The organism is Tunturiibacter empetritectus, from assembly GCF_014201375.1.
In the GTDB taxonomy this organism is placed as follows: domain Bacteria; phylum Acidobacteriota; class Terriglobia; order Terriglobales; family Acidobacteriaceae; genus Edaphobacter; species Edaphobacter lichenicola_D.
In genome coordinates, this window is sequence record NZ_JACHDZ010000001.1 from 475,206 (window position 1) to 1,397,951 (window position 922,746).

Genomic DNA, 922,746 nt, shown 5'->3' on the forward strand with positions numbered 1-922,746 from the left:
AGGGTGAGACCTGCGGGCAGGCCGGTGACAGACCAGGTGTAGGGAGCGGTTCCGCCGGTGGCGCTGAGTGTGGTGGTGTAGGGCTGGGTGGAGGTGGCACCTGCGAAGGTGGTGGAGGTGATGGAGAGAGGTGCGATGGGTGCGGTTACCGAGAGAGTGATGGTAGCCTTCGCGGTCAGGGTTGGAGAGCCTGCGTCTGTGGCGGTGATGGCTATGGAGAAGTTGCCGGTGGTGGTGGGAGTACCGGCGATGACTCCGTTGCTGCCGAGGGTGAGACCTGCGGGCAGGCCGGTGACGGACCAGGTGTAGGGAGCGGTTCCGCCGGTGGCGCTGAGTGTGGTGGTGTAGGGCTGGGTGGAGATTGCACCTGCGAAGGTGGTGGAGGTGATCGAGAGAGGTGCGATGGGTGCGGTGACGGAGAGAGTGAGATTGGCCTTTGTGGTGAGGACGGGGGAGCCAGCGTCGGTGACAGTGAAGGTGATGGGGAAGCTGCCGGTCGCGGTGGGAGTTCCGGAGATGATTCCGTTGCCGGCGAGAGAGAGTCCGGCAGGGAGCCCAGCGGCGGACCAGGTGTAGGGAGCAGTTCCTCCGGAGGCGTTGAGGGATGCGGTATAGGGCTGGTTGGAGGTGGCGCCCGCAAACGCAGTAGAGGTAATCGTAAGGGGCTGGATGGCTGCGGCGATGGAGAGGGTCAGGGTCGCCTTCGTGGTCAGGGTTGGTGAGCCGGCGTCGGTGACGGTGAAGGTGATGGGGAAGCTGCCGGTCGCCGTGGGAGTTCCTGCAATGATTCCGTTGCTGGCGAGAGAGAGTCCGGCAGGGAGCCCCGGGGCGGACCAGGAGTAGGGAGCAGTTCCGCCGGAGGCGTTGAGGGATGCGGTGTAGGGTTGGTTGGAGGTTGCGCTCGCGATCGCAGTAGAGGTAATGGTGAGGGGCTGGATTGGCGCGGTGACCGAAAGACTAAACGTAGCTTTTGCTGTCACGGCGGGTGCACTGGAGTCAGTGACGTTTACCGTGATGGGAAAATTACCAGTCGCGGTCGGGGTTCCGGAGATGATTCCGTTGCTGGCGAGAGAGATTCCAGCGGGCAGCCCAACGGCGGACCAGGTGTAGGGCGCTGTTCCTCCGGAGGCGTTGAGTGAGGCGCTGTAGGGTTGGTTGGCCGTCGCGCCCGCAAACGCGGTAGAGGTAATCGTAAGGGGTTGAATGGCCGCGGTGACGGAGATACTAAGCGAAGTCTTGGCGGTCAGAGCGGGGGAACCGGCGTCGGTGACAGTGAAAGTGATGGGGAAGCTGCCGGTCGTGGTCGGGGTTCCGGAGATGATGCCGTTGCTTCGAAGGCTGAGTCCGGCAGGAAGAGCACTGGCGGACCAGGTGTAGGGGGCTGTGCCTCCGGAGGCGTCGAGCGAGGCGCTGTACGGTTTGTTGGAGGTGGCTGGTGCAACGGAGGTGGAGGTAATGGTGAGAGGTTGGATGTCGGCGGTGACAGAGATACTAAGCGTTGCTTTCGCGGTTAGGGTGGGTGCACCGGCGTCGGTGACAGTGAAGGTGACGGGGAAGCTTCCGGTCACGGTTGGGGTTCCAGAGATGATTCCGTCGCTGGCGAGAGTGAGTCCAGCGGGAAGAGCGCTGGCGGACCAGATGTAGGGCGCGGTTCCTCCGGCGGCGTTGAGGGAGGCGCTGTATGGTTGGTTGGAGGTGGCGCCTGCAAGGGCAGCGGAGGTGACGGTGAGGGGCTGGATTGCCGCGGCGATCGACAGACTGAACGTAGCCTTTGTGGTCTGGGAGGGGGAACCCGCGTCGGTGACCGTGACTGTGATTGGAAAGTTGCCGGTCGCTGACGGAGTTCCGGAGATGATTCCGTTGCTGGCAAGGGTAAGGCCAGCAGGGAGCGCGCCGGCGGACCATGTGTAGGGAGCAGTTCCTCCTGATGCGTCGAGCGAGGTGCTATAAGGTTTGTTGGAGGTGGCTGGCGCAAGGGAAGTGGAGGTAATGATAAGGGGCTGGATTGTTGCGCTGACCGATAGAGTGAACGCAGTTTTTGTGGTCAGGGTTGGTGAACCGGCGTCGGCGACCGTGACTACGATTGGAAAGTTGCCGGAAGCTGTTGGCGTTCCAGAGATGGTGCCGTTGTTCGTAAGACTGAGTCCAGCGGGTAGTGCACTGGCGGACCAGGTGTAGGGCGCTGTCCCTCCATGTACCTGCAACGACGCTGAATAGGGAGAGTTGGTCTGGCCGGCCGGGAGGCTAACGATGGTGATCGTTATAGGCTGCGGAGCGACCACAAGTGTTGCGGCGACTGAGGTGGTCAATGCTGGATTGTTTGAATCTGCAACTGTAAAGGTTACAGTAGTGCTTCCGCTCGAAGTTGGATCTCCGGAGACTACACCGTTGGTTCCGAGGCTAAGTCCCGCGGGTAACGTGCTCGAGGACCAGGTGTAGGGCGCGGTACCTCCGCTTACCTGGAGCGAACCTGAATACATCGAACCGACTACGCCGGCTGGAAGCGAAGGGGTGATCTGCAGGGGCGTGGGACTAACTGGGGGTGTGGTTGGAGGCGGAGGCGTTGTGACCGGAGGGGGAGGTGTGACGGGGGGCGCAGCAGATATGGTCAAACCGAATTGCCCTGCTACCCTTTGCGCTGGGGAGCTGGAGTCAGTCACTGTGATTGTGAATGAAAAACTTCCGCTCGAAGTAGGTGTGCCGGAGATAACTCCCGTCGAGGACAGGCTAAGTCCAGAAGGCAACTGCCCAGCTGTAACACTCCAGGTATATGCGGGTGTGCCTCCGTTCGCAGTCAACGCTACGCTATAAAGAGCACCCAGGGCGGGCTGGGGTAAAGAGGTCGTGGACAGCGTCAGCGTAGAAGCAGATGCACCGGTCGCGGCCGTCGTGATTACCACGGGTACAGATGTTGAAGAAGCTTTTGTAACAGTGTTCTGCACCTGCAATTGCACGGTGGAGGGCGTTGCGACGATGTTGCTTGCAAGTGCGCTCGATAGAGTATTCGAGTCAACGACAGACGTTGAGAGTGGGCTGCCATTCCAGAGGATGACACTCTCGCTCGTGAAATTGGTTCCTGAGACCTTGATGGTCTGGTTCTTTGAACCCGCGGCGATGGTTTGGGGAACAACCTTGCTGATACTCGGCGTGATCTCGACCGGAACCAGTCCGGCGCCACAGCCGAGACAAAAGTGAAGAAGCGCGAAGCCTGCGGTTGCTGCAATAGCCCTAAAAAGTTTCGCCAAATCGCACCTCTAGTTACATCAAGACTTATCGACACTGGAACGACTTGGAGTTTGGGAAAATTACTCGAAGCCGTCGCATCAACTGAAAACTACAGTGAGAAAGTGGTTACTACAGCTACCCGATAGGGGATGCTGGAGTGCAACTTCCGTGTGATTAAGGCAAAATTCTCTCGGTTTTAGGCGCAAAAAACGCCTTTGTAGAGAGAGGAACAATGAGACAGGCGAATCAGAGGTTCTAATTTGGCTAGAGACAAACCAAAGTAATCCGAGACAAGTATCGGACTACAACTTCATCCGGGACATACCACGGAAGTAGTACGGGGAGTAAGAACGGCTTCAGGAGATGTCTCTTTTTCGGACACGTTCGATAGGGAGGGAAGAATGGTTTTGTTACTGGTGAAGTTACTTACACCAACGAAGAAATCCAGGACTTACGGCAAACAGCGCGCGAGCGTTCTGGAGAGACATGCGGAACTCCACAACGATTGCGAATTGAAACAAGCTCGCGCAAGTCTGTCGTAGAAGTCTGCGCCTAGCCTGGAATCTGGAGTGAGAAGGAGGGGTGGCGGAGTGCTGGTCGTGGTGCGGGAGGTGCGCTAGTTCCCTTTGCTATGAATCGCATCACACATAAGCAGCATTGTCTCCTGTGCTATTCTGCTGCTCAATAAGTCAAAAGACACATTAACGGGAGAGCGAGATGTCGCGCCGCATGCCGCTGGTACTAAAAGACTTCTCTGACTATTGTGACGAAGACTTAGTTGTAACCGGAGTATCTCTCATAGTTCGCGGTGTTCGTCCGTAGACAATTCCAAAGACCCTTAGGTGTAAAAAGTACGCAAGATGGCAAAGGTCGACGTTATTATTCCCGCGTTCAATGGTGCTCGGTACCTACCCGCGGCCATTGAGAGCGTCATATCGCAGACGTTCGACGATTGGCAGATTTTGCTGGTGGACGACGGCAGTACCGATAATACTGAGGAAGTGGTTGCTCCCTTCCTCCTCCGTCTTGGGTCCAAGATGAAGTACATCAAACAGGAAAATCAGGGACTACCAGGAGCGAGAAACACTGCTATTCGGGCCTCGGCAGGCGAGTTCGTAGCTTTGCTTGATGCCGACGATGTGTGGTTGCCTTGCCGTCTGTCCGAGTCGGTGAAAGCCCTTGCTGAGCGGCCGGAGGCTGGTTTTGCTTACGGCCTGGTGACGATCATCGACGCAGAGGGCCGGCTTGGAGGGACATTCCGGGGAAATCGAAAATACGCTGAAGGGCGCATCGCTCCGCAGATTTACATGCGCAAGGTTGAGCTTCCGTGTCCTACCCTTACGTTCCGAAGGCGATGTATCGACGAGGTCGGGCTCTTTGACACGACGCTGCGAACGACAGAGGACCGCGATCTTTGCCTGCGGATTGCTTTACGATATGAAGTTGCGTTCATCCCCGAGATCATCGCCTACTACCGGGTGTCTTCGGGCTCCATGTCCAGCGATCCTGAGCGAATGCTTAGAGGGCAGCTAGCGTTTATTCGCAAGCACTACGGCGCGGAAGGTTGTGGATTGCGCGAGCGCCAGATCTCGTTGGCACGAGCTTACAAACAACGAGCGGAGACCTTGAAGCGGCATAACCGGCCATGGGCAGCCCTGAGGAGTTCCTTGCGGGCGGTAGCGCTCTATCCCTTTGACATGGATAATCCCAGAACCGCAGGGTCTCTGTTCTTAAATCTGATTGGGGGCCCCAAGCCTAGTTAGGCCTTCGTTGTTCGGTCGCGCAGATATCGCCATGCCTGCCATGCCCCCGTGGCCAGCACTACTGCTCCCAAGGACTTGATTACCGTGGAAGAGTGCAAGGTTGGGTGAGGTTCGGGTGCGAGCTGCGACGAACTTTTATCTCCTGCTTTGATCGGCAAAAGATCACCGTGCCCATACGGATGCCAGGTTTCATCTTTCAGGTGCGGGTTGCTACAGCTACCACCGGTCTCCTGCAGCGAGGTGGCGGGACAGCCCCAGTCGCCCTTTGGATGGTAAGTGACATTGTTGGTGAAACTGGCTCCTGGATTGGTCAACATCTTCAGGTCGGTGGTGCTGTAGATCGGCGAGGGGTTGTTTCCTTCCGAGTTGGGGAAGCCGACAAAGATGTTGTTGTCATATTTGATAGCTGCCCTGGGCGATGGATCTCCCACATACTCGAGCTCCAAAGCAACGTGGTTGTTCGAGTAGACGATATTGCGTTGGAATATCGCGGGCCGATCTACCGGCATGTCGATAAAGATAGCGGTGTCGCCCGCACGGCAAAATTGGCTCAATTGGGCGTTGTACCCAGGCGGTGTGCCTGGGATCTCGTGGGACATAGCGCTGCAATTGCCGACAACGTAGTTGCCGATCAATGTCGCAGTCGCGCCACCTACTTTCAGCTGCTGTCCCATATTGCTGAAGGCGAGGCTGTCCGTAACGGTCATGCTGGATCCCGCTCCGCCGATATGGAGCGCGTCCAATCCGTCCTGGGTGTTGTAGCTGGTGGTTCCCTTATCGAAGTGCACTTGCCAGCCGGGAGGGTCGCTATCTTTTGTGGCGGTTCCGAAGCCATCGCCGTATCCGCCGTGGTCCTGATCGGTGCAGTCTCCATAGGGCAGAGGATGCACGATGGGATACTCCTCGGCGCAACCGTTCCAGCTGATGTCGTAGTGCTGCACCAGCAGACTGCCTTTGCCGGTGGTTCCGTCGTCGGCGTTCCAGCCAGAACTGGCATTGCCCAGGATATCGATGTAGTCCATGACTACACCGTCTCCGGTCGGGCCAGCGATTCCTGAGACAGCCAGGCCGTGAAGACGAAGATCGGTCATCGTGAGGTTTGTCGTTTTATTGTTGAGTCGAATTCCATTCTGCGCGAAGTCCTGGCTGGAATCGCACCCGACCTTCTGCGCGGCTTTGCCGCAGGCGGAGAAGTCTGTGATGTCCAGACAAGCCACATCGACATACGATGTGCCGGAGAGATCAAGCACGTTGAAGACTGCCCATCCGCCATGCAGTTGTGTCTTAGCCGAAGCGCTTCGGCACGAAGCATAGTTTTCGCCGAGGATACGCGTGTGCTGCGCCGCAGTGCCCGACGGTGGGGGAGGAGCTCCGGAGGAGTATGCGTCTCCCGTCAGGCCCCAGCACGTGTTCTTCTCACAAGAGTATGAGGGATGATCCCACCCGATCCTATAGGAGACGCCTGTCCCGATCGAACCACGGATGATGACTGTATCGCCTCCAGCGATGACCCATCCCCAGCTGGGGGATTTTGTGCCGTTGGAGTAGCTGCCATCCTGCCACAGCATACGAACGTCCTTGAACGCGCAGTGTTGATTCGACTTTCCACCAGAGGGTGCGGCGTCGGCTTTGCCATCGCATTGACCAGAGACGTTAGAGGAGTATCGGGTCCCTCCATCAGGGCGCACATACCAGGTTGTTCCATAGAGCGGCAGGCATGCACCTCCGACGATCAGTACGCAAAGCGTCTTGAGACAAATGCGAACGTTCATAAGCTCCGGTCTCCGATGGACTCTATGAGTTTTGCGAGCCCAGTATAGACGTTCGTGCATGGAGGTTGTTGGCGGACGGCAGAGAGAGGAGGGAGCGCAAAAAGAAGCCGGCCGCGTGGAGTGACGCGGCCGGCTGGTTGGGGTTGTTGTTTTATTTATTCGATAGCGCCGATGGCTGGGGGGTTGGCTCTGGTCTTTCCGTTGTAGTCGGTCGTGACTCCGGAGATTGCGATACCGGAGTTGATGGCCGGGCTGGAGGAGCTGATGTTGGGATTGATGGCGTTGATGTTGGACTCACCTACCAGATCGGGATCGCCGCAGGTGAAGATCTTCTCCAGTCCAGCAAGAAAAGACTCTGGGCAGCCTGTGGCCACGGTGTTCCACAGGTTGTGATCGATCTCCGATCCAGAGTTGGCGAAGACATTTCCGGCGCCAAGGTAGATGCCGTGGGCGAGCGTGTTGCTATTTCCGGGATCGGGATAACCTTTGCTGATGTTATTTCTAAAGATGAACTTCGCGCCGTTGGCCGCGCAGTTAGGAGCCTGCGCCGCACACTCGACGTCGTACATGGTGTTGCCGTAGCCGACCGAGGTGTTGTTCTCGAGCGTGATGACGGTGCCGTTGTTCATCTGGAAGGCCCATTGATCGCCGGCGGCGCGGCAGGTATCGGCGCTGTCCAGAGCCCAGCCGGAGGGATTGAGAGGGAAGGCCGAGGCGTTGCTCAGAACCCGGCAGTTGCTGATGGAGACGTTGTTGATGGCAGAAGAGGCTGCTCCTGCGCCGAGCTTGAAGGTTTGACCGCCGTTGCCCTCGGACCAGGAGGTGGAGATATGGATCGCCGGAGAGGTCTTGACGTCGTCGCTCAAGTGCAGCGAGTCGAATCCGTCCTGCGTGTTCCAGCGGAAGTGGCTGTGATCCACGTTCATGGTCATGTTGCCGGCGGCGATCTGGACGAAGCCGTCGCCGTAGCCACCCGACTCCTGCCCGTAGCAGTGGTTGAATTTGTTCTGCGTATCAGGCTTGGTCATGTCGTAAGGCTTGACGGCGACGCAGCCATTCCAGTCGACCGTCGTGTAGGAGATATTCATGGTTCCGACGGTCTCGCAGGAGGTGCCGCATCCTCCGCCGTCCCCATTCCATCCTGCCTGTCCATTGCCGATGACATAGACATCGCTGGCGGAGAAGACATCGCTGCCGGATTTGTTGAGCTTGCTGCCGAGGATACCGCTGCCTGCGGTGCCAACGATGGCGACATCCCTAAGGGTGAGGTTGGAGGGACCTTGTTCGGTCAGGTAGTTGAGAAGGAGTCCGCCATAGCGCACGTAGTTGGCGTTGGTGCCGCACTGCCCTGCACCGCCGACCGTGGTGCAGGTGTCGGGCTGGGTGATCTCGATGCAGGAGATGTCGACGTAGTCGGTTCCGCGGGTATCGAGGACTACGAAGGCAGCATCGATACCGCTCAGGATGGTCGGATTGACCAGGTGAGTGTGACCGGAGTCGTGGCAGTTGCCGGCGTTCTGGCCCAGGATCCGGGTGTGCTGGCCGGACGTCCCCGAGGGAGGAGCGGGTAGGATGCACTGCGATCCTTCGCCGTTCCCTGAATTCGGCGCAGGGCAGATGCCGGTGAGCTGGCTGTGCCAGTCCGTTCCAACGCCGCCATTCTGCTCGCCCATGTAGTAGGTGTCGGACGTGCCGCTGGTGTTTACAAACTGGATGGTGTCGCCGCCTGCGAAGCTGGCCCAGCTACCCGAGGAGTTCAGCATCTGGTAGGGATGATTGAAGGCGCACGCTTGACCCGAGCCAGACCCAGGATAGGCCGCGTTTTTCTTGCCCGTGCACTGGGTGTTGTTGCCGCCATCCGGGCGGATATACCACGTCGTGCCGGGACCAGACGTCTGCGGTCCTTCCGCTGCAATGGCGATAGAGGTGCTGGCGGACTTGCTCTGGTCCGGGTTGCTGCTGTCTTTGACCGTCGCGGTGAAGGTGGAGGTGCCGGTCGCCGAGGGCGTGCCGGAGATCATGCCTGTGGTTGCCGCGAGGGTGAGGCCGGCGGGTAGTTTGCCGGAGGTGATCGACCACGTGTAGGAGGGCTTACCGCCGCTGGCCTTCAACTGCGAAGCATAGGCTGCGCCATCGGTGCCGGCGGCGAGCGTCGCCGATGTGATCGCGAGCGACCCAGACGAGGAGTTAGAGGTGGCCACGACAAGGGTGAGCGATACGGTCTTTGTCTGGGCCGGCGATGACGAATCTGTAACCGAAAAGGTAAGCGGGTACGATCCGGCCGTGGTCGGCGTGCCATAGAGCAGGCCCGTGCCCGAGTTGAGAGCGATGCCTGGGGCATGAGGGCCAGAGGCGACCTTCCAGTGATAATGCAACTTACCACCCGTCGCTTTGAGCGTGACGGAGTAGCCCTTTTCGGAAGTAGCTTGCGGGATCGAAGTGGTAGTGATGGCTAGCGTTGCCGCGATCGCTGTCTGTGACGGGGAGGTCAGATCCAGACCGAAGAAGAGAAGCGCGAGGGAGAGGACGGTTAGGAGGGTTTTGAAGATTGTTCGCAAAATATGCTCCGTATAAAAAAGGAATTGGTTAGTCAAATCGCGCTGTCTGAGCCGAAAGTAATTCGGGGCCCGGACATTCGGACGAATATTTTGTTTTGAAATGGTTACTACAGTTACCCTCTAACGGAAACCGGGGCCCACTTCGTCTATCGCGAGGCAAAGTCCATCATCTGCATGTCCAGCTAGGTTTGCATGCAGTGAGTTCGCAAATGATACAAAAAAGGCAGAGGTTGGGAACTAAGAATTAATTACCAAAGTAACTTATTGCTAAAGTAAAGAATATTGAGGCCGATACTGCTATCCCACATTCGTTGCACACACGGTTCGGGGCTCGACGAGGCAGAGGTCATGACGTTGGTGGCGTGTCTTGGAGCCAACGAAGCAGGTCCAGCGCAATGCAAGATGGTTAGGAACGGGGAGGATACGAATTGAGTCGCTCTATATTGAATTGGTCTTGCCCGCCTGAGAAAGATTGCTCTTTGAGAGCGATCTCCTAACTCATCAGAACCGGCAGATAGAAAGAGCGACGACTTACTGCGACGAACGCTTCAAGAAAGGAACTACTTATTTTTTATACCATAGCTGAAGCGGGTGGACGAATCTGTAACACTCAATTGTTTTATCAGCGATGGACAACCAGGATTGCTCGCCAAAGTTCATCTTTCGCACATTCTCTGCAAGTTGTTCTCTTAGAAGAGCATCGTTCAGCAGTTGAGTGAGCACACTGGCCAGTTCGGCTGGTTTTTGGGGATCAAAAAAAAATGCACTCTCTCGATCCGTGAGAAGCTCACGAAAGACGGGGAGATCGCTGGCGACGATGGTTTTGCCCAATGCCAGTCCGGTCGCGAGCGCTCCGCTGGTCGTAATGGCACGATAGGGATAGACCACGATGTCTGCCGCTCGATAGAGAGCTACGAGTTCTTCGGTCGAGATGAAACGTGGGTGAAGCTGAACACGCTGCAGCTTCAGGCTGCGAATCTGTTCGCGAATCTTTTCGATCAGCTCTGCCGGTCCGGTGCCTACGACCAACAGTCGAGCGTCTTCAACAGATGCTTCCACGCTCTGCCAGGCCTCGAGCAGAAGATCGATTCCCTTGTAGGGAGAGAGGATACCCTGCCACAGCACGAGCAACTTTCGCGGATCGAGCTCGAAGCTTTGCAGTGTCTGTTCGGCAGTTGCAGGAAGGTCGTAGAAGAATGGGCCGTGAGGAATGACTGCGACTTTTTCCTCTTTCACTGCGAACTCAATCGCGAGCCTCTCGCGGATGCTCTCGGAGTGACAGATGATGCGGTCGACCATTTGATACAGATCGTGGAAGGTCTGCCGGTGACTCTCGCCGGTGTTGTGGGGGAGAAGATCGTGGACTGTTAGCACGATCTTCGAGCCGCGTCGGCGGCATAGGCGGACGAACCATAGATCGAACGGGAGGCGCTCGGTCACCATAGGGAGAAACTGTACGTGAACGATGTCGGGTGGCGAGAGGAAGAAGCGCACCGATAGAGCAGCGAGATTGAGAAGCGATTCCAGGAGCTTCAGAACTCTGCGCGGTACCCGCGGCAGTTGGAACTTGCCCACAACGTCCAAAAATCCTGGGTCGAGCTTGACGCCTCGATTTGAGAAACAGCCGGGGTCGAGGTAGTAGGAGATGGAGCCGACCGTTAGATTGACGCGCTTCTTTAGGAGGGCCTTCGAGAGATACGCCGTGTAGTAGGGCACGGTAGCTAAGAGATCCATGATGAAGACGGTGGGTCGGCGGGTGTTTTCGCTCACTTGGCCTTTCCTTGCGAGACTGAGGCGGAGGTGGAACGCGTGGTCGCGGGCTGCGTTTTGGTTGCGATCGCTTGCTCGTAGACGTGAAGATAGTCCGCCGTCATTCGCTGAGCGGAGAACTCTTCTTCAATGAGTTTTTTTGCTGCCGCTCCGAGCTGTTGTCGCTGCGCGGGATTGATGAGTAGCTTGGCGATCTCGGACGCGAGGGCCTCGACGTCTTCTGCAGGAACGAGTACTCCCGTGCTGCCATTGAGAACGATGGTTGGCACCGCGCCTACTGCGGTTGCAACGATGGGCAGGCTGCTTGCCATGCCCTCGAGAATAGCAATCGGCAGGCCTTCGCGGCGAGAGGCCGAGACCATGATGTCGAGCGAGGCGTAGACGGATGGCATATCGTCTCGACGTCCCAGCATTGAGAGGTTCTTGCGAATCTGCAACTCATCAATATGTAACTCAAGTTGTTCGCGATCGGGCCCGTCGCCGACTACGACAAATTTTGTTGACGGAAGTTGAACCAGAACGCGTGCTGCGGCGCGAAGAAAGATATCTACGCCCTTCTCCGTGGCGAGTCTGCCAACAAGTCCGACTATAGGAGAGCGATCATGCGAGGATATCTCGCGCAACGAAGGAAGTGCGTTTTCGAAGGGGCGAAGGTCGATGCCGTTTCGAACAAGATGGATCTTCTCTTTGCGAACGCCGGCCTTCAACAGACGTTGCCTTACCTCCTCCGAGACCGCGACTACGGCCGCGTAGCTCCGTAGCACGAAGCGGTCCGCCATGCCGTAGAAGGAGACGGCCAGATCGTTGTCGTACCAGGTGTGGCAGGTGGAGACGAGCGGAACGGCCGATTGGCGCAAGGCGAAGTAGGAGTATAGGTCAGCCTTGTAGCCGTGGGCGTGGATGACATCTGCGTTGGTGCGAGCGGCAAGCTCTCGAATGCTTGCGGGTACGGTTCGATCAATCTGTCCTGTGCAGGAGATGAGGTGTGAGTCGATACCCTGGGCAGTAGCAACTTCATGTAGCTGGAGGTTAGGGTTCGCCGAGTTCGAAAAGACGCCGAGAGTGCTTGAATGCGCGCTCTCATTCAGCGTGCGCGACATGTTCAGAATCACGGCCTCTGCACCGTACAGGCCGCTGCTACTGATAATGTGCAGTATCTTCATTGGCAGCAGCTTCTCCGGCGTCGGTATCTGGCTCTTGTCGATTGAGAAGAGCCCAAAGCTTTTCATAGAGCCAGTCGCCCAGCAGAGTCTTCACGGTGGATTTTATCTGGTGCTGTCGTTGGAGACTGGACAGAACGTCGCTTTCTGGTTGGAAGAGCTTTGCGATCCACTCCAGGGTCATGTCGCCGCGAATGTTCAAGCGGCCTACAGTTGATCCTGGTGGTTGTGGTTCTGCTTTTGGATCCGAGGTGAAAACCTGGGTGTAGCCGGCGTCACGACAGGCAGCGAGGACACGCCGATTCGATCGTCCGCCGGGCAGGGACATCGTTGTAATGGAAGTTCCAAGTTTGTCTTCGAGGGTGAGGCGCGCCTGGACCAGCTCCTTTTGTAACTGTGACGGATCGCAATGGGTGAGGAGTGCGTGGGACCATCCGTGTGCACCAATCTGCTGACCGGCTTGTTGCAGTGCGCGCAGCTCCGTCCAGCCCATGTAGCCTGGTCGCTGCCCCGTCCAGCCTGCTGTGATGAAGAACCATGCGTTGATGGCGCGTGATTGCAGGATTGGGAGAGCGAACTCGAAGTTCGAGAGGTGCCCGTCGTCGAAGGTGATCTCGGGATAGAAGCCAGGCGGCTGTCGCTTTCGAAGTTCGAGAAAAAGATCGACGTGCTTCTCAAACTGAGAGGTTTCGACAACGTAGGAGTAGTCGCTTCGGCTGGGCCGCAGTTCGTGATAGAGGAGGTAGAGTCTTTCTGGCGGCTTGGTCACCGGATTCGTCTCAATTCAACTCGGTCGTCAGCCAGAGTTTTGGAAGCGCGACTCCGGCGTGACGGATCTTAAAGCCCAAGTCTTCCGCTTTCAAAGTGTCGCTCCCTTGGCGATCAACTCTGCCTGGATGAGCGAGACGGTTGTCAGCTCCGGGATGCGGGAGGGATCCAACTGAACGTTGTATTCGCCCTCGATGGCGAGGATCGCCTGCAGATGGCGGAAGGAGTCCCAGGTATCGATGGTGCCGACGCCGAGCTCGGGGGTGACCTCTTCGGGCGAGATTTCGAGAACATCGGCGAGGATGTCACGAAGCGACGACGGCACTTGCTGAGAACTCATTCGATTCCTTTCCTTCCAGGGTGAGCCACTTGGGACTTTCAGGGGCGGCGATGGTGAGATCAAGTTGATAAAAGATGGAGTTAGGTGAAGCGTCTGCCGGCGAAGGGGCTTGGACAAAGCCGTGATCGAGATAGAAGTCGGCGCAAGGTGCGTTTTTTTTCGTTGGGATGAACTCACCCACCAGACGCGTAGCTCCTGTTCTGATGGCGTTCTGGCCGAGGTGCGCCAACAGCGCGGTTTCGATACCACGGCCGATCACTCGACACGATAGTAGCAGGGAGTCAATGGAACAAGTATCACCCTGTGTGCGTGCGAGGGAGAGGCCTACGACGCCGGCATCGCCGAAACGGTCGCGCACACGAACCGCGATTGCCTGGCCACCTGCGACAGAGGCGAACTCTTCCACCTCGGCTGCGGAGTGCCGGCGGGTGGTGAGATTGAATTGGTTGGTCTTCGCGAGGAGCTGAACCGAACGCGCGAATGGAGCGTCCAACGCGCTGAGGAAGGTGCATACGATCTCTAGCGAGGCGAGAAACTCGTCGCGATTGCCGGCGCTGTTGGCCAACTCTGCTCGTTGGGCCTGCGCCTTGTACTCGTTCAGGCGGTTGACGTCGTCATTGGTCACCACGGCTGCATCAAAGAATGACTGCGCCGACAGGAGATCCACTAATTTCCAGGGTTCGTCGACTGGCGCGGCGAGGACCGCTACTTCCGGTAGTTGTTGGCGGATGGCTTCGCACTCGACGGGGTTGTCATCGACAAAGACGAAGGAGTCAAGGCCGAGTGAGAGCTCCTCCGCGAGTTCGCGAATCGAGGTTGCTTTTTCGTTCCAGCTGATCTTTGTTGCAACAAAGTTGTCCAAGGTGAGGCCGAGGTCGGCGGCGCGGACTTGAAAGGCCTCGCGAACATCTGCGTCGTTGTTCTTCGAGACGACAGCGAGCAGGATACCTCGAGACGATAGCTGTTTGAGATATCGCTGGTACTCGAGATAGCAGTTGCCTGGGAAAGCTGTTCCTGTAGCGATTCCTTCGGGGCCTTCTTCTCCGAGAACTCCGCCCCACAAGGTGTTGTCGAGATCTGTACAAAGGACTTTTCGCGGAGCCCGGAAGAGTGGCGAGAGCGAACGAACCAGGCCGCCTGCATAGGCTCCGAAGGACGCCGAGGATACAGGGAGACGCGAGGCCAGAAACATTCGAGCGTCCCGCCAGTTGGCGCGACCGTGGCGGGCGGCGAGATGATCGACATCGAAGAAGACGCAGTCGGAGATGGTGCGGCACAGTGCAGCGAGTCTTTGATTCAGCTGAGAGATGGCATTGGCCAGGCTGTGGGGGAGATTCGCTTCAGCAACATCACCGAGTGAGGTGCGGTCCGGGACGACACAGCCCTGAAAGAGGATTCGAGCGGAGTTGCCCGAGCGAAAGTTTTTGAGCAGCTGCGCCACACGAGCCACGGACTCTTCGATCTCCGCTTCGACTCCATTGCCGATGCCATCTGCGCATAGGTCAGGTAATCTCCCGGCAATGTCCTCGAGATCGAGGAGGATGAGGACGAGGTCAGGCTTGGACCTGGCAAGCGCGCTTTGCGGATTGAGCAACTCATCGACGTAGGAGCCGTAGCCGCCGACGGTGAGGTCGAGCACGTAGTTTGACAGCACCGCCTCGGTGGTCAGGAAGGGAAGGATCGGCTCGACCGTGACAGAGCGCACGATGTAGGTCTTGAGTCGTTTGGCTCGCAGATCGTTGGTGAGAGCTTCGGCTATTCCCGTGAATGCCGAGGCACAGAACATAACATCGGCCGGCTTGCTGGGGGCAGCAGCAAGAAGTCTTCGCGCATGACGGACCGCGGCGCCTGCGTCGTTAGAGGCGACGGCCTCTTTGATGTGCCGGCGCAGATCCTGTCGCTCGGTATCATTTTGCATCTGTAGTCTCCGCTATGGGCTTGGCGGGGGATGCAACAGCCTTCGGGGCTCGCATGACGATGCGGCCGGGCACTCCCATCACCGTTGCCCCTTCCGGGATATTGCTCAGGACGAGTGTATTGGCTGCGATCTTCGCTCCGCTGCCTATCTTGATCTTTCCAATTACCGTTGCGCCTGTGCCGACGTAGACCCGGTCGCCGAGGACCGGAGCGCCTTTGCGGCCCATCGCAGAGGCGCCGATGGTTACATGGTGAGCGATATCGCAGTTGCGTCCGATGATTGCCTCAGGGTTGATGTGAACGCCGCCGCTGTGCCCAATATAAAGGCCCCCGCCGATCGTCGCCTGAGGATCGAGAGACATCTCCATGACGACCTCGCAGAAAAGATACGCGAAAAAAAATACGATCTTCAGTGGAATCCGAATCAGGAAAAAGGGTTTTGCGGCGTACAGCCAATTACCTAATCGATAGACTGCTATCGCCCATATCGCCGGGTTCAGCCAGAGATGCCTTCCGTGAAGGCCCACGGATCGGTAACGTGCGATATCTTCTGAAAATTTAGACATGCGTAAAGCTCGGAGATCCGGATAGAAACAATTTTAACGACTTTCGCAATCGTATCTGTTCTGTGACTGTACGGTCTGCAACGGAAGCTGTAACTCAAATCCACAAAAATGATGATCGGATCGTCTGAAGGGAATTACACTGGGTCGCGAGCTATAGGGTGAACTACTCTTGACCAGCTCATTTTATCATTCAGGCATAAGTCTAAGGGGTTCTCTATCAACCGCATCGGGTATGATCGATGCGATGCGATTGAGCCACTCGAGATCAGGCCCGTTCACAGACATCTCGAAGATTATGACACCAGTAATGGGCGCGAGCTTTACGAAGATGACGAAAATTACGGTTGCGATTCCTGCCTATAACGCCGAACCATACCTTCAGGAGGCCATTGACAGCGTTTTAGCACAGACCTGTAAGCCGCACGAGATCATTGTGGTGAACGATGGGTCTCACGATCGAACCGAAGAGATCGCTCTTTCCTACGGATCCAGTATTCGATACATAAAACAAGAGAACCAAGGGTTATCGGGTGCACGAAATACCGCGATTCGTGAAGCCTCGGGAGATTGGATCGCCTTTTTTGACAGTGATGACGTGATGCTTCCAGAGAAACTGGAGCGGCAAGTCAAAGCGATTGAAGATAATCCAAATCTGGTGCTTGTGTATTCGGCGTTCACCTATCTCTATGAAAACGGCTCTACTTATGAGATGGCTGCGTTTCCAGCGAGGCAACTCTGGCCGGCGCTACGGTACCGCACGCCGATTCTGCCTTCGACATCTGTGATTCGTCGATCGGCGCTCCTCGATGTTGGGTGCTTTAATGCGGTACCTGCCGAAGATTGGGATCTATGGCTTCGGCTGGTTCGACGCTACTCGTCCCAGGTCTTTCAAGAGGTCCCGGAGAGTTTGATACTGTATCGCCAAGTCGAGAACAGTCTGAGTAAACGAATCTTGAACATTGCTAGTGGCTCGATGGAGATGCTCGACGAGACTCTTGTCAGAGATCTTTCAGGAATCCGGAAGATTGTTTGGAAGCGAAGGATCGAGGCAAAGATACTCTTCAACGTCTCTGTTGCGATGAGAGAGAACCAGAATGAACGATATTGGGCGTACGCGGTAGAGTCTCTTTTGCAATGGCCCTTTTTCGGCGTAATTGTGCCCTTTGACCGCTACGTGATTATTGCGAATATGGTCTATAAGAAGCTCACCAGCAGACGTTGGGATCTAGGCTACTGGTGGCCCATCCGACGTTGCCGTGAGGAGCTTCAAGAAGCTCGACGCAACGCTAGGAAATAGTCTGTGCACTCTGGAGTCGTGATGTTCGCCACCTTCGAAATAGGGCCATTGCGTCTTCGTTGAACATGATCAACGCTGATAGCGCAAACACGGGGAGTACTAGCGCGACCTGCAAGAAGAAAGCGGGAAGTGAGCCAGGGTGCCACCGGCTGTTCGCCAGATAGGTGGCCAGGGCATACGGCAAAGAACACAGCGTAACCTTGCCCCAGCCCTGCCAAAGGTAAATTGGTACGGGAATGCCGAGTTCTCGCTTAACAAACCGAGGCCAAAAGATGAGATGATTCAGCGTCAGTGAGATTGATGTGCCCCATGCAACGCCGTATATTCCGATGGTCTTGACGAGTATGAGACTCAACCCAAGGTTCAGCGCCGCTTCGGCTGCGGCCCAGGTCGCTACGGTCTTGTGTTTATTGATTCCATAAGCGATCTGACCGGCCGTCGCGTTGGCAATGGAGAAGAACTGGCTGATCAACAAAATCTGAAGAATCGTGCCGGAGGTCTCACTGAACTGCGGGCCCATCCAGAGGCCAATGAAAGTCTTCCCACGCAATAGCAGGGTGATCCCAATTGGCAACATAAGCCCGAGCATGGCCTGGGTTCCCCGGACCAGCAATTTTTTCAGGTTGGACGCGTTACCGCTGGCGTCGAAACCACTCGCCATGGGCATAAAGGTGGATCCCATGGCGGTTGCTATTTGTCCGGAGTACATGGCCAGACTTCCAGCGATTGAGTAGAAGGTGACGACACCGACAGAGAGGAAGGCGCCGACCACGACGTTGTCTGTATAGAAGACGATCTGCACGGCCACGATGATGACAAATGCTTTGAAGCTGTAGGACCAGATGCTCTTCAGGGTCTTCATATCGGGTCGAAAGACTACAATCCGGCACGGCGGGTACAGTTTGAACGCAAACACAAACTCTGAAACGGCAGACGCAAAGACGATCACAAACTCCCAGATGGCAAGGACTAAGAGACCATGGCCACTGCGAAGAATGAGGATGACTCCAACAGCCCTTACCAGAGTCTGGGTCACGGTGATCGAACTCAGGACGTCAAAGCGGTTGATTGCTCGGAGCACACCCCCGTAGACGCCTGCGACCAACGTAGAGGCGACTCCTAAAGAGCAGAGCAAAACCGTGACTTGTGCCGAGCGTACTAAGTCATGGGGGATTTTGAAGATCTTACCGAACCAGATACTCAACGCGACACTGATGAGCACCATCACTGCCGCGATCAGGCCGCGAAACCAGAGTGTGGCGCCGATCGCCTTCTGCGCTGCCTGGGTATCGCCCTCGGTTGCGCTCTTTGAGACAAAGCGCGTGATCGCGCTCCGCAAGCCCAGGTCCAGCATATTGAGATACGCGGCTGTCGAGACAGCCAGAATCCAGATGCCGTAGATCGTCGCGCCCAGATGACGAACGACAAAGGGAGCCAGAAAAAACGGAACGACCATGCCGACAGCCATGGCTATCCAGTTCGTTACGACATTGATCGCGAATCGCTTTTTGCTGGACATTGAACTCGAATGTAAACGTACTAGGGAAGTGTTACGTGCGTGCTGTCTATCTTCAAAAAAAACGCAGTCAGCCCGATTTTTGCCTGATCACGGTTCTTGAGAATCTCTCACCCGAAAAATAGTCGGTAAGGCGCGTTACCAGTTTAGTCGAGCGGGTTGGATTTGCCAGCCGCGATCGATATACCGGATCCCCCGAAAGAGGTACGAGGTCCCTTTTGGGATCGACGTATCATTCCGTTGAGGATAGCGTTGGCTAAAAGAGAACCAGGTTCGCTGGTCGGTGCATATTAGTTCAAGAGATCTGTTTAGTAGAATGACGTCCATTGAGGGATTGTGAAACCTGGAGCGGGCATCTGGAGGATTGCAGCGTTTGGCCGGGGGAGGCTGGTTCTTTCCCGTGATGCGAACCCGCACTGTCCTTTCCTGCGTCGCCTCCTTACGACTGATAGTGTCGGCTACAACGGGACGAAACGGTGAAGTTTCTTTTCTGGATATGTCTCGCGCTTACCGCCTATGCGTACTTTGGCTACGCCGTCCTGCTATCGATCTGGGTGTGCCTGCGAAGGCAATCCATCCAGAAGGCGGACTACACTCCTGACGTTTCTATCATTGTCGCGGCGCGCAATGAGGAGGCAAATCTCCCATCTAAGCTGGAAAACCTTCGTATGTTGAACTATCCAAAGGCACGGCTTGAGATTGTGGTTGCCTCGGACGGATCGACCGACAGGACCGCAGAGATTCTTCTCGAACAGCCTCCCCCTGTTGTCCCGATTCTGCTTGAAGAGTCCGGTGGCAAGGCTCGTGCTTTGAATGCGGCTGTCGATCGCGCTAAGGGCGAGATTCTGGTTTTTCTGGATGCGCGGCAGTCTCTGGAACCGAACGCGATCTCGGAGCTTGCTTCCTGTTTTGCGGATCCAACCGTGGGCGCAGTGAGTGGGGAGCTGTTACTCGAAGACCCTGGAGCCCATTCGCACGAAGGGCTTGGCATCTACTGGAAGATCGAAAAGATGGTGCGGAAGCTTGAATCTGCGTCGGGGTCAGTGGTCGGCGTGACCGGCGCGATCTATGCCATTCGCCGGGAGCTCTACTGTGTCATTCCTCCTCGAACGATTCTGGATGATGTCTTCGTCCCAATGAATGTAGCGCGGCAAGGCAAGCGGGTTGTCTTTGAACCGGCAGCGATTGCGCGGGACAGATTTTTTAACGAAAAAGGGAAGGAGTTCTCGCGAAAGGTTCGCACCTTGACCGGGAACTACCAACTACTCCAACTGGCTCCGTGGTTGCTCTCGCCGTCGAATCCGCTCCTCTTTCGCTTTGTCAGTCACAAACTGCTTCGGCTGCTGATTCCCATCTTTCTTCCTCTGATGCTGGTTGCCTCTGGTGTCCTGGGAGGGCCTTTTTACGGCGCAATCTTCTGGCTTCAGGTGCTATTCTACGTTGCAGCCGCCTGCGGATCCTTGATTCCGTCCGCCAAGAGATTCAAGCCCGTTGGCATCGCCAGCACGTTTGTGATGCTCAATGCGGCTGCGGCGCTTGCCTTCTATAATTTTGCTGCAGGGCGGAAAAAAGTATGGCTCTGACGGCTAATTCGAAACTGTGGCGTCGAGTCTGTTGGGAGAGACTTGCGGGCAGTGGGATGGGTGAATTTTGGGACTAGGCCTCGCACACTATATTCCGTTGATCGCCTACCTCGGGTTCTGGGTCATGTGTATCGTCTCCTTGACCGGGCGCCCCCTGCTGGGACTGTACTACCTGATACCTTTCCTGCCTTATCGCACGATGCGGGATCACTTCCTGGACTATCCGTTGGGCGGCAATATGCTGACCATCCTGGTAATTGCCGTCATTATCGGCGCCATTATCAAGGGAAAATCGATACCAAAGTCGCCGCTCTACACAGTCTGGTTGGTGTTCGGAATTTACCTCTATTTCTCGATGTGGCTTGGTACAGCGCTCGGGAACGCGCCTCCACCGATCTGGATCTCCGACACCAACTTTGTGACGTGGAAAGATTACATGCTGATTCCTTTGGTCTTCGCCGCAGCCGGTATGGTCGTCGAGGACCGTAAGGCGGTGCGAACGGTGATCATTATCACAGCGTTTACTCTCCTGGCCATCGACAGGAGTTGTCTCATGGAAAGTCTGTCCAGGAGCTGGGGCACTTTCGATGAAAATAAGAGAGATACGGGTCCGCTCGCCTATGGTTCGAATCAGACGGCAGCTTTTCTCGCCCAGTTCGCCATGTTCTTCTGGGGTTTCGTCCAGTTTGTCAAAAGGAAGAAGTTTCGGCTGATGTTCTATGGGCTTGTGGCCGTAACAATATTCGCTGACTTGTACACGTTCTCGCGAGGTTCGTACCTTGCCCTCATCGTCAGCGTCATCGTTCTTGGATTCCTGAAAGATCGCAAGCTTATCGTAATCGCCGCAGTCTTTCTCTTTACCTGGCAAGCCATTGTTCCGACCGCAGTTCGTGAGCGGGTTAACATGACTAAAAACTCCAATGGAAAGCTGGAGGAGTCTGCGCAGGAGCGGGTCAGGTTGTGGGAGGCGGCGGAGGCATCCATCCTCAGCAATCCTGTCCTGGGAATCGGCTACGCCAGCTATCAGCTGTCGGCTCACGTAGACGGGCTGAGAGATACCCATAACTGGTACGTCAAAGTGATGGTCGAGACAGGAATCATCGGAATGATCGTCGTGCTTGTGATGCTGTATCAGGTTCTTGTCTTGGCCTATCGGCTCTTTAAGCGAGCCGAGGATCCGCTGTATCGAGGGCTCGGGCTGGGACTGTTTGTCGCCATGTGTTCTTGTATCGTCGCGAACTTTTTCGGCGATCGATGGACTTATCTCGAGATCATGGGCATGCTTTGGGTCCTTGTGGCCATTGCGAGCCGTGCGCTTCAACTGGCCGAGACTGAACCCGTGACCGAAGCCGCTATCCCCGAAGTGACCGCCGCAACTAATCCATTTCTGGCGTACCGATAGATGCGCGGGTCCATCGTGGTCTTCCTCCCGACCCCTACAGCGTCCTTGGCTTTGGGAAGCTTTGAACAAGCATGATTAGGCCGCTACACCTTGAAGAATCGAGCAACGGGGAGGAGTCGAGCGGGGACGCGGCGCATGCTGACGTGCCTCACGTGCTGCTCGTGCTTGATCAGTTCCCCAAAACACTGGGTGGCGGCGAACGGATCGTACTCAAGCTCGCGGGACTGCTGCCGCAGTATGGATATCGCGTCTCGATCCTGACGTTCTCAGCCCATCCGGATAGCGCTGGGCTGAAGTCGCCGCCATGCTCCGTATACCTGTTGCCGCTGCAGCGCACCTACGATTTGGCGGCGATGCGAGGCAGCCTTGATCTCAGAAAGTTCCTGAAGGAGCAGCGAATCCGGATCGTTCAGACGTTCTTTGAGAGCTCCGATATCTGGGCGGGATTTGTAACCAAAGCGATGTCAAACGCGAAGCTCATCTGGAGTCGAAGAGATATGGGCATCCTTCGAACCGGCAAGCATCATGCAGCCTATCGTCTGATGGCAGGCGCTCCCGACAAAGTGTTTGCTGTCTCCGAACAGGTGCGTCGGCATTGCATTGAGGTGGACGGCGTCGATCCGTCGCGCGTGCAGACGGTCTACAACGGACTCGATCTGGCAGACTGGAATGCAGCCTCCAAATCGGAAGAACGTGTTGGAGAATCTGTGGTGGCGACGGTTGGGAATATTCGCAGGGTGAAGGGGCACGATGTTTTTATCCGGGCAGCCGCCTCTGTCGCAGAAAAGTTTCCCCACACGTCATTCCGTATAGCCGGCGACGTTCTGGAGCCGGAGTACTTTGCGGAGTTGCAGGCACTGGTCAGCGAGCTGAAGCTGTCCGACCGCTTTCACTTTGTTGGAGGCGTGACCAATCTGCGCGACTACCTCTCCGCAGCCGACGTCTTCGTGTTGCCATCACGGAGCGAAGGCTTTTCGAATGCGATCGTCGAGGCAATGGCTGCGGCCCTTCCTGTAGTCGCCACTAACGTAGGCGGCAATGCAGAGGCGGTCCAGGATGGTGTGAGCGGAATCATCGTCCCCCCGGACGATCCTGATGCTATCGCGTCTGCAATTGTCGATCTGCTCTCGGATACCGCGAAGGCGAAGCAGATGGGAGCAGCGGGAAATAGGCTGGCCGCGGAGAAGTTCACGACCGAGGCCATGATGGGCCAGATTACCCGGGTCTACGCGAGTCTGCTCCGGGGAGAGTAATCCCTTGAGCCGTTCGAGTCGATGCAGAATTGACGCCTTGGAAGAGGGTTAGCCCAGCAGAGCGAGTTCCTTGTCGGCGTCCTTCGCGGTCTGGGTGTTCGGAGCCAACGCCGCCGCTTTCTTCAGATGAGTCATCGCATCGGCGGTGTTGGACAGCTTGGTGTACGTCATTCCCAGGTGATAGTGGATGGATGCGCTGTTCGGAGCAGCCTTGAGGGCCTCCTCGAGAAGATCGCGGGCCGAAGCAAAGTTGCCCTTCTGATAGTAGATCCAGGCCAGGGTGTCGGCTGTGTTCGGAGAAGAGGGCATGGCGCGCCGCGCTATCTGTGCCAGAGAGAGGGCAACGTCCAGGTTCTGCCCGGTGTCCACCATCAGGTAGGCGAGGTTGTTGGCGGCGATGGGCTGCTCGGGCTGTACGGCAAGGGCCTTCTTGTAGCTGGCCATGGCTCCATTGCGATCGCCCTGCGACTCCTGCATGGTCCCCAGGATGGTAAGACCCTGCGCATCGGTGGGATGGTCTGTGGTCCACTGTTGCCACTTGGCCACGGCCTTGGCGGGATCGCCGGCTGTAACTTCGGCCCGGGTGTAGGTGACCACCGCTGCGTTGTCGCTCGGGTTCAGCTGCATCGCCTTCTCTGACGAGGCCAGCGCGTCTTTCGCATCGCCTGTGCTCAGTTGCAACTCAGCCAGCAGGTTGTACATGTCGCCATTTTGCGGAGTCTTCGCGATCTGGTCCTGCACTCGGCTGATCGCCTTGGCTGGCTGTTTTTCAAACAGGAGAGTGGAAGCCAGCAGACGGAGAGCGCGGGAGGAGTTAGGATTCAGTTCGAGCGTCTGTTCGAGCAGGGTCTTGGCCTCAGGAGTCTTCTGCTGGAAGAGCCGAAGCTGCGCCAGTTCCAGATAGCCGGTGGAGTTCTTCGGATCCAGCTTGATGGCCTGATGGAAGTCCGCGTCTGCCTTGTCGAACTCCTTCTGGCTGCCTTCGGCGATGCCGCGCCAGATATAGGGGCCTGCGATCTGTGGGTTGATTGAGATGGCCGTATCGGCTACCTGATGAAGCGTGCTGAAGTCGTGGGTATCGATCGAGATCTCGGCAAGGCCGGCCTGCGCCTCCAGACTTCCGGGGCTGAGTTTGGCGGCATCGCGGAAGCTCTGCTGCGCAACGCTCATATCGCCTTTGGCGCGAGCTGCCCGGCCGAGCCAGAGCTTGACGACCAGATTGTCGGGATTAGCCTTGGCCGCTTTCTGCAGTGAGGCAAAGGCGTCGGCTGACTTGCCATCGTTGAGCAGAAGCATGCCATTGAGAACCGCAACCTCAGGAATATTGGGGTCGGTTTTGGAGAGCTCCGCAGCGACGGTTCTCGCCTTGGGCAGATCCTTGTTCAAAATCAAAAGCCGCAGATAAGCGATCTTGAGCGGCGCGCTTTTCGGATGTTTGGAGATAAGGTCTGCGTAGGCGGTCTCGCCCGCGGCAAGCTGGTTGGTGCGGATGTAGTAGGTGGCCAGCATTCCTGCACCGCTCTCGGAGTCGGAGAGATCCTCCGATGCCTGGTGAAGAGTCTGCTCAGCCTTGGCCGTGTCCTTTTGCCGCATGTAAAGATCCGCGAGGCTGGCGCGCGCCATCACGCTCTTCGGGTCGGCCGCGATAGCTGCCTTCATCTGATCCTCTGCCCCCTGAAGATCCCCCTTCTTCTGCAGAATCGAGGCCAGGACGACACGTGCTGTCACATTCTTTCCGTCCAGCGAAACGGCCTTACGGAGCTGGTCTTCCCCGGCGGCGGCGGTGGCTGGATCGTTGCTCTGCAACAGGCCGAGCGAGGCATGGAACGCCGCGCGATTCGGGTCTGCCGCGAGAGCCTGCTGAATCTGCGCCAGAGCTTCGATGCGGTCCCCTTTGGCTGCGGCGATGCTCGAAAGAAGAGCATGGGCGTCGGCATTATTATTGTCGATGGCTAGGACCGCGGTGGCCTGTGCGGCGGCCCGGTCGATCTGTTTGCCGGCGAGCAGAATGTTGCCGAGATCGATACGCGCCTGGAGGTTGCCGGGCTGTAGATCTACCGTGCGCATCAGCTCGCTGTACGCCGGCATGACCGATCCCTGCTTGAGGAAGACCTTGGAGAGCTGATAGTGAGCATCGGCGTAGTTGCGATCGACCTTGAGAGCGTTGGCGAACTGGATCGTCGCCTCCTTGAGCTTGCCCTGGTCGGCGTAGCGTTTGCCGCTTTCGAGATAGCGCAGCTTCTGCTTGTTGGGATCGCGATGACAGCCCGCGGTGAGTCCAAGGGCAAGGGAGACGGCAAGCAATGTTGAGATTCGACGGGCTGCCAGGGGGAGGGTGGTTCGCATCGCGCATTTCCTCAACTGTTCTTCAAACGATCTTGTCATTCTCGCACTGTAATCTTGCCATTCTCGCACTGTAATCTTGCCATTCTCGCACTGTAATTGATACTGTCGCGACCCGGCATGGCTGTGCGATATACAACTTAGGTGAAAGTCCGGTCTACCGGCTCTTTTAGTCAGGAATAAAGCGGGGCAGATTGGGAGCCATCTGCTGGGTGAATTGGGTAGCTCGGTCTCTGGCGCTGTCTAACGACTCCCACGGCAGAACCTGGGTGATGACCCGAACCAGGGCGCCATCGGTGCGGTTGGTGCGGATCGCGTCGGCCACCATGTAGAGCTTTGCTTTGTACTCGTTGGGGATGCTGCGGCCGTGTGCCTGGTACCAGTAGATGACAAACTGCTTAATATCTCCGTTGCTGATAACGTATTCGCCAACCTTGTATTGCTTACCATTGATGTCCTGGAAACTGGTGTATCTCTGCGAGTCGAAGGTCCAGCCGGCGCCCGGCAGGCAGTTCTGTGGAGAGTGCATCGTCTGGCCGGTGCGCTGGCTGGCAAAGTAGCCGATGAAGAGGCTGATGGGGGCGGCTTTTGTCATCGGACTACCCGCAGCCGCTGGCTGACCCGTATAGACGCGATTGAGGAAGTCGCCTTTGCCAAGCACCGCCAGGGTATCGTCGGTGAGCGGGACGTCTTGCGCGCTCCAGTCCCCGAAGCGCTCCGGCATCTGGCTGAGAGGCTGGCTTGCAGGGATGCGGTCGGCGTCGCCGCGGCTCTGCAGAATAAAGGCCGTCACGGCCAGTAGAAGGATCACAAGCCAGAAACGTGGGGATCTCATGTGGTTTGTGCCTTTGCGGGGGAGATCAGCTGCATGGCCCGGTGAACCAGGTAGAGGCAGGCCAGAGAGATGACAAACATCACCCAGCCGGAGAACTCGTGGAAGAAGCCGAGCGCCTTCTCCGGGTCCCAGTACTGGACGCACAAGCCGGTACCGACGATGCGCGCCACGTTGGCCGCGACGGCGATGGGAATGCTTGCAAGAGCAAGAAGGACGCGGCGCCGGTTGGTCCGCTCCAGAAAGTAGCCGTAGAAGACTGCGAGCGTGAACAGGCTCATCAGTGAGCGGATGCCGCTGCAGGCTTCGGCGACCTCCAACTTCATGACCGGCAGCTCAATCACGTTGCCTTCGTGGAGGGTAGGTACACCCAGCAGCGGCAGAATATCGCTGGCGATCCGCGAGGCCAGTAACTGCAGCGGGAAGGTGATCTGGTTGAAGAGAATGGCGGGAAAGGGAACCGCGAGGACAAGAACCAGGAGGGGGAAGCGAAGGGCACGGACCATCGCCCAGCCGAAGAAGGTCCAGATCAGGCCGGTCATCAAAAAAATAAAGGACATGCGCGAGGTGAAGAGTTCCACGCCATAGACACCCAGGATCAGAACGGCGAGAGAGAAGACGACCAGCGGAATCCCAAACCAGCTCTGGCGGACCGGGGTGGCCTGAAGCACCTTCCTTTTGTCCCAGATGAGAAAGGCTGCGAAAAAGGGGACAAGGAAGCCATGAGAGTAATCCGGAATGGTGGACCAGTCGTATACCAGTTTGATGGCGACGCGGTAGTACAGAACAGCCAGGAGGAGGGCAATCGAAGCGTAGGGAAGCCAGCCAAACCGGGCCGTCGCGCCGGAAGGGGAGGTAAGAGGCAGCTCTGGATTGGTCTCCTTCGCGGTTAGATCCACTGCGTAGGGCATGATAGGAGTTGTCCCCGGTGTTGCTCGTATGACGTTATACTTCACCTGATCCCTGTAAGCAATTCACGGGCCTCTTCCCGGAAACTGGGTTTGTTCACCGGTTTAGAGTCTATCGACACAAAAGTGGTAGCAACGATACGTCCTATGGGAAAAAGTTTTCACACTTGCACTGATAATCTGCATACCACGGCAAGCCCAAGGAGGGCAGCACGGTAGTTTTCCCTCAGATACCTATATTTTCCAGTTTTCTCGAAAAAAAATCGCCGAGGTGCGAGTTTTGGCCCTCGCGTTGCTAAAAGCATAGTATTTGCCGATAGAAGATTCGGGGTCTTCACGATCCCGAAGCGATGGGGTAACAGAGAGTATTCCCTGGGCGTGATCTTCTAAATGGATTCAAGGCGAGGTACCCTCACGCGCAAGGGGATGCGTCAGAATAAGTGAGTGAATCCAGGGCAAATGGGCAAGAGGAAGGTTGAGGGCTATTCGATGAAGCGGTTTTGTTCCATGGGTGCCTTACTGCTGCTGCTTCCGGTTGCGGCCGGGCCACTGGCAGCACAGGTCACATCAGCACCGAACGCCACGCCGGCGAGTGAGCAGACGACCGCTCCCGCACCGAGTGCTCCCGCAACGGCGAGTCCGAACTATGCAGGCCCGATGGACGCGTCGCGTTACATTATCGGACCGGAAGATTCCCTGCAGATCACCGTCTGGAAGGAGCCTACGCTCTCGGGCACGATCCCGGTGCGGCCGGACGGGATGATATCAATGGGGCTGGTGGGAGATATCACGGCAGCCGGAATGACGCCGACTGCGCTCTCGACCGACATCAGCCAGCGACTCAAAAAGTACATTCAGGATCCCGTGGTCACGGTGGTGGTTCTCGGGGTCAACAGCAAGCGGATCTTTCTGGTAGGCGAGGTAGGTAAGGTCGGCCCCGTCGTCATGACTCCGGGAATGACCCCGTTGCAGGCGATCGTTACTGGCGGCGGTCTTACGCAGTTTGCGAACTCCAGGCACATCTACATCCTGCGAACCGTCGACGGCAAACAGCAGAAGATCCCGTTCAACTACAAGCAGGCGCTCAAGGGCGGAAATGCGGGGGTCTCGCTTCTTTCCGGAGACACAATCGTCGTCCCATGAAGGAAGGTATGAAGATTCAACTACTGATCTTTGGCTTATGTCTGGCGATGGCTCCCTCCCTCGCACAGGGCCAGGCTCTGCCTACCGCTGAGTCATCGATGTCCTCTGCCCTGGGTCCTAACCTGCCCAATCTCGATGGGGTCTTTCACTACGCTCTCACCGCCTCGGAGGTGATTCAGTTCGGCTACTACCAGTCCGGGCAGACGACTTACGCGACCAATCTCTCCGGCAACGCCGCCTACACCGGCCGCAGCACGGCGCGACCTTTCAGCGTGCTCTTCGCAGGTGGTGTCATTCTAGGCAACCAGGCGGGCCAGGGAACCAACAGCTTTTGGAACATCGCGGTGTCTCAGGGGTACGTGACCCGTAACTGGGTCTTCAATGTCTCGGACTCGTTCAGCTACCTGCCGCAATCGCCCACCACAGGACTATCCGGAATTCCTGGCGTAGGCGACCTCGGATCAACTCCGGTTCAGGGCCCGGGGGCAGGCCCGATCGGGACAATCCTGACGACCAACGGCGATCGTATCGGCAATAGCCTGAGCGGCAGTGCCGAGCGGCAGATATCCCACAACACTTCCATCAGCGGGTCAGGCAACTGGGGGAAGCTTCATTATTTAGGCAGCAACGAAGAAGGTCTTGATACGACCCAGGTCTCTGGTTCCGTCGCGTTGAATCATCGCATCGATGCACGAAGCTCCGTCAGCGTCTCTGGTGTCTATTCGACGTTTTCTTACGGCAGCACGAGTTCGGGCGTGAATGAACCTGACTTTCAAACTCGGGGCCTCAACGTCTCTTATCAGCGCGTGTTGAGCCGAACGCTTAGCTTTAACGCCTCGGCCGGCCCGCAATGGATTTCGAGCTCTAACAGCGCCATCATTCCGGATACGACCAATGTCTTCGTGACGGCGGGACTCGCTTACGGCTACCAGTACTGGCATGCAGGGGTGAACTATGCGCGGGGAGCGAACGGTGGATCCGGAGTTCTGCCTGGCGCCATCTCCAACTCGGTCGCAGCTTCGGCAGGCCGCAACTTCGGCCGGGACTGGGTCCTAGGTTTAACCGCTTCTTACTCTCGAAGCTCCGGCCTGACACAATTCTCCACCGGCCCCTCCCCGGTCTCGACCAATGAAACTTATGACACTGCCTATGGCGGGGTTCAGCTTACACGCCGATTCAGTACTCATTTCTCTGGATATGCAAGCTATTCGGCTGCAAGCCAGTCATATAACAACAATCTCATAGTGCCGGTGACGCAAAACATACTCAACACCACCTACCAGACAATTGGATTTGGAGTCACGTTCACTCCCCGTTCCACGAATCTGGGGCAATTTTAAGGAGTCATCATGCTTGGCCATCGCGCATTGACGGTGCAGGACTACCTCATCATTCTGAAACGAAGATGGTGGATCCTTGCGATTCCGGCGATCATCTTTCCTATCGTCGGGTTCGCGCTCACGTTTCTGGTGCAGCCGCAGTATCTTTCGCAGACGCTGGTTCTGGTGGAGCAGCAGAAGGTTCCTGAGTCTTACGTCAAGGCCGTCGTCACCGAGGACCTCAGCGGACGGCTGGCCTCCATGAAGGAACAGATTTTGAGCCGGTCGCGGCTGCAGCCGATCATCGAACGCTTCAACCTCTTCGCGAATGGAAAGCTGTCGATGGACGAACGCATCGATCTGACGCGCAAAAACATTGGGATCACGCCCATTCAATCGGAGATTGCGCGAACAAACGGTCTGCCGGGGTTCTTCATCTCTTTCCAGGCCAACGATGCGCGCACGGCCCAACTGGTCTGCGGCGAGATTCAGTCGCTCTTCGTGAGTGAAAACCTCAGCGACCGGGCAGCCTCGGCAGCAGGAACAACCGAGTTTCTGAAGAGTCAGCTGGCTGATGCCAAGGCCAAGCTGGACGAGCAGGACGCCAAACTCGCCAAGTTCCAGCAGACTTACATGGGGAAGCTACCAGGCGCAGAGGCGTCGAACATGAACATGCTGACCACCCTGAACACGCAGCTGGATGCCGCGACCCAGGCGTTGGCCCGCATGGAACAGGATAAGAGTTATGCCGAGTCGATCATGCAATTGCAAATGGCCCAACAGCCGCAGACCACAGAGCATGGAGGAGCCCCCGCGCCACTGGCCCAGCAGCTTGAACTGCAGCAGCTTCAGTCCCAACTGGCGGATTTGAAGGCGCGTTACACCGACGACTATCCAGACGTGGTCAGCACACAGAGAAAGGTCAATGAGCTGGAACGCAAACTTGCCCAGGCCCCCGCTCCCTCGATTGCGTCGGCGTCTTCCGCTCCGAAGCCGACCGACTCCCTCAGCGTGCAGCAGATGCGTGCTCAGCTGCGTTCCATGGAACAAGCCATTGCGCAGAAGAAGCGTGATCAGGCCGAGATTCAGGCCCAGCTTCGGACCTATCAGGATCGCATTGCCTCGAGCCCTGCGGTGGAGGAGGAGTACAAGAGCATTACGCGCGACACCAGCACTGCGCAGACCTTCTACGACGATCTGCTCAACAAGATACAAACAGCCAAGATGGCAACCGACCTTGAGCGTCGGCAGCAAGGAGAGCAGTTCCGAGTTATGGATGAACCTAATCTTCCCGAATCACCCTCCTTTCCCAAGCGTTCGGTCTTTATCATCGGAGGCTTTGCCGGCGGCTTGGCACTGGGTCTGTTCATCATCGCGTTGCTCGAGTACCTGGATACGGCTATTCGAAACGAGCGCGATATCTGGGCGTTTACCAAGCTTCCCACCCTCGCCGTCATTGGTTTCGCCGGCGAAGCGGAGCCGGTGGCCACGAAGCGGAACCTATTCGGCCGTCGCGGCCGGGACGTAACCGCGGGCGGCAAGCCGCTGATGAATGCGGGGGGCTGAGATGTACAACACCTTCTTCAAGCTCCAGAGCAGTCCCTTCGGAACCAGCCCCGACCCGCGGTTTCTCTACATGATGCCGCACACCCGGGAGGCGCTGGCTTGCCTGGAGTACGGCATCTCCGCACGCAAGGGGTTCACAGTGCTGACGGGCGAGGTGGGCACCGGCAAGACGACGCTGCTGCGCCGGGCGTTGGCCTCCTTCAGCGGCCGCAAGGTCTCAACCTCTTTCGTCTTCAACCCGCGTCTGGACGTGCTGGACTTCCTTGAGTTTGTGCTCACCGACTTCGGCATTGTGCCGGCGACGCGAACCAAGTCGGGGATGCTGCTGCAGTTGAATCGCTGGCTGATCGAACGCTTCCGCATGGAGGAGACCTGCGTGGTGGTCGTCGATGAGGCGCAGAACCTCTCCTGGGAGCTGTTGGAGGAGATTCGGCTGCTGACCAACCTTGAGACCTCGTCGGAGAAGCTGTTGCAGATAGTCCTATCGGGGCAGCCCGAGCTCGAAGAGAAGCTACGCCATCCGAGCGTGAGGCAGCTCCGGCAGCGAGTCTCTCTCTGGTGCCGCACTCAGGCTTTGACCGAGAGCCAGACCCACGCTTACGTCGCCGAGCGCCTGAGAATAGCCGGTGCAAGCTGGCCGCTCTTCTCGCCTGAGGCGCTGGATTTGGTTCATCGCGCCAGCCGGGGAATTCCGCGCATCATCAACCTCCTGTGCGAGCACTCGCTGATTGTGGCGTATGTCGAACAGGTTCAGCAGGTGACCGCGACGATCGTCGAGGGCGTGGCGGCAGAGCTTGAGCTGGAGGTACAGCCGTTCATGCTCTCTTCGGCTGTCCTCGGCAACGGCGACAAGCAGACCGCTTTCAACTCGAAAGAAGATAACTTTATAGCCGCTTTCAACAGAGAGCCGGGAAGGCACGATCGATGAGCCGCATCTACGAAGCACTCCAGAAGGCAGAGTCCGAGCGCAGGTTGGAGCGGCGCGAGCCGGAGCCGCGTATCCCAGAGCAGCCGGTCCACTCCGCCATCTATGCGACCGCCGTGGCCACAGCCGAGGAAGAGCAGGCAAGCTCTACTTCGGTCGCTGAGCCTTATGTCGAGACGCCTGTTGTTCGCGTTGACCCAAATGCGCTCGATGTCAGCAAGATTCCCGTCCGCCCCTGGGCGCTGTCTCTCGAGCATCTGCCCTCCCTGCTGGAACGGGGGCCTGCGGTCGAGCAGTTTCGAAGCCTTCGCTCCCGAATCTTCGAGCTCCGCGACATCAGCCCGCTCAAGAGCATCATGGTGACCAGCGGCCTGCCGCAGGAGGGCAAGAGCTTCATCTCGACCAATCTGGCCATGAGCCTCGCCCGCCACAAGAACAGCAAGGTGTTGCTGGTTGACGGCGACATGCGGCGCTACACGCTCCATCAACTTCTCGGCTGTGAGTCGCATCCTGGCCTCGCGGACTATCTCGCCGGCAAGGCGAGTCTGGTCGAGGTGATGCAGCGGTCGGAGCCGTTTGAGGGGATGACCGCGGGAACTGCCGCAATCACGCAGAACCTGACCTTTATTGCAGGCGGTAACGGCGGCGATAAAGCAGCCGACCTCTCCGGCAGCCCACGCTTTGAAGAACTGATTCGACTGGCAGCGCCGCACTTCGACTGGATCATCGTCGACTCTTCTCCTGTCCTGCCCGTCTCCGATGCCGTCAACCTGGCCCGCGCCTGCGACGGCGTTCTGCTGGTGGCACGCAGCGGAGAGACAAAGTTCCCCGTTGCGCAGCGCGCTCAGAGTGAGTTGAAAGCCTCAAACATTCTCGGATTTGTCTTGAATGCTGTGCAGGAAGCGCCCCAGGTCGGCAGCTACTATGGATACGATGCCGCCAAACCGTAACAGGGAGCGAAAGACCCGATGATCCGGCTTTTCAACGTGTACTATCCCACGCGTACCATCGTTCTCCTGCTGTGCGAAGCGCTGATTGTGAGTGGTTGCTTCCTGCTGGCGACGGTGCTGCTGCTGGGGCCGGATACCTATCTCGTTCTGAACTATGAGAACGGGGGGCTGAAGATTCTTGGCCTGACGATCCTGACGCTGCTCTGCTCGTACTACTTCGATCTCTATGAGCCGCAGCGCATCTCCGCAAGCTGGGAGATCTACTTTCGCCTGCTTCTGGTCCTCGGTTTCCTGTCGTTCCTGCTCTCGGCCATAATCTATCTCTTTCCCGCCGCCGACATCGCCCACTACGTTCTGCTGCTCGGTCTCATCTTTCTCACCCTGGCACTGGTCGCCTGGCGCAGCGCGTACGAGTGGATCATCGGCCGGGAGATGTTCCGGGAGCGGGTCTATGTCCTTGGAGCGGGCGAGCGTGCCCAGACCATCGTCAACCTGCTCGAAGCCCGCAAGGACGCGGGCATGGAGGTTCTGGGTTGGGATGGCGTTGTCGCCGACCGCGACCAGCGCAAAGAGGCCATCCACGCTGCGCTGGAGAGGTTCTCCGTACCCAAGCCGCCGGTTGATCGCGTCATCGTTGCCATTGAGGATCGTCGCGGCGAGTTTCCTGTCCGAGAGCTGCTCAAGCTGCGGTTCAACGGAGTTGTCATTGAGGATGCCGGATCCCTGCTGGAGCGGCTTACCGGCAAGCTGCACCTCGACGGGCTTCATCCCAGCAGCTTCATCTACAGCGAAGGCTTCCGCGTGAAGCCCTCTCAGCAGATTGCCCGGCGAATCGTCTCTACGCTGACGGCCGCGGTCGGTCTGCTTCTGTTCCTGCCGTTCTTCCCCATCGTCTTGTTGATGGTGCGGCTGTCATCCCCAGGCCCGATCTTCTTCCGGCAGACACGGGTAGGTCTCGGCGGAAAGAACTTCACGGTCTACAAATTCCGTACGATGCGAACCGATGCAGAGGTCGCCGGAGCAAAGTGGGCGACCAAGAACGATCCGCGCGTGACCCGTGTCGGCATGTTTATGCGCAAGACCCGGCTCGATGAGGTCCCGCAGCTCTGGAATGTATTGCGTGGCGATATGGGTTTTGTGGGGCCGCGCCCGGAGCGACCCGAGTTTGTGCCGTGGCTCACCGAACAGATTCCCTACTTCAACCTTCGCCACATGATCCGTCCGGGCCTGACAGGCTGGGCGCAGGTGCGTTATGGCTATGGAGCGACGCTGGCGGAGAGTCGCGAAAAGCTGGAGTTCGATCTCTACTACATCAAGCACATGACGCTTGGGCTCGATCTGTTGATCATGTTCGAGACGATCAAGACGATCATCAGAAGACAGGGAGCGCAGTAGCTCCTTCCACAGACAACAAGTTTCACTCTCTTTCCGGCCAACGGGAGGACAGGCGGAGCCTTTCCGCCAGAAAAAGGTATACAAGTTACGAAGTGACCGCGCGAATCGGGGTCCCCGCGAACAGGTCTTCGTTCGTGGGGTGGCAAGCGCAGTGGGCCCGTCCGGACATTTCTTTCGAACTCAAACGGAATGCGAATCAGCACCTGCAAGCATCAATAGATGCGCGTCCGCGAGGACAGTGCAGGCTTCAGCGTCCGCTCTTCTTTCTTCACCAGGTGGGGTATCCGCAGGGGCCGCGGCGGAACCTCAGGCATGCCGACCTCGCTCAGCTTATACAGCAGAGACCGATAGCTGATTTGAAGCCACTTCGCCGTCTTCTGACGATTCCAGCTATTCTCCTGAAGAACTTTCAGGATGATCTGCCGCTCAAGATCCTGAGTCGCCTTCTTCGTAATGTTCTTCAGCGAGACTGGTTCGCTGAGGTCGATATCGGTAGTGATGCCGCCGCGCGGAGTCTCGGGCATAAGCTCCGCGACCAAGGCCTCCTCGCTGCCGATCAGTACATAGCTGCGGATGAGGTTCTCCAGCTGGCGAATATTGCCCGGCCAGTGATAGTTCTGCATCAGGCGGACCGCGCTCTTGGAGAGTAATTCCGGTGCATTGTGGAAGATTCTTGCATAGTGATCGATGAAGTAATCGATGAGAATGGGCAGGTCAGCGATCCTTTGGCGCAACGGAGGCAAGTTGATCGTGACTGCATTGATGCGGAAGAGAAAGTCTAGGCGGAAGCTTCCATCCTCGACCTGGCTGCGAAGGTCTGTGTTCGAGGCCGAGACAAGCCGGGTTACGATGCTCCTGGGTTCATGGCCACCCACGCGAACAAAGGTCCCGTCCTGCAGTACTTGAAGGAGCTTCGATTGAACTCCCAGGTCGAGGCTTCCGACCTCATCCAGAAACAGCGTGCCATTGTGCGATTGCTCGACGCGCCCCAGCTTTGTGGACATAGCGCCCGTAAAAGCGCCCTTTTCATAGCCGAACAGCTCAGTTTCGAGTAGCGTGTGAGGGATTGCCGGACAGCTTACTTTGACGAGCGAACCTTTGGCCCGCAAAGAGAAGGCGTGGAGCAGGCGCACACAAATCTCCTTGCCAGTCCCGCTCTCCCCCTGGATCAGCACCGGGACGTCAGTCTCGGCAACGCGCTCCAGCTTGTTTCGAACCGCCTGCATAACGGCTGTCTTGCCAAAAAAAATCTCAAGAGGGGGCAGATTAAGAGAGGCGGCGGATTCGGCGTGGTGATCCAAGGTCATTTTTTCCTATCGGCGTTGGGCAGAAACCGCAAGTTTGCAATATCCTTCACACTGCACGTCAAGCACCATTTCCGGGACACCGGGGCGGGATAATGAGGATTTCCCGGTCTCAACCGCAGGAAGCAATATACGGGGAAATCCCAAAATCGGATTGAAGTGGTGCTTTTCCATTGGATTTTGAAGTCACCAAGCCCCCTTTCACCAAAGTAACCCGTTAAAAAAAGTTCACATTTTTTTCGTTTTACTCGTGCCAGTACCATGTAAGCTAGGCCTACTCGATAGAAGAGTGGTAAACCTTTATCTCTTTTGTCGGCAAAGTTCGTAACATTTTTGTGCAATTGTTGTGTTGGTCGAGCTAGAATCTGCTGGCGCGGGTGGTTCGGATGTCTCTCCCGCTTTTGCAACTGTCTGGATCGAGTACAGCCTGTTCCTGGGGGCCAACCGGGTTCAGGATCACCGCAGGTTGGGAAAACAGTCCCGGACCTGCAATTTGAGGTACTTTGTATGTCAGCTGCGCTTTCGTATCCCGTTCCTGCCTTGAAGCCCAATACGCGAACGCGTGCCCAGATTCTGATTCTGGAGCCAGATCTCGCGGTTCTGGATTATCTTCGGTCTACCCTCGGTAGCCGGTACTCGCTCAGTCTCTTTTCTGACGAGCAGACCCTGCTTGAGCGTTTGGACAAGGCCGAGCAGCCGGATCTGCTTTTGCTTGCCCTGCACACCAACCGCGACCCGCTGCCCCTCCTAACCCATATTCGTTGCACCAAGCCGAATCTCGCAGTGGTCGTCCTGTCATGCTCCGCCGAACTTCGCGATCTGGAGATGGTCATTCGTCTGGGTGTCCGTGCCATTGTGATGAAGCCGTTTACCGGCAGCGATGTCGAGCAGGCCATCGAGGAGCACCTGGCCTCTGCCGAGAAGAAGATTCCCGTCGCCGACGCCCTGAAAGAGATCCCGCTCAACGAGACACACTCCTTTGTGCGCTCGAGCAAGAGAATGCGGGAACTGGAGGCACAGGCCGCCCTGGTAGCTCGCGCAGACATTCCACTCCTTATTCTGGGAGAGAGCGGGACCGGCAAAGAGATCCTCGCCCTCTACACCCACAAGATGTCGGCGCGTAGCCAGAACATCTTTCTCAAGGTCAACTGCGCCGCGGTCCCGGCTGATCTGCTGGAGAGCGAACTCTTTGGCTACGAGCAGGGAGCTTTTACCGGAGCGGTAAAGACCAAGCCCGGCAAGTTCGAAGTCTGCACCGGGGGAACGATCTTTCTCGACGAGATCGGCGAGATGCCCGCCATTCTCCAGGCCAAGCTGTTGCAGGTCCTGCAGGACGGTACCTTCTCCCGTCTGGGCAGCCGCTCGCCGATGAAGGTGGATGTACGCGTGATCGCCGCCACTAACATCAATATGAAGGAGGCGATGGCCAACAAGACCTTCCGCGAGGATCTGTACTATCGCCTCAACGGATTTACCCTCAGCATTCCGCCGTTGCGGGAGCGTCGCGAGGAAATTCCTGTACTGTCGGAGTACTTTATGCGCAAGGGGGCCAAGCGGTACGGCCGCGATCCGCTCCCTTTCTCGCAAAACCTGCTGAACGCTCTGTCCGGGCACTCCTGGCCCGGCAACCTGCGCGAGTTGGAAAATGTAGTTAACCGTTATCTGGTGCTTGGCGAAGAGAGATCCATCGTCGACGAGCTCTCCCCCTCCACCGTCTATCAGGGGGGAGCAGCTACAGTAGCAGCAGCCCAGGAGGCGCCAAGCGGCGCCGGGCTCAAGGCGATGGTCCGCAACCTTAAGGGAGACGCGGAGTCGACGGCAATTGCACAGGTACTGGAGGGAACTGGATGGAACAGGAAGGCCGCGGCAAACGATCTGCAAATCAGCTACAAGGCGCTCCTGTACAAGATCAAGCAGTACGACCTGTCTCCGCGGAACAACCACGCATCGTAGGGTCCCAGGCCAGATCCAAGGTCGCCGAAAAAGAGCCATCCGACGCGTATCGAGTCGTCGTCCGCTACGAGAACCATGCCGTTCGCGGTCTCGCGGAGGCCCAGGAGCTTGGTTCGATCGAACAGCTTCTGCGCAATGATCCCGTCTATCCTCTGGACTCGATCCGGCTGAAGCTCCTGGACTCGGACGTCGTGGAGGATGTCCCCACCAAGGATGCGAAGGCCGTCTTTTTCGTCAAGACCTTCGATGGCGATCTGCGTCACAGGGCTCTCCACTTTCACGAACATGCGCCCGTGGTACCGGGATTGTGGGTGCGCGTCTACTTCTACGACGGAGAGATGATCGAAGGCATCATCAGCAACACTCGGGACTTCGTGCTCGAGTCTGGTTTCTTCCTACGACCGACCGATCCGAATGGAAATAACGCGCTGGTCTATGTTCTTAAGGGTGGCCTCAAGGACTTCCACGTCCTCGGAATGCGAAACGTTCCGCGAGGCTCCAACTAGCTCGTAACTGGACCGACCTCCCGATGACTCAGATCATCAGCTCGCAGAGCATCAGCCCACAGACGGCCGAGCACTATCAATGGGGTGGCCCTCAGGAAGACTCGTGCGACGGCTGGCATCTCGTCAGGACAACCGATCTCAGCATCATCGAAGAGCTCATGCCACCCGGCACGAGTGAGGTTCGACACCTCCACCTCCGTTCCCGCCAGTTCTTCTACGTTCTTGAAGGAGAGCTAACCGTTGAAGTGGAGCAGAACAGCTTCGTCCTTCGAGCCGGCGCAGGTATCGAGGTCTCTCCCGGCCAGCAGCATCAGGTCTTTAATCGCAGTTCGAACCCCACCCGCATACTCGTAACGAGCCAGCCTCCGAGCCACGGCGACAGGATCAATCTATAGTCGGAGGGTGCGACACCTTCCTTGAGATCGCTACCGGAATTTTCTTCGCAAGATTCCCAAAAAGGAGATGGTCATCACTCCTGAATAAACTCAGGCGAACATTCTCATACACAAAAAGAGGCAGCCGCTATGGCTGCCTCTTCTCTATTTGTGCCCTTATCAGTTGCTTATACGCCGACCGGTTCGCCGACCTTCACATTGACCGGCGTCAGCCAGTTGTGACGGTCGGGCAGAGTGCCGTGGACGATGCCGAAGAACTCATCGTGCAGCGCCTTGGTGATCGGGCCCATCGTGCCGTCGCCCACCATAATCCGATCGACCGAGCGGAGATGAGTCACCTCGGCGGCTGTTCCAGTAAAGAAGGCCTCATCGCAGATATAGAGCATCTCGCGGGGAAGCGCCTGCTCGACCACTTCGATGCCGAGCTGCTTGGCCAGGGTGAGAACGGAGCTTCGGGTAATGCCGTTCAGCACCGAGTTCGCCAGCGGAGTGGTGTAGAGCACGCCGCCGCGCACCAGGAACAGGTTCTCGCCCGATCCTTCGGAGAGGTAGCCATTGGTATCGAGGCCAATGCCCTCGGAGTAGCCGTTGATCTCGGCCTCCATACGGATCAGCTGCGAGTTCATGTAGTTCGCGCCGGCCTTGGCGAGTGTCGGCATCGTATTCGGAGCAAGGCGGCTCCAGCTCGACACACAGACATCAGCTCCAGAGGTGCCAGGAACATACTTGCCCCAGGGGTAGTTCGCGATGTAGACCTCAACCGGCGACTTCAGCGGGTTGACGCCAAGCTCACCATACCCGCGAAAGGCGATCGGGCGGATGTAGCACGGAGCAACGCCGTTAGCTTCGACCACATCGATCACTGCGGCCGAGAGCTGTTCCACGGTGTAGGGAAGCGGCATCCGGTAGATCTTGGCCGAATCGACCAGCCGAGCCATGTGCTCCGGCAGGCGGAAGATGCTGGCGGCGTTCGGCTGGGCGTAGCACCGAATGCCCTCAAAGACGGACGAGCCGTAGTGGACGACGTGGGACATAACGTGAATCTGGGCTTTGTCCCAGGGAATCAGGCTCCCGTTGTGCCAGATGTTCGTGGTGGTCTGTATGGGCATTCGTTCGCTCCTAAGCGCTGAAGCACCATTATAACGGCTGCCCGGCATGGGAGAATAGAGAGTGATGTTCAATCCCCATGCCGTCAGTCTCGCGGGGCTGGAGCACTCGGCGTACGTGCAGTTTTCTGTTCTCGCGCTCAGCTCCATCTTCTTTCTCGTCGACCCGTTTGCCGCTCTGCCCACCTTTCTCGCAGTGACGGCGGGTGCGGATGCGCCGCGTCGACGAAAGATGGCCTGGAAGGCGTCTGTCACGGCGCTGGTCGTGCTCAGCGCGTTCGCCGTGGCGGGACAGTACATCTTCAAGATGTTCGGCATCACGCTTCCGGCCTTCGAGATCGCCGGTGGCATCATCCTCCTGCTCATCGGCCTCGACATGCTCGAAGCCAAGCGCTCACCCACGCAGGAGTCAACAGAGGAGACCACCGAAGCCGCGCAGAAAGAGGACGCCGGCATCGTCCCGCTCGGCATTCCGATGCTCGCTGGCCCAGGCTCCATCACCAGCGTAATGGTATTGGTTGGCCAGGCCCAGACGCGCTGGCAGATGGTAGCGATTTTAGTATCCATCTTCATTACGGCGATGATCTGTTACCTCGTCCTCGGGAATTCGGATCGCGTCGCTCGCGCTATGGGAGAGACCGGCGTCCGAATCCTGGTCCGCATCATGGGCCTGCTGTTGGTTGCCCTCGCAGTGCAATACTTTGTGAACGGCATGGTCGATCTCGGTGTGATCAACAAGCCATAAGCAGTATTTGAAGCTGCGAAGGAAGCGCCTTTTGCGCGCATGGATAACCGGCCTGGCGTAACCTTTCGGCAACTTTGAAGTCTTACGGGGCATCACATCTCCGTCCTCGATCTCTTCGTGAAGCGAGAAGAATATGTCCCAGACCGCTGATACAACCGCCGCCGCTACATCGCTCCTCGCGCGATACAAAGCCGTTCGCCAGGCGACCAGACACCTTTGTAGCCCCTTATCTCCAGAAGACATGATGGTCCAGTCCTCTTCTGAAGCCAGTCCGGTCAAGTGGCATCTCGCCCACACCAGCTGGTTCTTCGAGACGTTTATCCTCCGCGAGTTCGCCGCCGGATACCAGCCCTTCCATCCCGACTTTCACTGGCTCTTCAACAGCTACTACAACTCGCTCGGAGAGATGCCGGAGAAGAAACTCCGCGCCTCCTTCTCCCGCCCTCCCCTCGACTCGATCCTCGCCTACCGCACCCACATAGACGCTGCCATGACGGCCCTGATGCAGCATCCGCTTGAAGACGAGGCAGCCCGCCGCATCGCCCTCGGCCTTGAGCACGAGCAGCAGCACCAGGAGCTCATCGCCACCGACATCAAGCACGCTCTCTTCACCAACCCGCTGCATCCCCCCTACCTCGAGTCACCCGCGAAGCAGAAGCTCGACACCATCGCGCCACCGCTCGACTGGATCGACTTCGCCGGAGGCATCACAGAAATCGGCTTCAAACTCGATCCCACCGACCCCATCCAATCCGTCTCCGCATTCGCCTTCGACAACGAGACTCCGAGCCACCCCGTCTATCTCGCGCCGTATCGCCTCGCCACGCGTCTGGTCACCTGCGCCGAGTACCTCGCCTTCATCGACCAGAACGGCTACAACCGCCCCGAACTCTGGCTCTCCGAGGGCTGGACCACCAACCGCGCCGAAAGCTGGCAGGCCCCGCTCTATTGGCGTCGCGACGAAGAGACCAACTCCGGCTGGTCCATCTACACTATGCAAGGCTTCCGCTCGCTCGACGACCTCAGCGAAACCCCCGTCTGCCATATCAGCTTCTTTGAGGCCGACGCCTTCGCCCGCTGGGCCGGGCATCGTCTCCCCACCGAGTTCGAGTGGGAGCACGCCGCCAGCCAGCTCGGCCTTCTCCGCAAAGAACTCGGCTCGCAGCCCGCCCTCCTCACCTATCAGCCGAACCCTGCGCAGAAGCTCACCGCAATCCCCGCCGTCCAGGCCAATCTGATTGAAACCGGAAACCTTCACCCGACCCCCGCTTCGGCGCTCTCCGGCCTACAGCAGATCTTCGGCGATGTCTGGGAGTGGACCGCCAGCGGCTACACCGGCTATCCCGGCTACAAACCCCTTCCCGGCGCGCTCGGCGAGTATAACGGCAAGTTCATGTCCTCGCAGGTCATTCTTCGCGGAGGCTCCTGCGTCACGCCGGCCACCCACATCCGCGCCACCTACCGAAACTTCTTCTCACCCGCCACGCGCTGGCAGTTCTCTGGCCTCCGCCTCGCACAGGACGCCCCCAAATAACTTCAACACCCGCGCGACTACTCAAGTCAGCCGATTCGACGCCGCCACCCGCCCATACCAGATCCCCGAATCCTTTACGATCCGTCTCTGATCGCGAAAATCAACATACGTGAGTCCATATCGCTGCGTATATCCATCCGTCCATTCGAAGTTATCGACCAGGCTCCAAGCATGGTACGCCCGCACCTTCGCTCCATCCGCGATAGCCCGCGCCAGCTCCGCCAGTATCTCCCGATGAAACGCAGTCCGCCGCACATCAGGAACCCGCCCGCTGCTATCCGGCCCATCCAGATAGCAGCATCCATTCTCGCTGATCTCGATGATCGGGTGATTGAACTCCCGCGAGATCTGCGTCACCAGGTCGTAGATGCCGCGCGGCCATATCTCCAGCCCAGCCTCCGTCAGTGGCCCCTCGGTCGGCATCTCCACATGCATCTGCGTCAGCGGATCGCGTGCTGCGCCTCCACCCTCGCCCTCGGTCTCCGTGCCAAAGTGTCCCCCAACGCCCGCACTCACGCTCGCATTCGAGACAACCCGCCGCGTGTAGTAGTGAAACCCAACCCAGTCCAGCGGCACCTTCATAATCTTTTCATCGCCCGCTTTGAACCCCATCGCCTCATAAGGCGTCGCGCCAACAAACGCCTTCGGATACTCCCCACACATCGCCGGGTTCAGGAAGTAAAGATTATTCATCGCGTGATAGCGCGCCGTAGCCGCTCGATCCGCCTCGCTGTCGGTCTTCGGATACGCCGGTGCCATCCCATAAGCGCTCCCTACCGTAGCCTTCGACGACGCAGCCTTGATGGCGCGAAACGCCTCGCCCTGCGCAAGGTTCACTGTATGCGCAGCCTTTAGAAACTGATTGAAGTCTGCCCTGCACGGAGGAAAGACTCCGACTCCATACCCATAGTAGGTAAACGTCCAAGGCATGTTGAACGGAGCCCACGTCGTAATCCGGTCGCCCAGATGCTTTGCGAGAGTCCCCGCGAAGTCCGCATAGTACGATGCCAGATCGCGGTTCGGCCACCCTCCGCGATCCTCTAGGGCCTGCGGCAGATCCCAGTGATAGATCGTGCAAAACGGACGAATCCCCGCCTCCATCAACGTATCCACGAGCCTACTGTAGTGGTCGATCCCCCTCTGGTTCACCGGCCCCGTTCCACTTGGCATTACCCGCGACCACGACGTAGAAAACCGATAACTCTTCTGATTGAGCCGCTTCAGAATCGCAATGTCGTCCTTGTAGAGGTGATACTGATCGCACGCCACATCAGCGTTGGCCCCGCCCTTCACCTTCCCCACCGTGTGAGCGAAGCGGTCCCAGTTCGACTCACCCTTTCCATCGACGTTCCACGCACCCTCTACCTGGTACGCCGCCGAAGCCATCCCCCACAAAAATCCATCCGGAAAGCGCGCACCTTCAATCTCCGAATCTGCAATCGCCCCCGGAACGCGATCCTGCAGCGTTGCCGCCCTCGCCGACAGCCCGCTATTTGAAAGCAACGCGGCGCTTCCGGCCGCGAGGGAACTCTTGAGAAAGGTGCGTCGATCTATCCGAAACCCCAGCCCAGACCCCATCCAGACCCTCTCTTGAAAAGAACTCCCGCGGTCACCCACCCGCAGGTTTTCAAACTGGTCTAGGATACTGGTCTAGGATCATGTCAGCAATGCAGGACTCCATCAAACCCGCCGTCATTCCACCGCCTGTTCCACCCGCTGATGACGAGCCTCAGGAACTCCTGCCCGAAGACTTCTACTACCAAGGTCCATACCTCGTGTTCACCGCTGCCTATCATCTCAAGCGCGGCTACTGTTGTAACTCAGACTGTCGTCACTGCCCCTATAAATAGTGCAACTAGTTGGGAACCTGCGGCAACAGTGGCGGTACGCCTCCGCTCCGCGCATCCGCGACCGAGGTCTTTGCGTTCCGCAGAGCAGTCGCATTCCGCACCAGGCTTATCACGCGCGGATCTTTGCGATACTTCGCCAGCACCTCGTCCGAACCCATCGATCCCAACACATCGTATCCACCTTCGCTGGCCAGCGTAAGGTAGCGAAGCATATTCTCTTCATCGCCGCGATGAGCGTAGAGCCGCGCTATCTCGAAGCAGTAATGCGCATGATCCGCCGGCGAGAGCATATGAGCCTCAACCCCGCTCGCTCCGTGATGCTGCATCATGTCCGGATCCAGCGTCAGCGCGATATCGAACTGCTGCCGCGCCTTCTCGAAGTTCTTCTCTTCAAAGAGCGCGGTTCCGAGGTTGGAATGATAGATCGCGGACTTCTTGTCCAGCTTGATGGCTTTACTGTAGTCGGAGATAGCGCTTCCGTAGCGCCCCTCCACATATTCGGCCGCCCCAAGGTTGTTCCATCCCTGTGCGTTCTTCTTCTGCAGATGAACCACCCGCAGGAAATAAGTTCGCGCAACCTCTACGTGTCGCAGATCAAGCTCCGTCACGCCCATTCGAATCAGGAGCTCCTGCTCCGGTCCACCGCGCTGCAGGGCATACCGGTAGTAGACCAGGGCATCTTCCGGAAAGCGTCGGGCACGCAGAACGTCCCCTGCGATCTCAAGTTTCTGTGGGCTTGCAGTCGCCGGATCAGGAAGATGAGGCTCGATGGCGAACCAGTCAGCGCTTTGGTGTCGTAGATCGCGCTCAGCGTCGGGGGTGGCGGGTTGCGAAAGCCTCTGCGCCGTAAGGGGAGGGTTGGAAAGCGCAAAAGCGAAGACAGGGAGAAGAAGAGTCAAGCCAAGTTGCGGTCTCATAAGAGGACCTCACTAGTTCGCCAACATCATCGGCCTCGTATTTAACACTGTCAATAGCCACTTCTCTACCGTTGGATAGGACCACCCGGGGAGACCGGCGCAGCAGCGGCGGCTCCAGGAGATGCTACAACCGGCGCCGTTCCCGGCTCCACCCTCATCGCCATCCGCGGAAAGCTGAAGCTTCCACCGGCATCATCGATCACGTTCACCTGGCAGACATAGGTTCCGGGTTTCAGTGGAGTCAACGGAACATCGAACTGGAACGCCACGGCTCCTCGCTCGGGGATGTTGACAGCTTTGGCTTCAACCAGTGGCGTTTCATACACTTTCACGCCGCCAATCAAAAATTCAATGCTCGTCAGAACCCTTACCGGCCCGCCCCCGCGTCGCGTCAAACCCGGAGAACTCGCCGGCTCAGGCGCACCCTTCTCCTTCGCCGGGTCGTACACCTCGTACAGAAAGTAGAGATGCTGGTCCTGCCGAAACACATGCGGAACGTTCGGAATCCACTCCACCCCGTCCCGCACCAAGGGACTCGCGACCTTTTTGGCAATATTCGGCACCCGCTGGCTCGACAGCACAATCGAACTCAACTTCAGCGGAACTTTCTTCATATCCGGCACCTGCAGGTCCGTCTCAAAGCTGCCCATCGCGCCCGTCTGGTTCTCCCGCACCACAAACTTCAGGTGGTATCTTCCCGGAGCCAGCGTAAAGCCGGTCGAATATTGGATCTTCTTCTGCTGAACCTGCTGCGCCGCATCCAGCGCCAGCTTCACCGTATCGCGAACGTTCCCCACAACGATGCCCTCGGCGTTCTTCACCTGTCCGATCACATCGATATTGGCTTTATCCTGGTCGCCGTTCTTCACGATATGAATCTGCGACCCCGGAATGATCAGCGAGACCGGAACAAAAAACTTGTTCTCTGCCATCCTGAAGTACAACGCCTGCAGATACAGCGCAACATCGGTCGCCGGAAGATCACTCCGCAGTTCCTCCATCAAAGCCTGCTCCCGGTCCTCGGTCTTCTGGTGCTGAAAGTCGGCAGGCGCATAGTAGCCCGGCCGGTAGTCGAGCTTCACATCGCTGCGATTCAGCTTCACCGTCAGGTGCCGGAAGCTTCCATCCCGCGCCGTATTGGTCGAGCGGAATCCGACAATGTAGTAGGCCTCCGTGTCATGCTGCACTTGCTGAAAAGCTGGCGCAAAATCATTCGAATCGAAGAACGCCTTTCCCCCCGTATCGGAGGAGAGCGTCGCCAGCGTCTCCTGCGAACCGAAGTTCGCATCCAGCTGGCTCTGCACAGCGCCGCCGCTGTAAGCCGCAGTCCCGCGCAGGCTCCCGCTCGACGCATTTCCCACCGGCGGCAGAGCCTCCAGCCCCCGCGAGTCTACACTGTAGATCGCCATGTTAGCCTTCACGGCTTCATTGGTAGCCGCCCGCATACTCGCCTGATTTTCGATCCCCTGTCGCGTCAGCCCACCGCTGAAGTACAACAGACTCTTCCGCTGATCGACCCTCTCGAGACTCTTCGCAATCGTCCGTATCGCATACAGCTCACGATCCGTATTCAGCGCGTTGTACTCGCTATCGTCCGAGGTAAAGCTCGAAGCATCATCCGCCGTACCACCCGAGTTGCCTCCCTCGTTCCCATTCGCGAAACCCGTCCCCTGGGTCCCGTTGTACTTGCCCAACCCCCTCAGCAGAGCAGCCTTGTCCGACGTAAAATCCTGATCCATGCTCAGTCCGGTCGCCATGCTCACCAGCGCCACCAGGTCCGCCGGCTGCATCTTCTTCTTCACATAGTCCTGCGCCGACTCCACTGCCCGGTCGATGTCCTCCGGCTGCATACTGCTCAAATCGAAGAACATCACAATCAGCCGATGATCCCGCAGCGAAGCAGGATTGGCCGCAAACTCTCCATTCACCAGGTCCGCAATCGTAGCCTTCCCAATGACGGTTGACTTCTCCCGCAGCACCGCAGCTTCATCCACATTCTGATAGTCGAAGCTCGCAATCTTCTGCGGCTTCCCATTCTCCAGAATCGTAAAGTCGCTCGCCTTCAGCCCCTTCACCACCTCACCCGTCTTCTTGTCACGCACCACCACGTTGGTCAGCACAATATCGCTCTGCACCTTCAGCGTGAATCCACCCGACTGGCCCGGCTGCTGCGCCCACCCACGCGCCACGGGCATCCCAACCATCGCACATGTCAGCATCGCGGTCACTATTCGCAAACTCATCGCGCTCCTCAAAATCAAAACCGATACCGCGCCAGCACCGTCAACCGCCGCATCGTCGCAGCCGAGGTCACCTGTCCAAACGTCTGCGAGTTCAACGTCGTATCGATCCCCGAGTACTGCACCGTGTTGAAGACATTCGTCGCCGTCACCCTCGCCTCAAACGACCGCGTCTCGCCCAGCGCCACCGTCCGCGACAACGAAGCATCCGCCACAGTAATCCCCGGCCCCTCAATCGACCCACGCGACGCGGTCCCATATCCATTCGCCGGAGCCGTGAACGCCGCCGCATTGAACCAGTTTAGAATCGTCCCCTGCCCCGGAATCGGCTGCGAAAACACCCTGTCCGGCCGCAGCGTATCGTTGGTCCCCGTAGCCGTCTCCGCCACCGTCGAAACATAGTGCGGCGTAAAGTAAGTCCCCGACGCAAACGTAAAATCGCCAGACAAAGAAAATCCATCGAGCGCCCTCGACCAGAATCCCCCCTTCGACAAGAACGCCCGATTTGGCCCGAACGGCAACTCCAGCACCCAGTTTCCCGTAACCTGGTGCCGCACATCGAACGAGCTGTTCCCCTCCTCAGCATTCAAGTCCTTGTCGTTCTGCGCTGGCACTACCGTCGTTCCACCAATCGACGAAGCATTATCAATCGAATGCCCATAGTGATACGTAGCCTGCAGCGAAACCCCCTTCTGCAGCCGCTTCCTCACATTCACGCTCAGCTGTTGCAACCGAGAAAACCCCAAGGAATCCTCATAGTTGAACGGCTGTGCCCACGGATTTAGCACCCCCGTCGCCGTCCGATTCGGCGCCCGCACAATATCCAGCTCCCCGCCCTTCGCCCCGTTGTATCCAATATTCGCCACGATTCCCAGCGGCAACGTCCGCTGAATATCCACGTTCCACACCTGCACATGCCCCAGCCTGTAATCCAGATTCGCCGCGTAGTTGTTCTGCACCGGCGTGGTCGAGCAGCCAAACCCATTCGCCAGCGTCAGCGTCGCGGGCGTGCATCCCGTCTGCCCCACCACATTCGTCTGCGTCAGCGCAAACGGCACCTGCGCCGAAAGATTCCTCGCCAGCGTCGCATACTGTCCCGTGTTGAAGTTAATCCCATATCCACCGCGCACCACCGTGTCCTTGAGGATCTTCAGCTTCGGCCGATACGCAAACCCCACCCGCGGCGAGTACATATTCCTGTCCGGATTCACTAGCGACCGCACCGTCCCCGCCGTACATGCCCCCGCAATCGCCACCGGGCATACCGGCGTCACCACTGAGAAATCCGCATTGTGATTCAGATTCACCAGCCGATTATCCTTCTCCACATAAGGCGAAAAATACTCATACCGAATCCCGTAGTTCAACGTCAGATTCGCCAGCGCCCGCCAGTCATCCTGCGCATACCAGTCAAAGACATTCGCGCGCAGATAAGTCTTCTGCGTCGCCGCCTGAATCGCCGACTGCTGCGGAAGCCCAAGTAGAAGGTCAGCCAAACCGTACCCACTCGCTGGAACCACCGGGCAAGTCACCGTGGATGACGGCGTACACGAGCTCGCTGGATTCTGCGTCGCATACCCGGTAAACGTGAACGACCCCACCACATTCGTCCCCCCCACCGTGTCCGCATGCACTCGCCGAATATCAAACCCATAGCGCATATTGTGCTTCTTGTATCTGTAACTCACAAAGTCTGAAAACGAGATCGTCTGGTTCACCGCATCGTTCGGCAGCGCCTGCGTCAAGCCGGTAAAGTTCGAGATGCTCACACTCGGCAGACCGTTATAGATCCCCGCATCGCCGCCAATCACCGGCTTCGGGATCGTGATCCCCGTCCCATCCAGAGGATCGCTCCCATCCGTAAAGTAATTCCGCGCCGTGCTGTGCGAGCGGTTCCAGTTGATCGAAGCATTGTTTGTCAGCTTCCCATATCCGATCGTGTATCCCGCAGTCACTCCATATCCATTCGTCTCGGTCGCGCCCCCCAGCGGCAGAAAGATATTCCGATTATCCGCAGCCGTGTGCGAGTAGCTCCCATTGAAGTTGATATTCTGCCGCAGCGTCGCCGGCCCGTTGCCCTGTTCCTGCCTGCGTCCGCCGCCAAACGTATTGTTCTGCCCAAAGTTCCGAACGTATCGCAACGCCGCTGTCGTCGCGTTGTTTCCCGCAGTCGTAATCGTCTGGTAGTTGTAACCCTGTCGCCCCGTCGCCGCAATATTCGGCGCAGAATAAAAGTTCAGCAGCGCCTTAGCCTGCGCAGAGATCTGGCTCGGACAGATCACATTCAACACACCACCGCAGCTGAACTGTTGTCCCGTCGCCGGGTCATACAGCGTCTGCGCCAGACGCGAAAAATCTCCGGCCCGCTCATTGTCCGTTCCATTCGTCCCATCGGTCGGCACCGTGCCGTACAGGTTCGAGGGCGTAATATTCCGCTGCCCCGTCACGTTGAAAAAGACAAACTGCTTCGTACTCGCCTTCACCAATCCCGGAATAAACGGCGACCCCGTAAAGCTCACGCCAAATCTGTTCGAGCTATAAGCCGGCTTCACCACCGGTGCTCCCGTCAACGAAAAGTTCGTCGCATCCAGCGCTCCATTTCCTCCCTGATAAAACACCGCTCCATGCGGCTGCGTGGGATTGAATCCTCGAAACCCGCCACCACCTCCTCGGCCGCCACCGCCGCCGATGAAGATCTGATTGCCGCCACCCCCTCCACCGGGTCCGCCGCCACCCGGCCCGCCAAATCCGCCGCCTCCCGCCAATCCGCCCAGCAACCCGGCAACCGAACTCGCAATATCCCCAACCGCCCCACCCTGCCGTTGCGCCTGCGCAATCGCGTCCTGCACCCGCGTCCGAATATCATCTTCGCTATATCCCGCCAGCCCATTCGTCTGTCCCACCGCGCCATTCACCGTCACCGAATCGCTCGCTGCCGCCTCGCCTCCCCCAATCCCCGCGAGCGACGGAAGCTGCGCCCCGGCACTCCCTCCTCCGCCCACCGTCGCGTCAGCCAAACCCGACGCGTCCCCAGTCACGCTCAACGACTGCAGCCCCCGCGCAACTCCAGCACTCGTCGCCGCAGCTTGGCGCTCCTCCTGCTGCTGCACTCTCGAAGCAAGCTGCAACCCAAACTCCGCCACCTGCGCAGGTTTGCCGCCATTCTGCCCGGCGGCGTTGATCAAGACCTCCTTCGTCTCGGCTGCAAACGCTGCCAGCTCAGCCCTCACCACGTAGCGCCCGTTGCGCGGAACCGTCATGGCAAACACGCCATTCACATCGGTCGTTGTCGCATACTTCTTCCCGGTCAGCGTATTGCTCGCCGTCACGGCAACCCCGGGCAAGGGAACTGCTCCAGCCTTCACCGTCCCGCTGATCGTTCCGCCACTCGCCTCAACCGCAGCAGGTGCCGTCGCAGCCGGCGTCTCAACCGCAGCAGGCGCCGCTTCCTGCGCCGGTGTTGCCGCACTTGGTGGAACCGGCGGCACAGTCTGTCCCCACGCGCTCCCAACCAACACCAGCCCCAACGCCCAGCTCAACGCTACTGATCGAATCGATCCCCGCACATTCGCCTCGCCTCGCAAACTCATCGCCCGCATCACTGAGGAACCGCAACAGGCTTTGTCGGAGCAGGAGCCCCGGCGGGAGCAGAAGCAGCTCCATTTCCACTTAGCTCGCGCCGTCGCCTCCGCGCCATCGCCGCCGCATCCGAAACCCCCAGCTCCGTAGGCACAAACAATCCATTCTTCAGCGCCCCACGTCCGGCGACTGCATCTCCAACCTTCACGTCCGCAAGCGTAATACTGTCTCCCCCGGCGCCATCGCCAGCCCCATTTGCAGATCCCGCTCCGGCACCGCTCCCTCTTCCACCAGCCGGCCCCATCTCAGTCACACCCGCTCCACTCGCAAGCATCGACATCCCACGCCCGCCGCGCTTGAACGAGGTCTGCTCATCCACCCCAATCACCTGGGTCACACCATCCGGACGCAACACCGTCAGCTTCAGCGCGTCCATGTCAATCGCCGTCACCCTCCCGGTGATGTAGACCTTACCCATTCCCTCCCGCGCCTTCTTCACCTGCTCGGCATCCATCACGCCGACAAACACCGCATGCACCGTCTTCGTCGAAGGATCCAGCACCCCCATCGCCCCCACGCCGTCCCCCGCTTTGATATCTGCAACCTTCACCGGCTGCCGGTCTTTACTCACGCGCGTATTCGCGGAGAAGACCACCTGGTATACCTCGCCCGCCTCAGTCTTCACCGTCAGATGATCCGCAGTCGCGGCGGTCACTGTTCCCCGAACCATCTGCCCACCCGCAAAGACAGCATCACCCTCGCGGTTGTCTTCCCCCTGCTGAGCGCGCACGCCGGGCGGCAAAGCTGCCATAGCCATCACCAGCGCCATCGTTCTAAAACGTCCCATATCCCGCTGTCTCATGCACCATCCGCCTTGCTCTTGCGTCCACAGTCCCGTGCTCATACAGACGGTTCGACTGCTCGAAAGACTCCCTGCAGCCCGCAAAAACATCCCCGTTGAACCGCTCTAGTCGGATGCTTCTTCCGCCTGCACAAAGCCTGCACTACACTACCCAAATGCATGAAGTAGCCCACGCGCCCCACACCCACGGCCCCCACATCGAAGGCCACTTCGAATCCTCCGAGGTCGTTCGCGATATCGTCATCGGCCTCTCCGACGGTCTCACCGTTCCCTTCGCCCTCGCCGCAGGTCTCTCCGGCGCCGTCGCCTCCTCCCGCATCGTCGTCCTCGCCGGCCTCGCCGAAATCGCCGCCGGCTCCATCGCCATGGGCCTCGGCGGCTATCTCGCCGCCCGCGGAGACGCCGAACACTACATCTCCGAACGCCGCCGCGAAGAACGCGAGATCGTCGAACGCACCCGCGACGAAGAAGAAGAGATCTATGAGATCTTCGAGCACTACGACGTCGATCGCGCCAGCGCAACGCCAGTCCTCAACGCGCTCAAACAAAACCCCACCGCCTGGGTCGACTTCATGATGCGCTTCGAACTCGGCCTCGAGGAGCCCGCCCGAAACCGCGCTCACCGCTCCGCCCTCACTATTGCGATCTCCTACATCGCCGGCGGACTCATCCCTCTGCTCCCCTACATGCTCGTCCCAGACAACCTCACCGCCCTCAAACTCTCCGTCGTCATCACGCTCGTAGCCCTCGCAATCTTCGGAGCGTTGAAGGGAAGGCTGGTGGGCACCGGCTGGCTGCGCAGCGCCCTCCAGACCGTTCTCATCGGTGGAGCCGCAGCCGCAGTCGCCTACACCCTCGCCCGACTTCTCAACAGCAGCTCGAGCTAGTCATCCCTGTTGTCTGTTTGTCACTTATCCTGTGCGAGTTGTCTGTTTTTTTCGCTCATTTTCTGAGCGAAAAGAAGCAGCCTTTCAGCGTCCAGGGTAAGATTCTCGCGATCTTCCGGCTAAACTGCGCTGTCAAGCCTTATCCAGACTCAATCAACTTAGAATCAGCAACATACGCATGGCTTATCAGTTACCCTCAATTCGCTACACTGGATCCAGTGCAGAAATCAGAAAAGGACCTGCCGGATGCCACTCTGAGGCAGGGGGGCACCCTGTAAGTACTTGCAGGGAAGGAATTTGTATGCAACTCGTTTGTTATGTCTTCTTTAGAAGCCTAGCCAGCGCGTAAGATTATCATAATAAATCACTTACGCGCTGGTAATAGGGGGGGGTAGTACCTCCGGAGAAAATCGGAGAGTTCTGCCCACTCCGCAACGGATTACGCAACGGCACCACCCGGAATACTCAGGCGCTGTGAATCAAAAGGCCCCTAACGCACAAGCGAGGCAGAGACAGCGATAACGACCCCCGCCGCCCCCAGAGAAAGCCCAAGAAGAAAATAGGCTCGTCTCCGGGTGAATAGCGTAACCGAGCACAGAACCACAGCAATCTGCAGCAGCGCCTCTCCAAGATCATAACGAGAGGCCTTGGCCTCGGCGTGAGTTACCTCAGCCTCAAACTCACGAGCCTTCTCCTGCTCCTCGGCCAGATCTTCCTTCCACTTCTCGATGTGAGCCTCATACTCCTTCCGCTTCGCCTCGGTGGCAGCAGCATTGAGCGTTGGCTCCATCGCCAGTAAATCCAGGGTGACCGAGAGATTATCCATGCGAATCTTCTTCGCCTGATACTCGTTCCACTGATCGCCCGCGCGAGACTGCATCAGTACCGCATCGGTGTGTGTGCGATGTCCAAGCACGGTGACCATAGCAACCAGCACCGCCAGAACCGAGATCCCCAGCGAGATGCTCTTCAGCGACTCCCCGCCCGACTCCCCCGACTCCTTCATCTGATTGGCAAACTCTGAGACTTCATTGGCTTCCATAGTGGAACGATTCTAGACCGTACACCCAGCCTCACGGTTCAAAACGAAGATCGAGGAGCAATTCCAGTCAACACGTCAAATAATCGAAGATTTCTTACCCGCGTCTTTTCTGGACGAAACCGACTTTTCTACAGGAACTCCCAATTATTCACAGCATTGAGCTTGCGCAGCGTCTCAGTCGCTGATAATCTCAGGAAGTCGCAAAGAGACACACGGCAAGAGACGAAGTGGAAAGCATGAGGCTTGCACGGAAACGAAAAGCACGATACTCTAGGTGAGAAGTAAAGCAATACTGCTTCGCACCTTGGCTCTGGCAACGTAAGAGCAAGTAACAAGGGATGACGGAGCGCAGTCCAAGCGTTTGATATCGGTTTAGAGCCTGAGGGCCTACCGGCAATACAAACCCAAGCCACTGCAGTTGATTTGAGATGCACCAGGAGCTAAGTGCTCCGCGCTCGTCTTCGAGCGTCACGATGTTTTGATATTTTGCGCTGAGCGAATAGCTGTCAAGTCTGTCTTCGAAGTCTTTAGGAAAAGCGAAATTCTAAAGAAAACGAAAATAGAAGTTGACAGGTAAGCTGAAGATTGATAATCTCAGAAAGTTCGCTAAAACGTCACACGCTACTGAAGTGCTCCTCGAATAGGCTGAAGTAAGGCCGGTAAAAGCAACGAGAGAGATAAAGTAAGTAGCAAATACAGACGACAACAGCGCATCAAGTTCGAGGACACGAATATGGCTTATGCCGATTCAGTCCTTGATCCAAAGCTGCCCGCTTAGGTGGATGCAGTTCGGATCTTTGACAACATAGTTGAACGTGCCAGTCGTGAGATGATACGAAATTTGGTTTAGTCATTCTCACTAGTTATAAACCTCCGGGTGTTTTCGAGCACCGGGGGCGCTTGATCCGCACCGACCCCTGTCGACGTGCGGCAAGCAAACCAAGATTAAACGAGAGTTTGATCCTGGCTCAGAATCAACGCTGGCGGCGTGCCTAACACATGCAAGTCGCACGAGAAAGGGTAGCAATACCTGAGTAAAGTGGCGCACGGGTGAGTAACACGTGACTAATCTACCCTCGAGTGGGGAATAACTGAGAGAAATCTTAGCTAATACCGCATAACACTTACGAGTCAAAGCAGCAATGCGCTTGGGGAGGAGGTCGCGGCCGATTAGCTAGTTGGCGGGGTAATGGCCCACCAAGGCGATGATCGGTATCCGGCCTGAGAGGGCGCACGGACACACTGGAACTGAAACACGGTCCAGACTCCTACGGGAGGCAGCAGTGGGGAATTTTGCGCAATGGGGGAAACCCTGACGCAGCAACGCCGCGTGGAGGATGAAATATCTTGGTATGTAAACTCCTTTCGATGGGGAAGATTATGACGGTACCCATAGAAGAAGCCCCGGCTAACTTCGTGCCAGCAGCCGCGGTAATACGAGGGGGGCAAGCGTTGTTCGGATTTATTGGGCGTAAAGGGTGCGTAGGCGGTTTGGCAAGTCTTGTGTGAAATCTTCGGGCTCAACCCGAAGTCTGCACAAGAAACTGCCGGGCTTGAGTATGGGAGAGGTGAGTGGAATTTCCGGTGTAGCGGTGAAATGCGTAGATATCGGAAGGAACACCTGTGGCGAAAGCGGCTCACTGGACCATAACTGACGCTGATGCACGAAAGCTAGGGGAGCAAACAGGATTAGATACCCTGGTAGTCCTAGCCCTAAACGATGATTGTTTGATGTGGCAGGTACCCAATCCTGCCGTGTCGAAGCTAACGCGATAAACAATCCGCCTGGGGAGTACGGTCGCAAGGCTGAAACTCAAAGGAATTGACGGGGGCCCGCACAAGCGGTGGAGCATGTGGTTTAATTCGACGCAACGCGAAGAACCTTACCTGGGCTCGAAATGTAGTGGAATCCGGCAGAAACGTCGGCGTCTAGCAATAGACCGCTATATAGGTGCTGCATGGCTGTCGTCAGCTCGTGTCGTGAGATGTTGGGTTAAGTCCCGCAACGAGCGCAACCCTTATCTTCAGTTGCTACCATTTAGTTGAGCACTCTGACGAAACCGCCTCGGATAACGGGGAGGAAGGTGGGGATGACGTCAAGTCCTCATGGCCTTTATGTCCAGGGCTACACACGTGCTACAATGGCCGGTACAAACCGCTGCAAACCCGCGAGGGGGAGCTAATCGGAAAAAGCCGGCCTCAGTTCGGATTGGAGTCTGCAACTCGACTCCATGAAGCTGGAATCGCTAGTAATCGTGGATCAGCATGCCACGGTGAATACGTTCCCGGGCCTTGTACACACCGCCCGTCACATCACGAAAGTGGGTTGCACTAGAAGTCGGTGCGCTAACCGCAAGGGAGCAGCCGCCCAAGGTGTAATTCATGATTGGGGTGAAGTCGTAACAAGGTAGCCGTAGGAGAACCTGCGGCTGGATCACCTCCTTTCTAAAAGAGAACGCCTCGACACACTTTAGCGCCCTGCGATTGCAGGAAACTTGGTTTTGCGACCAAGTTGAGCTTCAAGTGACGTTGTCGAGAACCATCTTGATAAGCCTCGGCAAGTCTCGATGAGCCTGAACTAAACCCTCTTTTTTTCGATATCTGTCAACACCGATGGTCAATAGCGGCGTAGCTGCTATGCACGTTCAACTGTGTCCTCGAAACCTTTCGAGAGAGCTCGATTCTTGATTCTTCGGAGTCAACAACAGAGCAGCCTGCGCATCAGGCTCCTTGCTGATAAGCTGGAGGCTGGTGCTGTAGAGTCGGGCCTGTAGCTCAGTTGGTTAGAGCGCACCCCTGATAAGGGTGAGGTCGGTAGTTCGAATCTACCCAGGCCCACCACCTTTATCCCGACGGTCAGGTAATCTGACCATCGTACTTGTGTAAATCACAAGGGGCTGTAGCTCAGTTGGGAGAGCACCTGCTTTGCAAGCAGGGGGTCAACGGTTCGATCCCGTTCAGCTCCACCATACGTCTCGATTGGCATCTTCGATATGTAATGCAAGCGATGTCTGCTTGAGGTTGAGTCTCTGCACTGCGGAGATTGAACCTTGAGCAGGAATGCTCAAGCCGCCTGAGGGCGCGAAGTGATGGCGCAGTGATGCGAATCGCTCCATGATTTTTGACAACTGAATAGATTGGGTAAATATAACTACAAGGCTGAGCAGCTAGCTTTCAGGTTGTTTCTGATAGCGACGCTGTCGTCAGTATTGAGTGTCTTTAGAATAATTTTCGTGTTACCGACCTGATTCTCGCAAGTTGAGATGACGGTTGTACGACACAGGCGTGGACTATATCAAACGTAGATAGCTCTAGTGTTGCGGAGGTTGTCACTCTGCTGCGTGCGAGTAAATTCTATGGTCAAGCTACTAAGGGCGCACGGTGGATGCCTTGGCAGAAACAGGCGATGAAGGACGCGGCAAGCTGCGATAAGCTTCGGGGAGCGGCACACACGCGTTGATCCGGAGATTTCCGAATGGGGAAACCCACCCAGGTAAAACCTGGGTATGTCCAACTGAATTCATAGGTTGGAACAGGCGAACGGAGGGAAGTGAACCATCTCAGTACCTCCAGGAGGAGAAAGAAACCTCGATTCCGATAGTAGTGGCGAGCGAAATCGGAACAGCCCAAACCCGTACTATTTAGGTAGTTCGGGGGTTGTAGGGCCTGCAAAAGTAGAGTTACCAATCTGGTTGCTAGTCGAATCTTCTGGAAAGGAGATCCAAAGAGGGTGACAGACCCGTAGACGAAAGCGATCCAGACTCGAAGCAGGTACCTGAGTAAGGCGGGGCACGAGAAACCCTGCTTGAATCCACGGGGACCATCCCGTAAGGCTAAATACTCGTTTCTGACCGATAGTGAACCAGTACCGTGAGGGAAAGGCGAAAAGCACCCCATTGAGGGGAGTGAAAAGTACCTGAAACCGTGTGCCTACAAGCAGTGGGAGGACTATGCCCGTAAGGGAATGTCTGACCGCGTGCCTATTGCATAATGAGCCGGCTAGTTATTCTTGTCAGCAAGGTTAAGCGTGAGCGAGCCGCAGCGAAAGCGAGTCTGAATAGGGCGATAAGTTGGCAGGAATAGACGCGAAGCGGGATGATCTACCCTTGGCCAGGTTGAAGGTGAGGTAACACTCACTGGAGGACCGAACCGGTGTTTGTTGAAAAAAGCTCGGATGAGCTGAGGGTAGGGGTGAAAGGCTAATCAAATTCCGTTATAGCTCGTTCTCTCCGAAATAGCTTTAGGGCTAGCCTCGGGTGATTTGGATCGGTGGTAGAGACATGGATAGACTAGGGGGCTTTCCGGCTTACTGAATCTAATCAAACTTCGAATGCCGATTACAACCAGCCCGGGAGTCAGACTGTGGGGGCTAAGCTTCACAGTCGAGAGGAAAACAGTCCAGACCGCCTGCTAAGGTCCCAAAATTACAGTTAAGTGGGAAAGGAAGTCGGAACGCTCAGACAGCCAGGAGGTTGGCTTAGAAGCAGCCATCCTTTAAAGAAAGCGTAATAGCTCACTGGTCAAGCGGTCCGGTGCCGACAATACAACGGGGCTAAAACTGTATACCGAAGCAGCGGATGCACACCATTAGGTGTGCGTGGTAGGAGAGCATTCTGTCGTGGATGAAGCGCAACTGGGAAGATGCGTGGACATTACAGAAGAGACCCTGCCGGCATAAGTAGCGATAATGAAGGTGAGAACCCTTCACGCCGAAAGTCTAAGGTTTCCTGAGGAAGGTTAATCCGCTCAGGGTTAGGCGGTCCCTAAGCTGAGGCCGAAAGGCGTAAGCGATGGAAATCCGGTTAATATTCCGGACCTCCCAATATCTCGTTATTACGATGGGGTGACGCATAAGGATAGGCAGGACATTATATGGCTATGGTGTTCGATACGCGTAAGCTGGTTTCTCTAGGCAAATCCGGAGAGGCTTAACAGTGAGGCGTAAAGCAGTAAGCCGAATGGCTGAAAGCTGCTGATTTCATGGTGCCAAGAAAAACCTCTAAGGAGAGAGATTGGGAACCGTACCACAAACCGACACAGGTAGACGAGGAGAATATCCAAAGGCGCTCGAGTGAAAGCTTGTTAAGGAACTCGGCAAATTAGACCCGTAACTTCGGGAGAAGGGTCGCCCTTCAGGGTGCAAGCCCAGAGGGGCCGCAGTGAAACGCGAACGGCGACTGTTTAACAAAAACACAGGTCTCTGCAAAGTCAAAAACGACGTATAGGGGCTGACTCCTGCCCGGTGCCGGAAGGTTAAAGGGAGAGGTTAGGGCGCAAGCTCGAAGCTTTGAACTGAAGCCCCGGTGAACGGCGGCCGTAACTATAACGGTCCTAAGGTAGCGAAATTCCTTGTCGGGTAAGTTCCGACCTGCACGAATGGAGTAACGATCGTTCGACTGTCTTAACGAGTTGCTCGGCGAACTTGTAGTACCGGTGAAGATGCCGGTTACCCGCAGCTAGACGAAAAGACCCCGTGCACCTTTACTATACTTTTACTATGAGTTACGGCCACTGCTGCGCAGGATAGGTGGGAGGCTTTGATACCGGACTTTTGGGTTCGGTGGAGCCAACGGTGAGATACCACCCTGCGGTTGTTGTGATTCTAACCTGCTCCCGTAATCCGGGAGAGGGACATAGTAAGACGGGTAGTTTGACTGGGGCGGTCGCCTCCTAAATTGTAACGGAGGCGCGCGAAGCTACACTCAGGTCGTTTGGAAATCGACCGTCGAGTGCAAAGGCATAAGTGTGGTTAACTGCGAGACCTACAAGTCGAGCAGATGCGAAAGCAGGCCTTAGTGATCCGGTGGTTCTGTATGGAAGGGCCATCGCTCAACGGATAAAAGGTACGCCGGGGATAACAGGCTGATCGAAGCCAAGAGTTCATATCGACGCTTCGGTTTGGCACCTCGATGTCGGCTCATCACATCCTGGAGCTGTAGAAGGTTCCAAGGGTTCGGCTGTTCGCCGATTAAAGTGGTACGTGAGCTGGGTTCAGAACGTCGCGAGACAGTTCGGTCTCTATCTGCTGTGGGCGTAGGAGATTTGAAGAGGGCTGTCCTTAGTACGAGAGGACCGGGATGGACGAACCTCTTGTGTTCCAGTTGTCCTGCCAAGGGCACGGCTGGGTAGCGAAGTTCGGTTGTGATAACCGCTGAATGCATATAAGCGGGAAGCACGCTCTAAGATGAGATCTCCCAACCCAAAAGGGAAATGAAGGGCCCTAGAAGACCACTAGGTTGATAGGCTGGAGGTTGAAGTGCAGTAATGCATGTAGCTTACCAGTACTAATCGCCCGTTCGGCTTGTCCATAGAATTTACTCTGCGCAGTGAGAAAGTCCACTGTTCTGGAGTCATTCAATACAAGCTTTGTAGTTATATCTTTTGGAAAATACGCAGTAAATGCAACAAACGTCTAATCCCAATCTATTCAGTTGTGAAAGATCGCGAGAGCGAGATTTCAAAAGTTTGCCGGTGAGTTTACCGCGAGGGTCACACCCGTTCCCATCCCGAACACGGAAGTTAAGCCTCGTTGGGCCGATGGTACTGCACGCGTAAGTGTGTGGGAGATTAGGTGATCGCCGGCATATTACAGAGCCCCATCCTTTCGAGGATGGGGCTTTTTTATTTTCCGCACCCAGTCGTTCTGGAACGCCGGCCATGCTTCTGCAGGTCCGGAAAGTCAATAGCGGAGGACCGACCAATTGGCTGTGGATAAATTTGGTCTTCGGCATTTATGGTGCGTTGTGGTTGATTTCGGGTAATTAGGGGTCAGTGCTGGTTCTCAGCCTGAGATCTTCTGCTTTTTTGGCGGTAGGAGGAGAAGTTTCCTGCTGCAAAATCGTGGTTGTTTTGTGGTCGATACGTGGTTGCATGATGGTGTAATTGTGGTCGTTGAGAGTGGAGGGCCGCTTGTCGGATTCAGGTCGTCGTCCAGGTAGCGCGTCGTCACGCCGCCCACCATCTTTGCGATGACTGAGCCACCCATCGTTGTAGATTGTGAAGTCGGGTTCCCAGGCCCCGGGCCACTCCCCATCCTCCTCCAACTCCTCGCCTACCACATAGCCGTCCGCCGAGTCTGCGACGTAGGCCAACCCGCAACTTGGCGAAGAGTGTCACTATTGAATAATGGACTTTTTACCAGCTATGGAAGATTGCGCCCCTTCATATCTGAAATAGCATCAAGGAGTGCAACCGTGTCGTTCACATCTAGTGTGTCGCCTTTATAGCGGAGTTCGAGAAGGCCCTGCAGATTACTGGGAAGCTTGACGCCATCTTTTACAACGAGAATAAACCTCTCTCCGAACAGCGCCATAGCTGCACCAATTTCGATTAAGACGTTGTCATTTAGAACTACGTGTTGGTTGCCCTCTGCATCAACCAAAATGCGTTCATTTTCGACCAAAATGATAGCTGCTCCGCAAGATCGCATTTCCTCCATAATTTTGCCAGGAACGGGCAGAGAAACAGTCTGAGAGTTAACCGATACGACAGCTTCCAGATCTCCGAACTTTAAGAGGTTACGAATTGGTTCAATCAGTGCACGATTCTTCCCATGAGTAATGAAGACGCGCTTTGACCGAGCTACCTTGAACCCATCTTTCTCAGGTGGCTGGTCTGTGCGAGATTGAGAGAATGTGATTCGTCCTTAGCATCTTCCTCAAAAAGCAGCACGGGCGATTGAGGGCTATTCGTTTTATCTACTAACTTCGCCGTTCCCTTCAAATCAACATACTGCTTATCACTAATCGATCGAAGAAGTCCGACTGATTGAGCATTATCCAAAATCATTGAAAGGGCGTCCGCTGTTCGTTCTGAAGGAACACCCATTGTCTGAAGAACATTTTGGCGATGTCAGTCTTCGGGAGTGCTGCTCCATCGTATTTGCGAAGGAAGTCCCCGATGAGCTTTGGTGCCAGCACTGCTTCCTTTCTCGCCAGGTCGACATCCCCGTCATTGGTCAGGGGGCGCACGATTCGAAGCCCTAAAGGCGTAATGCCGATCTCATTTGCGCTATAACTCCCCGTGGTAAGCGGGACTTGCGCGCGCCTGACAGCAGGGGGTTGAGTTCACTGAACTTGCATCTGCACAAGGTTTGGTGGTCCGTTGTCCGTTTCAATGGCAAATCCTGGCTATCGTTCACCAGATACAACGTGAAATTGTCCGTGGTTGCACGGCGATCTGTGTCTGACTGACGCTCTCCTGATAATTACCGGCCTGGTTAGCCAGACGGTGCAGAGCCGCCGCTCGCTTGCAAGTGGACGGCGGGGGCTGGGTATGATGAAGGGAGATCCCTATTTCATTCTGTGAGGCTGCTGGTGAGACGACTCGATTTGTTCAGAAAGATTTTTGTTCTGTTGGTGGTGGCTGGCTTCTTAGGGACGGGTTTTGTTCGGGAGGCTTCGGCACAGAGCGGCTCCGCTGGAAGTGCTGGAACGGCGCTGCGGACGATTGGATTTATGACGGACTTTGATGTGAAGGACGATGCTGTTGGAATCTGCAAGGCGGTGATGAATGGAGTTGCGCCTGGGGTTGAGATCATCGACATCACGCATCAGGCGACGCCGTACGACATTGCACAGGGTGCGCGGTTTCTTGCAGGATCTTCGCCTTACTTTCCGAAGGATGCGGTGTTCGTTGTCGTCATCGATCCTACGGTGGGAAGTACGCGCAAGGCCATCATTGCTCGTTCGAAGACGGGGCAGTATTTTGTGCTGCCGGATAACGGTCTGCTGACGCTGGTTCAGGATCGAGACGGAATTGATGGAGTGAGACAGATCACCAATCCGGAGTGGATGATCGGGGCGAAGACCTCCTCGACCTTTCATGGCAGAGATATTTTTTCTCCGGCGGGGGCGCATCTTGCGCGAGGCGATGACTGGACGAAGGCTGGCCCGGCGGTGGAGGTGGCGAGCCTGGTGAGGCTCAGTCTTCGCAGCGCGGTGGTGGATGCGTCGGGCCTGCATGGTGAGGTGATTGGGACCGATGGGCCGTTTGGAAACCTGGTGCTGAACGTGCCGGCTGAGACGTTTGCGAAGCTTGGGTACCACGTGGGGGATGTCGTTCCGGTGCAGGTGGGAGACCACCTTTACCAGTTGCCGTTTGTGAAGACCTTCAGCGATGTGGCGGTTGGGAAGCCTCTGGCTTACATTGATTCGCGCGGCCGGTTGAGCCTGGGGATCAATCAGAACAGCTTTGCGGATACCTATGGAGTGAAGGCGTCGACTCCGATTTCGATTGCGGCGAAGAGATGAGGTTCAACTTGCAGTGAAGTGCGGGTGTCGCTAGCAGCCAACGGAACTATTGGTTTTGATCCTACTGCTGTTTGGCGTCGCGTTTGGCCTCGTCGGCAGCTTGTTTGGCTTCACGTTTCGCCTCATCTGCTGCCTGCTTTGCCTCGCGTTTAGCTTCGTCTGTTTGCTGCTTTGCTTCGCGCTTCGCTTCTTCTGCTTCCTGCTTGGCTTCGCGGGTGGCTTCTCGTGCCTCTTGCTTCGCGTCCTGGATAGCCTGGCGAGCCTCGGGAGGCATCATGGGAGACAGAGGCGGAAGGGGCATGGCGGTGATCTTTGGCATGGGAGGCAGAGGCGGCAGGGGCATGATGCTCCCCTTCTTCAAAGAGATGTCGCCCTGGCTTGTTGAGATGTGAAGGAGGGGACCGCCTTTGCCTGCGGTACCGCTGATGGTCTTCTTTTGCAGGCCGCCGTCGGGGATCTGGATCTCCGAGAAGTCGCTTTCGATGTCGCCGTTGGTGGCGTCAAGCTGGTAGGCGAAGTTTGACTGCTCGGGCAGGGTGAGGTTGACCGAACCGTTGCGATTCTCGACGGTGACATTGCCGAGGGGAGGCGCGCTGGTGAGATCGACCGAGCCGTTGCGATTGGTTACGGAGACGTCTCCCGCGATTCGTTCCAGGGTGACGTTTCGATTGCCTGCGGTGAGGGTAAGCGGACCGACGGCCTCACTGGCGGTGATGTCGGAGTGGCTGATATCGATCTCGCCATCGAGACGGGCGAACTGAAGGTCGGTGCGGCTGGTGTGGAATTTGATGGGGCCACGGATGCGCTCGAAGTGGGTGGTGCCGAAGAAGTCTCCGCTCATGGTGACTGGGCCGGAGAGGTCGGAGAGCGTGGTGTCGTGGCCGCGGCCTTGAATGGTGAGGGGGCCGGAGACGCTGTGCGCGGAGAGATCGGAGTCGCTGTTATTGACGTGAGTGATGACCGGCCCTGTGATGCCGGTGAGCTCGATGTTGCCGTGGTTCGCCGTAACCTGAAGGGGAGCCTTGAGCGCACTGACGTGCACGTCGCCGTGGTTGGCGGTGACGACCAGGGGTGCCGTCGCAGGGAGGGAGATGGTGAGGTCGGCGCGGGTGCCGTCGATGGCTGGTATGGAGAGCACCAGGCTGTCTCCTGTGCTGGTCAAGGTCGGGCTGAGCTTTTGTGCTTTGCTGTCGGCGTCCGAGTCGGACCGTGTGTAGACCTGTTTGTGGACGGAGATATGGATCTGGTTGTCGTCGCTGGTGCCGGAGATGGAGATGTCGCCGCGAGGGTTGTCGACGGTGAAGCCGCTGTTGGCGGGAAAGGACTGCGAGAGTACCTGGTCGCTCTCGTGTTTGTCGCCGAGAAATTCGTCGATGTTGTCTTGATTGAGGTTGAGGCCGTTGAGCATGTAACCGTGGCCGTTACCATTTCTGACGCTGCTGAAGACGATGCCGGTGATGCCCAGGATCAGGAGCAGGGCGAAGACGCCACCGCCGAGACGGCGACGATATTGTGGCTGGGTGTCATCGGACTGCATGTATTGGTCGTAGGCCCACTCCAGAAGCATGATGACGCCGGCGCCTACGAGCAGGATGGGCCAGAAGCGAGCGTACCAGTCCCAGAGACTGTGAGCCGCGACGCGGCCGGTCTGCACGAGGAGAAAGAGGATACCGATGGTGATCAGCAGCAGGGGCCCGAGGATGGAGCTGCGGCGAAGACTGCGGGCCTGGTAGCGGTAGGCGTCACGCTGGGCTCGGGCCATGTCGCGCTGGGCGCGGGCCTGCTCTTTGAGGACGCGGCGCTGATACTTCCAGTCGCCGCCGTAGGGAGGGCCGGGCGGTGGCGGATAGGGTGGAGGAGGATAGCTTCCCATGGCCTAGCTCCCTTCCTGATCGTGCTGGTTGGAGGGAACGATGCTGGTGCTCGGAGTGGCTGGTGGGGGCGTAGCGATCGGGGAGGACGGAGGAACCCCATAAGGGTAGGCTACGGCTGCGGCAGAGTTGAAGGACGTGCGCTGAAAGACTGCCATGAGACCGGCGACGATGATGAAGAGCGGCCAGCTGTGGGACCAGGAGAGGATATCGAAGGAGTCGAGCAGGAAGAGGACGCCGACGAGAATGACCCAGATGGAGCCGCGCAGTGCGCTGAAGAGCCGGTATTGGTAGGCGGGGGTGCCGTCGTCTGAGAGGCCGTTGCCGGTGCCGGTCATCTTGTGAACGAAGAGCCAGACGCCGAGTCCGATCAGGAAGAAGGGCACGATGCGGTGGATGGGGAAGTGATGGAAGAGGCCAGCATTGCCGACCAGGAAGATGCAGCCAAGGCCGATCAGCCAGAGGGCGCCGGCGGGGAAGCGGTTACGCGGTATGGGGAGGTTGGGATCGACCGGGTAGGCTGGCGCGCCGTAGGGAGGGATCGGGGGTACGGGTGGGGGGGCGTAGTTCTCCCACGAGGGGGTTCCCCAGGCGGCAGCGGATGTTTGTTGAGGCGGATACTGTGGCGGATAGCCTGCGGGCGGGGCCGCGTAGGCGCTGCTCGGTGGGGAGTTGGGGATGTCTGATGTGGGTGCGGTTCCTTGCGGAACGAAGGGGGCTGCCGGGCCGGAGTGGCTGACGCCGGGCCAGGATTTACCGAAGCCCAGGCGCTCGCCGAGATCGTTGAGACCGAAGGGATTGGGGAGTGGAGTGCCGTCGCGGCGGGCCTTGGCGGTGTGGTAGGCCTCGATGACCTGGTAGCAGACCCAACCGGCGATGAAGAGGCCGAAGATGCCGTGCTGGTCGGCGAGGCTGATAAGAATTGCGAAGACAACCAGGTGAACGACGCCCTTGGCGTACTGGCCGTTGTACATCGCACCGACGCCGGGGATAAAGCCCAGGAGTGCGGCGAGACCGGGGTTTGGTGCTCCCGGAGGGATGGTGGGCGGAATGACGCCGCTGGCAGAGTAGTTTACGCCGGCTTCGGATCCGCTATAGGCGTAAGAGCCAGCAGCGGGGGCTGCGGCTCCGACACCTGAGAGTTTGGCGGCGAGGCAGGGTTCGCAGAAGACAGCAGAGCCGACGGTGCGGGTGCACTCCTGGCAGAGTGGTTTGCCGCAGTTCTGGCAAAAAGCAACGCGTTCACGTTCAGGATGGTTTGCGCAAGTCATACCAATCCCCCTTCCAACTTAATAACACTGGGAGTAAAGACAACAAAATCTTGAGACTGGAAGGGGAGAGGGGCCCGGGTGCTGATGGAGGCTACGAGCTGAACGTTTCCGCCTGGGGTTTCGCGGCGGCTGGAGCCAGGGTTGGGTTTGGGGCTGTTCTGCTTCTGGTCGTTCTTCTCGCCGGGCTTCTGGTCCTTTGGATTATTCGGATTGTCCGGCTGGGCGCCAGCCGGCTTGTTGCCAGGCTGGGTGGAGTCGTTCTGGTTGACTGGGGTGCTGGTGGAGCTGGTTGAGCCACTATCGTCGGAGGAGCGCTGCAGGTCGCGGACGCGGGACTCAAGCTCGTAGACCACGCGGAGGTTGTCGGAGTAGCGGACTACCTTGGCCTTGGCCTCATAGCAGCTGCGCATGATGCTGGAGGGTTTGAGGTCGCTGGCGTGAAGTTGACTGAGGTGGATGCCGGTGAGGTTCATGGTGAGGGCGATGGAGAAGAAGGCCATTGCAGCGGTCATGGCGAGGCGCGGCTGCAGCATGGTCTGGCCCAGGGAACGAAGTCCATAGGTGACCCGAGTGCGGAAGGGAAGGACCTTGGCAGAGGCGAAGGGGCTGGTTGCGAGGGCTTCTCCAACGGGGGGAAGCAGGGACGAATGGCCAGGGAGGGTGTTCGGTGTGCGAAGGTAGTCGGTTCGGCCGAGGATGATCGGGGCCTGGTCTTCTTTGGCAGGGCCGAGGGCGGTCTTGCCGCTGGTTTGGGCGAGAATGCTCTCAAAAAGGGAGACGGGGGGCTCGGGGCGGGGAGATTTGAGCATCTCCATCCAGGTGGCTCCGCGCTGGGCGTCGGCGAGCAGGCCGGCGCAGCTGGGGCAGCCGATCATGTGGGTGTCAAAGGTGGCCTGGTCTGCGGCGGAGAGGGTGCCGTCGAGGGCATCGGCGAGCATGGCCTCGCACTGCGCGCAGTGCTGAGGATCTCCGGGTGCGCCTGGTTTGACGCTGCCGAATTGGTTGTAGTCTGCCACTTTAAACCACCTCTCTCTCTAGCACTATGTCCACTAACTTTCTATACGTTGCAGAAGCCTTGCAAGTTCCCCGCGACCGCGACTGATGCGGCTTTTTACAGTTCCTTCGGGTATGCGGAGAACCTGTGATATCTCTTTGTAATCCATATCCTCGAGATCGCGCAGGATAACAGCTTCGCGAAGCTCTGGGGAGAGTTGTTTCAGTGCGCTCTGGACGCGAACTTTGAGCTCGAGTCCGGCCACATGATGCTCCTGGGAGGGCCGGGGGTCGGCGAGCCGGTCGGCCATGGTGGGGCCGTCCTCTTCGCCGTCGAAGGTGGCATCGAGGGACTCGGAGGCGCGCTCTAGGCGGGTGCGGCGAAAGTGGTCCACCAGGAGATTGCGGGCCAGCGTGGTGATCCAGGTCTGAAAGCTGCCTTTTTGGGTATCGAAGCTGGCGAGGTTCTTGTAGAGCTTGAGGAAGACCTCCTGGGTGAGGTCCTCGGCGTCGGTGCCTGAGCCGGTGAAACGGTAGCAGATGGCGTAGATACGGCGATGCTGGGAGGCGACGAGCTGCTGCCAGGACTGGGAGTCGCCGGCCATGCACTGGCGCACCAGTTTGGCTAGGGCTTCCTGCGCTGCTTCCTGTGCCGCATCCTGTTGTGGGGTACGCTCCAACTTCGCCTCAAGTGATTTTGTCGGTGGGAGAAGTGTACCGCGTGGAGCGGGGGATGGATTGATTTGTTGTTGGACTTGAAGGATTTCGGCGTGTTGGGTAACGTGCTGTGCCGGGACTCGCGGCAGGCGGCGCGTAGGGGATTTGAGCGCCGTGTGTCGGCTCACTGTCGGAATCGCCATGTGCAGAACGCCCATGGATTGCTATACGCATGGGCGTTCCGGTTTGTTCAAAGATGGACAGTGGGGTTAGGGCGTTGGAGCGGAGATGACGCCGCAGGCGATCCGGTTGCCGGAGTTTCCGGAGGGGTCGGTCTTCATGTCGTCGGCTTTTTCGTGGATGACGAGGGAGGTACCTCCGTTGGCGAGGATGCTGTTCGCTGCGGTGGGGTCCATCGAAAGATAGTTCACGTTGAAGGTGGCGTGACCGAGATGGCCTTCGCCGATGGTGACGTTATTTGGCAGGTCGCCGGCATGGTGGCCCATGGGGTTCTGGAAGCCGTGCTGTTTGTTTTCGGGGTTGAAGTGGCCGCCTGCGGTTTTGAAATCGGGTGCGTCGCAGAGGGCTTTGGCGTGGATGTGGACGCCATGCTCGCCTACGGGGAGGTTCTTGAGGTCGAGCTTGATGCGAACGCCCTTCTTAGAGGGGCTGAAGGTGGCGGTTCCTGCATCTTCGCCGGTGCCGGTTTTGATGGGAACGATGACGATGTTCTTTGGTTCTGGCTTGGCGAAAGCGGGGACAACGAGAAGGCTAAGGGTGACGGCGGTGAGGATGTTGCGCATGGGCTCTCTTCTCCAAATCGGCTACCTGATGAGAATACCGAAGTATTTGTTTGGGTTGCGTGTTGCATGGGAAGAACTATGTAAAATTTGGACCATGATTGCAACGCGGTTTCCGTCCCTGTCGAAGTTCGTGTTTTTTTCGGTCCTTCTTACAAGTTTTTCTGCACTGGTTCCTCTTCCCGCGGCGGCTCAGGCTGCGCCGGATTCGAAACCATCTGACGCTAAACCTGCTGACGCGAAGCCTGCGGCTACGCCGGGAATCTCGGTTACGTTGCCCCCTCTTCCGGCGGACGCGCATGTGGAGCAGACGATGCAGCTTGAGGGCAAGACGCTGCACTACACCGTGACTGTGGGTACGCTGCCGGTGCGGGATAGCAAGGGCGGGCTGAGCGGCGAGGTGGTTTATACGTCCTATGTTGTTGAGGGCAAGGATCGCGTTGTTGAGGGCAAGGATCGGCCGGTGACGTTTGCATTCAACGGAGGACCGGGCGCGGCTTCGGTTTATCTGAATCTGGGGGCGATCGGGCCGAAGAGAGTGGCGTTCGGTGCGGAGGGGCAGAGTCCGTCGGATCCGGCGATTTTGACGGATAATCCGGGGACCTGGCTGGACTTTACGGACCTGGTGTTTATCGACCCGATTGGGACTGGGTTTTCGCGTTCGCTGGTATCGGAGGAGGAGTCGAAGAAGGAGTTTTATGGGCCCGATCAGGACATTGCGTATCTGTCGCGTAATATCTACGACTGGCTGGTGAAGAATGGGCGGCTGCAGTCTCGCAAGTACATTGTGGGCGAGAGCTATGGGGGGTATCGCGGACCGAGGCTGACGGCTTATCTGCAGTCGCAGACCGGGGTTGCGGTAAATGGGCTGGTGCTGGTTTCGCCGGCGCTGTCTCCGCAGGGTGGTTCGCCGGATATCTCGCCGATTCCGTGGATGATGACGCTGCCTTCGATCGTTGCGGCGAACTATGAGCGGCAGGGCAAGCTGACGAACGAGAACATGGCCGAGGTGATCGACTATACGCGGGGCGAGTATGCGGTGGATCTGATGAAGGGCAACAGCGATCCGGCGGCTACACCTCGTCTGGTGAAGAGGGTGACGGAGCTGACGGGGCTTGATCCGACGTTTGTGAAGCAGTCGGGTGGGCGGCTGGAGACGCAGGCGTTTTTGCGGGAGGAGTTTCGGGAGACGGGCAAGCTGGGCAGCCGGTATGACCCGAATGTGACGGCTTACGATCCGTTTCCTTATAACCCGACGCAGGAGACGCAGGACCCGATTTTGTTGAGTATTATTGCGCCGACGACTACGGCGATGGTGGACTTTGTGACCCGGACGGTTGGCTGGAAGACGGATGCCAGTTACAACGCGCTGTCGTTCGATGTGAACAGGATGTGGGATAACAGCGGTCGGAATGGGGCGTTTTCGGGGTCGGCCTCTGCGACGGATCTGAGGGTTGCGGTGGCTACCGATCCGAAGCTGCGCGTGGTGATTGCCCATGGATGGGCGGATCTATCCTGCCCGTTTATGGGGTCGGTGCTGACGGTGAGCCAGATTCCGCCGATGGGTGATCCGACGCGGGTGCAGGTGCATGAGTATCCCGGGGGGCATATGTACTATGCGCGGTCGGCCAGCTCGCTGGCACTGCGCAAGGATGTCATGGAGATGGTGTCGAAGCATTGAAGCCAGCGCAGTTGAGAGGTGTTTGGTGTGTGTCGAGCCGCGCGACCATTAGGTGCTGGCGTCGAATCGGGCGCTCAGGAAAGATGCCGATACCCTAGCGGTGACCATGCACATCATCAGCAGGAAGGGCACATAGATGCGCGCTTCGGCGACGAGGCCGAACGTGAAGTACATCGGTAGATAGAGGAGAGCAGACGCCATCGCCACTTTTTCCACGGCGGTTAGAGTAGGCCGATAGACCATCAAAAATAGTACGAATGAGACGACCGGCGTCAAGATGATGGTGAGGATCTCGAGATTGTGAAAGCTAAGATTCGGCACGAGCTGGATGTCTAAGCTGTCCTGTGGATAGAGGATGTGCAGGTAAACCTGAATCGCCGCAGAGATGAGGGCGATAAGACTGCCGATGACGATGTAGTCCAAGCTCGCGCAGAATTTACCTTGCGAGCCTCGTTTGACGAGGGGCCAGAGGCCAACGAAAGCGGTCGCCGCCCCAAAGACAAGGGGCACGTCGGTTCGAACGAAGGTTTGGATCAGGACTGCAGCCAGAAGCGGGAGCGACCACATCCGATTCTTTTCGATCTTCGCGAGACAGAAGAGAGAGAACGCCAGGAAGAGAGCGGAAGGCATTGTCTCGGGCCGTTGCCAGGGAACTACCCAAGCAAGCGGAAATTGAATGATCGCCAGGAAGAAGAGGATCTTCAGCGCTCTATCTTTCGGCCGATCCGGCTCTTGGGAGGGGAGATCGACCGTCATCAAATACAGGAGGTAGAGTGCAGAGAACCCTGTTATCAAGTCGAACGCGGCAGCAGTAATGGATGTGTCGGGAACATGGAAGATCCTAGTGGTCGACTGGATCAGAACAGGAAGAGCAAGACGAAAGGTGCCGCCCTTTGGTGGTCTTTGTACTTGTGCGGAGTGCGCGTACATATACCAGCCGTTGTGTACGAAATGGGCTAGTTGCACACAGACGAAGAACAGGAAGATGCCCGTGAGGATTCTTTCTTGTTTTTTGCTCAACGTGAGGTCTCCGGAAGGTCGCCTATTTTTATCATGATCGCGAAGGCGTTCCTGTTTGGCGTTTCTGTGTGTTAGAGAAGCGTTGCGACGGTGGGGAGTTCGAGTTGTTCGGAGTGCTGGTCGTCGAGGAAGGGCTCGAAGTGGGTGCGGCAGCGGGCTTCGTAGAGGCCCGCGGCGCCTACGAGGACGAGCTCCTGGCTTTGGCCTAGGCGCTGAGTGTGGATGGCGGGGGCGCCGCAGACCATGCAGACGGCAGAGAGCTTGGTGACCTCATCGGCGATGGCCATGAGGGCGGGAATGGGGCCGAAGGGCTCGGCGTTAAAGGTGGTGTCGAGGCCGGCGAGGATGATGCGTTTGCCGAGGTGGACGAGCTCTACGGTGAGGGGGAGGATGGTGTCGTCGAAGAACTGCGCCTCGTCGATGCCGATGACGTCGATATCGTCTAACTGAGGCAATAGCGCGGCTTTGAGGTGCTCTACATTGGTGACGGTGCAGGCTTCGTGGGTCTGGGAGCTGTGGCTGGCGATGGAGGTGCGGTGGTAGCGGAGGTCGATGTCGGGCTTGTAGCAGGCGACGCGCTGGCGGGCGATGCGGGCGCGCTTGAGGCGGCGGATGAGCTCCTCGGATTTGCCGGAGAACATTGGGCCTACGATGGTTTCGATTCTGCCGGGGATGGGGTGGGTCATTGGTAAGGAGGCCTTTTTGCTGGGGTCTCTGGCTATCCTAACCGCGGACGGTGGTGGATTTCCGGGGGAGTAATTTTTATGCCCGGTGAGTTGTGGTTTTTTCTGGGGGTTTTGCGGAAAACGGCGTTTTGAGTGTGGTTTTTTGCTGGTGAGAACGTGGTGGATTGCGTGGTGGACGTGGAGTTTTGGGAGCGTACTTTCTGGCTGCGAAGAATGTGACAGGCGATCGAAGTATTTTTTGTCCTGCGCACAAGGGGGAGATTTCGCGCTTGACCTCGCCCGGAGAGGCCCGTACTATCCTCCCACCGACGGTAACTTGCACCAAATAGGGGACTCCGCAATACAACGTTCGTTGTACCTCGTAGCTCAACACTTCTTCGCAACGCTCTACGTTCTTCGCAGAGCTCTCCGATTCTCTGCGACCGATTCAGCACGCAAACCAAATTGAGTGAGGCTATTTCATGAAACTACGTTCTCTTTGTACGCAACTTCTCTGTCTTTCGGCGATGGGAATCTCCCTGTTGTCTTCGGGGCAGGCTCAGACTGGGACCTCGGCCCGGTCGACTGTGACGGCACCAGTGTCGGACAGCAAGATGATCACGCTGGCCGGCAATGTTCGCCCGGAGGCGAATGCGCTGAATGACCGGGGCGCGGTGAATGGCGCAATGCAGCTGGACCATATGCTGCTGCAATTGAAGCGGCCGGCGGAGCGCGAGGCGGCGCTGACGGCCAAGATCGAGTCGATGCACACGCCGGGCAGCCCGGACTTTCATCAGTGGCTGACGGCCGAAGAGCTTGGAGCCAACTATGGGCCGAGCACGAAGGATATCGCCGAGGTGACAGGATGGCTGAAGAGCCATGGGTTTGAGGTCAACGAAGTTTCGAAGAGCGGGATGGTGATCGACTTCTCAGGAAGCGTGTCACAGCTGAAGAACGCGTTTCGCACGGAGATGCACACGTTGAAGGTGCGTGGTGAGTCGCATATTGCCAATATGCAGAATCCGCAGATTCCGGCGGCGCTGGCTGATGTGGTGGTGGGTGTGAGCTCGTTGAGCGACTTCCGGCCGAAGCCTGCGAACAAGGGCATCAGCGCGGCGCGTATCGACGGTGTGTCTAAGGGGATCGTCGCCAAGGCGGCGAAGCCTGAGGGTGCAAGTCCTGACTTTACGGTGAACGCGAACTATCAACTTGTGGTGCCGGACGACCTGCACACGATCTATAACTTCCGGCCGGTGTACGGCCGAGGCATTACCGGAAATAACGAGACGGTAGTGGTGATTGAAGACACCAACGTCTACTCGACGGCTGACTGGGTTACGTTCCGCAACACGTTTGGGCTGTCGAAGTATACGAAGGGCAGCTTTACGCAGATTCATCCGGGCGGCTGCAAGAATCCGGGCGTGCTGATCGGAAACGACGGCGAGGCGATTCTGGATGCCGAGTATGCGAGCGCCGCAGCTCCGAGCGCTGCGATCGTTTTGGCTTCTTGCGCGGACACGCAGACGACGTTTGGCGGATTGCTGGCGATCAACTCTCTGATCAATCAGCCTCTGCCTCCGCCGATCATCAGCATCAGCTACGGCGAGTGCGAGGCCGGCCTGGGAGCGGCGGGCAATGCGACCTACAGCACGGCTTACCAGCAGGCGTCAGCGGAGGGCGTTTCGGTGTTTGTCTCTTCGGGTGACGAGGGTGCGGCAAGCTGCGATGCGAATCAGCCTGCGGCTCAGTTTGGCATTGCGGTGAGTGGATTTGCTTCCACGCAGTACAACGTGGCGGTGGGCGGAACGGACTTTGGCGACACGTACGCCGGAACCAATTCCACCTATTGGAGGTCGAAGAACAATGCAACGTATGGCTCGGCGAAGTCTTATATTCCTGAGATTCCGTGGAATGACTCCTGCGCGAGCACGCTGATTACGAACACGGTTGGATATAACGTTCCTTTCGGTGCGAATGGCTTCTGCAACTCGGCTGAGGGTGAGGCGTTCTTCCTGACTACGGCGAGCGGAAGCGGTGGACCGAGCAACTGCGCGTACGGCGATACGTCGCCTCTGCCTGGGACGCCGGCAAACAGCGGAACCTGCAAGGGCTACAAGAAGCCGAACTATCAGCGTAACCTGTTTGGGAACCCCTCCGACGGTGTGCGGGATCTTCCGGATGTTTCGCTCTTCGCGGCGAATGGCGTGTGGGGACACTACTATGTGTTCTGCTACAGCCAGCCGGCGCCGGGGGCGGGCGGTGCACCGTGCACGGGCGATCCATCGAACTGGTCGGGCGCGGGCGGTACGTCGTTTGCGGCGCCGATTGTGGCGGGTATCCAGGCTCTGGTCGATCAGTCGACTGGAACGCCGCAGGGTAATCCGAACTATGTCTACTACGCGCTGGCCAAGCAGGAGTTTGGCGGCAGGGGGAATAACTCCTGCAGCTCGACGCTGGGCAACGGAGTGGACGGCACCTGCACGTTCTACGATGTGACGCTGGGCGACATGGACGTGAACTGCCTGGGCAAGTTCAACTGCTATACGCCTTCAGGAACGAATGGCGTTCTCTCGGTATCCAGCAAGGCCTATGAGAAGGCCTATAACAGCAATGCGGGATGGGACTTTGCGACTGGGATTGGGACGCTGAATGTGAACAATTTGATTACGAATTGGAACAAGGCGTTCCAGTAGGTCGATCTGTTCTGTTGTAGCGGGTAAAGGCCGGCACTCTGACGAGTGCCGGCCCTTTATTTGATTTGACAGAGAGTGCTATTGGTGCGGCTGGTGACGGTCTTCCGGGGATGCGTAATGAGCTGCGATATCGGAGGCTTTGATATCGATTTTGGAGTTTGAGGTAATCGTTTCCGCGATCTCCTGATCAGTGTGTCCCCGATTGCGGAGAGTTTCAATCTCGTCGCTGATCATTCCGACGAAGGACTGAATGGGAAACATCTCGGGCCCTAATTCTGCGAGTTTACGGAGGGCACTCTGGGCACGAATGGCTTCTTCGACTGGGTAGCTTTTGCTTTCGGAGGACATGGGGTCTCCTCATGGTTGAATTTGTCTGCTCATTATCAGGCAAACATGATGCGGTTGGATCCCCAAGCGGCAGCGGCTTTAGCATGACGTCAACTCTTAGGTTGCTGCTTTTCGATTGGATCGAGGGATTCTCCCGGCCTCGACTTTTGCGTGAGGTAGGAGACTGGTCGACGGTGGAAGTTTCCGAAAACGGACGTTCGATGGGCCGGTCAGGGCCATCTTGCGAGGACAAGGGGCTGGTAGTAGTCACTTTCTTGGGGCATCAGCCAGATCGGCTCTTCAAAACCCACTGAGCGTAATGCATCTGACAGTTCCTGTCGTTTGACGCACCGATACTCCGACACGAAGTGGTGTGTAGTCCAACCATGATCGGCTTCGATTGTGATGTAGAGGTGCAGCGTGTATTTTGCTGCTTCGGTCCAGTCCCAGACTTGATGGACGATTCTTCGACTCCCTTCGTCGCCGAAAAACGCGGGTTCCTGCATGGTTGGTTTTTGCTGGAGGAGCAAGTCGTAGTCTCGAATACTTGCGATGAACAGTCCACCCGAGTTCAACCGGCCTGCCATTGCTCCGACGGCACGGATTAGTTCGTCTGCTGTGAGGTGGGGCAAGGCGTTATCGAAAGCTGCAACAACATCAAATCCGGTTTCAGGGATCTCCTTCAAATCCGTCATGTCCGAGACATAAAACTCGATGTTCAAGCCGCGCTCCTGAGCCTCTCGCACAGCCCTTGTCACCTCCATGGGGCTTACGTCGGAGCCGACAACGTAATGTCCTCGTGCGGCGAGACCCAAGGCCTGGGTACCGATACCGCATGCGCAGTCGAGAATCCTTAAGGGCTGGTCGGGCAGTTCTCGCGAGATCACGGCGTTCAGAATCCTCGCCTGGCTCTGAATAGACCGATCCCAATCTTCGAAGATTAGATGGTAGTAATCCGCCATCGAGTCATAGAAGTTCAGCGCCTGATCCGACATTGGCTTCGCACCTGCCTTCCGCAAAAAAAATACCTTAACTCGTTCGCAGAAAACCGAGCTATCGGTAGTTTCTGAACTAGTCTGCGTTGGGGTAGAGGGATTCTTCTGGGGCGTCTGTGGGGCTCTCGAAGTCTAATTTGTAACCGTCAGGGTCCGGAAGGATGGTGACCCACATGGCGTTGCCTACGAAGGGGCGCTGGGGTTTGAGTCCTCGCGAGAGCGCTGTGCGATAGATGGCGAGAGCGTCGTTGCATTGGAAGCAGAGAGAGACTCCTTCGCCTAGCTTGCCGGGTGGGCGTTTGTCGGGGAGGTACTCCTGGAGCATGAGGGCTGCGCCTTCGAGTTGAAGCCAGCACCAGCGGAGCTTGCCGTCGTCGACCCACTCTTTTGTTTTTTCGAAGCCGAGGCCGTTGATGTAGAAGCGTAGGGAGGCTTCGAGGTTCGCGACCCAGAGGAAGGGGACGACTTGTTGAATGTTGGATTCGGGAGTCACTGTTTGCTCCTGATTATCAAGAGTGTTCGGGATTTCTTTGACTGCTAAGATTTTTGAGCTTTTGAAAAGAAGGCATACCCCAGGGGTAAAGCTCATTTTCTGGCGGTTGAGGAGAGGCCCAAGGCTGAAGCCTTGGGTTACCTAGAAGCAGGAGCAAGATCAAAAACACGAGCAGGCTAGCAGGTTATGCGGGAGGGTCTTCTTTCTTCTCGGCTTCCTTCTCGACGAGGGGCTGCCAGAGTTCGATGCGGTTGCCTTCGGGGTCGGTGATCCAGGCGAAGTAGCCGTAGTCGGCGTTCTCGCGGTTGGGGTCGATGGGGATGTTTTCGGCGGCGAGCTGGGTGAGGAGTTCGTCGAGATTGTCGACCCGGTAGTTGACCATGGCCTGTTGCGGGCCTTTGTCGGTGCCCTTGCCGAAGTACGGAGTGTTTTCGGGAAAGAGCGACCAGGTGGTGCTGCCGGTGGTGGCGGGGATCTCGTCGGTCCAGAGAAAGGTGGCGCCGCCGTAGTCGGAGAGGGTGATGCCGAGGTGTTTGACGTACCAGGCGGAGAGGGTTTTGGGATCGCGGGCGCGCAGGAAGATGCCGCCGATGCCAGTGACTCGAGCCATGAATGCCTCCTTGATTTGAAGACGAGTATATACACAGGATTTGAAGGATGCGTGTTGGGAGCGGATGGGTTTGACGGTGGGGATGGGGCCGAGTATGCTCTTGGCCAGTTGGTAGGCCCGGGGATCTGCGCGACATAATGTGCGGCCGTGTGCTTGCTCGATGACTCCTGCGCACAACTTAGTGGTGCTGTCGCGATCCCGAATTTTTTTCCGAGGAGATTGCTATGGCTACAACACAGCAGGCGGCCCCACAGGGGCGAGAGATCAATCCCGATGCGTTGAATGCGCTTCTGGGGCGTGTGGTTCAGGATATGGGCGCGGCGATGCAGGCCCCGGTGATTCTGATTGGGGACAAGCTGGGACTGTATCGTGCGATGGGTGATGGAGAGCGGGTGAGTCCCGCGGCGCTGGCGAAGAAGACAGGGACGGCGGAGCGCTATGTGCGGGAGTGGCTGAATGCGAATGCGGCAGGGAAGCTGGTGGAGTTTGACTCGGCGAAGGGCGAGTATTTTCTGACACCGGAGCAGGCGCTGGTGCTGGCTCTGGACGATACGCCGGTGCATCTGCCGGGGTTTTATCACATGCTGGCCTCGCTGATGAAAGATGAAGAGAAGCTGACGGAGATCTTTCGCACGGGCAAGGGGATGGGTTGGCACGAGCATGAGAAGGGGCTGTTTGAAGGGTGTGAGCGGTTCTTTCGACCGACCTATCTTGCGAATCTTGTTTCCAGCTGGATTCCTGCGCTGGAGGGAGTGGAGGCGAAGCTGAAGGCGGGGGCGCGGGTGGCGGATATCGGCTGCGGACATGGAGCGTCGACGCTGCTGATGGCGAAGTCTTATCCGGCTTCGAAGTTCTTCGGGTTTGACTATCATGGGCCGTCGATCGAGAAGGCGAGGGCGAAGGCGGAGGCTGCGGGGCTCTCGGATAGGGTTACGTTTGCGGTGGCTTCGGCGAAGGATTTCCCGGGGAAGGACTACGACCTGGTGGCGTTCTTCGATTGCCTGCATGATATGGGCGATCCGGCGGGGGCGGCGAAGCATGTGAAGACGACGCTGGCGCCGGGTGGGACGTGGATGATTGTGGAGCCGTTTGCTCAGGACGATACGGCGTCGAATCATAATCCAGTGGGGCGGATCTTCTATTCGGCTTCGGCGACGATCTGCGTGCCTTGCTCTCTGGCGCAGGAGGTTGGGCTGGGGCTGGGAGCGCAGGCGGGGCCGGCGAGGATCGAGAAGGTGGTGCGGGAGGGAGGGTTGACGCACTTCCGGAAGGCTGCGGAGACGCCGTTCAATATGGTGTTTGAGACGCGAGGTTGATGGGGAGGCTGGCTTGTACGGCTTTTCTTTATTGCTTTGCTTTACTGCTTTCTTTATTGCTTTTCTACGACAACGGCGGTTCCGTAGGCCAGGACTTCGGTGACTCCGTTCATGAGCTCGTTGGCGTCGTAGCGGAAGGCGATGACGGCGTTGGCGCCGAGCTGGGCGGCGTGGAGGCTCATCATGGCGTAGGAGTCCTGACGGGTCTTCTCGCAGAGTTCGGTGAAGAGGGTGATGTCGCCGCCGACGATGGTCTGGAGGCCCGCGCCGATGGTGGCGACGATGTTGCGCGAGCGGACGACGATACCGCGGACGATGCCGAGGTTCTGGACGATGCGGTAGCCGGGAAGTTCGAGGGCAGAGGTGACGAAGGCGGGATGGATGGAGTTTGCGGGCGGTGGGTAGGTCGACATTTGGAGCGGCTCCTGGTGGCTGGAGAAGATACGGATTGGGGGGCGGTTTGGTTCCGGCGCTGGTCGTCGATGAGAGTGCCGGCTAGTCGAGGTGGAAGACTTCTTCCAGGGGGGACATGAGCTGGTCGGGGTCTTTGCTGGTGGTCTGGAGGAAGAAGTCCTTCATCTCGGACTGCCAGAGGGCGTTGATGGGTTCGTCGCGCATTCTGGTCTGGGCTAGCTGGAAGTTTTCGGTTTCGAGGTAGCCGATGAGCTGGCCGGTGGGCGTGAGGAAGAGGGAGTAGTTGTGCCAGCCGGTGCGCTCGAGGGCGGCGATCATGTCGGGCCAGACGGCGGCGTGGCGGCGGCGGTACTCGTCGAGGCGGTCGGGCTTGATCTGGAGGAGGAAGCAGACTCTTTGTCTGGTGGGATGGTCTGGGTTCATGGGGTTGGTCATGGGGTTCTATGTTTGTTGCTTGATTCAGGTGCGGAGGTTGGCGATGAGTCTGGTGACGGCTCCTGAGTCGATGTTTCTGGCGGCGAGGGCGATGCCGTTGGGGAGATCGAGGGCGAGGTCTGCGGCGACGAGGACGGCGGCGGCGTTGAGCAGGACGATGTCGCGGCGGGGGCCTTGTTCGCCGGAGAAGATGGCGGTGAGGATGGCGGCGTTGGTCTGCGCGTTGCCGCCCTGGAGGGTCTCGATGGGGGCTCGCTGGAGGCCGAGTTCTTCGGGGGTGGTGGTGGCGATGGTGACGGCGCCGTGGTGGACTTCGGCTAGCTGGGTGGGGCCGCTGATGGAGATCTCGTCTAAACCTCCGCTCCCGGCAGGACCTTTTTCGCGGAGGGTGCTGCCGTGGACGACGAAGGCGTGATGGGTGCCGAGGAGCGACATGGCTTCGGCGACGATGGGGACGAGATGCGGGGCGTAGACCCCCATGACCTGCGCGGAGGCACCGGCGGGGTTGGTGAGGGGGCCGAGGATGTTGAAGATGGTGCGGACTCCGAGGGCGCGGCGGACGGGCATGACGGCCTTCATCGCGGGGTGGAGGCTGGGGGCGTGAAGGAAGGCGAAGTGGTGGGTGCGGAGGGCGGTTGCGGCTTGCTCGGGGGTTGGGTCGACGGGGATGCCGAGGGCTTCGAGGACGTCGGCTGAGCCGGTCTGCGAGGTGATGGCACGGTTGCCGTGTTTGGCGACCATGAGGTTTGCGTCTGGAGTGGCGGCGGCAACGAGGGCGGCGGCGGTGGAGATGTTGAAGGTGCCGCTGGCGTCGCCGCCGGTGCCGCAGGTGTCGACTAGATTGCGGCGCTCGGCGGGTGTGAGGGGGATGGGGGTGACGGCGGTGCGCATGACGTCGACGAAGCCGGCGATCTCGGAGGCGGTTTCGCCGCGGGCTGCGAGTGCTCCGAGGAGGGCGGCGATCTCGAGGTCAGTGAGCTGGCCGGAGAGGATCTGCTGCATGAGGTTGCGGGCTTGTTCGCGGGTGAGAGGAGTGCGGGCTTCGATGATTTGTTTGAGATGGGGCTGGGGCGGCATTAAATAAAGCGTAGCAGGTGGGGAGAGTGGCTCGCGGGCTTGAGTGTTGGTCCTGGCGATTCGATGTTCCTGGTTTGCTGGCCGAGAACATCCGGGTGAACATGATGTTGAGAAAGCCGGTTGTGGGCCAGTTTGAATCCCGGGCAATCAGAGTGGCCGATAACCCCGTTTTGCGGGACCATATTCCCACTGACGAGAAGCCGACTTGTCGTTACCAATCCTGTTGAACGTAAGCTATGTGGAGCAAAAACCCAGCTAAGGACAAAGTTCCTTACCTAGGTCGTACTATTCTCAAATGGATATTGCAAGCATCGTTGGAGGCTTTCTCGCAGCGGTTTTGCTCGTCTCCCAAGCTGGGCTTGCCGAGTCCTTCGATAAGCCGCTTCACAAAACGGTACTAGACCTAGGACGGTCAACGTACCTGATGGAAAACGACAACAGGCATGTGACCGTGACCTGCTGGTACTACAACCATTTCATGGTTAAGGAGCAAAACGATCCTGGGGTAAAAGGCGCAGAATTGATCGCGCTCTCATCTGTACAGCCTGGACACCTTCCCAAATGCTTGCAAGCTCTACAGCCTGGTGAAAAGGAGTTCACTGAGTGGAGCGAGGAGTACAAGAAATTTATGCCGTGGAACGGATATTTTGCGGGAGTGAAGCACGATCTGATTTTTCTCGAATGGCCTGATGGAGATGACAATAGCGGTATTCCATTCACCGCATTTGAGGCCGATGCGAAAACGAAGTTCTTCGAGGACTCTGTTACGCTCGAAGCTCGTGGAGAGAGGCATTTAAATTTCATCCCTACGTCCGCAAATCAGATCGTCCTTCGCTACCTTAGAGTGGCGAGTGCTGGATGTTCCATCCCAAAATTTGGCGAGAGTTGCTGGAGCAAGCTGCAACAACAAACGGGTCTGGGTCACTCACCTGTGCCAAAATGTACCGATTACGAGGGCACACAAGCCGGAGTTGTTGCCTCCGTAATTGCCTATCCGGTCGAGGCCACACTGTACCCTAAGCCGTCTATCCGTCCACTCGGCGGACCGGTCAGATGCTATCCCCAAGAGTGACTTCATCTTTGGGCGGATCAGTCCTGACGACTGAAGTCGCATGGAGAGGATGGGGTCTTATGGCGTGGATACCAAAGCTAAAGCATTGGGTATCCACGCCTCTTCAAAGCGCCGACTTTTAGTTTCAGTGTTCTTCTTCAGGATTTTGTGATTACCGTGAAGGGGGATGGATTTTCCTGGGGGCCGAGGAAGGCTGGGCGGCGGAGGTGGGCGGAGGAGAAGGCGTGCTCCCATGCGGGGGATTGGAGTTCGGGCATGGGTTTGGCGGCGAAGAGCTTGCGGCATTGCTTCGCGGTCCAGCGAGCCCAGGTTTTGGATTTTTTGCGGCGGGCGCTGTCGGTGGAGATGCCGGTGCCGGCGTACATCTGTCGATAGAGCTTGGAGAGGAACATGAACGCGATACGGGCGCGGAGGGTGGGGGTGCAGGCGCTACGCTGCCAGATGGAGGACCAATCGTAGAAGCGGTCCCAAACTTTTTGCGTGCGCTGGCTGATCTCCAGCGAGCTCATCGTAGGGTGCGGGGTGAACATCTTTGGGCGGATGGCGGTGGGGATGAGCCAGTAGCGGGTGATGGGGATGTCGCCGGTTGGGGTTGCGACGACTTCGGGAGCTTTGGCTTGCTCTTTCTCCCAGCGGGCGAAGTCGACGGTGCCGGGGAAGGGTGTCATCATGACGAATTGGGCGAAGGTGACGCCGGCTTTGAGGGCCATCTCGACGGTGGCGTCGAAGGTGGCGGGCTTGTCGGTGGGGAGGCCGAAGATGAAGGAGCCGAGGACGTGGACGCCGTGCTTTTTGAAGGTCTGGAGCTGGCGGGCGAGAGCTTCGCCGGAGTAGTTGAAGTCTTTGAAGACGGCCTTGAGACCCTCGGGGGTGACGGCTTCTACGCCTACGAGTGCGCCTTTGATGTTGGCTTTGCGCATGGCGTCGAGGTACTCGCCGTCTTCGCCGGCCTCCATGGTGATCTGGGTGAAGAAGACCATGTCTTTGGGGAGCTTGGCGAGCTCGGCCATGAGGAGGAAGCGTTCGGCGCGGATGGCGGTGAGTTCGGCGAGTTTGGCTTCGTTGTTTTGCTCGCGGGCGAGGCGGAGGTCGGTGAGGGTGACGGGGTAGAAGTTGTCGTCGGCGAGGGCGATGAAGCGAAAGCCGATCTGGCGGAGGTTGACGATCTCGTCGATGACGGACTGGTGGGGGCGCTGGCGGGGCTGCTGGCCGTCGGTGCGCCAGACACTGCAGAAGGAGCAGTGCTTGGGGCAGCCGCGAATTGTTTGGACGGAGGCCCACATGTACTTGTCGCGGGGCATGAGGTCCCAGCGGGCGGCGAGGAAGTCGGTGCCGCTGATGCGGCCGCCTTCGTAGATTTTTTCGGGCTGAGAGCCGGAGAGGATGTCGGTGACGGCTTTGCCCCAGGCTATGTCGCCGTCGCCTTTGACTACTGCGTGGGCGTTTCCGCGTTCGAAGGCCTCTTCGGGGAAGAGCGTGGCGTGGATGCCGCCGTAGATGACCCAGGCTCCGCGCTCGCGGGCGATGCGTCCGACCTCGTAGCCACGGAGGGCGTTGCCGGTGTGGACGCTGATGCCGACGATGTCGCCGGGCCGGATGGATTCGGGGAGGATTTGTTCAATGGACTCGTCGATGAGGATGGGGTCGCCTGCGAGGGAGGGAGTGGCGGCGGCGAGGACGAAGAGCCAACGTGGTGTGATTACAGCGGTCCCAAAAGAGTTGTCGCTGGGATTTACGAGATGAACACTCAAGAATCCAACCTTGCTGATGCCAGGTACGGTGGTTTCACAGAGTGTTTGAGGGTGGAACGAATCAGTACCGAGCTGCGGATCGGCGATGAGTGCCGACCGGGAAGATTCCCGCCGGACTAATGTCGTCCATCATACAGAGGCAAGATGAAGAAAGCCTTAAGGTTACGCGCAAAGTCTGTGCGATAAACGCACAGTTGTGCGAGTTTGTGATTGCGGGCGATTGTGGGAGTCCGCTACACTTCTCGCGCGAGCGTAATTTCAAAGGCATCCATGAAAATTCACGAGTATCAGGCGAAAGAGATTCTGCGGAAGTACAGTGTGCCGGTTCCGGGCGGCGAGATGGCGACCACGCTGGAGCAGGCGGACACCGCTGCGAAGAGCCTGTTTGGCGCGGGGAACAAGATCGTCGTCGTGAAGGCGCAGATTCATGCCGGTGGGCGTGGCAAGGGCGGCGGCGTGAAGCTGGCGCGGACGCTCGAAGAGGCGAATGCGGCGTCAAAGGCGATTCTGGGGATGCAGCTGGTGACGCACCAGACGGGCCCTGCCGGGCAGAAGGTGCAGCGGCTGCTGATTGAAGAGGGATCGGCGATCGAGCGGGAGCTTTACTTGGGGTTGGTGCTGGACCGGGCTTCGGCAAAGGTGGTGTTTATGGCCTCGCAGTCGGGTGGAATGGAGATTGAAGAGGTGGCGCATGCTACTCCTGAGCTGATCTATAAGGAGTACATCGATCCGGCGGTGGGGTTTGCGCCTTATCAGGCGAGGAAACTGGCGTTCAAGCTGGGATTGAAGCCTACACAGATCAATGATGCTGTGAAGTTTATGACGGGCTTGTACAAGGCGTTCGTCGAGACGGATTCGACGTTGATGGAGATCAATCCTTTTATTACGACGAAGGATGACAAGCTGCTGGCGCTGGATTGCAAGATCAACTTCGACGACAATGCGATGTTTCGGCATAAGGATCTGAAGGAGCTTCGTGATCTGGCGGAGGAGGATCCGCTGGAGGTTGAGGCGAGCAAGTTTGCGCTGAATTACATCAAGCTGGATGGCACGATTGCGTGCATGGTGAATGGGGCCGGACTCGCCATGGCGACGATGGACATCATTCAATATGCGGGTGGGAGTGCGGCGAACTTTCTGGATGTGGGCGGTGGCGCGAACCAGGAGCAGATTGAGAATGCGTTTGGGATTTTGTTGAGCGACCCGAATGTGAAGGCGATCTTCATCAATATTTTCGGTGGGATTCTGCGTGTGGATGTGCTGGCTCAGGGTGTGGTGAATGCGGCGAAGAAGCTGGGTGTGAAGATACCGATCATTCTGCGGCTGGAAGGCACGAACGTAGAAGAGGGCCGGAAGATTCTGGCGGATTCGGGATTGAACTTTCAGGTGGGGCAGACGATGAAGGAAGCCGCGGATCTTGCTGTGGCTGCTGCGAAAGGTGGCAAGTAATGGCGGTTTTGGTTGATAAGAATACGCGACTGATTGTGCAGGGGATTACGGGGCGTGAGGGGACTTTTCACGCCAAGGGCTGCGCGGAGTATGGGACTAAGGTTGTGGGTGGAGTGACGCCGGGTAAGGGTGGGACCACGCATGAGGGTTGGCCGGTGTTCAACACCGTCGAAGAGGCGGTGAAGGAGACGGGGGCGAATGTGTCGGTGATCTTTGTGCCGCCGCCGTTTGCTGCGGATGGGATTCTGGAGGCTTCGGCGGCTGGAGTTCCGTTGGTGATCTGCATTACCGAGGGGATTCCCGTTCTCGACATGGTGAAGACGTGGGAGTTTGTGAAGGGGACGGGCACGCGGCTGATTGGGCCTAACTGTCCGGGGGTTATTTCGCCGGGTAAGGCTAAGGTCGGAATTATGCCGGGGCGGATTCATAAGGAAGGCTCGGTGGGGATTGTTTCGAAGTCGGGGACGCTGACGTATGAGGCGGTGTACCAGTTGACGACGCGGGGGATTGGGCAGTCGACGGCGATTGGGATTGGGGGCGACCCGATTATTGGGACGACTCATATCGATGCGCTAAAGCTGCTGAATGAGGATCCGGAGACCGAGGCGATCATCATGATTGGGGAGATCGGCGGGTCGGCGGAAGAGGCCGCGGCGAAGTACATCAAAGAGCATGTGAAGAAGCCGGTGGTTGGGTTTATCGCGGGGCAGACGGCTCCTCCGGGACGGCGGATGGGGCATGCCGGGGCGATCATCTCTGGCGGTGAGGGGACGGCTGCGGAGAAGATGAAGGCTATGACCGAGGCTGGGATTACGGTGGTGAAGTCTCCGGCGGAGATTGGTGAGGCTATGGCGAAGGTGCTGGGAAAGGCTTAGTTTCTTCGCTTGCGTGCGGCAAGAGTAGTGGCATAGGCGAAAGCTACTGCAACTGCAAAAGCGAAATACGGGGATCCTTCGCTGCGCTCAGGATGACGATTATTTTTAATTAGCGGAATATAAGAAGGGCCGGAGAATGATCTTCTCCGGCCCTTTGCTTCGTTTGATGGGTTGAAGTTATTTGATGAGGTTGCCGGTTGTGTCGCGGTACTCGATGGGACCGAGGTTGAGTTCTTTGAGGCCGGGTTCGATCTTGGCGCGGTCGCCGACGGCCATCAGGATGAGCTGGTCGGGGTGGACGTCGGTTTGGGCGGCTTTGGCGACTTCGGCGGGGGTGACGGCTTCGAAGCGGGCGGGAAGCTTGGCGAAGTAGTCGGTTGGGAGACTGTAGATGAAGATTTGACGGAGGCCACCGACGGAGGCTTTGGTGGTTTCAAAGTCGCCGGGGAGGGAGTGGAGGAGCGAGTCTTTTGCGAGTTTGAGTTCGGCTTCGGTGGGTGGCTCGGTGCGGATGCGGTTGAGCTCCAGCATGAGCTGTTTGGCGGCGGGAGCGGTGACGTCGGTGCGGACCTGGGCTCCACTGTAGAAGGGGCCTCCGGTGCGGTAGAAGAGGAAGCCTGAGGCGGCCCCGTAGGTGTAGCCGTGTTCTTCGCGCAGGTTCATGTTGATGCGGCTAGCGAAGAGGCCGCCGAGGACGTTGTTCATGATCATAACGGCGGGGTAGTCGGGCGTGGTGCGGGGAAGGCCGAGGCCGATGGCGTAGAGCGCCGTCTGGGGTGCACCGGGCTTGTCGACGATGACGATCTTGAGGCCCGGTGGGGCTGGGGCCGGCGGTACGGCGGTGGTTGTGGCTGCGGAGCCGGACCATGGGGCAAAGTATTTGTCGGCGAGATGTTTGACCTCAGACTCGTTGACGTCGCCGGCGAGGACGAGAGCGGAGTCCTTGGGGCCGTAGTGGGCTTGCCAGAAGCTGGTGATGTCGTCGTGGGTGATGGATTTGATTCCGTCGGTGTTGCCGATGGAGCGGATGCCGTAGGGGTGATCGCCATACAGGGTGCGGAAGCCGACGCGCAGGACGGAGGCTACGGGCTGATCGCCTTCCTGGAGGATGGCGACGAGGCGCTGTTTGCGGATGCGCTCGACTTCGTCGGGTGCGAAGGCTGGGTGCTCGATGACGTCGGAGAGGAGGTCGAGGCCGGCCTCGGTGTTGTTGCTGAGTGCGCTGAGGCTGGCGTTGGCGCTGTCGACGTCGGCGGTGGAGGTGAGGGTGGTGCCGATCTGCTCGGCGTTGTCGGCGAGTGTGGTGGCGGAGCGCTGGGTGGTGCCTTCGGTGAGGAGGCGGGCGGTGAAGCCGGCGAGGCCAGCTTTGGCTTGGGAGTCGGACTCGCTGCCGGCGCGGGCTACGACTGCTGCACTGAAGACGGGGAGAGAGTGATCCTCGAGGAGATAGACCTGGAGGCCGTTGGCGAGGGTGAAGGTTTTCGGAACGGGGAGGTGGAAGGCCGTGGTTGGGCCGGGTGCGGGTGCGGTCTTGCGCCAGTTCTGCTGATCCTCAAACTGCGCGGTGTATGGGGCGGTGAGCTTGGCGTCTGCGTCGGTGTTGTCCGGGCTGCGGGGGACGTCGTCGACTACTTTTTTGCCGGGGACGCAGTTGACGACGACGCTTTGATCTTTGCCGAGGTACTGCGTGGCGGCCTGTTTGACGGAGGCGATGGTTGCGGCCTGATAGCGCGCGATGTCTTTGGGGAGGTAGCCGGGGTCGTCGAGGAACTGGTTGTAGCGGTCGAGGGTGTCGGCTACGCCGCCGAAGCCACCGAGGCGCTGGAGGCCGGTGATCTTGGCGGTGACGTCGACGGTGCGGGCGCGGTCGAGTTCGGCTTGCGTGGGGCCTTCGGATTGCAGGTTGGCTATTTCTTTCCAGAGTGCGGCTTCGAGGGTGTCGAGCGAGACGCCGGGTTTGGCGGTGATGTCACAGTCAGCGATGGAGCCTAGTTTGAGGGCGTTGAGATTACAGGTGACGGTCTGGGCGACTTGTTGCTCGTAGACGAGCTTGCGGTAGAGACGGCTGGCTTTGCCTCCGCCGAGGATGTGGACGAGGAGGTCGGTTTCGGCGTCGCCCGGAGTGAAGACGGGAGGGGTGAGCCACGCTACGGAGAGGCGCGGGAGTTGGACGGAGTCGGTGACGGTGGCGCGTTTCTGGGCGGTGATGGGCGGGGTTTTGACGGTGACGGGCTCGACCGCGGGACCCTGCGGGATGGGGCCGAAGTATTTGGTGAGGAGGGCCTTCAGCTTTGCGGGATCGAAGTCGCCGGCGATGGCGATGCTGGCGTTGTTGGGGGTGTAGAAGTGCTGGTGGAAGTCGCGGATGTCGTTGATGCGGGCGGCTTCGATGTCGGCGTGGGAGCCTATGACGGAGGCGTAGTAGGGGTGCTCGTGCGGGAAGAGCATGTGATATGCCTGCTCGTCGGCGAGCGCGTAGGGAGTGCCTTCGCCCTGGCGGCGCTCGTTGCGGACGACGTCCCGCTGATTGGTGAGCTTGACGCGGTCAAGGCCTTCGAGGAGGAAGCCCATGCGGTCGCTTTCGAGCCAGAGGCCGAGCTCGAGCTGATTGCTGGGAAGGGTCTCGAAGTAGTTGGTGCGGTCGAAGTCGGTGGTGCCGTTGATGTCGGTGGCGCCGGCGCCTTCGAGATATTTGATGTGGGCTTTTTCGCCGACGTGTTCAGAGCCTTCGAACATCATGTGTTCGAAGAGGTGGGCGAAGCCGGTGCGGCCAGCGCGCTCGTTGAGTGGGCCGACGTGGTACCAGAGATCGATGGCGACGAGGGGGAGGCGATGGTCTTCGTGGGTGAGGACGACGAGGCCGTTGGGGAGGGTGTACTTCTCGTACTTGAGCTCGGGGAGCTTCAGCGGCTTGGCGGCAGGAAGATCATTTGCGGCGAAGACCATCGAGGCAGATGCAAGGCCGCATAGAAGTGTGGCTGCGGCGATTTTCTTGAAGGCAAACAGAGGTGTCATCTTTTCTCCACGGAGGGCCCGGCCAGGTCTTTTCGAGAGTGCCTGCGTACTCGGATAGGAACGGTGAAAGGATGATACCAACTCGGGTGGCCATCTGACGCGGAAGATATTGCCGTGTAGCTGCCCGCAGGGTTTGTATACTGCCGCAATGCGTTTACCTTCGATTGCTTCCGTCGCCATGCTAGCTGCTGCTTGTCTTTGTTTGAACCCCGAAGCTGGAAGGGCTCAGACCGATGTTCAGGCGGTTTCTGTGTCTTTTCCGGCTGCGCGGTCGGCGAAACCGCTGGATGGGCGGGTCTTGCTGCTGTTGTCGAATGATCCGTCGGAGGAGCCTCGGATGCAGATCGACGATACGCCGCGGAGTCAGATGGTGTTTGGCGTGACCGTGGATGGGCTGAAGCCCGGAGAGGGCGTTTCGGTTGACGATAAGGCTGCGGGGTATCCGATCAGAAGTCTGAAGGATGTTCCGGCTGGGGAGTACACGGTGCAGGCGGTGTTGGATGTGTATGAGACGTTTCACCGCGCGGATGGAAAGACGATCAAACTGTCGCCGGACCGGGGCGAGGGGAAGCACTGGAATCTGGCGCCGGGGAACTTGTACAGCAAGCCGGTGAAGGTGCGCGTGGGTAGGGGCGGTGCGCCGATTGCGATCTCGCTGGACCAGGTGATTGCGCCAATTGTGCCTGAAGCGGATACAAAATATATCCGGCATATACGGATTCAGAGTGCGCTGTTGACGAAGTTCTGGGGGACGCCGACGTATTTGAGCGCGGTGGTGCTGGTGCCGGAGGGGTTCGACGAACATACGGAGGCGCACTATCCGCTGATGATCTTTCATGATCATTTTGTGACGGGCTTCGATGATTTTCGGACTACGCCGCCGGATCCAAATTTGAAGCCCAATTATTCGGAGCGGTTTCATCTTGAGGGGTACAACGGGATTCAGCAGGAGGAGGCTTACAAGGAGTATCAGCAGTGGATCAGTCCGAAGTTTCCGCGGGTTCTGGTGATGAAGATTCAACATACGAATCCTTACTATGACGATTCGTATGCGGTGAACTCGGCGAACCTGGGGCCGTATGGCGATGCGATTGAGACGGAGCTGGTTCCGGCGGTGGAGAAGCAGTTTCGCGGGATTGGACTGCCGTGGGCACGGTTTATGTATGGCGGGTCGACGGGGGGATGGGAGTCGCTGGCGGTGCAGATCTTTTATCCGGACCACTATAACGGGGCTTTTGTGGCTTGTCCCGATCCGGTGGACTTTCATGCGTATATGACGCGGGATCTTTATAAAGACGAGAATATGTTTTATCTGCAGGGAGCGAACAAGCGGGTGGAGCAGCCGGCGATGCGGGATTATCTGGGCCATACGCTGATCTCGATGAGGGACAACATTGCGTACGAGGCGGCGCTGGGCGACCACGGGCGATCGGGCGAGCAGTTTGATATATGGCAGGCGGTGTATTCCCCGGAGGGCAAGGACGGCTATCCGGAGCCGATCTTCGACAAAGAGACCGGGGCGATCGATCATAAGGTCGCGGAGTACTGGAAGGAGCACTACGACCTGAACGCAATGCTGCAGCGGGATTGGGAGACGCTGGGGCCGAAGCTGCAGGGAAAGATTCATCTGTATGTCGGCAGCGATGACACTTACTTTTTGAATAACGCTGTTTATCTGATGGAGGATTTTCTGAAGACGACTGGCACGCCTGGGCATGGTGTGCCTTACGACGGCGAGGTGCTCTATGGGCCCAGGGCGGAGCACTGCTGGAATGGGGATCCGACGCTGCCGAATGCGTTGTCGCGGCTGCACTACAACACGATGTACCTGCCGAAGATCATGGATAGGATCGCGAAGACGGCTCCGGCGGGAGCGGATGTGACAAGCTGGCGTTATTAGAGTTCGATTCGTGGTTGGGTCGTATACCCTGCCTCGATTCGAACAAATAAAGTGAACTTTGTTCCGCGCGATGAATTCTTGCCTCTGAAAATCAGAAAAGTCTGCGAATAAATTTGCACAAATTTCCTCTGAGAAGCATCCAATTGTGTCAGCGGTGGAGATCGATTGTTGAGGCCTGCCTTCCACTCATCTATTAATTGTTAGGGGATCCGACGTGCCATCAACGACCTTCGCTCTAGACGAACCGCTGATCAGTACTCTTGATGCCGTCGCAAATGAAGCGCGCGTCGGCCTGTCCAATGCTCCTAAAACCCTCACCCCATGGCTCTTCTACGACGAGGAAGGCTCGCATCTCTTCGAACAGATTACGGAGTTGCCTGAGTATTACCTCACACGCACGGAGCGCAGCATCTTCGCGGCACATGCCGATGAGATACTTCGCATGGCCGCGCTGGGACAAGGGCCGAGCGGAAAACTTACCCTTATCGAATTAGGCGCTGGCACCGCAACCAAAACCGGCATCCTGCTGGCTGAAGCCGTTCGTCAGCAGGGAAGCGTGGTCTACCAACCTGTCGATGTCTCGGAGACAGCTCTTGCAGAGGCGAGTGAAAATATCCTCGCCAACATTCCGGGTGTTACGGTCCGCTCTCAGGTTGCGGATTACACACGGGAGGCTCTTCCGCTGAATCGACTTGTTGAGACGAGAACCCTGGCTCTCTACATAGGTTCAAGCATCGGGAACTTCATGCCGGAGGATGCGAGGGATGTCCTTCGCAACCTGCGGGCTCAGCTCCTTCCGGGTGACACTCTTCTGGTTGGCACAGACCTCGCGCCCACCGGTGGCCCCAACGCCAATAAGACTGAAGCCACGTTGCTTGCAGCCTACGACGACGATGCTGGAGTGACCGCTGCTTTCAATCTGAACGTGTTGACCCGGCTGAATCGTGACCTTGGCACAGACTTCGCGATTCGAAACTTCCGCCACCGTGCCTGTTGGAACTCGACTCAGTCACGCATCGAGATGCACTTGGAGTCTCTCACCGATCAGCGGGTTCACATTCCTGCCAACTCGAGCGGGCCGGCGTTTACAGTCGATTTCGCTCGTGGCGAAAGTATTCACACCGAAAACAGTTACAAATTTACAGCCGCTGCAGTGGATGCTCTGCTGGCATCGGCGAACTTCAGGAAGACGAAGTCTTGGGAAGACCCGCAACATCTGTTCGCCGTGACGCTGGCGACTGCGGTTTGATTTAGGGGGTTTCGCGGCGGTACTCTCCGCTTTTGCCGCCACTCTTGCGGAGCAGCACTATCTCGCGAATTCGAATTCCTTTGTCGAGAGCTTTGGTCATGTCGTAGACCGTCAGCGCTGCGATGGAGGCAGCCACCATGGCCTCCATCTCGACACCTGTTCCGGCTACTGTTGCTGCCGTAGCTTCAATCACGACACCGCCTTCGACGACCTTTGTTTGTATGTCTACGAAGCTCAGCGCGATTTGATGGCACATCGGAATCAGGCTGGAAGTCTGTTTCGCGGCTTGAATCCCTGCGAAGCGCGCCACCTCCAGCGGATTGCCTTTGGGGTTTTGCGGCAGCGCCTTGAGCACTGCGGGGGAAAGCTCGACGAATGCTGCGGCGACTGCCTCGCGTCGCGTCAGCGTCTTCTCGCCGACGTCGACCATGTGCGCTTCGCCGGAGTGATCGTAGTGCGAGAGATGCAGCGGCACGGGGGCCTGGGGAGGGAAGTCGGCATCGTTGCCGAGCGGTTCCGGGTCGTCGTCCATCAGCTGTTCGGAGGTGTAGTCTGCGTCATCCATCCCACAAGCTTAACGCAGGAGAATCGTGATGACATCCCCTGCTGCGAAGTGATCATTGTCGGGGGGGAGGACGGCGTAGCAGTTCGCCCGGGCGTTAGCGGCGAGGTCGCCCGATCCCTGCCATGCTACGAGTCTTACTTCTGGGCGAATGCGGTCTGCGGTCAGTCTGGCTGGGAGAATACGCATCAGGCCGGGCTTTCCGGCGACGTCTTCTGCCAGCGTTGCCTGAACAAAGCGGGGCTGCTGCACGCCTGCTCCGGCCATGGCACGCAACATCGGCTCGACGAAGCAATGGAAGGTTACCTGGGTCGAGACTGGGTTGCCGGGCAAGCCGAAGAAAAATTGTGCAGGGAGGTTGTTTTCGGCTGGCAGGCGGCCGAAGACAATGGGTTTGCCGGGCTGCATCCTGACGCCGATGAAGAAAAACTCCGCCCCGAGCGCTTGTAGAACCTCCTCGACAAGGTCGTATTTGCCCATGGAGACGCCGCCGGAGAGAAGCATAAGGTCGCATTGGCGCGCCGCACGGATGGTTTGTTCGAGTTCAGGCCGCCGGTCTGGAGCGATCGGGAGCTGTATTGGTTCTCCGCCGGCGCGCCGGATCAGCTCGGCCAGACCGTAACTGTTTGAGTTTCTGATCTGGTGGGGGGCGGGCGTCGCAGCCAGATCTACCAGTTCGTCTCCGGTTGCGACGATCGCTACCTTCGGCTTGCGAAATACGTGTAGGTTTGAGTATCCGCACGAGGCGGCGAGTGCGATTTCTGCGCCTTCGATTGGCGTGCCGGGGGGCAAAACTGTCTGGCCAGCGCGGGCCTCGCTTCCCTGGGGAACGATGTTCTCTCCGCTTCGAATCGTTCGTCCGGCGAGCAGGCGGATCGAATCTTGATTGCGTTCGATATGCTCGATCATCACGACGGCATCGGCGCCCTCAGGAATCGGTGCGCCAGTCATGATTTCAATTGCGGCGTTGGGTTCGAGCGTGCCGCCCTGCCACTGCTCGCCGGCTCTTACCTGGCCGACTACCTTGAGTGAGCTGGCTGTGTCGGACGCCCGAAGTGCGAAGCCGTCCCGGGTCGATCGGTGGAACGGCGGTTGATCGCGGTCCGCCAGCACTGGTTCGGCCAGAAGGCGACTTCCACAATTCAGCAGCGCAAGTGGTTCGCTCGAAGGACGCGGCACGGCCGCTGCGTGCTGCAGGACCTTCGCCAGAGCTTCATCGAAACCTAGAACGGCGGCTGCTGGCTGCATCGTCCCTCCTGACTATGGCTTGACTGTAAGAGCGACAAAGAAAAAGCCCCGAGCAGCTTCGCCCGGGGCCTTGTGTCATTTGAAAGACTACTTCTTTCCAGCTTTGAAGGTCGACTTGATCGGTGCGCCGATGCCTTCGAGGATACCCTTCACGTCGGCAGCGTGGGCACCGTCCGGAGCCAGTTCGAGGTACTGCTGATAGGCCTCGACGCATCCCGGGGGCGCTACGATTTTCTGGGTCTTGGGATCGACTGTAGCCTGCGGAATGAGCGCCTGACCCTTGATGTAATAGGCATCGGCCTTCTTGGGGTCGGCTGCGATAGCCTTGTCGGCGGCAGCGCTTGCTTCAGGGAGTTTGCCAGCGTTGTAGAGGGTTGCGGCTTCGTTGAAGTAGTACATGCCGGCCTTTTCCGGTTGGGCTTTGGCGGCCTGTTCGTAGGCGTCGGAGGAGGCTTTGGCATCGCCTAATCGGGCTTCGGCCTGTCCCAGCTGGTTGTAAGCCACACCGGCGGTCTCGGGGTTCGGCTTCTTGGAGGCGGCGTTTAGATCGGCAGCCTTTTTGTAGGAGGATGCTGCATCGGTGTACTTCTGCAAGATCGCCGGATCGGTGGGCGAGGTGCCTGCCGCTTTGGCTGCCTTTGCGGCTGTTTCTCCGCTGCCAAGCTGTGCGTCGCCCAGGGTAACCCAGAGAATGCCCTCGTCTGGCTTGGTGTCAGTGGCCTGCTTCATGGCGGTAATGGCTGAATCGTAGTTGCCCGCCTTGTTATCTGCGCGCGCCTGAGTGAGCAGCGCATTCAGATTCTGAATCTTCGCGTTGGTGGCACTTACTTCAGAGTTTTTCTTCTTGTATTCTTCGATCTGCTTGCGCTCTTCCGGAGTCATCTTGCTGAGGTACTCCGGGCGGGACATATCGAAGTTCACCAGCTTGTCTTCCTCTTTGGCGATGGGAACATTTTCGTTGAAGTCGAGGCTCTTGTCGTCCTGGAAGACGAAGACGATGTAGGTGCCGGCTACAATTCCTGAGCCTTTGTAGTCTCCGTTGGCGTCGATCGGAAAGGTGTAAAGATACTTTCGATCTTTGGCTTCTGAGGTTCTGTCGGTCGACAGGCGGACCTCACCTTTTGTAAGAGGGAATCCCGCAGGATTGAGAACGTGGCCGTGGATGCTTGAGGTTCCCGCGGGCGGCGCTGCCTGCGCCTTCAAGAGGGTAGGCTGCGCCATCGCCAGGACTACCAGCAGAGCGGCTGCCAGGGTGCTTATCTTCCATCCGATACGTTTCATGCTTTTGTCTTCTCCTGGCCCAGAGGTGCGGGCGTAAGTCTTCGTTGAAAAACGGCTTCTGCTTCCTCAAAATTTGATGCAAAATGCAACGGTCACGCGACCGCATACGGTATGGGATCGACCGCTCCGGCCTCGCGAAATGCCCGCAGTCGCAGAACGCAGCTCTCGCAGACGCCACAGGCTTCGGTCTCGCCGGAATAGCATGACCAACTTACATGGAACGGTGCACCGAGTTCAACTCCCAACCGGACGATCTGGCTCTTGCGCATCTGGATCAGTGGCGTGACGACCTCGATTCGTCCGTCTTTGGTGCCCATCCGGATGAGTTGGTTGAACGCCTCGTAGTACGCGGGGCGGCAGTCGGGGTATCCCGAGCTATCCTGCTCGACTGCGCCGATAAAGACCTTTTCTGCGCCAAGAACCTCCGCCCAGCTTACGGCGGCGGAGAGAAAATGTGCGTTGCGGAAGGGGACGTAGGTGACGGGGACTTCGTTTCCGATGGCCGCTTCGTCTGCCGCAACGGGCACGGCGATTGAGGTGTCGGTGAGCGCCGAGCCTCCGATCCGGCGAAACAGATCGATCTTCAGATGCAGCAGCTCTTTCACTCCTACGATGCGGGCTACCTCCTGGGCGGAGTGCAGCTCGCGCGCTTCAGTCCTCTGGCCGTAGCTGAAGTGGACTGCGAAGAGGTCGTAGTCCCGGGCAGCGAGCGCGGCGCAGACGGAGGAGTCCATTCCGCCTGACAGGCAGAGTACGGCACGTGGGCGGCTCGGTTCAGTCGTCATCGCCCGCCTCGAGCTCGTGCTGTTCCGCCGGGGTCAGATCATCTCCGGTCAACTCGCCAACGGATTCGCCGAGGATCTCGCGTGCGGTCTTTTCGTCCTGCTTGTGCACCAGCAGACGCGCTCGAAACGCCAGCGCCAGCAGGCTGTTGGCGTTCTCACCCTGCAGGAAACACTCGATTCCTGCTGATTCGAGCAGCCCCTTCGCCATCTGGGCGTTCACGGGCTCGAGAAACTTGCCTACGGTCACGAACTTGTCTGGATCTTGGTGTGGATCTGATGCTGCATCGTGCTTTGGGTCTGTCGGGTCTGTCGGGTCTGTCGGATCTGTCATCAAAAAACCGTCTTTCTTCTTATTTCGTATCGTACGACTGCAGGTGGAAGGTGATCGTTCCCCAGAAGAGACGTGCCTGAATCTGCACGGGCATGTGGCGTGCGTCGTCGGTGTACCAGACCCAGATGTGTCCGCGATTTTTTACGATGCCCTCATCGGCGGTCGGCTCTACTTTGAGGGTCTGGAAGGTTCCCGCGGGGGTTTTGATCTCTTCTTTGGACTCGACCTTCATGGCCACGGTGACGGTGCGCATCGAGTCCGCCAGGGGAAATCGGATGCTTTGACCGACTGCCATCGGCTGGGACGCCGCGTAGAAGATTGCGGAGAGGGAGTCGGTTACGCATGCTGGAATCGAGGCTACCTCCTCCTTCGAAGTGCCCTTTACGAGGTTCTTTTCGATCTGCTTCTGCTTACCCTGGGAGTAGTCGAAGCTCAGCTCGCTGGAGACCTTGCGGCGTCCCTCCTGCAGCTGTTTGGTGAAGCCGGTGGAGCAACCGGTCTTGGTGTCGAATCCTGCCTGGAACTTGTCTATGACGGGAAAGAGCATGGTCACGGCGCCGGTTGAGTCAGCTGTAGCCGCAATCTTTTGCACTGTCCCCTGCTGCTCTAGCTGAAAGACTGCGGTGCCGGCCGTAAACACGCGCCAGTCAACGGTAAAGGTGAGGGTTTGTTTCTCGGGGAAGGTAAAACCGGGCTGTGGCGGCTGCAGGGTTGGAATGACAACAGGAGCCGGCGTCGGCTTGGGTCCTAACCCTAGAAGCTGCGCTCTCGCCGTTAGCGAAGCCGTGGAACACAACATCAGGAAGAAAAGTGCAAGAAAAGACCGTTCCGGCTTCAGCAAAGGGCAGCACTCTCACGAGTTGAAGTTTGTGGGCTGCCCCAGCCCTCCACGCCTTAGCGCAGACTCTCCAAAACCCCGCGGTGATGGAGAAAAAGCCGGACCGCCAGCGCCAGATAGATCGCGCCAGCACCCATTAGAGCATTGTACTCGCGGTGGTGCTGCCACTGCTGCCAGGAGAACCTGCCGCCGCTGGCGTTCTGATTTGCGGGAAACGTTGCCGGGGTCAGTCGCGGCAGCAGGCGGGGCACCTTGGCGGAGTAGTTGTCGAAGTCTGCAAAGTGCTCTCGCAGATAGGCTTCCTCGCTCTGGATGGTGGGGATGTAGATGGCGGCGAAGAGCGTGGTCAACGCAATCAGGATCACCCAGCTGCCTGCCGCTGCTGCGAATCCGAAGGCGATCAGCATGGAGCCCAGGTAGAGAGGATTTCGCGTATAGGCGTAGGGGCCGGTGAAGGTCAGTTCGGCGTTCTTGCGCACATATCCCGCCGCGTAGGCTCGGAGCCATACGCCCGGCACTACCAGCAGGAGGCTCAGCAGCATGGTCTTACCGGTCGGTCTGGCCAGCCACAGAAATACTGCGGCAAAGACGAATCCCAGCGGTACGCGAATCCGCCGTGCGATTCTCTGCCATGTCGTTCGTTCGCTCACAGTCTTACCTTATCCTGTCCGTCGCGAAGTAGCTCGAGCGCTGCTTCGACTACCTCCTCGGTCGATATCTGCATGAGCCCTGTCTCCGTCTCCTTATGGCGGGAGTGGTCGGTCCGGCTGGACTCGTGGCGCAATACTCGGACCTTTGAAGTGTCGGGCATGTAGGGACCATTCCGGGAGGGATCGGTGGGGCCGTATAGGCCGACGACTGGCCGCTCCAGCGTGGCTGCGAGATGCAGTGGTCCGGTGTCTCCGGCTATCACTACACCGGCTCGGCGTTGGAGAGAGATCATCTGCTCGACGGAGCAGGGAACGGCGGTTGCAAAACCTTCACTTGCGTTGACGACGGCATCTGCGAATCGATGGCCTGGAGTTTCGTTGACCAGCGAATGGTAGCCGGCGTGGCCGAGGGCGGCAGCGAGGGCACCATATCGCTCCGCGGGCCATTGCTTCGCTCCCCAGCCGGCAGTAGGTGCGAGGAACGCGAACCTTTTTCCGGTCAGGGATATTTGAGCTAGAAGTCTGTCGCACCATAACTCAGCCTTTGGATCTACCGGAAGCGTGACGGCTGCTGGTCTCAGAGTTTCTCCTACTGCGGCGCTGAGCAACTCGCACCCCTGCTCGACTACATGGGTCGCGCTGGTTGGAATTCGTTGCCTATAGAGCCAGCTTGCGGGTGCCTCCCGGGGCTTCGACGGACCGGCAAATACTGATGCGGCGGCCATTCGCCCCACGAATGCTGACTTGATCGAACCCTGCATGTCGACGCAGATGTCATATCGGGACCTTCGGAGTTCGCGACGCGTCGTCTTGATCTCGGCCAGCGTGGATAGAGCAACGGGGTGCTTGCTCCAGGCTCTGGCCGGCACAGGGTGCCATCGATCGACCAATGGTTTCCTGTCGCTGCGCTCGGTTTTTCGGGGGATACGGTTGAAGTCGGTTGACGCCTGCAGCAGTACACTCCAGGCCGGCTCGATCGCCCAGCCGATAAGCCACTCGGGATGCTGTTGCCGTAGGGCCGCGACCGCAGGCATTGCGTGGAGCACATCTCCCATAGCACCAATCCGTACGATCAGGACGCTTCGCGAATAAGTAGACGCATGGGTTGCGACACTGAGCGAGGGAGAGGGCTGGAGTTCGATGGCCAAGGCATCATTTTCTCACGCGGGTCCGATCCCTACGGATTCTAGTGGTGGCGGCGATCCAGTCTGCCCACCATCGTTACTAACTGCTCCAGCGACTGCTTCTCGTCCAGCAACTCCACGCAGAGGCGTGCGACCACAATGGGTCCCACCGTCTCGAGCCTGTCTCGCAGGATCGGCGTCAGCTTCACGGAGTCCTTCTCGGTGGTTACAAATCCATTCGCTTCGACCCCGCGAGCCTGCCGCATCAAATGGGCGATATCGTCTTCGTTGTAAGCATGGTGATCTTCGAAGGCTGCTGTCTTTACGGGCTCATAACCCTGCGCCGCCAGCATCCTGGTAAAGTTTTCGGGTCTTGCAATTCCGCAGAAGGCAAGCGGCATTGTGGGCAGGGCTACTTCGCCGCCCTCGCCCAGACTGAGGGTTCGGCGAATGGTCCAGATCGACGGCTTCTTCTTCGCCTCGCTCAATCCGTTGACTACGCTTCGAAGCGAGTCCGCCTCTTCCTCGCGGAGAACCACTACGTCCGCCTGCGATATCGCCTCAAGCGGTTCTCTGAGGTTTCCGGCTGGCAGCAGCGTGTCGTCGACATCTTCCTGAGTTAGCAAAACGATGTCTATATCGCGGGCGAGTCGCCGGTGTTGAAATCCGTCGTCCAGCAGATGAACGACCAGCTTCTCCGAGGGCTCGCCCTGTTCCGCCATCACGCCAGCCTGATAGCGGTCTGCTCCCACGTACACCGGCACTCCGGAGCGCTGTGCCAGCAGGACGGGTTCATCGCCATGCCAGCGGGCGTCATCGAACGGTTCGACCCTTGCGATCATCTCCGAACTGCGCTTGTAGCCTCGCGTCAGGATTCGCACTGCATAGCCGCGATGACGCAGGATACCGGCCAGCATCAACACAAAAGGCGTTTTGCCTGCGCCGCCCGCTGAGACGCTGCCCACGCTGATCACAGTGCTTTCGAGGTGGCTGCGCTTCAACCAGCCCCATGCAAAAAGTTGCTTCTTCAACGCAAGCGCAGCACCGTAAAGGGGAGCCAGCGGAAGCAGCCATGGCCGTCGCACGCTCATCGCGCCGTCCCCGCCTTCTCCTCCAACAGCGCCACGATGGCCTGAGCTGTTTGCACTGTCGATCCTGACTGAGATTGAAATACTACTCTGGCGCGTTCCCCAAGTGCGTGGGAGTCGTCTTTCTCTCGCAACATTTCGATCAACGTCTCAGTAAGTTTTTCTCTGGCTACGATACGAATCGCGTTTGCCTCTTGCATGGTCTCAACGATCTCACGAAAGTTCTCAAAGGAAGGCCCCATGACAATCGGCACGCCAAACTGTGCGGGCTCAAGCGGGTTATGTCCGCCTTTGGGAACCAGGCTCCCCCCGACGAAGGCTACCGATGCCAGAGCATAAACAGATGCAAGGTCTCCTATCGTGTCCAGAAAGAGAATTGTTCCGCCCGCGATGGGCTCAGCGTTCTGCATGAGTTCGCTGCATTGAACGAACGGGGATCCATTTTTTCGAATCAGCTGTAAGACTTCATCGAAGCGATCGGTATGGCGCGGAGCTATCAGGAGCGCCGCATCGGGAACAGCCTGCCGGATCGCAGACCACGCAGCGAGAAGCGTCTCCTCTTCGTCGGCAAGGGTGCTCCCCGCGACGATCAGCCTGGTTCCGGATAGCGTCGACGTGATTCGTCTCGTCATGTCGTTGTCGGCTCTTGTTTGCACGTCATACTTCAGATTCCCGGTCACCCGTACCCGCGTCTCGGGAGCGCCGATTTTTATCAACCTGTCCGCGGTTTCGGCACTCTGTGCAAGGAACAGAGTGATCATCTCCAGGAATGGTCGCCACAGACGCCGCAGCCGCATGTAGCGGGGAAACGAACGATCCGAGATCCGCGCATTCACCACTACGACCGGAGTTCCATCTTTGGAGCACTCGGCGATCAGCCGCGGCCACAGCTCGCTCTCCATAAGGACCAGCATCTGCGGTCTCAGCACGCGCAAGTACCTCCTTACTGGGAATTTGAGGTCCAGCGGCAGATAAAACACGGGCGAATCGGGCAGTCTCTCCTTTGCCAGCCTCTGACCCGTCTCCGTGGTCGTCGAAACCGCCACTAGCGAACCCGGCAGCCTCACGTTCAGTTCGCGTATCAACCGGGTTGCGGCCATCACCTCGCCGACGCTTACGGCATGCACCCAAATAACGCTTCGCCCGGCGACCACCGTTTGCAAGCTCTTCGGTACAAGTCCCAGCCGTCCTCGTAGCCCTGCCCGGTATCGCCCGCTGGTTGCCATCCGCACCAGCCAGTAGGGAGCGCCTACCACCAGCACGGCCACCAGCAACGCGCTATAGACCACCATCATCACCGTCGCCGAGCCCTCGCTTTACGTTGTACGCCAGCGGAGATGATAATCAACCCTGGCTATGAAGTCCCACCGGTTCCCCTCGACTCCGATCCTACTAGTAACTAGTTTCTGCTTTTTTGCGGGCAGTGCTTTGGCCGCTGATAAGAAAGCGCCGCCGGTAAAACCAGCCAACCAGTACGCTGCCTTCGAGGTGCACCCCAACGAAAAGGTCACTGTTGCGGCTGATCCTTGCGACAACCCTAAAGACTGCGACTTCTTCCGGCTCCCTTATATTCAGCACGGTTTTGTCGCTGTCCGCGTCATCTTTACGAACGACAGCGACGCGGCGCTCTCTCTCGACGACGCCCGTATCCAGTTCATTTCCATCAACAACGACAAGATTCCGGCTGCGACCGACGATGATCTTCAACGCCGGCTTTTCTCCACCAAGGGTACGGCCGGCCGGAAGATTCCTCTTCCGCTGCCCTTACCGCCAGTCACCGTTCACGACAAGCCTGTCGATAAGCAGATCACCAAAGACGATAACGACTTCGGCTTCAATGGAACCACGGTCAACCCGCACAGCACCCTGGACGGCTATCTTTTTTATGACGTTCGCCAACTGCCTGACCAGCCATTGAAGGGCGCTGAGCTCTACGTCAAGATGGTCCACACCGTAGCGGACAAAGACGGCAACAAAAAGCAGCTCTTCGATTTCAATATTCCCTTCGACAAGTGGCTCGCTGCCCAATCCGGAGCAAAGTCAAACCCATAACTTGAGCACGCTGCAAGCCACAATCGAATAATCTGTTTCAGACCATGGAATCCATCACCCTTCGTACCGCCACCCCAGCCGACGTCCCGCAGATACTGCGGTTCATCCGCGACCTCGCCCTGTACGAGCGCGAACCGGACGCTGTCCTCGCCACCGAAGACGACCTCCTGCGCGACGGCTTCGGAGAGACCAGGCGCTTCGATTGCATCATGGCGGAGTTGACCGACGCAGACGCGGCCACCCCCGCCGGCTTCGCTCTTTACTTCTACAATTATTCCACCTGGCGCGGTCACGCAGGCATCTATCTCGAAGACCTCTACGTCAGCCCTGAGTATCGCGGGAAGGGAATCGGCAAAGCTCTCCTCACTCGCGTCGCCGCAATCGCCGTAGCAGAAGGTTGTCCTCGCTTTGAGTGGAGCGTGCTCGACTGGAACCAGCCCTCCATCGACTTTTACCACTCCCTGGGAGCAGTCATGAAAACCGAGTGGAAGGGCATGCAGGTCTCCGGCAAGCCATTGAAAGCCCTAGCCGCGCTGTCTAAGTAGAAATATGGGCTAGACGCCCATGAATTTGCCCATGGTTCCGTAAGTGCGTTGGGGCTTCGTGTCGTCATGGAGTTGCAATCTTGATGATGGTTTTGTGTTCGGAGCAGCCTGCGGTGGTCTTTTGGCGTTTTGAACGCAGTCGCCAACCATCGTCACGATCCGCGCCGCTGCCAGACGCCGGGATGCAGGTTCGGTCTTCGTCCCACCTTGGAATTCGCTAAGCACCTGCGGCTCACGGCCGTCCGCGATCACCTGAAGCGTCCATGTATTGCTTTCATTTGGGGACAGCAGAAAGATGGCCCGCAGACTCCTGACCACAAACTCCACGACTGCAACGCCGTCCTGAACATCAAGGCGCGGTTCCAACTCCAGCTTTTCCTTGCTGGTGAAGTCGAAGGCATCTTCGATGCGGACGCCGAGCTGCTGCATCAGACTCTCTCGCTCACTCTCTCTGCGCCGTTCCTCTTCTTCTGCAACCTTACGGTCTGCATCGGCGACCACTTTGCGGGCCTGCTCAAAAACATCTACCAGCGTCTGGTCCATGGGAGACCTCTTAAGTTGTCATTATGACCGATAGCCAACCATCTCCCCACTACACGAACGGGGTATTCCCAGAGAGGGGATTTTTCAGTCGAGACTTCCGTTTATCGGTTCTGCATGGCTAGGTCTCGCGGTCGGGAGCTTGACGCCGCCGGTATAATTAGAGACAGGGGGCAAGATCAAATTCAAGTTACTTCATCCTGCAATATCGCAGGTAAGTCCTGTGGATGGAAGGCTTTGCCCAAAATTCACCCCTGGGACCAATAGCTTACGAACTAAGTCCAGGTGTAAGTTGTTTCGTTGGAATACTTTGACAGAAAACAAGGGAGGAGGGGGAGGCATGACAACCAGAAGAATTAAGATCATCGGCGGCGGTCTGGCCGGCCCCGAAGCAGCACTCCAGGCAGCAAAACGTGGCTGCGAGGTCGATCTTTACGAGATGCGCCCGACGCGTTCCACTGAAGCGCATCAGACCTCTGATTTTGCCGAACTCGTCTGCTCCAACTCACTGAAGTCAGAGTCCGAAAATACTGCTCCGTGGCTGCTAAAGCAGGAGATGCGACGCGCGGGCAGCATCCTGCTTGCCGAAGCGGATGCTACGGCTGTTCCTGCTGGACATGCGCTTGCGGTTGACCGCGTTGAATTCTCCAAACGCGTCGCCGAACGCATCGCCGCGGAGCCTCGCATTCGTGTTCACCGTGAAGAGGTGACTGCGCTCAACGAGGCTGACCCTGACACTCTCACGATCCTTGCGTCAGGTCCGCTGACCAGCGCGGCGCTTGCCGACGAACTCCAACGCCTTACTGGGTCTGACCATCTGGCTTTCTACGACTCCATCTCTCCTATCGTTGACGCCTCGACCATCGATATGTCGAAGGTCTACTTCGCGGCGCGATATGACAAAGGCACCGCCGACTACATCAACTGTCCCTTCACCAAAGAAGAGTACGAGCGGTTCATGGAGGCCTTGACGACTGCGGAGGCGGTGGAATCGAAGGACTGGGAGAAGTTTCCTGTGACCGGAACGGCCGAGAAGCTTCAGTACTTCGAAGGGTGCCTCCCCATTGAAGAGACGGCCCGTCGTGGTCGCGATACGCTTCGCTTCGGTCCTATGAAGCCCGTTGGGCTCACCGATCCAAAGACAGGCCGGTGGCCTTATGCGGTCGTTCAGCTCCGCCAGGAGAATCTCCGCGCCGACTCTTACAACCTTGTAGGCTTCCAGAATCATTTGAAGTACGGCGAACAAAACCGTGTTCTCAAACTTATTCCCGGCCTCGAGAACGCTACTTTTCTGCGCTACGGTCAGATCCACCGAAACACCTACATCCACGCCCCGTCGCTGCTTACTGAAAGCCTCCAGCTCAAAGGGCACGCGGGCATTATGATCGCTGGTCAGCTCAGCGGCGTTGAAGGTTATACCGAGTCGATCGCGTCTGGGATGCTTGCGGGAATCTATGCTGCATCGATCGCGAACGGCAACGTGCCCGCAATTGCGCCTCGCCTGAGCGCTAACGGCTCGCTGACCCACTACATTACCCATGCCGACACGAAAAAGTTTCAACCGGCCAACATCACCTTCGACCTCCTGCCCCCTCTGGAAGAGAATCTTAGAAAAACAATCCGCGACAAAAAAGAGCGCCACAAACTCCAATGTGATCGTGCTCTCGTTGCCTGGAAGGAGTGGCTCGCCTTCGCAAGGTAGGAGACACTGTTCCGTGCCGTGAAAGGGCCGCCTCCGTTTCCGGAAGTGGCTTCTCCGCAGTTCAGTCCAGTTTAACTCTCGGTTTCTACTCTGCTTTTTTCTTGTTTCGGGCTTTGATCTTGAACCAGATTGGGCTTCCGATAAACCCGAAGTTCTCCCGGATCTGGTTGCCCAGAAAGCGCTCGAACGAGAAGTGCATTTTCACATCCTTATCCGTGAAGAGCACAAACGTCGGAGGAGCAACCGCACCCTGCGTCATGTAGTAGATCCGGACGCGCTTGTTCATCGGCACGCTTGCCTTTTGGAAGTCTACTTTCTCCAGAAAACGGTTCATCTGGCCGGTGGTTACGCGTTTTCGTCTCTCTCGTGCGACCAACTCTACTTTTTTGAAGACGGATTCTATGTTTTTCCCATCGGCTGCCGAGATAAACAGCAACGGCGCATATTCGAGGTATTTCAACTTGTCCCGAACGTCCTGCTCGTAGAGCTTTTGATCGGCTGGCGGTTTGCCGTCGAAGAGGCGCATGCCATCTTTGCCGGTGCGAGTCATCAGATCCCACTTGTTGACGACGATAATTACGCTGCGTCCGCTCTCGTGCGCATAGCCGCCGATGTTCGCGTCGAGCGCGGCAACACCCTCCGCTGCATCAATGATCAGCAACGAGACGTCCGCGGCTTCCAGATGCTTTCGGGCCATGATGACTGACAGCTTCTCGGCCATCAGCTTCGTCTTGCCCTTCCGGCGAATTCCTGCGGTGTCGACAAATCGGAATGCGTGGCCGCCGCGCTCCACCACCTCGTCGACGGCATCGCGAGTGGTTCCTGCGATGGGTGAGACGATGGCCCGCTGGGTTCCAGTGAGAGCATTCAGAAGCGTGCTCTTGCCGACGTTCGGTCGTCCGATGATCGCGATCTTCGTCTCGCGGCTCTCATACTCACCGTGCGATCGGAGCATACGTGGTCGCTTCGGCGCAGTAACCTCTGACGCTTCCGTCATAAGGGTCGCCGCGGGAGAGATGGAAAAGTCCGGACCCGTCTCATCTTCTTCCGCTTCGTCGTTTTCCGTGAGCATCACTTCCGGCTCTTCGATGTGTTCCTCTGGCTCGGGGAGTACCTCGAAGACCGCATCCAGTAGATCGCCCATTCCTGAACCGTGTTCGGCCGAGATGGGGAGCACATTTCTGAATCCAAGGCGACGGAAGTTCTCCGCCTGTGACTGCATTGCGTCGGTGTCCATTTTGTTTACAGCGAGAAACACTGGCTTTCCGCCGCGCAAAAGCAGTCGCGCAAGTTCGAGATCGGGGGAGGCCAGCTCAGTACGGCCATCTACGACCATCACAATCGCATCGGCCTCTTCCAATCCAACCTTCGCCTGGCGAAATATCTCTGACGGGATCAGAGCTTCGTCGTCCGGTACGACGCCGCCAGTATCGACGATTCTGGCTGCACGGTTCATCCACTCGATCTCGCCATAGATGCGGTCGCGGGTAATCCCCGGCTCATCGCCTACGATCGATCGACGCGAACCCGTCAGGCGATTGAAGAGGGTACTTTTCCCTACATTTGGGCGGCCGCAGATCGCGATCAAGGGCAGTTCGCGCGCGTCGGCGCGTTCGGTCTCGGTGACCATCTGGGAAGCGAGGAGTTCGATATCCCGCCAGTCGTCCTCGATTCGTTCGCGACCCGCGACGTTCGCCGAACGTGGCGTCTGTCGCCCGACAATCCCGTCAGCGGGCCTTTCGAGCTTTGGACGAACTGTCCCCGCCGGCTTTTTGGGGGTTGCTCCGTCAGGACGGATCGCCTTCCGTTTTTCCCGGTCTGGGGACTGCTTGGTGACTCGCGAAGCCTTGTCTACTGCGGCTCGCTTCGTCGAAAGGATCTTCCGTTTCCGCGGATCGATGGCCCCCGTCGTTGGGGTGGACTTCGGGGCACGACCTTTTTTGGGCCGCGTGCTGGCCTGCCTGTGCTTTTTGCCTAACCGCTTTCTATCGTCTTTCTGAGCCACGGAACGTCCAACTTTCTCCCGCGCACGCATCAGGCGGCCAGGCTTATTACGCTAATTCTTCGCTTCCCCCTCTATTATAGAAATTGCAAAGCTTCTGTGCCGCTGATCCTCAAGCAAATTGCCTTGTCTACGACCGCTCCCATCTCGATTACGCCCGCTCAGCCGGAGAATCTGCCGAATCTCCATGATTTCTTTGCTCCCGGCGGCATCCTGTCTCAATCTTCGCTGGCTTTTGAGCATCGTCAAGGGCAGTACGACATGGCGCGAGCCATTGAATCTGCTTTCAAGGAGAAACGTCACCTGATTGTTGAAGCCGGGACGGGAACGGGGAAGACGCTTGCGTATCTTTTGCCTGCTCTGCGGCTAGCCCGAGAGCGGGGCCAGCGCGTCATCATCTCCACTGGCACCAAGAATCTGCAGGAGCAGCTTTATTTCAAGGATGTTCCATTCCTTGAATCTCTTCTTGGGCCGCTCAAGGTCTGCTATATGAAGGGCCGTGCCAACTACCTTTGCCGGCACAAGCTCTATGCGCTTCGGGATAACCCCCTTCTGAATGGTCTAGAAGAGATTGATCAGTTTCACCAAATTGCGACGTGGGAGAAGACGACTGAGACCGGAGACCGTGCGGAGCTCGATCATCTGCCGGAGGCCTCCGCCTTGTGGCACAAGCTTGATGCCCGCACCGAGGTTTGCCTTGGCCAGAGCTGCCCGGACTGGGAGCGCTGCTTTGTCACGGGGATGCGGCGCAAGGCACTCGAGTCGGACATCGTCATCGTCAACCACCATCTTTTTTTTGCGGACCTGAACATCAAGCAGCAGGCGGCGGGCGCACCTGATGCCGGTATTTTGCCTGAGGCTGCTTGTGTCATCTTCGATGAGGCGCATGAGCTGGAAGAGATTGCCTCGAACTACTTCGGCATTGGACTCTCTACTCAGCGCGTTGACGAGCTTACGCGCGATGTAGAGATGATGCTCAAGGCGAAACAAGCCAGCACGTCAGCGATCGAGAGCGCCTGCGCTACTCTCAAAGACCGCTCGCGCCTGTTCTTCTCTGTTCTTCCGACGGATCCCATGGGGATACCGAATGGCGGGGGACGCATGCCCTTCCTTCACCGCGAAGCTTTTCTGGAAGAGAGCGGCGATACCTACACGGCCACCCTGAATGCGCTTACTCGACTCGAAGGCGAACTCGATCATCTCAAGAATGTCGAAGAGGCTTCTGGTTTACGCAAGCGTGCTGCTGACATTCGCGCTCACCTGGCCTTTTTGCTCGAATCGACTGACCGAAACACCGTCTTCTGGATCGAGCGTCGCGTCGCCGGTGGGGTACGGAACTTTGCGCGCGGAGCAGGGCAAGCGAGCTTTCACACACATCTGCAAGCGACTCCCATTGACGTCTCCGAGTTGCTGACTACGTCGCTCTTCGATAGCTACAGCTCTATCATTCTCACTTCGGCGACGCTTACCGTTTCGGGTGGCTTCGACCACATCCGCAAACGCCTTGGCCTTACTACTGCTCGAGAGCTGATCGTCCCTTCGCATTTTAATTACGAAAAGCAGGCGCTGCTCTACCTCCCGCCTAATATGCCCGACCCACGCGAGCCAGATTTTCCCGAGCGTGCGGCCGAGCGCATTCGCCGAGTGCTTGAGATTACGAAGGGCCGCGCCTTCTGCCTCTTCACCAGCTATGCGCAGATGCGCAACACGTACGAGCGACTGCTCGTCGAACTCCCTTATCCGCTGCTGTTGCACGGCACTGCGCCACGTCACGTTCTGCTGCAACAGTTCCGCGATACGCCTAACGCCGTCCTCTTCGGCACCTCCTCCTTCTGGCAGGGAGTCGACGTGCAAGGCGATCAGCTATCCTGCGTCATCATTGACCGCCTTCCATTTGCTGTTCCCTCCGACCCGATCGTTGAGGCGCGGATGGAGGCCATCGAAGCACTTGGCGGCAAACCGTTCTTCGACTACCAGATTCCCAACGCCGTGATTACCCTCAAGCAGGGCTTTGGCCGTCTGATCCGCTCGCTCAACGATCGAGGTGTCCTCATGCTCCTTGACCCGCGAATCCAGCGTCAGCGCTATGGCCGAATCTTTCTCGAGTCTCTCCCGCCCTACCGGCTCACGCAGGAGATTTCTGACGTCGAACAGTTCTTTGAGCACCCCGCTTGACTCACTCGATTGATGCGTAGAGCATAATTCGGTGAAGCCACCCAAACTCACCACCCTCGCTCTCTTCCTGGCTACTTTAGCGCCTATGACCTTGCTTCAGTCACAGAGCCCGACGCCTGCGCCCGCTCTTGTGAATGGCTACCAGCCCGCATGGTGGAAGGAGGCGGTGGTTTATCAGATTTATCCGCGATCCTTCAAGGACTCAAACGGCGACGGGATCGGTGATATTCCCGGCATCACCTCGAAGCTCGACTATCTGCAGAAGCTTGGGGTTAATGTCATCTGGCTCAGCCCGCACTACGACTCGCCTAACGCCGACAACGGTTACGACATCCGCGACTACCGGAAAGTGATGGCCGAGTTCGGCACTATGGCTGACTTCGATACGATGCTCGCCGGGATCAAGCAGCGCCACATGCGGCTCATCATCGACCTCGTTGTCAACCATACCTCTGATGAACACCATTGGTTCGTCGAAAGCCGCAAATCTAAAGACAATCCTTACCGCGACTATTATTTTTGGCGTGATGGTAGGCCCGGCCCCGCTGGCCCGGATGGCAGGCCTGGGATGCTGCCGCCAAACAACGATCCGTCGTTCTTCTCTGGCTCTGCATGGCAGTTCGATCCCACCACGGACCAGTACTATCTTCACTACTTCGCCGTAAAACAACCTGACCTCAACTGGGACAATCCCAAGGTTCGCGAAGAGGTCTACAGTCTTATGCGATTCTGGCTCGACAAGGGCGTCGATGGCTTTCGTATGGACGTGATTCCGCTTATCTCGAAGAATCCGGCCTTCCCGGACCCGACTCCTGACCAACTCCACAACTATGGCAACGCCTATGCCAACGGGCCCCACATGCATGACTATCTGCAGGAGATGAGTCGCAACGTCATGGCCAGGTATGACGTCATGACGGTAGGCGAAGCTCTTGGCATCTCTCTTGAACAGACTCCCCTCATGGTCGGCGATAACCGCCATGAACTGAACATGATCTTCAACTTCGACGCCATTCGCTCCAACCGCGATGGCATCAAGCTGAAGCCTTTTGATCTGCTGACGCTCAAGGCGATCTATGCTCGCCACACGGAAGTGCTCGACACCCATAGCTGGGATACGGTCTTCCTCTCCAACCATGACAACCCGCGCATCGTCTCGACTTTCGGCGACGACTCTCCGGAGTTTCGCGTCCCTTCTGCTAAGTTGCTTGCGACGATGCTGCTTACTCTCCGGGGAACGCCGTTCCTTTACCAAGGCGATGAACTCGGAATGACCAACTACCCTTTCCGCAGCATTAATGATTTCGACGACATTGAAGTCAAGAATGCTTATAAGGCGAACGTTCTGACTGGGAAGGTCCCCGAGGAAACTTTTATTGCCGATCTTCGGCATACGAGTCGTGACAATTCGCGAACTCCGATGCAGTGGGACGGATCTGCGAATGGCGGCTTTACGACGGCAGCCAAGCCCTGGCTTGCGGAAAATCCAAACTACACGCAGATTAACGCCAGCGTCGAAGTAGCCGACCCTAATTCCATCTACAACTACACTCGGAAGCTCATCGCCCTTCGCCAGGCTCACCAGGCCTTTGTTTATGGCGACTACAAAGATCTCGACCCGGAGAACAAATCCATCTTCGCCTACACTCGTACTCTTGGGTCGGATCGATACCTCGTCGTGCTGAACTTTAGCTCAGGCCCTGTAGCCTACACCCTACCTGCCAAAGTCAAGGTAGACTCCCTTGTCCTTTCGAATCTTGACTCCGCGGGTTTTGTTACTGACACCTTCAATCTCGCAGGTTGGGAGGCTCGCATCTACAAGCTGAGGTAAATTCGCGCCTGTCGTTCTCACCGTAAAATAGGACTACTCGCATGGGACGCAACCTCTACATCCTCGCTGGCAGTCTTGTCTTGTTTGCTCTCATCTCTTGCGGTGTTGCGTACACCAACATTGCCCAGCAGCCCGGTTCGCCTGGCGATGCCTCTCTCTGGCGCACAATGGGGCTTGGCCTCTTTGTCGTTGGCCTCCTGGTCGCGCTCGCTGGCATCCTGTCTTCGCTGTTCGAGCAGGCTGAGCGTCGCGACGAAGAGAGCCGCCGCGCCAAACGCCGCCACTAGCCCCGTCCGCCCGCGCAAAACGGTACAATCGAAGAGAGGCTGCCGCCACGTCCTCAGCCCACTCACACACCTCCAGACGCGGCACTGAAAGATCGAAGGGATCTCTAGACTCATGTTCGAAGTAACTGTAGAAGCCGGTTTTTCTTCCGGCCACTACCTCCGTAACTATCGGGGCAAGTGCGAAAACCCGCATGGCCACAACTATAAGGTCTTCGTCACGCTTATTGGTGAAGAACTCGACGAGGCTGGCATGCTGCTTGATTTCAAGCTCCTAAAGCAGGTGATGCGCCCGACTGTCGACTATCTTGACCATTTCATGATTAATGACCTTGCACCCTTTGACAAAGAGATCAACCCCAGTGCCGAGAATCTTGCCAAGTATTTTTACGAACAAACAAGCAGTCAGCTTCATGAGATGACCGGCGGACGCGTCCGCGTGAAAGACTGCACCCTCTACGAGACCGACACGAGCTTTGCCCGCTACTACGAGTAGTGAAGCTCATGGGTTCGGCCAATCTTCTCCCTTTGCCATTGAAGTATTTTCGACACGAAATGCATTTAATCGAACTTTACAAATCCGTCCAGGGCGAGTCGTCGTTCGCTGGCCTCCCATGCATCTTTGTGCGCCTTGCGGGCTGCAACCTTCGCTGTGCCTGGTGCGACTCCGAGTACACTTTCTCGGGCGGTAAGGGGTTCACTGCCGATGAGGTCGTCGCGCAGATTGAAGCGCTTGCTCCTTGTCGTCTCATTGAGGTTACGGGTGGAGAACCCATGCTCCAGGCTAAGGAACTGCTGCCGCTGATGGAGCGACTGCTGGCGCAGAACTACACCTTGATGATGGAGACCAGTGGCGAGCGTCCTTTGGCGGATGTTCCCAAAGCGGTTCACAAGATTGTCGACGTCAAATGCCCCGGGGCGGGCAGCGCAGCCAATAGCTTTCGCATGGAAAATCTCGACGCGCTCACGAAAAATGACGAGGTAAAGTTCGTTATCTCAAATCGAGCAGACTACGATTTCGCACGCGACTTCATCCGCACTTACGCTCTCCACGAGAAGGCTGGCCAGATTCTTTTGAGCCCCGCGTTCAATAAGGCTCCTAGCTTGCTCCGAACAACTGACAACGCCATTCTCGACCCTCGCATCCTCGTCGAGTGGATGATGGCCGATGGAATTGACGCTCGTTTGTCACTACAGATTCACAAGTTCATCTGGGAGCCGATCAAGAAAGGCGTCTAGCTCGAATCAGTTCAGCAGGGCCAGCGAACACAACGACGTTATCATCGTAATCAGCACGACCGTCTCGTATCCATGTCCTTTTTTGTCGCGGGTCTTGGGCCTCATCTCGGACTTCATCTCGAAGACCCGGGCATTCTTGCTTTGTCGCTCGGGCTTCGGTTGCTTTCGCATCGTCCTCCTACAACACTCGACTAAAGGAATCCAAGCGGCCATCACTGCAAAGAAAGTGATGGTCACTACAACTGCAGCAGTGTCTTCTGACATATCAGGCTCCTTCCTTGCTTATGCGAGATAGTGCAGGCAGTCCAACTCTCGTTACAAGGGTCTCCTCTGTCACTGCGTTAGCATTTTTGGTTGGTCGATAAACCGTGGTCGAAGCTAGTGTTGAATCAATTGAGCATTTTGGAGCTTCGGGACTGCGGCCAGCAGGATAGCCAGATCCTGTTTCATGTAGTTCAGCCGCACCTGCAGGTCATACAACATCGCTTGCCGGTCATCCAGATCCGCAATCGTTTGTTTGATCTTCTGCCCGGGCAGGCTGGTCAGATGGTTGATCTTCTCCTGTCCAGCCGCCGAATCCACTGCGGGAATGCGTCCCACATCTTCCCAGCTACGAATAAGCCGATCCTGTCGTGATAGTCCATCTACGTCATTTGGCGCCGTCGCATTCATAAACGAAGCCACGATCGGAGGGTAAACGTTGTTGACGTCCGAAGGGTGCGAGAAGACCTCACTCAGCATATTGCTCGGCACCTGCAGCTCACGCGTCTCCCCTCGACTCGCCTTCAGCCCCATAAGGCTCAGCGCTACGGTCGCAGTTCCGGCCAAAACACCGGTCACAGCCGCGGCGTTATCATGTACCGTAAATCCCAATGCAGAGCTTGCCGTCGCCAGCGTGCCTCCAACTCCCAGGTTGATCAAATTGATCTTATTCACTTTGGAATCCCGCCGTCCGCTCAAATAATTCTCAAGCTCCCTCGTCTCGCCAATCTCCGCGGCTATCTGGCCGGCTGCCGCATCCACCTGCAGCGACGCCGCCGTCACCTGCAACAGCACCTGCTGCTGCAGCGACATCAGTTCGAATTGATGCTCGACGTTGGGCTGAGCCACCAACTCCTTCATGCGATTGAATATTGGCAGCAACCCGGTCGTCTCCGCCATCTGTTCTGCTGAAAGCGGCAGCTCCATATCGGCCGCTATCCTGGGATTCTGGGCGATCGCGCTGTAACTCACGCAAAGTATCGCCGCGACAGACAGAGTCATTCTGTGCCAGTTTTTGTTGGGCGTGCGGAACATGGCGCCAGTCTATGCCAGCCGGTGACGCACAAGATTTCTTTTCAGGTATTTTTTTAGGCGCCGAGCCGCCCATGCACAACTTTCGCATCGCCTTTCAGCCAGCTGGAGATTCGCATCTCTCGCTTGTTTATCCGGTCTGGGTCATCGTCGTCCTCTCGGCGCAGTCACTCTGCCGTTGTTTCGCCGCATGAAGCAGCGCAGCGCAATCCCTTTGCGATACCATCGCCTATGCGCCTCATTTTCACCGTTCTTCTGCTCGCAACCATCTCCTGTGCAGCTTCTCGAACCAGCGCGCTAAAGCCTGTTGAGATCAAAGTAGTCATCATCAACATGTTCGAGGTCGGCGCCGACAGTGGTGACGCCCCAGGCGAGTATCAATACTGGGTTGAGCGAGAACACCTCGATACGGTTATCCCCTTTCCCGCGGGCTATCACGACCTCCGTCTCAATGAAAAGAACGGGATCCTCGGCGTGTTGACCGGCGTTGGAACCGCCCGCACCGCCGCAACTATCATGGCGTTAGGCCTCGACCCACGCTTCGACCTTACGCATGCCTACTTCCTCGTCGCCGGCATCGGTGGCATCGATCCTCGTATGGGTTCGCTCGGCTCTGCAGTCTGGTCTGACTACATCGTCGACGGTGACCTCGCCCACGAGATTGACGCACGGGAGATTCCCAAAGACTGGTCGACGGGATATGTGCCGCTTGGCAAATCCACTCCGTATGAGCAGCCCCGCACTGCCCGGTTTGGTGACGACGGCAACATCTATCATCTCAACACCTCTCTAGTTGACTGGGCCTTCGCACTTACCAAGGACACGTCGCTTCCTGACACACCAGCAATAGCGGCTCGCCGCCGGCAGTACGCTGAAGAAGCGGCACATCGCCCTCCCTTTGTTCTGCGAGGCGATAATCTTTCTGCCTCAACCTTCTGGCATGGCAAACTGCTCAGCCAGTGGGCGCGGGATTGGGTGAAGTATCAGACCGATGGCCACGGCACCTATGCGATCTGCGGTATGGAGGATACCGGCACCATGCAATCGCTCACCTGGCTTGCTCACGCAGACAGGATCGATATCAACCGAGTCCTTGTACTTCGAACTGCGTCGAACTTTGATCAGCAGCGGCCTGGAATCACCGCAGCCGAAAGCCTCGGCGAAACCAAAGTTCGCCAGTACAGCGCGTACCTTCCCGCGCTCGACTCCGCTTATCGCGTTGGCCATCTTGTAGTGGACAACCTGGTTGCCAACTGGTCGCAGACTCGTGATCACATCCCTGCCGGCACTGGCCCGGTAAAATAGGCTCTGGAGCCTACACTGAAGATCCTTATTCTCTCTCCGCACCGTGATGACGCTGCGTTCTCACTCTCGCTTGCCATGACTCACTGGCTTAACGCGCGCCATACTGTGACGCTGCTCAATGTGTTCACGCGCAGTCGTTATGCTCCTTACTCGGATGCGGCGTTTGTGCACGAGAATGATGAGCTTTCGTACGTCTCAGCCATGCGTCTGCGTGAAGACGAGCTTTTCCTCCGGCGGGTGAAGGAGTCCTTGCCGAAGGGGCTGAAGAACAACCTTCACATGCTTGATCTGAACCTCAAGGACGCGCCAATCCGGCTCAGAGTGCCGCTCGATCAGTTGTGTGCGACTCCGGTGAACTCTGCCGACCCCTCGATAGAAAAGATTCGTAAGGCTCTCGCGCGGCAATCCGAACTAGGCGCGATGGAAGCGCTTGTCGTTCCGGCGGCTGTGGGCAACGATGTCGACCACCTCACTGTTCGCGAAGCGGCGGTGCCGTTTACTGCTGCGCTTCCGACGGCTTTCTATGAAGACCTGCCGTACCTGGCTGCCGATGCTTCTGCTTCTGAGGACCTCGAGGCACTGAGAGCGACTGCATCGAAGTCTGGCAGTCCGCTTACCGCGGTTGTGCTTCCTGCGGACGAAGCTTCAGACGACGCGATCGCTCGCAAGCGAAAGCTAGTTCTCAACTATGCCTCGCAGATTGATGACGAGGCGGGCGCCGTCATCAGCGGCTTCGCGGCCAACTATAACGGTGGTGAACGCCTCTGGGCCAATCAACCCTGGCTCGCCTGCTTCGCCTCGGAGTGAGTTGGTTTGGCTGGTGTTGGTAGATGTTGCGATCTAACCAACATTTTTCTAGCCCAGCATCTTTCTTACTACTCGGCGGACTGTCTCGGTGACCATGCCGTAGACGACATAGGTGGCCATCTCGCTGGTGCGCTCGCGGGTGGTTTGATCTTCTGGTGCAGCCGAAAGACCTAGCGCGGGCAGTGCTGTGCCGTTGGTCAGGGAGGTGAGTGCCATTCCGAAGCCTGCGCCATCCTTGGCTGTAGATTGCGGGTAGTACTCTGCGAGGGCTCCGTAAGCAGCGCCGGTTAGAGCTCCAAATCCCCAATGGAGCTTCTCTGCCGCGATCTCTTTCTGTGCGGCTGCCAGCTCATGTCCGGCCAGCTTCTCGGCCAGCAGGGCGAAGGGTTCCGGTTCTCCGTGAGTGCGTGGGGGATAGATCTTTTCGGCAAATGACTTTGCTGCTGTTGCCACCAGGCCGCCAATCAATCCTGCCAGCAGGCCTTTCGCCAGCGACTTTGTTACTGGTTTTTTCTGCGAGTGTTTCATTCGTTGAACCCCTTCTGAATTTATCTAGCTTACGATGCGCGCGAGGCTCCTTCGGGGGTGTCGAACGAAACATCTTTCAACGGCAGCTCGTTTTTTTACTTGATGCGGTGGACGATCGCTGCGGCAAGGCAAAGGCGCTGCACGAATGCAGCGCCCTTTGTGATCCGCTTCGCTGACAGCTTACTTCGATTCGACTTTTTCGTGCCAGGAGTGGGCTTGTTTGAGGGCGTTGTTGACGTTGGTTATGTTTTCTACGCCGGTGGTGTTGAGCCAGTCTTCGAAGGCCTTGGCGCCCTGCTTGGCGTAGATGGCGATGCCGTCCTTCCAGGTGGCTCGTCCGCAGAGGACGCCGTTGAAGCTGGTTCCGGATTCGACGGCGAGCTCTAGGGTTTCGATGAAGACGGGGTTGGAGACGCCGGCCGAAAGATAGATGAAGGGCTTGTGGGTCATGGTGGCGGCGTCGCGGAAGTGCTGCAGGGCCTCGGCGCGGGTGTAGGCCTTCTCGCCTTTGAAGGACTTGGTGCCTTCGACGAAGGCCATCTCGACGGGGACTTCGACCTTGAGGACGTCGACGTGGTATTTGTCTTTGCCGAACTCTGCCATGGAGCCGGAGACGATCTCTGGCTTCTTCTTGGCGTAGGCTATGGACTTTTCGTCTCCTCCCTCGGCGTCGTAGCCGACGAACTCGAGAAAGAAGGGGATGTCGTGGGCGATGCACTCGGCGCCGATGCGCTCAATCCAGGCCTGCTTGAGATCGTTGACAGGCGACTTCTCATAGGGGGTGTAGTAGAGGAGGATCTTGATGCAGTCGGCGCCGGCTTCCTTGAGGCGGGCTACGCTCCAGTGGTCGAGGAGGTCGGGGAGGCGGCCGGGGGTGGTGGCGTCGTATCCGGTCTTTTCGTAGGCGAGCAGGAGGCCCTTGCCGTTGCGGTGCTTGGAGGCGGGGAGGCCGAACTCGGGATCGAGGAGGATGGCGGTGGCGTGCTTGGTGAGGACCGAGGTGACGAGGGTCTTGAACTCCTCGAGATCGTGGGCGTCAGCGGCTGCTCCGCGCTCTTTGGCGAGGGACTTCTGGAGGGATCCGCGCTGGTCCATGGCGGCGGCGGCGATCACGCCACGATGGTCGGAGACGGCTTTGAGGCCGGCTAACTTTCCTGGTGTCAACTTGATCATGGGGTGCTTGTCTCCTGAGAGGGTTCGAGTGATGGAAGGACTACGAAGGGCCATTTTACACAGCGGAGGATAGGTTCGGTGTGAAGGGCGAGGGCGGGTGGAATGGATGGGAAGACTTCCCGCTCTTTTTGATACGGGAAGGCGGAGATGGTTACGGATGGGATGCTGTCTGGGGCAACTCGGCGTCATTGCGATGTGGATTCGGCGGGGTGGCGGCTTCGAGGAGCGCGGCGTTGCCGGAGGCCATCTGGAGGGCGATGAGCAGCTGTCCGGCGCGCCTGGTGCTGAGCTCTCCGTTGGCGAGGGCGGAGATAACGAGAGACAGGGCGGACTGAACGGACCTGCGGTCGGGCACGGGCGGCAGCTTGAAGTTGCGGTTGGTGCTGGGGAGGGCTGGCGGGCGGCGCTGGTGGAGATGCTGATGGAAGTAGCACCAAACTTTGCCGGTGAGGGCTGGGGATTGGCAGCGGCATCCGTTGGGCTTGAGGTGGCGGCAGAGTGGGAATGGCATGTGTCCTCCAGGGGGGACCCCCCTCCTATTACCCGCGCGTAAGTTGCTTCTTTTGCTGGAGATAGGGAGGGTGGGGGTCTGTAAAAACGAGATAACAAAAGGGTTGGCTGCAGATTCCTCTTAACAAAGGAGTTAGGGTTGACGGTTAAATGAAAAAGCCCCGGGAGCGGCCCCGAGGCTTGTGTTCCGATGCTGTCTATAGTTTATCAAATGCCAGGGAACTGATACGCCACGCGTAAGCTGTTGCGTTGGTTTGGTTTAGCTGGGGTTTGGGCTTGACAGGATCTTTCGGGTTCCCGGTTGTCCTGCTTCGCGACCACGAATGGCTGCGCTGGGTAGGGTCTATCACTCCCACCCTTCGCGGTGAGACTGCGAAGGGTGGGGCTCCCGATCGGTTGGGGTTGGTGAGAGAAGACCGGGCTGGCGTGCGAGGCGGTGTCGGGTATGGCGGCTTAGTGACCGGCTGGGGCGTGGGAGGGGTGCCTGGGGTCTTGATTGATGTCTGGGCGGCGTGAGGCGAGGAAGCCGAAGAGGGCGATGTAGACGTAGCAGACGGCGGGGATGATGAAGGCGTGCTGGACGCCGACGCGGTCGGCGAGGTGGCCTTCGGCGAGGGGCAGAATGGCGCCGCCGACGATGGCCTGGACGAGCAGGCTTGAGCCTTTGCTGGTGAGTTCGCCGAGACCGGCGAGGCCGAGGCTGAAGATGCTGGGGAACATGATGGAATTGAAGAAGCCGATGGCGAGGACGCTGTAGAGAGCGACGGGTCCTCCGGTGGCCATGGTGGTAAGGACGAGGCAGAAGGCGATGAAGGCAGCGGCTGCGAGGGCTTTTCCGGTGCTGACGTAACGCAGGACGTAGGAGCCGATGAAGCGGCCGATCATGGCTCCGCCCCAGTAAAAAGAGACGTAGTGGGCGGCGGTGCGCTCGGGGAGGTTCATGATGTGGGGCAGGCCGAGGTAGTTGATGAGGAAGCTGCCGATGGAGACCTCGGCGCCTACATAGACGAAGATGCCGAGGGTGGCCATCAGAAGATAGGGGTGCTTCCAGATGCTGCCGGTGGAGCTGCTGGCAAGTTCACCGGGGCGGAAGTCGCGGGTGAAGTCGGTGGTGGGGAGCTTGATGAGGCCGATGGCGACGGCGAGGACGAGGAGGGTGAGAGCGATGCCAAGATAGGGCAGGCGGACAGAGGATGCCTGTTGCTCGCGGTAGGTCTGAAGGGCTGCGGTGGAGAAGGATTTGAGCGTCTCGGGTGAGGCCTGGATGGCGCCGAGGATGAGCGCTCCACCGAAGAAGGGAGCGATGGTGGTGCCGAAGGAGTTGAAGGCCTGGGCGAGATTGAGGCGGCTGGCCGCGGTGGCGGTGGGGCCGAGGTTGGTGACGTAGGGGTTGGCCGAGACCTGAAGGCAGGTGATGCCGGCGGCAAGGATGACGAGGGCCGAGAGGAAGAGTGGGAAGGACGCGGTGCTGGCGGCGGGAAGAAAGAGCAGCGCTCCGCAGGCCATGACGATGAGGCCGATGACCATGGCTTGTTTGTAGCCGCGCCAGTCGACGAGTTTGCCGGAGGGCATGGCGAAGATGAAGTAGGAGGAGAAGAAGGCGAACTGGACGAGCAGGGCCTGGCCGTAGTTGAGGCTGAAGATGCCTTTGAGATGCGGGATGAGGATGTCGTTGAGACAGGTGAGAAAACCCCACATAAAGAAGAGTACGGTGGCGATGCTCATGGCGCGGACGTCGGTGGCCTGGGGGTCGCGGGTGGTGGCGGTCTGCTGGGTGGTTATGTTCAATGTTTTCCCTGCCTGTGCGAGTGTGTCATGTCGGCGACACAGATTCTACAGGTTTGGAGTACGGTGATGCGGATTTAGTCACAAGGGGCTGCACATTCAGCTGGTCCTGCGGGACGGGCGCCCTGCGCGGCGGCGGTCACTTCGTGACTTGTATACCTTTTCTGGTGGATCTGGCGGCTTGGGTCTTCCCTTTGGTCGGGATGTGGCTTACGCTTGGCCTTCCTGGTCCAGGATCTTGCGCTGCGCGCCTAGCAGTTCGTGTATGCCCTTTTCGGCGTAGTCGAGCATCTGGCCTAGCTGGGTGCGGGTGTAGGAGTCGTGCTCGGCGGTTGCTTGCGTTTCGACTAGGCCTCCGTTGGCCAGCATGACAACGTTCATGTCGACGGCTGCGCGGGAGTCCTCTTCGTAGGCGAGGTCCAGGAGGACATGGCCGTCGACGATGCCGACCGAGGTGGCGGCGACCATTTGTTTGAGCGGGGATGTTTTGAGGGTGCCGGCTTTGACCAGCTTGCCTAAAGCGAGAGCCAGTGCGACGCAGGCTCCGGTGATGGCTGCGGTGCGGGTTCCGCCGTCGGCCTGGAGGACGTCGCAGTCGAGGATGATGGTGCGTTCGCCGAGAGCCTTCATGTCCACCACGCTGCGGAGGGATCTTCCGATGAGGCGCTGGATCTCGTGGGTGCGGCCGCCGACTTTGCCGCGTTCGCTCTCGCGTGCGGTGCGGGTGAGGGTGGCGCGGGGGAGCATGCCGTACTCGGCGGTGACCCAGCCGCGGCCGGAGTTGCGGAGCCAGCCGGGGACGCCCTGCTCGATCGTGGCGTTGCAGAGGACGCGGGTGTTGCCGGACTCCATGAGGACGGAGCCTTCGGCCATGGCGATGTAGTGCGGGGTGATGCGGACCTGGCGGAGGGCGTCGGCGGGGCGGTGGTCGGGGCGGAAGAGCTGGGGGGAGGGTGTGGCGGTGGTTACGGACATTAGGGAATTATAGTTGCGAGGTTTTTCGCGGGATGGGAGGGTGGCGTGTGAGCCCTTTGGGGGAGTGTTCCGAAATGGGATTGGTTCCATAATGGGAAGCCTGAATTGGATTGGTAGTTTGTTGTGGATTTTGCGCGAGTGGGGGATTTCGAGTTCGTTCGGTTCCCATATTGGGACGGTGCTCGATTTAGATGGACGAGGTGGATTGAAGGCGGTTCGGATTGATGTGGAATCACTTAGGAAGGGAGTTCCAGTTTGGCACTTGAAGTGATTACAGAAGTGCATCTGCTAGGTTACTAAGCAGGAGAATGGTGGATTTACGGAATGCAGGCAATGCAGAGCAGTACTGCCTCGGGGCCAGAGATTTATTCAGGGAAGTTTGCGGCGCTTCGCCATGTGACACGCCAGATGGGTCTTGGTGGCTCGGCAATGCCGACGGTGCGGAAGACGGTGGATGCGCCAGCTGCTGCGGATGCGGAGGCGATTGCGGGTGTGGCGATTGCGGGTGTAGCGGAGGGCGCGGGACTGGCGCATGACGCGGGAAATCTGCTGGGGGCGCTGAGTCTCTATTCGGATCTGCTGGCGCTGCCCGGAGTGCTGAATGAAGAGCACAAGGAATATGCGACCGAGCTGAGGATGTTGAGCGATCGCAGCTGGGCGATGATTGACCGGCTGGTGAATCATGCGCGGGCGGGACGGTCGACGAAGGTGCAGGGCGAGTTTGCGGTGCTGCCGGATGTGGTGGATCGTTGCAGAGGGTTGCTGAGCCGGGTGGCGGGGCGGACGGTGGAGATCTCTTATGGCGTGGGGGCGTTTCAGGCGGTGAAGGTGCCGGTGGAGTCGGTGGAACGGATTCTGACGAACCTGGTGAAGAATGCAGCGGAGGCGACGCCGTGGGTGGGAGCGATCTCGATCCATGTGGAGGGCGTGCTGCAGCAGGCGGAGAACGAAGGGGAGGAGCCGCGGCGCCGGGTGGTGATGACGGTAAGCGATCGTGGTTGCGGGATGGATAAGGCAGCGGTGCGGCGGTTGATGCAGACCGGCGGGATCTCTTCTGCGAATGGAAGGGGGCTGGGCTTTCGCGTGGTGCGGGAGCTCGTGGCTATCTCGGGTGGAGCTCTGGAGATCGAGAGCCAGCCTGAGGTGGGGACGAGCATTTCGGTGGAGTGGAGTGCGATGAAGCGGCTGGAGGCGGTGGTCGAGCAGGAGAGGTTTGCGATGGAGGAGTTTGAGATGACGGGGCCGGAGATGAAGGGGTCGGAAATGCAGGGAATAAGAATGAACGATTCGGGAGTGAAGATGGTGGTACGGGGAGAGGCTGGATGGATCGCATGCTAAGGACGGCGGGTTTCGAGACGGCGGTAACAGGAAGCAGTGGCGCGGGAGGTGTTTCGGTGTTGAGCGAGAGGCTGGATGGATCGCAGAGGAGAGACGATGGGGTCGCGGATTCGCCGTCGGGTTTGCTGGTGGGCGTGTCGCCGGTCTCTGCGCCGGATGCGAGAGCGCATGCGGTGAGCTCAGCGGAACATTTGGGGCTGCTGCATGTGCTGGTGGTCGATGATGATGAGGCGGTGCGGAAGGCTTGCTGCCAGATCGCTGCGGGGATGGGGTTTGAGGTGGTGGGCGCGGAGAGTGCCACGGCGGCGCGGGCGATTCTGAAGCAGAGGCGGATCGATCTGTTGCTGCTGGATCTAAAGCTGCCGGGCGGTGGTGGGCTGCCGCTGCTGGAGCAGGTGAAGGCGCTGCATCCGGAGATGGCGGTGATTGTGATGACGGCGTTTGCTACGGTGTCGTCTGCGGTAGAGGCGATGCGGATTGGCGCGGGAGATTATCTGACCAAGCCGTTTGCGCTGGAGGAGCTGACCGCGGTGCTCGAGCGGACAGGGCAGCGGTTGCATATGGATGTGCAGAGCAGGCAGCTGCGCGAGAGGCTGCGGACGCAGCAGGGAATGGGCGGGCTGGTGGGCCGGTCGCCGGAGATGGAGAAGCTGTATCGGATCTTGTCGAAGGTGGCTTATTCGACGCATCCGGTTTTGATTCTGGGCGAGAGTGGGACGGGCAAGGAGTTGGTGGCACGGTCGATTCACTTCAATGGGCCGAATGCGACGAAGCCGTTTGTGCCTGTGGACTGCGGGTCTCTGGTGCCTACGCTGATTGAGAGCGAGTTGTTCGGGCATGTGAAGGGAGCGTTTACGGGAGCGGATCGCGCGAAGGACGGGTTGCTGGCCTCTGCCGAGGGCGGGACTGTGTTTCTGGACGAGATTGGCGAACTGCCGCTGGATCTGCAGGCGAAGCTGTTGCGGGCGCTGCAGGAGAAGGAGGTTCGGCCGGTAGGTGCGACGCAGGCGAGGCCAATCTCGGCGCGGGTGCTGGCGGCGACCAATCGTGATCTGGCGACGATGGTGGAGCAGGGGCGGTTTCGCAAGGATCTCTACTTTCGTTTGAACGTGGTGAATCTGCGGATTCCTCCGCTGCGGGATCGGCGAGACGATATTGCGGTTCTGGCGACGCACTTTCTGAAGCAGATGGAGAAGGAGACGGGAGTGGAGCGAAGCTTCTCGGACTCGATGTTGCGGACGATGGCGGAGTATGACTGGCCGGGCAATGTGCGGGAGCTGGAGAATGCGATTGAGCGGGCGTGTGCGCTGTCGTCGGGGCCGGTGCTGCACCTGGGCGATCTGCCGACACAGCTGCAGAACTTTCGTATGCAGCAGGGCCCGGCGGTCCATGCGGTTGAGGAAAACGGGATGGAGCGGAGTGAGACGGGTGGCGCTTCGCAGGGCGGCGGGATCGTTTCGATTGCGGAGATGGAGAAGCATGCCATTCTCGGGACTATCCGGCAGTTGAAGGGCGATAAGCTGATGGCGGCGAAGCTGCTTGGGATTGGCAAGACGACTCTTTACCGGAAGCTGAAGGAGTATGGGATTACGGAGGGGATGGGGGATTAAAAGACTAGTCCTGCCGGACAGGCCCACTGCGCGTGGGGCGGTCACTTCGTGACTTGTATACCCCTTCGGTTGGCGCTCCCTTTGGTCGCGAGGTAAGTTGATTCCGACCAGCGGGAGGACACGCGAAGCTTTAAAAAGGCGTGCGAACGCCCGCCCTCCGCGCAGGAGGCCCGTCCGGCAGGACAGCTTCTAAGCAACCTCTTCGAGATAGAATCAGGCGAGGGTAGGTGCACGAATGGAATGTACTCATCTGGATCAGATTCGTAAGGTGAAGCCGTCGGCGAAGGGTTGCGAAGAGTGTCTGAAGATTGGCAGTAGCTGGGTCCATCTGCGGATGTGTCTGGAGTGTGGGCATGTGGGGTGCTGCGATTCGTCTTTGCACAAACACGCGACTAAACACTTTCATAACACAGAGCACCCGATTATGCGGTCGATTGAGCCGGGCGAGAGCTGGGGCTGGTGCTATGTGGATGAGATGGAAGTCGATGTTGTGTGATTGAGTGGCCTTGTCTTTGAGTCGGGATCGAACTTGATGGTGGGGAGACAGGCTTCGTTGATCTGGTCGCGTCTGGATGGTGTGGATCTTCTTCGCGGCCTGGCCATTTGCATGGTGCTGATGAATCACGTCAACATGCGACTGCTTGGGGCGCGCGTTCCCTACACGGATGGCCTGCCGCGACAGCTTGTGTCTTCGCTGGTCTGGAATGGTCAGTTCGGTGTTCAGATCTTCTTTGTGATCTCTGGATTTCTGATTACCTCGACAGCGCTACGGCGTTGGGGTTCAGTGTCTGCGGTGAATGTGGGGGACTTTTATCGGTTGAGGTTCGCTCGCATAGCGCCCCTGATGATGCTTATTCTCGTGATCCTCAGCCTTCTTCACTTTGCGAACGTCAAAGATTTTGTGGTCTCTCAGAAGACGGGCGGGCTAGGGCGTGCTCTTATCGCGGCGCTTACCTTTCATGTGAATTTGCTCGAGGGGCGAAGAGGATATCTGCCGGCGAGCTGGGATATTCTATGGTCGCTGTCGGTCGAAGAGATGTTTTACCTTGGTTTCCCGCTGGTTTGTAGAGTGTTTCGTCGCGTCAGCTTCCTCTCGGCTTTGCTCTTTGTCTTCGTCCTGTTGGGACCCTTTGCGCGGTCGCAGGCCTTCAACCATAATCCGGTCTGGAGAGAGTACTCGTACCTTGGCGGTATGGACGCGATCGCGTTGGGATGCCTGACAGCACTACTTTGTGCTAAGACGCGTCTTTCCAGTACGACGCTGCGAGTGCTTGGCGCAGCTGGAGCGATGATGCTGGTTTTTGTTCTCGGTTTTTCGATCAGCGCCGATCGTTGGGGGCTTGGCCGTACCGGGCTGGATATGACGGTGCTTGGTCTGGGTGTTTGTATGGTGCTGGTCGTGGTTGCGCAGACGCGGTGGCAAGCGCCGAGATCTCTTGGTCCTATGGTGCGCATGGGGCGACTGAGCTATGAGGTCTATCTGACACACGTTTTTGTTGTCTTGGGTGTTTTTCATATTTTTCTGATTATGGGCAAACCAGTCCGAGCCGTTCCGGCAATGTTTCTTGCTGCTCTCCTGCTTTCGGGGCTGCTGGGAGCACTTGTCTCGCGGAGGTATTCAGACCCGATGAATCGTTGGCTTCGGGCGCGGTGGGTGAAAGATGCAACGAGAGTTGGCTCGGTCCTCGAGACAGAGGCGATGATTGCGGAGGGTGGGTGATGTTCTCTCGCCGTTGCGAGGAGCGGAGTGGCCTCTTCCTGGCTGAGTGATGCGGCTGCCGTGATTTTGCTATGCTGAACGCATCCTTTGTAAGAGAGAGAGTAACGAACGATGTCAGAAGAAGCGGTAAAGATTACGGTTCGGCCCAATGGTCCGCTGCGGGTTGAAGGGCATATTGTTTTGAAGGACGCAGATGGTAAGGAGTGGGATTTGACGGGGAAGCCGGCGATCTCGCTTTGCCGATGCGGGGCCAGCGAGAAGCGGCCGTTTTGTGATGGATCGCATAATCGAGTGGGCTTTCAGTGCGCGGCTGCTCCTGAAGCTGTTCTTACCTAAAGCTGCAGGCGACCGCGGATTTTACGGATAAAAGCGGATCAGGAGTTTTGTTGTCGGGCAAGAAGCAAGGGCCTTGAGGTAAGGTCTTGAGCTGGTGTCCGCGGTTCGTTTGACTTTGTGAGATTCGCGGTTGACTTTTGTTTTCTTGGTCGATCTCCGGATAGAGATTTAGATCGAGATTTCACTTTGAGGGTTGAGCTTGATGAAGATTCGCGGCTGCTGTGCGGTGGTTTTTTTTGGATGGATGATGGCTTCGGTGGCTGTGGTAGGGGCGCAGGAGGCGCAGACTGCGGAGAAGCATCATGCGATTGCGCTGCCGGTGGGGGCGCTGGACGAGTACGTGGGGCAGTATCGGGATGAGGTAGAACCCGATGTGGTGAGCTCGGTGTATCGCGAGGGCGGCAAACTCTACATCGAAGGTGAACGGTGGGCGCGAGTAGAGCTGCAGGCTGAGTCTGCCGATCATTTCTACGCGAAGGGGCTGCGGGTTGTGTTTGCGCGAAGTGCGGCTAGTAAGGTGTCTGGTTTGACCAGCACGTTTGGCGAACGTGGGGAGCGAGGCGTAGAGACGAAGGAAGAGCGCTTCAGCCAGGCGGGGATTCGCTTGAATCACTTCAGGGAGTACATGCGCAGTGAGGCGATGATTCCGATGCGCGATGGAGTGAAGCTGCATGTGGTGATTCTGCGGCCGGCGGGGTCGGAGGCGCGTGGGGAGGCGTTGCCGTTTTTGATGCAGAGGACGCCGTATGGGACTTCGTGGGTGTCGTCGGCTGCAGTGAATGGCAGCAAGCCGGAGCTGGCGGCGAGCGGATACATCTTTGTGTTTGGCGATATTCGCGGGCGGTACGAGTCGGAGGGGAAGTTCGTGATGAATCGCGCGATCGTTGCACATACGACGAAGAACGATGTGGATGAGACGACCGATACGCGCGACACGATCGACTGGCTGTTGAAGAGTGTGCCGAATAATAACGGCAAGGTGGGGGTGCTGGGGGTCTCATATCCGGGGTTTCTGGCGATGTCGGCTGGGATTGAGGCGCATCCGGCGGTGAAGGCGATCTCGCCGCAGGCTCCGATGACGAATGTTTGGATGGGAGATGATTTTTTTCATAACGGGGCGTTTCGCGAGACGTATGGCTTCGACTATGTGCAACAGTTAGAGGCACAAAAGACGGATGCGCGGGTTGAGAGCAAGGAAGACACCTTCGACTTCTTCTTGCGCAATGGGAACTTCGCGGGGGCTGCGGATGCGGCGAAGATGGAGAAGCTGCCGACGGCGAAGATATTTTTGACGCAACCTACTTATACGAAGTTCTGGCAGGATATGGCGGTGGAGAAGCATCTGACGAAGGTAGAGGTGCCGACGCTCGAGGTGGGGGGATGGTGGGATCAGGAGGATATGTGGGGGACGCAGGCTGAGTATGCTGCGCTGAAGCCGCATGATACGAATGATGAAGTGTTCATGGTGCTGGGGCCGTGGAATCACGGTGGGTGGGGGCCGACGACGCGGCATCTTGGGGCGCTGGATTTTGGCGCGGCGACGGGGGATCAGTACAGGAAGACGATGGAGGCTCCTTTCTTTGAGAAGTATCTGAAGGGGCGCGGTGGGTTCGACCTGACGGGGGTGGCCAGCTTCAGGACTGGGGTTAATAAGTGGGAGCGGTATGAGGCGTGGCCTCCGACGCAGGGGTTCAGGGAGGCGAAGCTGTTTTTGAATGCTGATGGCGGGTTGTCGAGGGATACGCCTGCGGCTGCTGGAAAAGCTGCGGTTAGCTACAGCGCAGATCCGGCGAATCCGGTGCCTTATCGGAATCGGCCGATTCAGTCGACGTATGCAGATGGATCGAAGTGGCGGACGTGGCTGGTGGAGGATCAGAGGTTTGTGAGTGGGCGGAAGGATTTGACGAATTTTTCATCGCCGGTGCTGGAGAAGGATGTCACTGTGACGGGAGATGTGGTTGCGGATCTGTTTGCTTCGACGACTGGGACTGATGGTGACTTTGTGGTGAAGCTGATCGATGTTTATCCGAATGATGCGCCGGCTCCGATGGCGGGATATCAGCTGATGATTGTGGATGAGATCTTTCGTGGGCGGTATCAGAAGAGCTTTGAGACGCCTGAGGCTTTGACGCCGGGGGAGGTGACTGAGTACAGGTGGAGTCTCCATGGAGCGGATCATACTTTTCTGAAGGGGCACAGGATGATGGTGGAGGTGCAGTCCAGCTGGTTTCCTCTGTATGACCGGAACCCGCAGACGTTTGTGCCGAATATCATGACGGCTCCGGCGAGCGCGTATCGGGGGCAGACGGTGACGATCTACGGATCGGAGAAGTATCCGTCGCATCTGGAGTTTTCGGTTCCTGACGGGGATTGAGTGGTGGTGGACCGGGGGGTGTCGTGGCGATAAAGACGATTAGCAGCCGGGAGGTCTATCGGAATCCGTGGACCAGCGTGCGCGAAGATGTGATTGAGCGGGCGAATGGTAAGCGTGGGATCTATGGGGTCGTCGACAAGGACCCCGCTTGCATTGTGATTCCGCTGGAGGTGGGAGCGGAGGGCGAGTTTGTCTATCTGATTGAGCAGTTTCGGTACACGGTGGGGGCGCGGCACTGGGAGTTTCCGCAGGGCGGGTGGGAGTTGGCGGAGGTGGTGCCGGAGGAGCTGGCTCGGGGAGAGCTGCGGGAGGAGACCGGGCTGACGGCGGAGCGTATGACACTGCTGTCGACGCTGCAGATTGCGTATGGAGTGATGAACCAGAGGCAGCATGTGTTTCTGGCCGAGCGGCTCACGATGGGTAAGCCTGACCCGGACGCTGAGGAGCTCGATATCGTGGTGCGCCGGGTGAGGGTGGTGGAGTTCGAGGCGATGATTCTCGATGGCACGATCGTGGATAACTGCTCGGTGGCGGCCTGGGGGCTGTATAGGATTTGGCGAGAGCGGCGGGAGCTGGATCTGCGGCGGTGATGGTTGGTTATGGACAGAGTTTTGCTTTCAAGGATTGCGGACTCTTCATCTAAGATGCTGTCCTGCCGGACGGGCCCGCTGCGCGCGGGGCGATCACTTCGTGATGGGTATACCCCCTTCGGTTGGCGCTCCCGTTGGTCGCGAGGGAAGATGATTCCGACCATCGGGAGGATCGGGCGAAGCTTCAAAAAGGCGTGTGAACGCCCGCCCTCCGCGCAGGAGGTCCGTCCAGCAGGGCTTCGCTCTTTAGCTTTTTGGCATCAAAAAAGGTCACGGAAGCTGTGATCGAACATGAACGAATCGATAAGTGATTTGAAGACCCGGAGGCATCGAGGGGTGTGGGGTTGGATTTTGATCTCTTTGCTGGTTGCGGTCATCGTTCTAGCGATGGTCGGCGAGATTGTAGTTCATCGGGCGATGCCGATTTTGAAGGGACGCGTGATCGAGACGCTGAGTACCCGCTTCAACAGCAGGGTGGAGATGGACGGGTTTTCCGTCTCTGTAATGAAGGGGCTTGAGGTGTCAGGAGACGGGTTGCGCATCTATCCGCAGGACGAGGTAGTTGCGGCGGGGGCGACGGATCCTCTGATCACGCTTGGTCATTTTTCGTTTTATGCGACGCTGTCGGGGTTGTTTGTGAAGCCGATGCATGTTGGGACGGTGCATGTCGCAGGGATGGTGATTCATATTCCGCCGCGCGAGATGCGGCAGCAGGCGCCTAAGGGTCAGCGGCATCTGGGCAAGATCGAGATTTTGGTGGATAAGATTGCGTTCGACGATTCGAAGCTGATCATCGGGACGATCAAGCCGGACAAGGAGCCGAAGGAGTTCGAGATGAGCCGCATCATGATGTGGAATGTGGGACCTGATGCACCCTGGAAGTACGACGCTACTCTGGTGAATGCGATTCCGAAGGGAGATATTCATGCGACGGGAATGTTTGGGCCGTGGAATAACGAGAGCCCGGGCGACTCGACTGTGACGGGAAGATACACGTTTGATCATGCGGACCTGAATACGATCAAAGGCATTGGCGGGATACTGTCTTCGGTCGGAGAGTTTAGCGGGCAGTTGAGCAGGATTGTGGTGGATGGAACGACGGAGACGGCAGATTTTTCGCTGGATACGGCGAATCATCCGGTGCCGCTGCATACGAAGTTTCATGCGATTGTGGATGGGACGAGCGGGGACACGTATCTGCAACCAGTAGAGGCACAATTAGGTGGGTCGGAGTTTACGTGCAGCGGCGCGGTGGTGAATGTGAAGGGAAAGGGCCACATTATTGATCTGGATGTGAATGTGCCGGCGGGGCGGATTCAGGACTTTCTGCAGGTTGCGGTGAAGACGACGCCGGTGGTGATGACGGGGCGGCTGCGGATGAAGACAAGGCTGCATATTCGTCCGGGGCCGGAGAGCGTGTCGAAAAAGATTGGATTGAAGGGGGGATTTTCGCTCGAGCGGATCCATTTCACCAATCCCGAGGTGGAGGACAAGGTGGATATGTTGAGCCTGCGGGCGCAGGGTGACCCGAAGGCCGCGAAGCCTGGTGCGGAGGATGTGCACTCCGAGATGGTGGGACAGTTTGTGATGGATGCTGGACGGCTTAGCTTCAGCAAACTGAACTACAGCTTGCCAGGAGCGGATGTGATGCTGGCGGGAGAGTACACATTGGATGGAGAGCGCTTCGAGTTTGAGGGGAAGGTGCGGACCAAGGCCAAAGTGTCGCAGATGGTGGCTTCGAGATGGAAGTCGATTCTGCTGAAGCCGGTTGATCCGTTCTTCAAGAAGGATGGGGCCGGTGCAGTGATTCCTGTGAAGGTGAGCGGGACGAAGTCAGCGCCGAAGTTCGGGCTGGATCTGCATCACTAGGAGTTACTTGAGAGTCCGCCGCCTTGAATAGCGGGTGGCGCTTTCGATCAGGATGAGGGCTAGTCCGAGGAAGAGGATGGGGCCTGACCATGCGGAGGCATGGCCGAGGTGAGGCGAGAGAGTTCGCACGACAAAGAGCCAGACGAGGATGGCGAGGGCGAAGGCGCCGTCGTCGACGAAGAGGCCGAAGATCTCGCGCAGGATGGTTTTGATCGAGTTCATGACGGTCTTCCTATGGGATCGATGGCACGGTTTGCGAGCGGTTGCGGCAGAGAGGCACCGTCACCAGTGCGAGGAGGAGGTAGGCCGCGATGAGAGCGAGGATGGACCAGTCGGCTGCGGGCCAGTGGAGGTCGAGGCCCTCGCCGACCCAGAAGGTTCCGAAGGCGGAGAGCAGGACACCGACGATGAACTTGAGGGTGTTCTCGGGGACTCGCGCGAGCGGGCGATGCAGGATGAGGCCGAGGGTGATGACTACGAGGAGAGCCGCCACGGCACCGAGGCTGGCGGGGAGGAGGGTGCCGGCGCGGCCTGCGCCGATGGCGATGACGATGAAGACGACCTCGGTGCCTTCGAGCATGGTGATGTTGAAGGCGGCGGCGAATGCGATCTTGTCCCAGGCGGCGGGGAGGTTGCCGTGCTGGCGCATGGCTTTGGTGTTCTTCGAGAAGGCTGCCGCTTCGTCGTGAAGGGGGATGAGGCCGGCGGCTCTGAGGATGGCTTTGCGCAGCCAGCGTAGGCCGAAGAGGAGGAGCAGCGTGCCTACGGTGAGTTGAAGGACGGGCAGGGGGATGTGGGTGAGGGCGGTCCCAAGCGCTGCGATGATGAGGAGGAGAACGGCGATGGCTGAGGCGCTGCCGATGAGGGCTGAGCGCCAGCCTCGGACGCTGCCCACGGCGAGGACCACGGTGAGGGCTTCTACGCACTCGACGAGGGAGGCCAGGAAGGAGGCTGTGATTGAGGTGCCGATATGTGCCCAGCCTGTGCCCATCGTTCTCCCTTTTGGTGATGATAGATGAAAGAGTTGTCCTGCCGGACGGCCCACTGCGCGTGGGGCGGCACTTCGTGACTTGTATACCGCTTCGCTTGTCCTCCCGTTGGTCGGAGGGAGCATCTATGACGCCTAGTGAACCGTTTTCATGCGGCGGGACATGAAGTCCATCAGCAGGTAGTTGCCTAGATTTTCCGGAGTGGTGAAGTAGGCTTTGCCGCGGCACATCGCGCTGACCTGCTGAACGAACTGCACGAGAGAGAAGTCGCTGGCGAGCATGAAGGTGTTGATCATGATGTTGGAGCGCTTGCAGCGGGCTACCTCTTCGAGGGTTTCGGAGATGACGAGGGGGTCGAGGCCGAAGGCATTTTTGTAGATGCGGCCGTCGGGGAGGGTGAGGGCTGAGGGTTTGCCGTCGGTGATCATGACGATCTGCTTCATGTCTTTATTCTGACGGGCGAGGATGCGCTGCGCCATGCGGAGGCCTTCGCGAGTGTTGGTGTAGTGCGGGCCGACTTTGACGCGGGAGAGTTGCGAGACGGGAATCTCTTCGGCGGTGTCGTGGAAGAGGACGAGGTTGAGGGTGTCGCCGGGGAACTGGGTGCGGATGAGGTGCGAGAGGGCCATCGCCACGCGTTTTGCTGGAGTAAAGCGATCTTCGCCGTAGAGGATCATCGAGTGCGAGCAGTCGAGCAGGACGACGGTGGCGCAGGAGGATTGGTAGTCGGACTGGTGGACATGGATGTCGGAGTGGAAGATGTTGAGCGGGGCGTGCTCTTCTCCCTCGATGGCGGTGGCTAGACCTTCGCGGGCAAAGACGCTGGAGAGGGTGGCGGTGATATCCAGATTTAGGGTGTCGCCAAACTCGTAGAGCTTGCTGCTGCCGTTGGTCTCGACGCCGGCGGCTTCGTGGCGAGTGTCGTGGCGGCCGAGATTGGACTTGCCGAGGGGGCCGAGGAGTTCGCGGAGGGCTTTGTAGCCGAGGAAGTCCATGCCTTTGTCGGTGACCTCGAAGCGGGCCTCAGTGTTGCCGTCGCCTTGTTCGCCCTGGCCTTGTTGAGGCATCTCGGCGTTGATGAAGTTCTGCTCCTGCATCTTCTGGATGATCTGGTCAATGAGTTCTTCGACCTGTTCTTCGGAGAGGGCTTCGTACTTTTCCTGGGCTTCGTCGTCGAAGATGTCGCCGGAGTCGAGGGCCTGGCGGATTGCCTCGCGGAGGTTCTCCATGGTCTGGTCGCCGTCGAACTCCTGGAAGCGGGACATGGGGTCGTTGAAGCCGGAGTCGAGCAGGAAGTCGGAGAGGGCCTGCATGAGATCTTCGAGGCCGAAGGAGGAGGCGAGGTCGCCGGTGAACTTTGTGTATCGGACGCGCTTCATAGTTTTCGCCTAGTGGACCCAGCGTGTGTTGACGACGGTGAGTTGTGGACAGCCGGCTTTGGCGGCGAGCTGTTTGTCGGTGAGAGCGGGTGCTTGCGACTGGTGTCTGATTTTTGACTGGAAGGATTTGATGTCGTCGAAGCGGAAGACCTGACAGCCGCGGAGGAAGTCGACCACGTCACCGGTGTTGCGGTCGATGGAGTACATGCGGACGAGGTGGGCCTTTTTGTAGATGCCGATCGAGTCGAAGCCGTCGTCGGTGTCGGGATGCATGGGGTCGAGGGTGTAGTCGGGGTCGGCTAGAGGCCAGCCTTCGTCGTGGGCGAGGATGGTGGCGATGTCGTTCAGTTGGTCCGCGGAGAGGTGAGGGCGCGGCTTCTCCGGGGGAGCGGCAAGGGCGAGTAGCGCGAGAGTGGAGGTCAGGAGCATAGTTTGAGCCGGTGCGTGAGGAAAGCCCGAATCTACCTTGAGCTTTCCTCACGGGGGTAGAAAAGGGCTTCTAGTTGAAGCCGCGGCGGGTGCGCTTCGCGTAGTCGTCGCGTTCGATCTCGCGTTCGCGCATCTTTTCCGCGTACTGCGAGGCCTGATCGTTACGGGACTTCTTTTCGGCGGCGCTGAAGGCGCGCTCTTCGGTGCGGCTCAGGCGCTTGTGGGCGTACATGCCTTCGAGGAGAAACTCGGCTGCGCTTACGGTGATCTCGGGTTTGGATTTTGCGTTGATCTCAAGCGGAGAGAGTTTTTCGATGAGGCCCTGAATCTGTTTGAGCTCCTCGAGGGAGCCGCTGGAGGGCTGCTCGTCGTTGAGCTGGACGGTGCCGCCGAGGTTGAACCACTGCTCGATCTGCTGGGTGTTGGTGGCGGCGAAGTACTTGTCGAAGACGTGCGCTACGCTGGTGCGAATGATCTCGCGGATGACGGTGTCGGCTCCGCGCATCTCGCCTTCGTATTCCAGTTCGATCTTGCCGCTGATGCCGGGGAGTGCGGTGTAGATGTCGCCTACGCGGGGGACGGCGATGGTTTCATCGTGGAGAAGGGCGCGGCGCTCGGCGTTTGAGACGACGAGTTCCATGGTGCTGATCGGGAGCCGCTGCGAGACACCGCTGCGCTTGTCGACCTTTTTGTCTTCGCGGGCGGTGAAGGCGATCTGCTCGACGATCTGGCGGATGTAGTGGGGGATTTCGATCCTGGAGGCTGGACGTGTGGACCAGGCTTCCTGTGCGGTGATGGCGATACCTTCTTCTACGTTCTCTGGATAGTGGGTGCGGATCTCGCTGCCGATGCGGTCTTTGAGCGGGGTGACGATCTTGCCGCGAGCGGTGTAGTCCTCGGGGTTGGCGGAGAAGACGATGGCCACATCGAGCGGTAGGCGGACGGGGTAGCCTTTGATCTGCACATCGCCCTCCTGCATGATGTTGAAGAGTGCGACCTGAATCTTTCCGGCGAGGTCGGGAATTTCGTTGATGGCGAAGATGCCGCGGTTGGCGCGGGGAAGCAGGCCGTAGTGCATGGTGAGCTCGCTGCCGAGATCCTGGTTGCTGCGGGCGGCCTTGATGGGGTCGATGTCGCCGACGAGATCAGCTACTGTCACGTCGGGGGTTGCTAGTTTTTCGACGAAGCGGTCGTCGGGCGTCATCCAGGCAATGGGGGTTTCGTCGCCCATCTTTGTGATGAGGTCGCGGCTGAACTTGGAGATGGGGGCGTAGGGGTTGTCGCGGATCTCGGAGCCGGCGATGTAGGGGCAGTGCGGGTCGAGCAGGGTGGTGAGCGCGCGCAGGATGCGTGACTTGGCCTGACCGCGGAGGCCGAGGAGGATGAAGTTGTGCTTGGAGAGGACGGCGTTGACGATCTGGGGGACGACGGTGTCCTCGTAGCCGACGATGCCGGGGAAGAGTGGGGCTTTTGTCTTCGCGGAGGCGCGAAGTTTCGCGATGAGGTTTTCGCGGAGTTCGTCTTTCACGCTGCGGGCGAGGCGGGCTGGGGTGAATTCGCTTGCGCGAAGAGAGCCTAGAGTGGTCGGGAGTGAGGTCGCCATGTCTAAGTATAGATGTTTGGCGGGGATCAAGGGTTCAGAGGCTTTGCATACGAACAAAGGCACTTGAAAATTTCGAGGTGAATGCGCTTGTGCGGGATCAGATGGTGAGATCGTCGCGGAGGGCTTCCATCTCGGCGAGGGCGTGCTGGTTGTTGGTGCGGTTGGCGGTGGCGATGCCGTGGTGGAGGCGATCGAGAGCCTCTTTGGTGCGGCCTAGTTTGGCGAGGGTCTGGGCGGACATCTGGTAGGCGGGGACGTAGTCGGGGCTGTGCTGGATGAGGGTGGTGAACTCGGCGAGGGCGGTGTCGGTGTGGCCCTGGCTGATGTGCTCCATGGCGAGGCCGTAGCGGGCGAAGGCGTTGGTGGGGTCGGCGGTGAGGATCTCGGTGAGAGCGGCGATCTTGTCCATAGGTGGATTTTAGTGGGTCTTGCGGCGGAGTGCCGACCGCGGATTGGCACGGAATTGGCGCGGATCAGGTGCTGAGTTATTGAGGCGGACGGCTTGTGAGGTGGCTTGTAGATCGATTGGGTGTGATGCGGATCCTTCGTTCCGAATCTGGTGCTTTTGATCCGTGTGAATCCGCGCTGATCCGCGGTCGGTGTTCTGGGGATTTAGACTTGTAGGAATGAGCGATTTGGTTTTAGAGCGGACTGTGGCGGAGTCGCAGTCGGAGCGAAGTGAGATCGTGCTGCCGGCGGACTCGAATGCGCTGGGGAGCCTGTTTGGCGGGCGTTTGATGCAGTACATCGATCTGGTGGGCGCGATGGCCGCCAGCCGGCATGCGCGGGCATTTACGGTGACGGCGAGTATGGATCATCTGGATTTTGTAGCTCCGGTACGGGTTGGGGAGCTGCTGATCTTGAAGGCGAGTGTGAACCGGGCGTTTCGAACGTCGATGGAGATTGGGGTGCGCGTGATGGTGGAGGATGTGCGGGAGCAGAGATTGCGGCATGTCTCTTCGGCTTATCTGACATTTGTCGCCGTGGATCGCGAGGGGAATCGGTTGGTTGTGCCGCAGGTGGTGCCGGAGACAGAGCATCAGAAACGCAGGTTTGAAGATGCGGGGCGGCGGCGCGAGATGCGGGCGGGGGAGACGCAGAGGAAGAAGGAGATGAGGGCGTCGCTTGGGGCTGGATGGCATGTTTGAGTTAGCTGCCACTAGACAAGAGTTTCGGCGCGATGAGCGAAATGCGGGGATTCTTCCCCATTCGACTTCGCTCAGGGTCAGAAATGACAAATCTTAAACAGGTATCAAACAGGATTAAGACAGGAGAAGGTTATGGGACATATGGGAGCAGGAGTGCCGCAGGGGCCACAGCCTTTGCCGGGAGTGGCGCATGTAGTGGCGATTGGCAGTGGTAAGGGTGGAGTGGGAAAGACCACGGTGGCGGTGAATCTGGCGGTTTCGCTGGGGAGGCTGGGATATCGGGTTGGGTTGATTGATGCCGATGTCTATGGGCCGAATGTGCCGATGATGCTGGGCGTGACGCGGCAGCCGAATATTGTGGGGGAGAATCGGATTGAGCCGATTCTGGCGCATGGGGTGAAGTTTATTTCGGTGGGGCTGATCTCGCCCGGGGATAAGCCCATGGTGATGCGGGGGCCGATGCTGCACCAGATTATTCGGCAGTTTCTGCAGCAGGTGGAGTGGGGGGAGCTGGATTATCTGATTGTTGATCTGCCTCCGGGGACGGGCGATGTGGTGATTTCGCTGGTGCAGACGGTGCCGCTGACAGGGGCGGTGGTGGTTTCGACGGGGTCGGGCGTGGCGCTGCAGGATGCGCGGAAGGCGTTGGAGATGTTCCACCAGGTGAAGGTGGAGGTGATTGGCCTGGTGGAGAATATGTCGCAGATGACGCTGCCGGATGGGCAAGTGATCGACGTGTTCGGCGCGGGAGGGACGGAACGGACGGCGGCGCAGTTTGGGCTGGAGTTTCTTGGGGCTGTCGAGCTTGATCCGCAGATTCGCGAGGGTGGAGATAAGGGGCTGCCGGTGGCGCTGGCGGGGCCGGATTCTAAGCTGGCGAAGGACTTCTATCTGATTGCGGCTAAGGTTGCGGAGAAGTCTAAGGCGATTGCTGCGAAGACGGAGGATGTGCTGGAGATCTCGTAAGTGCCTTGTCCTGCCGGACGGGCCTGCTGCGCGCGGGGCGCCCACTTCGTGGGGTGTATACCGCTTCGCTTGGCGCTCCCGTTGGTCGCGAGAGAAGATGATTCCGACCGACGGGAGGACCGATGCGGATCATCTTGCTAAGACCGGTATACGCGTCACGAAGTGACCGCCCTCCGCGCAGGAGGCCCGTCCGGCAGGACAAAGGCGCTTGACCGGTGGCGTAAAGTTAAGGGTGGAGGGACGAATGGCGGATGCGGAGCGGGTTACGGCGCGGCAGAGAGCTATTCTGACCGCCATTATCGAGAGCTACATCGAGACCGGCGAGCCGGTTGGGTCAGGGACGATTGCTCGTCTGCAAAGTGGTGAAAGTGCTGGGCTTAGCCCCGCGACAGTGCGGAACGAGATGGCTGAGTTGGCGGATGCGGGGTTGCTGGAGCAGCCGCATACGTCCGCGGGGCGGGTGCCTACGGCTCGGGCGTTTCGGATGTTTGTGGAGCAGTTGAGCGGCGGGGTGAACCCGAGGATCGATGCGGCCCGCTTGTCGGCGCGGTCGCGGTCGCAGATTGACTCTAGTTTTGTTGGAGTTGCGGGGACGCAGGCGGTGTTAGAGCGGACTTCGCATGTACTGGCTACGTTGTCGAGTGGGGTGGGCGTGGCCATTGCTGCGGCGGCGGATGGCGACATGCTGGAACATGTGCATTTTTCGCGGCTGGCTCCGGCTCGGGTGCTGGCGGTGGTGGTGACGCGCAGCGGGCTTGTGCGGGATCGGGTGTTGGCGCTTGATAAAGACTTGACGGTGAGGGAGTTAGAGGTTGCGGGGAACTTTCTAAATGAGAACTTTCGTGGGTGGAGCGTGGAGCGGGTGCGGGCGGAGATTGCGCGGTTGGTGGAGCGGGAGAAGAGTGAGTATCAGCGGTTGCTGAACTCGGTGCAGCAGCTTTGGGTGAAGGCGGTGCCGGAGATGGACGTGCCGGTGCAGACGGTTTATGTGGATGGGGTGGCGAATCTCGTTGGTTCGCAAGAGGATAGGGAGAGGCTTCGGGAGGTTTTGACGGCGCTCGAGGCGAAGCAGCGGCTGGTGGAGCTGTTGAATGCTTACATCGATGCGCGGCAGGAGAGCGTGCGGGTGGTGTTTGACCTGGAGGAGCAAGCTCCTGAAATGGCGGGACTTGTGTTGATTGCTGCGCCGGCGCGGATGGGCGGGGAGAGCCGCGGGACGGTCGGTGTGATTGGGCCGAAGCGGATGCACTACGAGAATACGATGAATGCGGTGAGCTATATTGCGCAGGTTTTTGATCGGATGCTGCATCCTGAGGAGTGATTTTTTTCTGGCGTGGTGGGGCGTGGTTTTTGCTGGGGTTTTTGAGAGAATAGGGTGTTTGGACGTGGTGAATTTGTGGTGTGGTTGTGGTGTTTTGCGTGGCTGAACGTGGTTGTTAACCGCACACTTTTGAGCGCCTGAAGATGCGCCAGATTTTTGAGATTTATTTTTGCGAAGTAGGGGACGGGGTGGGATTTTTGAGAATCGCAGAGGTGGGGACGTTCGGAGTTGGAACGGCTGGCGGAGGTTTTTGGGGATGAATGCCAGGGAGCAGTTCGCGCGATGGGCCCGGATGGGCAACAATGGAAGAGGTAACACGATGAGGAGTTCAAAGAAGATGCAGGATCAGATGGCGGAACAGGAAACGACTGGGCGGGGAACGATGGAGCCGGAGGTGGGTGTGGGTTCTGAGGTTGAGCCGATCAATGAGATGAGCCCTGCTCAGGCGGAGCTTGAGCAGGTGAAGGGCGAGCGGGACCAGTTGCTGGATCGGCTGGCGCGGCTGCAGGCCGAGTTCGACAATGCGCGAAAGCGTGAGGCGAAGGAGCGGGCCGACTCGCGGGACTATACGGTTTCGAATACGGTTGAGCCGTTTCTGAGTGTGATGGATAACTTTCAGCTGGCGCTGAAGGCGAATGGTACGGCTGCGCAGCTTCGTAGCGGCGTGGAGCTGATTCTGAAGCAGATGGAAGATGCGCTGAAGGGGCTGAATGTGCAGGCGGTGGAGACGGTTGGGACGCAGTTCGACCCTCGAATCCATGAGGCTCTGGGGAGCATCGAAACGAAGGAGTTCCCGGACCACCAGGTGCTGGAGGAGATTCGGCGGGGATACAGGATCCGCGAGAAGTTGTTGCGGCCGGCGCTGGTTAGGATTGCGGCGAATCCGAATCAGGTTGCGGATTAGGAGAAGAGGGTCCTTCTTTCGTAGAGAGGCCCAAGGCTGAAGCCTTGGGGTACCTAGAGGCAAAGGCAAGGACAGACGCAGATCCCCTTCGGGGATGACAGCAAGAGAACAAGCAACGGCAGAAGCAACAACAATGCAACGGCAAGAACAAGAGCAACGGCGAAAAGCAAATGCGGCTGAGTGAAGGCGTACTTTCCCACCCATCGCAAAAGCGCGATGGATGGGGCACCCGATGGGTATTGGCTGGTTGAGGATGAGAAGACACAACCGCAACTGCAAAGGGATTCCAGTACTGCGAGAGTTGTAGCTGCATAGATTTGTAGCTGCATAGAATGGAAAGAGATTTCAGGGATATGGCGACGGCAAACGTGACGAAGGTTGACTACTACGAAGTATTGAGTGTTTCGCGGGATGCGAGTGACCAGGAGTTGAAGACTGCGTATCGCAAGCTTGCCATGCAGTATCACCCGGACCGGAACCCGGACGATCCCTCTGCGGAGGGGAAGTTCAAGGAGTGCGGCGAGGCTTACTCGGTGTTGAGCGATCCGGACAAGCGTGCGGCGTATGACCGGTATGGACATGCGGCGTTTCAGAACGGCGGCGGGGCTGGTGGTCCGTTCGGCGGCGGGTTCAGCGGCAATGCGCAGGACCTGGGGGATATCTTCGGCGATCTTTTCGGCGAGATGTTCAACATGGGTGGGAATGGCCGCCAGCAGGCCTCGCGGGTGCAGCGTGGGCGGGATCTGCGGTATGACATGAAGCTCGAGTTCGAAGAGGCGGTCTTCGGTAAGGAGAAGGAGATTACGATTCGGCGCATGGAGACCTGCATTGATTGCAAGGGCTCGGGTGCGGCGCGGGGTAAGGCTCCGGTGACTTGTACACAGTGCGGCGGGCGCGGACAGCAGAGGTTTCAGCAGGGGTTCTTTTCTGTGGCGCGAACCTGCTCGGCGTGCGGGGGGACGGGGACGCTGATCGTTGACCCGTGCCAGACGTGCAAGGGCGAGACGCGGGTACAACGCGAGCACTCGATTCTGGTAAAGGTGCCGGCGGGTGTGGAGCAGGATACGCGGATTCGCTACTCGGGCGAGGGCGAGGCGGGCAAGTATGCGGGGCCTGCCGGTGATCTGTATGTCGTGCTGAGTGTGAAGGCGCACAAGTTCTTTGAGCGCGATGGCGATGATCTGCATTGTGTGATGCCGATCTCATTTCCGCAGGCGGCGCTGGGAACGGAGCTTGAGATTCAGACGCTCGAGGGTGCAGCGACGATCAAGGTTCCTGAGGGCACGCAGAGTGGGAAGGCGTTCAAGCTGAAGGGCAAGGGCGTGCCTCATCTGAACTCGCATGGTAAGGGTGATTTGATTGTGGAGATTCGGGTGCAGACGCCGGGCAAGCTGAGTAAACAGCAGCGGGAGTTGTTGAAGCAGTTGAGCGAGACGATGGTGGTGGAGAATACGCCAACGTCGCGTGGGTTGTTCGATAAGGTGAAGGATATGTTCAGCTGAGGGCAGCTAGTCAGCTTGAGATTGGAAGATGCCCGGGCTTTGGCTCGGGCGTACTTTTTAAGGCTCGATGCGATCGACAATGGAAAGATTGGCAACGGCGAGACAGTTTGCCGGATCAGAATAGAGACTAGCGACAGGCAAGTTGGATGGGGGATGGAATGTTTCTGGCTATTGGGCATGCGTTGATGATGTCGTTGACGATGGCCTGGGAGATTCTGTGGGCGTTGATTCTTGGATTTCTGCTTTCCGCGGTGGTGCAGGCGGTGGTGTCGAAGGAAGAGATGTCGCGACTGCTGCCGGATGACAGACCGAGGACGATCGTGAAGGCGTGCTGGCTGGGGGCGGCGAGTTCGTCCTGCTCGTATGCGGCGGTTGCGCTGGCGAGATCGATGTTCCGGAAGGGGGCGAACTTTACCGCTTCGATGGCATTCCAGTTTGCTTCGACGAACCTGGTGATGGAGTTGGGGATTCTGTTGGCGGTGCTGATGGGATGGCGGTTTACGCTTGCGGAGTTTGTGGGTGGACCGGTCATGATCTGGTTGCTGGTGGTGCTGTTCAGGATGCTGCTTCGGCCTGAGATGGTGGAGGCTGCGCGGCAGCAGGCGGAGCGAGGGATTCAGGGTCGCATGGAAGGGCACGCGGCGATGGACATGAGTGTGCACGAAGGAACGCTGTGGCAGCGGGCTACCTCGGATAAGGGAAGAACGGCGGTTAGCCACTTTTTTGTGATGGACTGGGCGTCATTGTGGGTGGATATCGGAGTGGGGCTGCTGATTGCGGGAGCGCTGGCGGCGTGGGTCCCGAAGCATTTTTGGCAGACGTTCTTCTTTGCGGGGCATCCGTTATTGGCGAAGATATGGGGACCGCTGGTCGGGCCGGCGGTGGCGGTGATCTCGTTTGTGTGTTCGGTGGGTAATGTGCCGCTGGCGGCGGTGCTGTGGAATGGCGGGATCAGCTTTGGCGGCGTGATTGCGTTTCTTTTTGCGGACCTGATCATTCTTCCGATCCTGAATATCTACCGCAAGTATTACGGGTGGAGGGTGAGCGCATTTCTTTTCGTGACGTTTTATGTGGCGATGGCGGCTGCGGCTTTCGTGGTGGAGATTGTGTTCGGTGCGCTGCACCTGATTCCGCAGCAGAGGGATGCGCGGGTGATGGAGGAGGCGATCTCGTGGAATTACACGACGTGGCTAAACATCGGCTTTCTGGTGTTGGCGGGGTTGCTGGTGATTCGGTTTTTAAGAACGGGAGGCCCGGCGATGCTGCGGATGATGAGTGAGCCGCAGAAGGAGGGAAGGGATCACTCCCATTCTCATACTGCGGCGCCAATGGATGACCACGGATAAGGGCGTGAAAGACTCTTCTTAGCCGTCTACCTTGGATCTGCTCTAATACCTGTTTCTGCGATCTTATTGCTTATAGATATCGCCTCACTTGATTGCAGTGTTCGGAGTATTGCTGGCCGTAGTGACTTCTCAGATATTGTTCTTCGCGCAATACCTGCCGGTGGAACAGCCAGACGGCAGCGAGCATATAGACCAAGAGAATCCAATTTGAGAACAGCAGGAACTGGCCGAGTAAGACAGACCCGAATGCTACATAGATGGGGTTGCGGCTGAAGGCAAAGATGCCGGTGGTTACGAGTTTGTCCGGGTGGGCCTGGTCAATGCCAACGCGGAAGCTCTTGCCAAAAGAGATGAGACTCAGGAGAAGCAGGAACAGACCTGCCAGGCAAACCAAGACTCCGGCCCAGGAGGCTGCTCGGGAGTGAAAGAGTTCTTGTCTGCTTACGGTCGGAAGATTGAATGCGGCGGCAAATATCAGGTAGAAGTAGAAGAAGGCAAAGGGTGGAATCAAGAAATCTTTTTTGTCTATTTTGCCGAAGTTCATCGCTTCGATTCCTTTGCTTCTCATCAGCAAGACACGGCTGCCTACCAGGCCAAGCAGCAGCACGATGGTCAGAGGTCCGAAGTACCTTTGCATTTACGTCTCCGTTCAGATGAGGTGGGTGGAGGCTATGGCGATGGCGGCTATGGCGGCGGTTTCGGCGCGGAGGATGCGGGGGCCTAGGGTGACGTGCTGCCATTGATGGTCGGTGAAGAGGGACATCTCTTCGGGGGTCCAGCCGCCTTCGGGGCCTATGGCGAGGGCGGTGTCGGTATCTTTCTGCAACGAGGTTGCGGCTTTGAGGGCGGCGGTCAGGGTGAGGGTCTGCTCGGTCTCGGATAGGAGGATGCGGGTGGGGGATCTTTCGCTTTCGAGGGCGGACTTCAGTGGGGTGGGGTCGGCGATCTCGGGGATGTCGGTGCGGCGGGATTGCTTGCTGGCTTCAAGGGCTATGCGGCGCCAGCGTTCGGCGCGTTTAAGGGCTGATTGCGCGAGGTGCTTTTCGGTGCGGCGGGCGAGGATGGGGGTGATCTTCGCTATGCCTAGCTCGGTGGCCTTTTCGATGGCCCACTCTATGTGGTCGAACTTGAAGACGGCGAGCAGGAGATGGAGGGGAAGGGCGGCGTCGGACGCGAGCTCTTCGTGGAGGGTGAAGAGGACCTCGTAGTCTTGATCGCTGTCCCCGGCGGTGACGCGGGTGATCTCGGCGCGATGGAGGAAGCCGTTGGAGACGACGTCGTAGATCTGGCCGGGTTCGGCGCGGAGGACGCGGGCGAGGTGAGTAGCCTGGTCGCCGGTGAGGGATGCGGTGGTGGCGGTCCAGGTGTCGGCGATCCAGCGGCGGCGAGTCATGGGTCTAGTTTATGGGTTGGGTGGATTCTCACGGAGGGTTTGGGGCGCTTCGGGCGAAATGCGGGGGGCCCTCCACTGCCCCTTCGACGCGCTCCGCTTGCTCAGGGTCCGGTCGGGATGACGGGAAGTTGATTGTGGGTGCGTTCGAAAAGTCAGTTGAGTCAGTTGGCTACTTTGGGGGCGGGGTTGGGGTCCGCTTCGCTGGCGCGGCTGATCATGACGGCCTGCTGGCCCTGATGGTAGAGGTCGACGTTGAGGACGGCGGTGCGGCGATGATCCCAGACGTCCTGGGTGATGGGAAAGTGGAGGAGGATCATGCCTTGGGCGGATTGGCCGGGGCTGATCATGGTCTCGCGGAGGAGGGGTTCGGAGGCGAGGGGCTTGAGGGCGGGGAAGGAGGTATAGAGGTTGGCGAAGTCGTCTTTTTCGACGGCGCTGGTGGTGATCTCTTCGCCGTCGCCGGTGGTGAGGGTGGCGGTGAAGTCCTTGAGGAAGAGGGGGAGACGGAGGCCGTCGGTGATGCGGAGGGTGGTGAGGACGTAGAGGTCGTCCTGGCCCTGATCGTGGCCGACGAGGATGGACTCGCCTTTGAAGACGGTGTGGGCTGGGTAGACGGTGGTGTGGAGGATGTCGAGGTCGGCGGTCTTATGGGGGGTGAAGCGCATGACCAGGGCCAGGGTGATGCCGAGGATCAGAAACGCCAGAAGGACCGGTGCCAGCAGGTTGCTTCGAGCGGATTGGGCAAACTTGAGGTCGGACACTGGGATGAGAATAGCAAGGCTGGTTGGTTTGCAGAAGATTAAAAACGCTGAAATTTAACTTAATCGCGGTGGTGCAGGTCTGTAAACGCTGATGGAGATAAGAATGCAGGGACGTACCACAAGAGTTGCAGGTGGGCGGGGCTGAGGTTAGTCCTTTTGAACGGCATACTCCTCCAGAAGGACGGTGATGAGGGCGGCGGTGGGAACCGAGACGAGGGCGCCGACGATGCCGGCGAGGGCGGTTCCGAGGAGAAGGGCTACGAGGACGGTGAGGCCCATGAGGTTGACGCTGGAACGCATGATGCGGGGGGTGAGAACGGCGTTTTCGAGGTTGATGTAGATGGCGTAGAAGATGAGGACGCCTCCCATCTTTGTCCAGGAGTCGAGCGCGGCGACCCCGGCGGCGATGACGATGGTGATGACTCCGCCGGCGATGGGGATGAGGTTGAAGAGGCCCATGAGGAAGCCGAGGAGGAGGAAGTACCGGACGTGAAGGAGGCCGAAGACAATGGTGCTGGAGACTCCGAGGATGAGCATGAGGAGCCCCTGGCCGACGAGCCACTTGCTGATCTTGCGCTCGGCTTTTTTGAGGGTGTTGTTGAGGCGGTGGCGTTCGTCACCGGGGAAGAGGGAGAGGAAGAAGTGGTAGGCGTGCTCGCCTTCGAGCATGAAGTAGATGCAGAGGAAGGCTGCGGTGAGGATGTCGAAGAGATGGGAGAGCCAGAGGGGGAGTGAGGTGAAGAGATAGCCGGCGGTGGCGTCGAAGGCTCCGGCGGCGCGCTGGGCGAGGGAGTCGATGCCGAACTTGTCGGCGAAGGGAATTCTTTTGACACGAGCGACGACCTCGGGGATGCGGTGGGGGAGCTCGGCGGAGAAGTTGCGGAGGTCGCTGAGGACTGGCGGGAGGCCGGTGGTGAAGAAGACGGCTAGAACGAGGGCTACGGCTGCGATGAGCAGGACGATGGCGACGCCGCGGGAGGGTTGGTAGTTGCGGATCTTCAGTTGGCGGATGCGCGTGACCGCGGGCATGAGGACGACGGCAAAGAGAGCACTGACGTAGATGATCAGCAGCTCTTTCTGGAGGGTCCAGGCGAGTGCGAGCAGGAGGATGACGACGAAGAAGAAGAGGATGTTGCCGCGGACCTGGGCTCGGGTTTTTTTCTCGTAGGGGGTGAGGTCGTCGGGGGTGGGGTTGGTCAGCCGGGTTCTCCTATGGTGCTGACGTTGAGATGCAGATAGTGTGCACTTCCACTGCTTAGGTGCGGGAGTGCGGAGTTTGAGTCTGGGGGTTGGGGTCTGAGGTTTGTCTCAGCGTGACTGTTGGGTGGTCGGACAGTATCGCATACCACCCTTCGCAAGGGCGCGAAGGATGGGGCACCCGGGCATTACGGTCTGGTTGAAGATGCTTTCGATGGAGGCAGGGCGAGGAGGAGGGCTTCGACGGTCTGGGCGGGTGTCTGGTCGGAGGTGGCGATGGTGAGCGCGGCCATGCGGCGGTAGAGGGGGTGGCGGCGTTCTAAGCGGAGCTGGGCGGCGGCGGGGTCCGCGAGGACAGGTCGGGCAAGGGCTGGATCACCGAGATCCTGCAGCATGCAGCGGTCGAAGAGAGTGGGGAAGGGGGCGTCGAGGAAGATGGTGAAGGTGGCGGGGGTCTGCTCGAGGAGGAGGCGGTTGGTGAGGTCTTCGGGGGTTCCTCCGCCGAGGGCGAGGACGATGTTGCTGTAGCCGAGGGCCGAGGCGAGGGCGGTGGATTCGAGGCGGCGGAAGCGGGCTTCGCCTTGCTGCTCGAAGAGCTGGGGGATGGTGGCGTGGGTGCGGGCTTCGAGGTGGGCGTCGAGGTCGAGGAAGTTCCAGCCGATGCGGGCGGCGAGGAGGCGGCCGATGGTGGACTTGCCTGCTCCCATGAAGCCGGTGAGGACGAGACGTTTGAGGTGGGCTGGGGCCTGGGTCATGGTTTCGGACTGGGGCTGGATTTGGGTGTCGGGTTCGGTAGACGTCATTGCCTCTCCTTAGTGTGCCTGTAAAACGAGTGGTGCAGAAAATGAAAGAGCCGCAACCTGTGTGGGTTGCGGCTCGGGAAGGTCGAAGACTCTGAAGTTTTTTAGGTGTTTTCAGAGATGCATGCGAGGACTCCACTGGCCGCTGGGTGGCGCCAATAGGAGAAGGTAAAAAAAGCGGACTGGAAGCGGCTCGGCATGCTGGTTGGAGGATACACCGGGGGTTTGGGGGATTGCAAGGGGTTGAGACGTTAGGCAGGTATGGTCGATGGAAGAATGGATTGGATTATTGGGGGATAGATGTATTCCAGTAAGCCTTTTATCTACAACTAAATAGGAACACAATAGAAATAATTCTGATCAATACCGATTGATACTACATCGAATGTGATGTAGCGTTGAATACAGGCTGGGAGTGCCGATCTGCTTGGCGGCGCGCAGGGTAGTATATCCCTCCCGGCTGACCTATCTGGGGTTGCGATACACGCAACCCCATTTTTATTGGAGAACGGCTAATGCATCTGCTCTACGCTGACGAATCGGGAAGCATCGGCGACCCGAATCAAAATTATTTTGTTCTGGCAGGTGTTTCCGTATTCGAAAGAGAAACGCATTGGATTGAAACTGAACTAAATAAAATAGCAGCTAGGTTCTTACCTCATAATCCTCACGCCATAGAGCTTCATGGCTCTCCGATGAGAACTGGTAGAAATGGTTGGGATCAGTTCCCTCAAGTTGATCGGCATAACGCAATTATTGATGCGTTAAAAATTGGGGTTTGCGACCGTCATCCTCGCCACGTAAGAATCTTTGCGGCCGTTTTAGACAAAAGGAACTTTGCTGGACAAGATATTGCCAAAGTCGCATTTGAGCAATTGAGCAGCAGGTTTGACCAATTTCTCGGACGGCTATATCGCCAGAAAGACGATCCTCAGCGAGGACTCATCCTGTTCGACGAATCTGCTACGGAAGCTAGAATTCAAACCTTAGCAAGGGAATTTAAGCACTCAGGCCACACATACGGAGTTACGAGAAATTATGCCGAAGTGCCTGTTTTTATGGATTCAAGAGCTTCCCGGCTGATTCAACTCGCGGATCTTGTGGCCTATGCCGTATTCCTTCAATTTGAACGAGGGGATGATCGTTATTACAAGACCATACAGAAATGCTTTGACTCCGAGGGCGGAGTTGTTCATGGTCTCTATACCCGCTAGACACCAGTTTCAAACTTGACCACATGGGCCAGCCGGTATCTGGAGTTTGCTGTTCGCTGATGTCGAACGCCCACAGCACCATTCGAGAAAGAACACGCTGGCAACACTGCAGTTCGTTGTCGCTGGCGGCTCGATGCTGGTTTTGTTCAGGCTTTGATGGAGGGGGCTAGGTAGCCTTCGGTGGCCAGGTGTTGGCCCATTTTTGCGTACATCTCGGGGTCTTCGGGTTGCCAAGTGGCGAGGCCGTCGACGTAGCGGTTGAACATGCAGAAGGCGGCGGCGATCAGGACGGTGTCGTGGATCTCGAGGTCGGTTGCTCCTTGTTCGCGGGCTTTGGCGACGTCCTCTGAGGTGACGTGTTTGCCCCCTTGTTGGACCTTGCCTGCGATGGTCAGGAGGGCTTTGAGTTTTTCGGAGACAGGGGCTCGCTCGTAGTTGTGCTTGACCTGTTCTACGAGACCCCAGTCGTTGGCGAGATGCGCGGCGGCCGCTGAGGCGTGGCTGGTCTGGCAGAAGTAGCAGTCGTTTTGGGTGGAGACGTAGGTTGCGATCAGTTCGCGCTCGGCGGGGGTTAGCGTGCTGGGCTCGTGCAGGAGGACGTGGGCTAGTTCGCGCATAGGCTTGGCGGTTTCGGGGCGATAGACGAATCCGCTGCTGATTCCAGCGAAGCCTTCGGGCAGTTTGATGTGGGGCATGGGGGCTCCTTGTGCGATTTGCTGATGGTGAGATTGCAGACGCAGATTCCCTTGGGGAATGACAAACAAAAAAAGCGACGACTCAAAACCAACTAGCGTGCGACTTCGGCTGGTAGATATTCCTTGCTGACGTTGACGTATCCGTCGCGTGCGATCCACTTGCCGCGTTCGCGATACATGGCTTCGTCGCGTGGCTGGATGGTGGCGAGGCCGTCGACGTAGCGGTTGAACATGCAGAAGGCGGCGGCGATGAGGACGGTGTCGTGGATCTCGATGTCGGTTGCGCCCTGGGCGAGGGCGGCTGTGACGTCTTCGGTGGTGACGTGCTTGCCGCCGCGCTGTACCTTGCCTGCGATGACGAGGAGGGTCTTTAGTTTTTCGGAGATGGCGGCGTTGTGGAAGTCGTGCTTGACCTGTTTGACGAGGGCTTCGTCTCCGTTGAGGCTGGCGGCGGCGACGGCTCCGTGAATGGTTTGACAGTAGTAGCAGTCGTTTTCGGAGGAGACGTAGGTTGCGATCAGCTCGCGCTCTGCCGGGGTGAGGGAGTTGGGGGCGTGGAGGAGGATCTCTACGAGATCGTTGAGCGGCCTTGCGGTTGCGGGACGGAAGGCCATTGCGCCGCGGATGCCGGGGAGACCTTCGGGAAGTTGGATGTGTGCCATGAGGGTGGTCCTTTCAGGATGGAATTTGTTGGGGAAGTGGGTTGGCTTCGACGCTGGTCTTTGAAAAAAAGAGACGGCGGACGGGGTCGCCGCAGAGGACGATGACTAGGCCTACGAGTGCGGGGATGGGATCGTGCATGAGGATCATCAGGTTGATGACGGCGCAGCCGAGGAGGAAGACGATGGGCGCGGTGGGGAACCACCATCGCCGGACGGGTTGCGGCATGCGGAAGAGGGTGGTGACGGAGAGCGCGAGGAAGCAGACCGCGGAGAAGATGATGAAGGAGAGGATGCGGTTGAAGGCTCCGAAGGTGAGTACCAGGAGTGCGAGGGCTGTTTGCAGGAGGACGGCGTTAGCGGGAGTTCCGAAGCGCGGGTGGAGCCTGCCGAATGGGGCGAAGAATGCGCCGTCTTTTGCCATGGCGTAGTAGACGCGGGGCGCGGACATGGTGAGGGCCATAAGTCCTCCAAGGACGGAGAGCAGGACGCAGGCGGAGAGGACTTTGCCTCCGGTGGTGCCGAAGAGCGCTTCGCCGAACTGGGCTACGAAGGCTGTGTTGGAGACGATTTTTTCCAGCGGGACGACCATAAGGAACGAGGCGCTGACCAGGAGATAGATGGCGGTTACGAGAAGCACTCCACCGGTGAAGGCCAGGGGCATGTTGCGGCTTGGATTGCGGACTTCGCCGGCGATCTTGCCTGCCTCCCACCATCCGCCGAAGCTGAAGAAGGCGCTGATGGTGGCGCCGGCGATGGCGGCGAAGAGAGGCTCGGAGCCGGGGCGGCGTTGGGCTAAAGGCAGCAGATGCGCGACGGTCGCGTGGCCGGAGATCCATGCCCAGAGCACGAGGCATATGAGAACGGCGATCTTGAGGAGGTTCGCTGTGGTCATGACGCGGCGGCTGAGGCGAGTGCCTACGTAGTTGAGGAGAGCGAGGCCGATGAGGATCAACGCGGGGATGACGATTTGCGTGCGCGGTGGTAGGCCGAAGAGGGAGAGGACATAGGGGGCTGCGCCTACGGCGAGCGCGGCGGCGAGGCCTGGGTCCATCACGGCGGCGGACATCCAGCCGTAGAGGAATGCAAGGCGGGTGCCGTATCCCTGACGCAGGTAGATATATTCACCACCTGTCAGCGGATAGTTGATGGCCAGCTCTGAGTAGCAGAGTGCTCCGCATAGCGTGATGAGGCCCATGCCGCACCATACGGACGCGAGCAGGAGAGGTGAGCCCAGCGATCTTGCCATTGCCGCGGGAGTGAGAAAGATGCCGAGCGCGATGGATTCGCCCGTGACCACGGAGAGGGCGGCGGCTAGACCCATCTGTCGGCGCTGTTCCATCAGGGAGCTATGCTACTCGCCTGAGATGAAATCGCCATCCATCAAAGGGTTGAGATTGTCGATGCTCAACGGCGATACCGTTGCGGGACGACAGAAAAAGGGCAAAGACAAATACAGGGATTCTTCGACTGCGTTGCTCACAAAAAGCCGTGAGCAACTTCGCTCAGAATGACGATCTTTTTAGAGGGGAGGGGAACAACAATACAAATGCAACAGCAAAGACAAAATGCAGGGGTCTGGACGGATACCGCAGCATGAATCGGTTCGCTGCAACTGAGAGCTGTGGCTGCAATCCACTTCGCGACGTACGATGAGACTGTCCGTCGCTTCGGTCGAGATGACGATTTCTCGGGGGACAGAGTAAGACGTGCGTCGGAATGTAAGCGGCGGTTGGAGGGTTACTCGTCGAAGGGTTATTCGTAGCGGAGAGCTTCCATTGGTTCTACTTGAGTGGCGCGGCGGGCGGGGATGCCGCTGGCGATGAGGACTACGGATGCGAGGATGGCCACTGCGAAGATCAGAGGAGTAAACGTCTGATTGGTTGCCGCTGCCCAGTGCGCCAGACCTTTTTGCAGCAGGATCGTGAGCAGGATTCCAATCGCAACTCCGCTGCCGACGCTGGTGATCGCTGAGCGAACGACTAACTCGAGCACGCTGCCGCGTGGTGCGCCGAGGGCCATGCGGATGCCGAACTCGTTGGTGCGCTGAGAGACGGTGTAGGAGACGACGCTGTAGAGGCCGACTGCTGCGAGGAGGAGAGCGAGTATGGCGAATCCGGCGAAGAGCCAGGAGAGGAGCTGGCCCTGGGCGTACTCCTGCTGGGTGCTGATCCAGTGGTCGAGGTCGCGGACCTGCCCGCCGATCTGCTGGTCGTGATCGACGGAGGCGATCTGGAGGCCGATGGTGTGGATCATGGCGGTGGGTGGGCCGTCGGTGTGTACCAGGAACTGGGTGTAACCCCACATCGCGAGCGTGTATGGGATGAAGACCTCGGGAACGACTGGATTGCGCAGGCCGTCATCGAGCTTGTCTTCGATGACTCCGATGATTGGGATCCAGCCCATTGCTCCCGGTTGAGGGGTCACCTCTGGAGGCGCGTTTTTGAGAGCCCCTATCGTGAGGGAGTGGCCGATGGCATCGCCGTTGGGGAAGTACTTGCGGGCGAAGGTCTGGTTGATGACTGCGACAGAGTTTGCATTATGGTTCTCGGCTTCGGTCCAAAGGCGGCCCTGGAGGAGGGAGATTTTGAGCAGCGGAAAGTATCCTTCGCTGACAAAGTTGAACCGCGCGGTGCGGTCCTGGGAGGAGGGTTGGCCGAGGAGTTCCATCGGCGAGTTGAGGCCGTTGTTGGGCGGCGTGGCGTTGGCGGAGATGGCTACCATGCGAACGCCGGGGATCTCGGCGATCTTGTTGCGGAGGAGTTCGACGTAGGCGATGCGATTGGGGAGGGTGGAGTAGGAGTCGCGAATGGGCAGACCGATGGACATGGTGTTGTGCGGGTCGTATCCGAGGGGCGTGTGGGCGAGCTTGAGGAAACTTTGAACGGCTGCGCCGGCGGCAGAGAGGAGCAGGAGCGTGAGTGCGATCTGGCCGGCGATGAGGGCGTTGTGGAGGGCTCGGCCGCTGACGGTGCCGGCGACCTTGCGGGTGCCGGTCTGCATGGCCTCGCGAACATCGGGGCGCGAGAGGCGCAGGGCCGGCCAGAGACCAAAGAGGATGCCGGTAAGCAGAGAGACCACGACAGAGAACGCCAGGACGGGGAGGTTTATGGCGAAGGCGGCCTCGTGGGGGAAGGAGTATTCGGGCAGGAGCGCGATGATGCCGGCGAGCAGTTTGTAGGCGAGGAGCACACCGAGCGTGGCGCCGGTGACGGAGAGCAGGAGGGCTTCGGTAAGGAGCTGGCGGACGATGCGCGCGCGCGAGGCACCGATGGCGGCGCGTACGGCAAACTCATGCTCGCGCGCCACACCGCGGGCGAGAAGAAGGATCGACACGTTGCCGCAACCGATGGCGAGGAGCAGGAGCACGGCACCGAAGAGGAGCGCGAGGGAGGGGCCGATCGCTTTCATAAACTGATCGTTGAGGCCGATGACGGCCAACGGTCCCGGGTTGAGAGGGAAGTTTCGCGGGGCGTCTTTTTCAAACTGGGTGAGGAGCGGTTGGATCTGTTGTTCGGCGATGTGGTGGCTGACTCCGGGCTTGAGGCGGGCCTCTACCTCGTAGGGGTCGGGGCCTGTGGTTGTCTTCAGGGGGAGATAGACGTCTGCGTCATTCCAGGTGAATCGCTTTGCGGCAACGCCTACTACGTTGTACGGCTGGTGATCGAGTTGAATGGTCTTGCCGATGATGGCGGGGTCGCCGTTGAAGCGGCGCTGCCAGAACTTGTAGCCGAGCACGAGGACGGGTTGCGGGTCGTGGCCGTCGATGGCATCGGACGGCAAAATTGCTCGGCCGAGCAGGGTAGGCACGCCGAAGAAGTTGAAGGCATTCGAGGTCATCTGGCTGCCCTGAACGTCTTCCGGCAGGTCGCTTCCGGTGATGGTGAAGCGTTTGAAGTTCATCAGGGCCGAGTCCTCGATGGCTGGGACCTGGCGGAGTTGTTGCCATTGAGGGGCGGTTAGCTGCACGGGATAATAGCCGTTGCCTGTGGTGCCGCCGAGGGTAAAGTGAACCATGCGGTCGGGTGCGGCGTAGGGGTAGGGATTCATGACGACTCCCCAGACCACGCTGAAGACGGCTGAGGTTGCAGCGATTCCGCAGGCGAGGGAGAGAATGGCGGTGGCTGCGAAGCCGGGACTCTTGAAGAGTTGGCGGAGGGCGTAACGGACGTCTTGAAGGAGAGATCTCATGCAGACTCCTTGCGCAGCCTATGGACCTGCCGGACTTAGAGCATGTGAGTGACCAAATGAGATGGGCTGGCTGAGCGGTTCTATGGCTTGTATCTGCCTGCATCTGCCTTGTATCAGCGGTGGTTACAGGTCTTCGGGGGTGAGGACTGCGCGAGACGATGTCCGCAAATGGACGGAGGAGTCCATAGACGCACAGCTTGCATAAGCTTGCAGCCTGATTTCAGTGAAAACAAGCAACTGCAAAAGCAAAATACGGGGGTCTCTCCGCTTCGCGACGGACGATGAGACTGTCCGTCGCTTCGGTCGAGATGACGATAAGCCCTAGACGGATAGTGGGACGGGGAGGTCGTCTTCGCCGCCAGTGCTCTGCTTTAGCTTGTTCTGGATGTTGCTCCAGACGGCGTCGCTGGGGTCCTGGTCCTCGGTAGGTTCGAAGAGGCTGCGGGCCTGGTCGGCGATGGCTTCGAGGTCGCGGACGAGAGCGGCGCAGTCTGGGTTGTTCCTGAGGAAGGTCTGGAGGCGCGGATCGGTGCTGACGTGTCCGTCTCCGTTGGCAAAGAACTCAGGCAGATAAGTCTCGAAGTCGGCGGGAGTCATGCTGTCGAAGTCGAGAGATTTGAATTCAGTCATACCGCTACCTCCTTGAGGCCATTTGGCTGGGCAGCTGGTTGAGGCTGGCGGAGGAGCTCACGGAGTTTGAGGCGGGCCTTGTGGAGCTGCGACTTGCTATTTCCGGTGGAGCACTCGAGCATGGTGGCGATCTCGTTGTGTTCGAAGCCTTCGACATCGTGAAGGACGAAGACCATGCGATAGCCGGGGGGCAGAGAGGCTACGGCCCGCTCGAGGGCTACGCGGTCGACCGAGCCGGTGAGGGCCAGGTCGCGGCTGCCGAAGTCACGCTTGGGTGCGTCTTCTTCCGAAGGGTTAATGGTCTCTTCAAGGGAAACCAAGTTGAGGCCTTTCTTGCGGAGGTGCATGAGGACCAAGTTTACGGTAAGCCTGTGGAGCCAGGTGGAGAAGGCGGACTCTCCGCGGAAGCTGCCGATCTTGCGGAAGAGGTGCAGGAAGGCCTCCTGGGTCATGTCTTCGGCCTCTGAGACGTTGCCGAGCATGCGGAGGCAGAGGGTGTAGACGCGGCGTTTGTGCAGGGCGTAGAGCTTGGAGAAGGCTTCTGCGTCGCCGTTCTTCGCGGCTTCGATGGCTTCGGCTTCGCCCGCGATGGGTGGATTGCGTTTGAAGACGCCAGGAGTGGGTGGTGTTGGTTGGGTCATTTGTAGGCCTTGGACGTCCATAGCTAGACTCCGGACTAAATTAATCATTCACCGTTAAGTTGTCGCCTGCTTCGAGCCTACCGCAAACGGAGGAAATATTGTGTCGTAGAAATATTGGATGGAGGACGGGCGGGAAGGGTTGTTTCAGGGGGGAAACAGCTGATCTCTGTTGATCTTTGGGGCTTCCGCCGATCTTTTGTTTGGTTGATCAGGAGCCGATGAAACGGGCGTAGAGAGAGCGCGCGAGGGTGATGTCGGTGGTGCCCTGGATGAGGGCGCGGCCGTCGGGGAAGAGAGTGAAGGTGTGAGGGCCGCGTTGGAAGCGGAGGAGGAGCTGGTTGAAGCGGAGGTTGTGGATGTCTGCGTGGGGCGCGAGGCGGTTGCGCATGGCGGCGAAGTCGACGGGGCGGTGGTGCTCGTGAATCTGGACGGAGTTGCGGCCGCAGAGAGTGATGTGAGGGCGGCCTTCGCCGGCGAGGTGGGTGAAGAGGCGCTGGCCGCAGACGGTGCAGGAGGGGTTGGGTCGGGCGGTATTGATCTCGGTGCGCTCGTTGGACCAGAGATCGTGCGAGAGGAGAGTGCGGCGCATGAGATGGGGCTGGTTGGTGAGGAGCTTGAGGGCCTCTGTGGTTTGGATGGAGGCGGCGAGGTTGACCGCGGTGGAGAGGATGCCGGCGGTGTCGCAGGTCTCTACGGGGCCGGTGGGTGGCTTGGGGAAGATGCAGGCGAGGCAGGCGGTAGGGGCGTAGGGTGCGTCACTTGGTTCCGCTCCGAAAGATGGAGGAGAGGGTACGTCGCTCCGCTCCGCTCGTAAAGACGAAATGCGGGGGTTCTTCGACTCGGCGGCTTCGCCGCCATCGCTCAGAATGACAGCTTTTGAAGAGTCGATAGGGAGAGGGAGGATGTTCATGGTGGCGGCGTAGGCGCCGATGGCGGCGGCGTAGATCCAGGGTTTGGATTGCTGGACGCAGTAGTCGTTGAGGAGGTAGCGGGTCTCGAAGTTGTCGGTGGCGTCGAGAACGAGGTCAGCGGGGGCGAGGAGTTCGTGGATGTTGGCGGGGACGAGGTCGGTGATGTGAGAGTGGACGGTGACGTCGGAGTTGAAGAGGGCGATCTTGCGTCGGGCGGCTTCGGCCTTGGGGAGGGAGTCGCGGGCGTCGGCTTCGTCGAAGAGGATCTGGCGCTGGAGGTTGGATGGCTCGACGAAGTCGCGGTCGACGAGGGTGAGGGTGCCGACACCGGCGCGGGCGAGGAGGGAGGCGGTGGCGGCTCCGGTGGCTCCGACGCCGATGATGGCGACGTGGGCGGAGGCTAGAAGTTGCTGGCCGGTGGCTCCGATGCCGGGGAAGAGAATCTGGCGGGAGTAGCGGTCCGTATCGAGGATGACGGGATGTGAGATGGCTCGATTGGGAGTGGAGGGGATGGTGGTGACAGTTTTAGGGGTCTTGGAGGATTGCGCGGCGGCGGGGGTGCCGATGTGGATGCTCGTGGCCGGTTCTTCGAAGGAGGGTGCTGGATGCTTTGACATGATGGAGGTCGCGCCGTCCAAAAAAGGCTGCTGTTTCGTAGTATAGGGAAGGACGGATGTGCAGGGAACCGGCTGGCAGGCCATTGGCTTTCGGCATCCTACGAAAAAAGAGCTTTGCCGCGAGTGCGGAGGCTCTGGATGCGGGCTCGCGGGTGCATCGTGAAAGACTTGTCGGGCTCCGTAAAAATTAGATAAGGAATGATGGGTGGTTTTTTGGGTCAGGTGCTTCGAGGTCGCGCGCGAATACCACGGTGGGTAAGGTGCGGGCGTGGGGCTGCGGCTGTGTGGTTTGGTTTGTGGTTGATGGCGGGTGCGGCTTTGGGGCAGGCGGTCCCGGCCGCATCGACTCCGGTGCGTACTCCGAACACTGTGCCGAGTGGAGCGACTCCTGCGCAGGGGCAGCAGACAAAACCGGTTGAGGATAAGCCGGATTCGGTTGACGAAAAAGGTGCGGGACTGACTACTTCGGTGTGGCAGTGGAAGGGTCTCGTCGTCGAGAAGATCTTGTTTGAGGGCGTGACGTTCGATGCGACCGATACGCTGCCGAAGGAATTGTCGCAGAAGGTTGGGGTGCCACTGGATCCGCAGGAGGTGCGGGCGAGTCTGCGGCGGCTGTTCGCGAGTGGGCGGTATCGGGATATTTCGGTTCGAGGGATTCGCCAGGGAGACCAGGTGACGCTGGTGTTTGCGGGGGCGGCGCGGTACTACGTGGGGCGAGTGACGATCGCAGGGGTGAAGAGCGAACGGCTGACGTCGCTGCTGGAGTTTGCTACGAAGCTTTCTCCCGGGACTGCGTTTACCGATGCGCAGATACCGGCGGGGACTACGGGGATCAAGGAGATTCTGCAGCAGCAAGGGTATTACGAGCCGACGGTCGCGGTGAAGTCGGAGATCGATGAGGCGGGCGATCAGATAAATGTAACCTATACGGTTGCAATTGGGCCGCAGGCGAGAGTGGGACAGATAAAACTGGTGGGCGATGACACGGGGTTGACGCCGGAGGAGTTTCGCAAGAAGTCGAAGTTGAAGGAGAACAGCAAGGTGCGGCGGGATACAACGAGCAATGCGCTGGATCGGCTGCGGAAGTTGTATCAGAAGAAGAATCGCCTGGAGGCGACGGTTTCGCTGCAGAAACAGACGTACGATGACGCGCGGGACAAGGTGGATTATGAGTTTCATGCGACCCAGGGACCGGAGGTGAAGGTGTCGGTGGAGGGGGCGAAGATTTCGACGGGCCGCCTGCATCTGCTGGTCCCTATCTTCGAGGAGGGGACGATTGATAACGACCTGCTGAACGAGGGTGTGTTCAATATTCGCGACTATGAACAGCAGCAGGGATTCTTCGACTCAAAGGTGGATGTGAGGGTGGTGGGGAACGGCACGACGGCGGAGCAGGTGGTGTTTACGGTGGATCGCGGGGTGAAGCACAAGGTAGTGGCGGTGGATTTGAAGGGCAATAAATATTTCACGGACGATCTGCTGCGGGAGCGGATGCGGGTGCAGAAGTCGAATGCGTATCAGCGGAGTGGGCGGTATAGTCCGGCGCTGGTGTCGGGCGATGTGAGTGCGATTCAGGCGCTGTATCGGGCGAATGGATTCGATCAGGCCAAGGTGACGACGGATGTGAAGGATGTTACGACCGCGAAGAACGGAAAGAAGATGAAGGTGGGGGAGATCGCTGTGACCTTCACCATTGTTGAAGGTCCGCAGCAGAAGTTTGGCAAGGTTGATTTGACGGGAGTGGGCTCGACCAGAGTGCAGAATGTGCGGGGCCTGATGAATGCGCAGGCAGGCCAGCCGTTTTCGCTGGTGACGCTATCGGGCGATCGCGATACGGTGTTGCAGTATTACCTGGCGAATGGATTTGACCAGGTGAAGGTGGAGATAAGGCAGACGAAGGAGACGGCGGATGCGGATAAGACGGATGTGTCGCTGAACGTGACCGAGGGGCAGCAGGTGTTTGTGAATCGTGTGCTGCTTTCGGGGGTGGAGAAGACGAGGCCGAGTGTTGTGGCATCGCAGATTCTGGTGCACGCCGGGGATCCGCTGGACCAGACGGCACTGTTGCAGACACAGAGGAATCTTTACAACATCGCGTTGTTCAATGAGGTGGTAGCGGCGGTGCAGAATCCTGCGGGAGACGCTCCGCAGAAGAATGTGGTGTTGCAGCTGACGGAGGCAAAGCGGTGGAACGTGACGTACGGATTCGGCTTCGAGGCGGCACTGGGAACACCGCAGACAGGGACGATCTCGGAGGCGTCGTGCATCCAGCTTGGACTGACCTATCCCTGTAACCAACTGTCTCCGGATGGCAAGCCCGGCGTGAGCCCACGGGTTTCGCTGGATGTGTCGAGGATTAATCTGCGGGGGTCGGAGGATTCGCTGACGCTGCACACGACGTATGGATTGTTGGAGCAGGTGGCGACGTTGACGCTGCAGAATCCGCATCTGCGAGGGAGCAAGAACTTTAGTGCGGCGATCTCTGGCGGCTACTCGAACGTGCAGGATATTACGACGTTTCAGGCGTCGACGCTGCAGGGGGATTTTCGCATTACGGAGAAGTTTCGGCGGCGGGACACGTTTATTTATGACTTTCTCTATCGACGGGTGAAGGTGAATCCGAACAGCCTGCAGGTGTCGGCGGATCTGATTCCGCTGTTGTCGCAGCCGGTGCGGGTGGGGGGGCCGAGTGTGACCTGGTTTCATGACACGCGGTCGCCGGGGCCGCTGGACGCGGTGAAGGGACAGTACTCGACGGTGCAGGGCTTTGTGGCTTCGTCGAAGTTTGGGTCCCAGACGGACTTCTGGAAGCTGGATGGAACGAACTCGACGTACTACCAGTTTGGCAAGCTGAAGTATGTGTTCGCTCGAGAGACGCGAATCGGATATGAGCGGGCGTCAGGGGCGAATCCGAATGCCGGAAGTGATGCCTGCGTGGGTGTACTGCTGACGACGAATCCGAGCTGCAATGCGATACCGCTGCCGGAACGGTTGTATGCGGGTGGTGCTAATTCGCATCGGGGCTTTCCGATTAATGGCGCGGGACCGAGGGACTTGCAGACCGGCTTTCCGGTAGGTGGATCGGCTGCGTTCGTAAATACCTTTGAGCTCAGACTGCCGCCGCAGACGTTGCCTCTGGTGGGCAATAACGTGAACTTTGTGATCTTTCACGATATGGGCAATGTGTTTCAGAATGCGAAGGATATGTTTCCGAGCTTTACGCGGTTCCATCAGCCGGACAAGGGGACTTGTTCGAATGTTTCAGGGATGATCGGGACCTGCAGTTTCAATTATTTTTCACATGCGGTTGGGTTGGGGGCGCGTTACAGGACGCCGGTTGGGCCGATTCGTGTGGACTTCAGCTATAACCTTAATCCGCCAGTGTATCCGATTATTTATGACTTCAACAATAACCCTCCGCATGAGGGACAGGCTTCGCACTTCAACTTCTTCTTCAGCATTGGAGAGAGCTTCTAGATGCGTTGGATGAGTCACACTACGAGGTTGCTGCTGGTTGCGTTTGCGATGACGCCTGCGTGGGGGAGTGGGCAGGTCGGGGCGTTTTTGCAGACTGCTCGAGGGCAGACGGCGACGCCTCAGACGGGGGCTGCGAGCTCCTCGCCTGCCGCTACGCCTGGTGATGTGTCTGGTACTGCGGCGCAGCAGGGTGTGGTGCTGGATCGTGTGGTTGCAGTGGTGAATGGCGATGTGATTCTGGAGAGCGATGTCGATGAAGAACGGCGGTTTGAGGATATTCAGCCTTATCGAAGGACTGCGGGGGACCGTTCGCGGGAGAGCACGATTGAACGATTGATCGATCGCGATTTGATCTTGCAGCAGGCGGAGTTGGAGCCGGAAGATGCAGTCTCCGACAAGGACTTGGATGACCAGTTGACGATGCTGCGAAAAGATATTCCCGACTGCAAGAAGTATCACTGCGAGACCGATGACGGTTGGAAGAAGTATCTTAGCGACCACGGATTTACGGTGGATGAGTTCCGCGAACGGTGGCGGTTGCGGATGCAGCTGCTGAAGTTTATTGAGGTGCGGTTTCGGAATGGGATCAAGGTTTCGGACGCCGAGATCAAGGAGTTTTACGAGAAGAGAATGGCGCCGGAGTATGCGACGCGGAATGTGGCTCCGCCCAAGCTGGATACGATCTCGAAGAGAATTGAAGAGGTGCTGCTGCAGCAGCAGGTGGGGGCGCTGCTCGTGGATTGGCTGAAGTCGCTGCGGGTGCAGGGCAGCGTGAAGATCATGAATCCAGGCGAGGTGGCGCCATGAGCGACCTGGAGAAAAAACTCAGCGAGAAGAAAGAGGAGATCGAGGCGAAGGTTGCCGGCGAGATTGCGAAGGTGAAGCGATCGCTGGCGAAGCGGATGATGATCTGGATCGGCTGGACCGTGACTGCGTTGGTGGTGCTGGTGGTGGTGTTGTTCGTAGTGTTCGCGTGGTATTCGAGGACGAACGACTTCAACCGAAGAGTTGGCAAAGAGGTAGTTAAGGTTCTGGAGGACGCCACTGGCGGAAGAGTGGAGCTGGGGAAGATCAGCTTCGACCTCTGGCATCTTGCGGTCGAGGCTGACCGGCTGGTGATTCATGGCTTCGAGGGGCCGGGAGAGGCTCCTTATCTTGCGGTGGATAAGGTTCAGCTGCGGGTCGAGATATTCGACTTCTTCACGCATGTGACCGGCAGCGGAGTTTCGTCGCATGTGCGGCTGAACTATCTTGGGGTGGAGCATCCTCAGTTCCACCTGATTGTTGATAAGGATGGAAAGACGAATCAGCCCGTGCCGAAGCATCCGAGCACAAGTAAAACTTCGGTTACCGATACGTTGCTTGATCTGAAGGCGCAACAGGTAGTGGTGTCGAATGGAGTGGCACTGTTTAATAACCAGGCGATTCCATTCAATCTTGCTGCGCGTGATCTGGATGCGGAGGTGCACTACATCGCGTCGACGGATCGCTATGGCGCGACGGTCGACATGAAGGATCTGCGGACGAAGATGGGCAAGCAGGTGGAGGCGCAGTCGGCGTTGAGCCTGGCGATGGAGCTGGGAAGAGACGCGATTGAGCTGCAGCGGTTGAATTTAACTACAGGCAAGAGTTCCAAACTGAATGCGACGGGGAACTTCAAGAATTTTGCCAAACCGGAGTGGCAGGCGACCGTGAAGGGAACGATGGAGATCAAGCAGATCTCGGTGCTTGCCGATGTGGATGGTTTGAATGCAGGGACGGTGGACCTGGATTTGAATGGGCATAACTGCACGACCTCGCCTGCGGTGGCGCAGAAGCATCCACCGTTCTGGCGACGGAGCCATCCAGCGGAGACGACGAAGCCGCCGCGGCCGTTGCCGCCTGATCCGGATTGTGTGGCTGGATATCTTCTGGCTGGGACAGCGAAGATTTACAAGGCTGCTTACCGGAATGAGAATGTGCGGCTTCACGATATCGATGGCGGTGGGACGTTGCATGTGACGCCTACGGAGTTGTTGTTGACGGCGTTGACCGGATATCTGCCTGGCGGAGGCAGCGCGTCGGGTGAGCTGCGGATTGTGAACTGGCTAGGGGAGGTGCCGCCGCAGGATGTTGCGGTTAGCTCGTCCTCGACGAAGGCTGCGATAACGACGGCCAATACCACGGCGAAGTCGATTGGGGCGAAGGCTCCAGTTGCCGAGACGGCAAAGGTGCCGCTAGTCCAAACCGCGCATGCCTATTTGACTGCGACGGTTACGAAGATTCCGCTGCGAACCATTATGGATGTGACGGCACCTGAGGATTATGGTGATCTGGGATTTGATACGGCTGTGAGCGGGCCGGTGAAGGTGGAGTGGGGCGGTCCGGCGAAGAATATTGCGGATACGGTAGAGGTGGATGGGGATCTGAGGTTTGCGCCGACTGGGGTGAAACGGCGCGGCGCGTTGAACGATGTTCCTGTGACGGGGCAGGCTTTGGCGCACTACACGGGGCGTAACGAGACGGTGCGGATTCAGAAGATTTCGTTGCAGATGCCACAGACGAACTTTGAAGCGTCCGGGATTCTCGGTGTGAATGAAGGCGATCCGCTGACTGACTTGCGGGTGGATATGACGGTGCGGGATCTGTCGGAGTACAACCAACTGCTGACGACGCTGGACCTGGAGGGAAATGGAAAGAGGGGCACTGCGGCGATTCCTGTTGTGTTGCATGGCGCGATGCAGTTTAACGGAACAGCGAAGGGGAAGATTGCAGATCTAGATGTGAAGGGGCATCTGCAGGCGACGAATGCGGAGTTTGCATTGGGAACGACTGACGTGTTGCTTGATTCGCTGGTGACGGATGCGGAGTATTCGCCGAACACCGGGGTGGTGGTGGCGAGTTCGACGATCAAGCGCGGGACCGCGGTGCTGAATGTGGAGGGCAAGATTGCGCCGCGGAAGGTGACGTCGCGGCGTGGTGTGGTGACTTATCTGTGGGACGACGGGATGGCTCTGGATGCGAAGGTGCAGCTGGCCAATGCGCAGGTCGTCGACGTGTTGCAGATTGTGGGACAGGAGGAGAAGGTTTCGCTGACGGGGACGGTGGCGGCGAACGGACATGCGGTGGGGACGCTGAGGAGTTTGAGTGGGGGTGGTCATGTCTCATTGATGAACGGTGTGGCTTATGGGGAGCCGTATGAGTCGGCGGTAGTGGATTTGACGGTGCAGGGGAAGGACGTGGAGGCGAACAATGTTGTGCTGCGGCTGCATGGGATGCAGATCGCTGGTAGCGGCGGGTACGACATGGGTACGGAGCACATGCATGGGCATGTCGAAGGGCATGATATTCAGCTGTCGAAGTTCGAGACGGTGGAGAAGGCGAAGAACGATGTTGATGGGACGGTGAACCTGGTTGCGGATGCGAATGGGACGATGACGCAGCCGGGGCTGAAGGCGAAGGTCACGTTGAGCGGAGTGTCTTATCGGGGGCAGACGATTGGCGAGGCGACGGTAGAGGCTCATAGTCAGGGAGAAGTGATGTACTTCACCGCGGACTCGACCCTGGTGGGGGCGAAGCTGGATGCTTCGGGACAGACCCGGCTGACGGGCGACTATCAGACGCAGGCGAAGATGACGGTGGCGGGTCTTGATATTGGTAAGCCGCTCGGGATGTTTGGGCCGGGGACGATGAAGGCGCAGTCGATGATTAATGGAACTGCGACCGTGAGCGGGCCGCTGAAGACACCGAAGGCGTTGACTGGCGAGGCGGAGTTCGGCCAGGTGGATGTGAAGCTGCAAGGAGTGGAGCTGAAGGCGGCGGAACCTTTGAGGGTGGGGCTGCGTGATGGTGTGGCGACGCTTGAGCAGGTTCACATCACGGGGCAAGATACGGACATGCGGGCGAGCGGGACGGGACAGCTGTTTGGCGCGACGGATCCGAAGGGGGGCAAGCTGGATGTGAAGGCGACCGGAAGCGTGAGCATGACGGTGCTGCATACTTTCGACTCGGATGTTATTTCGACCGGCAAGGTGGAGTTCACCGTGGGTGCCGACGGGTATGTGACGAATCCGGAGCTGACGGGAAGGGTTCAGTTCGACAAGGTGAATGTTGCGATCGATGGCGTGCCGAATGGGTTGAGCAATATGAACGGCACGCTGGTGTTCAACGACGACCGGCTGCAGGTGCAGAGCCTGACTGCGACGACTGGTGGAGGAACGCTGAAGATTGGCGGATTTATTCGCTACAAGAATGGGTTGTATGCGGACCTGTCGGCGACCGGCGATGTGGTGAGGGTGCGGCTGTATGGGCTGAGCGCGACGGCGAATGCGAATCTGAAGCTGCAGGGAAGTCCGGATAGTGCGCTGTTGAGTGGAACGATCTTGATTACGCGATTTGGCGTTGGGGCTGATGTGGATTTTGCGGCGTTCGGCTCTGCGGGGGGAGTGAGTCCGCCGCCCGATCCGAATGCTCCGGCGAATAAGATTCGTTTGGATGTGCATGTGACGAGTGCGCCGCAGCTTGATTTTCAGAACTCGTATGCGAAGCTGGCTGGGACGGTCGATCTGCAGATTCGCGGGACAGCTGCGGTGCCTTCGTTGCTGGGGCGGATCGAGATCAACGAAGGAAGCGCGACGTTTGCGGGGACGAAGTATCAACTGCAGCGCGGGGAGATTTACTTTACCAATCCGGTGCGTATCGATCCGATCATCGACCTGGATGCGACGGCGCAGGTGGAGAACTACGACATTACGATTGGGCTGCATGGAACCTCGACGAACTTGAAGCCGACGTATCGGTCGGAGCCGCCACTGAGCGAGTCGGATGTATTTGCTCTGCTGGCGCTGGGGCGGACGCAGGAGGAGGCGCAGCTCTACCAGGAGCGGCAGGTGCAGCAGGGAACCGATCCAACGACCAGCGCGTTGTTGGGTGGGGCGTTGAATGCTACGGTCAGCAATCGGGTGGAGAAGCTGTTTGGCGTGGGCAGCGTGAAGATCGATCCGGCGTTTGTGGGGACGCTGGGGGGGTCATCGGCGAGGATTACGGTGCAGCAACAGCTGTCGCGGCAGATTACGGCGACGTTTGCGACGAATGTGAATACTTCGGCGCAGCAGTTGATTCAGGTGCAGTATGACTTGAATCACGACAACTCGATTGTGGTGGCGCGAGACGAGTCGGGTGTATTCAGCATTGTCTATAAGCTGCGGAGAAGGTATCGTTAGCGCGCTGAGCTAGATGCTGCATCTTACAAAGTGTGGATGACGGCGCGATGCCGTTTATTGTGGCGCTAACGATCTCCGGAGGGAAGACTATGAGCGGGATGAAGAACTTTGCATGCGTCGGCGTGTTGGGTTTTGCCGGCCTGGCGATGTTGGGCGGGGCATCGAGAGGGGTGGCTCAGAGTGCACCGGGCAATGTCGCATCGGGGCCAAACGATGCGCAGATTCAGGCGGATGTGACGAAGGCTCTGGATAACAAGCGGTTCAAAGATGTGAAGAGTTCGGTGCAGAATGGCGTGGTGAAGTTGACGGGGACGGTGGAGCTTTACAGCGCGAAGCTCGACGCGGATGACCGTGCCCACCACCGACAGAATGTAAAGGGCGTTGAGAATCAAATTGAAGTTGCGGGGCCTGAGGTCGATGATGTGACGCTTCGAAATAAGCTCGCAGAGAAGCTGGCGTACGACCGGGTTGGGTATGGGACGACGGCATTCAATGCGTTTACGATCGGCGTCGAGAAGGGCGTGGTGACTCTGGGTGGCACAGCGTATGGCCCCACGGATAAGGACTCGGCGTTGAGCCTGGCGGAGAACTATCCGGGGGTGAAGGATGTGATTGACAACGTGGAGGTGGCGCCGGTGTCGCCGATGGATGACCGGATTCGACTGGCGGAGGCGCGGTCGATTTATGGGTTTCCGCAGTTGAACAAGTATGCGATTGATCCGGCAAAACCGATTCGGATCACGGTGGTGAATGGGAATGTGACTTTGTCGGGTGTGGTGGACAGCCAGTCGGACAAAGATGTGGCGAATATACGAGCTAATGGTGTTCCGGGCGTGTTCAAGGTGGTGAACAACCTGGAGGTGGTTGGGGGTGAGGCGGAGAAGCCGGCTAAATAGAGCTGGTTTGTGGTGTCAGGCGGTACGGTGCGGTTAGGCGGCGGGACCGAACTCTTTTACGATAGAAGTATGGCATCGTTGTGGAAGAGTACGGTTGTAACGCTTGAGATGATCAAGTGGGAGCATTCGGTGTTTGCACTGCCGTTTGCCTTGACGGGAGCGGTGCTGGCGGCGGGTGGCTGGCCGACGCTGCGAGTTCTGGGCTGGATTATTGTGTGCATGGTGGCTGCGCGGTCTGCGGCGATGGCCTTCAATCGACTGGCGGATGCGCAGTTGGATGCGACGAATCCGCGTACCGCGATGAGGGCTTTACCTGCCGGTGCGCTGAGCAAGGGGTTTGTTGCTGGATTTGTGGTGGTGTCGATCGCGCTGTTTGTAGCGGGCGCGGCGATGTTGAACCGGCTGACGCTGGAACTTGCTCCGGTGGCGCTGGCTGTGGTGCTGGCCTATAGCTACATGAAGCGGCTGACGCGGTGGTCGCATGTTGTGCTGGGGCTGGCGTTGGGGATTGCGCCTTCGGCGGCGTGGATTGCGGTGAGGGGATCGCTGGATATCAGGATTGTGGTGCTTACGGCGGCGGTGCTGCTTTGGGTGGGCGGCTTCGATGTGCTGTATGCGTGCCAGGACTTTGAACACGACCGCAAGGTGGGGCTGAACAGTGTGCCGCAGGCCTTCGGCATAGCTGCGGCCTTCTGGATTGCGCGCGCGATGCATGTGGGGATGCTTCTGCTGCTGTGTTGGCTGATGGAGTTATTTGGGTTGGGTTGGATTGCGATGCTCGGGGTTGGGTTGGTTGCAATCCTGTTGCTGTATGAGCACTCGATTATTTCGCCGAAGGATCTGCGCCGCATGAATGCAGCGTTCTTTACGCTTAACGGCGTGATCTCGGTGGTGTTCTTTGGGTTTGTTGCTGCGGATGTGTTGATGCGCAAATAGAAAGGTCCGCTCGATGGCGGACCTTCCAATACGATTGATGGCTACTGCTTAGCTGTTGTGCTCTCGTTTGAAGTTATCCAGCTTTTCGTTCATGCTGTCTTTGACGTTCTGTGCGGTGTTTGCGATCTTCTCGCGCATGTTGTGAGCGGTGTCTTCGGCGCGGGCTTTATAGTCTTCGCCTTTGACGTCAACACGAGCGTGGGCATCCGCATTCGCAGCAGCCGCGGCGTCTTTAGCGTTGCCCCAAGTCTCCTTAGCGGCACCCTTCACCTGCTCGGCTACGCCGGAGTTGGCTAGTTTTTGATTGCCGACAGCTTCGCCAACGCTCTGCTTGATCTTGCCTGCTACCTGATCAAACTTGCCTTCTACTTTTTCGGTGTTCATAGTTTGCTCCTTGGGTCTACATGTAAAACGGAGGGCTGCGATTCGAGGTGGTTACAGTGCTCGCCTACCGGACAGCAGGTTGAAGATGAGCACAATGATGGCGAGGACCAGAAGGATGTGAATCCATCCGCCGAGGGTGTAGCTGCTTACAAGCCCAACAATCCACAGGATGAAGAGAATAATCGTGATTGTCCAAAGCATTTAGTTCTCCTAGACGATTGCCGGTTTTGCGTCCCCGGTTCGCTGTGATGGTATTCAAAAACTCAGGCCCGTCTTGTGGTAAGTTGCCTGGTTCGATGAGTGGGTTGCCAGTGGGAATAAAATAGCAATCAAACAAAAACGAATATGCGGGGTATTTGGATTGAAAGTGGCGATTCAAGGAGAGTTGGGCTCGAATAGCCACATGGCGACCGTCGAGATGCTGGGGAGTCGCGAGGAGTTAGAGATTATCGCTTGTACCGTGTCGGCCCAGGTGCTGGCGAAGGTCATCGCCGGTGACGTCGATGCGGCGGTGCTGCCGATTGAGAACAGCCTGCACGGATCGGTTGCTGAACACTACGATCTGCTGCTGGATCTTCCGGTGCATATTGAGCGCGAGAGCTTGCTGAGGATTCGACACAACGTGATTGCGATGCCGGGTGTGATGCTGCAGGGGATAAGGAGGGTGATGTCGCATCCGGTGGCGTTGTCGCAGTGCCGGAGATTTCTCGCGTCCCATCCGGAGTGGGAGGTAGTTCCCTTCTACGATACCGCTGGGAGTGTGAAGCGACTGATGGGGGAGGGTCTGCGGGATGTGGCGGGGATCGCGCCTGTGCTTGCGGCAACGGAGTATGGCGCAGAGGTAGTGGTGGCGGGGGTCGAGGACCACGCGGAGAACTACACGAGGTTTCACCTGGTGCGGCGTGAAGATGCGGCTTTCGAGCCGGCAGGGGACGGGAACAAGATGAGCCTAGCATTTGCCATCGAGCATCGCCCCGGAACGCTGGTGGCCGCGTTGCAGAGACTGGCGGAGGCCGGGGTGAATCTGACTAAGATCGAGTCCAGACCGGTTCCGGGGAGCCTTTGGGAGTATGTCTTCTATGTCGATGTGCGATTCGATTCGGCGGAGAAGGCTGAGGCTGCTTTGACTGCGTTGCGGGAACACTGCCGGATGGTGAAGGTGCTGGGGCGGTATCGGGCGGCTTAGGCGGTGATACTGCTGGTTTGGCGTTGCGATGGCAGTGGCGCAGGGGTAGGGGGAGGCGTAGTATGCCCAATACTGAGCTGTGGGAGGCGATGTCAGGGCAATCCGTCCTCCCGGGTTAAGCCGACATTAGGGTGTAGCTGAGGATTTGGCCGTGGGCCTGATGGCTGGATCTCATTTGGAATTGAGCCTCGGAATTCCCCTTTTAAGAGTTACTCACTGATGCGAATGGGGTTATGGCCGATGACGGAATGTGGAGAGACACGTTTTCCGGAGAGAGGGGCATAGTTTGCGACCAGACGAAGACTTGCTGCATCGAATAGTGGATAATCTGATAGAGGTACACTCAATGCCAAGCGACTTTGTAAGTGTGATTCAACCGACGGCGACCAAAACCAGCGAAGGGTCGGGCGCTGAAGTGGTAGGAAAACGTCCTGTTCCCGTATTGCCGGTGCGGGATACGGTCCTGTTTCCCCATGCGGTGCTTCCGCTGACGGTGGGGCGCGATAGCTCGATTCAGCTGATTCAATCGCTGGGCGAGGAGAAGACCATACTGGTGGTGGCGCAGCGGGATGCGCGGCAGGACGCTCCGACGGCTGCGGATCTGTTTGCGACCGGGACCAGAGCGACGGTGCACAAGGTCGTCAAGATGCCGAACCAGAGCTTGTTCGTGTTTACCGAGGGCAATGAGAGGGTCCACCTTGGCGAGTTTGCGCAGCTGGCGCCGTTTATGACCGCGGAGTATGAGGTGATTGCCGACGTGGAGCCGGAGCAGACACCTGAGGCCGAGGCGTTGCAGCGGAATGTGGTCAGTCAGTTTCAGCAGATTGTGACGTCGTCGCCTACGCTGAGCGATGATCTGCAGACCATTGCGATCAATATCGACGAGCCCGGTAGACTGGCGGATTTTATTGCTTCGTCGCTGCCGTTTTTGACTACGACGGACAAGCAGGAGCTGCTGGAGACGCCGGGGGTATCGGCTCGTCTGGAGCGCATCAACAAGCACTTGGCGAAGGAGCTTGAGGTGCAGCAGTTGCGCAACAAGATCCAGACCGAGGTGCAGGATTCGGTGCAGTCGTCGCAGCGCGACTACTACCTGCGCGAGCAGTTGAAGGCGATCCAGAAGGAGCTGGGCGATGTGGATGATACGCAGAAGGACATCGCCGATCTAAAGGAAAAGATTGAGACGGCCGGGATGCCGGAGGAAGTGAAGAAGGATGCGCTGAAGGAGCTGGGCCGGTTGAGCCGGATGAATCCTGCTGCTGCGGACTACTCTCTGACGCGGAACTATGTGGAGTGGCTGGCGGTGCTGCCGTGGTCGAAGACCTCTTCGGGCGAGGTGGACATTCTGAAGGCGAAGGCGATTCTCGATGAGGATCACTACGGCTTGAAGAAGGTGAAGGATCGCATTCTGGACTACCTTTCGGTGCGGCGTTTGAAGCCGGATATGAAGGGGCCTATTCTCTGCTTCGTCGGGCCTCCGGGCGTGGGTAAAACCTCGCTGGGCCGGTCGATTGCGAAGGCGTTGGATCGCAAGTTTTCACGCATCTCGCTGGGCGGTATGCATGATGAGGCCGAGATTCGCGGACATCGGAGGACGTACATCGGCGCGCTGCCGGGGCAGATTATTCAGCACCTGAAGCGGGTTGAGGTGAAGGACCCGGTGTTCATGCTGGATGAGATCGATAAGCTGGGGCGCGACTTCAGGGGAGATCCTGCGAGTGCGTTGCTTGAGACGCTCGATCCGGAGCAGAACAATACGTTCCGCGACAACTATCTCGATCAGCCGTTTGATCTGAGCAAGGTGTTGTTTATCTGCACGGCGAACCAGCTGGATACGATTCCCGGACCACTGCTAGATCGTATGGAGATCATTGAGCTGACCGGTTACACGGAAGAGGAGAAGGTGAATATCGCCATCAAATACCTTATTCCGCGGCAGATCAAAGAGAACGGGATTACGGATGCGCAGATTGAGTTTCCGAAGGACAGCGTGCATCTGATCGCACGGCACTACACGCGTGAGGCTGGTGTCCGCAAGCTGGAGCAGCAGATTGGGACCGTGTGCCGCAAGGTCGCGCGCAAGATTGCGGAGGGTCAGAAGGAGAAGGTTGTGATTACTCCGGAGATCGTGCACGAGTTTCTTGGCGGCATCAAGGTGCGCGTGGATACCGAGATTGCGGAGCGGACCAAGCGCGCCGGGGTTGCGGTCGGGCTTGCATGGACACCGGCGGGCGGCGATGTTTTGTTCATCGAAGCGAACCGGATGAAGGGCAAGGGCGGGTTCACAATCACGGGTCAGATTGGCGATGTGATGAAGGAGAGCATGCAGGCTGCGTTGACCTGGGTGCGCTCGAATGCCGCGTCGTTAGGGCTCGATGAGGACTTTACCAAGGACGTGGATCTGCATATTCACGTGCCTGCGGGGGCGATTCCCAAGGATGGTCCTTCGGCTGGCGTGACGATGGCTACGGCTCTTGTCAGTTTGTTGACGGATACTCCGGTGCATCCGCTGACGGCGATGACGGGCGAGATTACGTTGAGCGGCAATGTGCTGCCGGTTGGCGGAATCAAGGAGAAGTTCCTTGCAGCGAAGCGGGCTGGCGTGCGGGATGTGATTCTGCCGGCGGACTGCAAGCAGCAGGTGGATGAGGACTTGACACCGGATCAGATTGAGGGCGTTACGCTGCACTACGCTACGCGGATTGAGGATGTCCTGGCGGTTGCATTGCCGAAGACTCGAGCGGAGAAGGCCGAGGATGAGGTGGTTCGCGAAGAGGTCCTTCACGCTTCGGTGTAAGGTGGATTGAGAAAAAAGTGGGCGGTTCGGCGATTTGCCGGGCCGCCTTTTTTCTGTTTTGGGGAGATTTTTTTGTTTTGTGGTGGAGGGCGAGTTTTTGCAGGGGTTTTTGCGAAAAATGGGTGTTTTGGTGTGGTGTTTTTGTGGTGTCGATGTGGTGATTTGCGTGGCTGACGTGGTGATTTAGCCGTCATGTTTTTGGCGTCTAAAAAAGTGACGCGGTTTTGAAGTTTATTTTTTGCGGTGGCGGGATGGGGAGGCTGGGATGATGACGGTTGGGCACTCGACGCTGGAGCTGGGGGCATTTCTGCGGGCGCTCGGGGAGAACGGCTGCTCGACTTTGGTGGATGTGCGGCGGTATCCGGGGTCGAAGAGGTATCCGCAGTTTGGGCAGGAGAGGTTGTTTGCGTCGCTGGAGGGGGTTGGGATTCGCGGGGTTTGGCGGGTGGGGCTGGGCGGGCGGAGGGCGGCGAGGAGGGACAGCGTGAATACGGGGTGGCGGAACGAGAGCTTTCGGGGGTATGCGGACTATATGCAGACGCCGGAGTTTGGGGCGGAGATGGATTGGCTGCTGGGGCTGCCGGATCTGGGGACTGCGGCGGTGATGTGTGCGGAGGCGGTGCCGTGGCGGTGCCACCGGTCGCTGATTGGGGATGCTGTGCTGGCTCGAGGTGGGGAGGTGGAGGATCTCTTTGTGACCCCGGACGGTGGGAGTTCGCGTAGGGTGCATGAGATGACGGAGTTTGCGCGGGTGGAGGGTGGGCGGGTCTGGTATCCGGGTGAGGCTACTTTGTTTGCTCCTGGGGATTGACCGCAAGTCTTCTCGAAAGGACAACGCAGATCCCCCTTCGGGGATGACAGCAAGAAAGACAACGCAGATCCCCTTCGGGGATGAGAACAAGAAAGACAAAGGCAACAGCAAAAAGACGGGGCGGGAGTTCTTCGCTGCGCTGCGAATGACAACAGACAGACGACGGCAGCTAAAGGTACCATCTGGGGCGAAGCATGACTGTTTGAGTGATCCCGTTCAAACTTTGGATCAGATTCAGGATGATCGGAGGAGAGAAAGATGCGCAGAGTGATGGTGTTCAACATGATTTCGCTGGATGGATATATCGCGGACGCGAACGGCGATATGAGCTGGGCGCGCCAGCAGGATAAGGAGTGGAACGAGTTTACGCAGGGCAACGCGAAGGGAGACAGCCTGATGCTGTTTGGCAGGAAGACGTATGACCTGATGGCCGGCTTCTGGCCGACATCCACCGCAACGGCGATGATGCCTGAGGTCGCGGAGAGGATGAACAGTGCGAAGAAGGCGGTGTTTTCGCGGTCGATGGAGATGGCGGGGTGGAAGAATACGACGCTGGTGAAGGGCGATCCGGGACTATACTTTCTGGACCAGTATAATCTCGGCTTTTTCGCGCAGAATCCAGTTTATGGAGTTTATGACGGACAGACAATTGCGGATCCAATACCGAAGAAATTACAACGTGGTTGATGGCGGGCTGCCCCAATCCGTGGATAAAGTAGACAGTCAAGAAGCCATGGCAACGAAGAACGGCTAGGAAGTGCCTATTTTGAGGCTATACGCAATGTGGATACGAAGAGCAGCAACTGTGGTTTTGAGCGTCGTTCTATCTGTCTTGGCTACCTTGATTGTGGATCGGCACATCAAGCACGAAGCCAGCGATACGGTTCGCGCCAGGAACATAGAACTGGTCGATGACGAAGGAAACCTTCGTGGCGCTTTTCGGTTGCAAGGGAAATACGGCAAGGGACTACCGGAACTTGTGCTATTTGACGATCACGGGGATTCTTCCGCCGCACTGTATAGTACAGGACTCTCCTTTGCCATTCCTGAGAGTGCTTCCGGTCTTGGTCGAGGACGTCTGAGCCTTGGGCACCTGGTACTGGACGATACAGATCCACACTCAGATTCTATGGTTGGCTGGGGGTTAGTCATAACAAACGACAATCACACCTCTGCCATGCTCGGTATCTCCAACACTGGCAAGCGTTGGAGCACACCGGCCCCATAACCTCAATAGACGATCGTTGCGCAGCTGGCGGGTGGGGGGCTGATTGACGAGTATCAGATTGCGGTGGTCCGGTGGCTCTGGGTGGGGGTAAGACGATGTTCGAAGGATTGGAGAAGCAGGTGAGGTTGAAGCTGACGAAGCATCGGGTGTTTGGGAATGGGAGTGTGCTGCTGCACTATGAGCCGTTGCAGCTGTGAGCCGGTGGCGTGATGGCGGTTATTGGGCTGCTGAGACTACGGTGAACTTCGACGGAAGTTGTCTTCCTGAAGATTCGAAGGCGTGGCAGACGCAGTTGCGCCCTGCGGCTTTGGCGGAGTAGAGGGCTTCGTCTGCGATCTCTATCAGGTCTTCGGAGGTCTCCTTCCAGCCGTAGGCGGTGGCGATGCCGATGCTGATGGTGGGGGAGCTGATGGGGGCTCTGTCGCCGGCGATGGTTGTGGATTGGACGGTCGCTCGAAGGTCTTCGGCGATGCGCCAGGCCTCGCTGGAGGCGGATTGCGGAAGGATGACGAGGAACTCCTCTCCGCCGTATCGGCCGATGTTTCTGGAGTCGGGGATGATGTGGGCGATGACACGGCCGAGCTCTTTGAGCACTGTGTCTCCGGTGCGGTGGCCGAAGGTGTCGTTGATGGTTTTGAAGTTGTCGACGTCGATCAGGAGGATGGAGAAGGGGGAGTTGTGCCGGCTGGAGTGTTGGCACTGCGCGTCGAGAAGGGCCATGATGTGACGGCGGTTGAAGAGCTCGGTGACGGGGTCGACGATGGCTGCAAATTCCAAGTCCGCAATCTTCGAGAGGTCCTTGGCGGTATGGAGTGCGAGGGTGCAAACGGTGAGAACGAAGATGGATGCGGCGAGGAAGACGAGTGTGACGACCAAGTCTTCATAGTGGTTTGGGCCGTCGTTGGTGTTGATGCAGAGAAAGACTGCGACACCGGCGGCGGCGAGGGTAAGGAGAGCTGCCATGGCGCGCCAGGTGGAACGGGCGCGGCCACGAGGCAGCATCGCGCAGAGCCAGCGGATGGGGAGGAGGGCTGAAAAAAGTAAAACGATGGAGATGGCTAGTATCAGTTGAATGATCAGGTTTGGGATAGCTGGAATGGTCATGAGATGGTGCGGCGGGTTGATAGAGATTTGATGCTAAAAGGTGCGTGGATGTTGGTCCGTCTCGTTTTGCTTGAAAGGATGATGGGCAAGTGAGGCTATCGCAGCGGTTAGGGGGACCGGTTGGACCAGATCGATCCATACGAAGTGCGGATACCTTCGCGGCGAGGTGCGTTGTTGCTTGGGGAGTGATGTTGAGGTTGGCTGGACGTCAAAGACTCGTGCTCGCGTATTCTGATGGGATATGTGGGTTCGGGTTCTTTATTTTGGAGTGCTGAAGGATGTCTTCGGCAGGAGTGGTGAGGACGTGGAGCTGGCGGATGAGGCCTCGGTGGCGGATCTGATTGCGGCTTGCAGGGGGCGCGCTGTGGGCGCTGCGGGAGTCTGGGATTCGATGGCTGTGGCGGTGAACCAGGAGTATGCGCGGGGTGTGGATGTGTTGAAGGATGGCGATGAGGTGGCTTTGTTGCCGCCGGTGAGTGGGGGAGTTGAGGGCAGGCTTGAGGGGCACGATGCGGGTTGAGATTACAGATGAGGTGATTCCGTCGGCTGAGATTGCGGCGGAGATGAAGGATGGTGCGGACGGCGCGGTGTGCGTGTTCGACGGGATCGTGCGGGATAATACGCGGGGAAGGAAGACGCTGTATCTGGACTATGAGGCCTATCGGGAGATGGCGCTGGAGAAGATGCGGGGGTTGGCGGGTGAGGCAATTGAGAGATTTGGCGTACGGGATGTGGCGCTGGTGCATCGGCTGGGGCGGCTGGTGGTGGGGGAGACGAGCGTGCTGATTGTGGTGGCTTCGGCGCATCGGGGAGCGGCGTTTGAGGCTTGCCGGTGGCTGATCGATACGTTGAAGAAGACGGTGCCGATCTGGAAGAAGGAACAGTTTGTGGATGGGGCGGTGTGGGCGGATGGGGAGCCGTTTCCTGAGGAGCAGCGAGTTGGCGAGACAGCGAGACAGCGAGTCAGCGAGGCTGGCGACTCTTCTGAGGTTGGGACTTTGGCAGGAGCGGATGGGCTTGGGGAGGAGAGCGGTCGTCCTTCGGACGATGCCCATACATCAGAAGCGATGTATGGGGCACCCGGTTCTGTGGCTAAGCTTGAGGGTGGAGGCGGTCGGTGAGAGTGCTGGTCGGGGCTGTGGTTGGGCTGGTGCTGGTGCGGGGGAATCTGCTGGCGCAGGCTCCGGTGGTGCGGCAGCCTCCTCCGGCGGTGGGGGCGCAGGCGCCTAAGGATCCGGAAGATGTGCAGAGTCCACCGGTGGTGGCGACACAGACTGAGACTGGCGGTAAGGCGAATGGTGCTTCTGCGGGAACTCCTGCGGGCGGGTTTCCTACGATCAGGGTGGAGACGCGGCTGGTGAATGTGGCGTTGAACGTGGTGGATGCGAAGGGTTCGCCGGTGGGTGGGCTGGGGCGGGAGGACTTCGAGATTCTTGAAGATGGGAAACTGCAGAAGATCGCGGTGTTTGAGAAGGAGGCTACGACGCCGCTGTCGATTGTGCTGGCGGTGGATGCGAGCGAGAGCGTGTTGAGCAATGAGCGGCTGGAGAAGGAGGCGGCGAAGCACTTTGTGCGGGCGCTGCTGCGGGAGCAGGATGAGCTGGACCTGATGGAGTTTTCCGATGTGGTGCGGGAGCTTGTGCCGTTTACGAATCAGCCGAAGAGGATTGAGAGTGGGTTGAACGCGATTCAGCATGGAGATGCTACGGCGTTGTATGACGCGATCTACCTGGCGTCGGATCGGCTGGCGGGGACCTCGGCTGCGAATGGACGGCGGCGGGTGATTGTGCTGATCACCGATGGTGGGGATACGGTGAAGGGGGCGCGCTATACGCAGGCGCTGGAGGAGGCGCAGAGGGCGGGGGCGATGGTGTACTCGATCATCATTGTGCCGATCTATGCGGATGCGGGGAGGAATACGGGTGGGGAGCATGCGCTGATTCAGATGGCAGAGGATACGGGGGGGAAGTACTACTACGTGGTGGACCCGAAGGATCTGGAGCCGGCGTTTTCGCATGTGTCGGATGACCTGCGGACGCAGTATCTGCTGGGGTATTATGCTCCGCGGCGTGGGACGGATAGCTCGTTTCGGCAGATCAAGGTGCGGATGACGGATGCTGAGTTGAAGGGAAAGTATGACCTTCGGTATCGGAGTGGATACTACGCGGATGCGAGGTAGCGATGTTTCGAAATATGACTCGAGTTTTCTTAACGGTGCTTCTTTTGGTGCCGATGACGGCCAGGGCTGAGGGTCTACGGGATTTTTCCGGAACATGGGAGATGCGACTGGGGACGCGGGTCATGTTTGTGTTGCGACTGACGCAAGAGGGTGGCAAGTTGCACGGTATCTGGGACAGGCCGTTGAAGTACTCCGGGATCAATGGTGTCTACGCGAATATGCGTGGCGGCGTGCGACATGATGTTGTCGCTCAGGTTCGCTTGACCGAGGGCGTACTGTCCTTCAAGGTTCAGAATGCTGGCGATCCGAAAGACGAAGATCAATTTCGGATGAGAGTAGATGGGGATTATGCCTCGGTGACGTTCGATGATCAAACGTCCGTCTCAGACCCTCTTCGATTCGAAAGAGTTAAAACGGAAGCTACAGTTTCTTCGGACTGGGAGCTAAACCGGTTGTACACAGCAGACGATTCTGAGGTTTCGAATGCGGAGATGAAGGCTATCTTTGAAGAAGATCAGCGCGTACGCCACAATGCTAAGACAGATTGGAAGGTTGTGAACAAGACGGATGCGGAGAGGAGAGAGGAAACGCGAAAGCTGCTTACAGCTGGTGCTCTGCATAACGGGAAGGATTATGAAGAGGCGGCTTTTGTCTTTCAGCATGGCAGCCAGCCCGAGGACTATCTCCTGGCGCACACGCTCGCAATGGTTGCGGTGTCCAAGGGAGATGCGACGGCGATCTGGATTGCTGCAGCCACTCTGGACCGATATCTAGAGAAAGTCGGTCAGAAGCAGGTATTTGGAACACAGTACTCAAGCAATGCGCAGCACGTGTGGACACAGGAGCCCTACAACCATAATCTGATCTCAGACGCATTGCGGTTGCAGCTTGGAGTGCCATCGCAGGCTGTTCAGGCTGAACAACTGAAGATTTATCAACGACAGCAGTGAGGTCAGGCGTCGGCGTGGGTGGGGTCGATGGTGGACTGGATGAGGGTGATGACGTTGGCGGGGAAGCCGCCTTCGAAGGCGTGGCGGCGGATGATCTCTTCGTCGGGCGCGATGTAGATGCAGAAGATCTTGTCGGCGGTGACGAAGGAGGTGAGCCACTGCACCTCGGGATCGAAGCCGCGGAGGGTACGGCAGGAGCTTTCAGAGATGGCGACGAGTTGTTCGCGCGTGAGGTGGCCGGTGTCGGGGATGTCGCGTTCGATCAGAAACTTTGGCATGGCTGACCTCGGAGAGATGGAGTTTCGAGCGGGGCCGGACGGGCACAGGATACTCTGGTGGACATACTCTGGTGGACAACGATAGCACTGGAGACGGCTGCGGTCGATGGAGGGTTACGGTGAAGAAGTTTGAGTTTGCGCATATTGCTGAGGGGATCGCGCGGCAGGCGGGGGCGTTGTTGCGTGGGTTTTATGCCAAGGGGGTGACGACCGAGTACAAGGGCGATGTGGACCTGGTGACGGAGGCCGATCGGGCGAGCGAGCAGTTGATTGTGGAGAAGCTGAAGGCGGCGTTTCCTGCGCATGGGGTGTATGGCGAAGAGGGGACGCGAAGTGGGTTGGAGAGCGAGTTCCGGTGGTATGTGGATCCGCTGGATGGGACGACGAACTTTGCGCATGGATTTCCGGCGTTCTGCGTGGTGCTGGGGTTGGAGAGGCGCTCGGCTGGGCTGGCCGCGGATGAGGATGGCGAGATGGTGGCTGGGGTGATCTACGATCCGCTGCGCGATGAGATGTTTTCTACGGAGAGGGGTAAGGGCGCGTGGCTGAACGGGAGGAAAATCTCGGTCTCGAAGACGGCTTCGCTGCAGGAGTCGCTGACGGCTACAGGGTTTCCGAGCAAGAAGCGGCATGAGAGCCCGAATATTCATTTTTATAACGAGATCACTCTGCGGTCGCATGGGGTGAGGCGGGCGGGGAGTGCGGCGCTGGATATGGCTTATGTGGCGGCGGGGCGGCTGGATGGGTTCTGGGAGTTCAATCTGAATCCGTGGGATACTTCGGCTGGGTTTCTGCTGGTGGAGGAGGCTGGGGGGACGGTGAGTCACTTCGACGGAGGGAAGTTTACGCTGGATAGTCGCGAGGTGCTGGTTACGAATGGGCTGGTCCGCGGAATCCACCGAGAGATGGTGCATCTGTTTACGGAGATGTTTGCGGGAAGAGAGCTGACGGCTATTCCTTCGGCGGCGGAGTTCGCGGCGAAGCGGGCGGGTGCGAAGTAGGGTGCGGAAGAGGCGGACGGCTCGGGTGATGCTGTTTGATGAGGTTGGAGGTGTTTTGCTGATTCGATTTGTGGTGCCGCGGGAGGAGGGGGAGTTTGTCTTCTGGGCTTTGCCGGGTGGAGAGATTGAGGCGGGAGAGACGGAGGCAGAGGCGGCGGCGCGTGAGGTGAGGGAGGAGCTTGGGCTGGAGCTGGTGGTGACGGGGCCAGTGTACTGCGACCGGAATCAGTTTCTGCATCAGGGGGAGATGCAGGACAATACGGATTTTCTTTTCAGGGCGAGGTGTCGGCGGGAGGAGCCTCGGCTGATAGGAGTTACGGCGGGAGAGAGGGAGATTATGCGCGAGATTCGCTGGTGGAGTGAGCGCGAGATTGCGGAGTCGCGGGAGAGAATCTTTCCGGAGAATTTGGCGGGGCGGATGCGGGAGCAGAGCGGCTTGAAGTGAAAGAAACAGGGGCTAAAGCGTTCGCTGTTGCATTGAGGAGTGAGTTGCGGACGAGAGCGGATGTGCTGCTAGAATCTACGTACGAGCTTAGTTTGCGCGGCGAATTTAGACGGTGACTTTAGACGTGGATAAGGGAGATTTTTGAGATGGCTTATGTGATTGCGGAACCGTGCATCGGGACGAAGGATTCGGCTTGCGTGGATGCCTGCCCGGTGGACTGTATCCATCCGAAGAAGGATGAGTCGGGATACGGCGAGGCGCAGCAGCTGTTTATCGATCCGGTGGAGTGTATTGATTGCGGCGCGTGCGTGCCGGTTTGCCCGGTGTCGGCGATCTATGCGGGCGATGACCTGCCAGAGAAGTGGGCAGAGTATCAGACGAAGAATGCGGCTCACTTCGGGCGATAAAGTTCGTTCAGGTGATTCGAAAAAGAGACGCGTGGCTTAAAGGCTGCGCGTCTTTTTTTGTATGCGGCTCGCTCGCGCGATTATGCAGAGCAGTTCGGTCGAAGATCAGGCTGGCCGCTCATCTTGAGATGGTGTCGATGACCAGGCCGTGCGAGCCGTTCCTTGCGTAGTCCTTTCCGGTGACCGTGACGTGCTCGCCGGCGTAGGGCATTAGTTTGGCGTTCTGCGAGGCGGAGGGTGTTGCGCTGTCGATCGGCAGATAGATGGTTCCGTCGTCCTGCAGAATGACCAGAGGCGAACCATTTTTGGCGCAGGCCTTCGCGCACGCTACTCCGATGGGTTTGCTGAGGCCCTTGGTGTAGGCACATGCTGAGTCGATGACCCAGCCGGTGACTTTGACGTTTGAGGCGGGTTCTTCTGCCATTGCGATGAGGGAGACGGTCATGGCTGCTGCGACAAAAAATCGTTGTGTTTTGTTCACGCTATTCCTCCAGGAGAGTTGCCGGCGGCAGAGGGGTTTGCTCGCCGAACGCAATCCTATACTAGAGGTGCCGGTTTTCGTCTTCTAGCGAGTCAGCGGTTGGGGTACGGATGATTGAGCGATGTGGCGAGGCGATCGTATTGCGGGTGTGGCCGTTTCAGGAGGCGGACCTGCTGGTGAGCCTGTTTACGCGGGAGCAGGGGCGGGTGAAGGGGGTGGCTCGTCATGCGATGCGGTCGCGAAGACGGTTTGGCGGGGCGCTGGAGCCGATGACGTATGTGCGGGCGACCTATGCGGAGAGGCCGAAGCAGGAGCTGGTGCGGCTGGATGCGTTTGAGATTTTGAGTTCGCCTCTGTCGCGGCCGATTGACTATGCGCGGACGGCGGCGCTGCAGTTTGTGGCGGAGGTGGTGGAGGAGGCGCTGCCGGAGCAGGCTCCGGAGGATGCGGTGTTTCGTCTGGTGCTTGCGGTGCTCGACCAGATACAGGTGGGTAAGGTGTGGATGCCGGTGACGTATTTTTCGCTGTGGATGAGCAAGCTGATGGGCTGGATGCCGGAGCTTGGGCACTGTGTTGTGTGTGGCCTGGATCTGCGCGGTGGGACGGTTTGGTACTCGGCTACGAGCGATGGAGTGACTTGCGAGGATGACCGACGACCGGGGAGTGTGGCGGTTTCGGCAGCGTCGGTGGGGGAGGCGGTGAGGATCTTTCGCGGGACGGTGGGGGAGCTGGCGAAGGAGGATTGGCCGAAGGGGCGGGCGGCGGACCTGCGGCGGTTTGCGGTGGAGACGCTGGAGCGACATCTGGAGCGGAGGCTGGTGAGTGCCCGGGCTCTAGGGAGAGCTTAAGAGTTAGTTGGGGGTGCGCGTGGGATGCCTACCTCTCAGAGGTCGAGATTTGGGCAGAGGCAGGTGAGGTGGAGTTCGCGCCAGTCAACCTTATGGTGGATGTTCAAAGGAGGCCGGGGTCGGGTAGACTTTGGCCTTCTTATGAGCACAACTGGGTTTACGGTTTCGACTTCGTCTCGACGTTGGCTTGAGGTGTGGCTGGCTGCGCTGATTGCTGTTGGCGTGCTGGTGACCTTCTGGAGTCAGCAGCGTTATCCTTCGCTGTTGAAGAAGCTGCATGCCGGCGCGGCGGTCAAGGTGGCGGGCCCGATCTCGTTCGATGCGTTGTTGAAGGTGACGCCGACGATGCCGGCGCCGACCAGGGTCATGCGGACGAGTGTGAACTGGTTGTATACGAATCGGTTTGGGATGTACTTTGCGCTGCCGTTTGGCGCGGCGATGATGACGCTGCTGGCGGGGGGTGGAGTGCCGAAGCGGTTCAACTCGGCTGCGGGGAATGTGCTGTGTGGCGCGGTGGCTGGCGCGCCGATGGGAGTGTGTGCGAACTGCGCTACTCCATTAGGTCAAAGTCTTCTGGCGAGTGGTGCGAGCACGCGGCTGACGGTGGCTGGGATGATCAGTTCGCCGAGCTTCAATCCTGTTGTGGTGGCGATGGCGTTTGTCTTGTTTCCGCTGCCGCTGGCTGCGATGCGAGTGGTGGTGCCGACGTTGTTGCTGATTGGTCTGCCGCTGCTGGTTCGGGAGAACAAAGTAGTGGTGAGCAGTATCGGTGTTTCGATGGAGGCGGAGGGACTGGGTCCACGGCTGATTGCGCTTTGCCGAACGTACCTGCGGAATTTGCTGCGACTGTGTGTGCTGACTTTGCCTTGGATGCTTCTGGCTGCACTGTTTGGGGCGTTGGCGGCTGAGCTGATTCCGGCGTATGGGACGCATGTTCCGGTTTCTGTGGGTGGGGTTGTGTTGGTGGCGATTCTGGGTACGTTGCTGCCGGTTCCGATGGCGCTTGATGTGGCGTTGGCGTATGTGCTGTATCGCGCGGGAGTGCCGACGCCCTATGTCGCGGTGCTGCTATGCACTCTGGGGCCGGTAAGTGTTTATTCGTTGAGTGCGCTGGGGAAGCAGTTGGACTGGCGGACGAGCCTGCGGCTTGGTGGAGCGGTGGCGTTGCTGGGATGTGTGGTTGGGTTTGTCGTGATGCGGTTCCCGATTCTCTAAAGATAAGTTCCTGCCGGACGGGCCCGCTCCGCGTGGGGCGGTCACTTCGTGACGCGTATACCGGTCTTGGCAAGATGATGTGCATAGGGCCTCCCGTTGGTCGGCATAATCTGATTCCGACCAACGGGAGGACCGCGCGAAGCTTTACAAAGGCGTGCGAACGCCCGCTCCACGCGTAGCGGGCCCGTCCGGCTGGACATTGTCGTTAGTGGGGGCCGGCGGCCATGGCGTCGTTGAACTGCTTGAAGAAGGCGGTGTATTTTTCGGGGCCGTTTTGTTCGGAGAAGCGGAGAGGCTTGACGCGTTCGACGAGGACTTCGGTGACTTCGGGTTGGGTCTTGAGGATGGTGATGGTTTCGTTGAGGTAGTCGGCGAGCGGCATGGCGCGTGGGTCAGAGGCTTGCTGGCTGCCCATGAGTTCGGTCTGGACGTAGGGTGGGACCAGCTCGATGACTTGAATGTTGGTGGACTGGAGCTGGTAGCGCAGGGCCTGGGTGTAGGAGTGGATGGCGGCCTTGGTGGCGTTGTAGGTTGGGGTCATCGCCATGGGGATGAAGGCGAGGCCGGAGGAGACGGTGAGGATGGCGGCGTGGGGCTGCTTTTGAAGATGAGGGAGCAGAGCCGCGGTGAGACGGATGGGACCGAGGAGGTTGGTGGTGATGATGGCTTCGGCGTCGGTGAGGGCTTCCGGCTGGGCGAGGAGGTTTTCGGGACGCATGATGCCGGCGTTGTGGATGAGGGCGTTGAGGGCGGGGAAGTCGGTGAGGAGTTTGGCGGCAAAGGCGCGGATGCTGGCGGCGTTTTCGATGTCGAGGACCGCGGAAGACATGCCGGGGTTGGCGGCGACGGTCTCGTCGAGGGCTTGCTTGCGGCGGCCGGCGATGATGACGTGGTTGCCGAGTTTGTGGAAGGCCTCTGCGAGGCCGCGGCCGATGCCGGAGCCGCCGCCGGTGATGAGGATGGTATTTCCGGTGGTGTTCATGGTGGTGATTTCTCCTGAGTTGATAGTAGGATTGTTTGTATCTGTTGGGAAGTAGGCACCTAAAAAATCTGTACTTACCTTAAGGAGAGTGAAGAATTTATGGGTAAAACTGCTGTTTTGGTTCGGGGCGCGGGGAAGAAGGTGGTGAAGAAGGTAGCTAAGACGGCTGTCGCGAAGGGGAGGCCGAAGGATGTGGTGGAGAACGATCCGAAGGTGGAGGCGCTGGTGCGGGAGATTATTGCGCGGGTGGCAGACAAGTGGACCATGCTGGTGTTGGAGGTGCTGGAGGAGCATGGGGTTGTGCGGTTTACGCGGTTGGGGGAGTTGGTGGGGGGAGTGAGCCAGAAGATGCTGACCAAGACGGTACGGCAGATGGAGCGGGATGGGCTGTTGAGGCGGACGGTGCATCCGGTGATTCCGCCGCGTGTGGAGTATGAGTTGACGGCGCTGGGTTCGAGCCTGGGCGAGGCGTTTTGCGGGGTGTGGGTCTGGGCGGAGACGCATGGGGAGGAGATTGAGCTGGCGCGGGTTGCGTTTGAGAGAGATGCGGTGGAGAGGCGGGATTCTATGGAGGCGTAGATGCTGTCGGCGACTGAGTTCTGGCCTACTGCTGCGATGGCGAGGATGAGCGGATTCGCGTCTGGGTGTGGTGGGGTGGGCCGGGTTGCAGGAGTTTGTGTGTGGATCTTACTGGTTGCTTTGGGTGTGGCAGCTGGGGGCGCGGCGTGGTGGTAGGGCGCAGGATGCGGATGTTCCGATATTGCATGTTTACGCGAATACGATCCAGATTCCGGTGCTGGTGCTGGGGCAGGATCGGAAGAAGATAGGGCCGATCGCTCCGAGCAGGTTCAGTGTGAGCCGCGATGGCGGCATTGTGGAGTTTCCTCGGCCTTATAATTCGACCCGGGGAAAACACCAATTTGTGGTCACGATTGCTAACAGCAACGCATTTATTCGGTCGACGGGAATATCGCTTCCGCTTCAGGATGCGAAGGTGCTGGCCGATCCTTCGACGATACGCTCGGACCCTTCGCTGGCGCCGGAAGAGGGAACGCGTCGTATTTTGACACCGCCACAGTAGAGGGCGTGATTGCGACGAGGCGTTCCTGTAAGGAAGCCATGAAAAAATCCCGCACCCTTTTTAGGGGGTGCGGGATTGGGGGTGAGTGGCGGCAGCGGCTATTTGGGAGGCGGCTGCTTTGACTCGTTTTTGGGTTGAGGGGGTTGAGGGGCGCGGGCGGCTGGATGGGCGATTGGCTCGGGCTGCTCATGTGGGCCGGCTGGGCGTCCGTTGCGGAGGTTTTCGACCTGCTGCGGGCCAAGAGGACGACCGGGATCGGTCTTCTGGATGGCTTGCCGCTGCTGGACGAAGGTAGGCTGCGCGGGTGGGGGCTCGCTTCGGTTGATGAGGGGACGAGGTTGATCCACGGGCCGCGGCTGCGGCTTGGGCTGTGCTGCCTGTACGGGAGGTTGAGGCCGAGGCTGGTTGATGGGCGCTTCGGATTGCGGCCTCTGCTGATTGATGGGCGCTGACTGCTGCGGCCTCTGCTGCTTGATAGGAGCCTCCGGTTGTGGCCTTTGTTGATTGATCGGCACTTCCTGTTGTGGTCTTTGCTGATTGATGGGCGCTGACTGCTGCGGCCTCTGCTGGTTGATAGGAGCTTCCGGTTGTGGCCTTTGTTGATTGATCGGCGCTTCCTGTTGTGGTCTTTGCTGGTTGATGGGTGCTGTTGGCTGTGGTTTTGGCTGATTGAACTGGGTTGTTGGTTGTGTTGGTTGTGTTGGTTGTGTTGGTTGTGCCGGTTGCGCTGGAACGGGGTGCGAGGGCGGGTTTTGGGTGGGGGTGGCTCGTTCTACGGGTGCTTGTCGTTGAACGGGTTGGGTCACCGCCTGCTGGAGTGGTTGTCGTTGGACGGGTGCGGGTGCGGGCTGCTGGATTGGCCGCTGGCCGTTGGGCAGAGGCTGGACTTTGACTGCCTGCTGCTGTTGCGGGGTTAGTGTGTGGACGGGGACGGGACGGGCCTGGGCTCCGGGTACGGCTTGCGCGAGGCCGACGCGGGTTTGAAGGACGGGCCGTGCGACGTTGACGGGAACGGCTCGGGCGGGGGCTTTGGCGACGATCTGCGGCGCGGGCGTGATCATGGGGTGAGGCATGACCTGAGCCTGGGCGAGCTGCTTCTGGTCGACGCGAACGGCGGCTGAAGCTACCGGGCGTCCGGCGGCGAAGGCGCGCTGGGGGACTACCGTGGTGGCGACGGCTCGGTTGACGTAGGTGACGTTGTTGATGGTCGTGTTGTTGATGACTGTCTTGTTGACGTAGATGTTGGTGGTCCGGTTGTTGTAGACGTTGCGGATCTCGGTGTCGTTGCGACTATAGATGTTGGTGACGTTGACGCGGTTCACGTAGCCGGAGCTGGCGTGATACCAGGGAACGTAGGTCTCGCGCGGGCCGAGGGGGAACCATGCGGTAAGGCCAGCCCCGTTGCCTGCGCCGAAGCCAACGCTGATGGAGAAGCTGGGGCCGCCGACGAAGGCGACGAGTGCGGGAGAGTAGACGGGGCGGACGATGGTGGGTCCGGGGATCCATCCCCAGCGTCCGTTGAAGCTGGCCCAGCGGCCGTAGTGGAAGGGCGCGAATCCCCAGGGCTCGGCTTCAACCCAGGTCCAGCCCCAGGGAGCGATCCACGCCCAGTGGCCGTTGTGGTAGGGGGTCCAGTCGCGGTCGACGTTGCGGGGATACCAGACCTGACCGTAGTCCGATTGGGAGGACCATTCGCCGTACTCCTGGAGGTCGCTGTATCCGATCATGTTGGGGTTGACGTACTGCTGAGAAGCGGCGCGTCCGGCTATCTGGCGGCGGTCGCGATCCTGATCGAAGCGGTCGAGGCTGTCGGCTGGTGCGAGCTCGACGTATTCGACGTAGATGGGGTTGGAGCCGGTGAGGCGGAGCGCCTGTCCGGGATTGATGGCTTGAGAGAGATTGGGGCCGGTGGCTTCGGCCTCGCCGGAGTTGACGGTGACGACGGTAGTGTCGTCCTGGGGGTAGCTGTCGATGCGGACGTCGCCGGGCTGGAGGATGGTGATGGTGCCGTTGGGGGTGTCGATTTCGATGGAGGCGCCGTTCTGGAGGTCCCAGCTGCGGATATGGATGGAGCCCTGGGCGAGGCCGAGTTGGGCGACCTGGTCGGTCATGCTGGTGAGGGAGAGGTCGGCACCGAGGCCCATGCGGATGGCGAGGGCGTCGCTCTGGAGCTCGGCGAAGCTGGAGTTGTCGACGTAGACGCGGTCGCCGTTGGTGAGGGGATAGTTGGGTTCGGCCTGACTGAACTGATCGACGCCGGCGGGCTGGAGGGAGACATTACCTTGAAGGATGCTGAGGCGGGCGACACGCTCGGGTGGGTCTGCGTCCTGCGGGTAGCTCTGGGCGCGCAGGGAGAGGGTGGTGAGGAGGGTGAGGGCAAGTGAGGCAATAATGCTCTTCTTATAGAAGCCCCTGATGGCAGTACGCGTGTGTGGGGTTTTCATAGTTGTTCCTCGAGACTCTGGTTGTATCAACCCGGCTTTTTGCGGATGGTGGCGCCGATGGTTGGAATTAGGTTGTAAATACACTCGGCCATCATAGAGGGATCCTTGTGTTCCTGCTGGGGAGATGTTGTGTCACGGGGAATGGTGCGGTCGGGAATTGGGCGATTGCATTTAGAATCGGGGAATTACCGTTTTGTGAAGAGAGATGCATGACTGAGAGAGCTGGAAAGAAGCGCGCGCTGACGTTTCAGGAGCTGTTGTTTACGCTGCAGCGTTTTTGGGCGGATCGGGGTTGTGTGCTGCAGCAGCCTTATGATGTTGAGGTTGGCGCGGGGACGATGTCTCCGGATACGTTTTTGCGGGTGCTGGGGCCGAAGCCGGTGCGGATCGCTTATGCGCAACCCTCCCGTAGACCAGCGGACGGGCGCTATGGAGAGAATCCGAATCGGCTCTTTCGGCATACGCAGCTGCAGGTGATTCTGAAGCCGCCACCGGTGCGGATTCAGGAGATGTATCTCGAGTCGCTGGTGGCGATCGGAATCGACCTGAAAGAGCATGACATCAAGTTCGAAGAAGACAACTGGGAGTGGCCGGTGGGCGGCGCCTGGGGCGTGGGCTGGCAGGTGATGCTGGATGGGCTGGAGATTACGCAGTTCACTTACTTTCAGCAGTGCGGGGGGATGGATCTTGATCCGATCTGCGGGGAGATTACGTATGGGCTGGAGCGGATTGCGGGATTCCTGCAGGATGTGGATTCGATCTACGACATTGTGTGGGCGGTGGAACCGGATACTGGCCGCAAGGTGACGTATGGGGAGATGCGGTTGGCCGAGGAGGAACAGTTTTCGGCTTACAGCTTCGACTATGCGGATGTGGGGAAGCTTTGGGAGCATTTGAATCTGTATGAGAGTGAGTGCAAGGCTCTTTTAGAGAAGGCTGGATTTCGTGACGACTTCAAGGACTTCGCGAAGATGGATGAACTAACGCTGAAGCGGTTTCCGGTGCTGGGGGCTTATGAGCTGGCGTTGAAGTGCTCGCATATGTTCAATCTGCTGGATGCTCGCGGGGCGATCTCGGTGACCGAGCGGGTTGGTGTGATGGCGCGGATTCGGACGCTGGTGGTGGGAGTGGCGAAGGCATATGCGGCGCAGGGTGAGGCGTTGACGGCTAGCGCGGAGAAGGATGTCGTGGCTGGTTAATAGACTTGCATTCCCACTCATCGAGATGATGCTGCGATGAATGGGGCACCCGGCTTTTGTGGTTGGTTGAGAGAGAGTGATTCAGATACGAGATGCGCCTTTGTGGCGGGATTTGAGTTGAGGACGATGGCTGATTTTCTGTTTGAGATTGGGTTGGAAGAGGTTCCGGCGCGGATGATTGCGGGAGCGCAGGCGGAGCTGGAGCAGCGCGTGGTGAAGATGCTGGAGCGCGAGCGGCTGGTGCAGTCGGGTGCGGTGGCTAAGAGCTTTGCTACGCCGCGACGGCTGGCGGTATGGTTGAAAGGCGTTGCGGAGCAGCAGGAGGATGTAGCGGAGGAGCTGGTGGGGCCTTCGGTGAAGGTGGCTTATAAGGATGGGGTGGCGACACCGGCGGCGGTGGCGTTTGCGAAGAAGGCGGGGGTGCAGGTTGGGGCGCTGAAGACGATTACGAACGCCAAGGGAGAGTATCTTGCGGCGACCTCGGTGAAGGCAGGGCGTGGTGCGGCGGAGGTGATTGCGGCGGAGATGCCGAAGGAGCTGGCGGGGATCTACTGGGCGAAGAATATGTACTGGCGTGCGGGGCGGCCGGAGCGGTTTGTGAGGCCGGTGCGGTGGATGGTCGCGATGCTGGGTGAGAAGACGGTGCCGGTGGAGTTTGGTGGATATGTAGCTGGAAGTGTTACGTATGGGCACCGGGTGCTGTTTGGAGAGCAGGCGATTGTGCTGAAGGCTCCGGGGGAGTACGAGGATGCTTTGCTGGGCGGGTTCGTGGTTGCGGATGTGGAGGTGCGGCGGCAGAGGATTCGGAAGGCTTTGGATCATGTGACGAGGACTGTGCCGGGATTGCGGTGGCGTGAGGACCATGAGCTGGTGGACAAGCTGACGCAGTTGACGGAGTGGCCGACGGCGCTGCTGGGTGGATTTGAGAAGGAGTACCTGGCGCTGCCTGAGGAGGTTCTGGTGACGGTGATGCGGGATCACCAGAACTACTTTGCGGTGGAGACTGGATCTCCAAAGACGGGGGACGGGAAGCTTGCACCGTACTTTCTCGCGGTGCTGAATACCGAGGCCGATGAGGCTGGGGTTGCGGTGATTCGGCATGGCAATGAACGGGTGCTGAGAGCGCGGTTCAACGATGCTCGATTCTTCTGGGAGTTTGACCAGCGGGTGCCGTTGATCGAACGGGTTGCGCTGCTGGAGCATGTGACGTTTCAGAAAGATCTGGGGAGCTATGCGGCGAAGGCGGAGCGGGTGCGCGAGCTTTGCAAGAGGTTGGTCGGCAAGATAGAGGGCCGTGGATTTGCCGTAGATACGAACGCGCTTTTGGATGCGGCTTCTTTGGCGAAGACGGATCTTACGACTGAGTTGGTGAAGGAGTTTACAGAGTTGCAGGGTGAGGTGGGTGGGCTTTATGCGCGTGCGCAGGGGATCAGGCCGGCGGCTTGTGATGCGATTTATGACCAGTACAGGCCTGTGTCGATGGAGGATAGGATTCCGAGGACTGCGGAGGGACAGTTACTGGCCATTGCGGATAAAGCAGACACGATCGCCGGCATGTTTGGATTGGGACTTGAACCGACGGGGTCGAAGGATCCGTTTGCTCTGCGACGGGCGGCAAATGGGATTGTCAAAATTCTGGGGGAGAGTTCGGTTGAGCTTGGACTAGGAGAGATTTCTCGTGCCGCTGTAGGCGGAGACGAAGAGCTTGTGCGGAAGATTGAGGTCTTTTTTGCGGAGCGGCTTGAGTTCTATCTGCGTGAGGCGAAGGGACAGGCCTATGACGTGGTGAAGGCTGTTTTGGCTATTGAGGCTAATGATGTTCGGGATGCGGTAGCGAGGGCGGAGGCTGTGACGGCGGTGCGCGGCTCGGAGGATTTTGCTGCGGTGTCTTCGGCGTTCAAGCGGATGAAGAATATTCTTGCGCAGGCGAGAGAAAAGGGGATTGCGGCGTCGGCCCGTGTGGATATTGCGCTGCTGACGGAACCTGCGGAGAAGGCGCTGGCGGAGAAGTCGGCGGAGTTGGCGGCTAAGGTGAAGTGGCTGCGGGCGGAGAAGAGCTACAAGGCAGCGTTGGAGGAGATTGCTACGCTGCGGCCGCAGGTGGATGCGTTCTTCGAGGCGGTGATGGTGATGGCGCCGGATGAGGCAGTGCGGGCGAACCGGTTGGCGCTGCTCGAGAAGGTGCTCGGGGATTTCTCCGGGATCGCGGACTTTTCGGAGATCGTGATCGCGGGCTAGTGCGTGAGGAGCATGACGCCGAGCATGAAAAGAAAGACTGCGAAGAGGGAGCCCAGCGGGACGAGGACACCTTCGCGGAGGCCGCTCCAGCTAGTGCGGTCGAGCTCGCCGTCTTCGGCGCGAATGTTGGATTGGAAGGTCGGGGTTATTTCTTTCGATTCGATGTAGTTCATCTTCTTGTTTCCTGTGCGATGTGTCGCTAAGCATCCGGCAAAACGTTCAGGGAGAGGCTGCTTTGTCCCTGCTTCTTGTAAATTGATGCTGGATGCGAAGAAGGCATTTGTTGGTTGCCTTCTTCGTAGGGCCACTACGTTGTTCGTCATCATGCATGACGAAAACTATTGATGGCAAGGGTAACGCGAAGGGGTGGTGCCTTGAATGACACTTCCTGGGGATGCGCTTAGATCTGGAGTTGCACCAGCTCTGAGTGTTGCCGGGGCAGGAAGAGGTCGTTGCAGGGCATATCTCGTGAGGCGGGAAGTTCGCCGAGGGCCATCGCGGTCTCGTCGCAGGCGTTGCGGCGTCCGCAGTGCCGGCAGTCTTTGAGCACTTTGTCGTGGAAGACTTGTCGGTCGGCGACTTTGAAGTGGAAGTGCTCGAAGAAGGCGGGGATGCGGGTGAAGAGGCAGACGCATTGGATGCCGCGGGCGTTGGCCTGGCGCACGAGCTCGTGGACGAGCTGGCCGCCGGCTCCGCAGCCTTTGATGTTGGGACGGACGACGATGGAGCGGATCTCGGCAAGGTGCGGGCCGTAGATGTGGAGGGCAGCGCAGCCGAGGAACTGGTGGGTGTGGGTTTCGACGACGGTGAAGGTACGGATGTTGGCGCAGATCTCAGCGTAGGAACGGGGAAGGAGGGTGCCGTCGTGGGAGAAGCTGTCGATCAGTTGATGGATGGCGCGGGCGTCCTGCAGCTGCGCTTTGAGGGTTCGCAGGAAGATGGTTTTGGATTCGCTCCGGAGGGTGGTAGCCGGTGGTGGGCCGATGCGCGGCTTTATAGAAGTGGGTAAGGCTGTGGGGATGATTTGTGTTGTTGGGGGGAAGGGGGAGGTCGGAGGTTCCAGTACAGGGGACAATGCCATAGGACACTGCGCTTTTCTCATTGAAGATCGTGGGCCGGGCCCGGTTGGTGGTTTTCGGGTTGGCGTTTGGACTTCTGACGGGAGAGATGGCTTAGCTGCCGTAGTGGCGGCCTTCGCTCGCGGACTCCCATGGGATGGGGGCGAAGGTGCGCTGGAAGAAGGTGTTGTCGACGATGTAACGCTCGCGGTTTTCGCCTTCGATGATCCAGTCGCCGGGATAGGCTTTGCGCTGGCCGGCGTCAGTGAGGATGAGGGTGGGGTGGAGGCACTGGGTGGCGTTTACCAGGAGCGGTCTGCGGGTGCGAAAGGTGTTCATCTAACTCTCCTGTCGGCTCTTGCTTCAGCCGACTTTCTATATTTCAGCACTGCGTTCGTAAAGAAGGCATAAGAGATTTCGTTGAAGTTCGTAAAGACGCCTGAGCTCTGGTTTTTCTGCTTCCTGATGCTCTCCGGGCTTTTGAAAGTTGGCTTGAACTCTGGCGCGGCTGAAGCGGATCTCTTGTTCGGGACGTCTCAATGTGAGGGGCGGGGAGGGACGCGGTTGCTGATGACTATGTGGCCTATGCTGAAGGTGCGCTTTTCGAGCGAGGGTTGGGGCGTTGACATTAACTAGTCCAAAGACGCAGAGGAGGCCGGAGCTGGATGCGTTGCGCGGGCTGTTCCTAGTGTGGATGACGTTTACGCACATGCCGACGCACTTCAGCGACTTTGTGAATCAGCCGGTTGGTTTTGTGTCGTCGGCTGAGGGGTTTGTGTTTCTGTCGGCGATGCTGGTGGGCACGGTCTATCTGCGAGACACTTTGGAGGATGTGTCTGGTGTGATTGCGAGGCTGTGGCGGCGGACGGTGAAGATTTATGGGTATCACCTGCTGATGCTGGCGTTTGCGTTTACGATTGCGGCTGTATTTGCGGCTAAGACTCATCGGCCGGCAATCTATAACCTGATCAATTTTTATCTGGCTCATCCGAAGGAGGCGATACTTGGCGGAGTGCTGCTGATCTACTGCCCACCGCTCTTGGATATTCTGCCGATGTATGTGATCTTCATGTTTCTGACGCCGATTGCGCTGGCGGTGGGTGTGCGTTATGGGTGGAGATGGGTGCTGGGAGGGAGCGCGGCGCTGTGGGTTTGGGCGCAGTTTGGACTGCGGGAGCTGATGCATGATTGGACGGTGCGGGTGACTCATCTGCAGATTCCTTTGCAGGAGACAGGCGCGTTCAACCTGTTTGCGTGGCAGGGGGTTTGGATTGCGGGGCTATGGCTGGGGGCAAAGAGCGCTGAGGGCGAGATGCCGTTGAAGCGGGTTCCGGGATATGTGGTGGCGGTGTGCGGGGCGGTTTGTCTCTTTTTTCTCGGGGTGCGGCATCACTGGTTGGGGCCTGTGCTGACGCAGGAGTCGCTGGGGATTGGGTTGGACAAGTGGCAGATTGGGCCGATGCGGGTGGTGAATCTGGCGGCGTTCCTGATCGTCTGCTACTGGATGCGGCGGTTTCTGGTGAAGCTGATCTCGATTGAGCCGTTTTTGACGCTGGGAAAGGCTTCGCTGCAGGTGTTTTGCGCGCATGTGTTCTTTGTGTTCGTGGGGTTGACGCTGTTGTATGAAGATACTCCGCAGCTGCATGGTGCACGCGCTTATGGGGTGCTGTCTCTGACCTTTGCGGGGCTGATGGTGGTGGCGATGAGAGAGGCAAGGTTGCGCAGAGAGGCGCGGGTTGCAGCAGCGGCTGCTAAGGCAGCGGCGCAAGGTGAGACGGCGGTGGCTGAGAGCGCTAGTTGACGCGCTGGAGGCGGTCGATGAGCTTCTGAGCGAGGGGTTCGCCGGACTCGGTCCAGAGGAGGCGGCTGCTGATGCCGCAGTTTTTTTCGACCGAGAGGGTGAAGGCTAAGAGCATCTCTACGTTCTGCTGGATGTGTTTGGTGGCGGCTTCGTCGAGCTGCTCGTCTTCGAGGGTCTCGGCGAGCCAGGGTGTGTCGAGGCCAAAGTCGACGCGGATGTGGCCGTTCTGGTCGAAGCTGGCATCGTCGAACTTGGGGCCGAAGCCGAGGATGCGGACCGTGGCGGGCTGGAGTTTCCAGAGGGTATCGAGGGCGGCGGACTCGAATTCGGGGTCGATGTCGGAGTCGGGATCGATGTCCGGGTTGGGGTAGTTGGGATCGATCTCCGGGGACCAGAGCTTCCAGCGCATCTCGAACTCGTAGGCCATGTCGTCGTGGAGCTGTTCGGTGGCTTCGGCTACGGCGTTTTCGATGATGGAGCCGGAGGTGTCCTGGTTTTCCTCGGCGCGGTCGTCGTTGACGTAGATGCGCTGGTAGGTGGGTGCCTCGGTGAAGCTGATGGGATAGACGCTGGCTGCAACTACGCGCTTTTCTCCACTGATGAGTGCGAACTGGCGCATGACTGAGACCATGCTCGCGGGGAGGGTGTCGAAGCGGAAGTTGGGGAACCAGAGACTGAGGTAGAGCTGATCGGCCATGGTTCTAGTTTAGTCCTTTCAGATATTTTGATGAGTTGTCCTGCCGGACGGGCCCACTGCGCTAGGCCACCCCACGAACGAAGACCTGTTCGTGGGGACCCGGTTCGCGCGGGCGTTCGCACGCCTTTAGAGCTTCGCGTGGTCCTCCCGTTGGTCGGGGGAAGATGATTCCGACCAACGGGAGGCCTTATGCTGCTCATCTTGCCGAGACCGGTATACGCGTCACGAAGTGACCGCTCCAGGCGCAGTGGGCCCGTCCGGCAGGACTGTCTTGTGGAATGAGAAGATAGAAGGTGAATGAACGTTTCGGTAGAACGGCTGCGGGTCTGGTTGCTGGCAGGTGCTGGCTTGCTGGTGATCGTGATCGCCTCTTTTCTGGGATATGCCCACTACCGGGCGCACCGGTTTCTGACCAATCTGCCGAAGAAGCTGGGGGTGAATGTTCGGCGAGAGACCAACGGGTTCACCTATTCACAGTCGGTGCAGGGTCGGACGATCTATACGGTTCATGCGGCGAAGGCGGTGGAACGCGCGGATGGCAAGGTGACGCTGCACGATGTGGGGATCGTGCTGTATGGGCGGAAGGAGGATCGAGCCGACAGGATCTACGGGAAAGAGTTTGAGTATGACCAGAAGAACGAGGTGATCCGGGCGGATGGGGAGGTGCATATCGATCTGCAGGCACCGGAGGCAGCGGATGCAAACGCGAAGATGGACTATGCGGCAGGGAAGGATCTGCATGGCGCGGGGACGGCGGAGGCTAAGGATGTGCGGCTGATCCACGTGACGACGAGCGGGCTGGTGTTCTTGCAGAAGCTTGGAGTGGCGGCGACGGATAACGAGATCGAGTTCGAGTCGGGTGGGCTGACGGGACATGCGGTGGGCGCGGACTACAACTCGGATACGGGTGTGGTGGTGCTGCACTCGGCGGTAAGGGTGAATGGGCTGGAGCGTGACAGGCCTGTGGTGTTGACGGCGTCGCGGGCGGAACTGGATCGGCAGAATGAGAGAGCGATGCTGACGCAGGCGAAGTATATGGCGGTGGGCGGCAAGGGAGGTGCGGAACAGACTGCGCAGGCGAGGAATGTGGTGGTGCATTTGCGGCCGGATGGGACGGCGGAACGGATTGAGGCGGAGGGAGAGGTGACGCTCATGAATGGAATGGGCGGTGTGGTTGCGGCTCCGCGAGGCGAGATGACGTTGAGTGCGCAGAGTCAGCCGCAATCGGTGGTGATGCTGGGTGGGGTGAAGTACTCGGTGGATGAACCGCTGCGGCAGGCCAAGGGAGAGGCGGAAGAAGGACGGGCGGGGTTCGACAAGGCGGGCAGGCCGGAGCATGTGGTGATGACAGGCGCGGTGCATCTGAACGAACGGATTCGGACGGATGCGTCTGGTGAGGCGTGGGGCGAGCGTGAGTTGAATGCGGGGCAGGTGGAGCTGGCTTTATTAGCAGGCGCCGCTGGGAAGGAAGAGTTGCGCGATGCGAAGGCCACGGGGGATGCGCGGTTGAAGGTGATGAATCCAGCTGCCAAGGGCGGTGGGCCGACGAGTAGTGCGTTGGCTGGAGATGTTTTGACGGCACACTTTGTGCGCGTGGGGAGTGCTAACCATCTTGCGGAGGTGCACGGCGACGGGCACACGGCGATGCGTCGAGTGAATGGGAAGGGAGTTGTCGATACGAGCTCGGGGGATTCGCTGGTGGCGCACTTTCGGCCTGTGAGCGCGGGTGCGGCGCGTGGGGCGAATGCTACTGGTATAGGGCAGGGCGCGGATGAGATTACGAGCGCGACGGAGCAGGGGCATGTGGTGATGACGGAGCTGCCGGTGAAGAAACCGGGAGATTCTGCGGCTCCGGTAGAGGAGAGATTGACTGCGGAAAAGGCTATTTACGACGGTGAACTGGAACGGACGACGTTGACGGGCAGCGTGCAGGCGAGCAATGGGACGAGCGTGTTGTGGGCGGATCGGGTGGTGACGGAGCAGCAGACGGGAGATGCTACGGCGGATGGTTCGGTGAAGGCGAGTTTCAGTCAGGTGGGGAGTGCGGCGGAGCCGGTGCATGTGCTGGCATTGCGTGCGGAGTTGAAGCATGATTCGCAGGTGGCGAAGTTTTATGGGGCGGGAGCTAATGGCAAGCCGGCTCGGTTGTGGCAGGGAGCTTCGCAGGTGGACGCTCCGGTGATTGAGTTTGAACAGAAGCAGAAGAGGCTGCTGGCGCACGGCGTGGGACAGGGTGCTCCTGGTGCAGTGCATACTGTGTTGGTGAGTGCCGGGACTGGTGTCAAAACGGATTCGGCGAAGACCGGTAAGCAGGCGGCCGACGGGAAGCAAGTGGGCGGGAAGGCCGGCGTGGTTCGGGTGATTAGCCGGGATCTGGTTTATTCGGATGAGGCACGCAGGGCGGATTTTACAGGTGGGGTCCAGGTGGATAGCGCGGATGGAACCATGCGCGGACAGCAGGCTGTGGTGTATCTGCAGGCGGCTCCGGCTAATGGTGGGAAAAAGGCTGATGGTGCGGCGGGTGGAGGATTTATGGGTGGCAATGTGGAGAGGGTTGTGGCGAGTGGGCATATCGAGATGCAACAGCCTGGCCGGCGTGCCAGCGGGGAGCAGCTGGTGTATATGGCGAGCGATGGCATGTTTGTTTTGACGGGGACACCGACCGCGTTACCGAAGGTTGTAGATGATCAGCGGGGGACCGTGACAGGTACGTCTTTGCGATTCCACAGCGGAGATGAGAACGTCGTGGTTTCTAATGAAGGAGAGAGTGGCGCGGGACAGCGTGTGCGCACGGAGACACGGGTGAAGAACAAGGAATGAAGACCTTATCGACGGAGGAGATCGGCAAGTCGTACGGCGGCCGCCAGGTGGTGAAGGGAGTGAGCCTTGAGATCGAACAGGGCGAGGTGGTTGGGCTGCTTGGGCCGAACGGCGCGGGGAAGACGACGAGTTTCTACATGATCGTTGGGCTGGTGCGTCCGGATTCCGGGCGCGTGCTTGCGGATGGGCACGACATTAGTCGGCTGCCGATGTATCTGCGAGCAAGGAACTATGGGATTAGCTATCTGCCGCAGGAGCCTTCGGTGTTTCGCAAGCTGACGGTGCAGGACAACATCCTGGCCGTGCTGGAGGCGCAGCAGTTGAGCTGGGAGAGCCGGCGGACGCGCACGGAAAAGCTGATTGAGCAGCTGAATCTAGGCCATGTGCGGAAGACGCGGGGGTATGCGTTGAGCGGGGGAGAGCGCAGGCGGGTGGAGATTGCGCGGTGCCTGGCGATCGAACCGGCGTTCATTCTGCTGGATGAACCGTTTTCGGGTATCGATCCAATTGCTGTGCTGGACCTGCAGGAGATCATCTTCGGGTTGAAGAAGAGTGGGATTGGGGTGTTGATTACGGACCACAATGTGCGAGAGACTTTGTCCGTAACTGACAGGGCTTACATCATCGCTGAGGGGAAGATTTTTAAGGCTGGAACGCCGGGCGAGCTGGGGCGCGATCCTGAGGTGCGGCGGATCTATCTGGGCGAAAACTTCTCGATGAGTTAACGAGCTGTAACTTTACAACTTCTGTTGTAAGGCAGAGATGCTATCGGTGCAGGGCGCGCAGCCTTTGACAGCGTTAGACTTACAGCGAGATCGAGGCAGGGCGTGTAGACTTTGGCCAAGTCAGGGAATGGCGCTCTGTTTGAAATTAATTGCACAATGAGCACGAGACTTGCCAAATGGCAGATCCGGAGCAAAGTTAAAGTAATCAGGTCGTGAGGGAATAACGTGTTGCTGCAACCGAAGCTGAACTTGAAAGTCTCGCAACGACAGGTATTGACACCTGGACTGGTGCAGATGGTCAGCGTACTGGCGCTGAACAAGCTCGAGCTGAGAGAGATGATCAACACCGAGATGGTGGAGAATCCGGTGCTGGAGGAGTTGGAAGAGTCGGTTGCCACATTGGATGAGAGAGCAGGTCTTGAGGGGGATCGGGAGCGCTCGGCGGAAGATGTGGCCGCGGAGAGCGAGAGGGTAGAAAAGGACCCGTTCGACGAGATCGACTTTGGCAGCTACTTTCAGGATTATCTTGATCCTGGCTTTAGGACCGCTTCGAACTTTGAGGAGTACGACAAGCCGTCGTTCGAGAACTTTCTTTCGCAGCCGAGTACGCTAAGCGACCATCTGGCGTGGCAGCTGGGTTCGCTGACCTTGAGCCCAGAGGTGCGCGCTGCGGCAGAGTTGGTGGTGGGGAATCTGAATGAAAATGGCTACCTGACAGCAAGCGACGAGGAGTTGGTGGAAGCTCTGCTACAGATGCAGGAGCCGGAACGTTCGGAGCCGATTCCATTTGACCGTGGGGCCCGCAGCAGATCGGCGCGGGTGTGGGATCTTCCGGAGAAAAAGGAAGAGCGCGACCACTCTGTGGACGGCGAGTCGCTGGATTTAGCGGCTGCGTCCGACGAGACGTCTGGTGTGTTTTTGGCGGCGGTTCGCGAGGCACGGAAGGTGGTTAATTTCCTTGATCCGGTAGGGGTAGGGTCAAGAGATTTGCGGGAGTGTCTGCTGATTCAGATATGTGCTCAGCAGGGCGAGGCGGCGATCGTGCTGCGACGCCAACAGATGCACGCTGCAGAGAAGGCTGCAAGAAATGGTGCAGCCGGCGCCAGCGATGAAGACTATGGCGCGATCGAGGCGGTTGCAGCCTCGGATAGTCCGGGGCGTGAAGATGTCTTCAGTATCGCGACACACATTGTGACGAACTGCCTGCCGCTGTTGCAGAAGAAGGATATGCGCGAGCTGACACGGAGCTGCGGGCGGACGGCGGATGAGGTGAATGCGGCGGTGGAGTTTATCCGTACCTTGGATCCGCGGCCGGGACAGCGGTATAACCACAGCGAAACACGGCTCATTGAGCCGGATGTGGCGTTTGTGAAGCGCGACGATGTCTATGTTGTACTGATGAACGAAGAGGATATGCCTACGCTTCGGTTGAACCAGGGCTATCGCAAGATGCTGCAACAGAAGCAGACGGAGAAGGAAGTCAAAGAGTACGTGAAGGAGCGGTACAAATCGGCGATTCAACTGCTGCGGAACATCGAGCAGAGGAAGAATACGATCGTGCGGACGTGTGAGGTGATCGTCAGGCGGCAGCAGGAGTTTCTCGAGCATGGGGTCAACGCTCTGAAGCCGATGATGATTAAAGAGGTTGCGGAGGAGATTGGGGTGCATCCTTCGACAGTTAGCCGCGCGGTGGCGAATAAGTATGTGCATACCTCGCAGGGCGTGTTCGAGCTGCGCTTTTTCTTCTCCGAGGGAGTGAATGGGCCTGAGGGTGGGGATCTGCCGCTGGTGCTGCTGAAGCGAAAGGTTAAGAAGCTGATCGAGGAAGAGGATGAGCGGAAGCCGCTGACGGACGATCAACTGGCGGCTGAGTTGCAGCGGCAGGGGATTCAGGTGACCCGAAGGACGGTCGCGAAGTACCGGGAAGATATGCAGATTCCAAGTACGCACCAGCGTCGTGTACGCTGATCGTCTGCGAAAGATCCGAACCGATCGCGGGAACGAGGTAAGCGTATGGACGTGGAGTACACCGGCAGACAGACGACTATTACAAAAAAGCTGAAGTCACAGACCGAGGAAGGCGTGGAGGCGATTGCGAAGATCGTCGGCAACTCCGGCAGCGTGCATGTGATTTTGTCCACGGACAAGTATCGGCAGATCGCCGAGGTGACGGTGCAGACCAGGCATCAGAAGCTGGTAGCACGGTGTGAGGCGACGGACATGATCGTCGCGCTGCATGATGCGCTGGCGAAGATTGAACAGCAGGCGATTCGGCACAAGAAGAGATACGGGACGATCAAGCGGCATCCCAAGTCGGATTTGAAGGGAGCTGCGGTTGAAGCAGCGCCGGTTGTGCGCAAGACCGCCGCAGTAAAGGTGGCGACGAAGAACAGTGTTGGCCGTAAGGCAGTGCCGATGCTGGTGCACTCTTTTCCTTCTCACTCGCCGCTTGCGGAGCCGCATGTGGTGCGGTCGAATGATTCGGTTGCGCTGCGGCCGATGTCGATCGAGGAGGCAGTGAAGGAGGCTGCGTTTCGCGACCGCGAGGTGTTTGTGTTTCGTGACCATGGCGGGCAGGCGATGGTGCTCTATCGCAAGCGTGACGGGAAGATGGAGCTGATTGAAGTTCCTTAGAGCGCGGTTCTTTAGACTGGGATGCTAGGATTTCTGCATGACGAGCAAGCGGGTCACGAAGAGTTCTGTGAAGTCATCCACTGGAACACGCAGGAAGAAAATCGTGGAGGTCGCGCTTCCGGAACACCGGGGCGAGTTGGTCATTCTGACGGGGCTTTCGGGGTCGGGAAAGCTGTCGGCGCTGAAGGCGTTTGAGGATCTAGGCTATTACTCGGTCGACAATTTGCCGCTGGAGTTAGTGCCGAGTTTTGCGGATCTTGTTCGGCAGTCCGCGGAGATCGAACGCGCGGCGCTGGTGGTCGATGTGCGCGAAGGCATGCGACTGGATCAGTTCCCGTCGATTCTGAAGAAGGTTCTGAAGATACTGCCTACGCGAGTCCTTTTCCTGGAGGCTAGCGAAGACGCGCTGATTCGGCGATTCTCCGAGACGCGGCGGCCTCATCCGATGGGAGGCAGCGATACTGTCGTAAAGTCGATTCGGGCCGAACGCAAGCGGCTCGATCCGATTCGCAATGTCGCCGACATCGTGTTGGATACGACGAAGTTCAACGTGCATGATCTTCGGGCGCATATCAACTCGCAGTTTGAACGCGAGGAGAGCGGACGGGCTCTGATGATCTCGTCGAACAGCTTTGGTTTCAAGAATGGCGTGCCTGCAGAGGCCGATCTGGTGTTTGACGTGCGGTTTTTGCCGAATCCTCACTTCGTGCCGGAGTTTCGCAAACTGACTGGGAAGCACCCTAAGGTCGCGAAGTACGTCCTGCAGTTTCCTCAGACGAAGGAGTTTTTAGATAAGACTGCCGAGATGTTGAAGTTTCTTCTGCCTCACTACATCAAGGAAGGGAAGAGTTACCTGACGGTGGCGTTTGGATGCACCGGAGGCCAGCATCGGTCCGTCTTTATCGCGGAAGAGATGAAGAAGCGGATGGCGGCTGAGGGATATCGAGTGAAGACCGCTCATCGGGATATGCCGAAGTAGCTGCTGCGCGCGGCTGCACACAGAAGAAGGCACGCAATAGAATAGTGAGATGCGCGATGCAATGGCGACAATCGGGAGAGTGACGGCTTGAGGCGCATCTGGCGATTGCTGCTGTATGTACGGCCGTATGCCCTTTATTCGGCGGCGTCGGTGGCATTGATGGCTGTAGTGGGCGCGATGGCGGCGTTTCGCGTGTTGCTGGTAAAGCCAATCTTCGACAATGTGTTAAGCCCGGATGCGTACACGCATGATGTGCTGGTGTTCCCTCATGTTCCTCTTCTTGGCAGGCCGTTGAACCTGCACTTTCTGGTTCCGAGCCCACTGCATAATGCGTGGACGGTGGTGGCGTATGCGCTGGTGGTCTCTGCCCTGGTGAAGTCTGTGTGTGATTATGTGGGGACTTACCTGGTCAACTACGCGGGCTTCGGGATGATTACCGACCTGCGCAACGATCTGTACAACGCAGTGCTGCGTCGTTCCGTGGGCTTCTTTCAGAAACATACGACGGGCACTTTGCTGTCGACGCTGATCAACGATATCGAGCGCGTGCAGACTGCGATGTCGAGCGTGCTGGGGGAGTTTCTGCAGCAGATATTCACGTTGATCTTTATGATCGGCGTGGCGATTTTTTATGGTGGAAAGCTGGCCTGGGTATTGTTGCTGTTCGTTCCTGTGGTGATCTCCTCGGCGCGGCGCATTGGGCGGAGAGTTCGGCAGACGACTCGCAAGGGGCAGGATAAGCTGGCAGAGATCCAGAATATTATTCACGAGACGATTACGGGCAATCGAATTGTGAAGGCCTTCGGCATGGAGTTGTGGGAGATGAACCGCTTCCGGCGTGCGGCGCGGAGACTGTTCAGCGCCAATCTGCGGTCGGTGAGTGTGCAGGCGATCAGCTCTCCGTTGATGGATGGGCTTGGTTCGGTTGCGATTGCACTGCTGTTGCTGCTTGGCCGCGACCGCATCAAGAGCGGCTCGATGACGATCGGGTCGTTTATCTCTTTCTTGATCGCGGTGTTTACGCTGTATGATCCGGTGCGGAAGTTTGCGCTGTTTTATAACAGCTTTCAGCAGGCGCTGGGGGCAAGCGAAGAGATCTTCAAGTTTATGGATGCGCAGGACGATGTGCAGGAGAAGAAGCGCGCGTTTGTGTTGAAGGAGTTTCAGGAGGAGATCCGTTTTGAAGATGTTGGCTTCGCTTATGAGAGCGACGGCGAAGTAAAACAGGTGCTGCGTGGGATTAACTTGAACGTGCGGCCGGGTGAAGTCATCGCGTTTGTTGGTCCGAGCGGAGCGGGCAAGTCCTCGCTGGTGAATTTGATTCCGCGTTTCTTCGATGTAAATGAAGGAAGGATCCTGCTGGATGGGCACGATCTGCGGGACGTGACGATTGCTTCGCTGCGGCAACAGATTGGCAAGGTGACGCAGGAGACGGTCCTGTTCAACGACACGGTGCGGAATAACATCGCTTACGGTCAACCAGATGTTCCGATGAGCAAGGTGGAAGAGGCGGCGCGGATGGCGTTGGCACATGAGTTCATTCTCAACATGCCCGACGGGTATAACACGATGGTTGGTGAGAAGGGGACGCGGCTGAGTGGGGGCGAACGTCAGAGACTGGCGATTGCTCGGGCAATCTTGAAGAATGCTCCGATCCTGATTCTGGATGAGGCGACATCGGCTCTCGACATGGAGAGCGAACAATATGTGCAGGCGGCGTTGGCGAACCTGATGCAGGGGCGGACGGTGTTTGTGATTGCACATCGCCTGTCGACCGTGCGGCGAGCCTCTCGGATTGCGGTGATTGAAGGCGGACAGATCACCGAGAGTGGTACGCATGATGAGCTGATGCAGCACTCGGGGACTTATCGGCGGCTCTATGACATGCAGTTTAGTGAGAATGACGTTGCACCCGGGAACAGTGAGGGCGTGCTTACGGTCGGGCTGGAGGGGATCGCGTGACGGACATTTATTCGATGACCGGGTACGCGAGTCTGCGCGGTGCGGTGCGGGATAGCATCGCTTTCACTTTGAGCATGAAGAGCGTGAACCATCGGTTTCTTGATCTCCATCTCCGGTTGCCTTCTTTCTGCGATGGCCTCGAGGTGCAGATGCGAAGGATGCTGAAGGAGAACCTTCGCCGGGGCCACATCGAGGTGACGTTGCAGGTCGAGCGAAGGGCGAACGTTGAGATTCAACTGAACGCGGGTTTGCTTGAGGCTTACGTCCAGGCGTTTCGCGAGGCTGCGGAGACGCATAACGTTTCGAGTGAGCCGGATCTGAATGCGATGCTGCGAATACCGGGTGTGATGAGCACTGAGGGCGTTGCTGGTGCGGCTGAGATTGAGGGCCTTGACGCGGCGGTGCTCTCGCTGGTCGTTCCGTTGGTTGGGAAGCTGAATGAGGGGCGAGCTCAGGAGGGTGCTTCGCTGGGGGCTGAGTTGACGGCCTCAATGCTTCGGTTGCAGGCGTTTGGGGAAGAGATGGCTGGGCTGAGGAACGGAGTGCGCGAGGCACAGTTTGAGCGGCTGCGCAGCCGGCTGATGGAGTTGACCGCGGGCGTTCCGGTGAGCGAGGAGCGATTGCTGGCTGAGGCTGCGGTACTGGCGGAGAAGAGCGATATCGAAGAGGAGATCGTTCGGTTGCGGACGCATGTGGAGCGCTTTGTGGCGATGCTGGAGGAGGGGGGCGAGCTGGGCAAGCGGCTGGACTTTCTGCTGCAGGAGCTGAACCGCGAGGCGAATACGATGTTGTCGAAGACCAGTGGAGCAGCGGGTGAGAATAGTTTGCGGATTACGGAGTTAGGACTCGAGATGAAGGCCGAGATCGAGAAGGCTCGGGAGCAGGTTCAGAATCTCGAGTAGCTACGCGAGCGCGGTTGTTAGACTGAGTGAAACAGTTTGATAGGTGATTGAGGCGCATGGCAGGAATTCTTTTTATCATTTCGGCGCCGTCGGGTTCGGGGAAGTCGACGCTGGTGAGTCAGCTGCGAACGTTGGTGGAGGGGTTGGATTTTTCGATTTCGTATACGACGCGGGCGCCACGGGGGTCGGAGACGGATGCGCGAGAGTATCACTTCACGACCCGGAAGGAGTTCGAGCGGATGATTGCGGCGGGAGATTTTCTGGAGTGGGCGGAGGTCTTCGGCAACTACTACGGGACGGCGATGTCGGCGCTGGGACATGCGAAGGATGCGGGAAAGGACCTGTTGCTGGACATTGATGTGCAGGGTGCGGTGCAGGTGATGAAGAAGATGCCGGCGGCGGTGTCGATCTTCATCTTGCCTCCTAGTCCGCAGGTGCTGGAGATGCGGCTGCGCAACCGGAGCGAGGCTGAGCATGTGACCTCGGAGGAGGTGATTCAGAGCCGGCTGGCGGAGGCTCGTACTGAGTTGAAGAAGATGTGGGACTACAAGTATGCGCTGGTGAACGATGTGCTTGACCAGGCTGTGGCGGAGCTGAGGGCGATTGTTTTGTGTGAGCGCGGCGAACGGGATGGGGTGCAGGCGCTGGCTTCGAGTTGCAGGACCGATGTTGCTTCTCCACGTTTGAAGAGGGCGTTGAGTACCTTTCACGATTAAGGACATGTTATCCACTACGAATTGTGTATGGGTTTTCTCCGGGGTGAGTTATAACTTCTGCATCGGGGTGAAACGCATGACGATTGAGAATGCATTCCACAATAAGTACAGTCTGGTAAAAGGTGCGGCGCGTCGTGCGCGGCAGCTACAGTCTGGCGCCTCTCCTCTGATCGTGGCCAAGTCGATGAAGGCTTGTCGCGTGGCGCAGGATGAGATCAAACAGGGACACGTCAAGTTTGTTCTACCGGAGAAGGTGGTAGAACCTGTGCTCGACATTCCCGTGCACTGAGCCTGACGCACTGAGCCTGACGACGCTGGCCGCGATATCATAGAGCCATGGCAGGTGAAGCAGAGCAGCTGCGGGCTTACGTGGAATATCTTCGCGACATGGGCGTCCATGACTTCTATCGTCGGGGCGAGCCGGTGTACGCCGAGGCTGTTCCGGTTTCTGCTACTGTCGATGTAGTTGCTGCGGTCTCCGTTGTTGGCGAGGTGGCAGAAGCGCGACCGCTGCCTGCGAAGACGACTGTGGTGGAGCAGCCCATTGTTCCAGTTGCCGTTCCCGTTGCTGTTCCTGTTCGACCTCAATTTCTGGAGCCTCCCATCGCGAAGCTTGTGAGTTTCGATGATCTTGTTCCCATGCCTGCTGCGCGGGTGGATGCGGCGCATAAGGCTGAGGCGTTGGCTGAGATCAAGACTGAGATTGGCGATTGCACCCGCTGTCCGCTGGCGTATGCGGGCAGGCGGACGATCGTCTTCGGCGATGGCGATGCCAATGCGCGGTTGATGTTTGTCGGCGAGGGGCCGGGGGCGGATGAGGACACCTCGGGGATTCCCTTTGTCGGTAAGGCTGGGCAGCTGCTCAACAACATGATCCAGGCGATGGGCCTCAAGCGCGAGGAGGTTTACATCGCCAACATCGTGAAGTGCAGGCCGCCGGCGAACCGGGTTCCTGAGCCGGTGGAGGCCAATACCTGCGATCAGTTTTTGCTGCAGCAGATCGACGTGGTGCAGCCCCAGGTGATCGTGGCGCTGGGGGCTACGGCGGCGATGTATCTGCTGGGGGTGAAGCAGTCCCTGAGCGCTCTGCGGGGCAGGTGGCATAGCTGCCGGGGAGCGAAGCTGGCGGTGACCTACCATCCGGCGTTTCTGCTGCGCGATCCGGCGATGAAGGGTGAGGCGTGGAAGGATCTGCAGATGGTGATGAGGGAGCTGGGGTTGAAGTCTCCCGCCAAGTCGTAGAGCTGTCTGTTTTCCTTTCCTGATGCTTCTGTATTCTCGCGTTATCCCCAGGGAACCCCCCTCCTATTACCGAGGCGTAAGCTGCTTAGAGTCAGCCTCTTGCGGCACGTGTGGGTTGCTAAAAAATTCACAATAAAAGGGTTGCTTGCAGATTCCTCCATCTAAAGGGTTTATGGGTTCAATGACGAAAGCCCGGCTGCGAACCGGGCTTTCATCTTCTCTTCTCTTATTTTATCGGATTCTGGCTAACTGATACGCCACGTGAATCTCCTTGATTGACGCGGGTTTTCTCTGTTTCGGGGCTTGACAGCGAGTTTCTGGGCTATGGGCTGAGTTTCTTCGTTGGGGAGGGTGGAGGAATCAGGGCGTGGAGGAAATACAGGGATCTTGACGGATACCGCAGCATGAATCGGTTCGCCGCAACTGAGAGCAGTGGCCGCAATCCACTGCGCAACGAACGATGATGCCGTTCGTTGCTTCGGTCGAGATGACGGTGCCTGATGGAGGCGTTCGAGTTTTATGGCGGGGTGATGCGGACAGCGTTGGCTCGGCAGGAGCGGATGGGGCCGCATGGGGTGGGGTGGGCGGTCTTGTCGAGGCAGACCTCGACGGCGGTGAGGTAGTTGTTGCCGCAGCTGATGGCGAGGCTGGCGGCGGGTATGGCCGGGTTCGCGGTCTGGAAGAGGTCGATGAGCTGGGCGGGGGTGAGCGAGATCTGATGGTCGAGCTGGGCGAGTGTCGGCGGGATGGTGACTGACTGGAAGGCAGTGCGGGCGAGGGTGAAGAAGGCGTCGGGCGAGAGGCCGGAGCAGGTGCCGTGGGTGCTCCACTCGTGACGGAGGAGGCCGGCGTCGGGGTAGATGTCGCGGTAGGTGGAGGGGTCGCGCGGGCCGTAGTCGGTGGAGCAGTTCTGAGGGTAGCCGCCGTTGGTGTTCTGGGGCCAGAGGCCGTGGAGGACGAAGGCGGGGCGCTGGGCGCACTCGGTTGCGGTGGGATGCGAGTGACAGAACTCGGGCGACCAAGAGAGATTCAGGAGGTAGTAGTCGAAGGCTTGCTCGCCAGTGGCGGCTTGGTCTGGAGATTGGCTTGGGAGCGCGGTGGCGTGGGGGCGGGGTGCGGGCTCGGGCGTGGGCTGAGGGTGCGGCTCGCAGGCGGCGAGGGGGAGAAGAAGGGCCAGCAGGACGGGTAGGGTGATCTTCTTCATGGTGGGAGAAGCATATCAAGATGGTTGAGCGAGCGTGCAACATCCTGGCGCAGTATCTCGTGTTGTGTCTTAGACGCTGTCCTGCCGGACGGCCTCCTGCGCGGAGGGCGATCACTTCGTGATGGGTATACCCCTTCGGTTTGCGCTCCCGTTGGTCGCGAGGAAGATTGATTCCGACCAACGGGAGGACCACGCGAAGCTCTATAAAGGCGTGCGAACGCCCGCCCTCCGCGCAGGAGGGCCGTCCGGCAGGACAGCTTGGACAACTTCTTAGAAGCTGTCCAGAAATTCAAGAGATTTTTTAAGAGCTAACCGGCTTGCGACCTGATTTCAAGGAGAACAAGCGACTGCAAAGGCGAAATGCGGGGGTCTCTCCACTGCGCCGTGCGATAAGACCGCACGCCTCCGGTCGAGATGACGATCCATAAAGTTTCTGGACAGTTTCTTAGAAGCTGACCGCTTGTTCCGCTTCAGTGGTGGAGAACCATCGCTACTACGTTCCCATCGGAGTTGAACGTTCCTCCTGTTGCCGTCTTCGCCTCGTGCAGAGGATCCTTCGGCGTGATGTAGGCGGCTGCATCCAGCACTCCCGCGGCTGCAAAGCTCGATTGGATAAAGTCCCGCTCCTTGTCCACCTCCGGATCGATGTGGTGTGTTATGCCGTTGTTCCTCTGATCCTTCTCGAGGCCCTCGTCGTGCGTCGAGGAGCCAACCCACACCGGCAGGCCGCCAGCGGTGCGCCCGGTGTCCCACACCCGCAGATGATGGCGGACGAAGGCGACGGTGATCGCGTCGCCACGCGCATAGCTCATGTCCTGCGGGCGGCCGAAGAGGTAGAGCGTGCTCATCGGCACCGCGGTGTAAGTCTTCTTGGAGAGGGTCGCCATGAGGCCATTCAGAACTGCCGCATTGTTGGTCCGGTCCACCTGCACCCAGCCTGCCGCGGTGAACGCCTTCTCGACTGCGTCCTTGGTGCCTACGATGCAGAAGTTCACCATGTCACCCGGATTACCTTGCGCATCGCCTACGCGCTGGGGTACGCCGTCGAGCAGCGCCGGGGTGAACAGCGCCGTCGCCTGCGAGACCGTCGTTTGCGAAACGGGCTTGGCCGCTGTGATCTTCAGCGACACTTTGTAGCTGCCCTGGGCGCCGACCTCCTTCGGCACATTGGCAGCAAGGAATAGCTCGCCGCCGGCCGGCACGGTCTGCTCCAACTGGCCGCCGATGGCAAACGGCACCGCTGCGTCGGCGCTGCCGATGCGCCCGATGAGCGCGCCTGCGTTTGCGCTGTCCAGGGGGAACTGGCGGAGAAGGTCCTTCCACCCGCGCGCGACTCCGGCTGGCGCTGAGGCGCGTGCGTCCCACAGGGTGAGCTGTCCGGTTGCGCCATAGCTCACTGTTTCTCCCGCGGCCACTGCGAAGCCCGCATCGGTCCAGTCTCCGCTGCCGGGAACGGTGATGCTGTAGCTTGCCTTGCGCGCGGAGGTCTGGGCTGCGGTGATCGTGGGCAGCGCAATCGGCGTTACGGTTCCGGGTGCGCTCGCGGCCTTTGAAGCCGCATCCTGCGCGGCCGAAACGATGCCACAGGCCAGCCATAGCGCGCATGAGAGTTCAAAGCGATAGCTCTTGATTTTCACGTTTACATTCTAAGCACACGGATACTGCGCTGACATCAGTCATTCGACGGGAAGTGTTCGCGGCATGAGAGGCGGCGCGGGGTTGGAGAGGTTAAGCTGGAGAGATGCCGCAGTTTTGTGATGTTGCTTTGCCGGTGCCGCTGGACCAGACGTTTACCTATGCGGTGAATGGGGTTGTTCCCGTGGTGGGGGCGCGGGTGCTGGTGCCGTTCAGCGGGCAGACGCTGATGGGCGTAGTGGTTCGGGTGCATGAGGATGCGCCGGCAGAGGGGTTTGAGATCAAGCCGGTGCAGCAGGTGTTGGATGATGCCGCGCTGCTGCCCGAGGAGTTGATGAAGCTGGCGACGTGGATTGCGTCGTACTATGTGGCTCCGCTCGGTGAGGTGCTGCGGGGGATGCTGCCGCTGGCGGCGGAGGTGAAGCGACACTTCTCTTATCGCATCGCTGAGGCCGGGCGGAAGGTGTTGTATGAGGGGGCGGTGAAGGGGTCGTCGCGGCGATCGAAGCTGACGGTGGAGGAACAGAATCGCGAGTACTCGGTGCTGAATTATCTGGAGGGGGGAGAGTCGGCGAAGATGTCGGCGCTGCGGTCGGCTACGGGGGCAAATAAGGGGCTGCTGGAGGGGATGGTCAGGAAGAAATGGCTGGTGAGGGAGGCTGTGGCGGAGGAGCGGGATGCGCGGCGGCTGGAGAAGGTGGCGGTGCTGGTGACGGAGGCTCGGCTGGCGAAGCTGAATGAAAATCAGACAGCGATTCTGGCGGAGCTTGCGGCGGTGGGCGGGCGAATGCGGGTACGGGATCTTCGGCTTAGCCTGACGCGCGCGGGAGTGCCTGAGTCTACGCTGGGAACGCTGGTGAAGCGCGGGCTGGTGGGGATAGAAGAGGTTGCGGAGGTGTTTCATCTGGGCGGCGTGGGCGCAGAGGGGAAGAAGCACGCGCATGAGCACGCTTTGAATGAAGCGCAGATGGAGGCGCTGGGGACGATTGCGGCGGCGATGGAGAAGGATGGGTTCAGGCCGCATCTGCTGTATGGGATTACGGGGAGTGGGAAGACCTCGGTTTATTTTGCCGCGATGCAGAGGGCGTTGGATGCGGGGAAGAGCGCGTTGCTGCTGGTGCCGGAGATTGGGTTGACGCCGGCGATGGCGGGACAGATGGTCGCGGCGTTTGGGGGCGAGGTGGCGTTGCTGCACTCGCAACTGACCCCGGATGAGAGGGCGGAGCAGTGGCACAGGATTCGGCGAGGCGAGGCGAGGATCGTGGTGGGGACGCGGTCGGCGGTGTTTGCGCCGATGGTGGATCTGGGGCTGATCATCGTGGATGAGGAGCACGACTCGAGCTACAAGCAGGAGGAGACGCCGCGGTATCACGGGAGGGATGTGGCAGTGATGCGGGCGAAGCTGAATGAGGCCGTGGTGGTGCTGGGGTCGGCGACGCCGTCGCTCGAGAGCTGGGCGAATGCGGAGAAGGGCCGCTACGCGCTGGTAGAGATGCGTGCGCGGGTTGCGGACAGGCCGCTGCCGCTGGTGGAGCTGGTGGATATGCGGGAGGAGTTTCGCGAGACGGGGCAGGAGCAGATCTTTTCGCGGAGGCTGATGGAGGAGACGCAGGCTACGCTCGATCGCGGAGAGCAGGTGATTCTGTTGTTGAATCGGCGGGGGTACTCGTCGACGGTGCTGTGCCGGAGTTGTGGGGAGAAGATTGAGTGTGAGAACTGCGCGGTGTCGATGACCTATCACAAGCCGGTGAGCGGGAACGATGCGATTGCGCAGCCGGGTCAGAGGCTGGAGTGTCACTACTGCGGGTCGCGGCGGTCGGTGCCGAAGGCTTGCCCGAAGTGCGAGAGTGAACATCTTTATTTTCTTGGGGTGGGTTCGCAGCAGGGGGAGGAGAGGCTGCAGGAGCTCTTTCCGACGGCGCGGATTGGGCGGATGGATCGCGATACCGTGCGCGGGAGGAGCGACATGGAGCGGCTGCTGGCGCGGCTGCACGGGGGCGAGATCAATCTGCTGGTGGGGACGCAGATGATCGCCAAGGGACATGACATTCACGGAGTTACGCTGGTGGGAGTGATTGGAGCGGACTTTCAGCTGGGGCTGCCGGACTTTCGCGCGGCGGAGCGGGTGTTTCAGTTGCTGACCCAGGTGTCAGGACGAGCGGGGCGTGGGGATCTGATCGGCAAGGTGCTGGTACAGACGTATCACCCGGATCACTATGCTGTTCAGTTCGCTGCGAAGCATGACTATCCGGGGTTTGTGGCGAAGGAGATGCAGTACCGGCGGTGGATGCATTATCCGCCGTTTGCTGTGTTGGCCAATGTGGTGATTCAGAGTGAGAAGCTGGAGGAGGCGACCGGATGGGCGGGGACGCTGGGGCGATGGTTCCAGAAGGCCCGGCTGGATAAGGTGCGGGTGCTGGGGCCGGCGGCGGCTCCGATTGTGCGGCTGAAGCGGATCTATCGGTACCACTTTGTGCTGAAGGCGGAGCGGCGGCAGGCGCTGAGCGAGACGCTGAGAGCGATGCTCGAGTATGCGGAGACGCAAGGAATCGCGCGCCGGAACCTGGTGGTCGACGTGGATGCGGTGCATCTGATGTGACGCATCGCGCTCAAGAAAATGTTGGGGAGGTTCTCGCAAACGAGTCCCGACTGCTGGTGCGCCGAGACTTAGGGTCGGATGCGTTAGTCGAGCAGATGAAGCTCTTTGCCAGGCTTGAAGCGGACTGCTTTGCCTGGGGCAATCGTGACCTCGGCGCCGGTCCTTGGGTTGCGGCCGATTCCGGTTTTGCGCGGCTTGACGGTAAAGACACCAAATCCGCGGAGTTCAATGCGGTCGCCCGCGATGAGAGTCGCCTTCATGCTTTCGAAGATCGCATCGACAGCCGACTCTGCTTTTGTCCTTGGAAGGCCGGTTCTTTCTACCACCCTCTGTATGAGATCCTGCTTAATCATCTGGGCCGCCCTTGGGCTGTAATTTGTTTGAAACTGAATGCTGACCTGGTAGTACGGTGATGGTAGAAACTCAAACTCCGATTGTCAACGATAGAACGCTACCGTAAGATGAAGAATCTAATGATGCAATGGGGCCTGGGAACTACCGCACCCAATTTACACCCTTCTGCGACAATTAGGGATATCTACCTTCTGCGAGAATGGAAGAAATTTCAAAAGCAGAGACCGAAGGGGCACCAGAGTGGCAATTAAAAGCGACCGTTGGATTCGCCAGCAGGCGAACGAACACGGAATGATCTCTCCGTTCAGCGAAAAACAGGTTCGAGAGGGCGTTATTTCGTATGGACTTTCTTCGTATGGATACGATCTGCGGGTCTCTGACGAGTTCAAGATCTTTACCAACGTTAACAGCGCGATCATCGATCCGAAGGCGTTCGACGAGCGCTCGTTTGTGACGGTGCAGGCCGAGAGCGTAATCGTTCCGCCGAACTCGTTCGCGCTGGCGCGGTCGATCGAGTACTTCAAGATTCCTCGCGATGTGCTGACGATCTGCGTGGGCAAATCAACCTACGCTCGATGCGGAATCATCGTGAACGTGACGCCATTCGAGCCGGAGTGGGAGGGGTTTGTGACGCTCGAGATCTCGAACACAACGCCGCTGCCGGCGCGGGTGTACGCAAACGAAGGGCTCTGCCAGATCCTGTTCTTCCAGTCCGATGAGGTGTGTGAGGTCAGTTACGCGGACCGTAAAGGGAAGTACCAGAATCAGCAGGGAATCGTGCTGCCGAAGCTGTAGAACGGCAGATCACGATTTTTCTTGAAGCGCTGAAGTCGGCCTACTAAATGCATCACGTTGAGTAAAGGGGCTGCGCAGGCGATGAAGGATGCCAAACAGAAGAAGGGGAAGAAGGCCGGGGGAGCTCTGCGCGTCGGCCTGGTGGCGGCGGATCCGCTGCGGATCCTGGGATTGCAGACGATCTTTCCCGATGGCGGACCGGTGGAGGTGGTTCCACTGTCGGTTCCGGGCGCGCTCGATGCTTCGGGAGTGTCGCTGATCCTGATCGATTCGGCGTGCACGGATCACATCTTCGAGCTGCTGGCTACATTTCGCAGGACCCGGCCCCGCTTTCGGCTGATCGTGCTGGGGCTGGAGGAGGACCACGATCACATCCAACGCATCATCGGCGCCGGGGCGAAGGGCTACCTGGCCCATTCGGCGAAGGAGAGCGAGATTCGGATGGCTATCGATGTGGTGCAGGATGGGTCGGTGTGGGCTCCGCGGAAGGTGCTGGCGCGGTTGCTGGAGTCGACTTCAACCGGAGCAGAGACGGCGGCTAAACCGGCGAAGGCGCCTAAGTTCACGCAGAGAGAGTTGCAGGTGCTGCGTCTGCTGGCTGCGGGACACCCGAACCCGGCGATCGGCCGGGAGCTTGGCATCGACGTGGGTACGGTGAAGAAGCACGTAGGCAAACTGATGCGGAAGGTAGGAGTCGATAATCGCATCGCGCTGTCGGTTCAGGTGGTGAATCAGAAGCTGCTGCTGCGTCAGGTACCCTAAATTTCGTTACAGAATTTTGGCGGTTGCGACGTGCTGTTCTGACTCTGAGTTGTAAGTCCATGCCTGCCGTTAGTTAGTCAGATCTTCGCGCCAATTTCTTGTTTACTGTTAAGTAAACAAGAACTGCTCAAAGGTGTACCCACCTTCGTACCGTTGTGAGCGAAGGTAATGTGGGGCAAAGTACTACCAAGCAACACAGACCTGGGAGAGGGGTTGTAGAGATAGCGTCGGAGTTCTCCCGACATTATCTCTACAACCCCCATTTTTTGCGTGTGTGTCGTTGTCTCGGCGTATTCTGGTCCCGTTCTGTTGGCGAGACAACTTAGAACGATTTCTCCTCATCGTATATATTGTTGGAAATAGGCAGCTTGGCGGGCCCCCTCCAAAATACAGAAACGAAAGTGTGAAAGGGATAACGATAATGCTAAAGAAGATTTCAGTGGCTTTGTGTGGTTTGGCGATGGTCGCCGGTTCTCTGTCGGCGCAGGCGGAGGGCGATAAGGCGAAGGTTGCGGAGCGTCTCAATGCTGCCACCCAGGTGCTTCACGAGATTATGGCGACCCCGGACAAGGCGATTCCGGGTGGCATTCTGTCAGGCGCATCGTGCGTAGTGGTGATTCCCAGCTACAAGAAGGGCGCGTTCGTTGTAGGCGCGCAGTATGGCCAGGGTGTCGCAACCTGCCGTACGCCAAGCGGAAAGTGGAGCGCTCCGGTGTGTGTTCAACTGGCCGGCGGCAGCTTCGGCTTTCAGATTGGCGGACAGGCGACGGACCTGGTTCTTGTTGCGATGAACCAGCAAGGTCTCCAGGACATGCTGAAGAATAAGTTCAAACTAGGTGCAGATGCTGCTGCAGCTGCAGGCCCGGTTGGCCGCAATGCGCAGGCAGGAACGGACTGGAAGTTGAACGCTGAGTTCCTGAGCTACTCTCGCGCCAAGGGCTTGTTCGCCGGCATCAATCTGGATGGCACTGTGCTGTCGCAGAACCAGGACGATACTCGCGCGCTGTATGGTTCGGACATCGGATTCGATCAGATCCTCGGCGGCAAGCAGGTTACGCCTGTTGAGGCTCGTCCCTTTGTGCGCACTGTGGCGAAGTACTTCGTCGTTGCCAAGAACCAGTAGTGCATCTGTTGTTCGATTGCGGGGAGGGCGGCTTATTCGGCCGCCCTTTCTGTTTTTCCGGTGGCGAGGGTTGGAATCGGTAGACTAGAGGCTTGAGCAAAGGTCCACAAAAAGAGGGAATTGACGCGGAGGTGAGCTTCCGCGAACGGGTTGAGTTTGCCGTGGTTTGGCTGGCGGTTCACTTGATGTGGTTGCTTCCGCGGGGATCGGCCAGGGCGGTGGGCTCGGGGATTGCGGCGATTGCCTATCACGCGCTGGGGCGGCTGCGCGGAGTGGGAGTGCGGAACCTGAAGCTTGCGTTTCCGGAGATGCCGGAGGCGGAGCGGGAGAGGATTCTGCGGTCGTTGTACCGGCGTCTGGGCTGGCTGCTGGCGGAGTTCTGCCTCATGCCGGGATACACGCCGGAGAGTGCGAGCAGGTTTATTCGCTACGAGGGATTGGAGAACTACCTGGCGGCTCGCGAGCGCGGGAAGGGTGTGCTGGTGTTGACGGGGCACCTGGGGGCATGGGAGCTGTCGAGTTTTTATCACTCGCTGATGGGTATGCCGATGGGAATGGTGATACGGCGGTTGGACAACCCGCTCGTGGATGAGTTTGTGAATCGCATTCGATGCCTGCATGGAAATCGTGTCATTCATAAGGACGACTTTGCGCGAGGTTTGATTGCGTCGATGCGCGCAGGGGAGACGGTGGGGATTCTGATGGATACGAATATGACTCCGCCGCAGGGTGTGTTTGTGCCGTTCTTTGGGGTGCAGGCGTGTACGGCCTCGGGGTTGGCGCGGATCGCCGGGAAGACGGGAGCAGCGGTAGTGCCGGGGTTTCTGCTGTGGGAGGAGAGCGATCAGAAGTACGTGCTGCGCTTCGGCAAAGAGCTTAAAGTGAGGCATACGGGTGATTCTGAAACCGATGCGGTTACAAATACAGCTGCGTTTACGGCGGCGATCGAGGCGACGATTCGGCAGTATCCTGATCAGTGGCTGTGGATGCATCGGCGGTGGAAGACGCGGCCTCCGGGAGAAGAGGGGATTTACTGATGGCGGGGATTTACTGATGACAACGATGAGCAAGATCGCGGACTGGGTCGGGGTGAGCGCACCGCTGTTGGAGGTGGAGATTACGGCGGTCTCGAGTATCGAGGATGCTGGCGAGAATTCTGTGGTGTTTGCGGTTGAAGGCGAGGCGCTGGGCAGGGCGTTGCAGTCGAAGGCCGGGGTGATTCTGGCGAGCAGGAAGCTGGAGTCGGCGGAGTTGCCGCCCTATCGGACGCCGGACCCAAGGGTTTTGTGGGTGGCGGATGCTAGGTATGCGTTTGCGCTGGTGGCGCGGAGGTTGAGCGTCGGCGGCGTGCGGGCGGGGGTGCATGCTTCGGCCGTGGTGGGGCAGAGGGTAGCGATTGGTGTTGGAACTGCGGTTGGGCCTGGTGCTGTGCTTGGCGACGACGCGGTGATTGGGAGTGGATGCGAGATTGGTGCGCGGGTGACGATCTACGCGGGGACGGTGCTGGGCGACCGCGTAGTGGTGCAGGCGGGAGCGGTGCTGGGATCGACGGGGTTTGGGTATGTGCGGAGCGCGGAGACGGGAGAGTATCTGATCTTTCCGCAGCAGGGGCGGCTGGTGGTGGAGGACGATGTCGAGATTGGCGCGAATACGACGATCGATCGTGGAGCGCTGGGGGAGACGCGGATCGGGCGCGGGACGAAGATCGATAACCTGGTGCATATCGGGCATAACTGCGTGATTGGGAGGAATGTGATTATTGCGGCGCAGACGGGGATCTCTGGTTCGAGCGTGGTGGAGGAGGGCGCGATTCTGGGCGGGCAGGTGGGGATTGGAGAGCATGCCACGGTGGGGGCGGGCGTGATCCTTGGCGGTGGAGCGGGAGTGCTGAGCGGGAAGAAGATGCGTGGGCAGGGCGAGGTGTTCTGGGGGCGGCCGGCGCGGCCTTTGAAGGAGTATCTGCGGGATCTTGCGCGGTTGAAGCGGCGTTAAAGCTGTCCTGCCGGACGGGTCCACTACGCGTGGGGCGGTCACTTCGTGACGTGTATACCCCTTCGGTTGGCGCTCCCTTTGGTCGCGAACAGGATCTTGTGCCGACCAACGGGAGGACCATGCGAAGCTCTAAAAGGGCGTGCGAACGCCCGCTCCACGCGTAGTGGGCCCGTCCGGCAGGACTAAAATTATTGGGAAGCACGCGGTGATTGATGGCGATTGTGGTGGTCGGCGGGCATACGAGAAACATCGGAAAGACCAGCGTCGTGGCAGGGCTGATCGCCGCCATGCCGGAGATGCATTGGACCGCATTCAAGATCACGCAGTTCGGGCATGGGATGTGCTCGGTCAATGGGGAGCCCTGCGACTGCGAGACCGCCGAACACACAGTTGCGGTGAGTGAAGAGCGCCCCGGGGGAGATGCAACGACGGATTCGGGGCGCTATCTGGCTGCGGGTGCGGTGCGGTCGTTCTGGGTGAGGACTCGGCAGGGCGATCTGTCCGAGGCGATGCCGCGCATTCGCAAGGAGATGGAGCGCGCAGAGAATGTGGTGATCGAGTCGAACAGCATCCTGCGGTTTCTGCGGCCCGATCTCTATCTGAGCGTGCTCGATCCGGCGACAGCGGACTTCAAAGATTCGGCGAAATACTTTCTGGATCGTGCCGATGCTGTGCTGGTGCCGGAGGGTGTGCTCGGAAGGCCCGAGTGGAAGGGTGTTTCGTTGAAGCTGGTAGAGGGAACGCCGGTACTGGCGATACGGCCACCGGTCTACGTGACGGAAGAAGTAGTTGAGTTTGTGAGGCAGCGGCTGCGAGCGCGAGTGATTGTCTGAAGGTCTTTGAACAATGGGAACAAGAAAAGAGCCGCGGCTTTTGAGGGCCCCGGCTCTTGTTGATGCGAGTGCATGGAACTATGTATGAACTACGCGATGAGACCGTTGAGGCCATTGGGGAAGAAGACTCCCTGATGGACCGTATCTGTTGGTTTCGTGCCAGTAACGATTGCGAGGATCTGGGAGGTACTGCGGGCCCAGCCCAGTGAGTTCTGGTCGCAGTCGACGATGGTGGATGCGGTGATGTTCGCGGTTGCGGTGTTGAGCGCGACCTGGGTTGTGGTGACTCCGATGTCGTCTGCCGCTGAACCTGTGAAGGTAACGAACGGAGTGGTGATCGGTTTGGTTGGATCAGGATTCGCCAGCGAAGAACGAGCTGCCGAGATCATCTGAGTCAGCGTGCTGAGCGGGCCCGTTCCGCCGCCACCATCGAGTCCGTTGATGGTCGTGCGGATGAGACCTGCGTGGTAGGCCTCGACCGCGTGAATACCTACAGCAGCCGGTAGGATGTTGACCTTGTCGGTGATCAGAGGAGCAGCTCCGTGATACGCGGAGACACCTACGTCCTCGAAGATGTAGGCACCGATGAGGAAGTTTGCGTCGCTCGCGAAGGGGTTGAAGGATGGACCGATGAGCGCTGCCGCGGCAAGGGTGTTAAAGGAGGTGTACAGATCGATGTTGGGCATCGAGACTGCCTTAGATCCAAGAGCTCCCTGGAGGAAGAGGACGTGCTTGCCTTCTTCCGTTGCGGTCTCCGTGGCATAGGCCTGGACGTAGGAAAGCGAGAAAGGCACCTTGGCGAAGGTCGGGCTCAGAGCGACAGTGCCAGCGGCGTTGCCGTTGACGCTGACGGGAATCGGCGTCGACAGCTTGTCGATGGTGACGCCGTAGACCGCGAGGTTGTAGAACTGTGCCTCGAGATACTCCAGGTTGAGAGCGAAGTTGAGGATGTCCGAGTCGCCGATCGTGGCCGACTGGGCCTCTGCTTTTTTAGGGGTTGCGGTTGCGCCGAAGGCAAGAGCGGCCAGCGCGGCGCCTCCCTTGGTGAGCATCTTTCGGCGGGTACTTACGATAATTTCATCGAGCTGCTGTGTCTCTAGAGTTGCCATGATGTCTCCGTCCTTAGGAAGCCGTTACTGAGATTTTGCCGTTGAGACCGTTGGGGAAGAAGCCGCCCTTGGAGAGGCCTGCTCCGCCCGCCGCGCCGTACACGATGTGTAGAACCTGATCGGTTGTGCGGTGGAAGGCGATGGCGTTGGTGGGATCGGCAGCGACGATGCTGCTGACGCTGAGGGCAGTCTCATTACCTCCGCCGAGCGTGGCGCGGAGAGCAGACACCTGGTTGGCAATGGTGGTGTAGGTCTGATTTCCGGCTGCGCCATCTACGGCAGTGATCAGGGTGCGGATCTCGGCGGCGTGGTAGGCTTCGACGGCCTGGATGCCGGCAGCAGCACTCAGGATGTTGTTGTTGGCGAGCAGAGGAGCGGCACCGCTGTAAGCCGTAACGCCAACATCTTCAAAGACAAAGGCTCCGATAAGGAAGTCGTTATTGCCGTCGAAGGGATTGAAGGTGGGGGAGGTGGTGATCTTAGCTGCGACAGCCAGCGGACCGAAGAAGGTGAGGTCTAGAGCAGGGCGGGGAACTGGAGTTCCCTTGTTCCCCGTGATGGCTGCCTGGAGGAAGCGAACGTGATTCAGTTCGTCCTGGGCGATCTCCGCGGCGTACTGAGCAAAGACAGGACTGCTCCACGGCACTGCCTTGATGCCAGGGGGAACGATCGTGGTACCTGCCCCGGTGAGTGCATCGGTGGAGGAGAGACCGGAGCCGGTCGCGGCGTAGAGATAGAACTCGGCCTCAAGATATTCGAGGTTGAGGGCGAAGTTCAGAATGTCGTTGTCGGGGATGTCGAGCGGGGTCGGCGTTGGGGTGGGCGTGGTGGTTGGTGCTGGTGTGCTGTTGTTGCAACCGATAATCATTGCTCCGGCAGCGGCCGTCCCTGCTCCTGCCAGAAACTTTCGGCGGGATAGGGCTTTGTCTATCAAGTCATTTAGCTTTTTTTCCACGATGTACCTCTCCTCAGTGCACGTTGCTGCCTGCACCTTCGTTCTGATGACGAAGTGCAGGACGGAACGGATTGCCGAGACGATAATATTCGCGGTTAGATTGATTGGACAGCAAGGTTCATGATGTCATCAACAAGGCTCACTTCTTTTTGAATGAAGGGCTCGGCGTAGCGGACTCCCGCCAGCAGGCCGTAGTGGCGAGCGGTGGCGAAGGTTCGCTCGCGGATCTCCTCCTCGGGGACGAAGAGGCCGGTGCCTTCAGGCTGCGCGCCGTACTGCGAGCGGTAGGTCAACAGAGACTGCAGGCGCTGCTCAACAAAGGGAGTGATGTCGACGACGAAGGTGGGACGCACGTCGGCATAGAGGCTTGCGTAGAGGATCTTGTACGGACGATGCGGCGGGTGGGGGTCGCCGGGCGTTACGACCTTGGCGAGGCCGCTGACGAAGCAGGCTTCATAGCCCAGCGTGGCCGAGGTGTAGTGGTCGGGATGACGGCCTTGCCAGTAGGGAAGGATCACCACGCGGGGGCGCAGGCGGCGGAGAACGGCGGCTAGCTTAAGACGGTTGGCCAGGGTGTTCTCGACGTTGCCATCGGGAAGGTCGAGAGCCTCGCGATGCGCGACGTTTAGGATGCGGGCGGCGACGTTGGCCTCGGCTTCCCGGTCGGCGGCGGTGCCGCGAGTGCCGGACTCACCCTGGGTGAGATCGAGGATACCGGTGGTCCAGCCGCGGGCGTGCATGGCCATCAGAGTGCCGCCGCAGGTCTGTTCGACGTCGTCGCGATGGGCCGCAATGGCAAGGATGTCCAAGGGGCGGGCTCCTAAATTCAGCTCCTAGCTATTAGCTCTTAGCCTCTAGCTAACAGCGAGATGCAATACAACATACTTCGTTGCGACTGCTTGCTTCTGTTTCTGGCTAAGAGCTAAAGGCTAAGAGCTAACACCCTAGTTGGCTGCGTCGGTGACGGCGTCCAGGTAGGCAACGTCGAGCGCTGTGCCCTGAACGGTAATGTTGGCGTTGTTGATCTCGGAGCCGTCCGTCGTATTGAAGGCGTGGACCTGTCCCCCGTACGCGGTGTAGACCTTGTGGAAGCCCTGAACCCAGCAGAGGCCGGTCAGGTCGCCATAGTAATACTGGTTCTGGTTTGTGTTCGGGTAGGGGACGACGACCGGCGAGGTTGCGCTCTGCGTGACCGCAGGAACGATGAATGCGCTGGCCCCGGTGGAACCCGACGGCAGAACCACGCGGGTCAGGCAGTTGTAGTTGGCGCTCTGGTCGGTGGCCTGGCCGGTTGCGATCTGCTGGGCCGCACGGGCCGCGCGCTCGCCGGTGGCGCAGAGTTGGGAGCCGATCCACAGTGTATTGTCGTCAGCGAAGAGAATCTTGGTGTGAGTGCCGTCGGAGATGGAGACAGTGCTGGTGACGGCGTTGGTCGCGAGGCTGATGATGGAGAGATTGCCCGCAAAGAGGCCGTCTGGCTGCCGCTGCTGACCGGCTACGTAGAGATTATTTCCATCGGAGACTGCCGTCGTGACCCCGCCCGGGACCGGGAGATTGGAGGAGAAGGCGTTGGGGTTCTGCTGCGCCGGGACGGTGCTGTTGGTGTAGCTGTTGACCTGAAGCGCGCCCGGCAGCAGGTAGGTGATGCTGGAGGTGGTTCCACCGCACTCTGCGCCACAGTTGAGAACGTAGACCGTGTTGCCGTCGAGGGAGAAGTAGGCTCCGGCGGGCCGGTCGAAGGCGCTCGTATTGCTTCCGGTGTTGACCGGGATGACGCAGTAGACAGGAAGGTTGAAGGGCTGGCAGTCCACCGCGCCAATCGCGGCAATGGCGGCGGTCGAGGTGGTGTACTGGCTGGCATTCAGCTTGATCACGCGGTAGAGCGAGTTGGAGTTGCGGACCATCGCCAAGATGACCGTGTCGCCCTGGTTGACGACGACCTGGAAGACATTCGGCAGGTTGAGCGCGTAGGTCCCGCCTGTGGTCCTGTCGATGATACCGAGCAGGCCGGCGCCCTCTTCGGCCGAGTAGACGTGGCCGAAGGTTGGCGGGACCGCGACGCTGGTCGACCTGGCCGGGAAGGTGCCGGCAGAACCCGTGGCGGACTCGGTGCCGTAGTTGATGATCTGCACGTCGCCCAGAGTGTTGGAGTAGACGTACCCGGCGATCTCAGAGGGGAAGTTGAGGATGAGGTTGGGATAGCCGGAGGAGTAGCCGCTGATCGAGAACGAAGTTCTGGTGTTCTCGACGTTGTTGCGCAGGTCACGCTTCGCATCGACGATCTGCAGGCTGCCGCTGGTGCCGCCGTTTGCCGTGACGCCAATCATCACGCGTTGGGCAAGCTTGCTGGGCGGAACCGGCCGGTTGGCGAAGGTGTATTGGGGGAACTTGTAGTAATACGGGCCGCAGGCTGTAAGTCCCAGCGTCACAGCGGCGATCAGGAGGCCGCAGAAGATCTGGGCACGGAGAGACTGGGTAAAGAGACTTCGATTCGTCAACGGTAACTAACTCCAACCTGAGCGCTGCGGCATAATCTGGCGGCCACGGCTATCTGCCGAGTATAACAAAGGACTCGGCCAGTCCGCGGTTTGGCAGCAATCGGCAAAGGCTTGAATGTTATTGGTTTGGAGCAGGTCCGCCGGGTGGCTTAAGATGGTGAGAACACTTGGAGACGGTTATGGCGGATGGTGTACGTAGTGCGGAGTTGGCATCTGTTGCAGGCTATGCTGCGGCCGACCGGTTGTTTGACGGCGGAACGGTACTGTGCGACGGAGCCATGGGCACGATGCTCTACGCGCGGGGCGTCTTCATCAATCGCTGTTACGACGAGCTGAACCTCTCGCAGCCGGAGCTGGTGCGCGAGATTCATAACGAGTACCTGCAGGCGGGTGCGGAGGTCGTCGAGACCAACACCTTTGGCGGCAACAGGTTTCGCCTCGGCCTGCACGGGCTGCAGGATCAGGTGCACGCGATCAACGTGGCCGGCGTCAAGCTGGCGCGGGAGTGCGTGACCCAGATTCAGGAGAAGCAGGCCTGCGAGGCGTTTGTGGCTGGCTCGATCGGGCCCCTGGGCGTAAGGCTGGAGCCGCTGGGCAAGGTCGGCCTCGAGGAGGCGCAGGATGCCTTTGCCGAGCAGATCCGCGCCATGGTCGAAGGCGGCCCCGGCGTGGGCGTGGATCTGCTGATCGTCGAGACGATGACCTCGCTGACCGAGGCCGGGCAGGCGATTCTGGCAGCGCGGCGCGTCGCCCCGGGAGTTCGCGTCGTGGTGATGATGACCGTCGATGAAGACGGCAACTGCCTGGACGGGGCCTCGGCCGAGACCGCCGCCATCAAGCTGACCGAGTGGGGCGCTGATGCCATTGGCTGCAACTGCAGCGCTGGCCCGGCGACGGTGTTGAGCGTGATTGAGCGCATGCGCCCGCTGACTCCACTGCCGCTGGCCGCGATGCCGAACGCGGGAATTCCGCGCGCCGTCGAGGGGCGCACCATCTATCTCACCTCGCCCGAGTACATGGCCAGCTTTACCCGCAAGCTGGTGAAGGCCGGCGCGAGCATCGTTGGCGGATGCTGCGGAACCACGCCAAGCTACACGCGGGCCATGAAGAGTTCCCTGCGTGCGCTCGACGCGATGGAGAGCGGTGTCGAGGTGATGCAGCGCGACCCAACCGGCAAGGCCACCACCATGAAGGAGAGCAAGGTTTCGCCGCCACCGCTGGCCGAACGATCGAAGATTGGCTCGATGGTTGCGGCCGGCGAGTTCGTCACGATGGTCGAGATCGTGCCGCCGAAGGGTATCGACTGCAGCAAGGAGCTTGATGGCGCGACGCAGCTGCATCGGCTGGGCGTTGATGCCATCAACGTGCCCGACTCGCCGCGGGCCAGTGCGAGGATGAGCGCGCAGAGCCTGTGCGTGCAGATCCAGCAGCACGTCGGCATCGAGACGATTCTTCACTACACCTGCCGCGACCGGAACGTGCTGAGCATCCAGAGCGATCTGCTGGGCGCGTCCTCGATCGGGCTGAAGAATATCCTCTGCCTCACCGGCGATCCGCCGAAGCTGGGCAACTATCCCAATGCGACCGCGGTCTTCGATGTCGATGCGATCGGGCTGGTCAATATAGTGCACAACCTGAACTACGGACTCGACATCGGCAACAACTCGATCGGAGGGTCTACTGGCTTCTCCATCGCGGTAGCGGCGAACCCTGGCGTGCAGGATATGGATCAGGAGGTCCGCCGGTTTGCGTTCAAAGTAGAGGCTGGTGCGGAGTATGCCATCACGCAGCCGGTCTTCGACATTCGCGTGCTCGAAGAGTTTCTGCGCAGGATCGAAGGCTTCCGCATTCCGGTGATCGCCGGCATCTGGCCGTTGACCAGCCTGCGCAACGCAGAGTTTATGAAGAACGATCTGCGCGTCAGCATGCCGGACGAGATTATGGCGAGGATGGCGGTGGCGACTACTCCCGAAGCCGGACGAGCCGAGGGTGTCAAGATCGCCCGGGAGATGCTCGCAGAGACAAGGTCGATGGTCCAAGGAGTCCAGGTGAGTGCGCCGTTTGGACGCTACGGCGTCGCCGCGGACGTGCTGGGACTGAGTGGGGATGACGAGGAAGGTCTGGTCGCATAATGGCAAACTTTGAAGAGCAGTTAACAGCGTTGGAGAGTGTGGTCGAAAAGCTGGAACGCGGAGATCTCTCGCTCGACGACTCGGTGCATCTGTTCGAAGAGGGCCTGAAGCTCTCGAACGCCTGCAAAAAGGAGCTGGAAGCCGCAGAAGGCAGAATCCAGGTGCTTGTCGAACAGGGCAGAAATGCAATGCGGGTGGTGGACTTGGATGTAGAGAAAGATGCTAAAACAGGGTGAGGACGGGGAGTAGATTTCGATATGAAACGAGACATCGACAAGCTGGCGGATCGGCTCGTGGAACGCGGAAGAGAAGGTATTGCCGCGGAGAAGAAGATGCTCGAATGGAAGATCGCGGAGAGCAAACAACAGCCCGCGAAATAAGAGCCGCAACGCGGAGTTTCTGCGAGCTAGTGTCTGATTTCGACGGCTGTTCCCACGGGAACTAATTTCCAGACTTCGTCGATCTCGGAGTCTGTGACTGCTATACAACCATCAGTCCAGTCAATTGTGTGCTGGAGTGACCCGAGCCAGCTTAACCCATTTTGAATCCCGTGAATCATGATGAGTCCACCAGGATTCACGTCTGCGGTTTGAGCACGCTTGCGATCGTCGGCATTGGGATAGGAGATGTGCAGGGCACGATGGAAGCGGCTCTGAGCATTTTTGCTGTCGATGATGTAAAAGCCTTCAGGCGTTTCATGATCACCCTCGTGTTGCTTCGGGCCACCAGACCCTTTGCCGATCGCAACCTTATAGGTCTTGAGCACAGTGTTGTTAGTGAGCAAGATCATTGTGTGCTTTGATTTGAGGATCAAAATATGATCAGCATGTAAATCTGTTGCTGGAACAGCAGACGTCGTAGCACATCCAAGGGCGAAAAGAAGTGGGAAGAGGATGCGGTTTGGCTGGAGGAAGCGTGTCAATAATTGGGGCATGACCTTAGCCACGCGCTATCGGTCACGGGTGGTGACGAAGCCGGGCACCCACAGCAGGGCGCGCTTGGCCTCGGAGTCGGGCAGGTCGGCTATGGTGAGGCGGGCTGCTTCGGCGTAGGCGCAGGCCGTGTCCATGGCGTAGTCGAGGGAGCTGTGGCGCTGCAGAATCTCAAGGATCTGCGGGTGGGAGACACGGGCGAAGCTGCGGTCGGCGAGGACGGTGCGGATGGCCTCGCGGTCGGCCCCTGTGCCGCGCTCAAGCGCGTGGATGACGGCGAGTGTGGCTTTGCCTTCGCGCAGGTCCGAGGCGACTGGCTTGCCGAGAACATCTTCGGCGGCAGTCAGGTCCAAAACGTCGTCGACGATCTGGAAGGCGAGGCCCAGGTTGCGGCCGTACTCGCCCAGCTGAGCCTCAAGCTCCTCCGGGTCGCCGAAGCCGTGAGCCGGCGTAATCGCCGCGCCAAGCTGCATCGAAACCTTGAAGAGGCAGGCCGTCTTGCGGAAGATGAGGTCGAAGTACTCCTCTTCATTGATGAGGTGGCCGAGCTTTTCAATCTGGAGCAACTCGCCCTCGACCATCTGCTGGGTAAGCGAGATCAGCAGCTCGAGGACGCGAAAGTTCCGCTCCTCGAGGGCCGCCGAGAAGGACTGCATGTAGAGCCAGTCGCCCGCGAGAACGCATTTCGCATTGCCCCAGGTGGTGTTCGAAGAGGGACGCCCACGGCGCGTGTCGGCCTCGTCGATGATGTCGTCGTGAACCAGGGTCGCAGTGTGGAGCATCTCAACGACCGCGCCCAGGCGGATGCGGCTCTCGCTGGTGCAGCCCAGAGCTTTGGCCGAGAGAAGCAGCAGCAATGGCCGGATGCGCTTGCCGCCGCCCGCGATAAGGTACCGCGCAATGTCGGTGACGACCTCGACGTCGGAGGCGGATTGCCGGGAGAACTCCTGCTCGATGGCGGCTAGATCGTCACGGAGGAGGTCGAACACCTCGGCTGCGGTCGCGATGGAGAGCGTGCTCACTTACTTGTCAGAGTATCAGGATGTGGATTTGGCTTCAGGTCAGGCTCGAAAAAGTAAGTCAGAATTTTGATCCAGACAAAGGCTTGGAGAGGCGGCAGCCAGGAACCAGGCCCTCTGCCGCCTTGGGGTTAGGTCGCAGGTCAGTTGGAGCGGAAGTTGGTGAACTGCAGCTCGACGCCGATATCCTTGCCCTTCAGCAGCGCCATCACCTCCTGCAGAACGTCGCGGTCTTTGCTGACGACGCGGACGGTGTCGCCCTGTATGCTGGCCTGCGCCTTCTTCTTCGAGTCCTTGATCGCCGCGACGATGATCTTCGCCTTCTCCGACGGAATCCCCTGTACCAGCTTGATCTTCTGCCGCACGCTCGAGTTCGCCGCCGGCTCGATCTTCTCGAACTCCAGGTTCTTCAGCGACACGCCGCGTTTCACCAGCTTCTGCGAGAGGATCTCCGTCACCGCCTGCAGCTTGTACTCGTCCTGCGACGCAAGCTGAATCGTATCCGTCCCCTCAAGCTCGATCTTCGACTTCGAGTCTTTGAGGTCGAACCGCGCATGAACCTCCTTCGAGGCCTGATCGATCGCGTTCTTCACTTCCTGAATCTCTACCTTGCTCACTACGTCGAAGCTGTTATCGGATGCCATGGCTATATTCCTTCGTCTGTAACTTTGTCGCTATCTATTATGTCAGCGCTCGACAGTTTAGCGCGTCGTGGGGAAGAGATTTTTGAAGTTCGCCGTCGTCAGCGCGGCAAGCTCCTCTGTTGAGATGCCGCGAAGCTCCGCCAGGGCTGCCGCCGTATGGACGACCAGGGCAGGTTCGTTGCGTTGGCCACGCAGCGGGATCGGCGCAAGAAACGGCGCATCCGTCTCCACCAGGATGCGATCGGCAGGAGCGGCCACAGCCGCGTCGCGAATCCCCTGCGCCTTCGGGTAGGTCAGGTTCCCAGCAAAAGAAAGATGAAAGCCCGCAGCAAGCGACCGTTCCGCTTGGTCGACAGTGCCCGAGAAACAATGCATGATCCCCCCCAGCCCATGCGGCGTCCAATGCTCATCGATCAGCGCGAGCAGGTCCTCCCAGGCGTCGGCGCTGCCGTACTTCTCTTTGGCCTGCGGGGTGGCGAGTTCGCTCGTCCGGCAGTGGATCAGGATCGGCTTGCGCAACTTCGCCGCCACTCGCATCTGGGCGATAAAAGCCTGCTTCTGCGTGGCAATGTCGGGATTGTCGAAGTGGTAGTAGTCGAGCCCGATCTCGCCGACAGCGATGCACCGTTCCTGCGCACCCAGGGCGGCCAGCTTTTCGAGCGCCTCCACCGTAGCGTGCGCCGCCTCCTGCGGATGAATCCCGGCGCTGGCATAAACCTGAGGATAGCCTTGCGGAAGCCCAGCGTCCGTGGTCGAATTAGCAATCTCAAGCGCCTGCTGCATCGTAGCCGGGCCATCGCCGATGCCGATCGCGAGAACCGTATGGACCCCCGCAGCGTAGGCGCGGCGCAGCACCTCATCGCGCTCCGTCGGAGTTTCGTTGTAGAAGTCAAGGTGGGCGTGGGAGTCGATCAGAGCCATCTCTTTCAGGGTACCCCATCAGCGTGATCCATGAGCCTGCCAGAAAAGCCGCGAAGACGCAGCAAACGGAAGGCGTGACGGGTATAGTTCGGACCGCGTAATATGTCGGCATGAACAACCTAACACGGCGTGATCTTTGTGTAGCCCTCTCGGCCTTTGCGGCGATGGGCGGCTTAGTGGCCGAAGGCCAAAGCAACGCGTCTCCAGAGACCCAAAGCAGCACCGACGCGGCAGCCCCGGTGCTGGCTCACTCCGAGATCTTCGCCTTCGACAAACTGCCCGTCCATGCTTCGGCCAATGGCGGCGCAAGCCGTGCGGTCATTCAGGGTCGGCTGGCCACGGGCGAGTTCGTCGAGGTGCACGAGACCGCGCTGCCTCCCGGCCAGATGCCGCACCAGCCCCATCGCCACACCCACTCCGAGTTCCTGATGATTCGCGAGGGCAGGCTCGAGGTCACCAGCGACGGCAAGACCGGCATCGTCGAACCCGGCGGCATCATCTTCACCGCGTCGGGTGTGCTGCATGGGTTAAAGAACGTCGGCGACGTGATGGCAAACTACTTCGTCGTCGCCATCGGCGTGCAGAAGGCCATCACCTAGCGGAGTCAAACTCCTTTTACGATAGCCGCCGCTTCCGGGTACGCGCGAACTCGATAAGGCCAGCAAGACCCGTTCCAAACAGAGCCAGGGTCGAGGGCTCAGGCGTCGGCGCAGTGGTCTCTGGCGTGATGGTCAAGCTATAGGGGAGCGGGGGAGCAAGAGCGCCCTCAGAAAAAACACCATAGGTTCCCGGAACGAAGGTTGGATCTTCCCCGTTGAGAACAAAAAGTGTCGGGCCAAAGTACCTGAGGGAAGACTGCGGCGTTGGGTGCAGATAGAACCCTCCTCCAGCCCGTCCGGTTAGGAACGTGAGTTCTTCGTCCGTTGTGACGCCATTGAAAGTGACCGGAGCGAATGCGTTGAAGGAGAGCAGATATTGCGGAACGCAAGACGGAGAACTGGGCGGGCAGTTGTTTCCACTGCCCGGGGGAGAGGCGGGAAGGGAAAAGGTGATGACGTTGCTATTCCCGTAAATGCCGGTCAGGACAAAGTCGTCGATGGCATCGGCATGAGCGGCTGAGGGCAGAACGAAGGCAGAGCAGAGAAGCAAGGGGAAGACGAAGTTTCTCATGGGTGAGAGCTTCCTTTCATTGACTGCGAAATTTACGAACAAGAAATGCGACCGCCCTGCTGACTACGCTCGGCGATATCTGGATTGCGCAAATCGGATGAGGCCGACAAGACCTGTTCCGAACAGAGCCAGTGTCGAGGGTTCAGGCGTCGGCGCGGTCGTCTCCGGCGAAATGGTGAGGACGTAGTCGAGCACGCCCCCCTTGAGGGAAAACGCATCCAGGTCGAAGGTTCCGGTCAGGAAGGTAGGATTGGCGGCGTCAGGCGTGAAGAGCGTTGCGCCAAAGAGTCTTCCAGGGTTCAGCCCAAGACTCAAGCCCCTCCAAAGCGCTCAGTCGGAAACGCAAGGCTTTCCACGCTCGTGATGCCGTTCGCAGTGACAGGAGCCGAGAGGTAAAAGGCTGTCTCAGATCCCGGCAGGCAGGAGGGGCTGAAGGGGGGGCAGGTGCTCTCATTGCCTGGCGGCGAGGCTGGCAGAGAGAAGGTGATGTCGAGGCCGTTGCCGGTAAGGACGAAGTTGTCGATAGCATCGGCGCGGGCGGTTAAAGGCTGAACGAGGGCAGAGGCAAGCAAAACAAGTGGGAAGACAATCTTTCTCATGAGTGAGAGCTTCCTTCCGTTGAAGCAGCCGAATTTACGCCTCAAGAATGCGTCTGCAGGAAACAAGTGTCAAGCAGATTCGCCCGGCAGCGAGCAAAAGAACGGAAAAAGCACTTCTTGCGGTCATCGGCAATCGGAGACGGAGACTCCACGCGAAGCGGTATACAAGTCACGAAGTGACCGCCGCCCGCGCAGGGCGCCCGTCCGGCAGGACCGGTCCTGCGACTACTTCAAGCGAGAGCCCAGCGCAATCTCTTCCCCAAACGTCGCAAGCACAGGCTTACCGTCTTCGCCGTGCGAGGCGGCCAGCAGCATGCCGTGCGACTCCAGGCCGCGCATCTTGCGGGGAGCGAGATTGGCGATGACGACGATCTTTTTGCCAATCAGCTGCTCCGGCGTATACCACTCCGCGATGCCGGAGAGGATCTGGCGTTTCTCATAGCCAAGATCGACCTCGAGGCGAAGCAGCTTGTCGGCCTTAGGGATGCGTTCAGCGACGACGATCTGCGCCACGCGAAGGTCGATCTTGACGAAGTCGTCGATGGCGATCTGCGGCGTCTCGGGCGCAGTGCCGGACACGCCGGGCGCAGTGGCGGACGCAGTACCGGAGACGCTCGACTGCGCCGCCGAGTTGGCGAAGATGCCCGAGGCAGCGGCTTCGGTGTGCGAGGGCGTGCCGGTGCGCTCTGTGCTGATAGCGAGACTGCCAGCGACGGTTGTGCCGGGGGCGACATCAGCAAAGGCCCGTGGGGGCGCACCGGGATGCGTGGGGTCGGTCGGGACGGGAGCGGTGTGCGTCGTCGTCTCGTCGACGAAGCGTGAGGGCGCAGGCTGTTCCGGCTTCGGTGCGTTTGGGTTTTCCATGTCAATCATGATCTGCGCGAGTCCTCTGTCTGCTCGTGGAAAGATAGGTGCAAGCGTGCCAAGCTTTGTGCCGACTAGACTATTGTCCCACTCCAAGTTTTGGAGATCACCTTGTTTGGCCGCGGTTTCGATATCCCCAAGGCCCAACTGCAACCAAACCTTCGCAGTGGTTTCAGGTATGACTGGGTAAAGCGCGGCGGTGATCACACGAAGAGTTTGAGCAACTGATGACAAAAGAGTTCTAAGTTCTCTCTGCGAAAGTGCGTCGTCTTTTTTTGCTAATTTCCACGGAGCCCTCGCAGTAATCCAACCGTCCGCTTTAGTTACGAGCTCGAGAACCGCGCTAATATAATTTGCGAATATAAGGTTATTGATTCGATGAGTAAGATGCCACGAATGCGTGTTGAGAAGCGCAGGTACTCCAATCAAATCCGCGAAATTCTCTAGAACCGCAGGATCACGGAAGTCAAGAGCGAAATCCGGAATTATCCCAGAGTTGTACTTCTCGATCATCGACAGTGTACGGCTGACGAGGTTGCCGTAGCCGTTCGCGAGGTCGGCGTTGTAGCGGGTGATCATCGCGTCGAAGCTGAAGCTGCCGTCCTGCCCGAAGGGGATCTCGCGGAGAAGGAAGTACCGGAGAACGTCGGCGGCGAAGAGGTCCTGCTCCTTCTTCGTGCTGTCGGGGAATTGCTTCTTGTAGACTTCCGTGCCGAAGGCGTCGAGGATGGTCTCGGTGCGAACGATGTTGCCCTTGGACTTCGACATCTTGCTGTCATCGAAGAGGAGCCAACCATGCGCAGTCACGGCCTTCGGTAGAGGCAGGCCGGCGGCGAGAAGGAAGGCGGGCCAGTAGATGCAGTGCTGGCGCGTGATCTCCTTCGCCATCAGATGGAGATCGGCAGGCCAATACCTTTCAAACTTCGCAACGTCTTCGGGCGCGTCGCTGCCATAACCGACCGCGGTCATGTAGTTGGCAAGGGCATCGAGCCAGACGTAGATGACGTGTCTCTGCGTGGTCTCGGAGGCCGCCGGCTCCGGTACGGGAATCCCCCACGTGAAGCTGGAACGGGAGACCGAGAGATCGCGAAGATTACCGGGGACATAAGGCTTGCCCTGCGCCGAAAGGGCGACGACTTCGCCGCGATCGGTGGCTTCGGCGACGTTGCCGCGAAGGAAGCTGAGGATCTCGTTCTTGCGGGACTCGGGCTGGATGTGGAGCGTGTCGGACTCGATGAGGTCGATAAGCGGAAGCTGGTACTCGCTGAGGCGGAAGAAGAAGTTCTCTTCGGTGACGGTCTCGGTGGGCTTGCCGTCGGGGCCGAGGACGCCCGGAGGTCCGTCGACGAAGATCTCCTCCCCGATGGAGTACTGGCCGGTGTAGGTGCTGAGGTAGATCTGCCCGCGCTGGTGGAGGTCGGCAAACAGGCGCTGAACTCCCTGCTGGTGGCGAGGCTCGGTGGTGCGGATGTAGTCGTCGTAGGTCAGGCCCATGCGGTCCCAGAGGGTGCGGAACTCAGCCGAGACCTGGTCGGTGAACTGCTGGGGCGGAATGCCGGCCGCGGCGGCGCTGCGCTCGATCTTCTGGCCGTGCTCGTCGGTGCCGGTCAGGAAGAAGGTGTCCTCGCCCAGCAGGCGATGGCGGCGTGCGATCACGTCGGCCGCAAGGGTCGAGTACGCATGGCCGATGTGCGGACGTGCGTTGACGTAGTAGATAGGGGTAGTGAGATAGAACTTTTGCTCGGGCATGGGCCAGAGCCCAGTTTAGCAGGGTGGGGAAACGCCTTTTCCCGCGACGGAGCGACCGGGGGAGCCCAACCCAAAAATAAATCTCAAAAAGTTGGCGTATTTTTGCAGCCGAAAAAGTGACTGCTAAAACACCACGTTTACCACGCAAACCACCACAGTTACACCATCAAAAAACCACATCTAAAACGCGCTTTTTCGCAAAAACCCCTGCAAAAACGCGCTCGTTCCCCACCGGAGAAAAAAAGTGCAAAACTACCGGCTCAGGTGAGCTTCGTCCTCGGGAGGCGCCGGAACCTCCCCAACCTCCCCTGCGACCCCTGCGACCGGCGCGGCAACCTCGGTCTCCGACTCCTGGGCGATCCGGGCCAGGTCGAGGTGCTGCTCCATGGCGCGACGGGCCTGCGCGGGATTGTGCGAGCGGATGGCGCGGTAGATCTCGCGGTGCATCTCAGAGGATTCCTTCAGATCAACCGCGTTCTGAATCGTCTTGCTGCGCCGCTCATAGAGATTGGCGATGATCGTCTCCATCACCGCGGCGAGGATGGGGTTGGCCGCAGCGCGGGCGATGGCACGATGGAAGCGGACATCGTGAATAAGGTACTCATGAGGATCGTCGAGCGCGGCGTACATCTCGGCAACCTCTTCTGCAAGCTCTGTGATCTGCTCGTCGGTGGCCCGTTCGGCGGCCAGAGCGGCGAGGTTTGACTCAATGACGATGCGGGCTTCGAACATCTGTCCAGGAAGAAAGCCATGTAGAGTGCCGAGGACGGAGAAGGAGCTGGAGTCGAACGAGGGAGGCCCGGAGGCGACGAACGTGCCGGCGCCGTGGCGGCTCTTGAGGACGCCCATGGCCGCGAGAAAGCCAATGCCGGAGCGCAAACTGGAACGGCTGATCTTGAGCTGGCGAGCGAGGTCGCGCTCAGGGGGGAGCCGGTCACCGGGGCGCACCTCACCAGAACTGATGAGCAGGCGAATGTGTTCAACGACCTGCATGGTGAGCTGGCTGTGGCTGGAGATCTCCTCGAACTGCTCTTTGACCTCTTTTTTCACGCTGAACAACACTCCTTTGGGCCTTATTTGATGAAGGGTAACACGGTGGTGAGGCGTGGGTTCGGGTCGGGGTTAGGCGGTTTGCCGTCCCGCAAGGCGCGGGACCAGGAGCTGAAAGATCAGGAGGGCAATGACATAGGCGAGGCCAGCCATCATGAAGATCAGCAGGGGGTGGAGAGAGAAGTAGTGAGAGACAAGCCAGGTGAAGCCCGCGCCGCCGAGGGCTCCGGCAGCCCCGCCGATGCCGACTACGGTGCTGACGCCGGTTGAGGGGAACATGTCGGTTGGCGTGGAGAAGAGGTTCGCAGACCAGCCCTGATGCGCGGCGGTGGCGAGACAGAAGAGGCCGATCGCAGGCCAGGCATTGCTGGGAAAGAGCGTGTGCATGTGTGGGACGAGCATGATGGGAGTGACGCACAGGGCGCAGAGAAAAAGCGCGAACTTGCGTCCGGAGTTGACGCTGTGGCCGTGCTTCATGCGGAAGCCGGAGAGCCAGCCCCCGGCGATGGAGCCGATGCTCGCGGCGGTGTAGATGACGATCAGAGGATATTTGACGTGGCTTAGATTGAGGCCGTAGTTGTCGTTGAGAAACTTGGGGAGATAGAAGAGATAGAACCACCAAATGGGGTCAGTGATGCCTTTGGCGATGCAGAAGGCCCAGAAGCCGCGGTGGCGGAGGAGGATGGGATAGATGGAGCCGCCCTGGGTGACGGGGGCGAGGTCGGACTGGGTCTCGGTTTGGGTCGCGGCGCGGCGGAGTTTGTTGTAGGGGAAGAGGAGCCAGACAACCGCCCAGATGAGCCCCATGGAGCCGGTGCAGATAAAGGCTGCATGCCATCCCCAACGGGCGGCGACGGCTGCTATCAGGACTGGTGCGATGAAGGCGGAGGCGTTGGAACCGGAGTTGAAGAGACCGGTTGCGAGGGCGCGCTCTTCGGAGGGAAACCACTCGGTGGTGGCCTTGATGGCGGCGGGGAAGTTGCCGGATTCGCCGAGGCCGAGGAAGATGCGGGCGATGCAGAAGCCGGCGACGCTGGCCACTATGGAGTGGCTGATCGAGGCACATCCCCAGATCAGGATGGCGAGGGCATATCCGGTTTTGGTGCCGAGCTTGTCGATGATGCGGCCGGCGAAGAGGAAGCCAACGCCATAGGCGATCTGGAAGCAGATGAGGATGCGGCCGTAGTTGATGTTGTAGGCGGTCTGATGGGCGGCGTCGATGCCGGGAATCCAGCCCATGAAGTCGAGGTGGAGGAGCGGCTCGATGAGGGAGAAAACCGAGCGGTCCATGTAGTTGATGGTGGTGGCGAGGAAGAGAAGACCGCAGACGAGCCAGCGGATGTTGGATCTCTCCGGAGCGGCGGTGGTGAAGCCCGAATCAGGCAGGCTGGCAGTGTTGATCGACATTAGTTGCAACTCCAGCGGAAATATACGTCTGACGTGTGCTCTATTTGCGCCCGATTTGGAACAAGGGGTGTCGAGGATGAGGATAGTCTGTGTTGGGCAGTAGGTGTCAAGCGCCCGTTCTGACGAAGGGGAAAGATCATTTTTGATTACAAATAGCGTTGATCAGGGTTGAAGGGAGTAATGCTCAGAGACAAACGCGAATTGGGTGACTGAGGGCAAGACTGGTTTATGGATGGGCGCAGAGCGAAGCACGATATCATCGCTGACGTGGCTAAGGATTTCAGGACGGCTGAGGCTGAAGTTGCGCAGATGATGGTGCGGATGCGGGCGGGCGATGTTCGCGCTCTGGCCCGGGCTGTCTCTCTCGTGGAAGATGGTGGGGGAGCGGAGTTGCTTGAGGCCTGCCGTGAGTTTGCGGGGATATCGCTGCGGGTGGGCGTGACGGGACCTCCCGGGGCGGGGAAGAGCACGCTGGTAGACCAGATGGTGAGGTGGCTGCGGCACGAGGGACAGAGTGTAGGGGTTGTCGCGGTGGATCCGTCGAGTCCTTATACGGGTGGGGCGCTGCTGGGAGACAGGATTCGGATGCAGGGCTTTGCCGGGGATGACGGGGTGTTTATCCGCAGTATGGCTTCGCGTGGAGCGGTGGGTGGGGTGGCGCGCGCGGCTGCGGATGTCTGCTCGGTGATGGAGGCGGCGGGGCGACAGACGATTGTGATTGAGACGGTCGGCGTGGGGCAGGATGAGGTCGATGTGATTGGCCTGGCGGATATGACTGTGCTGGTGCTGGTGCCGGGGATGGGGGATGAGGTGCAGAGTCTGAAGGCCGGCGTGATGGAGGTCGCGGATGTGTTTGTTGTGAATAAGAGCGATCGCGGCGGCGCGGAACTGGTGGAGCAGGAGATCGTTGCGATGCAGGGCTTGGCGATGGAACGCGGAGAGTGGGTTCCTCCGGTTGTGCGGACGGTAGCGACGACCGGGGAAGGTGTGCAGGAGTTGATGGAGACGGTGAGGCGATGTGCCGTGGAGAAGGGCGCGCGCAGAGTAAGGCTCGAGGACGCTGCCGGGTCGAGGGTGCTGGGCCGGGACGGTTTGGGCGGCTTGCGGCTGGACCATCTGGGTGTAGCGGTGAAGAGTATTGCGGGGGCGCGTGGATTTTATGAGGCGCTGGGGCTGGTGGTGAGTCATGAAGAGACCGTGCAGCACGAGCAGGTGAAGACGGCGATGCTGTCGCTGGGCGAAAGCCGGATTGAATTGCTGGAGGCGACTGAGGCAGACTCCGTGATTGGGAGGTTTTTGGCGAAACGGGGCGAGGGACTGCACCATATCGCCGTGCATGTGGATGGGATTGATGCAATGTTTGCGCGGCTGATGAAGCAGGGTGTCAGGTTGGCGAGCAATGCGGTGAGGGTGGGGGCTGGCGGGCATCGGTATTTTTTTGTGCATCCGGCCAGCACGGGGGGCGTGCTGCTGGAGATAGTTGGGGATGCAGTTGGACTGGATGAAGGTGGGGCGTGATGCGGTTTTTGATGATTCATACGGCGGGCGGTGAGGGTAGTGTTGCGCTGGGGGATACCGAGATGGCTCGGGCGATCGTCGCTACCGAGGTGTTGCCGGGGAGGAGTTCGTCGGAGCTATTGGTACCTGCTGTGCGGCGTTTGATGACGGAGAGTGATTGGCGGCCGAATGGGTTGACGGCGGTGGTGGTGGTGTATGGGCCGGGATCTTTTACTGGGGTGCGAGTGGGTGTGAGTGCAGCTAAGGGGCTGAGCGAGGCTGGAGCGGTGCCGCTGATTGCGGTGTCGCGGCTGGCGCTGCTTGCTGTCTCTGTCGATGGCGGGGAGCAGAGGGTGCATGCGGTTCTGGATGCTGGTCGCGGGGAGTTTTACTACGGGGAGTATGTGGGGAGGCGATGCGTGCGGGAGGTCTTGATGAGCGCGCAGGGTGTGATGATGGCGGCTTCGGGTGGTCTCGTGGTGGCCTGTGAACCGAAGGTGGCGGAGGCTTTGGCGGAGTTGCTACCGAAGCTGGTGGATGAGCCTTTGGCCGGAGATGCTCTGCCGTTTGCGGTGGAGCGGGTGGAGTCGGGGCGATTCGAGGATGTGGCTACGCTCGATGCGAATTATCTGAGACGAACCGACGCGGAGATATTTGCGAAGCCTGCCGCTCCTCGAGCGGCTCGATGAGTTCCGCTGGTTATCGGATTCGAGCAGGTAATGCCGGGGATCTTGTTGGTGTGATGCGGCTAGACAGGGCTACGCCCGAGGCTCCGCATTGGTCGGAGGGAGAGTATGCGGCGATTGTGAGTTCGGATGGATCTGCTGAGGCGGTAGTGATGCGGTGTCTGTTCGTTGCGGAGGTAAAGAGAAATTTGCTGGGGTTTGCGGTGGGGAAGGTTGTTGTTTCGGGAGCTGTGAGGTTGGCGGAGCTGGAGAGTGTGGCGGTGAGTGCGTCGGCGCGGCGAGTGGGTGTGGGGAGGGCGTTGTGCGAGGCTGTCATCTCCTGGTGCAGGGACCGCGGGGCGACGGAGATGGAACTCGAGGTGAGGGCGGGAGGCGTGGGGTCCGTTGCTCTTTATCAAAGGCTGGGATTTGCTGTCGTTGGCCAGCGCGGTGGCTATTATCGAGATCCGACGGAGGACGCGTTGCTGATGCAGTTGAGGTTAGCGGGAGACTAGTAATCCACATTGCGGGTGCTGATTCGGCTGTGATAGCGTGTCGGCCATCAGTGCGAATGTCGTCTGTTGCTGGAGGTACTCTCACGTGCAAACTGGCAAGTTCACCGAGCTGCCCCATCCTGCGTCGTTTCCTTCCATTCAACAATTAATGCAAGAACATAGCCTTTACGATCGCAGGCTGGATACGCTGCGGTCCAAGTTATTTCTCACCGACTCGGAGCAGTTGGAAGAGGTAAGACTAAAGAAGCTGAAGCTGAGTTTGAAGGATGAGATGGAACGGCTTCGGCGTCTGGGAGCATCCTAAGGTTTTACGCCGGTTGTTGGTATGGAGGCGACAGGCCGGAGTGGGGCTGCGCTCGGGGCTGAGGTGTGCGTGGCCTTATAATCGAGTCACTTATGGTGCGAGACGGTTTTTTCTATGCCTTAGGGCTCGGGGTTGTGGCGGCGGCGCTCTGGTATCTGAACATGCCGATTGCGTTAGTGGCGCTACCGGTGGTGCTGGCGGCCTTCTTTTTGTGGTTTTTTCGCGATCCTAACAGGACGATTCCGCAGGCGCCGGGACAGATTGTGTCTCCTGGCGACGGTGTGGTGACAGAAGCGGAGTGGATCGAGACGATTAGCGGGAGCCGGTTGCGGCTCAGCATCTTTCTGAATGTCTTTGATGTGCATGTGAACCGGTCGCCGGTGGGCGGAGTCGTGAAGGTATGCGAGTTTCGCAAGGGCGAATTTATGAATGCAATGAAGCCGGAGTCGGTGTTGAACAACGAGCAGACTCTGATCACGATCGATGCCGGTGGATATGAGGTCAGCTTCAAGCAGATCGCAGGACTGTTGGCGCGGCGCATCGTTTGTAATCTAAAGGTGGGCGACCGGGTGGAGCGCGGACAGAGAATCGGACTTATAAAATTTGGGTCGCGGGTAGATGTGCTGATGCCGGCAGCGGCGAATTTGAAGGTGAAGACGGGGGCTCGCGTGAAGGGTGGGTCGACCGTGCTGGCCGTGCTCCCCGAGCAATCGCTAAGAGACACGACTGCAGTGGTGGCTTGATGGAGGACGCGCAGATCGGGACCGACGGGAAGATAAGGCGTCAGCCTAGCCGCGGGATGTATGTGCTGCCTTCGTTATTTACGGCGGGCAATATGGCCGCTGGATACTACGCGATTACGCAGAGTATTCAGGGGTCGGTTGCAGACCAGAGTTACTTTGATCGAGCTGCGCTGGCGCTTGGGATTGCCGTTTTGTTCGACGGGCTCGACGGCATCATCGCACGCATGACCAACACGACGAGCGACTTTGGAAAAGAGCTTGATTCGCTGGCGGACGTGATTACGTTTGGCGTGGCGCCGAGTCTGTTGGCTTATATCTGGGGTTTCCGTATGCTGCCGCTGATGGCGCACCCGGAGGCGCGTCAACAGATCGTGCATATCGGAGTGTTTGTCTGCTTTATCTTTCTGATCTGCGGTGCCAGTCGACTGGCGCGATTTAACATCAGCATCAATCCGCAGCCTCGCAATCCGGGGCGGCCGGGCAAGAAGTATTTTGTGGGCATGCCGATTCCAGCGGGTGCGGGCGTAATCAGCTCAGTGATTCACTTTCAGCATGGATCGCCGATCGACAGCCCGTGGATAGCGCTGGTATGGCTGTGCCTGCTGCTGTTCACCAGCTTTTTGATGGTGAGCAACTGGCGGTTCTGGAGTGCAAAAGAGATCACGCTCGGCAAGCGTCATCCCTTTCAACTGGTGGCGGTAATAGCATTTATAGGAGCGCTGATTGTGCTCTATTCGGAGTACATGCTGATCATCCTGGCGATGGCGTATCTGGTCTCTGGTGTGGTGGCTCGGCTTGCGTATTCGTGGGGTAGAGAGCGACGGCACTCCACGGTGTAGTCCAGTGATGTGCAAAGGGCGGATAAGATAATAGTCTGGCGCTGCGGGACCTCAGATCGCGACGACATTCAGGACAATATGGCGGAACAAATGTATCGGATCGGAATCGTTGGGGCATCTTCGCTCGCCGGTAAGGAGCTGAGTGAGGAGTTGGGTGAGTCGTCGCTCGGCGCATCGGATTTTGTGCTGCTCGACGAAGAAGAGGCTGCGGGACAAGTGACTGCCGCTGGCGATGAGGTTGTGTTTATACAACGGCTTGAGGCATCGTCTTTCGAACGGATGGACTTCGTTTTTTTTGCTGGCGATGCAGATGTTACGAAGAAATATTGGCAGGTGGCACGACGTGCAGGCGCGAGTATTGTCGACCTGACTTATGCTTTGGATGGCGAGAAGGATGTTCTGGTTCGAGCGCCCTGGGTGACTGAGGTGCTTGCAGACAAAGCCGCGCTTGCAAGCCCGGAGCCGGATTTGAAGACGCCTGCTCTTGTGGCTGCGCATCCGGTCGCCGTGATGCTTGCCCTGGTTGCTGGAAGACTGCACGCGAAGCTGGCTCTGACGAGTGTTGCTGCAACCGTTATGGAGCCTGCGTCAGAGTATGGTCGTGCCGCGATGGATGAGTTGCATCAACAGACGGTAACGCTGCTTTCGTTTCAGACGCTGCCACGGGAACAGTATGATGCGCAGGTGGCATTCAACCTGTTGCCTTCGCTGGGCGATGCCGCGAAGGTGAAGTTGAGCGCGACCGAAAAGCGTATCCGCAAATACTATGCCGGGCTTGCTGATTCGCTACTGCCTGAGCTGGCGCTGCAGCTCGTTCAGGCACCGGTGTTTCACGGATATGTCGTTTCGATGCTGGTGGAGTTTTCGGCAGAGGCGACCAAGGAAGAGATAGAGGCAGCGCTGGGCGGAGAACATATAGACATTGTCAGCGAGGAATCCGATCCGCCGAGCAACCTGAGCGCGGCGGGGCAGGAGGATATTATGGTCCGAGTAAGCGGAGACTCTGGGGAGAACGAGCGAGGAAGGCGCTTCTGGCTTTGGCTCGCTGCGGACAACCTGAAGCTTGCGGCGCTGAATGCGATTGCATGTGGTGCGGAGCTGCGCAGGTTGCGTCCCCGCGGCAAGGTGCAGTAGGTTCGGTGTGCCTACGTTTTGAATAGCAAGTGAAGGGATTGGAAGACTCAATGGCAGAGATCGGGATGCGCATCGGGATTGATCTTGGTGGGACAAAAATCGAGGCGCTTGCCATCGATGAGCACGGGATTGAGTTGGCTCGGCATCGTGTCGATACGCCTCGAGATGACTATGAGGCAACGATCAAAGCGATGGTTGCGCTGGTTCATCGAATGGAAGCGGAGACCGGAAAGACCGGCACGGTGGGGGCCGGAATTCCAGGTACTATCTCGAGAGTTACAGGGCTGGTTAAGAACGCCAATTCAACGTGGTTGAATGGCCGACCATTTCATAGAGATTTGATGGCTACGCTCAGTCGCGAGGTACGGGTCGCTAACGATGCAAATTGTCTTGCGGTGTCAGAGGCGACGGACGGTGCCGCCGCCAGTGTGCGCTTTGTGTATGGCGTGATTCTGGGGACTGGGTGCGGAGGGGGAGTTGCTCTGGAGGGATGCGTCCACGACGGTCCAAACGGAGTTGCAGGCGAATGGGGGCACAATCCACTGCCGTGGCCGAAGACGGAAGAATCTCCTGGGCCTGCATGCTACTGCGGGAAGAATGGGTGTATGGAGATGTGGGTCTCGGGCACTGGGATCGCGTTGGATTACAAGACGGTCACCGGCAGAGCGCGGACTACGCGAGAGATCGTTGCTGACTTCGCTGCAGGTGATCAGGCTGCGGCGGAGACCGTGGAGCGGTTCGAAGATCGTCTGGCGCGCGGCTTGTCCAATGTGATCAACATACTGGATCCGGATGTCATTGTGGTTGGTGGGGGTGTATCAAGGTTGGAGCATATCTATGATGCCTTGCCCAAGTTGCTGCCGAAGTATGTCTTTGGAGGTGAGGCATCGACGCCCGTAGTGCAGGCAAAGTATGGAGATTCCAGCGGGGTCCGCGGCGCGGCATGGCTTTGGCCTAACAAACGAATTTGAGAAGATGCGGATCAACTGATGCTATGCGATACTTAAAAGAAAGAGCCTACTGATTCGGAGATTGAATTCAGTATGCGCTTTTTTTCGATGATTATCGGCGATTGGATTAGCCTCTGTGCGGGCAAGGCAAAAGGCCGGGATGGCGGAACTGGCAGACGCAGCGGACTCAAAATCCGCCGAGGGCAACCTCGTGGGGGTTCGACCCCCCCTCCCGGCACCAAGATTCTAAAAAATTTATTTTAATTTAGCCCCTCGAACACCGAGAGGCTAAATTGCTTGGTGGCGTTCACTTAGCGCGACTTCCACTTTGACCGCAAGCTAGGTGATGCATCGATACGACCCAGGACAGCACTGCAGCATATTCAGTGGAGCCGATCCATGCATAGCAGGGGATGTCTGGAAACGGGCCGCGCAGTTGCGAGAAGCCGACTTTCTATGAGCAGGTCACTGGTGTCAAGGGTGTTTTTCCTTAATCAGAGTTTTGCTTTTGTTGTTGGTAACGCTGCAAGCTGCTCTCCACCGTATTTCTATTCGCACACTTAATGAGCTGTTTTGATGCAAGCTCGGTGCCGGTTGGGGTTCGAGAGGAGAGTCGATGCTGCCAGTTATCGGCCGGTCTTGAAGACCAAAATTGGCTCGCAGTCATCGGAACACGGTGTCCTCGCAACAGGTAAACATTATCAAACCTCAAGCTGCTACTTTGTAGAAAGGCACGTATAGTTCCTGCGTAACCCAGATATGGTGGAGCAGAACGGCTAGCTTCCGAGCCACCGCGACAACGACCTGCTCTTGGCCTGCTTACTGCCTCGAACTGCGAGGTTTAGCCCCCACTGTCGAAGTGCCGAATCTCTCCCATGTGGTCGCAGCCTAGTCCTGACGAGCACGTCACGTTCGACGAGCTGTCTCGCGCAATGCAGCACGATGGCGAGCCGTTACCGGCATGCCGATCCCCTCGTCGACAACAAATCTCGCGGGATGCCTGTGTGGGACGGTTGAGCGCCAGCGAAAATTCACCCGAGCATTTGTCGCGGGGACTTTTGCAAAGCCCGTAACCAAAAACTCATAAGGCGCATCGAGAACTTGTCTCGGTGCGCCACCGGTTTTTGAAGCTGGTTATATTTATTTGGTTAGGACGGCTCCTTTGGTCTTGCCGGTGACGCCTTGGATAGATGGCAGGCCGTTCGGTTCACCTTAGCCGGTTACGTTGTCCCAGCCGGGAGTTACGGTGAGAGCGGAGTCGGTGCAGAAGGTGATGGCGATGTCCTTCTCCCCGGGGACGATGGGCCAGATTGCGCTGACGAACTTGCCTTGGCGCACACTGAAAGGCGATTCGGCTTTGGAGGATATCGATACTCTGAGATTGGTGGACGCGCTTATGCGTCTTTCGATCGATCTGATGGAATTCCACTTGGCGTCCGGGTTGGTGGCGGGAAAGATATCGACCGAGATGGAAACGAGAGAAATCTGAATAGAAGAGACAGCCAACGCCACCCCGCTCGCAGCCCATTGGGCCTCATGAACGCTCGTCGCCATCCGGATGACTTCGCTCATTTTCTAAGGCTAATCGATTCCTTTGAATGCCGAAGCAAAAATGTGGGTTCCAACGCAGCTATAAAGTCCACATGCACGGGTTCCATAGAGCAGAAGCCAAGAGGCCGGTTATCATTACGCTGGAGAGGATCGAATGACTTCAGGTGATTTGTCCCGGCGTGCGCTCTTGAAACGGAGTGCGTTAGCTGCAGCGGCTGTTCCTTTGAGCCGCTACCTTCGAGCGCAGACAAACGGCTCGGCTACGAACGAGATCATGAAAGGCAAGTATCTGCCAACATGGGAGTCTCTGAAGCAATGGCGCATGCCGGAGTGGTTTCGTGACGCGAAGTTTGGTATCTGGGCGCATTGGACGGCACAGTGCGTCCCGGAGCAGGGCGATTGGTATGCACGCAACATGTACATCCAAGGCAGCCCTCAGTATGAGTTCCACTGCAGAACCTATGGGCATCCCTCCAAGGTGGGCTTCAAAGACATCGACCACATGTGGAAGGCGCAACGCTGGCAGCCTGAACAGTTAATGGACTTGTACGTCAAGGCGGGAGCGAAGTACTTCTATGCACTGGGTTGTCATCATGACAACCTGGACTGCTTTGATTCCACCTACAACCACTGGAACACTACCAAGGTCGGCCCCATGAAGGACATTGTGGGCATGTGGGAAAAGATCGTGCGCCAGCATGGCCTTCGATTCGGCATTTCAAATCACGCTTCGCACGCATGGCATTGGCTACAGCCGGCATACGGCTACGATCCGGAAGGTCCGATGGCGGGCCTTCGCTACGACGCCTACACGCTGATGAAGAAGGATGGCAAAGGCCAGTGGTGGGATGGATTCGATCCGCAGGAACTCTACACAGGCCGCAACATCGTGATGCCGGACGGCTTAAAGACCATCGCCGATGCGAATGTTTGGCATGAGAGCGGCGATGGCAAGTGGCATGAAGAGCCGCCGCCGATGAACCCGGAGTTCACCCGAAGGTGGTTCCTGCGCTGCAAGGAGATGATCGACAAATATAAGCCGGACATGTTGTATTTCGACGATTCGGAGCTGCCATTTGGCCAGGCTGGATTGGATGTTGTCGCCCACTACTACAACGCGAACATGCTTTGGCACAACGGTAGCGAGGAGGCCGTGGTGGCAGCCAAGGAGTACACGGCCGAGCACATGGGTGCGACAATGCTGGACATCGAACGCGGCCGCGCGCAAGGCATCCTCGAGGCTCCCTGGCAGACAGACACCTGCATTGGTGACTGGCACTACCGCCGTTCGCACTTCGACGAGCACACGTACAAGCGGCCGAGCACCGTGGCGCAGATCCTCATCGACATCGTAAGCAAGAACGGTAATCTGATGCTGAACATCCCGGTTCGTGGCGATGGCACTATCGATGAAGATGAGCACAAGTTCCTGCGCGACTTCGGGCGTTGGATGGCGGTGAATGGAGAGGCCATCTACGGCACGAGACCGTTCGCTGTCTACGGCGAGGGTCCGCCGGACGTGACCGGGTCGCACAACTTCAACGAACAGCACGCCCGCCCCTACACTGCGGAAGATATCCGCTTCACGCGCAAAGGCAACCAGCTATACGTATTTGCTCTTGGCTGGCCGCGCGACGGCGTTCTCCGCGTGAAGACACTCGCGAAGGGGAATTCTACCTATTCGCAGCCAATTCGCGGCATAGAGATGCTTGGCAATGCCGGACGCCTGGAATTTCAGCAGACCGCACAGGCGCTGGAGATCACGCTTCCGTCACGAAGTCCCGCGATCCTTGACGCTTACTCTTTCCGCATCCTTGTCTGAGGAGGGGTTTGGAGCTTGATGCCGCGCTACATTGTCTTCGCGGTAGTGACGAAGCATCTGGGTCACTCTCCGTTGGCTCGGTTCATCGAGTCACTAGAGAGGTGAGGCCAGCTGCGTAATCCATGTTGCTAGGCTATCGGCCTCCTGGTGAGTACCCAGTCACCACCTTTGCATGTTGGCTGGACGGACGTTCACGAGTTGGGCGTTCCGCGCAGGGCGTCACTCAGCACAGGTCAACGAAACAACAACAAAACAGTGACAAGAAACCAAGTGCCACAATCGAGAACAGCCACGGGCGGGATTCAAGCATGAGGTAAACCTTCCTTTCGAAGCCCGAGACCTATCTGAACTCGCTAGACGCGGACTGCTTGGTTAGCACGCACACATGAGATGGATCTCTTGGACAATTGTATGAATGATCCGACGACTCACGAAGTAGACGAAAGGGGTATTTGGGTCCCGCCTGCGTCACTTGATTCGTATACCGCTTCGACAAGCGCCATCGTGTGGATTGCATCTTCGACGCTCGTTGGCAACACATCGCTACTCCCTTCGAGGAAACTTTGGAGTGAGCCCATTGAGCCTACAAATGCATCCGGAAACCAATTGCCCCCAATTGCTAGACGCCTCCACGATCCTCCTTCTGGTGCGAAGTCCAAAGTGTCCGGCAACCCATTCGGATAATCAAGGTTGCCGCCGATTTGGGCGTGAACCGCTCCCTTTGTACCTTCAATCTGCACGAACGAGCGCTGATGGTCAGGGCCGTACGCGTTGCTGTGATCTGTCGCAATGTAGGAGCGTACCCAATCGCCATAATCAAGGGCAATTACACTCTTGGTGGCAGCTAGACGCGGAGAACGGGGGCTGCGAACTGTTTTTGCATAGACGCTGCGCGGTTCACCGAGCCACGCGCGAGCTAGATCGAGATAGTGGATCGAATGGTAGAGAACCTCCAGGCGCGACGCGCTCGCTAGAAACTCCCAGTTTTCCCAGGGCATCCGGCAGCTTACCTGCAGCTCGAAATCATGAATGAATCCTATGGCTCCGCTGTTCATCAACTCACCGGCTTTCAGCAAGTTTGGAGACCACCGAAGTTGAAAGTTGACGGCTGCTGTAAGCCGCTTTTTACGGCATAGATGGAGAATGTCGATCGCCTCTACAAGCGTCTCCCCCATTGGCTTTTGCATCAACACGGCCGCGCCGTCTGGCAGGAACTTCAAGCTTTCGAGGATCGAAGATGCGGGAACAGCCAAATCGTAGACTGCATCCTCAGGCGCAAAGGCGACAGCTTCCGCAATGCTACCGAACGAACGGTTGATCTGATACTCCGCCTGCAACTGCGCCGCCCTCTCTTCGAAGACGTCTGCAATGCCTATTACCGGCCATTTTGCTTTCCGGTATGCCGGAAGGTGAGCGTCACGAACGATTCCTCCCGCTCCCAAGATGACGATAGGTCGAGGTTTGTCCGGGCGCATCGTCGTCGAAATTTCCGGTTGCTCCAAAGGTACATTCATCAGCGCCACAGAAGTGTAGAAGAGTGAGCACACGATTGGCTATATATGGAAATCTCGCACTATCGAGCGCAAGTGCAATTCCATTCTCCGTAAGGCTCGTACCAATGAATCAATGCTCGATTTCGCGTCGGCGAACTAGGCCGCCAGCGGACCGTCTGCGGAGGGAAAAGACTACCTCCGGCTTGAGGCGCGCACCACCAGTCTTGGCAGCATGAGCTCGGCGCGCGGCGGCAGAGGAAGCTTCGTTTGTGCTAACTGCAGAGCCAGCTCGGCGGCCTGTTTTCCAATGCTTTCACTGCCTTGATCCACCGAGGAAAGCGGCACGCGCAAGAAGTCGGAGGAGGGGAGATTGCCGCAACCAATCACGGCGATGTCTTCAGGAATGCGCAGGCCAGCATCAAGAATCGCACGCATGGCGCCCAGAGCCGAGGGGTCGTTGAAGCAGAAGATGCCATCCGGGCGCGGCTGTACAGCCAGCAATCGTTGTGCGGCCTGGTAGCCGCCGCCCTCACCGCGGTGATCCCCGGAGGCGCCAAGCGTGACGATATGTCCCGGCAGCGGTGTCAGATTATAGGAGGCGAGCGTGCGACGGTAGCCCTCCAGCCGCCCGAGTGCGGTACTCACCTCCGGACCACGGATATGCGCAACAAAACGGCAGCCCTGTTCGATCAGATGCTCGGTGGCTAAGACGCCGACGGCCTCATCGTCCACGCCGATGTAGTTCGCCTCCAAGCCGGACAGGCGGCGGTCAAGCAGGACGTAAGGCACCTTCTGTTCTTCGATCTGTCGGAAGCTCTCCAGGCTCCACTGAGCCGAGGCAACCAGAATAACGTCGACGCGCCGGGCCAGCATCTGGCGGATCTCCTGGACCTCCAGTTCCGGTTCCTCGTCCGAGGAGGCAATCAGCAGGCTGTAACCGTGCTTGCGGATCTCGGTCGTAATGGCATTAGCGATAACGGCAAAGAAGGGATGCAACAGATCGGGCACAACCAGCCCCAGCGTCATGGTTCTTCCGGTCACCAGGGAACGGGCCGCCGTGTTCGGCTGGTAATTCAACTCCTGCATGCGCTTCAGAACGCGTCGCCGGGTATTGTCTGCTATATCGGGATGATTGCGTAGAACTTTCGACACAGTGATAACGGAGAGCCCCAGATCCTCCGCGATGTCTTTCAAGCGCGTAGCCATAAAAACGAGTGTACCGCGAAGCTCAAGCTGCTGAATCACGCAAAGCCGGATAATACGTCTTGACGGTGGAATAGGATCGCAATAAACTAATTGCCGTTACAGGTAACGTTACCTATTATTATCTTAATCTATGATTCGGGGACACACCTGCATGCATCCACCCACCGCTCTCGACCACTCGAGCGACCGCGCCATCGATCCCGCAGTAATCCCCTTCCACGCGCTTGCAACCGGTGACCGGCTGCCGGCCATTGGCCTGGGCACCTTCGGATCCGACCATGTAGAGCCCACGCAGGTGGCCGATGCGGTCAGGGGCGCGGCGAGAATTGGTTACCGGCACTTCGACTGCGCCTCGGTCTACGGGAACGAAGCCGAGGTGGGCGCGGCTCTGGAAGAGGTGATGCGCTCCGGTATCAAGCGCGAGGAACTGTGGATCACTTCGAAGTTGTGGAACGACAAGCACGGCGAGGCGGATGTGATTCCGTCGTGCAGGAAGTCGCTCAGCGATCTGCGGATCGAATACCTTGACTTGTTTCTTGTGCACTGGCCGTTTCCCAACTTCCATCGGTCGGGCTGCGACGTCAACTCGCGCTCGGCCAACGCCAGACCCTACATCCACGAGAATTACATGAAGACTTGGCGGAAGATGGAAGATCTGGTGGAGCAGGGTCTGGTGCGTCAGATCGGCACTTCGAATATGACTGCGCCAAAGCTGAAGCTGGTGCTCGCGGACGCGCGCATCCGGCCGGCGGTCAACGAGATGGAGTTGCATCCGCACTTTCAGCAGCCGGAACTCTTTGATTTCTGCCTGTCCAACGGAATTCGCCCGATTGGTTTTTGCCCGTTGGGTTCGCCAGGACGGCCCGAGCGTGACCGCACGCCCGAGGACACATCGCCCACCGAGGATCCGGTGATACGTGAGATTGCAGCCAAGCACGGCGTGCATCCTTCGGCAGTGTGCCTGAAGTGGGCGATGCAGCGCGGACAAATTCCGATACCGTTTTCAGTGAATCACTATCGCCAAAATCTTGAGGCGGTGATGAGCGATCCGCTGACCGGCGACGAGATGAAGGCGATTGCGGGAATCGACCGCAACTGTCGGCTCATCAAGGGACAGGTCTTTCTGTGGAAGGAGGGGCAGAGTTGGGAAGATTTGTGGGATGTGGATGGCGTGATTCGGCAGTAAGCAGGGGCAGGGATGAATGAATATGGCGAACAGCCAGTGGCGTAAGCCGACTTTGAAAGGGTACGGCTAAACAGGCTGCTGAAAAACTCGCCTCCGCCGCTGTTTTGTAAGGTCACGGGGGGCGTTTGTGTCAACCATGCGAATCAAATCCAAGGGCTATAGCTACCCGAGGGACACTTTCGCGGCGATTGCAATTCCGCGACGGGGTCGCCAAGGGACAAAGGAACGGGAGAGAGCAATGCAGGAGACCATGCGGGCGGCGTATTTGCCGGGGAATTCGACAGTGCAAATGCGGACGGTGCTGGTACCGAAGCCGGGCCACGGCGAGGTGCTGCTGCGGATGAAGGCTTCGACGATTTGCGGATCGGACATCCGCTGTATCTATCACGAGCATCTCGGTAAGGGCCCCGAGGGCTATCAGGACATGATCGCCGGTCACGAGCCGTGCGGGCAGATTGTGGAAACTGGGCCGGGTTGCCGGCGCTTCGGTGGGGGCGATCGCGTGATCGTCTACCACATCTCCGGCTGCGGGCTCTGCAACGACTGCCGGCGCGGCTATATGATCAGTTGCACCAGCCAGAGGTACCGCCGCGCCTACGGATGGCAGCGGGATGGCGGCATGGCCGAGTTCATGCTCGCCGAAGAGAAGGATTTGATCGCCCTGCCCGATGTGCTCAGCTATGCCGACGGGGCGCAGGTGGCCTGCGGATTCGGCACGGTCTACGAGGCGTTAGAGAAGATCGGCATCGACGGCAACCATGCCGTGCTCATTACCGGACTGGGGCCTGTGGGATTGGCGACGGCCGCGCTCTGCCGCAAGCTGGGCGCGGAGAAGATCATCGGCATCGACGTGGTTCCCGCGCGGATGAAAATCGCCATTGACTTGGGACTTTGCGACGCGGTGCTGGCCTCCGGCGAGAACAACGTGGCCGAGGTGAAGGCGCTGACCGGCTCCATGGGTGTTGAGCGGGCGGTGGACTGCTCGGCCAACGCGGCGGCGAGCACCACTGCCGTGAGGGCAACGCGGAAGTGGGGACGAATCGCGCTGATCGGCGAAGGCGGCTCGATGACCATCACTCCCTCGCCCGACATGATTCACGACCAGAAAACGGTTTACGGCTCCTGGGTGACCTCGATCTGGCTGATGGAGGAGTTGGTGGAGCGACTGGTGCGCTGGAACCTGCATCCGGCCGAGATCATTACGCACCGCTTTCCGCTGGAGAAGGCCGATGAGGCGTACGCGCTAATGTCTTCGGGCAAGTGCGGCAAAGTGGCAGTTTGTCAGGATGAGGAACTGGAGTAGAAGATCCGCCGCAGGCGCCACGGGGATGCGCGAAGACACGGCGCGGCTGGACGAAGAAGGAGCCTCAAGAGGTGTTCGAGACCGCGCTTCTGAAGAAGCTGTCCATTCAGTCCACTAGTACGCAAGGTCAACGGCGGTCTTTCGAACTCGCCAGCATTATGGAGCAGACGCATATGGATCGTCGAACTTTCTTGATGTCAAGCGGGGCATTGACGCTCGGTACATTCGCGCCGCGTGTTCCGTGTCTTATGGCTGAGCCGGCGGGTTCTGAATCGTTTATCTGGAAGCCTGGCGGACTGCTCTTTCCTTTCGAGATCGCTTCCGGCAGATTGCGTCAGAAACGCATAGTGCCAACCGACGCGGTGTCGTTGGGAGCGGACCATTCCTCGGGTGTCGAAGTCGCGCTTCAATGCAGTGGAGAGAACTCACCGGATCAAGGCATGAAGTCAGGGACTGGCCAACCGGGGACGCGGCTGCTCTTTGAGGGGCGGCGCGAGGAGCAAGGCCCACTCGGCAAGCGCCTGGTGTGTATGCACTCTGACTCCCTGCTGAACCTGAAGGTCGAGTCCGTCTACGAAGCCTTCGAGGGGGTTCGCGTCGTCAGGCGTCATACGCGGGTCGCCAATACCGGTAATGCCCGGGTGGGGATCGAGTTTCTAAGCTCGGCGATGCTGCACGGGCTTGGCCTGCCGCAGAACTTCGACCGCGAACTGCGGATTCATCTTGCCGTGAACAGCTGGATGGCCGAGGGACAATGGCACACCCTGCGTCCGTCGGAACTGGGATTCGTGGAAAACGAGCGGACAAGCTGGTCCGCGGCGGAGGCAGGGAGCATTGGCAGTTGGTCGACGGAGCGGTATCTGCCCATGGCGATGGTTGAAAACGTCGCGCTGGGCCTCACCTGGTTTTGGCAGATCGAGCATAACGGTTCATGGCACTGGGAGATCTCGAATGTGTCGGCGCGCGACAATTATGCCGACGATGTCTATGCGTATCTAGGCGGCCCGGACGATCTCCATTCCGCCGCATGGAAAGGCCTGAACCCAGGGGAGACCTACGAGACCGTTCCTATCGCGATCGGCTGTGTAAGCGGCGGATTCTCCGAGGCCGTCGAGGAATTGACGCGCTACCGGCGGATTGCTTGCTCGATGCCGCATCCCCGCAATGCCAGTTGTCCGGTGATCTTCAACGATTACATGAACTGCCTGTGGGGCGATCCAACCGAAAGCAAGGAACTGCCGTTGATCGCCGCTGCGGCCAAGGTGGGTTGCGAGTACTTTGTAATCGATGCCGGATGGTATGCCGACATCAACGAGGACTGGAGCCAGACCCTCGGCTCGTGGCAGGCCTCATCCACTCGCTGGCCACGAGGCCTGAAGTTCGTCATGGACCAGATCAGACAAGCCGGCATGGTTCCGGGACTCTGGCTCGAACCGGAGGTTGCGGGGCCAAAGTCGCTTCTGGCTCAGAAGCCGGATGACTGGTTCTTTGTGCGCCACGGTAAAAGAGTTTTGAAGAACTCGCGGCTGTTGCTTGATTTCCGGAATCCCGCGGTACGGACCTATCTCGATCAGGTGATCGCACGGCTGGTGAACGAATACGGCATGGGCTACATCAAGATGGACTACAACATCGATTCGTTGCAGGGAACCGAACTCGACGCGGACAGCTTCGGACAGGGCCTGCTTGAACACAACCGCGCCCACCTTGCATGGATCGATAGCATGCTGGCCCGCTATCCCGATCTCATCGTCGAGAACTGCGGCAGCGGCGGCGGACGGATGGACTATGCGATGCTGAGCCGGCTCCAGATACAGTCGATGACAGACCAGGAAGATTATCTGAAATTGCCGGCGATTCTGGTGGGGACCTCGGCGGCCGTGCTGCCGGAGCAACTGGCTATCTGGTCCTACCCAGTGCCGGACTCGGACCCCGATGCCGCCAGCTTCAACATGGTCACAGCGGCGATGTGCCGCATTCACCAAAGTGGCCGTCTCGACCAACTGTCGGCCAATGCATGGAACCAAGTGGCGGAAGGCATCCGCGTGTATAAGGAGATCGTTCGCAAGCACACTCCCGAGGCGGTTCCCTTCTATCCACTTGGATTGTCAGATGTGACCAATGCGGAGGCGGCGGTTGCCCTGGGTATGCGGTCTGCGGAACAGAAACTCGTGGGAGTCTGGAGAATCGATGGCCCCGCAACCATCGAGATTCCCTGGGCCTACCGGGACGCCAGATTGCTTTATCCCAGAAATCTTGGAATCCAGGCCGCCGTCGCGGGTGGACGCCTGCAGATTGAGTTTCCAAGAAAACGGATGGCTTGCCTGCTCTCGGCGTAGCGCTCACGAGTTGTCGCGGCTGCCTCCCTCTTGTCGCCGGTTTGTGCGGAAAGAGCTGCAATGCCCGGAGCATCGCCTCGGACTTGCCCCGGACGCCTAGAAGACTGGAAGCGCATCGCGCCCGGCTGGTCGGAGCTTCAGCACAATGTGTCGCACGGGACGATCCGGCCCGCCCACGGCGAGGGCTGCTCCGAGACGAGGCGGGTTCGGGCCTCAGTCCGCCCGCACTCCGCCGCCTCAGCAGTCCGGTAACGCTCCGCGTGCTTACACGGCGGGAGTAACGCCTTTCTTCAACAGCAGGTTGCCGTACTTGCGCACTTCGCCTGTGATCACAATCGCAAAGGCACCTTTCGCGTGCTCGTAGAAGGCGAAGCGATCGATACGCTCCAGCTTCGGATCGCCGGCAACGTGCTTGCGGATCACCGCGCGGTAGTCGGCCTCGACCTCCGGATCGAGAGTGTCGCCAGCCGACGCAGCCATCATGGTCAGCGGCGTGGCGTAGGAGTCCAACTCGAAGAGTGGCAGAATGCCGTCAAGCAGTTGAGCCACCGTGAGTCCATCGGCGCGTAGTACCTGAGGCCCGATCGAATGGCCGGGAAAATGCGCGTCGGCCAAAATAATCTCGTCGCCATGCCCCATGCGCGCCAGCACCGCCAGCAGCTCTGGGGTGATTACTTGCGAAATCCCTTTCAGCATCTTTTGCTCCTTGTCTGAAAATAAGCGCTCAACCGCGTCCCCGCGGTTTCACATGGCAACCCCAGAAGGCGTACGCCATCACGGCCAGGTACCCGGCAATCGGCACCAAGTAGGCGATCTGAATACCGTAACGGGCGAGCAGGCCCATGGCTGGCGTCAGCACCGCGCCACCCACAATCGCCATCACCAGCAACGAGGCGGCGATCTTAGTGTTCTCGCCGAGATCGTTCAACCCCAGCGCGAAAATCGTCGGGAACATTACCGACATGAAAAACGAGCTGAGGAAAATGGCCCACAGACCGGCCCATCCAGGATGTAGGACGCCAATGGCTACCAGAGCCATGTTGACAATGGCGTAGATTCCCATCAGCTTGTCGGCACGGATCCAGCGCATCAGGAAGGACGATGCAAAGCGGCCAATGCCGAATCCGGCCAGTGTTCCGGTCAGGAAGTAGCCGGCCACCCTCTCCGGCGCATGCACCGAGTCCTGTACATATTGAATGAAGTAGCTCCAGGTGCCCACTTGCGCACCCACGTACATGAACTGCGTCAGAATCGCGAGCAGAAAGTGCGGATAGCGGAGCAGTTCCCGATAGGCGCCATGGCCTGGCATGCCCAACGTCCCCTCATGGCTCTGCACCGAAACCGGGGGGAAGCGCGCCCACGCGACGAGAATCGCCAGCAGGATTGCGGCGGCGCCGATGACCAGGTACGGCGTCACCACGCGCAGCGTCTCGGTCTGTAGATAGTGCGCGTAAGTTCCGGCCCTCTGCATCGCGCGAATCTGATCGCCGGTCAGTTCCACACCGGAGAAGATAAACAGCGTACCGATTAGCGCGCCGCTGATCGCGCCCAGCGGGTTGAACGATTGCGCTAAGTTCAGCCGCCGGGCCGCGCTCGACGCGTCGCCCAACTGGGCGATAAACGGATTGGCCGCCGTTTCCAAGAAGGAAAGACCGCTGGCGATGACAAACAAAGCGCCGAGAAAGAACGAATACCGGCCGATCTGCGCAGCGGGCCAGAACAGAAAGCACCCGGTGCCAAACAGCAACAGGCCGCAGATTATTCCAAGCTTGTAGCCGTATCGGCGCATCAACAGCGCGGCCGGGGTGGCCAGCAGGAAATAGCCCATGTAAAAAGCCGACTGCACCAGCCCCGCCTGAAAGCGGGAGATCTCGAACGACTTCATAAAGTGGCGGATCAGCACGTCGTTGAGGTTGTTCGGCATACCCCACAGAAAAAACAGCGAAGTGACGAGGGCGAAGGGCACCAGCGCTCCGTGCTGGATCAGCCGTGTCGAGACCGGGCTATCGTTCGAACATTTGACGGTTGTCTGCATAGTCCTTTTCCCATCGTGGGATGCACATACGGGCAAGTCATTTGCAACTAGGCTTGAGAATTCTTGCTGCAGACAGCGATACAGTAAACGAAAACAAGTTGATTCATGATGTAGCACTCAGGGGGCGTCTCAGTCAACCGCTATCCGTTCCCAGTTGCGGATTGACTCTGCGTGGAAAGGGTAGAGAAAAAGGAGTTGATGGACAGCGTCAAGCCCGCCTGCAGGTCAGATGTGTACTGAGCTTAAGGCCATCGAGTTTAGCATCACAATTCCTAGTCGCAGGTGCCAGTTGAGGCATCTTGGCCGGAGGGTCACGGGTGAGCTCGATTGGGATGTTCTATCCGGGGCCCTTGAGGTTCCATCTGCCGATGCGCACTTTCATGGAATTGATGCAACGAAGGCTGTTTGTTCAGTTGATTATCTTTGTCCTCAGGTCTTTGTGCTCACGGTCCCGAGACGATCAAGGCCTCTTGCAAGGATTGCAAGGTGCCGGGTCGCGAACGCTTGTTTTCTGAACGGATGTCCTTCAGTCCGGGTGCAATGGCCACAAGTCGGGCTGAGCTGGAGCGCTCAGGAAGGCAGACCGAGAGCCGAAGTCCTAGACCCCATCCTCATGTAGACGAATGGCTTTAATGTTCTCTAGCCCGACCGCAGAAGCCAGAAAAAAGTACTTGACAGCGAGCACGGCAATTCACGATAATTTCGCGCCATCGGGTGTGTAACGTTACAGGTAGCGATGTACTTGCAGGAAAGAAGGAGATAAATGCTCAAACTGAAATGCAGTTCGTTCTTCTTGTCGTTGTTCGCCAGCTTCGCAATCAGCGTTCTTGCACCCGGTGTCCATGCCCAGACGCTGGCGTCTGCGGCTTCACTGTCGGGTGCGATTGCCGATCCCTCCGGAGCGCGCGTCCCGAACGTCAATGTCACACTAACCAGCACCGAGAACGGAGTTACGCGCGACTTCAAAACGGACGCCGAAGGAACCTTCTCCTTCTCGCTTGTACCGCCGGGGGTCTATACCCTGACCGTAGAGGCTCCGGGATTTAAGACCTTTAAACAGCAGCAGATCAAGCTTGAGGTTGGCCAGTCCGCCACCCTGACCATAACGCTGACTGTAGGTGCAACCGCGGAAGTCCTCGTGACCACGGCGCCTCCTCTGCTGCAAACTGACAATGCCAACATCGGCACACAGATTTCGTCCGAACTGATCACGCAACTGCCGCTCAATCTACGGAATGTATTCAGCTTTGTACAGTTGAACTCATCGGTCAACAATGCGTCGCAACAACAGGCCATTGCCTCCAACGGCGAACAAGGGTCGGCCGACCAGGATATCTCGTTCTTCAACTTCGGCGGCGGCTTTTTTGGAACCACGGCGTTCCTTGTTGATGGTCTATGGGACACGAGCGAAGGCTGGGGCGGGGTGATCTACGTTCCATCTCCGGACAATGTTCAGGAGTTCAAGGTTCAACAGAATTCTTTTACCGCGCAATACGGTTGGAGCACGGGAAATGTCGTCAACGTAGTGACTAAGTCGGGCGGCAGCCACCTGCACGGCAGTGTCTACGAGTATTTGCGCAACGGCGCCCTTGACGCGAACAACTACTTCAACAATCTCTCCAGCACCCCGCGCCCGAACTCTCACCGCAATCAGTTCGGCGTAGCTGTTGGCGGTCCCATATACATTCCGAAGGTCTACGAGCAGAGGAATAAGACCTTCTTCTTCTTTAATTACGAAGGCCACAGGGACAAAAGCGCGGAAACGGCCTCGCTGGGAACGGTGCCCATCCCGGCCTTCCGCAGCGGAGATTTCTCGGCGCTCCTCGGCGCCCCGATAGGGACGGATGCTTTGGACCGTCCGATTTTGGCAGGGCAGATCTATGATCCTTTTACGACCAGGCAGGTCACTGCGACGAGCGGCCCCAACACGGGAAAAACCGTATGGATTCGCGATCCTATCTCCGGTAATAATCTGGCCGAGTCAACCAGAGGCATCAATTCCGTGGGCCAAGCCCTGGTGAACTACTACCCGAAGCCGATCAACAGCAGCCTGACGAACAACTGGAGCGCTTCGGGGCTTGCCAATGACACGTCCGACGAATTCAGCGGTAGGATCGACGACAACATCAGTGACAAGACTCGAATTTACGGACGCTTCTCGCACAAAAACGAATCCAAAGACGAATCTCCGTCTTACTATGGAGCGAGCAATCCGGCAGGTCCGGGCCAGACCAATCCCAACAATCGCTGGAGTCTCGCCCTCGGCGCTAGCCAGGTTTTCACTCCGACCTTCACTATGAGCGTGAACCTGGGCGGAATGAAATGGGTTGAAGGCAACAACCTGCAGAGCGCCGGCTTCAAGTCCTCGTCCATCGGCCTGCCTTCGTTTGTCGACACCAACTCTCCGCAATTCCCGGTGATTACCGTGACAAACTATGAATCGGAAGGGCCTTTGGCCGGGGCCGGCCAAGGCGCGTTCCCGCGCGCCTCCTCCAGCGGATCCGTGGATTTCGTAAAGGTGCTGAACGCACATCAATTGTCCTTCGGATACATGGGAATTGCGGTCGACGAGAACGGCGGGAGGTACCATCCGACGCCTTTCAATTTCAGCAATATCCTCACCGCCGGCCCGGACCCCAGCAACGTGACTGCGGGTACAGGCGACTCGGTTGCGTCGATGCTGCTGGGAACGCCCTTCTCTGGCCAGACAGGTATCGCGATATTTCCGATTACACGGACCTGGTTTCACGGAATCTACGTGCAGGACGATTGGAAAGCGACAAGTAAATTCACACTGAATGCCGGAATCCGGTGGGAACTTCAGCTCCCGGTGACGGAGCGTCACAACCGGCAGACTTGGTTCGACTACAAGGCCGTTAATCCCATCAGTTCTTCCGCGGGCGGCAGCTATACGGGCCAGTTGGTGTATGCTTCGCCGGGCGACAGAGGGTTGTTCAATCCTGACTACAAAAACTTCGCTCCGCGAGTCGGGTTTACCTATCAGACATTGCCAAATCTCGTTGTGAGAGGCGGCTTTGGCATCTTCTATCCGCCCAGCTTCCGGGGGACCGGTCCGACACCCGGATTCAGTTCCGACACCCCGTATGTGGCGACCCAATCGGATGGCTACACGCCGGCGAACACCCTGAGCACTGCCTTCTCCAGCGGCCTTGTGCCGGTCACGGGCAGCGCCAACGGTGGCTTGACGAATGTGGGCTATAGCGCCACCGCGATCACGCGTGACCGGAAGAGCTTTTATGTTCAACAGTGGATGCTGGGAGTCCAGTACGCTCTGACGCCAAATGATGCGCTTGAAGTCACTTACGTTGGAAACCGCGGCGTCCATGTGACCGCCAGCGGCCTCAATTATAACCAGATCGACCCAACGAAATTCTTCTCGTTGGGCAACGGTCTGACAAACCAAGTCGCGAATCCATTTTATGGTCACATCACCTCCAGCGGCTGCAATCTCGATCAGCCCACGGTTTCGCAAGGCCAACTGCTGAGACCGCATCCGGAGTTCTGTGATATCACCGAACAGAACGCTCCGGCGGGCGATTCGTATTACGACGCCTTGGACTTGAACTACACGCATCGGGTCTCTCAAGGGCTGACGGTGATGGCTTCCTACACGTTTTCGAAGTTTCTTGACGACGTCGGCGGGTCGACTGACTGGGCCACTGCCAGTGGTACCAATACAGTTCGCAATGTCTACAACCTTGGGGCCGAGAGGACCGTCGATGCCACCGACACTCCGCAGAGCTTTGTCGTTAGCTACGTCTACGAACTTCCCGTAGGAAGGGGCAAGAAGTTCGGCGCCGGGATGAACAGAGCCATAGATACAGTGGTCGGCGGTTGGCAGACCTCCGGGGCCGTCACATTGAAGGATGGCTTTCCTCTTGCCATCGGGAGCTCGGGAAATGGTCTGAACTACTTCGGTGTCGGCCAGCACGTAGACGTGGTGGGCGATATCCGTGTCTCGGACAAGAACCGGTTGCATTGGTTCAACAACACACCGGCCGGTCAGTCAGGCGCGGCGTTCTCTGTTGCTGCTCCCTGGACCACGGGCAACGCGCCTAGATACTTCAGCAACCTGCGCGCCCCAGGTTACACAAATTGGGATCTGAGCATTCAGAAGTTCTTTCCAATCTGGAAAGAAGTCGTGCGTGGGCAGTTCCGAGTGGACATGTACAACGCACTGAATCACACCAATTACTTTGCCCCGCAAACGGTCATGGGCGGAGGTTTTGGTACGATTACCGAGGCATGGGCCCCCAGACAGATGCAAGCTGGGCTCAGACTGATTTGGTGATGCGTCTATTCAAATGGATCGCCGTGATCTGGCCCGCTCTCGTGTTCTGGCCGGTGCTGGGGGCGGCGGTCTCCCAACAACCCGCAGATATTGAATCCCTTCTGGCTTCGGCGCAACAAGCCCAGGCCAGAGGAGATTTTGTTGCAGCAGCCGGCTTCTATCGCATGGCTGTGACCGTTCAGCCCGATCTTGCCGAGTTGCACGCCAACCTTGGCCTTATGGACTACCAGACCGGGAATCACGAAGAGGCCATCGCCTCCTTTGAGCAGGCACTCCGCCTGAACCCCCATCTGTTTGTCCCCCAGTTCTTCCTGGGGCTTGAGAATCTGAGGCTCAGGCGCCTTCAGGAGGCGATTGTCTGTCTCAAACAAGCCGTGCTCATCAAGCCAGGGGACGTTCAGGTGCAGTTAGCGCTCGGCAAAGCCTACGCGGCCCTTGGGGAGACGCGCCTGGCAATCGCTTCATTTTCCCAGGTCGCACACTTGGATTCTGGCAACGGCGAGGCCTGGTTTCACCTGGGGGTAGCGTATCTGGAACAAGTCGAGGCTGACGCCCGCCTTATTTTGGAGCGGCATAAGGACTCAGTTTTTTTTCATGCCCTTGTGGCGGATAGTTACGTTGGGCAGCGCGAGTTCACTCGAGCGGCGGAGGCGTACAAGACAGCAATTGTATCCGAGGCGCTTCCCGCGGGAGTTCATGCGTCGTACGGTTTCGTGCTTCTGAACCAGCACGATCTTCAAGGAGCGGAGCGCGAATTCAATGCTGAGTTCAAGTTAAATCCGGGTTCGCTTTTGGCGAGACTAGGTATTGCCAAGCTACGGGTCGAGCAAGGCCTCGTGGCGGAAGCCGTCAGGCTGATCACGGAGATATGGGAAGCCGATGAAGGTTTTTTGCGCGTCAACGCTTCGCTGCTCAGCGCGGGACCTCCGCAGGCGAACATGGTGGCGTTACGGCGGGCTGTGCAGGAGCGCATTGCCGCCGGAGAAACAGACGAAGAACTTCTCTCTGTCCTGATCGACAACGATGCTGACGGAGGAGAGAATGCGGCGTCGCCAGCGCGGGCCGTTACAGTGGATCGCTCGAAGCTGCGGCGCGGAAATCCAATGATCGATGGGAGGGCCGCGTATGCGAACGGGCATTATGGTGCATGCAGCGTCCTGCTCGGCGCACGGCTTCAGGTCCTTCAGGAGAAAGACCTGAGGGTGCTGGCAGCCTGCTCCTATTTTTCGGGGAAATACGAAACCGCTTTTGCCGTTGGCCAGAAACTGGCGCTTCGTGCACCAACCGAGGCCGAGGGGATGTACTGGGAGACAAAGTCGGGGCAACGCCTAGCCGCCGAAGCGCTGGCCCATGCAAGCGCCATCGACTCGAACTCGCCAAGATTGCACATTTTGCTCGGGGACGTCTACCGCGAACGATGGCAGTACAAGGAAGCGGAACAGGAGTATCGCAGGGCTTTGACACTTTTGCCCGGCGACGCGGGAGCCTTGCTAGGGTTAACTCTGACCTTGATCGCCGACTCCGAGCTTAACGAGGCTCAAAAGCTAACAGAAGAAGCGTTGACGACGAATCCAGATGACCCGGAGATGAACTCCGTCATGGGAGAGATTCTTTGCGATCGGCAAGATTTCTCAGGGTCGGAACCGTACCTCAAGAAGGCTCTGCACAACAAGCCAGAGAGGCTTTCTCACGTTCATGCCCTGCTCGGCAGAGTGTATGCGGAGACGGGTCATACGCAGGAAGCTATCACGGAGCTAACCTCGGGGATTGCAGATGACATGGACGGCAATGTTCATTATCAGCTCGGCCGCCTCTATCTCAAGATCGGCGATAAAGAGTCGGCGAAACAAGCCCTGGAAGTCTCCGAACGAATGAAACGTGAAAGATTCGCCAGGTCAGTCAGGGTGATTGCGCAAGAGGAACCGGATAGCAGTCTCATTAAGTTTAAGTGAGTTTTACCACCGATCTAGCGCGTGGAGTTGAACACTTCCACTAAGCAGGTAGATGTTCAGTTCTGACAGATGTTCACTGCGATGCGGGTTTCTCGGCCACGCCGGCTTCATCCGTCGCAATACAAGACAGGAGCGTCGTTCATGTTCGCAACTTGTTTCTCGCCGCGAGGTTATGTTTTTCGGATTGCCGTCCTTCTAACTTTGGTTGTTTGGAACCGGCCAAGCGGCGCCCAAGGGTTCGAACGCATCGCGAACGGCGTTCTGGTTCACTCGATACCGGCAGCGGTCCGCATCGAGGTATGCTCCGAGCGTGCGATTCATGTGGTGGTTGGAGAGACTCATAACAAGCCCGCTCTTGTGCCGGCCGTGATACGGCCATGCACCGGGGCGGCATTTTCGATCTCGTCGGCTAAGGGCTCGGTGCAAATTCGTACCTCTGCACTACAGGTCGCAATTGAAGAAAAGACGGGATCGGTTCGTTTTCTGTCAGCGGATGGGGCGAGCATCTTAAACGAGGCGCCGGACAACGGCCGTGTGCTGCCCAGCCAAGGACAGGAAGGAGCGTCGCAAGGAGTTGAGCAGCATTTTGCGCTCTCTCCCGGCGAGGCGCTCTATGGTCTGGGGCAGCATCAGGAGGGGTTCTTCAACCTGCGCGACATTCCCATACGCCTCTTGCAGGCGAATACGAACATCGCGGTGCCGTTTTTAGTCTCGACGAAAGGCTATGGTCTGCTGTGGAACAACGCGTCGCTGACGGATTTCAACCCCACGACCAAGCCGATCCAATTGAACGCGACAGGCAAAGGGACGTTTCAATCGGGTCCGGAAGGCATGTATGGATTCCTCCTGAGCGGCAACCTGCAGAATAGGCTTCGTCTTTCGATCGACGATACGAGAGTGATCGACCTCGATAACATGTGGGTCCCGAGTGCAGCCAGCGGGAAGACTAGACTGGCTGCCAACAGGAGTTACCGGATTCAGGCCGAGACGGGAGGCGAAACCGCGCTGTCGGCTCGTATGCCTTCGGATGGCATGAGTTTCCGCTCCGACTCAGGCCAGGTCGTCGACTATTACTTCATTTATGGACCACAGCCGAGCCGAGTTGTTGCCGAGTATCGAGAGTTGACCGGAGTGGCGCCTCTTCTTCCCCGGTGGGCTTACGGATTCTGGCAGTGCCGCGAGCGTTACTCGAGTCAGCAGCAGATTCTCGACACTGCGGCCGAATTTCGCAAACGGAAGATTCCCGTGGATGTCTTCGTGCAGGACTGGCAGTACTGGGGTAAATACGGCTGGAACGCTATGCGGTTCGATGAGAGCGCCTATCCCGATCCCGCGGGAATGATGTCGGAGCTTCATCGGCAGGACCTTCACCTGATCATCTCGGTCTGGGCCAAATTCGGCGCGGAGACTGAGGTCAACCGCGAGATGGAGCGCGCCCACCTGCTACTGACCAGCAATGCCAGCACTTCGGAACCGGGGGAGGCGAAGGAGCGCGAAAACTGGGCAGACCTCTTTAACCCTGCTGCGCAAAAAGAATTTTGGTCACAGATTGATCACAGACTGTTCCGGCTCGGGCTGGACGGTTGGTGGCTGGACGCTTCGGAACCGGAAGGGGATCCCCTCAAAAACGACGTGACCTACCTTGGACAGGGCAAGACGGTACGCAACGCCTATCCGCTCTTCGAAACTTCCGCCGTGTACGACGGTCAACGGGCCGCAACGGAAAATAAACGTGTCGTGATTCTTACCCGGTCCGCGTACACAGGCCAGCAACGAAACGCCTCGATCTCCTGGTCCGGGGACATCTCGGCCAATTGGGAGACACTGAGGCGGCAGATTCCCGCCGGCCTTAGCTTCGGCGCGAGCGGATTCCCCTACTGGACAACCGATATTGGCGGGTTCTTCCGTCCGGCGGATCAGTATACGTCGGCTGCCTACCATGAGCTGCTGATCCGCTGGTTTGAGTATGGCACCTTCTGCCCCATTTTCCGGATTCACGGATACCGCTCTGAAACCGAGATGTGGAAGTACGGTCCGGAGGTAGAGCACATCTTGACGGAGTACGATCAGCTTCGCTACCGCCTTCTGCCCTACATCTACTCCTCTGCCTGGGGAGTCACGCATCGAGGCGAGATTCTGATGAAGGCGCTGCCTTTTGTCTTTCCCAACGATCTCTCCGTAAGAGACATTGGCGATCAGTTTCTCTTTGGCGATGCGTTGCTGGTTAATCCCGTCACACAACCGGACGCAAGAAAGCGGAGCGTGGTATTGCCGACAGGGGAGAACTGGGTGGACTTCTGGACAGGCGAAAGGTACAGCGGGGGACAAACCATTGCTGTAAATGCCCCCTTAGATCGGATGCCAATCATGGTCAAGGAGGGAAGTATTGTGCCAATGGGCCCGGTTGTGCAATCGACTGCGGAGACAGCCGACTCTCTGCAGGTTCGCGTTTACTCCGGCAAGGACGCCGATTTTGAACTATATGAAGATAGTGGCGACGGATACGCATACGAGCACGGCGCTCACTCGACGGTTCATATGCACTGGAACGATCGCCTCCACGAGCTGACGATCGCCGACAGGGTAGGAAAGTTTCCGGAGATGCGCGCCAATCGCTCTATCCAGATTGTCCTGGTTGGTTCAGGACGCGGCGTGGGTCTCAGCGTCGATTCCCAAACCGGCCGCATCGTCACCTACAATGGCCGCAAAATCACTGTCCACATACTGCCTTACGATAATCAAGAGGCATCTGAGCGCGTCTTTCCAGTTCTGAGTGCCGACCCACAGCGTCTCGAGAACGAACCCGGGCGGGATTGGCGTTAAAATCTTTGTATTCTCCAAAATCAATAACCACCATCGCGGACCCGCCTGCCTCCTTGCTCCTCTATGGTGTTTGCCACGGGCTGCCCACATTTGAAAGGAACTGGTTCTGACATCCGAACGATGTTCCAGCGTTCATCAACTGTCATGCAGTCGCACAACGCCACTTCCGACTTAGAGAAAGCGTTTCTCAAAAATGGCCGCACGAGAGATCAGACCAGCCCAGGTTCGCTAAAATGTATGGAAGAGGCCCGGTCCATCTGCGAGACGCAATCGAGACCACTGTCTCTGCGCACTACAGGCAAAGAATTTAGTCTCGCCTTCGAAAAGCCAGGCCGCCCGAAAAGGCCGGCGTCGGCGGTCGATCCGCCTCTGGCCACCATTTAGAATCAATTATTTACAGACGAATACCGCAGTAATTCTCCTTTTGCCACTTTTGGCCCTTCTTTGTAAGCGGTTGAAAATGCTGAATCAACAAACACAAACTCAAATCTTTGATTTATCGAGACCGCCTGGCCACCAATTCCAGTCGCCCGCAAGACGAAGCAGGGCCGGTCCGATGATGATGCGAACAACGGTAGCGTCAATCAAAACAGCAACGGCCAGAGTGAACCCGATCATCTTTACGACCAGGAAGCCTCCAAAGGTGAATGCCGCAAAGACGACGATCATGATTGCGGCTGCGCTTGTAATCAGGCCCGCGGTTCGCGCCATGCCCTCCGGGATCGCCTCCAATTCGTTCAGGCCACTCCGTCTGGCTTCGAGAACACGCGCGACGAGAAACACCTCGTAATCCATACTCAGACCAAAGACAATGGCAAAGGTGACGATCGGCACGAGTGGGAAAATGCTTCCCGTTCCTCCGGGCACACCGAGGAACCTGCTGCCATAGCCGTCCTGAAAGACGAGGACGAGTGCCCCGAAGGAAGCAGCGACCGAAAAGAGATTAAGCGCAATGGCTTTTATCGCGACAAAGATCGATCGGAATCCACAGAGAAGTGCAAGGAACGTACCGACGACGACCAGACCCATGACAGATGGGAAGTGATCTCGGATGATTGTCTCGTAATCCGCGTTGAGAGCCGGGATGCCTCCCACAAGCAGCGTTGCTCCAGAGACACCGGTCAGAGCAGGGGCGCCGGTCTTTCTAAGCTCACGCACCCAGTCAACCTGATCGCGTAGCGACACGGAGCCCGTGGGCAGGATTTCAACCAGCGCGGCACGTCCGTCGCTGCTCAGAAGCGTTCGGCGCGTCTCCCGCGAGAGCCCTGGCAGGGATGACCGGTTGCCTTCCGCAATGGTTGTAATCGAAATCACACGGTCACTGCGAGGATCGCTCGCAAGGCGTTTGGTGAGACCATCCAATGCATTCCAACCCGCGTCGGTCTGTGCGATGGAATCGTTTGGAAGCTCGACGATGAGGCGTAACGACTCAACAATCGCGCCCCGGTCCATATGTTCCAGCGTGTGGAGTGCATGCACTGATTCCGCGGACTGCGGAAGCCAGTCTCCCTGGGGAACGCTGGTATCCAGATGCCGGACCTGCAGCGCAAGCATCAACAGGGGAGTGCCTGCCAGCACGAGCGCAATCCAGGGATGAGCAACGATGACCTTTCCCCATCGCCGCCAGCGAACGCCTGTATACAGGGTGCGATGCGCATCGAGTTTTGGCGCGAAGGGCAAGCGCCCCATATCGATCCGCCGACCGAGGAGCGCCAGCACCGCTGGAACAAGCGTGTTGGTAAGCAGCACGCTCAACCCTGCAACGAGAAACCCGGCGATACCGATGGAACGGATTTCGCTGATCGGCACCGTCAGGAGCGCGAGAAATCCGATGCAGACGGTGGACGCCGAGATGAGTAGCGTACGTCCTGCCTGGCGTGCCGCGATGAGCGACGCCTCCGGTCCGCTGAGTCCAGTGGAGATGGCCTCTCGAAACCGGCTGACCATGAGCAGACCGTAGTCGATGCCGAGGCCCAGCCCCAGCATGGTCGCCAGATTCTGGACCAGGATCGACAGGTGCCATCGGTGGGCGAGAAATCCCGTGATTGCGAGGGTGGCTGCAATGGCAAGCTGTCCAACCGCCAGGGGAATCAGAGCCGCCATAAGGCTTCCGAATGCCACCAACAGCAGTCCCAGTGTTGCCGGGATGATCAGGCTCTCGCTGCGACGTACATCGTTGGCGCTCGCCATCCGAATGTCGAAATTCAGCGGGATTTCGCCGGTGAGCTCGAGCTTTACCGCTGGGTAACGAGACTTGAGCTGCCCCTCAAGCGAAATCGCCAGCGTGTGAAGTCCTGGAACGAGAGACTCTACCGGGACGTCGGTTGAAGCCAGGCCAACGAGAATGTATGTTCCGCCGTTGCGGCCCAGAAAGACGGAATCGCGCAGGTCGAGATAGGAGACAACGCCGGAGACACCGTTCTGGGCCTTCAATGCGGCGACGATCATGCCTAACGCCTCCGCCCCTTCATCGGAATCCGCAGCAGGCAGCCCGAGAGCGACCAGGACGACGCGGTCCACGAAGGGCGACCGGAAGCGATCCGCGAGTTCGTTCCGAACAGTTTCTGCCTGGCTGCCTTCCACGCGAGTCGCGGTCTCGAGCAAGCGTTCCGCGTGGAAGGAAAAGGGCAGTAGTGCAAGAGCCGCTGCGAGGACGATCCCAGCCACCAGAAACCGGAGAAAACGCATAGCACTCATCATGTCATAGACGCTGATCGCCGCCGATCAAGTGCACGTGCCGTGTGAGAAAAGGCGTGCGAGAGTCGAAGGTGCTTCGGACGAGCCCGTACCTCGGCATACTACAGCGGGTATACACTCGGGGAGGCCGCCAGGCATTGTGTCATACAAGCCACACGCTCTCCGTCAATGGAGGAGGATCGCATTCGTACCTTTTTGCTTCTCGCACTCTTTGCCGCCATTCAGTCGCCGGGTGTGGATCCCCGCATCGGGTCATGGACACTGGTCTCCGCGCAGTCCAGCATGGACCCGGCCAACCGGCTCTCGATCACGTCCGTCCGCAACGGGACGCACGTCGTCATGTCCGGCGAAACCCATCTTGATTTCACAGCGAACGCGAACGGACATCAGGCGCCTGCGCCCGGTAATCTTGGGTTCAATCAGATCGAGCTGCACCGGATTGACAGGCACCAAGTGGAAGTCAGGGAGATGAAGGATAGAGCTCTCGTCGCCACGGTTCGCGAGAAACTCTCGAAGGATGGGATGGAGTTGACGAGCACAATGTCGGCCGCCGGCCATACTCCTCAGATCACCGTGTGGGTGCGAACCGGCGGAACGAAGGATCCAAAGGATCCGTTTGCAGGCGATTGGACACTGGATCTGAGCAAGACAAGGATGCGACAAGGCTCTCTCGTAAAGATCGAAGCGGATGACAGCGGCGGCGTGCGTTTTCTGGGTGACTACAGCTACACTGCGCGCTTTGACGGCAAGCCTTACGACCTTAAGAATTCGCGCAACGACACTGTCTCACTTCAGCTTGTCGATCCGCACACGGTGGATTCGATCTCCAGGCGTGACAACCAGGTTACGCAAAAGGACCGCTGGCAGGTCTCCGCGGACGGGAAGCAGATGACGCTATCCAGTACGGCTACGCTGGAGACCGGCCAGCATGTTACCGAGAAGCTCTTGTTCAAGAAGCAGTGACGGAGAGTGCATTGGAGTCAACGAGCGTATCACTCGTTGGCTCCTCGCCGTCTTCACGAACCACGACAGAGATGATGCCTTTGCGGTTCATGAATTTCAGAATGCCCTTGACCGTATCTTCGAGCGACGGGTCCGGTCTGCCCCATGCGGAGGCATCCCGCGCCGCCTGGTACGTTGAACTGTCGTAGCGCTTGAACTCCATCGACGAGATGTTGTCGACGGAACCCACCAGGAAGTCGAGCAGCGGGAAGAGAAGATCCTCCTTGCGGCAACGGCGGATCAGCTCCGGGACGAACTCGGGCAGGGTGAAGGAGTCAAACTGCCGCCTCGTTGATTCCGTGATCAGACGAGTGATGTCGGTCATGTTCGAGTAGTCATCCCGCACCACATGGAACGTCTGATTTGCCGTGCCCGGGCTAGTGGAGATCGCAACGATGTTATTCGCCACAATGTCCGCCGGGACGAAGCTGACCTGATTGAGCGTGTCGACGCCGATACCGTGGTTCACCATGAAGGCGACCAGGCGAACGGCGATATCGAAGTTATTCCCGCCGCCATCGACGGACGGGCTCACGAGGGCCGGCCGGAAGAGGCGCACCGACAGTCCGCGGCGTTGCGCATCGAAGACGACCTGTTCCGCGACCCACTTTGTCTGGCTGTAGCCGAAGTCGAGCAGCTCCATGTTTGCGTTCGAGTCTGTCTCGTACAGGACGGCTTTGACCGCCCAGCCAAAGATGAACGTGGTCGAAATGTAGTTGAACTCCTTGGGACGACCTTCGAAGGCCAACCGCAGGATCTCATTCGTTCCGAGCACGTTCGCATCGCGCATCATGTCGTAATTGAACAGGTAGTTTACGGTGGCGCCGTTATGGAAGACCGTGTCGATTTCGGTAGCGAGGAAATCCCAGGTCTCCTGCATAAGTCCCAGACCTGGCTGCCCCAGATCGCCGCAAACAGGGACGACTCGAGCTTCGAACATCTCGATCAGGTCCACAGGCACGGATCCCATGGAATACATCGCGCTTTTCAGGCGTTGTTTGCCCTGTGTTTCGTCGGAGGCGCGTACGAGCACATAGATCGTCGCCTCCGTCTGCTCCAGCAGGCTCTTCATCAGGAATGGCCCGATGAAGCCGGTACCGCCAGTGAGCAGGATTTGACGTGGAGAGGGGGTCTTCGGCACGGGGAGAGGCGCTGTCGGATCGAAGAGCAGCTTCGTATCCTCCCGCATCATCTGCATCTCCAGTGCGTTCTGCTCTTCGCGGAAGGCCGCGAGGAACGTACGCAGATGAAGCAGCGCTTCTTCAGGAGCGCTCTCCAACTGCTCGGCAAGACCGAACAACTCGGCCACGCTGACCCGCTGTACCAGGCCGATGTCGACCTGACGCGCGAGCAACCCGGCGCCCTTATCTATCAGTAACTCCTTCAGTTCGTGCATGAACCCAACCAGATCCAGGGAATCGAGCCCGGCCTCCACGAGGTTGTATCTCTCCTGGCCTGTCAGGTTGTACCGCGCCTTCAGTTCGGCAAAGGGAGAGTTCATTTCGGCTGGGGACTCCGATGCATCCACGTCACTCTCGCGCGAAAAGTCGGACAGAACGGTGAACTCGCCTGCCATCCACATCTGCTTGGTCTTATGGCGCATTATCTTGCCCGAGCTGGTTCTGGGCACGGCACGCGGTGCGATGAGGGAGATAGCCGCCACTTCTACGTTCAGGTAGTTGCGGACGGCAGTCGCAATCTTCCGTGCGTCGGGGAGAACCTTTGGGTTCTTCACCTCAGCAACAATCGCCAAGGCCGGTTCGGTATCTTCATGGATCTGGAACGCAGCAACGCAGTTGTGGCGGATGAGGCTGGACGATTTCTCCACAACATTCTCAATGTCGTGCGGGTAATAGTTCTGTCCCCGGAGAATGATCATGTCCTTGATGCGGCCGCAGACGTAGAGTTCTCCTTCATGCATGAACCCGAGGTCGCCGGTCCGCAGGTAGCCGTCGTCATACGGACTATCGTCCACAAGCCGCGCCCTGAACTGCTTCAACGTCAGTTCGGGATTATTCCAATATCCATGGCACTTACCGTTGCCTGCAAGCCATATCTCGCCAACGCGACCCGGTTCGAGTGCAAAGTGCCCTTCCGGATCGACAATTTTGAGATCGAGGCCTTCCAGCGGTACCCCACAACTGACAATCTGCTGTGCCTTGTCAATCTCAGATACCTCGGTGGTCATGCGAGCCTTGCCAAGCGTGAGCGCGCGCTTGTTCACGGAGACAATGTTCCGACCGTGGAGTGTGACGGCCAGCGTATTCTCCGCCAGACCATAGGCCACGTAGAAGCTTTCGGACTTGAGTCCGTACGATTGAAAGGCTTCCAGGAATCGCGTGTACGTATCCGGCTTCACGGGTTCCGCTGCGCACATGAGTACGAGCAGCGAACTCAGATCACAGGCCTCCAGGGTCTCCTTGGGGAGCCTACCGGTGCGGAGGCAGTAATCGTAGGCAAAGTTGGGCGCAGCGGTTGAGGTCGCGCGGTACCTTGAGATCGTCTCGAACCACAACACTGGCCGCTGGATAAAGTCTGTTGGCGCGAAGCCGTACGTTGTCCCGCCCCGCAGTGCGGGATACAGGTAGCACCCGATCAACCCCATATCGTGATATTGCGGCAGCCAGGAAACAACAATAGGCGCGACGTTCTCGATCACCAGCGGACATGTGTTCAGAATGTTTTCGTGCGAGACGACGACGCCCTTCGGTTCCATCGTCGAACCCGAAGTGTACTGCAGGAAGAGGATCTTCGAAGGAGCGATCGGCGGGAGGCAGGCTGTTGTCTCCACGAATTCTTCGGTCGCGATCCATGGCAGACCGGAGATGTAATCGACGTCAACTCCGGACGTCGAGACGCCGCTTCTTGCGAGGTTCGTCTTAAGGGAGGCGTGATAGTCCCGACTCGTCAGAATACCGGCAGCCTGACAATCCCTTGCGATGTGGACCATCTTGTATAGCGCACTCTGGAAGCCCCGCGAACTGGGTGGGTACACCGGCACCGGGATCAATCCTGCTCGCACGCAGCCGAAAAATGCGCAGATCATCTCCAAGCCCGGAGGGTAAGCAAGCAACAGCCTGTCGCCAGCGGCGAAGCCGCCGCCACGAAGCAAATGTCCGGCGATAGCCTCTGCACGAAGAAGGAATGAAGCGTAAGTGTAGCTTTCGATCGGGTCGCCGTCCACGTCGAGGTACGAATACAGAAGCTTGTCCGGATGCTTATCTGCGAGTGTTTGTAGTTGTCCCAAAATCGACGGCCTGATCAATCAGCGATCCTCCAGGAGGTGTGTAACGGGATTCAAAAGCGAACGGACTTCCGAGGGAAACGAGGTGAAACAAATTGAAGTGCTCAACAAGTAGACGGCAAAAGCTGGGACGAAGGTGACGATATGCGTTCGATTTCTTGATCATCCGCGCCATTTCCGCCGCACGTTGCAAAGGCTATTCCCCTTCCGGGCGGGGATATGGAAGATAGGCGGATTGCTAAGGAGGCGGTGTTTCCTCATTACCCTTGGTGGCTCTATGGTAGCAAAGCATTTGGCAATCCTATATTCAGACCTTCATGGATTGTGCGCAGTGTTCGTTTTACAATCATATGCGAGCCAGTGCCGAGCCCAATTACCCGAATAGTGGAGGTGCCAGTAATGTTTGCAGCGCAAGCGACGATTGCTAAAGCAGCGGACGCGGCTGATCTTGTGCCGCCGGAGGCCTCCGCGTCGTCGACGATTGAAGCAGCGAGCGCGTCGTCCTTCCCAAGAGTTCTGCGCCGGCGACTGGAAAGGTTCTTCACGGACGCGGATCTTTCTCCCAAAGCGGACCCGACCATGTGGGTAAAGATCGCCATCGGGATGGCTGTGCTGGCAGGCAGTTGGATCGCTCTGTATACCTGCCATCCCGCTGCGACGACATTTGTCGCTCTTTACGTTTTGGGCGGCCTGGCGCAGACATTTCTTTTGTTGAACATCGCCCATGACAGCAACCACAACGCGATCTCGTCGCGGCCGGCGATCAACAAGAGCCTGAACTACGTCTTCGATCTCTGCGGGATTAGCTCGTACATGTGGCGTATTCTGCATCACCGGGGCCACCACTCCTGCATCAATCTGCACGGCGAAGATGATGCGATTGAGGGTCGCGGCCTATTCCGCTTTACACCGCATGACCCTCGTGCACCCTTGCATCGATTCCAGCACATCTACGCACTGTTTCTGTATGCGCTGTTCTCGCTGGAGTACGTATTTGTGCGGGACTTCCAGAGCTTTTTCTTTCCGGGGCACGACTACCTGACGCGGACCAAACATCGTTTCCGCGAATACATCATCCTGTTCGCAGGGAAGACCTTTTACCTCACGTACATGCTGGTACTGCCGGTAATGGTGATGAAAGAGTCTCCTCTCCTGGTTTTAGCGGCCTTCTTCGTTGTTCATCTCATTGTGGGTCTCAGCGTGGTGCTCGTCTTTCAAACGACGCACGTCATAGAGGATACGTATTTCCCTTTGCAGCGCAGCGAGTTTGAAAACGGCGTGTATCACGTCTTCGCTACTACCGCCGACTATGCCACGGAGAACCCGCTCGTCGGTTGGTTTGTGGGCGGACTCAATCATCACGTCGCGCACCATCTTTGCCCGTATGTGTGCCACACCCACTATGCTCCGCTGACCCGAATCGTGAAGGAGACCGCGGAAGAGTTCGGCGTTCCGTATCGGCAGCACACCACGATGACGAAGGCGATTTGGCATCATCTGCTGCTGCTGAAGCAGCTCGGGAAAGAAAACTGATGCAGCGCCTCGCACTGATCCCAACGGATCCGCAATCACACGCAGCAAGCGTCACAAAACTCCCTGCGGTTCAAGGGACCAACCAGAAAGGCTGGGCATGACCTCATCCACGCTCATCCCTGCCGTGTCACGTTGGCGTTCCTTCGCGGATTCGCGTGCCATGGCCAGCAATCCCGTGCAGGTTCTGACGAAGTACGGCGAAACCTTCGGTGATACCTTCCGCTTCTATCTGGGTGGCATCAAGGAAGCGATTGTAACCATCGACCCCGCAGTCATTCAACACGTATTGAAGACGAACGCAGAGAACTATCGCAAGTCTGAGATACAGGTGAAGCGGATGGGCCACTTCCTTGGCAAGGGCCTTCTAACGACACATGGTGAAGCCTGGAAGACACAGCGACGCCTCATCCAAAAAGGATTTGACCGTAAGCAGCTCGATGCACTGTCCATCATCATGCAGGATTCTCTGACGGAGTCGCTGAAGGATTTCGACAAGCAGATTCGCAGTGGGCCGGTCGACATCTATCCACAGTTGATGAGGATTACGTTCGCGATGGTCGCCCGATCGTTATTTGGTGCGCGGCTGAAGGACGAAGATATTGACCTCGTCAGCCACACCATTTGTACTGTTCAGGAATTCATAGTCCGGCAGACGCTTCAGCCATATCTGAACCCCTGGTTCTCTGTCTCGGGCGAGCTCCGCAAGCACGAAGAGATGCGCATCAGCGCAGATGCTATTTTGTTGGAATACATCAAGAAACGTCGTAACGAAGCGCCTGGTCACGACCTTCTGCAGACGTTGATGGACGCGCGCTACACGGATGGTGAAGGTATGAGCGACGAGCTCATCCTGAGCGAGAGCATGCAGCTGCTGGTAGCAGGCCATGAAACATCGTCCAATGCACTATCATGGCTGCTTTACCTCCTCAGCTCACGACCGGATTGCATCGAACGGTTGCGTCAGGAGTTTGATGACGTGCTCGGCGACGCGCCTCTGGGGCACGCCGACGTTCCTAAATTCGTATTCGCAACGCAGGTCATCCAGGAGGCACTCCGACTGTATCCGCCGTTCTGGATGGTCGATCGGGAGGCAATCGCAGACGACCGCATCGGTGACGTCGTCATCCCTGCTGGTTCCATGGTCATCGTGCATGTGTACGGTGCGCACCACGTGCCAAAGCATTGGCCGGACCCCGAGACATTCGATACGGATCGCTTCATCCAAGGCAACGAGAAGCTGCGTGCGCCATTCACATACCTTCCGTTCGGGGGCGGACCGCGAGGCTGTATCGGCGCCAACTATGCAATGCTGCAAATACTGATGATCCTGAGCGACTTGCTTCGAAGATACGACTTCCAGGTCGCACCCGGCCAAACGATCGAGGCTCGGCCAATGGTCATCCTGCGGCCGAAGCATGGTATCCGCATGGCCTTCACTCATACCTTGGTCAATGCCTAGTGGTCGATGCCTAGTCGGGTGTCAAGTCGCCGTTGGTGTTGTCCGAACAAACATCATCTTCATCTTCCGCTCGTACAGTCGGCCCTCCCTGCGTTACGCAGAAGCAGTCCGCATCGAAAGGGCGCTAGCGCTAATCTGGATCACGTTGCGTAGTGTCCAGGCGAATTGGTATCGAGACGCTGACTTGTGTTTACTGATCGCTTAGTGCAGCGAAAGCTCACTTGGCGAAAACGGGGCTTAGCACTCATCGAGGTCAGGTGCCCTGGCCCGACCCCATCTCCAAAAAGAGTCCGACAAGGGAGATCTTTAAAGGCTGGCGTCGACAGTGCTAAGACCTCAGCATCTTGCACATTCCAAATGGTTGCAGAGTCACTTCTTATCGGCAACGCCGCACACGACCAATACGCGACCACACCCGAAACGCCATGTTATTCAAATCAAGGTCTTTAGCCAAATACGTGAATGCCTCTCGAATGGGAGGCTTATAATCTAACACTTGTAAGTTATTGATTATAAGTGGTGGTCAAAGACGCTTTCGCGAAGAGGTAAGATCGTTCTGCTTGCTAAATGCGCGGACTATGTGTCTTACTCGGGAGGAGATACGCCACTTTTCGTAAGTGTCTCCTCGCGCTTGATTTCCTCACCAACACTTAGTGTAGGCGGAACAAGGGGTTATGAAATACCTTCGAAGAACGATCCTGCTGGGTATTCTAATAAGCGAGTCTCTGGCGGGCCCCCTTGTGGTGGCGCAGGAGACAGGCAAGCTCAGTCCGAGTTCGACTCAGGACCAAACCGTCCCAACTGCTCCGCGTGGTGGGTCCGCAACAGCAGGTGTGTTCGCTGCGGTAAAAGATTCGGAGCTGCGTCCAATTACCGCCGGAGGGTTTGTTCAGGAAGGTCCCGTGATCTTCAAAGATGTTGCGAAACAAGCTGGTCTGACAGGTTGGCATCACGTGATGGGCACGCCGGAAAAGAAGTACATTCTGGAAACCACCGGATCGGGGGTCGCCTTATTGGACTATGACAATGACGGCTGGCTCGATATCTACATGGTGAATGGGTCTACCTACGATGCGTTGAAGGGCACTGCGGACCCACCTCACGCAGCCCTGTTTCACAATAACCACGATGGAACATTTACGGATGTATCGGCCAAGGCCGGAGTCACGAACGATCGTTGGGGATATGGTGTTGCAGTTGGAGACTACGACAACGACGGCTGGCCGGACATCTATGTCTCCAACTTTGGCAAGAACCGGCTCTATCACAACAACCACGACGGAACCTTTACTGACGTAGCAGAGAAGGCGGGCGTAACGTTGGGGAACTGGTCTACGGGCGCCACCTTTGGAGACTACGACGGAGACGGCCGACTCGACCTCTTCGTTCCCGGCTATGTTCACTATGATGTAAACCATCCGCCTGATCCCGGCTCCGAAGCGGTTGGGTTAGTCTACTGCCAGTTTCGCGGCGTAAATACCCTATGCGGTCCGCGCGGACTTCAGGGAGAAGCCGATCATCTCTTTCACAACAACGGGGATGGCACCTTCACCGACGTCAGTGAAAAAGCGGGTGTCTCCGATAAGGCGCGATACTACGGTTTCACCGCGGTATTCGTCGATATCAACAACGACGGCGAGGTCGACCTGGTGGTGACGAACGATTCGTCGCCGAACTATCTCTACATGAACAACGGCGACGGAACTTTTGAAGATGCCAGCTATTACTCTGGTTTTGCGTTGAACCAGCAGGGACGCGACCAGGCTGGGATGGGGTTGGCGGTGGGCGACTATCTCAACAATGGATTGGTTGACCTGTATACCGGCACATTCTCCGACGACTATAAACCGCTCTTTAGAAATGGCGGGGATCAAGGGTTTACCGAGATTAGTCCAGAGATGGGCATTGCAGAGGTCACCTATCCGTTTCTCACCTGGGCAACCGAGTTTATTGATTATGACAACGACGGCTGGAAAGATATTTTTCTAGTTAACGGGCATGTCTATCCCCAAGTGGACAAGTATGACTGGGGAACGTCCTATGCTCAGCGTCCGCTGCTATTCCATAACGTCGACAGGGGAAAGAAGTTTGAGGTAATGCCCGCGGTAATTGGAAGTGGCCTTGCAGAGGTGATTCCAGGCAGAGGAGCCGCCTTTGGGGATCTGTTCAACGACGGCAAGATCGATGTTGTCATCAACTCGATGGATCATGTTCCTTCGTTGATGCGAAATGTTAACCCAGACCATCATCATTGGGTCGGGTTGAAGCTGATTGGCGGTCCAAAGAGTCCGCGGGATGCTGTGGGTGCAACGGTCTATCTGACAGCGAACGGGCTTCGTCAACGAACGGATGTCCTTAGCGGCGGCAGCTATGAGTCATCCAACGATCAGCGGCCGCACTTCGGAATCGGCGACGCAACCGCCGTGGATTCCGTTGAGATTCATTGGCCCAGTGGTTCGGTGGAACATATAACGATCCCGACGGTCGACCGTTTTTTTACGATTCAGGAGGGAAAGGGCGTTGTGCCAGGTGTTCTCGAGGAACCGGCAAAGGCGAAGGCGAACGCAGAAATCAGCAGACAAAAGATGCATTAGGTGAGTAAAATTCGCATCAACTCTCATAGATCTTTGGACAGTATTGCGAGAGAAAAATTGGGGTCGACGCTGGTGCTTTCCAAGTGGGCCAAAATGCAGGTGACGCGTGTCGTTAGCAATCGACGGAGCCTGGCTGCCGTAAGGGTGGCGTACGTCAGTTTAGTTGGAGCGTTCTTCTTGGGAATTGTTTTTGCGTTTATTCCTCGAATTCAAGCACACTCAGATCTAAACCAGACACAACAAAAAGTCGCCGACGAAGCTACAGTTCGCAAAGAATATGCAGATAGGGTTAGCAAAACCTACAATTTTGCCTTTGGAAAAGGAAATATTTCAACGCCGGGAAACGCTGCCGTACAGGGAGACACCTTCCTGGAGCCAGACGCGTTTCCCACGGCCGACTACTGCGGCCACTGTCACAAAGAGGCGTACCACCAATGGCGGCAATCGCTGCACTCCAACTCATTTCGAACACCCTTTTATCGCACCAGCGTCAATATCCTCATAAGAACCAAGGGGATTGAATTCTCACGCCACTGCGATAGCTGTCACAACCCGATCGCCGTACTTGGCGGAGGACTGACGCAAAACTCGATCGTCGACCGCAAATTTGATCAGGACGGATTGACCTGTACTACCTGTCACTCCGTGCAGAAGCTACAGTCGACGCTTGGCAATGGCGGCTATGTCATGGGTGTGCCCGCTGTTCTGGTTGACGAAAAGGGAGATCGCATTCCGGGACTGGTGCCGGATTCAGAGATATTGGCTCACCTCGATCGGCATTCGAAGGCGGTGATGCAAACCTTCTATCGTACTCCGGAGTTTTGCTCTGCTTGCCACAAGGCCAACTTGCCAAATCCATTAAACGATTACAAGTTTATTCGCGCATTCACTGCATATGATGAGTGGCAAAACTCGAAGTTCTCCCAGCGAAATCCTCTAACGTTCTATCAAGCTGATTTCACTACCTGTCAGGGCTGTCACATGAAGCGCGCATCGAATGCTCTGCCCGAGCCAGGAGCGAAAAACGGCACGTTCGCCTCGCACCGCTGGACTGCGGGCAATACCGCCGTTCCTTTCTACTATGGGTTTGATGAGCAGTTGGAGAAGACAATCGAATTTTTGAAGACAGGCAACTATCTAAACGTCGATCTATTTGCAATTCGCAAGACGAACGACGATAAGCTGATTGCGCCCCTGGGCTCGACCCCGTTCACACTTGCTCCCGGTGATGCAGTGCAGGTGATGACCGTTATTCAAAACAAAAACATAGGCCATTCCCTGATCCCCGAAGTTCGCGACCTGTATGAGGCGTGGGTGGAGTTTGTTGTTATGGATTCTAACGGAAAGGAGATCTATCACAGCGGCTTCATCAAGCCAGATGGAATGCTCGACGAGCGGGCGCATAGCTTTACCAACCGTCCTGTCAACACGGACGGGGTGTTTGTCGACAATCATAAGGTATGGACCATTCACTCTGTCGCTTATGACAACACCGTTCAGGCAGGCAGGTCTTCGCTCATTCGCTATGAGTTCCGCATTCCCCCTGAGGCGAAAGGTGCGGTAACAATAACTGCGAGGGTCAACTATCGACATCTCCGGCAGAGCTACCTCAATAATGTATTTGGGAAGGATCACGTTGCGTATCCAATCGTCGAGCTAGCTTCGCGCACCCGAACGCTGAACATCGGAGAGAATCCTGCAGGTGCGCCTGACGCTCACGATAACGCCGACTGGATGCGCTGGAATAACCTCGGAATCGCCTACCTCGATCAACTGCAGTACAGTGAGGCGATCCAGGCCTTCTCTCAGGTGATCAAGTTGCGTCCTGACTATGCGGATGGCTATACCAATATTGGCCTGACAAACATCGAATGGGAGAAATACGCCTCGGCTCGCGCGGGTCTTGAAAAAGCTATGGAGCTGAGTCCCAACAATGCGCGTGCGCTCTATTATCTTGCACTGGTAGAACGTCGAGCGGGGCACTCTGACGCTGAAGTGGAAGATCTGAAAAAGGTACTGGCGCAGTACCCACAATCGCGAGATGCTCGTCGCGAGCTTGGGATCTCATACTACCAACAGCGCAGACCTGAAGAAGCGATGGAGCAGTTCGAAGCGCTGCAAGCGATCGATCCTGACGACCTGACCGCACACTACAACCTTGCACTGCTCTATCGTCGCGCCGGGATGAAGGATAAAGCCAAGGAGCAATCGGCGAAGTTTGTCACGAAGAAGATCGATCCCGGCGCTCCTACCTATTCCCTGGATTTTCTGCGCAAGCATCCAGAGATCTCGATCGAGAGCGTGCCGTGGCACGTACATAAGGATGTAACGCATCTCGAAGTTATGAGTGCTGGGGGAGAGCACTAAGGCGCGTGGTGTGGAACCTTCTCAGCGGTCGGCATACTCGACGACATTCTACGGTGGGATACTCCTCTGCCAGAAAGAATTACGCTAAGGGGATGGCGTGAACAGAAGATATTGGATAGCAATTATATTTATGGCGATAGCTGGCACATTCGCCAGCCCGATGCGATGCGGGGCACAAACTCAATGTCCCTGGCTAAATGCAGCGACGGCCGCCGGCGTTCTGGGCGGTGAGGTTCAGGCGACCGCAACCGCTCTCACGCCACAGGGCGATACCACCTGCGACTTCAAGCGCACTCAGCAAGCCTCTGTCTTCGAGCTAAAGATCGCTGTGCACACGATGGCTCTCCCCTCGAGAGACTTCGCCGCGTATCTCGCGCAATGTTCCGGTACTCCAGTCCCCCTGAAGGCAATCGGCAATGAAGCATTTCAGTGTGTCCCGAGTAACAACTCCGATAACGGAGGAGAACAGATCATCGGTCGAGTACGGGACCGGGCTTTCGTCATTGACATCAGAAGAGGCTCGGCCAGACAGTCAACATCACCTCAAAACGGCTTGAGTGAAGAAGCGAGAAACATTGCCGAACAAGTAGCGGGGGCACTCTTTTAGATATGTCACTCTTTGCCCGCTCTCTTCGCAGGAGCCTGAAATCGATTCAGCTTTGCTTTGTCTGCTGCGTGGGATTATCTATGATCTCCTATGCAGAGGCCCAGCATGAACCAGGCGCGGGCATAAATACTTCAACTGATTCGGCCCAGCATAATCTGAGCCCAACTGAGGAAGCACAACGGCTAATCTCCCGTGGACAGTTGAGCGAAGCCGAGGTCCGATTGAACTCACTCGCAGCACAACAGCCCGAGCCAGCGGGAGTAGAGCGTATGCGTGGAATGATTCATTACCAGCGCAACGACTTTGCAGTGGCGAATTCAGACTTCGAAAAAGCCATACTTCAGGATGGCAGCGATCTGCAAGCCATACAGATGCGCGGCGTAACCTTGTATCGCATGGGGCAATCGGCTGCAGCGATTCCTTTCCTCGAACGCGCAAACAGTCCGATCGCCAGCGTAAACGCCGATGGAACGTATGTTTTGGCGATCTGTTATCTCGAGGTGCATCGATACGAGGATGCGCGTCGCATCTTTGCTCAGCAATACAAAATTTCAGCTGACTCAGCGGCATCTTATTTATTCCTGGGACGCATGCTGCTCCGCCGCAACTACCCTGCCGAGTCCGAGCAGATGGCACGCAAAGCACTCCAAATCGAACCAGGATTACCCTTGGCTCATCTGCTCTTGGGACAGCTCGCCCTGTCGCGCTCAAACGCCGCCGGAGCTGTCGTCGAATTTGAAGCCGAACGGACAATCAACCCCATGGACGGAGAGGTGTATGAACGTCTGGGCGACGCATACCTGCGAGCTCTGCGATACGAAGATGCGCAGCAGGCGTTGAACTGCGCGCTTCTACTGGAGCCAAATTCAACTGGACCTTATATTCTGCTCGGACAAGTTTTGTTGAAACGTGATGACGCCTTGACGGCGCTTAACTATCTGTTGCGTGCGGAACATATGGATTCCAGCAATCACCTCATCCACTTGCTTCTGGGGCAGGCCTTCCATGCCTTAGGCCGCAAGGAAGACGCAACACGTGAATACAAGATCGCAGAGAGCATCCAAAACGCTGACGAAAACCAAAGATAGCTTCAGGCACGGTGCAGTAGTCTCCACGTAACTCTCCTCTGCACGCTCATGTGCCAGGCTCGAATCTCTCGCAAACAGTTCTCTACGAAGACTGGAGCTTGGCAGCGTTAGAACACAGTTCGTTTGTGGGCGAGCTCCATGGGTGCACTGAAAGTTGGCTATCTGCTTAGTCGAATCGCGAATTGCACCACACGGGGGTCCGTTGTGGTCGTTGTGATGGTGCCGAACGCAGCGGAACCAAAGCTGCCATTGGGCTGCGAGAACTCCGGCGTGTTGGTGAGGTTGAACATCTCTGCGCGAAACTCAAGATCAGCTTTTTCAAACAGTCGGGTACGTTTGATGAGAGAGAGATCGAGGTCGCGATACGCGGGCCCACGTACTGGGTTGCGGGATGCGCTGCCGATAACAAACTGAGGAGCGGTAGCGAATGCCGCTGTGTTGAAGTAATGGGCGGGGGATCGCTGGTTGCCTGAGAGCTTAGGATTGCCGACAATATTGGGACGTTGAAGTGAAAAGCCAGCGAAAGAGTTGTTATTGGTGGCCTGCGTAACGGTGACCGGAATCCCCGACTGCAGCGACAGGATGGTATTCAAGCTCCAGCCTCCGAGCAGTGCATTGCCCACACCTGTTGCAGCGAATCGGTGGTTGCGTCCGGCTGGCAGATCGTAGATGCCGCTGAATGAGGTTACATTCGGCATATCGCCGCTCGAGGAGTCGCGCTCCAGATAAGGGCGGAAGGTGTCTGCTGCGATAAGAGAGCTTGTGTTGGGTGAGGAGAGAACGGTAGAGGAGAAGACAGAAGACGCATCGTCAATGAGTTTGGAGTGAGTATAGGCGAAGAGGAAGGAGATGCCGCGAAAGAGACGCTGTTCAGCCTTGACCTCAATTGCGTTATAGTTCGTGGTTCCCGAGTTATGGCGGTACGTCGCAACGTTTTGGAAGCGGGGATAGGGCTTGATGAGCTGCGCGGCGGATATGGTCTTCGTATTGAGGGAACTAGATGGGGGGAGTTGGCCGAAGTAAGGATTTGTGACTGGGGTTAACAACGAAGAGCCTTGCGCCAGCTGATCGGCCGTGAGCTGGTTAAGATTCGAGTCGGGGATACCGACATGAATGATGTTCGATCCGACGTATGCAACTTCAACCGACAGATTGTTGGTCACTGCGCGCTGGACAGCGACGTTCCATTGCTGCACATAACCCGAACCGGCGGTACGATCGGCGGTGTACACGCTCTGGCCAAGACCGGCATTAGGACTGAGCGGAATGGGGGCAACGGAAGGCCCGTGCGAGAGCGCAAAGGCTGCGTTCACACTGTCTTGTGTCTTCTGCGATACGCTCTGAATGAAAGGGAACTGGGGAACAGTGAAAGGCGTCGTGATTCCGGACTGGTCAATGAAGACGATTCCGAAGCCCGAACGGACGACAGTCTTCTCAGTCGCGAGATAGGTGAACCCCAGCCGCGGAGCGACATTGTCGTAGTGGAGTTCACGGGCGCTTCGCGAATTGCCATCGACGCCGACATAGTCAAGCTGTTGCGTAGCGAGATTGAAGACAGCGCCCTGATTGTTCTTTTCAGTAGAAGGATGATGCAGAGTCCAGCGCGCCCCGATGTTGAGAGTCAAGCGGTTGGAAGCCTTCCAGTCGTCTTGTAAAAAATATTCTTCAATATAGTCGCGAGGGCGAATCTTGGCCTGTTGAAGATCAATTTGGAAGGTATCAACTTGGCCAAGAAGAAAGCTGGCAATGGAGTTGCCGCTGTTTGTTACGCCTTGTTGGTTGGTTCCGGTGGTGGTGAAGGCGAAGGAGCCCGTCGGATTGGGAGGCGATACCGTATTCAGCTGATACCAGCGAAAATCGATACCGGCTTTAATGGCATGTGCGCCGCGGGTGTAGACAGCCGTGTCGACTACCTGCCAAACCGACGTCTGGAAGTTCGCGAAGGTGCTCGCGGAGGGGCCAAGCTGCTGGAAGCCAGTGAAGGTAAACAGCGGAAGGGCGTTATTGAACGCTGCGTTGGTGGGGATGCCTGGAATGCCAAGTGCGGCTGAGGCAGTGTCGGTGAGATCAGGGCCAATAATATTGTTGCTGCGGCGAGTGTACCCACCAGTGAGATTGTTGACCAGACGTGGGGAGAAGATATGAGCCTCGTTGGCGACGGCTTGCTGTCCACGCACATAGGAAAGTCCCGGTACGCCCCCCGTTCCGAGTGCTGCTCCACTGATCAAACCACTGCCATCAGGCAAAGGGGTAACGGGCTGCTCAACTTCGTTGTAATACGTGTAGCGGCCAAAGGCGTGGTCGCGAACTCCGTAAGCTCCATCGATGCGTACGTCGAACTGGTTCTGATGATCGGCATCATTCGCTGTGCGGCTGTAGTTGTTGGCGGCGTTGCCATTGGTGGGGATTGGGAAGCGTGCAAGGAGTGCTTCGGCTGCGGGGTCGAGCGGTATGTTAATAACGTCGCCGGGAAACTCCTGGCGAACATTTTTCCCGTTGACGATAGTGGTCGTAGCCGGGTTGTAGATCTTTGAGACGCCAGTGAAGATACCTTTGCGCTCATTGTTGGTAGGAATTGTGGAGGTGAGGGTGCGGCCGATAAGCTGCTTTACTCCCTGGTAGTCGCCAAAGAAAAAGAGGCGGTCGTAAAGAATGGGCGCCCCGAGTGTAGCCCCGTAAAGGTTGCGGCGGTACTCAGGTTTGCGTCCCGCTGGTGCGAAATAGTTGCGGGCATTAAGATCCTCGTTGCGAAGATATTCAAAGAGGCTTCCGTGTATGTCGTTGGAGCCCGACCGGGTCGCGACGTTGACCACGCCGCCGTTGAAACGGCCAAACTCCGCAGGCACATTGTTGGCTTCGATGGTGAACTCCGCAACATCATCGAGGATAGGAAAGAAGGCGACCTGACCCGGCTCGGGTTGCAGCGCCGAGATGCCGTCGTAGAGGTATTCATTGGTGCGTGGACGGCCGCCGTTGATGCGGGGAAGCAAGGTTCCGGGAGGCAGTTCGACACCCGGAGCCAATGTCGCTAGTTGAATGAAATTCCGTGTGTTGAGCGGAATAGCGGCAACTATGGCACCAGTGATATTGGTCTGAATGTTGCTGGTCTCTGCCTGTAGGAGAGGAGCATCGCTGTTGACGGTCACAGTCTGTTGATCGCCTCCAGGACTCAGCGTGAGATCAAGGCTCACGGTCTGTCCGACAATGACAGTGACACCCTCACGATCCAGACTCTTGAACCCAGGCGCCTTTACCTCCACACGATAAGAGCCTGGATTGAGATGGATAAAAAGATAATCGCCCGAACTGGAGGTGGTCGTAGACCGATGCAGATTTGTCGAAGACTCGACTAATTCAACCGGAGCATTTGCGATCGAGGCGCCCGAGGGATCGAGAACGCGGCCCTTCAAATCCGCTGCGATTTGAGCGGAGGCTATCGCTCCATCTATTAAGACGGGAAGGAAAAGGGCGCAAAAAAGGCGATGAAGCTTCATGAAACCCGCTCCTGGAAACGCAGCTTTTGAGGTGCGTCCGGTGGTCCTAAGGATTAGCGCGAACAGTCGAGCCGAGCCTGGCCTCCCCGCACGGTGTTCAACTCGAATATTACGAAGCTAGTCGATTCAAATCGTATAGTCAAACGATTCGCCCACGCATCGACAAACTGTCTGGTGCATTTTACGAAGGATCGTCGAGGCGCTCAATCATTACATCTGTCGATTTAATGAGAGCAGCAGCAAGATCGCCTTTCTTCAACTGAAGCTCGCGAACCGCGTTCGCAGTGATGATCGCAGTCACATGTGCGTCTCCTACAGAGAGAACAACCTCGGCGAGAAGGCCTTCTATGTGGATGCTCACAACCTTGCCCACAAGTTGATTTCTACCGCTGACCCGTCGATACCGCTGACGTGATTCGGCAGCGGGCTTCATCTGGTCTTTCGTCAGAAAAGGCTTCAAAGCAGCTTCTGACAACCGATGATGACCACCGGGAGTCTGAACGGTCTTCAACTTCCCGTTCAAGATCCATTGTTTGATCGTCGGGTAGCTCACACCCAGCATGCGAGATGCTTCTCGAGGCGTCAGCAATTGGCGAGTCGTCATGGCCTATAGTTGTAGCATTTTTCGAAGCCGAAGACACCTAAATGGTTTTTCACCGAAGCGGTGTCATCGATTGGAGCATCGTAGGAATCAGCTCCGAAACCGTAGGATGAATGTGAACTGCGCGTGAGAGGGTTGTATACGGGGCGCCTGCGTACATCATGCTCAGGATGCAATGAATAGCTTCGTCACCACCAGTGCCCAGGATGGAGGCTCCCAGAATTTTCTTGCTCTCTGCATCCACCAGCACCTTCATGAAACCCTGCGACTCTCCCTTCTCCACGGCACGGCCAACTTTTGTCATTGGACGAGTTCCGATCAAAGCGGGGCGCCCACTTTCGCGTACCTGCTTTTCGGTAAGACCAACCTGCGCCATGGGAGGATCGATGTAAAGGGCACTCACAGGGATACGGTCGCTCACTCGCCGAGAGCCATTCTTGAGAAGGTTATCAGCCACGATCTCAAAGTCGTTGTAAGAAGTGTGAGTAAAAGCTCCTCTGCCGTTACAATCTCCGAGCGCCCAGATTCCCGAGACAGAGGTTCGGAGCTGGTCGTCTACCGTGATATAGCCGCGCTCATCGGTCTGCACGCCGGCGGCTGACAGTCCGAGATCGTCCGTGTTTGGCTGCCTTCCAACGGCCAGAAGTATGCGCGATCCTACGACCTTAGGATGACCCTCGAGGCAGTCGAGTCCAACCGCTACTTCTCCTCCATTGTTTTCAAGTTGGATACAGTTCGCGTCGAGACGAAGCTGAATCCCCTCGGACTGCAGGATCTCCCGAACGCCGGAAGAGATGTCGTCATCCTCGTTGGGCACGAGGCGCGACTTGCGCTCGACGACCGTTACCTCAGCACCGAAGCGGCGATACATCTGCGCAAACTCCAACCCGACGTAGCTACCTCCGACGACGATGAGATGTTGCGGGAGTTCATCAAGATCGAGGATGGTCGTGCTGGTCAGAAAAGGAACATCGCCAACGCCGGGCATATTCGGCACGGCTGGCCTCGCGCCAACGTTCAGAAAAATATTCTTAGCATGAAGCACTTCCTCGCCAACCCGAATCTCATTTGGAGATTCGAAGCGCGCTGTTCCTGTAAAGACGGTGCACCGCTCCATGCCTCGCAGCCAGCTTTCAACGCCCGTCCGGGACTTCATTACGATCGCATCCTTGCGAGCCAGGACTTTTTTCATGTCCACGCTAACCGGCTCATGACGCACAACTCCGAAGTCGTCCCCCCGGCGTGCGATGTGTGCCGCATGGGCACTTGCGACCATAGCCTTGGTGGGCGTGCATCCAACATTGACGCATGTGCCCCCGAACAACTTACGCTCAACGAAGGCGACCTTCCAGCCGGCCTGCGTGAGTTGACCTGCCAGCGATGGCCCTGCCTGTCCCGCACCGATAATAATTGCGTCGAAGTCTTGTCTCATCCGAGTCTTGTCACAACCACAATAGCAAGTATGATCGCAACGGCGTCCTCAAGCAAAGCAGCGGGGAGATCTTTTCCAAAGACCTCAGCCAGTTTGGTGCGTACCGCGGCACCCCCAAGTGTGCCTGCGACTGCACCTACGGCGCCGGCGACAAGGCCGAGCACCAGCGATTGCCGTGCCGCTCCCACTGCCGCTCCAGAGAAAGCTCCGCTGATAACACGGAAGATGAACTGCGGAGGCACCTTACGGCTGGGCGTCTTCGGGAGTTTGTCGTTGATCAACTCGCCAATAGCGAGGACCGTGAAGATGTAGGGTGTAGCCGCGTATCCCAAAAAGGCGAGAGGAGTGCCTTGAAGCGGCAGTAAACCAAGACGAGCTGCCCAGCTTGCGGCTGCAGGTGCGGTCAGAGCGCGGAGCCCGGAGACGATACCAATCAAAAACGCAAGCACGATGATGAACATGAAAGCTCCTGTAGTGGGCCAAAACTATCTTACTTGTCGAGCGGTGGCGTCCCGGATGCCGAATGCATCGTGAGCCACGAATAGACTGTTTGTTTAAGGAATGTCGTTGGCCGAGAATATGCCCGGAGCGTGATAAAAGAAAGACCCAAAAGCGTACATCGCCACCAATCCCTTTGAGGGGGCAGTAGTTGTGCCTGCCGATCAAAGTTCAGCGAATTTTACAGTCCGAGTTCCGTAAGTCCAGGGTGCTCGTCGGGACGCCGTCCGAGCGGCCAATGAAAGAGCCTCTCACTCTCATTAATGGGTAGATCGTTGATGCAGGCATAACGATGATGCATCGCCCCATCTTTGTCGAACTCCCAGTTTTCATTGCCGTAAGAACGGTACCACTGCCCAGATGCGTCATGCGACTCGTAGGCAAAACGGACCGCGATGCGGGAGCCTCCAAAGGCCCATAACTCCTTGATGAGCCGGTAATCCAGTTCTTTTTGCCATTTGCGAGTGAGAAACTGAACGATCTGCTCTCGCCCGTTGACGAACTCGGAGCGATTGCGCCACTTGCTATCGAGCGTATAAGCGAGGCAGACCTTTTCAGGATCGCGCGAGTTCCAGCCGTCCTCGGCCTTGCGAACTTTAAGGATTGCCGTCTCCTGCGTGAACGGGGGGACGAGCGCGACTGTCGATTCATTGCTCATATTTATGCTCCTTCAGGCTACGCCGATGCTTGGTAACCATAAACTACTAGTGAAGCATTACGGTCAGAGCAAAGGCAAGCAGAGCAACGTCCCTGGCGTCAGGAATGAGATATAGCTGAAACCAGAAAAGGAGTCCTCATTGTTCCGTCTTTTGAGCGTCGTATTCCTGATCAGCCTGGGCGTCAGTCTGGCGATCGCCCAGGCGCCACCAACGCCGCCGGTAGCAAGCCACCCCGTTCGTCCTACTCCACCCACACGCGATCCACACACGTCTGGTTATGTCGCGGCCAGGGAGTTGCCCGACGGCACCAATGCTCCCACAAATGCCGATGGGAACTTTATCCTTGGCCCCACTCACAACCCGGCCCCGGAGATGACTGCGCGCGAAGGAGTGCCGCAGGGAACGGTGTATGAGTTCACTATGGATTCCGCTGACAGCAAGATCTATCCCGGCATCGCGCGGGAGGCCGGTACCTATGGCACTGTCGATCCCACTGACTCCGCCAAACTGGTGGTAAGCACCCACCCCGCTTCCTACACTCGGCGAGTGACGGTTTACGTCCCCAAACAATACGCTCCAGGCAGCGTCGCGCCATTCCTCGTCGGAACAGATGGACCCGACCGTGCGCTGTTCACGGCCCTGGACAATTTGATCGCCGAGCGCCGAGTGCCAGTGATGATCGCCATCTCCATAAGCAATGGCGGGAGCGATGCTCAGGGCAGCGAACGCGGCCTGGAATACGACACTATGTCAGGGTTGTATGCGGAGTTCGTCGAGAAAGAAGTGGTCCCCCTGGTCGAGAAGAGATACAACGTGAAATTGACCAAAGATCCCGACGGCCGCGCGACGATGGGCGGTAGCTCCGGTGGTTCGTGCGCACTCATCATGGCCTGGTATCACCCTGAGCTATACCACCGCGTTCTAACCTATTCGGGCACGTACGTGAATCAACAATGGCCATACAACGCCAAAACTCCTCACGGCGCATGGGAGTTTCATGAACACCTCATCCCGAACTCCCCGGTCAAGCCGCTGCGAATCTGGATGGAGGTGGGCGACAGGGACCTTCTCAATCCAAATGTCATGCGTGACAATATGCACGACTGGGTCGTCGCCAATGAGAACATGGCCAAAGTGCTGGCCGCAAAGGGCTACCATTACCAGTTTGTCTTTGCCCGCAACGCCGGGCACGTCGACCGGGCCGTGAAACAGCAGACTCTACCGGAGGCTCTGGAATATCTATGGCAGGGCTATCCCACCGCGATGCCGTGATTCACTTTTAGGACTCGCCAATGTTGCGGATAGTTTAGCGACTACCGCTACAGGATAGTCTCGCAAAAGGGTCGATCTTATGGAGCGCCGAATGGGATTTGAACTCATGATACTGGTTTTGCAGACCAGCGAAGCCAGGTGATACAAGATGAGCCGGGGTGATATTGATCAATAGAATCAGTAGTTACCACCAAGGGGCTATGACCAATTAGGTATATGGTTTCCAGTTCGGAAGGGTGCTCTAATTCTGCTGCGAGGAGAGATATGCCGAAGCGGCTGGCTATTACGATTGCGGGTGCGGTGTCGTTGGGGAGTTACGAGGCGGGTGTTCTGTATGAGGTACTGGATGCAATTCATCAGCATAACTCCGCCGAAGGGGTGACGGATGACGAGAAGATTCTTATCGATGTCATGACGGGTGCTTCGGCCGGTGCGATGACGGCCGTGATTGTGGCGCATAAGATGTTGTACTCGGCCAATGAGTTTCGCGATCCGTACGACAATCCGCTGTACAACGTGTGGGTGAAACGGATCGACCTCGAGGGGTTGTTGAAGACGGTGGACGAAACGACCGGCCAAGTGGAGCCGCCGCTGCGTTCGATCTTTTCGTCGAACGTGGTTGAGGGGATCGCAAAGGATACGATACTGGGACGATATGCGTCGGGAGAGTGGCCAGCTCCCATAACGCACCTGGCTGCTGCGCGGTCCATCTCCATCGGAATGACGCTGACGAACCTAAACGGCGTGGACTACGGCTATGACATGCAGCCTTGCGGGAAGTTCATTTACACGCGGCATGAAGACCAGATGACACGAGTGGTGAGTGTGGACGGGAGCGATAAGCCGGAGGTGTGGCGTGAGTTGGCGGACGCATCGGTGGCAAGCGGGGCATATCCGTTGGCCTTTCGCGCAAAGGAGATGGACCGCCGGCGGGCGGACTACGCAAAAAACGGCTTGGAACCGTGGACGGATGATCCGTCGAGGTTTACGTACACCGACGGCGGAATCCTGCAGAACGAGCCGTTGGGTATGGCTAAAAACCTGGTGGATGAGATCGACAGGCATTGGTACAACGACAGCCGGTTCTATTTGTTTGTGTCGCCGCACGGGAGAACTTCGAGCGCGGATTCGAGCTTTTGTGAGGTGAATGCAGACTACTTTCAGATGATGAAACGGTGGGCGAAGGTACTGCTAGGTCAGTCAGAGTTTCAGGACTGGATTACAGCGGTGGAGATGAATGAGCAGATTGCTCTCATGGACGCTCGTGCCAGCGAACTGGTAGAGAAGCTGCGTTCAGGCGAAATCAAGAGCGGAAGCCTAAAGAGAACCGCGGATGGTTTGCTGAAGGTGTTGTTTTCGCAGCCGACGCGCACGGGGACGAGGCAGGTCGCGAAAATCGGAAGAGAGAGTCTGGCTGAGGCCAGGCGGCGGATTGGACACCAATACAAGGAGGAGATTGCAAGTCTGGGGCCAGGAAGCTACGCCGCCGATGCGTTTCGCGATACGGTGCTTGCGTTTGAGACGGCGGCGAATCTGGGACAGTGTGACTATATGCGGATATATGGAATCGCGGTTTCCGAGGAGTTGCTGGCAGGAGCGGACCTGACGGGCTTTCTGGGGTTCTTCGATGAGCGGTATCGCGTGCATGACTATGACCGGGGACGGATGGTGGCGCGGATGGTGTTGACCGATCCCGTGATGAGTGAAGCGGGAGAGCTTGGGCCGATACGGTATACGCCGAAGCATACGAACCCTATCGACAGCACCCTGAACGGGCTGCAACTGGCGCAGCTGTCGATCGAGGAGCAAAGAGAATTTCGCGAGGGTGTGAAGAAGCGCGTCAGCGAGATGGTGCGATACCTGATTGGGTTCTGGTCTTATCCGGCGGACGTGGTGGTGATCGAACCGCTGATGAATGCGATTTTGAATCATATGTTCCGGGAGTAGCGTGGCGTGGGTTATGTCGGGGTCCGCTAGAACTGGGTGTGGAGATTCGACCCGAATACCATCCGCCGCATGTTAGCCGCATGTTAATCGATGAGCCCGGCGTACTCAATGAGGGCAAGCAAACGCGCAGGGACAGTAAAGGTCCTATGTTAGCCTCCACATCCCCCGCTTCGGTCAACTCTACATCTTCATCAAGGGCTAGCGTCGCAGCAAGGTTATAAGGTGAGGATATAGATCTCAAAGAACTCTGCGAATATCTCAGGCTCTCACGATCACCCGTCTTTGTTCGTCGAGTGGCTGAATTTTATGGAGCACCGAATGGGATTTGAACCCATGAATACTGGTTTTGCAGACCAGCGCGTTAGCCACTTCGCCATCGGTGCCCTTGCTCGCTACAAAACAGAAGTATAGCGGAGACCTTGTCCAACTCTACTCCGGTTGTGCCACCGTGCGGAGGTAAGGCTTCACCGTTTTGTAACCGGGGAAGATCTTATCGGCATCCTCATTCGACACTGCTCCAGTGATGATGACGTCCTCGCCCTGCTTCCAGTTCGCCGGCGTCGCGACCTTATGTTTTGTCGTCAGCTGCATCGAGTCGAGCACGCGAATAATCTCATCGAAGTTGCGACCCGTCGTCATCGGATACGCGAGTGTCAGCTTGATCCTTTTGTCGGGGCCAATCACAAACACAGTGCGCACCGGCGCGTTGTTCGCAGCAGTTCGCCCCTCTGAAGTCTCTCCCGCATCGGCCGCAAGCATGTCATAGAGCTTCGCAATCTTCAGCTCCGTGTCGCCGATCAACGGATAGTTGACCTTCGCGCCTCCCACCTCCTCAATATCCGCGGCCCATCTCTCGTGGTTTACGATCGGGTCCACACTGAGTCCGATCACCTTGGCGCCACGCTTGGCGAAGTCGCCCTCCAGATTCGCCACCGCGCCGAGTTCGGTGGTACACACTGGCGTAAAGTCCTTCGGGTGCGAGAAGAGAACGGCCCAATTGTCACCAATCCATTCATGGAAATGAATCGTGCCCTGGGTAGTTTCGGCAGTGAAATCGGGAGCAATATCGTTGATGCGGAGTGACATGGTCGATTCGCCTTCTTTGGGGTTCACCCAATCCTTCAATTCCTAAATGAACTGCTCGCCAACATGGTCTGATCTTCTGATGCTCAACGTAGAAAACCCACCCGGCTTATTCGCTCTGGGTGGGTCTATGTGCTCCTCGAAGAGGGTCTGCTTCGATTAGCTCATCGACACACCCACACTGGGCTACAGCAACAGCAGCAGAGTGTGGACATCGAGTTGGGCATCATCGTCATCGCTATATGTTTTGTACCGCAGCCAGCTAAGCTAGCATGAGGCCGGTTCACCCCATCGCGGTCTTTTCAAAAGATACTTCCGAGGAGCATCCATGTCAAATGACAGCCCCGCCGTTGCGTCGACAACAGCACACCCGTCGACCTCTCGCATCTTCGACTTCGCCCAGGTCGACGTCTTCGCCGAACGTCCTCTCGAAGGCAACGCGCTTGCCATCTTCACCGACGCTCGCGGCCTCACCTCCGACGAGATGCAGGCCCTGGCCCGCGAGACCAACCTGAGTGAAACCACCTTCATCCTTTCCCGAGCCCCGGAGATCGAGCGCGAACGCGGCGTCCAGGTCCGCATCTTCCTCACCATCGAAGAGGTCCCCTTCGCCGGCCACCCAACCCTTGGCACGGCCAGCTGGCTCTATTGGAATCACCCAACCCTTCGCGGCGCAGAGCAGATCACTCTCGATCTGGGAATCGGTCCAATCCCAGTTCGCTTCCAGGCTCCACAGCCTCAAGAGCTCGGAGTCTTCGGTACTATGCGACAGAACGATCCAACCTTTGGCAAAGCTCTCAGCACTCCCGACGACCGCGCAGCCCTGGCCAGTGCGCTCAATCTCTCCATCGAAGACCTCGACCCACATCTCCCCGCGCAGGTCATCTCCACCGGCATGGCGTACTGCATCGTACCCTTGCGATCGCTCGAGGTCGCCAGCCGTCTGCACATCCTTGGTTCGCAAAGCGCTCGCCAGTTTCTTGACCGCGTCGGCGCGAAGTTCTTCCACTGCATTGCTCCCGCTAATGAGAACTCAGCAGCACAATGGCACGCACGCATGCAGTTCGACTCCGGCGAAGATCCTGCGACCGGCTCTGCCTCCGGCTGCACCATCGCTTACCTCGTCCGTCATGGACTCGCTGCCAGCGGACAGCAGATCGTCATCGAGCAGGGAATCGAGATGCTTCGTCCCAGTCGCATTCATGTCAGCGCCGCACTCGAAGACGGCATCGTCACAAAAGTGTTCGTCGGTGGCCGCACCATTCCTGTTGCAACGGGACGCTTTTTCCTGCCGTGATGCACTCGATTTCAACAGGCGCCCATCATGAATCGCCAATGAATACGGCCCCTTCCGAGGATCGGTGGATGTGCAAGCTCTAATATTGCGAGTCTTCGCCCAAACTTCGCCGCTTGCCAAGTTACCCACTCATTCGTACTGTTGGAAAGCGTTGACGACGACGTTGCCTGCAAAAGGGAAGCGTCGTTGGAGATGATTTGCTTTCGCCTGTTTTCTGACAATTTGAGTTGAGAGAAGCTCGACTGCCCCGCAGTCGTGACTCCCCAGCGCAATCTTACTGTCTGCACGCGCAGTGAGATCGATGCCAGCATCTCCGGCATCGACACTCACTGTATCCGCAGCAGAAGGATCCCCTGCGCTCTCGGAGCCGCGTGGCAACCTGCGCCGGCCTACAGCCTCTCTCGCACCCCGCGGTTCGGCAGCTTCGCTCGCTGGACAGATGGCCCTGATCCCTCGTGGAGCAGACAGGAGAGCCTTGCTCATTCCGTCTTCTCCGCTTCCGGAGCAGCGGACCCACTACGCGCTGAGAGCCGCATCCGGCCGAACCACGGGGAAGTTTTGAACACCACCAGACCGGCCCGTCTGCAAACCAGCAGACGCGTCAGACTGGCCCATCGGCCGCGAGCCACCAGAAGGTGGTGTCCGGCAGAAGAGAGACTGCATGCGCCCCAAGAAAACGATTCTCTGCGTAGATGACAATGAACAAATTCTCTCCGTCCGCACCTTCCTCCTCGAGACTCGTGGCTATCGCGTCATCGCTGCCCACAGCGCGCAGGAGGCGCTCACCGTTCTCGATCAATATCTCCCTGGCACACTCGACCTCATTCTCTGCGATCTCATCATGCCGCAGATGGACGGCAACGAACTGGTCCGCCGCGCCAAGCAACTCCATCCCGGCTTGCCCGCGATGATCGTCTCCGGCACCGTCAACGCATTCGATCGAGCCGTTCACGCCGATGTCTTCCTCCCTAAAGGCGCTTCGTCCCCGGCGGAGATGATCGAACGTATCCGAGTCCTCGTAGCGCGCAAGCGTGGCCCGAAGAAGGCCATCGTTGCGTCGACATCGCAATCTCCACAACTTGGTTCCTTCACTCACGCGACGGCAAGCTAGGCATCTCGCAACGAAGAGCGGTCTCTAATCTGCAGCAGAGGTTCAAAGAAATTACGCCTCGACCAAGCCATACTTCCTCTGCCACTGCATCTTCAACCGCGCCCACACAGCGTCCTTCTCTTCACTCAAAACGGATGGATCAGGTTCCGACGCAAAGCGCGCAGCCTCCGTCTTGGCCAACTCCAGCAGCGCACGGTCGCGTATCAGATTCGCAACCCTGAACTCCGGCATACCGGCCTGGCGTGTTCCAAAGAACTCTCCTGGCCCGCGTTGCTGCAGATCAAGCTCAGCCAGTTCAAACCCATTCTGCGTGCGCAGCATCGCATCCAGTCTGGCCTCAGCCTGTTCGCTTACCCTTCCGCCTGTCATCAACACGCAGAAGCTCTTCGCCGCTCCACGGCCAACCCGTCCGCGCAACTGATGCATCTGCGCCAACCCGAACCGCTCGGCATGTTCGATCACCATCACCGAAGCGTTAGGAACATCGACGCCCACTTCGATCACCGTCGTCGCAATCAGCACATCAAGGTCTCCCCGCTGAAACCGCCGCATCGTCACGTCCTTGTCGTCCGCGCTCAACCGCCCATGCAGCAGCCCAAGTCGTAGTCCAGTCAGTGGCCCCAGCCGCAGCTCCTCATACATATCCGTCGCTGCTCGAAGCGCTCTCTTCGGCTCAAACAACTTCTCCGTCTTCGCAGAAGACTTCGTGCGCGTAGCCTTTGCACTTCCGCCCTTCACGGCCGTCCCCTTCTTCCGCGCCGCTGTTTCTTTGTTGTCATTCCGCAGCGCAGCGGAGGAATCTGCTTTTGCTTTTACGCTTGCGCTCGCCTCCTCCGGTTCAACATCCTGCGGAAAATCCAACTCTGGTTGATCATCCTTCGCACCTTCAATCACCGGATACACGATATACGCCTGCCGTCCTGCCTCGACCTGCTTGCGCACAAAAGCCCACACGTCTTCTGCCCGTTCCTCTGTCGTTCGTCTAGTCACAACCGAAGTGCGCCCCGGCGGCAGTTCATCGATCACACTCGCGTCAAGATCGCCGTACAACGTCAACGCAAGTGTTCGCGGAATTGGCGTAGCCGTCATCACCAGTACATCCGGATCGAGCGCACCCGGCTTCTTCATCAATCGAAATCGCTGCTGCACGCCGAACCTGTGCTGTTCATCGACAATCACAAGGCCAAGGTTTTCAAAGTCGACTTTATCCTCGATCAGCGCATGAGTCCCAATCGCAAGATCGGTCTCGCCGCGGAAGATTCTTCCACGCGCCTCCCGTTTCGTCGCCTCATCCAGCGATCCCGTCAGAAGGGTCACCCGATAAGGCCTTCCCGTTCGCGGCGACAGCACATCACCCAGCAGCTTCCTCGCGGAAAGATAGTGCTGCGTCGCCAGAATCTCCGTCGGTGCCATCAAAGCCGTCTGGTAGCCGTTTTCAATAGCTACCAGCGCAGCCTGCATCGCGACGATCGTCTTGCCTGACCCCACATCGCCCTGCAGCAATCGCCGCATTGGCTGCGGCCTGCGCATATCGCTCGCAATCTCGCCCAGCACGCGCTTCTGCGCCGCAGTCGGATGGAAGGGAAGCACCTGCTTGATCGCCTCCCGCACCTTCACATTCGTCACGAACGCAGTGCCTTCGCGCTCCCTCATGCGCCGCCGCTTCAACTCCAGTCCCAGCTCGAGGTAGAAGAACTCTTCGAAGATCAACCGCCGATGTCCCGGCGTCGTCGCCGACATCAACTCCACCATCGGTGTTCCGGCTTCAGGAAAATGCACAGCCTGCAGCGCCTTCAGCCGCTCAGGAAACTCCAGCCGCTTAAGCATCGCCCCTGGCAACGTCTCAGACACTCCGTTCTCTCCCGGCCCACGCAGTCTGGGTGCCCCATCCATCGCAGTCTCACCGCGATGGGTGGGATGTATGCTGCCAGCATCCTCAAGTTCTTCAAACAGAGCCCAGATCACCCGCCTGAGCCACTTCGATCCCAGCTTCGCTCCCCACGCCGTAGTGCCCCCCAGCGACTCATACACCGGCACAATCCGCCCAACCTCAAGCATGGAAAACTCAGCATCCGCACCGGCCCCCGAAGGCAGAATCTCAAACTGCGGCTGAATCATCTTGAACTTTCCCGCGCTGCTCCGCGAAGGTTCAAGCTTGCCATACAGCGCAACCATCTGCCCCACGTGAAACTTGTCCCTCAGATATGTCCCGCGAAACCACATGCACTTCACCGTGCTGAGTCCCTGCCCCACTGTCATCTCAAACAACGGCATGCTCCGCGTCTGCAGCAGCACCGTCCCGCGCACCTCGCCGATCACTGATGCCATCGTCCCCGCCTTCAGTTCGTTCATCGGCACGGGGTTCAGGCGATCCTCATAGCGAAAGGGCAGGTGATACAGCAGATCCTCGACCGTCTCGACGCCGCGCTTGGCAAGCTCGACCGCAATCCGCTCCCCCACGAGCTTCACAAACTTGATAGGTGTAGAAAGTTCCAGCACAGACCGATGCTACCAAGAACCAGCCGTGGCCAACTCCCGCACCTCCACAACAGCCCTTCAGTATTGACAGCAGATATGTTGCAATAAAAGAATGCCTGCCTCTGAAGCGAGCTCAGTAACGACCGCCGAGCGCAAAAACATCCTGCTGCACACGCCGCTGATGGCGCTTGCTGTAGCCGCCTTCGGCATCGGCACCTCCGAGTTCATCATCATGGGCCTGCTGCCCAACCTCGCCGACGACTTCCACGTCAGCATCCCCAAGGCAGGCGTCCTCGTCACCGGTTACGCGCTCTCCGTCACCATCGGCGCGCCAATCGTAGCCATCGCCACCGCCCGCCTCGAGCGCAAACTTGCCCTCCTTCTTCTCATGGGCGTCTTCACCCTGGGCAACCTGGCCTGCGCCGTAGCCCCCACCTACAACCTCCTCTTCGCCGCCCGCGTCCTTACCGCCCTCTGCCACGGAGCCTTCTTCGGCATCGGCAGCGTCGTCGCTGCAAATCTGGTTCCCCGCAACCAGCGCGCCCAGGCGATCGCGCTCATGTTTTCCGGGCTAACACTCGCCAACGTCCTTGGAGTTCCAGCTGGCACCGCCCTGGGCCAGGCCTACGGCTGGAGATTCGCCTTCTGGGCCATCGTCCCCATAGGCCTCCTCGCCGCAACTGCCGTCTTCTTCCTGGTCCCTAAGCAAGCGGCAGGCTCCGGCGGTCTCCTCCACGAGTTCCGAGTCCTCCGCAAGCCTCAAGTCCTGCTCGTCCTCGCCATGAGCGTCCTTACCTCCGCCTCGCTCTTCTGCGTCTTCACCTACATCGCCCCAACCCTCGAAGCCGTAACCCTGGTCTCCCCCCACGCCGTCACACTCACGCTTCTTCTCTTCGGCGTCGGCATCACCGTAGGCAACTTCCTCGGCGGCACTCTCAGCGACTGGCGCCCAATGGCCTTCCTCATCGGCGCTCTCCTCACCCTTCTGGCCTCGCTCCTGGCGCTGTATTACGCCGAACCCCACGTCATCCCCGCCATCGCCACAATCCTCATCTGGGGAGCGATCCAGTTCGCCGCCGGAGCCCCGCTCCAATCCCGCATCGTCGACCAGGCCGCCGCCGCCCCCAACCTCGCTTCTACCCTCAACCAGGGAGCCTTCAACTTCGGCAACGCCACCGGAGCCTCTCTCGGCGGTATGATGCTCACCGCCGGCTACACCTACCGCCAACTCCCTCTCGCCAGCATCATCGTGACCCTCATCACCTTGATCCTCGCCATCCTCTCCGCCCGGCTCGATCGCAGACACCGCGACGCCCGTATCGCCGAGCAGCTATCCGTACTTTGACCCCACACAAAGATACCTAAACCCCCTGCTAAACTTGCATTAACTGAATACACGAGAACCCATGCCCATCGTAGAACTGCAACATGTCCGCAAGGCCTACGACACCAAGATCGCCGTAGCAGACCTCAGTTTCACCGTCGAGCCGGGCAGCATGTTCGGCCTCCTCGGCCCCAACGGCTCCGGCAAAACCTCCTCCATCCGCATGATGATCGGCATCACGGTCCCCGACTCCGGCACCGTCAGCCTCTTCGGCCAGCCCTTCAACCGCGACCTCCTCAAACGCGTCGGCTATCTCCCCGAAGAGCGCGGCCTCTACAAAAAGATGAAGGTCATGGACCAACTCATCTTCCTCGGCCAGCTCCGCGGTCTAGACGCCACCATTGCATCCAAGCGAGCGCACGACTGGTGCGACCGCCTCGGCATCACCCCATCCATCGACAAGAAGACCGAAGAACTCTCCAAGGGCATGCAGCAAAAGATCCAGTTCATCTCCACCCTCCTCCACGAGCCAGAGCTCATCATCATGGACGAGCCCTTCAGCGGCCTCGACCCCGTCAACGCTGTCCTCCTGATGGACACTCTCGTCGACCTCCGCAAACAGGGCCGCACCATTCTTTTCTCCACCCACCGCATGGATCAGGTCGAAAAGATCTGCGACAACATCTGCCTCATCCACAACAGCCACCTCGTCCTCTCCGGTTCCATGCGCGAGATCAAGTCCCGCTACCCCGCAAACCGCGTCCTCATCAACTTCACCGGCAACGACTCCTTCCTCAACCACCCCGCCATCCACTCCGCCAAGAACTACGGCGGCCACGCCGAAATCCGCCTCCGCACCTCAGGAGACGACGGAGCCGACGCCCAATCCCTCCTCGCCGAAGCCATCCGCACCGGCGCCCGCATCACCCGCTTCGAAGTCATGGAGCCGACACTCGAAGAGATCTTCATCGAAAAGGTCTCCGAGGAAACCGGTATCCCGGCTGGAGAAAAAGTTCATGCATAACATCTGGCTCATCGCCAAACGCGAGTACCTCGAGCGCATCCGCACCAGGGCCTTTCTCATCGCCACCATTCTCATTCCGCTCTTCATGGGAGCCTTTGTCTTTGGCAGCGGCTATCTCGCCTCTCGCACAAGATCCTCCGCCCACATTGCCATCGTCTCGACCGACTCCTCCTTCTCCGCCGACCTTAGGCACGAACTCCAGACCGGAAAAAACAGTGGCATGACGGTCGAAGTTCTCACCCCAACCTCCGCATCCAACACCGACGAGATCCGCGCCAACCTCGACCGCAATCTGCAGAGCAAATCCGGAGACCTCACGGGCTATCTCGTCGTCACGCCGGCCCCACAGCCAAACGCTCGTCCCACCTTCACCTACATTCCCCGCTCAGCCGGCGACATCAGCACCGAAGACTTACTCTCCACCGCAATCCAAAACGTCCTCACCCGCGAAGGCCTAGGCCGCCAGGGCATGGGGTCGTCGGACATCGCGGCCCTCATGGCTCCCGTCGTCATCGACACCAGCAAGACCGGCGACAGCCGCGCCGCCTTCGGTGCCGCCTATCTCCTCTTCTTCCTCATGTACATGGTCATCATGCTTTACGGCATGAACACCGCGCGCTCCATCATCGAAGAAAAGAGCAGCCGCGTCTTCGAGGTCATGCTCTCCACCATCAGGCCCGACGAGATGCTCGCCGGCAAGATCCTCGGCGTCGGCGCCGTCGGCATCACGCAGGTTGGCGTCTGGATGCTGGCCGCCGCTGCACTAGGTTCAACCTCGCTCGCAACCGGCCTCATCGGCAGCGGCCATGCGCTCATCAGCGCCACGCAGATCTTCTTCTTCGTCGCCTACTTCATCTTTGGCTTTCTGGTCTACTCCAGCATCGCGGCCGCTCTAGGGGCCATGACGAACTCCGAGCAGGAGCTCCAGCAGCTCAATATGTTCCTTGTTATCCCGCTAGCGTTTTGTTTCCTCATGATCTTCGTCATCGTGCGCGCACCCAACTCCACCCTCGCCCAGATCGTCTCCCTCATCCCCTTCTGCAGCCCTCTCCTGATGAACTTTCGCATCTCCCTCACCACAGTTCCACCCTGGCAGATCGGTCTCTCGTTCGTGCTCATGAGCCTGACGATCCTTGCCATCCTCTGGGTTGCGAGCCGCATCTATCGCGTCGGCATTCTCATGTACGGCAAGAAGCCCAACCTCCCCGAGATCCTACGCTGGCTAAGGTACAGCTAGTCGTCTGTTCCGACAAAAGGTCAGCCCGTTTCCGACCAACGGGAGGACCGAAGCAGCAAGCCTCGCCCAAACAAGGTATATACGTCACGAAGTGACCGCCCGCATCGGGGTCCCCACGAACAGGTCTTCGTTCGTGGGGTGGCAAGCGCAGTGGGCCCGTCCCGCAAGACATGTGAGTCTCATCTCACCAAGCCCCGGTCTTCCCACCAACCCACCAAACCATACCCATAGTCAGCGTAGGCTGATCCGTCGACAACACCCCAGGCTTGTTCGTCAAAAAGAACGGAACATTGCTCCAGTCCCTTCGATACTCCACACGAGTCAAAAATCCTTCGCCGAACTTGTACTCATAAGTCCCCGTAAACTCCTTCAGCGCCTGAGTCGTCCCGCTGAAGAGTCCTCCACGATCCGACAAGTACTCGGTCCGTCCGCCCAGAGCCATCTTCGGCGTCAGCTGATACCGTGCATAAGCCGCCCCGCCATCCACATGCGCAGGCGCGGAAGACTCACCAGGCGCAGCATTCGCCCACTCCCGCGAGATTAAATAGTCCCCTTCAAGCGAGAGCGCCAGCTTCGGCGTAGCGTTCCACGTCACGTAGCTGTCGAAGATATGCTGCTTGCCATCCGGAGCAGGAGTAATCGCCTTCAGGCACAGCCCAGGCTGTACCGGCGTAGTGCAGTTCATAGCCGGCGCAGCATCCGGATGGTCTTGTCCAAGGTAGTAGTTGAAGTTCCAAAGCACACTCTTTACAGGTTGCGCCGTGAATCCGAACAGTTCGTCCTTGAACGAGTTCGTAGGCTCAGACTGATCGGTTCCATTCACCAGCCAGTAGTTCACCGCCAGCTTGTCGTTCACCTTGTAGCTGCTCCGGACGCCAGCATGATAGAACGGCAGATAGTCGAAGAAGAACGACCGCGAGTAGTTCACCTGGTCTTTCGTATAGTTGCCTTCGATTCCCAGCGAGCTCGCCCACTTGCCCACATCTACCGTCAGTCCCTTCCCCAGCGGAACGACATACGTTCCATACACCTGAAAGATATTCCGGTAGATATCCGGTCGCGGCTCATTCTGCGGACTCCCCTGCAGCGTCTCCGTCGCCTGTCCAAACTGCAGATCCAACCGAACTCCGTACCGCCTCCCCGCCGCAACATCAGGGTCGCGCGCAAACACGACGTCAGCCTGATTGATGCTGAACGCATTGCTCAGCACGTCGTAGGTCCGTAGATACTGAACCCGCCCAATCGGATGATTGAAGTCGTAATCGTAGTACCCGTCGAAGGTGTAGTTCAGCGTTGCGCCGCCGGGCAGTTGTGTTGGCAGGATCGAAGCCACAGGAGAAGCTGGTGTTGAAGTGGCTTGGTGACTCACTGCTGCCGACGCCGGAACAGACGCTACGCTGCTGCTCGACACGCTCTCCACACTGCTTCGGACTTCTGCAGCAGGGCCGATCAGAACCGCCGGCCTCAGCGTCGCCACCTCTGTCGTCGCAACTGGCCGTTCCTTGTGCAGCTCTGCCTCCAGCGCGCTTACCCGCAGCGCCAGATCGTGCACCGTCTGTCGTAGCTCCTCAACGTCAGCGTTGGTAGGAGCAGCCGTCGCTGTCCGCGCGCTCGATTCAAACCCTGACGACAAAACAAGAGAGAAAAGGAGGAGTCGATTGAAGCAACGCATAGGCAGCCCTCTCACAAGCGCATTAAGCAAATCACGTTTGCGGTAAATTGATCGTAAAGGGCCGGACTTCTTCTTGAGTCTTTTTCTGGGGATCTGTCCAGCCGGACGGGCCTCCTGCGCGGAGGGCGGTCACTTCGTGACGCGTATACCGCTTCGCTCGGCGCTCCCGTTGGTCGCGAGGGAAGATTGATTCCGACCAACGGGAGGACCACGCGAAGCTCTAAAAAGGCGTGCGAACGCCCGGCAGGACAGGCAGGTAAACTGAACGAAGTGGCCTCCACCTACACCCTCAAACAACGCCTCGCCCTCGCCATCGTCCCCCGCCTCGCGAGCGCGACCATCCGCCTCCTCGGCATGACCCTCCGCTTCGAAGACGTCCGCGACCCCGGCGCCCCCCTTGGCTTCGACGCCCCACCCCCAGCCGTCTACGCCTTCTGGCACCGCTGCCTGCTCACCAGCGCCTGGCACTTCCGCAACCACGACATCGCCATCCTCATTAGCCCCAGCTTCGACGGCGAACTGATCGCCCGCACCGTAGAGCGCCTCGGCTACATGGCTATACGAGGCTCCAGTTCACGGTCAGGCTCCCTAGGCCTGCGGAACATGCATAAGGCCTACCTGGACGGCCACTACTGCGCCATCACCGCCGACGGCCCGCGCGGTCCCGCCATGGTCGCCAAACCCGGCGTCACCCAGCTCGCCCAACTCGCCGACAGCCGAGTCGGAACCTTCTACGTCCTCCCTGAGCGAGCCTGGCAGCTTCGCTCCTGGGACCGCTTTTTCATCCCCAAGCCGTTCTCACGGGTCTTCATAGGCTGGCCCCTTCTGACGACCGCCAACGAGGAAGCCGTTCAGGCCGCCCTCGATCGCGCCGTCGAACTGGCCGAGTCTCGAATCAGCAATCCTGGAAAAAATCGGAAAAAAAGTTGAAAAAGTTGGCGTATTTTTCGTCGTCAAAATTCACCACACAAAACACCACATCGTCACCGCGTTTCACCACACAACTCACCACGATTTCACCGCTAAAATTGACATAGATTGCTCGTATCCGACTTCAATTTCGACCTCCCCGAAGAGCTGATAGCCCAGTCCCCACCGGCGATTCGCGGCTCCAGCCGCATGCTCCTCTTCGACCGGACCACCGGCCGGTACCACGACAATTTTTTTCGAAACATCCCCCAAATCCTCAGCCCCGGCGACCTCCTCATCCTCAATGACAGCCGCGTCTTACCGGCGCGCCTCTACGCCACCCGCGCCCGCAGCCAACAAACCCAACAAAACTCGCCCGACCCCACAGGCCGCATCGAAGTCCTGCTCACACAACAACTTGCCCCAAATGATTGGACGGCATTAGTCCGCCCCAGCCGCAAGATCCAGCCCGGCGAACGCCTCCTCTTCCACGCCCCTAACGAAGCAAAACCCTTGCTGGAAGCGGAAATTATCTCCGCCTCCAAGTTCGGCGAACGCGCCCTCCGTTTCTCCCCCGTGCTAGACTTCCACGCCATCCTCAACAAAATAGGCCACATGCCGCTCCCCCCGTACATTCACCGCGAGGACAGCGAGGCCGATCGCGACCGCTACCAGACAGTCTTCTCCCAAGAATCCGGCAGCGCCGCCGCCCCCACCGCCGGCCTCCACTTCACCCCTGAGATCCTCAACCAACTGAAACGAAACAACATCCAGGTTGAAACCCTCACCCTCCACGTGGGATTAGGAACCTTTCAACCAGTCCGGGCTGAAAAGCTGGAAGACATCCGCCTCCACGCCGAACACTACACGCTTCCTGCGACGACCGCAGAGGCCATCAACTCCGCTCTTAGCGAAGGCCGCCGCATCATCGCAGCTGGCACGACCACGACCCGTACGCTTGAACATTGCGCCCATATGTCTGCAGGAAACTTTCTCGAACCTCACTCGGGTCAGACGAGCATCTTCATCAGTCCTGGCTATAGGTTCAAGATTGTGAGCGGTCTCCTGACAAACTTCCATCTTCCACAATCCACGTTGCTTATGCTGGTCAGCGCCTTTGCAGGGGGAGCTGATGGAAGGGAAGGAGTGCTTGCTGCTTACGCTCATGCCGTTGAGCAGAGGTACCGCTTTTTCAGTTATGGCGACTGCATGCTTCTTCTTTAGGCTCCCTTCCTGAAGACGGTTCCGGATCGAAAAAATGGGGATGGTTTCTTGCGCCTTAAAGTGGTTTTTGCAGGGGATTTTTGAAAAACCTGTGTGCAAGACGTGGTTTTTTGCGTGGTAGAACCTGGTGAATTGCATGGTGGAACGTGGTGGGAAGACGCGTTGAAAACAGGTGCGAAAAACATGCCACGATTTTCAACTTTATTTCTGAGTGCTGAGATGACTGCCCATCTTCGGCGGTCCCACGTCCAGCTGCAACGCGCTACCATCAGACAGAATGGCAAAGACACCCGACACCAAAGCATCCTCCGAGCAGAAGCCCCCGATCTACCTCCTGGACAGCATGGCTTTTATCTTCCGCGCATACCACGCGATGCAGCGTCAGCGCCCTATGTCCACGCGGAGCGGCATTCCCACGGCGGCGACCTATGTCTTCGTGAATATGATCAACAAGCTTCGCAAAGACTTTTCTCCTCACTATCTTGCTGCCATTTACGACCTGTCCGGTCCGGTCTTCCGCGACGAGCGTGCTCGCGAGATGAAGTCGGTGAAGAAGTTCAACATCAAAACCCAGCAGTTTGAAGAGATCGATTACCTTGGCTACAAAGCCAACCGAACAGAGATGCCCGCCGATCTTGCACAACAGCTTCCCTTCATTCGCCGTGCCCTTGAAGCCTTTCGCATCCCAATTCTTAGTTACGAGGGATTCGAGGCGGACGACGTAATAGGAACACTGTCCTGCAAGCTCTCTGCTCTGGGCCACAAGGTCTACGTTGTTTCTTCTGATAAGGATATGATGCAGCTCGTCAATGAAGACGTGTTGATTCTCAATCCAACGAAGGACAACCTCATTCTCGACAGTGCGGGTGTTGAGGCTGCATTAGGTGTCCCGCCAGAACGTGTCATCGATGTGATGGCTCTGCGCGGCGACTCTATCGATAACATTCCCGGGGCGCCGGGCATCGGCGATAAAGGCTCGGTCGAGCTGATTCAGCAGTTCGGCACCGTCGAGGCCGCACTTGATCGCGCGGATGAAGTAAAGCGAAAGACGTATCGGGAATCACTGCAAAACAATCGCGACAACATTCTTCTTTCTAAAGAGCTCGTAACGATTCACACCGGGGTGCCTATCGAATATGAACTGGACGATATGCTTACCCAGGCGCCAGACAATGCTGCGTGCCGTGAACTTTTCTCGGAGCTCGAGTTCACAACTTTGCTGAAGGAGCTTGCTCCTTCCATCTCCAGTGCTCCCCTTACCTACAATCTGCAACCTACGCCGGAGCAGATAGCGGCACTACTTACTGATGCTCGTTCCATTCATCTTTCCGGAAGAGTCAATGGCTTAACCGTGGCTGTTTTTGAGGATGCCCGGGCTCTTGCAGAAGAGGTCGCCATGGATTTGTCCACAGAACAAGAGGTTGAGCCGGAGCCGCTGCCATCGCAATCCATGTCACTCTTTGAAACTCCGGAGCCAAAGAGTCCGGAGCCTAAGGCTCCGACAGGTGCATCAGTTTTCCAGATTGGTTTAACGACATCTGCTGATTTCGCCATAGTCGTCTCTCTTCACGCGCCTGGTTTGAGAGAGGCTCTGGAAGACCCGACCCTTCCGAAGCACGCCCACGACCTCAAAGCGGTCCTTCGGGCGCTCGAGCCTCACAAGATCGACCTGGCCGGGGTTCGGGATGACGTCATGCTTTACAGCTACCTCGTCAACCCGACGCATGGCTCTCACACTCTTCCAGACGTTACGGCCCGGTTTACCGATCGCGCCCTGAGCCCTGCCTCAAAGACGCCGACTGAGAGCGAGATTGCCAATCTGCTGCCCGAAGCGGCCAACGCGATACATCGCCTCTCCGGCACACTTCGCAGTCAGATTGAAGCCGCCGAACTGACGCATATCTACGAGACGATGGATCTGCCGCTGGTTCCTGTTCTGTTGCGAATGGAGCAGGCGGGTGTGCGGATTGACTCCGCGGTTCTCGGGGAGATGTCCATTCGGCTTGCTGTTGATATAGATAATCTAGCCGAGCGTATTTATGCTGATTCGGGCCATCGGTTCAATATCAACTCGCCCAAGCAACTCGGCGAAGTTCTCTTCAACAAGATGCTTCTTCCCAAGCCGATGAAGTATGGCAAGGGCAAAGTTGTCTCTACGGCTCAGGATGTTCTGGAAGAGCTTGCGGAACATCATGCTGTTCCAGCTCTTGTGCTCGAATATCGTCAACTCGCGAAGCTCAAATCGACCTATATCGACTCGCTTCCTCAGCTTACCGATGCGATGGGCCGTGTTCATACCACATTCAATCAAGTGGGTACGGCGACTGGCCGCCTCTCCAGTACGAATCCGAACCTGCAGAACATTCCTGTTCGCACTGCTCTCGGCCGCGAGATTCGCGCTGCATTTATTCCTGCTCCGGGCAATGTGCTGATGTCGGCAGACTATTCGCAGATCGAACTGCGCCTGATGGCCCACTTCTCGCAGGACCCTTTGTTACTCGATGCCTATCGAACCGGGAAAGACATTCACACGTTGACTGCGAGCGAGGTGTTTGGCGTTGACGCTGTGACGATGGATAAGGAGACACGCGCTCGCGCAAAGGCTGTTAATTTTGGCATCGTCTATGGCATCAGTCCGTTTGGGCTTGCGGCGCAGTTGAATATTGATCAGAAGACCGCCAAAACCTACATTGAGACTTACTTTGAACGCTATAAAGGTGTCCAGCGCTTCATTGAAGAGACACTCGAGACAGTGCGTCGAGATCAATCGGTGAAGACGTACTTTGGTCGAATCCGGCCAATCCCTGATATTCAATCCCGCAACCCCAACATGCGCGGTTTTGCTGAGCGGACTGCGATCAACACGCCGCTCCAAGGGACTGCTGCTGATCTCATCAAACTCGCGATGCTTAAGATTGACCAGCTGATCCGCGATCGTAAGTTGAAGTCGCAGATGACGCTTCAGGTGCATGACGAACTGCTCTTCGACGTCGTTCCGGAAGAGGCCCAAGAACTTCAAGAACTGGTGAAGCAGGAGATGGAGCACGTTGCCGAGTTCTCCATTCCGATCGTTGCTGAGGTGGGCATCGGACCAAACTGGCGCGACATAAAGTAGCACTCTTTATCGCTGCTTGTAGCATGACGACGTTGAGTTGCTCGTGTCGTGCAGTAAGTGACGGCAGTGCGAGTTTTCCTAGGTAGTTGGCGGTAGCATGGCTAGATAAGCTATGACTGACGTAAGTGTTCTTCCTCCCCAAGTTCTGCTGCATGTTGCCCAAACTCTCAACCTCCCGATGCACGGTCTGGTAGCGGTCATTACGCTTCTGGATGAGGGAGGGACGGTGCCTTTTATTGCGCGGTATCGCAAGGAGGCTACTGGCAATCTCGACGAGGTGCAGATTCGCGATATCGAGGAGAAGCTCGCTTACTTCCGCGATCTGGGTGCGCGGCGAGCTACGATTCTGGCTTCGATTGCGGAGCAGGGCAAGCTGAGCGATGAGTTGAAGGCTCGGATCGAGGCGACTCTTGATAAGAGCGAGCTTGAGGATCTGTATCTTCCGTATCGGCCGAAGCGACGGACGAAGGCGACGATCGCTCGTGAGAAGGGGTTGGAGCCGCTCGCGCTTTATCTGTGGGAGCAGAAGGTTGGAGATGAGCCGCTGAGCTTGGTGGCTCCGCGGTTTGTCGATGGCGAGAAGGGCGTTGCTTCGGTGGAGGAGGCGCTTGAGGGCGCGAGACATATCGTTGCAGAGATGATTAGCGAGAGCGCAGACCTGCGAAAGGCCGTTCGTGCGCTGATGTTTGATGAAGGCGTAGTTGTGAGCCGTAAGGCGTTGGACGCGGTGGATGAGCAGGAGAAGTTCAAGATGTACTACGAGTATCGCGAGCCGGTGAAGACGATTCCGTCGCATCGGATGCTCGCGATTCGCCGCGGTGAGAGCGAGAACGTTCTTTATTTTTTGATTGAGTTGGAGACGGCACAGGCGGTGAGTGTGTTGCGGCGCGGAGCGCTGCGGGAGCAGGGGGACTGGACACCGCAGTTGGAGTTGGCCGTTGAGGATTGCTGGTCGCGGCTGCTGAACTCGTCGATCCAGGGCGAGCTGCGGCTGGAGTTGAAGAAGCGCTCGGATCTGGATGCGATCCAGGTATTTCGGGAGAACCTGCATCATCTGTTGCTGGCTCCGCCGGCGGGGCCAATCTCGGTGCTGGGGATTGATCCGGGGCAGAGGACCGGGTGCAAGGTTGCGGTGGTGGATGAGACGGGGAAGTTCCTCGCCAATGATGTGCTGTATCTGCATACGTCGAAGGGCGCTGCGGAGGCGGCGGGCAAGACGCTTGAGGCTCTGGTGGTGAAGCATCAGGTGAGGGCGATTGCTATCGGGAATGGGACGGCTTCGCGGGAGACGGATGCGTTTGTGCGGGAGTTCCTGCGCGAGCGGGGGCTGGAGAAGATCTTCTCGGTGACGGTGAGCGAGTCGGGAGCGAGTATCTATTCGGCTTCGGATGTGGCGCGGCAGGAGTTTCCGGACCTCGACCTGACGGTGCGTGGGGCGATCTCGATCGCTCGGCGATTGCAGGATCCTCTTTCGGAGCTGGTGAAGGTGGATCCGAAGTCGATTGGCGTTGGGCAGTATCAGCATGATGTGGATCAGAGGCAGTTGCAGCAGTCGCTGGAGACGGTGATTGAGAGCTGCGTGAATCGGGTCGGTGTTGATCTGAATACTTCGTCGTGGACTTTGTTGCGTTATGTTTCCGGCGTGACGGAGCGGACGGCGCTGAATATCGTGAGTTACCGAAACGAGCATGGCCGGTTTCGTTCGCGGACGCAGTTGATGAAGGTTCCTGGAATCGGGGCGAAGACGTTCGAGCAGGCTGCGGGATTTCTGCGGATTCGTGATGGAGAGAATCCGCTGGATATGACTGCTGTTCATCCGGAGTCTTATGCGGTGGTGGAGCAGATTGCGGCTTCGTTGAAGGCTCCGGTGGAGGAGTTGATCAAGAGTCCGCAGCTGCTCGAGAAGGTGGATAAAAGCGCGGTTTCGGCGGGGAGTTTTACGCTGAACGACATTCTGGAGGAGTTGAAGAAGCCGGGACGCGATCCGCGGGACAAGTTTGTTGCGCCGAGCTTCAACGAGAGTGTGCGGGAGCTGTCGGATGTGATGCCGGATATGGTGCTGGAAGGTGTGGTGACGAATGTGACCAAGTTTGGTGCGTTCGTCGATATCGGGGTGCACCAGGATGGGCTGGTGCATATCAGTGAGCTGTCGGTGAAGTTCATCAAGGATCCCTCTGAGGCTGTGAAGGCTGGGCAGATTGTGAAGGTGAAGGTGCTGTCTGCGGATGCGAAGACGAAGCGGATTGCGCTTTCGATCAAGGCGCTGCACGAGCCTGGGCCGAGAGGTGTTCGTCCTGCAGACGGTGGTGCTCGGGGTGGGGCGTCTCCCAAGGAGCAGGGGCCGAAGGAGCAGGGAAGGCCGACGGGGAAGACTCAGGTTCAGGGGAAGGCTCATGCTGTTGCTCCGGTGAAGGCTCCGATCTCTTTCGATGACAAGCTAGCGATGCTGTCTTCCAAGTGGAAGGGGCAGTAGTCCCGTTTCTTATCGACATGGAGGCGACCCCCTCCCCCCTCCTATTACACGCGTGTAAGTTATTTGTAATCAGCTGCTTGTGAGCCAAGAGGGTCTGTAAAAACGTCTTAACAAAGGGGTTACTTGCAGAATCGTCATTCCAAAAGACTTAGGTTCGTTTGTGGTTACAAAAGGAGTGCCCCGCTTTCGCGGGGCATTTTTCTGCTCATTAATTCAAATCTAAAGGATTGGGCATAACTAATGCGCAACGTGAATTCCCGCGAATGACGCGGGTTTTGGTGAGTTTGGGGCTTGACACGTGATTTTGCCGTGATTTTTGAAGTAGAGGCAGGGGATTTTTTACTTCGATTGGAGACGGCAAAGTCGAAGGTAGTGAAGGCAAAGGCAAAGACGAAATACGGGGATCCTTCGACTGCGTGACTCACAAAGTGCCGTGAGTCACTTCGGCTCAGGATGACGGTGTCGTGGGTGGTGTTGTGGAAAGGCGAAGACAACTGCAACTGCAAAGGTACGTGCAACTGCGCAGGCAACTGGAAAAGCAGAGACGAAGACGAAATACGGGGGTCTTGACGGATACTGCAGCATGTATCGGTTCGCTGCAACTGAGAGCTGTAGCCGCAATCCGCTGCGCGGCTCACGATAGGACTGTGAGCCGCTTCGGTCGAGATGACGCTTGTTGTGCGGGTGCGAAGGAGAACAAGCAACGGCAAAGGACAAATGATGGTCCTTCGGCTACGCTTTCGGGGCGGATTAGGTTCGCGTGGTGATTTGGGCGGTGCGGGCATGCCAGATGTCGAGCAGGGTGGAGGCAATGGTGAAGATGACCGGGCCGAGGATGATGCCGAGGGGACCGAAGACTGCGATGCCACCGAGGATGGTGATGAGGATGATGGCGGTGTGGGAGCGCAGGTGTCCGCCGATGAGGGTGGGGTAGAGGATGTTGTCGATGGTGCTGACGATGAGTCCGCCCCAGATGGCGAGCAGGGCGGCCTTGCCCCAGTGGCCGTTGAGGCCGAGGTAGATGGCGATGGGTCCCCAGACTAGGAAGGCTCCGAAGGCCGGGATCATGGCGAAGGCGGTGAGGGTGATGGACCAGAGGATGACGCCGGGGACACCGAGAACCCAGAAGGCGAGACCGGCGAGGACTCCCTGTACGAGTGCGATGGCGAGGCGGCCGAGGAAGGTGGCGTAGATGGTGTCGTCGATGCGTTCGAGCAGCTCGCTGGTCTCGTCTTCGCGGAGGGGGATGAGGGAGCGGAGGGCGGTGAGGGCGAGCTGGCGGTCGCGAAAGAGGAAGAAGAGGAGGAAGAGCATGACGACCATCTCGGTGATGAGATGGACGGAGTTGCCGAGGACCATGGCCGCTTTGCTGCCGACGTAGGCTGCGGTGGTGCGGGCGGCGTTGTTGACGTCGATGGAGGCGGAGAAGGCTTCGATGCGGTTGGCGAGTGCGGGATGGTTGCCGATGTAGTCGGTGACGAGGTTCTGGGTGTTGGGGTTGCGTAGGGAGACGATGGCGCGGAGGGCTTGTTCGCCTAGCTCCTGTGCGAGGAAGAAGCCTGGGACGATGACGGCGAGGATGACGAGGATGAGGGCGACGGTGGCGCAGGTGGTGCGGTGTGGGATGCGGGTGGAGAGCCAGTTGTAGGGGACCTCGGTAACGACCGCGAGCACGATGGCGCCGACGATGGCAGAGAAGAACGGGTGGAGGATTAAGGCGCAGAGGATGAGAGTGGCGAAGGTGAGAAGGTAGAGGGTGATTTGTCTCCAGGGTGGGGATTCTCTGCCTTCTTGCATTGGGTAAGCACTCCAGTGGTTGGGTTAGATGCGAATGTAACTGGTATGGGCTGAGATTAGAATACGTTGACTATTGACGAATCGAGTAATGGTCGAGGAGGTTGGCTGATGGCGCATCTTGAACCCTGGCTTGCAGTGGGTGTGTTGCTGTCGACGGCGGCGACCGACGCAGTGTATGTGATGTTCAACGCGGCGGTGTCGTCGCAGCGACGATTGCCGGCGGCTACGTGGAGCAGCGTGTGGTATCTGCTGTCGGCGTTTGCCGTGATCAGTTATACGAAGAACTGGGTCTATGTCTGCTTTGCGGCGGTGGGGTCATGGATTGGGGCTTATGTGTCGATGACGGTGTTGCGGCGGGCGAAGGGGCCGCGGGGGCCGGAGGCGGTTTAGGTTTGGAGATTTTGTGCAGCTGGAACGAGGCGAAATACAGGGATCTCTCCGCTGCGTCGCGCGATAAGGCTGCGCGACTTCGGTCGAGATGACGATTGATCAGGGTGATCGGGGTCAGCGTTTTTTGAGGGCTTCGAGCTCGTCGAGGGTTCGGGGCCAGTCTTTGCCGAGGAGGCGGGAGAGGCTTCGGTCAGCGAGGACTTTGCCTCCTGTCTGACATTGGGCGCAGTAGTTGGTCTCGTTGTCGGCGTAGCGGATGCGTTGGATGGGTTGGCCGCAGGTGGGGCAGGGTTGGCCGAAGCGTCCGTGGACGGCCATGTCTTTGCGGAAGGCGGTGACTTTTTCGGGGAAGGCCTGGGCGGCTTCGGTGGTGAGGCGAGCTATCCAGAGCTGCATGGTGTCGCGGGTGGCGTTGTAGAGGCGCTCCCACTGCTCTGGGCTTAGCTTCGCGGTTTGGAGGATGGGGGAGAGCTGGGAGGCATGGAGGATCTCGTCGGAGTAGGCGTTGCCGATGCCGGAGAGGATGCGAGGGTCGGTGAGGGCTCGCTTGAGGGTGCGGTTTTCGGTGGTGAGGGCGGTGCGGAAGTCTTCGAGGTTGGCGATGAAGGTGTGGCCCTGGAAGAGTTCGAGGCCGCCGGGGTCGATCTGTTGGGCGGCGGCCTGGTTGGCGAAGAGGTGGAGGGAGGCTCGGCGTTTGGAGCCGGCTTCGGTGAGGACGAGCGAGCCGTGGGGGAAGTCGAAGGCGGCGAGGTTGTTGCGGCCGCCTAGTTTTGCGCCGAGGGGACGCCAGTGGAGGCGGCCAGCGATCATGAGGTGCAGGACTAGCCAGATCCCGTTGTCGAACTCGAAGACGATGCGTTTGCCGATGCGGTGGAGGGCGCTTATGGTGTGGCCTTCGATCTCCTTGAGGGATGGGCGAACGGTTCGGAGGAGGAATGGGCTGGCTATGCGGAGGTGGGTAAGGGGCTGGCCGAGGATGCGTGGTTCGAGTGCTGAGAGATAGGCCGTGATGTCGGGTAGCTCTGGCATGGGCGTCAGCCTCGGATGAATTGTAGCGGAGGAGAGCGGTTGTCCTGTGGATGAGGCTGCAGATCGGAATCGATGTGTGGGGTACTCGGCGTGGCGTGCTGTTTCCCGTGGTGGTTGTAGAGGCTAGTCTTTTTCGATGATGGCGTCGGGTTGTTGGGCGTACTCGGCCCATGAGCCGTCGTAGAGACTGACGTTTTTTGCGCCGGCGAGCGAGAGGCCGAGGGCGATGACGGCAGCGGTGACTCCGGAGCCGCAGGTGGTGGTGATGGGTTGGTGGAGGTCTACTTTTTTTGCGGCGAAGAGTTGCTGAAGTTTGTCTGCGGGTTTGAGGCGGCCGTCTTCCAGGAGTTCGGTGAAGGGGATGCTGGTGGCTCCGGGCATGTGGCCGGAGGAGAGGTTGGGGCGTGGCTCGGGGGCTGTGCCGTTGAAGCGGGCTGCGGAGCGGGCGTCGAGGATTTGTTGGTGGGTGGTGAGTTGTTCTTTGAGTTGGGCGAGGTTCTTTACGGCTTCGTGGTTGAGGTTGGCTTGGAAGGTGGCGGGTGCGCGGTGGGCGGGGCCGGATTCTGTTGGGAGGCCGGCTTCGGTCCAGGCGCGGAGGCCGCCGTCGAGGAGGTAGACGTTCTTCGCGCCCATCGTGCGGAGCATCCACCAGGCTCGGGGGGCGGAGAAGACACTTTCTTGCTCGTAGATGACGATGGTGGCGTTGTCGGCGATGCCGAGAGTGGACATGCTGCGAGAGAAGGCTTCGGCTGTGGGCAGCATATGGGGGAGAGGGCTGGAGTGGTCGGAGAGGTCTTCGATGTCGAAGAAGAGGGCGCCGGGGATGTGCTTGTCGAGGTAGCGGGCGCGGGTGTCGATGGGTGGGGTGACGCCGACGGGAGGGAGGGTGGCGTCGAGGATGATAGTGTTGGGATCCTGGAGGCGAGGGGACAGCCATTCGGGGGTGACTAGGGGATTCATGAGACTAGATTACTGTGTGGGTGGCTGAGGAAGGGGTGGAGGGCAAGTGTGGTCGTCCTTCGGCGATGCTTACATCTGAAGAATCGAGATATGGCACTCGGCGAGGTCGGACGCCGACGGATAATAAGCTTGGGTTCAGCGATGTGCGTTTTTGTGCGCCTGAATGGGATAGGCCCCGGGGTGCTTCCATGAAGAGATGGGTCATTGCAATCTGTTTCGTTGCGCTGCCTGCGCTAGGTCAGGTAAATAACGGCGAATTGCATGTGGCGGTCACGGATCCGTCGGGCCATCCTGTGAAGACATCAGTTGCTGTGACGAGTACGGGGAATCAGTATGCCAATACGCTGAGCACGGACGCTTCGGGGAGGGTGGCAGTGAAGACGCTGCCTTACGGGCTTTACGTGATTCGCGTGCAGGAGCCTGGATTCAGCGCGGCGGTGCGGGCAGTTGAGGTGAGGTCGCCGATTCCTGCCGAGTGCAGTATTCCGCTTGAGATTGCACAGGTGGCGACGTCGGTCACGGTGGAGGATTCGGATACGTTGATCGATCCTCATAGCTCGTCTTCGATTATGCAGATTGGTTCGAAGCAGATTGAGGAGCGATTGATTTCGCTGCCGGGTAGGTCCGTGCAGGATCTGGTGAACTCGCAGCCTGGCTGGCTGTATGAGGGGAATGCGGTGTTGCATCCTCGCGGGTCGGAGTACCAGACGCAGTTTGTGATTGATGGAATTCCACTGACGGATAATCGCTCGCCCCGCTTTGGCCCTGAGGTTGAAGCGGATGATGTGAATTCAATGAGTATCTATACGGCGGGTTTTCCGGCGGAGTATGGGCGGAAGATGGGTGGCGTCGTCGAGATCAATACGAAGAGAGAGACAAACGCCGGACTGCATGGGCAATTTGTTCTCTACGGTGGCAGCTATGACACGGCGGCTGGGTTTGGTCATGTGCAGGATGTCTGGGGTAAGAACACGTTAGGTGGAACGGCATCGGGTAGTATGACCAGCCGCTACCTGAATCCTGTGGTTCCGGAGAACTTTACGAATAAGGGAACCACGGGGCACTTTTCTGTCAGGTACGAGCGTGATTTTACGGAGAGGGATCGGTTGAGTGCGACGGTGCGGCACGAACTTTCGCGCTTTCTCATTCCGAATGAATTGCTGCAGCAGACTGCGGGACAGGTGCAGAACGGCGATAACTTTGAGACCTTGGGGGCGATGAGTTATCAACATATTTTTTCGCCGGTGATGCTGGGGACTCTTGCCGGCATGGTGAGGGATAACGCGAATAACCTCTATTCCAATGAGGATTCGACGCCGATTGTCGCTTTTCAACATAACTATTTCCGCGAGGGATACTTCAAGGGAACTTTGTCTGTCCACCACGGCAACCAGGAGTGGAAGGGTGGGGTTGAGTCGGACGCGACGTTTCTTCATGAACAGTTCAATTACAGGATTACTGATCCTGATCAGTTTGATGAGGGGACGCCGAATCCGCTCTCGTTTGCGGAGCAGCGGCCTGACCTGGAGCAATCTGCTTTTGTTGAGGACCTGGTCCGGTTGGGAGAGTGGACTGTCAGTGCGGGCCTGCGGTGGGATCATTATCAGCTGCTGTTGAATCAGAGTGCATTTAGTCCGCGGCTGTCGGTTGGGCGGTATCTGCCTAAGGCGAACATGGTTCTTCATGCGGCTTATGACCGTGTCTTTCAGACGCCTTCGTTTGAAAATATTCTGCTGTCCAGCTCTCCGCAGGTCGCTTCGCTGAACCCTCGTTTTTTGAGATTGCCGGTGCAGCCTTCGAAAGGGAACTACTACGAGGGCGGACTTATCAAGGGTTTCTCTGAAAAGCTGCGGGTTAGTGTGAACTTCTATCGCCGCGATGCCAGGAACTTTGCCGATGATGATCAGCTTTTGAATACGGGAGTCAGTTATCCCATCGCGTTTGATAAGGCTGTTATCTATGGCGCCGAGGGGAAGCTGGATGTTGTTCAGTGGGGCAAGCTTACCGGTTTTGTCAGCTACTCCTACATGGTGGGGAACGCGTGGTTTCCGGTTACTGGCGGGCTCTTTCTTGGCGACGATGCCGGTAACGCAGAGAGTGAGTTGGCGGGGCACTTTCCGGTTTCGCAGGACCAGCGCAATACGTTGCGGACGCGATTCAAGTATGAGTTGATGCCGCGGTTGTGGGTTGCGGGTGGGCTGACCTTTGGATCAGGTTTGCCGTTTGAGTATGGAGGGACGGAGGAGATGGCGCTGGCTCAATATGGGCCGCAGGTGGTCGATCGGCTTAACTTTGAGCGCGGGCGGGTTGATCCGGCGTTGGCTGTCAGTGCCTCGGTGGGGGCGGACCTGATCAAGTCGGAGAAGTGTGTGATGCGGATTCAGGTGGATGGGGACAACTTGAATAATCGGCTGAATGTGCTTGACTTTGGAGGGCTGTTTTCGGGGAATGCGATTGCGCCGGGGCGTAGTGTCTATGCACGGCTGTCGGTTAGTTTTTAGTTGGAGAACGGTCGTTCTTCGGACGATGCCCACATCTTAATATCGAGATATGGCCCCGGCTAATGCTGTCGACGAGGGGTAGGTATAAGATTCTCCGTCAAAGGAGAAACTCATGGTACGTCGATTATTTCTGTCACGATTTGCGCAATTGGCGGCTCTTCCCTTCACTTTTGGTGGTCGTTCGCTTGTGGGGCAAGCTCCGCACAAGACGCTGAAGATCATGATGAAGAGCGCGTGGGGTTCCGACGATCCGACCAAGGCGGGGTTTCCCTTTCTGCATGGGCTGGCGCTCGCGGAAGCTGGACACGAGGTGCAGTTTTTCCTGCTGGGGGAGGCAGTTGGATTAATGCGAAAGACGCTTGCGAATGCAGTTACGCCAGTTGGATGGCCGCCTGTGGGGGAGACGCTGGATAAGCTCGCCGCGAAGCATATTCAGATCTACGCTTGTGGGACGTGCTCCCGTGCCAGAGGAGTGACTGAGGGGGATCTGAATAACTATGGGGCGAAGTTTGGTAACCCGACGATATTTGTGTCGCTGGTGGAGTGGGCGGATCGGGTGATCACGGAGTAGTGTCTGGAGGTTGAAGAGTGCGGTCGTCCTTCTGACGATGCACCCGTGTCAAATCGAGATATGACGCACCCGCCGTGCCAATGAACGTAGAAATTACGGCGGCATTTGCAAGTCGTGGATAACGTAGTCAGATGGCGGTCGATATTGCTTGGTATCAGGTTCTCCCAAATTGATGTCTATCAGCTCGTTTCTGGTGCTTCCGCTGCTTGGATCGTCGTTGGTTTCTAGAACCACGATCTTCAGTTTAGGGCTGTACCAAATCTCGTGGACGACGATGTAGGGTTTGTCATTTTGATTCCGTCCAATAGCAACCGTATAGCTGCTGCGCGTGCCTTCGACGACGAGGCCTTGAATATTTCTCGTGCCTAGTTTTTCGACTCCTGTATTTGAAGTGTTCGCCTGTTCATTGCACGGGCACGCGGTCTCCAAAGCATCCCGTTTCAGATCGCTTTGAGGCCAGTGAATAATCTTCGCTTCTTTTGAGGTCGAATCCCACTTTGTTTTGGTGTTCGCAACCGGATCGTCTATTCGATACAGCATTTCACTCCCAAGAATACTTTTGTTTCCTTCCAGGTATGTCCAGTGGCGCTCACCGGCGCTGAAAGTGCGTCCCTGTGAATCGCGTGCTTCGCTGCCACCTGATTCGTCACGTGTGAGAGTTCCATCGGCTTTCTTCGTATAGGAGATGAAATGCCGTTTCGCCGAGTAGGGAGCATCCAAAATCGGATAATCTGCGTTGTCTGAAGCAGACTTTTCGGGATGCGCGCTGGTCTGCGCGATAGCTGGGGACGCAGCTAGAATCCCGAGCAAAGGAAAGAGGACCAGAAGTCTGATCTGTGACATGGGGAGATATTACTGCTGCTAGATCTTAAAGTTCCATGGCGAATTGGTGGGTGGGGTCGTAGGGGGTGGGTTTGGGTTCGGTGGAGAGGTCTAGGATGAGGCGCTCGAGGACGAGGAGTTTGTTGGCGGGGGAGCTGCGGAGTTCGAGGTCGGCGCGGGCTACGAGGCGGATGGCGCGGGTGAGCTCGCGGCGGGATTTGTAGCGGCGGGCCTGCTTGATGAGGTCTTCGGCGGCGAAGGGGGGCATGCGGAAGCCCTGCCATAAGGCCTGCCAGATGGCGCGGGAGTCGCGCACGTTTTTCTCGGAGATGATGAGCATCTGGCGAAAGGTGCGGGCGAGCATGTAGAGATGGCCGATGGCGGCGTCTTCGCCACCGTCGGAGGCGTTGAGGAGACCGTGGAGGAGGAGGAGGGCGCGGGGGCGGTCCTTGGCGGAGATGGCGTCGGTGAGCTCGTAGAGGGAGCGCTGCTTGGCGGCGAGGACCATGGTTTCGACGTCGCCGAGGGTGACGCGGTTTTTGGTCAAGGGCTGGGCTGATGGGGTCGGTAGAAAAGCGGGTTGCTCCGCTGCGGCGGCAAGTGCTATGCCTCCGGTCGAAATGACGTCCTGACTTTGTGGCGCGGAGGAAGAGAACGGTCGAGCTTCGCTCGATACCCCACCCTTTGCCAAAGGCGCAAAGGATGGGGCACCCGCTTCTGCGGTCGGGAGGACGCCTTCTCTTGGTTGGGCGGTGGGGGCGCTGACGTAGAGGAGGAGCTTTTCGAACTCGCTGGCGATGAGCATCATGTCGGCGCCGAGGGAGTCGACGAGTTCGCGGGCGGCGTCGGGGTCGAATTTTATGTTGCGGGATTCGGCGGTGGTGGTGACCCATTTGATGGCGTCGTTTTCGTCTACACGGGCTAGTTCGACGGTGCCGCACCAGTCGCCGAGGGTCTCGCGGATCTTTTCGAAGCGCTCCTTGTCCTGGTAGTCCATCTTGCGGAGGTCGGTGGGGATGCGGAGGTGGTCGGCGACGAAGAGGAGGAGGGCTTGCGGGTTGGGGGAGCGGAAGTAGGCGTCGATGGCGGCGAATTCTTCTTTTTTGCTGGCGCGTCCGTAGAGGGTTTTGAGGTTGCGGACGAAGAGGACCTGGAAAGGCGCCATGAGGGAGGGGGTCTGGGCGCGGTCGAGGACCTCGAAGATGCCGGTTTCGGCGAGGTCGAGGTCGTGGAGGCAGAAGTCGCGGGTGTCTTCGGGTGCAAGGGTGGCGAGGACGGCTTTGCGGCAGCGGTCGTAGAGGAAGACCTCGTCGCCGACGAGAACGTAGGCGGGGCGGAGGGTAGCTGGGGAGGCGATCTCTGTGACGAAGCGATCGACGGAGGCGAAGGACTTGAGAGAGGCCATCAGAACGACTCCAGCATATCGCTTACGACGGCCTGGGCGAAGTCTTTTGCGACGCGGTTGACGGCGTGGTTATCTTCCTGGATGAAGCCGGAGAGGTCCTGGGTGGACTGGTACTGCTCGCGGTAGACGAAGGCGTCGTTGCGGTAGAGGGTGTGGCCGTCGTGGGCGGTGAGGAGGACTTTGGCGGTGATGGTGATGAGGTAGCTGGAGGATTGGCCGGTGGCGCCGTCGTAGGTGAGGGGGGCGACGGTCTGGGTGAGGATGGTGCCGTGGAGGGTGGCGTCGGCGGAGTTCGAGTCGGAGGTGAGGATGTGGTAACGGGTGCGGGTGTTGAGCTCGCGGATGGTGGCCTGGGTGAAGGCCATCTCGGTGTGGAAGGCCTGGGCGTTGGTGGCGAAGACGGGGACGGCGAGGGTGCGGACGCTGGCGGGGATGTGGGTCGCGGAGCCGGCCTGGTGGTAGCCGCAGCCGGTGAGCGTGAGGAGAAGGATCGGGGTGAGGAGGCGCATGCGTCTGTCTTCTATTGTCGCATTGGTGCGGTGGCAGGGTTTTTCTGCGGAAAAAAGTGGTGCGGTGGAAGATGGCGTTTTTATTGGGGGTTTTGAAATTACGGTGTTTGGACGTGGTGTTTTGGTGATGAGAACGTGGTGGGATGCGTGGTGAATGTGGTGTTTTGGATGGTGAGTTTGAGGGTCGAAAAATGTGACACGATTTTGAACTTTATTTTCAGGGGATGTGCTGGAGGTGGGTGTTTTTGAAGAAGGTGGGGTATTTGAGGCCGAAGCCGAGCAGACGGTCGAGGGCGATGTGGGCGATCCAGATGAGGGCGATGGCGGGGGCCGCTTGCCATTGCAGGAGATAGCCTGCGAAGAGAAGGGCGATGGGGAGCCAGAGGGTGTGGACGAGGTTGTAGGTTGCGGCGCCGAGGCGGGGGTTTAGGAGGTAGCCGAACATGAAGAGATCGGGAGCGAGGAAGAGGATGGCGAAGAGAAGCCAGCTGTAGTGGAGATGCTGGTAGAGGAAGAGGGCGGCGGCGAGGAGGGAGGCTTCTTCGATGCGGAGGAGGATGGATGGCCGGGTGAGCATGAGTGTTTTATACATTGTTGCTGGGGAGATGTTCGATGCGGCATGACAGAGCAAACGCAGATCCCCTTCGGGGATGACAGCAGAAAAGCTAAAGGCAAAAGCAAAAGCAAAAGCAGAGACAGACAGGCAAAGGCTCGTTGGTTGAAAGATCCGCAAGGTTGTTGTTGGCGGGCTTCTTCGGGATACTTCACTGCGTTCAGGATGACAGCAAGAGCAACGGCAACGGCGTGCTGCGCGCACGGCGCGATCTGCCATCGAGGCTGACGCGCCTTCGGCGCCATATTTTTCTGGTGTGGGGAAAGGAAATGGCAGCCTTTGCGGCTGCCATTTTTTCATTGCTTTGTTTGTTACTTCGCTGCTCGCTTGCTTTCCAGCTTGCTATGCGGGGCTTGGTTGGCCTTCGCCGAAGCCGGGCTTGCGTCCGCCTTCTGGTTTGAGGATCTTCTGGGTCTCGCCGCCAGGGCCTGGGTCTACGCCGGAGAGCGCGGACTTGGCTGCGGGGAGCTCCTTGCCTTCGATGATCAGTTTGATCTCGGCGGCGTCCAGGGTCTCGCGCTCCAGCAGAGCGGCTGCCATGCGGTGCATGATGTCCTGGTTGGACTCGAGAATGGTGTAGGCAGACTTGTAGCCGGCGTCGACGAAGCTGCGAACCTCAGCGTCGATCTGCTTGGCGGTGTCGTCGGAGAAGTCGCGGTGCTGTCCGATCTCCCGGCCAAGGAAGACCTCCTGCTCCTTCTTGCCATAGGTCATGGGACCCATCTTGGACATGCCGAACTCGCAGACCATCTTGCGGGCGAGCTCTGTGGCGCGCTCGATGTCGTTACCGGCACCGGTGGTCATCTGCTTGAGGAAGATCTCTTCGGCGCAACGACCGCCCATGAGGGTGGCGAGGCGGGTTTCGAGATAGTCCTTGGTGACGGTGTGCTGGTCTTCCTCGGGGAGGTAGACGGTAACGCCGAGCGCCATGCCGCGGGGGATGATGGTGACCTTGTGGAGCGGGTCGGAGTGCTCGCGGAGGGCGGAGACGAGGGTGTGACCGGCCTCGTGATAGGCGGTGACCTTCTTCTCTTCGTCGGTGAGAAGCATTGATTTGCGCTCGGCGCCCATCATGACCTTGTCCTTGGCTACTTCGAAGTCATACATGTGGACTGACTTTCTGTTGTAGCGGGCGGCGGTGAGGGCGGCTTCGTTGACCATGTTGGCCAGGTCGGCGCCGGAGAAGCCCGGGGTTCCACGAGCGAGGATGTTGAGGTTCACATCTTCAGCCATGGGGACTTTCTTGGAGTGGACCTTAAGGACCTCTTCGCGGCCACGGATGTCGGGACGATCGACGATGACGCGACGATCGAAGCGGCCGGGACGGAGGAGAGCGGGGTCGAGAACGTCAGGGCGGTTGGTTGCGGCGACGAGGATGACACCGTCGTTGGACTCGAAGCCGTCCATCTCGACGAGGAGTTGGTTGAGGGTCTGCTCACGCTCATCGTGTCCGCCGCCGAGGCCTGCGCCGCGATGACGGCCTACGGCGTCGATCTCGTCGATGAAGATGATGCAGGGGGCGTTTTTCTTGCCCTGCTCGAAGAGGTCGCGAACGCGGCTTGCGCCGACGCCTACGAACATCTCGACGAAGTCTGAACCGGAGATGGAGAAGAAGGGGACGTTGGCTTCGCCGGCTACTGCGCGGGCCAGGAGGGTCTTGCCGGTTCCGGGAGGTCCGACGAGGAGAACGCCCTTGGGGATGCGTCCACCGAGGCGCTGGAACTTCTGCGCTTCGCGGAGGAACTCGATGATCTCTTTGAGCTCTTCTTTGGCTTCGTCAACTCCGGCGACATCCTTGAAGGTGATCTTCTTCTGCTGCATGGAGAGCAGACGCGCGCGCGACTTGCCGAAGCTCATGGCCTTGTTACCGCCGGACTGCATCTGGCGGAGGAGGAAGAACCAGAGGCCGAGGAGCAGGGCGAAGGGCGCGATCGAGATCAACAGGCTGAGCCACTGGTTGGGGCTCTGGTCCTTGATGGTGATGTTGACGCCGTGATCGCGGAGCGTCTTGTACATGTCGGGGTAGTTGCCCGGGATGGTGGTGTGGAACTGATTCTTGTCGTCACGGTAGTGGCCGGTGACTTCAGCGCCGTTGACCACGACGTCCTGGATCTTGCCCTGGTCGGCGTCGTTGAGCAACTGGGTCAGGCTGATGTTCTTCTCCTGGGTGCCGCCAGTTGTTTTGACGACAACCTGCCAGAGGAAGACCAAGCAGGTGATCATGAAGACCCAGATCAGAATTTGTTTGACGGTCGAGTTCAATCGAATTTCCTCATTTTTCTAGTCTGCAGCGGCCTCAAAATCGACTGGCGCTTGTCAGACCCGTCTTCGCAAGCGAAGACATACTACGGTTAGACGACGACGGTGAGGGAAGGTTCTGTGCTGTGGGATGACCCTGATTGTCAGCAAAAAGCCCTGCCTCGGTCAAGTAGTTAGATTCTACTCTTGGTCTCGGGGATTCGTGGGTTTGGAGCTGGAAATAATGATGTGACTTTAGGGTGATGGGGGATGGGGTGGTTTGGGGGTGTTCGTGCTCGATTGGGTATGACCCGGCAGGTTGCGGAGAGGATAAAAAGCATACCCCAGGGGCTAAAGCCCCTCTTCTGTGGTGGCTAGAGAGACCCAAGGCTAAAGCCTTGGGGTACCTAGGGGCAAAGGCAAGACGGTACCTAGAGGTAAAAGCACGACTAAGACGCACGAGATTAGCTGGCTATTGTTGGCGGTAGAGGCGGAGTTCGCGCGGGGAGCGGTCGGCGCGGAGGCCGCTGGGCAGGTGGAGGGTGGAGCCGGTGCGGGCGGCTACGGTAGGGTCGGAACGAAAGCCGCAGAGGGCGAGGAGGCGGGCGGTCTCGTCGAAGGTGAGGCGGGCTCCCAGCTGGCGGGCGGCGGCGCGGAGGACTCGGCGGCGGAGGGCTGGGTCGAGGGTGCGAAGGCGGTCGAGTTCGATGGAGACTTCGGAGTGGGATTGGCCGGGGGTGGTGCTGACGGCGCGGCCTCCGCCTCGGACGGGTTTGCCGGGGAGGAGGAGTTGAGGGAGGAGGCGGTTTAGTTCTGTCTGCCAGCGGGTCTCTTCCTCGCGGGCCAGCTCGGCCATGTTGGCCAGGGTCTGGTCGAGATTGGGGTTGTAGGTGCGGAGCTGGGGGAGGAGCTCGTGGCGGATTTTGTTGCGGGTGTAGGCGGTGTCGGTGTTGGTGGAGTCGGTGCGCCAGGGCTGGTTGATGGATTTCAGGAAGGCTTCGATTTCGGCGCGGCGGGTTTGCAGGAACGGGCGGAGGATCTTTCCTTTTGCGAGAGTGATTGTCGGGTGGATGGCGCTTAGGCCTTCGGTCCAGGCTCCGCGGAGGATCTTCATGAGGACGGTTTCGGATTGGTCGTCGAGGGTGTGGGCGGTGAGGATGGTGTCGGCGTGGCCTGAGGTTAGGAGGTTGGTGAAGATTTCGTAGCGGAGGTTGCGGGCGGCTTCTTCGATGGTCTCGTGTGTTTGAGCGACACGATCGGGGACGCTGGTTTGGTGGAGGTGGAGGGGGATGTCGTGGGCGATGCAGAGGTCTTCGACGAAGCGCTGGTCGGCGTCGGCTTCGGCGCCGCGCAGGCCGTGGTGGACGTGGACGGCGGAGAGGCCGATGCCGAGGGGCTCGCGTGCGGCGTGGAGGGTGAGGAGGAGAGCTACGGAGTCTGCTCCGCCGGAGAGGGCTACGCAGAGACGGTCGCCGGGTTGGATTTGGGTGCGGTCGAAGGGGAGTGGCGCGGCGGCGGACATGAGCCTTATGTTACTGACTGAGAGCAGAACGTACGCGACGAAGAGACTCAACGCTTCGCCAATTGATGCTGTGTCAGCTGAAATTATGCGGCAAATGCTTTAAGTAGCGGAGTGGATGCTTGAAAAGGTAGGAGACTGGATATTTGTACGTAGCGGTCATTTCGCCAAATGTGGTGAATTGTTCGGAATGATCCTCTACTCCGAGTCGGCCATAAGCAAAATGCGCATTGATCTGAGCAAAGCTTTGTTCGCCAGCATGAAGTTGAACGGCGTTCACACGCTCGCCGAAGAGCGGGCCGAGCCTAAAGATAACGTCATACGTGCCTGGATCGAGTTGGGCACTCCAATGTCCTGTCGCATCTGTATTCGTTGAGAGGATGACCGCCCCATTTGCTAGAAAGATCACCTGCGCTCCGGTTGGAGGCGCATCACCTTTCGCGCCTGTCAATGTACCGCTAACGAAAGCCTTATCTGTGTGTACAGGGTTACTTTGAGCTTGGCCCGATCCAGTTGCTAATGCCATACAGGCAACCAGGCCTGCAGCGTGCGTTGCCAGGGAGGTGCGATCCGTAGAGTCAAGCATGACGAGAGAGCCATCGGCACGATGAGTTACACGAGCACATAAGTGACCGCCGGTGATGTCGATGAGTTTCTCGATTTCGCACGAGGTCATGGTTGCGAAGTTGTGAACGTGTTTGTCGCAGGTCTGACAGTGTCGCCTGTGAGTAGTTCCTCGCATTGCCTCCCACGTTTCAGAGCAAGCGTTCGCAGTTTGAACGTCAAAACGTAGTGGATGGCGACTCATAAGCTTCCTTGTTCTCAATACATTGGCGTATCTTACGCTTTCGCGATGATCATTCAAGAATTTATATACTGACAGGATGTTTGAGACGAGATTGGCTACGGTTGAGGATGCGGAGTTGATTGCTCGGCAGCGGCGGCAGATGTTTGTGGATGCGGGGCAGGCAGAGGACGCGGGGCTGCAGACGATGATGGAGAACTTTGTGGCCTGGGTTCGGCCTCGCTTGATGGATGGCAGCTACGTTGGGTGGATGGTGGAGGAAGAAGGTAGCGTCGTGGCGGGGGCGGGGATGTGGATGATGGAGTTTCCTCCGCACTGGATGGATGCGCAGCCGTTGCGGGCTTATTTGCTGAACTTTTATGTGGAGCCGGAGGCGCGAGGCAAGGGGCTGGCTTATCGGCTGCTGAAGACTTCGGTGGAGGCGGCGCGGGGGCGGGGAGTGAAGGTGGTTTCGCTGCATGCTTCGAAGTTCGGCAGGCCTATTTATGAGCGGAATGGGTTTGAAGAGTCGACCGAGATGATGCTGCGGCTGGAGTAGTGCGCGCATCTTGTATACTTCGCAGGTTATGCGAGTCTTTGTGATTCTTCCAGCAGCAGGTATTGGGACGCGGATGGCCGCGGGGGGTGCGTCGGGTCCAGGTTCAGGGGCGGCGCCGAAACAGTTTCTTGCGATTGGTGGAGTGCCGGTGCTGATTCGGTCGGTGCGGGCGTTTCTTGCGGTGCCGCGCGTGGATGCGGTTTGCCTGGCGGTGCGGGCGCATGAGCGGGAGCGGGTGGAGGCGCAGATGGTCGAGTACAAGCTGGGGCCGCGCGTGCATATGGTGGAGGGTGGAGATAACCGGCAGCATTCGGTTGCGAATGCTCTGGCTGCGCTGGAGTGCGACGCGGACGATGTGGTGTTGGTGCATGATGCGGTGAGGCCTCTGATCGATCCGGCGACGATTGAGCGGACGATTGATGCGGTGGTGAAACATGGAGCGGCGATTGTGGGGCTGCCAGCGGTGGATACGATCAAGCAGGTGGAGCGGACGGCGGATGGGGCGATTGTGACGGCGACGATTCCTAGAGAGAGGATTGTGCAGGCGCAGACGCCGCAGGGTGCGCGGTTTGGGTTGTTGAGAGCGGCGTTTGTGGAGGCTGAGGCGGATGGGTTTTCGGGGACGGACGAGGCTAGTCTGCTGGAGCGGGCCGGGGTGGAGGTGGCGGTAGTGCAGGGGTCGGCGAGGAACTTCAAGATTACGCAGCCGGGGGATATTGAACTGGCGGAGTTTTATCTGGGTAAGGCGTAACGGTGATAAGGGCGATAAAAACTGATAAGAGCAAGACGAAGGTATGGTGGAATTTTGAGTGACGGCGTTGAGTTCTCTGAGCGCAATGATCTTTTGACGGAGAAGATTATTGGGTGTTCTATGAGGTTTATAACGAACTTGGGTTCGGATTTCTTGAGTCGGTTTATCGGGAGGCGATGCGGATTGCTCTGACGCAGGCAGGACTTGAGGTGCAGGCTGAAGTGTCTATTCCGGTGAGCTTTCGCGGCAGTTTGGTGGGAATGTTTCGAGCTGATCTTGTTGTGGCCGGGACGGTCGTTGTTGAATTGAAGACTGCAGAGGCGATAAGCAAAGCCCATGAGGCGCAGGTGCTCCACTATCTGAGGGCTTCGACGATGGAGGTCGGGTTAGTGATGAATTTCGGACCGGACGCCAGATTTCGACGGGTTGAGATGGGAAATGTGCGTAAGAAGAGTATGGCCGCAAGTGCTCTCCGACTGGCTGGAAACATGGGAAGATAGCTTATGGGTATGAGGATTGGTTACGGGTTTGACTCGCATGCGTTTACGGCGGGTGTGCCGCTGGTGATTGGCGGACTTGCGATTGAGCATCCTGAGGGGCTGGCTGGGCACTCGGATGGGGATGTGCTGCTGCATGCGATTACGGATGCGCTGCTGGGTGCGGTGAGCGCGGGGGATATCGGCACGTTCTTTCCGCCGAGCGATCCGCGGTGGAAGGGTGCGGCTTCGAGTGTGTTTTTGCAGACGGCGCTGGAAGAGGTGGCGACGGCTGGGTACAAGATCGTGAATATCGATACGGTGCTGGTGATGGCGAAGCCGAAGATTGTGCCGATTGCGGGGGAGTTGCGGGAGAGCGTTGCGGCACTGCTGGGCGTGAAGCCGGGTGAGGTGGGGATCAAGGCGAAGACGCCGGAGGGTTTGAATCAGGACAACGTTGCTGTGGCGCATGTGACGGTCCTGCTGGAGAGTCTGGGGATTCCGGAGCCAGTGGGGGCTATGGCTGCTTCGGCTGAGAGTGAGATCGATGTGGTGGTGAAGACGCTGGTGGGGGAGTCGCGTGGTGTTTCGGCGCTGGGCCGGAAGGTGACTCCGTTTGATACGGATGATCTGACTTAGCAACGAGGCGTTGAAGAAAGCTTAGGTGATGCAATGAAGGGCGAGAAGAAAAATCCGAACAGTTCGATGATCGAAGGCCGTGTGGCGAAGACGAACGGGGAGACTCGGCTGGAGACACTGGCGTCAATTTGTACTACGGTCGCTGTCTGGATGTTCGGGATTACCTACGGGTTTCAAAACTTCGTGATTCCATCGTCGTCGATGGCGAGTACTTTGCTTGTTGGGGATCATGTTCTGGTCGATCGCATCAATGTTGCACCGTCGTCGAAGTGGGCGCCATTTGTCTCGCACGATTCGGTTCATCGTGGGGACGTGGTTGTGTTCTACAGACCGGCTGCGGCAGCGTTTTTTTGAATGGAGTTGCGCAGAGTGAACCATGGGCGGCAAAACCGACGCTTGAGAACTACGACAGCTATCGGGATGAGTTTCCGCTGATGCAGCCACCTGACAATGTGGGTGTGACTGCGGAGTGGTCTGTCGAGCTTCCCAGCCATATCGAAGGCAATGACCTGGTGGTGCCTGAAGGTAGATATTTTGTGATGGGAGACAACAGAACGAACAGCCTGGATGGCCGTTACTGGGGACTTGTGCCGAGAGCCAATATCCTGGGCTGGCCGCTATTTGTCTACTGGTCTTTTCCTACGCCGGAGAATCTCTATAAAACCAAGATGTCGGAGCAAGCCAGCTTCGGTCTTCGCGAGGCCGCTCACTTCTTTGATGAGACGCGATGGAGCCGGACCTTTCACATCGTGAAGTAGCAATCTTCTAATCCTGGATTCATGAGATGACAAGGGCTATGGCGAATCCGTCGTAGCCTTTGCTGCCTACGGTCTGGAGCGCGGTGGCTTCGAGCCGGGGATTGTCTCCAAAGCGCTCGAGGAAGGTGCGTGTGCCTGAGACTGCGGGGTCGGAGCTGTTCGGATCGAGGATGGCGCCGTCGCGGATGACGTTGTCTCCGATGATGACGGTGCCGGGACGCGAGAGTTTGATAGCCCATTCGAGATACGAGGGGTTGTTGGGTTTGTCCGCGTCGAGGAAGATGAGGTCGAAGGGTGCGGCTTTTTGGGCGTGCAGGTTGGCCAGAGATTCGAGCGCACTGCCGACTCTGAGGTCGACGAGCGAGGATAGGCCTGCGCGCTTGATGTTTGCCGCAGCTACGCTGGCGTGGGTGGGATTGAGCTCGAGTGTGATCAGTGTTCCGTCTGGCGGCAGAGCGCGCGCGAGCCAGATGGTGCTGTATCCGCCGAGGGTTCCGACTTCGAGAATGCGCTTCGCTTTATGGATGCGGGCGAGCAGATGAAGAAACTTGCCCTGGTTGGGAGCTACGTCGATGGCGGGTAGTCCGGCGTCTGCGTTGGTGCGCACGGCTTCGTTGAGTGCTTGATCGGGATGAACGAGAGTGTCGGTGAGGAAGTGGTCGACTGAGGTCCAGAGATCCTGATTCATATGGTGATGAGGATAACGGGGTGTGGCTGAAGGGGCAAATTGGTGCGCAGGGCGGTTGCGTTCGAGGGAGTGTTAGCGTGTTGGTAGAGAGTTGATCGTGCGAGGAGTTTTGAGATGCGAGTTGGTTCCAGCGTTGGCGTGGTCTTGATGGTGGCTTTGGTTTGGGGTGGAGTGGCGCGGGGGCAGACCGTGGCGGATGTAAGTTTGCAGCCGCATGCAGTGAGCGTGCCTTGTGCTCCGAGCGGGAATGCGACTTGGATGACTCCGGCGGAGAAGAGTTGCTATGCAACGACTCCTGACTATGCGGAGACGATGGCTTATTTGAATCGCGTGCAGAGTGCGACGCCGGGGCAGGTGAAGATTGAGGCGTTTGGGAAGACGGGTGAGGGCAGGGAGTTGGATGTGGTGGTGGTTTCGCGGGATGGGGTATTTGATCCTTCTGAGTTACATAAAGCCAAGAGGCCGATTGTGCTGGTGCAGAACTCGATTCATGCGGGGGAGATGGACGGAAAGGATGCTTGTTTGGCGTTGCTGCGGGATATGGTGATCTCGAAGACGAAGGCGAGTCTGCTGGAGCGGGCGGTGTTTGTGTTTATCCCGATCTATAACGCGGATGGGCATGAGCGGAGGAGCGCTTATAACCGCATCAATCAGGCTGGTCCGGCGGAGATGGGCTGGAGGGGCAATGGGACGAATCTGAATTTGAATCGCGATTATCTGAAGCTGGATACGCCGGAGGCTCGGGCGTTCAACTCGATGTTTCATCGCTGGCTGCCGGACTTTTTTGTGGATGACCATGTGACCGATGGCGCGGACTATCAGTATGACGTGACGTTCACGATTGATGATGGCCCGAATGTGCCGAGGGGTACGGCGAAGTGGGTGGATGAGGTCGCGACGCCGACGCTTGAGAAGTATGTAGACTCGCATGGGCATCTGGCTTCGCCGACGTATATCAATTTTGTGAATGACAATGACCCGAGCGAAGGGCTTGGGTTCAATGATGATCCGCCGCGGTTCTCGACGGGGTACGTGATTCTTGAGGGCCGGCCGGGGATGCTGGTCGAGCTGCATATGCTGAAGGACTATAAGACGCGCGTGACGGGCAACTACGAGATTCTGGCGGGGCTGATGGAGCTGATGAATCGCGATGCGGATAAGGTGATTGCGTTGAATGCGGCGGCGGATAAGGAGGCAGAGGCGCTTGGGGCGCATCCGCTGGGGAATGTGATGTATCCGCTGGCGTTGGGGTGGAGCGGGGATACGACACCGTTTTTGTTTCGCGGATACAAGTACACGCGGGAGTTGAGTGCGGTTTCGGGGGCGATGCGGGTGGAGTATTCGCATGAGCCGTGGAACGTTTCGCTCCCGTTTCAGACTGGGTTCAAGGTGAAGGCGGAGACGAGGGTGCCGGCTGCTTACATTATTCCGGCGCAGTGGGTGAAGGTGATTGATGTGCTGGCGGCGCATCAGGTGGAGATGGAGCGGACGACGGCGGTGTGGACGGGCGATGTGGAGACGTATCAGTGTGCTGGGATGGCGTGGCAGGAGCCTCCGTTTGAAGGACGGCATCCGACGTTCAATGGCGAGGCGATGCACGATCCGGGGAAGTATGGGAGCTGCGTGCTGGTGCGGGAGAAGAGGACGTTTCCGGCGGGGTCGGCGGTGGTGCGGCTGAATCAGCGGCTGTCGAAGGTGACGTTGGCGTGGCTGGAGCCGGCGGGGCCTGACTCGGCGCTGCAGTGGGGGTTCTTCGATTCGATCTTTGAGCAGAGGGAGTATGGCGAGGCGTATGTGCTGGAGTCGCTGGCACGGGAGATGATGGCGAAGGATCCGAAGCTGAAGGCGGAGTTTGAGAAGAAGGTGGCGAGCGATCCGGTGTTTGCGGGGAATCCGTATGCGCGGCTGGAGTTTTTCTATGAGCGGACGCCGTGGTTTGCTGCGAATCGGGTGGGGCAGTATCCGGTGGGGCGTTTGCTGAGCGTTGAGGGAGTTCCGGTGGCGCGATAGTTGGTGTCGATGTTCGCAGGTCGATGGGCTATGATGGGGACCTTCCGAAGAGAGGTGAGCTATGCATGATCTTGTCGTCGATCTTGTGGCTGTTGCGGTGTGCGGAGCTGTGGGCGGCTTCGTCAATGTATTTATTGGGGATTCTGGGCTTCACCTCCCGTCGATAGAAGAGGGGGTCTTTCGTCCGGGATATATCGGTGTGGTGCTGGTGGGGATCGTTGCGGCGGTTGGGGCGTGGCTTGCAACGCAGGGTTCGGCGCTGACGGGCGGCTTCGTGCCATCGCCTCCGGTTACGTTGAGGCTGTCTGAGTTGAGCACGGCGATTCTGGTAGGTTTTGGCGGGGCGCGATGGTTCAAGTCGGAGGGAGAGACGACGATCTTTCGCAAGACGGCGGCTGTGGCGGCGAGCAAGTCGGCCGATAGTGAGGCCGCGGCTACTATCGCGGCGGGAACGCCGATTCAGGCGCTGACGGCTGCGATCAGGATGCGGTGAGTGCTGGTGCTTCATGGGATTCGGGAGAAGCTGCGTACGTTTGCGGGAATGTGAAATATCGTATGTCAGTGGCCGGCTGCCGCGATAGACTTCCTCTATCCTGTTTCTCCTTCGAGGGTTTTGATGAAAAGAACGATCGCGCTTGTGGTGTGTTTTCTGACAGTGGTTGGTGGTGGAATGTTGGCGCAGGCTCCGGCGGCGAGTCAGGAAGAGTTCATCAAGTCGCACTATGCGAAGTTTGAATATCGGATTCCGATGCGGGATGGGGTGAAGCTGTTTGTGTCGGTGTATACGCCGCAGGCAGGTGCGTTCAAGGATGCGGGGCCGTATCCGTTTTTGATGACGCGGACGCCGTATAGTTGTGGGCCGTATGGCGAGGATAAGATGCCGACGCGGCTGGGAGCGAGCCAGGAGCTGCTGGAGGCGGGCTACATCTTCGTGTGCGGGGATGCGCGTGGGCGGTATGAGAGCGAAGGCGTGTTTCAGGAGATGAGTCCGCATATCGAGGATAAGAAGTCGTGCGAAAAGGGCAAGACGTGCGATGTGGATGAGTCGACGGATATGTATGACACGGTGGAGTTCCTGCTGAAGCATGTGGAGAACAACAACGGCAAAGTGGGGATTACGGGGATTAGCTATCCGGGGTTTTATACGTCGGCCAGCATTATCGATTCGCATCCGGCGATCAAGGCGGCTAGTCCGCAGGCACCGATGACGAATCTGTTCTTCAACGATGATGGGTACCATGGCGGCGCGTTTATGCTGTCGGCCAACTATGGGTTTTATGTGTTCTTCAGGCCGCAGAAGAATCCGACGCTGCCGGATAAGCGGGAGTATTCCGAGCCTGGTACCCCGGATAGTTACAAATTTTATTTGAAGGCTGGCCCAACGGGGAATCTGGATAAGGCGTTTGAGGGGTCGAACTTCTTATTCCACGACCAACTGATTCATACGACCTATGACGATTACTGGAAAAAGCGTGATCTGTCGTTGCATATGAAGAATGTTCACGCGGCGGTGATGACGGTTGGCGGGTGGTTTGATGCGGAGGATCTTTCGGGACCATTCAAGACGTTTCATGCGATTGATGAGTTCAATCCCGGTGCGGTGAATACGCTGGTGGTGGGACCGTGGACGCACGGTGGCTGGTCGAGGTCCGATGGAGAGAGGCTGGGGGATGTTAGTTTCGGTTCGAAGACGGGAGTGTTCTTTCAGTCTCAGATTCAGTTTCCGTTCTTTGAGCACTATCTGAAGGGGCGTGATGGCGGAGTGCTGCCGAAGGCTTATGTGTTCGAGACGGGCAGCAATGTTTGGAAGAAGTATGATTCGTGGCCTCCGAAGTCGGCGGCCGCGAGGACGCTTTACTTTCGCGAGGGTGGGAAGCTGAGTTTCGATGCGCCCGCGGAGAAGGCCGGGGTGGATGAATATATGAGCGATCCGGCGCATCCTGTGCCGTTTGTGAATTACACGACGGACACGATACCGCAACGGTATATGGATGACGATCAGCGCTTTGCTTCGCGGCGGCCGGATGTTTTGACGTATGAGACCGAACCGCTGACCGAGGATGTGACAATTGCGGGGCCGGTGCGGCCGAGGTTGAAGGTGTCTTCTACGGGGACTGATGCGGATTTTGTGGTGAAGCTGATTGATGTCTATCCGAATGACTTTCCTGATCCACCGAACGACGCTGTTGGGAAGCGGGTGCTTGGAGCGCCGCCGGTTTTGATGGGCGGATATGAGCAGCTGGTGCGGGGTGAGCCGATGCGGGCGAAGTTCCGGGAGAGCTGGGAGAAGCCGACGGCGCTGACGCCAGGAAAGATGGTTGAGGTGAATTCGGAGATGCCGGATGTTAACCACACGTTCCGCGCGGGGCATCGGATCATGGTGCAGGTGCAGAGCTCATGGTTTCCGCTGGTGGATCGGAATCCGCAGACGTTTGTGGATATTCCGTTTGCCAGGCCGGAGCAGTTTGTGAAGGCTACGGAGAGTGTTTACCGGAGTGCAGGCGCGGCTAGCGGGGTTGAGGTGCTGGTGGTGCCGCAGAAGTAGCTGAGTGTCCTGCCGGACGGGCCCACTTCGCGTGGGGCGGTCACTTCGTGACTTGTATACCCCTTCGGTTGGCGCTCCCGTTGGTCGCGAGCTATCTTTCTTTCTGACCAACGGGAGGAGGCTACGGAGTTCGTTCTGCCAGGACCGCCGACCGCACAGGGCGTACTTCGTGTTCGCCAGTTGTTTTAACCGCGGAAGGCTGGTCCGCCGAAGGGAGTGCCTACTGCTCCGCCGTCGACGAAGAACTCGACTGCGTTGACGTAGGAGGAGTCGTCGGAGGCGAGGAAGAGAACGGCTTTCGCGAGCTCCTCTGCTTCGCCTAAGCGGCCTAGCGGAATCGTCGAGGCGATGCGCTTTGACAGGACATCGTTCTCTTCGCTGGTGCGGGTGTTGCGGGTCCAGATGGGTGTCTTGATTGGCCCGGGAGCGACGACGTTGACGCGAATGCCGCGGGGAGCGAGGTCGGCGGCCATGGAGCGGGAGAGACCACGGAGGCCGGCCTTGCTTGCGGCGTATGCGGCGTAGCCTGGTTGGCCGAGCGATCCGATGATGGAGCCATTGAAGATGACGGAGGAGCCGTCTTTGAGGAGGGGAAGAGCCTCCTCGACCGTGAAGAACGCGCCGGTGAGGTTGATGCGGATGATGTTTTCGAAGATCGCCTCGTCCGTCTTGCCGGTGGTTGTTTGTCCGGCGATGCCGGCGTTGGCGAAGACGATGTCGAGATGGCCGAAGTCTTGTTTGATTTTGGCGAAGAGATCCTTGCGTGCGGCGGAGTCGGCTACGTCGGCGCGGTAGGCGGTGGCCTTCGGGCCGAGGAGTTTGGCGGCCTCGTCGAGGGTCTTCTGGTCGCGGCCGGTGATGGCGACTTGTGCGCCTTCCTTGATGAAGAGCTGGGCGGTGGCGAGGCCGATGCCGCTATTGCCGCCGGTGATGAGTGCTTTTTTACCTTCGAGTTTCATGGTGTTTTCCTCTTGTCCTGTTCGCTATCTTTTTGATTGCGGACTGCCTGGGTTGGGAGCAGTCTTAGGTTTCAAATTCTTTAGCATGATGATTGTCATGCTTAATTCTCTACTAAGCATGACGTGTATCATGTATAAAGTCAAATGGGAGGTTGAGATGAGATATCCGGCAGCAGAGACGGCGGAGAAACATGCGCGGATTCTGGAGGAGGCGTCGCGTTTATTTCGCGAGAGGGGATTTTCCGGGGTGAGCGTCAGCGAGATTATGAAGGCGACCGGTTTGACGCATGGGCCTTTTTATAATCACTTCGACTCGAAGGAAGAGCTGATGGCTGAGAGCGTGTTGCAAGGGTTCAAGAGCACGCTGGACGGGTTGAATGCGACGGAAGGGACCGCCAAAGGCAGAGCGGAGTATGTGAAGAGGTATCTGAGTGCGGCGCATCGGGACGCTCCTGGTCTGGGATGCACGATGGCGGGGCTCGCTTCGGAGATTCGGCATGAGCCGCAGGTGCGAGGTGCGTTTACGGATCGGCTGAAGGCTGTGATTGAGGCTGTGGCGGCGCATTTTCCGTGGGCATCAAAAAGATCGGCGCGGGGAGATGCGATTCGGATGATGGCTTCGATGGTGGGGGCGATGATTCTGGCGCGTGCGGTGGAAGATGAGAGATTCTCTGACGAGATTCTCAGCGAGGTGCGGAAGGGTTTGGCGTGACCGCTTCTGCGGCTTTGAAGGGATGAATTGAAGAATAGGCAACAGCAAGTGCAAAGGCTAAATACGGGGATCCTTCACTTCGTTCAGGATGACAACAGCAAAACGGACAACAGCAAAAGAGACAACAGCAAAAGAGACAACAGCGAGATGAGGCTTCGATTGCGGTTGTTTAGACAGAGTTCCGGCTATGCGAAGGGGTGTACGAGGCTGGGGCTTTGCGGAGTGAACATCTTGCCGCTGTCTTCGGTGACGTGCCAGTCGTCCTCGAGACGGACGCCGAATTCGCCGGGAATGTAGATGCCGGGTTCGTCGGAGAAGCACATGCCTGCGGCGAGTGGGGTTGTGTTTCCGCGGACGAGGTAGGGCCACTCGTGTCCATCCATGCCGATGCCGTGGCCGAGGCGGTGAGTGAAGTACTTGTAGTCGGGGCCGTAGCCGGCGGCGGCGATGAGGTCGCGTGAGGCGGCGTCGATGGTGTGGCAGGGTGCGCCTGGATGGGCTGCGGCGAGGGCTGCGGATTGCGCCTTCAAGACGATGTCGAAGACCTTGCGGGCTTTGTCGAGTTTGGGGATGGTGGGGTCGCCGAGGACGAAGGTGCGGGAGATGTCGGATTGATAGCCCTCGACGGTGCAGCCGTCGTCGATGAGGATGATCTCTCCCTCACGGATTACTTGAGGTTGTAACGACCCGTGGGGGAGCGCGGAGTACTCGCCTACCTGACAGCTGGCGTCGCCGGTGACGCCGGAGCGGGTGTAGGCGAGGTCGACCATCTGGCTGAACTGGCGGTTGGTCATGCCGGGCTGCGCGGATTGGTAGCAGGCTTTGTAGACGGCGAGGGTGATGTTGTTGGCTAACTGCATGAGGGCTAGTTCGGCAGGAGATTTGATAGCGCGACAGCCGAAGGTGACGGGGGTGGCGCTGGTGATGGTGAGGGCGGCGCTGGCGTGGGCGATGCCGTCTGCGAAGACGAACTGGGTGCGTTCTTCGATTCCGATCTTTCCGGTGGCGAGGCCGGATTCGTTGAGTGCTTTGGCGAGGAGTTGATAGGGATCCGCGTCTTCGTTCCAGGTGTAGACGTGGGTGGTGGAGGCCGACGGGAGGGTTGCGGGTTTGGCCTCCATGCGCTCGCGGACTCGGCCCTCTTCGAAGACGGGGCAGACGATGAATGGATTGCCGGTGGCGGGGAGGGTCCAGGCGAAGAGGCGCTCGGACTGGCCCCAGTGGAGGCCAGTGAAGTAGGTAAGGGAGGTGCCGGTGGTGATGACGATGGCGTCGATGCTGTGCTGGTGCATGAGAGCGCGGGCGCGTTCGAGGCGGTGTTCGCGCTCGGCGAGGGTGATAGGGACGGCTTCGGCGCGGCGGTTGGTGAGGGCGGCGATGGCGGGTGGGAGTTTTTCTGGCTGCTCGGACTGGGCGTTGAGGGTGAGGGCGGGTGCGGCGGCGACGGCGGCTGAGGATAGGAGGAAGCGGCGGCGTGTCGGCATGAGTGGGAATAGTGTACGAGGGAATCGTTTCCTGGTGAGGGTGATCTGGGTCGTGAACTAAGATTGGTGGTGAGGAATTCGAACGATGGCGATGATTACGACGGTGCAGCAGCATATTTTGCAGCAGCAGCAGGAGATGTTGAAGTCGACGGGGCGTGAGCCTACGGGGACGTTCAGCTGGTTGCTGAGTGGGATTACGCTGGCCGCGAAGATGATTGAGGCGAAGATTCGGTCGGCTGGATTGAGCGATGTGTATGGCTCGTTTGGCGCGGAGAATGTGCAGGGGGAGCAGCAGCAGAAGCTCGATGTGTATGCGAACCAGGCTCTGCTGCATTGCCTGGGGCTGCGCGATAGCGTTGCGGCGCTGGTGAGCGAAGAGGACGAGGAGCCGGTGACGTTCAACCGGGATGCGGAGACGGGTAAGTACATTATTGTGTTCGATCCGCTGGATGGATCGAGCAACATTGATGTGAATGTGAATGTGGGGACGATCTTCAGCGTGCTGCGGAGGATGCCGGCGGAGCTGGGGACGCTGGAGGAGTCGATTCTGCAGCCGGGATTTCGGCAGGTGGCGGCGGGGTATGTGGTGTATGGGCCGTCGACGGTGCTGGTGTATACGACGGGGAATGGGGTGCATGGATTTACGCTCGATCCGACGATTGGGGCGTTTGTGCTGAGCAACGAGAGGATGACGATGCCGGAGCAGGGGAACTACTACTCGGTGAATGAAGCGAATGCGGCGGGGTGGCCGGAGGAGTATCGCGGGTATGTGGAGATGCTGCGGACAGGTGGGTTGAAGAGGGAGTACAGCTCGCGGTATATCGGGAGTCTGGTGGCGGACTTTCACCGGACACTGCAGAAGGGCGGGGTGTTTTTGTATCCGCCGACGTTGAAGCAGCCGAAGGGGAAGCTGCGGCTGCTGTATGAGGCGAATCCGCTGGCGTTTATTGCGGAGCAGGCGGGTGGGATGGCGACTGGCGGCGCGGGGCGGATTCTGGATATCAAGCCGGAGGGGATCCATCAGCGGACGCCGTTTTGTGTGGGGAGTAAGCGGGAGATGGAGGCGCTGGTGGCGGCGGTTCGTCCGGCGGCTACTTCGGTGAGTGCACGGTGAGTTCCTTTGCGGCTGAGGTGATTGATATTCGCGAGGAGTCGCGGGTGGCGGGGCGGCAGCGATGGCAGATGGCGCTGGATCGGACGGAGTTTGCGGCTGGGGATGTCGGCGTGCTGGAGGCTGTGGCGCGGAGTGGGACTCGGCTGGTGGTTCCGGTGCTTGGGGTGGTGATGGATGCTGGGGAGGTTTGGCATGTGGTGGAGAAGCCGCTGGCTGCTGGGACAGTGGTGACGGGGCGGGTTGGTGAGTCGGTGGAGTGAGGTTTGTTACTCTGTTCTTCCATGACGACTTCAGAGCATGTCAGTGTCATTTTGTTTAGTGCAGTTGGAACCGTTGTCGGGATCTATTTTCGCCGTCGTAGTCCTCGGAGTTACTTCTTATATCTTTTGTTTTGGGTAGTGCTGATCGCAATCCTTGTCGCGGCTTGGAAATGGATTGTTTGGTCCACTTTGAAAGTCACTCACTAAAGCGTCTTTCGGGCCACGCTTACGTGGCGGTAAGGCTGATAGGTTGAGCCGGAGTGTGGTTGCTGGTACACTCGGAGATGTTGTTTCGGCTGCGTTGGGCCTGCGAAAGCGGTGCGCGATGCGGGTTTGGTGGGGGGCTGTAGCTCAGTTGGGAGAGCGCCTCGTTCGCAACGAGGAGGTCAGCGGTTCGATCCCGCTCAGCTCCACCATAGAAAACACCTTCATCACAAAAATTGATGAGTTTGGATTGGGTTCTGGCAAGAATGGCCATTTCCGCTGGCTCCTCCAAACTGTATGGGAGTAGACTTCGTTTCAATTCCGATGTGTTCGGAGAGTGATGAGTCCAAAGAGAAAAAGAAAACGAATGAGGGCGATGACTCTTGGTCTCGTCATCGGAATGACGATTGGAATTGTCGGCGGGTTATGGCAGCGAAATCTCGCCCTTGGCGTGATGATTGGATTAGGCCTTGGCGCGGTACTCGGGAAGGTGATTTCGAAGTATCACCTGAGGTCATCGCTCAGAGCGGCGCTGCAGGGTGGTTCGCGGCCGGAGTTCGACGGCCGACGAGAGTAGGGAGTCAGGTCGCTTTTGGCTATTACTTGCGGGTCTTTTCTTGTTGCAGCAGGCGGAAGGTTACGAAGACTGCTGGGACGAGGAAGATGAGGGAGCCGAGGACCCACATGATGACGGCTCCGGCGCGCTGGTCGGCGATGGGGTCGATGTGGAACGGGTTTGGGTGCTCGAGGTAGTAGGTGTAGACGGGGCGGTCGCAGAAGGCGAGGAACGCGGAGAGTGCCGTGTTGACGATGTCTGCCAGGACCAGGTAAGGCAGCATGATCCAGCCGGGGTAGCGGGCGGTGGTGGGCCAGGGGCGGATGAGCGGCCACCAGAAGAGGATCGATGTGGAGAGGAAGCAGAGGTGCTCGAACTCGTGCCAGTGCTCGTGCTCGAGGGCGAAGTCGTAGGCGGCGGGGATGTGCCAGAGGAGGAAGGTGAGGTTCATTGCTAGCCACGCTACGATGGGCCTCGTGAGGAAGTGGCCGAGGGTGCGGAGCCACTTCATGCGCAGGAAGGGGGCGAGTAGATGGACGGTGAGCGCGTGGGGGAGGCCTCGGAGGAGTGGGACTTGCGGGTAGCCGAGGAGGAGAAGTGGGGGGACGAAGGACATGAGGAGGAGGTGCTCGACCATGTGGGCGCTGAGGAGTGCGTCGGCGAAGCCGTCCATGGGGGAGGCGATGGCAAGCCAGATGGTTGCGATGCCGAGGTTGAAGCAGACGAGGCGCCAGGTGGGGAAGAGTGCGGGCCTGGTCTTGCGGATGGCGTACCAGCCGCGTGTGTAGAGGATGACGCTGAGGAGCAGCGCTGTGGTGAGGAAGAGCGGAGGGGACCATTCGTCGAAGATGGCCCTGTATTCAGGAGGCATTAGGAACTAGTATCTGCGTTTTAGTGTCCGCTTGTGGTTGCTGGCGTCGCTTCGCCGTTTAGGGCCAGGTGGCGGGAGGCGTCGATGGCCGGTTGCAGGTCGTTGCCGCGCAGGGTTGTTAGGAACTTGACGAGTGCGGTGGTCTCGGAGGGGTTGAGGGCGTTGCCGTAGGCGGGCATGTTGCCTCCGCCCTGCAGGACCTGGCGGATGATCTGGTCTTCGGTCATGTGTCCGGCTACGGCGTCGAGTGCGGGTCCGCGGAGACCGCCTTCGCCGCCGATGGAGTGACAGTTGCGGCACTGTTTGTTCTGGAGGACGAGGGCGCCTTCGCGTTCGAGCGGGGTGCGGTTGTGGAGGTACGCAACGGGGATGGGATCGCTGGTCCAAGCGTTCATGATGGGACTCCACGGCGTGTAGGTGCCTAGGTGGGTAAAGACGCCGAGCGAGACGGCTAGCACAGACACGATCAGGACGGCTGCCGGCCGACGGGAGACGTGCTTTTCGCCTTCGCCGGAGAGCAGTGGGAGGAGGATCATCGCGCCGATGCCGAGGACCGGCATGATGAAGAGGACCGGAGTCTCAAGAGCTGGCGGGAGATAGGCGAGGACGGCGTAGAGCCAGAGGAAGAAGTAGTCGGGCTTGGGCGCGGTCTCGATGATGGTGGGGTCGGGTTGGCCGCTGGGCCCGAAGGGGCCGAACCAGAGGGCGCAGGCGATGACGGCGAGCATGATGGCGGCGGCGAAGGCGGCGTCCTTCCATGCGGCGTCGGGGACGAAGGGAATGCCGGTTTTTTTCTCGAGCTCGTGGTACTCGCGCTGGTAGGTGGATTTTTTGACGAGACGGCCGGGCATGGGCCAGTCGTTGATGCCGAGACGGAGGACCATCCAGACGTGAAGACCTACAAGGCCGAGCAGCATGCCGGGGATGACGAAGACGTGGAGGGCGAAGAAGCGGGAGAGGGTATTGCCGGCGATGATGGGGCCGCCGAGCATGAGGCCGACGAGTGGGCCACCGATGAGCGGAACGCGGCTGAGAATGGAAGCGCCGATGCCGAGGCCCCAGTAGGCATCCTGGTCGAAGCGCAGAACCTGGCCGGTGAAGGCCATGCCGAGGGTTAGCAGCAGGAGGAAGACGCCGATGATCCACGTGAGCTCGCGGGGGAACTTGTAGGCTCCGAAGAGGAAGACCTGCACCATGTGGATGAGGACGATGGCGACCATGAAGTCGGAGCCCCAGCCGTGCATGGCGCGGAGGAACCAGCCGAGTTTCACGTTGTGGTCGAGGAACTGGAGGCTGTTCCAGGCGTTGCTGGCGGTGGGGGCGTAGACGAGGGCGAGGAGGACGCCGGTCAAGATTTGAAGTATGAGAATGACGGTGGCGGCGCTGCCGAAGACGTACCACCAGCTGGCGGTGTTGGCGGGGACTTCGTGCTCGGCTGTTTCGATGAGGGGTGCGCCGAGGCCGAGACGGGCTTCGAACCAGTTGTAGACCTCGAGGCTGCGTTGTTTTAAGTCTGGCATGAGCTGCACCTCGGCTGGGGTTGGTCGATTGCGTTGAGGCGGGCGGCGGGGCTGCCATTGATTTGGGTTAGGGGAGTGACGGTCTTTGCTTCGTTGGCGAGGGTTGGCATTCTGCCGGCGCTGATCATGAGGGTGCCATTGGAAACTTTGTGGTCGTACTCGAAGAGGCCGCGCTCGGGTGGTCCGGAGGCGCGGGAGCCGTCGGCGTAGTAGGCGCCGCCGTGGCAGGGGCAGAGAAAGAGTTTGGACTGGGCGAACCAGCGGACGGGGCAGCCGAGGTGGGCGCAGTTGATGGCGAAGACCTGGAAGGTGTCGCCGGAGACGCGGCGGACCCAGCAGGGAATGTCGCCGGTCTGGCCGTCCCACTCGTTGGTGATGGGGTTGCGGTAGTTGACGAGGCGGGTTTCGCCTTCGGGGAAGTCGGAGAGCGGGCCGAGGTTGATCCAGGAGTTTTCGCCGGAGGTCTTCTTGAGCGCGGGGCCGAGGAGATAGCCGACGATGGGGATGGCGAGAACGACGCCGACGAGTCCGTTGACCGCGAGCGCGAGCTTGAAGAGGAAGACGCGGCGGGAGTGGCCTGCGGCGATGCTCGGGTCTTTCGTAGTCTCGGCCGCAGTCTCGACGGCTGGGTCGGTCCTCGTGTGATCGGTTGTTGGGAGCTGCTCACTCGGTGTCATTGCTTCCTGCTCCTGCGTTGCACTTCGTTTTTCACTGCGTCTTGTTTTCTGTGGTGAGAGTGCTGTTTAGTGGGAGTGATAGGGCTGGCCGGGTTCGGCGATGCGTTTGGAGGCCAGCCAGGCGATGATGTCGGTGATCTGCTGATCGGTGAGGGGCTGGGCGGAGTCGGAGCGCCAGTCGGGCATGCCCTCGTCGGGACGGCCCGCGATGACGATGCTGCGCAGGTCCTGGTTGCTGATGAGGGCGAGATAGGACGGGTTGACGATGGAGCCGAGTTTGCCTGCGCCTGTCTTTGGGTCTCCGGGGGTGCCTTCGCCGTCTGCTCCGTGGCATCGTGCACAGGAAGCGGCGTAGGCTTGCTGGCCGCGGTTGGCATCGCCCTGCGAGGTGGCCGCGTAGGGTGGAGGAGTTACTCCTGCTAGTTGATCCGGGGCGCTCCACTGCTGCATGATTCCCTGCGACAAGATGGTGACCTGCTTGTCGGTGAGTGATCCGCCGGAGGATTTTGCGAAGGCTGGCATGAGGCCGCCGGGGACGCCTCTGGTGATGGTCTGGTGGATGGTCTGCTCTCCGGCTACTGCGAGGTAGACGGGGTTGGCGAGCGCGATGGCTGCGCCGTTTTTGCCGTTAGCTCCGTGGCAGGCTGCGCAGTTCTCTTTGTAGAGGGTTGGGAAGTCGAGGACTTCATCGGGTCGTATGACCTCGGGGCCTGGTCCGGGGCGGCCGTGGATGCTGCTGCATCCGATGGTTGCGAGGCAGGCAGTCGACAGCATGAGGGTACCGAACACTTTAAGTCTGTGAGGGACTGCGCTCATAGGTCTTCGTCTTTCGTAAGAGGTACATCGCTGTGAATACCGGCGCGAACGGCGAAGGGCAGAGATCGAAACTGCGGAGTGCGCACCTTGACCTGGAGGTTGACGATGAAGCCGCAGACCAGACCGAAGGCGATCTGTGAGATGACGAACCATAGCCAGTTGATGCGGGCGTTGAGGACAGGGCTGATGACTCCGAGTGCGGAGTAGAGAAGGCCGGTCCAGAGCAGGGGAGCGACGAAGCCAGCGGTGAGGATCGGTTTTCTGGGGAACATCGGCAGCATGGCTCCGTAGAGAAGGCCGATGAGGACGGAGGTGAAGGCGTGGATGCCGGTAGCGGCTAAGAGGCCTTCGAGGTGAAACTGGCAGAGGAAGGCTGTGCTCTCGCTCGCCCAACGGACGAAGCCACCTGCGGCCAGAAGATTCACGGCGTACCAGATGCTGTGAAATTTGAGGAGGCCGAAGAGAGCTGCGGGAACGATCATCGCGATGCCGCCTACGATGCCTCCCTTGATGCCGGAGGTGATGCTGAAGGTTTCAACCGGCAGCAGCGTGCGATGGGCTGCGCTGACGGGAAGTTGCTCGCGTGTGGTGCGGGTGCTCGCGATCTTCATGACGCCAGTTTGTACGGGGACGGCGACGTGAAGCTCGTGCGGGAAGATGTCGAAGAACCAGCCGAAGATGGCGCGCAGAGTCAGGATGAGTCCTAAGAGGCTGAGGACCCAGTGGGTGACCATGCCGGTGATCATGAGCGAGACCCCGAGCGCGAGGACCATGGGCCAGGGCGTCGGCGCCGGGAGGATGACGGTGTCGGACCGGTGCTCGTGCTGGTGATCTTGTGCGGATTGAGTGAATTGTTCTTCCTGCATCGTGCTCCTCCTTTCCGGAAGTTATCTGCCTATGACGTAGACGACGAGAAATACGACGACCCAGACTGCGTCGACGAAGTGCCAGTAGAGGGAGAGGACTTCGAGCTTCTCGGAGTGCTCTTCTTTTACGTGGCCGGTGAGCGAGAGCCCGAGGGTGAGAGAGAGCATGATGAGGCCAACGACTACGTGGGTCGCGTGCAGGCCGACCAGAGAGTAGTAGGTGGTGCCGAAGAGGTTGGTTTTGATGGTGAGGCCTTCGTCGTGGATGAGGTGATACCACTCCTGGGCTGTGGTGGCGAGAAAGATGGTGCCGAGAAGGACGGTGGCGGCGAGGTTGAGGGTGCAGCCTCGGAGGTTATCTTTGCGCAGAGAGCTGACGGCGAAGTGAACGAAGATGCTGCTGGAGAGCAGACAGATGGTGCCGAAGATGGGAAGCTCGAGGACCTGCGCGGGAGTTGGGCCGCTGAGGCTCTTGCCGATGTAGTAGATGTAGGCGACGACGAAGATGATGAAGATCGCGGACTCGGCGATGATGAGGCACGCCATGCCGATGTTGCCGCGATAGGGCAGCTTCCATGGGGTTTCTACCGGGCCGTCGATGGGGATTCTGCTTGCTGTCGTTATGGTTGTCATTATTCGTAGTCCGCGTCTGGATCTTCAGGGTGCTTGATATCCCACAGTGGGCGGCGGCTGCTGACCGTGGGCTCGATGGCGAAGTTGTAGGACGGAGGCGGCGATGGGACCGACCACTCGAGGGTCCAGGCGTCCCAGGGATCGTGGCCGGCCTCTTTGCCTTTGTAGTAGGAGTGGATCATGTTGTAGACCAGAACGAGTGTGCCTGCGGCCTGGAAGATTGCGCCGACGCCGACGATGAAGTTCAAAGTGTCCCAGCCGCGGCCGGCTTCGTAGGTGTAGATACGTCGCGGCATGCCCAGGATGCCGGGGACGTGCATGAAGTCGAACGTAAGGTGGAAGCCGATGAGGAAGAGCCAGAAGTGCCACTTGCCCAGAGTCTCGCTCATCATCCTGCCGGTGACCTTGGGGTACCAGTAGTAGAAGGCGCCGAAGAGCGAGAAGACGATTGCGCCGACGAGCACGTAATGGAAGTGAGCGACGACAAAGTAGGAGGCGCTGAGCTGCCAGTTGAACGGGGCAGCCGAGAGCATGATGCCGGTTAGGCCGGCGATGAGGAACTGGAAGAGAAAGCCGATCATGAAGATCATGGGGACGGCGAAGATGATTTTGCCGCCCCAGATGGTGGCGAGCCAATTAAAGATCTTGATCCCCGTGGGCACCGAGATGACCATGGTGGCGAAGACGAAGAAGGTGTTGCCTGCGGGACCGAGGCCAGCGGTGAACATATGGTGCGCCCAGACGCTGAGGCTGATGAAGCCGATGGAGACTGACGCTGCAACCATCGCAGGGTAGCCGAACATGGCCTTGCGGGAGAAGACGGGGATGATCTCGTTGGCGAAGGCGAAGGCTGGGAGGACGAGTACGTAGACTTCGGGGTGCCCGAAGATCCAGAAGAAGTGCATCCACAGGATGGCGGAGCCGCCGGCTTGTGTGTCGAAGAAGTGAGCGCCGAGGTAGCGATCCAGCGTGAGCATGATTTGCGCTGCGGTGAGCGGGCTGACAGCGACGAAGACAAGGCCGGCCATGACGAGATAGAGCCAGGGAAGCAGCGGCATGCGGCTCATCTTCATGCCTTTGCAGCGCATGCAGAGGATGGTGGTGACGATGTTGAGTGCGGTTCCGATGCTGCCTACGCCGCTGAGGAAGACGGCGAGGGTCCAGTAGTCGGTGCTGTGGCCGGGAGAGAAGACCTTTGAGGTGAGAGGGGCGTAGGCGAACCATCCGACGTCGGGCGCAGAGCCTGCGGCGTAGAGGCCGCTGCCGCCGATGTAGCTGAAGTAGAGCAGCATGCCGGCGAAGGCGGAGATCCAGAAGCTGAAGGCGTTCAGCCGCGGGAAGGCCATGTCGCGCGCGCCGATCATGAGGGGGACGAGATAGTTTCCGACGCCGAAGAGGATGGGCATTCCCATGAAGAAGACCATGGTGGTGCCGTGCATGGTGAAGAGCTGGTTGAAGACCTGGGGTGAGACGAAGTGGTTGTTGGGAATCGCGAGCTGAATGCGCATCAGGATCGCTTCGAAGCCGCCGACGACCAGAAAGATGAGGGCGTAGACGATGTACATCAGTCCGATTTTTTTGTGATCGACGGTGGTCAGCCACTCGTAGATGACGTTGAGCGGCGGCCGGCCCTGCGTCTCCAGTGTCTCGTCGATTGCTTCCAATACAGGAGTTGTGGTCATGCTTCGCTTCTTTCCGGTGAGGTTAGTGAAGCTGAGAGAGATAAGCGGTGATGACGTCGAGATCGTGATCGTTCAGGTGCATGGCCGGCATGAGCGAGCCGGGCTTCATGGTGTTTGGATCTTCAACCCACTTCCGGAGATTCTCGGGCGTGTTTTGAATCGGGCCGGAGGCGATGGTGTCGCGGCTGGCGAGGTGGGTCAGGTCGGGGCCGAAGCGGCCGGTGGCGACAGTTCCTTTGACAGTGTGGCAGTTGATGCAGGCGTTTTTCATGAAGACGGCCTGGCCTTCGGTGGCGGCGGCGTTGCCGGGAAACTCCTGTTGGGCGGGCTTGTTCTGCTGCTCGATCCACGCGGCGAAATCCTGCGGGGACTGCGCGTAGACGCGGAGGAGCATCTTTGCGTGCTGGGTGCCGCAGTATTGAGCGCATTGGCCGAGATAGAGGCCCGTCGCTTCAGGGTCGATCCACATGGTGTTGACGCGGTTTGGAATCAGGTCCATCTTGCCTGCGAGACGAGGCACCCAGAAGCTGTGGGAGACGTCGGCGGAGGACATGGTGAGATAGGTTGGGGTCGGCGATGCGGGATCGCTGATGGGGACGTGGAGCTCGTTTGCGGTGACGACGCCGGACTTGGGATAGCGATACTCCCACCAGAACTGATGGCCGATGATGGTTACATCGATGGCGCTTGCGGGCTTGGGGATTGCCTCGGTTCCGAGGATGACGCGCGTGGTGGTGAGGAAGAGGGTGACGACGATCAGGATCGGGATGACGGTCCAGGAGAGCTCGATCTGGTTGCTGCCGTAGATCTGGGCGGGCTCGCGGTTGGAGTCTGTGGAGCGGTGCCGGAAGCGGACGAGTGCATAGAGCAAGAGGCCGGCGACGATGAGAAAGATGGCAAGCGTGATAGACAGGACCAGCATCGACAGGCCAAAGGCAGAGCGCGCTGGGGTGCCTGCGGGATCGAAGATGTTTGTGGGGGATTGCGCGAAGGCCGTGCCGGCGATCAAAGACACGCTGCACGCCACTCCCCGCAAGATCCATGCAGGCACACTTCTGATTTGCGGGGTGTCTGTCGGCGAATGTCTGGTGAAAGGAGACAAGGCGGTATGACCTCGATACGCAACAGGTTGAAAGAGCATCACTAGAGCCAAGAATCTGAATCAGATGTTAAACCAATCCAGCACGATTGATTGAACCTGCGAGAACATTTTGTTTCGTTTATGACATTCACCGCGTTAGATGGGGATCGTATGCAAATGGCGGCAGCTTTATAAAAAAAAATTGAGGATGCAAAGCTGCTGGTTGTGAGGTGCTTTATAGCGGCTAACTCAAGCCAGGTTGAGAGAACGCTGCTGGACGCAGCTATGCTGCCGGGCTTGAGGTGGATCTAGTCGAACAGAGGCGATTGCAGACCTTCGGCGTCTCGAAAGTTGCTTAGGCCGACGCCCACCAAACGGAAACGCTGAGTGGATTTGAGATGGATGCGCTCTCGGAGGAGTAGAGCGATCGCGATGAGTTCTTCGCACGATTCGGGAGGGGTGGAAGGGGTGTGGCTGCGGGTGAGGATGTTGAAGTCGCTCGTCTTTAGTTTTAGAACGACGGTGCGTGCTATGCGACCGTCTTGGCGGGAGGCGATCCAGACTTTTTCTGCGAGACGGCGGATCAGCTCCTCGGTTTCGGAGAGGGGAATGTCGCGCTCGAAGGTGTCTTCGGCAGAGATGGATTTGGTTGGCCTGTCTGGAACGACCTTGCTGTGATCGATCCCCCGGGCTAGCTCGTGGAGGCGTATTCCGTAGCGTCCGAACTGTGCTTCGAGTGCGCTTGATTCCAGAGCCAGCAGGTCAGCGATGGTGAGGATGCCGATCTGCTTCAGGCGAGTCTCGGTGACCTTTCCGACGCCGGGGATGCGTGCGACGGGCAGAGGAGGGAGGAAGGTTTGAACCTCTTCGGGTTGAATGACGAAGAGACCGTTTGGTTTGCGCCAGTCGGAGGCGATCTTGGCGAGGAACTTGTTCTGCGCCACGCCGGCGGATGCTGTCAGATGCAACTCGTCGTGGATCTGCTGGCGGATGGTGATGGCTACTCGCGTTGCGGTGGGCAGGCCGGTCTTGTTTTCGGTGACGTCGAGATATGCCTCGTCGAGGGAGAGTGGCTCGATCAGATCGGTATGGCGCTGGAAGATCTCGCGCACGGCACGGGAGACGGCGCGGTAGCGAGTGAAGTCTGGTGGCACGAAGATCGCCTCAGGACAAAGTCGTTCGGCATGGATCGCCGGCATTGCGGAGTGGACGCCGAAGCGTCGTGCCTCGTAGGAGGCCGCACAGACGACGGATCGCTTGCCCCGCCACGCGACGACGACGGGTCTTCCGCGCAGCGCCGGATCATCACGTTGCTCGACCGAGGCATAGAACGCGTCCATATCTACGTGAACGATCTTGCGAACCATGATTCAGATCCATGATAGGCCTCGGGGTTGAGATTGAAGGGGGAAATGTCGGCGGCGATCTCTTGATGGGGGCGCGATGTGCGATCACTGTGCCTGGTGCATTCTGTTTTGAGGAAAGCTCCGTGAAGCGTGGGAGCGTTCGAGTTACCTGAATATTTGCGTATAATGGGACTCGATGCGGGAGTAGTTCAGTGGCAGAACGTCAGCTTCCCAAGCTGAATGTCGCCGGTTCGATCCCGGTCTCCCGCTCCAGAATTCGAAGCATAGAAAAAGGCGTTCAAGCTTGTGCTTGAACGCCTTTTCTATTGGCAATGAGCCGAAGTTCAGCGGCTGGCGGTGTTCTTCTGGGCCAGCCTGGAGTGATCTTCGAGGGTCTGGGCTTCGGGCAGGAAGGTGACTGCCTTGGCGATCTGGGGATCCCACTCGGCGCGGACCTTGAGACCTTCGAGTTGACCGAACTGCGAGGTGAATAGCTCGCTCTTGATGCTCTCCTTGACCCATTCGCCGACTCCTGCGATGTCGGAGTCGGTGTAGTCAACCTGATTGTCCTTGAGGAATGCCTTGAACTGCTGAAGGACTGCGTCGTCGACCGCGAAGTCTTTGGTGACAGTGTGGGTGGCGAGATAGTGCTTGCTGAAGTTGAAGAAGGCGTAATGGATGAGGAGATTGTCCTGGAAGTGGTTCAATTTCTGGTTGTCGATCTTCTCATCGGGGGTGATGCCGCCGCCGCCGTAGACGGTGCGCCCTGAGTCGGTGAGCTTGACCTCGAGGTTGCTCTTGTCCTTCGCCTTGTCTGAGTCGTCGCGGACGTAGTAGTAGTCGTAGAGGGAGACGTGGTCGTAGTTGCGCTGAATGAGTCGGCCGGAGGGCGTGTAGTAGTGATAGGTGGTGAGGGCGAGGCCGGTGTTCTCGGTGATCTGGAAGACGGTCTGCACGAGGCCCTTGCCGAAGGTGGTTTCACCGACGATGAGGGCGCGGTCGTGATCCTGCAGGGCGCCGGAGACGATCTCGGCGGCTGAGGCGGTGTTGCGGTTGACCAGGACGACGATGGGGAACTTGGGACCCTCTTCGCCGCGGGTGGCGCGGTAGACCTGGTCGGGGAAGGCGCGGCCGCGTTGGGAGACTACGATCTGTCCCTTTTGCAGGAATTTGTCGGACATATTGACGGCTTCGTTGAGCAAGCCACCGGGGTTGCCGCGCAGGTCGAGGATGAGGCCGTGGATGTCGCCGAACTTGTCGAGCGCGTCGCCGACCTCGTGGCTGGTGGTTTCGATGAAGCTGGAGACGTGGATGTAGCCGACGCCGGGGCTGAGCAGGAAGGCCAGGTCAACCGAGGGGCGCGGGATTTCGTCGCGGACGAGATCGAAGACCAGAGGACGGGCAGCGCCTTCGCGAACCATCGTGACGGAGACGTGGGTGCCGCGTGCGCCTTTGAGCAGGGACGCGACTGCGGTGGAGTCCATGCCTTCGGTGGACTTGCCGTCGACGTTGAGGATCTCGTCGCCAGGGCGTATGCCGGCTTTATAGGAGGGAGTTCCTTCGAAGGGGTAGAGAACGACGATCTTGGTCTTGCCACTGGGGGTGGGTTGCGGCTGAATGGTCATGCCGACGCCGTAGTACTTGCCGTGCTGGTCCTCGCGCATCTGGGCGAAGGCTTTGGGGTCATAGAAGTTCGAGTGGGGGTCGAGGACGTGGAGCATGCCTGGGATCGCGCCGTCGTAGATGGCCTTGTCGGTCTTGTCGGTGTTGAGGGGTTCGGCGTAGTTCTGCTCGACGAGCGAGTAGACGTTGGTGAAGGAGTGGAGGGAGTCGCGCAGGGTGGACTCATCGCTGGCGGACTGGGCGGCGACCTTCTGGTTGATGAAGGAGCCGATAACAGCGCAGGTGGCCAGAAAGACGGTAGCGGAGAAGAGAGCGCGGCGGGTGCGGGGAGCCATGGGCTTGGGTTACCTCAGAGGTGGAGACGGCGCGTGAAAGTGCGCTGGGACAGACGTCCTATCTTGGACGGAGTATAGCATCCTGGGGTGAGCCGGGGCTGCGCGCGAAAGAGGGATTCGCTAGTTCGGGGCGCGGCAGTTAGAATTGGGTACGGATACCGTCCAATCCTGGGTTGAGTCTAAAAAACCAGGGCGGACGTGTTGGGCGATAAGGGTTCGGACCCGGGATGTGGCTGGGATTTGATGTTGGGATGTTGATAAAGATACGAGTGACGATGACCTTGAGAATTTCGCAGTTTGCGGTGGTGTGCGGGCTAGGTTTGCTGACACTGCCGGGAGTGGTGCAAGCACAAGCGCCGCGGTACCAGAGCCCTTTGAGCGTTCCGAACGCGCCGCAACCTGTGTTGACGCTGCCAGTGACTCAGCCGATTACGCCGAATGGAACGGTCGTCGAGGATGTGGTCGTGCATGTGAACGACCAGATCATCAGCCGCAGCGATGTGGAGCGGGCGGAACAACAGCTTGCGGAAGAGGCTCGGCAGACTGGGGTAAGTGCTACTGACGTTGCCGACAGGCAGAAGAACCTGCTGCGCGACATGATCGATAAGCAGTTGCTGCTCTCGCGAGGCAAAGAGTTGGGGATCAATGCGGACGCTGATGTGATTCGGCGGCTGGACGAGATTCGCAAGCAGAACCACATGGACACGATGGAGGACCTGGAGAAGGCGGCGCGGCAGCAGGGCGTCTCTTTTGAGGACTTCAAGGCAGGGATTCGCGATAACGTGATTACCCAGCAGGTGGTGCGGGATGAAGTAGGCCGGCGTCTGCAGATTACGCAGGGTCAGGAACAAGCTTATTACGACGCGCATAAACAGGAGTTTGTCCAACCGGAACAGATCAAGCTGAGCGAGATCTTGATTCCTACGGCTGCCGATGCGGATGATGCCGCAGTCGCCCAGGCGAAGGCGAAGGCGGACGGTATCGAGGCGAAGCTGAAGGACGGAGGGAACTTCGAGGAGTTGGCCAAGGCGAACTCTGGCGGGCCCACTGCTGATAAGGGCGGCGATCTGGGACTTTATAAGCGTGGGGCGCTGGCGAAGGTTCTGGAGGACCAGACGTTCGATCTGAAGGCAGGGGAGTGGACGGCACCGATCCGGACGCGGCAGGGGTTCGTGATTTTGAAGGTTACCGACCATGTGGTTTCCGGTGTGCCGCCGCTGAAGGACGTTGAACAGCAGATTCAGGAGGCGATGTATTCGGAGCAGATGCAACCTGCGTTGCGCGCATATCTGACGAAGCTGCGGGAAGAGGCTTATATCGACATTCGCGCTGGGTATGTGGATTCGGGCGCGAGCGCGAAGCAGACCAAACCGGTGTTTACGGCGTATGCTCCACCGGTCGTGAAGAAGAAGACCGTCCAGCAGAAGAAGAGATTTGATCGTGGCACAAAATTCTCTACCGCTGCGAAGACGACGGCTGCGCCTGTGGCTAAGCAGGTTGCTGCGGTGGCAACTCCGACGACTACGACGAAGAACGGGAAGCCTGCGAAGCCGAAGAAGGTGAAGCGGGAGAAGGTTCGATTTGGACAGGCTCCGCGGAACTCTTTGCCGGCAGGGCCTGAGGAGACGGCTTCGGGGAGCGATGTGGGTGCTGGTGCGGCTTCGGCTTCGTCTGCTCCCGAGCAGACAGCTGCTCCCGGTACGGCGATTGCCCCGCTGGAGACGGGGGCACAGGAGTCGAGCTCGGATGCGGGTCCGAATCCTCTGGTAGCGACCGCGCCTGTAGTTGGAAAGACCCGCTTCAGTGATCGCGCGAAGGTTGATGCTGCGGCGAAGAAGACGGCCAAGGTGAAGAAGGTGAAGGAGAAGGCGGCTGCTGCGCCTGCTCCTGCGAGTGCCGAAGAGAAGGCGACCCAGCAGACCCAGGCGGCACCGCTGGGGCTGAACGGCGATACGGCCAAGAAGAAGAAAAAGAAGAAGGTGAAGGGGGCGAAGAAGGAGCGGTTGCAGAATCAGGCGCCAGCTCCGCCAAAGGCTCCGCTGGATGAGACGCCATCGAAGGCTCCTGACCGGGGAACTCCGTTGGAAGGAGTTCATGGAACGGGAACTCCTGCACCGAAGGCTAGCGATAAGACGACAGTGCCTCCGGCGACTGCGCCTCCTGCCAGTAATCCTCCGGATGCGGGGCAGCCTCCGGCTACGCCGGGGTCGCCGATACCGACTCCCCCTCCGCAGTAGGCGTGGAGTTTTCTTTATAGCGCGAGGGCTTCGGCTCTCGCGCTGCTGTTTGTGGTGATGCAGGTGGTGCGGGGTATTCTGGTTGAGATGAAAGACTTTTTTGTTGAAGATGCGGCGCGATTTGATAACGCGACAGTGACGACTTATTTTGTTTTGACGTCGATGCAGGTGAGGGACAAGAAGCAGGGTGGACAATACCTGGCGTTGACGGTGAGTGATAAGACGGGCTCGCTTGAAGCACGTATGTGGGATGACGTGGCGGAGGCGATTGCGACCTGTGACGAAGGTTGCTATGTGAAGGTGCAGGGGGATATCTCCAAGTATCAGGGGAAGTTTCAAATCACGTTGAAGAAGCTGCGGTTGGCGGCGGAGTCGGAGATCGATCCGAAGGACTTTCAGCCTTCGACGAAGTTCGATGTGGAGCAAATGTGGGGGGAGTTGCGCGGATATGTCTCTGCTTTCAGGAACGCGGAGCTGCGGCGGCTGGTGTTTGCGTTTCTTGATGATGAGCAGATTGGGCCTGCGTTCAAGGCGGCTCCTGCGGCGAAGCGGCTGCATCATGCGTGGCTTGGGGGGTTGCTGGAGCATGTGTTGACGCTGGTGCGGGTGTGTCTGGGGACGGCTCCGTTTTATCCGGAGGTGGATGCGGATCTGTTGGTTACGGGCGCGATTTTGCATGATATCGGGAAGATTCGCGAGCTTTCGTGGGCGTCCAGCTTCAGCTATACGCTGGAGGGCCAGATGATCGGGCATATCAGCATTGCGCAGGGGATGTTGCGGGAGAAGGTGCAGCAGCTGGCGCCGTTTCCGGAGAAGCTGCGGGTGCTGGTGGAGCATATGATTCTGAGCCATCACGGGAAGTATGAGTTTGGTTCGCCGAAGCTGCCGATGACGCCGGAGGCTATTCTTTTGAGTGCTTTGGATGATCTTGAGGCGAAAATGCAGGCGATGCGGAATGAGTTTGCGGCTGCGGTGGCGAGTGGGAAGAGCAGCGGCGAGGTGACCGATTGGGTGAGAAGTATGGATCGGCCGCTGCTGAATACCCAGGGGTATTTGAAGGACGAGTAGTGGTTTTTTTTTGGTTTGCGGCGGGAAAAAATATTGGCGTGGTGGAGTGGTGTTTTTGCTGGGGGTTTTGCGGTTTTAGGGTGTTTTGATGGTGGTAAATCGTGGTGTGGTTGTGGTGGATTGCTGGTGAGAACGTGGTGTTTCGCCGTCACTTTTTCGTCCGATAAAAATACGCCATAGTTTTGAAGTTTATTTTTTGCGCGTTGCAACCCATTGATCTATGTGCGCGATGATTGCCCCACAGGTTGTTCTCCAGCCGTCTGGTTCGCCCAATTCCCATGGAACATCCTGCTTCTTGTCCACGTAGTGTCCGTGTTGTTCCACTTGAGGAGGTTGCATGACTGAGTCAAGCTTAAGACGCCACACGGCCATTTTCGGCTTGGTTGCGACTCTCATTTCGCTGACAGAGATTCCGCTCTATTTCATGTACACCGGTGCTCCTCCGCAGTGGAACATCCTCACGCGCGTTCTGGTGGGTATCGTCGGCAGTACGATTCTCGTTGTTTTTCTAGTCGGATTTCGGCTGGTTATTTGCCAAGGAAGGCCACAACTGGAGTGGGCCGCTACCCTCGCTCTCGTCTCCGGGCTGATGTGGCTGACGTTCAGCATGGTGGCCCAATCCATGGAGGCTGGAACGGCCATTGTGTCTAAAGTTCCGATCGACGCGACTGTGGATGGCGTCCTCGCTCCGGGTCAATTCCTCCTCTGGGGAGCCAATGGCCGGCTCATGACCACCCTGTTTCTGTCCGCCTCGGGGTTCGCGATATTGCGGGGCCGGCTTATGTCAGCGTGGGTTGCCTGGTTGGCCTTCCTCATTGCTTTAATCAATCTCGCATTTGTGCCAGCCATGTTCTTCGGTTACGACGCGGCTCAGTTTTACAGCGCGGTTGGATGGGGTACGACGGCAACGGCTCCCGTCCTCGTCCTCTTGTGGATCATCATAGCCAGCATCATCATGCTCAGAACTCCGGCCAAGTCTGAGGCCTGACGCTATGTGAGGATGGACGGTTCGGGTCTAGTGCCAACAGGCCGCGGAGGACCAGCGCCATAGCAAATTGCGAGCGAGGAACACTCTGTAGGATTCGTTGATGACACTTCGCCACAATGCAGGGGATGCAAAAAAGCGTCCCACCCTTGTGGAGTGGGACGCCGTTGAGTTCGAGGGGCCAGTCTTTGAGAAGCTGGGCTTTTGCGATGCCTGGCTCTTTAGCGGTGACCGCCGCCGCTGTGTTCTCCTCCGCCATGGCTGCTGCCGCCGCCGGGGTGACCACCGCCCTGATATCCGGCGCTGTGTTCGTTGGTTGGCTCGTGGCCGGCGTTGCCGACGTGGCCTTGTGGGTCGCGGGCTTCGTTACCGTGAAAGTGGTTGAAGGCCTGCTCGTTTCGCTCTGGCATTGGTCCAGCGTAGCCGTGACGCGGGTCATAGCGGTTGTCGACGTGGCCGTAGAAGTTACCTCGGCCGTGGTACCAGGGGCCGGCGCCGATGAAGACTCCACCGTTGAACCAGTCGGGTCCGTAGTAGCCATAGGGAGCGCAGGGATAAGGGGAGTAGTCAAAGTATCCGTAGGGGCAGTAGGGAGCTGCTCCGATGCTGATGGAGACCTGAGCGGGGGCTACGGAGACGCTGCTCACCAAAGCGACGGCGAGAGCAGAGAGGGCGAACGACTTGCTGAGGGACATATCTTCTCCTGAATCACTTCAGTTTGATTCTTCAGCAGCGACGCAGGTTGTTTTGCGGTATGGATTCGTAGTGGATGTGAGATTGTGTCTGGCGGATTCATCGCAGGGCGATAAGTCTGTGGGGCTCCCGTGATGAGGCGACCGGCTTGAGGTTTGCGCGGAGAGGGTGCGGATCGCATGCTGAGGAGGGTCGGTTCGGTTGTTACAATTTAGGTTTGCGGCGTTGTCTTCGAAGGGATTGATACGGGATGTTGCGATTTTCTACGGCGGGAGAGAGCCACGGGGAGAGCCTGGTGGCAACGGTGAGCGGGATGCCGGCGGGTGTGGCCGTGGATCAGGAGTTTGTGGATCGTGAGCTGTGGCGGCGGCAGAAGGGATATGGACGCGGTGGGAGGATGCGGATTGAAAAAGATACGGCGCATATTCTGAGCGGGGTAAGGCATGGGAAGACGATCGGGTCGCCGATTGCGATGGTGTTGGCGAATAACGATTGGAAGAACTGGACTGAAATTCTGCCTGTAGAGACTGGTGATGCGACGAAGCATAAGGCTGTTGCTTCGCCGCGGCCTGGGCATGCGGATCTGGCTGGGAGTTTGAAGTATGACTTTCCGGATGCGCGGTATGTGCTGGAGCGGGCGAGTGCGAGGGAGAGTGCGGCGAGGGTGGCGGCGGGTGCGATTGCGAAGTTGCTGCTGCGGGCTTTGGGTGTGGAGGTTGCGAGCCATGTGATTCGCGTGGGGAAGGCGGAGCTGGGGCGGGCGGCGACGTGGGAGGAGATTGCGGCGTTGCAGTTGAAGGAGGAGGTTTTGCTGAACTGCGTGGATGCTGAGGCCGAGGCCGCGATGAAGGCTGAGGTGGATGCGGTGCTGCGGACGGGGGATACGGTGGGTGGGGTGTTTGAGGTCGTGGTGCATGGGTTGCCTCCGGGTGTGGGGACGCATGCGAACTGGGATGAGCGGATGGATGGGCTGCTGGCGCAGGCGGTGATGAGTCTGCAGGCGGTGAAGGCGGTGGAGCTGGGACGGGGTGTGACGGCGGCGGAGTCGGTGGGGTCGGCGGTGCATGATGCGATTGGGTATGAGGGTGCTCCGGAGGAGGGGCGCGGGTTTACGAAGTTTTCGCGGGAGCAGAATAATGCGGGAGGGATTGAGGGCGGGATCTCGAATGGCGAGGATGTGGTGGTGCGGGGATATTTGAAGCCGATTTCGACGTTGAGAAGGCCGTTGGGTTCGGTGAGTTTTGAGACGCGTGAGCCGGTGAAGGCTGCGTATGAGCGGAGTGATGTTTGTGTGGTGCCTGCGGCGGGAGTTGCGGCGGAGGCGATGGTTGCGCTGACGGTGGCGCGGCTGGTGGTGGAGAAGTTTGGTGGTGACTCGCTGCGTGAGATGCAGCGAAATTTCAATGGCTATTGTGAGCAGATTCGAGCGTATTGAGTGACTGGAAAAGTGAGCGAGAAGAAGACGAAGATTCATGAGGTGGTGAAGTGGCCTGATCCGGTGCTGGCGAAGCCGGGTGCGGCGGTGACGGTGTTTGACGCGAAGCTGAAGAAGCTGACTGAGGAGATGTTCGAGAGCATGTATGCAGCGCAGGGGATTGGGCTGGCGGCGCCGCAGATTGCGATCTCGCAGCGGATTACGGTGATCGATGTGAGCTTCAAGAAGAATCCGGAGGAAAAGATTGTGCTGATCAATCCGGAGATTGTGGAGCGCACGGGAAAGCAGGTGGAGGAGGAGGGGTGCCTGAGTTTGCCGGAGATTCGCGAGAAGGTTTCGCGCGCGGAGTGGGTGAAGGTGAAGGCGCAGGATGTGACGGGCAAGTGGTTTGAGATTGAAGGGACGGAGTTGCTGGCGCGGGCGATGCAGCATGAGATTGATCATTTGGATGGGGTGTTGTTTATTGATCGGCTGAGCCGGTTGAAGCGCGATCTGGTGATCCGGAAGATAAAGAAGTTGATTAAGAACGGTGAGTGGTGATTGTGTCCTGCCGGATGGGCCTCCTGCGCGGAGGGCGCCCACTTCGTGGGGCGTATACCTTTTCGTGGCGGGGCGCGAGTTGTTGGGCCTCCCGTTGGTCGGCGTAAGATTTTGTTGCCGAGCATCGCTCGGAACCTGGTTAATGGACTTGCCACAACAAGGTATACGCGTCACGAAGTGACCGCCTCCCGCGCAGGGAGCCCGTCCGGCAGGACAGAGGATTATCAAAATGAAATTAGTTTTTTGTGGCACTCCGGAGTTCGCAGTATCTACGCTCGAGGCGGTGATTGCAGCGGGGCATGAGATTGCGCTGGTGGTGACGCAGCCGGATCGTGCGGCGGGGCGCGGCTTGGAGGTGCATGTGCCTCCCGTGAAGCAGGCGGCGGTGGCACACGGTTTGCCGGTGGTGCAGCCGGAGAAGATCAAGAACAATCTGGAGTTGCGCGGGCGGCTGGAGGAGATCAAGCCGGATGCGATTCTGGTGGTCGCGTATGGGCGGATTATTCCGCAGTGGATGTTAGAGCTGCCGCGGTTTGGGAACATCAATCTGCATGGGTCGTTACTTCCTAAATACCGAGGTGCTGCTCCGATTCAGTGGGCGGTGGCTTGCGGTGAGTTGGTGACGGGCGTTACGACGATGCGGCTGGATGCGGGGCTCGATACGGGCGATATGCTGCTTGCGGCGGTGTGCCCGGTGGGGTTGGAGGAGACGGCGATGGATGTGTATGGGTGTCTCGCTCCGTTGGGCGCGGAGTTGATGGTGGAGACGCTGAAGAGGCTGGAGGCGGGAACGATCTGTCCCGAGGTGCAGAACCACTCGCTGGCTACGCTGGCTCCGATTTTGAGGCGGGAGGATGGGCTGGTGGATTTTTCTCGCTCGGCGAAGGAGATCTATGACAGGTGGAGAGGGTTTCAGCCGTGGCCGGGGGCGCATACTACGCTGCGGGGGAAGAAACTGATCGTGTCGAAGATGAGGATTGGCGGAGCGCGTTCGGTCGCTGTAGGGGAGTTGCTGGTGGATGGGGAACAGATGCTGGTTGGGTGCGCGGGTGGGACGGTGGCGGAGTTGCTGGAGGTGCAGATGGAAGGGAAGAAGCGAATGAGTGCGGCGGAGTTTTTGCATGGGTATCAGGTGAAGAGTGGTGAATGGTTGGGGATATGAAGAGGCAGGGCTCAGGGCTCAGGGATCAGGGAGGAGACGCGGCGGCTCGGCGTGAGGTGGCGCGGAAGAGGCCGGTGTCGGCTGGGCCTACGGCTTCGGTGGAGGCTGCGGTTGCGAAGATAACGCCGGCGCGGCTGGCTGCGTTTGAGATTTTGAAGCTTGTGGGGGAGAACAAGGGTCATAGCGATGAGTTGTTGCATTCGGCGCGGGTGGATGGTTTGTCGCCTGAGGATCGGAATCTGACGACGGCGCTGGTGATGGGTGTGTTGCGGTGGCAGATTGCGCTGGATGCGCGGGTGCGCGGGTTGTTGCAGAGGCCGGAGCAGAGGCTGGCGGAGCCGGTGGCGATTGCGCTGAGGATGGGGGCGTTTCAGTTGCTGCATCTGGAGAGGATTCCGGCGCACGCGGCTTTGAGTGAGAGCGTGGAACTGTGTCGCGCGGCGGGGGAGCCACATGCTGCCGGGATGGTGAACGCGGTGCTGCGGAAGTTGGCGGCGGCTCAGAAGCCGGGAGTGCGGATTCATGAGTCGGTGGCAGCGTTTGCGGAGAGGCTGGGGCATCCGCGATGGCTGGTGGAGCGATGGGTGGCTGCTTATGGGCGCGATGTGGCGTTGAAGATCTGTGAGGCGGATCAGCAGGAGCCGGTTGAGGGTGGGATGTTTGTGGAGCGGGGTGGGGATTGGCCGGTGATGGATGATGGGTCGCGGCTGGTGGCGGAGATTGCCGCGGCGGCTGTGCCGGGGGCGCAGAGAGTTTGGGATTGCTGTGCTGCTCCGGGTGGGAAGACGCTGGTGTTGGCGAAGCGGTTGGGTGGGGCGGAGGGCGGGTCTGAGATCGTGGCGAGCGATGTGAGTGCGAAGCGGCTGGCTCATACCGAGACGAGGCTGCGGCGGTATGCGTATGCGGAGCGGGTTGGGTTTTCGGTTGCGGATGCAGCGGATGCTAAGGGAGTTGCTGGGGAGTTTGATCTGATTCTTTGCGATGTGCCTTGCTCGGGGACTGGGACGATGGCGGGAAATCCTGAGATTCGGCATCGGTTGAAGGTGGAGGAGTTTGCGCGGCAGGCGGAGAGGCAGAGGGCTATTTTGACGGGTGCGCTGAAGCGGCTGGCTCCGGGGGGAAGGTTAGTTTATTCGACTTGTTCGCTGGAGGCAGAGGAGTGTGAGGGGGTGGTGAATGCGGTTATTGGAGGTGGCGGAGTGGTACGGGTGCCTGTGGACGGGGTGATGGCTGAGCTTGCTGAGAACGGTGTGTTGGTCGAGGCGATGAGTTCGGCGGTACGGGATGGTGCTCTTAGGACGCTGCCTGGAGTGCATGGGGGCGATGGGTTTTATGCGGTGATCCTGGAGCAGGTACGTTGAATTTGAATGTTTCCAGCTCAACGGCAGGAATATCTCCCAGCTACTATCCCTTAACAGGTGGACCTACATCTTTGCTATGGTCCCATTGGCTGCTGAATATGACCAAGGCCGGAGGATATCCACCATGCCAATTGAATACGGCGAGACACAGATGGCAACTTATCCGAACCATTCGCCGCTCTGCTTCGGCATTGTCAAATTTCCAGTGTTGCTTCTACTAATTTTTTGTGGGGCAGCTCTCTCTGCGCAGACGGTCGAGATCAAGTTGGTGGATGGGCGCAATGGACGCCCCATGGTAGGGAGTGCCTCCTATGTGAATGTATGGGTAGGGGCGGAGCGCAAAGAGGCAATCGCGATACCAACTGATGGGAACGGTGTTGCTCTCGTAAAACTAACGCCCAATACAGAAGAAATAAACATTCCAAACCATTCAGGGGATCGCGGGTCTGTCGTTGTGGACAATCCCGTCGTGAACTATGACGAATCTTTTCGAATCAATGCTCCTTATGTATTGTGTGGCTCGGGAGGATCGCATTCCTCATGGCTGATGTCAGAACACTTCTTGACGAAGCAGATACTTCAGCAGGGCTATGTTTCGCCAAACACATGTGGTAAAGTCACGGCCTCGTTGAGGCCTGGACAAGTGATTCTGTTCGTCCGACCATTGACTTGGTGGGAAAAGTTGAAGCAGTAACTCCTCGTTCGATTTGCAGGTTGTCTCAAACGGGGGAATTCGTCGAGAAAGGGGATGTGGCGCTCGGGATACATTTCCATCCATCGCGATGAGACTGCGATGGGGCACCCGATGGCTAGGGCTGGTTGGGATCTTTAATAACAGGCGACAGGGATTAGTCGGTGAGGGTGATGTGGACTGGGTCTCCTTTGACTACGCGGTGGCCGGCGGGTGGGGTTTGCGCGATGACGGTGCCGATGGAGGAGACGGTGTGGGCGATGGGCTCGGTGAAGGCTGGGGCGGTGGTGTTGGGTGGGGATTGTGTGGGTTGGGATTGCGGCGTGGGTGCGGCTGCTTCTGGTGAGGTTGAGTTGAGGTTCAGGTCTTCGGCGCTGGCGATGTGGAGGCCGGCGGATGCTGCTCTTGCTGCGGCGGCGGCGAGGGTGAGGCCGGCGAGGGAGGGCATGACGAAGGCTTCGGCGGAGGTTGCGGTTTCGGGGTCGCTGAGGAGGAGGCTGACGCGGGGGCGGTCGACGCCGATGGCGTTGGGGGTGGGGGTTTGGGCGATGACGACTCCGGGTTCGCCGGGGGCGGCGATGTGGGAGACGGCACCGAGTTCGAGGCCGAGGCGGCGGATGTTGATGGTGGCGGTGCGCTCGGTTTGGCCGAGGAGGTCGGGGATGGCGACTTGCTGGGCGCCGAGGCTTTCGGTGACGCGGACGGGCCACTCGCGACGGACTGTGAGGCCGGGGGCGGGGGATTGGGCGAGGACGCGGCCGGGTGGGGTGTTGGGGGAGTAGAAGCGGTTTTCGAGGCTGAGGACGAGGCCGAGGGAGCTGGTTTTCTTGCTGGCTTCGGAGAGGGTGAGGCTGGTGAGGTCGGGGACTTTGACTTCGTGGCCGTGGATGGCGAGGCGCATGGTGATGAAGGCGGAGACGAGCGCTACGGTGAGCATCGCGAGGGCGCCCAGAACGATGTTGAAGAAGCGGTTGATGCTTCGGCTGACTTTTCTGGGGAGTAGGGGCGTCATGTTTTTTCTGAGTATATCTGTCCTGCCGGACGGGCCCGCTACGCGCGGTGCGCCCACTTCCTGGTGGGTATACCTTGTCTTGGGGGGATGAGCGGCTTGGGTCCTCGCGATGCTCGGGCCGACCAGCGGGAGGAGCTTGGTTGATGATGGCGGCATGACCGGTATACACGTCACGAAGTGACCGCCTCCCGCGCAGGGAGCTCGTCCGGCAGGACATATCTTCTCAGTATTTGAAGCGGTAGCGGAGTTCGGCGAAGATCTCGCGGGGGTCGTTGTAGTGGAAGCCGCCGAAGGTGAGGCTGTTGTCGAGCAGGACGCGGCGGTTGGCTACGTTGGTTGCAGTGATGGAGGCGGTTAGTTTTTCGGTAAAGGTTTTGCCGATGGAGAGGTCGAAGGTGGTGTGCTCGGGGAGGTAGGGGTTGGGGTAGCGGGGATCGGCTGGCGGACCGTCGGGATTGAAGCCGCCGTTGACGAAGCCGGAGCCGTAGTAGAGGTTGGTCGAGGCGGTGGTGCGCCACGGAAGAGTAGCGTTGAAGCCTGCGTTGAGTGTGTTGCGCTGGTCGTGATCAACGGGGGTGTAGGCGGGGTCGACATCGCACTCGGCTGAGGTGGGCGGAGAGCAGATGAGGCCGCCGGTGATGGCTCCACGCTGCTCGGCGATCTGGTTGGAGTAGGCGAGGTGGAACTGGCCGATGTGACCGAGGCGTGGGCTGCGGAGGCTTAGCTCCCAGGCGCGGACGAGAGCGCCGTCGACGGTGACGGGGAAGTAGATGCTGGAGTCGCCGATGTTGGAGTGGTCGAGGAAGTTGTTGATGCGGGTCTTGAAGGTGTCGGCGTCGAGGAGCCAGCCGCGGAGGGGGATTTGAACGCCGAACTGATGCTCTTCGTCGCGCTCGCCGTGGAGTGGAGCGAAGCTGGTGCCGGAGCTGAGGGCGAAGTTTTGCAGGTTGCAGGTGCCGGCGGCGATGGCGGCGGCGGTGCAGCCGAAGGTGAGTAGAGGTGGGGGCTGGTAGAAGCGACCGTAGAAGCCGCGGAAGACCCAGTTGAGTTTGGGAATGCGGAGGGCGACGCCGAAGCGCGGGGCGGTGACGTTCTCGGTGAACTCGGCCTGGAAGTGGGTTTGGCGAAGGCCGGCGATGAGGGTGAGCCAGGTGGTGGGTTTGTAGTTGTCGGAGAGGTAGGCTTCGATGACTCCGCCTGAGGCTGAGTCTGGGGTGCGGAACGGAGCGGTGCCGCTGCCGTCGTTGAAGATTGCGCCGAAGAGGTAGTTGTCGTGCTGGCCGAAGGAGTAGAAGCCGGCCTGGAGGGTGTTGCGGGCGGGCTTAGTGGGAAAGACTTCGGTGGTGATGTTGGCCTGTGCTCCGGCGTAGGTGGAGCTGCGGTCGGAGGTGGTGGCTACGGGGATGTCGTTGGGGTTGGATTCGTAGTCGGCGCGGTTGTAGTGGAAGAAAGGCGAGACTTGCAGGACTGTCGCGGGGTTGAAGGTGTGCAGCCAGGAGAAGGCTGCGGTGCCGTCGAGCTCATGCTGGCCGTCGCGAAGGCCGCTGGATTGAAACTGCTGGTTGCCGGGGCTGTCGGGGTCGGGGTCGTAGGGGATCTGGAAGTAGTCGGCGCGAAGCTGGGTGATGAGGCGGAGCTGGTCTTTGGGAGTGCGGTTGTAGAGGAGGGAGGCGAAGCCACCGTAGCCGTTGGCGGCGTCGTGGATGACGACTCCGGTGGGTGGGGAGAGGCCGTAGTCGCTGCGGTTGCCGGTGAGGCTGGCGTAGTAGGCGAACTTTTCGGTGTGGTCGCCGAAGTTGAGCTGGTCGTTGGTCTGGAGGAAGCTGCCTGCGCTAAGGATGAGCTCGGCCTGGCGGTTGCGCTCGAAGCCGGTGCGGGGGACGACGTTGAAGACGCCGTAGGTGCGGTCGCCTACGTCGGAGGTGTAGCTGCCGCGTTGGATTTCGATGTAGTCGATGTCCTTGGGGTCGATCTGGGCGCCGAGGTTGGAGGCGATGTTGGTGTTGGGGATTTGGACGCCGTCGAGGAGCCAGGAGACTTGATGGCCGCCGCGCATGTGGAGCATGTCGTGGGTGATGTAGGCGCCGGGGACGTAGTCGGTGATCATGGCCATGCTGTTGGTTCGGTCGGCACCGGGGGTTTGGGCGATGTCCTGACGGCTGATGAGGGTGGTGGGGGTGACGGTGTTGACGTTGGCGGTGTTGAGGTCGGTTGTGACGGAGGTGGTTTGCTCGATGGTGCCGAGGTGGAGCTCGATGTGGAGGATGGGTGCTGTGTCGGAGGCTAGCGTGAGGGATTGTTTTGCGGTGTCGAAGCCTGGTTGGGAGATGGTGATGGTGTAGTCGCCTAGGGGGAGAGAGGGGATGGTGAACGAGCCGTCCTGCGCGGTGGTGGTGGATCTGGTGAAGGCGGAGTTGGCGGCGTGGAGTTCGATGCGGGCGTTGGCGATGGGGCGGTGCTGGGGGTCGTGGACGACGCCGTGGAGCTGGCTGAAGATGGTGGCTCGGGCGGTGATGGCGCTGAAGAGTGCCAGGAGACAAAGTAGAGCGAGCTTGCGCATGGGGCTTCGGACTTCCCTCGTCAGAGACGTTGACGGAGTTGGAGCTGCGGAACGGACGGCAGTGCTCCCGTTTACTGCGGGAGGTTGTGTCGGCTGCTGGTCGGGTCGCTTAGAGGGTGAAGGAGGGAGGGCCGCGCTTCTGGCGGGAGCGATCGAGGGCCACGCGGGCGCGGGCTTCGGTCTGGGTCTTGAGGGAGGGGTGGCTGACGATCCCGACGAAGAGGAGGGATGCAGCGTTGCAGGCGAGATCTCCGTGCTGGATCTGAGTGACGGCGGCTGGGTAGGACGGGCACTTCTGCGGGATCGTCGAGACGTTGATGCCGTCTGGTTGCTGCATGTTTCCCATGCAGTGATGCGCGCCGTTCCGTCTGCAGCAGGCCGGGAGATTCGCCTGGCTGCTGGCGGTGAGGGCCAGTAGCGGCGAGATCAGCGGTGAGCTGAACAGGAGAAGCAACGTGATGGCGATGAGGCGTCGCACGGTTTCATTGTAGCGGAGGTTTGTTGGTGGGATGTCATCGAGGGTTGAGTGCGATGGTGACAGTTCGGAGACAAAGGCAAAGGGGAATACGGGATACTTCCCCTTCGACTTCGCTCAGGGTCAGGATGACAAGCTGATGAGCAGGTGGGGTCGATTTCAAAGATGACAAGATGCAAAATGCTGGCTGGAAAGCGGTATTCTTCCCACCCATCGCGATGAGACTGCGATGGATGGGGCACCCTCTGGTTAGTGGCCGGTCGAGAAGGACAAAGGCGAAATGCGGGGGTCTCTCCACTGCGCAACAGACGATGGGACTGTCTGTTGCTTCGGTCGAGATGACGAAGTTTTGATTGGTCGGATCAAAGAGCAACTGTAGATAAGGGCAACAGCTAAAGCAAAAGCAGATCCCCTACGAGATGACAAAGAGCAGACAACCGCAAGAGCGAGATCGAGGTGAGACGATGGGCTACGGGCCTAGCGGCGGTTGTCGGTAGCGGGCTCGGGGTGGATGAGGAGGCGGGAGACTTCGGGGCAGTCTAGTTTGAAGGCGTTCTCGAGGGCGGTGATGATCTCGTGGACCTTCGACATGGGGAGGTCGTCGGGCAGGGTGCAGTGGCAGTTGACCTGGATGCGGTCGACTCCTGTGTTGTGGGCGCGGGTGACGAAGACCTCGTGGATGTCGAGGATCTCGGGGAAGGCCTGGGCGCAGCGGCGGAGGCGGACTTCAAGCTGGCGGTCTCGCTCGAGGGAGGCGGGACGCTCGATGGTGGCTGGCTCGCTTTCGATGTGGGTGAGGATGGTGGAGATCTCGGGGATCTCGCGGCGGATGTCGGACTCGAGCTGGGTGACGAGGGCGTGAGCGGCGCTGAGGGACATCTTCTCGTCGACTTCGAGGTGCTGCTCGACGTGGAGCTCGTGGTTGTACTCCTGTACGGTTACGTCGTGGATGGCGAGGTTTGAGCGGGCGGCTACGGCGCGGATGCGGTCGTGAAGGCTTTCGGCGAGGGAGGCGGTGGGGATGGAGTGGACGACGACGTCGGCGCCGGGGAGATGGCGGCGAACGGCGGCGGTGGCGGCCATGGTGATCTGCTCGGAGCGCTGGAAGGTGAGATTGCGGGGGAGGCCGAGGGTGAGGTCGGCGAAGTAGTTGGGGCCGGCGCGGCGGGTGCGGATGCGGTCGACGGAGAGGACGCCGTCGATGGCGGCGATGTCGCGGGTCATGTCGCGGGTCTGGGAGCGGGTTTCGATGGGGGTGGCGTCGGTGAGGGCGTCGATGGTGCGGCGGGCGAGGTTCCAGGTGACGTGGAGGATGATTGCGGCGACGAGGATGGCGGCGATGGGGTCGGCTAGTTCAAGCGCGGGAATTTGGAAGCGCTCGCCTATGTAGCTTGCGGCGAGACCGAGGAGGACCGCGATGGAAGACCAGATGTCGGTGCGGAAGTGGATGGCGTCGGCTTCGAGAGCTTCGCTCTTGGTTTCGTCTGCGATTTTTTGGAGCTTGCCGGAGCGGGTGTAGTCGACGGTGATGGAGAGAAGGAGGACGAGGAAGGGCCAGATGGAGAGGTTGAGGACGAGGTGCTGGCGGTGGGCGATGCGGCGGACGGCTTCGGTGAGGATCCAGACGCAGGAGCCGAGCATGAGAACGGACTCGATGGCGGCGGAGAGGCTTTCGATCTTGCCGTGGCCGTAGGTGTGGTCGGCGTCGGCGGGGCGGTCGGAGACCTGGACGGAGAAGAGGGTGATGGCGGCGGCGATGAGGTCGATGCCGGAGTGGGCTGCCTCGGAGAGCATGCCGAGAGAGCCGGTGAGAAGGCCGGTGAGGAGCTTGAGGAGGGTGACGGCGAAGGCGGCGAGCACGGAGAAGAGCGCGGCGGAACGTTTGGCGCTGTGTGGGGTCGCGGCTTGTTCGGGCTGGGCCGTAGTGCTCATCAGGAAGATGGTACAGGGTTTTGTGTGTTGAGTGCTGCGCTTCGGCGGCGTGTTTCGGCGCGGAGATAGAGCATGATGAGGGCGCCGAGGAGCATGGGGATACTCATGAGGAGGAGGCCGCGTTGATAGTCGCCGGTGAGATCTTTGGCGAAGCCGACGAAGTAGGGGCCGAGGAAGCCGCCGATCATGCCGATCATGTTGAGGGTGGCGATGCCGGCGGCTGCGGTTCGTCCTTGAAAGAAGCTTCCGGGGAGAGACCAGAGAGGGCCCTGCATCGCGTTGTAGGCGATGATGACTGTGCCGATGGAGATGACTACGTTGATGGGATTGGTGGAGAGACCGCAGGCGAAGAAGCCGACGGAGATGAGGAAGGCCCAGGGGATGATGTGCATGTAGCGGGGATAGTTGCTGTGTGGCGTTCGGCGCTGGACGCGGTCGGAGTAGATGCCGTTGAGGAGCATGGCGGCTGCGCCGAGGAGACTGAGGGTTGCGATGAGGTAGCCGACCTTTGACGTGCTGAGGTGGGTTGCTCGCTGGATGACGTCTGGAGCGACAAAGGTGTAGGCGTAGGAGGAGCCGAGCATTAGCAACATGAAGAGGCCAAGCTGCCAGACGCGTGGATCGAGAAGGGCGGCGCTGAGATTGTGGCTGCGCTGGCCGGTTAGTGAGGGATCGTTGTGGACGTGGTGGATGATCCATGCGCGCTCGTCTTCGGTGAGCCACTGGGCCTGCTGAGGACCGTCGGGAAGCAGGTAGAGGAAGGCTATGCCTAGCAGGATGGGAGGGATGCCTTCTACGAGGAAGAGCCATTGCCAGCCGCGGAGGCCAAGGTAGCCGTCGAGGTTGAGGAGTGCGCCGGCGATGAGGCCCATGAAGACGGAGCTGAGCGGCAGGGAGATGTAGAAGCTGCTGATGGCGCGGGCGCGCAGCTCCTGCGGGAACCACTGCGTGAGATAGAAGATGATGCCGGGGAAGAAACCCGCTTCGGCGACACCGAGGAAGAAGCGCGCGGTGTAGAACTGCCAGGGGGTGCGGACGAAGAGCATGGCCATGGCAAGGATTCCCCAGGTGACCATGATGCGGGAGAGCCAGCGACGCGCTCCGAAGCGGTAGAGGAGGAGGTTTGAGGGAATCTCGCAGGCGGCGTAGCTGAGGAAGAAGAGGCCGGCGCCGAAGCCATAGACGGTGGCGCTGAAGTGGAGGTCGCGGTTCATCTGGAGGGCGGCGAAGCTGATGTTGATGCGGTCCATGTAGGCTGCGCCGTAGCCGAGGGCTATGAGGGGGATGAGGCGTTGGGTAGCTTTGCGCATGGCAGATGCGCCGATAGCTGCGCTGGCTGCGGTCGAGTCATCGAGGACCGGGGTTGAGGGCGCGGCCATCTGAATGCCACCTCTGGGAGCAAGGAGTTGCAGTGGATCGTTGAAGCTGAGGGAACGATATCACTGCAGGGGCGGAGAGGCGTGGGGTGCGCGGCGGCGGTCAGGGTTTGGTGGCGTGGTAGAGGCCGACGACGCCGAAGGTGTAGCTGGTCCATGTGGCGTCGGTGAAGCCTGCGGCTTTGAGGAGTTGGAGCATGCGGGGTGGGCGAGGGAAGCGCTCGACTGAGGCGTTGAGGTAGCTGTAGGCGGGGGCGTTGCCGGTGATGAGGCCGCCGAGACGGGGCAGGATGGACTTGAAGTAGATGTTGTAGAGGGCGCCGGTGAGTCCTTCGGGCTGGTTGCACTCGAGGATGCCGAGCTGGCCGCCGGGGCGGAGGACGCGAAGGATCTCGGTGAGGCCTTCGTGGTAGTTGGCGAGGTTGCGGAAGCCGAAGGCGGAGGTGACGAGGTCGACGGAGGCGTCGGCTATGGGGAGGTGGAGCGCGTCGGCTTCGATGGGGGTTACGTTGTGCGCGCCGAATTTCTTGATACCGAGCGCGAGCATCTGGTGGGAGAAGTCCACGGCGAGGATTGGCGCGGCTCCCGGGGTGGTGGGGCGGTGTTTGAGGAGGGCCATGGTCATGTCGCCGGTGCCGCAGCAGAGGTCGAGGGTGACGGCTTCGGGGTGCTGGAGGATGGGGCGGAAGAGACGTGCGGTGCGGGTCCACCAGGAGCGGTCGATGCCGGCAGAGAGGAGGTGGTTGGCGCGGTCGTAGGCGGGGGCGATGGTGTCGAACATCTGCTGGACGGAGGTGGCGGCGGCTTGCTCGGTGGTGATGCCGGCGGGGCGGGCTCCGGTGGAGCGTTCGTGTTCGGGTTTGATTGGAGTGCTCATGGATCTACTATTCAGACTCTTCGAACTTCACTGTTGACTGTGACGACCTTGAGCTCCGACTCTCCCTATTCCGAAGAACTTGTTTCTGAAAAGCTGGAATCCGGCAAGTTCAATAAGAACTGGGTAAAACCAAATAAATTTCCAATGCTCAACATGAGCAATAACCGCTACCCATATTGCGCAATGCACTGTAAACAAAAAGGTGAATAAGAACCAAAATGATTTTTTTCTCAATAAAGTACGAGAACCTTGAAGGAAGTATCCAAACAAGAGCGCAGTGGAAATTCCAAAGCCAATTCGTTTAACAAAAAAATCCCAACTCATACCATTTGCAAACATGGCTATGACTATTCCTATGATCACCATGCAGATTGCCACGTAGAGAGCTACGTCTTTCAAACGTTGCTTGAGTACTTTTTTCATCGGCGACTAGGCGTTCGGCGCATTAGGGTGAGCATGGCGTTGGTGGCGGCGAGGAGTTCGGGTTCGGTTACGTTGCGGACTATTTCTACTTTGCCTATGGCTGTGGGTAGGACGAAGGAGCGGATGCCGCTGCGGTTTTTCTTGTCGCGGCTGGTTAGGGCCACAAGTTTTTCGGCAGTGGCTTTGAATGTGGGGAGTGGGCCGTAGCGGAGGATCAGATTTACGATGCGGTTGGCATCTTTTTCGCTGACCGTGTTGCGAGCTACGGCTACGCTGATGGCGGCGATGCTGCCCCAGGCTACGGCTTCGCCGTGGAGGAGCTGCTTGTAGTTGGTGGCGGCTTCGATGGCGTGGCCGATGGTGTGGCCGAAGTTGAGGATCATGCGGAGGCCGGACTCTTTTTCGTCCTGGCTGACTACTGCGGCTTTGACTCGGACGGAGGCGGCTACTACTTTAGCCAGGGCTTTGGTGTCGGCGTTTCGTTTTGTGGCGTCACTTGTGTTCAGGATGGCTTCGGCGTTTTGTTCCATGTAGCGGAAGAGTCTGGCGTCGTAGATGACTCCGGCTTTGATAGATTCTTGCAGGCCGGCGCGGAGTTCGGCGGGGGGGAGGGTGCGGAGGAGGTCGGTGTCGGCGAAGACGGCTTGTGGGTGGTGGAAGCTGCCGATGAGGTTTTTGCCTGCGGCGAGGTTGACTCCGGTCTTGCCGCCGATGGAGGAGTCTACCTGCGCGAGGAGCGTGGTGGGGATTTGGACGTAGCGGATGCCGCGCATGTAGATGGCGGCGAGGAAGCCGGTGATGTCGCCGATGACGCCGCCACCGAAGGCGAGGAGGAGGGCGTCGCGGTCGGCTCCTGCGGTGGAGAGTTGCTGGGCGAGGGATTCGACGCTGGCCATGCGCTTGTGGCGCTCGCCTGCGGGGTGGAAGAGGACGGTTGGGGGTTCTTTGAAGCTGGCGAGGAAGGGCTTGGACCAGAGGGCCCAGATGTTGGGCGAGGTGATGATGAAGGGGCGGAAGGGTTTGCCGGGGTTCAGTTTGCTGAGGCGCGGGTGGAGGGTGGGGAGGAGGTTTGGGGCTATGGTGACGTTGTAGGTTGCGGAAGGCGTGTTGATGGGGATTACGGGCACGGTTTCTTCATCGTATCGTATCTATTCTTTGAAGGGCTTTGTCCTGCCAGAAGGGCCGCCTGCGCGGAGGGCGGTCACTTCGTGACTTGTATACCCCTTTGGTTGGCGCTCCCGTTGGTCGCGATGATGATCGTTCCGGTAGCATTGAGAGATGGAACGGTTCGATTTTTTGGTAATAGGGGCTGGGATTGCAGGGTTGAGTGCGGCGATTCGGTTGGCGGAGACGGGCGCAGTACTGGTAGTGACCAAGGAAGAGCTTGCGGAGTCGAATACCGCTTACGCGCAGGGCGGGATCGCGGTGGCGATGGGCGGCGAAGAGGATGTCGCACTGCATCTGGAAGACACGATGGCGGCTGGAGATGGGCTGGTGAATCGTGAGGCCGCGGCGGTGCTGGTGACCCAGGGGCCGAGGCGGGTGGAGGAGCTGTTGGAGTGGGGGACGGCGTTCGATCGCTATCCGAAGGGCAAGCACGAGGGCGAGTTGATGCGGACGCGTGAGGGGGCGCATAGCCTGTCGCGGATACTGCATGCGAATGGAGATGCGACGGGGAAGGAGATTGCGGTGTCTCTGCTGCGGCATGTGCGGGAGATTCCAGTGATCGAGTTGATGGAGTGGGCTACCAGTGTGGATCTGCTGGTGGAGGGTGGGCGCGTGGTGGGGGCTATGCTGCTGGATGGAGAGGGTGGGCTGAGGGTGGTTCGGGCTGGGGCTGTGCTGCTGGCCAGCGGCGGGGCGGGGCAGGTTTATAGCGATACGACGAATCCTGCGGTGGCTACGGGGGATGGGATTGCGATGGCTTACCGGGCGGGGGCGGCGGTGAGCGATATGGAGTTCTATCAGTTTCATCCGACGGCGTTCAGTGAGGCGGGGGCTCCGCGATTTTTGCTGAGTGAGGCGCTGCGGGGCGAGGGCGCTTATCTGATGAATGCGAAGGGGGAGCGGTTTATGGAGCGGTATCATCCGCTGCTGGAGCTGGCTCCGCGGGATGTGGTGGCGCGGGCGATTACGCGTGAGGGGATGGATGGGCCGGTGTATCTGGATATGCGGCATGTGGCTTTGAGTCCGAGTGCTACGGACCTGCAGATGCGGTTTCCGGGGATCTCGAAGTTTCTGGCGAAGTATCGGCTGGAGTTGGGGAGGGATCTGATTCCGGTGCGGCCGGCGGCGCATTATCTGATGGGTGGGGTGAAGACGGATGTGCAGGGAAGGACTTCGTTGCCGGGGTTGTATGCGGCGGGGGAGGCGGCGTGCACGGGGGTACATGGAGCGAATCGGCTGGCTAGTAACTCGCTGCTGGAGGGGCTGGTGTTTGGGGCGCTGGCCGCGGAGACGATGGTTGCGGAGACGTCGTTGAGCGAGCTTGATGCTAGTGCTTCGGTGGTGGCTTCTAGTGGGAGCGGCGTGACGCCGGAGGCTGCGACGGAGAGATGGATTAAGGAGCTGCGCGATTTGATGTGGAAGTACGCCGGGCTGCTGCGGGATAAGGATGGTTTGGAGCAGGCTAAGCGTGGGCTGGGTGCGCTGGGGGCGGCTATGCCGAAGGGGCTGACCCGGCGGGCGGTGGAGGCGATGAATCTGCATGTGGTGGCGGAGCTGATTGTGGCGTCGGCGCTGGGGCGCGAGGAGAGCCGGGGAGCACATTTTCGGAATGACTTTCCGCTGCGGGATGAGGTGGCGAAGCACTCGGTGATGCAGGAGGGGAGGCTTGAGTTTGTTGCTTGAGAGGGGGCTGGTTGTTTGGGGACAGATTGGGAGTGGGCGGAGGTTTCGGCTTGAGTCGTGACCGGGGTCTTCGGTGGTTGGTTGCGTCGATTGTGGGGCGATGTTGAGCTTTTGCGTGGCGGCGATGGAGATCTACTGCAAGGTGGCGGATGTCAGGGCGAATGGATTCTTCCATGGTGGCCGGGCGGCGCTGGCGGCGGCTATGGCTGGGTTGTTTGGGGGCGGGATCGTTGCGGTGTTGGTTGCTGGTGTTTCTTCTGCGATGGGGGAGTGGCCGCGAACGACGGGAGTTGGAGCCGTGAAGGGCTGCGGCCTTGGAGCTCTTCGGTAGAAGCGGGATCGTGATTAAAGAATGGTCAGGAGAACGGGAAGGATGACGCCGGCGATCAAAATGACTGTGATGAGACCTCTGTTGCGGATGTACTTGTAGGACATGTAGATGCCCGAGATGGTCGAGACAAACACGCCAATGCAGACCAGGAGAAAGAAGCCCTTCAAGGGCAGGGCGTTGTGTGGCTTTGGGGCGGGTGTGTCCGATGATTGGGGCGATGGGCTTTGCGCCGGCTGTGGGGCGGTTGTGGCGGCGGATTGAGATTTGTCTGGCTGCTGATCGGCGCTCTTGTTTGAGGGCTTGTCTAGTGATTTGACTGGGAAATTTTCTGGGGACCTGTCAGGGGGGAGTTTTCTTACGGGAACGACGATGGTTTGCTTCTTGTGGATCTGGCCTAGCGTCACGGCCCAGGCGGGCGGTTTGTAGCTGCTGCCACGCGTGGTTTCGTGGAGGCTGAAGGTCTGGAGCGCTCCGGTAAAAGCAAAGAAAAGCAGGGCAGGTGCAATAAAGACACCGAGATAGAGGTGGACGAGTCTGGTGTACTTCAGAGCAGTATGAGAAGAGGACATTAAGTCTTTTTTACACAAGGAAGTTAAATACGACAAGTTCAGTCCTAGTTTGTATCGAACCTCTGCAAGGATATCTTTTCTCCGGTCGATTTGACGGGAGAGTGGACGAAGGATCGCCAATTGAGGATGGATGTGAAAAAAGGCGGGCCGCCAGATTTCGACGGTCCGTAAGTTTGCCTTGAGCTAACGTGTTTTGGTGTCGGAAAATTTTTTAGGAGGCCGTCGCGAATTTGCGGCGGATGGTAGCGGCTGCGCCGAGAAGGCCTGTGGCCATGAGGCTCAGTGTGCCGGGTTCCGGGACGGGGCTATTGGAAGAGGGGTCGGTAAAGTTGAAGGAGCCTGAACCGGCGCCGATGCTTCCATCGAAGTTGACTCCGGCTACATCTCCTGCCACGTTGGCGCCGAGGCCGAGAAAGGTGCCGACACTAATGTCACCGAGGGTGGCATTAGTGAAGGAAAATGCAAGGCTTTTGCAGGGAGCTACATGGTTGAAGACGACGGTTACGGCGACGCAGGCTTCGGTGACGTTGAGAACACCAAGTACTCCTGAGACGTCTGCGTAGCTTGCGGTGAAGGTTTCAAGACTAGTGCTGAAGATATCTGTACTGAGCTTCGTGAAGCTGAATACCTCGGCGTCACCGATGACAATTGGGGTGATGATTTGGTCACCGGCACCGGCATTGATGGTTGCAGAGATGGAGTCGGCGTGAAGGGCGGATGGGAGAAGGGCGAGAGTAACCAGAGCGAGAAATGCGGCAGGCAATTTCATAGGTGTGACTCCTTATGCCTGTGGTTATTGCAAGTGCCTCGCCAAAGGTTCCTTATGGCCTAAGAATTAGAAAACTCCTGTTCTAGGGTCGTTTTCGAGCAACTTGCAGGAATTTCGCATAACGGCCTGGAGCGGACCTTGGATTTGAGCCCGGATGTCATTTTTTCCCCTGTTCTAGCTTCCGCCCTTCATGAGGGAAAAGATTTTCCACTTTAGACTGCAAAGTTTCCCTATTTACGTCGGTGCAACCTCACTCGAGGTCCACGTGACTGGCTTTCTCCTATGGATTCAGTGCTTTATCAGGCCGCGGAGCGCCTTTTGGAAGGAGCGAGAGAACGATGGTGATCCCCAGGATGGCTATGATGGCGGCGAGCGAAAGAAGTGGGCCGATCTCGATCCAGTGGGCGGCGAGCATCTTGAAGGCTGCGAAGGCGAGGACCGCGGCGAGGCCGTAGTGGAGGAAGCGCAGCTTGGCCAGCAGGTGGGCAAGGAGGAAGTAGAGCGAGCGGAGGCCCATGACGGCCATGATGTTTGAGGTGTAGGCGAGGAAGGGCTGGCGGGTGATGGAGAGGACCGCGGGGATGGAGTCGAGGGCGAAGACGACGTCGGTGAGCTCGATGGCGATGAGGGCGAGGAAGAGGACGGTGATCATGCGCTGGCCGCTCTCGAAGACGAAGAACTTGTCCTGCCGGAGGCTGACGGGGTGGAGGCGGGAGAGCCAGGCGATCCAGCGGGGCGTTTCGGTTTGTGGCTTTTCGGCGCCTGGGAGTACGAGGCGAATGGCGGCGAGGAGCAGGATCGCGGCGAAGAGGTAGCTGACCCACTCGAAGCGGGCCAGGAGGCCGAGGCCGGCGGCGATGAAGGCTCCGCGCATGAGGATGGCGCCGAGGACGCCCCAGAAGAGGGCCTTGGGCTGGTGGGCGGGTTCGATCTTGAAGACGCGGAAGAGGAGTAGGAAGAGGAAGAGGTTGTCGATGGAGAGCGACTCTTCGATGGCGTAGCCGGCGAGATATTGGGTTGCGGCCTGGCCGCCCATGGAGCGAAGGATGAAGAGGGCGAAGGCGAGAGCTGCTGCGACCCAGAGGATGGTGGCGGCGACCGAGGTGGATTGAGTTTTGGAGGGGCCCTGGTGGCGGACGTAGAGGAGCTCAGCCCCGAGGAGGATGAGGATGAAGAGGTGAAAACCTATCCAGTGGCTGATGGGGGTTGCGACGAGCATCTCCCTTGGATGCTACAGGGCGGGGCCTGAAGCTTGCAGGGAGAGAGATCTAATTTGGGGGCCGAGCTCGTCTGGGGAGGGTTTGACGGAGCTATTGGAACGGTGCTGCTTGCGAGCGCTGGTTAGTGTGCGCCGGCGACCATGGAGTAGACCGTGTAGACGATGATTGCGAGCGCCATCCACAGGAGGGAGGACAGGAAGAGGCTGCGCGCGATATCGAGTACATGGTGGGTCTCGAGGAAGCCGTCTGCATTGTTGTTTTGACGAGCGGTGCGGGTGGTGAGTTCTGTGTAGCGGTTGTGTATGTCTGCGTACGTTGGTGTCTGCATGGTCCCTCCTATCGGCCAAGACTAGGGGGAGCATTAGCCCGGTGCTATCCCTCGAATGCAGTAGTTTGTAACTCGTTTGGGTGACAATTGGTTTGTTTTTGAGGCAATGGAACGGGTTTTCGCGGTTTTTGGTGACAGGTCAGGCCGGATGGGATAGGATTTGGCGGTATTCGGACACCCTAAATTGAACCTACAGGAGATTTTATGAAGATTTCGATGTGTTTGATGGCGGTTGCAGCGGGGCTCGTCGGCACACAGATGGCTGTGGCCCAGGCAGCGGCACCAGCGGGATCTACGGGCATGTGCAAGGACGGAACCTACTCGACGGCTGCGAGTAAAGCGGGGGCTTGCCGGGGACACCAGGGGGTGAAGGAGTGGTATGCCGCTTCGACGGCGAAGGCACCCGCTGCTGGGGCTGCGGCTACTGCACCTGCTGCTGCACCGGTTGCGGCTGCTAAGACAGCTCCGGTTGCTGCGCCTGCGGCTGCTGCGGCTACTGCACCAGCTGCTGCTGCTGCGTCGGGTGGGACGTCGGGAAAGCTGTCTCCCTCACAGAAGGCTGCTGCTCGTCCGCTGGCTGCTGGTGGCGGTCCTGGACTGGTGTGGGTGAATACGTCGAGCAACGTCTACCACTGCTATGGGTCGGACTTTTACGGGAAGACGAAGGAAGGCTCTTATATGTCTGAGGCTGATGCCAAGGCCAAGGGCGCTCATGGGGACCACGGAAAGAGCTGCACCAAGTAAGAAGGTCCTGCCGGACGGGCCTCCTGCGCGGAGGGCGGTCACTTCGTGACGCGTATACCTTGTCTTGGTGAGTCTGGCAGGCTGGTCCTCCCGTTGGTCGGAATGAGAATTTTGTTTCCGACCAACGGGCTGTTCGCTGCCCGGCATAACCTCAGCGTTCAGGGGCGCTGGTTGATTAGGCGAATCATCTCGAGGAAGATGTCGCCGGAGATCTGCAGGGAGTGGGCGCTGATTTTGTCGAGGGTGTCCTTGTCTGTGTGGTGAAAGCCGTCGGGCATGGCGTCGGTGGTGGGACCATAGTGGGCGTCGATCACGTCTAGAACGGGTACGCCGCGTTGCGCGAAGGGGAGATGGTCGTCTTCCTCGGCCTCGCGGTACTTGAAGATGTTTGCGGAGTGGCCGGTGTTTTTAGCGGCGACTTTTAGCAGGTCGAGCAGCCACGGGGTGGAGTTTTCTACGTAGTCGATGTTGAGGTCTTTGTCGGCGATCATATCGGCGACGAGGAGGGCTTTGATTTTGGCGAGGGTGCCATCCTGAGACCATTTGGCGGCGAGATGGCGGGTGCCGTAGAGAGAGTCGGCGCTGGACCATTTGCCGCTGACGGACTCTTCGCCGTCGTCGAAGACCAGCCAGACAGAGTAGCCTTCTGGTGGGTGGGCGCGGAGGATGTTGCCTATTTCGATGAGGAGCGCGGAGGTGGCGGCACCGTCGTTCGCGCCGTAGAAGTTGATGTCGCGGAGGTAGTAGTTGGTCTCGTAGTGAGAGGCGAGGACGATGATGCCGTCTTTTTTGCCGGGGTATTTGACGATGTAGTTGGTCATCGTCTGGAGGCCGGCGGGGGTGGTGGCGGTGAAGGTGTCGATGATGAAGTTGCCTTTGGCGGCTTCGGGGGCGAAGTGTTGCTTGAAGAAGTCTTCGGCTTTGGCGTGGCCGGGAGAGCCGTTGAAGCGCTTGGGGGCTACGTCGAGGAGCTGTTTGGTGAGGGTGTAGGCAGCTTGTCCGCTGAAGTGCGGGGCAGCGGTGGGCTGCGCGTTGATGTTGATGCGCGCCAGAAGAAGAACGAGCAACAACAACAGCAGATCCTTCGACTGCGTGGTTCGCAAAGAGCGCGAACCACTTCGCTCAGGATGACAGTTCTGGAAGCTAGATTGTGCCAGGAAAGTTAGGGGGGGCATGCAGCTTTACTGACCTCTTTGGGTTTGCGGCGGGATGGATGGACGAAGTACGCGACGCCTACGCCGAGGAGATAAAGAACGAGCATGGGACTGGCGAACAGGATCATGCTGAACGGATCGGGCAACGGGCAGATGATGGCCGAGATGAGGAAGATGACGAGGATGGCGTAGCGGATGTGCTTGATGAGGAACTTGGCGTCGACTATGCCGAAGAGCGAGAGAAAAAAGATGAGGATGGGCAGTTCGAAGCAGATGCCGAGGCCGAGGATGACGGCGAGAAAGAACTGGGTGTAGTCCTCGATGGTGAGGATGGGGTGGAATCTTTTACCGAAGTCCAGGACGAGAACTTTGATGGCGCCGGGGAGTACCCAATGGTAGCCGAACCAGGCTCCTGCCATGAAGAGTCCGATGGTCGCGCCCATGAAGGGGACGACGTAGCGCTTCTCGTTGGCGTACATGCCGGGCGAGATGAAGAGCCAGAGCTGATAGAGGATGAATGGGGATGCGAGGATCGCGCCACCGAGCAGGGCGGTCTTGAGGTAGAGGTTAAGGCCGTCGGTGGGGTGGGTGAAGTTGAGTGCGATGTGGAGATCGTCGAGTGGTTTTTGGACGAGGCCGTAGAGGCGCTCGTGAAAGGCGTAAGCGACGGCGAATCCGATGAGCAGATAGACGGTGGCGTGTATGAGGCGCTTGCGGAGCTCGGTGAGATGCTCCATCAGGCTCATGCCGGGGAGTTCGGCGCGGTCCGTGACGGCGGCGCGAACACTGTCGACCAGATCAGCCATGGTGGGTGGCCTCGCTGGCGACTACTTCGGCTGCGGGTTCGGACTCGGTCGCGTGGGGGATGGCGTCGAGGACGGGGGAGAGGGCCGAGTTGCTGACTGGTAGGCCAGTGGAGGGTGGCATGAGATTGAGGTCACCGGAGGTTGCGATGGGAATAGGCGCGGGAGTCGCAGGCGGCATGTGTGGGTGGTCTTCTACGAGCTCCTGAGTGAGTTGGGCGATGCGTTCGGGGGTTACGTCTGAGGTGGAGGCTTCGGTGAGTGCGGGTGGGGCGATGGTGTTTTCGTCTGTGGTTATGGCTGATGCGGCTATGGCTGGTGTTACGGGAGCAGCGGCCTCCATGGCGGCGATCTTCTTGCGCTGCTCTTCCTGATCGGCGACGCGGAGCTCGTCTTCCATCTGCATGCGGAATTCATTGGAGGCGCGGCGGAACTCGGCCATGAGCTTGCCGAGTTGGCGGGCGAGCTCGGGCAGCTTCTTCGGGCCGAAGAGAAGCAGGGCGAGGAAGAAGATGACGGCGCTGTCCTGAAAGCTAGGCATAAGTCAGTCCCATGATACGGCTTACGAGTTGACGGAACAAATGGATGGAGGGTGTTGATGCTGTTGTAAGATTTCTAGTGTAGGCGGCAGGATCGTTCGAAGAAAAGCGCACCTTTTGAATGCGGTGTGTGTCTAATTGTACGAACGAGTGATCTGACGGATCACGAGTGATGAAGTGGTAGGAGTTGCAACACCCCCGTGGGTTGGGTGACGGTTTGAGGCCGGCACAGTGAATCCACTGCAACTCAAGCAGTGCATGCTTTCAACATCCCCGTCTCAGAGGCGAAAAGACGGTATCGGCTCAGCCGGTGCCAGACGACCTTGTGAGACTGAAGGCGGAGTACCTTGAACGGACTATTGGAGATCGCACCGGCTGCGGCCGTGGCGGAGAGTGTTGCAGATTCGTGTTCCTTAGACAACTACCTTGCCCAGCCGGACAATACGATGGACGCCCGGATTGCTGCTGCGCGCGAGAAGCTTGGCACCGACGTTGTTCTGCTGGGTCATCATTATCAGCGGGATGAGGTGATTCGTTTTGCCGACTTTACCGGGGATAGCTACAAGCTTTCGAAGGTGGCGGCCGAGACGGATGCTAAGTACATGCTGTTTTGCGGCGTGCACTTTATGGCGGAGACGGCAGATGTGCTGGGGCGGCCGTGGCAGCAGGTGATTCTGCCGGATTTGAATGCGGGCTGCTCGATGGCGGATATGGCGGAGATTGGGCAGGTGGAAGACTGCTGGGATTCGCTGGAGCGCGCGGGGATTACCGATGAGGCTTCGGGTGGGTTGATTCCGCTGACTTATATGAACTCGGCTGCTGCGATCAAGGCTTTCTGTGGTGAGCGGGGTGGGTTGGTGTGTACGTCTTCGAACGCTCGTGGGGCGTTTGAGTGGGCGTTTGCGCGTGCGGGGAAGATTCTTTTTCTGCCGGATCAGCACCTGGGACGGAATACTGCGTTTGCGATGGGGATTCCGCTGAGCGAGATGGTGGTCTGGGATCCTTATCAGATTAATGGTGGGGTTAGTCCGGATCGGTTGAAGGCGGCGAAGGTGATCTTGTGGAAGGGACACTGCTCGGTGCATCAGCGGTTCCTGCCGGAGCATGTGGATCGGGTGCGCCGGGAGGAGCCGGGGATGCAGGTGATCGTTCACCCGGAGTGCCGCTGGGAGGTTTGCCAGAAGGCGGATGATGTGGGTTCGACCGAACATATTATTCAGGCGATTGAGCGGGCGCCGGAGGGCTCGAGCTTTGCGGTTGGGACGGAGATTCACCTGGTGAACCGGCTGGCGAAGCGGTTTGCGCCGCTGGGCAAACGGGTGATTACGCTCGATGACTCGGGGTGCCTGTGCACGACGATGTACCGGATCTCTCCGCAGCATCTGGCGTGGGCTCTGGAAAATCTGGTTGAGGGACGGGTTGTGAATCGCATCAAGGTGGATGATGATGTGAAGCAGTGGGCGCACGTTGCGCTCGACAGGATGCTGGAGATCAGGATTTGAGTAAGACGTTTACGTTAGGCGAGGCCCAGACGTTGCTGCCAGTGGTAGAGGCTCTGCTGAAAAAGGCTCGGGAGGGACAGGTCCGGGCCGTGGAGCTTGAGTACGAGATGCAGCAGTTGAGTCACAGGATCTTTCTGTCTGGTGGGATGCATGTGGATGTGAGTGTTGCGGCTCGACGCCGGGCGGAGCGGGATAAAGCGGTGCAGTTGGCCAAGGATACGCTGGCTGAGATTGACTCGATCGGGGTTCAGGTGAAGGATCTCGAGGAGGGGCTGCTGGACTTTCCTTATGTAATGGATGGGAGAACGGTGCTGCTCTGCTGGAAGCTGGGCGAGCCGGCCATTGCTCATTGGCACACCGAGGAGGAGGGGTTTGATGGGAGAAAGCCTCTGGATTCGCGGTTCGGCAAGACCGAGCGGCTGAACTAGATTTGGGTGGACAGACGCTCTTCTGTGGATAACTAAATTTATCGGACGATAATCTTTATCGTTTATACTCGCTTCATGTTGGTGAACGAGGCCAGAACGTTTCGCGAGCTTTGCCAGGAAAACGGCATTGCTGTGACTCACCAACGGCAGGTCCTGTACGAAGTGATGAAGACGATGCATGGCCATCCGAGTCCGGAAGAGGTCTATGCGCAGGTAAAGAAGAAGGTGCCGGCAATCTCGCTGGCTACCGTTTACAAAAACATACATCTGTTTGTGGAGAGCGGCGTCTTCCGCGAGGTGAGCATGCATCATGGCTCGCTGCGCGTGGAGATGAACGATGAATCGCATCACCACATGGTGTGCTCGAAGTGTAAGGCGATTACCGACATTGGAGAAAAAGAGCTTGGGCTGGTGTCGAAGCAGGACAAACTGCCCGGCGGCTTTCTGGTGGAGCGGTATGCAGTGGATGTGATTGGCATTTGTGCGAAGTGCCAGCAAGCTTAGGGCGATTTCCTAACGAGTGTAAGAGGTGATTTATGGCAGAAGACTTAAAGAGCAAGCAAATGACTACCGATGCCGGACGACCGGTTGGCGATAACCAGAACTCCATCACGGTGGGTAATCGTGGACCGATCGTGTTTGAAGACTATCTGCTATTTGAGAAGATGGCACACTTCAACCGTGAGCGTGTTCCTGAGCGTGTGGTGCATGCGAAGGGTTCGGCCGCGCACGGCACATTTACCTGTACCCATCCTGATATGGCGAAGTACACGACCGCCAAGGTATTTGAGAAGGGCAAGAAGACACCGACTTTCCTGCGCATGTCTACCGTTGGCGGTGAAAAGGGTTCGGCTGACTCTGAGCGCGATCCGCGTGGATTTGCGCTGAAGTTTTACACGGAAGAGGGCAACTGGGACCTGGTAGGCAACAACACGCCGGTGTTCTTCATTCGCGATCCTTTGAAATTCGGCGATTTCATTCATACGCAGAAGCGTGATCCGGAGACGAACCTGAAGTCGCCCAAGATGATGTGGGACTTCTGGTCGCTCTCGCCGGAGAGCTTGCATCAGGTGACGATCTTGTTCTCGGACCGCGGCACTCCCGATGGCTATCGCCACATGAACGGGTATGGCAGCCACACGTTCTCACTGATCAATGCGAAGAACGAACTGTTCTACGTGAAGTACCACTTCAAGACGAAGCAGGGGATCAAGAACTTCAATCGCGAAGAGGCCGACCACATGAAGTCTGTGGACATGGACCACTCGCAGAGCGATCTCTTCAGAGCAATTGAGAAGGGTGACTTCCCGAAGTGGACGGTGCAGATTCAGATTATGCCGGAGGCTGAGGCGGAGACTTATCACATCAATCCGTTCGACCTTACGAAGATCTGGCCTCATGCGGACTATCCGGTGATCGAGATCGGCGAACTGGAGTTGAATCGCAATCCGGCGAACTACTTTGCCGAGGTTGAGCAGGCGGCGTTCGATCCGAAGAACGTTGTTCCGGGCATGGGCTTTTCGCCGGACAAGATGCTTCAGGGTCGGTTGATCAGCTATCCGGATGCGCACCGGTATCGCATCGGAGTGAACTACAACCTGCTTCCAATCAACGAGCCGAAGTGCCCGTACAGCACGTACAACCGTGATGGCAGCATGCGTTACGGAGAGAACGGCGGCAGTGGTCCGAACTACGAGCCGAACAGCTTTGGCGGACCGACACAGGATAAGAAGTATCTTGAGCGTCCTGTGACCTACAACACGGCGACCGTGGGGCGGTATGACCATCGTGAGCATGATGGCGACTACTACACGCAGCCGGGGAACCTGTTCCGTCTGATGACACCGGATGCGCAGGAGCGGCTGTGCGGGAATATCGCGGCTGGCCTGGGTCAGGTGGAGACGCGGATCCAGGACCTGCAGATCAATCACTTCTACAAGTGCGATCCGAAGTATGGCGAAGGTGTTGCCAAGGCTATCGGACGCAAGATTGAAGAGATTGTGAAGAAGGAAGAGCTGGTTAGTGCATAAGTAACTTATTCTGTTACATAGAGAGCGGCCCTTCGCGGCCGCTCTTTCTTTTTAATGACTGTGTCCTGCCGGACGGGCATCCTGCGCGGAGGGCGGTCACTTCGTGACGCGTATACCTTTTCTGGGCAGAATGATCTTCATCTGGGCCTTCCGTTGGTCGGCATCATCTTTCTTTTCCGACCAACGGGAGGACCACTGCACCTCACTCGCCACCACAAGGTATACGCGTCACGAAGTGACCGCTTCGCGCGTAGCGAGCCCGTCCGGCAGGACGTTTTACGGCGTTGGGCCGGTGGGATTGGCTTCCGGCCTGCGGCCGGGGTTCCATTCAGGCTTCCACGAGGTGTCGGCCAGCCAGCGGATGGGATTGACCATGGCGGCGATGGCGTTGGTCATGTGGGTGAAGTCGATGGTGCGGATCTCGTCACTGGGCTGGTGGTAGTCCTTGTGCAGGCCATAGCTGGAGACGGTTTGAGCGACGATGCCTTGCTGAGCCAGCGCGTAGTTGTCGGAGCGACGGAAGAAGTTTTCTTTGGGGTGAGGGTCGTTGACCAGGTGGGCACCGTGCTTTGCCAGTTCGGGGCCTAGGTTCGAGCGGTCGAAGCCAGTAAGCCAGAGGGTCCCAGAGGCAACGGCCGGGTCGGGGCGGCCGATCATCTCGAACTCGAGGTTGGCGACGATGCTGGTGAGTGGCACGGGTGGGTGGGCGAGGAAGGCACGGTTACCAAAGCCACCGAGTTCTTCGGAGCCGAAGAGGGCGAAGACGATGGTGCGTTTGGGTCGGGGGCCGGTGGCAAGGATGTGGGCCAGGGTCAGTACGGCGGTGGTGCCGGAGGCGTCGTCGTCGGCTCCGTTGTAGTTGGTGTCGCCGGCGGCGTTGGCGGGACCGATGCCGAGGTGATCGAGATGCGCAGTGAGGAGAATGACCTCGTTGGGTGCGGTGGTTCCGCGCAGGATGGCGATGGCGTTCCAGGTCTCTTTGCGGGCGACGTCCTGAAACTTTGCGATGCGCTGCTGAGTTCTTGCGGGCAGAGGATCGGGGAGGGGGGATTTTTGGAGGAAGGTGCCGTTGTCTCCGCCGGGCTCGAGGCCGAGGGATTGGAGTTGGGAGGCTACGAAGAGGGCGGCGATGTGCTCGTCGCGGGTGGCTGAGCCGCGGCCGTGAAGTTCATCGTCGGCGAGGAAGTTCATATCTGCGTGAACTTCCTGTTGCAGTGCGACGGAGAGCGATGCTGTTTGCCGGGCTGCTGCGTCGAAGGAGTGAGCCGGTTGTGCTTGTGACGGAGAGGGAAGAGTTTGTGCTAGCAGGAGTGCGGCCAGAGGCAGAAGATGGAAGAGCTTCGAGGAGTGCATTGCGAAAATTATAGAGGAACGCTTTTTATTGAATTAATTCTGCATAGGCTGCGGCTGCTGCGAAGATAGAGAAGAGGCTTTGTGACGATGGAACGACGGGGAAGGTTGCGGCGTTGGGCAGTGGTGGGCGCTGCGTTGATATTGCCGGTCTTTACGGGTTGTACGGGGTTCTTTCCTCCGGTCAACAACTCTGGTGGCGGGACTGGAGCGACTGGGAACCAGGTTTATGTGGTGAATCAGACGACGAAGTCTGTGAGTGGATTCGTGGTGGGCACGGCGACTCTGACGGCGGTGAGCAACTCGCCGATCGCGCTTGGGTCGCAACCCTTTGCTGAGGTTGTGACTCCGAATAATGCGTTTCTTTATATTGCGGGGCAGGCGTCGATCAGCCTGTATCTGATCAACGCGAATGGATCTTTGAGCGCACCGAGCGGTGGCGCGGTGCAGAATGGGGTGACTGCGGCTTCGCTGGCGGTATCGCCGGATGGGCAATGGCTGATTGCGCTGGATAGTTTTACGCAACAACTGGATATCTACCAGATCAACTCCACCACGGGTGCGTTGACGGCTACGGCGGGATCGCCTGCGGCGTATAAACTTCATGATGGGGCGGGGACCTGGCACCCGTCGGTGGTGAAGGTGTCGCCGGATGGGACGCTGATCTTTGCTGCGCTTGGAACCGGCGGTGACGTTGTGTTCTCGCTCAACACAACAACTGGTCTAGCAACGCAGGTGCAGAGCCTGGCTAACGTGGATGCGAGCACGGGTGATTATGCGGTGGCGGTCGATCCCAAGACGGCTTATCTCTACATTGCGCGAAGTGGGAACAGCGGGGGAATCGGTGTCTACGCGATTGGATCGGGCGGGGTGTTGAATCCAGTTACTGGGTCGCCGTTTGCAGCGGGCGGCGGAACGATGTCTGTCGTGCTGGATGGTACGGGCACCTATGTCTACGCGGCGAATCGTACCGATGGCACGATCTCCGGTTACACGATTGCCGCCGGGACTACTCCTGCGGGTTTGACGTTGACGCCCCTGAGCGGATCGCCCTATAAGAGCGGGGCGTCGGTGCAGTCGCTGGGGATCGATCGAACCGGCAAGTACCTGTTCGCGGCGTCGGTGGGGGGTAGTCCGGATCTGACGATGTACAGCTTCGACATTACAACTCCGGGAAAGCTTGATGCGGCGACCAGCATCGCTACGGATGCCGATCCTGCTGGGGCTGTTGCGGTTGCGCTGACACATTAGTAGCGTCCCAACATGGGTGGAGGTGTTGGAGTTGATGCCGCGATGTTATGGAATTAGCGAGGCCGCCGTTAGTATGGAGGAAGTGGTGTGTTGTGACGCGGAGTTTCAAGGCTATCGTTTCTTCCTCTGAACAATTCGGCTTGGTGCGGTACTTTTCGCGGATTTGCGGCTTCGTGGCGGTCTCGGTCCTTCTGGTGGCGGGCGGGAGCGGGTGCTCGCGGCTGCGGCCTAAGCCGGCGGCTCAGTATGTGTATGTGACGGCGAAGCAGACGTTTCTGCGCGACCGGGTGGCTGCGGTCTCCAACCGGACAGCTACGGTGGAGAACGGCGACCGGCTCGAGGTGCTCGATCACGGACGGCGGTTTGTGAAGGTCCAAACGGCCAAGGGGGAGCAGGGCTGGATCGATGAGAAGGTGGTTGCGACGCAGGATGTCTTCGACCAGTTTGAGAAGTTGAAGCAGGATCACAAGGCTGATCCGGTGGTTGCCTCGGCGGTGGTGCGCGACGAAGTTTATATGCATGCCAAGCCGGGCCGCGACACGGAGAGATTTTTTCGGCTGGCGGAAGGCGAGAAGCTGAAGCTGTTAGCTCGGGCTACGCTGGCTAAGCCATTGCCTGCGGGAACGCGGGTCGCGAAGGCTGCACCGGCTTCCGTTCCAGCGACTGCGACTACAACTGGTTCAGCGGGGAAGGGTGCGAAGGCTGTTGCTCCTCCGGTGCCGGACGAACCCGCGGCGCCAGTGATGGAGGACTGGTGGCTGGTGCGCGACTCCAAGGGCGATACGGGGTGGCTTTTTAGCCGGATGATGGATGTGGATGCTCCCGATGCGATTACGCGGTACTCCGAAGGGCAGAGGATTGTGGGGTCGTATGTTCTTACTACGGTGAACGATCCGGAGGCGGAGCAGGATGACAAGAATATTCCGATCTACGTGACGGTGTTGAGCCCGTATAAGGCGGGGTTGACGTATGACTTCGATCAGGTGCGCGTCTTTACGTGGAATGTGAAGAAGCATCGCTATGAGACGGGATTTCGTGACAGGAATATCGAGGGGTATCTGCCGGTTACGGTGACGACGGCTACTGATCCTTATGGCAAGTTGCCGGCGGCTACTACTCCGGCGCCGACCTTTTCGTATCGCGTGTTGTCGGATGAGGCGGGGCCGGTGGTTGCTGATCCTGTGATGGGTACGATTGTGCCGGGCAAGACGGTATTGAAGACTTATCGGCTGGAGGGCAATCTGGTTCGGCGAGTGATTCAGCCTGGAACGACAGCGCCTGGGGAGGTTCATCCGGAGCCGGTCTCGGAGAAGAAGAAGGGCACGGCGGGCAAGGGCGGAAGAGGGAAGAAGAAGCGGTAGAGTATGGCTGAATCGATCGCGCGAGGTGAGTTACTCCGCGACTTGTGTTGAGTCTTATCTGGTGGGTGGACTTCCGCGGATGATTGCTAACGGCTGTTACTGATAGAAGCTGGCTATGGTGTCGACTACGGTTTGCTGCTCGTCTTCGCGGAGTTCGGGGTACATGGGGAGGGCGAGGACCTCTTGGGCAGCGGCTTCGCTGATGGGGAAGTCGCCCTGCTTGTAGCCGAGATGAGAGAGGCTGGTTTGCAGATGCAGAGGTACCGGGTAGTAGATCTCGCTGCCAATCTTCCGCTCGGTAAGGTATTGGCGGAGTTCGTCGCGGCGGGGTGCGCGAATGACGTATTGGTGGAAGACGTGGCCGGCGCGACGGTCGGTGATGGGTAGGACGATGCCTTTGTCTGGGTTGCTCACGGTGTCTGCGGTGAGGTTCGCTTCGTGGAACAGTTGGTCGTAGCGCAGGGCGTGGTCGCGGCGTTGCTGATTCCATTTGGGCAGGTAGCGGAGTTTGACCTCAAGGACGGCGGCCTGGATGGAGTCGAGGCGGGAGTTCCAGCCGATCTCCTCGTGATAGTAACGGCGGCGCATGCCGTGGGCGCGGAGGATGCGGGCGTGGTCGTCGATTGCGGCGGAGGTGGTAGTGACGAGGCCCGCGTCTCCCATGGCGCTTAGATTTTTTGTGGGATAGAAGCTGAAGGCAGCTGCGTCACCTAATGCTCCGGCCGGTACGCCGTTCCATGTGGCTCCGAAGGCCTGGGCGGCGTCTTCGATGAGCAGGAGGTTGTGGTTTTGTTTCAGTACTGTGAATGCGTCCCAGTCGGCGCACTGGCCGTAGAGGTGAACGGGGAGGATGGCTTTGACGTTGCGGCCCGCGGGGGAGTCGAGGAGCTTCTCGACGGCTTGGGCTGAGAGGTTGAAGGTGACGGGGTCGATGTCGGCCAGCAGAGGCGTGGCGCCGCAGCGGAGGATGGCGCTGACCGTCGCGAAGAAGCTGAAGGGAGTTGTGATGACGGCGTCGCCGGGTCCGACGTTTGCGGCAGCGAGAGCGAGCCAGATGGCGTCGGTGCCGCTGGCGCAGCCGATAGCGTGGGGGACAGCGCAGGCAGCGGAGGCGGCTTGCTCAAAGCTGGTGACTTGAGGGCCGAGGATGAAGTGCTGCGAGTTGCAGACGGCTTCGATGGAGTCGAGGATCTCCTGCCGAAGGACGGCGAACTGGCGGGAGAAGTCAAGCATTGGAACGGGTTGCGGCTTGCGGAGGTTCACATCTGCCATGGTATATCGCTCATATGTTGCTGTGGAGACTGCGCCAGACTGTCGTTCCGTCTTGCAATGCGTCTAAGGAAGTATTGCGCTCGTCTCTACCATGTGACGGGCCAGGTTGATTATTGCCGTCGATGCTCGTATTGTTGACAGTCTTGGCTTCAGACTTGGCAGTTTGTGCTGAGTTTTGTTCTGAAGCCGATGGGTCACGGCAGAACCTCATCGCAGTATGAACACTTGAACAAAGGAGATCGGCCCCATGGAATCAAAGCCGGCACAGAACATTCAGGATACTTTTCTCAATACAGTGCGAAAAGATAAGAGTCCGATCACGATTTACCTGGTAAGCGGTGTGAAGCTGACAGGGAAGATTCGGTCGTTCGATAAGTACTCGGTATTGCTGGAGAACAACAGCCAGGAACAGCTGATCTTCAAACATGCGATCTCGACCGTGGTGAGTGGGCGAGCAGGGACGCATGGTGATATACGGAGTGATGCGAAGCCAGAGGTGCGGGCGACGGTAGGTTCAGCTCCTGCCGGTGGGCCAGTACAAGAGGCGACAGGGACACAAGGCCGCTAGCCGTTGACAACCGAAGATGTGAAGAGGGATGGAAGGAAGCCTGCGAGGCGCAGTCTGGTTGAGGCGCAAGAGGCGGCGATGCGCCATGGACGGGGAGGTCTGCCCCAGGCGGAGCGCGCGGTGCTGGTCGCCGTGGAGTTTACCGGGGAGCGGCGCAAGCTGACTGCTGCGGCGAGACTGGCAAAGACCGCGGCTGCGGTCTCGGCTGGCACTGCGCTTGAGGGCGTCGATCTTTCTGCGGCGCCTAAGGTTGTGGCTGACCTTGATTTCGATGCTTCGCTGACGGAGTTTGAAGAACTGGCGATAAGCGCGGGGGCCGAGGTGGCTGCGACGCTGATTCAACGGCGGCCGAGGCCGGATCCGGCGACGCTGGTGGGGCAGGGCAAGCTGGAGGAGATCGAGGGTGTGATTGCCTCGACCGGGGCCGACCTGGTGCTGTTCGATCATGATCTGTCGCCGTCCCAGTTGAGAAACCTGGAGACGAAGCTGCCCTGCCGGGTTATCGATCGAACGCAGTTGATTCTGGATATCTTTGCAAGACATGCGCGGACGCGGGAGGGTCAGCTGCAGGTGGAGCTGGCACAACTGGAGTATCAGCTACCTCGACTGGCTGGACGCGGGAAGTCGATGTCGCAGTTGGGCGGCGGTATCGGGACGCGTGGACCGGGTGAGACGCAGTTGGAGACGGATCGACGGAAGATCAATCTGCGAATCGACCACGTAAAGGAGCAGCTGGAGTCGGTGCGGCGGATTCGCCGGCAGCAGAGGCAGCGCAGAGAGGCGGTGCCGGTGCCGGTGGTTGCGCTGGTGGGCTATACGAATGCGGGGAAGAGCACGCTGTTCAATGCGCTGACCGAGGCCGGAGTGCTGGAGTCTTCGCGGATGTTTGCTACGCTCGACCCCAAGCTGCGGCAGTTGACGCTGCCTTCACGTAGGAAGATCTTGCTGTCGGATACGGTGGGATTTATTCGCAACCTGCCGCATACGCTGGTTACCAGCTTTCGAGCGACGCTGGAAGAGGTAGAGCGCGCGGAGTTGCTGCTGCATGTTCGCGACGCATCGAGCCCTATGGTAGATGAGCAGAAGACGCAGGTTGAGAAGGTCCTGGCTGAGCTGGATGTCTCGAAGAAGCCAGTGATCGAGGTGCTGAACAAGATCGATCTGGTTGGGAACGATGAAGGGATGCCCATGGGAGCGCCGGGAAGTATCGCTGTCTCCGGCCTGAAAAAGCTGGGGCTGGATCATCTGCTGGCCGCGATCGATGCTGCGTTGGTTGTTGATCCGCTGATTGAGATGCAGTTTCGTCTGCCGCAGTCAGAGGGGGCGGTACTGGCTGCCTTGGAGGCAGGGGCGATTGTGGCGGGAAAGCGCTTCGAGGGAAATCTTGCGTACGTTACGGCGCGAGGGCCTGCCTCTCTGCTGAACCGGTTCAGGAGATTCCGGGAGCGGGTGGTTGAATAAATAGCGCTGTTAACTAGCATAGGCCGCCTGACGGGGAGCGGAGGTGGTGTCCCCAATCACGCGACCTATGTGACCCAGAGCTTAGGGTCCAGGTGGTATTCCAAGTCTAGTCCTTTGCCCTAGGAAGTCAAAGGAAACGTTCAAATAATAGACTCAGCGGATTGGCGGACAGCGATGTGCGGATATCGCTCGTTATGGCCGATATTCATTAGAAGCTTGGTTGACACCCTTGTAATCGCTTTGCTAAAACTAGGTGTACCTCGAACTATCATGCAGCGCCTGCGCCAGTGTTTTCTGGAACAGAGTAGCGGTGTGAAACCGCTCACGACAGGACTTTCAAGCGGCCCCGGCCGACCCCATTCATGGATCAGATACTGAATCAACTCGGTGGACTTGTGCTCGGCTCTGTGCCGACGATGGTCTTGTTTATCTTGCTGGTGGCGGCTTATGGGCTGCTTGTTCGACGTCCACTGGATCGCGTACTGGCTGAGCGGCGCGCCCGTACCTCAGGTGCTATCGAGCAGGCTCGGAGGGCGATTGCTGCAGCTGAAGCGGAGACTGCAGCTTACGAAGAGAAGCTGCGCCACGCCAGGGTTGAGATCTTTCAGATGCGCGATAAGAAGCTGAAGCAGTGGAATGCGGAGCGGGAGGCGGCGCTCGCGCAGGCTCGTCAGCAGACGCAGGATCGCGTTCATGGAGCCAAACAGGAGATTGAGCAGAGTGCTCATGAGGCGCGGCTTCAGATTGCAGGAATGAGCGAAGAGTTGAGCTCGCGGATTCTCAATGCGGTGCTTCCGGCTGGGGTTCATGCGGCGGAGGTTGCGCAGTGAAGACTTCTTTTATTAAGAGACTCTTGCCTGTTGCTGTTTTGATTGGCTTTCTATTTGCGCCGTTAGACCATATGAGGGCGCAGGATGCAAGTGCTCCGGCCGCAGGCGCTGAGCGGCAGACCGCCTCCGAGGCGCAGTCGTCTGAGAAGAATCAGCAGGAAGAAGATGAGAACGATAAGTATCTTCATTCGGCCACGGTGCGTGCTCTTGGGGCGAAGATTGGGTTGAACGCTGAACAGGCGGCTACGGCGTTTACGGTTGCTAACTTTGTGGTTCTGGCAGCGCTCGTGGGATGGTTTCTGGCGAAGACGTTGCCGAAGACCTTTCGTAATCGGAACACATCGATTCAGAAGCAGCTGGTGGATGCGCGTACTGCGACCGAAGATGCCAATGCCAGGTTGAGCAGTGTAGAGGATCGCCTGAGCAAGCTGGACGGTCAGATCGCTGCTATGCGCTCTCAGTCAGAGAAAGACTCCGCGCTGGATGAGCAGCGCATTGCGGCTAGCGTGGAAGAAGAAAAGCAAAAGATTTTGGCGGCGGCGGAGCAGGAAATTACTGCCGCGACTGCTCTTGCGCAGCGACAGATACAGCAGTACGCGGCAGAGCTCGCTATCGAACAGGCAGCACGCAAGCTGGTAGTGACGGCGGAGACGGATCGGCTGCTGGTGCAGAGTTTTGCGCAGCGGTTGACGGGCGACGATTCGAAGAAAGGACAAAACTGATGTCTGTCCTTTCGTTGCGTTATGCTCACGCGTTTGCCGCAGTGGCTGCCTCCGCGCATCTTGATGCCGTTGCGGCACAACAACAGCTCGGTGATTTCAGTGGAACGTTTGCGGGTAGTCACGACCTGCGTGAAGTTTTGATGAATCCGTCGATTGCGAACGAACAGAAGCTGAAGGTGCTCGATGCGATTGCCGGACGCATCGGGATGTTTTCGCAGGTTCGAAATTTTATTGCGGTGATCATGGATCATCAACGTCTCGATGAGTTGGACGAGATTCTCGAGGAGTACCACGTCCTTGCCGATGAGCAGTCGAATATGGCTGAGGCGGAGATTACGAGCGCCCGGCCGTTGAACGATCAGGATCGTGCGGAGCTCGAGGCTCAGGTTGCGAAGCTTGCGGGGGGACGCGTTCGGGCTACCTATCACCAGGATGCAACCTTGTTGGGTGGAGCTGTGGTGCGGCTTGGTTCCACGGTGTATGACGGGTCGATCCGGGGACAGTTGCAGCAGTTGAAGCAGAAGCTTGTGAACGCTTAGAGCCTTGCCGGTGACGGCGCTAAGTTTTTGAAGATTTGACACGAATCGAGTAGAAGGAAGACATGGCACAGATCAAGGCGGATGAGATAACAGAACTGCTTCGCCAGCAGATTGAGAACTTTGAGCAGCGCATCCAGGTGGATGAGGTTGGAACGGTCATCTCGCTGGGCGATGGTATTGCGCGTGTCCACGGGTTGGATAAGGTTATGGCCGGTGAGCTGATCGAGTTCCCGCACGGCGTTGCCGGACTTGCGATGAACCTGGATGAAGACCAGGTCGGCGCGGTGCTGCTGGGCGACTACACGGAGATCAGCGAAGGCGATCAAGTGAAGCGCACCGGAAAGATCATGTCTGTGCCGGTCGGCGAGGCTCTGATTGGCCGCGTTGTGAATGCGCTGGGGCAGCCTATCGACGACAAGGGGCCGATCAATACGGACAAGTATCTGCCAGTGGAGCGGCTTGCTCCTGGCGTCATCGACCGTCAGTCGGTGCGTGAGCCGATGGCTACCGGTATCAAGGCGATCGACACGATGATTCCGATCGGCCGCGGCCAGCGCGAACTTCTGATCGGCGACCGCCAGACCGGAAAGACTGCGATCGCGCTCGACACCATCATCAATTCGGCCAAGAACAACCTGATCTGCATCTATTGCGCGGTCGGGCAGAAGCGTTCTTCGGTGGCGCAGGTAGTGCAGACGCTTGAAGAGCATGGCGCGATGGCCTACACGATTGTTGTCGCCGCGACGGCCTCTGAGCCGGCGCCGATGCAGTACCTCGCTCCGTTTGCAGCAACCGCGATGGGCGAGTACTTCCGCGATTCCGGCAAGCATGCGCTGATAATCTACGACGATCTCTCCAAGCACGCCGCCAGCTACCGCGAGATCTCGCTGCTGCTCCGCCGTCCCCCTGGCCGCGAAGCCTACCCCGGCGACGTCTTCTATCTCCACTCGCGTTTGCTCGAGCGCAGTTCCAAGCTCTCCGACCAGCTCGGCGGCGGCTCGCTCACCGCCCTTCCGATCATCGAGACCCAGGCCGGCGACGTCTCCGCCTACATTCCAACGAACGTGATCTCGATCACGGATGGGCAGATCTTCCTTGAGACGGACTTGTTCAACTCGGGCGTGCGTCCTGCCGTCAACGTTGGTCTGTCTGTGTCGCGCGTGGGTTTCTCGGCGGCGATCAAGGCGACCAAGCAGGTGGGTGCGACGCTGAAGCTTGATCTGGCGCAGTATCGCGAGCTGGCTGCGTTCTCACAGTTCGGATCGGATCTGGATAAGGTAACGCAGCAGCAGCTCAATCGTGGGCAGCGTCTGACGGAGTTGCTGAAGCAGCCTCAGTTCCAGCCGCTCAGCGCGGAGAAGCAGGTTGCAATTCTCTTCGCGGGTGTGAACGGGCTTCTGGATGATGTGGAAGTGAGCGATCTGCGGGCGTTCGAGGACGGCTTCTATCCTTATCTTGAGTCGGCGCAGCCTGCGATTCTGACCGACATCGCCACCAAGAAGGCTCTGGACGACGATTTGAAGGCTCGTTTGACGGCGGCGATCAAAGAGTACAAGGGAAACTTTCTGGCGGATCGCAAAGACAAGAAAGAGACGGCTGCGGCTAAGTAAACCATGGCAAACGTACTCGATTTACGGCGTCGCATCCGCAGTGTGAAGAACACGCGGCAGATCACCAAGGCCATGAAGATGGTTTCGGCGGCTAAGCTGCGCCGGGCGCAGGAGCGTGCCATGCAGGCGCGACCCTATGCGCAGATGCTTATCAATGTGCTTGAGTCCCTGGTGCGTCGCACCGATATCTACAACGAGCAGACCGGCGAGATTCTTCATCCCCTGCTCATCGAGCGTGAAGAGAAGAACGTACTTGTCGTCGTGATTGCGGGCGACAAGGGATTTGCAGGGGGCTTCAACTCCAATGTGGGGAAAGCAGCGCAGAAGTTCATCGACGCTCGCGTAGCAAAGGGGCAGAACATCGATCTTGAGCCCATTGGCAAAAAGGCGATTGGCTTCTACAAGAGGAAGTTTCCGGCGGCGAACTACGAGAAGACGGAAGAGCACTACGACAACGATCTCGCGATACACTACGACACGATCCGCCACCGCGCGGCTCAGATCGAGGTTGCCGCCGAGCATCCGGATCTTCTAGTCAAGACCGAGTTTGAGGCTGTCTCCAAGCTGGCGCACTCGATCATCGAACGTTACGAACGGTCTGAGATTGACTCTGTTTATCTCGTCTACAACGAGTTCAAGTCGGTGTTGCAGCAGCGGATAGTGGTGGAAAAGCTGCTGCCGATTGTCGAGCTTGGAGTTCACAACGTTGAGTCTTCTCAGGAGCCGACTCAGGAAGAGCGTGATGCTGCTGTTCTGGCAGCGCAGTCCGAAGGCATCAGCGTTCACGTGCCCGAAGCCAGCGAGATGGAAGAAGAAGCCAAGAAGTTTGGCACCGCCGATGTCGACTACATCTTCGATCAGTCGCCGGAGCGGCTCTTCCGGCACCTGATGCCGCGTTATGTGACGACAGTGATCTTTCATGCTTTGCTGGAATCCACTGCTGCAGAGCACGCGGCGCGTATGACGGCAACCGATGCTGCGACGAAGAATGCAGGCGATCTGATCGACAGCCTGAGCCTCACCATGAATCGCGTACGTCAGGCAGCAATTACGAAGGAAATTATTGAGATTGTGAGTGGCGCGGCTGCTCTATAAGTACAGCGGCTGCGACAACGAAAGAGACCTATGGCAGAGAATATTGGCAAAGTAATTTCGATCAGCGGACCGGCCGTTGACATTCAGTTCGAAGAGTCGCACATGCCGCCTATCTTTCAGGCGATTCGCATCGTCAGCGAAGGCTTCGTTGTACCCACCCCGCTGGATGTCGTTGTTGAGGTTCAGCAGCATCTTGGCGAAGGCCGCGTGCGCTGCATCGCGATGGTCGCTACTGAAGGGATGGTTCGTGGGATGAAGGCGATCGACACCGGCTCGGGCATCATGGTGCCGGTAGGTCGTGAGACGCTTGGCCGCGTGCTGAATGTGCTCGGTGAGCCTGTGGACGAACTGGGCCCTGTCAACGCCAAGGTGCACATGCCGATTCACCGGCAGGCTCCTGCGTTTGACGAGCAGTCGACCAGCGAAGAGATGTTCGAGACCGGGATCAAGGTCATCGACTTGATTCAACCGTTCTTGAAGGGCGGAAAGATTGGTCTGTTTGGCGGCGCTGGCGTCGGCAAGACCGTCATCATTCAGGAGCTGATCAACAACGTCGCGAGCCAGCACGGAGGCTTCTCGGTGTTTGCCGGCGTGGGTGAGCGTACTCGTGAAGGCAACGATCTCTGGGTCGAGTTTCAGGAGTCTGGCGTTATCGACTTGAAGGATCTGCCGAAGAGCAAAGCGACGCTGGTTTATGGACAGATGACTGAGCCGCCAGGGGCGCGTCTTCGCGTAGCGCTGACTGGCCTCACGGTTGCGGAGCACTTCCGCGATGAAGAGGGAGCGGATACGCTGCTGTTCATCGATAACATCTTCCGGTTTACGCAGGCAGGTTCTGAGGTTTCGACTCTGCTTGGTCGTATGCCTTCGGCTGTAGGCTACCAGCCAAACCTTGCGACTGAGATGGGTGAGTTGCAGGAGCGGATCACCTCGACGAAGAAGGGTTCGATCACATCGGTGCAGGCTGTGTACGTGCCCGCGGACGACTTGACCGACCCGGCTCCGGCGACAACCTTTGCTCACCTGGATGCAACCACTGTTCTTTCGCGTCCGCTGTCTGAGCTTGGAATCTACCCGGCTGTCGATCCGCTCGCTTCCACTTCGCGCATTCTGTCTCCTCGCGTTGTCGGGCAGGAGCACTACGATGTGGCGCAGGGTGTGAAGAAGATTCTGCAGCGCTACAAAGATCTGCAGGACATCATCGCGATTCTCGGTATCGACGAACTCTCGGAAGAGGACAAGATCACCGTGGCGCGTGCGCGTAAGGTGCAGCGATTCCTGTCGCAGCCGTTCCATGTGGCTGAGATCTTTACAGGTATTCCGGGAGCTTACGTCAAGGTTGCGGATACGGTTCGGAGCTTCAAGGAGATCATTGAAGGCAAGCACGACGATATTCCAGAGCAGGCCTTCTATCTGAAGGGCGGAATCGAAGACGTGATTGCAGCCGCAGAGAAGATGAAGCAGACGGCATAACCAATGGCAGAGACGACGAGCAATTCGGGGTTGTTAGCGGTTCGGCTGGTTACGCCGGACCGTGTTCTGCTGGATGCGACGGCGGAGGCGGTGGAGCTGCCGTCGATGTCCGGTTATCTGGAAGCGCTGTATGGTGCGGCGCCCCTGCTTGCAGAGCTTGGTGCGGGCGAGGTGCGGTTACATGGTGGCAGCTCAGGCGATCAGAAGTTTTTTGTGGCGTGGGGCTTTGTGGAGGTGCTGCCGGAGCGAGTGACGATACTGGCGGAGACCGCGCTGCATCCCAATGAGATTGATACCGCAGAGGCCCAGAAGGAGCTTCAAGAGGGGCAGAAGCTTTGGAATGAGGCAGGCGACGATGGCGAGAAGTATGACGAAGCCAACGCCATCACGCGGAAGGCGGAAGAGAAGATCGCCTCGGCACAGGGTAAGCGCAGCTAGATAATTTCTAAACGATAGATTGAGAAGCCGCCTGAATGGGCGGTTTTTTTTGCCCCAAAAGGGGTGGTGTTTCACGGCCAGGATAGCTTTTGCCTGTGATAACTCAGCTTGCGTTGGCAACGATCGATTCCAACTTGTCAAAAATTGCTACTTTTTCATAGAAAAATAAAGGAAAGAGAAGCGAAATGCTGGTGTCGAGTATCAAACCTGCAATGGAAGTTTGAAGAGTAACGCCGAAGGAAGCAACGCCTCTCATTCAAGAGCATGGGCGATCGCAAGAACGGTGCAAGTCACTAGGGGGAGTTGCCTATGCGTTCTGAACTGATCTTCGAAGCGTTGGCTCGTGAGCCGAACCGTTATCTCTTGTGCAGGCTCGTTGCGAAAGGAACTCGCAGCTTGCACCGACCGAATACTCGTGTGCAGGACACTACCAACGAAATGCTGGAAATCTTCAGCGTGAGCGTCGCGACAAGAAAAACTCTGGTCATCGGCAAAGCTGTGGAACTGAATCGACGAGCCGCTTGACGAGGTGCCCTACGCGTTGTCGGAGCGCTAACGGTTAGGTAGCGGGAGAGCAACTATGTCGACTTCATTCATTACGCCACATGCGGTTCTACGAGAATCCCAATTGTCCAGCAAGGTTGGGAGGAACGCTGCCTGGTACTTACTGTTCCTCGAACATCTGGACGAGTTCGCTACGCCTGGTATCTCGTGGCAGACCACCGGTTAGTTGTAGAGGCGATTCTACGCACTATGGCAGAACTAGACGCGATTCCTTTTGATGCAATGAGCCCTACGCTGGCCTATAGCCAAGCGCGAGAGACCCTGATTACGCAGGCGATTGCTGGGCTAAGACTGGGACGCAAGGAAGACGACGAGAATGCTACTTATCTACCGAGCACACTTGGCGAGTTGCCTGACCTACCGCGGCTGGCATTTATGCTGAAGCTCGTTCTGCGATCCTCTGAGAACGAGGTGACCCGATTTCTTGATGTCACACCCTTGAAGGTGCGAGAACTGGTTCAGGCTGCGATCGATCGTTTGAGTCTGAGGGTACCTTTTTCTGTGCTGACCGGATGCCATGACGCGTGAGATTTGAAGGCAAAAAAACTAACCCGGATTGCTCTGGATTAGTTTGGGTCTATTGACGGGCTCCGATTTATTTGGAGGAGATCGATCAGGATGCCTTTTTTGTCTTTGCTTTGGGTGCCGGGGTTTCGGTGGCAGACTCGGCCTGTTGGCGTAGAGCGTGGATGACGACGCGCAGCATCTCCTCTTCTGGAGCAGGTTTGCCGGTGAAGATCTCGAACTGGCGCGCTCCCTGTTGTACGAACATCTCGATGCCGGTGATGATGGGGATGCTCTGCTGGCGCGCGAGACGGAGGAGCGGGGTTTCGAGTGGGTTGTAGACGAGATCGAAGACCAACTTGGTGTTGAGATCTTCAGCTTCGAGGATCGGCGCGCTCTTGATGCCGGTCATGCCGATGGGAGTCGCATTTACGATCACGTCAAAGGTGGTCTTGGCGAGGGCGTCCTTCTTGATAGTCTTTGACCCGGACTGCTTCGCCAGCTTCTGCGCTGTTTCGGTGGTGCGATTGAGGATGAAGACCTCTGCTCCCTTGTCGCGCATTCCAAAGACTGCGGCGCGAGCCGCTCCACCGGCGCCTAGGACGAGGGCCTTTGCTCCGCGAAGGGACATGCGCTTCTCGATGGGCCCGGTGATGCCGGCGACATCGGTGTTGAAGCCGTAGAGCTTGCCATCCTGGCGAAGGACCGTATTGCAGGCACCGATCTTGGCCGAGAGGGGATCGGTCTTCTCGAGGTGCGCCATAATCTCCTGCTTGAGCGGCATGGTGACGCTGAGGCCCTGGATGGGGATCTCATGGACGAGTTTGAGAAGATCGGAGAGTTTGCTGGCCTGAAGCGCGAGATAGACGGCGTTGACGGTCTCGCGACGGAAGGCCGTGTTCATCATGATTGGAGAGAGTGAGCTGCGGATGGGGTTGCCGGCGACGCCGTAGACCTTGGTGGCAGCGTCAACCTGATCGATGCGATAGGTTTCGATCAGGGTGCGGGCGGCGATTTGACCGGGGGCGGTCTCTTCGCCAGCGGTGGCTGCGGCGAAGGTGAAAGCAGAGCCGGCGCGGAGTCCGAGGACGCGCGAAATGATGCCGGCATCGCCCATACAGACGCCGACGATGTTGGAGTGATCGTCCATACGCTCGATGAAGCGCATGAGGGTGACGTTGTCGGTTAGAGTTTTGGCCGTAGGAACGATCTTGATGAAGTCGGGCTGGAAGGGCTCGATGCGTTTGAAGATGCCGTCGAGATCTTTGGTTGCGGTGAAGTCGTGGTGGCTGACGATGAGCGCGACGCCTGTTTCGCGAAGCTTCTGAAGCTCGCCTTTTTTCAGGCTCTCAGCGGATTCGAGCTCAAGGTCGACGATGTGGAAGCCGGAGGCTCCTGCCTTCGCGAGAATCTCCATCTCAGCGGCGAGGTTGCCGGAGAATTTACCGCCGTTGGCTGCGCGGCGGCAGGTCGCGATAGCGGTGACTGCGGTATTTTCGCTGAGGAAGTGCTTCAGCTTAGGCAGGGCGAGGAGAGGCTTCTCCAGGTAGTCGAGGCGAAACTCGAGGAAAGGAGTCTCCTTGACGACGGCGCTGGCTTTTTCAAGCATCTCGGCAGGCGTGGCACCAATGATGGGCACGCAGACTTTACCGATACGGGAACGAAGAAACTGGGGGGCTACGGTGGGCACATTCACTCTCATGTCTACAATCGCGGTATATTACAGACCCGCGGGGAAGGATGCAAATTTTTGTTGAAATATAAGGGGGTTAGTTCGTGCCCCTGCATCATCAATTGTTTCCGTCTTTTTGATGCGACAAGCCTAATTGCGGTACTAAAAATAGACTCTATGTATTAAGGAATGTTACAGGGGACTGTTTATTGAAGGGATGGCGATAACATTGGAGAGTAAGGATGCTTTTCGACACACTTGGCGGTGGTTTGCGGGTGGGGTAGTCGTTCAAAGTAAAGGGGTTAGTGTGAGTGAGCGGATTGAGATGGTGCGGGTTGAGGCGTGGGACGGGCTCGGGTGGCTGCGGCACGGGTTCAGTACGCGGGGTGGAGGCGTTTCTCCGGTTTATGGGGGAAAAACGCTGAATCTGGGGTGGACGAAGGAGGATGAGGCGGCTTCGGTGGTGAAAAATCGGGTGCGTTTTGTGCGGTGTGTTGATGGTGATTTGTGGAACAAACGTGGTTCTTTGCTGGTGGGATTGAGGCAGGTTCACTCGGATGTGGTGCGGATTGTTCGGGAGGGGGATGGGGCGCTCGAGGGGAAGCTGCAGACGGCGGAAGGGAGGGCGGTGCTGGAGGGGGACGGGCTGATTACGAATGTGCCGGGTGTGTTGGTGGGGGTGGGGACTGCGGATTGCGTTCCGGTGCTGGTTGTGGATCGGGAGAAGAGAGCGGTGGGAGCGTTTCATGCGGGATGGCGGGGGACGGTGGCGCGGATTGTGGAGCGTGGGGTGGCGATGATGACGGCTGAGTATGGGTCGCGGGTGGAGGACCTGGAGGCGGCGGTGGGGCCGAGCATTGGGGCTTGCTGCTACTCGGTGGGTGGGGAGGTGCATCGGGAGTTTGGGGAGCGGTTTGCGTATGGGGAGGAGCTCTTCCGGGTGAGCGGGGCTGAGCTGTATCTGGATCTTTGGGAGGCGAATCGCAGGCAGCTGGTGGAGGCTGGAGTGGGCGAGGAGCGGATCACTGTGGTGGGAGAGTGTACGGCTTGTTCGGTCGATGCTGCGGGGGAGCTAAAGTACTTTTCGCATCGTGGGGAGAAGGGTGTTGCGGGGAGGATGTTGAGCGTGGTGGGTGTGGCTGGTTAGTTCTGAAAGGCGCTCTGTCCTGCCGGACGGGCGCCCTGCGCGGGCGGCGGTCACTTCGTGACTTGTATACCCCTTCGGTTGGCGCTCCCGTTGGTCGCGAGCCATCTTTCTTTCCGCGGCCCGCGCAGGGCGCACTTCCGCACAGATCATTTGGGTCTTATGGGCCGATACATCCTAGTCCATGAGCTTTCGGGTTAGGTAGGTGTATTGTTCGGCGCGGGTGTTGGCCTGCTCTTTGAGGTTCGCTCCGGCAGCGTGTCCACCTTCGACGATCTCGTCGTAGAAGAAGGGCTTGTGAAACTCTTCGAGACGTGCGGCGAATTTGCGGGCGTGGACGGGGCCGACGCGGTCATCTTTGGTGGTGGTGAAGATGAGGGGCTCGGGGTATGTGGTGTTGGGGTTGAGCTGGTTGTAGGGGGAGATGTGGGCGAGGAACTTTCTCTCCTCGGGGATGGTGACGGTGCCGTATTCGCCGACCCAGGAGGCTCCGGCGGCGATGTGCTCGAAGCGGATCATGTCGAGCAGTGGGACCTGGATGACGACGGCGTTCCACATCTCGGGGTGCTGGGTGAACTCGACGCCCATGAGGAGGCCGCCGTTGGAGCCGCCAACGATACCCAGGCGACGTGGAGAGGTGATCTTACGGGTGAAAAGGTCCTGGCCAACTGAGGCGAAGTCGTCATAGATGCGCTGGCGGTGGGTCTTGAGGCCGGCGTCGTGCCAGGCGGGGCCGAACTCGCCGCCTCCACGGATGTTGGCGAGGACGAAGGAGCCGCCCCGCTCAAGCCAGAGCTTGCCGAGGATGGGATTGTAGGTGGGCGTCATGGAGACTTGAAAGCCTCCGTAGGCGTTCATGAGAGTGGGGTTCGAGCTGTCGTACTTGATGTCTTTGTGGCGGACGAGGAAGTAGGGGACTTTGGTTCCGTCTTTGGAGGTGGCCTGGAGCTGTTCGACGACGAGATTGGAGGCGTCGAACTGGGCTGGGAGAGTTTTGGCGGATTTTAGATTTGTTGATGCGGCGTCACCCAGAAGGAGGGAGGAGGGCGTCAGGAAGCCGGTGGTCTCGAGGAAGAACTTATTGTCGGAGGTGTTGGTGGTGGCGATGCTGACGCTGAGATTGTCGGGGATGTCGAGCTTTTTGCGCGCCCACGTGTTGTTGGCTTCGTGGGTGTAGATGTAGGCGCGGCCTTGAACGTGGTCGAGCGTGGTGAGGAGGAGATGGTCTTTGGTGGTGGCCGACTCCTGGAAGAACTCTTCTGATGTGGGAGTGAATACGACGGTGGGTTTGAGGTGGACTGGGTCCTTCTTTACGGCTTCGAGGTTAAGTGCAACGACTGAGCCTTGAGGGAAGGTTTTAGATTGGCCTTCGGGCTTCCAGTCCTGGTTGAGTTCGACGATGAGCTGGCCGTCGAGCATGCCGTGAGTCCGCGACTTGCCGGGCACGAAGATTTTCTTTGGGCCGCTGTCGGTGTAGAGGAAGGTCTCGCGCTCGAAGAAGTTGACTCCGCGGTTGAGGACTACGGCGACGTGACCCTGGCTGTCGTGAATTGCCGCTGCGTTGACTCCTACGTCGGCTGGCGTGCCGCGATACACCTCTTTGGCCTGGTCGAGGGTCTGGCCACGCTTCCAGAGCTTGATGACGAAGGGATAGCCGGATTGAGTCATGGTGCCCTCGCCCCAGTCACGTGCGACGAGGAGGGTGTCCTGGTCGACCCAGGTTACGTCCTGCTTGGACTTGGGCAGGACGAAGCCCCCTTCGACGAACTTGCCGGTCTTGAGGTCGAACTCGCGGAGGGTGTCGGCGTCTTCGCCGCCGGCGGAGAGAGAGACCATGCAGAGGCCGTCTCCGGGGTAGAGGCAGTTAAGGCCCTTCTCTACCCATTTTTCGTTGTCCTTTGCGGCCAGGGCGTCGTAGTCGATGACGGTCTGCCACTCGGGCTGGTCGGTGAGGTAGCTGTCGAGTGAGGTTTTGCGGAGAATGCCGCGGACGTGCTGGGCGTCCTGCCAGGTGTTGTAGATCTCGCCGACGCGGAAGTCCGGGGAGGGGAGACGGGTGGGCGATTCGAGCACTTTGAGCGCTGCTTCGGCGAGCACGGGGTATCGTGGGTCGGCCTGCAGGACTTTGGCGGAACGAGCATTTTCTTCGTTGACCCAGGCCATGGCTTTGCCGCCGGAGACGTCTTCGAGCCACTGATATTTGTCTGGCTGCTCGGTGGGAGTTTGGGCGGTGGCGTGAATCGAGCCGAAGATGGTTGTTGTTGCGAATGCGATAAGGACAGCGGTCTTGCGGCTCCTAAGCTGCATCTTGTCTTTTTCCTTCCTGATACTTCTTTGCTCACGGTGTGCGAAGAGAGCCAGTGTAGCGCAGGTGTTGTCTGGGGTTTGTCATGAACCTTCTGGGAGCGATAAAGAATGGACAACTACGTGAGGGGGTGGGCGGAGGGATTGAGGTTTGGGCCGGCGGAGTTCGTCGGGATCCTTCCCCGTTCGACGTCGCTCAGGATGACAGCAAAGGCATTTTAATGCGGGCTCGCTGGCTTAATATGGCTTCGCCTAGACTTCGGACACTAGGTCTTGCATAGTTCTTCGGCAATTGCTTCTCGATGGTTCAGCGCGATTACGTCGAGACGGTTTAGAACCCGGATGTAAAAGAGGAAGGCTGCCAGGGCGAGGGCGAGGAGAACTGGGATCATGAGCCACGGTCGGTGCAGGTGTAGGCAGAGGAGGACGATGGCAAAGCCGATGCCGAAGCAGGCCAGAACAACGCCCAATGCGATCAGGGCGCTGAGTTGAGAGGTCTGTTGGCGGCTGATCTTCGACAGGTTGATTTTTTTTGGTGCGCTGAGGGAGCGAAGATTGCCGATGGCTCCGTTGGTGAAGGTGGCGAAGAGGAGCCAGCAGAGGGTCGCGAGGGCGATGAGCGGAGATGGAGTGCGGGTGCTGAGGACGAGAACTCCGAAGATGAGGAAGAACTCGACAAGGCTGAGGAGAAAGCCGATGAGGTTCTTTGCGAGGAAGACGTCGCGGAGGCGGGTGGGGCTGATGAAGTAGAACTGGACGCCGGGGCCGTCCATGCCGAGACCGTTGTAGGAGAGGATGGAGACGCCGAGGAGGGAGTAGGCGACGGCGGCTGGGAAGACGAGGCTGCCGCCGGTGCCGCTGGCTCCCATGCGGGTAGCGAAGAGGAAGACCATGAAGACGGGGGCGATGAAGCCGTAGAGCTGGTTGGTGTTGCGGCGGAGGTAGAGGAGTTCCTTGCGGAGACAGGCGGAGAGGGTGGGGCTGAGGCTGAAGGGGCTGCGGGTGGGTTGAGTTGTTGCTGACGGCAAGCCTGAGATGCGCTGCGGCGCAGGGATGCGGGTTGCTGCGGGTTGGTGGGAGACCTGGCTTAGATTTTCGCCGCGGAACTCGCGATGCATACGCCAGGCGTAGACGGCCAGGAAGAGGCATCCGAAGGCGGCGAGGCCTAGGAGAGATGCGATGGCGGTGAAGTGGCGTCCCTGTGCAGAGCTGACGATGGACGTGGCGGCAAGGCCGGGAGGCAGGAGATTGGCTACTGGCCGGATGCGATTGAATATCTTGATGAGGAGGGGAAGCTTGCTGGCCTGGTGACCGTGGTGGAAGGCTGGGTTGAAGGTTAGATTGATGTACTGGAAACCGAGGGAGCCGAAGATGATGAGGGCGGTGAAGATCTCGCTGGCGCGGCGGGTGGAGAGCCAGCGCTCGACCCAGGTGATGGCCATGCGGGTGAAGAAGATGTTAGCCAGTGCGAAGACGATGAGGACAAGAGTGGCCCAGGGGACTAGCGAAGGTTTGGCTACGCCGATGCCGATGTCGGCGGCGATGATGGCTAGGGTGCCGATGACGTTGGCCGCGGAGAGCAGACCGAAGAAGAGGCGTGCCAGGAGGTAGCGAGGAAAACTGATGGGGAAGCGGATGATGGTGTTGATGTCGAAGCTGAGGCCAGGAGCGGAGATGTTGAGGACGACGAGCTGCCAGAGCAGGAAGACTCCCCAGGTGATTGCATAGAACATGGCGAGGCGGTCGGTGGAGACGAGAACGTAGGCTCCGACGCCTGCGCCGAGGATGGGGAAGATGGCGATGAGGCCGAGGAAGGGGAAGATCAGGATACGGGCGATGAGTTCGCCGGTTCCACCTTTGCGGCGGAAGGCGTTGCGAAAGATGCTCCAGCGAAGTTGGGCGAGGGCGGCGAACTGGGCTCGGCTCTGGGCGGAGGTCCAGGGATGATTTGGAGATTGGCTTTGGCTTGGGGTCTCGGTTAGCCCAGCCATGAGAGCTCCTGCTCGGGAGGGGCGATCGCGGGATCGCCGCCTACGATGCTGAGGAATATCTGCTCGAGGGTAAGGATCTGGTTGTTGCCGTTGCCTTCGGGGTTGCGGGCCTGGACGCCGGCTCGGAGCTCTTCGAGGGAGCCGTTGGCGATGAGGTGGCCGCGATCGATGATGGCGATGTGAGTGCAGAGGCGCTCGACGATCTCGAGGACGTGGGAGGTGAGGAAGATGGTGGCGCCGCGGGCAATCATACCCTGGAGCATGGCTTTGAGGGTGCCGGAGGCGATGGCGTCGACGCCTTCGAAGGGCTCGTCGAGGAAGAGGATGCGGGGGCCGTGGATGACGGCGGCCGCGAGGGCGAGCTTTTTCTGCATGCCGTGGGAGAAGTCGGTGATGAGTTTTTTGGTCTCGCCGGCGAGGCTCATGAAGTCGAGGAGTTCGGTGGTGCGGGCGGCGGTGGTGGCGGCGTCGAGGCCGTACATGCGGCCTACGAAGTGGAGGTATTCGGCTGCGGTGAGGCGGCCGAAGAGGGCGAGGCCTTCGGGGACTACGCCGATCTGGCGCTTGACTTCGATGGGGTTGGTAGCGGCGTCGAGGCCAAGGATCTGGATGGAGCCGGAGGTCGGGGCGAGCAGGCCGGTGAGCATCTTGATGGTGGTGGATTTGCCTGCGCCGTTGGGACCGAGGAAACCGAAGAACTGGCCGGGAGCGACGGTGAGGTTCACGTCTTGAACTGCGGTGAATTCGCCGAAGCGGCGGGTGAGGCCTGTGGTGGTGACGGCGGGGACCATGTGTGGGAAGCATATCGCAATGGATGTGCCGGCAGAGGCAAATTCAGGGTGCGTGGGGTCGTCTGTGGGCGGCATTCCGCCGATTGATGGTGCGAGAGAGAGCGAACAACGGGATTCGAGGTCTAAGAATCGAGGTTGAAAGATGCAACACGTGAAGTTGTGGGTTGGTATACTTAAAAGTCAGCTCATTTAGCCGGGTTGGGGATGTAGCTGGGTTTTGGGCAGGACGCACGGCCGGTTAGCGAGACTGCAGACAGGTTTTGAATGAGTAAGATTCTCGAGACAATTAACTCTCCCGCGGATGTGAAGAAGCTTTCGATTGCGGAGCTGACCCAGTTGGCAGAGGAGATTCGGGCGCGGCTGATTGTGGGGGTGGCAAAGACGGGCGGACATATCGGTCCGAATCTTGGCGTCGTCGAACTGACGCTGGCGATGCACTATGTATTCGACACCCCGACGGATAGCTTTGTCTTCGATGTGAGTCATCAGGCTTATGTGCACAAGCTGCTGACTGGGCGAGAGAAGCTGTTTCATACGATTCGGCAGCCTGGTGGTTTGAATGGATTTATGCTGCGCACCGAGAGCGAGCATGACAGCTATGGAGCGGGGCATGCCGGGACAGCGCTTAGTGCGGCGTTGGGGATGGCTGTTGGCCGCGACATGGCAGGTGGGAAGGAACACATCGTCGCTCTGGCGGGGGATGCCGCGTTTACAAATGGAATCTCGTTTGAAGCGTTAAACAATATTGCGGCTCAGACCAAGAGATTGATCGTGGTGTTGAACGATAACGCGTGGTCGATCGATAAGAACGTGGGGGCGATTGCGGAGTACTTCCACAAGATCGTGACGAATCCTACGATCTCGAGTTTGCACGATAAAGCGGCCGATCTGTTGGAGCGTTTTGGCGGTAAGACGGTGCGGCATGTTGCTCGTAAGGCGGAAGAGGCGGCGAAGGGTTTGATTGGGCCGGGCACGCTCTTCGAAGAGTTTGGGCTGAGCTACTTCGGGCCGATCGATGGACACAATCTGCCGTTGCTGATTGAGACATTCAACTTTTTGAAGCAGCAGAATAAGCCGGTAGTACTGCATGCGATTACTCAAAAAGGCAAAGGTTTTCAGCCTGCGATTGAGAAGCAGAAGAAGTTTCACGGGCTGGGACCTTACGACGCGCAGACCGGTGAGACCAAGCCTGCGGGGCAGAAGACCTACTCTGAGATATTTGCTGAGTCGCTGACGAAGCTGGCTACTGCGAACGATAAGGTTGTGGCAATTACCGCTGCGATGCCGAACGGCACGGCGCTCGATCTTTTTCGGCCGCATCATCCGAAACGGTACTTCGACGTGGGGATCGCTGAGGAGCACGCGGTGATCTTTGCGGCGGGCATGGCGACGAAGGGGTATAAGCCTTTTTGCGCGATCTACTCTACGTTTTTGCAGCGGGCCTTCGATCAGGTAGTGCATGATGTTTGTCTGCAGAATCTGCCCGTAGTGTTCTGCATGGACCGCGGCGGTTTGAGTGGGGATGATGGGCCGACGCATCATGGGTTGTTCGATATCAGCTATCTGCGCAGTGTGCCGAACCTGGTGCATATGGTGCCGAAGGATGAAGACGAGCTTGCCGACATGATGTATACGGCGATGCTGCATGAAGGGCCAAGCGCGATTCGATATCCGCGTGGGATTGGGCAGGGCGTTGTAGTGAAGGAGCAACCGGTGGCGCTCGAGATCGGCAAGGCTGAGGTGATCCGCGATGGTGTGGATGTCGCTATCTTCGGCCTGGGTGCGATGTTGCCGGAGGCGGTTCGCCTGGCGGAGATGTTGAAGCTGGAAGGATTTTCTGCAGCGGTGATTAATCCGCGTTTTGCGAAGCCGGTAGATCGGGATTGCGTCGGGGAGTTCGGTGGTCGCTGTGGTCTGGTGATTACGTTAGAGGATCATGTCCTTGCGGGTGGGTTTGGCTCTGCCGTGATGGAGACCCTGAACGAACTTGAGTTGCAGGTTCCGGTGGTGAGAGTGGGCTGGCCGGATGCGTTTATCGAGCACGGAAAAATGGAGTCACTGCGAGAGAAGTATGGCCTTACGGCCGAGGCGGCGCTTGAGAGATCGAGACCTTATCTCAGCAAGATGATGGAGCAGGTTCTGGCCAAGCACTAGGTAGAAGGATTGACGGATACGGGTCGTAATACGCGGCCCGTACTTCCTTAACAACGTCTACGGTCATTCCATTGAGGCGGTCTTCAAAGATGATGGGCCAGGAGCGCAAGCAGTTCGCTTGTGCGGGCGTGGCGATAGGAAAAGGTGCTGCGAAGCTGAGAGATGACGAAGAGGCGGTTGGCGATATCTCCAAATTTTCCCAGCGGTAGTTCGTAGTCGACTTTGTCTTCGAGCAGAGTGCCCGGCGTGGGGCTCGCGGAATCTTCTGTTCGCGTCTCCGACTTTACCTGGTGGCAGTGATGCCAGTAGGCGAAGGGGCCGCGGAGTTGTTGGTCGCAGAAGTGCTCTTTCCAAGTGAACTCGGAGATCTCTGCGTCCCAGGAAACTCGCATGGGGGAGTATGGGAACGGGCGAAAGCTGAGGGTGATCTTCGTTCCAGCACCCGCAGCGATACTGTTGAGTCCGGAGTAATCAACGGGTTGCCGGGGTGGGGGTGCGATGGAGATTTTTTCGATACGGGCCTTCTGCCAAGGGGGCATAAGACGTGGGAGATTTTCGGGATTTGAGAAGAAGACGAAGACTAGTTCGACAGGGTAGGGGAGCCACTGCTTGGAGTGGAAGGTGTGGCGCATCGCTGAGTTGGTTATAGCGTGTTGCTGAGGAGAGCGCGAGTGATGCGGGCTGCAAATCGGAGCGGGTTTCGTGTGATGAGAAAAAAAGGCGCCTCGTTGTGAGGCGCCTCAAGGGATTGCGGAGGAAGACACTTAGTTAGGCATGAGGACGGTGTCTATGACATGAATGACACCGTTCGACTGGAAGACATCGGCAGTGGTGATGGTGGCCATGCCGCCTTTGGCATCGGTCAACATGATGTTACCGCCGGACATGGTGGCCGTGAGATCTTCACCCTGAACCGTCTTGAGGGTGGCCTTGCCGCCGCCCTTGCTGATCATCTTCTCGAGTTCCTTCGAAGAGATCTTGCCTGCTACGACGTGGTAGGTGAGGATCTTGTCCAGCGTGTCTTTGTTCTCGGGCTTGACGAGAGTGTCGACGGTGCCGGCGGGGAGCTTGGCGAACGCATCATCGGTTGGAGCGAAGACGGTGAAGGGGCCGGGGCTGTTGAGGGTGTCGACCAGGCCGCCTGCTTTGACCGCAGCTACGAGGGTCTTGTGGATGGGTGAATTGACTGCGTTGGCGACGATGGTCTTGGAGGGGTACATGGGAGCGCCGCCGACTTCGGGGTCTTTCTGGGCGTGCGCGGTGAGTGAGGTGACTGCAAGGGCGGCTACTGCGAGGGTGGCTAGAAATGTCTTCTTCATTGTGATTATCCTTTGGGTAGTGATGGTTTCCAGAAGCTCGTTCCCTGCAGGGGCACTCATAAGCATTTACGTGCGCTTGCTGGGGCTGGATTGGTCTAATTTCCATCATGCTCGTCATATGCCGTTGCAAGAGGCAGCGTTGCGAGGTCTGTTGGGTGTGCGTAACAGTTAGCGAGAAGATGTTGATGGGGTAAAGATGTGCGTGACACGAAGGGGGCGTTGACAATTCCATCGAGTCCTCGTCAACTGAAGGTCGGATGATGGTGAAAGAGCCAATCAGTAGTCGAGGGTTGATACAGGCACGGGAGCAGGGGGACCACCCGGCCGGTGTGCACGATCGCGGCTTGATGCTGATCGGGCTGTTCAAACTGGCGAAGGCGATCTTCTTCTTCTTTATCGGTGCGGGTGCGATTCACCTGCTTCATAAAGATGTCGGCGATGAGGTGACGCGGCTGGCGCTGAAGTTGAGGTTTGACCCTGAGAGCCGGCTGGTTGCTTTGTTGCTCCATAAGGCAGACCTGATCGATGCGCATCGGTTAAGGCAGATCAGTGTAGGGACGTTCGGTTACTCTGCATTGGCTCTGACCGAGGGGATCGGACTGCTGCTGGAGAAGGTGTGGGCGGAGTATCTGACGCTGATTTTGACGGTCTCTTTTCTGCCGTGGGAGTTGTATGAGCTGGTCCGAAGGCCGGATGGGTTTCGCTTGAGCCTGCTGGTTATCAACTTGGCAGTGCTTGCGTACCTGGTTTGGCTGCTTCGGCGGAAGAAGCTACTGGGTGGGAGCTAGTGATTATCCCTTACACACATGTCGCACAAAACACGAAGGATAATCATCTGTGATTTCAGAACTCCGAACGGACACCCCGTCTCAGAGAACGCTGAGAAATTGAGATAAGTTTATTAGTTTGTGGTTGTTAGATAGATCGCGCCTTAAAAGTTTTGTCCAGAAAATGGACAGAAAACACGCCCTCGACCCTAGAGACAGAGCCGAGGAACGTATTTAGTTGTTGGATTTGATTTTGAGAATTACTTCAACGATGTGGAGTAACACCAAAACCAGCCCCAACGCCACAAGTAGAGTCATACAGCACTCCTGATTGAGTTCGGCCTAGGCCGTCCTACAACACTCTCCCTTGCGCGGAGAGTTGGGTATGACTCTACTGCAAACTACAATTAGTTTTCTATGGACGATATCAAGGTAGACGCGGACAAGTTCGATTCTGTCTTGCGCCGAATGCTGGCGATCAATCCATTATCGAAAGCCGAGATTAGCGCCAAGATCAAGAAGGAAAGAGCCGCTAAGAAAGCTGTCCAGAAAATGGACAAACAGGCTAAAACTGATCCGAATACCACTCAGTCAGATCCTTCTTGAACGTATAGAATCCGTCATCTGTTAGAAGTTTGTAGGGAAGCGGCTTACGCTTGGTCAGGTTTTGCAAGGCCATATCAAACAACCAAGGCTGCATCCTTCGTCGGTTGTACCGCCAGCAAAACTCACCCAAATACCTGTCCAGATGCTCAGCACTCAAACGGTGATAGTTGCCCACAATGCCCCGTTTGAACAGTGAGAATGCACTCTCAACCGTATACGTGGATGTAACGCGGCCTTTGTCCCGAATCTCTTCTTCGTGGTTGCCTTGTTGGTGTTTGGCGCGAGGAACCACACCCTTATATGTTTGGTTGCCATCTGTGACGACTTTAGAGGTTTCGGTGTCTACATGGTCGTGATACACGCGGCGCAGATTCTGGAGAGTGTTGGAAGGCACTACGCGCATGTGAAGACTACCGTGTCGTTCGGCCATACCAACAACTACGGTCTTATTGGGTTTGGACGGCGTTTTTACACCCTGTAGCCTTCGGCGGCCACCAACATACATCTCGTCTATTTCGACAGTCGTATCAGGGCCACCAACCGTAAAATCAGCCTCTTCTTGCATTGCCTGTCTAATGCGGTGGCACACATACCAAGCGGTTTTATAGGTCATCCCAATGTGTCGCTGGACTTGAGCTGCTGATATGCCTTTCTTGCCTTCGATCATCAGGGCAATGACCGCGAACCACTTCTGTAGAGGCAAGTGGGAATCGTGAAAGAGCGTCCCAGTGGTCGCGCTAAACTGCCAACCACACTCAGCACATTGGAAGAGACGACGCGGTTTACCAGTTTTGCCTTTGGATTCGGTCAGCCAGCATTTGGGATGATCGCAAGCCATACAACGAACCCCATCAGGCCATCGCGCCTTCATCAGATAGGCAAGAGCATGTTCTTCGGTGGGGAATTTCTTAGCAAGGGAAAAGAGATTCATGGAAATACCTCAAGAGAAGGAACCCGTATTCAGCGACCCGTTTTATCGAGAACTTTACGAACGTCTATGTGTAGCTCAGAAGCGATTGAGCGAATCCTCTTTGCGCGTTCAACGGTTGCGTGAGAATCCTTCACAATGCGAGTAGCGTAGTCATCCAGCAAAGTTGCCGTTTCGTTTGCCAGACTTTCGGTAAGGCTCGCCAGCTTTCCCAAAACTTCCCTGATTGCGTCGATATCGTTCATGGTTTTTCCGCCTGAAAAGACAAAATGATTATGCACCTAGACTCAACATGTGTCAACGGGATAATCATTTGGGAGCTAGTGTTTTCGCTTTTATTTCGCTTACCAGATGGATTCGCGGTGTGCAAGTGACGGAGTTGGCATGAATCAACTGAGCCAACACTACAGCTAGCGGTTACCTCTTAGGTACACACAAGTAGCTGAGTTTTCCACATCCCGATATGGGAAATACACAGAAGTTGCACAAATTAGTTCTTTACAGGGCCGGATACCTCGGCGATGCTGGTGGAGCGAAGTAGAACATTTTGGAGTTTGGTGGACCAAACTAGGTCCCTATCAACAGAATTCTACGATGCGGAGCTGGTTTTGAACCAAAGATGAGCCGGGAGAGGTATCGAGGTCGTTATGTTTCGGGGAAATCACCCAACACGTGTGGACGAAAAGGGCAGATTGAAGCTGCCTGCCGAGTTCAAGCGCCGTGTGGATGAGCTGTACGGTCCTCAGTTCTACATAACGAGCATGGATGGGAAGCGGGCGCAGGTTTATCCGCTGAAGGAGTGGGAGCAGATCGAGGCGTCGCTGTCGAAGATGTCCCCGATGGATCCGGTTCGGAAGAAGTTTCAGGACGTGACGAACTTCTACGGGCAGATGGCCGAGATGGACGCGCAGGGCCGGTTGCTGATTCCGCAGAAGCTGCGGGAGCTGGCGAAGGTGACGGGCGAGGTAAATGTTCTGGGGTCGCAGACGTTGTTGGAAGTTGTGAATGCTGAGCTGTTCGATGCGGAGATGAAGAAAGCAAGTGGAGCGGTTGAGCTGACGGACGCGGATCTGATGGCGTTCGCCGATAAGACCAAGGCAGTTGCTTAGCAGGTGCAATGTGGCCCCCAGGGGCAGCACGGAAGGCGGGTGAAGATGAAGAGTCCGCAACATGTGCCGGTTCTTTTAGAGGAAGTTCTGGAGTATTTGAATGTGCGGCCGGGCGGCGTGATTGTTGATGCGACGCTGGGTCTGGCGGGGCACTCTTTGGAGATTGCGAAGAGGCTGGGCGGCAGAGGCAAGCTGATTGGCTTTGACCGTGACCCGGAGGCGATGGAAAAGGCTGAAGCAAGGCTTGAGGTTTTACGGGCTGAGCTTGGAGACGAGATGCCGGAGCTGGTGTTTGAGCCGAGGGCGTTTTCGGAGGCCTCGGGGGTGATTGCACCGGGGAGCCTGGATGGCTTGCTTGCTGACTTTGGCGTAAGCAGCCTGCAGCTGGACGAGGCGCACAGAGGATTTAGTTTTCGGACCGATGGCCCGTTAGATATGCGGATGGATACGCGCAGCGGGGAGACGGCCGAGCAAGTGGTAAATCAGGAAGACGAAAACGAACTCGCCGACCTGATTTACGAATTCGGAGAGGAAAGGAGGTCGCGGAGAATCGCCAGAGCCATTGTTAGGGCCCGGCCGATTACGACTACAGCAGAGTTGGCTCGAATCGTATCGGCCGAGGCCCCACCAATGAAAGGCGAGAAAATTCATCCGGCGACACGCACCTTTCAGGCGCTTCGAATTCGAGTGAATAACGAGTTGGGAGAGATTCAATCGCTGCTGAAGAGCGCGGGGTCTCTGTTGAAGCCGGGCGGAAGGCTGGTGTTGATCAGCTTCCATTCGCTGGAGGACCGGCTGGTGAAGGATGCGTTCAAGGCTGCTAAGGACGCGAAAGTATTTGAGGTTTTGACGAAGAAGCCAGTGGTAGCGGCAGAGCAGGAACAGATGAGAAATCCACGGTCGCGCAGTGCCAAGATGAGGGCGGCCGAAAAAGTTTAGGTACAAGATTCTCTATTGCACTGAAAATGGTGCAGTCTATAGATAGAGAAAACAAGTGATCGGGCCGGGGTCGTCCCACCTTCTTTCAGGCGAAAGACAACTCTGCAACAAAAAGTCCCTTCCTCCATAGCGATCCCGGCCCGGTTCGTACGTTGAGGAGAGTGGCAAGGTTTGGTTGAAATCGAGATTCAGAGGCGAGTTTTAGAGAGGTGCACCATGGCAGCTTCGGCGATGGCAGGACAACAGTTAGAGATGCTGGGATCGCGTGCGCATAGCCGTGCGGAGTCGCTGACGGCGCGGAATCGTGAGTTGTATGAGGCGCAACGGCGGGCTCGGCGTGGACCGACGCCAGAGGTCTTCTTTACCAAGCACATCGACAACAGCCGCATTGTGAAGGCGGACGATCCGGAGCGGCGTCGCGAGATGCGCACGTTTACCGCAGTGATGAGCGTGTTGTTTGTGCTGGTGATGGTTTATGTGTGGCAGCACTTTTCTGCGATCGAGATTGGGTATCACGTTGAGGCGCAGAAGGCGCAGGTGGAGCAGTTGCGGGAGGAGAATCGTCAGCTTCGCTTGTCCGAGGCGCAGCTGACCGATCCTGGCCGGATCGATCGGATCGCGAAGCAGCTTGGCCTGGGGGAGCCTCAGCCTGGGCAGGTGGTGCGGCCGGAGGGCGGCGGAGATCCGAATGCTCCGGCGTTGGCGCAGGCGAGTGCTCCGGCGATGCAGATTGCTCAGTAGTCGGTTGTCGGCAGAGGGTGTTGGACTTTGTTGAGAACCTGAGACGAAGGGGACCAGGAAGTACACTAACGATAAAGCAGGGATGAGATGAACAAGGCGCCACGGCAGACGTTGACCGCTCCGATACGGAGGATCCGTTTCGCCTATGTGGCGCTGTTTTTTTGCGCGTGGACGACGTTGATCGCGGTGCGGCTGGGATGGCTGCAGGTGGTGCGGCACTCGGACTTTGTGCATCGGGCGGCGTTGCAGCAGCAGAGGACATTTGAGGTGGCTCCTCGACGGGGGATGCTGTATGACCGCAATCTGCGGGAGCTTGCGGTGACGGTGCAGGTGGATAGTGTGTATGCGGTGCCGTCGGAGCTAGGGGACAATCGTGCGAGCGCGGCGGAGATACTGGCAGAGATTGTGCACGCGGATCCGAGGGACAACTTCACCTCGCAGCAGCAGATGCTGGCGCGGTTCAATGCTTCGAAGAATTTTGCGTGGGTGGCGCGGAAGGTTGATCCAGGTATTGCTGATCGTCTGCGTGAACTGAATTTGAAGGGTGTTTATTTTCAGAAGGAGTTCAAGCGGTTCTATCCGAACAACGACCTGGCTGCGCAGGTGCTGGGGTATGTGGGGACGGATGATATCGGGCTGGGTGGGTTGGAGCGCCAGTTCGACGATGACATGCATGGTGAGCCTGGGCATATGTTGACGGCGCTCGATGCGAGACGGCATGTGCTGGGCAGTGAAGAGAACCAGCCGATGCCGGGTGAGAATCTTGTGTTGTCGATCGACGCAAATATTCAGTACATGGCGGAACGAGCGCTTGATGCTCAGGTGGAGAAAGTAAAGGCTCTGCATGGGACGGTGGTGGTGCAGGATCCGCACACGGGGCAGGTTCTGGCGTTGGCTGTGTCTCCGCGTTTCAATCCGAACGACCAAAAGCACATGGATGCGAATGTGCTGACGAACTTGGCGGTGAGCGATGTGTATGAGCCGGGATCGACGTTCAAACTGGTGACTTACTCGGCTGCGATCGATGCGGCGGGGGTGCAGCCTACGGACATCGTCGACTGCCAGGGGGGGGCAATGACGATGTATGGCCGCACGCTGCATGATGACAGGAGCGATCACTTTGGCCGTGTGACGGTGCAGTATGCGCTGGAGCACTCGAGCGACGTTGGTGCGGCGAAGATGGCGCTGAAGTTGGGGAATCAAAAGTTCTATGACTATATGAAGGCCTTTGGCTTTGGCGATCGGTCGGGGATTGAGCTGCCGAGTGAGACTCGCGGCCTGCTGCGAAACCCGAGGAAGTGGGGCGCGACGAGCATCTTGTCGATGGCGATTGGACAGGAGGTTGGCGTTACGCCGGTGCAGCTTGTAACGATGGTGAGCACAATTGCAAATGGTGGGGTTTATATGCCACCGCATGTGCTTCTACAGTCGACCGATGAGATGAAGGGCGATCCGCGGCTGAAGCCGGCGGCGTTTCGGCCTGCGAACGGGCTGCCTGCGACGCTGCCGGATGGCGCGCACCGGGTGATCACGGAGATGACCTCGGCGAAGATGCGGATGATGATGCAGGGCATTGTGACCGAGGGCACGGGACGACAGGCGGCGCTGAACGGTTATAGCTCGGGCGGCAAGACGGGCACGGCGCAGAAGGTTGATCCGGCGACACACACTTACTCTCACACGAAGCTTGTGGCGAGCTTTGCGGGTTTTGCGCCAGTGAGCAATCCTGCGATCTCGGTTGCGGTGGTGATCGACACTCCGACGGCGGGCAGCGAGGTGCAGCACTATGGAGGTGCGGCGAGTGCGCCGGTGTTTGCGGAGGTGGCACAGCAGGTGCTGGAGTACCTGGGTGTGCCGCACGATCAGCCGCTGAAGACTCAGAAAGAGTTGATTGTGGCGGCGAAGACGGAGGCGGACGGGGATGCGCCGAGCGAAAACACGGAGGATTTGAATGCGATGTTCGATGATGTGAACAGCCTGCCGGCGGATGATCCGCTGCGCGCTCCGACGAACGCTGCGGCTGCCGAGGTTGCGGCGAATGAAAAGCCGGTCGCGGTGACACAGAAGGCGCCGGGAAAGACGGCTGAGATTTTGAATATGCTCCCTGCGAAGGTTCTGTCGGCGTTCCATTCAGGAGATGGGAACGGTTCTGTGTCTCATGAGTCTGCGCCATTGGCGACTCAGAAGGCTCGTCTTGCCGTTGAGGCAAAGGAGCAGGGGGCTGTTGTCGTGGATGCGGGGCTGCGTGTGCCTGTGCCCTCGTTTGAGGGGGCGGGGTTGCGGGGCGTTGTGGAACGGGCGGATTCGGTGGGTTTGCGGGTGCAGGCGGTGGGGAGTGGTTTGGCCAGAGAGCAGGCACCGGCGGCGGGGACGATGGTGCCGGCGGGAACTGAGATCGTGGTGCGGTTTAGTCGATGATGGTCAGGTGCTGGGAGATATTCGGAATCTCGGCTAGCATCGCTCTATGAACTGGCAGACAGTTTGCGAGGGCTTGAGCGCCACGGATCGGTATTGCGCTTCCGTCGAGGTTTCGGGGGTTGAATATGACTCTAGGCGGGTGAGACGCGGGGATGTGTTTGTCGCGATGCGGGGTGAGGCAACGGATGGGAATCGCTATTTAGAGGCGGCTATCGCGAAGGGGGCGTCGGCGGTAGTGACGGACTCTCGCGAGGCTTACGAGAGGCTGCGCCGCGAGCATGTGGACGTTGGCACGGCGTTGGTGGAGAGAGGACGGCGGGCGCTTGCGGAGGTAAGCTCTGCGGTGATGGGGCATCCGGAACGTGATATTGCGCTGTGTGCGGTGACTGGGACGAATGGGAAGACGACCACGGCATTTTTGCTGGAGGCGATGCTGAGGAGTGTGGGGCGGAAGTGTGTATTGATCGGGACGATTGAGACGCATGTTGGAGAGGAGGTGCGGGTTTCGCCGCACACGACACCTGAGTCGCGGGATGTGCTGGAGATATTTGCGGATGGTGTGAAGGCTGGAGCTACGGAGGCCGTGATGGAGATGTCGTCTCATGCGTTGGAGCAGGAGCGCGTCTGGGGACTGCCGGTGGATGTGGCGATGTTTACGAATCTGACGCAGGATCATCTGGACTATCACGGGACGATGGAGAAGTACTTCGCAGCGAAGGCGCGACTGTTTGTGGGAGTTGGGGCGCCGGCGCCACGAGTTGCTGTCATCAATGGCGACGATGGCTTTGGAAGGCGTCTCATTGGGGAGAATCGGCAGTCGCATCTGATGAGATACGGGTTGGAGACGCTGAGCGGAGACTACAGGGCAGAGGATGTTCAGCTGCATGCGGGCGAGACGCGGTTTATCTTCAAGACGCCAAATGGCGATGCTCCAATACGGTCTTCGCTGACGGGAAGGGTGAATGTGTACAACCTGCTGGCGGCATGTTGTGCGGCTTTAGCGCGAGGGTTGAGGCTCGACGAAATAGAGGCTGGCGCTGCTTCTGGTGCGCAGGTGCCTGGCCGGTTCGAGGTGGTTCCTTCTTCGCATGACTTGACCGTGGTGGTGGACTACGCGCACACGGATGATGCTTTGCGGAACTTGATCTCGCTCGCGAGGGAGTTGGTATCGGAGCGTGGGGGAAGGGTAATTACTTTGTTTGGTTGTGGCGGCGATCGGGATAAGACGAAGCGTCCGCGGATGGGCAGGGCGGCGGGAGAGGGAAGCGACCTTGTGGTGCTTACGAGTGATAACCCTCGAAGTGAAGATCCTATGATGATTATTGAAGAGGCTCTGGTTGGGGTGCGGGAGACAGCGGTGAGGTGCATAGTAGAGCAGGATCGAGCTGCGGCGATTGAGATTGCGATTCACGCGGCGAAGGTTGGAGACATTGTTTTGATCGCTGGGAAGGGCCATGAAAAGGTGCAAATCCTGCGAGACGGGACGGTGCCGTTCGATGATGGGGCGGTAGCTGCAGGAGTTTTGAGGGAGATCGCGTGAAGCTGACCTTGGGGAAGATTGCTGACTGGATTCATGCGGATGGCGAGTTCGACACTTCGGCAGAGGCAGTAGGGTATGGGATTGATTCGCGAACCATCGGCGCGGGGGAGCTTTTTTTTGCCGTTCGCGGCGAGAGACTGGATGGGCATGACTATGTGCAGGCGGCGCTCGCAAACGGGGCGGTCGCTGCGGTGGTGAGTAATCGATGGGTCGTGCCGGCCGAGGTGGATGAAAAGAGATTGTTGCAGGTAGCAGAGTGCGACGACTGTGTGTTGAGGGCGCTGCAGCAATTGGCTCATGCGGTGCGACGCGAGTGGGGCGGGAGGGTGATCGGCGTGACCGGGTCGGCCGGAAAGACGACGACCAAGGAGGCCGTGGCGCAGGTTTTAGGCGCGAAGTTCAGAGTGTTGAAGTCGGCTGGCAACCTGAACAACGCGTTCGGCCTGCCGTTGCAGCTTCTGAAGCTGGAGCTGGAGCATGAGGTTGCGGTTATCGAGATGGGAATGAACCATGCCGGCGAGATTGCTGCGCTGGCGCAGATCGCAGAGCCGGATTGGGCGGTGGTGTCGAATGTTGGGCCAGTGCATCTGGAGTTCTTTCCGGATGGTTTGATTGGAATTGCACGAGCGAAGTATGAGTTGATCGAGGCGCTGCCAGCGGATGGCGTCGCGATTTTGAACTTCGATGACGCTTATGTGGCGGCGTTTGGCCGTGGTCTGGATGGACGCGCGGTATTTTATGGGGTCGGCGAGGGGGCGAGTGTGAGAGCCGTCAACGTGGCGGAGGTTGGCGTGGAGGGTGTGGTGTTTACGGTGGAGGCCAAGGGGCAGCGTGCAAGTGTGCAGTTGAAGATGTTGGGGCGGCATAATGTTCCGAATGCGCTGGCTGCGATCGCTGTGGGCCTGCACAGTGGGATGGAATTGGGGGAGTGTGCGGCGGCTGTCGGCGAACTGCGGGCAGGGGAAAAGCGCGGCGAGGTTCTGGAGTGGCGGGGGGCGACGCTGATCAATGATTGCTACAACTCGAATCCAACAGCGCTGAACGCGATGATCGATGCTCTGATGGCGATTCCTGCGGAGCGGCATATTGTGGTTGCGGGGGAGATGCTGGAGCTAGGTTCGGAATCGGCTGCGCTACACGGTGCGTGCGGTGCGCGGATGGCGGAACGGGGTGTAGATTTTGTGCTCGGAGTGCGGGGTGCGGCCGAGGCTGCTGTGGAGGCGGCAAGAGCTGCCGGTGCTGAGGCGCTCTTTGTCGCGGGTCCTGAGGAGGCGGGGGAGTGGCTGCTTGCGAATGTGCGTGCGAGCGACGTAGTGTTGTTGAAGGCTTCCCGTGGCGTGCGTCTGGAGAGGGTTTTAGCGGTCCTCGCGGGAAAGCCTCGGTGACGCATCGAGTTCAAACGGCATCTGAGTGATTTGCCGATTTGCGAAAAGAGATCATACGGAGTGGAGAGATATGTCGAGCAACGGGAATGCACTGGTTAGGAAAGACTCTGGTTTGGCGGTGAAGAAGCATCCGAAGAAGGCGATGAAACACGCTGCAAAAAAGAAGACAGCGAAGCACGCCAAGAAAGCTGCTAAAAAAGCCACGAAGAAAGCTGGGGAGAAGGTTGCCGGTTCGCGGGTGGTTTATGCGACGGATCATGGGCTTATGACCGCGTTTCATCATATGCAGAGAGCTTCGGTTGTGATCTCTCTGATGGAAAAGGGAACCGGCGAAGATCTGAGGGACCTGCTGGAGCGTGGGGCGAAGCTCTATCGTAAGGCGACCGAGGGCGAAGAAGGAAACAAGTTTGTGTTGCGGGCGATCGGAGTTTTGCGCGCAGCGGAGCATCTGTCGTTGGCTGGGCTCTATGCTGCCAGGGCAAAACACCGGCAGAAGGTCGCATCTCCCTCTCCAGAGTGGCTCGAAAAATTTATCGCGGAGGCGGATCACAGGATGGAGAAGATCGAGCACGGTGAACGCGGGAAAGGGACAGATCTTTTTCCGGTGACTGTGGAGCTGTTGCGACAGGCAGAGGACTTGGACCACGATGCTCACCTGGCGTTCGAGCTTGCGATGGCGGCGGATGCGCTCTGCTTTGCGCTGGAGAACGGGCTCTGAGCGAATTTCGGATTCGGCGGGCATTCGGATTGGTTCACGGACGAGATAAACCCAGAATGCAGGGGATGGTGCTGTTAAGATAGCCGTGACTCGCAACAAAAACGGGCATAAGCTGCGGGTAAAGGCGGAGGCGTTTTGCTCTATTGGTTGCTGTACCAGAAGCTGTTCCCTTACTTTCGGCTGTTTCGCATATTCCGATATCTGACGTTTCGTACCGTGTTTGCGAGCCTTACGGCGCTGCTGATCGGACTTCTGATCGGCCCGTATGTGATCGAGAAGCTGCGCGAATTTCAGATCGGGCAGTATATCCGGGAAGAGGGACCGCAGTCGCACCAAAAGAAGAGTGGGACGCCGACGATGGGCGGGGTGCTGATCTGTATCTCGATTTTGGTGCCGACGCTGATGTGGTCGGATCTTTCGAATCCCTATGTGTGGCTGGTGATGCTATCTACGCTTGCGTTTGGGGCGATCGGATTTGCGGATGACTACATTAAGGTTGTGCATCGGCAAAACCAGGGGCTGACTGCTCGTGCGAAGTTGGGCTTGCAGTTCATTGCGAGTGGGCTGGTTGCGGCTGCGCTGGTGGTGATGGAGATTCGCGGCGGCTACTCGACACGGCTGATGGTGCCGTTTGCCAAGCGATTCAGGCCGGACCTGGTGTGGGAGTGGATGGGGCATATTCCGCATATGCACTGGCTGGTGTTTGTGCCGTTTGTGGTGTTTGTGATGATCGTGATTGCGGGCGCGAGTAATGCTGTGAATCTGACCGATGGGCTGGATGGGTTGGCGATCGGATGTACGATCATTGCGGCTGGAGCTTTGACGGTACTGACTTATGTCAGCGGGCACGTGGTGTTTTCGGACTATCTGGAACTGCAGCGGATGCCGATGGTGAGCGAACTCACGGTGTTTTGTGGGTCGATGGTGGGGGCGAGTATCGGGTTCCTTTGGTATAACGCTCATCCGGCAGAGATCTTTATGGGGGACGTTGGGAGCCTTGCGTTGGGAGGGGCGATCGGGACGGTGGCGGTTGTGATTAAGCAGGAGTTGTTGCTGCCGTTCATTGGCGGTGTCTTCATTCTTGAGGCGTTGAGCGTGATGCTGCAGGTGGGGAGTTATAAGCTTAGGAACGGAAAGCGCATCTTCAAGATGGCTCCACTGCACCATCACTTTGAGTTGATGGGATGGTCCGAGTCGAAGGTGATTGCGCGGTTTTGGATTCTGGCGCTGGTGTTTGCTTTGTTTGCGTTGACTACTTTGAAGCTGCGATGAAATTGAGGTAAAGATTGGAACTCTGGTTGCCATGGATCAAAATAGTCGGGTTGGCAGTTGTGGCCGTATCCTCGTATGCATAGCATTCCGCTTCAAGAGTTCTCAGTACCGAGGGTTAGTATTTCCGACCCGCTTTTTCGCTGGTATTGCGGCGCCACTAATCGGGCTATTTTCTCTCTTCCTGCTCACAGCGCAAGGGTGTGAGTCTCATGGGAAACTGATCGTTTTTCCCGACGGCAGGCACGCCGCCCGAATGATGGTCTATGGGAATGTACCCGGTGGCACTTCTATTTGGGTGATCACGAGAAGAACCTGGAGCCCATTGTGGGAAGAAGTTGCCAGTGGATTCTCAATTGGAACTCTTCTTGAACCGATTGAGCCAACGATCGTATGGACGGATAACTCGCATTTGAATTTAGACTTTCCTGTGGGTGATCCAAGCGACACGAGCTACAGTCACGTATGCCAGAACAAACAAGTCGGAGATATTCTGATTGTGTGCAAGACTCACATGAGAAAACAATGATGGATTTGAAGAATAAGAGGGTGTTGGTGGTGGGGTTGGGGAAGTCCGGCCTGTCGGCGGCGATGTTTCTGCGTGGGCAAGGGGCACGGGTGACGGTGAGCGATACGCGCAGTGCCGTGGCGCTGGCGCAGGAGATTCCTGCGTTGCTGGAGGCCGGGATCATGGTGGAGTCCGGAGGGCATGGGCTTCTGACGTTTCGGCGGCAGGATCTGATTGTGGTTTCGCCCGGTGTGCCGATGGATACGCCGGAGGTGAAGCAGGTCGTAGCGTTTGGGTTGACGGTGATTGGGGAGCTGGAACTGGCGAGTCGTTATTTGCAGGGGCAGGTGGTGGCGATCACTGGATCGAATGGGAAGACGACGACGACGACGTTGGTGGGGAAGATCTTCAGCGATGCTGGCTTGCCGACGCAGGTGGGGGGGAATATCGGTCTGCCGGTGATTGACCTGGTGGCGAAGAGTACGCTTGAGACGATGAATGTGCTGGAGGTGTCGAGCTTTCAGCTGGAGACGGTGGAGGAGTTTCATCCGCGGATCGCGGTGATCCTGAACATCACGCCCGATCATCTGGATCGGCATGGCAGCTTCGAGAAGTATGTGACGGCGAAGGAGCGGATCTTTGCGCGGCAGGACGCTGGGGACGCGCTGGTGCTGAATGGGGATGACCGCGTGACGCAGATGTGTGCGGCGCGGGCCAAGAGTGAGGTGTTCTGGTTCAGCGGGACGAAGGCTGTGCGGAAGGGCGCGTTTGTGCGGGATGGCGTGATTGTTTGGGTGGAGAAGGAAGGTGGAGTTACCGAGCCGATCATGCCGGTTTCTGAGGTGCATCTGAAGGGCGCGCACAATATCGAGAATGTGTTGGCTGCGGTCTGTGCGGCTCGGTTGGCGAAGGTTTCGGCGGAGAGAATTAGGGCTTCAGTGGCGAGCTTTACGGCGGTGGAGCATCGGTTGGAGCTGGTGCGGAAGCTGAATGGGGTTGAGTTCTATAACGACTCGAAGGCGACGAACGTGGATGCGACGATGAAGGCTGTGGCTTCGTTCAGCAAGGGCGTTCACCTGATTCTTGGAGGGAAAGATAAGGACTCGGACTATGGGTTAATGGCCGAGTTGCTGAAGGAGAGGGTGAAGGCTGTTTATACGATTGGTTCGGCTGCAGAAAAGATTGAGCGGCAGCTGCATGGAGTCGTGAAGATGGTGGCAGCGGGAACGATGCAGACTGCGGTGGCTGAGGCGGCGAAGGCTGCTGTGACTGGCGATGTGGTGCTGTTGTCGCCTGCGTGTTCGAGCTTCGACCAGTTTGAGAACTATGAGCATCGCGGCCGCGTGTTCCGGCAGTTGGTGAACGAACTAATTTAGTGAAGAAGTGGAAGTGATGGATGGCGAAGAGAGTTGGGGTGGACAAGTGGCTCTTCGGAGTGGTGCTGCTGCTGGTGCTGTTTGGGCTGGTGATGGTGTTTTCGGCGTCGGCTGTGATGGCGCAGTCGAGCCTGGGGTCTCCCTATCCTTATGTGATGAAGCAGGCGATCTGGGCGGTGCTGGGGCTGATCGCGCTAGTTGCGCTGATGCAGGTGGACTATCGGACTTATAACAATCCGAAGGTCGTGTTTCCTGCGGTTGCGGTGACGATGTTGATGCTGATCGGCGTGTTTGCGATGAAGGACTCGCATGCGACGCATCGCTGGGTTCGGTTTGGGAACCTGTTTACGTTTCAGCCTTCGGAGTTGGCGAAGCCTGTTCTGGTTTTGTTTCTTGCTTACTTTCTGCAGACTCGAATCCACCAGATGGATGACTGGAGGGGGACGATTCTGCGGGCGGTTGCGGTGCCGCTGGCGTTTACGGCTTTGATCTTGAAGGAGCCTGATCTGGGGACCGGCATGGTTTGCATGGCGGTAACGGCGTTGATGCTGTACCTGGCCGGGGCTAAGACGAAGTACTTTGCGGTGGGTGCGGCGTTTGCGGCTCCTGTTCTCTACTTCATGCTGTTTCATGTTGCGTTTCGACGGGCACGGATGCTGGCGTTTGTGAATCCTGAGGCCGATCCTCGCGGGACCGGGTTTCACATTCTTCAGTCGCTGATTGCGGTTGGGACGGGTGGGATCCGTGGTTTGGGGTTGATGGAAGGGCGGCAAAAGCTTTTCTACCTGCCCGAGGTGCAGACGGATTTTATCTTTGCGAATATCTGTGAAGAGTTGGGATTGATTGGTGCGCTGCTGGTGGTTGGGTTGTTTGTGGCGCTGGGGTATCGGGGGCTGCGGGCGGCGTTTCTTTCGACTGACCCGTTTGCACGGTTTCTTGCGTTTGGGCTCACGACGGCGATTCTGATCCAGGCCTTCTTCAACATGAGCGTGGTGCTGGCGCTGCTGCCGACGAAGGGAATTCCGCTGCCGTTCATCTCTTCGGGTGGAACTTCGATCTTTATTACGCTGGCCAGCATGGGTGTGCTGCTGAATATCACGCGCGAGATCGATTGAAAGTGAGTGCGAGTTGGATATTTGGGGATAGGACAATCCTTTGTTCTGCCGGACGGGCCCACTTCGCATGGGGCGGTCACTTCGTGACGGGTATACCTTTTTCTGGGTGGGATGAGCTGCGTCGGTCCTTCCTTCGGTCGGAACGAGAGACGGAGTATTCTGGGAGAGCGGCTTCGGTGAGACAGCAGTTGCGGGTTTTGATTGCCGGTGGAGGCACGGGGGGGCATGTGATTCCGGCGCTGGCAATTGCGCGGGAGCTGGGCGCTGCGCATGAGGCCGAGGTGCGGTTTGTGGGGACGGCGCGAGGGCTTGAGACTCGCCTGGTGCCGGAGGCCGGGTTTCCTCTGGAGCTGATTCGAGTGGGGCAGTTGAAGAATGTGAGTCTGGCGACGCGGGTGCGGACGCTAGCGGATCTTCCGCTTGGCGTTGTGCGATGCGTGAAGCTGGTTCGGAGCTTCAAACCGGATGTCGTGGTGGGGGTTGGCGGGTATGCATCGGGGCCTGCGATGATGGCGGCGGTTCTGTTGCGGGTTCCTACGCTGGCGTTTGAGCCGAATGCGGTGCCGGGGCTGGCGAACAGGCTGGTGGGGCGGGTTGTGTCGGCTGCCGCGGTGAACTTCGAGGAGACCCGGAGGTACTTTCGTGGTGCGCGGGTGACTGGGATTCCGGTGCGGCACGAGTTCTTTGAGATTGCAGATGTTGTTGCGAAGGATGGACCCGGTTCGGCTCGCCGGCTGCTTGTGTTTGGCGGGAGCCAGGGGGCGCGGGTCTTCAATGCGGTGATGCCGCAGATCGCAAAGCGGCTGTTGGAGTATGTGCCGGGGCTGAGGATTTTGCACCAGACTGGGAAGGGGCAGGCGGAGTCGACTGAGGATGCGTATGGGGCGAGCGGTGCGGACCCCACGCGCTGGGAGGTAGCGGCGTATCTCGACGATATGCCGAGGAGGTTCGCAGATGCGGATCTGATTCTCTGCCGCAGCGGCGCGAGTACGGTTGCGGAGCTGGCGGCGGCGGGAAGGCCGGCGGTGCTGGTGCCTTTTCCGGGGGCGGCGGACGACCACCAGATGAAGAATGCGGAGGCCTTTGCACGGGTTGGGGCGGCGGAGTTGCGCGTGCAGGATGCGGATGACCTGATGGGGGCGTTTTTGTTGAGCGACCTGTCGGGACTTTTGCTGGATGCCGGGAGACTGGCGGAGATGGGGCGGAGAGTTCGTAGGCTGGCCCACCCGGGTGCGGTGCGGGTGATTGGGCAGATGGTGGCAGAGTTGGCGGGGCGTTGATTCTTCCGTCTAAGCCAAGGAGGCTCATTCCACCGTCACGAAGTGACCGCCCGAACCGGGGTGGCCGAGGGCAGTGGGCCCGTCCGGCAGGACAGAAGCGCTTCGCCCAACGGTGGCTCCTTTCGTGGGTACACCCCCCCTCCTATTATTGACGCGTAACTCTTTTTGAATGATTGGTTTACACGGGGTGTGGTGTCGTAAAAAAGTCATTCTAAAAGGTTTGCTTGCAGAATCCTCTTTCCAAAGGGGTTACGGGCTTTAATGACAAAAGCCCCGGTTTTGGCCGGGGCTTCTTTGATCTCCTGTATCCAGTATAGCGGTTGGAGCAGAACTCATACGCCATGCGAATCTGCTGGATTGGCGCGGGTTTTGGTGATTTGGGGGCTTGACATGTTTTCAGAGGTTGGGCGAGGGAAACGGACAACGGCTAGGAATGGGTGGGTTGAAAGGGTCCGTCGGTCTGGGTTGGATAAAGTTCTTCGGGATCCTTCGCTGCGTTCAGGATGACAGCAAAAGCTTAAGGAAAAATGCATTTGCTGGCTCAAGCTGACAACAAAAAACAACGGAAACGGCAACGGCAAGCGCAACGGCAAATGCGAATGCGAATGCGGGGGTTTCTCCACTGCGCGGACCACGATGAAACTGTGGCCCGCTTCGGTCGAAATGACGAATCTTATTGGTGGGGTGACGAAAGAAAGGGCTGAGGAGTTTATCCTCAGCCCTATGAATTTTCAGTCCTTTTGATTTGCTGGCTTGGGTCTTAGCGATGACCTCCGCCACCACCACCACCGTGTGATCCGCCGCCGCCACCGCCTCCGCCATGGAAGCCTCCTCCACCGCCGCCGCTGTAGCTGCCTCCGCCGTGCGAACCGCCGCTGTAGCTGCCTCCGCCGTGCGAACCGCCGCCGTAGTTGCCTCCTCCGCCGGAGTATGAGGCGTGGGGGGCGGTGGCGTAGTTAGAGTGGCTCTGGGCGGTTGGCTGCGAGTAGCTGCGAGAGGCTCCGCCGTAAGCGTTGTTGCCGGCATAGGCGCGACCTGCGTTGTAGTTCGCAGCGTCACCGCTGTAGGCGCGGTTTGTGTTGTAGTTCGCGCCGGGACTGCTATAGGCGCGGCCTGTGTTGTAGTTCGCACCGGTACCGCTGTAGGCGCGGCCAGCGTTCGCGTTGTAGTTGCCGCCGCTGTAGCCGCGGCTTGCGATGGCGTTGGAGTTGCCGCCGTTGTAGGCGCGGGCGGTTCCGTTGTAGGCGGTTGCTCCACCGTAGCCGGTGTGGATGTTGTGGTCGCCGAAGCCTGCCGGGTTGCCGCGGCCGACGTTGGACTGGGCGAAGCTGCGGCCGTTGATGTTGGAGCCGCGAGCGCCGGAGAAGTTGTTGCCGTGATAAGCGATGCTGTTGACGTGGGTGAAGCTGGCTCCGCCGGGGCGGCCGGAGTAGCCGTTATAGGCGCGGTTGTAGAAGTTGCCACCGTGCCATCCACGACCGATGTTGCAGTAGGCGCGGTTGTAGTAGAAGCGTCCGCCGCCCCAGTATCCGCCGTAGAAGCCGATGCCGAAGTATCCGAAGCCGTAGTTGATGCCGCCGTAGTAGCCGACGTAGGGACCCCAGTATCCGGCGTTCCAGAAGTAGCCATCGTTGTAACCCCAGTAGCCGGGGGTCCAGAGGGCTCCGGAGTAGGGGGCGAGCACCCATGCGCCCTGAACCCACTGATACCCATCAGCGGTCCAGGCCCAGTAGCCGGGGGTCCATATATAGCCGTCGCCGGGGGCTGGGGGCTGTTCGTAATCGGGGATTGCGGGTGGGGCCTGCTCTATGCCCTGGGGCTGGCCGGGCTGAGGTGCTCCATACTGCTGGGGCGCGCCCTGGTTGGGGTCGCCGTACTGCTGGTCGTATTGCTGCGGAGGGCCCTGTTGCGGAGCGCCATACTGCTGAGAATCGCCGTACTGCTGCGGGGCGGTGTTGTCCTGCTGAGCGGCGTATTGGGGGTCCTGTTGAGCCTGAAGGGCTGCGGGAGCGCCGTACTGGTCCGATGGATTGTACGGCTGAATTTGAACCTGGCCCAGAAGAGGCATGGCCAGCGTGAAGCCGGCGAGGGTTGCGACACCGATGGAGTTTCTGAAGAGGCGGGTGAACGTCATAGCGCTACCTTCCTGCTCAGCCTTCGTTTTATCCGGTGTTGCGTCGTGCGGCGGACTTCGCGGAGAGCAAGGACGAGTTCCAGCCCGGCTGCAAGTGCCCGGGTCAAGGCTCAGTTGATTAGACACGAATTTATATCGTTTGTTGCGAAATATTGACAGAGCAGGGTCGTTGCGTGTGGTTGAAAAGGTTGTAGGGATTTGATCGGTTTATTGGTGATTTGTGATTGTTTGAGCCTGGCGGGGGGTCGAAAAGACTTGTCCTGCCGCTGCGCGTGCTTCTGTCCTGCCGGACTGGCCCACTTCGCGTGGGGCGGTCACTTCGTGACTTGTATACCTTTTCTGGGTGGGATCGAGTGGCGTAGGTCCCCTCCCGTTGGTCGGGTGGAGCGATCTCCCTTTGCTTCCTGTCGCTGATAGAGTGAAGGATTAGCTCGTTCTGAAAGTAGAGATCGGTCAGTATGTTTGTGCCTGGGCATTTTTTGTTTGCGCCATCGCAGCGGATTCACTTTATCGGGATCGGCGGGATCGGGATGAGCGGGATCGCGGAGATTCTGCTGACGATGGGGTACTCGGTCTCGGGGAGCGACCTGCGGCGAAGTGCGGTGACGGATCGGCTGCTGGGGATGGGGGCGCGGATCTTCGAAGGGCATGTTGCCTGTAATGCTGCGGCTAGCGATGTGGTGGTGACCAGCTCGGCGGTGGCTAAGGATAATCCGGAGGTGGTGGAGGCGAGGGAGCGGAAGATTCCGGTGATTCAGCGGGCGGAGATGCTGGCGGAGTTGATGCGGCTGAAGTACGGGATTGCTGTGGCTGGGATGCATGGGAAGACTACGACGACCTCGATGGTGGCGGCGGTGCTGGCAGGAGGTGGGCTGGATCCTACGGTGGTGGTGGGGGGGCGAGTGAATGCGCTGGGATCGAATGCTCGGCTGGGCAACTCGCAGTATTTGGTGGCGGAGGCGGATGAGAGCGACCGTAGTTTTCTGAAGCTGTCGCCGGTGCTGGCGGTGGTGACGAATCTGGATCGCGAACATATGGATTGCTATCGCGATATGGAGGATGTTGAGAGCGCGTTTGTAGAGTTTATGGATAAGCTGCCGTTTTATGGGGCGACTACGGCTTGCGTGGATAATGCGCTGCTGCGGACGGTGCTGACGCGGGTGAGGCGGAGGGTTTATACGTATGGCGAGAGTGTGGATGCGGACTTTCGCGTGGAGATGTTGCCGAAGGATGCGGAGTGTCACTCGACGTTTGCGGTGAACTACAAGGGGCTGGTGCTGGGGAAGTTTCGGCTGCATGTTCCGGGACGGCATAATGTGCTGAATGCTACGGCTGCGGTGGCGGTGGGGGTGCAGCTGGGAGTGGCTCCCGACCAGATTGCGGCGGGGCTGGAGACGTTTCGTGGAGTCGATCGGCGGTTTCAGATCAAGGGTGAAGTGCGGGGTGTGACGGTGGTGGATGACTATGGACATCATCCGACGGAGATTCTGGCTACGTTGCGGGCGGCTCGGGATTGTGGGTACTCGCGGGTGCATGTTTTGTTCCAGCCACATCGGTTTACGCGGACGCGGGATTTGATGGCGGAGTTTGCGGGGGCTTTCAAGGATGCGGATACGGTTGAGGTGCTGGACATCTATGCGGCGAGTGAGGCTCCGATTGCGGGGGTCGATGCGCAGGCGCTGGTGAAGGCGATTCGGGCTGCGGGGGGAGATGGGGTGGACTATGCGGCTTCATTTGCGGAGGGTGTGGCGGCCCTGGTGCGGGAGGCGAAGGCGGGGGATGTGATTTTGACGCTGGGGGCGGGGAGTGTATCGCAGGCAGGGGCGGCGTTGCTGGAAGCTTTATCTGTAAATGGGGCGACGAACGGGTGAGTTCCTGAAAGGGTACATGCTGAAGATGTGTGGGAATGGCGGGCGCTGTGCGGGTTATGCTCAGGATGGCGATTCTCGCGGCCTTGCTCAGGCGTGCGACAAAGCGATGCGTTTTCGAGGGGTGGAACAACGGTGCTAGAGGCGCCTGAAAAGAACTATGTCTCGGAGTCTCGAGGTTCGCGGGGGCCGCGGCGGGTGTCGGCTTCGCCGGAGCGGAGGCTGCGTCGGGATATGAGCGAGGACTTTGCGGATGATCCTGGCTTGGATCCGCACTGGGACGATGACGCTCCGGTGGGAAGACGAAAGGCGGGACTGCGGGTGCGATTTCGCGGGATGCCTTCGACGAAGTGGGGAAGGATCGTTGCAGGATGTGGGGCGGTGGTTCTGCTTGGGGTTTGCGCTGGGTTGTTTGCGATGGGGAGAAGTTTTTTGTTGCACGATGAGCGGTTTGTGATTCCTTCGTCTTCGTCGATTGAGTTTCAGGGCGATGCCCATGTGACGCGGGCGCAGCTGCTGAGCATCTTTGGCGAGGATGTGGAGCGGAATATCTTTACGGTGTCGCTGGTGCAGAGGCGCGCGGAGCTGGAGAGGCTGCCGTGGGTGGCGCATGCGACGGTGATGCGGCTGCTGCCGAACCGGATGCGCGTGTCGATTGTGGAGAGGACGCCGGTGGCGTTTGTGCGGCCGGGAAGCCATATTGGATTGGTGGATGGGAACGGCGTGCTGCTGGATATGCCAGTGGAGGCGAGGCCGGATGGGAAGTATTCGTTTCCGGTGGTGACGGGGATCTCGGCGGAGGATCCGCTGTCGACGCGTGCGGCGCGGATGAAGATCTATGAGCGGTTTACGTCGGAGCTGGATGGGTCTGGGCAGAAGATCTCGGAGGGGCTGAGCGAGGTGGATCTGTCGAATCCTGAAGACGTGAAGGCTTCGATTCCGGATAAGTCGAGTGAGGTGCTGGTTCACTTTGGCGATACGGACTTCCTGGATCGCTATAGAAGGTTTGAAGAGCATCTGCCGGAGTGGCGGACGGTTTATCCGAAGCTCTCGTCGGTGGATATGCGGTATGAGCGGCAGGTGGTGCTGGAGATGCAGCCAGGAGCTGGTGTGCCGGTGAGTGCATCGTCGAACGGCGCGGCGGTGATGGCGGCTGATGCGAAGACGCCTGCAGCTACGGTTCCGGATACTGGCGTGAAGGCGATCGAGCCGGTGGTGAAGCATGTTGTGAAGGCACCCGCAAAGGCTGCGCCAGCGACACACGTTGCGGCAGTGAAGCACGCTGCTGTGGTGAAGGGAAAGCCTTCTGCGAGGGCGATGGCAAATAGTGCGGCGAAGAGTCACTCGCCGGTAAAGGCGAAGAAGGTCGATCCAAAGGCGAAGAAACATGTTGTCGTTGCGAAGCCCCATCCGGTGGTTGCGAAGCCGTCGGCTGGTTCGACGCAGTATCATCCGGCACAGGCGGTTCAACCATGAATCAGAAGCAGGACAATCTGATCACCGTGCTCGATGCGGGAAGCACGAAGAGCTGCGTGCTGGTGGCCGAACTGCAGGATGGCGTGCTGCGATATCGCGGGCATGGCGTGGAGCCGTCGCGAGGAATGCGCAAGGGTTTGATCGCGGAGCTGGGGCCGGCGGCGGAGGCGATCAATCGTGCGGCGCTGACGGCGGAGCGTGTGGCAAAGGCTGGGATTGAGACGGCGATTGTGGGCATTGGCGGGACGCATGTGCGCGGGGTGAACTCGCGCGGCGGCATCAGCATGGGTAGCCGCATGCGGGAGATTACGCGCGAAGAGGTGCGGGCTGCGGTGGATCGTGCGCGTTCGGTTGCGCTGCCTCCGGATCGCGAGGTGCTGCATCTGTTGCCGCAGGAGTTCATTCTGGATGATCAGCCGGGGATTCACGATCCGGTAGGGATGGTGGGGAACAGGCTTGAGGTGAATCTGCATCTGTCGACCTGCTCGGGCGGTGTGGCGCAGAGCGTGATTACGTGCGCGAACCGCGCGGGGCTCGAGGTGATGGATACGGTATATGAGGGGATCGCGGCGGCTGAGGCGGTGTTGAGCGCCGATGAGCGGGAGCTGGGCGTCTGCATGGCTGATATCGGGTCGAGCACGACGGAACTGGCTGTTTTTTTTGAGGGCTCGATTGCGCATACTGCAGTGCTGCCGATTGGTGGAGATCACTTTACGAATGATCTGGCGGTTGGGCTGCATGTGACGGTTGAGGAGGCAGAGTATCTGAAGAAGATGTATGGGCACTGCGTGGTGACGGCGGTGCCGCAGTTGAATGAGATTGAGGTTGGCGGTAACCTTGCGGTCGGGGCGCTGGGTGGGGGCGGGCAGTCGGCGCGGATGGTGAGGCAGAGATTTTTGGCAGAGATTCTGGAGCCGCGTGCGCGAGAGTTGTTTACTATGCTTCGGGATAATCTGCGGCAGGGTGGAGTGCTGGAGGCGCTGGGCGCGGGCTGCGTGGTGACTGGCGGTGGCGCGAACATGGCTGGGCTGCTGGACAATGCGGAGAGCCTGTTGCGGGTGCCGGCGCGGATCGGATACCCCGTACCGCTGTCGCGGATGCCGGCGGAGCTGGCTGTGCCGGAGTATGCTGCGGCGATTGGGATGCTGTTGTATACGCACAGGACGCAGGTTCGGCGGGCGAGCGAAGAGCAGGGGCTGAAGGCGAAGTTGAAGGCGATCTTTGCGGGAAGTTTCTAGATTTGCTTTTTTCTTTCGAGAAGCACTAAGACTTCTTGTATGCACTATTCAGCCTACTGTGATAGTTGTACCCCAGGTCGCGCGTGCAAATATGTGCACCTCCTTATCGAAATCACTTCCTAATATTTTGCTCTGATTCGAAGCAGGTTGGTCGCTAAGATATAGTTCGACCGCGTTCGATCGCGGGTTCTCGGGCCTGTTTTCACAAACGACTTCAGGTTTATTGGCGGCGAACATGACGCTCGATACGGTGCAGGTTGGCAGTGACGGACTGGGGGTGAAAGCGACTAACGCTAACCTGATGTGGCGGTATTTGTCGCTTCATCTTTTTGTGGGCGCTGCTGTGATGTTGGCCGGGGCGATCGAAGGTAGATATGGGAGATTGGAGTTGTCCGGGGACGATATCTCCTACCTCGATGTTGCCAATATGATTCGAGACGGCGATTGGCGGACTGCGCTCAATCCGCTGTGGAGCATCGGATATCCTCTGCTGCTGTCGGTTGTGAGGCGATTGTTTTCTTCCACTCCGCATGGGGAGATGGCGGCGGTCTTCTGGCTGAACCTGGCGATTTATTTCGTCGCGTGGATGGGGTTTCTTTGGCTTCTCGAGTTGATGTCGCGTGCTGTGCAGAGAGATCTTTCGAGCGGCGGGGATGCTCGGATGTCGCCGTTTCTGCTGATTGGTGCGGCTTGCCTGTTTGTTACGGTGCAGACGGGAGTGGGGCGGGTGTCTACGATCGGCCCGGATCTGCTGGTGGCGTGCCTCTTTTTTTTCGCTTCAGGATTGGCGTTGAAGGTGTACTCGCGCCCAACGGCGGGCAACACTGCGTTGTGGGGAGTCGTGCTGGGCCTGGGGTTCCTAAGTAAGGCGATCTTCCTGACTGTCTCGGGAATATTCTTTCTGGTCGTGATTGGTTTTATGGGATGGCGTCGAAGCGTTGCTCCGCTTCTTCGTACCGTGGGAGTGTTTTTGCTCTTTGTCGTTCCTTATGGGGTGGGCCTATCGTGGGCGCTTGGACGGCCGACGCTGGGTGAGGCGGGAACGTTGAACTACGCGTTTCACGTGAATCATTTGAAGCATTGGATGGGTTGGCAGGGAGGTCCGAAGGAGTTTGGATCGCCGATTCATCCGGTGCAGTTGTTGAGTGCACATCCTCCGGTGTTCGCCTTTGGAGAGCCGTTTTACGTGACCTATCCGCCGCAGTTCAACATCGTCTATTGGTATGAAGGATATCGTCAGTTTTTTGATTTAAAAAACTCCGCTCGAGCGTTGGTTGGAAACTCGCACGGCTTGAAGTATGTGTTTCAGGAGATTATTCCGGTCGCCCTTGTCGTTGCTCTCTGCTTCTGTGTTGCCTTCTGGCCTCGGGCCGGTGATCGTGTTGGAGCAGGGCGGTCTTTGAATCCGTGGCTCTTGTATCTCCCTTCGCTGCTGGGGATCTTCACTTTTCTGTTGGTTCATGTTGAAGGGCGGTATGTGGCCGGATTTCTATGCGTGTTGGGGATGGCGCCGCTTCTTAGGTTAGACAATTGGCGCGGGGGGCTTCGGTCTGGAGTGCGTGCGGCTGCGCTCCTCCTGTTATTGTTGGCTACCGTTTTCAATTCGACGGAGCGGCTGCGAGGCGCTGTTCGATTGGCCGCTGCAGGTACTGATATGCAGAGTGGCGGCCAGTGGGCTGTCGCTGAGTACCTGCGGGGGGTGGGTTTGAAGGCGGGAGATAGAGTGGCCTCGGTTTCACCGGGAAATGACATACGTTGTACGTGGGCATATGCTGCAGGGCTGCATGTGGTGGCGGCCATTGGGAACGATGCGTACGATCCGCGGAACCAGATGGAGGATCTGCATCTGTTCTTCGATAGTCCCTCTATTCAGGTAGAGATTTTGGAATTGTTCCGAAAGCAGGGCGCTGTTGCTGTGGTTGCGACGGAGATTCCGTTTGAGGTTTCGTCGCCGGGGTGGCAGCGGGCGCCTGGAAGCAAGGCTTGGGTGCTGCTTCTGGGACCTTCGAGTTCAGTCGGTAAGTAGATCGGTAAGGCGATCACGGACGATTCGCCGGACTGCTTTTGGCAATTTGCCTGATGGTGTAGAGACTGAAAACGCAGATTTCCTTAGGGAATGGCAAACAAAAGGCCAAAGCGACTCTCCACCAACTGCGGCGTTGTTCTATGAGGTTTTAATTTTTTTTCTGTATTTCCTCTTTACAGATTTTGTATTTAACGATATGGTTATTTAACTTAGTTGTTAAATAATATGACAGATCAAATGAGCTCGACGTTTGCTGCATTGGCTGATCCGACCCGGCGGGCGATTCTTGCTCGGCTGGCGTTGGGAGAGACCTCGGTTACGGAGATTGCGGCTCCGTTCGAGATGAGCATGCCGGCGATCTCGCGGCACCTGAAGGTGCTGGAGAAGGCTGGGTTGATCTCGCGCGGACGGGAGGCGCAGTGGCGGCCCTGCAAGCTTAAGGCGGAGCCTTTGAAGCAGGCGTCGGACTGGCTGGAGGAGTACCGCAACTTCTGGGAGCAGAGTTTCGATCGATTGGACGAGTATCTGAAGACCCTACAGAAAAAGGAGAAGCGAGATGCCGGAAAGAATGGGAGTGGCAGAAAAAAGCGCTGAACGGGGACTGGAAGACGCCTCGGAGCGGGAGATTGTGTTGTCGCGTGTGTTCGACGCACCGCGGAAGATGGTGTGGGAGGCCTGGACCGATCCGAAACAGGTTGCGCTGTGGTGGGGGCCGAAGGGCTTTACGACCACGATCGAAGAGATGGATGTGCGGCCGGGCGGCGTGTGGAAGCTGGTGATGCATGGTCCTGATGGGATGGAGTATCTGAACAAATATGTGTTCCTCGACGTAGTGCCGTATGAGCGGCTGGCGTACACGCTGCGCGGCGGCAGAGCGGGCTCGCGAGAGGTGCAGTTTGAAAAAACGGCGATCTTTGAAGACGACGCGGGAGGAACGCGGGTGACGATGCGTCTAACCTTTGCCTCGGCTGAGGCTCGGGATCAGAATGTGCGTGACTACGGCTCGATCGAGGGTGCCAAGCAGGCCTTCGAAAGGCTGGCGGAGTATCTGGCGGGCCGTTTTTCCGGCAAGATGGCGACGGTATAGACATTGGGGCTTGAAGACACAGGGCTTGGAAGATACAGGAGGAGTTCGAATGAGCACAGCGACGGTATCTCAAACGGTTAGAGCTCAACAGGAGCTGCAGATTACGCGGATCTTCGATGCGCCACGCGAGCTGGTGTGGAAGGCATGGACTAATCCGGATCAGATGAGACTGTGGTTTGGGCCGCGGGATTTTGTGGCTCGCAACCTGACGGCGGAGGCGCGGCCGGGCGGGAGGTGGCGTAACTGTCTGCATAGCGATGGTTTCACCGATACCGCGGGCGACTGGAGGACGGCAGATCTATGGCAGGGCGGCGAGTACCTGGAACTGGTTGAGCCGGAGAGGTTGGTCTTCACGTTTCACTGGGAGGAGGGCACGGGTCTTCCGGAGCACGACACCGTGATTACGATCACGTTTGAGGAAAATAAAGGGAAGACGACGATGAACTTCCACCAGACTTTCTTCGTAACTGAAGAAGATCGCGATGGGCATATGAAGGGCTGGAATAGCAGCTTCGATAAGCTCAATGATCTTTTGCGCGAGGTGAGTTATGGCCGTTGAAGGAGGCGTTATGGAAGCGGGGCTGCTTGAGGTTTGTCTGACGCGGAGAGTGGCAGCCCCGCCGGAGCTGGTGTTTGCGGCGTGGATCGATCGGGAGCAACTGGCGAAGTGGTGGGGGCCGAAGTGCTTCACCAACCGGGTGTACCAGGTGGATGCACGGGTCGGCGGCGCGATATTGATCGATATGCGATCGCCGGAGGGCGTGGTGTATCCGATGTCGGGGCGGTTTGTGACGATCGATCGGCCGCACCGGCTGGTGTTTGTGACGGCGGCGATCGATGAGCATGGCAAGCCGATGTTCGAGGTGAAGAACACGGTGACCTTCACTGCAGCGCGCGGCGGAACGGAGATCTCGCTGGTCGCTCAGGTGATCAAGACGACGTCTGCTGCTGCGCCGAAGCATCTTGCGGGAATGTCGGAGGGGTGGTGCCAGAGCCTGGATCGGCTGTCGGAGCTGGTGGTACAGGCTTAGCTGGGTTTGGTGCGTGTGACGAGCTTCAGACTTCTATTGGAACGAGTGTGTTGTTAGGCGCGTTCGAAGGGAGTGCTGGCTTTGTTTGTGGTTTGGGTTTTTTTGTTCAGGATTTGTGGTTCAGGCTGCGAGGGCGGCCTCCAGGGTTGGGTCGATGGGGAGGATGGCGTCTGTGCAGGTTATCTTGAGGACGTCGAGGACGCGTTCGGTGGGGGCGACGAGGCGGAGTTCGCCGTTGTTGGTCTTCATCTTGCCGTAGAGGATCATGAGGAAACCGAGGCCGGCGCTGTCGAGGAACTCGACGCCGGAGAGCTCGAGGATGAGTTTGCGGATGCCTTTGTCGGCGGCGGCTGTGATCCTGGATTCGACCTCGCGCAGGCGCAGGCCGAGGGTCATGCGTCCGGTGAGGCGGAAGATGGCGGTCTTGGTGTCGGTGCGCTCCAGCTCGGCTTCGAGGATCATGTAGTGGGTGTCTCCTAAGTGCTTGCAAGCATACCGCAGGTTCGATTGCAGGCTTTTGCGCAGGGCTTTCGTTTCGTGAATCTGTCGGGCGCTTTTCCGATGCAGAGGCTATTTTCGTTAGCCGTTGCTTCGTGGTCTTAGAAGGAGAGAGTGTGGGTTGCGCCGGGGTCTTCGATGGCAGTGAAGCCCATTCTTTCGTAGAGGCGTGCAGCGCTGGCGTTTTCGGCGCGGAGGCGTACGCGGCGAAAGCTCTTTCGGGCTTCTTCGACGAGGGTTGAGACGAGGGCTCGTCCTACTCCCTGGTTGCGCCATGCGGAGCGGACGTAGACACGACGGATACGGCCAGTGTGTGGTTCGGCGGTGAAGGGGTCGATTGTGAGTCCGCCGACTGCGACGAGCTGGCCGTGGTCGAGGTGGCCGCAGAGGACTTCGCCTGGAGCCTGGAAGCGATTGGCTCCGCTGGCCCACTCGTCGACGAGAGTGTCGATGAAGTCGTAGCCGTCTTTTTTTGCTTCGGTGTGTAGCTCTTCCAGGCCTGCTATGGGCAACTCGATTTTTTGAATCAGGACCATTGGTTGATTTGTAGGAGTGAGGATTGATGATGAATTATCGGTTGTGCTTCTGCGTGAATGACGAAGAACGAACAGTCAACGGCAAGAGCAAATACGGGGATCCTTCACTGCGTTCAGGATGACGATAGTTGGGGTGGCGACTTCGTTCAGGGTAACTAGCTCTGTATTTGCTAGGTTTGCATCTGTTTTGCGATGCGTTCGATGGCGTGGTGGGCGGAGAGGACTGCGCCCTCCTGCCAGGCGACGAGGTGAGAGAGGTAGTCTCCGGCGAAGTAGGTCTTGCCCTCCGGTTTTTCAAGCTGTGCGTAGGCCGGGGCGCTGCCGGAGACGAAGTTGTTCGCAAGGCAGCCGAGTGAATATGGGATCCTGGACCATGCAACGTAGATCGGTTTGGTGAGCAGGTGGGAGCGGCCTGGGTGAAGGATCTCTACGGCCTGACGGGAGGCTTCGAACTTTGCTTCGATGGTGGGGAGTGCGCCGAAGGGTGAGAGCTTGCCTGTGGTAGTGCCGCCTAAGCCGCCTATGATCTCCTGCTCGGAGTTGAAGCCCGCGACGAGGACGCCGGTGGGGGAGAAGAGCTTGTCGGTGGGGTACCAGACAAGATCGACCTTGTCTTTGAGGAAGGAGATGCCGCCGTAGATGTTGTTCTCTTTCTCCCAGAAGCGCGGAGACTGCCAGGCGATTTTATAGAGCGGGACCATGGACATGCCGGCGAATGCCTGTTGGGTTTCGGGAGAGAAGTTGTTTTTAGTTTTGGCGAGGATTGGAAGCGGCAGGGTGCAGATGCAGAAGTCGGCGGTGATGGTTTGGGGTGTGCCGGATCTGGTGTAGGCGACGGTGACGCTTTGGCCGGAGGTGGTGATCTCTGTGACAGGACACTCGTAGAGGATTATGTTGCCGAGAGATTTTGCGAAGCCGTAGGCGATGCGATCCATGCCGCCGATGGGTTGGAACATGGTGGCCTGCCAGTCGATCTGCTCTTCGTAGAACTCGCCGGTGGACATGTCGGCGGCGAGGAGTTCGGAGAAGTTGAGCGGTTTGTGTAGAACGGAGTTGACGGGGCCTGCACCCGGGCCAGTGATGAAACCTGCGCGAGGGGTGCCGGTGTAATGTCCATCTTTGTTTAGGTCGCCGAAGTTCTGAAGGAATTCGAGGAGACGGGCAGTTTCTTCTTTGGAGAGTTCGTCGTCGAGGGTGTGCTTGTTGATCGCTTTCGAGAGGAGTTCAGCGAGATAGCCGCGCGTGTCATGAACGACCTGGCGCTGCTGGACGGGGTCGCCGTGGTTGAGTTTGGGAGACTGCATGAGGGCGGAGCGGGAGGTGTTGACTTCAACTTCGAGGCGAACGCCGAGCTCCTGACAGTAGCCGAGGATGTGGGTGTGGATGGAGGGGATGCGCGCGGGGCCAGCGTTGAGATAGCCGCCGTCTTGCCACTCGCAGTTTTGGGTGGTGCCGTCGGTGAACTCGACTTTGGTGCCGTCGCGGACGGTCCAGTTGCGTCCGCCGGGGCGGTTGCGGGCTTCGAGGATGGTGCAGTCGAAGCCGGCTTTGCGGAGCTCGTAGGCGGCGGTCATGCCGGCGATGCCTGCTCCGAGGATGATGACTTTTTTGCCTTTGCCGAAGTCGGCGGGGAGTTGCGGAAGAGGAGACTGGCCAACGGCGGGCATGAGGCCGAGCGCCTGCATGGTGGCGAATGCGGCGGAGTAGCCGCCGATCTGGGCGATGCGCTGGATGAAGACACGGCGTGTCAGGCTCATTGCGATAGCTCCGAGGGGCTCTCTGAGTTTGGGAGGGACTCTTTCAGTTTGAGGCGTGGAAGTGATCTTTGCAAGGGGGAAAGAGGAGTGATCGTGAGATTGAATGATGGCGGTGAGACTGTTTCTTGCTGGGGTCTTGCTCCAGTCGAGACGACAGAGGCTGACGCGCGATGGATGATGGCACACTCTCCCGAGTGCCGCACGCTATCAAAAGGGGTGCAAGTTTGCAGGGTTTGGAACCATGCGTGGTACGGGCGGTGGAAAACGGGGGTCGTGCGTTGGGCAAGGAGATGGGAGAATTAAACAACTTTCAAGGAGTTCTGCTGCCATGTCGAATCTGCCCAATGAATCTAACGATCTCCGCATTCACTATCACGATGAGATACCGCATGGGGCGAGGATCAAGGTGATCGGCGTGGGCGGGGGCGGGAACAACGCTGTTAATCGGATGATCGCGGCGAATGTGGTGGGTGTGGAGTTTATTGCGGCGAATACGGATGTGCAGGCGCTGCAGGTTTCGAACGCTCCGGTGAAGCTGCAGCTTGGAGTGAAGCTGACGAGCGGGCTGGGCGCGGGTGCGAATCCTGATGTGGGACGGCGCGCCGCGCTTGAGGATTCGGACAAGATCATTGAGGCGCTCGAGGGCGCGGACATGGTGTTCGTGACGGCGGGGCTGGGTGGTGGTACGGGGACTGGGGCTGCTCCGGTGATTGCGAGCCTGGCGAGTGAGATGGGCGCGCTGACGGTGGCGGTGGTAACAAGGCCGTTTGCGTTTGAAGGCAAGCGGCGGATGCAGCAGGCTGAGCGGGGGATGCAGGAGCTGCTGGAGTCGGTCGATACCGTGATTGTGATTCCGAATGAGAAGCTGCTGGCGGTGGCGAAGGATGCTGGATTCTTTGAGAGCTTCCGGATTGCGGATGATGTGCTGCGGCAGGGCGTGCAGGGAATCTCGGACATCATCACGATTCCCGGCGTGATCAATCGCGACTTCGCCGATGTGAAGACGACGATGGCGGGGATGGGCTATGCGGTGATGGGGACAGGCGTGCGGACAGGTGCGAATCGCGCGGTGGAGGCTGCGATGGCAGCGATGGCTTCGCCGCTGCTGGAGGCGGGAGCGATCGATGGAGCACGCGGGATTCTGATCAACATTACGGGGTCGAGTAGCCTGAAGCTGAGTGAGGTGAATGAGGCTTCGAGCATTATTCAGAATGCGGCGCATGAGGATGCCAACATCATCTTTGGTGCAGTGCAGGATGAGTCGATGGGTGATGAGGTGAAGATCACCGTGATTGCGACGGGCTTCAAGCAGCAGGAGATGCCGCAGCGGCGGGAGCGCATGCTGGCCGAGGCGACGCTGCCGACGATGCGGTATGACGTGCCGATACAGCCTCGTGTGGTGTCTGCTCGACCTGGGGGTACGAGATTTGCCAGTGAGATGGAGACGGCAAAGGAAGCGGCCCGGCCGATGCATGAGCACGAGGTGAAGGAGCCGGTTGTGAAGGTGGAGGCGGGTACTTCGGCGGAGTTGGTTCCGGTGCCGGCGTCGGTGTTTGATGACGACTTTTTTCGGGCTCCTGCGGTTCCTGTTGCGCGCGGGGAGAGAGCCGCTGAGGGGAATCGGGTGGAGGCTGGGCATATTGAGCGGGCGAGGGATACTCACTTTTCTGCGCCAGTGAGAGTCCAACAGGAGGACCTGCGCAGTATGACGGGCGAGGCGGGGGAGTCCTCGGTTCGGGTTCCGGCGTTTGGGAGCGCGGCTGTGGCGGCTGCGGAGCCTTTGAATCCTTCGGAGTCGGATGAGCTTGATATTCCTGCGTTTCTGCGGCGCGGGAACTAAAGTACCACTGATTTCGTGGGGAGTAGCACGAATGGGGAACGGCGCTACTTTAGGAATTAGTGTTGAATTAGTGTTTTATTAGATGAATTGTGGATCGATGGCAGTTCGATTGCAGTCAAATCAATAAGAGGGATCCGCCTGTGTCGAGATCATTGAAGATTTTTGGCGCACTCCTCTTCGGCCTGGTTCTTGGTGCTGGAGTGGGTGCTAACGCTGCGACGAGTACAACTGGGAAGGCCAGGCGCCACTCGGCTGGTACGGCGCGAGTTGCTACGGCAGTAAAAGGTCGTTCGGGGGCTTCGCACGCGGGGTCGGCTCACTCGGGTTCTACTTCCAGGGGTACGGCGCACGTCGTTGCAACGCATGGGGTTGTGAGGCATCATCGAGGAGCCCGGCCGACTCTGGCTGTGCGGCGGACGCGGTATCAGGAACACTTTTCGGCGAGTTCGTACGCCGACAATCTGACGCTTGGCGATGTGGTGGACGGCGAGGACCCTCTGGTTCGCGCGGCGGCGATTGAAGCGTTGGGCAATATGAACGGCACTGCGATCGCGATCGACCCCTCTACGGGGCGGATTCTGGCGATGGTCAACCAGAAGCTGGCACTGTCGAGGGGGGCCGAACCCTGCTCGACGATCAAGCTGACGGTTGCTCTGGCGGCGCTCGAGGAGGGGATCGTTCGCAACGACACTCCGGTGAATCTGGGCGGACACTATCACATGACTATGACGGAGGCTCTGGCGCACTCGAATAATCTTTATTTTGAGACGCTTGGGCGACAGCTTGGGTTTGAGCGGGTGAAGCACTATGCCAATGAGTTTGGGCTTGGCGAGCTGGCTGGATATCACATTCAGGGCGAGCAGCTGGGGACTTATCCGGATGAGGTACTGCCGGCGTCTCTGGGCGGGGTGGGGAGGATGTGTTCGTTTGGTGAGAGCGTTTCGATGACTCCGCTGCAGCTGGGGGCTCTGGTTTCGGCGATCGCGAATGGTGGAACGCTTTATTATCTGCAACATCCTGAAACTGCGGTGGATGTGGCTACGTTTGAGCCTAAGGTGAAACGAGTTTTGGATATTGCTCCGCTGATTCCTGAGATTTCGGTGGGGATGTCGGGAGCGGTGGAGTATGGAACGGCGCGGTCTCTACGGGCTAACTTTAGCCAGTTTCCGGTGATGGGCAAGACGGGGACCTGCTCGAATAATGGCACTCGATTCGGGTGGTTTGGGTCGTTTGCGGATACTCCGAAGGGCCGGATTGTTACGGTGTTTTTTCTCGAGGGCGGACGTCCTACCTTTGGGCCTAAGGCGGCTGAGTTGACTGGGGAGTTTTACCGGGCGCTGTGGAATAAGGATTATTTTTTGCAGAAGCAGACGGTTGAAAACAGCGGTGTTATGGGCGGTTCTGAGTAGGGGTTGTGGCAAAACGTGGTGAAAAGCGCTGGTAAGAACGTGGTGGCATCGTGGTGTTTTGGTGGTGAAAGCGTGGTGTTTGGCAGCGTCTTTTTGCGTTGCTAAAAAAGTGCCACTTTTTTGGATTTATTTTCGTTTTCACTCCCTTTTGGGAGAGAGGATCTTTCTTTCAGTTTTGCGAGCTGAATCTTTCCTTCTTTTTTGGAGTTGAATCCTGGGTGGCCCGGCTTCGCTTTAGGTCGGGCTTTGCTGTTTGTGCCCGCTTTTTCGCGGGGTGTGCCTATGTCGCTGTGAGGGGCCTGGATCTCTGTACGGGTGGACTCGCTGTTTTGGATGGGGTGAAGCGTCGGGGGCGGGGGCGTCTTGGCTTCGGTGGGGGAATCGCGTAGAAGGGAAAGATGAAGATTCTTACAGCGACGGAGATGCAGGCGGTGGATCGGTGGACTGCAGAAGAGTTTGGGGTTTCGCTGGAGAGGTTGATGGAGGCGGCCGGGGGTGCGGTGGGGCAGTTCTGTCTGCGGCAGCATCCGGCGGCGATGAGGGTGGTGGCGTTGTGTGGGAAAGGGAACAACGGCGGGGATGGTTTTGTTGCGGCGCGTGTGCTGGCGCAGGCGGGATGTCTGGTTCGTGTGGTGCTGCTGGGGCTGGCGGATGAGGTGAAGGGAGAGGCAGCTACGGCGCTTAGGAGGCTTCGGGAGGAGTACTCGTCTGTTGTGGTGGAGGAGGTGGTGGATGAGGCTGGGCTGGCGGCTTGCGCGGGTGCGGTGAACGAGGCGGAGTTGCTGCTGGACGCTGTGGTGGGGACGGGATTCAAGCCGCCGCTGCGTGGGCTTGCGGTTTTGTTGCGGGAGATGGTGGAGAAGTTGGCGACGCCGGTGGTGGCGGTGGATCTGCCTTCGGGGTGGGATGCGAATTCGATGGAGCAGACGGCGGAGGGGTCGTTTCGGGCGGATGCTGTGGTGACGTTTACGGCGCCGAAGATCGCGCATGTGTTTGGGCATCTGACGCGCAATGAGAGGACCGGCGGAGTGTTTGGGCCGGTGGTGGTTGCGGGGATCGGATCGCCGGAGGATGCCGTGGTTTCGGCGAGTGGGTTTACGTGGGCGGGTTCGTCGAAGACGGTGGCGGAGAGGCCGCGGGATGTGAACTCGAATAAGGGCAGGTTCGGGCATGTGCTGGTGGTGGGGGGGAGCTACGGGAAGGCTGGGGCTCCGGCGATGGCGTCGCTGGCGTGTCTGCGAAGTGGGGCTGGGCTGGTGACGGCTGCGGTGCCGAAGAGCATTCTGGATACGGTGACTCGGATTGCGCCGGAGTTGATGATGGTGCCGCTGGCGGAGGGGACCAAGGGTGCGGTTTCGTTCAAGAATCTGGATGGGGCGAAGCTGGATGCGCTGGTGACGAAGATCTCGGTGGTGGCCGTTGGGCCGGGGCTGTCGACCGAAGGGGATGCTCCGGCGTTTGCGCGGCAGATCGTGGAGAAGACGATGGTGCCGGTGGTGATCGACGCGGATGCGTTGAATGCTTTCGAGGGAAAGACGGATCTGCTGAATGGTGAGGGGCGGGTGATGGTGCTGACGCCGCATCCGGGGGAGATGGCGCGGCTGGCGGGGATGACGGTGAAAGAGGTGGAGGCGGATCGGGTTGGGCTGGCGCGGAGGTTTGCGACGCAGCATAAGCTGACGCTGGTGCTGAAGGGGTGGCGAACGCTGATTGCGCATCCGGATGGCTCGATTGCGGTGAATACGAGTGGGAATCCGGCGATGGCGAAGGGTGGGAGCGGGGATATTCTGACGGGGATTGTGGCGGCGATGCTGGCGCAGTTTCCCGGCGATGTGGCTCGTGCGGTGGAGGCGGCGGTTTATCTGCATGGGCTGGCGGCGGACTTTGCGGCGCATGCGATGGACGAGCATACGGTACTTGCAACCGATACGGTTACACACCTTTCGGATGCGTTTCGCTATCGGGTGACGGATGCGGATGGGCTGGTGTGGATCTGTGGGTTGCGGTGGCGTTGATTTTTGAGATGAGATGAGAAGAAACAGGCAACGGCAAGAACAACGGCAAAGGCAAATACGGGGATCCTTCGACTGCGTTGCTCACGAAGGCCGTGAGCAAGTTCGCTCAGGATGACGCTATTTTGGGTTTGGGTTGGGGTTGGGAAGAACTAGCAACCGCAATTGCAAAAGCAACGGCAAAAATTGGGAGTCAGTTTCGGTGTACATTTTCGCGGATCTTCGGGGAACTTATGCAGCTTGAGGTGCGTTAGATCACAGAGTTGGACCTTGTTTGGGGGAGCGTGTGGTTAACACTCGTCGGAACGTTGTTCTACGTGGGTTGGCGGTCGCTGGTCTGTTGACCGTGCTTTTTCTGCAGCTGCTGGCTGTCAATGTCAGAACCTCGATGAGCTGGGATGAGGGTCATCATCTCTTCGATGGATATACGATCCTGAAGCATCACGACTTCGGGTTGAATCCAGAGGTTCCTCCGCTGGCCAAGACGGTCGCGGCCGTTCCTTTATTGCCTTTGCGGCTCTATGAGCCGGTTCAGCAGGGGAGGAGTTCCCAGCTGGAGGCTTTCATTGATGGTCGAGAGTTTTTGTTCAAGAACGATGCGAACCAGCTTCTGATTCGTGGGCGGGTTGCCATCTCACTATTCACGATTGGTCTTGCTCTGCTGGTGTTTCTAGCGGGTCAGGAGATCTTCGGTAGCGTTGCCGGGTTGCTGGCGCTGGCGTTTCTTGTGTTCGATCCAACGCTTCTTGCTCACGGAGCGTTGGTGACGACGGATGCGGCGATTACGTTCTTTGTCTTTACGGCGGTGTACTCGTGGTATCGATACATGCTGCGTCCGACAGTATGGAGGATGCTTCTGGTCGGCGTGGTCGTGGGCCTTGCCTGGGCGGTGAAGTTCACTGGTTTATTCCTTGCGCCCACGCTGGCGCTGATGATCGTGGTTGGGTGGCTTGGTGGACGGGATCTGCGTTTGGCGTGGCGGAGAGTTGCGGCGCTGGCCGGTGTGTTGTGTGTTGCGTACGTTGTGCTTTGGAGCTGCTATGGCTTCCGCTATGCGGCGCGGCCTGTTGGGATGGTTCAGAATCCGAATCTTGAAAGTTATCTGCGGGAGTATGCGCATGTCGCCAACCCGCGACCTTTGCAGATGCTGGCCCGAACGCATGTTCTTCCTGAGGCGTATGTCTGGGGACTTGTGAATACGAAGCTTACCGAGGAGCGGGACATCAGCTATTTGTTTGGAAGGTTGCGACGGCATGGAACGTGGTTGTACTTTCCGGCTGCGATTGCGATCAAGTCGACTCTGCCGTTTCTTGCGATGTTGGGGATCGCTCTCTTTCTGTGTTGGAGTGAGCGGGCAGTATGTTGGCGTTGGCTGCTGTTGATGGTTCCTGTTGTCGTCTTTCTGAGTCTGGCGATGCACTCGGATATGAACATCGGAGTTCGGCACATTCTTCCGATCTATCCCTTTCTGTACCTTGTTGGAGCTTCGGCTTTGAGTGTTTTGATCAGTCGGGATCGCCGGTGGATGGTTGTAGCGGGCGGGCTGCTTGTGTTTCAGGCGATTACTTCGTTGAGATCGTTTCCTGGATATGTTGCGTATGCGAATGAGGCCTGGGGTGGCCAGAAGAATGTACATCGGCTGCTTAGCGACTCGAACTCGGATTGGGGACAGCAGTTGAAGACGGCTGCGAAGTATCTTCGGGAGCGCCATGTGACGGAGTGCTGGATGGCGTATACGGCGAGTGGTGTTGCAGAGGAGCGCTACTATGGTGTGCCTTGCCGGCCGCTTCCGACCATGGTCAATCTTTGGTGGATTCCGGTTTCGATGAATGTTCCGGATCAGATTGAAGGTCCGGTTTTGATCAGTGATGACGAGCTTGAAGGAGTCGATCTGCCGATTGGGCAGGCAAATCCTTATGCACAGTTCAAAGAGCTGAAGCCGTCGGCGATTTTGGATGGTGGGATTCTGGTGTATGACGGACACTATGATGTTCCTCTTGCTGCGAGTCTGGTGGAGATGGCGAGGCCAAAACCAACAGAGGGAAAGAAGCCAAATTCAGCGCAATGAGAAGACTTTCACGTTGCTTTGAGCGACTTGAGGTCTATACTTTCGCCGTGGTGCGGAGGGTTCGGATGCGCGTTCGGTCGTTGAGGCTGCTCCCTTTGGTTGTGCTGGCAGTGCTGGTTGTGCCTCATCCTTTTGCGCTCGCTCAGGCGGCGCCTCCGGTGGTTCATATCCAGGATGGCGGAACGAGTGGAAGGATGGAGAGTATCTTCATCCCGCCGCTGACGGGTGCTCCGTTCAGCATGATGCTGGTGACGGAGTGGTCGCGGCCGTTGGGAAATGGAGGCTCGTTTACGCTGGTCAACAAGAGACGCATTGTGCGGGATGGACGAGGGCGGATCTATCAGGAGCGCTGGCTGCTGGTGCCGAAGGGGAGCAAGATCGAGTCGCGCATGGACGTATTTCAGATCTCCGATCCGATGGAGCACACGTGGTTGAATTGCGGCGTCGAGGAAAAAATCTGCGAGGTGCGGCCCTACGGGTTGGTGCCGGACATGGTCTACAGGCCAGGGATGGGGACTACGGGGCCATTGCCGGACGGGCAGGGGTTTCGTCAACATGACGATCTGGGGCTTAGCAATTCGAACGGAGTGGACACGATCGGGTATCGGGAGACGACGACGCTGAATCCTGGGGTGCTGGGAAACGATCTGCCGATGGTGAGCACGCGGGAGTTCTGGTACTCGGCCAAGCTCGGCATCAACCTTATCTCGAAGGTTGACGATCCGTCGAGCGGGAGGCAATCGTTCTCGGTGACGGAGTTGACTACGTCGGAGCCGGATCCGAGGTACTTTGTGGTGCCTGAGGGATACAAGGTGGTCGATCGGCGGAAGGGGGAGGAGAAGCCGTAGGGCCGGCTGCTCGGATCTTCTATCGCGTGGACAGGTGTGGGTTCGCTCTGGTGAGAAGATGGTGGAAGAGGGCGAGGGTGTGAGTTTGGAGTTGCGGGAGAAGAAGCGGTTCAAGACGCGGAGCGAGGCGGGGACGCTGGCGATGGGGGAGCGGGTGGCGGAGATGTTGCTGCCGGCGCCGAAGATGTTTGTGCTGCGGGGGGATCTGGGGGCGGGGAAGACGACGCTGGTGAAGGGGATCGCCGCGGCGCTGGGGGCGGCGGAGACTGACGAGGTAACGAGTCCTACTTTTACGCTGGTGCATGAGTATGCGGGGAGGAAGGTGCGGCTGTTTCACCTGGATCTTTATCGGCTGGAGACGGAGCGGGAGTTGATGACGCTGGGGCTGGAGGAGATGGCGGAGGAGGAGGACGCGCTGGTGCTGGTGGAGTGGGGGGAGAAGTTTCCTAGCGTGGTGGCGCGGGCGGATGGGGAGATTGCGATTGAACATGCGGGTGGGGATGAGCGGATGTTTTATGTTCGGGTGAAGGGGTAGGGATTTTTCTGTCTGTGCTCGTATGCTGGACGTTCAGGGATTTGTGTGGATGGGATGTGGCTGGGGCTTAGGATTGGCGTGTCGGATGATCTTGTTGTGTGAGGCGGTGTGCGGATGGTTTTGAAGAGCGCTTTGATGATCTGTCTGGCGGTCGGTGCGAGTTGTGGAGCGGTTGGGCTGACTGCTCAGGTGCACTCGCCGATGGTGCAGGAGACGGCGGAGCAGATCGCGGTGCGTGCGGGCGAGAGCTGGCTGGCGCTGATGGATGCGGGGAAGTATGTAGAGAGCTGGAATGCTGCGGCTGCGGTGATGAGAGGGGCGGTGACGGTGGAGAAGTGGGAGTCGACTATGAAGAATGTGCGCGACCCGCTGGGAAAGCTTGAGAGCAGGAAGCTGCAGAGCGCCACGTACACGACGCTGCTGCCGGGTGCGCCGGATGGAGATTATGTGGTAATTCTTTATGAGACGAGCTTTGAGCATAAGACGGTGGCGCAGGAGACTGTGATCATGAGCCGGGAGAAAGATAAGGTTTGGCGGGTGGCGGGGTACTACATCAAGTAGGTTTTCAGTTATCACCTAAGAGCGCAGGAACCGAGGACCTCATGACGAGCCTTGAAGTGATCTCCCTTGCGGGTCTGCTCTCCGGCGTTCTCGACCTTACCGCAACCTCAACGTTGGTCCGCCGGACGCAAGGCATACCCCTCGAGCGGCTCTTGCAGAGAATCGCCAGCGGCGCTCTCGGGCCCTCCGCATTCGAGGGGGGAAAGAAAACCGCAACCGCTGGCCTGTTCTTCCACTTCTTGATCTCTTTCACTGCCGCCTTCGTCTACTACGCAAGCAGCCGCAAGCTGGCGATCCTCATCGACCATCCACTGCTCAGCGGAGTTCTATACGGCGCGGCGGTTCATCTGGTGATGAATCGAATTGTGCTCCCACTCTCCGCCGCAACAATTCCCTTTTCCGCCAAAGCTTTCCTAACCCAGCTGGTCATTCATATCCTCTTCGTCGGTCTGCCGATCGCACTTGTCGTGAGCCATCTGTCGCGATAGGCTCCCGCTCCCCCGCGTTCCATCAGCCACCGCTCCAGCGCAGCCAGCGACTCCACCCTAGACGGCGCGGATGTTTTGAAAATTTACAAACCTGTGCAATCCGGTGTCTGGTCCGGCGCGTTCTGAAGATGTCGGAACCGCCAGGATCTGCTGTCTCGCCTTTGCTCGCAGGCATCTCTACCCTCCCGATTCCGGTTCGACCGGGGCCTCGTTCAAATCACGTTCAATTCAAAACTGAAATTCAAGAGGTAGCAGTGTTTGATGGCCCGGGGAGGGCCAGCTTATGAGTGGAATCAATGTTGGTAAATCGGCAGCGGGTCTGCTGCCACGTCGTTCCTTTGTCACCCGCGCCGGGCTGTTTGGGCTGTCTGCAACGGCAGCGGCGTTTCTTCCGGGCACACCTCTTCACGCAGCGGCTCCGGGCCTGGATAATCAGAGTGGCGATACGGCGCAGGAGATCTTTACTGCGGCTCTGATTGCTGAGGATCTGGCGAGTACGTTCTATTACAACGGTCTGGTGGGTCCGGTGATTATGGATCCGAACCTTGCCGGACCGGGCGGAACGGCCACGCATGTAACGGCTGCCGGAAACCTGGGCAATGTAGAATACTTTCGCGCTGCGTTGAGCGAAGAGATTCAGCACGCCGACCTGCTTCGGTCTCTGATTGGGAAGACGGTTTCGACGACCGATTCGGTGCAGACGTTTTATTTTCCGACGGGAACGTTCGATACGCTTGCTCCCTTCATCGCTGTTTTGAATGCGCTGGAGAATGCTTTTATTGCAGCGTACCTGCTGGCTACGATCGAGTTTGCCCAGATGGCGTCTGATACGAGAGGTGGTCTGGTGATTGAGCGTGATGCCAGCGGAGCTGCTTATACGGCGCGGGACCTGGAGTACTTTGCGCAGGTGGCTGCCTCGATCATGGGAGTGGAGGCGGAGCATCGTGTGCTGGGCAGGGTAGTGATGAATCAGAATCCGGCCAACAATACGAACTACGAACGCACGGATAATCTGACTGCGGTTTACAACGGGAAGGCGTCCGCAGTGGCGGCTTTGACGCCGTTTTTGGCGCCGGGCGCCGGGCTAACGGCGTACTCGTTGCAGACGGCGCTGACAAACGCACCGAGTGTTTATAAGAATGTACCTGGTGGACCGCCAAAGCCGCCTTCTTACCCTGCGGGACATTGATCGCGGTTGTGTTTGGTGATTGATTACAGATGGGGTGCGGCTTCGGCTGTGCCCCGTTTTGTTTTTTGGTTGAGGCGCGACGAAGTGGTCTCGCCTCCTTATGTTTCGTGTCTTCGGTTGTTAATTTCTGCGGTAGCGGATGGTGTCCTCTTCTTTGCCGGGGCCTTCGAGGGTGAAGCCGCAGTGCTCGAGGATACGGATGGAGCCGGTGAGGTGGGGGAAGGTGTGGGCGAAGATTCTGTTTGCGGAGCCGGTGGCTTCGATCCAGTGGATCATGGCTTTGGTGGCTTCGAGGGCGTAGCCGTGGAGGCGGAACTCGGGGAGGATGGCGTAGCCAATCTCGGCGGCGTGGGGGTCGTCGGGCCAGCGAAAGCCGCCGACAGAGCCGATGAGGGTTGCGGGTTGGTTGGTGGTGGAGGGGAGGAGGACGTAGCGGTGCCAGCCGATGTCGGTGGGGTCGTCGGCGAAACGCTGCTGGAGGAGTTGGAGGACGTGCGGCTCCCAGTCGGCGTGGGGCCACTCGGAGGTGACGCGGCAGTGGAGGACGTCGCCTAGCTTGCCGTCGGAGCTTTGCTCGGAGGTTAGGGACTCAGGGGTGATGGCGACTAGCTGGAGACGGGGGGTTGTGATGTTTTCTTTGCCTTAGGATGGCATTCGAGTTTCTCCTGAACGATCTTGCGTGGCTGGATGGCATGGGATGGCGCTGCCCGGTGGTGGCCGAGGCGTCGCTGGCAGCTCGCTGGATGGTTCAGGCAATCATAGGCAGGGACAGCGTATCACTTCGGACTTTTTAGGGACAATCGAAATACGGAGATTTGCTGAGCACGACGACGACAGAGGCAAAGACGAAAGACGGGGGTCTCTCCACTCCGCCGTGCGATGAAACTGCACGGCTCCGGCCGAGATGACGAGTTTTTAGGAGGCCACCCGGTCGAGATACGAGTTTTTAGATAGGCCACCGGTCGAGATGACGAGTTTTAGATAGATATTTCTCTGCAAGCCCTTTGGTTACGTATTGGTGCGTTCTCTGATGATGGTGGCCTGTAATTCAGAGTTTGGTGGAGCGGCCGGTCAAGCGGTAGATGGCGCACTCTTCGTCGCCGGTGGAGCCGTACTCTTTTTGTTGGGCGATGGCGGCGAGGTCGGCGGCGTGGTCTTCGGGGGACATGGCTACGGGGCCGAGGAAGAGGCGGGTGAAGGCGGGGTGGCGGTCGAGGAGGGCGCGGCACTCGGAGTTGACGTAGAGGAGGTCGAAGGCTGGGACTGGGGCGCCGCGGCGGGGGGCGAACTGGGCTTCGATGCGGCGGAGGAGGAGCTTGAGGACGGGGGCTTCGAAGGGATGGAAGAGGAAGGCGAGGGTGGGGGTGCGGGGGAAGTCGAAGGTGAGGGCGTCCTGTTCGAGGAGGCGGATGGGGGCGAGGGGTTGCGCGGTGGAGTCGGCGGCGTGGGAGGTGCGCCAGTGTTCGACGTTTGTTTGTGCGGTGTCGGCCAGGGTGGGGTTGAGCTCGATGCCGATGATTTGGTGGAAGGGGAGCTCGCTGGCGACGAGCATGGCGCGGCCTTTGCCGGCACCGATGTCGACGAAGGTGTAGTGGTGGATGGGGTGGGGCGGGTTGGTGTCGCGCCAGAGGTGGATGAGGGTGCGGAGGATGCTGGGGGCGACGCCGTAGTAGGCGGTGACGTGGGCGTCGTTGGGGTGGCCGGTGGTGAGGTTGCCGGCGGCGATGAGGCCGCTGGTTTCGACGCCGTGGATCTGGTCGAAGGGATGTTGCGGTGGTGCGGGCGGGGGCATGACCAGCGGGAACTTTGATTTGCGTGGGGGCATGATTAGCGGATCTGGACCAGGTGCGGGTTGCCGTCGAGGCCTAGGGTCTTGCGGCCGGCGGGAGTGATGTTGTTGGGGGTCCAGTGGGGCGTGTCCAGGAGGGTGATGGTGGTGCGGCTGATGGCTTCGAGGCCGGCGAGGCGGTTGGATATTTGTGCGCTGAGTTGGGCGGTGGCGGCTTCTTCGGTTTGGGTGGGGGTGACGGAGATTTCGATGATGCATTTTTGCGGGACGCCTGGGATGCGTGCGCCGGGGGCTTCGGCGTCGGGGGTGATGGTGATGGAGTGGATGAGGCCGAGGTCGACGATGTTGCAGGGGAGTACGGGGTCGTAACAGTCGCGGAGGGCGTGAAGGATGTCGGACTGGGTGAGCATCTGTTTCGATGATAGCGTTCTCTGGATAATGGGTCAGGTTGAACTCAAGGGCAACCAAGGTCCTATAACCCCGTTTTGCGGGAATGCTCGACTGCTAGGATACGTCGCATGAGTTACGACCTGATGGTTTTCGAGCCAGAAGCTGCGCCGAAGAATCACGACGGCTTCATGGAGTGGTACTTCGCACTGACAAAATGGAATGATGGACCTTATGACGATCCTGCACGGACTTCCGCTCGCTTGCGGGCTTGGGTAAAAGAGATGCAGCGCACGTTCCCGGACATAAACAGTCCACAAGCAGAAATCCATTTGCAGGATGACGAGGGTGTGCTTGGGGATTACACCATCGGTCGGCAGTTTGTATATGCCGGATTCGCGTGGTCGAAGGCCGTCGCCGCCGCTGGCGAAGCGGAAAGATTAGCGAAACTGCATGGGGTGGGTTTCTTTGAAGTCAGTTCGGATGGCGAAGAGGTTTGGCTTCCGGTAAATGAAACGCTAGAACTGGCTCACCAGAAGAGGCGTTCATTTCTTGAACGGTTGCGACGAAGATTCCGTCGTAGATGAACTTGTTTCCGGTTGGTGCTCTGAAAGTCCGGTTATCGGCAATTTCGGTCATTCACTCCAAACTGACCCACCACAGTTCCCCGCGCACCCCTGCGGAGATGCGAGTTGAAGTGCTAGAGTGGCGGGATGAAGATTGTGAAGAGTGGTGACCGAGGTTGCAGGAAGGGTCCGGAGGAGTGGTTCACCGGCGATGTGTGGGTGGATGGGATTGTGGAGGCGGCTGCGCCTTCGCGGTTGCAGGCTGCTCGGGTGACGTTTTCTCCGGGGGCGCGGACGGCTTGGCATAGGCATCCGGTGGTGCAGGTGCTGGAGGTGATCTCTGGGTTGGGCTGGGTGCAGTTGGAGGGGCCGGCGGCGCAGGCAATTCATCCTGGGGATGTAGTGGTGATCGGGGCAGGGGAGAATCATTGGCATGGCGCGCAGGCTGGACGCACGATGGTGCACCTGGCGATGCAGCAGGCGGATGATTCGGGGAGTACGGTCGCCTGGGGTGCGAAGGTTACGGATGAGGAGTATGGTGCGGCGGGGTGATCGTGACTTGCGGGCTGCGGTTGGTGGGTTTGAACGGTGTTGTGTAGTTCAGGATGATGCTGAGGGCTTCTGAGGCGATGCCGGCACTTGAAAGAAACGTACCTCAGCGGCTAAAGCCGCGTGCATTGCTCTCTATTTACGGCACGGCTGGAAGCCGTGCCCTTAACAAAACTGGATTTAGAAGGCTGTCAGTAACGGCACATGCAAGAACGCAGATCCCCTGCGGGGATGACAACAAAAAGCACGGATGGACTTTCTGTCCCATAGCAAACTGCGGCAGCGACGCTAGTTTTTTCGTTCGACTAGATATTGGGCCAGAGATTTGAGTGGGTCGGCGGCGGGGCCGAAGGGGGCCAGCGCGGCGAAGGCGTCGGCGATGAGCTCTTCGGCGTCGTGGAGGGATTGGTCGATGCCGAAGACGGCGGGCCAGGTGGCTTTGATGCTGGCGGTGTCTTTGCCTGCGGTCTTGCCGAGCTCCTCGGAGCTTTGGGTCATGTCGAGGACATCGTCGACGATCTGGAAGGCGAGGCCGGCCTTTTCGCCGAAGGTGCGGAGGCGTGCAGTGGTGTCGGCATAGGGGGCGTAGGCGGTGCGGCCTGGCTTCGGTCCGATGAAGTTTTCGTCACGGGCGTAGCTGCTAGTTGAGCGATGACGGAGGCTCAGGCCATAAAGACCGCCGGAGACAATGCTGGCGGTGATGAGAGCGCCAGTCTTGGAGCGGTGGATCGCTTCGACGAGTGCTGCTGTGGGTGGAGTGCCTTCGGCTTCGATGTCCATGACTTGACCGCCGATCATGCCGGGAGGGAGTTTGGTATCGAGGTCGCCGACGTGGCCAACGCCGGTGCCGATGGCGAGGGTGATCTCGCGAAGGATGGCGATGGTGGCTGGGGATGGGATCGGAAGGGTGGCGATGGTTTGGAAGGCGAGGGTCTGGAGGGCGTCGCCGGCGAGGATGGCGGTGGCTTCGCCGAAGACGACATGGCAGGTGGGCTGGCCGCGGCGCAGGTCGTCGTTGTCGAGGGCGGGCAGGTCGTCGTGGATGAGGGAGTAGGTGTGGATCATCTCGAGCGCGGCGCCGAGGTCGGCGATTCCGTCGGGGTAAGCCTCGGTGCATGCGGCGAGGCGAGCTGCTTCCATGCAGAGGATGGGACGGAGACGCTTGCCGCCGGCGAAGGTGCTATGCCGCATGGCGCGGTGGATGGAGTGAGGAAGTGTGTCGGTTGCGGGCAGGATGCGTTCGAGGGCGGCATCGGTGAGTTGGGCGCCGGAGAGGAGCAGGTCTTTTACCGTGGGTTGCATCGGGTTCGATGATAAATCAGGGACAGGGTGTAGGGTGCAGGGCTTAGGGTGTAGGCCACTACAACCAACACTACCATCGTACGAACAGCCTACACCTTACACCCTGAGCCCTACACCCTGCGGTGGAGGGTGATGAGGAGAGTGGCGAGGGCCAGGAGGGAGATGGTGTTGCCGAGGATTTGGTCTGGGGTGCGGGCGTAGGTGATTGCGATGAGGGAGGGACCGGCGGGGATGGGGATGGCGATGAGGCCGTCGTCGCGCTGGTCGCGCGTGGTGATGAGGGAACCGTTGTCGGTGATGCGCCAGGCGGGGTAGTCGCGGAGGTTGAGGATGAGGTCTTCGGGGATGGGTGGGTTGAGCGTGAGGGGGGTGGGCGCGGGTGCGGGTTGGGTTTGGGTGGGGGCTTTGGCGTTGGAGTCTTCCGAGAGCCAGTAGGGTGGGTCGCTTTGGGCGAGGGAGTCGTTGTCGGCGGTGGTGGGGGTGTACTCGTCGGTGGGTTCGGTGCCGCGGTTGGAGTGGAAGAGAGCTTCGCGGGCGGTGGGGGTATCCTCTTCGTCGCATGGTTGGTGGAAGAGGGTGTAGGCCGGGTAGGTGAGAGCTGCGGCGAGGGCGATGGTGAGTGCGGTGCTGGCTGTGGATTTGAGGTTCAGGCGAGTGATTGCCAGGGCGATGGCGAGGCTCATGATGGTGGCAAGGATCGCCAGGAGACGCCAGGGGAATTGGAGGAAGGCTAGCTCGGGGGCGTGGTTCCAGAAGATGGTGGTGAGTGGGGTTAGGAGGAGGGCGATGGCTGTGGTGAGGATGGCTAGCGAGAAGAGGAGACTGATGGTGGTCGAAGAGCTTCGATCCCACCCTTCGCAAGAACGCGAAGGATGGGGCACCGGGGCTTTTCTGGTCAGGTAGAGAGCTGTCAGGGCTATGACCGTTGCCACGAGGAGGATGAGGGCGAGGATCGATGCGGTGTGGAGGACTTGATCGTGGGGGGCGTCGCCGGTGTGGTGGAAGAGGAAGTTGTCCTGGATGCGCATGTTGGGGATGATGGCCATGGCGATCTGGACGTAGCGGCGCTCGTAGGCGGCGGGGAGGAGGTAGAAGGCGGCGAGGGCGAGGCCGAGGGTGGTGCCGGCGATGGTGTTGATGGTTAGGCTGAGTGGTGTTTGGGATGGGATTGGGGTGGGGTCGGCGTGGGCGGGAGCGGTCGGGCTTGCGCCCGATGCCCACACATCAAGGTCGATGTATGGGGCACCCGGATTTGTGGTGGTCCGTGATCTCCACGATGTCTGAGATGGATCGGATGGGTGGATTGGGGCTGGAGATGAGGTAGCCCGATTTGTGGCTAGTCGGATGATGGTGAGGAGGGCGAGGGCATAGCAGCTCATGACGGCGGCGGGGGCGTTGGTGAGCCAGAGGAGCGCTACGGGGATGGCGATGCGGGGGATGGTGACGCGCTGGCTCAGGATGGCGTGGAGGAGGAGCGGGATGAAGGCGGCGGCGAGGAGTTCGGCGTAGGCGGTGCGCTCGAAGGCAGTGAAGAGCATGTAGGGGTTCACCGTGTAGAGGATCGCGGCGAGGAGAGCGGCGGTGGGTGGGGTGAATTCTTGGGCGAGGCGGTGGAGCGCGAGGCCGCTGGCGGTGAGGGCTAGCCAGGTGTAGAGGATCGGCGTTGCGGTTATTGGGAAGAGGAGGGTGAGGATCGCGCCGAGTGTCCAGGAGAGTGGCGGGTAGAAGACGAAGCGGGGTTCGCCGGCGTTGTAGGCCGCGGTATAGGCCCAGTGCGGGTGGAGGTTGCCGTGGGTGAACTGGCGAGCGGCCTCCATCCAGTTGAGGAGATGGAAGTCGAAGTCGTGGCCGCAGGAGCAGCCGTGGAGGAGGAGAGGGAGGATGGCGATGCAGGCGGCTAGTGGGATCAGGAGGTAGGGGAGCCGGTCGCGCTGCATGTGTTGAGGGTATCGCAGTGGGGTTGCGATTGCTCTCAACTGCGCTTGTCCTGCCGGAGGGGCCCACTTCGCGTGGGGCGGTCACTTCGTGACTTGTGTACCGGTCTTGGTTGGGCGGGTGTCTGGGTCCTCCCGTTGGTCGGAGGGGACGGGTGGGTTAGTGGGCACCGGCTGGCGGTTTGCCTGGTTTTACTTTTTTCAGGAACCAGACGATGCCTACACAGAAGAAGCAGAGCAAAGAGAGCCAGCGGAAGACATCTACGAAGGCCCAGTTGGTGGCTTGGCGGCCGAGTTGCTGGTAGAGCGCGGCCTGGGCGGGATCGGCTGCGTTCGCCTTTCCGAAGGGGTTGGTCAGGAACTGGGTCATGCCGCCGAGTGCATTCTGAAACTGCTGGCCGGTGCGAGGGACCGAGTTGATGATCTCGTTCTGGTGGACGTCGGTGCGGCGGGTTAGCAGGGTAGAGGCGATGGAGATGCCGATGGAGCCGCCGACGTTGCGCATGAGGTTGAAGAGGCCGCTGGCGTTGCCGATCTGTTTCGCTTCGAGTGTGCCGTAGGCTGCGGTGCTGATGGGGACGAAGACGAAGCTGAGGCCGAAGCCGGTGATGAGGATTGGGAGAAGGAGGGTGGTGGGGGAGATGTCGAGCGTTACGTTTCCGAAGTAGAGGGTGGTGAGGCCGAAGGTGAAGAAGCCGAAGGTGAGGAGGTAGCGGGGGTCTACTTTGTTGGAGAGGTAGCCGATGATGGGCATGCCGCAGACGGCTCCGATGCCTCGGGGGGCGACGACCAGGCCGGCGGTGAAGGCGGTGTAGCCGAGGAGCTCCTGGTAGAAGAGCGGCAGGACGGTGACGGTGGAGTAGATGCCGACGCCGAACATGAAGATGAGAATGCAGCCTAGGAGGAAGTTTCGGTCTTTGAGGACTTTGAGATCGACGATGGTGTCTTTGTCGCGCCAGCAGTGCCAGCAGAAGTAGATGAAGGAGGTGACGAGGAAGAAGACGGCCCAGCGGATCCAGAGGGCGCCGAACCAGTCGTCCTCCTGTCCCTTGTCGAGGACGACCTGGAGGCAGCCGGTCCAGACGACCAAGGCGGCGAAGCCGTAGCGGTCGAAGGCGGCGACCTTGGCCTTGCTGATGTAGGGCGGGTCGTGGACGAAGCGGGTGATCATGAGGATGGCGAGGATGCCGATGGGGATGTTGATGTAGAAGGCGTAGCGCCAGGAGTAGGTGTCGGTGAGCCAGCCGCCGAGGGTTGGGCCGAGGACGGGGGCGACGACGACTCCGAAGGCGAAGACGGCCATGGCGGCTCCGCGTTTGGAGGGCGGGAAGGATTCGAGGAGAATGGCCTGGGAGAGTGGCTGGAGTGCGCCGCCGCCGGCGCCTTGAACGATGCGGGCGAGGAGCATGATGCCGAGGGTGGGGGCGGCTCCGCAAGCGAAGCTGGCGATGGTGAAGATGACGATGCAGGAGAGGAGAAAGCGTTTGCGGCCGAATTTGAGCGAGAACCAGTTGCTGGCCGGGAGGACGATGGCATTTGCGACGAGGTAGCTGGTGAGGACCCAGGTGGCTTCGTCGTTGGATGCGGAGAGGGAGCCGGCGATGTAGGGCAGGGCGACCGACGCGATGGCGGTGTCGAGCACCTCCATGAAGGTGGCGAGCATGACGGAGGCGGCGATCAGCCAGGGATTGACGCCTTTGGTGACTTCCGCGGATTGATCGGGTGGTGCGGTCGCAGCCGAGGCCATGGTCTTCCGATGGGTTCCCTTTGGTGGAGTGAGTGTCTCCTGCGGAGTGATTGTCTCCTAGATAGAGACAGGAAAGGAACTAATGGATGCATTTGAGCTGGAGCGGTGCGGTTAGCGACGCAAAAAGGCGGCAGGCCCGTTGGATGGAGCCTGCCGCGCTTGGTTGGTTGTGGTTTCCGGCGATCGGACTGCCGGGTCGGAGTCGAGGGGTCTTAGGAGGGGTTGCGGCCGCTCGGGCCCATCGACTGGGAGACTGTATGGAAGGATCCGCCCTGGAGCCTGCGGGTGGAAGGAGCATGGCGAAGGGGGGGGACCTGCACGGAGTCGAGACTCTTGGGAATGTGGGTGGACCAGGTGTAGGTGGTCGAAGAGATATTGGTAGGGGTGGCGTCTTCGGTGGCGTTGCAACCGGAGAGGAGACCGGCGAGGAGGCCAGCCAGGCCCAGGGAGGCGACTTTCAGGAGGCGACGTGCGGTGCGGCGGGCAGTAGAGGAAGGCATGAGCAACGCTCCAAAGTGATACAGAATTGAGGGAAGCGTAAGCCGGGGCATCAAGGGCGACAATGACACCTTCGGGGTAGCGGTGGGATTGAGGAAAACGAGCGATTTGGCGACCTGCGTGTTTGATTTATAGGTGGCGATTGTGGGGATAAGAGGGCTTCAAGGCGTTTTTTTTGTCTGGCTGGGGGCCTTTGGTAATGGAAGGGGGAGGGATAAACCTTTCTAAACGAAGGGTTAATGGTTCTGCGACCTGACGGTGGCCGGGTGCATCAGAATAGTTGACAACAAGTGACTCAAGGTGAGATTCTAGAGAAGTCAAATATTTGATGGGCATGAGCCCGGAATGGGGATGTGGGATGGCAAAGATTATTGGAATTGACCTGGGAACGACGAACTCGTGCGTTGCGGTGATGGAAGGCGGCGAGCCGAAGGTAATCCCTAATGAAGAGGGTGGCCGGACGACGCCATCGGTGGTTGCGTTTACCAAGAGCGGGGAGCGGCTGGTGGGCCAGGTGGCCAAGCGGCAGGCGATTACGAACCCGGAGAACACGATCTATTCGATCAAGCGTTTTATGGGCCGCCGGTTGAACGAGGTTGGCGATGAGATGAAGATGGTGCCGTACAAGGTGGTGGCCAAGGGCGACAACATCGTCATTGTGGCGCAGGGCAAGGAGTACACGCCGCCTGAGATCTCGGCGATGATTCTGCAGAAGTTGAAGAAAGCTTCGGAGGATTATCTGGGGACTTCGGTGACGGAGGCTGTGATTACGGTTCCGGCTTACTTCAACGATGCACAGCGTCAGGCGACGAAAGATGCGGGCAAGATCGCCGGGCTTGATGTGAAGCGCATTGTCAACGAGCCGACTGCGGCTGCGCTGGCCTATGGGCTGGATAAGAAGAAGGACGAGACGATTGCGGTCTATGACTTCGGTGGCGGTACGTTCGATATCTCGATCCTCGAGGTTGGCGAAGGTGTGATTGAGGTGAAGTCGACCAATGGCGATACGCACCTTGGCGGCGATAATCTCGACCAGCGCATTGTGGATTGGCTGATTGCGGAGTTCAAGTCGGAGACTGGGCTTGATCTGCACTCGAAGGGCAACGAGATGGCGCTGCAGCGGCTGAAGGATGCTGCGGAGCGGGCGAAGATCGAGTTGTCGACGGCGCAGGAGACGGAGATCAATCTGCCGTTTATTACTGCGGATGCGAGTGGGCCGAAGCACCTGGTGCGGAAGTTGACTCGTGCGAAGCTGGAGTCGCTGGTTGATGATCTGCTGCAGCGGTCGATTGGACCCTGCAAGCAGGCGATGAAGGACGCCGGTGTGGATGCGAGCAAGATCGACGAGGTGGTTCTGGTCGGCGGTCAGACTCGTATGCCGAAGATTCAGCAGCTGGTGAAGGACCTGTTCGGCAAGGAGCCGCATAAGGGTGTGAACCCGGATGAGGTGGTTGCGATCGGCGCGGCGGTTCAGGCTGGCGTGCTTGCCGGTGAGGTGAAGGATCTGTTGCTGCTTGATGTGACTCCGCTGACGTTGTCGATTGAGACGATGGGCGGCGTGGCGACGGCGATGATCAACCGGAATACGACGATTCCGACGAAGAAGACGGAGACGTTCTCGACGGCGGCGGACTCGCAGACTGAGGTTGAGGTGCATGTGCTGCAGGGGGAACGGCCGATGGCGTCGCAGAACCGGACGCTGGGCAAGTTCAAGCTGGCTGGAATTCCTCCGGCTCCGCGTGGCGTGCCGCAGATCGAGGTGACGTTCGACATCGATGCAAACGGCATCCTAAATGTAACGGCGAAGGACAATGCGACGGGCAAGGATCAGAAGATTACGATTACGAGCTCGTCGGGCCTGAGCAAGGAAGAGGTTGAGCGGATGGCGAAGGATGCCGAGGCTCACGCTGCGGAGGACAAAGAGCAGCGCGATGCGGTTGAGGCTCGGAATGGGCTGGATTCGCTGGTCTACAACATTGAAAAGATGTTGAAGGATGCCGGCGATAAGGTTCAGGGATCGGACAAGACCGAGGTTGAGACGGCGCTGGCGGAGGCGAAGACGACTCTGGCGGGTACGCCGAGTGCGACAGAGCTGAATGCTGCGAAGGATCGTCTAACGACGGTGAGCCATAAGCTGGCTGAGGCGATGTACAAGGCCTCTGCGGCTTCAGCACCGACCGAGGGTGCGACAGGCGCGACCGAAGCTCATGAGGAGCCGAAGAAGGATGAAGGCGTGATTGATGCTGAGTACGTCGACGTCGATGAAAAGAAGTAAGTGTAAATCCATAGAAGTTGTATGGACGTAAGAATAAGAGGGGCGTTCCTATAAGGGTGCCCCTCTTATTTTCAAGTTTGGGGTGTGGTGATGGACGTGTAGAGTGCGACTTATCACCCGGAAAGGTGTTTGAAGTGAGCAGGAGTGATGGGCAGGACAGATACGCAGATTTGCTTTGGATGGAGAACCTGGAACTCAATCGATTGCTTGGAGGGAAGACCATGACCGAGACGATGTGGAAGTGCGACCAGGTTCGAGCAGGCCGGCTGTACAACCGGATGATGTTCGATACCAAGGAAGAAGCGATTCAGTTCATGCAACGGATGCAGCAGATGGAGCCGGATCAGATGTTTTCGATCGAAGCGATTGAGGCACGGCAGGTTTGGAATTGATGCTTGGATGAAGCGCGATGGGATGAGATAGCGCGCTTTCTGGTACTGGTAGGAGTTCGAGATTAAGCAGGAAGTGAGGACGAAGGCAGGCGCGACTTCAGGTGCGTTGGCCGTCGTCCTCGCTGTTTATGGTCGCTTGCCGGATGGTGGGTCCTACGCATCCAACGAGGCTGGAGGACACACCTAGTGGTGAATTGGGAGGCGGTTCAGGCGGTGGCAACGGCTGCGCTTGTGGTTACGAGTGCTGGGGCCATCTCTTATGCAGGATTGCAACTGCGGCATGAGCGGGATTATCGAGCGGTTGAGAATCTTGAGAAGCAGTTGAGCTTCTTTTTGTCGGAGAAGTTTGTGGCAGTGAGGCGGAGGCTTGCGGAGTCTCGGCTGGATGAGGCGGGATTGAAGCCATGGACGGTGGAGGAGCCGCCGGTGAGTGCGTTCGAGGTGCTGGATTTTTATGAGCACCTGTCGTTGCTGGTGAAGAAGGGTCATCTGGATGTTTACGATGTGTGGCACACATTCTACGAATGGGCTCAGCCGGTGTATGTGGATATGCAGCCGTTGATTGAGAGCGAAGAGAGTTCTTATACGGAGCACTACAGGGACCTGCAGCGAATGATGCGGCAGATGGATGAGATTCAAATGGACAGGATGCAGACGCAGAAGGGAGAACACTGGGCGTTGTGGACTCCGGAGCGAATTATTGAGCACTATCAGTATGAGTTGAAGACGAGCGGGCGGCCGCGGCGTATTCGGCGGCGACATCAGACGCAGGTGACTGCGACGAGGTTGAGAGACGATGCCTGAGGGAAATGAGATTCATCGATGGGCCGAGAGGCACGCGGCGGCGCTTGGGGGGAAGATCGTTCGAGTGGATGGGCCGCAGGGACGGTTTACGGATGCGGAGATGATCGACGGAAAGAAGTTGCGGCGGGTGATGGCTGTGGGGAAGCATCTGGGGTATGACTTTGGGAAGGACTTGATTCTGCATGTGCACCTTGGGTTGCAGGGGGATTTTACGGAGGGCTCGGGGCCGCTGCCTGAGGTGCGGGGCGCGCTGCGGTTGCGGATGTGGAATGAGGCTGCGGTGAAGCGGCCTGCGGTGCCGGGGGTGAGTAAGCGGCATGCGTGGTACTCGGAGGATGATGGGACGGGGCATATTGAGGCGGCGAAGGTGGCGTGGGTGGAGCTGCGTGGGCCGATGGACTGCTCGATCTACTCGCAGGCGAAGTGGGATGCGCTGCTGGAGCGGTTGGGGCCCGATCCGCTGAATGGAGATGGGCCGGAGAAGATGATTGCGAGGGTTGCGAAGAGTAAGAAGGCGATTGGGGAGTTGTTGATGGATCAGTCGGTGGCGGCGGGGATTGGGAATATCTTTCGCGCAGAGCTGTTGTTTCGGGCGAGGTTGAATCCGTTTACGCCGGGGAAGGAGGTAGAGGAGAGCACGCTGCGGTCGATATGGAAGGAGGCGGGCGTGTTGATGAAGGCGGGGATGGTTGACCGGAGGATTGTGACGACGAAGCCGAAGGATCGGCCGCATAAGCGTGGGCCGGTGTTGAAGGAAGAGGCGCATTATGTGTATCGGCGGCAGGGGCGGCCCTGCTGGATCAGCGGGACGAAGGTTTTGACGAAGGTGATGGCGGGGCGGAACCTTTTTTGGTGTCCGGTATGCCAGGCGGGCCCGGATTCACAGGCTGTGTAAGGTTTAGAGATGCGCGTGAGGCGCATTGGTTAGAGAATGGAAGAAAGATTATGGCGACGACACAGACCAAGGACTACTACGGCACGCTCGGCGTAAAGAAGACGGCGACGGCAGATGAGATTCGCAAGGCGTTTCGCAAGGCTGCGCGGAAATATCACCCGGACGTGAATCCGAATGACAAAAAAGCTGAGGAGAAGTTCAAAGAGATCTCTGAGGCGAATGATGTTTTGAGCGACGAGAAGAAGCGGAAGATCTACGACCAGTTTGGGTTCTACTCGGACAATATTGACCCGGCTGCGGCGGAGGCGGCGGCACGTGGTGGCTATGGCGGGAGTGCATCTTCGGGCGGCGGCTACGGTGGCGCGCAGCGTGGGCCGCGTGGTGGGCAGGAGGTTCCGTTCGACTTTGGCGGGTTCGATTTTTCGGACTTTCAGAGTGGACGCGCGCAGCAGCCGGAGTCGGGCGGCGGGTTTAGTGGGAGCTTCAAGGACATCTTCGGCGGGATGTTCAATGGCGGGAAGCAGGCTTCGCGCGGGCCGCAGCCGGGGACCGATCTTGAGTACCAGGTGAGTGTGGACTTCTGGACGGCGGTGCGCGGCGGCGTGGCGCGACTGGAGATTCAGCGGCAGGAGGTTTGCCCGACGTGCAAGGGCAAGTCGACGACGGGTGGGAGTGTGGAGTGCCCGGAGTGCCATGGGTCGGGGCAGGTGACGCAGATGGGCGGACGGATGAAGTTCAACATTCAATGTCCGCGATGCGGCGGGTCGGGGAAGGTGCAAAACTCGTGCCCGACGTGCGATGGCGAGGGCGTGGTGACGAAGCGGGAGCCGCTGGAGTTTCGTATCAAGGCGGGGACTCGCGATGGTCAGAGGATTCGGCTTGCGGGCAAGGGTAATGCCGGGATTAACGGCGGCCCTGCCGGGGATCTGTTTTTGATTATCAAGGCGGGAACGAATCCGGTGTTTACGCGGAGTGCGGATGACATATATGTAACCGTTCCGGTTACGATGACGGAAGCTGCGCTGGGAGCGAAGATCGACGTGCCGACGATCGATTCTCATGAGGGTGGAGCGAGGACGCAGCTGAAGATTCCGCCGGGGACGCAGACCGGGCAGAAGTTGCGGCTGCGGGAGAAAGGAGTGCCTTCGGCTTCGCGGGAGGGTGTGCGCGGGGATGAGATTGTCGAGGTGAAGATTGTGGTGCCGAAGGTGCAGGATGAGCGGAGCAAGGAGATTCTGCGGGAGTTGGCGAAGCTGAATCCGGAGGATCCTCGGGAAGATTTGTTTGCAAAGGCATAAAATCGCGTTCGCCGTGCATCCATTCACTAAGAAATGTTCGGACGTACATGGTTTGTTTGCACTGATTCTGGTGCAACGTGATGAAATCTCTTTAGCTCGGAGGTGATTCCATGTGGCATCTGGCGAAGGCGCTGATGTTTCCCGGTCTCCTGTTCTCCATGGTGATGGCCTGCGCAGGGTGGGTGCAGGCGCAGAGTGGATCGCGACCGACGGCTGAGGAGATTGTTGGCCGGATGCTGGTGAAGAACGGCGAGCGGCAGGCGGCTCTGGAGCACTACAGGACGGACCGGACCTATCATCTAGAGTACGACGGAACCGGCGGGAAGCACCACGCGGAGATGGTGGTGCGTACGGAGTATGTGGCTCCGGGGCGGAAGTACTTTACGGTGCTGTCGGAGTCGGGCTCGAAGGTGTTGTGCAAGGAGGTGCTGCACAGACTGGTGGAGAGGGAAGAACAGACGGCGGCGAAGACGGATTGGCAGCGGTCGCTGTTTTCGACCGACACCTACAATGTGGAACTGGTGGGGCAGGAGCAACTGGCTGGCGTGAACACGTGGGTACTAAAGGTGGAGCCGAAGGTCTTGAGCAAGATGGCCTACCGTGGGAAGGTGTGGGTGAGTATGGATGACCTTGCCATGGTGCGTGTGAAGGGAGAGCCGGTGAAGAGTCCTTCATGGATGATTGACAGCGCGGCGTTCGACACGTGGTACATGCGGCGGGGGGATGTGTGGTTCCGGCGAAGAATGTTTCGACGACGCATGTGCGGATTGGCGGTGAGGCGAAGGTGACGATCGACTACGGGAGCTATGATGTGCTGGCGGCGAGGCAGATCGTGGCTGAAGACGAACACGTACGGGAAGAGATGCCAGTCTCGAGTGGGGGAAAACGGATTGCGGCTAGTCTGACGCGTTAGGTTCACGGAGTTTGAACACTCGCTTTAGCGGTCTCTGAGCGAGGCGATGGCTGGGCTGCGATGATGGTGGCGATTCCGGTGACGATCTGCGTGTGTGAAAAGCTCTTTCTAGTTGCAGGTGAGATGCTGATCCGGAGCGTCGTGGAGTTTGTTTGACTTGCGTATGCCGTGAAGAGCTAGACTTCGGGTAGAGCATCTGATCTGGGCTGGGATTTCAGGGGTTGGGACTATGGCTACAAAGCGGAAGACCAAGGGCGCGTACATGATCTCGTCGGTGGCGGAGATGTACGAGATTCATCCGCAGACGCTGCGGCTGTATGAGCGGGAGGGATTGCTGCGGCCGTCGCGGAGTGAGGGGAATACGCGGCTGTATACCGATGAGGATCTGGAGCGGCTGGAGTTTATTTTGAACCTGGCGCGGGACCTGGGTGTGAACATCGCCGGGATTGCGATTGTGTTGCAGATGCGCGAGCGGATGGAGGAGATGAACCGGCAGATGCAGGGGTTCGTCGACTATGTGCGGACGGAGATGCTGACGCGGATGCAGCAACAGCAGGTTCCTGGGACTGGGTTGGTTCCTATGCGGCGGCAGGTGGTGGTGCCGGGACGGAAGGATAAGAAGGGCAGCTGAGATAGCCCAGGAGTGCTAAAGCCTAGTGGTGCTGCAGGGGGCCCAGGCGAACCAGGACGCCGCCGGGGTTGATGCGATAGCGCTCGCCGCGGTAGATGATCTCTCGTCCAAAGTAGCTGGCGGCCCAGCTGTAGAAGCCGAGAAGATCACAGAGGGGGTAGAGCCAGAAGAAGGTGAGTGAGAGCTTGTCGCGCATGATAACGAAGCCGATGAGCAGGGCCTGGAGCCAGCGACTGGCGAGCGCGGCAAAGAGGAGCCAGAGGCCGAGGGTGGGTCGTCCGATGGCGAGGGCGGAGAGAAGGCCGAGGATGCCGAAGGGCATGGCGTAGGTGAGGCCGGTGCCGAGGTGTCCGGCGGGACGGGTGCCGCGGGTGTTCTTCATCCAGCTGATCTGATGGTGCAGTCCGGAGAGGACGCTTCCGTAGTTGATGCAGTGATCGACGATGGCCGTGGAGAGGATTACTTTGTAGCCCTTTTCTGCGATGCGGTTGCCGAGCCAGAAGTCGTCGGCGAGCAGATCTCCCATGTCTTTGAGGCCGCCTATCTCGTCGATCAAGGGCTTTCGGGTGAGGAGAGTGGGCCCGAGTCCGAACTTGATGTCTTCGAGCAGATTTGCGGTGAGGACGCCGCTGGAGAACTCGACGGTCTGGGTGAGCGCGGTGAGCAGGGAGGTGCTTCGTCCGGGCTTGCCGCGGAAGGTGCAGGTGACGAGTCCGACGGCGGGGTCGGCGAGAGGCTGCACGATGTCGTGCAGGTAGGTGGGGTTGACGCGGACGTCGCTGTCGGAGAAGAGGATGATCTCGTGTTTGGCCGCTTCGACCAGGAGCGCCATGGAGAAGGTCTTGGGGTTCTGCCAGAGCGGCTCGCCTGAGGCTATGAAACGCGCCGGGATGGATGGGAATCGGCGGGCTATCTCCTGAGCGCACAGGATTCCGGGGTCGGAGAGCGATCTGGCGCAGAAGATGAGTTCGAAGTTGGGATGGCTGAGGTTGAAGAAGCTTTCGAGATTTTGCTCGAGCCCCATTTCCTTGCCGTGCAGGGGCTTGAGGATGCTTACTGGAGGGGCGTAGCTGCCTTGATCGTTGCGGCGGGAGCGGAACTTCAGGCCGCCTATGAGGGCAAGAAGAAAAGATACTCCGGAGGTCAGGGTGCCGAGTATGCCGAAGATGAGGGCGACTCGAGCGATCAGGAGCAGGGTGGAAAGCATGGCTGTTGTAAGGATATCGGCTCGTGTCCCGTTGTGCCAGTGGGGGAGTACTCGCGGCGCCCGGTCTCTCTTGGCAAGACATTGGGAGAGATAATCAGCGATTGGAGAGGATGAATTTGCCGCCCTCTGCCGCGAGGAGATGAACGGGGGCAAAGCGTGCGAGGTCAGCGGCGCGTTGCTTGCTGAAGGTGAGCAGGAAGATGCGTTGGCGGCCGGCCCAGGCTTGGCGGAGTCCGTCGTCGGTGCCGAAGATGGGGGGAGCGTCGGGCCAGAAGGAGCCGTACCAGGGGCCGTAGATGCGTCCGTTGACGAGGCCTGCCTGTTGGCCGGTGTAGAAGAGGAGAGAGGAGCCGGAGGAGAGCCAGCCGTCGATGATGACGCGGTCGCCGGGGTGTAGTTGCTGTTTGACGGTGAGGGCAAGATTCTTCGATCCGAGGATGGGGTAGAAGCGGACGAGGCCCTCGTGGGCGGCGAGGAGGGAGACGGTCATGGCGGTGGCCAGGACGAGATTTGCGGCGTAGGTGAAGGAGCGGCGGCGCAGGAGGTAGCTGCCGAGGCCAACGCCGAGCATGCTGAGGGCAACGGCGGTGAGGGGTCCGCGGAAGAGTCCCATGGCGTCTCCGGTGAGGTCGAAGAGGTGGCCGAGGGAGAGGTTGTAGAAGTCGGGGTTGGAGTTGAGCAGAGATGCGAGGTCGGTGCCGGGGGCGGGGTGCGGTGCAGTGAGGGCGAAGTATCCGCAGACCATCGCGATGGCGGTGGAGAGGGGGAAGAGGAGGCAGAGATGCCAGCGGAGGGCGCTGCAGACTGCTTCGAGTTTGGCGGAGGTGAGACTTTGAGAGTGGTCGGCGCGAGCGAGGAGACCGCCGGCCATAAGGCAGAGAGCGGGGATGGCGGGGATCGAGTAGTACTCCTGACGGCTGGAGAGGGAGAAGAAGCCCATGACGAGGAGGCTCCAGAGAAGAAGGCAGAGCGATGCTTCGTGCTCGCGTGCGCGGGTGAGGGTGTTTGTGGCGATGCTGGAGGTGTGGCCGCGGAGGGTTCGGATGTGGTCGGCGATGGCTCCGGGGAGGAAGACGGTCCAGGGCATGATCCAGATGGCGAGATAGATCCAGAAGACGAGGACGGGGGTTTGGCCATAGTCGTGGGGGATGCGTTTGGAGAGAAAGCGGGCGATGTGCTCGTTGTAGAGATAGAACCAGGCCCAGCCTGCTTTGGCGGGGAGACCGAGATCCGGGGGCATGGAGATGGCTGGGTTTCGGAGGGCGGCGAGGATGTGCCAGGGGGCGGCTATGGCCAGGAAGACCAAGGTGCCGGGGATGAGGTGGAGTTTCAGGAGGAAGTGGAGTTGTTTGGTGATGGCGAGGTAGAAGAGGACGAAGGCGATGGGGAAGACCAGTCCTATGAGTCCTTTGGTCAGGACGTTTAAAGCCATGACTGCGGCGAAGGCGATGCAGGGGAGGAGAGCGGAGTAGCTTACACTCCCACCCTTCGCGAAGTGCGCGAAGGATGGGGCACCCGGGCTTTGGTGGCTGGGGGAGGAGAGCGGATCGCGCTGCCGCGCGATTACCCACTCATCGCGATGAGACTGCGATGAATGGGGCACCAGGTTTTGGGGCTCGATCTGAGATGTCCGGCTTTGTGGCTCGATTCCGAATGCCCGGTTTGGTGGCGTGGTTTGAGAGTGCAGGCGGTCGAGGGCTATGAGGAAGAGGTGGACGGCGAGGGTCATCCAGAGAGCGATGAGGATGTCCGGGATGTAGAAGCGGGTGTAGAGGTAGGGGCCGATGCTGGTGGCGAGGGCGATGGCGGCGTAGAAGCCTCCGCGATCGGGTTTTTCGGCTGGAGAGACTGTTGCGAAGAGACGAATGCCGAGGGCGTAAACAGCGAGTAGAAGCGCGAGGACTGCAAGAGCGAGAGGGAGGCGGGCGGCCCAGTCGTGAATGCCGAAGAGGCGCATGGAGCCGGCGGCCATCCAGTACATGAGGGGAGGCTTGTCGAAGAAGCGAATGCCGTCGATGGTGGGGGTGACGTAGTCGTGACGCTGGAGCATCTCGCGGGCGATCTCGATGTAGATGGAGTCGACGTCGTCGAGGAGGCCGGGGGTGAAGAGGCCGCCGATCTGGAGGATGAGCCAGAGAAAGAAGATGACAGCGAGGGAGACGGGATTCCAAGGGCGGCGCGATGTGGCGTTTTGGGGAGAGGTCTCGTGCACTTGGGTTTCTTCGTCGAGTTTGAGCTGGTTCTGCATGTTCGGTTTATGGCTTTGCCAGATAACCCAGTGATCCGATCAATCAGCGATCGATCTGCGATATCGGAGTTTCCTCGTTGGTTCGGATCAGGGAGTCCTGCCTGGGTTGTCGAGGGGACGGTCGGTGAAGAGCGCTTTGCCGGAGCTTTCGAAGAGAAGGACTTTGTGGGTGCCGAGGAGTTGGTCGACGGCGTCGCGTTTTTCGAGGGGGACGAAGAGAAGTTTGCGTTCGCCCTGACCCCAGATGTTCAGAAGATCTTCCGGGGTGAGGAAGACGGGAGGCGCGTCGGGGAAGGTGCCGCCAAAGAGCATGGAGGAGGCGCGGCCGTTGACGAGATAGATCTGACGGCCGAGGTAGAAGGTGATGGAGGAGCCGTAGGATTGGTCGCCGTAGAAGATGACTTTGTTATCGCGGGAGATGGAGTGGTCGGCTTCGAGTTGCTGGATGGTGTCGGCGAAGCTCTTGGAGGAGAGCATGGGGGCGAAGCGGGCGAAGGCGATGTGGGCTGCGATGAAGAAGGAGGTCGCGGTGATGGCTACGGCTGCGGTTGCGGCGAGGTGACGGCGCTGGGAGCGAAGAAGCCAGGCGATAGCGGGACCGATGAGGAAGGCGATGGCGGCGAGCGTTGCGGGAAGGCGGAGCGCTGCGAAGCTGGGGCCGGTGAGATCGAAGATGCCGGACATGGAGAGGGTGTAGTCGCCGACGCCGCGATGGGCGAGGAGATCGCCGATGTCGGGGACGAAGGGGAGGTGGCGGGAGATCCAGAGGCCGTAGATAAGGGTGATGGCGATGGCGACTCCGAGGACGGTGAAGGTGGCGTGGCCGACGGTGATCCAGCGGCGGGAGCCGGAGTCAGTGGAGTAGGTCTGCTCGGCGTGCGCGAGGGCGACGGCGAGGAGGAGGATCATGGAGAGGTAGGCGGGGAAGGTGTAGTACTCCTGGTTGGTGGAGAGAGAGAAGAAGACCAGGACGAGCGAGGCGAAGATGCTGAGAAGGAGCGTGCTGCGCTGGGCGAGGGTGTTGACGCGGAGCAGCGGGCTGTCGGAGGGAGAGTTCGATTGGCGGCGGCGGAGACCGTGGAGCAGGAAGAGGATGAGCGCCAGGAAGAGCGTGAAGATGTAGGGGATCTTGAAGGCGTTTTGCAGGATGAGGCCGACTACGACGACGGCGTAGGGCTGCCAGTAGAAGGTTCTTGCTTCGTCGATTTGCGCGGGGTTCGAGGCTCGGTAGCGCTGGTAGGCAAGGTAGGCCTGGCGGAAGAGGGTTCCGCAGAAGAGCGACCAGGGGAAGAGCCAGACGAGATGAAGGCTCCAGAAGAGGTAACCGGGGAGTTTGTTGTAGTCCTTGGGGTAGCGGCGGCCGAGGAAGCGGAGGACGTGCTCGTTGATGAAGTAGAACCAGAAGAAGCCGTGGCCGTTCATGCCTCCGGTGTTGCGCAGGCCGGCGAGGATGTGCCAGGGAGCCGCGATGAGGAGGAAGAGCAGGATGCCGGTGAATGGCTTGAGGCTGCGCCAGTTTTTGTACTCGCCGCTGAGAGCGAGGTAGACGATGGCCGCGCCGAAGAAGAAGACCAGGGCTACGAGGCCTTTGGTGAGGACGGCGAGAGCGAGGGCCGTCCACATGATGTAGGCGTAGGGCACGGATCGAGAAGCGCGTTTCTCCACTGCGGCGGCAAGTGCACCGCCTCCGGTCGAAATGACAGATTTTTTTCCTTGTAGCTGATCTGTCTGAAGGGATCGGAGGAGGCAGAAGAGGGCGATGGCGAGGAAGAGGGACAGCAGGACCTCGGGAATGTAGTAGCGGGTGAAGAGGAAGACGCCGATGGTGGTGAGGGTTGCGAGGCCGGTGTAGAAAGCGGCGCGGGCGTTGAAGGCTCGATAGGCCCAGTAGTAGCCGAGCAGAGCCAAAAGAAGGACGCCGATGGTCTGAGGGAGATGCGCGGCAAAGCTGTTGAAGCCGAAGAGGCGGAAGCTGAGGGCTCCGAGCCAGTAGGGGAGCGGTGCTTTTTCAAGGTAGCGGATGCCGTCGACGCGGAGGGTGACGAGGTCGCCGGAGAGGGCCATGTGACGGGCGGCGCTGGCGTGGGTGGCGTCGGCGTCGTCGAGCAGCGGGGGAGTGAAGAGGGCTGCGAAGAAGATGATGAGCCAGAGGCCGGTGAGAACGAGGAGGGCCGTGGAGCGGCGGGGGGTGCAGGAGTCGAGGGACGCCCTGGTGTCGGCGGTTGGTTCCAGTAAGGTTTCTTTGATCATGATTTGGGCGCTCTCTAAGCATAAATGGCGGAGAGGGCCTGTGGCCGGCGTCGAGGAGCGGGATTCAGAGAATCGGCTGAGGGATGTAATCTGCTGGTGGTGGGATTTTTGCTCCCTGAGGTGATTTCAGAACCATGCCTACGTTTGCCGCGATCGATATTGGGTCGAACTCTTGCCGGTTGAAGATAGCAACTGTTCAGATGCATCGGTTGAAGACTCTGCACGAGGACCGCGAGGTGACGCGGCTGGGGGAGAGTGTCTTTCAGACGGGTGTGATCTCTCCCGAAGCGATGGCGTCGACGATTCGCGCGCTGAAACGCTTCCATAAAGCGGTGCAGCTGCATGTGGTGGATAAGGTTCGTGTGGTGGCGACGAGTGCGATGCGTGATGCGCGGAATGCCGCGGCGTTTACTGAGTGGGTGAAGGCGACGACGGGTTGGAATGTTGAGGTGATCTCGGGGCTCGAGGAAGGGCGGCTGATTCATCTGGGGGTGGTGACGCATGAGGTCGGGGCGCGGGGGCGGTGCCTGCTGATCGACCTGGGCGGCGGGAGCTGCGAGGTGACGCTGTCGGATGGCGGGCGGAACAAGTCGATGGTGAGTATGCCGCTGGGCGCGGTGAGGTTGCAGGAGGAGTTTCTGCGGACCGATCCTCCGTCGAAGGAGGATGTTGCGCGACTGAAGCAGTTTATCGACCGCGAGTTGAAGAGGGCGGAGAAGAAGCTGGGGACGCCGAGGGTGGGGCTGGTGATTGCGACGTCGGGGACGGCGTCGGCGCTGGCGGAGGCGAGTGGGCACGTTCGCAAGGGCAGGGTGGTGAAGAAGACGCTTGCCAAAAAGCGGCTGGAGCGCGTGGGTGCGCTGACTGCGGACACTCCGGATGTGCGAAGGCTGGCGGACCGGCTGGCGAAGATGAACAACGCCGAGCGGGAGGCGGTTCCGGGGATTGGGCCGCGGCGGTCGGAGATCATTATTGGCGGGTCGCTGGTGTATGCGAGCTTGCTGGAGAAGATGGGGTTGAAGGGCTTTCGCTACTCGCCGCTGGGGCTGCGGGATGGGATGCTGGCGCAGATGCTGGCGGAGGTGGATCTGCGGACCTCAGTTCACCAGAAGATCGAAAGCGAGCGGTGGGCTGGCGTGCTGGAGGTCTGCGAGAGGTACGGGATTGAGCAGCGGCAGGTGGAGCCGGTGAGGCAACATGTGGTGGAGTTGTTCGACGCGCTGGCTCGGGTACATGAGCTGCCGGAGGAGTACAGGCTGTGGCTGGAGGCTGCGGCGATGATGCAGGATGTCGGCAAGTTTATGAATCACCAGGGACACTACCGGCATACGCAGTACATCATTGCGAACTCGGAGATCTTCGGATTTTCGCCGGAGCAGCGAATGATCGTGAGCGCTGTTGCGCGGTACATGGGGAAGAGTCGGCCCGATGCGTTGGACCGGCCGATGCGGTGGATTCCTGTGGAAGAGCATATGAACGTTACGCGGGCTGTGGTGCTGCTGCGGCTGGCGGTGGCGCTGAATCAGGACCGGGCCAGTGCCGTGCTCCAGATGAAGACGCATGTGTACCCGAAACGGGTGCTGCTGGAGCTGGTGCCAGGGCGCGGCGGGGCGGAGCTGGAGGCGTGGTCGCTGAAGAAAGAGGCGGCTTACTTCCGAGAGGTCTTTCGGCGGGAGCTCTTCGTCGAGGTGGCGTAGAGGGCCCGGACGGTGCGGGGGTCCAACAGGGCTTGCAGGGTCGCCGGGCCTCGGGTGAGGACGACGCGGGCGATGGAGCCTTTGCGGAGCCGGATCCTGGCTTCGGGGTTGGTGGCGGGCACGAGAAGGGATCCAAGGAAGGTGGAGAGGTTGGGGTTATGGCCGACCACGAGTATGTTTTCGTAGCTGGCGAACTCGCGCAGGAGCTTCTGGAAGTCTTTGACGGTGGCAGAGGGGGAGAGTGATTCGGATTGCAGGATCTGGGCCTCGTAGCCGGTCTCGGTGCCGATCAAGGCGGCGGTCTGGAGACTGCGCTTGAGTGGACTCGAGACGATGAGGTCGAACTGGATGTTCAGTGCATTTAACACGTAGGCGAGTTGAAGGCTGTGCTTCTTCCCCTCTTTGTCTAGGGGACGTTTCACGTCGAGGAGTGGGTTTTTTCGACGAAGACCGGCGCTGGCGTGACGGAGGATATACAAATTCATAATCTATTCACATTTTACCGCAGGCTTGTTTCTGGAGCATGGCCGGGCGGTGAACTTGTCGTGAGATCGCAGGACTATTGCGGTGGTTTGGCTGGATCGTGATGGAAGACTCCCGGATCGGGCTCGTCTAGTGAAGGAGAGGCTGGCTCCGGGTTTGGGATGGGGTCAAGGGGCTGGGATGCCCGCGGTGTTTCGTGGGTCGAAGTCGGGGTTTGGGTGGAGATGGGGTGATTCGGGTGTAGAGGGTCGATGGGATTCACCTTGCCTACGACTGGAAGGATCGGCAAAGGGGAAGGGCGGAAGATGGGGTTTTGGAGGGCGAGCGAGGTTTCGGCGCCGCGCTGCCAGAAACGGGTGAAGAGGAAGAGGAAGAGTCCCAGCTGGGCGAGCACGATGGTGGGCCAGACTCGCGGCTGCGCGAGCATGTGCATGGAGGTGCGGGCGGTGACGATGACGGCGGCTGCTCCAAGAAGGGTGAGGAAGAGGAAGATCGGCCACGCTTGAGAGAAGTGGGCGCGGACGGTTCGCCATGCGGGTGCGAGAGCGCGACGCACGCGGCGGTCGGGTTTGCCGTTGTGGCGCAGGTGTAGCCCTAACTGGACGGTGTAGACCTCGACGAGATCGAAGTAGAGACGAAGGATGGAGGCGACGAGGAAGATGAGAATGTAACCGGTTGAGGTCGCGAAGAAGGCGTGACGTCCGACAGCGTGCTTGTCCACGTGTTCGGCCCACTTGCCCTGAAGAAATACGAGAGGGCCGAGGATGAGCGCAGAGATGAGGATGGTGAGGATAGTGATGCGGACGAATCTCCAGAAGTGGAGCAGGCCCAGATGGAGGAGAGTGCTGAGGCGGGCAGGTGCTTTGGTCTGGTAGCAGTACAGTGTTCCAGGGACGAGCAGGAAATAGACGAGGAGATAAAGGGGGATGGATGAAAACGATCCGGCGGTGCTGCCGGAGGGGCCGTCTTGCAGGCGGAGTACAGTTTCAGCTCCTGCGCTGACGTCGAAGCCGCTTGTGAGTCTTTGAGCGGCGAGCGAGTGATCCATCATAGAGCTGAACTGGCTATGAAGGCGAACCGTGAAGATCAGTGCGAGGACAAGGTTGAAAGCGTAGGCCCAGAGAACGGTGGGGAATCGGCGCAGCGTGAGGAAGAGGCCGTGAAGAAAGATGTTGCGACGTTCGATCATTTAGAGAGCTCCTGATTTGTGAGTGCGGGCGTTCAGGTTGGTCAGACAGTCAGTTTGAAAACCAGCATTCATACGATCCAGGAGGCGAGTTGGGCTAAGAGTTGTTGGAGGCTGAGCCAGAGGTTGGAGAGTTTGCGTGCAGGGATCTTGTTGGTTGCGGTGGTGTAGCTGTTGTTGAAGAAGTTCTTGTCCAGGAGGACGGTGTGGTCGGGGTCGATCTCGACGTAGAGGATCTTTGCGTTGCGGGTGTAGTTGAATTTGGTCCAGCGATCGAGGCCGTCCCAGTGTTCGCGCAGACGCATGCCGTCGTCGAAGACGATCTCGGCGGTGACAGGGAGGACAAAGTCGCCTTTGCGGCGGAGGTAGACGGTGGAGAGGTACTGAATCTGCTTTTTGTCTTTCGGTTCAGGAAGCCACCACTTGAGGGGATCGGAGGAGACTTGATCGACGGCGTAGTCGAGCACCTGGGTTCCGTCGACGGCCTGGTTGAAGTACGGGCGCAGGCTTGAGATGGGTATGACCTGAGAGGTGGCTGGAGCGTTGAAGATGGCGGCGAGGTCCGCCTGCGGAACGAGTGGAGTAGTGTCTGGGTGAGACGCCGTTTGAGTTGAGCGATTGATAACGGTGCCTCCGATGGCAGTGGCGCGGCCGTTTTTGATGGCGACTTCTTCGATGGTGCGCAGGAAGTCCTCAGTGGTTGGATGGGTGAAGCGATAGCGCATGAAGTAGGTGCGCATGGCCTCGTCCATGGTGTCGCGACCGATGAGGCCTTCGAGGGTGGCGAGGAGTGTCGCCGATTTGCCGTAGGTGATGATGCCGTATGAGTTGGCGTCGTGGAACTTGAAGGCCCAGCGAGTGACGGGATCGAAGTCAGGCCTGCCGATGTATTCGAGCCGCTCATTTTCATAGTCACCCGCGTTGGCATAGGAGCGGTCGAAGAAGGAGGTGTTGGGGCCGAGGATGGCAGCGAGAACACTGACTTCGGTGTAGGAGTTGATGCCTTCGTCGAGCCACGCGTCTTCGAACTCGTTGGTGGCTACCATGCCGTACCAATATTGGTGGCCGAACTCATGTTCGGCGGCGATCTCGGTGATGTGGGTTGGGTCGTACCAGGAGGTGTCGCCGGTGAAGAGGGTGGGGTATTCCATGCCACCCATCTCGGAGTCGGGTTCGGGGTCGATGACGGTGACGATCTTGTAGGGGTATGGTCCGTAGCGCTGATCGAACTGGGCGAGGGTCTTTTGAATGATGTCGAGGTAGCGTGGACCGGCTTTAGGATGGGCAGCGAGGGCGAGGACGTGGATCTTTACCGGTCCGAGCGAGGAGAGATAGGTGCCGTCGGTGATGGTGAAGTTCGGGCTGGCTGCCCAGGCGAAGTCGCCGATGTCTTCGCCGTAGAAGGTGAGGGTTTTGGTGTTGTCGGGGTTGACGGCTTCGCCGACGGGAACTCCGCTGGCGCCGACGAGGTAGCGGCGGGGAAGGGTGAGGGAGACGCGGAAGGTGGCGAAGTCGGAGAAGAACTCAGTGGTGGAGTGGTACTGATGGCAGTTCCAGGCACCCTGCCAGAAGACACCTGGCTTGGGATACCACTGGCCGCCCATGATGAAGTCTCGCTTCCAGCCGTTGCGCGCGACGGAGAGCGGGAAGACGTCGTGGAAGGCGAGGCGGAAGGTGATGGAGTCGTTGGGGGCGAGGGGATGGGGGAGGGTGAGTTCGGCTACGGTGTGGTCTTCGGCGTTGTTGTCGTCGGGAGCGATGAAGTGCATGGCTGCGGTGAGGTCGCCGTAGCCGTCGGCCTCGATGTGGGAGATGGTGATGCTGCCTAGCTTCTCTGCGGGGTAGCTGCTCTCGTCTCCCGGGTCGCGGCCTCCGCCAGTGAAGTGAGTTTCGCGAGTGAAGGTCGACTCGGGACGGAATGCGTTGAGATAGAGATGAAAGGGGATGGAGGTGAGGGATTGGCCGGTGAGGTTTTTGTAGGTGAGGGTTTCGGTGGCGTCGAGAGTTTTTTTGCTGGTGTCGAGTTTGGCGTCGATGTTGTAGGCGACGACGCGGGTGGAGAATGGCTTGCCGTCGGGTGAGTTGGTGGCGATGCTGGGCTGGGAAGTTGTCTGAGCATGGAGGGCCAGGGGGAGGAAAAGCACGGCGGCGACGGGGAAGGAGTGGAGGCGCGGCATACGGGGATTGTAGGGTGGCTTGGGGTTTAGGCGAGAAAAATCTGCTTCATTTCCAGACGGGCCTATAGCGCAGAGGAGTTGAACTGCCAGAGTTCGGTGACCAGAAGGCCGGCGAGCCGATGCTGGTGAGCGATTCGGGTGAGGCCCGCCTGTTGAAGCGGAGTGGCGTGGTCGGGGAGTTTTGTTGTGCGGAGATTGGTAAGGATGCGGAAGGCGAGATAGAGGCTGCGGATGAGCGCCTTCGCAGGGAGTCGCATGAAGCCGGTTGGGATGTGGAAGTCGGAGATGAGCCAGAGAGCTTCGGGTGAGAGGGCTCGGGCGATGTGGTTGATGAGGGTTTCGAGGTCGGGTTGGGTGAGGCAGTCCAGGAAGAAGTGTGTGACGACAAGGTCATACGGGCCGTCGAGAGGACAGGTGAGAGCGTTGGCTTGGTGCGTGGTGAGGTGTGTGGAGGCGTTGGGAGCTAGTGATTCGCAGCGTTGACGGAGGAGTTGCAGCATGGTGGCGCTGGTGTCGACTGCATCGGCCTGGAGGTGAGGGTTTTGCGTGAGGAGTTCGGCAAGGAAGCGGCCGTCGCCATCGCCGAGGACGAGTGCTCGCTTACGCTTGAGGAGGCTTGGAAGGTAATGGAGGCGGCAGTGCTCGAGGGCGTGGCCGAGGGTGAGGTACTCCAGCCAGCGATAAGGGCGTGCTATGAGATCGAAGCTGGGTTGAGTGGGCATTATCGGCGCAGGAAGGGGAGTAGAAGGAGAGGAGTGGTGAGGGCGAGGTCGGCGAGGCTTCGGAGGGTGAGGCGTGCTGTTTGATGACGGCGGCGGTTGAGAAGGAGAAGCGATGCGGCTGAGGCTGCGATCGCGCATGGTATTGGCCATGGAGCTTGATGGTCGAAGAAGGAAGTTGCGGCGCTGAGGAAGATGAGGCCGAAGGTGAGAGGCGGAAGGTTATTAAGGGCCAGGCGAGTGAGTACATGTGCAGGATGACTTGAGTAGGGCGGGGTGCCGTGCTCCCAGGCGAAGATGAAGAGGCAGTTGAGGCTGCACAGGGCTGCGAAGAGAATCGCAAGCGGGAGCAGGGAGACGCGGAGGTCGGGACGGCGGGCGACGGTGGGAATGAAGGTGGCCGCGGCGAAGAAGAGGCCGACGGCGATCTCCTTTGGGAGACGGTGAGCGTTGCTGGTGGCATGAATGAGGATGAAGTAACCGACGAGCAGGCCGCCCAGTATGAGGTAGAGGTGCATGGCTGCGGCTTCGAGATGGGGGAGAAGGATTGCGAGCGTGATGGAGGCTGTCATGATGCCGGCAAGGAATGCGCGGCGATGGCGATTGTGAAAGTAGTGACGTGCTTCGAGGTCTCCGTTGGTTATGGCTCCGATGAAGCGGGCATCGAGAAGGCGGTCGGCGGCGTAGAGCATCCAGACGGCGAGAAACATGGCAACGACGCTGATGGTGGGCAGGCGAAGATGATTGGCGGAGGCGACGAACCAGATCCAGAGAGAGGCAATGGTTGGGGCGTCGAGCGAGAGCAGATGCCAGAGCGCTAGGGGCGATGTGTGAGGGGAGATCTGTTGACCCGGTGAGACTGGAGACGCTACCGCCATATCTCTATCATGCGATATTTTCGCCCGGTTTGATCGGACAGGCGTATGGTTTTAGCCATGCAAATACGCCTTATGTGCAACGTTGCGCTCTTTGCGCTGATGATGAGTCCGGCAGCCGATAACGGTGTGTCTCCAAAGCCGATGATGGGTGATGCATCTACACTGACGACGGAGCAGGCTTCCGGCGGATTGAAGGAGGCGCTGTCGCGTGGGGTGACCACGGCGGTGTCCGAGACTGGCAGGCCTGGAGGGTTTGAGAACAATCCGCTGATCAAGATCACGATGCCTGAGAAGCTGCGCACGGTCGAGAAGGGTCTGCGCGCGATTGGGATGGGCGCGAAGGTGGATGAGTTCGAACACAGCATGAACGCTGCGGCGGAAGAGGCGGCACCGGCGGCGAAGTCGATCTTTATGGATGCGCTGAAGTCGATGAGCTTTGCAGACGCAAAGCAGATTGTGATGGGCGGCAATACGGCTGGGACCGATTACTTCAAGCGCACGACGTCGACGCAGGTATCGGAGGCATTCAAGCCCATCATCGAAAGGGAGATGGCGAAGACCGGCGTCACGGAGAAGTTCAACGCGATGATGGGGTCCGCGCCTCAGATGCCGTTCGGGAAGACGCCGTCGGTTGATATCAACGGCTACGTTCTGGAGAAGAGCGTCGATGGGATGTTCACGATGATGGGTCAGGAAGAGGCGAAGATCCGCACGAATCCATCCGCTCAGGTGACTCCGTTGCTGAAGAGCGTGTTCGGCAAGTTTTGAGATAAGGCGAGCGTTGCGAGATTGTCAGACTGCGGTTTCGACCGGGTGGGGCATGGGTTGGTCCGGACGGGTCTCGGAGGCGGCGGATACCCATAGGCCGGGATCGATGTCGGGGAAGATGCTGTCTCGGAGTTCGATCTCGGTGAGGCGGGTTTGCTCGGCTTCGGTGAGGGCGCCGGTTGATTCGAAGCTATGCCAGATGGCTTTGAGTTCGTTGAACTGATCGTTATGGGTGAGGAAGCGAATTTCGGCGTAGTCGCGAGCGGCTCCGGTGGTGATGAGGAACTGCCAGTCGGAGGATTCGAGGAGGAGGAGTTCGCGGCACAGCTGTTGCATGATGCGAAGGCCCAGTGCTGAGGCACGCCAGAGCCCTGCGGTGCAGACGTCGCGGGTGTAGATCTCGGCCGGGTAGATGTGGGTGTAGGTCCAGCTTGTCTCCGGGTTGAGCCAGACCTGATTGTTGCCTTCGGATCCCCAGGAGCCTTCGGGCATGGAGATGAAGCCGGCGCGCGGGTACTGGTCGAGGTAGTCGGCGCAACTGATGAGCTGGATTCCCGACTCGTATTCGTGGAGATTGCGGGCGACGGCTTCGAGCCAGAGGGGACCCTCGAACCACCAGTGGCCGAAGAGTTCGGCGTCGAAGGGGGAGCAGAGGATGGGTGGGGTGGTGTCGTTGAAGCCGGACTTGAGCGCCTCGTAAACGAGCTGAACGAAGTGGCTGGCGTGAGCTTTGGTGTGTTCGGCGGCTTGGAGCGGGTAGTAGGGCTGTTTATCGTTCATATCAACCCTGGAGCCGGTGACGCGCCAGTAGCGATGACCGCCGGGCCAGCGCTTCTTGTGGAAGTCGAGGTAGAGGCTGTCGCCGGGGTAGCCGGTGTCTCCGGACCAGACCTGGAGGCCGGTGCGGGGATCGCGGGGAAAGATGGTCGTGGCGTGATGCTTGTCGTAGGGGCCGTCGACGTAGTACGGCTGATAGAGGGAACGATGAGGCTGGTGGGTCTGGCGGTCTTCCTCGGGGCTTTGCGGCGTGTGGTCGCCGGGTTGGTCGTAAGGGGAGGAGGTGCGGCGGGACTCTTCGACGAGATGGGTGTCGACGAAGAAGAACTCTAAGCCAGACTCGGAGAGAGCTTGTTCGACGCCGATGCGGTTGAAGGCTGGAGGAGTGGGGCTGCCGTCGGCGTTGGAGACGGGATAGCTCCAGGAGCCGGCGGGCCTGTAGCCGCACTCGGGCGCCCAGATACCGCGGGGTGCTTTGCCGATGTGGCGGATGTGGGTGTCGACGGCAGTGCGGATCTGGGCTCGGACGCTCTCGTCGGTGCCGAGCAGAGGCATGTAGCCATGAGTGGCGCCGCAGGTGATGATGTCGATGAGGCCGGTGTCGTTGAAGTGGCGGAAGGCGGCGATGAGATCGCGGTCGAAGTGGTTGAAGTCTTCGAGTGCCTGCGAAAAGAAACGCTGCCAGAAGCGGGCAGTCTCTGCGAGATGGCCGTCGCCGGACTGCAGGAAGAACGCTTCGTCTTCGCGGGCGGCGACGATCTTGCGGGTGAGGTAGTGGGGGAACTCGGCGAGGAAGACTGGATGAGAGAGCTGCTCTAAGAGAATAGGCGAGAGATTGAGGTTGCAGTTGAAGCGGATGTGGTCGCGCTCGAGATTTTTGAGAACCCGGAGGAGCGGGAGGTAGGTCTCGGCGGCTGCTTCGTGGAGCCACTCGAGGCCGTGGGGCCAGGTGCCGTGATTGACGACATAGGGTAGATGCGCATGCAGGGTGAAGGTGAGAAACCCTGCAGGGCGGGACGCGTTGTCAAACGATGCCTTTGCCAAGACGGAACACCTCTGAGGCAGGGTTATTGGTTAAAAGCAGTACCGCGACGGTCGCGTCGGCTGGCTGCAGCTTGGTTGACAACTGTTATGCCTATGCGTTTCGGGCGATGAGCGACAGTCCGCGTGAATCTGCCGCCCCTGTTCTATAGCGTTAGATGCAAAGTTTTGTCTACTGTGGCGGCTGGTCTGCGGGCCTCGATTGCAGGTCCGGATTGGAGGTTGTGCTTTCGGTATTTTTTGTCGGAACCGAGAGAGACAAGGTGTTGGACAGGCGGAAACGGATGAGACTTTCAGAAGGGATTTGAACCTGCTCGCCACGGGTGATGGTGTTGGCACCTGCCCCGACGCCGCCGCCGGCAGCTGCACCGATGGCTGCTCCTTTGCCGCCGCCGAGGATGCCGCCAAGGATAGCACCAACAGCTGCCCCACCGCCGACCTTCTCGGCTGTATTTTTGCCGCGGCCTTTCCCTTCCACGCTGTAAGGCTCGGTGGTGATTGCGAGCTTTTCGCCGCGACGGTTGATGCTGATGAGTTCAACGGTGAGCAAGGAGCTGCCTTTGTAATGAGCTGCTTCCTGTACGGCAGAGACTCGGCCTGAGACGGGTGTTCCCTGACGGATGACGACGAGGCCGTCGATGATTACGTCTGTCGCGACGGTGCCGGAGAAGCTGTCGCCCTGCTGGGTGGTCGCGCTATCGAGCGTCTGATTGACGCGGACGGGGATCGTAGTATCCGGTGGCACGGTGATGTTACGGAACGCAGGAGGAGGTGGAGGCGGCGGAGGGGGCGGGGGGGGAAGTTCCTGCGGGGGCGGCGGGGCTACTGCTGCCTGTTGAACAGGCGCTTCAACGGGTGCGGACTCGTGGACGACTGGGGCCGGCTTTGGCTTGGGAGTCGGCTTGGGAGCGGGAAGCTTCTTAGGAGCGACAGGTGAAGGAGGGGGCGGCGGAACGGCTGCGGCGGTGACAGCCGGTGTGGGAGTCTGCACGGCGAGATTATTGACTACGGTCTTGATGCCGGCGACTTGAGAGGCGTCGGCTGCGGCGAGGGATCGCGCTGCTTCGCTGCTGACGTTGCCGGTGAGGGTGGCTACACCGCTCTGGACCGTCGACTGGATGGATTCAGCGCTGAGGGCGCCGTCGCTGGAGATCCGGCTTTGCAGGGCTGCGGTCAGGCTGGCGTCGTCGGTAGGTGCTGCGGGTGCGGAACCTTTGCATCCAGAAAAGCCAAGATTGACGGCTAAAATCGTAGCGGCCAAAAGAGCGCGTGTGGCGGAGAGATGACGGTTGGCGTACATGAAACCCCTTTCGTGCGTCGAGTGACTTGCACTGCGAACACTGTAAATCACAGAACAGCTATCCGATGCAACGTCTCGGATCGAAGTTTCTAGTGAATGGCGGTTTCCTCAACTTTGCGGAGAGGACGTCTTCTTAAGGATTAGACGAGTCCGTTGCTGAAAGATATCGAAAAATATCCCGGGTTGCATCTGACAGAGGTGAGATAAAGCCCGTAAGGGTCTTGGCAAATGATTCGCGGTGAAGACGGGAGCGCGCAACCTAATTGGAGGACGGGGCATCTTCCTAAGCAAGGCATTGAGACCGTGCGGTTGGGCGGACGAGGCGGCGTATTTTTCGGACCGGATATGAGATCCGATAGATTAGAAATCTTCAAGTTGAGTTATAAAGGGCGGAGAGGCAGATTCCGCACCTGAAGCCTGAAAAAGAGGAGAATGAGCATGTCAGATAGCGACAACGAGAGTGGAGTAAGTGGATTTGGTTGGTTCCTGGCGGGACTGGGGATTGGTGCTCTGGTGGGGGTGTTGTATGCTCCGAAGGCTGGGAAAGAGACGCGCGAAGATTTGGTAGCGAGCGCTCTGGATGCCAAGGATAAGGCAGCGGTTCTGGCGCAGCAGGCGCAGGATCGCGCGGCTGTTTTGGCCTCACAAGGAAAGCAACAGATGGGTGAGTACGTCGATCGTGGCAAGGAGTACTATGACCGCGGCCGGACGCAATGGGCTCAGTATGTTGAGAAGGGCAAGGGATTGGTGCAGGAGCATCAGGATAAGGTGTCTGCTGCAATTGATGCGGGCAAAGAAGCGTATACGAGCACGACGAGCGAATCTCACTCGTAAAACGGTTGTCTGTTAGTCGTTTCTGATAGTCTGGCCCGGTCGACCGTTGCTGGCGACCGGGCCTTATGATTGTTATCTCGTAACTTGAGGGATTGAGAGACGTTATGGAAGCGATGCGGATCGTGGTGTCAGGAATGTGGCTGCAGGACCCGGACTCGCTTTCGTCGGGGAACTCGAAGCTGTTGATGGTCTTTGTCGGCATGGTTGCGGTTGCGCTGGTCGTGCAGGCGATTGCTCTGATCGCAATGGCTCTTGGCGCGGCGAAGGCGAGGAAGCGCGGGCTTGAGATTGTGGAAGAGCTCCGCACGAAGGTGATGCCGATTCTGGATAGTTCTCATGGATTTATTCAGGACACTGCGCCGAAGATGAAGATCATCACGGAGAACTTTGTTGAGACGAGTCATGTGATTCGTACCAAAGCGCAGGAGTTTGATTTGACTGCGAGCGATTTGAATTCGAAGACACGCGCGCAGGTGGCACGGGTGGATGGGATGGTGACTTCGGTTCTGAATACTACCTCGGACATCTCGGAGACGGTGCAGCGGGGATTCAAGATTCCGGTTCGGGAGTTTTCGGGGCTGATGAATGGGCTGAAGGCTGGGCTGGACGTTCTGGTGGGACGGACGAAGGGGTCCGGGGGTGGGCGGCAGAACGGACGGCGCGACTCTGATCCGGGGTGGTAACGGACCTGGGTGGTAGCTCTCTGAATTATTGTCAGGTGATCCAGCCACCCCCGACTACCTCGTCTTCCTGATAGAAGACTGCGGACTGGCCGGGGGTGATTGCGCGTTGGGGCTCGTCGAAGAGGGCGTGGACCGTTTGGTCGTCGACGCGGCTGAGCGTGGCCATGGCCGGGGTGTGGCGATGGCGGATCTTGATGCTGACTCGGATGGCGTCGCCCGCGGCCAGGCTGGGGATGGAGATCCAGTTGAGGCGGTTGGCGAAGAGATCGCGGGAGAGGAGATCTTCGTCGGAGCCTACGTTGACCTGGTGGGAGTCGGGGTGGATGGCGAGGACATAGAGTGGGTTCGGCGAGGTGAGGCCGAGGCCCTTGCGCTGACCGACGGTGAAGCTCTGGATGCCCTCGTGGTGGCCGATGACCTCGCCGGTGGTGGTGACGAGTTCGCCTGCGGTGTTGGGGAGGTCTTCGCCCTGCTCGTCGAGGTAGGCCTTGAGGAAGGTGTTGTAGTCGCCGCCGGGGATGAAGCAGATCTCCTGGGAGTCGGACTTCTGGGCAACGGCGAGACCTGCGTCTGCGGCCATCTGGCGGACGGCGGGCTTTTGCATCTCGCCGAGGGGGAAGATGGTGCGGCTGAGCTGCTCCTGGGTGAGGCCGAAGAGGAAGTAGGTCTGGTCCTTGGACTTGTCTTCGGGGCGGGAGAGGATCCAACGTCCGCGTGCTTCGTCGAAGCGGTTGCGGGCGTAGTGGCCAGTGGCGATGCGGTCGGCGCCGATCTGGCGGGCGGTGGTGAGGAGCTGGTCGAACTTGAGGTGGTTGTTGCAGAGGGTGCAGGGGATGGGGGTGCGGCCGGCGAGGTACTCGCTGACGAAGGGCTTGACGACGTCGGCTTCGAAGCGCTCCTGCTGGTTGACGACGTAGTAGGGGATGTCGAGCTGCTCGGCGACGTGGCGGGCGTCGTAGACGTCGTCGATGGAGCAGCAGCGGCCCTGGACGGCCTCGGGCATGCCCTCGTGTCCGGCGAGGCGGCGCTGGTTCCAGAGCTGGAGGGTGAGGCCGACGAGGTCGTGGCCCTGAGCGCGCAGGAGGGCAGCTACGGCGGAGGAGTCGACTCCTCCGGACATGGCGACCGCTATCGTGTTGTTGGGCTCAGTGGGCATGGCTCTGTTCTATTTTCTCATCTCTCACTTTGCCAGAAGGAGATACCCCCTCCCCCGTAGCAAAAGTGTGCAAAGTCTTCAAAAGATAGAGCTTAGGTCTCAACCAGCTGATCCGGTTTCGTGGTTAAGTCCCATTTTTAGTGGCTTCCAGCGGCAAAGTATTCATTCTAAATAAGAAAGCTGAACCTTGGTTTGGCTCGGCTTTCTTCTCGATGTGAGAACCCTACTTCTTTAAGTATAGCGGTTCGATGAAACTGATACGCCACGCGATTTCGCTGGATTGGCGCGGGTTTTGGTGATTTGGGGCTTGACAGGTTTTCTTTGAATTCGACTCGGTGTCGATTCAAAATATTCTCCGAAACGAACGGCGGACCTCAGCGGCTAAAGCCGCAATGCAGCCAAAGCTCTTGCGGCACGGCTGAAGCCGTGCCCTTAACAATACGGTTAATGCACGGTTGGTAGGGTGGCACGGTTGGTGGGTGGTGGGGGCGAGATCGGATAGAGGTGGGTTGGTTGGTGGACTGCGCTCTCAGCGCGGAGCGCAGTCCACGGATAACTACTATTTTGCGGTGGCGGTGGGGGTTGGGTAGATGGCCTGGAGGGTCAGGATCTCGTAGGGTTTGATGGGGACGGTGACTACGTCTCCGGTGAGGGGGAGGTGGTCGCCTTCGGGTTTCTCCATCATGTTGGATTCGATGGCGTAGGTGGCTCCGTGGGGGATGTGGAGTTTGACTTCGGATGCGGTGCCGGCCCACTCGTACATGCGGAAGACCAAGGCGTTGGAGTCTTCGGCTTTTTTGATGGCGGTGAGGGTTACGTTGGGGTTTTCGATGCTAGCGAAGGAGTGTTCGGCGGGGAGGGTTCCGGTGTGGGCGAAGACCTGCTGGGCTTTGAGTGGGTCGTTGAGCTCGTAGCCGCGGCGGACGGTCTGCGCTTGCTTCCAGGTGCCGGTGTGGGGGTAGAGGGCGTAGACGAAGTGCTGGTGGCCGCGGTCGGCTTCGGCGTCAGGCCAGGTGGGGGAGCGGAGGAGGGTGATGCGGAGGGTGTTGCCGACGGCGTCGTAGCCGTACTTGGAGTCGTTGAGGATTGAGAGGCCCTGGTGGTCGTCGCCTAGGTCGGCCCAGCGCATGGCGGGGACTTCGAACTGGGCCTTCTCCCAGGAGTTGTTGCGGGTGGTGGGGCGCTCGATGGAGCCGTAGGGGATCTCGTAGGTGGCTTTACCGCTGGTGGCGGCTAGGGGGAAGGCGGCTTTGAGGAGGACGTGGGTCTCGTGCCAGTCGATGTCGTTAGTGATGCGGACGGTGTCGGCTCCGGCGTCGAGAGAAATGTCTTGAACAAATTTTGAGGACTGCCAATGACGGGTGATGCGTACGCTTTCGCCCTGTTGGCCGTCTGCAATTAGTTGGATCGAATCGACCTGGCTGATGGGTGTCATCGTGCCGTCAAGAGTCCCCGGGTCGATGTTCCAGGCGTCATATTGCTTGGGGGTGTCTTTGAAGGTCTGGAGCTGGTTGCCACAACCGTTGGGAGCGATGAATTCTTTATCGTCGTGCAATAGCCTTTTAATGCAGCCAGTGCTCTTGTCAATCTCCACTGACAAGTTCTCATTCCCCAAAATAATCGAATTGTCAGGAGGGCGCTGTCTCCAAGCTAGTTGACCTTGGATCGAGGTCTCTGCGATGGGCTGTTCTCCATTCACTCCGCTTGCGTTCAAAACTTTGTAGCCCTGAGAAGGCACATTGGACGACCGAACAAGAACTTTGAAGGTATTTGTTGCGTCGTCGTGGTGGAGTACCGTGATCGGCAAGACTCGATTCTGCTCGTCTTTCAATGAAATTGAATCGGAGTGCTCGGGGAGCTGAACCGTAGCTTCGAACGTTTCTGAGCGGGGCCATGCAAGTGTGTTTGTGACGAGAATCGGTACGCCAGATTTGACGCGGGTATCGATGCGGGCGGCGAGGGTGTTGAGGGAGTTGTCGGCGATCTCTTTGTCGGCGTGGAAGACTTCGGTGTAGTCGCGTTGGGCGTCTTTGTAGATGACGGCTATGCCGGAGCCGGCTGCGAGGTCGTGGAAGCCGTTGAAGGTGATTTTTTTCCAGTTCTCGGTGAGTTCGGCGTTGGGGTAGGGCTGGCCGTCTAGCCAGGCCAGGGAGGCTAGTTTTTCTGCGTCGAGGGTGGCTACTTCGCTGGTGCGCATGTTGCGTTTGTGCGCGGCCTGCGTGGTGTAGACGCCGCGGTGATACTCGAAGTAGAGCTCGTCTTTCCATGTTGGAATGCCGAGGGCTCCGTTCGCGGCTGGTGGGGCGGTGTAGCCCTTCGCGATGCTGTCATAGTCCCATGTCGGGGAGTTGGGGTTGAGGCTCTTTTCTACGTTGGTGAAATAGTTTTGCGCGGTGTGGTAGCGCATGGTGGGGACGGCGTCGTGATCTTTGGAGCCTGCGGCGATCCAGTGGTCGGCCTGGTCGAGCATGGCGCGGGTGGGGCCGCCGCCGTGGTCGCCGATGCCGTAGAGGTCGAGCATCTCGGTGGTGCCGGGGTTGCGGTCGGCGGACTCGGCGAAGTCTGCGGAGATGCGGGTGGGGTTGACGTTGTCGTGGACGTAGTCGGTGGGGAAGTAGGTGAGGACTTTGCTGCCGTCGGGCGACTCCCACCAGAAGAGGCGGAAGGGGAGCTGGTTGGTGTCGTTCCAGTGCATCTTTTGCGTGACGAAGTAGTCGAGGCCGGAGCGCTTGTAGATCTGGGGGAGCTGCCAGTTGTAGCCGAAGGAGTCGGGGTTCCAGCCGATGCGGGCGGTGACGCCGTACTGCTGCTGGAAGTAGCGCTGGCCGAGGAGGAGCTGGCGGACCTGGGATTCGCCGTCGGGGAGGTTGAGGTCGGGTTCGACCCACATGCCGCCGACGATCTCCCAACGGCCCTCTTTGACGCGCTGCTTGATCTGCTCGTTGAGCGCGGGATACTTTTCGGCCATCCACTCGGTGTACTGCGCGGCGGATTGGGAGAAGGTGTAGTCGGGGTACTCGTTCATGAGCTGGAGCGCGGTGGTGAAGGTGCGCTTGACGACGTCGATGGTTTCGCTGCGGGGCCAGAGCCAGGCGGCGTCGATGTGGGAGTTTCCGGCGAGGTCGATTTTGGCTTCGGCGAGGACGGGGTGGAGGGTGGTGAGGATCTCCTGGGCGTGGCGGAGGGATTTGTCGAAGGCGGCCTGGTCGGCGGAGGCGAGGGCGTTGGTGTCGATGGCGGCTACGGCCTCTTCAACTTTGGGGAGGAGGTCTGGGCGCGGGGTGGGGAGTGCGGGGAGGAGGTTGGCGGCGGCGATGCACTGGATGCGGATGTCGTCTGGGGATGGGCGGGCGTTGGCGCCGGTGGCGTTGGGATTTGGCTCGATGGTGAGGCGGACGCCGGAGAAGTTCTTGTCGTCGACGGTCTGGAGGAGTTTGACGGCTACGAGGATCTTGTCGCCGGGGTGGGCGGGTTCGAAGAGGACGATGGGTTCGAGGTCTTCGCCGAGGGCGACACGCTTGCCGTTGAAGTAGATGATCTCGGGGACGGCACCGTTGGCGTCGGAGCGGAACTGGAAGGAGATGCGGGCGCCGGTGATGTCGTAGCCGTTGAGGGTCCTGGGGACTTCGATCTGGCGGCGATACCAGACGGCCTCGTGGGGGGCTTTGGATTTGGGCTGGACGAGGGTCCAGGAGGAGTCGTCGAGGGTGGGAGATTCGCCGTGGGGGATGTCGCCTACGTGGAAGCGCCAGTCGCCTGCGGGGAGGGAGTTGAGGGTCTCGAGGGTGTGGAGCTTGGCTGCGGCTGCGGGTGAGAGGTTTTTCTGTTCGCGGACTGGAGTGAAGGATTGGGCGAGGAGGGGGGTGCAGGAGAGCAGGAGGGCGAGCGAGAGCCGGCTAAGACGCATAAAGGCAAGGGTAGCAAATGCATGCGGGAACTCACAACGGAGTCGTCGTGTGATTTGGTCCGCGAGAGCTCTGATCGGCGGGCTCTGATCGGCGGGCTGATGGTGTTGGGCGGATCAGACGGTCAGGTCGTGGATTGGGGCGTCGGGGGCGTTGGCTTTGACGGACTCGATGCCGGCGTCGCGCGCGGTGGTGGTGGTGTAGGTTTCGCTGGTGCCGATGACCTGATGGTTGGCGGCTTTGAGGTTGAACATGGGCTGGCCGTTCTTGGCTTCTTTACGCTCGTAGTGAGCATCGATGGGGGCGTTCTTCCTGACCGACTCGATGCCATTTTCGGCGGAGGACTTGCCGACGTACATCTCGCTGGCCAGGATGATCTGGCCGTTGCCGGCCTTGAGGTGGAAGTAGAACTCGCCGTCTTTTGCCTTCTTGATCTCGAACGTGCCTGCCATGAATTCTCCTTGAGAGGGAAGCGTTGGTGTCGTTTGCGAGGGCCGGATTTTTGCTGATTCGGATTGTAGCTCGTGTTTGAGCCGGGGGTTGAGAATTTATTGCAGAGGGGTGGTGGGTGGACGAGGGCGCTGGTAGTCTTTCGTGCATGATGAATCTGCGAGTTAGAGCGGCGGCGGTCTTTGGACTAGGTTTTGTAACGATGGGTGCGGCGTGGGCGCAGAACTCGCTGCCGACGGCTACGGCGACGGGGATCGATGCGGCGGCGGCAGAGGTGCTGAAGGCTACCGGGGTGCCGAGTGCTTCGGTGGCGGTGGTGCAGGGCGGGAAGATCGCTTATGTGAAGGCGTATGGGAAGGCTCGGCTGGAGCCGGTGATGCTGGCGGAGCCGGGGATGCAGTACTCGATCGGGTCGGTGAGCAAACAGTTTACTGCGGCGATTATTTTGCTGCTGGTGCAGGATGGCGGGGTGAAGCTGGACGATCCGGTGGGGAAGTATCTGCCGGAGCTGACGCGGGCGAGCGATGTGACGGTGCGGCAGGTGCTGTCGATGACCTCGGGGTACCAGGACTTCTGGCCGGAGGACTATGTGATGACGTCGATGATGCAGCCGGCGACGCCGCAGCACATTCTGGATGTGTGGGCGAAGAAGCCGCTGGACTTCGAGCCGGGGACCAAGTGGCAGTACTCGAATACGAACTATGTGATTGCGGGACGGATCGCGGAGATTGTCGCGGGGAAGCCGCTGATCGAGCAGTTGCAGGAGCGGATCTTTCGGCCGTTGAAGATGACGGGGGTGCTGAACTCGGACGCGAGCAGGCTGCCGGCGAATGATCCGACGGGATACTACCAGCATGCGCTCGGGCCGCTGCGGCCGGCTCCGCAGGAGGGTGCGGGGTGGATGTTTGCGGCGGGAGAGTTGGCGATGCCGGCGAGCGATCTGGCGCTGTGGAATATCAGTTTGATGAATAGGACGCTGCTGGCGCCGCCTTCCTATGACGAGATGTTTACTGAGGTGAAGCTGAAGGATGGCAGCGGCACTCACTATGGGCTTGGCGTGCAGGTGAGCGCGCGGGATGGGCATCGGGTGATCTCTCATAGCGGGGAGGTGTCGGGGTTTGTTTCGCAGAATTCGGTGTTTCCTGACGATAAGGTTGCGGTGACGGTGCTGACGAATGAAGATGCTTCGAGCGCCGCGGGCGCATTGGCGCGGAAGATCGCTCCGCTGGTGCTGGGCGGGAGTGCTGCGGCAAGTGCCTCGGATGGAACGGCGGCGGCAGAGAGGCGGGCGCTTGCGATCTTTACGGGGCTGCAGGAGGGGAGGCTGGATCGGTCGCAGCTGACTGCATTTTGCGACGCGTACTTTACCGAGGAGGCGGTGGGGGACTTTGCCGGCAGCCTGAAGCCGCTGGGGGTGCCAGGCAGCTTCAAGCAGATGGATGAGGAGTTGCGTGGCGGGATGACGTTTCGCGTCTTCGAGGTGAGTTTTCCGGATAGAAAATTGCGGGTGACGACGTATGAGGAGCCGGATGGAAAGCTGGAGCAGTATCTGGTGATTCCTTCGGGGAGCTAGTGGGGTTTCAGGTGAGGTGGTGGCTGATGCAGCGGTGATGAGACAAACAGATCCTTGCCGGATGACAACCGTTGCCGGATGACAAACTGACAGACAGAGGACGTGTCGGGGATGATGCTCCGGTACCCGTTGAGTGACGCCGCGCAATAAAGGATAATAGTGCGTGGTGATGAGGCGTATGGTTGCCGCAGGGCTTTTCGTCGTCCCTCTTTGTTTTATTTTGCCTTTTGTGGCTTTCTCCCTTGAGTCAATACTTAGGACGGTGGATCAGACATGGAACTGTGGACGGAGTATGAAGGAAGAACGATCGATGGAGCGTTTCCTCTAACCAAACTGATACGGCCTGAGGGCCGGAGCGCGTTCTTTTCAACGTCGAACGGAGTGGGTGGGCCGACGGTGATACGTCTGATCGAGTCGCACTTCGATGATGAAGAGATCCTGGTGCGGTGGCGCGGGATTCAGGCGCTGAATCATCCCAATCTGGTGAATTTGATTCAGTTTGGCCGGGTGATGCTGGATGAGACGTCACTGGTCTACGCGGTGATGGAGCCGGTGGACGCGAACATGGCTGAGATTGTGGCGGAGCGGCGGCTGACGGTGCAGGAGACCAGGCAGGTTGCGACGAGCCTGGCGTCGGCGCTTGAGGCGCTGCACACGAATGGTTTTGTGCATGAGCATATTGAGCCGGCGAATGTGCTGGCTGTGGGTGAAGCGATCAAGCTGCGGAGCGATTGCATCCGTGAAACTCCCGAGGGGCAGGAGGGGAGTGAGCTGAAGCGCAAGGACGCGCATGATTTCGCGGTGGTGCTGCTGCAGGCGTTGACGCAGAAGAAGACGCTGGAGGAGGTAAAGCGCGAACTGCCGCTGGATGCTCCGTTTGATCAAATGATCAAGAAGGGAATCAGCGGGGAGTGGGGGATTCCGGAGATGGTTAGGGCGTTGCGGCCGGATACGGAGATTCGGGTGGAGGCGCGGCCGGTTGCGGTGAGCGAGCCTCGGCCGGAGAGGGTGGCGGAGACGCCGGTTGAGCTGCCGACTTATCCGACAAATCGTGTGCGGGTTGCGGAGGAGAAGTCAGGCGGGATTGAAGGACGACGGCTGGCGATTGGTGTGGGCGCGATGGTGTTGTTGCTGCTGATCGCGCTCTTCCTGCATGGGCGGTGGTCGAAGTCCGGTGGAGCGGTGCAGGCGAATGCGGTGGTGCCTGCGATTGCGACAGAGGCGAGTGATTCTGCTCCTGCGCCTGCTCTGGAGACGCCTTCGCCTGAGGCTGGTGCTGCGGGGGTGGCTGCTGCTGCTTCTGCTCCTGCTGTGGCTGTGCCGGAGGCTTCGGTACCTGCGCCGGCTCGTGTGGGTACGGGGCAGTGGCGGGTGGTGGCGTTTACGTATAACCGCGAGGCTCAGGCTCAGCAGAAGGTAGAGAGTCTTAGGGCGATGCATCCGGATCTGCGGCCTGAGGTGTTTACGCCGAGCGGGCACTCACCGTTCCTTGTGGTCGTTGGCGGGACGATGAGCCGGGATGAGGCGTTTGCTTTTGCCAGGAAGGGACGCGCAGAGGGGCTGCCTCACGACAGCTACGCTCAGAACTATCGTCGATAGCGGGGTTACTGGTGTTGTGAGAAGACAGAAGGTGTGGAGAGATGGCTCTTCGCACCTTCTTTTAGTTTCTAGAGCGTTTTTACTCTGAAAGATAGGCCCTGCCGGATGAGCCCACTGCGCGTGGCGCGGTCACTTCGTGACTTGTATACCCTGCTTTGGCGGGACTGGCGATATTCGTGCTCCCGTTGGTCGGAATGGGAAAAGCTCCAGCGTTTCTGTCTGGGCTACGCTGCTAGTCGTTCATATTTTGCTGGGCTCGCTGGAAGGCGTAGTCGCTGACGTGCACCCAGCCGCGGAAGGGCAGGTTGACGTCGGCGATAGCGAGGAGAACGAGGGTGATGAGGAGGGTGAAACAGAAGACCTGAACAGCGTGAAGGGCTCGATTGGCGGAGCCAAAGAGGGAGGCGGAGAGGACGGTGACGAGTCCGCCGACGAGGAGGACTGCCCAGAAGATGGTGGGGAGGCGGTAGGCGCTTTGGAGGAGGCGGGTGCGGCGGTGCTCGGTGAGGGCGCTGAGTTCGGTGAGGGCGTGATCTTCGGCGATGAGCTCGGAGGGCGTGGCGGCTTTGACGGACATGAGGGTCTTCCACATGTCGCGATTGAGAAGGTGGCTCTCTTCGGGGAGTTTGCTCTGGTGCATCTCGGGCCAGTCGTAGTTGATGACGGCGTCGGCGTAGGCTCGGGCCTGCTGCTCGAGGAGTATTCGTTGCGGCGTGGGCAGGCCTTCGGCGATGTGATAGACGTTGCGCAGGGAGTTGGCTTCGAGGTCGGCGTTGAGGTTGGCTTCTCCGAAGTTGGTCCAGACGGTGTAGAGCATGAAGCCGAGGATGACCGCGTAGGTGGTGCCGAGGATGCCGAGTTGCCAGCCGATGAGGTCGTTGTGTACGGTGCGCCGTTCGCGTGGCCAGATGCGGTTGAGAAGTGCCAGGAAGAGCATGGAGCAGGTCATTGTGACGATGAGGATGACGATGTTTTGGGTGAGGGTCAGCATGAAGGCGAGCATCTCCGCGTGATGGATTCCAAGCTTATCCCAGCGTGCTTGATGGCCGCAGCAAAAAAGCGCCGCTCTTGATGGAGAGCGGCGCTTTGTTTTGTGCTGCGGTGTGACGATTATTCGGTGGAGTCTTTTTCTTTCTTTTCGGCAGGGATGGGTTCGGATTTGGCCAGGGGTTTGGTGATTTCGTCGAGGTAGGCGGGGGTGCCGTCCACACGGATTAGTTGCGGGTAGCGGGCGCCGTCGTGGTAGTCGATGTCGGCGGTGGTGACGAAGGCGTCGCTCTGGAGGATGAAGTGGATGGGCTCGGTTGTTCCCTTGGCCTGCTTGATTGCGGTCTTGAGGGCATCGGCGGAGTAGACGTTGCCGTTGACGGCGACGATTTTTTGTCCGGGGAAGAGTTTGGCTTTGTCGGCGGGGCTGTTCCAGCGGACGTCGGCGATGTTGCCTTCGGCGGAGACGCGGAGCCCGAGGGAGTACCAGACGTTGACGGAGCTGCCGCGACGGCTGCCGGAGTTGGCGAGGGTGCGTTCGGACTTCGAGGGTTCGTCGGTGTAGACGAGCTTGTAACCGCCGCGTTCGATGCCGGCGAGGTCGGCGTGTGGGTTTATGTTGTCTATGCGCTCGTGGATGAAGGTGGCCCAGTCGTAGGGGAGGACCTGGTTGAGATCGGCGATGAGCTCGTCGCGGTTGTAGGTGACGATGAGGGGGCCGGTGTTGCCGCCTTCGCCGAGGAAGAGATGCAGGAAGTCGGTGAGGGATTTTTTGTTGTCGGTCTTCTGGCGAATGAGGGTGTCGGCGTCGAGCCAGAAGAGCTCGCCCTCCTGGTAGTAGTCCTGGCCGCGCTTCCAGTTGGACCAGGCGGGGTTGCCGCCGCGGAGGATGCTGGCGGCGATGGCGGTGTCTTCGGTGGGACGCCACTCGCGGCCGGGTTTGTAGTCAAGCTGGGCGGCGGAGAGGGCGAGCATGTCGCGGTACTGCTCCTGCGATTTGAGGCCGGAGCGGGCGGCGAGGACGTTGCCGAGGTAGTGGGTCATGCCTTCGTAGACCCAGAGGAGCGAGCCCTGCTGCATCTTCTCGAAGTCGTCCTGATAGAGGTTGAAGGGGCGGCGGTACTTGCCGTTCCAGGAGTGGGTGAACTCGTGGGAGAGGAGGTCGGATTCGGCGAGTTGATGGCTGGGGTCGGAAAAGCCTTTTTCGCCTACGCCGTTGTCGGAGGACTGGCCGTGCTCGAGGCCTTCGCCACCGGCTACGTCGGAGAGGGTGAGGAGGAAGTGGTAGACGTCGTAGTGGCGGGAGTCGTAGGCGGCTCCGGTCTCGCGGACGAGGTTGTTGAGTTCGGCGAGGAGGGCAGGGCGGAGGTTGGAGTCTTCGGGCGAGTCGGAGACTACGTCGATGTAGTGCTTGGGGGTGACCTCGGGGGCGAGGGCGAACTCGTGGAAGTACTGGCCTGTGATGACGGGGGAGTCTTCGAGTTGTTCGACGGTGGTGGGGGCGTAGTGGGTGAGACCGCCCTTTGGATTTTGCGGATCGTAGCCGTCGGTTGGGGTGAGGGCGCTGCCGATGCCCCACCCTGCGGGAACTTTGACCGAGGGCTGGATGGCGATGTCTTTTACGGGGGTTTTCGCGGGGTAGAGGAGGAGTTTTTCCCATTCCAGGACGGCTAGCTTGTCGCTGACGCGGGCGGTGACGATGCAGTCGAGATGAGCGTGCAGGGTGGTGACGCCGGCGGGGACGGTGACGTGGAACTCGTAGAGGTCTTCGTCGTCGCGGCGCCAGGGGAGGACTTTGCCGTTAGCGGTGAAGACGACTCCGGTGATGTCATCGACGGGGCCGGTGGGGCGGTGGTTGCCGGGGATCCACTTGGGAGTGGTGAGCGCGACGGGGCCGGGCTGGACGGGGATGTCGACTTCGGCGTGGTAGAGCTTGCGCGGAGCCTCGGAGAGGTCGGCGGTGATCCGGATGGGGGTCTGCTGGGCTTGCAGGAGGCCAGGGGTTCCGAGGGTGAGCAGAGCTAGAGGCAGGAGGGTGCGGCGGACGATCATGAACGGGAATTTCCTCTCGAAGTGAGGCGAAGATTTTAGATATTAGAAGGATAGACGATGTTGAGGCTGGAGAAGACGCCAAAAGCGGGTGGGTTGCGGTTGGAATGTCTCTGAGGCGGTCGAGGAGGCTCCGAGGTGGGTTGGGCTGTCGGCGGAGAGGAGATGGGCGGGAGCGGTCGGGCTTGCGCCCGATGCCCACATATCAAGGTCGATGTGTGGGGCACCCGGCAACAGCAGATCAATCCTCGTTCGGACTGGAGTTTGAGGCTAGGAGTTGAGGGCGGATTCGATGGCGGCGACGATGGTGGGATCGTCGGGGAGGACTTCGGGCGAGAAGCGGGCGGCGACTTGGCCGTTGCGGTCGATGAGGAACTTTTCGAAGTTCCACAGGATGCCGGGTTCGGGGTTGGTGGTGGTGCCGTGCTGCTGGAGGAAGCCGTTGAGGTTTTCGCGGAAGGCTTCGCGGCCGGGGCTGGTGGCCCTGGGCTGGGCGGCGATGAGGGATTGGTAGAGGGGATGGGTATCAGGGCCGGTAACGGTGACTTTGGAGAACATGGGGAAGTCGACGCCGAAGGTGGAGCGGCAGAAGGTCTGGATGTCCTCGTTGGAGCCTGGCTCCTGGCCGCCGAAGTCGTTGGCCGGGAAGCCGCAGACGACGAGGCCGGAGTCTTTGAAGCGGGCGTAGATCTTTTCGAGGGCGTCGTATTGGGGGGTGAGACCGCACTTGGAGGCGACATTGACGATGAGCAGGACTTTGCCGCGATAGTCGGCGAGGGACGCTCCTTCGCCGGTGATTCTGTGCACGGGGATGTCGTAGAGAGCGGCTGCGGACATGGATTCTCCTGAAAGCTTTAGTGAATTGATTATAGGTGCGCTGGGACTGTGGGAGGCTGGTTGGACGGCGGAATCGCGGGCACGGTCTTTATGAGATCTTTACAATTTTTTTTGCAGGGCGTGAAGGTTAAATGCAGAGATTGAGTGAGTTGAGTTGACAGAGGCGGTACGATCTAAATCGTATGTCACTTACAGATTCGATTATTGGACGGCCGCTTGCGACGAGTGAGGAGCGGGCAGAGCACATTGGTGTAGCCGCAGGAATCCCTATCTTTGGCCTGGATGGGCTGACGAGCGCGGCGTATGGACCAGAGGCGGCGATGACGCTGCTGATTCCGTTGGGGATCGGCGGCGTGGAGTACGGCTGGCGGATTATCGGCGCGATCCTGATTCTGCTGGCGATTGTGTACTTCAGCTACAGGCAGACGATTGCGGCGTATCCGGGTGGGGGTGGGAGCTATACGGTCGCGTCGGAGAACCTGGGGGAGAAGCCTGGGCTGCTGGCGGCGGCGGCGCTGATGATCGACTACATTTTGACGGCGGCGGTGGGAATCTCGGCGGGCGTGACGGCGCTGACGTCGGCGGTGCCACGGTTGCAACCTCATACTCTGCTGATATGTCTCGTCATTCTTACGATTCTTGCGTTGGTGAATATGCGCGGCGTGAAGGATACGGGGACGGCGTTCATCATTCCGACGTTCTTATTTGTCAGTACGCTGTTGGCGTTGATCGTGGTTGGGATGTGGAAGACGGTTCATGCGGGTGGGCATCCGATGGCGATGGCTCCGATTCCAGCTGCTCTGCCGGCCACCGTTGGGACGCTGGGGATGTGGATGCTGTTGAAGGCGTTTGCGAGCGGCTGCGCGGCGATGACTGGGGTGGAGGCGGTGTCGAATGGCGTGATGGCGTTCGGCGAGCCGAGGGTGCAGCGAGCGCAGCGGACGCTGACGGTGATCATCGGGATACTGATGGTGTTGTTGTTCGGGATTGCTTACCTGGCGAAGACTTATCGGATCATGCCGATGGATCCGGATGCGGCGCAGTTTCAGAGTCTGTTGAGTTTGCTGGTGACTGCGGTCTTCGGGCGCGGGTGGTTTTATTTTCTGACGATGGGCAGCGTGTTGCTGGCGCTGGCGCTGAGTGCGAACACGGCGTTCGCGGACTTTCCGCGTCTGACACGGGCGATTGCGCTGCATGACTATCTGCCGCATGTGTTTATTCTGCGCGGGCGGCGGCTGCTGTACTCGCATGGGATCTATGCGCTGACGGGGTTCACGGCGGTGATCCTGATTCTGTTTGGCGGTGTGACGGACCGGCTGATTCCGCTGTATGCGATTGGAGCCTTTCTTGCGTTTACTCTCTCGCAGGCAGGAATGGTGGTTCATTGGATGAAGGGCGAGGCGCACAAAGGCCGCGTCTGGCATATGTTTGTGAACGGCATTGGCGCGGTGGCGACTGGGATTACCACGCTGGTGGTGCTGGTGGCGAAGTTCCGCGCGGGCGCGTGGGTGACGGCGCTGCTGGTGCCGGTGCTGATCGGGGTGATGTGGGTGGTGAAGCGGCACTACTCGCGGGTGCGGCGAGAGATGTCGGATATGACTCCGTTGAACCTGGTGAATCTTCAGGAGCCGATTGTGGTGATACCGATGGCGCGATGGGACCGGATTACGGAGAAGGCGATGCGGTTCGGGCTGTTGTTGTCGAAGGAGATCAAGGTGGTGCATGTGCACTCGGATGACGAGGAGGGCAGCCTGGACGAGCTTTGGCACGAGTATGTGATGGATCCGATCAAGAAAGAGGGGTTGCAGGAGCCGGAGCTGGTGACGATTCCGTCGAACTACCGCTTTATTATCAATCCGTTGATGGATTACATTTTGAAGCTCGAGGAGGAGAATCCCGGGCGGAAGGTGGCGGTGCTGCTGCCGGAGCTGGTGGTGCGGCACTGGTGGGAGAATGCGCTGCATAATCAGCGGGTTCAGCTGCTAAAGCTGCTGCTGCTGGTGAAGGGGAATCAGCGGATTGTGGTGGTTAATATTCCTTGGTACCTGTGAGGGTGTTTTTGCTGGGGTTTTTGGGAAAAACGGTGTTCTGGATGTGGTGTTTTGATGGTGAAGTTATGGTGAGATGCGTGGTGGAACGTGGTGTTTCGCCGCGTGTTTTTCCTTGACGGAAGATACGCCAGTCTTTTTGGATTTATTTTTGTGAAGGCCGCCTCTTGCGAGGCGTTCTGTTACCGCAATCGGATGGTCCCTCGTATGGTCGCTAGACTAGGGTCTTCGTCGCTTGCGAGTGCTGATCGGTTCGCTGACATAAAGCCATATGCTATAAGTCATGCCGGCTACCCACAATAGCCCGACAAACAAAGTACCCGATGTCACGATAAGAATTTTTCCCAAATTCCAGAAGTCATGCCAGCGATGGCCTTCGAGGAAGGGAATTACGGAGCAGATCGAGAAGATGAGCAGTGCTAACGTCAGATAAGTAGCTTTCAACCATCTTCTGAAAGCTATCTTCATCCTTGCAAGATTCTCTTTATCTGAGACTTTTCCCATTCGTTGAACATCCATTTCGCTTGTCAGCTTTGATCGCGCAATTTTCCGAGTCCATTTTGTAGAACGCCACTTTTCTTAGACGGCATGTGTCGTTATGCGGGAATGAGGGTGGGTGGGGGACTTGTGCCAGGTGGGGCTGAGGTCGCGGAGGCGGGCTACGGCGGCGGGGATTAGGGTAAGGGCGTGGTCGATCTCTTCGGCGGTCGTGAGGCGCGAGAGGGAGAAGCGGATGCTGGCTCGGGCGCGGGCGGGAGAGAGGCCCATGGCGGTGAGGACGTGGGAGGGTTCGGTGGCGCCGGACTGGCAGGCGGAGCCTCCGCTGACGGAGAGGCCCTTGAGGTCGAGGGCGATGACGAGGGCTTCGGCTTCGATGTGATCGAAGTAGAGGCTGGTGGTGTTGGAGACGCGGGGGGCTCCGGCTCCGTTGACGCCGCACTCTTCTATTTGGGAGAGGATGCCTTGTTCGAGGCGGTCGCGTAGGGCTTCGAGGTGAGCTGGGGTGTCGGCTGTTTGGGAGAGAGCGGTCGGGCTTGCGCCCGATGCCCACACATCAGACGCGATGTGTGGGGCACCCGGATTTGTGGTGGTGGTGGGAGTTTCTATGAGCCATTGCTGGGCTAGCTCGGCGGCTTTGCCGAGCGCGACGATGCCGGCTACGTTTTCGGTTCCGGCGCGGCGCTGGCGCTCGTGGGAGCCGCCGTGGAGCATGGGGGCGAGACGGACGCTGCGGCGCACGAAGAGGGCGCCGATGCCCTTGGGGGCGTAGATCTTGTGGCCGGAGAGGGTGAGTAGGTCGACGTCCTTGAGCGGGCCTTTGGGGCTGAGGTCGAGGGGGAGACGGCCTACGACCTGAACAGCGTCGGTGTGGAAGAGCGCGCCTGCGGCATGGGCGATGGCGGCCAGCGTGGCGATGGGCTGGATAACGCCGGTCTCATTGTTGGCGAACATGACGCTGACAAGCTTTGTGTTGGGGCGGATGGCGGCCACTAAGGCTGCGGGTTCGATGATGCCTTGTGGGGTGCTCGGGAGGAACGTGACTTCTACGTTCTTCTTGGCCAGGGATTCGGCGGCGCGGAGGATGGCGTCGTGCTCGATGCTGGTGGTGATGAGGTGAGCGGGTTCGCCGGTGAGCTTTGGGCTTCCGAGGGTGCCGAAGAGGGCGAGGTTGTCGCTCTCGGTGCCGCCTGAGGTGAAGACGATCTCGGAGGTGCGGCAGTGGAGGAGGCGGGCGATGCTGTCGCGGGCGTGGTCGACGGCGGCGCGGGCGAACTGGCCCTGTTGATGGATGGAGCTGGCGTTGCCGTAGTGCTCGAGGAAGAAGGGACGCATGGCCTCGAAGACCTCGGGGAGGAGGGGTGTGGTGGCGTTGGCGTCCAGGTAGATTCGGCGCATGGTTTTATTTTACTGTGTCGCCGATTGCAGTTGATTGGCTTGCCGGGAGTGGCCGATCCAGGAGCCGATATAAGATCGGCGGCGGTGGTCTCGCCGTGGGGTTGAAGTGAAAGAGAGCTGTCGAGCGTAACGGAGTCAGCCTATTGTTCACCATAAGGCATGAAGGATGGGCCCCTGGGATTCGGAGTGGAATCACAAGGAGATCGTCATGGCAGGAAAGGTGCAAAAGGCAAAGTCGGACTCTCACAAATCCTCTTTACCGCTGACTCCAGAGCAGGTGTTTCGCCTGGATAACGTGATGAAGCACGGAACGCCGCCCAAGGCGCTGCAATCGCTCAAGTCCACCAACAGCTTTACCTTCATCGATGCGCCGGGCGATCTGAAGTTAGAGAAGTTGATCCGCAAGGTATCGCTGACCGGTGAGATGACGGCCTTCCAGATTGAGAACAAGTATGGGTACGTGCGTGGGCTGCCTGTTCAGGAGTACATTCGCCAGAATCCGGGAGTGCGGGTTGAAGCTCCGACGCTGCCTCTGCCGCCGCCTGAGCCTCCTTTTTATGCGGAGTGGGCAGACCGGATCTATCATCCGAAGCTGTCTCCTCGGATTACGAGAAGCGTGATGAGGCGCAAGGACGGCAGCCGTCTTTATCCGCATGGGTATATCTGGGGCACCGATGTGCGGCAGGCATTTTTCCCGTCGGGGTATCCCTGGCAGTGCATTGGGAGGCTGGATGTCTACACGGATCCTTCGAGCTTTATCCCGTCGGGGTTCGGAACGGGAACGCTGGTGGGACCGAATACCGTGATCACGGCGTCGCACGTGGTGCCGTGGGGTGCCAATCCGGCGATGATTCAGTTTACGCCGGGCTACTTCAATGGAGTGTCGGTCGCGGGCGCCGGGGTGACCTCGTATGTTGAGGCGTCTTCTTCGTACGACACGAATAGCCCTCCAGCTCCCGCGTTTGATTTTGCAGTGTTGAAGCTGCAGGACCGCTTGGGAGATAGTTTGGGCTGGCTCGGAGCACGGGCGTATGACGACAGCTGGAACGATCAGAATGTCTGGACTCTGGTGGGCTATCCGGGGCTGATTGCGAATGCGGAGCAGCCTTCGTTTCAGGGTGGCATCAGCTTTCACGACGATGACGAGGATAGCAACGACTCCGGCGATGCGATGGAACTGGAGACTCAGGATGGGGATTCCAGTCCTGGGGACTCCGGCGGGCCGTATCTTGCGGAGTGGCCGGATGGGCCTTATGTTGTGGCCGTGGATGTCGGAGGGGAGGCGGAGTTCTCGTTCAACCCTTTTGCTCCATGGCCGTTTGAAGACGATAACAACGTGGCCTCGGCCGGACCTGCCTTTCTGCAACTGATCAAGTGGGCGCGTGCGAACTGGGACTAGGCGGCTCCCCTCTCGAGCGGTGTGAGAGCGGGTGTGCGAAGTAGTTTGTGACATTCTCAGAGGACCGAGTCACTCGCCTGGCGAGGGAAGCGCCTCGGTCTGTGCGTTGGCCCGTTCGAAGGTGAGATTGACGGAACGATCGTGGATTGGTCTGGTGCGGTGACGGACGCCTCGTTTGACGGTGATCATATGGCCGGGCAGGAGCTCGACGGTCTGGTCGTCAAAGTCAAGGAAGAGGCCCCCTTCCAATGCGAGAAAGCTCTCATCGGAGTCGGGATGGCAGTGCCAGGGATAAGCCTCGGTCATGATGCTTATGCGAACTTCATGATCGTTGACACTGGCGATGGAATGGTTGTTGTAGCTCTCGGCTGTTGCTGATTCAGTCGAAAGACTGATGACTTCGAAGGAAGAACTTTGCATGCGGTTGCTCCATGCTTGCGGTTGTTTCGCGTGCGGTGTTTGGACTGTGCCTATTTCCAGTGAAACAGACGGCCCACATAAGCCTTCGCATGGCCGCGATTGTATCCTGCTGCGGGGACGCGCAGGGAGAGGTGAGCGCTTGCGCCTTGCGTGGGGCGGATTGATTGGGTAGTAATAACGGTATGAAAGACCATGAAAGACGGCTGGTGATGGAGCAGTTGGCTTCGAGTGAAGCGAGGCTGTTGGAGTTGGTGCGTGGATTGACGGACGAGCAGTGGAGCTTTCGGGAGAGGCCTGAGCGTTGGTCGATTGCCGATAATATCGAGCACCTGATTGTGTTTGAAGGATTTATCAGGTCGGCGATTGCGAAGACTCTGGAAGGGCCGGCGGAGCCTGAGAAGAAGGGGGACGTTGGCGCGAAGGAGCCGTTGGTTCTTGGGGTGGCCAATGGCCGGAGTAACAAACTGATTGCTCGGGAGGTAGTTCGTCCGACGGGGAGATGGCCGGACCGGAGCGAGTTAGTTCGTGAGTTACAAGAGACCAGAGCGGTTACAGTTGCATTTGCGGCGGAGACCGAGGCGAATCTGCGCGATCATTTCTTTCCTCATATTTCGTTCGGAGATCTGGACTGTTATCAGTGGCTGGTGGTGTTGGGCCAGCACAGCGCGCGGCATGGGTTTCAGATTGAGGAGATCAAGGCTCATGCGTGGTTTCCTGCTGCGTAAGGATTTTGTCCTGCCGGACGGGCCTCCTGCGCGGAGTGCGGTCACTTCGTGACTTGTATACCGCTTCGCTCGGCGCTCCCGTTGGTCGCGAACTAGGATTCCGACCAACGGTGTGTGTGAATTTGTTGTGACATCTGCGGGGACGAAACCTGATAGGCTTAGCGCGGCTCTGCGACTGCGGTAGCGAGGTTGCCCAAAAAACTGGAGGAGGATGATGATGAAGCGGATGGTTGTGGTGTTGGCGCTGGCGGCTTGTTGTGTGACGGGATTGCAGGCGCAGGGGGATGCGCAGGGGCCGAAGATCGCGGCGGGAACGATCGTTGAACCGGCGAAGAGCTTCGATGGGATGCTGAGCGATTTTGAGAAGCAGTTTGTGCCGCTGGCCGAGGCGATGCCGGCGGAGAAGTACGACTTTGCGCCGAGTGCTGCGATCTTTGTGGCGGGGCAGGGCAGCGAATATACCAAGGTGAGCACGTTTCGCCAGATGGTGCTGCATGTGGCGTCGGCGAACTACTACTACGGCAGCATGGTGGGCGGGATGAAGCCGGATGTGGATGTGAAGGCGCTGGCCGATATCAAGAACAAGGATGCGGCGGTGGCGGCGGTGAAGGCTTCGTTCGTGTTTGCGCATAAGGCGGTTGCGACGTTGACTGCGCAGAATGCGTTTGAGAGCGTGAAGGGGACCAATACGCGGGCGAGCCTGGCGGGGGGATTGGTGGCGCATGCGTCGGACCACTATGGACAGCTGGTGGAGTATCTGCGAATGAATGGGATTGTGCCGCCGGCTAGCAGGAAGTAGTGCGGTCCATTTTTTTGATGACGGCCCAAAAAGAAGAGCAGCCTTTGCGGACTGCTCTTGCTTTTGGGCGGCTTGTTATTCGCCTAGCATGATGCGCTGGATGTGGTGGGCGCGGCCGGTGGCTCCGTCGCAGTTGATGAGGGCGGCGCACATCTTGGGGTTGCCCTTGGCGGGTTCGAACTTGCCGGGCATGCCGGTGAGGAAGCGGGCGAGGACGAGCTCTTTTTCTACGCCGATGACGGAGTCGTAAGGGCCGGACATGCCGACGTCGGTCTGGTAGGCGGTTCCGTTGGGGAGGATGCGCTCGTCGGCGGTGGGGATGTGGGTGTGGGTGCCGAGGAGAGCGGTGATGCGGCCGTCGAGGTACCAGCCGAGGGCTACTTTTTCTGAGGTGGCTTCGCCGTGGAGGTCGAGGAGGATGACCTTGGCGGTGATCTTGCTGAGGAGCTCGTCGGCTTTGCGGAAGGGGTCGTCGCAGGAGGACATGAAGACGCGGCACTGGAGGTTCATTACGGCGTAGGCCTGGCCGGTGGGGAGCTCGCCCTGGTAGACGCCGAAGCCGGGGGTGCCGACGGCGTAGTTGGCGGGGCGGAGGACGCGGCGGCCGCGGGCGTGGGAGTCGGCGGGGACGGTCATGTATTCGAAGATCTCGCGCTTGTCCCAGATGTGGTTGCCGGTGGTGATGACGTGGGCGCCGAGGTCGAAGAGCTCTTCTGCGATGGAGGGGGTGATGCCGAAGCCGCCGGCGGCGTTCTCACCGTTGATGACGAGGAGGTCGACGGCGTTGGTTTCGAGGACGTGGGGGAGGTGTTCGCGGACGATGTGGCGGCCGGCGGAGCCGAAGACGTCGCCGACAAAAAGGATGTTCACTAAAGAAGTTTACATGTTGGTGGGGTGGAGAATTTTTCGCGGATGGGGGATGAGGCGGCGAATCCTCGGCTGGGTGTGGTAGCTTTTTTGAATGGCACAGAGCGGGCGGTTTCAGTTGAGCGTGCGAATTTTGGCGGTGCTGGCGAGCGAGCCGGGAGCAATGCATACTTCGTCGGCGATTGCAGAGGAGTTGAAAGAGAGCGCCGTGATGGTGCGGAGGTCTTTTCTGCTGCTGCATAAAGCAGGGCTGATTGAACAGAAGAAGGGGCCGCATGGCGGTGCGAAGCTGAAGCTTCCGGCGAAGCAGATCGGGATTGGGAATGTATTTGAGGCGTCGGCGGGGGATTGGCTGAGTATCGAGGATAAGGCTGTGAGCGCGTGGATCAAGAAGGTGCGCGGGGATGCGGTGGCAGCGATGAATGAGCACTCGCTGGCTGGCGTGGTGAAGCGGATGAAGAAGACGAAGTAGTTGTTTTGGTCTGTTGGAGGGAGCCTCGGTGAGCCGGGGCTTTTCTGCGTTTGCCGGTTATACGTCCTGAACGCTGAGGGTGCGGGGATCGGTGACTCGCTGCATGAGGGCGGCGGCGATGAGCATGCAGAGGCCACCGGCGATGATGGCGTAGATGCGGTTGTTGTGGAGAAAGTGAGTCATGATCCAGCCGAAGAAGAGGGAGGCGAGGATTTCGGGGGTGACGACGAAGAAGTTGAAGATGCCCATGTAGACGCCGGTGCGCTCCGGGGGGAGGGTGGCCGCCAGCATCGCGTAGGGCATGGAGAGGGTGCTGGCCCAGGCGATGCCGACGCCGAGCATGGTGAAGAGCAGAATGTACTTGTTGTGGATGACGACGACGGAGATGAGGCCGATGGCTCCGCAGAGCAGGCAGGCGGTGTGGGTCTTTTTTCTGCCGATTTTTTTGGCGAGCCAGGGCAGGGTGAAGGAGAAGGCGAAGCAGACGGCGGAGTAGGCGGCGAAGCAGATGCCTCCCCACTCGATGCCTTCTTTGTACAGGGGTGAGGTGGGGTCGTTCGCGCCGAAGACGTTGTGGGCGACGGCGACGGGGAAGTAGAGCCACATGCAGAAGAGGCCGAGCCAGGTGAAGAGCTGAACGGGGCCGAGTTTGCGCATGGTCTCCGGCGTGTGTGCGATTGCAGAGAGGATCTCTTTTGCGCCGGCGATGAGGCCGGTTTTTTCCTTCTTCGCGCGGCGGAAGGCTTCCATATTTTCGGGTGGGTACTCGGGCGTGGTGAAGATGGTCCATAAGACGGAGCCGAGGTAGGCCGCGGCGCCGATATAGAAGGAGATGCGGACGGTGGTGGGGACGGCGCGGGTGTCGCCGATGACCTGGGTCATGTGGAAGACGTTGGTGAGGAGCCAGGGAAGTGCGGAGGCGATGACGGCGCCGAGGCCGATGAAGAGGCTCTGCATGGCGAAGCCGCGAGTGCGCTGTCCTTCGGGGAGGATGTCGGCGACGAAGGCGCGAAAGGGCTCCATGCTGACGTTGATCGAGGCATCGAGGATCCAGAGCATGCCAGCGGCCATCCAGAGGCTGGAGCAGTTGGGCATGAGAAGGAGCATGAGGGAGCTGAGGATGGCTCCGACGAGGAAGTAGGGGCGGCGGCGGCCAAGCGGCCCCCAGGTGTGGTCGCTGGCGTTGCCGATGATGGGTTGGATGAGCAGGCCGGTGAGTGGGGCGGCGAGCCAGAGGATGGGGATCTGATCGGCGCGGGCTCCGAGGTACTCGTAGATGGCGCTCATGTTGGCCATCTGGAGGCCCCAGCCGAACTGGATGCCGAGGAAGCCGAAGCTCATATTCCAGATCTGCCAGAAGCTGCGTTCAGGCTTTCTCATGGAGGTCCTTGCAGGTTCTTCAAGGTGCCGCGCAGCGAGAGGTGGGTTGTGCGCCTCCTGGGCGAGAGCGTACGGATGAGACGAGATGTCAGGGCGCGGGCTCACAGCGGGGAAGCATAGCAGCCGCAGGGCGGGAGAAGCTATGCGTTTAATTGCGAGGCTTCGCGGGAGCAGTTTGGATACGGGCGGAGAGGCGGGAGGGTTCTTAGTCGTTGCGGATGTCGAGCGAGCCCATGCCTACGTTGATCTGGAGGGAACCGGCGCCGGTGCCTGAGTAGTTTTTGCTGACGACGATGTGGCCGTCGTGGCCGCCGGGGCGGTGGTCGTGGAGGGTGCCCATGCCTACGTTGACTTCCATCTTGGAGTAGTTTTTGTCATTGTCGACGATGAGCTGCATGTGACCCATGCCTACGTTGACCTCGCGGTTGCCGGCACTGCCGATGGCGTTGAAGTCGAGGTCGCCGTAGCCGAGGTTGATCTCATTTTCGGAGTTCAGGCCCATGGGTAGCGTGACGGTTACGGTTGCGTGGGCTGCCTTGGGGAAGTTGAGATTGATGACGCCTTTGTCTGGCTGGACGCGGATGGTCTGGATGGAGTCGGCGACGGTGTAGCTGCCTGATTGGGTGTCGAGGTCGACGGTGAGCTTGATCTCTTTGGCGTCGGGCCGAATGTTGATGCGCAGGTCGGAGCGGCAGATGTGGAGCTTCAGCTTTGCGTTGGGGGCGAAGGGGCGCGTGAGTTCGAGGTGGTGCGGGTGGAGGATGTCAGAGGGGGCGCTGGTGTAGTCGTGCGTGATGATGGGCTTGTCGAACTCGGTACAGTTCATGGAGTCGGATTGAGACTGTGAGTCGGCTTGAGCCGCGTGCGCAGTGAGAGTGGTTGCGAGGATCAGTGCGGCGGACAAGAACGATTTGCGCACGAGGGTCTCCTGTTGCTTGACGAGGGGATTTCGTCTGTTGGTGGGTACGGCGGGGTGGGGGTTTCTGTTCCCTGATTGTTCGGCGTCACGGTTTGGGGCGGAGGTTTTTGAGGAGGGCTTCGGCGGTGGGCTGGGTGTTGAGGATGTCGGCTGGGGTGAGCCAGGCGCGACGGAGCTGGGTGATGCCGTAACGCATCTGGTCGAGCTCTTCGGTGGCGTGGGCGTCGGTGTTGATTACGATCTTGCAGTTGTGTTTTTTGGCGAGGCGGAGGTGGAGGTCGTTGAGGTCGGCGCGGGCTGGGCTGGCGTTGTGTTCGACGGCTACGCCGTTTTGTGCGGCGGATTTTAAGATCGTGTCGATGTTGATGGCGTAGGCCTCGCGGCCGAGGACCTTGCGACCGGTGGGATGGCCGAGGATGCGGACGTGTGGGTTCTCGATGGCGCGGAGGACGCGTGCGGTCATCTCTTCTGTGGGTTGATTGAAGTGGGAGTGGACGCTGGCTACGACGATGTCCATCTGGGCGAGGGTGGAGTCGTCGAGGTCAAGGGCGCCGTCGCCGAGGATGTCGACTTCGATGCCGGGGAGGATGCGGATCTTGCCTTCCATTTCGAGGTCGACTTCGCGGATGCGCTTGATGTGGGCGAGGGCGCGGGCGTCGTCGAGGCCGTTGGTCATGGCCAGGTTTTTGCTGTGGTCGGTGATGGCGATGTAGGCGAGGCCGCGGGCGAGGGCGGCTTCGGCCATCTGACGGATGGTGTCGCGGCCGTCGGTGGCTTCGGTGTGCATGTGGAGGTCGCCGCGGATGTCGGCCAGGGTGATGAGCTGTGGGAGGGTGTGGGTTGCGGCGGCTTCCAGCTCGCCGCCGTTCTCGCGGAGTTCAGGTGGGATGTAGTCGAGGTCGAGAGCGTTGTAGATCTCGGCTTCGCTGGCGGCGGCTACGATGACGTTGTCTTCGAGGCGCAGGAGTGCATATTCGCTGAGGGTGAGGCCGCGTTTGATAGCGCGCTGGCGCAGGGCTACGTTGTGCATCTTGCTGCCGGTGAAGTACTGGAGGGCGGCTCCGTAGCTGGCGCGGGGGAGGAGGCGGACGTCGACCTGAAGGTTGTTGCGGAGGGTGAAGGAGACTTTGTTTTGACCCTTGGCGATGAGCTTGTCGATGAGCGGGAGATTGGCGACGTGTTCGACGGCTGCGCTGACGACGTCGGGTTCGCACGCTGGGCCCGTGGCGAGGAGGTCGAGGTCGCCTACGGTCTCGCGGCCGCGGCGGAGGGAGCCGGCGGGGATGATCTCGTCGATGCCGGGGAAGGCTCGGATGAGGTTGATGAGGGTATCGGCGTGTTGCTGAGCCTTGTCGATGCGGAAGCGGCTGGAGTTTTTGCGGTGATCTTCGATGTCCTTGAGGAGCTTGGTGACGAACTTTTCGCCCATGCGGGGGAGCTTGGTGAGATGACCGGCTTTGGCGGCGGCTTCGAGGCCGTCGATGTCGCAGACCTGGCAGGCGGACCAGACGAGGGCTACTGTTTTGGGGCCCATGCCGGGGAGGCGAAGTAGTTCGAGCATGGTGGGTTTGTACTTTTGCAGGAGCTCTTCGCGGAGGGGCATGGTGCCGGTGGTGAGCAAGGCCTGGATGTTGGCGACCATGCCCTTGCCGATGCCGGCGATGGCTAGGAGTTGCTTGGGGTCTTCGGCGATGGTGGAGAGCTGTGTGGTCTGCTGCTCGACGGCTTCGGCGGCGCGGCGGTAGGAGCGGATGCGGAAGGGGTCGGCTGAGTCGATCTCGAGGAGGGAGGCGGTTTCATCGAGGAGGCGGGCGATCGAGATATTGTCCATGGAAAGGCTTCAGAGGCGCGTACTGCCACTGATGTCAGTATGCAACAGATTTGGGAGGAGCTTACAGGGATCGAGCAGGGCTGGTCGTACGAGCCACTGCACCGACCTGAGAGGAAGAGAACACTACTGAGTCTGACTCGCTTGACTCTGACTCGCTTCTTTGAGACGAGCTACCTGATCGGCCTGAGGTCCCTTGGTGCCCTGGATGATGTCGAACTCAACCTCATCCCCTTCTTTGAGGCTCTTGTAGCCCTCGCGCTGGATGGAGCTGTAGTGGACGAAGACGTCGGCCCCGCCGTCGCGACCCAGGAAGCCGTAGCCTTTTGCGTTGTTAAACCATTTCACGGTGCCCTTGTATTGTGCCACTGGAGCGACTCCCTTTCTTTGGTTCTGTACCTATGGTGCGCCGCGAACTGAAAGCGTTTCAACGGTAGCGCCATCTGGAAGATGTGACGCAAAGAGGGGGGGAGGAGTTTTCCGGAGAGGTAATTGTCGTTGGGGTTTTTTGAGGGAGGCAGGCATGTCTGGTTACGAACTTGCACCCAAGTAATGGATAGGAGTGGAGGGTGAGTCCGTGTGCAAGGTTTTGATGGGACGAAAGGAATGTAAAGACTTAAAATAAACAAGCGTTATGTCCGGTGGAGGCTTTACAGAACACTCGCTTGCGGGTGTTTGTTAGATGCGGCCTGCGCGACGGGCTGAGTCGTAAAGCATGAGACCGATGAGGGTTTTGCCGTCGTGGATCTTGTTGGCGGTGATGAGGGCGAGGGCTTCGGAGAGGGGGAGGCGGAAGATTTCGATGTTTTCGTCAGGCTCGGGTGTGGCGGTCCCTTCGCGGAGGTCGCGGGCGAGGTAGATCTGCATCCACTCACCGAGGAAGCCGGGGCTGGCGAAGTATTTGATGAGGAGAGTCCAGCGTTTGGCGCGGTAGCCGGTCTCTTCGATCATCTCGCGCTTGGCGGCGGCGAGGGTGGCTTCGTTGGCGTCGACGCGGCCGGCGGGGAGTTCGATGAGGAACTGGCCGGCGGCGTGGCGGTACTGGCGGATAAGAATGATCTCAGGGTCTGCGGGGTTCTTTGACTCATCGACGGCGAGGATGACGACGGAGCCGTTGTGGCGGATGACGTCGCGGGTGTGGACGAAGCCGCTGGGCTCTTCGACCTTATCGGTAAAGACGGAGAAGACTCTGCCCTTATAGGTGAGTTTGGAGGAGATAAGTTTGGGTTTGGCGAACCTGGATGTGGGGTTGATGCTGGATGTGCGCTTGATGCTGGACGCGGGTTTGATGGTGGTTGCGGCTGGTGGTTTCGCGGCTTGGGGGTGGGGAGCGCCGGGCTTGGTTATCTGCTTTCTTTTTGCAGCCATAAGGCTAAAGTATCATCCTGCATCTAGACTTGGGTGACGGGCATCCAACCGAATGCGCGGAAATTAGTTGTGAATTTGCGTGTTGCTGCAGTCTAACGAGGGTGCAGTGTACGAGCTTCGAGGATAGGTCTGCATGAGCGTTGAGTGTTTTCCGATCACGGTGTTGCCGCATGTGTCGCAGATCTACCGCGACTATCTTGCGATGGCGGAGAGCGCCGGGGACTCTGCGATTCGGCGGTGGTATGGTGCGGAGCCGTTTGCGGGGAGGTGGATCGGAAGGGGCGAGCCGGGGAAGGATGCCGGAGCGTTGGCGGACTTGTTGGAGAAGCAGGCTGTTGAATTTGGTGCGGGGGACGCCGCGAAGGCGAATATTGCGAAGTTGCGCGCGGGGGCGCGGGCGGTGGTGACGGGGCAGCAGGTGGTGCTGTTCGGTGGGCCGCTGTTGACGATTTTGAAGGCGGCTACGGCGGTGGCGCGGGCGAAGGAGGCTACCAGGGCCACTGGGATAGAACACGTGCCGGTGTTCTGGATGGCGACGGAGGACCATGATCTGGAAGAGGTGGATCAGGTTTCGCTGCTGACGAAGAGTTCGGTTGAGACGCTGCGTGCCGGGTTGAAGGTGTCGAGGGCGGTGCCGGTGGGTGGGGTGGTTCCGGGGCCTGAGCTGGAGGCGGTGCTGGAGCGGGCGAGTGAGCTGCTGGAGTTCGCTCCGGTGAGCGAGTGGCTGCGGGAGTGTTATGAGCCTGAGGGCGGGAGGCGGCCTTCGCTGGCGCTGGCCTTTGGGCGGTTGATGGCGAAGATCTTTGCGGAGCAGGGGCTGGTGGTGATGGATGCAGCCTCGCGGGGGGTTCATGCGCTGGGCGCGAGTACGCTGCGGTATGCGATTGAACATGCGGCGGAGTTGCAGGGTGCTTTGATTGCTCGGGGTAAGGAGCTTGTTGCGCGTGGGTATCACGCGCAGGTTTTGGTGGCTGAGGGCGGGTCGATGCTGTTTCTGCTGGATGAGGCGACGGGAGAGCGGGTGGCTCTGCGACGCGGGGCGCCCATTGATGGGGATGCTCAGTGGAAGGCTGGCGGGCGGAGTTATTCGACGGCGGAGTTGATTGCGATTCTGGAGGCGACGCCGGAGAGGCTTAGCCCGAATGCTCTGCTGCGGCCGGTGTTTCAGGATACGGTGTTGCCGACGGCGGCGTATGTGGGTGGGCCGGCGGAGATCGCTTACTTTGCGCAGAGTGCGGTTTTGTATGAAGCGATATTGGGGCGGATTACGCCGGTGCTGCCGCGGTTGAGCGCGACGCTGCTGGAGCCGGCGATTGCGACGGTGATGGATAAGGATGAGGTGCAGTTGCCGGATGCGATGACGACGGCGGAGGCGTTGGCGCAGAGGCTGGGTGCGCGGGCGATGCCGATTGAGGGGAAGCGCAAGCTTGCGGCTGTGGGGAATGCGGTGGAGACGGAGTTGAGCGCACTGACGGAGTATCTTGCGGGGATGGATGAGTCGCTGGGGAGGTCGGCGGAGGTTTCGGGTTCGAAGATGCGGTACCAGATGAACAGGCTGCGGAGGATGGCGGCTTCGTTTGAGCTGCAGAAGGAGGCGAGTCTGCGGAAGCATGCGGAGGCGATTGTGCTGAATGTGTTTCCGGGGGGGCATCCGCAGGAGCGCGTGGTGGCTGGGGTGTGGTTTATGGCGCGGTATGGGGATGGGTTGGTGGAGAAGCTGGTGGGAGTGGCGGGGAATCAGTGTCCGGGGCATGTGGTGGTGCGGCTGTAGCTTTGATGGATTTTTCTGAAGCGTACTCGCTGGACTGCAGGAAGGCATGCTCCAGGGGCTAAAGCCCCTTCTTTTATCGCTGGACGGAGACCCAAGGCTGAAGCCTTGGGGTACCTAGATGCAAAGGCAAACCTGGGGCTCCTGGATGCGTTGCCGGTTCTAGAATGGTGGGTGAGGTGTTGCGATGGGTTTGAGTGATCAGGCGTTTGAGGTGATGTGTCCGGATTGTGGGGCGATGTTGAAGGTGGACCCGGTGACGCGGTCTGTGATTGCGCATAAGTCGGCTCCGAAGAAGAAGATGTTCGAGGACTTTGGCGAGGCGGCGAAGGCGCTGCGTGAGGCGGATGCGCGGAGGGACTCGATCTTTCAGCAGAGCGTGGATGCGCAGAAGAACAAGGATGATGTGATGGCGAAGAAGTTTGCCGAGGCAGTGAAGAAGGCGAAGGAGACTCCGCTAACGGATCGGCCGCTGCGGGATTTCGATCTGGATTAGCGTCGAAGGGTTTCTATGCATGCGGATCTGCAGGAAGACGAGCGGCTGACACGCTTCACCAAGGTTTGCCTTGGGTTTCCAAAGACAGAGCGCCAGATGATGGGTTTGCATGCGAGCTTCAGGGTAAAGAAGAAGACGTTTGCATACTTCGTGAACGATCATCATGGCGACGGTATTGTTGGAGTGCTGTGCAAGGTACTCCCGGGGGATAACGCGGCGCTGATCAAAGCCGATCCGGCGAGATTTTATATGCCTGCGTACGTGGGACCGCGGGGATGGGTGGGACTTCGACTTGATGTTGGCAGGGTGAACTGGAAGGAGGTCGAGGAGCTTGCGCGAGGAAGTTTTCAGTTGGTTACTGGCAAGGGCGTGGATTGAGCTGCGTTGTTTCGCTCACGGGACGATGCGCTTAAACTAGTTCAGAGAGGTCGTTCATGAGATGCCAGACTGCATTCGCGTTCGCATGCACGAGCCTGGCAATTCATGTGCCGCTTGCCTTTGCGCAACCTACTGCTCCTCAGATCTCGCAGGTTCCCTCCTTGAGTGCTCACTCGACTTTGGTTGTCGTGCCCGCTCTGGTTCGCAGTAAGTCTGGAAGTCTTATCTACACGCTTACGGCGGATGACTTCTTACTTACGGACGACGGCGTTCCTCAGCAGCTGACGCTGGAGCAGGAAACGGGTGGTGAACCTCTGGCTCTGGTTGTGGTGATCGAGGTTGGTGGGGCGGGCGCTCGCGAGTTCAATAAGTACAGCTCGATTGCTCCTCCGCTGGGGCCGATGCTGGAGTCGATTGTTGGCAACGTGCCGCACAAGGTGGCTGTGGTTACGTTTGATAGCGCGCCGACTTTGCTTGAGGGCTTTACCTCCGACACGGCTGCTGCTGCGGATGCGATTCAGACGCTGATGCCGGGCTGTACTCGGCAGCATCATCTGATGAACTGCGCCTCGCCACTTGCGATTCACGACGTTGGCCTGGGGGATAACGGAGCTGCGATTCTTGATGCACTTGGCTTCTCCGTCGATCTGCTTCGCAATCAGCCGCGTCAGTATCGGCGTGCGATTCTGCTGATCAGCGAGACGCTTGATCGAGGCAGCCACTTGAAGATGGAAGAGGCGTTGCGCGCTGTCAGCGATACGAATACGACGATCTACAGCATTGGCTTTTCGACGGGAAAGTCCGAGGCTGCTCACTATGCGGCGCGGGAGCTGCCGACGCAGCCTGGTGCGTTGGGGATGGAGAATCATCATCCGAACCCGCAGAATGGGTGCATGGGGAAAGATCCTGATCCCGACCCAGATGCTACTCATAACAAGGCTATTCAGGCTTATGACTGCCTGACGCAACTTGCGCCGCCGCTGGCGCTTGCGAAGATGGCGGCGATTGAAGCGACGGATAGTCTGAAGCGCAATGTTCCGGAGACGGTTGCACAGCTTACCGGTGGGGAGTACTTCAAGCTCACCGACATGAAGAGTCTGGAACGCAGTCTGGCTGCGATTTCAAACCATATACCGAATCGGTATGTGCTTAGCTTTCAACCGCAGACTCCTTTGCCCGGTCTCCACGTCATCAGCCTGCGTCTGCAGAGCTACTCAAAGCTGAAGGTGACGGCCAGGAGCAGCTATTGGGCAGATGTCGAAACCGCTCCTGCCGATTAGGAAGCGCGTGGGAGAGACGGTAGACTGAAGAAATGCCACCAATCTTAAATGCGCAGGGTTTGACTAAGGCCTTTGGCGCGACGCCGTTGTTTCGTGAGATCAGTTTTACTGTTTCGGATGGAGATCGCATTGGGCTGATTGGGCCTAATGGTGCGGGGAAGTCAACGCTGCTGAAGGTGCTGGCGGGCGATGAAGACGCCGATGCCGGCGATGTTGCGGTGCGGAAGCGGGCGCTGGTTGGGTACGTGGCGCAGGAGTCGGTGTTTGCGCCTGGGGTGACGGTGCGTGAGGTGCTGGAGGCTGCGCTGGTGCGGGCGAAGGTGTCCGAGGGCGAGCATGAGGGTCGGCTGCGGGAGACTTCGGGGCGGACGGGTTTTCCGGATTTGAGTGCGGAGGCGGCGCGGCTGAGCGGTGGGTGGCGGAAGCGGCTGGCGATTGCGGAGGCGGTGGTGACGCATCCGGATGTGCTGCTGCTGGATGAGCCGACGAACCATCTGGATTTGGCCGGGATTGCGTGGCTGGAGGAGCTGCTGAATGAGGGTAGTTTTGCTTGTGTGCTTATCAGCCATGATCGTTATTTTCTTGAGAATGTGGCGACAGAGATAGTGGAGTTGAACCGCGTGTATGCCGAAGGGCTGCTGCGGGTGAAGGGGACGTACTCGAAGTTTATCGAGGGCAAGCAGGCGTATATGGAGGCGCAGAACAAGCTGCAGGATGCGCTGAAGAATCGCGTGAAGATTGAGGTGGACTGGCTGCGGCGTGGACCGAAGGCGAGGAGTACGAAGGCGAAGGCGCGGATTGATAATGCGCAGGATTTGATTGGGCAGCTGAAGGAGGTCAACTCGCGCGTGCAGACGTCGAGCGCGGGAATTGATTTTTCGGCGACGGATCGGCAGACGAAGAGGCTGGTGGAGCTGGAGGATGTCTCGGTTGTGCTGGGGGACCGGAAGATTGTGGAGGGGTTGAATTTTCTGGTGACCTCGGGGATGCGCGTGGGGTTGGTGGGGCCGAATGGGAGTGGGAAGACTACTCTGCTGCGGCTGTTGACTGGCGAGTTGGAGCCTTCGCAGGGGACGATCAAGAAGGCGGCTTCGCTGAAGATTGTTTACTTCAGCCAGATGCGTGAACTGGAGGAGGGTGTGACGCTGCGGCGGGCGCTGGCTCCGGACTCGGACTCGGTGGTTTATCAGGGTCGCGTGGTGCATGTGGCGAGTTACGCTACGAAGTTTTTGTTTACCAGCGAACAACTCAATCAGCCTGTCGAGAGGCTGAGTGGAGGCGAGCGGGCGCGGGTGCTGATTGCGAAGTTGATGCTGGAGCCTGCGGATCTGCTGCTGCTCGACGAGCCGACGAACGATCTGGATATCGCGACGCTGGAGATTCTGGAGGAGAGTCTGCTCGAGTACACCGGCGCGTTGGTATTAGTGACCCATGATCGTTACATGTTGGATCGGGTGTCGACGATTGTGCTGGGACTGGATGGGCGAGGTGGGTCGGAGATGTTTGCGGACTACTCGCAGTGGGAGCAGTGGCGGGGGGTGAAGGTGGAGGAGGCGATTGCCCCGGGGGCTGCGGGGGTTGCAGTTTCGCCTGCTACAGCGATTGCTTCGAATGGAGCTTCGAATTCGTTTGGGAAGAAGAAGCTTTCGTATCTTGAGGCTCGGGAGTATGCGGGGATTGAGGGTGCGGTGGAGGAGGCGGAGGATCGGTTGCAGAAGGCTCGGGAGATGATTGAGGACCCGGCGGTGGCGGTGGATGCGGTGAAGCTGACGGCGGCACTGGCAGAGATGGAGGCGGCGCAGGAGGCTGCGGATGGGCTGTATGCGAGGTGGGCGGAGTTGACGGAGAAGGTTGGGTAGGAGTTTTCGCCATTGCGGATAGGCGTGGTGGGCGAAAGAGAGCGGTCGGGCTTTCGCCCGATGCCCATACATCAGATTCGATGTATGGGGCACCCGGCGTTTCTATGGTTTGCAGGGCGCGACCGTTAGTGTTGTGCGAGGACGCGGCGGTTGGTTTCGGATTGGACTTTGTCGAGGTCTTGGTGGAGGAGCTGGTTGTGTTCGACCATGAGCTCGCCGCCGACGTAGACGCTGTCGATGTCGCGCTCTGCGGCGATGAGGACGAGGTTTGCGTAGGGGTCTTCGAGAGAGACGCCGAGACGCTTCGGGTTGATGAGGAGGAAGTCGGCGAACTTGCCGGGTTCGAGGGAACCGAGTTTGTCTTTGACGTTGAGGACGTCGGCGGAGCCCATGGTGTGTAGCCAGAGAACCTGGTAGGGGCTCATGATGGTGGCGTCTTCGTACTTGTCGTGGATGGCGTAGAGGCCGGTGCGCATGTTTTCGAAGGGGTCGGCGAGGTCGGCGCTGGCTTCGCCGTCGACGCCCATGCCGACGCGGATGCCCATCTTGAGGTACTTCGGTATGTCGGCTACGCCAGAGGCGAGGCGGCCGTTGGAGAGCGGGTTCCAGGACATGGAGGCGCCGGCTTTGGCGGTCTCCTGGAGGATGAATTCGTCGGAGTGGATGAAGTGTCCGAAGATGAGCTGGTTGTTGAGCAGGCCGCTGTCCATCATCCAACGAAACTTGGAGCGCTGTTCGCCTTGGTCGTCGGGCGCTTCGATGTAGTGGGTCTGATTGCCGAGGTGGAACTCCTTCATCATGGCAGCTTCCATGACGGATTGCTGGTAGGTGTTGTTAAAGGCGGTCATGCCGCTGATCATGACGCTGAGGAAATGCGGGTTGGGCAGTTGGGCGGCGGTCCATTCGAGGAAGGTCTTGAGGCGTGCGCGTGCCTGGTCGATGGTGATGGCGGGAGACATGCGGTCGGGGCCGTAGCTGTGCACGAAGCGGATGCCGGACTCGGCTGCGCCGCGAAACTGGGCTTCTTCGAACTGATTGTTCAACTCTGCGGTTTTGGCTCGTCCGCCGTAGGTGAAGTTGTAGGCGGTGGTGATGCCGTGCTCGAGGTGGTCGAGCGAGCCGAGGAGAGCGAACCAGTACATGTCCTCGGGCGTGGCTTTGGCGGCGTGCACGCCGTAGAGGTCGTCGATCCAGCCGGGAAGGGTCTTGTCGGCGGCGAGACCCCGGTAGGCTGCCTGCCAGAGGTGGCTGTGCGCGGAGATGAAGCCGGGGATCATGAGGTCGCCCTGGGCGTCGATGACTTTGTCGGCGTGGAGGGTGGCGGGCGGTTCCCCGGATGCGACGGCGAGGATGGTGCCGTCTGGTGCGATGGAGAGGTAGCCGGTGATGGGCTCGCGCTGATTGGTAGCCATGGTCATGATGCGGGCGTTGCGGATGATGAGTTTGGGGTTCGCGGCGAATGCGGGGCAGATGAGGATGGTGAGGAGGACGAGCGTCCGGCGAAGGAGGACTGGAAGATGACGGGGCATGGTTGTGTTTAGCGTGGATGGATTGTCAAGTCAATTGGAAAGTGCTGCGTGGCGCTGGAGGTGGGTTGTTGGGGGTGTGCGGTATGCTGCTGGGACTATGAAAAAACTTCTTTGTGGACTTGTTTGCGAGGTTGGTTGGGGGTTGGTTGCGGGTTTCGCGGCGTCGGCGATTTGCTTGGCGCAGGATGCAGGGGCTACGAAGCATGTGGTGGTGCTGCATGCGGCGCGAATGCTGGATGTGGCGGCGGGGAGGTTGGTGGCTCCGGGTGAGGTGCTGGTGGAGGGAGAGAAGATTGTTGCGGTGGGAACGCATGTGGAGCGGCCTGCCGGCGCGGAGATGATTGATCTGGGGGATACGACGCTGATGCCGGGGTTGATCGATGCGCATGTGCATCTGTTTCTGCATCCGGGGGCGGAGGATCTGCAGACGGTGCAGGAGAGTGTGCCGGAGCGGACGCTGATTGCGGCGGGGGCGGCGAAGGCAGATCTGATGGCGGGGTTTACGGCTGAGCGCGATATGGGCACCGAGGGTGCGGGTTGTGCGGATGTTGCAGTGCGGAATGCGATCAACTCCGGGTTGATTCCGGGGCCGCGGATGCGGATGAGTTGCAATGCAATCGATTTGACGGGTGGGCATGAGGACGCGATTGGGTATAACCCGGCGCAGAGGGTGCTCTCGAATGCGGACTATGCGGATTCGAGTGAGGAGATTGTGAAGGTGATGCGGGAGCAGAGGAAGGGTGGGGCGGACTTTACGAAGGTGTATGAGACGGGAACGGATTCGTTTCATGATGGTGGGTTTGAAACGCCTTATCAGTACACGGAGGCGGAGCTTGCGGCTGCGGTGAAGGAGGCGGAGCGGACGGGCGGTGGTGCGGGTTCTGGGCGTGGGGTTGCAGTGCATGCCACGGGGGAGCCAGGGACGGGGTTCGCAGTGGCGGCGGGGGTAGCTTCGGTGGATCATGCGTATCAGTTGAGCGATGCGACGATGAAGGCCATGAAGGAGAAGCAGATTTATGCCGTGCCTACGTTTGCGATTGCGGAGTACTTTGCGGAGCATGCTGCGACTCCTGCTCGCGCGGAGTGGGATCGCAAGGAGCAGGCTTATCATGCGGCGGAATTCAAGAAGCAGTTGGCGGCGGGAGTGCCGATGGCAGTGGGGAGCGATGTGGGTCCGTTTCCGCATGGGACGCAGGCGCGTGAGCTGGAGTTGATGGTGGATTTTGGCATGAAGCCGGTGGCGGTGTTGCAGGCCGATCTGCTGAACGGCGCGAAGCTGCTCGGGTGGGCGGGACAGATTGGGGAGTTGAAGGCTGGATACTACGCGGACGTGATCGCGGTGCCGGGAGATCCATTGGTGGATATCTCGGCGACGACGAAGGTTTCGTTTGTGATGAAGAACGGGGTGGTTTACAAGCGGCCTTAGGTGCGGCCTGATGGGGTTGCCTTCAGGCTGACCATTGCTCGTCGGCGGAGGGGCCGTAGAGTGCGGGGACGGGGATGTCGTTGAGGCGAAGATAGACGCCTAGCTGTGCGGTGTGGTGGATGAGGTGGTTGAAACACATCTGGCGGAAGGTGAGCGCGCGCGGGTTGTTGCAGATGACGTGTTCTCCGTAGCTAAACTTCCAGAGTTTGGCGAGGTCCTCGTCGGAGGATGCGGCGATGGCCTTGCGACAGGCGGCGGCGCTCTCGTCCAGGTGTTGCAATGCATTTGCGGTGGTGGTGAAGTCAAGCGGGACGTGGGGACGTTTTGGGGCAGCCATGTCCATGTCGTCGTCGAGGATGATGTAGGAGCCGAAGAGGGGCAGGGTGGCGCAGTGCATGGCGAGCTTGCCGAGGACCATGGATTTGTCGTGACACTTCCAGTCGTTCTTGCCTTCGGGGACGCGCTCGAGGGTGCGGCGGGTGTTGGAGATCTCGGTGTCGAAGTCCTGGAGAAGAATTTCAGCGATGGTCATGTGGGGCTCCTTCTATACGGACAGAAGGATATACGAAGCGGGAAGGGTGGGAGATGAAAAGTAAATACGAAATGCGGGGATCGTTCGGCTGCGCAGGTCACGATGAGGCTGTGACCTGCTTCGCTCAGGATGACGTGGGGTGGTTGCGAGGAAAGTGCTAGAGGCCGGTGATGTTGAAGCCGCAGTCTACGAAGGTGATTTCGCCGGTGATGCCGCTGGCCAGGGGGCTCGAGAGGAAGAGGGCTGTGTTGCCGACCTCCAAAGCGTCGACGTTGCGATGGAGTGGGGCGCGCTGCTCCACTGCGGTGAGGATGCTGGTGAAGTCGCTGATGCCACGGGCGGCGAGGGTCTTGATGGGGCCGGCGGAGATGGCGTTGACGCGGATTTTTTTTGCTCCGAGATCCGAGGCGAGGTAGCGGACGGCGGCTTCGAGGCCGGCCTTGGCGACGCCCATGATGTTGTAGTTGGGGAAGACTTTTTCTGCGCCGTAGTAGGTGAGGGTGAGGATGGAGCTGCCTTCAGCCATGAGAGGCTCGGCGGCGCGAGCGAGCGCGATGAGGGAGTAGACGCTGATGTCGTGCGCTATGCGGAAGTCTTCGCGGGTGGTGTTGAGGACGTTGTTCTTGATGTTTGGGGCGAAGCCGATGGAGTGGACGAGGATGTCGATCTTGCCGTAGGCGGATTTGAGCTGGTCGATGACGCCGTCGATGTCGGCGTCGATGGAGACGTCGCAGCGGAAGGTCTTGGTTCCGGGCAGATCGGCGGCGAGCTCTTCGGCTTCGCGCTGGAGGCGCTCGTTCTGATAGCAGATGGCGAGGGTGGCGCCGGCTTCGAAGAGCTTTTGGGCTACGCCCCAGGCGATGCTGCGTTTGTTGGCGAGGCCGAAGACGACTGCTACTTTGCCTTTGAGGTCAATCATGATGCGCGGTGATCCTTTCGAGACGGCTTGGGCGGTGGATGCGCGGCCCAACAGAAAGGATAGCAGGGTGAGGGCGGTACGAGACGAGCGAGAGTTCTTCTATAGTGGAGGCGCTGGTTGAGGAGGATATTTTGATGTCGGAGTTTTCGCGCAGGCGGTTTTTGCAGACGGGGAGTGGGTTGGCTATGGCGGCGGCACTGCCGGGAACAATGGCGCTTGGGCAAGAGCAGGCGCAGCCGGTGGCGAGTGGGGACCGAGTGCGGTTTGCCAGCATTGGGGTAGGTATTCAGGGGTCCCAGTTGCTCAGGAACGCGGTGAGTCTGCCGCAGGCGCAGTGCGTTGCCGCGTGCGATCTGTATGACGGGCGGCATACGCTGGCGAAGGAGATTGCGGGCGCGAATATCAAGACGACACGGCGGTATCAGGAGATTCTGGAGGATAAGAATATCGAGGCGGTGATAGTTGCGGTGCCGGATCACTGGCATAAGCAGGTGACCATCGACGCAATTCGTGCTGGCAAGGACGTGCACTGCGAGAAGCCGATGTCGCACACCATCGCTGAGGGGGAGGAGATGGTGGCGGCGGTGAAGGGGAGCAAGAACTTTGTGCAGGTGGGTTCGCAGCGTGTGAGCTCGCAGGTGTTTGCGAAGGCGAAGGAGTTGTACGACAGCGGGGCGATTGGCGAGGTGCACCAGGTGGAGCTGCAACTGGGGAGGAACTCGCCGGGTGGGGCGTGGGTGTATCCGCCGCCGCTGGATCTGTCGCCGGAGACACTGGACTGGGCGACGTGGGAGGGGACTGCGCCGAAGAAGGCGTTCGATCCGATTGCGTTTGCGCGGTGGCGTGCTTTCCATGAATACGGCACGGGGATGGCGGGCGACCTGATGGTGCATCTGCTGAGCGGGATGCAATTTGTAACTGGAATTAATGCAATTCCGGATCGGGCTTATTCGATTGGGGGGATCTATCGCTGGAAGGATGGGCGGAATATGCCGGACCTGATGGTGACGGAGTTTGAGTACGGTAACGTTGCGGTGACGGTGCGGCTGACGCTGGGGACGGAGACGCCGGAGGTGACGCGGGTGATGGGGCCGAAGGGCGTGATTGAGATTTCGAACAGCAATACGGTTACGTTGATTCCACAGTTGGGAGTGGATCGATCGCCGGCTTATGGCATTAATGGATTTCCGGCGGCGATGCATGCGCAGTATGAGAAGCAGTGGCATGCGGAGCACGACGCGTTTCTGGCGGAGCATCCGCTGGATGACACGATGATGTGGAAGGGGCCTTCGTGGGATGAGCTGCGGCCGCACCTGGCGACGTTCTTTGATGCGGTGAGGTCGCGGAAGCCGGTCGCGGAGGATGTGGTGTTTGGACACCATGCGGCGGCGGCCTGCCACATGGCGAACGCTTCTTACTTTGAGAAGAAGATGATTCTGAAGAAGGCCTAGGCGGCGAGCAGGATAGCAGTCGGCGTGGACCAGAGCTATTGCTGCAGGAGGTTGCTGCGACTTGGGGGGAGGATGACGCGCTCCGAACCGGCTTCGGCATCTGTGCCGTGAAGGAGAACGCGGCAGCAGTTCCGGCCGGCATTTTTGGCGTTGTAGAGTGCTTTGTCGGCGCGGGCGAGGAATGGCCCCGCGATTTCGCCTGGAGCGGCCTGGGTGAGGCCGATGCTGATGGTGAGCGAAAGTTCTGCGCCGGGGCTGGAGAGCTCGCGTACCGACTGTTCGATCCGGGAGGAGACGGTGAGGGCGTCGGTAGAGGAGGTGTTGGGAAAGATGAGGAGAAATTCGTCGCCACCGAAGCGGCCGAGGGAGTCGTAGGCGCGCATACGGCTGGAGATGGCGGAGACGACGTCGCGGAGGGCGGTATCGCCGGCTGCGTGTCCGGCGTGGTCGTTGATGGTTTTGAAGTGGTCTATGTCGATGAGGGCTATGGACAGGTTGTGGCCGCCGCGCTCGGCGCGCTTGAGTTCGGTGTCGAGTCTTTGCTCAATGCCACGGCGGTTGAGGACGCCGGAGAGCAGGTCCCGTTCCGACTCATCTTTGACCAGGGTGAGGAGGTCGCCGCAGAGCATGAGCAGGAAGGAGAGGCCGATGAGGAAGGCAAAGGAGACACTGAACAGGACGGAGACGGTCTGCAGAAAATTTCGCTGTTCAGGGTTTGGCGGGGCGCCGTAGATCAGCAGGAAGATGACGCGGTTCAAGGCGAAGATGGCATAGGCTGCCATGAGAAAGGCGAAGATCTTCAGGAAGATTCTGTCTGCTGCGTGCCGGAATATTTCGAGTGCGATAACTCCGCGCACCAGAAAAAAACTGACGGCAATGACGTAGGCGAGGGCCCTGGTGTGGTCGTGCGATAGGACCAGATAGAAGATCAGGGCAGACGTGAAATAGGTGAGGGCCCAGGCGTAGCGAATCGTGCGGGTGCTTTTAAAGAAGTGGAGTACGCCAGTGTAGAACAGGACGAATGCGGAGAGCAGGAGGCAGTGGGCGAGACCAATCGAGAAAAAGGCCGGAATGGAGCCGGACAGCAGGAGCAGGATGTTGGAGATGGTTGCCGCGAAGAAGGCAAGGGCGACGGAGCCTGCGCCACGCAGATAAGGATAGATGCTCTTCATGCAGAAGAAGACGATCGCATATACCAGCGTCAAAACGATCTGACAGCCGAGAAGAGTGCCGACATCTATCGATGCGATAAAGGACATTCCTTGCAGCCTTGTGTGGGGATTGTAAGCGCAGAGATGTCAGAAACAGAAGAACCTTAGGTGATTCACGAAGTAATTTACCGCAACTCGAATCAGGAGGCGGTGAGCCAGTCGTACTGGGCGTCGGTGAGGGGGACGACCGAAAGGCGGAACTGGCGGAAGAGGATGGAGTCTTTGAAGACGCCGGCGGTGCGCATCGCGTCCAAGGATTTCTCGGTTTTGAGGCGCTTGACGGGCTGGATGCGGACCTGCGGGTTTTTGGGGTCGGCGGCATCGACGGAGACTACCTTCGCAGTGCCTACGGCGGCTTTGCCGACGACGGAGTGATAGATGACGAGCTTGTCGCCCTTCTTCATGCCGCGAAGGTTGAGGAGGGCCTGGTTGTTGGAGATGCCGTCCCAGGTGGTCTCGCCGTCGCGCTCGAGGTCTTCGAAGGAGTATTTGGTGGGTTCGGTTTTGAGCAGGTAGGGCATACGGACAGGGTATAGGGAGCAGGGGGTAGGGTGTAGAAAAATCGGTTGCCGGTGGCCTTCAGTTTTTTGTCGCGGTGGTTTAGCCGCCTAGGTCGACTAGATTGACTTCGGTGACGGGCTGACCGAGGAAGTTGGAGCCGAGGCGTTGGAATTTTTCTATCGAGTCGGTGGCGTAGAAGATGCAGGTGGGTTTGGCGGTGGGGGTGAGGTTGGGGAAGTGGTGGGCTACGAGGGTGGCGGTGGCTCGGGCGGTGGCGTCGGCGGAGTCGATGATGGTGAGGGGGTGGCCGATGGCGTCGAGGATGCGGTGGATGGCGGGCTCAATGAGGGGGTAGTGGGTGCAGCCGAGGAGGAGGGTCTGCGTGGCGGGTGCCGCGGCGAGGGCTTCGGTGAGGTAGATTTTCAGGACTTCGTCGGTGACAGGGTGGTTGGTCCAGCCCTCTTCGACGAGGGGGACGAGGAGAGGGCAGGCTTTTTCGCTGGCTTCGAGGCCGAGGGCGCTGAGGGCGTGGGTGTAGGCGTGGGATTGGACGGTGGCTTGAGTGGCGAGGACGAGGACCTGGTTCGGACCGTCGGGAATATTGGATGCGGGGAAGCTGGAGGTTGCGAGGGCGGCGTGGGCTCCGGGTTCGACTACGCCGATGACGGGGATGGGCAGGGCTTGCTGAATATCCGGGAGGGCTAGGGCGGTGGCGGTGTTGCAGGCGATGACGAGTAGGTCGGCGCCCTGCTCGTGGAGGAACTTTGCGCTGGAGACGGCGTAGCGGGCGACGGTCTCGCGGGACTTGGAGCCGTAGGGGAGACGTGCGGTGTCGCCTAGGAAGAGGTAGTGGGCGTGCGGGATGAGCGGGAGGAGGGCGCGGAGGACGGTGAGGCCGCCAAAGCCTGAGTCGAAGACGCCGATGGTGAGGGATTTTGCGGTGTTTGGATGGGCTGCGGTGCTGTCGGTCATGGATGTTTTGTTATTGCTGTGGGGTTTCGGTTGGTGGGGCTGGGTGGGTGGTGGTGTCGACCGCGGGGTAGGTGCGGAGGAGGTCGGCGTGGCCGGCGAGGGTGTCGTGGGGCTGGCCGTCGACCAGGAAGCGGACGCCGGTGATCTGGGGGAGCGCGGCGTGGAGGGTGCCGACGATCGATTGCACGGTGAGGGCCTCTACCTGGATGCCGGAGGGGTGATTGTCCACGAAGGAGCCGCGGAGGTTGACGATGGCTAACTGGTTGGGTTGCGATGAATCGGATGAAGGCTTGTTCGGTTGGTTAGGCTTGTCGGGCTTGTTGCTCTCCGGAGCCAGGAGGAAGACATCGTCGACGGCGGGACCGCTTTGGAGGGGATGTTTGGAGGCGGGGAGGGAGTAGGTTGCGAGGAGGTGCTCGAGGAGGGTGCGGGCGCGGAGGGTAGGGGCCTGGGGCAGGGCGAAGGATTCGGTGGTGGGGGTGATGGAGGCGTCGGCGTCGCTGGCGAGGTAGAGGGTGATGTCTTCGGTGCTGGTGGCGGTGGGGGCGGCGATGGGGGTGGCGTTGTTGAGTGCAGCGAGGCGTTTGTGGGCTTGCTCACAGCCGCGGAGGAGAAAGGCCGACATGAGGAGGATGCCGCCGAAGAGGCTCCAGAAGAGGATGCGCTGGTAGCGGGGGATCATCGGGCGGCTCCGGGGAGGAGCTGGTTGCGGCGCCAACTGGTAAGGCCGGTGGCGATGGCTTGGGCGATCTGTTGCTGGTAGTTGGCGTCGCTGACTGGGGTTGAGTCGCTGTCTGCAGGGGTAAGGGGGGCGATCTCGATGGCGACGGCGGGGCAGGTGAGGTTGTCGAGTGGGCGAAGGGAGGCGCGGGTCAGGAGGACGGGCAGGTGGGAGTGCAGGAGGGCTAGGCCGAGGGCGTTGGCGAGGGCGAGGCTTTGGGGGATGGAGGCGGATTGGGCAGTGTCCCAGGGGATGGGGGGGCGAGTGTCGGTGTCGTCGTTGGGCGGGGGGACGTCGGAGGTGATGATGTGGACGCCGTTGCCGCTGGCGGTGGCGTGGACGACGATGCAGGCGGTGGGGTGGGAGTGGTTGGCGATTTCGGCGCGCTGGTCTGTGGAGAAGGGGACGGAGGGGTCGGTGTCGCGGGTGGCGACGACGGAGAAGCCGCTGGTGGAGAGGAGAGCGCGGAGGCGGGTGGCGAAGGCGAGGGTGAGGGATTTTTCGGGGAGGCTGTCGGAGAGTCGGGCGCCGGAGTCGGAGCCGCCGTGGGCGGGGTCGAGAAAGATGGTGGTGCGGGGGATGGGCTGCGGGGTTTGCGCGGTGAGGGGGGCCAGGCTCGCGAGGAGGACGAGGGATAGGCGTGCGGCGAATTGTTTGCAGGGGTGCGTCAAGAGAGTGTCTGGATGATTGTAAAGGGTGCGGTCGAGCGGGGCAGGAGTGGGGAGAGAAAAGCGTAATACAGGGATCTCTCCACTTCGCAGCTCACGATAAGACTGTGAGCTGCTTCGGTCGAGATGACGATTTGGTTTCCTTGTGCGATTAGTCGAGGGCGTAGATGGCTAGGCCGCTGAGGAGTTTGGGGTAGAAGTCGGTGGATTTCTGGGGCATGACGTCGCCGGAGAGGGAGATGTCGCGGAGCTGGTCGAGGGTGATGGGTTTGATGAGGAAGGCGATGTCGGCTTCGCCGCTGGTGACGAGAGCGGTGGCTTCGGCGGCCTCGCGGATGTAGCGGACGTTGCCGAGGCGGGTGATGGTCTCCTGATCGAGGCCGAGGAGCTTGTCGAGGATGATGCTGTGGAGCTGTACGACGTCGAGCTGGGCCTGGCGCGGTGAGATGCCTTTGAGGGCCGCTGCGATGACGTCTGGCTTTGGGGTGAGGAGGTAGTTGCCGTCGCCAGTGGCGGCGAGGAAGGCGGTGCCGGAGGTGGCGTTGAGGGCGGCGAGGTCGGGTGTGGCGAGCTCTTTGACGTTGAAGTAAGCGCTGGCTTTGGTGACGAAGTCGGGTGAGCTGAAGCTGGGCAGGCCGTGGACGACGCGGTGGGTCGGCAGGATGGTGATGCCCGGGGCGTCCATGTTGACGAAGGTCATCATCATGGCGGCTTCGGGGAAGGCGGGGGTGGGCAGGGTCGAGCGGGTGTCACCGTCGGCGATGACGGAGGGGGAGCTGTCTTCGTCGCCGGGGATGGCCTGCTTGAAGGGGAGTTTGAGCTGGGCGGAGCGCTCCTTGGCGTAGGCGACGGAGGTCTCGTAGCGGTGATGGCCGTCGGCGATGATGAGCTTCTTGTCGGCCATGGCGGTGAGGAGGAGATTGATGGTGTTGGGGTCGGTGATCTTCCAGACGCGGTGGACGACGTTGTACTCGTCGGTGATGGCGAGGTCGGCTGGTGCGGTGTCGGGGCCGATCATGCCGCTGAAGTCTTTGCCCGGGCCGCTGGCGCCGAAGATGAGCTTTTCGGCGGTGAAGGCGGGGTCGGAGTAGAGCATGTAGATCTGCTCGCAGTAGGCGCGGGTGGCCTTGAAGAGAGCGAGGCGGTCGGACTTGTGCTTGGGGAAGGTCTGCTCGTGGCGGTAGACGACCTTGTCGGCGTAGTCGTAGAGGTGGCCGAGGGCGATGAAGCCGCGGCGTTCGCGGGTCTCGCTGGTGCCGGGGACTTCGTAGGTTTGGGAGTAGCCGTAGACGGCTGGCTCGGCTTCTTCGGCCAGGACGCGGTCGCGGCGCCACTCGCGGAGAGTTTCGGCGGCGCGGGTGTAGACGTTGCGGGCCTGTTCGCCGTCGGGGAGGAAGTCCTGCGCTTCGGTGTCGCCGGGCTCGTGTTTGCCTAGGATGATGCGGATGAGGTTGTAGGGGCTGGCTTCGTAGTAGTGCTGCTGCATGGCCGGGGTGATCTTGTCGTAGGGCTGGGTGACGACGTCTTCCATGTTGACGCGGGCTGGGTCGTAACGGAGGGCGCGGAAGGGGTAGAGACGGGCCATGCTGTGAAGGTTCTCCAGAGTTGGGGTATGAGGTGATTGTACGGGTTGGGACGTGAAGAGAGGGTAAGAAGGAGCGGGATGAATCCGGAAGCGTATGTAGAACGTTGACGAGACAGTACCGGCCGCGGGCTGTGATGAATTGATGACAAATGGGGTTGACACGGGGTCTATTATCTTCAGAACGCAGCATCTGACGGACTTGGCGGGCTGTGGGTTGGGGTGATTTGCAAAAGGCTGTACGACTACTGAGTGGTCGCGAGGATTGCATAGGTGCCGAGATGGAGATCAACAGACGGGACGGGGTAGTTGCGGGGGATGACGGGAGAAGAGATTGGGTGGCGGGTCGCCTGAGAGGGCGTCGGGCCCGGTGCGGGCTTGTGGTGTTGCTGGGCCTGGGGCTGTGGGGTGCAACGGGGAGTGGAGTTTGCTACGCGCAGGAGCAGGAGAATCCGCTGGATGTGGTTCATACGCCTGCGCCGCCTGCCGCGCCGAAGACTCCTGAGGAGAAGAAGCCGGTGATTGAAGGTGCGGCGAATGCGGCGGCACTGGGCACCTCGAGGCGGGATGCGCGGATTCGGGTGGATGTGAACCTGGTGCTGATTCCGGCGACGGTGACCGATCCGATGAATCGGCTGGTGACGGGGTTGGAGAAGGAGAACTTTGAGGTCTTCGACAATAATATTGGGCAGGTGATCAAGAGCTTCTCGACGCAGGATGCGCCGGTGACGATTGGGATCATCTTCGACTTGAGCGGGAGCATGTCGTCGAAGTTTGTGCGGGCGCGAAAGGCGTTGAGCGAGTTTTTGAGGACGTCCAATCCGCAGGATGAATTTTTTGTGGTGGGGTTCAACGATCGGCCCGCGGTGATTGTGGACTACACGTCGGATGTGGACGACGTGGAGGCGCGGATGGTGATGTTGAAGCCGGAGAATCGGACGGCGCTGATCGATGCGATCTATCTTGGTGTGGATAAGCTGAAGCAGGCGAAGTTTGAACGGAAGGCGTTGCTGATTATCTCGGATGGCGGAGATAATCGTAGCCGTTATACGGAGGGCGAGTTGCGGCGCGTGGTGCGGGAGAGCGATGTGCAGATCTACTCGATCGGGATCTTCGATCAGTATGCGCCGACGACTGAGGAGCAACTGGGGCCGATCCTGTTGACCGATATCTGCGATATGACTGGAGGAAGGATGTTCCGGGTGTCGGAGATGGGGGATCTGGGTGATATTGCTTCGCGGATCAGCGCGGAGCTGAGAAATGAATATGTGATCGGGTACAGGCCGTCGGAGGTGAAGCAGGATGGGAACTGGCGTAAATTGAAGATACGACTCGTTCCGCCGCCAGGGCTTCCGAACCTGACGGTACATAATCGCCAGGGGTACTATGCACCTTCGCAGTAAGAGTTTTCAGCTGGGGATGGCCGCAGCAGCAGGATGGTTGTTGCTGATGGCCGGTGGGGCGGCCGGATGGGCCCAGCGGCCTGCATCTCCGCAGACATCTTCTCCGCAAACAACTTCGCAGCCACCCGCGAAACAACAACCCGCTTCGCAGCAGCCTTCTCTGACGGTGGATCGCGATCCTGTGGCTTCGCCTGATCCTGATCTGCCAGCGCAGAGCCAGACTGGCGCGCCCCAGGGAGTGGGGGCCGGAACGATTGCGCGCGAGAACGGCAAGTACACCCTGCGGCAGGATGCTTACGAGGTACGACTGAACGCGACGGTGCTCGATGGGAGCGGTCGGTCGGTTCAGACGCTGGATAGAGATGCGTTTCATATCTACGAAGATGGAGTTCCGCAGACGATCAACTCGTTTCGTCATGAGGATCTGCCGGTGTCGCTGGGGCTGCTGATCGACAGCTCGGGGTCGATGTATGACAAGCGTCAGGCGGTGGATAAGGCGTCGCTGGATTTTGTGAAGCTGTCGAATCCTGAGGATGAAGAGTTCCTGGTGGACTTCTCGTGGGAGGCGTTCATCGATCAGGACTTTACGAACAATATCGACAAGCTGCAGCAGGGATTGGGATATATCAAATCGAGTGGGGGAACGGCGATCTATGATGCGCTGGTGGCCTCGGCGGATTATCTGGCGAAGAACGCGAAGCATCCGAAGCAGGTGCTGCTGGTGATTACAGATGGCGAAGACAATGCTTCGAGCGCGACGCTGGAGCAGACGATTCGCAGGATTCAGGATCTCGATGGGCCGGTGATCTACTGTGTGGGGCTGCTGTTTGGCGAGGATACGGATAAACGTGAGTCGCGGCATGCGCGCAGGGTGTTGGAGACGCTGGCCGAGCAGACGGGCGGGGCGGCGTATTTTCCGAAGTCGGTGAAGGATGTCGATGCGATTGCTGCGGAGGTGGCGCAGGATATTCGCACGCAGTACACGATCTCGTATCACTCGACGAAGTCGCCGACGCTGGGCGGGTATCGCGAGGTGCATGTGGAGGCGAAGTCCAAGAACTTTGGCCGGCTGTCGGTGCGGACCCGGACGGGGTATTATCCGAGGGTGGTGGCGGACGCGAGCAAAGGTGGCAGCGCCGGCTTTAGTGATCCCGGAAAGAAGAACTGAGGCTAGGATCGCTGATGGAGTTGCGGGCGATTGCCGCAGAACACCTCCGTCTGTCGGTAGGATGGAATCTGACGGGTAGATTTTTACGTGTGAAGGATTGGGTTGATGAAGGTTGTTGAGAGCATCTTGGAGTTAGTGGGGCAGACGCCTATGGTTCGTCTGCGCCGGCTTGAACAGGGAAGTGGCAGTAACGGCTGCGGAGAGATCTGGGCGAAGCTCGAGTATTTGAATCCGGGTGGAAGCATCAAGGATAGAGCGGCGCTTGGGATTGTGCTGGATGCAGAGCGCCGTGGCGTGTTGCAGCCTGGTGGCACGATTGTGGAGGCGACGGCTGGGAATACAGGCGTTGGGCTTGCGCTGATCGGAGTCAATCGCGGATACAAGGTGATGCTGTATGTGCCGGAGCAGTTTGCCGAAGAGAAGTGCAAGCTGATGCGCGGGCTTGGTGCGACGGTGGAGCGAACGCCTGAGGCCGAGGGAATGGCGGGCGCGATTCGAAGGGCGTTGCAGTTCGAGAAAGAGACGCCGGGGGCGTTTGCTGCGCTGCAGTTTGAGAACCCGGCGAACCCTGACTTTCATGAGGAGACGACGGCGGCGGAGATCTGGGAGCAGATGGAAGGTCGGGTGGATGCGTGGGTCTCGGGGGTAGGATCGGCGGGTACGTTTACCGGAGTGGCTCGATTCTTCAAGAAGAAGCGTGCGGAGATTTTGACCGTAGCTGTGGAGCCGCAGGGGAGTGTGCTGGAGGGCGGCGAGCCAGGGCCGCATAAAGTGGAGGGGATTGGGGTTTCGTTTATCCCTGCGACGTTTGACCGCTCTGTGTGCGATCGCGTGATGCTGGTGATGGACGAGCCGGCGTTGAAGATGGTGAGACGACTGGCTGCGGAAGAGGGTGTGTTTGCGGGGTCGAGTGCAGGAGCGATGCTGTGCGCGGCGGTGGATGTGGCGCGGGAGCTTGGAGCGGGGAAGAGAGTGGTTACGGTGATTCCGGATTCGGCGGAGAGGTATCTGTCGAAGGGGCTGTTGGACTAATTCTCAGAGTTAAATAAATTGTGATAATTGAGGTTACAAATGACGGAAGCGAAGAAGAGAGCTGGGTTTGCAACGCGAGCGATTCACGACGGGCAGGCTCCGGATGAGTTGACGGGCGCGGTGAATGTGCCGATTTATCTGACCTCGACGTATCAGCAGGAGGAGATTGGGAAGAACAAAGGGCATGAGTACGCGCGGCTGACGAATCCGACGCGGGATGCGTTGGAGGAGAGCCTGTGCTCGCTTGAAGGCGGGACGAGCGCTCATGTGTTCGGCAGCGGAATGGCGGCAATTACGGCGCTATGCACGATGATGAAGTCGGGCGATCACGTGGTCTGCTCGGATAATGTGTACGGTGGGACCGGGAGACTGTTCGACAAGGTGCTGACGAACTATGGGCTGACGTTTACCTATGTCGATACGAGCGTGGCCGAGAATGTCGCCGCTGCGATTACTCCGGCGACGAAGCTGGTGCATATCGAGACGCCGACGAATCCGATGATGTCGCTGACGGACATTGGCGCGGTGGCGAGAATCTGCCATGCGAAGGGTGTGGAGTTGAGTGTGGACAATACGTTTTTGTCGCCCTATCTGCAGCAGCCGATCGCATTGGGTGCCGACATTGTGATGCACTCGACGACGAAGTTTTTGAATGGCCATTCGGATGGGCTGGGTGGCGTATTGATCTGCACCAAGCCGGAGCACGCGGATACGTTTCGGTTTGTGCAGAAGTGCACGGGCGGAATCCTGTCGCCGTTTGAGAGCTATCTGCTGTTGCGCGGGGTGAAGACTCTAGCCGTGCGGATGAAGCAGCATGATGCAAATGGCCGCGTGGTTGCTGAGTTTTTGAAAGGTCATGCAAAGGTGCAGCAGGTGTTTTATCCGGGGTTGGTGGAGCATCCGCAGCATGAACTGGCGAAGCGGCAACAGCATGGGTTCGGGTCGATGATCTCGATGGAACTGGGGTCGCTGGAGAAGGCGAATAGGTTTGCCAAGGCGCTGCGGCTTGGTCTGCTGGCCGAGTCGCTTGGAGGAGTTGAGACGCTGATCTGTCATCCGGCGACTATGACGCATGCTGCGGTGGGGGCGGAGGGTCGGACGCGGCTGGGGATTACCGATGGATTGATGCGTGTGTCGGTGGGGATCGAGGATGTGGAGGATATTGTCACGGATTTGGGACAGGCGCTGGATACGATCTAATGATTGTGTCCTGCCGGACGGGCCCACTGCGCGTGGGGCGGTCACTTCGTGACGCGTGTACCGGTCTTGCAGGATGATATGCATAGGGCCTCCCGCTGGTCGGCACAATCTTTCCTCCGACCAACGGGAGGACCATTGCTTTCCACTCGCCACAACAAGGTACACAAGTCACGAAGTGACCGCCCCACGCGCAGTGGGCCCGTCCGGCGGGACATTTGTTGCGCGTGCCAGAGTATGCATGGATGTGATACATGTATTAGCGCAGGTTATAACGCGCTGGAGGGTTCATGTTTGGGTTGACGGATGAGCAGAAGCAGTTGCAGAGAGCAGTACGGGCCTTTGCTGAGGGAGAAGTTGCGCCGCACGTCTCGGAGTGGGACGAGAAGAGCGAGTTTCCGCACGAGGTGGTGAAGAAGCTTGGCGCGATGGGTTTGCTGGGCGTGATCTTTCCCGAGTCGCTGGGCGGTGCGGGGATGGGCTACGTGGAGTATGTGCTGGCAATTGAGGAACTCTCGCGGGTGGACGGGAGTGTCGGAATTATCGTCGCTGCGCATAATTCGCTGTGTACGAATCACATCATGCTGGGCGGAAACGATGAGCAGAGGAAGCGGTGGATTCCGAAGCTGGCGAGCGGGCAGTGGCTTGGTGCATGGGGTCTGACCGAGCCGGGATCGGGGTCGGATGCGGGTGGGGCGCGCACTACGGCGGTGAAGCAGGGAGACAAGTGGGTGCTGAACGGGAGTAAGACGTTCATCACCAACGGGACCTACGCGAACTGTGCTGTGGTGCTGGCCGTGACGGATAAGGAGAAGGGAACTCGTGGCGGGATCTCGGCGTTCGTGGTGGAGCGGGGAACGAAGGGATTTCGGTCAGGGCGCAAGGAGAACAAGCTGGGTTTGCGTGCGAGCGATACGGCGGAGTTGATCTTCGAGGACTGCGAGGTCCCGGCGGAGAACCTTGTTGGCAAAGAGGGAGATGGGTTCAAAGATGCTATGCGCGTGCTGGATGGAGGGAGAATTTCAATTGCGGCGCTGAGTCTGGGGATGGCACGGGGTGCGCTCGATGCGGCGATGAAGTATGCGCAGGAACGGCGACAGTTTGGGAAGGCGATCAGCGAGTTTCAGGCGATTCAATTCAAGCTGGCGGATATGGCGACGCAGCTGGATGCGGCGTGGTTGTTGACGATGCGCGCGGCGCAGATGAAGGACGCCGGCAAGAAGGTGACGCTGGAGTCGGCGATGGCTAAGCTATATGCGAGCGAGGCGGCGTGCAGGATCTGCGACGAGGGTGTGCAGATTCATGGAGGATATGGGTTCATCAAGGATTATCCGGCGGAGAAGTTCTACCGCGATGTGAGGCTGTGTCCCATCGGCGAGGGGACGAGCGAGATTCAGCGGATGGTGATTGCGCGCGAGCTGCTTGGGAAGAGTCCTAGCCGCGGCTAACGTTTACTGCGTGTCGGTTAGATCTGAAGTCTTAGCTTCCATTTGGTAAGAAGTGATGCGAGAGCCAGGATCAATGCTGTAAAGATCAGGCATCTGAGTACGCCTGCGAAGCCGGAGTTAGCGTGCGCCGCAAAGTATGTGAAGCCACACGCGGATGCGATGAAGAAGTAAAAATCGGGGAGTAGATAGGTGAGAAGCGTGTTCTCGCCGGCTGGGCGCGTGAAGGCAGCCCAGCGCACTGCTCGCTTGATATCGCAGACCCAGTAGAGCAGCGTGAATAGCAGAACGCTGCAGCCGATGCTGTAGAGACACCAGGTTGGTGTGGCGCGGATCTTCGAGATGCCCAGGGGAGTTAGAAGCCATCCGCCAAGGAGCGTGATGCTGCCGAATGAGATGGCGGCGATAGATTTTTGTCGAAGGGTGGTCGACCGGAGGCCGCGGCTATCTACAAAGATGCCCGAGGTGACGACGCCTGCCAAAGCGATTGAAGCCATGGCTCCGTTACCGAACGGCCAGAGGTAGAGGGGAGTGTGGCCCGGGAATGGGATCCACTTTGCGGTTGATGCGATGCAGAGGGCCGTCATGGCGATAAACCATGCAAGGGGTGCCCAGCGCCATCGGCGAGTTGCGATATATAGGATTGAGACGGCGAGGTAGGTGTATCCGAGTAAGCCAAGGATCTCTGGATAAGAGGTACTGATCCATGCGGCGTGTCCGTCGGGCATCGCTCTGCGAAAGATGACAAACATTGCGATCATCAATGCCAGACCCGAAAACCGCAGAATGCGAAATAGCGTTTTGTGGCGTTCGGATCGGTTGTATACGTTCCAATAAAGTACGGCACCGATGAGCGCGAGGATGGTCCATAGCATGGGATCGATCCCCATCAGCGAACGGCTTCCAAGCTCTGCGTTTGCGAGAATGAGGCCGAGGACGATCAAGGCAATGGTTCGAAGAATCACATGGAGCCAGAGAGCAGGCAGCGATGGGTTCTTACGAATGCGATGTTCGAGGGCGATAGGAATCGTCATCCCGAGGATGAATAAGAAAGCCGGGAACACCATATCGACGTAGGTCATGGCGTCGACCTTTGCGGGGGCGTGATAGTTCCACCAAGGAAGGCCCTTCACTTCGGCCAATTCGTTGACAAAGATCATGAGGGTCATCGTGAGCCCGCGAAAGATGTCGATGGATGCGACGCGGCTGGCACGGGCTGAACTGGTCGCGGTCGTCAGGGGCAGTTCTATTGTTGAATTCATTTGGACTCCGTTGCCGTTGCAGGATGAGGCTGAAGACCGGTGTTGATCGAATCTAAGAGAGCGTTGGCAGAATCGCCGGAGTACTCCCAGAACATGACGCCGGCTAGCTTGTGATCAAGCACGTACTCACATTTCTTCTTTAGCGATTCAGGATCTTCATACGATATGAAGGTCTGCGTATCCGGATTGTAGAGATACGGAGCAGAAGCTTGCGCATCCCAGTACCGAATGTAACCGCTGGTCTCAAAGCTGGTTAGAGAGCTGTACGGGAGATAGGTGTTGGGGGCTTCCTTGCCCGGCTGAAAGAGTCCGTGGTTTTGATCGGGAACCTGAGTCCAGCTCTTTCCATAGAAGGGCGCTCCGAGCACAAGTTTTTTCGCGGGCACGCCTGCGCTCTCGTACTCGTGAAGAGTACGGTCGGCAGAGATTTTTTTCGGATCGGCTGGATTGGTGAAGAGTGGCGCATGGTGTCCGGTGGTTTTGTCCCAACTCGGAACGTAGTAGTCGTAGGACATCAGGTTGACGGTGTCTACGTATTTTTGCACCTTGGCCATTTCAGTATGTTCGAGGAACTCTGTTGAAGCGCCGGTTGCGATAGACGTTACGAGGTGACGATGAAGTTTCTTCTCTTCGTGGTTGAATCGTACTCTCAGCTCTTTGAGTAGAAGAGTGTAGTTTTGCTTGTCCTCGGGCCGAAACCGATGATTGTCGCCGGACATTCCGGGATACTCCCAATCAATATCGAGACCATCCAGCTCGTATTTTTCTATAAATTGGACTGCGCTTTCGATGAAGATCTTTCTGCGTTGTCTCGTAAGAGCCATATCGGAGAAGTTGCCCGACCATGTCCATCCACCAACCGAAACCAATACGGTTAGAGACGGGTTGGTGTGTTTGAGAGCATTGAGGGCAGCGAAGTTTTCAGCGTCATGCGCGAAGCCCTCGACGATCTTGCCATTCTGTAGATCGGCAAAGGCGTAGTTGATGCGCGTCAACTTCTCTGCTGAGACTTCTCCGGGCGCGATGATTCTGTCTTTTGGAAAGATGTACGCGATGATCTCCTGCTTTTGTGTAGGAGATGCTGCAGCGCGTGAAGGGACAGGAGCGCACATAGATAGCGCCAGAATAATTAATCCCTGCGAGAGACTATGACATACTCTGAGTTTGGAAAAACCGTTGTGAATCTTCATGAATTTCATCCCAGATTGCTAACTAGTTAGTGAGTTGAACTGACGACATTTAGAAACATTTTGAGGATTTGTCTGATTAGATACCAAATAGAAAGGGGCGGCGAAGTTCTTTCGCCGCCCCTTTTTATGAAATCGCCACCTCGACCTTAGAAGACGAACTTCAGTGCGAGTTGTATGTTACGGGGTTCGTTGACTGCGGTTGTGATCTGTCCGAACGAGTTGCCTGGGGTGGCGTTGTTGCTCGGCGGAGAGAGACTGACCATGTTGAAGGCGTTCAGGAAATCGCTGCGGAACTCGAGGTGGCTTCCTTCAGTGATTGCGAAGTCCTTCGAGAGGGACAGGTCAACCTGCTGGTAACTCGGTGCGCGTTCCGATCCAACGGCGGCGCTGCCGAAGCTGAACGCACTCTGTGCGCTGTACGCGCAGACTCCATTGTCGGTGTCGTTGGCACAGGTTTGCGCTGAAGGATCCGTTCCGAACCAGTTATGTGAGGTCCTTCCAACTACCTTCATGGGGCGAAGGTGATTGGCACGAGCTGCTCTTGCGTTGACTGAGGTGGAGTACAAGGCGTTGGAGTTTACCGTGATTGGGAATCCGGTATGGAAGCTCATAACCGTGCTGAACTTCCAGCCTCCGATGGCTTCGTCGGCAAAGCGGTTGATACCACTTGCAAACTGGCGCCCACGACCGAAGGGCAACTCATAATATCCGGAGACGGAGATGTTGTGGCGGGCATCGAAGAACTCCGGACCATAGTCGGCGCGTCCGCTGTATGCATCCTGCCAGTAAGCGCTCTGAGAGTCGCCAGCGCCGCCGCTGGCTCCATAGTAGCCAAGGTTGTTGCTCAGTCCTTTGCTATAAGTCCAGTTGGCCAGAAATTCGAGGCCATGATTAAGGCGACGACGTCCGGTTACCTGTAATGAGTTGTAGTTCATCACAGCTTCGGACTCTGTGAAGCTGATATTCGTAATCTGACTGAGGGCTGGGTTGAGAACCGACAGGGTTGTGATGGGTAGCGCGCAGTTGAGGCAGGCACGCTGATTGCCTTCGCGCGGATCCACAAGATGGTTGCCGTTCTGTCCGAGGTAAGCAACAGTGAGCGAAGTGAAGCTGTCGAGTTGATACTCCGAAGTGAGGTTGAACTGCTGGATGAGAGCTGGCTTTAGATTCTTCTGCCATGCGCGAACGTTGCCGGCGTAGACAGAAGGATCAGCTGGCCGGTAGAAGCCCTGGGTGATTGCCAAGGGACCACCGTTGGCGCAGGGAAGACCGACGGTGCATGACGCGTCGACGAAGAAAGGCGGATTGAGAGTCAAGCGAAGATTTGCTCCTGTTCCTTCGAGGAAGTTCGTGATGCCATATCCACCGCGAAGAACAAATTTTTCGTGGAGTGCCTCTGGCGACCAGGCGAAGCCGAGCCTGGGCATGAACCCTGCCCAATATGCGTTGTAGAGGGCGCGGGGTGCGCCATTGACGCCAGCATTCGTGATCGCACCAGTTGTTAGGTTGATGTTTGCCTGCTTGTTGTTGACTTCGGTATAGGGCTGGTCATACTCCCAGCGGAGGCCGAGGTTGACAGTGAGGTTGGAGCTGAGCTTGTAGTCGTTCTGCACGAAGGCAGCGTCGCGATATTGGCGCTGACCCCAGCGGCCGGTGAGCGCGCCCTGTCCCTCGTTCGTAACGCTGTCATGCAGAAAATCGTCGACCGAACTGTTGAAGTTGAAGAAGCCCAGTGTGCCGTCGTTTCCGGAGTAGTAACGATTCTCCTGGTAGCGCAGAACCTGCACACCGAGCTTTATCGTTTGCTTACCATGCTGCCAGGTAAGGTTGTCGCCGTACGTGTAGGCATTCACGATGCTGTCGCTGTCGATACCGCCATAGGCGCCATTCCCGTCCTGAGTCGATGGTGCACCGATGTCATCGACAGTGCCGGAGTTTGGCCCGTTCCCGATTACAAGAGTGCTGAAACCAGGGACGAGCTGGGTTCCTGGTATGCCGAGCTTCGAGTTGCCGGTAACGCCCCACTTTCCAGAGACGTCGGTAGGCGTCTGGATATACCGTGTGCGGCCATAGCCGGCACGTGCTTCATTGACAATGCTAGGAGAGAAGACATGCGTCCAGTTCACGATGAAGCCAGTGTAGGGATCGTTGTTATTGGTGGGGATATCGGTGGGCAGAGCGACTTTGGAGAAGCCGTCGTGTTCCCGTCCGATTGAGAAGCGGCCGGAGAGAGTGTCGCTATTGGTTGCGCGCCAGTCAATTTTTGCGTCGCCTTGATCGTTCACGGTAGCCTGACCGGAAGAGCCAACATAGTTTACAGACGAATTTGCTGCTGGAGTCTTGTTCGGCAACGGGTAGATCTCGGGATGTGCGAAGAGGTAAATCGCTGCCGGATTGGTGATGTCGGTGCGAGCGCGGTCCGCGGCGGTGACGACCGTACGCTGCTCGACCGTGTCGCTATGCTGGCGTGCGCCTTGATAGTCGACGAAGAAGAAGAGCTTATCTTTGATGACTGGACCGCCGAGGGTTCCACCAAATATCGCACGATTGATCGGAGGTCGTGATCCTGCGTTCCATGGGGATGCATTCAGGTTCTGGTTCTCACCGAAGAAGAAGGCGTTGCCGTGGAACTGATTGGTTCCGCTTTTGGTTACCATGACGACCTGGCCGCCGTTTGCGTTGCCGTACTCAGCGGTCGAGTTGCCTGTGATGATACGAACCTCGCCGAGCGCGTCGACGTTGGGGCTGTAGCCGATGTAGTTGTCGATTGCTTCGTTGATATCGGCGCCGTCGAGCGTGTAGTTGTTGCCTTGCTCACGATTACCATTGACGAAGAATCCGCCGTTGTATTGACCTCGTCCGACGTTATCGAGAGCCTGCGGATTGGGTGAGATGGCTCCTGCTACCAGCAGTGTGAGCGAAGAAAAGTTGCGGCCCTGCAGAGGCAACTCTGTCGCTGCTGCTGCTGTGATCGTGTCGCCGGTAGTCGCGTTTTCGGTGTTCAGAATGGGAGCGGTGTCCGTGACGACGACGTTGCTGTTGGTCCCGCCGACCTTCAATGCTACGTTTACTCTGGCCTCTTGATCGACCTCAAGCGAAAAGGCACTTGTGCTTTGAGGAGAGAAGCTGGTGGACTCAACGGTGACCTTGTATTGTCCGATCTGCAAAAAATGGAGCGAGTAGATGCCGCTTGGATTGGTCACGGTCGGAGTGGCCACGCCTGTCAGGACGTTGGTGGCGGTTACCTTAGCACCCGCCACGACGGCTCCGGTTGGATCGGTCACGGTGCCAGTAATGGAACCGGTAATGGTCTGCGTGAAAGCTGGTAGACAGGTCACGATGACCAGCGCTAACGCTGAAAGACAACGGAAGCCGAACTTGAGTCCTTTGTGCATTGCGTTCCTCCAAAGTAATTTCCGAGTGAGTTGCTTGTGCCTATGCGAGGTTTCGCGGTCGGCTTGTTCTGGCCCATCATGCTTGTCGCTAGAGATCGTATGTATTCCTTGGGGCAGGACTTAAGGGGTTCAGATTGTGTAAACGGTCCTACTTCGAAACGAAATGGCCGCGTTCGTCAGTTTTTGGTCTCTGTGAAGGCTGCCGCTTGCATTTCCTGAGAAAGCAGGAAGTGTTGTTTTGATCTGTGAATCAAAAAAAACGAAATTTGTTCAAAAATTGAAATATACGGATGACGAATCGTATAGACAACTGTACTGAAGTGCAAGAGAAATTTTGATAAAGGTTTGGAATTCACTGAAATGAGCTGCATGCGGATGGAAGGTTTCGCCTACCTTTCGAAGATTCCCAGAAGATTCTTGACCCAAATGGCAGGGAACTAGACCCGGCGTTTCGTAACGGCTTCAGTAAATTGCAGATTCGCAACTAATTCCATTCGCAGGCCCGGTTACTCGATCGTCGTTGTCGGGACACGGATGGAGGCACGGTAACGGTTACCGCAATAACGAGAACACGCTACTTCAATTGGTATCTCTGCCGTCGTCATGATGACTCGGGAGATCGACAACATAACCGCGTTCTTCGGGATGGACAGCAGCTCCGACTCTTCCCTGGTTGCCGGCGAGGCCTCAAGAACTTCATCTGCCCAGGCAGCACGAACGCCATACTTGTCGCGAAGTACCTTGTAAAGCGACTCGGATGAGAAATCGGTTCGTTCGAGTCCGGGGTAGTGCTGCAAGGGGATATGTGAATCTTCAAGCGCCATTGGAGTTCCATCCGCGATACGCAGACGGCGGAGTTGCAGGATCGCCGAACCCTCATCCACTCGAAGTTGTTCCGGGAGAGTTCCTGTTGCGAGCAGGATGTTTTGCTCGAGGAGTCTTGAACTTGGTATCATCCCTCGCCGCTTCATGTCCTCGGTGAATCCCCTGAGGTGCATGATGTTCTTCTCCAGCTTGGGCCGGGTGACGTAGGTGCCTCGTCCTTTTTGACTGAGTGCGTAGCCTCGACTCTTCAGGTTATGCAGGGCCTGCCGTGCCGTCATTCGGCTTACCTGGTACGAACGCGCCAGCTCGTACTCCGAGGGGAGGCAATCGCCAACCAGCAGCTCGCCTGCTTGAATCTTTTCGATCAAAGCCTGTTGAATCTGGTAGTACAAGGGGATGAACCCGTCTTTATCTAACGGCAGGGGATGCGACGAGAATTGGGCCTCGGTGTCTTCCATGATGTCTCCTGGCCTGCTTTTTTCGCTTTTTTCTGGTTTAGAGATTAGTCGATGAGTATAGTCGTCCAGACAGGTTGAAAGTAAAGAGAAATCTGAAATTGCGGATCGCAACTCGCTGGGCGCTTGAATTTTGTCCCGTAGTTTTCGAGGAGAAGGAAGATTAAATATTCGAAGATTAGCCATTCATGGGTAGGCTTTTTGTCCGGTTGCTTTGTCGGGGTGTTCCCCCTGACGGCGATGGGACAGCTAAATGTTGTGGTCGATCAGGTTGGCTATGAGACGCGGGCACCCAAGAGTGCAATCGTGGTCGGGACCGGGCGGGATCATCCAGAGAAGTTTTTGCTGGTCGATACGGTAAGCGGCAAGGCTGTGTTGAGTGGAAGCCTGGTTCCCAATGGCCAAGTGAATTCGTGGGGCGGCCGTGTCTTTTGGACGGCAGACTTTTCCTCGTGGCGGGTCGTTGGCCACTATGCGGTTCAGATTCAGTCGACTGCCAGCGAAGTGCGTTCCTGTTCGTTCGATATCGATGACGATCTTCTCGAACGCAGTACGCTCTCCAATGTTGTCTACTACTTCAAAGGACAACGTGCGAGCGGCTTGATGGATCGGGCGGATCGTCATCTTCCACTGCCTGTGGGCCAGCCAGGTTTTGTGGATGTTCATGGCGGCTGGTACGACGCGACCGGCGACTATGGAATCCACCTTTCTCATCAAAATCCTACTTCCTACTTCAACCCTCAACAGGTGCCGCTGGTGGCCTGGAGTCTGTTGAAGAGTTATCGGGTTCTCGAAGCGCGCCACGACGATAACTTCAGCGAGTACTTGCATCGAATGCTGGATGAGGGACTCTTTGGCGCGGATTTTCTGGTGCGAATGAAACGGCCGGGCGGTTCTTTCTTCGAGAGCATCAACGCTCCAGGAAAGGAGAAGCTGCCGCAGGATCGTGCCATCGGCAACCCTAACTGGCGAACGCAGATCAAGAAGAGTGCTTCGGACTCGACCGAGCGCATACAGACTGCCGAGGGGCCGCATTCTTACGAAACGAGCTTTCGTGCGGGAGGAGGCATGGCCATTGCGGCTTTGGCGTTCGCCAGTACTATGCCGATCGATGGAGATCTGCCGCGTACCGAATATCTTCGTGCAGCAGAGGAGGCTTTTCAGTTTCTAGACGCGCACAATCGTGAGTTGCTGAATGATAGAAAGGAGAACATCCTGGACGACTACTGCGCGTTGATGGCGGCTACTGAGTTGTATCGCGCAACCACGAAGGAGTCCTATCGACTGGCAGCGGATCGGCGAGCATTGCATCTGATGGAGCGACTTGCGACTGCTGAGGGGCGTCGTAATTTCTGGCGAGCCGACGATGGCTCGCGGCCTTACTTCCATCCATCCGATGCGGGTCTACCGGTGGTCAGTCTCCTCGAATACGCACAGATTGCCCTGCCTGATGCGCAGCAACATGTACGTAGCGTCGTGGAAAGATCGCTACGTTTTGAGCTTGGTGTCACATCGGAGGTCAACAATCCATTCGGCTACGCTAGGCAGCTGGTTCGTATGGGAGATGGAAGGGTCCGCAGCGCATTTTTCTTTCCTCATGACACGGAGGCTGCGCCATGGTGGCAGGGCGAAGATGCTCGTCTGGCCTCGCTGGCAGCCGCTGCGCGCATGGCAGCTCCGCTCTTTGCTGACGACCCAGCCTTCCAGTCACAACTCCAGGAGTATGCCTGGAATCAGTTGCACTGGATCCTCGGGCGAAATCCGTTTGACGCCAGCATGTTGATGGGGAGCGGACATGGGAACGCACCGTATATGTTCTTTCATTCTTATAAGTACACCAGCGCTCCGGGCTCGATCCTGAACGGTATTACTGCGGCTGCCGACGATGAAGACGGCATCGCTTTTAACGAGGGATATGCGGTGACGGGCAAGGACGAAGACTGGCGTTGGACCGAGCAGTGGCTTCCGCATGCTGCCTGGTATTTATATGCTGTCAGCCTTCCACACTCTTGAGTCAGGATCGTGTTCGCCGTTGATGCCTGATCTCTCCCACCGTCAGGCTAAGGAGTTTCAGGAGCGTTAGACTTCGTGGCTTAGCCTTAGCGCGAACGCTTGAAGTTCTTCGAAACGCGCGATCGTGTTATGAGAATATTCCTCGTAGCGCGGGTCATTAAGTATCGCTGGAGGTAGGAGAGTGGTCGCGGGAGCCATTACGGGGACCGTCTTTTTCACAACTCCTACGGCCAGCTCATCAAGATGCTCCGCTAGTCTTCGGCGCATTTCGATCAGGTCTGGTTCAGTGAGAAAGTCTTTGTCTTCTTTGCTGTAGAGAACCGCAAACTGATTCCAAAAGAGCGTTCCTACAGTGAGAGAGGTTCGGAGAATCATCTCGCTTGAGTGGACATGGCTTTCCCGATCTACACCGAATTCGTAATCTACAGCGTCGTTCATGGATCGAAGCGCTACGACGGTCTTGCCGACCTGATCCCGCAGGGCATCCGCTTGTTGAAGCAGATCTTTCCGGTCGGGACCAGGTTCGATGAGACGGAGGAAACTCGCGACGGTCTTGAGAGCGCCTGCAAGGCTCTGACGCATGACTGTGACCGTGCGCACGGGCCAGATCTGATCGAAGACAAACCACATGACCAGAAGTGCGAGGAGTATGCCCACAAAACGGTCCCGTGCGGGTGCGAGTTCAGTCGGAGCACTAAGATCTTCAAACGCCACAAGGTAAAACGCAAACACCATCTGTAAGCCTACATAATTGAATCTTGGGCCCGAGGCTGTCCAGGCTCCGATAAATGCAACGAATCCAATGAGTATGACCAGCGAGGTGATCGAATCCATATGTGGAAAGAGAAGAGAGATCGCTCCAAGGCCAAGGAGGAGACCGCCAACGATCGAACCCAGGAGACGGAAGAGGAGTCTTTGTTTTATTGCGCCGCTGCTGCTCAGGCCAGTGACCATAACGGTAATTACTGCAGTCGAGATTCCGGGCCAATCCACGGCGTTGTAGACGATATAACAGACGGTTGCGCAGAGGCTAATTTTCAACCCAAATGCCAGCGTGTCGCTTCTGCCAACCGCTCCTGGAATGAAAAAGGGCGCTTTTGTTACGGGCATCGCAACCAACTCTTTGTTGCCCATTTCGGCGGCATCGGAAGGCATTGTCAGAGCAAGATGAAGGGCAGCTTCGACTCGATCCAGCAATGTCACACTACTCTCGGGCATGAATCGCAGGCGCTTTTCAACCTTTGGGATGAAAAGCGGAATCAACTCACGACACTGTTCCGCGATAATGCCGCAGCGTCGCCTTAGCTCCGGACTATCTTCATTGGTATTTTGCAAGCCGAACGCGGCGGAGACATCCATGATTTGAGCGATCATCGTGATGCGCAAGCGTGTTCCCGGAGGGAGGGTTCCGGCGTCGAGATCTCGCTCCGCGATTTTGTTGTATAGCTCCAGCATCCCAGTTGAACCGGCTGTCGCGAGGCGAGAGACAGGAATCGCTGCTGCGGTTCGTTCCTCTGGGGTCCCACCTTGAGCGTAAACAGTGAACATCTTCTCCACAGCCTGGTATCGGATCTTGCGCTGTGCTTCTAATTTCTTCGCTGGGTCGCGATCCCCGAAGAGGTACTCCACCAGAACGGAAACGCCGATTGAAACTGCAAGCGTCGCAATCAGCCAGAGCGCGCCTTTGACCAAACTGTCCGCAGGCGCATGCTTCTCCCAATTCCCAATCACGGTACAGAAGATGAGCCCCCAGGTCGATCCGAGAGTCGGAAAGTTGGTAGAGGCCACGAGCACACCCGCAATGAAGGTAACGATAGTGACGCTCAGTACGCGGGCCATCGGATCGTTGTCGCTGAGAATGACCACCCCGAGCTCAACAGCAACCGCAAGAGCAACGGTGAGCAACGAAATCAGACCGGTTCGAAAAGAAATTGTGGGGCTGTCTCGTCCGACGAGGAAGATGAAATACATGCCGATGTAAATCGACGGCATCTGCCAGACGTTCATGAGGATCAGAGAGATTACGGTCGCAAGTACGATATGGAGAGAGCTGTTGAGCCGCCCAGGCGTGGGTTGTAGATCCTCCCAGAACTTTCGCCCTAGAGACGAGATCGTCCCGAAGAAAGATGTCTCCACCATCTGCTATCTCACGACCGTCACTGCGGTAGCGCCGATGCGAAACAGATCCGGATCGGGATCTTTCACCCGAACACGAACAGGGAACCGCGTGGAGAGATGAACCCAGTTCAAGGTACGCTCGATGTTGGGTAGTCCGCCGGTTACGCTTCCATCTTCTGGAAAGACGCCATATCCGATACTCTCGACAACGCCATTGAATCGTCGGTCAGGATGCCCCATCAGATAAACATCCACATGCGATCCGATGCCAATGTTCTTCACTTTCGCCTCACGATAGTTTGCGACAACCCACCACGTCCGTGTGTCTATTAACGTGAACAGGGGGGCGCCGGGACGCGCGTACTCGCCCACAGAGATATTCATGTTGGTGACATAGGCATTGAAGGGAGCAACGACGCGGCAACGCTCAAGATCGAGTCTTGCGCTGTCGACCTTGGCTGCCCTTCCCGGTCGCTCGGACATCAGCGTGTCAACCGTGTCGATCGTATGGATGGCCTGACCCAGCTTCGCCTGGGACTCGGCTGCCGCGGAGTCCGCCTCTTCTTGACGCAGGATCGATTGGGCGAGCTGAGCTTGTGACTGTTCGAGCGCAGCCTGCGCTTCGTCGTAGTTTCCTTGTGCTACGCGTACCGCAGTATTGGCTTGATCGATCTGCTCCACGGTTACATATTGTTTTTTGAGCAGCGGTTCGATGCGATGCAGATCATTGGTAGCCAGCTTCAACTGAGCCTCTGTAGCCGCAACCGACGCTTGAGCCCGGGAGACGGTGGCCTTTGCCACATCGATGCTGCTGCCTGCAGTTTTGATACCGGTTTTGGAGCTGTGGACGCCCGCAACGGCAGCTTCGGCGGCACTGCTCTGGGCGGCGATTCTTCGTTTCGCATCGATGATCTGCTGCTCCAGTGCCTCCTGATCCGATAGCGCCTGCGCTAAGGCGTACTCATAGGGACGAGGGTCGATAAAAAACAGGAGGTCGCCTTTCATTACGAAGGCGTTGTCTTTTACCGGCAGCTCGACCAATCTGCCGCTCACTTCCGGAGCAATCTCGATGTAATTTGCTCTCACGCTGGCATCGTCAGTTCGTGGATGCAGGTCAGTTTGCAGGATGACAACTGCTAGAGCGACAATTGCGGACGCAACAACACCGATAGCGATCCTGCGGCCAATCTGCTTGCGGTTGAGAGCTTCGGGTGCCTGTTCCATTTGTCCTCCCTACCGGAAAAAAATCAGCCAAAGCAGGCTTGTGAAAAGTACGACGACGCTGGGGTAAAAGAGCGCGACCGGCCCAACCTCAGAGTCCAACTTGAATCGAACCAAGAAGTAACGTACGACGAACGCGAGGATTACCGCAATGGACAAACAGAGCATCCAGACCGGAAAAAAGGAACCGATAATGTCAATGGAGGGCGCGTGATCGCAACCAGAGCACAGCAGGCATAGAGCGAAGAGGCAGGCCGAACGTTTTCTTCTCATGGTCATCACTTCTGGCCATCCTGTGTATGTGATTTCGTTGCGGCTGGCTTGGTTCTCAGCAGGTTTCCGGTTACAAACTCGAGATCGACTGCCTCCAGAAGTAACTTGGAGCGTGCCGAGACACCGGAGAGTCGAGCCTGTGCCAACTGTCTTTCGGCAGTGACCACATCGATCAAATTCTTCACCCCATATTGATAAGCTTCGAGCGAAGCGGAGTAGGAGGTACCCGCGGAGTCGAGCAGGGCGACCGCTGCCTGCTCCTGCCTCAGCGCAGTACGAAACGCGATAAATGCTGTCCAGACTTCGCGCGTTGCCTGATCGTGTTTCGCCGTCATTACGTCCTGCGCCTCGCGTCTCTTTGATTCGGCAATGGCCACTCCGTTCTTGCGAGCTCCGCCGTCGAAGATCCGCCACTCTACTCCCAGCTCGGCCGACCAGGTAGATACGTTTGCATGGCCAAGTTCACCGCTGTCCGACGTCGGCCACACTGCGGTCTGCGCGGCAGATCCCGATAGAACGATCTTTGGACGATACTCCGCTTTGGCTGCCCTCACCTGATCATCGGCCGCGCGAATTTCGGCCGCTTGAGCCATCAGGTCAGGACGATCCGATAGGGCTCGATCGATGAGTTCATCGATGGAAAGGGTAAGCGATTCGGGCAGCGAGGCATCTTTTTGCGCATCGATGGTGATGTCCGGAGAAGGTTCGACACCTATCGCTTCGGTAAGCGTTACTCGCGAGATTTTTTCATCGCCATCCGCAGACTCCAGATCAAACACAGCCTGCGAGGTCTCAGCGCGGGCGTTGAGCACGTCCGGCAAGGTGGAGCGCCCATTTGCCAACTGATCTTCGGCGGCATCCTGTGTGGTCTGCGCGGTCTTAAGCGTCTCCTGCGCCGCCTGCAGCCGTTCCTGAGCGGTGAGCAGCTTGTAGTATTCGCTGGCGACCTGAAAAGCAACCTCCTGATTTGCCTGGATGAAGTTAGCTCCGGCGGCTAGTTTTTCGGCTTTCGCGCCGTCGACCGTGGCCTCTCGTTTGCCGAAGTCGAAGAGCAGATACTGCAGCGTGATCTCGGGCTGGACCAGGGGAATCTCAACCGTCGAATATCCGCGCGGTAACAGCGACTCCGGAAAAGGGGAGATCGTTCGTTGGTCCGCGAATACGGCAAGGCCAGCCAGCACCGGGTAGTAGGCACTCTTCTCGATGCCGAGCTGTTCGGCCTTCTGCTTGGCTTGCTCCCACACGATTCGGGTGCGCGGGTTATTCCGTTCTGCAATGTCGATCAACTCGGCGAGCGTGTAGACCCGTTTAGGATCGAGTGTCGCAACTTTTACCGACGGAATGGCGTGAGCGGCACACTCCGCTGCAGATCGTGGCGTCGATGCTGTTCCCGCACACTGGGTAAGCCCACTTTGTGTTGTCCAGGGGCACACCAACGAAAACAAAAACGCCAGCCTGAGAACAGATTTATAAAGAAGGTGCGTCGTGTCTTTCATCTGAGAATGGTCAAGTCTACCAGTTCGTTCCCGACGGAGAGATTGTAATTCCAATCAGGACAAGAGGAAGAGACTGCGCGAGACGCCGACCAGAGCCGACCCATTCAACGACTCATCCGAGCGACCGGCGCAGCACAGTTCTGGCTCGCAGCAATCGTGATTTTGTGGCGGCTACGGAGATTCCAGCGATCTCCGCGATCTCTTTGATGGAAGAGTCGTGCACTTGCTGAATTTCCACGATGGTGCGGAGCGCTGGTCTCAGCCGATGGATGGCACGCTTTAGATGGTGCTCTCTCTCAGATCTCGCATAGTGCTCTTCCGTGTTGATCCGACGGTCCGCCACCTCCCAATGCTGCCACGACTCGCCTTCCGCTCCTCCGTCCATCGAGATCTCCGGATGTGCGCGCTTTCGGCGCAAGATCATCAACGCAGAGTTGATGGCAATTCGCGTCAGCCACGTGGAAAAACTCGACCTGCCGTCGAAGTTCTTCAGGTGAACAAAAGCCTTCAGGAAAGCGTCTTGAAGTGCATCTTCCGCGTCCTGGCGATTTCTTGTGATCCGATACATCGTGCTGAAGGTTTTCTTTGAGTGGCGATTCCAGAGCTCGGAGAAGGCCAGATGCTCGCCGGTCTTCGCTGCGGCGACCAGCATTTCATCATTCGAGGTCTCGAGAATCGCTTGCACGCTGATGGTGCCTGTTGAAAAGTATGAGTCCATTGAAGGAGCCTTTCTGGAATGGATTCCGTTCGGTTGAGAATTAAGATCAAACTCCGCATCAATTAAAGGACTGGCTATGCTCTGAATTCAGATATTGAAGAAAGTTGCTCAATGAATTCTCGAATTGCTTCTAGGATTTGATTTCGATTCGCGAAGGAGATTGGCCTTTGAGATTTATACCTTCGCGAATTGGCTGCTGAAGATCTTCTTTAAGCTAAGGTGGAAACCAAAGGCTCGCTAGACTAAATCGTGCTTCTCTTGAGGCACTCTTTCGAGGGGGAAAAGGATATCCCCAGGGGGATCTTAGCTCGTTGTGAAGGCTGTGCTTGCTACCCCAACTATTGGTTTAGTCGCCGCTCAGAGTTTTGTCGGAGGACGAAACCACCAGCCGTCTTCCAAACATGCGCGCGTCCAGGGAATAGGCTCCTGGCCCTAACAGCCCGAGAGAAGCAGCAACCAGAATGGATGAGATGAGAGGAATGAAGGTGAGTTCCTTCAAGTCGAGCAGCATCGCTACACCAATCAGGCAGCATGCGATGGAAGACACGGGGGTGAATAGCCCAAGACAGATTGAGACACCGAGCAAACCCACGCCGGTGGACACCCAAATGTGAGCGGCTGGGTTTCCCTGGGGCATTACTTGTGTGAAAAGCGTTGCAGCCACAGAGACACGCAGAAGAATCAAAGCAACGCCCGCCGCTCCCGTCGGGAACATCGAAAAGAGTCTCTGCACGGTGGTGAGGATAGCCTGTCGGCAGAAGACCGGCAAACCCGAAGAGAGGGTAGAAAGAGTAATACTTTTGGGGGGGTGACTTCCTTTTGCTCGTCTGGTTCTGTCCTCGAAGGGTGTGGAGAATTTTAGCGGGACGGATTTGAAGTTTGATGCGACTACAACTCATAAGTGGAGATAGAATGAGTGACGTCCACCACCGAATCAAATCGGCGATGCCCAGGAGTTCTGCATCTGTGCAGTTCTGCGGAAGATCCGACCAGGCCAGAAGGATCGCAATGAGTGAGATACGTACCATCAGAGTGCTTACGGTCGACGATCATCCCCTCCTCCGCACCGGGATCTCGGGCGCTATCAACGCGCAGACCGATATGTCCGTCGTAGCCGAAGCTGCGGATGGCGAAGAGGCGATTGCATCGTTTCGACTGCATCGCCCGGATGTAACCCTGATGGACATACGGATGCCCAAGACGAATGGCATCGACGCAATCTCAACCATTCGTAAGGAATTTCCCAACGCCCGCATCGTCGTCCTGACCACCTACGGAGGCGATATTCAGGCTCTTCGTGCCTTCAAGGCTGGGGCAGTCGGTTATCTGCTGAAGAGTATGCTGCGTACCGAGCTGATCGACACCATACGGCTCGCTCATGCGGGCATGAGAAGGATCCCGCCCGAGATAGCCCAGGAGCTGGCAGAGCACGCCGGCGACGAGATCCTCACCACGCGAGAGATTGAGGTTTTGCGCGATGTCGCCAAGGGGAGTTCCAACAAGGTGATTGCATCGCGGCTCTCCATCTCCGAGCATACGGTCAAGGGACACCTCAAAAACATTCTTGCCAAGCTGGACGCAAGTGACCGGACGCATGCGGTGATGATCGCTCTCAAGCGCGGCTTTCTCGACATCTGATCTCGGTTCGGAAGCCGGATGGACGCGGTAAGAACGGGTGTTTTGGTCACGAATCTAGAGTTGTTCTGGGTGATACAGCAGTGGTGTGCGCGACGGGTCGACCGCGCAAATTCCAACCAGCGTCCTACCATCGTTCTCATAGATCGAGCGTCTTTCTATCACATTCGATTTGCCTTATCGCTCAAGGCAGCTACCGAAACCGGGCCAACTGCAGTCAAAAAATTGACGCGGGAATAGCAACCTAACGGTAGACTTCATATTAGACATGACGAGGGTGTCATGTTGTTACAGAGATGCGCTTTTATGGCTGATTCAAGCGTCGCTCAGATCGCGTGTATCGGATGATCTCTAAAATAGAAGAATCAACGCTTGATCCTATGGGGGATAACGAGTTTACGCGATGAGTTCAATCAGTTTCAGGCACCCTGCCCCTATGCTGTTCTGCTTCGGCGCCTGTCTCCTGGCAGGTTGCAGCGCAAAGCCGTCTGACCCCAAAAGCGAAGCTCCACCGGCTGCCGTCGTACAACCCGACGCCGACCCGAATCTGGTTCATGTCGATCATCCCGATCAGTTCACGCTGACTGCGGCGACCGAATACGCTGCCACCTCCACTATCCAGGTCACTGGCACGGTAAATCCCGACATCTCCCGCACTATTCCGGTTATCTCGATAGCCTCCGGCCGTGTCGTCGAGGTGCACGCCCGCATTGGCGACTATGTTAAAAAAGGCCAGCTCCTGATGGACGTTCAGAGCACCGATGTCTCTGGTGCTTTTGGCTCGTACCTGAAGGCAGTGAACGATGAACGGCTCGCGAAGGTTCAGCTCGACCGGGCAAAGATCCTCAACGACAAAGGTGCCATTCCAAATAGTCAGGTTGAGGTTGCCCAGAACGCCGACGACGATGCGAAGGCCGCCCTCTCCGCCTCCGAAGAGCAGCTTCGTGTCCTTGGCGTCGACAAGAACCACCCTGCCGCAACGGTCAAGGTCTACGCTCCCTCCTCCGGCTTCATCATCGCCCAGAATGTCACCAACGCTGCGGCAGCCGGAGTCACCTACGCCGGCTCGGCCAATGCCTTCACCATCGCTGACCTATCGCACGTATGGATCATCTGCGACGTCTACGAGAACGATCTCCCCACGGTGCGTTTGGGTCAGAAGGCAGACATTCGCCTCACCGCCTACCCTGACCGCGTCCTCACTGGCGTAGTCAGCGATATCGGAGCTGTTCTCGATCCGCAGATTCGCACGGCGAAGATTCGCATTCAGGTTGAAAATCCCAACACGTTGATGCGCGTCGGCATGTTTGCCACCGCCACCATCCATGGCAAGACCGCGCAGACTCACGTGCAGGTCCCTGCAACGGCGGTGCTCCATCTGCATGACCGCGACTGGGTCTACACGCCCACTGGGGACGGTAAGTTCCGCCGGGTGCTGGTACGCGGCGGCGGGTCGCTGCCGGGCAATATGCAGGAGATCGTCTCCGGCCTTAACGCGGGCCAGCAGGTCGTCACCAACGCCCTCGCACTGCAGAATACGGCGGATCAGTAATGATTCGAGGTCTCGTCGACTTTGCACTGAATAACCGATGGCTGGTTCTCGGTCTTGCCATTCTGCTGTTTGCGTGGGGCATCGTCTCCTTCCACAACCTGCCGGTGGAGGCCTATCCCGACGTAGCCAACAACTATGTCCAGGTCATCACGCAGTGGCCAGGCCGCGCTGCGGAAGAGATCGAGCAGCAGGTCACCATCCCGCTCGAAATCGGAATGGCCGGCATTCCCCACATGACCCATTTGCGATCAACCTCGCTCGCCGGAATCTCCAGCCTCACACTCATCTTCGACGACGAATCCGTCAACGACTGGAATCGCGAAAAGGTTCTCGAGCGGCTCTCCCAGGTCACGCTTCCCACTGGCCTTCAGCCGCAAATAGGCACCGACTGGAGCCCTGTCGGCCAAATCTATTGGTACACCCTGCGCAGCACCAATCCTCTCTACGACAACATGGACCTGAAGTCGCTTCAGGACTGGACCATCGACAAGCAACTCAAATCAGTACCCGGCGTTGTGGATGTCTCCAGCTTCGGCGGCATGACACGCGAGTATCAGGTCCGCGTCGACCCCGACAAGCTCGTTGCTTACGGCCTCAGCATCGGCCAGGTTGAGCAGCAACTCACCGCCAACAATACGAATGCCGGCGGCAGCTTCATCGAGCAAGGCCAGCAGCAGATCAACGTCCGCGAGGTCGGCCTCTACAGAAACACCCACGACATCGAGGAGACGGTCCTCAAGACGCAATCCGGGACTCCTCTCCGCGTCAAAGACATCGCGACCGTCGCGCAAGGTCCAAAGATCCGACTCGGCCAGATCGGCAAATCTTGCCGATTCGCCGGCACGCCAACGCCAGAACCACCTAACTCGTCCAGCGCCAGCGATCCCTGTATCGACCACAGCGGCAAAGCGCAGAACGACCACGCCGACAAAGCGCAGAACGACCACGCCGACAAAGCGCAGAACGACCACGCCGACAAAGCGCAGAACGACCACGCGATCAACCGCGAAGACGGCAAGATCATCGACGATCCCGACGTCGTCGAAGGGATCGTAGCTCTGCAAAAAGGTGACGACTCACAGTTTGCCCTCGCGGGAATTCACAAGAAGGTCGACGAACTCAATACTCGCATCCTGCCGCCGGGCGTAAAGCTTATCCCTTTCCTGGACCGCAGCGACCTTCTCCACTACACCACTCATACGGTGCTGCATAACCTCACCGAAGGCATCATCCTTGTCATCATTATTCTCTTCCTCTTTCTAGGCAACGTTCGCGGCGCTCTTATCGTTTCGCTGACGATTCCGTTCGCCCTGCTGTTTGCCTCCATCTGTCTCGACCTCCGCCACATCCCCGCTAACCTGCTCTCTCTCGGCGCACTCGACTTCGGCATGGTCGTTGACGGCGCGGTAGTGATGGTGGAGAACATCGTCCGCCACCTCAGCCATCAGCGCAAAGACTCTCTCTCGCCCGCCGAACAGATCCGCGAGGCAGCTCACGAAGTACAGCGCCCGGTCTTCTACGCCATCGGCATCATCATCACGGCCTACCTGCCCATCTTCACCCTGCAGGCTGTCGAGGGCAGACTCTTCCGCCCCATGGCCTGGACGGTAGCCTTCGCTCTTCTCGGCGCTCTCATCTTCTCCATCATCATCGCGCCTGTCCTCTCGAGTCTCCTGTTCCCGAACGGCGCATCGGAGTGGCAGAATCCCGTCATGGCGTGGCTCACCGACCGCTACCGCCACGCCGCGCGCTGGGCCATCGAACACCGTTGGGTCACGTTGGGTGGAGCGGGCTTTGCTCTCCTCCTCACTCTGTTCCTCGGCCTGAGCGGTGTCATCGGCTCCGAGTTCTTGCCCCACCTCGACGAGGGCGCCATCTGGGTTCGCGGTACTCTCGCTCCCAGCACCGGCCCCACGGAAAGCCTCCGGGTCATGAATCAGGCTCGCATCGTCCTCTCGTCGTTTCCCGAGGTCACCAAGGTCGTCAGCCAGACAGGTCGCCCCGACGACGGCACCGATGTCACCGGCTTCTTCAACACCGAATACTTTGTCGACCTCAAACCCAAAGCCGACTGGCGCCACCCCTTCCATCAGAACAAGGACGAGTTGATCGGTGCCATGGACCGCGAGCTGGATAAGATCCCCGGCGTCATCTGGAACTTCTCCCAGCCCATCTCCGATAACGTCGAAGAGGCCGTCAGCGGCGTCAAGGGAGAGCTGGCCGTCAAGATATACGGAGATGATCTTAAGAACCTCGAACAGCTGGGCGATCAGATCATCTCCATCATGAGCAAGATCAAGGGCGTTCAGGACCTTGGGCTCTTTCGCGTCATCGGTCAGCCCAACCTCAACTACTCTGTCAACCGCGCCGCGGCCGCTCGCTACGGCATCAACGTAGCGGATATTCAAGATGCTATCCAGACGGCCGTGGGCGGTAACGCGGTAAGCCAGGTGTTGCAGGGCGAAGCGCGCTACGACCTCGTCGTCCGTTATCCCCCGCAGTATCGCGACACCCAGGATGCGATCGACAAGATCCGTCTGCTCTCTCCCTCCGGTGAGCGCGTCTCGCTGGCGCAGTTGACCACGGTGAGGATGGAGGATGGCGCTGAGACCATCTCACGCGAGGCAGGCCAGCGTTTTGTTGCGATCAAGTACAGCGTGCGCGATCGCGATCTCGGAAGCACCGTGGAAGAGGCCATCAGCAAGGTCAACGAACAGGTCAAGCTGCCCCCTGGCTATAAGACAGATTGGGCCGGCGAATATGAGAGCCAGAAGCGCTCCTCGCGTCGTCTGATGCTGGTCCTCCCGATCACCATTCTGCTCATCTTCGTCATCCTCTACTCCATGTTCCACTCCGGCAAATGGGCGGGGCTCATCCTCATCAATGTCTCGATGGCACCGGTTGGCGGTCTGCTCGCTCTACTCGTCACCCATACCAACTTCAGCGTCTCGTCGGGCGTCGGTTTTCTGGCTCTCTTCGGCGTCTCGGTTCAGACCGGCGTCATCATGCTCGAGTACATCAATCAGATGCGGGTTCGCGGCCACTCCATTGAAGAGTCCGCGATCGAAGGAGCCGTTCTCCGCCTTCGTCCCATCATGATGACCATGCTTGTCGCCACGCTCGGCCTTCTACCCGCTGCAACCTCGCACGGCATCGGGTCCGACTCGCAGCGCCCCTTTGCCATGGTCATCGTCGGCGGTCTCATCGGCGCGCTGTGCATCAGCGTCTTTCTTCTGCCCACGTTGTACGTCTGGATTGCAAGGCCCGACGATGTCCTTCCCACACCCGAGACGGAGTTTGAGAACTAATGCTGTCTAACCGCGCAGGCCGATCCTCAACGACTCTCACCCAAGCCACGGAAGGAGGTTCCATGATCGGGTCCATGATTGGTTTCACGATTGCGAAAAAAAAGTTCGCGAAAACAGAGACAAGACACCGGAGCCTCCTCGCCGCAGCCTGCATCCTGCTCCTGCCCTGCGCCGCCTTCGCTCAAACACCACAGCCTCCCACCTCGCCCAACGCGATCACCATGCAGCAGGCCGTCGATCTGGCGCGCGCCAAGAATCCGACTCTGCTCGCCGCCCAGCAAAACTTGCTCTCGGTCAAAGCGCAGGAGATCCAGGCCGGTGTACGCGCCAATCCGTACTTCACCGCGGCCGGTGGAAACCTCACTGAAACCGACAGCAATCCCAATCCCTATAACTTCACCCTCGGCGTTGGCCGCCTCTTCGAGCGCGGGGAGAAACGCCGCTGGCGCCTCGACGTCGCCCGCTCCACTACCGTCCAGACAGACGCCCAGCTCCAACTCACCATCCAGCAGACCATTCTCGCGGTTCACGAGGCGTTCACCAACTTCGTCATCGCCAAAGCCGCCAAAAAACTCGCAGACGACAACCTCGCCGACTTCAGGCGCGAACTTCAGATTAGCCACGATCGCTATATCGCCGGCGACATCGCCAAGCTCGACTTCGAGCGTCTCGACTTGCAGCTCGCCCAATTTGAAACCGACGAATCCAACGCCGTCACCGCAGCCCAGCAGGCCTCCGACCAGCTTCAGGTCCTCCTCGGCAACGACAAGCCGCGTGCCAACTTCGACGTGATCGGCGACGTCGTCCCCCCACCTGTCACCTTCACCATGGAAGACCTCGAACAGAAAGGCCTGGCTGCGCGGCCCGACCTCAAGGCCGCCATCGCCGCCGTTGCCGTGGCCGACGCCAGCGTCAAGCTCGCCTACGCCAACGGCACAGCCGACCCCACCTTAGAGGCCGACTACAACCACAACGGCGAAAACGGCCTCCCCAGCAGCACAGCCGCCGACAACTCCGTCGGCTTCGTCTTCAACATCCCGATCCGCATCTTTGACCGCAATCAGGGCAACAAGGAGACCGCCAAGTTCACCGCGCAGGCCAGCCGCTTCTCCGTTACCGCCGCCCACAACCAGGTCATCTCCGACGTCGATCAGGCGTACTCCGGATACTTCAACGCCAGAGTGCTCTCGGATCGCTACAACGGCCACTACCTCGACGAAGCGAAGGACGTTCTCGACATCGCCCAGTTCAGTTATCAGCACGGTGGCCTTGCCCTGATCGACTATCTGGACGCCCTGCGCGAATCGCGCTCGGTCACATCCGCCGCTCTCAACTCCTACTCCCAGACCTGGATGGCGATCCACCAGTTAGGCTTCGCCACTGCCACCGAAATGATCCCATAACCCGCTCCCTGGTTTGTTACCGGTGGAACTTCGTCTACTTGGGGAGGAGTTTCAAGGTCTGCGCTGAACTCTGTTGACGAGTCCCAGTTCGCGGGAACCTATCGAAGTGAAATCGGACCGGTTGCTCGGTCACAAGGGAGACATCATGCGAAATGCCATTCGCACATTCATTGTGGCGGCGCTAATCGCGTCAGCCGCAGGAGGAATCCCACATTTTTCATCTGTAGCATGACCTCGCCGGGTTCTGAAGGGAAAAATAAACACAAGGTCTAGGTGCGGGATGGTGCCTCATCTTCGGAGCGAGAGAAGAACGCATTCGAGTTCGGCAAAGTGGAAGCGGCCTCCAAGTTAATGTTGCCCAAAGCAGACCACAAAGAGTCAGTCTTGAGTATCTGTAAGAAAACGGACAGCCTTGCTGAATTTGGTCCTCTTTGATCTGGGCCGCTCGCATGATGGTGAGTAAAATCCGGTCCCAATGTGAACTATCAGCTTTGCTTGTCAGGTTCCATTCGGAATTGTTGCGTGTTTTGGAATGCCTCAAAAGAACATGATCACCACAGTGGAGAGAGCAAATTCACTCCGAACTCAGTTCGATCAAGCCGCGTCGAAGTGCGATGACTACAGCATGAGTGCGATCAGTCGCTTGGAGCTTCAATAAGATACTCTTGAGATGATTCTTGACGGTGAACTCGGATATCTGAAGATTTGAAGCGATGACTTTGTTTGAATGTCCTTGTGCCAGACCACGTAGCACGTCAAGTTCCTCAGCGTAATTGCGTCGTCCGCTGCATGCTCCGCTATCCGTTGAGCGAGTTCAGGAGGAATTCTTCGATGTCCGTTGTGGACCAGGCGGATCGTATGGATCAACTCGGTTCTCAACAGATTCTTTAGCAGATACCCGACAGCGCCTGCCTTGAACTGCATACTCGGCCTGATGCATCTGTTGGAATTCTTCACAGAAGGACGCAAAATCGCGTGACAGGTCGTTCTCTTGGGTGATTCCCGACCTTAGATCGAGTAAAAGTTCGCGTCCTTCAAGCATGACCTGATCGGATTGACGCAAGGCATCTTCGAAAATCGCCTGCGCAGGGTCATTTGGGGTCAACAGATTTGTTCCGGTATTGAATCGTAAGAGAAGGCCCTGAATTCCTTGCAAGAACGTGTCGTGCAAGTCTCTCGCGATTCGTTCTCGTTCCGTGACACGCTCATAAAGCCGTTTGCGTACGTGATTGGCCACTTGGTGGAGTCTAACTCTATAAAAAAGGAGCATGAGCGAAACAACGACAACGATCGCGAGTGCCTTGAACAGCCAACTCTGAACGAAAGTGGGAGGAAGATGAAGATCGAGGGTTGCTCCGGTTGAATTCCACAAGCCATCATCGTTGCACGCGATGACGCGGAATCGATAGTCCCCAGGAGGGAGTTGTGAATAGAGCCCTCAGCATCTTCAAGGATGTCGAGGCCCTCCTCTCCGGTTAATCCGTCCCCTCGTTGGAAGCTGCCCCAGATAGTCGGAGTGTCCTTCATGCCAAAGGCCAATCTGTTCCGTGGCCGGAAGAGCCGAACTCCTTGATCTGTCGTTGCGACCCACAGCACACCTTCGCGATCAACGAGAATGCAAACCGACTTAAGATCGATTTGTTGACCGGCTGATTCGAGTCGTCCCTGCTCCAATCGAAAGGGTAGGACCTTGCCTCTGATGCCGGAGGTCCAGAGCGTTCCGTCCTGTTCAGCGCTCATAGCGACCAGGTAGTCGTCATATCGGAGATTAGTCTCGTGGAATCTCTTCTCTCCCTGAGGTAAGAAAGCCAAGGCATAGTTGGACGATACCCAAATAGTACCTAGGCTATCGACATACATTGACTTTGCGCACCCTTCAGGTAAGTTCCATGCAGAACCGACGCTAGACCACTGATGTCCGTCAAACCGCTTGAGGCCTTCCGAAGTGGCCGACCATAGGAGGGACATCGCCGCTTCCATGTCCTTGCCGCCGGCGGCCGCGACTTCATACTGGCGGGAGATGCCTTCGGCCTGCTCCCGCGAGGTGGTCTTCGCTGAGGTGCGAAACGTTCCTTGCGACCAGGGAGGGTGCCGACCAGTCACTTCATGCAGGTGCAGCGTTTGGAGGTGGCGTCATCCCTGTATTTGCAGGTGATGCGATGGTGGAGGCGGTGGGAGTCGTTCTTTTCCACACCCTTTAGAATCTGTAAGCTGCTCATTCTAAAAAAGGAAGAAAGTGATAAAAAGGACACTCTGCCGTGTTCGCCGTACACGTATCGTACACAGGATTTATTTCGTGACCTCATGGGCGGAACTCAAGCCGCCGCCGAATCTCCGCACCCCCTTAACAGGAATACAACACCGAGTTCCGGTGGCAGTTGAAATCTTGAGTGCTTATATTTGAAAGCTCTAGGAGTGCCGTCCTTTCATCGTCGCGAACCACGCCAATAACGTCAATTTACAGAAAGTGACAGGAAGAAGAGCCAAGATGAGTTCAAGTCCTTGAGATCAGTACGCGATTGTCGCTTTCGCGGTGCAATCGAACCGCTAAACTGCGGTGCGCGATCGGAGTTTGAGGGCGTTGGGCGCCTCGCCGAATACCCAAATCGACACACCTAACAGGACAACGTCTTTGGCCAGGAATTGCCCTGGACCTCCCGCACCTCCCGACAGGGCGGGAAATCCGCCGAGGGGCGCGGCCCAAGCTCCCGGTGTGGAGAGCAAGAAGGACAGGGTAATCAGGAACATACAGATTGCCATGAGGCCACCGATTTGAGCGGCGCGTGCCGACAGACGGCGTACAGCGATCAGCAAGGCTGTGGTGATTTCGATCACTCCCAACGCTGCCGATATTGTGCGAATGCTCGTGAAATTTAACATCCACGCCATGAAGGGACTGTGAGAGACCAACGGCAATATCCCCTGGGCTTCATAATCCGTGAACTTCATCAAACCGACCCAGACGATTACGAGTGCCAATCCATAGCGGGCAAATGCTTTGCCAAAGCTTTCGAAGCTAACTCCATCCAAGACTTCGACGCGTCGCGTAGGAAGTGCGGTGACAGAATCAGAAGTTGCGTCGACATATTCCATATTTATTCCCCTTCAGGTGAATCTGTTACTCGATGGGTCCGAGACTCCGTGAGGATGCCGAAGACGGCATCATCTCGGATGGAGCTGGGGTTGTGAGAGTCAATAGGCGGCGAGACCTGAAGCCCCGGTGTTGGCTGGTAGACCTCCACTGGCGCGACCCCTGGGCGTGAGACTTCCATCGTCCTCGATACGGAAGGCGGCGACCTCACCGGTGCCCCGGAGCAGCACGTAAAAGAACTGGCCATCGGCGCTGATCCGTATGTCCGTTGGCTCGCTCGTAAGCCCCAAACTGGCTGCTGCACCATTGATCAAGTTAATTGTGCCGTCCTGGTTGGAGCGGAAGCTGGAGATGTTGCCCGTGGCAAAGTTTGCGGTGTAGGCGTAGTGTTCGTCCTTGCTCAGCAATATCCAGCATGAATCCGTCTGTCCGTTAGCGACTGACCCGCTGATTACGCTGAGGGCGCCGCTGGCGGGATCCACATTGTAGGAAGACACCGCAGCCTCATTCGGAAATGGGTTATGGGATTCGGCGACGAGCAAGATGCCGTTGCTGCGAAATGTGGCGGCAAAGGGACGTTGCCCAAACGACTTCTGCGGCATGACCTTGCTGGCTAGACCATCGGGTCCGACGGTAAAGGTGTCAATCACGAATGGCCCTGGATTGACGCCGACCTGAGCGGCTTTGAGCGTCACTACAAGTACGCCACCCTTGGGGCCGAACTGCAGAACGCCAGGGACGGCAATGGGGGAGCTCAGCGCTTGCGTCGAATCCGGCAATGGCGTCAAGATGCCGTTTGGCGCGACGGTGAACCCGGATATGTTGTTGTCGGCCACTGAACCGTGAAGGACATACATGAGATTGCCGTGGAACGTCAGGCTCTCCGGCACCACGCCTCCCGAGAAGATCTTCTGAATCAGGGTCAGATGAGTTCCTTCGACGGCGAATACGCTGATGTCGTTACTACCCGCGTTGCAGGCGTACAGGAAGCGATGGTCGTCCCGGAGCACCAGGCCGCCTTGCGTATCGAAGTCGTCTCCCTTGCCGCTGCCGCCGGTGAAGACGCGGTCAACTGCCTTCAAAGTGCCATCGTTCGCCCTTCTGAAGATGACGATCTGGTTGCGTGCGGCGATGTTGGTCATGGCGAAGACCGCGCCGGCCGGTGGTTTGGCATCTTTGTCATCATCCTGGGCGTCCTGCGCGAAGCCTATGTTCGCACCGAGACTGGCTAGAACGATCACTGTGAGCGCCAACGATGAGGCGCGTCTGATGGCATATCGACTGACCTTTGACATAGGTGTTTCCTCTCTGAGAGAAGCTGGCAAGTCTTAGAAGTAAGATGCCCACACTATTTCCATGCATCGGAGTTTATTCCTATGGGCCTATAGGCAAAGCCTATGAGTGCACGGGGCATGACCTGTCTTAGATGGGAGATTTAATAATCTTGTTCTAAGCATCACTGGATGCTGCCCTAAGTAGCATTCTCGGGGAGATGTGAATGTAAGAAACCGGCGAGCAATCGATGAGCTCGCGTCTGATAGCGCCCCTGCAATTCCACCAGCGCGATCGTTCTGGAGGCCGATTCACCCTCGAGAGGGATGAATTTACAACCAGCATCCTCGTTGATCGGCATTTCCGGCATGATGGAGATGCCCAATCCCGCTTTGACCATGTTTAGAATCGTCAGAAAGCACCCGCTCTCGAAGATGACACGCGGTTGCATGGTACCGGGGACCAAAGCCGGTAGAGCGTCACCATCTGAGCAATGGATATCCGTGAGCAGTAATAACGACGTGTCCGATAGTTGATTCAGGGTTACGTGGTCACTTTCTTGAAGGGGATGATCTTTGTTGACAATTGCAAACAGGCGCTCCTCCATCAATTCGGTGGCGGACATGCCCTCAGCAGCGATCGGAAGAGGCATGATCGCTAGATCGACCGTCTCGGCTCGCAACCAATCCAAAAGCGTTGTCACACATTCTTCCTTGAGTTGCAATTCGATAAGTGGATGCTGTTTAAGAAAGCTCGCCAGGAGACGCGGCAGAAAGTAAGGCGAAAGTGTAGGGCTTAGTCCCAGAGTCACTCTTCCACTCTCGACCTCGACCAACTCACGGATCTCTCTTTCCGCTTCCTGTAGTTGATGGAGAATAGCAATAGCTTTAGGAAGAAAGGCTTCACCGAAGTTTGTCAGACTAATCTCGACACCTTTGCGGTTAAAGAGCTTTGCCCCGAGCTCCTCCTCCAACTTCATAACCTGGTGCGACATCGAGGGTTGGGAGACATGCTCCCGTTTGGCGGCGCGGGTAAAGCTGCGGCACTCTGCTACTGCTCGAAAGTATCGGAGTTGATGGATTTCCATGACAAACCTCTTCGGGTTTGGATGCAAGTCGTTTGGGACTTAGTTTGCGATTCTCGCTCTCGCTGTATTTCAAAGTTGTTGCCTGACCCCTGCTTCATTTGCTAAGGGCTTCAACTGGTGCGCCAAGTCGCCTTCGAGAGCGGCCTTCGCTTCCTTTCGACGAAATGTCATTGCAAGCGGTTTTTGTTTGACGTCTTCCAGAAGGAAGCCCAAGCCGCTGTAGAACGCAAACGCGGCGAGCAAAAGTCCCGTCCATGCTGCGAAGAGAACTGCGCCACCACCAAATCCAAACTGGACGAAGGCACCGCCACTCGATCGTAAAATTGCAATGGTCAAGAGAACTCCAAGCAATGGCTTTCCTGGGAATGTCACTACCGTAAGGACGATCAGGATGAGGGCCAGGAGGAGTAAAAAAACTCCCATCGCGATACTGGTGCTGCCTGGTACGCCTGTGTAAAATTCAATTCCTTGCACCACCCATGCAGCGGCAAAGATGCCCATGGCTGTGGCTCCTCCGGAATCTCGCGAAAGGAAAGCCATGATGCACGGGATTAGCTCAAGGGGAGCGACGAAGGCCAACATCATCACCGCGAGGAGCTTTGTGTCGGCCAACGGAATCCAGTGAAGCGCATAAGCGCTGAGCAATGCATTTCCCACTCCAAAGGCGAAGCATCCGAGGGGGAGAGCAGTGCCGTAGGGACGCACGACAATCCTTGTGATTGACTGGACATCCGCCGCTTCTGTGTTCTTATCGCTCATATCTACTTCTTCATGCATTGCAAAAACTGCCGAGGACGGTTCCAAAGATTACGTGCGAAAGCAAAACCGCAATGGGTGTCTTAGCGCCATAGTTGAGTGCAAAAAAACCGGGTGGTTCGAGCCTGCGTGTTGCTGATGGTCCAGCCCATTCGGTCGCCATCCGTGGGTGTAGGTTGGGCATCAAAGACATACCCAGTGTGAGGACGATAGTGCCTTGAACAGCCCCGAAGAGTGCGCCTCGCCACCATGAGGGACCGCCGAGAAAATGGAAAGCCACGATGTACGGCAGGGCGAAGAGTAAACCGCTTACGATGTGCAGTCCAAAGCCCCACAGGCGAGCTTTCGATCGTGCCGAAGTAACCATTGTGCCGAGCATAAAAGGCAAGCTCATCCGAGTAAGGTGAAGTGCTTGAGTGATCGACTCGAATGTAGCTTGTGCGAGCGTCGCCATGACGCCCCAGAACAACCAGCTTTGCCAATTCATCTTTTAGCCTCGATCCGTTGATGTGCCGTTGTAGTCTCGATCTCCGCATCTTCTTTGCGTCGCCTTTCAATTGCAAGCGCTGCACTGATCAAGCCAATATGCGTGAAAGCCTGTGGGAAGTTTCCCAGCGCGGCGCCGCTCTTCGGATCGATCTCTTCGGCAAACAAGCCGACATCATTCGCGTACCGGAGGAGTTCTTCAAAGGTGTCCTCCGCTTGTTTCAGACTTCCTCCGCCCATGGCCAGATGCTCAACCGCCCAAAAGCCGCAGATGCCGAACGCCCCTTCCCCCGGAGATGTACCTCTACCGTCCGGTCGATTTCGGTAGAGGAGGGACCCGCCCGCTCCTAGCTCATTCTTGACGCGGTTGTAGGTGCCTTGCAGCCGCTCTGAAGAAGCTTCGTGGAAGTTATGGAAGGCCATGAGCAAAAGGCTGGAATCCATCTTCTCCGACCCCGGCTCGCTAGCGTAGCTACAGATGCCGTCGTTCCAGGATTTGGTTTCGATAAAAGTGCGGATTTCATCGCGAGTCTTTTTGAACCCTTCGATCGGCCTTACTTCGATCGTCCCGGTCTCCACAAATTTAACAAGTTCGTCGAGCGCCACCCAACATAGCAGAAGAGAATGTGTATGCAAGACCTGATCGCCCCGTGGCTCCCAGATTCCCGCGTCCGGTTCGCGCCAGTGTTTGCATACGTATTTGGCGAAGTTGATTATCGTTTTTGCGGTGTCCCGGTCGAGCTTGCCTTTGCCCTTATACAGCTTTGCCGAGGCGCAAATGACCTCTCCATAGAGGTCCATCTGCACCTGCGAGCGGGCCATGTTTCCCGTCTTTACCGGGGCCGAGTGCCTGTAGCCGGAAAGGCGCGGCAACTCCTTTTCTTCGCCCACTATATTTCCGTAGACGTCATACACCACCATCAACTTAGGTTGCGTCAGACGCGTCGCGTGAAGCATCCAGTCGACAAAGGCTTCAGCCTCAAGCTCGTGGCCGGTACCGCATAAGACATGGACTGCCAGAGAAGCGTCGCGCAGCCAGCAATATCTGTAGTCGTAGTTCTTGTCGCCACCGATCTTCTCCGGCAGCGAGGTTGTCGCAGCGGCAACGAACGCTCCAGAAGGGGCAAAATGGAGCATCTTGAGCGCCAGGACACTTCGCAAGACGGCTTCACGATATTCTCCGGGGTAAGAACACTTCGCAGACCACATCTTCCACCAGTCGATCGTTCGAGTGAGCGCAGCGAGTGACTCCTCAGGAAATGCGAGTGGCGCCGGCGCTTCAGTCGCGAAAGTCAGCGAGAAAGATAGTCGATCTCCCGCTTGGATATTGGCCGTACCGGTCGTACTGGAGGTATCAAGCCTAAACTCCATCTGGCTTTGTAAACGGATGACAGCGCCCGGGATGTCAACGCGAAGACCAAGCTTCCCGTTATCTTGGATATCAGATTTCTTTGTTCCATATTGCGGTCGCGGATCGAATCGCACATCGATCTCGACCTCGCCGGTTACTCCTTCGAGGATGCGGATCAGTTCGCGCTGGGGAGAGAGGTGGCCGGATGTGAATTCTTCTCCAGCGACCGGCATGAAATCGGTCAATCGAACAGTCCCGGTCGGAGTCTCGAATGTTGTTTCGAGCACGTTTGTGCCGTGTACGTATTTTCGGCTGCTGGTGAAGGGAGCCGCGGGGCAGATCTGCCAGCTGCCCCCGTTCTCTTGCCCTACGAGAGAAGCGAACATAGAAGGGCTGTCAAAACACGGCCAGCAAAGCCAATCTATCGACCCATCCCTCGAAACCAGCGCGGCCGAGCGGCAATCCCCAATGACTGCATAATCCTCAATTCCAAGCTGGAGGCGAGAAAGGGTGGCCGGAAGCTCTTGAATCGGCATGGATTGACTCATCGCCTTTCCCCATCCTGAAGAAATTTATCGGCTGTCCGCAGGGACAGCGCCATGATCGTGAGTGCAGGGTTTGCGGGTAGTGCAGACGGGAAGACGGAGTTGTCGCAGATCCAGAGATTTGGTACGTCGAAGCTCCGGCCTGTCGCATCAACCACATTTGTATTTGGGTCTTCACCCATGCGGCACGTCCCGATCGTGTGTGCCGACCGTTGGAAGGTCCAGATGTCGGTTGCCCCAGCGGCCTTCCAGGCGGCCGTCATGAGATCCTCGGCATGTTGACTCATACGCAATTCGTTCTCGCCATAACTGAAATGAACACGCGCCTTTTTCATGCCGAGGGCATCGCCTTCATCGGAAAGTTCGAGGAAGTTGCGGTCATCCGGAAGGCAATCGCCGTTAATTCCAATGCCTGCGACATGGTTGTACTGTTGCAAGTAATCGACGAGCGGTTTACCCCAAAGGCCGCGCCCTCGCGCCACTTGCATCGACCATGTGATCGGAACGATGCCCAGGCTTTGAGTGAGGTATCCGCCGGCGAAGTCTGCCTTTGCGGGTCGAATCGTGTCTTCGCTGATCAGTGAAGCAGGAAAGCCTTTGTTCGGTCTGGTCTCTTCTGCGAACGTCCCCCATACCTGCGTCGCCACATGCGCCATGAAGTTTCGACCGACCTGTCCGCTGGAGTTGGCTAGCCCTTCTTTACGCCTTCCGTTGCAGTGCAAGAGGAGTCGCGGTGTCTCTACCGCTCCCGCGCACAGAAACACAGCCTTGCAGCGCTGACGAATGTTCTCATCGCCATGCCGATAGATCACGGCGCTCACTCTTCCTTGATCGTTGAGTTCGAAGTCGTGGACGAAGCATTCAGGCCGAATCTCTGCGCCAGCGGCAACGGCTGCCGGAAGATAGGTCACATCCATACTGGCTTTCGCACCGTTGCGGCAGCCCTGATGGCAATATCCCCGATTCACGCAGGCGTGTCGGGTCTCGTACCCTTCCTGCTGGTAGGCGCTAGAGACAGCAGCTACTGGCGCCTCGCTGGCGCGGAGGCCAAGTGCGCGAAAGCCTCGCTGCATCAGTTCTGCGGGTGCATTCAAAGGCACAGGCGGCAACGGATACTTACGTTCCGGGTCCCAGGGATAAAATGCCGGGCCTGAGATTCCAAGGAACCTTTCGAGCTCTTTGTAGTAGGGCCTCAGATCGTCCACGCTCATCGGCCAGTCGACACCCACGCCTAATTCAGAGTGAATCCTGAAATCACGCGGGTCAGCGCGCGGCACGAACGCTCCCCAGTGAAGCATCGAGCCGCCAACGCCTGTGCCGCTATTGTTGCCACCGAAAGCCGTCGGGGTCTGTCCGGCACTAAGCCGTTCGCCCAGCCAATAAAGCTCTGAGGCTGCAACTTCGTCAGTCGCAAAATCGCGTCCCGGATCCCAATTGCGTCCAGCTTCGAGAGCAACTATTCGCAATCCAGCCCTAGCCAGCTTCGCCAACAATGGAGCTCCACCCGCGCCCGTGCCGATCACCACGGCATCTACTTCTTCGTCGGTTCCATATCGCCGCATCGAATCAAGATTCATTCTCCCGCACCTTTGCCTTCGGCTCCCATGCCTCAACCTTGCCTAAGCCCAGTTGAACGAAGCCAGACAATGCCGCCGAGTCGGCTCCATCCGCGATCCCGCTGTACCATAACTGCGCGAGGGTTTCAGGGTGTGACATATAGATCCCCGTAACGTCGCCCCGTAGATCTTGGAACCATCGTTGCATCTGAGTCGCGCTGAGACTCGGGACATCATCGCCAGAATCAGGCTCGCCCGCCTCCATCTCTCCGCTTTCGATCACCCTCAGCGTCTGATTCTTCTTCTCTAAGGGCAATTCGGCAAAACTCGTTCGAAACTCTCTGCGGGCATATCGATCGATAGCCGCTAAGGCTCCGCGATAAGCCGTCAGATCTGGTGGAAGTTCTGAATAACGCCATCCTTTTCCCTGTCCCTCAGCCAACCGCGCATCAATGCTCAATGCGAAATCGATGGAACGGCCAGCCATCGGAACTACGCATTCCGCGAGTGCCTGGAGTATCTTTTTTTCTTCCGTCGACAGGGCCGTCTTTCTGCCTGGCTCATCTGAAGATTGGAGTCGCTTCAACAGGACCTCGCGTGTCTGAGCGCTGACGCGGTCGGAGTCAATGAGAGCTAAGTAAGAAGGATCGATTTCTTCTATTGTGCTCATTGCCCTCGCCTCTCGAAATCCGGCACGATGCGATCTGCGAAGTCAGCGATAAGCTGCGCCAGTTCCTGCGGCCGTTCCATAGGCAGGAGATGAGCTGCGCCGGTCAGCACTTTCAGTTGCGCATTGGAAAGATGCGGCATTACTAGCTTCGCCTGCGCTTCAAAACCTAATGCCGGGTCTACTTCCCCTGCAATGACGAGCGCCGGTAAATCCAGTTCTCCCACGCGTTCTGACCAATCCTCTTTGCTTCCGGAATCAAGCCATGCATTCCATGCCGCACAGTTCATGCGCAACACATCAGAAACTGCGTGTGCAAAGATGTGAGACGGGAGTGTTTGGGCTGTGTTTTCTTGAATGAATTTCTCGGCATGCTTCCGATAGCTATTTCCAGGTCTCCCGAGGTTGGCCCTCATCTCAGCCCGCTTGTCGTCGCTCATGGGCTCGGGAGACGGCGGCGAAGATGCTACCAACACCAAACCTGCCAACCCCGAGAGTTCTGGGTCATTCTTGGCAAGACGTGCAACGACCAGGGAAACCTTGCCAGCCATGCTGTGTCCGACCAGTAGGAAGCGCTTGAGCTTCAGCGTTCTCAGTCGCGCCACAACGTATTCGGCCATTTGCGCAACCGAATATCCCTCGACCTCTGCCGCATCACCGAATCCGGGCAAATCGATGCCGATGCATCTTACTCGCGGGGAAAAGGCTCCGATCACCTCTTCCCATTCCTTCCAACTCCCGCCGAGAAACGGCATTACTACCAGGGCAAGAGTACCGGTGTCTTTGCCAAGAAATTGTTTCGGGAGCCCTTTCGTATCGAGTTCAAAAGCTGCTTGTCTTTCCATATATCCACTCTTCCTTTAGAAACAGCTCTTCGATCGAAAGTCCGACACGTTTGACACATAAGGTGTCAAATTGGTTACAAACCCCTTGACGTTGGATGCATTTTTGCGATTAGCCAGATGTAGGAATGAATTTCTGCGCCGCGCTTTAGAGCGAAATGTAAGCACGTGCGGCATCTCAAGATCGAGGATTTAGCGACATTTCGGTCAAGGTTGTAACCCCGGGGATGGTTTGCGCGTCAGACTGTCAGCAAAACGAAGCTGTTTCCTCGCGGGAAGTAGCTAAGCGACCATTCTCATCTCGAAAACGCTAAACAGCGAGAAGCAGTTCAGTCGGTTGAGGGAGTCAACACATCATGAACTTTCAAAGCCCGTCCCGCCGCTTCATCGCTCAAGGGCTCATCGCTGGATTAATTGGGGGAGTGGGAGGTTCGGCAGCTAAGCTGATCGGCGAGGCCATCTATCCCCCGAGAACGCAAGGGCAAGAACCTCCTCCGGCGGTCTTGGCGGAGAAGGTCGCCGGTCATCCACTCAGTGAGACTCACAAAACGATTGCGACTCAATTCTTTCACTGGACGCTCGGAACGGGCATCGCTGGAGCGTACGGAGTGGCAGCGGAGTTTTCGCCAATCGTCACGGTGGGCTACGGCGTGGCGTTTGGCATCGCGGTCATGCTGGGCACCCATGAATCAATACTTCCCCTCCTGGGGCTCGACAAACCGCCGACGCAGCAGCCGTTGCGAGAGCACACAAGCGAGCTTGCAACCCATGCTCTTTATGGTTTTGTTGTGGAGTTCATTAGAAGGCGCCTTGTGAAGCGGTGGAGGGTTGTCGCATCGTAGTAAGCCCCGGCTAGATTATGGTCGATCTACAAACGACCATTCTTCCGGCACACTTGCTGCCATTGAGCGCAGACTTTCCCTCAGGGCACATGGGGCTCATGTTGCATGATGAATATTCCAAATTTTCAGTAATGGGAAGAATCTCAGAGAATTTCGGACAGACAGATAGGGAGCGTAATGCCAAAATACCGTAACGGAAAGAAGGCATTTGGTTCTCCAGGTCTCCCACCTCGTTGGACGCACGGCGACAAAGACGGAGTTGGGACAGCCTATTCCGGGTCTAGCCGCCTGTGGTTCACAGTCTGGAATGGAATTGTTACTGAGCTTTATCATCCGACAGTTGACCGCCCGCAGGTTCGCGATCTGCAATTCCTGATCAGCGATGGAGAGACATTTCTTCATCAGGAAACCAAGGATCTGCGCACTCAGATCAAGCGAATCGACAAAGTTCTCGCATATAACGTGCAGGCACAGGACCCCGGCGGTCTCTATTCTTTTGACAAATTGATTCTTGCTGATCCGTATCAACCGTGCCTTCTCATTCATACTCGTCTTCATGCGACGCCGGAGGTAGCCAAGCGACTGAAGCTATATGTTCTCTGCGCTCCGCATCTGGAATGTGGAGGCGCACATAACTCCGGCTATGTGATCGAGAGTACCGGCCGCGAACGTGTCTTGATGGCTCAAAAAGATGGCATGTGGATGGTGATCGCTGCGACCCATCCCTTCTCCCGTGCCTCGGTCGGTTATGTCGGCACAAGTGATGGGTACACGGACCTAGCCGACGGTAACCAGATGAAGTGGGAATTTGATAAAGCTGAGGACGGCAACATAGCTTTGATCGGCGAGATTCCGCTCGAAGAAAGCCAGGAGTTCACTCTGGGGGTTGCCTTCGGAGAGACATTACAGCGGGCATTGACTACGCTGTTTCAGTCTCTTTCAACGCCCTTTGAAGAGCATCGCAAGCGTTATGCTGAGCAGTGGTTAAGTTCGACGGATTCTCTCCTGGATCTATCCGGGCAAGCTGGCGATGAAGGTCAGCTATACAGCGCGAGCTGTCAGCTACTGTTAGCCCATGAGGACAAGCTCTATCAGGGCGCAATGATCGCTTCCCTTGCGATTCCATGGGGTCACGTGCGCGGCGACAAAGAGGGTGCGGGAGGCTACCATCTTGTCTGGCCCCGAGACATTACACAGAGCGCGCTTGCGCTGTTGGCTATTGGCAACAAGGAAACACCTCTGCGTAGCCTGATCTATCTAGCGACGGCGCAACAAGACGATGGAGGATTTGCGCAAAATTTCTGGATAGACGGGACGCCCTTCTGGAAGGGAGTTCAACTCGATGAAGCTGCATTCCCTATCCTATTGGCCTACCGGCTTTGGAAGGAGGAAGCCCTGTCAGGTTTTGATCCACTGTCGATGATCGTGGGTGCTGCGAGCTACCTGATACGACAGGGGCCGGTCACCGGGCAGGAGCGTTGGGAAGAGAACAGTGGTTATTCGGCTTCGACACTTGCCGCATGCATTGCTGCGCTCATCGCTGCAGCCTCTTATATTCGATTTCGGGAAGATTTATCGACCGCACAGTTCATAGAAGATTACGCCGATTACCTCGAAGGTCATCTCGAAGAATGGACAGTCACGGACAGGGGCGATTTAGTTGAGGGCATCAGCAGTCACTACGTTCGGATGCATCCCATTAAGCGTGGTAAGGCAGCTCGGCCTGGCGATATAGAAAAGGCGAAACTGAAGCTTACCAGCCACGCCCCAGGGGCAAACGCCGAGTTCCCAGCGCGTTCCATTGTCGACGCGGGCTTTCTGGAACTAGTCCGCTATGGGGTGAGAGCAGCAAACGATCCGGTGATTGAGAGATCAGTGCGCGTTGTGGATGAGGTGCTTAGAGCAGTGACGCCTTCCGGCACGTGTGGGCGCCGCTATAACCACGACGGGTATGGGCAACGCGAAGATGGGGAAGCGTACGACAAGTACGGAGAGGGTCGCGCTTGGCCGCTGCTGGCGGGAGAGCGGGGCCACTACGAAATAGCTGCAGGACGCCTGCCGGTAGAGCAGATTCGTTCAATGGAAGGTTTCTCGACCCCGACCCATCTTCTGCCGGAACAGGTGTGGGACGAACCGGACCGCCCAGAAGGGCAGCATTTGCGGTGTGGGCGCCCCACTGGTTCAGCAGTTCCACTGCTGTGGGCGCACGCTGAATACATCAAGCTGCTACGATCGGCGCGCGACGAAAAAGTCTATGAGCGAGTCGATGAAGTTGCGGAGCGCTATCTCAATCAGAAGGTGCCACGTTCGACCCGCATGATCTGGTCCCACAATCATCCAGGTAAAGTCCGTCGCGCAGGAGAGGCGATTCGGCTGATTGCGGAAGAAGCGTTTGAGCTCCATTGGACGCACGACAAGGCGACGAACGTTCAGACGTTGTGCTCGATCAAAACACAATTTGGAGTGCATTACACTGACCTCGATGCGATTCCAGCCGGGAGTACCATTGTTAAATTCAATTTTCACTGGACGACATCAGATCGTGCCGATAAAAAGCATTTTGCAGTCGAGGTCGTAAGTCAATCATGAACTCACCACCTGTTGTAGTGATTACGGGAGCGTCCGCCGGTCTGGGTCGCGCAATTGCGCATGCGTATGCCAAACGCGGCGCAAAGCTAGGTCTACTAGCTAGAAGCCAAGAGGCGCTCGCTGCGGCTCAACGCGAATGTGTTGAGCTTGGCGGCCAAGCGATCTTTGTCCCCGTCGACGTCTCGGACGCTGAGGCGGTGGAACGTGCGGCCAGTCAGATTGAAGAGAAGCTGGGTCCAATCGATATATGGATCAACAACGCCATGGTCAGTGTGTTTTCCCCGGTCAAAGGCATGGAAGCAGCTGACTATAAGCGCGTTACTGACGTGCTGTATCTTGGGTTCGTGCATGGCACGTTGTCCGCTTTGCGGCGGATGCTGCCGCGCGATAAGGGAACAATCGTTCAGATTGGGTCCGCGCTTGCCTATCGGTCGATTCCGTTGCAATCGGCCTACTGCGCGTCCAAACACGCCATCAATGGCTTTACGGACTCGCTTCGTTGTGAACTATTTCATGATCACAGTAACGTCCGTGTCACGGCCATACACATGCCCGCCATGAATACGACTCAGTTTGGTTGGGTCAAGAATCGGATGCCGCACAATACTCAGCCCGTCCCTCCAATCTTCGAACCGGAGCTCGCCGCAGAAGTAGTAGTCGCTGCAGGATTGGCGAAACATCCTCGCCGTGAGTATTGGGTCGGCGCTCCAACGATTGCCGCCATTCTGGCACAAAAGGTGGTTCCGGGCCTCCTTGATCGATATCTCGGTAGGACTGGATACAAAGCACAACAGCTAATCGATGAGCCTCGCGATCCAAACGCCGCTAACAACCTGTACGAAACAGTCGCAGGAGCACATGGCACGCGCGGCAAGTTCGACGATCGATCCAAGCACACCAGTGCAGAGGTCTTCGTCTCCATGCACCGTGCGTGGTTCGCTTTAGGAGCTGCGGTTTTGACCGGCGCAGGCATTGTCGCTTTTGGTACGAGGAGGCGTTCTTGAAAACGAGGAACACAGACGTGTCGGAACAAATTGCTCCTTTCAACACCGCATTGGTCGTCGCAACCTCGGCTGCTGTGCTGACCTTGTTCCCCGTGGCGGCCCACCAGTTGAATTTGCTGTCGCACTTGCCGGATCCACCATCAGCTGTCTTTGCGTCCGATGACATTACAGAATCTAGCGCAGCGCACCCATTTGGAATACCGGACAGCCTGCTTGGACTCGGAAGTTATGGTGCCACACTCGCACTAATACTCCTCTCGCAACGACGCCCGATGGCACGGAAGGTTCTTGCCATGAAATTAATTGCTGATGGGTCCGTGGCAGGTTTCAATGTAGTAAGGCAATTGGTATCGTTCGGAAAGATATGCTCGTGGTGCACCGGCACGGCTCTTTGTACAGCGGCCATGCTTTTCGCAGGCCGCAAACTGATCGCAGAAGAAACGGCAGTCGATTCGCCGCTTTGGCTTACCCTAACCCCCTATCAGAAGTAGAACCCATGGATCCTCTTGTGCGCGACTAGTTCAGCGAAGACAAGAAGGACAGTTAGTACGCTCACCCAAAAGGTAAACTGCTCCATACGTTTCTTGCGTGTTGATATTGGAGTCAGACGCCACTGAGCTGACGGTCTTCGGCGAAGTCGCCTCACTTGCCAAAGAACGGCGAAATTGATGGCCGCGCCAGCGAGAGCAAAGATCAGCATCGGCAGCCTAATCCCATCCCTATGCAGATCCTGCGACGGAGCAGATGTGGCAATCGAGGTAATGAACGCCGCTAAGCCAATTGCGAAACGCATGCCGCTGGCTGCAATCACCGCAGTACAAACGCTCTGAAGGAAGGCAAATGCCAGCGCCGACCACGCGAGAGCCCCGCTGCGGGTCTCGATTCGCTCCATCCTCTGAAGTTCATCGACTGTTTGTTGCGCCATTCGTCCATTCTCACACTATTTGTCAGAATTCATCGAGCGATCAAGTATAAACACGACAAGAAAAAGTCCGCTAGTTCTGTCCAGGTATGGGTGACAGGATCAAAGACTTCTGCTGCTTTGGCTGTATCCCAAGCACGCCCGGGATAGCGCCAGAAGATGGATGCTCCTCATCCTCTCCAAGGGAGATGCCTCTCCATTGCGAAAACTAGCCTGTGGCGGAAATATGGTGGAGGCGGTGGGAGTCGAACCCACGTCCGAAAAAACTTCCAACAGAGAGCTTTCATGCTTTTTCCGTATCATTTTTGTCTCGTCATCGGCGCTTAGAACGGACGAAGATGCGACGACGACCAGTCTGATTGATCTCGTCCGACCCGCTCAGACGGAGCAGGGAAGACCAGCCTACTGTGCGACGATCGGTACAGGCCCGTAGGCGAAGCTTGAGCGATCGGCTACTTATTTTTTAATTAAGCAGCAAGAGCGAACTGAGGTTCGGCACTTATAGTTTTGTGAGCGATTACGGGTGTCCACACCCCGGCATGCCTCTCTGCCACAAGCAATCCCGTCGAAGCCGTGACGCCCCCATCTGGAGCTGGCACCAACATTGCGTTGGGCGCTACAAAGAACTATCTCGATTATAACTCTCTGCGCGTGGCTTCACGCGAAGGCCAGGATTACGCGCCAATCGTGATCAGAAGCGCCGCCGATCTTCAGAGGAGTCAGGTGTTCGCCGAGGCTTGCCAAGAGAGCTCGACGACTACATGGTTGCGTTGACGAGGTCGACATCCTGCCACTCGCCGCGCTCGATGCCGGCGCGAATCTTCGCCGGGGTCTGGCCTTTTTTCGTCTGCTCGTAGGCGTAGATGGCTTCCTTCATGCAGGTGGAACAGGCGGCTCCATGGGTGCCTTCGAAGCAGCTGTGGAGACTGTTGTGATGCATCACCTTGTCGCAGTGGCAGTAGCAGGGTTGTTGATGCAGGACGGCGGGGATGGCGGCGGCCATCTTGTACGCGGTGACCTGATAGGGATGCGTGAAGTAGGGCCCTGTCAGCTGATCTCCGCTAAGCACGGGCGGAAGGGGCTTTGCCGGTGCAGACGCGTTGTAGGCCGGGATGTCTTCCGATGGGTTTGACCACTGGGCTGAGGCCGCCATGGTGGCCAGACCTAATGCGATGCATCCGAGAATCCGCTTCATGTCAATATTCTAGATCAATCTCTCCTGCTCTCTGCTCCGTTGTTATCTTGCGAATATCAGTTACCTGCAATTCTCTGTCCTCCAAGCTCGATCAATGGTGAATGAGTCGGATTCGTTGATTGCCTGAAGGCTCCTCCCCCTCCCCCTCCCCCCCGGGGGTGTTTTGGGCGTAAATCCTTTATTTTCTTTGGCTTGTAGACAGTTTGTATCTGTAAAGTATTCCGTCTAAAGGAGTTGTGGCTAAGATACTTCATTGGAACGTTTTACGGCCATATGGAGCTATTCTCAAAATCGAGACTTGGTTTTGCCCCTCTCAACCCCATCGGAGACTGGTTCAGAGTTAATTATAAGGATTCGACCATAACTCATGCGCCACGATTATCTTATTGTTTCGGATAGGGTTATGCCGTTTGAGGCTTGACATGAAAGGAGGCGGACATTTTCTCCTTCGTGTTTTCCTTTGTGGCCTGACCGGAATGCGCGCAACGGTAGATCTTTAACGGTAGATCTTTCGATGAGGGGAGGCACTCGTCCGGCACAAAGCGGATAGAGGTGGCGCAAGAGGGATGTGGGCGGTGGAGTCGAAGGTGCTTCGGGACAAAAAAATGCGGCACGAACGGTGTTTTGCTCGTGCCGGGAGGCCAGTGACGCAACTTGTGTCAGCCTTGGTTCGGTGGTGCGGGCTGAGATATTTCACGGGCGGAAGAATCACGCTGCGTTGAAATGAAGATACCACAATATGGAGGAAAAGAAAGGAAAATATGTTCCATCATAGAAATTTGATGGTTTGGGGTCGCTTTTTTGGCTATGCCGTCTCATGATAGTAATGTAAAGCACTTTGAATCATTGATTTATAAAATATCTCTTTTTCCCACATATTTTCTCGGGTGGAGAATACGGGGTTAAATTCATTCTATGAAATACAGTTTTTTGCGGGGGTAGTGTGGGCTGGGCGACTTTCGCTTCAGGGTGGCTAAGGGGAGACAGAGGAAAATACAGGGATCTCTCCACTGCGTCGCGCGATAGGGCCGCGCGACGCAGTGGAGAGATGACTAGTCGTTAGGTTCTTTCGTTAGAGACACCCTCTGTTAGAAGCTGTCCTGCCGGACGAGCCCTGCTGCGCGTGGGGCGGTCACTTCGTGGCTGTGTACCTTGTTGTGGTTAGGGTACGGTGCTGGTCCTCCCGTTGGTCGGAAGGGATGACGCCGACCAGCGGGAGGCCCTATGCTGCCGGCGCTGCCCAGACCGGTATACGTGTCACGAAGTGACCGCCCCACGCGCAGTGGGCCCGTCCGGCAGGATGGTCTTTATGCGGGTGGAAACTCTTTGCTGATCTGGCCAGCCATGGAAGCGTCACGCTGGGTGATTCCAGAGGCGTCGTGAGAGACCAGACCGAGGACTACCTGGTTGTAGCGGATGTCGATATCGGGGTGGTGGTTTGCAGACTCTGCCAGAACAGCGACCCGGTTGACGAAGGCCATCGCTTCGAGGAAGTCCTTGAAGGTCCATTCGCGCACCAGCTTGCCGCCCTTGAGATGCCACTCGGGGTGGGCCTTGAGAACGTCCTCGATCTCGGCTGCATTCATGGCTTTCTTCATGGGGAAATCACCTCGCCCGCTAGCTGTGATCTTAGCTGCGATCCCATCCGATCCTAGCTGCGTTGCTTGTCCGGCGCAACCGGGAGAGCGCTGTTGCTTAGTGAGGGGGAGGGGGATCGTAGTTCCGTTGCGGTACGCAGTTGGGACCAGGTCTCGGCGGGCAGGCCGAGGAAGACCTCGACGATCTGCGGGTCGAACTGGGTTCCGGCACAACGGGTGATCTCTTCTCGGGCCTGGGCGAAGGTTGTTCCCTTGCGGTAGGGGCGGTCGGAGGTCATGGCGTCGAGGGTGTCGGCGATGGCGAAGATGCGGGCGCCGAGGGGGATCTCCTCGCCGCGCAGGCCGCGTGGATAGCCGCCGCCGTCGAACTGCTCCTGATGGGCGTAGACGATCTCGGCAGCCTCGCGGAGGAAGGAGATTTTGCGGACCATCTCGTAGCCGCGCTCGCAGTGCTGCTTCATGATGGCGGTCTCTTCGGGGGTGAGGCGGCCGGGCTTGAGGAGGATGGCGTCGGGCGTGGCGATCTTGCCGATGTCGTGGAGGAAGGCTCCGCGGGCGATGATTCGCAGGTCTTCGGATTCGAGGCCCATGGCGTGGGCGAGCGCGTTGGTGTAGGCGGTGACGCGGCGGGAGTGGCCCTCGGTCTCCTGGTCGCGGAGATCGAGCGCGTCGCCCATGGCTTCGAGGGTGATGTCGTAGCTGCGCTCGAGGTCCTGCATGGTGGAGCGGAGGCGACCGGTTCTGGCGGTGACGATGGCTTCGAGGTTGTGGCGGTAGAGGGTGTTCTGTTTGCGGAGGCGGCCGTGCTCGATGGCGCGCAGGACGACGCTTTCGAGGTCGGTGCGCTCGAAGGGTTTGAGGAGATAGTCGACGGCGCCGCGGCGGAAGGCGCTGGTGACGACGTAGATGTCGTTGATGGCAGAGAACATGACGACGGGGATGCCGGGGTGGTCGGTGCAGAGGTGGTCGAGCAGGGTGAGGCCGTCGGTGACTGGCATCATAACGTCGGAGAGGACGAGGTCGTAGTCGGGGTCCTGCTGGAGGCGGGTGATGGCTGCTTCGGCGCCTTCGGCGGTGGTGACGGAGTAGCCGCTGCGTGAGAGGAGAGCTGCGGCGACCGATCGTACGGATTCTTCGTCGTCAACTACAAGGATTCGTTCCTGCGTCATGGATGGGTACTTTCGCGTCGCGACGCTGCCGTCTTCTGGATTTGGATGCAAGCGGCTTCTCTTTGTGTCCTTATCGGCGGTTGGAGCGGCTGGATGAGCCGCTGCGTGGCGTAGCTTTGCCGGAAAAAATCCTGATACGGGCCATGGACTGGTTTTCTCGTCTTTGTGGGTGTTTTTTGAGGGGGGTTTTGGAAAAAGAGGGTGTTTGGTTGTGGTGAGTTGATGGTGTGGTTGTGGTGGGATGTGTGGTGGATCGTGGTGTTTGGGGTGCGCTTTTAATAGCGCGAAAAATACGCCACGGTTTTGGGACTTATTTTGCGTGTTTGGGATTTTTGAGTGGATTTTGACAGATGGAGACGGGAGATGTAGTTTTGGCGCCATCGAGGCTGATTTCTTTCTCCTGCTTTTTCCCGCGCTCTGCTTGCGATGCGCTTGAGTGCTGGGATCAATTCGAACTGACAACCCGTTGTGGCAGGAGCCAATTCGGAGGGACTTATGAAGACGTTGTTACTTTTGCTGGTGATGTGCACCAGTTCCGTGCATGCCCAGATGGAGGGACTTTGGGAGGGGTTTGACGGAGAGTGGGCTCATGTTTCGCGGCAGCTGATTGCGCTGGCTGAGGCTACGCCGGCGGACAAGTTTGCATGGCGTCCTGCGGCCGGGGTGAGGTCGACGAGCGAGGTCTACATGCATATCGCTCTGGCTAACTTTTACCTGTTGAGCGTGACTGGTCCACCGATGCCGTCAGACATCAAGTCCGACGAGATGGAGAAGACTGTGACCTCGAAGGCGGATGTGATTGCTTTTCTGAAGCGGTCGCTGGAGGCGGTGAAGGCGGCGCGTGCTCAGTTGAAGCCGGGGGATCTTCAACGGAAGGTCACGATCATGAAGAAAGAGGCGACTGTGGACGGGATGTATCTGCGCATTCTGGTTCACGATAATGAGCATATGGGGCAACTGATCGCTTATGCGCGGATGTCGGGCGTGGTGCCTCCTTGGTCGGAGCCTGCTCCTAAGTGAGAGTTGTACGAGTTCGTTGTCGCGGCTGGTCGGAATGTTCGTCGGTTAGGTCTGAGCGTTACTTGCGCGGGCGAGCCTCGTGAGCTGATAGCGATGGTGCCTGATGTGGGAGGACAAGAATCTGAGAGCGTTGAGAGGCGTCATCCATCCGCCGATGGGATGGTGAAAGAGACCGCGGGTCAGTTGCATCTCTGAGAGAGAGTTCAGGATGGGGAGCATGGCGAGTCGAAGTGCGCTCCACTGCGGCACGAGGGATTCGAGGCTTGCCGGGCGGTCAGGAAGAACCATCGTCGCGGATTCCGGCACCTTGATGCGGGTGGGAAGGCTCATGACACAGATCACGGCGGCGGTGCTGGTTCGCTCCTTCCATTGGATGGCGCGGCCGTTGGGGAGATTGGCTTGAATATCTTCGATCGTCGCCCTCTCGACCTTGAGGATGTGATCGAGGACCTGGAAGGCGCACCAGGAGGTGGGCGTGGGTTGAAAGGTGATTTGCGCGGGCTGCCAGGGTGAGAGCGAGGCGAGCAGACTGGTCTTCTGCCGCTCCAACTGCTGGAAGGATCTGAGCAAGCTCGGTTGCATGAGATCTCTCTTGGCGATGCAGTCTAAAGATGATTCAGCCTAGAGATGATTCAGCAAGGTCTCACGATGCCGGCATTTTGCGGGTTGGTTTGATCCTGTGAATGAATTATGGCGCAGATAGGACTAGATGAAGTGTTCAGGCTTTCCTTTCTTCCGTATTTTTGGCGGCGGCTTTGCGGGCGGCTACCCAGCCGGGTTTGGTGGTCTGGCGGGAGCGGCCGAGGGCTAGTGCGCCTTCGGGGACCTCTTCGGTGATGCAGCTGCCGGCGGCTATGTAAGAGCCTGCGCCGATGGTGACGGGGGCGACGAGGGTGGAGTCGGAGCCGATGAAGGCGCCGTCGCCGATGATCGTGGGGTGCTTGTTGACGCCGTCGTAGTTGCAGGTGATGGCTCCGGCGCCGATGTTGACGCCGTCGCCGATGACGGCGTCGCCGAGGTAGCTGAGGTGGTTGGCCTTGGAGCCTTTGCCGATGATGGTCTTTTTGGTTTCGACGAAGTTGCCGATGTGGGCGGCTTCGCCGATGCGGCTCTCGGGACGAAGGCGGGCGTAGGGGCCGAGGATGGCTTTGTCGGCGATCTCGGAGTTGTCGAAGATGCAGCCCTGGTGGACCATGACGTTATCGCCGATGGTGGTGTTGGTGATGACGGAGTAGGAGCGGATGCGGGAGTCGCCGCCGATGTGCGTGTTGCCGAGGAGCTGGACGTAGGGCTCGATGACGGTGTCGGGGCCGATGGTGACGGTGGAGTCGATGACGCAGGTCTCGGGGCGGAAGATGGTGACGCCCTGGGCCATCAAGCGCTTCGCGCTTGCGAGTCGCATGGCGGCGTCGAGGTGCATCATCTCGGCGATGGTATTGGCGCCGAGGACCTCGTCTACGCTGTCGGCTTTGATGGCTACGACGCGCTTGCCTTCGGCGACGAGCATGGCGGCGATGTCGGTGAGGTAGAACTCGCCGTGGGCGTTGTTGGTGGTGAGGGCGTCGAGGCGGGCGAAGAGGGCTGCGGTGTCGAAGCAGTAGATGCCGGAGTTGATTTCTGGTGCGCTGAGCTGGTTAGGGCGGAGAGATTTCTGTTCGACGATGGCGGTGACTTCGGGTTTGTCTGCTGTTGCGCGAATGACTCGGCCGTAGCCGGTGGGGTCGGTTGGAACGGCGGTGAGGATGGTCATGGCGGCGTGCTCGCGGAGGTGGGTGTCGCGGAGGGCGGCGATGGTCTCGGGGCGGATGAGGGGGACGTCGCCGGAGAGGACTAGAAGATGCTTGGGGATTGGCCTGCCGGAGAGCATGAAGTCGGCTTTGAGCATCTGGAGGGCGTGGCCGGTGCCGCGCTGCTCGGGCTGGAGGACGAACTGGACTCCGGTGGGGGCAACGGCGGTGCGCACGCGGTCGGCTTCGTGGCCGATGATGCAAAAGATGTGGTCGGCTCGCACGAGGGTTTCGGCGGCGGCTATGACGTGGAGGAGGAGGGCGCGGCCGCCGATCTCGTGGAGGACTTTGGGGTGCTTGCTCTTGAGGCGGGTGCCTTTTCCGGCAGCCATGATGGCGATGGCGAATTCGTTTGCGTCCATAGAGGCTATCGTCTCATGGGCGAGGTGGAGGGAGAAACTGGGACGGGTGCGGTTTCGAGGGAGGAGTGCTTCGTGCGGTGGCGCATGACTTCGGAGACGTTGTCTTCGACCCAGTTGGTGAGGGTTTTGATGTGTTCGGCGACTTCGCTGCCGAGGCTGGTGAGGCTGTACTCGACTTTGGGCGGGATGGTGGGGTAGACGGTGCGGAGGACGAGGCCGTCGGCTTCGAGAGCTTTGAGCGATTGGGCGAGCATCTTTTCGCTGACGCCGCCGATGCCTCGGACCAGTTCGCTGAAGCGCTGGGTTCCGTCGAGAAGAGTGAGGAGGACGAGCGATCCCCAGCGGGAGGTGATGTGGTCGAGCACGACGCGGGAGGGGCAGTGGGGGTCGTAGAGGTTTCCTTTGCGTCTGCGTTGTTGTCTGCTTGCGAGGACCTTTGCTGGAGTGGTCATGTTAGTAGCTTACCTCGAGGTACGTACTTACGTAAAGTTAGCTTATAGTCTAGCTTGATGTACGGGTTGAAGTTTGTCAGTTGCCCGAGAGAAGAGCAAAAGAGAACAACAAGGAGAAGGACCATGATTGTAGTTACGGGAGCATCGGGAAAGTTGGGGCATCACGTTATTAACGGTTTGTTGAAGAAGGTTCCCGCGGGGCAGATCGTTGCGGCTGTGCGGAGTCCGGAGAAGGCTGCGGATGTGGCGGCTTTGGGGGTGCAGGTGCGGCAGGCGGACTATGCGAAGCTGGAGACTCTTGCATCGGCTTTCGCTGGAGCGGAGAAGGTTTTGTTGATCTCTTCGAACGAACTGGGACAGCGTGAGGCACAACACCGGGCAGTGATTGATGCGGCGGTTGCGGCGAAGGTGAAGATGTTTGGTTATACGAGTCTCCTGCGCGCGGATACGTCGAAGCTTTTGCTCGCGCCGGAACATGTGGCGACGGAAGAGATGGTGAGAGCGTCTGGTCTGCCGTTTGTGATCTTGCGCAACGGTTGGTATCTGGAGAATCATACTGAGGCGCTTGGTCCTGCGCTGGAGCATGGAGCGATTCTGGGGGCTGCTAACGATGGACGTTTTGCAGCGGCTACGCGCGAGGATTATGCGCTGGCTGCGGTTGCGGTGCTTACGGGTGCAGGCCATGAGAAGAAGGTCTATGAGCTTGCGGGGGACGAGTCGTATACGTTGACTGATCTTGCTGAACAGGTTTCTCGTGCGGCGAAGACTACTGTGGTCTATCGAAACCTTACGCCGAAGGAGTATGAAAACGCTCTGGTGAGCTTTGGATTGCCTGCGCCGGTTGCGGGTATTCTTGCGGACGCAGACGCGGGAGCGGCAAAGGGGGAGCTGGATAGCGAGGTGAGTGATCTTCATACGCTGCTGGGTCGTGCGACGACTCCGCTTGCGGATGCGGTGAGAGTTGCTGTGGGACGGTAAGGTTGAGCGCTGGAGGGAATTCTGTGGTTTGGAGGAGCCAACCGCAGATTCCCTTCGGGAAGAGCAACTAGAAAGACGAGAGTAACTGCAGATGCAACGGCAAATGCAAATGCGGGGGTCTCTCCACTGCGCCACTCACGATGAGACTGTGAGTGGCTTCGGTCGAGATGACGATTCTTTTTCGGGTGGTGGAAGAGAACAAGCAACGGCAACGGCAAATGCGACAGAAACAACACAACCGCAGATTCCCTTCGAGATGACGAGTCTTTGGGTAGCTACGATCGAGTGGAGTTAGTGGACGACTGGATGACGAGTCTTGGGTAGCTAGAACCTTGTGGGAGTTAGTGGACGACTGGTAGTTGGGTTACCTCGGGTGAGGTGGATTTAGCGCGCCACTTGGTGGTGAGCGCTTTGTCGGAGAGGGCTTTGATGAAGACGCCGCCGACGACGCTGCGGGCCTGGAAGCCGACTTGTTTGCCGGTTTTGGTGTCGTACCAGTCGGTGAGGGGGACGCGGGTGGGGGTTTCGTTCGTCCAGCGATAGATGGGGTCGACGATGGCGTTGAATTGCTCTGGGTTCGAGGCGAGGGTTGCGGTCCAGATGGACCAGTCGAGCTTGGTGTAGTCGGCGCGGCTGTCGAGGGGGAGGCCGTAGAGGTTGAGCTTGGTGAGGTAGAAGGCTACCTCGCTGTCGCGGACGCTGTTGGGGAAGAGGTTGTAGTCGAGGAGCTTGTCCCAGACGAGGTTGTACTTCTGGCTCCAGGTGTTGGGGCTGTTGAAGGCTAGCTTGTAGTGGTCGCCTTCCTTGGCCATGGTGATCCACTTTGCGGCCATCTCTTTTGCGGTGGATTGGTACTGCTTTGCGACGGCTTCCAGCTTGAGGAGATGGGCTAGGTCGGCGTAGGCGGCGAGGGCGTCGATGGCTTTGAGGGAGAGGTTGGCGTTGTGGGCGACGTGGCCGGCGAAGTCGTCGGTGGTGAGCTGGGTTTCGGGGTCGAGACCGTGGACGTTGAGATACTCGGCCCATTTGGTGAGCTGGGGCCAGTAGCGTTGGGCTAGTTGTGGGGTGCCTTCGGCGCGGGCGACGGCGTCGACGAGGATGAGCATGTTGCCGGTCTCTTCGACGGGCATCTGGTCTTCTTCGGTTTTTTCGCCGCCGCCGTAGACCTGTCCGTTGGCGAGGGGGTATTGGCCGAGATCGTGGGGGGAGAAGGGGAACTTCCAGCGGGCGAGAGAAGAGTATTCGAGGACGGGAAGAAGCTGGGCTTCGAGGAGCTTGGGGTTGAAGAAGAGGAAGAAGGGGGCTGAGGGGTAGAGGACGTCGACGGTGGCGATGCAGCCGTTGGAGAAGTTTTCTTTGGCGAAGAGCATGGGGTCGCCGTTTGCGTCGGCTGCGAGTTTGTGGGCGGCGATGGCTTGTCGGTAGGAGAGGATGGCGATGTAGGCGTAGTGTTCGCCGCCTACTTTCATGAGGTCGGCGGTGAGTTCTTTGTCGAAAGCTTCGCCGCGGGCTTCGAGGGTGGGGTATTGCTGTTCGGCGAGGTCGAGCATCTGCTCTACGGGCATGTTGTTGCGCTGCCAGTAGGAGCGGAGGTTTCGCTGGAGGTACTGGATGGCGTAGTCGTCGGTGTAGGAGAGGAGGATGTGGCGGGTGACGGGTTGAGTGGTGACGGAGCCGAAGTCGATGGTGGTTGCGAGGGCAGAGGCGGAGTGCTCGGCGCGCTCGGGCATGTCCATGGTGTCGGTGATGGGGAGCTGGCCGGTCGAGGCGAAGGCGGTGGCTGCGTGGGGCGCTAGGTAGGTTTTGTAGCTGGTGTCTTTGGGAACGGCTAGATGGAAGTAGCCCCAGTCGATGCGGAGATCGTCGCCGGAGCGGTTGAGGATCTTTTGATCCTGCGAGCCGGTGGAGAGGACGTTAAGGGTGGCGGTTTGATTGCGGAAGGAGTTGACCTGCTGGCTGCGATCGTTGACGGCGATGACTGGGTCTACGTCGAGGAGAACAGAGAGCTGATGCGGTGTGGCGTCGGTTGATTCGGCGGTCCAGGTGAGGTAGGTCACGGGGCGCGAGAGGACGTCGAGGTCGTTGAGGAGGGCGGGGGTGAAGAAGACGAGGCGGAGGGTGATGCCGCTTTGGTGGAACTCGTAGGTGGTGTGGGTGGGCGTGATGGTGTGCGCTGTCTGCTGCATCGCGGGGACGGTGTCGGGGTTGTGGCCGAGGAAGCGGAAGGGCTTGCCGTCGATGCGGACGAGGCCGGTGATGGGCTGCGGGGCGCCGGTCCAGTGGGTGGTGTCGGCGTCGGTGAGGTTGTCGGTGGTGGACCAGAGGCTGAAGTAGGGATCGTGTGTGATGAGCGGAGTGGCGGGGGGACGCTGCTGGGATGCGAGGGGGAGAGTGAGCAGGAGTGAGGCAGCACTTAGCAGGAACACGCGCGGGTTTTTTATGACGAACCTCCGGGGGTGATGACGCTTTTCAAGGATAGCGCCATCGTGGTCTTCGCGGGGGAGTTGTGTCGCTAAGGATCCGTTTACGAACTGCTTGCTTGGGGTAGCAAATTACCTGGTGAATCGAAAGCAGTCCGCTATTTGCCTGGTGGGGGACTAGTCCAGTGCTCCTGCGCAACAGCGTCCCGCCATGCCGAGCCTGGCGGCGACATCGTAAGCCAAGTCTCTGCGAGCTTGCCTGCCTCGATCCGGTAGAGTTGCATGCCAGCCTGGCTGTGCGCCTCGCCAGTCTTTGTATCTGTCCACTTAAATGCAAAGCGAAACCAGGCGCGGTCGCCTGCAAATGTGTGGTCATACACAACTACGCGAATGTCCGGGCGATCCTCGCGAATACTGGCTATCTCCGCTGCATAGGCGTCCCGGGTTACTGTACGGTCGCCTTTTTGGTCATGTCGGAGATAGGCTTCTGCGACGCAGCTCGGTACGAGGTCGTACTGGCCCTCGTGCCAAACCCGCTCCCAGCGGTCGAAGAGGCTTATTAGTGCAGACTCGTTTGACCTTGAACTCTTTCGTGCTGATGACTCAGTTGGCGTCTGATCGCTAGCGCGACAGGCGGTATTGTTTGCTCCCAGGAGCGCAACTAAAAGAATCAGGATTCGTTTCATTGTTCACTCTTCGAGGGTGACAAGTATCGAGTTGCGCTTGGTTGTGTCCTGCCGGACGGGCCCACTTCGCGTGGGGCGGTCACTTCGTGACTTGTGTACCGCTTCGCTTGGTGCTCCCGTTGGTCGCGGGATGTTTATTCGGCTGGCTTGCCGCCTGGTGGGGGTGGGATGGTGATGTCTAGATTCTTTACGGTGCCTAGACCTAGTGTGGCTAGCGACGGCGTGATTTGGGATTCGTTGCCTACAACGATGACGGCGAGTTTGTTGGTGTCGATGTACTTGTTAGCCACGCGGGAGACGTCGGCGGAGGTGACTTTTTCGATGCCGGATTTGTACTTCTCGAGCGTGTCGGCAGGGTAGCCGTAGAAGGCGAGGGTGACTTGCTCGCCTAGCGTTTTGTCGGGCGAGTCGTAGTGGAAGATGAAGGAGTTGAGGACCTGATCCTTCGCTTTGCTGAGCTCGGCGGGGGTGGGTGGTTCGGTCTTGAGGCGGTTGATCTCGGCGAGTAAGGCTTTGGTTGCGGCTACTGTTGTGGCGCTTTTTGTTGCGGCTTCGACGACGAAGATGCCGGGGTGATCGTAGGAGGCGCCGTAGTTGCCTTCGACGGAGTAGGCCAGGCCGAGTTTGGTGCGGACGTCCTGAACGACGCGGGAGCCGAAGCCGCCGGAGAAGACCTGGTTCATGACGGAGAGGGCGTAGTAGTCAGGGTTGCTGCGCTCGGTGCCGAGGCCGACGATGATCACATTGGATTGGTTGACGTCATCTTTGGAGACGAAGTTGACGTTAGGTTTGGGATCGGTGAAGGTGGCTTTGAAGGATTGGAAGCGCTGGCCGCGTGGGATGGGGGCGAAGGCGCCGCGGAGTTTGGCTTCCATGGCGGCGGGGTCGAAGTCGCCTGAGAGGGCGACGATGATGTTGCTGCCGACGACGGTGTGGGTGTGCCAGGCGTTGAGGTCGTCGAGGGTGACGGCGTCTACGGTGGCGTATTCGAGCTCGCGGGCGTAGGGGTTGTGGGGGCCGTAGGCGATCTTTGCGGCCTCGCGGGAGGCGATGCCGTTGGCGTCGTCGTTGCGGCGGGCGATGCCGGTTTCGAGCTGCTGCTTGGCGAGTTGGAGCTTGTCGGCTTTGAAGGTGGGGTGGAGCAGGAGGTCGGTGGTGGAGGCGAAGACTGTGTCGAAGTCGCCTTTGAGGCTGGACCAGGCCATGGAGGTGGAGGCGGTGCCGCCGCTGGTTTCGATGGAGGCGGCTTTGGCTTCGAGGACGTCGTCGAGCTTGTCGCCGTCGATGGTGGCGGTGCCGCTGGTGCGCCAGGTTTGGCCATAGAGGGAGGTGAGGCCGACTTTGGCGTTGGGCTCATCGCGGCTGCCTCCGCGGATGAGGATGGTGCCGTTGATGAAGGGGAGCTCGTGGTCTTCCTGGAGGAAGAGGACTACTCCGTTTTCTAGTTCGATGCGGTGGGGTTGGGCGGGTTTGAAGGCGGGGAGCGGGGGGATGGGGATTTGCTTCCACGGCTGCGCTTGCGTGGTGGGGGCCGCGGGCGCGGCGGTTTGTGCGAGCGCGTTGAGAGTGGTTAGCAGAAATGTAGTGACGGCTGCAGTGAGGACGAGCGAGGAGAGATAGTTCACTTCGTGCCTCCGGCGTTTTGAGCGGTCGGCGCTGGGGGTGCGGTGAGCATGGCTGTTCCTGGTGTTTGTGTTTCCGAAGGTGTTGAGGCTTGCGGGGCTTTGTGTTGGGGTGGGACGAATTCGATTCGTGCGCTGGTTCGGTTGCTGTCGGTGAAGATCTTGTTGGCGACGCGGCGGATGTCGGCTTTGTTGACGGCGTCGATCTTGTGGAGCTGGTTGAAGAGTTCGCGCCAGTCGCCGAAGCGGGTTTGGTACTCGGCCAGTTCGTGGGCGAGGCCTTCGTTGTCGGCGAGGCCGCGGAGAAGGTCGGCGCGGGAGCGGGTCTTGAAGCGTTCGAGCTCGGCGTCGGTGACGTCTTCGTTTTTGAGGCGGTCAAGTTCTTTATGGATTGCGGTGCGCATCTCGTCGGGCGTGTGGCCGGGGAGCGGGACGGCGTAGACGGCGAAGAGGCCGGGGTACTTGTCGCCGGGGAAGCCGCTGAAGCCCTGCGCCTCGGCTGCGATGGACTGGTCGCGGACGAGGGAGCGATAGAGGCGGGCGGTGCGGCCGTTGGAGAAGATGTCGGAGATGGCGTCGTAGGCGTTGTCGTCGGGGTCGAGGTAGTCGGGGCGGTGGTAGCCCTCGATGTAGAAGGGCTGGGTGGCTTCGCGGATGGTGACGGATTTTTCGGCGACCTGTGGGGGCTCGACGGTGGTCATTGGTTCGGGGCGGGGGGCGGCGGGGATGGGGGCGAAGTAGCGCTCGAGGACGGGCATGGTCTCGGAGGCTTTGAGGTCGCCTACGACGGCGATGACGATGTTGGCGGGGACGTAGTATTTTTCGTGGAAGGTGGTGGCCTCGGTGGCGGAGACCTGGCTGATCTCGCTCTCCCAGCCTACGCCGGGGCGGCGGTAGGGGTGGGCGACGTAGGCGGTGGCGAGGAACTCTTCGACCATGCGGCCGACTGGGGAGGAGTCAACGCGCATGCGGCGCTCTTCCTGGACGACATTGCGCTCCTTGTAGAACTCGCGCTCGACGGGATGGGCGATGCGCTGGCTTTCGAGGTAGGCCCAGAGCTCAAGGCGGTTGGAGGGCATGCTCCAGAAGTACTGGGTGGAGTCCTCGGTGGTGCTGGCGTTGATGCCGACGGCGCCGTTCTCTTCGGCGATCTGGGAGAACTGGTTGGGGATGACGTACTTTTGGGCTTCGGCTTGTGCGTCCTGGAAGGCTTTTAGGAGTTGGGCTAGCTTGTCAGGATTTTGGCCGACGCGTTTGCGGTACTCGGCGTCGTAGGCTGCGTAGGCGATCTCGACTTTGGCGAGTGCGATCTTTTCGGCGGGGTAGTCGGTGGTGCCGATCTCGGTGGTGCCCTTGAAGGCCATGTGCTCGAACATGTGGGCGATGCCGCTGGCGCCGTCGGGATCGTCGGCCGAGCCTGCATCGACGAGGGTGTAGAAGCTGAAGACGGGGGCTTCAGGGCGCTCGCAGACGATGAGGGTGAGGCCGTTGGGTAGAACTTTAACGGTGGTGCGCTTTTCGAAGCTTGCGAGGTCCTGCGCTTTGGCTGTGATGCTTAGAGCGATTGCACACACGGCGATCGCGGCGATTCTACTTTTTACTTTTACCAAAAGCCCTCCGCAGACTTTGCGAGTCAAGAGTTCCACTATATCGAAGCCCGGGGCCGGGCTCTATTGCCGGGGGCCGAATATGGCGTTCCAGATTTGACGTATGGAACGCCAGATCCGCTTCAGGAGGGATTCGGCCTCGGCCTGGATGGTGGTGACGACGGCGGAGATGAACTGCTGGCGGGTCCAGTTGTTGCGGGCGGCGCTGGGGCCTCGGCGCAGGCATCGGGCTGCGGCTTCGGCCCAGGAGCCGGACTGGACGGCGGCGATGAGATGGGGGAAGTCTTTGAAGAGTCCGGCGGGGCCGAGGTTGTAGATCATGTCGAGGAGGGCGAGCTTTACGGGGTTGGGGAGGGTGTCGTAGTGGGGGAGGTGGGTGCGGAGGTCGGTTTCGAAGTTGTGGAGGACGGCGGTTAGTTTTGCATCGATGGTTTGCTGGGGGAGTTCGAGGCTGGTGGGGGATTTGTAGAAGGTGGAGGCTCGGGCTTGAGGGAGGGAGTTGACGCGGGTGTATTCAGCGGCGATCTCTTGTGGTGTGGCTGGGCGGGAGCCAAGGACGAAGGGGAGGGATTCGGCGGCTTCGGTGTCGGGCAGCATGAGGCCTACGCCGACGGTGACTTTGCCTACCGTGTCGCGGTACATCCACGGGACGCAGCCTTCGAACTCTTTTAATTTTGCTAGCGATTGCTCTAGGTAGGTCGCCACGATTTTCAGGCTAGCATGAAGGGCTTGGGTTGGGAGAAGAGGCGTCCACGGGGTTTCAGGGGGTGATGAAAGATACCCTCCGAAATGAACGGCGGACCTCATCGGCTAAAGCCACACAATGCAACCAAGGCTCTTGCGGCACGGAGACCCAAGGCTAATGCCTTGGGCTACCAGCTGTGCCCTTAAGCAGGACTTTTAATGGAAATTTCGGGGTGTTTGTATCATTTGCGAGACAATAATTCAAAGTGGCTACAAAATGGTTGACCTCCAGTGATATAAAGACTCGTCGCCAAAGATGTCAAGCGAAGGGCGGCTCGAGAGACATAGGAACGACAGGGCGGCGCTCGAGTTTTGCCCACTTGGTATGTTTTGATATGGTTTCGCCCATTGATTTTATGAGACACGAAAGCTAAACAATGCCCACCACACAAGCGACTCGATTTACCTTTACCCGCAGGCAGAGCGCGTCGAACAAAACGCCACGTCAGATTAACCGGAACCTTGTCTTCAATCTGGTTCGGACCAGGCAGCCGCTTTCGCGCGCCGATCTTGCTCGCGTCTCGGGCCTGCAGCGCAGCACGGTGTCGTTGATTGTGGAGGATCTGATCAAGGAGAAGTGGATTCTGGAGGGCTCGACGGGGCGCCCACCTCGCGGACGCAGGCCGACCTTTCTGGAGCTGAATCATCAGCGTGCTGTGATTGCGCTGGATATTCATCCGTCGCAGACGACGGTTGCGGTGACCGACCTTGGCGGCAAGATTGTGGCGCAGAATGTGGTGGATCTGCCGGAGGATCCGAAGAAGGCGATTCAGCCGATTATTGCGGCGATTCGCAAGCTGATGGCGGCGCATAGCGATAAGTCGTTTGACGGGATTGGGATCAGTCTTCCGGGACGCGCCGATCCGCAGAGGGATGAGCCGATCTTTGCACCGAATCTGAAGTGGCCGATCTCGAGTATCAAGACGCGAATTCAGAAGGCTACGGGGCTGCGGGTTGAGATGGATAACGTTGCGAATGCGTGCGCGCTGTCGGAGGTGTGGTTCGGCGATAGCGATGGACTGCATGACCTGGTGGTGGTGAACGTCTCGGAAGGTATCGGGACGGGGATCTTTGCGAATGGGCAGGTGTTGCGCGGGGCGAACGGGATGGCGGGAGAGTTTGGCCATGTGCAGATGGAGATGAATGGGCCGCGGTGCGGGTGCGGGGGGCGAGGATGCTGGGAGACGGTCAGCTCCAATCGCGCCGGGCTGCGCTACTACGAGGAGATGAGTGGGGCGAGCGCGCCGGCTACCTTTGCGGCGCTGGTGAAGATGGCGCAGTCGCATGACGCCAATGCGGTGAAGGCTCTGGAGAAGATGTCCTTGTTTCTTGGGCGCGGACTGAGGATGATTGCGAATGCGCTGGCTCCGAGCGAGATTGTGGTGGTTGGGGATATTACTGCGGCGTGGTATCTGTTCGGGCCGATTGTTGAGGCGGAGCTGAAACAGAATGCGCTTTCGAAGGCGCCACGGCTGCGGCCGGCGTTTGAAGGAAATACGGCGCGGCTGCGGAGTGCGGTGGCGCTGGTGATGAATGGGAGCCTGGTTTAGGGATGACGATGTTTCTTTTGGACTTTGGGATGCGGTTGCGGGGTGATAGCGGAGCTTCGCGGCCTGGATTGGTGGCAAGAACTTCGCGTGGCTTTGTCCTGGGTGCACTTGTTAGTGCTGGGTCGATGAGTGTGTTTGCGCAGAGTGCTCCGGTGACTCCTGGGGCGAAGGTTGTGCCGGTGGACGGGAACGCGGCGGGAGATGCGCCGGATGATCCAGGGCCGCTGGCGACCGGACTTTCGGCCGAGTTGAAGCCGAAGGCGATCGATGCGGCAATAAAGAAGGTTGCGGATTGGCAGGTCGCTCATGCAGAGGCCCAGTTCAATAAGCAGTGGACGTTTGCTGCGCTCTATGACGGCCTGCTGGCGGCTTCGAAGACGACCGGCGACGCGAAGTATCGTAATGCGGTGCTGCATCTGGCGGAGCGGTCGGATTGGACGCTGCTCGATGCGCGGTTTCCTCATGCCGATGATCAGGCGCTGGGGCAGGCTTATCTGGATCTCTATCGCGAGGATCCGCAGCCGGTGCGGATGGCGGATACGAAGGCGAATATGGATCGGCTGATTGTGCGGGAGGATGATCCGAACAAGCTGCTGTGGTGGTGGTGCGATGCTCTGTTCATGTCGCCACCTGTGCTTTCGCAGATGTATGCGATTACGAATGACCGCAAGTATCTGGACTATATGGATCATGAGTGGTGGCTTACGTCGGGAAGCCTCTACAGCCCTGAGGAGCATCTTTACTTTCGCGACAGCCGGTACTTTACGCAGAAGCAGGAGAATGGCAAGCCGATCTTCTGGTCGCGCGGCAATGGCTGGGTGATGGGTGCGCTGGTGAATGTGTTGAGGATTATGCCAGCGGACTATCCTTCGCGTCCGAAGTATGTGGCGCAGTTTCGCGAGATGGCGGAGAGGCTGGCGGCGATTCAGAGTCCGGATGGATTGTGGCGGTCGGGGCTGCTGGATCCGGAATCTTACGATCTGCCGGAGGTGTCGGGGTCGGCGTTCTTTACGTATGCGATGGCGTATGGGATCAATGAGAAGATTCTCGATCGCAAGACTTACCTTCCGGTGGTGGAGAGGTCTTGGAAGGGAATACTTGGACACATCTATGCGGATGGGCGGCTGGGTTCGATTCAGCCAATTGATGCGCAGCCGGGCAAGTTCAAGCTTTCGGCCAGCTATGTATATGGTGTGGGTGGGTTCCTGATGGCGGGCTCGGAGATGCATCGGCTGGCTGCAACAAAGCACTAGTGGTTGCCAACTGCCGAATTCGAGAAGAAGATTTTCCCTTTGGTGGGTAACTGAATGAAGGTGATCCGCATTGAGAATGCGGGTTCGCGGATGCCTCGACGTTGCGAGGTATCTCATTGGCAATGAATGATTTATCAAATTGAAGGACTGTTTACTTGACGGAATGAATGGTCATTCAGTATGCTTCGCATCGTTCGGGTATTCCTGCCCGCCGGAGCCTTTGACCATGCCTTCCAGCACTATCGAAGCACCCACGCCGCAGAGTTCGGCAAAGCTTAGTCCGTCCAGGGATCACAGACAGATCAGCAAGGTTGCCGTTCTTGGGGCAGGAACAATGGGCTCGCGTATTGCGGCGCACATTGCTAATGCTGGACTGCCGGTGGTCTTGCTGGATATTGTCCCTCCGGGCACGGATGCAAGTGCGTCGAAGCAGGAGCGGAACAAGTTTGTTTTGGCGGCGATGGATGGGTTGAAGAAGTCGAAGCCTGCGGCGTTTTATGCGGTGGAGAGTGCGCGGCTGATCACGATTGGCAACTTCGAGGACGATCTGGCTTTGATCGCGGACTGCGACTGGATCATCGAGGTGGTGGCGGAGAATCTTGAGATCAAGCGCGCACTGCTAGAGAAGGTGCAGCAACATCGTCGCAAGGATTCGATACTTACGAGCAATACGAGCGGGCTGCCGATTCACAAGATTGTGGAAGGGATGCCGATGGAGCTGCGGCGGCATTGGTTTGGAACACACTTCTTCAATCCGCCACGGTATATGCGGTTGCTTGAGGTGATTCAGACTCCGGATACGGATCCGGTAGATATCGCGGCGGTGGAGCACTTCTGCGATCTGCGACTGGGGAAGGCGATTGTTCACTCGCACGATACGCCGAACTTTATTGCGAACCGTATCGGCACGTTTTCGATGGGGAATGCGATTCGGTTGATGCAGGAGCAGGGGCTGTCGATTGAAGAGGTGGATACGTTGACTGGCTCTGCGCTGGGATGGCCGAAGACGGGGACGTTCCGGCTGGGCGATATGGTCGGCGTGGATGTGCTGGCGCATGTGGCTACGAACTTTTCCGCGCAGGCGGAGAAGATTAAGGATGAGCGCGCTGAGGTGAAGCTGGCGCCTTTTATCGGCACGATGCTCGAGAGGAAGTGGCTCGGAGATAAGACGAAGCAGGGATTTTATAAGAAGGAAGGCAAGGACGCGGAGGGGCGCGATCTGCGGCATGTTCTGGACTGGCAGACGCTGGACTATAAGCCGAGCACGCGGCCGAAGTTTCCGGCGATCGAGATGGCGAAGAATGTGGAGTCGACGCCTGCTCGCATTGCGCAACTGCTGAATGCGGATGCGACGAAGGATAAAGCTGCTGCTTTTTACTGGCCGCTGCTGACGGAGTTGTTTACGTACAGCGCGAACCGGGTTCCGGAGATTGCGGACAACATCGTTGAGATCGATCAGGCGATGAAGACGGGGTTCAACTGGGAGCTTGGCCCGTTTGAGATGTTCGATGCTGCGGGTGTGCGGGCTACGACGGAGAAGATGCGTGCTGCGGGTGCGCCGGTTTCGGCGAATGTGGAGAAGCTGCTGGCTTATGCGGAGAAGCATGGGGAGGCTGATCCTACCTGGTACAAGGATGATGCTTCGGTCGCTTCGGGGCGGCTGTTTTTCGATCCGGTCAGCGGGGAGTATAAGCCGGTGGTGACGGCGGAGGGCGTGACCTCGCTGGGGGTGATCAAGAAGGCGAATGGCGTGGTGAAGAAGAACCCGGGCGCGTCGGTCATTGATCTGGGGGATGGCGTGGCGGGGATTGAGCTTCACTCGAAGATGAACGCGTTGGGCGATGACATCGTCAATCTGATTACGCAGACGCTGAAGCCATCGAGCAATATTGTTGGCGACTTCGAGGCTTTTGTTATTACGGGGGACTCGGCTAATTTTTCGGTTGGCGCGAACCTGATGCAGCTTCTTCTTGGGATTCAGGAGGAGGAGTGGGATGAGGTGGAGATGGCGGTGCGCGCATTCCAGAATATGACGCAGGCCATTAAGTTCTGTCCGCGTCCTGTGGTGGTTGCGCCTTATGGGATGTGCCTGGGTGGAGGAGTGGAGATTTCGCTTCATGGCGCTGCGCGTCAGCCGCACTCTGAGCTTTATATGGGTCTGGTGGAGGCTGGTGTGGGGTTGATTCCTGGCGGCGGCGGCTGCAAGGAGATGACGATCCGTTCGGTGGAGGCGGGGTCGAGCATTCGTCCGGATGCTCGTGGCGAGGGCGTGGAGATCTTTGAGGCGCTGAAGAGGAACTTCGAGACGATTGCGATGGCGAAGGTCTCGACCAGTGCGGCGGAGGCTCGTTCGTTCGGGTTCTTCAAGCAGTCGGACAGCGTTACGATGAATCGCGAACGGCTATTGACGGATGCGAAGGCGAAGGCTCGCGCGATTGCCGATGCTGGTTACAGTGCTCCTGCGCCGCGTGCCGACATTGCGGCTCCTGGCGAGAATGCGCTGGCTACGCTGAAGCTGGCGGTGTGGACGATGCGGGAGGGGCAGTACATCTCCGACCATGATGCGAAGATTGCGAACTGGGTGGCGTATGCACTGTGCGGGGGCAAGGTTACGCCGGGGACTTTGGTGGCGGAGCAGTATCTGCTGGATCTTGAGCGCGAGGCGTTTCTGTCGCTGTGTGGAGAGAAGAAGACGCAGGAGCGAATTGCGTTTACGTTGAAGACGGGCAAGCCTTTGCGGAATTAGGAGTTCGTTGTTCGCTGTCAGGTTTGCAGGTTAAAGATAGGTTCATCTACATAAAGATGGGTTCATCTACGATCTTCGGAGTAGATTCGGAGACAGAAGTCGGGAGTTAGTTATGAAAGACGTCGTTATTGCCTCCGCTGTTCGCACCGCCGTTGGGAAGGCTCCTCGCGGCACTCTTCGTACCACCCGGCCGGATGATCTGGCTGCCTTCGTAATCTCTGGTGCGTTGGAGCGTATTCCGCAGCTCGACAAGGCGGAAATTGAAGATGTGATTTTGGGCTGCGCGATGCCTGAGGCTGAGCAGGGGATGAATGTGGCGAAGGTCGCCAGCTTCCGTGCGGGGTTGCCGGTTACGACTGCGGGGATGACGATCAATCGCTACTGTGCTTCGGGGTTGCAGTCGATTGCGCTGGCTGCGGATCGGATTCGCGGCGGGTCTGCGGACTGCATTGTCGCTGGCGGCACGGAGAGCATGTCGTATGTTCCGTTTGGCGGCAACAAGATCTCGGTGAATCCGTGGCTGGTGGAGAACTATCCGGGGTCGTATATGTCGATGGGGCTGACGGCGGAGCGGGTTGCGACTCACTACGGCATTACACGGGAGCAGATGGATCAGTTTTCGTATGAGAGCCATCAGAAGGCTCTGGCTGCGATTGCTGCTGGGAAGTTCGAGGATGAGATTGTTTCGGTTACGGTTACAAACACTGTGCCGAATGGGAAGAAGGCCAAGACGACCGAGTCGACGTTCAAGCAGGATGAGGGGCCGCGTGCCGATACGTCGCTTGAGGCGCTGGCAAAGCTGAAGCCGGTGTTCCATGCGAAGGGGACGGTGACGGCGGGGAACTCGAGCCAGACCTCGGATGGAGCGGCGGCGGCGGTGGTGATGTCGGCCGAGCGGGCTGCGCAGCTTGGCATCAAGCCGATTGGTAAGTTTCTTGCGTTCGCTTATGCAGGGTGCGACCCGGAGGAGATGGGGATTGGGCCCATCCATGCGATTCCCAAGGTGTTGAAGATGGCTGGGCTTTCGATTGGAGATATTGATCTCTTTGAGTTGAATGAAGCTTTCGCGGCGCAGTCTCTGGCGGTGTTGAAGGTGCTGGGGATCGATCCGGCGAAGGTGAATGTGAATGGGGGCGCGATTGCGCTTGGGCATCCGCTTGGCTGCACCGGGGCAAAGCTGACCGCTACGCTGCTGCGGGAGATGCCTCGGCGAAAGGCGAAGTATGGGATTGTGACGATGTGTGTTGGCGGCGGGATGGGAGCGGCTGGGATCTATGAGGCGATGAGTTAGAGAATGCGAACATACTCCAAGTCGGATCGAAGAGCCTGGAGCAGATTGCGTCCAGCGGGCCGGAGTGACTGGCATCAGATTCGAGTAGTGAGTGGATATGTCGCGGTGATTGCGGTGGTTGTCGCAGTAGTTTTCTTTATCAAACACCGGCGCCATCAAGAGATTCAACAACACTGGAAGTGCGCCACAGCCATTGTCGAAGAGGTTCGCCCTGAGGTGATCCAGACCGTGAGCAATGCTAAAGGTGACAGAACGGTGCTGTACGGAGTTTCAATTCTGGCAAAGTATGTCTCGGATGGCGTCGAGCATGAACAATGGGTCACCGTGGAACAACCTCCGGTATCACTCGCTGAAGCAGAGCTGCAGACGTTTCGATGGAAGGGGCAACGGTGTGTTGTTCGATGGAAGGCTGCCAAACCTCAGGAGTTGATTGCTGAAGTGGATTAGTTTGCAATTTTGAGCGCAGAAGCTACAGAAGGAGTAACACCATGGCAACGATGACGACCCCCGACCCGACCACCGCTACCCGCCTCGCTGGTGGCAGCTTTCTTATCAGCGACCCGACGCCTGCGGATTGCTTCTTTCCTGAGGACTTTACCGACGAGCATAAGCAGATTGCGGAGACGACGGCGAACTTTGCGGTCAACGAGATTATGCCTGCGTCCGACTCGATTGAGGCGAAGGATTTTTCGGTTACGAGGCGCCTGTTGAAGGAGGCTGCGGAGCTTGGGCTTACGGCGGTGGATATTCCTGAGGAGTACGGCGGCCTGGAGATGGATAAGGCTACGTCGGCGATCGTCGCGGAGAATATCTCGAAGCAGGCTAGTTTTTCGGTGGCGTTCTCGGCGCATACCGGCATCGGTACGCTGCCGCTGGTCTGGTATGGCAATGCGGAGCAGAAGAAGAAGTATCTGCCAAAGATTGCATCGGGCGAGATTGTGTCGGCGTATGCGCTGTCGGAGTCAACGAGTGGCTCGGATGCGGTGAATGCGAAGACGAAGGCGGTGCTGTCGCCGGATGGGAAGACGTACACGCTGAATGGCGAGAAGATGTGGATCTCGAATGCGGGGTTTGCGGATCTGTTTACCGTGTTTGCGAAGTGCGCGATTCTGGATGGGCCGGATGCAGGGAAGGAGAAGCTTACGGCGTTTCTGATCGAGCGGGGAACGCCTGGTTTCACGCAGGGGAAGGAGGAGCACAAGCTGGGGATTCGCGGAAGTTCGACTTGTCCGCTGATTTTGACCGACTGCGTGATTCCCGCTGGCAATCTGCTGGGGGAGGTGGGGAAGGGCCACCATATTGCGTTCAATATTCTGAATGTGGGGCGGTACAAGTTGGGCAATGCCGCGATTGGCGGCGCTCGGATGGCGCTGAACAATGGGATCCGGTATGCGATCGATCGGAAGGCGTTCGGCAAGTCGATCTCGGAGTTCGGGTTGATCCAGGAGAAGATTGCGAACTGCGCTACGGGCATCTTTGTGGGCGGGGCGGTCTGCTATCGCACGGTGGGGCTGATCGATAAAGCTCTGGCGGGTGTGGATAAGAACGATACGAAGGAGATTCAGAAGCGTATTGAAGACTACGCCGTCGAGTGCTCGATTGTGAAGGTGTGGGCGAGCGAGATGCTGGATATGGTGGTCGATGAGACGCTGCAGATCTTCGCGGGCTATGGCTATGTTGAGGAGTTTCCGGCGGAGCGGGCGTACAGGGATGCCCGGATCAATCGGATCTTCGAGGGGACCAATGAGATCAATCGGCTGATCATTACCGGCTGGCTGATGAAGTCGGCTATGAGCGGGAAGCTGGCGCTGATGCCTGCGATCAAGAAGCTGATGGATGAGGTGATGGCGGGGCCGAGCGAGAAGGTGGAGCGCGAAGGTCCGCTAGGGGAAGAGCGCAACCTGCTGGCGAATGCGAAGAAGTTGACATTGTTTGTCGCTGGGGCTGCGACGCAGAAGTATATGACGCAGATCTCGGACGAGCAGGAGGTGATGGGGGCGATCTCGGACATGATCATCGAGGTGTTCGCGATGGAGAGTGCTATTCTGCGCGCGGAGAAGATTGCGGAAGGGCAGTCGGCGGAGGCTTCGGCTATGCCGGTTGCGATGGCGCAGATCTATGCCGACAAGGCGATGGCTACGGTTGAGCTGTCGGCGCGGAAGGTGATTGCGGCGGTGGCTGAGGGGGATATGCTGCGGACTCAGCTTACGATTCTTCGCCGCCTGTCCAAACATGACTCGGCGGATACGATCAAGCTGCGTCGGCAGGTGGCTCAGCACGTCCTGAAGGCTGGAAGATACAGCATTTAGAATATGTAATTGAAGAGAAGGACCAGCCGACTGATTCTTCGGCTGGTCGTTTTTTGTGTCGGGGATGAGGGGGTCGCAATCGGGACGAGGAGCGATTGGACGTCTGCGGCAGGCTGGCGCGGCTCTCGGCTTCTGCTTTTCTTCCTGAAATGGCACAATCGAAGAGACGAAATAATCTCTTTCCCTCTGTAAACGCAACATTTTCTTTTATCGTCTGTCTAAGCAAGTACCTCAGCCCCACTCTGGTTCGTCGGGCCACTCGATCTTAGTGTGTGGAGCAGCAGGCCACCCGTAACCCGGTAGTAAGGTAGAAGAATATCCCAATGCGCAGCCGCCTTCTCTGTCATCTGATCGCCCCCGTCGCCCTCTTTGCCTTCGCGTTTAGCCATTTTGCTCAGGCAGTAGTCCAGAACCGAATTGCTAGTGCTGCCAACGACGGAGTTCGCACGCCTGTTTCAGGCACAGTTGTGAGTCGGGCGCAGCGTGCGACTGACCTGGGTACTGCTCCAGCCGATAAGAAGCTGGAATCGATGTCGCTGCGCTTCAGTATGACGCCGGCTCAACAGGCCGATCTGACTCAGCTACTTGCGAATCAGTTGAACCCCAGTTCGGCGAGTTATCACCAGTGGCTGACGCCGGAGCAGTTTGGTGCGCGGTTTGGGCTCAGCAGCGCGGACGTTGCGAAGGTCTCCGCCTGGCTTACGAGTCAGGGATTCACGATCACCCGGACGGCCCGCAGCTCTACTTTTATCTCTTTTTCAGGTACGGTTGCGCAGGCACAGCAAGCGTTCGGGACCTCGATTCACAATCTTTCGCTCAATGGGGAAGCTCATTTTGCGAATGTGGCCGATCCGGTCCTTCCGTCTGCGATTGCGGGGGTTGTGACCTCGATTGTTGGGCTCAATGACTTCAAGGCAAAGCCTCATTCGCGCGCGCGGAATGTTTCCTCGATCGATCCATCGCAGCCCCACTACACGCAGACTGTGAGCGGAGTTACGAGTCATTACATCTCGCCCGCTGACTTCTACACGATCTACGACGAAAATCCTCTGCTTACCGCTTCCACACCGATCAATGGCACGGGTGTGACGATTGCTGTGATGGGAAATACGAATCTTAATTCAGGCAACGTTCTTCCGGACGCGAATGTGGCCCAGTTTCGTACGGCGGCTGGCCTACCGGCGATCAATCTCAAGCTGCAGTCCGCGATTCCTGCAGGTGGCTCGGATGCTGGAGTCTCGGCGGCCGATGTTGATGAAGCCCATCTCGATGTGGAGTGGTCTAGTGCGGCCGCTCCCGGAGCCACGATTCTTTATGTTTACAGCAGCAATAACATCTTCGCGGATTCTCTGACTTACGCCATCGACAACAAGGTTGCTCCGATTATTACGATCAGTTATGGCTTGTGCGAGAGCGGTTGGGGAACCGCTATGCTGGCGAGCTACAACAGTCTACTGGCGCAGGCGAACGCGCAGGGGCAGACCGTAGTCAGTTCATCTGGCGATGCCGGTGCTACCGACTGCGACGTGACCGGTCTTGCGACAGAGGGGCTTAACGTTGACTTTCCTTCCAGCTCTCCCTATGTCACCTCTGCAGGCGGGACGATGTTCAGCGGGGATGTGAATGATTCCGCCCAATACTGGAATAGCAATAATGCGAGCAACGGTGGATCTGCGCTCTCCTACATCCTAGAGCAGCCCTGGAACGAAACCTCGGGGTCGGGGGGACTCACCGCGGGGGGTGCAGGGGGTGGCGGTGCCAGCGCCTTCTTTTCAAAACCAGGGTGGCAGACAGGCTTAGGTGTCCCCAACGACTCTTCCCGGGATCTTCCAGATATTTCTCTCAATGCGGCAGCTCTGCATGATGGTTACCTGGTCTGCAGCTCCGGGGACGGACAAGGGGAGACTCCCTGTGTCAATGGCTTCCTCTCGTCTAATGGTCAACCGAACGTGTTTGGCGGGACCTCGTTTGTTGCACCCTCCTTCGCCGGAGTTCTTGCTCTTGTCGAACAGCAACTCGGTTCCGCGGCGACGGGTGGACTTGGAAATATTGGCCCGACCCTCTATGGCTTTTTGAATGGCCCAACCTACAGTACCGTCTTTCATGACACCATTGCCGGAAGCAACCAGGTCACTTGCACGCAAGGAACGCTGGACTGCCCGAACGGAGGAGCGATCGGCTACTACGCAACACCTGGTTATGACCTGGCTATGGGCCTCGGCAGCTTCGACATCAATTCTCTGGTTACGGGCTGGAGCGGCGTGAAGCCAGTTGGCACGGGTGGCAGCGGAATCGGGACGAGCATCAGTACGACGGCGCTCACCACCAGCTCTTCTCTCTGTGCTGTGTCGGCGGGCACTCTAGCGCTTAATGTCGCTGTGACAGGAACTGCCTCTGGTCCAACGCCGGCAGGCTCGGTTCAGTTTTTTGTCGATAATGTCGCTGTGGCAGGTGGCACTGTCACCCTGTCGGGCGGAACCGCGAGCTATAGTCTTGTTACGTCTTCGCTCTCTTCCGGTGGTCACACTATCAGCGCGGTCTACTCCGGTGATGGCAACTACGTGGGTTCCAAAGGGACCCTCCTTGGACCAAACATCAACGCTGCCTTTTATCCAAACGGGCCGATTGCTTCGGTTGATATCGTCTCCTCGTCTTCGGGTAAACCCGATTTCTCGTTCGCCCCTGCGACCTGTGGCGCGACGACGTCTGTACAGCCGGGGGCTACGGCAGCGGGGGTTACCTTTACGATCACACCGGTCAATGGATTTACGGGCTCGGTCAGTCTGACTGCGACCAACGATGATGGAATGGTTGCGACGCCTAGTTTTTCCGTTACTCCAGTTTCGATCACTACTTCGGCAGGAGTAACCACTTCGTTTGTCGTTGTAGCATCTGCGAAGACGACTGCCGCAAAGTCGATCCGACCTGGACTGAGGCCTTCTGGTCGAGGCCCGGCGGATAGGATGCCATGGTATGCCGCTGGCTCTGGAGCTACGCTTGCTGGATTGTGTCTCCTGATGTTGCCACGTCGTCGCCGCTGGGGTGCTCTGCTTGCCGCTGTGATTACGATTTCGGCTCTGACAGCGGTCGGATGCGGATCTAATACCTCGACCACTGGTGGAGGCGGCGGGACTACACCACCGGCTGGGACAACAAATGCTTCCAAGGGCACCTATACGTTTACGGTTACCGCAATAAGCGGCACCTTGGTGCATAGCGCGCAGATTGCATACGTCGTACCGTAATAAGAGCGGTTGTGATTTTCTGGCCGCGCTCTGGAAGGCGCAGCCTTTTCTTGAAAAGTGTTTTTCGGAATATCCCAGACGACGCGGGTGTCTGGGTGCGTCAGACCGGGACGCCCTAGTGGGCTGTGATCTTTTCGTGTTTTGCAGTTTCGGGAACCTTCTCCTCCGCCCCTTCGGCAATCCGCATCAGATAGTTTTGCGCGCTGAACGGAGCTCCTGTCGACGGTGCCCGTTCATACTCACCATCCGACCGCAGGAGCCGTGCTTTTGTGTTGTCCGCCAGATAGGCGGCGAGAATCTCTTCGCGCAGCCGCTTGTGAATGTCTGGCTGGGTTATCGGAAATACTACCTCGCATCGCTCAATAAGATTTCGGGGCATCCAGTCGGCGCTTCCACAGTAGATCTCTTCCTTGCCGCCGTTTGCGAAGCAGAAGATGCGGCTGTGTTCAAGAAAGCGTCCGACAATGCTTCGCACTCGGATTCTCTCGCTCACGCCCTTGACGCCAGGCCTGAGGGAACACATGCCGCGGACGATCAGGTCGATCTCTACGCCAGCGGTTGAAGCCGCGTACAGGGCCTCTACCGTTCGCCGATCGAGCAGGCCGTTCATCTTGGCGATGATCGACGCCGGACGACCAGCCTTGGCATGTGCCGCCTCTCTTTCGATGAGGGCAACCAAGCCATCCGCGAGTGTCAACGGTGCTACCAGCAATGGCTTATAGGCTTCCGACTCAGTTTCGGCGGTGAGATAGTTGAAGACCTTCTGTACCTCACTCGTTAGCTCCGGCTTCGAGGTCAGGAGGCTGATATCGGTGTAAAAGCGCGCGGTTACCGGGTTATAGTTTCCTGTCCCGAGGTGTACGTACCGCCGCACCACGCCGTCCGGATCGCGGCGTACCAGAAGAGACAGCTTGCAGTGGGTCTTCAATCCGAAGATGCCGTGAAAGACACCGACGCCTGCATCCTCCAGCTCTCGTGCCCATCGGATGTTGGAGTCTTCGTCGAAGCGCGCCATGAGCTCAACGACGACGGTCACCTCTTTACTCTGTCCAGCCTCGGTAAGAGCCGTGAAGATGGGCGAATCTTTGCTTGTGCGATAGAGGGTCTGCTTCATCGAGATCACGCTGGGATCCTGCGCTCCGGCCTCGATGAACTCTTCCACGGTCTTGTACGAATCGAAGGGATGATGCAACATCACATCGCGCTTTCGCATCTCGTCGAAGATATCGGTGCACTTTGCGCTGAGTTTGAACTCTTTCGCCACGAATGCCGGATACTTCAGCTGGGGCCGCTTCACTTCGGAGTAAAGGTTCATCAGGCGCGATAGATTCACGGGTCCGTCTGTCCTGAATACCTGCTCCGGCTCGAGCTCGAAGTTGATCCGGAGCCGCTCGACCATCTCTTCGACCGCCGAGCTTTCAATCTCCATACGGACGGCGTCGCCCTTTCGCCGATTATGTAACTCAGCGCGAACACTTTCCAACACGGAGCGGGATTCCTCTTCCTGCATGTAGAGATTGCTGTTGCGGGTGACGCGAAACGCTGATCGGGACAGGACCTCGTATCCTCGGAACATCCGCTCCACTTGAGACTCCACCAACTCATGCAACAGGATGAAATCGCAGTTGCCGTCTGTACTCTTAAGCGGGACCAGACGTGGAAGGGCGCGAGGTACGGTCACGACACCCAAGGCCGTCGCCGCCTTTACTCCGCGCCGCTTGTGCTTCAGCAGGAGACCGATGCAGAGCGCCTTATTGAGCACCCTGGGAAAAGGGTGGGAAGGATCGATGGTCACCGGGGTCAGCAAGGGGTCGACCTCATCCTCATAGAAGTCCAGCGCCTGCTTTCGTGCCGCGTCGCTTAGCTGGTTCCAGCGCAGTACGCGAATCTTTGCTGCATGCATCGCGGGCAGGAGCTGCTCATTCCAGCATCGGTACTGTGCCTCGACGAATTGATGAATCCGCACCATCAACCCGTCGAGTCGTTCCTGCGGGGTGAGTCCGCCCTCGTCTGGCGGTTGGGCGAGATTGTAACCATCCTCGATTCGTTGGAGGAAGCCGGCGACTCTAATCTCCACGAACTCATCGAGGTTGCTGGCGGTAATCGCGAGGAACTTTACCCGTTCGAGCAGCGGGTTGGTCTCGTCCTGCGCTTCTTCGAGCACGCGCTGGTTGAACCGCATCCAGGACTCGTCGCGGCTGAAAAAGAGATTTTCGACCGCCTTCGCGGCGGTTTTCCTGGCGCTGGCTGGGCTTCCGGTAGTTCGCTTCGTAGCAGTCATAGAGGTCTAAAAGATTACCGCAACCGTGTGAATCCTAAGTATGAACAACAGTGAAATATCGGCGGCGTCGCTTAGGTGGCGGTCGCCAGCGCCGCAAAAGGCCGGAAAACAAATCCTGGCCACCGTAAAATATTTGTTGGCCTTATCCGTCTACACCTGTAGATGACGGAAGTTCCGGGCAATTGGAGCATTATCGAGCAAGACCGGCTGATCTCTCAGGCGTTGGAGAGAGACCGGCCCAGGCTGCGCAGTTTCATCCGTAAGCATGTCGCCGACACGGGCGAGGCGGAGGACATTCTTCAGGACGTCTTCTACGAACTTCTTGAGGCTTATCGCCTGATGAAGCCAGTAGAGCATGTGACGGCGTGGCTCTTTCGCGTGGCTCGTAATCGGATGGTCGATCTCTTCCGTAGAAATAAGCCTACCTCGCTCAACAGTCCGGCGTCGGTTGAAGAGGATGGCGGCACATTGGAAGACCTGCTTCCTTCGGCCGATGCCGGGCCAGAGGCAGTTTATGCAAGGAGTCTACTGCTCGAAGCATTGGAAGAAGCTCTTGAAGAGTTGCCGGAGGCGCAGCGTGAGGTTTTCATTGCACATGAGTTGCAGGGGCAGAGCTTCAAAGAGATATCGGCCGAAACCGGTCTTAGCGTCAACACGCTGCTCTCGCGAAAGCACTATGCAGTTACACACCTGCGTCAGAGGCTGCAGTTGATCTACGAAGATTTCGTTAAGAAATAAGGAGTCAGACATGAGGCATCATCCAGTAAGTAAAGCAGTAAAGATCGCACTCTTCGCCGTGGTTGCCAGCGTCGTGCTGGGCTTTGTGGTCAAGAGTCTATGGAATGCACTTATGCCACCGATCTTCGGATGGCACATGATCACCTTCTGGCAGGGGCTTGGTTTGTTTGTGCTCAGCAAGATTCTCTTTGGCGGCTTTCATCGTCACGGCGGAGGCCGCAACCGATGGAGACAGGGCATGAAAGAACGCTGGGAGCAGATGACTCCAGAAGACCGCGAGAAGTTTCGCAAGGGGATGCGTTGCGGCCGTGGGCCCTTCGCCTCGCACGCGGAGACGCAGATATGAACGAGATGGAAACAAGCCGCATCGAGAGTGGAGAAGAGATAGAGCCTGGCGGACGTATGAAGTCTTCTTCTTCGATTCATAGTCGACAATCTGCCGCTGACTTCAAGGACCGAGTTGGCGAGCTTGAGGTGGAGAACGCTCGTCTTCATCGGCTGGTCGCGGAGCTTTTGATCAAGAACCAGCAGCTCCGCAGATCGGACTAAGAAAATAAGGCGTTTGTGTTTGCGCTCACGGGGCGTTTAGTTCTTCTTCAAGTGTCTGTATAGCCTCTCGAACGCTGCAAATATACAATAGCTGTAGCCTCATGACTCAATCAGCGTGCCTATTCGACACTGCCCTGGCTCTTATACGGTTCGCCTCATGGGGAGGGTCCGAGAGCGAGATGTCGTGTCTTTTATGAATCGCTTTTCCTGAACCGATACTCTATCTAATAATAGGTTTATTCAAACTCAAGGAGACATATGCAAGTTAGAAAACTAGGATCTTTCATTTTGGCGTCTGCGCTCGCCGTATCCACGTCAGCCGGCTTTGCCCTCGCTCAGGATAGCGTCGGTCACGATCTGAAGGCTGCGGGAACCGACACCAAAGACGCAACCAAAGATACAGGCCACGCCATCGCCAAGGGATCCGAGAAGACTGCCTCCGGCACGAAGAAGGTCTATCACAAGACCGTCAAGGGGACGAAGACAGCCGCCGATAAGACGGCTGATGGAACCAAGACCGTTGGCAAAGATATTGGTCATGGCACCAAGACCGCGGCCAAGGACACGGCCCACGGAACCGAGAAGGTCGGCGATAAGATCGCGGGTAAGCCTACTCCGCAGTAATTTTCCGCGCGCCTACCGAGCTACCTCTTTGAGCCTTTGCTTTGTCGGCGGGGCTCAGAGAGGTGTGTCTTAATTTGCTCTATAGACTCTGCTCGATATCTGGTTCGGCCACACTATCGACGTCGCCAGCACTACGAGAGCTACCCAGTAGAGATCTGCTCCCAGTAGATGCAGAATCTGCATCCAGACGGGAGCCAGCAGCAGGACATCCGCGAGCCCTAACGCGAACTGGAAGCAGAGGAGGGACAAGACAATCCCTGCGGTTCGACCTGCGCCCGCTCGCCTGGCCTGAGCCACTAGCCAGAGCACGAATGCTGCTGCAATGACAGCGCTGACCGGATGTACGCCTCGCAGCCGCAGGAGCCACGGCGAGTTTGGTGCAAAGTCCTGAGCGAATGCTGCACGCAACGAAGAAGCAGGGAACAGCGTATCTCCCAATGCCGCGAGCGATCCGCTAACCCCAACGATCAGCGTGGCCCCAAGGCCCAGGAGTGCCCACAGTTTTCTTGTTGCGCTTCCGCTGAACTCGGTCCATCGCTGTCCTGTCCCGAGCAGCCGCGCGGTAAGGGTCAGCGCGGCGAGAAGCAGCAGAGTATTGCTGAGGTGAATGGAGAGCACTACCACTCGCCCCACAGACTGATTGCCGGTCACATATCCCAGCTTCACCAGCAGCGCACCGAGGAACGCCTCGTTTAGCAGCAAGACCATGGACACGACGGCGAGGGTTCGTGCTGCCTGCCCTTTGAGGGTTCCGCGAAACGTCCAGATCAGTAGGCCAATGATGAGAAATGTCGAACCGCCGGTCATGCACCGATGGGTGAACTCAATGATGGTGTCGATACGCGGCGACAGTGGAATAACCTGCCCATTGCAGAGCGGCCAGTGGTTTCCGCATCCGGCGCCAGAGCCGGTGGCCCGTACCAGCGCTCCCCAAAGGATCACTAGCACGTTGTAGCCGACCACGACCCAGGCAAACCGCACCAGCGCTCGCGAGACTTCGAGCCTTGTCGTTGTCGAACTGTCCGGCGTCTTTACCGCCCCAGCCGTAGCCATATCGTTATTCTACGCAGCTTTGACGCCGCCGTTTCAAAGCATGGCGCTGGGCTTCTTTGCCGGAAGGAGATAGAGCTAGCCGTTCGCTAACTCTTTTGCACGCTGGGTTGCCCGCTTTACTGCTTTGATCAGAGTTACGCGGAGGCCACCCTCTTCGAGTTCCAGAATGCCGTCTACCGTACACCCGGCGGGGGTGGTCACGGCGTCCTTGAGTAGCGCGGGATGATATCCCGTCTCGAGCACCATCCTGGCGGAGCCTAGTGTCGTCTGTGCCGCGAGCAGGGTCGCTACATCGCGCGGCAGCCCAACGTTCACTCCGGCTTCGGCGAGGGCCTCGATGATGATGTAGAGGAATGCCGGCCCAGAGCCTGAGAGGCCTGTAACGGCATCCATGTGTTTTTCGTCGACGACAACTGTGCGGCCGACTGTCTGGAAGATCTTCTGCGCTACCGCCATCTGTTCGGCCGAGACGAAACGGCCGCTGCAGAGCGCCGTAATCCCCGCAGCCAGCATCGCTGGGGTGTTCGGCATTGCGCGGATCACAGCAAGTTCGCATCCTGCTCCCTCTTCGATGCTTCGAGTCTTTACAGAGGCTGCAAACGACAGCACGGTCTTCTTCGGAGTCAGCGCCGGCTTGATCTCTTCTATCAGCGCAGGGACTTGTGTGGGCTTTACTCCGAGCAGAATCACATCTGCCTGCTGCGCTGCGGCAAAATTGTCTGTTGTCACCTCGACGCCAAACTGTGCAGACAGAGCCTGCGCTCGCTCCGCATGCTGGACTGTAGCAAAGATCTGCTCCGGCGCAAGCAGGTTGTTCTTCAAGAAGGCCTGCAGCAGAATGCCGCCCATCTTTCCTGCGCCTAATACCGCTACCCGCAACCCCGGCATTACCGGAGCCGGAACCATCACTTCATAGCTCTCGCTCATCTCCAAAGGCTATCAGAGTGGGCTTTTTCTACGCAGCTACTTCTTCTGCGTGGCGATCCAGGCGTCAATGCGCTGCTCCAGTACGTCCATCGGCAGTGCGCCGGAGTCGAGTACCTCATCGTGAAACGCCTTTATGTCGAACTTCGGACCCAGGGCTGTCTTTGCGCGCTCCCGCAGCTCGAGGATCTTCAGCTGACCCATCTTGTAGCCCAGTGCCTGCGCCGGCCATGCGATGTAGCGATCGACCTCGGACTGGATGTTGGTCTCGTCGATGGCGGAGTGGTCGTGGAAGTAGTCGACCATCTGCTGGCGCGTCCAGTGCTGGGAGTGCACGCCGGTGTCGACGACCAGCCGGATCGCGCGCCAGATGTCGGCTTCTAGCCTTCCATAGTCGCTGTACGGATCCTTGTAGAACCCGACGTCCTTGCCGAGCCGTTCGCTATAGAGGCCCCAGCCTTCGGTGTAGGCCGTGTAGTAGGTGTACTTTCGAAACTCCGGAATGCCGGTAAGCTCCTGCGCGATGGAGATCTGGAGATGGTGTCCGGGAATTCCTTCGTGATAGGAGACTGCTTCGACGGGGGCTAGCGAGCGCTCCGCGAAGTTGTACTGATTCACATAGACCCGGCCGGGCCTGCTGCCATCGGGCGTGCCATTGTCATAGTAGGCAGCGGACTGATCCTTTTCCATGTATGCGGGTACGGGGACGATCTCCAATGGAGCCTTCGGGAGACGGCCGAACAGATCAGGCAGCTTCGGTTTCATGCCGGCGATGTAACCCTTGTAGTCTTCGATGAGGGCTTCGGGAGAGGCTGGATGTTCCTTCGGATTTGTCTTGAGTGCGGCGCTGAAGCTCTTAATGTCGGAGAAGCCAAGGCTCTTCACGATGGCCAGCATCTCGGTCTCGTCGCGCTTCACCTCGTCGAGCCCAATCTGATGGATCTCCGCGGCGGACTTGCTCAATGTGGTGCTCTGCCTGATGCGAAACGCATAGTAAGCCTCACCATCGGGCAGCGCAGAGGCGCCAATCTCCTTGCGAGATTTCGGAATGTACTCGGCCTTCAGGAATCCGGCGAAGCGCTTGTACGATGGCAGGACGTCGGTGGAGATCGCATCAAGCATCTCCGAGGAAATTCGCTTCTGCTCTGCTGCGCTTACCGTCTTGGGGAATTTCTTGAGAGGCTGGGCAAACGGGCTCTCCTCCGGCTTCTGATTCGCGAGCGCCAGAGTCTGCACCAGCACCTTCTCCATCAGATACTGGACCTGAACACGGCTTTCGTCGGCGCCAAGCTGCATGTTGGTCATGATCTGCGAGAAGGCATTGGGAACTTTTTTGAGCCGCGTGATGTAGTCGTCGTAGTCTTTGACCGAGTCGAACTGCAGCCGGTCTGGAAGCTGCGGAAGCTCGGTGTGAAAGCCGTAGAACTGATTGACGGGCATCTCCCACTCTTTGAATTTTGCAGCCTCCTGCTGCTCGATCAACTGACGCAGCATCAGATCCGCTGAGAGCTTTTCCTGGTCTGTGAGGCCGGTGGTATCGATCTCCGAAAGCTTCTGAAGGTAGTCGCGTCCACGGGCCAGGGCAGCGTTCAACGCCTGGGTCGAGTAGTCTGTCAGTTGATCGTTATAGCGTTTATCGCCGATCGAGGAGGCAAACTCGGGCGAGTGCTTGAGCCGGTCCTCCCAGATCTGGGTAAAAAGCGTAGACAATGCTTTGCTCTGCGCTGCAGCGGATGTGGCGACTGGCGTCGCAGCTGTCGCCTGACCCTGCACCACCTTTGGCGCTACGCTGAAACAACAGACTAGTACCCACCCGCTCACGCGGCTTCGCCACAATCTCGTCATACTCTGTCCTCAACCTCGATCTTCAGACCTTGACCTTCAGTCTATCGTGGCGAGGGTGAGGCTCTATTGCAAGATTGTCGAAGCGGAGGCGTCCAGCATCCGATAGAGCGTTGAGCGGCTGATTCCCAGCATCTCCGCCGCGCGTACCTTGTTGCCTCCGCAGCCCTTCAACACGCGCAGCACATGCTGCTCGATCACATCCTGGAGCCGTGCGCTCGTTGCCGTCCCATCTGGTATGGATGCTGGCGTACTCTCTTCGGCGAGTATCGGCAGATGATGCGATTCGAGCATATCCCCCTCAACTTGCGACAGGCTGCTTCGCACAACGCCTTTCAGCTCGCTTACATTTCCCGGCCAGCTGTAGCTCAGCATTCGCTCCATTGCTTCGTCAGAGACCGCTGGTGCTTTTCTCTCGTAGAGCTGTGCGAGTTGGGAGATGAAAAAGTTTGTCAGATCCGGAATGTCTTCTCTGCGGTCCCGCAGTGGCGGCAGGGTAATCTCCACCATGGCAAACCGCTGATAGAGCTCCGGTTGAAATCTGCCGGCGGAGGCTAAGATCTTCAGATTTTCGCTGGTTGCGGCGATCATTCGCAGGTTGGGCCGCATATCGTGCTGCAAGTTGGGCCTGCTGGCGTCGAGGTGATTCTGCGTCGAGTCGTGCCGGCGTAACAGACGTAGCAGACGAAGCTGGGTCTGGAGCGGCATCTCGTGGATTCCATCGAGAAAGAGGGTCCCTCGCTGCGCCATTCTGGTCAGACAACCGATTGCATCTGTGGGGTGCGGGCTCCAGTCGTTCTCCTTCAGATTTCCGGTGATTGCCTGTTCAAGAGCGGCGCCATGACAGACCACGAACGGGCCGTCGGCGGCGTGGCTCATTCCGTGGAGCGCACGAGCCACCTGTTCCTTTCCGGTCCCGGCCTCACCATGTACGAGCACGGTTCGGAAGTGCGGGCCGATCCGCCGCACCTGCAACCGCAGCCGGCGCATCTCCGCGCTTGAGCCCACTATCTCGAGACCATTCCCCTCGGGCCAGGGCTCTTCGACAGGCGCAGGAGAAGGATCAAGGAAAGTGGTAGATCGTGTGATCGACATGGCTGCTTCTTACATCGGCAGAATCCGCCTTCCGTTCAGCCCGAGGACACGAAAAACCGGAGACCGCTTTATACAGCAGCGAGTCTCCGGCTTTGGATTTCAACAACTTCCCGATTAGGCGGTGGTTGGGGTGCAGTAGGTGTCAAAGGCGCGCTGAAGCTCCTGCGCAATCGCCGGGGCGGTGGAGGTCTCGATCGCCGAACGCTGCATGAGGTAGACGAGCTGGCCGTCGCGCAGGATCGCAATTGCCGGCGAGGTTGGCGGATGTCCCCCGAAGTAGCTGCGTGCCTTCTCGGTGGCTTCGCGGTCCTGGCCTGCGAAGACCGTTACGGAGTGATCAGGCTTCGCGGTGTGCTGCATCGCCAGACGAACTCCTGGACGCATCTTGCCGGCTGCACAGCCGCAGATGGAGTTGACCACCACCATCGTTGTTCCGGGCTTTGCAACTGCGGCATCCACTTCGGCCGCACTGCGGGCCTCCGTCAAGCCAGCGCGCGTCAGCTCCTCGCGCATCGGAATCACCATAATCTCTGGATACATAACACTCTCCCTTTAACCCATTTTGCTCGCGGGTAAAAGCCGCGCTGTTTCGATTCTACGTTCTACTTGCGACCCTTGCACCCCTCACCCCCGACAAAAGTACGCAAAGTATTCGAAATAAAAGGGATAGGTCTGGACTTCGAGTAGACCTTTTTAGCGGGGAAGGCACCAGAGCCAAACGCATTACTTTTTCTATGGACCTGGTGTGTCAAGTTTCAGTGGCCGGATGATGTTGTACTCTCTAACCCGTGCCCTCTCGCGACCTTTGCATTCAGGAGAACGTTGCGCTCGCTCCCTATACGACCTTCCGCATCGGCGGTCCGGCTCGTTTTTTCTGCGAAGTTACCTCGATGGAGCAGCTACTTGAAGCTGTCACTTTCGCGCGAGAACGGAGTCTCCCACTATTTGTGCTCGGTGGCGGCAGCAATCTTCTGGTGACCGATCGAGGCTTTGATGGGCTGGTCCTCCGCGTCAAGATCGAGGGACCGATCACTATCGGAGGCGGCTACCGAGACGATAGGCCCAAGCAGGCGAGCATTACCTATGACGTCCCCGGCGGAATGGACTGGGACGCCTTCGTTCGTCGAGTCGCCGAGGCTGGTGTTACGGGTATCGAGTGTCTTGCAGGTATCCCGGGGTTCGTCGGTGGTGCGCCCATTCAGAACATCGGCGCCTATGGCCAAGAGGTCTCCACCAGCATTCTTTGGGTTCGTGCACTCGATCTTGAAACCCTCAAGTTTGTCACGCTGACAGCCGAACACTGCGGTTTCGCCTATCGCCGCAGCATCTTCAACACCACCCACCGCAACCGGTACATCATGATCTCAGTCACCTTCCGGCTAGACCTCGATGCGACACCCACTCTCCGTTACGCAGACTTGCAGGAGTACTTTGCGGGTCGTGGCTCTGCTCCTAAACCTATCGATATTTATCATGCCGTTCGTGAGATTCGACATGGCAAGGGCATGTTGATCGTCGAAGGCGAAGCTGACTGCCGCAGTGCGGGATCGTTCTTCAAAAATCCCATCGTTCCGGAGTCTCTTCTGCGTGAGGTCGCGACGACGCTGGATCTTTCCGTCGATAAGATTCCCCACTGGACCGCTGGAGAAGACCTTATCAAATTGCCTGCGGCGTGGCTGCTCGAACGCGCTGGCTTCTCCAAGGGCTTTCAACTCGGCGAGGCCGGCATCTCGTCCCGCCACACCCTGGCGCTGATCAATCGCGGCCACGCCACTTTTGCCGATATCGCGGCGTTGCGCGATACCATTCAGGGTGAAGTTTACCGCCGCTTCAACATCCAGCTTGAACAGGAGCCGGTCGAGTTGGGGTCCTAAGGTTGGGTCCTAAGATGGTCCCACCCGCAGCTGGCTCATCAGCCGCAGGCGTTCTTCTCCCAGCACATCGACGACTGGGCCTTGCTGCACGATCTTTCCCTCCGCGATCCTGATTACCTCGGCTCCAAGTTGAAACGCTTCTCCGACGTCGTGGGTTACGGAGAGTACGGGCGTCTTCCATCGCATGAGGCACTCTCGTAAGCCGTCGACAAGTTGATCACGCATCGCGTAGTCGAGTCCCGAGAACGGTTCGTCGAGCAGCAACAATGCGGCTCCGTCGCCTTGTCCGGCGCCCTGACAGGTGATCGCAGAGACGACCGCACGCGCCACCGACACCCGCTGCCTTTCGCCTCCGCTGAGCTGGTGGGGTCTTCGATCGGTTAGTTGCTGTATGCGAAACAGGCTCATGATCTCATCGACGATCTTGATCTCGTCGACTGTCGTGCCGGCGTTCTCGGGCCTCGCACTCCGCCCTACGCCGTAGATCACGTTCGAGTGCACGGTCATGTTTGGAAATAGCCGGGCTGTCTGCGCTGTGGTCCTCACCGGGCGAAGGTGCGGGGGAACGAATACACCTGAGGCTCGATCGACCAACACGCTTTCTCCTCGCACGATCGAACCCGAGTCGGGGCGCACAAAGCCGGCGATGGCCCTGAGCACGGTCGTCTTGCCACTGCCGGATGGCCCAAACAGGACCGTCCAGGGTTTGGTCAACGCGAAGCTGGCATCGAGCGAGATGGCTCCTACTTGATGTTTGATACTCACTGTGAGCAGCTGCTCTGGAGATCTCCGCGACAGGCTATCGGGCTTATTGGAGGAGGCCAGCCTATCGGACAATGTCAGCCTGCCTTCCGTCGGTCTTGCGCATTGAGGGGAGAAGATAGATTGTCAGTAGCGCCATTGTCGCGAAACCGATCAGCACGAGCGCCGTGCGGTTGGCAGCCGCATAGTTTCCGTCCTGCACGAGGTCGTAAAGCGAGATGGACAAGGTCCGCGTGGCTCCGGGGATGTTGCCGCCGAGCATGAGCACCACGCCGAACTCGCCTACGGTGTGCGTGAACGTCAGGACTGCGCTGGTGAGCAGGGATGCGCGCGCCATGGGAAGCACTACTGTCGCGAACACCTTTGCGGGGTTTGCACCCAGCCCCGCCGCGGCTTCTATGAATCCTCGGTCGACCGCCTGAAAGCCGGCTACCAGCGGCTGTACGGCAAACGGCAGGCTGTAGAGTATCGACCCTACCAGGAGGCCGCCAAAGCTGAACGCCAAGGGATGCCCGAAGACTCGCATAAGGAGCCTTCCCGGTGCGGTGAGTGGCCCCATGGCGATTAACAGGTAGAATCCGAGCACGGTTGGGGGGAGTACCAAGGGCAGAGCTACTATCGACTGTACGAAGGCGCGTCCTGCGCCATGTCCTGCGGCGATCCACCATGCCAGCGGGAGTGCGATCACCAGCAGAATCGCTGTTGTGCCCACCGCCAGCCTCAATGTTAACCAGAGCGCTTCAAAATCCATACAGCGTCAGTCTATGACAAGCTGTCCTGCCGGACGGGCCCACTGCGCGTGGGGCGGGCGTTCGCACGCCTTTTTAGAGCTTCGCGTGGTTCTCCCGATGGTCGGAGGAAAGATTGTGCCGACCAGCGGGAGGACCGATGCAGCCAATCCTGCCAAGACCGGTATACGCGTCACGAAGTGACCGCCCTCCGCGCAGGAGGCCCGTCCGGCAGGACAGCTTCTTACTGCACTGGACGCAGACCCACCTGCGGAAGGTCTCCCTGAATCGCCGGAGAGAGGAGCCAGTTGAAAAAGATATGCGCCTCTGCTTTGTGCTCGGACTTAGCCATGATTACCGCGCACTGACGTATCTCCGGGTACTGCGAGGTGGGCACCAGAATGTAGGTTCCAATCTCTTTGAAGTGTTGGGTGCTCGCTGCCGTCAGAGAGATCAACCCCAGCTGGGCGTTGCCGGACTCCACAAACTGCGCCGTCTGCGAGATATTCTCCCCCACGACCAAGTGCGGAGCGACCTGGTCGTAGAGCTTCATCCTGCGGAGTGCCGCGGCTGCCGCCCGGCCGTAGGGTGCGTGCAGCTCATTCGCGATGGCGATCGTCTTCACGCGCGGATCAGACAGCGTGTCCAGGGTGAGCGGCAGCAGGCCGGAGTCCTTCCGGGTCCACAACACGAGCGTGCCTTTTGCGTAGGGGGTTGGCTGGGCACCATCGGCCAGTCCAGCCATCACAATCTTCTCCGGAAATACATAGTCGGCGGCCAGGAAGATATCAAACGGGGCGCCGTTCAGGATCTGCGTGACTAGGGTGGAGGACGATCCGAAGCTGACGAGCAGCTTGATTCCGGTTTCATGCTCATATCTTTGCGCCAGCGCCGGCATTACGGGCTGAAGGTCTGCCGCGGCAGCTACCCGTAGCTCCTTCTGCCCCCAGGCACTTTGACCGTTCAAGGTTAAGCCCAGACACAGACCCAGGCACACCAGAGCCGCAGACGCAGCGCGGCCTTTACGATAGGCTAGAAGCAACCATGAAAGTAGCAACACATCACCTTAGATGCACCGAATGCGCGACCGTCATCGGCAAGGATGAGGTTAGCAGCAACTTTCGCTGCCCGCTGTGCAACGGTCTCTATGAGGTGGTGTACCCGTGGACCAACGCTGCCGCGGGTCCCGACAGTCGGCTTCCTAATCCCAGCGCCCTCCGCTGGCTGTGGCAGGAGCGCCGGTCGTCAACGATGGCGGTGGACCAGTCCGGCGTCTGGCGCTTCCGCGATCTGCTGCCTATCGTCGACGACCTGGAGAAGGTAGTTACGCTTCGCGAGGGAAATACTCCTTTCTATGATTTGCCTCGCTGTGCGAAGGCTGCGGGGATCGACTGGCTGCTGGCCAAGCACCAGGGCATGAATCCTACGGGGTCGTTCAAGGACACGGGTATGACGGCTGCACTGTCGGTCGCTGCGCAGAGCGGCTTCGAGTGGGTGGCCTGCGCCTCGACCGGCAATACCTCCGCCGCTATGGCTGCCTACGCCGCGCGGGCGGGCCTGCGCAGCATCGTCTTCATCCCCGAGGGCAAGATTGCGTGGGGCAAGCTCTCGCAGTCGATGGACTACGGCGCTCTTACGATCCAGCTCAAGACGGACTTCGACGGCTGCGTCAAGATTCTTGGCGAACTCGTGAAGCAGTTTCCGATCTACCTGCTCAACTCTGTCAACCCATACCGGCTTGAAGGGCAGAAGACGCCCGCCTTCGAGCTGGTCGAACAGATGGAGTGGCAGGTTCCCGAGCACGTCATCGTCCCGGGTGGGAACCTCGCCAACTCCTCCGCTCTGGCCAAGGGCTTTGCCGAGATGCGTGAGCTTGGCCTGATACAGCGCACCCCGAAGATCAGCATCATTCAGGCCGAGGGGGCCAACCCCCTTTATCGCAGCCTGCAGGAGAATGGCGGAGAGCGGCTGACTCCGGTCGTGGCTAATACGCGCGCCACCGCGATTCGGATCGGCAATCCGGCTTCGTGGCGGAAGGCGGTCAATGCCCTGAAGACCACCGGCGGCTGGTGCGAGCAGGTTACCGAACAGGAGATCGCTCTGGCCAAGGCTGAGATTGGTGCCGAGGGCGTGGGCTGCGAGCCTGCCTCGGCGGTCACTCTTGCCGGGCTCAAAAAGCTAGTAGCGCAGGGCAAGATTTCCACAGAGGAGCGGGTTGTCCTCATCCTTACTGGGCATACCCTCAAAGACTCTGCTTACACCATCGACTATCACCGTAACGAATTGTTCTCAGGCGCTGAAAACGCTGAGCTTAGTGTTGACGAACGATCTCGGCATGCGGCCTTGAGAAAACCTCCGATCGTCCTTGAAGCGGACGCCAGTTTGGTTCTGCGCACCCTCGAATCCCACATGAATCAGCCTCAGCCAGCATGAGTGAAAACGCCGCAAAGGGCTCAGGCAAACCCTATCGCCTGCGTCTGCCCGCTACTTCGGCTAATCTGGGTCCTGGGTTTGACGCGCTTGGCCTGGCCATGGCGCTTTATCTAACCATCGACGCCCGAGTCGCCGACGCCTTCCACATCGAGGCTACCGGCCGCGACGCCGACCAATGCGCCAGGCTCGAAGACAATCTCATCCTGACGACTTATGTCGACGTTCTGGCGGTCGCCGGGGTTCTGGCTCCACGGCTTCACCTTCAGATCCACAACGAGATTCCTCTCGGAATGGGTTGCGGTTCGAGTGCCTCGGCACTGCTGGCCGGCGTCTTCCTGGCGAATCACTTCGGCAACCTGGGCTGGGGAGGTCAGCAGATCCTCGAAGATGCCTGTCTCCGCGAGGGCCATCCAGATAATGTGGCCGCTTGTTATCTTGGCGGGATGACGACTTCTTCGATAAGTGAAAAATCATTATTAACAGCTACTTGTGGAGAAAATATAACCTGGGGGTTGAATCTTGCACTGCCCTCCGTCAGTTTTGCCACGGAAAAGGCCCGCGCCCTGCTTCCCGCTACTTACTCTCGGGAAGATGTGGTCGCCAATATTCAGTCAACGGCCCTGCTGGTGGCTGCGTTTGCCCAGGGTCGCGGAGATCTTCTCCGAATAGCCATGCAGGATCGCATCCATCAGCCATACCGCATGAAGGCCTGCCCGCTGCTTCCACTGCTGCTGCCCGTGGCGGACGATCCGGCGATCCTGACTCCGGCGATCCTGAGTCAGAAGATCCTGGGCGTCGCTCTCAGTGGCGCGGGTCCGTCTGTTCTGATCATCACCCAGGATGCCAAGCCTTCGGGCCTCCCAGCGATCATTCGCCAAGCCGCTGGCGATCCGTCGCTTGAAGTCCTACAAACGACGATCTCTACGGGAGTACTTGAAGGCTGACAGCCATCCCTCTCTCGTGGAAGGGATTAGGACGACACGGGTAACATTTCAGTAACGACGATTTTGTTACCTAAGAGTTCTTTACGAAACGCCGAAAGCCTCGTACTTTAGCCGAGTGGGCAGTTCTGGGGAGGGCTGCTACGCCGCCCGTTGACCTCTTTACAGAGGTCCGGGCGTTTACTCTTTAAGTGGTATTTCGCTCGCTGAAACTCCCGGTTCAAAATTGCATCTACTATAGAGAAGACTGCGCTGCACCGGATGGGTGTAAAAAGTGCAGAGCATTCTGGAGGAAGATAAATGGCAGGACAGTTCGTCACCGAAGTAAATGATGCAAGCTTTGAAAAAGATGTTCTTCAGTCGACAGAGCCAGTTCTCGTCGATTTTTGGGCCGCATGGTGCGGACCCTGTCGCGCTCTCGCGCCGGTTGTCGATGAGGTTGCCACGCATTATCAGGGCAAGCTCAAGGTTATGAAGATGGACGTCGATTCCAATACTGCAACCCCGATGCGCTATGGTATCCGCGGAATTCCCGCCCTGCTCATCTTCAAGGATGGCAAGGTCGCCGAGCAGATTGTTGGCTTCGTTCCCAAGGACACCATCGACAAGTCCGTGAATAAGGTTCTGGCGTAAATTTCAAGCAACGCCAAGGTACGGCCCGTTGAGTTCAACTCGCGGGCCGTTTCGTTTGCGCGCAGGGTTGCGTCAGCTTTCCGCCTTCGAAATCCGCCCTGATAGACTCAAGCCTTAATGCTCGAGTGGATGCTCTTCCGCATAATCATGGTGGCCTTTTTCATTCTGGCCAGCAGCTTCTTCGTGGCTGCGGAGTTCGCCTTGGTCAGCGTCCGCGAGACTCGCATCCAGCAGCTGATCGCGCTGGGGCGTCCCGGCGCACGTACGGTCCTCAAGCTCAAACACTCGATCGATGAGTTTCTTCCTGCGGTCCAGCTTGGCGTTACGGTCGCCGGCCTGGCTCTGGGGTGGATCGGCGAACCGGCCGTCGCCGAGATCATCCTCAATCTCCTGGGTGGCCCCCTGCACCGGCTGCCCGCTCACGCGGTTCTGTATGCCCATACTGCGGCGGTCATTTTCGCCTTTTCGCTGATCACCTATTTTGAGGTCTTGCTCGGCGAACTTGTTCCGAAGTCGCTCGCCTTGCAGCGTACTGAGCGCATTGCCCTGGCCGTAGCCGGGCCCATGGACGTCTTTATCCGGCTCACCCGGCCCATCGTGAAGCTGATGAACTCCTCCGCGGCGCTCGTGCTCAGGCTCTTTCGCGCCCCTCTGCGCGGCGAAGGGGCGGTGCACTCGCCCGAAGAGCTGAAGCTTATTGCCACGGCAACGCGCCGCATGGGTCTGCTTCCCGTCTTTCAGGAGGAGATTATCCATCGCGCCATTGAACTGAACCACGTCACCGTTCGCGAGATCATGACTCCTCGCGGCAGCATCTTCTCCCTCTCCGCGGACCTGCCGCTGCAGCAGGCCTCAGCCCGCATCGTTGAAGAGCAGCACTCGCGCGTCCCGGTTTATGATCCCGCCAGCGGCCCTGAGCACATCATCGGCATCGTCTACTCGAAGGACATCTCGCGCCTGATGCACTTCCGCACCGTCGCTCTCTCGCTCGGCGGCAAAGGCGAGTCCGGCCTCACTCTTCGCCAGGTGATGCGCGAGCTGACTGTTGTTCCGGAGACTAAACTTGCCATCGAACTTCTGCAGGAGTTTCAGGAACGCCGCCGCCACATTGCCATCGTCGTTGACGAGTTTGGCTCGACTGTCGGCCTGGTCACGGCTGAAGACGTTCTGGAGCAGATCGTCGGCGAACTGGAAGACGAGTTCGACGTCAGCAAATCGCCTCTGCTGAGCACCACTGGAGCCATGGTGCTTGACGGCAGCACCACCCTCCGCGATCTTGGGAACCAACTCCACTGGACGTTCCCGCGCGAGCCCGGCGTTGAAACCCTTGCCGGCTTCCTGCTCGCGAACCTGGGCCACATTCCGACCGCCGGCGAGAGCGTCGAACACGGAGGCCGCCGCTACGAAGTTGCCGAGATGGCGGGCCGTCGTATCAGCCGCGTCATCGTTGAGGACGTAGCTCCGCCGCTGAACCGGATCGAAGACGAAGCTGACAGCAGGGAAGCCATTCAGTGAATCGCGCGGCCATCTGGCGACCACTCCGCCGTATCCTCCTCACCCTGCCGGTGCTGTGGGTGGTGGTTTCGGTGGTCTTCCTCCTCATTCACTTGGTCCCGGGTGATCCGATCGTCCAGATGCTCGGCGAAGGCGCCACCGCTTCCGACATCGAGGCGCTCCGCCACTCCTATGGTCTCGACGCCCCACTTGGCCAGCAGTACGCCCACTACTGGCACGGTATCCTCCATGCAGACCTTGGCCAATCCCTGCGGCTGCACGACTCCGTCGTCCACCTCGTTCTACAGCGCTATCCGTATACCCTGGCTCTCACCGCGGCTGCGTTGCTGATTGGGATAGCGCTCTCGATCCCCGCCGGCATTGCCTCGGCTCTTCATCGCAGCCGCTGGCAGGATCGCGTTCTTGGCGTCGCCTCACTCGTCGGTCTCTCCTTTCCGAACTTCGCCCTGGGTCCAATCCTTATCCTTGTCTTCTCCATTCAGTTTGGCTGGCTGCCGGTTTCGGGAGCGGGCACGGGGGACGCCGCCAGCTTCGTCCTCCACCTCATCCTGCCCGCTATCACGCTCGGTCTCTCGCTGGCCGCGATCCTCACTCGGATGGTCCGTACGGCTATGCTGGAAGAGCTGAACCAGGACTACATCCGCACGGCCCGCGCCAAGGGTCTTACCCAGAACGCTGTCGTCTACCGCCATGCTCTACGCAACGCTCTGATCCCGGTTTTGACGGTTATTGGCTTGCAGTTCGGTAGTCTTCTTGCGGGTGCCATCGTAACCGAAACAATCTTCAGTTGGCCCGGGATCGGCCGGCTCACCCTGTCGGCCATCTCCAACCGCGATTATGCTCTTGTTCAAGGGTGCATTCTCGCGGTCGGGCTAACTTATGTTGTAGTGAATCTCCTCACCGATATCGCCTACACTGTAGCCAATCCGCGCATGCGCACCGAGTAACCGCGCCCAGAGAAGGAAGCATGAAAACCAGCCCCCTCGTTCGCTGCACCACTGCTGTTCTGATCATCGCCGCTACAGCCATCGCCTCGGCGGCGCAGAGCAAATCTTCCGGGTCGGAGCCTGTTCCGCCTATGCTTCGTCCGAAGCCTCCTGCGGTCGAGCCCACCATGCCTCCCGCGCATCCCTTTCACGATGCGCGCTACGGAGTTACGTTCATCGTTCCGGCGGCCTGGGAGCTTAACCGCAAAGACTCTGAGGTCAGCACGTTCAATCTCGATGCCCGGTCCGTCGCTCACACTACCCAGTTGCGCGCCGTTGCCAGCATCAGCTTCAATCCGCACCCCAACTCGACCTTCAGCGGAGCCTTCTTTTATTTCAGCGTCACACCGCACCTTAGCTCCGCGGAGTGCAGCGCGCAGGCCACCGTGCGCGATCCTCATACCGTCTCCAGCGCACAGATCGGGGGCCTACCATTCACCCATGGCTACGACGAGCACGGCGGAATCTGCACCGAATCCCGCGACGAGATCTATACGACCGCGCGCAACAACGCGTGCTATCGCTTCGACGCCGTCATCAACACCTTCTGCGGCGGGGATGTCAGCGGGGTGCAGGACATCTCGCCACGGGAGTTAGATGCTGTGCGCCATCGCATGCAGAAGATTCTTGACTCCGTCCACTTCGACACCAACTAACGAACTCGTCAAAGGTGTGAAACGAGCCGGGGCGACGCCGTTCCGTGGAAGGGGCTAAACTGTCCATGACAAGGCTCGACATGAGGACTCCGCGATGAAGAAGAATCTGCCCACTACTCCTGACCGCCGTACCTTTCTCAAGACCGGAGGCGTTGCCGCCGCAGCCCTTCTCACCAAGGGCGCCATCGCCGCCGAAACCGCGCGTACTCTGCCACAGCTTCCAGCCAATGCGAATACTCGTACGGCGATGCCCACTCGCAATCTCGGCAAGACCGGCTACAAGGTAGGCATCTTCTCGCTTGGCGGGCAGGCTGCCCTGGAGAAGCACGACAACTTTGACGTCGCAGTCCCCATCATCGAGCGCGCCCTCGATCTCGGCGTCAACTACATCGATACCTCCTCCATCTACGGTGGTCCCGAGCGCTGGAGCGAGCAGTATGTCGGCCGCGTTATGAAGACCCGGCGCAATGAAGCCTTCCTTGCCACCAAGACCAAGGAGCGTACCCGCGACGGCTCCTTGCGGATGATCGAGAGGTCGCTCCAGCTCCTCAACACCGATCACGTCGATCTCTGGCAGCTTCATGACATCGGCCTTCCCGAGGACGTCGACGCGATCTTCGCCAAGGGTGGTGCGATGGAAGCGCTGCTCGAGATGCAAGACCAGAAGGTCGTTCGCTACCTCGGCGTCACCGGCCACTACCGCCCTGAAGCGCTCATTGATGCGGTCAATCGCCACAACTTCGACACCATCCTGATGGCTATGAACGCCGCCGACGCTCACATCCACAGCTTCACCGACAAGCTTCTTCCGCTGGTGGTCGAGAAGCAGATGGGCATCATCGGCATGAAGGTTCCCTCGCGTGGCCGTCTTCTTGCTTCGTGGACGCCGCCCTCGCTTGATGCGCAGCGCCACTCGTGGGAGGGCTCTGCCATTGCCCACCGCCCCGGGGTGATGACCATGAAGGATGCAATGAACTTCACGCTCTCGCACCCGGTCAGCACCGTCATTATCGGCTGCGACAACATCCCTCAGCTGGAGGAGAACGTAAAGATCGCCCAGGACTTTACGCCGCTGTCGAACTCCCAGATGGCCGCGCTCAACGAGCTAGCCGCTCCCGTCGCCGAACAGTCCCTCTTCTTCCGTTTCACCGACCGGAGCAAGGGCTGAGGGGTCCTTAAGACGCTCGTGAAATTTGGTCGTTGAATGTGTCGCATCTACGCTAAGCTGCAGTAGTGAAGATCCCGCGCGCCTCTTTCAGTTATCTTCTTCCTCTTTTTTCTCTTGGGCTTTGGATAGTGCTTGTAGCTGTTCCCGTAACCCTCATCTACTTGAGCCTTCAGCAGGAGGCACATGGTTCCAATGTGGTTCGGATGCAGTTTGGCGAGTTCACGCAAGTAATTTCTCGCTCGCATTTTCTGACCTTTGCATTGAAAATGGGCACCTTATCCAAAAAGGCTCATCTGATCGAAGCGGTCAATCTGCCCGCGTTTGCCGTTGACTTGCTAATTTCGAGACTTTCCGGCCATTGGCCAATGGGCTGGACGCCAAGTGGGTTTATGCCAGAGCAGTGGAACGCGCTGTCATTCCCATTCTATTGTCTGCCGTTCTGGTGGTTCGTAGGTACTGGCTTTGATGCTGTGTTCAGTCACAAACGTCTCCGCTGGCCGAGCATGCTTGTAGGAACTCTACTTTGTGGTTTCTGTCTCTTCTTATTGTTCGGCTTGCGATTTGCTATCTCTGTAGAGGAGAGGGAAGGAATGACTTACCCGTTCTGGGGCTTCGGCTTTTGGGTGGCTTTGTTTGCTATATTCCCAGTTGCTTGGTTTAGACAACGGAAGATATTCCGTCTAATGCGTGGTGCAAACGCTGCCTCGTAAAAGCGCAAAACAATTTCCTCACCCAACCGCCAGCTCCGTCACACTGGCCTCAACGCCATCCTCCACGGTCACAAACCCTACCGTTAGCGGAAGCGAAAATCTTCGCGGCCCTGCGCTTCCGGGATTGAAGTAGATCACCCCATCCTTTGCTTCAACCTTTGCTTTATGCGAGTGGCCGCTTACCACCATCACCACGCCGGCGGCCTTTGGGTTGATGTCCAGATCGTTCACTGAGTGGACCAGATAAAACAACTGCCCGCCTAGCTCCACCACATCGGTAGCAGGCAGCTCCGCGCAGGCTCCCGCTACGTCGACGTTCCCGCGAATCGCCGTCACCGGAGCGATCTCGCGCAAGGCATCTAGAATCGCGATATCCCCCACATCTCCGGCGTGCAGGATATGCTCGACGCCGCGCAATGCGGCCAGAGCCTCTGGCCGCATCAACCCGTGCGTATCGGAGATCACTCCAATCAACATAGTGACTAAAATTCGTTTTGCCTTTGCTCGTTTTTAATCCGTAAATTCCCGTGCAGATCTGCGGTCGGTCTTATGCCAGCTTCAAACTCTGTAGTGAGGCATACTCCCGGCTCAACTTCGGATCGTGACTTCGATCAGGATCGATCCGCAGCTCGAGCGTAGTGATCCCGCTCAGGTTCTCTGAGTAGTCCTCAATCTCTTCGGTCGAGCCATTCGGACTGAATGTCCACTGCTGGCGCACGATTTCTTTCAGCTCGGTGCCCATGCCCGCAAACAAGGCAAACTCCTGCGACCGCTCAGACGTCTTATCCACAAAGTGCAGTTGAAGCCGCTTGATCGTTAGCGGCTCGTCAAAGTGCAGGCGGATCAACTGCGGTCCGGTCGTCGCAGCTCTCCAACCCGTCGTAGCCTTTCTGCCCAACGCATGTTCAATTGGAAACTTCTCATCCTCGGAGCTGATCTCGACCCGCGCAATCCGCTCCAGGTCGCGCCATAGATCGCTGATGGGAGTTGCTGTTGCCGTCGACGGTGAAACGATACTCTTACGCATTGGTATTGCCTTTCCGTTCCAAGGCCAAGCATATCCGATATCGATCCCGGTCGCACGGGTACAGCCGGCACTCATCCGCGTTCAAACAAGAAGCTCCTCACGTTCGGTTGCAGCAGGAAAAAGCTGAATCCCCCTGCAACCAACACTCCGCTCCCGCCTCTCAGCCAATCCCCTGTGGATACCAACATAAACAAATCTCCGAGACTGCTGACAAAGAAGATGCTCAAAGCCGTCCATCATGCCCATCTCCGTCTTCGAAGAAGCCCAATACCTGCCGATGCAGTGACGCATCCCAGCACCGCAAGGAAAGCACCCGACACCGTGCCCAGTGCAGTGAAAGCCGAATAGGCCCTTTCGTTTAACTGCCAGAGAGCGTCGAGACCAGTACCAGGAAACAGCAGCGTCACTCCGGTTACAAGCGCAATGGTGGTCGCGGCCAGCAGAGATATCGCAACTACGGTGACAGCTGCCGGCCTCGTGACCATCCACTGCTCCAGGAAGGACCGTTACAACAACGCGATGAACCTACAACCCTGCACTCATCCGCGTCCGAGGGTCGAGATAGTCCCGCAGGGCATCGCCGATGAAGTTGAACGAGAGCACGCAGAGCATCACCGCCATGGCCGGAAAGAATACCAGGTGCGGCGAGTCGAAGAGGTGCGACCGCGCATCGTTCAGCATCGATCCCCAGCTTGCTGCCGGTGGCGGAACACCCAACCCTAGAAAGCTCAGCGTAGCCTCGGCCAGTACGGCCCCCGCCATCCCGATCGCAGCTTGCACGATCAGTGGCTGCAGGATGTTGGGCAGAATATGCCGTGTCATGATGCGAAGATCCGTAGCGCCAAGGGCACGCGCTGCCTCGACAAACTCGCGCTCCTTCACGGCCATGACCTGTGCCCGCACCAGTCGCGCGTATCCCACCCAACCGGAGATCGCCAGCGCCAGAATCACATTGCCCAACCCCGGCCCCATGAACGCTACAAACGCAATCGCCAGCAGAATCCCGGGCAACGCCAGAAATGCGTTGGTCACGTAGATGTTCACGACGGTGTCCGTCCACCCGCCATAGAACCCAGCCAGTCCGCCCGCCACTAGCCCCACCGCCAGCGAGAGCCCCACTACGCTTACGGCTACTACCAACGAGATTCTCGCTCCAAACAAGGTCCGCGAGAGGATGTCCCGGCCCAGTTCGTCTGTGCCAAACCAATGCGTCCACGACGGACCCATCAGTCGTCCTGTCAGATCCAACTGGGCTGGATCCCACGGCGCCAGCCAGGGAGCAAAGACGGCGCACGCCACAAAGACGATCAGCAGCGCGAGCCCAATTGCCGCCAGCGGCTGTCTCCTGATCATTTGCACGAGCGGTCGTCTGGTAGGTCCGGGAGCAATGCCGGCGTTTGCAACAGAAGTCTGCACGACCTAAATCCTACATGCTGACTGGCCTGGCTCCCACGACTGCAACCTAAGTGGCGAACAGCTTTGTAAGACTCGTAAGCTTCACCAGCTCCTGGATGCGTGGCGACAGATTCTGCAGCTTCAAGGTGCAATACCCTTCGTTGATCGCCGAGACCTTCAACCCTACGAGCGTTCCCAACCCCAGGCTATCCAGAAACGTCACGTCCTCGAGGTCGATCACGATCGTGCCGCCTTGGGGTATCAACGGCTTCACGATATCTTTTACCTCACCAGCCGTCTGGTTAATCAAACGGCCATGGCACCGGACTGTCGTAACCTTGACTCCGTTTTCGGTCGAATTCTCTACTTCACAATGAAACGGAACCTCTGGTCGATTGGTCACATTAACTCCCCGGGTATGGATTATCCTGAAATCTACTCCTCCTTCCATTCGACTTTCGTTAAATTCCGGTTACGACCTGGGCCGGACAGCCTCGTCTTTTTGGCTGAAGACGCAGGTCATAACTCTGGCATTTGCAACAGATGTCCTCCTGCCATAGATTCCACATCCGCAATAGCCCTAACGGGGTTTTGGAGCTAACTGAAGGAGCATGTAGGGTTAAAGAATGAAGGAACTCCGTCGTCTCGCCATAGCAGTTCCCGCCGCCCTCCTCCTCCTCTGCCTCGCGGCAGCGTGGTGGACCCGTGGCGCCATGGTTCACATGCCTTTCCTCAAAGCCAACGGCAGTTCTGCGGGCGGGCAAAATCTGGTCGACCAGCGTCCGTGGCAGACTATCGAGTCGCTCGCTCCCCTCGCCGTCTCCTCCGAAGAGCAATCCTTCGCGCACGAGGCGGCCCGGCTGGCTGACCACGAGGTTGATCAGGCCTTTGCTCTCGCCCTTCGCCAAGCTGCCTTCCAGACTCGCACGCTCACCGGTGATGCACTTGTGCTCCAGGAAAAAGTTGCCCAGGTCCAGTCGCTCGTCAAAGAAGACCTGGGCAAGGTGGAGGGTCTTACCGCCTCTCTCAAACAGCCCAACGGCACGACTGCCGACTCCGATGACCTCGATGTAGCCAAGGCTCAGCTCCAGTTGGATAACGATGAACTCGCCGATCTTACGGAACAGCTTGCCAGGGTAAGCGGCGACCAGCGCGGCCAGATTCAGCAGGAGCTCACCGCTCGTGAAGCGGCGATGAAGAAGTACGACGCGGCCCAGGGAAATACCGGCGGTCAGATCGCCGTTCTCTCCGCGCGTCGTTATGGCACGCTCTACGGTCGCGTCGCCGCCTGGTTCGATCAGCGCAGCCGCATGAATCTCATTCGCCAGGCCAAAGCCGAGACCGATGCCGGCATCTCCACGCTCACCGCAAGGCATGCAGAGTTCGAAAAGAAAGCCTCAGCGGCCGCAGCCAGCATCAATGCATCCAATGTCAGTGCATCGAGCGCCCAACCCAACATCGCCGCCCCGCAGGACGCTGTAAAGAGCCGTGTAGCCCGTATGGCCCAGGCTCATGCCCTCTCGCAGATGCATAGCATCGTGGAGGATCAGCTCCAGACCCAGCAGCAGCTCTCGGCGGTCTACGGCAAATGGCTCGCGCAGGTAGAGCTTCAGCACTCCATCGTCACCCACCTTGCTCTGCAGTCACTCTCTGTTATCGCCTTCTTCATCCTCTGCGGAGTTCTGCTCGCCACTCTGGCCGGTAAGCTTATCGACCGCTCGCGCATGGAGCAGCGCCGCCTCCATACACTCCGCACCATCATCGGCCTCGGCATCCAACTCGTCACACTCCTCTTGGTCTTGCTCGTTATCTTCGGCGCACCCAGCCAGGTCCCCACCATCCTCGGTCTTGGGGCCGCAGGTCTCACGGTCGTCTTTCAGGACTTCATTCTCGCCTTCTTCGGCTGGTTCATCCTTATGGGCAAAAATGGCATCCGGGTCGGGGACTGGGTCGAGATAAACGGTGTAGGCGGCGAGGTCGTCGAGATCGGCCTCTTCCGCACCGCACTGCTCGAAACCGGCAACTGGACCGACAAGGGCCATCCCACTGGACGCCGCGTCACCTTCATCAACAACTTTGCCATCTCGGGACAATACTTCAACTTCTCGACCACCGGGCAATGGATGTGGGACGAGATCACCGTCAACATTCCACCCGGCGTCGACTCCTACAAGACCATCGAAGCCATTCACAATACCGTACTGAAGCAAACCGAACGCGACGCCAAGCTCGCCGAACAGGAGTGGCAGACCGCCACGCGTCAGAACGGCCTTAGCCAGTTCAAGGCCACACCCTCGGTCGATATGCGCCCCGCGGCCTCCGGCGTGGATATCGTCGTTCGCTATGTTATTCGCGCTGGGGACCGCTTCGATGTGCGCAACCGCCTCTATCAGTCCGTCATCGATCTGCTGCACAAGCCGGCGAACACAGCACCCGCTCCATCGACTACTGATCACCAGGAGCTGACGAAGGCTTGATCACAGACTGCTTGCCCAGTCCGTCGACTTGAACCAGTACTTCCGCCGCGTCTCGATCCATTGATCCGCATTTCGCGCGGCGATCCAGGAGTTGAGGTAGTTGACGAAGTCCATATCTCCGCGCCGCATGGCGAAGGCTGCGGGAAACGTTCCCAGCGGGGCCACAGACGGCACCGTTACGGCATCAGGATAGAGCTTCGCCAGGATATCCAACCGCGGACTGTCCGCAACCGCCGCAGCAAGCTTGCCTGCGACCAGATCGCTGAACAGCGCGCTGTCCTCCGTGTAGGTCTGAATCGAAGCCTTCGGAAACGCCAATGCTGCCAGATCCTCCGACGTCATCCCCTCCACCACTCCAATGGTGACGCCCTTTTTGTTGAAGGCTTCCATCGTCTTCAAATCGCTGCCCATCTTTTTGCTGGTAGCAATGGTCACGTCGGTCACATTGTAAGGCTGGCTGAAGTTCACCACCAGTGCTCGCCGCGCCTCAATCGAAAAACCAGCAACTATAATGTCGAAACGATTCGCTTCGAGATCCGGAATCAAATAACGAAACTCATCCGGATGAAACTCCACCTGCACTCCCATGTCGCGTGCGAGCTTTTTTGCCACATCGATCTCGAATCCCACCAGGTTGCCGTCTTTATCGTGCATCGCCCACGGAACAATCTCTGAGATGCCCACGCGGAGCTTGCCGCTCTTCTTGATCTCGGCCAGCATATCGACCGTACTGCGTGTGGGAACCTCAATCTCTTTGGACGTGGAGGGGATAGCAGGCGGAGCAGGGGATGCTGGTGTCTCCTGTGCCTGCGCCACCAACGCGCATGACAGTAGCACGAGCAAACCAGCCATCCGTTGCATCGATGCGAAAACTGCCGAGCTCTTCATTGCGTCAAGTCCTCCGTCCTTGCAATGGGTCGAAATTTACCGCCGCCCTGATTGCAGCGCTTGTGCTCGTAAAACCTGGCTCTATCGCGGCGGCCGCCGACCGTTGTTGTTGTAGCCATCCGTGTATCCAGCGGCGAAGTCCCTCTCATACTTCATCGGGTAGCGTTCGCTCCACCACTGGTAAAAGTCCCGCCGTCCGTTATCAGCGTCCTGTCGTCCCATGCGATATCCGTCGTTGTAGTAGTTCGTCCGCTCACGGTCCCCACCGTTATCGTTGTCCTTGGCTGCAGCGACCGCCGCTCCAAGAATCAGCGCACCGAGAATCCCACCCGCAATCGCGGCGCCGGCATTATCCTCGCCACGCGAGCGCCCACGGCCATAGACGAACTGCGCTCGACATCCGCGGTCCACCCAGATGCCGCGCGGATCATAACCCCAGCTGTAGCCTAGATCGCATCGTGAACCCGAGATCTGCCGTGTCAGCTGAACCTGGTTTTGCGTGTCGGCGCGGCAGTACCGGTATCCCCCATCGTCGCTCGAACAGGTAAGCCCCCCGGTCTGGGCCATCGTTAGGACAGAAGTGGAAACAATGAGGAGAGCGGCGACTGCATGAGAGACCCCCATCGGGTGTTCCTCCGAGAAGTGCGTAAACATCGTGTCAAATGCGAGACGATGCTACATCAGATTCGAGTCATCTCTGCAAACTCTTTTCGGAGAAATCGAAACACGAGACAAAAATAAGAAGCGCGTAACGACTTAGCCCAACTGTGCGTAGATAAAGGTCGCATCTCCCAACCGAAACTTCGAAAAAGTCAATCCCTCCCATTAGGATTTATTTCTCATGGCAACCCGCTACCCCTCCCAGCTATACTTGGCACTTGGAAGCAAAGCGGAAAATGCGCTGCCAGAGTGTTCCGCCGGATAACCTGAACTACTTCAATAGCTTCTAACTTATGACCCAAGGAGTCTCTCCCTCTATGAAGCTCAAAGGACAGAAAGCAGTCGTCTGTGGTGCCGGTGGATTTATCGGCGGCCACCTCGTTCAAAGCCTGATCGCCAATGGCGTCGACGTTGTACGCGCGGTCGACATCAAGCCGCTCGATGAGTGGTATCAGGTATCCAAAGGCGTCGAAAGTCTCTCTCTCGACCTCAAAGACAAGGACAGCTGCCTTACGGCTGCAGCCGGCACCAACGTTGTTTTCCAGCTTGCCGCCGACATGGGCGGGATGGGCTTCATCGAAAACAACAAAGCCCTCTGCATGCTCTCGGTCCTCACCAACACTCACATGCTGATAGCCGCACGCGAAAAGGGAGTTGAGCGCTTCTTCTACTCCTCCTCCGCCTGCGTATACAACGGTGAAAAGCAGACCAACCCCGACGTCGTCGCGCTCAAGGAAGAGGACGCGTATCCTGCGCTGCCCGAAGACGGCTATGGCTGGGAGAAGCTCTTCTCCGAGCGCATGTGCCGCCACTTCGAAGAAGACTATGGTTTGCAGACTCGCGTTGCCCGTTACCACAACGTCTACGGCCCGCTAGGCACCTGGACTGGCGGCCGCGAAAAGGCTCCCGCTGCAGTTTGCCGCAAGGTTATCGAGGCCAAGCACTCGGGCAAACACGAGATCGAGATCTGGGGCGATGGCAAGCAGACTCGCTCCTTCATGTACATCGACGACTGCACCAAGGGCACGCAGATGATCGCTGAGAGCGAGATTCACGAGCCTCTCAACCTCGGCTCCGACGAGCTCGTCACCATCAACCAACTCGTCGATATCGCTGAAGACATTGCCGGCATCAAGCTCAAGCGCAACTACAATCTCAGCGCTCCCAAAGGCGTCAACGGCCGCAACAGCGACAACACTCTCATCCAGGAAAAGATGAACTGGGCGCCGTCTATCAAGCTTCGCGACGGCCTCGCCAAGACCTACGCCTGGATCGAAGATGAAATTCTGTCCAGTAAACCCCTAGCAGCCGCCACACGGTAGTTGAGTCTACAGCAAAAAACCAGCGGCCCCTCGCGCAGGCAACTCTGCTCCAGGGGCCGCTTTACTTCCAGCATCGCCCTTGCGCGAATCACACACTGGGCAACTCCTTGTATTCTTGGCTAAGATGGTGGACTACAGTGACAGAACTGCTGGAGGTTCGTAAATGAAGAAGACTCTAATAGCGCTATTTCTCGCCCTGATCGTCAGCCCACTTCAGGCGCATGCACAGGATGACGCGAAGAAACTCACGCCGAAACCGCCGGCAAATCCCTCACAGGTATTGTTGGAGGCCTGGAACGACATCGGGCGAAAGTTAGCCGCGATGGCAGAAGATTTTCCTGAAGACAAATATGATTTCAAGCCCGTTCCTGTCGAGCGAAGTTTTGCGGAGCAGCTGCTGCACGCAGCGAACGCGAACTACTTTTTCATCAACCCACTCGTCGGGAAGAAGGTACCTGAGGGTGATCCGAAACGGGATCAGTACAAAAGCAAGGCTGAAGTGGTTGCCTTCGTGAAGAAATCCTTCGCAGACGGCGCTGCGCTCATAAAGCAAAAGGGCGATTCGGGTATGAGCGATCTGATGTTGGACCCCTTCTCCAAGGATCAACAAGTTCGTATGTCGGATCAGGCGTGGGGTTTCATCGAACACTCGGGCGAACACTACGGCCAGCTCGTGGTCTACTACCGCGTGGCCGGCCTGATCCCTCCAGAATCACGCCCCAAAAAGTAACCAACCTCCTGCCAACTGGGAAGTGATAAGCTCTGTATTCCTCAGTGAGAGACCGTGCAGGTCCAACGGGTATGTTTTTTGTGACTCCATCCGAGAGTGTCAGATGAGACATCCTCGTGGTCGCCCACCCGCGCATACGCCACACGGAGAACACCCGTCTTCGAATAAGATAAGAACCAAACACACCCCTTCATGTCGGCAACTTCCCAAACCCATCGCATCCTCGGCATCGACTTCTTCGACGGCTCCGCAAAAGAAGCCATCGACATCATGCGCACCAAAGGCGGACTCCTCGTCGTCCCCGCAGCTCCGGCGCTCAAGGACCTCGATCGCAGCCCTGACTATCGCGACGCCCTGCTTAATGCCGACCTCGCTATCACCGACTCCGCTTTCATGGTACTTATCTGGAACCGCCTGCAACCCATCCCCATCAGGCGCCTCTCCGGCCTCGAGTATCTTCGCGAGCTTCTCCTGGAATCCGATGTTCGCAAACCCGGTAACGCTCTCTGGATCATGGCGAGCCCGGTCAGCGCCAAACGCAATCTCGACTGGCTTGCGGGGCAGGGAATCGTCATTCCTGAAGACAACGTCTACATGGCCCCGATGTATGGGAACGCTCTCATCGACGATCCTGCTCTGCTCGAACGACTCAACCGTCTTCGGCCAGAGCACGTCATTGTTACGATTGGCGGTGGAACCCAGGAGCGTCTGGGTCTCTATCTCAAACGCAACCTGGCCTATCGGCCCGCTATCCACTGCATTGGCGCAGCCATCGCGTTCCTCAGCGGCGACCAGGTCCACATCCCCGTCTGGGCCGACAAGTTCTATCTGGGCTGGCTGTTTCGCTCACTGGCTGAACCGAAGCGGTATATTCCGCGTTACTGGGACGCGCGCAAGCTCTTAGCTATCATGCTCCGGAACCGCAGCCGCCTCCCCCCCCTTAAGGTTTAAAGGGTCTGTTGCATTATTTTAGGACGTGTATGGTGATGCAAGAGTGCGGAGTTGAGGTCGACGCCTCGACGATCTTCCGGTGGGTGCAGCCGCGACGCACCTGAGTTCGAAAAGCGTATCCGCTGCCCAGTTAATGCAACAGAGCGCGCATCATTGCTGGTTTGCGGCGGTTGGCAGCGCAGGTGATATCGGATTCGATTGCAGATGCTGTATCACTTCCTTTGAAATTGCTGAGGCGGTACTTTTGACCGTTTTTTCCGGCGCATTCTTCTCCATGACAAACTTAGCTGCGGCTACATAAGGATTCAGCGTGATGACGGCACCGGGTTTGGTTTTGCTTGCGCCATCTTCAGAAGCTTCGTAGAGCGGTTTCTGGGGGCTTGCCAGATCGGTCAGGGTTACAAATAGCTCCATTGTCGCCTTACCGGATCCAAAGCCAATCATCGCGCGATGAATGCGACTCCCCTCATCCACCTGGGTAAACACTCCGTGTACCCACGCGCCCGTCGCAGGCTTCGGATCACCTTCTGCCAATCTTTGGGCCTTGTAGCCAGCCTTTTGGAGATCACTGACGATGCTCTTAGACATCGTATCGACCAGCTTTTTTGCCTGGGCCTCTGGGTCGCGTTGCTCTTTCTTCGACGGTCTTTCCAGAATCCCTGGTCGCACTTGATTTATTACCGAACCCTTATCTACCTGAACGTTCTGAGCGTCCAGCTCAAAATCGCTCACGTAGATGGTCATGTCTTTTGTGAAGGAAAAAGTCGGCAGCTTCTGCGGCGTGACAGAATTTTGCGTGGGTGGAACCTGAGCAACAACATTGAAAGACACGAACAAAAGGAAGAGTGTAGAAAGCCATCGCATGAGTTTCATTTGGGCCTCAGATAGAGATTGCCAAGATGCCTTTGCGGTATTTAGGAGCCCGGATGCGCGTTATGTTTTGGGAACGCGCCAATTCTACGACTTGATCTTTTTCCCCGCAAATATTTCCTGCAAATATTTATTGACTCTCTGCCTTTCCAGTTTTTGCACACTGCATGGGCCATGGACTGCAACCGTAAAGCTGCCACCAGACATAGGCAAACTGCCTGCTCACCAGAACTGGGATGACGTTTTGAAGGCCGTGCCGCCAAGCTCCAGCGGTCAGGTTGCTCCTCAGGTTTTGTTCACGGAAAAGCCAGCCGAGCTGATCGCCTTCATGGGCAAACCGGTCTACTCAAAGATTCCCGGCACCGGTCTCAGCTATGCGACGAATACAGAGAACAAGGTGTTCCTTCATCAGCCCGACGGTCAGATCTACGTCTTGATCTCTGGACGATGGTTTCGCGCTGCTAGCCTGGCAGGCCCATGGACCTATGCAGGTTACTCGCTACCCGCCGAGTTCGCGATGATCCTAAGGAGCAGCCCAGCTCACGATGTGCTTGTCTCCGTGCCCGGAACGCAGGAGGCCAGTGATGCCGTGTTGCTGTCCCTGAACTCCGCTCTTTCGGAAACGATGAGCGAATATGCGGAGTGGTACCAGGAGAGATTTTCAGCAATCCAGCCGGACTGGTATGTGTTCCCTTTCGGGAAGCCGCGTCCGAACGATCCTACAAGACCGGTCACGACTCTGAAGACTGCATGGAACAACGTGCGCAAAAACGCCAAGGTTAAGGGACGCTGGCATGATCATCGACACACCATGATCACCGATCTGGCCGAAAGCGGAGCAGGAGACCAGACCATCATGGACATCGCCGGTCATGTCTCGAAGAACATGCTCAAGCACTATAGCCACATTCGAATGGAAGCGAAGCGCGAAGCGCTCGAATCGATCGTCAAGCGACCACCGACGAAAAAGCCCCTCCCCACGGGTTCTCGAAATTCGAAGGTCGCGTAGCATTCCCCGAACACTGCAGGAAATTCTCGGCCGAGTCATTGCTCACAATTGAGCAGGATTATGAATGATTTTTATTTAGGGTACCCACAAAATCCCCCACAATCGGTCATTTTGGGTCATTTTTTGGAGGTGTCGGGGAGGGTCTAACTTATTGATTCTAAATTGGCTCCTGAGGTAGGACTCGAACCTACAACCCTTCGGTTAACAGCCGAATGCTCTGCCATTGAGCTACTCAGGAACATCTTTGAAGTGCGAGAAAACTCCCGCGCCTCTTCAGTTATAACAAATCGGGGTGGAGGGGTCAAAAGCTACCTCGATGGCGGTGTCGACAGAGTAGCGTCAACATGTGGCATCTAGCGTTTACAGCGGAGAGAGCTTGTAGAGTTGATAGGCACGTTGGACAGTTCCGCTGCTTTAACCCGCTTCAGCGATTAGCCTCGCACCCTGCGAGTGCGGAGGAAGCGCAACATGCGGCGTAGTGGTTGCTGCCTCTCTTGCCTATGGGTAGAGCAGAACTGCGATGTTGTAGGCAGTAAAGGGGCCGTTGCGGTTTACGGAACAGGCCCCGACTACGGCCTGGTGGTATTTGCCGGAGGCCAGTTTGCTTTTGAGCTTGCTGGGAATCTCGTTCAGACTTCCGGCGGTGTAGCGCATGATGTACCAGGGTTGGCGAGAACCCGCGTAACCAGAGGACATTGTGCAGGTTTGACGGGCCTCCGCGGTGGTCTCGGCGACGCGCATCCCTGACTGGGCGATGACGCTGGCGACGGTGCGCTCCTGCTGGTTAAGTGACAGGGTTTGAACGGTGCTGGCGAAGTCTTCCACTGCATAGAGCTGGTGATCGCGGGTGACGATGGCGATTCCGATGGAATCTACGTTGGGATCGAGCAGATTGGCGCGGTGGCCGGGCGAGTGCATCCAGAGGTTGTGGATGATGACGGAGGTGGGAGCTTCGGCTACGTTTTCTGTGATAAGGCTGAAGTGTGCGCCAGCATTGGCTCCGCGGGCAGCGAGTGCGGGTTCACCGTCGAACTGGTGGGAGATTTCGGCGTGGGCGGCCATCTCGCGGGCGTGGATCTGGGAGGCTTCGGCGAGGACGGGGTCGAAGCGAAGTGGCTGAAGTCCTTGATTGATGCGGTCCTGGTTGGCGGCGGCGAGGAGGTATTGCTCGGCTATGGTGAGATTTGTTGAGGATTCGAAGGTCTGGGCCGATAGAAGGTGCGCCGCCGAGAGCAGCAGGGTGGCCAGCGCGAAAAGGCGGAGGCGAGATTTCTGCAATGAAATCAAAGACTTGGCGCACGCTGCGAGGGAGGCCGGCATGAAGGTCATTCTAGGTTTGGGGTGCCGCTCTAGGTAATACAACTTTCTGGTCAGCATTCGAGGTTCTCTGCTGTGTCTATCGGTTCGGACGCCGGGAAGGTGAGGAAACGATGCTTGAAGTTGCAAACTTTTGTACTAAAAACTTCAGCAGGGAAAAACCTCAAGTTTGAAGGGGGTTTTGCAGATTTCGACTGTTTTATGGTGGTGAAATCGTGGTGAAGTTGTGGTGGATTGCGTGGTAGACGTGGTGTTTTGGACGTGTGTTTTGAGGCGTCGGAAAATACGCCATGTTTTTCAAGTTTATTTTCGACCTATCGGCAAAAGGTGTGTCACTTTGGAACAGGTACGTTGTAACGCATAGGTAATTTGACAGATTCGCTAATTCCAGTCAGATTTTCAGGCTTTCGTTTGCTTCCTCGTGGAAGCTATTTTCGTTTCTCGGAGGTACTTGTCGATGCGCCTGCTCACCTACTCTGCGATCCTGCTGATTGCTTCAGCATCCCTTCTCTTTGCACAAGACGACCCAGTTCAACAGGTCCATGCGGCTCAAGAGGCAATCGGCCGTGCGATGCGTGCTAAGGATACTGCCGCACTCGAAAAAATCTGGTCACCGGAGATGAAGGTCAACAGTCCCGGCAACAAAGTCATGGATCGCGCGACGGTACTGGCTCTTCTGCGAGAAGGTCACATTCAATACAGTGCGTACAGCAACACGGTTGAGGCCACATCGACGTTTAAAGATCTTGTCATCGTTATGGGACATGAGGATCTGACGGAGGCTGTCGGCCCTGACGCTGGCAAACCCAAGACTCGCCGCTATACCGACGTCTGGCAGCGAGCGGTGACGGGTTCATGGATGCTGATCGCTCGACAGGCTACCTATATCGCCGTTCCCTGAACCAACGGATTGGCGTATTCTGCATATGGAATGGCGTGTTCTGCTTATCGTCGATGCGTGAGCGGGTTTAGCTTTTAACTCATGTACAACGCAAAAGCATTCTCGGCTGCAAGTGCGACATCGCCGCTCGCCCCCACCACGATCGCGCGGCGCGATCCAACCGAAACCGACGTGCAGATTGAGATTCTCTTCTGCGGGATCTGTCACTCCGACCTTCACCAGGTTCGCAATGAGTGGAGTGGGGTGATGCCTACTGTCTACCCCTGCGTGCCGGGCCATGAGATCGTTGGCCGCGTTACCAAGACAGGTTCGGCAGTCACGAAGTTCAAGGTCGGCGATCTTGCCGCGGTCGGCTGCATGGTCGACTCCGACGGGACCTGCCCGGATTGTCGCGAGGGCTTCGAACAGTTTTGCCCGAACATGACCCTTACCTATAACTTTCCCGACAAGCACACGGGTGGCGTGACCTATGGCGGCTACTCGGACAGCGTGGTTGTGGATCAGCGCTTTGTGCTCAAGGTTCCTACGAACCTCAACCTGGCCGGAGTCGCGCCTCTGCTCTGCGCGGGCATCACGACCTACTCGCCTCTGCATCACTGGGGCGTGACCAAGGGCAAGAAGGTCGGGATCGTGGGGCTTGGCGGACTGGGCCACATGGGTGTGAAATTTGCGCACGCGCTGGGAGCGCATGTTGTCCTGTTCACGACGTCGCCGGGTAAGAAAGATGATGCGATCCGCCTTGGCGCCGATGAGGTTGTCGTTTCGCGGAATGCGGATGAGATGGCCAAGCACGCGGGCAGCTTCGACTTTATTCTCGACGCCGTCTCGGCGGACCACGACATCAACGCCTTCCTCGGGCTGCTTCGACGGGATGGCAATCTGTGCCTGGTGGGCGCTCCGGAGAAGCCACTTGCTGTGTCTGCCTTCAACCTGCTGTTTGGACGCCGCAGCCTCTCGGGTTCGCCGATTGGCGGAATCGCCGAGACTCAGGAGATGCTCGACTTCTGCGGCAAACACAACATCACCGCTGATGTGGAGGTGATTCCGATTCAGAAGGTCAACGAGGCGTATGAAAGACTGCTGAAGTCGGACGTGAAGTATCGCTTCTCGATCGACATGGCCTCCTTGAAATCATAACCATGAGCAAACGCTTTCGGATTCCCGGCCGGCTGGCAACACGTTTACACGAGTTGGGAGTCGGTGCGTCTGCGGTGCTTCAGAGTGCGGGATTGGCTCCGGGGCTACTCGATCAACCGCGCATCGTCGTAACGACCGAAGAGCTGTTCGCCTTGTGGCGGGGAGTGGGCGTGAATAGCCCGAACCCCGCCATTGGCCTCGAACTTGGCACCGAGACCAAGGCGGAACACTTCGATCCGATTGCGCTTGCGGCTCTCTCTACGGCCAGCTTCGGCGAAGCTATGGAGCAGATGGCCCGCTACAAACAACTCTCGTGTCCTGAGGAGATCATCCACGAGATGGATGACAGCGAGTGGAGCATTCAGTTTCGCTGGCTGCTCGCCGATAGCGTTGAGCCTGCGGTGCTCACCGATCTCTGTTTTGCGTGGGTGCTGTGCATTGCGCGGCATGGGACTGGGACTCGGATCTCTCCGCTGCGGCTTGAGCTTGCGCGCCAGCCGACGCATGCAAAGATCTTTGAGCGGCACTTCGGCTGTCCGATTGTGTTTGGCGCTGTTCGTAATGCGATCATCTTCCGTAGCTCGGATGCGGCTCTGCCGTTTGTGACGAGCAATGCCGAGCTTTTGGCTATGCTTGCACCGCAGTTTGATGAAGAGTTGAAGCAGCATAAGGGCGAGGAGAGTTTCCCTGAGAGGGTCCGGGCTGCGATCCAGAGAAAGCTTGCTGGGAGACGGCCGAAGATGCAGGAGATCGCGCGCGAACTGCACATCAGCTCGCGCACGTTGCAGCGACGGTTGCAGGATGCGGGGTATAGCTTTCAGCAGGTTCTTGAGGAGGCTCGGCATCAGCTGGCGCGGCACTATCTTAATAACTCTCTGCTTGAGCTGAATGAGACTGCTTATCTTCTGGGGTATGAGGACTCTAACTCTTTTGTGCGGGCGTTTCGGATGTGGGAGGGAACTCCTCCTGCGCATTGGCGGGGGGCGCAGAGGGAGAAGGTCCTGCCGGACGGGCGCCCTGCGCGGGCGGCGGTCACTTCGTGACTTGTGTACCGCTTCGCTTGGTGCTCCCGTTGGTCGCAGGTTAGATCGTGCCGACCAGCGGGAGGCCCTTTGTTGATGACGGTGACACGACCGGTATACCCGTCACGAAGTGACCGCGCTCCGCGCAGGAGGCCCGTCCGGCAGGACAACTTCTTTGCGACGGCCTCGCTGAAGGCGATGCAGGTAGAGATAGATGACAGGTGTGACGTAGAGGGTGAGGGACTGTGAGAGCAGAAGTCCTCCTACGACTGCGATACCTAGTGGACGACGCGCTTCTCCTCCGATGCCCTGACCAAATGCAATAGGAGCCGCGCCCAGCAGTGCCGCCATCGTGGTCATCATGATAGGACGGAAGCGCTGAAGACAACCTTGATAGACGGCCTGCTCGGGCGGGAGTGCGTGATTGCGCTCGGCGGCGAGGGCGAAGTCGACGATCATGATGGCGTTCTTCTTGACGATGCCGATTAGCAGGATGATGCCAAGGAAGGAGTAGAGGTTGAGATCCTGCCTAAAGATGAGCAGCGTGAGGAGTGCGCCGATGGCCGCGGCAGGGAGGCCGGAGAGGATGGTGATGGGGTGGATGAAGCTCTCGTAGAGGACGCCGAGGACGAGATAGATGACCATGATGGCGATGATGAGCAGGAGGCCGAGTCCTTTGAGCGAGCTTTGAAATTGTGCGGCGGTGCCCTGGAAGGTGAAGTTCATGCTGGCGGGAAGGCCCATCTGCGTGGCGGCGCGCTGCACGGCGCGTGTGGCTGCGTCGAGCGAGACGCCGGGCTTGAGATCGAAGTGAAAGGTGACGGCGGGAAACTGGCCGAGGTGATTGACGGTGAGTGGTGCGACGGTCTGGCTGAGCGTGGTGACGGCGGAGAGGGGAACGAGGTGGTTGGTGGTGGATGCGAGGTAGATGCTGCCCATTGTCTCGGGGTCGCGTTGATACTCGCGGGCGACTTCGAGGATGACGTCGTACTGTTGGGAGGCGACGGTGATGGTGTTGGCGCGGCGATTTCCGTAGGCGTCGTAGAGGGTGTTGGCGATCTTTTCGGGGTCGATGTTGAGGGACATGGCGAGGTCGCGGCGGATGTCGACGTTGACGCGAGGGGCGCTCATCTGGAGGTCGGTGGAGACGTTGGCCAGCTCGGGGAGGGTGTCGAGTTTTTCTTTGAGACGCGGCGCCCAACGGTAGAGCTCGTCTGCATCGGGGCTTTGGAGAGCGGCGGAGTATTGGGATCGGGATTCGGTCTGGCCGAGGTCGATGAAGTCCGGCTGACGGAGATAGACCTTGAGGCCGGGGATGCGGTCGAGCTTCTTTTGGAGGTCGGCGATGATGGTTTTGACGTTGGGGCGGTGGTCTCGACGGAGGTTGATCCAGAGCCAGCCTTCGTTTTGGGCGTAGACGCCGGAGAGGTTGCTGTCCATCCAGGGGAGGGCTGCCATCGCTTTGTTGACTTGTTCGGCGTTGGAGATGGTTTGGGCGAAGGAGCTGTCCTGCGGGGCTTCGATGTGTCCGGAGATGCCGCCAACGTCGACGGCAGGCATGAAGCTCATGGGGACGATGGTGAAGAGGATGGCGGTGATTGCTGTCATCGCGATGCTGGCGACGATGGTGGCGCGGGGGTGACGCAGGACTCGATCGAGAGAACGGCGATAGGCGTTTTCTAATGCGGCGTACATGCGCTCGGTGCGGCGGTGGAACCAGTTGTCTGCGTGGGTGCGCTCGCTGAGGAAACGGCTGCAGAGCATGGGAGTGAGAGTGAGTGCGGAGACACCGGAGAGCAGGATCGAGACGGAGATGGTGACGGCGAACTCGCGGAGGAGACGCCCGAGGACTCCGTTAAGAAAGAGGATGGGGAGGAAGACGGCGACAAGGGAGAGGGTCATGGAGAGGATGGTGAAGGCGACTTCGGCGGCTCCGTCGAGCGCGGCGGTGAGGGGGGATTTGCCCATCTCACGATGGCGGACGATGTTTTCGAGCATGACGATGGCGTCGTCGACGATGAAGCCGACGGAGAGGGTGATGGCCATCATGGAGAACATGTCGACGGTGTAGTTGAGGAGGCGCATGGCGATGAAGGAGCCAAGGATGGAGACGGGGATGGTGGCGCTGGCGATGAGGGTGGACGAGACGGTGCCGAGGAAGGCGAAGATGACGAAGACGACGAGGACGATGGTGAGCATGAGGGTGTGGTTGACCTCGGAGATGGAGTCGCGGACGATGTCGGCGTCGTCGGAGACTCGGCCGAAGGAGACGCCGGGAGGTAAGACGCTGCGGAGGTTTTGGACGGCGGCTTTGACTTGATCGGCGACCTGGACGGTGTTTGCGCCGGGCTGCTTGCGTACTGCGAGGATGACTCCGCGACGACCGTTGATCCAGAAGGTGTGCTTGTCGTTGCTGGAGCTGTTGAAGACCTGGGCGACCTGGCGGAGGCGGAGGGGAACTCCGTTGCGGTAGGCGATGACGAGGTCGGAGAATTGAGTGGCGGTGGTGAGCTGGCTGTTGGCCTGGAGGGAGTAGTCACGGGCTTCTCCGTAGAGAGTGCCGGTGGGAAGGCTTGCGCTGTTGGTGGTGAGGGCGGTGCGGAGTTGTTCGAGATCGAGGCCATAGGCGGCGAGGCGGGCGGGGTCGGCCTGGACGCGGATGGCGGGGCGCTCGGGGCCGTAGACTTCGACCTGCGAGACGCCGTTGACCATGGAGATCTGCTTGGAGACGATCTGGGTGGCGTAGCGGGAGAACTCCTCGAAGGACATGGTTTGGGAGTGCATCTCGAGCCAGATGATGGGGTCGTCGGCGGGGTTGACCTTGGAGTAGGAGGGTGGGTCGGGCATGCCGGGAGGAAGGTTGCCGGTGGCGCGGGAGATGGCGGCCTGGACGTCTTGCGCGGCTGCGTCGACGCTGCGGTTGAGGGCGAATTGGAGGGTGATGTCGGTGCTGCCGACGGAGCTGGTGGAAGTCATGTTTTCGATGCCGGGGATGCGGGAGAACTCGCTCTCGAGTGGAGTGGCGACGGTGGAGGCCATGGAGTCGGGGTTGGCTCCGGGGAGTGAGGCGGAGATGTGGATGGTGGGGTACTCGACCTCGGGCAGGTTGCTGACTGGAAGGGAGAGATAGCTGAGCAAGCCGAAGCCTGCGATGGCGGAGATGAGCAGTGTGGTGGTGATGGCGCGACGGATGAAGAACTCGGTAAAGCGCATGGCTGGAACCTCGTCGGCAGATTGGGCTCAGGGTGCGCCGTTGCGCACGGTGTTGTTGGTGGAATCGCGTGATCCGGAGGGCACGTCGATGGGAGAGACTCGTGCGCCGGGGGTGAGGCGCAGCTGGCCTTCAGTGACGATCTCGTCTCCGGGACGGAGGCCGCTGCCGAGAACTGCGACTTCGCTCGCCGCCTGTGGGGATGTTGGGGGCCGATAGGTGCGCAGCACGGTGACGGGGACCATGGTTGCGACACTTGCTTGGATGCGCCATGCGTACTTTCCGTCGAGGCCTTGTTGGATGGCGGACTGCGGAACGACGATCTGGTTGGCGTCGACCCGTAGACGGAGGCGGACGTTGACGAACTCGCCGGGCCAGAGAGCTCCGTCGGTGTTTGGAAATGTGGCCTTGAGCCGGATGGTGCCGGTAGTGGGATCGACGGTGTTGTCGATGAAATCGAGGCGGCCTTTGCCGAGGGGGCCGTCGCCAGGGCCTGCCTCGACTTCGAGTGGGCCGAGGGTGCTGAGGTGCTGTACCTCGGCGAGGGCTTGCTCCGGAATGCCGAAGGCTACGCGGATGGGTGCGAGCTGAAGGAGGGTGACGAGCGTTGTGTCGTTTTCGCGAATCACGTTGCCGGCCTTGACCATGGCGGCACCGGCGCGGCCGGCGATGGGAGCGACGACCTGGGCGAAGCTGAGCTGCAACTGTGTCTGGGCGATGCGGGCGCGGTCGGCGTTGATGGCACCGGCGGCGGCGGCGATGGCGGCCTTGTCGGCCTGGAGGTTGGCGCGCGTGGTGTCGCTTATGGTGACGGCTTGCTTCACACTTTGACCGGAGAGAACGCCGAGCTCGCCTAACTTGACGGCAGTGTCGGCTTCGGACTGGCTCTGCTTCTGCGAGGCTGCATCTCGCGCGGCGATGGCGGTAGCCTGTTGCTCCATGGCGATATCACGATCGAGCTCGGCTTGCTGTTGTGCCTGCTGGCGGCTTAGCGTGTCGCGGTCGATGGTGAAGAGTAGCTGGCCTTTGGTTACGTTTTGTCCTTCTGTGAAGGCGACGTCTTTGATCTGCCCGGCTACGCGCGGCTTGACGTCGACACTCTCGACGGCCTCGACGTTTCCTACTGCCGCGATCTCCAATGGCACATCCTGGGCTACGGCGCGGGCAACGTGGACGGGGACGCCCTCGGGAGGAGAGGTGTTGGCGTGGGCTACGACGCGGGAACATGACGCGAGGGGAATGCAGATTAATGTGCAGAGAAGCGCGAGGGTTTTGTTCGCCTGCATAGCGGTAGTACCTCAGTGTCAGGATGAGCCTGTGTTCTGAGCTTGAAAACCGATATGCAGCCGGAGGTGCTAAAGCTGCAGGGAGTATGGCAGGATGCGCGGTGGAGTATGTCGCTGCGGACTGGCTTCGCTGGCTGCTTTGCAGGTATTGGGATAGTGGGTCAGTTTGAGGTGAACGGCTCAACTTGCCGAAAAGCCGACTTTCAGAGGAACCGCAGGGACTATGATGCCCTGCATGAAGAAGAAACCGACCGTGAACTGGCCAACCGCGAAACGAATCAACTTCGCCAAGTTAGTGACACTCTTCATCTGGTGCGTGGCGTCACTTCCTTTGTGCGGAGCAGGCCAAGCTAGCAGGCCACCCACGTCCCGCCAGCAACTATGGGACATTGGATCCAAGAGTCTCTTTCTATCCTGCGCAGGAACTCGCCATGGACCTGCAGTCATCCTCGAATCCGGCCGTGGTCGCACCAGTTCCGACTGGAGCAAGGTCCAACCTGACATCGCGGCCTTCACCCAGGTTTGTAGTTACGACCGGGACGGATTAGGCCAAAGCCGCCCTCAGCGCAGCGCACCCGAGGATGCCGCACAATTCGTTGACGACCTCCATCGACTGCTTGCCGTCGCCACCATCCAACCGCCTTATATTCTCGTCGGTCACTCTCTAGGCGGACTGCTCGTCCGCCTTTATCAGACAAAGTATCCCGGAACCGTCAAAGGCCTTGTACTTGTCGATCCCGTCCACGGAGAGACATGGCGGGCTCTTCAGGTCGATCCCAATGCCTTCAATGGACAGACTCCGGAACAGATTCGCCGCACCGGCCAGCTCCCACCCACCGAGCGCCTCGAGTGGCACACTGATATTCCTCTCATTGTCCTCGGCCACGGCAAGCCCATCGATTTTCCACCGCCTCTCAACACCAAAAGCGCCCAGATCGAAGCCAACTTCCTCGCGGCAGACAAAGACCTGGCCTCTCGCTCTTCGAATGGACACTTCCGACTCGCCGAGCAGAGCGGCCACTTCATTCAGATCGACGAACCCGAGCTCGTCAGCAAGGCGATCCGCGAAGTCTGGGATGCTGCAGTGGACTCGCATTGATAGCGTGCCGGAGCGAGGGAGCGAGATGTAACATGGTTGCCTGCAAGAATGAGGGCGTTGGCTGCAAAGATGTTGGAGTCGCGGGGGAGAGGATAGATCCTGATTCTTGCACGCTCTCGCTTAGGGAGGTGCGGCGTAGATTTGACGTAGAAAGAACCTTTCAGGATTAGAGAAAGGATGTGCGCATGAACGCTCTCACCACTGCTCCGGAGTACCGGCAGGCTCCGGCGATCTTGCAGGAAAAGACAGCCGAGGAAGGCGCTGCACCTGCAAGCAGGCATCTCAACGGCTACGTGTTGATCCTGTCGCTTGCGGCCATACTGGCGCTCGCTACTGCAGCCGAGTGTGGGTCGGTGATGCATCCAGCCTCGCTGGTTTATGGCGCAGTTCTTTGGGGTTGGTGGGGAACGATTGCGTGCGTACTGTGGAAGCTGGCGCCGCGCTTACCGATTGTCTCCAGCCTTTCCGTGAAGACGATTGTGCTGCACGTGATTGCGGGATCGATGCTTGCGCTGGTTCATCTGCTGATGCTGTGGGGTATCGGCTTTCCGCTCGGCTGGGGTCCGGGGGAGGAACGCCTGATGTGGGGGGTTCTGTTCAACGTCAACCGGTTCGGCATCGAGCTTCTGCTCTATGGGTTCATTATCGGGGTGACCGGAATCGTTCAATACAAGTTGCGGGCGCAGGACGATGCGATGCGATCGCTCGAGCTTCAGAAGCAGCTCTCTTCGGCTCACCTGCGTGCGCTGCAGATGCAGCTTGAGCCACACTTTCTCTTCAATACGTTGAACGCAATCACGACGCTGGTGGAGCTTGGGAGACAGCGAGAGGCGGTAGAGATGCTGTCCCATCTGAACGCGATCCTGAAGAGCACGCTGAAGCGGACGACGCCGGAGAAGGTTCCGCTCTCGCAGGAGTTGGAGATGATCGATAACTATCTGGCGATCGAGCAGATTCGATTTGCGGATCGACTGAAGGTAAAGATCAAGGTCGATCCTGGAGCGCTGGACAGCCTGGTGCCGTGTTTTTTGCTCCAGCCTATTGTTGAGAATGCGATTCGGCATGGGATTGCGCATTGTGTGAGTGAGGGCGTGGTGGAGGCCTCTGCGCGACGCGACGGTGGGAGCCTGCACCTGATGGTGCGCGATACGGGAGCCGAAGCTGGTGCGCAGTCGCAGAAAGGACACGGGATCGGGCTGAAGAATACGCGGGAGCGATTGCTGCACTTTTACCAGAACGAATTTGCGATGAGGGCACAGCCGCTTGAGGATGGCGGCTTTGAGGTTGCGATCACCATACCTTATGAGCCGCAAGCCCTATGAAGCTGAAGACGCTGATTGCCGATGACGAACCACTGGCACGGGAACGTTTGCGTTTTCTGCTTGCCGGGGATGATGAGGTGGAGGTGGTTGGCGAGTGCAGGAACGGCGGCGAGGTGTTGGCCTCGCTGAGGGCGTCGCGGGTCGACGTTCTGTTTCTGGATATCCAGATGCCAGGCAGGGGAGGGTTTGAGGTGATCGAGCAGGTGGGCGCGGCACAGATGCCGGTGACGGTATTTGTAACGGCGCATGATCAGTATGCGCTGCGCGCGTTTGGGGTGCATGCGCTTGATTACCTGACGAAGCCTGTGGAACCGGAGCGGCTGAAGGTTGCGCTGGCACAGGCGAAGAAGCGAATTGCTTCGAATACAGCCTTGCTGAACCAGGAGCGTTTGAAGCAGGTTCTGGCTGAAGTGGAGACGGGAGACACTGGAGCAAAGGAGTATCCGAAGCGGCTGCTGGTGCCGAATGGAACGAAGGATACGGTGGTTAATGTTCAGGAGATCGAGTGGATTGAGGCGCAGGATTACTATTCGTGCCTACATGTGGGGACGAAGAGTTTTATGCTGCGGGAGACGGTGAAGCAGCTGGCTAATACGCTGGACCCGAATCGATTTGTGCGGATTCACCGGTCTACGATCGTGAACATGGACTATGTGCGCGAGGTGGCGCGAGAGGGGCGTAGTGAGGGGTCGGTGATTCTGACGCGTGGGCAAAGGCTGAAGATGAGCAAGACGGGGTGGCAGAATCTGGTGATGGCGAGCCGCGGGCCTTGAATTGAGGCGTGGGTGGCGCTGCAGTGCGGCTCATCGCGAGTGGTCTGGCGGGCGCGGGCGCACTACACTAGAAGGATGAGCCAGATTGCCGCTTCGATTGCGACGACGTTTTCCGAGATTGCAGGTAAGTTCACCGAGGGCTCCCGGATTGGGCGGGATGAAGCGCGGTGGCTTTGGAACAACGCTTCCGATGAGGAGCTGCGCTCTCTTGCCGCCGTGGCGCGCGGTCGATTTCATGCTCCGGGTTCGTGCACGTATATGGTGATGCGGATCATCAACTATACGAATGTGTGTGTCGCGCAGTGCGACTACTGTGCGTTCTACAAGCTGCCCAGCCAGGATGGCGGGTATGTGTTGAGCCAGGAAGATGTGTTTGCGAAGCTGGATGAACTGCTGGCGTTGGGAGGAGATCTGGCGGCGTTCAATGGCGGATTTAATCCGCATCTGCCGCTGAGTTATTACTGCGAGTTGTTTGCTGCGATTCGCGCGCGGTATGGCGATGGGCTGGAGTTTTATGCGCTGACCATTGCGGAGTTTATGTATCTGGCGGATCATGCGAAGCTGAGCTACCCGGCGGCGGCGGCGCGGCTGAAGGCTGCAGGCGTGCGGTGGATCACTGGCGGTGGGTCGGAGATTCTGACTGAGGAGTTTCGCGCGCGGCACTCGAAGTTCAAGTACACCGTCGCGCAGTATTTTGAAGCGCAGCTGGCGATTGTTGAAGCAGGGTTGAAGACGACGGCGACGATGGTGATCGGATTTGATGAGAGCCTGGAGGAGCGACTGGAGCACCTTGAACGGACGCGACAGTTTCAGGATGAGACTGGTGGGCTGGCGAGCTTTCTTTGCTGGACGTTCAAGCCTTACTTCACGCAGATTGGTGGGATTGAGATTACGACGGCGGAGTATCTGCGGCACCTGGCGTTGTGCCGAATTTATCTGGATAATGTTCCGCGGATTCGTACTTCGGTGTTGACTCAGAATGAGCAGGCGCTGGGTGGGTTGAACTATGGTGCGGATGACTTCGATCTGCCGATTGAAGATGAGGTGACGCAGAAGGCGGGGGCAACGATCAGCCTGGACTTTGAGCGGATACTGAACTATGCGCGGGAGCTTGGATACACGCCGAAGTATCGGCATGTCTCGCTGGGCCAGCCGCCGTGGGCGGATGTTTAAAGATTTGTCCTGCCGGACGGGCTGCCTGCGCGGCAGGCGGTCACTTCGTGACGGGTATACCTTGTCACGGCAAGACAATTGATAATGGCCCTCCCGTTGGCCGGGAAGAAAGATTTTCCCTTACACATAGTGGGCCTTCTTGAACCGGATTCTTTGTTAGCGTCCGACGACGATGACTGAGAAGGTGCCTGGGATTGGAGTGGGTCGGAACTGTAACTCTTCGGAGACGGTGCCAGTGTTCTGGCCGAACTTGGAGGTTACGAGATATGCCTTGTCGTCCTTCTGGCTGACGATCATTGTTCTTGCGCCCGGTTGAGTGCTTACCTGCTGGATGCGGGAGTATTTGGCGAGCCCGTCGCGGCGGAAGATGGAGAGCGTGCCGGTGGCATCGGCGACGAAGAGCAGGTTGTGCCGTGCGTCGAAGTCGATGTCGCCGACGTTCGGTGGAGCCTCGCCGATAGGGGTGACGTGGCCGGTCTCTGTGTCGACTGAGACTAGCTTGTGATCTTCGCAGGCTGTGAAAAGTTGATGGTGAGCACTATCGCTGGCTAAGCCGCTTGGGCCGGTGCAGGGGGCGAGCTGCCAGGATGCGGTGATTTTTTTTGCAGCGGCGTCGATGCGGGTGATCTGACCGAGGGCTGGGAGCGCGACGAAGAGGGCTCCTTTTCCGTCGGCAATCGCGGAGCCGGGGCGGCTATTGAGAGGGATTGTTGCGGTAACCTGGTTGGTCGCGGCGTCGATGACGGTCGCGCTGTGGCTATGCGAGTTGAACGCGAGGACGGAGTTTGAAACGGGGTCGAAGGCGATGGAGGCCGGGACGGCGCCCGTGGGGACGGAGGCGACTACTTTGAGGCTGGTGCGGTCAAAGACACGGACGAATCCGGCTGTTCCGTCGGTCACGTCGGTGACGTATCCGTACTTGCCGGAGTTGTCGAGCGTGATGTCGCGGATGTTTTTCATGTCCTCTATTTCTGCGATGAGCTTGCCGGTGTCGGTGTCTACGACCATCACACGATTGGTTCGAGGGATGTAGAGACGGTGAGCTGGCGCGTCGAGAACGAGGAAGCCCCATCCTCCTTTGCCGCCGAGGTTCCATTGGTCCTGCACGTGAAACTTCGGTAAGGCGGTTGGGCTTGCTGCATGGAGGAGATGCGTGACGGGGGCGGTTGCGATTGCCGCGAGGAGGAGAGCTGAGGGAAGGACTTTTGCGATCAATTTCTGTATGCGGAGATTCTTCATTTTATTTATGGCCAGTGTGATTAAGAAATTACTTCGACGGCCAGCGTGGGCTGACCGTCGAAGGTTGGATCTTGAGCCGTGCTGCGGTTATTTGGTGGAGAATTGGAAGTCATCCGTCAGATCGCCAATTGCAGGGCTGTTGGTCGGGACGTAAGGGCTGTTTGCTTTCTGGATCGGGTTCGGCAGGTTGTCGCGGCTGCGGTCGGAGATGGTGGGCAGGCCCCAGTTCTTCTCGATGAACTTCATGAGGGAGACGTGATCGCCATACTCGTGCGAGACTTTTCCGCCGGTGGAGTACTTGGAGACAACGATGAGGGGAATGCGGGTACCGTCGCCGAAGAAGTCGACGGGTTGGATGTAGCCGGAGTCATAGTATCCGCCGCCCTCGTCGAAGGTGACGAAGATGGCAGTGTCGGCCCAGAGGGTCGGGTTGGCTTTGACTCCGTCGATGATCTTCTTGGTGAAGCCTTCGAACAGATCGAGTTTAGAAGACGCCGGGTGACCATCGTTGAAGCCGCCGCTGGGCTTGACGATGGAGACTGGCGGCAGGTTGCCGGTGTCGATGTCCTCATAGAGCTCAGTGGTGTCCGCGATGTAGGTCTGGCGGGCGGCCTGAGTTCCCATGAACTGGGTCTGGTACTGGAATGGGTTGCAGATGTTGCAGTATGCATCGAAGGCGTTCGACTCGGTGGGATCGGTTACGTAGAGATCCCAGTTCTCGCCGAAGTATTTGAAGGGTACGTTATGGGCGACGAGATCGTCACCGATGCTCTTCTGGCTGGTGGGAGGAATGGTGAAGGGCGAGTACTGCGACGTGAGCGTGCCGTCGCCGTTGTAGCCGGGGTTGTAGTTGTTGACGAGGTAGTAGTCGCCCTTGACGCAGTTGGGCTTCACAGGCCGCTTGAGGGACTGGAGGTAGTTTGTGACGGCTGGAACGCCTGGCTGGTTGAGGTCGCCGCAGTTGACGTAGCTTCCGCCGCCGTAACCATCCTGGTCGTAGAAGTCGTTGGTCGCGACCTGGGGGTTGGGGTTTTCGATTTCGTTGGTGGGGGGCTTGGTGGCAGCGCCCTTGGTGTTCGTGTAGAAGATGGCATCGCCGAAGCCAAACATGATGTGATTGGCACCGGTGCCGCCCATTACCGACTGGTGGAAGTTGTCGCTGATGGTGTAGTCATCGGCAAGCTTCTTGAAGTACGGAGCGTCGCCCTGGGCCATGTTGTAGAAGCCCATGGAGGTGGCGCCTTCGTGGGTGGTCATTTCGTTGAAGTTGGCTGGCTGCGGGGCGCCGTTGCTGCCGGCGCCGACCGAGACTTCAACCCAGGGGAAGAGGTCGTTCAAGCAACCGCTGGCGTTGTCTTCGGTGGCGTAGTCGGCGTTGCAATCGACCTGCTGCCACATCTGGAAGAAGCGGTGAACGGGGCTGTTGGTGTAGGCGTCGTACGGCAACTTGGATCCACTGAGCTGAAAGACACCTTCGCGCAGGTTGGTGTCGTTCGTAATGCGAGTGTCGGGCTTGCCGCCGGCGATACCAGTCGCGCCAGTGAGCAGGAATTTGTCATAACCAGCCGCGAGACCGGTGTCGGCAAGTTCGGCGACCTTCAGGGTCGTGAAAGGTGCGCTGGTGACGCTTGGCTTTTGAGGTCCGCCAGCGAGAGCCGCGGGAAGGGTGCTGTAGATGCTCTTTTCCTGCGGGCTGTTGGAGTACTTTCCGTTATCAGCTGTGGTGCTATCGACTGCCGAGAACTGAGCGGAGAGGGAGTAGTTTGGCCCAGGCTGGCCCTTGGCGTTGACGATGCCCTTGGAGAGGAGGTTCGACACGGTCTCGCCTGCCTTCGGCTTGTAGGTGGCGTAGACGTGATCGAAGGTACGGTTTTCACCGATGATGATGATGACGTGCTTGATGGGGGTCTTTGTTTCGGGGACGGCAGTTTGGGCGTAGGCGGATTGTGGCAGTCCCGCAAACACTTGCAGCGCAATCAACATCATGGCGCCGCACTTCAAGGTCCCGTTAGGGGCGCTGACAGTACGTTTCAAAGTGATACCTCCGAAGAACTGAGGGAACGGATTGACCCGTTGGGGAATACAACCTCAGTGGGATAACCGTAGAGGCAGTGGCGTGGTTGGTGTGTCACGTCAAAGTGAAATGATCAATAATTACGGTTACGTTGTGGGTGGGATTTCGTCGTGAGAAAAATGTTTTTGAATGTAATAGCTTATTACCACTCTGTTTACATTCGAGTTTGCCGACGCGTGTGACGCCTTAGTTACACGATCACCTTGTACGGCCTCATCATCTCGTTGTCTTCATGCTCGAGGATGTGGCAGTGCCAGACGTAGAGGAGCTCGTCGCCTGGAGAGACCTGCGCTCCATGGGGAAGATCGAAGCGCATGATGACGCGGGTGACATAGCCTGGGTAGGACTTGATCGTATCCTTGTAGGCGGGGCGCTCGTTGCTCTCCGGCGCCATTGGCCTTCCGGTGAAGACGAGCTTGCCGGTCTGCTGATAGGTTGGCACGTCGAAGGTCTGGCGATTCAAAACCTGGAAGCGCACGAGATGGACGTGCAGGGGATGAACGTCGCCGGTGATGTTGATGAAAGACCAGATCTCTGTCGAACCTGCCTTTGGATCTTCGGTGATGGGTTCGTGCCAGCGTGCGTTGCCGAGAAGGCCAGTGATGACGTAGCCGTCGGAGGGGCGCTCTTTTTCTGAGACGAGCAGGAGACGCTCACGGGTCGCGTAGGTGGGAACGAGCGGCTCGAACGGGACAAGCGTTTCGAGGACGACGCTGGTGTCCTGGCTGGAGAGAGGCTTTGTCACTCTGAAGAGCATGACGTCTTCGGCAAGGTACTGGCCGCCCATCGTGTAGGGGGCAGGGGCGTCGTTGACGAGCGAGAAGGATTTGGCTTCACAGCCGGAGAAGTCGATGACGATATCGAAGCGCTCCCCTGGAGCGACGAGGAGGTAGTGGAGTTCGAGGAGGGGGGCAGGGAGGAGGCCGCCGTCGGTGCCGATCTGCTGGAAGGATGGGGTGTCGAAGGAGTCGTTCAGGATCTTTCCGGTGGCGTCGGAGTTGAAGAGACGGAGGTGGTAGAAGCGGGCGTTCGCAGCGTTGACGATTCGGAAGCGATACCTGCGCGGCTCGACCTCGAGGAATGGGGTGACTTTTCCGTTGACGCAGTTGTAGTCGCCGTAAAACTCCTGGATCCAGATGGGATGTTCCTTTGGACCGTTGACAACTTTTGGGTAGTAGAGGGAGCCGTCGTGGTGAAAGAGGCGGTCCTGCAGCATGAGGGGGATTTCGTAGTCGCCTTGAGGGAGGTTGAGTGCTTTCTCCGCTTCGTCGCGAATGAGATAGAAGCCTGCTAAGCCGGCGTAGACGTTCAGACGCGTGATGCCTAGGCAGTGATCGTGATACCAGAGGGTGGTAGAGGGTTGGCAGTTGGGATAGGCAGAGGGGCGGGGGTTGAACTTCGCGCCATGCGGGCCGTGTTCGCCCTGCGCTGTGAACCATGCTTCGGGGTAGCCGTCGTCGTCGGGCATGGCGCAGGCGCCGTGGAGATGCGCGACGTTGCGGACTGCGGGTAGAGACGATTCCGCGCCGTGGATGGAGTGATCGATGGGGAGGAGATGCGTTGTGGGAAGCTTGCTGATCCAGTTGATGCTGAGGGGTTGGTTGCTCTGGGCTTCGATGGTTGGGCCGGGCCAGGAGCTGTTGTATCCCCACAGGGTCGTCGGGGGAAGATCTCGGTGCACCTTTTGCTGAAACTGGTGCGTCTCGATGTCGATGACTTCGTTTGGTTTTCCTGTGGCATGGAAAACCGGCGGAATGGGCAGGGGATCGACGTAGCGGGTGAGCCTGACTCCGCTGCGTATCTGAGCGGGCGAGGCCATTGCCTGTTGCATCGCGGGCACGGTCTTGCTGAGGGTGAGGCCGGCGGCGGAGGTGAGCCCGCGTTGGAGGAGGCGGCGTCTGCTCAGCATCGTGCGGGGCAAGGACCGTATGGAGTTTTTGCGAGGGAATGATTCATTAATTCCGGTTCAATCTGCTTGTTTTGCGATGTGGCTGTAAAGCAAGACACTAGTCCGATCTTGTTACGGCAAGATGAAGGTGTCCTGATCTGGTCTCCGGATTTGGGGTGAAGGGAAATAGAATGAAGGGGCATGCCGAAAGCGACGCTCTCCGTAGCCATCATCACCTTGAATGAAGAAGCCAACCTTGCGCGGACGCTCTCCAGCGTGCGGTTTGCGGATGAGGTGGTGGTGGTGGACTCGGGCTCGACCGATCGTACTCGGGAGATTGCGGAGTCGTTCGGGGCGAAGATTTTTACGGAGGCGTGGAAGGGATTTGCGAGGCAAAAGAACTCTGCCATTGAAAAGTGTGTGGGGACGTGGGTTCTTTCGCTGGATGCGGATGAAGAGCTGACGGTGGAGTTGCAGAGGGAGATTGGGCAGATGCTGGAGGCTGATGCTGAGATGGTGCCACAGATAGATGGCTATCGGCTTCGGCTTCGGCATGTCTTTCTTGGGCGCTGGATGCGTCATGGAGGCTACTATCCAGATCTCAAGCTACGTTTGTTTCGGCGTGTCACGAGCGCTGGTGCGGCCGGCTTTACAGATCGACCGGTGCATGAGTCGGTGCAGGTTGCGGGGAGGGTGGAGACGATGGAGAACGATTTTCTCCATCATGGCTATCCTGATTTGAATATTTATCTGGAACACATGAACCGCTATAGCAGTCTTGGCGGCAAGATTGTTGCGGCAAAGGGGAAGGTCAGCCGGTCGTGGGTGGCTTTCTGCTGGAATGTTGTTTGGGTTCCGCTCCTGACGTTTGTGTGGAACTTTGGGTTTCGGCTGGGTTTTCTGGATGGGCGCGAAGGGTTGCTGCTCCATCTTTATCATTCGGCCTACATCAGCTGGAAGTATGCGAAGGCGTGGCAGATTGGGCGTTACGCCGGCTCCCGCTGAGGTCGTCGCGTGGCGGACTGGAAGAGGTATACGGCGAGGATCGTCATGAGCGGTTCGAGCGGGTGGCGAAAGCGGGCTTGGACGGTGACGAAGTAGTAGGTGAGCGGCAGAAGTGCGAAGGCCCATGCGAAGAGGATGGCTCCCGGGATGCGCTGCTTGAGGGCTAAGAAGAGGCCTAGAAGTCCGGCGAGACTGACGAAGCTGTAGTTCAGAACACGGAAGGTTTCGTTGAGGACTCCTTTTTCGACTGGCTTGGGAACGCTGATCCAGTAGAAGTAGAACCGCTTGAGGGCGAGTTCGAAGAAGCGCAGTTTGTGGGTGCGAATATGTTCGCGTGCGAGCTTGCCTTCACTTTGAACATAGGCATACTCTCCCATATTTTTGTATCGGAGATACTCCGGGCAGACGTCACAGACGGGTACTCTGGTGCCGACGGTGAAGCCGTTGTAGGAGTCGAGAACGGAGTCGTGCAGCTCTGCGCCGAGATTGCCGCGAATCGGGATGAAGGCGTGAAAGACTTTTTCGTTGCGCACCATCCATGGGGCGAGGCAGGCGAGGAAGATGATTCCGGCGATGATGGCTTTGCTAATCGCGGGCCCGAGCGCGGCTTTCTCCTTTGTTGCGCCGAGGAGCATCCAGATGCCGCAGACAGGGAGGAAGAGGAGGATCGTGGAGTTCAATAGAGCGATCATGCCCCAGAAGAGGCCAAAGAGGCACCAGCGGAGGGTGGTTTGTGGATTTGGTTCTGGGGAGTCTTCTCCAATGCTGCGGACACGGAGGGCAAACACGAGGACAGCGGAGAAGAGGAGAGCTGTGAGGGCCATGTCCCAGACCCAGTGAACGGCATATTGCAAGGCGGCGGGGTAGAGCGCCCAAAGCCACGCTGACCAAAGGGCGATCTTGCGGGCTCGTCCGGTGGGTTGAAAGCATCTGGCGGCGATCTCGAAGATGAGGAGAGCTGTTGCTGCGGAGAAGATGCTGTTGATGGTGAGGATCACCCAGGCAGACTTCGCGGTGTAGACGCCGAAGAGTTTGAAGACGCCGGCGAGCAGCAGCGGGTAGAGTGGCGGAACCCAGGCGGTGGGGCCGGAGTGGCCTGTGAATGGATCGGCGTAGCCAAAGCCCGTGGAGATGGCGCGGGCGATCCGGCCCATCTCCCACCCGAATTGGAGGTGGTCCTCCGAAGGGCGGATGCGGTAGGTGTGGGCAAGGGTGACGTAGAGGACGCGGAGTAGAAGTCCGACCGAAAAGAGATACCACGGTGCTCGGAATGGGTGGGACTGTTCCTGCGTTTGTGAGGTTGGCATCCGCTTATTCCTGCGTCTAGCTGCGACCGGCGCGGGGTTGAGCGATGACGAGTCCGCGAGGAGTCGGTAAAAAGACGACGGAGAGCAGACCTTCGGACTCCATCGACTTCGCAGCGTCGCGAACGACTTTGTGGTGTGAGCTGGCGTCGTGCATAAGGATGAGTCCGTTGGGGTTGATCTGGGGAAGGAAGCACTTGACCTCCTGCTCGCGGATGGGCATGTCGGAGTCGGAGAAGAAGAGATCGATGGTGCCGTCGATCTTCATCTCAAGGCTGGACTGGTTGCGGAGTTCGATCCAGGGCTTGAGTGGGGAGGCTTCGAGGCGTTCTTTAGCACGAGCGTAGACGGCGGGGTCAAACTCGCAGCTGATGACTTTACCGAAGCCGTTGCGCTCGAGGCCCTTTGCGATCCATTCGGTCGAGACGCCGAGGAAAGATCCGGTTTCAACGACGAGCCTGGGCTTGATGGTTGTAACCAGCGTTGCGAGGAACTCCAGGACTTCGAGCTCGGCGGTCATAGAGTCGATCATGCTCCAGTGCTCGGGTTGTGGGCACTCGGGCGTGGCGCGGTGGGACTCGGACTGGAGCGTACCGGCGGCGCGATCATGCTGGAGCATGACCTTATGTTCCTGCTTTATCTTCTTGCTGAATAAACCCATGCAAAACTCCCTGATCTTCCATTATGCGGGATCGGAGGGCACAAGGAGGGAGTGGGCAAAGGGCTTCGCTGATTTGCAGAAGAGAGTGTGTGACGGCAACGTCGTCTTTTCTGTCTCGGCGGACGGACCGAAATCTTATTTTGGCCGACATTATGAGGCAATCCTTCGGCTAATGAGAAAAATGTAGATAATGGCGAGCGAGCGGACAGACGGAATCTTCGACTTCCGTGGTGATTCCCGAGTGAAGGAAATCGAACAGGCAAGCCAGGAGAAGACGCTGCATGAGCAAGACGTTCGCGGGGCAACTGATATCAGAAGCAGTGGCTATGTTCCTCATTATTGCCTTCGGCGATTCGGTCGCGGCAATGTACACGCTTTACAGTCCAAGCCCCTACCAGCAGGCGTATTGGGGAGTGTGCATCGCCTGGGGACTGGCGGTGACGATCGCCATCTACACGACGGGCTCGGTGAGCGGTTGCCACGGAAATCCGGCCGTTACGCTGGCGCTTGCGGTATACCGAGGGTTTTCCTGGGGCAAAGTGCTTCCGTATTGCTTTGCGCAGGTGACCGGAGCCTTTCTGGGGGCGGGGATCGTATACACGCTGTTCTCGCCGGTGATCGACAACTTCAATCTGACGAACCACCTTACTCGAGCTACGGGAGGGGCTGCGGGGGTCTTCTTTACTCATCCGGGTCTGGCGATCACGCCGATGCACGCCTTTGGCGATGAGATTATTCTGACGGCGTTTCTGATCTTTGGCATCTTTGCGATCACTGAGCAGTACAACGAGATGGCTCCCGGTGCGAATGCGGGAGCGCTGATGATCGGCTTTCTGGTGGCGTTAATCGGGGCATCGATGGGTTACCTGGAGGCGTGGGCACTCAACCCTGCGCGTGATTTTGGACCACGGCTGTTCTGTTTTCTCGCAGGCTGGGGCGCTTCTGCGCTTCCTTCGCCGCAGAGCTATTGGTGGATTCCCATCGTTGCTCCTCTGCTCGGCGGACTTGTGGGCGGCGGAGCCTACCAACTTCTGATTCGGCCCTTTCTGCCAGCGCGACAGAAAGCGCTGCTCCATGCAGCGAAGACATAGTGCTCGAGAGGAAGAATATTCTTTCAAGTTACGGACATCCAAGGAGACAAGATGAAGTATGTACTCTCACTCGATCAGGGAACGACGAGCTCTCGCGCCATCCTTTTCGATCACGACGGACAGATTGCGGGGACTGCATCGCGTGAGTTTCCGCAGATCTATCCGAGCAGTGGTTGGGTAGAACATGACCCCTTCGACATTCTTACTTCTCAGTTGAGCTCTGCGGTGGAGGTGATGGGTAAGGCTCGAGTACGCCCCAGAGATGTCATCGCTTTGGGGATAACTAACCAGCGGGAGACTACGATCGTCTGGGACCGCGAGACGGGAAAGCCGGTCTATAACGCTATCGTCTGGCAGGACAGCCGTACTGGCGCCATGATGAAGAGACTCGCGGATGAGGGGGCTGAGGAGACGGTCCGGCAAAAGACGGGACTCTTGCTGAGCCCTTACTTCTCGGCGAGCAAAGTCGCGTGGATATTGGAGAATGTTGACGGAGCGCGCGCCCGTGCCGAGGCGGGAAAGCTCGCCTTTGGGACCGTCGATAGCTGGCTGGTGTGGAATTTGACCAGTGGTAAACGTCACGTCACGGATCGGACTAACGCGTCGCGTACGCTTCTCTACAACATCGTTGAAGACAGGTGGGACGACGATTTGTTGAAGCTCTTCAATATTCCCAAGAGTCTTTTGCCTGAAGTTGTGTGGTCCAACGAGAAGGTGGGACAGGTGACGACCTCGCTTGGACTGGGCGAGGTGGAGATTGCGGGCATTGCCGGGGATCAGCAATCGGCTTTGTTTGGGCAGCTTTGCGTCTCTCCTGGTGATGCTAAGAATACGTACGGCACGGGTTGTTTTCTGTTGCAGAATGTTGGTGGCAAGTTCACGCTTTCGAGCCATCGCCTGATTACAACGCTTGCCTGCAGTACGGACCGAAAGCTGGCTTATGCGCTCGAAGGCAGCATTTTTATCGGTGGAGCTGTGGTGCAGTGGCTTCGGGATAACATGAAGTTTTTTAGGAAGTCTTCAGAGGTGGAAGCGATCGCGGCCTCTGTTTCTGACTCGGATGGTGTGGTCTTTGTGCCTGCATTTACGGGCCTCGGAGCGCCGTACTGGGATGCAGAAGCAAGGGGGCTGATCATAGGGCTGCAACGCGGAACACAGATCGGTCATATAGCGAAGGCGGCCGTCGAGAGCATCGCGTTTCAGGTCGCGGACGTTCTTCGTGTGATGGATTCGGATACAAAGAATCCCTTTACGGAACTGCGAGTAGATGGGGGAGCCGCAGCCAATGATGGCCTTATGCAGTTTCAGGCGGATCTTCTGGGTGTGCCGGTTCATCGTCCTGCTGTGCTGGAGACGACTGCTCTTGGTGCTGCCTATCTCGCGGGTCTCTCCAGCGGATTCTGGAGTGGCATCGATGAGCTGAAGCTGCATCGTAAAGCTGACACACTCTTCGAGCCAAAGACGGATAAGAAGCAGATGCAGAAGCTGCAGGACAACTGGAGAGAGGCTGTTGAGCGTTCTCGCCACTGGAACAAGGAGAGCAGATGAATCGCGATGAGATGTTAGCCCGTGTACGCAATCGCAAGGAACCCTGGGACATTGTGGTGATCGGCGGAGGAGCTACAGGAGCCGGAGTTGCCGTTGATGCAGCATCGCGAGGGTACGATGTACTGCTTTTGGAGCGGGAAGACTTTGGCAAAGGAACTTCGAGCCGCGCCACCAAGCTTGTTCATGGAGGTGTCCGTTACCTTGAACAGGGAAATGTCTCGCTTGTGATGGAAGCATTGAAGGAGCGGGGGATACTTCTGCGGAATGCTCCTCATATCGTGAAAGATCTGAAGTTCATTGTTCCCAACTACTCCTGGTGGGAGGCGCCGTTCTACGGTATCGGCATGAAGGTCTATGACTTTCTCGCGGGGAAATATAGCTTTGGCTCGTCGAAGGTGCTTTCTCTTGAAGAGACGTTGCAGCTTCTGCCTACGATTCGCAGGGACGGTCTGCGCGGGGGGGTGATGTACCACGACGGACAGTTTGACGACTCGCGTCTTCTGATCAATCTGATGACGACTGCCGCCGAGCATGGTGCGACCCTGCTGAACTATGCGGGTGTCGTTGAGCTGAAGAAAGATGAGTCGGGCTTTGTGCAGGGTGTGGTGGCGGTAGATGGTGAAAGCGGAGAAAAATTTGAGATTGCGGCTCGTTCCGTGGTGAATGCGACAGGCATCTTCACCGATGAGATTCGCCGGCTGGCGGAGCCCGGAGTCGAACAGATGATGGCGCCCAGCCAAGGGATTCATCTTATGTTCGACCGCTCCTTCCTAGTGGGCGACACGGCTTTGCTTGTACCCCAAACCGACGATGGGCGCGTACTGTTTGCCGTTCCCTGGCACAACCGCACTCTGGTCGGTACTACGGATACGCCCATTGAATCGATATCGTATGAGCCGCTACCCTTTGAGGAGGAGATCGACTTTGTGCTTGAGACGGCGGGCCGTTATCTGAGCCACAAGCCGACGCGGGAGGATATTCTCAGCGTCTATGTCGGCATTCGCCCGCTGGTAAAGGCTGCAGGAGCAAGCGACGGAAAGACGTCGTCGCTGTCGCGCGACTATACGATTCATATCGACCACTCCGGTCTGCTGACGATTGTCGGTGGGAAGTGGACGACTTATCGACACATGGCCGAAGACACAGTGGACCATGCCATGACGCTTGGTCGGCTGGACGAAAAGCCGTGTGTCACAGCGACCATGCATATTCATGGATACCATCAGCATCCCGAGGAGTTTGGGAGTTTGTCCGTCTACGGCTCAGATGCACCGGCAATCCTGGAGCTGTCTAAAGCAAGCCCTGAGCTCGCCGGACTCCTTCATCCTGATCTGCCATACACTGCGGCAGAGGTTGTGTGGGCGGCACGAAATGAGATGTCTCGTACGTTGGATGATGCTCTGGCACGGCGCACTCGAGCGCTCCTGTTGAACGCGCGTGCTGCAATAACGATAGCGCCTGCGGTGGCGTCTCTGCTTGCTAAAGAGCTCGGCAAGGATGCGGCGTGGGCTGAGGAACAGGTGAGGATCTTTGGTGCGTTGGCAGCACAGTACATACCACAGGGAACGAAGTATCCTGCTGCGCCGCCTGTGGTGTGAGCCTGGTGACTTTAGGTGGAGGCAGTCTTTTGCTATTGCTTCAGGTAAGCGATCAAGTCTCGACGTTCTTCGGCTTTGGGAACACTGAAGCTCATCTTGTTATCCGGTATCATCGAATCCGGATCGCTCAGCCACTTCTCTAGCGTCGCCTGGTCCCAGGTCAGCCCGGAGTTCTTCAGCCCGTCTGAGTATGTAAATCCAGCGCTGCTTCCGGATTTTCTGCCAAACACACCTGCGAGGCGTGGTCCTTCGCGATCCACTTCCATCGCATGACACCCTGTGCAACGTCTCTCAAACAGGGCCTTTCCGTGTGTAGCATCGGCGGCTCCCTCCGAAGCTGCTTCGCTCTTTCCCACATTTTTTCCTAGCATAGAAAGGGCAAGCACATCGGACTTGGAAAGGGCTGCATCCCAATGCAGCAACCGGTACTGCAGAGGAGGCATCTCTCCACTCTTCGCTTCTTGAACGATCTTCGACATCAGCACATCTTGCTGATCCGGGGATAGCCCTTCCCATTGCGACAGGTCCATCTTTTTACGAGCCTCAACGATATCCCGCTCGATGAGCCATGATCCCGGAGCGATCCGCGCATATACCGGCCACCGCGTCTCGCTAGAATGGCAGTCCGCGCACTTGGTTATCAAAACTGCTTTTGCATCCGACGGCATCTTTGCGCCTTGTAGTAGCGTGCCGAACCCTTTGGCGGGCTCGACACGCGGATTGCCAAACGGATGCACAAATCCCAATCCAACAACTGAAGCTACAGTCAATACTGCTACTGACCAAACGCGCATTTTAGACTGTCTCCGCGAGTGTGGAGTAGATCACTGCGAGATGATTGTGACCGCGAACAACTTTGACATTGGTCACTCCAAGCACGCTCTCCAACTTGCCTGCGGGGACTGTCATCGGCCCCGGATTCGGCGCGGCTCCTGGAGCAGGTTGCGGAAACGCGGTAGACATCGCGGTGTGGAATGCCACGTTGCCTTCGACCTTCTGGACGACCTGGTGAATGTGCCCGTTCAACACAGTCACCGAACCGAACGGTTTCAGCATCGCTAATGCCTGCTCGCCGTCCTTCGTTCCCCAACCCCACTTTTCATACACCATCCAGAGCGGGATATGGGCAAACACCACGATCGGTGTGGAATGGCTAAGACCTGCCAGATCTGACTTGAGCCACGCCAGTTGGTCGCTGCCCAGGTTGCCCATTGCGTCCACCTGTACGCAGTTGTTCAAGCCGACAAAGTGAACGCCCTTGTGATTGTAGCTGTACCAGCCATTGCCAAGGGTGCCCTTGCCGAAACGCTGCTTGTACTGAACGCCATCGTCGATGTAGTCGTGCTCCCCGGGGACGTAGAACACCTCGCCTCGGAAGCCTTTGATCACCTGTGAAGCTGTATCGAACTCTGCGGCCTTCGAGTTCTGCGTGATGTCTCCGGTGTGAAGCATGAAATCCGGAGCTTTCATGCCTGGAGGGACAAGATTTGCCCTGTCGATCGCCTTTTTCAGCGTGTGTGTCACTTCCGGGTTGGCGCCTTTGTTGAACCCTATGTGGCAGTCGCTTATCTGTACGAAGGAGAAATCCTCGACCTTGCCACTCCCTGCGCCTCTCTTGATCGTCTGCGCCAGCAGCCTTGAAGTTGGCACGCCGCCAACCATTGACCACAGCAGTCCTGTTCCAGCCCATGCCATGCATCCCAGAAAGTTGCGCCGGTCGATGCCATCGCTTTCTGGACTACCGTTTTCTGGGTTTGCAGTACTTTCGCTCTTCCGTACGACTTCGTCTTGTTTAAACCGATTCACGTCGAACTCCCTTTTTTGAATATTTTTGATTGCCTGCACCTCCCTAAACTGGCTTAGCTCGCTTTTATTCCAGCGCACGGGCAAATAATTCGTGGAATAATCTGTCTGCGATTTGGTTAACGGTAGCGATGTTTCCTAGTCGATGCTGTTCTATGCCGTATTCCTGCAACTCGGCAATCTCACACCCACCGAGGCACTCTGCACCGTGTCGTCCGCCACCAGCCGTAGCGCAGACTTCGAGCAACTCGCGCTGCCACTCTTTGGTTCGCTCTACAACCACGCCTTCTGGCTTACTCGCAATCAAGCCGATGCAGAAGACCTGGTGCAGGAGACGTTCTCCAAGTCGCTCCGTGCGTTCGACTCGTTCCAGCCTGGCACTAATTTCAAGGCGTGGATCTTCCGCATCCTACGGAACACGTTTCTGACCACGCGAACCGGTATTGCGGCGTCCCGCACCGTTTTTCTCGAGGATCATCCGGAGACTCTAGCCGCGACTGCTGTTGATCTGACTCCGGAAGACAATCTCATTCGCCTCGGCGATCAGGCCGCACTCCAGAGCGCACTCGAGCAGCTTCCGCCGCTATTCCGGGAGGTGTTGCTTCTCTGCGACGTTGAGGAGATCAAGTACAAAGACATCGCCGTTATTCTCGACGTCCCTATCGGCACCGTCATGTCGCGCATCTCTCGCGCCCGCAGCACTCTTCGTCAACTGTTGCAGCCGCAATTTGGGGAATCCCTATGAATCAGATGTCTCAAAACGATCAATCAACGGAACATCTCAATCCGGACGAGGTCAACGCTTTTATTGACGACGAGCTTTTACCAGGCGAGCAGCAGGGAGTTCAGCATCATCTCTCCACCTGTCATGGCTGCACGCTCCGCGTTCTCTCCGCGACACGACTCAAAGCTGCCACGGGCCGCGCCGGCCAACGCTTTGCCCCGCCGCCCGAAGCCCTCGGACGCCTTACCGCCCAGCTCCATTCGCAACAAACGGAGACCGCGCCGCAGGGGAAGAAGAAGGTCGTATCCTTCGATTCTTTTCGCACTGCGGCGTGGACGGCACTCGCGGCTGCCGTCCTGCTTACCGTCTCACTCTTTGGCTGGCGCCAGATGCATCAAACAAACACCCTCGCTGCAGAACTCCTCGACCAGCACCTCGCCACCCTCTCCAATGGGGCGACCCCGCAGGTCATCTCCACGGATCGGCATACGGTCAAACCCTGGTTTCAAGGGCGTCTTCCTTTTAGCTTCAATCTTCCCGAAACCCTTCCCCCCGACACGATCCTGAAGGGAGCTGATCTCACCTACTTCAACGGTCAACCAACGGCTCTGCTCCTCTACACCATTCACAAACACGAAGTCTCTATCTTTTTAACGCAACGATCCACCAGCCCGACCCTCACCCCTCTGCCCAGAACGCGGGCAGGCTTCTACCTTCGAACCGCCACTACATCAAACCTGAACATTGTCGCTGTCAGCGACGTAAACCCAGCCGATCTTGATCTGCTGGTGGCTGCGCTGGTTTCTATACAGAAACCAGCGTGAACGCATGCGGCTGATTAATCAGGGCTTATGCTGCCTGGCCCGCCTTATTTGCGGCCGCGGGTCAAAGATGTTTCGTCAGTCTTACAGGTTTGTTGAGAAGATTTTTGGAGGCGCGGGTCGGGATCGAACCGACGCATAAAGGTTTTGCAGACCTCTCCCTTACCACTTGGGTACCGCGCCTCGGGTGGGCTATGTGATTCTGCCCTGCTGGATTGTAGGAGAAGTGTACCGCAGGCAGGATGTTATTTGGAGCGGGAGACCGGGGTCGAACCGGCGACATCTTCCTTGGCAAGGAAGCACTCTACCACTGAGCTACTCCCGCTCTACAGGTTCAAGTATAGCGGCCATGTTCAGTATGGTCAACGCGCTGTGGCGTGTTGTTGAAAGTCCGATTGTGTTTTCTGAGCGACATGGGAGGCAGAAATCTGCATCTCATTTGTTGACCGGCGCTGACTTAGCGAGGGCGCCAGTCCGACATGAGGTACATGACGCAGCCATTACTACAGAACGTGGGGCAGATGCAGCATTGGCAGGCGCTGCTTGATTCTGCCGGAGAGGGAATATGGGGTCTCGACCTTGAAGGGAATTGTACGTTCGTGAATCTTATGGCGGTGAATTCCTTCGGCTTCGCGAGCGAGGAGATGCTGGGCAACAATATGCACGAACTTGTTCATCATCACTATCCTGACGGGCGACATTTTCCCGGTTCCGAGTGCCCGATCTATGACGTGGTGCGGAAGAGTAAAACTCTGAGGCGGCTGACGGACACGATGTTCCGGAAGGATGGAAGCAGCTTCGTTGCGGAGCTTTCCGCGCAGCCGGTGATTGTTGAGGGATCCGTTGTTGGTGTCGTGGTGACTTTTCGGGAGGTAACCGAACTGCGGCAACAACAGGAAAACCTCCGTAAAGCCTATGAGATGGCGGAACAGAAGACGGCTGAGCTGGATGCCGTTATCGAAAGCATGCCGCATGGGGTTTATATAGCGACTTCCAATGCAAAGCTCCGCTCCAACCACGTTGCCAAGATGATGAGTGGCGGAATGTTTCCGCCAGAGTTGAAGACGCTGGAGACGGCGCTGGCTGGGCAATGGTCCACAGAGACGGTAAGCACGTCGAATCGGTGGATTCGCAGTGTGGCAGCGCCAATTTTTCTGAACGGAAAGATACTTGGCGGCGTAGCCGTGAATACTGATGTTACGCAGGCGCGGCTGCAGGACGAGGCGCTGAGGAAGTCAGAGAAGCTGGCAGCAGTGGGGCAATTGGCTTCGTCCATTGCCCATGAGATCAATAATCCACTCGAGTCGATTACGAACCTGTTGTATCTGATTAGACAGTCGGAGTCGATGGAAGATACGCAGCACTATGCGGCTCTGGCTCAAGGGGAGCTGGCACGGGTTACTGAGATCACGTTGCAGACCTTGCGGTTCAACCGACAGCACAGCAAGCCGACCGAGGTGGATATGGCGGAGCTGTTGCGTACGGTGATGGCTCTGTATACGGGGCGGACTCTGGTTCGGAACATTGAGATTGACTTGAAGTTGGTGGCGACTCCACGGGTAAGGGTGCTCGAAGGAGAGATTCGCCAGGTGATCAATAATCTGGTCAGGAACGCGCTTGACGCGATGAGTAGAGGAGGGCGGCTAACGATAAGGTTGCATCCGCAACGGGGTGGTCTAAGTGGCGCTCGTGGGGTTCGTTTGACGGTCGCGGATATAGGAGAGGGGATTCGGCCGGAGATGCAGGAGCATCTTTTTGAGGCGTTCCAGACGACGAAGGAGCTTACCGGAACAGGACTTGGGCTCTGGGTGAGTAAGGGGATCGTCGAGAAGCACGGCGGCCGAATCCGAGCAAGAACGCGACGCGGCGAGAGGCATGGCACTGTGTTTTCGGTTTGGTTGCCGGTGGAGGGCAGTCCTAACCTGGTGGCTCCGGTAAATTGATTGCGATTCTAGGACCTACGGTGAGGTTGGATCGGCGGCGGGTGATGTGGGGCGTGAGGAGAAGGAGGAGTTCGCCGGAGCTAGTGTCTGTCAGACGATCTGCGGTAAGGGTTTGAAAACCGGGTAGCTCACTCAATACAGGATACCCGTTGATACTGGCCGCTTCGCTTCTGGTGAGGCTGCTGACCATGAGCGCAGTGTCTCCGTCGTCGAGGGTTACGTCGGAGGCGAATTGCTGGCTATTAAGGATTGGGATGTTATCCACTGTGCCGCCGCTTAGTGCCTCGATCTTTAGATCGATGTGCATTTTGATTGCGCCGGACTTTTGCACGGTTGGTGTTGCCTTAAGAGTCAGGCCGAGATCTTCATATTGAATCTGGGGAATGGTCGCTGCTGTACCGGCTGCGGAGTTGAGCAGGCTGGAAACCGGGACGCCGTTGATGGTCGCGTTGGAGGGTACGGAGGAGTTGCTGATTCCAGAGGAGTAGGTTGCGGTGGTGATGGGGTAGCGTTGTCCAACCCTGAAGGTGGCGGACTGACGGTCGCCGACCCGGATCTGAATATCGTTGAGGGCACGGGTGTCGCTTGCGGTAAGCGAGAGATTGAAGGCGGCGAACTGATTGGTGGTGACGCCGGTCTGGGTGAGGCCTCCGCCAAAAAAGCCGACGGTGTTGGAGAGCAAAGTGCTTTGGACGAGACCTGAGGCGATGAGCGCGAGAGCAATGGTGATGTTGCTCGACCCGGCCGGAATGAGGCCCTGGGCGATGGCCTGGTTGACGAGGCTTTGATTGGCGCTGACGATACTTTGCGCCGCTGAAGCTACGCTGTAGATGCCGACCTGTTGCGGAAGCTGTGCGCCGATGGTGCGTTGATTGGTCTTGTCGACGGAGTAGAGTTGAAGGTCGATCATGACCTCACTGCCTCCATCGATGAGATCGGCGAGGGTGAGGTTGATATAAGTCAGGGTCTCCTGGGGGGCACGGAGGACGAGGGTGCCGGAGGCCTTCCCGACGGTAACTTCTTTGACGTCGAAGATATTTTTTACAAGGGTGCCGAGGTTGTCCATCTCTTCGTTGGTCATGCCGGGGATGTAGATCGTCTCCTGCAACTGACGCTCGAGACGCTGGCGATTCTCCAGGGTGTCTTTAGCTATGAAGACGCTTTTGGCGTCAAGAGGTATGGCGAATAGATGGGTGATGTTCAGGAGAACGGGGACCGCCTGCTGGTAAGACGAGTCGTCTAGATCGAAGCGCAGATCTTGTCTCTGGACCGATTCATCAAATACTGGACGGATGCCATAACCTGACACGACCTGGCGGATAGCGTCTTGCACATCGGAGTGAAGGTGGAAGCTCTTCTGACCGGGATTCGGCTCAAGGGTGACAGGACCGGCGATAACAGGTCCTTCGCGGATCCAGGGTTCGATCTCCGGGTGGAACGCCTTCGGGAGTTCGCCGTTGTCGACCTGGGAGCCTACGATCCTATTCTCGGGATCGAGGAGACGAGCTTCGGCCAGAAGTGTTTCGACCTTTTCATGCTGTCCGAGGAGGCGCGCTTTCCCAGCCTGCTGTATCAGATCGGAGACGTGGCGCTGGTGGGTGAGGCTTAGCGCCAGGGCGTAGTCATGGTTGGAGGAGTTGAGAGTGGTTGCTTCACGGAACTTCAACTCTGCGCCCGTTAGATCGTTATGATCCAATAGTCGCGCACCAGAGAGGTAGGCGTCTTCGGCGGCCCGGACGTTTCGTTTGGAGACAGACTCGGAGGCGCTGGCGTTTGGGCCCGGATTGGACTGGGCCAGGGTGGTAAGGGAGACTGTACCGATAATGGCGAGCGCGACGGTGTATTTTGCAAATGCGGACGCGCGAGCTTGGAGGGTGGGTCTCATCGACTGCTGATTAGACGGACGCGGAAGTTATCGGGCGCTGGCAATATTTTGAATGTGCGGGCGCTCGCTTCTGGGGGGGCGACGCATGCCGTTGCGGATCTGCGCGGTGTCCATGTCGAGCTCAGCGAGGGTACGGCTCAGGGTGTTGCGGTGCATACCGAGCTCGTCGGCGGCCTTGCACTGGTTTCCCTTGTGGTGCGCCAATACTTCGAGGATGTAGCGCTTCTTGAACTGACGTACGGCCTCCGAGTAGGGGATGCCGGCGCTGTGCATCTGAGTGATCAAGCCGTCCATTTCGCGCTTCAAGGTTATTCCTCGCTGGCGGCTCCTTAGTGGAACCGCACTCTCATTGTGCCTCTACCGTAGCGGTTTGATCCAATCGGGCGCATTGTGCTTGAGTTGGGCGGCGCCATCCAGAATCCGTTGCTGAAGGTCGTGAGGTACAACGAAGGATACCGCATGCGCCCCCGCAAGGAAATAGGAAGATAACTGCGAATTTTTAATCCAGGTGGAATTGGGGGAGAAGGCGGCGATCGCCATTAGAATGGCCACTCCGAACAGGCAACCACGGGCGAAACCGAAGACTGCGCCGAGGACCCGGTCGAAGAAGCCGAGCCCGATGGCATGGGCGGTGCGGTTGAGGGCTCTGCCGAGCAACGCGCTGAGCACCATGACTCCTATGACGAGAAGGAGAAAGGAGACCATCTCCGCGATGGATGGTGTGGCGATGAGACGCTGAAGATACATCGCCAGACGATTGTAGTTCCAGCTGGCGATAAGGATTCCCGCGATCAGGCCGCCCAGGGAGAAGAGTTCCCGGATAATGCCTCGCAAGAGGGCCATGATGGTGGAGTAGGCCAGGATTGCTATCAGGAACCAGTCGAAGAGGTTCATGCGGCTTACAGGTTTGTACGGCCAGTGAGCAGGCGATAGGCTTCAAGATACTTCTCGCTGGTACGGAGGACCACCTCACGGGGCAGCGCGGGCGCGGGCGTCTGCTTGTTCCAGTGGATCGATTCGAGATAGTCGCGGACGTATTGTTTGTCGAAAGAAGGTTGCGGCCCGCCAGGGTTGTAGGAGTTTGCTGGCCAGTAGCGGGAGGAGTCGGGAGTCAGTACCTCGTCGGCAAGAACGATCTGCTCATTTCCCGATTCGTCGGTGACGAGACCAAATTCAAACTTGGTGTCAGCGAGGATCAGCCCTTTGCTGGCTGCATGTTCGGTTGCTCTTTCATAGATTTTGAGCGTAAGTGAGCGCAAGGCATCGGCATAGGTAGCGCCTATCGTCTTCTCTACCACTTCGTAGGAGATGTTTTCGTCGTGGCCGCCGGAGTGAATCTTTGCAGCCGGGGTAAAGATTGGCTCAGGCAAGCGGTCCGACTCTCGAAGACCGGCTGGTAGTTTAATGCCGCAGATGGAACCGGTTTGTTGATAGTCCTTCCAGCCGGATCCGGAGAGATAGCCGCGGACGACGCACTCGACGGGGAACATCTTCGCTCGCTTGACGAGCATGCTGCGACCCTCGAGTTGGTCGAGGAACGGCTGGAGTTCGGAGGGGAATTGTGCAGCGTCGGCGGTGATCAGGTGGTTTGGGACGATGGGCTTGAGGAGATCAAACCAGAAGAGGGACAGCCGTGTGAGAATCCTTCCCTTAAATGGAATGCCGCTGCCGAGAACATGATCGAAGGCGGAGATGCGGTCACTGGCCACGAAGAGAAGCTGGTCGGCGGAGAGGGCGTAGATGTCACGAACCTTTCCGCGGGCTGTGAGGGGGAGCGATCCGAGATCGGTTTGAATCAAAGCTTTTGCCATGGGTTTGACGGTGCCTTTGTGTTTTGCAAATCGGACTGGAATAGACAGTAAAAGCCTAGAGCAGCGGGAGTAACTTGTCGACCGATCCTGGGGCCTGCGCCGGCCAATAGGGGCAACGACCGAGGACGGTTCGTGTGTCAGGGAAGGGGATAGCGAAGGCAGCGGTTGAGTTGCATTCACGATCACTGAAAGGGATTGTCCGGGTTTTACGGCGGAGAAACGGCGCGAAGGAAGGGCGATAAGAGACGATAACGTCAGCGCCTTTATTGCCGCTGCCGGGATCGCCCCATGGTTTGACCTCGTAGAACAGGTTGTTGCCGATGGGCACCGTCTTGTAAGACGTGGGGTCGAAGAGGTCGCCGAGCGGGAGGAGGATACTCGCTCCAAAGACCGGGATTAATAGGACTGTTGCACTAAGGTATGTCAGCCATCTTGGAGAGAGTCGGGTAAAGAGAAGAATTAGAAGTTCGTAGGCTGCGACGGCCAACCAATTAATGAGGGCGTTCAACTTGTCGGAGGTCGTTCCCCATCTGGAAGCAGCGAAGAACGCATGAAGGAAGAGCAGAATGATGGAAATTGTTAAGATGGTGAACCTGAGACGAGGTGGGATACGTTCCCAAAAGATCCTCACTAGAAGCATCGCCCCTGACAACAAAATAAGAACAGCAGTTGTGAGCGGTATGTTCATGCCGTCTTTAGATTAGCTGCTTTCGCGGAGGAGTGTAGAAGGGCTTATGGTTGCTACTCAGGCAAGAGCTTAACGGTGTGAAAAAAGCTGGAGCGAGTGGTGAATCGCTCCAGCTGCGCAAAGGCTAGGGTATTACGCTACGGCGCGACGGTTATCAGGGGATTCGCGGCGATTGAGGTTGACGCTGACGATCTTCGAAACGCCGGGCTCCTGCATGGTGACTCCGTAGATGACGTCCGCCTGGGACATTGTGCGCTTGCTGTGGGTGATGACGACGAATTGTGTGGTCGCGCTCATTTCGTGAATTAGCTTTGCGAAGCGGCCAACGTTGGTTTCGTCGAGCGGAGCGTCAACTTCGTCGAGGATGCAGAAGGGGGCGGGTTGGAACTGGAAGATTCCGACGAGCAGGGAGAGCGCGGTAAGAGCTTTTTCCCCTCCGGAGAGCAGAAGGATGTTCTGCAGCTTTTTGCCTGGGGGCGAGGCGACGATATCGATGCCGCTTTCGTTAGAGTTTTCGGCATCGGTGAGCTTCATGAACGCCTGGCCGCCACCGAAGAGCTTGGTGAAGGTGACGGAGAAGTTGTCGTTGATGACCTTGAAGGCCTCGTCGAATTTGAGGCGGGAGACGTCGTCGATCTCTTTGATCGAGGCCTGAGTATTTTCGATGGAGTCGAGCAGATCCTTGCGCTGGGTCTCGAGGAAGCTGTGCCGGGTGACAGTTTCGTTGTACTCGTCGAGAGCCATCATGTTGACCGGACCCATGGCTTCGAGCTTTTGCTTGAGGGTGCGTGACTCCTCTTCTTGTACGTGGAGGTCGTCCCCTTCAATACGGGCGATGGTGTGGTCTTCGCGGAGGGTGATGGCTTCAGCGCCAAGGTCGTTGAGGCAGGTAGCGTCGATGTGCTCGATGTCTGAGGCGAGCTTTGCGGCGCGGGCGGTAAGAGCAGCGCGCTGTTCTCGTAGTGCCTCGGTTTCATGGCGCAGTGTACGGAGACGGGCATCGAGTTCGGTCATGGAAGCACGAAGCGCGTGGGCTTCTTCGGTAAGGCGTGCGCCCTTGGCTACGGCGTTGGCGCGTACCTCTGAGAGCTCTGCTTGCTGGACGGTGAGGGCGGCTGTTTCTTCTTCGCGGCGGAGTTTTTCCGCTCCGGCCGAGGCGAGCTGCTGATCGAGTTGCTGGATTCGCTGGTTCTGGCCGTTGTGGAGGCGGGTAGTCTGCTCGAAGTTCGCGGCGGCGTTGCGGCGGCGTTCTTCCAGGCCGGCAAGTGCGGCGGAGGCTGCTGCTGCGCCCTGCTGAAGCTCTTCGCGGCGGCCGCGCAGTTCTTCGAGCTGTTCCTGAAGAGAGGTGAGGCTCGCCTCAAACGTGCTGCGTTCGTCTTCGAAGGCGGTTGCCTCCTGCTGGCGGCGTGAGATCAAGTCTGCTTTCTGGTTGCGCGCCTCGCGATTGCGTTCGCTGGTCAAAGCCCAGTCCTGCAGGCGACGTTCGATGCGGGCAACCTCCGACTCCATCTGGCGCAGGGCCGCTCCGGAGTTGGCTGACTCACGCTCGGCGTCGCGACGCTCGTGGGTCTTGCCTTCGATGGCGGACTGGAGGGCGGCGATCTGATGCTGCAGCTCGATGGTGTTGCGGTCGGTCTGAATTAGTTCCTGTTCTGTCTTTTCGAGCTTTTGCTGGATCTCGGCGAGTTCGCGTTTGAGGGCCAGTGGACCCTGTGTGCGGAAGCGTCCGCTGGTGACTGTGACGTTGTGGAAGGTCTCGCCGGTGGGAGAGAGGAAGAATGCCTGAGGGTTCGAGAGGGCGAGGGAGCGTGCGGTATAGGAGTCTGGGGCAACGAAACCCTCGCGGAGCTTGGGCAGAATGACTTCGAGGGATTTGCCGAAGCCATCCAGAACGCGGACGCACTCTTTGAGAGGGATGACGCCTTCGATTCCGTCGATGTTGGTTTGAGCGAGACTGGGCATTCCCTCGGCAAACGCGAAGTTGGCCTGGGAGTCATTGGGATGTACGAGGAAGGTGGCGCGCCCGGTGACGTCGGTCTGGAGGAGATGCATGCCAGCGTTGGCGGCGTCCCAGGATTTGACGACGACATAGTTGAGCTCGTCGCGGAGGAATTCATCGACGACATTTTCATACTTGCCGTCGACTTCCAGGAAGTCGGCGAGAGTGCCCACCGCAGCCATGCCATCGGCATTCTGTTTGTAAGCGTCAGTCTTGAAGAGACTTCGAACGGTGTCGGTGGAGTAGCTGTGCTCGCGGATAAGCGCTTCGAGGGACGTGTGGCGTCCGGCAAGGGTTGCTGCTTCGCCTCGCAGCTGGTCGCCGCGGCGCTTGGACTGAGACTCCTCATTGCGGCTGGCCTCTACCTGGAGACGAAGTTCTGCGATCTCGGCTTCGAGACGCTTGAGGCGCTCGGTCACCGACTCGAAGGACATCTTGACCTGGCCACGCTGCAGGCCGAGAGTTTCAAGTTCCTGTCTGGCTATCTCGGACTCGGAGAGGAGGCGCTCCGCTTCGCGGTCGAGGCCAGCGAGAGCTGCGGCTGCCTGAGCTTCTTCGTTGCGGGTCTGGGCGATGCGCTGAACCAGCTGCATGGTGGAGCGGCGGTTTTGTTCGGCCTGCTGCTCTGCTGAAGCGACGGCACGTGATGCTTCCTGCGCCTGCGCTTGATGGCTTTGTGCGGCTTCACGGGAGCTCGTCGACTCGGCTGTTGCGTTGTTGAGGAAGCTCCGATGTTCTTCAAGCTCGGCGGTAAGGCTTGCAAGCTGTTCTCGAGCCTGGGCGAGATCGTCGGAGCCTGTCGCAAGCCGATTGGTGAGTTCCGTGATGCGATCGGCGTTCGAGGCGGAGCGGGCAGAGATGCGCTCGAGTTCGACGGCAGACTGGTTCGCCTGTGCTCCGGCTTCGCGGATCTGCTGATCGAGACTGTAGCCTGAGTTGACGCCCTCGGTATGCTCGGCGTCCATCGCTTCAACGGTTGCAGCCTGAGTGTCTATCTGGGTTGCAAGAGCAGTGATCTTTTCCGTGGTAGTGGCCTGCTCGCTATCCAACTGCGACATGCGACTGGCGAGTACGACGCGGAGGCGGGTGCGGAGTTCGTCGCGGAGCGCCCCGTAACGCTCGGCCTTGGCAGCCTGGCGCTTGAGGGTTGTCATCTGCCGGGTGACTTCGTCGAAGATGTCATTGACACGGGAAAGATTCTGGCGCGCGGATTCCAGGCGCAGTTCGGCGAGGCGTTTCTTGGTCTTGAAACGGGTGATGCCTGCGGCTTCTTCGATGATGGAGCGACGGTCGTGCGGTTTGGCGGAGAGGAGTTGGCCGATGCGCTCCTGGCCGATGATGGCGTAGGACTCGCCGCCGAGGCCTGTGCCCATAAAGATGTCCTGAATGTCTCGCAGGCGGCAGATCTTGCCGTTGAGCAGATATTCGCTGTCGCCGGAGCGGAAGAGGCGCCGGGTGATGGTGAGTTCGCCGGCACGGATGGGGGCGCGGCCGAACTTTCGGCGACGAATCTTCAGGACGACGTTGTTCGGGTTAGCGAGATCTGCTGCAGCGTCAGCTTCGGCAGGGGGAGGAACCACGTGAGGACCTTTGGCCTCTCCTTCAATGACGGTGCCGGGTTGAGCTTCGGCGACGGCCTCCTCGGTCTCTTCTGCGCGTTGCTGTCGGAGGGTGGTCTCGTCCCAGTCGGTAGGGAGGCTCTCGTCGATGACGATTTCGGGGTCGTCCTGAAGGCTGGCTCCGTCGTAGACCTCGGGATCGACGAGGGTGAGTGAGACCTCAGCCATACCTGTGGGCTTGCGGTCGCGGGTACCGGCGAAGATGACGTCCTCCATCTTGATACCGCGGAGGCTCTTGGCAGACTGTTCGCCCAAGACCCAGGTGATGGCGTCAGAGATGTTGGATTTGCCGCATCCGTTGGGGCCGACAATGGCTGCGATTCCTTCGCCGGAGAGCTGAACCTCGGTGCGATCACAGAAGGATTTGAAGCCGAGTATCTGGACTTTTTTGAGCTTGAGCAAGTGCACCTCTGCGGGGCGGACGGCAAGTTATCTGGAACTCGCCCCTGTCGATAGGACTACTTCAACTGTAGCTGCGGTTGGGTGCAGAATCAACGGGTACAACACCACCTGTTGTGGATAAGAAGGGCGAAACACCATAAATAGGTGGCATGAGCAAGACGAGTGCCCGTCACCGGCATAATAACCTCTCTGTCCCTAGATTGAGATGTTGATGGAATGGTAATCGAGCCATTTGCACGAGATTTTAATGCGGCATAGATGCAGGCGAAAGGGATCAACGCGTAGGTTCGCGAGAGTATCAAAGCGGATGGTTCTCACAAAGGAGATTTATGGCACACGAGGCGCACAAGAAAGCAGCGGAACATCACGAGCACGCAGCAAAGGCACACCACGCCGCAGCCGAGCACCATACAAACGGCGATCATGAGGCCGCCCATGAGCACGCGGTGAAGGCGCATGAGCACTCCACTCAAGCGCAAGCTCATTCGACCGAAGCTCACCAGAAGTCTGTGGCCCATCAGTAACTTACTGTGGTAGAGAAGGACGCCCTGACCGACGAGGGTTGGTCAGGCGTCCCTTTTTCCTGATGCAGGTTGTCTGCAATCAATTCATTGAGTGTGGTTGTTCGTGTATAACACTTTAATTGCAGCTAAAGGTTGTGCAGGCTTGCGTTTTGAGCAACTGCGTTTCTATAATCCGCATCATCATCCCGAGATGCCAAGAACACTTCAACCGCCTGGCCGAAGGGTTAGGCATGGCGAGGACAACGACTGAGCACTATGATCGGTCTCTGCTTCGTCTTATATCCAAGTGCCCCCGGAAGCATCGGTGACATATTTTTTGAAAGAAAGATTTAAAGATTTATTGAGGAGTGTGGAATGAAGAAGGTAGTCGTTGCGTCTCTCCTGGCGGTCGCTAGCATGGCAAGTGTTGCGGGACCCCTTTTAGCACAAACCCAGGTAAGTCTTGGTTCCAACGCGCAGGCAGCGAGCGGCGGCGTACAGTTATCGCCAGCCGAGTACAAAGCCTACAACGATGCGATCAGCCAGACCACGCCCCAGACCAAAGCGCCCGCGATCGAAGCTTATCTGACGGCATATCCGCAGTCCCCGGTGAAGGCCTCTGTGCTGGAGCAGCTGATGTTGTCGTATGCTGCGTTCGATCCGGCCAAGACGCTGGATGCAGCGGATCGGCTGTTGCAGGTGGACCCCAACAATCTGCGCGCCCTTACCTTCGAGGTCTACTTCCGGAAACAACAGGGTGATCAGGCGACCGACCCAGCCGCGAAGCAGGCGGCACTGGACAAGGCTGCTGAGTTTGGGCAGAAGGGGCTGGCAGTTACGACCAAACCGGCAGATATGAGCGATGCAGACTTCGCCAAGGTCAAAGATGCCGCGACGCCGGTTTTCTATGGCGCGATTGGTGCGGCTGCTTTGAATAAGAAAGATACCGCTACCGCGATCACGAACTACAAGGCTGAACTGGCCAGTGTCCCGGTTGCCCAGACCCAAACCCCCGGTGTGCTCTTGCAGGACACCTTTATTCTGGGGCAAGCCTACTATCAGTCAACTCCCCCGGACTATGTGAACTGCACCTGGTACACGTCGCGCGCCGCAGCCTTTGCTCCAGAGCCATACAAGAGCCAGATGATGCCTCTGGCGAAGTTCTGCTACAAGAAATACCACGGTGCCGACGATGGCTACGATGCAGTGACGGCTGCGGTGCAGACGAACCTAAATCCACCGGCTGACTTCAAAATTAAGCCAGCTCCATCGCCTGCCGATATCGTCGCAGGGGTTATCTCGAGTACTCCGGATCTTTCCACACTCGCGATCAGTGACAAGGAGTTCATTCTGGCGAATGGCAAGCCTGAGGATGCTGCAAAAGTATGGGACACAATGAAGGGTAAGTCAGTCCAATTTCCGGATTCGACTGTGATCGCTGTCTCCGATACTGCTCTGCAAGTTGCGGTCTCTGACGATGCAGTGCAATCCAAGACGGCGGACTTTACCTTCCAGCTGGCCGCTCCGTTGAAGACGCCACCTGCGGTGGGAGCGAAAGTTACCGTGAGCGGCACTTACGCCTCATTTACGCCCAGCCCAATTTTGATTACGATGAGCGATGGGGCGGTGGTCGAGCCGAAGAAGACTCCGACCAAGGCGCCTGTGCATCATCCAGCTCATCACTAAACTACTGGAAACTACAACAAAAAAGGCAGCCTTGCGGGCTGCCTTTTTTGTTGTGGAAGAGAGTCCAGGGAACTTCGAGCGCACGGTGGCTACGCGAGGGCTTCCGATTAGAGGAAGGTGTATGGTTAGCGCTTTTCGATGGGAATGTAGGTCGCTGGGTAGGCCGGTCCGGTGTAGTCGGCGCGTGGGCGTATGAGGCGGTTGTCGTCGTGCTGTTCTATGACGTGGGCGGCCCAGCCGGAGATACGGCTGATGGCGAAGATGGGAGTGAAGAGATCGATGTCGATACCGAGGGTGGTGTAGGTAGAAGCAGAGTAGAAATCGACGTTGGCGTTGAGTTTCTTTTCCTGCTTTACGAAGAGCTCGATCTTGCGGGACAAGTCGAACCACTTGGTGTTGCCTGCGGCTTTGCCCAACTCTTCGGACATGCGGCGGAGATGGGTTGCTCGGGGATCTTCGGTGTGGTAGACGCGATGGCCGAAGCCTGAGATCTTCTTCTTTTCGGCGAACATCTGCTTGACGTACTCGACGGGATCGGCCCCAGCCTTGTCGATGGCGTAGAGGAGCCTCATTGTGGCCTCGTTGGCTCCTCCGTGGAGGGGGCCTTTGAGGGCGCCGATGGCACCCGTAATGGCGGAGTGGATGTCTGCGAGGGTAGCCGCTATGACACGCGCAGCGAAGGTGCTGGCGTTGAGCTCGTGGTCGGCATGAAGGATAAGAGCGATGTCGAAGGCACGGGTGGCGGTGTCGGAGGGCTTTTCACCGTTGAGCATCCAAAGAAAGTTGGCGGCGTGGGAGAGAGACTTGTCGGCTTCGACGAGGGGCTTGCCCTTGCGGATGCGGTCGAAGAGAGCGACGATCATCGGGATCTGTGCCGTGAGGCGAAAGGATTTGCGGACGTTCGCGTCATGGGTGCAGTCAGCTTCGTCTGCGTCGTAGATGCTGAGAAGAGAGACGGCGGTGCGGAGGACTTGCATGGGTGTGGCGTTGGCTGGGACGCTGCGAAGGAAGTCGACGATCTTCGAATTGAGTTCTCGTGCAACGGAAAGATGGCGGGTAAACTCTGCGAGTTCGGCGGCAGAGGGAAGCTTGCCAAACCAGAGAAGGTAGGTGGTCTCCTCAAAGCTGGAGAACTGAGCGAGTTCGTGAATATCAATGCCGCGATAGGAGAGAACGCCGGCGTCTCCGTCGATCCAGCAGATAGCAGACGTGGTGGCGACAATGCCTTCCAGGCCTTTCGGTGCGACAGCGGTAGACATAAGGCGCTTCTCCAGGGGCGAATTTGATGCGGGCCCAAACTAAGTACATCTGGTTATAGCGCAGCGATGAAACGGTTGTCACGACCGATTGGGCGAATATCGGTAATGCTGTGCGAACTAAGGTGATGGGAGCAAGGAGAGGGCTCGCACTGGAGAGAAGGGTGAGATGTCTACGGATGGGGTTTCGCCAACGATGAATTCTGCCATAACACGTGCGGTGGCTGGCGCGAGGAGAATCCCGTTCCGATAGTGGCCGGTGGCAATGAAGTGATTCGGCTGACCTGGGAGAACTCCGAGAAGGGGAAGGCCGTCGGAAGTTGCGGGGCGCAGGCCAGACCAGGCTTCGAGTTGGTGGGCCTTGGAGATGGCGGGAAGGAGAGCGGCGGCGAGGGATCGGAGACGATCGATGTCGGCCGGATGGACGGCCTTGTCGAAGCCGATATCTTCGACGGTCGCTCCGATGATGGCGCGCCCGGTGGCGGGGCCGGCTGTGCGAGGGACGATATAAATGTCGGGGGTGCGGAGGACGAAGTGCAGTGGGAGCGATGGGGGCAACGAGACGGAAAACATCTGGCCCTTCTTTGGAGCCACCGAAATATTTGGCAGGAGCGAGGTAGCGGCCGCCCAGGCCCCTGTACAGTTGACGAACTGGGCAGCATGAATTGTGCCCTTGGGAGTGGTGATCTCAACTGCGTTGTCGATGGAGCGGGTAGAAAAGACGCGAGTGTGCGGTTGGAGGTCGATGGTGGTAGCGCGAACGGCGGCTAGAAGCGCTGAGGCGAGTTGACGAGGGTCGAGGCTGTGCTCGTCTAGAAGAAGGAATCGATGGTTGCTGGGAGTGAGAGCAGGTAGGAGATGAGCGAGATCTTCGCGGGTGAGTTCGCTATCTGCAATGGCGATGTCGGGCGGAACGGACTGCAAGGTAGTGTGGGTTTGAAAGGGGACGCGGAGGCCAGAGAGAGTGTGGATGCGGTCGAGGAAGTCGGGGTAGAGCGAGAGGCTGAGGGCGGAAAGAGACAGGAGCTGGGGCGGATTGTCAGGATCGTGGGCGGCCAGCATACCAGCGGCTGCAGTGGATGATTCAGCGAGCGGAGCGCCCTGGTCAAACACCGTGACACGGTAACCGCGGTCGTGGAGTTCAAGGGCAAGGGCTAGGCCGATGATTCCGGCTCCAGCGATGCATAGGTCGGGGTGGTGCATGGAATTAGTTTAGTTGGCTTTGAGGAGAGGTTATAGTTTGGGTGTGTCTGTTTTTAGGCGGATGAGTAGCTTGTGAGCTATGGGTCCGCGATGCGTCAAAGGAAATGAAGCTTAGGGAAGAGAAGCTTAGGAGAGAGTGATGAGCGAAGAGTACGTGGAGCAGAGGTCGATCTCGGGAGCACTGCTTGGAGTGGTGGCGGTCGCGTTGCTGGCGGCGCTTGGTGGACTAGTGTGGTGCTACGGTCTGCAGAATCATCTTGCTGCGGCGGAACAGAAGATCGTGGCAGCGGACCAGAAGAACGTTGAACTGACGGAAAAGCTGGAGGCGACCAACGCACGGCTCCGAGCGACGAGCGAAACGCTGGGGCAGAGCGTTGGTGTTGCACAGAAACAGATTGAGCAGCGGACTCAGAGCATCATCGCGCAACAGAAGTTTGCGACGGCGAAGCTAGAGGAGGAGGCTGCGAAAAACTCCAAGCAGATTGGCGCGGTGTCGACCGATGTTGCGAGCGTGAAGACGGATGTGGGCGGCGTTAAGACCGACGTTGCCACGACGAAGTCTGATCTGGAGGCGACCAAGACGCAGTTGAATCGCGTCGTCGGCGATGCGGGGGTGATGAGCGGGTTGATCGCGACCAATCACGACGAGCTGGAGGTACTGAAACACAAGGGGGATCGGAACTACCTGGAGTTCACCCTGCAGAAGGGCGCGAAGCCCACGCTGTTGTCGACGATCAAGCTGCAATTGAAGAAGGCGGACGAGAAGCATTCGCGCTACACGTTGAATGTGAGCTCGGACGACCGCACGATCGAGAAGAAGGATAAAGGGCTGGATGAGCCGGTGCAGTTTTATAACGGCAAGGATCCGGTGCTGTATGAGCTGGTGGTGAATGTGATTGAGAAGAACAAGGTGTCTGGCTATCTGTCGACGCCGAAGAACGCTGCGAAGGCGACTGCAACCCAATAATGACGGGCTCTTTCAGATGCGGAAAGGGGGACGCTTATCGCGTCCCCCTTTCTGTTTGCCTTGGTTGGATTACTTTTTGGTTGCCTTTTTTGCTGCCTTCTTCGCTGGTGCTTTTTTTGCGGCTTTCTTAGTTGCCATGTGCCTATTCTCCCTAGTGATTAGACATTGACTCTACTACTAGCTGCATTGCAGCTAACGAAGGTATAGATTTACGAAATTTCACTGTCAAGCAAAAAATGAAGGAGAGGCAAATTCTTTTTTGCATGGGGAGTTCGAAAGGATGTGAGTTCTGTGCCGGACATTCGTTCCAGAGCCGCGTGGAGCGATGGCGGCTCGCGAATCTTGAGAGATTAGGCGTTGGGTTGAGTACGACCTTTGTGTGATCGGAGTGACGAAGAGAAATGCAAAAGTTGTCATGCAATTCGAAGTTCTTTGAATCTTTGTTAGAGGCAGACGGATTCGAGGACATGCACATGGCAATGACAAAAAGGCATCGTGTTGTGAACGAAGCTTTGTCTTTCGCTGCGGGACGCGGGGATTACCGGTTGGTGCGAAGTCCAGCCAGAGGAGTAAAGTTTCATCGAGGTATTCGATTGATGAAGGATGTTGTGATTGTTGCTGCGGTGCGGACGCCAGTGGGGAAGTTTCAAGGGGCGTTTGCGGAGATGACGGCGGTAGAGCTTGGTGCGATCGCGGTCCGCGAGGCGGTGAAGCGTGCTGGGATTGACGCAGCGAGCGTGGATGAGTGTTTGATGGGATGCGTGCTTCCTGCGGGGCTGGGACAGAACCCGGCTCGACAGGCGGCGTTACAGGGCGGGCTGCCGGATACGGTTTCGGCGATGACGATCAATATGGTGTGCGGGTCGGGTTTGAAGGCCGTGGCGCTGGCGGCGCAGGCGGTGATGGCTGGCGATGCCGAAGTTGTGGTGGCTGGGGGGATGGAGTCGATGTCCAACGCACCTTATCTGCTGCCGCAGGGACGGAAGGGATTCCGAATGGGCGACGCAGTCGTGGTGGATTCGATGGTGAAAGATGGCCTATGGTGCGCCTGTGAGGACTATCACATGGGCATTACGGGGGAGAACGTCGCAGAAAAGCATTCGATTACGCGCGAAGAGCAGGATGCTTATGCGCTCGCTTCGCACCGCAAAGCGAGTGCTGCCTGGAAGGAGGGGCGGTTCGACGCGGAGGTGGTGTCGGTGACCGTGCCAGGGAAGAAGGGTGCGGTCACCGTGGTGTCGCGGGATGAGAGTGTACGGGAGGACGCTTCGGCCGAGGCGCTTGCTGCCTTGAAGCCGGCCTTCAGGAAGGATGGGACTGTGACCGCGGGAAACGCACCAGGTGTGAATGATGCGGCTGCGGCGGTGGTGGTGATGTCGGCGAAGCGGGCCCAGGAACTGGGTTTGAAGCCGATGGTGACGATCAAGGCGCAGGCTACGAGCGGAGTTGCTCCGAAGTGGGTGATGCTCGCTCCGGTAACTGGAGTCCGGAGAGTATTAGAGAGAGCTGGGTGGGAGCGGGATGAAGTGGATTTGTTCGAGTTGAATGAAGCGTTCAGCGTTCAAGCCCTGGGAGTGATGAGGGAGTTAGGGCTGGATGCCGGGAAAGTGAATGTGAATGGCGGGGCGGTGGCGATTGGACATCCTATAGGAGCGAGCGGTGCGCGAGTTCTGGTGACGCTGATCTACGAGATGATGCGAAGGGACGCGAAGAAAGGGGTAGCGGCACTCTGTCTGGGCGGAGGAAATTCCGTGGCGCTGGCAATAGGACGAGGATAGAGTTTCATTACCAATAATTTCATTAGGAGGACAACTGTAGTTCGTGAAACAAACATCTTACGCGCCTATCTATAGGTCTCTAGATGGGTGTGTATGTAAAACCCCGGGCCCTGCAATTTGATTCCTGATTTTGACTCAAAAGTACCTAACTTTGGTCTAAAAAGGAGAGTTTATGGCGGGTTCTATCGTGGAAAGCCTCATGGGACTGTTGGGTCCTCAGGTTCTTGGTCCAGTGGCTTCGCAGCTTGGAGAGTCTACTGACACTGTCCAACGTGGTCTCCAGACTGGGTCTGCCGCTATGCTCGCGGGTCTTGTCGCTAAGATCGGCCAACCTGGATTTTTGGGACAGATATTTAGCCTTATTACAAACCCCGCGAACGGTCCAAGCGCTCTTTCAGGCCTGACGTCGAATCTGGGATCGTTGGCCTCGGGCGCTACGTCCTCTCCGGTTGCGAATCTTGGCAGCCAGTTTCTATCAAGCATCTTTGGCTCCAATATGTCGTCAGTGACCGATTCGATCGGTCGGTCGGTAGGTGTTTCGAGCGGCAAGGCAGGATCACTCCTGGCTATGGCTGCTCCTCTGGTACTTGGAGTTTTAGGGCAGCATGTTCGTCAAAATAATTTGAGTGCCGCCGACCTTGGTTCGACATTGAAGGCCGAGGCTCCAAGCTTCCAGCGGTTCCTGCCTGCAGGACTCGGTAGCCTGATGGGCGGCGCTTCGAATCTCGCTTCGAATGTGACAGCAGCAGTCCCGAAGGTTGCTACTGGCAATCGTTGGTTGTGGCCCGCTGTTCTGCTGGCTGCGTTGTTGCTTTGTCTGTTTTGGTTCTTCAATCGAACCAAGGCACCAGTCAGTGACGCGGTGCAACCTGCTTCGACTGCGGCTGCCGATGCGGGCTCCTCGGCTGCTTCAGCTCTTGGGGATTTTTTCAAGACGAAGTTGCCGGATGGGGTCGAATTGAATATTCCCCGATTCGGTATTGAGAGCAAACTGATCAGTTTCCTGGGAGACTCTTCTAAACCGGTAGATACAACAACTTGGTTTAATTTTGACCGCCTGCTGTTCGACACCGGTAAAGCTACTCTGCAGCCATCTTCACAGGAGCAGCTCGGCAATATTGCTGCGATTCTAAAAGCCTATCCCAACGTTCATGTGAAGCTTGGTGGCTATACCGACAACACTGGAAACGCGGCAGCGAATGTCGCTCTCTCCGATGCGCGTGCTAAGAATGTGATGGATGCTTTGGTGGCAGCAGGGGTCGCTCCGTCGCGGCTTGAGTCCAAAGGCTATGGGGATGAGCATCCAGTTGGCGACAATGCCACTGAAGAGGGACGGGCCCAGAATCGCCGTATCTCGCTGCTGGTGACGCATAAGTAGCAATCCGTTGGAGAGATTGTGTAAGGGGCCGATGCAAAGTTTGTATCGGCTTTCTTATTTTTGGAGAACGAAGGCAGTTATGTTTGAAGGCGCCAGCTTGTCAAAGATAGTCGAGCGACGTCACTAGCACTCGATGATGTTGAGGGCGAGGCCGGCAAGCGAGGTTTCTTTGTATCGGGATTGCATGTCGAGGCCGGTCTGATACATGGTGGCGATGACCTGATCGAGTGAAAGTTTGTGGTCGCCGGTTTCGTGCATGGCCATGCGGCAGGCGTTGATGGCTTTGACTGCACCCATGCCGTTGCGCTCGATGCAGGGAATCTGGACAAGGCCGCCAATGGGATCGCAGGTCATACCGAGGTTGTGCTCCATTGCGATTTCTGCTGCGTGTTCTACTTGCGCGTTCGTACCATTGAGCGCAGCGACCAGTCCGCCTGCGGCCATGCTGCAAGCTACGCCGACCTCTCCCTGACAGCCTACTTCGGCGCCTGAGATGCTGGCGTTTTCCTTGTACAAAATACCGATGGCAGCAGCGGTAAGAAAGTAGCGGAGGATGCCCTCTTCCTTTTCTGCTTCGGTTCCTTCGATGAAGCGCATGTAGTAGTTGCCGATGGCAGGGATGACGCCCGCGGCTCCGTTGGTGGGGGCGGTGACGACACGGCCTCCGGCGGCGTTCTCTTCGTTGACCGCCATGGCGTAGACGGTGACCCAGTCGATGGGGGCCAGAGGGTCTTTGGACCCGATCGTGTTGAGGCGTTCTGCGAGGCGATGGGCGCGTCGGCGAACGTTGAGTCCTCCGGGGAGGATGCCTTCGGTGGCGATACCACGCTCGGTGCACTGCTCCATGGTTTGCCAGAGGGCGAGGATGCTGGCGCGGATCTTGTTCTCGGGGGATTGCGTCGCGGTCGAGGCGGTGGATCGAGGGCGGTTGATGATGATGTTGGGATCGTTGAGCAGGGCGACCTCGTTCGCCAGGACGAGATCGGAGATGGTGAGGTTGTGTCGCTTCGCGGTGGCGAGGAGGTCTTCGGCGCTGCGAAAGGGGTAGGGAACTGTGCGCGTATCGGTTGCGGATACTGCGGTGCGCTCGGCCTCGGAGACGATGAAGCCGCCGCCGATAGAGTAGAAGACCTCTTCTACCAACTTTGCGCCTGCGCGGTCGAAGGCGGTGAAGCGCATCCCGTTGGGGTGCGAGTGGACGGCGGGGTCGGGGTACATCTGGTTGCGGCGGAAGTTGAGGTTCTCGGATTCGGGGAAGGGGATTGTCTTTTTGCCGTTGAGTGCGAGTGAGCCAGTGGAGCGGATTGCGGCGATCTTGGCTTCGACGGTGGCTGGGTCGACGGTGTCGGGCGCTTCGCCGAGGAGGCCGAGGAGGATGGCGCGGTCGGTTCCGTGGCCGATGCCGGTGAGGGCGAGCGATCCGTAGAGGTCGACGTTGACCCTTGCGGTTGGTTCAAGGAGATTTTTTTCCGTGAGTTCGCGGGTGAAGCGGAGGGCTGCGCGCATGGGGCCTACGGTGTGGGAGCTTGAGGGGCCGATGCCGATTTTGAAGAGTTCGAAGAGGCTGGTGTTCACGAGGTTATTGTAGGGGGCTGCGGGTGGCTTTGGCTGGAGGTGCAGGCGTGGGGGATTTTAGCTGCGGTTCCCGGGAGCTCCAGGGCGAGGTGGCCGAAGGTGGCTATGCATGATTTTGTTGCCATCTTCGTCCCCTCTGGTCCTTCTGCCTTGGGGTACCCCCCTCCTATTACCCGCGCGTAAACATCCTATTTTCAATTGTTTACGGGCGGTCTTGGTCCGTAAAAATATGCAAACAAAGAAGTTACCTGCAGAACATTGTAAACAAACGAGTTAGCGTGTGATGCAGTCTGGAACCTTTTGTTTTCTCTCCCTTATTTAAGAGTATAGCCAAGCGGACCTAACTAAAGTGCCAAGTGGATTTCCTTGTGATTCAGTGGTTTAGATGGGTTTTGGGCTTGACATGCGATTCTTGGGCTGGATTTGAAGGGATATTTTGGGTTGGCTCGCCAAAGGCAGCGATCACGGCAGCATGCGCTCGGCCAATGGTCTTAGTGGTATTCTCTTCCACCTGTTGGTTGCGGGATCGGTGGCATCCTCGCGAGCTTGTCGCCGAAGGAAAGCGGGATTGACCGATCACGTTTGGTCGATTGCGGAGATGGTTGGGCTCTACTCTTCCAATAGCCTTCGCTTTTGCCTTGCGCCTCGCCTCACACCCTGAGAGCATGGCTGGAATGGATAAGCAGCCAGAGGCGATTGGCTCGAGACCTCCTTGGGGTAAGGTAGCTGGGATAGCGCTATTGATTATTGCTGGTGTTTATGCCAGTCAACACCCACACTCGTTTATGTACTATTTAGTCAAATTCATTATTGCTCCCATCCCCTAAAATCAAACTGATCCACTACCCTGATTTCCCACTGTTTCGTTGAAGGCGATTCGCTTGCCGAGCCGGTGAGTGATGTGGCGGGTGCTATACTCGGCAAAATCTCCTCGCCCCAAGGGTTCATCGGCTTATTCATGCTTTTCAAGGCTCGCAGTGCTGCAGTGTATGGGATTGACGCCCACATCATCGATGTAGAAGTCGATTTTTCCAACATCAAGTTAGACCAGGAACAGTTTCACACGGTGGGATTGCCGGATGCGGCGGTGCGGGAGAGTCGTGACCGGGTGCGTTCTGCGATCAAGAACTCCGGCTTCGAGATTCCTCCTACGCGGATCACGATCAACCTGGCTCCCGCAGACCTTAAGAAAGAAGGTTCGGGGTTCGATCTGCCGATTGCGATCGGGATACTGGGAGCCTATGGCTCACTGCATATCAAGGATCTGAGCGACTATCTGCTGGTGGGGGAGTTGGGGTTGGATGGCAGCCTGCGGGCGGTGCAGGGGATGCTGCCGATTGCGGTGGCGGCGCGCGCAAAAGGGATTCCGAACCTCATTATTCCGGCGAGTAATGCGCGGGAGGCGGCGGTCGTTGAAGGGGTCAATGTTTATCCGGTGAAGTCGCTGCTGGAGGTGCGGGAGCTGTTGAACTCGGCGGTGACGGGTGGCATCAAGGCGACTCCGCTGAAGGTGGAGACGACCGATCTTCTGAACGAGATGCAGCACTTTCCCTTCGACTTCAAAGACGTGCGCGGACAGCAGGTGGCGAAGCGTGCGCTTGAGGTGGCGGCTGCGGGTGGACATAACATTTTGATGATTGGGCCGCCGGGCTCGGGCAAGACGATGCTCGCCAAGCGACTGCCGTCCATTCTGGCTCCGCTCAGATTCGAAGAGGCGCTAGAGACGACGAAGATTCACTCGGTGGCGGGGGTTTTGGACTCTGAGCAGGGGTTGGTGGCGCATCGACCGTTCCGTTCGCCGCACCATACGATCTCGGACGCCGGGTTGATTGGCGGCGGGATGATGCCGCGGCCGGGCGAGGTGTCGCTGGCCCACAACGGGCTGCTGTTTCTGGACGAGCTGCCGGAGTTTCCGCGAAACGTGTTGGAGGTGCTGCGGCAGCCGTTGGAGGATGGCCATGTAACGATCGCCCGTGCGGCGATGAGTTTGAGCTTTCCTGCGCGGTTCATGCTTGCTGCAGCGATGAATCCTTGCCCCTGTGGATATTTCAACGACAAGTCCCGGGAGTGCATGTGTACGCCGCCGATGATCCAGCGGTATGTTTCGAAGGTCTCCGGGCCCTTGCTGGACCGGATTGATATTCATATCGAGGTACCCGCGGTGCAATATAAGGAGTTGCGCGGTGGTGCGGCGGCGGAGGGGTCGGAGCAGATTCGGGCTCGGGTGCTGGCGGCGAGGGAGCGGCAGCATGAGCGATTTGGAGCGGCTGCGGCGCGGACGAAGGGAACGTCGAAGGGGGCATCGCGGCAGATTTTTGCCAACTCCCAGATGAATACGCAGCAGATACGTTCCTTCTGTGAGTTGTCGTCCGATGCAGAACGACTGCTCGAACGAGCAATGCAGCAACAAGGGCTAAGTGCCCGGGCACATGACCGTATCTTGAAGGTAGCAAGGACGATAGCAGATCTGGGGGGCGAGCAGGATATAGCAGTTAAGCACATCGCCGAGGCTATTCAATACCGCACTTTAGACCGAAGCTATTGGGCGTAAACCGGGTAGGATGCGCAGATGTATCCCGTTTCTGGAATTTCCTTATTCCGGGGTTCCCGAAAAAAGTATTGACCTAGGGCGCCGAACAGTTTACTTTCCTTGAAGTCGCAGTTGCTCAGGGCCGGCAGGATTTTTGAAAGACGGGCCGGGTACTCTGCGATGATTTATGACTTGCCAGATGTCTGGCGAGCCTCCTGTTTCACACCTGGGCGCGGCGAGCGCTGAATCCTACGGAAGAGACAGATTCGGCAAGGAACGCTATTTAGCAAGCCGGGCAATCTGTTCGGCCAGCAAACGCGATATGTCAGATATCATGAATGGTTGAGATTTCTGATGAATTGCGAGTCCCCGGACGCATTTTTTGCGTCTAACGTATGAGGCTACTCACGGCAACGGTCTCGAAGATTGGTTGCCACATTTGAATGATTTCGAGCGAGTTAGCGCTAACAAGACGCTTCCGCTTCGAAAATTGAAAGGGAGAAATATGCGCTCGGATCTTATTTTTGGAGCTCTCACGCACGTAAACAATCGATATGAGCTTTGTCAACTGGCGTCGAAGGCGACGCGTAAGCTGCATAAGCCAAATACGCGGTTGCAAGACACTACCAACGAAGTTCTTGATCGTTTCAAGGACACTATCCCTATGGATGAGTCTGGCGAAGCTGTTGTAGAAAAGGTACAATTGCAAGAGCGCCGCGCGGCTTAACGCGCGGCTGTATCACCTCGTTAACTTTCAAACAAAATCCCCTTATCCCTTATCCGCTTTATCACCCACCCCGCATTCCAAGCTTCATCAACCGGCCTTCCGCACGACCCCCCGTCAAGCAGATCCCGCCTCAGTTCCAAACAATCCCTCCTAAAATTCAAATTTCCAGGTAAAACATGACGATTTCCGAGTTAAAAGAACACAATATCGCGGAGCTGGGTAAACTGGCACGCGGTCTCGACATTGCCGGAACCAGTGGTCTCCGCAAGCAAGACCTCATCTTCAAGATTTTGCAGGCGCAGAGCGAAAAAGAAGGCCATATCTTTGCGGAGGGCGTGCTTGAAATTCTGCCCGATGGTTACGGCTTCCTCCGCTCTCCCGATTACAACTACCTGCCTGGTCCCGACGACATCTACGTTTCTCCCTCGCAGATTCGCAAGTTTGACCTGAAGACAGGGGACACGATCAGCGGTAACGTCCGTCCGCCGCACGAGGGCGAGAAGTACTTCGCTCTGGTCAAGATCGAGGCGATCAACTTCGAATCGCCGGAAGAGACGCGAAACAAGATTCTGTTCGACAACCTCACGCCTTTGTACGCCCAGGAGCGGGTGAAGATGGAGACGGTTCGCGAGCATATCTCCGGCCGCGTGATGGATCTGTTGACGCCGGTGGGTAAGGGGCAGCGCGGACTGATTGTGGCGCCGCCACGTACTGGCAAGACGATGTTGCTGCAGTCGATCGCGAATAGCATTACGGCGAATCATCCAGAGGTGGTGCTAATCGTATTGCTGATCGATGAGCGGCCGGAAGAGGTGACCGACATGCAGCGCTCGGTGAAGGGTGAGGTGATCTCTTCGACCTTCGATGAGCCGGCAGCGCGACACGTGCAGGTTGCCGAGATGGTGATCGAGAAGGCCAAGCGGTTGGTGGAGCATAAGCGCGATGTGGTGATCCTGCTGGACTCGATTACTCGTCTGGCGCGTGCTTACAACACGATCGTTCCGCCTTCGGGCAAGGTGCTCTCAGGCGGTGTGGATTCGAACGCTCTGCAGAGGCCGAAGCGCTTCTTCGGTGCGGCTCGCAACATCGAGGAGGGCGGTTCGCTGACGATCATTGCGACTGCGCTCGTTGATACGGGCTCGCGCATGGATGAGGTGATCTTCGAGGAGTTCAAGGGAACCGGCAACATGGAGGTGATTCTGGATCGCAAGCTGGTGGATAAGCGTGTGTTTCCGGCGATCGACATTCAGCGTTCCGGGACGCGTAAGGAGGAGCTGCTGATTCCGAAGGAGGATCTGCAGCGAACCTGGATTCTGCGCAAGGTGCTCAATCCGCTGTCGCCTGTTGAAGCGATGGAGCTGCTGACCGATAAGCTGGCGAAGACTCGGAACAATCAGGAGTTTCTGCACAACATGAGCTCGATCTAACTTCGCGACACGAAGTGCTAAAAAGCGCGGCCATTTGGTCGCGCTTTTTTCTTTGTGCCGATGCGTTTTGATCTTTACAGGTGGGTCAATCGAGGGACCAGTCTCTTCTGTGGCGGTTAGTAGCCGTTAGCGATCAGGTACTGCTCGGTGAGGGTGAATTTTTCTGAGAAGTGCTGGCGTTCGGCATATTTGCTGAGGACATCGACTTCGATGTTGAGGGGGGTGCCGGGGGTGAGGGTGTGGAGGCTGGTGGCGGCGTAGGTGTGGGGGATGATGGCCACCTCTACTTTGTTGCCGACGATGGAGGCTACGGTGAGGCTGATGCCTTCGATGGTGATGGAGCCCTGGGGGACGACGTAGCGGGTGAGGGTGTCGGGGAGCTGGATGCGGAGGCGCCAGTCAGTTTCGGGTTGATCGGGTGTGATGGGGGTGAGGGATTGAAGGATGGCGGTGCCGTCTACGTGGCCCTGGACGACGTGGCCTCCGAGCGGCGAGCCTGCGGGTGTGGGGAGCTCGAGGTTGACGATGGCGTCGGGGCGCAGGTGGGTGAGGGTGGTACGGGCGATAGTCTCGGCGGCGAGGTCTGCGGAGAAGCGCGGGGGGAAGGCGTTCGGCTCGATGCTGAGAGCGGTGAGGCAGACGCCGTTGACTGCGATGCTGTCGCCGGTGTTGAGGCGCGCGGTGAGCGTGGGCGAGGCGATGGTGATGCGGGTCGCGCCTGCGGTCGGGGTAATGGCTAGAAGCTTGCCGGTGGTTTCGATCAGGCCAGTGAACATGGTGTTAGATTATCGCTTTCGCCGGGGGAAGGCTGGGGTTGGGCGGGAGCAAAGGCCAGGGGTCGTGGAGGTAGCCGGTCACGGAGGCGTCTGGGCCATATGCGGTGCGGGTAATGCGGTGCAGGGACTCCTCGAAGAGGTACGGGGAGCCTATGCCCTGGGCGAAGGGGATTGCCTGGTCGCCGAGTTCGGCCTCGGCGTAGAGGAGAACGGCCTTGTCAACTAGGTTTTGCTGGAGGAAGGCACCGTTCAAGTGAGAGCCGCACTCGAGCAGGAGGCTGAGAATGTTGCGTTCGGCGAGGGTGGCGAGGACGGCGGAGAGGCTGAGGCGCCCGGTGTGATCGGGGATGGTCTCGACCTGAGCGCCGAGATCTGTGAGGGCAGTGATCCTGGCGCTCGGCGCGGTTTTGCTGCAGAGGATCAGCAGGTCCGGCTCGCCTGAGTCGTGAGAGTTGCTCGCTGAACGGACGAGTTGGGAAGAGAGAGGGATTCTTAGCTGTGAGTCGAGGATGACGCGGAGGAGTGGACGGCGGCGGGGTATACCGTTCAGCGCGAGGAGGCCGCTGCGATCGGTTAGCTGTGGGTCGTCGGCGAGGACGGTGCCGATGCCGGTGAGGACCGCGTCGGAGGCGTGGCGGAGGAGTTGGACCTCGTAGCGTGCGGCGGGGCCGGTGAGCCAGTGGGGCTGGTTGGGGAAGCGGGAGGCTGGCGGTGGTGCGAGCTTGCCGTCGACCGAGAGTGCGGCCTTGAGGGTGACGAAGGGGGTGTGGTGCTGGATGAAGTGGGCGAAGGCGTCGTTCAGCTCGCGGGCTCGATCTTGCAGGACTCCGAGTGTGACCTCGATGCCTGCGGCGCGTAGTTTGGCGAGTCCCTGGCCGCTGACCTGGGGGTTGGGGTCCTTGGTGGCGACGACGCAGCGACTGATGCCGGCGGCGATGAGGGCGTCGGCGCAGGGGCCGGTGCGGCCCTGGTGGCTGCAGGGTTCGAGGGTGACGTAAGCGGTGGCTCCGACGGTGGAGAAGCCGCGCTGGGCCGCTTGTTTGAGGGCTACGATCTCGGCGTGGTCGCGATTTGCGTAGAGGTGGGCGCCTTCACCGATGACCTTCGGGGCGCCTTCGCCGGGTGGCGTCTGGGTGAGGACGCAGCCTACCTGCGGGTTGGGCGAGGCCAGTCCGATGGACTCCGCGGCGAGCTTAAGGGCTCGCCGCATGAAGGCCTGATCTTGAGCAGCGCGGGTTGGTTGGGATAGTTCCATTCGTTCTTGAGAGTGGAGAGAGCGGGTAACGGCGCCGCCTTTCTAGCATCTGTCTTCCATCTGACGCTACCCTCTGCGAAGGGGTCAATGGCCGGGCGCAGCACAGGTAAAGCTGGCCGAGTCATTCGGGTCGCCGTTGCCGTTGTACTTCGCAGCCTGAGGATACGGGCATATCGGCCTCGTCATCTCCACTTTCTTGGCAGCGCCGTATTTGGTCGCGATGATGGAGCCCGGCGCAGTGTCCTGCTCTTCCCATTTTTCCAGCGCGTCGAAGATGCCGTACTCCGGCCCCTTCGCCGTGGTCATGCCAAGTTGTCCAAAAGTCGCCGCGCCTGACCCTCCGGCGCAATGGCCCATCCCGGGAACCATGTACAGGCGTACGAAATCTGCTGTCTTCGTCTCGCCCATCTTCCCCTGCACCTGCTCGTAGTATTGGATGGTGTTGAGAGGCGAGATCGCCGGATCGTTCCAGCCGTGATACAGGATCAGCTTGCCGCCGCGCGCTGCGAAGCGGCTCAGATCGGGATCGGTCGCGTTCAGTGCCTCGGCGGTCTTCGCATCGGCTGCATGCACAGCTGCATCCGTGTTGGCGGTCAAAGCGTTCCAGCTCGGATCGTCAAATACCATGTAGCGGAAGTAGTTCTGCGTGTACAGGCTCACGTTAGGTCCGTCGCCTACCAGCCAGCTTTTCCATAGGTGCACCTCGTCGCCGGGCATCAGGCCAGGAAATATCATGTGCCCCTCATTATCGGTTCCGCCCGCGTAGATCTTCTTCAGAGAGGCGACCTGGGGCGCGGTCAGGCAGCTCAACTCGTCGCCCTGTTTGCACGACAATGTCGCCGGGTCAAAATGGCAGGTCCGCGGATCGTTAAGGATGCCATCTTTCAATCCATCCTGCGCATCGCACTGTGCCAGCACCGCTGCGGTAATCGCAGGGAGCTTGATGCTTGGGATATATCCAGAGGGGTTGCCAATGAACACCTTGGTCACATCCACCGTGGCTGCAACCAACTTTGTCCAGTTGTTGGCGGGTGCGCCGGCCAGGATTCCGTCGTAATCGGCAGGGAACCTCTGTGCCTCCATCAGCGCTTCGCGGCCGCCGTCGGAGCAAGCGTCGAAGTAGGACTTCGTAGGAGGTTCGCCGTAGTACGTGTCGATGATGGTTTTGGCGCGCTCAGCGGTAAGGTGGATCGCCCGATAGCCGAAGTCCTTAATCTTCTCCGGATGCTGATAGGCCCAGCTTGCGTCTTGCGCGTCCGCCTGATGGCCGGTGTCCGAGCCCGCCGTCGCGAAGCCGCGCTTCAGGGCATCTCCGAGCTGGGAGTAATAGATCGAGCCCGCGAACCCTCCGTTGCCAGTCCCGAGAAAGCGATGGTTCCAGCCCTTCTCCGGCATCCAGAACTCAAAGCGTATAACGGAATCCGAGGTCGGGTGCAGGATGCCGCTCACACGGCAAAATGCAGGTAATTCTGTCAGGGGTGCGCCATAGGGTGGAGTAAAGCTTCCACCAATGACCGGCTCGGCAATCAAGATCGTGGTGTCGGGAAGCGCGATCTGCGCGAGCGCGTGGCAGTCGACTGCACGTGCGGGAGTTGAGAAGGCGACGACGAATAGAAGGATAACGAGCAGAAATAGAAGATTTCGCATCGGTTGGCGAAGGGTACCATTCCGCTTGCCGCAAGACAAGACTGCAACATCGGCCTAGTGGCAGCTTGTACTGTTCGTTGACCAGATACCGCTACCTGCGCGCGAAACCTCGATCCGTTAAAAAGGAAGATGCCCTCACGCCTGATAGGGCGTAGACCATAGCGACGCTATTTCGGCTACAATTCTCGAACTTGTAAAAAGCAGTTTGCTTTGTTGCGAAGACTCGGCTGTTATGCGGGAGGAGTCGCGTATGGCGTTCGGCGGGCGTGAGGCAACTGGGCTGTAGATAGGCATCCACGGGGGCTTTGTTGCTCTCTTCTTGTTGGCGGCAACGGGAACACGGTTCAAGAAAGAGAAGGAATATCAGGCTATGGCTTTGAAGAAGAGCAAGTATCTTGCAGTCGCTTTTTGTCTGGGTGCATTGAGCGTTGTGTCTGTGGCCTCGTGGGCACAGGCGGTTCCGGCGGAGAAGGCGGATGAGGCCAGGGTGGACCGGCTTCTGAAGCAGATGACGCTGGAAGAGAAGATGAACCTGATCCGCGGTGGGCTCGAGGATCCTTCTGTTTATCAGGGGCAGGCGGGATACTTGCCGGGAGTTCCGCGGCTGCATGTTCCTTCGCTGCGGATGGCGGATGGGCCGCCGGGTTTGTTGACGCGGGTGGCCGGGCAGGCCGAGACGGCGACGATGGGCGTTGCTGCGACCTTCAGCGCGAAGGATGCGGAGGCCAATGGCGCGGTGATTGGGCGCGAGGCGCGGTCGCTGGGCATCGATGTGGTGTTGCAGCCGTTTATCAATATCGATCGCGATATTACGTTTGCGCGCGCTTACAACACGTTTGGCGAAGACCCGATGCTGAGTGGCGCGATGGGCGCGGCGGAGGTTCGCGGGGCGCAGGCGCAGGGTGTGATGGCGATGGCGAAGCACTATGTGGGGTACGACTCGAATGCTTACAACATCTTCATCGACCAGCAGACGCTGCATGAGGTTTATGCGGCTCCGTTTGTGGATGCGATTGGCGCAGGCGTGTCGTCGGTGATGTGCTCTTATAACCGCATCAACGGGCCGTTTGCTTGCGGCAATAGCGATACGTTGAAGACGATTTTGAAGGAGGAGATGGGGTTCAAGGGCTTTGTCACTTCGGACTGGGGCGGAGTACATAGCGTTCTGTTTCTGAACGAGGGGCTGGACATGGAGATGCCCGGCGCGGCGGAGGCGGATAGTCCGTTCAAGGCGTTCATCAATAACTATTTTGTGACGGGGCCGCCGGATAATTCGCCGGTAAAGCCTCTGGACCCGGATGCCCTGGCGGGGATTCTGGGCGGTTATATTCCGGAGGAGCCCCAGGTGAGTTCGATGGATATGAGCGCCTTCCCACGCGATAACGACAAGACGACGATGCGGGAGGCTCTGAAGAATGGGACGGTGACCGAGGCTACGATTACGGCTGCTGCGCGGCGAGTGTTGTATGAGATCGATCGGTTCGGCTATCTGGATGGCAAGCAGAAGCATACGGTGACGGCGCAGGATGTCGAAGAGAATGCGGCTGTGATTCGCAAGACTGCGGAAGATGCGGCGGTGTTGTTGAAGAATGAACATGCGCTTCCTCTGGGGAATGATGACTTGCAGTCGCTGGCGTTGATTGGGCCGGGGGCGGGGCAGGTTGCGGCGATCGGGACGTTCGGCGAGCGGAGCCCTGGGTTGACGGAGCGGCAGATTAGTCCGCTGGAGGCGCTGAAGAAGGGCGCTCCTACGGCCAACATTACGTATGCGGTGGACGACGATATGACCGGGGTGCCGGTACCGGCGGCGATGCTGTCGCATGATGGCAAGCCGGGACTGCTGCGTACGGAGCGGTCGGGGAGGAAGTCGGCCGATGCGCAGCTGGACTTTACGCATAGCAATGGGAGGTCGTTGCCGGCGAGCGGAACGGTGACGTGGGCGGGAACCCTGACGGTACCGAGCGCCGGGGAGTACTGGATGTACCTGCAGGTGCTGGGTGCGCGTGGAAGCTTGATGATCGACGGCAAACACGTGGGACAGACGGGCGCGGCCAAGGGTACGGTGCACGGCGATGTGCAGTATGCGACGCAGGATAACGGATTCCCGACGACCGATGGGCTGGACAATGTTCGGCGTGCGGTGCAGCTGACTGCGGGGCCGCACTCGATTACGGTGATGGCGAGTAGCGATACTTCGAATAAGCCGGAGCAGATTCGGTTGAACTGGACGACGCCGGAGCTGCGGGAGAGCAATCACAAGGCGGCGATCGATGCGGCGAAGAAGGCGCATACGGCGGTGGTGTTTGTGTGGACGCGAGGGAAGCCGGACTTCGCGCTGCCGGGGGAACAGGACAAGCTCGTGGATGAGATTGCCGCGGTGAATCCGAACACGATTGTGGTGATGAATGTGAGCCAGCCGGTGGCGATGCCGTGGTTGGGCAAGGTGAAGGGCGTGCTGCAGATGTGGTGGCCGGGCGATGAGGGCGGATGGGCTACGGCTGATGTTCTGCTGGGCAAGGTGAGTCCGGCTGGACGGTTGCCGTTTACCTGGGCGAAGCAGCTGACCGACTATGCGGCGAATGATCCGGCGCATCCGGAGCGGTCGGATAAGGGCGTGGACGGGAAGACGACCTACTCCGAAGGCGTGAATGTTGGGTATCGGTGGTTTGATAAGGAGAAGATCGAGCCGCTGTTTCCGTTTGGGTTCGGGCTCTCATATACGAGCTTTGCGTACTCGGATCTGAAGGTGGCGAAGGCTGCGGATAACGGGCTTGATGTTTCGGTGCAGGTGAAGAATACGGGAGCGGTTGCGGGTGATGAGGTGCCGCAGGTGTACCTGGATGCTCCGGAGCAGCAGCCGCACGGGGTGCAGTTTGCACCGAAGACGCTGGCGGCGTTCGATCGCGTGACGCTGGCGCCGGGTGAGAGCAAGGACGTGACCATGCATGTGTCGCCGCGTGCGCTGGAATACTGGTCGGTGGCGGAGAAGAAGTGGGTGCGGTCGGATGCGCGGCGGGTGCGGGTGGGCTCGTCTTCGCGTGATTTGAAGCTGACTGCGGAGAGGTAGCTGTTGGTGCTGGCTTCGTCGAGTCTCTTAGTCTATGGGGGAGTTGGCGAAGCTGGCGCTGCCGAAGGGACGAAAACTAACTTTAGCTTTCAATTACAGCAATTCTTCGCAAGCCACATCGACCGCATGAGTCGGCGCGTTCGATCCTATGTGCGTTAGGTATCGTTACCCGATTGCAGCATCTAGGGCAGGGCCAGCGAACGAATCGCCGATAGAAAAAGATGTAAGGCCCCACACAGATCGGCATGAATTCGAATACGTTGAGGTGACGCCAATACGTCGTCAATAAAACCGCCAGAATCGCTCCAACAGGAAGTGAAATACATGCTGTCAACCAGCGACGGTTGTATGCCCGCCATGCAGCCTGATAATCCACTGGAGTTGTAGTGTCGTTCATCGTTATGGGATTTTAGTCGAGGAGGGAGTCGATGAAGCTGCCGCTGTCGAAGGGGATGATGTCTTCGAGCTTTTCGCCTATGCCTGCGTAGACGACGGGAAGTTTCAGTTCGGTGGCTATGGCCAGGACGATCCCGCCTTTGGCAGTGCCATCGAGTTTGGTGAGGACGATGCCGGTGACGTGGGCGGCTTCGGTGAAGAGGCGGGCCTGGGTCAACCCATTTTGACCTGTCGTTGCGTCCATGACGAGGAGGGTCTGGTGCGGGGCGCCGGGGACTAACTTCTCTGCGGTGCGGCGCATCTTGTCCAGCTCTTTCATCAGGTCGGTCTTGGTGTGGAGGCGGCCAGCGGTGTCGACGATGAGGACTTGGGTGTTGCGGGCTTTGGCGGCGGCGCATGCGTCGTAGAGCGCGGCTGAGGGGTCGCCGCCCTGTTTGGTTTTGATGATCTGAACGTCAGAGCGCTGGGCCCAGACTTCGAGTTGTTCGATGGCGGCCGCGCGGAAGGTGTCGGCGGCGCAGAGCAGGACGGTGCGGCCCTGCGCGGTGAAGTACGCGGCGAGCTTGCCCGTGGTGGTGGTCTTGCCGGTGCCGTTGACCCCGACCATCATGATGACCTCGGGCGGTGTGGCGGGGTGGGTGATAGGGCGGGCTACGCTGTCGAGGACCTGCTTGAGCTCGGCCCTGAGGAGACGCTTGAGGTCGTCGCCGCCCTGGATGCCGACGCGGAGGGCGCGCCGGCGGAGGTTCTCCATGACGAGGGCAGTGGTGGGGGCGCCGAGGTCGGCGGCGAGCAGGAGAGGCTCGAGATTGACCAGGGTGGTCTCGTCGACCTCGCGGGTGAGGGCGATGACGGAGCTGATGGATTCGGAGAAGGACTCGCGGGTGCGGGTGACCGCCTGCTTCATGCGGTCGAAGAGTCCGCGCTTCGGCTCCTGCGGCTCTGAAGCTACTGCGGTGGGCTGGTCGGGTTGCTGGTCGGATTTGTCGCGTTTGCCGAAGAGAGAAAAAGCCATGCTCTTGTTAGTTTAGCAATGTTGGAGGTATGGCCCTCAGCGCTCTTTGGATCGTTGACTTTCGCGGTGGCGGGCTTATCTTTGGTGATGACGATTATGACGAAGGCGGAGCTTTACGAGTTCCTCGCAGGTCACACGCTGGGGGTGTTGGGAAGCATCTCGGGGGAGGGTGTGCCGCAGTCGGCCCTTGTGGGGATAGCGGTGACGGAAGATCTTGAGATTGTCTTCGATACTCTGAACAGCACACGCAAGTACAGGAACCTTACCTCGAATCCAAAGGCCTCCTTTGTGGTGGGATGGGAGGGAGAGCAGACGGTGCAGTTGGAAGGTGAGGCGTCTCTGCCGGTGGGTGAGGAACTGATGCGGTACAAGAATGTCTACTTCTCTGCGTGGCCGGATGGGCCGAGTCGTCAAAGCTGGCCGGGGCTGGTTTACTTTGTTGTTCGTCCGCGATGGATTCGATATAGCGACTTTGACCAGCGACCTCCGTTGATCGAGGAGATGGTGTTCGGGTTGAGTTAGGAGCGGTTTCCGCGTGAAGAGGACAAGCGATCGCAGATGTAAAGACGAAATACCGGGATCTTGACGGATACCGCAGAATGCATCGGTTCGCTGCAACTGAGAGATGTGGCCGCAATCCACTGCGTCGCGCGATGAGACTGCGCGACTTCGGTCGAGATGACGAATAAATAAGTTCTATCGATGTTTCAAATTTCCTCATATTCCCGCAGCGAAACCACCTTAGACGTGCTGAGCCGAGTGGGTGTGGGCGACCGCTAGTGCTTTTCTGCCTTTAGGGAGTTCTGGTAGACGCGGAGGCGGACGCAGCAGGCCTGGAGCAGAGACGCTTCGAGGTGGTGGGCGTGGCCGTGGTCGAGCAGGTCGCCGAGGATGGTGTCGACCTCGACGGGAGTGCCTTTTTGCAGGTCGCGGTACATGGACGAGGTGAACTGCGAGTCTTTCATGGTGGCTTGTTTGCGAAGGTTTTCCAGCAGCGGTTGCGGGGTGGGGAAGCCGCAGGCCTTGGCGATTGCGGCACACTCCTCCAGCGCCTGCAGTGCGGTCTGTTCACCGTCGGGGACTCTGTTGATCTCACCGATGGGACCGCCGAGCAGACAGGTGATAAGTCCGAGAGAGGCGATGATGACCCACTTGTCCCACATGGCCTGGGTGATGTTGAGGGAGAGCTCCGTGTCGAAGCTCGCGTCGTGGAACATTGCGTCGAGTGTGCGGATGCGAGGGGTGAGTTCTCCGCTGCGCTCGCCGTAGATGAGCTTTTGCATGGGAGTGATCTGCACGATGCGTCCCTGTTCGTCGAGGTCTGTGGAGACCATGCAGACGCCCCCGAGAACGGCTTGTTCGCCGAAGCTTTGGACGAGTGTGTTCATGTGGCGCATGCCGTTGAGTACTGGATAGATCATCGTGTCCGGGCCGACGGCGTGTGTCATATCTTTGATCGCCTGATCGAGCGCCTGGGCTTTTACGCTGAGAAAGATGACGTCGTAGGGACTGGTGATCTCGCTGCTTGTGATGGTCTTCGGCTTGAGAGTTGCATCACCATGTGGGCTTAGGATGCGGAGGCCATCGCGTTGGAGTTGCTGCGCTCGAGCGGGTCTGACGAGAAAGGTGACATCGCGACCGGCTTGCGCGAGACGTGTTCCGAAGTAACCGCCTACGGCACCAGCACCGACGACGAGGATCTTCATGCTTGTTCCTTGTAGTTTTCGAGACAGCGTGTTCAGACCAGAGTGTGTCTCAGCTTAGTTTGATCGCGTCTTAGTTTGATCGCGTCGGCCGGTTTGATCGATGGGCCGGCTGGCATGACCTGCGAGGTTGGGTGCGGTTCTTTTGGGTTTGGGATGGCTTTGGTCTGTCTTGTCTTGATGAAGATGATGGCCGCGACCATGATGACGAGAATTGCCACGGCGAAGGCGATGACGACAGGAAGGAAGGAGGAGTCGCTGGTTCGCTCTTCAGGATGGGGGTCGCTGTTGGAAGGTTGCGGTTGGCTCATGAGGTGTTGGATGCATTGACTGGCGATTAGATTTGCATGACCTGAGGCGATTCGATGCGAGAGGGTCGAGATTAGTTTGGCGCAGAGGTAGATGCTGGAGCGGGAGCGGCGTGAGACGGCCAGACCGAGGGGCGCACAAGCAGAAGGAGATAGAGGAAGAGAATTGCAATGAGGACGAGGCCGCCGATGAAGATGTGCGGACGGAATCCCATGTAGGTCTTGTGTCGGGGAAGGTCCGGGGGAGGGATGTGTCCGTGCTCGTGATCATGCATGCGTACCAGCTTAGCGCAAAACGGCCTGTGTGCCAGCTGCGGATGAAGATATGGCTGGCGTCCTGCCGGACGGACCGCCTGCGCGGCGTGCGGTCGCTTCGTGACTTGTATACCTTTTCTCGGCGGGGCTGGTAACTTCGGTCCTCCCGCTGGTCGGAAGGAGAATTAGGCTTGCACATCTGCAGAGGCTATTCGTCGCGGCCGGGGCGGGCCATGAGTTCGCGGATGGCCTCTCTGGGGCTTTTGTTGTGGTGGAGGATAGCATCGACCTGCTGGGTGATGGGCATCTCGACGGCATAGCGTGCGGCGAGGCCGAGGGCGGCGGCGGTGCTGCGAACGCCTTCGGCGACTTTGCCGTTGAGGCCGGCGATGATGTCCGGCAGCTGGCGGCCGCGGCCGAGTTCGATGCCGACGGCGCGGTTGCGTGAGAGCGAGCCGGTGCAGGTGAGGATGAGGTCGCCTGCGCCGGAGAGACCCGCGAGAGTTTGACGGCGGCCACCGCAGGCTACGGCGAGCCGGGTCATCTCGGCGATGCCTCGGGTGATGAGGGCGGCGGAGGAGTTGTGGCCGAGGTTGAGGCCGTTGGCGACGCCGGCGGCGAGGGCGATGACGTTTTTGAGCGAGCCGCCGAGCTCGACGCCGGGGACGTCCTCGTTGGTGTAGACGCGCAGGCTGGACGAGGTGAAGTCGCGCTGGATGGTCTGGGCGACCTGGGGGGTCTCGGAGGCGACGACGACTGCGGTGGGCATGCCGGCTGCGACCTCCTGCGCGAAGGAGGGGCCGCTGAGGACAGCGAAGGGATTGCGCGTGACGGATGCGACGACCTGGGACATGCGGAGGAAGCTGGTCTCCTCGATGCCTTTGCTGCCGCTGAGGATGATCTGGTCGCGGGTGAGCAGGGGGGCGATGTGGGTGAGGACGCCGCGCAGATGTTGCGAGGGCGTGACGCAGAGGAGGATGTCGGCCTCGAAGATGGCGCGTGGGAGGTCGGAGGTGACGTGGATATCAACAGGCAGGGTGAAGCCGGGGAGATAGGGCAGATTTTCGCCGGCTTCACTGAGCTGCTGGGCGAGGGCGGGGGAGTGAGACCAGAGAAAGAGCTGGTGTCCTCCGCGACGGGCGAGGGAGAGGGCGAGGGCGGTACCCCAGGCGCCTGCGCCCAGGACGGCGATTCGGCTCACTCTCCCCCCTTTTTCTTGCCGAAGCGGCTCTCGGTGCCTGCGAGAAGGCGGCGAATGTTCTGGTGATGCTTGACGATGACGAGAAGCGGAATGAAGACGAGGCCAGCGATGACGAGGGGAGTTCGTTGCGGCAGGAAGTAGAGGCCGAAGAGCGGGAAGGTGGCTGAGCCGATCATCGAAGCGAGGGAGACGTAACGGGTGAGAAGCACGACGACCAGAAATACGCCGAAGGTACAGGCTGCTGCTGCCAGGCTGAGGGCAAGCATGACGCCGAGAGCGCTGGCGACGCCTTTGCCGCCGCGGAAGCCGAGCCAGATGGGGAAGACGTGTCCGAGGATAGCGGCGACGGCGGTGATGACGGCGAGGTCGTAGTTGCCGGGCGCTAGATGCTGGGCGATTTTTACGGCGAGGAAGGACTTGCCGACGTCGAGCAGGAGCGTGGCGATGCCGAGGCCTTTGGCTCCACTGCGGGCTACGTTGGTGGCGCCGATGTTGCCGCTGCCGGTGGCGCGAATGTCTTCATTGCGAAAGATTTTTACGAGCAAATAGCCGAAGGGGATGGACCCGAGGAGGTAGGCGAGCGGAATGGAGAGGAGCCAGGGGTTCATTGTCGTCCGAATGAGTTTAGCAAGTGCGGATGAGAATGGTCTTACGGCTTGTGTTCGGGCTCGATGCAGGTGCGGCGGGTGAGTTGCGAAGTGCAGGCTAGAGGATGTGGTGGCGGATCAGTTCGAGAGCGTGCTGGCTGGCCCACCAGCGGATCATCTCGCGGTCGCCGCGGAGGTTGAGCTCTTTGACCTGGGTGTTTTGAGTGCTGGCGAGTGCGATGTAGACGAGGCCGATGGGTTTGTCGGCGTCGGGGCCGGGAGCTCCGGGGCCGGGACCGGCGATGCAGGTGATGGAGATGCCGAGAGAGGCTCCGGTGCGGGAGCGGATGCCTTCGGCGAGGGCGCGCGCTACTTCAGGGGAGACCGGGCCTTTAGTGGCGACGAGCTGGGCGGGGACGTCGGCGAAGATGGTTTTGAGCGCGTCGCTGTAGACGACTGCGCCGCCGAGGAAGTAACGCGAGCTGCCGGCGATGGCGGTGAGACGCTGGGCGAGGAGGCCGCCGGTGCAGCTCTCGGCGGTGGCGAGGGTGAGGTCGCGAAGGCCGAGGTTGAGGAGCACGACCTCTTCGAGGGATTCGCCGTGGGAGGAGAAGATGGAGTCTTCCATCTCGGCTTCGATCTTTTCGGCGAGCTCGTCGACGCGGCGCTGGGCTTCGGCGAGGGTGGGTTTGGCGCAGAGGAAGTGGAGCTGGATCTCGCCTGAGCCGGCGAGGATGGTGGTCTGGACATCGAGGTATTGCTGGTAGATGGGCGCGGTTCTCGCGTCGACGTGCGACTCGGGGATGAGGGCCATGCGGAGGAGGCGCTTGGCGAGGTGGCGCGGGGGGAGAGCGGCGGCGAGGCGGGGTTTGACCTCGGTATCGAAGAGAGGCTTCAGCTCTCTGGGCGGGCCGGGGAGGAGGATGACGATCTTGCGGACGGGCTGGCCGCTGGCGTCGAGGACGGTGATGTCGAGGAACTGGCCTGGGGCGCTGCCGGTAAGGTTGTCGAGGATGGTGGCGCCGTCGAGCACGTCGGACTGTTTGGCGTTGTTGGGCGGCATGACCATCTGGCGGGCGGCGAAGCGCTTGTGGAGCTGGGTGAGGATGGCGGGGTCGGAGCGCAGTGTGAGGTTGAGCGCGGCGGCGACGGCTTCGCGGGTGAGATCGTCTTCGGTGGGGCCGAGGCCGCCGGAGAAGAGGACGATGTCGGCGCGCGTGATGGCGATGGAGGCGGCGCTGGTGAGGTGGGAGAGGTTGTCGCCGACGATGGTCTTGAAGGCGACCTGGACGCCGAGGTCGTTGAGGCCGTCGGTGAGGTAGAGGGAGTTGGTGTCCTGCCGGTGGGGTGTGAGCATCTCGGAGCCGACAGCGATGATTTCAGCGATCATGAGGGATGGTGGGCCTTCCAGGCTTTGCGTGTGGCTCTGTAAATGATGATATGGGTTGCCGAGTGAGTTTTGTGGAGATTCAATACAGGCGCTTGCTCTCGATGAAGCTTTCGGGCGTGCCGTCGGCGGGGTTTACGAAGTGGACGTCGCTGGGATCGCGGCGCGGAGTGTCGACGGCTAAGACGACGAATGGCTCTTCGAGGATCTCCGGGATACCGTGGATGGTGCCCTGCTTGAAGAAGATGAGCTGGCCGAGGCTGACCTCGAAGGTTGGTGCTTCGCCAAGGAAAAACTTTGCCCGGCCGGAGAGAACGGAGAGGTATTCGTCGCAGGTGGCGTGATAGTGCGCCGCGACGGGACGGTAGACGCGGAAGACGCGGGAGCTGGCGTGCGGTTCGTCGGTGAGACGGGTGTCGATCAGCATGGTGTCGGCGCGGTCTGGAAAGCTGGCGGCGATCTTTTGGATATCGAAGACTGCAGAGGCGACGACTGCGGAGTCGGCGGGTGAGGCGTGGTCGGTGTTATTCGTCATAAAGTAACCCCCTATGCATAAGATGACGCACAGGGGCCTGACGCAGCGGGCAATTAACTTGCGGCTAATTATGCTTATGCGAGGTTGTTCTGTGGCTGATGTCCGTTGAGTTCCGCGGCTGGGTGTCGCCCTCCCTGGACGGGCAGGAAGAGGGAGAAGACTGTGCCGCATCCCGGGGTGAGGGTGCGCGAGCGGACGCGCAGGCTGCCGCCGTGCTTTTCGACGAGTTCGCGCGAGACCCACAGGCCGAGGCCGGTGCCTGTCTCTTTTTTCGTGGTAAAGAAGGGTTCGAAGACGCTGTTGATGTGCTCGGGAAGGATGCCTTGTCCGGTGTCGGCGATGGTGATGCGAACGCCTTGACGCCTGGAGTCCCGGGGATCGGTGGCTGCGCTTGCTTCGAGGCGGATGGTGTCTCCCCTGGAGCACGCGTCGAGGCCGTTGGCGATGAGATTGGAGAGGATCTGGCGAAGTTCTCCGGCAGTGCCCAGAACCTCACGCTCGGTGGTGGTGTTGACGAGGAGGGTTACACCGAGAGCTGCGGCGCGGGCGTGGTAGAAGTCGCTGACCTCGTGGACGACGGTGGCGGGCTTGAAGTGCGCGGCGAGAGAGGTTTCGCGATAGAAGCCGAGCGACTGGCGGGTGATATGGGCGATTCGGTTGAGTTCGCTCTCAGCTTGCGAGAGAAGGTGGCGAATCTCGTCGAGCTCGTCGGAGCGGCGGGCGATATAGACGAGGTTGGTGAGGCCTTCGAGAGGATTGTTGACCTCGTGCGCCATCGAGGCGGCGAGACGGCCAGCGGCGGCGAGTTTTTCGGCACGCATGAGCGCGCTCTCGGACATGCGACGCTCGGTGATGTCGCGGAAGACGAGGACGATGCCGACGATCTTTCCGGAGCTGTCGCGAATCGGCGCGCCGCTGTCGTCGATACAGATCTCGGTGCCGTCTTTGGAGACGAGGTAGGTGTGGTTGGCCAGGCCGACGACCGTGCCGAGGCGACGCACCTTGTCGACTGGATTTTCGACCGCGGCGCGAGTGTCCTCGTTGAAGATGGGGAAGACGGTGTGCAGCGAGACCCCGTGGGACTCTTCTTCCTTCCAGCCGGTGAGCCGCTCCGCGACAAGGTTCATGAAGACGATGTTGCCCTCGGTGTCGCAGGCGATGACGGCGTCTCCGATACTTCGGATGGTGGTGTTGAGCCACTGCTCGCGTGCGTAGGATTCGTCGCCGCGTTGCTGGATCTCTCTGACCTGCTGGTTGTAGGCGGCGGTGAGCAGGTGGAAGATTCTTCGCGTCTCCCATGCGAGAAGACCTGCGATGAGTGCGGCAGTGAGGACAAGGATGATCCTGGCGTTTCGATTGACGAGGATATTTTCGGCGGAACGGACGGCGCGGCGCTCGGTGACGATATTCAGGAACTCATCCATCTGGGCGCGTAGATTGTCCATCTCCTGCTTGCGCTCGAGGAGATCCTGATCGAGGACGGCGGGCTCTTTCGGGAAGGAGTCGATCTCGTGATAGGCGGTGAGCTCCCACTGCTTGTGCTCGGCCTGAATACGGCGCAGACGGGCGACTTGATCGGGGCGGTGAACCAGCGAGAAGAGCGTGTCGAACTCGGGCTCGATCTGCAGGTCGGCGGAGTGTAAGGGCTCGAGGTAGACGGGATTGCGGGTGAGGAGAAATCCACGCAGGCCAGTCTCTTCGTCGAGGATGAGTTTGATCAGCCGGTTGCCGTGGAGAATGACCACGTCGGCGCGGTCGATGGCGTCCGCGCTTTCTTCGACGCGTTGCAGACCGTATCCAAGGACCAGAGCGAGAATGGCAAGTGCTGCAATGGGTAGAGCGAGGAGCCGAAATAAGAGCCTGTTGTAAAGCCGCAATTCCAAAGTATTTTCCTCACGCACGCCTTGCACATCCAGATCGTGTCCAGAGTAGAGGATTCCTGGTTAGTACCGATTTTACCGATGCGGGGTCGATCTGGCGACAGGATCGAGGGCAACGCTGCACCACACTCAGTAATGGAAGCAGAGCTTGCCGCGCGTAACGGTATGAGGACAGGCTAGATGAGACTGCGTCCTTCGACGTCCATGGCTACGTGGTAGAGAGCGTCGCGGGTGGCGAGGGTCGCGTTGCCGTCCTCGAGGAACGCAAGGCCTACGAGGTTGCTGCCAGAGACGACGAGGGTGGCCTGATGGTGGCGGTCGATGCGGATGATGCCGCGCTGTCCGTGGAGGCTGGCGGCCACGTAGAGATTGTCGTCCACGTCGATGGCCATGCCCTGGGCGCGGCCAAGGCCCTGGTAGAAGATGGTGGCGTTGCCGTCGCGGTCGATGGCGTGGATGACCTGGTTGGAGGAGGTGGTGGGTCCGGTGACGAAAAGCGTGCCGGCATCGTTGAAGGCGAGATGGTAGGCTGCGATGCTGGGTTCGAGCGTGGCGTAGACGAAGATCTCGCCGCTGGTGCCGTCGATGTTGGCGCGGCCGATCTTGAAGATAGTGCCGGAGCGGTCGCCGACGAAGAGGTTGCCGTCGCGGTCGAAGGCGATGCCGGTGGCGATGCCCATGCCTTCGGCGTAGGTGGACATGGCGCCCTCTGGGGAGATGCGATAGACGGTGCCCTCGGCGCGGGAGCTGGCGTAGAGGTAGCCGTCGGGACCGAAGGCGAGGCCGGTGGCGTTCATGAGGTCGCGGACGAAGGGGCGGATTTGGAAGTCGCGCTGGATCTGGAAGATTGATACCGGAACGGCCTGGCCGCGCGAGCCGGAGACGGTGGCGTAGACGTTGCCGTCGGCGTCGACCGCGGGGTTGGCGACGGGGTGGAGATTTTCCGCCATGGGCACTGCGACGCGTACTGGTAGCGGATTGCTGGACTGGCCGCTGCGATGCAGGATCAGGTCGCCGGTGATGGTTCCCTCGGGGACGCGGATGGTGGCGCGGGTGGGGCGGCTAAGCAGGAGTGGAGCGGAGATGTCGCCGATGGTCGCTCGCGGGACGAGGGTGTCGCGGGGCTCGAGGTGTGCGCCGTGAACCTCGATCTCGCCGCCGGGCATGGCCGCGGGGGGCTTGACGCGGTCCAGGTGCGGGGCGGGGGCGTCGGGCTTGTCGGGGGTGAGGAGCGAACGGAGTGTGGTCATGGCTGTTTTAGCGTAGACCGGCGTGGATGGGAGTGCAAGGTGTCCGGCAGGACGGGCCCGCTGCGCGCGGGGCGGTCACTTCGTGACTTGTATATCTTGTTGGGGTAGGTGATCTGCGTGGGTCCTCCCGATGGTCGGAAAAAGATGATTCCGACCATCGGGAGGAACTGGGCTGCTGACCCTGCCGGGACCGGTATACGCGTCACGAAGTGACCGCTGCCCGCGCAGGGCGCCCGTCCGGCAGGACAGTCGTTCCTAAAAGAAGAGATGAATGAGTTGCGCGATGGCGAGAGCGAAGAGGCCGGCGCCTACGTCGTCGAGCATGATGCCGGTGCCGCCGGGGAGGCGCTCGAGCTGGCGGATGGGCGGCGGCTTGAGGATATCGAAGAAGCGAAAGAGCAGGAGCGAGATTGCGGCGTGTTGCCAGTCGGCTGGGATGGCGATGAGGGCGATGAGTTGGCCGGCGACCTCGTCGATGACGACGTGGCCGGGATCTTCGCGGCCGGACTCGTGGGCGACGATGGTGGCGGCGGGGATGCCGATGAGCGTGGCGAGGATCGCGGCGATGGTGGTGCCGATTGCGAAGGCGACTGGAGCCGGATGCAGGAGGTGGGCCGCGGCGTACCAGAGGAGGACCGCGGATATGCTGCCGTAGGTGCCGGGGCCGGGCTTCAGCAGGCCTGCTCCGAAGAAGGTGCCGATGGCCCACGCCCAGAGGGTCTTCTTTTCGGAGGGCGGATGGGTCTGGATGTTGGAGTTCGCCACTAGTTCACGTCGTCGTCGTTCTGGCGATTGTGCTTGTTCGAGCGGGCGAGCTCTTCGAGAAGATCGGGGTCCTGGATGGGCGTGGAGATCTTGTAGTCTCCACTGGCCCATTTGCCGAGGTCGATGCGGCGGCAGCGGTCGGAGCAGAAGGGGAAGTCTTCGCCGGTGGCAAGGACGATGTTGCGGCAGGTGGGGCAGCGGAGGGTCTTGATCTTTGCATCGGGAGATTTGTTAGACATAGCAACTCTATTTTAACTCCTGTGGGTGGATGCGAACTACGCATCTAAAGTTTCAGGTGGAGGACACTGTTTTCGGGTGGAGGAGACTGGGATGCTGGGAGCGCTTCGTTACTGCACGAATCTATCCGCAGGCTGGGCAGGTGGTCGCCTCCTGGCGGGTTTGCTCCTTTTCGTTGCGGCTTCGAGTGCTTCAAGCAGTGCGAGTGCTTCAGGGAGTGCGCAGCGAAGTGTATCGGTAACGACTCTGGAGCCTCTGCCGGCGGGGGTGACGTTGCCGGTGCGGCTGGGTAGAAGGCTGCGTGCGGGAAAGACGCGCGTTGGATCGACGGTGGTTGTCAAGACGACCCAGCGAGTGCCAGTGACTGCGGTGATTTACCTCGATCGCGGTGCGGAGTTAGAGGGCAAGATTGTCGCGTCGGTGGCGGGAGACGGAACGGCTGCCTCGCCATCGGTTCTGTCGATCGAGTTCACCAGCCTGCGTTACCGGAAGCAGACCGTCGCGGTCGTGATCTGGGCGATTGCGATTGCAAACTTTGTACAGGTGGGGGATACGTTCTTGCCGGTGCAGGGTGGCTCGGACCGTGGGAATTCGAGTGAGGCGAGTTGGACGACGGCGCAGGTGGGGGGCGACCAGGTGGTCCGGTCGGGCTGGGTTGGTCCTGTGGTTGGAAGCGGATTGCGCACGGTTGGGAGCGCGGACTACTACGGCGTGTACAGCCTGCCTGCGGGTGCGGCGGGATCTTCTGTGCCGCGAGCGATGGGAGTCTTTTCGACGACGGCTTCGGGGCTCTATGGCTTTGAGAACGGCACTTCGTTGAGCTCGTCCGGGGGAACAATCACCTTGAACAGAGTCGGCAAGAGGCTTGAGATGCGGGATGGAGACAATCTGCTGCTGGAGGTTGTCGCTTCTTCGCGATAGTTGCGCGCTCTTATTCGAGGATGCGGGCGACTACGTCGTAGTCGTGGGACTCGGTGATCTCGGCGCGGTAGAAGGTGCCGGGGACGAGGGTTTCGTGCGGACCGAAGTCGTTGATGAAGACCTTGCCGTCTATCTCGGGCGCGTGGAGCGAGGTGCGACCCTCCCAGAGAAGTTCAGTCTCTTCTGATTCGCCTTCGACGAGGAGGTCGATCTCGCGGCCTACCCACTCGGCCTTGGATTTGGTGCTGATCTTTTGTTGAAGCTTCATCAGCTTGCGGCGGCGCGCCTGGATAGTGCGGTTGGGGAGCTTTGTTTCGTCGGGAAGTTCGAAAGCCTTGGCGCCCTCCTCGTCGGAGTAGGTGAAGACGCCAAGCCAGTCAATCTTCGCGGCGGTGATGAAGGCTTCGAGCTCTTTGTAGTCGGCTTCGGTTTCGCCGGGGAAGCCGACGATGAAGCTGGTGCGAATGACGATGCCGGGGACGATGCGGCGAGCCTTCGCGATGAGATCGAGAAAGATCTGCGCGTTGCCGCCGCGCTTCATCGTCTTGAGGACGCTGGCGCTCGCGTGTTGTAGGGGCACGTCGAGATATTTTGCGATGGTGTCGTGCTTCGCCATCGTCTCGAGTAGACGCGCGGTGACCTTGTTGGGATAGGTGTAGAGGAAGCGCAGCCAGCGCAGGCCGGGGAGTACGGCGAGCGCGTCGAGTAGCGTCGCGAGGCCGTCGGTGAAGCCGAGGTCTTCGCCGTAACAGGTCGTGTCCTGACCAATGAGTGTGATCTCGCGAACGCCTTGCTTGATGAGGTTTTCCGCTTCGGCGATGATCGACGACATGCGGCGCGAGCGGAACTTGCCGCGAAGCTGCGGGATGATGCAGAAACTGCAGGGGTGATCGCAGCCTTCGGCGATCTTAATGTAGGCCGACGCGCGCGGCGTGGTGAGGATGCGCGGGGTGGCGTCGTTATAGAGGTACTCGGGGAGTGCGGCTGTGGCACCGTCCCATGACTCGCGGGAGAAGCGGCCTTGCTGCTGTCGGAGGTCGCCTTCGGGACGGCTGGTGTTGCCTGCATCGATGCCGGCAGGCAAGTGGGCGATGTGGTCGCCGGTGTGATTCAGCGGCTCGTCGCCGTGGGTCGTGCCGGTCTCGGCGAGCGACTGCACAATGCGGAGCTGCGGGGCAATCTCGCGGTCGTGCTCGGGATCGGCGAGTGGGCGCGAGTGCTGCGAGACGGCGCTGGGGGCACGATCGATCAGATTCTGTCCAGCCTGCATGCTGGTCGCTTCGAGCTGCGCGACTTCGCCGTCGGTCTGGGACATGCTGATGGCGTGGGTGTGGATGGTTGCCTCGGGTGTGCCCTGCGGGAGGATGTTGAAGGGCGAGTTAGTCTGCGCATGGCCGCTGGGCGTGAGGCCCGCTGCGGCGAGGATGGCTTCAAGCTCGCCGGTGCCGACGACTGCGTCCACCTCGGGGATGTTCTTCTGGATCTCGTCGCGGTAGCGCTCGACGAGGCAGCCGGCGACAACGATGCGCTGGGCTTTGCCTCCGAACTGACGCTTGTGCTGGACCATCTCGAGGATGGTGTTGACCGACTCCTGCTTGGCCGAGTCGATGAAGCTGCAGGTGTTGATGACGATAATCTCGGCGTCTTCGGCGCGGGGAGTGAGCTCGGCTCCGTTGTGGTGGAGCAGGCCCATCATGACCTCGGAGTCGACGAGGTTTTTGGGGCAGCCGAGGGAGACGAAGCCCACCTTGGGGCGAGGCGCAGCAGCCTGGAGAGGTTCGGCTTCGATGGTTGCCAGATTGGTCACGGTCTTATAGTTTAGCAACTTTTGCCTGCTCCGCGTGCTCTCTCCGGGTATCTCCCACTCCGTGTTTTAGTGTCAAAGTATTCATTCTTATGGGGTTATGCGCGTACCTGCGGGTAGGGTGCTGAGGTAAAGTATTGATTTTATTGCGAGCCCCACTGCAAAGTCTTCATTCTGCTTGGGTTGTGTCGCCTCCGGGCCTTTTCTTTTGTCTGCGAAAAGCCCCAGGGATCTGTCCGGAGCTTTTTTTCTCTTCTACAAGGATAGCTGCTGGCGTGGAACTAATATGCCACGTGGATCTTCTTCCTTATGAGTTGGATAGCGTCGAATGGGGCTTGACAGCGTGAATTGCGTTGTAAAACGGCGGATGGCTTGAGTGCTGTTCGGCGGGTGAATTTTCGTCGATGAGGTCAGTTCGACTGTAGTGCGGTTGCGGGCTTGCTCGGTGTCTCAGAGTAGTTGTGCCAGACCGCTCCGATGGTTCTGTAGAGGTTGAGCGAGCGGTCGGGTGGGTCAGTTGCCGTTGGATCGGCAGGATGCTTGGCGGCGATGGTCCACCAAGCCAGAGGAGCTTCGGTGAGGTCGTAACCGGCGTCGTGAAGAAGTCCCAGACTGACTCTGCCACTCTGCTGGATCTCGTGGGAGTAGATCGTCTTTGCTGAGGAGAAGGTCGCGATACCAGTGGCAAGCCCAAGGCCCGGTACGAAGAGACCAGCGGCAAACCCTCCGAGGTTCGCCGCGAGCATGGCCTGGTTTTTTGGCATAGCAAGATAGGTTTGCTTTTCGAGGGCCGTGCCGACGTTATCGGCCAGGACGGCCGCGAGCTGGGAGTCATTCTGCAGGCGTTCGACGATGTGCCGGGGTACGAGGATGACGCCGCTGGGCATCGTGCGGGCATCGTGCCATTTGGGCTCATCGACCAGTTGAAAACGGAAGTCGATTTTGGTCTCGTCGGTGTCGGGGAGATCGCGTTGATAGCGGGGAATGAGACTCTCTCCGATGCGGTCTATGCGAGCCTGCATGACGGCGTCATGGACGGGCGGAATTTTCCTGGGGTCAACACCGAGAAAGAACTTGCCGGCGGCATTTTGTTTGGAGTCGTCGGGAACCGCTGAGGGATCGTATTCGTTCCTGGCCAGGAGCTTCTCCTCGCGGTTCTGGATGATATTCGGGGTAAAGATCACAGCTTCAGCGAGAATCGTGCCATCCTCACGGAGTTTGCCATGAAAGGCGATCCAGATATTTGTGGTTACCTGGGAGAGTGAAGCAAGAGGAGCCTTGAAGGTGACCTGCGTGGATGCGTTGATGAGAATGGGGTAGCCATCGGCACGGACGAGAATCTCCTTGGATGTGGCTGGAGAGAGGCCGCGATCGATGACGGCGAATCCGCTTAGTTTGCGCTCGGGCGCGGGGAGAAACATGATCTCCATGGCTTTGATCTGGTGTTTGCCGCGCTCCTGTCTGCCAACGATGCTGACCGGCTGGCCGACGAAGGGCGATCCGGAGGTGGCTGGATCGCGGAGGAAGACGTTTCCCACGCGAACTCTTGTTTCGTGATTAAAGAGGACATGCAATCCGTTGGCGTCGAAGTCGGTGAAGGAGACGGCGCGAGTGACAAAGCCCTCCAGTGGGAGAGGCTGCTCTTGCGCTGTTGCGATGGTGGCTAGGGCAGAGAAGAGTGCAAGTACTACACAGATGCGTCGAACCATAACGTCGAGGATGGATCCACCTTTTCTAAATTGACAGCGGCTGCCCGATGTTTGTCGGTGCAGCCGCGATTGTCAAGGCTCATCTGACGTTTTTCAATAACACTTCAGGCTAGTTTTCAGGCGAGGCCGTTGCGGGCGATGACCTCGCGGTAGAAGTTGGCGCTCATCTTGGGGGTGCGCTTCTGCGTGGCGAAGTCGACGTAGTGGATGCCGAAGCGGTAGGCGTAGCCGTCGGCCCACTCGAAGTTGTCCATCAGGCTCCAGAGGAAGTAGCCGCGGACGGGAACGCCCTCGGAGACTCCGCGATGAAGCTGCGTGAGGTAGTTGCGGAGGTACATGACGCGGTCGGAGTCGTAGACGTGGCCGTCGGGGGTGAGGACGTCGGTGGAGGAGGCTCCGTTCTCGGTGATGTAGATCTCCTTGATGTTCCAGAGCTCGGCGGCGAGCTTGGGTCCCCAGTAGAGCGCCTCGGGGCCGACGTGGAGCCAGGGGCTCATCATGTGCGGGTAGGACTCTGGTGACGGAACGAGGTCGAAGCCGGCGTGGGAGTCGTCGGCGCGAACGTAGGTGGAGGTGTAGATGTTGAGGCCAACGAAGTCGAGCGGCGTGCCGATGGCCTTCATGTCAGCGTCGGTAAACTTCGGCGCGTCGGCACCCGCATGTGCGAGGTAGGCGTCGGTATAGCGTCCTTCCATGATGACGGTCAGGTATCCGGCATTGATCTGACGCATAGCCTTTGCAGCGGCGGCGATGTGCTCTGGCGTTTCGATGACGGGCACGGCGGCTCTTGCATTCTCCGCCAAGCCAACCTTGGTGCCCGCTTTCGCGTGGGCGCGGATGGCCTGTACTCCAAGGCCGTGGGCGAGTACCGCGTGATGACGAACCTGGTTGACGCCGGCGGGTGGCAGCTTGAGTCCGGGAGCGTGACGGCCGGTGGCGTATCCGTTGACGAAGGAGCTCATCTCGTTGAGGGTCATGAAGTACTTGACGCGGTCGGAGAGATGTTCGGCGACATAGCCTGCGTAATTCGCGAAGGCCTCGGAGGTGTCGCGCGACTGCCAGCCGCCCTTGTCTTCGAGCGCCTGTGGGAGATCCCAGTGATAGAGAGTGCAGTAGGGTTGAATGTCGTTGGCCAGAAGTTCATCGACGAGGCGGTGGTAGAAGTCGAGGCCCTTCGGATTTGGTGTGCCTGTGCCTACCGGGAAGACTCGCGGCCATGCGACCGAGAAGCGGTAGGTCTTGAGGCCAAGCGCCTTCATCAGCTGCACGTCTTCCTTGTAGCGATGGTAGTGGTCGTTGGCGACGTCGCCGGTGTCTCCGTTTTTGACCTTGCCTGGAAGATGGGAGAAGGTGTCCCAGATGGAGGGGCCGCGGCCGTCTTCATTAACAGCACCTTCGACCTGATAGGAGGCGGTGGCAGAGCCCCAGAGGAAGCCCTTGGGGAAGGTTCGCGCAGCAGGTGCGGAGGGAGTGACTTCGGCTGAGGCCGGGGTGGCGAGGGTTGTGAATGCGGTGGGGGCGAGTGCGGCGGATCCAAGCAGGCGGGCGAAGGTGCGGCGGCTAAATCGATTGAGCAAAGTAGACCCGCGTGAGATTGCCGGAATTGTAGCTGCTTGAAATAAGAGATGACAACGACAGCTGGCGAAAAGTCTAACGAAAAATACTCCGCGAAGTTTTGCACCAGATGGAGATAGCGGCGTCAGCACAGTTCGGGTTTGAAGTGCTAAACTAGCTCATGTGCCGGGTCCTACGCGACGTAATCCCGCCAACCCCGCCAGGTCCGGAAGGAAGCAACGGTAACGGGTCATTACGGGCGCAGTAGGTCGCCCGGTGCACTAATTCTCTCCTCCCTCTACTTTCGCCGCAGCCTCCCGCAATGGCGCAGTAGGTCGCCCGGTGCACTATCTTCAACTCTTCTTTTTGCATTATCCCTCCTCTTCTTTTCCCGCTCAGCACATTTATGATTCGCCCACTCCTAAAGGGTGAATGTGTCTTTTTTGAGTCGCTGCACGTCAAGGAACTCGTCAGGAGAACGTGACACGCGTACTCTTCTCAGAGAGAATGGTCCAACGGTGAACGACGGTTCATTTTGAAACGGTTTTTGTCTTTATTGCTTTGACACTAGATGAGGTGAGAGTTTGAGTTTGACGTTGAAGCCGCAGACGCGGGTACGCGCGAAGATCAGTTCGGTAGGGACCTATGTTCCTCCGCGTTTGTTGACCAATGCGGATCTGGAAAAGATGGTCGCAACCAACGATCAATGGATTGTCGAGCGGACGGGAATTCGTGAGCGGCACATTGTGGACCCGGGGGTCGCGACCAGCGATCTGGCGGTGGAGGCGGCGAAGAAGTGTCTCGCGGCTCGCGGCATCGAGGCCAGTGAGCTTGAGGTGATCATCGTGGCCACGGTGACGCCCGATATGTTCTTTCCTGCGACAGCCTGCCTGGTCCAGGACAAGCTCGGGGTGAAGGGCGCATGGGGCTTCGATCTTTCGGCAGCCTGCTCGGGATTTCCCTATGCCTTGCAGGTGGGGGCGAAGCTGGTTGAGAGCGGGATGCACAAGAAGGTGATGGTGATTGGAGCGGATGTGATGAGCTCGATCATCGACTACACCGATCGCGCGACCTGCGTGATCTTCGGCGACGGCGCCGGCGCGGTGTTGCTGGAGCCCTGCGAAGAGGGAGAGGTCGGGCTGGTCGACTACTGGCACGAGATCGATGGCTCTGGTGCGGCGGCGCTGAATATGCCCGGCGGCGGCAGCTTGAATCCTCCGACAGCCGAGACGGTCGCAGCGAAGATGCATTACGTCCATCAGGACGGGCAGGCGGTGTACAAGTTTGCGGTGCGCAAGATGGCCGAAGCCGCGGAGATCATCCTGACGCGCAACGGTGTGGAAGGGAAGGATCTTGGTTGCTTCATCCCGCACCAGGCGAACAAGCGGATTATTCTTTCGACTGCGGAGCGGCTGGGGATGCCGGAGGAGTCGGTGATCATCAACATCGACCGGTACGGCAACACCACGGCGGCTACGATTCCGATGGCCATGCAGACGGCGCTTGAAGAGAAGCGGTTGAAGAAGGGCGATCTGGTTCTGCTGGCGAGCGTTGGAGCTGGCTTCACCGTGGGAGCTACTTTGTTGCGGTGGGAGTTCTAAGAGGCTGTGCAGACGCTGTTCTGCCGGACCGGCCTCGGAGAGCGGTCACTTCTTGACGTGTATACCTTGTCTTGGCGAAGCTAGCTGCTTCGGTCCTCCCGTTGGTCGGAGGAGAAATTGATTCCGACCAACCGGAGGACCGGGCGAAGCAATAAAAAGGCGTGTGAACGCCCACCCCACGCGCAGTGGGCCCGTCCGGCAGGACGGCTTCTATTAAAGATTTCTCTTGCTTAATATATCTTTTAGATATATAGCTTGAAGCTATGAAAATGGAAGGCGGGTCGACTCCCAATGCTTTGCTTGGACTTCTGAGCCTGAGGCCGATGTCCGGATACGACATTCGCCAGATGGTCTCGCGCTCCATCGGACACTTCTGGAGCGAGAGCTATGGACAGATCTATCCAGGATTGAAGCGGCTGGCGGCAGCGGGTCTGGTCGAGAAGAAGACCGAGCGCAACAAAGGAAAGCCGGATCGGAACCTGTACTCGCTTACGGCGGAGGGACGCGAGCAACTGCAGGAGTGGTTAAAGATTCCGGTCTCCGAGGAAGTAGCGAGGAACGAGTTGCTGTTGAAGCTCTTCTTCGGCGTGCATGTCACGACGAGCGTCAATCGCGAGCATGTGGCCTCGAATATGGAGTTTCATCAGCGGGCGCTGAAGGTGTACAGCGCCACGGCGAAGCAGCTGCGGAAGGAAGAGGCGAACGATCCTAATCTGCCCTACTGGTTGATGACGCTGAACTATGGACGGCACTACAGCGCAGCGATGTTGAAGTGGTGCAGGGAGACGCTGGCGGAGTTGGACGAGATAGAGAGCAAAGTAAAAAGGAGGCGGTGATGCATGCACTCGATCCGTTTTGGGTAAAGATCTTTCTTGCGATTCATATTGCAGCGGGAGGCTCGTCGTTTCTGCTTGCTCCGATTGCACTCGCCACGGCGAAGGGCGGCAAGCAGCATAAACGCTGGGGGATGGTCTATCTATGGTCGATGGGGATTGTCGCGGCGACGGCGATCCCGATGGCCTTGTTCTTCCCGGTGCGTTTTCTGGCTCTGGTGGCGGTGTTCAGCTTCTACTTCGCTTTCTCGGGGTATCGCGTTCTGCGCTTGAAGGAGCTGGCGCGTGGTGGAAGCGCGGAGCCGATCGACTGGATCGCCGGGGTCGTCACGTTCGCGATCAGTGCGCTGCTCGCGTGGTTGTCGTGGTTCCGGCCTGCATCGATCGAAGTGATTCCGCTGGTGGGCGTGGCGTTTGGATTCATCGGAATGAGAGGCGCGGCGACGCAGCTGCTCTCGTTCGTGCGCAAGCCGAAGGAGAAGATGTTCTGGTGGTACACGCACCTGGGAAATTTTATCGGCAGTTATATCGCGGCGTGGTCTGCCTTTAGTGTTGTTACCTTGACGCGTGTGATCGGCAATCATTGGTACGTGTGGCTGTGGCCGACGATGATCGGTGTGCCTGCGATTATTGTGACCACGGCGTACTACCAGCGCAAGTTTGCTCCGCGGGTGAAGGCAGCGTAAGGGAAGTGGAATCAGACCGCGGTGTTGGTTGGCTTGGCGAGTCCGCGTGAGCGTGGGCGAACGGCACGCGACGTCTTGTAGAGCTTCCAGAAGGCGAAGGCGCAGCTTGCTAGAATCCCGGTCCAGATCACAATGAGAACCGGGGTCGCGTACTTGTCGGAGAGATTGTTCCAGAGGCGGAGGATGTGCCGTCCGTAGTGGATTCCCAGCCACGCTGCAACCGAGTGACGCAGGGCGCGGCTGATGATGAAGGTGGTAAGGAACTTTCTCCGCGACATATTCAGCGCGCCCGCAGCGAGGACGAAGGGGCTTAGCGGCATGGGCGGCGGCAGGATCGCCGGGAGAGCGACGGAGAGGATGGCGTGGTCTTCCATCCATTCACAGACGCGCTTGAAGATGCGAGGCGGAACGTGCTTCTCAAGAAAGGCCATGCCTCCGGACTGGCCTACCTGATAGCTGAACCATCCGCCGAGCCCCGACCCGATCGTGGCGAGCAGGATCAGGAGAAACCAGCTCTGATGCTGCGCGGACAACACGATGATCATGATGTCGGTGATGCCGGGCAGAGGCAGCGGAACGAAGGAGCTGTCGACGATGGAGACCAGGAAGACGCCGAAGAGGCCGAAGCTGAAGAGCAGATGGAGGAACGGGCTACGGGCGCGATGCGAGGACGCAACAGTCTGCAGGGCTGCGGCGAGGCTCTTGGCTGGGATCTCGATCAGGATCGTGGCAGCTGCGCGCAGGCTCATAGAGATTAAGACGCGACCAACAGAGAAGAAGTCGCTGAAATTCTGAAGATTGGTGAAGTGGCGAGTATAGCAGAGGGTTTACAGGAGGCGAAGATCGGGCAGGGCGGGGAGAACGTCGACCTCCGCGGCATATTGCCGAAAGAGTTTAATGGCCTGCATGCAATCCGTATTCAAAACGTAGTGGATGTTGCTGGAGAGATAGTGACGAATGACAGCGGGGCTCAGGTTGATTCGTGGAGTCCACTCTTCGACCAGATCTTCGATGTGGAGGAGGCCGTGATTGCGCGAGGCTTCGAGGTCTTCGACGAGTTGAGCCGCAGTGAGGCGAGGGGTGCCGAGGGACTCTGGCCGCACGGCCCACACCGCGGCGACCCATGGTACGTTGGTGCGGATGTGCCACTCGTGGGCGAGATCGAACCACTGGCACGGGCCAACCTCCGCTTCGATCTGCTCGCGGCGTTCGAGGGCGAGCAGGGCAGGATCGCCGATGAGGATGGCAGCATCGGACTGCTGCAGCATCGCTACGGGATCGGCTGGAGCGGGCAGGAATGCGGGATGATTGTTGGCGAACTTGCGGAAGAGAATCTCAGCATAGGCGAGCGAACTGCGGGAGGCGGTGTCGGCTGAGACCGTATTCACCGTGCTGAACGTGTGAGGAGATTTGACGATGAGCTGAATGGACCGAACTTCGTTCAGCGAAGCGATAGTGCATCCAGGGACGACGGCGAGCTCTGGCGTGAGCGCTGCGATCGGGATAAGGCCGAGGTCGGCGCGGCCTGCGAGAAGTTCGGCGGCACACTGCGAGGGCTGGGTGTAGTGCAGCGAATAGCGCTGTGCCAGCTCCTGGGCAAGCGGTGCGTGCTCGAAGTCCCACATCAGCGGTGCGGGGTTGAGAAAGTTGATGGCAGCGACGCGAAGCATGGAAGATGAAGACGAAGTGTTCAAAGGACTAGTTTATTGGATGTGGAGGAGGCGTGCTCGATGCAGAGGCGAGTCGTGGGTTTTTATCAGGATGAACAGCAGCACTGGGCGGCCCGGATGGACTGCGGACATGGGCAGCATGTGCGGCACGATCCGCCGTGGATGCTGCGTGAGTGGGTGACGACGGAAGAGGGCAGGGTGGCGCGAATCGGGAGTGTAATGGAGTGCAAGCGATGCGATGAGGAGGAAAGGTAAACGTCTCGTAGTAGGATTCTCTCGACACAACCATGTCATTCCGAAAGGGAGCCGAAAGAATGGATGGATTGTTGAAGGTTGGCCGTCTCTTCTTCGCCGCCGCGCTGGTGTTCTTTGGAGTGCAGTACTTCATCTACGTCGGCGAGTTGAGGGGCCCGATTCCTGGCCCGCCGTGGATTCCTGGGTCGCATTCGATGGCGTTGCTGGCCGGAGCTGCGCTGATCGCGGTTGCAGTCTGCATCGTGACGGAAAAACTGGCACGGCTGGCGACGGGACTTTTGGGTTTGGCTTTGTTTTTATACGTCCTGTGTCTGCAACTCCCCAGGCTCATCGCGCAGCCGCATAGCCCCGATCCCTGGACCAGCGGCTTCGAGCTTCTGGCTTTGATGGGTGGCGCCTTCGTGCTGGCTCGGATCGAGACTCCGGACGGACTCAGCTTCGAGCCGACGGATCGCGTGCTGTCGCATTTAGCCACCTTCGGACGCGTTGCGTTTGCCATCGCGCTAGTGGTCTTCGCCGTGCAGCACTTCCTGTATGCGAAGTTTGTGGCGACGATTGTCCCCGCATGGATTCCCGCGCGCCTGTTCTGGGCGTACTTCGTCGGAGTGGCGTTTATCGCAGCGGCTCTGGCGATCGTCACCAGGCAGATGGCACGAACCGCGTCAGTCTTGTTGGGTACGATGTTTTTTATCTGGGTCGTTATTCTTCACGTGCCCCGCGTCGCAGCTAACCCGCGCAGTGGGGACGAGGTCACTAGCCTGCTAGTTGCATTGGCGATGAGCGGCGTGTCTTTTATTCTTGCCGAGAGCTTCGCCGCCGACCCTGTCGCCTAAGATGCGATACAGTGACGGTGAGCCTCTGTCAGTCGGCGATATTTGGAGTCGCAGACTAGAGAGGCCCGCGAAGCATACCGACGAAGAGGACCATGAATGGCTTTGGCGCAGCAGGATGCAACAGTGATAAAGGAACAGGCACGGTTGGCATGGGTGGCTTTGACGCTGACGCCGGGAATGGGCCCCACAAGAATCTGGAAGGCGATGAATCGGCTCGGCGCGGCGGAGCGGGTACTCGAGGCTTCGCTGACCGAGTTGGAAGGCGCGGGGATGCCGGCGCAGTCGGCGCAGTTTGTCTTTGAGGGCAAAGCGAAGGCGGCCGCCGAAGACGAGTTGAAGCGCGTCGCCGAAGCCGGCGGCAGTCTATTGACGCCGGAAGATGAGGCCTACCCTGAACGGCTGCGCGAGATCTACGATCCACCGTCTGCGCTTTGGATTCGCGGGGACGTCTCTCTGCTGGCACGGCCGGGAATCGCGGTTGTCGGAACGCGTCAGCCCTCGCCGTACGGAGCAGGCATGGCGGAGTTGCTCTCACGCGATCTTGCGAACCGGCGAATGGTGATCCTGAGCGGCATGGCTCGCGGGGTCGACACCGCAGCGCACAAGGGAGCGATCGAGGCAGGCGGCAAAACCATCGCTGTCTGGGGCACGGGCATCGACGTCATCTATCCCAAGGAGAACAAGAAGCTGGCCGAGCAGATCGTCGCAACCGGCGGAACCATAGTGAGCGAATACCCTCTCGGAACGTTTCCCGCGCCGCAGAACTTTCCCATTCGCAATCGGATTCTGAGCGGAATGAGCGTCGGAGTCCTGGTCATCGAAGCGGCCGAGTACAGCGGAACCAGAATTACAGCGCGGTGTGCGATGGAGCAGAATCGCGATGTCTATGCCGTCCCCGGCAATGTGACGAACAAGAACGCGTGGGGCCCTAACACGCTGATAAAGCAGGGAGCTAAGCTGACCGCGACCTGGGAGGATATCTGGGAGGATCTGCCCTCCGAGATCAGGTTGGCCCTGGAGGATGAGCAGGCAGCCGCTGGAGGGGGCTCTGAATCGAAACCGGGAGGGACTGCATCTCTATTTAACGATACGCCGCTTCCCGAGCACGAGAGGATCGTCTTCGAAAAGCTGCGGCACGATGAGTCGACGCAACTGGACGAGCTGATCGAACAGTTGGAGGCAGAGTTGGGATCCGCAGAGATCTTCACTGCGCTCTTCGAACTTGAGCTTGCGGGGCGCGTTCGGCAACTGCCCGGAAAAAATTATGTGCGGGCGTTCTGAGTCGCAGTGGCAAGGTTGATTCCTGCGGCAAAGCGCATGCCGCAAAGATAAACGTAAGCATAGGGTTTAGTTTGACTTGGCGAGTTATCCACAGTGTGGGCCAGCTCGTCGATTTGAGTTGCTGTGCTATGACCTTCTCAGTTCGATTTCGTCAGTTGAGCAAACATGACGAGATGACGCATTTGCGGAACTCGTGTTAGGTTCGCAATGGAATAAGGAAGTGTGGAACGTTTTGCCTCGGCATTACGTTCTGGTGGATGAAGGGAACAAATGGGTAAATCATTAGTTATCGTCGAATCGCCGGCGAAGGCGAAGACGATTGGGAAGTATCTCGGCAGCGACTACGTGGTGGAGGCCTCGATTGGCCACATCATGGACCTGCCGAAGAACGACATCGGCGTCGAGCTGAAGAAGCGGACGTTTGAGCCGACGCTGATTGTGTCTCCGGGCAAAGAGAAGGTGGTGGATCGGCTGAAGAAGCTGGCGTCGAAGGCGGACATGGTCTACCTTGCGCCCGACCCGGACCGCGAAGGCGAGGCGATTGCCGCGCATCTATCTATACAGTTGCTGCCGATGATGAAGGACAAGTCGAAGGTTCGGCGCGTCACCTTTAATGAGATCACGAAGAAAGCGGTGCAGGCTGCGTTTTTGCATGCTCGGGATATAGATGAGGATCTGGTGGATGCGCAGCAGACCCGGCGCGTGCTGGACCGGCTGGTGGGCTATCAGGTCTCTCCGCTGCTGTGGGATAAAGTTCGGCGCGGGCTCTCCGCAGGACGTGTGCAGACCGTCGCCCTGCGGCTGATCGTCGAGCGCGAGCAGGAGATTAATGACTTCAACCCAGTCGAGTACTGGACCATCGATGCACAGCTTGAGCCGACTGCCAACAAGCAGAGCTTCACAGCACGATTCGTCGGTGTCAACGGGGTACCTGCACGTGTTGCGAACGGAAAAGATGAAGAGGGTAAAGAGGTCTTTCTGTCGAACGCGCTGCCCGAGCACGAGGCTGTCGACGAGGTTGTCAGCGAGCTGAAAATTGCGAAGTGGAGCGTTCGCTCGGTTGAGAAGAAAGAGCGCAGAAGCAATCCGAAGGCTCCCTTTACGACGAGTAAGTTGCAGCAGGATGCGGCTGGCCGTCTCGGCTTCAACGTGCGCCGCACGATGGGCGTGGCGCAACGTTTATATGAGGGCGTTGAGATTGGCTCTGAAGGTACGGTCGGTCTTATCACTTACATGCGTACCGACTCGACCCGCGTCAGCGCAGATGCGATTGCCGAGGCTCGCGAGTTCATCGGCAAGCTGGGGGCGAAGTATCTGCCGGCAACTCCGAACGAGTATGTTGGCAAAAAGCAGCAGGTTGAGGCGCAGGGCGCTCACGAGGCCATTCGTCCGACGAGCGTAAAGTACACGCCGGAGTCGATCCGAAAGTATCTAAGCGATGAGCAGTTCAGGCTCTACAAGCTGATCTGGCAGCGTTTTGTCTCCAGCCAGATGACGCCAGCTGTCTTCGACCAGACGACCGTAGATATTGTTGCGCAGGCAAAGCTCGCCTATGACTTCCGCGTGACCGGCAGTGTGTTGAAGTTCGAAGGCCACCTGAAGTTCGAAGAAGAAGATAAGCGCGCACGCCAGGCAGCCAAAGATAAGGCCGCGAAGGAAGAGACGTCCGCAAAGCCAGTTGTCGATGCAGGGGCAACCGCGCAGGCCGGGAGTGAAGACGAGGATGAGGCAGAGGCAAGGTTGCCGGAGTTGAGCAACGGCGAGGCGCTGCGTCTCCAGAAGCTGGACCCGCTGCAGAAGTTTACTCAGCCGCCGCCGCGCTTCAACGAAGCGAGCCTGGTCAAGACACTCGAAGAGAAGGGAATCGGCCGGCCCTCTACCTACGCGTCCATCATTAATACGATTCAGGATCGCGACTACGTCAAGAAGATCCAGTCGAAGTTTGTGCCGACCGAGATTGGCACGGTCGTGACGAAGCTGCTGGTGAAGAACTTCCCCTACATCTTCGATACGGCCTACACCGCGACACTCGAAGGCGAACTCGACGCCGTCGAAGATGGGACGGAGCGATGGACAGATCTGCTGAGCGGGTTCTACGACCACTTCGAGAAGGAGCTGAACGTCGCCAGCGACAAGATGGAAGATGTCAAGCGGATGGAGCAGAAGACCAATGAAGTCTGCGACAACTGCGGCAGCCCTCTGATCCTGAAGTGGGGCAAGTTCGGCAGCTTTTATTCGTGCAGCAACTTCACCAAGGTCAAGCCTATGACGATTGCGGCCGGCCCATGGAAGAAGGATTCCAAAGCTGTAACCAAAAAGGTTACAAGTGCGTTTGCCTTCCCGCTGATCGTGAAATCGACGACCGAAGATGTTGTCGAATACTCGAAGGAGGTCGGCGATGCGAAGGAGATGGCGTCTGCTATCGCCGAAGCTGCCGTGCAGGGGAAGAAGGTCACGGTCGAGCCGATAAGCTGCGACTTCACCAAGGAGAACTTCGCGGCGAAGCCTGACCTGAGCGCACCCGGAGCCGATGAGGCGCCCGAAGAGGAGGCCTGCGACAACTGCGGACGCACCATGGTGCTGCGCAATGGTCCCTGGGGCCCGTTCATGGCCTGCCCCGGCTACAACGAAGATCCGCCCTGCAAGACGATTCGCAAGCTGAATCAGAAGGTGCAGCAGAAGCCGCCGGTCCAGCTCGCAGAGTCCTGCCCGAAGTGCGGCAAACCACTGCTGCTCCGCAACGGTCAGTACGGCGAGTTCATCAGCTGCAGCGGCTATCCCAAGTGCAAGTACATCAAGCAGGAGCTGCTCGACGTAAAGTGCCCGAAGGACGGCGGCGATATCGCTGTGCGCAAGACCAAGCGCGGCGACCTCTTCTACGGCTGCGTGAACTATCCCAAGTGCGACTTTGCGTCGAACCTGAAGCTGGTCAACCAGACCTGCCCGAAGTGCGACAGCGCCTACGTGCTCGAGGTGGTCAACGACAAGGGAACCTACCTGGTCTGCCCGAACAACCGCGAGGCCCTGCCTAAGCGCCGCAAGAAGAAAGGCGCGCCCGAGGAAGAGCCGACGACTCCGCCCTGCACCTACGAGAAGAAGATCGCAGGACCGGCTCCCGTGCCCGTCATCGAGCGGCCCGACCCGGAGAAGACCCGGGCGGTTGTCGAGAGCGTAGCTTAACCGAACTGAGGAAAAAAACGGCATGGCCACAGCAGCAGACGCAGAGTTGATCTTGAAGCTGTACGAGATGCGCCGGGAGGAGACTCTGCGCAAGGCGCGGCGGTTTCTCATCTTCGAGTTTCAACCCACGACGCTCGAGGAGCTGCGCGCGGTCTCGAGGGACCCCAAATCGGAGTCCAACCCGTTGTGGCGCCAGGCTCTGAGCTATTGGGAGATGGCGGCTTCGCTCGTCCTCCGCGGCGCGCTCGACCCGGATCTGTTTCTGGACACGAACAACGAGGGGATTCTCCTCTATGCCAAGTTCCACCACTTCCACGCCGAAACGGAGAAGGAGAGTGGCAACCGGTTCATGGCCCAGACCGCCGCTCTGATCGACGCCTACCCCGCGGCCAAGTCGCGGTACGAGGGGTTTCTCAAGAACTTCGGGCGGCCCAAACCCTCCGTCTGAGCCACGACCTAAGCCACGACCAAAGACCCGCAGACTTTCCCTTTTTGCATCGTTTCTGTTACAAATGCATCACGGCCCCATGCTTCCCCGAATGCTTCCGGTAGGGGGAGCCTTGGCTCGGATCGTGAACGTAACTCGTTGAAAAGAATGCAGGTAGTGGATTATGGCGAAGGCAGTTTGGAACGGCCAGACGCTGGCCGAAAGCGAAACCTATGAGACCGTCGAGGGAAACCTCTACTTCCCCGAAGAGTCGGTAAAACGAGAGTTTTTGAAGCCCAGTTCGACCACTTCCAGTTGCCCCTGGAAAGGCCAGGCCCGCTACTACACCATCGTAGTGGACGGCCAGGACAACCCCGACGCGGCGTGGTACTACCCCGATCCCAAGCCGGCCGCGCGCAATGTAAAACACCACATAGCCTTCTGGCGTGGCGTCGAAATCACAAAATAGCTAAAGTTTAACTCGCAATGGGGATAGCCAAGCGACTATCCCCATTGGTTTTAGTAGGCCTGTAGACGATCAAGCGGCAACCGGACCTGGAAACAGGTAGCTCCCGGCTTCGACTCCACCGTCACGAATCCGGAGTGCTTGTTGACGATCCGCTGAACCGTGTCAAGTCCCTGTCCAAGCCCGCGGCCCGGCGCCTTGGTCGTGAAGAACGGCTCAAAGATCCGCGACTTGATCGCCGGATCGATCCCCGGCCCCGAGTCCCAAACCTCCACCAGCGCCATCTGGCCGCCGCCCTTTGTCAGCAGCCGCAGCGTCCCCATGTCGTCCATCGCGTCCAGAGCATTCTCGATCAGTGCGGTCCAAACCTGGTTCAGCTCGCTGCCATAAGCGCTCACCGTCTCCAGATTCGGATCGAACTCCAGCTCCACCTTGACGTTTCGCAGCCTCGAATTGAACATCACCAGCGTATTTTCAAGCGACTGCGCCAGGTCGACATCCTGGATCGGCGCCTGGTCCATGTACGAGTAGTCCTTGATCGCGCTGATCAGGTCGAAGATCCGCACCGTCGAGTCGACCACCGTCTCCGCCATCCGCTCAACCCGTAGCGAACTGGCCACCGTCGCCACCGCGACCGGCAGCACCTCCGGCCCCACAATCTCCGCCAGCTCATCGAGCAGGTCGAATGCCAGCGTCGTCTCCGAGAGTGCCGGCGCGATCGTCCACGGATTCGGCACGTTGTGGGCGTTCAGCCACTGCACCAGCATCTCCTCGCGATCCGTGTTCGCCAGCGGGTTCTGCGAGCCCTTGGGCAGGTTCGAGTAGGCAGACATGCGCGCCCGTGCATTCTTGATCCAGTCTTTATACTTCTCCGTCGTCTCGTCCGGCAGGCACAGGTTGCCCAGTTTGTACTTCTGCTCGCCATACTCCTTCAGCTCGCCGAACAGGCTGGCGGCAGAGCGTTGAGCGGCCGAGGCAGGATTGTTCAACTCATGCGACAGGTTCGCAGCCAGCTTGCCCAGCGCATTCAGCTTCTCCGACTGCTGCTCCATACGGGTCACCTCCCGTACGCGATCCAGCAGAGCCGAGACACAGCGCTGCCCCATCGACGGAATCGCAGCCAGCATCTCCGGAAACAGCGATTCGTGAATATCGATCGCCCACACCGGCCCCACCGAGTATCCTTCGCCGCCATAGTTCTTCATGCGCGAGAAGGGAAGCTTGCCCGTCATCGATCCCGCCCGGCCAATAAACAACGGTGCGTTCGAGAAGCGCCGCCGCACCTGCACCTCGCCCTTCAGCAGGAAGTTCATATTGCAGGCCGGTTCACCCTCGCGAAACACGATCGACCGGTCCCCACCCATACGCTCGGTGCCTTTAGTCGCGAGCCAGGTGTACTCCTCCTCGGTCAGACCGTCGAGCGGAGTGATCGTGCGAAGTGCCGCAACAATATCTGCAATCGGCGACTTCTGAGCCGGCGTAGTTGCAACCTGATCTACCGCAGGAACCGGAAGTGTTGGGAGGAGGCTTTCATAGTTATCAACAGTGGCCATGCCTGGAGCTCCTTCTGTCACGCAAACGTCTGAATCGGTTCAGAAGATCTTCCTCTCTATGGTACAGAGGTTCCGCTTCGCAGTCGTTCTCTGCTTATAAATTTCAAGCAAAGCCGGACGGCGCGGCAGTTACGGATTCGAGGATCATCTGAGATTAAACGGAGGAGCGACACCAGATTGGATGCCGCTCCCCGTCATTCGACTTGTAAATCTTTGGTTCGTAAATCGAAGTCCTCCCGCCGGTCGGAATCATCCTCCCTCGCGACCAACGGGAGCGCCAAGCGAAGCGGTATACCCGTCACGAAGTGACCGCCTCCCGCGCAGGGAGCCCGTCCGGCAGGACAGATCTTTAGACGTACAGATTTACGCTTTGTGAACCTGTCCATCTTTTACCACGACCGGGTCAAGGAACGGCATGGACTTCCTCAGCTCAGCTCCAACCTTCTCGATCTGAAGTGCCGCCTCCTCCTTGCGGATGCGGGTAAACTCCTTGCGGCCCGTCTCGTTCTCCGCGATGAACCGCTTCGCAAAGCTGCCGTCCTGAATATCGTTCAGCAGGCCCTTCATGGCTTTCTTTACCTCCGGCGTCACGATGCGTGGTCCGGCAACATAGTCGCCCCACTCCGCGGTGTCCGAGATGGAGTGGCGCATATACTCCAGGCCGCCGCGGTACATCAGGTCGACGATCAGCTTTAGCTCATGCAGCACCTCGAAGTACGCAAGCTCAGGCTGGTAGCCGGCCTCGACCAGCGTCTCGAACCCTGCCTTCACCAACGCACTGGTGCCGCCGCATAGAACCGCCTGCTCGCCGAAGAGGTCGGTCTCGGTCTCCTCGGTAAAGGTCGTCTCGAGCACACCCGCGCGGGTGCAGCCGATGCCCTTGGCGTAGCTCAACGCCAGCGCCAGCGCATGTCCGCTCGCATCCTGCTCCACTGCGACGAGTCCCGGAATGCCGCCACCCTCGGTGAACACCTCGCGAACCCGATGCCCAGGGCCCTTCGGCGCAACCAGCGAGACATCGGCCGTCGCAGGTGGCGTGATGGTGCGGAAGCGAATGTTGAAGCCATGCGCGAACATCAGCGTCACGTTCGGCTTCATGTTCGGCTCAATCTCCGCGTGGTAGACCTTCGCCGCCGTCTGGTCCGGCGTCAGGTTCATGATGACGTCCGCCCACTTCGAAACTTCGGCGACGGTATCGACCTGAAGCCCGGCCTTGCGCGCGCGGTCCGCATTGGGCGAGTCCTTGCGCAGTCCCACGCGAACGTCAACGCCCGAGTCCTTCAGGTTCAGGGCATGCGCATGGCCCTGCGAGCCATAACCGATGATGGCAACTTTCTTTGCCTGGATAAGAGAGAGGTCTGCGTCTGCGTCGTGGTATGCCTTAGCCATTGTGATCTTTTTCCTTTTTCCTATTTTGATTATTGGTTAGGGTTTTGTGAAGTCTTGAACGTCGTGAGCTATGCTGCGGCTCATCGAGTTGAGGTCGCGTCGTAATCCGGCGGTAAATCCAATCGCCGGCCGGTAAAAATGCAAAGAGAATAGGGAGAGCGCCAGTGCCAATCGCTCCGCCTGCATAAACGGTTTGAAGATATCCGTTTCTCCAGACGAAAATGCCTTTATGGATCTGATTCACACCCATGAGGATGCACACGCCGCCGCCAGCTACCAAAAACAATCTAGGTATCAGAGAGGTTTTTGCCTTGGTCTGCCTCTTCGGTTTGTTATTGAACCGGATCACAATTCGTCCTCTGCAAACTCTCTCCTTTCGAGTCTGTCAGTCTTCTGTTTTGTTTAGGTGGGGATGTCGGTTGTGGTGCGTGAACTTCAGTTCGCGCCGCGTGGTAATACGACGATAGATACGGTCGCTGGCGGGGAGGAGCGCAAACATCATTAGGATAACGCCGGTGACAACCACGCCCGCTGAAAAGACCGTTTGGTGATACCTTGCGTTCGTGAAAGAAAAGATGCCGCGTCGCATATACGCGACTCCCATTGCGCTGGATAGCAGACCAGTTGCAAAAACAGCTAGTCTCCCTTGAAAGTTCGAGAGTTGTTTCCGCCGAGTTGGTTTGGGTGTCGGCATTAGATTTCATCTTCCGCAAACTCGCTCGGCAGAATCTCGTCCGCTTGTGGCTTTTCCGGGAACGAAGTTTTATCGCTGTGGTCAGGGTCAGGCGTACCAAGCGCCTTCAACACGCGACTGGTGTGGTGGCCGCGACGCATCGCCATACGGCCCGTGCGCGAGACCTCAAGGATCGTGTAGCCGCTCTCGGTGAGCACCTGGATCAGGCCTTCAATCTTGCTGGCCGCGCCCGTCATCTCGAGCATCACCGACTCGGGCGCAAGATCGACCACACGCGCCCGGAAGACGTTGGCAAGCTCGAAGATCTGCGAGCGAGTCTTCGGCCCGGCTGCGATCTTGATCAGGCAGAGTTCGCGAATGACGGCGTCGGCGCGGCCCACCTCGTCCACATCCACCGTGATCTCAAGCTTGTAGAGCGAGGCGCGAATGCGGTGCGCGGCATGGTCCGGCGCCTCGCAGACGATCGTCATGCGCGAGATATCGGCCCGCTCGCTCTCCCCCACCGTCAGCGAGACGATGTTGATGTTGAGTCGGCGAAACAGCGAGGCAACACGCGTCAGCACGCCGGGTTTGTCTTGGACAAGAGCTACAAAAGTGTGGAGCATTTCCGAATCCTTATCTATGCATCGTGATTTTTGAACTTATGCCAAGTACCGCACACGACAGACTCTTTATCTCTGCGGGCTTGAGGAATTAGCTCCGCAACCGCTTCTGACAAGTCGTCTTCATTGAGGACTTTTTGTACCTGCTCACTGTCATTTATGTTCAATCCAAGTTTCTGCATGGCGTTTTCGACTTTCGCGATTAGTTCTGCCGAATCTTCTGCTTGTGAAGCTATCCATATAAATGCACCCGCATTTCCTTCCAGCATCCAGTTGTCCTTGGGACCAGAAACCTGAAATAAACCAATCCAAATCGAATTCACTGACGTCTTTCATAAGCCGGATTTGATACGTGATTTACGACAACTAACACTACAAAAGTGTGGAGCATAAGTGCCTTTCAACGGAGTGCGTCGTTTAGTTTGGACTATGGGGCATGGAGTCGACAGGCGGTGCAGGGTACTGGCGAAGATAGGTCTTGGGCATCTCGTAGAGGATCAGCTCTCCCGGCTTTGCCTTCGGGCTTGCACTGCTGCAAAGATTGCCGGTTGTGACTCCAGTGCTGAGAATCGCAGCGACGGAGTAGTTGGTATAGAGCTCGCTCCGCGGCCTGCAGTCCGCATACATATTTGACAGAATGCGGAGAATGGTCGCCTTCTTCGCATCCACCAGGATGATCCCGTTTTTGTCGGTCCCCATGGCAACCGACCCGATCTGATCCACGCGAAGAGCCACATTCAACCTCTCATCATGGACAGGCTCGTTGGTGAGCGCGTTGATCACCCGGATGCGAACTTGACCCGGCGGAGGCGGCAGTTCGGCCGGCGCAGCCTGAGCCGACGAAGCACCCTGAACCGGCGCACCAGATTGAGCCGGTGCCGCTGCCTGAGCCGACGGCGCAGCAGCTTGAGCCGAGGCAGACGCCGTAGACATAGCGATGCCCAGAAGCGGGCAGGCAACGCGTGCGAGAGCTCCGAGTCTTCTACTCGCTCTAGCTCCGAATCGACTTGGCATCGGTAACCCCTCTCTCAAAAGATCAAAACCGTGCAGCGGGCAAAAATAAACTTCAAAAACGTGGCGTATTTTTAATGGTAAAAAACACGTTGCTAACGCACCACGTTTACCACGCATTCCACCACGTTCTCACCATCAAAAAACCACGTTCAGAACACTGTTTTTTCCAAAACACCCCTCAAAAGCAAGGGAAAAACAACGATCTTCGCTCCGGCACCACAGCCAGAATTTTTTTCTGCGAAAACGAAAAATTATTCATCTTCCGCCGTCTCCAGAAGCGGATCATTTGCCGGCCGCCGCACCATCTCATGGAGCGCCGCTCCGGGAGCGATCATCGGATAAACCCCATCCTCTTTTTCAACCTGAAAGTTGATCAGAAATGCCTTACCACTGGTGCGCGCCTTCGTAACCGTAGGGGTCACATGCTTTCGTTCGCTAACATGCGCCCCATCAATACCATGCGCGCCAGCCAGCTTTACAAAGTCGGGAGACAGGATCGGCGAAGCTGCGTAGTTCTTCTCATAAAACGCCTCCTGCCACTGCCGAACCATACCCAAAAATCCATTGTTAATCACGGCGATATTGATCGCCAAGCCCTCTTGCACAATGGTCGAAAGCTCAGCCGCAGTCATCTGAAATCCACCATCACCCGCGATGACCCACACATCCTTGTCAGGACAAGCGACCTTCGCCCCAATCGCCGCAGGAAGCGCAAATCCCATGGTGCCAAGGCCTCCGCTGGTGATCAGCGAACGAGGCGCATCGTGCTTGTAGTACTGCGCCTCCCACATCTGGTGCTGCCCGACATCTGTAACGATGATGGTTCGATCGGCTCGGCCTGCTGCCTGTGCTTCACGCCAGATGTCGTTGATGACATGGGCCGCATAAAGATGGCCATTGTCGGGCAGATTGATGATGTCGCGGACGGCAGCATCGCCCTTCATCGCATTAACCTCGCCGATCCAGCTTGTATCCGTCTTCTTCGGCAGCAGCGGAAGCAGCAGTTCAAGAGTCTCGCGAAGATCGCCTATGAGCGCCACGTCAGCTTTCACATTCTTGTTGATCTCCGACGGGTCGATCTCGATATGAATCTTCTTCGCATTCGGCGCATAGTGCGCGAGGTTGCCAGTGACGCGATCATCGAAGCGCATGCCGAAGGCGAGCAGCAGATCGGCCTGCTGAATGGCGTTGTTGACCCAGGATTCGCCGTGCATTCCCATCATGCCGAGCGAGAGCGGGTGATACGTCGGGAAGGCTCCGAGGCCGAGCAGCGTACATGCAACGGGGATCTGTTGACGCTCTGCAAAAGCGAGAACTTGCGACTCCGCGCCGGAGTGGGTGATGCCGTGACCGGCGAGGATGACTGGCCGTTTCGCCTGCTGGATTAGCTCGATGGCCTGCTGGATGGAAGAAGACTCCGCCTGCAGCATGGGGTGTGGGCGATAGATGGCGGGCGCAGCGGATTCAAAGTTGAAGGCGGCGGTGTTCTGCTGCGCATCTTTCGTGATGTCGACCAGCACAGGACCGGGGCGGCCATTGGTCGCAACCTGAAAGGCCTCGCGCAGGGTTGGTGCGATGTCTTCGGCGCGCGTGACGAGGTAGTTGTGCTTGGTGATCGGTAAAGTGATGCCGGTGATGTCCACTTCCTGGAACGCGTCGGAGCCGAGAACCTTGCTGCCTACCTGCCCGGTGATGCAGACGATCGGGATGGAATCGAGCATGGCTGTTGCTATGCCGGTGACGAGATTTGTAGCGCCGGGACCGCTGGTCGCGATGCAGACGCCAACCTTGCCCGATGCGCGCGCGTATCCATCAGCCATGTGCGAAGCGCCCTGCTCGTGGCGCACGAGGATGTGATGGATGGGGAACTTGCGCAGCGCATCGTAAGCGGGGAGGATGGCTCCGCCAGGGTAGCCGAATACCTTGTCCACGCCTTCGCCGACGAGCGTGGCCCAGATGATTTCAGCTCCGGTGAGTTGGGGATGTTGATTTTTCTTCTCTGCCATGGTCGTTACCGTCCTAGGTGGTTGTAAGCAACAGTCGTACCGTTGCGGAGAATGACATAGGCCATAAAGCTCACAAAACCTATCGCGATTGTTCCGATCAAGCGAATTGCGATAAGCGCTTGACCTTCTGAGTTCCATGGCAGAAGCCTCTGGAGGCTATTTGGCGGATACCAGAGATCAATTACAGTTTGGCGCGATGCAAATAGCGCGAACAGCCCTGCATACATAAATCCGATCCAGGTGAGAGTGGCAGCAATCGCCAGAAATACTCTCTGATGCCATAGCAGAACTGGGATGAACGATATGAATCCAACGACGAACAAGGCGTGCAAAATTCGAACGCTAAGCGGTCGTCCTTTCCAGTCTAAGAGTGGGAATTCAATTCGCATCAATCTCTCCTTCTCTGCGTGCATCCTCCTGCTACGTGGTCACTGCTCCTTCACTCGCGCTGCTTACTGAGTTGGCGTACTTGGCGAAGACGCCGCGTTTGAAGCGGGGTTCGGGGGCCTTCCATGCGGCGATGCGTTTGGCGATTTCGGCTTCGGGGACGTTGAGGGTTAGTTTGCGGTTGGGGATGTCGAAGGTGATGGTGTCGCCTTCGTGGACGGCGGCGATGGGGCCTCCGAGCTGGGCTTCGGGGGCGACGTGGCCGACCATCAACCCACGCGTAGCACCGGAGAAACGCCCGTCGGTGAGGAGAGCTACGGTCTCGCTGAGCTCCGGGATGCCCTTGATGGCGGCGGTGACGGCGAGCATCTCGCGCATGCCGGGACCTCCGCGCGGACCTTCGTAACGGATGACGCAGACGTCGTTGGGGTTGATCTTGCCCGCTTCCACTGCGGCGTGGCACTCGTCTTCCGACTCAAAGACACGCGCGACGCCTTGATGAAAGAGGCGCTCGTGGCCAGCGACTTTGACGACACAACCCTCGGGCGCGAGATTGCCCTTGAGGATGACGAGGCCGCCGGTGGCTTTGAGCGGGTGCTCGGTGGGATAGATGACCTTCTGGTTCGGCGTTTCGACCGCGTGCTGTGCTTCTTCGGCGAGAGTCTTGCCGGTGACGGTGATCTGCGTGCCGTCGATGAGCCCAGCGTCGAGTAGGCGCTTGGCGAGGAGACGGCTGCCGCCTGCATCTTGATAGTCGGTGGCCGCGTACTTGCCGCCGGGGGAGAGATCGCAGATGTGCGGCGTGCGATCACTGATGGCGTTGAAGTCGTCGATGGTGAAGGGGATGTTGAACTCGCGTGCGATGGCGAGCAGATGGAGGACGGCGTTGGTGCTGCCACCAGAGGCACAGGCGGAGACGTAGGCGTTCTCGATGGCTTTGCGCGTGACGATCTTCGACGGGCGAAGGTCGTTCTTTGCGAGCTCCATGACGAGACGTCCGGCTTCACGGCTGGCTGCGGCTTTGTCGGGCGACATGGCGGGGACGCCTGTGATCTGGATGGGTGAGATGCCGAGGAACTCGCCGGCCATGGCCATGGTGTTGGCGGTGAACTGTCCGCCGCAGGCTCCGGGGCCGGGACAGGCGGCGGCTTCGAGGGCTTCGAGTTCGTCATCGGTGATCTTGCCGGCGGCGTGCGAGCCCATGCCTTCGAAGACCTGGAGGATGGTGATCTCCTTGGTGGTGCCGTCGGGCTGGGGGAGCTTGCCGGGGGCGATGGAGCCGCCGTAGAGCATGAGGCCGGGGATGTCGAGGCGGGCGAGAGCCATGATGGCGGCGGGCATGTTCTTGTCGCAGCCGGCGATGCAGACGAGGCCGTCGAAGGAGTTGGCGCGGGTAACGAGTTCGATGGAGTCGGCGATGACCTCGCGGGAGACGAGCGAGGCCTTCATACCCTGGGTGCCCATGGTGATGCCGTCGTGAACGGTGATGGTGTTGAACTCCATGGGAGTGCCGCCAGCGTCGCGGATGCCTTGCTTGACGGCAGCGGCGACGTCGCGGAGATGGAAGTTGCAGGGGCCAACCTCGGTCCAGGTGTTGGCGATGCCGATGATGGGCTTGTGCAGGTCTTCTTTGGTGAAGCCTACGCTGCGTAGATAAGAGCGAGCGGCGGCGCGGGATGGGCCTTCGGTGAGGACTTTCGAATATCTCTTTGCAGAATTGAGTTCGTTGCTCAAAGTCATAGCCTTTCAGGTAGAGCGCGTCAGCGAGTTAGCGAGATACGTGTTTAAACTGCGATTGCGCGAGGTTTGAGCCAGAATTCGGTGTCGTGTTTCGTTTCGAACGTGTCGAGCGCAGATTCGTGGCGTAGGGTGAGGCCTATGTCGTCGAGGCCGTTCAGGAGACAGTATTTGCGGAAGGGGTCGATGTCGAAGTGTGCGCTGAAGCCTTCGTCGTCGGTGACGGTCTGGGCTTCGAGGTTGATGGTGATTTTGTGGGCGGGGCTTTTTTCTGAACGTTGCATCAATGTTTGCACGTCGGCTTCGGGGAGGCGGACGAGTACCATGCCGTTCTTTCCGGCGTTGGAGAAGAAGATGTCGGCGAAGCTGGGAGCGATGACGGCGAGGAAGCCGAAGTCGGTGAGAGCCCAGGCGGCGTGCTCGCGGGAGCTGCCGCAGCCGAAGTTTTTCCCGGCGATGAGGATCTTCGCGCCCTTGTGATGGTGTTTGTTGAGGACGAAGGTCTGGTCGGGCTGGCCAGCGTCGGGGCCGTCCTGGATGCGGCGCCAGTCGTAGAAGAGGAAGTCGCCGTAGCCGGTGCGTTCGATGCGCTTGAGGAACTGCTTGGGAATGATCTGGTCGGTGTCGACGTTGGGGCGATCGAGAGGGGCAGCGTGGCTGGTGAGAATGTTGATGGGGTGCATTATCTCGCCTCCTTCTGGGCTGGCTGATCTTTGAACTGCCATGTGCGGATGTCGGTGAAGTGGCCGGTGATGGCTGCTGCGGCGGCCATCTGCGGGCTGACGAGATGAGTGCGGCCACCACGGCCTTGACGGCCTTCGAAGTTGCGGTTCGAGGTGGAGGCGCAGCGTTCGCCGGGGGCGAGGATGTCGGGGTTCATGCCGAGGCACATGCTGCAGCCGGGTTCGCGCCAGTCGAAGCCTGCTTCGGTGAAGACTTTGTCGAGGCCTTCTTTTTCTGCTTGTGCTTTGACGGACTGCGAGCCGGGGACGACCATCGCTCGAACCGAGGTGGCGACGTGGTAGCCGCGAACGACAGAGGCTGCGGCGCGGAGATCTTCGATGCGGGCGTTGGTGCAGGAGCCGAGGAAGACGCGGTCGATCTTGATCTCTTCGATGGGCTCGCCGGCGTGGAGACCCATGTACTCGAGGGCGCGCTCGAAGGCCTTTTGATCGGCCTCACTGGCGGTGGGGTCGGCCAGGGGGACGGTGCTCTTGACGCCGGTGACCATGCCGGGCGAGGTTCCCCAACTGACGGTGGGGGTAATGTCGGCTGCGTTGAGGGTGAGTTCGCGGTCGAAGATTGCTCCTTCGTCGGTTACAAGTTCGGACCAGTGAGCTACTGCTCCGTCCCATGCTGCTCCTTGCGGGGAGAAGCGGCGACTTTTGAGATAGGTGAAGGTGGTGGCGTCGGGGGCGATCATTCCCGCGCGGGCGCCGGCTTCGATGCTCATGTTGCAGATGGTCATGCGGCCTTCCATCGAGAGGGCGCGAATGGCAGAGCCAGCGTATTCGACGACGTAGCCGGTGGCGCCGGCGGTGCCGATCTCGCCGATGATGTGGAGGACGATGTCCTTTGCGGTGACGCCGTGGGGCAGTGTGCCTTCGACGTTGATGCGGAAGGTCTTTGGCTTGTCCTGTGGGAGAGTCTGTGTGGCCATGACGTGTTCGACTTCGCTGGTGCCGATACCGAAGGCGAGTGCGCCGAATGCGCCGTGGGTGCTGGTGTGCGAGTCGCCGCAGACGATGGTCATGCCGGGTTTGGTGAGGCCAAGCTCTGGGCCGATGATGTGGACGATGCCTTGGTTCGGCGATTGGACGTCGTAGAGTTCGACTCCGAAGTCGGCGCAGTTTTTGCGTAGCGCCTCGATCTGTTTGGAGGCAATCTGATCGACGATGTGGAGGCGGTCCTCGATGCTGCTGGTGGGGACGTTGTGGTCTACGGTGGCGACGGTGCGGTCGGGGCGGCGCAGCTTGCGGCCTGCCATGCGGAGACCGTCGAAGGCCTGAGGGCTGGTGACCTCGTGGACGAGATGCAGGTCGATGTAGAGGATGCTGGGTTCACCCTGCGGCTCGGCGACGAGGTGCTGCAGCCATACTTTTTCGAAGAGTGTTTTGGGAGTATTCGACGGTGTTGTTTGGGGTGTGATTGGGGGTGTGCTCATGGCTGTGCTTTCTGGTCGTCCTGGGACTTGGTGAGATCCTGAGGCTTGGTGAACGTGTTGGCTCCGATGGTTGCCGCCTGAATCTGATGAGGCGTACCGTCGGGGTCGACGAGAATGGCGCGAGTAATCTGTTGAATGACGGTGCTGCCGGAGGGCGGTTGTGCGGTCCAGCGGGCGACGCTGTGAGTTAGCGCAGGGGGGATGTGGTCGGGGTCGATGGGATGATTGGCGAAGATCCAGAGGGTGTATTCGGCGCCGGGTTCGCTGGGGGTTCTGCTGTCCTTTATCCAGTCGATGGCGGCGAAGGCGATGAGAGGATGGGGAAGTCCCATGTCGACCCAGAGGAGGCCGCGCGCGGGGCTAAAGCGGAAGACACAGCCGGTGATCGAGAGATAGCGGTTGTCGTCGGCGAGAACCTTGTCGGGAACTGATAGGAAGTCGAGTGCGGTCTCGTCGAGTGGTTTGTAGCCGGTCTTGGGACTGCCCCAGAAGGTTTGTGGAGCGGTGAGATATTGGGCCAGAAATGGACGGAAGCGGTTATCGAGGACCAACTGGGTTTCGCGGTCGTCGGCTGGCGGGGGGCCGTATTGCCATAGCCACTCGACGTTTTCTTTTGGCTGCTTCTTGTCTCGCTTGATTTGCGGTGAAGAGATCTGCGCGTGCGCGGCCGGAGCTGCGAAGAGCAGCAGAGTGGCGGCGAGTTGGATGGCATGGCGCATCTTCATTTTGACTAGCGACCGCGTTTGGGTTGGTTGAAGTGCCTTTGACTGAGCCACAGCAGACCGTTGACCAGAGAAAACATGATGATCGCCGTGATGAGGAGCGCCATCGGCGGCGCTCCCCGCAGCCAGCGATAGACCAACGCTGCGGTGATTGCGAGGTTTGCCAGGGCCGTCTTGAATCTCGAACTCATGTCGTTTAGACGGCGTGCATGGCCTGGCGGCGGTCAATGGACTCGGCCAGTGCCTGGTGTACGAGCTTGCCCATCTCCTGTGTGCTGACGGGGGTTTGGCCGGGTTGCTGCCCGCGTGCGATGTCGGCGGTGCGGTAGCCGGCGTTGAGAACTTTGTTGACCGCTGCTTCGACGGCCTTGGCATCCTGCTCGAGATTGGCGGAGTGACGGAGGACCATCGCAGCGGTTAAGATCGCGCCGAGCGGATTGGCTTTGCCGGTACCGGCGATGTCGGGTGCGCTGCCGTGAACGGGCTCGTAGAGATTGACAGCGCCTCCGATGGTGGCTGACGGCAGCATGCCGAGGGAACCGGTGATGACTCCGGCTTCGTCGGACAAGATGTCGCCGAAGAGATTTTCGGTGAGGACGACGTCGAAGTTTCGGGGGATGTTCATGATGTGCATCGCCATCGAGTCGACGAGCTGGTGCTCCAGCGTCACGGAGGGATAGTCTTTTGCGACTTCGGTGACGGTGGCTCGCCAAAGCTGTGATACCTCGAGGACGTTGGCCTTGTCGACGGAGGTGACCTTCTGGCGGCGGTTGCTGGCGAGCTCGAAGGCTACTCGGGCTACACGAACGATTTCGTCGCGTGTGTAACGCATTGTGTTGATGGCCTCGTTGCTCTCGCGGTCCCACCAGCGTGGGGCGCCGAAGTAGAGTCCGCCGAGGAGTTCGCGCACGAAGAGGATGTCGACGTCTTTGGTGACTTCGGGGCGCAGCGGAGAGCTCTCGCTGAGCGCGGTGTAGGCGATGGATGGACGCAGATTTGCGAAGCCGCCGAGAGCCTGGCGGATCTGTAGAAGGCCGGCTTCGGGGCGCTTGTCTGGAGGGAGCGCGTTGAACTTGTTGTCGCCAACGGCTCCGAGGAGGACGGCATCGCACTCCAGCGCGGCGTCGAGCGTGGCGGTTGGTAGCGGCGAACCCGTTTTGGTGATCGCTGTGCCACCGATGAGGCCTTCGACGAAGGTGAATTCGTGGCCACCCAGCTCGGCCACAGCGCGAAGAATATTCGTGGCCTGATGGGTGACTTCGGGGCCGATGCCGTCGCCGGCGAGAACCGCAATTTTGAGGCGCATGACGCAGTTTCCTTTGGTGTAGATCTAGTGCGTGGGAACGATGGACTTGTCCGGTTGCAGAAGGCCGAGCAGATCCTGGTCGTAGATGGATTTTTTGCGATCGGCGAGTTCTGTGAAGCGATGGTAGACGTCGTCAAGCTGGGCGCGGGTGAGCTTGTGTCCGAGTTCGGTGAGGCGCTGTTCGAGGAGACGCCGCCCACTGTGCTTGCCGAGCACCATATTCGTCGCGGGAACACCGACCGACTCGGGCGTCATGATCTCGTAAGTGAGCGGGTTGGCCATCATGCCGTGCTGGTGAATGCCGGACTCGTGCGCGAAGGCGTTTGCGCCTACGACAGCCTTGTTGGGTGAGCAGCCGAAGCTGATGAATTCGGCGAGCATCTGGCTGGTGGGGAAGAGCTGATTGAGTTTGATGTTGTTGGTGTAGGGGAGCTTGTCGCGTCGAACCATGAGGGCTGCTGCGATCTCTTCGAGTGCGGCGTTGCCGGCGCGCTCACCGACGCCGTTGATGGTGCACTCGGCCTGGCGGGCTCCAGCCTGAATGCCCGCGAGGGTGTTGGCGACGGCCATGCCCAGGTCGTTGTGACAGTGGGTGGAGAGAATGACGTTGTCTTTGCCATCAGGACCAACGATGCCGGGCACCTTTGCGAAGAGCATTCGGAAGGTGGCGGCGTACTCGTCGGGCGTGGTGTAGCCGACGGTGTCGGGGATGTTGATGGTGGTGGCTCCGGCCTGAACGGCCACGGTCACGATCTCGACGAGAAAGTCCGGGTCGGTGCGGGTGGCATCCTCGGCGGAGAATTCGACGTCGTCGGCGAAGGTGCGGGCGAGACGGACGGACTCCGCGGCTTGATGGAGTGCCTCGGAGCGAGTGATCTTCAGTTTGGCTTCGAGGTGAAGGTCGGAGGAGGCCAGGAAGGTGTGGATGCGAGCCTTGTCGGCGGGCTCGATGGAACGGGCGGCGGCTTCGATGTCTTCGCGTTTGCAGCGGGCGAGGGAGGCGATGCGCGGGCCACGAACTTCGCGGGCGATCATGCGGATGGAGTCGGAGTCGCCCTGGCTGGCGATGGCGAAACCAGCCTCGAGGACGTCAACGCCGAGGTTTGCCAGCTGGTGGGCCATGCGCAGTTTTTCGTCGTGGTGCATGGTGCAGCCGGGGGACTGTTCACCGTCGCGGAGGGTGGTGTCGAAGAAGACGATTTGATTAGGCGAGGACATTAGATTTAGCACTCTCGATCTGGACGTTATCATAATGCATGCTTATGATGGTTTGCAGGTTTATCAGAAATTCTAATTGCGACATTCAAGCGGTAGATCTCGGCTGCACGGAGGTAAGGATTGGACTTAGTCCAGATGGAGACGTTTCTGGCGGTGGCAGAAGAGCGTAGTTTCTCGCGAGCGGCAGCACGCCTCCATCGTACTCAGCCAGCGGTGAGTCAGGCAATCGCCAAACTGGAGGGGGAGTTGGGAGAGGTTCTGTTCGAGCGCTCTTCGCGAGATGGAACGCTGACCGATGCGGGGGAGGTTTTGCGGGAGTATGCCTCTAAGTTGCTGAATCTGCGGAATGAGGCGGCGGGGGCACTGACGGAGTTGCGGGAGCTTCACCGGGGCAGGCTGAACCTGGCGGCGAACGAGTACACCTGCCTTTATCTGCTGCCGCTGCTTGATGAGTTTCGAAGGCAGAACTCCAGGATCAAACTGGCGGTGCAGCGAACGCTGGCCAGCAGGATCTCGGACGAGGTGCTGATGCACTCTGTGGAGTTGGGGGTGCTCTCCTTTCGCCCGGACGATACCCAGGTGAAGTCGATGGTCGTGTACCGGGATGAGTTGGCTTTTGTGGTGAATCCGCGACATCCCCTGGCTGGAGCAGGAAGGGTGTCGATCCGACAGCTAGGCGGACAAAATTTTATCGCGCATAACATTCCGTCGCCGCAGCGGCAGAAGGTTATTCAGGCATTCAAACGGCATAAGACTCCGTTGCAGATGGGGGTAGAGCTGCCATCGTTGGAGGCGATCAAGCGATTTGTCGAGATGGGGAATGGCGTGGCTCTGGTGCCGGGGCTGACGGTACGGACCGAGCTCGAGAGCGGGGCGCTGGTGCGGGTTCAGGTGCCGGAGCTGCAGATTGAGCGCAAGCTGAGACTGGTTTATCGCAGGCAGGCCACCCTGTCGCATGCGGCGCTGGCCTTTCTCAACGTGGTGGAGGCCTATGCGGCGGCGCATGGCGATCCCTACTGCTTTCAGGCCGAACGGGGAGTGTAAATGGGGCTGTGAATTTTGCGAGACACCGGAACCTTTGCACAAAAAGAGCGTCTGTACGAGTAGATTGACCACCGGAGAAGCTCTTCCGGCAAATGCAGTATGAGAGTGAGAATCCGATGACGACACTATTTCGTAAACCAGTATTGCAAGTAGCTCTTCTGGCGCTATGCACCACGATGTTGAGCGCACTTCCCACGATGGCACAGGACCCGGCTCCGCCGCCCGCGCAGGATCAGGCGGGCCCACCGAATGGCGGCCATCGGGGGGCAGGTCAACGGGAGGAGCACCAGATCGAATTCCTGACGAAGAAGCTGAACCTGACTCCCGATCAGGTGACCCAGGTAAAGGCGATCGACGACGATTCGCGAACCCAGATGATGGCTTTGCGTCAGGACACTGCGACTCCTCAGGCTGACAAGCGAGCGAAGATGATCGACATCCATAAAGCCTCGCAGGCCAAGATACGCGCCGTGTTGACCGACGATCAAAAGACGAAGTATGACGCTCTGCAGGCTCAGATGAAGGAGCGTAGAGAGAGTCGCGAGGGTGGACAGGGAGCGACTCCTCCTCCTCCTCCTCAATAATGCGTCAGGCGAAAGGTGGGAATAGGGCCGGAGAGATGCAGATCCTCCGGCCCTTCTTGCGTCGGTAGTACAACTTCGGGCAGCGGTGCGGTTACAATGAAGAACAGTGATAACGGCGTGCCGTAACTTTGAAGCGCGTTGCCTGCGGGACAGCGTAGAAAGTTATGGGCGAATTCGAAGGGATCCAGCGAAGAATGAAGAAGACGATGTTGTTGTTGGGAGTGCTGACGCTATCTGCGGCAGCCGGTTATGCGCAGGAGAGCCGGCAGGACGTGAGCGTAAGCGGAAGCGCTGCGTTTGCCCCACAGATTACCGGAAACAGCGTGCAGAAAAACACAAGCACGACTATTGGACTGGTTGCCAGCTACCGCTATCTACTGACGCCGCGGAGCGGACTTGAAGTTAACTACGGATACCAACAAAACACGCAGTATTATCAGGTCTTCGGGAAGGCCAACGGCGGCATCCATACCCTGCAGCAGGAGTTCAGTGCCGCATATGTATTCAACCTGAACTTCAAGCACTTTAACCCGTTTCTTGAAGCCGGTCCGGGCGTAATGTTCTTCTCGCCGTTCAAGGATGCGGGATCGACCAACCTCGACGCAAAGCGGAATACAAATATCGGTGCTCTCTTTGGCGGCGGTGTAGCGTATGAGCTAAGCCCAAGCTTCGACATTCGAGCTGAGTACCGTGCCTTCCTGGTGAAGACTCCAACCTTCAGCCTTCCGGGCAATATCTTCAATACCAATCGCTATGAGGTCATCTCGACTCCTTCGATCGGCATCGCGTATCACTTCTAATCTAACGATTAGCCGCTTTAGCAGGAGAAGCCCCGGCGTTGACCGGGGCTTCATGTTTTGGATTACGTGCGTCTGATCAAGGATCTTCTACCGGAAGCGATAGGCCGCACCCAGCGTGAGGATGTTCGGGGTAAGACTGGAGCCCGCGAAGCCAAACCATTGCTGGTATTCCCAGTCGGCGCGAACGTAGAGGTAGGATTTTACCTTGTAATCGGTACCAATACCGGCTGCTATAAGGTTATAGGCGAGGTTTGGGCGGAATCCATCCGGGTTGACAGGGAAGTTGAATACGCCGCGCCCGTAGAGGACCTTGCCGTAAGGAACGAACCGGCGATATTCGCGAAAGTAACGGCCGCCCACCTCATAAGTCTTCTCATAGAGATCGTTCTGATCTTTAACGAAATGGAACTCGCCCGTTACCCCTATGTGAGGGAGAAAGTCGAAGTCAAAGTAGGCCGCGCCACCATTGAACCGATCTCCGTAGTCGGAGTCCGCGGTGGAGAAGCCGCCGCCGATCTTGAGATCTCCTGCGCGAGTTGCGGTAGGATTGGCCTGCGCGCTTAGCATGGATGCGGCCCCCAACAGGCCCAGAAAAAAAACAACCTTTGTCAGCACGTGCACTCCTGTCGAATAGCGTATTCCTTACCGCAGGCTGAATAGCGTAGCGACAGGATATTGAGGTAAAGCAACAACTTCATCATGAGACAAGCTCTCCGGCTAGCGCAAAGTATAGGCAACACCAAACGTGTAGGCGATAGGGGAAAGGCCATTGGGTTCAAAGCTGGGCCATTTCTGGAACTCAACATCGAAAGCGCGTACGTTGATGTGCCGAGTTACTCGCACATCCAGGCCGGCACCGGGCGCATATTGGAAATACGTAAACGTTGCCGGCGTGTTAAAGCTGCCAGACTGGAACCCGAAGCGGCCGACACCGAACAGGGCTTTGACGTAGGGCTCAAAGCGTTTGTGATGCCATTTGTAGCGCGGGCCCAGGAGGTAAGAGTTCTCGCTGATATCGCCGGGCGTAATGACCGAAATGTGAATGTCGCCTTCGACTCCCAGGTGTTGACCGATATCGTAGTTGCCGTAGATGGAGATTCCCTTAATATAATGCTGCGTATAGTCGGGGCTTATGAATGTTCCTGCGGCACCGATCTGTATCGCGGCAGTGCGAGAGGCGGTCGGGACGGCTTGCGCATGCGACCAGTGAGTCAGACTAAGGACGCAGGTGAAACAGCCAATAAGAATATGCCGCTTCAACAGTGTGCCTCCTTATCAAACAAAATTTGATGCATGCGCCGTGGCCTGGGAGCGGGCCCGAGACAGGAAAAGCGCGGACGGTCTGAATGACCAGGGTCCATCCACGCTCTAGGGGTTAGTTTTGTTGTGCGTTGGTTGGTGGAGGAGTGGCAGCCGGTGCTGCTGCGGCTGGTGCTGCAGTGTTGTCTGCAGGAGCTGCGGTCGCCGGTTGTGCGGCTGGAGCGGCTGCAGGTTCTGCGGGTGCCTTGTAGTAGCTAAGTTTCAAGTAGACCGGCTCAACCTCAAAAGGCATTTTGTCGGCTGCTGTTAGGAGAGGCTCGAAGGCCGAGTGCAGGACGAATACCTGATCGGTCCAGGGGTCGAAGCGGAGGAAGCTGGCCAATGGCATTGCTGCCTGTTGTTTCAGATCCTTCATGTCCAGTTTGGGGCCCTTAGCCGTGATGGCCTGCATCCAGAAGGTAGGATCTGTGTCGCTCTTGACGAGACCGTCGCCGATCATCGGCTCGTTGAGCGCTTTCAAATTTTTAACTCGCTGTTGCAGTTGCTGGAGGTAAAGGCTGAAGTACTGCTGTCCGCCCTCGAGTTCCTTCGCATTGAGCAACTCCATTGCCTTCTTTGCTGCTGCCGCGTTGTCGGCGTCGGTGTGGTGCATCGGGATACGGTTGAAGACCGTCGTAGAAGGGAAGAGCAGACGATCGTTGAAGGCGTACTTGGTGTCGAGACGGTGAGCGAGAATGATGTGTGCAATCTGGAAGGCCAGGATCGCATTGAGGTTGCCCATCTGCTGCGCGCCGTCCTGAGTTACAACGCCAGTGGTATCGAGCAAGCTCTTTGAGATAACGATAGTATTGCCAATTGCGAGAGACTCCAGCGGTTCGGTCAGCAGTGTTCGGCAGCGTATCGGCCTGGAGAGTGTGATGTTGTTGTACGCCAGAATGTTGCCAGCGAGTGCTTCAAGAGTTTTGTCGAACTCGCTCGGCGCATCGAGCAGGCCTGCCTGAAAGAGACGCTCGACGATATTGTCCTCTGCCTGCTGGACCCAGGCCCGCTGGGCACCGAGAGGGCTGACGTCCTGTGCCTCGTTGCTGACGTCGGTTGCACCGACGACGTCCATTGAGGTGTTTTCGCTCTCTGGTGGCGGGACCTTCAGCACATAACCCCAGATGTGGTTAATGGCTTTGAACTTGAGAGTGCGGGAGACGCTCTTAGGATCACTCTCTTCCACATAGAAGGAGGTCGGGAGCCAGAGATCGGGCTGGACGTTGGTCCGCCAGCTGTCAAAGTGATAGAACTCCTTCTGATCTTCCTGGGTACCTGCGAAGTCACCGTTGAAGCGAACAACGTTTCCGCTCCGCGACTCGATCCAGATGCGGCCGAAGAAGCGACCGAAGGACTTCTTGCCTTCAATCGGGGTCACGTCGAAGACCGCCGTCGGAGTGTTGCCGAGGAAGTCGTTGCGTACATAGCCGAAAGTATAGTGCTGACGATCGAAGCTGTTGGAGTCCATCAGCAGCATCTGCACAAAGCCGGACTCGTGGAAGTTCAGATGGAGGCTGTTGCCGAGACCGCCGACGAAAGACACGGAGTGCTTGAAGAATCCAAGCTTACCGTCGTTGCTGGTACCTTTCGAGGTTTCTTTGTTGACCACATAAGAGTTGTCGCCGATGACGCTTTTGAAGTCAACGCGGCTGAGGAAGTGCTCGTCAGACTCGGGAACCTGACCTAGAAGCGGATCCGGCTTCATGGTCTGGATGTAGGTCTCCACGAGAGGAGCCCGTTCCTTGACGGTCTTGACGATCACCTTTTCGCGGGCGATCGCCTTGTCAATAAGTGCGTTCTGCGCGGCCGTCGGCTTGCGCGTTGTGGAGAGGTCCTCATCCATCTTCTTCTTTTTGCCAGGATGTAGGATGCCTGCTCCAGCGGGGAGAGTGGTTGCGACTAGAAATGCCAGCAGCAGACCGGCGGTAGACTGTTTCCCGAGAATCATGATTTACGGCTCCTACGGTGACCCCTGGGGTCAGCCTGATTATGGACTAGATGCTATTTCATGCTGCAACAACGTAACAAAAAATGTTTCTTATCCGGCGAGTTGGAAAGCTACATTGACAACACCTTCCCAATCGACCGGATGTCCCGATGCGTCTGTTGCGGGTTGAAAGCGGGTGGCCTGTACGGCGTGAATGGCAGAGTCGCCAAGGCCGTGGCCGAGATCGCTGGTTACGCCAAGAACCTGGACAGCGCCTGAGGAAGAGACGCGGAGCCTGACCGTGACGACGCCTTCAATATGGAGATTGCGTGCCTCTTCGGTGTACGCTGGCTTAGGTTTGAAGAGAACTTTGGGTGCAGACTTGGCAGTTGCTGTGGACGGACCAGCAGGCTTCGGCATAGGCGGTGGGGTGTTCTGGCCGAGATTGACGACGCCGGCGGTGCGACCTGGGGCATTCATTGGTCCGGTGCCGCCAGTGACTCCAAGCTTGACGCCGACAACACCAGCCGAGGCGTTATCTCTGCCGTGCATATTCTGACTGCCGGGTGAGCCGGAACCAAGATTGACAACTGTTGATTGCGCTCCCATGCCGTTATTTGAAGCTGGCATCCCAGACATTCCCTTGTTGCCAAGATTGATAGCTGTTGTAGAAGGGCGATTCGATGGTGCGATTGGGTTGGTCTGCGAACCGAGGGCGACAGCAGTCGGATGGGGAGAGTTGTTGATCAAAGCAGCGGGCTGGGCTTGGGCGAGGCTGACGACCTTGGGAGCTGGCGGAGGCTGAACCAGCTTGGGAGGTGCAGGAAGAACGACCGGCATCTGCTGCACCATTTTGATCTCAGGCGGCTTGGGAACATCGGGCAGCTTTACGTCGGGCAGTTTGATTTTTGGCGGCTCGACCTTGACCACTGGCGGGGGCGGAAGTTTTGGCGGCTTGATCTTGATCGGAGGCGGCTCATCGGGCTTCTTCATCGGAATCGGCTCAGTCAACTCCGTGAGCTTGTGCCTGGTGTCGATCGTCTTCTTCGCCGCCGCGCCGATGATGATGGCGCAGAGCGCAAGCACAACGTTCAGAGCGATGGAGGTGAAGAGCGAGGACTTGCTCTGGTTGCCGTCGTTCAGGACGCCGAAGTGTGCGAATTGCATATTCGGCGGTGTGGGATCATCACTGCGGAGCGGCTTTGCCATAAAAAGTCCTTGAAGTGCCTCGTAGATCGAGGGCGGGAGAGTTACACCAGTACTGTCATGGAAACAGAACCGATGCGAAGGAGGAATAACTCCGAGGTGCTATGCCGGAGCGCCATAGGGTGATTCGAACCTGTGGTCTTTGACTCAATGCAACTTTTGACATCACCAGGGAGTTTGGAACGCTGTGTCGGCCCGACTTAACAGACGCAAGCGACGAAGGAAAAGGTTGTAGCAGGCGCCGTGCTTCGGGGAGGTATCTCTTCTTTCAGGGCCGGGGCTCTGCTCTTCTCTTACTGCAAGTATAGTGCCGTAAGCGTAAGTGATTGACACTGGCACTTTTGTGGTATCCAAGAAGGGTACTAGGAGACGATGAATGAAGATTCTGATAACAGGCGGAGCGGGTTATATCGGCGGTACGGTAGCGCGGATTTTGCTGACTCAAGGCCATTCCATCACAGTGTTCGATAACCTTTGTCATAGCAAGCGCTCGGCGGTTGCTGAAAACAGCACGTTTATCGAGGGCGATATAGCGGATCGGCCTCTGATCGAAAAGACTCTCCGCGAAGGGCGTTTTGATGGGGTGATGAACTTCGCGGCTTTGATCGAAGCCGGCGAAAGTATGAAGCATCCGGAGATCTATTTCAGAAACAATACTGCGGCAACCTTGACCCTTCTTGAGGCGATGCTGGCTACGGGACACGACCGGCTGGTCTTCAGTTCCACAGCTGCCTGCTATGGGGAGCCCGAGAAGACGCCGATTCTCGAGGATGCCAAATTGCAGCCCACTAATCCTTATGGAGAGAGCAAATTGCTTGTAGAGCACATGCTTCGATGGATGAACCTCGTCCACGGGTTCAAGTACGCGAGCCTGCGCTACTTCAATGTCGCAGGAGCTATTGAGGGGTACGGGGAGGCGCATGAACCTGAGTCGCACCTGATCCCGCTGATCCTCGATGTGGCTCTTGGGAGGCGGGCGAACATTAAAATCTTCGGGCGTGACTACCCGACCAAGGATGGAACCTGCATCCGCGACTACATTCATGTTCGCGATCTGGCTGAGGCGCATCTCCTTGCCCTGAAAGCGCTCAGTGAGTCGAACAGCAGGCTGATCTACAACATTGGCAATGGACAGGGATTCAGCGTTCTGGAAGTCATTGAGTCGGCTCGGCGCGTTACGGGCAGGCCCATTACTGTCGAGGAGTGCGATCGCAGGCCGGGCGATCCAGCAGTTCTCGTGGCAGGTTCGGCGAAGATTAAAGCTGAATTGGGGTGGACGCCTGAGTACGCAGAGTTGGATCGGATTATGGCCAGTGCCTGGGAGTGGCATCAGAAACGATATGCATAGCAATGTTTCGAAGGGGCGGCGAGCGTGGAGTGGCGCGCCGCCGTCCCGTCTCTAATGTTGTGATGGTGTAGGAGGAGAACACTTTGATCGAGAGCATGTTTCATCTGCATCTGCCGCTGCTGGAAAAGATTCTCAGACCGGTTATTGTCTACGTGTTCCTTATCGGCTTTTTGCGGTTGTTTGGCAAACGAGAGCTCGCTCAGCTGAACCCGTTCGATTTGGTGGTGCTGCTGAGCCTCTCAAATACCGTACAGAACGCCATGATTGGCGATGACAACTCAGTATCCGGGGGGATCATCGGCGCGCTTTCACTGCTGACAATTAATTGGCTGCTGTCGCGCCTTCTCTTCAATATGCCGAAGCTGAACCAGGCCTTCGAAGGGTCTCCGTCGGTGTTGATTCGTCATGGAGTTGTCGATTGGGAGGAGGCTAAACGAGAAGCGCTCACAGAGATTGAACTGCGATCTGTGCTCCACAAGCAGGGATTCAACGACTTCAGCGAGGTGGAGAAGTGCGTTCTTGAGCCGAATGGAAACTTCTATCTCGAAGGGATCAAGTCGATGAGCGATGACGCGCAGCGGGCGGAGCTGAGAAAGGCGATCGAGGAGTTGCATCTCGAGGTTAAGCAGATGCGTAACGAATTGGCGGCCCGGGGAGTGTTGCCGATTTGAGTCAGAGGACTTCTCTCATCGATGGTTTGCGGGGATTAGGAGTTTGCTGAGTGCTTCTCAAGCACTTTTGTGTAGCGCGCCGGTGGGGTTGGAAGTTGGGAGTCGTGTACGGCCGCGCGATATCCTCCCATGTAAATCGAGTACATCACCGCCAGCGCACAACCCACCCCGAAAGCGAAGCCAAGAAAGAAGCCGATCAACGATGGCCAGTAAAAATTCACGATAGTTGGAGTCTACAGCGGCCAGCCATTTTAGAGTTCAGTTCAACTTAGTGTGACTTGGTTCGCTAAGGGGTGGTGAAGTAACGCTCGAGTTACTTTGCTGGAACAGCGGGCGTGGGAGTGGAGGCAGCAAAGATCTTCAGGGCGTTTTTTACGGTGTAGTCAAGCCCCCATGCTGTCGGGATGATGACGATAATCCAAGCCGCTGCGATTAGAAGTGGGGAGGATTTTTTGACGTTCGTTGAATCTGCCATGAGTCGGCTCCTGAGCGTGGGAGATGGGGCGGAGACGAGGGCCTCCGCCGGTTTATGTTAGTGGGCAGCCCCGGCGGGGACGACGACGTTCTGGTCTTTCAGCCAATACTTCTCGGCGACCGGCCGCACCATCAGGTTTGCCAGAAAGCCGACGACCAGCAGACCGCACATGATGTGCAGTATGAGCGGGTAGGCTTCCTGTTTGTTCATGTGGTTTTCGACGTAGTGGTCAAGGATGCCATTGACGATGAGCGGGCCAATGATTCCGGCAGCCGACCACGCGGTGAGCAGACGTCCGTGGATGGCAGAGACGTTGTAGCCTCCGAAGAGATCCTTCAGGTAAGCCGGAATGGTGGCGAAGCCTCCGCCGTACATCGAAATGACGAGCGCGGCGATTGCGACAAAGAGCGGAATCGAGTTGATCTTGTCCTGCCGTGAGAAGGGAAGAAAGAAGTAGAGAATGGCGCCGAGTGTGAAGAAGGTGAAGTAAGTTCCTTTGCGCCCGATGAAGTCCGAGACCGAGGCCCAGAGAAATCGGCCGGCCATGTTGAAGATGCTCAGAATCCCTACGAAACCGACGGCGGCTGCGGGACTGATCTGGCCCTTGAAGAGGTCCTGAATCATGGGCGCGGCTTGCTCCAGTATGCCGATGCCGGCTGTAACGTTGACGAACAGCATGACCCAGAGCAGCCAGAACTGTGGCGTCTTCCAGGCCTCGGTGACGGCGACGTTATGGCTCGAGATCAGCGCGGAGTGGTTGACCGATGGCACCCATCCCTCCGGTTTCCAGCCGGTTGGCGGGACGCGGATGGTGAAGACACCGAACATCATGAAGATGAAGTAAAGGACGCCCATGGTGACCATGGTGTAGGGAATTGAAGGCTGGCCAGCGGCTTTGAAGTGAGCCATCAGATTGTTGGCAAGAGGTCCGCCGATCATTGCGCCGCCGCCAAAGCCCATAATTGCGAGGCCAGTGGCTAGGCCCGGACGGTCGGGGAACCACTTGATGAGGGTGGATACAGGGGAGATATACCCGAGTCCAAGGCCGATCCCGCCGACCACGCCATATCCCAGATAGATTAAAGCGAGTTGATGCGTGCTCGATCCAAGCGAGGCGATGATGAATCCTGCGCTGAAGCAGATTGCGGCGTAGAACATGGCACGACGCGGACCTGCCTTCTCGAGCCACGCTCCGAACAGTGCGGCCGAGATACCCAGGAAGGCGATTGCGATCGAGAAGATATAGCCGACTTCCTTGAGGTTCCAGGCGGAGCCATCGGCTCCGTGCAGAGCCAGGAGAGGATTCTTGAAGACGGAGAAGGAGTAAACCTGCCCGATGGAGAGATGGATTGCAAGGGCTGCGGGTGGAACCAGCCATCGGCTGTATCCTGCGGGGGCTATGGAGCGGTCACGATCGAGAAAAGCCAGGGCCATTGAGAACCTCAGGAGATGGTAGGTCGTACATCGTCGAACAAAAGGCAACTACGAGCGGCGAATTTCATGAACGTCTAGATGCGCAAACCACCATACATGATTCGAATGGCATCGATATCATCAAAATGTAACGGCGGGTTGCCCGGGTTGAGTTGTATAGGGTACCTTCACCTTGCTGGATGAAATCATGGAGGATTGTGCGGGAGATGTCTGAAGAGAGTACGGATCTGGATTCAAGTCTGCGAGAGAACCGCGTATTTCCCCCGCCGCCGGAGTTTGCCGCGAAGGCTCATGTCAAGAGTCTTGAGCAGTACGAGGCCATGTACAGGCGCAGCGTGGATCATCCGGAGGAATTCTGGGCCGAAGCCGCTCACGAGCTGGAATGGTTCGCGCCGTGGACCAGGGTGATGGACGGCGAAGGGGCACATGCAAAATGGTTTGTCGGGGGCAAACTTAACCTCTCGCATAACTGCGTCGATCGTCACGCTCTGGGAGACCGCAAGGATAAAGTCGCCTTGTTGTGGGAAGGCGAGCCGGGGGAGATCCGCAAGCTAACGTTTGGGGAGTTGCATGAGCAGGTGCAGCGCTTCGCAAATGTCCTGAAGTCGCGGGGGATCCGACGGGGCGACCGAGTTGCGATCTACATGGGTATGGCACCTGAGCTTGCGATTGCGTTGCTTGCCTGTGCACGAATTGGTGCGGTGCACTCTGTGATCTTTGGCGGCTTTGCCGCTCATGCTATCTCGGACCGCGTCAATGACTCCGGCTGCGTCGCAATCATCACGCAGGACACGAGCTATCGCCGCGGTTCCGAGGTGCAGTTGAAGGCAATTGTCGACGAGGCGCTCGAGAAGTGTTCGACAGTCAAGCATGTCGTCGTCTTCCGCCGCTCGGGTTCGCCGGTCAAGATGCAGTCTGGTCGCGATCTGTGGTGGCACGAGGAGATGGAAAAAGCTTCAGCGGAGTGCGCTGCGGAGTGGATGGACGCAGAAGACCCGCTGTATCTGCTCTACACCTCCGGAACTACCGGCAAGCCGAAAGGTCTGCTGCATACCACCGGCGGCTACGCTGTGCAGACCTATCTCACCAGCAAATACATCTTCGATCTGCGTGATGATGACGTGTACTGGTGCACCGCCGACATTGGCTGGGTTACAGGGCATAGCTATGTTGTCTATGGCCCTCTGCAGAACGGCGCGACCGTACTGATGTATGAGGGCGCCCCCAACTGGCCGGAGTGCGACCGCTTCTGGAAGATCATCGACGACCACAAGGTGACTGTGTTCTACACTGCCCCGACGGCGATTCGGGCCTTCACAAAGTGGGGGAACGAATGGGTAAAGAAGCACTCTCTCGACTCTCTGCGGTTGTTGGGCACGGTAGGCGAGCCTATCAATCCCGAGTCTTGGATGTGGTACCACCGCATGATCGGCAAGGAGCGCTGCCCCATCGTTGACACCTACTGGCAGACCGAAACCGGGGCTATCATGATTGCTCCAGTCCCCGGCGCTGTGGCAACCAAACCGGGCTCTGCCACGAGGCCATTCTTTGGAATTGTTCCCGAAGTGGTTACAAAGGCAGGCAATCCTGTTCCCGATGGCCACGGAGGGCTTCTGGTTGTACGCAAGCCCTGGCCTTCCATGGCTCGAACCATCTATGGCGATCAGGCCCGCTATGAGGCAGCTTACTGGAGCGAGGTTCCGGGCAGCTACTTTACCGGCGACGGCGCGCGCCGCGATGCGGACGGATACTTCTGGCTGATGGGACGTGTCGATGACGTCATCAACGTTAGCGGCCATCGACTGGGCACGATGGAGGTAGAGTCGGCGCTCGTCGCCCATCCGAAGGTTGCGGAGGCGGCTGCGGTCGGCAGGCCCCACGAGATGAAGGGGCAGGCGATTGCCGTATTTGTCACGCTGGAAGGTGGTCACGAGCCGAGTGAGGAGCTGCGGCAGGAGTTGCGGCAATGGGTCGCGAAAGAGATCGGCGCGCTTGCCCGGCCGGACGATCTGACCTTTACCCAGGCTCTGCCGAAGACACGCAGCGGAAAGATTATGCGGCGACTGCTGCGCGAACTCGCAACCACCGGCGAGGTGAAGGGCGATACCACTACGCTTGAAGACTTCACCGTGATCGCGAAGCTGCGCGAGGGCGATGAGTGACGGGCCTCTAACGCAGGTTGGTGCTGGGTTTAGTGGGGAGAGTGAAGTGGAAGATGGTGCCCTGGTCGGGCGCGCTGGTGGCCCAGATGCGTCCGCGGTGCTGGTTGATGATGCTGCGACAGATTGCGAGGCCGAGGCCTGTGCCACCCATAGCGCGTGAGTCCGAGGCATCGCCTTGCTGAAAGCGGTCGAAGATATGTTCGAGCTTATCGGCGGGGATGCCCCGGCCCTGATCGCGAACCTCGATCAGCGCTTCATTCTCGTCGAGATTGCGCGCTGTAAGGTGGATCTCGCTGCCCTCGGGAGAGAACTTGATAGCGTTTGAGATGAGATTGTTCAGTGTCTGCAGAATGCGGTCGGGATCGGCCCAGACGTTGACGCCATGGGCGGCGAAGAAGATGCGGATGTTCGGGCGGGGAGAGCGTGTCTGTTGAACGCCAGCGGCCCGTCGCAGCAGATCTTCGGCGCTGCACATCGTTGAATGGAGTTCTGTCTTACCGCTGCTGATGCGCTCGAGATCGAGAATATCGTTTACCAGACGCACGAGCCGGTCGGAGTTGCTGATGGCGATCTCGAGCATCTGTTGGGTCTTCTCGGGGCGAGAGGTGAGTGCACCTCCGGCGAGCAGGCCAAGCGCTCCACGAAGCGAGGTAAGCGGCGTGCGAAGCTCGTGGGAGACCGTGGAGATGAACTCGTCTTTCATGCGGTCGAGGGCGCGGCGCTCTGTTGTATCGGTGAACGCGACAACGACACCGAGAGCTTTGAGTCCGTTCGAATCGGGAGACTGCGAGTCGATCTGCGGCCTCGCGACATACTCCACAGGGAAGCAGCTGCCGTCTTTGCGCCAAAAGATCTCGTTCGAGATACGAACGGTTGCGAAGTTGGTGAGGCTCTTGCGGATCGGTGAGTCGGCGGAGGCGTAAGGCGTGCCGTCTACGCGTGTGTGGTGGATCAGCTGATGCATGTTGCGGCCCAGCATCTCCTCCTGCTTGTAGCCGAGCATCTGAGCCGCGGCGGAGTTGACGACCGTCACTTTCCCTTCGAGATCGATGCCGTAGATACCGTCGCCAACCGATTCGAGGATGGAGTCGGATTGCCGTGTGAGAGTGCGGAGCCTGCCTTCTGCGCGAACCTGCTCGCTGATGTCAACGCCGAAACCGAGAACGTACGGTGCGCGCCCGGGCACGACGATCAGTTTGTTCCGGTAGGCGACCACGCGCATATCTCCGTCGCTGTGGGAGAGGTGGAGGAGGCCCTGTGCTTCTCCCGTCTCGCCAATCTTTTTCAGGTAGGCAGGCATCGCGGCCTTCTTGTCGGGCACGATGAACTCATCAAGATTGTGCCCGTTCATCTCCCCGATTGTGCGCCCCAGCGTCTCGGCGCCGTGGGTGTTGATCGACAGAAGTGTTCCGCGCAGGTCGTGGGTGCAAACCATACCCAGCGACCCTTCGACGAGCTGCCGGTAACGGGCTTCACTCTCGCGCAGGGTGGCTTCGGCAGCGCGTTGCGTGGTCACGTCGATGCCGGTTGCAATGATGAACGCGACCTGTCCCTGCGTATCGGTCAGTGCGGTTGCGGACCACGCGATGCGTCGTATGCTGCCGTCACGGTTGAGCCATTGATTCTCGTACGCGGCAGGGAAGTGACCGGAGCGGAGACGTTCGAAGGTCTCGATGGCTTCGGGAATCTCCTGGCGCGGGATCAGCTTGTCCCACGCGTAGCGGCCCACAAGGGTAGGGAAGTCGTAACCCGACGCGTTCTCGCACGCGCGATTGAAACGGACGATTCGACCGGCCGGATCGAATACGGCGACCAGTGCGCCTACGGTATCGAGAACCGCCGAGACGAAGTTTCGCTCCACGGTGAGAGCGGACTCTACGCGCTGGCGTGAACGAGCTGCGCGATCCATCTGTCGGATGCGGCCGTTGAGCTCCAGACGTGTAATGACCTGGCGGCTGAGGACGCTGAGCGCCGAAGACTGAGCCTGCGTCAGTGTGCGGGGATGGCGGTCCAGCACGAGCAAGGCTCCAATGCTTACTCCGCCGGGAGTTGTCAGTGGTGCGCCTGCGTAAAACCGGTAGAGACCGCCCTCGATAAGAATGCCATCGGGAGCGTAGTCGGGGTCGTTGCGTGCGTCGGAGATCTCGTAGACTGTGTCGCCGAGAATAGTGGTCTCGCAGGGCAGGCTGCCAAGTGCAACGTCCAGCGAGTCGATGCCAAAACGCGAGCGTAGCCAGATGCGATCCGAACCGATCAGCGAGATAGCTGCGACTGGTGTGTCACAGATTTGGGCAGCCAGGTTCGTCAGGTCGTCCAGGATGGGATCGGGCGCAGAGTTGAGCACCTCATATTGGTTGAGGGCCTCGATTCGCAACGCTTCGTCTTTGACCAGGAGAGCATTCATTTCAACAGTTCGATCGTAGGGTATGTGCAAAGGGTTGCGCACTCCTACTTTTGTTGCAGCAATGATTTACGGCTTTGGAAGGGTGCAACACTCCCCCGTTGCAGGTGGCTCTTCGGCACTCGCGTCCATGGCGACTTTCCACGTGCCGTTGGGTAACTTCTTCCATACGGTGAAGTAGCGGCCAGAGATCACGACGGGCTCGCCATTTTTGTCTTTACTACGGCCTTCATAGTGGCCCCAGGTGAATCCCATATCGTTGGAAGGGCCCATCTGGGCACCTTGCGGAGTCCAGCTAAGCTGATAGGTCTTTGGGTCCCATTGGGCCTGCGCGGCGATAGCGGTGCGGCCAAGAATCGCCGGCTTACCGTTGTTAAGAGTAACTCCGTCCTCTGCGAACCAGCTGCCGAAGGCTTTGCCCCCGCCTTCGGCAACCGCCTGCGAAAAGCGGCCTTCTAATTCGAGCAACACCAGAGCCCCAGGCGTAAGTGTCGGTTGGGACAGCGGGTTGGAGACGATCCCGGGACTCTGTGCCAGGGAGTCGAAACCAGAGGTGGCAATGATCCCCGATCCGGCACCGCTTTGAGCGATCAAAGGAGAAGATGCAATAGCACAAAACAAGATGCTGTTGAAGCTGACGCGTAGCATAGTGTGTATGCTACCAGCGCTCGAAAAGGGTATGGAGAGCATTTGCTTTCTGTTGAAGACTGATATTCTTCGCACCTGATGTTAAAGACGAACTTTCAGCGCTTTCTGTTGCTTGCGGCTGTGATTTTCCTCTCTGCCGGAATCTTGCTGGGGTTGATTCATGGTCCCGTAGTTCACCATGCGGGAGCCGCCGCCCTGCGATGTGTCGCCATCGTGTTTCTGGCTCTGTTTGCACTTCAGCGCCGCTCCCTGACGCCGTGGATCTTTGTTGCGATGGTGGCGGGGGCGGAGCTCGGCTTCGATGCGCCCGCGCTGGCGATCAGCCTCCGCGTCTTCAGCGACATCTTCTTGCGGCTGATCAAGACCATCGTCGCGCCGCTGATTCTCGCGACACTGGTGACCGGCATCGCCGGTCATGGCGATCTCAAGAGCGTGGGCCGGATGGGGATCAAGAGCCTGATCTACTTCGAAGTCGTCACGACGCTGGCGCTGGTTATCGGTCTCGCGGCGATCAACTTGAGCCATGCCGGAGTGGGCCTCTCTCTGCCTCCGGCTACCTCCAGCGAGACGATCGCATCGCCACCCCCTACTCACTGGCAGGATTTTCTGCTCCACGTCTTTCCGGAGAATATCGCCAAGTCGATTGCCGAAGGTCAGATCCTCCAGGTGGCTGTCTTTGCGGTTTTTTTCGGGATCGCGCTGGCAAGCCTCGATGAGAAAAAACGGGCTCCGGTTTTGCATCTGTTCGAGAGCTTAAGTGAGGTGATGTTCAAGTTCACCAATGTTGTCATGTACTTTGCGCCCATCGGAGTAGGCGCAGCGATGGCCTTCACCGTCGGCCAGATGGGCCTTGGAGTGCTAGCGAATTTAGGCAAACTTCTCCTGACGCTGTATGGCGCGTTGGTAGGCTTCGGCCTCCTAGTTTTGTTGCCGGCGGCACTGCTCTTTCGTGTGCCGGTTCGGCGATTCCTCGCGGCTGTTGCGGAGCCTGCGACGATCGCCTTTGCCACCTCTACCAGCGAGGCGGCCCTTCCACGCGCGATGGAGTCGATGGAGGCCCTCGGCGTTCCGCGCCGGATTGTCGCGTTCGTCATTCCTGCGGGCTACAGCTTCAACCTGGACGGCTCGACGCTCTATCTTGCGGTTGCCAGTATCTTCGTGGCGCAGGCAGCGGGCGTTCATCTGTCGCTTGGCCAGCAACTCCTGATGATGGTGACTCTCATGCTGACCAGTAAAGGAGTCGCGGGCGTTCCGCGTGCAACGCTGGTCATCCTGCTTGCGACAGCGGCCACGTTCCGTCTGCCTACCGAGCCGATCTTCGTCATCCTCGGCATCGACGCGCTAGCCGATATGGCCCGCACGGCCGTCAATGTTGTTGGAAACTGCCTCGCCAGCGTCGTTGTAGCCAAGTGGGAGGGAGAGTTCGGCACGGAGCCAATCTCGCCAGTGGTTTTGGAAGGTATGGCCGAGTGACAAGATCCTAAATTCCAAAGAGCCTGAATTCCAAAGTAAAACAGCAGGTGCCGAAGCACCCGCTACGCTTGCAGACAGCCTTCGCCGCGATTACATCGCCGGAGGGTGATGCGGATCGATGTGTTCCTTGTCGACTGCCTTTTTAGCGGCCGCAGGTCTGGATTTCACCGCGCCGTTCGGGTTGACCGAGTCACGCAGCTCCTTCGATGGCTTGAAGAAGGGAACCCGTTTCGCCGGAACATCGACCTTGGCTCCAGTCTTAGGGTTTCGGCCCGTTCGGGCATTTCGCTGACGGGTTCGGAAGCTTCCGAAGCCGCGAATCTCGATCTTGTCACCGGTTTTCAAGGCTCCGATGACAGCCTCGAAGAGCGTATCGACAATAACCTCCCCGTCACGGCGGGTCAGGTCTCCAAGAGAGGTCACTTTATCAACAAGGTCGGCTTTAGTCATAGTGGGTTCCTTTCGTACTGGGGGGAGGGCGATAGGGGCCGGGAAAGCAATCCGTTGTTGTTGATTGTAGACGGGATGGAGGCTAAAAGGTTGTGCAAGAAGTCAAAAGAATGAGTGCAGTGAACATTGGCCATATGATGCAAAATCCGGCCTTCCGGTCGAAGGATCAACAAAAAAGAGCCCCATTATTTCGGGGCTCTGTCGTGTCCTGACAGTATCTTAGGGAGGTAAAGACTGAAGGACCGTACCTTACTTCCACATAAAGTAAAAACCGGGAGCATGGTTCAGCAACTGACTGGGGTTCGGGAACAGGTCTTCGCCGTCGTCGGCGAGCAGGGCGAACAGCCCTCGTTTATTTTTTGCCGGGCGCACCACATTTGGTTCCCCGGAGATTCCCGCCTCCCTGGCAGTCTCCATCAGAGCCACTCGGTAGCCGCCGACCTTATCGATTAAGCCCAGTGGAAGTGATTGCTGCCCCGTCCACACCTGGCCGGTCGCCAGCGGTTTGATCTTCTCGTCCGAGGTATGACGCCCCGTCGCAACGTCATGCACAAACTGCGTGTACATGTTGTCTACCAGAGACTGAAAGTAGGCCTGTTCCTTGGGCGTGAGGTCGCGGCTCGGGTCGCCTGCGTCCTTCAACTCTCCGGCGTGGATGACCACGTTCTTCAACTTGGCCCAGCGCAGCAGGTCGCCGTAGTTGGTCCACTCCATGATCACTCCAATTGATCCGACAACGGAGGCATCGTTGGCGTAAATCCTGTCGCAGGCGCTGGCGATGTAATACGCCCCTGATGCGCCCACCGACTCGATCGAGGCGATGACCTTCTTATGATTCTCCTGCCGCACCCGGAGGACCTCGTGGTAGATCTCCTGCGAGGCAGCGGCTCCACCGCCGGGCGAGTTGATGTGGAGAAGAATGGCCTTTACCGACGAGTCATCCCCAAACTTGCGCAGCTGACTGTCGATGGTTTCAGGAGACAGGATCGCACCGGAGATGTCGATTACGGCGATGCTGTTTGAAGCTAATCCCAGGCCAGCCGAACTTCCGGTGACCGAACGCGCCGTGACCCAGACCATGAACGTGACGAGTAGAAACACTGCGGCCAGCGAGCCGGCGATGATCCCGATATAAAACCATGCAGAGCGTTGGCGCGGAGGCGGGAAGCCTTGCCGTGGCGGATAAGGATAGGCAGGAGTTTGTGTGTAGGGAAACGATGGCGGCGGCGGTGGCGGGGGTGTTGAAAAGTCTTCCGGCATGCTGTGGAGTTTAGCAGGAGCCTCGATGGCGGTGGGAGTTGCGGTTCGAGGACCGAGGAGGAGGGAGAAATGCAGGCAAAGTGAAAAATAGAGCCAAACGAGGCAGTTCAGGCGTCAAACATTGCAGTATGATAAATCGCGGCACCCTCCGTATATCTCTCTGGAATCAGTAATTGGAAGAAAGTCTGGCGATCGGTATGGCACATCCACAGTTGAGTATTGTAATTCCGGCATACAACGAGAGCGCCCGTATCGAGCATGCTCTGGATAGGGTGCTGTCATGTGTCGCGGAACAGGGCTGGGATGCCGAGGTACTGGTCGTCGACGACGGCTCAACCGACGATACCGCTGCTATCGTGCAACGTTGGATGACACAACATCCGCGGCTTCACCTCGTGCAGAACCCCGGCAACCGCGGCAAAGGCTACTCTGTGCGCAATGGCCTTCTCCAGGCTGCAGGTGAGATTGTCATGTTCACGGACGCTGATCTGTCGGCTCCGATGGAAGAGGCCGAACGCCTCATCGCCGCCCTGAACGATGGGGCAGATGTGGCAATCGGCTCCCGCTGGATGGACAGGACCCGTCAGACGATTCACCAACCCCTCTACCGGCAGTTCTTCGGCCGCTGTTTCAATTGGGTAACTCGGACCGTCATGGGCCTGCCATTCAAAGACACGCAGTGCGGTTTCAAGGCATTCAAGCGCTCCGCGGCTCAGGTCATCTTTCGCCTGCAGACCATCGAACGCTGGGGCTTCGACCCTGAGATCCTGTTCATCGCTCGCAAGCTGAAGTATGTCATTCGCGAGGTGCCGGTCACCTGGGGTCATGACGAACGCAGCCGCATGAGCTACCTGAAAGATGGCATCAAGATGTTGGAAGACATGGCACGCATTCGCGGTAACTTCATGGCCGGCCGGTATGACAAGGCCATCGCCGCGATGAAGGATACCAGCGCGATGGTGACCCCCCAGGTCGAGCAGGTCGTCAAGGTCAGCAGCGCTGAAGTCCGATAGCCTTTGTGAGTACTCGCTTGTGCGTTTTCACAGTGTGGGCGTGCAAAGTGATCGCGACCTGAAGGCTCTTTGATGTTCAGGTTTTGAATATCGGCTAACGTGTGATTTATATGGTGGGCACAGCAGGATTCGAACCTGCGACTTCCACCGTGTGTTCGACTAACTTGATGCAAATACAGTTACTTAGCCCTCATATAAGACCCTATAAGCCGTGTAAGACGCGAGTTTTGTGCCCTTTCTGCGCCCTCACAGCTGAGTCTCCATGCGGTATCTCAGAGGCGTCTGCCGAGTCACTGAACTCCAGTGCCGATGGCGGAAAGCACTTATATCCGTCGCTGACGCGTGTTTAGGCTTGTGACTATATAGTGCCCAAAGTAACTCACTAACAACATTTAAATAACGTAAAGGTAACATTCCTACGCCTTATCTATGGCACAATCTGCATTGTTCTAGGTAATTAGGCCCGTTGCCAGCGCTCTTAGTCGCATGGGTTCACATTATTGATCACAACCTCTATAAGGACGACCAGTGAGACTGCACGCACGTTGTGTTTGGTATTTGTCTGCTTGGTTTTTTTTCTTCTTTGATTTTTCCCCTACCGCGATTGCGCACGATACTTCGCTGACGTCCTTAAACAGAGACGTAATCAAAATAGGGAAGACGCTGCGGCAGTTTCTGCGGCACCCGTGGAATGTGCACAGTCCAGCCTACGGTTGAAGACTGTTTCAAACCTGGCCTTGAAATGAAACGGCCCTAACCGCGCCACGACTAGGAACGCGAAATCGCGGGCTTTGGTCCCCGAGCGACCGCACGGATATTCGGCAAGTTGGGTCGTGGACTGGCTTCTAGTCAAACTGCCGGACGGCTCGGCGACTTGTATCTTGTGGGTTTCAACATCGCAAATGTATGTGTTCACAAAAAGGAGCATCATGTCCGTCTTCGTCTCCTCGCTGCAAAACAGATCCAACACGGAAACACCTGAGGTTCTTGTCATCGTTCGGCAACGCCGTTCGGAGCCCGTCGGAATGGAACCTCTCGTCCCCCGTACCTTGAAAGGGGGCAGGATGCAGGCAGTCGCAGCAATGCTCCTGTTCCTATTGGTAATGCTTTGCCCAAGCTTGGCAGGTGCGCAGCAGGTGGAGACCACGCTACCGCTCTCGCAGCGATTCACGATCAATCTGGCGGCGGGAGTGCCAGAGTACATCGGAGACGCCGCCTCAGCGTCGAATGCGCCGCAGAGTCAATGGTGGTTCGAGAATACAAAAAATTCGACAGCGTATTCGACCACCAGTTTTGTGGAGAGTTCGGATCCAGCCTGGCGTCAGGTTGGGCTGCCCTATGACGCAAACATACTGCGCACATTCCTCAATCAAGACTCCGGTGGCGGCCAGGGATCTCTTACTGGCCAAGAGAACTGGTACCGTCTGCACTTCAAGGTGGATCCAAAGTATTCTGGCCAGAAGTTCCTGCTCAATCTCGAAGGCACGCACACTGGAGTTCAGGTCTTCATCAACGGTACTTTGCTGCACGGCATCAGCGCGGTCGCTGCTGATGCGCAGGCGACACACGTGGTCGGTTTTGTCCCTGTCGTTGTTGATCTCACGCCGTACCTGCATACCGACGGTGTCACGGACAATGTGATCGCAGTCGACGTGTCCAGAGGCGATGCATGGTTTGAGCAGCCTAATTTCTCCGGCGCCTTCCGTTTCGGCCAGGCCATGGCCGGCCTGTTCCGGAACGTCTTTTTATATGTAACCAATCCAGTCCATATTCCGCTCAATGTGTACTCCAACCAGAAGACCTGGGGCACCTACGTCGGCACGGTCTCCGAGGTTCCTGCTGCGGAAGGGACCGCGACTGCAGCTTCAGCGGTTGTCGAAGTGCAAACGAACGTTGTCAACGAGACAGCATCGACCCAGCAAGTTACCTTGACCACGCAGATTGTGGACGCGAGCGGAAACGTAGTCGTGACCGCGCCGCCCATTACACAATCGGTGTCGCCGATGACGTCGAACACGTTTCCTTCTACGCCGGCGCCGATGTTCGATCAAATGATCACGGTTACAAATCCGACCCTGTGGTATCCGAATAACTCGATCTACGGCAAGCCGTATATGTACAAGGTCTACCACATCGTCAGCGTGAACGGAGTTGTGGTGGATTCCTTTCAGAGCCCGCTGGGTATCCGCACCATCACCTGGGATGTGAACTTTCCTTACTTCAACGGTCATGCCATGTATCTTTGGGGCGGTGCGAGCCGGTACGACTATCCGGCCCTTGGCTCCTCGGTTCCGGATGAGCAGTGGTGGCGCGACATGGCGCAGATTGCGGCCCAAGGCGGTAACATCTGGCGGCCCGGCCACTCCACCAGCAGTGAAGAGATGGTGGAGGCTGCCGACGCCTACGGCATCATGATCGACCAGCCAAGCGGAGACGGCGAAGGCTATTGGAATGCCTCATCCAATCCAACGGCGGATGATCTCCAGTTGAAGCAGGAGGTGCATCGCGACATGATCGTTCGCGATCGCAGTCATCCTTCGATTCTTGCCTGGGAAGAAGATAACGGCGGGATGAATCAGACACTGGCCAACGAGCTTGCGACCATAGAAACGTCGTGGGACAACATCAATCCGCGTGTGCAATCCGACCGCACGTACTCGCCTTCGTACGCCTACATGGGAGAATGCGATGGTGCTGGCTGCGAGGCAGGAATCAAAGGGCAGAATCCGAACAACCCCGCCTTTGGTGCCGAGTATTGGGACAACATGGGCACCGGCCGCGGTACTCAGACCGGCACAGGCGCCAATACTGTCTACGCCTACGACTACGAGTTGGCTTTTGCGGCGCCATATCTCGACGATTGGCGTCAAGGCAAAGAAGCCAATGCCTTCGGCATGGCACAGTGGTACTTTGCTGATACACCAGGCGAGGATAGTCTTTGGGCGGAGTTTCAAAATCAGCCGGCGATGGTTCATCTCGTGCGTTCGCTCGGCTACTCCTCCGTGGATCAGAACCGCTTCCCCCGGTTGCTCTACTACATCTATCAGGCCAACTGGGTACCTTACTCGATCAAGCCGGTCGTTCACCTGGCGCATCACTGGAATCGCGCCTACGAGTACACCCCTGGAACCCCGATTCAGGAGAATGCCTTCAGCAACTGTCCCTCGGTTCGCCTGCTGATCAATGGCGTCGCCAAAGATCCAGTCACCGGCGCCGCGCTCGCTGATCAGGTTCCCAATCCCTGGAACATAAACTCGCACGCCGATCTAAGCCAGAGCAGCACAGTTATTCCTGGCCAGGTTCACTGGATGGTGAACTGGGCTCCGGGCACAGTTACGGCAGAGTGCCTGGATAGCAACGGCAACGTAGTTCCGGGTGTGACCTACACGGTGGAGACAGCCGGCGCTGAGAACAAAATCGTGCTCTCGGTTGTTCCTGAAGTGGTCAAGCCGGACGGCACCAGCTTCCAATGGACCTCGAATGGCTCCGACGCAGCCTTCGTGCAGGCAGAAGTACAGGACGCAAATGGCAACCTCGTACCTACCGCAGACGACAACGTCACCTTCACGGTGACAGGACCGGCCACCTACATGGGCGGCACGCAGCAACTGGTTGCCGACCCATCATGGACCAACTACTACCAGGATGCATTCTCCAAGGCACACAGCACAGACATCGGCAACTTGCCTTACGGATTCTTCCACGCGCCGGGCGACCCCGAGCTGAACTTCGACGGTGGATTGCAGAAGATCGCTCTCCGCAGCACCTTCACTCCTGGAACCGTAACGGTGACGGCAACAGCACCGGGGCTCGCGAGCAGCAGCGTTCAGCTGACCTCCGTCACGCCACCGGCTCCTCCTCAATCGCAGCCGCCGGCGATCATTGTGCCGCCTGTGGATACCAAGGTGACGGTTGGCTTTCCTGCAACCTTTACCGTTGCGGCCAGCGGTTCCGGAACACTCAGCTATCAATGGTCTGTGGCTGGAAGTGAAGTCGAGGGAGCAACCGGCCCCACCTTCACCACGCCAGCCACCACGCTCGCGCAAAGCGGCGAGAGCGTGACAGTAACCATCAGTAGCAACTTCGGGCAGGTCACATCGATCCCCGTCACACTCACCGTGGATCAGGCGGCAGCAGTCGCCATCACCGCGCAACCTGCCGCACAAACCGCTGTAGTCGGACAGTCTGCAACCTTCACCGTAGGTGCCACCGGTTCGCCTCAGATCAACTACCAGTGGTTTCAGAATGGTGTGCAGGTCGCATCCGGCCCGCAGCCCAGCTATACCACGCCCATACTGACCACCGTCGGAACAGCCAGCATCTATGTCATTGTCAGCAACCCCCTCGGCCAGCTTCAATCGTCGACGGTGACGCTTACAGTCAACGCCCCCGCGCCGGTAAGCATCACCACCTCGCCTGCCAGTCAGATCGTTGCTGCCAACCAACCGGTGCAGTTTACCGCTGTGGTAGCCGGCTCTGCGCCCTACACGTATCAGTGGCAGTTCACTCCCAAGGGCGGCAATGCCACCATCCTTCTCAGCAACACGCAGAGCTCGAACATCATCACCTACACCATCCCCGCAATGAGCGCCGCCAATGTTGGTGCGTTCACAGTGACGGTCAACAACGCTGCCAACGCTCCCGTTAGGAGCGCCGCCGCGCAACTGACGCTTGCACCTCCAGGAATCAATCTGGCCCTGGATAAGCTCGCAACCTCCAGCAGCTCGCAAAACGCTTGCAACGATGCAACGACAACGCCACCTCTCTCCGGCGCAGGCTGCCTGGGCGCAGAGAACGCAGTCGACGGCAACCTCAATACCCGCTGGGGATCGGCGACCGCTGGTGCAGCTCCAACACCTCCTGTCACGGGCGTCGATCCGTCCTGGCTGCAGGTGGATCTCGGTTCGGTACAGGCCTTCAATACGGTCATCATCAACTGGGAGAATGCATACGCAGCGCAGTACCAGATTCAGTACACCAACCAGGACCCATCAACCAACCCAACCTGGAACGTAGCATTCACTAACAACGCCGGTGCAGGTGGAACCGAGACCCTCAACTTCCCAACCGTTCAGGCCCGTTATGTCCGGATGTTCGGCACACTGCGTGGTGGCAACTACGGTTACTCAATCTATGAGTTCCAGGTCTACAACGTCGCACAATGCGGCGGCCCAAACGAGCGCTACACAATCAACACCACCAACCCCAACCTGGTGCTCGATAACCTGCTTGGTCTCACCTGGACCCGCACCATCCAGACCGACAACACAATCGGATCGCAGTTCACCGGCGTGATTGCCGCAGCTTATTGCAAGAGCATCAACATGCGTCTTCCCACCGAGCCTGAAGCGCTTGGCATCAGTGGCAACAACAACGCGTCGTGTGCCTTCCCCGGTACCTGGAGCACATGGACCTCAACCGTCGATCCGAATGATGCGAGTGAAACCGCGATCGTCAACTTCGACGGCAGCGCCACCGAGAATGTAACCAATAACTTCCCAGGCGCCACCCTCTGCACTGTGGGCACATCTGCAGCTCAGGCCCCTGTCATCCAAACGCAGCCACAACCCACTACGGTCAACGTAGGACAACAAGCAACCTTCACGGTGGTCGCTAGCGGCACGCCTGCGCCAACCTACCAGTGGCTCAGCAACGGAAATCCAATCACTGGTGCGACCGGAGCCGTCTACATCACGCCACCAACTGTCGCTACCGACAACGGCACCTCCTTCAGCGTCGTCGTCTCCAATGGAAGCGGCACCGTCCCCAGCAACGCTGCTGTGCTCACCGTAACGAACAACTCAGGCGGAGGCGGTACAGGCAATCCTCCTCCTCCCCCTCCTCCGACCTGCGGCAACGCCACAGCCTGTACTGGCAATGGCAACGGCCCCGCTCCTGTCGGCTCCAACCTGGCGCTCAAAATGACCGCAACATCCAGCGGCGATGAGAGCGGCTCTTTTCCGCCAACGAATGGCGTGGACGGCAACTTCAACACGCGCTGGTCGTCTGCCTTCGAAGACAACGAGTGGTTTCAGGTAGACCTCGGTTCCATTCAGCCCATCGGACAAGTCCTTATTCGGTGGCAGAGTGCCTATGGCACGTCTTACCTGATCCAAACCTCCACCGATGGACAAACCTGGGCTACGGCGTTTCAACAAAAGAATGGACAGGGAGGAATCGATAACCTCACCTTCCCAACCGTGAATGCGCGCTATGTGCGTATGCAGGGGCAGACCCGCTCTTCACAGTACGGCTACTCGTTCTGGGAGTTCGAGGTGTACGGGCCTCTCGCGCCGACGATCGTAACCCAACCTGTCGACCAAACGGTAGTTAGCGGCGCCACGGCACAGTTCACGGTCGTAGCGGGCGGTACTGGCCCATTCACTTTCCAATGGCTTCTCAATGGGGCCAACATCCCTGGTGCGACGAGTGCCACCTATACGACGCCGGCTCTTTCGGTGGCGGATAGCGGCAGCTTGTTCAGCGTAGTCGTCAGCAATGGCGCTGCTTCGACTCCTTCTTCGAACGCTCTGCTGACGGTCAATCCACCTCCCCAAAACGCGGCGGCCGGTATCGCGAACCTCGCTCTGGGCAAGCCTGCAACATCCAGTGGCAACGAGAACGCCGGACTTGGCCCGCTCAATGCAGTGGACGGCGATCTCACCACTCGCTGGTCGTCAGCCTTTACCGACAACCAATGGCTCGAGGTGGACCTCGGCTCTCCAATGACCATCAACAAGGTGGTCCTCTATTGGGAGGCTTCCTACGGCAAGGCCTACAATATTCAGGTGTCGAATAACGAGCAGACCTGGACCACCGTTGCCACGCAGAACGCAGGCACCGGCGGTGTGGAGACTCTCACCTTCCCGGGCGTCGTCAACCGCTACATCCGCCTGTTGGGCATCACCAGGGCTACGGCGTATGGCTACTCGCTCTTCGAGTTCCAGGTCTACGGCGCAGATGTGCCGGCGATCCTCACCCAGCCGGCCAGCCAAACAGTGAACAGCGGTAGTACCGCAACGTTCAGCGCCACGGTCGGCGGAGACGGCCCCTTCACCTCCCAATGGCTGAGAAATGGCGTCGCCATCCCGGGCGCCACAACAACCAGCTACACCACGCCTACCGTGATGTCGGCGGACAGCGGCAGCACCTTCGCCATCGCTGTCACAAACACCAGCGGCACCACCACCTCCACCGCGGCGATCCTGACCGTCAACTCCAGCGCGCCTACGGGCACAAATCTGGCGCTCAATCAACCGGCCACCTCAAGCGGCAACGAGAACGCTGGCCTTGGGCCAACCAACGCAGTCGATGGCAATGCAACCACTCGCTGGTCGTCGGCCTTCGTGGATCCCTCGTGGCTGCAGGTCGACCTCGGTTCGCCGAAGACGATCGGGCAAGTCGTCATTCAATGGCAGAACGCCTACGGTAAGGCCTACCAGATTCAGGTCTCGAACGATCAACAAGCATGGACAACTGTCTATTCCGAATCGAACGGCACCGGTGGGGTGGAAAACATCACCTTCGCACCCGCAAGCGGACGCTACGTTCGCATATTCGGAACCACTCGCTCGTCACCGTACGGCTACTCCATCTATGAGTTTCAGGTCTACGGTGCTGGCAGTGCTCCAACCATCACCACCGAGCCTGCCAACCAGACAGCCAACGTCGGCGGCACTGCCACCTTCACAGTCGTCGCCGGTGACACAGGCCCCTTCACTTATCAGTGGCTAAAGAACAACGCCCCTATAACGGGCGCCGTCTCCGCCAGCTACACCACTCCTGTTCTTGCCACGACCGACAACGGGAATCAGTACAGCGTCATCATTGGCAATAGCAGTGGAACGGTCAATTCAACACCGGCAACTCTTACTGTCAACAACTCCGGCTCGGGTTACACCATCTATCCCGGCTTCATCGGAGTCGACCTAAACAACAACACCGGCGGAGTGTGGCCAGACAACCAGGTGTACGTCACTGTAATCGGAATCGACCCCAACACTGGCAAGTTCTCTTATCTGACTCCAGACGGCACAATAGTCGACTTCACCCTCAACGACCGCTCCGCCACCGGTCACCTCACCAAGAACGGTCAGAGCTACGGCAACTACTCCTTCACCCTCGCCCAAAGCAAGCTGCTGAAGATTCCTACCTTCATCTCAGCCCGCGCGTACATCTCGCTCGGCCAACCTCTGTACGTTCAGGTCAACGGAGACGGCAACGGCAACGTCACCGGCTACGCCGGCCCTAACCCCCAGAATGCAACCGATCCCAACATCAGCACCAACTTCGACTGGTACGAATTCAACAACCAGAACGGTATATTCATCAACACCACACAGGTCGATGAGTTCGGTCTGCCCTTGCTACTCGATGTCTGGGGTGCAGGTGGAACATTCCACCAGCAAGTCGGCATTACCGAATCCATCGCCCAAATCGATAGTGAGTTCGCCAGCCAGGTACCAACTCAATTCCAGCCGCCCACGATGTCGAACCTTCGCATCCTCTCGCCGTCCAAGCTCTCCCTGGCTTCCGGCGGAGCAAACGCGAATTACTTCGACAGCTACATCGCTGGTTCCTGGAAGTCTTACAACACCACACCGCTCTCGATAACGCTCAATGGTCGAACATTTACAGGTACGTCTTCGGGATCGACACTCACGTTCACTGAGACCAACCCAACCTCATCTCACACTGGCGAAATCTTCGTTGTGCAACAGCCTTCGACACTAGATGTGCTCGAATGTGCAGGCACGATGGCCAGCGGTGTTCCGGGCACCACTCCACAGCTCCAGGATGAAAATGCCGTTCAACTGCAGTTGGAAAACCAAATATGCTCCGCGACCAACCGCGGCGTCCTTCTCACCCCAGCCAACTGGGCCAGCGTCTCGGCCTATTACAACGCGTCACCAGCCAACTTCTACTCGAAGTTTTGGCACAAACACTCAATTGGAGGGCTGGCATACGGCTTCTCTTACGACGACAACAATAACCAGAGCACCACAATCACCACACCAAAACCAGAACACCTGGCCTTCGGCATAGGGTGGTAGGAAATGTGACGAAGTAGCGTTGTGCCTTCGCAAGCTGCGGATGCGCATTTTCTGAACATATATCAAAGCGAAAGCGAACGCGAAACTGCCTTCGGTTCTGCAGTTTATGGGCTTCGCCAACGATTAGTACTGGTCTCGGCTTGTAGTTTGGTTACTGCTCGCTGGAGGAAGATTGGCGGAGTCACACAGGCTTTGTGTGGGTCAACTCTTGCCATCTCCATGGGAACGCGGAGCGCGCTTCACCGAGAACTTAGCGTTGTCAAGGCGATGTGCCAAGGGAGGAAAGGCAGGCGTTGGCCCCGTCCAGAGCAGAGCATCCACAGTGGCGAAGAGCGGAAGATCAGTTCGAAGCGTAGCAAGGTCTCGGAAGAGAAAGGCCAGATCGCGCTTACTGTTGAAGACTTCGGAGAGGCTCTTCAGATTGGAGATGCTCACGTGCCAATCCTGTGCGTTAGGTGGGATGGCTTCCAGTCTGCCAAAATGCGATAGAACGGCTGAAGCAGACTTCGCACCCCATCCTGGCAGTCCCGGATAGCCGTCTGCTGCGTCACCAACCAAGGCGAGGTAGTCTGGAATGGAGCCTGGTCTGACTCCGAACTTCTGTATGACGCCCTGTTCGTCACGCTCGAGACGCCGGCGCCGGTCGAGTTGCACAACCCGCGTTCCCTGAACGCACTGAGCAAGATCTTTATCCGGGGTGCTGATGACGACACGCTCAATTCGAGTGTCCTCTCGTGCGAGGAAAGCTGCCGATGCCAGCGCGTCGTCTGCCTCGTACTCCTCCATCGCCCACACCACTACTCCGAGTGCGCGAAGCGTCTCTTCCAGCAATGGGAACTGGGCTAGCAGCTCGGGGTCCACGCCCTGCCCGGTCTTATATCCAGGCCACATTCGGTTGCGGAAGGATTCAATCACATGGTCGGTCGCAACCCCGATGTACGTCTTACCCACCTGCATCATTCCTAAAAGTGAACCGAGGACGCCGCGCACTGCAGCCACCTCGCGGCCTTCGCTGTCTTTAGCGGATGGCAGGGCGTAAAAATGTCTGAAGAGTTCGTAGGTTCCATCAATCAGGTGCACTTCCATAACGCCCCCTGAGTTCCGAAGTACACAGTTCAGCACGCAGTAGTCGGTGACTGCATTGGCGATTTGGCAATAGCCTAAAGTGGCTATGAAGCCCCATCATAATTCCTGGGTGCCAGTTCGCATATTTCAGTGAGAGTTCCAAAGGAGTTCATTATGGCGCGCCAAGTTGTCTTTACCTCTAAGGTGGCAAAGCCGTAACCGACGTATAGCCAAGCTGTCAAGGCAGCAGGTCTCGTCTTCGTTTCTGGCACAGCGCCAATAGAGCCCGAGACGGGTGAGATCAAGGGGACCACCGTTCAAGAGCAGACAAAGCAATGTCTGACCAATATCGCCGCCATTTTAGAAGCGGCTGGAACATCAATGGAAAAGATCGCCAGTGCTACGGTCATTCTGGCGGACGAGGATGATTTTGCGGGCATGAACGAGGAGTGGATGCGATGGTTTCCCTCGAATCCACCGGCACGCCAAGGTGCCAAGCTTCCGGCACGCATTCCGGGCCTCAAGGTTTCAATCGCCGTCATCGCTGAGGCTTAAGAGCCCTCGAACTTGTCCAAACACATACACAACATTCTTGCGTTAGCTCAGTCAGCTTCAACCGCGCAGCCACCTATGGAGGATGCTTGCCAGTCTTTGTGCTGATCTACCGGTTATCCCTGGCTAGGAACTGGCAACATCAAATGGAACCGCCGCCTCCATACGCGCGTACAACCGATACAAGCCCGGGAACCCAAGGAAAAAATGCGATGATGCGTGACGAGGGGGAAGCGTGAACGCCGATATACGACTCGCTTTACGACAGTTGAAAAAGGCGCCTGGATTCGCTCTAACTGCCGTGGCCACACTGGCACTCGCCATTGGCGCCAATGCAATCGTATTCAGCGTACTCAATGCCTTGATTTTGCGGCCGCTCAACGTGCCGCACGCTGAGACGCTGTTCATGCTGGAACGCGCCTACGGGTCAGATTCATCTCCGTCGGAGTCCTATCCGGATTACCGCGATCTGCGTGACAGAAATCGCAGCTTCGACTCGCTGGTGCTATACAACATCATGGGTGGCGTTGGGCTCGATACCGGCCACGGAAATCCCTCCGTAGTCTGGCCCTATACCGTAAGTGGCAATTACTTCGATGCCCTCGGCATCCAGCCCTATCTTGGCCGGTTTATCCATGCTTCTGAAGAACATGGGCCGAACAGCGTGCCCGAGATTGTTCTGAGCTATGCGCTCTGGCACAGCAGCTTTAACGGGGATCCTGCTGCAGTGGGCCGCACTGTTCAGATCAACAAGCATCCCTTCACCATCATCGGCGTTGCACCGCCGGGCTTCCGCGGCACCGAACTCTTCTTCGCGCCCGATCTCTGGGCTCCCATCGTCGATTCGCCCCAAATTACTGATTGGTTTTCGCTCGAAGAGCGTGGCAACCATAGCGCCTGGGCGATAGGACACCTCAAGCCTGGAGTAACGCCAGCCGAAGCTACTGCGGACTTGAACACCATCGCAAATTCGCTCGCGAAAACCTATCCCAAATCCGATGATGGCATCAAATTCTCCTTGTCCCGCCCCGGACTCGCCGGGAATACCCTCGGCCGGCCCACGCGCGCTTTTATGTTCGGACTCATGCTCCTCGCAGGTCTTATCCTGCTTGCCGCATGCGCCAATCTTGGTAGCCTGTTCGCCGCGCGCGCCGCGGATCGCTCACGCGAAATCGCAGTCCGCATGGCTCTGGGATCGCGCCGTAAGTTCATCTTCCGCCAGCTCATCACGGAAGGCATTTTGGTCTCTCTGGCCGGAGGTATTTGTGGCACGGCTGGAGCCGTAGTCATCCTGCGCGCTCTCAGCACATGGCGGCCGATTCCGAATATCCCGATCAACATACCGGTAAATCCGGATGTGAATACCTACGCTCTGGCCTTCCTGCTGGCTGTCTTCAGTGGCTTGTTCTTTGGCCTGGTCCCTATCCGCCAGATTCTTCGCTCCGATCCCTGGCAGATCATCCGCTCCGGGTCCACAAGCCTCGGCGGCTCACGCCGCTTTACACTGCGCGACGTTCTGTTGGGTTTACAGATCGCCATTTGCGCTGTCCTGGTCACCGCTTCGCTTGTCGCCGTGCGTGGCCTGGCTCGTTCACTGCAAAGCAACTACGGTATTCAGCCTAAGAACGTGATGCTGGTAAAGACCGATCTGAAGATGGCTGGATATGATGCCGACAAGCGCGTGCCGATGCAGAAACGCATGCTCGATGCAGCCGCCGCGATCCCCGGTGTAGACTCTGTCGGATATGCCAATCGTCTTCCGCTCAGCATCGGCGGAGGAGATTCCGACGTGTACACCGACGCCACCACCGATTTTCGCCCGACGAACGCTGCAGCTGATGCCCAGAACTTCAGTGTTTCGCCCGACTATTTCCGTGCCGCCGGAACTGCTCTCCTCGTCGGCAGAGCCTTAACCATGCACGACGATGACAAGGCTCCCATTGTGGCCGTCGTAAATCGCGAATTTGCCCGCAAGGTCTTCGGGTCCGTGGACAAAGCAGTAGGTAGCCACTTCAAGTTCTGGAGCGGCGATCGTGCGGAAGTGGTAGGCGTGGTGGAAGACGGCAAATATCAAACCTTGACCGAAGATCCAAAGCCGGCCATGTTCTTTTCCTTCCTCCAACATCCTGCGAGCGACACTTGGCTCGTGGTTCGCTCGCAGCGTGACCCGAAAGAGCTCGCCGCAGCACTGCAACACTCGATGCGCAGTCTCGATCCAGCTCTACCACTTGAGATAACAACCTGGCACAGCGAACTGGATTCCGCACTCTTCGCATCTCGCGTAGCCACCGTTTCTCTCGGCGCGCTTGGCCTGCTGGGCGCGATGCTTGCCATCACTGGCATCTTCGGCATGGCCGCTTATACCGTCAGCAAACGCCTCCGCGAACTCGGTATCCGCATAGCTCTCGGAGCTGGTCAACACGAACTGCTTGGTGCAGCGCTCGGACGTACTTTCCGGTTGCTTGCCATTGGATCGATATCTGGCATGATCCTCGGTGTCCTGGCAACCCGTGTCCTTTCGTCCATCGTGTATCAGGCCACGCCGAAAGATCCGGTCATTCTCGGCGGTGTCATTCTCACCATGCTTTGCGTAGGTCTCGTAGCCGCCTTGGTTCCCGCCCGGCGTGCGCTCGCTGTCGACCCGATGATCCTGCTGCGCGAAGAATGAGTTGAAGCAAAACAACTCACAGGGAAGAGTGGCTCAACGCCCGATGCCTTCATGTTCCCAAACGCTGGTGGAGGGTTCATGGACGCGACCAACTACCGCAACCGGTCTTACAGCCTCTCGCGGATTCTTTGGATATCCCGAAGCTGAACTTCCAGGTGATCCGGCGGACAATCGCCACCAGGGCACAGGGGTTAGGTTCAGTGAAGGACATTCAATCGCACCTGCGGCACTCGCGAGCGAACACCACCGCGAACGAGTACAAGCAAGAGCTCCCTGAGAGCGTGCTATGAAATGCTCACCGCAACGAAGACTCCGCAGCAGATCATATAGGTTTGCGGCGGGAAAAACCGGCGCAATTGGTGCCAGTCTTTAAAACTTTGGCACCAAATGGCACCAAATCGATATGCCGTGTCTTTGTAAGTTGTTGATTTGATGGTGGGCACAGCAGGATTCGAACCTACGACTTCCACCGTGTGAAGGCTCAATCTAAGCGTAACTTATTGATTATAGGAGCACCGATGGCTCGGTTAAGCATCCTAAGTCACCCTTAGTCAAACACATCGTACCGTTGCGTACCGTCGACACATTGCAGAAAGACTCCCTCAAATGCCAAACAGCCTCAACACCAACCCATGTCTAAGAAATCGCCCTGTTCTCTCTTGCGCGTTATTCAGTTCATCGCCAATCTCGGAAACTCCGAAGCCCTTGCTTTAGCCCTTCACTTGAGCGACGAAACGAGTGAGCAGTATTATCCAAAGCTTGTCTGTAGCGAAATCGAATTGGGTTCGAATACGTTCCGCTTCGAAATCGCTCAGCGCGAGGATAAAAGCAAATAAAACGACTACAAATGCTAGAAGGAAATGATCGAAAAATATGAAAACTATTTTCGAGACAATACTGTCAAAAACTCCTCACAAAAGTGTCTAAGTTGGCGTATCCATCAGATTATTCTGCGTCACCGGACGGCGTTGAATATTAGGTGTCCGGGTCGACTCCAAGCGGCCCGGCACTGCACAACTACTTGGAGAAACCTTGGAGAAATATGATTGACAAAGACGCAGTCAAGCTCGCCGCCGACCCTTCCATTTACCAGCACTACCTCCCAAATCTCTCTCAGAGCGGACCGCAACGAAACGCTACCTGTCCCTTTCACAATGACTCTCACCCGTGCAGTCTCTGCTGATAAGCGGGACGCAAGCGGGAAACAGTTCGACATGCTGATGGGAGACAGCGATTCAGTACCGTCAAGCGTACCGTCAGCGGCTTAGCCAATTCTAGGCTGTGTGTAAGGTCTTCATTTTGGGTGGTTTATGGTGGGCACAGCAGGATTCGAACCTACGACTTCCACCGTGTGAATGTGGTAATTGTAACTTTTGGTGTTACGAGTCATGTTCGGGTCAGTCATCAATCACAGTCGTAAGCGAACGTAGGCGAACACTATAGAAACCTTGTTATTATTGGTTGTTTGCATGGGGTATCCCCTTTTTGCAGTGCTCAAGAGCGCGCCATAGCGTTGGTGTCTTACGCAAAACTTTTGTCTAAGTTCGTGTGCGTTCGCCTGAGATATGCCGTATTATTTGCCGTACGGGGAAAAACGCCAATGGCACGCGCATCTAAGAACCAAGACCTCAGCAGCAAAAGCAAGCGGCTTAAACTAGCAATCCAACGTGAGCCGCACTGGTATGCAATCGGGGCAGGGGAGCATCTTGGCTATCGCAAGACAGGCGATGCAAAAGGGACATGGATCGTCCGCTACTACTCGAAAGAGCATGGGCGACGCTTTGAATCGCTAGGGATTGCCGACGACAGCGCAGCAAGCATGGGTAGCAATGAGATGAGCTATCAAGACGCGATTAAGGCCGCTGGCGTCGAGATTGCCAAGATGAAGCGGGCGAACAACGCAGGCGTGAGTACCCGAAAATATACCGTGGCGGACGCCGCGCGTGATTGGCTCAAGGTTTGGCGCGGTAGCGAACGCTCCAAGGCGACGTCTCAGGCCAACGTTGATAGGCACATTCTTCCCACGCTTGGCACTATCGAAATCGACAAACTCAATCGAGTGCGCATCGAACGATGGCTGCATGATCAAGCGAAGAAAGCACCGCTTAAGGTCGTACAACGTCAGCAGTCCACAAAGAAGTTATCGCCATCGAGACAAAGCAAGATCGTATATGACCCAAACGACCCTGAGACGCAGCGTAAGCGCAGGGATTCAGCTAATCGAGTCTTCCGCGATCTGCGCGCATTGCTCAATCGTGCCTACGACAATCAGCACACCGCAAGCAAAGCACCATGGGAAACAGTCAAAGAATTTGATAACGTCGATGTCGCCAAGAACGAGTATCTGACTTTGGACGAGGCGAACCGTTTTATTCAGGAATGTCCGCAGGACTTCAGGGACTTGGTGCAGGCTGCGTTGATAACGGGTTGCAGATACGGCGAACTGTGCAGCATGAAAGTCGCGTCATATGACGTGCAGGTAGGCGCGGTTTCAGTCATACAAGCCAAGACTGGCAAGATGAAGCGTATCTTCCTTACGCCCGATGAAGCTGCATTCTTTGCAACACACATTGATGGGAAGGATGCGGGCGATTTGATGTTTCGACGTAGCGATGGCGAAGCATGGGGCAAGTCGCACCAACAATCGCGTATGGAAACAGTGTTGAAATCTGCTGGCATCAACCGCCATGTGCGCTTTCACGATCTACGGCACACATTCGCTACGCTACTAGCGATGAATGGCACGTCATTGCAACTGATTGCCAATCAGCTAGGGCACTCGGGCACGCGCATTGCAGAGAAGCACTATGCTCACTTCTCGCCGTCGTATGTTGCTGCGACGATTCGGGCAAACAAGCCTAATTACGCTCCCCAAGCAGCCTCGCCGGGGCCTAGACTTGTCACGAAGGTAAGTTAGCAGTCGAAACCCGCCTCACAGGCAGAAGGACACATTATGTCAGCAGTCTGGACATCTGGAGTGGACGTACTGAAGGCCAGCTTCACCCCCGGCATCGCACTTGTGCCTAGTAAGGCTGTTTGGATGTCCGGTGTGGATGTCCTGGTACAGCGCAGTGGTCACGTTTGCATCGTTGCGCGGCCAGCAGCGCCCGCCGTCGAATCCCACACATGCAAACACCCCTTCGATGACGTGCAGATGGACGTTGAAAAGGGATACCACTGCAAAGCCTGCGATGCCCCGCTCGTCTTCTGCTGGGTTTGCGCTAACGCTGGCATTTACAATATGCACGTTGAACCCGAATGCGATCCAGGGCACAAGCATGCAATCTACAACTCTTCAAGGTTTGAATGACCAAGCCCAGAGTGAGTTAGGCTATGAAGAATTTGAATCTACAATTCGGATAGGGATCGGATTGTGTTCCTTGAATAACTTCGTAATCCCGTCGCGCAAGATCGCTTCTTGGTCCGCCCAGGTGCCGTGAGCTACAGGCGAGTAATACTGCTTTTGGACTTCCAGTCGCGTGGCCTGATAGTCCAGAGTTTGAGACATAGCGAAAATGAAGTCGATAAACTTTCCATCACGATCCCTGTAAAACTGCGTCTTCTGACCTTCATCGGCTGGCTCTGGGGTATTTAGCATGTCGAGGTACTCTTTCCACGCAGTCACGACCGCTGGTTTGTCCGCAAAATCAAGCCCAACCATGTTCAGGGCGTCTACGTGTCGGTGTTGTAGCCGCGCCGGAAATCCTCGCGTCGCCCAAACACTCCGGAACAGCTCTCCCTTGCGACGATCAGCTTCTCTGCCCTGATCAAGGAACCGTTGAATCATCAGTGCTGTGATTGGACCTATCAATATGGCAGCGATTGTGAGGATGTCAGTTAGTTTCAGTGTGTAATCAATCGTCATTAGCGAAACCCGTCCATCGCTCCAAGCATACTCACGATTCGGAAGATATCCCAGCAGTATATTCAGCGGCGACGGCTGAAGTGGTCCATTTGTTATAACTTGCATAGAGATTGCGTGTTTGAAGAGAGGGAAGAACGTCAATATGACGAACTCGCTGACGAGGCGTTTTGATGAACTTGTTGAACAGGCCAAAGTTCTAACTGACACAGCCCAGCGCGGCAAGGTTCAGTATGCTGATCTGTCTGATCGAAAAGTAGATGGGAATGCAGTACTCAATTGGCAAGCCAAAGCCGGAAGCCTGGTGAAACTCACTTGCGGTGAGAAGTCCGAACATGCGCGTCTCTTTCAAGCAGCTTCGGAACGAAGCATGTACACATCGAACATTCAAATGCTCGAACGGATGCTATCTGTTTTTGAAGCAGCGCGTGAGGATTTCAAAGGCGGCTATCTTAACTCGGTTAGAGCACTTGTGCAGGCGGAAGTGTTCAGTAGCGAATTAGATCAGGCCCGTGAGCTTCTCGACAAAGGGTATTTGGCACCTTCTGCGGTGATTGCAGGTGTCGTGTTGGAAACTCACTTGCAGGAGTTGAGTCAGGTCAACGATATTCCTGCGGGCAAGATAGAAGCTATGAATGTCGCTCTTGCGAAAAAGGGGATATACAACGTATTGCGGCAAAAACAGATTACTGCGCATGCGGATATACGCAATAAGGCCGCTCACGGTAAGGCCAATGAATTTAGCGTAGGTGATGTGAAAGCAATGATCGAAGATATAGAACGGTTCCTTGCGGGTTGACTATGTAGGCCAACTCACTGTTATTCCACGCGCCCAAACCTCAGCCATCAATCCATATCTGCACGCATCAGCGCCGTGATCCGGGCCAGTGGTGTCCATATCCTCACGCTTGCGTTGATCGTGGGCAAGGTAAGGCACAGTAGCCCAGAAGTATTCGCAGAGGCGAGACACATACAGGCCCGGTTTGTCGGGCTTGCCTGCGTCAGCTAGTAGCCGCTTCATAGTCTGCCAGCCCGTCACGCGGTCAGCTTTCTTCGCAGGCTGGAAATGCACTCCATGAGCAGCAAACTCGTCAGCGATTGAACCACTGGCGTAGCCTGCCTTCGCAAAGCAGGCGTCATCCGCTACGCCGGAAGGGTCGGCGTCCCACTTCGCACATAGATCGCGCCTGATTGCCTCAGCCGTGATTGCCGCCGTCCACCCCAGCCCCATATTGAGATTCGAGCGCGATACCGCTGCAAGCTCGTCCACAAGGATCAGTGAACGATTCGGATAGAACACCCCCTCATGGGAAGCGCCGGGCGAACGTGCAACTAGATATGTCACTGACGGCGCGGCGCTACCGAAGTCGTGGGCCAGATAGCTCTCCCAGCCCGGCTCATTCGGCATCTCTTGCCACGGCGCAACAGCGTTGCGCGATTCGTCCAAGCAGGCCGCAAAGTAAGCACCGCGTGAGATAGCCCAATTGCCATCGACCCACGCCGATAGTAGTTCAGGATCGTCGGGGCAAGATGACTCAAGCTGTTCGCGGTATTGGTCACGATCAATCAGCGTGTTTCCCGCGAAGGTGGACGGTGCATACACCCATCTGCGCTTGCTGCGTGATTCAAAGAACACTTCCCAGGGTGCAGCGCCAGCGAAGACATATCTCTTCGCCAACCAATGATGTCCAACTCCGCCGGGGTTGGCAGCAATCACCATGCGCACCGGAATGTCTTTAGGGCCGCGCATGTTTGAACGCATCATGTCCAGCAGGTCAGGTGTTGCGAACTGCCCGCATTCATCTATGATCACCAGAGTGAAGCTGCGGCCTTGATACTTCGCATAGTCAGCAGCACTCTCTAACTGGCCCAATTCCATGTACGCGCCATTAGGCATACGCCAAACGTGCTCTTGCGCGTTATAGCTGGCTGCGGTGCCGTACACCATTCCAAACACTTCGCGCGTGGTTAGCTCAAAATCAGCCAACCCCTTATAGCTTTTGCGCAAATACAGGATGCGGGCTTTGACGCCGTATTGCTCCGCATGGCGCAAAGCAAGGTAAGCAAGTCCATATGACTTACCGCCTCCTCTGCCGCCACCACAAAACAGATCAAATTCCTCGGGAATGCTGAGAAGCCGTTCTTGAAACGAATTGAGTTGCAGGGTTTCAGTCGGCATTGGGTTCGATCCTTTTTGGTTTGCTGTTCGCAACTTGTTCAATGACTTTGTATTGATCTGCCGTCATTGCGCCGGGCAAATTGAATGTCACTGAGACGCGGTTTGACTGTTCAGATTGGTCACCTTCGCGGTATCCGTGACGTGCTTTCAGGAGGAACATTGCGGATGCAGGGTGCTTATCCTCAATCGCCAGCTTGTACAGCACGTTATGCAGCGCTTTGCGCTCAGATTCGATACCTTGCTTGTAAGCGTCTTCAGCCTCAGCATCTTCCTCAAGCCAACGATTGAGTGTCTGCGGGGATACTCCGAAGTGTCTTGCGATCCCCAATTTAGAGAATCCTGTTGAGGCCAAAGCAAGTATCTGCGGGGCTAGAAATGTAGGTGCGTTTTTACGGCTGGGATGCGTGAAATCTTTCATAAAGAGCCTCGCTGAACAGATGGGCAGATAGCAGCGGGTTAGCCGTTATCTGCCCACATTGTTGGTAGCGCAAGGACCAGTTGCGCTATCCTTCATCGTTTCGACATTTAGGGGATGTCATGGCACGATGAAACTTATTTGCTTACAAGGAACGCAAGCGGAATGCTCTTGCGGGATGTAGCTGCACGCGACCAATGGGCAGCAGCAGCAAGTTCAGCAAGTGTTGGCGAATCGCCAGCGATTGCATTACCTCCTGTGCTGTCAGACCATGCGAATCCAAGCGGATGAATTCCTACATTCATTCGGCTGTGCAGTACACTCTGTCCGCCACCATTGCCCGATGCAGGGATACGAAACAGTTCTGTCCCGTAGCCTGTGCGGGGCTCACTCGCCGCAAATCCAACCGCACCATTGCCGAGAAGAATCGTTGTATACACGCCGGAAGCTGGCGAAAGGTTGTCATCCAGAATGATTCCAAGCCCGCGAAAGGTGCGGATCGGAAGACCTTGGGATTGCGGGATAAATTCGATGAGATCGCTTTTGAGCGCAGCACTATAGATGTCAGAGTGCATAGCAATAGCTTTTACGTCGTCCAACCGATCACCCAGGGTTGCCGCAGCATCAATGACAGCCTCAGCGGAGAAGTCTGCAGCCGTGCCAGTAGCCCCGCTGATATCGTTCACCATGTCCGCTGCATTGTTGGCAACATTACTTGCCATCACACCGAGTAAGCTAGCGATTAGTCTCCGCTCAAACTGTCTGTCCCAATACGCCGACACACGACCTTGCAACGCCTCAAGCGGGTTGCTTCCGCTCAGTTCGCTAGCAAGCGACATGTCAGACCAAGATTGATGCAGATAGGACTTGCGCACGATCTGACGGCCCGCGCTGTACTTCTGCGGAGTGGACAGCACCGTTGGGTCATCGCTTGTGATATCGGCTTCGACTTCGCCAAGGTCTTTCCAAAAAGGGATGGTGAATGATTCTGCGCCTGCGCCAAGCTGCTCCGCAATGACACCGTTCTTTACGAGCACGCCTGACTGAAACAATGCGGTTGATATTACTGATTGTTCGATTTGGTAGTCAGTGAATTCCTGCGGAATGACAACATCTACTAGCTGTGTTTGCGCCATGGTGTAACTCTCTTTCTCTGTGAATCAATGTGGGGAGTGTGATTGATTTGCCAGAGCGAGGCTACTGCTTTGCACTGCCCACCGACTGGCGGGATTACTGCTTGGATTGCGCCGACTAGCGCGTGCAACTGGCCACAAACGGGATAGTTCACCATCTTAGAAATGAACTATTCCCGTCGTCGCCTTGGCTACTGTCTCACCTAAGCCCGAACGATGGCAAGGGCTGCGTAGACTCGTTTTCAACAGTGGAGCGAGAGGGAGAGCTAACGGTTTTACGGCCTTGCCCGCCCGATGCGCCAGAGTAACGCATGAGTGTTGCAAACACTTTCTTGCGCGGATCGTCTTTCTGCTGCTCAGGTGATCCGGCCAGAAATCGGAATAGAGCGTTGTGCGCCATTGCAACAGGTTCGCCCTTACCGTCCGTCACGGGCTTCCCATCTTCTTTGGTCAGTAGGCGTAGCTCACCGCTATCAGCATCAACGTCCACGCGATAGTCTTTTTCCAATTCAGCGATGAACAAAGCTGGTACATGTGCAATCCCCTCTGCCAATCTGCGCATCGGCACATCAATCACCGCGGAGCGCATCAAACCTTCTGCTTTCTCAGTACGTGATTCGAGCGTTGCGGCTTCGCTTTCAAGTGTGGCAATCCGTCCCTTCAAATCGTGTTTCGTTTTGAGTAGTTCAGCATTGACGCGCCTAAGCGTTTCGAGTTCGGCCAGTTGTTCCGTGCTTGGTTCTGACATAGTTACTCCTTGGCAATGCGGCGAATCTGAATATCTAGTTGTCCCACAAGAGCGTTTGCTTGTTGCATCACTGCGTCTTGGTTGCGGTTGAGCGCACTCCAAGCCTCACGAAGCAATGGGAAGTTGAAGGTATCCGCATTCACATCGAGTGGCTTGCCAGTCAGTGGAACGAGCCAGAACATCTGATCCGCGCAAATAACTTGACTCCAAAGTATGCGCTGTCGAGTGTTCAATAGCTGCGGCATCCTATTGCCAATCAAAGCAAGCCTGTCGGCTTCGTGCTCCGACCATAGAGCGTCATTGAATTCATAGTTAGCTAGGTCGCTGCAAATCAAGTCAGTGACGTAGCGAGTGAACGTTTTGTGTTGCATCCGAGCAAGCAACTCAGCAAAATAAGCAGTCTTTGCATCCATCTTGACGCCAGCGTTTTTCAAGGGCTGTTTCATATTTCTCCTCCGAGCGAGTTCGAGAATACATCAGTTTTGCGATCAGAAAGAAAATTAGATTCTCATCTTTTTTCTTTCCGCGAAAATGATAAATTCGAACTCGCTTGGAGAGGCACCGAGAAAGGAATACCCGCATGAACACTGCACTAAATCAACGCATCACCATATCTGTCGATGAGGCAATGTCAGCAACCGGAATTGGGAAAACGATGCTTTACGAGTTACTTGGTGATGGGTCACTGCGATCTATCAAGCTAGGAAAGAAGCGTCTCATCATCGTTGAATCACTGCATGAATTGATAGCAAGTATGGAATCTTATGGCGACCTCAGCAAGTAAGGAGCATTCAATGCAACTGCCCAAGTTAGACACGAGTAAAGTGTTCGGCAAGCCAGCGCTATCATTTGTCGGTTTGCAGATTTACTACGACCGTTACGAGCATCAAGATCATCCAATTTTCAAGAAAGATAGGACGTGGTTTCACGCGTTCCCGCAGCAACGTTTGATTCGCGCTGCATTGGGTAGTGAGTTCAACCATTCAGACGCATGCCTAGATCAATTCGGAAAGCGTATCGAACCGTCCAAGCTGTGGGTTAGCGTAGAGCGTCGATTGGGCGATCAGCATCATGTTGTCCAGCCCGTTTATCGTGGGCCGTGCTTCTGGGCGATTGATAAACATGGTTACTTGATGCCAGATGGTGGAAATAACGAGGCAGACAAACTTCTTTATCGCATGCATCTTTCCGAGGGCGCGTACCTGCCGGAGATGATGACGCTTGCTAAGAAGGTCGCTGATGAGTTGTTTGCTGTTACAGAGCAGAATGGCGCGGTCAACTAAATGCCTATCAGCCCTTCTGTTGTCCAAAGTCAGCGCATTGCCCTTGTTTCGAACGGGTATGCGCGCGTATTAGTTGAAACGAATGGAAAGAGGCCCGTTGAACCCTCATGGCCCGAACGTTCACGTCAAGCAACGTTAGAGACTGTATCTAGTCAATGGGTGTCCAACGATGCACTCAATACTGGTGTACTGTGTGACGAGTTGTGCGCAATTGACATCGACGTAGATAACAACCAAGAGCTTGTAAGCAATATTATCGAGCTCGCACGGCAACTGTTGGGGCCGGGTGCGCCGATTCGTTACAGAGGCAACAGCACCCGCGTGCTCACACTTTATCGCGTAATGAATCACACAATGGCACAACGCCACAAGACCGTGAGAGGGACACATGGGAGCGTTGACTTCCTAAGTGGACTACGGCAATTCGTTGCGTATGGTGAGCATGAGAGCGGGGCAGAATACCGTTGGGATGTGGAGTTGAAAACGATCCCCCGCACTTCATTGCCTACCGTTACTTATGAGGACGTAAAGCACTTCCGTACTCAGCTAGCCGAGTTGATGGGTGAAATCGCTTCCCATGTGGTGCCTGCACAACCGAATACAGCAGTACCCGCGTTCGTTCCATGTGCTGCTCCAGACGGATTCGCACCAATGGCGGCACGCTTACCAGCTACGAAACAGGAACTTGCCTATGCACAAGCGGCTCTCAACAATGAAGTTGATAAGCTCTGCGCAATGCGTTCAGGATCGCACCGAAACAACGCGCTGAATATCGCCGCACATAGCCTTGGCACGATGGTTGGCAGTGGGTGGATTGACGCTGCGACAGTCGTCCGCGCTCTCTTTAGTGCAGCGATATCTAATGGGTACGTTGCCAAGCGTGGGGAGGAAGCAGCTAAGAATTCGATTGTCTCGGGTCTGAACGCTGGCATGGAGAAGCCGCGCGATCCGCTAGCCTCTGACAAGCCGCTAGGCAGCTTGCCGGGCAATCTGGTAGACCCTCGCACGACCAAAGCCGCCAGCAAAGCCTCAGCCGCAAATTCAACCGCTGTAGCGGGCCAGCCAAAGGGCAAAACGACGGTGGAGCTTGTGGGCATGGGCGACGTAGTAGAGAAGCCCATCACTTGGCTTTGGCCGGGGTATCTTCCCTCTGGTGCGCTTACCCTACTGGCAGGACAGGCTAGCACTGGTAAGAGCACGCTTTCGTTTGGGCTGGCCGCTACGGTGTCGAACGGCGGGCATTGGCCCGATGGTACGCGCTGTGCAACTCCGGGCACCGTGTTGATATGGTCAGGCGAGGATGATCTAGCTACGACTGTGAAGCCGCGTCTTATGGCTGCTGGCGCGGCGATGAATAGGGTGGGCGGTGTCAAAGGGACTATTGATGAACAAGGTATGAAACTGCCGTTTGATCCATCTACCGACATGGGCAAATTGCGCGAGGCCGCAACTGCGCTTGGTGGCGTAGCGTTACTCATCATTGATCCAATCGTAAGCGCGGTGACTGGTGACATGAACAAAGCCAACGATGTGCGCCGCAGCTTGCAGGCGGTCGTTGATTTCGCTTCTGAGTTTGGATGCGCCATCATTGGCATCACCCACTTTGCAAAGAACACCCAGGGCAAGCGAACAACGGATAGGGTGCTGGGTTCGCAAGCCTTCGCCGCGCTTGCACGCATGGTGCTAGTGACGGCCAAGGAAGAGGATTCGGATGAGCGCGTATTTACTCGTGACAAAACCAACATCACGATTGAGGGCGGTGGCTTTCATTACACGATTGAAGCTGTCCCGCTTCACAGCAACATTGTAGGAACTCGCGTGGTGTGGGGCGGCGCGGTGGAAGGTAGTTCTCGTTCCATCCTTTCTTCTATTGAGGGCGAGGAAATTCCGATATCCGGCAAGAAGTCAGACGAAGCGAGGAACTTTTTGTATCGCGTGCTGGCAAACGGCGCGGTTCCGGCTAAGGACGTTCAGAAACAGGCGAGGGCTGAGGGGATTGCCGAAGTCACTCTGCGGCGCACCCGCGAGTCTATGAACATAGTGCCCGCGAAGATCAAAGGAGACTTTGCCGGGCCGTGGATGTGGGAATTGCCACATCATGTTGGGATTGCAAACGAAATGCTTAGGGATATCAAACCGTCATAGCCTGAAGTGTTGACCATCAGACAGACTGGCATCCGGGTTTCGAATCAGTATTGACAATGGAAAACGGAACCGATCCCCGCGTCATCTCTGCTGACAGAATGGATGGAGGAGTTGTCGTCTCATTCGATGACGGCAAGACTGCTCTCTATCCTGCACATCTTCTGCGCGCAATGCTCCCACAAGCCAAGCAAATGAACGATGTAGATTTTGGAAGTCGTCGAAGTTGATCATCGTTGCCCTCCATATATTCGATGATCATCTTGGGCATCTTCGATGTTGATCATTGTATGAAGATGATCATGCTAAGTCCTTTAGATATAGAAGATGATCATAAAAAAACTAATAGGACATCTTCACCATTTGGGTGAAATCGACGTCTGTGAAGTTGATCAAATTTAGATAGTCAAAGACTATTGCGATTGGTCGTGTGTGTCCATAAAAACGGCAAATAAATATGCCGTACGACACCGACGAATCAAAATCTGCACGAAGCAATTATGGGCAGAGAGTAGTTATGCGCGAGCGTGTTCCGGGATCGAGAAACTAACACTGCGCAATCCCAACAATATCAATGCAATCAATTAGTTAGATGCCACTTGCACGCGTCGTGATGTGTAGAGACTGGCAGTGCGATATGCCGTAAAATATGACGTACGCTGTGTTGGGTGACAGCATATGTCTTCATAAGTTGTTGATATGGTTGGTGGGCACAGCAGGATTCGAACCTACGACTTCCACCGTGTGAAGGTGGCACTCTACCGCTGAGTTATGCGCCCGGAATGGCTTCGGCTGCCGCGCAAGCCGTTCGCCCAAGCTTCTGTACAGAATAGCATTCCTCGCCTTCCAAAACCAGATTCCAACTCATCAGGTCCCGTAGTTGCTGGAGATACGCTCTAGTTACGGGGAATACTTGGGGTGCGCTTTCGATAACGGTACAATCGGCCTGTAGAAATGTCCTCTCCCTCTCCGAATTTTCGTCACCGAGACCCCCATGCCCCCCCTGAACAGGACGGCGCGGAGGAGATTCCGGTGAAATTTGATCAACAGACGCAACCCCGCGAGGAAGATGGGGTTGAGGATGATATGGCTACGCTGGCGATCAATCCGAGACTCTTTGAAAACCTTCCGGTTGCAGAGACACACCGTGCGGCCGGCGACTTTGGACAGATGGACGACGCGGCAATCATGCTCGAGTTGAGCGCCGGAAACATGGCCGGGTTCGACTTTCTCATCCAGAAGTACCGCAAGCCCATTGTTCACTTCATGTATCGCATGGTGCACAACCAGGCAGTCGCAGAGGAGCTGGCACAGGAGGTCTTCCTCCGGGTCTACCGTTCTCGCGAGACCTATCGTGCTGAAGCCCGGTTCAGCACCTGGCTCTACCGGATCGCGACTAATCTGGGAGTGAACTACGCGCGCGATACCCGGCACGAACGGACAGCATCTACCGTCTATCTCGATGAAGCCGACTCCGAGACAGGGACAACGCCCGATGTTGCGGACTCAACGCCCGATGTCGAAGCCAAACTCCTGAGGCAGGAGCGTCTGAATGCCATTCGCGAGCATGTACTCGCGCTTCCGGAGCGGCAACGCATGGCCGTACTCATGCATAAGTATGAAGGTATGGATTACAAGCAAATTGGAGATGTTCTCAAATTGAGCGAGTCCGCCACGAAGTCGTTGCTCTTCCGCGCCTATCAGACACTGCGCGAAAAGCTGAAGGCTTTTGTTTAGATTCGCTGGAGTTTTTACGCGCGCCTCTTGAACGCGCTGGCTGAAAAGAAATTGGAAAGGTTCACAATGATCTGTAAAGACTGTCAATCCGCAATGGTCGATCTCCTTCTGGATCCGACTGCGCCTGCGAGTCGAGAGATGCAGGCCCATATCGAGTCATGCGCCGCCTGCGCCCAGGAGTTCAAGTCCATGCAGGCGACCTTCGCGCTGCTCGATACCTGGAAGGCTCCGGAGCCTTCGCCTTACTTCGATCAAAAGCTGGCTGTGCGCCTCCGCGAAGAGCAGACCCTGGCACCGGCCGGCTGGTTTGAGAAGCTAAAGGCTCGCCTGCTCTTCAATACAGGGCGCCAGCTTCGTCCAGCGCTTGCCGGTGGCCTTGCACTAATCCTTCTGGTGGGCGGCGGAACCGTTGCCAATCTCACCGGATTCCATCACTCGGCTCCTCAGACCTCAGCGGCGGTGCAAGACCTGCAGATCCTCGATAAGAACGATCAGGCTCTGCAAACGATGGATCAACTCTTGCAAGACGATGCTCCGGCCGATGATTCCACGGCCCAGCCCAGCAGCTAGTCTCCGGTTTGACTTCAAGAAAATTGATTGAAGGGAGATGGAACACGATAAGCTGCTGTAAACACAAAGTTTTATGGAACTGCGGTTCTTCTATTCGCTGAAAACATGCCATTTTCTCTTCATTTACGGCGTTTTGCTCGACTAGCTCTTGCCGGGATGATTTTGTCATCCACGATAACGATTACCTTGGCCCAGCCGGCGCCTGCGCATAGAGCCGGGGTGGGATTCCGTGCGCCCGTCGCGCAGTCGCGGCCCGCCCCGGGGCTTGAGCCGAAGCGAAATCAGGAGCATCTGGCCCAGTGGATGAACCGTCACAGCAACCTTCCTCTCGCGGAGCAGCAGCGCGCTTTGGAAAATGAGCCCGGCTTTCGCGATCTACCCCCACCGACCCAGCAGCGTATGCGCGATCGCCTGACGCAACTGAATAATATGACGCCCGAGCAGCGCCAACGGATCCTTGACCGCACCGAAGCAATGGAGCGTCTCACGCTGCCGCAACGACAGCAGGTTCGCGGCGCGATGCAACAGCTTGGCGGGCTTCCTGAAGATCGTCGCCGTCTGGTTGCCCGTGCCTTCCGCGACCTTCGCGAGATGCCCCAACCCCAACGCCAGGCTATTCTCGACTCGGATCGCTTTCGCGGTCAGTTTTCCGATCAGGAGCGGAGCACACTCTCCAATCTTCTTGCTGTCGAACCCTATCTTCCGGTCCGGCGGCCAAATGACGGGACTACGTACGGAAAATAATCCAGGTTATTTTACAGAGTCGCCGACAGAGAGTAGCCGCCCGAAGGCGGCTATTTTTTGTTGCAGCTTTTTGTTGCAGGGTGGGGGCGGGGCTATGGGTGAGGGACACCGTCTGCTTTTTGGCCCAGCTTCTAGAGTATCTCCGGAGGTAGACGATCAAGCCAATCAGGATTGCGGCGAGGTGATCGCGAAGTACAAACAGATCCGAGATATCTCCTGAACGGTCTCCCTCCCCATAGTAGATACAGTCTGCGCTGGCCCCCGTTTACTATCCATACAACTTTGGCAGAACGGCCATGGTTCCTTTGCGCAAGGCCCAGGAGTGCCTTCGCTACCCGTGATTCGCCAGGGACCCCAAAAATGGTGGTTCTGCGATGAGCCTGCAGCGCGCGCTGAGTGACTTTGGAGACTCTGCCGATTATTCGCGTATTGATGACGAGAAGAGCGTTTATCGGACTGACGTTGGCCGAACAGGAGCAGCCAACCGACCGGCCGTGGGTCGCCAGAACTCCGGTCAATGATCCTGCAGGTGTTGTCGGCGATTCATCAACGCGTCTGCCTTCGCACATATTCATACTTGTGCTTCAGCCAACTATTTCCATTGCCATCCGCAAGGTTGAAGTACTGGTCTTTCTCATCGTGGTTCGCATCGGTTTGCCGGATCACTTCCTGCATCGAGAGAAGTTGACCGGCTCTTGAACCTACCATCGGAACAGCAAAGGGCTCGAACACAATACGTATGTTGGCGATGTCACCGCGATCCGCACTCGATGCAGGCATCATTCCTACCGAAGCGCGGGTATCCATCGACACGTACTTCCAGCGTCCTTCGATGCGGTGGTAGCTCAGGTAATCAATCCGCTGAATTTGCGAGGCCGGCGCACCAACGGCCGGCTCCAAGACTTCCTCAAGAAATTCTCCAACCATCCTCCGCTCCGCTACCCATGCAGTGGTCGTCGGCACAGCACCGGGCGAATCCCAAATGGTTTCTTTCACATTCCAAACACCAGCGCGCTGTGCCAACTGAGCGTTCTCTCGTCCGATGTCAGCAGCCTTGTTGCTTTTTTGCCCGTACAAAGGCGAGAACGCGAGACCAGAGGCATAAGAGAGAGTAATCAGGATGCGTCGGATAGACATAGAACCTCCGTATGTTCGACATTATTCGAACATGAATGAGACATTCAGATCAGACGCGAGGATGCACTATTGTTCTATTTTTTTCGAACACAACGGGGTATAAACAGAGAATGGGTATTGACAAGAAGCCCGTCGACGCTGAGAACAGCGTGCTCTCTCTAGCCCACGTGCTTCAAGCTTTTGCGGACCCGGCCCGTTTAGAGATCGTCCGACAGCTCGATGAAACACCCGACAAAGCGTGTGGAACCTTCGGCATCGACAAGCCGAAGTCAACCATGTCCCACCACTTCAACGTACTTCGCACGAGTGGTATTCTCGGCTTTGAGAAACGTGGCTCAAGTCTGGTGAACTACATCGAGAGGAAACGCCTGGACGCAAGGTTCCCGGGACTGTTGGACAGCATACTTGAAAGTGCCGGTCGACCTGGCAGACCGCGGCGGCGGAGGAAATAAGCTTCGAAAGCCATACAGGGAGACCTCAGTGGATCGATTTAGATGTGCCGCCCTCCGGTACATTTCAGGATCGGCTACATTGCTACCGACAAGTCGGCTTGTGTTTACTCACCGTCGGCGTTATAAATCGCGACTAGCGATAATCGACCCGAAGCACTCGTTGAGAGACGGTGGTTCGAACTCTGGCAGGTCCTCGTAACCCCGGAAGTGGCACCGGCTGTGAGACTGCTAGCGTATAGGATCGTAGCAGTCTCTTGACCTCTCTTGACCTGTCCGCACCGCTCGGCCTACCCTATGGGTATGCACTTGCATCACAGCTTCTTCTGTTGTTGTCGCCGCTCCCCGCTGGCCTGACACGCGTGCTCTGAGTCTGTTGATCCAAGCGGACTCCCATTTTGTCTTCACCTCCCATAAATCGCAAGAAAGAATTGAGATCTTCCATGAAGCTCTTCGCCAGTCTTATTCTGGTCGCTGTCTCTGCCGTTGCTCACGGTTCAAAGCAAGGTGCAATCGCCGGTCGCTGGACAGGCGATGCAACCGTCCACGGACAGCAGGTTCCCGTTCGCCTCGAGATTACCGGCAGTGGCAAAAATCTTCAGGCCGCTCTGCTCAACGGCCCGGAGCGAAGCCCCGCATCAAGCGTCAGCTTTGCCGCCAACCATCTCGTGGTCACGTTCAACTATTACGCCCGAACGCTCGATGCCACCGTAGCAGACGGCCATCTGACGGGAACCTTCGGCACCACTGCCACACGCTATCCCGTCAGTCTGACCCTTCATGGCTCAGCCGGCGTCGACACCAAACCGGACGGCCCGGCCATCCCCGGAGACTGGGAGGTGGAGGTTAAATCCTCCAAGGGCGAGTCGGCGTGGCAGCTTCGCATTGAGCCCTCCGCACCTTTGCCTCACTCGGACCAGGTCAAGGCAGTCATTCAACGCATCGACGGCGATACCGGCGCTCTCTACGGAGGCTGGACAGGGCACGAGTACCTGATCGGGCACTTCACCGCCGCCGGCCCGGCGCTCTACAGCGTCACTCCGCAATCCGACGGAACACTTCTGGTCTCCAATAAACTACGGGCAGATGTGAACGAACAGCAGAATCTTGTCGCTCGCAGGCCGGCACAGGCGCGGGCGGCGGCGCTTCCCGGCATGACCGATCCGACGCAGCAGACTACGGTCAAGGACCCGTCGGCGCGCTTTGCCTTCAGCTTTCCGGACCTCAACGGCAAGCTCGTCTCCAACACCGATCCGCAGTTCGACGGCAAGGTCGTAATCGTTGCGATCGGCGGGTCCTGGTGCCCCAACTGCCACGACGAAGCGCCCATGCTGGAGAGTCTCTACAAGCAGTTTCACAGCCATGGACTGGAGGTGGTGAACCTGTCGTTTGAGGAAGCCGATCAGTTGAAAGACCCGACCCGCCTACGTGCCTTCATCGAAAAATATGGACTTACCTACACGGTTCTGGTCGCGGGAGAGACCGAGCAGTTGAATGAAAAGATTCCGCAGGGCGTGAACCTCAATTGCTGGCCTACCTCGTTCTTTCTGGGACGCGATGGGCGGGTCAGGGAGGTCCATGCAGGCTTTGCCGGCCCGGCGAATCCGCCGGCGCACGAGGCTCTGGTGAAGGAGACAACAGAGCTGGTCGAAAAGCTGCTTGCGGAGCCGGTTCCGACTCAGTCTGCTTCGCGTTAAATTTGGATTTGGTGAAGAAAAAATTTGACCCCGGGGAGACCCGGGGTTTTGCTGTTTTTGCTGAGGTTTTTGAGGGGTGTTTTGGAAAAACGTGGTGGTTGGACGTGGTTTTTTGCTGGTGTGAACGTGGTGGATTGCATGGTAAACGTGGTGAGAAAGACGTCGTTTTCTGACGACGAAAAATACGCCACGTTTTTCGACTTTATTTTTGGCCGGGCCGGCCTATCCAATAGCTACGGATTTTCGGCTTGTGTCTTGCCGGACGGGCCGCCTGCGCGGCGGGCGCCCACTTCGTGGGGTGTATACCCTGTCTTGGTGGGTTAGGTGCTTGGGGCCTCCCGTTGGTCGGCGGGGAAAGAGGGCTAGTTTTTGAAGAAGTTTTTGGCCAGGAAGATTACGTTGGCTGGGCGTTCGGCGAGGCGGCGCATGAAGTAGGGGTACCACTCGGGGCCGAAGGGGACGTAGACGCGGACGCCGAAACCCTCGGCGGCGAGACGACGCTGAAGGTCGCGGCGGACGCCATAGAGCATCTGGAACTCGAAGGCGGACTTGTCCAGATTGTTCTCGCACACGAAGGTTCGCATCTGCTCGACGATGGCTTCGTCGTGGGTGGCGATGCCGCAGAAGACGCCCTTGCCGGTTGCTGGATTGGAGAAGGTGACTACGCGCTTCATGAGTTTGACGTAGTTGGCGTCGACGTCGGACTTGGCGGGGAAGGCGATCTCGGGGCCTTCCTTGTAGGCTCCTTTGCAGAGTCGGATGCGGATGCCCTGGTTGAGGAGGCGTTCGGTGTCGACTTCGGTGCGGAAGAGATAGGCCTGGAGGACGGTGCCGACTGCGCCGGGGAATTTGGCGGCAAGGTGCTCGGTCATGGCGATGGTGGCTTCGGTGTAGGGGGAGCCTTCCATGTCGATGCGGACGAAGGATTGGACGTGGGAGGCGTGCTCGACCATCTCGCCGACGATGCGCTCGGCGAGGGCGGGATCGAAGTCCATGCCGACCTGGGAGAGCTTGACGCTGACGTTGGCGTTAAGGCCGCGGGTGTGGATGGCGTCGAGGAGTTCGTGGTAGATGTCGGCGGAGTTGCGGGCTTCGGCTTCGGTGGTGACGGATTCACCGAGGGAGTCGAGGCTGACGGCGATGCCTTCTTTGTTGACGCGCTGGCAGGCGGCGAGGGCCTCCTCAACGGACATGCCGGCGACGAAGCGGCCGGACATCTTTTTTCCCATGGCGGAGCGCTCTGAGAAGGAGCGCAGGGACTTGTTTTGAGAGAGAGCGATAAAAGCAGATCGAAGCAACCGTGGTACTCCTGATTCGCCTGTGGGCGAGAGTTCTATTGTTTCATGTTGATCGCTTTCTCGACAGCGTGGCCACAATCCGCAGGGGGTGATGGCGGGACGGCTGGCCTGGGAGCCGGTTTTTGCGGGATAAAGAAAATTCTGCCCGGTGTTTTGCAGGATGGACGGGTCACAATTTGCTGGGTGGGGATGCGCGCTTTTCATACCAATGCAACAAAGATGGGCTAGTGTCCTCCTGCCGAGCCAACATTCCAATTTGAGTATTCCTGTGGTGCGCTCGCGCCAAAAGGAGATGGACCGATGATCAGCAAGACAGTAACTCTAGGTGTTCTCGCTACGGCCCTGGTGAGCACGATGTCCGCTCAGGAGGGCCCTACGCCAACAGGCATTCCGACACTGGATCACGTGTTTGTGGTGATGATGGAGAACCACGGGTACAGCCAGATCGTGAACAATCCAAACGCCCCGTTTATCAACCAGTATGCGAATTTGCACAATGTGGGTACCAACTATTTTGCGATTGCGCATCCGAGCCTGACCAACTACCTGGAGATTGTGGGTGGTTCGAACTTTGGCGTGCATACGGATAACTATCCAGACTGGCATAACAAGAACTGCACGACCAATCTGGCCTCGGGAACGGTGGCGACGGATAATCCTGCGAGCCCTCTGATCTGCCCGATTGCAGGCACGGGAACGGATGCGGCGACTCCGGCGATTGATTTCACCAATGAGACGCAGGGCCCTCCGGGAACGATCAACATCGACGGCAAGCAGTCCATTCCGGCAGACAAGCAGATTGTCGGCAAGACGATTGCGGATCAGCTGGCGGCGAAGGGGATGAGCTGGAAGAGCTACCAGGAGAGCATTCCTCTGAACAGCATTGATCTGGTGAACTACAGCGACGGGTACTTCAGCAACCGGACCGACTTCGCGAACATGCTGCCGCACCAGAATCCGCCGCTGACGTCCGCTGGGATTGTTGCGCTGTATGCGGCCAAGCATAATCCGTTCGTCTACTTCCAGAGCGTGCAGGAGGGAGTTGACCGGCAGAACAGTCTGAAGAATACTGCTGACTTTATCGACTCCAATGGCTTGTATGCGGACCTTAGCTCGGGGCATGTGCCGGCGTACTCGTTTATCGTGCCGAACCAGTGCAATGACCAGCATGGACGGGGCAATGCGGGACCGTTCTGCGCGTTTGATCCAACCGATAATGGGACGCAGGCTGGGTTGAATCCGGCGCTGATCTATCGGGGCGATGTGGCGGTGAAGGAGATTGTGAACTCGATCCACAACTCGCCGGTGTGGAAAGAGGGCAAGAGCGCGATTGTTGTGGTGTGGGATGAAAACGACTACAGCACAGCCCCGGAGACCAACCAGGTGCTGCTGATTGTCGATACCAACTATGGAGTCAGCGGGGTACGGAGCGGAGTACGCTATGACCACTTTGCATTGCTGAAGACGATTGAGGCCGGGCTTGGGCTGCCGTGCCTGAATCACGCCTGCGACGCGAACGAGACAGTCATGTCGGATCTGTTCGGTCTGAAGTAGCAGGAAGCAGTGCGATCCAGACTGTAGCCGCTGATGCCGGGAGCGTCAGCGGCTATTGTTGGAGTGGCCCAAATCACATTACTAAGCCGGGGTCTTCCGTTCTTATCAGATATCTGCTGTCGCGCAGATGTTGGTGGAGGTTGGCCAGATGGAAGAGGTATTGATCGAAGCCTGTTGCCATCAGCTTCATCATCTCGGCCCGCTTGCCTACTGCGGCCATGAGGTAGCACTCTCTGCCCATCGAGGAGTAGAAGTTGATGTTGTGGCGGTGCTTGTTCTGGCTTTGAAAGAAGCCGGCGTAGAGGAGAATGTGCGCGCCGGCGGACTCCATCCAGAGAGGATTCTTCGCACTGGTGAGCTGGCGCATCATGAGTTCGGCGATCTGGGTGAGGTCGGCAAATTGGCGGAACTCCTGATCGCCGGGGTTGTAGTCGGGGGAGAGGACCTCGGCTCGATCGACCGACTGGAGGCAGAAGTGACCGAGGACGCTTGCGAGGTATACGCCGGTGGAGTCGCTGATCTGGGACCACTGCTCAGTGCCTATCGACTCGTGGAGATTTGAGGCCCAGAAGTTGAGAGCTCGTTCCTCGGTGACTCCGTAGAGATCGTCAAAGTAGTTAGTTGATGACATCTGCACCCCCTGGCCCGTGTTTCGCGAACAATACGGCATTGTTATCCCGTAGCTGTCATGGCGGGAGTGTTTATTTTGCCTGGACGTACCCAGTTGAGTACATGGTGCTATTGGTGTATTGAAAGATATGTCCTGCCGGACGGGCGCCCTGCCGCGGTCGGCGGTCACTTCGTGACTTGTATACCTTTTCTGGGTGGCGTGATGGCTTGAGGTCCTCCCGTTGGTCGGGGCCTAGAAGCCGAGTGGGTTTTCGCTGGCTACGTTGAAGTGATGCTCGAGGGCTAAGCCTGCGCTGGCTATGGTGCCCTCGTCGAAGAGGCGGCCTATGAGGGTGACGCCGTGCGGGACGCGTCTCGGTGGGTTGAACTTTGGGAGAGGCTTGGCTGGGTCGGGTGCCCAGTCGCTGCGAGCCTCGGAGACTTCGACGAAGCCGGCGCGGAGGGTGAGGGAGGGATGGCCGGTGAAGTTGGTGAGGGTGAGGATCTCGTCGCGGAGGGAGGGGACGAGGAGGAGGTCGACTTCGGCCATGATGCGGGCCATCTCTTGCGCGACCATGCGGCGGAGGCGGTCGGCCTGGACGTAGTCGACTGCGGAGAGGAAGCGGGATTGTCGGAAGGTGTTGGGCCAGGCGTCGGGGACCTGGGCTTTGAGCTGGTCGAGCTGATGGTTGAGGGTGATCTCTTCGAAGGCAGCGGCGGACTCGGCGAAGAGGATGAGGTCGAGGTTGTCATAGGGCCAGTCGGGGAGGGTGACTTCGACGGGCGTCATGCCGAGTGTGGTGATGGCGGCGAGGGCGGCGCGGTCTACGTCGGTGGCGGGGGCTTCTTTCATCCACTGCGGGAAGTAGCCTACTTTTAGATTTTTTATTGGGGCTTGTGCGTCGAAGTCGAGTTTGCTGGGGACGCACGAGACGTCTTTGCCGTCGGGGCCGGTGATGGCGTTGAGGACGAGCATGGTGTCTTCGACGGAGCGAGCCATGGGGCCGAGTTTGTCGAGGGACCAGCAGAGGGTCATGGCTCCGGTGCGGGGGACGCGGCCGTAGGTGGGGCGAAGGCCGGTGACGCCGCAGCGCATGGAGGGGCTGACGATGCTGCCTCCGGTTTCGCTACCGATGGCGAAGGCTACGAGGCCTGCGGCGGTGGCTGCGCCGGGGCCGGCGCTACTGCCGGAGGAGCCCTCTTCGAGGAGCCAGGGATTCATGGTCTGGCCGCCGAACCAGACGTCGTTGAGGGCGAGGGCGCCGAGGGAGAGCTTGGCGATGAGGACGGCGCCGGCGGCGTTGAGGCGCTCGGTGACGGTGGCGTCGGCGGTGGGGATGCGGTGCTGGAAGGGCTCGGCTCCCCACGTGGTGGCGATGTTGGCGGTGTCGAGGAGATCCTTTGCGCCCCAGGGGATGCCGTGGAGGGGGCCGCGATAGTGTCCGGCGGCGATCTCGGCGTCGGCGGTTTTGGCCTGGGCGAGGGCGTGGTCGCGGGTGAGGGTGATGATGCAGTTGATCTTGGGATTGAGGCGCTCGATGCGTGCGAGGTAGATCTCGGTGAGGCGGGTGCTGGTTAGCTTGCGGGTTTCGATCCAGCGGGAGAGTTGGTGGACGGGGGCGAAGGCGATGGCTTCGTCGGTGGTGGGGAGTGGGGCGTCGGAGTGGGTGCGGAGGAACTCGTTTTTTGCAGGGAGAGTGGGCTGGCCGGGGAGGATGGAGTTGACGGTGGAGTAGGGCACGATGGCGTCGGGGATTGCGACTTTGCGGGGGCCGGTGCGGCGTTCGTAGAGAGGAGCCATGGCGGCGCGCCAGTTGCCGGCGGCCTGGGCTCGGTCTTTTTCAGTGAGAGGGAACTGGACTAACTTTTCGGCTTCGGCGAAGGTGGCGGGGGAGACCTCGGGGCCTACCGAGGGTGAGGTGCCGAAGGCTGGTGGTGCGCCGGGAGTGGCTGGGGTGGAGGGAGTTTGCGCGAGTGCGGAGGCGGAGGCGAGCAGCGTGAGGGTGCTTTGGGTCAGGAATTCGCGGCGGGATTTCGACATTGGTTCCTCTGGTGAGGATTGTAGCGAAAAGATTTGTCCTGCCGGACGGGCCTCCTGCGCGGAGGGCGGTCACTTCGTGACTTGTATACCTTGTCTTGGAGGGTCAGATGCCTGGGTCCTCCCCTTGGTCGGAGGGGAACAGCTAGTCTGGGACCTGCCAGCCTACGGGGGATTGGGCTAGGGTGATGGTGTCGGTGGCCTGGCTGGTGGTGGCGCGGGCCATGGCTGGGAAGGCGGCCTGTACGTCGTGGCTCTCGGCCCAGACAGGGACTTCTTTCATGGTGTAGCTGTAGGTGATGGTGGTCTCTTTGAAGCCGTTGGCGACGGCTACGGGCGTGAAGCTGTTGATGCTGGTGACCTCGCGATGGCCGTAGCAGAAGCGCGGGGCGTAGCGGGTTCCGGCGGGGGCGACGGTGTAGCGGCTGACGTGGATGCTGGTCTCGACGGACTTCTCGAGGAGGAGATTTTTGACCAGGGTGTCGAGCTGCTTGGTCTTTTCGGGGTCGCTGGTCTCGAAGGGGAAGCGGGTGTCGGTGAGGAGGCACTCGGGGTGGTCGAGGTAGTGGTTGTTGATGCCGGTGGTGAAGTTGGCAGGGGTGGCAGCGGCTTTTCCAGTATTGTTGCATCCGGTAAAGACGAGTGGAGCCATGGTTAGAAGGCTAAGTAGGGCGGCGGCGCGTGCGGTGGAGGTCGGCTTGCTTGGAACGATTTTCATCGCTTCTCCTGTCGATCTAACTTCACTGTCGATCTAACTTCTCTGTCAACCAAACTGGTTGGATGCAAGTGCGGAGCGTGGTGGAAGATTGTGGGAGATTGTAACTGCGAGTGGTCCAGGTTTTCGATGCCTTGCGTACGCTCGTCAATGCTACTCGGCCAGGATCTCGTCGGGGATGGGGTCTAGTGCGCCGATGGTCTTCATGGTGGCGAGGGTTTGCAGGTTGGCCTGGACTGCAGCCCATTTCTGGGGATCTTTCTTGGTCTCGATGGGAGATTTCGGGTCGGCGTAGTAGGCGATTAGGTCGTGTTTGAGTTGGAAGGGGACAACGTTGTCAGGATTTTTGGTGATCATGGCGAGAAGCTTGGCGTAGGTCTCGTCGGCGAGGCGGTAGCCGCCGGGGCGAACGATGTCGCCGGTGTCGAGGTCGCGGTTGGAGATGTAGTGGTCGATGGTGTCGAAGTTGGTGAGGACCAGGCGCATGGCCTTGATGGAGCGGTTCACGCTCTTGATGTAGAGATCTTCGGTCTGTTGATTGGGGCCTTTGATGGCGAGGAGTTTGAAGACTCCGAACTTCGGCAGGATGTAGATAAAGCCTGCATAGAGATGGCTGCGGACACCTGGTTTTTGGCGGTAGGCCTCCCAGTCGTTGTCAGTCGCGGCCTGACGGAGATCGAGGGCGAGCGCGTCGAGATCGGGGCTGGGGAGGTCTTCTGGGAAGTTTTTTTTGTGGAGGAGGGTTTCGGCGCGGGCGATGTTGGGAAGGAAGCGGCGGACAGCGTAACGGTAGACTCGGATGGAGGTCTGTTTGCTGCCGATGATGTCGGGGAGACGCAGGCCGTAGGTTTCGAAGAAGGCCTTGCGGAGGAGTGGCATGGGAACTTCGAGGCCTACGAATTTGGTGTAGGCGGAGGGGGCGAAGCGGAGCTTGCTGAGCTGATTGATGTCGAAGGCGAACTCGGTTTGAATGTGGGCGTGGGGGTTCTCCGCGTAGTTGACGGAGGAGCCGTACCTTTGTTCGAGCTTGGGGAATTCGACGGGGACGGATTGGTTGACGGCATATTTGTGACCGAAGTTGTCACCGATGTAGTGGGAGAGAGAGCCGATGGCGAAGGCCAGGTCGTCGGGGGTCTGGGCGTTGTGGAGAAGAGAGAGGACGAAGTCGCCGGAGCGGACGTAGTGGGTGAGGTTGGAGAAGAAGGCGTTGCCGAAGGGGTAGTAGCCGAAGTCCTGAATGGCGCTGCCGCCGTAGGCGTAGCCGTGCGCCTCTTGAAGCTGGGCTTCGGTGAGGGTGGGGAATTTTTTGAGCAGAAGTGGGCGGATGGACTGCTTCCAGGCGAGATCGATGATCGCCTGATGGGTCTGGACGGAGTAGGGAACGGCGGGGATTGCTGAGAGGAGCAGGGCCGCGAGGGTTATCGCTTTGAGCATGATTGGCTTGAGCACGGTGGTCGGGGGATGAACGCGAATGATCTTTGTCCCTTCTGGCTGCTGTCGTGCTGCGCCTTTCACACTGTACATAGCTTGGGGGGAGGAGGAAAGTCTGAGCTTGATGCGACTTTTTCAGGCGCGGCGTGATCCAAGGGGCGTAATGCGAAAGACGTCAGGAAAGTTGTGCTTGGACTTGGTTGATGGATCAACGAAATCCGGGATCATCGATTCCTGTCAAAAAGGCCCCCCGCAACACAACCCTGTTTTTGATAGACACCCTGAATCGGGTTGATCCTCGTCTGGCGTCTGAGAGGCAGATCTCTCATTCAAAAAGGAGAACTATGAACTTTGACAGGAACGATACTGCAGTGGTCTTTATCGACCCGCAGAATGACGTGTTAAGCGAGAAGGGCCTGAGTTGGCCGCTGCTCCACGAGAGTCTTCAGGAAAACAACACGATTGCGAATATGGAGCGCATCTTCAAGGCCGCGAAGGCCTATGGATACGAGGTTTTCATCTCTCCTTATTATTTTTATCCCACCGACAAGGGATGGAAGTTCAACGGTCCTCTTGAATCCGACGAGGTGGTTCATAACGAGTTCGGCCGCAAGGGGGCTTTGACTCTGGATGGCTTTGAAGGGTCTGGTGCAGACTGGCTGGAACGATTCAAGCCTTATATCGAGGATGGCAAGACCATCGTCGTTTCGCCGCATCGCGTGTGGGGGCCGGAGACCAATGATCTTGTTCTACAGCTCCGCAAACGGAGGATCAGCAAGATTATCCTTGGCGGAATGCTGGCCAATATGTGTGTGGAATCTCACCTTCGAGAGTTGGTTGAGCAAGGCTTCGAAGTCGCCGTCGTGAAAGATGCTACGGCAGGACCGAAGCACCCGGAGTGGGGCTATGGCTATACCGCGGCGCTGATCAACTATGCGTTTATTGCACACGCGGTCCCGACGACAGAGGAGGCCGTCAAGGCGATGGAGCGCGGTCCGCAATAAGCAGATCTTACCGTCTACGAACACGGAGCCAGCAGTTGCTGAGGCGGTGTAGACGACTACTCGCTGAGGATCTGGTGCTTGTGGTCGAGGTCGTGGCCGAAGGCGAATCGCTCGACGAGCATGCAGAAGATGTGTTCGAGGGCGAGGTGGGCCTCCTGGATGTTCTGGGTGACATTGGAAGGGATGACGATGCTGTAGTCGCAGAGGGGGCTCATCTTTCCTCCGCCTGCGCCGGTGAAGCCGATGGCGGGGATGCCGATGAGTTTGGCCTGGGTGATGGCGCGGAGGATGTTCTTCGAGTTGCCGGAGGTGGAGATGGCGAGGAAGATGTCGCCGGGCTGGGCGAGGGCTTCGATCTGGCGGGAGAAGAGATGGTCGAAGCCGTAGTCGTTGCCTGCGGCGGTGAGGATGGAGGTGTCGGTGGTGAGGGCGATGGCGCGGAGGGCGGGGCGGTTGACGGTGAGGCGGACGACGAACTCGGCTACGAGATGCTGTGCGTCGGCTGCGGAGCCGCCGTTGCCGGCGACGAGGAGCTTGTGGCCGGATTGCATGGCTTCGGCGGTAAGTTTGGCGATGGAGACCAGGGTGTCGGAGATGTTTTCTTCGGCCAGGACTGCTTGCAGGGTTGCGATGGATTGAGCGAGTTGCTTTTGGACCAGTTGCTTCATGAATTCTCCGGCGTGGCCTTGGCTTGCTGATGCAAGGGTACGGGATGGGTGGGTGTGCTGTCGAAGCAGTATGTCCTGCCGGACGGGCCCGCTGCGCGCGGTGCGGTCACTTCGTGACTTGTATACCCCTTCGGTTGGCGCTCCCGTTGGTCGCGAGGGTAGATGTGCCGACCAGCGGGAGGACCTCTGCTGCTCGTCCTGCCTGGACCGGTATACGCGTCACGAAGTGACCGCTCGCCGCGCAGGCGGCCCGTCCGGCAGGACAAATCTTTCTTTTGTCAGCGGAGGTAGCTGTCGTCTTTGTCGATCCAGTCCTGGCGCGGTGGGGCGAAGATGTCGAAGTCGATGGTGTCTTCGAGGGCGGTGGCGGAGTGGGGAAGGTTGCCGGGGATGACGAGGATCTCGCCTGCTTTGACGGTGTGCGAGGTGCCGTCGTCGTAGTCGAAGCGGAGTACGCCCTCGGTGATGAAGGTGATCTGCTCGTTGGGGTGGGAGTGACGCGGGACGATGCAGCCCTTGGCGAGGACGACGCGGGCGAACATGGCCAGGGTGCCGGTGACGAACTGGCGGGTGAGGAGGGGATTAAGTTGCTCGGGTTCGATTTCGTTCCATCTATGGAGAGTTGCGGTCGACATGATGAGCGCCTTTCGAAGAGTGCGGTGTGGGCTGCGGATGAATTTCTTGCTTTGTGATGCGCGCCGCCTTGTGTAGAGTAAAGCGAACCGGAGCGGTGCAGAGGTGCTTCGCTCTTTTTGATGTATGAAGATTGAGTCGTAGGCTGCCAGATTGGCGAATTGACGGCGTATCTCTTCTCTCCTGCTGCTTCGTTTATTTTGAAATGACTAACTTTGAAACGGGTGATTGAACCATGCGTCTTCCAGTGGCGAAGGTGTTTCTGGCTTTTCTGTTTGCGCTGATAGTCGGCGGAACGGTGGTAGGTGGATCGCGGATGATGGCGCAGACGGCGGCTCCTGCGGCGTCAACGGCAGCGCCTGCGGCTTCTTCATCGCTGAGTCAGGCGGATAGGATCGCGGCGCTGGAGAAGCAGAACGCCGATAATGCCGCGCTGATCGCGGCGGCACAGACCTCGGGTGATAACGCGTGGATGCTGGTTTCGGCGGCGCTGGTGTTGATGATGAGTGGGCCTGGACTGGCATTGTTCTACGGTGGATTGGTGCGGAAGAAGAATATTCTCGGCACGATGATGCAGACCTTCGCGATGATGGCGGTAATCACGGTGCTGTGGGCGCTGGTGACTTATTCGCTGGCGTTTGGCGAAGGGAACGCGTTTATCGGCGGTTTGCACAATGTGTTTCTACGCGGCGTGGGGCTGGCTCCGGATGTGAAGTATGCGGCGACGATTCCGCTCGAGACGTTCATGGTGTATCAGCTGATGTTTGCGATTATTACGCCTGCGCTGATTACGGGCGCGTTTGCGGAGCGGATGAAGTTTTCGGCGATGCTGGTGTTCATGGTGCTGTGGGCGGTGGTTGTTTACAGTCCGATGGCGCATATGGTCTGGGGCAAGGGTGGTTTGTTGAATGCTTCGCTGGGCGGACGGTTTCCTTGTCTGGACTTTGCGGGTGGGACGGTGGTGCATGTGACCTCGGGGGTGTCGGCGCTGGTGACGGCGCTTTATCTGGGCAAGAGGCTGGGGTATCCGAAGGTGCCGATGCCGCCGCACTCGGTGGTGCTGAGTTTTATTGGGGCTTGTTTGCTGTGGGTGGGTTGGTTCGGGTTCAATGCCGGTTCGGCGCTGAGCTCGGGGACACTGGCGACGTCGGCGTTTGTGGCGACTCACTTTGGCGCGGCTGCTGCGGCGATTGGCTGGAGCGTGGCGGAGTGGATTCGGCAAGGGAAGCCTTCGGCGCTGGGAGCGATCTCGGGCGCGGTGGCGGGGCTGGTGGCGATTACGCCGGCTTCGGGGTTTGTGACGCCGATGTCTGCGCTTTGGATTGGGCTGATCGCCGGGGTGGGCTGTTATCTGATGGTGGTGAAGGTGAAGGCGGCGTTTGGGTATGACGATTCGCTGGATGCGTTCGGCGTGCATGGCGCGGGCGGGACGATGGGCGCGATTCTGACTGGCGTGTTCGCCAACAGCGTGATCAATCCGATCTTCGGAGCGGGGAAGGCTACGGGACTGCTTGAGGGGAATGCACACCAGTTGCTGAACCAGCTGGTCGGCGTGGTGATTGCCTGGAGTCTTTCGATTGTGGGAACGCTGGTGATTCTGTTTATCGTGGATAAACTGATCGGGCTTAGAGTGAGCGAGGATGAGGAGCGCGAGGGACTCGATCTTTCGCAGCACGGCGAAGAAGGATACGATTGGGCGCACTGATATTAGGCAGAGCATTTCGGCGGTAGAACGATCGGCTGGAGAGGAAGATACGGATATGCAGAAGATTGAAGCGGTGATTCAGCCGTCGAAGCTGGACGCGGTGAAGGATGCGCTGGTGGAGATTGGCGTTGAGGGGATGACGATCACCGAGGCTCGGGGGCATGGGCGGCAGAAGGGGCATACGGAGTTCTACCGCGGACGCGAGTACTCGGTGGATCTGCTGCCGAAGGTGAAGCTCGAGGTGGTGGTGGCGGACGAGATGCTGGATAAGGCGATTCTGGCGATTACAGGCGCGGCTCGGACGGGGACGATCGGGGATGGGAAGATCTTCATCTCGAAGATCGATGAGGCGATTCGAATTCGTAACGATGAGCGTGGAGAGATTGCGCTCTAGGGAGATGACATGTCTGAAGCGTTCACGACTAAAACCGGTTATGTGAACCGAAATGACCAGGTAGTGATACGTAATTAAGCACCGACCGGGCACGGATCATGGTCAAACGGTGTACCAGCTTGCGTGCTCTCATTGCGGAGATGTCTATGGCGCCAACGGTTCAGATATTTTTGAGCGCAAATGTCCAAAGTGCGGGCGCGGCAGGGAAGGGTTGTCTGTGGAGACCGCTGAATAGCCGTTCGATATAGCTGGTGGAGTTGTGGGCTGTATGCTTTAAGTTCATTCGAGCACAATGACCATGCCAGCAAACGACTCCACAAGTAGCGGAATGCGTGGGATCTACCAGCGGAGGATGCTGGAGGTTCGTGGCGCGTTCGAGGCGGGTGGCGCTTCGGGGGCAGTGACGATTGCTGCGCGGGCTGCGGCGCTGGATGAGTTGGTGCGCGGGCTGTGGGCGCAGGCGATTGAGCGGGATTCGCGGATGGGCAATGGGATCTCTCTGGTGGCGGTTGGCGGGTATGGACGGAGGGAGCTGTTTCCTTACTCGGATGTGGACCTGCTGTTTCTGCTGGACGGGAAGCTGGCCGAGAAGGATGTCAAAGACGCGATTCGGCGCGTGAATCAGGAGATGTGGGACTGCGGGATTCGGGTTGCGCCGGCGACGCGAAGGCTGTCGGAATGCGAGAAGTTCGACGCGGAGAATGCAGAGTTTGCGCTGTCGTTGATGGACCATCGCTGGGTGACCGGAGATGCAATGCTCTATGACAAACTCGCGGAACAGATCGTGCCGAAGCTGCTGCAGCGGGAGCATAAGGCGATAACGGTTCGGCTGCTAGAGCTGACGCGGGCGCGCCATGCGAAGTACGGAGATACGCTGTTTCACCTGGAGCCGAATATTAAAGACTGTCCCGGTGGACTGCGGGATGTGCATGTTTGCGGGTGGATGACGAGGCTGCGTGCTGCGGCCGCGTCGACGCAGAAGAAGGGCGGGGCCGGGGGCGAGGGCGAAGGGGGTGGCGGACCGGCTGCCGATGGCAATGAGTTTCGTAAGGCGGTGGATTTTCTTCGGCTGGTGCGATGTTTTCTGCACTATCGGCATGAGCGGGACGACAATACGCTGGATTGGCAGGCGCAGGATGCAGCGGCAGAGACCGCTGTGGGGATGACGGGTCGCAAGCCGAAGAAGGCGGATGCGGCGTACTGGATGAGGCTTTATTTTCGTCATGCGCGCAGTGTGGAGCGGCGAGTGACGCAGATGCTGGAGGATGCGCCCGCGACCTCTTCGCGACTGCCTGGATTGAAGCGCGATCGGAAGGTGGAGGTGGAGCAGCATGGCTTTCGCCTGGAGCGGGGCCGGGTAGTGCTGGAGACTTCGACCGAGTTCGGTCATGATCCAGCGGAGGATCCGGATGTAGTGTTGCAGGTGTTTGGGGCGATGGCGCGGACGGGAGTGACGCTGGGCGGGGATGCGGAGGAGCGGTTGTCGCAGGGGCTGCCGCTGCTGTCAGCGCATCTGGAGGAGGGGCCGGCGCTGTGGCATCACCTGCAGGGGATATTGAAGGGTGCCTATTCCGGCGATGCGTTGCGGTCGATGCATGCGCTGGGCGTGCTGGAGCTGCTGATCCCTGAGTTTCATGGGATCGATGCTCTGGTGATTCGGGATGCGTATCACCGATACACGGTCGATGAACACACGTTTGTGCTGATCGATACGCTGCATGGGCTGGAGAGCGCGCAGTCGGGTGGTATGGCGGAGTGGGCGACGCGGCTGGGTGGAGTGCTGCGGGAGCTGCCGCATCCGGAGCTGCTGTATCTTGCGGCGTTGCTGCATGACACGGGCAAGGGACGGAGCACGGGCGATCATACGCGGGAGAGTGCGCGGATGGCCGAGAGTGTTCTGGAGCGGCTGGAGCTGGATACGTATGAGAGCGGGCTGGTGGTGAGCCTGATCGCGAATCATCTGGAGATGTCGGCTGCGCTGCGGAGAGATATTTTCGATGAGGAGACGGTGCGGGCGTTTGCGGGAAAGATGCAGACGCCGGAGGCTCTCCGGATGCTGACGTTGTTTACATATGCGGACATCAATGCGGTTCACCCGGATGCGTTGACGCCGTGGAAGGCAGAGAATCTCTGGCAGCTTTTTATCGCTACGGCGAACTATCTGGACCGCAGCGTGGATGAAGAGCGGTTAGGGGCGCAGGAGGAGAGCGAGCTGGTGCATCGGGTGGTGGCTCTGCTGCCGGGGCAGAAGGCCGCGGTGCTCGAGTATCTGGCGGGTTTTCCGGAGCGCTACGTGCTGACGCGGACGCCGGAGCAGGTACGGACACACTTCAAGATGGCGATGGGTTTCGCGAATGACCCGGTGCAGCTTGATTTTCGGTATGCGCCTGCGGTGAGCGAGTTGACGCTGGTGACGCGGGACAGGCCGCAGCTGTTTGCGACGGTGGCGGGCGCGCTGGCGGCTTGGGGGATGAACATCGTTACGGCGGATGCGTTTTCGAACCGGCAGTGGGTGGTGGTGGATACGTTCCGGTTTACCGATAGCTTTCGCACGCTGGAGATGAATGCGTCCGAGCACGAGGCGTTTGTGAAGAGCGTGCATGATGTGATGACCGGAGCGGTGTCGGTGGAGAAGCTGTTGAGCGGGCGGCGGCGGGGAAGACGGAAGGCTCCGCTGGTGGAGGTGGAGACGCGGGTGGAGTTTGACGATGAGGCCTCGTCGCACAGCACGCTGCTGGAGGTGGTGACGCAGGATACGACCGGGCTGCTGCGGGCACTGAGTCTAACGCTGGCGGCGCACGGCTGCAGTATTGAGGTGGCGCTGGTGGATACAGAGGGAGAGACGGCGATCGATGTCTTCTACCTGACGCGCAATGGCGGAAAGCTGGATAAGAACGAGCAGCGGGTGTTGCGGCGGGCTCTGATACAGGCGATCGAGGAGAACGCGCAATAGATTGTGGGGGTGGATTCCGTACTTTGGAGTTCTGCAGGAGCAACCCGGTGAGAGGTCTGCGCATCTAAGCTGCGGTTTGGGATTTCGCTTGCCGCAGGGGTGAAGGATTTGTCCGCAGGATTTATCGACGTGCGGACTATGCGGCGATGGTATGGGGTTTTATATTAGATACATGAGCGACAACACAAGTAACGGCCCGGCAGCGACTCCGCAAAGGAACGATCGCTACCTCTTCGGCAATCTGGAGAGCTCTGGCAAGAACCATGCGAAGGTCACCGAGGTGAGCTGGGGAGACGAGCAGCCGGAGGGCATTGTGCTGGCTTCGATGGACGCCGCGATCAACTGGGTGCGAAAGAACTCCATCTGGCCGATGACCTTTGGGCTGGCGTGCTGCGCGATCGAGATGATGTCGATGGGCGGGTCGCGGTACGATATCGCGCGGTTTGGGGCAGAGGTGTTTCGCCCGTCGCCTCGGCAAAGCGATCTGATGATTATTGCGGGGCGGGTTTCACAAAAGATGGCGCCTGTGATTCGGAGGCTTTACGAACAGATGCCGGAGCCAAAGTGGGTGATCTCGATGGGGGCGTGCGCGACCTCGGGTGGAATCTTCAACAACTATGCTCTGCTGCAGGGGGTCAACCAGGTCATTCCCGTGGATGTGTACGTTCCTGGGTGTCCGCCGCGACCGGAGCAACTGCTGTATGCGATCACGCTTTTGCAGGAAAAGATCCAGCAGGAGCGCGGATCTATACGAAAAACCCTGAATTTGAGTTAATGCATCAAGAAAAGTGCAGTTACTGGATGGGTTCGCCCCTCCCGGTGAACGAACGTTTTTACCGTACACGCTGGTAACGTATTGAAAATAGTGTCATCGAAGAGTATTTTTTTACCGGATGCGTTAGCAACTGAAGTAAGCTGTAAGGAATCGAACCAACAAAACGATCCCTGTAGATGAAGATGAAGGCTCGTAAAAAAAGCAAGACTTTGAGTGGAGGAACTCGAATGGTTTATCGCCCGTTTCGTAATACACGCCGGTACGTACTGGCTGCATGTGCAGTCAGTCTCGGAGTTGCCAGTCTCAGCGCGCAGACTCCCAGCACAGCCGCCCCGGTGGGGCCGAACCCTTCGCGCATCGACGTTTTCCTTGGGTACTCGTACTTTGGGGCTCACGGTCAGGTGAAGCCGCAGGGGATCAATTATTCGTCGATCGACAAGGGCGCGATCGGAAGCGGCGCGTATTACTTCAACAAGTATGTTGGCGGCGAGATAGTCTTCGCGGCTCATCCAGACGGCAGTAATGATGGCCTGTACACGGCCTCCGCTGGACCAATCTTCCGTGCACCGCTGCAGAACTTCACGTTGTTCGCGCATGGTCTGGCAGGCGGTGCTCGTCTGGGCGGACCAAACTCCGAGACGGGTGGGTACCACAATCCGTATCAGTGGGGACCAACCCTGACGGTTGGTGGCGGCATGGACTATGATCTGCCGTTCTTCAACAACAAGTTTTCTCTTCGCCTCTTCGAGGCGGACTATAAGTATGTTCACGCAGACTACGGTCCGGCAGTTAATCCTCCGACCGGTGGGGCGATCGGTGGACGCGCGAACCTGAGCGGAGCTGAGTTGAGCACAGGCATCGTGGCTCACTTCGGCCATATCATTCCTCCTCCGCCGGTGACCTACTCCTGCGCAGCTTCGCCTGCGACGGTCTTCCCTGGCGATCCTATTACGGTCACAGGAACGCCTTCGAACCTGAATCCGAAGAAGACGGCGACTTACAACTGGACTGCGGATGGCGGTACGATCACGGGAACCTCGACCACAGCCAACATCGACACCAAGTCTGCGAATCCCGGTACCTACACGGCGAAGGGCCATGTAACCGAGGGCCCGAAGCCGGGCGAGATGGCGGACTGCTCGGCCAGCTACACCGTGAAGGCGTTTGAACCGCCAACCCTGAGCTGCTCGGCCAATCCTTCGACGGTTGCCCCTGGAGACTCCTCGACGATTACCGCGAGCGGCGTAAGCCCGCAGAATCGTCCTCTGACCTACAGCTACAGCTCTTCGGCCGGCTCGGTGTCGGGTAACAACTCGACGGCGACGCTGACGACGACTGGTGCGGCACCTGGCACGATCACGGTGACCTGCAACGTTGTGGACGACAAGGGTCAGACGGCCTCTGCGACGACCACGGTTACGGTCAACGCACCGCCGCCACCGCCAGCGCCTACGACCAGCCAGCTCTGCTCGATCAACTTCGATCGTGACAAGAAGCGCCCGTCCCGTGTTGATAACGAAGCCAAGGCCTGCCTGGACGATATCGCTCTCAACCTGCAGCGCACCTCGGATGCGAAGATCGCTGTAGTTGGCGATAAGGACAGTGCCGAGAAGAAGGGCGACAAGCTTGCTGCTGAGCGTGCCGTCAATGCGAAGGCCTACCTGGTAACGGAGAAAGGCATCGACGCCAGCCGCGTCTCGGTCTACACCGGTTCGGATAACGGTAAGACAGTGACAACGACGTTGATTCCTGCCGGCGCAACACTCAGCACGACCGGCCTTACCCCCGTGGACGAAAGCGCAGTAATCGTCAAGCCACGGACGGCGCCGGTCACGCATCACCACAAGAAGAAGTAGTAACGATCGGTTGTAGTCAAGCACAAAAGCTGACTGGGAATGGTTCCCAGTCAGCTTTTGTGTTGATAGACCTCTTAGTAAAGTTCGATAATTGCGTTATTACAAGACTGGACTCCTCCCTTGAACAGATTTCTTCGTTTCCCCATCGCACTCGTAACTCTCCTTCTCGTTGTATCCTCCCTTCAACTGCATGCGGCGAGCTGGCTGCCGTATGGCCCGGATGGAGGAGACGCGCGGGCTTTCGCGATCGACCCTCATGACCACACTCATATGTATCTGGGTACGGCAACGGGCTGGATGTATGAGTCGCACAATAGTGGCGGCGACTGGAAGCGTCTGGCATGGATCGGCAAGCGGGACGATCTTGTGCTGGATTCGATTGTGGTCAGCGGCGCTGATTCGAAGCTGATCGTTGTGGGTGCGTGGGTGCTTGGCAGCCCGGATGGCGGAATATTTCTCAGCAAAGATGGCGGCTTGACGTGGCTAAGTTCGAGCGATATGCAAGGGCAGTCGATTCGCGCCTTGACGGCGGCTCCATCCAATCCAAAGACTCTTGTGGCCGGTACTTTGAAGGGTGTCTATCAATCTGTAGACGGCGGAGACCACTGGAAGCTGATCAGCCCCGCAGGAAGCCAGGAGTTGCATGAGGTCGAATCGATTGCGCTTGATCCGGTCGACCCCCAGATTATCTATGCCGGGACCTGGCATCTGCCCTGGAAGACCGTTGACGGGGGGCAGCATTGGACCAACATTAAACAGGGAGTCATCGACGACTCCGATGTGTTTTCGATCATCGTGGACCCTAAAGACCCTAAGACTGTCTACGCCAGCGCCTGCTCGGGAATCTACAAGAGCCAGACTGGCGGCGATCTCTTCAAGAAAGTTCAAGGAATTCCCTCTACGGCACGTAGAACGAGGGTTCTGATGCAGGATCCAACGAACAGCAACATTGTCTTTGCGGGAACCACGGAGGGCCTGTGGCGTACCGTGGACTCGGGCGCGACCTGGCAACGAACCACTGGTCCGGAAGTGATCATCAATGACGTGTTCGTCGACCCGACCAACTCCAACCGGGTGATGCTTGCGACGGACCGGGGTGGTGTGTTGGCCTCTAACGACGGGGGCAATTCGTTTGTTCAGTCGAACAATGGGTTTTCGGCGCGGCAGATTACCTCCTATCTCGCGGATGCGTCCATGCCCAACTCTGTCTACGTGGGGGTGGTGAACGATAAGGCGCTCGGCGGTGTCTTTGCCAGCACGAATGGCGGCCTGACCTGGTCGCAGACGAGTTCGGGACTGAACGGTCACGATGTGTTCAGCCTGGCGCAGGGACCCGATGGCACGTTGCTGGCGGGCACCCGGCATGGGATCTACAGGCTTCAAGGAGCCACGTGGAGCCGCGTGGACAATGTGACACTCAATCCTCCGCCTGCGCCGCCCTCCAGGACGGGAAAGAAGACTGCGCATGCCGGTGCAGCCTCGGCTGCACATAAATCGCCGGAGGCCGTGGCGCATAAGAGCACAGCCTTGCAGCCGGTTCACTCCTTTGACCCTGCTATCAACGCATTCGCCCGAGGAGGAGATACGCTCTATGCCGCTACCTCAGCTGGCCTCTTCGAGAGTGCTACGTCCGGCCAAAGCTGGAAGGAAGTTCCGGGCTTCGAACCCAGGAGCTGGAACTTTGTAGCTGCCCGAAGGTCAACTGTTCTGGTGTCGAATTTGAACTCCGCGGTGCTTTCGCTGGATGGTGGTCAACAATGGACTCCGATCAAGCTTCCGGAGACGGTCGATCAACTCTCTGCGATGGCCGTCGATGATGCCGGCGGACTTTGGGTCGGAGGGCGGCAGGGTATCTATGTGTCCGACGACAAGGGAGCTACGTGGCAGACGGTCAAAGATCTGTTTCTGCGAGATGTGAACAGTATCTTCTATGACGATGCTTCGCAGCGGGTTCTGATTGCCGCGGGGAGCAAGAATACGATCGCATTCGCGGTCCATCTGCCCGACCGGAAGATTCAATACTGGAACACCGGATGGAATCTCAGGCTGATCCGTCCGATGGGCGATCATCTGGTCGGAACGACCTGGTTTGATGGCGTGGTGATCCAGCCGCGTATGGTTGATTCCAAAGAGATGGCCAGCCACTGAGATGTGCTGCAACGGCAGATCGGGACTAGAATCAAAGTATGAGCTTTCAATCGTCCACTTTGCCTGCGCGACACTCCTTTCAAACAGACGATGCTGCACTTTTGCCGATTGCGGCAAAGGTGCAGCAGGGGGAGCGTCTCAGCTTTGAAGACGGAGTCGCGTTGTACCGTAGTGGGGATATCTTGGCCGTGGGTTGGCTGGCAAACCTGGTGCGGGAGCGGATGCATGGGGATGTTGCCTACTTCAACGTGAACCGGCACATCAACCCAACCAATGTCTGTGTGGCCTCGTGCCGGCTGTGTGCGTTTGGACGAAAGAAGGGCGAGGCGGGCACCTACACGATGGCGCTCGAGGAGGCATGGGAGACCGCGGCTACGGGGCTTACGGAGGCGGTGACCGAGTTTCACATCGTGGGGGGACTGCATCCCGATCTTCCGTTTGAATACTTCATGGATCTGGTGCGGGGGCTGAAGGTTCGGTTTCCGAAGGTGCATATCAAGGCGTTCACCATGGTGGAGGTGGCGTTTCTGGCCAAGCGCGGAAAGATGACGATTCCCGAGACGCTGGAGCGTATGAAGGCGGCAGGCGTGGACTCAATGCCGGGTGGTGGCGCCGAGATCTTTGCCGATCGCGTGCGGCATATTATCTGCGATCACAAGATTGACGGCAGCGAGTGGCTGGATACGGCTCGGATGGCTCACCAGATCGGGCTGCGATCAAACGCGACGATGCTGTACGGGCACGTGGAGAACGAAGAAGACCGCGTGGACCATCTGCTGAAGCTGCGCGCGGTGCAGGATGAGACTGGTGGCTTTCAGACCTTTATTCCGCTGTCGTTCCATCCGGACAATACTGCGCTGGCGCATATTCCCAGGACGACGGGGATGCTCGATCTTCGTCAGATCGCAGTCGGCCGGTTGATGCTCGACAACTTTCCCCATATCAAGAGCTACTGGCAGATGGTCTCGCCGAAGATGGCGCAGATCTCCCTGCGATTCGGTGCGGACGATATCGATGGCACGGTGATTGAGGAGAAGATCTACCACGACGCCGGTGCGACGACTCCGCAGGGGATGCGGCGCGCCGACCTGGTTCGGCTTATCACTGAGGCTGGACGCGAGCCGTTTGAGCGTGACACCATGTACCGAGCCGTGACTCGCAGCGAAGACAGTTTTACCGTTGCGGTTTGAGTTGACGAGATAAGCAGCAGGTTCTGGGTCCAGATCGCCTCTTCCCCACGGAAGAGGCTTTCGTTTTAGAGATGCTCCCCCGGCCGCCCGTATGTGGGCCGCCTTTTGCAGATAGTCCAGTCAACACCCCTCGCTCGAAAAACTGGTTTCGAGCCAAGCGTGAGACCCATGCGAAAGATTGCAGACCAAAGTGGAAAAGATTTTCATTTTGGGCAATCTTTTAGAGCTGCTCGGTCAAGTCTTTGCGCATTCTCCCCTTCCCATCGGCAGAAAAGTCCAGAAATCGCCGAATTCCTCAATCATTTGTGAATGGTTCGCGACTTGCAACGACTCAGGGCGAGGTAAGTATTTCGCAATGAATCGCTGGCATTCACGGACCAAAACGGGAATAGATGCTGGCTCAACCAATCGATATCTCTGCGAGTTCAAAGGCCGGAACCTGGGCACGGATTCGTGGGAGCTGGGTGCGGCTAGGCTCTGACAACAGTTTTTTCTGGGAGTTTTTCGATGAAACTTGCACTACTTGTTCCGATCGTCTGTCTTGGTGTTGTTTCCATGGCCATGAAAGCGGACACGCTCACCCTCAACAGTGGGACGGTGAATCCTTCCGGCGGCAGCGCGGAGATCTATCCCTATTCGTTCCAGCTTGGCACATCCTCCGGCACATCGACGGTTAACCTGATGTGCCTCAACTACAACCGCGAAATCTCTCCTGGTGAGAGTTGGAGCATCACCGAGGAGAGCATCCCCACGGGAAACACTGTGATGGATCAGGACTATCGCGCCGATGCGATTCTCTACTCCGAGATTCTCCACCCGCAAACGGGAGTGAGCGCAAGTGAAGTTCAGTACGCCGAATGGAGCATCTTCGATCCGGCTGACTTGATGGGAAATTCGCTCTTTGATTCGACGGCGCAAGCCCTTGCCAGCAATGCGTTGAACGCGGCAAACAACCAGCAGTTGATTAGCTCCGGCTACTTCAATCAATTCACCTTGTATATTCCCGCGAACGATACGTCTTCGGGGCCGCAGGAGTTTATCGGAACGGCGACGACTCCCGAGCCATCGAGCTTGCTGTTGTTCGGTTCGGGATTGATCGGAATGGCAGGAGTGGTTCGCCGGAAATTAGTTCGCTCATAAGTTTGAGCCGCAGGTTTGGTCTTCCAGTTGCTACTTACACAGTCGTCAGCTTCGCTACTGGAAAGCAATTGTTCGGACGTCCGTAGCCAAAAAGATCTGTTTTCGTTACATATCACTCTCTGGGGAAGGAGGCATTATGTATCTTTTGTTCACGCCAGCCATGGCAGCAGTTGTCGTCATCGGAGTCATTCAACTTCGCGATCATTTTGTAGCCGCCACCAAATAATGATTGCCGGTCCTAATCCCTTACGGAGGTCAGGCTCAGCTTGACCTCTTTTTCCTGGTCCACTTTGTGGCTAGCTTACGAGTTCACTTTGAGAGGTGCTATCACTTTGGCGGTGACGATGCCGGAGAGAAGGAGAAGAAGAGCCGCTCCCGCGGCTGGGACAACTAATCCGGCGCGAAGGCCATGAAAGTAAGTGGAGCATACGCCGGTCACCCAGGGCAGCACTGCTCCTCCAACCGAGGCGCTGGCGAAGAGAACGCCGAGCCGTCTGTGATTTCCGGTGCGGGCAAGCATGAAGGAGACCAGAAGCGGAAAGACCGGTGCCAGGGTGAATCCGCCGAGAATCGTAAGCGCGATGATGCTGTATGTCGAGGGATGCGTGATGGTGCAAAGCAAACCTTCTGTAACAAGAAGCATCGCCAGAGAGAGTCGATATATAGTCGCCTCGCTAAGGATGGCCATAAGGGTTGTCACGAGCAGGCGGCCAATCAGCTCTGCGATCCAGAAGTAGATAGCGATGGAAGACGCCTGCAGGGAGGAGCTGGAACGAATGGCGTAACTGGGTAGCCAGCCGCCCAGCGAGTTTTCGACCCCGACATAAAGAAACATTGCAGCAGCGAAGGAGATCAGCGGGAGCGGAGGCAAGGGAAACCGCCGCTCGGGGTTTGCACTCTTCGTGCCGGGCTGCTCCGATTTTTCGGAATCCTCCGTGGTGAGGCTTGTGCGGGGGAGTGCTATGGAAAACAACGAAGCTGCGACAAGAAGCGCTGCGATCACAAACAAGAAACGCCGCATGCCTCCGGCGGAGGTCAGGTTAATCAGCAGTGGGCATGCGATGGCACCGAGTCCCCATGCGACATTTAGAAAGGCGAGTAGCCGAGTACGAACGGCCGGAAGCGTGGTTCCTGCGATGATGTTGCCTGCGGTAAGGCCAGTGCCAAGGCCGACCCCAAGACAGAAGAGGGCGATGTGCGCCGCGCCGAAGCCGAGCCAGGTAAGTGCGATGCACCCGGCTGCGGAGAGGATCGATCCGTAGATCAGGCTTGCGCGAAGACGGCGAGCGGCGATCCATGCCCCGCAGAGTTGGCCGATAAAGTCAGCGGTGAAGAGGGTGCCTGCCTGCGCGTCCTGAATCTGCCAATGCTGAATGAGCTGAGGCAGGAGAGGGCCCAGCATGACCGTGACCGTGCCAGCTACGAGGAAGTAGAAGTAAGCCGGGCCGAGTGTGCGAAGGATCTTCACGCGGTTCGGGCCCAGCAGGGAGGCTTTCAACTGGACTGATTGCAAAGCTCTCCTATCGGCCATTGCCTCGCCGAGGCCGGGATGTGCTTGGGATGGCTGCGGTCGATTCTCTCACGACCAGCTCTGGCTCAAACCATACCTCATGTGGGTACGGTTCGTCGGGATACTGAATTCGTTTGATAAGCAGTTGCGCGGCGGCCCAGCCCATCTTATGCAGAGGCTGGCGAACGGTGGTGAGGCGCGGATTGAAGTACTCCGCAACGATAATATCGTCGAAGCCGATGACCGAGATGTCGCGCGGACAGGAGAGACCGGCGTCCTGAATAGCGCGAATGGCCCCGATGGCTGCGGTATCGTTGAAGCAAAACAAGGCGGTGAAGTCATGGGTGCGAGCGAGCAGCTCTCTCATGGGTGGGTAGCCAAGCTCGGGCGACCAGAGATTCTTCTCGAGATAGATGCAAAGCTCAGGGAGTATGGTAATCCCGAGATCGTTCGCTGTACTGACGATGGACTGCCAGCGGGCTTCGGAGTCCAGGGAGTAGCGCTGGCCCTTCATGAAGGCAATCTTGCGATGACCGAGGTCGTAGAGGTGGCGGAGAGCCTTCTTGGCAGCAAAGTCGTGATCGAGCATGATGTTGGAGACGCCCGGCGACTTGCTGTGAGAAGAGACTCCGACTACCGGGAGCGAAACGTTGACTGAGAGCTCCGTATTGACCAGGAGGAAGCCATCGACGCGGCGGCTCATGAGGAGTTCCTGATATTCCTCCCGTAGGTCGGCCCGGCCGAGGTGGCTGACCGTGAAGTAGAGAAAGCCTTCCTGAAGGAGATATTGCTCGACGCCGAGCATAACGCCGGTGAAGTAGCCTTCGCTAAGCTCTGGAACGATCACCCCGATGGTGTTGGTAATGCGTGTGCGGAGCATGCGGGCGTGCAGGTTGGGCCGGTACTCGAATTTTTTAGCGGCGTCCAGAACGCGCTCCCTGGTTGCTGGAGAGATCGATTTTGCGACGGGCGAGTTATTGAGAACGATCGAGATCGTTGCCGGCGAGAGGTCAAGATACTCCGCCAGAGTCTTCAGGGTAACGGGTTTGCCGGCTTCCGGCTTGCAGTCCTTGTTTTGTGCTTTCATGATGTTCCGGCAGATCTTCCTTTTGAGTACGGCAACAGTTGTACACCCTTCGCCGGAGACGGGGAACAGGAACCTTACCGTGCGAAAGAGTAGTAACGAACCAATTCAATTACAAAAAAGACAACCCTGGAATTTCGCAATGACAAGGATTCAAGGATATCCTAATCAATTCCTCGATAGCTCCTTGTCGGCTGCTTTCGCGGGAGGCGGCTGCTATTAGTCTGGGTATCTGATGATCGAAGAGATTGAACTACAGGAGTATCGCCCAGGTTATCTCGATGCGATGTATGCGCTGGATCAAGAGTGCTTTTCGCCGGAGTTTCGGTTTGATCGAGAATCAATGCGGGCTTTCGCTGAGGGGCCGGATGCCATCGTTCGCATCGCACTCACGGCAAATGGGAAGATCGCGGGTTTTGTGATCGTTCACCTGGAGCCTATGGCATCGAAACAACGAGCTTATGTTGTGACGTTGGATGTTGCAGAAGAGTACCGAAGGCGCGGCTTGGCACAGAGGCTTTTGTTACAGGCTGAAGAACGCGCAGTAGCTGCCGGGGCGCAGTGGATGGAGCTCCATGTGTTCACTGGCAACCACGGCGCAATCCGGTTCTATGAGAGTTCGGGATACGAACGGGTGGATGTAAGGCGCAGGTTCTATGGCGGAGCCGGGCTGGATGCTTTTGTGTATCGCAAGAATCTGTAGTTTGCAACTCGATCAGTTACTTTCTCCCGAAGACGTCTCCCATGCGGCGAATCTGCGCGCCGACGCCGCGTAGCTTCTCTTCGAAGTGCTCGTAGCCGCGGTCGAGATGATAGACGCGGTCGAGAATGGTTTCGCCATCGGCGACCAACGCCGCAAGTACAAGGGAGGCAGAGGCACGGAGGTCCGAGCACATGACCGCAGCTGATTGCAGCGGTGTCTTGCCACGCACAGTCGCGGTGCGGCCGGAGATGGTGATGTTCGCGCCCATGCGAATAAGCTCCTGCACATGCATGAAGCGGTTTTCGAAGATGTTTTCGATCACGGTGCTGGTGCCTTCGGCCTGGGTGGCGAGCGCCATGTATTGAGCCTGCATGTCGGTAGGGAAGCCGGGGTACTCTTCGGTGGTGATGTCGGCAGCTTTGAGTTCTCCACCGGAGCGCACGCGGACGTGGTCGGTGCCGACGTCGATCTTGACGCCGCACTGTTCCAGCTTGGTGATGAGCGCGCCGAGGTGTTTGGGTTCGCAGCAGTCGACGTTGAGGTCGCCGCCGGTGATGGCTCCCGCGATCAGGAAGGTGCCGGCCTCGATGCGGTCTGGATTGATGCGATGGCGTGCACCGTGGAGTTTGGAGACGCCCTGGATGCGGATGGTGCCGGTGCCTGCGCCTTCGATCTTCGCTCCCATGGCAATGAGCAGGGCGGCGAGATCGGTGACTTCAGGCTCACGAGCGCAGTTCTCGAAGACGGACTCTCCTTCGGCAAGTGTGGCGGCCATCAGGAGGTCTTCGGTGCCGGTGACCGTGATCTTGTCGAAGACGATGTGCGCGCCCTTCAGTCGGTCGGCGCGGGCTTCGAGGTAGCCGTGATCCTGAGTGATGGTGGCGCCCATAGCTTCGAGACCGTTGATGTGGAGATCGATGGGGCGGCCGCCGATGGCGCAGCCTCCAGGCATGGCAACGCGCGCGATGCCGGTGCGCGCGATAAGAGGCCCCAACACCAGAGAGCTGGCGCGCATGGTCTTTACGATCTCGTACTTTGCAACAGGGTCGGACAGGATGGCGCACTTGATGCGGGTGCGATGCTGGGCGCGGCCATAGCCTAGTTCAACCTCAGCACCCATGCTGGTCAGGAGCTTGCGCTCGGTTTCGATGTCGTTGACCTGAGGGATGTTTTCGAGGATTACCTCGTCTTCGGTCAGAATGGCGGCGGCCATGCAGGGGAGAGCGGAGTTCTTTGCTCCGGAGACTTTGATGGTGCCGAGAAGGGGATTGCCGCCGCGTACTACGAACTTGTCCATTTTGACAGTTTACGGAGATTCCGCGTGGAAATGAGTAACGGCGCTGGTTCGGCCGCTCTTCTCAACTGGGAGAGGCGTCTTCTCTATCAAAAGAACGCTGTTCAAACACTGCTGGCGTCCTTCATGTAAGTGATTCATTTCAAGCATGTTAATTTCGATTTTCTAGGTCGCAAAAAGAGCCAAAACACCGCAAGTTGACGATGCCAAAACTCAAAGGCGCGCGAAACCCGCCAAAGTTGCGGTACTTTTTAGGCCATGGCTTTCTATGTGAAAAGTCTTTCAGGTTCATCTGGCCTCGTAATCGGTCTTTCGATTACCAATCGATTCAAATTTGGACAAGCGGATTACCGGCGCCAAAAAAGTTGAGTTACTCACATCTTTACTTCAACCTAACGGCTAACTTTTCGCGTACACCTTGCATATCACGGGACGTAAGTTGATCCTGCAAGGAGAAACGATGCGACTCAAAGCTCTCATATTTTGCGCCTCTTTGTGCCTTTTCAGCCCGACGGTATGGGCTGCTGGCCCGGCGACTCCCGCCGCTGATTTCACGATCTCCAACCCGTCGCATATTCCTGGGGTTACGCTTGAACCTGGCTCCTACACAATCCATGTTGTGAGTCGCCTGTCGGATCGGGTGATTCTGAAGGTCGATTCGGTGAAGGGCGATGTGCACTCGACCTTTCTCGGCATTCCAAACGGCAACATCCAGAAACCATCGGCGAGCGGGCCTGTGAGATGGGCTAATCCCGCTGACGGCTCTCAGTACCTCAAGGGGTGGTACTTCCCCGGAGGCTCTTCGGTTATCGAGTTCGTTTATCCGAAGGCTGAGGCGGTTGCGATAGCCACCTCAAACCCCGCGAAGGTGCCTGCCGTCGATCCAGGGTCGGAGGGAAAGGTCACGGATAACACTCTGTCTCAGGAGGACATGCAACTGCTGACGCTCTGGCTGCTTTCGCTCGAGCAGGTAGGGCCCAGCGACGCTGGCGACACTGCCAGTGCGAAACCGAGCATCAAGGCGGTACGATACACGCAAGAGGCCAGCGTTCAGAAGCCAGTGATCAAAGCGCTGCCCCATACCGCCAGCCGGGTTCCCTTAGTATGGCTGCTGGGCTTCTGCTCCTTGCTCGCCGCGGCGCTTCTGCGACTGATCGCCTACAGCCGTATGTCCGCTCTGAATCAAGAGTCGTTGCTACGGGAGTAGAGATGCGAGTGCTCGGATACGCTGAGCGTCTTCTGTGGACGTGCGGTCTCCTTTGCGTTGGATACTGCCTGGTGCTGGGTGTTCAAGCAAAGGAGACCCAGAGGCTCGCGGAACGGATCGGAGAGCCTCTTCCAGCCAGAATCGCCCCGGACGCCCCGCCTGCGGCAGGGGATGTGATTGGCAGGATTGAGATTCCCGCACTCGCGTTGTCAGCACCGATCACAGCCGACTATGATAAAGATAGTTTGCATCGGGGAGTGGGCCATATTCCCGGGACCGCGGTGCCGGGTGGCCTTGGCACGGTGGGGCTGGCAGGTCATCGCGATTCGTTCTTCCGGCCGTTGCGCAGGGTTGCCGCGAAGATGGAGGTGCGACTGATCGACAAGAGCGGCACCTATCACTACGTGGTGGACTCGACTGAAATTGTGAGTCCCGACAAGGTAGGAGTGCTGAACATCGCCTCCAGGCCAGAGCTTACGCTCATTACCTGTTTTCCGTTTGACTATGTGGGCGCAGCGCCGGAACGTTTTATTGTTCATGCCCATCTTTTGTCGGCTTCCCCAGACGGGGTTTCTGCCATCCATTAGAAGTAGGGATGAGGCGCTATGAGATTTGAGATCCACGAAACAGTACAGACTCCGGATCAAGAGATGGTTTTGCGTGCGTTGGAGATGTATTCGCGAGAGATCTCCAGCGAGGTGGTTCGATCTGGCGACCGAATTACGCTACGAGGCGTAGGACCGTCGCCACGATCGAAGAACAAACACGACACTACGGTGTTCTGTGTGAATGCGGCGAACAACGAGACCGCAGTCCAGGGAGAGGTGAACTTCCAGGCATCGGCGCTTCTGGGAGAGACGTCGCAACTGGAGGTTGTGCGGTCCAAACTGGACGAACTGTTTGAGCAGGTGAAGGCGCAGGTCCACCTCGACTCCATGCGCGTAGCTGCTTATACAGCAGCAAGAAGATCGGCGGCATCGTCGACAACGGGCGCGGCTTCAACAACGGTTATCGACAGGCCCGAAGATCCGAGCGCGATCGAACTGCGGGAGTTGGAGACGCCAGAAGAGGAGTTGTGGCCGTCAGAAGGGTCAAAAGAGAAGACAACTTCGGAGGTGGCTCCAGAGACTTTGATCGAGGCCGTGACGTCTGCTCCGGATCCAGGATGGGGTGCTGCCGCTCTCATCGACATCGACGAGCCGCAGGAGATTGCTCTGCCCGATCAAAGAGGCGAGTTTCACCATCTGCATATTGCGGAGTCATCGGCCTCCGCTCCGCCGGTCGAACACCTTCCCGCAGATGTGGCAGGTGTGAAAGATGGGCCAGAAGTGAAAGATGAGTCAGAAAGAACGATCAGGGCGACCTATTCGGCACAGACCGCAGCACAGACCGCTGAGTCGGCACGCCCGACAGAAGCGAAGCAGATTCCTGCGAGGGAATCCGCGAGTAGTCCAAAGCCCGATGCTGGATCAGGACTCGAACAAGAGCTGACCTGGGATGCTCGAATACCACCCTACAGGATTCGAGTGGAAGACGACCGAACCTCCGGTCGGAAACGGTTTGCGTGGTGGACCACCGTCCTTGCCATGTTGTTGGTGTTGGCAGGAGGGGCGTACCGTTTGTATTGGTTGCATCGCAATCTCTCTGCCTATCCAGCCTCAACTGCTGCGAAGTATATTCCGCCGCCAGCGATTCGTGCGCCAGCGGTTCCGGCACCTCCACCAACTGCTCCAAAAGCCCCTTTGGCCAACACATCGCCTCCGATGCCGTCTCCGTCAAACCCGACTGCCGAGCCTGCCGCTAGTAGTCCTGCCGCCAACAGTGTGGAGGTGAAGCGATGGTTGCAAGGGTGGGCAGCTTCGATGCAGACAAGAGATGCAAATGCTCAAGCTTCTTTCTATGCGGACAAACTGGATCGCTATCTTGATCAGCGAAACGTCGGACGAGCTGCGGTTCTGCGAGACCGCGAGGCTACCAACCGCATGCGAAAAGGCCTGTGGACAGTAAAGATGGAGGATATCGTCGTCGAACGGCAGACAGAGTCGGAGGCTCAGGTTCGCCTTATGAAACACTTCATCGACCGGTCAGAGCAGTCAGATATTTTAGAGTCTTATGTGCCGACTCGTCTGACACTCAAACGAATCGACGGACAGTGGAAGATCACGTCGGAGCAGGATCAACCTACCATCTCAGTCAGTCCGTGGAAGGCACAAGGCGGAGTATGGCAGGATCAGGATATGCCTGGAGTGAAGCAAGCGCAATACAGCACCGCCTGCGTGGGTGGCTGCGCTTCCTGACAATCAGAGTTCCTGCAATCAGAGTTCGAGGCGAGAGTCGTCAATCGCAAGGCGAACGTTGCCATCCGACTTGGTGAGGCGCCGCACAGCCTCCATCTTGTCAACGTTAGCCTTCAGCATAACGACGGCGATCGGAATCGACTTGCCTGCGGACTTGATGGTGCGAATCGCAGTATCGCGATCGATATCGCATACCTTCATCAGCACGCGAATACCGCGTTCTACCAGCTTCGCGTTCTTCATGTGCACATTGACCATGAGGTTGTCGTAGACGTAGCCGAGCCGCGTCATCGCCCCAGTGGTGATCATGTTAAGCACCATCTTCTGTGCCGACGCAGACTTCATGCGGGTTGAGCCCGAGATAACCTCAGCGCCAACTTCAGTGATGACCGTGGTATCTGCAACATCGGAGAGCGGGGTATTGAGGTTGCAGGTAATCGCGGCGGTCTTTGCTCCGCGGGCCCGCGCATACTCCACGGCGCCGACGACGTAAGGCGTGCGACCGCTTGCGGAGACTCCGATGACAATGTCTTTCCGGGTAGGACGGCGTCGGGCGATGTCGCGCTGGCCGATCTCAGGTGAATCTTCATTCACATCGGAAGCTGAGGCGAGAGCTTTGGGGCCGCCAGCCATTATGTACTGGACTTGCGAAGGAGCGGTGGAGTACGTTGGTGGGCATTCCGAGGCGTCGAGAGAGGCGATGCGGCCACTGGAGCCGGCTCCGACGTAGATTAGCCGGCCACCATCGCGCAGGGAGCGAGCCACAGTATCGATGACGATGGCGATCTCAGGCAGCGCCTTCTTGACTGCGGCTGCGATCTTGGCGTCCTCGTGATTGATGATGCGGGCGATCTCGAGAGCGGACTTGGTGTCGAGTCCCTCTGAGGCGGCGTTAGCGGTCTCCGTGGTGAGATCGTTGTAGTCTGCTGCGCCACGGTTGACGGGTTTTGGTGTCGGGGCCTGCTCAAGCATGGTAAGGGTTGCCATAAGTATCCTACTGTTCTGCTGGGGCAATTCTAGTCCTAACCCTCTCGAATGCGTCAAGAAAGGTTTGCCCCATGCGAGTTATCATAAAGGGGCGGGGTTTACGGCAGATGATGATTGGGATGGCGAACTAAGTCGACCTGTGATAAGCAGAGAGTTTTGATTCGAACGAGGTGTTCTCATAAAGTTGTGAGGCTGAGCTGAACCTGAAGCCTCCGCTGGCTGGAGCCTTCCACTGACTGGGTCTCCGCTGAACAGATAAGATGCATCTCAGCTCAATTGGTTACCCAGGCTGGACGCTCGCGGGACCACTCGCCGGCAAGCAACCTGATGATTGCGACTCTTAGATTGGTGCGTCTAAATGTTAGAGGATTCGGAAGATCGCGTGGAGACCGGGAAGGTTCAGCCGGAACCAGAAAATCGACAGCAGATGGAGCCGACAGGACAGCGGAAGGGAGTCATGCACTCCTGGCTGCGCGACCTGGTGATCTCTGTAGCGGTATCGACGTTTATCATCATCTTTCTCTATCAGCCCGTTCGAGTAGAAGGAACCAGCATGCTGCCTATGCTGGAGGATCAGGACAGGCTGTTCATCAACAAGATGGCGTACCGGGTCGGGGAGATTCAACGCGGCGACGTGGTGGTCTTTCTCTATCCGCATGATCACGAGAAGAGCTATATCAAGCGGGTGATCGCGCTGCCGGGAGATACCCTGCGGATCGATCATGGGCAGGTCATCGTGAACGGAAGGCGCATCTCGGAGAGCTACGTGCCGAGGCGGTTTGCCGATGACAGATCGCAACCGGAGATGACTGTCCCGGGAAACGAATACTTTGTGATGGGGGATCATCGGTCGATCTCGAGCGACAGTCGCGACTTCGGGCCGGTCGACCGGGATCTGATCTATGGCAAGGCGGCGTTTGTGTACTGGCCGATGGATCAGGCCGGGGTCGTCCGCTAGGCACAGAGCAATATTTGGCGGGTGGTAAACGGCACGTCTTTATTGTCGAATCTTCAGACCGCGGTGGCGTTGCGGACGATCTCAGCGAACGATTTGGCCTGCAAACTCGCTCCGCCGACCAGTGCCCCATCGATCTCAGGCTGGGACATCAAGCTGGCGACGTTGTCGGGTTTGACCGAACCGCCGTACAGAATGCGCATGCCGCTGGCGCAGGAGAGGCCCAGGTGGGCCGCAACCTCGCGGCGAATGATCGCGTGAGCTTCATTGGCCTGCTCCGGGGTTGCAACGCTGCCGGTTCCGATCGCCCAGACAGGCTCGTAGGCGATAACCACGTTCCCACAAGAGGCTCCCTTGATGCCGTTGAGCGCGCAGGCGATCTGCCAGCGGAGAACGGCTTCGGTCAGGCCGGACTGGCGCTTGTCGAGCGTCTCGCCGACGCAGACGACTGGAATCAACTCATGATCGAGGGCGGCTTTGAGCTTCAGATTGACCATGTCGTCGGTCTCGTGGGCATAGATGCGGCGCTCTGAGTGGCCCAGCAGCACGCGGGTGCAGTCTATGCTTTCGAGCATGGTTGGAGAGGTCTGACCGGTGTACGGTCCTTCGTTCAGCCAGTGCATCGTCTGGGCGCCGGCGGTGACGTTTGTTCCCTTGGTCGCCTCGATGACGTAGCCAAGCGAAGACATCGTCGGGAAGATCGCGATCTCACTGGCGGTGTGGTCCTTCACCAGGGGAAGAAACTCGCTGAGGAAGGCTAAGGACTCTTTGGGCGTCTTGTACATCTTCCAGTTGGCGGCGATCAATGGCTTGCGCATGTGCGATCAGTATTCCATCTTTAGAGCGAGGCAGGGAAGCGTTGGTGCGGTGTTCGCCTTTTTTTTTGGGTTGCGGTGATCTCTACCTCTGCTTCTCCGTCAACGCGGCGACGCCGGGTAACTTCTTGCCTTCAAGGAATTCGAGGCTGGCCCCGCCACCGGTAGAGATGTGGGTGATGCGGTTGGCGAAGCCGGACTGTTGAATGGCAGCGACCGAATCTCCGCCACCGACGATGGTAGTGGCGTCATGATTGCGTGCAACGGCTGCGGCAATTTCGTTGGTGCCGCGAGCGAAGGCGGGCATCTCAAAGACGCCCATAGGGCCGTTCCAGATGATGGTTCGCGCCTCGGCAATCTCCTCCTCAAAAAGCGCAATCGATTTGGGGCCGATGTCGAGTGCCATCAGATCTTGCGGGAAGGGCCCATCGCCAGAAAACACCTGAGTTTTGGCGTTGGGAGCGAACTTGTCGGCAAGAACGTGGTCGATCGGCAAAAGGAAGCGAACGCCCCTGGCCTTCGCCTTTTCAAGCGCGGCTTTGGCGACGTCGATCTTGTCAGTCTCCAACAAGGATTTTCCCGTGCTCTGCCCCTGCGCGTTGAGGAACGTATAGGCCATGCCTCCGCCGATGATGATAGCGTCGGCTTTTTCCAGCAGGTTGTCGATCACCTGGATCTTATCCGACACCTTCGCTCCGCCGATGATTGCGACGAACGGTTTGTCGGGTTCCATAAGGGCTTTTCCGAGGTAGGTCAGCTCTTTTTCCATCAGCAGGCCGGCCGCTGATTGTTTCACGAAGTGAGTGACGCCTTCCGTAGAGGCATGGGCGCGGTGAGCGCTGCCAAATGCGTCATTGACGTAGATGTCGCAGAGCGAGGCGAGCTTTTGCGCGAAGACAGGATCGTTGGCCTCTTCCTCCGCATGGAAGCGGAGATTCTCAAGCAGCAATGGCTGCCCGGATTCGAGATTGAGAGCCATCTCGCTGGCGACGATGCCGATACAGTCAGGCGAGAAGGCTACGTTTTCGTCATCGCCCAGAATGTGGTCGAGCCTGGTGCGGAGATGATCGACAAGCGGGCGCAGGCTCATCGCGGCGACCGGCTTGCCCTTGGGGCGGCCCAGATGCGAACAGAGAATGACCTTGGCCTTGTGACGCAGAGCGTACTCGATCGTCGGGAGGGTCTCGCGAATACGAGTGTCGTCGGTGATGATGCCGTCTTTGAGCGGCACGTTAAAGTCGACGCGGATGAGGACGCGCTTGTCGGTGAGGTCGAGGTCGCGGATCGATAGCTTGGCCATGTCAGTTAGAGGATACCCGAGATGATGGCGCGAAGCGTCGGTTGGCCAAAGATATGGGTAACCCCACCAGAAAGACCATTGCGCCGATGCTGTTGAGGAGAACGGCCGGAGCCGGATTCGGATTATTCCTCGGATAAACGTTCGTATGCGGAAGCACAAGGTAGTACATAACCGCGTAGATGAACGCTCCATACAGCAGTCCGGCTGCGATTGCGTGGTCGGCAAGAAACGGCACGGCACGCGCTGCGAGGACGAAGAGCGTCGCCCAGACCAGTGCGATGAAGAGATGGGCAGCCAGGCCGAGGAGCACGCTGGGGATGCCGTCAGAGTACGCGGCGCGACCAAGGATGCCGCTCGCGATGGACTGAGGGATTTGCCTGGGAGGTATTCCGCGAAGCCCATAGAAGACGATCGGATCGACCATGTCCAGCAGCGCGGCTACCATTGCGCCGACCAGGATGGCCTTCGGGACGGAGCGGCTTGGGTCGCTTGGCATGGGGAATTCTAAAACATCCCGAGCGGCTATTCGGGGATCAAGGCGTCGGCTTCGATCTCGATGCGCCAGGCTGGGTTCAGCAGCGCGGCGACGACCACCATGGTCGCAGCGGGACGGATCAGCCCGAAGAACTTGCCGTGAACCCGGCCGACGGCCTCCCAGTCTTCGGCGCGAGTGAGGTACATGCGAGTGCGGTACACATGCTCCATGGAGCTGCCAGCGTTTTTGAGCGCCGCGGCGATCAAGGTCAGACATTGTTCCGTCTGCTCGGCTACCTCGGCGCTGTCCGCACCCACCGGACCGGTGCCTGAGACGTGGACGTGGTTGTCGATGCGGACCGCGCGGGAGAAGCCGATGATCGGCTCGTAGGGTGAGGTGCCGGGAATGTTTTTGCGGGTCATTTTTTATTTTGTGGTGGATGTGCGTTTTTATTGGGGGTTTTGGCGAAAAGGCTTGTTTTTGCGTGGCGTTTTTGTGGTCAGGATGTGATGATTTGCATGGCTGATGTGGTGTTTTGGCAGTCACTTTTACGAGGACTAACTATACGCCATCATTTTCAAGTTTTTTTTGCGGAATGTCCTTTCGAAGCTACGCTGCGACTTTGGCCCCAGTATTCCTGCGAACAAACAGATTGCATGCGATCGCACATCGCCTCCTCCTAGTAGAGAAAGATCAAACAGCGCTTCAGGCACGTTCGATTTTCGTCCGAGCGCGAAGCTCCTCGCGCAGTTTTGCGTTTTCTGCATCGAACTCCGCGAGCTTTTGAGTGAGAGGCGCGATAACCTGCTGAATCTCTTCCGCAGTATAACGAGGAGTGATATGTTGCGGGCAGTTCCAGTCGAAGGCTTCGACGTGGATGAGGATGACCCTTTCGACGACCGACGATTTGTCCTTAGACCGGAACGATTCGATCAGCGCCGGTGCTTCCGAATCATGTTCATGAACCTCGACGCGACCAAGAACTTTGAGACGCGTCTGGTTGGGATAGTCCATAAAGAAAAGAGCGACCCGCGCGTCGTGATCGAAGTTTCCCAGGCTGATGTATTGCTTATTCCCGCGCAGATCCGCGAAGCCGAGAAGGCCCGGTTCGATGACGCGGACGAAGCCCTTCGGGCCGCCGCGGTGCTGTACGTAAGGCCAGCCGGTCTCGCTGACCGAAGCCATGTAGAAGCTGTCCCGCAGCGCGATGAAGGCCTGCTCGTCAGGACCAAGAGCGTTGCCCAAAGGCGAACGTTCCGCCAGCCGTTCGTACTGGCTTCTGCTGCCGTGCTCCTGCTGGTGTTGTTTGACGAGTGGGGTAAAGGCCAGTTCCTGAAAGCGACCCATTGTGTGCTCGATCCGGGCAGGTGGACTCGCTGCCAGAACTATTGATTCACGGCGGGGTCGATAGGATGCAGAAGGAACCCTTGGCAGGGGATGGAGGATCAACCTCTGCCAAGGGTCAGTAGACGGTTACAGGCCCTTTTTGACGAGGAAGAGAATGAGATCCTTCACCCGGCTGGAGTAGCCCCACTCGTTGTCGTACCAGCTGATCACCTTGCCGGTATTCTGGCCGACAACCTTGGTCAACTTGCTGTCGACGATGCTGCTGAGTGGGTTGCCCTTGAAGTCCGAGGAGACGAGCTCTTCATCCGTGAATCCCAGAATCCCCTTCAGTTCGCCGTCGGCAGCCTTCTTGAGGGCTTCGTTGATCGACTTGTCGGTGATGGGCTTCTCGGAGACAAAGGTGAGGTCCACCACAGAGACGTTCGGGGTCGGGACGCGCATCGAGAAGCCGTCAAGCTTCCCGTCCATTGCAGGAACGACGAGCCTCAGGGCCTTGGCGGCACCGGTGCTCGACGGAATCATCGACAGAGCGGCAGCACGGGCGCGACGCAGATCCTTGTGCGGCGTATCGAGAATCACCTGATCGTTGGTGTAGCTGTGGATCGTGGTCATGATTCCCGACGCGATGCCAAAGGTATCGTGCAGCACCTTGACCACCGGCGCGAGACAGTTGGTCGTGCAGCTCGCATTCGAGATGACGTTGTGCTTGGCCGCGTCGTACTTGTCGTCGTTCACGCCCAGCACGAGGGTGACGTCCTCGTTGGTCGCTGGCGCGGAGATGATGACCTTCTTCACGGTGCTGCCGAGGTGCGCCTTGGCCTTTTCGGCGTCGGTAAAGAAGCCGGTGGACTCAACCACGATCTGCGCACCCACCGAGGCCCAGTCGAGCTTGGCCGGATCGCGCTCGGCGAAGACCTTGATGTGTTTTCCATCGACCGCGATGAAATCGGCTCCGTGGGTGATCTCGTTCTTCAGGTTGCCGAGGATGGAGTCGTACTTGAGGAGGTGAGCCAGCGTGGCGGGAGTGGTGAGGTCGTTTACGGCTACGAATTCAATGTCGGGGTTGCCTAAAGCGGAGCGGAAGACGTTGCGTCCAATGCGGCCGAAGCCGTTGATGCCTACCTTTACAGCTGCCATGATTTTCGGTTGCTCCTGTCGTGTTTACGGCGTTATAGGTGCGTGTGCCCATTGTAGAACGCGACGAACTGCTCTGCACGCGACCAGAGCGGGATGATGTCACCGGCGCGAAGGCGGCGCAAACTTCGGGGCGTGACTTCGCTCACTACACATTCGTGAGAGATCGCGCGACGAATGGCCGCGAACCAAGTCTTTTAGAAGCTGAAAAACTTCTCGCGAAGAGCGTCTTCGTAGTTCTTCTTGGCCTCTTTCGCCTTCCCGCGTGCATCTTCCTCGCGGAAATCCGCAGCCTCCCAGGCATCGATCTCTGCCTCGGAGTGATTGACCGAGGCGAGCGCCTCTTCCTCGCGGATGGCGGTGACCCATTGATCGACAGCTTCCTTATATGCAGCCTGCATCTGGTTCAGATCAGCGACTTCGACGGCCATGGTCCACCTCTTTTACCAGGGACACTACTGCATATGTGTGAAAAGACGATGTAAGGCGCTGAGAAAAGGAGAGATGAGGGTGGGCGAATCCGGATCGGCTGAGAGGCTGAAGACGTATCGCACGAGGTGCGACGGATTTGCGGGAGTCTTCCACGCTGTGTTACAAGCGTCGTATGCGCGAATTGCGCGAATGGATAAGCGAAAAGATGAGACGACGCCCTAGACGTGGACCGAACGACTCCGAGTCCACGGGGAAAAGTGGGCAGGAGTTGCCCTCGAACCAGCCAGCTCCCCTGAGACCAACCTACCCGGAGGCTGCGCCGGCACGCGCCGCAGAGCCTGAGCCAGCCAAAGCCGAATCTACCGCCGAGACCGAAAACGTCGTAGCCACGACTGAGCCCGCAGCGGAGCATTCAGCGCCCACTGAGCCCCATGAGCCAAAGATGGTGATGGAGACTCAGCCCGAGTCGCTCGGGACTCCACCCGCAGAGCTGACAGCGACCAAGTCGCCAAAGGGCTATGTCGTCCTCGCGATTGGCTTGCCCGGTTCAGGGAAGGCGACCTGGTACAAGCGTCGCGGCGTAACCCCGCTGTCGAGCGATCTCCTGCGTACCCTCCTCTTCGACGACATCACCGAACAGCGCTATCAGGGCCTCGTGTTTTCGACGTTGCGAAGCCTGCTGCGCGCCCGGCTGATCGCTAAGATGCCGTGGAACTACGTGGACGCGACGAACCTCTCGCCACACGAGCGCAGGCAGTGGATCAAGATGGCCAAGAGCTTCGGCTACGAGGTGCAGGCTGTGTTCTTCGACGTGCCACTGGCCGTATGCATGGAACGCAACTCCAAGCGCGACCGCCAGGTGACCGACGAGGTGATGCAGAAGATGGCCGAGCGCTTGAAGCCGCCCACCTTCAAGGAAGGCTTCGAGAAGATCACGGTGGTGCGCGTAAAGGGCCAGCCCGGTGCGGCAGGAGAGTCGGCAGCTGCAGATACTGTCCCCGAGACCGCGGAATAAACTCGCAGTTCGCCACAGGTTAGAGTAAGAGACATGCCCACGGTTGGCGTTGAGTTCGCGAAGGTGAGCTATACGCTGGCAGGTGGGCGCGTCTTATTGCGTGACATCTCTTTGCAGCTTGAGGCGGGAACCACAACGGCTCTGCTGGGACGGAGCGGGTCCGGTAAGACCACGCTGCTGCGCATGGTGAACAATCTGGTGACGCCCAGCGCAGGCGAGGTGTTTGTTGCAGGCAATCCCACTCAAAATGGCGACACCATAGCGTTGCGACGCAGCATTGGCTACGTCATTCAGGAGACCGGCTTGTTTCCCCACATGACGGTGGAGCGAAATGCAGGCATGGCCCTGGAGCTTGCAGGACGCTCAAAGAACGAGGTTACGGCTCGCGTTCGAGAGGTAATGTCGCTAGTCGGACTCGAGTACGAAGAGTTTCGCAAACGGAACCCCTGGCAACTCTCAGGCGGCCAGCGCCAGCGCGTCGGGCTCGCACGCGCACTCGCAACCGACCCAACCGTGCTGTTGATGGATGAGCCGCTTGGCGCGCTCGATCCTCTCACCCGCGCCGAGATGCAGACCATGTTGCGCGACCTGCTGAAGAAGGTAGGGAAGACTGTCCTGCTCGTGACGCATGACCTGGACGAGGCCCTCTACCTGGCCCGACGCGTCGTGTTTCTCTCCGAAGGGGCGGTGGTGGCAGATCTCACTACGGAAGAAGTTCTGCAATCGGAAAACCCTCATGTAAAAGATTATGTTCGTGCTGTACATAGAACGGTGTAAGCATGATCAACTTCCTCCGCCAAAACGGATACGACATTGGCCGTCTAACCTTCGAGCACCTCTGGCTGACCCTGTCTGCGATGTTGTTAGCTGCTGCCATAGGCCTGCCTCTGGGCATCCTGCTCACCCGAAGGCAGAAGCTCGCCAGGCCCATCATAGGGTTTGCGAACATACTGCAAACTGTCCCGAGCCTGGCGCTGTTTGGCCTGCTCCTGCCCGTTCCCTGGCTGGGAGAAGACGCAGCGCGGCTGGCGATCCTGGCTCTGACCGGCTACGCCCTGTTGCCCATCCTGCGGAACACCTACGCCGGCATCGGAAGCGTAGATCCCGCACTAGTCGATGTGGCCAACGCGATGGGGATGACCTCGTGGCAACGGCTCCTGAAGGTCGAACTGCCGTTGGCTGCGAGCGTGATCCTCGCAGGTCTCCGAACCGCAACCGTGACCTGTGTCGGCGTCGCGACCATCGCCGCAGCGATCGGCGCAGGCGGTCTGGGAGAGCTGATCTTTCGCGGCGTGGCCAGCGTCGACAACGGCCTCGTACTGGCCGGAGCTATTCCCGCTGCACTGCTCGCTCTCATCGCCGACGCAGGCCTGGGGTTGCTCGAAAGACGCGTGGCCGTGAGGCGCATCTGAGATGATCGTTCTCGAATCCGAGAGAATGCTCTTCCGCCCGCACGAGGCCGCGGACCTCGAAGCTTTCTGCGCAATGGAGCAAGATCCCGATGTTCGTCGATATGTGGGCGGCGCTCCGCGAACCAGAGAGGTCGCTGAAGATAGATTCTGGAACCGCGCCATTCAGATCGTCGATGACAGGCTGGCCATGTGGGCCTGTGTGTTGAAGGAGAACGGCGATTATATCGGGCGCTGTGGCCTGTATGCAAACGTGCAGGGGGGGGACCGGATTCCAGCAGAAGCGGTGCTCGGCTACTATATGCGCCGGGAGTTTTGGGGGCGCGGTCTCGCAACCGAAGCTGCGCGCGCCTTCGTGACCTTCGGCTTTGAGGAGCTGAAGCTGAACCGCATCGTTTCAACCGTACAGGAGGGTAACGAGCGCTCCCTGCACATCTTGAAGAAACTCGGATTCGTCGTCACCGACTACGAACAGGGCGAGAGATCGTTTTACAAATTCGAACTGAAGGCGCCGTCCGCGCAGAAAGTCTCTGCAGGAGGAGCGAGTTGCTGAAACCGCGACAACGCCGTGCGACGGCGGCTATCGCCGTTCTCTTCTGCCTGCTTGCCATCGCATGCGCCCCGCCACGATCCTCGCGCATCACCATTGGAGCCAAGAATTTTACCGAGCAGGTTGTCCTGGGAGAGATGCTCGCCCAGGAGATTGAGTCCATCACCGGAGAGCAGGTAGATCGGCGCTTCTATCTGGCAGGAAGCTATCTCTGCCACCAGGCGTTGGTGAGCGGACGGATTGACGGATACGTCGAGTACACGGGCACGGCGCTGACTGCGATCCTCAAGCAGCCACTTCCTCCGGTGGGCCAGCGGGAGGAAGCGTCTGTCTTTCGTGAGGTAAGTAGCCTGTACGCGTCGAAGTACCGGGTCAAAGTAGGCCCCGGATTAGGATTCGAGGACACCTTTGCGATGGTCGTGCGCGGCGACGATGCTAAGCGCCTTGGCGTAAAGACGATCTCTGACGCGGTGAATACTGCTCCCGATCCCAGCGGCTGGAGGCTGGGCGTCGGCTACGAGTTTCAATCCCGTCCGGATGGTCTACGCGGTCTCGAGGCGACCTACGGGTTAAAGTTCGCAGGCGACCCCCGAACGATGGACCTCGGACTTCTGTATCGCGCGCTGTCGAGCAGACAGGTAGACATGGTCGCGGGCAACTCCACCGATGGCCCCATACGAGCGTTGGGCTTCGTGGTGTTGGAGGACGACAAGCACTACTTCCCGCCGTATGAGGCTGTCCCGCTGATACGAGAAGATTCGCTGCGGCGGCATCCAGGAATTCAGATCGCCATGGACAGGCTCGCTGGCAAGGTGAGTGCAGACGAGGTGCGCGGAATGAACTACGCCGTAGACTCCGAGCACAGGGACGTGGCAGAGGTAGTGAGAGAGTTTCGCAAGTCGAAGGGTCTCTGAGTTTGAGCGAACAATTCGGAGTGTGTGCGCTGACGTTGGTCGTGCAAAATTCCTCCAGTGATTGAAATCGACAACTGGAGATATGAGATGAGCGAGTTGAGAATAGTTGCGGTTGCAAGTGATCTGGCACAGAAGGTAAGAGAGTCGAGACTATCGCCGGGATACGGGCATCCTGTAACCGCAAAGATTGCAACGGGACACGGCCCATGCAGACACTGTCTAAGACCGTTTGCCATCGGACAGGAGGTGCGACTCTTGTTTACTCTGAATGCCTTCGACGGAGTTGCTCCGATACCCCAGCCAGGCCCGGTGTTTATCCATGAGGCCGAGTGCGAGCGATACGCGGAGCAGGCTGGATATCCCGAGGAACTCTTGCCCTTCGGTGCGGTGATCGAAGGCTACGATGCAGACCAGATCGTGCGCCAACGTGAGATGGTAACCGACGGAGGGCAGCCAGCCGCCATCGAACGAATCATGCACGATCCAATGGTGCGCTACGTAATGGTTCGCGACGGTAAGGCCGGCTGTTACGACTTTCGCATTGAGCGAGTGGAGGGATCTTGATGGTGGAACCATGGCTGCGAGGAACGTTGACCGAGTTCGATGCACTGCGGCGACAGGTTCTGCACGCGCTGGAGCTGGCGCAGGAAGATGTAGAGCGATGGTGCGCAGGATTAAGCGATAGCGAGATGAACGCACGGCCGTCTGGGATAGCTCCCGTCGCCTTTCATCTACGCCACATCGCGCGAAGTCTGGACCGTCTGCTGACCTATGCAGAGGGGAGAGCCCTATCTGAGGCGCAGATGGATGCGTTGCGCAGTGAGATGGAGAGTGGTGCATCTGCCAAGATTGTGCTCGACGAGGTGCGAGCAGGCCTGAAAGAAGCGCGACAGCGCGTGCTGATGATCTCGCAGGAAAGCTATGAAGAATCGCGGGGAGTAGGCCGATCCATGCTGCCCAGCACAGTAGGCGGACTCCTCGTCCACTGCGCAGAGCACACACAACGTCACATCGGGCAGGCCATCACAACGGCGAAGGTTGTGATGGGAGCGCGCGCGTAGCGATCCTTACCCTCCCTAGAAGCTTTCCTCCAGAAAAAGCGACGTCATCCGATAGGTGGAGCGAAAGATCCTCCATTTGCATGGTTGACTCTTCCCATCCGGCCCTAGTTGAATCGCTGCGAGGAAGAACATGTCACAGACGCAACAGATACAAGCAATACGAAACAAAACCGGATCCCTTCTTGCTTTGGCGGCGGTATCTGCAATAGTTTCGGCGGCCTGTGTCGCCATCCCGATGTTTGTCATTCGCCCGTTCCGCCCACAGGGTGCGCGCGAGCTGGAGACTGCTCTGGCCGTTCGTCACGCCGGCCCCTGGCTTGCAGGCGTGTGCGTTGCGGTCGTGCTGCTCGCGATATTTCTCCTCTGGAAGACCGCACGGATCGGCACTCGGATCGGACTGATCTGCCTGCTTCTGCTTACGTTCGCGGGAGCAGTTCTTACCCAAGTCAACATCTTCGAAAAGATGTTTCACCCCTACGATTCGCCCTCATTCGAAGGCGCAGACGAGGCAAAAGTCGACTCCGACGACAAAGTCCTGGCGGTCACGGTGGGACAGGAAGCGCGGGCTTATCCTATCCGCACCATGGGCTATCACCATATCGTCAACGACACGGTAGGCGGCGTCCCGATCGCCGTGACCTATTGCACGTTGTGTCACACAGGGCTGGTGTGGAGTCGCGTCGTCGATGGAAAGTTGCTGCACTTCCGCCTGGCCGGCATTAACAACGGCAACGCACTCCTGCGCGATGAGCAGACCAGCAGCATCTGGCAGCAGAGCACCGGCGAGGCGATCTTCGGACCGCTGAAGGGGCAGCAGTTGAAGCTCGTGCGCAGCGACGAGTTGACCTTCGCCCTATGGAAGAGCGAGCAGCCGCACGGGCAGGTCTTGAAGGCGGACCCGCTCTATGCGGCAGAGTACGATCCGAAAGACTGGGAGAAGCACGTAGAAAAGACGCCCACCGTGGTAAACACAACCCGCTCCGGCATCGCCCCCCACCAACTGATGCTGGGAGTTACCGTGGCGGGACAGAGCAAGGCCTACCCGATTGAGTCCATCCTCGCAGCAAAACTGATTCAAGATCGGGTCGGCGACCAGCCTCTTATCGTAGTGCTTGGGCGCGACGGCGCATCGATCCGGGTCTTCGAAGGAGCGCTCGAGAGCAGACACCTGACCTTTGCCCAGGGCACAGGTGACCAGACACTCACCGACATAGACACGGGCAGCCTCTGGAACTTTCAGGGATGCGCTATAGAAGGTAGTCTGGCAGGCCGCTGCCTTGCGGAGATCGACGCGCACAAGGACTACTGGTTCGACTGGATGAATCATCATCCCGAATCAGCGGTCTTCAAGAATTGAGCTAGCTGACCATTGATCTAGCTGACCAGGTGGCCCATCTTCTCGCGCTTGGTCTGAAGGTAGCGCTCGTTGGTAGGCTCGCTGGGAACTTCGGCCGAGATGCGCTCAACCACCTTGATGCCGGCAAGCTCCAGCGCCTCCACCTTCTCCGGATTGTTCGTGATAAGCCGAACTTCAGAGATCCCCATCTGCTTGAGGATCTGGGCAGGCAGTTCGAAGTGGCGGCAGTCGGCCTCATAGCCAAGTTCGAGATTAGCCTCGATGGTGTCCATACCCTTATCCTGCAGCTCATACGCGCGCAGTTTCGCCATCAGGCCGATGCCGCGTCCCTCCTGCTGTTCGTAAAGCATAATGCCCCGGCCTTCGTCGGTGATCAGGGTCATCGCAAGTTCAAACTGCTGCCTGCAGTCACAGCGCAGCGAATGGAAGACGTCGCCCGTCAGGCACTGCGAGTGTATCCGCACAATCGGAGGCGCAGCGTGAACATCGCCCATCACCAGAGCCACCGCTCCCTCCACTCGCACAGCCGGCGGAGGAATGTTGTCATTGCACGCCGCTGGGTTTTCGATGACACCCTCGAAGCCGAGGATGCGGAAGTGCCCCCAGCGGGTCGGAAGGTCGGCGTCGGCTACTTTAGTCACACTTGCGAACGGCATCTCTTGATTATACGTTTCCTGCTTCATGATCATTAGACTGCTCGGACAGGCTGTTGGATGCGAAGTTGCGTCAGGGGCGTAAAGTAATGGTGTGACCCAGCCCGATCCCAAGCTGATCCTGATTACGCTGCTGATTAAACTAGGCGTAGCTGCGGCGTTTTCGAGCTCCCTGGCGCGATCGACTCGCTTCAAGAATCTGCTTCTTTTGTCGCGGCGAACTCCACGCCAGACGATGTGGCTCGTCATCATCATCTGTGTGCCGCTAACCCTCGGCGTATGGGTCCGCACCGCTGTGCCGAACTTCCTGGCAGCCGATCTCTCGCTCGAGATCACAATCCTTCTGGGAATTCTCGTGGGGCCACTCGCAGCGATGGCTGGCGGAGCGACGCTGGCAATCCCTGCAGTCCTGCACCATGAGTATTGGGCGCTCCCGGTCAATCTCGCCATTGCCGCGATCGCAGGAGCCTTCGGCCGCTTTGCCGACGCCGAAGACGTATGGTCGTTCTCCCCCATGATCGACCTGAGCATCTATCGTTGGGTCACGAGGAACCTGCGACGGCCGCAGCTCGATCGTCAGATTTTGCTGCTGTTGCTGGTCGCGGGGATGCAGCTCGGAACCAGCGCGCTATCGCACTACTTTCCGCGCCGCTACTTCGAACTTAATTCCAGAGAGTGGTGGGTTCAGTTGCTCATCTGCGCCACCGCGCCCATCGTCGTCGGAATTCCGCTCAAGATCTGGAACGCCATCCGAGTCGAAAGAAAGCTGGAGGAGCAGGGAAGGCTGCTGCTCGAAGCCCGCCTGGACGCCTTACAACGGCAGATTAACCCACACTTTTTATTCAACACCCTGAACTCGATCACCTCCCTGGTTCGCTCGCAGCCCGAGCTGGCGCGGGAGATGATCGTCAAACTCGCCAACATCCTCCGCGTACTCCTGAAAGATCGCGAGGCCTTCCTTCCGCTCAGCGAGGAGCTGCGCTTCACCGACGACTATCTGGACATCGAGGTAGTGCGTTTCGGCGACAAGCTGAAAGTAGTCAAAGAGATTGCAGGCAACACGCTGGACATCGTGGTGCCAGGAATGCTCCTCCAGCCGCTCATTGAAAACAGCATCAAACATGGCCTCGAGCCGCGGATCAGCGGTGGCACGGTCACGATCCGCAGCCGGATTACGGAAGAAAGAAGGCTGATGGTAGAGGTAGAGGATGACGGCGTCGGCATGGCCCCCGACCGCATCGACGTCTCTCTGGTCAGCGGCCTGGTTCGTCCTGGAAACGGTATCGGCGTACGAAACGTGCGCGAGCGCATGCAGGTCTTATACGGCGATCTGGCGACGGTTGAGATCAACAGCCGTCCAGGTCGCGGCACAAAGGTTACGCTGCTAATGCCGATCCTCGACGCCGGTGCCGAAACCTGGGGGCCGATCGGCGGCGCGGCGGGTCAGGCCATCAGTCACATGGTTGAAGACGCCGTGCGCGCGATGACCCGGTCGTAATAGTCCTCGTAGAGCGGAATCACTCGAGAGGCGCAGAAGTGGTCCTGCGCGGTCTTACGACCCGCGCGCGCCATCGCTTCGAGACGCGGCTGATCGCTGAGAAGCGAGATAGCAGCGGTGGACATGGAGTCAATGTCGCCCACAGCAAAGAGGAGGCCATTGTGTTCATCCTGAATAAGCTCTGGGACGCCGCCGACGCGTGTCCCGATAGTTGGCACACTGCACGCCATCGCCTCAAGCGCCGCCAGCCCGAATGATTCCATCTCGCTGGGCATCAGCATCAGGTCAGCCAGCGGCAGCAGCTCGTTGACGTTATCCTGCTTCCCGATGAAGTGCACCCGGTCCTGCACGTTGTGCTCGCGGGCAAGATACTCGGCGACGCTGCGGTCAGGGCCGTCGCCGATCAGCATCAGCCGCGCCGGCATAGCCTTGGCGACACGGGCGAAGACCTTCACAACGTCCTGAATGCGTTTCACCGGTCGAAAGTTGGAAAGGTGAACCAGAAGCCGATCGTTCGGCTCCGCAAAGCGCGGACGCATCGCAGCCACCAGCTCCGGATTGCGAAGATAAACATCGCAGTTCACGAAGTTGCGGATTACCTCGATCTCAGAAGTGATGGCGAAGGCCTCCCGGGTGCGGTCGCGCAGATAGCTCGAGATGCTGGTGACCCCATCCGACTGCTCGATGCCGAACCTGGTAATAGGAAGATACGAGCGATCCAGCCCCACCAGCGTGATGTCGGTACCGTGAAGCGTCGTGATGAACGGAAGATGAATCCCCCGCGTGGCAAGCATCTGTCGCGCCAGCAACGCGCTCACAGAGTGAGGAATCGCGTAATGAACATGCAGCAGATCCAGCGAATAGAACTCGGCGACCTCGGCCATCCGAGTCGCCAGCGCGAGATCGTAGGGCGGATGTTCAAACAGGGGATAGTTTGAAACCGCAACCTCGTGGAAGTGAATATTCGACTCGCGGCCGCTGAGACGAAAGGGTTGCGAGTAGGTGATGAAGTGAATCTCATGACCGCGAGCAGCTAGTTCAATACCAAGCTCGGTAGCCACGACACCACTACCGCCGTAGGTGGGATAACAGGTGATGCCGATCTTCATAGTCTTCCCATACTTTTAGGCTGCGTTCATTGCTCCTGCTATTGGACGAAGCAACGATCGTATAAGACTCTTTGGCTTCTGGCGGTTCATCAGCTTTTCGCAAACGAGCGCCGTTAAGCTACAAGGTCCCCGTAGTTGATGAGCTGCGGCGCATTTGGTCGCAAAGACCTCGCTGGTACCTCGGTGAGCAAAGCGTTTCGCTCCACATCACGATGGGTGCGAAGCCGAGTGGTGACGCGATCGAGGTCGCCATCGTTGTAGCCAGGATGGCAGCAGAGTTCAAACGTCCCATCGGCAGGCAAAGCAACCAGAAGTTCATGCAGGGTAGCGGCATCCAGATGCCCGGTCGCGGAGATCCCAATCGTTCCATCCGTAGTAAGCACGCCAGCATTGCGAATCTGCAGCTGACGCTCGAACCTGCTTTGAAGATTGCCAAGCAGCTTCACCTGCAGGCGGCGAACTCGGTTCCCGTGACCAAGAGCAAGACTCCAGGGCTCCTCGAACGGGTTGCGAATCGCACCAATGCCGCAGCGTTCGGCAACGCGCAGAAGAGGCCGCGTGACAACAGGGAAGAGATGCGTGTGCTTGTGCGTATCGAGGTGAGTAACCTCAATGCCAGCACTACGAAGCTTCTCAACCTGTGCAAGAGCCTCTTGTTCCACCTCGTCCTCGTTGATCTTGCCGCGCAGCAGCGCCTGCACAAAATCGACAAGCGAAGGACGAAACATCTTGCCATCGGAACCCAGCAGTGTAGAGATGCTTTGCGACGGCGAGACAGGGATGCCATCCGTGAGGGTGATGTGACAGCCAACACCAAGGGTAGGATTAGCGCGGGCAAGCGTCACAGCATCGTCGAACGCCGCACCGGTCGCCATCAGCGTCGCAGAGGTCAGCGACCCAGCCTGGTGAAGCTCCACGACGGCGCGGTTAACCCCACGAGTGAGACCGAAGTCGTCCGCATTGATGATGAGTCGGGCAGGCATAAGTACTTATCATAGTGAACGTTCAAGGGGAACGTCCGACTGGTCGCGCCTGAGCCACTATCCACAGGCTCAGGCGCTGACCCCTACTGAACGTGCAGCGGTGCCTTCAGCGGAGTATCGCTAGAGGACGGTCCCGCCGTCACCTTATACTCGCCCGGAAGCAGCTGCCATCCATTCTGATCCGTGTTGAAGACCGTAAGCGAGAGCGGGTGCAGTGGCAGCGTTACCTCCTTCGACTCGCCAGGAGCAAGCTTCACCCGTTGCCATGCTGCAAGCCGCTTATAGTCCTCCTTCGCAGCTGCGGGCAAGGCAACATAGACCTCGGCGATCTCAGTGCCCTCGTGCGCTCCAGTGTTGCGAACCGTGAAGTGAACCGTCCGCTTGGCATCATCCACAGTCAGGCCAGAGTAGGCATAGGTGGTGTAAGACAAGCCGAAGCCAAAGGGGAAGAGTGGCTGCTTGTTGGTCGCCTCAAACCATTTGTAACCGACCTTGGCGCCTTCCGGGTTGTAGTTCACATCGAACGGTTGAACCTTATGCTCCTGGTTTGGGCCAGGCGGCACTCCCTCAAGGCCCGGCACCACAGGATGCGGCAACTGTGTCTCGTCTTTTGCAAACGTGACCGGCAGCTTACCCGAAGGATTCACCTCCCCGAAGAGGATGTTTGCCAGAGCCTGCGCACCGCCGATGCCCGGATACCACATCTCGACCACGCCCTTCACATGTTGAACCCACGGCATACTCACCGGTCCGCCATTCTCAATCACGACGATGGTGTTCGGATTCGCCGCTGCCACCGCCTCGACGAGCGCATCCTGATTGTCAGGCAACGACAGAGTCACGGCATCCATCCCCTCCTGCATCGGCTGATTCACAAACACAATAGCCACAGAAGAAGACTTCGCAAGTTTCACAGCTGCCGCAGTATCCAGGCCATCCGCGTACCGCACCGACGCCTGAGGTGAGTGCGCCTGAATGTTCTTGAGCGGAGAAGAAGGGAAGTAGACATGCTCGGTCCAGCCAGAGCCGCCTGCCTTTGGATCCGCAGCATTGCCGCCCGGCGCATCCACCTGAGCCGAGCCGCCGCCCGAAAGAACACCAACATCCGCATGGGAACCGATAATTGCGATCGAGTTTGAAGCCGCGGACTTCAGCGGAAGAATATGATCCGCATTTTTCAGCAGAACAATGCTCTCTTCGGCAATGTGTTGCGCGTCATCTCGTCCACGGAACGGATCGACGACCGTGCGAATCGGAGGGTCGTCCACCACACCCGCGGCAAACATGCTCCGCAGAATGCGATGAACCATGTCGTCCAGTCGAGCCATGGGAACCTGTCCGCCTTCAACAGCCTTCTTCAGCGGTGCATTGAAGTAGTTCTCGTCACCGGGCATCTCCTGGTCCATCCCGTTCAACGCGGCCTTCACCGTGCTATGGGTCGCACCCCAATCCGACACCACCCAGCCCTTGAACTTGAAGTCCTTCTTCAAAACTTCGTTGAGCAGGTAGTCGTTCTCGCAGGTATGGTCGCCCTCATAGAGATTGTAGGAGCACATCACCGCTGACGGCTCCGCGATCCCAATCGACACCTCGAAGGCCAGCATGTCCGACTCGCGCAGAGCCTTCTTGTCGAGCAGTACATTGACGACGGTGCGACCAGTCTCCTGATCGTTCAACGCATAGTGCTTGATGTCGCTCATTACTTGCTGCGAGAAGACACCCTTCTCGAGATTGCCCGTCATCGTTCCAGCAAGAATCGGATCTTCTCCTGCGTACTCGAAGTTGCGGCCGTTACGCGGCTCTCGTGTAATATTCACGCCGCCGCCGATTGTCATATTTGAGCCCCACGCGCGAAGCTCCCGGCCAATCACCGAGCCATAAAGAAACGCCGACTCAGGATCCCAGCTTGAGGCGGCGCCAAGCGTCGAAGGAAGCAGCGTCGCATAACGCGACTGATACGCCGCCATGCGAGCCCCGACCGCGGAGTCCGCAAGATCGATCCCCGGAATCCCAAGCCGCTCGATCCCCTCCATATAACCTGCAGCGAAGTTCGACTTCGCCGGCACTGGGTCACCCGCGCGCAGCACACCCCAGCCCGTCCCATGAACCATCCGGATCTTTTCATCAAGAGTCATCTGGCCTGCCACCATATCGGCGCGCTCATCCGGAGAGAGGCTCTTGTTCATCCAAGGCCCCTTCGAGGCGGCGGGCGTGGTCTGGGCATGTGCTGCCATCGAACCAAACGACGCCAAAGTCATCGCAGCAAAGGCCGACAAAACGCTTAACCGCTGAAAAAATAACATTCATACTCCTTCAAAGTCAGGTGAGGCTCGTACTCATAAAACGGACGGGCGCTTGTTCATAGACCTTAGAGAGTCTATACGAACTAAAACGATATAGTAAAAGGGTTTTCGCACTTTTCAGATTGGCGTTTCTTTTCCACGAAGCAAGCAAAGAGCTTCGCGTCTTCGATCCAACCTCGATGATCCAATCCCGGTCGATCACTTCGCAAAGAGTTGATTGATGTCAGCGAATGCCTTGAACTCAAGTGCATTGCCCGCAGGGTCAAGAAAGAACATCGTTGCCTGCTCGCCCACCTCACCCTTGAACCGGATGTACGGCTCGATCACGAACGCGATCCCAGCACGCCGAAGCCGCTCCGCAAGCATCTCCCACGTCTCCATCGGAAGCACCACGCCGAAGTGAGGAACCGGAACCTCATGCCCATCGACAGGATTATTATGAGCCTTGTCTTTCGACGCGCCAGGTTTCAGATGCGCTACGATCTGATGGCCAAAGAGGTCGAAGTCGATCCACTGTGACGAACTGCGGCCCTCCGCACAGCCAAGGGTCGTTCCATAAAAACTACGCGCAGCGTCCAGGTCGTCGACGGGAAAGGCGATGTGAAAAGGTGTCAGCAAGGTGGTCTCCTGCATCGATCATACGACTCGAACAGACCACCCGCCGAGCGTGACTAGCCGCGATGGAATCCCTGGTCTTAGCCGCGCAGGTAAGCTCTTCGAAAGGCATCGCGGTAAGGCTCATACGGCCCGAGCGCCGAGTCGTAGCCAGGAGTGGTATGAAACTTCCGATCATGCTGCGGATGATAGCCGAATCCGTTATAGGCATCGCGCGCGCCGTCTTCTGTGCCCGAGCGGAATCCTACCTGATCGGCCCGCGCGATCAGCGGCGGAACGCTGTTGTAGCCGGCAGGCGGCGGGGGCGGAGCGTAGTAAGCCGCGTGTGACGAGCATCCGGCCGTCAATAGACAAGCGGCAGTGACAACAGGCAGAGCAAGATAAGAGAGTTTCATAGCGTCCTCACGATTCGGTTCGCGCGCAACCAGCATTGGCGCGCGCTTTCGAAGGAGTAAATGCTACTCAGAGAAAAATGTTGCCATCTGAAACATGCACAACATATCCATTTTTTTTACTCGCTGTCGCTGGGCAGGCGCACGACAAACTCCGTACTCCCGGGTTCAGAACTGAATCGGATCACACCGTTATATTGATCCACGATGCGCTGCACGATGCCCAGACCGATCCCCGTGCCAACCCCCACCGGCTTGGTCGTATAGAACGGATCGAAGATGTGCTCCTGGCTCTCCAGCGGAATGCCCGAGCCGTTGTCGCTCACACTGATGCAGAGGTCCATGTGCGGCTTCTTCGCGTCCCCCTTCGAACTTTCCGCCCAGGTATGTACGCTAATCCGCCCATGCTGCGGCACCGCGTCGATCGCGTTGTCCAGCAGATTCGTCCAGATCTGATTCAGTCCCGTGCACTCACTGTGCAGAGGAGGAAGATCCGTGGCGAAGTTCTTCTCGAGCACGATCTCCTTCTCGCGCAGCTTGTGCCCCAGGATAATCAGCGTCGCATGAATGCTGTTGTTGATGTCGATCGTCTGCTTCTGGCCCTTGCCTTCATAGGCGTAAGACTTGACCGCATGCACCAGATCCGTAACGCGCCCGATGCTCTCCTCGATCGTGCCAACCAGTTGCATGCTCGAAGCCATCGCCTCCAGCCACCCCAGCGCCTCTCCCAGCAATGGACCGTCAAAGTCGTTCTTCATGCGTTCCAGCTCAGTGGCGGTTACGCCGATCGAGACTAGCGTAGGAGCCATCTTCCACGCGTTTTCGATATTGGCCGACTCCATCCATTCCGCCAAGGCCTCCTCGGCGTCGCTCTGGTCGAGCGAGTTCATCATCAGCGGCTGCTTCAACGCAAGCGCCTGCTTCTGCATGTCGAACATGCAGTGCTTCTGCTCCTTGGAGAGATCGCGCTCTTTGAACTTGAGAGACAGCTCATGCATTCGCATTAGATTGTCGCGCAGCTGAGACGCGGCTCTCCGTGCAGCAGAGCCAGGATTATTCAACTCATGCATCAACCCTGCAGCAAGCGTCCCCAGCGACGCCATCTTTTCCTGTTGAACGGTCGTACTCTGCAACTTTTGAAAACGATAAGCCATGTTGCCCAGAATCGCCTTACGAACCTGCGGGCAACTTGTCATCAAACTCCAGAACTGCTCTTCGTCGAGCTCCAGCAGGTGACTTGGCGTCGTCGCCTCGACGCTCCCGAGGTTCGGAACGTTGGTCAACAGTGCCATCTCTCCAAAGGCGCTGCCGGCTTCGATCTTGGCCACAGTGAATTCATTTTGTTCGGCTGTCTTCTGACTCACTCGAAGCTCGCCGTCAAGCAGTATCCAGAAGGAGTGCGCCAGCTCACCCTGCCGTGTGACGGTTTCGCCCTTATCAATGTGGAAGTCCCGAACGCCGTCAAGACAATGCAGTTCGTCATCTCGCAACGAGGACAGAATGGGAACTTTGCGCAGAAGCGCGACTAGATCCTCACTGACTTTTTCCATGACGTGACTTTGGACGATTTGGGTTTGTTCGCTCATCGGGTTATTGGTTGGTTGCCTTTCACAGTGTTGCCAGATACTGGTGCACAAACTGAATTGCGATCGAACCTTCGCCGACCGCCGAGGCGCATCGTTTGACCGAGTTGAATCGTACATCGCCTGCGACAAAGATGCCGGGAACGCTCGTCTCCAGCAGATACGGGTCGCGCTCCAGCTTCCACGACTTGGGCGACTGCGCCTTCAAATCCGGACCGGCCAAGATGAATCCCTTGCTGTCTCGACAAAGCTCCTCCGGCATCCAGTCCGTCTTCGGCGCCGCGCCGATAAAGATAAACAGGGAACTGGCCTGTCGAGCCTCTTCGCCGCGAGGTGTCTTCAGAGTCAGACACTCCAGGTGACCCTCGCCCCCCATCGCAATCACCTCCGTGCCGGTCTCGACCGTGATGTTCGGAGTCGCCTCAATCTGGTCGATCAGGTACTTCGACATGCTGCTCTCAAGCGACTTCCCGCGGACCAGCATGTGAACATGATCGGCATAACGAGAGAAATGCATAGCAGCCTGTCCGGCCGAGTTTGCCCCGCCAACAATGTAAACCGCCTCTTCCTTGCACGACATCGCCTCGGTCAACGCCGCGCCGTAGTAGACACCCGCTCCGCTCAGCTTGTCGGCCCCCGGCACATCCAGCTTGCAGTAGTCGACCCCCGTAGCCAGCAGGCACACATGGCAGGTCACCTCCTGCCCATCGGCCATCGTCAGAATGCGGTACTGATTCTCCGAACGGATGCAGTTGACCTTTTGCGTAAGGAACTCCGCTCCCAGCCGATTCGCCTGCAAGAACGCTCGCTTGGCCAGTTCCTCACCGCTGAGTCCCTCCGGAAAGCCCAGGTAGTTCTCGATCTTCGAGCTCGAACCCGCCTGCCCGCCAGGAGCCGCCGCCTCGATCACCAGCGTACGCAGCCCCTCGGAGGCCCCATACACGCCAGCCGCAAGCCCCGCAGGCCCCGCACCTACTACCACCACGTCGTAGAACTCCTGTTGCGCCTGCGTCCGAAGCCCGACCTTATTGGCCATCTCCGTCGAAGTCGGCTGCACCAGCGCAGTCCCGTCACCAAACAGGATGACCGGCAGCTTTGCGTCGTCGATCCCCTTCTCCTTCAGCAGAGCCAGCGCATCCGGATTCGCCTCCGGGTTCAACCACTGGTACGGAATGCGGTTTCGCGAAAGAAAGTCGCGTACCGCATGGTCCAAGGCTGACCAGCGCACTCCCACCACCCGGATCCCCTCAAACGGAGGCTTGTACCCCTCCTTCCAGCTCCCCAGCAGGTCGTCCAGCACCGGATAAAGCTTCTCCTCCGGCGGATCCCAGGGTTTATTCAGGTAGTAGTGAATCTTGGCCGAATTGATGGCCCGAATCGCCGCTTCCGTATCGGCATACGCGGTCAGCAGAACGCGTTTTGCATTCGGATAGATACACATGGCCTGCTGAAGAAAATCAACCCCAGTCATCCCAGGCATACGCTGGTCGGAGAGGAACAGCGCAACAGTGTCTTTTCTTTCTTTGAGTTGGTGGCAGATATCCAGGGCAGCAGCGCCGGAGGCAGCACGGACGATGCGGTAGTCCTGGCCGTAGTGTCGGCGCAGATCCTGGACCACCGCTTCCAGAACGCTGGTGTCGTCATCGATAGCTAGCAAAATTGGCTTAGGCATATCCCTTTATACTGCGTTGATGAGGTTAGAGACACCCCACGTACAATTCGATTAGATCGAAGGCCGTAAGTTTCAGAAAGTTAGGCCCCGGACCGACCCTGTTTCTGCCTCTAAAGTGCCATCGACAGCCCAAGTTGTCCGAATTGTAGACATTGCCTCCTACCCGCTGCAATCCACCGATAAGGGAATAGCCAGAGGGATTGCGGGTCGTTTGCGCCCGGCAGGAGACCACCACACCTATGAACCGAATTATTCTCGCTGACAACCAGGCCATCTTCCGCGCAGGCGCAGCCAGAATGCTGTCGCTCGAAGAAGACATGCGGATCGTCGCCCAGTGTGAGGACGCGCCGAAGCTCCTGGTCGCAATCGACGGGCTGCGCGGCTCGATCGTCCTTCTCTCCTCCAGCCTGCGTGTCGAACTGAAAGATCTTCTCGCCCGCACCCAGGCCGTCGGCAGCCGCACCGTTCTGGTAGCCGAGAACTCGGAGCTTGTCCCGGAAGAGATCGCCACGCTCTTCGACGGAATCCTCCATCGCAACGTCGCTGGCAGCGTGCTGGTCGACTGTATTCGCCGCGTCGCTCGCGGCCAGCGCTTTGTGCAGCGGGCCAACGTCACCACCATGCAAAACTCCGACAGCGTCGGCGCCCGCGTCCGTGACCGACTGACCCCGAAAGAGATGCAAATCGTTGCACTGATCGTTCAGGGCTGCAAGAACAAAGACATCGCCCAGCAGCTCGGCACCAAAGAGCAGGTAATAAAAAATTATCTCCGCAGCATCTACGACAAGTCAGGCGTCTCCGACCGTCTGGAGCTGGCTCTCTTCACCATCCACCACCGCGTCCTGGCCGAAGCCGCAGCCAAAGCCGGACACCTCATCCAGATGAAGTCCGCCTGACAGCCGCAGGATAATCAGCAGAACAGCGTCAAGTTGCAGCAGTAGGCTCTGCAAAGCCTAATTGCCTTTTTCTTGTCCTTCAATTCGTTTTTTGAACTCATCAATATCTAGGCGCGTTTGACTATGAAACGGCGTGTCCTTAGATACAGACCAGAGTTCATTATTAGCTTGGTCGCGTACAGAGAAAACCACGGGGGTAGGTGATATGTCTATATCATTGCCTGGTGGGGTGGGTCTGCCATTGGTGTTTGCTGTGAACCGAAGGACCAAATCGGCGTCCTTTGCGTCCTTCAAGATTTTGAATCGCCCCCACTTACTTAATGCATCGTAGGCACGGTCTGTAATCTCTGAGTGGCCCGTTTGATTGTCAATGTACACGGTTTTTGCAGCTATCACGCTGGCCGGGAGCGGAGGACGTTTGTCCTTCGCATGAATCGGGGGCACGACGAGAACGAGGGCAAGGGCTACTGTGCTTGCTGCTTTCATGCGATCTCTCCTTAGAGAACTATAATCCACAGATTTGTGCAGCACACTCACTGCAACCATATAACAGGCGATATCACTGGGGCCCGCCATGACCAAGGCACAGATACCAGACTCGATTCCGTACACCGCGCCACAGTGCGGACAGCGGGAGTAGTCGCGGTCTAACCGGACGTGGTCTCGTGGGTGGATTTCCTTCTCACAGGTCCGAGGCCCGTCTTTACATCCCCATCTGATCCGCCTGCTTCTCTTCCGCCGTACTAGCATGCCCAATCTTTTCCGCGATGCTTTTGGCCTGGGTAAACAGCAGCAGATAGTCCGGACCGCCCGCCTTCGAGTCAGTCCCGCTCATATTGAACCCACCGAACGGATGTGCCCCCACCATCGCGCCGGTGCACTTCCGGTTGAAGTACAAATTGCCAACGTGGAACTCCTCCCGCGCCCGATCCAGCTTCTCCCGCGAACCCGTATAAATCGCCCCGGTAAGCCCATACTCCGTGTTGTTCGCAATCGCCAACGCGTCATCAAAATTCTTTGACTTGATGACCGCCAGCACCGGCCCAAAGATCTCTTCAAGCGCAATCCGCGCCGTCGGAGCCACATCCGCAATCACCGTCGGAGCGATGTAATACCCACCTCCCGGCGTCTCAATCGCGTGACCACCGTTCAGCACAGTACCTTCCTTCTTGCCGATCTCAATGTAATCGAGCGTCTTGCGGTACGACTTCTCACTGATTACCGGCCCGGTATAAACATTCTCTGCCGGATCGCCCGTCTTGATCTTCGCCACCTTCTCCTGCAGCCGATCGCAGAACACGTCGTAGATATCCGCCGCAACAATCGCCCGCGAACAAGCCGAGCACTTCTGCCCATTGAACCCGAACGCACTCGCCACCACGCCATCCACCGCAGCCTCCAGATCGCAGTCCGACTCAACGATGATCGAGTCCTTCCCGCCCATCTCCAGAATCGTCCGCTTGATGAACCGCTGTCCCGGCTGTGTCTTCGCCGCGCTCTCATGAATCTCCAGCCCCACCGCCTTCGACCCCGTAAACGCAATGAACCGGGTCTGCGGATGCGCAACAACCTCGCTGCCAAACTCCGGCCCTTCGCCGGGGCAAAGGTTCACAACACCATCCGGCAGCCCAACCTCTTCCAGCAACTCAAAAAACTTCGCAGCAATCGTCGGAGCATCCACCGAAGGCTTCAAGATCACCGTATTTCCGGTCACAATCGAAGCCGCCGTCATCCCCGCCATAATCGCGAAGGGGAAGTTCCAAGGCGGAATCACCGCGCCCACACCCAGCGGAACATACCTCAACTGGTTGCGCTCCCCGGGAAACTGAATCGGCGTCTTCGCCTCACTCAGCCGCAGCGCCTCGCGCCCATAGAACTCCAGAAAGTCGATCGTCTCGCCCACATCCGCGTCGGCCTCGCCCCAGTTCTTGCCCACCTCGAACGTCAGCCACGCGCAAAACTCAAAGCTCCGCTCACGAATCAGCTCCGCCGCACGAAACAGCAGGGCAGAACGCTCCGCCACCGGCACCTTGCTCCAACTCAAAAACGCCGTCTGCGCCGCCTTCATCGCGCCTTCCACATGCTCGGCAGCGGCGCGTTGATGGATCCCGATCACCTCCGCCGGCCGTGCCGGGTTTTTCGAGACGATCTTCCCCTCAGTCTTCAAGCGCTTTCCGCCGATCACGATGTCATACTCGCGGCCAAGCTCGCTCTCGACCCGGGTCAGCGCCTCCTGCATCCTGCGCTTGTTCTCAGCCGTCGAAAAGTCGACAAACGGCTCGTTGGAAAATGCTGTCTTCGGCAAAGTCGCCGGGGCGGAGTGCGTGAGATTCATAGTAGCCATAGCGCGTCGATTCTAGCGCGAGTCGTACTCCCTCGTCGCTTGTGAGATAGGGATAATCACAGTGCGTCCCTTATTGGATGCACTGCACAAAGAGTTCGATGGAGTGCCAGCTTCGGGGCAACCGCCCAAAACCAGCTAAGCCCCCTCCGTAAGCTTCTCCGTCGCCTTCGACATCTGTGCCGTCCGTTCCAGCTTGTCCCAGTTGAACGGCTTGCCGTCGATCGCGCGCTTGACCGTCTTGAACAGCACCACCGAAAACAGCTGCCGATAGGTAAACCGCTGAATCCAGATGTGGAACAGCAGCCAGCCATCGCCCTTGCTCGCGGGATGCTTTCGTTCCAGCGCAAACGCCAGCGCCGAAGCCGCGAAATCGATCACCAGAAACGCAGCAAAGAAGGCCAGCAGCTTGTAGAAGCTGTCCGTCGAGGCCGTCTCCGGATGAAAGTGTTTATCGATGATGTAGTGAAAGACTCCAACCAAAAACATCAGGTCAATCAGCGGCGACACCAGCGGCAGAATAATCTGGAAGATCAGAATATTCGGCAGGGCAAACAACCCCATCGCCCGGTGTTTGCTGATCGCGCCCTTATGTTTATAGATCGCCTGCAAGATCCCGAACGACCACCTGAACCTCTGCCGCGTCAACCCATCCGCATCCACGGGAGCCTCAGTAAACGCCAGCGCCCGGTCCTCATAAATAACGCAGTATCCCTGCTCCAGCAGGTTCATCGTCAGGTCGGCGTCCTCGGCCACCGTGTTCGAATGATACCCGCCCCCAGCCTTTACCGGAGCCGTCCGCCACGCCCCAATCGCCCCTGGAACCACCATCACGACATCGAACAGATCCAGCGCACGCCGCTCAAAGTTCTGGCTCGTGATGTACTCCAGCGCCTGCCACCGAGTCCAAAGATTCACCCGGTTGCCGACCTTCGCATTGCCCGCCACCGCCCCGATCTTCGGATTCGCAAAGTGCGGCACCAGCCTCGCAATCGCATCATGCGCAATCACTCCATCCGCATCGATCCCGACGTAAATCTCCTCGTCGAGCCGCTCCAGCGCGTAGTTCAGCGCATCCGCCTTGCCCCCGTTCGGCTTGCTCATCACTGTCAGCCGCCCCGAGGCGATATCCGCAGGATATGCATCACGCGCAACATCAAACGTGTTGTCTTTCGATCCGTCGTCGATGACGATGATGCGAATATTCTTGTAAGTCGACATCATCACCGAGCGAATCGTCCGAACGATCACCTTCTCTTCGTTGTACGCTGGAATCAACACCGCAACCCTCGGCTGATACTCCGGCGTCGCAAAGTTCTTCCTCTTCCGGAAACGGTCGATGATCGCACACACCCCGATGATGATTAACCGCGCGCTCATCAGAACATCGCCGACAAAAAACACACCCACGACCAGGTAGTGCAGGAAGCTGTAGAAGAAGAACGTCAGCGAATCGGCGCGAGCCTGCCAGCGCTGGCGCGGCGTCAGCTCCGGCATCACCTCAGCGCGCGTCTTGCCCACCAGCTCCGACACCGGAACGATCTCATACCCCTTCGCCTTCAACGCTTCGATCAACACCGGCAGCGCCGCAATCGTAGCCGAGCGATCGCCTCCTCCATCGTGCAGCAGAATCACCGAGCCGCGATTCCACGGCCTCGTCTTCATGTCCTCAATCTGTTGAAAGACGCTGTCGGTAATCTCCTGCGGAGACTTGCGCGGATGCTCATCCCAATCGTTCGTATCGATCTTGTTGCCGACGATCACATAGCCAAGCCCCTGAATCTTCTCCACCGGCGCAGCCTGGTCGTTCGTATCCGGTTCCTGGTCGATCGAGTACGGCGGCCTGAAGTAAAGCGGCTGAACCCCAAGCTTCGAAGCGAACAACCGCTCCGTCAGGTTCAACTCCAGATCCACCTGCCGGTTTGAGATTTCGCTGATGTCCGGATGCGACCACGTATGATTTCCGATCTCGTGGCCCTCGCGAAACACCCGCTGCATCACGCCGACGTAGTCCTCGGCCACCTCGCCGATCATGAAGAACGTACCCTTCACGTTGTACTTCTTCAGGATGTCCAGAATCTTCGGCGTCCACTCCGGATCAGGGCCGTCATCGAAACTCAGCGCAACTTTCTTGTCGTTATAGCCATACTGCTCGACCGTATACGAGAGCGGATACGACGACATCGACTCCTGTGTCACCATCCGGTACTCCAGCGGCACCGTGTCGTCATCGTCCAACGTCACCACGCGATTGCCCGACTGGGGTTTGCGCGTCACGCGAAGAATGTCGCCCTGACCCTCCGTATCGACGTCGTACCCAGGCTCAACCTGCGCCAACTCCTTCACCGGGTCGACCTGCATCGGATGATCCCAGATCTTCCACATCGAATTATCTTCCGACCCCAGCCGCCACAGCGCGTATGTCTGAATTCCCAGCGCCCGCGCCGCCCGCATCTGGTTCAGGATCGTGACCGAGTCGAGAAACCACACCTGATGACGAACCTGGGCGTCCTCATCGTCGTACGCAAAGTGCACGTTCATCGAGTCGTCGTCGAGATCGATCTGTGATTCCGAGTCCGACGCCGCCTGCCACGCATCCTGCGTCGAAAGATCATGCGCCGACAGGACCTTTTCAGCAGCAGGCTGCTTCTTCGCGTGCGCCTTCCTGGCCCCCGGTTTGCCCACAGGCTCCGGTGGCGGCAGCGCCGTCGTCCAGTCATAGCCGTAGTTGCCCAGCGCACAGATAATCTTGTCCTTCGGAACCGTCTTCAGCACGTTCTTCAGGTTATCGACGAACCAGTCCTGCGAGGCGATCGGTCCCGGCTCGCTGTCGGTCTGGTGCTCGTCGTAGTTCATCAGCAGCAGACCATCCGAGTGGTCCGCCATGAACTTCAGATCCCAGTCATCGTCGCCCACCGGCGTGTTCACATACAATCGCAGATTACGCGGATGAAAGTCGGCGTACAGCGCCGCAATCAAAGCCCTGAAGCCGGGCTGCGCGTTCGTAGGAATCTCTTCGAAGTCGAGTGACAGCCCGCGATAGCTCGGGTTCCCCGCCAGAAAATTATGAATCTGTTGAACGAAAGAGGCCCGCGCCGTATCGCTCGAAAGAAATCCGCCCACCTCCGGCGCCCATATTCCCCTCTTCGGATCGTAGTTATTCACCAGCGGAAAGATATCCAGGTTCACATGGTTGGCCGCCACCGTTCGCGCCACCTTGCCCTCGCGATCCACCTGGTGCACTCCCGTCTTGTCCGCCACCTCATACGCGCGATTGTCCTGCGTGTAAGAGACCACCTCGCCCGTCGTGTTGACCACATGCAGCCACTCCGGAAACAGCAGGTCCACCTGCGCAATGTGCTGCTTCAGCGAAGAATAGCTCGCCGGATCGTCCTCCACGTAGTACGCCGCGCGCAGACCTTCGCCCGAGTTCAACGGAACGTCTCCCGGCTTCACATCCGTCTTCCGGTGGGCCGATCGATGCAGCTTCTGCCCTGGTTTCAACTGCGGAGTCGTCTGGTTCGCCAGCGCCCGGTAGTTGCGCTTCTGCGCCTGCAGAAACAGCTCCGGCAGAGGCTTCATCCGCAGCAGTCCAATGACGAAGATGGTCCCCAGCAAAAGTCCCAGCAGGGCGAGTACGTCAAAAATTCGGCGCAGCCGCTTCCAGCGCTTGCGTTGTGGATCGTAGAAGACTTGTCTATTCATTGAGGAGTACTGGCGACTCTGCGCATGCGGCTATGTCCCATCGTATGCAGGCGAAACCCCCGAGTCAACGCATCCCGCGAGAACCTTCGCCCTCGAGCAGTATGATGCAAAAGACATGACCAAAGGAAGGCTGAAGACGGTTCTATGGGCGGTGCTCCCGCTCGCAGCAGGGCTCGCCTTGCGTCTTTGGTATGTGCTGCATGCAGGCCGCATCGAAGGCGATACGCTCATCTACGGAGGCATCGCCAAAAACTGGCTGAAATATGGCATCTACGGATTCACCCTCGGCTCGGACATGCCGAAGCCAACGCTGATACGCCTCCCAGGCTACCCACTCTTTCTCGCAGTCTGCTTCCGCATCTTCGGCTTCGACCGATACGTCGCCATCATGTACCTCCAGTGCGCGATCGACCTCGCCACCTGCCTCCTCATCGCCGCGCTCTCAGGCCGGCTCTTCGGCCGCCGCTCCGCCAAAGCCGCTCTGTGGCTCGCCGCCCTCTGCCCCTTCACCGCCATCTACGCCGCAGCTCCAATCACAGAGACCCTCACCCTCTTCACCATCGCCCTCACCTTTTACAGCCTCGAGCGCTGGCAGAGCGCCAGCAGACCGTTCAACCGCTGGCTCGTCGCGATCACCGCCGCCATGGCCTACTCCGTTCTGCTGCGTCCCGAGCAGGGCCTCCTTCCCGCCACAGTCGTCCCCGCGATGGCCTGGATCGTATGGCAAAAGTCCGTATGGCAAGAGTCCGCACGCCGGCTCTCTCTCCTCTGCTTCAGGCCTGTCGCAATCGCAGCCCTCTGCGTCGTCTTGCCGCTCGCTCCCTGGGCCATCAGAAACTGGCACACCTTCCACGTGATCCAGCCGCTCGCCCCACGCAGCGCAACCGACCCCGGCGAGAGCATCCCCACTGGCTTTCAGCGCTGGTATCGCACCTGGGCCATCGACTTCGCCTCCACCGAGCAGGTCTACTGGAACTACGACAGCAGCGAACTCAGCATCGACGATCTCCCCACCCGAGCCTTCGACTCAGACGACCAGTACCAGCGCACCGTCGAGCTCCTCTCCGACTACAACCAGAACGCCAACGCCACCCCCGCCTTCGATCAGCGCTTCCGTGCCCTCGCCGAGCAGCGCATTCACGCCCACCCGCTGCGTTACTACATCGCTCTCCCCGTCGCCCGCCTGGCCAACATGCTCTTCCGCCCCCGCCCCGAGATGATGCAGATCGGCCTCGATTGGTGGAACTGGCACGAGTACCGCGGCAAGACCCTCCTCGCCTACGCCTCCGCCGCGCTCAACCTCGCCTACTTCCTCCTCGGAACCATCGGCCTCTGGCTCTGGCGCCGCCGCGGCTGGAGTCCCTACACCGCGCTGGCCTCCGCGATGCTAGGCTTTGTCCTTCTCCGCTGTGCCTTGCTCCTCACCCTCGACAACTCCGAGCCCCGCTACACCCTCGAGCTCTTCCCCCTGTTCATCGTCTGGGCAAGCTGCGTCTTCCGCACCATCTCCGATCAAACGAAGTCACCGATCAGCCAGCCTTACCAATAAAACAACAGCTACACTAGCTCCCATGCTGCAGCCCTATCGCGACCGCTTCAACGCGCAGTTCACCTCAGCCGGATACGAAGACCTCCTCGCCCAGCTGAACCGCCGCACCCGAACCCCCATCGACTTTCGTGTCGCCGAAACCCCCTGCTTCTTCCCCAGCTCCCTCCTGCAAGAGCTCGCCCAGACCGGCGCCCAGCTCACCCACCAGCTCCTCGACAACCCCGCCTACCTCCAGGCCTCCGAGCAGTGCGTCCCCGCGCAGTACCGCATGCCCAACCAGAACTCGCAGCCTAACTTCATGACCGTAGACTTCGGCCTTGTTCGCAACCCTGATGGCACCCTCAGCCCAAAGCTCGTCGAGCTCCAGGCCTTCCCCTCCATCTACGGCTATCAGGACATCCTCTGCCACCAGTACCTCGAAACCTACCGCCTCGACCCCGCGCTCACCTGGCACCTCGGCGGTCTCAACGAGCAGACCTACTGGCAGCTTCTTAGCAAAATCATCCTCAACCATCACGCCCCCGAAAACGTAGTCCTCCTCGAGATCGACCCCGACCACCAGAAGACCCTCCCCGACTTCCACATCTACGAGGACAAGTTGGGCATCGCCACCGTCGACATCACCACCCTCATCAAACGCGGCAACCGCCTCTTCTACCATCGCAACGGACGCGACATCCCCATCCACCGCATCTACAACCGCGCCATCGTCGACGAGCTCGAGCGCAAGCACATCCATCTCCCCTTCGACTACCGTGACGACCTCCAGGTCGAGTGGGCCGGCCATCCAAACTGGTACTTCCGCATCAGCAAGTTCTCGCTCCCCTATCTCGACCACCCCTCCGTTCCCAAAGCCGTCTTCCTCAATGACTGGTATGCCGACTGGGACGCCCACCGCCTCCCTGCCGGCCTCCCCGAAGACCGCGAGAAACTCCTCCTCAAGCCCCTTTACTCCTTCGCAGGGAAGGGAATTCAGTTCGCCCCCACCGACGACGAACTCAACGCCATCGCACCCGACCAGCGCCACCTCTATCTATTGCAACAGCGCATCGCCTTCGAGCCCGTCATCCACACTCCCCACGGCCCCACCCAGGCCGAGATCCGCATCATGTACCTCTGGCCCGACGGTGAAGCCCTCCAACCCGCCATCGCCCTCGTACGCCTCGGACGCGGTCTTATGATGGGCGTCGACCACAATCGCAACCAGTTATGGGTAGGCAGCTCTGCCGCCCTGTGCCCCCCGATGTAACCCTCTACTCACAAAAAAGCTGGCACTTGGGAAAAGGTGGGGTAAACTCCACAGTGTCAGTCATTGGCGGGTTTGCGTATCCATGTCCTATCTGCAATCCAGGTCCGGAGGAGGTCGAGTGGCTCAGTGGCAGATGCCAAATGGGGAAAATCCAGTTCGCACCGCAGTACGTTTCCCGATGAGACTCCCCATAAGGGTGCTGACGGAGAACGGCGAATTGGAAGCCATGACCGAGAACATCTCGGCCAACGGCCTGCTCTTTGTAAGTGATCAGTTACCACGCGTCGATAGCAGAATCGAGTTCACGATCGCAATGCCCGCTGCCGTCATGGGTGCCGCAAACGATGTCACCATACACTGCATTGGCCGCGTCGTACGCCACTATTTGCAGAATGGAACGAAAAAAGCCGCCGCTGTGATCGACGAATATTCTTTAAAGGCTTGATCTATGACAGTAGTCAATTTTGACCCAATCCGTACCAACGAAGACCTGCCGGAAGAGGACTCAACTCCCTCTGCAGGAATTCGTGTCATCCTCGCAGACTCACAGGCCATCTATCGCGTCGGAATGAAGAAGGTCTTCGCGCTCGAAGACGACATCCGCGTCGTCGCTCAGGTGGAAACGCTCCAGAACCTCTACGCCGCTCTCCAGCGCTACCCCACCGACGTCGTTCTCCTCGAAGGCCAGCTCATCTCAGGAACCATCGACGCCATCCCCGAGCTCGTCCGTCAGGCCCCCGAAGCCAAACTCATCGTTCAGGTCACCGAGTCCGACGAGTCCAACACCGTCGAGCTCTACCGCCGCGGCGTTCGCGGTGTCGTGCCCCGGTCCATCTCCCCCGACCTCCTGGTCAAATGCGTCCGCAAGATCGCCGAAGGCGAGACCTGGATCGATAACCAGTCCATCAGCTGGGTCATCGAGGCCTACCGCTCCCAGGCCACCAGCCTCACCGACCCCAAGGTCCAGCCCAAGCTCTCCAAAAAGGAGCTTGCCATCATCAGCTGCATCACCCGCGGCATGCGCAACAAAGAGATCGCCTACCAGATCGGCACCACCGAGCAGGTCATCAAGAACTACCTGCGCAAGGTCTACGACAAGCTCGGCGTCTCCGACCGGCTCGAGCTGGCTCTCTACTGCCTCCACCACGAGCTGCTGAAAAAATATCTCGTCGACGCCGAAGGCTCCATGGCCCCCCACACCGAACCCTCGCAACCCCTCCGCGCCAAGATGTAGCTCCCGGCCACTGCCAGTAGCCCTAGTTGCACCTGCTGTTGTCCCTTTGTTGTCATCCCGCTGGGATCTGCTTTTGTCTGCCGTTGTTCGTTCTTCCCAAACCCAACCAAACCCCCGTCATCCTGAGCGAAGTTGCTCACGGCTTTTTGTGAGCAACGCAGTCGAAGGATCCCCGTATTTGCTTTTGCGTTTGTCGTTGCTGTTATCTCTACCCCCCGCAAAAAAGGGCGGTCCACGCCGAACGCGCGCAGCCCTCCACGCTAAGAGGTAGCTGACTTTGTACGCGGCATGACTCCCATCCTGACGACGCGTTATCTAAGCGGTCAAAGGGTCGTTCCATCTCCCAGGTATCTCGCCCTGAAGATAACGTTCCCGCCAGCACGGAGACCATAATGAACCCAAAACAGATCACGCCACAATCGTTATACGTGGAGCTGGACCGAAGCTGCCTCTTGGTGGGTCTCCTCTTGGTAAGCTCCTGGTTCTTCGCAGCGTTCTCTTACCTCTTGTCGAGCAAGACGGGAACCGATTGGTTTAGTCGGACGGGTTCGGTGATGTGTCTGGTGGGCGCGGCCGCTACCTTCAGACTTGCCGGATTTTTGCAACAAAAGCTCACGATTGCGCTGAAACAAGGCCTCTTATCCGTGCAAAGAGAGATCGAGCTTATCCTGGACCCGCCCCATCGCTATCATCTGGTGCTGTACTGTGGCTATGCTACGGGCATCGTCGGCACGGTGATCTGGGGCTACGGCGACATGCTGCCTCGACTCTTGGCAAAGTAACAAGAGTGCCTCGCGGAAGAGTCTTCAAGTGAACCCACGCGATCTTACTTCTGTCCCTGGTTAGCCTGTCTTTCGCTGCTTGGCGGAACGATGCCTTTCATCCGCAGATAGGTGACCATGTTCCCGTAGTGTTCATCGGTGTGTGCCGTGTTGACTGAAAGGACAGTAAGCCTGGCGAGATCGTAGTTCATCATCTTCACCATCTGGCTACCCTGCGCGTCTGTCATGCCGGCAAACGCCTTGTTGCAGTAAGCTACGCCGTCTTTCAGCGCTGCCACCAGGTCTGCCTTCGAGGTCTTGGTCTTCTCAATTCCTTTCACGGGAATCGGTTCGCTGATAGCCGTCGAGCAGAAACCGTACTGCGCATCCGCCAGGTGGCCGACGAGTTGGCCAAAACTGCGAACCTCCGGTGTTGGCTTGAAAGAGTAGCTTTCTTCCGGCATCTTCTCGGCGGCGGCAACTACTTCGCTGCTGACCAATCCATAAAACCCTTTTTCGCTGCTTGTGATCGGATTAGGCGGCGCGGTCGCGGTCGCCGGCACTTGTGCCAGTACAGCGACGCAGGTGGCCATCAATGCGACGAGCACAGAACAAACTCTCTTATTCATGTGGACCTCCCTAATTTTGCAGATTCTTGATTTTGTAAATCTAGACCGGCTGAATCATAACCGCATCAACGGGAAACATCCACTAGAAGAGCCAGTGACTGATTCCGGATAGCCTGCCAACGTGCGAGTAAGTCTCCAACTATCACCTCACGCACTCCGCCCGTGCGGATTTGTGTCGCAGGCTGGGACGGCTTTCGGAGGCCCGTGCTTCGTATGAGAAGGCGCTGGCCTGGCTGGGCAGCGTTTCCTCGCGTTAAAACGAGGGTTTACGCGTTTTACAATTCAGTTTCAAAATATCGGTCAGACGGACATCCCTTAAATCAATGCTTACCGCAGTCGCATGAGCCATGATGCCCTTTGACCTTGTTGCAAGTCCTCAAGCAACCTGGATGTGAGCACGCGCCCGTGCAATCTTCGTAAAGATTGGGGGATATGTTGGGTTTCACGCTTGGCTGTTGCACCGGTGCAATAGTTAAATGTTGTTCCTGGTCAATTTCTTCGTCTACCGTTAGCTCGCTGTACATTGCCAATCTCCTTGTCAGAAGTGACCCTACTTGCCGCCTAGTCTAGCAGCCCGTGGTGCAATCCGCCTGAAACCCCAGCCCATCTATTGCGACACGCTGCCGCCGTTCATCGGTGGCTCTTCGCGTGACCCAGACACGGACAGGGCGAAGGCACTTTAGCCGCCGCCGCTTGCTGTCAATGACGCTGTTTTGGCTCCCCCGCCGCGCGACCTGGTCTAAAAGGCTACGTCTTTAAGAAGAGCGAGCAGCGAAGGAGAAAAGTCGCCGCGCGATGAGGAAGCGTTTCACCCTGCAGGTCGGCTTATGGGAAGTGATGTTTATCCGGGAAGGGAATCCGCAGCGGAGTTTCGCGCGCTGCCATTAGGGTCTGACTTCGCACCCGCCTCGGCAGCATTTGCCCGGACGCGGATAATGCCCTCTGTCAAGCCCCAAAACCACCTAACTCACTCACCCGCAAGCAGATCCCCGTGGCGCATTAGTTTCCCTCCACCAGCTATACTCAAAGCAGAAAGGAAAAGCCCCGGCCCAGGTCCGGGGTTTTCCCTTGCCATCAAGAGCTAACTAGCTGAATCAAAGTATTTTAGGCGCAGCCCTTTTAGATTGAATGCTTTGCGAGCGAATACCGGCTGCAAATCATTGAATCAAAGAGTTTTACTCCTAAAATACCCCACCCCCCGGGGGTACCCCGTATCCCCAGTGACACAATCGACGTCATAAAGATGTATCCTTCTGCTGTCATAAGGAGCCGACAACACAACCCATGGGAATCGCAACCTCAACGCTGAATCTGGCCCAAGGCAAACTGCAGGTGGCCGCGCCGTACCTTATCGAACAGACCTGGGCCGACTACACCCCCGAGCAGCACGCCATCTGGAGCGAACTCGTAACCCGCCGCATGCCCCAGCTCCGCCAGCACGCGTGCCGGGAGTATCTCGACGGCTTCAAGCAGATCGGCCTCCGCGAAGACCAGCTGCCCAACCTCACCGAGGTCAGCGCCCTCCTCCAGCCCCGCACCGGCTGGCAGTCCACCCCCGTCAGCGGCTTCCTCCCCGCAGACGCCTTCTTCGAGATGCTCGCCGCCCGCATGTTCCCCACCACCACCTGGCTCCGCTCCCGCGACTCGATGGAGTACACCCCGGAACCTGACATCTTCCACGACGTCTTCGGCCACGTCCCCATGCACGCCCACCCCGTCTTCGCCGACTTTCTCGAAAGCTACGGAAAGATCTGCGCCCGCCTCACCGACCCCCAGGCCCTCGAGCGCATGGGCCGCCTCTTCTGGTTCACCGTCGAGTTCGGCCTTATCCGCCAGAACGGCGAGATCAAGGTCTACGGCAGCGGCCTCATCTCCTCCCACGGCGAGTGCACCCGGGTCCTCGCCGGAGGATGCGAGGTCAAAGACTTCAACCTCGACGCCGTACTCAACCAGGAGTTCCAGACCAGCGAGATGCAGCCCGTACTCTACGCCGTCGAATCCTTCGACCAGATCTACGAAGCCACCAAGCAGGCCGAAGGCCGCCTGGCCTAAAGACAGTCTCGACCCTGGCATCCGGAGCGACTGAGAAAGAAACCGAAAGGCATTTCAGATTAAAGAAGAACGGCTGCGGACTCTATAGCCCGCAGCCGTTCTTTTATGAATCAATTGACCAACTGTTACCGGTGTCCGCCACCACCGTGACCTCCACCGCCGCCGTGGAATCCACCACCGCCACCACCGCCATGGAATCCGCCGCCACCGCCATGGAATCCTTCTCCACCGCCGTGGTATCCGCCGCCGCCAAATCCGCCACGGTATCCACCGCCATAGCCTCCACGGTATCCACCGCCATAGCCTCCATGGTAGCCGACGCCGCCGCGGTAGCCGTAACCACCGCGATAGCCGTAGCCGCCCCAACCGCCGCGGTAGCCATAGTAGCCGCCGCGATACCACGGGCCGGCGCCGATAAAGAGTCCGCCGCTAAACCACGAAGGACCATAGTAGCCGTAAGGTGCGCAGGCGTAGGGATAGTAGCCATAGTACCCGTACGAACAGACTGGAGCCGCATAGCCGTAACCCCCGTAAACAGGGCCGCCAATGCCGACGCCAACTGAGACCTGGGCGTGGGAGTAAGCCGCTGCCGGAACAATCAGCAAGGCGAGCAGAGCGAAATAGCGTAGAAAGCGCATCTTCAAATCTCCTGAGCAAAGCCCAGTACGCTGTCAAGCGTCAGTGGCTGTGCAGGATCCAGTCCTTTTGAGAAGGCCCGGCATCCTGATCTATAAGAACGCAAAACGGGAGAAAATGTTGTGCCTGTGGGTCAAATCTTGGTGCTGTGAGTCAATTTTGGTGGTCGACTTGCAATGAATTGCGTAGCGGCGACCCGACATGCCATCTTCGTCGTGCCGACGCCAACTGGCAGCCTGACGTCACTACGCCTGCCCCATCCACGGCGAAAGAGCGTCGACGTCAACAAGAATTCCCATTTGGTAAACAAAAAAGAGAGAAAAAGAGAAAACAATTCGCTAGTGCAGGGTAATATGTTCCCAACTGTGCAAAGATTTAGCTTGAATACTGCAACTTCCAGCAGGTTGAACGTGCCTTCTATTTGGTCCACTGATTGCATTAGCATCAACGTTCGTCCAACAAGGCACTATCTGGATGGACGAGAACTTTCTTAGGGGATTTATGCGTCGTTTTGCCTATCTTTTGCTTCTGGTGATCTTTGTAAGTGTCTCTGCCTCATGCGTAAGCGCATCAACCGACTGTGAGCGTTGGTTTGTCGCCTATCGCCAGGAGCTGGCGCACTCCCGCCAGATCCAGCGTATCGCTGCTGCAAAGCGCCGCGCCAAGCTGTACGCTCAACGCAAGATCCAGCCTCAGCCGAAGCCAAAGCTGATTCCCGCTGTCGCACCTGGCCCTCGCATGACTCGCCCACAGACGCTCCACCGAATCAACCTGGCTTGTGGCGTTCTACCCGACGGCGGCAGCGACGGGCCGCTCCTTGCAGAGGAGACACCAGGCCCCCTCCACACCGAACTCCCTCTCAATGACGCCATCGATCTCCTGCCAACCGGGCTGGGCGAGCCGATCGCCTCCAACAACGTCCCACCGCCTCCTTCCTATGGAGGCGTCTCCCCCGAGCTTCCGCAGGGCGGCCCACCCGTCTATACGCCAGTCTTCGGCGGTGGCGACCTGCCTCCCGGCACTCCAGGCAAGGGAGCAACAATACCTCCAAGCTCTCCAGGCACCCCAGGAACTCCAGGAACCCCCACCTCTCCCGGCACCCCAGGAACCCCGGGCGCACCAGGAACACCCGGCACCCCAGGAGCCCCCGGTACTCCAGGAGCACCAGGCACCCCGGGAGCCCCCGGTACGCCAGGAACACCCGGCACCCCAGGTACACCTGGAACCCCCGGCGCTCCTGGGACTCCAGGTACACCAGGAACACCCGGCACCCCTGATACTCCCGGAACGCCCGACACACCTGCTCCACCGGTCCCGGTTGTTCCCGAGCCTTCCAGCTACATCCTCGTCCTGACGGGAGTGGTCGGCGCAGCTGGTGCAATCCGTCGCAGATTCAAAGCCTAAGACTGTCCTAAGCCTCTTGTGACCTGCTGCGGCGCTTGAATAGCATTGCCGATCAGCAGGATCACAGGAGCAGGACCCACCGCGCTATCGTCAAGCTCGGCAAGAGTTGTGCTGTAAACATGCTCATCCGCCGCAGTTGCCTTGCTGATTGCAACACACGGCGTCTCACCGGCGATTCCTGAAGAGATTAGATCCTCTGCCAACGCACGAAACCTGCGGCCCGGCATATAGATCACCAGCGTGGCGTCCTCCGGCAGAGCTCCCGCCCACTTCGGCGTCAGTTCCAGCTTCTCCGCCGCATGGTGCGCTGTAGCCAAAATCAGCTTTGAAGCTGCGCTGCGATCTGTCAGCGGCGTCTTTAGTCTAGCGGCCGCAGCAAAAGCAGTCGTAATGCCGGGGACGATCTCGAACGGAATCTTCGCTCCACGCAGTGCGCCGATCTCCTCGCCCGCGCGCCCAAAGATCAACGGATCGCCGGACTTCAGCCGCAACACGGATCGGCCCGCCTGCGCCGCCCCCAGCATAAGAACGTGAATCTCAGCCTGCGTAATGCGCGGCTGCCCACACCGTTTCCCGACCGGTATAACCTCCGCCCCCCCATGGGCCAGCGACAGGATCTCCGCTGAGACCAGATCATCAGGCAGAATCAGGTCCGCTGTTTCAAGTAGTCGAAGAACTCGAAGGGTAAGCAGGTTCGGGTCACCCGGTCCTGCACCTGCTAAGTAGACGGTTCCTGGCTGAGCAGCAGCGTTCACGATTTCTTCTCGGGGAATGGATTCTTCAAAGCATGCTCACGGGCAAGCAGGCGGGAGGGGCAGGCCTCATAGCCGCACACCTCACGCTGTGCGAGTTGGTGAAGCAGCCACTTCCGCTCTTCATTTAGCGGCTCCATCTGTGTCACCTCACGGCGCAGATTCCCGAGGTCGGTCAGCCAGTCGCCGACATCCAAAGGCAGTTGCGAGTTGATCTCTTTGCGCAGCCTCTGTGCCAGCGCCGGGCTAGCCCCAGCGGTCGAAATAGCAATCTGCAGATCGCCACGCCGCACGACAGAAGGAAAGTAAAAGTCGCAGAACGGGGGATCGTCGACAGCGTTGCAGAGGAGGTTCTTCTCGGTCGCCTCCCGGAAAACGGCGCGATTTACCACAGGATTATCGGTCGCCGCGACCACAAGGAACTGCCCCAGCAGATCACCTTCCACGTAATCCCGGCGCAGCCATTCGAGCTCGCCCGCCGCCGCCCTCTCGACCACGTGAGGACGGGCTTCCGGCGCAATCACCGTCACCTTTGCGTGAGCCGCCAGCAGCGAGTCGATCTTCGCTTCAGCAAGATTTCCAGCTCCAATCACGATGCATGGCCGGCCGGCAATCTTCAGAAAGATAGGGAAAAGATCCATGAAACTAGGTTACTCTCCCGGCGCGTGGCGGCCGGCGCCGACCGGTGGAGCATCGCGTTCCACAGGATCGATCACCGTACCAGCAAGCTGGGCCCGCAGGCTATCGTCATCAGTGCGCGCAAAGTAAGCTCGCAGATCTTCTTCCGGCTCACGAGCCTCAAGATACCTCCGCAACAACCGCTCAATAGCATCCGGAACATCGTCCGCCGCCGCACGATAGCCCAATGGTCGAGCGGTCCGAGCGAACTTACCCACCGCTCCTCCCACGCAAAAATAGAAGGCGTCCACCAATCTCCCGTCCTTCTTGATCTTCTTGCCCTCAAGCCCAATGTCAGCGATCCAGTGCTGTCCGCAGCTGTTGGTGCAGCCTGTAACGTGAAGCTTGATCTGCTGGTCGAAGCCTGGCAGGCGCTCTTCCATCTCACTGACCAGCCACTTCGAAAAGCCCTTTGTCTCTGCAATCGCCAGCTTGCAAAATTCCGTACCGGTGCACGCGATCGCTCCCCGCCAGAAGGCTGAAACATCCACATGCAACTCCATTCCATTCAGCGCCAACACCAGATCGGTCGTCTTCTCGTTCGGCACATTGACGATCAGGATATTCTGCATAATCGTCGTGCGAAGTTCTCCGCCTGCATACTGGTCTGCCAACTCCGCCAGTTGGTGGAGTTGCTCCCCTGAGAGGCGGCCACGCAGCACGCTGGCGCCCACCGACGACAACCCAGCCTGACGCTGTGGCGCGACGCCAATATGATCACGATAAACATCATCGGGAATCACATCCTCGGTGACCGGGCTCGGATCCAGCTTGTAACCCAGCTTGGCCTCTAAGGCCTCCAGAAAAGACTCCGCAGTCCAGCCATGTCGCATAAATAGATACTTGATTCGAGCGCGAGTGCGGTTCTCTCGTAGCTCCTGTTGTTCGCGAAATATCTCGGCCGTAGCATGCACAGCCGCATACGCCTGATCCTGCCTAATAAACGCAGGGATACGCACCGCAAGGTGAGGTTCCGTCGACAGACCGCCACCCACCCGCAACGTATAGCCAACCTCTTCCTTGCCGTCGATCGTACGTCTGATGGCCGTCAGCGCAACATCGTTGATCTCCGGGTACGAGCACCACAGCGGGCAACCGGTGACGGAGATCTTGAACTTGCGTGGCAGGTTATAGAACTCGGGATTGGCCGTGAGTTTGTGCGCAATCTCCACAGCCAGCGGCGAAGCGTCGACAAGCTCGTGTCCATCTATTCCAGCCAGCGGGCAGCCCGTCACGTTGCGGACAACATCACCACACGCGCCCTTTGGGCTGAGCCCCACCGCAGTGAGCGCATCCACCACCTCAGGCAATGCCTCAATGGTCAGCCAGTGCAGCTGTATATTTTGCCGCGTCGTAATATCAGCGAGATTCCGAGCATACCTCTTCGTGAGATCCGCAATGACCCGCAACTGTGCGCTGGTAAGAATCCCGTTCGGCAGGCCGATACGCATCATGAAGTACTCGGTCGCCTTCCCCTCGCCGCCGACACCTCCTGTGGCTCCCACACCATCGCCCTGGGTATAGATCCCCCACCACTTGAAGTAGAGGCCGGCCCACTCCGGAAGAACCGATTCGCGGCCCTCCTTAGCAAACTGACGAACCTCCTCCCACGCCTCCCACGGATTCTTCGCCAGCTTCAAGCGTTCAGACTTTTGTGCTTTGGTCTCTTTAAGAACGGGTGTGGCTGGTGTGCTCATGAGGAGTATCCTTTTGTGTGTGGCAGAAACAAGAAGGCCCACCGTATTCAGTGGGCGCTGGTGGCTTTGCTAAGAAAAAGGAGACTTATCGGGTAAGTCTACAACTCAGGCAAAGGCAACGGCGCACGCAGTCGTGACAACACGTGCGACAAGCCATTGGCGTAAGCTGAGTCGAACTCACCATAAATCTAAGCTTAGTTGTCCCAGGACCACACGTCAAGGCCCCTCCGTCTGTCAGCGCACTCATGACTCAATCCGCCTCTGCGAGGGAGAGCTTGTGCCGAACATCCGAACCGCGAACCCAGAAGATGACATCTTCGGCGATATTGGTGGCGTGGTCCGCCGCCCGCTCCAGGTTCCGCGAGATGATGATCGCATTCAACGCCTGCCCACTTACCACCGGATGCTGTTGCATCACCTCAATCAACTCATTCTGCACATCGCGGTTCATATCGTCGATCTCATCGTCCATCGCAAGCACGGACTCCGCCAGCTTCGCGTCCGCCTCCAGCAACGACTGAATCGCCCGGCGGATCATCACCCCAACCTTCTCGCCCATATCCGGTATATCGATCGGCAGAGAGATCTTCGGAGAATCATGCAGGTACTGGGTACGCGAAGCGATGTTGGTCGCCTGGTCTCCAATGCGTTCCAGATCGCCGTTGATCTTAATCACGGACAGAATGAAACGAAGATCGATAGCCATCGGCTGCTCTTTGGCCAGCAGGTCATACGCCATCTCGTCTACGTCACGTTCCGCCGCGTTGATCGCAGCCTCGATCTCCTTAACGTGGTCGCAAAGACTCAGATCCCCAGTCAGATACGCCTCGAGCGACAACGAAAGAGCCTGCTGTGACAGAGCTGCCATGGCAAGAAGCTTATCTTTGAGAGCGACCAGTTGCTGTTGAAAGTTGATACGGGGCATTCAGGAGACCTTCGATCTGGGAGCGTTCCACTATTGTGACGTAAATAAGGCGAAGAGACCAAGGAATATTATGACTTCCGGCTCCACGCATGGTACACAATTCGTGTCACAAGCGGGTTACTTGTAAAGCAGGTAGTTCTCGCGTCGGCGCTCAAAAGTAGCCAGGTCCGTCGCCCAGCCGGCTGCGATCTTACGGGGATCGTCAAGGTTGGTCAGCGCCTGCATCGTATCCACATTCGTCACCAGGTACGCAGCCTTTGCCAGCTGAAACTCCGGATAGAGATGGTGCAACGCGCTGAGCAGCTCGATCCCCATCTCAGGAGAGTTGAAAACAACTCGGTCCGTCACGGTAAAAGCAATCCCAGGGATCGCCTTCCCATGAGAGGGATAGTGATTGGAGTCCTCTGCAACCGCATAGTTAGTCGGTGCGAAGCTCACTCCAGGAATCTTTCGCGCGGTCAGGTAGGCCGCCAGCTCTGGCGCATTGATGTAGGGCGCGCCAATATGCTCATAAGGTTTGTCTGTGCCGCGGCCGACAGAGATATTCGTCATCTCAGCCAGGCCCACAGCGGGATAGAGCGTAGCCGCCGTCGGAGTCCGCAGGTTCGGGCTCGGATTTGTCCACTTCAATCCCGTCTCATCAAAGTACTGTACGCGAGACCAGTTCTGCATCGGCACCACAACCAGCTGCGCGTGAATGGGAATCAGAATGTTCGGCGAAGTCGGACCGGGAACCCGCCGTTCGCTGTTGAAGTAGAGAGCAAGCTCCCCGAGAGTCATGCCGTTGCGAACAGGCATCGGCATGTAGTTGTTATAGGACTCGGCCCCTGCATCAGACACCGGCCCCTGCACCGCCACACCGCCGTTTGGGTTCGGACGATCGAGCAGGATAATCTCAATATGAGCCTGCGCCGCCGCCTCGAGAAAGTATCCAACCAGCGCCTCATACGTGTAGAACCGAACCCCCACATCCTGCAGATCAATCACCACAGCATCAAGATTCTTCAGAGACTCGAGGCCGGGATGGCGCTGCTCAGGCTTCGCGCCATACAGACTCAGTATCGGAAGTCCGGTCGCTGGATCTACATCATTGCCGATCTTCACAGTATCTTTGGTCCCAAGAAGACCATGCTCCGGAGAGAACAACGTCTTCAGCTCAACCTCCGGCAGGCTGTGCTGCAAGATGTCGATCGTCCGTCTGCCTTCGCGATCAAGCCCAGTCTGGTTCGTTAGCAACCCCAGCCTCAGGCGATTGCCGTGACGTTTCGCAGCCTCCGCCAGAGCCTCGAAGTGAGTAGCCTCAAGCACGTCCAATCCCGTGAGCGTCTGAGCACCAGCAATGGTCGTTGAATGCTCCACGCCAACCCGCATCGCACGAGCCGCAGCAGAGGCCACCTGTCCCCGCAACACTGAGATAGGGGGCGCTCCACGCGGATGAATCGCATTCGACAAAATAATGACGAAGCTATCGCGCTCCGGATCCATCCACAGGGATGTCCCAGTAAATCCCGTATGCCCGAAGCTCCCAATCGGAAAGACCTCGCCGCGCGGCCGTGAAAACGCCGAGTTGATATCCCAGCCAAATCCCCGCACCGCAACGCCCGTCGTCGTCTTTCCATCTGGAGTAAAGATCGTTGCGCCAGTCACCGCAGTAGACGGCTGCTCCCGCTCCGTCATCAGCTTTAGCGTTGCTTGGGTCAAGGGAAAGTTACTCGGCCTACCCGCAAGCCGATCCAACAGCCCCTGGGCAAACAACGCAACATCCGCAGCCGTAGAAAACACTCCAGCATGTCCCGCAACTCCGCCCATCCGCCGAGTCGTCGGATCATGCACCGTCCCACGCAGCATCCGGCCAAAGTCAGGATTCGTAGCCGCCGTACCCTGATCGTCATAAGCGGTTGGCGCAATCTGAGGATCGAGTGCGAACGGGATCCACTTAGGAGGCGGGCACGAATAATCAGATATAGTCACCGCAGTCTGTCCATTTCCCGGTGCACTCTTGGTGAAGTTCGGCCTACCAACAATCGCTGATCCGGCTGCCTCAAACGATCCGCAAGCCTCAGCGAACGGCAGATATCGCGTATGCGTCATCCCCAGTGGTCCCAAAATATGCTCCTGTGCATACTCTTCAAGCGGCTGCCCACTGATCTTCTCCACCAGCGCCCCTAACGTGATGAAGTTAATATCCGAATACTTGAAGTGCGTTCCCGGCACACTCTCGAGCGTCGCATTCATCGCGCGCCTAATCCCCTCCGCTTTATCCGGAGCAGCCAGCCCCCACGCATCCTTTAGGTCAATATCCTCCGGCAAACCCGAGTAGTGCGTCAGCAGCTCACGAATCGTAACCGCCTGCTTCCCGTTCACGGCAAACTCCGGCAGATACTTCGCCACCGGATCGTCGAACTGAAGCTTATGCGCCTCATAAAGCTGCATCACCGCGGTAGCCGTAACCAGACACTTCGTCAGCGAAGCCATATCGAAGACCGTATCTTCCGTCATCGGCTCCAAAGCAGGCTCAAGCTCACGATTCCCATACGCCTTTTCAAACACCGTTCGTCCATCATGGTTGATGAGCACCACCGCACCCGGTACCTTCTTCGCGCTGATCGCCTCATCCACAAGCGTCGAAACCGCGCTGAAGTCGTAGCCCTTATGCGCTTCTACCTGAGCTTCTTCCGCAGCCCCTCGCGATGGAAGCAGAAAGGGAAGCGAGAGCGCGATCACAATCCCAGCCACCTTAGCCGCAGATCGTTGCGGCTTCCGCGTCGTGCCATCCCCGCGAAACAGCAAGCTACCAACCGACCCAATCACGAACGTAACGATCGAACCAATCAGCACATACCAGGTGAACGCGATGTGCGGAATCGTAACTGGCCCAACCTTGATCACACCCGGCGAGAGCCACAGCAAAAGATTCAGCCCAAACCCGCACATCATCCCCAGAATCGCTCCCGTCTGCGTCGCATATCGAGTCAGCGTCCCCAGCAAAAACACACCCAGCAAAGCCCCGTAGGCCACCGAAGCAATCGACAACCCCACCTCCACCACGTGTCCCTTTCCGCCAGCAAACACGCTATACACTGCCACCCCAAACAGCACCAGCGCCCAAACGACTGTGCTCGAGCGCGAGATCATCATCCGTTCGCGGTCATCCGCCTCCGGCCGCCAATGCATATAGAAGTCCACCACCGTCGTCGAAGAAAGCGAGTTCAACGCCGCGCTCAAATTCGACATCGCCGCCGCAAGAATCGCCGCCACCAGCAGCCCCGCAATCCCGATCGGCATCTCTCGCACAATGAACGTCGGGAAGATCCGATCAGCCGACGCGAACACCGCTGGATGCAGCCCATAGAAGACATACAACCCCACACCGATCAGCAGAAACAGCGTGAACTGCAAAAAAATCACCGCACCACTGGCCAGCAGCGCCAGCCGCGACTCCCGCAGACTCCGCGCCGCTAACATCCGTTGCACCATCAACTGATCCGTGCCATGCGACGCCATGGTCAGGAAGGTTCCCCCCAGCACACCCGCCCAGAACGTATAGCTCTGCGTCAGGTTCAGCGCAAAATGAAACAGCCGAAACTTACCCGCCGCCGCCGCGACGTCGTGTATCTGCGACCACCCCCCGGGCACATGCGTCCCCAGCGTAAAGATCGCAACCATCGTCCCGCCAATGTAGATCACCATCTGCACCACATCGGTCCATATCACCGCCGCCATCCCGCCCTCGAACGTATACAGCAGCGTAAGCGCCGAGATAATCCCAATCGACAGCACATCCCGCGTCCCAATCGCGATCCCCACCACGATGCTCACCGCGAACACCCGCACTCCCTCCGCCGCCGCGCGAGTCAGCAGGAACAATCCCGCAGTCACCTTGTGCAACGTATGTCCAAAGCGCTGATCGATCAGCTGATACGCAGTCAACATTCGCCCCTCAAAATATTTGGGCAGAAAGATCAACGCCACCACCACACGGCCCAGCATGTACCCGATCACAATCTGCAGAAACCCGAAGTCCCCCGCAAACGCCACACCCGGAATGCTGATGATCGTCAGTGTGCTCGTCTCCGCAGAGACGATCGACAGCGCAATCGCCCACCAGGGAATCGTCTGGTCAGCCAGAAAATAACTGCGCAGCGATCTCGCATTCGGATCTTTCCCGCTCCGAAACCGCAAGCCGAAGAGAGTAATACCGATCAGATAAACGACGATCAGACCAAGATCGAAGGGATGAAGACGCGTTGGAGTTACGGCAGCATACATTCGTGCCAGTGTATAGCGATAGCCCGCTTGCACGCAGCAGACCGCTCCCATCAAACGCGCCGAACGAAGGTTGCACCCACAGAGGGTTCCGCGCCCCTGCGCCTGACATATCATTTCAAGCTATGGCTCTGTTTCTCGCAATCGACGCAGGTGGTACGAAGACACGTTGTCTCCTGGCAGATGAAACGACGATCTTGGGCCGCGCCGTCACCGGAAGCGTAGAGCTCATGCGTGTCAGCGAAGCGGAGGCCTCCTCGCACCTTCGGGCGATGCTGGCAGAGGTCTCTCAAGTGGCCAACGTAAGCCTCGGCGAGCTCTCACAAACCTGCGTCGGACTCGCCGGTCTATCCATCGACGCCGTTCGCGAGTGGGCCGAGCGCGAGATCGGAGCCGTCATTGGAGGGGATCTGCACCTCCTAAGCGAGGACGAGATCGCCCTCGAAGGCGCATTCTACGGCGGCCCCGGCGTCCTCATCATCGCCGGCACAGGCTCGAACATCATCGGCCGTGCCGCCGACGGAGCCATGTATCAGGCTGGCGGCTGGGGCCCGGCTCTGGGCGACGAAGGCTCCGGCTTTTGGATCGCGCAGGAGGCTCTACGCGCCGGTTTCTGGGCCAAAGATCGCGGTGTCGCAACTACCTTACTCGCCGAGATCGGAGAATTCTGGGGACTCAAATCTCTCGGCGAAATCGTCGAGAGGGCCAACGCCCGCCCCGGTCCAGACCTCCCAGCGCTCGTCCCCGTCATCGTGCGATGTGCAGAGGCTGGCGACGAACTCGCCATCGCGGTCCTCGAGCGCGCAGGCGTAGAGCTTGCCGAGCAGGTAGCTCTCGTCGCCTTGAAGATGAAGGAGTCCGGCGGCAGGCGCAAGATCGACGCGGCCTGCACTGGAAGTATCCTCGAGCACATCTCGCTGGTTCGCAGCGCAATGGTAGCCGCTCTCAAGACCTCCTCCCCCGGCGTCAAAGTCCTGGACGGGGTTGTCGATTCTTTGGAAGGCGCGCTCTGGCGGGCAAGGGAAGCAGTCAAGGCAGTCTCGTAACGTCTCGCCTCAAGCTCGGCGATCCTAGTGGCTTCTTACTCGAACCTCTTCGGCTCGCAGTGCAAGCCCCCGCGCAACTGACGTAAATTCGTTGCCTGTACGCACTCGCGATGCACCGAACCGGGATTCGAAGATGCGACGCACCGCAGGAACAAAGCTGGTTCCTCCAGTCAAAAACACTCGGTCAACCTCTCCCGCAGGAATGTTGCTTGTAGCAAGCAGAGTATCGACGCACCGCTCAATCGACTGCAACTCGTCCGCGATCCACCCTTCAAACTCCTTGCGCTCAACCGTCGCGACAAGATCCATACTGCCATCGCGAAAGTGAAACTCGGCAGACTCGTGATGCGACAGCTCAACCTTCAAACGTTGGACAGCCTGATGTAGCTGGTATCCAAGGTCCTCTTCGATCAAGTTGATGAGCGCTTCGATCTTCTCCGGCTCCTGCGCACGCGCCCGTGCGCTCTTCAGAATCTCCGCGACATTTCGCGTCTTCAGAAACGAGAGGTAGTGCCAGCGCTCCAGGTTGGCATAGATCCACGCCGGAGCCGCCGGGATGATGCTCGCCGGACGGTCCGGAGCCTGCGCATAAGACCGTTCCAGGCTGTCAGATCCCAGCGCCGGAGACACCAGCTTACGAACGATTCGCGCATCGAAGCTGTCACCCGCCAACCCGAGCCCGCTGTTACCCAGTAGATCCTTCGCCGTTCGACCTCGCGCGCGAACGCCGGGACCAACATGCAGCAACGAGAAGTCGCTCGTGCCGCCGCCGAAGTCCCCAATCAAAATCAGTTCGTCGTGATCCAGCGTGGACTCGTACGCGTAGGCCGCCGCAATCGGCTCCATCTCAAACTCGACCGACTCGAAACCAGCATGAACGAACGCCTGTTGCAGCCGCTGCACAGCAAAGTCATCATCTTCAACACTCTCGGCACCAACAAAGCGCACCGGCCGCCCCACCGTGGCATGGCGCACTGGACGGCCTAACTGCCGCTCGGCAGATAATCTCAGATCGGTGAGGATGCGAGCGATCAGGTCTTCAATGGTGTAACGCCGTCCAAACACTTCAGTCCCAGTCAACGTCCGGCTGGTGAGATAGGACTTGAGCGACTGAATCAGCCGGCCCTTATGTTCGGCACGAAGATAGTGCTCGATCGCCTGCGGCCCAGTGAATCCTTTAATCTGCGTGCGACTCGCATGCCTATGCAGCTCCAGATACAGCACGGAGCGGAATGACTCCGTCGTCGCCGCACCCGCAGGAAAGGAGACTAATTCCACTTCGCTCTTGCGGCAAAACGCGATGGAGCTGTTCGTAGTGCCGAAATCAATTCCGAGTGAGAGGCCGATGGAGTCCGTCGAAAGCATGGTCTTTTAGATTGCCAGATTCCGCGACCTGAGCGCCACTCATCTCCCGAAAGAGTTATTTCGCAGCAGGGGCCGGAGGCGGTATGCCCAGGTCTGCAGCAGGCGGAAGCGTGTGAGTATCCGACCACTGACGCTGCGCGCTCCTGACTCTGTCGCTGCGACCCTCCCAGATTCCAACCATGTAGTCGTAGTGTTCCAGCACAGGCCGGAGCGCGTACGCGCGATTCGACCGGTACCACGCCTGCTCATACAGATCACGCAGTAGGGAATAGGCGTCAATGAAATCCTGAATTCGACCGTTCACGCCATTAATATCCGACAGTTCACGGCTCACGCTCATGCGCTGCTTCTTATCCGTCGTGTTCTGCATCGCGTAGGCGCGCTGATAACCCTGCGCAATCTCCTCGGACAGCTGAAACTTCAACCCGATCAGATCCATGCGCCGAGCGCCGAGCTCAAGCGCGTCGATCGCTGCAGTCTCTCGAAGCGTTGTAGGCGCACTCGGATAAGAGTCCGCAGGATCATAAGCCTTGGCCCCCGTCGAGGCGGCTTGCGGCGCAGGCGCAGCAGCCCTTGCCTGTGCAATCAGAGTCAGAGCGCGCTCCGCATGTAGCCGCAGCTCATGCGCATACGGAAGCACCTGCGCCCCAATCCGCAACCCATCCTTCGACATCGGGTCCAGCCAGAAGATGCTGTTGGTTCCATCCCCCTCCTTCGCCTGTTCCTTCAGTACAGAGTGCGCCAGCATCATCTCCTTCTGCGCCTCATTCAGATCCCCCGTCGCGTCTCCATGAAACACCTGCCCGTAAGCGTTCTGGAACTCTGGAATGGAAGACTCGCCCTTCTGCCAGGCCGCCGCTGCACCAAACAGAATCCCATACCAATCCTGATTGAAGAGCCCTTCCCCGTCATCATTCCAGATCGTATTCAGCTGTCCCGTAGACCCCAGCCGCTGCCCGTCGGCCGTAAACCGCTGAATATTCTCCAGCGCATAGTTGTTGTTCGGATAGACCTTCCTGAAGTTGTTCACGCTCGGAGCCACCCACGTCTCCATCCCCGCATTCGTAAACGGCGTCAGAAACCGGTCATATCCACGAGGTTCGGGGTTATAAACCCACGCAACCGCAATCGTGGAATCCTTGAACGACTGCGGCAGATCCTTCAGCAAGTCCGGCGAATCCTGCGCGATATCCCCCCAAAACAGGAACCTTCGATTGAGCGGCTTCAACTCCGTCACAATCCGCTGCAAAAAATCCAAATAGACCGCTCCAAGCCCTCGGGTATCCACATCAGCCTTGGTCTGCCCCAGTCCCAGGTCCACCGTCTCATCCGCGCCAATATGCAAAAACGGCCCAGGATAAAGCGCCGCCAACTCCGTAAACATCTGCTTGATCAGCGCAATCGACCCCGGCTGCCCCGGCGCCAGCACCGCGCCATGCGGAGTCTCCGCCAGCGGCTGATACTGCTCCCACGCCAAATTATGGTGCAGATGCCCAAACGCCTCCTGCTCCGGCACCACATCAATGTGATACAGCCGCGCATACTCCACCAGCTCCCGAGCCTCCTCCGCAGAAACACTTCCCCCCGGCGGAGCCATCAGCGGATTCGAAGCATACTGCTGCGTATGCTCAAAATACGGCGAGTACAAGTTGACCTTATAAGCCGCCAGCGTCCGAATCAGGTGCTTCTGAAACTCCAGCGTCGTCACCGGCCCCCGCGACAGATCGTCATCCAGCCCGCGATACTTCATCGCCGGCCAGTCCCTCACGCTGGCCCAATGCAGCACCGCCTTCCCCCCATCCCCCTCGATCAGCTGCTTAACCGTCTGCGCCCCATAAAACACCCCCGCCGCTGAATCCCCAACCACGGCCAGCGTGTTCCCAGTCTTCGTAATCACATAGCCTTCAGCCTTCATCTCGTCGGTAAACTTCACCTCCGGATGAGCACTCGTCCGCGCCAGCTCAATCGCAACCGCCCCCGCCGATCCCACAATGCCGCGCTCCTTCAGCGACGCAGCCAAATCGTCCGCCGCAAAGCGGTCCTCCACAGCACAAGGAGCCACGCAAAAGATACCCACCCCATGCGTCAGCGCCTCATCCCCCGCCGCATGTATCTCGCGCGGCATCGGGATCAACTTAATAGCAGACGGAGCAGACCCATTAATTGAAGACTGAGCCGAAGCGACAGAAGCAAAGAGGCCAAATCCCACCAGGAGAGCGCCAACACGGTAACAGGACATGAACATAACGGTAAATCAGTTCTGCAACCCAAGGGGTTACTCAATTCAGTCAGCAAAAATCAAAAAAATACCAAAGTTCATGAAATATCCACAGTGAAACGTATTTTCTCGGTGAATACCGCACAAATTATTCCTCTGTTCACACGAGTTTGTGAGCATAACTCAAAGAGCAAAGGAAGAAAGTTGGAGTGGGCCTACAAGCCCCGCACCCTTTCTTGTTGTCCTTATGCCTTTTCATACTTTTGCGAGGTTCCATGACGAAGCAACTACGAGCGACTATGGCAGCGATATTGGTTATCAGTTCAATATCTCTCCAGGCGCAAACCAGCACGGCAACGAAAAAGACGACCAGCAAGGCGCCAGTTCACAAGAAGGCGCCAGTCGAGAGCCCGTTGGCACGCCAGATCCGCGAGCTGCGCGAGCAGATGCTGAGCCAACAGGCCCAGATCGATGCTCTTAAACAGCAGAATGCCGACAAGGACGCGAAGCTTGCGGCCGCTCAGCAGTCCGCTCAGGATGCACAGACAGCAGCTGCCAATGCATCGGCCAAGGCTGACAGCCTCACCGCAACGGTTTCGACCAATACCGATGCCGTCTCCAGCCTGAACAGCACCGTGACAGACCTCAAGACCACCAACGTCGGCCTCGCCCAGACCATCAGCGACACCAAGAAGACCATCTCGGACGAACTCGAGTCGCCTCTGGCCATTCACTACAAGGGTGTCGCCATCACTCCCGTTGCCTTCTTCGCGGCTGAATCCGTCTATCGTCAGCGTTCGCTCAACTCCGACGTCAACACGCCATTCAACGCCACCCCCTATCCTGGCGCAGCTCAGTCCAACACCAGCGAATTCAACTTCTCTGGCCGTCAGAGCCGCATCGGCGCACTCTTTGTCGCCAACCCCGGCCCCTTCAAGCTCTCCGGCTACGTCGAAGCTGACTTCCTCTCCGCCGGCGCCACCAGCAACGACAACCAGAGCAACAGCTATACGCTCCGTCAGCGTCAGATCTGGGGTCAGGCTGCCACCAACAAAGGCTTCACGGTAACCGGCGGTCAGATGTGGTCCCTCGTCACCGAAACCAAGAAGAGCACCGACAACCGCACGGAAAATCTCCCAATGACCATCGACGCTCAGTACCAGGTCGGTTTCAGCTGGGAGCGTCAGCCGGGAGTCCGGTTCCAGCAGAAGATCGGTGGCTTCACCGGTGCAATCGCGGTCGAACAGGCTGAGTACGTCTACTCCGCGTCCAACGCCAACAACAACTTCTTCATCGGTAACGCAGGTACCGGCGGCGGTCTCTATAACCTGACCGCCAACTACTCCAACAACATCGCTCCTGACGTCATCGTCAAGTTCACCTACGATGCCAAGGTTGGTCACTTCGAAGCCGGCGGTCTGGCTCGCTGGTTCCGTGATCGTTACTACCCCAACCAGACCCTCACCGTCCCATCGGCTGCTGGTGCGGCCAACAACACCAAGGTCGGCGGCGGCTTCTTCGCCAACGCCCGCGTTCCCGTCACCCACTATGCAGACTTCGGCGTCCACTTCCTCGGTGGCACCGGCGTAGGCCGTTACGGCACCTCCACCCTTCCGGATATCACCGTTCATCCGGACGGAACTCTCGAGCCCATCAAGAACTACCAGGCTCTCGGTTCGCTTGAGCTTCACCCCACCAAGAAGCTCGACGTATTCGGCTACTTCGGTGGCGAGTACGCACAGCGCACCATCTACCTCAGCACCCTCGGCTCCTCCGCCGGCAAGCAGATCGGCTACGCGCCAACCAACGCAGTTGACTCAGGTTGCGGCACCGAAGGCCTGCCCACTGCCACCACGACGAACCCGTTCGCTGGTTCTGCCCCCTATAACCCAGCAGGCGCCGGAAGCTGCGCTGGTGCAACCCGCGCCGTGTTCGAAGGAACGGCAGGATTCACCTACCGCGTCTACACCAACCCCAAGTACGGACGCCTCCAGTACCAGATGCAGTACAGCTATCTCACGCGCGATGCGTGGTCTGGTATCACAAGCGCCGCCGGTGCAGCCACCACAACCTACGGCAGCCCCAAGGCGACCAACAACATGGTCTTCACCAGCATGCGTTACTACCTCCCGTAGTAGCCTCTGCAACACAGAGAAAAAGGCATCCTTCGGGATGCCTTTTTCTCTGTCTCTAAATCGGTTCCCCTGCAACGGGGGGAATTTGTAATTCCGATAGTCCGAACTCTTGACATCGAGTCTTTGTAACTCAAGGTAGTGCCTCAATTTGAAATTGTCCGGCTAAAACCAGTGGTCGTGCATACGATGTAGGAATTCAGCCGTAATGGGATAACCAGACGCAGAGCCAATCACTGAGTCCACGGGGCATTTTGGACATAGGGCGGTCTGGCCATCATCGATCCATTCAACGATGTCTGATGGTGGGAAGATGGCAAGGCAATAAAAGCAGCCGCAAAGACTGCTCTTTTCCAATTCGCTTCGATGCTTGATGCAGTGTTTGTGGGCGAGAACGTGGTCTTGGCTCATCCTGTTAGTTAGTCTATCCCGTCAGAGCCGCGATTTTTCGTAACTCCAAACACGGTCAGAGATGCCAGCGATAGGCTCGATCGCAGCCTAAGCCTTCGCAAACTTCATCGAAGCCGAGTTCATGCAATACCGAAGCCCCGTCGGCGCCGGCCCATCATCAAAGACATGCCCGAGATGCCCCTCGCACCGCACGCACTTGACCTCGGTGCGCTCCACCCCCAGCGAACGATCTGCGACCTCGGCGACATTCTCGTTCGCAATCGGCGCCCAGAAGCTCGGCCAGCCGGTACCCGATTCGAACTTCGTCTGCGAGTCGAACAACGCCGTATCGCAGCCGACGCAGCGAAAGACACCCCTGCCATGCTCGTTCAGGCTCACGCCCGAATAGGGCATCTCGGTATCCGCCTCTCTCGAGATCTCAAACGAGTTTTTGCCCAGCTGTTGAAGCCACTCTCCATCGGTCTTTACGATCTTTTGAACCGTCTGCTTCCCCAGGCTCTTCCCGTCATTGCTGAAGTTGACGATGGTGACCTCACCCGGTGTCCCGTGAATCGTCACGCTGGCCTCGACCCCAGGGGCTCTCCGCATCACCAGCACAGCATAAGAGGCCGCAACCGCAGCCCCGCCAGTTACAAACACCCGTCTCGTCATCTTTCTTGACCGGTCGTCCCGGCTCACATCCGAATCAAACATAAGGAAACCCCAGGCTTCTACTATGCGACTGCAGCCATCGAAAAAGGTTACAGCCGACCGATTCCTACCTTTTGTTCGAGGTACGGCTGAATCTTTGGTACGCTTCATGGTGCAGGCATTTCACGCAGGCATCCATTGCAGAGGTGATGAAGGATGATTCTCGACCCGAACAGGCTCTTTCCCGCTGAAAGCGACGCGCGGTCAATCTCCGCAAGACTCTATGAGACAGTACGGGACCTGCCCATCCTCTCGCCCCATGGGCACACCGATCCGCGCTGGTTCGCCGAGAACGAAGCCTTCGCCAATCCCACAGCCCTCTTCATCCAGCCTGACCACTACATCTTTCGCATGCTCTACTCGCAGGGAATCTCGCTCGAGTCGCTTGGTATCCCGCCGCTCGGCATCCCTCCACTCGACGGCGCCGCCGCACCCGTCGACCCGAAAGAGGTCTGGCGCCTCTTCGCAAAGAACTACTATCTCTTTCGCGGCACCCCCACCCGCCTCTGGCTCGACTACTCCTTCGAGAACCAGTTCGGCCTGACCAAACGCCTCAGCCCGGAGAACGCAGACGAGTACTACGAGATCATCGCGCAGAAGCTCGAAACCTCACAGTTCCGCCCCCGCTCACTCTACGAGCAATTCAACATCGAAGTCCTCTCCACCACCGACACCCCCCTCGACACCCTCGAATACCACAAAGCCATCCGGGAGTCGGGCTGGAAGGGTCGCATCCTGCCCACCTTTCGTCCAGATTCCGTCATCGACGCCGACCAAACCGGCTTCCTCGCGAACATCCTCAAGCTCGGTGAGATCACCGGAGAAAACACCACGACCTGGGATGGTTATCTCAACGCACTTCGCAACCGCCGCGCTTTCTTCAAGTCCATGGGGGCTACCGCAACCGATCACGGCCACCCCACCGCCTTCACCGCCGACCTGGACCCCGACACCGCCGCCTCCCTCTTTGGTCGAATCATCTCCGGCCGCTCCGTCCCTCAGGAGCAGGAGTACTTCCGTGCCCAGATGCTCACCGAGATGGCCGGCATGAGCGTCGAAGACGGACTCACCATGCAGCTCCACCCCGGCTCGGTCCGCAACCACAACCGCCAGCTCCACGAGAGATTCGGCCGCGACAAGGGCGCCGACATCCCCTCCCAGACCGAGTACGTCCGCGCCCTCCAGCCTCTCCTCAACCGCTACGGAAACGACCAGCGGCTCACCTTCATCCTCTTCACCCTCGACGAGTCCACCTTCTCGCGCGAACTGGCTCCTCTGGCCGGTCACTATCCAGCGCTCAAACTCGGCCCGCCCTGGTGGTTCCACGACTCCCCCGAAGGCATGATGCGCTTCCGCGAGCAGGCCACCGAAACCGCCGGCTTCTACAACACCGTCGGCTTCAACGACGACACCCGCGCCCTCCTCTCCATCCCCTCGCGCCACGACGTAGCCCGCCGCATCGACTGCGCCTTCCTCGGCCGCCTCGTAGTTGAACATCGCCTCGACGAAGACGAGGCCTTCGAAGTCATTCAGGACCTCACCGTAAACCTCGTCAGGAAGGCCTACAAGCTCTAAAACTCACGAGAAGAAGAAGGAGGAAATAACCAAGCCGCAAATCCGGGTAGCTCTGACCAACCGATGAAAAAATAGTTCAAAATCGTGGCGCATTTTTTGCGGCCCAAATCAACGCTGTTTTTTCTCCACGTTAGCCACGCAACGCACCACGTTCTCACCAGCAAAACACCACCACAAACTCACCCATTTCGGCAACCTCCTGCGAAAAACCCAGCAAAAAGCCACAAAAGCACCTCCTCAAACCGTCCAGATTTTTTTCGTGCAAACAGCATTTTTCAATCTGCTACCCTAGCCCGTCCAAATCTTTACCGGGAGTAAGATCAAAGCCCATGAGCCTCTTTTTCGCCGCTGGCAGCGAGACAACGGAGATGTCACCGACAGAAGTGCAGGCAAACCTCTTCCAGGCCCTGGACAAACTCGGCCAGCGCAACAAAGTCCTAGTAATTCCGCCCGATTTCACGCGAATGCACTCTCAAAGCGGCGTCCTGACTGAACTTGCGTGGCGATACTACAAAGACAAACTCACCGACATTCTCCCCGCCCTCGGCACGCACAGGCCAATGACGGACCAGGAGATTGCAACCATGTACGGCGCAACTCCGCGAACCCTCTTCCGCAACCACGACTGGCGCAACGATGTCGTCACTCTCGGAGAAGTGCCCAGCGATTTCATGTACGAAGTCAGCGAAGGAAAGCTCGACTACACCTGGCCCGCGCAAGTAAACAAACTACTGCGTGACGGTGGCCACGATCTCATCCTCTCTATAGGCCAGGTCGTTCCTCACGAAGTGGTCGGTATGGCGAACTACAACAAGAACGTTTTTATTGGCACAGGCGGCGCCATTGGAATCCACCGTAGCCACTTCCTGGGCGCAGTGTACGGAATGGAGCGCATGATGGGCCGCGCCGATACTCCAGTTCGGCGCGTGCTGAACTACGCGAGCGAACACTTCGCCAGCCACATGCCGATCGTCTATGTGCAGACGGTGGTAGCCAAAAACGCTGAGGGAAAGCTGGTCATTCGCGGCCTCTACGTTGGCGATGATGCAGAGTGTTTCGAACTTGCCGCAGCTCTCAGTCTCAAGGTCAACTTCAAGATGATGGATCGAGAGATTAAGAAGGCGGTTGTTTTCCTCGATCCGCACGAGTTCAAAAGCACATGGCTGGGAAACAAGAGCGTCTATCGCACCCGCATGGCGCTTGCGGACAACGCAGAACTGATCGTCCTCGCTCCTGGCGTCCACGAATTCGGCGAAGATGCAGCCATCGATACCTTGATCCGAAAGTACGGCTACTGTGGCACTCCCAGTACCCTCGAAGCTGTCAAAGAAGATCCGCAGCTTGCAGGAAATTTGAGTGCCGCCGCCCACCTCATCCATGGGTCTAGTGAGGGGCGCTTTACGATTCGCTACTGCCCGGGGCACCTGACTCGGGAGGAGATCGAAGGCGTGCACTTCGAGTATGGCGATCTGGCGGAGATGACCTCGAAGTACAATCCTGCCTCGCTGGCAGATGGTTGGAACGTGGTGGATGGGGAAGAGATCTTCTACATCTCCAATCCTGGTCTTGGACTCTGGGCCTATCGGCGTCGCTTCGAGAGCTAGTTGCGGGTTGTGGTTCGTGGCAGTCGGTTGAGAGGGTTTGCTGGATGATTGTGGTGTTGATGGGCGTGAGCGGATCGGGCAAGACGACTATTGGGACACTGCTGGCTGAGCGCGTGGGAGCGGTGTTTGCCGATGGCGATGATTACCATCCTCTGGCGAACAAGGAGAAGATGGCTGCTGGACATCCGCTCGATGATCGGGATCGACAGCCTTGGCTTGAGGTGCTGAACCGGCTGCTTAGGGACTGGTTTGCTGCGGGGAAGAGCGGCGTCCTGGCGTGCTCGGCGCTGAAGGCTAGTTATCGAGCGACGTTGCAGGCGGGAATGCCGAAGGGCGCGGTAAGCTTCGTGTTACTGGAGGCGCCTAAGGAGATGCTTGCGGCTCGTCTTGCGGAGCGGAAGCATGAGTATATGAACCCTGGATTGCTGGATAGTCAGCTTGCGACGCTCGAGATGCCGAGCGAGGCTGTTCGGGTCGGGAACGATCGATCGCCGGATGAGGTCGTGAGCCAGATTCTGGCGCAGATTCCGTCGAGTGACCGTTGATTTTGACGGGATTTTTGAGACAAAGAGAGGACGTTTTCTATGGGGCATCCGTTGTTTGATTTGAGTGGTAAGTCGGCTGTGGTGGTAGGAGGGACGTCGGGCATCGGGTTGGCGATGGCGGTTGGTCTGGCGGAGGCGGGCGCTGATGTGGTGGCGAGTTCGCGGCGCCTGGAGCAGGTGGATGAGGCGGCGAAGGAGATCGAGGCGACGGGGCGGAGGTCGCTGCGGCTGACCTCGGATGTGGCGGACCGGGCGAGCCTGCAGGCGCTGCTGGATGGGACGGTGAAGGCGTTCGGCAAGGTCGATATCCTGATCAACTGCGCGGGGAAGATCAAGCGGGAGCCTACGTTGACCGTCACAGAGGAGACCTGGAACGGCATCATGGATACGAACGTGACCGGAACGCTGCGGGCCTGCCAGATCTTCGGCAAGCATATGCTCGAGCGCAACTACGGACGCATCCTCAACATCGCCTCCTTGAATACGTTTGTGAGCCTGAAGGAGGTCACGGCTTATGCGGCCAGCAAGGCAGCGGTTGGAGCGTTGACCAAGTCGCTGGCGGTGGAGTGGAGCGCGCAGGGTGTGACAGTGAATGCGATTGCTCCGGGCGTCTTTCGCACGGCATTGAACCAGAAGCTGCTGGACGAGAGCGATCGGGGCAAAGAGTTGTTGATGCGGACTCCCATGGGGCGCTTCGGCAAGACCTCTGAACTGGTTGGTGCGGCGATCTTTCTTGCGAGCGATGCCTCGGCGTTTGTTACGGGCGAGATTCTTGTGGTGGATGGTGGCTTCCTTGCTAGTGGCGTGAATCAGTAAAGGCTGTTTGACCGCTGTTCGATGGCGAAGAGAAGCTAGCAGGTCCTCTATGTTTTCGGTTGTACCCCCTCCCCCTTCCCCCCTTGGGGTATTTGTACGCAAGTTGTTTGTTTATATTGCTTTACGGGGATACCATCTCTGTAAAGCATTCATTCCAAATTAGTTGCGCCTAAAGTACTTGAAATGTGTGACTTCGGTGGCGTTTTCCTGCTTTAAGCGAGGAAGCTGCGGAGAGATCTCCGCAGCTTCGTTCTTATTCAGTATATCGGTTTGGGGATAACTGATACGCCAGCGGTATGTTGTTGTTATTGTTTTAGTTAGCTGGGTTTGGGGCTTGACATGTTTTTGGGTGGCTAAAGACCCATGTCCTGCCGGACGGGCCTCCTGCGCGGAGGGCGGTCACTTCGTGACTTGTAGACCCCTTCGGTTGGCGCTAGGAAGATGATTCCGGCCGTCGGGAGGACCACGCGAAGCTTTAAAAAGGCGTGCGAACGCCCGCCTTCCGCGCAGGAGGCTCGTCCGGCAGGACATAGTCTTTCAGGGGTTTATCGGACGGATTTGGTTACGTGGCTGTTGTTGGGCTGGTGGTGGGTGGGAAGTATCCAGGGGTAGAGCACAGCGAGGTTGGGTGGGACGATGGTGAGGAAGAGCAGGAAGAGACCGACGACCTCAGGGATGTGAAGCATGTTGCGGCTGTCGAGAAACAGTCCCAGGCAGATCAGTCCTACAATCGTCACGCAGATGACTGTGCGTGCAAGGGTCTTTGCCCAGGGTTTGTCGTCATTAGGAAGCATTGTGGGACCGCCTTTCGTCACGCTTTGATAGCGAATTTGCTAGCAATCTGCCGTTCCGTTCAGCTACGACGGACGGAGGCACGTGCGATTAATACGGCAGTGTAGGCTGCGCCGAAGCCGTTGTCTATATTTACTACGGTAACGTTTGGGGAACAGGAGTTTAGCATTCCCAAAAGTGCTGCGGCGCCGTCAAAACTGGCTCCGTAACCGACCGAGGTGGGGACGGCGATGACGGGAACTCCGACCAATCCGCCTACGACCGAGGGGAGAGCGCCCTCCATTCCGGCACAGACGATCACGACGTCTGACTGTGTAAGTTGGTCGCGGACGGAGAGGAGGCGGTGAAGGCCGGCTACGCCTACATCGTAGAGGCGGGTCACTTTGGAGTTGAAGAGCTCGGCGGTGACGGCGGCCTCTTCGGCGATGGGCTGGTCGCTGGTGCCGGCGCTGAGGATGGCGATGTGGCCCCTGGGGTCCTCCGGCGGGGATTGCTTGAGGGTGATGGCGCGCGCGGAGGAGTGGTGGATGGCTTTGGGGTGGGCGGCGAGAACCATGGCGGCAGTGGCTTCGTCGGCGCGGGTGGCGAGGACGTCGGTGCCGGCGGCGGCCATGCGGGTGAAGATCTCGGTGGTCTGTTGGGGGGATTTTCCCTGGGCGTAGATGACCTCGGGGAGGCCGGTGCGGAGGGTGCGGTGGTGGTCGATGCGGGCGTGGCCGATGTCCTCGTAGGGCATATCGGCGAGGCGCTGGGAGGCGGCGGCGGGGGTGATGGTCCCGGTTTGGACGGCGGCGAGGAGTTCGAGGAGGGTGGTGGGATTCATCTGTGTTGCTTGAGCTTTCGTCGAGTGGGTAAGACTACGGTTCGCTTCGCGAATGCCCACATCTCAAAGTCGAGATATGGGGCACCCGGTGTTTCGTGGACGAAGGAGGAACGGGGGCAAAGACAGAATACAGGGATCTTGACGGATACCGCAGAATGCATCGGTTCGCTGCAACTGAGAGATGTGGCCGCAATCCTCTGCGCGGTTCACGGTGAGACTGTGAACCGCTTCGGTCGAGATGACGATCGTTGTGATCACTTTCGTGGTTGTTTCATGGTTGTTCGATGGTGTTTTTGTGGTCACTTGATGGTGCCTTGCAGTCAGTTGATGGGGCACCCAGCGGAGATGACGTCAATGATGATGAGGTGATTGTTGGGAACGCAGATCCCCTTCGGGGATGACAACAAGAAAATCAAAATGAAACAGCAGAAAAGCAAGAGGCTGCTGCTGCTACCCCAGCCACTTGGGGTTTGCCGCGGTGCCGTCGAAGTGGTTGGTGGTTTTGAAGAGTTCGAACTTGCCTTCGCTGGCGGCGGTGGCGGTGCGTGCAAGCAGAGAGGCGATCTGGGTCTGGTCGAGAGGCTTGAAGGTGCGTGTGGCTTCGAAGGCCTGGTCGAGAGTTTGCGTGTTGTCGATGCCGGTGATGATGACCGAGACCGGCTGGGTGAGGCCGTAGTGGAGGGCTTCGATGGGTTGGACGGTGTTGCTTTTGAGGATGAAGGGATCGCCGAAGGTCTTCATGGCGAGGATGCCGATGCCTTGTTTGAGCGCGACGGGCATGACCTCTTTACCGAAGGAGCGGAAGTGTGCGTCCATGACGTTGATGGGCATCTGGACTGTGTCGAAGTGGAAGCTGTGGTTTTGTGCGATCTCGAGCATGCGGAGGTGGACGGCGGGATCTTTGTGGCCGGTGAAGCCGATGTATCGGATCTTTCCTGCGCTGCGGGCGGCGATGGCGGCTTCGATGGCTCCGCCTGGGGCGAAGATGCGGTCGGGGTCCTCCATGCGGATGACCTCGTGGAACTGGACGAGGTCGATCATGTCGGTCTGGAGGCGGCCGAGGGACTGCTCGAGTTGTTTGTTGTACTCGTCTGCGGTGCGGCCGTCCATTTTGGTCATGAGGAAGACCTTTTGACGGTAGCCATTGCGCAGGCCCTGGCCCATGCGGACCTCGGAGATGCCGTCGTTGTAGTCCCAGCAGTTGTCGAGGAAGGTGATGCCGCGGTCGATGCCGGCGTGGAGGAGCTGGATGCTTTCGGCGGAGTTTTTCTGTTTGCCGAGATGGTAGCCGCCCATGCCGATAGCGGAGACGCGCTCGCCGGTGGTGCCGAGTTCGCGATAGATCATGTCGGGGGATTCGGGGCGCTTGGTGGGCTGACTGGCGGGAGGGGTTTGCGGGTTGAGCGGGATGGCTGCGCTGATGCCGGTGGCGGTTGCGGTCTTGAGAAAGTCTCTGCGCTCCATGGTGTGCTCCTCGGTGAGAGTGACTTGTCGATTGGATGCAGTGTTGTGGGGTGAGGGCGTGGCGCGGATTATTTGAGGTAGGCTGCGATGGCTGCTTGTTGAACCAGCTTCAAAGGGACGTTGTGTTTTGTGGCGGCAGCACGACAGTCTTCAAACTCGGGGGCGATGTTGCACTGCTCGCCGTTGAGTGTGCCTATCTTGACGCGGATGTCGCCGTAGGGTGTGGTGACGGTGGCGTGGTGGCGGTCGACGCAGACGCGGGTGTCCTGACGGATGCGGAGGCCGAGGGTGCTGGTTTCGCGCAGGATGAGTTGCTGGAGGGCGGGGCTGTCGGATGGATTGCAGAGGATGGTGAGGAGGGTGCCGGGGCGGCCCTTTTTCATGATGACGGGAGTGAGCATGACGTCGAGTGCGCCTTGTGCGAGTGCGGTCTCGGAGACGTAGGCGAGGATCTGGGGGGAGAGGTCGTCGAGGGCGGTTTCGAGGACGGTGACGGTTTGTGAGTCGTGGGCGTGATGTTTGTTGGGCGAGTGTTTTGAGGATGTGGTGGAGATTGTGGAGTTGTCGGCTTCGCCGATGCTTAGGCGGAGGACGTTGGGGAAGTCCTTCGGGTTGCGGGTACCTGCGCCGTAGCCGATGTACTCGACTCGCATGGGTGGCTGCGGGCCGAAGGTGGGGGCTAGGGCGCGGAGGAGTGCGGCGCCGGTGGGGGTGACGAGCTCTTTTTCGAGGTGGGCAGAGTAGGTGGGGAGGCCGCGGAGGAGGTCGGCTGTGGCGGGGGCGGGGACGGGGAAGCGGCCGTGGGCGCAGTCGACTGTGCCGCCGCCGACGTTGAGGGGGGAGGAGAACCACTTGACTGGGCTTCCAGTTTCAATTCGTGCTTGATCTTCTATGGCGTGGATGCCAGCGGAGGCGGCGACGATATCGACGATGGCGTCGACTGCTCCTACTTCGTGGAAGTGAATTTTTTCTATGGGGACGTTGTGGATTTTGGCTTCGGAGGCGCCGAGGAGTTCGAAGGCGTGGATGGCGGTTTGTTTGACGGCGGGGGGGAGGGATGCGGCGGTGATGAGGTCGCGGATGACGGTGAGGGAGCGGCCGTGGGTGTGGTCGTGTTCGTGTGTGCGGCCGGTCTTGTGTTGGTGTTGGTGTTGGGTTTTGGGGTGGTGTTGGTGGATGTGGGTTTGTTCTTCTTGATGATGAGTTTGGTCAGGGATTTGTTGGTCGGGGATTTGATTGCTCTCGGCGAGGGTTGCGCCTTCGTAGACTTGGACCTTGGTGGAGGAGATGCCGCTGCGGTCTACCTTTTCGATTTTGAGGGTCGCGCTGAGGTTGAGGGCGGCTACGGCTTCGTGGAGGATGGAGGGATCGAGGCCGGCGTCGAGGAGGGCTCCGAGGAACATGTCGCCACTGATGCCGGCGAAGCAGTCTAGGTAGGCGATACGCATGGGGATGATTGTTTCATGTTCGGGGTTTATGTTCGAGGTTCGGCGTTTATCGGGCGGGAAGGATGGAGGTGGTGGCGAGGAGCGTGTCGTTCATGGATCCGGAGCGGTAGCCTTCGGTGTCGAGGGTGATGTAGAGGAAGCCGAGAGGCTTGATGGCGGCGGTGATGGCTTCGAGGGTTGGGAGGGTGAGGGCGCGGGCGAGATCGTCGCGGGCGATTTCGATGCGGGCGAGGTCGCCGTGGTGGCGGACGCGGACCTGGGGGAAGCCGAGGGCGTGGAGAGCGTCTTCGGCCTGCTCGACCTGGGAGAGATTTTCGCGGGTGACGGGGCGGCCGTACTCGATGCGTGAGGAGAGGCAGGCGCTGGCGGGCTTGTCCCAGAGGGTGAGGCCGGCTTGCTGGGCGAGGGTGCGGATCTCTTGCTTGGTGAGGCCAGCGGTGACGAGGGGGGCGACGGCATGGTGCTGGACGGCGGCTTGCTGGCCGGGGCGGAAGTCGGCACGGTCGTCGAGGTTCATGCCGTAGGCGATGTGGTCGAAGTTGCGGGCGGTGCGGGTCTGCTCCATTTGTTGGAAGAGCTCGTCTTTGCAGTGGAAGCAGCGGTGGGCGTCGTTGCGCTGGTAGTCGGGGTTTTCGAGCTCGTTGGTGCGGAGGATCTGGATGGGGATGTTGTGGTCGGCGGCGAAGGCGAGGGCGGCGGCGAGTTCGGCGCGGGGGAGGGAGGCGGAGTCGGCGATGACGGCCTGCATGTTGTCGCCGAGGGCCTGGTGGGCGGCGTAGGCGAGGAAGGCGGAGTCGGTGCCGCCGGAGTAGGCGACCAGGACGCTACCAAGCTGCTGGAGGGTCTCGTGGAGCTTTGCGGATTTGGCGGCGAGGTCCATCTGTCTTGATTGTAGGACAGGTTCGAAGTTGGAGTTGGCAGTGAAGTTATTTTGCAATTTTGAACTAGAACGGTTGTTGATCGTTTCTGCATTGGATGTAGACGCGATTTGTCGTCCTTTTCGCCACACGCTTCAGATAAGGTCGCTTGCCCGAAAACCAAGCTCATTGGTTCTCTGTGCCGCGTCTGAGATCATATGCGAGCGAGGAGAAGTCATGTCACGAGAACAGAAAGTCGCTGTGGTCGAAGCCTATTTGGATTGCTTTGCAACAAAGGACTTGTCCAGGTTTCCTTTGCTGAAGACGTAACATTTGAAGGGCCGCGCATGCCAAAATTGACGGGGCGTGCAAGCATACTCGGATTCCTTACGCAAATTCTCCCCGCGGTCAGGGGTATTCAGTTAAAGCAGCACATCGTCGAGGGAGATTACGTTGCAACCGTCTTCGACATGGAGACTGTTAGTGGAGTGGATCACGTTTTTGACCGAATTCACATCGTAGATGGACAGATTAAGGCGATACATGCGTTTTATTACCCGGAGCAACCGCCTGAGGGACAATCCTAGTCGGCGGACTCTGCTGTCAAAACCCAGTCATCGAAATCTGGAAACGCGCCGAGCGTGCCATAGAGAGTGGGTTTTAGTACGGAGTCCGCGTTTGATGTCGTTCCGATGCTTTTCGGAGGAGATCTGAGTTGCGTTCAAAGTCGGATGGTTGTTTGAAGGAGAATCTGATTTTTGAGAATATTCCTCGTAACTACGGATCGCTCGTTGCATCGAAAGGTGATATGAAACGCACACTTCTTCCTGGTCGACCGTATCCGCTTGGCGCGACTGTATCGAGCAAAGGTACAAACTTTGCTATTTTTTCAGAGGGTGCGACCCGGGTTGATCTTTGCTTCTTCGACGCGTTGGGCAGACAGACCGATTGCGTGACTTTGCGGGAACGAACCGCGTACGTGTGGCATGGGTTGGTTCGCGATATCAAAGCGGGGCAGTTTTATGGCTACCGGATCGATGGGCCGTGGGAGCCGGAGCGGGGTCATCGCTTCAATCCGAACAAGCTGCTGGTCGATCCGTATGCTGAGGCGCTCTCGGGAAAGGTTGATTGGAAGAAGCCGATCTTCGCGCATGACGTGGCTTCCGGAGACGATCTGAAGATGGATACGCAGGACAGCGCGGACGGAGTTCCGAAGTGCGTTGTGGTTGACAGCAAGTTTGATTGGGGAGATGACTGCAGACCGGAGACTCCACTTGCTGACTCAGTGATCTACGAGATGCATGTGAAGGGCTTCAGCATTCGAAACCCCAGGGTTCCAGAGAAGCTTCGCGGAACCTACGCGGGGCTCGCGTGCGAGCCAGGCATCAACTATTTGAAGAAGCTTGGAGTGACGGCGGTGGAGTTGTTGCCGATTCATCACTTCATCGACGAGGGACCCCTGGTGGATAGGGGACTGGTGGACTACTGGGGGTATAACACGCTCGGGTACTTTGCGCCGATGTCCCGCTACAGCTCGTGTGGGGATACGGGCGGCCAGGTCAACGAGTTTAAACACATGGTGAAGGCGCTGCACGCGGCTGGCATCGAGGTGATCCTTGACGTGGTTTACAACCACACCTGCGAGGGCAATCAGCTTGGTCCGACTTTGTGCTGGAAGGGAGTTTGTAACACGACCTATTACAGAGTGAACGAGGAGAATCCTCGTTACTACGTGGACTACACAGGGACGGGGAATACGCTGAACGTGCGAAATCCGCAGGTGCTAAAGATGCTGATGGATTCGCTACGCTACTGGGTTACGGAGATGCACGTGGATGGTTTTCGCTTTGATCTTGCGGCTACCCTTGCGCGTGAACTCCACGACGTCAGCCGGCTTTCGTCGTTCTTCGACACGATTCACCAAGACCCTATTCTTGCAGATGTGAAGCTCATCGCAGAGCCTTGGGATGTTGGCGAAGGAGGTTACCAGGTCGGGCAGTTTCCTGTTCTTTGGGCGGAGTGGAATGGGAAGTATCGCGATACTGTGCGGCGTTTTTGGAAGGGTGACGGAGGCCAGCTCTCGGATCTTGGAAACCGTCTCACCGGATCAAGTGATCTCTATCAGTACGACGGGCGGAAGCCGTACGCGAGCATCAATTTCATTACAGCGCACGATGGATTTACCCTATGCGATCTGGTGAGCTACAACCAGAAGCACAACGAAGCCAATGGGGAGAACAACAAGGATGGCTCGGACAGCAATGATTCCTGGAATATGGGTGCGGAGGGGCCCACGGACGACGAGAAGGTCAACCTGTTGCGCGAGAGGCAGATGAGAAATTTTCTGGCTACGCTGATGCTCTCGCAGGGCGTGCCTATGCTGAATGGAGGCGACGAGATTTCGCGGTCGCAGAGGGGTAACAATAACTGCTACTGCCAGGACAACGAGCTAACGTGGCATGACTGGGATCTGGATGAACCGCGCAAACGGGTACGCGACTTTACGAGTCAACTGATCCACTTTCGTTTGAATCATCCGAATCTGCATCGGCGCAAATTTTTTCAGGACCGCGAGATTCGCAGGAAGGGCGAGGACCTGATCATCAAGGATGTCGCCTGGTTTAGTACCGACGGGAAACAGGTTCCCGACGAGGTTTGGAATACGGAGTGGAACCGATCGGTGGCGGTTCTGCTGAATGGCCAGACTCTGCAGGTGACCGATGAGGATGGTATGCCGGTTATCGACGATAGTTTCTTTCTGGTTGTGAACGCTGCGCAGGATGGCGTCGAGTATGTGCTGCCGGAATCGCCTTCAGGGAAGCCTTGGTGCCAGGTGATCGATACGGAGAACATCGAAAACCCTTTTACCCATTCAGAGGTTGAAGAGAAGATTATCGTTGGAGGGCGTGCTCTGAAGCTGTTCAGCGATGGGTCGATCTCTTAGGGTCAGAGTTTGGGGATGGTTGGCTTGACCGGTTTCTCCGGGGCTGACGTTGCTTTGGGGGCGGGTGGGGCTTGCGGTGCTGGCGTTGCCTTCGGTGCTGGAGTTGCTTGCGGTGCTGGCGTTGCCTTCGGTGCTGGAGTTGCTTGCGGTGCTGGCGTTGCCTTCGGTGCTGGAGTTGCTTTCGGAACGCGTGTTTCTTTCGGCGCGAGGGCGGGTGTTAGTTCAGGGGCGCTGGCTGGTTCTTCCTCTTTGATTGTGGATGGTTCGGGAGCGAGATAGAGACCCAGGTTGTAGCCAGACTTTTGTGCGAACTGGCAGGCCTTCAGGACAGTCGCCTCGAGCTTCGTGATCGAGTCCGCGTCTGTCGGCGATTGCTCTGCAGCTTTGAGGAGCGCTGGGAGTTGGAGCCAGCCGAGCAGCTCTTCAAAGCCTTCTTTGTTGAAGTAGGTGGCGCCGGAGGACTCGTTGACTCCGGCGAGCCAGCGAACGTCGGGGTCGGACCAGAGCTTTTCGGTTCTGGTGGCTGCTGGGGAGGTTTCGGTTTGAGAGAGCAGGATTCGTACGCGGGCAGCGGCGCGCCAGGTGTTTTCTCCCTCCATTCCGATGGCAGTGAATGTTTCTGAGAGAGCAGAGCGCAACTGGAGTTTGTCGAAGAGGTCGGCTTGATCCTGATGGGGAAGACTACGCAGAGTGATCCAGGCCAGAACAGGAGCCCAGAGTTGTTCTGTTGGAAGCGCGGCTTTGCTGACGGGTAGAAAGTTGGTGACAGTAGGCGGCAGGGTGGTGGAAAAGTTTTTGGAGATAGCGATGAGATGGGTGGCCGCTTTGGCCATCGACTCGCATAGGGTGAGGTAGGTTGGGGCAGATGGAGTGGTGGACGACTCGGCTGCGGCGGGTGGGCTCGATGGCGCGGTGGTTTCTGCGATAGTTTCTCCGAACTCGGCGGGCTGGGCTTGGAGGACTTTTTCGAAGAAGCGCTGACTGCATTTTAGGAATGGCTGAAGACGAGGATCCAACGCGAGATGGTCGGTTGGTGTGGGAGTGGGGCTGGTGGCTTTGGCTGCGGGTAACGTCGCGGAGGGCGATGTGGCTTGTGCGGCTGCCAGCTCCGCTGCGACGGTTGCGAAGGCGCGGATGTGGTTTTCGCTGAGGGCCTGTCGGAAGGCTTCGTGCAGCGGGCGGAGGCGAAGTTTGGAGAGAGCCTCTTCGACGCTGTAGACGCCGGCTCCGTTGAGTGCGTCGAAGAGCTGGTCCCAGGGTTGTTCGGCGGTGGCGTGGAGCTCGCGCCAGTTGATGAGGACGGCGTATTGGTAGCCGCGCAGATCGACGGAGAGGCCGGTGTGGTGGAGATCGGTGCTGCGGCAGAGATATTCGAGGCCGTGGGCGGTGTCGCGATAGGCGAAGAAGGTGAAGTAGTTGTAGGGGAGATCGAGTCCTTCGGAGAGGCTTCGCTGGCGGAGGTGGCCGGTGGCCTTGTCGACCGAGGCGGCGGAGAAGTGAATGGTGCCGCGGGTGCTTCCGTAGCTGTTGTTGTAAAGGATGACGGCGCGCTGGCCATGAGAGCGGTTGGAGTAGGCGAAGACGTTTTCGTCGACGGTGCCGTGGTCGGTCCAGAAGTCGTAGAGGACGAAGTTGGTACTTTCGGCGAAGAGCTGGCGATTTTTGAGCAGAGGCGCGATCTCGTGCTGGTGGCGGGCTACGAGACTTTCGTTGGGCCACTCTTCCATCTTTGCCTGCTTGAACTCCATGCCGTAGCGCTCGGTATAGCCTTCGATCTGTCCGTGGCCGAACATTGGCAGGCCGGGGAGGGTGGCGAGGAGGGTGCAGACGCCGAAGTACTTGTCTCCGGAGCCGAACTGGTCGATGGCGGTGCGTTCGTCGGGATTGCTCATGAAGCTGACGTAGCGTTTGAGGATGTCGGGGTCGAACTCGATGGTTTTTTTGAGGTAGGAGCGATATTTGGCGTTCTCTTCGTCGCGCAGCATGTTCATGAAGGCGCTGTTGTAGACGCGATGCATGCCGAGGGTGCGGACGAAGTAGCCTTCGAGGAGCCAGAAGGCTTCGGCGAGGAGGAGGGTGCCGGGGACCTCGGCGGCTACGCGGTCGACAACCTCGCGCCAGAACTCGAAGGGCATGAGGGAGTCGAACTCCTCCTGGGTCATCGCGTTTTCTGCGCGTGAGGGGATGGAGCCACCGGTGCCGGGGAGGGGGAACCAGAGACGCTGGACGTGGCGCTTGGCGAGGACCATGGCGGCGTCGAAGCGGATGATAGGGAAGAGGCGGGCGACGTGGAGGATGACCTGGATGACGTGCTCGCGGACGGCGGCTTTGGAGTAGTCGAGTTGGGCGGTGTCGTTCCAGGCGAAGGTGGTGCCGTCGTTGCCGTGGTACATGTAGCGGGTGGTGCCGTCGCGGTGGTGGCGGAGGCGGAAGACGACGGCGGCGTCGGACTGGTCGTAGTAGTGGTCTTCGATTTTTATCTCGACGCGGCTGTCGGTGGAGAGGTCGGGGCCTTCGAAGCGATAGACGGGGAAGGGACTCTCCCAGCGGTAGAGGAACCAGTCGGGGTTTTCGATGACCCAGTTGGAGTCGATGCCCATGTGGTTGGGGACCATGTCGCTGGCGAGGCGGATGCCTGCCCGGGCGGCGCGGTCGCGGAGGTTTTGGTAGGCGTGGTTGCCGCCGAGGTCGTCTGCGATCTGGTACTCCTTGAGGGAGTAGGCGGAGGCGACGGCGTCGTGATGGCCGCGGAGACGCTTGATGGTGCGGGAGGCGACGCTGCGCTCCCAGAGGCCGATGAGCCAGAGGCCGGTGATGCCGCGGTCGGCGAGCAGGCGCAGCTCTTCGTCGGGGATCTGGTCGAGACGGTGGATGTGGCGGAGGTATTTTTTGGATAGCTGCTCGAGCCAGACGTAGGTGCTCTTGGCCATGAGGACGACGGTTGGCATCCAGGCCTGATCGGCGCTGAAGGCTTCGTACTCGTTGAGGGGAGCCTGGTAGTCGTGGCCGTAGCGGCGGCGGCGGACGCCGTCGGGGCCGGTGAAGTACTCCTCTTCAAAGCCGATGTATTCGTCGCCGACGAAGCCTTCGCCTCCGCGGCCAGGGGCTCCGTGGCGGTACTGGTCGGGGCCGGGTGGGTGGAAGCGCAACCAGATCGCCAGGTCTTCTTCGCGGAGGACATCGATGGCGAGGAGGACGCGGCGGAGGTCTTCGCCGAGATATTTGGTCCAGTTCTCGCGGATGTAATCGAGCTGGCCGGTGAGGGAGTCTGGCGAGGCGAGCAGGGGAGCGCGGAGGGCGTCGAGGAGGCTTCCGACCTCGGGCGAGATGGGGGGGCGGGTAAGGAAGTAGTCGGGGAAGGTAGAGGTGATGGTTTGATAGATCGTCTGCTGTTTGAGGGGAGTGTCCTCAAAGAGCTCGCGGAAGGGGGTGAAGGCTGGGTTGATGTTGGCGAGCCAGAGGAGGAGGAGCTCTTCGAAGGCTGCTTCGCGATTGGGCAGGCCGTCGGTGGTGCCGTTGAGCCACTGGGCTGCGGTGAGCTCGCCGCGATAGACGGCAACTGTGGGGAACTGTTCCGTGAAGTTGAGCAGAAGGCGTTCGATTTCTGCAGGTTTTGCGCGGCCGGTGAACCAGCGTACGGCTTCGGCGAAGACTGCGGGATCGATTTCTTTGCGATAACGGGCGATCATCGCGTGGTTGAGTTCGTCGATCAGGCCCATGGCGAAGAGAGCGCCGGCGTTGACGACTTTTGGGGATTCAGCGTTTTGTGCGCGGTAGTCCTGAAGCTGCGTGGCCAGGTTCCGGCTTGCCGCGACGTTGGCAAAGACGATGTTGCCGGTGTAGCTGAAGAGCAGATCGTTCAGATTCAGTTTTTCTCGGAGAGCGCGGGAGATATGAAATTCCATGCAGAGGTCCCCTTACAGATTCGTGGTCGCGCTCCGGCCCTGACGGACCGGTTTTGTGTTGCCTGGAAGGAACTATGGCTGGCGAAGACAAGCCTGTCTCATCGGAAGCCAGCTGGGTTGAAATGGATGCCTCGTCAACTCTTGCTATAGGATGACAGCCCTCCGGAGGCGTCGCAACTGAGGCGCTTCGCCGATGCTGAATTTCAGCATCTGTATGATACCCGCTCGATGCCGACTGTCGAGGGCGCGAGCGAATGACGGGGAATTGGAAGAGTTTCCGGCGTGGAAGAGGGAGGGTCAGATTTCGTGCGGCTTGCAGAACCAGCCTAGCTCGGCGGCGTGGGCGAAGCACTCCTGAATCTTCGCGGCCTGCTCCTCGGCGGAGAGGGAGCTTCCGCTGAAGGCGGCTTCAAGTGCCTGGCCGAGCAGGTTGCCGCTCTGAAGAGCGAAGAGGAGGCGGTAGGCCTCGGGATCGATGCGCCGGTAGTAGACGGAGTTCTCGTAGCGGTGGACAGCGAGATGGATCTGCGAGCGGCGCATGGCGGGGAGGCGGGTTCGCTTTGCCTGCTTGCGCTCGGTGACGGCGTTGCTCATGATGTCGCTGGGTGCGGTCTGGCGGTGGACGGCCAGGACGAGTTCGTCGACGGGATAGCGGAGGTCGAGCAGTTGGAGATGAGGTTGAAGGAAGAGGGGCGATGCTGCGCCGAGGTCGCCGAAGTCGGCGGCAGTGAGCGGGGCAAGGTCGGCTCCGTCGAAGGCCTCCACGTAAGCCCATTCGAGGCGGGCGACGTCGAGGAGGAGGGCATGACGCCGGGGTGAGAACTCGGGGTGCGATTCGAGCCACTTGGGGAGTTTGGAGCCGAGGTTGCGCAGGGTGAAGGAGGTCGATGGATTCTCGCGGAGATAGGCGAGGACCATGCTGTCGAACTTTTTCGCACCTAGGACAGCACCGACGGCGGGGAAGTCCTCCGAGACGGCTCCGATGACGCGGAACCAATATTGCCGGTTGTAGATTTCGAGGCGATCAAAGGAGGAGAGGCGGTCGTTTGGCTTGATGTAGCTGCTGGCGAGTTCGTGAGTCGAGCGCCCATTCGAGGTTGCCAATTGCATCTGAAAGTCGGGTGTTAGAGGACGCATTACGTCTTCGGCCATGCGGCGTTGCAGTTCGAGGAGGTTCACGAGTGCACGACCTCTCGGGCGCTTTCCTGAACCGCGCTGTTGGATGGGATGAGAACTTCCGTTGGCGTCAGATACTGCGTCGCCTTGAGGGCTTCAGAGTGAACTTCGTCGAAGGACGGGATGTTGTCGTCCCACTCGAGCAGGGTTGCGGTGGGGCCTACGCGCTCGATGGCTCGTGCGTAGAGATGCCAGACGGAGTCGAGCACGGGATGATCGTGGGTGTCGAGGATGTACTTTTCGAACTTCGAGTGTCCGGCGATGTGGATCTGAGCGACGCGCTCGGCGGGGACGCTGTTGACGTAGTCGAAGGGGTTGAAGCCGTGGTTCTGCGAGGAGACGTAGATGTTGTTGACGTCGAGCAGGATGCCGCAGTCGGCGGCTTCGACGACTTCATTGAGGAACTCCCACTCGGTCATCTGGGACTCGTGAAACTCGGCGTAGCTGCTGACGTTTTCGACGGCGATGGGGATCTCGAGGAAGTCCTGGACCTCGCGAATGCGGGCGGCCGTGGCCTTGACCGCTTCGAAAGTGTAGGGCATAGGGAGGAGGTCGTGGGTGTAACGTCCGTCGACGCTGCCCCAGCAGAGGTGATCGGAGAGCCAGGGAGTTTTGGTGCGGCGGGTGAGGGTCTTGAGGCGCTTGAGGTGTTCGCGGTCGGCGGGCTGGGTGGAGCCGAAGTACATGGAGACGCCGTGCTGGACGACGCGGTAGCGTTCAAGGATCTGATCGAGGACCTTGAGAGCGCGACCGCCGTCGACCATGTAGTTTTCGGAGATGATTTCGAACCAGTCGACGACGGGCTTTTCGGCGAAGATGTGGTCGTAGTGCGGGACGCGAAGGCCGATCCCTACGCCGTAGTCGCTGAAACCGTTGAAGCGATTGGCTGGCATGTCTCCCCTTTTGTTAAAGAATGGTGAAGATGTCTGGAGGCTTGAAGAGACGACCAAGCCTCCAGACAGGGGAGGTGCTTAGGCGAGCGAGGGCTTGGAGCCGTCGGTGGCGCATCCGCCCTTGCCTTTGCAGTCATTCTTGCCGGGGTGCTTGCCGCCGCCCTGACCCTTACAGTCGTTCTTGCCCTTGCAGGAGTGCTTCGGGAGATCGGGCTTGTCCTGGGCGATGAGGACGCCGGCGTGAACGGTGGTCGTGGGGGTGTTGTTGGCTGGCGCGGTCTGGGCATTCATACGGACAGCGGTGCCGCCCAACAGGCCTGCGAACGCGGCGGCCAAAGCGAGAGATTGTGCTGAATTCTTCATAGTGATGAGCCTTTCCTGGGTTGAGCCGCACGCGAGAACGCGCCGGACGTGGATGGTGGCTACGCGGATCGTAGCAAGAAGTTAACGGCGAAACTCCCTACTTCGGATTGCATTCGCGGCAAGGATAGTTCGACGTTTATTCCCTGCCGCTGAGTTCGACTACGTCAAGGCACAAAGGTTACAGGTACGGCAGAACATCGGAAGGCTATCACTTCTGTAACCTTTTGGCTTGGGGCTACTCAAACCGGGACACGTTGGATAAATCCATGGCGACGAGGCCGGAGTTATGGCGCGTTTGCCGGAGTTGAAGAATGATCGCGAAGAAATTCCTGGTATGGGCTTTAGGCGTCCTGATGATGGGTTTTGCGCCGTTGGTGACTGCGGAGACGCCGGAGGTTGGACAGAAGGCGCCGGAGTTCCACCTGTCGACTCCGGATGGGCACACTTTGAGTCTGTCGGAGTTTAGCGCGAAGGGGACCGTGGTGCTGGTCGTGCTTCGGGGATTTCCCGGCTACCAGTGCCCGTACTGCCAGAAGCAGGTGCATGACTTTGTGACGAACGGCGAGAAATTTGTGACGGCAGGCGCCGAGGTGATTCTGGTCTATCCTGGACCTCCTGCGGATCTCGATCAACATGCGAAGGAGTTCCTGACGAAGCAGAATCCGTTGCCGGGGAATGTGCACCTGGTCATCGATCCCGACTACGCTTTCACGAATCAGTACGGGCTTCGCTGGGATGCGCCGCATGAGACTGCTTATCCGTCTACTTTTTTGATCGACCGCGAGGGCACAGTCTTCTTCAGGAAGGTGAGTCACGAGCATGGTGACAGAGCGACCGCGGCGGATGTTCTTAGTGAACTTGAGCGTGATAGAGCAGCGCACGCACACTAGTTTTCTGTTGACGTCTGCGGGGGCTGTAACCAATTCCATGGTGGTGGTTCTAAGTAGATGCAGGTCCCAACAGGTTCCTGGCCGAGCCTGCCTCAGTCCGGGGCCTGCGTAAGATTTTATTCCGCTCGATGCAGTGGAGAAGAGGGTTGTGATGAAAAAACTGCTTGAGCTTTATGCGAAATTTGCAACACTGGCTTCTTATCTCCAGTCCCCATTTCTTCTTGTGGTGCGGCTCTACTGGGGATGGCAGCTGGTCCAGAGCGGGTGGGGGAAGCTGCATCATCTGGATAAGATCACCGCTTTTTTTACGAGTCTGAATATTCCGTTTCCTGCTTTGAACGCTCCGTTTGTCTCCGGGCTGGAGTTTGTCGGCGGTCTTCTGTTGATTGTGGGGCTTGGATCGCGTCTGATCGGATTGATGCTGACGGTGAATATGCTAGTGGCGTACTGGACTGCAGATCGAGAGGCGCTCTTTGCCGTATTCTCGGATCCGGGCAAGTTCTATAACGCCGATCCGTACACGTTTCTATTCGCGGCTGCGATGGTTCTGGTGTTTGGGGCGGGGTTGTTCTCTGTCGATGCGTTGTTGAAGAGGCGTTATCGAGGATGGATCGAGAAGCAATGACTGCAACCTCCGAGAACAGGAATGAAGCTCAAATGATCGCCTCCATCCTTGCAGGCAATACGCACGAGTTTCATGATCTGATCCAGCCATATGAGCGAAGCGTCTACAGCATGGCGCTGTCGATGTTGCAGAACGAGGCGGATGCGGAGGACGCGGCGCAGGAGGCGTTTCTCAAGGCGTTCCGCAGTCTGGAGAAGTTTCGCGGCGAGGCGAAGTTCAGCACGTGGCTGATCAGCATTACTCTGAATGAGGCTCGGAGCCGGCTGCGGCGGAAGAAGACCGCGAAGACGGAGTCGCTGGATGAGTTGAATGAAGGCGGGCATGTGTCGCCGGCGCTGCTGCGAGACTGGCGGGAGATTCCCTCCGAGGCCTTGGAGCGGCAGGAGGTACGGCTAATGCTCCAGGATGCGATTGGCGATCTGCCGTTGATCTATCGCGAGGTTTTTGTGCTGCGTGATATGGAGGATTTGAGCGTCAACCAGTCGGCGGAGGCGCTTGGCATCAGTGTTGCAGCAGCAAAGGTGAGATTGCACCGGGCACGGCTGATGCTGCAGAAGCGGCTGGCTCCGCAGTTGAAACAGGTGATGCCGAAGCGGAGGTGGTTCCCATGGTTCTAGAGTGCAAGCATGTGTGGGAGCATATCTCGGGCTATCTGGATGGGACTCTGGATGCGGCGGTGTTGGAGGATGTGCAGAAGCATCTGGAGCACTGCGAGATCTGTTCGGCGATTCTGGATTCGACGCGCAATATTCTGATCCTGACTGCCGATGAGCGGGTGTTTGAGCTGCCGCTGGGTTTTAGCGAGCGGCTTCATGCGAGGCTGGAGGCGGAGATGCAGGGATTCTCGTATAAACCTCGCGGGAGTGTGGAAGAGAGCGATGGCTGAAGGGTTCGGCAATAGCTGGAGGAGTCTAACCGGCGTGGTGCATCATGATATGGAGGATGCTCTCGGCTGCGACCAGGAGCAGGGTGATGAGGGCGAGCGCGATCTGGAAGAACTCCGATCGACGCTGGCTGGGTGTGGCGGGCTGGATGCGCCACTGCGACGAAGGGCGGGCGCGCAGGGAGCGAATGCGCCAGAGGACGTAGAGGTTGATGAGGGAGCCGAGGGTGGCGAAGATCATCATGGGGATTCGGATGGCGTCTCGATGGAAGCCGGTGGGAGGCGGGTGAATGCCGAAGGATGCCGAGGCCAGGGCGCCGAGGCCTATGGCAACGCGGACTCCGCTGAGGGCGATGACGGCGGTGCAGGCGCTCTGCAGCACGATGAATACGAGGCTGGTGGCGGTGACGAGCCAGGTTTTTCTGCTTTCTGGAGTTAGCGCAGCGGGTGGTAAGGCGGGCGTAACGACAGGGGAGCGTGTTTGTAGGGCCATCTGTTCCTCAAGGTATAGACGTAACAGACGGGTTGTCGAGGGGATGGGAGATCTTGTTGGCCGCTTTTTGCGGGAGTTCGGGACGGTTCACCAGGGATGGCTCAGGGGAAAGATGAGTTGTCGCAGGGGTAATTCAGGCGACTCGAATGATATTGCTGCGGCGGCTTCGATGTTCAGGGTCAAATCGCTGACGAAGAACAACTTCCCTTGATCGTCTGTGGATTGGCCGATACGAACGGGGTGCAGGTGTACTGATTCCAAGGATATGTCGAAGGACGCGAGGGAGGCGATGAGTCCGCGGCCGTCTGCTTTGAGAACTGCTTCCTTCCGGGTCCAGTAACGATAGAAGGTCTTGATGCGAGAGTGGGGATCGGCGATCGCTGCCAGGTACTGGTTTTCGCCTGACGTGAAGTTGTACTGGGCAACCTCCATGATGTCGGTCGAGCGGTCGAAGTACTCCACATCCACTCCGACGGCGCCGGTGCGGGTAAGCGCAATGAGGATGGTGTCTTCGGAGTGAGCTACGTTGAAGGCGATGCTGTCTCCGTTGATGGGAGAGAGTTCAGGTTTTCCATGAACTCCGGTCGAGATTGGCAGAGAGCGGGGGTCCAGGCCGGAGGCGTTTCCGAGAAGGATTCTCAGGCATGCTCGTCCAATGGAGAAGTGGTCCTGCACCCGTCCGGGCCGGCAACGGTTTGCATGGAGTTGTTCGGGTGGAGTGAGAAGCGGGGCGAAGCGGTCGTGCAGCCCCGTGGCACCGGCCAGATCGATCCGCCAGAGCTGCACTTCGCCGGTCTCGAGTGGCGGAAGGATATCGACCTGTTTCCAATCACTCGACATAAGAGACAACCGGGGGCGCGATGCAACTGTACTGCAATCATAACCACTTCTCTGAGTACTTAAGTTCTTCCCCGTTTGGAAGGCGTCGAAATGCTGGGAAATCTACAACTTTCAGGTATTTTCGGGCACGATTGTCTTCATCCATCTTTCGAATTATGCGTACAATTAGGCAACATGAACGGATTGACTTCGAGAGCTTCTGGCAGTACCTTTCGCTCAAGTTGCATCTATCAATGCAAGTACAAGTAATTGATGGAGCGATGTCAGTGATGTTGCGATCAATTAGCCAATGCCGTCGGGCACTTTGAGTCAATTCGTCTTTGTTGCGGTTCTGATCTGCGTGGGGCTCAATGGAGAACAATGGGCATGTTAAGAATTCGGCCATTGAGGGCGAGCGATTGATGGATCTTCGTCCCCAGGCTTCCGAGGTTCCGGGGAGCGGATTCGACGGAAGGGCGCTCGACACGATCGTCAGTGTCTTTGAGCGGGTGGCTGCGGCAAAATCGGACCAGGTTGCGATCGTCTGGGGAGAGGTTCGCTGGACCTACGGCCTGCTGAATGCGAGGGCGAACGAACTTGCCCGGCGGTTGCAGGAGCTTGGGGTTCGAACGGACTCGTTTGTTGCGATCTATCTGGACCGCTCGCCTGAGATGATCGTGGCAATACTCGGCATCCTTAAGGCTGGCGGCGCGTATCTGCCCATCGACTTTGGCTATCCCAAGACCAGGGTTCTGGAGATGCTGGAGGACGCGAGACCGGTGGCGATCGTAACGACCGCAGCTCTTGCTTTGGGGGTGTCGGGAGAGTTGACTGCTTTGTCGGTGTCGGTTGTGGAGATGGAGGGTGGGTCTGTAACGCCGAATACTGGGACGCTGAAATCTGCGACGCCAAACTCTTCGGAGCCGAACAATCCGTCGTGCGTCGCGAGGGCGGAAGATTTAGCGTATCTGATGTACACCTCGGGATCGACTGGGAAGCCGAAGGGCGTGATGGTGACGCATAGGAATGTGCTTCGTCTTCTGGAGCAGACCGACGCGTGGTTTCACTTTGGAGCGAACGATGTCTGGACGATGTTTCACTCCATTGCGTTCGACTTTTCGGTGTGGGAGATATGGGGACCGTTGTTGACGGGCGGGAGGCTAGTGATCGTGCCGTTCGCCGTGAGCCGCTCGCCGCGAGAGTTCTACGAGCTTCTCTCGAGGGAGCGGGTGACGGTGCTCAATCAGACGCCGTCGGCATTTTTTATGTTGATGCAGGTGGAGATCCAGGTGGAGCAGGACAGTGCGGTTCTGCCGCTGTCGCTGCGCGTGGTGATCTTCGGCGGGGAGGCTCTGCAGTATCGCAAGCTGGCTCCGTGGTTCCAGCGACATGGGGATACGGCTCCGCGTCTGGTGAATATGTACGGGATTACGGAGACGACAGTCCACGTGACCTACCGGCCGATTAGTGCGGGAGAGGCGGAGTCGGTGCAGGAGAGTCTGATTGGTGTGCCGATACCGGATATGCAGCTTTATCTGCTCGATGAGGCGAAGAGGCCGGTGCAAGAGGGGGAATTGGGCGAGCTTTATGTGGGCGGGGGCGGGGTGACGCGCGGCTATCTTAATCGTCCGCAGTTGAACGCGGAACGGTTTATCGACGACTGTTTTGGGTCGGTGGCTGGTGCCCGGCTGTATCGCACGGGCGACCTTGCGCGGATTCGTCCTGATGGCGAGATGGTGTATCTCGGCCGAAACGATAGCCAGGTGAAGATCAACGGGTTTCGCATCGAGCTGGGAGAGGTCGAGGCTGCGCTGGCGGAAACGCCGGGGGTGAAGCAGTCGTGCGTAGTGGCGCTTACGGATAAGACAGGGACTCAGCGGCTGGCGGCTTATTTTGTTGCGGCTCCGGGTATTGAAGTGACCGCCAGGATGCTTGGCGAGTTTTTTGTTTCGAAGATGCCTGCCCAGATGAGGCCTTCTTCGTACACCGCGTTGAAGGAACTTCCTCTGACCGTGAACGGCAAGCTGGATGTCGCTGCATTGCCTGCTCCTTCGGTGGGGTCGGCTGGCGTCATTGAGGCGGGTTCGAACTCGCAGTCGCTATCTGAGACCGAGGAGCGCGTGTCGCGAGTGTTCACCGATGTACTCGATCTGCAAGGGATTGGCTTGGACGATAATTTTTTCGATTCGGGGGGGACATCCCTGCTGCTGATTAGTGCTCATCTGCGGTTGCAGGCGCAGTTCGAACGGCTGATTCCGATTACGGTGATGTTCGAGTGCCCGACAGTGCGTTCGTTGGCGAAGCGCCTTTCGACCAATGGAACTTCGGCTTCGGAGAAAGATGCAATTCAACAGCAGGCTCAGAAGGCCAGAGGTGCGTTCGCGCGGGCTAGGGCGACGAAGGGTGTGGCGTCATGAGTGAGCTGAATCAAGCAACACCTACGACTGACGCGAATGCGGGCGAGGAGCAGTTGCTGGACTGCGTTGCAATCATCGGCATGTCGGGACGGTTCCCCGGAGCGCCGGATGTAGATGCGTTCTGGCAGAATGTCGCTGCCGGGAAGGTCACGATCTCTCACTTTTCTCCGTCTGAACTGGAGGCGAGAAATAGCGCAGGGCTCGAGCATGGCTCGGACTATGTTGCTGCGCGCGGTGTGCTCGATGACCCGGGGATGTTCGACGCTGAGTTCTTTGGCATATCGCCGCGCGATGCCGAGAGCATGGATCCGCAGCATCGGATATTTCTCGAGACATGCTGGAATGCGCTGGAAGATGCGGGCTATGACCAGTCGACCTATGCGGGGCAGATTGGACTCTTCGGTGGGTGCAGCCTCAATACCTATCTGTTGGCGAATCTTTGCCGCGATAGAGCGTTTATCGATGAGGTGACGGGAAACTATCAGGTTGGCGAGTTTCGATCGTTCATGGGGAACGACAAAGACTTCCTGACGACACGGGTTGCCTACAAGTTGAACTTGCGTGGGCCGTGCATCAGCGTGGCTTCGGCGTGTGCTACTTCGCTGGTTGCAGTCGCCCAGGCGAGTCAGAGCCTGCTGAACTACCAGTGCGATATGGCGTTGGCGGGTGGTGTTTCGGTGACGTTTCCGCAGAGACGGGGGCATCTGTACTCGGAAGGAAGCATCGGATCGAAGGATGGCTTCTGCAGGCCCTTCGATGCTGCCGCCACTGGTACGGTCTTTAGCCATGGCGCAGGTGCGGTTCTGCTGAAGCGGTTGGAGGATGCCATTGCCGACCGCGACCATATCACGGCTGTGATTCGCGGGTTTGGAGTAAATAACGACGGCTCCATGAAGGCTGGATACATGGCTCCGGGTGTGGACGGACAGTCGGGTGTGATTGCTGCGGCACAGGCGATGTCTGGTGTCGATGCGCGCACGATTACTTACATTGAAGCTCATGGAACGGCGACGCCGCTGGGCGATCCGATTGAGGTTGCAGCGCTGACGAAGGCGTTTCGCTTAAGTACACAGGCGTCGGGCTTCTGCGCGATTGGTACGGCGAAGGCGAACGTAGGGCATCTGGATGCTGCCGCGGGAGTTGCGGGAGTGATTAAGACGGCGCTCTCTTTGAATAAAGCGACGCTGCCTCCTTTGGCCAACTTCGAGAGTGCTAATCCGAACATCGACTTTGAGAATTCGCCGTTCTATGTCAATCGTGAGTTGAGTCCATGGCGATCCGATGGGCCGCGACGAGCAGGGGTGAGCGCCTTCGGCGTTGGCGGCGTGAATGCGCATGTGGTGTTGGAAGAGCCGCCTGCATTGCAGCCTACGACAGCTTCCTTGCGTTCGGCTCAGTTGCTCTGTGTTTCGGCGAGATCGCAGTCCGCGCTGCAGGTTGCTATCGGCAATCTTGCTCGATACATCAAAGAGCACCCTGAAGTTTCGCTCGAAGATATTGGCTACACGCTTGCGATCGGAAGAAAGGCGTTCGATCACCGCGCTGCGTTTGTGTGTGCAGGCGCTGAAGATGCCATTGCGAAACTTTCGTCAGCCAAACCGGAGGCCAATCGAGTTGTGCCGGCAAAGCGGCCGGAGGCTGTGTTCCTGTTTCCGGGGCAGGGGTCGCAGTTCGCGGGCATGGGTGCCTGGTTATATAAGAGCGAACCGTTGTACCGTCGCGAGGTAGACGAGTGTTGCGAGATTCTGCAGCCTTTGCTTGGCCTCGACCTTCGCGAGATTCTCTTTCCGGTGGATGTGACGGCACCGGAGGCCGCAGAGAGGATTCAGCAGACGCAGTTCGCGCAGACCGGAATCTTCGTGACGGAGTTCGCAATGGCGAAGCTCTGGCAGGCATGGGGGATTGAACCGCGTGCCTGTGCGGGCCACAGTATTGGAGAGTATGTAGCAGCTGTTCTTGCTGGTGTTATGAGCCGCGAAGATGCTCTGCGGCTGGTGAGCATTCGCGGGCGGACGATGCAGGAGATGCCCCGCGGAGCCATGGTGAGCGTGCGGCTCAGCGAGTCGGAGCTTCAGCAGTATCTTGGTGATGATATTTCGCTCGCTGCGCTAAATGCTCCGAAGCTAAGCGTGCTGGCTGGTCCGCTTGAGGCCGTTGAGAGGTTGGAGAAGAGGATGACTGCGGATGGAGCGCTCTTCCGCAGGCTGCGCACCTCGCACGCGTTTCATTCGTCGATGATGGATCCGATGCTGGCGGGATTTGAGGCGGAGGTTGCCAAAGTTACGCTGCACCGTCCCGTTCGCCCTTATGTTTCGAGCTTCACCGGGACATGGATCGAACCGGAACAGGCGACGAGTCCGCGCTTCTGGGCTGATCAGGTTCGCAATCCTGTCCGCTTCGCCGATGCGTTGAAGACGTTGATGGCAACTCCGCAGATTTTGCTGGAGGTCGGGCCGGGAAATACGCTGGCTACGCTTGCGCGTCAACAGCCCAATAGCAGTGCAGCCGTTATCGTCTCTTCGCTTGCGCAGCGAGATGAACAGTCTCCCGTGGAGGCTGGATCTCTCCAGGAGGCGCTTGGGCAACTCTGGATTGCGGGGGTGACGCCTGACTGGACGAAGGTGTATGCAGAGGAGAGGCGGCAACGAGTCTCACTGCCAACCTATCCTTTTGAACGCAAGCTGTATTGGGTGGAGCCGCCGCCATTTGAGGCAGGCTCGCAACCTATCGAATTACCAATCATTTCTAAAGCAGAAATGCTCAATACAGAACGCGGCGGTGAAGTTGTTCCCGCCGCAATTGAACCGTTGAAAGAGGCACCAATGCAAGAACGCAAGCTGCGTCTGCAGCCGATTGTTTCAGAGGTCTTTACACAGTTGAGCGGGATCGAAGTGACCCCGGATCAGGTCGATCATCAGTTTCTGGAGCTTGGACTTGACTCGCTGTTTCTCACTCAGGCGACGCAAGGCATTCAGAAGAAGTTCGGCGTGAAGCTGACCTTTCGCCAGATCATGGAGCAGTACTCCACGATTGCGAGTCTTTCCAGCTATCTGGATAGCGTTCTTCCGCAGGATGCGTTTCCAGCGGCGGCGCAGGTTCAAGCTGCTCCCGTGCAGATAGCGGCTACTCCCGCCAGCGTCTCCGCTCCGGTCGCGACCTTCTCGAACTCGGCCTCGTCGGTCCCTGCAGGGTCTGCGGTTGAGCGGCTCTTTAGTGAGCAGATGGCGATGATGTCGAAGGTCTTTGAGCAGCAGATGGCAGCCTTGCGCGGAACAACGGGATCGCCGGCGGCTGCGGTTGCTTCGGCGCCGCCAGAGGTGACGGCGGCTACGCCTGTTGTTGCCACTGCTCCGTCATCATCACCGACATCGACAGGAGAGACGGCTGAGGTCAAGCATGGATCTTACAGGCCGCTGCAACCGCGGGTTCAACAGGATCTTGACGGCGATCAGCAAAAGTATCTCGATACACTCCTTGCGAAGTATCAGAAGAAGACACCTGGGTCCAAGCGATTGACAGACAAGGCGCGGGTTCATCTCGCCGATCCTCGTGCGGTTGCCGGTTTCAGGCCACAGTGGAAGGAGATGGTCTACCCACTGGTGACTGAGCGTGCCAAAGGTTCGAGGATCTGGGACGTCGATGGCAATGAGTACATCGATATCGTGAATGGCTACGGGGCGATCATGTTCGGGCACTCTCCGCAGTTTGTGCTGGACGCTGTTCACAAACAGATTGAAGAAGGCGTTGCCATCGGGCCGCAATCTCCGCTGGCGGGTGAAGTTGCGGCGCAAATATGCGAGCTGACGGGAAACGATCGGGTGACCTTCTGTAACACCGGATCGGAAGCGGTGATGGCGGCTATTCGCGTGGCTCGCACGGTTACGGGACGCGATCGCATTATTTATTTCGCTGGCGATTATCACGGGACGTTTGATGAGGTTCTCGTTCGCAATACACCACGGGGAACGGTGCCGCTCGCGCCAGGCATTCCACTTGCGAATACGGGAAATGTGGTTGTGCTGGAGTATGGGGCCGATGCTTCACTTGAGTACATTCGCAAGAATGCGAGTGAGATCGCTGCTGTCTTGATCGAGCCGGTGCAGACGCGTAATCCTGGTCTGCAACCGATTGCTTTCATCAAAACTGTAAGACAGATTACGGAGCAGGCAGAGATTGCACTGATCATCGATGAGGTCGTCACAGGGTTCAGACTTGCTCCCGGCGGCGTGCAGGAGACCTTTGGGGTGCGAGCCGATCTTGCAACGTATGGCAAGGTGATCGGCGGCGGGTATCCGATTGGGGTGCTCTCGGGTAAGGCGCAGTTTATGGATGCGCTCGATGGTGGAGCCTGGCAGTACGGCGATGCTTCAATCCCTGAGGTTGGCGTGACCTTCTTCGCTGGAACATTCGTTCGACACCCACAGGCGCTCGCCGCGGCACGTGCGGTTCTCAATCATCTGAAGGCTGCTGGGCCACAGCTTCAACTTGATCTGAATCGAAAGACCGCTGAGATGGCGACGCGGCTGGATAACTTTTTCGTTGAGCGAGGGGCTCCGAGCCGGATCCATCACTTCGCGTCGTGGTTTTACTTCACCTTCCACGGTGACGCTCGACTAGGCAGTCTGCTGTACTACGCGATGCGGGAGAAGGGAATTCACATTCAGGAAGGCTATCCCTGCTTCCTTACGACGGCGCACACAGACGCGGATCTGCAAACCGTTGAGGACGTATTCCGTGAGACGGTCGAAGAGATGCAGTCCAGCAACGCGCTTCCCAGCCACGGGGAGCACCAGAGTCATACGGTTGTAGCGCCGGTGTCTGCGATGCATCCTGCGGCTCTGAAGGATCCTCCTGCAAAGGTTCCGATCACTGAAGCGCAGCGAGAGATCTACTTCGCGGCTGCGCTGGGTGATGAGGTGAACTGTGCGTTCAATGAGTCGGTGACGCTTCGTTTGCGCGGCGAGGTTGATGAACGAGCACTGAAGCAGGCGCTTGAATCAGTGTTTGCGCGACACGATGCCCTGCGCAGCACTATCAGTGAGGATGGCGAGTCGATATTGATTGCTCCGGTCTTTCAAGGCGCTGTCGAACAGGTGGATCTTTCTTCCGCGGCAGATGCCTCTCGAGAGCAGACGCTGCATGAGGCGATTGAGAGGGAGGGGAGGATACCCTTCTCGCTTACGGAGGGTCCGCTTGCGCGCGCAACGATCTTCAAGATGTCAGCCGATGAAACTGTGCTGCTCTTTACGGGGCATCATATTGTTCTGGATGGATGGTCTGTGAACCAACTATTCGAAGAGATCAGCAAGTTCTACAGTGCGAAGGGTAGCGCGAGCGAAAAGCTGCTTCCTCTGCTTCCGTTCAGTAGTTATGCAGTTCAGGAGCAGACCCGTCAGAAGTCAGGTGAGTTTGCGGACAATGAAGCTTACTGGGTCAATAAGTTTTCCGGCCTAGCACCGGTGCTCGATCTGCCGACCGACAGACCCCGCCCGGTGAATAAGACCTACCATGGAGAGACATTGAAGGGCAGTCTCGGGCCCGCTCTGTATATGGATTTGAAGGGTGCAAGCGCGCGGCTGGGTTGCACGCTTTATGTCACTTTGCTCTCGGGCTTTCAACTTTTGCTGCATCGTTTGACCCGTCAGCCGGAGGTCGTGGTTGGGATCTCCACGGCGGGGCAGGCTCTGTTTCAGAATGCTAGTCTCGTCGGACATTGCGTTCACTTTCTGCCGATGCTGAGCCAGTTGACAGAGGCGGAGACGGTGAAGAGTCATCTTGCTGCGACTCGCAATGTCCTCTTCGATGCGTTCGATCATCAGGAGTTTACTTACGGCAGCCTGCTTCACAAGCTTTCGATTCCGCGAGATGCGGGGCGGCTACCGCTGATCGAGGTTCAATTTAACCTTGAAAAGATCGGAGCGCGTATTGGCTTTGATGGCCTGTCGGCGGAGATCAAAGCAAACCCGAAGCAGTTTGTAAATACGGATATGTTCCTGAATGTGATCGAGACCGAAGACGATCTCAAATTCGACTGCGACTTCAATACTGACCTCTTTGACGAAGAGACAGTTCGCCGTTGGATGCACCAGTATGCGAATCTGCTGAGCAGCGTTGTGCGGGATGCGACGTTGCGGGTGGATGAGCTTGAACTGCTGGACGAGAAAGACCGGCTGGAGATAGTGGAGGGTTGGAATCGGACCGAGGTGGAGTTCGGGCGCGAGTTTGTTCCGATCCATCGGATTGCGGAGTTGCGAGCGCGGGAACAGGCCGATCAGGTAGTGGTAGAGTGCGGTTCGACGAGATGGACCGGAAGGGAACTGGATCAATATTCAAATCGTGTTGCGCATCGATTGCAGCAAGAGGGGCTGAAGGCGGGAGATCTGGTTGGGCTCTGCGTCGAGCGGTCGGTCGAGATGCTTGGGGCGCTGCTTGGAGTATTGAAAGCCGGGGGGGCGTATGTGCCGCTGGATCCGCGGCATCCAAAGGATCGGCTGGAGATGGTGCTCGAGGATGCGGGCGCTGCGTTGCTGGTAGTGGGAGGTTCGTTCTCTACCGCGCAGCCCGGATTCAAAACCTCGGCGAAGGTAGTGGTACTGGATACGAAGATAGCCGAAGAGAGCAATGCGCCGCTTGAAGTGCCAGCTGCGGCGGATTCGCTGGCGTACGTCATCTATACCTCTGGTACAACTGGCAGACCGAAGGGTGTAGCCGTTGAACATGGCGCTCTGATGAACCTGTTGCAATCGATGGAGCGGGAGCCTGGCCTGAATCGGGCGGATGTTCTGGTAGCGGTGACTACGCTTGCCTTCGATATTGCGGGACTGGAGCTGTTGTTGCCCTTGTTGACGGGAGCGCGGTTGGTGATCGCGAATGAAGAGGAGGTTGCGGACGGCTACCTGTTGCTGCAGCTACTGCAACGTAGTAAAGCGACCGTGCTGCAGGCCACTCCCGGCACCTGGAGAATGCTGATCGATGCGGGATGGAGCCGCGAGTTGCCGCTGAAGGTTCTGTGCGGTGGCGAAGCGCTGCCGCGAGACCTGGCGGATCAGCTGGTGGAGAGAAGCGAGCAGGTGTGGAACGTGTACGGGCCAACTGAGACGACCATCTGGTCATCCGCTACACGGGTCACCACTGGCACGGGACCGCTACTAATCGGGCCTCCAATTGCGAATACACAGTTTTATTTGCTCGATCATCGGCTGCACCCGGTGCCCGTAGGAGTTGTGGGAGAACTATACATAGGAGGCACGGGGCTGGCGCGTGGATATTGGAAACGTCCCGATCTGACTGCCGAACGGTTCCTGCCTAATCCATTTGCCAAGGGGCGCGTTTACAAGACGGGAGATTTGGGTCGCTGGCATGTCAATGCGGAGGGACAAGGACAAGTCGAGTTGCTCGGCCGAACCGACTTCCAGGTAAAGATTCGCGGCTATCGAATTGAGTTGGGAGAGATTGAGGTTGCACTGAACAGGCACCCGGCAGTGCGCGAGGCTGTGGTGGTTGCGCATACGAGTAAGGGGGCCGGAGCCGCGATCACCCGGCTGGTGGCCTATGTCGACGCCGGCAACTCCGCTGAACACGCTACGGCGCTAACAGCAGATCTGATCACGATGCTTGCCGGCACACTGCCGGAGTACATGATTCCTGCGGCGATCTTGCCGCTGCCTCAGCTTCCACGATCTCCGAACGGAAAGATAGACCGCAAGAGTCTGCCGGATGCGGAGACTTTTCTGAAGGCAGGTCTTCACTCTGCGCAGCGGCCTTTCACTGCCCCTGCGACGGCAGAACAAAAGAAGCTCGCGAAGATTTGGGCTGAGGTGCTTATGCTCGACCGCGTTAGCATTACAGATAGTATCTTTGAGCTTGGTGCGGACTCGTTGCTCATCTTCCGAATCGCCGCAAGATCACAGAAGGAAAGTTTGAACGTAACGGCAGCGCAGATATTCAAGCATCGGACGATTCTGGCACTATCCGAAGCGATGGGGGAGCAAGCGGAGACAAGATCCAACACGATCAATGCAGCGCCGCGAATTACTGTAGCTCCACGAAAGGCCTATCGCGGTGAAAGCGGGACGCGCGGATGAAGCAACATTTCCAATCTGCGACGGGGGTCACTACGAATATACCTGACGAAACGCCTGTCGTAAGCTCGACGGCGCCGTCGGCGGACGAAGTCTACGTCATGCCTGCGACGCAAGGACAGGTTCGCTTCTGGTCGCTGGATCAGATGCATCCCGGTAATCCCGCGTTGAATATGCCGCTGATGTGGAAGTGCCTTGGCGAATTGAATGTGGATCTTCTGGCCATGGCGTTTACCCTGGCGGTGCGACGACATGAGATGATGCGAACGACCTTTGCAATGGTGGATGGAAGACTATCGCAGATCATCGGAGTACCCTACAGCGTTGCACTGCCGATCAAGGATCTGCAGGACGTATCCGACGCGGCGAACTCACCTGAGGCGGGCAGGCTGATCCGAGAACACGCGGCCTACCGCATGGACTTGTTCAACGGACCGCTTCTCGCTCTCAAGCTGCTGAAGTTTGCTCCGCAGCATCATCTGCTGCTCGTCACGATGCACCACATCATTTGTGATGGCATCTCTCTTGGCATTCTGCTGCGCGACATTGCGGTCTTTTATGAAGCTCTGATGGACGAGAAAAAACCCGTTCTGCCAGAGCTGCCGATTCAGTTTGCCGACTTTGCCGTCTGGCAGGAGGATTGGCGAAAGAGTGAAGCTGCAGAGACGTCGCTGAACTTCTGGCGCAAGACTCTTGGAACAAACTTTGGGCGACTTGAACTTACTCACGATGCGACCCCTGAAGGCCGGAGAGACGTCCGTACGGACTCCGAATCAGGAGACATCGAGACGCTTCTTATCTCGCCGGAGCTCACCACACGGGCTCACGAGTTCTGCAAAGATCAAAACGTAACGTTGAATATTCTGCTATTCAGCATCTTCTGCGCTCTGTTGTACCGGGCAACGGGGCAGCAGGATATTGTCGTTGGATCTCCGTGCGCGAACCGGAACGAAGATACGGAAGAGCTGATCGGGCTCTTTATGAATATTCAGGTGCTTCGAGTGGGGATCGAACCACAGGAGTCTTTTCGATCGCTGCTTACGAAGGTGCAGGACTGGACGCTGGGCGCATACGAAAATCAGGAGCTTCCGTTTGAAGAGCTGATCTACGACTCACATTTCTCGCACAACAATACTTCGTTTGAAATCCCGATCTTCTTTTTGTATCAGAAATCTTTTATGGTGATCCAGCGGGTTGCCGGACTTGAGATCACACCACTGAGATCGATGAGTCCGGGAGCCGTCTTCGAGTGGATGTTCGCCATCGTCGACCGACCGGAAGAAGGGCCGCGACTGCAGCTTGAATACAATCCGAACTATTTTCGGCCAGGGACGATTCAACGATATCTGACGAGTTTCATCGCGCTCCTGGAGTCTGCTGTGCAGGAATCATCGATCCAGTTGGAGAAGATGGCTCCGGCAGACGATTTTCTTCCCGCTAAACTTCCTGATGCCCAGAGTCAAAGTGTACCTCGTAGAAACATGCGTGCACTCCCTGAGAAGCAATTTGATGGTGGCGCGGCGATCATGGAGAAGTTGGACGAACAGGTTGCGACGATCAGTGATCCGATCGAGATTCAACTCCTCGAGCTTTGGCGCTCGATGCTGGGCGTCGAGGAGATCACGGCTGATACCAACGTGTTTTCGCTTGGAGTCAGTTCGCTTTCCATCCTTCGCCTGGTTACACGTATGAACAACCTGTATTCCATGGGGTTCGGCCTGGCCAGTTTGATCTCTGCTCCGACGATCAAGATGGTTGCGGACCTTGTCCGCAGACGCTATGCGCCCAACACGGTGACGTCGCTGGTGCCGATTCAACCTGTGGGGACGAAGCGGCCTCTTTTTGTTGTTCATGGGGCGGGAGGCAACGTAGTCAACTTCTATGGCATTTCGACAAGAATCGGTGCGGATCAGCCAGTGTACGGAGTGCAGGCACAGGCGCTTGAACTAAATCAGCCGGCGCTGCTTCATCTCGAAGATATGGCCGCTCACTACCTGAAAGAGATTCGACGGGTCCAGCCCAGGGGGCCTTATCACCTGCTCGGGTACTCCTACGGGGGAGTCATGGTACTTGAGATGGCCCATCAACTCCTCGCTGCGGGCGAAACAATTGGCATGTTGGGGATGCTAGATTCAAGAGCTAAGGATTACATTCAAGGATCGTACGCCGAACCATCTTCCAATAACGGGGAGAGCTCGCACGGCGGTGTTACCGGGCTTTTTCATAGTTATAAAGGTCATGGAAGCGCCAAAGGATTGTGGGATTTTTTTGTCAAAGATCTTAGCGAACGAAGGGTTCGATACACCACTACGATTGCTGCGCGAATGTTCTCTACGTTGCCATCTTTCCTCAAGAACACCCACGAGATTAATGCCGTGGCTGCACGAAACTATAAAGTGAAACCAGTCTCACAAAAGTTGACTCTTTTTCGGGCCGCGAAGCAGGCGGATAGAAGCATTCCTCCAGACAACGGCTGGTCGCCAATCTTCAAAGGCGGGGTCGAAGTTCATGAGATCCCCGGCGATCACTGGCAGGTTCTATCTGTGCCTGGAATCGATGTGTTAGCGAAGTCAATCCATGGGTGCCTTAGTCGATTTGATGAACCGACAGAGTAGAAGCACTCGTCTGCGCTCTATTGAAGCACGGGCGGCGGCTTCAGAGCTGTCTCGACCGAGGCCGCTTTAGACTCTGGACTCCAGTGCTCTATCTTGACTTCGCGAAATGGACTCGACGTTCCCGATTCGAGCAGATGCGGTTTTGTTTCTCGAATGGTCTGATCGAAGAAGGCCAGTACGTAGGCGCGAACGATAGTTTCTATACGTGCCGGCGAAATATGATTGGGTTGTGTCCATCTGCGCCACGGACTAACGAGAGGATGATCGGTAAAGTCCATATGTGCGGTGTTGCTGATGGACACCTTATACCCGCCAAACTGCCTGAGACTTGTATCGACCTCGTTGCGATCGGTTGCGTTTAGTTCCGCTTCGGCGCGTGCGGCAGCCCCCATCGTTCCTGGATCTGGTGGTGGCGAGCCGCCCGCTACTCCGTAAAGAAACATCGTTGGCTGGTTGGCCGGGCGCTGGCGGAGATCTCCGAATGTCCAGCCATCCATATTCACTGCGGATTGGATTCTGTCGTCCACGGAACACATCTGCACGGCTGCAGCACCGCCGAAGGAATGGCCTAAGGCGCCGGCTCGCTGAGTATCGAGTCGACCATACCAGGGGCTCTTTTGATCTAGATTGTCGCTCTGCAGCGTGTTGAGGACAAAGACCTCGTCGGCCACCCATTTACTGAGCTCTTTATTCCACGTCTTGGTAATTTCACCAACGGAATGAAGATTGGTATCAATTGGGTCGCTCCCACCGATGTCATCGACGATACGATCTCCGGGCAACTCAACTCTACTGGAGTTGTAGGTGTGATCAATTGAGGCGACTACATAGCCATGACTGGCAAGGTCCTCGGTCAGAAACGTATCCTGAGTACGTCTTCCTGCCCAGCCATGGTTGAACAGCAAGACGGGAAACGGGCCGCCCAGAGCTGCTACCGGGGCATCTTCTCTGGAGTTAGTCCAAAGTACGCTTCGATAAGAGGTGAGTGGAATTGTCTCGGACTTCCTCTCATAGGCTGCCAGATGATTGTTCGACGGATCGGCTGGGTACCATAACTGCACCACTAGTTCTCTGGCGGTTCCGGGTTTCTCTGCTTTGTCTTCCGTGCGACTCGAATCTCTTAGATAAATGATCCGTGTTCCTACGGGATAGGGTCCGGTTGGTTTTGGAAGAGTAAACATGGGCACGATTAGAAGCAGGCCGAATGTAGTAACGGAGAGCAGCACGACAGCGATGGCAACGGGGTTTCTCATCGCTGGATAGCGTGAAGCTCGACGAGATGCCGGTATCAGTTGCCAGGCCACGAGCAGAAGTAGGCCCGCCAGGGCCGGGAACATCTGCCAGTGTGTTCCTTCGTGGATGACATGCCAGATTGCGACGAGTACTCCGAGTACCGTAAAGGTCCTCGACCAGCTTGCGGCGGATTTAGTCATCTGCGCCGCGGCAGCAGTAATCAGGGTCCCAATTAAAATAACTTCAAGTAGTCGCATAGCCTGTCGAGAACACTCATCCGGTGACACGATGGAGCAGCTCGGATAACTCCTGAATCGAATCCGAGTGCTGCCAGCGGCTGAAGCCAATCACAATAGTGGCAGATAGATACACCTAAGACGACTTTCTCAAGGAAGACAGCTTATGCAAGGCGGCCTTTGCAGCAGATGCAGCAGCCACAGAGTGAGATTTCAGGTAGTCCATGGTAGGAGATTGGCCGGGCGGACGCGGAGTCAGACCAAGCGTTCGAAGAGCGTGGTTTGCGCGGTAGGTGTTCGCGCGAAGAGTGTCTTTAAACTGAACGTTAACATTGAGCGAAACAGAGACGTTGTCGTCGTTTTCAACCCAATGAGGACAGTTCACCGGGATGTGCACACCGTTTCCGGGACGCAATTTATAAGAGGTAGCGCGGGCCTGAAATTGTGGTTTGTAGACAGGGGCATTGTTATCCACCGTCCAGAAGCGTTCGATCTCCTCTTCAGGAAGAACCTCTCGATCCGCACGATCGAAGATGTGAATTGTCTTTGTTCCTTTGATCTGGAGCAGGAAGCTGCACTCTCGATCGATGTGGTAGGTTGCGATGCGCTTCGGAGAAGTGACAAAGATGAGAGCATCTTCGCGGAGAATTCGAGACTTCAGATTCGGATCAATCTTTGATTTGATCTTCTCCCATCCACTGCCTAGAAATATCTTATATTTTGGGTCTTTCTCAACGTCTTTAAATAAGAGCCAGGCCCCACAGGTCTCAATACGTTCCATCGTCTCGACGACGGAGAACTGCTTTGCAGGCATCTGATCCCATCGTTGGCCGACCTCGATATCCTTACCGGCATCGTAGTAGATGCCTCCTGGTCTGTCCCTTTTCGTGCGATCCGCTAGCTCCATAAGCTCGGGAATCTGCAATAAAGGATGTTCCGCAAGGGAATGGGTGATCTCGAAGTGTTCGCGATCGAACTCGCGGCTTAGCTGATCTGCGTCGGTCGTAATCCAGCACTCTTCAAGAAGGTCGTTCGAGATGGTTTGAGTTGACATAGCTACCACGTACTCCTAGGCCAGAAATTTCACGCAAAGTCTATTCTCAAGATTCGCGTCCGCACAATGAAAAATGTAAGTTCAGTCTCAGTAACTTACCAAAGTAATTTCCGAAAACTTCAAACCTTGCATCGGTCTGACTGCCGAGATCTCTGGGGTACAGGGTATAGCTTTTTCTCAGGAGAATCACTCAAAATCTTCAATTGCCCCGAGGTTTATGAGGACTGGTACCGGACTTCTTCGAGTTAATTCCAGCCAGGAACTTCAGGTAGGCCGCAAATTCCTCTGGAACAACTCGTAATAGACATTTAGACTATCCCTGCGGAATGTGATCAGACCGAGATCCGCGAGGACCTTTAGATGATGTTCAGGCGCGGGCGACGCTTGCGCAGTCGGATGCATCGATGCAGCAGGTGAAAGCGGCTCTTGAACAAAGAAGGCAAACGCAGAGCTGACGCGCCTCACCAAAGAGCGCGATCTGCCCTTGAGGCAGGAGCATGCCATCTCGCAGCAGATCGTCGATGAAGCTGTGCAGTCCCACACGCGTCGCAGATGTAAGCGCCGCCGAAGCAAACATCACGGCTGCACAGGCAACCCGCGCCAATGTTGCAGACATACGAAAACCATCCTTCCGTGCCTTCGCCTACCCTGAATCTCTCTTGGAGATGGCAGAGCGTTGGGGTGAAAGTCGGCTGCTTGAAGATAAGCAAGCGCTGGAATATGCCATCACCAAAGGGCGCGGCTCTCTTTGGCTCAAGTTGACCCCAGAGGAGTATGCAAAGCTTCGATGAACTTAGTTAGAAGGCTCGCCCCCAACCACGGTGGACCGCATAGACTGTCACTTTCGGAATTATCTGAGCACCTGTCGGCGTAAATATTCCGGATCATGGCTTGTCCCTTCTCCAAGACGAAATTTAAAAACTCTTGACGGCATCAAGATCTTCTAATAACGTTCACTGACAAAGAGCAACTCGATTGGTTTACAAGTTCTACAAAACCTTGGCAGTTCATTTCTCTCGGAAGCATTTCCACCTCTGTGTCGCACCTGTGAACGTTGTTGCTGGACTTGGAGATGAATTATGCCTTGGCTTTTGCCCAGCGCTGATAAGCGCCTCGATTTCTCTTTGTCACAAAAATCTTTCCTCTTGCCTTGTCCGGCAATCCAGAGACATCATCAACCCAAAGCTTCAGATCACGAGAGGCGCCTTCGCGACTTCTCGATTTTTGGTGTCGCTCGCTCACTCTCAAAGAACCTCTTCACTGCTTCTTTGACATGCCTGTTGCTCACATTAGCGTATTGCGGAGCCGCACTTGCTCAGAATGGTCCAGGGCAGATCGATGTAAGGCCATATGCTCCGGTCGAAGGAGGTTTACTCGACTCTGTTAGCGACCTAAATGGGAGTCTTATGCTTCACATTCCTCTTATTTCGTATCCCCAAAGAGCATCCCAGCAGTTAGCTATGTTGAAGCCGGGAACGGGACTTCCGCTACAGGATGCCCTTTAGGCACCTCTGGTTACAATTGGCAGCTACCAGGCCTTACAAAGGCTTATCAGATTTGTATGACGAGTGTTAGCTATCACACCAACTTATTGACGGTCGCTCAGAAGGCCAGACCTAACACTTACTTCGAAGCTCAGGGGTCATTCAGTACGATCGGTGCAGTGGTCTTGCCGAATAACACGAATTGGTCGTTTGCTTTTACCCCGATTGTCAATGGAATCCCGTCTACTAATCCCACCGTCAATTACGGTCAGTTGACCCAGATTACGCTACCGACCGGCGGAAAGATGCAGTACCAATGGCAGACGACCACAAGTTTTTGCGGGATTATCCCTACTGCCTCGACAGCATACGGTGGCGTGACAAGTAGAACGCTCCTTGATCCCGTCAGCTCTCAGGCATCAACATGGACGTATGCAGCCTTGGCACCCTCTGAGGGGGCCCAATCGCCTCTCACTCACCAGACAACTGATCCACTGGGAAATGTGACCAAGCACATCCTTACCAACTACAACTACTGTTCCTGGTTTGAGACCGAGACGGATTCTTACGACAATAACAGCAATCTCCTAAGACAGCCACTACTGTGTACCAGCCGATCACATTCGTGATACCAGAGGACGGAACTATCGGTGCTCTGCCGACGACAAAGACCATCACGTGGCCTGGTGGCCCAACCTCCCAGCAGACCTTCTCTTACGACAACGGCTTCCCAGCTACGGACACCACCGGAAAAAGTGTATCGGTCCCCTACGGGAAACAGATAACCGAAACAGATAACGACTACAGCCCGGGTGGTGGAACTCTCAAACTTACATCAAACAAGTACTGGGCGCTCAGCGGTCCGAACGCTGCCGCTTACTTGGCTGCGAATTTCCTCGATCTCCCATATACGGTACAGATCTCCAGCGGTTCATCACCCCAAACTTCGACTACAACCTATGGCTACGACGAAGCTGGATACGAACCAAGCGCAGGAACATTTGGTCATCTCACAACGGTGACGAGGACGCTGGACACTGGCGGATCGGTAGTGTCGCACACTTACTACGACGCTAGTGGGATGCCCAGCAAGACCTTAGACCCAAACGGCTACGCAACAATGTATGCGTATCAATGCTCCGACTCGCTAGCATCCACGGTAACCAATCCTTTGAGCCAAACCACGACCTACGTTTACAACTGCGCGAACGGACTTCTCACCAGCATTCAAGATCCGAACGATTTCGCAGCAGGAAGAACTGGAACAAGTTTCATCTATAACACTGCGAACGACCTGCAGCAGATAACCTACCCGGATACCGGGAGCACTACCTATACTTACAACGGCTATGCCGTGCCTTTGACAGTCACTCAAACCGAACTGGCGACTCCTGATCCATCGCTCGTCAGCAGCACCACCTACGATGGTCTTGGCCGCGTAGCGTCTTCGACTGCTCCTAACGGGGCTATCACGACAACTGGTTATGATCTGGACGGACGGATCTCTTCAGTCTCGAATCCTCACCTGTCTTCACCTTCTCCGACCGACGGAACCCACATCCTACGGTTATGATGCGTTGGGACGGAAGATCTTGCAGACCCAGCAGGACGGGAGTACTCAATTATGGCTCTATAGTGGCAACACAGTTACTTTCACCGATGAGGTAGGTAATCAATGGAAGCAAACCAGCGATAGTCTAGGACGGCTGACTCAGGTTTTGGAACCAAGCCAGTAGCCAGAAGCCCACCCTTGAGACTGATTACGCCTACGGCACCCTCAGCGATCTTGTCGGAGTAAATCAAAAGGGGACAGGCTCGGAACTACCTCGCGTTCGCAGCTTCACTTATGACTCTCTGTCTCGATTGATATGTGCAGCCAACTCAGAGAGCAGCTCTAATAAGTGTCCGGCATCTGCCAACACCGCACTCCCGGCAGGAGTGGAGAGCTACACCTATGATGCCAACGGCAACGTGAGGACGAAGACGGACGCTCGTGCCCTTGGAATTACCTATGCCTATGACCCGCTGAACCGCCTTCTTACGAAGACACCGTCACCGCAGAATGGGGCAACGTATACCTACAACTATGACGAGAAAACCGTCTCATGGAATACTTTCGCCCTGACGAACACGATTGGCCGCCTAAGCTCGTCCTCGGCGACATATGGGGGAGTCTATTCACGCTATAGCTATTTTTATGATGCGATGGGCCGTCAGGCTGGACGGCACTTTCAGGTTCCCAACGCGACAGGAACGTCAGTAAATACATCAACCGGCAGCAATGGCGAAAACTATGACCTTGCAGGCAATGTCAAGTTTATCGACAACGGAGGTGGAATTTATGTCACTGAGACTCGCGACGCTGCGGGTCACGTTACGGCGGCAAGTTCCAATAAAGCCACAACCGCTCTCTTGGGAACCGTGTACTCGCATCAGATCTTTGCGAATGCGACATATAGCCCGTTTGGCGCGTTATCCTCGCGCGTCTTAGGGAATGGCTTGACGGAAAGCAGAACATACGACAAGCGCGGAAGAATGAACGCAAAGAGCCAATTTCAGGCAGGTTCCTCGATCGGCTATAACGTGAGTTTGACCTACTATCCTAATGGCAATGTCAACAGTGCGAACGACAGTATCAACGGGAACTGGACTTACACGTACTACCCCCTCAATCAACTCAAGGGCGCCACTTCTGCGGCTGGCCTGATCCTGGGCTGGACCTACGATTCGTTCGGCAACCGAAAGACCCAGACAGCATCAGGCACCGGTTCCGCTCCCCAGCCAAGCTTTACTGACTCAGGAAACACTAATAGGGCCGACGCCAGGGGGGCTTTACTTACGACGCGGCCGGAAATGTCACCATAGATAACCTGGGCCAACACTATTACTATTACCCAGACGACAGTATCGGGCGTGTCGATACTCTCGGCGGAACGTCAAGATACAGGTACGATTCAGAAGGTCACCTTGCCTTTGAGAATGGCCCGAACGGGGCACAAGTTTTCCTCTATGACCAGAACGGCCAAATTTTGAGCAACAACAATCTGACTTCAGGTAATGTGGTTCAGGGTGCCACGATCGATGGAGAAAAGATCGGGTCATGGCAACCAAACCACTTCTTCTGGATAGGAACGGATTGGTTGGGCACCAAGCGATACGAGAGCGCTGGAGAGGGAGATATCTCGTCGCAGGCTGTACCAATCACTCCCGCCTCATACACCTCACTACCTTTTGGCGACGCGCTTAGCTCGATCGGGTACGATCCGACCCACTTTACCGGCAAAGAAAGAGACACAGAATCAGGGCTCGACTACTTCGGGGCTCGCTATATGGGAAGTACGATGGGTCGGTTCATGTCGCCAGATTGGAGCGACGATCCGGTCGCGATTCCTTATTCGGATTTGAGCAATCCGCAGACCCTCAATCTGTATGCATTACGCTGGAAACAACCCAGTCAGCAACGTTGATGATGATGGTCATAACGTGACGCTTTGCGCGACCGGATCGACACAATGCACTACGATCAGTGACGATCAATGGAAGTCGATACAGCAGCAAATTGCAGCGGGAAACAGCGGCGGTGTAACGGTCGACGGGAAGGGCTTCTTAGGTACAGGAACGATCCAGTGTGGCGGTTCAGCATGTGGCACTGCGACCTACAGTGAGCAAGGACTTCAAGACGCTTCTGGACCTATGCTGATGGGCATAGCTGGCGGCATGGCCGTTGAGTACGCGGTTGGTAGAGCAATCGGTGCAGTAGCGGGATGGCTAGGAAGGGGAGCCGGTGAAGCTGCGGGGACCGCAGCTGGAAATGCTGCGGTCGATGTCACTAATCTAAGCGCAAAGATTGTGAAGGACATGGCAAGACGTGGATGGACAGCAGACGAAATCACTCAGACAGTTGAGAGTGGGAGTGCTCATGCGGTCACTAACAAGGCAACTGGGGGTGCTGCGACAGAGTTCATCAATCCAGCCAACGGAAAGTGGACATTCGTTTCGTAATGTACAACGAAGCAAATTCTGTGGATGGTACTGCCAGCTACACCTCCGCAGCCAATCTGCTTGCAAACAGACTGGATTCAATTCTGGTAACGGCAGCGCTTCCGGATAAAGGATTACGCAGACGCAGTATGCCGGATATCTGCAGGACCAGTGGAAGCTTAGCAAGACGTTCACGTTTAACTTAGGCATGCGATATAACTATTTCGCTCCGCTTCACGAGCAGCACAACAGTGCGAATCCTTTCGACTTGGCAAGTTGCGGGGGCTACTGCGGCATGGGAACCACATTTTACTTTCCTAACACGAAGGATTTCGATCCACGAGTCTCGTTCGCCTATTCGCCCGACTTGTTTCATGGCAATACTGTCTTTCGCGCAGGATTTGGAATTTATCATGGAGAGATACAGTTGGGCGATGAGGATAGTCCAGTCGTGAACACTGAACCCTCCACGCTTCTCACCTCGAGCGCGAGCAACGTGTACTCATATCCGAATGCACTGGCTCTGATCCCAACCACAGGTCTTGCACAGACGCCTCGGTCCCTCCTGCGTAACCATCCCGACTCGTACACGGAGCAGTGGACTGGCTCCATACAGCAATCGCTTGGACAGCAAACAGTATTGACCTTCACTTATCTAGGGATCAAGGGCAATCATCTTTTCCGCCGCACCTATACGAACCTGATTGATCCGACGTCGGGACTGCGTCCACTGGGTTCATTCTTCCCAAGCCAGATCGATACAAAAGCGAACGAAGGTATGTCGATCTTTCACGCTTTTCAAGCCAATCTGACGCATCGCTTTCATAACGGATTTTTCGTAGCCGGCAACTACATGTTCTCTCACGCGCTCGATGACGGCTCTGTCGGCGCAGGAGAGGCGGATGCTGCGGAAAATATCGCTTGCTTTCGCTGCGCCTATGCCAGGAGTGACTTCGACGTTCGCCACACCGGCAATGCGAGTGTCGTCTACGATCTCCCCTTCCGCCGAGGAAGACGTTTCCTCAACCAAAGCAAACTCACCGATGCCTTAGTTGGGGGATGGTCAGTAGATTCCCTGCTTTACTTCCGTGGCGGGCTCCCACTGAACGTCACGGTGAGCCGCAGCAGCACGACTCTGCCAACCGTAGTATCTCCACTTGGCTCAATCGAGCAGCGTTTGCGATACCCGCCGCTGGGACCTGGGGAGATGCGGGCCGGAATATCGCAGCCGGCCCGAACTTCTGGCAAGACGACGCAGCTCTCGAGAAACAGTTTCCGATCTCGGAACGTTACAAGATGATCTTTCGTGCCGAAGCATTCAACTTGTTCAACCGTGCGCAATACGGGCAACCGAGCGGCTCATTTAATACCGCTAGCTTCGGCGCCATCACCAGCGTGATCAACACCACGGGGTTGGTTGGAACCGGTACGCCGCGGCAGATGGAGTTTGCTCTAAGGCTTAACTTCTAGACCTCGCTGACTCAGCTTATGGTGTCAGATACGTCGACAACAACCGAAACTTTCTACTTATAGGATAGTCTGCATGCCATCGCATCTTTTCAAGAAGAGCAGCTGTTTTTTCTTCGCAATCATCTTTCTCATGTGCACTCCTGCCCACGCGAAAGCTGCTGAGCCCCTAGAGCCCGTCACACTTTTGAGCACTACGTACCTTCCTGAAATTACGGGTGACTTCGATCACTTCGCAGTTGATCTTAGACGGAATCACCTCTTCGTCTCTGCCGAGGTACACCACTCCGTCGAGATGTTCGACTTGAAGACGGGTGTTCACCTCCAAAGCATAAGTGGATTCAAAACGCCCCATTCCGTAGCCTTCGCTCCTGAGAAAGACGAACTGCTCGTTGCTGACGGCGGGGATTCTGCTCTGATTCTTCTCTCTGGAGATGACTTTCACCGAATCGATCGTGTCCAACTCATCGATGGCTCCGCAACCGGGAAGGGCGATTCCCCCGACGCAGCCTATTACGATGCTGCAAACCACCTCTACTACATTGGGAATGGGGGTGTATCCGCTAATCTCCCTGACTCCGAAATCTCTGTCTTCTCTGTGGATCAAGGCAAGCTCATCGATAAGATCTCGATTTCCGGAAACAACGTTGAAAGCATGGGGATAGACCATATCCATCATCGTCTCTACGTAAACATTCGAGATAAGCAACAGATCGGCGTGGTCGATCTGCTCACCAAGAAAGTGATTGCTACCTGGACCGCTCTGGGGTTACAGAAGAATACGGCACTCGCGGTCGACGAGAAGAACGAGCGCATTTTTGTTGCCGGTCGCAATCCGGGCATCTTCTATGTCTTCGACAAGAACGGCAAAGTCGTGAAGCAGAAACCCTGCGCCAATATCAATGACGATATGACGTGGGACCCAGTGCTCAAGCGTGTCTACGTCAGTGGTACGCAAGGTCTCAGCATCTTCCATCAGGATTCGCCTGACACCTACACTAGTATTGCAGACATTCCGACCAACGGCGGCAAGACTTCCTTCTATGTTCCTCAGGTGAAGCAGTTCTACGTCGTTCACCCGAAGACCGACGTGGATATCGCAGGACTGTTGGTCTATCGCGTTAATCCGTAAAGAGTGCTGGCAGGATTATTTCGATGCGGCTATCTACCAATTCAATTCTTCTATGCCTGGCCAATGCCCGACGGCATGTTGATCTTGCGGCGATCGGTTTCAAGCTGGGTTTCACCTGGGCCGCGCGTTCCGATACCGCCACCAAGTTGTGACATAGCCCGGCCGCGTCCGGCAAGACGGGGCAGCTGGTACTCAAGCTGTGCGAGCTCTACCTGGAGCTGGCCTTCACTGGGGAGTATGAGCTGCGAACGGTCGATGACATGGCAGGGCAGCCGGGCCTCGATGTTGCGGAGCTGCGAGGGGGTGAGGTCGTGATCGAAGAGGACAAGCGACGCATTGGTGCTCGCCACAACGCCAACAATTTCCTCGAGCTTGCCCTGGCCGACGAGGCTGGACGAATCGGGCTTGTGACGTCTCTGGACGAGGGTGGCAGCGATGGTCGCACCGGCTGATCGGGCGAGTTCTTCGAACTCTGCACGGCTTGCATCGAAGTTGAGGGTCGAGGCGGTATAGTTTGGGAGGTCTTCTTCTC

General features: G+C 58.4%; 776 protein-coding genes, 10 tRNA genes, 3 rRNA genes, 2 other RNA genes and 4 pseudogenes (1 of these 795 cut by a window edge). 396 read left to right on the top strand and 399 right to left on the bottom strand.

Annotation, left to right across the window (positions count from 1 at the left end; genetic code table 11):
* Positions 1–2,480: beta strand repeat-containing protein (locus HDF10_RS02095; protein ID WP_260177551.1), on the bottom strand; the 2,480-nt coding region annotated here is incomplete at its 3' end.
* Positions 2,481–2,696: 216 nt separating this feature from the next.
* A pseudogene (locus HDF10_RS21325) lies at positions 2,697–2,954 on the bottom strand (putative Ig domain-containing protein); the annotation flags it as partial.
* On the opposite strand from HDF10_RS21325, the gene HDF10_RS20740 reads away from it, so the two are divergent.
* On the top strand, positions 2,845–3,195 hold the full coding sequence (locus tag HDF10_RS20740; protein WP_260177552.1) for a hypothetical protein: 351 nt from the start codon (positions 2,845–2,847) through the stop codon (positions 3,193–3,195). The pseudogene HDF10_RS21325 and the gene HDF10_RS20740 overlap by 110 nt on opposite strands.
* Before the next feature lie 890 nt (positions 3,196–4,085).
* Positions 4,086–4,988 carry a glycosyltransferase family 2 protein gene (locus tag HDF10_RS02100; protein ID WP_183810006.1) on the top strand — a complete coding sequence of 301 codons (903 nt, stop codon included), beginning with the start codon at positions 4,086–4,088 and terminating at the stop codon, positions 4,986–4,988.
* Here HDF10_RS02100 and HDF10_RS02105 read toward each other — a convergent pair.
* The 8 genes from HDF10_RS02105 to HDF10_RS02140 all read right to left on the bottom strand — a co-directional run bounded on the left by HDF10_RS02105 (position 4,985) and on the right by HDF10_RS02140 (position 15,641).
* On the bottom strand, positions 4,985–6,760 hold the full coding sequence (locus HDF10_RS02105; RefSeq protein ID WP_183810008.1) for a hypothetical protein: 1,776 nt from the start codon (positions 6,758–6,760) through the stop codon (positions 4,985–4,987). The two genes, HDF10_RS02100 and HDF10_RS02105, sit on opposite strands and share 4 nt — an antisense overlap.
* A gap of 155 nt (positions 6,761–6,915) precedes the next feature.
* Positions 6,916–9,318 (bottom strand): Ig domain-containing protein, encoded by a 2,403-nt coding sequence (locus HDF10_RS02110; protein WP_183810010.1) that lies wholly within the window; start codon positions 9,316–9,318, stop codon positions 6,916–6,918.
* Between the two features lie 564 nt (positions 9,319–9,882).
* The gene (locus HDF10_RS02115) at positions 9,883–11,088 is read right to left on the bottom strand and encodes a glycosyltransferase family 4 protein (RefSeq protein ID WP_183810013.1); all 1,206 of its coding nucleotides are present in this window, start codon (positions 11,086–11,088) and stop codon (positions 9,883–9,885) included.
* The gene (locus HDF10_RS02120; protein WP_183810015.1) at positions 11,085–12,251 is read right to left on the bottom strand and encodes a glycosyltransferase family 4 protein; all 1,167 of its coding nucleotides are present in this window, start codon (positions 12,249–12,251) and stop codon (positions 11,085–11,087) included. Before HDF10_RS02120 ends, HDF10_RS02115 begins: the two co-directional genes overlap by 4 nt.
* Positions 12,226–13,017, bottom strand: coding sequence for a polysaccharide deacetylase family protein (locus HDF10_RS02125; RefSeq protein ID WP_183810017.1), 792 nt, complete (start codon positions 13,015–13,017; stop codon positions 12,226–12,228). The genes HDF10_RS02120 and HDF10_RS02125 overlap by 26 nt, the downstream gene beginning before the upstream one ends.
* Before the next feature lie 90 nt (positions 13,018–13,107).
* Entirely contained in the window at positions 13,108–13,356 is a 249-nt protein-coding gene (locus HDF10_RS02130; protein WP_183810018.1) for an acyl carrier protein, read from the bottom strand.
* Positions 13,322–15,274: an HAD-IIIC family phosphatase gene (locus HDF10_RS02135; protein ID WP_183810020.1), complete on the bottom strand. Its 1,953-nt coding sequence runs from the start codon at positions 15,272–15,274 to the stop codon at positions 13,322–13,324. The genes HDF10_RS02130 and HDF10_RS02135 overlap by 35 nt, the downstream gene beginning before the upstream one ends.
* Complete coding sequence (locus HDF10_RS02140) at positions 15,264–15,641, bottom strand: serine O-acetyltransferase (RefSeq protein ID WP_183810022.1); 378 nt, start codon at positions 15,639–15,641, stop codon at positions 15,264–15,266. The genes HDF10_RS02135 and HDF10_RS02140 overlap by 11 nt, the downstream gene beginning before the upstream one ends.
* 493 nt (positions 15,642–16,134) lie before the next feature.
* Between HDF10_RS02140 and HDF10_RS02145 the strand changes: the two genes are divergently transcribed.
* A complete protein-coding gene (locus tag HDF10_RS02145) occupies positions 16,135–17,136 on the top strand; it encodes a glycosyltransferase family 2 protein (protein WP_183810024.1) in 1,002 nt (333 codons plus the stop codon).
* Here HDF10_RS02145 and HDF10_RS02150 read toward each other — a convergent pair.
* Complete coding sequence (locus tag HDF10_RS02150; RefSeq protein ID WP_183810026.1) at positions 17,126–18,604, bottom strand: MATE family efflux transporter; 1,479 nt, start codon at positions 18,602–18,604, stop codon at positions 17,126–17,128. The two genes, HDF10_RS02145 and HDF10_RS02150, sit on opposite strands and share 11 nt — an antisense overlap.
* A 524-nt stretch (positions 18,605–19,128) precedes the next feature.
* Here HDF10_RS02150 and HDF10_RS02155 point away from each other — a divergent pair.
* The 3 genes from HDF10_RS02155 to pelF all read left to right on the top strand — a co-directional run bounded on the left by HDF10_RS02155 (position 19,129) and on the right by pelF (position 22,890).
* The gene (locus tag HDF10_RS02155; RefSeq protein WP_183810028.1) at positions 19,129–20,235 is read left to right on the top strand and encodes a glycosyltransferase family 2 protein; all 1,107 of its coding nucleotides are present in this window, start codon (positions 19,129–19,131) and stop codon (positions 20,233–20,235) included.
* A 97-nt stretch (positions 20,236–20,332) separates the two neighbouring features.
* Entirely contained in the window at positions 20,333–21,637 is a 1,305-nt protein-coding gene (locus HDF10_RS02160; RefSeq protein ID WP_183810030.1) for an O-antigen ligase family protein, read from the top strand.
* 71 nt (positions 21,638–21,708) lie between these two features.
* On the top strand, positions 21,709–22,890 hold the full coding sequence (pelF, locus tag HDF10_RS02165; RefSeq protein ID WP_183810032.1) for a GT4 family glycosyltransferase PelF: 1,182 nt from the start codon (positions 21,709–21,711) through the stop codon (positions 22,888–22,890).
* A gap of 48 nt (positions 22,891–22,938) precedes the next feature.
* On the opposite strand, the gene HDF10_RS02170 is transcribed toward pelF, so the two are convergent.
* The 3 genes from HDF10_RS02170 to xrtA form a co-directional block, all read right to left on the bottom strand.
* A complete protein-coding gene (locus HDF10_RS02170) occupies positions 22,939–25,236 on the bottom strand; it encodes a tetratricopeptide repeat protein (protein WP_183810035.1) in 2,298 nt (765 codons plus the stop codon).
* 166 nt (positions 25,237–25,402) lie between these two features.
* Positions 25,403–26,068 carry an exosortase C-terminal domain/associated protein EpsI gene (locus HDF10_RS02175; protein ID WP_183810037.1) on the bottom strand — a complete coding sequence of 222 codons (666 nt, stop codon included), beginning with the start codon at positions 26,066–26,068 and terminating at the stop codon, positions 25,403–25,405.
* On the bottom strand, positions 26,065–26,976 hold the full coding sequence (gene xrtA / locus HDF10_RS02180; RefSeq protein WP_183810039.1) for an exosortase A: 912 nt from the start codon (positions 26,974–26,976) through the stop codon (positions 26,065–26,067). Before xrtA ends, HDF10_RS02175 begins: the two co-directional genes overlap by 4 nt.
* A 441-nt stretch (positions 26,977–27,417) precedes the next feature.
* On the opposite strand from xrtA, the gene HDF10_RS02185 reads away from it, so the two are divergent.
* From HDF10_RS02185 to HDF10_RS02210, 6 genes are read left to right on the top strand one after another with little or no spacing between them, the layout of a single operon-like run.
* On the top strand, positions 27,418–28,116 hold the full coding sequence (locus tag HDF10_RS02185) for a polysaccharide biosynthesis/export family protein (protein ID WP_311732634.1): 699 nt from the start codon (positions 27,418–27,420) through the stop codon (positions 28,114–28,116).
* Between the two features lie 8 nt (positions 28,117–28,124).
* Positions 28,125–29,456 carry a hypothetical protein gene (locus tag HDF10_RS02190; RefSeq protein WP_183810041.1) on the top strand — a complete coding sequence of 444 codons (1,332 nt, stop codon included), beginning with the start codon at positions 28,125–28,127 and terminating at the stop codon, positions 29,454–29,456.
* Between the two features lie 9 nt (positions 29,457–29,465).
* The gene (locus HDF10_RS02195; protein ID WP_183810043.1) at positions 29,466–31,001 is read left to right on the top strand and encodes a GumC family protein; all 1,536 of its coding nucleotides are present in this window, start codon (positions 29,466–29,468) and stop codon (positions 30,999–31,001) included.
* Between the two features lies 1 nt (position 31,002).
* Positions 31,003–31,929 (top strand): ExeA family protein, encoded by a 927-nt coding sequence (locus tag HDF10_RS02200; protein ID WP_183764141.1) that lies wholly within the window; start codon positions 31,003–31,005, stop codon positions 31,927–31,929.
* A complete protein-coding gene (locus HDF10_RS02205; RefSeq protein WP_183810045.1) occupies positions 31,926–32,876 on the top strand; it encodes a CpsD/CapB family tyrosine-protein kinase in 951 nt (316 codons plus the stop codon). The genes HDF10_RS02200 and HDF10_RS02205 overlap by 4 nt, the downstream gene beginning before the upstream one ends.
* Before the next feature lie 18 nt (positions 32,877–32,894).
* Positions 32,895–34,271 carry a TIGR03013 family XrtA/PEP-CTERM system glycosyltransferase gene (locus HDF10_RS02210; RefSeq protein WP_183764135.1) on the top strand — a complete coding sequence of 459 codons (1,377 nt, stop codon included), beginning with the start codon at positions 32,895–32,897 and terminating at the stop codon, positions 34,269–34,271.
* Positions 34,272–34,483: 212 nt separating this feature from the next.
* Here the strand turns inward: HDF10_RS02210 and HDF10_RS02215 are convergent, their stop codons facing one another.
* Positions 34,484–35,578: a sigma 54-interacting transcriptional regulator gene (locus HDF10_RS02215; RefSeq protein WP_183766100.1), complete on the bottom strand. Its 1,095-nt coding sequence runs from the start codon at positions 35,576–35,578 to the stop codon at positions 34,484–34,486.
* Between the two features lie 504 nt (positions 35,579–36,082).
* Here HDF10_RS02215 and HDF10_RS02220 point away from each other — a divergent pair.
* Genes HDF10_RS02220 through HDF10_RS02230 form a run of 3 tightly spaced genes read left to right on the top strand, consistent with a single transcriptional unit; the run spans position 36,083 to position 38,429 of the window.
* Positions 36,083–37,528 carry a sigma-54-dependent transcriptional regulator gene (locus tag HDF10_RS02220; protein ID WP_183810047.1) on the top strand — a complete coding sequence of 482 codons (1,446 nt, stop codon included), beginning with the start codon at positions 36,083–36,085 and terminating at the stop codon, positions 37,526–37,528.
* Positions 37,423–38,034, top strand: coding sequence for a DUF6982 domain-containing protein (locus tag HDF10_RS02225; protein WP_183810049.1), 612 nt, complete (start codon positions 37,423–37,425; stop codon positions 38,032–38,034). The genes HDF10_RS02220 and HDF10_RS02225 overlap by 106 nt, the downstream gene beginning before the upstream one ends.
* A gap of 23 nt (positions 38,035–38,057) precedes the next feature.
* Positions 38,058–38,429: a cupin domain-containing protein gene (locus HDF10_RS02230; RefSeq protein WP_183810051.1), complete on the top strand. Its 372-nt coding sequence runs from the start codon at positions 38,058–38,060 to the stop codon at positions 38,427–38,429.
* Between the two features lie 167 nt (positions 38,430–38,596).
* Here the strand turns inward: HDF10_RS02230 and HDF10_RS02235 are convergent, their stop codons facing one another.
* The gene (locus HDF10_RS02235) at positions 38,597–39,538 is read right to left on the bottom strand and encodes a branched-chain amino acid transaminase (RefSeq protein WP_183810053.1); all 942 of its coding nucleotides are present in this window, start codon (positions 39,536–39,538) and stop codon (positions 38,597–38,599) included.
* 64 nt (positions 39,539–39,602) lie between these two features.
* On the opposite strand from HDF10_RS02235, the gene HDF10_RS02240 reads away from it, so the two are divergent.
* A complete protein-coding gene (locus tag HDF10_RS02240) occupies positions 39,603–40,280 on the top strand; it encodes a MarC family protein (protein WP_183810054.1) in 678 nt (225 codons plus the stop codon).
* A 133-nt stretch (positions 40,281–40,413) separates the two neighbouring features.
* Entirely contained in the window at positions 40,414–41,814 is a 1,401-nt protein-coding gene (egtB, locus tag HDF10_RS02245) for an ergothioneine biosynthesis protein EgtB (RefSeq protein ID WP_183810056.1), read from the top strand.
* Between the two features lie 21 nt (positions 41,815–41,835).
* On the opposite strand, the gene HDF10_RS02250 is transcribed toward egtB, so the two are convergent.
* Positions 41,836–43,317, bottom strand: a complete 1,482-nt coding sequence (locus tag HDF10_RS02250; protein ID WP_260177553.1) for a glycoside hydrolase family 1 protein — start codon at positions 43,315–43,317, stop codon at positions 41,836–41,838.
* A 164-nt stretch (positions 43,318–43,481) separates the two neighbouring features.
* Here HDF10_RS02250 and HDF10_RS02255 point away from each other — a divergent pair, with 164 nt between their 5' ends.
* Positions 43,482–43,664, top strand: a complete 183-nt coding sequence (locus tag HDF10_RS02255) for a DUF5522 domain-containing protein (RefSeq protein WP_183811469.1) — start codon at positions 43,482–43,484, stop codon at positions 43,662–43,664.
* Positions 43,665–43,669: 5 nt separating this feature from the next.
* Here HDF10_RS02255 and HDF10_RS02260 read toward each other — a convergent pair whose 3' ends face one another.
* The 4 genes from HDF10_RS02260 to HDF10_RS02275 form a co-directional block, all read right to left on the bottom strand.
* A complete protein-coding gene (locus tag HDF10_RS02260) occupies positions 43,670–44,563 on the bottom strand; it encodes a tetratricopeptide repeat protein (RefSeq protein ID WP_260177554.1) in 894 nt (297 codons plus the stop codon).
* An 83-nt stretch (positions 44,564–44,646) separates the two neighbouring features.
* Positions 44,647–46,824, bottom strand: a complete 2,178-nt coding sequence (locus tag HDF10_RS02265) for a VWA domain-containing protein (RefSeq protein ID WP_183810060.1) — start codon at positions 46,822–46,824, stop codon at positions 44,647–44,649.
* 14 nt (positions 46,825–46,838) lie between these two features.
* On the bottom strand, positions 46,839–50,411 hold the full coding sequence (locus HDF10_RS02270) for a TonB-dependent receptor (protein ID WP_183810062.1): 3,573 nt from the start codon (positions 50,409–50,411) through the stop codon (positions 46,839–46,841).
* A gap of 8 nt (positions 50,412–50,419) precedes the next feature.
* On the bottom strand, positions 50,420–51,247 hold the full coding sequence (locus tag HDF10_RS02275) for a hypothetical protein (protein WP_183810064.1): 828 nt from the start codon (positions 51,245–51,247) through the stop codon (positions 50,420–50,422).
* Positions 51,248–51,375: 128 nt separating this feature from the next.
* Here HDF10_RS02275 and HDF10_RS02280 point away from each other — a divergent pair, with 128 nt between their 5' ends.
* Positions 51,376–52,149 (top strand): VIT1/CCC1 transporter family protein, encoded by a 774-nt coding sequence (locus HDF10_RS02280; protein ID WP_260177555.1) that lies wholly within the window; start codon positions 51,376–51,378, stop codon positions 52,147–52,149.
* Between the two features lie 490 nt (positions 52,150–52,639).
* Here HDF10_RS02280 and HDF10_RS02285 read toward each other — a convergent pair whose 3' ends face one another.
* Positions 52,640–53,191 (bottom strand): DUF4337 domain-containing protein, encoded by a 552-nt coding sequence (locus HDF10_RS02285; RefSeq protein WP_183810066.1) that lies wholly within the window; start codon positions 53,189–53,191, stop codon positions 52,640–52,642.
* A 945-nt stretch (positions 53,192–54,136) separates the two neighbouring features.
* Here HDF10_RS02285 and HDF10_RS02290 point away from each other — a divergent pair.
* The 5 genes from HDF10_RS02290 (at position 54,137) to rrf (ending at position 59,775) form a co-directional block, all read left to right on the top strand.
* Positions 54,137–55,636: ribosomal RNA gene (locus HDF10_RS02290) — 16S ribosomal RNA — on the top strand.
* Positions 55,637–55,955: 319 nt separating this feature from the next.
* A tRNA-Ile gene (locus tag HDF10_RS02295) sits at positions 55,956–56,032 on the top strand.
* Between the two features lie 52 nt (positions 56,033–56,084).
* Positions 56,085–56,160, top strand: a tRNA-Ala gene (locus tag HDF10_RS02300).
* A 389-nt stretch (positions 56,161–56,549) separates the two neighbouring features.
* A 23S ribosomal RNA gene (locus HDF10_RS02305) occupies positions 56,550–59,500 on the top strand.
* Positions 59,501–59,658: 158 nt separating this feature from the next.
* A 5S ribosomal RNA gene (gene rrf, locus HDF10_RS02310) occupies positions 59,659–59,775 on the top strand.
* Together the 16S, 23S and 5S rRNA genes with 2 tRNA genes alongside form the textbook arrangement of a ribosomal RNA operon.
* Before the next feature lie 177 nt (positions 59,776–59,952).
* Here rrf and HDF10_RS02315 read toward each other — a convergent pair.
* Positions 59,953–60,282, bottom strand: coding sequence for a hypothetical protein (locus HDF10_RS02315; RefSeq protein ID WP_183810067.1), 330 nt, complete (start codon positions 60,280–60,282; stop codon positions 59,953–59,955).
* A 50-nt stretch (positions 60,283–60,332) separates the two neighbouring features.
* Positions 60,333–60,830, bottom strand: coding sequence for a TIR domain-containing protein (locus tag HDF10_RS02320; RefSeq protein ID WP_183811473.1), 498 nt, complete (start codon positions 60,828–60,830; stop codon positions 60,333–60,335).
* Positions 60,831–61,017: 187 nt separating this feature from the next.
* Here HDF10_RS02320 and HDF10_RS20540 point away from each other — a divergent pair, with 187 nt between their 5' ends.
* Together HDF10_RS20540 and HDF10_RS02325 are read left to right on the top strand one after the other, a co-directional pair.
* Complete coding sequence (locus tag HDF10_RS20540) at positions 61,018–61,176, top strand: hypothetical protein (protein ID WP_221271366.1); 159 nt, start codon at positions 61,018–61,020, stop codon at positions 61,174–61,176.
* 345 nt (positions 61,177–61,521) lie between these two features.
* Entirely contained in the window at positions 61,522–62,442 is a 921-nt protein-coding gene (locus HDF10_RS02325) for an SAM hydrolase/SAM-dependent halogenase family protein (protein ID WP_260177556.1), read from the top strand.
* 61 nt (positions 62,443–62,503) lie between these two features.
* On the opposite strand, the gene HDF10_RS02330 is transcribed toward HDF10_RS02325, so the two are convergent.
* From HDF10_RS02330 to HDF10_RS02350, 5 genes are all read right to left on the bottom strand, one after another.
* On the bottom strand, positions 62,504–64,315 hold the full coding sequence (locus tag HDF10_RS02330; RefSeq protein WP_183810070.1) for a DUF4097 family beta strand repeat-containing protein: 1,812 nt from the start codon (positions 64,313–64,315) through the stop codon (positions 62,504–62,506).
* Positions 64,316–64,318: 3 nt separating this feature from the next.
* Positions 64,319–65,584: a B-box zinc finger protein gene (locus HDF10_RS02335; RefSeq protein WP_183810072.1), complete on the bottom strand. Its 1,266-nt coding sequence runs from the start codon at positions 65,582–65,584 to the stop codon at positions 64,319–64,321.
* Entirely contained in the window at positions 65,581–66,600 is a 1,020-nt protein-coding gene (locus HDF10_RS02340) for an anti-sigma factor family protein (RefSeq protein WP_183810073.1), read from the bottom strand. Before HDF10_RS02340 ends, HDF10_RS02335 begins: the two co-directional genes overlap by 4 nt.
* A 33-nt stretch (positions 66,601–66,633) precedes the next feature.
* Positions 66,634–67,437 carry an RNA polymerase sigma factor gene (locus HDF10_RS02345; protein WP_260177557.1) on the bottom strand — a complete coding sequence of 268 codons (804 nt, stop codon included), beginning with the start codon at positions 67,435–67,437 and terminating at the stop codon, positions 66,634–66,636.
* A 66-nt stretch (positions 67,438–67,503) separates the two neighbouring features.
* Positions 67,504–68,037, bottom strand: coding sequence for a superoxide dismutase family protein (locus HDF10_RS02350; RefSeq protein ID WP_183810075.1), 534 nt, complete (start codon positions 68,035–68,037; stop codon positions 67,504–67,506).
* On the opposite strand from HDF10_RS02350, the gene HDF10_RS02355 reads away from it, so the two are divergent.
* Positions 68,036–69,715, top strand: a complete 1,680-nt coding sequence (locus HDF10_RS02355; protein WP_260177558.1) for a S10 family peptidase — start codon at positions 68,036–68,038, stop codon at positions 69,713–69,715. The genes HDF10_RS02350 and HDF10_RS02355 overlap by 2 nt on opposite strands.
* A gap of 48 nt (positions 69,716–69,763) precedes the next feature.
* Here the strand turns inward: HDF10_RS02355 and HDF10_RS02360 are convergent, their stop codons facing one another.
* Together HDF10_RS02360 and HDF10_RS02365 are read right to left on the bottom strand one after the other, a co-directional pair.
* Positions 69,764–70,735: a hypothetical protein gene (locus HDF10_RS02360; protein ID WP_183810077.1), complete on the bottom strand. Its 972-nt coding sequence runs from the start codon at positions 70,733–70,735 to the stop codon at positions 69,764–69,766.
* A gap of 71 nt (positions 70,736–70,806) precedes the next feature.
* A complete protein-coding gene (locus HDF10_RS02365) occupies positions 70,807–71,421 on the bottom strand; it encodes a thymidine kinase (protein WP_183810079.1) in 615 nt (204 codons plus the stop codon).
* 461 nt (positions 71,422–71,882) lie between these two features.
* On the opposite strand from HDF10_RS02365, the gene HDF10_RS02370 reads away from it, so the two are divergent.
* Positions 71,883–74,093 (top strand): S53 family peptidase, encoded by a 2,211-nt coding sequence (locus tag HDF10_RS02370; RefSeq protein ID WP_183810081.1) that lies wholly within the window; start codon positions 71,883–71,885, stop codon positions 74,091–74,093.
* 78 nt (positions 74,094–74,171) lie between these two features.
* On the opposite strand, the gene HDF10_RS02375 is transcribed toward HDF10_RS02370, so the two are convergent.
* The 4 genes from HDF10_RS02375 to HDF10_RS02390 form a co-directional block, all read right to left on the bottom strand.
* Positions 74,172–74,441, bottom strand: coding sequence for a hypothetical protein (locus HDF10_RS02375; protein ID WP_183810083.1), 270 nt, complete (start codon positions 74,439–74,441; stop codon positions 74,172–74,174).
* Positions 74,442–74,650: 209 nt separating this feature from the next.
* A complete protein-coding gene (locus HDF10_RS02380; RefSeq protein ID WP_183810085.1) occupies positions 74,651–75,415 on the bottom strand; it encodes a class I SAM-dependent DNA methyltransferase in 765 nt (254 codons plus the stop codon).
* A 76-nt stretch (positions 75,416–75,491) separates the two neighbouring features.
* Entirely contained in the window at positions 75,492–75,908 is a 417-nt protein-coding gene (locus HDF10_RS02385; protein ID WP_311732637.1) for a VOC family protein, read from the bottom strand.
* A gap of 184 nt (positions 75,909–76,092) precedes the next feature.
* Positions 76,093–76,518, bottom strand: coding sequence for a VOC family protein (locus HDF10_RS02390; protein WP_183810089.1), 426 nt, complete (start codon positions 76,516–76,518; stop codon positions 76,093–76,095).
* 224 nt (positions 76,519–76,742) lie between these two features.
* On the opposite strand from HDF10_RS02390, the gene HDF10_RS02395 reads away from it, so the two are divergent.
* Positions 76,743–77,834, top strand: coding sequence for a class I SAM-dependent methyltransferase (locus tag HDF10_RS02395; protein ID WP_183810091.1), 1,092 nt, complete (start codon positions 76,743–76,745; stop codon positions 77,832–77,834).
* A gap of 53 nt (positions 77,835–77,887) precedes the next feature.
* Here the strand turns inward: HDF10_RS02395 and HDF10_RS02400 are convergent, their stop codons facing one another.
* The 3 genes from HDF10_RS02400 to trpD all read right to left on the bottom strand — a co-directional run bounded on the left by HDF10_RS02400 (position 77,888) and on the right by trpD (position 79,760).
* Positions 77,888–78,247: a YbjQ family protein gene (locus HDF10_RS02400; protein WP_183810093.1), complete on the bottom strand. Its 360-nt coding sequence runs from the start codon at positions 78,245–78,247 to the stop codon at positions 77,888–77,890.
* A gap of 82 nt (positions 78,248–78,329) precedes the next feature.
* A complete protein-coding gene (locus tag HDF10_RS02405; RefSeq protein WP_260177559.1) occupies positions 78,330–78,683 on the bottom strand; it encodes an L-rhamnose mutarotase in 354 nt (117 codons plus the stop codon).
* A gap of 24 nt (positions 78,684–78,707) precedes the next feature.
* Positions 78,708–79,760, bottom strand: coding sequence for an anthranilate phosphoribosyltransferase (gene trpD, locus HDF10_RS02410; RefSeq protein WP_183810095.1), 1,053 nt, complete (start codon positions 79,758–79,760; stop codon positions 78,708–78,710).
* 295 nt (positions 79,761–80,055) lie between these two features.
* Between trpD and HDF10_RS02415 the strand changes: the two genes are divergently transcribed.
* Positions 80,056–80,832: a hypothetical protein gene (locus HDF10_RS02415; protein ID WP_183810097.1), complete on the top strand. Its 777-nt coding sequence runs from the start codon at positions 80,056–80,058 to the stop codon at positions 80,830–80,832.
* A 137-nt stretch (positions 80,833–80,969) separates the two neighbouring features.
* Here HDF10_RS02415 and HDF10_RS02420 read toward each other — a convergent pair whose 3' ends face one another.
* Complete coding sequence (locus HDF10_RS02420; protein WP_183810099.1) at positions 80,970–82,583, bottom strand: B12-binding domain-containing radical SAM protein; 1,614 nt, start codon at positions 82,581–82,583, stop codon at positions 80,970–80,972.
* 270 nt (positions 82,584–82,853) lie between these two features.
* On the opposite strand from HDF10_RS02420, the gene sucC reads away from it, so the two are divergent.
* The gene (sucC, locus tag HDF10_RS02425; protein ID WP_183810101.1) at positions 82,854–84,032 is read left to right on the top strand and encodes an ADP-forming succinate--CoA ligase subunit beta; all 1,179 of its coding nucleotides are present in this window, start codon (positions 82,854–82,856) and stop codon (positions 84,030–84,032) included.
* Positions 84,032–84,907, top strand: coding sequence for a succinate--CoA ligase subunit alpha (gene sucD, locus HDF10_RS02430; protein ID WP_183810103.1), 876 nt, complete (start codon positions 84,032–84,034; stop codon positions 84,905–84,907). The genes sucC and sucD overlap by 1 nt, the downstream gene beginning before the upstream one ends.
* A 177-nt stretch (positions 84,908–85,084) precedes the next feature.
* On the opposite strand, the gene HDF10_RS02435 is transcribed toward sucD, so the two are convergent.
* Positions 85,085–87,922 (bottom strand): M16 family metallopeptidase, encoded by a 2,838-nt coding sequence (locus HDF10_RS02435; RefSeq protein ID WP_260177560.1) that lies wholly within the window; start codon positions 87,920–87,922, stop codon positions 85,085–85,087.
* A 250-nt stretch (positions 87,923–88,172) separates the two neighbouring features.
* Here HDF10_RS02435 and HDF10_RS02440 point away from each other — a divergent pair, with 250 nt between their 5' ends.
* Positions 88,173–89,822, top strand: coding sequence for an alpha/beta hydrolase (locus HDF10_RS02440; protein WP_311732638.1), 1,650 nt, complete (start codon positions 88,173–88,175; stop codon positions 89,820–89,822).
* 214 nt (positions 89,823–90,036) lie between these two features.
* Positions 90,037–91,071, top strand: a complete 1,035-nt coding sequence (gene egtD, locus HDF10_RS02445; RefSeq protein ID WP_183810107.1) for an L-histidine N(alpha)-methyltransferase — start codon at positions 90,037–90,039, stop codon at positions 91,069–91,071.
* Position 91,072: 1 nt separating this feature from the next.
* Here egtD and moaC read toward each other — a convergent pair whose 3' ends face one another.
* The 10 genes from moaC to HDF10_RS02495 all read right to left on the bottom strand — a co-directional run bounded on the left by moaC (position 91,073) and on the right by HDF10_RS02495 (position 100,273).
* Positions 91,073–91,636 (bottom strand): cyclic pyranopterin monophosphate synthase MoaC, encoded by a 564-nt coding sequence (gene moaC, locus HDF10_RS02450; protein WP_260177561.1) that lies wholly within the window; start codon positions 91,634–91,636, stop codon positions 91,073–91,075.
* A 9-nt stretch (positions 91,637–91,645) separates the two neighbouring features.
* Positions 91,646–92,881, bottom strand: a complete 1,236-nt coding sequence (locus HDF10_RS02455; RefSeq protein ID WP_183810109.1) for a molybdopterin molybdotransferase MoeA — start codon at positions 92,879–92,881, stop codon at positions 91,646–91,648.
* 87 nt (positions 92,882–92,968) lie between these two features.
* The gene (locus HDF10_RS02460) at positions 92,969–94,162 is read right to left on the bottom strand and encodes a tetratricopeptide repeat protein (RefSeq protein WP_183810112.1); all 1,194 of its coding nucleotides are present in this window, start codon (positions 94,160–94,162) and stop codon (positions 92,969–92,971) included.
* Positions 94,163–94,254: 92 nt separating this feature from the next.
* Entirely contained in the window at positions 94,255–94,947 is a 693-nt protein-coding gene (queC, locus tag HDF10_RS02465; RefSeq protein ID WP_183810114.1) for a 7-cyano-7-deazaguanine synthase QueC, read from the bottom strand.
* Positions 94,937–95,278: a putative signal transducing protein gene (locus tag HDF10_RS02470; protein WP_183810116.1), complete on the bottom strand. Its 342-nt coding sequence runs from the start codon at positions 95,276–95,278 to the stop codon at positions 94,937–94,939. Before HDF10_RS02470 ends, queC begins: the two co-directional genes overlap by 11 nt.
* 19 nt (positions 95,279–95,297) lie before the next feature.
* Positions 95,298–96,119: a DUF3108 domain-containing protein gene (locus HDF10_RS02475; RefSeq protein WP_406705565.1), complete on the bottom strand. Its 822-nt coding sequence runs from the start codon at positions 96,117–96,119 to the stop codon at positions 95,298–95,300.
* Between the two features lie 53 nt (positions 96,120–96,172).
* Positions 96,173–96,766: a methyltransferase family protein gene (locus HDF10_RS02480; RefSeq protein WP_183810118.1), complete on the bottom strand. Its 594-nt coding sequence runs from the start codon at positions 96,764–96,766 to the stop codon at positions 96,173–96,175.
* Positions 96,763–97,914 (bottom strand): glycosyltransferase family 9 protein, encoded by a 1,152-nt coding sequence (locus tag HDF10_RS02485; protein ID WP_260177562.1) that lies wholly within the window; start codon positions 97,912–97,914, stop codon positions 96,763–96,765. Before HDF10_RS02485 ends, HDF10_RS02480 begins: the two co-directional genes overlap by 4 nt.
* A gap of 38 nt (positions 97,915–97,952) precedes the next feature.
* Positions 97,953–98,981: a tetraacyldisaccharide 4'-kinase gene (lpxK, locus tag HDF10_RS02490; RefSeq protein WP_183810120.1), complete on the bottom strand. Its 1,029-nt coding sequence runs from the start codon at positions 98,979–98,981 to the stop codon at positions 97,953–97,955.
* On the bottom strand, positions 98,978–100,273 hold the full coding sequence (locus HDF10_RS02495) for a 3-deoxy-D-manno-octulosonic acid transferase (RefSeq protein ID WP_311732639.1): 1,296 nt from the start codon (positions 100,271–100,273) through the stop codon (positions 98,978–98,980). Before HDF10_RS02495 ends, lpxK begins: the two co-directional genes overlap by 4 nt.
* Before the next feature lie 133 nt (positions 100,274–100,406).
* Here HDF10_RS02495 and HDF10_RS02500 point away from each other — a divergent pair, with 133 nt between their 5' ends.
* Positions 100,407–101,030 (top strand): hypothetical protein, encoded by a 624-nt coding sequence (locus tag HDF10_RS02500; protein WP_260177563.1) that lies wholly within the window; start codon positions 100,407–100,409, stop codon positions 101,028–101,030.
* 44 nt (positions 101,031–101,074) lie between these two features.
* Positions 101,075–101,575, top strand: coding sequence for a GNAT family N-acetyltransferase (locus HDF10_RS02505; protein ID WP_183763990.1), 501 nt, complete (start codon positions 101,075–101,077; stop codon positions 101,573–101,575).
* 9 nt (positions 101,576–101,584) lie between these two features.
* On the opposite strand, the gene HDF10_RS02510 is transcribed toward HDF10_RS02505, so the two are convergent.
* Positions 101,585–102,118: a hypothetical protein gene (locus HDF10_RS02510; protein ID WP_183810124.1), complete on the bottom strand. Its 534-nt coding sequence runs from the start codon at positions 102,116–102,118 to the stop codon at positions 101,585–101,587.
* Positions 102,119–102,455: 337 nt separating this feature from the next.
* Between HDF10_RS02510 and trmFO the strand changes: the two genes are divergently transcribed.
* A complete protein-coding gene (gene trmFO / locus HDF10_RS02515; protein WP_183810127.1) occupies positions 102,456–103,817 on the top strand; it encodes a methylenetetrahydrofolate--tRNA-(uracil(54)-C(5))-methyltransferase (FADH(2)-oxidizing) TrmFO in 1,362 nt (453 codons plus the stop codon).
* 85 nt (positions 103,818–103,902) lie between these two features.
* On the opposite strand, the gene der is transcribed toward trmFO, so the two are convergent.
* A complete protein-coding gene (der, locus tag HDF10_RS02520; protein WP_311732640.1) occupies positions 103,903–105,822 on the bottom strand; it encodes a ribosome biogenesis GTPase Der in 1,920 nt (639 codons plus the stop codon).
* A gap of 123 nt (positions 105,823–105,945) precedes the next feature.
* On the opposite strand from der, the gene yoaA reads away from it, so the two are divergent.
* The 5 genes from yoaA to HDF10_RS02545 all read left to right on the top strand — a co-directional run bounded on the left by yoaA (position 105,946) and on the right by HDF10_RS02545 (position 111,348).
* On the top strand, positions 105,946–107,994 hold the full coding sequence (gene yoaA, locus HDF10_RS02525; protein WP_183810131.1) for a DNA repair helicase YoaA: 2,049 nt from the start codon (positions 105,946–105,948) through the stop codon (positions 107,992–107,994).
* Between the two features lie 31 nt (positions 107,995–108,025).
* Positions 108,026–109,825: a glycoside hydrolase family 13 protein gene (locus tag HDF10_RS02530; RefSeq protein WP_311732641.1), complete on the top strand. Its 1,800-nt coding sequence runs from the start codon at positions 108,026–108,028 to the stop codon at positions 109,823–109,825.
* Positions 109,826–109,866: 41 nt separating this feature from the next.
* Entirely contained in the window at positions 109,867–110,112 is a 246-nt protein-coding gene (locus HDF10_RS02535) for a hypothetical protein (protein WP_183810134.1), read from the top strand.
* Between the two features lie 112 nt (positions 110,113–110,224).
* The gene (gene queD / locus HDF10_RS02540; protein WP_183810136.1) at positions 110,225–110,605 is read left to right on the top strand and encodes a 6-carboxytetrahydropterin synthase QueD; all 381 of its coding nucleotides are present in this window, start codon (positions 110,225–110,227) and stop codon (positions 110,603–110,605) included.
* Positions 110,606–110,664: 59 nt separating this feature from the next.
* The gene (locus tag HDF10_RS02545; protein ID WP_183810138.1) at positions 110,665–111,348 is read left to right on the top strand and encodes a 7-carboxy-7-deazaguanine synthase QueE; all 684 of its coding nucleotides are present in this window, start codon (positions 110,665–110,667) and stop codon (positions 111,346–111,348) included.
* 6 nt (positions 111,349–111,354) lie between these two features.
* Here the strand turns inward: HDF10_RS02545 and HDF10_RS02550 are convergent, their stop codons facing one another.
* Together HDF10_RS02550 and HDF10_RS02555 are read right to left on the bottom strand one after the other, a co-directional pair.
* Positions 111,355–111,612 (bottom strand): hypothetical protein, encoded by a 258-nt coding sequence (locus HDF10_RS02550; protein ID WP_183810140.1) that lies wholly within the window; start codon positions 111,610–111,612, stop codon positions 111,355–111,357.
* A gap of 114 nt (positions 111,613–111,726) precedes the next feature.
* Positions 111,727–112,611 (bottom strand): hypothetical protein, encoded by an 885-nt coding sequence (locus HDF10_RS02555; protein ID WP_183810142.1) that lies wholly within the window; start codon positions 112,609–112,611, stop codon positions 111,727–111,729.
* A gap of 44 nt (positions 112,612–112,655) precedes the next feature.
* Between HDF10_RS02555 and HDF10_RS02560 the strand changes: the two genes are divergently transcribed.
* The 3 genes from HDF10_RS02560 (at position 112,656) to HDF10_RS02570 (ending at position 114,753) form a co-directional block, all read left to right on the top strand.
* A complete protein-coding gene (locus HDF10_RS02560; protein ID WP_183810145.1) occupies positions 112,656–112,835 on the top strand; it encodes a hypothetical protein in 180 nt (59 codons plus the stop codon).
* A 37-nt stretch (positions 112,836–112,872) separates the two neighbouring features.
* A complete protein-coding gene (locus tag HDF10_RS02565; protein ID WP_183810147.1) occupies positions 112,873–113,946 on the top strand; it encodes a purine nucleoside permease in 1,074 nt (357 codons plus the stop codon).
* A 75-nt stretch (positions 113,947–114,021) separates the two neighbouring features.
* Positions 114,022–114,753: a hypothetical protein gene (locus tag HDF10_RS02570; RefSeq protein ID WP_221271369.1), complete on the top strand. Its 732-nt coding sequence runs from the start codon at positions 114,022–114,024 to the stop codon at positions 114,751–114,753.
* Between the two features lie 48 nt (positions 114,754–114,801).
* On the opposite strand, the gene HDF10_RS02575 is transcribed toward HDF10_RS02570, so the two are convergent.
* From HDF10_RS02575 to rph, 5 genes are all read right to left on the bottom strand, one after another.
* Positions 114,802–115,281, bottom strand: coding sequence for a DUF1440 domain-containing protein (locus HDF10_RS02575; protein WP_183810149.1), 480 nt, complete (start codon positions 115,279–115,281; stop codon positions 114,802–114,804).
* 180 nt (positions 115,282–115,461) lie between these two features.
* Positions 115,462–116,454, bottom strand: a complete 993-nt coding sequence (locus tag HDF10_RS02580) for a tagatose 1,6-diphosphate aldolase (RefSeq protein WP_221271370.1) — start codon at positions 116,452–116,454, stop codon at positions 115,462–115,464.
* Positions 116,455–116,605: 151 nt separating this feature from the next.
* Positions 116,606–116,965, bottom strand: coding sequence for a hypothetical protein (locus HDF10_RS02585; protein ID WP_183810151.1), 360 nt, complete (start codon positions 116,963–116,965; stop codon positions 116,606–116,608).
* A 452-nt stretch (positions 116,966–117,417) separates the two neighbouring features.
* A complete protein-coding gene (locus HDF10_RS02590) occupies positions 117,418–118,752 on the bottom strand; it encodes a sugar MFS transporter (RefSeq protein WP_260177564.1) in 1,335 nt (444 codons plus the stop codon).
* Between the two features lie 207 nt (positions 118,753–118,959).
* Entirely contained in the window at positions 118,960–119,724 is a 765-nt protein-coding gene (gene rph, locus HDF10_RS02595; protein WP_183810153.1) for a ribonuclease PH, read from the bottom strand.
* A 333-nt stretch (positions 119,725–120,057) separates the two neighbouring features.
* Between rph and HDF10_RS02600 the strand changes: the two genes are divergently transcribed.
* From HDF10_RS02600 to HDF10_RS02635, 8 genes are all read left to right on the top strand, one after another.
* Positions 120,058–121,062 carry a sensor histidine kinase gene (locus tag HDF10_RS02600; protein ID WP_183810155.1) on the top strand — a complete coding sequence of 335 codons (1,005 nt, stop codon included), beginning with the start codon at positions 120,058–120,060 and terminating at the stop codon, positions 121,060–121,062.
* Positions 121,047–122,672: a sigma-54-dependent transcriptional regulator gene (locus tag HDF10_RS02605; RefSeq protein ID WP_260177565.1), complete on the top strand. Its 1,626-nt coding sequence runs from the start codon at positions 121,047–121,049 to the stop codon at positions 122,670–122,672. Before HDF10_RS02600 ends, HDF10_RS02605 begins: the two co-directional genes overlap by 16 nt.
* Before the next feature lie 235 nt (positions 122,673–122,907).
* On the top strand, positions 122,908–123,168 hold the full coding sequence (locus HDF10_RS02610) for a ubiquitin carboxyl-terminal hydrolase 14 (protein ID WP_183810157.1): 261 nt from the start codon (positions 122,908–122,910) through the stop codon (positions 123,166–123,168).
* Positions 123,169–124,392: an acyltransferase family protein gene (locus tag HDF10_RS02615; RefSeq protein WP_260177566.1), complete on the top strand. Its 1,224-nt coding sequence runs from the start codon at positions 123,169–123,171 to the stop codon at positions 124,390–124,392. It abuts the gene before it with no gap.
* Positions 124,393–124,503: 111 nt separating this feature from the next.
* Positions 124,504–124,728 (top strand): CDGSH iron-sulfur domain-containing protein, encoded by a 225-nt coding sequence (locus HDF10_RS02620; protein WP_183810159.1) that lies wholly within the window; start codon positions 124,504–124,506, stop codon positions 124,726–124,728.
* A gap of 202 nt (positions 124,729–124,930) precedes the next feature.
* Entirely contained in the window at positions 124,931–127,102 is a 2,172-nt protein-coding gene (locus HDF10_RS02625; RefSeq protein WP_260177668.1) for a CocE/NonD family hydrolase, read from the top strand.
* A 23-nt stretch (positions 127,103–127,125) separates the two neighbouring features.
* Positions 127,126–127,692: an NUDIX domain-containing protein gene (locus tag HDF10_RS02630; RefSeq protein ID WP_183810162.1), complete on the top strand. Its 567-nt coding sequence runs from the start codon at positions 127,126–127,128 to the stop codon at positions 127,690–127,692.
* 291 nt (positions 127,693–127,983) lie between these two features.
* On the top strand, positions 127,984–129,561 hold the full coding sequence (locus HDF10_RS02635) for an AsmA family protein (RefSeq protein WP_183810164.1): 1,578 nt from the start codon (positions 127,984–127,986) through the stop codon (positions 129,559–129,561).
* 3 nt (positions 129,562–129,564) lie between these two features.
* On the opposite strand, the gene HDF10_RS02640 is transcribed toward HDF10_RS02635, so the two are convergent.
* The 6 genes from HDF10_RS02640 to HDF10_RS02665 form a co-directional block, all read right to left on the bottom strand.
* Positions 129,565–129,783 (bottom strand): hypothetical protein, encoded by a 219-nt coding sequence (locus tag HDF10_RS02640; protein ID WP_183810165.1) that lies wholly within the window; start codon positions 129,781–129,783, stop codon positions 129,565–129,567.
* A 10-nt stretch (positions 129,784–129,793) separates the two neighbouring features.
* A complete protein-coding gene (locus tag HDF10_RS02645; protein ID WP_183810167.1) occupies positions 129,794–130,552 on the bottom strand; it encodes a COG4280 domain-containing protein in 759 nt (252 codons plus the stop codon).
* A gap of 132 nt (positions 130,553–130,684) precedes the next feature.
* Entirely contained in the window at positions 130,685–131,929 is a 1,245-nt protein-coding gene (locus tag HDF10_RS02650) for a vWA domain-containing protein (RefSeq protein WP_183810169.1), read from the bottom strand.
* Positions 131,930–131,938: 9 nt separating this feature from the next.
* Complete coding sequence (locus tag HDF10_RS02655; protein ID WP_183810171.1) at positions 131,939–132,358, bottom strand: hypothetical protein; 420 nt, start codon at positions 132,356–132,358, stop codon at positions 131,939–131,941.
* A 70-nt stretch (positions 132,359–132,428) separates the two neighbouring features.
* Positions 132,429–133,961 carry a sigma 54-interacting transcriptional regulator gene (locus HDF10_RS02660; protein WP_183810173.1) on the bottom strand — a complete coding sequence of 511 codons (1,533 nt, stop codon included), beginning with the start codon at positions 133,959–133,961 and terminating at the stop codon, positions 132,429–132,431.
* Positions 133,962–134,058: 97 nt separating this feature from the next.
* Complete coding sequence (locus HDF10_RS02665; RefSeq protein WP_183810175.1) at positions 134,059–134,370, bottom strand: tetratricopeptide repeat protein; 312 nt, start codon at positions 134,368–134,370, stop codon at positions 134,059–134,061.
* A 217-nt stretch (positions 134,371–134,587) separates the two neighbouring features.
* Between HDF10_RS02665 and HDF10_RS02670 the strand changes: the two genes are divergently transcribed.
* The 6 genes from HDF10_RS02670 to HDF10_RS02695 all read left to right on the top strand — a co-directional run bounded on the left by HDF10_RS02670 (position 134,588) and on the right by HDF10_RS02695 (position 141,148).
* Positions 134,588–135,109, top strand: coding sequence for an acyl-CoA thioesterase (locus HDF10_RS02670; RefSeq protein ID WP_183810177.1), 522 nt, complete (start codon positions 134,588–134,590; stop codon positions 135,107–135,109).
* Between the two features lie 132 nt (positions 135,110–135,241).
* Positions 135,242–136,075, top strand: coding sequence for an Mrp/NBP35 family ATP-binding protein (locus HDF10_RS02675; RefSeq protein ID WP_183810179.1), 834 nt, complete (start codon positions 135,242–135,244; stop codon positions 136,073–136,075).
* Between the two features lie 244 nt (positions 136,076–136,319).
* Positions 136,320–137,396: a heat-inducible transcriptional repressor HrcA gene (gene hrcA, locus HDF10_RS02680; RefSeq protein ID WP_183810181.1), complete on the top strand. Its 1,077-nt coding sequence runs from the start codon at positions 136,320–136,322 to the stop codon at positions 137,394–137,396.
* 319 nt (positions 137,397–137,715) lie between these two features.
* A complete protein-coding gene (locus HDF10_RS02685; protein WP_183810183.1) occupies positions 137,716–138,300 on the top strand; it encodes a nucleotide exchange factor GrpE in 585 nt (194 codons plus the stop codon).
* Positions 138,301–138,653: 353 nt separating this feature from the next.
* A complete protein-coding gene (gene dnaJ / locus HDF10_RS02690; RefSeq protein ID WP_183810186.1) occupies positions 138,654–139,802 on the top strand; it encodes a molecular chaperone DnaJ in 1,149 nt (382 codons plus the stop codon).
* Positions 139,803–139,960: 158 nt separating this feature from the next.
* Complete coding sequence (locus tag HDF10_RS02695; protein ID WP_183810188.1) at positions 139,961–141,148, top strand: permease; 1,188 nt, start codon at positions 139,961–139,963, stop codon at positions 141,146–141,148.
* A 70-nt stretch (positions 141,149–141,218) separates the two neighbouring features.
* Here HDF10_RS02695 and HDF10_RS02700 read toward each other — a convergent pair whose 3' ends face one another.
* The 4 genes from HDF10_RS02700 to HDF10_RS02715 all read right to left on the bottom strand — a co-directional run bounded on the left by HDF10_RS02700 (position 141,219) and on the right by HDF10_RS02715 (position 144,412).
* Positions 141,219–141,755, bottom strand: coding sequence for a methyltransferase family protein (locus HDF10_RS02700; RefSeq protein ID WP_221271375.1), 537 nt, complete (start codon positions 141,753–141,755; stop codon positions 141,219–141,221).
* 42 nt (positions 141,756–141,797) lie between these two features.
* Entirely contained in the window at positions 141,798–142,541 is a 744-nt protein-coding gene (locus HDF10_RS02705; RefSeq protein ID WP_183810192.1) for an RsmE family RNA methyltransferase, read from the bottom strand.
* A gap of 161 nt (positions 142,542–142,702) precedes the next feature.
* On the bottom strand, positions 142,703–143,302 hold the full coding sequence (locus tag HDF10_RS02710; protein ID WP_183810194.1) for a hypothetical protein: 600 nt from the start codon (positions 143,300–143,302) through the stop codon (positions 142,703–142,705).
* Between the two features lie 147 nt (positions 143,303–143,449).
* Positions 143,450–144,412, bottom strand: a complete 963-nt coding sequence (locus HDF10_RS02715) for an AI-2E family transporter (protein WP_311732679.1) — start codon at positions 144,410–144,412, stop codon at positions 143,450–143,452.
* On the opposite strand from HDF10_RS02715, the gene HDF10_RS20745 reads away from it, so the two are divergent.
* Positions 144,305–144,541, top strand: a complete 237-nt coding sequence (locus tag HDF10_RS20745; protein WP_260177567.1) for a hypothetical protein — start codon at positions 144,305–144,307, stop codon at positions 144,539–144,541. The genes HDF10_RS02715 and HDF10_RS20745 overlap by 108 nt on opposite strands.
* Positions 144,542–144,687: 146 nt before the next feature.
* On the opposite strand, the gene HDF10_RS02720 is transcribed toward HDF10_RS20745, so the two are convergent.
* Positions 144,688–145,302 (bottom strand): shikimate kinase, encoded by a 615-nt coding sequence (locus HDF10_RS02720; RefSeq protein ID WP_183810196.1) that lies wholly within the window; start codon positions 145,300–145,302, stop codon positions 144,688–144,690.
* Positions 145,303–145,814: 512 nt separating this feature from the next.
* Between HDF10_RS02720 and HDF10_RS02725 the strand changes: the two genes are divergently transcribed.
* Positions 145,815–146,513 (top strand): DUF3800 domain-containing protein, encoded by a 699-nt coding sequence (locus HDF10_RS02725; RefSeq protein ID WP_183810198.1) that lies wholly within the window; start codon positions 145,815–145,817, stop codon positions 146,511–146,513.
* A gap of 146 nt (positions 146,514–146,659) precedes the next feature.
* Here HDF10_RS02725 and HDF10_RS02730 read toward each other — a convergent pair whose 3' ends face one another.
* The 7 genes from HDF10_RS02730 to HDF10_RS02760 all read right to left on the bottom strand — a co-directional run bounded on the left by HDF10_RS02730 (position 146,660) and on the right by HDF10_RS02760 (position 154,857).
* Positions 146,660–147,208 (bottom strand): carboxymuconolactone decarboxylase family protein, encoded by a 549-nt coding sequence (locus HDF10_RS02730; protein WP_183810200.1) that lies wholly within the window; start codon positions 147,206–147,208, stop codon positions 146,660–146,662.
* 92 nt (positions 147,209–147,300) lie between these two features.
* Positions 147,301–147,870 carry a carboxymuconolactone decarboxylase family protein gene (locus HDF10_RS02735; protein WP_183810202.1) on the bottom strand — a complete coding sequence of 190 codons (570 nt, stop codon included), beginning with the start codon at positions 147,868–147,870 and terminating at the stop codon, positions 147,301–147,303.
* 13 nt (positions 147,871–147,883) lie between these two features.
* Complete coding sequence (locus HDF10_RS02740) at positions 147,884–149,209, bottom strand: APC family permease (protein ID WP_183810204.1); 1,326 nt, start codon at positions 149,207–149,209, stop codon at positions 147,884–147,886.
* Positions 149,210–149,622: 413 nt separating this feature from the next.
* The gene (locus HDF10_RS02745; protein ID WP_183810206.1) at positions 149,623–152,058 is read right to left on the bottom strand and encodes an ABC transporter permease; all 2,436 of its coding nucleotides are present in this window, start codon (positions 152,056–152,058) and stop codon (positions 149,623–149,625) included.
* A 321-nt stretch (positions 152,059–152,379) separates the two neighbouring features.
* Complete coding sequence (locus HDF10_RS02750; RefSeq protein ID WP_183810208.1) at positions 152,380–152,688, bottom strand: hypothetical protein; 309 nt, start codon at positions 152,686–152,688, stop codon at positions 152,380–152,382.
* Positions 152,685–153,350: an RNA polymerase sigma factor gene (locus tag HDF10_RS02755; RefSeq protein ID WP_183810210.1), complete on the bottom strand. Its 666-nt coding sequence runs from the start codon at positions 153,348–153,350 to the stop codon at positions 152,685–152,687. The genes HDF10_RS02750 and HDF10_RS02755 overlap by 4 nt, the downstream gene beginning before the upstream one ends.
* A gap of 187 nt (positions 153,351–153,537) precedes the next feature.
* Entirely contained in the window at positions 153,538–154,857 is a 1,320-nt protein-coding gene (locus HDF10_RS02760) for a ThiF family adenylyltransferase (RefSeq protein ID WP_183810212.1), read from the bottom strand.
* Positions 154,858–155,139: 282 nt separating this feature from the next.
* On the opposite strand from HDF10_RS02760, the gene HDF10_RS02765 reads away from it, so the two are divergent.
* From HDF10_RS02765 to HDF10_RS02785, 5 genes are all read left to right on the top strand, one after another.
* Entirely contained in the window at positions 155,140–158,334 is a 3,195-nt protein-coding gene (locus HDF10_RS02765) for a POTRA domain-containing protein (RefSeq protein WP_311732642.1), read from the top strand.
* On the top strand, positions 158,335–159,141 hold the full coding sequence (locus HDF10_RS02770) for a peptidylprolyl isomerase (RefSeq protein WP_183810214.1): 807 nt from the start codon (positions 158,335–158,337) through the stop codon (positions 159,139–159,141).
* Positions 159,138–163,535: a translocation/assembly module TamB domain-containing protein gene (locus HDF10_RS02775; RefSeq protein ID WP_183810222.1), complete on the top strand. Its 4,398-nt coding sequence runs from the start codon at positions 159,138–159,140 to the stop codon at positions 163,533–163,535. Before HDF10_RS02770 ends, HDF10_RS02775 begins: the two co-directional genes overlap by 4 nt.
* Positions 163,536–163,582: 47 nt before the next feature.
* Complete coding sequence (locus HDF10_RS02780) at positions 163,583–164,431, top strand: BON domain-containing protein (RefSeq protein ID WP_260177568.1); 849 nt, start codon at positions 163,583–163,585, stop codon at positions 164,429–164,431.
* A gap of 69 nt (positions 164,432–164,500) precedes the next feature.
* On the top strand, positions 164,501–165,367 hold the full coding sequence (locus tag HDF10_RS02785) for a UbiA-like polyprenyltransferase (protein WP_183810224.1): 867 nt from the start codon (positions 164,501–164,503) through the stop codon (positions 165,365–165,367).
* 48 nt (positions 165,368–165,415) lie between these two features.
* Here HDF10_RS02785 and HDF10_RS02790 read toward each other — a convergent pair whose 3' ends face one another.
* Complete coding sequence (locus HDF10_RS02790) at positions 165,416–165,751, bottom strand: CsbD family protein (protein ID WP_183810226.1); 336 nt, start codon at positions 165,749–165,751, stop codon at positions 165,416–165,418.
* A 51-nt stretch (positions 165,752–165,802) separates the two neighbouring features.
* Complete coding sequence (locus HDF10_RS02795; RefSeq protein WP_121472057.1) at positions 165,803–165,952, bottom strand: lmo0937 family membrane protein; 150 nt, start codon at positions 165,950–165,952, stop codon at positions 165,803–165,805.
* Positions 165,953–166,118: 166 nt separating this feature from the next.
* On the opposite strand from HDF10_RS02795, the gene pheA reads away from it, so the two are divergent.
* The 5 genes from pheA (at position 166,119) to HDF10_RS02820 (ending at position 171,773) form a co-directional block, all read left to right on the top strand.
* Complete coding sequence (gene pheA / locus HDF10_RS02800; protein ID WP_311732643.1) at positions 166,119–166,937, top strand: prephenate dehydratase; 819 nt, start codon at positions 166,119–166,121, stop codon at positions 166,935–166,937.
* 346 nt (positions 166,938–167,283) lie between these two features.
* Complete coding sequence (gene lon / locus HDF10_RS02805; protein ID WP_183810230.1) at positions 167,284–169,734, top strand: endopeptidase La; 2,451 nt, start codon at positions 167,284–167,286, stop codon at positions 169,732–169,734.
* A 265-nt stretch (positions 169,735–169,999) separates the two neighbouring features.
* Complete coding sequence (locus tag HDF10_RS02810) at positions 170,000–170,545, top strand: DUF488 domain-containing protein (protein WP_183810232.1); 546 nt, start codon at positions 170,000–170,002, stop codon at positions 170,543–170,545.
* Between the two features lie 258 nt (positions 170,546–170,803).
* Entirely contained in the window at positions 170,804–171,232 is a 429-nt protein-coding gene (locus HDF10_RS02815; RefSeq protein WP_183810234.1) for a dihydrofolate reductase family protein, read from the top strand.
* A 124-nt stretch (positions 171,233–171,356) separates the two neighbouring features.
* Positions 171,357–171,773: a hypothetical protein gene (locus HDF10_RS02820; protein ID WP_183810236.1), complete on the top strand. Its 417-nt coding sequence runs from the start codon at positions 171,357–171,359 to the stop codon at positions 171,771–171,773.
* A 216-nt stretch (positions 171,774–171,989) separates the two neighbouring features.
* Here the strand turns inward: HDF10_RS02820 and HDF10_RS02825 are convergent, their stop codons facing one another.
* Positions 171,990–172,877: a GGDEF domain-containing protein gene (locus HDF10_RS02825; RefSeq protein WP_183810238.1), complete on the bottom strand. Its 888-nt coding sequence runs from the start codon at positions 172,875–172,877 to the stop codon at positions 171,990–171,992.
* A gap of 241 nt (positions 172,878–173,118) precedes the next feature.
* On the opposite strand from HDF10_RS02825, the gene HDF10_RS20750 reads away from it, so the two are divergent.
* From HDF10_RS20750 to HDF10_RS02840, 4 genes are all read left to right on the top strand, one after another.
* Positions 173,119–173,397 carry a MoaD/ThiS family protein gene (locus HDF10_RS20750; RefSeq protein WP_260177569.1) on the top strand — a complete coding sequence of 93 codons (279 nt, stop codon included), beginning with the start codon at positions 173,119–173,121 and terminating at the stop codon, positions 173,395–173,397.
* Entirely contained in the window at positions 173,387–173,998 is a 612-nt protein-coding gene (locus HDF10_RS02830) for a molybdenum cofactor biosynthesis protein MoaE (protein WP_260177570.1), read from the top strand. The genes HDF10_RS20750 and HDF10_RS02830 overlap by 11 nt, the downstream gene beginning before the upstream one ends.
* Positions 173,995–175,056, top strand: coding sequence for a VWA domain-containing protein (locus HDF10_RS02835; RefSeq protein WP_311732644.1), 1,062 nt, complete (start codon positions 173,995–173,997; stop codon positions 175,054–175,056). Before HDF10_RS02830 ends, HDF10_RS02835 begins: the two co-directional genes overlap by 4 nt.
* Before the next feature lie 218 nt (positions 175,057–175,274).
* Positions 175,275–176,006 (top strand): hypothetical protein, encoded by a 732-nt coding sequence (locus HDF10_RS02840; RefSeq protein ID WP_221271378.1) that lies wholly within the window; start codon positions 175,275–175,277, stop codon positions 176,004–176,006.
* Positions 176,007–176,008: 2 nt separating this feature from the next.
* Here HDF10_RS02840 and HDF10_RS02845 read toward each other — a convergent pair whose 3' ends face one another.
* Positions 176,009–176,284, bottom strand: a complete 276-nt coding sequence (locus tag HDF10_RS02845) for a DUF4242 domain-containing protein (RefSeq protein ID WP_183810241.1) — start codon at positions 176,282–176,284, stop codon at positions 176,009–176,011.
* Positions 176,285–176,403: 119 nt separating this feature from the next.
* On the opposite strand from HDF10_RS02845, the gene HDF10_RS02850 reads away from it, so the two are divergent.
* The 3 genes from HDF10_RS02850 to HDF10_RS02860 all read left to right on the top strand — a co-directional run bounded on the left by HDF10_RS02850 (position 176,404) and on the right by HDF10_RS02860 (position 178,137).
* Complete coding sequence (locus HDF10_RS02850; RefSeq protein ID WP_183810243.1) at positions 176,404–177,285, top strand: inositol monophosphatase family protein; 882 nt, start codon at positions 176,404–176,406, stop codon at positions 177,283–177,285.
* 1 nt (position 177,286) lies between these two features.
* The gene (locus tag HDF10_RS02855; protein WP_183810245.1) at positions 177,287–177,730 is read left to right on the top strand and encodes an NUDIX domain-containing protein; all 444 of its coding nucleotides are present in this window, start codon (positions 177,287–177,289) and stop codon (positions 177,728–177,730) included.
* Positions 177,731–177,876: 146 nt separating this feature from the next.
* On the top strand, positions 177,877–178,137 hold the full coding sequence (locus HDF10_RS02860) for a 4Fe-4S dicluster domain-containing protein (protein ID WP_183810247.1): 261 nt from the start codon (positions 177,877–177,879) through the stop codon (positions 178,135–178,137).
* A 118-nt stretch (positions 178,138–178,255) separates the two neighbouring features.
* On the opposite strand, the gene HDF10_RS02865 is transcribed toward HDF10_RS02860, so the two are convergent.
* Positions 178,256–178,618 carry a hypothetical protein gene (locus tag HDF10_RS02865; RefSeq protein WP_311732645.1) on the bottom strand — a complete coding sequence of 121 codons (363 nt, stop codon included), beginning with the start codon at positions 178,616–178,618 and terminating at the stop codon, positions 178,256–178,258.
* 110 nt (positions 178,619–178,728) lie between these two features.
* Here HDF10_RS02865 and recO point away from each other — a divergent pair, with 110 nt between their 5' ends.
* Entirely contained in the window at positions 178,729–179,466 is a 738-nt protein-coding gene (recO, locus tag HDF10_RS02870; protein ID WP_183810249.1) for a DNA repair protein RecO, read from the top strand.
* Positions 179,467–179,607: 141 nt separating this feature from the next.
* The gene (locus tag HDF10_RS02875; RefSeq protein WP_183810251.1) at positions 179,608–180,681 is read left to right on the top strand and encodes a hypothetical protein; all 1,074 of its coding nucleotides are present in this window, start codon (positions 179,608–179,610) and stop codon (positions 180,679–180,681) included.
* A gap of 205 nt (positions 180,682–180,886) precedes the next feature.
* Here HDF10_RS02875 and HDF10_RS02880 read toward each other — a convergent pair whose 3' ends face one another.
* Positions 180,887–181,663: an SDR family oxidoreductase gene (locus HDF10_RS02880; RefSeq protein WP_183810253.1), complete on the bottom strand. Its 777-nt coding sequence runs from the start codon at positions 181,661–181,663 to the stop codon at positions 180,887–180,889.
* Positions 181,664–181,762: 99 nt separating this feature from the next.
* Between HDF10_RS02880 and HDF10_RS02885 the strand changes: the two genes are divergently transcribed.
* Both HDF10_RS02885 and HDF10_RS02890 read left to right on the top strand, forming a co-directional pair.
* Positions 181,763–182,242, top strand: coding sequence for a winged helix-turn-helix transcriptional regulator (locus HDF10_RS02885; protein WP_183810255.1), 480 nt, complete (start codon positions 181,763–181,765; stop codon positions 182,240–182,242).
* A 67-nt stretch (positions 182,243–182,309) separates the two neighbouring features.
* Positions 182,310–182,744, top strand: coding sequence for a hypothetical protein (locus tag HDF10_RS02890; protein ID WP_183810257.1), 435 nt, complete (start codon positions 182,310–182,312; stop codon positions 182,742–182,744).
* Between the two features lie 98 nt (positions 182,745–182,842).
* On the opposite strand, the gene HDF10_RS02895 is transcribed toward HDF10_RS02890, so the two are convergent.
* Positions 182,843–185,188, bottom strand: coding sequence for a DUF6600 domain-containing protein (locus HDF10_RS02895; protein ID WP_183810259.1), 2,346 nt, complete (start codon positions 185,186–185,188; stop codon positions 182,843–182,845).
* A 209-nt stretch (positions 185,189–185,397) separates the two neighbouring features.
* Between HDF10_RS02895 and HDF10_RS02900 the strand changes: the two genes are divergently transcribed.
* Both HDF10_RS02900 and glyS read left to right on the top strand, forming a co-directional pair.
* Positions 185,398–186,387, top strand: a complete 990-nt coding sequence (locus tag HDF10_RS02900) for a glycine--tRNA ligase subunit alpha (protein WP_183810261.1) — start codon at positions 185,398–185,400, stop codon at positions 186,385–186,387.
* Between the two features lie 126 nt (positions 186,388–186,513).
* Complete coding sequence (glyS, locus tag HDF10_RS02905; RefSeq protein WP_183810263.1) at positions 186,514–188,625, top strand: glycine--tRNA ligase subunit beta; 2,112 nt, start codon at positions 186,514–186,516, stop codon at positions 188,623–188,625.
* Here glyS and HDF10_RS02910 read toward each other — a convergent pair.
* The 3 genes from HDF10_RS02910 to HDF10_RS02920 all read right to left on the bottom strand — a co-directional run bounded on the left by HDF10_RS02910 (position 188,622) and on the right by HDF10_RS02920 (position 190,022).
* On the bottom strand, positions 188,622–188,798 hold the full coding sequence (locus HDF10_RS02910; RefSeq protein WP_183810265.1) for a hypothetical protein: 177 nt from the start codon (positions 188,796–188,798) through the stop codon (positions 188,622–188,624). The genes glyS and HDF10_RS02910 overlap by 4 nt on opposite strands.
* A gap of 227 nt (positions 188,799–189,025) precedes the next feature.
* On the bottom strand, positions 189,026–189,706 hold the full coding sequence (locus HDF10_RS02915; protein ID WP_183810267.1) for a GNAT family N-acetyltransferase: 681 nt from the start codon (positions 189,704–189,706) through the stop codon (positions 189,026–189,028).
* A gap of 91 nt (positions 189,707–189,797) precedes the next feature.
* Positions 189,798–190,022, bottom strand: a complete 225-nt coding sequence (locus HDF10_RS02920) for a hypothetical protein (RefSeq protein WP_183810269.1) — start codon at positions 190,020–190,022, stop codon at positions 189,798–189,800.
* A gap of 283 nt (positions 190,023–190,305) precedes the next feature.
* Between HDF10_RS02920 and opgC the strand changes: the two genes are divergently transcribed.
* Positions 190,306–191,484, top strand: a complete 1,179-nt coding sequence (opgC, locus tag HDF10_RS02925) for an OpgC domain-containing protein (protein WP_183810271.1) — start codon at positions 190,306–190,308, stop codon at positions 191,482–191,484.
* On the opposite strand, the gene HDF10_RS02930 is transcribed toward opgC, so the two are convergent.
* Positions 191,477–192,181 carry a hypothetical protein gene (locus tag HDF10_RS02930; protein WP_183810273.1) on the bottom strand — a complete coding sequence of 235 codons (705 nt, stop codon included), beginning with the start codon at positions 192,179–192,181 and terminating at the stop codon, positions 191,477–191,479. The genes opgC and HDF10_RS02930 overlap by 8 nt on opposite strands.
* Positions 192,182–192,478: 297 nt before the next feature.
* Here HDF10_RS02930 and HDF10_RS02935 point away from each other — a divergent pair, with 297 nt between their 5' ends.
* The 10 genes from HDF10_RS02935 (at position 192,479) to HDF10_RS02980 (ending at position 204,161) form a co-directional block, all read left to right on the top strand.
* A complete protein-coding gene (locus HDF10_RS02935; RefSeq protein ID WP_183810275.1) occupies positions 192,479–195,001 on the top strand; it encodes an LptA/OstA family protein in 2,523 nt (840 codons plus the stop codon).
* Positions 194,998–195,726: an LPS export ABC transporter ATP-binding protein gene (gene lptB, locus HDF10_RS02940; RefSeq protein WP_183810277.1), complete on the top strand. Its 729-nt coding sequence runs from the start codon at positions 194,998–195,000 to the stop codon at positions 195,724–195,726. Before HDF10_RS02935 ends, lptB begins: the two co-directional genes overlap by 4 nt.
* Before the next feature lie 225 nt (positions 195,727–195,951).
* On the top strand, positions 195,952–197,694 hold the full coding sequence (gene rpoN / locus HDF10_RS02945) for an RNA polymerase factor sigma-54 (protein WP_183810279.1): 1,743 nt from the start codon (positions 195,952–195,954) through the stop codon (positions 197,692–197,694).
* A 45-nt stretch (positions 197,695–197,739) separates the two neighbouring features.
* Positions 197,740–198,360, top strand: a complete 621-nt coding sequence (hpf, locus tag HDF10_RS02950) for a ribosome hibernation-promoting factor, HPF/YfiA family (protein ID WP_183810281.1) — start codon at positions 197,740–197,742, stop codon at positions 198,358–198,360.
* A 37-nt stretch (positions 198,361–198,397) separates the two neighbouring features.
* Positions 198,398–199,339, top strand: a complete 942-nt coding sequence (rapZ, locus tag HDF10_RS02955; RefSeq protein WP_183810283.1) for an RNase adapter RapZ — start codon at positions 198,398–198,400, stop codon at positions 199,337–199,339.
* Positions 199,340–199,426: 87 nt separating this feature from the next.
* Positions 199,427–201,301 carry an ABC transporter ATP-binding protein gene (locus HDF10_RS02960; protein ID WP_183810285.1) on the top strand — a complete coding sequence of 625 codons (1,875 nt, stop codon included), beginning with the start codon at positions 199,427–199,429 and terminating at the stop codon, positions 201,299–201,301.
* The gene (locus HDF10_RS02965; protein WP_183810287.1) at positions 201,298–202,203 is read left to right on the top strand and encodes a YicC/YloC family endoribonuclease; all 906 of its coding nucleotides are present in this window, start codon (positions 201,298–201,300) and stop codon (positions 202,201–202,203) included. Before HDF10_RS02960 ends, HDF10_RS02965 begins: the two co-directional genes overlap by 4 nt.
* 56 nt (positions 202,204–202,259) lie before the next feature.
* Positions 202,260–202,919 (top strand): guanylate kinase, encoded by a 660-nt coding sequence (gene gmk / locus HDF10_RS02970; protein ID WP_183810289.1) that lies wholly within the window; start codon positions 202,260–202,262, stop codon positions 202,917–202,919.
* Between the two features lie 76 nt (positions 202,920–202,995).
* Positions 202,996–203,208, top strand: coding sequence for a DNA-directed RNA polymerase subunit omega (gene rpoZ / locus HDF10_RS02975; RefSeq protein WP_179639266.1), 213 nt, complete (start codon positions 202,996–202,998; stop codon positions 203,206–203,208).
* 47 nt (positions 203,209–203,255) lie between these two features.
* On the top strand, positions 203,256–204,161 hold the full coding sequence (locus tag HDF10_RS02980; protein WP_183810291.1) for a uracil-DNA glycosylase: 906 nt from the start codon (positions 203,256–203,258) through the stop codon (positions 204,159–204,161).
* Positions 204,162–204,678: 517 nt separating this feature from the next.
* Here the strand turns inward: HDF10_RS02980 and HDF10_RS02985 are convergent.
* Together HDF10_RS02985 and HDF10_RS21160 are read right to left on the bottom strand one after the other, a co-directional pair.
* On the bottom strand, positions 204,679–205,365 hold the full coding sequence (locus HDF10_RS02985; protein WP_183810293.1) for a ribonuclease T2 family protein: 687 nt from the start codon (positions 205,363–205,365) through the stop codon (positions 204,679–204,681).
* A 470-nt stretch (positions 205,366–205,835) separates the two neighbouring features.
* A complete protein-coding gene (locus HDF10_RS21160) occupies positions 205,836–207,002 on the bottom strand; it encodes an LssY C-terminal domain-containing protein (RefSeq protein WP_183810295.1) in 1,167 nt (388 codons plus the stop codon).
* Positions 207,003–207,106: 104 nt separating this feature from the next.
* Between HDF10_RS21160 and priA the strand changes: the two genes are divergently transcribed.
* Complete coding sequence (priA, locus tag HDF10_RS02995; RefSeq protein ID WP_183810297.1) at positions 207,107–209,599, top strand: replication restart helicase PriA; 2,493 nt, start codon at positions 207,107–207,109, stop codon at positions 209,597–209,599.
* Between the two features lie 83 nt (positions 209,600–209,682).
* Here the strand turns inward: priA and HDF10_RS03000 are convergent, their stop codons facing one another.
* Positions 209,683–209,952, bottom strand: coding sequence for an HU family DNA-binding protein (locus HDF10_RS03000; RefSeq protein ID WP_158943184.1), 270 nt, complete (start codon positions 209,950–209,952; stop codon positions 209,683–209,685).
* Between the two features lie 241 nt (positions 209,953–210,193).
* Between HDF10_RS03000 and dcd the strand changes: the two genes are divergently transcribed.
* The 6 genes from dcd (at position 210,194) to HDF10_RS03030 (ending at position 215,458) form a co-directional block, all read left to right on the top strand.
* Positions 210,194–210,748 (top strand): dCTP deaminase, encoded by a 555-nt coding sequence (gene dcd, locus HDF10_RS03005; protein ID WP_183810299.1) that lies wholly within the window; start codon positions 210,194–210,196, stop codon positions 210,746–210,748.
* A gap of 57 nt (positions 210,749–210,805) precedes the next feature.
* Entirely contained in the window at positions 210,806–211,510 is a 705-nt protein-coding gene (locus tag HDF10_RS03010; protein WP_260177572.1) for a response regulator transcription factor, read from the top strand.
* Between the two features lie 421 nt (positions 211,511–211,931).
* Positions 211,932–212,633: a lipid-binding SYLF domain-containing protein gene (locus HDF10_RS03015; protein WP_183810302.1), complete on the top strand. Its 702-nt coding sequence runs from the start codon at positions 211,932–211,934 to the stop codon at positions 212,631–212,633.
* Positions 212,634–212,725: 92 nt separating this feature from the next.
* The gene (locus tag HDF10_RS03020) at positions 212,726–213,670 is read left to right on the top strand and encodes a lysophospholipid acyltransferase family protein (protein WP_183810304.1); all 945 of its coding nucleotides are present in this window, start codon (positions 212,726–212,728) and stop codon (positions 213,668–213,670) included.
* A 16-nt stretch (positions 213,671–213,686) separates the two neighbouring features.
* Positions 213,687–214,625, top strand: coding sequence for a UDP-3-O-(3-hydroxymyristoyl)glucosamine N-acyltransferase (gene lpxD / locus HDF10_RS03025; RefSeq protein ID WP_183810307.1), 939 nt, complete (start codon positions 213,687–213,689; stop codon positions 214,623–214,625).
* Between the two features lie 212 nt (positions 214,626–214,837).
* Positions 214,838–215,458 carry a hypothetical protein gene (locus HDF10_RS03030; protein WP_183810309.1) on the top strand — a complete coding sequence of 207 codons (621 nt, stop codon included), beginning with the start codon at positions 214,838–214,840 and terminating at the stop codon, positions 215,456–215,458.
* 89 nt (positions 215,459–215,547) lie between these two features.
* On the opposite strand, the gene HDF10_RS03035 is transcribed toward HDF10_RS03030, so the two are convergent.
* The 4 genes from HDF10_RS03035 to HDF10_RS03050 form a co-directional block, all read right to left on the bottom strand.
* A complete protein-coding gene (locus tag HDF10_RS03035) occupies positions 215,548–216,567 on the bottom strand; it encodes a ferritin-like domain-containing protein (protein ID WP_183810311.1) in 1,020 nt (339 codons plus the stop codon).
* A gap of 13 nt (positions 216,568–216,580) precedes the next feature.
* Complete coding sequence (locus HDF10_RS03040) at positions 216,581–217,522, bottom strand: ferritin-like domain-containing protein (protein ID WP_221271379.1); 942 nt, start codon at positions 217,520–217,522, stop codon at positions 216,581–216,583.
* A 95-nt stretch (positions 217,523–217,617) separates the two neighbouring features.
* Positions 217,618–218,331: a bacillithiol biosynthesis deacetylase BshB1 gene (gene bshB1 / locus HDF10_RS03045; RefSeq protein ID WP_260177573.1), complete on the bottom strand. Its 714-nt coding sequence runs from the start codon at positions 218,329–218,331 to the stop codon at positions 217,618–217,620.
* A 135-nt stretch (positions 218,332–218,466) separates the two neighbouring features.
* The gene (locus HDF10_RS03050; protein ID WP_260177574.1) at positions 218,467–220,020 is read right to left on the bottom strand and encodes a hypothetical protein; all 1,554 of its coding nucleotides are present in this window, start codon (positions 220,018–220,020) and stop codon (positions 218,467–218,469) included.
* A gap of 179 nt (positions 220,021–220,199) precedes the next feature.
* Here HDF10_RS03050 and HDF10_RS03055 point away from each other — a divergent pair, with 179 nt between their 5' ends.
* Genes HDF10_RS03055 through HDF10_RS20760 form a run of 3 tightly spaced genes read left to right on the top strand, consistent with a single transcriptional unit; the run spans position 220,200 to position 222,532 of the window.
* On the top strand, positions 220,200–222,152 hold the full coding sequence (locus HDF10_RS03055; protein ID WP_183810313.1) for a bifunctional homocysteine S-methyltransferase/methylenetetrahydrofolate reductase: 1,953 nt from the start codon (positions 220,200–220,202) through the stop codon (positions 222,150–222,152).
* Positions 222,152–222,388, top strand: coding sequence for an exodeoxyribonuclease VII small subunit (locus HDF10_RS03060; RefSeq protein WP_183810314.1), 237 nt, complete (start codon positions 222,152–222,154; stop codon positions 222,386–222,388). The genes HDF10_RS03055 and HDF10_RS03060 overlap by 1 nt, the downstream gene beginning before the upstream one ends.
* A 21-nt stretch (positions 222,389–222,409) precedes the next feature.
* Positions 222,410–222,532, top strand: a complete 123-nt coding sequence (locus HDF10_RS20760) for a hypothetical protein (protein WP_260177575.1) — start codon at positions 222,410–222,412, stop codon at positions 222,530–222,532.
* Positions 222,533–222,558: 26 nt separating this feature from the next.
* Here the strand turns inward: HDF10_RS20760 and HDF10_RS03065 are convergent, their stop codons facing one another.
* The 4 genes from HDF10_RS03065 to HDF10_RS03080 form a co-directional block, all read right to left on the bottom strand.
* Positions 222,559–223,098, bottom strand: a complete 540-nt coding sequence (locus HDF10_RS03065) for a L,D-transpeptidase family protein (protein WP_221271381.1) — start codon at positions 223,096–223,098, stop codon at positions 222,559–222,561.
* Between the two features lie 3 nt (positions 223,099–223,101).
* Positions 223,102–224,106, bottom strand: coding sequence for a polyprenyl synthetase family protein (locus HDF10_RS03070; RefSeq protein ID WP_183810316.1), 1,005 nt, complete (start codon positions 224,104–224,106; stop codon positions 223,102–223,104).
* A gap of 140 nt (positions 224,107–224,246) precedes the next feature.
* Positions 224,247–224,747 carry a YajQ family cyclic di-GMP-binding protein gene (locus tag HDF10_RS03075; RefSeq protein ID WP_183763702.1) on the bottom strand — a complete coding sequence of 167 codons (501 nt, stop codon included), beginning with the start codon at positions 224,745–224,747 and terminating at the stop codon, positions 224,247–224,249.
* A gap of 57 nt (positions 224,748–224,804) precedes the next feature.
* The gene (locus HDF10_RS03080) at positions 224,805–225,668 is read right to left on the bottom strand and encodes a TatD family hydrolase (protein WP_183810318.1); all 864 of its coding nucleotides are present in this window, start codon (positions 225,666–225,668) and stop codon (positions 224,805–224,807) included.
* A 110-nt stretch (positions 225,669–225,778) separates the two neighbouring features.
* On the opposite strand from HDF10_RS03080, the gene HDF10_RS03085 reads away from it, so the two are divergent.
* On the top strand, positions 225,779–226,267 hold the full coding sequence (locus tag HDF10_RS03085; protein WP_183810320.1) for a cupin domain-containing protein: 489 nt from the start codon (positions 225,779–225,781) through the stop codon (positions 226,265–226,267).
* Between the two features lie 16 nt (positions 226,268–226,283).
* Here the strand turns inward: HDF10_RS03085 and HDF10_RS03090 are convergent, their stop codons facing one another.
* The 6 genes from HDF10_RS03090 to HDF10_RS03115 all read right to left on the bottom strand — a co-directional run bounded on the left by HDF10_RS03090 (position 226,284) and on the right by HDF10_RS03115 (position 232,507).
* The gene (locus HDF10_RS03090) at positions 226,284–226,838 is read right to left on the bottom strand and encodes a PEP-CTERM sorting domain-containing protein (protein ID WP_183810322.1); all 555 of its coding nucleotides are present in this window, start codon (positions 226,836–226,838) and stop codon (positions 226,284–226,286) included.
* Positions 226,839–226,901: 63 nt separating this feature from the next.
* On the bottom strand, positions 226,902–227,153 hold the full coding sequence (locus tag HDF10_RS03095) for a PEP-CTERM sorting domain-containing protein (RefSeq protein ID WP_183810324.1): 252 nt from the start codon (positions 227,151–227,153) through the stop codon (positions 226,902–226,904).
* Positions 227,150–227,437 (bottom strand): hypothetical protein, encoded by a 288-nt coding sequence (locus tag HDF10_RS03100; RefSeq protein ID WP_183810326.1) that lies wholly within the window; start codon positions 227,435–227,437, stop codon positions 227,150–227,152. The genes HDF10_RS03095 and HDF10_RS03100 overlap by 4 nt, the downstream gene beginning before the upstream one ends.
* A gap of 225 nt (positions 227,438–227,662) precedes the next feature.
* The gene (gene metG / locus HDF10_RS03105; RefSeq protein ID WP_183810328.1) at positions 227,663–230,050 is read right to left on the bottom strand and encodes a methionine--tRNA ligase subunit beta; all 2,388 of its coding nucleotides are present in this window, start codon (positions 230,048–230,050) and stop codon (positions 227,663–227,665) included.
* Positions 230,051–230,302: 252 nt separating this feature from the next.
* Entirely contained in the window at positions 230,303–231,100 is a 798-nt protein-coding gene (locus HDF10_RS03110) for a FadR/GntR family transcriptional regulator (protein ID WP_311732646.1), read from the bottom strand.
* A 72-nt stretch (positions 231,101–231,172) separates the two neighbouring features.
* On the bottom strand, positions 231,173–232,507 hold the full coding sequence (locus HDF10_RS03115; RefSeq protein ID WP_183810330.1) for an MFS transporter: 1,335 nt from the start codon (positions 232,505–232,507) through the stop codon (positions 231,173–231,175).
* A 228-nt stretch (positions 232,508–232,735) separates the two neighbouring features.
* Between HDF10_RS03115 and meaB the strand changes: the two genes are divergently transcribed.
* The 9 genes from meaB (at position 232,736) to HDF10_RS03160 (ending at position 239,395) form a co-directional block, all read left to right on the top strand.
* Positions 232,736–234,025: a methylmalonyl Co-A mutase-associated GTPase MeaB gene (gene meaB, locus HDF10_RS03120; protein ID WP_221271383.1), complete on the top strand. Its 1,290-nt coding sequence runs from the start codon at positions 232,736–232,738 to the stop codon at positions 234,023–234,025.
* Positions 234,025–234,693 carry a tRNA (adenosine(37)-N6)-threonylcarbamoyltransferase complex dimerization subunit type 1 TsaB gene (tsaB, locus tag HDF10_RS03125; protein WP_183810332.1) on the top strand — a complete coding sequence of 223 codons (669 nt, stop codon included), beginning with the start codon at positions 234,025–234,027 and terminating at the stop codon, positions 234,691–234,693. Before meaB ends, tsaB begins: the two co-directional genes overlap by 1 nt.
* The gene (locus tag HDF10_RS03130; RefSeq protein ID WP_183810334.1) at positions 234,690–235,184 is read left to right on the top strand and encodes a GNAT family N-acetyltransferase; all 495 of its coding nucleotides are present in this window, start codon (positions 234,690–234,692) and stop codon (positions 235,182–235,184) included. Before tsaB ends, HDF10_RS03130 begins: the two co-directional genes overlap by 4 nt.
* An 85-nt stretch (positions 235,185–235,269) precedes the next feature.
* Entirely contained in the window at positions 235,270–235,488 is a 219-nt protein-coding gene (locus HDF10_RS03135) for a DUF465 domain-containing protein (RefSeq protein WP_218884705.1), read from the top strand.
* A 92-nt stretch (positions 235,489–235,580) separates the two neighbouring features.
* Entirely contained in the window at positions 235,581–236,231 is a 651-nt protein-coding gene (locus HDF10_RS03140; RefSeq protein ID WP_183810336.1) for a phosphatidylserine decarboxylase, read from the top strand.
* A complete protein-coding gene (gene pssA / locus HDF10_RS03145; protein WP_260177576.1) occupies positions 236,231–237,070 on the top strand; it encodes a CDP-diacylglycerol--serine O-phosphatidyltransferase in 840 nt (279 codons plus the stop codon). Before HDF10_RS03140 ends, pssA begins: the two co-directional genes overlap by 1 nt.
* A 78-nt stretch (positions 237,071–237,148) precedes the next feature.
* Positions 237,149–238,204 carry an Asd/ArgC dimerization domain-containing protein gene (locus HDF10_RS03150; RefSeq protein ID WP_183810338.1) on the top strand — a complete coding sequence of 352 codons (1,056 nt, stop codon included), beginning with the start codon at positions 237,149–237,151 and terminating at the stop codon, positions 238,202–238,204.
* Positions 238,205–238,254: 50 nt separating this feature from the next.
* Positions 238,255–239,175, top strand: a complete 921-nt coding sequence (gene mak / locus HDF10_RS03155; protein WP_221271385.1) for a fructokinase — start codon at positions 238,255–238,257, stop codon at positions 239,173–239,175.
* Positions 239,176–239,308: 133 nt separating this feature from the next.
* Positions 239,309–239,395, top strand: a tRNA-Leu gene (locus HDF10_RS03160).
* A gap of 467 nt (positions 239,396–239,862) precedes the next feature.
* On the opposite strand, the pseudogene HDF10_RS20765 reads toward HDF10_RS03160, so the two are convergent.
* Both HDF10_RS20765 and HDF10_RS03165 read right to left on the bottom strand, forming a co-directional pair.
* A pseudogene (locus tag HDF10_RS20765) lies at positions 239,863–240,029 on the bottom strand (IS110 family transposase); the annotation flags it as partial.
* A 337-nt stretch (positions 240,030–240,366) separates the two neighbouring features.
* Positions 240,367–240,726 (bottom strand): hypothetical protein, encoded by a 360-nt coding sequence (locus tag HDF10_RS03165; RefSeq protein ID WP_183810340.1) that lies wholly within the window; start codon positions 240,724–240,726, stop codon positions 240,367–240,369.
* A 133-nt stretch (positions 240,727–240,859) separates the two neighbouring features.
* On the opposite strand from HDF10_RS03165, the gene HDF10_RS03170 reads away from it, so the two are divergent.
* Entirely contained in the window at positions 240,860–242,527 is a 1,668-nt protein-coding gene (locus tag HDF10_RS03170; protein WP_183810342.1) for an alpha-L-fucosidase, read from the top strand.
* A gap of 428 nt (positions 242,528–242,955) precedes the next feature.
* Here the strand turns inward: HDF10_RS03170 and HDF10_RS03175 are convergent, their stop codons facing one another.
* Entirely contained in the window at positions 242,956–244,041 is a 1,086-nt protein-coding gene (locus tag HDF10_RS03175) for a Gfo/Idh/MocA family protein (protein ID WP_183811529.1), read from the bottom strand.
* Between the two features lie 171 nt (positions 244,042–244,212).
* Positions 244,213–245,214 (bottom strand): LacI family DNA-binding transcriptional regulator, encoded by a 1,002-nt coding sequence (locus HDF10_RS03180; protein WP_260177577.1) that lies wholly within the window; start codon positions 245,212–245,214, stop codon positions 244,213–244,215.
* A 163-nt stretch (positions 245,215–245,377) separates the two neighbouring features.
* On the opposite strand from HDF10_RS03180, the gene HDF10_RS03185 reads away from it, so the two are divergent.
* The 3 genes from HDF10_RS03185 (at position 245,378) to HDF10_RS21165 (ending at position 250,054) form a co-directional block, all read left to right on the top strand.
* Positions 245,378–246,412, top strand: a complete 1,035-nt coding sequence (locus tag HDF10_RS03185; RefSeq protein ID WP_183810344.1) for an aldo/keto reductase — start codon at positions 245,378–245,380, stop codon at positions 246,410–246,412.
* 238 nt (positions 246,413–246,650) lie between these two features.
* Positions 246,651–247,715, top strand: a complete 1,065-nt coding sequence (locus HDF10_RS03190; RefSeq protein WP_183810346.1) for a zinc-dependent alcohol dehydrogenase family protein — start codon at positions 246,651–246,653, stop codon at positions 247,713–247,715.
* A gap of 71 nt (positions 247,716–247,786) precedes the next feature.
* Entirely contained in the window at positions 247,787–250,054 is a 2,268-nt protein-coding gene (locus HDF10_RS21165) for a glycoside hydrolase family 36 protein (protein WP_183810348.1), read from the top strand.
* Between the two features lie 264 nt (positions 250,055–250,318).
* Here the strand turns inward: HDF10_RS21165 and fucU are convergent, their stop codons facing one another.
* Together fucU and fucP are read right to left on the bottom strand one after the other, a co-directional pair.
* Complete coding sequence (gene fucU / locus HDF10_RS03200) at positions 250,319–250,750, bottom strand: L-fucose mutarotase (protein ID WP_183810350.1); 432 nt, start codon at positions 250,748–250,750, stop codon at positions 250,319–250,321.
* A gap of 28 nt (positions 250,751–250,778) precedes the next feature.
* Positions 250,779–252,089, bottom strand: a complete 1,311-nt coding sequence (fucP, locus tag HDF10_RS03205; protein WP_183810352.1) for an L-fucose:H+ symporter permease — start codon at positions 252,087–252,089, stop codon at positions 250,779–250,781.
* A gap of 763 nt (positions 252,090–252,852) precedes the next feature.
* Here fucP and HDF10_RS03210 point away from each other — a divergent pair.
* The 3 genes from HDF10_RS03210 (at position 252,853) to HDF10_RS03220 (ending at position 261,176) form a co-directional block, all read left to right on the top strand.
* Positions 252,853–256,401 (top strand): carboxypeptidase-like regulatory domain-containing protein, encoded by a 3,549-nt coding sequence (locus HDF10_RS03210; RefSeq protein WP_183810354.1) that lies wholly within the window; start codon positions 252,853–252,855, stop codon positions 256,399–256,401.
* Positions 256,356–258,353, top strand: a complete 1,998-nt coding sequence (locus tag HDF10_RS03215) for a tetratricopeptide repeat protein (RefSeq protein WP_183810356.1) — start codon at positions 256,356–256,358, stop codon at positions 258,351–258,353. Before HDF10_RS03210 ends, HDF10_RS03215 begins: the two co-directional genes overlap by 46 nt.
* Positions 258,354–258,494: 141 nt before the next feature.
* Entirely contained in the window at positions 258,495–261,176 is a 2,682-nt protein-coding gene (locus HDF10_RS03220; protein ID WP_183810358.1) for a glycoside hydrolase family 31 protein, read from the top strand.
* 483 nt (positions 261,177–261,659) lie between these two features.
* Here HDF10_RS03220 and HDF10_RS03225 read toward each other — a convergent pair whose 3' ends face one another.
* Positions 261,660–263,864 (bottom strand): MMPL family transporter, encoded by a 2,205-nt coding sequence (locus HDF10_RS03225; RefSeq protein ID WP_183810360.1) that lies wholly within the window; start codon positions 263,862–263,864, stop codon positions 261,660–261,662.
* A 204-nt stretch (positions 263,865–264,068) separates the two neighbouring features.
* On the opposite strand from HDF10_RS03225, the gene HDF10_RS03230 reads away from it, so the two are divergent.
* Positions 264,069–264,836, top strand: a complete 768-nt coding sequence (locus HDF10_RS03230) for a hypothetical protein (RefSeq protein WP_183810362.1) — start codon at positions 264,069–264,071, stop codon at positions 264,834–264,836.
* Here HDF10_RS03230 and HDF10_RS03235 read toward each other — a convergent pair.
* Positions 264,823–268,140 (bottom strand): thioester reductase domain-containing protein, encoded by a 3,318-nt coding sequence (locus HDF10_RS03235; RefSeq protein ID WP_183810370.1) that lies wholly within the window; start codon positions 268,138–268,140, stop codon positions 264,823–264,825. The genes HDF10_RS03230 and HDF10_RS03235 overlap by 14 nt on opposite strands.
* Positions 268,141–268,338: 198 nt before the next feature.
* On the opposite strand from HDF10_RS03235, the gene HDF10_RS03240 reads away from it, so the two are divergent.
* From HDF10_RS03240 to HDF10_RS03260, 5 genes are all read left to right on the top strand, one after another.
* Positions 268,339–269,652 (top strand): fatty acid desaturase family protein, encoded by a 1,314-nt coding sequence (locus HDF10_RS03240; RefSeq protein WP_183810372.1) that lies wholly within the window; start codon positions 268,339–268,341, stop codon positions 269,650–269,652.
* A 97-nt stretch (positions 269,653–269,749) separates the two neighbouring features.
* A complete protein-coding gene (locus HDF10_RS03245; protein WP_183810381.1) occupies positions 269,750–271,111 on the top strand; it encodes a cytochrome P450 in 1,362 nt (453 codons plus the stop codon).
* A 674-nt stretch (positions 271,112–271,785) separates the two neighbouring features.
* Positions 271,786–273,705 (top strand): CRTAC1 family protein, encoded by a 1,920-nt coding sequence (locus tag HDF10_RS03250; protein ID WP_183810383.1) that lies wholly within the window; start codon positions 271,786–271,788, stop codon positions 273,703–273,705.
* Positions 273,706–276,072 carry a tetratricopeptide repeat protein gene (locus tag HDF10_RS03255; RefSeq protein ID WP_311732647.1) on the top strand — a complete coding sequence of 789 codons (2,367 nt, stop codon included), beginning with the start codon at positions 273,706–273,708 and terminating at the stop codon, positions 276,070–276,072.
* A gap of 876 nt (positions 276,073–276,948) precedes the next feature.
* Positions 276,949–277,767: a tetratricopeptide repeat protein gene (locus tag HDF10_RS03260; RefSeq protein ID WP_221271387.1), complete on the top strand. Its 819-nt coding sequence runs from the start codon at positions 276,949–276,951 to the stop codon at positions 277,765–277,767.
* Between the two features lie 158 nt (positions 277,768–277,925).
* Here the strand turns inward: HDF10_RS03260 and HDF10_RS03265 are convergent, their stop codons facing one another.
* From HDF10_RS03265 to HDF10_RS03285, 5 genes are all read right to left on the bottom strand, one after another.
* Positions 277,926–281,261 (bottom strand): carboxypeptidase-like regulatory domain-containing protein, encoded by a 3,336-nt coding sequence (locus HDF10_RS03265; protein WP_183810387.1) that lies wholly within the window; start codon positions 281,259–281,261, stop codon positions 277,926–277,928.
* A 181-nt stretch (positions 281,262–281,442) separates the two neighbouring features.
* Entirely contained in the window at positions 281,443–281,865 is a 423-nt protein-coding gene (locus HDF10_RS03270) for a TOBE domain-containing protein (protein ID WP_183810389.1), read from the bottom strand.
* 49 nt (positions 281,866–281,914) lie between these two features.
* On the bottom strand, positions 281,915–283,294 hold the full coding sequence (locus HDF10_RS03275; protein ID WP_183810391.1) for an FAD-containing oxidoreductase: 1,380 nt from the start codon (positions 283,292–283,294) through the stop codon (positions 281,915–281,917).
* Positions 283,291–283,755: a DUF4126 family protein gene (locus tag HDF10_RS03280; RefSeq protein ID WP_183810393.1), complete on the bottom strand. Its 465-nt coding sequence runs from the start codon at positions 283,753–283,755 to the stop codon at positions 283,291–283,293. Before HDF10_RS03280 ends, HDF10_RS03275 begins: the two co-directional genes overlap by 4 nt.
* A gap of 218 nt (positions 283,756–283,973) precedes the next feature.
* A complete protein-coding gene (locus tag HDF10_RS03285; RefSeq protein ID WP_183810395.1) occupies positions 283,974–284,450 on the bottom strand; it encodes a nuclear transport factor 2 family protein in 477 nt (158 codons plus the stop codon).
* A gap of 139 nt (positions 284,451–284,589) precedes the next feature.
* Between HDF10_RS03285 and HDF10_RS03290 the strand changes: the two genes are divergently transcribed.
* Positions 284,590–285,723, top strand: a complete 1,134-nt coding sequence (locus tag HDF10_RS03290; protein ID WP_183810397.1) for an alpha/beta hydrolase — start codon at positions 284,590–284,592, stop codon at positions 285,721–285,723.
* Positions 285,724–285,987: 264 nt separating this feature from the next.
* Complete coding sequence (locus HDF10_RS03295) at positions 285,988–287,670, top strand: patatin-like phospholipase family protein (protein ID WP_183810399.1); 1,683 nt, start codon at positions 285,988–285,990, stop codon at positions 287,668–287,670.
* 307 nt (positions 287,671–287,977) lie between these two features.
* On the opposite strand, the gene HDF10_RS03300 is transcribed toward HDF10_RS03295, so the two are convergent.
* Positions 287,978–288,053, bottom strand: a tRNA-Cys gene (locus HDF10_RS03300).
* 46 nt (positions 288,054–288,099) lie between these two features.
* Positions 288,100–288,756: a peroxiredoxin gene (locus tag HDF10_RS03305; protein ID WP_183810401.1), complete on the bottom strand. Its 657-nt coding sequence runs from the start codon at positions 288,754–288,756 to the stop codon at positions 288,100–288,102.
* 325 nt (positions 288,757–289,081) lie between these two features.
* Between HDF10_RS03305 and HDF10_RS03310 the strand changes: the two genes are divergently transcribed.
* Positions 289,082–290,050, top strand: a complete 969-nt coding sequence (locus tag HDF10_RS03310; protein ID WP_183810403.1) for a PhzF family phenazine biosynthesis protein — start codon at positions 289,082–289,084, stop codon at positions 290,048–290,050.
* A 661-nt stretch (positions 290,051–290,711) separates the two neighbouring features.
* A complete protein-coding gene (locus HDF10_RS03315; RefSeq protein ID WP_183766300.1) occupies positions 290,712–291,161 on the top strand; it encodes a response regulator in 450 nt (149 codons plus the stop codon).
* 51 nt (positions 291,162–291,212) lie between these two features.
* On the opposite strand, the gene HDF10_RS03320 is transcribed toward HDF10_RS03315, so the two are convergent.
* Positions 291,213–293,660, bottom strand: coding sequence for an ATP-dependent DNA helicase RecG (locus tag HDF10_RS03320; RefSeq protein ID WP_183810405.1), 2,448 nt, complete (start codon positions 293,658–293,660; stop codon positions 291,213–291,215).
* Between the two features lie 91 nt (positions 293,661–293,751).
* Between HDF10_RS03320 and HDF10_RS03325 the strand changes: the two genes are divergently transcribed.
* The 3 genes from HDF10_RS03325 (at position 293,752) to HDF10_RS03335 (ending at position 297,224) form a co-directional block, all read left to right on the top strand.
* Positions 293,752–294,984, top strand: coding sequence for an MFS transporter (locus HDF10_RS03325; RefSeq protein WP_260177578.1), 1,233 nt, complete (start codon positions 293,752–293,754; stop codon positions 294,982–294,984).
* A gap of 61 nt (positions 294,985–295,045) precedes the next feature.
* Positions 295,046–295,987, top strand: coding sequence for an ABC transporter ATP-binding protein (locus HDF10_RS03330; protein ID WP_183810414.1), 942 nt, complete (start codon positions 295,046–295,048; stop codon positions 295,985–295,987).
* Positions 295,980–297,224 (top strand): ABC transporter permease, encoded by a 1,245-nt coding sequence (locus tag HDF10_RS03335; protein ID WP_183810416.1) that lies wholly within the window; start codon positions 295,980–295,982, stop codon positions 297,222–297,224. The genes HDF10_RS03330 and HDF10_RS03335 overlap by 8 nt, the downstream gene beginning before the upstream one ends.
* Positions 297,225–297,408: 184 nt before the next feature.
* Here the strand turns inward: HDF10_RS03335 and HDF10_RS03340 are convergent, their stop codons facing one another.
* Complete coding sequence (locus tag HDF10_RS03340; RefSeq protein ID WP_183810418.1) at positions 297,409–298,896, bottom strand: porin; 1,488 nt, start codon at positions 298,894–298,896, stop codon at positions 297,409–297,411.
* Between the two features lie 186 nt (positions 298,897–299,082).
* Here HDF10_RS03340 and HDF10_RS03345 point away from each other — a divergent pair, with 186 nt between their 5' ends.
* From HDF10_RS03345 to HDF10_RS03360, 4 genes are all read left to right on the top strand, one after another.
* Positions 299,083–299,826 carry a lysophospholipid acyltransferase family protein gene (locus HDF10_RS03345; protein WP_260177579.1) on the top strand — a complete coding sequence of 248 codons (744 nt, stop codon included), beginning with the start codon at positions 299,083–299,085 and terminating at the stop codon, positions 299,824–299,826.
* A gap of 108 nt (positions 299,827–299,934) precedes the next feature.
* Positions 299,935–301,029 (top strand): tRNA preQ1(34) S-adenosylmethionine ribosyltransferase-isomerase QueA, encoded by a 1,095-nt coding sequence (gene queA, locus HDF10_RS03350; RefSeq protein ID WP_183810420.1) that lies wholly within the window; start codon positions 299,935–299,937, stop codon positions 301,027–301,029.
* A gap of 277 nt (positions 301,030–301,306) precedes the next feature.
* A complete protein-coding gene (gene polA, locus HDF10_RS03355; protein ID WP_183810422.1) occupies positions 301,307–304,144 on the top strand; it encodes a DNA polymerase I in 2,838 nt (945 codons plus the stop codon).
* A gap of 112 nt (positions 304,145–304,256) precedes the next feature.
* Positions 304,257–306,617 carry a Tex family protein gene (locus tag HDF10_RS03360; RefSeq protein ID WP_183810424.1) on the top strand — a complete coding sequence of 787 codons (2,361 nt, stop codon included), beginning with the start codon at positions 304,257–304,259 and terminating at the stop codon, positions 306,615–306,617.
* 750 nt (positions 306,618–307,367) lie between these two features.
* On the opposite strand, the gene HDF10_RS03365 is transcribed toward HDF10_RS03360, so the two are convergent.
* Positions 307,368–308,414, bottom strand: a complete 1,047-nt coding sequence (locus tag HDF10_RS03365) for an AI-2E family transporter (RefSeq protein ID WP_183810426.1) — start codon at positions 308,412–308,414, stop codon at positions 307,368–307,370.
* A gap of 108 nt (positions 308,415–308,522) precedes the next feature.
* Between HDF10_RS03365 and HDF10_RS03370 the strand changes: the two genes are divergently transcribed.
* Entirely contained in the window at positions 308,523–308,804 is a 282-nt protein-coding gene (locus tag HDF10_RS03370; protein ID WP_183810428.1) for a hypothetical protein, read from the top strand.
* A gap of 114 nt (positions 308,805–308,918) precedes the next feature.
* On the opposite strand, the gene HDF10_RS03375 is transcribed toward HDF10_RS03370, so the two are convergent.
* On the bottom strand, positions 308,919–309,833 hold the full coding sequence (locus HDF10_RS03375; protein WP_183810430.1) for an Fpg/Nei family DNA glycosylase: 915 nt from the start codon (positions 309,831–309,833) through the stop codon (positions 308,919–308,921).
* Between the two features lie 123 nt (positions 309,834–309,956).
* Entirely contained in the window at positions 309,957–310,793 is an 837-nt protein-coding gene (sseA, locus tag HDF10_RS03380) for a 3-mercaptopyruvate sulfurtransferase (RefSeq protein ID WP_183810432.1), read from the bottom strand.
* 188 nt (positions 310,794–310,981) lie between these two features.
* Between sseA and HDF10_RS03385 the strand changes: the two genes are divergently transcribed.
* Positions 310,982–313,294, top strand: coding sequence for a TonB-dependent receptor (locus tag HDF10_RS03385; protein ID WP_183810434.1), 2,313 nt, complete (start codon positions 310,982–310,984; stop codon positions 313,292–313,294).
* A 112-nt stretch (positions 313,295–313,406) separates the two neighbouring features.
* A complete protein-coding gene (locus HDF10_RS03390) occupies positions 313,407–313,865 on the top strand; it encodes a DsrE family protein (RefSeq protein ID WP_183810436.1) in 459 nt (152 codons plus the stop codon).
* 93 nt (positions 313,866–313,958) lie between these two features.
* Here the strand turns inward: HDF10_RS03390 and HDF10_RS03395 are convergent, their stop codons facing one another.
* Genes HDF10_RS03395 through lptE form a run of 3 tightly spaced genes read right to left on the bottom strand, consistent with a single transcriptional unit; the run spans position 313,959 to position 316,601 of the window.
* Positions 313,959–314,708 carry a hypothetical protein gene (locus HDF10_RS03395; protein WP_183810438.1) on the bottom strand — a complete coding sequence of 250 codons (750 nt, stop codon included), beginning with the start codon at positions 314,706–314,708 and terminating at the stop codon, positions 313,959–313,961.
* A 25-nt stretch (positions 314,709–314,733) separates the two neighbouring features.
* Positions 314,734–316,092 (bottom strand): DNA polymerase III subunit delta, encoded by a 1,359-nt coding sequence (holA, locus tag HDF10_RS03400; RefSeq protein ID WP_183810440.1) that lies wholly within the window; start codon positions 316,090–316,092, stop codon positions 314,734–314,736.
* Positions 316,092–316,601 (bottom strand): LPS assembly lipoprotein LptE, encoded by a 510-nt coding sequence (gene lptE / locus HDF10_RS03405; RefSeq protein WP_183810442.1) that lies wholly within the window; start codon positions 316,599–316,601, stop codon positions 316,092–316,094. Before lptE ends, holA begins: the two co-directional genes overlap by 1 nt.
* Here lptE and HDF10_RS03410 point away from each other — a divergent pair.
* Complete coding sequence (locus HDF10_RS03410; RefSeq protein WP_183810444.1) at positions 316,600–316,755, top strand: hypothetical protein; 156 nt, start codon at positions 316,600–316,602, stop codon at positions 316,753–316,755. The genes lptE and HDF10_RS03410 overlap by 2 nt on opposite strands.
* A gap of 63 nt (positions 316,756–316,818) precedes the next feature.
* On the opposite strand, the gene HDF10_RS03415 is transcribed toward HDF10_RS03410, so the two are convergent.
* From HDF10_RS03415 to HDF10_RS03430, 4 genes are all read right to left on the bottom strand, one after another.
* Positions 316,819–317,178 carry a DUF4260 domain-containing protein gene (locus HDF10_RS03415; protein WP_183810446.1) on the bottom strand — a complete coding sequence of 120 codons (360 nt, stop codon included), beginning with the start codon at positions 317,176–317,178 and terminating at the stop codon, positions 316,819–316,821.
* Positions 317,179–317,556: 378 nt separating this feature from the next.
* Positions 317,557–319,476, bottom strand: coding sequence for an ATP-dependent zinc metalloprotease FtsH (gene ftsH / locus HDF10_RS03420; RefSeq protein ID WP_183810448.1), 1,920 nt, complete (start codon positions 319,474–319,476; stop codon positions 317,557–317,559).
* Between the two features lie 448 nt (positions 319,477–319,924).
* A complete protein-coding gene (gene tilS / locus HDF10_RS03425) occupies positions 319,925–320,974 on the bottom strand; it encodes a tRNA lysidine(34) synthetase TilS (RefSeq protein ID WP_183810456.1) in 1,050 nt (349 codons plus the stop codon).
* A gap of 73 nt (positions 320,975–321,047) precedes the next feature.
* Entirely contained in the window at positions 321,048–321,497 is a 450-nt protein-coding gene (locus tag HDF10_RS03430) for a carboxypeptidase regulatory-like domain-containing protein (protein ID WP_183810458.1), read from the bottom strand.
* A gap of 373 nt (positions 321,498–321,870) precedes the next feature.
* On the opposite strand from HDF10_RS03430, the gene HDF10_RS03435 reads away from it, so the two are divergent.
* The 6 genes from HDF10_RS03435 to lepB (HDF10_RS20780) all read left to right on the top strand — a co-directional run bounded on the left by HDF10_RS03435 (position 321,871) and on the right by lepB (HDF10_RS20780) (position 324,938).
* Positions 321,871–322,314, top strand: coding sequence for a GNAT family N-acetyltransferase (locus HDF10_RS03435; RefSeq protein ID WP_260177580.1), 444 nt, complete (start codon positions 321,871–321,873; stop codon positions 322,312–322,314).
* Positions 322,315–322,342: 28 nt separating this feature from the next.
* Positions 322,343–323,065, top strand: coding sequence for a 2-C-methyl-D-erythritol 4-phosphate cytidylyltransferase (ispD, locus tag HDF10_RS03440; RefSeq protein WP_183811539.1), 723 nt, complete (start codon positions 322,343–322,345; stop codon positions 323,063–323,065).
* A 113-nt stretch (positions 323,066–323,178) separates the two neighbouring features.
* Positions 323,179–323,565, top strand: a complete 387-nt coding sequence (locus tag HDF10_RS03445) for a GxxExxY protein (RefSeq protein WP_183810462.1) — start codon at positions 323,179–323,181, stop codon at positions 323,563–323,565.
* Between the two features lie 3 nt (positions 323,566–323,568).
* Complete coding sequence (gene ispF, locus HDF10_RS03450; protein ID WP_183766355.1) at positions 323,569–324,180, top strand: 2-C-methyl-D-erythritol 2,4-cyclodiphosphate synthase; 612 nt, start codon at positions 323,569–323,571, stop codon at positions 324,178–324,180.
* A gap of 33 nt (positions 324,181–324,213) precedes the next feature.
* Entirely contained in the window at positions 324,214–324,534 is a 321-nt protein-coding gene (locus tag HDF10_RS20775) for a S26 family signal peptidase (protein ID WP_260177581.1), read from the top strand.
* Positions 324,531–324,938, top strand: coding sequence for a signal peptidase I (lepB, locus tag HDF10_RS20780; RefSeq protein ID WP_260177582.1), 408 nt, complete (start codon positions 324,531–324,533; stop codon positions 324,936–324,938). The genes HDF10_RS20775 and lepB (HDF10_RS20780) overlap by 4 nt, the downstream gene beginning before the upstream one ends.
* Positions 324,939–324,957: 19 nt before the next feature.
* On the opposite strand, the gene HDF10_RS03460 is transcribed toward lepB (HDF10_RS20780), so the two are convergent.
* Entirely contained in the window at positions 324,958–325,626 is a 669-nt protein-coding gene (locus tag HDF10_RS03460; protein WP_183810464.1) for an O-methyltransferase, read from the bottom strand.
* Positions 325,627–325,740: 114 nt separating this feature from the next.
* Between HDF10_RS03460 and HDF10_RS21170 the strand changes: the two genes are divergently transcribed.
* From HDF10_RS21170 to HDF10_RS03475, 3 genes are all read left to right on the top strand, one after another.
* Positions 325,741–327,636 carry a M14 family metallopeptidase gene (locus HDF10_RS21170; RefSeq protein WP_311732648.1) on the top strand — a complete coding sequence of 632 codons (1,896 nt, stop codon included), beginning with the start codon at positions 325,741–325,743 and terminating at the stop codon, positions 327,634–327,636.
* Between the two features lie 61 nt (positions 327,637–327,697).
* A complete protein-coding gene (locus HDF10_RS03470; RefSeq protein WP_183810466.1) occupies positions 327,698–328,129 on the top strand; it encodes a hypothetical protein in 432 nt (143 codons plus the stop codon).
* Between the two features lie 123 nt (positions 328,130–328,252).
* Positions 328,253–330,181, top strand: a complete 1,929-nt coding sequence (locus HDF10_RS03475; RefSeq protein WP_183810469.1) for a CocE/NonD family hydrolase — start codon at positions 328,253–328,255, stop codon at positions 330,179–330,181.
* 185 nt (positions 330,182–330,366) lie between these two features.
* Here HDF10_RS03475 and HDF10_RS03480 read toward each other — a convergent pair whose 3' ends face one another.
* Positions 330,367–331,140 (bottom strand): SDR family NAD(P)-dependent oxidoreductase, encoded by a 774-nt coding sequence (locus HDF10_RS03480; protein ID WP_183810471.1) that lies wholly within the window; start codon positions 331,138–331,140, stop codon positions 330,367–330,369.
* Between the two features lie 157 nt (positions 331,141–331,297).
* Here HDF10_RS03480 and HDF10_RS03485 point away from each other — a divergent pair, with 157 nt between their 5' ends.
* Complete coding sequence (locus tag HDF10_RS03485) at positions 331,298–331,852, top strand: TetR/AcrR family transcriptional regulator (protein WP_183810473.1); 555 nt, start codon at positions 331,298–331,300, stop codon at positions 331,850–331,852.
* A 185-nt stretch (positions 331,853–332,037) separates the two neighbouring features.
* Here the strand turns inward: HDF10_RS03485 and HDF10_RS03490 are convergent, their stop codons facing one another.
* The gene (locus HDF10_RS03490) at positions 332,038–333,336 is read right to left on the bottom strand and encodes a M24 family metallopeptidase (protein ID WP_183810475.1); all 1,299 of its coding nucleotides are present in this window, start codon (positions 333,334–333,336) and stop codon (positions 332,038–332,040) included.
* An 85-nt stretch (positions 333,337–333,421) separates the two neighbouring features.
* On the opposite strand from HDF10_RS03490, the gene fbp reads away from it, so the two are divergent.
* The 4 genes from fbp (at position 333,422) to HDF10_RS03510 (ending at position 335,491) form a co-directional block, all read left to right on the top strand.
* Positions 333,422–334,450, top strand: a complete 1,029-nt coding sequence (gene fbp, locus HDF10_RS03495; RefSeq protein ID WP_183810477.1) for a class 1 fructose-bisphosphatase — start codon at positions 333,422–333,424, stop codon at positions 334,448–334,450.
* The gene (locus HDF10_RS03500) at positions 334,447–334,710 is read left to right on the top strand and encodes an alanyl-tRNA editing protein (protein ID WP_183810479.1); all 264 of its coding nucleotides are present in this window, start codon (positions 334,447–334,449) and stop codon (positions 334,708–334,710) included. Before fbp ends, HDF10_RS03500 begins: the two co-directional genes overlap by 4 nt.
* 340 nt (positions 334,711–335,050) lie before the next feature.
* A tRNA-Ala gene (locus tag HDF10_RS03505) sits at positions 335,051–335,126 on the top strand.
* 164 nt (positions 335,127–335,290) lie between these two features.
* Positions 335,291–335,491, top strand: a complete 201-nt coding sequence (locus HDF10_RS03510; protein WP_183810481.1) for a hypothetical protein — start codon at positions 335,291–335,293, stop codon at positions 335,489–335,491.
* A gap of 22 nt (positions 335,492–335,513) precedes the next feature.
* Here HDF10_RS03510 and HDF10_RS03515 read toward each other — a convergent pair whose 3' ends face one another.
* From HDF10_RS03515 to dinB, 9 genes are all read right to left on the bottom strand, one after another.
* Positions 335,514–336,341 carry a cytochrome c oxidase assembly protein gene (locus HDF10_RS03515; protein WP_183810483.1) on the bottom strand — a complete coding sequence of 276 codons (828 nt, stop codon included), beginning with the start codon at positions 336,339–336,341 and terminating at the stop codon, positions 335,514–335,516.
* A 20-nt stretch (positions 336,342–336,361) separates the two neighbouring features.
* On the bottom strand, positions 336,362–337,861 hold the full coding sequence (locus HDF10_RS03520; RefSeq protein ID WP_183810485.1) for a cytochrome b N-terminal domain-containing protein: 1,500 nt from the start codon (positions 337,859–337,861) through the stop codon (positions 336,362–336,364).
* The gene (locus tag HDF10_RS03525) at positions 337,849–338,538 is read right to left on the bottom strand and encodes a QcrA and Rieske domain-containing protein (RefSeq protein ID WP_183810493.1); all 690 of its coding nucleotides are present in this window, start codon (positions 338,536–338,538) and stop codon (positions 337,849–337,851) included. Before HDF10_RS03525 ends, HDF10_RS03520 begins: the two co-directional genes overlap by 13 nt.
* A 66-nt stretch (positions 338,539–338,604) precedes the next feature.
* Complete coding sequence (locus tag HDF10_RS03530) at positions 338,605–339,354, bottom strand: c-type cytochrome (RefSeq protein WP_183810495.1); 750 nt, start codon at positions 339,352–339,354, stop codon at positions 338,605–338,607.
* Positions 339,351–340,220 carry a hypothetical protein gene (locus HDF10_RS03535; protein WP_183810497.1) on the bottom strand — a complete coding sequence of 290 codons (870 nt, stop codon included), beginning with the start codon at positions 340,218–340,220 and terminating at the stop codon, positions 339,351–339,353. Before HDF10_RS03535 ends, HDF10_RS03530 begins: the two co-directional genes overlap by 4 nt.
* A gap of 21 nt (positions 340,221–340,241) precedes the next feature.
* The gene (locus tag HDF10_RS03540) at positions 340,242–340,853 is read right to left on the bottom strand and encodes a cytochrome c oxidase subunit 3 (RefSeq protein ID WP_183810499.1); all 612 of its coding nucleotides are present in this window, start codon (positions 340,851–340,853) and stop codon (positions 340,242–340,244) included.
* Complete coding sequence (ctaD, locus tag HDF10_RS03545) at positions 340,853–342,535, bottom strand: cytochrome c oxidase subunit I (RefSeq protein WP_183810501.1); 1,683 nt, start codon at positions 342,533–342,535, stop codon at positions 340,853–340,855. Before ctaD ends, HDF10_RS03540 begins: the two co-directional genes overlap by 1 nt.
* Before the next feature lie 22 nt (positions 342,536–342,557).
* Positions 342,558–343,550 carry a cytochrome c oxidase subunit II gene (gene coxB, locus HDF10_RS03550; protein ID WP_311732649.1) on the bottom strand — a complete coding sequence of 331 codons (993 nt, stop codon included), beginning with the start codon at positions 343,548–343,550 and terminating at the stop codon, positions 342,558–342,560.
* 374 nt (positions 343,551–343,924) lie between these two features.
* Positions 343,925–344,983: a DNA polymerase IV gene (dinB, locus tag HDF10_RS03555; protein WP_183810510.1), complete on the bottom strand. Its 1,059-nt coding sequence runs from the start codon at positions 344,981–344,983 to the stop codon at positions 343,925–343,927.
* 177 nt (positions 344,984–345,160) lie between these two features.
* Between dinB and HDF10_RS03560 the strand changes: the two genes are divergently transcribed.
* A tRNA-Gly gene (locus tag HDF10_RS03560) sits at positions 345,161–345,235 on the top strand.
* 71 nt (positions 345,236–345,306) lie between these two features.
* Here the strand turns inward: HDF10_RS03560 and HDF10_RS03565 are convergent.
* Positions 345,307–346,920 carry a S41 family peptidase gene (locus HDF10_RS03565; protein ID WP_183810512.1) on the bottom strand — a complete coding sequence of 538 codons (1,614 nt, stop codon included), beginning with the start codon at positions 346,918–346,920 and terminating at the stop codon, positions 345,307–345,309.
* A gap of 275 nt (positions 346,921–347,195) precedes the next feature.
* Between HDF10_RS03565 and HDF10_RS03570 the strand changes: the two genes are divergently transcribed.
* The 3 genes from HDF10_RS03570 (at position 347,196) to HDF10_RS03580 (ending at position 351,213) form a co-directional block, all read left to right on the top strand.
* Positions 347,196–349,157 carry a peptidylprolyl isomerase gene (locus tag HDF10_RS03570; protein WP_260177583.1) on the top strand — a complete coding sequence of 654 codons (1,962 nt, stop codon included), beginning with the start codon at positions 347,196–347,198 and terminating at the stop codon, positions 349,155–349,157.
* 87 nt (positions 349,158–349,244) lie between these two features.
* Positions 349,245–350,225, top strand: coding sequence for a 3'-5' exoribonuclease YhaM family protein (locus tag HDF10_RS03575; protein WP_183810516.1), 981 nt, complete (start codon positions 349,245–349,247; stop codon positions 350,223–350,225).
* Between the two features lie 337 nt (positions 350,226–350,562).
* A complete protein-coding gene (locus tag HDF10_RS03580) occupies positions 350,563–351,213 on the top strand; it encodes a hypothetical protein (RefSeq protein WP_183810518.1) in 651 nt (216 codons plus the stop codon).
* A gap of 218 nt (positions 351,214–351,431) precedes the next feature.
* Here the strand turns inward: HDF10_RS03580 and HDF10_RS03585 are convergent, their stop codons facing one another.
* The gene (locus HDF10_RS03585) at positions 351,432–351,905 is read right to left on the bottom strand and encodes a hypothetical protein (RefSeq protein WP_183810520.1); all 474 of its coding nucleotides are present in this window, start codon (positions 351,903–351,905) and stop codon (positions 351,432–351,434) included.
* 248 nt (positions 351,906–352,153) lie between these two features.
* Here HDF10_RS03585 and aroC point away from each other — a divergent pair, with 248 nt between their 5' ends.
* The 5 genes from aroC to HDF10_RS03610 all read left to right on the top strand — a co-directional run bounded on the left by aroC (position 352,154) and on the right by HDF10_RS03610 (position 357,095).
* The gene (gene aroC, locus HDF10_RS03590; protein WP_183810522.1) at positions 352,154–353,338 is read left to right on the top strand and encodes a chorismate synthase; all 1,185 of its coding nucleotides are present in this window, start codon (positions 352,154–352,156) and stop codon (positions 353,336–353,338) included.
* Complete coding sequence (def, locus tag HDF10_RS03595; protein ID WP_311732650.1) at positions 353,339–353,878, top strand: peptide deformylase; 540 nt, start codon at positions 353,339–353,341, stop codon at positions 353,876–353,878.
* A gap of 229 nt (positions 353,879–354,107) precedes the next feature.
* Positions 354,108–355,040: a methionyl-tRNA formyltransferase gene (gene fmt / locus HDF10_RS03600; protein WP_183810524.1), complete on the top strand. Its 933-nt coding sequence runs from the start codon at positions 354,108–354,110 to the stop codon at positions 355,038–355,040.
* Positions 355,025–356,401, top strand: a complete 1,377-nt coding sequence (locus HDF10_RS03605; protein ID WP_260177584.1) for a transcription antitermination factor NusB — start codon at positions 355,025–355,027, stop codon at positions 356,399–356,401. The genes fmt and HDF10_RS03605 overlap by 16 nt, the downstream gene beginning before the upstream one ends.
* Before the next feature lie 124 nt (positions 356,402–356,525).
* Complete coding sequence (locus HDF10_RS03610; RefSeq protein ID WP_183810526.1) at positions 356,526–357,095, top strand: hypothetical protein; 570 nt, start codon at positions 356,526–356,528, stop codon at positions 357,093–357,095.
* A 154-nt stretch (positions 357,096–357,249) separates the two neighbouring features.
* Here the strand turns inward: HDF10_RS03610 and HDF10_RS03615 are convergent, their stop codons facing one another.
* From HDF10_RS03615 to aroB, 8 genes are all read right to left on the bottom strand, one after another.
* The gene (locus tag HDF10_RS03615; protein ID WP_183810528.1) at positions 357,250–358,104 is read right to left on the bottom strand and encodes a PASTA domain-containing protein; all 855 of its coding nucleotides are present in this window, start codon (positions 358,102–358,104) and stop codon (positions 357,250–357,252) included.
* A 223-nt stretch (positions 358,105–358,327) separates the two neighbouring features.
* Positions 358,328–360,664, bottom strand: a complete 2,337-nt coding sequence (locus HDF10_RS03620; protein WP_183810531.1) for a TonB-dependent receptor — start codon at positions 360,662–360,664, stop codon at positions 358,328–358,330.
* A gap of 109 nt (positions 360,665–360,773) precedes the next feature.
* Positions 360,774–361,142: a hypothetical protein gene (locus tag HDF10_RS03625; RefSeq protein ID WP_183810533.1), complete on the bottom strand. Its 369-nt coding sequence runs from the start codon at positions 361,140–361,142 to the stop codon at positions 360,774–360,776.
* Between the two features lie 474 nt (positions 361,143–361,616).
* Positions 361,617–363,071, bottom strand: a complete 1,455-nt coding sequence (locus HDF10_RS03630; protein WP_183810535.1) for a cation diffusion facilitator family transporter — start codon at positions 363,069–363,071, stop codon at positions 361,617–361,619.
* Positions 363,071–364,450, bottom strand: coding sequence for an MFS transporter (locus tag HDF10_RS03635; RefSeq protein ID WP_183810537.1), 1,380 nt, complete (start codon positions 364,448–364,450; stop codon positions 363,071–363,073). The genes HDF10_RS03630 and HDF10_RS03635 overlap by 1 nt, the downstream gene beginning before the upstream one ends.
* Before the next feature lie 100 nt (positions 364,451–364,550).
* A complete protein-coding gene (ubiE, locus tag HDF10_RS03640; RefSeq protein ID WP_183810539.1) occupies positions 364,551–365,324 on the bottom strand; it encodes a bifunctional demethylmenaquinone methyltransferase/2-methoxy-6-polyprenyl-1,4-benzoquinol methylase UbiE in 774 nt (257 codons plus the stop codon).
* A gap of 27 nt (positions 365,325–365,351) precedes the next feature.
* Positions 365,352–365,747 carry a hypothetical protein gene (locus HDF10_RS03645; protein ID WP_183810541.1) on the bottom strand — a complete coding sequence of 132 codons (396 nt, stop codon included), beginning with the start codon at positions 365,745–365,747 and terminating at the stop codon, positions 365,352–365,354.
* On the bottom strand, positions 365,744–366,874 hold the full coding sequence (aroB, locus tag HDF10_RS03650; protein ID WP_183810543.1) for a 3-dehydroquinate synthase: 1,131 nt from the start codon (positions 366,872–366,874) through the stop codon (positions 365,744–365,746). The genes HDF10_RS03645 and aroB overlap by 4 nt, the downstream gene beginning before the upstream one ends.
* Before the next feature lie 151 nt (positions 366,875–367,025).
* Between aroB and nadB the strand changes: the two genes are divergently transcribed.
* Positions 367,026–368,597, top strand: coding sequence for an L-aspartate oxidase (gene nadB, locus HDF10_RS03655; protein ID WP_183810545.1), 1,572 nt, complete (start codon positions 367,026–367,028; stop codon positions 368,595–368,597).
* 100 nt (positions 368,598–368,697) lie between these two features.
* On the top strand, positions 368,698–368,928 hold the full coding sequence (locus HDF10_RS03660) for a hypothetical protein (protein ID WP_183810547.1): 231 nt from the start codon (positions 368,698–368,700) through the stop codon (positions 368,926–368,928).
* A gap of 14 nt (positions 368,929–368,942) precedes the next feature.
* On the opposite strand, the gene HDF10_RS03665 is transcribed toward HDF10_RS03660, so the two are convergent.
* The 4 genes from HDF10_RS03665 to HDF10_RS03680 form a co-directional block, all read right to left on the bottom strand.
* Entirely contained in the window at positions 368,943–369,497 is a 555-nt protein-coding gene (locus HDF10_RS03665; RefSeq protein ID WP_183810549.1) for a PepSY domain-containing protein, read from the bottom strand.
* A 211-nt stretch (positions 369,498–369,708) separates the two neighbouring features.
* On the bottom strand, positions 369,709–370,266 hold the full coding sequence (locus HDF10_RS03670; protein WP_183810551.1) for a PEP-CTERM sorting domain-containing protein: 558 nt from the start codon (positions 370,264–370,266) through the stop codon (positions 369,709–369,711).
* Between the two features lie 280 nt (positions 370,267–370,546).
* Positions 370,547–371,485: a TerC/Alx family metal homeostasis membrane protein gene (locus tag HDF10_RS03675; protein WP_183810554.1), complete on the bottom strand. Its 939-nt coding sequence runs from the start codon at positions 371,483–371,485 to the stop codon at positions 370,547–370,549.
* Between the two features lie 122 nt (positions 371,486–371,607).
* On the bottom strand, positions 371,608–371,814 hold the full coding sequence (locus HDF10_RS03680) for a hypothetical protein (RefSeq protein WP_183810556.1): 207 nt from the start codon (positions 371,812–371,814) through the stop codon (positions 371,608–371,610).
* Between the two features lie 204 nt (positions 371,815–372,018).
* On the opposite strand from HDF10_RS03680, the gene HDF10_RS03685 reads away from it, so the two are divergent.
* Complete coding sequence (locus HDF10_RS03685) at positions 372,019–372,558, top strand: DUF3761 domain-containing protein (RefSeq protein WP_183810558.1); 540 nt, start codon at positions 372,019–372,021, stop codon at positions 372,556–372,558.
* A gap of 158 nt (positions 372,559–372,716) precedes the next feature.
* Here the strand turns inward: HDF10_RS03685 and HDF10_RS03690 are convergent, their stop codons facing one another.
* Genes HDF10_RS03690 through HDF10_RS03700 form a run of 3 tightly spaced genes read right to left on the bottom strand, consistent with a single transcriptional unit; the run spans position 372,717 to position 375,056 of the window.
* Entirely contained in the window at positions 372,717–373,733 is a 1,017-nt protein-coding gene (locus tag HDF10_RS03690; protein WP_183810560.1) for a M28 family peptidase, read from the bottom strand.
* The gene (gene tatC, locus HDF10_RS03695; protein WP_183810562.1) at positions 373,721–374,518 is read right to left on the bottom strand and encodes a twin-arginine translocase subunit TatC; all 798 of its coding nucleotides are present in this window, start codon (positions 374,516–374,518) and stop codon (positions 373,721–373,723) included. The genes HDF10_RS03690 and tatC overlap by 13 nt, the downstream gene beginning before the upstream one ends.
* A complete protein-coding gene (locus HDF10_RS03700) occupies positions 374,511–375,056 on the bottom strand; it encodes a Sec-independent protein translocase subunit TatA/TatB (RefSeq protein ID WP_183810564.1) in 546 nt (181 codons plus the stop codon). The genes tatC and HDF10_RS03700 overlap by 8 nt, the downstream gene beginning before the upstream one ends.
* A 345-nt stretch (positions 375,057–375,401) precedes the next feature.
* On the opposite strand from HDF10_RS03700, the gene nadA reads away from it, so the two are divergent.
* The 4 genes from nadA to HDF10_RS03720 all read left to right on the top strand — a co-directional run bounded on the left by nadA (position 375,402) and on the right by HDF10_RS03720 (position 379,014).
* Entirely contained in the window at positions 375,402–376,556 is a 1,155-nt protein-coding gene (gene nadA / locus HDF10_RS03705) for a quinolinate synthase NadA (RefSeq protein ID WP_260177585.1), read from the top strand.
* Positions 376,553–376,984 carry a DUF2203 domain-containing protein gene (locus HDF10_RS03710; RefSeq protein WP_183810566.1) on the top strand — a complete coding sequence of 144 codons (432 nt, stop codon included), beginning with the start codon at positions 376,553–376,555 and terminating at the stop codon, positions 376,982–376,984. The genes nadA and HDF10_RS03710 overlap by 4 nt, the downstream gene beginning before the upstream one ends.
* A gap of 75 nt (positions 376,985–377,059) precedes the next feature.
* Positions 377,060–377,488, top strand: a complete 429-nt coding sequence (locus HDF10_RS03715; protein ID WP_183810568.1) for a Fur family transcriptional regulator — start codon at positions 377,060–377,062, stop codon at positions 377,486–377,488.
* A 59-nt stretch (positions 377,489–377,547) separates the two neighbouring features.
* A complete protein-coding gene (locus HDF10_RS03720) occupies positions 377,548–379,014 on the top strand; it encodes a catalase (protein WP_311732653.1) in 1,467 nt (488 codons plus the stop codon).
* 276 nt (positions 379,015–379,290) lie between these two features.
* Here HDF10_RS03720 and HDF10_RS03725 read toward each other — a convergent pair whose 3' ends face one another.
* Entirely contained in the window at positions 379,291–380,367 is a 1,077-nt protein-coding gene (locus HDF10_RS03725; protein WP_260177586.1) for a M28 family peptidase, read from the bottom strand.
* Between the two features lie 87 nt (positions 380,368–380,454).
* Between HDF10_RS03725 and HDF10_RS03730 the strand changes: the two genes are divergently transcribed.
* Both HDF10_RS03730 and HDF10_RS03735 read left to right on the top strand, forming a co-directional pair.
* Positions 380,455–381,615, top strand: a complete 1,161-nt coding sequence (locus tag HDF10_RS03730; protein WP_183810572.1) for a lactonase family protein — start codon at positions 380,455–380,457, stop codon at positions 381,613–381,615.
* A gap of 173 nt (positions 381,616–381,788) precedes the next feature.
* A complete protein-coding gene (locus HDF10_RS03735; RefSeq protein ID WP_183810574.1) occupies positions 381,789–382,976 on the top strand; it encodes an SH3 domain-containing protein in 1,188 nt (395 codons plus the stop codon).
* 96 nt (positions 382,977–383,072) lie between these two features.
* Here the strand turns inward: HDF10_RS03735 and HDF10_RS03740 are convergent, their stop codons facing one another.
* Entirely contained in the window at positions 383,073–384,248 is a 1,176-nt protein-coding gene (locus tag HDF10_RS03740) for a DegT/DnrJ/EryC1/StrS family aminotransferase (protein ID WP_260177587.1), read from the bottom strand.
* 247 nt (positions 384,249–384,495) lie between these two features.
* Here HDF10_RS03740 and hfq point away from each other — a divergent pair, with 247 nt between their 5' ends.
* The 12 genes from hfq to HDF10_RS03795 all read left to right on the top strand — a co-directional run bounded on the left by hfq (position 384,496) and on the right by HDF10_RS03795 (position 394,076).
* Positions 384,496–384,816 (top strand): RNA chaperone Hfq, encoded by a 321-nt coding sequence (gene hfq / locus HDF10_RS03745; RefSeq protein WP_183766481.1) that lies wholly within the window; start codon positions 384,496–384,498, stop codon positions 384,814–384,816.
* Positions 384,817–384,894: 78 nt separating this feature from the next.
* Positions 384,895–386,277, top strand: a complete 1,383-nt coding sequence (hflX, locus tag HDF10_RS03750) for a GTPase HflX (RefSeq protein ID WP_260177588.1) — start codon at positions 384,895–384,897, stop codon at positions 386,275–386,277.
* Positions 386,278–386,639: 362 nt separating this feature from the next.
* Positions 386,640–387,107, top strand: a complete 468-nt coding sequence (locus tag HDF10_RS03755; RefSeq protein WP_183810576.1) for a F0F1 ATP synthase subunit B — start codon at positions 386,640–386,642, stop codon at positions 387,105–387,107.
* Between the two features lie 23 nt (positions 387,108–387,130).
* Positions 387,131–387,829, top strand: a complete 699-nt coding sequence (locus HDF10_RS03760) for a F0F1 ATP synthase subunit B (RefSeq protein WP_260177589.1) — start codon at positions 387,131–387,133, stop codon at positions 387,827–387,829.
* On the top strand, positions 387,829–388,368 hold the full coding sequence (gene atpH, locus HDF10_RS03765; RefSeq protein ID WP_183810578.1) for an ATP synthase F1 subunit delta: 540 nt from the start codon (positions 387,829–387,831) through the stop codon (positions 388,366–388,368). Before HDF10_RS03760 ends, atpH begins: the two co-directional genes overlap by 1 nt.
* 62 nt (positions 388,369–388,430) lie before the next feature.
* Positions 388,431–389,978: a F0F1 ATP synthase subunit alpha gene (gene atpA / locus HDF10_RS03770; RefSeq protein WP_183810580.1), complete on the top strand. Its 1,548-nt coding sequence runs from the start codon at positions 388,431–388,433 to the stop codon at positions 389,976–389,978.
* A gap of 3 nt (positions 389,979–389,981) precedes the next feature.
* Positions 389,982–391,073: a F0F1 ATP synthase subunit gamma gene (locus HDF10_RS03775; protein ID WP_183810582.1), complete on the top strand. Its 1,092-nt coding sequence runs from the start codon at positions 389,982–389,984 to the stop codon at positions 391,071–391,073.
* Positions 391,074–391,103: 30 nt separating this feature from the next.
* Positions 391,104–392,546 (top strand): F0F1 ATP synthase subunit beta, encoded by a 1,443-nt coding sequence (gene atpD, locus HDF10_RS03780; protein WP_183810584.1) that lies wholly within the window; start codon positions 391,104–391,106, stop codon positions 392,544–392,546.
* 3 nt (positions 392,547–392,549) lie between these two features.
* Positions 392,550–392,984 carry an ATP synthase F1 subunit epsilon gene (gene atpC / locus HDF10_RS03785; protein WP_183810586.1) on the top strand — a complete coding sequence of 145 codons (435 nt, stop codon included), beginning with the start codon at positions 392,550–392,552 and terminating at the stop codon, positions 392,982–392,984.
* A 309-nt stretch (positions 392,985–393,293) separates the two neighbouring features.
* Positions 393,294–393,509 (top strand): hypothetical protein, encoded by a 216-nt coding sequence (locus HDF10_RS03790; RefSeq protein WP_183810588.1) that lies wholly within the window; start codon positions 393,294–393,296, stop codon positions 393,507–393,509.
* Between the two features lie 55 nt (positions 393,510–393,564).
* Positions 393,565–393,714 carry a hypothetical protein gene (locus HDF10_RS20790; RefSeq protein ID WP_260177591.1) on the top strand — a complete coding sequence of 50 codons (150 nt, stop codon included), beginning with the start codon at positions 393,565–393,567 and terminating at the stop codon, positions 393,712–393,714.
* Positions 393,715–393,737: 23 nt separating this feature from the next.
* Positions 393,738–394,076, top strand: a complete 339-nt coding sequence (locus HDF10_RS03795; protein WP_260177592.1) for a hypothetical protein — start codon at positions 393,738–393,740, stop codon at positions 394,074–394,076.
* Positions 394,077–394,161: 85 nt separating this feature from the next.
* Here the strand turns inward: HDF10_RS03795 and aroE are convergent, their stop codons facing one another.
* The gene (gene aroE / locus HDF10_RS03800; RefSeq protein ID WP_311732654.1) at positions 394,162–395,742 is read right to left on the bottom strand and encodes a shikimate dehydrogenase; all 1,581 of its coding nucleotides are present in this window, start codon (positions 395,740–395,742) and stop codon (positions 394,162–394,164) included.
* Positions 395,743–396,031: 289 nt separating this feature from the next.
* On the opposite strand from aroE, the gene pgeF reads away from it, so the two are divergent.
* A complete protein-coding gene (pgeF, locus tag HDF10_RS03805) occupies positions 396,032–396,871 on the top strand; it encodes a peptidoglycan editing factor PgeF (RefSeq protein WP_311732655.1) in 840 nt (279 codons plus the stop codon).
* 174 nt (positions 396,872–397,045) lie between these two features.
* On the opposite strand, the gene HDF10_RS03810 is transcribed toward pgeF, so the two are convergent.
* The 3 genes from HDF10_RS03810 to HDF10_RS03820 all read right to left on the bottom strand — a co-directional run bounded on the left by HDF10_RS03810 (position 397,046) and on the right by HDF10_RS03820 (position 401,954).
* Positions 397,046–399,175: a prolyl oligopeptidase family serine peptidase gene (locus HDF10_RS03810; protein ID WP_183810592.1), complete on the bottom strand. Its 2,130-nt coding sequence runs from the start codon at positions 399,173–399,175 to the stop codon at positions 397,046–397,048.
* A gap of 263 nt (positions 399,176–399,438) precedes the next feature.
* Entirely contained in the window at positions 399,439–401,163 is a 1,725-nt protein-coding gene (locus HDF10_RS03815; protein WP_183810594.1) for a hypothetical protein, read from the bottom strand.
* A complete protein-coding gene (locus HDF10_RS03820) occupies positions 401,151–401,954 on the bottom strand; it encodes an ABC transporter ATP-binding protein (RefSeq protein ID WP_183811559.1) in 804 nt (267 codons plus the stop codon). Before HDF10_RS03820 ends, HDF10_RS03815 begins: the two co-directional genes overlap by 13 nt.
* 264 nt (positions 401,955–402,218) lie before the next feature.
* Here HDF10_RS03820 and dxs point away from each other — a divergent pair, with 264 nt between their 5' ends.
* Complete coding sequence (gene dxs / locus HDF10_RS03825; protein ID WP_183810596.1) at positions 402,219–404,108, top strand: 1-deoxy-D-xylulose-5-phosphate synthase; 1,890 nt, start codon at positions 402,219–402,221, stop codon at positions 404,106–404,108.
* A gap of 83 nt (positions 404,109–404,191) precedes the next feature.
* Here dxs and HDF10_RS03830 read toward each other — a convergent pair whose 3' ends face one another.
* Positions 404,192–404,740 (bottom strand): SRPBCC family protein, encoded by a 549-nt coding sequence (locus HDF10_RS03830; RefSeq protein WP_183810598.1) that lies wholly within the window; start codon positions 404,738–404,740, stop codon positions 404,192–404,194.
* Positions 404,741–404,872: 132 nt separating this feature from the next.
* Positions 404,873–405,427: a fasciclin domain-containing protein gene (locus HDF10_RS03835; protein WP_183810600.1), complete on the bottom strand. Its 555-nt coding sequence runs from the start codon at positions 405,425–405,427 to the stop codon at positions 404,873–404,875.
* A 257-nt stretch (positions 405,428–405,684) separates the two neighbouring features.
* Here HDF10_RS03835 and HDF10_RS03840 point away from each other — a divergent pair, with 257 nt between their 5' ends.
* Entirely contained in the window at positions 405,685–406,215 is a 531-nt protein-coding gene (locus HDF10_RS03840; protein ID WP_260177593.1) for a DUF2127 domain-containing protein, read from the top strand.
* A gap of 544 nt (positions 406,216–406,759) precedes the next feature.
* Here HDF10_RS03840 and HDF10_RS03845 read toward each other — a convergent pair.
* Both HDF10_RS03845 and HDF10_RS03850 read right to left on the bottom strand, forming a co-directional pair.
* Entirely contained in the window at positions 406,760–407,731 is a 972-nt protein-coding gene (locus HDF10_RS03845) for an IS1595 family transposase (protein ID WP_183810602.1), read from the bottom strand.
* Between the two features lie 29 nt (positions 407,732–407,760).
* On the bottom strand, positions 407,761–407,973 hold the full coding sequence (locus HDF10_RS03850; RefSeq protein ID WP_183810604.1) for a hypothetical protein: 213 nt from the start codon (positions 407,971–407,973) through the stop codon (positions 407,761–407,763).
* Between the two features lie 402 nt (positions 407,974–408,375).
* On the opposite strand from HDF10_RS03850, the gene HDF10_RS03855 reads away from it, so the two are divergent.
* The 11 genes from HDF10_RS03855 to murG all read left to right on the top strand — a co-directional run bounded on the left by HDF10_RS03855 (position 408,376) and on the right by murG (position 422,126).
* Positions 408,376–408,837 (top strand): division/cell wall cluster transcriptional repressor MraZ, encoded by a 462-nt coding sequence (locus tag HDF10_RS03855; RefSeq protein ID WP_183810606.1) that lies wholly within the window; start codon positions 408,376–408,378, stop codon positions 408,835–408,837.
* Between the two features lie 45 nt (positions 408,838–408,882).
* A complete protein-coding gene (gene rsmH / locus HDF10_RS03860) occupies positions 408,883–409,776 on the top strand; it encodes a 16S rRNA (cytosine(1402)-N(4))-methyltransferase RsmH (protein ID WP_183810608.1) in 894 nt (297 codons plus the stop codon).
* Between the two features lie 216 nt (positions 409,777–409,992).
* On the top strand, positions 409,993–410,517 hold the full coding sequence (ftsL, locus tag HDF10_RS03865) for a cell division protein FtsL (RefSeq protein ID WP_183810616.1): 525 nt from the start codon (positions 409,993–409,995) through the stop codon (positions 410,515–410,517).
* A gap of 87 nt (positions 410,518–410,604) precedes the next feature.
* Positions 410,605–412,935, top strand: a complete 2,331-nt coding sequence (locus tag HDF10_RS03870) for a penicillin-binding protein (protein ID WP_183810618.1) — start codon at positions 410,605–410,607, stop codon at positions 412,933–412,935.
* A gap of 46 nt (positions 412,936–412,981) precedes the next feature.
* Positions 412,982–414,475, top strand: coding sequence for a UDP-N-acetylmuramoyl-L-alanyl-D-glutamate--2,6-diaminopimelate ligase (locus HDF10_RS03875; RefSeq protein WP_183810620.1), 1,494 nt, complete (start codon positions 412,982–412,984; stop codon positions 414,473–414,475).
* Positions 414,472–415,860 (top strand): UDP-N-acetylmuramoyl-tripeptide--D-alanyl-D-alanine ligase, encoded by a 1,389-nt coding sequence (locus HDF10_RS03880; protein ID WP_183810622.1) that lies wholly within the window; start codon positions 414,472–414,474, stop codon positions 415,858–415,860. Before HDF10_RS03875 ends, HDF10_RS03880 begins: the two co-directional genes overlap by 4 nt.
* Positions 415,861–415,930: 70 nt before the next feature.
* Positions 415,931–416,578 carry a hypothetical protein gene (locus HDF10_RS03885; RefSeq protein WP_183810624.1) on the top strand — a complete coding sequence of 216 codons (648 nt, stop codon included), beginning with the start codon at positions 415,931–415,933 and terminating at the stop codon, positions 416,576–416,578.
* A 135-nt stretch (positions 416,579–416,713) separates the two neighbouring features.
* Entirely contained in the window at positions 416,714–417,850 is a 1,137-nt protein-coding gene (gene mraY / locus HDF10_RS03890) for a phospho-N-acetylmuramoyl-pentapeptide-transferase (RefSeq protein ID WP_179639126.1), read from the top strand.
* Between the two features lie 525 nt (positions 417,851–418,375).
* Positions 418,376–419,731, top strand: a complete 1,356-nt coding sequence (gene murD, locus HDF10_RS03895) for a UDP-N-acetylmuramoyl-L-alanine--D-glutamate ligase (RefSeq protein WP_183811563.1) — start codon at positions 418,376–418,378, stop codon at positions 419,729–419,731.
* Between the two features lie 20 nt (positions 419,732–419,751).
* Positions 419,752–420,846, top strand: coding sequence for a putative lipid II flippase FtsW (gene ftsW / locus HDF10_RS03900; RefSeq protein ID WP_179581995.1), 1,095 nt, complete (start codon positions 419,752–419,754; stop codon positions 420,844–420,846).
* Positions 420,847–421,022: 176 nt separating this feature from the next.
* A complete protein-coding gene (gene murG, locus HDF10_RS03905; protein ID WP_311732656.1) occupies positions 421,023–422,126 on the top strand; it encodes an undecaprenyldiphospho-muramoylpentapeptide beta-N-acetylglucosaminyltransferase in 1,104 nt (367 codons plus the stop codon).
* Positions 422,127–422,624: 498 nt separating this feature from the next.
* Here murG and HDF10_RS20545 read toward each other — a convergent pair whose 3' ends face one another.
* The gene (locus HDF10_RS20545; RefSeq protein ID WP_221271391.1) at positions 422,625–422,948 is read right to left on the bottom strand and encodes a hypothetical protein; all 324 of its coding nucleotides are present in this window, start codon (positions 422,946–422,948) and stop codon (positions 422,625–422,627) included.
* Positions 422,887–424,260 carry a YXWGXW repeat-containing protein gene (locus HDF10_RS21175; protein WP_311732657.1) on the bottom strand — a complete coding sequence of 458 codons (1,374 nt, stop codon included), beginning with the start codon at positions 424,258–424,260 and terminating at the stop codon, positions 422,887–422,889. Before HDF10_RS21175 ends, HDF10_RS20545 begins: the two co-directional genes overlap by 62 nt.
* A gap of 458 nt (positions 424,261–424,718) precedes the next feature.
* Here HDF10_RS21175 and murC point away from each other — a divergent pair, with 458 nt between their 5' ends.
* From murC to HDF10_RS03955, 8 genes are all read left to right on the top strand, one after another.
* Complete coding sequence (gene murC / locus HDF10_RS03920) at positions 424,719–426,131, top strand: UDP-N-acetylmuramate--L-alanine ligase (RefSeq protein ID WP_183810626.1); 1,413 nt, start codon at positions 424,719–424,721, stop codon at positions 426,129–426,131.
* A 132-nt stretch (positions 426,132–426,263) separates the two neighbouring features.
* On the top strand, positions 426,264–427,604 hold the full coding sequence (locus HDF10_RS03925; RefSeq protein WP_311732658.1) for a cell division protein FtsQ/DivIB: 1,341 nt from the start codon (positions 426,264–426,266) through the stop codon (positions 427,602–427,604).
* Positions 427,601–428,842, top strand: a complete 1,242-nt coding sequence (gene ftsA, locus HDF10_RS03930) for a cell division protein FtsA (protein WP_183810628.1) — start codon at positions 427,601–427,603, stop codon at positions 428,840–428,842. Before HDF10_RS03925 ends, ftsA begins: the two co-directional genes overlap by 4 nt.
* A gap of 235 nt (positions 428,843–429,077) precedes the next feature.
* Positions 429,078–430,868, top strand: coding sequence for a G protein-coupled receptor family protein (locus HDF10_RS03935; RefSeq protein ID WP_183810630.1), 1,791 nt, complete (start codon positions 429,078–429,080; stop codon positions 430,866–430,868).
* A 237-nt stretch (positions 430,869–431,105) separates the two neighbouring features.
* A complete protein-coding gene (locus tag HDF10_RS03940; protein ID WP_260177594.1) occupies positions 431,106–431,462 on the top strand; it encodes an ArsR/SmtB family transcription factor in 357 nt (118 codons plus the stop codon).
* Complete coding sequence (locus tag HDF10_RS03945) at positions 431,425–431,955, top strand: SRPBCC family protein (RefSeq protein WP_260177595.1); 531 nt, start codon at positions 431,425–431,427, stop codon at positions 431,953–431,955. Before HDF10_RS03940 ends, HDF10_RS03945 begins: the two co-directional genes overlap by 38 nt.
* A 49-nt stretch (positions 431,956–432,004) precedes the next feature.
* Positions 432,005–432,514: an SRPBCC domain-containing protein gene (locus tag HDF10_RS03950; protein WP_183810640.1), complete on the top strand. Its 510-nt coding sequence runs from the start codon at positions 432,005–432,007 to the stop codon at positions 432,512–432,514.
* Complete coding sequence (locus HDF10_RS03955) at positions 432,504–432,986, top strand: SRPBCC family protein (protein ID WP_183810642.1); 483 nt, start codon at positions 432,504–432,506, stop codon at positions 432,984–432,986. The genes HDF10_RS03950 and HDF10_RS03955 overlap by 11 nt, the downstream gene beginning before the upstream one ends.
* 120 nt (positions 432,987–433,106) lie before the next feature.
* Here HDF10_RS03955 and HDF10_RS03960 read toward each other — a convergent pair whose 3' ends face one another.
* The 3 genes from HDF10_RS03960 to HDF10_RS03970 all read right to left on the bottom strand — a co-directional run bounded on the left by HDF10_RS03960 (position 433,107) and on the right by HDF10_RS03970 (position 435,777).
* Positions 433,107–433,448 carry an STAS domain-containing protein gene (locus tag HDF10_RS03960; RefSeq protein ID WP_183810644.1) on the bottom strand — a complete coding sequence of 114 codons (342 nt, stop codon included), beginning with the start codon at positions 433,446–433,448 and terminating at the stop codon, positions 433,107–433,109.
* Positions 433,449–433,585: 137 nt separating this feature from the next.
* Entirely contained in the window at positions 433,586–433,996 is a 411-nt protein-coding gene (locus HDF10_RS03965; protein ID WP_221271392.1) for a GNAT family N-acetyltransferase, read from the bottom strand.
* Between the two features lie 194 nt (positions 433,997–434,190).
* Positions 434,191–435,777, bottom strand: coding sequence for a flavin monoamine oxidase family protein (locus tag HDF10_RS03970; protein WP_183810648.1), 1,587 nt, complete (start codon positions 435,775–435,777; stop codon positions 434,191–434,193).
* Positions 435,778–436,105: 328 nt separating this feature from the next.
* Between HDF10_RS03970 and ftsZ the strand changes: the two genes are divergently transcribed.
* From ftsZ to HDF10_RS04015, 9 genes are all read left to right on the top strand, one after another.
* Entirely contained in the window at positions 436,106–437,617 is a 1,512-nt protein-coding gene (gene ftsZ / locus HDF10_RS03975) for a cell division protein FtsZ (protein WP_183810650.1), read from the top strand.
* Between the two features lie 152 nt (positions 437,618–437,769).
* The gene (locus tag HDF10_RS03980; protein WP_260177596.1) at positions 437,770–439,026 is read left to right on the top strand and encodes a penicillin-binding transpeptidase domain-containing protein; all 1,257 of its coding nucleotides are present in this window, start codon (positions 437,770–437,772) and stop codon (positions 439,024–439,026) included.
* A 398-nt stretch (positions 439,027–439,424) separates the two neighbouring features.
* Positions 439,425–441,041, top strand: coding sequence for an NAD(P)H-hydrate dehydratase (locus tag HDF10_RS03985; RefSeq protein WP_183810652.1), 1,617 nt, complete (start codon positions 439,425–439,427; stop codon positions 441,039–441,041).
* Positions 441,042–441,324: 283 nt separating this feature from the next.
* The gene (locus tag HDF10_RS03990) at positions 441,325–443,106 is read left to right on the top strand and encodes a glycosyltransferase family 39 protein (RefSeq protein ID WP_183810654.1); all 1,782 of its coding nucleotides are present in this window, start codon (positions 441,325–441,327) and stop codon (positions 443,104–443,106) included.
* Between the two features lie 65 nt (positions 443,107–443,171).
* Positions 443,172–443,954 (top strand): hypothetical protein, encoded by a 783-nt coding sequence (locus HDF10_RS03995; RefSeq protein WP_183810656.1) that lies wholly within the window; start codon positions 443,172–443,174, stop codon positions 443,952–443,954.
* Positions 443,955–444,012: 58 nt separating this feature from the next.
* Complete coding sequence (tsaE, locus tag HDF10_RS04000) at positions 444,013–444,489, top strand: tRNA (adenosine(37)-N6)-threonylcarbamoyltransferase complex ATPase subunit type 1 TsaE (RefSeq protein ID WP_183811573.1); 477 nt, start codon at positions 444,013–444,015, stop codon at positions 444,487–444,489.
* A 135-nt stretch (positions 444,490–444,624) separates the two neighbouring features.
* Positions 444,625–445,050 (top strand): DUF4019 domain-containing protein, encoded by a 426-nt coding sequence (locus HDF10_RS04005; RefSeq protein WP_183810658.1) that lies wholly within the window; start codon positions 444,625–444,627, stop codon positions 445,048–445,050.
* 41 nt (positions 445,051–445,091) lie between these two features.
* On the top strand, positions 445,092–445,538 hold the full coding sequence (locus tag HDF10_RS04010; protein WP_183810660.1) for a hypothetical protein: 447 nt from the start codon (positions 445,092–445,094) through the stop codon (positions 445,536–445,538).
* Positions 445,539–445,821: 283 nt separating this feature from the next.
* Complete coding sequence (locus HDF10_RS04015; RefSeq protein WP_183810662.1) at positions 445,822–446,727, top strand: ferritin-like domain-containing protein; 906 nt, start codon at positions 445,822–445,824, stop codon at positions 446,725–446,727.
* Between the two features lie 120 nt (positions 446,728–446,847).
* Here the strand turns inward: HDF10_RS04015 and HDF10_RS21330 are convergent, their stop codons facing one another.
* From HDF10_RS21330 to HDF10_RS04030, 3 genes are all read right to left on the bottom strand, one after another.
* On the bottom strand, positions 446,848–447,357 hold the full coding sequence (locus HDF10_RS21330; protein WP_406705796.1) for a GNAT family N-acetyltransferase: 510 nt from the start codon (positions 447,355–447,357) through the stop codon (positions 446,848–446,850).
* 418 nt (positions 447,358–447,775) lie between these two features.
* Entirely contained in the window at positions 447,776–448,552 is a 777-nt protein-coding gene (locus HDF10_RS04025; protein WP_183810664.1) for a class I SAM-dependent methyltransferase, read from the bottom strand.
* Positions 448,553–448,554: 2 nt separating this feature from the next.
* On the bottom strand, positions 448,555–448,926 hold the full coding sequence (locus tag HDF10_RS04030) for a metal-sulfur cluster assembly factor (RefSeq protein ID WP_183810672.1): 372 nt from the start codon (positions 448,924–448,926) through the stop codon (positions 448,555–448,557).
* A gap of 108 nt (positions 448,927–449,034) precedes the next feature.
* On the opposite strand from HDF10_RS04030, the gene HDF10_RS04035 reads away from it, so the two are divergent.
* Together HDF10_RS04035 and HDF10_RS04040 are read left to right on the top strand one after the other, a co-directional pair.
* On the top strand, positions 449,035–449,490 hold the full coding sequence (locus HDF10_RS04035) for a hypothetical protein (protein WP_183810674.1): 456 nt from the start codon (positions 449,035–449,037) through the stop codon (positions 449,488–449,490).
* Positions 449,491–449,616: 126 nt separating this feature from the next.
* On the top strand, positions 449,617–450,021 hold the full coding sequence (locus tag HDF10_RS04040; RefSeq protein ID WP_183810676.1) for a (R)-mandelonitrile lyase: 405 nt from the start codon (positions 449,617–449,619) through the stop codon (positions 450,019–450,021).
* A gap of 285 nt (positions 450,022–450,306) precedes the next feature.
* On the opposite strand, the gene HDF10_RS04045 is transcribed toward HDF10_RS04040, so the two are convergent.
* The 4 genes from HDF10_RS04045 to HDF10_RS04060 form a co-directional block, all read right to left on the bottom strand.
* Entirely contained in the window at positions 450,307–451,320 is a 1,014-nt protein-coding gene (locus HDF10_RS04045; RefSeq protein ID WP_183810678.1) for a polyprenyl synthetase family protein, read from the bottom strand.
* Positions 451,321–451,430: 110 nt separating this feature from the next.
* Complete coding sequence (locus tag HDF10_RS04050) at positions 451,431–453,296, bottom strand: glycosyltransferase family protein (RefSeq protein ID WP_221271394.1); 1,866 nt, start codon at positions 453,294–453,296, stop codon at positions 451,431–451,433.
* Between the two features lie 118 nt (positions 453,297–453,414).
* Positions 453,415–455,001: a DHA2 family efflux MFS transporter permease subunit gene (locus HDF10_RS04055; RefSeq protein ID WP_183810682.1), complete on the bottom strand. Its 1,587-nt coding sequence runs from the start codon at positions 454,999–455,001 to the stop codon at positions 453,415–453,417.
* Positions 455,002–455,213: 212 nt separating this feature from the next.
* Positions 455,214–455,501 carry a hypothetical protein gene (locus HDF10_RS04060; protein ID WP_183810684.1) on the bottom strand — a complete coding sequence of 96 codons (288 nt, stop codon included), beginning with the start codon at positions 455,499–455,501 and terminating at the stop codon, positions 455,214–455,216.
* Between the two features lie 356 nt (positions 455,502–455,857).
* On the opposite strand from HDF10_RS04060, the gene dnaK reads away from it, so the two are divergent.
* The 8 genes from dnaK to HDF10_RS04095 all read left to right on the top strand — a co-directional run bounded on the left by dnaK (position 455,858) and on the right by HDF10_RS04095 (position 462,707).
* A complete protein-coding gene (gene dnaK / locus HDF10_RS04065; protein ID WP_183810693.1) occupies positions 455,858–457,774 on the top strand; it encodes a molecular chaperone DnaK in 1,917 nt (638 codons plus the stop codon).
* 221 nt (positions 457,775–457,995) lie between these two features.
* Positions 457,996–458,166 carry a hypothetical protein gene (locus tag HDF10_RS04070; protein ID WP_221271396.1) on the top strand — a complete coding sequence of 57 codons (171 nt, stop codon included), beginning with the start codon at positions 457,996–457,998 and terminating at the stop codon, positions 458,164–458,166.
* Positions 458,167–458,352: 186 nt separating this feature from the next.
* Positions 458,353–458,970, top strand: a complete 618-nt coding sequence (locus HDF10_RS04075; protein WP_221271397.1) for a hypothetical protein — start codon at positions 458,353–458,355, stop codon at positions 458,968–458,970.
* Positions 458,963–459,865 carry an Fpg/Nei family DNA glycosylase gene (locus tag HDF10_RS04080; RefSeq protein WP_183810698.1) on the top strand — a complete coding sequence of 301 codons (903 nt, stop codon included), beginning with the start codon at positions 458,963–458,965 and terminating at the stop codon, positions 459,863–459,865. Before HDF10_RS04075 ends, HDF10_RS04080 begins: the two co-directional genes overlap by 8 nt.
* A 50-nt stretch (positions 459,866–459,915) precedes the next feature.
* Entirely contained in the window at positions 459,916–461,163 is a 1,248-nt protein-coding gene (locus tag HDF10_RS04085) for a DnaJ C-terminal domain-containing protein (protein WP_183810700.1), read from the top strand.
* A gap of 110 nt (positions 461,164–461,273) precedes the next feature.
* A complete protein-coding gene (locus HDF10_RS04090) occupies positions 461,274–461,951 on the top strand; it encodes a LolA-like protein (RefSeq protein WP_183810702.1) in 678 nt (225 codons plus the stop codon).
* Complete coding sequence (locus tag HDF10_RS20805) at positions 461,948–462,076, top strand: hypothetical protein (protein ID WP_260177598.1); 129 nt, start codon at positions 461,948–461,950, stop codon at positions 462,074–462,076. Before HDF10_RS04090 ends, HDF10_RS20805 begins: the two co-directional genes overlap by 4 nt.
* A gap of 229 nt (positions 462,077–462,305) precedes the next feature.
* Positions 462,306–462,707, top strand: a complete 402-nt coding sequence (locus tag HDF10_RS04095; RefSeq protein ID WP_183810704.1) for a MerR family transcriptional regulator — start codon at positions 462,306–462,308, stop codon at positions 462,705–462,707.
* 22 nt (positions 462,708–462,729) lie between these two features.
* On the opposite strand, the gene HDF10_RS04100 is transcribed toward HDF10_RS04095, so the two are convergent.
* The 3 genes from HDF10_RS04100 to HDF10_RS04110 form a co-directional block, all read right to left on the bottom strand.
* Positions 462,730–463,914 (bottom strand): glycosyltransferase, encoded by a 1,185-nt coding sequence (locus HDF10_RS04100; protein WP_183810706.1) that lies wholly within the window; start codon positions 463,912–463,914, stop codon positions 462,730–462,732.
* Between the two features lie 94 nt (positions 463,915–464,008).
* Positions 464,009–466,162, bottom strand: a complete 2,154-nt coding sequence (locus tag HDF10_RS20810) for an ArnT family glycosyltransferase (RefSeq protein ID WP_406705671.1) — start codon at positions 466,160–466,162, stop codon at positions 464,009–464,011.
* A gap of 87 nt (positions 466,163–466,249) precedes the next feature.
* A complete protein-coding gene (locus tag HDF10_RS04110) occupies positions 466,250–468,412 on the bottom strand; it encodes an ArnT family glycosyltransferase (protein WP_183810708.1) in 2,163 nt (720 codons plus the stop codon).
* A 134-nt stretch (positions 468,413–468,546) separates the two neighbouring features.
* On the opposite strand from HDF10_RS04110, the gene HDF10_RS04115 reads away from it, so the two are divergent.
* Positions 468,547–470,109 carry a Ppx/GppA phosphatase family protein gene (locus HDF10_RS04115; protein ID WP_183766607.1) on the top strand — a complete coding sequence of 521 codons (1,563 nt, stop codon included), beginning with the start codon at positions 468,547–468,549 and terminating at the stop codon, positions 470,107–470,109.
* Here the strand turns inward: HDF10_RS04115 and HDF10_RS04120 are convergent.
* The 5 genes from HDF10_RS04120 to HDF10_RS04140 form a co-directional block, all read right to left on the bottom strand.
* Positions 470,061–470,594 carry a SixA phosphatase family protein gene (locus HDF10_RS04120; RefSeq protein ID WP_183810710.1) on the bottom strand — a complete coding sequence of 178 codons (534 nt, stop codon included), beginning with the start codon at positions 470,592–470,594 and terminating at the stop codon, positions 470,061–470,063. The two genes, HDF10_RS04115 and HDF10_RS04120, sit on opposite strands and share 49 nt — an antisense overlap.
* 74 nt (positions 470,595–470,668) lie before the next feature.
* Positions 470,669–471,781 (bottom strand): hypothetical protein, encoded by a 1,113-nt coding sequence (locus HDF10_RS04125; RefSeq protein ID WP_183810712.1) that lies wholly within the window; start codon positions 471,779–471,781, stop codon positions 470,669–470,671.
* Between the two features lie 68 nt (positions 471,782–471,849).
* Positions 471,850–473,955 (bottom strand): M1 family metallopeptidase, encoded by a 2,106-nt coding sequence (locus HDF10_RS04130; RefSeq protein WP_183810714.1) that lies wholly within the window; start codon positions 473,953–473,955, stop codon positions 471,850–471,852.
* A gap of 62 nt (positions 473,956–474,017) precedes the next feature.
* Positions 474,018–474,677, bottom strand: a complete 660-nt coding sequence (locus HDF10_RS04135) for a class I SAM-dependent methyltransferase (RefSeq protein ID WP_183810716.1) — start codon at positions 474,675–474,677, stop codon at positions 474,018–474,020.
* The gene (locus HDF10_RS04140) at positions 474,677–475,552 is read right to left on the bottom strand and encodes a hypothetical protein (RefSeq protein ID WP_183810718.1); all 876 of its coding nucleotides are present in this window, start codon (positions 475,550–475,552) and stop codon (positions 474,677–474,679) included. Before HDF10_RS04140 ends, HDF10_RS04135 begins: the two co-directional genes overlap by 1 nt.
* A 57-nt stretch (positions 475,553–475,609) precedes the next feature.
* On the opposite strand from HDF10_RS04140, the gene HDF10_RS04145 reads away from it, so the two are divergent.
* Positions 475,610–476,320 carry a DUF4197 domain-containing protein gene (locus HDF10_RS04145; RefSeq protein WP_183810720.1) on the top strand — a complete coding sequence of 237 codons (711 nt, stop codon included), beginning with the start codon at positions 475,610–475,612 and terminating at the stop codon, positions 476,318–476,320.
* Positions 476,321–476,344: 24 nt separating this feature from the next.
* Here HDF10_RS04145 and HDF10_RS04150 read toward each other — a convergent pair whose 3' ends face one another.
* Positions 476,345–478,141, bottom strand: coding sequence for a glycoside hydrolase family 57 protein (locus tag HDF10_RS04150; RefSeq protein ID WP_183810722.1), 1,797 nt, complete (start codon positions 478,139–478,141; stop codon positions 476,345–476,347).
* Positions 478,142–478,310: 169 nt separating this feature from the next.
* Positions 478,311–479,438, bottom strand: coding sequence for a BON domain-containing protein (locus HDF10_RS04155; protein ID WP_183810724.1), 1,128 nt, complete (start codon positions 479,436–479,438; stop codon positions 478,311–478,313).
* Positions 479,439–479,876: 438 nt separating this feature from the next.
* Between HDF10_RS04155 and HDF10_RS04160 the strand changes: the two genes are divergently transcribed.
* Both HDF10_RS04160 and HDF10_RS04165 read left to right on the top strand, forming a co-directional pair.
* Positions 479,877–480,272 (top strand): YtxH domain-containing protein, encoded by a 396-nt coding sequence (locus tag HDF10_RS04160; protein ID WP_183810726.1) that lies wholly within the window; start codon positions 479,877–479,879, stop codon positions 480,270–480,272.
* A gap of 104 nt (positions 480,273–480,376) precedes the next feature.
* Positions 480,377–480,955, top strand: a complete 579-nt coding sequence (locus HDF10_RS04165; protein WP_183810727.1) for a hypothetical protein — start codon at positions 480,377–480,379, stop codon at positions 480,953–480,955.
* Positions 480,956–480,986: 31 nt separating this feature from the next.
* Here the strand turns inward: HDF10_RS04165 and mnmA are convergent, their stop codons facing one another.
* The 3 genes from mnmA to HDF10_RS04180 form a co-directional block, all read right to left on the bottom strand.
* Positions 480,987–482,111 carry a tRNA 2-thiouridine(34) synthase MnmA gene (gene mnmA / locus HDF10_RS04170; protein ID WP_183810729.1) on the bottom strand — a complete coding sequence of 375 codons (1,125 nt, stop codon included), beginning with the start codon at positions 482,109–482,111 and terminating at the stop codon, positions 480,987–480,989.
* Between the two features lie 559 nt (positions 482,112–482,670).
* Positions 482,671–486,018: an alpha-mannosidase gene (locus tag HDF10_RS04175; RefSeq protein WP_183810731.1), complete on the bottom strand. Its 3,348-nt coding sequence runs from the start codon at positions 486,016–486,018 to the stop codon at positions 482,671–482,673.
* A 114-nt stretch (positions 486,019–486,132) separates the two neighbouring features.
* Positions 486,133–486,468, bottom strand: a complete 336-nt coding sequence (locus tag HDF10_RS04180) for a YegP family protein (RefSeq protein WP_183766634.1) — start codon at positions 486,466–486,468, stop codon at positions 486,133–486,135.
* A 146-nt stretch (positions 486,469–486,614) separates the two neighbouring features.
* Here HDF10_RS04180 and HDF10_RS04185 point away from each other — a divergent pair, with 146 nt between their 5' ends.
* On the top strand, positions 486,615–488,039 hold the full coding sequence (locus tag HDF10_RS04185; RefSeq protein WP_260177599.1) for a serine hydrolase domain-containing protein: 1,425 nt from the start codon (positions 486,615–486,617) through the stop codon (positions 488,037–488,039).
* A gap of 273 nt (positions 488,040–488,312) precedes the next feature.
* On the top strand, positions 488,313–489,638 hold the full coding sequence (locus HDF10_RS04190; protein WP_183810733.1) for a protein kinase domain-containing protein: 1,326 nt from the start codon (positions 488,313–488,315) through the stop codon (positions 489,636–489,638).
* Positions 489,639–489,870: 232 nt separating this feature from the next.
* Here HDF10_RS04190 and HDF10_RS04195 read toward each other — a convergent pair whose 3' ends face one another.
* The 3 genes from HDF10_RS04195 to HDF10_RS04205 all read right to left on the bottom strand — a co-directional run bounded on the left by HDF10_RS04195 (position 489,871) and on the right by HDF10_RS04205 (position 493,511).
* A complete protein-coding gene (locus tag HDF10_RS04195) occupies positions 489,871–490,629 on the bottom strand; it encodes a bestrophin-like domain (RefSeq protein WP_183810735.1) in 759 nt (252 codons plus the stop codon).
* A 119-nt stretch (positions 490,630–490,748) separates the two neighbouring features.
* Complete coding sequence (locus HDF10_RS04200) at positions 490,749–492,677, bottom strand: M61 family metallopeptidase (protein WP_183810737.1); 1,929 nt, start codon at positions 492,675–492,677, stop codon at positions 490,749–490,751.
* Between the two features lie 267 nt (positions 492,678–492,944).
* Positions 492,945–493,511 (bottom strand): glutathione peroxidase, encoded by a 567-nt coding sequence (locus HDF10_RS04205; RefSeq protein WP_183810739.1) that lies wholly within the window; start codon positions 493,509–493,511, stop codon positions 492,945–492,947.
* Positions 493,512–493,693: 182 nt separating this feature from the next.
* Here HDF10_RS04205 and HDF10_RS04210 point away from each other — a divergent pair, with 182 nt between their 5' ends.
* Positions 493,694–495,562 (top strand): APC family permease, encoded by a 1,869-nt coding sequence (locus HDF10_RS04210; RefSeq protein ID WP_183810741.1) that lies wholly within the window; start codon positions 493,694–493,696, stop codon positions 495,560–495,562.
* 216 nt (positions 495,563–495,778) lie between these two features.
* On the opposite strand, the gene HDF10_RS04215 is transcribed toward HDF10_RS04210, so the two are convergent.
* Entirely contained in the window at positions 495,779–496,027 is a 249-nt protein-coding gene (locus HDF10_RS04215; RefSeq protein WP_183810742.1) for a hypothetical protein, read from the bottom strand.
* Between the two features lie 111 nt (positions 496,028–496,138).
* On the bottom strand, positions 496,139–497,455 hold the full coding sequence (locus HDF10_RS04220) for a cysteine desulfurase family protein (RefSeq protein ID WP_183810744.1): 1,317 nt from the start codon (positions 497,453–497,455) through the stop codon (positions 496,139–496,141).
* A 208-nt stretch (positions 497,456–497,663) separates the two neighbouring features.
* Here HDF10_RS04220 and HDF10_RS04225 point away from each other — a divergent pair, with 208 nt between their 5' ends.
* Entirely contained in the window at positions 497,664–498,854 is a 1,191-nt protein-coding gene (locus HDF10_RS04225; protein ID WP_183810747.1) for a trypsin-like serine peptidase, read from the top strand.
* A gap of 69 nt (positions 498,855–498,923) precedes the next feature.
* Here the strand turns inward: HDF10_RS04225 and HDF10_RS04230 are convergent, their stop codons facing one another.
* On the bottom strand, positions 498,924–499,274 hold the full coding sequence (locus HDF10_RS04230; RefSeq protein ID WP_183810749.1) for a cupin domain-containing protein: 351 nt from the start codon (positions 499,272–499,274) through the stop codon (positions 498,924–498,926).
* A gap of 182 nt (positions 499,275–499,456) precedes the next feature.
* On the opposite strand from HDF10_RS04230, the gene HDF10_RS04235 reads away from it, so the two are divergent.
* Together HDF10_RS04235 and HDF10_RS04240 are read left to right on the top strand one after the other, a co-directional pair.
* Positions 499,457–499,999 carry a DinB family protein gene (locus tag HDF10_RS04235; protein ID WP_260177600.1) on the top strand — a complete coding sequence of 181 codons (543 nt, stop codon included), beginning with the start codon at positions 499,457–499,459 and terminating at the stop codon, positions 499,997–499,999.
* A 211-nt stretch (positions 500,000–500,210) separates the two neighbouring features.
* Complete coding sequence (locus tag HDF10_RS04240; RefSeq protein WP_260177601.1) at positions 500,211–500,798, top strand: DinB family protein; 588 nt, start codon at positions 500,211–500,213, stop codon at positions 500,796–500,798.
* A 75-nt stretch (positions 500,799–500,873) separates the two neighbouring features.
* On the opposite strand, the gene HDF10_RS04245 is transcribed toward HDF10_RS04240, so the two are convergent.
* On the bottom strand, positions 500,874–501,668 hold the full coding sequence (locus tag HDF10_RS04245; protein WP_183810753.1) for a TIGR00282 family metallophosphoesterase: 795 nt from the start codon (positions 501,666–501,668) through the stop codon (positions 500,874–500,876).
* Between the two features lie 91 nt (positions 501,669–501,759).
* On the opposite strand from HDF10_RS04245, the gene HDF10_RS04250 reads away from it, so the two are divergent.
* Positions 501,760–502,137 (top strand): RrF2 family transcriptional regulator, encoded by a 378-nt coding sequence (locus tag HDF10_RS04250; protein ID WP_183810755.1) that lies wholly within the window; start codon positions 501,760–501,762, stop codon positions 502,135–502,137.
* 57 nt (positions 502,138–502,194) lie between these two features.
* On the opposite strand, the gene HDF10_RS04255 is transcribed toward HDF10_RS04250, so the two are convergent.
* From HDF10_RS04255 to HDF10_RS04275, 5 genes are all read right to left on the bottom strand, one after another.
* Positions 502,195–503,517: an MFS transporter gene (locus HDF10_RS04255; protein WP_183810757.1), complete on the bottom strand. Its 1,323-nt coding sequence runs from the start codon at positions 503,515–503,517 to the stop codon at positions 502,195–502,197.
* A gap of 205 nt (positions 503,518–503,722) precedes the next feature.
* The gene (locus tag HDF10_RS04260) at positions 503,723–504,436 is read right to left on the bottom strand and encodes a hypothetical protein (RefSeq protein WP_183810759.1); all 714 of its coding nucleotides are present in this window, start codon (positions 504,434–504,436) and stop codon (positions 503,723–503,725) included.
* 85 nt (positions 504,437–504,521) lie between these two features.
* Positions 504,522–506,267, bottom strand: a complete 1,746-nt coding sequence (polX, locus tag HDF10_RS04265; RefSeq protein ID WP_183810761.1) for a DNA polymerase/3'-5' exonuclease PolX — start codon at positions 506,265–506,267, stop codon at positions 504,522–504,524.
* Positions 506,268–506,390: 123 nt separating this feature from the next.
* Positions 506,391–506,633, bottom strand: coding sequence for a cold shock domain-containing protein (locus HDF10_RS04270; RefSeq protein ID WP_183810763.1), 243 nt, complete (start codon positions 506,631–506,633; stop codon positions 506,391–506,393).
* A gap of 309 nt (positions 506,634–506,942) precedes the next feature.
* Positions 506,943–507,632 (bottom strand): NUDIX hydrolase, encoded by a 690-nt coding sequence (locus HDF10_RS04275; protein WP_183810765.1) that lies wholly within the window; start codon positions 507,630–507,632, stop codon positions 506,943–506,945.
* A 133-nt stretch (positions 507,633–507,765) separates the two neighbouring features.
* On the opposite strand from HDF10_RS04275, the gene bshC reads away from it, so the two are divergent.
* From bshC to HDF10_RS04300, 5 genes are all read left to right on the top strand, one after another.
* On the top strand, positions 507,766–509,403 hold the full coding sequence (bshC, locus tag HDF10_RS04280; RefSeq protein WP_183810767.1) for a bacillithiol biosynthesis cysteine-adding enzyme BshC: 1,638 nt from the start codon (positions 507,766–507,768) through the stop codon (positions 509,401–509,403).
* Positions 509,404–509,587: 184 nt separating this feature from the next.
* Positions 509,588–509,896, top strand: coding sequence for a hypothetical protein (locus tag HDF10_RS04285; RefSeq protein ID WP_183810769.1), 309 nt, complete (start codon positions 509,588–509,590; stop codon positions 509,894–509,896).
* A 15-nt stretch (positions 509,897–509,911) separates the two neighbouring features.
* On the top strand, positions 509,912–510,274 hold the full coding sequence (locus tag HDF10_RS04290; RefSeq protein ID WP_183810771.1) for an MmcQ/YjbR family DNA-binding protein: 363 nt from the start codon (positions 509,912–509,914) through the stop codon (positions 510,272–510,274).
* 56 nt (positions 510,275–510,330) lie between these two features.
* The gene (locus HDF10_RS04295) at positions 510,331–511,554 is read left to right on the top strand and encodes a VWA domain-containing protein (RefSeq protein WP_183810773.1); all 1,224 of its coding nucleotides are present in this window, start codon (positions 510,331–510,333) and stop codon (positions 511,552–511,554) included.
* A 32-nt stretch (positions 511,555–511,586) separates the two neighbouring features.
* The gene (locus HDF10_RS04300) at positions 511,587–513,413 is read left to right on the top strand and encodes an ABC-F family ATP-binding cassette domain-containing protein (protein ID WP_183810775.1); all 1,827 of its coding nucleotides are present in this window, start codon (positions 511,587–511,589) and stop codon (positions 513,411–513,413) included.
* A gap of 125 nt (positions 513,414–513,538) precedes the next feature.
* On the opposite strand, the gene HDF10_RS04305 is transcribed toward HDF10_RS04300, so the two are convergent.
* Positions 513,539–514,942 (bottom strand): amidohydrolase family protein, encoded by a 1,404-nt coding sequence (locus HDF10_RS04305; RefSeq protein ID WP_183810782.1) that lies wholly within the window; start codon positions 514,940–514,942, stop codon positions 513,539–513,541.
* Positions 514,943–515,117: 175 nt separating this feature from the next.
* Here HDF10_RS04305 and HDF10_RS04310 point away from each other — a divergent pair, with 175 nt between their 5' ends.
* Entirely contained in the window at positions 515,118–516,368 is a 1,251-nt protein-coding gene (locus tag HDF10_RS04310) for a metal-dependent hydrolase family protein (protein ID WP_311732660.1), read from the top strand.
* A 22-nt stretch (positions 516,369–516,390) separates the two neighbouring features.
* Here the strand turns inward: HDF10_RS04310 and HDF10_RS04315 are convergent, their stop codons facing one another.
* Together HDF10_RS04315 and HDF10_RS04320 are read right to left on the bottom strand one after the other, a co-directional pair.
* The gene (locus HDF10_RS04315) at positions 516,391–516,900 is read right to left on the bottom strand and encodes a DinB family protein (protein ID WP_183810786.1); all 510 of its coding nucleotides are present in this window, start codon (positions 516,898–516,900) and stop codon (positions 516,391–516,393) included.
* Between the two features lie 157 nt (positions 516,901–517,057).
* Entirely contained in the window at positions 517,058–517,819 is a 762-nt protein-coding gene (locus tag HDF10_RS04320) for an enoyl-ACP reductase FabI (protein ID WP_183810788.1), read from the bottom strand.
* A gap of 134 nt (positions 517,820–517,953) precedes the next feature.
* Here HDF10_RS04320 and HDF10_RS04325 point away from each other — a divergent pair, with 134 nt between their 5' ends.
* Positions 517,954–519,270 (top strand): Gfo/Idh/MocA family protein, encoded by a 1,317-nt coding sequence (locus HDF10_RS04325; RefSeq protein WP_183810790.1) that lies wholly within the window; start codon positions 517,954–517,956, stop codon positions 519,268–519,270.
* Positions 519,271–519,305: 35 nt separating this feature from the next.
* Here HDF10_RS04325 and HDF10_RS04330 read toward each other — a convergent pair whose 3' ends face one another.
* The 6 genes from HDF10_RS04330 to HDF10_RS04355 all read right to left on the bottom strand — a co-directional run bounded on the left by HDF10_RS04330 (position 519,306) and on the right by HDF10_RS04355 (position 524,928).
* A complete protein-coding gene (locus HDF10_RS04330) occupies positions 519,306–520,529 on the bottom strand; it encodes a GGDEF domain-containing protein (protein ID WP_183810798.1) in 1,224 nt (407 codons plus the stop codon).
* 92 nt (positions 520,530–520,621) lie between these two features.
* Positions 520,622–521,002 carry an EVE domain-containing protein gene (locus HDF10_RS04335; RefSeq protein WP_183810800.1) on the bottom strand — a complete coding sequence of 127 codons (381 nt, stop codon included), beginning with the start codon at positions 521,000–521,002 and terminating at the stop codon, positions 520,622–520,624.
* A gap of 79 nt (positions 521,003–521,081) precedes the next feature.
* A complete protein-coding gene (murI, locus tag HDF10_RS04340; RefSeq protein ID WP_183810802.1) occupies positions 521,082–521,954 on the bottom strand; it encodes a glutamate racemase in 873 nt (290 codons plus the stop codon).
* Between the two features lie 10 nt (positions 521,955–521,964).
* Entirely contained in the window at positions 521,965–522,636 is a 672-nt protein-coding gene (locus HDF10_RS04345; RefSeq protein WP_183810804.1) for a GerMN domain-containing protein, read from the bottom strand.
* Positions 522,633–523,346 (bottom strand): N-acetylmuramoyl-L-alanine amidase family protein, encoded by a 714-nt coding sequence (locus HDF10_RS04350; RefSeq protein WP_183810806.1) that lies wholly within the window; start codon positions 523,344–523,346, stop codon positions 522,633–522,635. Before HDF10_RS04350 ends, HDF10_RS04345 begins: the two co-directional genes overlap by 4 nt.
* A 148-nt stretch (positions 523,347–523,494) precedes the next feature.
* Positions 523,495–524,928: a DUF1015 domain-containing protein gene (locus HDF10_RS04355; RefSeq protein ID WP_183810808.1), complete on the bottom strand. Its 1,434-nt coding sequence runs from the start codon at positions 524,926–524,928 to the stop codon at positions 523,495–523,497.
* A 335-nt stretch (positions 524,929–525,263) separates the two neighbouring features.
* On the opposite strand from HDF10_RS04355, the gene HDF10_RS04360 reads away from it, so the two are divergent.
* The 5 genes from HDF10_RS04360 to HDF10_RS04380 all read left to right on the top strand — a co-directional run bounded on the left by HDF10_RS04360 (position 525,264) and on the right by HDF10_RS04380 (position 531,173).
* Positions 525,264–526,328, top strand: a complete 1,065-nt coding sequence (locus tag HDF10_RS04360) for a VWA domain-containing protein (protein WP_311732661.1) — start codon at positions 525,264–525,266, stop codon at positions 526,326–526,328.
* Between the two features lie 16 nt (positions 526,329–526,344).
* Positions 526,345–527,496: a VWA domain-containing protein gene (locus HDF10_RS04365; RefSeq protein ID WP_183810812.1), complete on the top strand. Its 1,152-nt coding sequence runs from the start codon at positions 526,345–526,347 to the stop codon at positions 527,494–527,496.
* 105 nt (positions 527,497–527,601) lie between these two features.
* A complete protein-coding gene (gene cysK / locus HDF10_RS04370; RefSeq protein ID WP_183810814.1) occupies positions 527,602–528,528 on the top strand; it encodes a cysteine synthase A in 927 nt (308 codons plus the stop codon).
* Positions 528,529–528,567: 39 nt separating this feature from the next.
* On the top strand, positions 528,568–529,728 hold the full coding sequence (locus HDF10_RS04375) for a trans-sulfuration enzyme family protein (RefSeq protein WP_183810816.1): 1,161 nt from the start codon (positions 528,568–528,570) through the stop codon (positions 529,726–529,728).
* Positions 529,729–530,015: 287 nt separating this feature from the next.
* Positions 530,016–531,173, top strand: coding sequence for an acyl-CoA dehydrogenase (locus HDF10_RS04380; protein ID WP_183810818.1), 1,158 nt, complete (start codon positions 530,016–530,018; stop codon positions 531,171–531,173).
* Positions 531,174–531,190: 17 nt separating this feature from the next.
* Here HDF10_RS04380 and HDF10_RS04385 read toward each other — a convergent pair whose 3' ends face one another.
* The 4 genes from HDF10_RS04385 to HDF10_RS04400 all read right to left on the bottom strand — a co-directional run bounded on the left by HDF10_RS04385 (position 531,191) and on the right by HDF10_RS04400 (position 538,300).
* Positions 531,191–532,432, bottom strand: coding sequence for a DUF5009 domain-containing protein (locus tag HDF10_RS04385; RefSeq protein ID WP_183810820.1), 1,242 nt, complete (start codon positions 532,430–532,432; stop codon positions 531,191–531,193).
* Entirely contained in the window at positions 532,429–533,544 is a 1,116-nt protein-coding gene (locus tag HDF10_RS04390; RefSeq protein WP_260177602.1) for a glycoside hydrolase family 18 protein, read from the bottom strand. Before HDF10_RS04390 ends, HDF10_RS04385 begins: the two co-directional genes overlap by 4 nt.
* A 224-nt stretch (positions 533,545–533,768) precedes the next feature.
* Positions 533,769–537,017, bottom strand: coding sequence for a TonB-dependent receptor (locus HDF10_RS04395; RefSeq protein WP_183810824.1), 3,249 nt, complete (start codon positions 537,015–537,017; stop codon positions 533,769–533,771).
* Positions 537,018–537,523: 506 nt separating this feature from the next.
* Positions 537,524–538,300, bottom strand: coding sequence for a GntR family transcriptional regulator (locus HDF10_RS04400; protein ID WP_183811583.1), 777 nt, complete (start codon positions 538,298–538,300; stop codon positions 537,524–537,526).
* Positions 538,301–538,537: 237 nt separating this feature from the next.
* Between HDF10_RS04400 and HDF10_RS04405 the strand changes: the two genes are divergently transcribed.
* Entirely contained in the window at positions 538,538–540,310 is a 1,773-nt protein-coding gene (locus tag HDF10_RS04405; protein ID WP_183810826.1) for a glycoside hydrolase family 9 protein, read from the top strand.
* A gap of 66 nt (positions 540,311–540,376) precedes the next feature.
* On the opposite strand, the gene HDF10_RS04410 is transcribed toward HDF10_RS04405, so the two are convergent.
* From HDF10_RS04410 to HDF10_RS04435, 6 genes are all read right to left on the bottom strand, one after another.
* A complete protein-coding gene (locus HDF10_RS04410) occupies positions 540,377–542,317 on the bottom strand; it encodes an FUSC family protein (RefSeq protein ID WP_260177603.1) in 1,941 nt (646 codons plus the stop codon).
* Between the two features lie 135 nt (positions 542,318–542,452).
* Complete coding sequence (locus tag HDF10_RS04415; protein ID WP_183810830.1) at positions 542,453–543,652, bottom strand: HlyD family efflux transporter periplasmic adaptor subunit; 1,200 nt, start codon at positions 543,650–543,652, stop codon at positions 542,453–542,455.
* Between the two features lie 9 nt (positions 543,653–543,661).
* Complete coding sequence (locus HDF10_RS04420) at positions 543,662–543,928, bottom strand: YtcA family lipoprotein (RefSeq protein WP_311732662.1); 267 nt, start codon at positions 543,926–543,928, stop codon at positions 543,662–543,664.
* Positions 543,928–545,418, bottom strand: a complete 1,491-nt coding sequence (locus HDF10_RS04425) for a TolC family protein (protein ID WP_183810832.1) — start codon at positions 545,416–545,418, stop codon at positions 543,928–543,930. Before HDF10_RS04425 ends, HDF10_RS04420 begins: the two co-directional genes overlap by 1 nt.
* A 112-nt stretch (positions 545,419–545,530) precedes the next feature.
* On the bottom strand, positions 545,531–546,136 hold the full coding sequence (locus HDF10_RS04430; protein ID WP_183810833.1) for an RNA polymerase sigma factor: 606 nt from the start codon (positions 546,134–546,136) through the stop codon (positions 545,531–545,533).
* A gap of 346 nt (positions 546,137–546,482) precedes the next feature.
* On the bottom strand, positions 546,483–546,851 hold the full coding sequence (locus HDF10_RS04435; protein WP_221271400.1) for a hypothetical protein: 369 nt from the start codon (positions 546,849–546,851) through the stop codon (positions 546,483–546,485).
* A 293-nt stretch (positions 546,852–547,144) separates the two neighbouring features.
* Between HDF10_RS04435 and HDF10_RS04440 the strand changes: the two genes are divergently transcribed.
* The 4 genes from HDF10_RS04440 (at position 547,145) to HDF10_RS04455 (ending at position 554,034) form a co-directional block, all read left to right on the top strand.
* On the top strand, positions 547,145–547,774 hold the full coding sequence (locus HDF10_RS04440) for a response regulator (protein ID WP_183810835.1): 630 nt from the start codon (positions 547,145–547,147) through the stop codon (positions 547,772–547,774).
* Positions 547,775–548,174: 400 nt separating this feature from the next.
* Positions 548,175–549,323 (top strand): efflux RND transporter periplasmic adaptor subunit, encoded by a 1,149-nt coding sequence (locus HDF10_RS04445; protein WP_221271402.1) that lies wholly within the window; start codon positions 548,175–548,177, stop codon positions 549,321–549,323.
* A complete protein-coding gene (locus HDF10_RS04450; protein WP_260177604.1) occupies positions 549,323–552,631 on the top strand; it encodes an efflux RND transporter permease subunit in 3,309 nt (1,102 codons plus the stop codon). The genes HDF10_RS04445 and HDF10_RS04450 overlap by 1 nt, the downstream gene beginning before the upstream one ends.
* A gap of 62 nt (positions 552,632–552,693) precedes the next feature.
* Complete coding sequence (locus HDF10_RS04455; RefSeq protein WP_183810836.1) at positions 552,694–554,034, top strand: TolC family protein; 1,341 nt, start codon at positions 552,694–552,696, stop codon at positions 554,032–554,034.
* A 574-nt stretch (positions 554,035–554,608) separates the two neighbouring features.
* Here HDF10_RS04455 and HDF10_RS20815 read toward each other — a convergent pair.
* The 11 genes from HDF10_RS20815 to HDF10_RS04515 form a co-directional block, all read right to left on the bottom strand.
* A complete protein-coding gene (locus HDF10_RS20815; protein WP_311732663.1) occupies positions 554,609–554,788 on the bottom strand; it encodes a response regulator transcription factor in 180 nt (59 codons plus the stop codon).
* A 60-nt stretch (positions 554,789–554,848) separates the two neighbouring features.
* Positions 554,849–555,406, bottom strand: a complete 558-nt coding sequence (locus HDF10_RS20820; RefSeq protein WP_260177605.1) for a histidine kinase — start codon at positions 555,404–555,406, stop codon at positions 554,849–554,851.
* Positions 555,407–556,581: 1,175 nt separating this feature from the next.
* Complete coding sequence (locus tag HDF10_RS04475) at positions 556,582–557,127, bottom strand: YkgB family protein (protein ID WP_183810839.1); 546 nt, start codon at positions 557,125–557,127, stop codon at positions 556,582–556,584.
* Positions 557,128–557,226: 99 nt separating this feature from the next.
* Positions 557,227–558,420 (bottom strand): lactonase family protein, encoded by a 1,194-nt coding sequence (locus HDF10_RS04480; RefSeq protein WP_183810840.1) that lies wholly within the window; start codon positions 558,418–558,420, stop codon positions 557,227–557,229.
* 176 nt (positions 558,421–558,596) lie between these two features.
* Complete coding sequence (locus HDF10_RS04485; RefSeq protein ID WP_183810841.1) at positions 558,597–559,484, bottom strand: LysR family transcriptional regulator; 888 nt, start codon at positions 559,482–559,484, stop codon at positions 558,597–558,599.
* A gap of 69 nt (positions 559,485–559,553) precedes the next feature.
* On the bottom strand, positions 559,554–560,243 hold the full coding sequence (locus tag HDF10_RS04490) for an acetate uptake transporter family protein (RefSeq protein WP_183810842.1): 690 nt from the start codon (positions 560,241–560,243) through the stop codon (positions 559,554–559,556).
* Positions 560,244–560,253: 10 nt separating this feature from the next.
* Positions 560,254–560,727 (bottom strand): SAM-dependent methyltransferase, encoded by a 474-nt coding sequence (locus tag HDF10_RS04495; RefSeq protein ID WP_183810843.1) that lies wholly within the window; start codon positions 560,725–560,727, stop codon positions 560,254–560,256.
* Complete coding sequence (locus HDF10_RS04500; RefSeq protein WP_183811591.1) at positions 560,724–562,613, bottom strand: glycoside hydrolase family 15 protein; 1,890 nt, start codon at positions 562,611–562,613, stop codon at positions 560,724–560,726. The genes HDF10_RS04495 and HDF10_RS04500 overlap by 4 nt, the downstream gene beginning before the upstream one ends.
* Positions 562,614–562,621: 8 nt before the next feature.
* On the bottom strand, positions 562,622–564,199 hold the full coding sequence (locus HDF10_RS04505) for a GMC family oxidoreductase (RefSeq protein ID WP_183810844.1): 1,578 nt from the start codon (positions 564,197–564,199) through the stop codon (positions 562,622–562,624).
* Complete coding sequence (locus HDF10_RS04510) at positions 564,189–564,848, bottom strand: gluconate 2-dehydrogenase subunit 3 family protein (protein ID WP_183810845.1); 660 nt, start codon at positions 564,846–564,848, stop codon at positions 564,189–564,191. The genes HDF10_RS04505 and HDF10_RS04510 overlap by 11 nt, the downstream gene beginning before the upstream one ends.
* Positions 564,845–565,690, bottom strand: coding sequence for an alpha/beta fold hydrolase (locus HDF10_RS04515; RefSeq protein WP_183810846.1), 846 nt, complete (start codon positions 565,688–565,690; stop codon positions 564,845–564,847). Before HDF10_RS04515 ends, HDF10_RS04510 begins: the two co-directional genes overlap by 4 nt.
* A gap of 353 nt (positions 565,691–566,043) precedes the next feature.
* Here HDF10_RS04515 and HDF10_RS04520 point away from each other — a divergent pair, with 353 nt between their 5' ends.
* From HDF10_RS04520 to HDF10_RS04535, 4 genes are all read left to right on the top strand, one after another.
* Entirely contained in the window at positions 566,044–566,529 is a 486-nt protein-coding gene (locus HDF10_RS04520) for a DUF1440 domain-containing protein (RefSeq protein WP_183810847.1), read from the top strand.
* Positions 566,530–566,706: 177 nt separating this feature from the next.
* Positions 566,707–569,118, top strand: a complete 2,412-nt coding sequence (locus HDF10_RS04525; RefSeq protein ID WP_183810849.1) for a glycoside hydrolase family 15 protein — start codon at positions 566,707–566,709, stop codon at positions 569,116–569,118.
* Positions 569,115–570,122: an SDR family oxidoreductase gene (locus HDF10_RS04530; protein ID WP_183810851.1), complete on the top strand. Its 1,008-nt coding sequence runs from the start codon at positions 569,115–569,117 to the stop codon at positions 570,120–570,122. Before HDF10_RS04525 ends, HDF10_RS04530 begins: the two co-directional genes overlap by 4 nt.
* Before the next feature lie 17 nt (positions 570,123–570,139).
* On the top strand, positions 570,140–570,613 hold the full coding sequence (locus tag HDF10_RS04535; protein WP_183810853.1) for a vitamin K epoxide reductase family protein: 474 nt from the start codon (positions 570,140–570,142) through the stop codon (positions 570,611–570,613).
* On the opposite strand, the gene HDF10_RS04540 is transcribed toward HDF10_RS04535, so the two are convergent.
* From HDF10_RS04540 to HDF10_RS04565, 5 genes are all read right to left on the bottom strand, one after another.
* On the bottom strand, positions 570,604–571,047 hold the full coding sequence (locus tag HDF10_RS04540; RefSeq protein ID WP_183810855.1) for a hypothetical protein: 444 nt from the start codon (positions 571,045–571,047) through the stop codon (positions 570,604–570,606). The genes HDF10_RS04535 and HDF10_RS04540 overlap by 10 nt on opposite strands.
* 224 nt (positions 571,048–571,271) lie before the next feature.
* Positions 571,272–571,628: a transfer-messenger RNA gene (gene ssrA, locus HDF10_RS04550) on the bottom strand.
* A 173-nt stretch (positions 571,629–571,801) separates the two neighbouring features.
* A complete protein-coding gene (locus tag HDF10_RS04555; RefSeq protein ID WP_260177606.1) occupies positions 571,802–572,239 on the bottom strand; it encodes a CYCXC family (seleno)protein in 438 nt (145 codons plus the stop codon).
* A gap of 1,307 nt (positions 572,240–573,546) precedes the next feature.
* On the bottom strand, positions 573,547–573,837 hold the full coding sequence (locus HDF10_RS04560; protein ID WP_183810857.1) for a 4a-hydroxytetrahydrobiopterin dehydratase: 291 nt from the start codon (positions 573,835–573,837) through the stop codon (positions 573,547–573,549).
* Between the two features lie 53 nt (positions 573,838–573,890).
* On the bottom strand, positions 573,891–575,057 hold the full coding sequence (locus HDF10_RS04565; protein WP_260177607.1) for an HD domain-containing phosphohydrolase: 1,167 nt from the start codon (positions 575,055–575,057) through the stop codon (positions 573,891–573,893).
* A gap of 444 nt (positions 575,058–575,501) precedes the next feature.
* Here HDF10_RS04565 and HDF10_RS04570 point away from each other — a divergent pair, with 444 nt between their 5' ends.
* On the top strand, positions 575,502–576,026 hold the full coding sequence (locus HDF10_RS04570) for a DinB family protein (protein WP_183810859.1): 525 nt from the start codon (positions 575,502–575,504) through the stop codon (positions 576,024–576,026).
* Positions 576,027–576,071: 45 nt separating this feature from the next.
* Here the strand turns inward: HDF10_RS04570 and HDF10_RS04575 are convergent, their stop codons facing one another.
* The 3 genes from HDF10_RS04575 to HDF10_RS04585 all read right to left on the bottom strand — a co-directional run bounded on the left by HDF10_RS04575 (position 576,072) and on the right by HDF10_RS04585 (position 578,627).
* Complete coding sequence (locus tag HDF10_RS04575; protein ID WP_183810860.1) at positions 576,072–576,608, bottom strand: DinB family protein; 537 nt, start codon at positions 576,606–576,608, stop codon at positions 576,072–576,074.
* A 136-nt stretch (positions 576,609–576,744) separates the two neighbouring features.
* Entirely contained in the window at positions 576,745–578,175 is a 1,431-nt protein-coding gene (gene glmU, locus HDF10_RS04580) for a bifunctional UDP-N-acetylglucosamine diphosphorylase/glucosamine-1-phosphate N-acetyltransferase GlmU (protein WP_183810861.1), read from the bottom strand.
* 5 nt (positions 578,176–578,180) lie between these two features.
* The gene (locus HDF10_RS04585) at positions 578,181–578,627 is read right to left on the bottom strand and encodes a winged helix-turn-helix transcriptional regulator (protein WP_183810862.1); all 447 of its coding nucleotides are present in this window, start codon (positions 578,625–578,627) and stop codon (positions 578,181–578,183) included.
* Positions 578,628–578,750: 123 nt separating this feature from the next.
* Here HDF10_RS04585 and HDF10_RS04590 point away from each other — a divergent pair, with 123 nt between their 5' ends.
* Entirely contained in the window at positions 578,751–579,605 is an 855-nt protein-coding gene (locus HDF10_RS04590) for an SDR family oxidoreductase (RefSeq protein ID WP_183810863.1), read from the top strand.
* A gap of 341 nt (positions 579,606–579,946) precedes the next feature.
* Here HDF10_RS04590 and HDF10_RS04595 read toward each other — a convergent pair whose 3' ends face one another.
* From HDF10_RS04595 to HDF10_RS04615, 5 genes are all read right to left on the bottom strand, one after another.
* Positions 579,947–582,031 (bottom strand): glutaminase family protein, encoded by a 2,085-nt coding sequence (locus tag HDF10_RS04595; protein WP_311732664.1) that lies wholly within the window; start codon positions 582,029–582,031, stop codon positions 579,947–579,949.
* A gap of 152 nt (positions 582,032–582,183) precedes the next feature.
* Positions 582,184–582,711, bottom strand: a complete 528-nt coding sequence (locus tag HDF10_RS21335) for an ester cyclase (protein WP_183810864.1) — start codon at positions 582,709–582,711, stop codon at positions 582,184–582,186.
* 134 nt (positions 582,712–582,845) lie between these two features.
* On the bottom strand, positions 582,846–584,336 hold the full coding sequence (locus HDF10_RS04605) for a M16 family metallopeptidase (protein WP_183810865.1): 1,491 nt from the start codon (positions 584,334–584,336) through the stop codon (positions 582,846–582,848).
* Positions 584,333–585,943 (bottom strand): M16 family metallopeptidase, encoded by a 1,611-nt coding sequence (locus HDF10_RS04610; RefSeq protein WP_221271404.1) that lies wholly within the window; start codon positions 585,941–585,943, stop codon positions 584,333–584,335. The genes HDF10_RS04605 and HDF10_RS04610 overlap by 4 nt, the downstream gene beginning before the upstream one ends.
* A 60-nt stretch (positions 585,944–586,003) precedes the next feature.
* Complete coding sequence (locus tag HDF10_RS04615) at positions 586,004–586,582, bottom strand: lysozyme family protein (protein WP_183810866.1); 579 nt, start codon at positions 586,580–586,582, stop codon at positions 586,004–586,006.
* Positions 586,583–587,061: 479 nt separating this feature from the next.
* Between HDF10_RS04615 and HDF10_RS04620 the strand changes: the two genes are divergently transcribed.
* The 7 genes from HDF10_RS04620 to HDF10_RS04650 all read left to right on the top strand — a co-directional run bounded on the left by HDF10_RS04620 (position 587,062) and on the right by HDF10_RS04650 (position 599,078).
* Complete coding sequence (locus tag HDF10_RS04620) at positions 587,062–588,234, top strand: ROK family transcriptional regulator (RefSeq protein ID WP_183810868.1); 1,173 nt, start codon at positions 587,062–587,064, stop codon at positions 588,232–588,234.
* Between the two features lie 2 nt (positions 588,235–588,236).
* Positions 588,237–589,487, top strand: coding sequence for a glycoside hydrolase family 88/105 protein (locus HDF10_RS04625; RefSeq protein ID WP_260177608.1), 1,251 nt, complete (start codon positions 588,237–588,239; stop codon positions 589,485–589,487).
* A 226-nt stretch (positions 589,488–589,713) separates the two neighbouring features.
* Entirely contained in the window at positions 589,714–592,233 is a 2,520-nt protein-coding gene (locus HDF10_RS04630; RefSeq protein WP_183810870.1) for a 3-hydroxyacyl-CoA dehydrogenase/enoyl-CoA hydratase family protein, read from the top strand.
* A 112-nt stretch (positions 592,234–592,345) separates the two neighbouring features.
* Entirely contained in the window at positions 592,346–593,524 is a 1,179-nt protein-coding gene (locus tag HDF10_RS04635; protein WP_183810872.1) for a thiolase family protein, read from the top strand.
* Between the two features lie 87 nt (positions 593,525–593,611).
* A complete protein-coding gene (locus tag HDF10_RS04640; protein ID WP_183810874.1) occupies positions 593,612–593,971 on the top strand; it encodes a hypothetical protein in 360 nt (119 codons plus the stop codon).
* A 41-nt stretch (positions 593,972–594,012) separates the two neighbouring features.
* Positions 594,013–595,833, top strand: coding sequence for an acyl-CoA dehydrogenase family protein (locus HDF10_RS04645; protein WP_183810876.1), 1,821 nt, complete (start codon positions 594,013–594,015; stop codon positions 595,831–595,833).
* 323 nt (positions 595,834–596,156) lie between these two features.
* On the top strand, positions 596,157–599,078 hold the full coding sequence (locus HDF10_RS04650) for a protease pro-enzyme activation domain-containing protein (protein ID WP_183810878.1): 2,922 nt from the start codon (positions 596,157–596,159) through the stop codon (positions 599,076–599,078).
* Between the two features lie 115 nt (positions 599,079–599,193).
* On the opposite strand, the gene ppk1 is transcribed toward HDF10_RS04650, so the two are convergent.
* Positions 599,194–601,359: a polyphosphate kinase 1 gene (ppk1, locus tag HDF10_RS04655; protein ID WP_183810880.1), complete on the bottom strand. Its 2,166-nt coding sequence runs from the start codon at positions 601,357–601,359 to the stop codon at positions 599,194–599,196.
* Positions 601,360–601,521: 162 nt separating this feature from the next.
* On the opposite strand from ppk1, the gene HDF10_RS04660 reads away from it, so the two are divergent.
* The 4 genes from HDF10_RS04660 (at position 601,522) to HDF10_RS04675 (ending at position 603,270) form a co-directional block, all read left to right on the top strand.
* Positions 601,522–602,097 (top strand): RNA polymerase sigma factor, encoded by a 576-nt coding sequence (locus HDF10_RS04660; RefSeq protein ID WP_183810882.1) that lies wholly within the window; start codon positions 601,522–601,524, stop codon positions 602,095–602,097.
* A 10-nt stretch (positions 602,098–602,107) separates the two neighbouring features.
* Positions 602,108–602,443 carry a hypothetical protein gene (locus HDF10_RS04665; protein WP_183810884.1) on the top strand — a complete coding sequence of 112 codons (336 nt, stop codon included), beginning with the start codon at positions 602,108–602,110 and terminating at the stop codon, positions 602,441–602,443.
* Complete coding sequence (locus HDF10_RS04670; RefSeq protein WP_183810886.1) at positions 602,440–602,646, top strand: hypothetical protein; 207 nt, start codon at positions 602,440–602,442, stop codon at positions 602,644–602,646. Before HDF10_RS04665 ends, HDF10_RS04670 begins: the two co-directional genes overlap by 4 nt.
* 288 nt (positions 602,647–602,934) lie before the next feature.
* Positions 602,935–603,270: a hypothetical protein gene (locus HDF10_RS04675; protein WP_183810888.1), complete on the top strand. Its 336-nt coding sequence runs from the start codon at positions 602,935–602,937 to the stop codon at positions 603,268–603,270.
* A 69-nt stretch (positions 603,271–603,339) separates the two neighbouring features.
* Here the strand turns inward: HDF10_RS04675 and HDF10_RS04680 are convergent, their stop codons facing one another.
* The 5 genes from HDF10_RS04680 to HDF10_RS04700 all read right to left on the bottom strand — a co-directional run bounded on the left by HDF10_RS04680 (position 603,340) and on the right by HDF10_RS04700 (position 608,724).
* A complete protein-coding gene (locus HDF10_RS04680; RefSeq protein WP_183810890.1) occupies positions 603,340–604,323 on the bottom strand; it encodes a COX15/CtaA family protein in 984 nt (327 codons plus the stop codon).
* Between the two features lie 75 nt (positions 604,324–604,398).
* Positions 604,399–605,250: a pyrroline-5-carboxylate reductase gene (proC, locus tag HDF10_RS04685; RefSeq protein WP_183810892.1), complete on the bottom strand. Its 852-nt coding sequence runs from the start codon at positions 605,248–605,250 to the stop codon at positions 604,399–604,401.
* Between the two features lie 36 nt (positions 605,251–605,286).
* Positions 605,287–607,092, bottom strand: coding sequence for a DUF885 domain-containing protein (locus HDF10_RS04690; protein ID WP_183810894.1), 1,806 nt, complete (start codon positions 607,090–607,092; stop codon positions 605,287–605,289).
* Positions 607,093–607,155: 63 nt separating this feature from the next.
* The gene (locus tag HDF10_RS04695) at positions 607,156–608,184 is read right to left on the bottom strand and encodes a sigma 54-interacting transcriptional regulator (protein WP_183810896.1); all 1,029 of its coding nucleotides are present in this window, start codon (positions 608,182–608,184) and stop codon (positions 607,156–607,158) included.
* 114 nt (positions 608,185–608,298) lie between these two features.
* Positions 608,299–608,724, bottom strand: a complete 426-nt coding sequence (locus HDF10_RS04700) for a BrxA/BrxB family bacilliredoxin (RefSeq protein ID WP_183810898.1) — start codon at positions 608,722–608,724, stop codon at positions 608,299–608,301.
* 248 nt (positions 608,725–608,972) lie between these two features.
* Between HDF10_RS04700 and HDF10_RS04705 the strand changes: the two genes are divergently transcribed.
* Entirely contained in the window at positions 608,973–610,058 is a 1,086-nt protein-coding gene (locus tag HDF10_RS04705; protein ID WP_183810900.1) for a UDP-N-acetylmuramate dehydrogenase, read from the top strand.
* Between the two features lie 9 nt (positions 610,059–610,067).
* Here HDF10_RS04705 and HDF10_RS04710 read toward each other — a convergent pair whose 3' ends face one another.
* The 3 genes from HDF10_RS04710 to modA form a co-directional block, all read right to left on the bottom strand.
* Positions 610,068–610,823, bottom strand: coding sequence for an ATP-binding cassette domain-containing protein (locus HDF10_RS04710; protein WP_311732665.1), 756 nt, complete (start codon positions 610,821–610,823; stop codon positions 610,068–610,070).
* Positions 610,824–610,884: 61 nt separating this feature from the next.
* Positions 610,885–611,571 (bottom strand): molybdate ABC transporter permease subunit, encoded by a 687-nt coding sequence (gene modB, locus HDF10_RS04715; RefSeq protein WP_183810908.1) that lies wholly within the window; start codon positions 611,569–611,571, stop codon positions 610,885–610,887.
* Between the two features lie 221 nt (positions 611,572–611,792).
* The gene (modA, locus tag HDF10_RS04720) at positions 611,793–612,515 is read right to left on the bottom strand and encodes a molybdate ABC transporter substrate-binding protein (protein ID WP_183810910.1); all 723 of its coding nucleotides are present in this window, start codon (positions 612,513–612,515) and stop codon (positions 611,793–611,795) included.
* Between the two features lie 77 nt (positions 612,516–612,592).
* On the opposite strand from modA, the gene thrC reads away from it, so the two are divergent.
* The 8 genes from thrC (at position 612,593) to HDF10_RS04760 (ending at position 620,590) form a co-directional block, all read left to right on the top strand.
* Positions 612,593–613,981 carry a threonine synthase gene (gene thrC / locus HDF10_RS04725; RefSeq protein ID WP_183810912.1) on the top strand — a complete coding sequence of 463 codons (1,389 nt, stop codon included), beginning with the start codon at positions 612,593–612,595 and terminating at the stop codon, positions 613,979–613,981.
* Positions 613,978–614,925: a homoserine kinase gene (thrB, locus tag HDF10_RS04730; RefSeq protein WP_183810914.1), complete on the top strand. Its 948-nt coding sequence runs from the start codon at positions 613,978–613,980 to the stop codon at positions 614,923–614,925. Before thrC ends, thrB begins: the two co-directional genes overlap by 4 nt.
* Positions 614,926–615,222: 297 nt before the next feature.
* A complete protein-coding gene (trxA, locus tag HDF10_RS04735) occupies positions 615,223–615,555 on the top strand; it encodes a thioredoxin (RefSeq protein WP_183810916.1) in 333 nt (110 codons plus the stop codon).
* Positions 615,556–615,672: 117 nt separating this feature from the next.
* Entirely contained in the window at positions 615,673–617,070 is a 1,398-nt protein-coding gene (locus HDF10_RS04740) for a hemolysin family protein (RefSeq protein ID WP_183810919.1), read from the top strand.
* Positions 617,067–618,017: an ABC transporter permease gene (locus HDF10_RS04745; protein ID WP_311732666.1), complete on the top strand. Its 951-nt coding sequence runs from the start codon at positions 617,067–617,069 to the stop codon at positions 618,015–618,017. Before HDF10_RS04740 ends, HDF10_RS04745 begins: the two co-directional genes overlap by 4 nt.
* A 20-nt stretch (positions 618,018–618,037) precedes the next feature.
* The gene (locus HDF10_RS04750; protein WP_183810921.1) at positions 618,038–618,712 is read left to right on the top strand and encodes a hypothetical protein; all 675 of its coding nucleotides are present in this window, start codon (positions 618,038–618,040) and stop codon (positions 618,710–618,712) included.
* 94 nt (positions 618,713–618,806) lie between these two features.
* Entirely contained in the window at positions 618,807–619,880 is a 1,074-nt protein-coding gene (locus tag HDF10_RS04755; RefSeq protein WP_183810923.1) for an aldo/keto reductase, read from the top strand.
* A 65-nt stretch (positions 619,881–619,945) separates the two neighbouring features.
* Positions 619,946–620,590: a hypothetical protein gene (locus tag HDF10_RS04760; RefSeq protein ID WP_183810925.1), complete on the top strand. Its 645-nt coding sequence runs from the start codon at positions 619,946–619,948 to the stop codon at positions 620,588–620,590.
* 18 nt (positions 620,591–620,608) lie between these two features.
* Here the strand turns inward: HDF10_RS04760 and HDF10_RS04765 are convergent, their stop codons facing one another.
* The 5 genes from HDF10_RS04765 to HDF10_RS04785 all read right to left on the bottom strand — a co-directional run bounded on the left by HDF10_RS04765 (position 620,609) and on the right by HDF10_RS04785 (position 623,415).
* Entirely contained in the window at positions 620,609–621,067 is a 459-nt protein-coding gene (locus tag HDF10_RS04765) for a metallophosphoesterase family protein (RefSeq protein WP_183810926.1), read from the bottom strand.
* Positions 621,068–621,137: 70 nt separating this feature from the next.
* Entirely contained in the window at positions 621,138–621,617 is a 480-nt protein-coding gene (locus HDF10_RS04770; protein ID WP_183810928.1) for a hypothetical protein, read from the bottom strand.
* Between the two features lie 236 nt (positions 621,618–621,853).
* Positions 621,854–622,102: a hypothetical protein gene (locus tag HDF10_RS04775; protein ID WP_183810930.1), complete on the bottom strand. Its 249-nt coding sequence runs from the start codon at positions 622,100–622,102 to the stop codon at positions 621,854–621,856.
* Between the two features lie 40 nt (positions 622,103–622,142).
* Positions 622,143–622,970, bottom strand: a complete 828-nt coding sequence (locus HDF10_RS04780) for an ABC transporter permease (protein ID WP_183810932.1) — start codon at positions 622,968–622,970, stop codon at positions 622,143–622,145.
* A gap of 109 nt (positions 622,971–623,079) precedes the next feature.
* Positions 623,080–623,415 (bottom strand): STAS domain-containing protein, encoded by a 336-nt coding sequence (locus HDF10_RS04785; protein WP_183810934.1) that lies wholly within the window; start codon positions 623,413–623,415, stop codon positions 623,080–623,082.
* Positions 623,416–623,638: 223 nt separating this feature from the next.
* On the opposite strand from HDF10_RS04785, the gene HDF10_RS04790 reads away from it, so the two are divergent.
* Positions 623,639–625,489, top strand: coding sequence for a mechanosensitive ion channel family protein (locus HDF10_RS04790; protein WP_183810936.1), 1,851 nt, complete (start codon positions 623,639–623,641; stop codon positions 625,487–625,489).
* On the opposite strand, the gene HDF10_RS04795 is transcribed toward HDF10_RS04790, so the two are convergent.
* Entirely contained in the window at positions 625,490–626,341 is an 852-nt protein-coding gene (locus tag HDF10_RS04795; protein WP_183810938.1) for a transporter substrate-binding domain-containing protein, read from the bottom strand.
* A 117-nt stretch (positions 626,342–626,458) separates the two neighbouring features.
* Positions 626,459–627,001, bottom strand: a complete 543-nt coding sequence (locus HDF10_RS04800; RefSeq protein ID WP_183810940.1) for a DUF3011 domain-containing protein — start codon at positions 626,999–627,001, stop codon at positions 626,459–626,461.
* Positions 627,002–627,354: 353 nt separating this feature from the next.
* Between HDF10_RS04800 and HDF10_RS04805 the strand changes: the two genes are divergently transcribed.
* From HDF10_RS04805 to HDF10_RS04815, 3 genes are all read left to right on the top strand, one after another.
* Entirely contained in the window at positions 627,355–628,359 is a 1,005-nt protein-coding gene (locus HDF10_RS04805) for an NAD-dependent epimerase/dehydratase family protein (RefSeq protein ID WP_183810942.1), read from the top strand.
* Between the two features lie 163 nt (positions 628,360–628,522).
* On the top strand, positions 628,523–629,089 hold the full coding sequence (locus HDF10_RS04810) for a DinB family protein (RefSeq protein WP_183810944.1): 567 nt from the start codon (positions 628,523–628,525) through the stop codon (positions 629,087–629,089).
* 192 nt (positions 629,090–629,281) lie between these two features.
* Positions 629,282–630,040, top strand: coding sequence for a WecB/TagA/CpsF family glycosyltransferase (locus tag HDF10_RS04815; RefSeq protein WP_183810946.1), 759 nt, complete (start codon positions 629,282–629,284; stop codon positions 630,038–630,040).
* 150 nt (positions 630,041–630,190) lie between these two features.
* On the opposite strand, the gene HDF10_RS04820 is transcribed toward HDF10_RS04815, so the two are convergent.
* Positions 630,191–630,913: a DUF4410 domain-containing protein gene (locus HDF10_RS04820; protein WP_183810948.1), complete on the bottom strand. Its 723-nt coding sequence runs from the start codon at positions 630,911–630,913 to the stop codon at positions 630,191–630,193.
* On the opposite strand from HDF10_RS04820, the gene HDF10_RS04825 reads away from it, so the two are divergent.
* Positions 630,903–631,919, top strand: a complete 1,017-nt coding sequence (locus HDF10_RS04825; RefSeq protein ID WP_183810950.1) for a site-specific integrase — start codon at positions 630,903–630,905, stop codon at positions 631,917–631,919. The two genes, HDF10_RS04820 and HDF10_RS04825, sit on opposite strands and share 11 nt — an antisense overlap.
* 163 nt (positions 631,920–632,082) lie before the next feature.
* Here HDF10_RS04825 and HDF10_RS04830 read toward each other — a convergent pair.
* Positions 632,083–632,157: transfer RNA gene (locus tag HDF10_RS04830), tRNA-Asn, on the bottom strand.
* Positions 632,158–632,417: 260 nt separating this feature from the next.
* Positions 632,418–633,239 (bottom strand): CAP domain-containing protein, encoded by an 822-nt coding sequence (locus tag HDF10_RS04835; protein ID WP_183810952.1) that lies wholly within the window; start codon positions 633,237–633,239, stop codon positions 632,418–632,420.
* Between the two features lie 454 nt (positions 633,240–633,693).
* Here HDF10_RS04835 and HDF10_RS04840 point away from each other — a divergent pair, with 454 nt between their 5' ends.
* The 3 genes from HDF10_RS04840 to HDF10_RS04850 all read left to right on the top strand — a co-directional run bounded on the left by HDF10_RS04840 (position 633,694) and on the right by HDF10_RS04850 (position 636,317).
* On the top strand, positions 633,694–634,137 hold the full coding sequence (locus tag HDF10_RS04840; RefSeq protein ID WP_183810954.1) for a nuclear transport factor 2 family protein: 444 nt from the start codon (positions 633,694–633,696) through the stop codon (positions 634,135–634,137).
* 81 nt (positions 634,138–634,218) lie between these two features.
* Positions 634,219–635,274: an NAD(P)-dependent alcohol dehydrogenase gene (locus HDF10_RS04845; protein WP_183810956.1), complete on the top strand. Its 1,056-nt coding sequence runs from the start codon at positions 634,219–634,221 to the stop codon at positions 635,272–635,274.
* Positions 635,275–635,276: 2 nt separating this feature from the next.
* Positions 635,277–636,317 carry an AraC family transcriptional regulator gene (locus HDF10_RS04850; protein ID WP_183766882.1) on the top strand — a complete coding sequence of 347 codons (1,041 nt, stop codon included), beginning with the start codon at positions 635,277–635,279 and terminating at the stop codon, positions 636,315–636,317.
* A 102-nt stretch (positions 636,318–636,419) separates the two neighbouring features.
* Here HDF10_RS04850 and HDF10_RS04855 read toward each other — a convergent pair whose 3' ends face one another.
* Entirely contained in the window at positions 636,420–639,509 is a 3,090-nt protein-coding gene (locus tag HDF10_RS04855) for an efflux RND transporter permease subunit (RefSeq protein WP_183810958.1), read from the bottom strand.
* 27 nt (positions 639,510–639,536) lie between these two features.
* Complete coding sequence (locus HDF10_RS04860; RefSeq protein ID WP_183810960.1) at positions 639,537–640,793, bottom strand: efflux RND transporter periplasmic adaptor subunit; 1,257 nt, start codon at positions 640,791–640,793, stop codon at positions 639,537–639,539.
* A 235-nt stretch (positions 640,794–641,028) separates the two neighbouring features.
* Here HDF10_RS04860 and HDF10_RS04865 point away from each other — a divergent pair, with 235 nt between their 5' ends.
* The 4 genes from HDF10_RS04865 to HDF10_RS04880 all read left to right on the top strand — a co-directional run bounded on the left by HDF10_RS04865 (position 641,029) and on the right by HDF10_RS04880 (position 645,160).
* A complete protein-coding gene (locus HDF10_RS04865; RefSeq protein WP_183810962.1) occupies positions 641,029–641,892 on the top strand; it encodes an alpha/beta fold hydrolase in 864 nt (287 codons plus the stop codon).
* A 185-nt stretch (positions 641,893–642,077) separates the two neighbouring features.
* On the top strand, positions 642,078–643,214 hold the full coding sequence (locus tag HDF10_RS04870; protein WP_183810964.1) for a sensor histidine kinase: 1,137 nt from the start codon (positions 642,078–642,080) through the stop codon (positions 643,212–643,214).
* Positions 643,211–643,987 (top strand): LytR/AlgR family response regulator transcription factor, encoded by a 777-nt coding sequence (locus tag HDF10_RS04875; RefSeq protein WP_183810966.1) that lies wholly within the window; start codon positions 643,211–643,213, stop codon positions 643,985–643,987. The genes HDF10_RS04870 and HDF10_RS04875 overlap by 4 nt, the downstream gene beginning before the upstream one ends.
* Positions 643,988–644,062: 75 nt before the next feature.
* The gene (locus HDF10_RS04880) at positions 644,063–645,160 is read left to right on the top strand and encodes a radical SAM protein (RefSeq protein ID WP_183810968.1); all 1,098 of its coding nucleotides are present in this window, start codon (positions 644,063–644,065) and stop codon (positions 645,158–645,160) included.
* 156 nt (positions 645,161–645,316) lie between these two features.
* On the opposite strand, the gene HDF10_RS04885 is transcribed toward HDF10_RS04880, so the two are convergent.
* From HDF10_RS04885 to HDF10_RS04895, 3 genes are all read right to left on the bottom strand, one after another.
* Positions 645,317–646,375: a YncE family protein gene (locus tag HDF10_RS04885; RefSeq protein ID WP_260177610.1), complete on the bottom strand. Its 1,059-nt coding sequence runs from the start codon at positions 646,373–646,375 to the stop codon at positions 645,317–645,319.
* A gap of 111 nt (positions 646,376–646,486) precedes the next feature.
* Complete coding sequence (locus tag HDF10_RS04890; RefSeq protein WP_260177611.1) at positions 646,487–648,433, bottom strand: alkaline phosphatase family protein; 1,947 nt, start codon at positions 648,431–648,433, stop codon at positions 646,487–646,489.
* Positions 648,434–648,663: 230 nt separating this feature from the next.
* Positions 648,664–650,394 carry a multicopper oxidase family protein gene (locus HDF10_RS04895; RefSeq protein ID WP_260177612.1) on the bottom strand — a complete coding sequence of 577 codons (1,731 nt, stop codon included), beginning with the start codon at positions 650,392–650,394 and terminating at the stop codon, positions 648,664–648,666.
* A 168-nt stretch (positions 650,395–650,562) separates the two neighbouring features.
* Here HDF10_RS04895 and HDF10_RS04900 point away from each other — a divergent pair, with 168 nt between their 5' ends.
* Positions 650,563–651,366 (top strand): glycosyltransferase family 2 protein, encoded by an 804-nt coding sequence (locus HDF10_RS04900; RefSeq protein WP_183810972.1) that lies wholly within the window; start codon positions 650,563–650,565, stop codon positions 651,364–651,366.
* On the opposite strand, the gene HDF10_RS04905 is transcribed toward HDF10_RS04900, so the two are convergent.
* Together HDF10_RS04905 and HDF10_RS04910 are read right to left on the bottom strand one after the other, a co-directional pair.
* Positions 651,348–652,673 carry an ArnT family glycosyltransferase gene (locus HDF10_RS04905; protein ID WP_183810974.1) on the bottom strand — a complete coding sequence of 442 codons (1,326 nt, stop codon included), beginning with the start codon at positions 652,671–652,673 and terminating at the stop codon, positions 651,348–651,350. The genes HDF10_RS04900 and HDF10_RS04905 overlap by 19 nt on opposite strands.
* A gap of 16 nt (positions 652,674–652,689) precedes the next feature.
* Positions 652,690–653,331, bottom strand: a complete 642-nt coding sequence (locus HDF10_RS04910) for an O-methyltransferase (protein WP_183810976.1) — start codon at positions 653,329–653,331, stop codon at positions 652,690–652,692.
* 281 nt (positions 653,332–653,612) lie between these two features.
* Between HDF10_RS04910 and HDF10_RS04915 the strand changes: the two genes are divergently transcribed.
* The 3 genes from HDF10_RS04915 to HDF10_RS04925 are packed head-to-tail and all read left to right on the top strand — an operon-like array spanning position 653,613 to position 657,568.
* A complete protein-coding gene (locus HDF10_RS04915) occupies positions 653,613–654,422 on the top strand; it encodes an MIP/aquaporin family protein (protein ID WP_183810978.1) in 810 nt (269 codons plus the stop codon).
* A gap of 51 nt (positions 654,423–654,473) precedes the next feature.
* On the top strand, positions 654,474–655,970 hold the full coding sequence (gene glpK / locus HDF10_RS04920; RefSeq protein WP_183810980.1) for a glycerol kinase GlpK: 1,497 nt from the start codon (positions 654,474–654,476) through the stop codon (positions 655,968–655,970).
* Complete coding sequence (locus HDF10_RS04925) at positions 655,967–657,568, top strand: glycerol-3-phosphate dehydrogenase/oxidase (protein ID WP_183810982.1); 1,602 nt, start codon at positions 655,967–655,969, stop codon at positions 657,566–657,568. The genes glpK and HDF10_RS04925 overlap by 4 nt, the downstream gene beginning before the upstream one ends.
* Before the next feature lie 32 nt (positions 657,569–657,600).
* Here HDF10_RS04925 and HDF10_RS04930 read toward each other — a convergent pair whose 3' ends face one another.
* Together HDF10_RS04930 and HDF10_RS04935 are read right to left on the bottom strand one after the other, a co-directional pair.
* The gene (locus tag HDF10_RS04930) at positions 657,601–658,362 is read right to left on the bottom strand and encodes a heme-binding domain-containing protein (RefSeq protein WP_183810984.1); all 762 of its coding nucleotides are present in this window, start codon (positions 658,360–658,362) and stop codon (positions 657,601–657,603) included.
* A 1-nt stretch (position 658,363) separates the two neighbouring features.
* Positions 658,364–659,452 carry a metallophosphoesterase family protein gene (locus HDF10_RS04935; RefSeq protein ID WP_311732667.1) on the bottom strand — a complete coding sequence of 363 codons (1,089 nt, stop codon included), beginning with the start codon at positions 659,450–659,452 and terminating at the stop codon, positions 658,364–658,366.
* 64 nt (positions 659,453–659,516) lie between these two features.
* On the opposite strand from HDF10_RS04935, the gene HDF10_RS04940 reads away from it, so the two are divergent.
* Both HDF10_RS04940 and HDF10_RS04945 read left to right on the top strand, forming a co-directional pair.
* The gene (locus tag HDF10_RS04940) at positions 659,517–660,116 is read left to right on the top strand and encodes an RNA polymerase sigma factor (protein ID WP_183810986.1); all 600 of its coding nucleotides are present in this window, start codon (positions 659,517–659,519) and stop codon (positions 660,114–660,116) included.
* Positions 660,113–660,919, top strand: a complete 807-nt coding sequence (locus tag HDF10_RS04945; protein WP_183810988.1) for an anti-sigma factor family protein — start codon at positions 660,113–660,115, stop codon at positions 660,917–660,919. The genes HDF10_RS04940 and HDF10_RS04945 overlap by 4 nt, the downstream gene beginning before the upstream one ends.
* Positions 660,920–661,024: 105 nt before the next feature.
* On the opposite strand, the gene HDF10_RS04950 is transcribed toward HDF10_RS04945, so the two are convergent.
* Positions 661,025–661,099: transfer RNA gene (locus HDF10_RS04950), tRNA-Cys, on the bottom strand.
* A gap of 67 nt (positions 661,100–661,166) precedes the next feature.
* Positions 661,167–661,241: transfer RNA gene (locus tag HDF10_RS04955), tRNA-Gly, on the bottom strand.
* Between the two features lie 163 nt (positions 661,242–661,404).
* Between HDF10_RS04955 and HDF10_RS04960 the strand changes: the two genes are divergently transcribed.
* On the top strand, positions 661,405–662,859 hold the full coding sequence (locus HDF10_RS04960; protein ID WP_260177613.1) for a PAS domain-containing sensor histidine kinase: 1,455 nt from the start codon (positions 661,405–661,407) through the stop codon (positions 662,857–662,859).
* Here the strand turns inward: HDF10_RS04960 and HDF10_RS04965 are convergent.
* The 6 genes from HDF10_RS04965 to smc all read right to left on the bottom strand — a co-directional run bounded on the left by HDF10_RS04965 (position 662,834) and on the right by smc (position 671,263).
* Entirely contained in the window at positions 662,834–664,744 is a 1,911-nt protein-coding gene (locus tag HDF10_RS04965) for a type II secretion system protein GspD (RefSeq protein ID WP_183810992.1), read from the bottom strand. The genes HDF10_RS04960 and HDF10_RS04965 overlap by 26 nt on opposite strands.
* A gap of 27 nt (positions 664,745–664,771) precedes the next feature.
* Positions 664,772–665,050, bottom strand: a complete 279-nt coding sequence (locus tag HDF10_RS04970) for a helix-turn-helix domain-containing protein (RefSeq protein ID WP_179582483.1) — start codon at positions 665,048–665,050, stop codon at positions 664,772–664,774.
* Positions 665,051–665,101: 51 nt separating this feature from the next.
* Complete coding sequence (locus HDF10_RS04975; RefSeq protein WP_183810994.1) at positions 665,102–665,638, bottom strand: CvpA family protein; 537 nt, start codon at positions 665,636–665,638, stop codon at positions 665,102–665,104.
* Positions 665,639–665,643: 5 nt separating this feature from the next.
* Positions 665,644–666,555 (bottom strand): phosphoribosylaminoimidazolesuccinocarboxamide synthase, encoded by a 912-nt coding sequence (locus HDF10_RS04980; RefSeq protein ID WP_183810996.1) that lies wholly within the window; start codon positions 666,553–666,555, stop codon positions 665,644–665,646.
* Positions 666,556–666,610: 55 nt separating this feature from the next.
* Positions 666,611–667,243, bottom strand: coding sequence for a hypothetical protein (locus HDF10_RS04985; RefSeq protein ID WP_183810998.1), 633 nt, complete (start codon positions 667,241–667,243; stop codon positions 666,611–666,613).
* Positions 667,244–667,375: 132 nt separating this feature from the next.
* Positions 667,376–671,263, bottom strand: coding sequence for a chromosome segregation protein SMC (gene smc / locus HDF10_RS04990; RefSeq protein WP_183811000.1), 3,888 nt, complete (start codon positions 671,261–671,263; stop codon positions 667,376–667,378).
* Positions 671,264–671,592: 329 nt separating this feature from the next.
* On the opposite strand from smc, the gene HDF10_RS04995 reads away from it, so the two are divergent.
* On the top strand, positions 671,593–671,787 hold the full coding sequence (locus HDF10_RS04995; protein WP_183811002.1) for a hypothetical protein: 195 nt from the start codon (positions 671,593–671,595) through the stop codon (positions 671,785–671,787).
* 354 nt (positions 671,788–672,141) lie between these two features.
* Positions 672,142–673,452 (top strand): hypothetical protein, encoded by a 1,311-nt coding sequence (locus HDF10_RS05000; RefSeq protein ID WP_183811004.1) that lies wholly within the window; start codon positions 672,142–672,144, stop codon positions 673,450–673,452.
* 125 nt (positions 673,453–673,577) lie between these two features.
* Here the strand turns inward: HDF10_RS05000 and HDF10_RS05005 are convergent, their stop codons facing one another.
* Both HDF10_RS05005 and HDF10_RS05010 read right to left on the bottom strand, forming a co-directional pair.
* A complete protein-coding gene (locus HDF10_RS05005; RefSeq protein WP_183811006.1) occupies positions 673,578–674,711 on the bottom strand; it encodes a citrate synthase in 1,134 nt (377 codons plus the stop codon).
* A 117-nt stretch (positions 674,712–674,828) separates the two neighbouring features.
* Positions 674,829–675,911 carry an NAD(P)/FAD-dependent oxidoreductase gene (locus tag HDF10_RS05010; protein WP_183811008.1) on the bottom strand — a complete coding sequence of 361 codons (1,083 nt, stop codon included), beginning with the start codon at positions 675,909–675,911 and terminating at the stop codon, positions 674,829–674,831.
* A gap of 139 nt (positions 675,912–676,050) precedes the next feature.
* Here HDF10_RS05010 and HDF10_RS05015 point away from each other — a divergent pair, with 139 nt between their 5' ends.
* The 3 genes from HDF10_RS05015 (at position 676,051) to HDF10_RS05025 (ending at position 680,034) form a co-directional block, all read left to right on the top strand.
* Complete coding sequence (locus HDF10_RS05015) at positions 676,051–676,878, top strand: hypothetical protein (RefSeq protein ID WP_183811010.1); 828 nt, start codon at positions 676,051–676,053, stop codon at positions 676,876–676,878.
* Positions 676,879–677,474: 596 nt separating this feature from the next.
* Complete coding sequence (locus HDF10_RS05020) at positions 677,475–678,656, top strand: acetyl-CoA C-acetyltransferase (protein WP_183811012.1); 1,182 nt, start codon at positions 677,475–677,477, stop codon at positions 678,654–678,656.
* Positions 678,657–678,855: 199 nt separating this feature from the next.
* Entirely contained in the window at positions 678,856–680,034 is a 1,179-nt protein-coding gene (locus HDF10_RS05025; RefSeq protein WP_260177687.1) for an OmpA family protein, read from the top strand.
* Between the two features lie 123 nt (positions 680,035–680,157).
* On the opposite strand, the gene HDF10_RS05030 is transcribed toward HDF10_RS05025, so the two are convergent.
* Positions 680,158–681,609, bottom strand: a complete 1,452-nt coding sequence (locus tag HDF10_RS05030) for an L-serine ammonia-lyase (RefSeq protein ID WP_183811014.1) — start codon at positions 681,607–681,609, stop codon at positions 680,158–680,160.
* A 958-nt stretch (positions 681,610–682,567) separates the two neighbouring features.
* On the opposite strand from HDF10_RS05030, the gene HDF10_RS05035 reads away from it, so the two are divergent.
* The 3 genes from HDF10_RS05035 to rho all read left to right on the top strand — a co-directional run bounded on the left by HDF10_RS05035 (position 682,568) and on the right by rho (position 686,293).
* Positions 682,568–684,160, top strand: a complete 1,593-nt coding sequence (locus HDF10_RS05035; RefSeq protein ID WP_183811016.1) for a YifB family Mg chelatase-like AAA ATPase — start codon at positions 682,568–682,570, stop codon at positions 684,158–684,160.
* 484 nt (positions 684,161–684,644) lie between these two features.
* Positions 684,645–684,866 carry a DNA-directed RNA polymerase subunit omega gene (locus tag HDF10_RS20825; RefSeq protein WP_179582507.1) on the top strand — a complete coding sequence of 74 codons (222 nt, stop codon included), beginning with the start codon at positions 684,645–684,647 and terminating at the stop codon, positions 684,864–684,866.
* A gap of 176 nt (positions 684,867–685,042) precedes the next feature.
* Positions 685,043–686,293 (top strand): transcription termination factor Rho, encoded by a 1,251-nt coding sequence (rho, locus tag HDF10_RS05040; protein ID WP_174336882.1) that lies wholly within the window; start codon positions 685,043–685,045, stop codon positions 686,291–686,293.
* Positions 686,294–686,409: 116 nt separating this feature from the next.
* Here rho and HDF10_RS05045 read toward each other — a convergent pair whose 3' ends face one another.
* The 3 genes from HDF10_RS05045 to HDF10_RS05055 all read right to left on the bottom strand — a co-directional run bounded on the left by HDF10_RS05045 (position 686,410) and on the right by HDF10_RS05055 (position 689,971).
* Entirely contained in the window at positions 686,410–687,069 is a 660-nt protein-coding gene (locus HDF10_RS05045; protein WP_183811018.1) for a riboflavin synthase, read from the bottom strand.
* A 4-nt stretch (positions 687,070–687,073) separates the two neighbouring features.
* Positions 687,074–688,324, bottom strand: a complete 1,251-nt coding sequence (ribD, locus tag HDF10_RS05050; RefSeq protein ID WP_183811020.1) for a bifunctional diaminohydroxyphosphoribosylaminopyrimidine deaminase/5-amino-6-(5-phosphoribosylamino)uracil reductase RibD — start codon at positions 688,322–688,324, stop codon at positions 687,074–687,076.
* A gap of 84 nt (positions 688,325–688,408) precedes the next feature.
* Positions 688,409–689,971: a tannase/feruloyl esterase family alpha/beta hydrolase gene (locus HDF10_RS05055; protein ID WP_183811022.1), complete on the bottom strand. Its 1,563-nt coding sequence runs from the start codon at positions 689,969–689,971 to the stop codon at positions 688,409–688,411.
* A gap of 370 nt (positions 689,972–690,341) precedes the next feature.
* On the opposite strand from HDF10_RS05055, the gene HDF10_RS05060 reads away from it, so the two are divergent.
* Complete coding sequence (locus tag HDF10_RS05060; protein WP_183811024.1) at positions 690,342–693,038, top strand: beta-glucosidase family protein; 2,697 nt, start codon at positions 690,342–690,344, stop codon at positions 693,036–693,038.
* A gap of 409 nt (positions 693,039–693,447) precedes the next feature.
* Here HDF10_RS05060 and ftsY read toward each other — a convergent pair whose 3' ends face one another.
* Positions 693,448–694,449: a signal recognition particle-docking protein FtsY gene (gene ftsY / locus HDF10_RS05065; RefSeq protein WP_183811026.1), complete on the bottom strand. Its 1,002-nt coding sequence runs from the start codon at positions 694,447–694,449 to the stop codon at positions 693,448–693,450.
* An 87-nt stretch (positions 694,450–694,536) separates the two neighbouring features.
* On the opposite strand from ftsY, the gene HDF10_RS05070 reads away from it, so the two are divergent.
* Positions 694,537–694,971, top strand: a complete 435-nt coding sequence (locus HDF10_RS05070; RefSeq protein ID WP_260177614.1) for a pyridoxamine 5'-phosphate oxidase family protein — start codon at positions 694,537–694,539, stop codon at positions 694,969–694,971.
* 254 nt (positions 694,972–695,225) lie between these two features.
* On the opposite strand, the gene HDF10_RS05075 is transcribed toward HDF10_RS05070, so the two are convergent.
* From HDF10_RS05075 to HDF10_RS05125, 11 genes are all read right to left on the bottom strand, one after another.
* Complete coding sequence (locus tag HDF10_RS05075; protein ID WP_183811028.1) at positions 695,226–696,155, bottom strand: ketopantoate reductase family protein; 930 nt, start codon at positions 696,153–696,155, stop codon at positions 695,226–695,228.
* 32 nt (positions 696,156–696,187) lie between these two features.
* A complete protein-coding gene (locus HDF10_RS05080) occupies positions 696,188–696,463 on the bottom strand; it encodes a hypothetical protein (protein ID WP_183811030.1) in 276 nt (91 codons plus the stop codon).
* 71 nt (positions 696,464–696,534) lie between these two features.
* Complete coding sequence (locus HDF10_RS05085; RefSeq protein ID WP_183811032.1) at positions 696,535–696,675, bottom strand: hypothetical protein; 141 nt, start codon at positions 696,673–696,675, stop codon at positions 696,535–696,537.
* Between the two features lie 248 nt (positions 696,676–696,923).
* Positions 696,924–697,916, bottom strand: coding sequence for an NAD(P)H-dependent glycerol-3-phosphate dehydrogenase (locus tag HDF10_RS05090; RefSeq protein ID WP_183811034.1), 993 nt, complete (start codon positions 697,914–697,916; stop codon positions 696,924–696,926).
* Positions 697,913–698,524 carry a glycerol-3-phosphate 1-O-acyltransferase PlsY gene (plsY, locus tag HDF10_RS05095; protein WP_183811036.1) on the bottom strand — a complete coding sequence of 204 codons (612 nt, stop codon included), beginning with the start codon at positions 698,522–698,524 and terminating at the stop codon, positions 697,913–697,915. Before plsY ends, HDF10_RS05090 begins: the two co-directional genes overlap by 4 nt.
* 97 nt (positions 698,525–698,621) lie before the next feature.
* Entirely contained in the window at positions 698,622–699,893 is a 1,272-nt protein-coding gene (locus HDF10_RS05100; RefSeq protein ID WP_183811038.1) for a competence/damage-inducible protein A, read from the bottom strand.
* Between the two features lie 79 nt (positions 699,894–699,972).
* Positions 699,973–700,425, bottom strand: coding sequence for a cupin domain-containing protein (locus HDF10_RS05105; protein WP_183811040.1), 453 nt, complete (start codon positions 700,423–700,425; stop codon positions 699,973–699,975).
* A 74-nt stretch (positions 700,426–700,499) separates the two neighbouring features.
* Positions 700,500–702,308, bottom strand: a complete 1,809-nt coding sequence (locus tag HDF10_RS05110; protein WP_183811042.1) for an ATP-binding protein — start codon at positions 702,306–702,308, stop codon at positions 700,500–700,502.
* Positions 702,309–702,481: 173 nt separating this feature from the next.
* Positions 702,482–703,555: a Vgb family protein gene (locus HDF10_RS05115; protein ID WP_183811044.1), complete on the bottom strand. Its 1,074-nt coding sequence runs from the start codon at positions 703,553–703,555 to the stop codon at positions 702,482–702,484.
* 255 nt (positions 703,556–703,810) lie between these two features.
* Positions 703,811–704,320 (bottom strand): phosphatidylglycerophosphatase A family protein, encoded by a 510-nt coding sequence (locus tag HDF10_RS05120; RefSeq protein ID WP_311732668.1) that lies wholly within the window; start codon positions 704,318–704,320, stop codon positions 703,811–703,813.
* Positions 704,320–704,559: a DNA gyrase inhibitor YacG gene (locus HDF10_RS05125; RefSeq protein ID WP_183811048.1), complete on the bottom strand. Its 240-nt coding sequence runs from the start codon at positions 704,557–704,559 to the stop codon at positions 704,320–704,322. Before HDF10_RS05125 ends, HDF10_RS05120 begins: the two co-directional genes overlap by 1 nt.
* A 91-nt stretch (positions 704,560–704,650) precedes the next feature.
* Between HDF10_RS05125 and HDF10_RS05130 the strand changes: the two genes are divergently transcribed.
* Positions 704,651–705,478: a hypothetical protein gene (locus tag HDF10_RS05130; RefSeq protein WP_183811050.1), complete on the top strand. Its 828-nt coding sequence runs from the start codon at positions 704,651–704,653 to the stop codon at positions 705,476–705,478.
* A gap of 10 nt (positions 705,479–705,488) precedes the next feature.
* Here HDF10_RS05130 and rimO read toward each other — a convergent pair whose 3' ends face one another.
* The 3 genes from rimO to HDF10_RS05145 all read right to left on the bottom strand — a co-directional run bounded on the left by rimO (position 705,489) and on the right by HDF10_RS05145 (position 710,568).
* On the bottom strand, positions 705,489–707,285 hold the full coding sequence (gene rimO, locus HDF10_RS05135) for a 30S ribosomal protein S12 methylthiotransferase RimO (protein WP_311732680.1): 1,797 nt from the start codon (positions 707,283–707,285) through the stop codon (positions 705,489–705,491).
* 407 nt (positions 707,286–707,692) lie between these two features.
* The gene (locus HDF10_RS05140; RefSeq protein WP_183811052.1) at positions 707,693–708,991 is read right to left on the bottom strand and encodes a M48 family metalloprotease; all 1,299 of its coding nucleotides are present in this window, start codon (positions 708,989–708,991) and stop codon (positions 707,693–707,695) included.
* A 116-nt stretch (positions 708,992–709,107) separates the two neighbouring features.
* Positions 709,108–710,568 carry a GH1 family beta-glucosidase gene (locus HDF10_RS05145; RefSeq protein ID WP_183811054.1) on the bottom strand — a complete coding sequence of 487 codons (1,461 nt, stop codon included), beginning with the start codon at positions 710,566–710,568 and terminating at the stop codon, positions 709,108–709,110.
* A gap of 161 nt (positions 710,569–710,729) precedes the next feature.
* Here HDF10_RS05145 and ffs point away from each other — a divergent pair.
* From ffs to HDF10_RS05165, 4 genes are all read left to right on the top strand, one after another.
* An RNA gene (gene ffs / locus HDF10_RS05150) (signal recognition particle sRNA small type) lies at positions 710,730–710,827 on the top strand.
* 302 nt (positions 710,828–711,129) lie between these two features.
* Positions 711,130–712,146, top strand: a complete 1,017-nt coding sequence (locus tag HDF10_RS05155; RefSeq protein ID WP_183811056.1) for a beta-ketoacyl-ACP synthase III — start codon at positions 711,130–711,132, stop codon at positions 712,144–712,146.
* 263 nt (positions 712,147–712,409) lie between these two features.
* A complete protein-coding gene (locus tag HDF10_RS05160; RefSeq protein ID WP_260177615.1) occupies positions 712,410–712,982 on the top strand; it encodes a PadR family transcriptional regulator in 573 nt (190 codons plus the stop codon).
* On the top strand, positions 712,982–713,665 hold the full coding sequence (locus tag HDF10_RS05165) for a DUF2306 domain-containing protein (protein ID WP_183811058.1): 684 nt from the start codon (positions 712,982–712,984) through the stop codon (positions 713,663–713,665). The genes HDF10_RS05160 and HDF10_RS05165 overlap by 1 nt, the downstream gene beginning before the upstream one ends.
* 11 nt (positions 713,666–713,676) lie before the next feature.
* Here the strand turns inward: HDF10_RS05165 and HDF10_RS05170 are convergent, their stop codons facing one another.
* Positions 713,677–714,414, bottom strand: a complete 738-nt coding sequence (locus HDF10_RS05170; RefSeq protein ID WP_183811060.1) for a YqaA family protein — start codon at positions 714,412–714,414, stop codon at positions 713,677–713,679.
* A gap of 78 nt (positions 714,415–714,492) precedes the next feature.
* Positions 714,493–715,359 (bottom strand): menaquinone biosynthesis protein, encoded by an 867-nt coding sequence (locus tag HDF10_RS05175; RefSeq protein ID WP_260177616.1) that lies wholly within the window; start codon positions 715,357–715,359, stop codon positions 714,493–714,495.
* Positions 715,360–715,395: 36 nt separating this feature from the next.
* Between HDF10_RS05175 and HDF10_RS05180 the strand changes: the two genes are divergently transcribed.
* From HDF10_RS05180 to HDF10_RS05205, 6 genes are all read left to right on the top strand, one after another.
* A complete protein-coding gene (locus HDF10_RS05180; protein WP_183811062.1) occupies positions 715,396–715,590 on the top strand; it encodes a DUF3565 domain-containing protein in 195 nt (64 codons plus the stop codon).
* 32 nt (positions 715,591–715,622) lie between these two features.
* Complete coding sequence (locus HDF10_RS05185) at positions 715,623–716,423, top strand: DoxX family protein (RefSeq protein ID WP_183811064.1); 801 nt, start codon at positions 715,623–715,625, stop codon at positions 716,421–716,423.
* A 96-nt stretch (positions 716,424–716,519) separates the two neighbouring features.
* Positions 716,520–717,704, top strand: coding sequence for a DNA-processing protein DprA (gene dprA, locus HDF10_RS05190; RefSeq protein ID WP_183811066.1), 1,185 nt, complete (start codon positions 716,520–716,522; stop codon positions 717,702–717,704).
* A 270-nt stretch (positions 717,705–717,974) separates the two neighbouring features.
* Positions 717,975–720,884: a type I DNA topoisomerase gene (topA, locus tag HDF10_RS05195; protein WP_183811068.1), complete on the top strand. Its 2,910-nt coding sequence runs from the start codon at positions 717,975–717,977 to the stop codon at positions 720,882–720,884.
* Positions 720,885–720,906: 22 nt separating this feature from the next.
* Entirely contained in the window at positions 720,907–721,332 is a 426-nt protein-coding gene (locus HDF10_RS05200) for a DUF4760 domain-containing protein (RefSeq protein WP_183811070.1), read from the top strand.
* A gap of 163 nt (positions 721,333–721,495) precedes the next feature.
* Complete coding sequence (locus tag HDF10_RS05205; protein ID WP_183811072.1) at positions 721,496–721,780, top strand: DUF427 domain-containing protein; 285 nt, start codon at positions 721,496–721,498, stop codon at positions 721,778–721,780.
* A gap of 50 nt (positions 721,781–721,830) precedes the next feature.
* On the opposite strand, the gene HDF10_RS05210 is transcribed toward HDF10_RS05205, so the two are convergent.
* The 15 genes from HDF10_RS05210 to HDF10_RS05280 all read right to left on the bottom strand — a co-directional run bounded on the left by HDF10_RS05210 (position 721,831) and on the right by HDF10_RS05280 (position 736,569).
* Positions 721,831–723,330 (bottom strand): ATP-binding protein, encoded by a 1,500-nt coding sequence (locus tag HDF10_RS05210; protein WP_183811074.1) that lies wholly within the window; start codon positions 723,328–723,330, stop codon positions 721,831–721,833.
* A gap of 363 nt (positions 723,331–723,693) precedes the next feature.
* Positions 723,694–724,719: a ketol-acid reductoisomerase gene (gene ilvC, locus HDF10_RS05215; RefSeq protein WP_183811076.1), complete on the bottom strand. Its 1,026-nt coding sequence runs from the start codon at positions 724,717–724,719 to the stop codon at positions 723,694–723,696.
* A complete protein-coding gene (locus HDF10_RS05220) occupies positions 724,712–725,068 on the bottom strand; it encodes a hypothetical protein (protein ID WP_183811078.1) in 357 nt (118 codons plus the stop codon). The genes ilvC and HDF10_RS05220 overlap by 8 nt, the downstream gene beginning before the upstream one ends.
* Before the next feature lie 344 nt (positions 725,069–725,412).
* Positions 725,413–726,018 carry an acetolactate synthase small subunit gene (gene ilvN / locus HDF10_RS05225; protein WP_183811080.1) on the bottom strand — a complete coding sequence of 202 codons (606 nt, stop codon included), beginning with the start codon at positions 726,016–726,018 and terminating at the stop codon, positions 725,413–725,415.
* Positions 726,019–726,032: 14 nt separating this feature from the next.
* Positions 726,033–726,338 (bottom strand): hypothetical protein, encoded by a 306-nt coding sequence (locus tag HDF10_RS05230; protein WP_179582571.1) that lies wholly within the window; start codon positions 726,336–726,338, stop codon positions 726,033–726,035.
* Between the two features lie 94 nt (positions 726,339–726,432).
* Positions 726,433–726,948 carry a hypothetical protein gene (locus HDF10_RS05235; RefSeq protein WP_183811082.1) on the bottom strand — a complete coding sequence of 172 codons (516 nt, stop codon included), beginning with the start codon at positions 726,946–726,948 and terminating at the stop codon, positions 726,433–726,435.
* 332 nt (positions 726,949–727,280) lie between these two features.
* Positions 727,281–729,035 (bottom strand): biosynthetic-type acetolactate synthase large subunit, encoded by a 1,755-nt coding sequence (ilvB, locus tag HDF10_RS05240; RefSeq protein WP_183811084.1) that lies wholly within the window; start codon positions 729,033–729,035, stop codon positions 727,281–727,283.
* Between the two features lie 5 nt (positions 729,036–729,040).
* A complete protein-coding gene (locus HDF10_RS05245; RefSeq protein ID WP_183811086.1) occupies positions 729,041–729,424 on the bottom strand; it encodes a hypothetical protein in 384 nt (127 codons plus the stop codon).
* A 31-nt stretch (positions 729,425–729,455) separates the two neighbouring features.
* The gene (gene ilvD / locus HDF10_RS05250; protein WP_183811088.1) at positions 729,456–731,162 is read right to left on the bottom strand and encodes a dihydroxy-acid dehydratase; all 1,707 of its coding nucleotides are present in this window, start codon (positions 731,160–731,162) and stop codon (positions 729,456–729,458) included.
* A gap of 44 nt (positions 731,163–731,206) precedes the next feature.
* The gene (leuD, locus tag HDF10_RS05255) at positions 731,207–731,842 is read right to left on the bottom strand and encodes a 3-isopropylmalate dehydratase small subunit (RefSeq protein WP_183811090.1); all 636 of its coding nucleotides are present in this window, start codon (positions 731,840–731,842) and stop codon (positions 731,207–731,209) included.
* Entirely contained in the window at positions 731,842–733,323 is a 1,482-nt protein-coding gene (gene leuC, locus HDF10_RS05260; protein WP_183811092.1) for a 3-isopropylmalate dehydratase large subunit, read from the bottom strand. The genes leuD and leuC overlap by 1 nt, the downstream gene beginning before the upstream one ends.
* Positions 733,320–734,048 (bottom strand): hypothetical protein, encoded by a 729-nt coding sequence (locus HDF10_RS05265; protein ID WP_183811094.1) that lies wholly within the window; start codon positions 734,046–734,048, stop codon positions 733,320–733,322. The genes leuC and HDF10_RS05265 overlap by 4 nt, the downstream gene beginning before the upstream one ends.
* Positions 734,049–734,053: 5 nt before the next feature.
* Positions 734,054–734,236 carry a hypothetical protein gene (locus tag HDF10_RS05270; RefSeq protein WP_183811096.1) on the bottom strand — a complete coding sequence of 61 codons (183 nt, stop codon included), beginning with the start codon at positions 734,234–734,236 and terminating at the stop codon, positions 734,054–734,056.
* Positions 734,237–734,241: 5 nt separating this feature from the next.
* Positions 734,242–735,351, bottom strand: coding sequence for a 3-isopropylmalate dehydrogenase (leuB, locus tag HDF10_RS05275; protein WP_183811098.1), 1,110 nt, complete (start codon positions 735,349–735,351; stop codon positions 734,242–734,244).
* 24 nt (positions 735,352–735,375) lie between these two features.
* The gene (locus HDF10_RS05280) at positions 735,376–736,569 is read right to left on the bottom strand and encodes a 2-isopropylmalate synthase (RefSeq protein ID WP_183811100.1); all 1,194 of its coding nucleotides are present in this window, start codon (positions 736,567–736,569) and stop codon (positions 735,376–735,378) included.
* 120 nt (positions 736,570–736,689) lie between these two features.
* Here HDF10_RS05280 and HDF10_RS05285 point away from each other — a divergent pair, with 120 nt between their 5' ends.
* The 3 genes from HDF10_RS05285 (at position 736,690) to HDF10_RS05295 (ending at position 738,997) form a co-directional block, all read left to right on the top strand.
* Positions 736,690–737,613, top strand: a complete 924-nt coding sequence (locus HDF10_RS05285; RefSeq protein ID WP_183811102.1) for a LysR family transcriptional regulator — start codon at positions 736,690–736,692, stop codon at positions 737,611–737,613.
* A 116-nt stretch (positions 737,614–737,729) separates the two neighbouring features.
* Positions 737,730–738,197 carry a Spy/CpxP family protein refolding chaperone gene (locus HDF10_RS05290; RefSeq protein WP_183811104.1) on the top strand — a complete coding sequence of 156 codons (468 nt, stop codon included), beginning with the start codon at positions 737,730–737,732 and terminating at the stop codon, positions 738,195–738,197.
* A gap of 164 nt (positions 738,198–738,361) precedes the next feature.
* Positions 738,362–738,997, top strand: a complete 636-nt coding sequence (locus HDF10_RS05295) for an acyloxyacyl hydrolase (protein ID WP_260177617.1) — start codon at positions 738,362–738,364, stop codon at positions 738,995–738,997.
* Between the two features lie 87 nt (positions 738,998–739,084).
* Here the strand turns inward: HDF10_RS05295 and HDF10_RS05300 are convergent, their stop codons facing one another.
* The 4 genes from HDF10_RS05300 to HDF10_RS05315 all read right to left on the bottom strand — a co-directional run bounded on the left by HDF10_RS05300 (position 739,085) and on the right by HDF10_RS05315 (position 743,432).
* Positions 739,085–739,612 carry an outer membrane beta-barrel protein gene (locus HDF10_RS05300; RefSeq protein ID WP_183811106.1) on the bottom strand — a complete coding sequence of 176 codons (528 nt, stop codon included), beginning with the start codon at positions 739,610–739,612 and terminating at the stop codon, positions 739,085–739,087.
* 102 nt (positions 739,613–739,714) lie between these two features.
* Positions 739,715–740,257 (bottom strand): outer membrane beta-barrel protein, encoded by a 543-nt coding sequence (locus HDF10_RS05305; protein ID WP_183767051.1) that lies wholly within the window; start codon positions 740,255–740,257, stop codon positions 739,715–739,717.
* Between the two features lie 115 nt (positions 740,258–740,372).
* The gene (locus HDF10_RS05310) at positions 740,373–742,244 is read right to left on the bottom strand and encodes a hypothetical protein (protein ID WP_183811108.1); all 1,872 of its coding nucleotides are present in this window, start codon (positions 742,242–742,244) and stop codon (positions 740,373–740,375) included.
* A gap of 90 nt (positions 742,245–742,334) precedes the next feature.
* Positions 742,335–743,432 (bottom strand): energy transducer TonB, encoded by a 1,098-nt coding sequence (locus tag HDF10_RS05315; protein WP_183811110.1) that lies wholly within the window; start codon positions 743,430–743,432, stop codon positions 742,335–742,337.
* Positions 743,433–743,805: 373 nt separating this feature from the next.
* Here HDF10_RS05315 and galE point away from each other — a divergent pair, with 373 nt between their 5' ends.
* Entirely contained in the window at positions 743,806–744,777 is a 972-nt protein-coding gene (gene galE, locus HDF10_RS05320; RefSeq protein ID WP_183811112.1) for a UDP-glucose 4-epimerase GalE, read from the top strand.
* An 83-nt stretch (positions 744,778–744,860) separates the two neighbouring features.
* Positions 744,861–745,448 (top strand): DUF421 domain-containing protein, encoded by a 588-nt coding sequence (locus tag HDF10_RS05325; RefSeq protein ID WP_183811114.1) that lies wholly within the window; start codon positions 744,861–744,863, stop codon positions 745,446–745,448.
* A 313-nt stretch (positions 745,449–745,761) separates the two neighbouring features.
* On the opposite strand, the gene HDF10_RS05330 is transcribed toward HDF10_RS05325, so the two are convergent.
* Both HDF10_RS05330 and HDF10_RS05335 read right to left on the bottom strand, forming a co-directional pair.
* Entirely contained in the window at positions 745,762–745,923 is a 162-nt protein-coding gene (locus HDF10_RS05330) for an MFS transporter small subunit (RefSeq protein ID WP_183811116.1), read from the bottom strand.
* Positions 745,924–745,980: 57 nt separating this feature from the next.
* Positions 745,981–747,357, bottom strand: coding sequence for an L-lactate MFS transporter (locus HDF10_RS05335; RefSeq protein ID WP_183811118.1), 1,377 nt, complete (start codon positions 747,355–747,357; stop codon positions 745,981–745,983).
* 206 nt (positions 747,358–747,563) lie between these two features.
* Between HDF10_RS05335 and acs the strand changes: the two genes are divergently transcribed.
* Entirely contained in the window at positions 747,564–749,519 is a 1,956-nt protein-coding gene (gene acs, locus HDF10_RS05340) for an acetate--CoA ligase (protein WP_183811120.1), read from the top strand.
* A gap of 7 nt (positions 749,520–749,526) precedes the next feature.
* Here acs and HDF10_RS05345 read toward each other — a convergent pair whose 3' ends face one another.
* Both HDF10_RS05345 and HDF10_RS05350 read right to left on the bottom strand, forming a co-directional pair.
* Entirely contained in the window at positions 749,527–751,923 is a 2,397-nt protein-coding gene (locus HDF10_RS05345) for a PAS domain S-box protein (RefSeq protein WP_183811122.1), read from the bottom strand.
* A gap of 66 nt (positions 751,924–751,989) precedes the next feature.
* Positions 751,990–752,514, bottom strand: a complete 525-nt coding sequence (locus tag HDF10_RS05350) for a YybH family protein (RefSeq protein WP_260177618.1) — start codon at positions 752,512–752,514, stop codon at positions 751,990–751,992.
* A gap of 132 nt (positions 752,515–752,646) precedes the next feature.
* Between HDF10_RS05350 and HDF10_RS05355 the strand changes: the two genes are divergently transcribed.
* Positions 752,647–754,041 carry a dicarboxylate/amino acid:cation symporter gene (locus tag HDF10_RS05355; protein ID WP_183811126.1) on the top strand — a complete coding sequence of 465 codons (1,395 nt, stop codon included), beginning with the start codon at positions 752,647–752,649 and terminating at the stop codon, positions 754,039–754,041.
* Positions 754,042–754,131: 90 nt separating this feature from the next.
* Here HDF10_RS05355 and HDF10_RS05360 read toward each other — a convergent pair whose 3' ends face one another.
* Both HDF10_RS05360 and sppA read right to left on the bottom strand, forming a co-directional pair.
* A complete protein-coding gene (locus HDF10_RS05360) occupies positions 754,132–754,491 on the bottom strand; it encodes an HU family DNA-binding protein (RefSeq protein ID WP_183811128.1) in 360 nt (119 codons plus the stop codon).
* Between the two features lie 249 nt (positions 754,492–754,740).
* A complete protein-coding gene (sppA, locus tag HDF10_RS05365) occupies positions 754,741–755,751 on the bottom strand; it encodes a signal peptide peptidase SppA (protein ID WP_183811130.1) in 1,011 nt (336 codons plus the stop codon).
* A gap of 197 nt (positions 755,752–755,948) precedes the next feature.
* Here sppA and HDF10_RS05370 point away from each other — a divergent pair, with 197 nt between their 5' ends.
* On the top strand, positions 755,949–756,764 hold the full coding sequence (locus HDF10_RS05370) for a dolichyl-phosphate beta-glucosyltransferase (protein WP_183811625.1): 816 nt from the start codon (positions 755,949–755,951) through the stop codon (positions 756,762–756,764).
* A gap of 1,136 nt (positions 756,765–757,900) precedes the next feature.
* Complete coding sequence (locus tag HDF10_RS05375) at positions 757,901–765,817, top strand: galactose-binding domain-containing protein (RefSeq protein ID WP_311732669.1); 7,917 nt, start codon at positions 757,901–757,903, stop codon at positions 765,815–765,817.
* 201 nt (positions 765,818–766,018) lie between these two features.
* On the opposite strand, the gene HDF10_RS05380 is transcribed toward HDF10_RS05375, so the two are convergent.
* Positions 766,019–766,903 carry a 5'-3' exonuclease gene (locus tag HDF10_RS05380; protein WP_183811133.1) on the bottom strand — a complete coding sequence of 295 codons (885 nt, stop codon included), beginning with the start codon at positions 766,901–766,903 and terminating at the stop codon, positions 766,019–766,021.
* Positions 766,904–767,116: 213 nt separating this feature from the next.
* Here HDF10_RS05380 and HDF10_RS05385 point away from each other — a divergent pair.
* The 3 genes and pseudogenes from HDF10_RS05385 to HDF10_RS05395 all read left to right on the top strand — a co-directional run.
* Positions 767,117–767,437: pseudogene (locus HDF10_RS05385) on the top strand (RidA family protein); the annotation flags it as partial.
* Positions 767,438–767,669: 232 nt separating this feature from the next.
* Positions 767,670–770,102 carry an ABC transporter permease gene (locus tag HDF10_RS05390; RefSeq protein ID WP_183811135.1) on the top strand — a complete coding sequence of 811 codons (2,433 nt, stop codon included), beginning with the start codon at positions 767,670–767,672 and terminating at the stop codon, positions 770,100–770,102.
* Between the two features lie 1,600 nt (positions 770,103–771,702).
* Positions 771,703–773,019, top strand: coding sequence for a tyrosine-type recombinase/integrase (locus HDF10_RS05395; protein WP_183811137.1), 1,317 nt, complete (start codon positions 771,703–771,705; stop codon positions 773,017–773,019).
* Between the two features lie 414 nt (positions 773,020–773,433).
* Here the strand turns inward: HDF10_RS05395 and HDF10_RS05400 are convergent, their stop codons facing one another.
* Complete coding sequence (locus tag HDF10_RS05400; protein WP_183811139.1) at positions 773,434–773,967, bottom strand: DUF6680 family protein; 534 nt, start codon at positions 773,965–773,967, stop codon at positions 773,434–773,436.
* A 142-nt stretch (positions 773,968–774,109) separates the two neighbouring features.
* On the opposite strand from HDF10_RS05400, the gene HDF10_RS05405 reads away from it, so the two are divergent.
* Complete coding sequence (locus HDF10_RS05405; RefSeq protein ID WP_221271410.1) at positions 774,110–774,763, top strand: hypothetical protein; 654 nt, start codon at positions 774,110–774,112, stop codon at positions 774,761–774,763.
* Here HDF10_RS05405 and HDF10_RS05410 read toward each other — a convergent pair whose 3' ends face one another.
* The 5 genes from HDF10_RS05410 to HDF10_RS05430 form a co-directional block, all read right to left on the bottom strand.
* Positions 774,764–776,143: a phage terminase large subunit gene (locus HDF10_RS05410; RefSeq protein WP_183811141.1), complete on the bottom strand. Its 1,380-nt coding sequence runs from the start codon at positions 776,141–776,143 to the stop codon at positions 774,764–774,766. It abuts the gene before it with no gap.
* Positions 776,133–776,561 (bottom strand): helix-turn-helix domain-containing protein, encoded by a 429-nt coding sequence (locus tag HDF10_RS05415; protein WP_183811143.1) that lies wholly within the window; start codon positions 776,559–776,561, stop codon positions 776,133–776,135. Before HDF10_RS05415 ends, HDF10_RS05410 begins: the two co-directional genes overlap by 11 nt.
* Before the next feature lie 134 nt (positions 776,562–776,695).
* On the bottom strand, positions 776,696–777,694 hold the full coding sequence (locus HDF10_RS05420) for a major capsid protein (protein ID WP_183811145.1): 999 nt from the start codon (positions 777,692–777,694) through the stop codon (positions 776,696–776,698).
* Positions 777,695–777,890: 196 nt separating this feature from the next.
* Complete coding sequence (locus HDF10_RS05425) at positions 777,891–778,439, bottom strand: hypothetical protein (protein ID WP_183811146.1); 549 nt, start codon at positions 778,437–778,439, stop codon at positions 777,891–777,893.
* Between the two features lie 2 nt (positions 778,440–778,441).
* Complete coding sequence (locus HDF10_RS05430; RefSeq protein ID WP_183811148.1) at positions 778,442–778,885, bottom strand: hypothetical protein; 444 nt, start codon at positions 778,883–778,885, stop codon at positions 778,442–778,444.
* A 134-nt stretch (positions 778,886–779,019) separates the two neighbouring features.
* On the opposite strand from HDF10_RS05430, the gene HDF10_RS05435 reads away from it, so the two are divergent.
* The 3 genes from HDF10_RS05435 to HDF10_RS05445 are packed head-to-tail and all read left to right on the top strand — an operon-like array spanning position 779,020 to position 781,867.
* Positions 779,020–779,223 carry an excisionase family DNA-binding protein gene (locus tag HDF10_RS05435; RefSeq protein WP_183811151.1) on the top strand — a complete coding sequence of 68 codons (204 nt, stop codon included), beginning with the start codon at positions 779,020–779,022 and terminating at the stop codon, positions 779,221–779,223.
* Positions 779,224–779,233: 10 nt separating this feature from the next.
* Positions 779,234–779,722 carry a hypothetical protein gene (locus HDF10_RS05440; protein WP_183811153.1) on the top strand — a complete coding sequence of 163 codons (489 nt, stop codon included), beginning with the start codon at positions 779,234–779,236 and terminating at the stop codon, positions 779,720–779,722.
* The gene (locus tag HDF10_RS05445) at positions 779,723–781,867 is read left to right on the top strand and encodes an AAA family ATPase (RefSeq protein ID WP_183811155.1); all 2,145 of its coding nucleotides are present in this window, start codon (positions 779,723–779,725) and stop codon (positions 781,865–781,867) included.
* A gap of 701 nt (positions 781,868–782,568) precedes the next feature.
* Here HDF10_RS05445 and HDF10_RS05450 read toward each other — a convergent pair.
* A tRNA-Val gene (locus HDF10_RS05450) sits at positions 782,569–782,643 on the bottom strand.
* Between the two features lie 253 nt (positions 782,644–782,896).
* On the opposite strand from HDF10_RS05450, the gene HDF10_RS05455 reads away from it, so the two are divergent.
* The 3 genes from HDF10_RS05455 to HDF10_RS05465 all read left to right on the top strand — a co-directional run bounded on the left by HDF10_RS05455 (position 782,897) and on the right by HDF10_RS05465 (position 784,915).
* On the top strand, positions 782,897–783,601 hold the full coding sequence (locus HDF10_RS05455) for an RNA polymerase sigma factor (RefSeq protein WP_311732670.1): 705 nt from the start codon (positions 782,897–782,899) through the stop codon (positions 783,599–783,601).
* Between the two features lie 66 nt (positions 783,602–783,667).
* The gene (locus HDF10_RS05460; RefSeq protein ID WP_183811159.1) at positions 783,668–784,171 is read left to right on the top strand and encodes an anti-sigma factor family protein; all 504 of its coding nucleotides are present in this window, start codon (positions 783,668–783,670) and stop codon (positions 784,169–784,171) included.
* 219 nt (positions 784,172–784,390) lie between these two features.
* Complete coding sequence (locus tag HDF10_RS05465; RefSeq protein WP_183811161.1) at positions 784,391–784,915, top strand: DUF3106 domain-containing protein; 525 nt, start codon at positions 784,391–784,393, stop codon at positions 784,913–784,915.
* A 546-nt stretch (positions 784,916–785,461) separates the two neighbouring features.
* Here the strand turns inward: HDF10_RS05465 and HDF10_RS05470 are convergent.
* On the bottom strand, positions 785,462–786,052 hold the full coding sequence (locus HDF10_RS05470; RefSeq protein WP_183811163.1) for a DUF1579 family protein: 591 nt from the start codon (positions 786,050–786,052) through the stop codon (positions 785,462–785,464).
* A 110-nt stretch (positions 786,053–786,162) separates the two neighbouring features.
* Here HDF10_RS05470 and HDF10_RS05475 point away from each other — a divergent pair, with 110 nt between their 5' ends.
* Together HDF10_RS05475 and HDF10_RS05480 are read left to right on the top strand one after the other, a co-directional pair.
* Positions 786,163–786,504 (top strand): ArsR/SmtB family transcription factor, encoded by a 342-nt coding sequence (locus HDF10_RS05475; RefSeq protein WP_183811165.1) that lies wholly within the window; start codon positions 786,163–786,165, stop codon positions 786,502–786,504.
* Between the two features lie 440 nt (positions 786,505–786,944).
* Entirely contained in the window at positions 786,945–788,198 is a 1,254-nt protein-coding gene (locus tag HDF10_RS05480; protein ID WP_183811167.1) for a peroxiredoxin family protein, read from the top strand.
* Between the two features lie 362 nt (positions 788,199–788,560).
* Here HDF10_RS05480 and HDF10_RS05485 read toward each other — a convergent pair whose 3' ends face one another.
* A complete protein-coding gene (locus HDF10_RS05485) occupies positions 788,561–789,496 on the bottom strand; it encodes a proline dehydrogenase family protein (RefSeq protein ID WP_183811169.1) in 936 nt (311 codons plus the stop codon).
* 300 nt (positions 789,497–789,796) lie between these two features.
* On the opposite strand from HDF10_RS05485, the gene HDF10_RS05490 reads away from it, so the two are divergent.
* Positions 789,797–791,050 carry an alkaline phosphatase family protein gene (locus tag HDF10_RS05490; protein ID WP_183811171.1) on the top strand — a complete coding sequence of 418 codons (1,254 nt, stop codon included), beginning with the start codon at positions 789,797–789,799 and terminating at the stop codon, positions 791,048–791,050.
* Positions 791,051–791,123: 73 nt separating this feature from the next.
* Here the strand turns inward: HDF10_RS05490 and HDF10_RS05495 are convergent, their stop codons facing one another.
* The 4 genes from HDF10_RS05495 to HDF10_RS05510 all read right to left on the bottom strand — a co-directional run bounded on the left by HDF10_RS05495 (position 791,124) and on the right by HDF10_RS05510 (position 795,846).
* Positions 791,124–791,681 carry a hypothetical protein gene (locus HDF10_RS05495; protein WP_183811173.1) on the bottom strand — a complete coding sequence of 186 codons (558 nt, stop codon included), beginning with the start codon at positions 791,679–791,681 and terminating at the stop codon, positions 791,124–791,126.
* A 231-nt stretch (positions 791,682–791,912) separates the two neighbouring features.
* The gene (locus tag HDF10_RS05500) at positions 791,913–793,700 is read right to left on the bottom strand and encodes an amidase (RefSeq protein ID WP_183811175.1); all 1,788 of its coding nucleotides are present in this window, start codon (positions 793,698–793,700) and stop codon (positions 791,913–791,915) included.
* Positions 793,701–793,842: 142 nt separating this feature from the next.
* Entirely contained in the window at positions 793,843–794,415 is a 573-nt protein-coding gene (locus HDF10_RS05505) for a hypothetical protein (RefSeq protein WP_183811177.1), read from the bottom strand.
* A 150-nt stretch (positions 794,416–794,565) separates the two neighbouring features.
* Positions 794,566–795,846: a zinc dependent phospholipase C family protein gene (locus HDF10_RS05510; protein ID WP_260177621.1), complete on the bottom strand. Its 1,281-nt coding sequence runs from the start codon at positions 795,844–795,846 to the stop codon at positions 794,566–794,568.
* A gap of 341 nt (positions 795,847–796,187) precedes the next feature.
* Here HDF10_RS05510 and HDF10_RS05515 point away from each other — a divergent pair, with 341 nt between their 5' ends.
* Positions 796,188–796,847, top strand: coding sequence for a cysteine hydrolase family protein (locus HDF10_RS05515; protein ID WP_183811181.1), 660 nt, complete (start codon positions 796,188–796,190; stop codon positions 796,845–796,847).
* 56 nt (positions 796,848–796,903) lie between these two features.
* On the opposite strand, the gene HDF10_RS05520 is transcribed toward HDF10_RS05515, so the two are convergent.
* Both HDF10_RS05520 and HDF10_RS05525 read right to left on the bottom strand, forming a co-directional pair.
* A complete protein-coding gene (locus tag HDF10_RS05520; protein WP_183811183.1) occupies positions 796,904–797,515 on the bottom strand; it encodes a D-sedoheptulose-7-phosphate isomerase in 612 nt (203 codons plus the stop codon).
* 278 nt (positions 797,516–797,793) lie between these two features.
* Positions 797,794–798,150: a cupin domain-containing protein gene (locus HDF10_RS05525; RefSeq protein WP_183811185.1), complete on the bottom strand. Its 357-nt coding sequence runs from the start codon at positions 798,148–798,150 to the stop codon at positions 797,794–797,796.
* Between the two features lie 233 nt (positions 798,151–798,383).
* Here HDF10_RS05525 and HDF10_RS05530 point away from each other — a divergent pair, with 233 nt between their 5' ends.
* From HDF10_RS05530 to HDF10_RS05565, 8 genes are all read left to right on the top strand, one after another.
* Positions 798,384–799,853 carry an ammonium transporter gene (locus HDF10_RS05530; RefSeq protein WP_183811187.1) on the top strand — a complete coding sequence of 490 codons (1,470 nt, stop codon included), beginning with the start codon at positions 798,384–798,386 and terminating at the stop codon, positions 799,851–799,853.
* 55 nt (positions 799,854–799,908) lie between these two features.
* The gene (locus HDF10_RS05535; protein WP_183811189.1) at positions 799,909–800,247 is read left to right on the top strand and encodes a P-II family nitrogen regulator; all 339 of its coding nucleotides are present in this window, start codon (positions 799,909–799,911) and stop codon (positions 800,245–800,247) included.
* Positions 800,248–800,539: 292 nt separating this feature from the next.
* Positions 800,540–803,200, top strand: coding sequence for a [protein-PII] uridylyltransferase (gene glnD, locus HDF10_RS05540; protein ID WP_183811191.1), 2,661 nt, complete (start codon positions 800,540–800,542; stop codon positions 803,198–803,200).
* Positions 803,201–803,372: 172 nt separating this feature from the next.
* The gene (locus HDF10_RS05545; protein ID WP_183811193.1) at positions 803,373–803,975 is read left to right on the top strand and encodes an NADH-quinone oxidoreductase subunit B; all 603 of its coding nucleotides are present in this window, start codon (positions 803,373–803,375) and stop codon (positions 803,973–803,975) included.
* A gap of 227 nt (positions 803,976–804,202) precedes the next feature.
* Positions 804,203–805,831, top strand: a complete 1,629-nt coding sequence (locus HDF10_RS05550; RefSeq protein ID WP_183811195.1) for an OmpA family protein — start codon at positions 804,203–804,205, stop codon at positions 805,829–805,831.
* Between the two features lie 120 nt (positions 805,832–805,951).
* Positions 805,952–807,979 carry a WD40/YVTN/BNR-like repeat-containing protein gene (locus HDF10_RS05555; RefSeq protein WP_183811197.1) on the top strand — a complete coding sequence of 676 codons (2,028 nt, stop codon included), beginning with the start codon at positions 805,952–805,954 and terminating at the stop codon, positions 807,977–807,979.
* Positions 807,980–808,017: 38 nt separating this feature from the next.
* Positions 808,018–809,169: an aminofutalosine synthase MqnE gene (gene mqnE / locus HDF10_RS05560; protein ID WP_183811199.1), complete on the top strand. Its 1,152-nt coding sequence runs from the start codon at positions 808,018–808,020 to the stop codon at positions 809,167–809,169.
* A 507-nt stretch (positions 809,170–809,676) separates the two neighbouring features.
* The gene (locus HDF10_RS05565) at positions 809,677–810,309 is read left to right on the top strand and encodes a PEP-CTERM sorting domain-containing protein (protein WP_260177622.1); all 633 of its coding nucleotides are present in this window, start codon (positions 809,677–809,679) and stop codon (positions 810,307–810,309) included.
* Between the two features lie 301 nt (positions 810,310–810,610).
* Here HDF10_RS05565 and HDF10_RS05570 read toward each other — a convergent pair whose 3' ends face one another.
* Entirely contained in the window at positions 810,611–811,822 is a 1,212-nt protein-coding gene (locus HDF10_RS05570; protein ID WP_183811201.1) for an MFS transporter, read from the bottom strand.
* 7 nt (positions 811,823–811,829) lie between these two features.
* Entirely contained in the window at positions 811,830–812,906 is a 1,077-nt protein-coding gene (locus tag HDF10_RS05575; protein WP_183811203.1) for a LacI family DNA-binding transcriptional regulator, read from the bottom strand.
* Positions 812,907–813,138: 232 nt separating this feature from the next.
* Between HDF10_RS05575 and HDF10_RS05580 the strand changes: the two genes are divergently transcribed.
* A complete protein-coding gene (locus tag HDF10_RS05580; RefSeq protein WP_183811205.1) occupies positions 813,139–813,606 on the top strand; it encodes a GNAT family N-acetyltransferase in 468 nt (155 codons plus the stop codon).
* A 16-nt stretch (positions 813,607–813,622) separates the two neighbouring features.
* Here HDF10_RS05580 and murA read toward each other — a convergent pair whose 3' ends face one another.
* The gene (murA, locus tag HDF10_RS05585; RefSeq protein ID WP_183811207.1) at positions 813,623–814,903 is read right to left on the bottom strand and encodes a UDP-N-acetylglucosamine 1-carboxyvinyltransferase; all 1,281 of its coding nucleotides are present in this window, start codon (positions 814,901–814,903) and stop codon (positions 813,623–813,625) included.
* A gap of 457 nt (positions 814,904–815,360) precedes the next feature.
* On the opposite strand from murA, the gene HDF10_RS05590 reads away from it, so the two are divergent.
* From HDF10_RS05590 to HDF10_RS05600, 3 genes are read left to right on the top strand one after another with little or no spacing between them, the layout of a single operon-like run.
* Positions 815,361–816,107 (top strand): hypothetical protein, encoded by a 747-nt coding sequence (locus HDF10_RS05590; protein WP_183811209.1) that lies wholly within the window; start codon positions 815,361–815,363, stop codon positions 816,105–816,107.
* 2 nt (positions 816,108–816,109) lie between these two features.
* On the top strand, positions 816,110–816,694 hold the full coding sequence (locus HDF10_RS05595) for a class D sortase (RefSeq protein WP_183811211.1): 585 nt from the start codon (positions 816,110–816,112) through the stop codon (positions 816,692–816,694).
* 18 nt (positions 816,695–816,712) lie between these two features.
* A complete protein-coding gene (locus HDF10_RS05600) occupies positions 816,713–818,404 on the top strand; it encodes a prolipoprotein diacylglyceryl transferase (RefSeq protein ID WP_183811213.1) in 1,692 nt (563 codons plus the stop codon).
* A gap of 18 nt (positions 818,405–818,422) precedes the next feature.
* Here HDF10_RS05600 and murQ read toward each other — a convergent pair whose 3' ends face one another.
* Positions 818,423–819,391, bottom strand: coding sequence for an N-acetylmuramic acid 6-phosphate etherase (gene murQ / locus HDF10_RS05605; RefSeq protein ID WP_183811215.1), 969 nt, complete (start codon positions 819,389–819,391; stop codon positions 818,423–818,425).
* Positions 819,392–819,848: 457 nt separating this feature from the next.
* On the opposite strand from murQ, the gene lepB (HDF10_RS05610) reads away from it, so the two are divergent.
* Positions 819,849–820,349: a signal peptidase I gene (gene lepB / locus HDF10_RS05610; RefSeq protein ID WP_406705801.1), complete on the top strand. Its 501-nt coding sequence runs from the start codon at positions 819,849–819,851 to the stop codon at positions 820,347–820,349.
* A 53-nt stretch (positions 820,350–820,402) separates the two neighbouring features.
* Here lepB (HDF10_RS05610) and tpiA read toward each other — a convergent pair whose 3' ends face one another.
* From tpiA to HDF10_RS05645, 7 genes are all read right to left on the bottom strand, one after another.
* Positions 820,403–821,164 carry a triose-phosphate isomerase gene (gene tpiA / locus HDF10_RS05615; protein ID WP_183811217.1) on the bottom strand — a complete coding sequence of 254 codons (762 nt, stop codon included), beginning with the start codon at positions 821,162–821,164 and terminating at the stop codon, positions 820,403–820,405.
* Positions 821,165–821,246: 82 nt separating this feature from the next.
* Entirely contained in the window at positions 821,247–822,461 is a 1,215-nt protein-coding gene (locus HDF10_RS05620; RefSeq protein ID WP_183811219.1) for a phosphoglycerate kinase, read from the bottom strand.
* Position 822,462: 1 nt separating this feature from the next.
* Positions 822,463–822,957 carry a hypothetical protein gene (locus tag HDF10_RS05625; RefSeq protein WP_183811221.1) on the bottom strand — a complete coding sequence of 165 codons (495 nt, stop codon included), beginning with the start codon at positions 822,955–822,957 and terminating at the stop codon, positions 822,463–822,465.
* 26 nt (positions 822,958–822,983) lie between these two features.
* Positions 822,984–823,358 carry a RidA family protein gene (locus HDF10_RS05630; RefSeq protein ID WP_183811223.1) on the bottom strand — a complete coding sequence of 125 codons (375 nt, stop codon included), beginning with the start codon at positions 823,356–823,358 and terminating at the stop codon, positions 822,984–822,986.
* 283 nt (positions 823,359–823,641) lie between these two features.
* Positions 823,642–824,283: a pyridoxamine 5'-phosphate oxidase family protein gene (locus tag HDF10_RS05635; protein WP_183811225.1), complete on the bottom strand. Its 642-nt coding sequence runs from the start codon at positions 824,281–824,283 to the stop codon at positions 823,642–823,644.
* Between the two features lie 126 nt (positions 824,284–824,409).
* Positions 824,410–825,420: a type I glyceraldehyde-3-phosphate dehydrogenase gene (gene gap / locus HDF10_RS05640; RefSeq protein ID WP_183811227.1), complete on the bottom strand. Its 1,011-nt coding sequence runs from the start codon at positions 825,418–825,420 to the stop codon at positions 824,410–824,412.
* A 194-nt stretch (positions 825,421–825,614) separates the two neighbouring features.
* Positions 825,615–825,848, bottom strand: a complete 234-nt coding sequence (locus HDF10_RS05645; RefSeq protein WP_183811229.1) for a hypothetical protein — start codon at positions 825,846–825,848, stop codon at positions 825,615–825,617.
* A 206-nt stretch (positions 825,849–826,054) separates the two neighbouring features.
* Here HDF10_RS05645 and HDF10_RS05650 point away from each other — a divergent pair, with 206 nt between their 5' ends.
* The 8 genes from HDF10_RS05650 (at position 826,055) to HDF10_RS05685 (ending at position 832,155) form a co-directional block, all read left to right on the top strand.
* A complete protein-coding gene (locus HDF10_RS05650) occupies positions 826,055–826,864 on the top strand; it encodes an ATP-binding protein (RefSeq protein ID WP_183811231.1) in 810 nt (269 codons plus the stop codon).
* Between the two features lie 33 nt (positions 826,865–826,897).
* Positions 826,898–827,641 (top strand): ATP-binding cassette domain-containing protein, encoded by a 744-nt coding sequence (locus HDF10_RS05655; protein ID WP_183811233.1) that lies wholly within the window; start codon positions 826,898–826,900, stop codon positions 827,639–827,641.
* Positions 827,642–827,643: 2 nt separating this feature from the next.
* Positions 827,644–828,276 carry an ABC transporter permease gene (locus tag HDF10_RS05660; protein WP_183811235.1) on the top strand — a complete coding sequence of 211 codons (633 nt, stop codon included), beginning with the start codon at positions 827,644–827,646 and terminating at the stop codon, positions 828,274–828,276.
* 1 nt (position 828,277) lies between these two features.
* Positions 828,278–828,826 (top strand): GNAT family N-acetyltransferase, encoded by a 549-nt coding sequence (locus HDF10_RS05665; RefSeq protein WP_183811237.1) that lies wholly within the window; start codon positions 828,278–828,280, stop codon positions 828,824–828,826.
* Complete coding sequence (locus tag HDF10_RS05670) at positions 828,823–829,737, top strand: glycine betaine ABC transporter substrate-binding protein (protein ID WP_406705803.1); 915 nt, start codon at positions 828,823–828,825, stop codon at positions 829,735–829,737. Before HDF10_RS05665 ends, HDF10_RS05670 begins: the two co-directional genes overlap by 4 nt.
* Before the next feature lie 87 nt (positions 829,738–829,824).
* Positions 829,825–830,301, top strand: a complete 477-nt coding sequence (locus tag HDF10_RS05675; RefSeq protein WP_183811239.1) for a DUF1203 domain-containing protein — start codon at positions 829,825–829,827, stop codon at positions 830,299–830,301.
* A complete protein-coding gene (locus HDF10_RS05680; RefSeq protein ID WP_183811241.1) occupies positions 830,301–830,798 on the top strand; it encodes a DinB family protein in 498 nt (165 codons plus the stop codon). The genes HDF10_RS05675 and HDF10_RS05680 overlap by 1 nt, the downstream gene beginning before the upstream one ends.
* A gap of 130 nt (positions 830,799–830,928) precedes the next feature.
* Positions 830,929–832,155: a DUF3179 domain-containing (seleno)protein gene (locus HDF10_RS05685; RefSeq protein ID WP_183811243.1), complete on the top strand. Its 1,227-nt coding sequence runs from the start codon at positions 830,929–830,931 to the stop codon at positions 832,153–832,155.
* A gap of 17 nt (positions 832,156–832,172) precedes the next feature.
* On the opposite strand, the gene ribA is transcribed toward HDF10_RS05685, so the two are convergent.
* Complete coding sequence (gene ribA, locus HDF10_RS05690) at positions 832,173–832,811, bottom strand: GTP cyclohydrolase II (protein WP_183811246.1); 639 nt, start codon at positions 832,809–832,811, stop codon at positions 832,173–832,175.
* 91 nt (positions 832,812–832,902) lie between these two features.
* Between ribA and HDF10_RS05695 the strand changes: the two genes are divergently transcribed.
* Positions 832,903–834,306, top strand: coding sequence for a sensor histidine kinase (locus tag HDF10_RS05695; protein ID WP_183811248.1), 1,404 nt, complete (start codon positions 832,903–832,905; stop codon positions 834,304–834,306).
* Here the strand turns inward: HDF10_RS05695 and bshA are convergent.
* The 7 genes from bshA to HDF10_RS05730 form a co-directional block, all read right to left on the bottom strand.
* Complete coding sequence (gene bshA / locus HDF10_RS05700; protein ID WP_183811250.1) at positions 834,264–835,415, bottom strand: N-acetyl-alpha-D-glucosaminyl L-malate synthase BshA; 1,152 nt, start codon at positions 835,413–835,415, stop codon at positions 834,264–834,266. The two genes, HDF10_RS05695 and bshA, sit on opposite strands and share 43 nt — an antisense overlap.
* Positions 835,416–835,528: 113 nt before the next feature.
* A complete protein-coding gene (locus tag HDF10_RS05705; RefSeq protein WP_183811252.1) occupies positions 835,529–836,398 on the bottom strand; it encodes a ChbG/HpnK family deacetylase in 870 nt (289 codons plus the stop codon).
* A gap of 83 nt (positions 836,399–836,481) precedes the next feature.
* Complete coding sequence (locus HDF10_RS05710) at positions 836,482–838,584, bottom strand: beta-glucosidase family protein (protein WP_260177624.1); 2,103 nt, start codon at positions 838,582–838,584, stop codon at positions 836,482–836,484.
* Positions 838,585–838,899: 315 nt separating this feature from the next.
* Positions 838,900–839,319, bottom strand: a complete 420-nt coding sequence (locus HDF10_RS05715; RefSeq protein ID WP_260177625.1) for a VOC family protein — start codon at positions 839,317–839,319, stop codon at positions 838,900–838,902.
* Between the two features lie 77 nt (positions 839,320–839,396).
* Entirely contained in the window at positions 839,397–839,711 is a 315-nt protein-coding gene (locus HDF10_RS05720) for a hypothetical protein (RefSeq protein WP_183811258.1), read from the bottom strand.
* Positions 839,712–839,827: 116 nt separating this feature from the next.
* Positions 839,828–841,294 (bottom strand): ATP-binding protein, encoded by a 1,467-nt coding sequence (locus HDF10_RS05725; RefSeq protein WP_183811260.1) that lies wholly within the window; start codon positions 841,292–841,294, stop codon positions 839,828–839,830.
* A 22-nt stretch (positions 841,295–841,316) separates the two neighbouring features.
* Entirely contained in the window at positions 841,317–842,963 is a 1,647-nt protein-coding gene (locus HDF10_RS05730) for an NAD(P)/FAD-dependent oxidoreductase (protein WP_183811262.1), read from the bottom strand.
* Positions 842,964–843,202: 239 nt separating this feature from the next.
* Between HDF10_RS05730 and HDF10_RS05735 the strand changes: the two genes are divergently transcribed.
* Positions 843,203–843,859 (top strand): response regulator transcription factor, encoded by a 657-nt coding sequence (locus HDF10_RS05735; RefSeq protein WP_183811264.1) that lies wholly within the window; start codon positions 843,203–843,205, stop codon positions 843,857–843,859.
* Between the two features lie 57 nt (positions 843,860–843,916).
* Here HDF10_RS05735 and HDF10_RS05740 read toward each other — a convergent pair whose 3' ends face one another.
* The 3 genes from HDF10_RS05740 to HDF10_RS05750 all read right to left on the bottom strand — a co-directional run bounded on the left by HDF10_RS05740 (position 843,917) and on the right by HDF10_RS05750 (position 849,905).
* The gene (locus HDF10_RS05740; protein WP_183811266.1) at positions 843,917–844,345 is read right to left on the bottom strand and encodes a hypothetical protein; all 429 of its coding nucleotides are present in this window, start codon (positions 844,343–844,345) and stop codon (positions 843,917–843,919) included.
* Positions 844,346–844,562: 217 nt separating this feature from the next.
* Positions 844,563–846,203 carry an L-glutamate gamma-semialdehyde dehydrogenase gene (gene pruA, locus HDF10_RS05745; protein ID WP_183811268.1) on the bottom strand — a complete coding sequence of 547 codons (1,641 nt, stop codon included), beginning with the start codon at positions 846,201–846,203 and terminating at the stop codon, positions 844,563–844,565.
* A 135-nt stretch (positions 846,204–846,338) separates the two neighbouring features.
* Positions 846,339–849,905, bottom strand: a complete 3,567-nt coding sequence (locus tag HDF10_RS05750; protein WP_183811270.1) for a trifunctional glycoside hydrolase family 18/polysaccharide deacetylase/glycosyltransferase family 2 protein — start codon at positions 849,903–849,905, stop codon at positions 846,339–846,341.
* Between the two features lie 115 nt (positions 849,906–850,020).
* Between HDF10_RS05750 and HDF10_RS05755 the strand changes: the two genes are divergently transcribed.
* The 5 genes from HDF10_RS05755 (at position 850,021) to HDF10_RS05775 (ending at position 854,719) form a co-directional block, all read left to right on the top strand.
* Positions 850,021–851,454: an ArnT family glycosyltransferase gene (locus tag HDF10_RS05755; RefSeq protein ID WP_183811272.1), complete on the top strand. Its 1,434-nt coding sequence runs from the start codon at positions 850,021–850,023 to the stop codon at positions 851,452–851,454.
* 22 nt (positions 851,455–851,476) lie between these two features.
* Positions 851,477–852,703 carry an ATP-grasp domain-containing protein gene (locus HDF10_RS05760; RefSeq protein ID WP_183811274.1) on the top strand — a complete coding sequence of 409 codons (1,227 nt, stop codon included), beginning with the start codon at positions 851,477–851,479 and terminating at the stop codon, positions 852,701–852,703.
* A gap of 118 nt (positions 852,704–852,821) precedes the next feature.
* Positions 852,822–853,148: a PilZ domain-containing protein gene (locus HDF10_RS05765; protein WP_311718241.1), complete on the top strand. Its 327-nt coding sequence runs from the start codon at positions 852,822–852,824 to the stop codon at positions 853,146–853,148.
* 3 nt (positions 853,149–853,151) lie between these two features.
* Entirely contained in the window at positions 853,152–853,937 is a 786-nt protein-coding gene (locus tag HDF10_RS05770; protein WP_183811276.1) for a response regulator transcription factor, read from the top strand.
* A 392-nt stretch (positions 853,938–854,329) separates the two neighbouring features.
* Positions 854,330–854,719, top strand: coding sequence for a hypothetical protein (locus HDF10_RS05775; RefSeq protein WP_183811278.1), 390 nt, complete (start codon positions 854,330–854,332; stop codon positions 854,717–854,719).
* 44 nt (positions 854,720–854,763) lie between these two features.
* Here the strand turns inward: HDF10_RS05775 and HDF10_RS05780 are convergent, their stop codons facing one another.
* Positions 854,764–855,327, bottom strand: coding sequence for a DinB family protein (locus tag HDF10_RS05780; RefSeq protein ID WP_221271415.1), 564 nt, complete (start codon positions 855,325–855,327; stop codon positions 854,764–854,766).
* A 1,284-nt stretch (positions 855,328–856,611) separates the two neighbouring features.
* Between HDF10_RS05780 and HDF10_RS05785 the strand changes: the two genes are divergently transcribed.
* A complete protein-coding gene (locus HDF10_RS05785; protein ID WP_183811280.1) occupies positions 856,612–857,379 on the top strand; it encodes a phenylalanine 4-monooxygenase in 768 nt (255 codons plus the stop codon).
* Positions 857,380–857,504: 125 nt separating this feature from the next.
* Here the strand turns inward: HDF10_RS05785 and HDF10_RS05790 are convergent, their stop codons facing one another.
* Positions 857,505–858,017 carry a hypothetical protein gene (locus HDF10_RS05790; protein ID WP_183811282.1) on the bottom strand — a complete coding sequence of 171 codons (513 nt, stop codon included), beginning with the start codon at positions 858,015–858,017 and terminating at the stop codon, positions 857,505–857,507.
* A gap of 499 nt (positions 858,018–858,516) precedes the next feature.
* Between HDF10_RS05790 and HDF10_RS05795 the strand changes: the two genes are divergently transcribed.
* Positions 858,517–859,419 (top strand): PEP-CTERM sorting domain-containing protein, encoded by a 903-nt coding sequence (locus HDF10_RS05795; protein ID WP_183811284.1) that lies wholly within the window; start codon positions 858,517–858,519, stop codon positions 859,417–859,419.
* Here the strand turns inward: HDF10_RS05795 and cobA are convergent.
* The 5 genes from cobA to HDF10_RS05820 form a co-directional block, all read right to left on the bottom strand.
* Positions 859,416–860,174, bottom strand: coding sequence for a uroporphyrinogen-III C-methyltransferase (gene cobA, locus HDF10_RS05800; protein ID WP_183811286.1), 759 nt, complete (start codon positions 860,172–860,174; stop codon positions 859,416–859,418). The genes HDF10_RS05795 and cobA overlap by 4 nt on opposite strands.
* Entirely contained in the window at positions 860,171–860,812 is a 642-nt protein-coding gene (locus HDF10_RS05805; protein WP_183811288.1) for a precorrin-2 dehydrogenase/sirohydrochlorin ferrochelatase family protein, read from the bottom strand. Before HDF10_RS05805 ends, cobA begins: the two co-directional genes overlap by 4 nt.
* 9 nt (positions 860,813–860,821) lie before the next feature.
* The gene (locus HDF10_RS05810; RefSeq protein WP_183811290.1) at positions 860,822–862,546 is read right to left on the bottom strand and encodes a nitrite/sulfite reductase; all 1,725 of its coding nucleotides are present in this window, start codon (positions 862,544–862,546) and stop codon (positions 860,822–860,824) included.
* Between the two features lie 250 nt (positions 862,547–862,796).
* Positions 862,797–863,471: a phosphate signaling complex protein PhoU gene (phoU, locus tag HDF10_RS05815; RefSeq protein ID WP_183811292.1), complete on the bottom strand. Its 675-nt coding sequence runs from the start codon at positions 863,469–863,471 to the stop codon at positions 862,797–862,799.
* Between the two features lie 117 nt (positions 863,472–863,588).
* Positions 863,589–867,740, bottom strand: a complete 4,152-nt coding sequence (locus HDF10_RS05820) for a sodium:solute symporter family transporter (protein ID WP_183811637.1) — start codon at positions 867,738–867,740, stop codon at positions 863,589–863,591.
* Between the two features lie 122 nt (positions 867,741–867,862).
* On the opposite strand from HDF10_RS05820, the gene HDF10_RS05825 reads away from it, so the two are divergent.
* Positions 867,863–868,783 (top strand): N-acetylglucosamine kinase, encoded by a 921-nt coding sequence (locus HDF10_RS05825; protein WP_183811294.1) that lies wholly within the window; start codon positions 867,863–867,865, stop codon positions 868,781–868,783.
* A gap of 24 nt (positions 868,784–868,807) precedes the next feature.
* Here the strand turns inward: HDF10_RS05825 and HDF10_RS05830 are convergent, their stop codons facing one another.
* Together HDF10_RS05830 and HDF10_RS05835 are read right to left on the bottom strand one after the other, a co-directional pair.
* A complete protein-coding gene (locus tag HDF10_RS05830; RefSeq protein WP_183811296.1) occupies positions 868,808–870,148 on the bottom strand; it encodes an Hsp70 family protein in 1,341 nt (446 codons plus the stop codon).
* Between the two features lie 55 nt (positions 870,149–870,203).
* Positions 870,204–872,393, bottom strand: a complete 2,190-nt coding sequence (locus tag HDF10_RS05835) for a beta-N-acetylhexosaminidase (protein ID WP_311732672.1) — start codon at positions 872,391–872,393, stop codon at positions 870,204–870,206.
* A 272-nt stretch (positions 872,394–872,665) separates the two neighbouring features.
* Here HDF10_RS05835 and HDF10_RS05840 point away from each other — a divergent pair, with 272 nt between their 5' ends.
* Positions 872,666–874,501 carry a hypothetical protein gene (locus HDF10_RS05840; RefSeq protein WP_183811301.1) on the top strand — a complete coding sequence of 612 codons (1,836 nt, stop codon included), beginning with the start codon at positions 872,666–872,668 and terminating at the stop codon, positions 874,499–874,501.
* Between the two features lie 495 nt (positions 874,502–874,996).
* Here HDF10_RS05840 and msrB read toward each other — a convergent pair whose 3' ends face one another.
* Positions 874,997–875,560 (bottom strand): peptide-methionine (R)-S-oxide reductase MsrB, encoded by a 564-nt coding sequence (msrB, locus tag HDF10_RS05845; RefSeq protein ID WP_260177626.1) that lies wholly within the window; start codon positions 875,558–875,560, stop codon positions 874,997–874,999.
* Positions 875,561–875,755: 195 nt separating this feature from the next.
* Here msrB and uxaC point away from each other — a divergent pair, with 195 nt between their 5' ends.
* The 4 genes from uxaC to HDF10_RS05865 all read left to right on the top strand — a co-directional run bounded on the left by uxaC (position 875,756) and on the right by HDF10_RS05865 (position 880,139).
* On the top strand, positions 875,756–877,174 hold the full coding sequence (uxaC, locus tag HDF10_RS05850) for a glucuronate isomerase (protein WP_183811305.1): 1,419 nt from the start codon (positions 875,756–875,758) through the stop codon (positions 877,172–877,174).
* 368 nt (positions 877,175–877,542) lie between these two features.
* The gene (locus HDF10_RS05855) at positions 877,543–878,778 is read left to right on the top strand and encodes a nickel-dependent putative hexonate epimerase (protein WP_260177627.1); all 1,236 of its coding nucleotides are present in this window, start codon (positions 877,543–877,545) and stop codon (positions 878,776–878,778) included.
* Between the two features lie 44 nt (positions 878,779–878,822).
* Positions 878,823–879,323, top strand: a complete 501-nt coding sequence (locus HDF10_RS05860; RefSeq protein ID WP_183811308.1) for a gluconokinase — start codon at positions 878,823–878,825, stop codon at positions 879,321–879,323.
* A 39-nt stretch (positions 879,324–879,362) separates the two neighbouring features.
* The gene (locus HDF10_RS05865; protein ID WP_183811310.1) at positions 879,363–880,139 is read left to right on the top strand and encodes an SDR family NAD(P)-dependent oxidoreductase; all 777 of its coding nucleotides are present in this window, start codon (positions 879,363–879,365) and stop codon (positions 880,137–880,139) included.
* A gap of 545 nt (positions 880,140–880,684) precedes the next feature.
* Here HDF10_RS05865 and HDF10_RS05870 read toward each other — a convergent pair.
* The 5 genes from HDF10_RS05870 to larE form a co-directional block, all read right to left on the bottom strand.
* On the bottom strand, positions 880,685–880,933 hold the full coding sequence (locus HDF10_RS05870; protein ID WP_183811312.1) for a hypothetical protein: 249 nt from the start codon (positions 880,931–880,933) through the stop codon (positions 880,685–880,687).
* A gap of 59 nt (positions 880,934–880,992) precedes the next feature.
* The gene (gene larB / locus HDF10_RS05875) at positions 880,993–881,754 is read right to left on the bottom strand and encodes a nickel pincer cofactor biosynthesis protein LarB (protein ID WP_183811314.1); all 762 of its coding nucleotides are present in this window, start codon (positions 881,752–881,754) and stop codon (positions 880,993–880,995) included.
* A gap of 450 nt (positions 881,755–882,204) precedes the next feature.
* Positions 882,205–883,218, bottom strand: a complete 1,014-nt coding sequence (locus tag HDF10_RS05880; RefSeq protein ID WP_183811316.1) for an aldo/keto reductase — start codon at positions 883,216–883,218, stop codon at positions 882,205–882,207.
* Between the two features lie 68 nt (positions 883,219–883,286).
* Positions 883,287–884,666 carry a nickel pincer cofactor biosynthesis protein LarC gene (larC, locus tag HDF10_RS05885; RefSeq protein ID WP_183811318.1) on the bottom strand — a complete coding sequence of 460 codons (1,380 nt, stop codon included), beginning with the start codon at positions 884,664–884,666 and terminating at the stop codon, positions 883,287–883,289.
* Positions 884,667–884,712: 46 nt separating this feature from the next.
* Positions 884,713–885,546: an ATP-dependent sacrificial sulfur transferase LarE gene (larE, locus tag HDF10_RS05890; RefSeq protein WP_183811320.1), complete on the bottom strand. Its 834-nt coding sequence runs from the start codon at positions 885,544–885,546 to the stop codon at positions 884,713–884,715.
* A 195-nt stretch (positions 885,547–885,741) separates the two neighbouring features.
* On the opposite strand from larE, the gene HDF10_RS21340 reads away from it, so the two are divergent.
* Together HDF10_RS21340 and glgX are read left to right on the top strand one after the other, a co-directional pair.
* The gene (locus tag HDF10_RS21340) at positions 885,742–886,110 is read left to right on the top strand and encodes a nuclear transport factor 2 family protein (RefSeq protein WP_406705766.1); all 369 of its coding nucleotides are present in this window, start codon (positions 885,742–885,744) and stop codon (positions 886,108–886,110) included.
* Positions 886,111–886,331: 221 nt separating this feature from the next.
* Entirely contained in the window at positions 886,332–888,467 is a 2,136-nt protein-coding gene (gene glgX / locus HDF10_RS05900; protein ID WP_183811324.1) for a glycogen debranching protein GlgX, read from the top strand.
* Between the two features lie 2 nt (positions 888,468–888,469).
* Here glgX and HDF10_RS05905 read toward each other — a convergent pair whose 3' ends face one another.
* From HDF10_RS05905 to HDF10_RS05920, 4 genes are all read right to left on the bottom strand, one after another.
* Positions 888,470–892,372 (bottom strand): alpha-amylase family glycosyl hydrolase, encoded by a 3,903-nt coding sequence (locus HDF10_RS05905; RefSeq protein ID WP_183811326.1) that lies wholly within the window; start codon positions 892,370–892,372, stop codon positions 888,470–888,472.
* A gap of 297 nt (positions 892,373–892,669) precedes the next feature.
* Positions 892,670–893,551, bottom strand: a complete 882-nt coding sequence (locus HDF10_RS05910) for an HvfC/BufC N-terminal domain-containing protein (protein WP_183811328.1) — start codon at positions 893,549–893,551, stop codon at positions 892,670–892,672.
* Positions 893,548–894,441, bottom strand: a complete 894-nt coding sequence (gene bufB / locus HDF10_RS05915; RefSeq protein ID WP_260177628.1) for an MNIO family bufferin maturase — start codon at positions 894,439–894,441, stop codon at positions 893,548–893,550. The genes HDF10_RS05910 and bufB overlap by 4 nt, the downstream gene beginning before the upstream one ends.
* A 78-nt stretch (positions 894,442–894,519) precedes the next feature.
* Positions 894,520–894,804 (bottom strand): hypothetical protein, encoded by a 285-nt coding sequence (locus HDF10_RS05920; protein ID WP_179638355.1) that lies wholly within the window; start codon positions 894,802–894,804, stop codon positions 894,520–894,522.
* 311 nt (positions 894,805–895,115) lie between these two features.
* Between HDF10_RS05920 and HDF10_RS05925 the strand changes: the two genes are divergently transcribed.
* The 4 genes from HDF10_RS05925 to HDF10_RS05940 all read left to right on the top strand — a co-directional run bounded on the left by HDF10_RS05925 (position 895,116) and on the right by HDF10_RS05940 (position 897,205).
* Positions 895,116–895,694 carry a peroxiredoxin family protein gene (locus tag HDF10_RS05925; RefSeq protein WP_183811330.1) on the top strand — a complete coding sequence of 193 codons (579 nt, stop codon included), beginning with the start codon at positions 895,116–895,118 and terminating at the stop codon, positions 895,692–895,694.
* A gap of 151 nt (positions 895,695–895,845) precedes the next feature.
* Positions 895,846–896,319 carry a DoxX family protein gene (locus HDF10_RS05930; RefSeq protein ID WP_183811332.1) on the top strand — a complete coding sequence of 158 codons (474 nt, stop codon included), beginning with the start codon at positions 895,846–895,848 and terminating at the stop codon, positions 896,317–896,319.
* Complete coding sequence (locus tag HDF10_RS05935; protein WP_183811334.1) at positions 896,316–896,936, top strand: sigma-70 family RNA polymerase sigma factor; 621 nt, start codon at positions 896,316–896,318, stop codon at positions 896,934–896,936. The genes HDF10_RS05930 and HDF10_RS05935 overlap by 4 nt, the downstream gene beginning before the upstream one ends.
* The gene (locus tag HDF10_RS05940) at positions 896,927–897,205 is read left to right on the top strand and encodes an anti-sigma factor family protein (protein ID WP_183811336.1); all 279 of its coding nucleotides are present in this window, start codon (positions 896,927–896,929) and stop codon (positions 897,203–897,205) included. The genes HDF10_RS05935 and HDF10_RS05940 overlap by 10 nt, the downstream gene beginning before the upstream one ends.
* 25 nt (positions 897,206–897,230) lie before the next feature.
* Here the strand turns inward: HDF10_RS05940 and HDF10_RS05945 are convergent, their stop codons facing one another.
* The gene (locus tag HDF10_RS05945) at positions 897,231–897,695 is read right to left on the bottom strand and encodes a hypothetical protein (protein ID WP_260177629.1); all 465 of its coding nucleotides are present in this window, start codon (positions 897,693–897,695) and stop codon (positions 897,231–897,233) included.
* 87 nt (positions 897,696–897,782) lie between these two features.
* Complete coding sequence (locus HDF10_RS05950; RefSeq protein WP_183811338.1) at positions 897,783–898,535, bottom strand: 4'-phosphopantetheinyl transferase family protein; 753 nt, start codon at positions 898,533–898,535, stop codon at positions 897,783–897,785.
* 401 nt (positions 898,536–898,936) lie between these two features.
* On the opposite strand from HDF10_RS05950, the gene HDF10_RS05955 reads away from it, so the two are divergent.
* The 3 genes from HDF10_RS05955 to HDF10_RS05965 are packed head-to-tail and all read left to right on the top strand — an operon-like array spanning position 898,937 to position 911,627.
* On the top strand, positions 898,937–900,931 hold the full coding sequence (locus HDF10_RS05955) for an amino acid adenylation domain-containing protein (RefSeq protein WP_183811340.1): 1,995 nt from the start codon (positions 898,937–898,939) through the stop codon (positions 900,929–900,931).
* The gene (locus HDF10_RS05960; RefSeq protein WP_183811342.1) at positions 900,928–909,015 is read left to right on the top strand and encodes a hybrid non-ribosomal peptide synthetase/type I polyketide synthase; all 8,088 of its coding nucleotides are present in this window, start codon (positions 900,928–900,930) and stop codon (positions 909,013–909,015) included. Before HDF10_RS05955 ends, HDF10_RS05960 begins: the two co-directional genes overlap by 4 nt.
* On the top strand, positions 909,012–911,627 hold the full coding sequence (locus HDF10_RS05965) for a condensation domain-containing protein (protein WP_183811344.1): 2,616 nt from the start codon (positions 909,012–909,014) through the stop codon (positions 911,625–911,627). Before HDF10_RS05960 ends, HDF10_RS05965 begins: the two co-directional genes overlap by 4 nt.
* A 17-nt stretch (positions 911,628–911,644) precedes the next feature.
* Here HDF10_RS05965 and HDF10_RS05970 read toward each other — a convergent pair whose 3' ends face one another.
* From HDF10_RS05970 to HDF10_RS05980, 3 genes are all read right to left on the bottom strand, one after another.
* A complete protein-coding gene (locus HDF10_RS05970) occupies positions 911,645–913,117 on the bottom strand; it encodes an alpha/beta hydrolase family protein (protein WP_183811346.1) in 1,473 nt (490 codons plus the stop codon).
* Between the two features lie 115 nt (positions 913,118–913,232).
* Positions 913,233–914,150, bottom strand: a complete 918-nt coding sequence (locus HDF10_RS05975; protein WP_183811348.1) for a transcriptional regulator — start codon at positions 914,148–914,150, stop codon at positions 913,233–913,235.
* Between the two features lie 367 nt (positions 914,151–914,517).
* Positions 914,518–914,766, bottom strand: a complete 249-nt coding sequence (locus HDF10_RS05980; RefSeq protein WP_183811350.1) for a hypothetical protein — start codon at positions 914,764–914,766, stop codon at positions 914,518–914,520.
* A gap of 1,472 nt (positions 914,767–916,238) precedes the next feature.
* Between HDF10_RS05980 and HDF10_RS21180 the strand changes: the two genes are divergently transcribed.
* The 5 genes and pseudogenes from HDF10_RS21180 to HDF10_RS21565 all read left to right on the top strand — a co-directional run bounded on the left by HDF10_RS21180 (position 916,239) and on the right by HDF10_RS21565 (position 921,085).
* Positions 916,239–917,207, top strand: a complete 969-nt coding sequence (locus tag HDF10_RS21180) for an RHS repeat domain-containing protein (RefSeq protein WP_183811352.1) — start codon at positions 916,239–916,241, stop codon at positions 917,205–917,207.
* 365 nt (positions 917,208–917,572) lie between these two features.
* The gene (locus tag HDF10_RS05995; protein ID WP_183811356.1) at positions 917,573–918,499 is read left to right on the top strand and encodes an RHS repeat domain-containing protein; all 927 of its coding nucleotides are present in this window, start codon (positions 917,573–917,575) and stop codon (positions 918,497–918,499) included.
* 164 nt (positions 918,500–918,663) lie between these two features.
* Positions 918,664–919,101, top strand: a complete 438-nt coding sequence (locus HDF10_RS06000; protein ID WP_183811358.1) for an RHS repeat-associated core domain-containing protein — start codon at positions 918,664–918,666, stop codon at positions 919,099–919,101.
* A complete protein-coding gene (locus HDF10_RS06005) occupies positions 919,064–919,636 on the top strand; it encodes a hypothetical protein (protein ID WP_183811360.1) in 573 nt (190 codons plus the stop codon). Before HDF10_RS06000 ends, HDF10_RS06005 begins: the two co-directional genes overlap by 38 nt.
* Positions 919,637–919,775: 139 nt before the next feature.
* Positions 919,776–921,085 (top strand): annotated as a pseudogene (locus HDF10_RS21565) (outer membrane beta-barrel protein).
* A gap of 166 nt (positions 921,086–921,251) precedes the next feature.
* Here HDF10_RS21565 and HDF10_RS06015 read toward each other — a convergent pair.
* On the bottom strand, positions 921,252–921,761 hold the full coding sequence (locus tag HDF10_RS06015; protein ID WP_183811362.1) for a hypothetical protein: 510 nt from the start codon (positions 921,759–921,761) through the stop codon (positions 921,252–921,254).
* Here HDF10_RS06015 and HDF10_RS06020 point away from each other — a divergent pair.
* Positions 921,738–922,214, top strand: coding sequence for a YncE family protein (locus HDF10_RS06020; protein ID WP_183811364.1), 477 nt, complete (start codon positions 921,738–921,740; stop codon positions 922,212–922,214). The genes HDF10_RS06015 and HDF10_RS06020 overlap by 24 nt on opposite strands.
* A 50-nt stretch (positions 922,215–922,264) precedes the next feature.
* Here HDF10_RS06020 and HDF10_RS06025 read toward each other — a convergent pair whose 3' ends face one another.
* Positions 922,265–922,746, bottom strand: partial view of an HflX-like GTP-binding protein gene (locus HDF10_RS06025; protein WP_406705776.1) — the 3' portion only. 97 nt of this gene lie beyond the right edge of the window; 482 of the gene's 579 nt are visible here — the last part of the coding sequence; its start codon lies off the right edge, out of view; the stop codon is at positions 922,265–922,267.

Excerpts from the sequence above, each read along its gene's own strand:
- HDF10_RS04040 (WP_183810676.1), top strand. The coding sequence starts at position 449,617 with ATGAAGATTGTGAAGAGTGGTGACCGAGGTTGCAGGAAGGGTCCGGAG.
- HDF10_RS03585 (WP_183810520.1), bottom strand. The coding sequence starts at position 351,905 with ATGTCCCTCAGCAAGTCGTTCGCCCTCTCTGCTCTCGCCGTCGCTTTG.
- HDF10_RS02740 (WP_183810204.1), bottom strand. The coding sequence starts at position 149,209 with ATGGAACAGCGCCGACAGATGGGTCTAGCCGCCGCCCTCTCCGTGGTC.
- HDF10_RS05520 (WP_183811183.1), bottom strand. The coding sequence starts at position 797,515 with ATGAAGCAACTGGTCCAAAAGCAACTCGCTCAATCCATCGCAACCCTG.
- HDF10_RS04490 (WP_183810842.1), bottom strand. The coding sequence starts at position 560,243 with ATGAGCGATAAGAACACAGAAGCGGCGGATGTCCAGTCAATCACAAGG.
- HDF10_RS04185 (WP_260177599.1), top strand. The coding sequence starts at position 486,615 with ATGATGAATCTGCGAGTTAGAGCGGCGGCGGTCTTTGGACTAGGTTTT.
- HDF10_RS05825 (WP_183811294.1), top strand. The coding sequence starts at position 867,863 with ATGGCTCTGTTTCTCGCAATCGACGCAGGTGGTACGAAGACACGTTGT.
- HDF10_RS04690 (WP_183810894.1), bottom strand. The coding sequence starts at position 607,092 with ATGACGAGATTGTGGCGAAGCCGCGTGAGCGGGTGGGTACTAGTCTGT.
- tsaE (WP_183811573.1), top strand. The coding sequence starts at position 444,013 with ATGGTGGAAGAGGGCGAGGGTGTGAGTTTGGAGTTGCGGGAGAAGAAG.
- HDF10_RS05400 (WP_183811139.1), bottom strand. The coding sequence starts at position 773,967 with ATGACGATTGATTACACACTGAAACTAACTGACATCCTCACAATCGCT.
- HDF10_RS05295 (WP_260177617.1), top strand. The coding sequence starts at position 738,362 with ATGGGCGAATTCGAAGGGATCCAGCGAAGAATGAAGAAGACGATGTTG.
- HDF10_RS02505 (WP_183763990.1), top strand. The coding sequence starts at position 101,075 with ATGGAATCCATCACCCTTCGTACCGCCACCCCAGCCGACGTCCCGCAG.
- HDF10_RS04815 (WP_183810946.1), top strand. The coding sequence starts at position 629,282 with ATGTCGGCAACTTCCCAAACCCATCGCATCCTCGGCATCGACTTCTTC.
- HDF10_RS04165 (WP_183810727.1), top strand. The coding sequence starts at position 480,377 with ATGGAAGCGATGCGGATCGTGGTGTCAGGAATGTGGCTGCAGGACCCG.
- HDF10_RS05580 (WP_183811205.1), top strand. The coding sequence starts at position 813,139 with ATGATCGAAGAGATTGAACTACAGGAGTATCGCCCAGGTTATCTCGAT.
- HDF10_RS04030 (WP_183810672.1), bottom strand. The coding sequence starts at position 448,926 with ATGCTCACCCAGTCCGACATCCTTCACGCCCTCCGCGACTGTTACGAC.
- HDF10_RS04575 (WP_183810860.1), bottom strand. The coding sequence starts at position 576,608 with ATGCAACCGAGCTTGCTCAGATCCTTCCAGCAGTTGGAGCGGCAGAAG.
- HDF10_RS04480 (WP_183810840.1), bottom strand. The coding sequence starts at position 558,420 with ATGTCAAAGGTCAGTCGATATGCCATCAGACGCGCCTCATCGTTGGCG.
- HDF10_RS04790 (WP_183810936.1), top strand. The coding sequence starts at position 623,639 with ATGAAGGAACTCCGTCGTCTCGCCATAGCAGTTCCCGCCGCCCTCCTC.
- HDF10_RS04205 (WP_183810739.1), bottom strand. The coding sequence starts at position 493,511 with ATGTCCGCAGCCGCTCTCTACGACATCCCCGTGCACAGAATCACCGGC.
- HDF10_RS03225 (WP_183810360.1), bottom strand. The coding sequence starts at position 263,864 with ATGCGTTTTCTCCGGTTTCTGGTGGCTGGGATCGTCCTCGCAGCGGCT.
- HDF10_RS05205 (WP_183811072.1), top strand. The coding sequence starts at position 721,496 with ATGGCGAAGGCAGTTTGGAACGGCCAGACGCTGGCCGAAAGCGAAACC.
- HDF10_RS03295 (WP_183810399.1), top strand. The coding sequence starts at position 285,988 with ATGCCGAAGCGGCTGGCTATTACGATTGCGGGTGCGGTGTCGTTGGGG.
- HDF10_RS05545 (WP_183811193.1), top strand. The coding sequence starts at position 803,373 with ATGAGCGACAACACAAGTAACGGCCCGGCAGCGACTCCGCAAAGGAAC.
- HDF10_RS21335 (WP_183810864.1), bottom strand. The coding sequence starts at position 582,711 with ATGAAACGAATCCTGATTCTTTTAGTTGCGCTCCTGGGAGCAAACAAT.
- HDF10_RS05590 (WP_183811209.1), top strand. The coding sequence starts at position 815,361 with ATGCGACTCAAAGCTCTCATATTTTGCGCCTCTTTGTGCCTTTTCAGC.
- HDF10_RS03375 (WP_183810430.1), bottom strand. The coding sequence starts at position 309,833 with ATGCCAGAGCTACCCGACATCACGGCCTATCTCTCAGCACTCGAACCA.
- HDF10_RS03605 (WP_260177584.1), top strand. The coding sequence starts at position 355,025 with ATGGTTGGGGATATGAAGAGGCAGGGCTCAGGGCTCAGGGATCAGGGA.
- HDF10_RS04320 (WP_183810788.1), bottom strand. The coding sequence starts at position 517,819 with ATGATTGACCTCAAAGGCAAAGTAGCAGTCGTCTTCGGCCTCGCCAAC.
- HDF10_RS03165 (WP_183810340.1), bottom strand. The coding sequence starts at position 240,726 with ATGAGCGAAGTCATCCGGATGGCGACGAGCGTTCATGAGGCCCAATGG.
- HDF10_RS04810 (WP_183810944.1), top strand. The coding sequence starts at position 628,523 with ATGAAGAAGACTCTAATAGCGCTATTTCTCGCCCTGATCGTCAGCCCA.
- HDF10_RS02915 (WP_183810267.1), bottom strand. The coding sequence starts at position 189,706 with ATGGCATTGTCCCCTGTACTGGAACCTCCGACCTCCCCCTTCCCCCCA.
- HDF10_RS05940 (WP_183811336.1), top strand. The coding sequence starts at position 896,927 with ATGGTTCTAGAGTGCAAGCATGTGTGGGAGCATATCTCGGGCTATCTG.
- HDF10_RS05795 (WP_183811284.1), top strand. The coding sequence starts at position 858,517 with ATGCGTCGTTTTGCCTATCTTTTGCTTCTGGTGATCTTTGTAAGTGTC.
- HDF10_RS02235 (WP_183810053.1), bottom strand. The coding sequence starts at position 39,538 with ATGCCCATACAGACCACCACGAACATCTGGCACAACGGGAGCCTGATT.
- HDF10_RS02885 (WP_183810255.1), top strand. The coding sequence starts at position 181,763 with ATGGGTAAAACTGCTGTTTTGGTTCGGGGCGCGGGGAAGAAGGTGGTG.
- HDF10_RS02175 (WP_183810037.1), bottom strand. The coding sequence starts at position 26,068 with ATGAGATCCCCACGTTTCTGGCTTGTGATCCTTCTACTGGCCGTGACG.
- ilvD (WP_183811088.1), bottom strand. The coding sequence starts at position 731,162 with ATGACTTTGAGCAACGAACTCAATTCTGCAAAGAGATATTCGAAAGTC.
- dprA (WP_183811066.1), top strand. The coding sequence starts at position 716,520 with ATGGCTTTGGCGCAGCAGGATGCAACAGTGATAAAGGAACAGGCACGG.
- HDF10_RS04925 (WP_183810982.1), top strand. The coding sequence starts at position 655,967 with ATGAATCGCGATGAGATGTTAGCCCGTGTACGCAATCGCAAGGAACCC.
- HDF10_RS03525 (WP_183810493.1), bottom strand. The coding sequence starts at position 338,538 with ATGACACCGAGTGAGCAGCTCCCAACAACCGATCACACGAGGACCGAC.
- hfq (WP_183766481.1), top strand. The coding sequence starts at position 384,496 with ATGGAATCAAAGCCGGCACAGAACATTCAGGATACTTTTCTCAATACA.
- HDF10_RS05075 (WP_183811028.1), bottom strand. The coding sequence starts at position 696,155 with ATGAAGATCCTCGTCGTCGGTGCTGGTGCCGTAGGCGGTTACTTCGGA.
- HDF10_RS04180 (WP_183766634.1), bottom strand. The coding sequence starts at position 486,468 with ATGGCAGGCACGTTCGAGATCAAGAAGGCAAAAGACGGCGAGTTCTAC.
- pruA (WP_183811268.1), bottom strand. The coding sequence starts at position 846,203 with ATGGCTACTATGAATCTCACGCACTCCGCCCCGGCGACTTTGCCGAAG.
- HDF10_RS05395 (WP_183811137.1), top strand. The coding sequence starts at position 771,703 with ATGGCACGCGCATCTAAGAACCAAGACCTCAGCAGCAAAAGCAAGCGG.
- HDF10_RS05290 (WP_183811104.1), top strand. The coding sequence starts at position 737,730 with ATGACGACACTATTTCGTAAACCAGTATTGCAAGTAGCTCTTCTGGCG.
- HDF10_RS02560 (WP_183810145.1), top strand. The coding sequence starts at position 112,656 with ATGCCAGCCGGTGACGCACAAGATTTCTTTTCAGGTATTTTTTTAGGC.
- HDF10_RS04390 (WP_260177602.1), bottom strand. The coding sequence starts at position 533,544 with ATGTGCGCTCCTGTCCCTTCACGCGCTGCAGCATCTCCTACACAAAAG.
- HDF10_RS03315 (WP_183766300.1), top strand. The coding sequence starts at position 290,712 with ATGCGCCCCAAGAAAACGATTCTCTGCGTAGATGACAATGAACAAATT.
- ilvN (WP_183811080.1), bottom strand. The coding sequence starts at position 726,018 with ATGCTCCACACTTTTGTAGCTCTTGTCCAAGACAAACCCGGCGTGCTG.
- gmk (WP_183810289.1), top strand. The coding sequence starts at position 202,260 with ATGGCAGGAATTCTTTTTATCATTTCGGCGCCGTCGGGTTCGGGGAAG.
- ilvC (WP_183811076.1), bottom strand. The coding sequence starts at position 724,719 with ATGGCTAAGGCATACCACGACGCAGACGCAGACCTCTCTCTTATCCAG.
- HDF10_RS05770 (WP_183811276.1), top strand. The coding sequence starts at position 853,152 with ATGACAGTAGTCAATTTTGACCCAATCCGTACCAACGAAGACCTGCCG.
- HDF10_RS05510 (WP_260177621.1), bottom strand. The coding sequence starts at position 795,846 with ATGCTCAAAGCGATAACCCTCGCGGCCCTGCTCCTCTCAGCAATCCCC.
- HDF10_RS04805 (WP_183810942.1), top strand. The coding sequence starts at position 627,355 with ATGAAGCTCAAAGGACAGAAAGCAGTCGTCTGTGGTGCCGGTGGATTT.
- fmt (WP_183810524.1), top strand. The coding sequence starts at position 354,108 with ATGAAATTAGTTTTTTGTGGCACTCCGGAGTTCGCAGTATCTACGCTC.
- HDF10_RS04755 (WP_183810923.1), top strand. The coding sequence starts at position 618,807 with ATGAAGAAGAATCTGCCCACTACTCCTGACCGCCGTACCTTTCTCAAG.
- HDF10_RS03960 (WP_183810644.1), bottom strand. The coding sequence starts at position 433,448 with ATGATCCTCGAAGCCGAGCTGGAGCGCACCGACACCAAGACCGCCATC.
- HDF10_RS05480 (WP_183811167.1), top strand. The coding sequence starts at position 786,945 with ATGAAGCTCTTCGCCAGTCTTATTCTGGTCGCTGTCTCTGCCGTTGCT.
- HDF10_RS02620 (WP_183810159.1), top strand. The coding sequence starts at position 124,504 with ATGTCAGAAGAAGCGGTAAAGATTACGGTTCGGCCCAATGGTCCGCTG.
- HDF10_RS02585 (WP_183810151.1), bottom strand. The coding sequence starts at position 116,965 with ATGCCATTCCCACTCTGCCGCCACCTCAAGCCCAACGGATGCCGCTGC.
- dnaK (WP_183810693.1), top strand. The coding sequence starts at position 455,858 with ATGGCAAAGATTATTGGAATTGACCTGGGAACGACGAACTCGTGCGTT.
- HDF10_RS04225 (WP_183810747.1), top strand. The coding sequence starts at position 497,664 with ATGGCAGGAAAGGTGCAAAAGGCAAAGTCGGACTCTCACAAATCCTCT.
- HDF10_RS05820 (WP_183811637.1), bottom strand. The coding sequence starts at position 867,740 with ATGTATGCTGCCGTAACTCCAACGCGTCTTCATCCCTTCGATCTTGGT.
- HDF10_RS02720 (WP_183810196.1), bottom strand. The coding sequence starts at position 145,302 with ATGACGTCTACCGAACCCGACACCCAAATCCAGCCCCAGTCCGAAACC.
- HDF10_RS03940 (WP_260177594.1), top strand. The coding sequence starts at position 431,106 with ATGAGCTCGACGTTTGCTGCATTGGCTGATCCGACCCGGCGGGCGATT.
- HDF10_RS02810 (WP_183810232.1), top strand. The coding sequence starts at position 170,000 with ATGATGACGGTTGGGCACTCGACGCTGGAGCTGGGGGCATTTCTGCGG.
- HDF10_RS04430 (WP_183810833.1), bottom strand. The coding sequence starts at position 546,136 with ATGGACTCATACTTTTCAACAGGCACCATCAGCGTGCAAGCGATTCTC.
- HDF10_RS02790 (WP_183810226.1), bottom strand. The coding sequence starts at position 165,751 with ATGAACACCGAAAAAGTAGAAGGCAAGTTTGATCAGGTAGCAGGCAAG.
- HDF10_RS03580 (WP_183810518.1), top strand. The coding sequence starts at position 350,563 with ATGACTGAGTCAAGCTTAAGACGCCACACGGCCATTTTCGGCTTGGTT.
- HDF10_RS05130 (WP_183811050.1), top strand. The coding sequence starts at position 704,651 with ATGCTGGGAGCGCTTCGTTACTGCACGAATCTATCCGCAGGCTGGGCA.
- HDF10_RS05725 (WP_183811260.1), bottom strand. The coding sequence starts at position 841,294 with ATGAGCGAACAAACCCAAATCGTCCAAAGTCACGTCATGGAAAAAGTC.
- HDF10_RS04650 (WP_183810878.1), top strand. The coding sequence starts at position 596,157 with ATGCGCAGCCGCCTTCTCTGTCATCTGATCGCCCCCGTCGCCCTCTTT.
- HDF10_RS05085 (WP_183811032.1), bottom strand. The coding sequence starts at position 696,675 with ATGGGATTCCGTCCGCACATCTTCATCGGCGGCCTCGTCCTCATTGCA.
- HDF10_RS02460 (WP_183810112.1), bottom strand. The coding sequence starts at position 94,162 with ATGAAACGTATCGGATGGAAGATAAGCACCCTGGCAGCCGCTCTGCTG.
- HDF10_RS04250 (WP_183810755.1), top strand. The coding sequence starts at position 501,760 with ATGGCACAGAGCGGGCGGTTTCAGTTGAGCGTGCGAATTTTGGCGGTG.
- HDF10_RS04820 (WP_183810948.1), bottom strand. The coding sequence starts at position 630,913 with ATGAAACTCATGCGATGGCTTTCTACACTCTTCCTTTTGTTCGTGTCT.
- HDF10_RS04435 (WP_221271400.1), bottom strand. The coding sequence starts at position 546,851 with ATGTTCCCGACGGGAGCGGCGGGCGTTGCTTTGATTCTTCTGCGTGTC.
- HDF10_RS03855 (WP_183810606.1), top strand. The coding sequence starts at position 408,376 with ATGTTTCGGGGAAATCACCCAACACGTGTGGACGAAAAGGGCAGATTG.
- HDF10_RS02195 (WP_183810043.1), top strand. The coding sequence starts at position 29,466 with ATGCTTGGCCATCGCGCATTGACGGTGCAGGACTACCTCATCATTCTG.
- HDF10_RS03075 (WP_183763702.1), bottom strand. The coding sequence starts at position 224,747 with ATGGCATCCGATAACAGCTTCGACGTAGTGAGCAAGGTAGAGATTCAG.
- HDF10_RS03840 (WP_260177593.1), top strand. The coding sequence starts at position 405,685 with ATGATGGTGAAAGAGCCAATCAGTAGTCGAGGGTTGATACAGGCACGG.
- HDF10_RS04125 (WP_183810712.1), bottom strand. The coding sequence starts at position 471,781 with ATGATCGAACGTCGCAACATCTTTCTTCACGGCCTCTTCCTCACGCTG.
- ribA (WP_183811246.1), bottom strand. The coding sequence starts at position 832,811 with ATGCCGTTCGCAAGTGTGACTAAAGTAGCCGACGCCGACCTTCCGACC.
- HDF10_RS05115 (WP_183811044.1), bottom strand. The coding sequence starts at position 703,555 with ATGACCACACTCCGTTCGCTCCTCACCCCCGACAAGCCCGACGCCCCC.
- HDF10_RS04305 (WP_183810782.1), bottom strand. The coding sequence starts at position 514,942 with ATGCCCCGTCATCTTCCAGTCCTCCTTCGCCGGACGCTCGTCCTCCTC.
- HDF10_RS05980 (WP_183811350.1), bottom strand. The coding sequence starts at position 914,766 with ATGTCTGCAACATTGGCGCGGGTTGCCTGTGCAGCCGTGATGTTTGCT.
- HDF10_RS03140 (WP_183810336.1), top strand. The coding sequence starts at position 235,581 with ATGGTGCGAGACGGTTTTTTCTATGCCTTAGGGCTCGGGGTTGTGGCG.
- HDF10_RS04235 (WP_260177600.1), top strand. The coding sequence starts at position 499,457 with ATGAAAGACCATGAAAGACGGCTGGTGATGGAGCAGTTGGCTTCGAGT.
- HDF10_RS03875 (WP_183810620.1), top strand. The coding sequence starts at position 412,982 with ATGAACTGGCAGACAGTTTGCGAGGGCTTGAGCGCCACGGATCGGTAT.
- HDF10_RS02210 (WP_183764135.1), top strand. The coding sequence starts at position 32,895 with ATGATCCGGCTTTTCAACGTGTACTATCCCACGCGTACCATCGTTCTC.
- HDF10_RS02655 (WP_183810171.1), bottom strand. The coding sequence starts at position 132,358 with ATGCTCCTGACCTCCACTCTCGCGCTACTCGCCCTTGCCGCTCCCCCG.
- HDF10_RS02435 (WP_260177560.1), bottom strand. The coding sequence starts at position 87,922 with ATGACACCTCTGTTTGCCTTCAAGAAAATCGCCGCAGCCACACTTCTA.
- HDF10_RS05595 (WP_183811211.1), top strand. The coding sequence starts at position 816,110 with ATGCGAGTGCTCGGATACGCTGAGCGTCTTCTGTGGACGTGCGGTCTC.
- HDF10_RS05600 (WP_183811213.1), top strand. The coding sequence starts at position 816,713 with ATGAGATTTGAGATCCACGAAACAGTACAGACTCCGGATCAAGAGATG.
- galE (WP_183811112.1), top strand. The coding sequence starts at position 743,806 with ATGAAGATTCTGATAACAGGCGGAGCGGGTTATATCGGCGGTACGGTA.
- HDF10_RS03570 (WP_260177583.1), top strand. The coding sequence starts at position 347,196 with ATGACCTTGAGAATTTCGCAGTTTGCGGTGGTGTGCGGGCTAGGTTTG.
- HDF10_RS02275 (WP_183810064.1), bottom strand. The coding sequence starts at position 51,247 with ATGGGACGTTTTAGAACGATGGCGCTGGTGATGGCTATGGCAGCTTTG.
- HDF10_RS04015 (WP_183810662.1), top strand. The coding sequence starts at position 445,822 with ATGAGTGGAATCAATGTTGGTAAATCGGCAGCGGGTCTGCTGCCACGT.
- HDF10_RS04855 (WP_183810958.1), bottom strand. The coding sequence starts at position 639,509 with ATGCGCTTTACCGAGTTCTTCATCCGTCGCGCCATCACCACCACACTG.
- HDF10_RS02190 (WP_183810041.1), top strand. The coding sequence starts at position 28,125 with ATGAAGATTCAACTACTGATCTTTGGCTTATGTCTGGCGATGGCTCCC.
- HDF10_RS04035 (WP_183810674.1), top strand. The coding sequence starts at position 449,035 with ATGAGTTACGACCTGATGGTTTTCGAGCCAGAAGCTGCGCCGAAGAAT.
- HDF10_RS03725 (WP_260177586.1), bottom strand. The coding sequence starts at position 380,367 with ATGCACTCCTCGAAGCTCTTCCATCTTCTGCCTCTGGCCGCACTCCTG.
- HDF10_RS02825 (WP_183810238.1), bottom strand. The coding sequence starts at position 172,877 with ATGACCATTCCAGCTATCCCAAACCTGATCATTCAACTGATACTAGCC.
- HDF10_RS04275 (WP_183810765.1), bottom strand. The coding sequence starts at position 507,632 with ATGGCTGCAAAAAGAAAGCAGATAACCAAGCCCGGCGCTCCCCACCCC.
- HDF10_RS03335 (WP_183810416.1), top strand. The coding sequence starts at position 295,980 with ATGCATAACATCTGGCTCATCGCCAAACGCGAGTACCTCGAGCGCATC.
- HDF10_RS04300 (WP_183810775.1), top strand. The coding sequence starts at position 511,587 with ATGCCACCAATCTTAAATGCGCAGGGTTTGACTAAGGCCTTTGGCGCG.
- HDF10_RS02400 (WP_183810093.1), bottom strand. The coding sequence starts at position 78,247 with ATGTCGACCTACCCACCGCCCGCAAACTCCATCCATCCCGCCTTCGTC.
- HDF10_RS02170 (WP_183810035.1), bottom strand. The coding sequence starts at position 25,236 with ATGCGAACCACCCTCCCCCTGGCAGCCCGTCGAATCTCAACATTGCTT.
- mqnE (WP_183811199.1), top strand. The coding sequence starts at position 808,018 with ATGAGCTTTCAATCGTCCACTTTGCCTGCGCGACACTCCTTTCAAACA.
- HDF10_RS04255 (WP_183810757.1), bottom strand. The coding sequence starts at position 503,517 with ATGAGAAAGCCTGAACGCAGCTTCTGGCAGATCTGGAATATGAGCTTC.
- HDF10_RS03700 (WP_183810564.1), bottom strand. The coding sequence starts at position 375,056 with ATGCCTAGCTTTCAGGACAGCGCCGTCATCTTCTTCCTCGCCCTGCTT.
- HDF10_RS04395 (WP_183810824.1), bottom strand. The coding sequence starts at position 537,017 with ATGCACAAAGGACTCAAGTTCGGCTTCCGTTGTCTTTCAGCGTTAGCG.
- rho (WP_174336882.1), top strand. The coding sequence starts at position 685,043 with ATGACGATTTCCGAGTTAAAAGAACACAATATCGCGGAGCTGGGTAAA.
- HDF10_RS03030 (WP_183810309.1), top strand. The coding sequence starts at position 214,838 with ATGGCGATTGTGGTGGTCGGCGGGCATACGAGAAACATCGGAAAGACC.
- HDF10_RS04660 (WP_183810882.1), top strand. The coding sequence starts at position 601,522 with ATGACGGAAGTTCCGGGCAATTGGAGCATTATCGAGCAAGACCGGCTG.
- HDF10_RS03510 (WP_183810481.1), top strand. The coding sequence starts at position 335,291 with ATGACTCTTGGTCTCGTCATCGGAATGACGATTGGAATTGTCGGCGGG.
- HDF10_RS04840 (WP_183810954.1), top strand. The coding sequence starts at position 633,694 with ATGCGCCTGCTCACCTACTCTGCGATCCTGCTGATTGCTTCAGCATCC.
- HDF10_RS05865 (WP_183811310.1), top strand. The coding sequence starts at position 879,363 with ATGGGGCATCCGTTGTTTGATTTGAGTGGTAAGTCGGCTGTGGTGGTA.
- HDF10_RS03285 (WP_183810395.1), bottom strand. The coding sequence starts at position 284,450 with ATGAGCAATGAATCGACAGTCGCGCTCGTCCCCCCGTTCACGCAGGAG.
- HDF10_RS03275 (WP_183810391.1), bottom strand. The coding sequence starts at position 283,294 with ATGAGACAAGACTTCGACGCAATTATTATCGGTGCGGGACAGGCAGGG.
- HDF10_RS04865 (WP_183810962.1), top strand. The coding sequence starts at position 641,029 with ATGAAGAAGAAACCGACCGTGAACTGGCCAACCGCGAAACGAATCAAC.
- HDF10_RS04635 (WP_183810872.1), top strand. The coding sequence starts at position 592,346 with ATGAAAGACGTCGTTATTGCCTCCGCTGTTCGCACCGCCGTTGGGAAG.
- HDF10_RS03690 (WP_183810560.1), bottom strand. The coding sequence starts at position 373,733 with ATGCCCCCCCTAACTTTCCTGGCACAATCTAGCTTCCAGAACTGTCAT.
- HDF10_RS04750 (WP_183810921.1), top strand. The coding sequence starts at position 618,038 with ATGAAAACCAGCCCCCTCGTTCGCTGCACCACTGCTGTTCTGATCATC.
- HDF10_RS03250 (WP_183810383.1), top strand. The coding sequence starts at position 271,786 with ATGAAATACCTTCGAAGAACGATCCTGCTGGGTATTCTAATAAGCGAG.
- HDF10_RS05565 (WP_260177622.1), top strand. The coding sequence starts at position 809,677 with ATGAAACTTGCACTACTTGTTCCGATCGTCTGTCTTGGTGTTGTTTCC.
- HDF10_RS03945 (WP_260177595.1), top strand. The coding sequence starts at position 431,425 with ATGCCGGAAAGAATGGGAGTGGCAGAAAAAAGCGCTGAACGGGGACTG.
- HDF10_RS05950 (WP_183811338.1), bottom strand. The coding sequence starts at position 898,535 with ATGTCGAGTGATTGGAAACAGGTCGATATCCTTCCGCCACTCGAGACC.
- HDF10_RS02240 (WP_183810054.1), top strand. The coding sequence starts at position 39,603 with ATGTTCAATCCCCATGCCGTCAGTCTCGCGGGGCTGGAGCACTCGGCG.
- HDF10_RS02840 (WP_221271378.1), top strand. The coding sequence starts at position 175,275 with ATGCGTGGCGGCGTGCGACATGATGTTGTCGCTCAGGTTCGCTTGACC.
- HDF10_RS03480 (WP_183810471.1), bottom strand. The coding sequence starts at position 331,140 with ATGAAACTCGAAGGTAAAAAAGCACTCATCACCGGCGGCAATAGCGGC.
- HDF10_RS05965 (WP_183811344.1), top strand. The coding sequence starts at position 909,012 with ATGAAGCAACATTTCCAATCTGCGACGGGGGTCACTACGAATATACCT.
- HDF10_RS05975 (WP_183811348.1), bottom strand. The coding sequence starts at position 914,150 with ATGTCAACTCAAACCATCTCGAACGACCTTCTTGAAGAGTGCTGGATT.
- HDF10_RS05735 (WP_183811264.1), top strand. The coding sequence starts at position 843,203 with ATGAACCGAATTATTCTCGCTGACAACCAGGCCATCTTCCGCGCAGGC.
- murI (WP_183810802.1), bottom strand. The coding sequence starts at position 521,954 with ATGACCGACAGCACCGCAGCCCATCCAAACACCGCAAAATCCCTCACC.
- HDF10_RS03215 (WP_183810356.1), top strand. The coding sequence starts at position 256,356 with ATGGGCCCCCAGACAGATGCAAGCTGGGCTCAGACTGATTTGGTGATG.
- HDF10_RS03615 (WP_183810528.1), bottom strand. The coding sequence starts at position 358,104 with ATGACGCCCCTACTCCCCAGAAAAGTCAGCCGAAGCATCAACCGCTTC.
- HDF10_RS05810 (WP_183811290.1), bottom strand. The coding sequence starts at position 862,546 with ATGAGCACACCAGCCACACCCGTTCTTAAAGAGACCAAAGCACAAAAG.
- HDF10_RS04740 (WP_183810919.1), top strand. The coding sequence starts at position 615,673 with ATGCTCGAGTGGATGCTCTTCCGCATAATCATGGTGGCCTTTTTCATT.
- HDF10_RS05315 (WP_183811110.1), bottom strand. The coding sequence starts at position 743,432 with ATGGCAAAGCCGCTCCGCAGTGATGATCCCACACCGCCGAATATGCAA.
- HDF10_RS20760 (WP_260177575.1), top strand. The coding sequence starts at position 222,410 with ATGAAACGAGACATCGACAAGCTGGCGGATCGGCTCGTGGAACGCGGA.
- HDF10_RS02345 (WP_260177557.1), bottom strand. The coding sequence starts at position 67,437 with ATGGCGATTCCGACAGTGAGCCGACACACGGCGCTCAAATCCCCTACG.
- rph (WP_183810153.1), bottom strand. The coding sequence starts at position 119,724 with ATGTCCGTAACCACCGCCACACCCTCCCCCCAGCTCTTCCGCCCCGAC.
- tpiA (WP_183811217.1), bottom strand. The coding sequence starts at position 821,164 with ATGCGCAAGCCATTGATCGCCGCCAACTGGAAGATGTACAAGACGCCC.
- HDF10_RS02660 (WP_183810173.1), bottom strand. The coding sequence starts at position 133,961 with ATGGCGACCTCACTCCCGACCACTCTAGGCTCTCTTCGCGCAAGCGAA.
- HDF10_RS03820 (WP_183811559.1), bottom strand. The coding sequence starts at position 401,954 with ATGGTCCCCGCCGTCACCACCACAGGCCTCACCCGCCGCTTCGGCGAA.
- HDF10_RS04380 (WP_183810818.1), top strand. The coding sequence starts at position 530,016 with ATGTTTGGGTTGACGGATGAGCAGAAGCAGTTGCAGAGAGCAGTACGG.
- HDF10_RS02565 (WP_183810147.1), top strand. The coding sequence starts at position 112,873 with ATGCGCCTCATTTTCACCGTTCTTCTGCTCGCAACCATCTCCTGTGCA.
- HDF10_RS02605 (WP_260177565.1), top strand. The coding sequence starts at position 121,047 with ATGGATCGCATGCTAAGGACGGCGGGTTTCGAGACGGCGGTAACAGGA.
- HDF10_RS03635 (WP_183810537.1), bottom strand. The coding sequence starts at position 364,450 with ATGGCCGCGCCCTCAACCCCGGTCCTCGATGACTCGACCGCAGCCAGC.
- HDF10_RS02575 (WP_183810149.1), bottom strand. The coding sequence starts at position 115,281 with ATGAAACACTCGCAGAAAAAACCAGTAACAAAGTCGCTGGCGAAAGGC.
- HDF10_RS03715 (WP_183810568.1), top strand. The coding sequence starts at position 377,060 with ATGTTGGTGAACGAGGCCAGAACGTTTCGCGAGCTTTGCCAGGAAAAC.
- thrB (WP_183810914.1), top strand. The coding sequence starts at position 613,978 with ATGAGTGAAAACGCCGCAAAGGGCTCAGGCAAACCCTATCGCCTGCGT.
- HDF10_RS02495 (WP_311732639.1), bottom strand. The coding sequence starts at position 100,273 with ATGATGGTGGTCTATAGCGCGTTGCTGGTGGCCGTGCTGGTGGTAGGC.
- HDF10_RS03210 (WP_183810354.1), top strand. The coding sequence starts at position 252,853 with ATGCTCAAACTGAAATGCAGTTCGTTCTTCTTGTCGTTGTTCGCCAGC.
- HDF10_RS05780 (WP_221271415.1), bottom strand. The coding sequence starts at position 855,327 with ATGAATAAGAGAGTTTGTTCTGTGCTCGTCGCATTGATGGCCACCTGC.
- HDF10_RS04500 (WP_183811591.1), bottom strand. The coding sequence starts at position 562,613 with ATGCCGATTCAAGAGCTTCCGGCCACCCTTTCTCGCCTCCAGCTTGGA.
- HDF10_RS05280 (WP_183811100.1), bottom strand. The coding sequence starts at position 736,569 with ATGTCCTCGCCTAATCAAATCGTCTTCTTCGACACCACCCTCCGCGAC.
- phoU (WP_183811292.1), bottom strand. The coding sequence starts at position 863,471 with ATGCCCCGTATCAACTTTCAACAGCAACTGGTCGCTCTCAAAGATAAG.
- pelF (WP_183810032.1), top strand. The coding sequence starts at position 21,709 with ATGATTAGGCCGCTACACCTTGAAGAATCGAGCAACGGGGAGGAGTCG.
- HDF10_RS02390 (WP_183810089.1), bottom strand. The coding sequence starts at position 76,518 with ATGGCTCGAGTCACTGGCATCGGCGGCATCTTCCTGCGCGCCCGCGAT.
- HDF10_RS06015 (WP_183811362.1), bottom strand. The coding sequence starts at position 921,761 with ATGATGGATATGGTCTATCCCCATGCTTTCAACGTTGTTTCCGGAAAT.
- HDF10_RS03410 (WP_183810444.1), top strand. The coding sequence starts at position 316,600 with ATGCGTCTGTCTTCTATTGTCGCATTGGTGCGGTGGCAGGGTTTTTCT.
- HDF10_RS04315 (WP_183810786.1), bottom strand. The coding sequence starts at position 516,900 with ATGACCATCGCTGAAATTCTTCTCCAGGACTTCGACACCGAGATCTCC.
- dnaJ (WP_183810186.1), top strand. The coding sequence starts at position 138,654 with ATGGCGACGGCAAACGTGACGAAGGTTGACTACTACGAAGTATTGAGT.
- HDF10_RS03970 (WP_183810648.1), bottom strand. The coding sequence starts at position 435,777 with ATGAGCCTGACACGCCGTGTCTTCATCCAGCGCATCGCCCAGATCGGC.
- HDF10_RS05045 (WP_183811018.1), bottom strand. The coding sequence starts at position 687,069 with ATGTTCACTGGCCTGATCGAAACCACCGGCAAGCTTCTAGCCATTACC.
- plsY (WP_183811036.1), bottom strand. The coding sequence starts at position 698,524 with ATGAACCCCTGGCTCCTCTCCATTCCGCTCGCCTACCTCCTCGGGTCC.
- HDF10_RS03885 (WP_183810624.1), top strand. The coding sequence starts at position 415,931 with ATGTCGAGCAACGGGAATGCACTGGTTAGGAAAGACTCTGGTTTGGCG.
- HDF10_RS02895 (WP_183810259.1), bottom strand. The coding sequence starts at position 185,188 with ATGAAAACCCCACACACGCGTACTGCCATCAGGGGCTTCTATAAGAAG.
- HDF10_RS03870 (WP_183810618.1), top strand. The coding sequence starts at position 410,605 with ATGAACAAGGCGCCACGGCAGACGTTGACCGCTCCGATACGGAGGATC.
- HDF10_RS02860 (WP_183810247.1), top strand. The coding sequence starts at position 177,877 with ATGGCTTATGTGATTGCGGAACCGTGCATCGGGACGAAGGATTCGGCT.
- HDF10_RS03845 (WP_183810602.1), bottom strand. The coding sequence starts at position 407,731 with ATGAATCTCTTTTCCCTTGCTAAGAAATTCCCCACCGAAGAACATGCT.
- HDF10_RS05430 (WP_183811148.1), bottom strand. The coding sequence starts at position 778,885 with ATGAAACAGCCCTTGAAAAACGCTGGCGTCAAGATGGATGCAAAGACT.
- HDF10_RS20775 (WP_260177581.1), top strand. The coding sequence starts at position 324,214 with ATGAAGGGCGAGAAGAAAAATCCGAACAGTTCGATGATCGAAGGCCGT.
- HDF10_RS02150 (WP_183810026.1), bottom strand. The coding sequence starts at position 18,604 with ATGGCTGTCGGCATGGTCGTTCCGTTTTTTCTGGCTCCCTTTGTCGTT.
- HDF10_RS05960 (WP_183811342.1), top strand. The coding sequence starts at position 900,928 with ATGAGTGAGCTGAATCAAGCAACACCTACGACTGACGCGAATGCGGGC.
- fucP (WP_183810352.1), bottom strand. The coding sequence starts at position 252,089 with ATGCAGACAACCGTCAAATGTTCGAACGATAGCCCGGTCTCGACACGG.
- HDF10_RS04530 (WP_183810851.1), top strand. The coding sequence starts at position 569,115 with ATGAACTCACCACCTGTTGTAGTGATTACGGGAGCGTCCGCCGGTCTG.
- HDF10_RS02225 (WP_183810049.1), top strand. The coding sequence starts at position 37,423 with ATGGAACAGGAAGGCCGCGGCAAACGATCTGCAAATCAGCTACAAGGC.
- HDF10_RS03610 (WP_183810526.1), top strand. The coding sequence starts at position 356,526 with ATGCCAATTGAATACGGCGAGACACAGATGGCAACTTATCCGAACCAT.
- HDF10_RS02625 (WP_260177668.1), top strand. The coding sequence starts at position 124,931 with ATGAAGATTCGCGGCTGCTGTGCGGTGGTTTTTTTTGGATGGATGATG.
- HDF10_RS04080 (WP_183810698.1), top strand. The coding sequence starts at position 458,963 with ATGCCTGAGGGAAATGAGATTCATCGATGGGCCGAGAGGCACGCGGCG.
- HDF10_RS03810 (WP_183810592.1), bottom strand. The coding sequence starts at position 399,175 with ATGCAGCTTAGGAGCCGCAAGACCGCTGTCCTTATCGCATTCGCAACA.
- HDF10_RS04335 (WP_183810800.1), bottom strand. The coding sequence starts at position 521,002 with ATGCCCTACCTGCTCAAAACCGAACCCACCAAATACTCCTTCGAAGAC.
- HDF10_RS03620 (WP_183810531.1), bottom strand. The coding sequence starts at position 360,664 with ATGCGCAAGCTCGCTCTACTTTGTCTCCTGGCACTCTTCAGCGCCATC.
- HDF10_RS03340 (WP_183810418.1), bottom strand. The coding sequence starts at position 298,896 with ATGCGTTGCTTCAATCGACTCCTCCTTTTCTCTCTTGTTTTGTCGTCA.
- HDF10_RS02930 (WP_183810273.1), bottom strand. The coding sequence starts at position 192,181 with ATGGCCGATCAGCTCTACCTCAGTCTCTGGTTCCCCAACTTCCGCTTC.
- priA (WP_183810297.1), top strand. The coding sequence starts at position 207,107 with ATGCCGCAGTTTTGTGATGTTGCTTTGCCGGTGCCGCTGGACCAGACG.
- HDF10_RS02370 (WP_183810081.1), top strand. The coding sequence starts at position 71,883 with ATGAAACTACGTTCTCTTTGTACGCAACTTCTCTGTCTTTCGGCGATG.
- fucU (WP_183810350.1), bottom strand. The coding sequence starts at position 250,750 with ATGCTGAAAGGGATTTCGCAAGTAATCACCCCAGAGCTGCTGGCGGTG.
- HDF10_RS04375 (WP_183810816.1), top strand. The coding sequence starts at position 528,568 with ATGACGGAAGCGAAGAAGAGAGCTGGGTTTGCAACGCGAGCGATTCAC.
- nadB (WP_183810545.1), top strand. The coding sequence starts at position 367,026 with ATGGAACGGTTCGATTTTTTGGTAATAGGGGCTGGGATTGCAGGGTTG.
- HDF10_RS02675 (WP_183810179.1), top strand. The coding sequence starts at position 135,242 with ATGGGACATATGGGAGCAGGAGTGCCGCAGGGGCCACAGCCTTTGCCG.
- HDF10_RS04505 (WP_183810844.1), bottom strand. The coding sequence starts at position 564,199 with ATGAATCTTGATTCGATGCGGCGATATGGAACCGACGAAGAAGTAGAT.
- HDF10_RS05355 (WP_183811126.1), top strand. The coding sequence starts at position 752,647 with ATGTTAAAGACGAACTTTCAGCGCTTTCTGTTGCTTGCGGCTGTGATT.
- HDF10_RS03565 (WP_183810512.1), bottom strand. The coding sequence starts at position 346,920 with ATGGCTCCCCGCACCCGCCGCGCTCTCTTCTCCGCTACCGTCTTTCTG.
- HDF10_RS03955 (WP_183810642.1), top strand. The coding sequence starts at position 432,504 with ATGGCCGTTGAAGGAGGCGTTATGGAAGCGGGGCTGCTTGAGGTTTGT.
- polA (WP_183810422.1), top strand. The coding sequence starts at position 301,307 with ATGGCAAAGACACCCGACACCAAAGCATCCTCCGAGCAGAAGCCCCCG.
- HDF10_RS02330 (WP_183810070.1), bottom strand. The coding sequence starts at position 64,315 with ATGGGAAGCTATCCTCCTCCACCCTATCCGCCACCGCCCGGCCCTCCC.
- mak (WP_221271385.1), top strand. The coding sequence starts at position 238,255 with ATGGCAGAGATCGGGATGCGCATCGGGATTGATCTTGGTGGGACAAAA.
- HDF10_RS04585 (WP_183810862.1), bottom strand. The coding sequence starts at position 578,627 with ATGACCACTCCAGCAAAGGTCCTCGCAAGCAGACAACAACGCAGACGC.
- HDF10_RS02570 (WP_221271369.1), top strand. The coding sequence starts at position 114,022 with ATGACTCACTGGCTTAACGCGCGCCATACTGTGACGCTGCTCAATGTG.
- HDF10_RS03245 (WP_183810381.1), top strand. The coding sequence starts at position 269,750 with ATGACCTCATCCACGCTCATCCCTGCCGTGTCACGTTGGCGTTCCTTC.
- HDF10_RS03190 (WP_183810346.1), top strand. The coding sequence starts at position 246,651 with ATGCAGGAGACCATGCGGGCGGCGTATTTGCCGGGGAATTCGACAGTG.
- HDF10_RS04940 (WP_183810986.1), top strand. The coding sequence starts at position 659,517 with ATGCTGTTCTATGCCGTATTCCTGCAACTCGGCAATCTCACACCCACC.
- HDF10_RS05020 (WP_183811012.1), top strand. The coding sequence starts at position 677,475 with ATGAAGGATGTTGTGATTGTTGCTGCGGTGCGGACGCCAGTGGGGAAG.
- thrC (WP_183810912.1), top strand. The coding sequence starts at position 612,593 with ATGAAAGTAGCAACACATCACCTTAGATGCACCGAATGCGCGACCGTC.
- HDF10_RS04420 (WP_311732662.1), bottom strand. The coding sequence starts at position 543,928 with ATGACCATGAGAAGAAAACGTTCGGCCTGCCTCTTCGCTCTATGCCTG.
- HDF10_RS05905 (WP_183811326.1), bottom strand. The coding sequence starts at position 892,372 with ATGGAATTTCATATCTCCCGCGCTCTCCGAGAAAAACTGAATCTGAAC.
- HDF10_RS05835 (WP_311732672.1), bottom strand. The coding sequence starts at position 872,393 with ATGTTCATGTCCTGTTACCGTGTTGGCGCTCTCCTGGTGGGATTTGGC.
- HDF10_RS05000 (WP_183811004.1), top strand. The coding sequence starts at position 672,142 with ATGAAGAAGGTAGTCGTTGCGTCTCTCCTGGCGGTCGCTAGCATGGCA.
- HDF10_RS03130 (WP_183810334.1), top strand. The coding sequence starts at position 234,690 with ATGAGTTCCGCTGGTTATCGGATTCGAGCAGGTAATGCCGGGGATCTT.
- HDF10_RS05750 (WP_183811270.1), bottom strand. The coding sequence starts at position 849,905 with ATGAATAGACAAGTCTTCTACGATCCACAACGCAAGCGCTGGAAGCGG.
- HDF10_RS05165 (WP_183811058.1), top strand. The coding sequence starts at position 712,982 with ATGCATGCACTCGATCCGTTTTGGGTAAAGATCTTTCTTGCGATTCAT.
- recO (WP_183810249.1), top strand. The coding sequence starts at position 178,729 with ATGATTGAGCGATGTGGCGAGGCGATCGTATTGCGGGTGTGGCCGTTT.
- HDF10_RS03260 (WP_221271387.1), top strand. The coding sequence starts at position 276,949 with ATGCGTGGAATGATTCATTACCAGCGCAACGACTTTGCAGTGGCGAAT.
- HDF10_RS03460 (WP_183810464.1), bottom strand. The coding sequence starts at position 325,626 with ATGAATCAGGATCTCTGGACCTCAGTCGACCACTTCCTCACCGACACT.
- HDF10_RS04090 (WP_183810702.1), top strand. The coding sequence starts at position 461,274 with ATGTGGCATCTGGCGAAGGCGCTGATGTTTCCCGGTCTCCTGTTCTCC.
- HDF10_RS02705 (WP_183810192.1), bottom strand. The coding sequence starts at position 142,541 with ATGACTCGCCGCCGCTGGATCGCCGACACCTGGACCGCCACCACCGCA.
- HDF10_RS03730 (WP_183810572.1), top strand. The coding sequence starts at position 380,455 with ATGGAACGACGGGGAAGGTTGCGGCGTTGGGCAGTGGTGGGCGCTGCG.
- HDF10_RS02395 (WP_183810091.1), top strand. The coding sequence starts at position 76,743 with ATGGCTACAACACAGCAGGCGGCCCCACAGGGGCGAGAGATCAATCCC.
- HDF10_RS03395 (WP_183810438.1), bottom strand. The coding sequence starts at position 314,708 with ATGTCACAGATCAGACTTCTGGTCCTCTTTCCTTTGCTCGGGATTCTA.
- HDF10_RS05460 (WP_183811159.1), top strand. The coding sequence starts at position 783,668 with ATGATCTGTAAAGACTGTCAATCCGCAATGGTCGATCTCCTTCTGGAT.
- ftsY (WP_183811026.1), bottom strand. The coding sequence starts at position 694,449 with ATGGCTTTTTCTCTCTTCGGCAAACGCGACAAATCCGACCAGCAACCC.
- HDF10_RS02535 (WP_183810134.1), top strand. The coding sequence starts at position 109,867 with ATGGGACGCAACCTCTACATCCTCGCTGGCAGTCTTGTCTTGTTTGCT.
- dinB (WP_183810510.1), bottom strand. The coding sequence starts at position 344,983 with ATGGTTCGCAAGATCGTTCACGTAGATATGGACGCGTTCTATGCCTCG.
- HDF10_RS04620 (WP_183810868.1), top strand. The coding sequence starts at position 587,062 with ATGCCCACCACACAAGCGACTCGATTTACCTTTACCCGCAGGCAGAGC.
- HDF10_RS05620 (WP_183811219.1), bottom strand. The coding sequence starts at position 822,461 with ATGGCCAAGCTATCGATCCGCGACCTCGACCTCACCGACAAGCGCGTC.
- HDF10_RS03815 (WP_183810594.1), bottom strand. The coding sequence starts at position 401,163 with ATGGCTGGGCTAACCGAGACCCCAAGCCAAAGCCAATCTCCAAATCAT.
- HDF10_RS05880 (WP_183811316.1), bottom strand. The coding sequence starts at position 883,218 with ATGGAGCGCAGAGACTTTCTCAAGACCGCAACCGCCACCGGCATCAGC.
- HDF10_RS03150 (WP_183810338.1), top strand. The coding sequence starts at position 237,149 with ATGGCGGAACAAATGTATCGGATCGGAATCGTTGGGGCATCTTCGCTC.
- tsaB (WP_183810332.1), top strand. The coding sequence starts at position 234,025 with ATGCGGTTTTTGATGATTCATACGGCGGGCGGTGAGGGTAGTGTTGCG.
- atpH (WP_183810578.1), top strand. The coding sequence starts at position 387,829 with ATGTCTGTCCTTTCGTTGCGTTATGCTCACGCGTTTGCCGCAGTGGCT.
- HDF10_RS04965 (WP_183810992.1), bottom strand. The coding sequence starts at position 664,744 with ATGAGACCCACCCTCCAAGCTCGCGCGTCCGCATTTGCAAAATACACC.
- hflX (WP_260177588.1), top strand. The coding sequence starts at position 384,895 with ATGCGCCATGGACGGGGAGGTCTGCCCCAGGCGGAGCGCGCGGTGCTG.
- ftsZ (WP_183810650.1), top strand. The coding sequence starts at position 436,106 with ATGTCGAATCTGCCCAATGAATCTAACGATCTCCGCATTCACTATCAC.
- HDF10_RS03220 (WP_183810358.1), top strand. The coding sequence starts at position 258,495 with ATGTTCGCAACTTGTTTCTCGCCGCGAGGTTATGTTTTTCGGATTGCC.
- HDF10_RS03415 (WP_183810446.1), bottom strand. The coding sequence starts at position 317,178 with ATGCTCACCCGGCCATCCATCCTCCTCCGCATCGAAGAAGCCTCCCTC.
- HDF10_RS02650 (WP_183810169.1), bottom strand. The coding sequence starts at position 131,929 with ATGAAGCGCGTCCGATACACAAAGTTCACCGGCGACCTCGCCTCCTCC.
- tatC (WP_183810562.1), bottom strand. The coding sequence starts at position 374,518 with ATGGCTGATCTGGTCGACAGTGTTCGCGCCGCCGTCACGGACCGCGCC.
- HDF10_RS03755 (WP_183810576.1), top strand. The coding sequence starts at position 386,640 with ATGGATCAGATACTGAATCAACTCGGTGGACTTGTGCTCGGCTCTGTG.
- HDF10_RS05125 (WP_183811048.1), bottom strand. The coding sequence starts at position 704,559 with ATGTCTAACAAATCTCCCGATGCAAAGATCAAGACCCTCCGCTGCCCC.
- HDF10_RS04905 (WP_183810974.1), bottom strand. The coding sequence starts at position 652,673 with ATGCCAACCTCACAAACGCAGGAACAGTCCCACCCATTCCGAGCACCG.
- HDF10_RS02785 (WP_183810224.1), top strand. The coding sequence starts at position 164,501 with ATGGCATCGTTGTGGAAGAGTACGGTTGTAACGCTTGAGATGATCAAG.
- HDF10_RS02640 (WP_183810165.1), bottom strand. The coding sequence starts at position 129,783 with ATGAACTCGATCAAAACCATCCTGCGCGAGATCTTCGGCCTCTTCGTC.
- HDF10_RS05675 (WP_183811239.1), top strand. The coding sequence starts at position 829,825 with ATGAGCGAGTTGAGAATAGTTGCGGTTGCAAGTGATCTGGCACAGAAG.
- HDF10_RS04290 (WP_183810771.1), top strand. The coding sequence starts at position 509,912 with ATGCATGCGGATCTGCAGGAAGACGAGCGGCTGACACGCTTCACCAAG.
- ilvB (WP_183811084.1), bottom strand. The coding sequence starts at position 729,035 with ATGGCAGAGAAGAAAAATCAACATCCCCAACTCACCGGAGCTGAAATC.
- HDF10_RS04475 (WP_183810839.1), bottom strand. The coding sequence starts at position 557,127 with ATGGAATATGTCGACGCAACTTCTGATTCTGTCACCGCACTTCCTACG.
- HDF10_RS02830 (WP_260177570.1), top strand. The coding sequence starts at position 173,387 with ATGCGGGTTGAGATTACAGATGAGGTGATTCCGTCGGCTGAGATTGCG.
- HDF10_RS05840 (WP_183811301.1), top strand. The coding sequence starts at position 872,666 with ATGGCAGCGATATTGGTTATCAGTTCAATATCTCTCCAGGCGCAAACC.
- HDF10_RS03280 (WP_183810393.1), bottom strand. The coding sequence starts at position 283,755 with ATGTTCATCATCGTGCTTGCGTTTTTGATTGGTATCGTCTCCGGGCTC.
- HDF10_RS05730 (WP_183811262.1), bottom strand. The coding sequence starts at position 842,963 with ATGCCTAAGCCAATTTTGCTAGCTATCGATGACGACACCAGCGTTCTG.
- HDF10_RS04825 (WP_183810950.1), top strand. The coding sequence starts at position 630,903 with ATGAGTTTCATTTGGGCCTCAGATAGAGATTGCCAAGATGCCTTTGCG.
- HDF10_RS03535 (WP_183810497.1), bottom strand. The coding sequence starts at position 340,220 with ATGCAGGAAGAACAATTCACTCAATCCGCACAAGATCACCAGCACGAG.
- HDF10_RS03330 (WP_183810414.1), top strand. The coding sequence starts at position 295,046 with ATGCCCATCGTAGAACTGCAACATGTCCGCAAGGCCTACGACACCAAG.
- HDF10_RS02415 (WP_183810097.1), top strand. The coding sequence starts at position 80,056 with ATGGATATTGCAAGCATCGTTGGAGGCTTTCTCGCAGCGGTTTTGCTC.
- HDF10_RS05105 (WP_183811040.1), bottom strand. The coding sequence starts at position 700,425 with ATGACGAATAACACCGACCACGCCTCACCCGCCGACTCCGCAGTCGTC.
- HDF10_RS03170 (WP_183810342.1), top strand. The coding sequence starts at position 240,860 with ATGACTTCAGGTGATTTGTCCCGGCGTGCGCTCTTGAAACGGAGTGCG.
- HDF10_RS04700 (WP_183810898.1), bottom strand. The coding sequence starts at position 608,724 with ATGTATCCAGAGATTATGGTGATTCCGATGCGCGAGGAGCTGACGCGC.
- lepB (WP_406705801.1), top strand. The coding sequence starts at position 819,849 with ATGCACTCCTGGCTGCGCGACCTGGTGATCTCTGTAGCGGTATCGACG.
- HDF10_RS02510 (WP_183810124.1), bottom strand. The coding sequence starts at position 102,118 with ATGGACCAGACGCTGGTAGATGTTTTTGAGCAGGCCCGCAAAGTGGTC.
- HDF10_RS05685 (WP_183811243.1), top strand. The coding sequence starts at position 830,929 with ATGTCACAGACGCAACAGATACAAGCAATACGAAACAAAACCGGATCC.
- leuD (WP_183811090.1), bottom strand. The coding sequence starts at position 731,842 with ATGCACCCCATCAACATTCTCACCAGCCACGCTGCCCCTCTCGATCGC.
- HDF10_RS03175 (WP_183811529.1), bottom strand. The coding sequence starts at position 244,041 with ATGAATGTACCTTTGGAGCAACCGGAAATTTCGACGACGATGCGCCCG.
- HDF10_RS03000 (WP_158943184.1), bottom strand. The coding sequence starts at position 209,952 with ATGATTAAGCAGGATCTCATACAGAGGGTGGTAGAAAGAACCGGCCTT.
- HDF10_RS04795 (WP_183810938.1), bottom strand. The coding sequence starts at position 626,341 with ATGGCTGGTTTGCTCGTGCTACTGTCATGCGCGTTGGTGGCGCAGGCA.
- HDF10_RS02665 (WP_183810175.1), bottom strand. The coding sequence starts at position 134,370 with ATGGACAAGATCGCCGCTCTCACCGAGATCCTCACCGCCGACCCCACC.
- HDF10_RS04630 (WP_183810870.1), top strand. The coding sequence starts at position 589,714 with ATGCCTTCCAGCACTATCGAAGCACCCACGCCGCAGAGTTCGGCAAAG.
- HDF10_RS04665 (WP_183810884.1), top strand. The coding sequence starts at position 602,108 with ATGAGGCATCATCCAGTAAGTAAAGCAGTAAAGATCGCACTCTTCGCC.
- HDF10_RS03090 (WP_183810322.1), bottom strand. The coding sequence starts at position 226,838 with ATGAGAAACTTCGTCTTCCCCTTGCTTCTCTGCTCTGCCTTCGTTCTG.
- HDF10_RS04555 (WP_260177606.1), bottom strand. The coding sequence starts at position 572,239 with ATGAAGCGGATTCTCGGATGCATCGCATTAGGTCTGGCCACCATGGCG.
- HDF10_RS04445 (WP_221271402.1), top strand. The coding sequence starts at position 548,175 with ATGAGTTCAATCAGTTTCAGGCACCCTGCCCCTATGCTGTTCTGCTTC.
- HDF10_RS05330 (WP_183811116.1), bottom strand. The coding sequence starts at position 745,923 with ATGGCAGATTCAACGAACGTCAAAAAATCCTCCCCACTTCTAATCGCA.
- topA (WP_183811068.1), top strand. The coding sequence starts at position 717,975 with ATGGGTAAATCATTAGTTATCGTCGAATCGCCGGCGAAGGCGAAGACG.
- bshC (WP_183810767.1), top strand. The coding sequence starts at position 507,766 with ATGAGCGTTGAGTGTTTTCCGATCACGGTGTTGCCGCATGTGTCGCAG.
- rapZ (WP_183810283.1), top strand. The coding sequence starts at position 198,398 with ATGACGAGCAAGCGGGTCACGAAGAGTTCTGTGAAGTCATCCACTGGA.
- HDF10_RS03740 (WP_260177587.1), bottom strand. The coding sequence starts at position 384,248 with ATGGCAGATGTGAACCTCCGCAAGCCGCAACCCGTTCCAATGCTTGAC.
- HDF10_RS04415 (WP_183810830.1), bottom strand. The coding sequence starts at position 543,652 with ATGGAACAGGCACCCGAAGCTCTCAACCGCAAGCAGATTGGCCGCAGG.
- HDF10_RS05235 (WP_183811082.1), bottom strand. The coding sequence starts at position 726,948 with ATGTCTACGGCGTCTGCCTCGGCTCAAGCTGCTGCGCCGTCGGCTCAG.
- HDF10_RS05860 (WP_183811308.1), top strand. The coding sequence starts at position 878,823 with ATGATTGTGGTGTTGATGGGCGTGAGCGGATCGGGCAAGACGACTATT.
- HDF10_RS04525 (WP_183810849.1), top strand. The coding sequence starts at position 566,707 with ATGCCAAAATACCGTAACGGAAAGAAGGCATTTGGTTCTCCAGGTCTC.
- HDF10_RS04915 (WP_183810978.1), top strand. The coding sequence starts at position 653,613 with ATGAGCAAGACGTTCGCGGGGCAACTGATATCAGAAGCAGTGGCTATG.
- HDF10_RS04025 (WP_183810664.1), bottom strand. The coding sequence starts at position 448,552 with ATGCCCCCACGCAAATCAAAGTTCCCGCTGGTCATGCCCCCGCCCGCA.
- HDF10_RS02205 (WP_183810045.1), top strand. The coding sequence starts at position 31,926 with ATGAGCCGCATCTACGAAGCACTCCAGAAGGCAGAGTCCGAGCGCAGG.
- ispD (WP_183811539.1), top strand. The coding sequence starts at position 322,343 with ATGCGAGTCTTTGTGATTCTTCCAGCAGCAGGTATTGGGACGCGGATG.
- HDF10_RS04510 (WP_183810845.1), bottom strand. The coding sequence starts at position 564,848 with ATGAGCACAATAGAAGAAATCGATCCTTCTTACTTAGCTCTCATTGAC.
- HDF10_RS04770 (WP_183810928.1), bottom strand. The coding sequence starts at position 621,617 with ATGCGTAAGAGTATCGTTTCACCGTCGACGGCAACAGCAACTCCCATC.
- HDF10_RS02120 (WP_183810015.1), bottom strand. The coding sequence starts at position 12,251 with ATGAAGATACTGCACATTATCAGTAGCAGCGGCCTGTACGGTGCAGAG.
- HDF10_RS02875 (WP_183810251.1), top strand. The coding sequence starts at position 179,608 with ATGAGCACAACTGGGTTTACGGTTTCGACTTCGTCTCGACGTTGGCTT.
- HDF10_RS04540 (WP_183810855.1), bottom strand. The coding sequence starts at position 571,047 with ATGGCGCAACAAACAGTCGATGAACTTCAGAGGATGGAGCGAATCGAG.
- HDF10_RS05335 (WP_183811118.1), bottom strand. The coding sequence starts at position 747,357 with ATGGCCCTGGCTTTTCTCGATCGTGACCGCTCCATAGCCCCCGCAGGA.
- HDF10_RS04845 (WP_183810956.1), top strand. The coding sequence starts at position 634,219 with ATGTACAACGCAAAAGCATTCTCGGCTGCAAGTGCGACATCGCCGCTC.
- HDF10_RS03325 (WP_260177578.1), top strand. The coding sequence starts at position 293,752 with ATGCCTGCCTCTGAAGCGAGCTCAGTAACGACCGCCGAGCGCAAAAAC.
- HDF10_RS04135 (WP_183810716.1), bottom strand. The coding sequence starts at position 474,677 with ATGCCCACTCAACCCAGCTTCGATCTCATAGCACGCCCTTATCGCTGG.
- HDF10_RS02220 (WP_183810047.1), top strand. The coding sequence starts at position 36,083 with ATGTCAGCTGCGCTTTCGTATCCCGTTCCTGCCTTGAAGCCCAATACG.
- HDF10_RS02685 (WP_183810183.1), top strand. The coding sequence starts at position 137,716 with ATGAGGAGTTCAAAGAAGATGCAGGATCAGATGGCGGAACAGGAAACG.
- HDF10_RS04220 (WP_183810744.1), bottom strand. The coding sequence starts at position 497,455 with ATGCGCCGAATCTACCTGGACGCCAACGCCACCACACCCCTCCTCCCC.
- HDF10_RS05515 (WP_183811181.1), top strand. The coding sequence starts at position 796,188 with ATGAACTTTGACAGGAACGATACTGCAGTGGTCTTTATCGACCCGCAG.
- HDF10_RS05440 (WP_183811153.1), top strand. The coding sequence starts at position 779,234 with ATGCAACTGCCCAAGTTAGACACGAGTAAAGTGTTCGGCAAGCCAGCG.
- HDF10_RS05550 (WP_183811195.1), top strand. The coding sequence starts at position 804,203 with ATGGTTTATCGCCCGTTTCGTAATACACGCCGGTACGTACTGGCTGCA.
- HDF10_RS04775 (WP_183810930.1), bottom strand. The coding sequence starts at position 622,102 with ATGGTCACGAGGCCGGCAGCTGTCACCGTAGTTGCGATATCTCTGCTG.
- HDF10_RS03360 (WP_183810424.1), top strand. The coding sequence starts at position 304,257 with ATGACTGACGTAAGTGTTCTTCCTCCCCAAGTTCTGCTGCATGTTGCC.
- HDF10_RS05720 (WP_183811258.1), bottom strand. The coding sequence starts at position 839,711 with ATGAAACTCTCTTATCTTGCTCTGCCTGTTGTCACTGCCGCTTGTCTA.
- HDF10_RS04110 (WP_183810708.1), bottom strand. The coding sequence starts at position 468,412 with ATGATCAAAGAAACCTTACTGGAACCAACCGCCGACACCAGGGCGTCC.
- HDF10_RS04055 (WP_183810682.1), bottom strand. The coding sequence starts at position 455,001 with ATGGCCTCGGCTGCGACCGCACCACCCGATCAATCCGCGGAAGTCACC.
- HDF10_RS05855 (WP_260177627.1), top strand. The coding sequence starts at position 877,543 with ATGTCACCGACAGAAGTGCAGGCAAACCTCTTCCAGGCCCTGGACAAA.
- HDF10_RS02910 (WP_183810265.1), bottom strand. The coding sequence starts at position 188,798 with ATGAACTACATCGAATCGAAAGAAATAACCCCGACCTTCCAATCCAAC.
- HDF10_RS04330 (WP_183810798.1), bottom strand. The coding sequence starts at position 520,529 with ATGTCCTTTATCGCATCGATAGATGTCGGCACTCTTCTCGGCTGTCAG.
- HDF10_RS04005 (WP_183810658.1), top strand. The coding sequence starts at position 444,625 with ATGATCTGTCTGGCGGTCGGTGCGAGTTGTGGAGCGGTTGGGCTGACT.
- hrcA (WP_183810181.1), top strand. The coding sequence starts at position 136,320 with ATGGCGGATGCGGAGCGGGTTACGGCGCGGCAGAGAGCTATTCTGACC.
- HDF10_RS04400 (WP_183811583.1), bottom strand. The coding sequence starts at position 538,300 with ATGGAAGACACCGAGGCCCAATTCTCGTCGCATCCCCTGCCGTTAGAT.
- HDF10_RS05755 (WP_183811272.1), top strand. The coding sequence starts at position 850,021 with ATGACCAAAGGAAGGCTGAAGACGGTTCTATGGGCGGTGCTCCCGCTC.
- glyS (WP_183810263.1), top strand. The coding sequence starts at position 186,514 with ATGGCTGATTTTCTGTTTGAGATTGGGTTGGAAGAGGTTCCGGCGCGG.
- HDF10_RS05035 (WP_183811016.1), top strand. The coding sequence starts at position 682,568 with ATGCTTTTCAAGGCTCGCAGTGCTGCAGTGTATGGGATTGACGCCCAC.
- HDF10_RS05935 (WP_183811334.1), top strand. The coding sequence starts at position 896,316 with ATGACTGCAACCTCCGAGAACAGGAATGAAGCTCAAATGATCGCCTCC.
- HDF10_RS03720 (WP_311732653.1), top strand. The coding sequence starts at position 377,548 with ATGACTACCGATGCCGGACGACCGGTTGGCGATAACCAGAACTCCATC.
- HDF10_RS05655 (WP_183811233.1), top strand. The coding sequence starts at position 826,898 with ATGCCCACGGTTGGCGTTGAGTTCGCGAAGGTGAGCTATACGCTGGCA.
- HDF10_RS04130 (WP_183810714.1), bottom strand. The coding sequence starts at position 473,955 with ATGCCGCGCCTCCACTCCTTCCCCGTCGCCGCCGTGCTTTTCCTCCCC.
- HDF10_RS04800 (WP_183810940.1), bottom strand. The coding sequence starts at position 627,001 with ATGGGGGTCTCTCATGCAGTCGCCGCTCTCCTCATTGTTTCCACTTCT.
- lpxK (WP_183810120.1), bottom strand. The coding sequence starts at position 98,981 with ATGAGCGTGCGACGGCCATGGCTGCTTCCGCTGGCTCCCCTTTACGGT.
- HDF10_RS20790 (WP_260177591.1), top strand. The coding sequence starts at position 393,565 with ATGTCGACTTCATTCATTACGCCACATGCGGTTCTACGAGAATCCCAA.
- mnmA (WP_183810729.1), bottom strand. The coding sequence starts at position 482,111 with ATGCCCACTGAGCCCAACAACACGATAGCGGTCGCCATGTCCGGAGGA.
- HDF10_RS03685 (WP_183810558.1), top strand. The coding sequence starts at position 372,019 with ATGAAGATTTCGATGTGTTTGATGGCGGTTGCAGCGGGGCTCGTCGGC.
- HDF10_RS04880 (WP_183810968.1), top strand. The coding sequence starts at position 644,063 with ATGAGCCAGATTGCCGCTTCGATTGCGACGACGTTTTCCGAGATTGCA.
- HDF10_RS04230 (WP_183810749.1), bottom strand. The coding sequence starts at position 499,274 with ATGCAAAGTTCTTCCTTCGAAGTCATCAGTCTTTCGACTGAATCAGCA.
- HDF10_RS05070 (WP_260177614.1), top strand. The coding sequence starts at position 694,537 with ATGACGATTATGACGAAGGCGGAGCTTTACGAGTTCCTCGCAGGTCAC.
- HDF10_RS06005 (WP_183811360.1), top strand. The coding sequence starts at position 919,064 with ATGCATTACGCTGGAAACAACCCAGTCAGCAACGTTGATGATGATGGT.
- egtB (WP_183810056.1), top strand. The coding sequence starts at position 40,414 with ATGTCCCAGACCGCTGATACAACCGCCGCCGCTACATCGCTCCTCGCG.
- HDF10_RS05425 (WP_183811146.1), bottom strand. The coding sequence starts at position 778,439 with ATGTCAGAACCAAGCACGGAACAACTGGCCGAACTCGAAACGCTTAGG.
- HDF10_RS05060 (WP_183811024.1), top strand. The coding sequence starts at position 690,342 with ATGGCTTTGAAGAAGAGCAAGTATCTTGCAGTCGCTTTTTGTCTGGGT.
- HDF10_RS03270 (WP_183810389.1), bottom strand. The coding sequence starts at position 281,865 with ATGACGACTCGCCAATTGCTGACGCCTCGAGAAGCATCTCGCATGCTG.
- HDF10_RS05490 (WP_183811171.1), top strand. The coding sequence starts at position 789,797 with ATGATCAGCAAGACAGTAACTCTAGGTGTTCTCGCTACGGCCCTGGTG.
- HDF10_RS04515 (WP_183810846.1), bottom strand. The coding sequence starts at position 565,690 with ATGGAAAGACAAGCAGCTTTTGAACTCGATACGAAAGGGCTCCCGAAA.
- HDF10_RS05410 (WP_183811141.1), bottom strand. The coding sequence starts at position 776,143 with ATGCCGACTGAAACCCTGCAACTCAATTCGTTTCAAGAACGGCTTCTC.
- HDF10_RS03950 (WP_183810640.1), top strand. The coding sequence starts at position 432,005 with ATGAGCACAGCGACGGTATCTCAAACGGTTAGAGCTCAACAGGAGCTG.
- HDF10_RS02795 (WP_121472057.1), bottom strand. The coding sequence starts at position 165,952 with ATGCTTTGGACAATCACGATTATTCTCTTCATCCTGTGGATTGTTGGG.
- HDF10_RS04405 (WP_183810826.1), top strand. The coding sequence starts at position 538,538 with ATGGGACAGCTAAATGTTGTGGTCGATCAGGTTGGCTATGAGACGCGG.
- HDF10_RS02455 (WP_183810109.1), bottom strand. The coding sequence starts at position 92,881 with ATGCAGCCAGCAGCCGCCGTTCTAGGTTTCGATGAAGCTCTGGCGAAG.
- HDF10_RS04450 (WP_260177604.1), top strand. The coding sequence starts at position 549,323 with ATGATTCGAGGTCTCGTCGACTTTGCACTGAATAACCGATGGCTGGTT.
- HDF10_RS02730 (WP_183810200.1), bottom strand. The coding sequence starts at position 147,208 with ATGCCCCACATCAAACTGCCCGAAGGCTTCGCTGGAATCAGCAGCGGA.
- bufB (WP_260177628.1), bottom strand. The coding sequence starts at position 894,441 with ATGCCAGCCAATCGCTTCAACGGTTTCAGCGACTACGGCGTAGGGATC.
- HDF10_RS03935 (WP_183810630.1), top strand. The coding sequence starts at position 429,078 with ATGACGCTCGATACGGTGCAGGTTGGCAGTGACGGACTGGGGGTGAAA.
- HDF10_RS02355 (WP_260177558.1), top strand. The coding sequence starts at position 68,036 with ATGGGCTCTCTTCTCCAAATCGGCTACCTGATGAGAATACCGAAGTAT.
- HDF10_RS04495 (WP_183810843.1), bottom strand. The coding sequence starts at position 560,727 with ATGAATTGGCAAAGCTGGTTGTTCTGGGGCGTCATGGCGACGCTCGCA.
- HDF10_RS03630 (WP_183810535.1), bottom strand. The coding sequence starts at position 363,071 with ATGAGCACTACGGCCCAGCCCGAACAAGCCGCGACCCCACACAGCGCC.
- HDF10_RS02280 (WP_260177555.1), top strand. The coding sequence starts at position 51,376 with ATGCTTCTTCCGCCTGCACAAAGCCTGCACTACACTACCCAAATGCAT.
- HDF10_RS05140 (WP_183811052.1), bottom strand. The coding sequence starts at position 708,991 with ATGGTTCGACGCATCTGTGTAGTACTTGCACTCTTCTCTGCCCTAGCC.
- HDF10_RS05630 (WP_183811223.1), bottom strand. The coding sequence starts at position 823,358 with ATGACCCGCAAAAACATTCCCGGCACCTCACCCTACGAGCCGATCATC.
- HDF10_RS04100 (WP_183810706.1), bottom strand. The coding sequence starts at position 463,914 with ATGCTTTCCACCCTGCTCCTGATCGCTCGAGTCGCCCTCATCTTCGGC.
- HDF10_RS03365 (WP_183810426.1), bottom strand. The coding sequence starts at position 308,414 with ATGCAAGAAGGCAGAGAATCCCCACCCTGGAGACAAATCACCCTCTAC.
- HDF10_RS05245 (WP_183811086.1), bottom strand. The coding sequence starts at position 729,424 with ATGCGAATTGAATTCCCACTCTTAGACTGGAAAGGACGACCGCTTAGC.
- HDF10_RS04645 (WP_183810876.1), top strand. The coding sequence starts at position 594,013 with ATGGCAACGATGACGACCCCCGACCCGACCACCGCTACCCGCCTCGCT.
- HDF10_RS02270 (WP_183810062.1), bottom strand. The coding sequence starts at position 50,411 with ATGAGTTTGCGAGGCGAGGCGAATGTGCGGGGATCGATTCGATCAGTA.
- HDF10_RS02230 (WP_183810051.1), top strand. The coding sequence starts at position 38,058 with ATGACTCAGATCATCAGCTCGCAGAGCATCAGCCCACAGACGGCCGAG.
- dxs (WP_183810596.1), top strand. The coding sequence starts at position 402,219 with ATGAGTAAGATTCTCGAGACAATTAACTCTCCCGCGGATGTGAAGAAG.
- glgX (WP_183811324.1), top strand. The coding sequence starts at position 886,332 with ATGAAACGCACACTTCTTCCTGGTCGACCGTATCCGCTTGGCGCGACT.
- HDF10_RS03385 (WP_183810434.1), top strand. The coding sequence starts at position 310,982 with ATGAAGAGATGGGTCATTGCAATCTGTTTCGTTGCGCTGCCTGCGCTA.
- atpC (WP_183810586.1), top strand. The coding sequence starts at position 392,550 with ATGGCAGAGACGACGAGCAATTCGGGGTTGTTAGCGGTTCGGCTGGTT.
- pssA (WP_260177576.1), top strand. The coding sequence starts at position 236,231 with ATGGAGGACGCGCAGATCGGGACCGACGGGAAGATAAGGCGTCAGCCT.
- ubiE (WP_183810539.1), bottom strand. The coding sequence starts at position 365,324 with ATGAGCACTCCAATCAAACCCGAACACGAACGCTCCACCGGAGCCCGC.
- HDF10_RS03115 (WP_183810330.1), bottom strand. The coding sequence starts at position 232,507 with ATGTCGATCAACACTGCCAGCCTGCCTGATTCGGGCTTCACCACCGCC.
- trxA (WP_183810916.1), top strand. The coding sequence starts at position 615,223 with ATGGCAGGACAGTTCGTCACCGAAGTAAATGATGCAAGCTTTGAAAAA.
- HDF10_RS03240 (WP_183810372.1), top strand. The coding sequence starts at position 268,339 with ATGGAAGATAGGCGGATTGCTAAGGAGGCGGTGTTTCCTCATTACCCT.
- HDF10_RS04850 (WP_183766882.1), top strand. The coding sequence starts at position 635,277 with ATGAGCAAACGCTTTCGGATTCCCGGCCGGCTGGCAACACGTTTACAC.
- HDF10_RS03390 (WP_183810436.1), top strand. The coding sequence starts at position 313,407 with ATGGTACGTCGATTATTTCTGTCACGATTTGCGCAATTGGCGGCTCTT.
- HDF10_RS03995 (WP_183810656.1), top strand. The coding sequence starts at position 443,172 with ATGCGCGTTCGGTCGTTGAGGCTGCTCCCTTTGGTTGTGCTGGCAGTG.
- HDF10_RS02610 (WP_183810157.1), top strand. The coding sequence starts at position 122,908 with ATGGAATGTACTCATCTGGATCAGATTCGTAAGGTGAAGCCGTCGGCG.
- HDF10_RS05925 (WP_183811330.1), top strand. The coding sequence starts at position 895,116 with ATGATCGCGAAGAAATTCCTGGTATGGGCTTTAGGCGTCCTGATGATG.
- HDF10_RS04960 (WP_260177613.1), top strand. The coding sequence starts at position 661,405 with ATGACGCAGCCATTACTACAGAACGTGGGGCAGATGCAGCATTGGCAG.
- HDF10_RS05055 (WP_183811022.1), bottom strand. The coding sequence starts at position 689,971 with ATGCGAAATCTTCTATTTCTGCTCGTTATCCTTCTATTCGTCGTCGCC.
- tilS (WP_183810456.1), bottom strand. The coding sequence starts at position 320,974 with ATGTCCGCCGCCGCGCCACTCCCCTTCGACCGCACCCAAATCCAACCC.
- HDF10_RS05830 (WP_183811296.1), bottom strand. The coding sequence starts at position 870,148 with ATGCTTTCGACGGACTCCATCGGCCTCTCACTCGGAATTGATTTCGGC.
- murD (WP_183811563.1), top strand. The coding sequence starts at position 418,376 with ATGGATTTGAAGAATAAGAGGGTGTTGGTGGTGGGGTTGGGGAAGTCC.
- HDF10_RS05475 (WP_183811165.1), top strand. The coding sequence starts at position 786,163 with ATGGGTATTGACAAGAAGCCCGTCGACGCTGAGAACAGCGTGCTCTCT.
- HDF10_RS05625 (WP_183811221.1), bottom strand. The coding sequence starts at position 822,957 with ATGCCAAGCGACCCAAGCCGCTCCGTCCCGAAGGCCATCCTGGTCGGC.
- uxaC (WP_183811305.1), top strand. The coding sequence starts at position 875,756 with ATGATTCTCGACCCGAACAGGCTCTTTCCCGCTGAAAGCGACGCGCGG.
- leuC (WP_183811092.1), bottom strand. The coding sequence starts at position 733,323 with ATGAGCACACCCCCAATCACACCCCAAACAACACCGTCGAATACTCCC.
- HDF10_RS04910 (WP_183810976.1), bottom strand. The coding sequence starts at position 653,331 with ATGGGTTTATTCAGCAAGAAGATAAAGCAGGAACATAAGGTCATGCTC.
- HDF10_RS06020 (WP_183811364.1), top strand. The coding sequence starts at position 921,738 with ATGGGGATAGACCATATCCATCATCGTCTCTACGTAAACATTCGAGAT.
- sseA (WP_183810432.1), bottom strand. The coding sequence starts at position 310,793 with ATGAATCCCCTAGTCACCCCCGAATGGCTGTCCCCTCGCCTCCAGGAT.
- HDF10_RS05955 (WP_183811340.1), top strand. The coding sequence starts at position 898,937 with ATGGATCTTCGTCCCCAGGCTTCCGAGGTTCCGGGGAGCGGATTCGAC.
- HDF10_RS03830 (WP_183810598.1), bottom strand. The coding sequence starts at position 404,740 with ATGCGCCACACCTTCCACTCCAAGCAGTGGCTCCCCTACCCTGTCGAA.
- HDF10_RS02980 (WP_183810291.1), top strand. The coding sequence starts at position 203,256 with ATGGCAGGTGAAGCAGAGCAGCTGCGGGCTTACGTGGAATATCTTCGC.
- HDF10_RS04520 (WP_183810847.1), top strand. The coding sequence starts at position 566,044 with ATGAACTTTCAAAGCCCGTCCCGCCGCTTCATCGCTCAAGGGCTCATC.
- HDF10_RS03035 (WP_183810311.1), bottom strand. The coding sequence starts at position 216,567 with ATGGCAACTCTAGAGACACAGCAGCTCGATGAAATTATCGTAAGTACC.
- HDF10_RS05470 (WP_183811163.1), bottom strand. The coding sequence starts at position 786,052 with ATGTCTATCCGACGCATCCTGATTACTCTCTCTTATGCCTCTGGTCTC.
- HDF10_RS03835 (WP_183810600.1), bottom strand. The coding sequence starts at position 405,427 with ATGAAGAAGACATTTCTAGCCACCCTCGCAGTAGCCGCCCTTGCAGTC.
- HDF10_RS02255 (WP_183811469.1), top strand. The coding sequence starts at position 43,482 with ATGCAGGACTCCATCAAACCCGCCGTCATTCCACCGCCTGTTCCACCC.
- HDF10_RS02550 (WP_183810140.1), bottom strand. The coding sequence starts at position 111,612 with ATGTCAGAAGACACTGCTGCAGTTGTAGTGACCATCACTTTCTTTGCA.
- HDF10_RS05405 (WP_221271410.1), top strand. The coding sequence starts at position 774,110 with ATGACGAACTCGCTGACGAGGCGTTTTGATGAACTTGTTGAACAGGCC.
- HDF10_RS05680 (WP_183811241.1), top strand. The coding sequence starts at position 830,301 with ATGGTGGAACCATGGCTGCGAGGAACGTTGACCGAGTTCGATGCACTG.
- HDF10_RS04410 (WP_260177603.1), bottom strand. The coding sequence starts at position 542,317 with ATGAACGTCTGGCAGATGCCGTCGATTTACATCGGCATGTATTTCATC.
- HDF10_RS20545 (WP_221271391.1), bottom strand. The coding sequence starts at position 422,948 with ATGGCGGAGGCGGTGGCGGCGGCGGATCACACGGTGGTGGTGGTGGCG.
- HDF10_RS05575 (WP_183811203.1), bottom strand. The coding sequence starts at position 812,906 with ATGAAAGCACAAAACAAGGACTGCAAGCCGGAAGCCGGCAAACCCGTT.
- HDF10_RS04085 (WP_183810700.1), top strand. The coding sequence starts at position 459,916 with ATGGCGACGACACAGACCAAGGACTACTACGGCACGCTCGGCGTAAAG.
- HDF10_RS04140 (WP_183810718.1), bottom strand. The coding sequence starts at position 475,552 with ATGGCGGTAGCGTCTCCAGTCTCACCGGGTCAACAGATCTCCCCTCAC.
- atpD (WP_183810584.1), top strand. The coding sequence starts at position 391,104 with ATGGCAGAGAATATTGGCAAAGTAATTTCGATCAGCGGACCGGCCGTT.
- HDF10_RS02365 (WP_183810079.1), bottom strand. The coding sequence starts at position 71,421 with ATGACCCACCCCATCCCCGGCAGAATCGAAACCATCGTAGGCCCAATG.
- atpA (WP_183810580.1), top strand. The coding sequence starts at position 388,431 with ATGGCACAGATCAAGGCGGATGAGATAACAGAACTGCTTCGCCAGCAG.
- HDF10_RS04060 (WP_183810684.1), bottom strand. The coding sequence starts at position 455,501 with ATGCCTTCCTCTACTGCCCGCCGCACCGCACGTCGCCTCCTGAAAGTC.
- HDF10_RS04070 (WP_221271396.1), top strand. The coding sequence starts at position 457,996 with ATGACCGAGACGATGTGGAAGTGCGACCAGGTTCGAGCAGGCCGGCTG.
- HDF10_RS03265 (WP_183810387.1), bottom strand. The coding sequence starts at position 281,261 with ATGAAGCTTCATCGCCTTTTTTGCGCCCTTTTCCTTCCCGTCTTAATA.
- HDF10_RS03660 (WP_183810547.1), top strand. The coding sequence starts at position 368,698 with ATGTTGAGCTTTTGCGTGGCGGCGATGGAGATCTACTGCAAGGTGGCG.
- ftsL (WP_183810616.1), top strand. The coding sequence starts at position 409,993 with ATGGCAGCTTCGGCGATGGCAGGACAACAGTTAGAGATGCTGGGATCG.
- bshA (WP_183811250.1), bottom strand. The coding sequence starts at position 835,415 with ATGAAGATCGGCATCACCTGTTATCCCACCTACGGCGGTAGTGGTGTC.
- HDF10_RS05160 (WP_260177615.1), top strand. The coding sequence starts at position 712,410 with ATGAAAATGGAAGGCGGGTCGACTCCCAATGCTTTGCTTGGACTTCTG.
- HDF10_RS03475 (WP_183810469.1), top strand. The coding sequence starts at position 328,253 with ATGAAAAGAACGATCGCGCTTGTGGTGTGTTTTCTGACAGTGGTTGGT.
- queC (WP_183810114.1), bottom strand. The coding sequence starts at position 94,947 with ATGACGACTGAACCGAGCCGCCCACGTGCCGTACTCTGCCTGTCAGGC.
- lptB (WP_183810277.1), top strand. The coding sequence starts at position 194,998 with ATGAAGACCTTATCGACGGAGGAGATCGGCAAGTCGTACGGCGGCCGC.
- HDF10_RS05645 (WP_183811229.1), bottom strand. The coding sequence starts at position 825,848 with ATGGCCGTCGAAGTCGCTGATCTGAACCAGATGCAGGCTGCATATAAG.
- hpf (WP_183810281.1), top strand. The coding sequence starts at position 197,740 with ATGGACGTGGAGTACACCGGCAGACAGACGACTATTACAAAAAAGCTG.
- HDF10_RS03665 (WP_183810549.1), bottom strand. The coding sequence starts at position 369,497 with ATGTCCTCTTCTCATACTGCTCTGAAGTACACCAGACTCGTCCACCTC.
- moaC (WP_260177561.1), bottom strand. The coding sequence starts at position 91,636 with ATGGATGACGCAGACTACACCTCCGAACAGCTGATGGACGACGACCCG.
- leuB (WP_183811098.1), bottom strand. The coding sequence starts at position 735,351 with ATGCGCCTCAAAATTGCGGTTCTCGCCGGCGACGGCATCGGCCCCGAA.
- HDF10_RS05665 (WP_183811237.1), top strand. The coding sequence starts at position 828,278 with ATGATCGTTCTCGAATCCGAGAGAATGCTCTTCCGCCCGCACGAGGCC.
- HDF10_RS02135 (WP_183810020.1), bottom strand. The coding sequence starts at position 15,274 with ATGCAAAATGATACCGAGCGACAGGATCTGCGCCGGCACATCAAAGAG.
- HDF10_RS02935 (WP_183810275.1), top strand. The coding sequence starts at position 192,479 with ATGAACGTTTCGGTAGAACGGCTGCGGGTCTGGTTGCTGGCAGGTGCT.
- HDF10_RS03305 (WP_183810401.1), bottom strand. The coding sequence starts at position 288,756 with ATGTCACTCCGCATCAACGATATTGCTCCCGATTTCACTGCCGAAACT.
- HDF10_RS05740 (WP_183811266.1), bottom strand. The coding sequence starts at position 844,345 with ATGAAAGCAGCAAGCACAGTAGCCCTTGCCCTCGTTCTCGTCGTGCCC.
- rsmH (WP_183810608.1), top strand. The coding sequence starts at position 408,883 with ATGAAGAGTCCGCAACATGTGCCGGTTCTTTTAGAGGAAGTTCTGGAG.
- HDF10_RS02920 (WP_183810269.1), bottom strand. The coding sequence starts at position 190,022 with ATGAACACCTTTCGCACCCGCAGACCGCTCCTGGTAAACGCCACCCAG.
- larC (WP_183811318.1), bottom strand. The coding sequence starts at position 884,666 with ATGCGTATCGCCTACCTAGACTGCTTCGCCGGCATCAGTGGCGACATG.
- HDF10_RS21175 (WP_311732657.1), bottom strand. The coding sequence starts at position 424,260 with ATGACGTTCACCCGCCTCTTCAGAAACTCCATCGGTGTCGCAACCCTC.
- HDF10_RS03515 (WP_183810483.1), bottom strand. The coding sequence starts at position 336,341 with ATGCCTCCTGAATACAGGGCCATCTTCGACGAATGGTCCCCTCCGCTC.
- ctaD (WP_183810501.1), bottom strand. The coding sequence starts at position 342,535 with ATGACCACAACTCCTGTATTGGAAGCAATCGACGAGACACTGGAGACG.
- HDF10_RS03470 (WP_183810466.1), top strand. The coding sequence starts at position 327,698 with ATGCATGATCTTGTCGTCGATCTTGTGGCTGTTGCGGTGTGCGGAGCT.
- HDF10_RS02130 (WP_183810018.1), bottom strand. The coding sequence starts at position 13,356 with ATGAGTTCTCAGCAAGTGCCGTCGTCGCTTCGTGACATCCTCGCCGAT.
- HDF10_RS05530 (WP_183811187.1), top strand. The coding sequence starts at position 798,384 with ATGCGTCTTCCAGTGGCGAAGGTGTTTCTGGCTTTTCTGTTTGCGCTG.
- glpK (WP_183810980.1), top strand. The coding sequence starts at position 654,474 with ATGAAGTATGTACTCTCACTCGATCAGGGAACGACGAGCTCTCGCGCC.
- trmFO (WP_183810127.1), top strand. The coding sequence starts at position 102,456 with ATGACAACCAGAAGAATTAAGATCATCGGCGGCGGTCTGGCCGGCCCC.
- HDF10_RS05650 (WP_183811231.1), top strand. The coding sequence starts at position 826,055 with ATGAGACGACGCCCTAGACGTGGACCGAACGACTCCGAGTCCACGGGG.
- HDF10_RS04215 (WP_183810742.1), bottom strand. The coding sequence starts at position 496,027 with ATGAAGATAGCTTTCAGAAGATGGTTGAAAGCTACTTATCTGACGTTA.
- HDF10_RS04670 (WP_183810886.1), top strand. The coding sequence starts at position 602,440 with ATGAACGAGATGGAAACAAGCCGCATCGAGAGTGGAGAAGAGATAGAG.
- HDF10_RS03540 (WP_183810499.1), bottom strand. The coding sequence starts at position 340,853 with ATGACAACCATAACGACAGCAAGCAGAATCCCCATCGACGGCCCGGTA.
- HDF10_RS03485 (WP_183810473.1), top strand. The coding sequence starts at position 331,298 with ATGAGATATCCGGCAGCAGAGACGGCGGAGAAACATGCGCGGATTCTG.
- HDF10_RS05345 (WP_183811122.1), bottom strand. The coding sequence starts at position 751,923 with ATGAATGCTCTCCTGGTCAAAGACGAAGCGTTGCGAATCGAGGCCCTC.
- HDF10_RS04875 (WP_183810966.1), top strand. The coding sequence starts at position 643,211 with ATGAAGCTGAAGACGCTGATTGCCGATGACGAACCACTGGCACGGGAA.
- HDF10_RS20750 (WP_260177569.1), top strand. The coding sequence starts at position 173,119 with ATGTGGGTTCGGGTTCTTTATTTTGGAGTGCTGAAGGATGTCTTCGGC.
- HDF10_RS03790 (WP_183810588.1), top strand. The coding sequence starts at position 393,294 with ATGCGTTCTGAACTGATCTTCGAAGCGTTGGCTCGTGAGCCGAACCGT.
- HDF10_RS04355 (WP_183810808.1), bottom strand. The coding sequence starts at position 524,928 with ATGGCCCGTCTCTACCCCTTCCGCGCCCTCCGTTACGACCCAGCCCGC.
- HDF10_RS02470 (WP_183810116.1), bottom strand. The coding sequence starts at position 95,278 with ATGACAGATCCGACAGACCCGACAGACCCGACAGACCCAAAGCACGAT.
- metG (WP_183810328.1), bottom strand. The coding sequence starts at position 230,050 with ATGCCCGAGCAAAAGTTCTATCTCACTACCCCTATCTACTACGTCAAC.
- HDF10_RS04860 (WP_183810960.1), bottom strand. The coding sequence starts at position 640,793 with ATGCAGGCGAACAAAACCCTCGCGCTTCTCTGCACATTAATCTGCATT.
- lpxD (WP_183810307.1), top strand. The coding sequence starts at position 213,687 with ATGACAACGATGAGCAAGATCGCGGACTGGGTCGGGGTGAGCGCACCG.
- HDF10_RS05170 (WP_183811060.1), bottom strand. The coding sequence starts at position 714,414 with ATGAGCCTGCGCGCAGCTGCCACGATCCTGATCGAGATCCCAGCCAAG.
- HDF10_RS02100 (WP_183810006.1), top strand. The coding sequence starts at position 4,086 with ATGGCAAAGGTCGACGTTATTATTCCCGCGTTCAATGGTGCTCGGTAC.
- queD (WP_183810136.1), top strand. The coding sequence starts at position 110,225 with ATGTTCGAAGTAACTGTAGAAGCCGGTTTTTCTTCCGGCCACTACCTC.
- HDF10_RS04160 (WP_183810726.1), top strand. The coding sequence starts at position 479,877 with ATGTCAGATAGCGACAACGAGAGTGGAGTAAGTGGATTTGGTTGGTTC.
- HDF10_RS02215 (WP_183766100.1), bottom strand. The coding sequence starts at position 35,578 with ATGACCTTGGATCACCACGCCGAATCCGCCGCCTCTCTTAATCTGCCC.
- HDF10_RS04835 (WP_183810952.1), bottom strand. The coding sequence starts at position 633,239 with ATGCCGGCCTCCCTCGCAGCGTGCGCCAAGTCTTTGATTTCATTGCAG.
- HDF10_RS05265 (WP_183811094.1), bottom strand. The coding sequence starts at position 734,048 with ATGAAGATGCGCCATGCCATCCAACTCGCCGCCACTCTGCTGCTCTTC.
- HDF10_RS04995 (WP_183811002.1), top strand. The coding sequence starts at position 671,593 with ATGGCACACGAGGCGCACAAGAAAGCAGCGGAACATCACGAGCACGCA.
- HDF10_RS02770 (WP_183810214.1), top strand. The coding sequence starts at position 158,335 with ATGCGTTGGATGAGTCACACTACGAGGTTGCTGCTGGTTGCGTTTGCG.
- HDF10_RS05495 (WP_183811173.1), bottom strand. The coding sequence starts at position 791,681 with ATGTCATCAACTAACTACTTTGACGATCTCTACGGAGTCACCGAGGAA.
- HDF10_RS05710 (WP_260177624.1), bottom strand. The coding sequence starts at position 838,584 with ATGAACAAGAGCCTCTCTCCGGATGAGCGCGCCGATATGGTGGCAGGC.
- HDF10_RS04945 (WP_183810988.1), top strand. The coding sequence starts at position 660,113 with ATGAATCAGATGTCTCAAAACGATCAATCAACGGAACATCTCAATCCG.
- sucD (WP_183810103.1), top strand. The coding sequence starts at position 84,032 with ATGGCGGTTTTGGTTGATAAGAATACGCGACTGATTGTGCAGGGGATT.
- HDF10_RS02880 (WP_183810253.1), bottom strand. The coding sequence starts at position 181,663 with ATGAACACCACCGGAAATACCATCCTCATCACCGGCGGCGGCTCCGGC.
- HDF10_RS02145 (WP_183810024.1), top strand. The coding sequence starts at position 16,135 with ATGACACCAGTAATGGGCGCGAGCTTTACGAAGATGACGAAAATTACG.
- HDF10_RS04210 (WP_183810741.1), top strand. The coding sequence starts at position 493,694 with ATGTCACTTACAGATTCGATTATTGGACGGCCGCTTGCGACGAGTGAG.
- HDF10_RS03670 (WP_183810551.1), bottom strand. The coding sequence starts at position 370,266 with ATGAAATTGCCTGCCGCATTTCTCGCTCTGGTTACTCTCGCCCTTCTC.
- HDF10_RS04980 (WP_183810996.1), bottom strand. The coding sequence starts at position 666,555 with ATGGCAAAAGCTTTGATTCAAACCGATCTCGGATCGCTCCCCCTCACA.
- HDF10_RS04325 (WP_183810790.1), top strand. The coding sequence starts at position 517,954 with ATGTCGGAGTTTTCGCGCAGGCGGTTTTTGCAGACGGGGAGTGGGTTG.
- lptE (WP_183810442.1), bottom strand. The coding sequence starts at position 316,601 with ATGCGCCTCCTCACCCCGATCCTTCTCCTCACGCTCACCGGCTGCGGC.
- HDF10_RS04240 (WP_260177601.1), top strand. The coding sequence starts at position 500,211 with ATGATGATGAAGCGGATGGTTGTGGTGTTGGCGCTGGCGGCTTGTTGT.
- HDF10_RS04930 (WP_183810984.1), bottom strand. The coding sequence starts at position 658,362 with ATGCGCGTTTGGTCAGTAGCAGTATTGACTGTAGCTTCAGTTGTTGGA.
- ftsA (WP_183810628.1), top strand. The coding sequence starts at position 427,601 with ATGAATCAGAAGCAGGACAATCTGATCACCGTGCTCGATGCGGGAAGC.
- trpD (WP_183810095.1), bottom strand. The coding sequence starts at position 79,760 with ATGCCGCCCCAGCCCCATCTCAAACAAATCATCGAAGCCCGCACTCCT.
- HDF10_RS04765 (WP_183810926.1), bottom strand. The coding sequence starts at position 621,067 with ATGTTGATTGGAGTGATCTCCGATACGCACGGGTTGATGCGGCCAGAG.
- HDF10_RS04900 (WP_183810972.1), top strand. The coding sequence starts at position 650,563 with ATGCCGAAAGCGACGCTCTCCGTAGCCATCATCACCTTGAATGAAGAA.
- HDF10_RS04680 (WP_183810890.1), bottom strand. The coding sequence starts at position 604,323 with ATGGCTACGGCTGGGGCGGTAAAGACGCCGGACAGTTCGACAACGACA.
- HDF10_RS04455 (WP_183810836.1), top strand. The coding sequence starts at position 552,694 with ATGATCGGGTCCATGATTGGTTTCACGATTGCGAAAAAAAAGTTCGCG.
- HDF10_RS02735 (WP_183810202.1), bottom strand. The coding sequence starts at position 147,870 with ATGGCACACATCCAACTTCCCGAAGGTCTCCCCGGCATCCGCGGCGCA.
- proC (WP_183810892.1), bottom strand. The coding sequence starts at position 605,250 with ATGAGCGAGAGCTATGAAGTGATGGTTCCGGCTCCGGTAATGCCGGGG.
- larB (WP_183811314.1), bottom strand. The coding sequence starts at position 881,754 with ATGAATCCCACCACCCTCCTCGAACTCCTCGCCGCCGTCCAAACCGGG.
- HDF10_RS05210 (WP_183811074.1), bottom strand. The coding sequence starts at position 723,330 with ATGGCCACTGTTGATAACTATGAAAGCCTCCTCCCAACACTTCCGGTT.
- HDF10_RS20825 (WP_179582507.1), top strand. The coding sequence starts at position 684,645 with ATGCGCTCGGATCTTATTTTTGGAGCTCTCACGCACGTAAACAATCGA.
- aroC (WP_183810522.1), top strand. The coding sequence starts at position 352,154 with ATGTTGCGATTTTCTACGGCGGGAGAGAGCCACGGGGAGAGCCTGGTG.
- modB (WP_183810908.1), bottom strand. The coding sequence starts at position 611,571 with ATGGATTTTGAAGCGCTCTGGTTAACATTGAGGCTGGCGGTGGGCACA.
- HDF10_RS04625 (WP_260177608.1), top strand. The coding sequence starts at position 588,237 with ATGACGATGTTTCTTTTGGACTTTGGGATGCGGTTGCGGGGTGATAGC.
- glnD (WP_183811191.1), top strand. The coding sequence starts at position 800,540 with ATGACCATGCCAGCAAACGACTCCACAAGTAGCGGAATGCGTGGGATC.
- HDF10_RS04425 (WP_183810832.1), bottom strand. The coding sequence starts at position 545,418 with ATGAAAGACACGACGCACCTTCTTTATAAATCTGTTCTCAGGCTGGCG.
- larE (WP_183811320.1), bottom strand. The coding sequence starts at position 885,546 with ATGGACCTCGCCGCCAAATCCGCAAAGCTCCACGAGACCCTCCAGCAG.
- HDF10_RS04145 (WP_183810720.1), top strand. The coding sequence starts at position 475,610 with ATGCAAATACGCCTTATGTGCAACGTTGCGCTCTTTGCGCTGATGATG.
- HDF10_RS03985 (WP_183810652.1), top strand. The coding sequence starts at position 439,425 with ATGAAGATTCTTACAGCGACGGAGATGCAGGCGGTGGATCGGTGGACT.
- HDF10_RS04365 (WP_183810812.1), top strand. The coding sequence starts at position 526,345 with ATGGCCGCAGCAGCAGGATGGTTGTTGCTGATGGCCGGTGGGGCGGCC.
- HDF10_RS05025 (WP_260177687.1), top strand. The coding sequence starts at position 678,856 with ATGGGACTGTTGGGTCCTCAGGTTCTTGGTCCAGTGGCTTCGCAGCTT.
- murA (WP_183811207.1), bottom strand. The coding sequence starts at position 814,903 with ATGGACAAGTTCGTAGTACGCGGCGGCAATCCCCTTCTCGGCACCATC.
- HDF10_RS02695 (WP_183810188.1), top strand. The coding sequence starts at position 139,961 with ATGTTTCTGGCTATTGGGCATGCGTTGATGATGTCGTTGACGATGGCC.
- HDF10_RS02140 (WP_183810022.1), bottom strand. The coding sequence starts at position 15,641 with ATGGAGATGTCTCTCGATCCTCAGGCGACGATCGGCGGGGGCCTTTAT.
- HDF10_RS02900 (WP_183810261.1), top strand. The coding sequence starts at position 185,398 with ATGACTGAGAGAGCTGGAAAGAAGCGCGCGCTGACGTTTCAGGAGCTG.
- fbp (WP_183810477.1), top strand. The coding sequence starts at position 333,422 with ATGGCGATGATTACGACGGTGCAGCAGCATATTTTGCAGCAGCAGCAG.
- HDF10_RS05270 (WP_183811096.1), bottom strand. The coding sequence starts at position 734,236 with ATGAGTTCGAGATTCAAGACGGCCCTGGCAAACCTCGCAATCACCGCA.
- HDF10_RS03185 (WP_183810344.1), top strand. The coding sequence starts at position 245,378 with ATGCATCCACCCACCGCTCTCGACCACTCGAGCGACCGCGCCATCGAT.
- HDF10_RS05435 (WP_183811151.1), top strand. The coding sequence starts at position 779,020 with ATGAACACTGCACTAAATCAACGCATCACCATATCTGTCGATGAGGCA.
- HDF10_RS03430 (WP_183810458.1), bottom strand. The coding sequence starts at position 321,497 with ATGGCATTAGCAACTGGATCGGGCCAAGCTCAAAGTAACCCTGTACAC.
- HDF10_RS04295 (WP_183810773.1), top strand. The coding sequence starts at position 510,331 with ATGAGATGCCAGACTGCATTCGCGTTCGCATGCACGAGCCTGGCAATT.
- HDF10_RS03370 (WP_183810428.1), top strand. The coding sequence starts at position 308,523 with ATGGCGCATCTTGAACCCTGGCTTGCAGTGGGTGTGTTGCTGTCGACG.
- ppk1 (WP_183810880.1), bottom strand. The coding sequence starts at position 601,359 with ATGACTGCTACGAAGCGAACTACCGGAAGCCCAGCCAGCGCCAGGAAA.
- cysK (WP_183810814.1), top strand. The coding sequence starts at position 527,602 with ATGAAGGTTGTTGAGAGCATCTTGGAGTTAGTGGGGCAGACGCCTATG.
- HDF10_RS04485 (WP_183810841.1), bottom strand. The coding sequence starts at position 559,484 with ATGGAAATCCATCAACTCCGATACTTTCGAGCAGTAGCAGAGTGCCGC.
- HDF10_RS02635 (WP_183810164.1), top strand. The coding sequence starts at position 127,984 with ATGAACGAATCGATAAGTGATTTGAAGACCCGGAGGCATCGAGGGGTG.
- HDF10_RS05785 (WP_183811280.1), top strand. The coding sequence starts at position 856,612 with ATGGGAATCGCAACCTCAACGCTGAATCTGGCCCAAGGCAAACTGCAG.
- HDF10_RS05505 (WP_183811177.1), bottom strand. The coding sequence starts at position 794,415 with ATGAAAATCGTTCCAAGCAAGCCGACCTCCACCGCACGCGCCGCCGCC.
- holA (WP_183810440.1), bottom strand. The coding sequence starts at position 316,092 with ATGGCCTCTCTCAAGTCCTTCGCCTCCGTCGATCGCTTCGTCACAGAG.
- gap (WP_183811227.1), bottom strand. The coding sequence starts at position 825,420 with ATGGCAGCTGTAAAGGTAGGCATCAACGGCTTCGGCCGCATTGGACGC.
- HDF10_RS03675 (WP_183810554.1), bottom strand. The coding sequence starts at position 371,485 with ATGCTCGTCGCAACCCCCATCAGCCACTGGATAGGTTTTCACCTCTTC.
- HDF10_RS05005 (WP_183811006.1), bottom strand. The coding sequence starts at position 674,711 with ATGTCTACCGCTGTCGCACCGAAAGGCCTGGAAGGCATTGTCGCCACC.
- HDF10_RS02645 (WP_183810167.1), bottom strand. The coding sequence starts at position 130,552 with ATGGGCACAGGCTGGGCACATATCGGCACCTCAATCACAGCCTCCTTC.
- polX (WP_183810761.1), bottom strand. The coding sequence starts at position 506,267 with ATGGACAATATCTCGATCGCCCGCCTCCTCGATGAAACCGCCTCCCTC.
- HDF10_RS05930 (WP_183811332.1), top strand. The coding sequence starts at position 895,846 with ATGAAAAAACTGCTTGAGCTTTATGCGAAATTTGCAACACTGGCTTCT.
- HDF10_RS04095 (WP_183810704.1), top strand. The coding sequence starts at position 462,306 with ATGGCTACAAAGCGGAAGACCAAGGGCGCGTACATGATCTCGTCGGTG.
- HDF10_RS03775 (WP_183810582.1), top strand. The coding sequence starts at position 389,982 with ATGGCAAACGTACTCGATTTACGGCGTCGCATCCGCAGTGTGAAGAAC.
- HDF10_RS05970 (WP_183811346.1), bottom strand. The coding sequence starts at position 913,117 with ATGCGACTACTTGAAGTTATTTTAATTGGGACCCTGATTACTGCTGCC.
- HDF10_RS05445 (WP_183811155.1), top strand. The coding sequence starts at position 779,723 with ATGCCTATCAGCCCTTCTGTTGTCCAAAGTCAGCGCATTGCCCTTGTT.
- HDF10_RS02760 (WP_183810212.1), bottom strand. The coding sequence starts at position 154,857 with ATGTCAAAGCATCCAGCACCCTCCTTCGAAGAACCGGCCACGAGCATC.
- HDF10_RS05535 (WP_183811189.1), top strand. The coding sequence starts at position 799,909 with ATGCAGAAGATTGAAGCGGTGATTCAGCCGTCGAAGCTGGACGCGGTG.
- HDF10_RS05015 (WP_183811010.1), top strand. The coding sequence starts at position 676,051 with ATGAGCGAAGAGTACGTGGAGCAGAGGTCGATCTCGGGAGCACTGCTT.
- murQ (WP_183811215.1), bottom strand. The coding sequence starts at position 819,391 with ATGGCAACCCTTACCATGCTTGAGCAGGCCCCGACACCAAAACCCGTC.
- HDF10_RS05500 (WP_183811175.1), bottom strand. The coding sequence starts at position 793,700 with ATGTCGAAATCCCGCCGCGAATTCCTGACCCAAAGCACCCTCACGCTG.
- ispF (WP_183766355.1), top strand. The coding sequence starts at position 323,569 with ATGGGTATGAGGATTGGTTACGGGTTTGACTCGCATGCGTTTACGGCG.
- HDF10_RS05100 (WP_183811038.1), bottom strand. The coding sequence starts at position 699,893 with ATGATCGCTGAAATCATCGCTGTCGGCTCCGAGATGCTCACACCCCAC.
- HDF10_RS05180 (WP_183811062.1), top strand. The coding sequence starts at position 715,396 with ATGCAGAGGCGAGTCGTGGGTTTTTATCAGGATGAACAGCAGCACTGG.
- HDF10_RS03060 (WP_183810314.1), top strand. The coding sequence starts at position 222,152 with ATGGCAAACTTTGAAGAGCAGTTAACAGCGTTGGAGAGTGTGGTCGAA.
- glmU (WP_183810861.1), bottom strand. The coding sequence starts at position 578,175 with ATGGACGCAAACGAATTCGCCATCGCCATCATGGCTGCCGGAAAAGGC.
- HDF10_RS04615 (WP_183810866.1), bottom strand. The coding sequence starts at position 586,582 with ATGTACCGCGACACGGTAGGCAAAGTCACCGTCGGCGTAGGCCTCATG.
- HDF10_RS02285 (WP_183810066.1), bottom strand. The coding sequence starts at position 53,191 with ATGGAAGCCAATGAAGTCTCAGAGTTTGCCAATCAGATGAAGGAGTCG.
- HDF10_RS02200 (WP_183764141.1), top strand. The coding sequence starts at position 31,003 with ATGTACAACACCTTCTTCAAGCTCCAGAGCAGTCCCTTCGGAACCAGC.
- HDF10_RS03490 (WP_183810475.1), bottom strand. The coding sequence starts at position 333,336 with ATGCCGACACGCCGCCGCTTCCTCCTATCCTCAGCCGCCGTCGCCGCC.
- ribD (WP_183811020.1), bottom strand. The coding sequence starts at position 688,324 with ATGGAACTATCCCAACCAACCCGCGCTGCTCAAGATCAGGCCTTCATG.
- HDF10_RS03100 (WP_183810326.1), bottom strand. The coding sequence starts at position 227,437 with ATGAGAAAGATTGTCTTCCCACTTGTTTTGCTTGCCTCTGCCCTCGTT.
- ftsW (WP_179581995.1), top strand. The coding sequence starts at position 419,752 with ATGGCGAAGAGAGTTGGGGTGGACAAGTGGCTCTTCGGAGTGGTGCTG.
- HDF10_RS02755 (WP_183810210.1), bottom strand. The coding sequence starts at position 153,350 with ATGGACGTCCAAGGCCTACAAATGACCCAACCAACACCACCCACTCCT.
- HDF10_RS05415 (WP_183811143.1), bottom strand. The coding sequence starts at position 776,561 with ATGAAAGATTTCACGCATCCCAGCCGTAAAAACGCACCTACATTTCTA.
- HDF10_RS05870 (WP_183811312.1), bottom strand. The coding sequence starts at position 880,933 with ATGCTTCCTAATGACGACAAACCCTGGGCAAAGACCCTTGCACGCACA.
- HDF10_RS02375 (WP_183810083.1), bottom strand. The coding sequence starts at position 74,441 with ATGTCCTCCGAAAGCAAAAGCTACCCAGTCGAAGAAGCCATTCGTGCC.
- HDF10_RS05380 (WP_183811133.1), bottom strand. The coding sequence starts at position 766,903 with ATGGAAGTGCACCTGATTGATGGAACCTACGAACTCTTCAGACATTTT.
- HDF10_RS21340 (WP_406705766.1), top strand. The coding sequence starts at position 885,742 with ATGCGAGCGAGGAGAAGTCATGTCACGAGAACAGAAAGTCGCTGTGGT.
- HDF10_RS04175 (WP_183810731.1), bottom strand. The coding sequence starts at position 486,018 with ATGCGTCTTAGCCGGCTCTCGCTCGCCCTCCTGCTCTCCTGCACCCCC.
- HDF10_RS02780 (WP_260177568.1), top strand. The coding sequence starts at position 163,583 with ATGCCGTTTATTGTGGCGCTAACGATCTCCGGAGGGAAGACTATGAGC.
- HDF10_RS04345 (WP_183810804.1), bottom strand. The coding sequence starts at position 522,636 with ATGATCCCCCGCTACCAGCGCATCCTCTTCTGGAGCCTCTTCGGCGGC.
- HDF10_RS05310 (WP_183811108.1), bottom strand. The coding sequence starts at position 742,244 with ATGATTCTCGGGAAACAGTCTACCGCCGGTCTGCTGCTGGCATTTCTA.
- HDF10_RS02750 (WP_183810208.1), bottom strand. The coding sequence starts at position 152,688 with ATGACTGAATTCAAATCTCTCGACTTCGACAGCATGACTCCCGCCGAC.
- HDF10_RS04695 (WP_183810896.1), bottom strand. The coding sequence starts at position 608,184 with ATGTCGATCACACGATCTACCACTTTCCTTGATCCTTCTCCTGCGCCT.
- HDF10_RS03850 (WP_183810604.1), bottom strand. The coding sequence starts at position 407,973 with ATGAACGATATCGACGCAATCAGGGAAGTTTTGGGAAAGCTGGCGAGC.
- HDF10_RS04045 (WP_183810678.1), bottom strand. The coding sequence starts at position 451,320 with ATGCAACCCACGGTAAAAGACCTGCTCCTCTCCGGCGCCCAACTCACC.
- HDF10_RS03575 (WP_183810516.1), top strand. The coding sequence starts at position 349,245 with ATGAAAGACTTTTTTGTTGAAGATGCGGCGCGATTTGATAACGCGACA.
- HDF10_RS02350 (WP_183810075.1), bottom strand. The coding sequence starts at position 68,037 with ATGCGCAACATCCTCACCGCCGTCACCCTTAGCCTTCTCGTTGTCCCC.
- acs (WP_183811120.1), top strand. The coding sequence starts at position 747,564 with ATGTCTGAAGAGAGTACGGATCTGGATTCAAGTCTGCGAGAGAACCGC.
- HDF10_RS05010 (WP_183811008.1), bottom strand. The coding sequence starts at position 675,911 with ATGCACCACCCCGACCTATGCATCGCTGGAGCCGGAATCATCGGCCTA.
- HDF10_RS04120 (WP_183810710.1), bottom strand. The coding sequence starts at position 470,594 with ATGAATTTGTATATCCTCCGTCACGCCAGCGCCGGTCTTCGTCGAAAA.
- HDF10_RS05760 (WP_183811274.1), top strand. The coding sequence starts at position 851,477 with ATGCTGCAGCCCTATCGCGACCGCTTCAACGCGCAGTTCACCTCAGCC.
- meaB (WP_221271383.1), top strand. The coding sequence starts at position 232,736 with ATGGATGGGCGCAGAGCGAAGCACGATATCATCGCTGACGTGGCTAAG.
- HDF10_RS03645 (WP_183810541.1), bottom strand. The coding sequence starts at position 365,747 with ATGAAAAAAGTACTCAAGCAACGTTTGAAAGACGTAGCTCTCTACGTG.
- HDF10_RS03680 (WP_183810556.1), bottom strand. The coding sequence starts at position 371,814 with ATGCAGACACCAACGTACGCAGACATACACAACCGCTACACAGAACTC.
- HDF10_RS21170 (WP_311732648.1), top strand. The coding sequence starts at position 325,741 with ATGCGAGTTGGTTCCAGCGTTGGCGTGGTCTTGATGGTGGCTTTGGTT.
- HDF10_RS04870 (WP_183810964.1), top strand. The coding sequence starts at position 642,078 with ATGAACGCTCTCACCACTGCTCCGGAGTACCGGCAGGCTCCGGCGATC.
- HDF10_RS03080 (WP_183810318.1), bottom strand. The coding sequence starts at position 225,668 with ATGGCTCTGATCGACTCCCACGCCCACCTTGACTTCTACAACGAAACT.
- HDF10_RS05790 (WP_183811282.1), bottom strand. The coding sequence starts at position 858,017 with ATGCGCTTTCTACGCTATTTCGCTCTGCTCGCCTTGCTGATTGTTCCG.
- HDF10_RS05775 (WP_183811278.1), top strand. The coding sequence starts at position 854,330 with ATGAACCCAAAACAGATCACGCCACAATCGTTATACGTGGAGCTGGAC.
- HDF10_RS05635 (WP_183811225.1), bottom strand. The coding sequence starts at position 824,283 with ATGGGTCGCTTTCAGGAACTGGCCTTTACCCCACTCGTCAAACAACAC.
- HDF10_RS02600 (WP_183810155.1), top strand. The coding sequence starts at position 120,058 with ATGCAGAGCAGTACTGCCTCGGGGCCAGAGATTTATTCAGGGAAGTTT.
- HDF10_RS03055 (WP_183810313.1), top strand. The coding sequence starts at position 220,200 with ATGGCGGATGGTGTACGTAGTGCGGAGTTGGCATCTGTTGCAGGCTAT.
- lon (WP_183810230.1), top strand. The coding sequence starts at position 167,284 with ATGCCAAGCGACTTTGTAAGTGTGATTCAACCGACGGCGACCAAAACC.
- HDF10_RS02555 (WP_183810142.1), bottom strand. The coding sequence starts at position 112,611 with ATGACTCTGTCTGTCGCGGCGATACTTTGCGTGAGTTACAGCGCGATC.
- msrB (WP_260177626.1), bottom strand. The coding sequence starts at position 875,560 with ATGACGAGACGGGTGTTTGTAACTGGCGGGGCTGCGGTTGCGGCCTCT.
- sppA (WP_183811130.1), bottom strand. The coding sequence starts at position 755,751 with ATGCCGGAAGACTTTTCAACACCCCCGCCACCGCCGCCGCCATCGTTT.
- HDF10_RS02725 (WP_183810198.1), top strand. The coding sequence starts at position 145,815 with ATGCATCTGCTCTACGCTGACGAATCGGGAAGCATCGGCGACCCGAAT.
- HDF10_RS04570 (WP_183810859.1), top strand. The coding sequence starts at position 575,502 with ATGAAGACGTTGTTACTTTTGCTGGTGATGTGCACCAGTTCCGTGCAT.
- HDF10_RS04200 (WP_183810737.1), bottom strand. The coding sequence starts at position 492,677 with ATGATCGTCCGCCGCACCCTCCTGCCTCTAGCTCTGCTCACCCTCGGA.
- HDF10_RS04985 (WP_183810998.1), bottom strand. The coding sequence starts at position 667,243 with ATGAACATACCGCTCACAACTGCTGTTCTTATTTTGTTGTCAGGGGCG.
- rpoZ (WP_179639266.1), top strand. The coding sequence starts at position 202,996 with ATGACGATTGAGAATGCATTCCACAATAAGTACAGTCTGGTAAAAGGT.
- HDF10_RS03310 (WP_183810403.1), top strand. The coding sequence starts at position 289,082 with ATGTCAAATGACAGCCCCGCCGTTGCGTCGACAACAGCACACCCGTCG.
- HDF10_RS02985 (WP_183810293.1), bottom strand. The coding sequence starts at position 205,365 with ATGAAGAAGATCACCCTACCCGTCCTGCTGGCCCTTCTTCTCCCCCTC.
- HDF10_RS03530 (WP_183810495.1), bottom strand. The coding sequence starts at position 339,354 with ATGAGCGCAGTCCCTCACAGACTTAAAGTGTTCGGTACCCTCATGCTG.
- HDF10_RS04155 (WP_183810724.1), bottom strand. The coding sequence starts at position 479,438 with ATGTACGCCAACCGTCATCTCTCCGCCACACGCGCTCTTTTGGCCGCT.
- xrtA (WP_183810039.1), bottom strand. The coding sequence starts at position 26,976 with ATGCCCTACGCAGTGGATCTAACCGCGAAGGAGACCAATCCAGAGCTG.
- HDF10_RS02265 (WP_183810060.1), bottom strand. The coding sequence starts at position 46,824 with ATGAGTTTGCGAATAGTGACCGCGATGCTGACATGTGCGATGGTTGGG.
- HDF10_RS05185 (WP_183811064.1), top strand. The coding sequence starts at position 715,623 with ATGTCATTCCGAAAGGGAGCCGAAAGAATGGATGGATTGTTGAAGGTT.
- HDF10_RS04975 (WP_183810994.1), bottom strand. The coding sequence starts at position 665,638 with ATGAACCTCTTCGACTGGTTCCTGATAGCAATCCTGGCCTACTCCACC.
- HDF10_RS05920 (WP_179638355.1), bottom strand. The coding sequence starts at position 894,804 with ATGAAGAATTCAGCACAATCTCTCGCTTTGGCCGCCGCGTTCGCAGGC.
- HDF10_RS02745 (WP_183810206.1), bottom strand. The coding sequence starts at position 152,058 with ATGAGATCTCTCCTTCAAGACGTCCGTTACGCCCTCCGCCAACTCTTC.
- sucC (WP_183810101.1), top strand. The coding sequence starts at position 82,854 with ATGAAAATTCACGAGTATCAGGCGAAAGAGATTCTGCGGAAGTACAGT.
- HDF10_RS03520 (WP_183810485.1), bottom strand. The coding sequence starts at position 337,861 with ATGCCAGACTTAAAACAACGCAGCCTCGAGGTCTACAACTGGTTCGAA.
- HDF10_RS04195 (WP_183810735.1), bottom strand. The coding sequence starts at position 490,629 with ATGCTGACCCTCACCCAAAACATCGTCATCCTCATCGTCACAATGACC.
- HDF10_RS20810 (WP_406705671.1), bottom strand. The coding sequence starts at position 466,162 with ATGCAGAACCAGCTCAAACTCGACGAAGAAACCCAAGTGCACGAGACC.
- HDF10_RS04780 (WP_183810932.1), bottom strand. The coding sequence starts at position 622,970 with ATGATCAGGAGACAGCCGCTGGCGGCAATTGGGCTCGCGCTGCTGATC.
- HDF10_RS05660 (WP_183811235.1), top strand. The coding sequence starts at position 827,644 with ATGATCAACTTCCTCCGCCAAAACGGATACGACATTGGCCGTCTAACC.
- HDF10_RS04440 (WP_183810835.1), top strand. The coding sequence starts at position 547,145 with ATGAGTGAGATACGTACCATCAGAGTGCTTACGGTCGACGATCATCCC.
- HDF10_RS04010 (WP_183810660.1), top strand. The coding sequence starts at position 445,092 with ATGACGAGCCTTGAAGTGATCTCCCTTGCGGGTCTGCTCTCCGGCGTT.
- HDF10_RS05420 (WP_183811145.1), bottom strand. The coding sequence starts at position 777,694 with ATGGCGCAAACACAGCTAGTAGATGTTGTCATTCCGCAGGAATTCACT.
- HDF10_RS05080 (WP_183811030.1), bottom strand. The coding sequence starts at position 696,463 with ATGAGCCAACCGCAACCTTCCAACAGCGACCCCCATCCTGAAGAGCGA.
- HDF10_RS02105 (WP_183810008.1), bottom strand. The coding sequence starts at position 6,760 with ATGAACGTTCGCATTTGTCTCAAGACGCTTTGCGTACTGATCGTCGGA.
- HDF10_RS02815 (WP_183810234.1), top strand. The coding sequence starts at position 170,804 with ATGCGCAGAGTGATGGTGTTCAACATGATTTCGCTGGATGGATATATC.
- HDF10_RS05705 (WP_183811252.1), bottom strand. The coding sequence starts at position 836,398 with ATGCCTGCCCGACTCATCATCAATGCGGACGACTTCGGTCTCACTCGT.
- HDF10_RS02775 (WP_183810222.1), top strand. The coding sequence starts at position 159,138 with ATGAGCGACCTGGAGAAAAAACTCAGCGAGAAGAAAGAGGAGATCGAG.
- HDF10_RS05200 (WP_183811070.1), top strand. The coding sequence starts at position 720,907 with ATGGCCACAGCAGCAGACGCAGAGTTGATCTTGAAGCTGTACGAGATG.
- HDF10_RS05805 (WP_183811288.1), bottom strand. The coding sequence starts at position 860,812 with ATGGATCTTTTCCCTATCTTTCTGAAGATTGCCGGCCGGCCATGCATC.
- HDF10_RS02580 (WP_221271370.1), bottom strand. The coding sequence starts at position 116,454 with ATGATCAAGTTGACACCAGGAAAGTTAGCCGGCCTCAAAGCCGTCTCC.
- HDF10_RS02405 (WP_260177559.1), bottom strand. The coding sequence starts at position 78,683 with ATGACCAACCCCATGAACCCAGACCATCCCACCAGACAAAGAGTCTGC.
- HDF10_RS03015 (WP_183810302.1), top strand. The coding sequence starts at position 211,932 with ATGCTAAAGAAGATTTCAGTGGCTTTGTGTGGTTTGGCGATGGTCGCC.
- HDF10_RS03795 (WP_260177592.1), top strand. The coding sequence starts at position 393,738 with ATGGCAGAACTAGACGCGATTCCTTTTGATGCAATGAGCCCTACGCTG.
- murC (WP_183810626.1), top strand. The coding sequence starts at position 424,719 with ATGTTTGTGCCTGGGCATTTTTTGTTTGCGCCATCGCAGCGGATTCAC.
- HDF10_RS04190 (WP_183810733.1), top strand. The coding sequence starts at position 488,313 with ATGGAACTGTGGACGGAGTATGAAGGAAGAACGATCGATGGAGCGTTT.
- HDF10_RS05945 (WP_260177629.1), bottom strand. The coding sequence starts at position 897,695 with ATGGCCCTACAAACACGCTCCCCTGTCGTTACGCCCGCCTTACCACCC.
- HDF10_RS05360 (WP_183811128.1), bottom strand. The coding sequence starts at position 754,491 with ATGACTAAAGCCGACCTTGTTGATAAAGTGACCTCTCTTGGAGACCTG.
- HDF10_RS02545 (WP_183810138.1), top strand. The coding sequence starts at position 110,665 with ATGCATTTAATCGAACTTTACAAATCCGTCCAGGGCGAGTCGTCGTTC.
- HDF10_RS02845 (WP_183810241.1), bottom strand. The coding sequence starts at position 176,284 with ATGCCAAAGTTTCTGATCGAACGCGACATCCCCGACACCGGCCACCTC.
- HDF10_RS02335 (WP_183810072.1), bottom strand. The coding sequence starts at position 65,584 with ATGACTTGCGCAAACCATCCTGAACGTGAACGCGTTGCTTTTTGCCAG.
- HDF10_RS04285 (WP_183810769.1), top strand. The coding sequence starts at position 509,588 with ATGGGTTTGAGTGATCAGGCGTTTGAGGTGATGTGTCCGGATTGTGGG.
- HDF10_RS04115 (WP_183766607.1), top strand. The coding sequence starts at position 468,547 with ATGCCTACGTTTGCCGCGATCGATATTGGGTCGAACTCTTGCCGGTTG.
- HDF10_RS05370 (WP_183811625.1), top strand. The coding sequence starts at position 755,949 with ATGGCACATCCACAGTTGAGTATTGTAATTCCGGCATACAACGAGAGC.
- HDF10_RS03085 (WP_183810320.1), top strand. The coding sequence starts at position 225,779 with ATGAACAACCTAACACGGCGTGATCTTTGTGTAGCCCTCTCGGCCTTT.
- HDF10_RS02670 (WP_183810177.1), top strand. The coding sequence starts at position 134,588 with ATGAGCGATTTGGTTTTAGAGCGGACTGTGGCGGAGTCGCAGTCGGAG.
- HDF10_RS04385 (WP_183810820.1), bottom strand. The coding sequence starts at position 532,432 with ATGAATTCAACAATAGAACTGCCCCTGACGACCGCGACCAGTTCAGCC.
- HDF10_RS04590 (WP_183810863.1), top strand. The coding sequence starts at position 578,751 with ATGATTGTAGTTACGGGAGCATCGGGAAAGTTGGGGCATCACGTTATT.
- HDF10_RS02380 (WP_183810085.1), bottom strand. The coding sequence starts at position 75,415 with ATGTCGGATCAGGCGCTGAACTTCTATGACTCGATGGCGGATTACTAC.
- HDF10_RS04560 (WP_183810857.1), bottom strand. The coding sequence starts at position 573,837 with ATGAAGAAAGCCATGAATGCAGCCGAGATCGAGGACGTTCTCAAGGCC.
- HDF10_RS05525 (WP_183811185.1), bottom strand. The coding sequence starts at position 798,150 with ATGTCGACCGCAACTCTCCATAGATGGAACGAAATCGAACCCGAGCAA.